The sequence below is a fragment of the Streptomyces sp. LZ34 genome (genome assembly GCF_053890475.1).
Map to the genome: position 1 here is coordinate 9,341,743 of NZ_CM132680.1, position 918,652 is coordinate 10,260,394.

Below are 918,652 nucleotides of genomic sequence, written 5' to 3' on the forward strand. Positions count from 1 at the left end.
CTGGGCCGTGAACTCAACCCCGGCTGGGACCAGTCCGCCGCCGAGCGCGTGATCGCCGAGACCGAGGTGCCACCGACCGCCCGCGTCGGCTCTCTCTCCGGCGGCCAGCGCACCTGTGTGGCCCTGGCCCTCGCCCTCGGCAAACGCGCCGACCTGCTGCTGCTCGACGAGCCGATGGCCGATCAGGACCCGCTGCGGCGGCACCGGATGATGGGCGCTCTGATGGCGGAGGCCGCCGAGCACGGCACCAGCGTGGTCATCTCCACCCATGTGCTCGCCGAACTCGACGGCGTCTGCGACTTCCTGCTGCTGATCGGCGGCGGCCGGATCCGCCTGGCGGGCGAGACCGACGCCGTCCAGGCCGCCCACCGACTGATCATCGGCCCGCGCAGCCCCGCCGACGGAACACCGGACGCGGTCGCCCGCCACACCGTGGTCGAAGCCCGGGCGACGGGTCGTCAGTTCACCGCGCTGATACGCCCGTCAGCCGTACCGGCCGAGGACGGCTGGATCGTCAGGGAACCGTCCCTGGAGGAGGTCCTGCTCGGCTATCTGCGCGCGCCCGACGCCCCGCCGCTGATCACGGCCGGCGCCCGCACCGCCGCGACGGAGGTGCGAGCAGTGACGAGGGAAGCCCGCGCGTTGGAGCGCGCCGAGACTGAGCGGGGAGAAAGCGCGTGAGCACGGCCGGTATCAGGCTCGCCGGGCCCGGCAGGCGGCCGCGCACGCGGGGACTGGTGTGGCTGGTGTGGCGGCAGCACCGGGCCGCCCTCTGGGCGGGTCTGGCCCTGGTCGTGGCGGTCGCCGCGTACATCGTGTGGCAGCGCGCCCAGATGGTCGGCTATATGCGGGCCCACGGCATCGAGGGCTGCGTGGACTGGGAGAGGTTCTGCCATGGCAGGCGGATCGCACTCCACCGCGGGACCGACCCGATGACCCGGGCGTTCTTCCACGTCAGGGAGGTGTACCGGACGCCGCTGCTCAACACCGGACGGCTGCTCATCGCGCTGCCGGCGCTGATCGGCGTCTTCGTCGGCGCGCCGCTGTTCGCCCGGGAACTGGAGACGGGAACCCATCGGCTGGTGTGGACCCAGTCCGTCAGCAGGACCCGCTGGCTCGTCGCCAAACTCACGCTTCCCCTCGCCGCCGTGCTGACCGGCACCACGGTCCTCGCGGCCCTCTACACCTGGTGGTGGCGGGCGGCCCGCGTCCAGTTCTCGGACATCGCCTGGGGCACCGCCGTGCCCTTCGACGCGACCGGCCCGGCGGCGGTCGCCCTCGCCCCGCTGTCCTTCTTCCTCGGCGCGGCGGCCGGCCTGCTGCTGCGGCGGACCCTGCCCGCCATGGCGGCCACGTTGGGGGTCACCGCCGGCGTCCAGTACGGGCTCGGCGCCCTGCGCCCCCACCTGATGACTCCGCGGACGATCGTCTCCGACGCCACCGGCGGCTTCGCGCGCACCCCCACGGAGGTCTTCTACACCTCGTGGCGCGACATGACCGAAGGCTTTCTGACCCGTACCGGGGAGAAAATCCCCTCGGACCGCTGCTCGGCCGCCGTCGGTGACGACGCCTGGAACCGCTGCCTCGCCCGGCTCGGCGCCACCAGGCGGCAATACGAGGAGCTGCAACCGGCAAGCCACTACTGGCCCATGCAGGGGATCCAGGCCGGGATCTGCCTGGCCGCGGCCGCCGCGCTCGCCGCCTTCTGCGTGTGGTGGATCCGGCGCCGGCCCGCCCGGAAGGAGACGGTGTGAGCATCGCCGGCACACGCCCGGCCAAGGCGCCGGGCACCCGGCCCGTCGGGACCGCCTGGCTGGTCCTGCGCCAGTACCGGCTCGTTCTGGCGACCGGCCTGGTGCTGCTGGTCGCGGCCGCCGCGTACATCCTGTGGTGGCGCGCCGACATGGCCGGATACCTCGAGGACCATCCCCTCACCGCGTGCGATCCGGCGCAGGCATGCGACGTCGCCGATCCCGCGCAGCACGGGCCGCTCCCGTTCCTGCGGCGGTACGGGACCGCCCTTGAGGACACCGCCGGGGTGCTGATCGCGGTACCGGCCCTCGTCGGCGTGTTCCTGGGCGCCCCCTTGGCCGCGCGCGACCTGGAGACCGGCACCTACAAGCTGTTGTGGACCCAGTCGGTGAGCCGGTCCCGCTGGCTGGCCGTCAAGTTCGGCCTGGTCGCCGCGGTCACAGCCGTCGGCACCGGGGTGCTCTCGGCCCTCTTCGCCTGGTGGTGGTCGCCCGCCCTCCCCGAGCTGGCCAAGGCGCGCACCTACGGCCTGGCCGAGAACTACGTGTGGTACGGGGCGGTGCCCTTCCACGCCACCGGGCTCGTGTTCGTCGCCCTCGCACTGCTCGCGTTGACGGTCGGCGTGACGGCCGGACTGCTGCTGCGGCGCACCCTGCCCGCCATGGCGGGCACCCTGGCCCTCGTCGCCGCCGGGCAATGGGGCCTGGGCCAGCTGCTGCCGCGGCTGGCCCGCCTGATGCCGCTTCGGACCGGGACCGCGCGGGTGGCCGACCCCGCGAGCCCCGCGGCGGACCCCATCCGGGTCAAGGCGCCGGCGCCCGGCGACGCGTGGATCGTGCGCGACGGGTTCCTCACCGACTCCGGGAACAAACTCTCCGACCAGGAATGGGGCCGCGTCCTCGACCAGTGCCCGGTCGACAGAGAGGGGCCCTGCGTGGTCCGGCACGGCGTCGTCGGCAGATTCACCGAGTACCACCCCTCCGGCCAGTTCTGGCCGTTGCAGTGGATCGAGGCCGGGATCTGCCTGGCCGCGGCCGCCGCGCTCGCCGCCTTCTGCCTGTGGCGGGTCCGGCGCCGCCCCGCATGATCCGCTTTCCCGGCTCCTCGCGTCCCCGCCGCCCCACCCCGCCCCGCCCCGCTCCGATCGGAGTCCCCTTCCCATGGCCGTCTCGCCCGCCCTCGACACCGCCGCCCGGGCCGTCCCCCGCGTCCGCCCCGCGCCCGCGCGCCTGGCGCCCCGCCGCCCCGGGCGGCGCGCCGCCGTCGCGCTCGCCCCGGCCGGGCTGACGCTGGCGCTCGGCCTGTGGGGGATCCGCCGCGAGAACAGCATGTGGCGGGACGAGTCGACGACGTATCAGGTCGCCCACCGCGGCGTCGCCGACATCTTGCATCTGCTCGGCGACGCCGATGTCGCCCACGGCCTGTACTACCTGCTCATGCACGGCGTCTTCGCGCTCTGGGACGGCGGACTGCCCGCGCTGCGGCTCCCCTCAGTGCTGGCCATGGCCGCGGCGGCCGCCGGAGTGGCGCTGCTCGGACACCGGCTCGCGGGGCCAAGGGCCGGGCTGTGCGCCGGAGTCGTCTTCGCGCTCGCCCCGGCGGTGCAGCGATACGCGCAGGAAGGGCGGTCGTACGCGCTGGTCTGCGCCGCGGTCGTCTGGTGCACCCACCTGCTGCTCTCCGCCGTCGCGAATCCCCGGAAACGCACCTGGGCCGGATACGCCGCCGCCGCGTCGATGACCTGTCTGCTGCACGAGTTCGCGGTCCTGGCGGTGCTCGCGCACGGCCTCGCGCTGGTCCTGGCCCGCGTCCCCGCGCCGGTCCGCCGGTCCTGGGCCCGGGCGGCCTCCGCGGTGGCCGTCGTCCTGGCGCCACTGGTGATCGTCAGCCAGCAGCAGGCGGCGCTGGTGGGCTGGATCGGCGCACCGGGACAGCCCGAGCTGCTGGGCTTCGCGGCCCTGACCGCCGTGGGCATCGGCTGCGCCACCGTCCCGCTGCCGGCCCCCGGCCCGATCCCCCTGCGCACACTCGCGCTGCCCCTGCTGATCCTCCCGGCGGCCACCCTGCTGGCGGTCTCCTGGATCCACCCCATCTACGTCGACCGGTACGTCCTCTACTCCTACGTCGGATTCGCCCTGCTGGCGGGCGCCGGGCTGGACGCCGCGCTGCGCGCCGCCCCGCATCCGAAGGTCGGGGCCGCGGCGCTGGCCGCCGTCGCGGTGGCCGCCCTGCTGCCGTACTCGATCGAGCTGCGGACGCCGCAGAGCCGCCTGGACGACCCGATGGCCGCGGCGCGCGCCGTACGGGAGCTGACCCGGCCCGGCGACGGGGTGCTGTTCGTGCCCGCCCGCCGCCGGGAGCCGATCTTGTCGAGCCCGGGGGAGTTCCGCGGTCTCAAGGAGCTGGCCCTGGCCCGGCACGCGGTGCCCTCCGGCACCCTGCACGGCATCGAGCTGCCCGCGCCCCGCATCCGCGCCCGCATGCTGGCCGCCGAGCGGATCGCCGTGGTGATGGACCCGCCCGGCCGGCCGCCGGCCGACACCCCGCAGGAGCGGGTGAAGCGCGAGGTGCTCGACCGGTACTTCCGTCAGTGCGCCGAGCGGGAGGTCCGGGGGATGGTGGTCGTCCTGTACGCCCGCCCCGGCGCCTGCTGACGCCCCCACCCCTACCCCACCCCTACCCCACCCCTACCCCATCCCTACTCTTCACTCCTCGTTTTCGACCAGGCGGGCGGGGAAGCCGCCGGTGGCGATCGGGCCCCAGCGCTTCGGGGTGATCCGGATCAGCGACTTGCCCTGCTTGACCATGGCGGCCCGGTACTCATCCCAGTCCGGGTGCTCGCCCGCGATGTTGCGGTAGTACTCGACCAGCGGCTCCACGGACTCGGGGGTGTCGATCACCTCGGCGGTGCCGTCGATCTGCACCCACGGCCCGTTCCACTCATCGGAGAGCACGATGACGCTGGCGGCCGGGTCGCGGCGCGCGTTGCGGACCTTGGCGCGCTCGGGGTAGGTCGACACGACGACGCGCCCCGCGTCGTCGACGCCGCACGTCAGCGGCGAGGCCTGCGGGGAGCCGTCGGCGCGGCGGGTCAGCAGGATGGCGCGGTGGCGCGGCCGGACGAATTCCAGCAGTTCGTCGCGGCCGACCCGGGTGTTGGTGGCGATGGAGGGGCTCATGCGGCCGAGCCTACGACGTCGGACGCGCCGCGCGGCATGGACGGGTCAGGTGTCGCACTCCAGCACCGTGCGGCACAGCCCGCAGCGGGCCCGCATCCTGCCGCTCACCGGGACCCGGATGCGCTGCCGGCAGGTCGGGCAGGGGAAGGAGACGCGCTGCGGGGAGCCGCTCTCGAAGGCGTATCCGGCCGCGCCGGGCGCGCCGGCCGGCGCTGGCGGCAGCGCCTCCGGGTCGACCTGCGCGAACCGGCGGTCCCGCGCGTACCGGCGGCGGCCCGCCCAGCCGCACGCGGTCAGCGGCGGCTGCCGCTCGTCGCGGCGCGCCTCGGCCAGGCCCTTGACGTACGCCTCGTACGCCTGCGGGCTGGTGAACCAGACGGCGGGGTCCTCGCCGAACGCCAGTGCCCGCTTGGCCAGCACGTACCCGAACTCCTCCGGGGTCAGATAGCCGAGCTTCTGGCTGGAGACGGAGTCCTGGCGGTACGCGTCGAGCAGCAGCCAGCCCGCGCCGAGGTAGGCGGCGGTGGTGTCGGTGAGGATCTCGTTGGCGCGCGTGCCGGGGAACGCCAGGTCGAGCCGGTGCAGATAGACGTGGGTGACCTCGTGGGCGAGGGCCGCGCCGATGTCCCGGCGGTGGGTCTTGAAGCGGGAGTTGAGCTCGATGAAGTACTCCGGCCCCGCGGCCAGCTCGATGTTCCCCGCGTGCCGCATCTCGCGGAAGCTCACGATCATGCGCGCGTCCGGGAGGCGCAGCTGCCGGACCATGACCCGGGCGACGCGCTGGACGCCTAGGTAGAGGTCGTCCTGGTCGCAGAAGGCCACATCGCCCGGGGCCACGCTGAGCTCGTAGGTCCGCACCCCTTCGTACGACAGGCGCTTGTAGAGCGCGGTGAGCGCGGCCCGGACGGTGTCCAGGTGCGGGAATCCGTGCTCGATGTCGCTGCCCGGTGCCGCCACGCCGTCACCCCGTACCCGTTGTCCGCCGTGCCCCCTGGTTCAACTCTACGGGCGCCGGACCCGGCCGCGCCGCAGGCCGGGCCGGTCGGTGTGGCCGGAAAGCGACCCTTGTCAGGCCGATCGGCGCATCCAGATAATCGCAACGCTGCTTGGCATGAGCCTGGCAAGCAGCTCAACCCCCCACGAAAGGAACTCCGTTGCGGAATCTCCGGAAGCCCGTCAAGAGATCGGCCGCCGTCGGAGCAGTCGCTCTCGCCGCCTTCAGCCTGATGCCCGGCACCTCCCTGGCCCAGGCCAAGAGCGCCGAGCCCAGCCCCTCCGTCGTCGGCGGCACCCGCGCCGCCCAGGGCGAATTCCCCTTCATGGTGCGGCTGTCCATGGGCTGTGGCGGCGCCCTCTACACCCAGGACATCGTGCTCACTGCCGCCCACTGCGTCTCCGGCAGCGGCGCCAACACCTCCATCACCGCCACCGCCGGCGTGGTGGACCTCCAGAGCTCCAGCGCCGTCAAGGTCAAGTCCACCCGGGTCCTCCAGGCCCCGGGCTACAACGGCACGGGCAAGGACTGGGCCCTGATCAAGCTCGCCCAGCCCATCAACCAGCCCACCCTGAAGATCGCCGAGACCACCGCCTACAACAAGGGCGACTTCACGGTCGCGGGCTGGGGCGCCGCCGTCGAGGGCGGCGGCCAGCAGCGCTACCTGCTCAAGGCCAGCGTGCCGTTCGTCAGCGACGCCACCTGCAAGTCGGCGTACAGCGACCTCGTCGCGGGCGAGGAGATCTGCGCCGGGATCATGGCCACCGGCGGCGTCGACACCTGCCAGGGCGACTCCGGCGGCCCGATGTTCCGCAAGGACGACGCCGGCCAGTGGATCCAGGTCGGCATCGTCAGCTGGGGCGAGGGCTGCGCCCGCCCCGGTAAGCCCGGTGTCTACACCGAGGTGAGCACCTTCGCCAAGGACATCAAGGCGGGCGCCACCCAGCTCGGCGGCTGACCCACCGGTTGCGCCCCTGGCGTATCCGCCAGGGGCGCAACCTCCTGAACGGCTCCCGCCCGGCCCCTACCGTCCGGGGCATGGAGATCACAGCTGTCACCCCGGACATCCGGATGCTGCGCTTCCCGGTCGGACAGGCGTACGCGGTACGGCTCCCCGACGGCTACGCGCTCGTCGACTGCGGCTGGGCGGGCCACGAGCGGCAGATCCTCGACGCGCTGCGCGGACTCGGCGAGCTGCGCGAGATCCTGGTGACCCACGGCCACCCGGACCACTACGGAGCCGCCGCCGGCCTGGCCGAGGCCACCGGCGCCCGCGTCCTCGCGGGCGCCGCCGACGCGCCCGCCATCAGCGGGGCGGAGGTGATGCCACCCCCCGTCCTCGCCGACTGGGAGCGTCCCCTCTACGAGGCCCACACCCCCCAGGTCCCACCGCCCCGCCCGGTCCCGGTCGACCGCGAACTGGCCGACGGCGACACCCTCGACTGGGGCCAGGAGGCGCGGATCGTGCACGTGCCCGGCCACACCGCCGGCAGTGTCGCCCTCCATCTGCCGTCCTCCCGCACCCTGTTCACGGGCGACTCGATCGCGAACGTCCAACGGCTCATGCCGGGCGTCTTCAACGTCGACCCCGAAGAAACCGTGAAGTCCTTCCACAAGCAGGCGCCCCTGGACGTGGAGACCGCCTGCTTCGGCCACGGCGACCCGATCCGCACCGGCGCGGGAGCGGCGCTGCGCGCTGCCGCGCGTCAGCTCTGCCCGTAACTCTGCCCGTAACAGAGACAGAAGGGATGCCCCGCGGGATCGCTGAAGACCCGGAACCCCGACCGCTCGCCCCCGCTGTCGTACAGGAACGTCGCGCCCAGGGCGATCACCTCCCGCTGCGCCTCCTCGATCATCTCGACGTCGAAGTCCAGATGGAACTGTTGCGGATGGTCCGGGTCCGGCCAGCGCGGCGGCTTGTGGTCGGGGGCCGCCTGGAAGGCGAACCGCCGGCCCTCCGCAGAGGTGAGCCACACCCACTCCGGATCGCCCGCGTCCACCCGCCAGCCCAGGATCCCGGCGTAGAAACCGGCCAGCGCGACGGGGTCGGGGCAGTCGATGACGGTGCACTGGAGCTTCGCAATCATGACCCCGACGATAGGCCGAGGCGCACCGAGAAAAACCGGACACAGGTGGAACCCCCGGATCCGTAACCCACTCCTTCACGGTGGAGGCGCTCGACCGGGGAGAGCACTCCAAGCGGACCGACCGCCTTCGGCCCCTCCTCAACCCCCCACAGGGGTCGAGGGCGGTCTCCGTGACCCCGCCCCGGCCCACCCACTGGTCACCGGAGCGCTCCGGGCCACATAGGGTCACTGGTCATGACGCACATCGAGACCGAGGGGACCGACGGGGCCGCCACCATGAGCACCAACGACGAGATCGACGAGTCCGTCCGCGCCGAGCTGGCCCGGCTGCGCGACTCCATCGACAACATCGACGCGGCCGTGGTCCATATGCTGGCCGAGCGCTTCAAGGCCACCCAGCAGGTCGGCTACCTCAAGGCCGCCCACAAGCTCCCCCCGGCCGACCCGGCCCGGGAGGCCCGCCAGATCAAGCGGCTCCGTGACCTCGCGGAGAGCGCCAAGCTCGACCCGGCCTTCGCGGAGAAGCTCCTCAACTTCATCATCGCTGAGGTCATCCGCCACCACGAGACCATCGCGCGCTCCTGATGAGCGCCGGCGAGGAGCGGCTGCCCGGCGGGTTCGTCACCGAGGTCGTCCGGGTCGGCGACACGGTCCGGCGCCGCCCGACCGCCCGGACGGCGTACGTACGCGCCCTCCTCGCCCACTTCGCCGATCACGGCTGGCCCGGCGCGCCCCGCCACCTCGGCACCGACGAGCGGGGCCGCGAGATACTGTCCTACCTCGACGGTCACGTCGCATGGCAACCGGACCAGCCGCCAGCTATCGGCGACGACGAGAGCCTGGCCGCGATGGCGCGGCTGGTGCGCGAGTTCCACGACCTGACGGCCGGGACGCCGCTGGCCGAGGGCGGCGAGGTGGTGTGCCACAACGACCTGTCCCCGAAGAACACCGTCTACCGTCCCCGCCCCGTCGCGTTCATCGACTGGGACCTCGCCGCCCCGGGTCGGCGCGTCCACGACGTTGCCCATGCCTGCTGGCAGTTTTGCGGCACGGGCCCCGACGGACCGGGCCCGGACGAGACGGCTCGCCGTATGGCCGTCGTCTGCGACGCCTACGGGACGGCCGCCCCGGACCGCGCCCGGCTCGTCGCGACCGTGCTGTGGTGGCAGGACCGCTGCCGGCGCGGCATCGAGGCACAGGCGGCGGCCGGCGACCCCGCCATGGCGCGTCTGCGCGACCTCGGCGCGTCAGCGACCGTACGAGCCGCCCACGCCTGGACCACGGCGCACCGCCACACGCTGGAGCATCGCCTGGCCGCGTCCTGACGCCCCCGGGACCCACCCACCGCACCGGCGCACCACCCCCAAACCCGCGCAGAACCCCACCGCGCCGGGCAACCTCTTCCCAGGCGTGTGACGCCCACAGGCAGTAGGGCAGCATGTCTCCATGTCCGTACTGACGCGCGACGAAGCGCAGACCCGAGCTCGCCTCATCGAGGTCCACCGCTACACCATCGACCTCGACCTGACCCGTGGCGACGAGATCTTCGGCTCCACCACCACCATCCGCTTCAGCGCGCGCCAATCGGACGTGGACACCTTCGCCGAGCTCAGTCCGGCCGCCCTGCACCGCGTCGTGCTCGACGGCCAGGAGCTCCCCCTCGACAGCGCCGACGACGTGATCGCCGACGGGCGGCTGCCGCTCACCGGGCTCGCCGAGGGCGAGCACGAGCTGCGTGTCGATACGGACATGCGCTACTCCCGCACCGGCGAGGGCATGCACCGCTTCACCGACCCCGCCGACGGGGAGACGTACCTCTACACCATGTGCTGTATGTCCGACGCCGACGACGTCTTCGTGGGCTTCGACCAGCCCGACCTCAAGGCCGTCTTCGAGGTGCATGTCACCGCCCCGCCCGAGTGGACCGTCCTCGGCAATGGCATCGCCACCCGCGTCGGCGAGCCGCACGAGGGCCGCTGGCGGCTCGCGCCGACCCCGCCCATCAGCACCTACCTGGTCGCGCTGGCCGCCGGTCCGTACCACTCGGTGCGCACCGAGCACGCCGGGCTGCCGTTCGGCCTGCATGTGCGCCGCTCCCTCGCGCCGTACCTCGACGCCGACGCCGACGAGCTCTTCGACATCACCCGCCGCTGCTTCGACCGCTACCACGAGATCTTCGACGAGCCGTACCCCTTCGACTCCTACGACCAGGCGTTCGTCCCGGAGTTCAACTCCGGCGCCATGGAGAACCCCGGCCTCGTCACCTTCCGGGACGAATTCGTCTACCGCTCCGCCGTCACCGACGCCGAACGGCAGACCCGCGCCATGGTCATCGCCCACGAGATGGCCCACATGTGGTTCGGCGACCTGGTCACCATGAAGTGGTGGGACGACATCTGGCTCAACGAGTCCTTCGCCGAATACATGGGCTACCAGACCCTCACCGAGACCACCCGCTACACCGACACCTGGGCCGACTTCGGCGTCCGCCGCAAGAACTGGGGCTACGACGCCGACCAGCGCCCGTCCACCCACCCCGTGGCCCCCGAGCCCGAACAGGTCCCCGACACCGCCGCCGCCCGCCTCAACTTCGACGGCATCTCGTACGCCAAGGGCGCCTCCGCGCTGCGTCAGCTCGTCGCCTGGCTCGGCGAGAAGAACTTCCTCGACGGCATCAACACCCACTTCGCCCGGCACCGCTTCGCCAACGCCACCCTCGCCGACTTCATCGACTCCCTCGCCGAGGCCTCCGGCCGGGACGTGCACGCCTGGGCCGACCGCTGGCTGCGCACCACCGGCGTGGACACCCTCACGCCGGTGATCACCGCGAGCGGCGGCCAGTGGACCGCGGAGATCCACCACAAGGGCAGCAGCGACCGAAGCCCCGACGGAAGCCACGAAAGCAGCGATGGCGACAGCGGCACCAGCCGCCCGCACCGCATCGCCATCGGCCTGTACGACCACGAGCCCGCCGCCCCCCACAAGCTCGTGCTGCGCGACCGGGTCGAGGCCGAGCTGACCGACGGCGGCTCCCCCCTGACCCTCCAGTTCACCGGACCCCGCCCCGACCTGCTGCTCCTCAACGACAGCGACCTCACCTACGCCAAGATCCGCCTGGACCCCGGCTCCTGGAAGGCCGCCCTGCGCTCCCTGTCCGGTCTCCCCGACGCCCTCGGCCGCGCCGTCGTATGGAACGCCGCGCGCGACATGGTGCGCGACGGCGAACTGGCGCCCGGCGCCTACCTCGACGCCGCCCGCGCCCACCTCCCGCACGAGACCGACATAGCCCTCGTCCAGGGCGTCCTCGCCTTCGCCCGCACCCAGATCGCCGACTGCTACCTCCCCGCCCACCGGCGCGCCGCCGCCCTCGCCACCATCACCGCCACCTGCCGCGACCTGCTGCGCCGCACCGAGGACGGCTCAGGAGCCGGGCTGCGGCTCGCCGCCGTGCGCACCTTCGTCGACAGCGCCACCTCGGCCGCCGAGCTGAGCGACTGGCTCGACGGCGACACCGTCCCCGGCGGCCCGGCCCTCGACCCCGAGCTGCGCTGGCAGATCCTCCGGCGCCTCGCCGTCCTGGGCGCCGTCACCCCGGGCGACATCGACGCCGAACTCGCCCGGGACTCCAGCGCCACCGGCCAGGAGGGCGCCGCCCGCTGCCGCGCCGCGCTCCCCGAGCCCGACTCCAAGCGCGCCGCCTGGGCCGCGCTCTTCGACGCCGACGGCGGCCCCGAGCTGTCCAACTACCTCGTCACTGCCACGGCCCTGGGGTTCTGGCAGCCCGAGCAGCACGGCCTCCTCGCCGAGTACGTCCCCGCCTACTTCCCGGCCGCCGTCGCCCTGGCCGCCCGCCGCGGCCCCGCCATCGCCGACGCGGTCGCCCGCTGGTGCTTCCCGACGACGGTGGACGAGACGACCCTGCGGCTGGGGGAGGAGTGCCTGAGCGCCGACGACCCGTCCGTGTCCCCGGCGCTGCGCCGCCGCCTCGCCGACCAGATCGACGACCTTCGCCGGGCGCTGCACGTCCAGCAGGTCCAGCAGGCTCAGGAGGAGGCGGCAGCCGCGGAGGACGAGGTGTAGAAGACCGGGCGCAGGCGCGCCCCGAACCGCCTCGCGGCCGCCCCACGCCCCCTTCCGAGGGGGCGTTCACCTGTTCGCGGCCCTGTTCGCGACAGCCGTTCGGGCCGCCCGGTGTACCCGGGGCGGCCCGGCGACCCGCCGGGTATCGCGTATCTCTGCATAGCGCCGAGCAATCACCAAGTCGGCATGGTGAGGTTGTGGGGCGCCATGGCCCGAACGGCGGCTGTCCGGATTGCCCCGCCGGTCCACCAGGCCCAGGGACTCCAGCCGGTCCACCGTCCGCATGGCGGTGGACGGATTCACCCCCAACCCGGACGCCGGCGCGGCCGGCTTCGCGGGACCGCAGCTGTCCAGCACACAGGCGATGAGCTCTTCGGCCAGACCGCTGTCGTCCCGTTGCTGGTCCATGGCGCCCCCGCCCGCTCGTCGTTCCCGTCCGCGGCCCGTCCCCGGCCCGCCCCCGGCATCCTACGGAGAACGCACTTCCAGACACACAGGATCGACCCGACGAGCGGGGGCGTGCGGCCGAGAGCCGCACGCCCCCGCTCTCCGTCCCACTCCGTGGCGTTACCACGTACGAGTGGACCTACCGCGACCCCCGGCCGAACCGCTTGCGCACGAAGTACTTTTAGGCCACTTCCACCTGCCCGACTCGAGACGAGGGGCACACCCATGCCTGTGCCCGCTTCCGGGACCGCCCGCCTCCTGGCAGGTGGTATCGAAGGCCCGCGCGCGCTCCGCCCGATGCTCGACACCGTCCTCCACGCCCTCGCCACCGGCGCCGCCGACCGCGGCGGCCCGCTCCCGCCCGGCGGCCCCCGCGCCGTCGCCCGCCGCCTACGGGCCGCCGCCGAGCCCGTCATCCCCGCCGTCGGCACCGGCGCCCACCAGGCCCTGCACACCCTCGTCCGGGCCCTCGCCGCGGGCGCCGCCGACCCCGCCGAGCCACACTGCACCGCCCATCTGCACTGCCCGCCCCTCGCCGTCGCGGCCGCCGCCGACCTCGCCGCCAGCGCCCTCAACCCCTCCCTCGACTCCTGGGACCAGGCCCCCGCCGCCGGCGAGCTCGAGACGCTCACCTGCCGCGCCCTGGCCCGGCTCGTCCACCCCGACCGCCCGGCCCCCGACGCCCTCGCCACCACCGGCGGCACCGAGGCCAACCAACTCGCCCTGCTGCTCGCCCGCGAGGCCGCCCGCACCGCGGGCGCCACCACCCCCCTCCAGATCGTCTGCGGCGCCAACGCCCACCACAGCGTCCACCGCGCCGCCTGGCTCCTCGGCCTCCCCGAGCCCCGCACCATCCCCACCCCCACCGGCGTCCTCGACCCGGCCCGCCTCCACGACACCCTCGCCGAACTGCCGGGCCCGCCACACCCCGTGCTCGTCGTCGCCACCGCGGGCACCACCGACACCGGCGCCATCGACCCCCTGCCGCGCATCGCCGACCTCTGCGACCGCCACGCGGCCACCCTCCACATCGACGCCGCCTACGGCGGGCCGCTCCTGTTCAGCGACACCCTCAGGACCCGGCTCGACGGGCTCGACCGGGCCCGGACCACCGCCCTCGACCTGCACAAACTCGGCTGGCAGCCCGCCGCGGCCGGCCTCCTCGCCGTGCCCGACGGCGCCACCCTCGCCCCGCTCGCCCACCGCGCCGACTACCTCAACGCCGCCGACGACACCGCCGCCGGCCTCCCTGACCTCCTCGGCCGCTCCCTGCGCACCACCCGCCGTCCCGACACCCTCAAGATCGCCGTCACCCTGCGCGCCCTCGGCCGCCGCGGCCTCGGCGACCTCGTCGACCGTGCCTGCGCGGCCGCCCAGCACCTCGCCGACCTCATCGACTCCCGCCCCGGCCTCGACCTCTACGCCCGCCCCGCCATCAGCACCGTCCTCTTCCGGCCCGCCGGAGCCGACCCGGCCGCCGTCGCCGCCGTACGCCGCCGCCTCCTGCGCGAGGGCCGGGCCGTCCTCGGCCGTGCCGCCACATGCGAAGGGCTGTGGCTCAAGGCCACCGTCCTCAACCCGCACACCCAGCCCAGCGACCTGCGGGCGCTGGTCGAACTCGTGGAAGGCAGCACCCCATGAGCACCGCCCAACCCCCCACCCCCACCCCCGCCGCCGGACCCGAACAGCCCCTGGACCTCGCCGGCATCGGCATCGGACCGTTCAACCTCTCCCTGGCCGCCCTCGCCCACCGCGTCCCCTGCCTGCGCACCGCCTTCTACGAACAGTGCCCCGCCTTCCACTGGCACCCCGGCCTCCTCATCGACGGCGCCAAGGTCCAGGTCCCGTTCCTCGCTGACCTCGTCACCCTCGCCGACCCGACCAGCCCCTGGTCCTTCCTGAACTACCTCAAGGCCCACGAACGGCTCTTCCCCTTCTACATCGCCGAGCGCTTCCACATCGAACGCGCCGAGTACGACGCCTACTGCCGCTGGGTCAGCCACCACCTCCCCGGCCTCCACTTCAGCCACCAGATCGACGCCGTCCGCTGGAACCACGACCACCTGCTCTTCGAAATCGACTTCACCGAACTCGACGCCGCGGGCGAAGCCCGGCACATGGGCCGCAGCTACGCCCGCGCCCTGGCGCTCGGCGTCGGCACCGAGCCCCATGTCCCCGCGCCCCTGTGCCCCCTCGTCGACGCCCCCGGCGTGCCCGTCATCCACTCCGCCGACTACCTCGAACACCGCGAAGCGCTGCGGGCCACCGGCCATGTCACCGTCGTCGGCTCCGGCCAGTCCGGCGCCGAGGTCTTCCTCGACCTGCTCCGCCACCGGCCCCCGGGCGCCGAAGGCCTCCACTGGCTCACCCGCACCCCCGCCTTCGCCCCCATGGAGTACAGCAAGCTCGGCCTCGAACACTTCACCCCCGACTACGCCCGCTACTTCCACGCCCTGCCCGAATGCGTACGCGACCAACTGCTGCCCCGCCAATGGCAGCTCTACAAGGGCATCGCCCACGACACCATGACGGAGATCCACGACGAGCTCTACCGCCGCACCCGGCACGGCAGCTGGCCCGACACCGTGCTCACCCCCGGCGTCACCGTCCGCACCGCCGGCCGCACCGCCGCCGCCCGCCTCGAACTCCACCTCGAACACGGCCAACAAGGCACCCGCAGCCGCCACACCACCGAAGCCGTCGTCCTCGCTACCGGCTACCGCGAACGGCGCATCGACACCCTCATCGCCGCCCTCGACCCCTACATCCGCCGCGACTCCCGCGAACGCCCCCGCATCGACGAAAACCACCGCATCGTCCTCGACCCCATCGTCAAGGGATCCATCTACGTCCAGAACGCCCAGCGCCACGCCCACGGCGTAGGCGCCCCCGACCTCGGCCTCGCCGCCTGGCGCTCCGCCGTCATCCTCAACTCGCTGACCACCGAGCCCGTCTACGCCCTCCCGCCACGCACCGCCTTCACCACCTTCGGCCTCCAGCCCACCCACCCCGCCGGCACCGCCGGCGGACACCTCCCCGAACAGCGCGACAGCTTTCGATCATCCGACACCCAGGCCATCCTTGGGTGATGGCCAACAGACAACTCCGAGTCGCCGCCTACGCCGTCTGCATCCAGGACGGCAGAATCCTCCTCGCCCGATGGGTCGGCCCCGACAGCAAACAGTGGACGATGCCCGGCGGCGGCATCCGGCACGGCGAGGACCCGTACGACGCCGCCATCCGCGAGGTCGAGGAGGAGACCGGCTACACCGTCGAGATAGACGACCTCCTCGGCATCGACTCCGTCCACCACCGCTACGCCCGCCGCCGCGGCCGCGACGCCGACTTCCACGGCCTCCGCGTCATCTACACCGCGCATGTCGTCGGCGGGCAGCTGCGCCACGAGACCAACGGCTCCACCGACCAGGCCGCCTGGATCGAACTCGACCGCGTCGCCGAGCTGCCCCGGGTCCCGCTCGTGGACATCGCCCTGTCGCTGCACCACACCCGCCCCGCCCAGGGCCGGGTCCAGACGCCCGCCTGACGAGGCCGCCCGCGACCGTCTCGCCGAGGCGTCTGCGACCGTCTCGCCGGGGCGTCCGCGACCGTCTCGCCGGGGCGTCCGCGGCCGTCTCGCCGAGGCGCCCGCGACCTCTCGCAAACGATCTGCCACCAGCTCACCGCACCTCCCCTCACCCGCGCAAGGAGCCCACCCCATGGACCACGCCTCCCCGCAGCCCACGACCGCCGTGCCCTACGGCACCCCCGAAACCCCGCGCGTCGCGGTCCGCGGCGAGGCCCGCCTCGAAGTCGACCCCGAGATCGCCAGCCTCGCCATCACCGTCAGCGCGCGCGGCAGCGACCGCCGCACCGCCCTCGAAGACCTCACCCGCCGCAACGCCCAGATCCTCGACCTCGTGAAGTCCTACGGCCAAGCGGTCGAGAAGCTGGAGACCGGTGCCTTCGCCATCACCCCGCAGCTCACCGCCAAGGGCCGCCACGAGCGCATACACGCCTACCACGGCCGAGTCCACCTCTCCGTCACCATCGCCGACTTCACCGCGCTGGGCGAGCTCACCACCCGCCTCGCCGACCTCGAGCTCACCACGGTCAACGGCCCCTCGTGGGGCCTGCGCCCCGACTCGCCCGCGCACGCCGAGGCGCGCCGCCAAGCCGTCCGGGAGGCGGTCCAGCGCGCCCGCGAGTACGCGGGCGCGCTCGACGCCCGGCTCACCGCCCTCGTCGAGCTCGCCGATCTCAACGCCGAGCACGCCGAGCAGCCCTACCCGGTCGCCTACGCCGCGCCGCGCGGCGCGAGCGGCTACGGCGGCGCGCCCCAGGCCGCCCCCGCCCTGGACCTCGAACCCCAGCGCCAGACCGTATACGCGCAGGTCAACGCCCGTTTTACGATGTCGCCCCCGCAGCTCTGAGCGACCCGCGCATGGACGTGCGCGGGTCCTATAAACCGCTCATCGGAGCACACCCGCGCACGTTTCATTAGTTGTCGACGACCGGCCACCCAAAGGCCATGGGGGAGTGGCTGGTTCCCGGTTCTTTACCCGCCGGTAAGTCATAGGCTCGCCGCATGCGCCGAGCAAAAATCGTCTGTACTTTGGGACCCGCAACCGACTCGTACGAGCAGATCAAGGCGCTCGTCGAAGCCGGAATGGACGTGGCCCGCTTCAACCTCAGCCACGGCACGTACGCCGAGCACGAGGAGCGTTACCGGCGAGTCCGAAAGGCCTCGCTGGAAACCGGTCGCAGCGTCGGCATCCTCGCCGACCTTCAAGGTCCGAAGATCCGTCTCGGCCGCTTCCACGAAGGCCCCGTACTCCTTGAACGCGGCGACGAGTTCACCATCACCGTCGAACCCATCGAGGGCGACCGCCTGCGCTGCGGCACCACCTACAAGGGCCTGGCCACCGACGTCAGCCGGGGTGAGCGCATCCTCGTCGACGACGGCCGGGTCACCCTTGAAGTTGTGGACGTCGAGGGCCCCCGCGTGCACACCATGGTCATCGAAGGCGGCATGGTCTCCGACCACAAGGGCCTCAACCTCCCCGGCGTCGCCGTCTCCGTCCCCGCGCTCTCCGACAAGGACATCGAAGACCTCCGCTGGGCGCTGCGCACCGGCGCCGACATCATCGCCCTGTCCTTCGTCCGCAACGCCAACGACGTCGTGGACGTCCACCGGGTCATGAGGGAGGAGGGCGTCCGGCTCCCGGTCATCGCCAAGGTCGAGAAGCCGCAGGCGGTCGAGAACCTGGAAGGGATCGTCGACGCCTTCGACGGCATCATGGTGGCGCGCGGTGACCTGGGCGTGGAGATGCCGCTGGAGCAGGTGCCGATCGTCCAGAAGCGCGCGATCAAGCTCGCCAAGCGGAACGCGAAGCCGGTCATCGTCGCGACCCAGATGCTCGACTCCATGATCGAGAACTCCCGCCCGACCCGCGCCGAGGCCTCGGACGTGGCCAACGCGGTCATCGACGGCACGGACGCGGTGATGCTCTCCGGCGAGACCAGCGTCGGCAAGTACCCCATCGAGACGGTCAAGACCATGGGCCGCATCGTCGCGGCCGCCGAAGAGGACATCCTCGCCAAGGGCCTCCCCCCGCTCACCGAGCGCAACAAGCCCCGCACCCAGGGTGGCGCGGTCGCCCGCGCGGCCGCCGAGATGGGCGACTTCCTCGGCGCGAAGTTCCTGGTCGCCTTCACCCAGAGCGGCGACACCGTCCGCCGCCTCTCCCGCTACCGCTCACCCATCCCCCTCCTCGCCTTCACCCCCGAACACGAGACCCGCTCCCAGCTGAACCTCACCTGGGGAGTGGAGACCTTCCTCGGCCCGATGGTCGACTCCACGGACGAGATGGTCGCCCAGGTCGACGAGGAGCTTCTGCGGATCGGCCGCTGCCAGAAAGGCGACCTCGTCATCATCACCGCCGGCTCCCCGCCCGGCGTCTCCGGTTCGACGAACTTGGTGCGGGTGCACCACATCGGCGAGGCGGACTTGCGGTAGGGGGCTGATCCGGGCCGGAGTGCGGAGGCGCTGGGCGCTCAGTACTTCGGCCCGACGTGGGCGTCCATGAGGGCGACGGAGGCGCGCTTGGCGACGGAGATGTGGAACGGATCGCTGCCGCGAGCGACCGTGGACCACTCCACGCCGACGCTCGTGAGCGTGTCGGCGCAGAGCTTGCGGATGTCGTCGGACTTGTTGGTGAACAGGTAGCGGGGGTATTCATAGCGCTTGCGCTCGCCGCCGACCATGCGCGTGGTCCAGTTGGTGACGCGGCAGCCGTCCGAGTGTATGAGCCCACGGATGAACTCCCACGGGAACTCGCCGACGATCTGCTGCTGCCAGGCTTCCAGGACGATGGCCCGCTCGTGTTTCTTGCCCGGCCCGTGCTGCGGGAACATGCAGGTCCAGTGGATCGTATAGGACTTCACCTCGGTGCAGCCCTTCTTGTGCCGGGGATGGACGCTGGCTGAGGGCATCACTTTCCGCATCGCCTCTGCGGCAGCAACGATCAGTCCGGGCCATGCGTCGGCGCAGAAGATCGACAGGTGGTGCTGCTTGGGCTTGGAGATGATGTGGCCGTCGCCGAGGTAGAGGCCGAGCAGGTATGCGTAGGCTTGGCGGTCGACAGTACGGCCGGTGCACCTGGGGCAATCGGTGGGCCGCTCGAAGACCTCGCCCCGTAGCTTCCGGTCCTGGTACCGCCACCAGCCGACGGTCCCGCGTGGGATTCCGAGTCGCTCGGCCACCTCGCGATTGGCGACGCCTTGCCGCATCAGCGTGACCGCCTCATGGCGGACCGACGGACCGTATTCGCTCATGTGCTGAGCGTGCGCGATCGAAAGGCTTTCTCGCCTCACAATCGCGGGTCTGCCACGCGAACGTGGTGGTCCGCTTCTCGTTGCAAAGTGCCGGGTGCGGGACTTGAACCCGCACGCCCTTTCGGGCAATCGCTTTTGAGGCGATCATGTCTGCCGCTTCCATCAACCCGGCTGGGAACCCCGACAGGATCATACCGTGTGCCCAGCATGGTGTGGGGATAGGTAGGCTCAATGGTGCCGCCCCTGTCAGGGAAACGAGGAGCACATTGAGCACCACTGACGCCCCCGACGCGCAGTCGCACGTCCCCCCGCACACCACCCGCGTGGTCATCGCCGAGGACGAGGCCCTCATCCGCCTCGACCTCAAGGAGATGCTCGAGGAGGAGGGGTACTCCGTCGTCGGCGAGGCGGGCGATGGTGAGACGGCTGTCGCGCTCGCTCAGGAGCACCGTCCCGACCTGGTGATTCTCGATGTGAAAATGCCGGTCCTCGACGGGATCTCCGCCGCCGAGCGGATCGCTGCCGACCGCATCGCCCCGGTCCTCATGCTCACCGCCTTCTCGCAGCGCGAGCTCGTCGAGCGGGCCCGGGATGCGGGCGCGATGGCGTACCTCGTGAAGCCGTTCAGCAAGAGCGATGTGGTCCCGGCCATCGAGATGGCCGTCTCCCGCTTCACGGAGCTGAAGACGCTGGAGAAGGAGGTCGCCGACCTCGCCCAGCGCCTGGAGACCCGTAAGCTCGTCGACCGCGCCAAGAGCATTCTGCAGACGCAGTACGGGCTGACCGAGCCCGCCGCCTTCCGCTGGATCCAGAAGACCTCGATGGACCGCCGGTTGTCCATGCAGCAGGTGGCCGAGGCGGTCATCGAGGACGCGGCGGAGAAGAAGCAGCATTAATAAGGGGGGGCGGTGCAGGGGGCGAGCAGCGCCCGTACGTCCTCGGCCTCAGCCGCTCCCAGCCGCTCGTGGATGGCGAGTGCGTCGCTCCAGCATGCCTGGGCGCGGCCGGCGTGGCCGAGTTCCATCAGTGCCTTGCCCAGCACGGTCAGCATGACGGCGTACCAGCGTTCGCCGCCGATGCCGCCCAGGGTGCGGGCCTGATCGGCGTGCGCGGCGGCCTGCGCCGGGCGGCGCATGGCCAGGTGGGCCTCTGCCAGTCGGAGGTGGGTGCTGCCCTCCCACAGACGCTGGCGGCTGTCGCGGAAGTGGCCGAGCGCGTGCGTGAGTTGCTCCACCGCCTCCAGACTGTGCCCCGCCGCCGTCAGCGCGACTCCGAGGGCGTACTTTCCGTTGGCGAGGTGCGAAGTGCGTCCCAGGCTCTCGTACATCGCGACCCCCGTCCGGGCCAGCTCGACGGCGCTGGCCGTACGGCCCAGCGTCAGGTGGACCCGCGACAGGCTGCACAGCGTCCCTGCTTCGCCCGGCCGGTCGCCGGTGGCCTGGAAGGCCTCGATGGCCTGGCTCACATGAGCCTCCGCCTCCCTGACCCGCCCCAAACTGAGCGCGGTGGTGCCCCGCTGGTTCAGGATGTGGCCGGCGATACCGAAGTCCTTTGTCGCCAGGCCGGCGACCATGGCGAGCCGCGCCTGCTCGTCAGCCTGCTCGTACTCTCCGCGCAGGCTCAGCGCCCGGGACAGGGCGGTCCGGGCGTGGCTCTCGGCGCGGAGGTCGTCGGCGGCCCCGGCGGCGGTGCTGAGCTTCTCGGCCACGGCTTCGTACCGGCGGATGTCGGCTCCGGACTCGGCGAGGTCGGAGGCGGCCAGGAGCAGGTCGGCCGCGCGCCGCAGCGTGGTGCCGGAGGCGGGGCCGGACGCGGCCTGGGCGATGCAGGCGAGCAGGGAGTCGGCTTCGCTGTAGAGCCAGTCGAGTGCGGCGGTCTGGTCCGGGAAGTCGAGGCCCGGGTGGTCGGTGGGTGTCAGGTGGTCGACGAGGCGGTCGCCAGGCCGTTCCTGGGCGTATCCCCGGGCCGCCGTGGCGAGGTAGAAGTCGAGGAGCCGGGACAGGGCCGCGTCCCGCTCGTCCCGTGGCTGCTCGTCGCGCTCGGCGCAGGCGCGTGCGAAGAGGCGTACGAGGTGGTGGTAGCGGTAGCGGCCGGGGGCCGCGGAGTCCAGCAGGGAGGTGTCGACGAGGGACTCCAGCACACCCTCCGTGTTGAGCACGTCCATGTCGAGCAGGGCGGCCGCTGCCGGGAGGGAGATGTCCGGACCGTCTGCGAGCCCGAGCAGCCGGAACGCGCGTGCCTGGTACGGCTGCAACTGTCCGTAGCCCAGCTCGAAGGTGGCCGTGACCGCCAGGTCGCCCGCCCGCAGCTCGTCCAGCCGCCGCCGCCCGTCGGCGAGCTTCGCCGCGAGGACGGACACGGTCCAGGTGCGGCGCGCGGCGAGCCGGGAGGCGGCGATACGGATGGCCAGCGGCAGAAAGCCGCAGGCGGCCACGACGTCCAGGGCTGCGTCGCGCTCGGCGTGCACCCGTTCCTCGCCCACGATGCGGACGAAGAGGGTGAGCGCTTCGTCGGGGCTCATCACATCGAGGTCGACGAGGTGGGTGCCGGGCAGGTCGATCATGCGGGTGCGGCTGGTGATGATGGCGGCGCAGCCTTCGGTCCCGGGCAGCAGCGGTCGTACCTGGGCAGCGTCGCGGGCGTTGTCGAGGAGGACCAGGACGCGGCGGCCACCGAGGAGGGAGCGGTAGAGGGTGGCGCGGTCCTCGACGCCGTCGGGGATGGCGGTGTCGGGGGTGCCCAGGGCGCGCAGGAAGGAGCCCAGCACCGTCTCGGGGGCGGCGGGGGTGGGGCTGCCGCCCTGGAGGTCGACGTACAGCTGTCCGTCGGGGAACTGTTGGCGCGCGGCGTGTGCCAGGTGGACAGCGAGTGTGGTCTTGCCGACGCCGCCGATTCCGGCGACGGCCGAGATGGCCATGACTCTGCCATCGGCCGTGGCGAGCTGTTCGCTGAGCTCGTGGACGAAGGCGGCGCGCCCGGTGAAGTCCGGGACGGTTGCGGGGAGTTGCGCGGGAACCGGCGGCCGGGGGGCCGGGATGTGTTCCGCGGGGGCCGCGAGGGCCGCATCGGCTTGGAGGATGCGCTGTTGCAGATCTCTGAGGTCCGCTGAGGGGTCCACGCCCAGTTCTTCGGCCAACAGCCGCCGGGTGTCCGCGTAGACGGCCAACGCCTCTGCCTGCCGTCCGCTGCGGTAGAGCGCCAGCATCAGCAGCTCACGCAGCCGCTCGCGCAGCGGCTGCGCGGCGGTCAGCGCGGTCAGTTCGGAGACCGCCTCCGCGTGGAGGCCGAGCTCCAGGTCGAGGTCGAGCCGCGTTTCGGTCAGCGACAGGCGCCATTCCTCGAGGCGGATGCGCTGTGTCTCCGCGTATGGACCGGGCACGCCGGTCAGCGTCTCGCCGTCCCACAGGGCCAGTGCCTTGTTGAGTAGCTCGCGGGCCCGCGCACCGTCTCCCGCTTGCCGTGTCTTCTCCGCCTTGGTGGCCAGTTGAGCGGCCACATCGGCGTCAACCGCCCTGGGCTCCACACGGATCGCGTATCCGCCCGATTCGCTGACCAGTACGTCGGGGCCGAGGGTTTTCCGTAGCCGTGAGGCGTAGGTCCGCAGCGCGGCAAGGGCGGCGGTGGGCGGCTCGTCGCCCCACAGGCAGTCGATCAGCTCGGAGGCGGTTGCCGTCCGCCCGTAGCGCAGCAGCAGTGTGGCGAGCAGTGCGCGTTGTTGTGGCGAACCCGTGTTGATCTGCTCCTCGCCCCGCCAGACCCGGACCGGTCCGAGCACGGTGAAGCGCAGCGGCCCTGAGGGCCCCGGCTCGCGGTGGACGGGGGCGGGCGGCTGGGGGTGCGGGAGCGTGGGCGCCGGGGCGGGGGGCTCGGCCACCGCCCGGGGTGGGGGAGTAGGCCGGCCCCTGGCGGTGGGGGCCAGCGCGCGGAGGATGCCCAGCGCCTCCGTCGTACGGCTCGTGTCGTGGAGGGCGCGGGCCAGCTGGGCGCGGAACGGCTCGTGGTGGGGGTGTTCGTCGGCGAGTGCGCGCAGCTCGGGGATGACCCGGCCGGGGCGGCCGAGCTGTAGGGCGGCCTCGATGCGCAGGGACAGCGCCTCCAGGCGCTCGGCTTCCAGCCGCCGGGCGTGTGCGGCGAGGCGGGGACCGGAGGTGACGCCGGCGAGGGCGGGGCCGCGCCACATTTTCACCGCGGTGGTGAGCAGGTCGTATGCGCGTTCGTAACAAGCCTCGCTCAGCTGGGCTCTTGCGTCGTCGAGCAGCGCGGTGAACCGGGGCAGGTCCACGTGCTGGGGGTCGACCAGGAGGGTGTAGCCGATGGGGTGGGTGGCCAGCAGGCGCCCGCCCGCGTCGGGCCCGCCCGCCTGTGCGATGCGTCGGCGCAACTGGCTGACATGGGTCTGCACTTGGGCTCGGGCGGTGGCGGGCGGGGAGTCGCCCCACAGCTCTTCGGTGAGCGTTTCCACGGGTACGGGGCGTCCGCTGCGGAGCAGGAGGGAGGCGAGGAAGGTGCGGGCGCGCACCGAGCCCGGGGTGATGTCGGTGTCGTTCACGACGAGTTCGACGGGGCCGAGGATCCGTGCTTCCGCTCTCATGGGGCGGCCCCGGCGCGTCCGCCGCCGTGGACGAGGCTGTTGCGTTGGTCCAGGAGCGCGGGGGGCAGCAGGCCGTATTCGCGCTCCCAGCGCTCCAGTTCGTCGGTGACCAGCCGCAGGGCGCGGGTGTGGGCTCCGGTGGCGTGCAGGGCGCGGGCCAGTAGGACGACGATGCTCTCGTCGCCGGGGTGGTGGGCGTGGAGGTCCTGCAGTTCGGCGGTGGCGCGGGCGGCGGCGCCGAGGGCGAGCAGCGCGGCGGCGTGGCGCTTGCCGAGGTCCAGGCGGATTTCCGTGAGGCTGAGGCGGACGCCGCGGACGTAGGCGGAGGGCTGGAGGTCGGCGATGGGTTCGCCGCGCCACAGGTTCAGCGCGGTGTCGTAGTGGGTGAGTGCGGCCCGAGTGTCGCCGCCGCCCTGGGCCGTCTCGCCGTTTTCGAGGAGGCGGCGGAAGGCGGTCACGTCGATGGTTTCCGGGGTGGTGTGCAGGACGTAGCTCACCTGGTCCGGTGCGTGTCCGGGGTGGGTCACCAGGCGGGGCGTGCCCCCGGCGGTCCCGTCGGTGAACTGTCGCAGCAGCTGCCGCAGATGGTGGATGTGCACATGGACGGCCTGGGTGGCGGAGGCGGGGGGAGGTTCCGCCCAGATGCGCTCGCGCAGGGTGGCGATGGTGACGGCCTGTCCGGGCGAGAGCAGCAGGGTGGCGAGCACGGCCCGCCGCTGTGGGGGGCCGATGGTGATGTCCGTGCCGTCGTGGGCGGCCTGAACGGGCCCGAGAAGCCCGAATCGGAGGGATATCGCCCTCACCCTTCCCCTGATTGGCGATCGATGAAAGCCAGCCTAGCAGTACGCTTAGTGGGCGTTAAGTGGTCGCAGAGCAGATGCAGAGCGGAAACAGAGCTGTGGGGGGCGAACTGCCAAGGACGCTGCCTCATCGGGACGTTCATCAATCGTCCATAGGAGGCGGGCAGTCTGGTTAGCCAGTGCGCTTGCGACATGCCTAGTCCAGCGTGCGCTCAGGCAGGGCCTCCGGGGGTGGTAGCCCGGGGTGCCCTGCCTTGCTGTGCTTTTCCGCTAACTCTGGCCTAACTGACGCCGTTTCGGCTACCGTCATGTCCAACTCGCCGCGTGCAGCACGTGACTCCGGGTTCTCCTACCAAGGGCCTGCGAGGAGTCCCCTGCCGTCCGCGTGTCGAGAGCTGGACTAGGCAGAGTCGAACGGGAGTGTGCTGCGGTGTATCCGGATTCCTTTGTGTGGTTGCTGGCCGGGGTCGTGGTGATCCTGGCCTTCTTCGTGCTCGTCGGCTATCTGGCCAGGGTATTGCGGGCGGCGCAGCGGCTGCCCGGGGTGATCAGTGCCCTCGGGGTGTTCGTCGGGGTGCTGCCGGCGATTCTCTACGCGCTGTATCGGGTGGTCGGCGTGGCCTGAGCCAAAGGCTGCCGACCGGTCAAGAAAGACGGACGAGGGCCTGTCCGTACCGCCGTGGTACGGACAGGCCCTCGGGGCCACGCGGGTTCGGGTGTCAGTCCTCGCCCAGGTAGGCCTTTCGCACCGACTCGTCGTGGAGCAGCTCCGAGCCCGTCCCCGACAGCACGATCTTGCCGATCTCCATCACATGGCCCTGGTCGGCGAGCGACAGGGCGGCCTGGGCGTTCTGCTCCACGAGCAGGATCGTGGTGCCCTGGGTCTTCAGTTCGGCGATCGTCTGCATGATCTTCTGCATCATGATCGGGGAGAGGCCCATGGAAGGCTCGTCGAGCATGAGCAGCTTGGGGCGGGACATCAGGGCGCGGCCCATGGCGAGCATCTGCTGCTCGCCGCCGGACAGGGTGCCCGCGGCCTGGGTGCGGCGCTCGCCGAGGATGGGGAAGAGGTCGTACGCCTTCTGGACGTCCGCGGCGATGCCGGCGGCGTCCTTGCGCAGGAACGCGCCGAGTTGGAGGTTCTCGGCGATCGTCAGGCGCGGGAAGATGTGCCGGCCCTCGGGGGAGTGCGCGAGACCGAGGGCGACGATCTTGTGGGCGGGGACCCCGGTCAGCGGCTTGCCCTCGAAGCGGACGGAGCCGCCGAGCGGTTGGAGGAGCCCCGACAGGGTGCGCAGGGTGGTGGTCTTGCCCGCGCCGTTGGTGCCGATGAGGGTGACGACCTGGCCGGCCTCGACGGTGAACGAGATGCCCTTGACGGCCTCGATCTTGCCGTAGGCGACGCGCAGGTCCTCGACCTCGAGCAGTGCGGTCACTGTCCGTCCTCCGTACGTGCTGTGGTGCTCTTCGGGTTCCCGCCGGTCCCGGTGCTCTGGTGCGTCTCGGCCGCCTCGACCTCGGCGGCCTCCTCCGCGCCCGGCGCGCCCTCGAAGGGGGTGCCGATGTAGGCGGCGATGACGCGCTCGTCGCTCTGGACGACGTCGGGGGTGCCCTCGATGAGCTTCTGGCCCTGGACGAGCACGGCGACGCGGTCGCAGAGGTTGAAGATGAAGCGCATGTCGTGCTCGATGACGAGGACGGCGGTGCCCTGGTCCCGGATGGCGAAGACGAGTTCCTCGGTGGCCCGGGTCTCCTGGGGGTTCATACCGGCGGTGGGCTCGTCGAGGAGGAGCAGGCCGGGGTCGCTGGCGAGGGCCCGGGCGATTTCCAGCTTGCGCTGTTCGCCGTAGGGGAGGTTGCGCGAGAGGTGGTCGGCCTTGCCGGCGAGCCCGATGAACTCGAGCAGCTCCATGGCGCGTTCCTTGGAGGCGGCTTCGGCGCGCTTGAAGCCGGGGCCGCGCAGGATGGCGGACCACAGGCCTTCCTTGGTGCGGGTGTGGCGGCCGACGAGCACGTTCTCCAGGACGGTCATGTTGGCGAAGAGCCGGATGTTCTGGAAGGTGCGGGCGACGCCGGCCTGGGTGACCAGGTGGGGCTTGGGCGGCAGGACGCCGCCCTGGTAGGTGACGCGGCCCTCGGTGGGGACGTACAGCCCGGTCAGGCAGTTGAAGAAGGTGGTCTTGCCGGCGCCGTTGGGGCCGATGAGGCCGACGATCTCACCGGAGTTGACGGTGAGGTCGACGGAGCGTACGGCGGTGAGCCCGCCGAAGCGCATGGTCACGCCGCTGGCGCTGAGCACGGGAGAGGTGGTGGTCGTCATGTCTGTCACGCCTCCGCCTTGGTGACGCCGACGGCGTTGCCGGAGAGCTGGGGCTGGTCGGGGACGTCGTGCTGGCCCGTCTCGTGGTACTCGAGCTGCTGACGCCGGTTGGGGATGATCCCTTCGGGGCGGAAGCGCATCAGGAGGATGAGCGCGACGCCGAAGGCGAGGAGCTGGTAGTCCTGGAGGAATTCCAGCTTCTCGGGGATCAGGAACAGGAGCGTGGCGCCGAGGAGGGGCCCGCCGATGGTGCCCATGCCGCCGAGGATGACGGCGGCGAGCAGGAAGGTGGAGTTGGGGGGCACGGGCCCGGCGAAGACGTACTGCTCGGGGACCACGGTGGTCTGGACGTGGGCCCAGACGGTGCCGGCCACACCGGCGAGGGTGGCGCCGAGCGCGAAGGCGATGAGCTTGACGCGGAAGCCGTTGATGCCCATGGCGGTGGCGGCGGTCTCGTCCTCGCGGATGGCGACCCAGGCGCGGCCGATGCGGGAGTTGCCGGCGCGGCTGAAGACGAGCACCACGACGACGGTCACCAGCAGCATCAGCAGGAAGTAGTTGGCGTTCGAGTCGAGGGTGTGGCCGAGGACGGTGTGCTCGTCGTCGAAGTTGAAGCCGAAGATCTCCAGCGGCGGGATGTTGGGGATGCCGTTGGGCCCGTTGGTGACGGAGGGGCCGGAGGTGCCGTCGAGGTTGCTGACGGCGATGCGGAAGATCTCTCCGAAGCCGAGGGTGACGATGGCGAGGTAGTCGCCGCGCAGCCGCAGGGTGGGTGCGCCGATGACGACGCCGAAGATCAGCGAGACCACCGCGCCGGCGATGATGGCCGCCCAGAACGGGAGGTGGACATCGATGGTGGAGGAGGCGGCCCCGGAGACCAGGGCGGCGGTGTAGGCGCCGACACCGAGGAAGGCGACGTAGCCGAGGTCCAGCAGGCCGGCCAGGCCGACGACGATGTTCAGACCGAGGGCGACGGTCGCGAAGATGAGGATGTTGACGCCGAGCTCGGTGTAGCTGGCCTTGTCCTGGGTGAACGGGAAGACCACCGCGGTCACCAGGGCCGCGAGGAGGGTGATCGAGCGGTACTTCGCGGTGAGCGCGCCCAGGCGGGCGATGATCCCGGCCTTGAAGAGGGCGGCGGCGGCGAAGCCCGCGGCGAGCAGATAGCCGATGAACGGCTCGGGGCTGTCCTCGTCGGTCTGGATGCCATAGTTGACGACGTAGAGCCCGATCGCGAAGACGATGGCGATGATGAGGATCTCGGCCCAGGAGGGCAGCTCTGCCGGGCGCTTGAGGGGCCGGGTGTCGTCCGGGAGCAGGAAGGCCGCGACGGTGGGAATCACGGTGGCGACGGCGGCGACCCAGGCGCCGGGCTCCCAGTTGGCCAGGCCGCCGAGGTCGACGGCGATGGAGATGACCGTGAACCAGGTGGTGGCGAAGGTGCCGAGGGCGATGAGCCGCAGGCCCTGGGTGGAGCCGGCGGGGGTGAGCCAGCGCAGGCCGCGCAGGTCCATGGCGGCGAGCGCGAAGACGGTGGTGGCCAGGCCCAGCACCAGGGTGAGGATCTGCAGGCCGCCGGGGTAGCCGTTGAAGGTGAGGTCGCCGGGGAACTCGTCGGTCCAGGTCCAGGCGAGGAAGGTGGAGACGACGGAGGCGAGGCCGCCGGCGGCGGTGATCGCGCGCAGCGTGGTGGGGCGGGTCCCGGTGTGGGTGTTCTCGCCCGTGGTCTTGCTGGTGTCGGTGGTCATGTGTTCCCTCCTCACGCCCGGTCCGCCACGCGTTCGCCGAGCAGGCCCTGTGGCCTGACCAGCAGAACGACGATGAGCAGGGTGAAGGCCCAGACGTCCTTCCAGGCGCCGCCGCCGAGCTGATCCATGCCCGGGATGTCCTGGATGTACTTGATGGCCAGGGCTTCGGTGATGCCGAGCACGACTCCGCCGAGCATGGCGCCGTAGATGTTGCCGATGCCGCCGAGCACGGCGGCGGTGAAGGCCTTGAGGCCGGCGATGAAGCCCATCTCGAAGTTGATCTGACCGTACTTCAGCCCGTGGGCCAGCGCGGCGACGGCGGCGAACGCACCGCCGATGGCGAAGGCCATCACGATGATGCGGTCGGTGTTGATGCCCATCAGCTTGGCGGTGTCGGGGTCCTGCGCGGTGGCCTGCATGGCGCGTCCGGCACGGCTCTTGGAGACGAACAGGCCCAGGGCCAGCATGCACAGCGGGGCGGCTATGAGGAGGAAGACATCGCCGCGCTGGATGTGCAGATTGCTGGTGATCTCCAGGGACTTGCCCTCGAACTGCGGGAAGGAACGCGACTTCTTGGCGTCCGGGTAGAAGGCCCAAACGGCCTGCTGGAGCGCGATGGACAGACCGATCGCGGTGATCAGCGGGGCGAGCCTGGGTCCTCCGCGCAGTGGCCGGTACGCGAAGCGCTCGGCGGCCGTGGCGATGGCCACCGAGGCGACGACGCCGCCGATCAGCATGAGGGGCAGGGCCAGGGAGAGCGCGGTGCCGCTGGGGAGCCAGAGGTAGATGGTGAGGGCTCCGAAGCCACCGATCATGAAGATCTCGCCATGGGCGAAGTTGATGAGCTGGACGATGCCGTAGACCATGGTGTACCCGATGGCGATCAAGCCGTAGAGGGCGCCGAGGGTCAGGCCGTATTCCAGCGTTTGCGGCAGTTCGTGCACCGCAGGGCCTCCGATGAGCGTGTCGGATATGACACCGCGCGGGGGCGCTGTTGCGCCTCCGCGCGGCTGGGGGGTTGTCGGTTGCGGGGCAGTCCGGGGTCAGTCCTTGAAGGTGCGGCTCGTCGCGTCCGTCCAGGCGCCCTTGACGACCTTGTAGACCGTCAGCTGCTTGTTGGTGGTGTCGCCGTACTGGTCGAAGGAGACCTTGCCGGTCACGCCCTCGAAGGAGACCTTGTTCAGGGCCTCGGTGATCTTGGCGCGGGCGTCGTCGGGCAGCTTGCCGTCGTTGGCCTGGACCACGGCCTTGACGGCCTGGATGATCGCCCAACCGGCGTCATAGGAGTAGCCGCCGTAGGCCGCGTAGGGGTCCTTGTAGCCCTGGGCCGCGTACTCCTTGACGAAGGCCTTGGCAGAGGCCAGCTTCTCGACGGGGTAGCCGACGGAGGTGGCGTAGTCGCCGTCGTTGCTGGTGCCCGAGGCCTTGATGAAGGCGGGGTCGTAGATGCCGTCGCCACCCATGATCGGGACGTCGGCCCCGGCCTGCTTGACCTGGTCGGACAGGAGGCCGCCCTCAGGGTACTGGCCGCCGAAGTAGACGGAGTCGGCGCCGGAGGTCTTGACCTTGCCGGCGATGCCGGAGAAGTCGTTCTCCTTGACGGTCAGGTGGTCGGTGCCGACGACCTTGCCGCCGAGGCGCTTGAACTCCTGGGCGAAGATCTTGGCGAGGCCGACGCCGTAGGTCTGCTTGTCGTCGACGACGAAGACCTTCCGCTTCTTGGCGTCCTTGTAGTAGTACTGCGCGGCGAAGCGGCCCTGGATGACGTCGGTGGTCGCGGTGCGGAAGTAGGTCTTGAACGGGCGGGTCTTCTTGCCCGAAGCCCAGTCGGGACCCTGGCTGAGGTCCGGGCTGGTGTTCGCGGGGGAGATCTGCGCCAGGTCGGCCTTGGCGAACACGCCCTGCATGGACTGGGAGACGCCGGAGTTCAGCGGGCCGACCGTGCCCAGGATCTCGTCGTCGTCGACCATCGAGGTGGCGTTCTGCTTGCCGGACGAGGGCACGGCCTGGTCGTCGAAGTCCTTGATCTTGAATGTGACGCCGGGCACCTCGTTGTTCTTGTTGGCCACCTTGGTCGCGAGGTCGACCGAGTTCTTGATGCCCTGGCCGAGGGCGGACAGCGAGCCGGTCAGCGGGGCGTCGACACCGATGACGACGGTGACCTTCTTGTTGCTGTCGTCGCTGCTATCACTCTTGTCGCGCGACCCACAGGCGCTGAGGGTGAGTGCTCCTGCAGTGACCGCGGTGGTGATGATGAGCAAGGAACGGTGTCGCACGAGGAATCCTTTCCATGGTCGGCCCCCTGTCGGGAGCCGTGTCCTCGCCGGAGGTCCTGGAACGGCCGTGCGGATGTTGGGTTAACACCCGACGACATGGTGACTGGCTGTGACTCTAAGCGCGGGGCGCAGTGGGGGGCAGAGGTCCAGGCCATGATGTGACTCTCTTGTTATGACACAAGTCATCAAGGCGTGTCCGTGTAGCGGAACGTAAGGGATGAATTGGGCGTATCGTTCTAATTTATGTGGTCCGGATACTGAGAATCTGCAGTTCCGCTAAGTAGTGCGGGGGGCTGAAGGTGGATGCGCGGACTGACGTGCGATCATGTACACGAAGAGATCGACACTACAGGTCTCGGTCTAAGTCAATACCTAGTTTTGCATTGCGCGAATGTTACGGAGTGTTACGCCCGACGGTCATGACGGCGGGCGCCAGTTCTCCGAGCTATGGGTCGCGCCGCGCTCGTCCGTGCAGCGCCGCAGGGTCTCCTGCCTGATCAGCTCCCTGGCGGCCGCGGTGCCGTGCCGCTTGCGCTCCGCGCGCGCGGCGCGCACGACCTCGTCATAGATCTCGTACTGCTGGTTGGACAGCCCCTTCTGCTCCCAGTCGAGCCCGGCCCATTTGCTGCCCAGCAGGTCCTGCTCGGCCCAGTACGAGATGAGGTTGAAGCACAGCTGGACCGGTGAAGTCGCCTGGGGGCGAGGGCTGTTGGTCGAGGTGCGCGGGGCCGGGGCGGGGCGGGATTCCGGGTCGGCGCACGCGGTCGCCGCCGCCGCGAGCGCCAGTGCGAGGGCGCAGGCGGCGGCGGGACGGGTCCGCGCGCGGGTCGGCCGGCGGGTTGATGCCCCCATGGGGAAACGGTAGAGCCGGCCCGGTGGGGCGGGCAACGGCCTTGCGCGCGGCGGTGGTTCGGGCGTCGGTCAGGCCTGGAACGGCTCGGGGGTCAGGCCTGGAACGTCTCGGGGGAGCCCGCCTCGCGCAGCAGGCAGGTCAGCCGGGCCGAGCACACGCGCCGGTCCTGTTCGTCGGTGATGACGATCTCGTACGTGGCGGTGGAGCGGCCGCGGTGGACGGGTGTGGCGACGCCGGTGACCAGGCCGGAGCGGACCCCGCGGTGGTGGGTGCAGTTGAGGTCGACTCCGACGGCGATCTTGGAGCTGCCGCCGTGGAGCATCGAGCCCACCGAGCCGAGGGTTTCGGCCAGCACCGCCGAGGCGCCGCCGTGCAGCAGCCCGTACGGCTGGGTGTTGCCCTCGACCGGCATCGTGCCCACCACGCGCTCGGCGGAGGCCTCCAGGATCTGTACGCCCATGCGGGTGCCGAGGTGCCCGGCGGAGAACAGCGCGGGGAGGTCCACGCCGAGCGCCGCGTACTCGTCGATGACCTCTTGCGGGAACGTCACACCGGTCTGCTCGCCCATGGGGTCCTGCTCCATTCGCTCGGGTGTCCTGCCTCGTTCTGTCGGTGGCCGAATCTTGTCAGTCGGCTGAGCAAACGCTTAGGCGGGGTCGGCTAAGCGGGGTCGCCTGGTTCCAGGCGGACCACCACGGACTTGCTGGCGGGGGTGTTGCTGGTGTCGGCCGTGGCGTCCAGCGGGACCAGGACGTTGGTCTCCGGGTAGTAGGAGGCCGCGCAGCCGCGCGCGGTCGGGTAGTGGACCACCCGGAAGCCGGGCGCGCGGCGCTCGCTGCCGTCCGTCCATTCGCTGACCAGGTCCGCGTACGAGCCGTCGGCGAGGCCGAGCTCGCGCGCGTCGTCGGGGTGGACCAGCACCACGCGGCGGCCGTTCTTGATGCCGCGGTAGCGGTCGTCCAGGCCGTAGATGGTGGTGTTGTACTGGTCGTGGGAGCGGAGGGTCTGCAGCAGCAGCCGGCCCTCGGGCGCCCGCGGGTACTCGACGGGGGCGGCGGTGAAGTTGGCCTTGCCGGTGGCAGTGGGGAAGCTGCGGGAGTCGCGCGGGGCGTGCGGCAGCGCGAAGCCGCCGGGCCTGCTCACCCGGGCGTTGAAGTCCTCGAAGCCGGGGATCACGGCCGCGATGCGGTCGCGGATCGTGCCGTAGTCCTTCTCGAACTCCTCCCAGGGGGTGCGGCTTTCGGCGCCCAGCACCCGCCGGGCCAGCCGGGAGACGATGGCGGGCTCCGAGAGCAGCCCGGCGCTCGCGGGCTCCAGGCGCCCGCGCGAGGCGTGCACCATGCCCATGGAGTCCTCGACGGTGACGAACTGCTCGCCGCCGCCCTGTAGATCGCGCTCGGTGCGGCCGAGCGTGGGCAGGATGAGCGCCCGCGCGCCGGTGATCACATGGGACCGGTTCAGCTTGGTGGACACATGGACGGTGAGGCGGGCGCGGCGCATCGCGGCCTCGGTCACCTCGGTGTCGGGGGAGGCGGCGACGAAGTTGCCGCCCATGGCGAAGAAGACCTTGGCCTGCCCGTCGCGCAGCGCCCGGATGGCCCGTACGACGTCCAGGCCGTGCTCGCGGGGCGGGGCGAAGCCGAACTCCCGCTCCAGGGCGTCCAGGAAGGCCGGGGCGGGGCGCTCGAAGATGCCCATCGTGCGGTCGCCCTGCACATTGCTGTGTCCGCGCACCGGGCACACACCGGCGCCGGGGCGGCCCACATTGCCCCGCAGCAGCAGGAAGTTGACGACCTCTCGGATGGTGGGCACGGAGTGCTTGTGCTGGGTCAGCCCCATGGCCCAGCACACGATGGTGCGCCGGGAGGCGAGGACCATCCGCAGCGCCCGGTCGATCTCGGCCCGCTCCAGGCCGGTGGCGCGCAGGGTTTCGTCCCAGTCGGCGGCGCGGGCAGCGGCGGCGAACTCCTCGAACCCATGGGTGTGCTCGCGTACGAACGCCTCGTCGACGACGCCCGCGCCGGGGGCGGTCTCGGCGGCCTCCAGGATCAGCCGGTTCAGGGCGCGGAAGAGGGCCTGGTCGCCGCCCAGCCGGATCTGGAGGAAGAGATCGGTGAGCGCGGTGCCGCCGCCCACCAGGCCGCGCGGGGTCTGCGGGTTCTTGAACCGCTCCAGGCCCGCCTCGGGCAGCGGGTTGATGCTTATGATCTTCGCGCCGCCGGCCTTCGCCCGCTCCAGGGCGGAGAGCATCCGCGGGTGGTTGGTGCCCGGGTTCTGGCCGGCCACGATGATCAGATCGGCCTGGTGGAGGTCGTCCAGCAGCACGCTGCCCTTGCCCACGCCGAGGGTCTCGGTCAGCGCCGAGCCGGAGGACTCATGGCACATGTTCGAGCAGTCGGGCAGGTTGTTGGTGCCGAATTCGCGGGCGAAGAGCTGGTAGAGGAAGGCGGCCTCGTTGCTGGTGCGCCCCGAGGTGTAGAAGACGGCCTCGTCGGGGGAGGCGAGGGCGGCCAGTTCCCCGGCGATGATGTCGAAGGCGCGCTCCCAGGTCACCGGCTCGTACGACGCGGCGCCCTCGGGCAGGTACATCGGCTGGGTGAGGCGGCCCTGCTGGCCGAGCCAGTAGCCGCTGCGGGTGGCGAGGTCGGCGACGGGGTGGGCGGCGAAGAAGTCGGGGGTGACGCGGCGCAGCGTCGCCTCCTCCGCGACGGCCTTGGCACCGTTCTCGCAGAACTCGGCCTTGTGGCGTTTGTCCCCCTCGGGCCAGGCGCAGCCCGGGCAGTCGAAGCCGTTCTTCTGGTTGACCCTGAGGAGGGTGAGCGCGGTGCGGCGCACGCCCATCTGCTGCTGGGCTATGCGCAGTGTGTGGCCGATGGCGGGCAGCCCGGCGGCGGCGTGCTGCGGGGCGGCCACCTCGGGTGCGTCCTGCACCGGGTCGCCTGCGGGCGGCTTGGCTGCCATATCGCTCTCTCCCTCTCTCCCTGCGCGCTCGGACCTCACTCCGACCCTTTCACGGAGCAACCGATCCTTTCATGGCGCACCTGGTTCTCGGGCGGGAGGCGGGGAGCGTTGTCGGTGGGGCGTGGCAGGATCGGGGGCGTGGCAGAGAAAGCATCGAAGAAGACCGCAGCGTCCGCGCCCGCCGACCGTGCGGGAGACCGCCCCCGGCTGCTCCTGCTGGATGGGCATTCCCTGGCATATCGGGCATTCTTCGCGCTGCCGGCGGAGAACTTCAACACCACCACCGGCCAGACCACCAACGCGATCTACGGCTTCACCTCGATGCTGGCGAACACGCTCCGTGACGAGCAGCCCACGCATCTGGCGGTGGCGTTCGACGTCTCGCGCAAGACCTGGCGCTCCGAGCAGTTCACCGAGTACAAGGCGAACCGCTCCAAGGCTCCCGACGAGTTCAAGGGCCAGGTCGAGCTGATCGGCGAAATGCTCGACGCGATGAACATCACCCGCTTCGCGGTGGACGGCTTCGAGGCCGACGACATCATCGCCACCCTCGCCACCCAGGCCGAGGCCGAGGGCTTCGAGGTGCTGATCGTCACCGGCGACCGCGACTCGTTCCAGCTGGTCAGCGACCATGTCACGGTCCTCTACCCGACGAAGGGCGTCTCCGAGCTGACGCGTTTCACCCCCGCCAAGGTCGAGGAGAAGTACGGCCTCACCCCGCGGCAGTACCCGGACTTCGCCGCGCTGCGCGGCGACCCGTCGGACAACCTCCCCGGCATCCCGGGCGTCGGGGAGAAGACCGCCGCGAAGTGGATCAACCAGTTCGGCTCCTTCGCGGAGCTGGTGGAGCGGGTCGCGGAGGTCAAGGGCAAGGTCGGCGACAAGCTCCGCGAGCATCTGGAGTCCGTCAAGCTCAACCGTCAGCTGACCGAGCTGGTGCGGGACGTCGAGCTGCCCGCCGGCCCCGACGGCCTCAAGCGCATTCCGTACGACCGGCAGGCGCTGTCGGTGATCATGGACGCGCTGGAGTTCCGCCACCAGAACTTCCGGGACCGCGTCCTGGCCGTCGACCCCGGCACCGCCGAGGAGGAGCCCGCGACCGCGGGCCCCGGCGTCGAGGTGGACGGTGTGGTGATCGGCTCGGGCGAGCTGGCCCCCTGGCTGGAGCGGCACGGCGCCGGGCCGCTGGGCCTGGCCACCGTCGACACCTGGGCGCTGGGTAGCGGCAGCGTCAGCCAGATCGCCCTGGCCGCCGCCTCGGGACCGGCCGTCTGCTTCGACCCGTCGGCGGTGGACGAGCCCGACGAGCGGGCCTTCGCCGCCTGGATCGCGGACCCGGACCGGCCGAAGGTGATGCACGACGCCAAGCGCGTCATGCAGGTCTTCGACGAGCACGGCTGGACCGTGGCCGGGGTCACCATGGACACCGCGCTCGCCGCCTATCTGGTCAAGCCCGGCCGCCGCTCCTTCGCGCTGGACGCCCTGTCGGTCGAGTACCTGGGCCGTGAGCTGTCCCCGGCCGCCGCCGCGGAGAGCGGGCAGCTGGCCTTCGGCACCGACGAGCAGGCCGAGCAGGACGCCCTGATGATCCAGGCCCGGACGATCCTGGACCTCGGTGAGGCGTTCGGCGGGCGGCTCGCCGAGGTCGGCGCGGTCGAGCTGCTGCGCGATGTCGAGCTGCCCGTCTCCGCGCTGCTGGCCCGCATGGAGAAGGCGGGCATCGCCGCGGAGCGGGACTGGCTGGACCGCATGGAGCAGCAGTTCGCCGGGGCCGTGCAGCAGGCCGTCAAGGAGGCACACGCCGCGGTGGGCCACGAGTTCAACCTCGGCTCGCCCAAGCAGCTCCAGGAGGTGTTCTTCGGCGAGCTCGGCCTGCCCAAGACCAAGAAGACCAAGACCGGGTACACGACGGACGCGGACGCGCTGGCCTGGCTGGCCACGCAGACCGACCACGAACTCCCGGTGATCATGCTGCGCCACCGCGAGCAGGCCCGGCTCCGCTCCACCGTCGAGGGCCTGATCAAGACCATCGCCCCCGCCGGCCGCATCCACACCACCTTCAACCAGACCGTGGCGGCCACCGGCCGGCTCTCCTCCACCGACCCCAATCTTCAGAACATCCCGGTGCGTACCGACGAGGGCCGGGCCATCCGGCGCGGCTTCGTCGTCGGCGAGGGCTTCGAGTCACTGCTGACCGCCGACTACAGCCAGATCGAGCTGCGCGTCATGGCCCATCTGTCCGAGGACGAGGGCCTGATCGAGGCGTTCACCTCCGGTGAGGACCTGCACACCACGGTCGCCTCCCAGGTGTTCGGCGTGGCCAAGTCCGCGGTGGACCCGGAGATGCGCCGCAAGATCAAGGCGATGTCGTACGGGCTGGCGTACGGGCTGTCGGCGTTCGGCCTGTCCCAGCAGCTGGGCATCACCCCGGACGAGGCGCGCAAGCTGATGGACACCTTCTTCGAGCGGTTCGGCGGGGTGCGCGACTATCTCCAGCGGGTCGTCGACGAGGCCCGGGCCACCGGCTACACGGAGACGATGCTCGGCCGCCGCCGCTATCTCCCGGATCTCAACAGCGACAACCGCCAGCGCCGCGAGATGGCCGAGCGCATGGCGCTCAACGCCCCGATCCAGGGCACCGCCGCCGACATCGTGAAAATCGCGATGCTTCGGGTGGACGAGGCGTTGACAAAGGAGAAATTGTCGTCGCGGATGCTGCTCCAGGTGCACGACGAAATCGTGCTGGAAGTCGCCCCGGGGGAGCGGGAGCGGGTGGAGGCCCTGGTGCGCCGGGAAATGGCCGGAGCCTTCCAGCTCCAGGCCCCGCTGGACGTGTCCGTCGGGGCCGGGCCCGACTGGGAATCGGCGGCGCATTAGGGCTGTTCCCGAGCCGGGCCGCAAAGATAGGGGGAGCCGGACGGACCGCCTTCGAGGGGCGATACGGGCGGTACGTACCGGTAGCTGCGAGTCGGCAAGTTGTCGTAGTGTCACGAGGGTTGAAGCTCTCCCAGCGATCGCTGGGGCAGGGGGCGCCTCCCGGCGGTAGTCGGGTGAGCCCCCGGGGAGCGCACAATGCTCGACAGGGAGGGGACATACGCATGGCACCGCGCATCGGCCGACGACTGCGCAAGGGAGCGGCCACGACGGCGGTGGCGGCGGTCGTGATGGCCGCTCTCACCGCCTCGCAGGCCCCCGGGTTCGCCGGTACGGCCCCGGACCGGCGCCACGACAGCGCCGACGAGGCGCCGCCACCACCGCCGTCCGACACCCCCATCGACGGCGGCTCGTCGTACCACACCGATCTGCCGCCCCTGCAGAAGCCCGGCAAGCCCGGCACCTCCGTCGACCTGCCGGGGCTGCCGGACGGCACCGCGGTCACCGAAGCGGGCATACCGGCGACCGTGCTCGACGCGTACAAGAAGGCCGAGGCGGCCCTCAAGGATTCCAAGCCCGGCTGCAACCTTCCCTGGCAACTGCTCGCCGCGATCGGCAAGGTCGAGTCCGGCCAGGCGCGCGGCGGCCGGGTCGACGCCGACGGCACGACGTACACGCCCATCCTGGGCCCGGTGCTCAACGGCAACGGCTTCGCCAGGATCACGGACACCGACGGCGGCGCGTACGACGGGGACACCACCCACGACCGCGCTGTCGGGCCCATGCAGTTCATCCCGTCCACGTGGGCCACCTGGGGCCGGGACGGCAACGGCGACGGCGCGAAGAACCCGAACAACGTCTATGACGCCGCGCTCGCGGCCGGCGCGTATCTGTGCGCCGGCGGCCGTGATCTGTCGGTCAAGGCAGACCTGGACCGGGCGATCCTCGGGTACAACCACTCGCAGGAGTATCTGGCCACCGTCCTTTCCTGGTTCGAGTACTACAAGAAGGGCACCCACGAGGTGCCCGACGGCACCGGCGTGCTGCCCGACCCGGACAAGGACAACGGCGGTTCCGGCAGCGGCGGGGGCAACGACAACAACGGCTCGGCGCGCCCCACCCCGCTTCCCGACCCGACCAAGCCCGGCGGCGACCACAGCCCCACCCCCGAGCCCCCCGCGACCGGCTCCGGCGAGATCGAGACGCCCGCCCCGGAGACCCCCTCCCCCGAGACCCCCGCCCCGCCCACCGTCGCCCGGCTCAAGACCGTCGGCGCCACGGAGCTGACGGCCACGGCGGGCGACCAGTTCGCCGACAAGCCCCGGGTCCGCGCCGAGACCGCGGCCGGCAAGCCGGTCGCGGGCGTGCGCGTGCAGTACGAGATCCGCGGCGAGACGGACGCCCGCTTCCCCGGGAACGCGACCCGCGTCAGCGTCATGACCGGCAGCGACGGCACCGCCACCGCCCCGGTGCTGCGCGCGGGCGAGACTACCGGCTCCTTCACCGTCCGGGTCACGGTCGTGGGCCGCACCGTGGCCGCCGCCGACTTCGCCGCCACCGTCAAGGCCCGCCCCGCGCCGCAGGCCGACGCGCTGGCCCGCACCGACGACAAGGCCCTCAAGGCCGAGACCGGCGGCTCCTTCGCCGACGCGGTCGCGGTCAAGGCCACCTACAAGGGCAAGGCCGCGGCCGGTGTGGCGGTGACCGCCACCATGATCGCCGACGACGCGGCGAAGGCGACGGACAAGCCCACCGAGAACGACAAGGGCCCCTACTTCAAGGACGACAAGGGACAGCCGATCCGCACCCTGTCCACCCTGAAGACGGACGCCGACGGGCAGTTGATCCTTCCCAAGATCTACACCGACGACCACGCGGGCACCTTCCTGCTCCGCCTCACCACCGCCGACGGCGCGGACCTGACCATCGAGCTGACCGTCGCCGAACCCGCGGCTCAGCCCACGGCCGAGCCCACATCCCAGCCCACGGCCCAGTAACCGGCCGAGGCCACCGAGCGCCACCCCACCGCCCCTGCGCCCCCACCGGGCCCAGGGGCGGTGCGACGTCCACTCCCACGCGTCCACTCCCACGCGTTCTCGCCTTCGTGTTCTCATCTTCAGCCCCCGTTGCTACGGTGCCCCAGCCCTGACGCACCGTCAGGATGCCCCGTACGCCGCAGCAACCGGAGGCTGAGACATGCGCGCCCTCGCCGCCGCCGCGATCGGACTGGTCGCCGCCCTCGCCCTCGTCTTCACGGTGACGGCCATCGGCGTCCCCAGCGGCAAGACCTCCCCCAAACCGCTGCTCACCACCGTCCCCGAGCACCCCTGAGCCCCGAGGGAGGGACATCCCGCCATGCGCCGCAAAGCCAGCCTGGTGCTGCTCGCCTTCGCCGTCTTCTTCGCCGCCCTGTCGCCGCTGCTGCGCTGGTACGCCTTCCCCCGGCTGGCCAAGATCCCGCCCAGCGAGTACCAGACCGCCGTCCTCGAGGCCAAGCCCGCCGTCCTCCTCGACTACGGCACCATGCAGCCCAAGAAGGTCGCCAAGGTCAGCATCGTGCAGACGCTCCGCGGAAACGTGCCCGCGGCGAAGAAGGCAGGGAAGGCGGCCGGGCGCGATGTCGTCGTCTGGGACGCCCTGTCGTACATCGCCGGGCCCGACGGCAAGATGGTCTCCAAGATCCCCGAGCGCTATGTCTTCGACGCCCACTCCCAGGCCCCGGTGCACCAGGGCGGCGAACATGTCGACGGGGACGCGGTCCGCCGGGAGGGCATCGAGTTCAAGTGGCCCTTCCTCACCGAGAAGCGCGACTACACCTACTTCGACGCCCAGACCAGGACCTCCGCGCCCATTCACTACAAGGGCACCCAGAACTTCCGCGGTCTGAAGGTCTACTACTTCGAGCAGACGATCCCCTGGACGAAGGTGGCGCTGCCGAAGACCATGCCGGTCGAGGGCATCACCCCCGAGACCGTCCGCAAGGCCGGCACCACCCGCTGGTACTCCACCAAACGCATGTTCTGGGTCGAGCCCACCACCGGCGCGCCCGTCAAGGGGGAGGAGATCCACCGGGAGGAGCTGCGCGGCGGCACACTGCTCGGCGGCCGGGACAAGGTGACCGTCTTCTCCGGCCATGTGAAGATGCGCGAGGACTACATCGAGCACACCGTGAAGATGGTCAAGTCCCAGCGGCAGCTGGTCCTCCTGCTCACCACCTATCTGCCCTGGGGCTTCCTTGTCCTCGGCACCGGGCTGCTGGCGCTGTCCCTGGTGCTGGAGGCCCGCGGCCGCCGCCCGGGCAGCGGCACCGAGGCCCGCGACGAGTCCCCGGCCCCACAGCCCGTACCCGCCCCGGTGTGACCGGGCCGGCGGGATTGGCGGGGCCGGCGAGATTGGCAGGATTGACGGAACTGTCAGTGGGTGCCCGTACCGTACGCCCATGCCTACCACCACCTGCCTGCCCAGCCCCGAACTCGCCGACCAGCTCGTCGAGCTGGCGCGCCTGGAATGGACGCCCGGCACCACCGCGGCCGCCGCCGAACGCTTCGGCTGGACGCCGGTGAACGACGGCGCCTGGGCGGCCGCCTTCGCCACCAACACCGGGCACTACGTCGTCCCCGAATGGTTCGCCGCGCCGCCGGGGGAGCAGGTGGAGGACGAGGAGTGCCACCTGCCGTTCTGCTACTACTACGAGGCCGACGACTTCGACGAGGAGCTGGCCACGGGCGGGCTCAGCGGCAACATCGACTGGCTGGAAAAGCACCACGCCGACGACCCCGAGTGGCGCTTCGAGCGGGACACCGACCGCGCCCACTTCGACGCGCAGTGGCGGGCCGCCGTCGCCCTGTTCACCCAGCGGCTGGGGGAGCCGGAGGCCACCGTGCGCCACGAGGAGGGCACGTCGCCGTGGAACTACGCGGCGTGGCGCTGCGGGGGAAACGCGCTGGTGGTCGGCCAGTGCACGGACAGCGGCTCGTATATGACCTTTGAGCAGGCGCTTGTCTGGGTCGCTCCCTACCCGGCCGGGCGGCCGTTCCCGGCGGCGGGCGGCTTCGATGCCCTCATCCAGTGCTGAGGGGCCCTCGGAGACGGACGCGCGGCGACGGGCGCGCGGGGGAGGGACGCGCGGGACAGGCGCGCGGGGCCCGGCAGTTCAGCGACGGGAGTTGGTACGCCGCGTCGGCTCGGCCGTCGCCGGGTCCTCCGGCCACGGGTGCTTGGGATAGCGGCCGCGCAGCTCGGCGCGCACGGACCGGTACCCTTCCCGCCAGAAGGACGCCAGATCGGCCGTGACCGCGGCGGGGCGCCCGGCCGGTGACAGCAGGTGTACGAGCAGCGGCACCCGCCCGCCCGCGATCCGGGGCGTCTCCTGCCACCCGAACAGCTCTTGCAGCTTGACGGCCAGCACGGGCTGCTCCTGGCCGTAGTCCACCCGCACCCGCGAGCCGCTGGGGACCCGCACCCGCTCGGGGGCCAGCTCGTCGAAGCGGGCCGCGTCCCCGGTCGCCCAGGGCAGCAGCCGGGCGAGCGCCCGGGCCGTGTCCACGCGCTCCAGGTCGGCCCGCCGCCGCGCCCGGTCGAGCTCCGGGCCCAGCCAGGCGTCCTGCTCCGCCAGCAGCGCCAGGTCGGACACATCCGGCCAGGGGGTGCCCATCTCCCGGTGGAGGAAGGCCAGCCGCTGCCGGAAGGCGACGGTTTCGGCGGGCCAGCGCAGCAGCCCGAGCCCCTCGTCGCGCAGCCCGTCCCGCAGCGCGGCGCGCACCAGCCGCGGATCGGGCACGGCCAGCGGCCGAGCCGCCAGCTCCACCGCCCCCAGCCGCTCCACCCGCCGCGCCACGACGTCCCCGCCGGACCAGCCCACCTCCTCCCGCCGCTCGTACAGGGCGGACGCCGCGATACGGGCCGTCTCCTCGTCCACGACGGCCGCGAGCCGCACCCGCGCCGACGCCGCCGAGACCGGCCGGTCCGCGACCGCCACCGCCAGCCACGGCGCATCCCGCAGCCGAGACCCCTCACCGAGCTCCGCGCCAGTGCCGGACGCCAGAAGATACGCCCGCTCCCCCCGCCGCCGCCCCACCCGCTCAGGAAACGCCAACGCGGCGACCAGCCCCGCGACGGCGTCATCGCCCACCGGCCCCGCGACGCGGGCACCCGGCGCGGCGCCGCTTGGTGTGTTGCCGTTGTGGGCGGTGTTGTCAGTGGTGCCGTATCGCGCCGTTGTGTCTGCCGGGGCGCCGTGGGGCTCGGTGGGTCGCGCGCTCGTGTCGTGGCTGTCCGCGCCCGGCGCGTCGGGGCCTGGCGTGGCGCGTTGCGGTGGGCCCGCGCCGGGTGCGCTCGCCGGGCGCCCGGCGGACCGCGGCGCGCTCACCGCGCTCACCGCGCTCACGGCGCTCACGGCGCTTTCAAGGCGTCGCGCCTCCTGGCGCCAGCGGGCGGCGTACGCGTCCGTGCCGCGCCGGGCGGTGCGCCACGCGGCTGCCAGGTCGTCGCCGTACTCCCTGGGCGGCTCCTCGCTGAGCAGGGCCACGGCCTCCGCCGCACGGCGCGCGCCGACCTCTGGCGCGCCGTCCAGCAGCGCCCGCGCGAGCCGGGGGTGGAGGCCCAGCCGGGCCATGCGCGTGCCCCGGTCCGTGGCCCGCCCGGCCCCGTCCACGGCGCCGATCGCGGTCAGCACTTCGCGCGCGGCGGTCAGTGCACCGCCCGGCGGCGGGTCGAGCAGCGCGAGGCCGGAGGCGTCGGGGTCCCCCCAGCACGCCGCCTGTAGCGCGAACGCCGTCAGGTCCGCGACGCTGATCTCCGGGGACGGGAAGCGCGGCAGCCGGGCGTCCTCGGCCTCCGGCCAGCAGCGGTAGACGGTGCCCGGCGCCTCGCGCCCGGCCCGGCCCGCCCGCTGCCGGGCCGCGGCCCGTGAGGCGCGTACGGTCGTCAGCGCGCTCAGGCCACGCGCGTGGTCCATCCGCGGCTCGCGCGCCAGCCCGCAGTCCACGACGACCCGCACGCCCGGGACGGTCAGGCTCGACTCGGCGACCGAGGTCGCCAGGACCACCCGCCGCCGTGACGGCGGTGCGGCGGGCGCTGCGCCCGCGAGCACCGCGTCCTGCACGGCGGCGGGGGCGCGCCCGTGCACCTGTAGCACCTCCGCGTCGGCGCCGCCGAGCAGCCCCGCGACCCGCGCGATCTCCCCGACGCCCGGCAGGAAGCACAGCACGTCCCCCTCCCGCTCGCGCAGCGCCCGCCGCACCACCGCCGCGACGTGGTCGAGGAGGGCGGGATCCACCCGCATCCCGTGCGGCGGGCGGACGGGGCGCGCGGGCGGCGCCCACACCACCTCCACCGGATGGGACACGCCCTCGGCGGCCACGACCGGCGCCGGCACGCCGTCCGCGCCCAGCAGCCGGGCCCAGCCCTCCGCGTCCGTAGTAGCGGACGCGGCGATCAGCCAGAGCTCGGGCCGCAGGGTGGCCCGCACGTCCAGCAGGAAGGCGGCCGCCGTATCGGCGTCCAGGTGCCGTTCGTGGCACTCGTCGAGCACCACCGCGTCGACCCCGGCGAGCTCGGGGTCGCGCTGCAGCCGCTGCAGCAGCACACCGGTGGTCACCACCTCCACGACGGTCTCCCGGCTCACCCGCCGCTCCCCGCGCACCGTGAATCCGACCCGGCCGCCCGCCGCCTCCTCGCCCAGCAGCCACGCCATCCGCCGCGCCGCGGCCCGAGCGGCGATCCGCCGCGGCTCGGCGACCAGCACCCGCCGGACGGGCCCGCCGCCCGCCGCCCCGGCGAGCGCCAGGGGCACCAGCGTCGTCTTGCCGGTTCCGGGTGGGGCGCACAGCACTGCCGCGCCCCGGGCGTCCAGCGCACGCCGCAGGGCGGGCACGGCGCCGCGTACGGGAAGCGCTTCGAGCGCGTCGGTGCGGGGCGTACGGGGCGCGCTGGGCGTACGGCGGACGGTCATCGGGTCATCCTGTCAGCCGACGGAGAGGGGAGCGGGGGAGCGGGGGAGAGGAGGAGAGGGGAGCGGAGCAGAGCGGACGCGGCCCGCGCGCGTGCCCGCCACGCCCCGCCCGGCGCCCGCTCGTCAGTCCCGCTCGCACACGAAGATCGCCGTCCCCGGGATCAGATTCCCGCGCAGCGGGGACCAGCCGCCCCACTCCTGGTCGTTCCAGGCGGGCCATTCCGGCTCGACGAGGTCGAGCAGCCGGAAGCCCCCGGCCACCACGTCCCGCACCCGGTCGCCCAGCGTCCGGTGGTGCTCCACATAGACGGCACGGCCCGTCTCGTCCTGCTCGACGTACGGCGTGCGGTCGAAGTAGGAGGCGGCGACGCTCAGCCCCTCGGGGCCGGGCTCGTCCGGGAACGCCCACCGTATGGGGTGCGTCACCGAGAACACCCACCGCGCGCCCGGCCGCAGCACCCGGTGGACCTCCCGCATCACGCGCACCGGGTCGGCGACGAAGGGGATCGCCCCGTACGCCGAGCACGCGAGGTCGAAGGAGGCGTCCCGGAAGGGGAGCGCCGTGGCGTCGGCCTGGACGAGCGCGATCGACCCCGTGCCCGCCGTACCCGCCGGGCTCGCCGTATCCGCTACGCCCGCTGCGGAGTCCAACCGGAGCGCATGCCGGAGCTGGCGGTGGGAGATGTCGAACGCCACCGGCCGCGCCCCCCGCGCCGCGAGCCAGCGCGAGCACTGTGCCGCGCCCGCCCCGACCTCCAGCACGGCCAATCCCTTGAGGCCGTCCGCCGGCCCGAGCAGCCCGGCCTCGGCCTCGTCGAGGCCCTCGGGGCCCCAGATGAAGCGGTCGTCGCCCAGGAAGCCGCCGTGCTCCTCCTGGTACTCGTCCGCGTTGCGGTCCCACCAGCCGCGGCTGGCCCGGCTGCTCTCCGCGTCGTCGGCGATCCGCCGGGTGGCTGTGGGCTCCTCCGGCTCGCTCGCCGTCGCCATGAGATCTCCAGGGGCGCCGGGCGTTCCGGGCTCGTCGGTTGCACGGGGCATGTGTTCTTGGACCATCGGGCGCGTCGTCGTACTCTCTGTATCGACCTGTGGCTGTGGGGAACGGCTGGACTCCGCGTCGCAGCACGGACCGTGCGACTTGCCGGGTTTGGGACGAAATGTCCCGCGTGTGCTCTTCGTGCATTGACCATGCCCGGCTGCCCCCGTATGCTACAAGTTGCGCTGCGGGCCTGCGCGCCTCAGACGGAGTAGGCCGCGCTCGCATCTGTTGTATGTCCCTCGGTCACCGAGGCGCTTTTCGATCCCTCGGGAAGAGATCAACGCCTCCGAGGCTGTCCGGCTTCTGCAGTGCGGTAACGGGTCCCGGCGTAGCAGTACCTACGACTTCATGTCCGTAACCGGAGCCCTTTCCCACATGACGAGCAGCACCGAGGCAACCCGCACCACCCCGCAGGTGGCGGTAAACGACATCGGTTCCGAGGAAGCCTTCCTCGCCGCGATCGACGAGACGATCAAGTACTTCAACGACGGCGACATCGTCGACGGCGTCATCGTGAAGGTCGACCGGGACGAGGTCCTGCTCGACATCGGTTACAAGACCGAAGGCGTCATCCCTTCCCGCGAGCTTTCGATCAAGCACGACGTCGACCCGAACGAGGTCGTGGCCGTCGGCGACGAGATCGAGGCCCTGGTTCTCCAGAAGGAGGACAAGGAAGGCCGCCTGATCCTCTCGAAGAAGCGCGCCCAGTACGAGCGCGCCTGGGGCACCATCGAGAAGATCAAGGAAGAAGACGGCATCGTCACCGGTACCGTCATCGAGGTCGTCAAGGGTGGTCTCATCCTCGACATCGGCCTCCGTGGCTTCCTCCCCGCCTCCCTGGTGGAGATGCGCCGCGTCCGCGACCTTCAGCCCTACGTGGGCAAGGAGCTCGAGGCCAAGATCATCGAGCTGGACAAGAACCGCAACAACGTGGTCCTGTCCCGCCGTGCCTGGCTGGAGCAGACTCAGAGCGAGGTCCGCCAGACCTTCCTCACCACCCTCCAGAAGGGCCAGGTGCGCTCCGGCGTCGTCTCCTCCATCGTCAACTTCGGTGCCTTCGTGGACCTGGGTGGCGTCGACGGTCTGGTCCACGTCTCCGAGCTGTCCTGGAAGCACATCGACCACCCGTCCGAGGTCGTCGAGGTCGGCCAGGAGGTCACGGTCGAGGTCCTGGACGTCGACATGGACCGCGAGCGCGTCTCCCTGTCGCTCAAGGCGACCCAGGAAGACCCGTGGCAGCAGTTCGCCCGGACCCACCAGATCGGCCAGGTCGTGCCCGGCAAGGTCACCAAGCTGGTGCCGTTCGGTGCGTTCGTCCGCGTGGACGAGGGCATCGAGGGTCTGGTCCACATCTCCGAGCTGGCCGAGCGCCACGTGGAGATCCCGGAGCAGGTCGTCCAGGTCAACGACGAGATCTTCGTCAAGGTCATCGACATCGACCTCGAGCGCCGTCGCATCAGCCTCTCGCTGAAGCAGGCCAACGAGGCCTTCGGTGCCGACCCGTCCGTGGTCGAGTTCGACCCGACCCTGTACGGCATGGCCGCGTCCTACGACGACCAGGGCAACTACATCTACCCCGAGGGCTTCGACCCCGAGACCAACGACTGGCTCGAGGGCTTCGAGACCCAGCGCGAGGCCTGGGAGACCCAGTACGCCGAGGCGCAGCAGCGCTTCGAGCAGCACCAGGCGCAGGTCATCAAGTCGCGCGAGGCGGACGAGCAGGCCGCTGCCGAGACGGGCGGCGCCGCCCCGGCGCAGGGTGGCCAGGCGTCCGGCGGCGGTTCGTACTCCTCGGAGTCGGCCGACAACTCCGGCGCCCTGGCGTCGGACGAGGCGCTGGCCGCGCTCCGCGAGAAGCTGGCCGGCGGCCAGAGCTGAGCATCGGCTGCCAACGGCTTCGGCCGCCACAGCTTCGGCTGACCGGCTGAACGGCTGACCGACGTAAGGCCCGCTCTCCTGGAGAGCGGGCCTTACGCATGCCCGGGCGCGGTCCGCGCGTCCATGCCCACAAGAGCTAGGCGTGCCCCTGCACGGTGACGGAGTCGACCGTGACGCTCTCCGCCCTGTCGATCATGATGCCCTGGCGGCCGCCGGTGACCGTGATGCCCCGGACCGTCCAGTACGAGGCGCCGTCCAGGTGCAGCCCGAACGCGTAGCCGTCGCTCGCCGTGAGCACCGCTTTCGGGGAGCCGGTGAGCGTGATCCGGGAGCCGGAGGTCCCGGAGGCGGTGATCACGAAGCCGCCGCGGTAGGTGCCGTCGGCGAGCTCGATGGTGTCGCCGGGCCTGGCCGCCGCGAGGGCGTCCTTGAGCTGGGCCGCGTCGGAGACGGGGATCGGCCGGGCGGAGTTCTCGCGGCCGTCCTTCGCGGCCGCTCCGGCGGCGACCAGTGCGCCCATGGCGAGGATCCCGGCGGCGGGCGCGGCGATGAGGACACGGGTGCGGGTGCGGGTGGGGGTGCGGGAGTGCATGGGGGGTCCGCCTTCCTGCCGTGGTCAGGGGTGGCACCTTCGTGAGCGCAAATGTTCTTGTGGCTGAACGTGAGACGACAGCGTGAACCTCTGACGGGTCGCGAAGCTAGGGGCGTCATCTGGGCGCGTCAACCCCCTCATGACGCTCCGTCACTATCTGAGGTGGAGCGGGGCGTCGTCCTCCGGCGGAGCGGCGCGCCGCCGAGTACTGTCCTGATCCAGACGGTCGCGCGGACGACGCGAAGTTGAGGATGGGGGCCGGGAATGCCGCGCCGCCGCCCGACGTTCCCGAAGTGGAACACAAGGAGGAGCGGTCACAGTGCTAGATCCGCAGGATTTGTACGCATGGGAGCCGAGCGGACTCGCGGAAGTCGACGCGATAACCTCCCGGGACTCGGCCGGGCTGGTGCTGCTTTACCACTTCGACGGCTACATCGACGCCGGGGAGACCGGCGACCAGATCGTGCAGCGGCTGCTCGACGGGCTGCCGCACCAGGTCGTCGCCCGCTTCGACCACGACCGGCTCGTCGACTACCGGGCGCGCCGCCCCCTGCTCACCTTCAAGCGTGACCGCTGGACCGCGTACGAGACACCCGCGATCGAGTTGCACCTGATGCGCGACGCGACCGCGGCCCCCTTCCTGCTGCTCTCCGGGCCCGAGCCGGATGTGGAGTGGGAGCGGTTCGCGGCGGCCGTGGGCCAGCTGATCGAGCGGCTCGGGGTGCGGCTGTCGGTGAACTTCCACGGCATCCCCATGGGCGTGCCGCACACCCGCCCCGTCGGCATCACCCCGCACGGCAATCGCTCCGACCTGATGCCCGGTCACCGGGGCTACTTCGACGAGGCGCAGGTGCCCGGCAGCGCCGAGTCCCTCGTCGAGTACCGGCTCGCCGAGGCCGGACACGACGTGCTCGGCGTCGCCGCCCATGTCCCGCACTACCTGGCCCGCTCCGCCTATCCCGACGCGGCGCTCACCGCGCTGGAGGCGATCACCGCGGCCACCGGTCTGGTGCTGCCCGGAGCGGCCCACTCGCTGCGCAACGAGGCGCTCAAGACCCAGGAGGAGATCGAGCGGCAGATCTCGGAGGGGGACGAGGACCTCGTCGCACTGGTCCGCGGCCTCGAGCACCAGTACGACGCGGTGGCCGGGGCGGAGAGCCGCGGCAGCCTGGTCGCCGAGCCGGTAGAGCTGCCCTCCGCGGATGAGCTGGGGGCCGAGTTCGAGCGATTCCTGGCCGAGCGGGAGGGCGATGGGAGCGCATAGACCGCATAGGCTGACCCCATGCTGAGGCTGGGACTCACGGGCGGAATCGGCGCGGGCAAGAGCGAAGTGTCGCGCATGCTGTCCTCGTACGGAGCGGTGCTGATCGACTCCGACCGGATCGCCCGCGAGGTGGTCGAGTTGGGGACCCCCGGACTCGATGCCGTGGTCGCCGAGTTCGGGCCCGGTGTCCTCGCTCCCGACGGCGGCCTGGACCGCCCGAAGCTCGGCGGCATCGTCTTCAGCGACCCGGAGCGGCTGCGCGCTCTGAACGCGATCGTGCACCCCCTGGTCCGCGCCCGCTCCGCCGAGCTGGAGGCGGCCGCCGGGCCGGACGCCATCGTCGTCCACGACGTCCCCCTCCTCGCCGAGAACGGCCTGGCGCCCCTGTACGACGTGGTGATGGTCGTCGACGCCGCGCCCCGGACCCAGCTCGACCGGCTGGTGAGGCTGCGCGGCATGACGGAGGACGAGGCGCGGGCCCGGATGGCGGCCCAGGCGACGCGCGAGGAGCGGCTGGCCGTGGCCGATGTCGTGATCGACAACGACGGCCCGCTGGAGGAACTGGAGCCGCAGGTCAGAAAGGTCTGGACGGACCTGGCCGAGCGCGCGGCGGGCGGCACGCGGACCGAGGGCTGACTGACACCACGGGGGCGCTCGCGCCGGGGCTCTGGCGGGAATGTGCCGTGTGGCGTCATTGTTGTCTAGCGCGTACGAACGATCACCCGTACCGAGCGACCACCCGTACCAACGATCACTCGTACCAAACGATCACCTGTTCCAAACGATCACCTCGCCCGACGACCACCTCGCGCCGACGGTGATCGTCAGCGCGCTCCGGGAAGGAAACGGTTGTGCCCGAGCCCACGCCCGAGACCCATGTCATCGACTACCGCGCGGCCGAGCAGCTGCTGGCCGCCCGCGACCCGCGCGGCGCGGTGAAGCTGCTCGACTCGGTCATCACCGCCCACCCCGAGAACACCGCGGCCCGGCTCCTGCGGGCGCGCGCCTTCTTCGGCGCGGCGCAGCTCCGAGCGGCGGAGCTGGAGTTCCAGCTCGTCCTGGAGCGCGAACCGGACAACGCGTTCGCCCACTTCGCCCTCGGCCGCACCCTGCAGCGCGCCAACCGCCCCGCCGAGGCCACCCGCCACTTCCGCCTGGCGGCGGCGCTCGACCCGCGCCCGGACTTCGTCAAGGCCGCGCGCTTCGGCGAAAACGGCTGAGCCTCGGCCTCCGCGGGCCCGCCGGATGCGGGCCGCGCACCGGCGCGTACGGCGGCACGTCCCGGCCGGGCTGGTAGTGCGGCCCCTGCCGGATGTGCCGGACGACCAGGACCAGATCGGTGAGGGTGACGGCGGCCAGCACTCCGCAGGCGGCCGCCCAGCCGGGCCGGTGGACCAGCCAGAAGGCCACCGTGCCCGCGACGGTCCAGGCCAGGCCCCACAGGGCCAGCACACACCGCATGCGCAGCGGGCTGCGCGCATGCAGCGGCTCGTCGCCCGTGCGGATCAGTCGGCTCGGCATGGCGCACCATCTCCCACTACGAATCTAACGCCGCGCTCCCGCCGCGATCCGGGATCCGCGATCTGAAATCATGGCCCGAGCATCTGAGCACCATCTGAGCACCTGAGCACATCAGCATGTACCTCCGGGCGACGCCCCGGGCGGGCGATGAGGAGCCGCGCGATGATCCGCGAGTCATGGGACGAAACGGCCGCCAGGCGGGCTCGCATCCGCGGCTGCCTCCTCGGGGGCGCGATCGGCGACGCCCTGGGCAACCCGATCGAGTTCCTGTCCCTGAGCAGGATCCGCGAGACCTACGGGCCGGAGGGGATCACCGCTCCGGTCCCGGACTCGGACGGTGTCATCGGCCGGATCACCGACGACACCCAGATGACCATGTTCACCGCCGAGGGACTGATACGGGCCTGCGCCAGGGCCACGGCCAAGGGCATCGGCGGCGCCGAGGCCGCCATCGTGCGCCACGCCTATCTGCGCTGGCTCGACACCCAGAACCACCCCGCGCCGCCGCCCGCGCGACAGGGCCAGGGCCAGGGCCAGGGCCAGGACCAGGACCTGGTCCGCTCCGGCTGGCTGCGCGAGCAGAAGTGGCTGTACGCCCGCCGCGCCCCCGGCGGCGCCTGCCTGTCCGGCCTCGCCCAGGAGCACGTCCCCTCGCACTCCGACGCGCTCGACGGCACCCCCGGTCCGGTGAACACCGGCTCCAAGGGCTGCGGCACCGTGATGCGCTCCGCCCCCTTCGGCCTCACCGGCGCGGGCGCCCGCGAGTCGTTCGAATTCGCCGCCCGCTGCGCCCAGATCACCCATGGCCACCCCACCGGCTACTACGCCGCCGGCGCCCTGGCCGCGATGATCGACCTCGTCCTCGACGGCGACTCCCTGGAGGGCTCCGTCCTCCGCACCCTGGAACTGCTCACCCGCTACCCGGGACACGAGGAGACGAGCGCCGCGCTGCGCAAGGCCGTCGACCTGGCCGCGCGGGGCGAGCCCACCCCGGAGAAGACCGAGTCGCTCGGCGGCGGCTGGGTCGCCGAGGAGGCCCTGGCCATCGCGGTGTACTGCGCCCTGGCCCATACGGCGCCGCGGCGCACCCTCTACAGCAAGGGCGGCGGGATCGGCTACGACCCGAAGTGGCGGCGTACCCCCGTCCAGAGGGCCCTGCTGCTGTCCGTCAACCACTCGGGCGACAGCGACTCGACGGGCTCCATCTGCGGCAATCTGCTGGGCGCCCACTACGGTGACCTCCGCCTGCCCCCGATGTGGCTGGCGCATATCGAGGGCCGGGGCACCATCGCCGAACTCGCCGACGACTTCGCCTCCGTGTTCCACCAGTCGATCGAGATGTATGAGTTCGACGGCACGATCTTCCCGCGCTCCCGTTACCCCCTTTACTGAGCCGCTGACTACTGAGCCGCTGAACAAGCCGTTCGATCGCTGTCCCACCCAGACCTCAACGACCTCGTCCGCAGGGTTGACGGCAGTCGTTGACTTTGCCTGTGCTTCCCGGGTTTGGCTATGTATCACGACTCTCCGCCAATCGCATCGGTATGCACTGTTTTCACATCTTCGAGCGATAAGAGAACTGGTATACGGCTACAGGATGTTGGTCCTGTCTACTGTCCTGGGCATGGAACTTCTTCGTCTGTCGGTGGCCGCGTGCCGGGTGGGTCTGCACCCGGACAGGCTGCGGGTGTGGGCGGATGCGGGCAGGGTTGCGGTGGTGTGGGTCGGGCGGAAGCGGCGTTTCTCGGCTCTGGTGCTTGCCGAGTTGGCCGAGGGCGAGCGCCATGAGGTGTGGGAGCGCCGCGAGGCGTTGTCTGTGCGGGTGTCGGGCCGGACGGGACAGGAGTCGTCGTCGGCCGCGCAGGAGGCCGGGTTGCGGGCCTGTGCGGCGGGTGAGGTGGTGGCCGTGTTCCGGGATCGGGCCTCGGGGCTGCGGGAGTCGCGTCCGGGCCTGGACCGGTGGCTGCGGCGGGCGCGGGCGGGTGAGTTCACTCATGTGCGGGTGACGCACGAGGACCGGCTGGCCCGGTTCGGTACTGCGTGGATCGCCGCGCTGCTCGACCGTGACCAGGTGCGGGTGGAGGTCCTGCATCCCAGGAGTGGCGCTCCGGGCGGCAGTGAGGAGCTTCTGGCCGGCTTCAGGGTGCTGGTCGCGTCCTTCTCGCGGCGGATTACGGCATCCGTTCGCGGCAGGCCCGTCAGCGCCTGCTGGAGGCGGCCACCACCTCCCGCGGGCGCGGCAGGGGCGATGGATACCGGCACGAGAATCGGGGCGGGGGTGTGAGGGGTGCGGCGGAAGATCCAGCTGGGTGAGGGGGAGACGGAGCGGGTGGCGTGCGCGTCGGCGTCCGCGTTCCGTGGCCTGGACACCGTCACCGGCGAGGTCTTGGGCGGCGATGCGCTGGCCGGGCGGGTGGGCTGGCTGACCGCCCTGGTCGAGACGATGTGCACGTCAGTGACCGGCGCCCGCTGGAACCGCTGCGACCTGGCTCAACTCGCTTCCGGGCAGGACCTGTCGGGGCGGCGGCTGCCGTCGAACGCGTGGATGGCGCTGCGCATGCTGGGCTGGGCGGCCACCGTGCCCGAAGGCCTGTATGTCCCTGACCGGGTGCGGCGGATCGCCGAGGAACAGGCCGGGAGGGCGCTGCGCTCGGCCTGGTGGCGCACGCAGATCACCGACGCGGTGCTGGCGACCTGGCCGGCCGGTTGCGACCCGATGCAGCGTACCGAGGCCGAGTGGGAGGCGCTGCGGGCCGCGTTGCCGGACGGGCAGGCCGTTGCCGGCTCGGTCCTGCGCGCCAGGACCCGGCAGAGCGTCGCCTTCCAGACGGCCCATGGCCGGCTGCCCGCCGACATCTGTGAACTGGAGGCTGTGCCGGGCGGCGGCAATCAGGTGGTGCTGGCCGCCGCGGACAAGCAGCTGGCCACGCTGGCCCGCTGCGATCAGGACCCGGCCCACTACGCGGTCCTGACCGTGCGCCTGCCGGTGCGGCCCGACCCGTGCACCCGCGCCGACTGGCACCCGGTCGCCATCCGCTTCCGGCTGCCGCCCGTCATCGACCACACGGCTGCCCTGCACGCCCCGACCCTGCGCCTGCGCGGCGGACGCCTGCGCCTGGATGTCGCGCACACCACCGCCGTACCCAGGGCGCACCGGGGCGGGCATCTGCGGGCCGTCGCCTTCGACTACGGGCTGAACACCCTGCTTACTGGCGGGACGCTGGCCCTGACCGGCGGCACCCAGCCGGCCGTGCACACCGACGCAAGCCCCGTGTTCTTCCGCGTGGACGGGGTGCTGGCCAAGGGCGACCGGCTGCGCGTGCAGGCCGAACAGCTCTGGGCCAAGGCCGCACACCTGCAGGCCCTGATAGAGGGCCACGTCGCATCCGGCCGGCGCCCCGATCCGCTCACGGCTGCGAAGCTGGCGGTGCTGCGCGCCGAGCATGCCCGGGTGAGCCGCAAACGCGGGCGGCTGAACGAGCAGCTCGCCAAGGCGGCCGCCGGTTTCATGGTCGGCCATGCCCGGGCCGCGCAGGCGTCGGTGATCTATCTGGAGGATCTGCGGGACATGGAGGCCCGGGGCAAGGGCCGCACCCTGAACACCCGCCTGTCGCAGTCGGTGCGCGGGCAGATCGTGGCCCACACTCGCCACCGGGCCGCCCGCTATGGGATCGCGGTGGTCATCGTCCCGGCCCGGGGCACTTCCATGTACTGCCCGAGGTGCCTGACCGCCTTCCGTCACCGTGCCGCCCCCGACCGCACCACGCCGGGCTGGAAGTGGGCGTACTGCCCCAACGAGGCCTGCGGCTACAGCGCGGACCGTGATGTCGCGGCCTGGCAGCGGATCGGCGCCCGCGGTCTGCAACACCAGCATCTGACCGTCCTGGACCGCAGCAGTGGCACGTATGTGATCCGCCGCACGGCCCCGGAGCTGGACCGGCCGGTCCGGCACACCACCCACCCCGGCCCCGCCACCCCAACCGGTCCGCAGCAGCCCGCTGCCGTGGACCGGACGAAGGCGGGCCCGACGAGAAACGGCCCTGTGCCCAGGAAGCGACGCAGGGTCCCCGCCCCATCCGGAGTGAAAGCCCCGGGTGGAAAGCGTCCGGCGGGGCGGATGCCCCAGTCACCAACCCGCCGCACCCAGCGGCGGGGCAGGGGGCAGGCACCGCACACGATGAGCACCCCCACCCGGCACCAGCCACGCGGGGCCAGACTCGGCGCAGGCTTCCACCTGCACACCCACGCCACCCCCGTCACACGACGGACACAGCCGGGGGTACAGCCGAGATCTCTCTTCCACCGGGACCGGGCCGAAAACCCAGCCCCACCCAGGAAAACCTAAGCCCATCTGTGACGCTACGTCCCCGGGCCCGCTCCGCATATGTGGACGCCGTGCCTGAACACCAGGGCGGTGGCCGAGGACTCCGGTGCCCGGGCCACCCTTGGCCCACCCCTATTCGAACTCCGTGCCGCCCTTGCGCGTCAGATACGCACCGCTGACCACCTTGGCGATGGCCCGCCCGCCGAGCACGGAGCTGTACCGGTCACTCATCGCCCGGACCACCACCCCCTCCCTGATGTGCAGCCCGCTTCCGGACACGGTCTCGCGCCCCTCGGCCAGCTCCAGCACCCGCTTGGCGTCGTACGGCCCGCTGTACAGCGCCGGAACCACCGGCAGACCGCCGCCCAGCACCTTCGCCATCTCCTCCGGATCCAGCCAGCGCGACCGCCCGTCGACGTCCACCGCGATGTCGAACACGGCATACCCGGGCGCCCCGCGCCGGCTGTCGGCCCCGTATCCGAGGTCCTGCACTCCGCCCCCGTACACCTCGCCGAAGATCCCGACCCGCGCCGCACTCAGCTCGGCGGCCACCCGCGCCGCCACCGCGGGCACGCCGTGCCCGCGCACGGCCCGCCAGTACAGGTTCTTCTCGTCCTCCACCAGCGCCAGCCGCTGAGCCCCCAGTCCCTTCGACGTCACCCGCACATCCCCGCTGTCCGCGACGTACGTCAGGCAGCACGCCGTCCCGTGCAGCTTCTCGGTGACCGCGACGGCCTCCCCGTCCTCGAACACGTCCGGGTAGCGCTTGAGGTTCTCGATGTCGATCCACGGCATCAGGTCCGGCGCGGGCGCCACCTGTCCGCTCATCGCGATCGGCACCGGCGGCACCCACTTGACGATCCCGAGCCGCTCCGCGAAGTCCGCCCCCTCCCGCGCCGCCCGCTCCAGGTCCACCCCCGCCAGCGCCCGCGGTCGGCACACCAGCCCCTGCGACAGCTCCCCGCGCAGCCGGATCGCCTTGACCCGGTTGTGCCCGGCCCCCGCCAGCCTCCCCGTAAGCCCCAGCTCGCCGATCAGCTCATCGGGCAGCACCGCCTGCTCCGGCACATACACAGCGAACTCCCCAGACCGGAAGGCCCCCTTGGCCACCACGGCCCGGTAAAGCCCCACCTGCGCCAGCTCCAGCGCGTCGGCGTTCGGGTGCTCATGAATGGTCAGCCGCTCAGCGGTGACGCGCAGCGTCGACATGTTCGGGACCCCCGTCCCTCGTTCAGTGATGTGCCACCACTGTGGGGCGCGGACGAGCGGGGTGGCCACCGATTTTCTTGCCGTCAGTCGCTGAGCAAGTGGTCGAATTCTCCGGCCTTTACGCCTTGGATGAAGGCGGCGAACTCGCTCGGGGTGTAGCGCAACTCCGGACGGTCCGGGCGCTTGGAGTCGCCTATGGCGACGCCGCCCGCTATATCCATGAGCTGGACACAGTCGCTTCCGGCGCCGTTACTGAAGGAGGACTTCTGCCACTCGCTGTCGAGGGGGGCAGTGTAAAGGTCGTCCTTAGGGGTATTCATGGGAGCTCTTTCTCGATCTCTTCCATACGGCGAATGGTTTCTTGTTGAGTCAGCGCGTGTGCTGCCAGATCATGGAACTTCCGGCGACTGCGGCGGATCTCGGCTGGGTCGTCGTAGAGTGTGTCGCCTCGCACCCTTTCCTGGGAAACCACGCTGCGATTATCGCCGTCAGGGAAGTCGAGAATGGTGAATGAGGCTCCATGGGCACTTGGAGCTCCCGCGGCGAACGGGATCAGCCGCAGGCTGATGTTTGGGCGCTCTGCGGAGGCCAACAGGTGTCGGAGCTGTACCCGCATGACCTTCGGCCCGCCTGCAATCGCGCGCAGAGCGGACTCCAGGCACAGCGCATCCAACACAACTGGAATGTGCCGGTTGAGAATGTCCTGACGTTTCATCCTGGCCTCAACGAAGGCTTCGCGGCGCTCGGCGCTCTCGTGTTTCTGGCCGAAGGCTGCGATGGCTTCTACGTACTCGCGGGTTTGAAGCAGTCCAGGTACGTATGTTCCCGAATGCGCCAACACGCGCTCGGCGGCGTCTTCGAGGGAGAAGAATCGGTGGGAGTCGCCGGAGAAGAGTGCCTGGAAACGCGGCTGATCCCACCAGGCGCGGCCGAAGGACTTGCCCTGCTCGATCTGGGCGGCGATGGCCGCTCGCTCCTCTGCGCTCGCCTTGTAGGCGTCGAGCAGCGTGCGCAGTTGTTCCTCGGTGGGGAATGCCTTGCCGCGCTCGATCTTGCTCACGGTGTGCCGTGACACATCAAGTCCCGCTGCGGCGTCGTCCTGCTTGAGGCCTGCGTCAACGCGCAGGCGTTGGAGTGCCTCGCCCACGCGGCGCATGGCGAAGATCGCGTTGGTGTTGTCGCTGACCGCCACGGCTCTCCCTTCGAGTGGTGAGGTCTCCCAGCGACGTCAGGGTAGCGCTCAGATGTCGACGCATGACTCTCCGGGGTGAGATCAAGGTAACCGGCTTGCGCGCGACTGGTCGCGCGACCCACACTCTTCCGTGTACGCCATGAGTCCGTACGACTCCGGTGCGTAGTTCGACGTCGTGCGCGGTCGGCGGCATCCGGCCGTGCCCAGAAGGGTGTGGGCCATGGGTGAACGCAGCTATGTCCTGGTAACCGAGCGGTATCCCTGCCGGGCGGACGCTGTCGGCAGAGCGCGCGACCTCGCCGTACAGGCGTACGCCGCGATCCCCTGGATCGACCACGAGAGCATCCGGCTGCTGGTGAGCGAGACTGCGACCAATGCGGTACTGCACTCCGGAGGCGGTGAGTTCGACCTGATCTGCCATTCCCCATGCGATGGCGCCATCCAGATCGAACTGCACGACCGCAGCGCCAAAAAACCCGAGCGGCGTACCCACGCCGTGCTGGACAGCCACGGTCGAGGACTGGAATTGCTCGACCTCCTCGCCCCCGGGTGGTCGGTGGAGACGACGCTGACCGGCAAGGGCTTGATCTTCACCCTGGAAGGAGATGGAACTGCTTGATCAGGGCACCCGTACCAGGCGCCGTGCTGTGTCGAGAGCTGGTCCGACTACGATCCGAGGAATCCAAGCGCCTTTGAGACGAATTCGTCGTGGTATTGGAAGATTCCTCCGTGCCCGGTGTCCGGGTAGAGGGGGACGAGTTCGCCCCGGGGCAGACGTGCGGCCAGGTCGAGTGTGTTCTCGCTCGGTACCATCCGGTCGCTCTCACCATTTGCCACAAGGGTCGGATGGGCAATGCTCGACAGGTCTGTCGGAGCCTGGAGACCCCATCGGTGGATGGCCTGCAGCTGGGCGCGGAACGACGACAGCGAGAAGATGGCTTTGTCGCGGTTGTCGGTGCGCTCCTTCAGCCGTTCCAGGAAGGCACGTCCTGCCCGCCGGCCGTTGGCGGTTGCGGTGAAGAACAGGAACGACTTCGGGTCCTGGCGGGTCAGGGCGCCCTTCAGCGTGTCTCGGATGGTGAGTGCTGTGACCTTGTCGATGCCGGGGCCTCCGGCGGGGCCCGTGCCTGCGAGGATGACCTTGCGCACGAGTTGCGGTTCCTCCTGAGCGATGATCGCGATGAAGCCGCCCATGGACAACCCGAGCAGGTCGACCTGGTCGAAGCCCAGAGCCCGGATGAACATCACGGCGTCGTGAGCCATTGCCTCGATCGTGTCGAAGCGCGCGGGTTCGCACAATCCGGGACGGCTTCGTGGGCGAACTCGGACGCCGATGGCCGCAGTGTGGCGCTTCGGCGTCGGGTTCGCCTCTATGGCCGCCCAACAGGCGCGTGCACCAGATGCTGCATCCGCTGATCGAGCCGGGTGCTTCGCTTACGGCTGCTGGCGGTGCTGTTCCGCGTCCGACCGCGCCGAGCGCTGTTCAGCTTGGGGAGCGGTCATGTCGAGCAGGAGCAGGGCGTCGTGGTCGGGGGTGCCGGGTTCGGCGGTGTAGACGCCGATGCGCTGGCCAGGGGTGCCTTCCAGCTGCATGGACTGGGAGGTGAGCGTGACAGTGCCGACGCGGGGGTGGTGGAAGGTCTTCTGCGCGGGCTTGCGGCCGGTGACCTCGTAGCGCTCCCACAGCCGGGCGAAGTCGGGGCTCTTGAGGAGGAGCTCACCGACCAGGTTGGTCAGGTCGGGAGCGTCGGGGGCGGTGCCGGCGACGGCGCGCAGCCGGGCGACGCAGCCGGTGATCTGGCGATCCCAGTCCGGGAACAGATCACGCGCGGCCGGGTGGAGGAAGAGGTATCGGGCGAGGTTGCGGTGCTTGGCCGGCCAGTCCTCCAGGCCCGCGTATAGGGCGAGGCCGCCGGGGTTCCAGGCCAGCATCTCCATGCTGCGGCTGATTACGTAGGCGGGGTTCGGGCGCAGCGACTCCAGCAGCAGCTTCAGGTGGGGGCGCACGGTGCGGCTTGGCGCCGGGGGCGGTTCGGGCGCGTAGCGGGCCGCACGGGCGGCGAGCTCGCGCAGGTGCTGGTGTTCCTGATCGTCCATGTGCAGGGCGCGGGCGAGGGAGTCGAGGACGGCAGGGCTGGGGCGGGTCTCCTTGCCGCGTTCCAGTCGCACGTAGTAGTCGATGCTGATCCCGGCGAGGGTGGCCAGCTCCTCGCGGCGCAGACCGGGGGTACGGCGAATGCCGGCGCCGACGGTGAGGCCGACGTGTTCGGGGCTGGTCTGGGTGCGGCGGGCGCGCAGGTAGCGGCCCAGCTCGGCGCCCTCGCTGTGCGCGCTCTCGGATGCCATGACTCCAGTCTCACCCGCTGGGCACCCGCCGCCCGGGCGGGAGGGGGGCCCTGTCATTACCCCTGAAGAGCCCGCCCTGCCACACCGGAGCAATCCGGGCGAAGGTGAATGAGGGCGACGCCGACCCCCTCGCCGTCGCCCAGGCTCTGCCCGGCACGACCTGCCGGACCGGGCGAGAGTGAAGAATCGAGCAACGCCACCAACCGGAGGAGGCGAGATGCGGTACATCAAGCTGCGTGACCTGGAGGTTTCCCGGATAGGTCTGGGCGCCATGGGCATGTCCCACGGCTACACCGGCTCTGGCACCGATGAGGCGGAGTCGATCAGGACCGTGCACCGGGCGCTGGAGCTGGGCGTCACGTTCATCGACACCGCCGAGATCTACGGCCCCTACACCAACGAGGAACTGCTGGGCCGGGCGCTGAAGGGGCGCCGGGAGAAGGTGGTGCTGGCCACCAAGTTCGGCCTGGTCTCTCACGGCGGCGACGGCGCGTGGAATCTGGACTCCAGCCCGGCCAACATCCGCACCGCCGTCGAAGGCTCCCTGAAGCGGCTGGGCACCGACCACATCGACCTGTACTACCAGCACCGCGTGGACCCGAACACGCCGATCGAGGAGACCGCCGGCGCCGTCAAGGAGCTGATCACCGAGGGCAAGGTGCGCGCCTTCGGTCTCTCGGAGGCAGGCCCCGATACGATCCGCCGTGCCCATGCCGTGCAGCCGGTCACCGCGGTGCAGTCGGAGTACTCCCTGTGGACGCGGGGCATCGAGGAGCGCGTCCTGCCCGTCCTGCGGGAGCTGAATGTCGGCCTGGTGCCGTTCTCCCCGCTTGGGCGCGGCTTCCTGACGGGCACCGTCCGCTCCACCGACCAGTTCGACGAGAACGACTTCCGGCGCGACAACCCGCGCTTCACCGGCGAAAACTTCCAGCGCAACCTCGCCCTCGCCGACGAGGTCAAGGCCCTGGCCACCCAGGTCGGCGCCACGCCCGCGCAGGTGGCGCTGGCCTGGCTGCTCGCCCAGGGCGACGACATCGCCCCGATCCCCGGGACCAAGCGCGTGGCCCGCGTCGAGGAGAACACCGCCGCCGACGCCATCACCCTGACCGCCGAGCAGCTCGCACAGCTCAGCAGCCTGCCGCCCGCCGCCGGCGACACCCACACCGAGGCCCAGGCGCAGATGCTCGAACGCTGACCTCCCGCACCCCCGGAATCCCCTGTTTGGAGTAGTACCTCTTATGCGTGCAGCCCTGATGTACGGGGCCGGAGACGTCCGCGTCGAAGACCGGCCCGACCCGGAGATCGTGAAACCGACCGACGGCGTCGTCCGCGTTGTCGCCGCCTGCGTGTGCGGCAGCGACCTGTGGCCCTAGCAGTCGATGCCCGCCACCGACACCGGCCGTCCCATGGGCCACGAGTTTCTCGGCGTCATCGAGGAGACCGGCGCCGACGTGACCAGGCTCAAAGCGGGTGACCTGGTCGTCGCGCCGTTCACGTACAGCGACAACACCTGCGACTACTGCGCCAAGGGCCTGCACATCTCGTGCCGCAACGGCGGCCGGTAACGGCTTCGACGGCGTCGACGGCGGGCAGGGCGAAGCCGTCCGCATCCCGCGCTGTCGGACGTGATGACCACCGGCCACCACGGCGCCGTCACCGCCGGCGTCGGCCGCGGCGACGCGGTGCTCGTCGTCGGCGACGGCGCGGTCGGCCTGTGCGCGGTGATCGCCGCCAAGCGGCTCGGCGCCGAGCGGATCGTGCTCGCCGGCCGCCACGAGGTGCGCACCAACCTGGGCCGCGAGTTCGGCGCCACCGACGTGGTCGCCGAGCGCGGCGAGGAAGGCATCGCCCACATCCGCGAGCTGACCGGCGGCGTGGACAAGGTGATCGAGGCCGTCGGCACCCGCCAGGCCCTCGACACCGCGCTCGGTGCCGTCCTGGATGGCGGCACCATCAGCCGCCTGGGCGTCCCGCAGTACGAGCAGGGGCCGATCGGCCCGGCCGAGTTCATGCGCAACATCACCCTGACCGGCGGCGCCAGTTTCGCCCGCGCCTACATCGAGCAGCTGCTGCCCGACGTCCTGGACGGCACCATCGCCCCCGGCCGCGTCTTCGACCAGACCTTCACCCTCGACCGGACACCGGATGCCTACCGGGCCATGGCCGACCGCCAGGTCCTCAAGGCCCTCATCCGCCCCTGACCTCCCCTCCCACCCGCACAGCGAAGGACATACCGCTCATGCAGACCGTCACCCTCAACAACGGCGTCGAGATGCCGCTCCTCGGCTTCGGCGTCTACCAGATCCCCGCCGAGGACACCGAACGCGCCGTCTCCGACGCGCTCGCCGCCGGCTACCGACTGCTGGACACCGCCGCCGCCTACGGCAACGAAGAAGCCGTCGGCCGCGCCATCGAGTCCAGCGGCATCGCCCGCGAGGACCTGTTCGTCACCACCAAGCTGTGGGTCCAGGACGCCCCCGCCGAGGACAACACCAAGCGAGCGTTCGAGACCTCCCTGAACAAGCTGGGACTGGACTACCTCGACCTCTACCTGATGCACCAGCCCTTCGGCGACGTCTACGGCCAGTGGCGCGCCATGGAGGCGCTGAACCGCGAGGGGACGGCCAAAGCGATCGGCGTCGCCAACTTCTACCCCGACCGCCTGATCGACCTGATCGTCAACAACGAGATCACCCCGCAGGTCAATCAGATCGAGACCCATCCCTTCTTCCAGCGCGCCGACTACCAGGACCTCATGCGCGAGCACGGCGTGCAGATCCAGTCCTGGGGCGGCTTCGCCGAGGGCAAGAACGACCTGTTCACCAACCCGCTGCTGGCCGAGATCGGCAAGGAGTACGGGAAGTCGGTCGCGCAGGTCGTGCTGCGCTGGCTGACCCAGCGCGGCGTCGTCGCCATCCCCAAGTCGGTGCGCGCCGAGCGCATGGCGGAGAACCTCGACGTCTTCGACTTCCAGCTCACCGACGAGCAGATGGCCCAGATCGCCACCCTCGACACCGGCAGCTCCCTGTTCTTCGACCACCACGACCCCGAGATCGTCACCTGGCTTGCCAAGCGTCGCCTGGACACCTGACCCGAACCCGCCACCCCAGGGGCGAGCAGCCGCATCGCCGGCCGCTCGCCCCTCCCGCTGCCAGATCCCTGCGCGAAGGGCCTATCTGTGAACCAGCAGGACCGCACTTCACCCCGGCGCCGCGCGATCCTGCGCGCCGCGCTGCTGACCGGAATCGCTGCCATGACCGTGCCCCACCTCACCAGCTGCTCACCCGCGAACGATCAGCAAGCCTCCGACCGGCGGCAGACGTCGCCGAACCCGACGTCAAGCGGCACAGCGCGGGGCAGGGTGCTGCTTGCGTACTTCTCGCGGCCCGGCGAGAACTACTACTACGGCGATCGCACCACGCTGAAGATCGGCAACACCGAGGTCACGGCCCGCAAGATCCGCGACCTCATCATCTGCGACGTGTACCGCATCGAGGCCACCGACGCCTACCCGGAAAGCTACGACGCGACCGTCAAGCGCAACGTCCGCGAACAGGACGCCGACGCCCGCCCCGCCATCAAGGGCGCGCTGCCCGACCTGGACCGGTACGACACCGGGTTGCTGGGCAGTCCCATCTGGAACGTTCGCGCCCCCATGATCATGACGACGTTCACCGAGCAGCTCGATTTCTCCGGCAAGACCGTCGTTCCTTTCACCACTCACGCCATGAGCGGCCTGGGCACTACCGCGCGCGACTACGCCGCCTCCTGCTCCGGTGCCACCTTCGCTGAGGGTCTGGCAGTCCGAGGCGAAGAAGTCGACCAAGCTGACGGCGCCATCAAAGCCTGGCTGCAACGCATTGGTCTCACCGTCTCCTGAGCGCTCTCTCGAGCGTCTCACCTCCGAGCGGGTCCAGCACGACGTCATAGTCGTGCCTTCGTCAGGCCGACGTTGGCCGTGCTCGTGGTCGTGGCCACGCTCGCCCCCAGGTGTTTCGCCAACTGGACGGCGATGGTGCCCACGCCGCCGGATCCCGCGTGGATGAGGGCCTTCTGGCCGGGTTGAACCCACCTTGACCACCACGCCGGACAGGTCGTTGCCCCGGCGTGGATCTGGATCAGGACGTCGTCCGCGCCTATCTGTGGTGCTTCGGGTGTCAGGCCACCGGTACGGCCGGGAGGATGATCCGACTCGCGTCGCCTCCCTGGACGGTGTCCCGGCTGCCGGCGATCGCCTCGTGGGGAACCCCGAGCGGCACCGCGCTGACGTCGGACAGACGGGCGAACTGGTCAGGGGTCAGCCGGACATCAAGAGCGCCCAGGTAGCTGTCGAGCTGGGCGAGGTCGCGCGGGCCGATGATCGGAACGAACGAGGTCGACGCCTGGGCGGCACGTTCACGGACCCAGGCCACCGACACCTGGGCCGGCGTTGCTCCGCTCTCCTGTGCGATCGCCAGGACGGTGTCGACGACGGCGGTCTTCTGGTCGGTGCTCTCGGTGTGGATCACGGCCTTCAGATCGGTCAGCCGCCCCTTGGTGTCGCGGCGGTACTTGCCGGTGAGTAGACCGCCGCCGAGCGGGGACCACAGAGCGGCGCCGAGCCCGAGGCCTTCTGCCATCGGCAGCAGCTCGCGGTCGGCGGTCCGCTCGACCAGGCTGTACTCGATCTGGATGCCCGCGACGGGTGCCCAGTTCTTCAGGTCCGCGAGGGTCGCGGCGCGGGAGACCCGCCAGGCGGGGAAGTTGGACAGGGCGGCGTGGAGGATCTTGCCGGAGCTCACCAGGTCGTCGATCCCGCGCAGGATCTCCTCCATGGGGGTGAGGCCGTCGGGGAAATGGACCCAGTACAGGTCGACGTAGTCGGTGCCGAGGCGCTTCAGGCTCGCCTCCAGCGAGGCGACCATGTTCTTGCGGCTGTTGCCCGTCCTGGAAATACCGGGCTGCGGAGTGGCTCCGTTGGTGAACTTGGTGGCCAGGACGAAGTGGTCCCGCTCGGCGGCGACGAACTTCCCCACCAGCTCCTCCGACTGGCCGAACTGGTAGTTGTCCGCCGTGTCGAGGAAGGTTCCGCCGGCTTCGGCGAACCTGTCGAACATGCGGCGCGCCTCGTCCGGCTCCGCACCGGCACCCCAGCCGGTGCCAAAGTTCGCGGTGCCGAGTGCGTACTCGGAAACGCGCAGTCCTGTCCGGTGTCCAAAGGTCGTGTAACGCATCAGGTCTCCTGGGTGCTGCGGGTGCATCGACGGCGAGGGTGCAACGACGGCGAGGTGGGCGGCCGCCAATTAGATTACGATGGCAATCTAAGTCGAGCATAGAATAGATGTCGACCGGCATCCAAACGGGAGGTGGCTGATGGGCCGCGTATCGCAGGCGCAAGCACAGGAGAACCGCAGGCGGGTCGTGGAAACCGCCTCCCGGCTGTTCCGGGAGCAGGGCACGCACGTCAGCGTCGTCGACCTCATGAAGGCATGCGGCCTGACTCACGGAGGCTTCTACAAGCAGTTCGCTTCCAAGGACGCGCTCATCGACGAAGCCACCACGCACGCGTTCGAGGAGCTCACCCAGCTCCGCGACGCCGGACTCGAGCAGCACGCCGGGCAGCGCGACGCCGCCCAGCAGACGTTGATCGACACCTACCTCTCCACAGAGCACCGCGACAACATGGCAGAGGGGTGCCCCACCGCCGCACTCGTCACCGACATGGCACGCGGGCTGGGCGATCGTGACGCCCACCGCGTCTACACCGAGGGAGTGAGTGACTTCGCCGAGTGGCTCAGCACCGAGGACCAGGACGGCATCACCCGGCTGTGCACCATGCTCGGCGCACTCGTCCTGGCCCGGGCCACCAACGGCTCCCCGCTCTCCGAGGAGATCCTCACCACCGCGCGCGCGGCATTGACGGCGACCAGCTGATCGGAGAGCCGTAGCGGTCCGCTCGGATCAGGCCGCGTCCGGCAGCTGGAAGGGGATGTTCCGCCAGGGGCCGGCGGGGTCCTGGGTGAGGATGCGGTGCGGGGCGAGCGCGGAGGTGTACATATGGCCGAAGGCCTCCTCGTCGAAGCGCAGCGCCCGCCCCAGGATGTAGCCCGCCGAGAAGTCCGCCCAGGAGGTGTACTGCTCCCGGCACAGCTCGCCCGCGAGGGTCACCATCTGCTCGACCTCGGGCTGCTCCGCGAACCGGGCGCCCAGGCCCCACCGGGCGACGTTGACCGCGCGGCCGTAGTCGTAGCCGAGGGCTGAGGTCACATAGCCGTCGGGGGGCAGGATTCCGTCCGCGCGGAAGCGGGCCTCGTAGCGGAGGATCTGCTGGAGTATCTCCAGGACGGACGCGATCTCGGCGTCGTCCGTGCCGCGCTCGCGGAGCGAGTCGACGGTCGCCTGCCGCCATATCTCGGGGTCGGTGTGCGCGCCGCAGCGGTCGCGGGCTGTCGCCTGGCGGAGGCGGAGCAGGAATTCCGGCTGGGGCGGGCTGTTCCGGCCCTGGAGGAGGTACGTCATCTGCTGGTGCCAGCCGTGCCGGTCGGTGATGCCCCAGGAGTCGGCCAGGACCTCGCGGTCGTCGCGGTAGTCCACGCAGACGTCGCCGATGTCGTTCCACAGCACCTGCCGGTGCACGGCCAGGTGGGTGCCGCAGGCGAGGCCGTGGGCGAGGGGGCCGTGCAGGTGGCCGGTGTACTTCGTCAGCAGCGCGTCGTCGTCGTGGCCGCGGCGCGGCACGCCCTTCTTCAGCGCCTTCCAGCGGCGGCGCTCGCGGCGGGCGTCGGGGAAGTACGCCTCGGAGGGGGTGCCGGGGTTGACCAGCAGGCCGCGCAGCTCCTCGCCCCACCACTCCTCGGGCGGCAGGGGGAGCGAGATCGAGCAGGCCACGGCGTCGGGGCGGCGCGGCAGCAGCTCGCCGCGGGTGTAGACGGCGAAGTACTCGCCGCCGTCCGGGCCCCGGTGCGGCAGCCACGGGGTCACCAGCTTCTTGCGGTCGACCTTCTCCTTCGGGGCGTACGCCAGGGTGTCGGCTCCCAGCAGCACCCGCAGATAACCGTCCCAGTCCCCGCGGGCCTTGGCCGCGACCAGAGCCTGCTCGACATCGGTCGGCGGTATCCACGCGGGTCCGGGACCTGCTGTTCCCATGATCGGCGTCCCCATGGTCAGGACCCTATCCGCAGGGCTGCTGGCAACTCTCGGGGGGCCGTTCGGTCAGGCCGTGCCGTGCCTCTTCGCGCGGCCCCCGCGGATCCAGCGCTGGATCTTGTGCAGGAAGGGGTAGCGCTCGCGCTGCTCGCGGGCGCTGCGGTCGAGCTCTTCCATCAGACGCATGGAGCGCTGCTCCATGTCCAGCTCGTCGAGGATCCGGTCGATCTCGGCGAGCAGGGCGCCGTGGAGCTGCCACTGCCGCGGGTGCTGCTGGACGCGATCGAGGAGGGCGTGGGCGACGATGTCGCGGCTCGTGTGGGCCTTGGCGAGCTCGCTGGCCAGCCGGGACTCGGCCTCCTCGGCGTTGGCGCTGACCTGGGTGGTGACCAGGACCGCGAAGCTTTCGACGGCCGAGGCGAGGTGGACGAAGAGGTCCTCCAGGGCGGTCGCCACGGCGGCGGGGAACAGGGGCTCGTCGGTCCGCTTCTTGGCGAGGTCGGTGAGGGTGCGGGCCATGACGCGCAGGACGACCATGCAGATCTCCAGGGTGTCCAGGCCCGTGCGCAGCACGACGCGGTAGAGCAGCCCCTCCTTGACGCGGGGGTTGAGCCGCAGACTGTCCTCCGCCTGCCGGAGGGCGGCGTCCACCTGGGCGATGTCCTGGTCGAGGCGGCGGGCCTCGTGGAGCCGGGCGGCGGCGCGTTCGACTGGGGTGTGGCCGCCGAGCTCCTCGCCGATGTGCAGCAGCAGCCGGCGCATGCGGCGGGCGAGGTCCTCGATGGACGCGCCGGCGGTCTCGACCCACACCGGCGGGGCGAACAGGAGGTTGAAGGCCAGGCCCACCCCGGCACCGATCAGCGTCTCGAGCACCCGGTCCCAGGCCGTGTTCGCGACCTGGGCCACGCCGAGGACCAGCATCGCGCTGATCGCCACCTCGGCGACGAACTCGCTCACCCGTACGACATGGCCGACGGTCAGTGCGACCAGGATGATCAGCCCCAGGCTCCACCAGGTCAGCCCCACCAGCGCGCTGAACCCGCTCGCGATGATCACGCCGACGACCACGGAGTTCACGCGGCGGATGCCGGTGGTGATGGTGGCGTAGAGGGTGACCTGCACCACCAGCAGGGCGGTGAGCGGGGCGGTGAGCGGGGCCGGTTCGCTGCTCAGCTTCAGGGCGACGACGTACGCGATGGTCGCGGCGGCCGTCGAACGCAGCGTCTGCACGACGACCGGGTCTTTCCGCCGTTTGACGAGGTCCGTCACTGGGTCAAGAACATCTGGCACGTTCTGCCCCTTCCCCTATAAGAAGTCACACAGGCATCACTACGACGGCTTGCCACCTGAGCGGACCCTCACACGCCCCGCAAAACCACGGACGGGCTAACGTGTGGGCCGTGATCACGCCATTCAACGAGCACGGCGACGCCGCCCCGCTGCCGGGCAGCACGGGCCCCACGGCCACGGTGGAGGCGCATCCGCGCCAGGTCGGCCGGGTGCGCACGCAGTACGCGCCGGACCCGGACGGAGACCCGGACCCCGGGGAGATCGTCTGGACCTGGGTGCCGTACGAGGAGATGGACGGCCGCGGGAAGGACCGGCCGGTGCTCGTCGTCGCCCGGGAACGCGGCGGGACCCTGCTGGCCGTACAGCTGTCGAGCAAGCGGCACGACGGCGACCGCGAGTGGGTGGCCATCGGGGCCGGGCCATGGGACCGGGCCGGGCGCGACTCGTGGGTGGACCTGGACCGGGTGCTGCGCGTGCACCCGGAGGGCATGCGCCGGGAGGCCTGCGCCCTGGACCGGCCGCGCTTCGACCGGGTCGTGGCCCGGCTGAGGCAGCGGTACGGCTGGAGCTGAGAGGGAGAGAGCCCCACGGGCGGGGCGAGGCGGGGCGGGGCGGGTCAGGCGTCGGCCAGCGCCAGCAGCTTGGTGACCGTGTTCCAGTTGCGGGCCGTCATCGTCACGCCGAGGGGCGCCCGCGTGACCTTCTCCGCCAGCTTGGAACGGCCGGCTCCGTCCGGGACGCGCAGATAGATCTCCCGGCCGGCCAGGCGGAACTCGTCCGGGGCGTACGAGGCCAGGTCCAGGGCGTCCAGCGGGGCCGTGTCGGCCGGGGCGGCGGACAGGAACACCACGTGCAGCGTCTTGGGCTCGGCCGTGGCCTTGGGGTAGGGGTTGGCCTCGACGGCGGCGGCGAGCTCGTCGCGGGTACGGACGACCACCGGCACCGTCAGCCCGAGGTCGGCGGTGATGCGGTCGGCGATCGTACGGGCCGTCCGCTCGGGCGGGGTGCCGGGGTCGGCGAAGACGATGTTTCCGGTCTGCAGATGGACGGTGACGTTCTCGAAGCCCAGGTCCCGCATCAGCTCGCGCTGCCGCGCCATCGGGAACTTGTTGTGGCCGCTGACATTGATGCCGCGCAACAGCGCGATCTGGGACGACATGGCGAGGGCTCCTCCGGATGGGATGAGCGGATCCTACGCTCGCGTCCAGTAGCGTGACGTTTCCGGGACGCGGAGCGATCAGGGGGCGACGAGGTGTCAAGGGCCGCTGGCGGCGGGGCGGATGACCGGGGACGCGATCAGGGGGACGGGCCGGTACCCGTGGCAAACGAGGTCTCCGGGACCGTCCACGGGCCCGTCGTGCAGGCCGGGCAGCTGCACGGCGGCGTGCACTACCACTACCAGGCGCCGCCCGCCCCGCCTCCGGTGCGGGTGCCGCGGCAGGTGCCCGCGGGCACGGCGTCGTTCGAGAACCGCACGGCCGAGCTCACCGAGCTGGACGGCTGGCTGACGCCGGACGGCCCGGGAGACCCCGGGTCCGCCGAGGGCGTCGGGTCTGCCGAGGACGTCGGGTCACCGCGGATCGCCCTGCTCAGCGGGTTGCCCGGAGTCGGCAAGCGGGCCACCGTACGGCGCTGGGTGGAGCGCACCCGCGACCGCTTCCCCGGCGGGCACCTGTACGTGGACTTCGCCAGGCTGCGCCGTGAGGGCGCGGCCGGCGGCGATGTCTCCGAGGGGCTGCGCCACTGTCTGCGCTCCATCGGCGTCGCCGAGGAGTATCTCTCCGGCGACCTGGTCGAATTGACCGCCCACTACCGCAGCCACAGCGCCGACCGGCGGATCGTGGTCGTCCTCGACGGGGTGAGCCAGCCCGCCCAGGTCCGGGCGCTGATCCCGAACGCGCCCGGCAGCGTCGTCCTGGCCACCAGCCGGGACCGGCTCGGCGAGCTGGTGTGGGACGGCGCCCGGCTGATGCCGGTGGAGCCGCTGAGCGCCGACAGCGGAAGGCGGCTGCTGGCGCGGCTGTGCGGCGAGGACCGCGTACGGGCCGAGCCGGAGGCCGCGGCGCGGGTGGTGGAGTGGTGCGGCGGGCTGCCCGTGGCGCTGTACGTGATCGCCGCCCGCCTGGCCGTGCACCGGCGGCTGACGCTGTCGGCGCTGGCGGCGGAACTCGCCGACGAGAACCGCAGGCTGGCCGGCCTGAGCGGGCTGCGCGTGGGTGACTCGCGCATGGGCGATTCGCGCATGGGCGATTCGCGCACGGGTGATTCGCGCATGGGCGATTCGCACATCGGGGAGGAGCACACCGTGTCCGCCGTCTTCACCGTCGCCTACCGCGACCTGCCGCGGGACGCTGCCCGCCTGTACCGGCTGCTGGGCGCCAGCCCCGGCCGCAGCTTCGACACCGGCGGCGCCGCGGCCGTCGGCGGCCTGTCCGCCTCCGCCGCGGCCCCGCTGCTGGGCGCCCTGGAACGGGCGTCCCTGCTCGACGTCGGCGAGGACGGCCGCTACCGCTTCCACGACCTCGTACGGCTGCACGCCCGCGACCTCGCCGACGCGGACGAGCGGGATGCCGCCCTGGCGCGCGCGATGGAGTATCACCTGACCGGGGCCGCCTTCGCCGACCGGGCGATCATGGGGCGGCGGCTGCGGATCGCCGACCACGAGGAGCGGATGCGGCGGGCGGCCCCCGATCCGTTCGGGCAGGCCGGGGGCGGCGGCAAACAAGCGGCGCTGGCCTGGCTGGAGGCCGAACGCGCCGACGCCCTCGCCGTGCTGCGCGCGGCGGCCGCGCACGGCGGCATGGACCGGCAGACCTGGCAGCTCGCCGAGGCGCTCACCGCGCTGTACCTCCACCACCGGCACCTCGCCGAGTGGATCGAGTCGGGCGAGCTGGGCGCCGAGGCCGCCGCTCGGGACGGCCAACCGGCGGCCGAGGCGCGCCTGCGCGCCCTCCTGTCGCGCCCGCTGATGGACCTGGGCGAGTTCGAACGGGCCAGGCAGGAGCTGGAGACCGCGGTCCTGCGCGCCGACGAGGCCGCGGCGGCCGCCCCCGAGGACCGGCGGCTGATCCTGCTGCGCGGCTCGGTACGGGAGTTCAGCGGACGCTACTGGGACCGCCTCGACCCGGCCCGCGCGGCCGAGGCGTACGACAGCGCCCGCGCGCTGAGCGCCGAGGCGGGCGACGAGCGCGGAGCCGCCATCGCGCTGTACTTCATGGGCTGCTCGCAGAGCGCGACAGGGCGCCACGAGGACGGGCTCGCCACCCTGCGCGACGGGCACGAGCGGCTGCGGGGGCTCGGCGACGTACGCATGGCGGCGCGCGCCCAGGCCGCCATCGGGGCCGCGTACGAAGCCCTGGGACACACCGCGGAGGCGGTGCAGGCGCTGGCGGAAGCGGCCCGCGCGCTGCGTGCCCAAGAGGCCACGCACTACGAGGCCCAAGCCCTTGAGACGCTGGCCGACATCGCGGAACGGGCGGGTGACACGGACGCGCTGCGGCGCCATCTGCGTCGCGCGGTCGAGATCCACGAGGCGGGCGGCAGCCCCCGCGCACCGGAACTCCGGGCCCGTCTGGAAGCGGCGGAGGGGAGCGAGGGCTGACCGGCCCGACCGAGCCCGACCGAGCCCGCTCGGGTAGCGGCCGGCGGGGCGCCTTGCCCCGTCCCCGGCCTCCGGGCTCGCCGAGGGCGCGCAGTCGCGCTCGGCGGCCCCGGCGCCCAGCTCGCCCGACTTGATCCACTCGGCGAGGTGCTGGTGCCGGTGGTGGAGGTACAGCGCGGTGACGGTGGCCGGCCTGGTGGGGCCATATGCGCGCCCCGGCCGCCGCCGAACCGGGGTGAACGGCGGCGAGAACGAGGCGCACGCGGTCAGCCGTGCGCCCCCATGGGGCGGACGCGCAGGGCGACGTCCTCCTCGCGCCCTCCCACCCGCAGAGTGACGATGCCGTCCAACGGCCGGCCCGCACGCAGGCGTCCGTACACCACGGCGGCCAACAGGCCCGGGTCACGGACCGGGCCGGTGGCCGACGCCTCCGCGACCCGGCCGTCCCGCAGGGCGACCAGGCAGTCGCCCCGCGCCGTCGCGGCGGCGGCCATCAGGCTGCCCGGGTAGCGGCGCAGCGACTCGCGGGCCCAGCGCACGGCGGCGGTCGGCGTGGCGGCGGGTTCGTGGCGGGTGAGGACCGACGCGCTCTCCACCAGCCCGCGGTCTCGCTCCCGGTCCTGACAGCTCAGGTGGCGGTACACACCGTCGGTGACGTCGGTGACGTCGCTTTCGGAGGGGTCGGCCGCCTCGTCCCGCGCCCCGGCGACGGACGCGGGGAAGCGGCGTACAGCCACGGTGTCACCGTCCACGGTGGTCATCACCGTCGCCGATGACACCTCTTGGCGCTCGGGGAGCGGATCGCCGAAGGCGCGTACCGGGGGTGGCGGAGCGGCCGGTTCCGGCAGCCGCAGCAGCGCGTACAGGCCGGTGCGCAGCCGCGCCAGCGCCTGGCCCGGGTCGGCGAAGGCCGCGGCGCCGATCTTGGCGAGCCGGTCCGGGTCGTGGTCGGCTATCGCGCGCTCGATCTGCTCGTACAGCCCGGGCTCGCCCTGTCCGCTCGGCCTGCCCGGCCCTGTCGGCCCGCCCGGGCTGCCCGTGCTCCCCGCGCGCGCGGTCAGCCGGGGCGCGATCCGTCCCAGCTCGGCCATGGGCGTCCCGGGCATCGACTCGTCCCCGAAGGCCGCCAGGATGACGGGCTTCCCGAGCGCGGCGCCGTAGAAGGTGACCGAGCCGTGGTCGCCGATCAGCACATCCGCGGCGATGAGCGTGGCCTGCCAGCCCGCGGTCGGCGGGATCAGCAGCAGGCCCGCCTCGCGGGCCGACGTCTGGTCGGTGCGCAGCCCCCAGGAGCCGTGCGCCGACACCACGTTGGGGTGGGTGATCAGCGCGACCCGGTACTCGTCCAGCGGCAGCTCGGCCAGCAGCCGGGCGGGCAGGTCGGGTTGGCGGCCGAGGAGCGACTGGGTGCGCCAGGTGGAGCTGAGCATGACCAGGCGCTGGCCTTCGGCGACGCCCAGGGCCTCGCGGTAGCGGGCGCGCAGATCGCGGGAGCACAGGAGTTCGTCGTAACAGGGGTCGCCGACGAGGAGGGTGCGGCCGACGGTCCCGGGGTGCAGCGCGGCCAGTTGGTCGGCCTGGTCCGGGTGCGAGATCGTCAGCCAAGCGCGGTCCAGCAGACCGTCCGGCACCAGTCCGGAGACGCGGTCGTGGGGGCCGCGCGCGTCAGGGACCAGCTTGTGGAACCCCACGCCGTGGGGGAGGACGAGCACGGGGGCGTCGGTGCCGGACAGGTCCGCGTTCTCGGTGGCCGTCACGATCAGGTCGCACGGTATACGGGCCAGCTGGTCCCAGGGCATGACGCGGGCGCCGTGGGCGCGGAGGAGGTCGGGTACCCCGTCGCTGAACGCGGAGGTCGGGTCGTAGCCGAAGACGACGTGGACTCGAGGGTCGTCGCGCAGGATCGGGGCGAGGACGTCGAGGACGCGGACGGTGGAGGTGACGGTGCGGGCCACCGCGACCAGGGTCCGCTCGCCGTCGAACGTCGTCCAGCGCGCGGCGTCCGGGCCGACGGGCGTGCGGAGGGGCGGCGGCTGGCAGCCGTGCGCGGGGGTGGCGGGAGGCGACGGTGCGGAGGGCGGCGCGGGCGGGGTGGCAGGCGGAGGCGCGGTCAGCCCCTCAGCGCGGCTCGCGGCTCGCGGCTCGCGGCTCGCGGCTCGCGGCTCGCGGCTCGCGGCTCGCGGCTCGCGGCTCGCGGCTCGCGGCTCGCGGCTCGCGGCTCGCGGCTCGCGGCTCGCGGCTCGCGGCTCGCGGCTCGCGGCTCGCGGCTCGCGGCCATGCTCTCCATACCGTTTCGCAAGCCGCCCGACAACCCCTTCCATGCCTCACTCACCCCATCCATCTGCCGCAGACCCCACCGTAAGGCAAGCGCCCCACCCCGTACCTGCATGATGGGGGCTGTGCGGCTCGAAGCGATCTCCTGGGAACGGCTGACCGGCGCGCTCGCCGACCGCGTCGCGGATCTGACGGCGGCGGACGGCGGCCCCTGGCTGAGGGTGGCGGTCGACGGGGCCCCGGCGGCACGCACCGGGGAGCTGGCGCACGGGCTGGCCGAGTCGCTGCGGGTGCGGGGGCGGCCGGCGCTGGTGGTCGCGGCGGGCGGCTTTCTGCGCGCGGCCTCGCTGCGCTACGAGTACGGGCGGCGGGACGCCGACGCGTACTACGACATGTGGCTGGACACGGGCGCCCTGTGGCGCGAGGTCTTCGACCCGCTGGAGCCCGAGCCGCGCGGCACGGGGCGGGTGCTGCCCGATCTGTGGGACCCGGTGACCGACCGGGCCACCCGCTCCCCGTATGTCGAACTGCCGCCGGGCGGGGTGCTGCTGCTCCATGGCGCGCTGCTGCTGGGGCGCTGGTTCCCGTTCGACCTGTCGGTGCATCTGCGGCTGTCCCCGGCCGCCCTCGCCCGCCGTACGGACGAGGACGAACAGTGGACGCTGCCCGCCTTCGCGCGTTACGAGGAGGAGGCGCGGCCCGCGGAGACCGCGGATGTGGTGGTCCGCGCGGACGACCCGCGCCATCCGGCCTGGAGCGGACCGGGCGCCTGAGACCCCGCGCACCGCAGGGGACACGGGGACGCGGGGACGCGGGGCCGCAGGGGACGACGCCGTGCGCCGCGCCCCTTGGCGGGACGAGGCGCACGGCGCCCGGTGTGCGGGGTCCGGCGGGGGGTGGCTACGCCGGCGGGCACTCCTTCCACGCGAAGTGGTAGGTGGTGCTCACGCTGCCGTCGGTCGAGTCCATGGTCATGAAACTCGTCGTGTTCGTCGTGTCCGAGGTGCCGGCGTTGACCCGCAGCTCGGTGTTTATGTTGAAGTTCCGCAGCGCACCGCAGGGGGCCCATTCCACGGTGGCGATGTCGGAGACGTCGGTCGCCTGCCAGTTGTCGTCGTACGGACCGGCGAACTCATGGGATTTCGTCGCCGTCTGTGAAGACCCCTGGAAGTAGTACGAGGCCTTCTCGGCGCTGGACGCGCCCCTCTCCAGGTGTGCGTAGCCGCGGTAGTCGACGCTGGCGATGGCGTACGTGAAGCCCTGCGGCACATGCACGACGAGGTTGAGCTGGCAGTTCTTCCTGAAGTCGGTCGGCTTGGCGCCCTTGCCCACCTGGGCGAGATAGTCGCTGTAGGTGACGGTGAACGCCGTGTTGTCGGGCGATACGGCCACGGCCGCGGTTCCCGCCGGACAGCCCGAACCGTTGACCGTCGCCACCGTGATCACGATTTTGTCGGGCGGCACGGTTTCGAACGGCGATTGTGCGGACGCGGGCTGGGAGGTGGCGAGTGCCGTGGCGAACAAAGCCGCGGCCACGCCGCCTGCGAACATTGCACCGGGCATGATTCTCCATTCGATCGTCTGTGGACGACGACGGAAAGCCGGGCAGGCTCCGACGCCGCCCTGGCTGGTGGAGTTTCGCGCCTTACCGGACGGAAGGACATTCCTTCCAGGCGATGTGGTAAATCGTGTTGGAACTGCCGTCGGTCGAGTCCATGGCCATGAAGCTGGTGCTGCCCGCCGTCGAGGTACCCGCGTTCACCCGCAGTTCGGTGTTGATGTTGAAGTTACGCTCCACGCCGCAGGGCGCCCAGACCAGGGCGCTGTAATCGGTGGAGTCGCCGGTCTGCCAGTTGTCGCTGTACGGACCGCTGAAGTCATGGGTCCGCGATGTCGTGTCCGCCGACCCCTGGAAGTAATAACTCGCCTTCTCGGTGCCTTTCGCGCCCTTCTCCAGGTGCGCGTAGCCGCGGTAGTCGACGCTGGCGATGGCGTACGTGAAGCCCTGCGGTACGTGGACGCCCAGGTTGAGCTGGCAGTTCTTACGGATGTCGGTCGGATCGGCGCCCGCGCCGACCTGGGCGAGATAGTCGCTGTAGGTCACCGTGAAGGCCGTGTTGTCGCTGGACACGGCGACGGCGGCGGTCCCTTTGGGGCAGCCCGATCCGTTCACGGTGTTGACGCTGACCTGGATCTTCTGGGTCGGCACATCGGAGACCGACGCGCCCTGAGGGGAAATACCCGACGCGAATAACGCCGCGACCGCGCCGCCGGCGAGCAGGCCAAAAGACATGGTTCTCCCATCGAACGTCGATGAAGCGTGGCTGGAACCGTGGGGGGTGTATAGCCCGCGGTGTGGAGCGTGCCGACGTGCGCGTCCCGGCGCGATTTCGTCGGATGTTTGGATGTCCGGATGTCCGGCAGTGGCCGCGGTCATATGCGGTCGTCCGCGGTTCTTCACGGTATTTCCGGGAAGGGCCTTGTCCGCTGTGGGGGGAAAGCGGCTCAGCCTTCGAGAAAGGAGCTCGTGCTGCCGTGCGCATGGTGCCGTGCGCATTGGGAGCGATCCAAAGATAGGAGCGAAACGTGTCCACGACAAGACAGTCGGAGTTTTCCGGAACAAGATATTTCCGGGGCGGCACCCGGGGGCAGAGCCGGCATCAAGAGCCGGGGTCAGAAGAGCGGCTGCGGAAGGATCCCTTCCAGGGACAGCAGCGTGCGCTTGGTCTCCAGGCCGCCGCCGAAGCCGCCTATGCCGCCGCCGCTCTCGACGACGCGATGGCAGGCCACCACGACCGGCAGCGGATTGCTGCCCATGGCCATGCCCACCGCCCGCGCGGCGCCCGGGTCGCCGACGCGATCGGCGAGCTCCCCGTAGCCGACGACCGTGCCGTACGGAACGTGGTCGGCGAGCTCGCGCAGGACGCGGCGGTTGAAACCGGTGGTGAGGGACCAGTCCAGGGGGACGGTGAACTCGCGCAGCGCGCCGGCGAAGTAGCTCTCCAACTGGCGCGCGGCCGAGCCGAGGTGAGCGAGGCGGTCCGGCGTGGCCCCGGCCCCGGCTCCGGAGGTCGCACCGGAGGCGGCCCCGGAGGCAGGGTCGGGCTCCGGGACCGTACCGAGCCGGCCGGTGAGCCGGGAGACTGCCTCGGCCGCCGTCGCGTCGTCGGCATGGAAGACGACCTGGGCCAGGCCCTGATCCGTCGCCGCGAGCAGCAACGGGCCGATGGGGGAGTCGAGCACGCTCCAGCACCACGCGCGAGCCTCGCGCCGCGCCGTCGACCCTTCCGGCCCTTCTGAGATCGTCACGGGTCCAGCCTAGGCGCGGGGACCGACAGCGCCTCCCCGCGCCCAGCTGTGACGCCGCTACGTCGCCGCTACGAGACCGGCGCCGGGGCGCCCGGCACCTCGTAGCCCGCGTCCTCCAGCGCGTCCCGCACGACATCCGGGTTGTTGGTGATGATCCCGTCGACGCCCATGCGCGCGACGTCGACCGCCGTCTGCGCGTCGTTCACCGTCCAGGCGTAGACCTCGAACGGGCGGCCGTGCGCGCCGTCCACCTCGTGGACCGCGGCGACGTACTCGGCGTCGATGGTCTTGTAGCTCGGATTGATCTGGTCGGCGAATTCCGCGTATGTCTCCAGGTCGCCGACCGCGGGCGTGCCGAGGAAGCCGGTCTTGATGTCCGACCGCAGGTCGTGCACCTGCTTCACGGCGTCCGCGCCGAAGCTCTGGACGATCAGCTTGTGCTGGACATGGAGGCGGTCCAGCCAGCCCTCCCTGCGCAGCTCGCGCAGCGTCTGGCGCTCGATGTCCGGATACAGCTCCGGGGCCTTGAGCTCCAGAAGGAGCTTCTGGTGGTTGTGTTCCACCCGATCGAGGTAGTCCTCGAGGGTCGGCACGCCCTCGCCCGCGAACTCGGGGCTGAACCAGCTGCCCGCGTCCAGTTGCCGGATCTCGTCGATGGTGAAGTCGGAGATCTTCCAGGGGGCGCGGTCCGGAAAGACCTCCTCGACATCCGTGGTCCGGTTCAGCGTGGTGTCGTGCATGACGATCAGCTCGCCGTCTTTGGTCCGCTGGACGTCGTTCTCCACCCAGGTGATGCCGAGGTCGTCGGCCGCGTCGACGGCGGCGAGCGTGTTCTCCGGGGCGTAGGCGGAGGCGCCCCGGTGGGCGACGGTGACGGTGTGGTGCGACTGGTCGTCGGCTTGATCGGTCTGGTCGGCCTGAGCGGCCGCCGGTGAGAGGAAGAGCGCGGACATACCGATGAGCGCGCCGGTGAGGGCGGCGGCGGGGCGGATGCGCATACGGACTCCTCGCGTCGTCTGACTCGCGTGACTCGCGGACGGGCAGAGGGTCCCAGCCGTGCCGTCCCGAAGGGTAGGTCGCGGATGGACAGAATGAAATCGCGGATGGGCAGAGTGAAAGTCGGGTGGACAGAGTCAAGCACGGGCCCGCCGGGCGGTCCGGCGGGGCGCGAGCGGGGTCACCCCTCCACGGCCCCGGGTTCGGCCGGTCGGCCGTTGTCAGTGGCGGGTCGTACGGTGGGTGTCATGCGGCCCGTATCTCAGATCGAACGCAAGGTGGCGCCCTTCGAGGTCGTCAGCCCGTACCAGCCCAGCGGTGACCAGCCGACGGCGATCGCCGACCTGGAGCGGCGCATCCGCGCTGGTGAGAGCGATGTTGTGCTGCTCGGCGCGACCGGCACCGGAAAGTCGGCGACCACCGCGTGGATGATCGAGAAGCTCCAGCGGCCGACCCTCGTCATGGCGCCCAACAAGACCCTCGCCGCCCAGCTCGCCAATGAGTTCCGCGAGCTCCTGCCGAACAATGCGGTCGAGTACTTTGTGTCGTACTACGACTACTACCAGCCAGAGGCGTATGTCCCGCAGTCGGACACATACATCGAGAAGGACTCCTCGATCAACGAGGAGGTCGAGCGGCTGCGCCACTCCTCGACGAACTCGCTGCTCACCCGGCGTGACGTGATCGTGGTGGCATCCGTCTCGTGCATCTACGGCCTGGGCACCCCACAGGAGTACGTGGACCGCATGGTGCCGCTGAAGGTCGGCCAGGAGATCGACCGCGATCAGCTGCTGCGCCGCTTCGTCGACATCCAGTACGCGCGCAACGACATGGCGTTCACTCGCGGCACCTTCCGGGTCCGCGGCGACACCATCGAGATCTTCCCGGTCTACGAGGAGCTCGCCGTCCGGATCGAGATGTTCGGCGACGAGATCGAGGCGTTGTCCACGCTCCACCCCCTCACCGGCGAGGTCATCACCGACGACCAGGAGCTGTATGTGTTCCCGGCCTCCCACTATGTGGCGGGGCCCGAGCGCATGGAGAAGGCCATCGCCGGCATCGAGGCCGAGCTGGAGCAGACCCTGGCCCGGATGGAGAAGCAGGGCAAGCTGCTGGAGGCCCAGCGGCTGCGGATGCGGACGACCTACGACATCGAGATGATGCGCCAGATCGGCACCTGCTCCGGCATCGAGAACTACTCCCTGCACATCGACGGCCGCGAGCCCGGATCCCCGCCGCACACCCTGCTGGACTACTTCCCGGATGACTTCCTCCTGGTCATCGACGAGTCCCATGTCACCGTCCCGCAGATCGGCGCGATGTACGAGGGCGACGCCTCCCGTAAGCGGACGCTGATCGAGCACGGCTTCCGGCTGCCGTCCGCGCTCGACAACCGCCCGCTGAAGTGGGAGGAGTTCCTGAAGCGCACCGGCCAGACCGTCTATCTCTCCGCGACCCCCGGCCCGTACGAGCTCTCGCGCGGCGACGGCTTCGTGGAGCAGATCATCCGCCCGACCGGCCTGGTCGACCCCGAGATCGTCGTCAAGCCCACCGAGGGGCAGATCGACGACCTGATCCACGAGATCCGCACGCGGACGGAGAAGGACGAGCGCGTCCTGGTCACCACCCTCACCAAGAAGATGGCCGAGGACCTCACCGACTACATGCTCGAGCTGGGCATCCAGGTCCGCTATCTGCACAGCGACGTGGACACCCTGCGCCGCGTGGAGCTGCTGCGCGAGCTGCGCGCGGGCGAGTTCGACGTCCTGGTCGGCATCAACCTGCTGCGCGAGGGCCTGGACCTGCCGGAGGTCTCGCTGGTCGCGATCCTCGACGCCGACAAGGAGGGCTTCCTGCGCTCCGGCACCTCGCTGATCCAGACCATCGGCCGTGCCGCCCGCAACGTCTCCGGCCAGGTGCATATGTACGCCGACAAGGTCACTGCGGCGATGGAGAAGGCCATCGACGAGACCAACCGGCGCCGGGAGAAGCAGGTCGCCTTCAACAAGGCCAACGGGATCGACCCGCAGCCGCTCCGCAAGAAGATCGGCGACATCGTGGCGACCATCGCCCGCGAGGAGATCGACACCAAGGAGCTGCTGGGCACCGGCTACCGCAAGACCGACGGCAAGGGCGCGGCCAAGGGACAGGCGAAGGCCCCGGTGCCCGCCCTCGCCGGGCAGAAGGCCGGCAAGGCTGCCAGGGGTGCCAAGGACGGGCAGCTGACGGACCGTCCGGCCGCCGAACTCGCCGAGCTGATCGAGGAGATGACCGACCGGATGCGGGCCGCGGCGGCGGAGCTTCAGTTCGAGGTCGCGGCGCGGCTGCGCGACGAGGTGGGGGAGTTGAAGAAAGAGCTGCGCCAGATGAGGGAGGCCGGGCTGTCCTGACCCCCTGAGGCGTGCCGCCCCCGGTCCGTGCTGCCCGGTGTGTTGCAAGACCGACACAAAAGCCGGTGGGGGCGGTTGGGGGGCTTGTCCCAGTGCATAGGGTTCAAGCAGGCCGTGCGGACCGGGCGGCCGCGGGGAATCGAGAAACGAGAGTAGGGACAGCGCGTGACGGTCAACATGTCCAAGGGACAGGCCATCAGTCTGCAGAAGGCCGACGGGGGCACCCTGACCGCGGTGCGGATGGGACTTGGCTGGCAGGCGGCGCCCCGCCGCGGGCTGTTCGGTTCCCGCACGCGGGAGATCGACCTCGACGCCTCGGCTGTCCTGTTCGCCGACAAGCAGCCGGTGGACGTCGTCTTCTTCCGCCACCTGGTCAGCGACGACGGCTCGGTGCGCCACACGGGCGACAACCTGGTGGGCGGCGCCGGCCAGGGCGGCGACGACGAGGCCATCCTGGTCGACCTGCAGCGGGTGCCGGTGCACATCGACCAGATCATCTTCACGGTGAACTCCTTCACCGGCCAGACCTTCACCGAGGTGCAGAACGCGTTCTGCCGGCTGGTGGACGAGACCAACGGTCAGGAGCTGGCCCGCTACACCCTCACCGGCGGCGGGCAGTACACCGCGCAGATCATGGCCAAGGTGAACCGCGACGGCTCCGGCTGGCAGATGAAGGCCGTCGGCGAGCCGGCCAACGGCCGCACCTTCCAGGACCTGATGCCGCACATCCTGCCGCACCTGTGAGCAGCTGAACCCGTCGGCCCGGTAGGCGCACTCGCCCACCGGGCCGATGTGCTCCCGGCACCACAGTCACCGATCGCACGTACAAGCACTCATCGCACATTTCCATACAGCACATTTCCATACAGCGAAACGCAACGAGGGGGACGCAGCCATGACGGCCGAGCTGGTCCGGGGGCAGAACCACGCACTGCCCCAGACCCGTTTGGAGATCCGGGTCTCGGCGGGCCATCCGATCGTGGCCGGGGCGACGCTCGGCGACGAGCAGGGCACGGTGCGGGGGACCGAGTGGGTCGCGCACCCCGCCGCGCCGCAGCTCCCGGGCATTGATGTGTCCAGGCAGGCCGCGGCGGACCACCGGCTCGCCGTGGACCTCGGCGCGGTACCCGAGGCGGTCCACCGGGTCAATGTGCTGCTGGCCCTGCCGACGGGCGTCGGCGGCCCAACCCGCTTCGACGCCATGCCCGCGCCGTTCGTCGCCGTCACCGGCCTCGACGGCACCGAGGTCGCCAGCTACACCATCACCGACCTGGAATCGGAGTCCGCGGTGGTCGCCCTGGAGCTGTACCGCAGGCAGGGTGCCTGGAAGGTGCGCGCCGTCGGCCAGGGGTACGCGGGCGGGCTGGCCGCGATGCTGCAGGACCAGGGGCTGCCGGAGGCCGTCGAGCTGGCCGCGCGGATCAATGACGCGGTCGCCCAGGGCATGGCCCGCTCGGTCGCCCAGCCGCCGCCCCGCCCGGAGGGCGAGGGGCGGGTGCGTACGGCCACGGCCGGCGGCAGCGGCCCGGCGGGCGAGCCCGCCGCCGCGCCGCAGCAGGCTCCCGCGGGCACCGCCGCCGGGGGCGCGCCGGGTCCGGGAGGGCCGGGCTCGGGCGGGCCGGTCGACTACCAGCACCCCGGCCGCCGTACGTCCGCGCCGCCCACGCCCCCTCCAGCCGCCCCGCCCGCGCAGCCGGGACAGCCCGCCCAGCCCGTCGCGGGCGACGCCTCCGGCTGGACCATGGACGAGCGGCTCTACAACCAGGTCTGGGGCATGTTCGAGGACCTGGCCCGGACGACCGCGGCCTACCGCAGCGCGGTCGACTTCGCCGACTCCCGCATGGAGAAGGAGCTGGACGGGGTCCTCTCCGACCCGCGCACCCGCTTCGGCCCGGTCGCAGACTCGGCCCGCGCGGAGGCCCGCGCCAAGCACATCGCCCTGGTCGAGCAGGCCCGCGCGGCCCTCGACCGGGACCTGGCCCAGCTCGCGGCCGAGGCCGAGGTGGTCGAGCCCGCGCTGCCCCCGGCGTTCGCGCGCTGGGACAGCCCGGTCTGGCAGGGCTATCAGGTGCCCATGGAGATCCCCATGGCGCTGCGCCTGGGCGAGCTGCACCTCCCGGAGCGCCGGGATCTGCGCATCCCGATGCTGGTGCGGCTGCCGCTGGAGCGCGGGCTGTGGATCGACAGCGGGCGGGACGCGCTGTCCGACGCGGCGATGGTGGACTCCGGGGAGCTGCGCCGGCTGGCCGCGGACACGGCGGTCGCGCATGCCGCGCGGCTGCTGGCGGTCTATCCGGCGGGCGAGTTCACGGTGCATGTGATCGATCCGGCGGGGTCGGCCGCCGGGTCCTTCGCCCCGCTGCTGCGCTCCGGCGTGCTGCGCGAGCCGCCCGCGTCCGGCGCCCAGGGGGTGAGTGCGATGCTCGCCGGGCTGACGCGCCGGGTCGACCTGGTGCAGATGGCGGTCCGCAGCGGCGCCACGGACGCGCTGCCGCCCGACCTGGACATCGCCGAACAGCTGCTGATCGTCAATGACTTCCCGCACGGCTTCGACGACCGGGCCGTCACCCAGCTGCGCTATCTCGCGGACGAGGGGCCCTCGGTGGGGGTGCACCTGATGATGGTGGCCGACCGGCAGGACGCCCAGGCCTACGGCCCGGTGCTGGACCCGCTGTGGCGCTCGCTGCTGCGGGTCACCCCGGTCCCGGACGACCACCTGGCCGACCCCTGGGTGGGCCACGCCTGGACGTACGAGCCGTCGCTGGTGCCGGACGGCAGCCAGGTGGTGGAGCAGGTGCTGGCCCAGGTGGTCAGGGCCCGGCAGACGTACGGACAGTGACCCGATGGGACAGTGACCCGATGGGACGGTGCCCCATTCGGACAGTGACCCCGACCGCACTGACGCCCCGTCAATACTTGGTAAAGGACGACTGACCAGCAGATTTACCCATCTCTTTACTCTTCCTTGGTGATTCCTGTACTCTTCTTATTGCGGAGGGGAGTACTCCTGTCGCGGCGTTCCCGTCAGTACGGATCGCGTCCGGTGCCTGGTAGGGCCGGATGCGAACCCGGGGCGTCGGCCCGTGGTGCGAGCCCGGGCGGAAGAGACCTCCGGCAGCGACGACGCTGAACTTGCCGTACGAATGCCGGAGGAACCGTTGGACGTCTCCTGGACCCTGTGGGCGCTGACCATCGTTGGTCTGTGTGCCCTTATCGCCGCCGACTTCTTCATCGGCGGCCGCAAACCCCATGAGGTCTCGCTCAAGGAAGCGGGGATCTGGACCGCCGTCTGGGTCGCCCTCGCCGGGCTGTTCGGGCTCGGGCTACTGGTCTTCGCGGGCGGTCAGCCCTCGGGCGAGTTCTTCGCCGGGTTCATCACCGAGAAGTCGCTGAGCGTCGACAACCTCTTCGTCTTTGTGTTGATCATGGCGAAGTTCGCGGTGCCGACGATCTACCAGCAGCGGGTGCTGATGGTGGGCGTGCTCATCGCGCTGGTGCTGCGGGCGATCTTCATCGGCGCCGGCGCCGCGATCATCTCGAACTTCGCCTGGGTCTTCTACCTCTTCGGCGCGTTCCTCATCTGGACCGCGTGGAAGCTGATCCAGGAGGCGCGGGCCGACGAGGAGGAAGAGGAGTTCGAGGAGAACCGCCTGCTGAAGGCGGTCGAGAAGCGCTTCCCGTCCACCGACAAGTACCACGGCACCAAGCTGTTCATCGTCGAGAACGGCAAGCGCCTGATGACCCCGATGCTCATCGTCATGCTGGCGATCGGCACCACGGACGTCCTGTTCGCGCTCGACTCGATACCCGCGATCTTCGGCCTCACCCAGGACCCGTACATCGTCTTCACGGCCAACGCCTTCGCGCTGATGGGCCTGCGCCAGCTGTACTTCCTGATCGGCGGGTTGCTGAAGAAGCTGGTCCACCTGTCGTACGGGCTGTCGGTGATCCTCGGCTTCATCGGCGTGAAGCTGGTGCTCCACGCGCTGCACGAGTCCGGGGTGCACGTCCCCGAGATCAGCATCCCGGTCTCGCTGGGGGTCATCTGCTCGGTGCTCGCCATCACCACGGTCACCAGCCTCTACGCCTCGAAGAAGCAGGCCGAGCGGGAGCGGGCGGCCGAGGAGGAGGCCGCGGCCGCGGAGCGGGACAGCGTCGACGTCCGGCCCTGACCACAGCGACAGCGACAGCGTTGACGTACCACCCCGACCAGGGAGCCGGCGGCCGCACCTGCCGGCTCCCGCCCAGGCTCGCCCCGGGCTGCCCTGACCCCGGGGCGGGACCCTAGGGCCCGCCTCCCAAGGGGGCGCCCTAGACCGCCGCCTCCCCGGCCTCCATCGGCCGTGGGAGGGGGCGGTCCTTCGCGTCCGCCGGCCGGGTCTCCGGGAGCAGCGCGAAGCAGCCCAGGCTGAGCACCGCGATGCCGGTCAGATACGCGGCGACGCCCCACGGCGGACCGTCGCCGCGCGACAGGGCGGTCGCCACGAGCGGGGTGAGCCCGCCGCCGAGCACGCCCCCGAGGTTGTAGCCGAGGGCCGCGCCCGTGCAGCGCACCCGCGGCTCGTACAGCTCGGGCAGATAGGCCGCCGTGACGGCCAGCATCGCGACGAAGGCCAGCAGCGCGCCCAGGAAGCCGAGGAACATCAGCGGGGCTCGTCCGGTGCGCAGCAGCGCCACCATCGGGAACATCCACAGCACCGTGCCGGCGCAGCCCGCCAGGCACATGCTCCGCCGTCCGAAGCGGTCGCCGAGATGCGCGGCCAGGGGCGTCACCGCGCCCTTGACCGCCACCGCCGCCATGACACAGCCGAGCATGACCGTGCGGTCCACGCCCAGCCGCTCCGTCCCGTACGCGAGGGACCAGGTCGTCACGGCGTAGAAGACCGCGTAGCCCACCGCGAGGCCGCCCGCGGTGAGCAGCACCAGCCGCCAGTGGCCGCGCACCACCTCGGCGAGCGGCGCGGCGGCGCGCTCGCCGCGCTCGGCCAGCTCCCGGAACCGCGGGGACTCGGGGAGCTGGGCGCGCAGCAGCAGCCCGGCCGCCAGCAGCCCGGCCGCCGCCCAGAACGGCACCCGCCAGCCCCAGGACCGGAAATCGGCCTCGCTCAGCGTCGCCGACAGGACCAGCATGACGCCGTTGGCGAGCAGGAATCCGACGGCCGGGCCGATCTGCGGAAAGCCCGCCCACAGTCCGCGCCGTCGCTCGGGCGCGTGCTCCGCGGTCAGCAGCACCGCGCCGCCCCACTCGCCGCCGAGCCCGAGGCCCTGGAGAAAGCGCAGCGCCAGCAGCAGCACGGGGGCCGCGACGCCGATCGAGTCGTACGTGGGCACAAAGCCGACCGCGACCGTCGCGACCCCGGTGAGCAGCAGCGACATCAGAAGGACCGGCCGTCTGCCGTACCGGTCGCCGAGCGGGCCGAAGAGTGCCGAGCCCAGGGGCCGGGAGAGAAAGCCGACGGCGAAGGTGCCGAAGGCGGCGAAGGTCCCGGCGAGCGGGGAGACGGTGGGGAAGAAGAGCGGGCCGAGGACGAGCGCGGCCGCGGTGCCGTAGACGAAGAAGTCGTAGAACTCGATGGCGGTGCCGGCCAGGGACGCGGCGGCGAGCCGGACCATGGACGGGGAGCGGTCGTCGTGCATGAAGCGCCAACCGCTGCCGTGCGCCCGCGGTTACGGGGCGTGCGGTGTGTGCGAGAGCGCGCGGCGTGCGGGCGAGGCGCGCGCCCTGTCACGCGCCGCGCGCGCTGCTCTCACGCGGCGCTGCGCGCTCCCCTCGCACATTGCTTCACGCGTCGCTCACCAGCCGCGCTGGCGCCACTCGCCCAGGTGCGGGCGCTCCGCGCCGAGGGTGGTGTCGTCGCCATGGCCGGGGTACACCCAGGTCTCCTCCGGCAGCCGGTCGAAGAGCTTGGTCTCGACGTCGTTGATGAGGCTCTCGAACGCCTTCGGGTCCTTACGGGTGTTGCCGACCCCGCCGGGGAAGAGGCAGTCGCCGGTGAACACATGCGGGTGGCCGTGCGGGTCGTCGTAGATCAGGGCGATGCTGCCCGGCGTGTGCCCCACCAGGCGGCGGGCGGTGAGCTCGACCCGGCCGACGCGCAGCGTGTCCCCGTCCTCGACCGGTACGTCGGTGGGGACCGGGATGCCCTCGGCGTCGTAGCGGCCCGCGTAGGTGCGGGCGCCGGTGGCCTCCACCACCTCGCGCAGCGCGCCCCAGTGGTCGTGGTGGCGGTGGGTGGTGACGACGGACGCGATGCCGCTGCTCCCGATGAACGAGAGCAGGGTGTGCGGCTCGGCCGCGGCGTCGATGAGCAGTTGCTCGTCGGTGGCGCGGCAGCGCAGCAGATAGGCGTTGTTGCTCATCGGACCGACCGCGACCTTCGAAATCATGAGATCGGTCAGTTCGTGCACATCCGCCGGCCCGCCGACCTTCACCGCTCCGCTGTACGTCATGGCCTCAGCCTAGCGGCGGGAGGGCCGGCAGGGACGCGTCCGGGCAGGACAGGTCCGCCCCGTCCGTGCGCCCGCTCAGCCACCCCAACAGAGCGGCGGGGGAGCCCTCGACGGTCAGCTGCGGCTCTCCCCCGGCCACCGCCGCGAGGTCCCTTGGGCCCCCGCCCGCCCGGCCGGTGTGCCGGACCCGGCCGCCGTCGCTCGACACCAGCCGCAGCGGGGGGACGTCGGAGCGGCCCGCGAACCTCACCTCGGTGAGATAGTCGAGCTCCTCCTCGACGAACGCGGCGGGCAGATCCGCCAGGGTGTAGCCGACCCCGAGGTCCACATGGTGCAGCTCGACCTCGACCAGCCTGCGGAAGGGCAGCCGGCCGGCCTGCTCGACCACGCCGCGCCGCATGGTGACCACGTAGGACCAGCGGTCCGCGGGGAGCGCCGCGGCCGCCGAATTGAAGCGGAAGGCACTGGTGCGCAGATCGTCGAGGTGGACGGGCAGCGGGCGGGCCGCCGCGTCCTCGATCTCGCTGTCGCGCGCGACCTCGCTCGCGTACATGGGGGTCGGCTCCCCGGTGCGCGCCCATGTGAGGAGATTCACCAGGGCGTCCGCGTTGCGCGCCAGGTGCGCCAGCACGTGGCCCCGGGTCCAGCCGGGGAGCAGCGAGGGCTCGCTCACGGCCGCCTCGTCCAGCCGGGACACCGAGGCCATCAGCCGGTCGGTCGCGCCCCGCACCGCGGCGGCGTCACGTGCGTAATCGGTCATGTTCCGACCGTAGTGCGCACCACACGTTCGGGTGAAGCTGTCGCCCTTGGTCAGCAAATCGAATGTGCGTGCTATAGGCTCGTGTGCTGCACCCTTAAAGACATCGCCGCAGCGCCCCCTACCCTGGGTCGGGGGGCTTCGCCTCGCTCCGGTTCTGCGTACCGGCAGAGCCCCCACGGAAGCGGGGCCCGCGGACCCCCACCTCTCTCAAGAAAGGTGCCGACCGGCGTGGCCGACCGTCTCATCGTCCGTGGCGCTCGCGAGCACAACCTCAAGAACGTCTCGCTCGACCTCCCTCGCGACTCCCTCATCGTCTTCACCGGGCTCTCCGGGTCGGGCAAGTCCTCCCTCGCGTTCGACACGATCTTCGCGGAGGGCCAGCGCCGTTACGTCGAGTCCCTCTCCTCGTACGCCCGCCAGTTCCTGGGGCAGATGGACAAGCCCGACGTGGACTTCATCGAGGGCCTGTCCCCGGCGGTGTCCATCGACCAGAAGTCCACCTCGCGCAACCCCCGCTCGACGGTCGGCACCATCACGGAGGTCTATGACTACCTCCGGCTGCTGTTCGCCAGGATCGGCAAGCCGCACTGCCCCGAGTGCGGCCGCCCGATCGCCCGCCAGTCGCCGCAGGCGATCGTCGACAAGGTGCTGGAGCTGCCCGAGGGCAGCCGCTTCCAGGTGCTGTCCCCGCTGGTGCGCGAGCGCAAGGGGGAGTTCGTCGATCTCTTCGCCGACCTGCAGACCAAGGGCTACAGCCGGGCGCGGGTGGACGGCGCGACCATCCAGCTGTCCGACCCGCCGACGCTGAAGAAGCAGGAGAAGCACACCATCGAGGTGGTCGTCGACCGCCTGACGGTCAAGGACAGCGCCAAGCGGCGGCTGACCGACTCCGTGGAGACCTCGCTCGGGCTCTCCGGCGGCATGGTGATCCTCGACTTCGTCGACCTCGACGAGGACGATCCGCAGCGCGAGCGGATGTTCTCCGAGCACCTCTACTGCCCGTACGACGACCTGTCCTTCGAGGAGCTGGAGCCGCGCTCCTTCTCCTTCAACTCGCCCTTCGGCGCCTGCCCGGAGTGCACCGGCATCGGCACCCGCATGGAGGTCGACCCCGAGCTGATCATCCCGGACGAGGAGAAGTCGCTCGACGAGGGCGCCATCCACCCCTGGTCCCACGGCCACACCAAGGACTACTTCGCCCGGCTGTACGGCGGCCTCGCCGACGCCCTCGGGTTCCGTACGGACATCCCTTGGGCGGGGCTCCCGCAGCGCGCCAAGAAGGCGCTGCTCAACGGGCACAAGACGCAGATCGAGGTCCGCTACCGCAACCGCTACGGGCGGGAGCGGGCCTACGTCACGTCCTTCGAGGGGGCGGTGCCCTTCGTCCGGCGGCGGTACTCGGAGGCGGAGAGCGACTCCAGCCGTGAGCGCTTCGAGGGCTATATGCGCGAGGTGCCCTGCCCCACCTGTGCGGGCACCCGGCTCAAGCCGCTCATCCTGGCGGTCACGGTGGAGGACCGCTCGATCGCGGAGGTCTCCGCGATGTCGATCAGCGAGTGCGCCGAGTTCCTGCGCGGGATGAAGCTGAGCGCCCGCGACAAGGCCATCGCCCAGCGGGTGCTCAAGGAGGTCAACGAGCGGCTGCGGTTCCTGGTCGACGTCGGCCTGGACTATCTCTCGCTCAATCGCGCGGCGGGCACGCTCTCCGGCGGCGAGGCACAGCGCATCCGGCTGGCCACCCAGATCGGCTCCGGCCTGGTGGGCGTGTTGTACGTGCTGGACGAGCCGTCGATCGGGCTGCACCAGCGTGACAACCACCGGCTGATCGAGACGCTGGTACGGCTGCGCGACCTCGGCAACACCCTGATCGTCGTCGAGCACGACGAGGACACCATCAAGACCTCGGACTGGGTGGTGGACATCGGCCCGGGTGCGGGCGAGCACGGCGGCAAGGTCGTCCACAGCGGGCCGCTCAAGGAGCTGCTGGCCAACGAGGACTCGATGACCGGGCAGTATCTGGCCGGGAAGAAGTCCATCGAGCTGCCGGGGATGCGCCGGCCCATGGACCCGGAGCGGCAGCTGACGGTGCACGGCGCCCGGGAGAACAACCTCCAGGACATCGATGTGTCCTTCCCGCTCGGCGTGCTCACCGCCGTCACCGGCGTCTCCGGATCGGGCAAGTCGACCCTGGTCAACGACATCCTGTACACCCACCTGGCGCGCGAGCTGAACGGGGCGCGGGCCGTCCCGGGCCGGCACACCCGGGTCGCCGGCGACGACCTCGTCGACAAGGTGGTGCACGTCGACCAGTCGCCCATCGGCCGCACCCCGCGCTCGAACCCGGCGACGTACACGGGCGTCTTCGACCATGTGCGCAAGCTGTTCGCGGAGACGATGGAGGCCAAGGTCCGCGGATACCTGCCCGGGCGCTTCTCCTTCAACGTCAAGGGCGGCCGCTGCGAGAACTGCTCCGGCGACGGCACCATCAAGATCGAGATGAACTTCCTGCCGGATGTGTATGTGCCGTGCGAGGTCTGCCATGGCGCGCGGTACAACCGGGAGACGCTGGAGGTGCACTACAAGGGCAAGTCCATCGCCGAGGTGCTGGACATGCCCATCGAGGAGGGGCTCGACTTCTTCGAGGCGGTGCCGACCATCGCCCGCCATCTGCGCACGCTGAACGAGGTCGGGCTCGGTTACGTCCGGCTCGGGCAGCCCGCGCCGACCCTCTCCGGCGGCGAGGCGCAGCGCGTCAAGCTCGCGAGCGAGCTCCAGAAGCGGTCGACGGGGCGCACGGTCTATGTCCTCGACGAGCCCACGACCGGGCTCCACTTCGAGGACATCAGCAAGCTGATCAAGGTGCTGTCCGGACTGGTCGACAAGGGCAACACGGTGATCGTCATCGAGCACAACCTCGATGTGATCAAGACGGCTGACTGGGTCGTGGACATGGGTCCGGAGGGCGGCGGCGGCGGCGGTCTGGTTGTTGCCGAGGGCACCCCCGAGCAGGTGGCCTCGGTCCCGGCCAGCCACACCGGCAAGTTCCTCAGGGAGATGCTGGGGGACCGGGTGAGCGACGCGGCGGTGCCGGTCGGGCGGAAGACCGCGAAGAAGGCCCCCGCGAAGGCTCCGGCCAAGAAGGCGGCCGCCAAGAAGACCGCGGTCAAGAAGGCCGCGGCGAAGGCGACGGTCCCCGCGCGGCGCGCGGCGGCGAAGTAGCGCGGGCCGGCGGTAGGCGCCGGAGCCACGCGGCGGAGCGTGCCGCGCCCCCGCCGGGCGCGGCACACTCCGCTGCCCCCGCCGCAGAAGCGGCGGGGGCACGGGGCACGCCTGACAGCGCCTCCACGGCGTCCCCTCAGCGCCTTGCGGCGCGTTGCGGGGACTCGTGAGGCCGGGGTCAGAGCTCGGCCGCGTAAGGCGGCTGCGCGCCCGCCCGGGAGCAGGTGACGGCGGCGGCCCGCGCCGCGAAGCCGAGCACATCCCGCCAGGCCGCCTCGTCCAGCTTCGCCACCGCGTCCGCCGACAGCGCCTCATGCGCCGCCAGACGGTGCAGCAGCGCGGCGTTCACCGTGTCGCCCGCCCCGATGGTGTCCACGACCTCGACCTGTACGCCGGGGACGGCGCAGCCGCCCCCGCCCCGGGTGAGGACGCTGATGCCGTCCCGGCCGTGCGTGAGGACCACGGCCGCCGGGCCCGCCGCCAGCCACTCCCGGGCGGCCGCCGCCGCGTCCTGGGCGCCGGCCAGCCAGGCGGCGTCCTCCATCGACAGCTTGAGCAGCGCGACATGCGGCAGCCAGCCGCGGAACCGGGCCCGGTAGGCGTCGGCGTCGGGGATCAGACCGGTGCGGATGTTCGGGTCGAGCGCGGTGAAGACGCCCCGCGCCGCCTCCCGCCGCAGCAGTGCCTCGTAGGCGCTCGCGCCCGGCTCCAGCACCAGCGAGCAGGTGCCGAAGGACAGCGCCGCGACCGAGTCGGGAAGGGCCGCGGGCAGCTCGAAGAGACGGTCCGCGGTGCCCTCGACATAGAAGCCGTAGCCTGCCGAGCCGTCGGGGGCTATCGACGCCACCGCCAGCGTGGTCGGTTCCGCGCCGCGCTGCACCAGCGCGGTGTCCACGCCGTCCTCGCGCAACCCCGCCATCAGCGCCTCGCCGAAGCCGTCGGCCGAGATCCGGGAGCAGAAGGCGGTCGGCGAGCCCAGCCGGCCCAGCGCCACCGCCGTGTTGTACGGGCCGCCGCCGCGCCGCGGCAGCAGCGCCGGCAAGGCCGGGTCCGCCGCGGGGCCGGCCGCTGCGGGGCGGTCGGGAACCAGGTCGATCAGGGCTTCTCCGGCGACGACGATCATGAGGCGGTTCCTCACGTTGTTGGTGGGTTGGGGTCCTGGGGCCATCCGGGTGTCCGGCCCCGTCAGGCACTTCACTCCTTACAGCCGCACGAGGTGCGGTGCACAAAGGCGCAGGGCAGCCGGACGGTCTGCGGCGGCCGCGAGGGGTCGGCCAGCCGGTCGAGCAGCAGCCTGACCGCGGTGGCGCCGATCTGGCGGCTGGGCTGCGAGATCGCGGTGAGCCGGGGCGAGAACACATCCGCCCAGGAGAAGTCGTCGAAGCAGACCAGCGCGATGTCGTCCGGCACGCCGAGGCCCGCCTCGCGCAGGGCGCGCAGCGCGCCGATGGTCATCGCGTTGTTCGCGGTGACGATCGCGGTGGGCGGCCGGGCGGCCGCCAGCAGCCGGTGGGTGGCGTCCCGCGCGCCGTCCGCCTCGGAGTCGCCGCCGGCCAGCAGCTCGGGGGCGTACGGCAGCCCGTGCCGGCGCAGCCCGGCCCGGTAGCCGGCGATCCGCTCGGCGGTGGTGCTCAGCCCCGGCGCGCCCGCGACCAGGCCGATGCGGGTGTGGCCGAGGTCGGCGAGGTGGTGGACGAGCTGTTCGACGTGGAGGGCGTTCTCCGCGCCCACCTGGTCGTGGGCGTCGGTGACCAGCCGGTCGAGGAAGACGGCGGGGACCTGGTGGCGGGTCAGATAGTCGATCATCGCGCCGGGCTCGGCGGAGGCGGCGACGATCACTCCGTCCACCCGCCGCTCATGGAGGAGCTGGACGGCCTTGCGCTCCTGCCCGGGGTCGTCGTGCGGGTCGGCGATGAGCAGGCCGTAGCCGTGCTCCAGGGCGCTGGACTCGACGCCTTGGAGGATCTCGGTGAAGTACGGATTGCTGATCGCCGAGACCGCCAGGCCGATCGAACGGGTGCGCGCGGTGACGAGGGAGCGGGCGAGTGTGTTGTGGGTGTAGCCCAGGGCGTCGATGGCGTCGAGCACGGCCCGTCGGGTGCCCGGGAGCACCGGGCGGGTCTCGTTGAGCACATGCGAAACGGTGGCCACGGACACGCCCGCGCGCCGGGCCACATCGGCCATGGTCGCCACGTGCGGCTCTCCCTTCACCGTCCACCGGCCCCCTGGGTGCCCCAGGGCGGTTCGAGGCAGGAACGTACCTCATCCGCGGCCGCACGTAAACGCTTGCGCAAACGCTTACGTGCCAGGGGTGACATCGGGTGCGGCGCACGCGGCCCGACCGCTCCGGACTGTCACTCCCCGCCAGTAGGGTGGTGACCATGGCCGACCCGAGCAGCTACCGCCCCAAGCCGGGACAGATCCCCGACTCGCCGGGGGTCTACAAGTTCCGAGACGAGCACGGCCGGGTGATCTACGTCGGAAAGGCGAAGAGCCTGCGCCCGCGGCTCTCCTCGTACTTCCAGGACCTGGCGAACCTCCACCCGCGCACCCGCACCATGGTCACCACGGCCGCCTCCGTGGAGTGGACCGTGGTGAACACGGAGGTCGAGGCGCTGCAGCTCGAGTATTCCTGGATCAAGGAGTTCGACCCCCGGTTCAACGTCAAGTACCGCGACGACAAGAGCTATCCGTCCCTCGCCGTCACGCTCAACGAGGAATTCCCCCGGGTCCAGGTCATGCGCGGCCCCAAGAAGAAGGGCGTGCGCTACTTTGGCCCGTACGGCCACGCCTGGGCCATCCGCGAGACGGTCGACCTGATGCTGCGGGTCTTTCCGGTGCGGACCTGCTCGGCCGGGGTGTTCAAGCGCTCGGCCCAGATCGGCCGCCCCTGTCTGCTCGGCTACATCGGCAAGTGCTCCGCCCCCTGCGTGGGCCGGGTGACCGCCGAGGAGCACCGGGAGCTGGCCGAGGAGTTCTGCGACTTCATGGCCGGGCGCACCGGCACCTATCTGCGCCGCCTCGAGGAGCAGATGCAGGAGGCCGCCGAGGAGATGGAGTACGAGAAGGCGGCCCGGCTCCGCGACGACATCGGGGCGCTCAAGCGCGCCATGGAGAAGAACGCGGTCGTGCTCGCCGACGCCACCGACGCCGACCTGATAGCAATCGCCGAGGACGAGCTGGAAGCGGCCGTCCAGATCTTCCATGTGCGCGGCGGCCGGGTCCGCGGCCAGCGCGGTTGGGTCACCGACAAGGTGGAGGCCGTCGACACCGCCGGGCTGGTCGAGCACGCGCTCCAGCAGCTGTACGGGGAGGAGAAGGGCGACGCGGTCCCCAAGGAGGTCCTGGTCCCCGCCCTGCCCGAGCCCGCCGAGCCGGTCGCCCAGTGGCTCGGCGACCGCCGCGGCTCCCGGGTCGATCTGCGCATCCCGCAGCGCGGCGACAAGAAGGACCTGATGGCGACCGTCGCGCGCAACGCCCAGCAGGCGCTGGCGCTGCACAAGACCAAGCGCGCCTCCGATCTGACCACGCGCTCGCGCGCCCTGGAGGAGATCGCCGAGGCCCTGGAGCTGGACTCCGCCCCGCTGCGGATCGAGTGCTTCGACATCTCGCATCTACAGGGCGAGGACGTGGTGGCGTCCATGGTGGTCTTCGAGGACGGCCTGGCGCGCAAGAGCGAGTACCGCCGCTTCCAGATCAAGAGCTTCGCGGGCCAGGACGACGTCCGCGCCATGCACGAGGTGGTCGGCCGCCGGTTCCGCCGCTATCTACAGGAGAAGACGGACACCGGCGAGTGGGGCCCGCCGCCCGACGGCGACGCGGCACACAACGAGCACGCCAACGGGCGTGCGGAGCTCGCCGAGCCCACAGAGCCCACAGAGCCCACAGAGCCCGCTGAGCCCGCCGCGCCCGCCGGGCCCATCGACGAGAGCGGCAGGCCGAAGCGGTTCGCCTACCCGCCGCAGCTCGTCGTCGTGGACGGCGGCCGGCCGCAGGTCGCCGCCGCCAAGCGGGCGCTGGACGAGCTCGGGATCGACGACGTGGCCGTCTGCGGCCTCGCCAAGCGGCTGGAGGAGGTCTGGCTGCCCGACGACGAGGACCCGGTCGTGCTGCCCCGCAGCAGCGAGGGGCTCTATCTGCTGCAGCGCGTGCGCGACGAGGCGCACCGCTTCGCCATCACCTACCAGCGCGGCAAGCGGGCCAAATCGATGAAGGCCGGCCCGCTGGACACCGTGCCCGGGCTCGGCGAAAGCCGTCGGCAGGCGCTCCTGAAGCACTTCGGCTCGCTCAAGCGGCTGCGCGTCGCGACGGTCGAGCAGATATGCGAGGTGCCGGGGGTGGGCCGCAAGACGGCCGAGACGGTCGCCGCCGCCCTCGCCACGGCGGCCCCGGCCGCCCCGGCGGTGAACACCGCCACAGGAGAGATCATTGAGGACGAGGCCGCGAGCGCGGCGTCGTCAGCGACGCGGGGGACGGACAGATGAACGAGCATGAGAAGCATGGAGACGGAGCGCAGGTGAATACGGGCACGCCGGGAGACGCCGCAGCCGAGGCGACGGCCATCCCCGAGCTGGTGATCATCTCCGGCATGTCGGGGGCGGGGCGCAGCACCGCCGCCAAGTGTCTGGAGGACCTCGGCTGGTTCGTGGTGGACAACCTGCCTCCCGCGCTGATCCCCACCATGGTGGACCTCGGCGCCCGCTCCCAGGGCAATGTGGCCCGTATCGCGGTGGTCGTCGACGTCCGCGGCCGTCGCTTCTTCGACAATCTGCGCGAGTCCCTGGCGGACCTGGCCGCGAAGAACGTCAAGCGCCGCGTCCTCTTCCTGGAGGCGTCCGACGAGGCCCTGGTGCGCCGCTTCGAGTCGGTGCGCCGCCCGCACCCGCTCCAGGGCGACGGCCGGATCGTGGACGGCATCGCGGCCGAGCGGGATCTGCTGCGCGAGCTGCGCGGCGACGCCGACCTGGTGATCGACACCTCCAGCCTCAATGTGCACGAGCTGCGCGCCAAGATGGACGCCCAGTTCGCCGGCGAGGAGGAGCCGGAGCTGCGCGCCACCGTCATGTCCTTCGGCTACAAGTACGGCCTGCCGGTGGACGCGGACCTGGTGGTGGACTGCCGCTTCCTGCCGAACCCGCACTGGGTCCCGGAGCTGCGCCCCTTCACCGGCCTCAACGAGGAGGTCGCCGGCTATGTCTTCAACCAGCCCGGCGCCAAGGAGTTCCTCGACCGCTACGCCGAGCTGCTCCAGCTGATCGCGGCCGGCTACCGCCGCGAGGGCAAGCGCTATGTGACCATCGCCGTCGGCTGCACCGGCGGCAAGCACCGCAGCGTCGCGATGTCCGAGCGGCTCGCCGCCCGGCTCGCCGCCGAGGGAGTGGAGACCGTCATCGTCCACCGTGACATGGGGCGCGAGTGACGATCCGGACCAGACGGCTGCGGCGGCTGGTCGGATCCCGTACCAGCAAGGGAGCGCAGCCCAAAGTGGTCGCGCTCGGCGGCGGGATGGGGCTGTCCGCCTCGCTCGCCGCCCTGCGCCGGATCACCGGCGATCTGACCGCCGTCGTCACCGTCGCCGACGACGGGGGCTCCAGCGGGCGGCTACGCGACGAGCTCGGGGTGCTGCCGCCCGGCGATCTGCGCAAGGCGCTGGCCGCGCTGTGCGGCGACGACGACTGGGGCCAGACCTGGGCCCGGGTCATCCAGCACCGCTTCGCCAGCGAGGGCGAGCTGCACGGCCACGCGGTCGGCAATCTCCTGATCGTCGCCCTCTGGGAGCAGCTGGGGGACCACGTCAAGGCCCTGGACCTGGTCGGCAAGCTGCTGGGCGCGCACGGCCGGGTGCTGCCCATGTCGGCGGTCCCGCTGGAGCTCCAGGCGTTCGTCCGCGGCCATGACCCGGGCCGCCCGGAGGAGGTCACCACCGTACGCGGGCAGGCCACCGTCGCGCTCACCCCCGGCGAGGTGCAGTCGGTCCACCTGGTGCCGGGCGGCCCGCCGGCCGTCCCCGAGGCCGTCGAGGCGGTCCTTGACGCCGACTGGGTGGTGCTGGGCCCCGGCTCCTGGTTCTCCTCCGTGATCCCGCATCTGCTGGTCCCCGAGCTGCTGGAGGCGCTCACCGACACCAAGGCCCGCCGGGTCCTGTCGCTGAACCTGGCCCCCCAGCCCGGCGAAACCGATGGCTTCTCCCCGCAGCGTCATTTGGAGGTTTTGGCCCGACACGCCCCTAAACTCGCCTTCGACGTGGTGCTGGCCGACCAGGCCGCCGTCCCCGACCAGGGCAGTCTGTGCGACGCCGCGAAGCGGCTGGGCGGCACGGTCGAGCTCGCGCCGGTGGCCAGGCCCGACGGCTCCCCGAAACACGACCCGGAGCTTTTGGCGGCCGCGTACGACCGTATTTTTCGGATGCATGGAAGGATCGGCCCATGGCGATGACGGCAGCGGTGAAGGACGAAATCTCCCGGCTCCCCGTCACCCGCACCTGCTGCCGGAAAGCGGAGGTCTCGGCGATCCTGCGGTTCGCGGGCGGGCTGCACCTGGTCAGCGGGCGCATCGTGATCGAGGCGGAGCTGGATACGGGCATCGCGGCCCGCAGAGTGCGCAAGGACATCCTGGAGATCTTCGGGCACTCCTCCGACCTGGTGGTGATGGCCCCCGGCGGGCTGCGCCGCGGCAGCCGCTATGTGGTGCGGGTGGTGGCGGGCGGGGACCAGCTGGCCCGGCAGACCGGCCTGGTCGACGGCCGCGGCCGGCCGATCCGCGGGCTGCCGCCGCAGGTCGTCTCGGGTGCCACCTGTGACGCCGAGGCCGCCTGGCGCGGGGCCTTCCTCGCCCACGGCTCGCTCACCGAGCCCGGCCGCTCCTCCTCGCTGGAGGTGACCTGCCCCGGCCCCGAGGCCGCGCTGGCGCTGGTCGGCGCGGCGCGTCGGCTGCAGATCGCCGCGAAGGCGCGGGAGGTGCGCGGTGTTGACCGCGTTGTCGTCCGTGACGGTGATGCTATCGGCGCGCTGTTGACGCGGCTCGGCGCCCATGAGTCGGTGCTCGCGTGGGAGGAGCGCCGGATGCGCCGCGAGGTGCGGGCCACGGCCAACCGGCTCGCCAACTTCGACGACGCCAACCTGCGCCGCTCGGCCCGGGCCGCCGTCGCCGCCGGGGCCCGGGTGCAGCGGGCGCTGGAGATCCTCGGCGACGAGGTGCCCGAGCACCTGGCCGCGGCCGGCCGGCTGCGCATGGAGCACAAGCAGGCGTCCCTGGAGGAGTTGGGCGCGCTCGCCGACCCGCCGCTGACCAAGGACGCCGTCGCGGGCCGCATCCGCCGCCTGCTGGCCATGGCGGACAAGCGCGCCCAGGACCTCGGGATCCCCGGCACCGAGTCCAGCCTGACCGAGGAGATGGCCGAGGGCATGGTCGGCTGACACGCCGGCTGACCGTACGACAGACCTCCCGCCCCCGGCTTCCGATGAGAGGCCGGGGGCGTCTCGCTGCCCTGGGTGTCGAACCTTTTCGCGCCGAATGACTGTCTTGCGGTGCCATTGACATGATCATGTGGCGTGACAAGTCTTGTGCGCCTGCGCACCGACGCGACAGATGAACAGGGGAGCCAGGGGGGCTCATGACAAGACGTAAGGCGAGATCGATCCTCGCGGTGGCTTCGCTGCTGCTGGGAGGGGTGGCCGCGACCTCCGCGGCGCAGGCCCGGCCGAGGCCTCAGGCCGGCGACGAGGGACTGTCCGTATGGACCGCCCAGGTCACCCGGGCCCAGGTGCCGCTGCTGCTGAAGGCCGGGGCCGACGGGCACGAACTGGGCGAGCGGCTGCCGGAGAAGGGGACCGGGCAGGTCGAGCTCTATCTCACCGGCAAGCAGGCGGCGGCGCTGCGCGGGCAGGGCGTCCGCCTCACCCGCAAGGAGATCTCCAAGAAGGCCGTGAACCGGGTCAAGGCCGCGGGCGACGGCGTCTTCCGTCCGTACAGCGGCGAGGGCGGCCTCAAGCAGGAGATCGTCGAGACCGGCCAGGCGCACCCCGGGCTCACCAAGGTCGTCAGCATCGGCAAGACCGTGCGCGGCAACGACATCCTCGCCCTCAAGCTCAGCAAGGGCGCCGACCGGACCCCCGACGGCAAGAAGCCCTCGGTGCTCTATATGTCGAACCAGCACGCCCGCGAGTGGATCACCCCGGAGATGACCCGGCGGCTGATGCACTACTACCTCGACAACTACGGCAAGGACGACCGCGTCACCAAGATCGTGGACCGTACGGAGCTGTGGTTCGTCCTCTCCGCCAACCCGGACGGCTACGACTTCACCCACCAGAGCCCCGACAACCGGCAGTGGCGCAAGAACCTGCGCGACAACGACGGCGACGGCAGGATCACCGCGGGCGACGGCGTCGACCTCAACCGCAACTTCTCCTACAAGTGGGGCTACGACAACGAGGGTTCGTCCCCCGACCCGGCCGAGGAGGTCTACCGAGGCCCGGGCCCGGCCTCCGAGCCGGAGACCAAGGCGCTGGACGCGTTCGAGAAGCGCATCGGCTTCGAGTACGGCATCAACTACCACTCGGCCGCCGAACTGCTGCTCTACGGCGTCGGCTGGCAGGTCGCCACCCCCACCCCCGACGACATCCTCTACAAGTCCCTCGCCGGCACGCCGGAGAAGTCGGCGATCCCCGGCTACCACCCGCAGGTCTCCTCCGAGCTGTACACCACCAACGGCGAGGCCGACGGCCACGCGGCCAACGTCAACGGGATGATGATGTTCACCCCGGAGATGTCGACCTGTCAGACGGCGTCCGCCATCGACCCCGGCGACCCCTGGCTGCCCGGCGACTGCGAGTCCGTCTTCACCTTCCCGGACGACGAGAAGCTCATCCAGGAGGAGTTCGCCAAGAACATCCCGTTCGCGCTCGCCGTCGCCGAGACCGCCGACCACCCCGACCGGCCCAGCTCCCCGGTCGGCATCGACGCCCCCGATTTCACCCCGGAGGCCTTCACCACCTCCTACGCCCGTGACGGCGGCCAGGAGGTCTCGGTGACCGCCCGCAAGAGCGTGCGCGGCAAGAAGCTCAACTACCGCGTCGACGGCGGCCGCACCCGCACCGCTCCCCTCAAGGCATGGCAGGGCGGCGAGACCTACGGCGGCGAGGACAACATCCGCTTCGACCAGTACCGCGCCACGGTCAAGGGCGCGGACGTCGGCGACAAGGTGAAGGTCTGGTTCACCGGCCGCGCCCGGAAGGGCGAGCCGACGGCGAGCAAGCCCTTCACCTACCGCGTCGCCGAGCGGCCGCGCGCCGACACCCTGGTGATCGCCGACGAGGGCGGCACCACCGCGGCCCGGCACACCGCCGCGTACACCAAGGCGCTCGCCGACAACGGCCGCAGGTCCGCCGTGTGGGACGTCGTCACCCAGGGCGCGCCGCACGCCCTGGGGGTGCTGAGCCACTTCAAGACCGTGTACTGGTACACCGGCGCCCAGCGGCCCGGCGGCACCACCCTGCTCGCGGTGCGCGACTTCCTCAACGAGGGCGGCAAGCTCATCACCAGTGGCGAGCGGGCGGGCGGCAGCTCCGAGGTCGGCCCGGCCGACACCGACGACTTCAGCCAGTACTACCTCGGCGCCGACCGCCGTCTGTCGCTGGCGTCCCCGCCGAGCTACCGCGGCGGCGGCGCCCTCGCGGGCACCGGCGCCACCCTCGCCGACGCCGCGGACAACCCCCTGGACGCGGCGGGCGGGTACACCGTCACCTCGGACGTGCTGCTGCCGGAGCGGTTCCCGCAGTTCCGCAGCGCGGCCGCGGGCGACTACCCGGGGGTGCGCACGCCCTTCCAGCCGTACGACGGCGACTGGATGGCGGCGGCGCTGCACCGCGACCGCTCCTGGATGCGGCTGTCCCGCACCGTCGACCTGACCGGGGACACCGCGGCCGACGAGCCGAACCTGCGGTTCCGGCTCAGCTATGACACCGAACCCGGATACGACTATGCGATCGTCGAGGCGCACACCGTGGGCCAGGACGACTGGACCACCCTGCCCGACGCCAACGGCGGCACCTCCACCACCGCCCCGGACGACTGCTATCTGACCCTGCACCCGTTCCTGGCGCACTACCTGACCCGCGGTACGGACGCCTGTGAGGCCGGCGGGACCACGGGCGACTGGAACGCCTTCAACGGCTCCTCGGAGGGCTGGCGGGCCGTCTCCGTGGACCTGAGCGACTACGCGGGCAAGAAGGTCGAGCTGTCCGTCTCGTATGTGACCGACTCCTCCACGGGCGGACTCGGCGTCCTGGCCGACGGCACCGCGCTCGTCGTCGGCGGCGCCGAGCGGGACCGGGAGGGCTTCGAGACGGCGCTCGGCCCCTGGGCGGCGCCGGGGGCGCCGGCCGGCAGCCCGGGGAACTCCGCCGACTGGACCCGGTCGCGGGAGCTGTTCCGCACCTCGGCCGCGGTCACCACCCGGGACACCGCGCTCTTCGGCTTCGGCCTGGAGCACATCCCCAGCGCCTCCGAACGGGCGCGACTCGTGGGGACCGCGCTGCGTGCGCTGCGCGGTTGACCACCTGTGACAGAAAGTGACTGATACGTAAACCGAAGCCGGCGGTCCGTACCACTTTTCAGTGGACGCGGGCCGCCGGTGCCAATGTCACGTACGTCCCGTGATAGCGGTAGGGTCGGATGCGGTCGGGGACATCCAATAAGGCTCGCCGGCGTCCATACCGGCACACCAACGAGGAGATCGGTTCGTGACGATCCGCGTAGGCATCAACGGCTTCGGCCGCATCGGCCGCAACTACTTCCGCGCGCTCCTGGAGCAGGGCGCGGACATCGAGATCGTCGGTGTCAACGACCTGACCGACAACGCCACTCTGGTCCACCTGCTGAAGTACGACACCATCATGGGTCGGCTGAAGCAGGCGGTCAGCCACACCGACGACACCATCACCGTCGGCAGCCAGACGTTCAAGACGCTCGCCGAGCGGGACCCGGCCAAGCTTCCGTGGGCCGAGCTCGGCGCCGACATCGTCATCGAGTCGACGGGCATCTTCACCAAGCGCGACGACGCGGCGAAGCACCTGGCCGCCGGCGCCAAGAAGGTCCTGATCTCCGCGCCCGCCAAGGACGAGGACATCACCATCGTCATGGGCGTCAACCAGGACAAGTACGACGCCGCCAACCACCACATCGTCTCCAACGCGTCCTGCACCACCAACTGTGTCGCCCCGATGGCGAAGGTCCTCGACGAGGCCTTCGGTATCACCAAGGGCCTGATGACCACGGTGCACGCGTACACCAACGACCAGCGCATCCTGGACTTCCCGCACAAGGACCTGCGCCGCGCGCGGGCCGCCGCGGAGAACATCATCCCGACCTCGACCGGCGCCGCGAAGGCCACCGCCCTGGTGCTCCCGCAACTCAAGGGCAAGCTGGACGGCATGGCCATGCGCGTCCCGGTGCCCACCGGTTCGGTCACCGACCTGGTCGTCGAGCTGGACCGCGAGGTCACCAGGGACGAGGTCAACACCGCCTTCCAGAAGGCCGCCGAGGGCCAGCTCAAGGGCATCCTCGAGTACACCGAGGACGAGATCGTCTCCTCGGACATCGTCAACTGGCCGGCCTCCTGCACCTTCGACTCCTCGCTGACCATGGCCCAGGGCAAGCAGGTCAAGATCATCGGTTGGTACGACAACGAGTGGGGCTACTCCAACCGCCTCGTCGACCTGACCGTCTTCGTCGGCAACCAGCTCTGACCGCTGCCGCGATGAGCCAGGACAGGGCCCGGTACGACGCTGTCGTACGGGCCCTGTCCCATGAACTAGGAGTCCTCAGTGAAGACGATTGACGATCTTCAGGTCGCCGGCAAGCGGGTCTTCGTCCGCGCCGATCTGAACGTCCCGCTCGACGGCGAGACGATCACCGACGACGGCCGTATCCGCGCCGCCGTGCCGACCATCGCCAAGCTCGCCGAGTCGGGCGCCAAGGTGATCGTCGCCTCCCACCTGGGCCGCCCCAAGGGCGAGCCCGACCCCCGCTTCTCGCTCGCCCCGGTCGCCCGGCGGCTCGGTGAACTCCTCGGCAAGCAGGTCGTCTTCGCGGCCGACACGGTCGGGCACGGCGCGCGCCAGGCCGTGGCCGGGCTCGGCGAGGGCGAGGTCGCGCTGCTGGAGAACCTGCGCTTCAACGCCGGTGAGACCAGCAAGGACGACGCCGAGCGCGGCGCCTTCGCCGACCAGCTCGCCGCCCTCGCGGACCTCTATGTGGGCGACGGCTTCGGCGCGGTGCACCGCAAGCACGCCTCCGTGTACGACCTCCCGGCGCGACTGCCGCACGCCGCGGGCCAGCTGATCGCCGCCGAGCGACACGTCCTCCAGCAGCTCACCGAGGATGTGAAGCGCCCGTACGCGGTGGTCCTCGGCGGCGCCAAGGTGTCCGACAAGCTCGGCGTCATCGACCACCTCCTGGAGCGGGCCGACCGCATCCTCATCGGCGGCGGCATGGCGTACACCTTCCTCAAGGCCCAGGGCCACGAGATCGGCACCTCGCTGCTACAGGAGGACCAGATCGCGACCGTCCAGGAGTACCTGGCGCGCGCCAAGGAGCGCGGCGTGGAGTTCGTGCTCCCCGTCGACGTCCTGGTGGCCCCCGAGTTCCCGGACCTGAAGACGAAGGCCCCGGCCCACCCCAGTGTGGTCTCCGTCGCGGAGATCCCGGCCGGCCAGATGGGCCTGGACATCGGCCCGGAGACCGGCGAGCTGTACGCCTCGAAGCTGGCCGACGCCGCCACCGTCTTCTGGAACGGCCCGATGGGCGTCTTCGAGCACCCCGACTTCGCCGAGGGCACCAAGGCCGTCGCCCAGGCGCTGGTCGAGAGCCCGGCCTTCACCGTGGTGGGCGGGGGCGACTCCGCCGCCGCCGTACGGATCCTGGGCTTCGACGAAAACGCTTTCGGCCACATCTCGACCGGCGGCGGCGCGAGCCTCGAATACCTCGAGGGCAAGACGCTCCCCGGCCTCGCCGCACTGGAGGACTGAACACCGTGAGTGACCGCACCCCGCTGATGGCGGGCAACTGGAAGATGAACCTCAACCACCTCGAGGCCATCGCCCACGTCCAGAAGATCACTTTCTCGCTCACCGACAAGGACTACGAGGACGTCGAGGTCGCGGTCCTGCCGCCGTTCACGGACCTCCGGACGCTCCAGACCCTGGTCGAGCACGACAAGCTGAAGATCAAGTACGGCGCCCAGGACATCTCGGCGCACGACTCCGGCGCGTACACCGGAGAGATCTCCGGCGCGATGCTCGCCAAGCTGCGCTGCTCCTATGTGGCGGTCGGCCACTCCGAGCGGCGCCAGTACCACGGCGAGACCGACGAGCTGTGCAACGCCAAGGTCAAGGCCGCCTTCAAGAACGACATCGTCCCCATCCTGTGCGTCGGTGAGGGCCTGGACGTGCGCAAGGCGGGCAACCAGGTCGCACACACGCTCGCGCAGGTCGACGGCGGTCTGAAGGACATCCCGGCCGAGCAGGTCGAGCGGATCGTGATCGCGTACGAGCCGGTCTGGGCCATCGGCACCGGTGAGGTGGCCACCCCCGAGGACGCCCAGGAGGTCTGCGGGGCCATCCGGGGCCGCCTGGCCGAGCTCTACAGCCAGGACGTGGCCGACAAGGTCAGGATCCAGTACGGCGGCTCGGTGAAGTCCGGGAACGTCGCCGCGATCATGGCGCAGCCGGACGTGGACGGCGCGCTGATCGGCGGCGCGTGCCTGGACGCGGAGGACTTCGTCAAGATCGTCCGGTTCCGCGACCAGTGAGCACACCGGTGAGTAGGCCGTAGCAGGTCACTCGTCGTACCCTGGCGGGGGTCGAGGTGGTGCGATCGTCACCACCCGGCCCCCCGTTCCTTACCGTGTTCCTTACCGTTCCGTCCAAGCCCGAGAGAGTTGGTCCAGCCGTGGTCATGGGGTTCTCGATCGCCCTCATCGTCTTCAGCCTCCTGCTGATGATGCTGGTGCTCATGCACAAGGGGAAGGGCGGAGGTCTGTCCGACATGTTCGGTGGTGGTATGCAGTCCTCCGTGGGCGGCTCCTCGGTCGCCGAGCGCAACCTGGACCGGATCACCATCGTCGTCGGTCTGCTGTGGTTCGTCTGCATCGTCGTGCTCGGCCTGTTGATGAAGCTCGATTGAGCCGATAGCTGACGTACCGTCGTGAGCGCGGCTTATCATGGGCTTGCGTCCTGGGGGGCACCTCCCGGCCGGAGGCTGGGGGAGGCGGTAACTCCTCTCATTGGACGCGCGTTGGGCCTTACGTAGACTGGGGCGCCCGGCAGCGGAGCTGCCTACCAATGCTTCGCGGCACCATCACGCAGGGAGTTACGACCGTGGCAAGTGGCAACGCGATCCGTGGAAGTCGGGTCGGAGCGGGGCCGATGGGAGAAGCGGAGCGAGGCGAATCGGCGCCTCGCCTGCGTATTTCCTTCTGGTGCTCGAACGGGCACGAGACTGTGCCGAGCTTCGCCAGCGACGCGCAGATCCCGGACACTTGGGACTGCCCCCGCTGTGGCTTCCCGGCCGGCAAGGACCGGGACAACCCGCCGGACCCGCCGCGCACCGAGCCGTACAAGACGCATCTGGCGTATGTGCGGGAGCGGCGGAGCGACGCCGACGGCGAGGCGATCCTCGCCGAGGCTCTCGCCAAGCTCCGCGGCGAGATCTGAGCGGCAGGCGGGACGACGCACAGTACGACGGCCCGGCCGGGCACCTCTGACGGGGGTGCGCGGCCGGGCCGTTGTCAGTGGTGGGGGCTACGGTCGTGACGTGAGGTGCCGTAGGGGTCGGGACCGCGCGGTCCGGGAGGGGCGTCATGACCACGGTGGAGGCAGGTGAGCAGGGCGCCGGGCGGGCTGTGCCGCTTGCGTGGCGGGGTGGTTTCGGGCGGCTGTGGGGGGCCGCGGTGGTGTCCCGGTTCGGGGATGCGCTGCGCGGGGCGGCGCTTCCGCTGCTGGCCGTCTCGCTGACCGACTCCCCGGTGCTGGTCTCGCTGGTGACCGCGTGCGGATTTCTGCCGTGGCTGCTGTTCGGGCTGCTCGGCGGGGCCATCGCCGACCGGGTGGACCAGCGGCGGGCGATGTGGGCGGTGGACGTGGCGCGCGGCGTGCTGATGGCCGCCTTCGCCGTTGCCGTATGGCTGGGACATGCCACGATCGGCCTGCTGCTCGCCCTCGCCTTCGCGCTGACCACCCTGCAGACCCTCTTCGACAACGCCGCCACGGCCCTGCTGCCGACCGTGGTGGCGCCGGAGGCCCTGAGCCGGGCCAACGCCCGCCTGATGACCGGGCAGGAGGTCATGGGCCGGTTCGTGGGCGCGCCGCTGGTGCCGGTGGCCCTGGGGCTGGGCGCCGCTGTGCCGTACGCGGCCGACGCGGCCACCTATCTCGCCGCCGCCGCGCTGGTCGCCTCGCTGGGTGGGACACCGCCTGAGGCGCGGGAGCCTCGGTCGCCGGGCCGCTCGATCCGGAGCGACATGGCCGAGGGCCTCAAGGTGTTGTGGCGGGACCGGCTGCTGCGGGCGCTGTGCGTGTCCACCACGCTGTGCAATGTGGGCATCGGCGCCCTCATCGCCACGCTGGTGCTGCACGTCACCGGATGGCTGGGCGCCGGGGACGCCGGTTACGCGGCCGTCATCACGGTGTACGGGATCGGCAGCGTGACCGGTGGGCTGGTGGCCGCGCGGGTGGCGGAGCGGCTGGGGCGAGGCCCCACGATCATGGTGTGCGGCCTCGCGCAGATCGCCGCCCTCCTTGTCCTGGGCACGATCCGCGAGCTGCCGGCCGCCGTCGCAGCCTTCGGCGTCTTCGGCCTCGCCGGGATCATCTGGAACGTCACGGAGGTGACGATGATGCAGCAGCGCAGCCCGGCCGAGATGCTGGGCCGGGTCAGCGCCGCCTTCCGCACCCTGTCGATCGCCGGTGCCCCGCTCGGTGCCCTGCTCGGCGGGGTCATCGCCGCGGCATGGGGGCTGAACACACCGGCGCTGGCGGCCGCCGCGCTCTTCGTCGGCGGGCTGGTGGCCCTCGTCCCTGGGATGCGGTCCCCGATCAATTAGGTTGGGGGCACGGGGGCCAGGCACCGACAAGAAGTGGGCTGATTCCGAGATGAACGCAGACGGCCGCAGCAGGCTCGACCAGCTGCCGGAGTGGAACGCACTGGCCGCACACCGCCAGGAGCTGGGTGACGCGCATCTGCGCGAGCTGTTCGCCCAGGACCCCGAGCGCGCGGAGCGGTTCACCGTTCAGGTCGGCGACCTCCATCTGGACTACTCCAAGCACCTGGTGACCGACGAGACCCTGCGGCTGCTGCGGGAGCTGGCCCGGGCGACCGGGGTGGCCGAGCTGCGGGACGCCATGTTCCGCGGCGAGAAGATCAACACCACTGAGGACCGGGCGGTGCTGCACACCGCCCTGCGCGCACCCCTCTCCGCCGTCGTCGAGACCGACGGCAAGAACGTCCTTCCCGAAGTGCACGCGGTGCTCACCAAGATGGGCACGTTTGTCGACCGGATCCACTCGGGGGAGTGGACCGGCCACACCGGCAAGCCCATCAAGAACATCGTCAATATCGGCATCGGCGGCTCCGACCTGGGCCCGGCGATGGCGTTCGAGGCGCTGCGCGCCTACACCCACCGCGAGTTGCGGTTCCGCTTCGTCTCCAACGTCGACGGGGCGGACCTGCATGAGGCGCTGTACGGACTGGACCCCGCCGAGACGCTGTTCATCGTCGCCTCGAAGACCTTCACCACCATCGAGACCATCACCAACGCCACCTCCGCCCGCCGTTGGCTGCTGAGGGGTCTCGAAGCCGGCCAAGAGGCCGTCGCCAAGCACTTCGTGGCGCTGTCGACCAACGCGGAGAAGGTCGCCGAGTTCGGCATCAACACCGACAACATGTTCGAGTTCTGGGACTGGGTCGGCGGGCGCTACTCCTTCGACTCGGCCATCGGCCTGTCCCTGATGATCGCCATCGGCCAGGAGCACTTCCGCGAGATGCTGGCCGGCTTCCACGTTGTCGACGAGCACTTCCGCTGCGCCCCGCCCGAGGAGAACGCACCGATGCTGCTCGGGCTGCTGGGCATCTGGTACGGACGGTTCTTCGACGCGCAGTCGCACGCCGTGCTGCCCTACTCGCACTACATGTCGAAGTTCCCCGCCTATCTACAGCAGTTGGACATGGAGTCCAACGGCAAGTCGGTGGACCGCGAGGGCCGTCCGGTGAGCTGGCAGACCGGCCCGGTGGTCTGGGGGACACCCGGCACCAACGGCCAGCACGCCTATTACCAGCTGCTCCACCAGGGCACCAAGACGATCCCGGCCGATCTGATCGGCTTCGCCGAGCCGGTGGCCGACCTGACCCCCAAGTTCGCCGCCCAGCACGACCTGCTGATGGCCAACCTCTTCGCCCAGGGCCAGGCGCTGGCGTTCGGCAAGACGGCGGAGGAGGTGGCCGCCGAAGGGGTGGCGCCGGAGCTGGTGCCGCACAAGACCTTCCCCGGCAACCGCCCCACGACCACGATCCTGGCCCCCGAGCTGAGCCCCTCGGTGCTCGGCCAGCTGGTCGCGCTCTACGAGCACAAGGTGTTCGTCCAGGGCGCCGTATGGAACATCGACTCGTTCGACCAGTGGGGGGTCGAGCTCGGCAAGGTCCTCGCCAAGCGCGTCGAGCCCGCGCTCACCGAGGGGGCCGAGGTGCCGGGGCTCGACCCCTCCACGGCGCGGCTGGTCGCCACGTACCGCAAGCTGCGCGGGCGCTGAGGCCGCCGAGAGCACGGAACGAAACGCCGGACGGGCCGGCTGCGCCCGACCCGCTCATGCGGGGCAGGCCCAGTCCGGCCCGTCCGGTCCTGTCATGCGTCCGGTCAGGGCGACGCCGGGGGGTACAGCTCGCGCGGCAGGCCCGCCGCGGCGGTCCGGTCCAGCAGCCACAGCGTGCGGCGGCGGCCGTACGCGCCCGCGGCCGGGGCCTGGATCTCCCCGGCGCCCGACAGCGCGATCGTCACCGCCTTGGCCTTGTCCTCGCCCGCCGCCAGCAGCCAGACCTCCTGGGCCGCGCGGATCGCGGGCAGGGTCAGGGTGACCCGGGTGGGCGGGGGCTTGGGCGCACCGCGCACCGCCACCACCGTCCGCTCGGCCTCCCGTACGGCGGGCAGCTCCGGGAAGAGCGAGGCCACATGGGTGTCCGGGCCGACGCCCAGCAGCAGCACGTCGAAGGACGGCGCCGCGCCGTGGTTCTCCGGGCGCGCGGCCCGGTCCAGCTCCTCGGCGTACGCCTCCGCGGCGGCCTCCACATCGCTGCCCCACGGGCCGTCGGAGGCCGGCATCGGGTGCACCCGGGCCGGGTCCAGACCCACCGCGTCCAGCAGCGCCTCCCGCGCCTGGGTGACATTGCGGTCCGGGTGGCCTTCCGGCAGGAACCGCTCGTCACCCCACCACAGGTCAAGGCGCGACCAGTCCACGGCGTCCCGGGCCGGCGCCTCGGCGAGGGAGGCCAGCAGGCCGTTGCCGTTGCGCCCGCCGGTCAGGACCACCGAGGCCGAGCCGCGGGCGGACTGGGCGTCCACGATCTTTGTGATCAGCCGGGCCGCCGCGGCCTGTGCCATCAGCTCCTTGTCGCGATGGACGACGACCTGCGGAGCGCTCACGACGCCGCCTTGCCGCCGGCCTTGTCCCCGGCCGCCTTCGCCGGGGCCCCGCCCGCCGCGCGCGTCGCCTCCGGACGGGCACCGGCACCGGCCTTACCGCCACCACCAGAGCCAGAGCCAGAGCCAGGCCCGGCTGCCGTCGCACCGGTCCGCGCCGTGGGCTGCTCGGCCGCGCCGCTCACGCTCTTGCCGAGCCGGCCCACCCCGAACTTCACCGCCGAGGCGTACATCTCGTCCGGGTCGAGGCGGCGCAGCTCCTCCGCTATCAGCTCCGACTTGTCCCGCCGCTGTAGCGCGACATGCCGGTCCGGCTGCCCCGGCATCGCCAGCTCGGCCAGCGACCCGTTCGCCCGGTCCAGGCAGATGGTGCCGTCGGTCGTCTCCAGCCGCACCGCGGTCAGCCCGGGGCCGTCCGTGATGTGCCGCTGCACCGGGACCCGCAGCCGCTCCGCGAGCCACAGGGCCAGCAGTTCGCCACTCGGGTTGTACGCCTCGCCCTCGACCACGGCGGAGGTGATCGCCGAGTGCTTCTGGTCCAGCGCCGCGGCCAGCACGCTGCGCCACGGGGTGATACGGGTCCAGGCCAGGTCGGTGTCGCCCGGGGTGTACGTGCGGGCGCGCAGCCCGAGCGTGGCCACCGGGTCCTCGGTGTCCTGGGCGTCGGTGATCCGGCGGGCGGCCAGCTGGCCCAGCAGGTCCTCGCTGGGGTGCTCCGGCGCGTCCTCCGGCCACCACACCACCACCGGGGCGTCCGGCAGCAGCAGCGGCAGCACCACCGACTGGGCGTGGCCCGCGAGCTCGCCGTACAGCCGAAGCAGCACCGTCTCGCCGGTGCCGCTCTCGCCGGCGATCCGCACCTCCGCGTCCAGCCGGGCCACCTTGCGGTCGCGCGGCGAGCGCCCCGGCCGCTTGATGACGACCAGGATGCGCGAGGGGTGTTCCTTGGATGCCTCGCTGGCCGCCTTCAGCGCGTCGTAGTGGTTGCCTTCGTCGGTGACGATGACAAGGGTGAGCACCATGCCCACGGCCGGTATCCCCGCCGCCCGCCTCGCCTGGACCAGAGCAGCGTTGATCTGGCTGGACGTGGTGTCGGTGAGATCGATGTTCATGGCCGGCGCCAGCTCCGTCCGTCTCGTGCGAGCATCTCGTCCGCCGCCTTCGGCCCCCAGGTGCCCGCCGTGTACTGCTCGGGCTTGCCGTGCTGGTCCCAGTAGTCCTCGACGGGATCGAGGATCCGCCAGGACTCCTCCACCTCCTGGTGACGGGGGAAGAGGTTGGCGTCGCCGAGCAGGACGTCGAGCAGCAGCCGCTCGTAGGCCTCGGGGCTGGACTCGGTGAAGGACTCGCCGTAGGCGAAGTCCATCGTCACGTCCCGGATCTCCATGGAGGTGCCGGGCACCTTGGAGCCGAACCGGATGGTGATGCCCTCGTCCGGCTGCACCCGGATGACCAGGGCGTTCTCCCCGAGCTCCTGGGTGTCGGTGGCGTCGAAGGGGGAGTGCGGGGCGCGCTGGAAGACCACCGCGATCTCGGTGACCCGGCGCCCGAGCCGCTTGCCCGCGCGCAGGTAGAAGGGGACGCCCGCCCAGCGGCGGTTGTCGATCTCCAGCTTGATCGCGGCATAGGTGTCGGTCTTGGAGTTGGGGTCGATGCCCTCCTCCTCCAGGTAGCCCGCCACCTCTTGACCGCCCTGCCAGCCGTGGGCGTACTGGCCGCGCACGGTGTGCTTGCCCAGCTCCCTCGGTAGCTTGACGGCCTTGAGCGCCTTGAGCTTCTCGGTGACCAGCGCGGTGGCGTCGAAGGAGGAGGGCTCCTCCATGGCGGTCAGCGCGAGGAGCTGCAGCAGGTGGTTCTGGATGACGTCGCGCGCCGCGCCGATGCCGTCGTAGTAGCCGGCCCGGCCGCCGATGCCGATGTCCTCGGCCATGGTGATCTGTACGTGGTCGACGTACGAGCGGTTCCACAGCGGCTCGAACATGGTGTTGGCGAAGCGCAGCGCCAGGATGTTCTGGACCGTCTCCTTGCCCAGGTAGTGGTCGATCCGGAAGACGTCGCTCGGCCGGAAGACCTCATGGACGACCTGGTTGAGCTCCTGGGCGCTGGCCAGGTCATGGCCGAAGGGCTTCTCGATGACGGCGCGCCGCCAGGAGTCGCCCGGCCCGGAGGACAGGCCGTGCTTCTTGAGCTGCTGGACGACGGAGGGGAAGAACTTCGGCGGGACCGACAGATAGAAGGCGAAGTTGCCGCCCGTGCCGCGCGCCTTGTCCAGCTCCTCGATCGTCCCCCGCAGCTTCTCGAACGCCTCGTCGTCGGAGAACTCGCCGGGCACGAAGCGGAAGCCCTCGGCGAGCTGTTGCCAGACCTCCTCGCGGAAGGGGGTCCTGGCGTGTTCCTTGACCGCGTCGTGTACGACCTGGGCGAAGTCCTCGTTCTCCCAGTCGCGGCGGGCGAAGCCGACGAGCGAGAAGCCCGGCGGCAGCAGACCGCGGTTGGCCAGGTCGTAGACGGCCGGCATCAGCTTCTTGCGGGACAAGTCGCCCGTGACGCCGAAGATGACCAGGCCGGACGGCCCCGCGATGCGCGGAAGCCGCCGGTCCCGGGGGTCACGCAGCGGATTGGCTCCGCTCGTGGAAAGTGACAAGATCTCTCACGCCTCCGAAGGAGTGAGGCGGCCCAGCTCCGCCTCAGTGGACTTCAGCAGGTCGTTCCAGGACGCCTCGAACTTCTCGACGCCTTCGTCCTCAAGGAGCTGTACAACGTCATCGTACGAGATTCCGACCCCGGCAAGCGCGTCGAGATCGGCCTTGGCCTGCTCGTATGTACCGCGCACCGTGTCGCCGGTGATCCGGCCGTGGTCGGCGACGGCCTCCAGCGTGGCCTCCGGCATGGTGTTGACCGTGCCCGGGGCGACCAGGTCGTCCACGTAGAGCGTGTCCTTGTAGGCCGGGTCCTTGACGCCGGTGGAGGCCCACAGCGGGCGCTGCTTGTTGGCGTTGGCCCGGTCCAGGGCGGCCCAGCGCTCCGACGCCGGCGTCGACTTGTCGTGGGAGCCGAACACCTCCTCGTACGCCTGGTAGGCGAGGCGGGCGTTGGCCAGGGCGGCCTTGCCGCGCAGCGCCTTGGCCTCGTCGGTGCCCAGCTTGTCGAGGCGCTTGTCGATCTCGGTGTCCACGCGGGACACGAAGAAGGACGCCACCGAGTGGATCTTCTGTAGGTCGAGCCCCGCGGCCTTGGCCTTCTCCAGGCCGGCCAGGAAGGCGTCCATGACCTCGCGGTAGCGCTCCAGCGAGAAGATCAGCGTGACGTTGACGCTGATGCCGAGCCCGATCACCTCGGTGATCGCGGGCAGCCCTGCCCTGGTGGCCGGGATCTTGATGAAGGTGTTGGGCCGGTCCACCAGCCAGGCCAGCTGCTTGGCCTCGGCGATGGTGGCGGCCGTGTTGTGCGCCAGGCGCGGGTCCACCTCGATGGAGACCCGGCCGTCCTGGCCGCCGGTCGCGTCGTGGACCGGGCGCAGGATGTCGGCGGCGTCCCGGACGTCCGCCGTGGTGATCATGCGGACGGCCTCGTCGACGGTGACCTTGCGGGTCGCGAGGTCGGCCACCTGCTGCTGGTAGCCGTCACCGCCGGCGATCGCCTTCTGGAAGATCGACGGGTTGGTGGTCACGCCCACCACATGGCTCTCGTCGATCAGCTCGGCCAGGTTGCCGGATGTGATGCGCTTGCGTGAAAGGTCGTCGAGCCAGACCGCGACGCCTTCGTCGGCCAGCCGCTTGAGTGCGTCTGTCATCGGGATTGCATCTCCTACTCGTCGCTACAAGGTCGTATACGGCGTCAGTGCCCGGCGGTCTCAAGCGACTCGCGGGCGGCGGCGACGACGGCTTCCGTGGTCAGGCCGAACTCCCGGTAGAGCACCTTGTAGTCGGCGGAGGCGCCGAAGTGCTCGAGGGAGACGATGCGGCCGGCCTCGCCCACGAAGCGGTGCCAGGTCAGCCCGATGCCCGCCTCGACGGCCACGCGGGCCTTCACGGACGGCGGCAGCACGCTGTCCCGGTACGCCTGGTCCTGCTCGTCGAACCACTCGACCGAGGGCATCGAGACCACGCGGGTGGGGACGCCGGCGGCCTGCAGCTGCTCGCGCGCCTCGACGGCGAGCTGCACCTCGGACCCGGTGCCGATGAGGATCACCTGCGGAGCAGCGCTCTGTCCTTCGGGCCTTTCGGCCTCGGCCAGGACATAGCCACCCTTGGCGGCGTCCTCGTTGACGTCGTACGTCGGCACGTTCTGCCGGGTCAGCGCGATGCCGTGCGGGGCGGGCCGGTCGCTGTGGCGGCGGGTGATCTCGCGCCAGGCGATGGCGGTCTCGTTGGCGTCGGCCGGGCGGACGATGTTCAGGCCCGGGATGGCGCGCAGCACGGACAGGTGCTCGACCGGCTGGTGGGTCGGGCCGTCCTCGCCCAGGCCGATGGAGTCGTGCGTCCACACATAGGTGACGGGGAGCTTCATCAGGGCGGCGAGACGGACGGCGGGGCGCATGTAGTCGGAGAAGACCAGGAAGGTGCCGCCGTAGACACGGGTGTTGCCGTGCAGCGCGATGCCGTTCATGGTCGAGCCCATGGCGTGCTCGCGGATGCCGAAGTGCACCGTACGGCCGTACGGGTCGGCCTCGGGAAGCGGGTTGTCCTTGGGGAGGAAGGACGAGGACGCGTCGATGGTGGTGTTGTTCGAGCCCGCGAGGTCGGCGGAGCCGCCCCACAGCTCGGGGAGCACCCCGCCGAGCGCCTTGAGGACCTGGCCGGAGGCCTTGCGGGTGGCCACGTCCTTGCCCGGCTCGAAGACCGGGATCGCCTTGTCCCAGCCCTCGGGCAGCTCACCGGCGGTGATCCGGTCGAACTCGGCGGCGCGCTCGGCGTTGTTGTTCCGCCAGTCCTGGAGCTGCTTGTCCCAGGCGGCGCGGGCCTCGCGGCCGCGGCCGGCCAGACCGCCGCGGGTGTGGGCGATGACCGACTCCTCGACCTCGAAGTCCTGCTCGGGGTCGAAGCCCATGACGCGCTTGGTGGCGGCGACCTCGTCGGCGCCGAGCGCCGAGCCGTGGGCGGCCTCGGTGTTCTGCGCGTTCGGCGCGGGCCAGGCGATGATCGTGCGGGCGGCGATGATCGAGGGGCGCTCGGTCTCGGCCTGCGCCGCCTTCAGCGCCGCGTACAGCGCGTGGACGTCGAAGTCGCCGTTGGGCGCCTGCTCGACGCGCTGGACATGCCAGCCGTACGCCTCGTAGCGCTTCAGCACATCCTCGGAGAAGGCGGTCGCGGTGTCGCCCTCGATCGAGATGTGATTGTCGTCGTACAGCGCGATCAGATTGCCGAGCTTCTGGTGGCCGGCCAGCGAGGAGGCCTCCGCGGAGATGCCCTCCTCCAGGTCGCCGTCGGAGACGATCGCCCAGATGGTGTGGTCGAAGGGAGAGGTGCCCTCGGGCGCCTCCGGGTCGAACAGTCCACGCTCGTAGCGGGTCGCCATCGCCATGCCCACCGCGTTGGCGATGCCCTGGCCCAGCGGGCCGGTCGTGGTCTCGACGCCGACCGTGTGGCCGTGCTCCGGGTGGCCCGGGGTCAGCGAGCCCCAGGTGCGGAACGACTTCAGATCCTCCAGCTCCAGGCCGAACCCGCCCAGGTACAGCTGGACGTAGAGGGTCAGCGAGGTGTGGCCGGGCGAGAGGACGAACCGGTCACGGCCCACCCAACCGGCGTCGGACGGGTCGTGCCGCATCAGCTTCTGGAAGAGCAGGTACGCGGCGGGGGCCAGGCTCATGGCGGTGCCGGGGTGGCCGTTGCCGACCTTCTGCACGGCATCCGCGGCCAGGACACGCGCCGTGTCCACGGCACGCTGGTCCACATCGGTCCACTCGAGGTCTGTGGTAGTCGGCTTGGTGCTCACCCTGAGTCAGGGCTCCTCTCCACACTGTCCGTATAACGTCCATATCCGGCGACGATGCGCACACCGGCTTTGTCGAGCCTACCCCTGGAAGAACGCTCATCTTTTCGAGCGAGTACCCGGCATCCGGGGAACGAATGCCGGAGATGTGCCATTCCCTCGAGCGCCGTGAGCTCCGCGAACACGAGCCGACCCCGGCGGCGGGCGGCGTATCCGCAACGTCTAGAGTGGCGTGGTACGCGCAAGTCTTTACCGGCTCTTCATGTCCGGTGCTTGCTGGTTCTTGCTTCTACCAGGGGTGTGCGTGACGGCCGTCGATTCCCGTCCTGCGGGGGTGCTCGATACGAGCCGGAGCCGCCGGCCGCTCGGTGCCCGAGTCAAGGCGTTCGTGGCACTGACCAAGCCGCGTGTCATCGAGCTGCTGCTGATGACGACGGTGCCGGTGATGTTCCTGGCCGCCAAGGGCGTCCCGGATCTATGGCTGGTGCTCGCCACCTGCGTCGGCGGCTATCTGTCGGCCGGCGGCGCGGCCGCGTTCAATATGTATTACGACCGCGACATCGACGCGCTCATGGACCGCACCTCGCAGCGCCCGCTGGTGACCGGCATGGTCTCGCCGGCCGAGTGCCTGGTCTTCGCGTTCGCGCTCGCCATCGGGTCCACCGCCTGGTTCTGGTTCCTGGTCAATCCGCTGTCCGCGATTTTGTCGCTCGGCGCGTTGGTTTTCTACGTCGTCGTCTACACGATGTGGCTCAAGCGGCGTACCGCGCAGAACATCGTCTGGGGTGGCATCGCCGGCTGTATGCCGGTGTTCATCGGCTGGTCGGCCGTCACCAATTCGGTCTCCTGGGCCTCGGCGATTCTCTTCCTCGTCATCTTCTTCTGGACGCCGCCGCACTACTGGCCGCTGTCGATGAAGGTGAAGGACGACTACGAGCGCGTGGGCGTGCCGATGATGCCCGTGGTCGCGGGCAACAAGGCGGTCGCCCGGCAGATCGTCCTCTACAGCTGGGTGATGGTGGTCGTCTCGCTGCTGCTGTGGCCGCTCGGCTACACGGGCTGGTTCTACCCCGTCGTGGCCGCCGCGCTGGGCGCGTTCTGGCTCAAGGAGGCGCACGGGCTGCATGCGCGCGCCAAGGCCGGGATCACGGGGGCGGGGCTCAAGGAGATGCGGCTGTTCCACTGGTCCATCACCTATGTGTCGCTGCTGTTCGTCGCCGTCGCGGTGGACCCCTTCCTACGCTGACAGCTCTTCCCGTGCTGATTACCGCTCGGTAGCATCGTCTTCATGGGAGACACCACGCAGACGGACCCGGAAGGCCAGGCGGGCAAGGCCACACCGGGCAAGGCCGTGTCGGCCAGGACCGAGAAGCGGGTCAAGCGGCTCGCCCACCAGATGACGGCCTTCGCACAGACCCACGGCGGCAGCGCCGAGGGCCAGCTCGCCCACATCGGCCGCGGCACCGTCCGCGTCGCCCTTGTCGGGGCCAACGGCGACTGGGGCACGCTGGTCGCCCCGTCCCACGAGACCGCCCGCCGCGCCGCGGAGTCCGCGGGGATCACCCTGCACGACGACTTCGACGGCGCACTCGCCGCGAAGGTCCGCACCGGCCCGTACGAGTGGACCCGCATGGCCGGCATCCAACTCGGCGGCCCGAGCAACGGGTAGCCGGTCGCGGCGGCTTTCCCTCCGCCCCTTTTCGCCCCTTCCCGCGGCATTGCTGTGCGGCTCCGCCGCGTGGGGCCCCGGGCTGAGGGCTTGGCCCCGGGTTCACGTGGGCTGCGCCCGGCGCCCCGGCGTGGCTCCGCCCCAGGGGTGGCGGAGACCCGGTCCCGAGGGCCGGTGGGCCTCGCTCCAGACCGCGCGTGGGTTGGTCCCCGCGCCCCGGGCGCGGGGCGCGGGGGCGGTGGGGACCTCGTCCCGAGGTCGGTGTGGGCTGCTTCGGCGTCCGGCGGGGGCTGGTGCCCTTCGGCCTGCGCCGGCCGGGGCACGCGCCGACCCGGCTGAAGCTCCGCCCCGCGTTTCTGCGTGAGCTGCTCCCCGCCCGACGGCGCTCGCGTCACTGGTTCCGGGCTGGGGCGGAGCCCCCACGCGAAGGAGCCGCATATCGCCGCTGTGCCCCTGCGCGGAGCCCCGGTGGGGGCAGGGGGCGGAGCCCCTGGTTCGGGGAGGGGCGGGGTGGGGAAAACCCTCCGCGGCACACGACCCGCACACGCCCTCCGATGCGCCCTCTTGCCGAGCCTGCCGGGGCGGGCCACGCTCGGGGGCGGGCCTGGCGACACCTCATAACCGTTTCGCCCGTTAAGCCCTTCGATGCCCGACGGCGAGGAGGCGGCGGTGATGGACGAGGCGACGGGCGCGTCGGCCGATCCGGCCCCCTCGGACACCCTGGAGGGCACCCCGGAGGACGCCCTTGAGGCCGCGCTGGAGACACCGGACGGGCCCTTCGCCGGACGGGGGGAGCACCTCGCGGGCCAGGCATGGGCGAGAGCGCTGCCGCCGCTCGTCGACCAACACAGTCACGGCGCTCTCCACGGCGAGCTCGGCCTCGGCTCGTTCGAAGCCCATCTCGCCGCCGCCGTGGGCTCCGGCGCCGCCGCCCCGGCGGGCACCACCTTCTTCGACAGCTGGACCGGCCTGGCCGTACGCCGCTGGTGCCCCCCGCTGCTCGGACTGGAGGCCCACTGCGCCCCTGTCCGCTATCTCGCCCGGCGGCGCGAGCTGGGCGCCTACCGCGCGGGGCGGCTGCTGCTGCGCGGCGCGGGCATCGGCACCTTCCTACTGGAGTCGGGGTCGCCGGGCGAGCTCACCTCGGCCGCTGAGCTGGCCGCGGCCGCGGACGGCCCGGTCCACGAGGTCATCCGCCTGGAGCCGCTGGCCGAGGAGGTCGCGGACACCTCTGGCTCGGTCGACTCGTTCATCGGCAACACCGCAGAGGCCCTGTACGCCGCGGCCCAGCACGCCACCGCCTTCGCCCTGGGCGTCACCTTCTGCGACGAGACCCCGCCGGACCCCCGGGAGGTGCGGCGGGCGGCGGACCGCTGGCTCAGCGGGCGCACCCCGCGGGCCCGCCCAGCCGATCCGGCGCTGCTCCAGCATCTGCTGTGGAGCGCCGTCGCGACCGGCCTGCCCGTGCAGCTGCACTGCGCCGACCCGCAGCCGCTCGCGGGCTTTCTGCGCGCCACCGCGGGCGCCGGGACCGGCCTGGTGCTGCTGCCCGGCCGGCCGCACCACCGCCGCGCCGCCCAGCTGGCCGCGAGCTTCGCGCACGTCTACGCGGACGCGGGGCCCCGACCGGGGGAGACCCTCGCCGAGGCGCCGTTCGGCAAGCTGCTGTTCTCGACCGGGGCGCGGGCGCTGCCCGAGCTGTATGTGACCGGCGCCCGGCTGTTCGTACGGTCCATGGCGCGGCTGGCGGCCGAGTGGGTCGCCGACGGCGTCTGCACCCGGCCCGAGGCGCGGCGCATCGCTGCTCTCGTGGCGGCCGGGACCGCGCGCCGGGTCTACCGGCTGGACGCGGCGGCCTCGGCGACGGGCTGAGCGGCCGGCGCGGGGGCGGCGACCGGCGCGGGGAGCTCCGCGCGCTCGCGCTGGGAGAGCAGGACCCGCAGCACCGCGATCAGCACGAGGCAGGAGCCGAGCATGTGGACGCCGACGACCACCTCGGGCAGATGCGTGAAGTACTGGACGTAGCCGACCACGCCCTGCAGGAGCAGGATGACGAGGAATTCGACGACGGGGCGGCGCAGAGTGGCCGGGGCCTTCACGGCGCGCAGGGTGAACCACAGGGCGGCGCTCAGGCCCAGCACGATGTAGACGAAGTCCACGTGCAGCTGGGTGATCTCCTGCCAGTCCAGCGGGATGCGGTGCACCTTCCGGGCGTCGCCCGCGTGCGGCCCGGCCCCGCTGACCGCGGTCCCGATCAGGATCAGCGCGCCGGTCGCGCCGACGAGCAGCCAGGTCAGCTGGCGGATGGGACGGGCGACCAGATCGCGGGGCTCGGCGTCGCCCTCGCGGGTGCGCTGCCAGGTCACCACGGTGACCACGAGCAGGGCGGTGGCCAGGAGGAAGTGCGAGCTGACGATGTACGGGTTCAGTCCGGTGAGCACCGTCATGCCGCCGACCACGGCGTTGCCCATCACGATCCAGAACTGGGCCCAGCCGAGCCGGGTGAGCGAGCGACGCATCGGGGTACGGGCGCGGGCGGCGATGATCAGCACGCCGACGACCGCGCACAGCACATACGTCAACATGCGGTTGCCGAACTCGATGGCTCCGTTGATGCCCATCTCGTGGGTGGGCGTCAGGCTGTCCTTCGTGCAGGTCGGCCAGGTCGGGCAGCCGAGCCCGGACTGGGTGAGCCGGACCGCGCCGCCCGTCACCACGATGACCACGGTCATCACCACGGCGACCAGCGCCGCGCGTTCCACAAAGCGCGCGGACGGCTGCCAGCGGCGGGCGATCTGCTCAAGGGGGTTCAGCGAAGAGGGCACGTCGCCCATCGTAGGCGGGCGCTTGTGCAGCAATTCACGAGGGGGGTGTGGGGGGAGTCGCTCCCCCGTGAAGATGCAGCACGAGGGGGGTGTGGGGGGAAAGTCGCTCCCCCATGAAGACGCAGCACGAGGGGGTGTGGGGGGAGAGAAGGGTGGGGGGGAATTCAGCATTCCCGCCGCGGAAGCCCCCGCTACTCCCAGCGGAACCAGCGCGCCGCCGCCCCCAGCCCCAGCACCGCCCACACCGCCAGGATCCCCAGGTCCCGCCACGGCACCCCCGCCCCGTCCCGCAGCACGTCCCGCAGTCCGTCCGACAGGGCCGAGATCGGCAGCAGCTGTAGCACGCCGCGCACCGCGTCCGGGAACTTGTCCAGCGACACGATCACCCCGCCGCCGACCAGCAGCAGCAGGAAGACGAGGTTGGCGGCGGCGAGGGTCGCTTCGGCCTTCAGGGTGCCCGCCATCAGCAGGCCGAGGCCGGAGAACGCTGCCGTGCCGAGGAGCAGCAGCAGGGCGACGGTGAGCGGGTCGCCGTGCGGGGACCAGCCGAGGGCGAGGGCGATCACGGTCAGCAGCGCCACCTGTAGCACCTCGGTGACCAGCACCGAGCAGGTCTTGGCGGTCATCAGGGCCCAGCGCGGCAGCGGCGAGGCGCCGAGCCGCTTGAGGACCCCGTACCGTCGCTCGAAGCCGGTCGCGATGGCCTGTCCGGTGAAGGCCGTGGACAGCACGGCGAGCGCCAGGACGCCAGGGGTGAGGAAGTCCACGGTCTTGCCGCCGGAGCCCGTGTCGACGATGTCGACGGTGCTGAACAGCACCAGCAGCAGGGACGGGATGATCACGGTCAGCAGCAGCTGCTCGCCGTTGCGCAGCAGCATCCGGGTCTCCAGCGCCGCCTGGGTGCGGATCATGCGGGGCAGCGGGGCCGCGCCCGGCTGCGGGGTGAAGGTTCCCGGGGCGGTCACGCGCGCAGCTCCTTGCCGGTCAGCTCGAGGAAGACGTCCTCCAGAGTGTGCCGCTCGACCGAGATCCGGTCCGGCATGACGCCGTTCTGGGCGCACCAGGAGGTGACAGTGGCCAGCAGCTGTGGGTCGATCTTGCCGGTGATGCGGTACGAGCCGGGGGTCAGCTCGTCGGCCGTGGAGTCGGCGGGCAGCGCCTTGAGCAGCGAGGCCAGGTCGAGCGCGGGGCGGCCGCCGAAGCGCAGCGTGTTCTCCGCCCCGCCGCGGCACAGCTCCTCGGGGCTGCCCTGGGCGATCACCTTGCCGCCGTCGACGATCGCCACGTCGTCGGCGAGCTCCTCGGCCTCGTCCATGTAGTGCGTGGTCAGCACGACGGTCACGCCGTCCCGACGCAGGTCGCGGACGAGCTCCCAGGTGGCGCGCCGGGCCTGTGGGTCGAGGCCGGCGGTGGGCTCGTCGAGGAAGACCAGTTCGGGGCGGCCGACGACGGCCATGGCGAGCGCCAGGCGCTGCTGCTGGCCGCCGGAGAGCCGTCGGTAGGTCGTGCGGCCGCAGGAGCCGAGGCCGAGCCGCTCTATGAGGTGGTCGACATCGACGGGGTGGGCGTGCAGGCCCGCGGTGTGGCGCAGCATCTCTTCTGCGCGCGCCCCGGAATAAACCCCTCCGGACTGCAGCATCACGCCGATACGGGGGCGCAGCGCGGCCGCCTGGGAGACGGGGTCCAGGCCGAGGACGCGGACCGTGCCGGCGTCCGGTCGGCGGTATCCCTCGCAGGTCTCGACGGTGGTGGTCTTGCCTGCCCCGTTGGGGCCGAGCACGGCGGTCACGGTGGAGCGCGCGATGGACAGGTCGAGCCCGTCCACGGCGGTCTTGGAGCCGTACCGCTTGACGAGGCCGACGATGTCGACCGCGGGCTCTTCTCGCATGTCCCGCAGTCTACGAATCACCCGGGCGGAGCTGGAGGGCAGGGCGGTCACGGAGCCTGTTTCCGCAGGCAGGCTCGGCATTCCGGTTAGGTGTGCCTTAGTGACGCACTCCACCGGGCCGCCGGAGGAACCTCGCTTGTGTCTCCGCCGGGAATTACGCAACAATGGCGTTGTGAAATACGCGAGCGAAGCTCCGGCGGGACGCGCGGTCGAGTCGGCCGCGCGATCTGTCGTACCCGTGCCCGCGTCCGATGAGCAGCACGGCACCCGCAACAAGGTCGCCCGCTCCATCCTCGACCACGGCCCGTCCACCGCGGCCGAGCTCGCCCTGCGGCTCGAGCTGACCCAGGCGGCCGTGCGCCGCCACCTCGACACCCTCGTCGCCGATGGCGTCGTCGAGCCCCGCGAGAAGAGGGTGTACGGGGCGCGGGGCCGCGGCCGCCCGGCCAAGATCTTCGCGCTCACCGACTGCGGGCGCGACGCCTTCGACCAGGCGTACGACGAGCTGGCCATGGACGCCCTGCGCTGGATCGAGCAGAGCGCCGGCGGCGGTGAGACGGGCCGGGAGGCGGTCGCCGCCTTCGCGCGTGCCAGGCTCGCCGCCCAGGCCGTGGCGTACCGCGAGGCCGTCGAGGCCGCGGAGCCCGAGGGCCGCGCCCAAGCCCTCGCCCGCGCACTGTCCGCGGACGGGTACGCTGCTACGGCGCGCAGCGCACCGGTCGGCGAACAGCTCTGCCAGCACCACTGCCCGGTCGCCCACGCGGCCGAGCGGTATCCGCAGCTGTGCGAGGCGGAGACCGAGGTCTTCTCCCAGCTGCTCGGGACTCATGTGCAGCGTCTGGCCACCATCGCCCACGGCGACGGAGTGTGCACGACCTACATCCCCGGGACAGGCAAGGCCGAGAAGGCCGCCCCCAGCAAGACCCTCAGCAAGACCCTCAGCAAGACCAAGACCACCACAGCATCTGCCAGCACGGCCGGGAGGAACCCCGAATGACTCTCCCCACGGAGACTGCTCACCCCGAGCTCGATGGGCTGGGCAACTACGAGTACGGCTGGGCCGACTCCGACGCGGCCGGTGCCTCGGCCAAGCGCGGCCTCTCCGAGGACGTCGTCCGCGACATCTCGGGGAAGAAGTCCGAGCCGGAGTGGATGCTGAAGCTCCGACTGAAGGGCCTCAAGCTCTTCGAGAAGAAGCCCATGCCCACCTGGGGCTCGGACCTGTCCGGCATCGACTTCGACAACATCAAGTACTTCGTGCGCTCGACGGAGCAGCAGGCCGCCTCCTGGGAAGAGCTGCCCGAGGACATCAAGAACACGTACGACAGGCTGGGCATCCCGGAGGCCGAGAAGCAGCGCCTGGTCGCGGGTGTCGCCGCGCAGTACGAGTCCGAGGTCGTCTACCACAAGATCCGTGAGGACCTCGAGGAGCAGGGTGTCATCTTCCTGGACACCGACACCGGCCTCAAGGAGCACCCGGAGCTCTTCCAGGAGTACTTCGGCTCGGTGATCCCGGTCGGCGACAACAAGTTCGCCTCGCTGAACTCGGCGGTGTGGTCCGGCGGCTCGTTCATCTACGTGCCGAAGGGCGTGCACGTGGAGATCCCGCTCCAGGCCTACTTCCGGATCAACACGGAGAACATGGGCCAGTTCGAGCGGACGCTGATCATCGTCGACGAGGACGCGTACGTCCACTACGTCGAGGGCTGCACCGCGCCGATCTACAAGTCGGACTCCCTGCACTCCGCGGTGGTCGAGATCATCGTGAAGAAGGGCGCCCGCTGCCGCTACACGACCATCCAGAACTGGTCGAACAATGTGTACAACCTGGTCACCAAGCGCGCCGTGGCCTACGAGGGCGCGACCATGGAGTGGGTCGACGGCAACATCGGCTCCAAGGTGACCATGAAGTACCCGGCCGTCTATCTGATGGGCGAGCACGCCAAGGGCGAGACCCTGTCCATCGCCTTCGCGGGCGAGGGCCAGCACCAGGACGCCGGCGCGAAGATGGTCCACATGGCGCCCCGCACCTCGTCCAACATCATCTCCAAGTCGGTGGCGCGCGGCGGCGGCCGCACCTCCTACCGCGGTCTGATCGAGATCGGCGAGGGCGCAGAGGGCTCCAAGTCCAATGTGCTGTGCGACGCGCTGCTGGTCGACACCATCTCCCGCTCGGACACCTACCCGTATGTGGACGTCCGCGAGGACGACGTGTCCATGGGCCACGAGGCGACCGTCTCCAAGGTCAGCGACGACCAGCTCTTCTACCTGATGAGCCGTGGCCTGTCCGAGGACGAGGCCATGGCGATGATCGTGCGCGGCTTCGTGGAGCCGATCGCGCGTGAGCTTCCCATGGAGTACGCGCTGGAGCTCAACCGGCTGATCGAGCTGCAGATGGAAGGCGCGGTCGGCTGACGCCGGCGCCTCCCCCGATACCCGCGGCGGCCGTCCTTGAGGAGGGCCGAGGTACGTCACCAGAAAGCGAGCTGTACAGCTGCCATGGCTGCTGAAACCATTCCGGCCGGATCCACCACGGACGGTGCCATCCAGGTGGGTCAGCCCACCGATGCGAGGGTCGGCGCCATCGCGTCGTACGACGTGGCCGACTTCCCGGTGCCCCACGGCCGTGAGGAGGACTGGCGGTTCACCCCGCTGGAGCGCCTGCGCGGCCTGCACGACGGCACCGCCGAGGCCACCGGCGGGCTGCGGGTCGAGGTGAGCGCCCCCGAGGGTGTCACTGTCGAGACCGTCGACCGTACGGACCCGCGCCTGGGCAGGGCCGGCAAGCCGGTCGACCGGGTAGCGGCCCAGGCGTACAGCTCCTTCGAGAAGGCCTCGGTGGTCTCCGTGGCCAAGGAGACCGTGCTCACCGAGCCCGTGCGGATCTCCGTGCACGGCGAGGGCGGCACCGCCTACGGCCACCAGGTCGTGGAGGTCGGCGCCTTCGCCGAGGCCGTCGTGGTCATCGACCACACCGGCGACGCCACCCTCGCGGCCAACGTGGAGTATCTGATCGGCGACGGCGCCAAGCTCACCGTCGTCTCGATCCAGGACTGGGACGACACCGCCGTCCACGCCGCGCAGCACACCGCGCTCGTCGGCCGCGACGCCACGTTCAAGTCCGTGGTCGTCACCTTCGGCGGCGATGTGGTGCGCCTGCACCCCCGCGTCGTCTACGGCGCCCCGGGCGGTGAGGCCGAGCTCTACGGCCTGTACTTCACCGACAACGGCCAGCACCAGGAGCACCGGCTCTTCATCGACCACGACACCCCGCACTGCCGCAGCAACGTCGCCTACAAGGGCGCGCTGCAGGGCAAGGACGCCCATGCGGTCTGGATCGGCGATGTGCTGATCCGCGCCGCCGCGGAGGGCACCGACACCTACGAGCTCAACCGCAACCTCGTCCTGACCGACGGCGCGCGCGTCGACTCGGTGCCGAACCTGGAGATCGAGACCGGCGAGATCGTCGGTGCCGGCCACGCGAGCGCGACCGGCCGCTTCGAGGACGAGCAGCTGTTCTACCTGATGGCGCGCGGCATCCCGGCCGACGAGGCCCGCCGTCTGGTCGTCCGCGGCTTCTTCGCCGAGCTCGTCCAGCAGATCGGCATCCCCGAGCTGGAGGAGCGCCTGATCGCCAAGATCGAGGCCGAGCTGGAGGCGTCCGTAGCATGACCCCGACCTTCGTACGCGTCTGCGCGCTGAGCGAGCTGGACGAGGACACCCCCAAGCGGGTGGAGCTCGAAGGCGTCCCCGTCTCGGTCGTGCGCACCGAGGGCGAGGTCTTCGCGATCAACGACATCTGTTCGCATGCGAACGTCTCGCTGTCCGAGGGCGAGGTGGAGGACTGCCAGATCGAGTGCTGGCTGCACGGCTCCAGCTTCGACCTGCGCACCGGCAAGCCGTCCGGCCTCCCCGCGACGCGCCCCGTCCCCGTATACCCCGTAAAGATCGAAGGGGACGACGTGCTCGTCTCCGTCACCCAGGAGTCCTGAGGCACCCATGGCAACGCTTGAGATCCACGACCTGCACGTCTCCGTCGAGGCCGAAGGCGGCCCCCGCGAGATCCTGCGCGGCGTCGACCTGACCGTGAAGCAGGGCGAGACCCACGCCATCATGGGCCCCAACGGCTCCGGCAAGTCCACGCTGGCGTACTCGCTCGCGGGTCACCCGAAGTACAAGGTCACCGGCGGCACGGTGACCCTGGACGGCGAGGACGTGCTGGCGATGTCCGTCGACGAGCGGGCCCGCGCCGGCGTCTTCCTCGCCATGCAGTACCCGGTGGAGGTCCCCGGGGTCTCCGTCTCCAACTTCCTGCGCACCTCGGCCACCGCCATCCGCGGCGAGGCGCCGAAGCTGCGCATCTGGGTGAAGGAGGTCAAGGAGGCCATGGAGCGCCTTTCGATCGACCCCTCCTTCGCCGAGCGGAACGTCAACGAGGGCTTCTCCGGCGGTGAGAAGAAGCGCCACGAGATCCTCCAGCTCGAGCTGCTGAGGCCCAACATCGCGATCCTCGACGAGACGGACTCCGGTCTGGACGTCGACGCGCTGCGTGTCGTCTCCGAGGGCGTCAACCGCGTCCGCGAGACCGGTGAGGTCGGCACCCTGCTGATCACCCACTACACGCGCATCCTGCGGTACATCAAGCCCGACTACGTCCACGTGTTCGCGGCGGGCCGGATCGCCGAGTCCGGCGGCCCGGAGCTCGCGAACAAGCTGGAGGAAGAGGGCTACGAGGCTTATGCGAAGGGCGGCGCGACGAGTGAGTGACGACGACGGCAGCCGCTTCGGCGGCGAGGGATACGGAGGCGCAGGGACATGACACAGCTGCCGGGCCTCCTCGACACCGAGGCCATCCGCAAGGACTTCCCGATCCTGGACCGGCTGGTCCACGACGGCAAAAAGCTCGTGTACCTGGACAACGCGGCGACTTCGCAGACGCCGCGTCAGGTGCTCGACGTGCTCAGCGAGTACTACGAGGTGCACAACGCGAATGTGCACCGCGGGGTGCATGTGCTCGCCGAGGAGGCCACGGCGCTGTACGAGGGCGCCCGGGACAAGGTGGCCGCCTTCATCAACGCGCCGAGCCGGGACGAGGTGATCTTCACCAAGAACGCCTCGGAGTCGCTCAACCTCGTCGCCAACATGCTCGGTTGGGCCGATGAGCCCTACCGCGTGGACAGCGACACCGAGATCGTCATCACGGAGATGGAGCACCACTCCAACATCGTTCCCTGGCAGCTGCTCTCGCAGCGCACGGGCGCGAAGCTGAAGTGGTTCGGCCTCACCGACGACGGCCGGCTGGACCTGTCGAACATAGAGGAGATCATCACCGAGAAGACCAAGGTCGTCTCGTTCGTGCTGGTCTCCAACATCCTGGGCACGGTCAACCCGGTCGAGGCGATCGTCCGCCGTGCGCAGCAGGTCGGCGCCCTCGTCGTCATCGACGCCTCGCAGGCCGCCCCGCATATGACGCTGGATGTGCAGGCGCTCCAGGCCGACTTCGTGGCCTTCACCGGCCACAAGATGTGCGGCCCGACGGGCATCGGCGTGCTGTGGGGCCGTCAGGAGCTGCTGGAGGACCTGCCGCCGTTCCTCGGCGGCGGCGAGATGATCGAGACCGTCTCGATGCACTCCTCCACCTACGCCCCCGCGCCGCACAAGTTCGAGGCCGGTACGCCCCCGATCGCCCAGGCCGTGGGCCTCGGCGCGGCCGTGGACTATCTGACCTCGATCGGCATGGACAACATCGCCCGCCATGAGCACGCGGTCACCGATTACGCGGTGCGCAGGCTCCTGGAGGTCCCCGAGCTGCGGATCATCGGCCCGACCACGGCCGAGGACCGCGGCGCCGCGATCTCCTTCACGCTCGGCGACATCCACCCCCACGACGTGGGCCAGGTGCTCGACGAGGAGGGCATCGCGGTCCGGGTCGGCCACCACTGCGCCCGGCCCGTCTGCCTCAGGTACGGAATTCCCGCGACCACGCGAGCGTCGTTCTATCTGTACTCCACACCGGCCGAGGTCGACGCCTTGGTCGAGGGCCTGGAGCACGTACGGAACTTCTTCGGGTAGGGGCGTGCTGCGTGAAGCTTGATTCGATGTACCAGGACGTCATCCTGGACCACTACAAGCACCCGCACGGGCGGGGGCTCAGGGACGGCGACGCCGAGGTACACCACACCAATCCGACGTGCGGGGACGAGATCACCCTCCGGGTGCGGCTCAACGGCGGGACCATCGAGGATGTGAGCTACGAGGGCCAGGGCTGTTCCATCAGCCAGGCCAGCGCGTCCGTGCTCAATGAGCTGCTGGTCGGCAAGGAGATCGCCGAGGCGCGCAAGATCCAGGAAACGTTTCTGGAGCTGATGCAGTCCAAGGGCAGGACAGAGCCGGACGACGCGATGGAGGAGGTGCTGGAGGACGCGGTCGCGTTCGCCGGCGTCTCCAAGTACCCGGCCCGGGTGAAGTGTGCTCTGCTGAGCTGGATGGCGTGGAAGGATGCGACCGCCCAGGCGCTGGGCGAGGGCGCCGAAGGGAAGACCGCATGAGTGACAACGTGGAAACGGCCGTCAAGCCGGCCAATGAGGAAGAGGTCCGCGAGGCCCTGTATGACGTCGTGGACCCGGAGCTGGGCATCGACGTGGTCAACCTGGGCCTCGTCTACGGCATCCACATCGACGACGCCAACATCGCCACCCTCGACATGACGCTGACGTCCGCGGCCTGCCCGCTGACCGACGTCATCGAGGACCAGGCGAAGTCGGCCACCGAGGGCATCGTCAACGAGCTGCGCATCAACTGGGTCTGGATGCCGCCGTGGGGCCCGGACAAGATCACCGATGAGGGCCGCGAGCAGCTCCGGGCCCTGGGCTTCAACGTCTGACAGCACAGCACCTGAGCCGCACGCCCGAACGGCCCCCGCGCACCCGCGCGGGGGCCGTTCGCGTGTCCGTGTCCGTTTCCGGGCGCGGGTTGCGTACGGCCGTACGTATCGTTGTGTACACTCGTACGCATGGGGTATCTGACACTTGCCGGGGCGATCGCCGCCGAGATCCTGGCCACCACCTCGATGAGGTACAGCGAAGGCTTCAGCAAGCTCTGGCCCTCGCTGGTCACGGTGGCCGGTTATGTGGTCGCCTTCGCGCTGCTCGCGCAGACGCTCAAGACGGTCTCGATGGGCACCGCGTACGCCATATGGGCCGGGGCCGGGACCGCCGTCATCGCGGCCATCGGAATGCTCTTCCTCGGCGAGGCCGCCACCGCCGCCAAGGTGATCGGGGTCCTGCTGGTGATCGCCGGGGTGATCCTGCTCAACCTCGGCGGGGCCCACTGATGGCCCGCCGCTACGACCCCGAGCGGCGGCAGCGCATCATCGACGCCGCGGCCGCGGTGGTCCGCGAGCGCGGCATCGCGGGGCTCGGCCACCGGGCCGTGGCCGCCGCGGCCGATGTGCCGCTGGGCTCGACGACGTACCACTTCGCGAGCCTCGACGACCTCTTGGTCGCGGCGCTCCGGCAGATCAACGCGGAGTGGCTGGCGGAGGTGGAGCGTTGGGCGGAGGGCGTCGATCCGGCCGCGCCGCCCGCCGACGAACTGGCCCGGTGGCTGGGGGAACTGCTCACGGGCGACCGGGCACGGCTGGAGCTGGAGTACGAGCTGTACTTCGCCGCGCTGCGCCATGAGGGACTGCGGCCGATCGCCGCCGAGTGCCTGGACGAGATGGCCCGGATGCTGACGCGACTGGTGCCCGACGTGGCCACGGCGCGCGCGGTGGTGGCCCTGATCGACGGGCTGGCCCTCCAGGTGCTGCTGGCGGACCGCCCGTACGACCGGGAGGGCACCCGTGCCGCACTGGCGCGCATCATGGGCGGACGCGGTGACGACCGGCCGCCGGAGACCGCTCGATGAGACCGGTTCGCCTCCCGGGCCCGCCTCCGGTTAGCGTTCTGACCATGACCGACGCAGCCATCACCACCAGCACCACCCACACCGGCGCGGCCGCCGCCGGCCTCGCCACCCTCGCTGAGGACGGCACCGTTCTCGACACCTGGTTCCCGGCCCCCGAGCTGGTCGCCGAGCCCGGCCCGGCCGGGACCGAGCGGCTGAGTGACGAGCGAGCCGCGGAGCTGCTGGGCGACGCTGTCCTCAAGGCCCTCGGGCCGGACCCGCGCCGCGGGGTCGAGGTCGTGGCCGTCCGTACGGTCATCGGCTCCCTCGACGACAAGCCGCTCGACGCGCACGACGTCTATCTGCGGCTGCACCTGCTCAGCCACCGCCTGGTCAAGCCGCACGGCCTGAGCCTGGACGGCACGTTCGGCCTGCTGGCCAACGTGGCCTGGACCTCGCTCGGCCCCGTCCCCGTCGACCAGGTCGAGCGGGCCCGCCTCGCGGCCCGCGCCGAGGGGCTGCAACTGTCGGTGACCAGCGTGGACAAGTTCCCGCGGATGACCGACTACGTGATCCCCGCCGGGGTGCGCATCGGCGACGCCGACCGCGTCCGGCTCGGCGCCCATCTGGCCTCCGGGACCACCGTCATGCACGAGGGCTTCGTCAACTTCAACGCCGGGACGCTGGGCACCTCCATGGTCGAGGGCCGGATCAGCGCGGGCGTCGTGGTCGGCGACGGGTCGGACATCGGCGGCGGCGCGTCGATCATGGGCACCCTGTCGGGCGGCGGCAAGCAGACGATCTCCCTCGGCCAGCGCTGCCTGCTGGGCGCCGAGGCGGGCATCGGCATCTCGCTCGGCGACGACTGCATCGTCGAGGCGGGCCTGTATGTGACCGCGGGCACCCGGATCACCCTGCCCGACGGCACGATCCACAAGGCGCTGGAGCTGTCCGGCCTCAACAACCTCCTCTTCCGCCGCAACTCCACCACCGGCACGGTCGAGGCGCTGCCGCGCAGCGGCTCGTGGGGCGGCCTCAACGAGGCCCTGCACAGCCACAACTGAGCCGGTCAGCGGGCGGCCTCCGGCAGGAGGCCGCCCGTTACCTCGCCGTACGCGGCCAGCAGCCCGTCGGTCAGCTCCTGGCCGGCGGGCAGCAGCGGGGCCCGGACCGGGCCCGCGGGCAGCCCGAGCGCGCCGAGGAGCGCCTTGGCGGTGACCGTGCCCGGGGTGCCGGAGGCCATCATCCGTTCGACGAGCGGGGTGAGGGCCAGATGGCGGCGGGCGGCCTCGCCCGTCTCTCCCGCGTCGTGCGCGTCCAGCACCGAACGCACCTGCCTTCCGGCCACGTTGGCCAGGACGCTGACGTACCCGGCGGCGCCGATGGCCAGCAGCGGCAGGTTCAGCTCGTCGCAGCCGGAGAAGTAGGCCAGGTCGGTGGCCGCCATCACCTTCGCCGCCTTCATCAGGTCGTACGCGCTGTCCTTGACGGCGGCGATGCGCGGGTGCTCGGCGAGCCGCAGCAGTGTGTCGGCGGCGAGCTCGGTGCCGGTGCGGGCGGGGATGTCATACAGCATCACGGGCAGCCCGACGGCGTCGGCGATTGTGCGGAAGTGCGCCGCCACGGCGTCCTGCGGCGGGCGGCTGTAGTACGGGGTGACGACCAGCAGGCCGTGCGCGCCCGCCCGTTCGGCCGCGCGGGCCAGCTCCACCGTGTGCCGGGTGTCGCTGGTGCCGACCCCGGCGGTGATCCGGGCCCGGTCGCCGACGGCTGCCACGACGGCCCGCAGCAGCGCCTCCTTCTCGGCGTCGGAGGTGGTCGGGGACTCGCCGGTGGTGCCGCTGACCACGATCCCGTCGCAGCCGCCCCGGTCCACCAGGTGGGTGGCCAGGCGCTGGGCGCCGTCGAGGTCGAGGGCGCCGCCCTCGGTGAACGGGGTGATCATGGCGACGGCGGTACGGCCGAAGGGGCCCATGGACATGGTGTGAACGCTCCGTGCGGCAGGGGTGGGCGGCTTCCTGCGCTGGATTCTGGGCCCCTTCGGCTGTACAGGTCTATTTAATTGTTCTAGGTGGACAGTTCAGCAGCGCTACGGCTTCAGTCGGACGATCTGCGGGTCGTGGTCGCTGGACTGGTCCGCGAACTCCGCGTTGATGTGCACGATGTCGTAGTCCGGGCGGCGCACGGCGCGGCTGGTGAGGATGTGGTCCAGCACCTGCGAGTTGCCGTTGTAGACATAGCCGTAACGCTCGTCCTTCGGCAACCCGGTGACCAGGTCGGTGAGCACCCCGCCGTCGGTGAGATCGGCCAGCGCGGGCGAGAACTGGTAGTCGTTGAGGTCGCCCGCGACGACGACCCGGGCCCGCGCGTCCACGGCCAGCAGCTTCTTGACGAAGGCGTTGACCGCCCCGGCCTGCCCGGTGCGCTGGGTCTCCGAACTCCGGGCCGGGGGCTGGAAGCGGCTGTCCAGGCCCTGGTCGCCGCCCTTGGAGTTGAAGTGGTTGGCGATCACGAAGACCGGGCGGCCGCGGAAGGAGAACTGCCCGACCAGCGGCTTGCGGCTGTCCTTCCAGACCGGGTTCTCGGGGTCGATCCGGCCGGGGGAGGCCGACAGGCCCGCCTGGCCGCCGTCGTCCGTCACCCGCACCGCGGTGGTGGCGTCCCCGCCCGCGACATCGGTGAAGGAGACCCGCTCGGGGTTGAAGAGGAAGGCGACGCGGATGTTGCCGCCCGGCTGCCCGCCGTCCTGGTCGTCGGCCGGGTCGATCTGCCGCCACTCGTACGCGGGGCCGCCGGCCGCCGCGATCGCGTCGGTGAGCTTCTTCAGCGTGGCTCCGGCGCCGGTGACCGCGTCGTTCGCCGGGCCGTTGTCGTCCTGGACCTCCTCCAGCGCGACGATGTCGGGCGAGGCGAGGTTGTGCACGAGGCCCGAGGCGAGCCGGTCGAACTTCGCCTGCGCGGTCTTGGGGGAGAGGTTCTCCACGTTGTACGTGGCGATGGACAGCTCGTCGGCCTTCTGCCCGCGCGTGGTCTCCGGCGCCAGGTCTCCGTCCGTGAGCCCGCCGAGCGCGGTGGCCTGGATCTCGTATCCGCCGAAGTCGTCGTAGTCCAGCGGACCCGCGGTGGTGCCGGTCAGCCGGTCACCCACATCGGCGACGGGGAAGGGGCGCTGGGCGAACGGGAGGAGGGAGGCGACCTTGACCCGGCCGGCGTTCGGGTCGCGGTAGGAGCTGTAGAGCGCGCCGCCGCGCGCGGTCCGGGCGTGGCCGGGCTCGGCGGTGACCCACAGCTCGTTGTACTGGCTGGTCGCGCCCACGACCGGGGCGTCCTTGACCGAGACGCGCATGCCCTCCAGCGACTCATAGCGGTCCAGGGCGTAGGAGTTCGGGCGCAGCCGCAGCGACTCGATATTGCCGCCGTTGCCGCCGTTGCCGCCCGAGGCGCCGGGGGCGTAGCGGTCGGGAACGCCGGCGGGGTTGAGTGCGAAGGCAGCGGGCAGGGCGTTGCCCGAGGACTCGACCGTCCAGGTCGCCTTGGTGAGCTCGGTGACCGACTGCAGCCCGGCGTCCGCGCCGCCCGGGTAGTACTCGCTGACCGTCCCGGAGACCCGCACCGCGTCCCCGACGGCGACCGTCGGGGTGGTCGAACCGGTGTAGACGAAGATCGCCTCGCTGGTGGCCCGGTCCCGGTCGGGGTGCGGGTCCTGGAACCAGAAGCCGCGCGACGAGCCGAAGGCGCGTATCGCCGTGACCGTGCCGGGGACCCCGGACACCTGTTTGCCCGCGAACGGGGATATTCGGGTGCTGCCCTGGATGTCATGGATCCGGATCTCGGCGGCGGCCGCCGGCTGCGGGGCGGCGAGCAGCCCGGCCGCGAGGGCGGATGCAACGGCGGTGACGGCGGTGACGGCGGCGGGTCCGCGCAGGGCGCGTGGGGACATGGTGATGCCTCCGATGAGGAGTGACCAGAGGAGAACAAGCGTCTACGCGCGTCAATGTCTTTCCTCGTCAGGGCAGTTGTCAAGGGACGGCTGGTGTACGGCCGAGGTCGGGGGCGTGAACCGGTGCGCGGCGCGGACGTCGGGTGCGCTCCGGTGCCCGCGGCGCCAACCGCTCATGTCGTAGGCCGGGCCGATGGCCGAAATCGCAGGCCGAGGTCCCCTTGACGGCACATCGGGACGAAACCGCCCCACCTTGCGTCTAGGCTGGGACCGGTCGCGCCCGTAGCGCCGCGGCCCCTCCCGAGCAAGGTCCTTCCCATGCGTTCCACCACTCGTTCAACCGTTCCATCCGTTTCATCCGCTCCCGAGGAGATGACTCCGCCGATGCCCGGAGACCGCCCCACCCTGCCGCCCGTGCGGCTTCACTCCGAGGCCGAACTCGCCCGGGACGCGCTCGCCGCTCCGCTGCTGGCCCGCGCGGTGCGGCTCGCCCGCTGGGCCGGGCCGCACAGGCCGGTCGCGGCGGGCGGCGTGCTCACCGAGCCCGACCTGCGGGCGGCGGCCGAGCACCTGGGTCTCGGCACCGACGAGGACGGGCCGGGATACGCGGCGGAGGCCTGGCAGCTGGCCGTCGACACCGGCCTGGTCGAGGTCCAGGAGCCCGCGCCGGCGCAGGTGGCAGAGGCAGTGGGGGCGGCGGCCGACGGGGACTTCGGCGAGGACGGAGCCACGGGGGTCGCCACCCCCGGCGAGGAGCTGCGGCTGATCACCGAGGGCAGCCCGCGGGACGTCCTGGACATCTGGCTCGGCGGCTTCGAGACCGTACTCGCCGACGCGGCGGCCCCCGACCTCGCCGAGATCGTCGACCAGATCGGCGACGACGGCGAGATCGACCTCGACGCGGTCGACTGGAACCCCGAGGAGGAGGCCGAGTTCCTGGACGGGGTGCTGGGCAATCTGTATCTGCTGACCGCCCTGGACGAGGAGGACGGCGGCCGCGCCGTGCCGCTGCCCGCGCTCGCCGCCGCCATGATCGTCCCTGACGACATGGAGGAGCCCACCGACGACATCCTCGAGGAGATCTCCGAGGCGATGGTGCGCCTCGACGACCAGTTCCGGATGCTGGAGCCGACCGGCCTGGTCGCGTACCAGCCCGTGGACGAGGCGCTGATCGAGGAGGTCGACGGCGAGGGCCGCTTCCCCGAGACCGCCGAATCGCGGCTCGGCCCCGACGAGGAGGACGTCTCCCGCTACGGCATGGTCAGGCTCACCCCGCTCGGCGTCTTCGGCGTGCGCAGCCGCATGCTGGATGCCGGCATCGACGCCCCGGTCGTCGGCGACCTGGCCGACAAGGGCGCCGAGGTCCTGCTGGACGCCCTGCCCGGACACCCGGAGACGGCCGCGCGCGCCGAGGCCGAGCAGTGGCTGGCCCGCCGTACGCCCGACGCGGCCGCCCGCGAGCTGCTGGCCGCCGCGCGCGGCGACGACGCGGGCGCGCCGTTGCGCCGCCTGGCCTGCCAGCAGACGCTCTCGCTGGTCGGGGCCGCGGCCGAGCCCGCGCTGCGCGAGGTACTGGACGACCGGCACCTGGGCGGCCTGGCCCGGGTCTGGCTGGCCGAGCGCGCGATGCCCGACGTCCCGGAGCCGTCCGAGGACATGGTGTTCTGGCTGACGGTGGACACCATCGCGGCCCAGCTCGCCGCGGACGGCGACTCCGCCGAGCTGCGGGAGCTGGTGCGCGGCCTCGTCGAGCAGTCGGGGAGCTTCTTCGACTCGGTCTGGCGGGTGGACCACCCGGCGACCGCCGAGGTACTGGAGGCGATGGGGCGGCTGCATCCGGACAAGAAGGCCGCCAAGGAGGCGCGGAAGGCGGCCTTCAAGGCCCGCTCACGCGCCTGACGGGGCTCCTGACGGGGCTCCTGACGAGGCCTGCGCGGGCCTGCGCGGGCCGGCCGCGTCGGGCCTGTGACCGGCGCGGACCGGGGGGAGAGGTTCAATCCCCCGGCGCCAATCGAACCGCCGATGTCGCGTCCAGTTCAACTGTTGTTCGGCCAGGAGCGGGAGCGTAGGCCCGCAGTCGGTGGACAGATCTGGCCATTCAGGAGATGAAGATGCCGCTCACCCGCAGAGACTTCGCGAAGAGTTCCGCGTATACCGGTGTCGCCCTCGTCGGCAGCGCCGGGGTGCTCGCCACCGCCCCCGGCGCACTCGCCGCGGAGCCGGCCGAGGAGCTGACCACCGACGCGGCCGAGCGGGGCGGCTCCCGGCTCGGCTACGGCCCGCTCGTCGCCGACCCGAAGGGCCTCCTCGCGCTCCCCGCCGGCTTCAGCTACCGGGTCATCACCCGCACCGGCCAGACCAAGCTGGAGTCCGGCGAGTCCACCCCCTCCAACCACGACGGCACCGCCACCTTCGCGGGCACCCGCGGCGCCACGCTGCTCGTCAACAACCACGAGCTGAAGGGCCCGCGGGCCGGCTGGCCGCACCCCGTGCCGCTGACCGAGGGCCTGGTCTACGACCCGGCGGCCTCCGGCGGCTGCACCGTCGTCGAGGTCTCCAAGCACGGCGACCACGTCACCGAGTGGGTCGGCATCGCGGGCACCTCCACCAACTGCGCGGGCGGCGCCACCCCGTGGGGCACCTGGCTGACCTGCGAGGAGACCGAGGACAAGGCCGGCCAGAACGGCATGACCAAGGACCACGGCTATGCCTTCGAGGTGGACCCGCGGGACCGCCGGGCCAACCGCGACCCCAAGCCGATCAAGGCGCTGGGGCGCTACGCCCACGAGGCGGTCGTCGTCGACCCCAAGCGCGGCCACCTCTACCTGACCGAGGACGCCTCCGGCCCGAACGGCCTCTTCTACCGCTGGATTCCGCCGCACGGCTTCGAGCACGGGCGCGGCAAGCTGCGCACGCTCGCCGACGACGCGGGCGTGCTGCAGGCCCCCAAGTGCTTCGACTCCGGCGGCAACTTCGTCGACGACCTGTCGCGCGCGACCAGGACCGGCACGGTCTACGGCGTCGACTGGGTGGACGTGCCCGACCGCGACGCGGAGTCGGTCCCGGTGCGCAAGCAGTTCGATGTCGGCCAGGTCACCCGGGCCCGCAAGCTGGAGGGCATGTGGTGGAGCGACGGGGGCGCGTACATCGTCTCCTCGTACGCCCGCGAGGAGAGCCCGGTCGCGCACGACGGGCAGGTCTGGTTCTACGACCCGAAGCGGCGCACCCTGACCCTGAAGGTGCTGCTCGGCGTCAACCCCGACCCGTCCAAGGACGGCGCCTTCGACGGCCCCGACAACATCACCGTTTCGCCGTACGGCGGCCTGGTCATCGCCGAGGACGGCGAGGGCATCCAGCACCTCTTCGGGGCCACGGACGACGGCCGTACGTACCCAATCGCGCGCAACGAACTGAACATTGGCACCGCGGAGAAGCCGGAGTACAGCGAGTTCACGGGCGTGTGCTTCTCGCCCGACGGCAACACCCTCTACGCCAACATCCAGACGCCGGGCATCATGCTCGCCATCACCGGCCCCTGGCGCCGCCAGCGCCCCCGCGGCTGATCCTTCCCCTGCCCTGGGCCGCCCCCCGCGCCTGGCGGGGGGCGGCCCAGGATTTTCTGCGACACCTCTGCTCCCTCCGCTCGTTGTACGGGCTACGGGACGGCCCGGGCTGGAGCGCCGACCTTCCTCCCTATTCGGCGGTCCGGCCTGGGCCCCCAGGTGCCCCTGGGCTCCCAGGTGCCGGGCCCGTCCTGGCTCAGAGCGCCCGGCCGGCGGGCTTGACCATGCCGCGGACCGTGCGGGAGTCCACGTACTCGCCCATCGCGGTCATCTCCCACTCACCCGAGAACTGCTTGATGAACTTGGCCATCATCACGCTTGGGGGGAGATTCCTGGCCTGACCTGCGAGTATTCGGGGCGCTCGCCCGAAACTGGGAGAGGAGTGGGAAACGGGGGCACCCATAGGCCCCCCGGCTGAGTCATGAACGACTCCCACCGCTCCTGCAGCGTCTCCATGATACGGAGCTCCATCTTCGGCGTGACGTTCGAGTACAAACCCTCGAGTCCAGCCACCTCATGGCCCATGCGGGACTCGGAGGCAATCCGGCTGTGCCCGTCCTCGTCCAGCCACTCCTTGTGCCCGTGCCGCAGCAGATAGATCCGCTCCTCCGTCATCGCCTCCACAGGCGGGACCGCGGGCCGGGCATGATCTACGCGGGCAGTTCGCTCGGGGGCGCCATCCCGGATGGGATACCAGTAGTCGCGCTCGAACGAGGTGCTCAACAGGTCACCCCCGCTCAGCGACCGGAACGCCCACGGAGAGTCGTGCGAGGCCGCCAGGGCCTGGTGCATCTCCGCCAGGAACGGCGGAAGCACCAGCGTCCGGTGGCTGTCGTACTTCGGATCGGTCAGCACCTTGGCGCCCTCGACCCACTGGTGCTGATACTGCACGCGCACCGCGGGCATCGGCTCCACGCCTGCGTACCGCTCCAGCGACTCCAGGCGCCTCTCGCGGTCCGGGTCCGACGCCGGCCATGCCGGGTAGGCGAAGCTCCGCTGGAGCCCGTACATTTCGGCGGGCCGCATGCCGGTGAACGCCTGGTGCCAGATGTAGACCCAGCCGGTGTACCCCCACACCATGTGTGCGTTGACAGCCAGCTGGTACAGGGTGCCCATCGCCAGGGGGCGCTTCTTCTTCCGCTGCTTCTTGCGGTACTTCCCTCGGCGAGGCTGTGAGGGTGGCACGGGCGACGTCTTGCGGTACTGGTAGCGCACCACGGCGTCGGTCATGAGCATCCCGAACACCATCACGATGGTTTCAACGTAGGTGTGGCTCAGCTCGCCCTTGGTGACCCTCGTGCTGAGGGTCTTCTTCCATGCCTCGTACTCAAGGGTCTTGATCTCGCCGACGCGCCTGTTGCCCCAATACGGGACGATGTGCGTGCGAATGATCGACTTGTAGCTCTTCATCGACGAGTGCTTCAGGTCCTGTGCGTCTTCCCAGGCTCTGCAGTACTCGCGCATGAGGATGGCGCCGTCGGTGCTCTTGATGTGGGTGCCGTGGCGGACGTCGTACTCGCGGTCGAGCCCGAAGTTGTAGGCGGTCGCCTCGTCAGTGAAGCCCGACTGGGACTCGTACTTCTTCTTGCCGTTGGCGTGATACTCGCCAGCCCACCACTTCACGCGACACTTGCCGCCGCGCCACTCCACATACGGCATGTCTGTTCCCTGACCGTGTTGCTGATCGCGGCCTGGCAGGTCGGCGTCTGCCGGGGCCACCTGTTCCTGAACTGCGCTACTCGCGCCTGCCTATCAAACAGTTCTGGCAGCGGCTGCAATCACCTCCGTGACGCTCGATGAGCTCGCGCACTGCTCGGCGTGCTTCAGCGTCAGTGTGTACCTGGGGTGGCGCTAGGCACACCTTCTTGCCGTCGATCTCGGCCTGTAGGCCGTGGAACGCCGAGCTTGCGTCGACTGTGACCAACTCGTACACAAGTCCCCCATTTGGGTTCGAGGGGAACCTCCCAAGTGACATCCGATCGTGGCACGTTGTGTGGGTTTTGTGACCGGTTCGACGCGAGGGACGGCAGATGGCTGAGTAACGACTTGGTAAAGAGTGAAGGTTGCTCAACAGAAACGATCAATTAGTGTCAGAGTCGCTCGAATCGCCCCGTCGCTGACGGTACTTCTCGACTGCGAGCCTCGCGATCTCCTTGATCTCGGCGGCCGTCAACTGGTCGGCGACCGCTATGACCGCGTCCTGTACGGCACCGGTCATGTCCTCGAAGCTGTCCGGGGGAAGCGAAGAGAAGATCACGCCCGGGATGGGCGCCTTCTCGACGAGTGTCGGGCTTGCGGCCCCGTCCAGGATGTCGCGACATGTACCGGGGGCCCACGCAAGGACTGGCTCGATCTTCGCGTAGGTAAGGACGCGCACCGGCTGGCCTGCCTCGATCTTGTTGTACGTGTTGATTGTGATGTCAGCGGTTTTGGCCACGTCGATCTTGTGCATGCCGAGGTCAACCCTGCGTTGGGTGACGAGGGCGGCGAGTCGCTTCAGTGCCGCGATGTCCGGGGGGGCGGTCATGGCCACATGATGGCAGGACCTGCCAGGAACATCTAGGAACACCTGGAACCTGTCCTGAATCTGAGTGCTTCTGCGATCACGCAACTGCAATCAGTGCAGTGATCTACAAGTTTCTGCATGTTACTTCTCGGTAATGCTAGTTTCTACTAGCAGAGAGAGGTAGATTCGGTGCATGGAAAGACCCCCAGCCACCCACCAGGTGAACGGGGCGGCACTCCGTAGGACTCGTATGCGCCAAGGCCTCCTGCCCCGGCAGGTCGCCGCGGCATCCGGCCTCAGTCGCAGCTACATACAGCGACTCGAAACCGGCGCGCGTACCCGCATGAGCCCCACGACCTACGCCGCACTCCGCACGGCACTGGGACTCGATCCCGAGGACGAACAGCTCCTCGCCCCATCAGAGGAGCCCACAGAAGAGAGGTGACATGTCCACCACCCAGGCCACCCCCACGGCCGAGCCCGACAGCTACATCGATTCCGCCGACGAGACGGAAACCATGATGGAGCGCGACGGCTACATGAGGCCCCCCAAGGCAGCGAAGGACCTGGGCTGCGGGGTGCGCTGGCTCACCGACGGAGCCAACCACCACGGCTTCCCGCACACCCGCATGGGCCAGTCGATGTGGTTCAGCCCCGAGGACCGGGCCACGATCCGCAAGCTCTGCCAGGTCCCCGCCCAGCCCGCCAAGATGGCCCAGTTTCGGCGAGGCCGCAGTAAGGGCGCCACGCGCAAGCCGGCCCTCGCCAAGTCCGCCGCCTAGCGGCTTTGCGGCCGACGCCGGGGGCCTAGACCCGACGCCGACCTCGGATCCACACCCAGAACCCTGAAGAACAGGAGTGGACCCTTGTCCACATTCTTCCAGAACCCTGAACCCGACACGATCTTCGAGGAAATCACGTCCGGTCTCCGCCGGGTATCTCCGCTCGCGGCGATGTACGACGCGGCCGAGGACAAGCTGCTGACGGACCGCCCGGAGGGCTTCACGCCGGAGGACATGGGCCGGCTGGCATGGGACTTGCTTCCGGAGTCCGAGCGTGACGAGGCGTTCGACCAGTTGCTCTACACGTACTGGTCGGCGCGCGAGAACGACCGCGTGGAGCTGCTCCGGTACGAGCTGGAGCAGGCGTCCCGCGCCGAGCTGGCGAACCGGCTGGACAAGTTCAAGGCGCTCGGGGTGCTGGGCGAGTCGGCGCCGCCGGAGCTGGTCGCGGACATCGTGTCGCTGGCCCGCACCCTGCTCGGGGGCGCGCGATGACGACGAACCCCACCCCCGCCCCGCTGTCGCCGGAGCGCGAGGCCGAGATCCGTAAGCGCATCGACCGACTCAACGACGACCGGGTCATGACGGGCAGCACTTGGCTGGCCAGCCCGGTTGGACCCAAGAGCGTCTTCCCGCCGGAGCAGTCCCACGTGGTCGAGGACGTGCTGGAGACGAAGCACTCCGTGATCCGTGGCTCGGTGGGCGTGTTCGGCGACAAGCAGCGTGCCGAGTTCACGGCCCACGCTCCGGGCGACATCGCGGCACTGCTCACCGAGCTGAACCGGGTCCGGGCGGAGCGGCAGTCGACGAACGCCGCGCTGGTCGAGCTGACCGTGGCACTGCGGGCCGCCGATAAGCGCATCGCCGAGCTGCACACGCAGGTCGAGAAGCTCCAAGGGCTCCACACCTGCCCGGCGCTTGCGACGAACGGTGACCGCTGCTGCCGGACTCCTGGACACGACGGGGACCACAGCTCTTTCGCTGGCCGCCACATCTGGTCACCCGCCCACGCCGCCGAGGCCGCGAGGCTCCATGGCTGCAAGGCCGAGTACGGCGGGCCGGGCTACACCCACTGCGAACTCCCGGCCGGTCACGACGGCCAGCACGAATCCGCGCTCGGCAACATGCGGCGCGCGACTTGGGAACGGCGAGGTGACCGGTGATGGCCACGACGACGCCCCGCACGATCGCCGCCCTGGACGTGCCCGCCGAGCAGGTGGCCGCTGAGGCCCGAGCGCTGGACGACTGCCGGGTGCTGCGTGACGCGATGGCCGCGACCCACAGCCCGTCCGACCGGATCGCCTACGCCTACGACCAGTGGCTGGTCACCCACCCCGAAGCGTGCCCCACGGCCGCCGACTACCCCGGATGGACTCCTGGGAGGACTGCATGACCGACTACCCCGAGATCGCCGAGCGGTTCGCCCGCGAGACCACCAAGCACCAGATGACCGTCCTCCACGACGACGGGCTTTACCGGCACATCCGGTTCGCCAACCCCGAGCACGGCAGCTTCGGCGCCTTCCACCTGATCACCTGGCCGTACAACCTCGTCGTCAAGACGGGCTGGACGTTCCACTTCGACATCGACGCCACCCCCGACATGTTCGATCTGTTCAAGCGGACCGCGTTCCCCGGCGAGATCAACCCTGGCTACTGGTCGGAGAAGGTCCGCGCCGGACGCGACGAGGTCGAGGGCTTCGACCCGGAGTTGTTCGAGCGGCGGGTCAAGCGGTACGTCGTCCACGCCATCCGCGATGGTGAGGCCCCGCGCGGCATCGGCGCCGAAGTCACCCAGCGCATCTTCGAGTGGGGCGACATCAGCCACGAGACCGGTGCCCGCCGCGAACTGGAGGACTTCCGATACGAGGGCTGGTCGTTCGACGACACCTCCGAGTGGGACTTCCGGGACTACACGCCGGGCTTCCTGCACTCCTGCCACGCGATCCGCTACGGCATCGCCCAGTTCGACGCCGCTCGCAAGCCCGAGGCGGTGGCGTCGTGAGCATCCCTAGCTTCCTGGCCGCTCTCTCCGGCGGCGACCTGCCCGCTGATGCGGTGCGCGAGAACCGCTGCCTGAAGCAGCCGATCGGCTGCGGCAACCCACTGATCGGCGAGGACGGAACCGCCCGCGTCTTCTGGTCCGAGGACGAGGCCCGTCAGTACGAGGCGGAGTGGCGAATCACCGGGCTGTGCCCGGACTGCCAGGACGCACTCGAAGGCGGTGAGGAGCTGTGACGACTCTGACCGCCCTGGACCAGGCCCGCGCCTACCGTGCCCTGACCGCCCTCGCCGAGACCACCCCCGGCCTGCCCGCCGCCGACATACACGTCCGGGGCCACATCACCCTCACCAGCATGCTCACCGTCGAGGTCGTCGCGCACCACGACCGGGAGGCGTTCGAGGCGTGGCGGGAAGCGCTCGGCATCGAGGAGGTGGCCGAGCGGCAGCTGTCGTTCGGCGGCTGGGTCACCAGCGGCCACGCCATCCGTGACGGGATCGCGATCGTGCTGACCCTGCACCACCGGCAGCCCGCCCCGGCCGCAGCCTTGGCAGGCGCCGCATGACCACCTATGAGATCGACGACGCCCGCATCGACCTGGACCGCGTGCACTGCGACGCGATCGGCGTCGAATGGGAATGGACCGGCACCCGCGACGCCAAGGGCGCGCCGCTGATGCAGGCCGTGTACGGGCCCAGCACGCCGGTGCCGCTGCCGGACGTCCACGACGACCACGGGCCGCTCATCCCGGTGGCGCACTGTCGGCCGGACGCCCTGTGGCTGCGAGTCCTCACCGTCCCCACGCCGGCCGACCTGCTGCGAGGTGCCGCATGACCCGCCCGCCGGTGCCGCTTCCGGATCTGCTGCAGGTGTGGGCCGAGAACGTGGCCACGGTCATCGTCGTCCCGGTCGGCGACAAGTCGCTGGTGCGGGCGTACACCGCCGACGACCTGATCTACACCAGCAGTGACGAGGCCCTGATGCTGGCCACGATCCTGCGGCAGGAGTACCCGGACGCCGACTGGACCGTGCCGCAGACATGGCGGGCTGTTGACGGCGTGAAGCCCACCTGGGAGCGGCTGGCGGTGACGCCGTGACCTTCGACGTCGTACAAGCCCTCCAGGACCCCGACATCACCATTGCCGACCTGGAGGAAATGCGGGATCGCGCCCTCGCCCGGCCCTACGTGAGCGAAGTCGGCCACGCCATCGCCGAGGCCGCACAAGCCGAGATCGACCGGCGACAGGCCGCCCAGTGACGGCCGCCCGGCTCCTCGCCAGCGGCTGGACCACAGCCGCAGTCCTCACCGCCGCCAGCGCACTCCTGATCGCAGCTGGCTACCGCATCAACCACCCCAAGGGGGGACAGTGACCACCCACATGGACCGCTTCCGCGAGGCGCTGGAAGGTGCCGTGGAAGACGCACTCGCCAAGGCGCCCGAGGAGGTCGTGACCGCCGTCTGGAACGCCTGCGACGACGAACGCGGCCGACTCCTCGAAGAGAACGAGAACCTGCGCGCCCAGCTCAAGCAGCTCAACGCCGCCGCGAACCGGGCCCTCGACTCGCTGAACGCCTTCATCACCGACACCAGCGACCCCGGCGTCGAGGCGCTGGGCGCCCGCTACGAACTGCGGAACACGCTCGTCGAGCGACTGCCGCACAGCCCGGAGCCCGAGGTGCACAGCGTCGAGCAGCAGGTACGCGAGCAGATCGCCGATGAGATTAAGGCCGCGATCGACCGGAGCCGTGCGCACGAGGCCAGCCTCGGCGTCGCGGAGCCCGCGATGGACGCGCGTCGTCTCGGCCTCATCTCGGCGCTCCGCATCGTGCAGGGCGACGACCGATTCGGTGTCCCCGCCGCTGGGGTCCGGAAGGCGGGCGAGTGATGGCCGCCCGCTACGCCATGACGAAGGCCGAGACGACCGCGTTCCGCGCAGGCCGTGTCATCGGACACGACAGCGGGAAGCGCGAGGCCGCCGCCCAGCTGGAGCAGGCCCGACGTTGGGCCGCCGCCCTGGAGGCCCAGCTCGCCTTCGCCACCGAACTCCGTATCCCCAAGCAGGACGGCGACGAGATCGTCATCCTCCGCCACGGAGCCAACGCCGACCAGTGGTCCATCAAGGACGGCGGCCGTGCCTTCCGCGCCTGGGTCAACGGCCAGTGGCGACAGCTCAGCGACATCAGCCTCGACGACACCGTCACCTACCCCCTCCACGAAGCCCTCGACATCGCACGGCAGCTCGCGAACGGAGACGCCCCCAATGCCTGACCTGCTCGTCCAGATCGACGACAAGACCCTGCCGCTCGCCGCCTGCTTCTGGGTCCGCTTCGACGCCAACGGGTGCGCAACCGGCTCCGTCCGCCCCACCAGCGCCCTGCGCACCCTGGCCACCGCCGAGCAGGCCCAGGAATGGGCCATCCCCCACAAGCGCGATCGCGACCGCGAGAACAAGCAGGGAGTCCGATACGAGCTGCTGACGCACAAGCAGTGGGACACGCAGGCCAAGCCCTGCCTCCTCGGCAAGTGCAAGCATGGGAAGCAGGCCGCCTCGTGACCGGCCGCCACCGGGCCATAGACCGAGTCCGGGCTCTGAAGGCCGAGAACACGGATCTCACCTGCAAGCTCGTCGCCCTCGCCGGACAGGTCGACCTGCTCCAGGGCCAACTCGACACCGCCGGGATCGAACTCTCCGGCCTGCGGATCGACTACGAGAAGGCGGTCGTCGAGATCCGCCGGCTCCAGCAGCAGGTCATCGACGATGCCGCCGAGAAGGAACGCCTCCGGCAGGCGCTCATCCAGGCCCGGCCCCGCATCAGCGTCGTCGCCAGCCCCGTCGCACGGCCCTTCGCGCCCGACAGCGTGCTGCCCCTCCCGCAGCACGCCGCCTAGACGCCCGCGCCCACGCCGAGGCACCAGCCGGCCGGGCGCGGGACCAAGCCAGGAACACCCCCGCCCGTCCACAGCAGGCGGGCCAACCGCCAAGGAGAACACCCGTGACAGACCTTCCCGACGAGATCGCCTGGACCCTCATCAACACCGAGGACTGGGGCGGCGGACTCGAACGCACCTACCGCGCCGAAAACGTCGAACACGCCAACTGCGGCGGCGACGTACTCCTCGTCCACCTGCACGACGAGATGGATGCGGTCACCGGGGCCCACTCCCGCTGCGCCAAGTGCAACGAAGACCTCACCGCCTGAACCGCCACACAGGAACGCCCCGCCGAGGCGAATTCGGCGGGGCGACCAACCCCAAGGAGAACACGATCGTGACCACCACGACCACACTCACCACCCACCAACTCGCCGAACTCCTCCGCAAGACGGCCCCCCACATCGGCCGCCACTCCGGATACTCCGCCATCAACGGCCTCCGGCTCGACTCCGACGGCAACCAGCTCCACGCCATCGCCACCGACCGCTACACCCTCGCCGTCGCCCGGGCACGCCTCAGCAATACCGCCCCCGCCTGGGCCCTCACCATCAGCACCCGTGACCTGCCCGCCCTCACCGCCTGGCTCGACGCCGACGAAGGCGAGGAGAACGTGCACCTCTCGCCCGGAACCGACGGCGTGACCATCACCAGCGACCGCCGCAAGCTGGTCCTGCCCGCCTACAGCGGCGAATTCCCCGACTGGCGCGGCATGATCCGCACCGCGCTGGAGACCGAGGCAACCGAATCCCCATTCAGCGGCTTCCAGTCCGACTACATGGGCCGCTGGACGTCCGCAGGGCGCGAGGTCTGCACCTGGCAGGCCGCCTTCGACAAGCCCGTCGTCGTCTACAGCCACCAGTTCGTCGGCCTGCTGATGCCGAGGCGTATCGGAGACGAAGAGTCCCCCGCCGCACGGTACGAGGAATGGTCCGACAGCCTCGGCAAGGGCGACAAGGTCGAGCAGGCCGACACCCTCCACCCCTACGAGCCGCAGGAACTCGCCGAGCGCGAGAACTACGTCGACGATGCCGCGGCCGACCTCCTCAAGCAGGTGCTGCGGTCCACCAGCGACATGTTCGAGCTGTCCACCAGCGACCCCGGCGCACTGGCCGCCTACGCCCTCGCAGGCTGCCGGGCCTGGATCGCCTACCGGCTGCTGAAGGCGATGAAGAAGGCCGACCCGAAGCTGCTGCGCGAGACGCTCGCAGACACCGACGAGCAGCTCGAGTCAGGCGAGATCGGCGAATGGGCCTGGGACGAGGCTGAGAAGGCCGGACACGACCCGCAGAAGTGGCACGACGACTACGAGGCCCACCTGAAGAAGCTGGCCGACAAGCGGCAGACCCAGGAGCAGGCCGAGCGGTGGGAGCGGGTCGCCATGGCGTTCAACGCCGCCACCCAGGCCGGAGTCAAGTTCCGGATCGAGCCCAACCCGCACGTCCAGTGGGACAGCGACAACAACCGCTGGGTCGCCACCGACGCCTCCGCAGCCTGAGCCGCACGGCCGCCCCGCTCAGCAGCGGGGCGGCCACACAGCAACACCAGCCACACAACGGGAGCAACACATGAGTACCGACATCGTCAAAGCTGGCGGAGCCCTCGCCATACGCCCCGACCAGACCGATTGGACCCCGCAGCAGGGGGCCGTGCTGCGCCAGTCCGGTATCGACAACCAGGTGGCCGCGGAGGAGCTGTCCGCGTTCCTCCACCTGTGCCAGCGCACCCGGCTGGACCCGTTTTCCCGGCAGATCTACCTGATCGGTCGCTGGGACAACCGGCAGCAGCGGAAGGTGTACACGCCGCAGACCAGCATCGACGGGTACCGAGTCATCGCGCACCGCGTCGTTGCTGAACAGGGCGGAAACCTTGGCTATGAGGACACCCTGTGGTGCGACGAGGACGGCCGGTGGCGGGATGTTTGGCTGTCCGACGCGCCGCCCGCCGCCGCGAAGGTCAGCGTGATTCGGAACGGCCAGCGGTTTCCTGCGGTGGCGCTGTTCCGCGAGTACGTGCAGACCGGCAAGGAGAACAAGCGCATCGGGCTGTGGGGCAAGATGCCCGCTGGCCAGCTCGCGAAGTGCGCCGAGGCGCTGGCGCTACGCAAGGCATTCCCGCACGACTTGGCCGGGGTGTACACGGCCGAGGAGATGGCGCAGGCCGACAATCCGACGGCCGAGGAGCGGCACCTTCGGACAGTACAGCCGGGCGAGCAGGACCCGTGGGCCACCCCCGTGTCGCAGCCGCAGACCGTGGCAGTCAAGGGCCGCTCTCAGCCCGCACAGGACTTCGCCGACACTGCGGCGCAGGCGGCCAATGCGGCGGCGGTGAAAGACGTCTACAAGCAGGCGCACGCGGCCGGTCTCCTCACGGAGACGGTGAAGGTCGACCGCGAGCTGCTGGAGCTCGGCGCGTACCTGATCGCGCGGGGCCAGGAGCTCGCCGAACCCAAGCCGTCCAACGAGCCGGGACAGGACGACAACGTGATGGACGGCGAGATCGTCCCGGATGCGCCCGCCGACGAGCACGCCGCCGCCGAGCAGGAGCTCCGCGCGTTCGCCGCCGAGGTCGGCATCGACGACATCGACCGCGACGCCGCAGGCGCCCTCGGCCTCCCCCTCACCGAAGCCAAGGCCGACGCCATCCGCGGACTGCTCAACCAGCTCCGCGGCCAAGCCGCATAACCCCACCCGCACGCATGGTCGCCCCCGCGGGTATCGGGGGCGACCACCCACCCAGCAAACCACGGAGAACCCATGGACCTGCAAGCCCTCGCCATCGAGGAAGCAGCCCTCAAGAGCCTCGCCGACGCCGTCAACGACCGCCTCAAGGAGGTGAAGCAGACCATGCAGGAAGCCCTCATCGACACCGGCGCCTCCCGCGTCGACGCCAAGCTCCCCGACGGCACCAAGGTCGCCACCATCTCCCGCTCCGACGCGAAGCCCGCCGCCGTCGTCACCGACCCCGACGCCTTCCTCGACTGGGTACGGAAGAACAGCCCCCACAACGTCACCACCCGACTCGTCACCGAAGTCCGGCCCGCGTACACCACCGCGTTGCTCGCCGAGATGACCGCAGCCGGCGCCGCGGTCGTCGCCGACAAGGAAACCGGCGTCGTCGATGACGTGCCCGGCGTCGAGATCCGCGCGACCCGCTCCCTCACCCACAGCGTGCGGCCCACCAAGGACGGCCGCGAGCGCATCGCCGCCGCCTGGCGCGACGGCGAACTCGGCCACCTCAACCTCCCGCAGATCGCCCCCGCCCCCGTGAAGGAGGCGTCGTGACCTGGCACGACAAGAAGCTCCTTGCATGGGACTTGGAGACCACGGGCATCGACGTCGAGACCGCGCGCATCGTCACCGCCGCAGCCGTCGGCTACACGCCGGGCGTCACCATCGACAGCCTGCCGGACCACTCACGACAGTGGCTCGCCAACCCCGGCATCGACATCCCAGCCGGCGCCACGGCCGTCCACGGCATCACCACGGAACAGGCACAGTCCCTCGGGCGCCCTGCGGTGGAAGTCGTAGACGAGATCGCAGACCTGCTCGCCGTAGCGCAGGCCGAAGGCACACCGCTCGTCATCATGAACGCCCGCTACGACCTGACAGTCCTCGACCGCGAATGCCGCCGCCACGGCTTGGCCACCGTCGAGGAGCGCCTCGGTCGGCCGGTCGGCCCGGTCATCGACCCGCTGATCCTGGACAAGGCCGCCGACAAGTTCCGGCCAGGCTCGCGGAAGCTCGAGGCGCTCGCCAAGCACTATGGCGTCACCCTGGCCGCAGCACACCGGGCAGACGCGGACGCTCTCGCCGCCGTCGAGGTAGCCGTCGCTGTCGGAACCCGGTTCGAGCAGTTGCATGTCGATGCCCAGCAGTTGCACGTCTGGCAGATCCGGTGGGCCGCCGAGCAGGCGGCCGGACTCCAGGCCCACAAGCAGAAGACGGATCCGTTCGCGGTCGTCGAAGGCGCATGGCCGCTGGTGCCCTACGACGCGCTGCGTGGGGCCTTCGCCACCCTCGCCGACAGGTACGAGCAGGTCGCTGGCTGCGCCACCACCGAGCTCGGCCGCAGCCGCGGTCTTCAGCTCCGGCGCGTCGCCGCCGACATCCGCGACGTGCTCCGCACCGGGCGCGTCCCGCACGCCCTCATGACCGACGCCGAGCTTGAGCAGCACGGCACCGCCCAGTAGGGCCCCGGGCTGCCGCCGACCGAACCGGCGGCAGCCCACCACCCAAGGACAACACACATGGGAGACATCCATGAGGACCCTCATCGCAATGCCCGACGCCGACGGGCCCGGCCGCTCCGGACTGCGCCGGTTCAACGTCGACGGCAACAACATCCGCTTCGGCATCGCCGAGGACGGCCGCCCCTACGCCGTCGCCTCCGACTTCGCCAAGGCCATGGGGTATGGCCAGGCGACCGATGCCACCCGGCTCCTCGACGTTGGCGAAGCTGGTCAGCAGATTGTGCTGACCAGGTCCGCGAACGGCGTTGACCAGCGCCGAGAGATGAACGTCATCTACGAGGACGGCCTGTGGGAGCTGATCTTCCGCAGCAGTCTTCCCGGCGCCAAGGCCATCAAGAAGCAGGTCAAGGCGATCCTCCGGCAGATCCGAGAGACCGGGCGATACGAGACCGAGTCGATCGCCAGGCACCTCGACGCGGCGACCGTCACGTGGGACCACGCTGCCGCGGTGGCCCGTGTTCAGTACGGGCTCAATGTAGACGCCCACCGCTTCAAGGAACTCCTGGTCTCCGGCGGCATCCTCACCACCCGCAACAACATTCCTCACCGCAAGTGGGAGCACCTCTTCTGGCCAGTGCCGTCCGGCTCGCGCTGGGAGATACGCGCCTGCGTCCTCCCACAGCTCATCGACTTCGCCGCCAAGATCCGCCGCGAACTTGCCCTCGCCGAACGCGCCCTGCAGATGTCCCTGCCGTTCCCGCGAGCCGCCCTGACCAATGACTCCTACGAGGAGGACGCCTCATGACCGCCACCGTGCAGCCCGCCCTCGACGGCAGCGTGCCGCAGCCCGCCGACGATTTCGAGGCATGGACGGAGCGTGTGCGCCCAGCGTTCGTCGCCGCCGCCCAGTCGGGTCGGGAGTTCGCATCCTGGCACATCAAGGTCGCCGAGAAACTCCCCGAGCCCCCGAACCCCAAAGCCATGTGGGGTCAGCTACTGCACCGACTCCACGACGAGGGCCTGATAGAGCCCGCCTCGTTCACCACCACCCGCGACGGCAGCGGCGTCCGCACCTGGCGCGGCACCCGCGCCGCCCAGCAAGGCAGGGCCGCATGACCGCCCCGCTGATCATCCTGCTGGCTGGCGGCCGGAACCTGCCCGAGCCGAGCGTCGTCGCCGGAACCCTCGCCGACATCGCCCTCAACATCGCCGACGGCCCCATCATCGTCCGCCACGGCGCCTGCCCAGGCCCCAACTCCGCCGACCAAGCCGCATCCGACTGGATCCGGGCCTGCGGCGAATGGCTCGGCGTCACCGAAGACCCCATGGCCGCCGACTGGGACCACTGCGCACCCGACTGCCCGACCAGCCCCGGGCACCGGCGACGCAAGAAGCCGGGCGACATCTTCCACCCCGGCATCTGCAACGACTACTGCCCAGGCGCAGGGCCCCGCCGCAACGCAGACATGGTCAGCAAGACGCCGCGTGCCGAATGGATGCTCGCCTTCCCCGACCCGACAGGCCCCTCCTACGGCACCCGCAACTGCGCCCGCCTCGCCAAAGCAGCAGGCATCAAAGTCCACGAGGTGACCGCATGAGCCCCGCCCTGGCCCTCGCCCTCCACGTGATCGCCGGCCTCGCCATCGGCTGGCTCGCCGCCCGGGCCATCCGCTGGTGGCACGCCCACCGCCGCGCCAAAGCCCGCGCCCGGCTCCCCGAGCAGATGCACCTCCTCGGCCCCCACGAGCCCCGCTGGGCCCGCCGCACCCTCGCAGACATCCACCAGCTGCCCACCACCAAGGGGGACCGATGACCACCCGCACCCGACAGCTGCCGCCCCACGGCGACGAAAGGCGCTACAAGGGCACCCGCAGCGGAAACCGCCCACCGTGCCGGTGCACCAAATGCACCCGCGCCAACCGGATCGCCGGCGCCCGCCGTGCCCTCTCCCGCCTCAACGGTGAAGAACTCCTTATCTCCCGCGACATCCTCATGCCCCACATCGAACTCCTCCGGGCAAGCGGCATGAGCCAGGGCCTCATCGCCCGCCAGGCAGGCATCTCCCAGTCCACCATCAGCTACCTCGTCCAAGGCAAAATCCACGCCTGTCAGCGCAACAAAGCCCTCGGCATCCTCGCCGTCCGCCCCGGACAGTTCGACAACATCGCCGAACGGCCCAGCCTTGGCGCTACCCGCCGGGCCCGCGCCCTCTACGCACTCGGCCACAGCCGCACCGCCATCCGCGCGGCATGCGGCCTCAGCGAATGCGCCATCGGCTACATCGCCAATGGCTACTACCGCCACATCGACGGCAAGGTCGACGAAGCCATCCGCCTGGCCTATCGAACCCTCGGCCGCACCCCCGGCACCTCGTGGAAAGCCCGCAAGCGCGCCGTCGACAACAACTGGGCCCCGCCGGCCGCCTGGGACGACGACACCATCGACAACCCCGCCGCCCACCCCGACTGGACCGGGCACTGCGGCACCGACCACGGCTGGTGGCTCCACCGCCTCAACAACATCCCCACCTGCCAGCGCTGCGAGACCGCCCACCAGCAGTGGCTCGCCAACCTCGGCCCGGCCACCTCCCGCGAACGCTTCACAGCCCTCCGCAAGGCCCGCGCAGCCGCATCCAGCCGAGGCGCCGACCTCGCCGACGACGCCCGCGAACTCATGACCCTCGGCTACGACCACGACGCCGCAGCCGCCCGCCTCGGTATCACCAAAGAACACCTGTACCAGACCCTCAAGCGCCACCCGCAGAGCTACGGAGAGGCCGCCTGATGCCCGGCCCCGCTTGGTGGGACCAGGCCCTGTGCGTGGCCGAGGACCCCGGCCTCGAACTCTTCACCAGCGACGACCACCGCGGCGAACCACTCCAGCAAGCCCGCGGGATCTGCGACCGCTGCCCCGTCAAGGCCGCCTGCCTCGCCGCCGCACTCGCCGAAGAAGGCACCACCGCCGCCAACATGCGCGGCTCCATCCGCGGCGGGATGACACCCGTCGAACGGTGGGCCATCAGCCGGCCGAAGAAGACCGCCGCCTAGCCCGGCCGGCCCGCACACGACAGCAGCCGCACACGACAAACGCCCCGCGGAAGCGGGGCGAGGGAGGGGAGAGGGATGAGGTCAGTCAGAGTCGGCGGCCGGCTTCTTGCGGCGCACCACGACCTTGCGTTTCGGGGTTGGTGGCTTGATGCCCTTCGCCTTGCAGTAGGCGGCGACACGCGAGTGCACATGGCGACGCAGGTCATCGGTGCGCGTGGTGCCTTCCTCGGCACACAACTCGCCGTAGAGATCCCACATCTGGTCCTCGATGCGGATCATCCGGCCCGGCGTCCCTCTCGTCGTCATGGCGAAAGAGTAGCTGACCGTGCACGAGCAACACACCCCACCATGGCAAAGTGTGTCGCCAATGTATTGCTTGTGCCTACACACCCCAGGGTAGGATCTGAACGTGCCGAGGCGGCACCCGATCAGCAAATGAAGCCGCCCAAAGGGCTTGGTTCCGTGCGCCCAAAAGCCCCCCGACAGCACTCTCCGAAAGAAGACCCCATGGCCGTCTCGAAGCGCCTCCGCTACGAAATCCTGCGCAGGGACTCACACACCTGCCGGTACTGCGGCGCGACCGCCCCTGACGTGCCGCTGCGCATCGACCACGTCACCCCCGTTGCACTCGGCGGCACCGACGCACCCGACAACCTCGTCACCAGCTGCGAGCCCTGCAACAGCGGGAAGAGCAGCGCCACCGTCGACTCCGCGGTCGTTGCGAACGTCAGCGACGACGCCCTCCGCTGGGCCGCGGCAATGACGCAGGCCGCAGACAACCTTCTCGAGCAGGAAGCCCCCAAGCTTGAATACCGCGACGCCTTCCTCGCCGAGTGGAACCGTTGGGGGTACGGCGAGGGGAAGGACCGGAAGGCGGCCGAGCTGCCCGGCGACTGGAAGACCAGCGTCGAGCGCTTCCGCATCGCCGGACTGCCCGTATGGATGTGGGCGGACATCGTCGACGCGTCGATGGGCAACGAGAAGGTCCTCGAGGCCAACAAGTTCAAGTACTGCTGCGGCATTGCCTGGAACAAGGTCACCGAGCTTCAGGCCGAAGCTCGAATGATCGTTGGCGCCCGTCAGGTGCCCGCCAGCCTTGATGTCCGTAAGGCGGTACTGGAGACCGCGTTCACGGTCTGGCACAGCGGCTTGGTCGACAACGAAGAGCCGCCCACCGCCCAACAGGCGGCCGAGTTCCACGGAAGCCTCGCAGACCTCTCGGACGAAGAACTGACAGCGCCCGAACGAATCATCCAAGCCGCCCAGTACGCCACCTACTTCGGCATCACCAACATCACCACCGCCTTGCGAGATATGGACCGCGACAGCGCTTGTCGTGCATGGGTCTCCGCATGGCCCACCACCTGGGTGCCAGGCGACGAACCATGGGGTGGCAAGTTCGTCGGCGACCCGAGCGACAAGCAGAGGGAGTGGGTCGGGGAGCAGATCGACAAGCTCCTTGACGCCGATGTCTACGTGACTCGCATCGTGAGAGCCGCCAGCCATGCCGGCTCTCACAAATCGGCTCGGATTTACCTCGGTATGACCGACAACGAACTGAAGGGGACAGGCGTCTGCGGTTGGCAGTCCCGCGCGTCCGAACTGTGGCGCGTTGCGTTCACGGCTTCGGGCGAGATCGAGCCGTCACAGGAAGAGACTTCGAAGCTCTTTGCCAGCCTCAATCGCATCGCCGAGGACGGCAACTTCTACGTGGCTGACGTCTACGAGGCGGCGTCTGCAGCGGGCAGCTACCAGGACCCGGATGTGACTACCTGCCTTACGAGGCACCTCTCCGTGTTCGAGGCCGCGGCACTCCCCGCGGAAGGTGGCAACTGATGGCCCGCATCCGCTCCATCAAGCCCGAGCTCCGCACCTCCATCACGGTGTCCATGTGGCCGCGCGAGGTCCGCTACTTCTTCGTCCTCATCTGGGGCTACCTCGACGACTACGGCCGTGGTGTCGACGACGAGATGCTCATCGCCTCCGACTGCTTCCCGAGGGACCGCGACATCACCCCGGAGCGGGTCGACGACTGGCTGGAGCTGATCGCCGACTCGGGCCCGCTGTGCCGCTACGAGGTCGACGGTCGCAACTACCTGCACGCCCCAAACTGGCGGGAGCACCAAAAGCCGTCGCACCCGACGCGGTCGAAGGTCCCCCCATGCCCCGAGGACGAGCCGGACGACTTCAAGAAGTGGCGGGAGATCAATCCTCAGCGCCTCCCGAAACGCTCGCGAAAGTCTCGCGAGGGATTCCAGAAGATCCCCGAGGCTCCTGCAGGACCCTCCGGGAGCCTCTCCGGAGGCCCTTCCGGAGCCACATTCAGCGACTCGGTGCATGACAAGGAACGCGCAACGGACGGAGGCGCGGTCAGCCCGGTCGCCCGCGAAGAAACCACAGGTCAGAGCAGTTTTTGTGACGCTCCCGAATCTCTCCCGAATTCCTCCGGAGACGCTCCGGAGCATTTCGTCCCTGAGCTAGGGAGCAAGGGAGCTAGGGAGCAAGGGAGCAAGGGAGAGGGGGGTGTGGGGGGAACCGGCCGTCAGCAGAACGCGAGCCACGCTGCGGCTGAGCCTCGACGGCCTGACGGCCTTCACCTCATCCCGGACGACTTCTACCTGAACGACACGATGCGCCGCTGGGTGGTCGCGACCTTCCCGGGGCTCGACCCCGACTTCGAGACCGAACAGTTCATCTCCCACTTCCGCGCCGAAGGCCGCCGCAAGCGCAACTGGCACGACGCCTGGCAGAAGTGGATCCGCGACTCGGCGCAGTACGCCTCCAAGCGCGCCCGCCAGAACCTCCCCGCTGCTGCTGGTGCGGAGAACGTCGTGGACTTCACCGCCCGCCGTCCGTCGACCGCCGACCAGCGGGCCACCGCCGCCCTCGCCGTGGCCGCCGAACTCGCCGCAGAGGAGAACCAGTGAATCCGTCCGAAGCCGCCCAGCTTCTCGCGCACTGCGCCGCCTTCGACAACCGGACCGTGGGCAAGGCCGACTCCCGGGCTTGGGCCGCGGCACTGCACGACGTGCCGCTCGACGCCGATGCCCTGGCTGCTGTTGCCCGCTTCTATGGCACGCCCACCGACAAGCCGGGCGAGCGACTGTGGATCCAGCCGCACAACGTCCGCGCCCACCGCTTCGCGATCCGCAAGGAGCGGCTGGGCGAGACGCTGCCCGCCTATGAGCCGCCGCCGGGGCTGGAGACGGGTGCGGAGTTCATTGCCCGCCGCCGAGCCCAGCTGGACGCGGTAGCTACCGGCCGCATTCCGACTACCCCGGTCGGTGAGCTGACTGGCGGCCCGGCGCCCGAGGTTGCGCGGAAGCTGGCTGGGATCGGGCGCCGGGTAGCGGCCGTCACGCCCGAGGAGTTGGCGGCGGAGATAGCTCTCGAGGAGGGCGAGGAGCCCGTCACGCCGGAGGTTGAGCAGGTTCGCCGGCCGGGCCCCCTCGGGGTGGTCTGCCCCGCGTGCCATGCGGCGATTGGCCGTCCGTGCAAGGTCGGGGTTCCTGGCGACCTGCGGCGGCCTCGAGTGTTGAAGAGGCCACACGCCGCCCGTGCCCGTGTCGCGACTGGTGGGCCTGCTGAGCTCGAGTCGCCCGAGGTGATTGAGCGGCGTCGTGCCGCGTCTCTGGCTCGCCTCGAGCAGATCGCTGCGAATGAGCAGGCCGCCCGCGAGGAGGCGGCCGGTGAGTGACGACTTCGCCCCTGAGGACATTGCCGCGATGCGCAAGCAGGGCGATCTGCGGGAGTTTCTCCGCCAGCAGATGCGGCCCCGCGCACAGCCGAAGCCCACCGAGGCCCCGCGCCCGCCCGGCCACAAACCCGGCGCTTGGCCGACTGGCACGAGCCCGCCGGGTTCTCGGCCGCAGATCGCTACCGACGTCCAGTGGGCTCAGGCCCTGGAGGACTTCCGGGCCGGCCGCGGTTCCGACCACGACCACTGCGAGTGCGGCGCCTGCCCACCACCCGACAAGACCCGCAAGGAGAACCGATGACCCGTTTCCCTGCCGCCCCGATGCCCGAGTCGATCCGGCACGGCTTGCGCGCTGTCCAGCACCCGGCCCGCACCGTTCCGTGCCCGCATTGTGGCGCGCACGAGCACCGGCCGTGCACGACGATCTCCGGGCGCCGCCGCATGGCCGAGCCGCACCCGGCCCGTATCTCGGCGTGGGCGCGCGCGTCGGCCGTCTGCCCGGTGTGCCAGGTGGAGCCGGGCGTGCCGTGCCACCTCGACGGGCGCGAGCTCCGTGACGGTGGCGTGCACCCGCGGCGTGAGGTCGAGGCGCGGGAGGTGGCCGCGTGAGCCGCCTGTGCCGCATCGACGAGTGCGCCACCCCGGCAGTGCCGCACAAGACCCTGTGCCACAAGCACCGCAAGCGGATCCGCATGTGGGGCGACCCCGAGTTCACGCAGTGGACCACCGCTGACGAGATGGACGTCGAGCTGATCGTGCGGGATCCGCGGCCAGTCGAGGGGCTGACCCGTCTCGAGCGACGTCTCGTGGCCCGCGGGATGACGGAGCGCGGCAGATCGGCTGCCGAGATCGCCCGCATCGTCGGGGTCGACGAGCGGACGGTCATGCGGTGGCGGGCCGACGACCGCGCCACCTCCCGCCACACGCCCGCCTACCTCCACGCCGCACCCGACACCCGAAAGGCCGCCGCATGAACGGCCCCCGCATCGCTTCCCTGTTCACCGGTACTGGTGCGCTCGACCTGGCCGTCATGGACGTCTACGGCGGCGAGGTCATCTGGCACTCGCAGTACGAGCCGCCCGACAAGAAGGGCCGCGAGGACACCAACCAGTACGCCGCGAAAATTCTCGCTCGGCACTGGCCCGACGTGCCGAACCTGGGCGACATCACGAAAGTCGACTGGCAGGCCGTCCTCGATGAGCACGGCCCGGTCGACATCCTCACAGGTGGTTTTCCATGCCAGGACGTCTCCTCGGCCGGGCGCCGCGCCGGCCTGACGCCTGACTCCCGCTCCGGGCTGTGGGCTCACATGGCCCGCGCCATATCCGTACTCCGACCCCGACTGGTGGTGATCGAGAATGTCGAAGGGCTCCTCTCAGCGAAGGCTTCCGGCAACGTGGAACCCTGCTCGTACTGTGTGGGAGACGGCTCTGATGGGCATCCACTGCGGGCACTCGGAGCCGTTCTCGGCGACTTGGCCAGCCTCGGGTTCGATGCGGAATGGGCTCGCGTCGCTGCGTCGGAGGTCGGCGCTGCCCACGGGCGGAAGCGAGTCTTCATCCTCGCCTGGCCGACTGATGCCGACCCCGCGGACCTCGGACACGAATGGGGCCGGGAAGCACGGGACGGGTGGCATGGACCTGCGGACAGCGGTGTCTCTGCTTCCAACGCCGATGGCAGGCGACGCGAACGGCACCAGGAATGCGACGGCCAACAGGTCGAACCCGGACTCCAAGCATCATGCGGGCTGGACGTTGTCGGATGTGGTGTTCAGCGGGCAACTCCTGCCCACGCCACGAGCGTCGGACGGGGAGAAGGGCGGCCCGAACCAGCGGGGCAGCAAGGGCGATCTGATGCTGCCGAGTGCAGCAGCTCAGCTCTTGCCGACACCGACGGCCGCCGACAGCGAGCGAACGTCCTCCAGCTACGGCCGGGGCAACCCGACCTTGACTGGGGCCCTTACGGACCCGCCATCCGACGCTGGGAAGCCATCCTCGGACGACGAGCCCCTTGGCCCACTGACTCTGTGGGACGACTGAGCCCCGTCTTCACCGAATGGCTCATGGGCCTGCCCGACGGCTGGGTCACCTGCACCCCGGGCCTGACACGCGCGGCCATGCTGCGGGCCCTCGGCAACGGTGTGGTGCGGCTCCAGGCCGTGGCTGGCATCCGGTACCTGCACCAGCGCGCTGGTCTGTTCCTGCCCGCACTCGCCGCCCACCCCGCCACCGAAAGCGAAGCCGCCTGATGAGCACGGTCGCCCCCGGGGCTAGCGGGGGCGACCGCCCACCGATCATCTCGCACGCAGATTCCCGCCCGAAGGAGAACCCGATGTACCCGACCCTGTTCACGACCGCCGGCCTCAAGCAGTTCGCCGAAGCCATCGACGCCGAACGTCAGGCCCAGCTCGCCAAGTGGGGCGACCAGCGCCACCCCGACGGCACTGGCGCCGAGTACTACGTCGCCATGGCTGACGAGGCTCGCGACATCTGCCAGCACGCCGCCAAGTACCGCGAGAAGGGCGCGTCGTGGGCGCTGATCTTGCTGGAGGAGGTCTACGAAGCACTCGCCGAGACGGACCCGGACAAGCTGCGCACCGAGCTGGTGCAGTGCGCGGCTGTGATCCAGGCGTGGGTGAGCGACATCGACCGCCGTGCCGTGACCGAGTTCGAGACGGACCTTGCCGAGCGCTGCCAGCGGGAGGCGTCATGACCGACATGCCCCCGGCCGCCCTGCTGCGGGCCGCTGCCGAGAAGGTGCGTCAGTGGGCCACCGACGCCACAGCCGATCCGTGGGCGCCCGGTGCAGCCGCCCGGTTCGGGCCCGAGCTTGCCGACTGGCTGAAGTCCACGGCGGTGTACGCGGACATCGTCGGCGACAAGCCCAGCGTTGTGCGTACCGCCCTTGCAGTGGCCCGGCAGATCCTCGGGGTCGAGTCGTGACGTGGCGTCCGGGTCCGTCGCTGGCGCAGATGCGGGTGCTGGTGGACCGGGCGGAGCGGGGCGGCCTGACTGCGGATGAGGCTCGCTGGTTCCGGCAGGGCCTGGAGTGGCGGCGGGTTTGGCGGCAGGACGGCGCCGACCCGACCGGGCTGGTGCAGCTGCGCCGTGCGCTCGCCGCCCTTCACCGGCCGATGCCGCGTGGCGGGGGCGACGTGTGCGCCGAGTGCTCGGGCTGGGACGGGCGTCGTTGCCGCGGCCTGGTGACGTCGTGGCCGTGCTCGACGGCGGAGGCGGCGGGGCTCGACGAGCAGCGGGAGGCGGCGTGATGGATGCCCGCTACGTCCGCGCTCTGGATCGTGCGCATGCTCTGGCCGACCAGTGGTCGGGGGATCGGTCGTTGTTCTCTCGGGCGGAGGCGTCCGAGTTGCTGTCGGAGGTGCTGCGGCTGGATGGCTGGACGGTTAGCGAGCCCCTCAGTGCCTCTCTGAGGCTCGTTCCCGCCGTGGAGGCTCCCGAGCCCCGCCCGACCGTCCACGGGCCGTCAGAGGCCCGTCCAGGGCCCGGGATGGCGCCGTCGTGACGGATGAGCAGCCCTCAGCCGCCGATACCTCGCCGCGAGGCTCCAGCGGCCCTCTGAGCGCCCCGCAGCGCCCGGACGGCGCCCAGGACCCGCAAGCCCCCCAACGGGTCACAGACGGGCGTGTGGCCCCTCCGCCTACCCCCGAGCAGCTCACCCTCCCGGCCGGCCTCATAGCCGCCGTGCTCCTGCCCGTCCCGATCCCGTCCGCCAGACGCCGCGGCCGGCCAGTCCACAGCACACCCGGCATCAGCAACTACCAGCCCGAGGAGAAGACATGACACAGCCCCGACGCTTCCACCTGCAACGCAACACCGACATCACCGGCGTCTCCGGCACCGGCCGCGTCGCCGACGGCATCCTCTGGCCCGACGGCACCGCATCCGTCCGCTGGACCGGCGAGCGCCCCTCCGTCGTCTTCTGGGACGGTGGCATCGCCGACGCCGAACACGTCCACGGACACGGCGGCCACACCCGCATCGTCTGGGATGACCCCGAGCCCGTGACGGAGCCGCAGGTGTCCGTCTGCCAGACCGGGCAGATCAGCGAAGCTGCGGCCGAGGCCCTCGGCGCCCTTGTGGAGGTAGCCAAGCAGGGGATGCGGGACGGCAGTCCGCTGTGCCCGCACTGCCCCGATGGCCACACCCTGCCCGACCACGGCCAGCCCTGGGGCGCCCATGTCGGACCCGAACGGGACGGCGACGGACATCCGACCACCATCCACGTCGCCCGCGTCGCCGGGGCGCACGTGGCCGAGTCCGATGCGCAGTGGGTGCGCGACCGGTTGAACGCCCCCGCTTCCTGACCCGCCTGGCCCGGCCGCCGTCCACGCGGCCGGGCCCCAACCACCGGAGACCACACCCATGACCGATGCCAGCCCGGCCGCCCAGATGCGCGGCGCCGCAGAGAAGCTGCGCGCCCTCGCCACCGCCGCAGCCGAGGACAGCGGCAGCCCCCACTGGACCGCCACCCGACACTTCCCCGACCAGCCAGACGCCACCTTCACCACCCTCTGGACCGACAGCCACACCGTCCTCATGCGCGGAGGCGGCAGGCATCAGGCGCCCTACGTCCATGCCCCGGTCGGCGACTACATCGCCGCCACGGACCCGACCGTCGGCCTCGCCATCGCCGCCTGGCTCGACAGCGCAGCCGAGGACGCCGAGCAGGTTGGCCCCGATCCGCACGCGCTCGCCGTCGCCCGCCAGATCCTCGGCCGCAGCCTCACCGACAAGGAGACCAAACGATGACCGCCGAACCCGAACCGATCCGCCGCAGCGACCTGCCTCCCATCCCGTCGCCCGAGTCCGAGGTCTTCACCTGGTTTCCTCACCCGGATGGTGGCGGCGACATGGTGCGTGGCCAGCGCCAGCGGGGTGTACAGGTCCGCCGCCGCATCAGCTACAGCGACTGGGAACCGGTACGCCCCGACCACTGGGCCGACGAGCCGGCGGGGCAGGGGGCATCTGCTGACGCCGCCGCCCAGCCCCCGTACCGCGCCCTGCTGGCCCGCCTGGAGCAGGAGCAGGCGAAGGCCGAGCGGAACGCCCCGCTGTGCCGTATCGAGGAGGTGCGGTGGGTCAACGAGGGCATGGCTGCCGCCCACCGCATCGACGCTGCCCACGTGCTCGCCGTGTTCGAGGGGCCGGAGGCGGCGGCAGCGTACATGCGGGGCGGGGGCGAGCCCGGCCCGAGTCTCGCTCCGGGCTTCGTCAATCCGCCCGGCTCGACGGCCGAGCAGCTGCCCGCCGACGTGCTCGAGCTGGTCGACCCCGCGCCGTACCTATCCACGGCGTGTGGCACGGCGCAGGCCCTCGAGGAGGCGGCAGCCGAACATCCCGAGCGGCGCGCGAGCTTGCTCGAATGGGCCGATCGACTCCACCAGCGGTGTCGGGAGAATCAGAAGTTCACTGGCCAGGACTGTGCCTGTGGTCACCACGCCGCGCGCCCAGTCGACGCGCACCCCGACGATGCGGGCGACTGACCCCGCCCACACCTGTGCCGCACACCGGGGGAGGGGTGTGCGGCACGGGGTGGGTCAGGCGTCGGGCTGGGCTTCGGTGTCGGGTTTGGAGATGGCGGCGCTTCGGGCGCGGGCCAGCTCGGCGCGACTCTGGTAGCGGGGGTCGACGGGGATGTCGTGGGCGTCGCGGATGCGGCGGAAGACCTCGGCGGATTCCCCGGTGAGCTGGCTGAGCTGGGCGGGTGTGGCGCCGTTGCGTAGCCCCTCTAGCCCGATGGCGCGGATGACGGGCTTGAGCTCTTTCTCCGTCTCCTTGGCCTTCTTGTAGCGGGCAAGGGAGCGGGCCTCGTCCTCGGTGGGGGTCCAGTCGCTGCTCATGGCCGCATTGTGGCACGCCATTGAGCACTACGGATAGTCCACTCGGGAGGACTCTTCAACATCGATCTTCAGTCCTCTGCAGAGGACTCTTGACAGTCCTCTGTGTTGGATTGCATGATGGATTCATCGCCAAGCAAGACGGCGCCAACAACTCCACAGGGAGCGATCAGCAGACCCGGGCGGACACGGAACGAATCGTGATCCAGGGATGGCGAAGCCCGGGAAGCGTGCGCAGTAGGAAAGCGACCCCCGCCAGCGATCCCCTGGCTGTAACGAGCGGCAGACGACCACCTTCGGGTGAGTGGACCGTGGGGTGAAAGAACCCGGACTTCGCGAGCCGGTAGCCGACAACCGTCCCCAGCACGAACAAGTTGCCGATCGCTCCCTGTGGTTCCGGAGAATCGATCAAGGGGTGACCGCAGTGGAACTGCTCGACCCGAAGAGGCCTTGCCGCCGCTGCAATGGCACTGGCCTCTATCCGACGGTGAGCGGCCCCGACTACTGCTTCTCCTGTGCGGGCACCGGCAAGGTTCCCTCGCCCCGTGATCAGCGCCGAATCAGGGCCGAAGACGCCCGCCGCCACCGCCTCCTCAAGGCCATGTACGCGCGAGCCGAAGAGCGCGACGGGCACCGATGCGGAGACATCGAATTCCAGACTGGCCAGGGCTTCGGGGTGCTGGAGCAGAAAGAACCTCACCGGCTCGACGCCCTGTTCGACTCGCTGGAAGCCGGACGCATCGACGACGTGATCGACGCTCTCGTCGCCTACCGCAACGCACACCGCGACAGCTGATCCACCCCGCCCGGTCTTCGGGTCGGGCCCTCACCCACCACCAACAACCGCACCCGTCGCACCACCAATCCACGAGGAGTCCGTCATGCAGGCATCACCGACCCAGCCCCGGCCCGTCACCCTCTACGACATCGAGCTGCAGCAGGTCTGGGACACCATGAGCCACCAGGACGCCGAGCGGGGCCTCGCCATCTGCCGCAAGCTCGGCGACACCCTCCAGGACTACGACACCACCGACCGCGCCGGACGCCCCCTCCGTGTCGTCCTACAGATCTGCGCGGACCGCCACGACATGGGCGGCGTATACGAGTTCACCCGCTGACCAGCCCCAAACCCGCCGTACCGCCAACCCGCATAGGGAGCCCGCCATGCTGAACCCGATGATCCGCTGGGAGCCCGGCACCAAGGTGCGCTACCACGGCTCCCTCACCGAGCTGCACGGGGAGTACGCCGTGCACCCCTGCCGGTGCCTGCGGTGTACGGACAACCGCGACCTGCCCGGCATGCGCTTCGCCCTGGTGAACACGGGCGGCGCCACCGTCGTTGATTGCGTCCGCCCCCGATCCATCACCGCAGTCACCCCCTGACCGATCCCGCCCTGCCCTTGCCTGATCGCCCGACGGCCCGAACCGAGGAGAACCAAATGATCGACGAGAACGCGCCGCTGACCAGTGAAGAGTTCATGCGGATCCACAACATCGGCGACAACGTCACACTCGCCCGGCTCATCGCCGAGCACGACGACGAGGCCGACCACGACGGCTGCTTCCAGCCCCACCGCAGCATCGACGGCTACGTCGACTGCGACGGACGACCCCTCTAACCCCCGAGGAACCCTGATGGCCTTCCGCCAACACACCTGCGTGATCGTCGCCTGCGACGTGTGCGGCAACGCGGCGACGCCCGACGGCGACGTCCCCCACTTCGACACCCAGGCCGAGGCGCTCGCACACCTGGCGGCCGACCCGGACTACTACGCCAACACCTGGCATCGGCGGCCGAACGGACTGCTCGTCTGCTGGGTGCGCGATGCCGTGCATGACCGGGCGCGGGAGCAGGACGGGATGGGCGCGCCCGGACCCGACGCCATGACCGTCAGCTTCAGCGACAAGGAGGCCCAGCCGTGGCCCTGATCGATGACGTCGAGTTCTATGGCCGCGCCGTGGACGCGGGGGAGATGGACCGCCCGCAGGCCGTCCGGCTGCTTGCCGAGGCCAGCAACGACGGTCTCACAGAGCTCGGCGCGGCCCGTTGGCTGGACGACTGGCAAGGCGCCCGCGCCCGTCTTGAGAGCCAGCTGTTCGACGTCCACGACGCGATCCGCGCGCTCGAGAACGGGCGCCCCATCCCGGAGCACGTCGTACAGCGCTCCCGGCAGGCCATGCGCGAACGGGCCAGGGCCTCCGCGCTTCGCATGCTCCGCCGCGAACTCGACCTCGACAACTGACAGCAACGCTTTCACGAACAAGAAGGAAGACGAATGAACAACGCCGACCTCGCCAAGAAGATCAAGGGCTGCACCACCCTGCACGGCACCCCGGCCCCGCAACTCCTGGCTGGCGACCGCGTGTACCACCAGGGCGAGTGGAAAACCGTGACCGACCTCGACAAGCAGAAGGGCGTCCGCGTGGGCGACATCTGGGTCCGCAGGGAGGACTTGCAGGCCGTGGACGACACCGGACGCTGGCGACACACCGGGGAGCAGCAGTGAGCGCCTCGTTGGAGCGTGCCGCGCAGGCCGTGACCGCGACCGTGCGGTCCGATGTGCAGACCATCCGGCTGACCGTCACCGACGCCCCTCGCCTCTACGTCCACTGCTGGCACAGCACCATCCAGCCCGAGCTGGTCGAACTCCACTACACCCGCGCCGACGGCCGCGTCACCGGCGTGCACGCCCGAGTCGAAGGCAACCTCGTCGGGGACCGCTGGCAGCCCGGAGACCGCCAAGACGCCGACTACACGCAGTGGGACAGCGACTGGCCCGACTGGCTGCGGACGCTCGCCGACAACCACCGGCCCGACAAGGAGAATCGATGACCGCCACCGCTTGGCCGTTCGATGCCGACCGCGACGACCCGCTGACCAAGCTGCGCATTCCCGTCGTCGACAGCTTCAACCCCGAGTGGCGGTACGTCGCCGCCTACCTCAAGCCCTCCACCGGACCCCTGGAAGGGCCGCCCTTCGGCAGCGTCGAGCGTCCGACCGACGCCGAAGCCCGCATGATTGCCTCGTTCATCGAGGAGTACCTTCAGTACTTCTTCCGCGAGAGCTATCAGCGGAAGCTCGCCCAGCGCCCGCTCGACGTGGACGGCGGCTGCAACACGACCGTCTTCATCAAGTACGGGCCCGACGACTGGGGCTACCGCCGCTGCTCGTGGACCTACGGGCCGACATTCGCGCCAGGCCCTCCCGGATCCCTCAGCCGGGACGCGGTGGGCGCGATGACGCTGGAGCAGGTCATGGACCGCACCCATACCGTCGTCGGCGAGCCCATGCAGCACTGGCAGGACTGGAAGGCTCAACACCCCGACGTGTTTGGCGGTCAGCAGTGAGCCACACGATCGAGCCCCGCCGCCGCATGTCTGCCCGCCGCGCCCGCGCCGTCATCGAAACTGCGGCCCTCGTCAAAGCCCCCACCTGGCGGGAAGACCGGCACTGGCACGTCGTGGCCAGCGACGGCGAGGTGCTTGTCGTGGTCGCCCCCTCCTACGGCGGCGTGTCCCGGTCCGGCCGGAACGGCTGGGCGTGGTGGCTTGCCGGCTCCGGACCCTCTTCGACAGCTCGACCGGAGAGAACCTGTGAGCAGGCTGCCGTCGCCGGGCTCGCCGCCTGGAACCGCTTGGTCACCACCCGGCCCTCCCCGTGAGACTCTGGACCGCATGCCCACCCCCGACGATCCCGCCCCGCTGCCCGGCCTCGAACAGCCGGCCGCGGGGCGTCCTCGTGTCACCTGCCGCATGTGCGGACGACCGTTGCGCGGCAGGCAGGCGCGCATGTGGGGGCTCGGTGAGGGCTGCCGGGACAAACTCGCCGTGCGGACCGCGCCACGGCCCGCCGCGTCCGAGGTAGAGCAAGAGGCCCTGCCCGGGGTATGACCCACCCCCCAAAGCGGTATCACGCGATACCGCCCTTCGATACCGTGGGGCCCAGTCACGGCAGAAGGGCAACCCGCCATGAGCGACAGCGCCACCACCCCCTGGACCATCGAACGCATCAGCGCCGCACTGGGGGACCCCGACCTAGCCCAGCGGTTTCTCGGCGAGATCAACAGGGCGCCGGCTCATAAGCTGCTGCCCGTGTTCGCGAAGTGGCGGCAGATCGCCGAGGACACAGTCGCGGCCATCGAACAAGCAGACGAGGTCATTGCGCATGAAATCCGTGGCGAAGAGCCTCCCGGCGAGTGGATCGACGGCGACCAGCGGCTTCGGGAAGTAGCTGACCGAATCGGCGCACGCGGAGCCGCCTGACCTGGCACGCTATACGGCGTGTACTCGCTCCGTTACCCGCCTGGCGTAGAGGCCGTCTGGGACTCGCTCCCCGACGACGCCAGGGTCGAATTCGACCGCGCCATCCTCGCCGTCTGCGAGGACCCCTACGCGCACACCACGCCCCACGCGGGCGACGGCGACATCAAGCGCCTCCTCATCCTGGACTACACCCGAGCCGTCCTGCTCGTCTTCAAGCACCCGGTGCAGCGGGTACGCATCCTCGACCTCAAGTACCTCGGGTAGGGCCGCACTGAAGCCCCCGACCGCGACGGTCGGGGGCCTTTTGCTGCGCCCAACTTCCCATGAAGTTCGCTTTGCCGGAATCGCTTCGTCCACCTACGGGGGGCGATAGAGTCCTGCCGCACGACTTCTTCGCGACAGATATCGAAGCTCGGGCGACTCCGGTCGCCCCACGGTCCCCTTCCCCGAGTGGGAGGGGACCGAGGCTGGCCACCGTGCAAGCGGTGGCTGGCCGAGGGACTCCACGTGAGTCCATAGCCGGTATCCGTCAAGAGGAAGGGGGTGGCAGCGCAGTGAAGCGGAGGCAGCGAATTGCCGAGGGCGTGCTCATCGGGCTGATGACTAACATCATCTGGCTTGTGGTGACGCTCCCCATCATCGCGTAGTCGATGTGCCCGGCTTCGGCCTAACCCACCGAAGCCAACCTTCAGGTCCAGGCCCACTTCACCGCCAGCCGCCCAACCCCCACATGATCAGCGCCCAGCCGCCCACCATCACCACAGCCACCGCCGCCAGCCACACATACACGCCGAACGGCGGCGACCACGGCTCAGGCTTCTTCGGCGGCTCCACCGGGCAGCACTTCGAACAGTGCGGATCATCAGGCATCCCCGCAGCATGGCGGGCCACGGCAAGGTAGGTGGTCTCGAGGGCGGCAGTCCACCCGGATAGGTGACGGGTCGAGGCAGGCTCAAGGCGGCCACATCGGCCGGATCCCGCCGCGTCACCCCATGCCCCCGCGGGGAGCCTTCCTCCGGCGAATACCGCAACCAGCAAGGGGGGAATGCGTGTTCGGAACCAGTGCTGTACTCCAAGCCATCGAGGACCTGAAGAAGAAGATCGGCGGATTACAGGAAGCCCTCACCAAGACGATCAAACAGGGACTCGACAGCGTTCAAGGGGTGACCGACGAGATCCGCGGAGTCACCCAGCGCACCAGCGAATCCACCCAGATTCTCAGCGGCAGAGTCGACAACCTCCACAGCGAGATCCAAGGACTCCGCACCAGCATTGACGGGCTACGCACCAGCGTCGAAACAACCCGCGCGGCAGCCGACAACCGCAGCGACGAGCGCCTCCTCCGGGAGATAGCCGACCTCCGGGCCGCCGTCGAAGGCTGGAGGGCAGACGCTGCCGAGCAGGCCCAACGTGCCGCAGCTGAGGCCGGGCAGGCTGAGGAGCAGCAGACCCCGGCTGTTCCCGGCGCCTCCGAGCCCGACGACTTCGATGAGCTCCTCGACCTCGCCGCCGGCATCGCCTACGCCGAAATCTCCTGCCACCGCGACACCTGGGACTTCCTCGTCGCCCAATCCAGCCGCGGCGAGCATTTCCGCCTCCCCGGGGCGGTCGACGAGAAAGACTGCCTCATCGACGCCGACCTGTCCGGGCGCACCCTCATCGCCGTCCTCGACGCCCTCTGGCACACCCAGCGTGACGCCGATGTCGAACCGGGCACCCGCCGCCTGGCCGCCAAGGTGTACGGGCGCATCGGCGACGCCCTCCGCAAGGTCGAGGCAGCTGGCGCCGCCGAGCAGGCCGAGGGCGAGCAGGCCCAACCCGGCGTGACCCGCATCGTCATCGACGACCGGCCCCCAGCCGAGGCAAGTAGCTGAACCAGCCAAAGGTAAACGCCCCCACCTACGGGTGGGGGCGTTCTTCTGCGGCCAGGACGACGAGAGGACCGGAGCGCGGGTCTATCAGCCCATCTGTCGCCGCATGGTGACGAGCGCGGTGAGGAACGCCCGCACATCCGCGATCAGAACGTCGGCCTCATCCCGGTCGCAGTCGATGTCGCTCTCGCCCGACACGTACAGGACGGTCTCCCCGCGGCGATCGCCTTCGTCGATACGGGACAGTTCGGCCCGCAGGATCACCGGGATCGTGTCAGGCAGCGGGCGCCGATTCGCGACCTGGTACTGGGGCGACCAGTGCGCCGTCGACGTCGGCCCAAAGTGGTGCCTGCTCTGGTGCTCCCGGTCCTTGCACCACGACGGGCAGGGGGTGGGGTGGGTGCGCGTGACCGTTGGCACAGGCGCGAGGGTGCGCTCGTCCACTACAGTCATAGGTGAACCTCTTCTCTGCTAGGAGCAGGTTTCTTGATCAGCGGGCCGCGAACCCGCTGGTTCTTCGACGGCCGGGTGTTGATAGCACCCGGCCGTCATGCTTTGCGGATCTACTGATCTGTCCTCCGGTTGCAGTCCTTGTGCTCAACCGCAACCGGCCGTTATGAGGCCGTTATCTATTCGGCGGGGCCAGACTTCTCGGGCTCAGAGTCCTCAGACAGAGCCTCATCCAGGTACTCCTGTACCGGCTCGTACAGGCCATACGGCACGTACTCGGAGATCTCCCCGTGGGCGACCCAGGCGACCGCGTCCAGCTCATCCTCGTCGGCGACATGCGCCTCACCCTCGATGACCGTGCATGCCGTGTAGAACATCTCGCGGCCCGACTTCGGGTGCGACGCCAGGTAGCCAATCTGCCGGATCGCCTTGACGGTCAGGCCGGTCTCCTCAAGCGTCTCCCGCACTGCCGCGTCCTGCGCGCCCTCGCCGGCTTCGATGGCCCCGGCCGGGAACTGCCACGACAGCTGACCCTCCTTGACGGCGCGGCGCACCATGAGCACCTTGCCGTCCATCACGATGATCGCGGCAGAGATGCCCGGCCGCTCGGTGGTCTCGGTCACTGTGCCTCCAAGGCTTCCAGGATCGGCGGATAGATACGGTCGGCGGGGATAAATCGGGGGAGTGCAGCGAGCGGCACCCATTGGACGTCGGCGTTCTCCAGCGGATCGCGGTTCGTCGCGTCGCCCATCAGGTACTCGCAGAGGTGATAGTCGGCCATCACGCCGGTGTCGGGATGCAGTCGACCGCCGAGGTGCTGGCGGACCGAGCAGTGAACCCCTGTTTCGGCGTGGGTCTCCTGTACGGCGACCGCCTCGGCCGCCGCGCCCGGCTTCACGACCCCGGCCGGGAACTGCCACGTGAGGGCATCGCTCCCGCGGCGGCAGACGAGCAGAACATCGTTCCCGCGCACCACAACGGCGATCGCTACCCGTAGGGCCTGCGCCTGCACCGTCTCCCCTGTGGGGCGTGCCAGGAGCGCGAACCGTCTGCGCACCGCCTCATCAGCCCTCTCGTATGCCGTGTCGAGGATCTGCTGCACCTCGATCCTGTGGGTCATCTCGGGGGATGCATGCCACCGAGAGATCGTGCGGACCGATATGCCGAGACGCTCTGCGAACGCCTCGTTCGTCATCCGCATGGCCTCTTGGAGCAGGCAGGCGGTGCGGCCGGTCCATGTGTCAACGACGTCCACTATGGGGCTCCCGTGCTGTGGGTGCTCGGGTCTGGCGCTGCGGTGTCGGGGTGCTGTCGCCCTGGTGTCGTAGTCCCCGGTTGGCGTCCTGGCCGTGACTATCGCACGACATTCTTCCGCGCGTGCAGGGGCCGTTGACTAGGGCCATGGCGAAGTTTCCCTACCTGTCGTCCTTGGGAACGGCGGGCTTCACTGGGTGCGGTGGCCTCGGCGGCAGTTCGTCTGTGTCGTGGACGAGCCAGCTGAGGAACGCGCAAATGTGCGAGTTCATGTCGGAGTCCAATGACGCCACGGCGGCTTGCGCCCGCGCGTATTGCTCCGGGTCGGGCCGGTATGTCCGGGCTGTCTTTCTGTGGACTCCATGGGGCATGGCGAAATCTTCGCATGGTGGATTGCCACCAGTCCATAGATGCGTCTATGTTGGTGGAGTGCCACCAAGGAGGTGTCTTCCACCACCTCCTGTGGTTCACGCAAAACGGCCCCGTCTCGGGCTTCCACACACCGAGACAGGGCCTCACCAACAGGTCCTGACTAGGGAGACCCTGATGGCCACGGCCAACTCTACTGCGGCGCCTGAGCGCGCCGATTACCCGGCCCGCATCGCGATGCGTTCGCAGACGCGCGCCGCGTTCATCGCCCACTTCCTGGGCGCCCGCGCCGACGGCCGCACCGATCTGGTGCGGGACATCCTGCTCGACGCCAAGAACCACGACGCCTCCCTCGCCGACGAGCTGCGCGGCATCCAGGCGGTGGCCTGATGACCGTCGCCGAGATGATGCGTGAGCTGCCCGCCGGGGATTCCCGGAACCTGCCGATGCTCGACCGGATCGCCGACGGCCTGCGGGCGCAGGGTGAGGACGTCGAGGTCGTGTACGTGCCGCGCGGGGACGTCTTCCGGATCGTGCCCCGAGAGCAGGTGGCCTGATGGGCAACCTCGTGTCGGCGAACCCGGTGAAGCGCGCACTGGGGAGCACGGAGCTCCTGGAAGCGGCGGGTGACCTGCTCGCGAAGGAGGCGCAGTTCAGCGCTTCCGAGGCCAGGTTCTGGTTCGGCCTGTCGGGCCTGCTGTTCACAGGCGAGGAGGTCGCCCAGGTTCTGGACGCGGCCCGTGACCGCCTGGAGTCGGAGGGGTGGCGCCGGGATCGGGCCCGTACCTCCTACGAGTGGGTTGGCGAGGAGGCCGAGGCTCCGGAGGAGCCAGCCGAGTCGGCGTCGACTGGTTCGCTGCTGCGGTATCTGGTTCGCCTGGTGTCGTGGGCGGTGAAGGACTCCGGCCGAGAGCTGGTGGAGAAGACGGAGCCGGGGCTGACGCTGGAGCAGGCGTTCGACGCCATGGACCACGACAGTCGTCGTAAGGCGTTCGACTGTATGGAGCTGGTGCTGCGCGCCCAGTCCGGGGCCAGTTTCGCGTCTGCTGGCACGTGGGGGGAGCGGCATGGCCGCACGTGGGGTGAGGTTCGCAGTCTGCTGGTGGTGACGGCGGAGTTCGCTCGCCGGTACGGGCCGGAGGCGGCGTCGTGAAGGTCACCCGTGATCCGAAGCCGCAGACGCCGGCCGAGGCGGAGGCCCGGAAGGAGCGGGTCGCGAAGCTTCACCAGCAGGCTGCCGCCGAGTACCGCACCGGGTTCGGCAAGCCGAAGACCCAGTCGAAGCAGGCGCTCGCCGCCTAACCCCCTGATCGTCGTGCCCGCGGGATGTTCCGACCCCCGCGGCCCCGCGGGCACGGCTCCCCCTTCTCGGCCCGGTTGTTCCCGGGACTCTCCAGCGCTGACTGGCGGGTGCCGAGCACGACCAGACCATCCCGCCGTCATCGACGGCCACTGACCAGAAAGGACACCACGATGCCCCTGCTGATCACGCTGGCGCTGCTCCTCGCGGGGATCACCGCCACCATCTACGCCCTCTCCGGCCCCACCCGCCGCAACGACTGACCAGGAAGGACCCACCGTGGAGCAGAAGTCCCGCGTCCGCTTCAACCCGCGCAGCACCACCACCGACCAGCCGTCCACCACATGGCCCGAGGACGTCATCGCCCGCTACCTCACCGTCGCCGGCGCCACCGTCGACCTGTCCTTCAGGGTGGAAGACGGGATTCCTTACGCACCCACCAGCAACGGAGCTGACGTTCGCAAGACGGTCAACGTGACAGCCGTGGCCTCCTGTGTGGGGTGTATCGAAGAGGAGACCGCCACGAGGCTCGGAACCTTCCGCAGCGCGTGGGAGAAGGACCACACCCCGAACCCGGTTGCCTCGCCGTTTTTGACCGAAGTTCGGAGGTGGGCACAGGCCCATGCCGAGAAGTGCCGGGCCATCCCCCGCCCCACCACCTGACCACCTACCGGGTGGGGCCCGCTGAGCCGACAGGCGGGCCCCACCACCCGGCCCGGCCGGCCTCGAAGCCCACCAGCCACCCCCAACTGGTGGGCGCCGAGACCGACCAGACCACCCACCGACCGAACCGTCCACACGAGGAGACCCCGTGTACCGCATCATCCGCACCGTCGAACTCCGCCACCTCCACCGCGACCGCGCCGAGCTGCAGGAGTTACGCGTCGAGCTCAACGCGGCCCGGACCGAAGCCGACACCGCAACGGACTCCGCCATCCGCGCAGAGGCCGTCGTCGAGGACCTGCTCCGCGACCTCGCCCAAGCACACGCCGACCGCATCCAGGCCGATCGCGAGCGCAACGAGGCACGCGCCGACGCCGAGATCACCGCCGAGATGCGCGCCGACCTCGACCGCATCCGCGCGGACGCCGCCGACACCGAGCGCGGCGCGACCGTCCGAGCCGCCATCGCACACGGCGCGCTCCGCCACATGTACACCGAGGCCCGCCGCCAGGGCCTCAAGCCCGGCAGCCCCTGGGACCTCCTCGCCCTGGTCCTCGACCTCGACACCGAAGACCAGGCCGATTCCGACCACACCCCCCGCGCTGCCCTGAGCTGAACGACCGAGACAGGAGACCGCCATGACCCCGCAGCACACAGGCGCCACCCCCGACAACCCCCGCACATGGGGCGCCGCCGACTTCGAGACCTGCCAAGACCTCGCCGCCATCCAGCACGTGGACGAACTCCCCGACGCGACCGCCCAGCGAGACCTCGCCCGCTGCGCCGGCCTGTGGGCCGCCGCAGCCACCATCCGCCTCGCCCAGCGCGACCAGGCCCGCCGCCAGCGCACCGCCCGCCGAGCCCTCCGCTCCCACCGACTCGCAGCCTGACCCGGAAGGAACCCGACGATGCCCGACATCACCATCGAATCCTTCGGCTACGGCCACGACGCCCCGCCTCAGGCTCACCTGACCCTCGACCTCCGGCACCACTTCCGCGACCCCCACATCAACCCCCAGCTCCGCGGCCTCACCGCCCACGACAAGCCCGTCCGGGACGCCGTCCTCAACACCCCCGGCATCCGGCCCCTCCTCACCGCCACCGTCCACCAGGCCCTCGCCTACCGCCAGGGCCCCAGCAGCGGGCCGATCACCATCGCCGTCGGATGCGTCGGCGGCCGGCACCGCTCCGCGACCGTCGCCCACTGCCTCGCCCGACGCCTCCGCCGCCGCGGACTGACCGTCGACCTCAAGCACCGCGACCTGGCCAAGCCCGTCATCAACCGCTGACCACTCCGCACAGGAAGGACACCGATCCCAGTGACCCCGTCCCGAGCCGCCCGTACCGCAGCCGTCGCCGTCATCTTCGACCACGCTCACACCTGGGCCGACTATTGGGGCCAGCGGGACACCGACGCGAAGGCGAAGGGCCTGCCCGGCGCTGAGGGTCGGGCCGCGTGCGCCCGGCATGTTGCCAGCCACACCGCCCACCTCGGCGTGGCCCTTGTGGCGGCCAACCGGCTCCTCGACCTCGACATCAAGCCCCGACGCCTCGCTACCGGGCTCGCCCTCGCCGCCGCAACCCACTACATCGCCGACCGGTCCGGCGGCCACTGGAAGGACGCGGAGCCCACCACGTTCCTCGTCCGCTTGGCCCACCGCTTCGGCAAGCAGGGCTGGATCCAGAACGACCCCGGCGCCGGGCCCCACCTCGACCAGGCCTGGCACCGCGCCTGGCACCTCATCGCCGCCGCCATCATCGCCCGCTGACCACTTGAAAGGACTGAGTACCGATGACCCCCACAACGACCGCCGAGGAGGAGTCATGATCCCCACCTGGCTCCAGGGGTTCGGCCGCCGTCTGGACGTGTTCGCTCTCATCGAGAAGCTGTTGACGGTCGCCTCGCTGGCGCTGGTCGGCGTCACGGTGGGCGGCCAACTGGGCGAGATGATCGGCCTGCACGGCAAGGTCGGCACAGTCGTCGCCTGGGCGATCGCCATCGTGTACGACGCCCTGTGGATCGGCGCGCTGCGCATGTCCGAGATCGCCATCCGGCAGCGGTCCACCGTCGGCATGGCCGTCATGCTCGGCCTGTCGGCCGTGGCGGTCGGCGTGTCGTCGACGATCCTGCTGATCCTCGGCCACGCGAAGGTCTTTGCCTTCGTGCCGGTCGCCGCCGCCCTGTTCATGGGCCTGCGCCTGTTCGCCGGGAACGTCCTGGCCGACCCCGCCACGGCGGCGCGGATCGCCGAGCAGTCCGCAGACGACCGCAACGCCCGCGCCCTGGCCGCCGCGGAGGCTCGGCATCTGCGGTCCGAGGCGACCACGGACGTCTTCACCGAGACGGCCGGGCACCTCGCCGAGATGACGCGGCAGATTGGGCGTTCCGAGGTTTTGACCAAGGCGCAGGCGAAGATCAACAAGGCGCGCTCGAAGGCCGAGGAGCGCCTGCAGGAGTCCGAGAAGAAGCACGGCAAGGCGGCCCTGGCGTTCACCACTCGCGACCTCGCGCTGACCGTGACCCCGCCGATGGTCACAGTCGGCGGAGACGCCTCGGCCGAGCTGGGTGGTCACAGTGTGGTCACACAGGACACCCCGGAAATTGAGCCCGTGACCATTCCGCCCGTGACTGTGGACGAAACGGACACCGGTGAGGGGCGTGACCAGGCCCCGATAGAGGACGGCATGACCCTCCAGGATCTCGCCGACATCGCCGGGGTCGAACTGCCGAAGCCGGACTCGAGGCTCTCCGACGAACAGCTTGCCGTGGTGATCCGCTGGCTGCGGTACGGCATGGAACCGCCCCGCTCCTACCGGCAGGCACAGAAGGAATTCCGCGCCGCCGGGTTCAACGGGCGCGAGGAGCGCGTCCGCCGCATCTGGAGCGAGATCGAGACCAACGAAGCCGAAGCCAGCCCCCAGGGCCGGTGACGATGTCCGGCGCTCCCAGCGAGGACCAGGCACCCACCGGCTGGCCCTCGCCGAGACTGCCGGAAGCAGTCGAACCCAGCAAAACCGCAGATCAGACCGGTGAGTGACCCGGTGAGCGGAACGTTCGCAGACCCGGCGAGCAGACCCGGACCAGACCTAGCAGCCAAGTAGCGAAAGGAGGACAGCCGTGCGCGGAGCCACGTACTGGCCCAAGGAGATCAAGCAGAAGGACCGCGTCTCCCCGAAGACGGGGGCGATCCGTCGGCTGGACCGTCTGCGCAGCATCCTGCGCGACCTCGATCCGGTGGTGGCGAACCGCGCGTGGCGGGAGGTCGGTGATGCCCTCCAGGCCATCACCGACCGCTACTCAACGTGATCATTCACTCGTTCATTCACCCGGGTGACAAGTGAACTCTCCGCGTGCTACGCGCGCACGTGCGCGCACGAGGCGGACGTTCACCCCACCCGATCGCAGACCGTAAGGGGAAGGGAAGGGAATGGAGATCCTGCTCATCGCGTGCATGCTCGCCTGGGCGGCAGGCTCGCAGAACGAGCAGTCGAAACTGGGGCTGTCGCCAGCGCAGCGCGCCATCATGTGCGAACAGGCGCGGCACGAGAAGGCCATCAGGCGGATCGCGGAGAAGCACGGCGGATCGCCGGCGGTGCCCGCGGCTCGTGTCTCCCCGGAGGGGGCTGTCCCGTCGTCCGCCGATTCGGCGCCGATGGCGACGATTCCGGAGGCGTTCCGGTCGGGTTACCGCAGCCACACGGTGGTTCATCGCGTGGCGACTCCGATGGGCCGCCGGGCGGGGACGTGGGCCGCGCAGGGCGTGTCCTGGGCCCAGGACACCGGCAAGGGCGCGCTGCGGGCCTACCGCAAGCGTCGCCGCGCCGCTGGGCACGACGACCCTGCTCCGGTGGTTCCGCCGATGCCGACGGAACCGCCAACAGTGGGTGCCGACGGTGGCGACGGCGACGGCGACGGCAAGGGCGTGTCGCTGAAGAGGCCGGAGGAGCTGAAACCTGTCGAGGCGAAGGCGGCTGATGAGGTGACGGAGGCTAAGCCCGCCGACACCGAGAAGCCCCTGGCCGAGGTGGAGAAGCCCCCCGTCGAAACCGACAAGCCGGCGGCAGAGGTCACCGAGCCGCCCGCGGTCGACGAGCAGCCGACCGCCACAGGGGCGCCGCTGGCCGAGCCCGAGGGGCCTCCCGTGGAGGCCGCTAAGCCGCCCGCGGATGAACAGGCACGGCCGATCACCCCGGAGTCACCCGAGGGCACCACGGGCGATACCCCCTCGGAGCCGGCCGCAACAGAACCCACCGCAGAACCGACCGCCGACACCTCAGGAGGAGTTGGGCGCATGGCAGCAGAAGTCACCTACGAGTCCGTCAGCGATGAGAGCGACGAGCTCTCAATCATGTGCGATGACGATGTGCGGGTCTACGACCGGATCCGCGACCGAGCCGAGCGAGAGATCGGCCGCGGCGACGCGCTCATGGCCGCGATGGAGGCCACAGGCTTCGGCCCGAAGGTCATCGGTTGGGTTGCCCGTTGCAAGGAGAACTACGGGGTGATCCACAGCGAGGTCGACAACCTCCAGCAGAACACGATCGCCCAGGGCGAAGCCGTCGTGAAGGCCAAGGCGCTCCTCGAGGCCGGGCAGGGCGTCTACGCCGACATCGCCAAGGACATGGAGTCCGTCGCCGAGCGCGACGCCTACATCTCCGACGCCGTCGACGCCGAGGACACATCCGCACACACCGAGGTCTACGAGACGAAGGCGGTCGCCTGACCATGAGCGAATCGAAGAGCGTCGTCACCGTCGCCGCAGTCCTCGCCAGGGCCGCCGCCTACGGGATCCGAGCCGCACGTACCAGGGCCGCCGTCGAGCGGATGAAGACCCGATACGAGGACCGGGCCGACTCGGCGAAGTACCTGTCCGAGGCCATGACCAAGCTCAAGGTCGACGAGCCCACCACCACCGCCTACATGGAGGTATCGACCCTCGGCACCGCCGCGGCCGGGAATGTCGGCTCGATCGTCTCCGCCTCTGACGCCTTGACGGTATCGGCCCAGGGCTTGGAGTCGGAGACCAGGGCCCAGCACGGGCGCATGCAGGACGCCAACCGCACCCACAACGTGCAGATGGCCGACCGCGAGTTCATCCAGCGCCAGTAGGCGCCTTGCACACCACGAAGAGCGGGGCCACGGGCCACGAGGCCCCGCCCTTCACCACCCCGAATCGGAGAACCGGATGGCGACAACGACAGTACCCACCCCGATCACGAAAGAAGACGACACCCAGCAGGAACAGACTGGGCTGCGCACACAGATCAACCAACTGCACAACGCGGGCCTGTACCTCGGCGCCAGCGTCGGCGCCGCCTCCGGCCTCCTGCCCGACGACCTCCTCCTGCTCACGACCACAGGAACCACCGGCATAGCGGCCGGCTGGGCTGCCCTCGGCATGAACCCGGGCCCCTGGCGCTGGCTGCCCGGCCACGACGAGCCGTGGGAGTGGATGTGCCGCGCCAGCCGACGCGGCTACCGGCGCAAGGTCCGCAGGATGCGCCGTCGCCTCAACCAGGACCACGGCCACAGCCCGGCCGTGGGCAGCGACGGGCTGCTCGTGCCGACCATCGGGATCGCCGACGGCTGGCGCAACCGCGATGACCGGGCCGCCCTCGTGCGCAAGGCGACGGCCGACGCCTACCGGGCGCGCTGCAAGTCGCTGCGTACCGCCTGGGCCAAGGCGCTGCCGGACTGGGAGCGCGGCTGGTGGCGCAAGTACACGCCTGCCGAGATGGCGCTGCGGGCCGGCCCGATGGTGGCCCTCCCCGCGGTCGGCTTCGTTGAGCAGCCCTGGTGGGCCAGGCTCGCCACCGTCTCCCTGGGAGCGGGATGGGGTGCGCGGATCTGGCACCGACCCGACCCGGCCGTGAAGACTGTGACCAGCCCGCAGGGGATCGACTGGTACCTGGCCCGCTGGGCGGAGTGGATCGCCTGCGAGCGTGGCCCGCTGCCCGCCTCCAGGCTCGCCAACGTCTCACTGGACGGCGACAAGCTCACCGCGGTCATCGTGTCCACCACCGCGAGGTCGGCACTCAACGTCGACCAGGACGCCGTGTCCATCGCCTTCAAGGTGCCGCCCCGGGCCGTCAACATCTACCGGCCCGACGACATGCCCGCCAACCGGGCCAAGCTCACCGCCAAGCTCCGGGCCAGCACCTCCGAGCTGGACATGGACGACCTATCGGCCGTGTGGGACGAGTACAACCCCTACTCCGGAAGCAAGCTGTACGACCCGGAGGAGACCCAGTTCGGCCGCCGTTTCCGGCTGCTCATGCCGCGGAAGGGCTCCTCGGTCGCCGACGTGCAGCCGCGCGCCATCGCCCAGGCGCTCGATCTTGGCGGCGAGGACGCTGTATCCCGTCTGCACCTGCGCGTGCTTGACGCCCGCCGCATCGAAGTCAACGAGATGAGAGTCAACCCTCTGCAGGGCGGGGTGCCGCTCGACCTGGACGCACTGCGCATGGACGAGCAGGGCTACATCACGATCGGCAAGGACATCTACAGCAGCCCGGCCAAGTGGCGGCTCCTCAAGTTCGACCCGAAGCGCCGGGGCCTGTCCGGGCAGCCGTCCGCGTCCGCCGTGCACTCGTTCGGCTCCGGCACCACCGGTGCCGGCAAAACTTCCCTCGAGGAAGACCTCCAGGTTGCCCAGCGCCTCAATGGGTTCATCTCCTGGCTCGCCGACGGCAAGGGCGGAGCCGGCTACGCGCCCTGGCTGCCGGAACTCGACTGGCTTCTCAAGTCGCCGTATGGCGCCATGCTCATGGGGCAGGCGGCCAACGCGGTCAGCGAGTACCGGTACGCCGAGCAGATGAAACTGCAGTGGCTCGACGACGAGGGCTACACCGAGAACGGCCGCAGCTTCTTCGTCGCGAACGACCCGTTCGCGCCCATGGTCACCACGTGGGACGAGTTCAACGAGATGATCCTCAAGGACCCTCAGGCGGACCACGTCAAGCCGCTCCTGCGGTCCGTGTCCAGCGTCGGCCGACTGTCCCGAGCAGCCGGGATCGCCGCCCGCATCTGGGTGCAGATCCCCAACCTGGACTCCATCGGCTCCGATGCCAGTGCCAACGCGATCCGCGACATGCTCCAGTCCGGCAACATCGCCCTGTTCCGCACAGCCCGCTCCGACGTCGACATCATGTCGCTCGGCTCCCGCACCCCCGAATTCCGGCTCGCACCACTCCCCGAGCGGTTCCCCGACGGGTCCGAGACCGGCGGCCTGTTCTACATCGCCGACGGCAAAGCCCAGTACACCCAGTCCCGGGCCGCGTTCCACAGCAATCCAGCCCGCGTCGCCCGCCAGTTCCCGCTGCAGAGCATCACCTGGCAGGAAGCCGACGCCGCCTGTAAGGCCGGGCCTGCCGGTCTCGCCTACCTGCGGCGCGAGGAGTACCGCCACCTCGATGCCGCCGATGAGGAAGCCTTCCTCCGCGGCCTCGTCAAGGAGGAGGAAGTCAAGAACGGCAAGAGCAGGACCGTCGTCGACATGAAGCCCGTGGCGACTGCCGCCGCGGACGTCGAGGACGACGACCTGGACGAGCTGGTGCCGCCCACCCGCTCCCAACTCGTCTGGAACGCGGTCGACGGCGGGGCCCGGCGCAACCGGCAGATCGCCGAGGTCACCGACCTGAAGCCGACCAACGTCGCCAACGCCACCAGCCGCCTGGAACGCCTCGGCAAGCTCACCAAGATCGAACGTGATTGGCACACCGCAGAACGCCTCGACGCCTGAACCACACTCACCGCATTGGAGAAAACCTCATGACCATCACCATCAGTGGCCTTTTCTTCCTGGCCTGCATCGGCCTCGGAATCTGGTTCAAGAAGGACAGCAGCTTCCGGCCTCGGGAGTTCCTCGCCGTCTCGCTGTTCTGGATCCTCCTCGTAGCCACCCCGGTCGGTGCCGACAGCGTCGACAAGGTCCAGGACATGCTCGGCAACGGCGCCCAGTCCGCTGGCGACACCGTCGACTCGGTGTCCTCCAAGTAGCCCACGGCAGGCGGCCCGTCCTCGTCGGGCCGCCGCCAAGGCCACCGCCTCCACCTACGCCCGGAAGGAGACCCAGCCCATGCCCGTACACCCTGAGCCCACCGACCGGGCCGAAGTCACCAAGCTCGCGGACGCTGTCGACGAGGCCCTCGTCGACGCCATGCAGACCCGCTTCCGCGACAACACCCCGGTCCCCGCATTCGGCACCACCCCGCCCGTACCCCAGCCCGGGACCCCGCCCATGTCCCCGCGAGTCACCGAGATCACCCGTGCCGTGATGTACGGCAGCCTTGCGACCGTCCCGCCCGGCCTTATCGCCATCGGCATCCTCGTCGCCTCCGAGCATGCCGACCCCACCGTCATCGGCATGATCTGCGCCGCCCCTGCCGCGCTCGCCGTGCCCATCCTGGCTATCGCCCGCCTGCTGAGGCGCGCCAAGGAAGTCCTGCCGGCCGAGCAGCACCACCACTACAACGGCCCCGTCTACCAGGACCAGCGCAACATCAACACCCAGACACGCGGTGTCTGGGCCAAGACCAACAACCAACTGCCTCACTGACCAGGCCACTCGGCCAGGAAGGACACCTCCATGGACAAGCAGCTCGCCGCCGCCCTCAAGCGTGATGACGAACGCGAGGCCGCCGGGATGCACGCCGACGACCGGCAGACCTGCCACGCGCACCAGTGCTGGGCCAGCGAATGCGAGGACCGGCACGTCCCCCGCCCGACCACCCGCAACCAGTAGAGGAGAACCGATGCCCGACTTGTGGAACGGGCAGCCGCTGCCCGAACGCAATCCGGTGAGGAAGCCGCTCGCCGACCAGATCCACTACCGGCTCTACGACCAGCGCACCCGCGCGTTGATCAGCTTCAACTCCACCAACTCGCTCGCCAGTCTCGTCGCCGACGTGGCCATCACCGCCCGCGAACACCCCACCGCCAAGATCTCCGTCGTCCAGTACGACGGCCCCGCCCACTGAAGGAGACAACCTTGAGTACACCCACCACCAGCTACGGCTACGAACTCTCGCCCGGCGCCGACACGGACATCGACGACGTACCGGTCTGCTGCGGCGACATGGAAGGCAAGGACACAGACGACGGAGGTCGGGACTACACCTGTCCCGGCTGCAAGACCGTCGTATCGATCTCCGCGAGCGGCCTGGTCGACGACATCTACGAGTGACCCAAGCACCACACGGCCCCGCTCGGATCCCGGGCGGGGCCTACTCGTGGGCGGGGGCGGGCTGCGGGGCGGGAACCTGTGCGCGGGCCATCCAACGATCCCGGCCCACCACCCGAGACGGACGCCCCAGAGGCTCAAGGCCCAGCGCCGCACACAGCCGCTGCAACTCGGCCCGCACCTGGGTCTCCGACTCGGCCAGCACCGTGAACGTCACGCCCATGAAGCCCAGTGTGACGGGAGCGGCGGGGGAGTGGCGGGCATTTCGCTACTTCGACGCGCGCCACGCCCGCGATCAACCCTCGTAGTCATCGGTGTACGAGGTATCCCCGAAGTACTCCTCACAGCCCTCGTTCCGGTCCGGACCCCCACCGTGGACGATGACGTAGCCATAGCCCTGCGCCAGGCTGCAGCCCTTGTCATCCCACTCGCTCGCGGCGCCCGTCCAGGCGACGAATACGACGATCCCGACAGCGATCCCCAGCAGCTTGCGATTGTCGGCGTGCACGATCCCCCCTCGATCTGATGCGCAAAAGGTACGGCGCGGACAGACGGGTGGGGAGGGATTCGGTCTATCTGCCGTGTCGGCGCCGGGTCCGTGCCCCCTTGCGGGCCATACGGGAACGCCCAGAGAAGAACCGGCCGGCGTTCGCGATCCTCGCCGCCTTCGACTTGCTGGCACCCTGCCGCCGCAGCGCGCGGTATGTGGACTGCCTGCCGCGATAGACGAAGCCGAACCTTCCGCCGCGGTCGCTGACCATCAGCGCCTGCCCTTCTTCCGGCCGCCGACAGTGATGGAGGGGTAGCGGCTGCGCACCGCGGCCTTGACCCGCTTCTTCTGTGCCGACGTTCCGTGCTGCGCCACGCGCGCCAGGGCGCTGCGGGCCCGGCCTGCTGTGTCGATGGGATAAGCCCGCTTCCTAGGGATCGCGAACGATGACTTCGGCAGGCTCCGTCGCCGCTTGGCGGTCATCTTCGGGGACTTGGCCATGGCCGGCTCCCTTCTGCTGCCCTCCATGGTGCGCCTGCCTCGGCGGTCCTGGTAGAGGTTAGCTTCCCAAAATGCACACATGTCCTATGATTCAAAGGTGAACGTGCTGTAATTCTTTGGAATCGTCGGACCGGTGAGGAGAAGGTGACCATGACGGCAGGACCCAGCCCGTCACGGCGCAAGAACATCGCCGACCGCGCAGAGCAAGCTGCCCTCGTCTTCGACCTCAAAGCGCAGGGCTTGAGCTACCGCGCCATCGAAGCGATCACCAGGGCGCCCGACGGCCCCACCGGCGGCAAGCGCATCAGCGCTTCCACCGCCGGCGAAATGGTCCGCGAAGAAGCCGCCCGTCGCGTCGACCCGAAAGTCGACGAATGGCGTGCCGTTGGCATCGAACGCCTCGAGGGGGTCCTCCGCGACCACCTTGCTCTCCGCGACGCCCACTGGCAGCGCGCCATCGGCACCGAAGAGAAGGGCCCGGAGATCGCCTCCGCGCTCGCTGTCGACCGGGCGCTCAGCGGTATCTCCCGAGTTGTCGAACAGGAATCCAAGCTCCTCGGCATCCACATCACCCGCATCGACGCACAGGTCATCGAAGTCACCCAACAGGACCTTGAACTACAGGAGATGGTGGCCGAGCTCAGGGCGAAGAACGCGACCGTTGAGAAGCAACTGCGAACCGCGCGGGAGCGTCCCGAGTGACCACGGCCGCCGTCGAACCCGCGCGCATAGCGGACCCGTATGACGAGCGGGCCACCGCCGACACGTTCGACTTCGCCGTCTGGATCGACAGCATCGACCCGCGGCTACTCGACGGCAGCCCGGAACGCCGCAGCGCCCGCATCGAAGCCACCCGCCTCGACCCGCTCCTGTTCGCCGTCCTCTACTGCCTCCACCACCTACGCGACCCCGAGGGCCACGTCACCTTCGCTGACGCACACCTCGAATGGGTGCGTCTCGCCCGCCAGTGGGCCATCCCGCCGCGCCAACCGATGGAGCAGCGCGACGCGTTCCTCGCGCCCCGGGACACCGGCAAGTCGACGTGGATGCTGTTCATCCTCCCCCTGTGGGCTGCCGCCCACGGGCACATCAGGTTCGCCGCCGTCTTCGCGGACTCTGGCCCCCAGGCGGAAATGCACCTCGGCACCTTCCGTAAAGAGGTCGACGAAGGGAACGCGGCTCTTCGCCGCGACTTCCCCGAGCTGTGCACCCCCGGCCGGCGCGCGTCCGGGGCGGCGGAGTCGGACGCCAAGCACATGGTGATCCGCGCGAACGGATTCGTGTTCGCGGCGAAAGGCATCGACGCCAGCTCGCTCGGCATGAAGGTGGGGGAGCGGCGCCCCGACCTCCTGCTACTAGACGATGTTGAGCCGGATGAGAGCAGTTACAGCGCTTACCAGGCCGGGAAGCGGCTCACGACACTGCGAGACGCCATCCTCCCGTTGAATATCTACGCCCGTTGTGTGCTCTCCGGCACCGTGACGATGCCCGGCAGCATCACGCACCAGCTCGTCAAGGCAGGAAAGGGCGAGTGGTCAGAGACCAATCAGTGGGTATGGGACGACAACTTCCGCGTCCACCACCACCTTCCCATCGTGCAATCTGTCGACGGCACCGAGCGCTCCATGTGGCCCAACAAGTGGCCCATAGGCTTTCTGACGGCTATACGGCACACCAGGAGCTTCCGCAAAAACTACCTGAACGATCCGATGGCCACGGATGGCGACTACTGGTCCGAGGACGACTTCACTTACGGCACCTTCCCCACAGCGCGCACCTACCTGTCCGTGGACGGCGCCGTCACTGTCAAGAAGAGCAGCGACTTCACCGGCCTTTCCGTCGTCAGCTACGCCCCCGCCAAGCCGGCACAGGGCAGCGAACCCGCCCGGCCAGCGCGGTGCCTGGTCAAGTTCGCGCAGGCCGTGAAGCTCAAGGGGAAGCCACTGCGGGCACGCATCCTCCAGCTCCTGGAGTCTTTCCCCGAGGTGGGTGCGATCCTCGTCGAGTCCAACCAGGGCGGCGACCTGTGGCTCGAGGTCTTCCACGATTTGCCGGTGAAGGTCGTCACCTTTACCAACAGCGACAAGAAGGAGACCCGGGCCGAGCGGGTCCTCAACCTGTACCAGCTGATCCCGACGCGTGTGATGCACGCCGCACCGCTGCCCGCGCTGGAAGAGCAGATGGTCGCCTTCCCGAAGGCGGCCCACGACGACTTGGTCGACAGTGTGGGAAACGCCATTCTCCGATTCCTAAAGCCCCCGTCCAAGCCGCGGGCTGCGGTCCGCTCTGTGAGCCCGAGGTGATGTGATGGCTGGCACTGACGATCTGAGGATGGCCTACGCCGAGCTGTGTGCTGCCCGGCCGGAGTACGCGAAAGCGGAGGCGTACTTTGACGGCGACGTGGACGAGATCTTCGCGTCCGACAAGGTTGCCCGCATGCTCGCCAAGTCCAACCTCGACGAACTCGACAAGGTCAACTTCGCCCGCATTCCCGTCACAGCTGTCACGAACCGGCTGCACGTCACAGCGATCACGAGCGGCGACGACGACATGGACGCCGAGATCACCGAGCTGATCAAACGGAACGAACTCGAAGAGGAACTACCCGGCCTGCACGTCCGGGCCTGCTCCCTCGGCGACGCCTACCTCATGGTGTGGCCCGAGCACGACGACCATGGCGACGTCGTCGGCGTGAACATGTTCGTGAACAGCCCCGGCACGGTCCGCGTCATCTACGACGAGGAGCACCCCCTCCGAAAGAAGCTTGCGGTCAAGTCGTGGTGTGTCGGCGCAGGCAAGGACCGACTCATTCGGGTCGACCTCTGGTATCCGGATCACGTCGAGCGCTGGGCATGGAACGGCAAGCACAACAGCCGACAGGACAAATGGGAGCACTACACGGCGGATGGGCAGGACTGGAAGCTCGACAACCCGTGGGGCGTCATCCCGTTCTTCCACTACCGTACCGACCGCCCCTACGGCCGCCCGGAGCACTACGCCGCCTACGGCCCGCAGGCCATCATTAACAAGCTCGTCGTCTCCCATGCGGCGACGGTCGACTGGCAGTCTCTTCCGCAGCGCTACGGACTCATCGACCCGACCGTCGACCAGTCCGGTATGCAGTCTGATTTCGACCCGGACAGCCCAGAAGACGCAGAGGGTGACCCCGAGTCGCCGCTGAACCCGAGCCAGCTACGCAACGACCCCGGCGAGATGTGGCTCCTCCAAGGCCTCAAGGGTGTTGGCCAGTTCGAGGCCGCAGACCCCGACGTGTACATGCGGCCCTTCGACCGCTACATCAAGGCGATGGCGCAGGTCACCGACACGCCCATGCACATCTTCGACTCGACCGGCGACCGAATCTCGGGCGAGTCGCGGCGTGAGGCGAACGCGCCGCTGATCGCCAAGGCCCAGGCCCGGCAGCGCAGCTTCGGCGCGACGCACGCCGCCGCTTTCGCGTTTGCTCTCCGCCTCCTCGGCTACGACGATGCGATCGTCAAGGTGGCCTGGATGCCCGCGGAACAGGTCAACGACGCCGAAGGCTGGGCCACCATCAGGGCGAAGATCGATGCCGGGGTGCCGCGTGAACGCGCCCTCATCGAAGCCGGATACGCGCCCGAAATCGTCGAAGCGTGGCTCACCAACCTCGACGACGACGCCGAACTCCAGCGCCGCGTGGAACTCCTCGCCACGCTCGGGGACGCCATCCAGAAGCTGGGCGCCGGCGCCGCCTTGGGGGCCGTGTCGGAGGAGCAGATCGCCGCCCTCCTCGACGGGGTCCTCGCCGCGACGGAACGTGTCAACGATGGCGTGATGGCCGATGGCTAGCAACGACGACCTCGCCCGGCTCGTCCAGGGCGAGCAGATCGATGCCGTGGTCCGTATGGAGGACGAGACGTCGCGGCAGGCGGTCGGCGGCCTGGAGGACGACTGTGAGGCCCTGGCGCGCAGCACGCTGAGGGCCTGGACGCGGGCGTTCGGCGGGCCGCGTTCCGAAGCAGGCAGTGACGCCGTACTCGACCAGATGATCCGCACGGTGCGGGACGCCATCCGCCGGGTGCTGTCCGGCGTGGGGGAGCGGGCTCGGCGCGCGTTGCGACGGGCTTTGGCCTCGGCGGTGAGCCTGGGTGCGGCGCAGGGGTCGCAGTTCCTGGCTCGGCTAACCGGGCAACGCCAGCGGCCCGCCTCGGCATCGCCATCGCGGGATCTCGCCGGGGCACCGGATGTACTGCCGGACGTTGTGGACGAGCAGCGCCGCGGAGCCCTCTCCCTGCTGCGGACCGCGCTGGTGCGGCGCAGCGGGGTGACGGGGCTTCTGGCCGCCGTAGGGAGGGCGCGCGCCACGGCGGGCCGGATCCGGGCGCATGTCGCGTTCACCCTCAACCAGGCCGTCAACGAGGGACTCACCGCAGGCATCAGGTCGATCGGAGCACAGAAGCTCTGGGTGGCGGAACGGGATGCGTGCGTGCGCTGCGCCGCCTATGCCGGACTCATCGCGGAGGTTGACGCCGACTTCCCGGGCGGCCTGTCGTGGGACCCGCAGCAGCGCGGACGCGGCGAACCGCTGCCCGCCCCGCCTCTTCATCCTCACTGCAGATGTCGATGCGTCGCCTGGAAGGACGAGTGGGCCACTCCAGGTGTGCCGTCCTTCCCAGCCGCACTACGCCGCGAGGCCCGCCGGTCCGTCGCTCGCGGCTGGTCGCTGCCGTCTGAGTCCAATGCGGCGCGCATCAGGGCCGCACGCGAGTTGCTGCGCCGCGGTGCAGGACTTCCGCGGTCGGTCGAGGAGTTTGCCGCGACCGCTGTCCGTGCAGGCCGTTTCGAGGACCGCACCTTTCCCGCTACCGGACCTGGGGCGGGCTGAACATGGAGGAACACATGGCACCCATCACCGAAATCAGCGTCCCGCCGTGGGCCATCCTCGGCTACCGGGCAGACGGCCGCCCGATCCGGCCCATAGCCGGCGGTGCGGAGGACGGCGAACCGGTCGCCGAGGACGATGCCGCACCCGAGGAGCAGCCGGAGACCCAGCAGGACGACGATGGATGGACGCCTCCCACCCGCGAGGAGTGGGAGGCGCACCAGGCGAAGCTGAAGGCCGCGTCGGGCGAGGCGGCGGCGCGCCGCAAGTATCTGAAGCAGCACGGCATCGACCCCAAGACCGGCGAGAAGATCCAGAAGGATCCGGAGCCGGAGGAGGAAGAGGCCCCTGCGGCCAAGGAGCAGCAGACGCAGGGCCTGAGCCAGGCCGAGCTGAAGCGGGCCGTCGACAAGGCGGTGACGGAGACCCAGCTCACCGGCCGCCGCCAGATGAGGACCTTCGCGGTCGGCTTCAACAAGGCGCTCTCCGAGGCGGGCTGGAACGGAACTCGTCTCGACAGCCTCATGAAGCTCCTCGACCTGGACGACGTTGACATTGACGAGGGCGAAATCACCGGCCTCACGGAGCAGCTCGAGACGCTCAAGAGCGAGTGGCCCGAGTTCTTCAAGCGCACCCGCAACCCCGCCGGTTCGTCCAATGGGGCTGGCAGTTCTGGCCAAAATGGTGTAACGGCCGCTAAGGTGGATGCAGCCGACAAGAAGCCGCCGGCGCCCGAGCCCAAGTCGTGGGCGGAGGCAGTAGCCCGGCAGGCTGTACGCGGCGGGTAGAACGCCCCAGCGGGGCACCGGCACGGCAGACCCACAGGGTCTGAGCAGGGACGAGCAGGTCGCTCACAGGTCCGCCCAGGTAGGGCATCCCCTCCATTCGGCGGGCCGTGAGCCCCCTGTCCCCTTTCTGAGGTGCCCTCGTGGCTGCTACCGACATCATCGACAGCTGGATTCCGATCGAGTGGGACTCCGAGGTCATCCAGCGTGTCCAGCGCGAGTCTGCGATCGAACAGCTCGGCTACCGCGTCCCCATGAACACCGCGACGAAGCGGATCCTGCGCTCCGCGGGCATGACCGTCACCGCGGGCACCACCTATACGGATGACTCGTCGACGAACGACTACATCACACTGACCGCGCGCCGGTTCATCAGCAAGTTCACCGTTGACGAAGATGATCTCGCGGACGCTTCGACCGTGGTGGACACGATCCGCATCAAGGGCATGGACTGGGCGATCTCCTACTCGGACGCCTTCGACAACGCCTGTATCGGCGTGTCCGCATCTGAGAACGGCGGCACGATCCCGTTCACCTCCGCCTACAAGGCGCTGCGGACCACCAACTCGGCCACCTCGTACACGGCCGACGACAACTACCTGTCGTGGGACGACGACCTCATCGCCATCCCCTCCACCCCCGTCGGCACGTCGCTGTACGAGAAGCTCTCGGCGGCGTTCAAGAGGGTGGAGACCGGAGCTTTCTGGAGCCAGGCCGATCAGTTCGTGATCGCCGCCCCTGGGTGGCGTGATGCGCTGCGCCTGTGCACCGACAACCAGGGCCGCCCCATCTTTCAGCCCGCGGCCGGATCCACCCCGGACAGCCTGTTCGGCGCCCCGATCACCTGGTCCCGCGGCGCGAAGGTGGCGCCGACGATGTCGGCCACGCCGAGCGGCAACGACCTGCTGCTCTTCGGTAACCGCTCCTACCTGAAGAAGGGCGAGCGGAGCCAGCCTGAGTCGCTGGTTGACCAGGCGCGCGCGCAGGACAACACCGACGACACGGCCGTGAAGTTCCGTGTGCGACGGGCGTTCCAGCTGGCGCACGAGAAGGCGTTCTCCATCGTCGAGCGGATCACCGACTAGTCGGACCCTCGGACCTCCGTCGGGGGTTGGTGGGTGCCACCCCGACGGAGCCGGTGACCTAAGAATCGAAGGCGAGTTCGCTAAATGACCTACGAATCTATTCCGATTCGGGATTTGCAGGCCGAGTGCAAGCGTCGCGGCCTGCCCTCCGGCCGCGCCAAGGCCGAACTCGTCCAGCGCCTCACCGACGACGACGCCAACCAGGCCAGCACGCCCGAACCGGACCTGCAAGTCGAGCAGGAGCCGGAAACCGTCGTAACCGAGGTCAACGAACAGCCTCTCGCCGACACCGGGCGCAAGCCCGAACCTCAGCCTACGCCCATGCCGGTCGTCGCCGAGCCTCGCGAAGGCGTCGTCGCCCCAACAGTCTTCCGGCAGGCATTCCCTGCCTCCCCCGAAGGCCCCAGCGAAGACCAGCACGACACCCACCGGCGCGACACCCGACAAGCAGCCGTCGACGCCGGCCACACCCCCCGCGGCGACGCCCGCCGTATCGCCACCGTCGACGGCCACGACGTGTACGAGATCAGCATCCGGGCGGCGACATGACCTGGGCCACCACGGGCGACGTCACCACCTACACCGGCATCACCGCCACCGCCGCACAGGTCGAGCAGGCGCAGGTTGTCGTCGAGATCTTCGCCGACACCACAGAAGACGCCTCGGACGCAGGCAACATTTCACCGAAGAATCTGCGTCTCCTGCGTCTTGCGGTCGCCTACCAGGCGGCGTGGATCACCCAGCACCCGGATGCGTTCACCAACATCGACCTCACGCAGGTGCAGCAGGACGGCGTCGTCGCCAGCATGCAGCACAACAACGCCCTCGTGCTTGCCCCGATGGCGAAGCGCTGCATCGACCGCCTCTCGTGGCGCCGTATCCGGTCACTCCGCATCGGCCGCATGGCCTCCGCAGGGACAGGCATCCCGCGCCACATGAACACCACCTCGGCGGTTGCCGACGACAACGACCCCCGCTGGATGCCGATGGGCATGGACGGGGGCGCCTGCCGATGATCGCCCTCGCTACAACCACCGTGTCCGTGCTCCGCGGCACAACAACCGACCCCTTCGGCGACGAGCAGGACACTGCCGCCGTTCACGCCTCCGGGATCCCCGCCTCGCTCATCGAATCCACGCGCCAGACCTTCGAGCCTGTCACCGGCACGCCCCGAATCGTCCGCACGCACGTGGCCCGCCTGCCCGCCACGACCGACGTCTCCGAGGACGACCGGATCCGGGACGAGCAGACCGGCGAGGTCTACATCGTCGTCTCCGTGACCCGCAACGCAAACCCAGTCCTGACGCAGCCGCTGCGCCTGGACCTGAAACGCACAGGACGAGCCGCCTAACCAGCGCTCCGACATACCCCGCCCCCGATGGCGCGACGGCCCGTAAACGGCCAGCCAGGGGGCACAGCAGGGCCCGCCGACGTAGAGGAGGTGCAGGGCGATGGGCGTGGACTACCACGTCGTGGTCAACCATGGCTGGCGAGGCTGGATGCGTAACGCCATCACCCGCTACCTCGAGAAGCTCGGCCGGGAGATCCAGAACGACGCCGAGCGTCTGGCCCCGGTCAAGACCGGCCAGCTCCGCGCGGGCCTGTACCACGAGGTCAACAGGGGCGAGCTACGCGTCGGAGTCCGCGATGTGCCGTACTGGATGGCTGTCGAATACGGCTCGGGCCCGCACATCATCACCCCGAAGAACGCGAAGGCCTTGTATTGGCCTGGGGCTGACCATCCGGTTGCCAAGGTCAACCATCCGGGCACGCCGGCTCAACCCTTCTTGAGGCCAGCGCTCTACCGGCGGCGGGGTGGTCGCTGATGGCCGTCACCCAGCGCGCGAACACCGAGCTCGTGGCCGTCGCCTGGCTGCAGGGCGCCCACGGCATGGAGCCCGGCCAGGTCGCCACCACTCTGCCCGCAGAGGTGTCCACGTGGGCGACGAACGGCTTCGTGCAGGTGTGCCCCGTGGTGGGCGGCTCACCACAACTGCACTACGCGCTGCGTGAGCCCGTCGTCGAAGTCGACTTCTACGCCGTGAACCCCAACTCGGGTAAGCCCCCGTGGGGCAAGGCCGCATCTCTGGCCGAGCAGTTGGTCGCAGCAACGTTCGACGAGGACCGCATGCAGCGCACCCTCACACTCCTGCCGGGCTACCCGCAGGCCCGCGTCATGACCGCACATTTCCTTACGGAGCCGCGCCGCATGCCTGGTGACGACTCCTCCTATGCCCGTTATGGGGCTGACCTTCAGCTCCACTGGATCAGCCTCTAGGAGCCGCCATGCCGACCGTCCGCACCACCATGCAGCCCCACCTCAACATCGAGGTGTCCGACGCCGAGTTGCTCGACCTCGAGCGCCAGGGGCTCCTCGTCGATTCCCCACCCGCACCTACTCCCGCCGCCGCACCGGCCAAGATCCAGCCTGCTGCGAAGGCTAAGGAGAGCTGACCATGCCGGTCACCTTCCGGTGCGGCCACCCGCGAACTCCGGAAAACAGCGCGCCCAACGGACGGAACTGCCCGCCCCTCTGCGGCACCTGCAACACCAAGAAGGCCACCAAGACCGTCGACTACCGGCCTGCCTTGGCCGCCGTCTGAAGGATGTGAGTCCAATCAGTGTGACGACCACGAATTTGATCATGGGACCGGCGACTCTCTACATCGCCGACTTCGGAGCCACGGAGCCGACCGACACCGCCGTCAATACAGCCCCCGCAGCGTCCGCGTGGACCGACCTCGGCGGCACTCAGGACGGCGTCAAGCTCACCGTCGACCAGACGTACACGGATCTGGAAGTCGACCAGATCGTTGACGTCGCCGGTGCGCGTCTCACGAAGAGGCTGTTCACGATCGAGACGAATCTCGCCGAGCCGACGTTGGAAAACCTCAAGTACATCCTCAACGACGGCACGGCAGCATCCGGCTCCGGCTTCAAGAGCTTCGAGCCGATCTACGCGTCGAGCGCCACCCAGCCCACCTACCGGGCGGCGCTCCTCGACGGCTACGGCCCGAACCAGCTGCGCAGGCGCTTCATCATCCGCAAGTGCCTGTCCAACGACAAGGTCGAGAGCACCTACAAGAAGGACTCCCAGACGCTGTTCACCGTGAAGTGGAGCGGCTTCTTCGTCACCAGCAGCATCGCCCCGTTCAAGCTCATCGACGCGACCTCGTAAGGACCTGCCATGGCTACCAGAGCGCCCCGAACCCGCACCGCTCCGGTCGCGGAAGAGCACAGCAACGGCATCCTTGAGATCACCACCTCGAAGGAGAAGCCCGTCGAGGAGGCACGCGAGCCGCTGTTCATCATCGACGGCGAAACCTTCACCGCCCCCAAGGTCATCGACGAGCGGCTCGTCTTCCTCGCCATGAACAGCATCCGCCAAGAGGGGACCGTCTTCGCGGCCATGCGCTTGATGGAGCTCCTCCTCGGCAAGCCCCAGTACACCCGGCTGCTGGAGCTGTACGAACGGCAGGCCATCACGCAGGAGCAGTTCGACCAGGTCGTGAAGCTGACGAACGGTCTCTTCTTCAAGCACATGGACGGCGACGACGAGCCGGCGGGAAAAGCTTCGCCCTCTTCGTAGCCAACATCCACGGCCATTCCTGGATCGTCGACCACGAGGAGGACCTTGACGCCGACTTCCTCGCCATCTACCGCATCGACCTGAGCATCCAGGTCGTCGGCGCCAAGCGCTTCCTCGCCCTCGCCAATCGCACACCCGCCTACGACGGAGCCATGGCCGCAGCCCTGGCCGCCGAGCAGCAGAAGGAGCAGCCTGCCCAGACCGCACCCGGTAACCCAGACGAGCCGCAGCAGGTGGACGTCGACGCCATGAACCTGATCGTCCCCGGCCTCATAGAGAGAGTGGAGGTGTAGCCCCCGATGTCGTTCCTGGTTGCCTCTGGCCATGTGCAGGTCGACGCGAAGACCGAGAGAGCCGAGGCAAAGATTTTCGGTGTCATCGGCGCACTCAATGCTCTCGGGCCGGCTGCGGCCGTGGCCGGCGCGGGGATTGCCGCGGCGGGCGGGGCCATGGCTGCGTTCGGTGCGGCTGTGGGGCCGCAGATCTCGAAGATGAGCGACGCGGTCAAGGCTCAGGAGAAGTACCAGGAGGCCGTGCAGACCTCGGGGAAGTCCTCACAGGAGGCGGCGAAAGCGGAGAACGCCTACCAGCAGACGCTGTCGAAGATGCCGCGGGCGACGAAGGAAGCCACAGCGGCGTTCGCTGCGCTGAAGGACTCGTACCAGCAGTGGTCGGACTCCCTGGCTGGCGACACGATGCCTGCCTTCACGCACAGTTTCCAGCTGTTCCAGGCGTTGCTGCCGAAGATGTCGCCGTTGGTGCGGACAGCATCGACGGAGCTGGATCGGCTTGTCACGCGGATCGCGGGCGGGGTCGCCTCGCCCGGGTTCGACGCGTTCATGGTGAAGGTCAACGAGTTCGCTGGCCGCACACTGCGCGCGATGTCGGACGGGATCGTGCACCTCGGCGAGAAGGTCGCTGGTTTCGCTGCGGGCGGTGGCTTCGACCGGTTCATGGAGCAGGCCCGCACCATGGGCCCGCTGATCGCGGAGACGCTTGGGAACATTGCCCGAGCTGCCTTGCACCTGGTGGAGTCTGGCGGGGACCTTGGTGTGACTCTGCTGACCGCGGCAAACGCCCTGGCGAAGTTGGTCAACGCCGTGCCGTCGGGCGTGATCTCGACGTTTCTTCAGTTGTACGCGGCTTTCAAGCTGGTGCGCATAGGGGCCGCAGCGCTCACGGCGGTCACGACAGCGTCGGCTGCGTCTGGGCTGGCAGCGTTCGTGCGGGCAGCGCGCTTCGGCGGCGTGGGTGGGGCGTTGTCGGGCGTGGCGCAGAACATGACCCGGATGCAGAAGGCCGCGGTAGGCCTTGGTGTTCTCGGCGTTGTGGCCGTCGGCATCTCAAAGCTCGCGGAGAAGGCGCGGGGCGCGCCGCCGGACGTGGACCGGTTGGCCACCTCATTGAAGAACCTGGCCAGCAGCGGTCACTTCACTGGTGAGCTTCAGAAGACCTTCGGCGACATGGACGGGCTGATCGAGAAGGTGAAGCTGCTCGACAAGAAGGCGTCTGCCGCCAAACAGAACGTCTTGGGCGTCAAGGTGCCGGTGCTGGATGACGTGGCTCATTGGGTGTCCGGCAAGGTGGACGACCTGACCATGGGCGATAAGAGCCTCAAGGCGCTCAAGGAGGACTTCGACTCGCTCGACAAGGCCATGGCGAGCTTGGTTTCCTCTGGCCATACCGAGCAGGCGGCGGGCGGCTTCGAGAAGATCAAGAGCGCTATGGCGGCTGCCGGGTACAGCACCAAGGAGATCAACGAGCTGTTCCCGGAGTACAGGGCGTCCGTTGCCGGACTGAAGGCCGATCAGCAGCTTGCGGCGGCCGGGATGGGGCTCTTCGGGCAGCAGGCTCTGGCGACGAAGACCAAGCTGGACGAGCAGAAGCGCAGCACCGATGGCCTGCGGCAGTCGATCGTGGCCCTGAACGAGGTCAACCGGGCCGGGCTCGGTGGCATGATCGGTTTCGAGCAGGCCATCGACGATGCGGCGAAGGCCGCACGGACCAACGCCGGCAGCCTGCGCATGGTCCACGGCGAGCTCGACCTGAACTCGCAGAAGGCCCGGGACGCATCCACTGCCCTGCAGGATCTGGCGACGAAGACCGACGACGCCGCGACGAAAGCTCGGGAGTCCGGATCGAGCTGGGAGCAGGTCAATGGGATCTACTCCCGGGGTCGGCAGGAATTGATCAACTCGGCTATGGCGATGGGCCTGACCTCGGCCCAGGCCGAGCAGCTCGCATCGAAGATCCTCAAGATCCCGGACAAGAAGTCCACGCGCATCGAGATGCAGCGCGAGGATGCGCTCTCCGGGCTGGACGCCGTGATCGCGAAGCTGAAGTCCACGCCGGGCAGTAAGAGCGTCACGGTCAAGGCGTTGACATCGTCGGCGATCCAGGCTCTGGAAAACCTCGGCTTCAAGGTCACCCACATGAAGGACGGCTCCTTCAGGGTCACCGCGAACACGGGCTCGGCGGCGTCGAACATCGCGGCGATCCAGAGGGCGCGCGACGCACTCCAGAGCAAGAACGTCACGATCAGCGTCACGACCCGCTACTACTCCGTGGGCAAGCCGGGCTCCGGAGTGCGCCAGTTGCCGTATGCGCGTGGCGGCCGGGTGCGCGGCTACGCGTCTGGCGGCGACGTGCAGATGTATCCCGACGGCGGGTACGTCACTGGGCCCGGCACAGGCGCCTCCGACAGCATCCTGAGCCTGTTCCCCAGCGGCGCGGTGGGGCGGATCAGCAACACCGAGTACGTGATGAAGGCTGCGGCGGTAGCCAAGTACGGCGTTCGGTTTATGGATGCGGTCAACTCTGGGCGCCTGCCTCGGTTCGCGAAGGGCGGTCTGACGGAGAAGCAGAAGGAGGCCGCGCGGAAGCAGGCTGAGGCCCGGTCGTCGCTGCGCGGGGACGTGACCCTCGGCAACATGTCGACCATCGCGGGCCGGGTGAACCCGGAGATCAGGGGCATGCTGGCCAAGCCCACAGACGAGAGCGCGCTGATCTCGTCGCTGTACAGCCTGCAGACGAAGATCAAGGGCTCGTTCACGGGCGCGACGGAGAAGCGGATGCTGTCCCAGCTCACCCGGTCCGCCTCGTCTCTGTTCAAGCTGCGGGACTCGGCCGAGGCCAACAGCAAGGCGCTCGACTCGGCGAAGGACAAGCTGTCCGGGCTCAAGGACCAGTTCGACAACCTCAAGTCGTCGGTCAAGTCGTCGCTGATCGGCTTCGCCAACATCACCAAGATCGGCAAGTACGGCACGTCGGCATCCACGCTCATCAACCAGCTGAAGTCCGACACCACCCGCACCACCGAGTTCTCCAAGCAGCTGGAGGAGCTGAAGAAGCGCGGCCTCAACGCCACCGCCATCTCCGACATCGCCGCGGCTGGCATCACCGGCGGCGGCATGGCCACCGCGCAGTCCCTCCTCAATGCCACACCCGAGCAGATCAAGCAGATCAACGATCTCCAGAAGCAGCTGACCGCCTCGGCGGACAAAGCCGGAACCACGGTCGCCGACAGCATGTACGGGTCCGGTATCCGAGCCGCTGAGGGCCTGGTGAAGGGGTTGGCGGAGAAGCAGAAGGCGATCGAAGACCAGATGATGAAGATCGCCAAGAGCATGGAGACGGCGATCAAGAAAGCGCTCGGCATCCGCAGCCCCAGCCGGGTGATGGCCCAGCTCGGCCAGCACACCGTCGACGGCTTCAACCAGGGACTCGCCTCCCGCAAGAGCCTGATCACCACCCCCGGCACCATGCGGATCACCACCCCGACCGCGCCGTCCGCGTCCTGGAGCACGGCCACCACCATCCAGAATCTCAACGTCCACGTGTCCGGCAGCTTCGACATGGCGTCCCCGGCGGAGCGCCGCCGCGTGGCCGAGGCCCTGGCCGCCGAGGTCTCCGAAGCCCTCCGCAAGCGCGACAAGGAACGGAGGCGCTGATGCCCCAAGGCGACTACGGAGACCTCCGAATCGGGCGCCTCCTTCTCCGGGAGACGTTCAAGGCCGGAGAGTCCAGCGGCGACACCCGCAGCCTCGAGCTCGAGGGCCAGGAGTCCAGCCCGCCGCTCACCCGGGCTGAGCTCGTGTGGCGGCACGACAACCTGTGCGCCCTCATTACGGGCGGCGTTGCTCCGCTCACCTTCACCGACAAGCCCGAACAGAACTGCTACGTCACCATCGCCTCCGTCAACGCGGACTACACCGAGTGGCGCGGCGACACCGTCACTTCCGACTGGAAGATCCAGGCAACCCGCCTCGGCTCCGACACCGAGGTAGACCTCCAGAGCAGGCTCACCGGCGTTGTCCGTGCGAACGACTTCAGCCTGACGGGGGAGCGCTGGCACGCCCCACCCATCGGCCACTACGGCTACTACACCGGATCCTCCAACGCGACCACCATGACCCGCACCGGCGCCGACGGGGCCATCACCGTCTACCGCAGCGTGCCCGCCGGCGTCTCCCCACGCTGGGGCTGCACCCCCGCCAACTACCTCAACGGCCGGGCCCGCCTCACCTCCTCGGGCACGGAGCTGTGTGGCACCGACCAGGGCCTCAGTCCGGCCGGCTGGGCGCTCACCAACGGCCTCGTCAACGTCACCCCCGCAGCCTCGGGCACGCTGGACGTGCAGGCATACACAGGCGGCGCATGGCACTCCAAGCAGTGGAACGTCTCCGTCGCCGGATCCGGCGCCAGCATTACCGGATGGGACGGAGCAACGCTCCTACGGAACGACTGCGAGCACGTCATCCTGCGCCTCACCAAGAGCCTGAACCCGGGCCGCGCGACCCTCGACCTGGCGCTCCGCCGGGGCTCACGGTTCGTCGAGGGCTATCTGCAGACCGGCACATCGGCAACCCTGGCCGCCTACCTGCGCACTACGGAGGCCAGCACCAGCGGCACCGGCTACGTTACGGCGTCCGGCAACGACGCCGACGGCAACCGCTACGCCTGCGGCTCGGCCCGCACCTTCACCAGCCACACCAACGGCGGCATCCAGAAGGCCAGCACCACCACCCTCGATTTCTGGATCGGCGTAGCGGCAGGCGGGGGCAGTGCCGCCTCGGGGGACGCCGCAACCGACCTGCGGAACCAGTACATCGCCGCCATGCCTGAAGCCGTCTACGCAGTGAGGCGGTGACCATGGCCGTAACTGAGATCCTCGAGGCCCTCGGCAGTTTCGAGATCGAACTGTCGTCGTCTACGCCCCGCGAGACGTTGGACGCCATCCAGTACTTCGGGCACATCGCCATCGTGCCCGGCCGGATCGACCCCGCTGGCTATGGCGACGGGCTCCTCTCCGCAGCGCGCTATGTGGGCGTCGTCCGCTCCCGGCGCGTCGATGACGACCGGCGCACCAAGAGAGTGGAGGACGCCACCAAGATCGGCGGCGTCGGCATGGCCTTCTGGCTCGGCGACGAAGACGACAAAGGCAGCGTGTATGAGAACGCGGTCGAGCCCGCTTCCGCGACGTTCGCGACTGCCGTGACCATGCTGCTGCCCGCGTCGGGGGCCGTCACCGTCGGCACCCTCTACTCCGTCGGCGGCACCTACTCGGGCCGCCACCTGTACGAGACGCCCCGCAAAGCGATCAGCTACGTGTGCGACACCATGTCCACCACCAGCGTGCCCGTCGGCTGGCGCGTCAACGGTGACGGCACCCTGGACGCGGGCCCCGAGAGCAACCTGTACGTCACGAATCCGACGTGCGTCATCGTCAAACGGGGCGCTGGCGAGGACATGTACCTGCGCGCCCTGCCTGGCACCACGGGCGTATCGCGGGACGTGGAGGACTACTCCACTCGGGTTGTGCTGCTGGCGGAAGGCCAGGGCGAGAGCATCGCCACGGGCACCGCGGACGTCTCCCCGGCCACGCCGTACAAGGACATCCACGGCAACGCCGTCCGGCTCACTCGACTGGTCAGCGAGTCCGATACCAGCACAGGGAACGCGGACACGCGGGCCGCGGTCGCCCTCAACCAGTACACCTCCACCCGCGACTCGCTGGAGCTCAGCACCTCGGACTACGACGTGCAGGGATCGTTCGATGTCGGCGACTACGTGTGGGTGTACGACCCCGACCAGGGACTCATCGACACCGCCAATGAGGTGACGTTCCGCGGGGAGCGCATCAACCCGATCCGGCTGCGGGTCGCCGAAACCCAGTGGCCCGTCACCACCGGATACACGGTGGCGTACAGGGCCGGGGACGGAACCTGGTGGGACCTGACCGATCACGTCGAGTGGGAGTCCGCGAGCGAGGTGCGGATCACCGTCGGCGAGTTCGGGCGGGCGCTCACCTCGGCCGGGACGGAGCCTGTGGGGTCGCGGCCGAATGCGGACACCAGCGTGCCGGGTGTGCCGACATTCATCGAACCGTTCGTCGGCTCCGCCTACCTGGACGGCCGCGGCTTCACCCGGGCCCGCGTCATCCTCTCGTGGAACGCCCCGAACAACGTGGACGGCAGTACGGTCCTCGACGGGGACCACTTCGAGATCCGGTGGGCGATCGACACCGACATGATCTATCCGACCACTTGGTCGCAGGTCTCCCAGGTCCGCTGGATGGATCTGCAGACGTGGGCCCAGCCGTTTGCCGCACCGGACGACGACTGGCAGACCATGTTCGTTGCTTGGGGCGAATCCACAGCACAGCTCCAGGATCTGTCGCCGGGCGTGGGCTACGACGTGCAGATCCGGGCCGTCGACAAGGCAGGCAACATCGGGGCATGGGGGCCAGTGACGACGTTCGTCGCCTCCGAGGACAACATCCCGCCGTCGACGCCGGCCGCCCCCAGCGTGGCGGCCAGCCGGATCGCCGTGCAGGTCACCCACGCGCTCGGCAAGTCGTCTGGCGGCACGTTCAACCTCGAGTCGGACCTGCACCACCTCGAGATCCACGTCGACTATGAGCCCGGCTTCACGCCGTCCGACGGCACCCTGAAGGCGAAGGCGTCCGCCACGGCGGGCATGATCCAGGCCGGGATTCCGGTCGTCGTCACCGTCCAGGTGGAGGAGACTTCGGCCCGGTACGTGCGAGTGGTTGCGGTCGACATCACCGGCAACAAGTCCGGCCCCAGTGATGCGGCCACAGCGACTGCGCTGCTGATCGACGACGCGCACATCTCCGACCTGACCGTCACCAAAGTCACCGCCGGAACCATCTCAGCAGACTGGATAGTCGGCGCCCGCATAAAAACCGCCGACACCGGAGCGCGCGCAGAAATGAGCTCCGCGGGCATCGCTGCATACGACGCGGGCGGCACCCGCACCTTCTTCGCAGACGCCGCCACGGGAGACGTCTCCATCATTGGGCAGCTCAAGTCCGGCACGACCGGCAAGCGCGTCGAGATCAACCCCACGAGCGCCTACCTGCCCGAGATTCGCTGGTACCCCAACTCGGGCAGCGACTATGGGTTCATCAACGCATCCACCAGTGGCACCGACGTCAACCTGGGCATGAACAGCAGCCCCTATGACGATGGCACCGGGGTGCAGTGCAACTCCCGTGCATACCTGACCACTTTTGGGGCTCAGCTGGAGGTCGTCCGCGCTGATGACCAACAGCGTCGAGGAGGGTACGCCTATGCGCTATCAAGCGCCCTCTTCGCCGGATACAACCGGGCGGGAGTAGACGGAGGCAAGCTATACGCCGACGCGGCTCAAACTATCGTCGGCTGGGATAATGGCGGTGCAAATGCCAACGTCATGACTTTCGAATCCGGGGTGACCCGCCACATCGGGAGATGGCGAGACTTCATTGCCGCCGACAGCAACGAAGGGCTGTTCACTGGCCACGTCACCACCAATGCCGGTACAGGAACAGTGCTCACCTACGGGCCGACCATGGACACCACACTGCGGGTCATGGCAACGGTTTTCGACAACGTCGACCACTATGTCCGCGTGAGCGCTCAGTCCACCACCGGCTTCAGCGTCGACATAAACCCGGCCGGATCCGGAAACTGGGACTTGAACTTCTGGTGTTTCAGGACGTGATGACTATGCCCATTCACTACACGATCGTCGACGTAGCCGAGGACAATGACCGTGGTCTATGGCAAGTCACATACCAAGGTTCGGCCGGGGAAGAACGCCATCACCTTTTTCCTAAGGCGACCCTGGAATGGCGGGCAGCTGAGTACGGCCTCGACGATGTGGAGGAGATTCTCGACATCATCCTCCACGAGCCCTACGCGCCGACGGAGCAGCCAGAAGGCCCCATGTCCCTGCTCGCCGCTCCAGCCAAGACCGCAGGCCGCCCCGCGCCACGCATCACCCTGTACATCGCCGAGTCCACCGCACAGGCCCGGGACGCGCACCGCCAACACATAGCCGACATCAAGGCCGACCACGTTCGGATCAACTCGCCCAAGGGGGCTGACCCGCTCGACCATATCCGCCGCCGCCACGGCATCACCGCTGACGGTCTGCGGGCCAAACGTGAGCAGGTAGATACACACCGCTGGAAGAAGCTGTACGGGGGCCTCCCCGTGCCCATAGAGGAGGCCGATCGTGCCTGATCCGTCCACCAGCCGCCTCGGCCTGTACAAGTCCAAGAGCGACGGCTCCGAGCTCGTCAGCTACACGCAAGACATCGGACAGAACCTTGACAAGCTTGACGCCGCCGTCGGATTCCAGGCGTGCACCTCCACCACACGGCCCAGCACGCCGTACAGCGGCAAGCCCATCCGTGAGACCGACACAGCCCGCACCTATGTCCACAACGGCTCCAGTCCCGCATCCGGCGGCTGGGTGCAGATACCCAACTCGGCCAGCACCTTCGACGCCGACCTCGACCTCACCAGCGGCAAGCAGCTCAACATCGGCGGCAGCGGCAGCGGCGCCCCCATCGCCACCATGCTGACCGCCAGCAACTCCAACATGATCAGCAGTCGCGTCACGGGCGACACCGTGAGCAGGTGGTTCGTGAACGCCGACGGCAACATCAACTGGGGGATAGGCGGATCAACAACCACTGACGTCGGCCTCTCCCGCTCAGGCATCGGCGTCCTCACCGTCACGGGGAGCCTCGGCGTCAGCAGCAACCTGACCGTCACGGGCAACACGACAGTCACGGGGAACCTGTCAGCTTCCGGCATCGGCCAGGAGCGCTACGCCGTCAAAGCCGCCAACACGACCCGGGCGTCCACGACGACGAAAACTGACGACCCCGACCTCACCATGACGGTCGTCGCCAACGCCGTCTACTACGTCGAATTCATCCTCGCCGCCCAAAGCTCCAGCACAACCCCAAACATCAACACCGCCTGGAACGTGCCCAGCGGCTCCACCGGATTGAAATTCGCGCACGGCCCCACCAACAACGCCGCCACCTTCGTCACCCGCACCGACACCAACGCCCGCGTCAGCGCCCACGGCTACACAACCGGCCTCGACTACATCATCAACGGCAGCGGCGTGAGCGTCGCCATCCTCGAAAAAAGCATCGTCACCACCGGCGGAAGCGGCGGCACCATCGCCATGCAGTGGGCCCAGAACACCAGCAATGGCACCGCCACCGTCGTAGAGGCCGGGTCGTACATGTACATCCGCCGCATCGCCTAGGAGGCACACATGGCCATGGACTACCCACACATCAAGGTCACCGGCTCCGGCCCCGACATGTCCGCCGTCGTCTACCTGCAAACCCAACTTGACGGCGTCTCGGTCGACGACCAGGCCTTGGCGGCAGCGATTGAGGGGGTGCTGGCGGACACACCCGGCATCGTCTCCACCACCGCCGTGAAGTCCGCCCAGACGGTCACCGACACACCCCTGTCCTAGGAGGTCGCCGTGTCCCTGTTCGAGACGATCCTCGCCATCGAGGTCGGCGTCATCGCCCTGTCCTACCTCATCGGCTTGCTCCGCCGCCCCTAGTCTGGCTGCCCGGACGGCCCGGGGGGCGCGTGTGCGTCCATCCCGGGCCCGGCCGGCGTCGAGCGAAGCTGCTCCAGCTCCGCCTCGGCCTCCGTGAGCCTTGCTTCCAGGAGCACGTTGGCCTCCAAGAGGTCGCCGCACTTCTTCCGGAACGCGGCCAGGGCCGCCTCCATGCTGATCTGGCCAGCCACGGCTACCCTCCCAACTTCTCGGCGAGCTCCCGGTACCGCTCCAGGAGGTTGGTGCTGTTCAGAAACGGATGCTGGGGAAAGAAGCTCCAGTGACTGACCAGGGCGTCCCCGCGTAGGATGTTCGGCCGGCCTGTGGCTAGCGGCTGGTGGACGGTGTGCCAGCTCTCCTCCTCGTCAGGAACAAGCACGCCGGGCTGGGGGAGGGCAGCATAGTCCTCGCCGCGGCTGGCGAAGCAGGACACGGAGAACTGGGTGCCAGGTGCGAGCGGGAAGTCCTGGTACAGGTACAGGTCGTCGACCGTGCCCGCCTCGATGTAGTCGAGGAGCATCTCGTGCAGTTTCACCGCGAAGGGGCCGTTGGCCCAGCCGGTGGGGTCCATGCAGTAGGCGTTGACGGTGCCCCACTCCATCGGGATCTTCCCGCACAGCTGCAGGAAGTGGGAGCAGATCGCGTTGTTGACGATGATCGGAAACACTGCGATCGGTGCGGGCATCTCGATCCGGGCCCGTACCAGGTTCTCGATCGCGTCCTCGTGTAGGTAGACCACATCGTCATCGAGTCTGACGTACACCGTGTCGCGGTCGATCATCTCCCGGTAGGCCAGCCCGGTGTACCTCTGCTTTGGGAGGTTGCCAAGGGTGATGCCTTCGGGCCGGTACTTGAGATGGAACCAGGCGTGCTGCGCGGCGAACTCGTGCGCGTAGGCGATGTCGTCCTCCTGGCCTGTCTCGTCGGTGTTCATGTACGCCCACACCTCGTCGAGCAATCCACGCTCGACGTCACGCCGCAAATATTCGATCAAGATGCTGTACGTCCGGCGCCGGCCGTAGGGAGTCCAGGCCACCACGCGCTTGCCATCGATCATGCTGCCGCCTTCTCTATCACGGGGGCGAGTGCCGCCTCCCACTGCCGATTGATCGCCTGGAGAATCGACCCGGACGCCTCCGCGCGAGCCGCCATGCCAATCCGCTGCCGCAACCCCGGATCGTCCACCAAACGCTTGAGGTAGCGGCCGAACAGGTGCTCCTGGCCAGCCGGCACCAGGAACCCGGTCTCGCCGTGCCGGATCGCCCGCCGATACGGCTCGATATCGGAGGCGATCAGCGGGATGCCGAGGATCGAAGCCTCCAAGAACTTGGTCGCGTATTTCGCCCGGTTGAAGCGGATGTCCCGGTACGGCGCTACCCATATATCGAAGCCGGCGACTGCTTGCAGGTAGTGCCCGTGGTTGGCGACCCATCCCAGCGCGCCGATTCGATTCCCCAGGCCAGGCCGCATGCCCTGCTGGATGGCCTGCTGCGGGGCCACTCCGACCAGCCGCACCACTACGTCGCCGCCGGGCCGCTTGTACTGGGCTATGCGGTTGAGAGCCCGCGCCGCCATGGGCAGCTCGGCCATGGTGGACGACGAGCCGGCCCAGCCGACAGTCAGCGTCTCCGGGTTGTAGTCGCGGACCGCCCCCAGGTACTGGGCGGGCAGTCCGTTGGGGACGACGCGCACATCGTGGTGGTAGTCGCGCAACACCTGCGCGAGGGGCTCGGAGCAGCAGGTGACCGTGTCGGCGAGAGCGATGCTGTCGATGAGACCCTGCCTGATAGCCGGGTCAGACCAGACCCCGTAGGCGACTTCGTTCGCCGGATCGAGGTGGAAGTAGTCGTCGTCCAGGTCGAGGACCAGGCGAGTGCCGCGCTCCTTCATGGCCCGCCACGTCTTGGATGGGCCGGGCTTGGCGACTCTGCAGCCGACGACCGCGTCCAGATCCTCCCAGTCCGGGGGCAGCTTCATACCGCCGCTGACGTTGTGGCCGAGCCACTGCAGCGACATGCCAGGCAAGACCCCCCGGTAGAAACCGGAACCCGCCTCGTCGGCCATCCAGAAGTGGACCCGCATCACGCCGCCAGATAGCCGGGAAGCCAGTGCTGCGCATACCAGGCGACGACCTCGGCGATGCCCTCTTCCAGGGATACGAGCTTGTCAGCGGTCATATCGACGAGGGGCAGCGTGCTGGTGTCCGCGGTGACCTGGGCGCCGGGGATCTCGCCGGGGCGCATCGGCAGGTGCGTGAGGGGGACTTCGTCGTAGCCGAGGTCGACGGCGGCCTTGATGACGAGCTGGGCGACCTGGTTCACGGTGCGGTGGTCGGCGGGGCCGACTTCGACAGCGCGGCCAAGGACGACGCCCTCGGCGGCCTTCTCTAGGGCGGATACGAGCGCCTTGGCGCCGTCGGTGACGTGGACCATGTCGGATACCTGTTGGCCGTCCCCGTACACCTCGATCGGCTCGCCAGTGAGGGCGCGGCAAACGAACGCGGGCGTGATCTTTCGAACCTTCGCGGCGCCGAACGGAGGCGCCACTGACTGGTAGGGGCCGTAGGCGTTGACGAGGCGGACGATGTTGCAGCGGGTGCCGCGCTCCTTGTTGAACATGGCGGCGAATCGCTCGACCGTGGTCTTGCTGATCGAGTAGGTGTTGTTCATCCAGTGGTTTCCCACTCCGATGTACACGCCGGGGATCTCGTATTGGGCGATCGCCTCGAGGAAGTTCAGGCCACCCTGCACGTTTGTCTCAGCGGCGGGGCGCGGATTTTTGATGGTCTCTTGGGTGCCGAGGCAGGCGGCGAGGTGGATGATGCCGTCGACGTGGGCGGCGAGTTCGCACATGGCGACGGGGTCGCGGACGTCGCCCATGAAGACGGGGCGATAGCACTCGGGAATGTTGCTGCGGGTGGTGCGGCCGAGGTGGTCGAAGATGACGGGCTCGTGACCGCGGCGGGCGAGTTCGTCGGCTACGTGGCCCCCGATGAATCCGGCCCCGCCGGTGATGCCGATCTTCATGCCTGCTGCTCCTTGCTGTTCGGGGTGTTGTCGTGCCAGCCGTAGCCTTCGGCGATGATGCGGAGGCGCCTTTCGACACGGGCGTCTCGGCCGCAGTCGCAGGGTCCGCCGCGCCGGGTGCTGTCACAGGTTTCGCCGCCGTCGCGTTCTTCGGTGGCAGCGGCGCACGTGTACCAGCAGTCGTTTTCGTCGACGAAGTGCCGTTCGGCGGTGATGTCGGCGATGAGTTCCCGGTCGGCGGCGCAGCGGCGGAGTACGGCATCGGGACCGTTGAGGGCGATGTGCTGGGCGTCCTCGGTGATGTAGACATTGGCAACCGGGTTGCATTCCTCGCCCTCTGCCGCACTGTCGCCGACCATGATGAAGCCGTCCCAGCCGGGGATGCCTTCCTGATCGACCCATCGAATCCACGGGCCCTCGGTTGCACCCTGTGCGACCCGCTCCCGCTCGGCTATCTGTCCCAGGACCCAGGCGTGCAGGTCAGTCATCGGCTTGCCCTGTCCAGGGTGAGGCGCTGTGTGCGGCGCGGGTGACGGCGTCCCAGAACTCGGCAGCAGCCTCATCGGGCCGATAGTTGGGGCCCTGGACGATGCTGCCGTCGGGCCGCACGCCGACTATGAGCGTCCCGTCGTCCTCGTGCAGCGCGATCACAAATTCGGGAGATTCCGTCTGGCTAGTGCTGGCGGGCGGCGCGTGCTCAGCACGTAGGTCGGGGCGTTGCCCGACGGGCTGGTTCTCCTCCTGGTCAACGATGGCGCACGCCTGCTTTGTGGCCTCGCAGGTGACCTCGTCGGTGGCGGTGAAGGTGTGGCCGCACGGCTCGAACAGGATGCCGGTGGTGAAGAAGTGCGGCGACCGACCTGTAGTGATCTCGTCGGGCATTTTTCGGCAGGCGGGGCAAGGCGGCAACGGGTAGCGCAGCGTGGTCTGTCCGCGATGACACTGGCGCTGGCGATACTCAAGAGCGACAGCCAGCGGAAGGAGCTGCTCGACGGCGAGGGGCGCGGGTTCGGTCACGACTGCTCCTCGGCGGGCTCAGGGAGCGCCTTGCTGCGGTGGAGGGGCGTGGTGGCCATGTCGCCTGCGGCCTGCTGCTCGGAGAGGAGCGTGTATGTCTTGCCGCCGTCGGCGGAGAACGCTTCCGGGTTCCGACGGGACTGCCACAGAGGAGCCGGTGTGGTGCCGTCGGCGTGCCGGTCTATCCACTCTCGAGGCTCGCCGGTCAGCTCGGACAGCGGCTGGTAGCGCAGCAGCTTATCGAGGTAGAGGGCGGCGTAGTGAGCGCTGGTGCCGCTGTGCCCCATGTCGGCGAAGGCTTGGACGACTCGACAGAGGCCGTCGATGACGTCTCGGTCTTCGCCGACGAGGCGGAGTTCGCGGCGGGCGTGGTCTACGAGATCGCTCATGCGGGTGCTCCTGGTGCGGGTTGTGCGGGTTTTGGTGTGGCGGGGCGTGGACCCGCACGGCCATGCCCCGCCACAGGGTCGGACCGTGACCCACCGCCAGAATACCCCCACGCCTTAGATTCGTAGGAAAAATGGGCTTAGCAATCTATGATTCGAAGGAGACCCGTGTTAGGGAGACCCGCATGAAGCTCGTCACCAGAGCCCAACTCGGCTGGCCCGCATCCGCCGCCCCCAACCAAGCGACCACCAAGGGCGTCAAGGTCCACTACGAAGGCACCCCGGTATCCACCAGGCTGCTCGTCGATCACAACGCGTGCATCGCCGAATGGCAGGCAATCCGTAAGAGCCACCTCGCCAACAAGGTCGAGAACTACAGCGATATCGCCTACAACTACGGCGCCTGCCCGCACGGGTTCCTGCTCGAGGGACGCGGTATCGGCAAACGCACCGGAGCCAACGGCAACCAGTCCCTCAACCAGGCGCACTACGCGATCGTCGGACTCGTCGGCTCCAGCGGCCTGACCGAGCCCCCCGACGCCATGCTGTCGGCGATCCGCGACGGCATCGACGTGCTCCGCAAGCACGGCGCCGGAACCGAGATCAAGGGGCACCGCGACGGGTACGCCACCGCGTGCCCTGGCGAACCCCTCTACAACTGGGTGAAGAAGGGCGCCCCACGGCCCGGCGGAACAAGCAGCGGCGGCGACAGCACTCCAGCCCCCTCACCCAGCAAGCCGAAGTACGAGCCATTCCCCGGCGCCGACTTCTTCCGGGCCGGCCGCCGGTCGCCGATCATCGCCGCGATGCACAAGCGGCTCATCGCCGTCGGATGCAACCGCTACCAGAGCAGCCAGAACGCCGACGTGTGGGGATCCGGAGACGAACGCTCCTACGCGGCGTGGCAAGGCAAGCTCGGCTACACCGGATCCGCAGCCGACGGCATCCCCGGCAAAACCAGCTGGGACAAACTCCACGTCCCCAACGTCTGATCCATCCTCTCCTCAAGGTAAGGAACCCGCCCATGTCCAACATCACCAGCCTCACCAAGACCGCCCAGACCTACGCCAAGGACCTGAGCGAACGCGTCATCTGGACGTTCCTCACCGCCTCTGGCGGCGTCGCCCTGGCCGCCGGCCCCGCTGACATGCTCAACGTGTCGTTCTGGCAGGGCGTCGGCACCGCCGGGATAGCCGCCGCCGGCAGCCTCCTCAAGGGCCTCGTCGCCCGCGTCGTCGGCGACAAGAACTCCGCGTCGACCGCCCCCGGCGTCTGATCCTGCCCACGTTGCGCGACCCGGAGGGCGACGCATGGACGCCGCCATGGTCACGGCGATAGCCGCGCTAGCAGCCTCGCCTGTGGCCGCGGTGGCCGCCATGTACGGCACCAAGGGCGCGAACCGGGCAGCCCGGGAGGGCGGAGTCATCGGCGGCTACAACAACCTCACGGACCAGCTCCAGGAGGAACGTAAGGAACTACGCACCGACCTGGCGACGGCCCGCGCCGAGCTGGCGGCCGAACGGGCCGAGGTGGCCCGCCTCAAGGCGCTGGTGACACAGCTCGGGGGGCAGACGTGACCCGAACCGAGCGCATGCTGTACCGCCGCCGGCACCTCCTGTGGATCGTGGCTGCCCTGCTGTTCCTCGGCGGCGCGATCGCGCTCGCGTTCCTGCAGATCGAGCACGAGTCGAACCGTGGCGATCAGCTCGCGACCGAGGCGGACCTGCGCGGGAATGCGGTCAGCACTCTTGCCACCGACGTGCGGCAACTACGGGCACAGCTCAAGGCCGAAGGCAAAACACCAGTCGCACCAGACCCGACGAAAGCGGTGGAGGATCTGCCATCGCGCACAGAGGTGCCGGTGCCTATCCCCGGACCGAAGGGCGACAAAGGCGATCCGGGTACACCCGGCCGCAATGCAAGCAACGGCGAAACGGGCAAGCCCGGTCAGGACGGTGCTGCGGGCACCCCCGGAAAAGACGGGGCGTCCGGAGCTGACGGCCAGGACGGCGCCCCCGGCGAGAAAGGCGACAAGGGCGACCCGGGAGAGAAGGGCGAGAAAGGGGATCCCGGCGAGCAGGGACCGCAGGGTGAACGCGGTCCGGCTGGCCCGGCCTGCCCGGACGGGTACTCGCTGCAGGCGCCGTCTTGGGATCCGGACGCTCTCGTCTGCCGCCGGGACGGCGCGCCCGATCCCTCACCGTCGTCGCCGTCTGGCCTGCTGTCTCTGGGCTTGGACCCGCGCCGCGAGTACCCGTAGCTTCGGGTCCCACTCTTGAGTGACCTTCCTGCCGTTCTCGACCGCCGATCACGTCGCCCCCGATACGACTGTGCCGACCCCTACGAAGGAGCGGCATGGGAAAGCTGAAGACCCTGGCGGTCGGTATCGCGGCGGCGGCGGCTCTGGCCGGCTCGGCGCCGTCCGCAACAGCGGATCCGGGCGACACGGTGACGACGACGCTGCGGCAGGCAGTCGCGGACCTGCCTATCGCGGACGAGGACCGCACCGGATACGAGCGCACCAAGTTCCGGCACTGGGTGGACGCGGATGGCGATCAGTGCAACACGAGGGCCGAGGTTCTGATCGCCGAGGCGACCGTGCCGCCAACGGTGGGCTCGGGGTGCAGCATCTCCGGCGGCCAGTGGCATAGCTATTACGACGACGCCGACCAGACGGTGGCCCGCTCCCTCGACATCGACCACATGGTTCCGCTCGCCGAAGCCTGGGACTCCGGGGCCTCGGGCTGGTCGGCCGCCGAGCGGCAGGACTACGCCAACGACTTGGGTGACGAGCGTTCGCTGGTGGCGGTCACGGCGCGGGAGAACAGGCAGAAGGCCGACCAGGACCCGGCCGAGTGGCTGCCGTCGGATGCTGGTGCCGTGTGCCGATATGTGGGGGAGTGGGTGGCGGTCAAAACCCGCTGGGGACTGACCGTCGACCCGGGCGAGGCGGCGGCCCTGGAGCAGCTGGCGGACGGATGTCCGGACGAGGAGCTGGCGGTGGTTCTCGCCCGCTGACCGGCTACCCTGACGACGACGCCCCCGCCTGCTTTCCTCAGGCGGGGGCACCGTGGCGCGGCCGGTCAGACGGTGTGAACCTCAACGAGGTGAGCGAACCGCTCGTCAGGCTCGGGGCCAATGCGGGTTCCCTGCGGATACTCCATCTCCGAGGTGGCGTGGCACGTCGTTGTGTGGTCGTCGCCGTCCAGTCGCACCTCAACGTACTGGCCAGCGAAGCCCACGATCACTCCGGGGCGTCCGTGGTGCTTGATGCCCAACCCCACCTTCAGGTCGAGGCCGTAGTAGTTCCGGATGTGTTCGCGACTGGACTGAATCCGGGTCTTGATACTGGCGGCGCCCTCGCGTAGTTCCTCGATCCGGTCCTCGGCGCGCATGCGCTCGTCCCAGGTAGTGCAGTGGTGCAGGACGGAGAGCATTTCACGGGCCTGGCGTTCCATGGCCTCGGCCTCGGAAAGAATGGCAGCACTCATGGTCGGTGTCCTCACTGCTCGGTGGTGTGGTCGGCGGGCGGGGGCCCGAGGCGGCGGAACAGGTTGTCGAGCCCGGTGTCGATGGTGCTGGCGGCGTGGGCGGCCACGATGGCTGTCGGGTCGATCGCCGGGCCGGGGTTCGCCCCCTGATAGCTGCCGCCGCAGGAGCAGTGCTGCCCCTCGTAGATGTAGCAGTGCTTGAAGTGCGGGCCGTCCGGGAGTCGATTCCCGTTGGCCACAGTCTGATGTGTCAGGAAGTTCACGGTCTCTCCTCTGCGTTGGTCGTGCGGCGAACCCCCACACGGCAGGCGGGGGAGGCATCAGTCCTCGTGGCTGTCGGGCTGGACTTCGGCATGGTCAGGGCCGGTACGCGCCGCAGTCGCACACGTAGCCCATGTGCCCGTTGCCGTCGTCGTCCGTCCACGTCCACAGGTGCGCGTGGCTCGGGTCGCCGCCGTATATGTCGCCGCGCAGGGCGTACTCAAAGTTGCGCTCGTCGTACTCGTGGTCCTTCGTCATGCGTTACTCCTCTGTGTTGGTGGTGCGGCGGACCCACACGCGGCAGGCGGGCGGGGGCTATTCGTTGCGGAACTTTGGCACGATCCCCGCGAACACGGCCTCGGCTGCGTCCACGTGTGCGGCGTTGCGCTCGGCCTTTTCCTCGGGTGACGCATCGGACGGAGCGATCACCTCGCCCCAGGGAGAGCCGTACATCTCCTCGACCCCGAGGATCACGGCTGGCGGCCGCTCTCGGTAGGCGACGAACGACGGCGCACTCTGCAAGCCCTCGGCGGTGTTGCAGCTGGTGCACAGCAGGCCGCGGATGAGTCCAGTTCGGTGGCAGTGGTCGACGAGTAGGCGTTCAGGCCGTGCGCTGCACATGGCGCACGCGCCGGCCTGCCACCGACGGAGGGCGCTCGCGGCGGACAGGTGGCGCGGCACCTCCCGGCTGGGGACCTGCCAGACGTGGCAGGACGGGATCCCCTGACGGTCAAGGAGCTCTGCCTCGGCAAAGGTGGGGCGCCCCTGCGCCGTCGCGCCCAGCCATTCACGCTCGACTGCGTCGCGGCGCTGCACCTCTTCGCGGGCCCTCTCCAGGCTGGCCGAGCCGGGACGCGAGGTCATGCGCGCTCCAAGTGGCGGTAGATGGTCGGTCGGCTGACGCCGAACTCGTCGGCGATCTGCTGGACGGTGTACCTGCGCTTCCCGTCGCCGCCGAGCTCGTCGTACATCTCCTGGGCGAGCTTGATCTGGCGGGCCTTGAGTTTTGGCTTCTGACCGCCGGTCCGGCCGCGGGCGCGAGCGGCTTCGAGGCCCTGCTTGGTGCGCTCGACCATGAGGGAGTGCTCGAACTGGGCGATGGCGCCGAGGATGTGGAAGAACATCTCGCCGACCGGCGTGCTGGTGTCGATGCCCTGATCCAGCACTTCGAGGGCGACGCCTCGCTCTCGGAACAGGTCGGAGAGGTCCATGAGGTTGCGTAGGGAACGGCCGAGCCGGTCCAGCTTGGTGATGACGAGGTGGTCACCTTCACGGAGGGCGACGAGCGCCTTGTCGAGTTCGGGGCGTGAGGCGAGTTTGCCGCTCAGCTTGTCGATGAAGATCTGGTCGCAGTCAGCGGCTTCAAGGGCGTCGCGCTGAGCTTCGGGATGTTGATCGGTGGTTGAGACACGTCCGTAGCCGATTCGCATACCCCAGTGTATCGGAAAGGAGGGGGAGCGTTACATAGATGCGGACACGGGTTATGTAACAACGTTCCCGCAGGATGGGCGCGTTGGCGGCCAGTGACTCACAGACGTTCGTTTGCGAACACGCACTTCCGTCGACGTTATGCGCTAGTCAGCCCGAAGGTTCGCCGCTCACCGCATCGCTGCGCCGGCCGTCGGGGGCCCGGCCCGGGAACGTCGTGCAGCGCTACACCTGGCGCGGTCCTCGCTGCCCGATGCACACTGCGGCGGCATGAGCGACGACGAGCCCGACAATGTGATCCACCTGTTCCAGACGCCGCGGAAGGGCGCGACGCCCCAGGGTCAGCCACACGACGAACGCGACGAACGCATCGTGGATGCGATCGCGACATGGCAGGCGCTGTACATGCATCACGGGGAGACGCTGACGAACCCTACGACAGCAGCCTCCCTACGCATCGCTATGGAAATGGTGGGGCGGGTGCTCGACTCAGCTCGGGACGCTGGGGCTATCTCGGAGGAGCAGCACGACAAGCTGCATGCGCTCGTGTGGATCGCCAACGCTGCGGCCGACAAGTTCCAGCCCTGATGAGTGCGGTCAAGGGGGCGCCTGTCAGGCCGCGCGTTCCGGAGGATCGGCGTCCGACCCCTTCCCTGTGCCGACCCCGGGGTGCACGCTATGGGTGGGTGGTCGAGTCTCCTGCTCCCCAGGCGGAGTTGCTGGCCCCTCCTTGTGCCCCACCCTGTGCTGCGACAGGGTGGGGCGTTCTGTCGCCCGGCACTTTCGAACGGCTCGTACCTTCGGTCCCGGATCGGTAACGGCGACCGGTGCCAGTCGTTCCGCCCGTAGTGTGATCGTCCTCGCCGGGACCAAGGGGGGTGCCCGGCACGATTCACGAGGACGACTCTTGCTTCGTACCCGCATGCTCGCTGCCGCCGTCGTTGCGGCAGCCGCTTCTACCGTCGCCCTGCTGCCCACCCAGGCTCAAGCGGCCGGCTCCATCTACCTGTACAAGGTGTATTACGACAGCCCTGGCAGCGACACCCGCTCCAACAGCAGCCTCAACGCCGAGTACGCGCAGATCAAGAACTCGACGGGCAGCGCCGTGCAGCTCAAGGGCTACACGGTCCGCGACGCCACCGGCTACACGTACACGTTCCCCTCGTACAAGATCAGCGCGGGGAAGACGGTGAAAATCCACACCGGGAAGGGCGCCCAGAGCGCGGGGCACGTGTACTGGGGGCGCGGGTCCTACGTGTGGAACAACGACAAGGACACCGTGACGTTGAGGACGGCGTCCGGCGCCTTCCGGGACTCCTGCTCGTACAACTCCACCCGAGCCGACTACAAGATGTGCTAGCTGAACGAGCTGATGGCGCGGCGCCCCACCTCTACGGTGGGGCGTCGTGCTATGCGGTGCCTACTCTTTGCCGTTGCCGCTCTCCGTCGGCGTGGGCCTTGCCCAGCAGCGAGCCTTCTTCCTGCTCGTAGTGGGAGAGGGCCACGCCGAGGCCGAAGAGCGTGGGCGCCCATTCGCCAACGAAGATGCCCCACCGGTCTGCGCGGTCGAGGCCCCTGCCGGGCTCGGCACGGAGAGACGCGGTCCAGGTCAGCACGGACAGGCCGATGGAGGCGACGGCGGCGGTGTAGGCGTGCTCGCTGCGCAGCCCCATGTCGTGCAGCTTCTTGATCACGATGGGCTCCTTCGGGAGATTCCCCCCTCGGGCTCATCCTCGTGTGCCCAGCCATCGACGAGTGACGCAGGATGGGCTCAGGACGCCGACCGCTTCCGCGCAGTCTTCTTCGCCGGAGCCTTCTTGGCGGTCTTCTTCCCGCCCGTCTTCTTGCCTGCGGTCTTCTTCGCGGGCATCTCCCGCACCTCGCCCTCGCCGACTTCTTCGCCGCGGGATTCGCGGGCGGCCCGCACGCTGTCACGGAGAGCGGCCATCAGGTCGACGACGCGCCCTTCCGGTTCGGCCGGCGCCTCCACCTTGGCCGGCTCGATGCCCTCAGCCTTGGCTTGGATGACCGCCTCCACGGCTTCCCGGTACCCGTCGCGGTACTGGCTGATGTCCGTGCTGCCGATGGCTTCCATCAGCTCCATCGCCTCGTCGACCTCGGCGTCAGACAGCTCCACGCCGCGGGGCGCAAGTCCTTCGGCCGAGCGGATCTCGTCGTCCCAGTGGAGGACCTGGAGGACGATGGCGTCACCCACGACCCTGAGTGCGCCGAGCCGTTCGCGGTTGTGCCACGCGAACTTGGCGACCGCCACCTTGTCGCTGCGCTGGAGTGCTTCCCGGAGCAGGATGTAGGGCTTGGCGGCGACGGCGCCGTCGGCCTGCAGATAGTAGGGGCGGCTGAAGCGGATGGGGTCGAGCCGCTCTGCCTCGACGAATGCTGCGACGTCGATGGCCTTCGCTGTGGGCAGGGGGAGGTCGTCGAGCTCCTGGTCGCTGATGGGGATGAGCTGGTCTTTCGACGCCTCGTAGGCGCGGATGATCTCTTCCGGGTCGAGTTCTCGGTCCTCGAGCTCGCAGACCTTCCGGTAGCGGATCCGGCCGCCGTCCGCGGTGTGGATCTGCCGGAATGAGATCGAGTGGTCTTCCGTAGCAGGCAGAACCTTGACCGGGATGGTTACGAGGCCGAAGCTCACGGCACCACCCCACAGTGGACGCGGCATGACGTACCTCCCAGGTGCCCCCCTGGGGTCGGCTCCAGCCTAGGGCAAGCATGGGCGGAACACCCTGGTCAGCCCTCATTCGATATTCGAACTAGAATCCGAATTGTGGATGCGGAGGAGTGGCGAGCGAAGGCCGGACCGTGGGCCCGCGCCGTGCTCCCGGATGGCCAGGAGCTCGACGTCATCCTCACCAAGTGGACCCGCACCAAGGACGGCCAGTGGTGGGCCGAGTGCGAGGCGATCCTCCCCGCCCGCTACGAGCACGCCGACGGCCGCACTCAGGTCACCGGGGCGCCCACCCCGATCAGCGTCCCCGCCGACGACATCACCCCCATCCCCGGCGAGGACTACTCCACTGTTCCGACGGACGGGGCGATCGCCGGGCGGCAGTGGGTTGTGGAGAAGCTCCGCGAGTACACCGAGGATGCGCCTTCCCGCCGCCTTCACCGCCGCGACTGCTGGCAGGCCCGCGACTCCCACGAGCGCATCACCACCGAAGATGCCATCGACCGGCTCGCCCGCCGGGCCATCGCGTGGTGCGACGTTTGTCGACCCGATCGGGCACTCCGCCGCTAGCCCGGAGGCGGCGCCTCGGGCAGTTCGGGCCGCTGGGGTAGTTCGGCGCCGGGGCGGTGGCAGTACCACTCCCAGAGCTGTCGGGTGATGTTGCTGCGGTCGCTGCCTTGGGCGTGGGTGGCGGCGTCGAAGTCTGAGACCAGCTCGTCGGGGATGCCGCGCACGACGCGCTGCTTGTGGCGGTGCCTGTGCTGTCGGCGGCGTTCCTCTTCGCTGGCCATGCGGAAATCATGACAGGTGGCTTGCCACCGGTCAAAGGAGTGCGGAATGATGGTGGCAAGCCACCACTAGACAGGAGAGCATCCATGCAGACCGACTGGTTCAAACAGTGCAGCGGCGACGGCCTCGTTCGCAGGCTCGACGAACTGATCGCCGAGGGCGAAAGCAGGGAGCAGATTCAACTGATGGCCCAGGCCGCCTATGAGACCGCAGCCCGCTACGCCCTCCAGCCGGAAGGTCTCGCCGACCTGCTCAGCGGAGACCAGCCGTGACTGCTTATCGCGTCGCCGCCTATCGAGGCAACCGCAACTGGCATCTGAAGATCGCCGACTACAGCCGGACCGTCAGCGATGAAGAGGGCAAGCCGCCCGCCCGTGAACAAGCCGAAGCGCTCCGCGAGAAGTTGGCCACGCGGTCGCTTCGCAGGGGGTTCGGGTGGACCCACATCGACATCCAACTGAAGGCCGACGAAGCGCAAGGCGAGGCGGCGGCGACCTGAGATGGCGCCCCCCCGTTTCCCCGCCCGTGCCACACTGGACCTGGCCCCCGCTGCATCCCCCGTCGGCGGGGGCCGCTTCACGCCTCGGCGTTGTCGGCACCCCCACATACCCTTGAGTCATCTATCCGATTACTGCGTGGGCTGCGCAGCTGCTCGGAGCGACCGCCCCGTCTATCCGGCGGGGCGGCGGCACGTCAGCCCTCGGACGGCTCCGGGTGCCGGGCGGCCTTCTTTACCTTCGCCTCGACTTCGTACCGATTGCCGTCGCCCGCTGCTTCGGTGAACGCTGCCTGCACGGTCTCGGCTGCCTTGCGCCACCGCTCCCACTGCTCGCGATGCTCCTCGCCGTCCAGCCCCCTTGAGCTTGGCGTGCTCGGCGTCGGAGGCTTTCTGCAGGTCAACTAATCTATCGATATCACTCACGGCCGGATTCTAAGCCGCCTCCGGCAGCCCGCCCCGCTGGGCCTCGACCCACGCGGCCAGCAGCCGCCCGTACTCCACCCGCTCCGCCGGCCACAGCGGGCGCCCGATGCGAGCCGCCATGAACCGGCGGATCGCCTCATTCGCCGCAGCGGCGGCATCCGAGGGCAAACGGGTCTCAGGCATGCGAACAAGGCTACGGGCAGGGTCGGACATTCAGCCCTCGTCGGCGGGCTTTTTGCGGGGCGAACGGCTGTGTCCGCGCGCGATGCCGCTGACCCGCTCGGGCTTGACGCCGAGGTGCGGCGCCATGTCGGTGTAGCTGACCCCGTCCCGTTCGTGGAGCGTCTTCACTACATGTTGCCGCTGTTCGCGGAGCCACTTCTGCAGGTCCGGGATGGCGGTCAGGGCCTGCGTGAGGGCGACGGCCTGGTCGATGCTCTCGTCGCCGGCGACGAGGTCGGCGAGCTGCTCGAACGGCGAGGGCGGCTTGTCCATGAGGGCAGGTTAGTGGGTACCCGTCAAAGAATCCAGTGGGTACCCACTTGACGCAATTGATGGGTACCCACTAAATTTGAGTCATCACCAAGAGCGGCGAACAGGGGAGACGAAGTGAACACGACCGAGCGCCGCATCCACCCGCGCGACCTCCAGGTCGGCGACGTCATCACCTCTGACCCCCGCCGTGACTTCATCGTCCGTGCCCTGGCCGCAGACGAGTTCGGTGACGTGACCATCAACCCTGGCGCCACCGACAAGGCGTTCATCAACGCCGACCAGACCATCACCGTCCGCCGAAGCGCCTGAGGAGTCACGATGACCGAGCCAACACTGTTCGACGCCGCGCCCACGACTGGCCCAATTCCCGCGCCGGACCAGCGCGTCGCATTCACTGGGGAAGGTCGCCACTGGCACGGAACCGTCACTCGCACGTTGACCGGGCACGACGGCAAGCCGCGCGTTCGGATCGACGTCGACCCGGGGAACCACGGCATCAGCTCCGTGGTCTACCGGCTCGGCTCCCACTTCCGCCTGACGCGCGAGGGCGAGACCTGCCCCGACTGCGGCAAGCCCGACCGCGGCCAGCCCCAGTACGGCTGCTTCGTCTGATCGCCACCCGCATACAGCGATGCCCCGGCTGAGGAAAGCAGCCGGGGCATCGCCACATCAGGCTACCGTTCGCCGCTCGCCGACGGTGAGACGAAACTCCCAAGCCCCGGCTCCGTGTAGGTGAGCCCCTCCGCCCGCAGCGCACGCAGAACCTTCTGCGCCGTAGCCCCGGCGATCCCGAACTCCTGCTGAATCTTCAGGACAGAGGGCACGCGGGTCCGCGGCGGGTACGTGCCGTCGGCGATGCGCTTCCGCAGCACGTCGGCGACCTGCCGCCACCGCGGCACATCAGGCTCAAAGTCGATCACCACGCCAAGCTAGGCATGGCACACCTGATCAGGCGAGATATGGCATGCCAAGCGTGCTACGGCATGCTACGTGGCAGAATCTGCACCCCCGCGGCCGTGCGACCGGCCCGGGGGCATGGACCACCTGGAGAAAGCAGGCAGACGTGCACGAGCCTACGGTCGGGGCAGCCCACAGCCGAAGCCCCAGGATCGAATCCATCGCGGCGCGACTGGGCGCACTCACCGGCAGCACACCACGGATCGGTGCCGACGGGCTGAGCACCCGCATCGAGGTCGATCTGCCCGACAAGCTGAGCAACGCCGCCCGGCACAGCCTCCTCGTCGCCCTCGCTGACGCCGACCGGTGTGGGCACGAGGTGGCGGACGGCTACGTGTGGGCCGAAATCCGCGAACTCCCGGACCCGGCCCGGCTCACCGCCGAGCAGCGCGCCGGCTACGAGTGCGCCCTGTGCGGCATGCGCCTCTACGCCTCGCGGTGCCTCGGCACCGTCAACGGTGTCCAGTTGTGGGCTTGTGCTCCTGCCTGCTAGGCAAAACCTCTGGCCAATGCGTGGACGCAGCGTGGCGGATTCATGGGCGATGCATATATCTGCGCGCAGACCCCTTCCCCGGAGCCGCTCCCACCCGCTTGACTAAACCGCCAAGCGCAGGAGCGACCCGCATGAACGCTCCTGTTGAGTGGCCCTGCGCAGGGCTACAGCCGCACCTGCCATCGATCCGCGGGGAGGACCAAATCCGCTACCTCGACCGGCAGGCCGCCCGCGCCCAGACGGGTCCGCTGCAGGAGCAATGCCACCGTATCCATGGGCAGCCGCAAAGCCTGAGCCTGGCGGGCATCCAACCGCACAGTGCCCACCTCGAAGGCCGCAGAGGTGTGCTTACGGCGCCGACCACGCCACCAGCTGGTGACAAGCAGCGCCGACCGGCCACCCGGATCCCAGCACTCCAGCATCTCCCAACGCGTGGTCGCGCCGACCGGGACGTCGAGGCGGCCCGCCAGATCGGGGCAGGCGCGGCAGGTGCCGGCGTCGATGACCTCTCCGCCGTGGGGCCAGTCGCCATCCGGGTTCGAGAGTGCGCGCACGGCCGGAGGGTAAGCCACGAAAAGGCGCTGCCGCTGTTCCCCCTCGAGGACGCCATCCTTGCGGAGAAGAGTGACGGCGAGGCGGACCGTCTGCTCATGGATGCCGTACTCCGCGGCGAGGGCGGCGCGGGACGGGATCTGCTCGCCGGGGAGCCAGTCCCCTTCGGAGATCCGGCGTTCAAGATCGGCGGCGATGCGACGATGTAGCGCTCGCTCCGCCATGCCCCGCAACCCCTTGGTGATCCTTTCGGGGTGGCAACGCTAAGGACGCATTCGAATCTTGATATATCAAGGGCGCTACACGGTCTGGTGATTGCCCGCATCACTTGCCGCTGTCCAGCCGTGAGGCGCCCCGTGGACGCCCGCCTGGGGCGCGGCTTGGCCGCTCCTATGCGGGCAACAAGCCGACCTCGGGCTGCCGAACCCACCTCCCAAGTGGGCGGCCCGAGGTCGGCCCTTTACTGGGGCGCGGGTGGGGAGAGAATGGGAAATCCGGGAGACAAACGCCTCCATCGATCTCCGAGAATTTGCGACTATCTACGAGATGTTGCAGGTTCGTCGCTCGCATGAAAGTTGGGCGCCAAAACCTCCCGCAGATGCCTTGCGGCACTGGCAGGCCTCGCTCTGGCGCCCCCGTACTTGACTGACCTGCAGATACTCAGAGCGCCCGGCCGGCGGGCTTGACCATGCCGCGGACCGTGCGGGAGTCCACGTACTCGCCCATCGCGGTCATCTCCCACTCACCCGAGAACTGCTTGATGAACTTGGCCATCATCACGCCCGTGCGCGGCTCGGAGTGGGTCAGGTCGAAGCGGACCAGCTCCTCGCCCGTCCCCGCGTCCAGCAGGCGGCAGTAGGCCTTCGCGACGTCGGTGAACTTCTGGCCGGAGAAGGAGTTGACCGTGAAGACCAGGCCGGTGACCTCCGGCGGCAGCCCGCCGAGGTGGACCGTGATCGTCTCGTCGTCGCCACCGCCCTCGCCGGTGAGGTTGTCGCCGGAGTGCTGGATCGTGCCGTTCAGAATCGAGAGCTTGCCGAAGAAGCAGGCGTCGATCTTCTTGCGGTCCACGCCGAAGGCGATCACGGACGCGTCGAGGTCGATGTCCTTGCTGCGGAAGGCGGGCTCCCAGCCCAGGCCCATCTTGACCGAACTCTGGAGCGGCCGACCGCCCTTGACCAGCGAGACCGTCTGGTTCTTCTGTAGATTGACGCGGCCCTTGTCGAGGTTGATCTTCCCGGTGGCGGGCGCCGGAGCGGCGGCGGCCGGGGCGGCGGGCGGCGGGGCGGTGGGCATGGGCGGGGGCTGGAAACCGGCGGGCGGGCCGGCGGGCGGCGGCGCCTGGACGGCCGCGGGGGCGGGGGCCGCGGGCGCGGCGGGCTCCTCCACCGTCACGCCGAAGTCGGTGGCGATACCCGCCAGCCCGTTCGCATAGCCCTGCCCGACCGCGCGCACCTTCCACGCGCCATTGCGCCGGTACACCTCGACGATCACAAGCGCGGTCTCGGAGCCCAGCCGGGGCGGGGTGAACGTCGCGAGCACGGCCCCGTCGTCCGCGCCGCGCACGGTGGCCGTCGGCTCGGTGCCCGCGAACGTCGCACCGGGCGCGTCCAGGCTCGCGGTCACCACGATCTTCTCGATGTCGCCCGGCACGGCGGAGGTGTCGACGGTGATCGTGTCACCCGCCCCGCCGGCCCCGGGGCGGTGGGTCACGCCGGGGCCGGCGGGCTGGTTGTAGAAGATGAAGTCGTCGTCGGAGCGCACCTTGCCGTTGGCGGTGAGCAGCAGGCCCGACACGTCCAGCCGCACCGGGGCGGTGACGTCCACCGCCACGCGCGCGACGGGCAGGGGGATGTTCGAGCCGGGAGTCATAGCGGTCATGCCTGGGGTAACGAATGTCCCCGCTTTACGGTTCCTTGACTTACGGTTCCTTGGCCTGCCTCTCACTCCTTGAGGGCAGGCCTCAATGCTGATCGATCAAACGTTCGGATGCCCGTGCCGTCGCGGCCTGGCCCCGGGGTGGCGCCGCGTGGTTCGGCGCGGCAGAATTCGATCTTCCCGTCACAGCGGCCCGTTCCGGGGGATCTCCCATGTCCGAGTACGACGACCCGTTCGAGATGGACGACGATGATGCGTTCGCCCTGGAGGAGGCCGAGGAACTCATCGCCCAGGTGATCGACGACGGCGACACGTCCCTGGACCTCGGCCATCTGTCGCTGCCCGTCGTCCCCGTGTCGCTGGCCGAGGCCACCACGCTGACCCGGCTCGACCTCACCGACGGCACGTTCACGCAGGTGCCCGATTTCCTGGGCGACCTCACGGGTCTCACCCACCTCTCCCTCGGCGACAACCGGCTCGAGGAACTCCCGGCATCGCTGGGCAACCTCAGCGCGCTCACCGAATTCGTCCTGAACGGAAACCGGCTCGAGCGGATACCCGCATGGGTGCGGCAGCTGACCGAACTCACCGACCTCGACCTTCGTGGCAACGAGCTCACCGAGCTCCCCGAGTTCCTCGGCGGCTTGAAAAAACTCACCAGCCTCGATGTCAGCGGCAATCACATCTCCACCGTGCCGAGCTCATGGGGCGATCTCACCGCTCTCGTCGAGCTCGATCTCTCCGGCAACCGGCTCGCCGAGATCCCCGGAACACTCGGGAACCTGACCGCCCTCACCGAACTCAACCTGGATTTCAACCGCCTCGCCGAGCTGCCCGCATCGCTCGGAGAGCTGGCCAACCTCACCCATCTCCTGCTGGGCGGCAACCGGCTCACCCGGCTGCCCATGGAACTGGGCAGGCTCACCGCCCTCCGATGGCTGAACCTGGACCGCAACGAACTGACCGAGTTGCCCCCATGGGTCGGGGGTTTCGCCGAGCTGACAGGAATCAATCTCGGCTTCAACCGGCTCACCACGCTGCCCGAAACCCTCGGCGACCTCACCGCGCTGACGAGTCTCAGCCTCCGCGGCAATCGGCTGTCCGAACTTCCGGCATCGATGGGCCACCTCACCGCGCTCACCACTCTTGACCTGGGCGACAACGAACTCACCGACCTGCCCGCGTGGGTGGGTGACCTACCGGCCCTCACCACGCTCCGGCTGGCCGGCAACCGGTTCAGCCATATGCCAAGGTGGCTGGAAGAGCACGAACGCCTCGTCGTTCACCTGGACGAGGGCCGTGTCCTGAGAAACTGAGGAACGATCAATGAGGTGGCGGCGCCCGCCATACCCCCGTACGTCCTCCCGCCGGCCCCGCCCACCATCATGGCCCGTATGACCACCGCACCTGACGCGCTGCACACCCTGGCCCACACCCACCTGCCCCCCGACCTCGCCGACCGCTGGACCGCGCTGCTGCGCCCGGCCGCCCACCTCCGGAAGGCCGAGCCGACCGATCCGGTCGTCGGCCGGCTCGGCGGACTGCCCCGGCTGCCCGAGGGAACGGACTGGCCGGTGTGGGAGGGGCACGGACCGCTGCCGTTCGTGGCGGCGGTCGACTGCGCCGCGCTGCCCAGGGAGGCGCTGGACGTACCGCTGCCCGCGGACGGTCGGCTCGCCTTCTTCTATTACGGCGACGAGGACGACGACGCCCTGGTCGACACCGCCGACCCGGACACCTGGCCCGGTGCCCGCGTCCTCCACCTCCCGCCCGAGTCCGCCACCGCGCCTGAGCGGCCCGCACCGGCGGGCCTCACCCCGTTTCCGGAGGTGCCGCTGACGGTCCACATCGGCCCCAGCGCGCCCGACTTCGACTCGCTCGCGCTGACCGCCGCGTTTGGTGAGGACGAGCTTCCGGACGCGTTCATGAGGGCGATCTGGAACCACCAGAGCGGTGCCGCCCATCAGATCGGCGGCCATGCGCAAAGCGTCCAGACCGCCGTGGAGATCGTGGTGGCCCATGGCGCGCTGGGCGGCGGTGACCTGTCGTGGGAGGACCCGCGGATCGAGAAGGAGGCGGAGGGCTGGGTGCTGCTCGCCCAACTCGACTCCGACGACGACGCGGACGTGATGTGGGGCGACGGCGGCGCGCTGTACTGGCTGATCCGCCCCGATGACCTGGCCGCGGGCCGCTTCGAGAGGGCCATGTTCACCTGGCAGTGCTGCTGAGGCTCAATGGGCTCACGAGGTGACCCGGGCTTCGGTGCACTTCTCGGCGGTTCCCCTGACCACGCACACGGTCACCGGGGTCCCCGTTGTAGGGGTCCTGGCGCCACTCCGCGTATCCCGCGGGTATGCCTCCGGACAGAGTGACCATGACGTTGCGCCCATAGTCCGGCCACGTGGCAGGTCACCGCGCCGATGACACCGGAACTCGTCGACGCGGTCACCCGCTGGGTCCGGCTCCTCGAAACCCCTGACGATATCCGCACCCTCGCCGCCCGTATCGAGAGCGAGATCCTTTACAGGCTGCTGCGCAGCCCGCTCGGCCCCGTCCTGCGCCAGTGGTCACTGCGGCTGCGCGCCTCGGTCCGGGCCTGGTAGCGCACTGGGAGACACTGGCTTTCTCGTTGATCGACCGCGTTGAGGGAGAATCATGGACCAGCCGCCGGTTCCCGCCAGTGTCACCAGCGTGATCACCTCCGGAAAGCTGCCGTCCGAATTCACCGCATTCTTCACCCCTGTCGGAGAGCTGACCGACGAGACGTACTGGTCCCATGTCGCGTCAGCCGTGGAGGCATATCTGGCGACCGCAGACGTGGACGAGAACGTACGAGGCGCCCTGGCGCTCGCCGGGGCGTACGGCTGGCTGGACTCCCTGGACGACGGCGCGGACCCCGACCAGATGGACGAGGACAGCGACCGGTCCATCGCACTGCTACGGGAAGCCGAAGCCCACGGCATCGACGAGGACGAGACCTATGAGCTGTGGCGGTATGCCGAACACATAGGGAGCCGCGCAGCCGAGCTCAACGACTACATCGCGGAAATGGACGCCTATGTGGCCAAGCACGGGGCGACGCCGCAGGGTCGGCTGGACGCGAAGTTGGGGCAGGCGCACGAGCTCTACTCCGCCGGCGAGCGGGCCGCTGCGATCGTGTTGTTCCGCGAGGTCGCCGAAATTGATCCCTGGGGCGGTGAGTTCAGCGGCTGTTTCGACCGCATCGACATCGGCTGGTGCCGTCTGCTGCACGATGCGGCCCAGGTCGAGGGCCCGGAGGCGGCGCGGAGGATATGGCAGGAAGCCAGGGCGCATCACCGGGCGGCGAGGTTTCCCGTCACGATGCACGCCTGGCAAATGGTCGAGATGCTGTTGGGGACGGGTGTGCCGGACATCATCGAGGTGATCATCCACGAGTGGCTGGACGCCGCGATAGAGGACGGGAGGGGGGAGGTGCCGGTGACCGAGGACGAGCAACGTGTCTTTGAGCTTGCCTTGGCCGAACTCGAAGGATCTCCCCGTCTCTAGGTGAAGCTTCGGCACACACCGAAATGTTGGGGCATGATGGGGGACGTGACCGATTCTCCTCCGCCCGCCGCACGCCTCGCCGCCCTCGTCGGCGCCATGGCCGACGAGACCCGGGCCGCGATCTGTATGGCCCTGCTCGAAGGACGCGCGTGGAGCGCCGGTGAACTGGCCCGGATCACCGGGGTCACGCCCTCCACCGCGAGCGGCCATCTGACCCGCCTGCTGGACGCCGGGATCTGCGTGACCGAACGGCAGGGCCGCCACACGTACGTACGGATCGCCGACGCGGAAACCGCGCGCCTCGTCGACTCCCTCGCCTCACACGCCATCCCCGGCCGGGACGCGCCGTACACGGTGCCGGTCGTCGCCGCGCCCGACCCGCTGGCCCGCGCGCGGACCTGCTACGACCACTTCGCGGGGCGGCTCGGCATGGCGGTCACCGACACCATGGCCGAGCGCGGACTGCTGCTCACGGACCGGGTGTTCGAGCTGACCGACGAGGGGCGGGAGTGGTGCGCCCGCGCGGGCGTCGACCTGGAGTCGGAGTACCGGGGCCGCCGGCCGATCACGAGTTCGTGCCTGGACTGGACCGAGCGCCGCCGCCATCTGGGCGGGGTGGCCGGTGCGCGGCTGTGCGCCCTGGCGCTGCGCCGGGAATGGGTGGTGCGGCCGGAAGAGGGCGGGCGGGCGCTTCGGGTGACCGACGCGGGGGAGCGGGCCTTCGGCGACCTCCTGGGGCTCGCGCCCGACGCCTGGCAGTGATCCGCCGCAACTTTTCACAGTCGAATATTTCGGTGGACACCAAAATGTGGAGACCTTAGGCTGCCCGCATGAGTTCCCGCCTCGCCTCTCCCGGCGTCCTCACGGCCGGCGCCGCCACCTTCTCCGTGCTCGCCTGGGCGTCCGCCTTCGTCTCCATCCGCAGCGCGGGCGCCGCCTATTCCCCGGGCGCGCTCGCGCTCGGCCGACTACTGGCCGCCTCGGTGGTGCTGATCGTCCTGGTGGCGATACGCCGCGAGGGGCTGCCGCCCCGGGGCGCCTGGCGCGGCATCCTCGTGTCCGGCGTGGTCTGGTTCGGCGGTTACATGGTCGCGTTGAACTGGGGTGAGCGCCTGGTCGACGCCGGTACGGCGGCTCTCCTGGTGAACGTCGGCCCGATCCTGATGGCCCTGCTCGCGGCGCGCCTGCTCGGCGAGGCGCTGCCGCCGCGGCTGCTCGCCGGGATGGCGGTGTCCTTCGGCGGGGCGGTGGTGGTCGGCCTGTCGACCTCGTCCGGACACGAGGGCGGCACCTCGGTGCTCGGCGTGGCGCTGTGCCTTCTCGCGGCGATGGCGTACGCGACCGGCGTGGTCGCCCAGAAGCCCGCACTCTCGTACGGGACTCCGCTCCAGGTCACGGCGTACGCCTGCCTGGTCGGCACGGTGGCGTGCCTCCCCTTCGCCGGGCAACTGGCCACCGAACTGCCGAAGGCCCCGCCGTCCGCGACGCTCAACATGCTCTACCTCGGCGTGGTGCCGACCGCCCTCGCCTTCACCACCTGGACCTACGCCCTCGCCCGCATGCCCGCCAGCAAGCTGGGCGCGACGACCTACGCCGTCCCGGCGATTGTGGTGCTGCTGAGCTGGGCGTTCCTCGACGAGGTGCCCGCCTGGCTGACCCTCCTCGGCGGCGCGCTGTGCCTGACCGGCGTGGCTGTGTCCCGCTCCCGGCCTCGCGCGCCCCGTGAGTCCGCCGCTGCCCCTGCCCCCGTCGCGCGGGCCGCCGAGTCCGGGCCCGAGCCCGCCCCCGCCGACGCGCAGTGACTTTGCGGTGGATATGAGACAGCGACACGCCATGACGTCGGCGTGTCGTCGTCTCATATCCACCGCAAACCCAGGTGTCAGCAGGAGTCCGACGGTTTGGCGCCGATCGAGATCTCGGCCCAGACCGTTTTCCCGGGCGCGCCGCCCCGGCGGGGCCCGACGGCCCAGCGCTCCGCCAGTTGTGAGACGAGGTAGAGGCCGCGGCCCGTTTCCGCGTCCGGTGCCGCCGTGGTGAGTGTGGGGCGCTTCTCGGCGCGGGTGTCGGACACCTCGATACGGATCACGGGGCCGGTGTTGGCGGGCGGCGCGATCAGGCGCACGTGGAAGTCCCGCCCGGGGACGCGGCCGTGGCGTACGGCGTTGGTGACCAGCTCGCTCGCGATGAGCGTGACGGTCTCGTTGGGGCCGGAATCGTACGGGTAGCCCCACGCGGCGAGCCGGTGCGATACGAGCCGCCGAGCGAGGCGCGCGCCGCGCGGGGTCGAGGTGAAGCGCATGGCGAACTCGCCTGGCGCTGGAGGGAACTGTTCCGGGCGTGTACCTCGTGAGGGGGCATTTTCGGTCGTCATGGGGCCAGCCTTGTGGGGCTGTGCCTAGCCTGGCCAGGAAGCGCGCGTGTACGGACGGTGCCTGTACGAACACGCGAAGTGTGCCGGGAGGGGTGCGACATGGCAGGTACAGAGCGGTCCGCGTTCCTGAGGGGCTTCGGCAGGCAGCTGAAGCTGTTCCGGGAGCGGGCCGGGCTCACCAGAGCGGAATTGGGCTCGCTTATCGGGTACAGCGTGGACCAGGTGGCGTCGGTCGAGTGCGGGCGGCGTATTCCTAAGCCGGACCTGGTCGACAAGGCCGACGAGGTGCTGGACGCGGGTGGCGTGCTGGCGGCGATGAAGGAGGAGCTTGCGCAGGCGCGGTATCCAGCGTTCTTCCGTGATGCGGCGCGGTTGGAGGCGGTGGCGGCCGAGGTGCAGATTTACGCGCACCTGGCTGTGCCGGGCCTGCTGCAGACAGAGGAGTACGCGCGTGCCGTCTTCGGGATGGACCGTCCTCAGCTGGATGAAGAGGTCATCGCACAGCGCGTGGCCGCGCGGCTGGCGCGCCAGGAGATCTTCAGCGCGCGGCCCGCGCCCATCGTGGGCTTTGTCATCGAGGAAGTCGTTCTGCAACGGCCATTTGGCGGGAAGGATGTCCTGCGCGGACAGTTGGAGCAACTGCTGCTCACCGGGCAGAGGCGCAACGTGGAGATTCAGGTCATGCCGACCGCCCGGGAAGACAACGCCGGAGTCGATGGCCCGTTCAGCTTGATGGTCCCGAGGGGAGGTGAGCAGGTCGCATATCTGGAAGGCCAGGGGCGCAGCGCCCTGGTCACTGACCGAGATGAGGTCCATGCCATCGCCGCGCGATATGGGATCATCCGGGCGCAGGCTCTCACGCCACGAGAGTCGTCCATCTTCATCGAGAAGTTGCTGGGGGAGCTATGAACAGGGACATACGCGAGCTGGTCTGGTTCAAGAGCAGCTACAGCGGTGCGCAGGGCGGCGAGTGTGTCGAGGTCGCCACCTGCCCCGACACCGTCCACGTCCGGGACAGCAAGAACACCACCGGCCCGATCCTGACCGTCACCCCCGACGCGTGGACCCAGTTCGTAGGGTTCGCCGCACACCGCTGAAACGCCGTCATAGACACAGCGCGGGCCACCGCTGACACGGGGCCCGCGTCGCGTTTGCTCGGTCTGCATGTGCGCAGCATCGAGGTGATGGACCAGCGCGGCCTGCTGGAGCGATTCCTCGCTCATGGTCGGCAGCACCCGGTCGGTGGTTTCTCGCCGCCATCACCAGGCCCTCGCCCGACGGAAGCTGCTCGGCGTCGGCTTCCCCGGCGAGCCCTCCAGGGTCGACACGCTGCTGGGCGAGATGGAGGTGGCAGTGCCACCTACCACGGTGGCCGCCGTGGTGGCCGAGGTCCGCAAGACCCATCTGAGGTTCGGCCTCAGGCCCTTCGGGGGCGGTGTGTACCGCGTCGTCGTGCCCGCCGAGGGGGTGGCCGAGGACCGCTCGGTCCCGCCGACGCTCGAGGAGTTCAAGCAACAGCTGCGGGTGTTCGCCGGCACCGACTTCGGCGTGCACTCACCGCGCTGGCTGTCCCGCTTCGGCGACGCCACCCGGCTGGCCGAGCGCTATCGGACCGGCCGGGTGCTGCTGGCCGGCGACGCGGCGCACATCCACCCGCCGATGGGCGGACAGGGCCTCAACCTCGGCATCCGGGACGCGTTCAATCTCGGCTGGAAGCCGGCCGTCGAGGTCAACGGCTGGGCACCGGAGGAGCTGCTGGACAGCTACCACACCGAACGGCACTCGGTGGCCGCCGACGTGCTGGACAACACCGGCGCGCAGACGGAGCTGATGTCCCCGAGCCGGGTCCGCAGGCAGTACGCCGACTGCTGTCGGAACTGATGGCTTTCGAGGACGTGAACCGCTACCTGATCGAGAAGATCGTCGCGATCGGGATCCGCTATGACTTCGGCGAGGGGCATGAACTGCTCGGTCGGCGGATGCGGGACGTGACACTGAAGCACGGTCGCCTCTATGAGCTGATGTCCGGCGGCCGAGGACTGCTGCTCGACCAGACCGGCCGGCTCTCGGTGGCGGGCTGGGCAGACCGAGTCGACCACGTCGTCGACGTCAGCGACGAACTGGACGTGCCCGCCGTGCTGCTGCGGCCGGACGGCCATGTGGCGTGGGCGGGCGAAGACCAGCAGGATCTGCTCAGCCGGTTGCCCACATGGTTCGGCGCTGCCCTCGGTTGAGCGATGAGACAGCCCAGCCTGTTCAGCTTCAGCCCGGCTGCGTCGGTGGCTCAAGGAGACGTACGACAACGAGGAGCTCACCGCTACGCAGATAGTCGATGGCGGGTGTCCACCGCCATCGGCCACCGCACCGAGGTGCGCGGCAAGCTCCTCGTCGGCGCCGTGGTGGCAGACCGCCGCGTGCGCCACGACGCTCCCTGACAGCTGTCGCCGTTGCGGCGAACGCCCGCTATTGGTGGTGAGGCGAGGCCGGCGTCTGCCCCATCGCCTTTCAGTTCTGCTCCGTGAATTTTCGGCCAGGATGCCAGGTTCAGGACGGGCGGCCTCTGACTGCTTGAGGCGAGCGCCACCTCGCGCTTTTGGGGCGCCCCGCTGGCAAGTGGCTCCGACCAGTATCGATCTGGGATCGAGCCGCCCGACTCGCGGAGGGGCGGCGCGGCCGCAGGGTGAGGCGGAGGCAGTTTCTGGACACGTTAACCGATCAGATGATTACGGTCGGTGATTGACGCTCGAACATGCTGTCTGTAGGCTGCGCGATCGATCACTGCTTCAAGGGATCTGTCGTGATAAAAACCTGGGGGGTAGTCATGTTCAACAAAAGGCGCTTTGCGACGGTTGCTGGGTTTGCTTCCGTAGCGCTTCTGGCTTTAGCGCCCAATGCGCACGCCAACTGGCACAGCACCCTGGACACCGTCGGTGTTGGGTTCGAATCTCGGCGTTGGGAGGACGAGTCGTTCAGTGAGGTCGAATTCCAGTTATGCAAGACGAACTGGAAGAGCGAGAGCACTCACGTCAAGCTGTGGTATGTGCGGGACTACCAGCCCGATGTGGGATTTGATGACAAGCGGTTCACCGACTGTTTCGGCTGGGATGACTACGACTACAGCAGTGTAGGGCAGTGGCACGACCTTCCGCACAGGAATTACTACTTCTCAATCGCCGCGATAGACGACAGCGGGGGCACAAGCCTCCGCATGAGCGCCGATACTGTCATCGTCGACACCACTGCCGCGGATTAGATGTTGGCCGACTGAGCGTCGCGTGGAGGGGCGCCTCGGCCGGGCGCCTCTCCACGTTCATCCGCACTCGTTCACCCCGCCAGACCAGGCCGGAGACAACCCGTGAAACTCCTCACCAGCCTGCGCACCACCAGCGCACTGTGGGCAGCGCCGTTTGCCATCGGCCTGACTCTTTTCTACTATGCCGTCGCCAGAGAGGCCCCGCTCGACGACTACTACAAGTGGGCCCCTTCTGTCGTGGCCGATGCTCTGGCTCCCGTATACGCATTCGCCTATGCGATTGCCTCGGCGCTCGCGGCTTGGGAAAGCAGTCGCCTCAAGAAGGCGGGAATCTGGAGTCTGGCACCGGCTCGCTCCCGCTATCGAGTCGCGCTCAACATTCTCGGCCCAGTGCTCACCCTGTCCTGGCTCATGTTGGTTCTGCCGACCGTTCTCGGTTTGGTCGACGAGGGGGTTCTGCCGGATCTCCGTAGTCTTCGCCCGTTTTTTCTCGGCCTACTGCTGTGCTTAGCTCACGCCGTGATCGGGTTCGCGGTCGGACTGTACGTGCCACACCTGATCGCCGCGCCTTTGCTGGCCGTGACAGTGTGGGGGAGCGTCTCGTTCTCTGTCACCTCGTCTTCTTTTTGGTACCGCCATGTGTCGGGTCAGTTTTTCGAGCCCCTCATGTTCGGTGAAGTCGCTCCGGTGAGAACCCTGGTCCCGCATGCGTTGTTCACCGGCTCTCTTGCGGTGGCTGCCATGCTGCTGTGGACGCCGATGAGATCGATCGGCCTGCGAGTCCTGCTCGCCGTAGCCGTGGCGGCCGCTGGTACCGCGACTGCCCGTAACATGGTCAATGGTTGGGGGCCGACCGAGCCGGTCGCCGGCGGAGCAGCGCCCATGCGGTGCTCGGGTGCGGCACCGGCGGTCTGTATGCCAACCGTCAACGCGGCTCACCTCCAGACTGTCAGGAGAGACGTCGAGTCCGTACTGAAGGATCTACGGGCCACCGGCGTGCCCCTATCGCCTGACGCGATCACCGACACGCTGGGCGACGGGCGTACCCCCAGGCGATCCACACCTCGCGAATGGCGAGTGAATTTCACGCGCGGGCTTGAGGACGGCAACGTCCGGTACCGTCTCGTGAACGCAGCCATGAGCTTTCCCTGTAGCACGCCCGACCCGACCAAGCGCCGAGAGGTGCTGTGGTGGGCAGCTACCGTCACAGGCGAAGAGAAGGCCTACCGGAAGCAATGGCGGGCGAGCCGTGAGGAATTCGATAATGATTCCTCCAACACTGATCGGGTTCGCGCCGAGGTGAAACGGGTCCGGTCTTTGCCGCCTCGCGAGCAGGCCGATTGGGCAGCTCGCGCGAGGGCGACCGCATGCGGTAGAACGCCATGAACTGGTGGCTGAAGGTCCGGCGTGCTCACATCCTTGCGCCGACGACGATCATCCTCTTCACCGTGCTTGTCGCTGTCGTCGGCGATCGCACGATGGTGCTACCGACGTTCACCGCAGGCAGTACTGCCGGCACACGCGTGATGTTGTTCGTCCCCGTGGCGATCACAGTGGGCGTGATGGCCTGCCTTGAAGCGCGTCTTCCTGCGCCGGAACTCGCCAGTACCCGGCATGTGCCACTCCTTGACGCGGGGTTGGCGCTGACTGTGGTATCCACCTGTGTTTGCACCGCATATGCTCTGGGGCAGCCGACCGCCGGGCGTAACGCGCTCTTTCTGACCGGCCTCATGCTCTGCGCCCGCGCGCTGGTCGGGCAAAAAGCTGTCATGACGCCCGTCGCCTGGCTGCTCGCCGTACTTTTCGTCGGCTACCGCACACCCCAAGACTCCTATCCCTGGGCGATTCTCCCTGAACCCGCTGGTGCCGCGCACGCCACTGCGATAGCCGTGGTGGCATTCACTATCGGTCTGGCCAGCCTCCTGCGCTCCCCGAGGAACACAACGTGACCCTCCGCCTGGACTCCTGTACCTACGCATACCGACGCTGGCACAAGCCCGTACTCAAAGATCTCAGTTATGAACTACCCGAGCGTGGACTGACCATCCTTCTGGGACCCAACGGCGCCGGAAAATCGACCCTTCTCAAACTCGCCGCCGCCGTTGCCCATCCACGCTCGGGCACTGTTACCCTCGGCCAGCTTCCGTCCCGGACCAAGGTGTACCGCCGGGCCGTGGCGTGGATGCCCCAGAGCATCATCCCCATGCCCACTCTGACCGCTCGGGAATATGTTGCGTACGTGGGCTGGCTCAAAGGCATGAGCCGCGCAAACGCCTGGTCCCAGGCCCATGAGGCTCTGGCTCGTGTGGAACTCACCGCAGAAGCCGGTACGAAAACATCCCGCTTGTCCGGCGGGCAGTTGCAGCGTGTAGGCGTGGCCGGCGCGCTCGTCCATGGCGCGCAGGTTCTTCTTCTGGACGAGCCCACCGCCGGAATGGACCCCAAGCAGCGCCGGGTGTTCCGAGATATTCTCAGTTCCCTCAGCGGTGAAGTGACGGTGCTCATGTCCACTCATGATGTTGCCGATCTGGCTGAGGAAGCCAACCACGTCACGGTCCTCAATAACGGTCGCATCATCCACCATGGGACCACTGACTCCTTCTTCGCTTACACGCCCAGCGGTACTGCTGCCGGCCGTGCCGCCGAAGGTGCCTACACCGCCCTCCTTGCGGCGAGCGGTCGGTGACGCGGGCCCGCGGCGACGGTGTTCTAGGATTTCCGTGGTCGGGTCCTGAGCAGGCAAGGAGTTCTTCGTGGGTGAGCCGCGATACGTGGTGATTGCCGGCGACCTCATGAAGAAGATCGCCGCCGGAAAGTGGCCCGTGGGGGAGTTGCTGCCCACCGAGCCCGAGTTGGCCGCCGAGTACCGCGTCTCGCGCGAAACGCTGCGGCGGGCGTTGAAGCGTCTGGAGCTGGGCGGGCTGATTTCGCGGCACCCGGGGACCGGCACACGCGTGGAGCGTTTGGAGCCGGTGGCCGCGTTCACCGCGCAGCTGGGGAGTGTCGAGGAACTGACCCAGTACGGCGAGGCCGCCGTGCGGAGTGTTCTGTCGGTCGAACCCGTGACGGTGGACGCGGCGCTCGCCGAGGTCACGGGCCTGGCCGAGGGGTCCAGGCAGGTGTGTGTGACCTCGGTCCGGCGGGACCCTGACCGTTCTGACGAGGTCGTTTCCTGGGCGCGGGTGTATCTGGGCCCGGAGGACGCCAAGGCGGTCGCCGGGGATCTGGAGGAGGGCCGCCAGCTGATCGCCGACTTGGTCGAGGCCCGGACGGGGCGCGCGGTGGAGCGGGTGGTGCAGCAGGTGCGGGCGGTGAGTGTGTCCGCGGAGGCGGCGGCGCATCTCGCACTGGAGCCGGGGAGTCCGGGGCTGGAGTTCGTACGCCGCTACTACGACGCGTCGGGCGCCCTGTTCGAGGTCACCGTGAGCACGCATGCCGGTGACCGCTTCGTCTACGAGACGGTTCTCCAGCGGAGGTAACGGCCACCAGCAGCCGGCCGCTCATTTTGTGAACAGCTCTTGACACAGACATTTCCGCGAGCATCCTTGTCTAGACACAGCTCATGTCTAGACAAGGATGTGCCCGCATGAGATCTCAGGAGCAGCTGCTGGACGCCACCTCACCCCCCGCCGCTCGTAAGCGCTGGTACCGGGGGCTCGGGGCGCAGGTCGTCATCGCGATGGCCCTGGGGGTCGCGGTGGGCTTCGCCTTCCCCGGCTTCGCGGTGAACCTGAAGATCATGGGGGACCTGTTCCTGGCGCTGATCAAGGCGGGCGTCGCCCCGTTGGTGTTCTTCACCGTCGTCATGGGCATCGCGTCCGCCGGTGACCTGAAGAAGGCCAGTCGTCTCGGATTCCTGGCGCTGATCTACTTCGAGGTCGTCTCCACCCTCGCCCTGCTCCTGGGCCTCGCGGCGGCGAACCTGTTCGGGGTGGGCAAGGACGCGGGGGGCCTCACCTCGGGTGGCGGCGCCGCGCAGGCGCCCTCGGCCGGGGAGGGCGAACACGGGGTCATCGCCTTCCTCCAGGGCATCGTTCCCGACAACTTCGTCGGAGCCTTCTCCTCCGGTCAGCTGCTGCAGGTCGTCGTCCTGGCCGTCCTGTTCGGCATCGGTCTGCTGGCCCTCAAGCCGCATATGCAGGAGAAGATCAACTCCGGTCTTGAGGTCGTCTCGGAGGCGTTCTTCGCCTTCGTCAACGTCGTCATGAAGCTCGCCCCGATCGGGGCCTTCGGCGCCATCGCCTACTCAGTGGGCACCAGCGGCAGCAAGATGCTCCTGGCCCTGACCGAACTCGTCCTCCAGTACTGGCTGGTCGTCGCCGTCTTCGTGTTCGGCATCCTGGGGCTGGTCTGCCTGATCGCCGGATTTAACATCTGGCGCATCCTGCGTTATGTGCGCGTCGAGATGACGCTCGTCCTGGGCACGGCCTCCTCCGAGGCAGCGCTTCCCGGGCTGCTGAAGAAGCTGACCAGGATCGGATGTTCGAAGCAGAGCGTCGGCCTGGTGATCCCCACCGGCTACGCCTTCAACCTCGACGGCACATCCCTGTACATGTCCATCTGCACCCTGTTCGTCGCCAACGCGTACGGGATCCCGATGGGCATCCCCGAACAGCTCGGCCTGCTCCTGATCATGCTGCTGACGTCCAAGGGCGCGGCCACCGTGTCCGGCGGGACGTTCGTCGTCTTCACCTCCACGGTCGCGGCGACCGGGACCCTCCCTGTCGAGGGCACGGCCGTTCTCTTCGGTGTGTACCGCTTCATGTCCATGGCCACGGCGTTCTGCAACACCTTCGGCAATGTGGTCGCCACCTTCGTCCTGGCCAAGTGGTGCAAGGAAATGGACGTCGACAAGGTCCAGCGCGCCCTGGCCGACCCCGCCGCGTTCCTCGCGCAGTCCGAGTCCGAGTCCGAGTCCGAGTCCGGCGACGTTTCTCACGCGCCCGAACCCGCCCGCGCCACCCCCTCCATCGCAAAGTGAGACAGCACATGAGCAGCAGTACCGTCTTCGACTCCTTCCTCTTCCGCGACATGTTCGGCACCCCGGCCATGCGCGAGATCTTCAGCGACACCGCCTACGTCGAGCGCATCATCGACACCGAAACCGCCCTCGCCCGCGCCCAGGCCAAGGTCGGCATCATCCCCGCCGAGGCCGCTGACGACATCACCGCCAAGGCCGGTCTCGACGGCCTCGACCTGGAGCGGCTGCGCGCCGAGACGGAGATCGTCGGCTACCCGGTCCTTCCCATCGTCAAGCAGGTGGCCGACCAGTGCGGCGACGCGGGCCGCTATCTCCACTGGGGTGCCACCACCCAGGACATCATGGACACCGCGGTGATGCTCCAGTGCAAGCAGGGCGTCGCCCTGCTCCAGGACCAGCTCGACCGCGTACGCCGCGCCCTGAGGCAACTCGCGGACGAGCACGCCGCCACCGTCACCGCCGGGCGCACCCACCTGCAGCACGCCCTCCCCGTCACCTTCGGCTTCCGCTGCGCCGTGTGGCTCTCCGCCCTGGACCGGCACGCCGAGCGCCTGGAGCAGGCCCGCCGACGCGCCCTGATGGTGCAGTTCGGCGGCGCCGCGGGGACTCTGGCCTCGCTCGGCCCGGGCCCGGAGGGCCTGGAGACGCGTGCCGTCCTGGCGGCCGAACTGGAGCTTCGCGATCCCGAGATCACCTGGCATGTCGCCCGTGACGGGCTCGTGGAGCTGGTGTCGCTGTTCGCCGCGATCGGCGGCTCGCTGGGCAAGATCGCCTGGGACGTGATGATGATGTGCTCCTCCGAGTTCGGCGAACTCGCGGAGCCCTTCGTCCCCGGACGCGGAGCCAGCTCGACCATGCCGCAGAAGCGCAACCCCATCTCCAGCGAGCTGATGTTCGCCGCCGCCAAACTGCTCCGCGACAAGGCCTCGACCGTTCTCGACGCGATGATGCAGGACTTCGAGCGCGCCACCGGTCCGTGGCACCTGGAGTGGGCCGCCGTGCCTGAAGCCTTCCTGCTCCTGTCCAGCTCCCTCCACCAGGCCGAGTTCATGCTCTCCGGTCTGGAGGTGAACGTGGACCGGATGCGCCAGAACACCCACATCACCGGGGGGCTCATCGTCGCCGAGGCGGTCATGATGGACATCGCGCCGGTTCTGGGCCGCCAGCGGGCCCACGACGTCGTCTACGAAGCGTGTCGCGCCGCCATCGAGACCGGCACCACCCTGGAGGCCGAACTCCTCACCCACGCCGAGCTGGTGGACCAACTCGGCGCCGAGCGCATCGGCGAGCTGTGCGACCCCGCCCGCTATCTGGGCAGCGCGACCGCGATGACCCGCAGCGTCGTCGGCACACCGGACCGCTCGCGCGCGTGACCGGAGGTCGTTCGGGGCTCGGCCTGGAGACGACGCGGGCCCTCGCCGGTGCGGGGCCGCGTCGTCTCTATGCGGTCGTCTCTATGCGGTCGTACGCCTACGGACCAGATCCTTGCTCTCCTCCGGCAGCGCGTCGGCGACCAGCAGCCGCGGCAGCAGTTCCGGTTCACGTGTCATCGCGCGGAAGACGAGCGCGACGGTCACGTCGTGGTCGGGGCGGTGTGCGAGCTCGACCGGATCGGAGGCGCGGATGTCCCCCGGCTCGATCACGCGCAGATACGCGCCCGGCAGCGCGGCCTGCGTGAACCGCTTGATCCAACCGTCACGCTCCAGCCAGCCCTGGAAGGTCGCGCACGGGATCCGCGCGCACGACACCTCCAGGACGACGTCTGCCCCGATGCGCCAGCGTTCGCCGATCAGGGCACCGTTGACGTCGAGGCCGGCGGTCGTGAGGTTCTCCCCGAAGACACCGTTCGCGAGCGGCCTGCCCAACTCGGCCTCCCATCGGTCGAGGTCCTCGCGGGCATAGGCGTAGACGGCCTGGTCGGAGCCGCCGTGGTGCTTCACGTCGTAGACCCGGTCGCCGACGAGGCCGACCGCGCCGGTGCCCTTGGGGCCCGGGGCGATGACGGCGACCGGGCCGTCAACGGGCCGCTTGTCGATGCCTGTTGCGCTGAGGCCCTTCCAGGGGTTGGGGCGGGGCCTGCCGACATTGACGGAGAGCAGCTTCATGCGGACGACGGTACGGTCCGCCGCGCCCGGAGGGCGACACATTTCCCTGCCACTGCCGCGCTCGTGACATGGGTCGCGGTCACGTTCCCATCCGAACCTTCCCCCTCATGCGAGTGCTCCGGAAAGCCAGTCGGCGGCCGTGGGCAGCCAGTCCGCTCGGGCGTTGCCCAGGAGGTGGTCGCCGTACGGGACGAGCAGGTACTCACCACGCGGTGCCAGGCGGGCCAGCGGCTCCCCGTTGGTCACTCCTGAGATGTCGTCCCGGCCGCCGTCGACCACCAGGAGCGGGCAGGCGATACGGGGCGCCAGCGCGGACAGGTCGACCCGGCCGGCGAAGTCGCGGGCCGCCCGGGTTCCTCCGGCGCGCTGGGTGAGGATGTTCCGGAGCGGGGGCGGTAGGGCTTCCCAGTCGAGGCTGAAAGGACCGCTCACGGTGGTGGCGGCGGCCACGCGGGGCTCGTGGGCGGCGCTCTCCGCGACGTAGTAACCGCCCAGGCTGAGACCGACGAGCCCGACCCGGTCGACGCCGAGCGCGTCCACGACCTGGCCGATCACCTGGTGGTAGTCGGGCCGGACCGTGGTGGTGGCCGCGAGTGTGCCCTGCCCGGGGCCGTCCATCGTGAACACGGCCAGGCCCCTGCGCAGCAGCGCCGAGGTGACCTCGTGGAATTCCTCCTTGCCGGAGTCCAGGCCGGGCACGACGACGACGGTGGCCGGCGCGTCGGCGGGGCCGCGGAGCCAGCCGGCGAAGGCGGGCCCCTCCAGTCGGCGGGCGCCGGGGTCCAGGAGCTCCAGCGCACGGCCCATGGCGGCGTCGGCCTCGGAGGCGGCCGCAGCCTGGTCCGGGTGCGGGGCCAGGGTGGCGATGTGGAACCAGCGCGCCGCCACTTGGTAGTGCTCGCCCGCCGATAGCGGGGAGGCGGCTCGTTCCGCGCGTGCGAGGTGCTGCCGTGCGGCCTTCATGAGCCCGGCTCCCCAGTCGTCGACCGAGGTCAACTCGGCGGTGACACGCTGGTATTCGTGCAGGTCAAGACCCGCGCCGGTGGCGCGCGTCAGATTCTCCGCTGCGAGGTCGGCGACGTTCACGACACCACCCCCGTGGTGAGGACGGCCTTGCCGCGGATCCGGCGCTCCCGCAGGTCGACCAAGGCCTCGGCGGCCTTCGCCCAGTCCGTGGTGCGGTCGATCTCCGGATGGAGCCGCCCGCTGTGCACCAGACGCACCAGGGTGGCCAGGTCGTGGCCGTAGGGCGGGCCCGCGTAGTGGAAGTGGCGGATGACGGCGCCTTCCGGGCCGCTGAGGAGATCGAAGAAGTCCAGCGTCGCCGGGGTACGGCTGGCCTGGCCGAACCAGATCAGCGTGCCGCCGGCGGCCAGTTCGGACAGCGCGACCGGCAGGCCGGCGCCGCCGGTGGATTCCAGCACCACGTCGAACGGCCCCCGCGCCTCGGCCACCTCGTGCACGGCCGCTGCCGCGCCCAGCGCGCGCAGCCGCTCGGCGCGCGCCGGGGTCGCGGTCACCACGGTGACGTCCGCACCCGCGGCGGCGGCCAGCTCGGTGACGTAGTGGCCGACGCCACCCGAGGCGCCGGTCACCAGCATCCGCCTGCCCGTCACGCTGCCGGCGGTGCGCAGCAGCCGAAGGGCGGTGATGCCGGCCAGCGGCAGCGCCGCGGCGACGACGGCGCTGACGGAGTCGGGCAGTTCGGCGAGCGAGTGGGTGGGCACGGCCGCGTACTCGGCCCAGCCGCCCCGGGGCGGGTGCCCCACCACGCGGGTGCCGACCTGCGGGCCGGATCCGTCGGCGGCCGCCTGGACCACCAGTCCGGCGACGTCCTTGCCGGGCAGCAGGCCCGGCTCCGGCCGCTCCAGAAGGAATGTCTCGCCTCGGTTCGGGGCGAACGCCTCGACGCGGATCAACGCCTCGTCCGGCGCCGGAACGGGCTGGGCGTCCTCGGCGAACTCCACCGGGCGCGCCGGATCTCCCGTGGGGATCAGTCTCTGCATGCGGATCATGTAATCGGCGGCGGCACCGGACGCTCCAACAACCCACGGAGCGAGCCGACAACCGATGGTTGTCTCCTATGGTGAGAGGCATGGATCTCGACCTGGCGCAGGTGCACGCCTTCGTACTCGCCGCCGAGGAGTCGCACTTCGGGCGGGCGGCCGCGGCGCTGTCGATCTCACAACAGGCGCTGTCCAAGCGGATCGCGCGCCTGGAATCCGGGCTGGGCACCGCGCTGTTCCAGCGCACCGGCCACGGGGTGGAGCTGACCCGCGCCGGGCGCCGCTTCCTCGAACCGGCCCGACAGACGCTGGCCGCCGCGGACCGGGCCGTGGCCGCGGCCCTGGACGAACACCGGCCGCTGCGGGTCGACGTGTGGGGCCACCTCTACGCGCCGATGCGGACACTGGCACAGGTGGCGGCGGGAAGCGGCGCGCCACCGCTGGAACTCGGGCACGGTCGCGATCTGCCGTCGGTGGCGGCGGCGCTGCTGCGCGGCGACATCGACGCCGCGTTCGGCCGCGTCCATCCACCCCTGCCCGTGGGACTGACCCACCGCCTGGTGCGGCTGGAGCCGGTGGACGCCGTCCTCAGCACGGGCCACCCCCTCGCGGACGAGCCCGCGCTACGGCCCGAACAGCTGCGGGCCAGCCTGCTGTGGACTCCCACGGCGCTGGACCGGCTGGACTTCCTGCACCGCTTCGCCGAGCGGTTCGGCATCCGCGACCACGCCGAGGGCACCAACCTGGGGCTGGACCGTTTCCTCGCCGACCTGGCCGCGGACCCGCGCCGCTTCTCTCTGATGCCGGCCGACGTGCCGCTTCCTCACATTCCGGGGATCCGGTCCGTTCCGCTGGTCGACCCCACGCCTCTGTACGCCTGGTCGCTGCTGTGGTGCGGTGGCGGACACCCTCTTCTGCGCACGCTGCTGAGCGCCCTCGCGGCGGAGGCGGGGCGCAACCGCTGGCTCGAGTACGACCCGGCCCATGACTGGCTGCCCGAACCCCACCCCCATGCCGAACAGGGCTGGGATTGAGCCGTCCGAGGCGCGCCGGTCAGCGCCGGTCAGCGCCGGTCAGGGCCGGTCAGGGCTGGTCAGCGCCGGTTACGCGGGTGGTCGCGGGCGGTGCGCTCGTTGCCCCGGCGGTAGTTGCCGGTCCAGCGCGCCATGACCTCCTGCGGGTCGCCCGCCTCGGCCTCGACGAGGAACCGCGCCGCCCGGGAGCCGCGCAGGGTGGCCGCCGCCCGGCCGTTGTGGGTGATGACCACGCTGCCGTCGCCGCGCTGTCGGTACGTGAAGCCGGACGGTGCGGGCATCGGGACGCGCTCCTTTCGGCGGACAGGAGGGCCTCGACCGTACCGCCCGGGAGCGGGCGGGCGCGCGGGTGTTTCCGGCGCCCGCCATGTCACGCGACTTCGTTGATCCTCTGCGGATCCGCTCAGTCGGCTGCGGGGGGACGCAAGGCCTGCCCCGGTACGGACGGCGCCGCTCGGGAGGGGAGGGAGGCTCGGGAGGCGGGCTTGCCGCGGACCGCCGCGGCCATGTTCGGGCCGGGTATCTCCGGGCGGTGGGCTGCCTCCGGTGCGCCCTGGTGGGCAGCGGCTGCTGCTCGCAGCTCCGCCAGTACGGCAAGCCTCCGCTCCAGGCCGCGCGGGCCGCCGACGCCCCGGAACAGGCCGTCCGGGCCGACACCATCCAGGAATTCCGCGAGCCTCATGCCCCGGACACCCGTGTCGGTGAGAAGGGCCCACAGCGCCTCGGGAACGCAGCGCAGCTCGGCCCGGTCCGCCAGGCCGATGACGAGCAGCGGCATGTCGGCTTCGGCCATGGTCCGCCGGTCCGCGACGACCACGACGGCGTACGGGGCGTCCGGGGCGATCGACGCCAGGATCTGCTCGCTCGTGAGATCCGCGAGCCGCCGGTCGTCCACGGATTCCGTGTCGGCCCGCGCCGACCCGCCACCCACCGGGGCCGCTACCGCCGCGCGGACCGCTTGCCAGGCTTCGTCGTCGCCGAAATGCGTACGCAGTAAGGGAGTTGACTCGGTCTCAAACATCACGGGCTACATGATGCTGGGCGCATCGCCTCGCCGCATACTGCCGAGGCTTCGGGACTTGCCGGACCACTGGCTCGGTGGGCCGGGTGCGTCTGGGATCATGCTCCCCATGAGCACACCACCAGACGGATTGCCTGTCTACCGAGTCCTGACCGGACCGGACGACGCCACGTTCTGCCGGCGTGTGAGCGAAGCGCTCGGTCTTGGCTACGAACTGCACGAAGGCCCCGCCGTCACCTTCAACGGCGAGAGCGTCATCATCGCCCAGGCGCTGGTCTGGCCGGCACGTTCGTAGGGCGCACCTTCGAGCCACCGTGCCGGGGCCCGGATGCGATGATCGGGCCATGGCACGGGACACGCGGGGCACTCACGACAAGAAGTACCTCCTGGACAACCGGCAGGCCGAGGCGGGGGAGCGGTTCACCGCACTGTCGACGCTCTTCGACCCGTCCACGTTCCGGCACTTCGAGACGGTCGGGGTCGGCGAGGGGTGGCGGTGCTGGGAGGTCGGCGCGGGTGGGCCCACCGTGCCGGCCTGGCTGGCCGAGCGCGTCGGCCCGACCGGGCACGTGGTGGCCACCGACATCGACACCTCCTGGATGCGGGAGGCGGGCTTCGAGGCGTTGCGCCACGACGTGGCGGCCGAGGCGCCCCCGGACGGGGGGCCGTTCGATCTGATCCACGCCCGGCTCGTGCTGGTCCACGTCGCCGACCGCGACAAGGCCCTGCGGTCGATGGTCGAGGCGCTGCGCCCCGGCGGGTGGCTGGTCCTTGAGGATGGCGACCCGGCGTTGCAGCCGCTGATCTGCCCCGAGGAGTACGGGCCCGAGCAGGAGCTGGCCAACAGGCTGCGCCGCGGCTTCCGCGAGCTGCTGCGTCAGCGTGGCGCGGACCTGGCGTACGGGCGCAAGCTGCCGCGGCTGCTGCGCGAGGCCGGGCTGGCCGACGTCGAGGCCGACGCCTATTTCCCGATCACCTCGCCCGCGTGCACCGTGCTGGAGGAGGCCACCGTCCGCCAGGTCCGCGACAAGCTCGTCGCCGCGGGGTTGGCCACGGACGAGGAGATCGACCGCCATCTGGCCAACGTCGCCGCGGGCGGCCTCGACCTGGCCACCTCGCCGATGATCTCCGCCTGGGGCCGCCGCCCGGAGGCCTAGGCGCTCACCCTCAACCCCGAAGCGCCACGCTCAGTGCGGCCAGATGGGCGGGTTGGTGCAGAAGTGGCCGCCGAGATACGCGTGCTCGGGGTTGTCCGGGTCGAGTTCGCCCTGTTCGGCGATGAGCTTCGCGGCGTACGGCTCCGAGTCGTCCTGCGGCTCGTAGCCCAGCGCGCGGGCGGAGGTGAGGTCCCACCACAGGCGGGTGTTGGCCGAGCTGCCGTACACCACCGTATAGCCGACGTCCTCGGCGGTGAGGGCGGCGTGAAGAAGCCGGGCGCCGTCGGCAGGGCTCATCCAGACCGACAGCATGCGCACCGATGTCGGCTCGGGGAAGCAGGAGCCGATGCGGATGGCGACGGTTTCGAGGCCGTGCTTGTCCCAGTAGAAGGTCGCCAGGTCCTCGCCGAAGGACTTGGACAGGCCGTAGAAGGTGTCCGGGCGGCGCGGCGTGTCGATGGGGATGAGCGACGCGTCCGGCACGGGGGTGGTGGCCGGGCGGGGGGTGAAGCCGATGGCGTGGTTGCTGGAGGCGAAGACGACGCGGCGGATCCCCGCCTCGCGCGCGGCCTCGTAGAGGTTGTAGGTGCCCTCGATGTTGGCCCGCAGGATCTTCTCGAACGGCGCTTCCAGGGAGATGCCCGCGAGGTGAATGATCGCGTCGACGCCCCGCACGGCCTCCCGCAGCGCCTCCTTGTCGGCGAGATCCGCGGTGATGGCGTCCGGCTCGCCCTCGATGGGCATGACATCGAGGAGGCGCAGCCGGTATCCGTATGCGGGCAGCAGCTCGCGCATCAGGGTGCCCATGCCGCCGGCGGCGCCGGTGAGGAGAACGGTGCGGGGAGCGGGCATGTGGGGATCTCCTCCGTTAAGGATGGAAATTCATACATAGATGCCGTTCATGAACATGGACACGCTAGGGAGGGCGGCGGGGGTGCGTCAAGGGCCACGGGGCGGTGTTGGATTCGCGTCCGATGCGCCTCCCTGTGGGTGCAGCATCCTTGACCGGCGCGGGCGGGCTGTCCTACGGTGGCTGCGTTCATGAATATAGATGACAATCAGAAACATGTACGCGCCGATGGGGTGATGGCACGTCGGCGCACAGGACAGGGAGAGCCCGTGACCTCAGCCTCACTCGCCGAGCGCCTCGACGGACTGCTGTTCTTCCCCGTGACCGCCTACGGGCCCGACGGCGCCCTGGATCTCGACGCGTACCGCGCGCATGTGCGCGACGGGATCGAGGCGGGGGCGGCCGCCGTCTTCGCGTGCTGCGGCACCGGTGAGTTCCACGCGCTCACCCCCGAGGAGTTCCGCGCCACCGTCGCCGCCGCCGTCGAGGTGGCCGACGGGCGGGTGCCGGTGATCGCCGGGGCGGGCTACGGCACCGCGCTCGCCATCCAGTACGCGAAGCTGGCCGAGGAGGCCGGGGCGGACGGGCTGCTGGCCATGCCGCCGTATCTCGTCGTCGCCGACCAGGAGGGGCTGCTGCGGCACTACACCGCGCTCGCGGGCGCCACCGGCCTGGACATCATCGTCTACCAGCGGGACAACGCCGTCTTCACCCCGCAGACCGTGGTCAAGCTGGCCAAGGTCCCCGGCGTCATCGGGCTCAAGGACGGCCTCGGTGACCTGGATCTGCTGCAGCGCATCGTCAGCGCGGTGCGCGCCGACGACCCCGAGAGGAACTTCCTCTACTTCAACGGGCTGCCCACCGCCGAGCTGACCGGGCTCGCCTACCGCGGCATCGGCGTGCTGCTCTACTCCTCCGCGGTCTTCTGCTTCGCCCCCGAGATCGCCCTCGCCTTCCACAAGGCCCTGCTCACGGGCGATGACGCGACGGCGAACGCGCTGCTGGACGGCTTCTACCGGCCGCTGGTCGAGCTGCGCAACCAGGGGCGCGGCTATGCCGTCTCGCTGGTCAAGGCGGGCGTGCGGATGCGCGGCCTGGACGTCGGCGAGGTGCGCGCGCCGCTGTCGGAGCCCAGCCCCGAGCACCTCAAGGAGCTGGCCGAGCTGATCGAGCGGGGCCTGGCCCTGGTCCCCGGAGCTGCCGCTACCGTTGCCGACGACCGCGCCTGACGACCCCGAGGGGGAAACCGCGTTGAAAGCCTCCGCCTTCGTCTACCCGTGGGACGTCGTCGGCGACCCCGACGCCGCCCGCCGCATCGCCGACCTCGGGGTCCAGCAGGTCACTCTCGCCTCGGCCTACCACTCCACCCGCGCGCTGACCCCGCGCCACCCGCGCCACCGCATCGTCACCGCCCGGCACGCCGCCGTCCTCTACCCGCCGGACCCGGACCGCTGGGCGGGCCGGCCGCTGCGCCCGTACGAGCAGTCCTGGGTGGACGGCGCCGACCCGTACGGCGCCGCGGCCCGGGCTCTCGCCGACGCCGGGCTCGAGGTGCACTCCTGGGTGGTCCTCGCGCACAACTCCCGTATGGGCGACGAGCTGCCGCACACCTCCGTGCGCAACGCCTACGGCGACCGCTACCCCTGGGCGCCCTGCATCGCCCGCCCCGAGGTGCGCGCGTACGTGGTCGACCTGGCCGCGGAGGCGGCGGTGCGCCCCGGCACCCGTGGCACCGAGCTGGAGTCCTGCGGCTGGTACGGGGTCACGCACCTGCACGCGCACGACAAGATCGGCGGGGTCCCGCTCGGCGGTGCGGCCCAGTACCTGATGTCGCTGTGCTTCTGCGACAAATGCCACGCGGGCTACGCCTCGCTCGGCGCCGACCCGGACGAACTGGGGCAGGCGGTGCGGCGCGCGCTGCGGCCGGTGTGGGCGGGGGAGGTAACCCAGGGCGGCGGCGACCGGGCCGCCGAGTGGGCCGAGGTGGAGAAGCTGCTCGGCGCCGACCACGTCGCCACCTTCGCGACCTGGCGCGACCGGGTCGCGGCCGAGCTCCAGCGGGACGCGGTCGCCGCCGTACGGGAGGCGGCCGACGGCGCGTTCCAGGTGCTGCTGCACGCCGACCCGGCGCCCCACCGCTTCGGCGCGAACGTCGGGGTGGACCCCGCGGGCATCCTCCGCCACGCCGACGGCGTCGTGCTGCCCTGCACCGGGAACGACGCGGCGCGGGCCGATGTGCTGACCCCCTTCGTCCCGCACAAGACCGAACGCACCACCCTGGCGGCGAACTTCACCGTCGTCGCCGGCATGGGCGGCAGCCCCGCCACGCTGGAAGCCGACGCCACGCACGCGGTCGGCCTCGGCGCTGACGAAATCCGCCTGTACCACGCCGGACTGGCCTCCGACGCGGACCTCGCCGCCGTGCGCACCGCCCTCGAACGGCTTCCCTGACGCTCCATCAACTCATTGGGGTCGCCCCGGGGTATTTTTGTCAGAACCGTTGACGAACCCCCGGGGCGGCCCTAATTTCATCGCGTCGTACTTCGTACGTCATATATGAGACGCGATATGTGAGATCTGAGAGCCCCATGGACATTGCGCCGAGCCCGATCCCCTCCCGTACGCAGTATGTACTGGAGGCGGTCAAGCACGGGATCCTCACCGGACGGCTGCGGCCCGGCCAGCCCCTTGTCGAGACCGAGCTGGCCGCCCAGTTCGGCGTCTCCAAGACCCCGGTCCGCGAGGCCCTCAAGACCCTCGCCGGCCGCGGGCTCGTCGTGATGAGCGAGTACAAGGGCGCGACCGTACGGACCGTCGACACCGCCATGGCGCACGCTGTATACGACGTACGCCTGCTGCTGGAGCCCGAGGCGCTGCGCCGCACCGTCACCACGCGCGCCGACCTGGCCGGCGCGAGCGCCGCCCTGGAGCGCTCCGCCGCCGCGGCCGACCCGGCCGGCCGGTCGCTGGCCAACCGCGACTTCCACCGCGCGCTGTATCTGCCCTGCGGCAACCCGCTGCTGGCCGGGATCCTCGACGAGCTGCGCGATCAGGCCGCCCTGGTCTCCGCCATCGCCTGGCAGGCGGTCCCGTCCTGGGAGCGCGAGGCGGACGAGCACCGCGAGATCCTCGCCCGCGCGCTCGACGGCGACGCGGACGGCGCGGCCGAGGCCCTGTACGACCACATCGCCTCCTTCGTCCGGCGCGCCTTCCCGGAAATCCCGGGAGTCCCGGAAGGCCCGGAAGCAGCGGGTGGCCTGGCCCCGGGCGCTGCCCAGGCCGCCGAGGCGGCCCCCTAGACCGCGTGGGCGCGTGCGATGAGGGGACGGTCCCGCACGCGCCCGCGCGCCCCACCCCCACCCGCCACCGTCCCCGGCCCCACCGGCCCAACCGGCCCCACCGGCCCCTATCGCTATGCGGCTCCGCCGCGTGGCGGCCCGACCAGCCGTACCGGCCCGACCAGAAGGGATAGGCACCGTATGGACTACTCACCACTGAGGGCGGCGCTCGCGGACGTCGTGGCGATCCCGGTGACTCCGTACGACGCCGAGGGCGCCGTGGAACAGGACACCTACCGCGCCCTGCTGCGCCGCCTCCTGGACGGCGGAGTCAAGGCCGTCACCCCCAACGGCAACACCGGCGAGTTCTACGCCCTCACCCTCGCCGAACGCCGCTTAGTCACCGAGCTGACGGTGGAGGAGAGCGGTGACCGGGCCGCCGTCCTCGTCGGCGTCGGCCACGATGTGGTCACCGCGGTGGAGGCCGCCCGGCACGCCCGCGAGGCGGGCGCCGGGATGGTGATGGTGCACCAGCCCGTGCACCCCTACGTCTCCCAGGACGGCTGGGTCGACTACCACCGCGCCGTCGCCGAGGCCGTCCCCGAGCTCGGGGTGGTGCCGTATCTGCGCAACCCGCTGATCGAGGGGTCCGCCATCGCCCGGCTCGGTGAGGCCTGCCCCAACGTCATCGGCGTCAAGTACGCGGTCCCGGACGCCGCGCGCTTCGCCGCCGTCGCCCGCGACGCGGGGCTCGACCGGTTCGTATGGGTGGCCGGGCTCGCCGAGCTGTACGCGCCCTCGTACTGGGCCGTCGGCGCCACCGGCTTCACCTCGGGACTGGTCAACGTCGCCCCGAAGGTCTCGCTCGACATGCTGGGCGCGCTGCGCGCCGGGGACTACGCGGGCGCCATGAAGGTGTGGGAGCAGATCCGGCCGTTCGAGGACCTGCGCGCCGCCCACCAGTCGGCCAACAACGTCAGCGTCGTCAAGGAAGCGCTTGCCGCGCTCGGCCTGTGCCGCCGCGACATCCGCCCGCCCAGCCGCGCGCTGTCCGAGCCGCAGCGCGCCGAGGTCGCCGCGCTCGTACAGGGGTGGGCGATATGACGCCCGCGACCCCCCAGGCCCCCGCGACCGCCCCCCGGAGAACTCCCGAGGAGCTGCGCAGCCACCAGTGGTACGGCACCGACGGCCTGCGCTCCTTCAGCCACCGGGCCCGCACCCGCCAGCTCGGCTACCTCCCCCAGGAGCACCTCGGCAAGCCGGTCATCGCGATCCTCAACACCTGGAGCGACATCAACCCGTGCCATGCGCATCTGCGGGACCGCGCGCAGGCGGTCAAGCGCGGAGTGTGGCAGGCCGGCGGCTTCCCGCTCGAATTCCCGGTGTCGACGCTCTCGGAGACCTTCCAGAAGCCGACGCCCATGCTCTACCGCAACCTGCTCGCCATGGAGACCGAGGAGCTGCTGCGCTCCTACCCGGTGGACGGCGCGGTGCTCATGGGCGGCTGCGACAAGAGCACCCCGGCGCTGCTGATGGGGGCCGCCACCGCCGACCTGCCGACCGTCTTCGTGCCGGCCGGGCCGATGCTGCCGGGCCACTGGCGCAACGAGGTCCTGGGCTCGGGCACCGACATGTGGAAGTACTGGGACGACAAGCGGGCGGGGCTCATCGGCGACTGCGAGATGTCCGAGCTGGAGAGCGGGCTGGCCCGCTCGCCCGGCCACTGCATGACCATGGGCACCGCCTCGACGCTGACGGCGGCCGCCGAGGCGATGGGCGTCACCGTCCCCGGCGCCTCCGCCATCCCGGCCGTCGACTCCGGACACGACCGGATGGCCGCGGCCTCGGGGCTGCGCATCGTCGAACTGGTCTGGCAGGACCTCAAGCTCTCCAAGATCCTCACCCGTGAGGCATACGAGGACGCGGTCGCCACCGTCCTCGCGCTCGGCGGCTCCACCAACGCCGTGATCCATCTGATCGCCATGGCCGGGCGGTCCGGAGTACGGCTCACCCTCGACGACTTCGACCGGATCGCCCGCACCGTCCCGGTGCTGGCCGACCTCCGCCCCGGCGGCCGCTACCTGATGGAGGACTTCTACTTCGCGGGCGGCCTGCCCGGCTTCCTCGTCCGGTTGGCCCAGGTGAAGGACACCCTGCACCTGGACCGCCCCACGGTCGCCCACGCCTCCTTGCGGGAACAGCTCGACGGCGCCCTGGTCCACAACCCCGAGGTCATCCGCCCGCTCGACAACCCGCGGGCGAGCGAGGGCGGAGTGGCGGTGTTGCGCGGCAATCTGTGCCCCGACGGCGCGGTCATCAAGCACATCGCCTGCGAGCAGCATCTGCTCAAGCACACCGGCCCCGCCGTCGTCTTCGACGACTACAAGACGATGCAGGCCACCATCAACGACCCCGCGCTCGGCATCACCGAGAACAGCGTGCTGGTGCTGCGCAACGCCGGCCCGCTCGGCGGCCCCGGCATGCCCGAGTACGGCATGCTGCCGATCCCCGACCACCTCCTCAAGAAGGGGGTGCGGGACATGGTCCGCATCTCCGACGCGCGGATGAGCGGGACCAGTTACGGCGCCTGTGTGCTGCACATCGCGCCCGAGGCGTACGTCGGCGGGCCGCTCGCCCTCGTCCACACCGGCGACCTGATCAGCCTCGACGTCCAGGCGCGCACGCTGCGCCTGGAGGTCGACGACGCCGAGTTGGAGCGGCGCCGGGCGGGATGGACGCCGCCCCCGCCCCGGTACGCCCGCGGCTACGGCGCGCTCTACCAGGAACAGATGACCCAGGCCGACACCGGCTGCGACTTCCGCTTCCTCGCCGCCTCCGGCGCGGACCCCGAGCCGTACGCGGGCTGACACCCCCTCTGAGCAGCAATGTCCCGCACGGCTTTTTGCACGAAATATCGAACAACATTCGGTAAGCGCTTCACCCGCCCGACCGTGCACCCCTGAGAACGGAGAAGCAGTCATGGCCGACGCCGTGGCGAAACCGCCCCGGGTCACCCGGCGCCGTACCGGAGGCTCCACCCGCCGCCTCCCGTATCTGCTGATCGCCCCCGCTGGGCTGCTGATGCTGGGCTTCATCGCCTATCCGATGCTCAGCGTCCTGTACTACAGCCTGCAGAACTACAACGTCACCAAGCCCTGGCGGAACGGCTACGCGGGCCTGGACAACTTCACCAAGATCTTCACGGACGACCCGCAGTTCTGGGACGCCCTCGCCTTCAGCGGCAAATGGGTCGTCACCGAGGTGCTGTTGCAGCTGCTCCTCGGACTCGCGCTCGCCCTGCTGGTCAACCAGACCTTCATCGGCCGCGGCATCGCCCGCGCCCTGGTCTTCTCGCCCTGGGCGGTGTCCGGGGTGCTGACCACCACCATCTGGATGCTGCTCTACAACCCGTCCACCGGCGTCAGCCGCTATCTGGCGGACGCGGGGATCGGCAGCTACGGCACCTCGGTGCTCTCCGACACGGGCACCGTCTTCTGGGCGGCCGTCCTCGCCGAACTGTGGCGCGGCGTCCCGTTCTTCGCCATCCTCATCCTGGCCGATCTCCAGTCCATCCCGAAGGACCTGTACGAGGCGGCCTCGGTCGACGGCGCGGGCCGGATGCGGCAGTTCTTCCACATCACCCTGCCGCATCTGAAGGACGCGATCATCCTGTCCACGCTGCTGCGCGGGGTGTGGGAGTTCAACAACGTCGACCTCCTCTACACCCTCACCGGCGGCGGCCCGGCCGGGCAGACCACCACCCTCCCGCTGTATGTCGCCAACACCGGCATCGACGGACACGACTTCGGCTACGCCTCCGCGCTGACCACCGTCGCCTTCGTGATCCTTCTCTTCTGCTCGATCCTCTATCTGCGCCTGAGCAAGTTCGGAGGCGACAACAAGTGACCACCGCACTCGCGGAGAAGGACACCGCCCCCGCCCCCGCGGCCCCTCCGGACGCGGGCAAGGGCAAGAAGAAGCGCGGGCGCGGGATCGACCAGAGCGTGCCACGCTGGCAGATCTATCTGCCGCTGGCCCTCTATCTGCTGTTCACCCTGATCCCGTTCTACTGGATGCTGCTGTTCGCCCTGCGCCCGGCCGGCTCCACCTCGCTGGTGCCCTGGCCGATGACCGGCGAGCACTTCGCCAAGGTCTGGAACGAGCGCAGCTTCGGGGTCTTCTTCCAGAACAGCATGATCGTCGGAGTCTCCTCGCTGGTGATGACCACGGCGGTCGCCCTGGCCGGCGGCTACGCCCTGGCGCGCTTCGACTTCAAGATCAAAAAGGGGTTCATGCTGGCGCTGCTGGCCTCGCAGTTCATCCCCGGCGCGCTGATGCTGGTCCCGCTCTTCGAGATCTTCAAAAACCTTCAGATGATCAACTCGCTGGGGAGCGTGGTCATCGCGGAGACGGTCTTCCAGCTGCCGCTGTCCATGATCCTCATCAGCGGCTTCATCAAGAACGTGCCCGTGTCCCTGGAGGAACAGGCATGGGTGGACGGCTGCGGCCGCTTCCGCGCCTTCTGCGCGGTGGTGCTGCCGCTGCTGCGGCCCGGGCTGATCGCGGTGGGCTCCTTCGCCTTCGTGCACAGCTGGAACCACTTCCTGTTCGCCCTGATGTTCCTCAGCTCCCAGGACAAGCAGACCATCCCGGTCGGCCTCAACACGCTCATCGGGGCGGACAGCGTCGACCTGGGCGCCCTGGCGGCGGGCGGCGTGATCGCCGCCGTACCGGTCGTCATCGTGTTCGCCTTCATCCAGAAGTGGCTGATCACCGGCTTCAGCGCCGGGGCGGTCAAGGGCTAGGCCGAAACGCCGCCGCTCAACCGGGCGGCGGCTGACCGGAGCACATCTCTCGCGGACGCACATCTCTCGCGGACAAGGAGGTCCGAAGATGCGCATGGCGCACCCCCAGGGACGGGGGGTTCCAGCGATATCGCGCGACGCGGCGCGCACGGGGTGGTCCCGGCTCGGCACGACGGCCCTGGCCGCCGCCGCGCTGGTGGGGTTGGCCCTGCCCGCCGGGGCGCAGGCCGAGGCACCTTTGCCCGGTGGCGATCCCGGCCGCGACCTCGGGCGCGAGGTGCTCGGGGCGGACGACGGGTGGGCGGCGGAGGGCGCCGGGACCACCGGCGGGGTCGCGGCCGACGACGCGCGGGTGTTCACCGTACGGACCCGGGCGCAGCTGGCCGCCGCGCTGGACGGCGGCAGCCCCGTACCGAAGATCATCTACGTCCGGGGGACCATCGACGCCAACACCGACGCCCAGGGCCGCCCGCTGAGCTGCGCGGACTACGCCACCGACGGCTACACCACCGAGAAGTACCTCGCCGCCTACGACCCGAGGCGCTGGGGCGGCCAGAAGCCCTCCGGCCCGCAGGAGGAGGCCCGCGCGGCCTCCGCCGCGCGCCAGGCCGAACGGGTCGAGCTGGCCGTCGGCTCCAACACCACCCTCGTCGGGGTCGGCCGGGACGCCGTCCTCAAGGGCGCGAGCCTCCAGGTCAAGGACGCCTCCAACGTCATCGTCCGCAACCTCGAACTGCGCGACGCCTACGACTGCTTCCCGGTCTGGCAGCCCAACACCGGCGGCCTCGGAGACTGGAAGACCGCCTACGACAACATCTGGCTGCGCGGCGCGACCCACGTCTGGGTCGACCATGTGACCATCAGCGACAAGGGACACCCCGACGCCGCCGAGCCCGCCTACTTCGGCCGCAACTACCTGCGCCACGACGGGCTGCTGGACATCACGAACGGCTCGGACCTGGTGACCGTCTCCTGGAGCCGGTTCGCCGACCACGACAAGGCCATGCTCATCGGCAACGGCGACACCGCCACCGGCGACCGCGGCAAGCTGCGGGTCACCCTCCACCACAACAGCTTCAAGGGCGTCGTCCAGCGCGCCCCACGGGTCCGCTTCGGCCAGGTCCACGTCTACAACAACGCCTACGAGGTCCCCGAGGGCGCCGACTACCGCTACTCGTGGGGCGTGTCCACCGAGTCACGGATCTACGCCGAGAACAACGCGTTCACCACCCCCGGGCACGTCGAGGCGGCCGACCTGGTCAAGAGCTGGAACGGCAGCGCCCTGCACCAGAGCGGCAGCGAGTTCAACGGCTACCCCGTCGACCTGCTGGCCATCCACAACTCCTACAACTCCGGCAGCGAGCGCGACCTGGAGCCCGACGTGGGCTGGACGCCCGCCCTGCACGGCCGGATCGACGGCGCCGCGAAGGCGGCCAAGGACGTGGCGCACGGCGCGGGCGCCGGGCGGATCGGCTGAGAGGTGACCATGGAACCCACCCCCCTCGTACTCGCCGGGGCCCGCGGCCACGGCCGCTGGCACCTGGAGAACATCCGGCGGCTGACCGCCCAGGGCCTGGTCCGGCTCGCCGGAGTCTGCGAACTCACCCCCCTGACCGGCGAAGAGCTCGGCGACGGCCTCGGCACCCCCGAACAGTCCGCCGACCTCGCCGACCTGGTGACCCGTACGGGCGCGCGGATCGCCATCATCTGCACCCCCATCCACACCCACGCCGACCTCGCCCTGGCCGCCGCGGGCCGCGGCGCCCACCTGCTGCTGGAGAAGCCCCCCACGCCCTCCTACGCCGAGTTCACCCGCATGTCCGAGGGCCTGTACCGACTCGGCACCGCCTGCCAGATCGGCTTCCAGTCGCTCGGCTCCCACGCCCTGACCGCGATCCAAAAACTCATCTCCGACGGCGTCATCGGAGAGGTCACCGGCATCGGCGCGGCCGGGGCCTGGGCCCGGGACGAGCACTACTACACCCGCGCCCCCTGGGCCGGACACCGCTCCCTCGACGGCCGCGACGTCATCGACGGCGTGCTCACCAACCCCCTGGCCCACGCCGTCGCCACCGCCCTGCGCATCGACGGCGCCGACCGCGCCGAAGACGTCACCTCCATCGAGCTGGAGCTGTTCCGGGCCAACGACATCGAGGCCGACGACACTTCCTGCGTACGGCTCCGCACCACCCGCGCAGCCCGCTCCGGCACTGTCACCGTCGCCGCCACGCTGTGCGCCGAGCAACCCGGCGAGCCCTACGTACTCGTCCACGGCGACCGCGGCCGGATCACCTTCTGGTACAAGCTGGACCGGGTGCTCCTGGAGCGCCCGGGACACGAGCCGCAGACCACCGACCACTCCAGGACCGACCTCCTGGAGAACCTGGCCGCGCATCTGCGCGACGGCACCGAACTGCTCGTCCCCCCACACCGCACCGGCGCGTTCATGCGCGTCGTCGAAGCCATCCGCACCGCCCCCGATCCGGTCCGGCTCCCCGCGGACGCCTGGCGCACCGAGCCGGGCGTCGGCGCGGCGCCCTCGGCGAAGCGCCGCGTCGTGCCGGGCATCGACCGCCTGGTCGCCGCCGGCGCGGAACGCCTTGCCCTCTACTCGGAACTGCGCGCCCCTTGGGCCGCACCGCCCGCGGAGGTCCCCCACACATGAACCGTTCCCTGACCAACCGGCCCCCCTGCACCGTCCTGCGCTGCGACGGACGCCCCGTCGGCACCTACACCCACCGCCCGCAGCTGCCCCGCGCCCTCTCCCCCCGCCCGTATCTGCACCCCGTACGGACCCTGTCGGGCATCACCGTCACCGAGTCGCGCCCCGCCGACCACCCGCACCACCTGGGCGTCGGCGTGGCCGTCCCGGACCTGGCCGGGCGCAACTTCTGGGGTGGCCGCACCTATGTGCGCGGCAAGGGCCCCACCGAACTGGACAACCACGGCTCGCAGCGCCACCTCGGCTGGCTGCTGCGCGACCCGGACGGCTTCGTGGAGGAGCTGTCGTGGGTCGCGGGCGGGCGGCAGATCCTGCTGGAGCGGCGCACGGTCGCTGTGCGCACCGTCTCTCACGGCGCCGACGGCTGCTGGGCGCTCGACTTCACCACCGCCCTCACCAATGTGACGGGGGAGACCGTCACCATCGGCAGCCCGGCCACCAACGGCCGCCCCGGCGCGGGCTACGGCGGCTTCTTCTGGCGCGCGCCGCGCCGCCCCGAGCCGCCGCGGGTCTTCAGCGCGGACGGCGAGGGCGAGGCCGCGGTGCACGGCAGACCCTCGGACTGGCTGGCACTCGCGGCCGAGGACTGGACGCTGGTGTTCGCCGGCGCGACCGGCGACACCCGCGCCGACCCCTGGTTCGTCCGCACCGGCGACTACTCGGGCGTCGGCTCGGCCCTCGCCTGGGACCGGCGGCTGGCCATCGCCCCCGCCGACACCGTCACCCGGCGCGTCGTCACCGCGGTCGCCGACGGCCGCCTGGACCGCGGGGCGGCGGCCCGTATCGGGGCGCAGCTGTCCGACAAGGGGGCGACCGTATGAGCTCACCCCTGAGCGGGCCTGTGTGGCGGGCCGACCAGGGCGACGGTACGTACCGCAACCCCGTGCTGAACGCCGACTGGTCCGACCCGGACGCCGTCCGGGTCGGAGACGACTACTACCTCACCGCCTCCAGCTTCGGCCGCGCCCCGGGACTGCCGCTCCTGCACTCCCGCGACCTGGTCAACTGGCGGCTGATCGGGCACGCCCTGGAACGCCTCGAACCCGAGGAGGCCTTCGCCGCCCCACGGCACGACTGCGGGGTGTGGGCGCCCAGCATCCGCCACCACGACGGCCGCTTCTGGATCTTCTGGGGCGACCCCGACACCGGCATCCACCAGATCAACGCCCCCGACCCGCGCGGCCCGTGGACCAGGCCGCACCTGCTCAAGGCGGGCAAGGGCCTGATCGACCCCTGCCCGCTGTGGGACGAGGACGGCGCGGCCTACCTGGTCCACGCCTGGGCCAAGTCCCGCGCCGGGGTCAAGAACCGGCTCACCGGCCACCGGATGAGCCCCGACGGCACGGCCCTGCTGGACGAGGGCACGCTGATCGTCGACGCGGACGCCATCCCCGGCTGGTTCACCCTGGAAGGGCCGAAGCTCTACCGGCGGGAGGGCTGGTACTGGATCCTCGCCCCGGCGGGGAGCGTGGAGACCGGCTGGCAGGGCGCGCTGCGCTCGCGGGACTTCTTCGGCCCGTACGAACACCGGACCGTGCTGGCCCAGGGCCGCACCGATGTCAACGGCCCGCACCAGGGCGCGTGGGTGGACACCCCGGCGGGCGAGGACTGGTTCCTCCACTTCCAGCAGCGCGGCGCGTACGGGCGGGTGGTGCACCTCCAGCCCATGGAGTGGGCCGAGGACGGCTGGCCCGTGATGGGCGACCGTGGCGAGCCCGTCGCCTCGTACCGCAAACCCAAGGCGGAGTCGCAGCCCCCCGAGGCCCCGGCGACCGACGACGGCTTCCCGGGCGGGCGGTTCGGCCGCCAGTGGTCGTGGACGGCCAACCCGGCGCCGGGCTGGACCACCGCCCACAGCGGCGACGGCCTGTGGCTGACCTGCCATCGCACCGCCGACGCGCACGACCTGCGGCGGCTGCCGAACGCGCTGGTACAGCGGCTGCCCGCGGAGGAGTTCACGGTGACGGTCGGGCTGTCCCTGCACAGCGAGGTGCCGGGCGCCAAGGCGGGACTGGCGGTCCTGGGCGACGCCTTCGGCTGGATCGGCCTGGAGCGGACGGCGGAGGGGACCCGCCTCGTCCACCGCTTCGCCGACGTCGCCACCGAACGGGAACGGGACGCCGAACCCCCACACGAGGCACCCGACGGACGGGCCCGGCTCCGGATCGAGATCTCCCGCGGCGCCCGCTGCCGCTTCCTCACCGACACGGGCAACAGCAACGGCTGGCGCCCCTCCGGCCCCGTCTTCGCCGCCACCCCCTGGCGCTGGGTCGGCGCCCTGCTGGGCCTCTTCGCCACAGCTCCGGAAGGCCAAGGCCCGCCGGGCCACGCCGAGTTCAAGGATTTCCGCACGGCTCACTAGGAGATGCGCACGATGAGAACACATGCGACACCAGTGATATCCCGCAAGGGCGGCAAAGCCGTACGTGGCGCCGCGGCCGTGGCCGTGACGCTCGCCCTCGCCCTGTCCGCCACCGCGTGTGGGGACGACGGGTCGAACTCCGGGGCGGAGGGGTCCGGCAAGGGCAAGATCGTCTTCTGGGACAACAACGGTGGCCCGCGCACCGCGGTCTGGAAGCAGATCATCGCCAAGTTCGAGAAGAAGTACCCGGACATCGAGGTCGAGTACGTGCCGATCCCGATCGCCGACGTCCAGTCGAAGTACGACACGGCCATCCAGGGCGGCGGCGACAGCCTGCCCGATGTGGGTGGCGTCGGCACGGCGTACCTGGCGAGCCTCGTCGCCCAGGGCGCTCTGGAGCCGGTCACCGACCGCATCCAGGACAGCTCGCTCAAGGGCAAGCTGGTCAAGAACATGGTGGACAGCGTCCGCGCGGCCGGTGGCGACGACAAGGAGATGTTCTCCGTCCCGACCTCGGCCAACCAGGGCACCCTGTGGTACCGGACCGACCTCTTCAAGGCGAAGGGCCTCCCCGGGCCGACCAGCTGGGACAACTTCTACAAGGCCGCTGAGGAGCTGACCGACCAGGACAAGAACAGGTTCGGCTTCACCCTGCGCGGCGGGGCCGGGTCCATCGCCCAGGCGATGGAGATGATGTACGCCCAGTCCGGCATCACCCAGTTCTGGGACGGCGACAAGACCACCCTCAACGACCCCAAGAACGTGGCGGCGCTGGAGAAGTACGTCGGCCTCTACAAGAAGGTCACCCCGTCCGCCGACCTCAACAATGACTTCGCCAAGATGGTCGCCCAGTTCGACCAGGGCGACATCGGCATGCTGCAGCACAACCTCGGCAGCTACACCGACCATGTGAAGGCGTTCGGCAAGGACAAGATCGCCGGTGTGCCGATGCCGCCGTCCGCCGACGGGCAGCCGCGCACCATCGTCTCCAACCCGGTCGACGGCCTCGGCCTGTTCAAGGCGAGCAAGAACAAGTCGGCCGCCTGGAAGTTCATCGAGTTCGCGGCCTCCGCGGAGATGAACAGCCTCTGGAACGAGGACGTCGGCGCCATCCCGGCCAACGTCGACGCCGCGAACGACGCCTGGATCAAGCAGGCCCCGCCGACCAAGGCGGCGCTGGAGTCGCTCAGCGACCCGCAGACCAAGGTGGTGCAGCTGCCGTACTACCTGCCGGACTGGAACACCGTCAGCAAGGCGGACAACGAGCCGAACTTCCAGAAGGTGCTGCTCGGCAAGATGACCGCCAAGGAGTTCTGCGACAAGGTCGCCAAGGAGCTCAACGAGGCCCAGGCGGACTGGAAGAAGCACCACTGAGGCATGTCCCGTCGCGGGCCGGCCGCCGCGTGCCGGTGGCCGGCCCGCGCCCCGTCGGCGCCCCGTCCGCGCACCTCCCCGACCCCCGTGACCTGGACGAAAGGCATCCGCACGCCATGTCTCTCTCCCGCAGACACGCGGCCGCGTCGCTCGCGGCCGTCCCGCTCGCCCTCGCCGCGACCGGCACCGCCCAGGCCCGCTCCGGCGGGCGCGGCAGGCCCCGCGCCGAGGTGACCGTCTACCTCGCGGGCGACTCCACCGCCGCCACGAAGGCCGCCTCGGCGGCCCCGGAGACCGGCTGGGGGATGGCCCTGCCCTTCTTCCTCGCCGACCGGCTGCGGGTCGCCAACCACGCCGTCAACGGCCGCAGCTCGAAGAGCTTCTACGACGAGGGGCGGCTGGACGCGATCCTGGCCGCCATCCGCCCCGGCGACTTCCTGTTCATCCAGTTCGGCCACAACGACGAGAAGACCGACGACCCGGCCCGGGGCACCGATCCGGCCACCACCTATCCGCAGTATCTGCGGCTGTACCTCAACGGGGCGCGCGACCGGGGCGCCCGCCCGGTCCTGCTGACCTCCGTCGAGCGCCGCTCGTTCGACGCGGCGGGCACCGCCCGGCCCACGCACGGCGCCTACCCCGACGCGGTGCGCACGCTCGCCCGGGCCGAAGGGGTGCCGCTGATCGACGTACAGGCGTCGAGCATCGCCCTGTGGCAGCGGCTCGGGCCCGAGGGCACCAAGGGCTGCTTCAACTGGCTCGACCCGGGGGAGTGGCCCAACTACCCGGACGGCAGGCAGGACAACACCCACTTCCAGCCGCACGGCGCGATCGAGGTGGCCCGCCTCGTCGCGCGCGAACTCAAGGCCAAGGGCGTGCTGGCCCCGTCCGAGGTGCGCCGCCTGGGCGAGGCGATCCCGGACAGCTGGATCACCTGGTAGCGGCCCGCCCCGCCTTTCTGTCCCCTCCCTGTACGTCCCCACACGCCCCGCAAGGAGCCGGAACATGCGCACTCTCAGATGTCATGCTCGCGTCGCCTCGCTCGCCTCGCTCGCCTCGGTGCTCTGCTGCGCCTCCCTCGTGCTCGCCGCCGCCCCCGCTACGGCAGCCCCCGCAGCGCCCGTACGGGGCACCCTCCCGGCGGGCGACGGCTGGGCCTCCGCCGAGGGCGGCACGACCGGCGGCGCCAGGGCCGACAAGGCCCACACCTTCACGGTCACCAACCGCGCCCAGCTCGCGGCGGCGCTGGCGGGCGGGGACACGGCGCCGAGGATCATCTACGTCAAGGGCACCATCGACGCCAACACCGACGCCGCCGGCAAGCCGCTGACCTGCGCCGACTACGCGACCGACGGCTACGGCCTGGACGCCTACCTCGCCGCGTACGACCCGGCCACCTGGGGCGACGCCCAGCCGTCCGGCCCACAGGAGGACGCCCGCGCCGCCTCCGCCGCGCGGCAGGCGGAGAGCGTCAAGCTGGCCGTCCCCTCCAACACCACCATCGTCGGCGTCGGCCGGGGCGCCCGGCTGCTGGGCGCCAGTCTCCAGGTCACCGGCGCGGACAACGTCATCATCCGCAACCTCACCTTCGAGGACGCCTTCGACTGCTTCCCCGCCTGGGACCCGACCGACGGCGCGGAGGGCGCCTGGAACTCCGAGTACGACAACCTCGTCGTCTACGGATCCACCCATGTCTGGGTCGACCACAACACCTTCACCGACGGCCGCCGCCCCGACAGCGCCCAGCCCCGCTACTACGGCCAGCTCTACCAGCAGCACGACGGCGAACTGGACGTGGTGCGCGGCGCCGACCTCGTCACCGCCTCCTGGAACCTCTTCGCCGACCACGACAAGACGCTGATGATCGGCAACAGCGACAGCGCGGGCGCCACCGACCGCGGCAAGCTCCGCGTCACCCTCCACCACAACGTCTTCAAGAACATCGTCGAGCGCGCCCCGCGGGTCCGCTTCGGCAAGGTCGACGTCTACAACAACCACTACATCGCCCCCGCCGACGGCTACTCCTACAGCTGGGGCGTCGGCGTCGAGTCCCAGCTGTACGCGGAGGCCAACGCCTTCACCCTGCCCGGCGCGGTCGACCCCGCCAAGGTCATCAAGAAGTGGAAGGGCACGGCGCTCACCGAGAAGAACAACTACGTGGGCGGCAAGCCCGTCGGCCTCCTCGCCGCCCACAACGCGGGCGTCCCCGACGAGGAGTTGGGCGATGACGCCGGCTGGACGCCGACGCTGCGCACCCGCGTCGACGCGCCGCGCGCGGTGCCCGGCATCGTCGACGGGCGCGCGGGCGCGGGCCGCCTCTGACAGCCGTCACCCCCCACAAGCGGGGAGGCCGGGCGTTACCTGGCCCCGCCCGGCCTTCCCTCCCCCTACCGGCATCCCTTACTGGCATCGCGGGCCCGAGAAGACCGCCCGGACAGGGCCTGAGCGTGCGTCGCGACGCGGAGGACGTGTGCCGTCGAGCGGCGTTCGCGCTCGCCCTGGGCATGGCCGGTGCGCTCGTCGGCGCGCTCGGCGGCGTAACGGGCCACGAGTTGGACCGCGTCCAGGTCCTCCACCGCGCGAAAGCCCGCCGCCCGCAGGTCCGTCGCCAGCTCCCCGGGCGCGAAGTAGCTGAGGAAGGGCTCGCCGAGCGCGGCCACACGCGCCGCGCGGGCGCGGTGGGCGGCGCGCCGGCGCGGGGTCATGGCGCTCGGCGGTTCGCTGTAGTCGAAGACCGCTTCCGCGCCGCCCGGCAGGCCCGCGAGGTACCCGAGCGTGCCGAACACCGCGTCGCGGGTCAGATACGGCACCACGCCCAGCCAGCTGAAGAACGCCGGTCGCGCCGGGTCGAACCCGGCCGCCGCCAGGCCGTCGCCCAGACTCTCCCGCTCGAAGTCGACCGGCGTGAAGGTCAGCGACGGCGGCAGCGGGATGCCGGCGCCGGACAGGCGCTCGCGCTTCCACTCCTGGGTGGCCGGGTGGTCCACCTCGAAGACCGCCAGCCCGGCCGCCTCGTGCGGACTGCGGTAGGCGAAGGTGTCGAGCCCGGCGCCCAGGACCACGAGTTGGCGCACGCCGCGTTCCACAGCCGCCGCCAGACGGTCCTCGGCGAAGCGCGAGCGGGCGGCGATGAACAGGCGGATGCCCCGGCGCTCGGACGCGGTGCGGGTGCCGTCGAGCTCGCCGAGCAAGTCGTCGGCGTCCGCGCCGAGCATGCTGACGGCCAGCGGATCGCGGAACAGGCGGCCCTCGTCCAGCGTCTGGTGGGCCGCGCGGAGCGCGGCGGCCCGCCGGGCGGTGTGGCTGGGGCTGCACGGCTGCATCTCGGGCCTCCCGGACCTTCACTGGGAAATGGTTGCCTTAGGCTACCGCATATGAAGTCTCGCACGTGGAAGGGGAGCCATGGACCGGCGAGATCCGTCCCGACCGCATTCTGATCGCCCTTGACCGTCGGCGTCGCTTCTCCGGCCACGAAATGATCAAGGTTTGCCCCGGCCTCTCGTGCGACCATCCCGATTTCGTAATCTAAGAATTCGCGAGTGCGCGGCAACCTAAGCTGGGGTTGGCGGCAACTACAGCTTGGAACAGGTCGGACCAGGATCCCCCGGCCCGTTCCCTCGACGCAGAACAGGAGTTGCCATGGGGCTGAGGCGCAAGCGCGGTCGCCACCGCCGCCGGAAGGACCGTACGCTGCCGCTGGGCAGCGCCGTCATCGTGGCGTCGGCCGTGGCGGGGGTCTATCTGACGGCAGCGCCCGAGGGCGCGAGCGCCGTGGCGTCGACCGTGTATGTGTCCTCCCAGGGCGACGACCGGGACTCCGGCTCGCTCGAATCCCCGTACCGCACGCTGGAGAAGGCCTTCTCGGTCGCGAAGGCGGGCACCGTCATCGAGGTGCGCGGTGGCACCTACTACCCCGCCCGGACCCTCCACAGCGCCATCGACGGCACCGCCCGGGACCGCGTCGAGCTGCGGCCCTACCGCGCCGAGCAGGTCCGGGTCGACGGCTCGCGGCTCTCGTCCGGCTCCTCGCTGCTCTCGCTCCGCGCCGACTACTGGACCGTCTCGGACATCGAGTTCCGTAACGCCCCCGGCGGCGGCCTGGTCTGCACCTCCTGTGCGCGCACCGTCTTCGACAACCTCTCCACTCACAGCAACGGCGACACCGGGCTCACGCTGCGCGGCAAGGGCAGCGACAACAACGTCATCCGCAACCTGGACTCGTACGACAACCACGACGACGCCACCGGCGGCAAGCAGGCGGACGGCATATCCGTCACCCACGGCTCCGGCAGCGGCAATGTGATCACCGGAGTCCGGGCGTTCAACAACAGCGACGACGGCGTGGACCTGTGGAGATGGGCCGGCCCGGTCACCATCGAGCACACCTGGGCCTTCGGAAACGGCGAGAACCGCTGGCGCATCCGCGACTTCCGGGGCGACGGCAGCGGCTTCCAGCTCGGCGGCGACGCCCCGGCCCCCTCGCCCGCCCATGTCGTACGGAACTCCGCCGCCTGGGACAACACCCAGTACGGCTTCTCGGCCAACGGCAACACCGGCGCGATCCGCCTCCGGCGCACCACGGCGTACGGCAACCAGGCCGCGGGCTACTCCTTCCCCGGCTCCCGCGCCCTGCTCGAGCGCAACCTCGCCGTCTCCAACGGCGACGCCAAGGCCGACGCCGACGCGGCAGCCGGCTCCCGGGGCAAGAACTGGAGCCCCGGCCGGGGCAGCGGCTGGAGCGCCGGCGGCGCGGCCACCCCGCCCTTCGTCACCACCGACCCCATCACGGCCCGCGGCGCCCGGCGGCAGGACGGCTCACTGCCCGTCACCAGCTTCCTGGTCGTGGCCGACGGCTCCGAGATCGGCTCGACGATGGAGTGACGCCCCGTCGCGGCGCCCACCGCACCGCGCCGCGCGGCAGTTGATCTCGTAACACGGCGAAAACCTGAGCGGTCCGCGTAGTGGGCACAATCCAGTCACCCCGCACGCGTCTGTTTCACGCTTAAGGAGCGCCACAACATGGCAAGACAGGTGACCGACAAGGCACCGGCCCCCACCGCGACCCGCCGCACCGGCCTCGACCGGTTCTTCCGGATATCCGAGCGGGGCTCCACCCTCGGCCGGGAGGTCCGGGGCGGGTTCGCCACCTTCTTCACGATGGCCTACATCCTCGTGCTCAACCCGATCATCCTGGGCGGGGCGAAGGACAAGTTCGGCGCACAGCTCGACGGCGCGCAGCTGGTCACCGCGACCGCCCTGGTCGCCTGCGTGATGACCGTCCTCATGGGCGTCGGCGGCAATCTGCCGCTCGCGCTCGCCGCCGGCCTCGGGCTCAACGCGGTCGTCGCCTACCAGATCGCCCCGCAGATGAGCTGGCCCGACGCCATGGGCCTGGTGGTCCTGGAGGGCCTGATCATCTGTGTGCTGGTGGGCACCGGGCTGCGCGAGGCGGTGATGCACGCGATCCCGAAGCCGCTGAAGCAGGCGATCAGCGTGGGCATCGGCCTGTTCATCGCCTTCATCGGCTTCGTCGACGCGGGCTTCGCCAGCCGCATCCCGGGCCTGACCGGTTCGGTGCCGGTCCAGCTCGGCGCGACCGGGCGGCTGACCGGCTGGCCGGTGCTCGTCTTCTGCCTCGGGGTGCTGCTGACCATCGCCCTGATGGTGCGCAAGGTCAAGGGCGCGATCCTGATCAGCATCGTCACCTCCACCGTGCTCGCGGTCATCATCAACGAGATCGCCGACATCAAGCCGCAGGCGTGGGGGCTGACCGTGCCCTCCCTCCCGGACAAGATCGTCGACACCCCGGACTTCGGCCTGGTCGGCTCCTTCAGCCTGTTCGGGGCGTTCGAGCAGGTCGGCGTCATCACCATCGTCCTGCTGGTCTTCACCCTGATCCTGTCCGACTTCTTCGACACCATGGGCACGGTCGTCGGCGTGAGCAACGAGGCCGGGCTGCTCGACGCGAACGGCAACATGCCCAACCTGGGCCGGGTGCTGCTGATCGACGGGGTGGCGGCGGCCGCGGGCGGCGCGGCGTCCGCCTCGTCCAACACCAGCTACATCGAGTCGGCGGCCGGGGTCGGCGAGGGGGCGCGCACCGGCTTCGCCAGCGTGGTCACCGGCGCGCTGTTCGGGCTCGCCCTCTTCCTGACCCCGCTGGCGACCATGGTGCCCGCCCAGGCCGCCACCCCGGCGCTGATCGCCGTGGGATTCCTGCTGATGAGCCAGGTGCGGCACATCGACTGGGAGCGCTACGACATCGCCATCCCGGCGTTCCTCACCATCGTCGTGATGCCGTTCACCTACTCCATCACCAACGGGATCGGCGCCGGGTTCATCGCGTACGTGCTCATCAAGGCGGTCCTGGGCAAGGCGCGCGAGGTGCACTGGCTGCTGTGGGGGACCGCGGCGCTGTTCCTCCTCTACTTCGGGATCGACCCGGTCGAGCAACTGCTCACCTGAGCCCGTTTCCGCCGCCCGCCCCCCGTCAGCTGTGACCCATGATGGGGCGCGGGCGGTAGGGCGCCTCCAGGCGGGCCACCTCGGCCTCGTCGAGCCGCACCTCGACCGCGGCGACCGCGTCCTCCAGATGGCCGACTCTGGTCGCCCCCACGATCGGCGCGGTCACCGCCGACTTGCTGAGCAGCCACGCGAGCGCGATCTGCGCCGGGCTCACCCCGCGCTCCTCGGCCACGGCGCGGGTGGCGTCCACGATGTCGAACTCGGCGTCCCCGTACCACGTCTCGACCAGCGGGTCGTCGCTCGCCCGGGCCGTCGCCCCGGTGCGGTCCCGGTCGCGGGTGCCCGCGAGCAGCCCGCGCGCCAGCGGGCTCCAGGGGATCACCCCCACCCCCTGGTCCAGGCAGAACGGGTTCATCTCCCGCTCCTCCTCCCGGTACAGCAGGTTGTAGTGGTTCTGCATCGAGGCGAACCGGGTCCAGCCCGCCGCCGCGGCCGTGTGCTGGGCCTTGGCGAACTGCCAGGCGAACATGGACGACGCGCCGATGTAGCGTGCCTTGCCCGCCCGCACCACGTCGTGCAGCGCCTCCATGGTCTCCTCGATCGGCGTCTCGGGGTCCCACCGGTGGATCTGGTAGAGGTCGACATGGTCGGTGCCCAGCCGCCGCAGCGAGGCGTCGATACCCGCCAGGATGTGCTTCCGGGACAGCCCGCGGTCGTTGGGGCCCGGCCCCATCGGGAAGTACACCTTGGTGGCCAGCACATAGTCGTCGCGGCTGGGGAAGAGCTCACGCAGCAGCTCGCCCGTGACCTCCTCGCTTCTGCCCTTGGAGTACATGTCGGCGGTGTCGAAGAACGTCACGCCGCTCTCGGCCGCCCGCCGCACGATCGGCCGCGCCGCGTCGATGTCCAGCTGCCACTTGCGGTGCTCGGGGTCGCCGTAGCTCATCATCCCCAGGCAGATCCGCGACACCTTGATCCCGGACTGTCCCAGGCGGGCGTACTCCATGCGGCTCCTCTTTCCCCGGTTTCCCCGGTTTTCCCGGTTTCCGTGGTTTCCCTGGTTTCCCTCGATCGATCACAGCAGACCACTACGGCGCCCGTGTGTCAGCCCGGTTTGACGAAACCGCACTCGTAGGCCGTAATGACCGCCTGGGTGCGGTCCCGCACGCCGAGCTTGGCGAGCACCGCGGCCACATGGGTCTTGACCGTGGCCGGGCCCACCCCGATCCGGTCGGCGATCTCGGCGTTGGACAGCCCGGCGGTCATCAGCCGCAGCACCTCGGCCTCCCGCTCGGAGAGCCGGTCGCGCAGCGCCCGCGCCGGGCCGTCGCGCCCGGTGGCATACGCGGCGGCCAGCGCCCGCACCGCGGCCGGGAACAGCAGCGAGTCGCTGCGCGCCACGAGCCGCACCGCCTGCACCAACTCGTCCGCGCGGGCCCGCTTGAGCAGAAAGCCGCTGGCCCCCGCGCGCAGCGCGTCGTACACATGGCTGTCGTTCTCGAAGGTCGTCACGACGATCACGCGCGGCGGCTCGGGCACGGTCGCCAGGATCCGCTCGGTGGCGCGGATGCCGTCGATCTCGGGCATCCGGACGTCCATCAGGACGATGTCCGGGCGCAGCTGGTGGACCAGCGGGACGGCCTCGGCGCCGGTGCCCGCCTCGCCGACGACCTCCAGGTCCGGCTCGCTGGAGAGAATCGCGCGCAGCGCGGTGCGCACCATCCGCTCGTCGTCGGCGAGCACGATACGCAGGAGAGGCAGCGCCGGGGTGGATGTCACCGGGACGGATGTCGGCGGCGCGCTCACCGGGCCGTCCCCAGGGGGATCCGGACCGTCAGCCGCCAGCCGTCCTCGGTCGGGCCCCAGGCACAGCTGCCGCGCAGCAGCGCCGTACGTTCGGCGATCCCGCGCAGGCCGCGGCCGCCGCCGGTGCGCCGCCACGGGGCGGCCCCGCCCGCCCGACGCACCGGGTCCGCCGGGTCCGCCGGGTCCGCCGGGTCCGCTGGGTCTGCCTGGTCCGCCGGGTTCACCGGGTTCTCCATGGTGATCTCCAACTCCTCGTCTTCTGTGGTGCGTTCGGCGATCCGCAGCCGCACCGGCACCCGGCCCGCGTGGCGCAGCGCGTTGCTGAGCCCTTCCTGCACGATGCGGTACGCCTCGCGGGACACGACGGGCGGCAGCCGGTCCAGCGCGCCGGGGGCGGTCAGTACGACGCTGACGCCCGCCGCCCGGGTCCGGGACAGCAGCCCGCCCAGGTCGGCGAGGGTGGGGGTGGGGGCGGCGCGGCCCCCGCCGGTCCCGGTCCCGTTCGCGTTCCCGGTCCCGCTCTCTTCGCCTTCCCGCAACAGGCCCAGCACACTGTCGAGTTCCCCGACCGCGCCACGCGTGGTCTCCTCGATCGCGGCCAGCGCCTGCCGGGCGAACTCCGGGTCCGCGTCGAGGACCTTGCGCGCCGCGCTCGCCTGCAAGGTCACCGCGCTCAGCGCATGCCCGACGGAGTCGTGCAGCTCGCGGGCGAGGCGGTTGCGGGAGGCGAGGTGAGCGGCCCGCTCCTCGGCGGCGGCGAGCCGGTCGGCGGGCGTGGGCCCGAGCAGCGCGGGCGCACAGCGGGCCAGCAGCGCCCCCGCGCCCGCGGCCACCGCGGCCACGGCCGCCAGCAGCAGGATCCCGGCGGCGGGGGCGAGCGCCCGGGCGGAGTCGAAGGCGGTCGGCCAGACCAGGCCCCTGGCGTACGACCTGTCGGTGAACGGCAGCACGGCCAGCAGCGCCGCTGCGGGCGGCAGGGCGAGGGTGACCGCGCTGACCAGGCCGCCGAGCGCCAGATGCAGCCCGTACCACAGGGCGGCGCGGCTGCGCGCGTCCCAGGACGTGGCGGGCCCGGACGCGAGTGCGGCGGGCCCGCGGAGCCCGCACAGCGAGCGCGCGGCCGTGGCCTCCAGGGGGCGCACGAGCGGGAAGAGCGCGGTCAGTACGGCCAGTGGCAGGGCCATGGCGTACGTGGCGAGCTGCCACCCCAGCGAGTCGAGCGGCCGGGCGCCAGGGGCGACCGCCACGAGGACGACGCCGGCCAGCAGGTAGTACGGCATCAACAGGGCCCCGCCGAGCACCAGATGCACCCAGCGCAGCCGGGCCCGCCGCCCCAGCGCCGCCCGGGCGCACCGCCGCCACCACACCACGGGCGTCACGCCACCTGCCGCGCCGCGGCGCGCTCGCTGAAGAAGTAGGCGCCGGCCACCAGGACGAGCAACCCGACGATCATCTGGACAGAGTGGGTCACGTGCATCAGCCCGGTGGGCGCCTTGTCGCCGCCTTCCCCGGCGGTCAGCCCGGCCAGGGTGAGCCAGCCGCCCCAGCAGGCCAGCGCCCCCGACCCGACCCAGGCGAGGGTCAGCGGCAGACCCAGCGGGACCCGGCGCCCGGCGCGGAAGGCGAGCATGAGCACGCCCGTGACGGTGGCGAGCGCGAACAGCACGTAGGTGGCCTCGACGATGTAGAAGTCGCTGCCCCGGTCCGCGGCCCTGGCCTCGCTCAGCCCGGCGGCCGAGCCGCCGGCCCACAGCAGATGCGCGGCGGCGGGCAGCAGGGCGAGCACGGCGGTGGTTACGGCGGTCAGGCGCTGCGCCGGGCGGGTGGGGCCGTCGGCGGGCAGATCGGCGAGCCGGCCGCGTCACAGCCCGCCCCAGCGGTCGCGGGCGTACAGCACGAACAGGGCGCCCAGGGCCAGCCCTTGGACGACGAAGCCGCCGTAGACGACGCCGAACACCCAGTCGGCCAGGAACGCGCCCTTCTCACCACCCTGGTCGCCGCCCCGGTCGGCGGTCTTCGCGAGCCCGAGCGCCCCGGCCGCCAGCTGCGCCGGGAAGCCGGTCATGATCGGCGCGAGCAGGCCGCAGGCGCACCAGACGGGCAGCGTCAGCAGCCAGGCCGGGACGCGCCTGCCCCAGGGGCGGGTGAGGAGCAGGGCGAGGACGACGACGGCGGCGTCCATGACGACCGACACGGCGTTGATGGCGATCATCGCGGTCCGCTCGCCCGGCTCGCGCAGCTCACTGCCCTCGGGGATGCCGAGGTGACTCCCCGCGATCCAGGCGGCCTTGAGGCCGATGTAGGGGAGGCAGGCGGCGATGGCGACGGCACGCAGGGCTTTTCTCATGCCCACCAGCCTTCCGGCGGGCCCCTTGCCGCGCTTCCTCCCACGCGACGATCCGTCTCCGCCGCACGGGTGAGCGGCCCTGCGCCTCCAGGTCAGAGGCGACGGGTCAGAGGCGACGGGTCAGAGGCGGCAGGTCAGAGGCGACGGGTCGCGAGGGTGAGGCGGTCGCGGGCGTCGAAGAGGGCGTCCTTGATCATCTGCTCATGCGCGGGGGTGAGCCGGGCCACCGGCACCGAGCAGCTGATCGCGTCCCGCGAGGGCGTGCGGTAGGGGATCGCGATGCCGAAGCAGCGCAGCCCCAGCGTGTTCTCCTCGCGGTCCACCGCGTACCCCTGTTCGCGGATGAGGTGCAGCTCCTCGATGAGCTTCTCGCGGTCGGTGATGGTGTGCTCGGTGAGCGCGCCGAGGGTCTCCGGCAGCATCTTGCGCACCTGCTCGTCGGAGTAGGTGGCCAGCAGCGCCTTGCCCAGCGAGGTGGAGTGGGCGGGCAGTCGGCGGCCGACGCGGGTGAAGGGGCGCAGGTAGTGCTGGGACTGGCGGGTGGCGAGGTAGACCACGTTGGTGCCGTCGAGGCGGGCGAGGTGGATGGTCTCGGTGGTGTCGTCCGAGAGCCGGTCCAGGGTCGGCCGGGCGGCGGCCACGACCTCGTCGCCGTCGATGTACGAGGTGCCGACGAGCAGCGCGCGCACGCCGATGCCGTAGCGGGTGCCGGTCGCGTCGGTCTCCACCCAGCCGAGCTCCACCAGGGTGCGCAGCAGCATGTAGAGAGAGGACTTCGGGTAACCCACGGCCTCCTGGACGGCGGCCAGACTGTGCATGCCGGGCCGGCCGGCGAAGAATTCCAGCAGCTCGACCGTGCGGACCGCCGATTTGACCTGGGCCCCACCCGTCTCGGCAGTTGACATCGCCTTGACCCCTTTGTTCGACCAGCCATAGAGTCCCGACAGAGTTCACCATCAGGGACAGCGTTCAGCATATCGAACAACAGCCGAGGTGCGGGACGCAAGCAGTGTCAACACAGCAGGAGGAATCCCCGGTGTCAGCACCAGTGTGGAGCGTCGACCCCCGAACCGGGAAGCAGCGCGAGCAGGTCGCCGTCGAAGCCACCGCCGAGGAGATCGACCGCGTGGTGCGGGCGGCCCACGAGGCACGCGGCTCCCTGGCCGACCGGACGGTGCGCGCCGCGTTCCTGCGCGCCGCCGCCGACCGGCTCGACGAAGCGAAGGACCAGCTGGTCGAGGCGGCCGACGCCGAGACCGCGCTGGGCCCCGTCCGGCTCACCGGCGAACTCGCCCGCACCACTTACCAGCTGCGGGCCTTCGCCGACATCGTGGACGAGGGCGGCTTCCTCGACGTGCGCGTCGACCACGCCGACGCCACTCAGACCCCGCCCTGGCCCGACCTGCGCCGCTACAAGGTGCCGCTCGGCGTCGTCGCCGTCTACGCCGCCAGCAACTTCCCGCTCGCCTTCTCCGTGCCCGGTGGCGACACCGCCAGCGCGCTCGCCGCGGGCTGCCCGGTCGTCGTCAAGGCGCACCCCGACCACCCCGCCACCTCCGAGGTGGCCGCCTCGGCGCTGCGCCGCGCCGCCGAGGAGTCCGGGCTGCCCGCGGACGTGGTCTCGGTGGTGCACGGCTTCCAGGCGGGCATCGAGCTGGTCAAGCACCCGCTGGTCGCCGCCGCGGGCTTCACCGGCTCGATCCGGGGCGGCCGTGCCCTGTTCGACGCCGCCGCCGCCCGGCCGGTGCCGATCCCCTTCCACGGCGAGCTGGGCAGCCTCAACCCGGTCGTGGTCACCGAGGCCGCGGCCGCCGAGCGCGGCGAGCAGATCGGTACGGGCCTCGGCGGGTCGATGACGCTGGGCATGGGCCAGTTCTGCACCAAGCCCGGCTTTGTGCTGGCCCCGGCGGGCGAGGCGGGCGACCGGCTGGTGAAGTCCCTCACCGAGGCGGTCAGCAACAGCGAGGCCGGCGTGCTGCTGGACCACCGCATGCGCGACAACTTCGTCGCCGGGGTCAAGGAGCGGGCCGAACTCCCCGAGGTGGACGCCCCGGTCACCCCCGGCTCCGGCGGTGAGCACACGGTCAGCGCCGGCTTCCTGACCGTCCCGGCGCGGCTGCTCGCCGAGGAGGGGGCGCACGATGTACTGCTCGAGGAGTGCTTCGGCCCGGTGACCGTGCTCGCCCGCTACGAGAGCGACGAGGACATCAAGGCCGTGCTCGGGCGGCTGCCGGGCAACCTCACCGCCACCGTCCACCTCTCCGAGGCCGAGGGCGAAGGCAGCGAGGGCCGGGCCTCCGAACTGCTCGCCGAGCTCACCCCGCTCGCCGGCCGCGTCCTGGTCAACGGCTGGCCGACCGGCGTCGCCGTCGCCCCGGCCCAGCACCACGGCGGTCCGTACCCGGCGACCACCTCCACCTCCACCTCGGTCGGCGGCACCGCCATCGAGCGCTGGCTGCGGCCGGTCAGCTACCAGGACACCCCGGCCGCGCTGCTGCCGCAGGAGCTGCGCGACGAGAACCCGCTGGGGCTGCCCCGCCGGGTGAACGGGCGCCGCGAGGTCTGACGGACAGGATGCGATGCCGCGGGCGGGACCGGCCGGTCCCGCCCGCGGTCGTCCGCGCCGAAGAGCGCGGTGGGCGCCGCGGTCGGCCGGCTCAGCCGTCGGCCGGCCCGCCCGCTGTCCCGTCCCTTGTCTCGTCGCCTGTCCCGTCAGCTGTCCCGTCTGCCGCCCTGTCTGCCGCCCCGTCTGCTGTCCAGGCGCGCAGTGCGCGGGCGATGTGTCGCAGCGGAACCCCCGGGCCCGCGATGTCGCGCATCAGCGCCAGCACCTCGGCGCCCTTGACGTCCCGGGTGACGGACAGGCCGTTTATCGTCAGCACCGCCCGGGTCGCGGCCCACGCCGCGTCGGCCTGGGAGTGCTCGAGCCAGGGATGGCGCAGCAGCGTGTCGAGGACCGCGGCCGCCTTGAGGTGGGCGCCCCAGTACACGTCCTGGTTCAGCATGTGCGCGCCGTGCCGGTGGATGGCCGCCAGCGGCACCCCGTAGTCGTCTATCGCGGGCGAGCCGGGGATGTCCGCGGTCGCCTGCAGCAGGGTGGGGAAGTCGATGGGAGATCCTGGGGACCGGGTCAACAGGCGTCCTTCAGGCGCGTGGCCGGGTCGAACCCCATCTCCTTGCTCGTGCTGCGGGGACGCGCCGCAAGCTCCTCGTTGAGCTCCTCGAACTCGCCTTTCCAGCGCTGCAGCGAATCCCGGAACGCGGCCAGGAAGGCCTCCCGGGTCTCGTCCCGGTCCAGCGCGAGCTGAGCCCGCCCGTACGCCTGGAGCGTCATGCCGACGGCCGCCGCACGGCGCCGGATCTCCTCGTGTTCTGCTTCGGTGAGCCGGAGGATGAGGTTGGCCATGCGGGGAGACAATCACCCCGAATCGGGTGATCGCAATCCCCGTGGGGAATGAACCGGGGCGCCTCGTGGTTGACACGCCGACACTGTGACACCCCCCGGCGCCCGCTGACCTCCGCGTACGGCGACCGGCGACTGATCGGAAAAAGCGAGCCCCATGCGTGTAGAGATCTGGTCCGACATCGTCTGCCCCTGGTGCTACATCGGAAAGGCCCGCTTCGAGCAGGGCCTGGCCGCCTTCGACCACCGCGACCAGGTCGAGGTGGTGCACCGCTCCTTCGAGCTCGACCCCGACCAGCCCAAGGGCGACACCGTGCCGGTGCTCGACATGCTCGCGACCAAGTACCGGGTCCCGCGCGAGCAGGCCCTGGCCATGGAGGCCCGGGTGGCCGAGGCCGCGGCCGACGCCGGGCTCGGCTACCGCTCCGACCGCGACCACGGCAACACCTTCGACGTCCACCGGCTGCTGCACCTCGCCAAGGCCCGCGGGCACCAGGCCGAGCTGCTGAACCTGCTCTACGCCGCGAACTTCGCCGAGGAGCGGTCCCTCTTCGACTCCGAAACGCTGCTCGCCGCCGCCGCCGAGGCCGGGCTCGACCCCGCCGAGGCCCGTGCGGTGCTGGACGACGAGGCCGCGTACGCCGAGGACGTACGGGCCGACGAGCGCGAGGCTGCCGCGCTGGGGGCGAGCGCCGTGCCCTTCTTCGTCCTCGACCGCCGCTTCGGCGTCTCGGGCGGCCAACCGGCTGAGATCTTCACCCAGGCGCTGCGCCAGGCCTGGGAAGCGTCGCAGGTCAGCGGGGATAAGTAAGGGCTGCTTGGGGATACGTGTCAGACATCGGCGATGGACGCGGGGGTGAACGCCGCTCATAGTGGGTGGACATGGAGCCCCTGGGAGGCGCGGAATTCGCGCCGCAGACGACGTACCTCAACACCTCCTCCACCGGTCTGATCCCCGCCCGGACCGTGGCAGCCATGAAGGACGCTCTCGACGCCGCGGCGAGCGGAGGTCCCGCCGCCGATCTGGCCTGGGAGTCGGTGGAGGAGGCGCGCGCCGCCTACGCCCGGCTGGCCGGGGTGCCGGTGCGGCGGGTCGCGGCGGGCGGCTCGGTCGCCGTGTACGCCGCGCTGGTGGCGGCCTCCCTGCCGTCCGGCGCCGAAGTCCTGGTGGCCGAGGGCGACTTCAGCTCGCTGGTGAACCCCTTCACCATGCGCCGCGACCTGAAGCCGCGCGCCGTCCCGCTGGAGGAGCTGGCGGACGCGGTGCGCCCCGGCACCGCCCTGGTCGCCGTCAGCGCGGTGCAGTCGGCGGACGGCCGGATCGCCGACCTGGACGCCATCCGCGCCGCGGCCCGCGCGCACGGCGCCCGGCTCCTGGTGGACGGCAGTCAGGGCCTCGGCTGGCTGCCGCTGAACGCCGACGACGCCGACTACACCGTGTGCGTCGGCTTCAAGTGGCTCCTGTGCCCGCGCGGCGTCGCCTTCCTGACCGTGCCCGAGGACTTCGGCGGGCTCACCCCGGTCTTCGCCGGCTGGGCGGCCGGCGAGAAGCCGTGGGACAGCTGCTACGGGCCGGTCGAGGAACTCGCGCACTCGGCCCGCCGCTTCGACCAGAGCCCCAGCCTGCTGTCCTATGTCGGCGCCGCGCGCTCCCTCTCGCTCGTCGAGGAGCTGGGCACCGAGGCGATCGGCGCCCACGACCGCGCGCTCGCCGACCGCTTCCGGGCCGGGCTCACCGCGCTGGGGCACCGGTGCGTGGCCGCCCCGGGCTCGGCGATCGTGTCCGTGCCGGGGCTCGGCCACGCCGCGCCCCGCCTCGCCGAGGCCGATGTCTCCGTCGCGGCGCGCGCCGGAAATCTGCGCACCTCGTTCCACCTCTACAACACCGGGGCCGATGTGGACCGGCTGCTGGAGGTGGTCTCCGGCATCCCGGCCGGGGGGTGAGGGCCCCGGCCGGGATCGGGTCACCGTAAGGGCGTGGGGGTCCGTAAGGGCATGAGGGTCACCGTACGGGGGTGAAGTCCCGCGCCCCGATGAACTCCGGCCGCCGGACCGGCGCCGCGAAGGGCTCGACCGCCGCGTTCTCCACGCTGTTGAAGACGATGAAGACATTGCTGCGCGGATAGGGCGTGATGTTGTCGCCCGACCCGTGCATGCAGTTGCAGTCGAACCAGGTCGCCGACCCGGCCTTGCCGGTGAACAGTCTGATGCCATGCGCGTCGGCGAGCTTGGTCAGCGCCTCGTCGGACGGAGTGCCCGCGTCCTGCATCTGGAGCGACTTCTTGTAGTTGTCCTTCGGAGTCGCCCCCGCGCAGCCGAGGAAGGTGCGGTGCGAGCCCGGCATGATCATCAGGCCGCCGTTGGTGTCGTGGTTCTCGGTCAGCGCGATGGACACGGACACCGTGCGCATGTTCGGCAGCCCGTCCTCGGCGTGCCAGGTCTCGAAGTCCGAGTGCCAGTAGAAGCCCGAGGCGCCGAAGCCCGGCTTGACGTTGATCCGGCTCTGGTGGACGTACACATCCGAACCGAGGATCTGGCGGGCCCGGCCCACGACGCGCGGGTCGTGGACCAGGTTCGCGAAGACCTCGCTTATCCGGTGCACCTCGAACACCGACCGTACGTCCTGCGACGTCGGCTCGATGATCGAGCGCTCGTCGGCCCGCACCCCGGGATCGGCGATCAGCCGGTCGAGCTCGGCGTGGTAGACCGCGACGTCGTCCGGAGTGATCAGCTGCTCGATCGCCAGGAAGCCGTCCCGCTCGAAGTCGCTCAGCTCGGACTGGCGCAGCGGCCCTGGGGCCCCGGGACCGGACCACACCACCGGGTCCACCCGTGGGGTGATGGTCTCGGAGCTGCCGCGGGTCGGGTACAGGTCAGCGACCGTGGTCATCTGGATCAGGCCTCCTCCGGCTCGGTGATCAGGGGGTATACGCCGTTCTCGTCGTGGTCCTCCCGTCCGGTGATCGGCGGGTTGAAGACGCAGACGCAGCGGAAGTCGGTTTTCGGACGCAGCGTGTGCTTCTCGTGCCCGTCCAGCAGATACATGGTGCCGGGGGCGATCCAGTGCTTCTCGCCGGTGTCGTCGTTGGTGAGCTCGGCCTCGCCCTCGACGCACAGCACGGCCTCGATGTGGTGGGCGTACCACATCGATGTCTCGGTGCCGGCGTAGAGCGTGGTCTCGTGCAGTGAGAAGCCCACCCGCTCCCTCGCCAGGACGATGCGCTTGCTCTCCCAGGTGCCCGATGCGGCCTTCACATGCCGTTCGGTGCCCTCGATGTCCTTGAAGGATCGGACGATCACGGTGGATTGTCGCCTTTCTGCTCGTGTTTCTGCTCGTGATGTTGTTGCGAGGTGATCAGGCGGTCTCGCGGACCGCGCGGGCGAGGGTCCGCAGCCCCTCGTCCAGCTCTTCGGGGGAGACGGTCAGCGGCGGCAGCAGCTTGACGACCTCGCTCTCCGGGCCCGAGGTCTCCACCAGCAGGCCGAGCTCGAAGGCGCGGGCGCACACCGCCGAGGCGCGCGAGCGGTCGGTGAACTCCAGGCCCCAGACCAGGCCCCGCCCGCGGTACTCGGCGCCCAGCCGGACATGCTCCTCGCAGATCGCGCGCAGCGCCTGGTCGACCTGCTCGCCGCGGGCGAGGGTCTGCTTCTCCATCTGGCCGTCGGCCCAGTACGTGTCCAGGGCCGCGGCGGCGGTGACGAAGGCCGGGTTGTTGCCGCGGAAGGTGCCGTTGTGCTCGCCCGGCTCCCAGATGTCCAGCTCGGGCCGGAAGAGCGCCAGCGACATGGGCATGCCGTAGCCGCCGATGGACTTGGAGAGCGTGACGATGTCCGGGGTGATGCCCGCTTCCTCGAAGGAGAAGAACGGGCCGGTGCGGCCGCAGCCCATCTGGATGTCGTCGACGATCAGCAGCATGTCGCGGCGCTTGCACAGGTCGGCCAGGGCGCGCAGCCACTCGGTGCGCGCCACGTTGATGCCGCCCTCGCCCTGCACCGTCTCGACGATGACCGCGGCGGGCTGGTTGAGGCCGGAGCCCTGGTCCTCCAGCAGCCGTTCGAACCACAGGAAGTCGGGCACCCGGCCGTCGAAGTAGTTGTCGAACGGCATCGGCGTGCCGTGGACCAGCGGGATGCCCGCGCCGGCCCGCTTGAAGGCGTTGCCGGTGACGGCGAGCGCGCCCAGCGACATCCCGTGGAAGGCGTTGGTGAAGGACACGATGGCCTCGCGCCCCTTGACCTTGCGGGCCAGCTTCAGGGCGGCCTCGACGGCGTTGGTGCCGGTCGGGCCCGGGAACATGACCTTGTACGGCAGGTCGCGCGGGCGCAGCACGGTGTTCTGGAAGGTCTCCAGGAAGGCGCGCTTGGCGGTGGTGCCCATGTCCAGGCCGTGGGTGACGCCGTCGCGTTCGATGTAGTCCAGCAGGGCGCGTTTGAGGACCGGGTTGTTGTGGCCGTAGTTGAGCGCTCCGGCCCCGGCGAAGAAGTCGAGGTAGGTGTGGCCGTCCTCGTCGTACATGTAGCTGCCCTGCGCGCGGTCGAAGACGGCGGGCCAGCCGCGGCAGTAGCTGCGTACCTCCGACTCGAGGGCCTCGAAGACGCTCAGCGCGGGCGGGGTGATGGTCACAGCATTCTCCTGGGAGATGAGTGTGAGGGGGTGAGGGTGCGGTGCGGGGGGCTCGGTGCGGTGGGGGCGTCAGGTACGGGAGGCGAGGGGGCCGATGCGGTACAGCACTTCGGGCTCATGGCCGCCGTCGGGGAACAGGTCGCCGTCGAACAGCACCTCGCGCTCTACGGGTGCGCCGTGCCGCTCGGCGAAGGAGGTGAACAGCCTGTTGGAGGCGGTGTTGTCCGGCGTGATCGTGGTCTCGATGCCATGGATGCCCGAGTGTTCGGCGACGCGCGCGGCCAGCCCGTCCAGCAGGGCGGCGGCCAGCCCCCGGCCGCGCCACCTCTGGTCCACGGCGACCTGCCAGACCACCAGGGTCCGGGGGCGCTGCGGGCGGATGTAACCAGTGACGAAGCCGACCGGCTCCCCGTGCGCGTCGAGGGCCACGACGGAGGTGGCGGCGAAGTCGCGACACCACAGCAGATAGCTGTAGGAGGAGTTCAGGTCCAAGGTCCCGGAGTCGCGGGCTATGCGCCAGATAGCGGCTCCGTCCTCGATGCGTGGGGCCTCGAGCGTCAGTCCTTCCGGCATTTCTCTTCGGGCACGTGCAAGGTCTGCTTGTGCGGCGGTCATGCGGATTGAATTTACCGAGCACAATCTTAAATTGCATTGCGGTGAGGGGTTACCCGAAGGGGGGTCTGCGTGTTATCGCGCGGGGACGCGCGTGCGCACGGGGCGGTGGGTGAAAAGTGACGCTTTGTCGGGGAGTTATCGGGGCAAAGCGGTCTCCGTGTGGAGTGCGTCACATCTGTGTAACGGCTGTGTGATGCCCTCGAATTACAGCGCTTCCGGGTTACGAAATTTTAGCGTTTAGGAGTCCGGAAAGCGGGCAGAAGAAGATGGGAACCTGTATTCAAAAAGGTGCTCTCTTTATACCCTCGCGAGCCACTCAGAATTCACCTGGATTCATCTGGAATCACGTGGATTCAGCTGGAATCACTTGGCTTCGCGGAATCGGCCTTTGACGGCGAACGCGCCCGAGGGGCCGTTGCCGGAGGCCGAGTAGCCGTCCCCGGTGACGTCCCGGTCGCCCTCCGCGTGGTTGTACTGCCCGGCGAAGACATGCCGCCCCGCGGGCACCGTGGCCCCGTCCTTCAGCGTCCAGCGGTACACCAGCGCGTTTGCCTCGCTGCGCACCGAGACGGTCAGGTCGTCGCTGGGCAGCGTGGACCAGGAGCCGGTGGTGAGCACCCCTCCGGTGTGCGCGACCCGCAGCTCGACGGTCAGCGAGGTCAGCGGCTTGCCGGTCTTCACGATCACATCGCTCTGCGCCCAGTACGGGTTGGACCCCGGGTCGATCTCGCCGTTCGAGCGCACCACCGGGTCGGCGAGGTGGTTTGGACCGACCGCGGTGGGGGAGGCGGTCGGGGTGTGCCGCTGCGACCCGTCGTCCGTTCCCCGTCCGTTCCCGGTGTCCCGCCCCGCCTGGGCCGGCGGTGCCGCGGGCTCGCTCGACGTCCGCACGGTCTGCGGCCGCTGGGTCGGCTCCGTGGCCAGCACCACGATCCCCGCGGCGGCGACCGCCGCCGCGAGCCCGGCGACCGGGCCCGCGACGCGGGTCCACGGCCGGCCGGCCCCGCGCTCGGGGCGGCGCCGCTCGTCCCCGGCCATGCCTGCGGTCACCCGGGCCAGCATCCGGGCCCGGTCCGGCCGGTGGGACTCGGCGGCCGTGTGCAGTTCGGCGGCGACATCGATCCGGTCGTGCCGCTCGCGGTGGTCGATCATCGACCGTTCCCTCCCGCATGGCCAGGGTGGAGTTTCCGTACGGGCTCCTGCGTGCCCGGCACCGGCTGCTGCCCGCCGCCGTGCGCCGAGCCGAGCAGCCGCTCCAGCTCCGCGATGCCGCGCGAGGTCTGGCTCTTGACCGTGCCCACCGAGATGCCGAGCGTACGCGCCGTCTCCCGCTCCGAGAGGTCGAAGGCGTGCCGCAGCACCACACAGGCGCGCTTGCGGAACGGCAGCCTCACCAGGGCGGCCTGGACGTCCACGACGGCGGAGATGTCCGGGTCGTCGACGTGGTCGGCGCGCTGGGACGAGAAGAGCGCCACCCGGCGGCGCTCGCGCACCAGGCTGCGGATCCGGGAGCGCGCCAGATTGGCGACCACGCCCCGGGCGTAGGCGGCCGGGTGGTCGGCGACCCGCACCCGCTCCCACTGGTGCCAGACGGCGACCAGCGCGTCGGCGGCGAGGTCGTCCGCGCCGTCGGAGTTGCCGAGCAGCAGGTGGGCGAGGCGGGCCAGTTCGGCGTGGTGCCGCTCGAAGAAGTCCCGGAACTCCGCCTGGACGTCCGGTGGCCCGGCGGGCGCGAGATCGGGCGCCGGATCGGCTGTCGGAACGGGTGCCGGTTCGGACGCCGCGATAAGTGTCGGTTCAGGCGCCGGAACGGCTGTCGGAGCGGGTGCCGGATCGGGTGTCGGTTCGGGTGCCAGGTCCGACAGGGCGGCCGCCGGTAAGTCCGGCAGGGGGCACCTTCCAGCGGTAGCCGGGGGCGCGTTCTCCGGTGACTCCGGCAATGCCGCCGGTGCGGGGCGTACGGCGGCCGGGTCATCGGTGGGAGCGCTCACGCGGGCCTCCTCACTTCCCCTTGTCCGGTGGGTTGCGTGAGCGTAGCAGCGCTCCCCGTGTTGTACGAGTGGCGCCGTCCCGGCCCCTGGGAATTGGCCGGTCAGCGCGTCGGCGAAGTCTCGTACAGTGCGAGGCATGAGGGATAGCGCGGTGCTGCACATCAGGGGCAGGGTGCTCGTCGGGCCGGACGCCGGGGGCTTTGTCGAGGACGTCAGGGACGAACTGTGGGTCGTGGACGGGAAGATCACCTACGACCGGCCGACCGCCGCCCGGGACGTACGGACCATCGAGGGATGGGTGCTGCCCGGGCTCGTGGACGCGCACTGCCACGTGGGGCTCGACACACACGGCGCCGTCGACGACTCGACCAGCGAGAAGCAGGCGCTGTCCGAGCGGGAGGTGGGGGCGCTGCTGCTGCGGGACGCCGGGTCGCCCGCCGACACACGCTGGATCGACGACCGCGACGACCTGCCCCGCATCATCCGCGCGGGCCGCCACATCGCCCGGACCAAGCGCTACATCCGCAACTACGCCCACGAGATCGAGCCCGAGGAACTGGTGGCGTATGTCGCGCAAGAGGCGCGGCGCGGGGACGGCTGGGTCAAGCTGGTCGGCGACTGGATCGACCGGGAGGCCGGAGACCTGGCGGCCTGCTGGCCGCGCGCGGCGGTCGAGGCGGCCATCGCCGAGGCACACCGGCTGGGCGCGCGGGTCACCGCACACTGCTTCGCGGAGGAGACCCTGGCTCCCCTGGTCGAGGCGGGGATCGACTGTGTCGAGCACGCCACGGGACTGACCGAGGAGACCATCCCGCTCTTCGCGGAGCGCGGTGTCGCGATCGTCCCGACCCTGGTCAACATCGCCACCTTCCCCAAGCTGGCGATGGCCGGGGAGGAGAAGTTCCCGCGCTGGGCGGACCACATGCGGCGGCTGCACGAGCGCCGCTATGACACCGTGCGCGCGGCCTACGACGCGGGCGTGCCCATCTACACCGGCACCGACGCGGGCGGTTCACTCCCGCACGGCCTGGTCGGCCAGGAGGTCGCCGAGCTGGTCAAGGCCGGCATCCCGGCGACGGCCGCGCTGTCGGCCGCCACCTGGGGCGCGCGGGCCTGGCTCGGCCGCCCCGGGCTCACCGAGGGCGCATCGGCGGACCTCGTGGTGTACGAGTCGGACCCGCGGGCCGATGTGCGGGTGCTGACGGCGCCGCGGCGGGTGGTGCTGCGCGGGCGGGTGGTCTGCTGAGGGGGCGTGGGGCTTCGGGGGACATGCGGATCCAGGGGCCGTGGGGGCCCAGGGACTCAGGGGATCGAACGCATCGGCGAGTGACACCCGTTGGGATGAACTGACCCCAGGTGGCTGCCGGTTGGCCTTGCGTGCCGCAAATATTGCGGGGTCGATGCCGTCGGCGCCCGTGGTGTCCCCCCGTGGCGAGCCGCCGGCGGCTCCATGTCTCCTGTGGGGGTCAACTCACGTGTCCTGTTCCACCAACAACTACTCCGGCATGCCTGCCCGCCGTATTGCGGCCGCCACGGCAGCTGCCGCCGTCTCCGTTCTGGGCCTGTTGCCCGCGGGTGCGGCGCACGCCACCGACGGCGACAGCAAGGCCGGCGGGTCCGCCAAGACGAGCACGCACACGACGGGCGGAGCCGGCGCGACCGTGCTCCGCGCCGATCTGAACGTCTCGATGCTCAACAAGACCGTCAAGGCGCCGCTGGCGCTCACCCTGAACGAGGTGCGCGCGCCTGCTTCCGCCAACAAGACCGCACTCAGCGCGACACTGGACGGCGTCGAGGGGGGCAAGCCGTTCAATGTCCTGCGCGCGGACGTGGCCACCGCACGTGGCACCGTCGAGAAGTCCCGCGCCGAGGGGTACGCCAACCTCGCACACGCCAAAGTGCACCTCCCGGGGCTGCCGGCGGTGCCGCTGATCGAGGTCGAGCAGGTCACCTCGAAGGCGGTGTGCAAGGCCGGAAAGCGGCCCACCGCAAAGTCCAACGTGCTGGGCAGCGTGGTCGTGCTCGGGAAGAAGGCCAACCTCGCCTCCAGCGGCACGACCACGGTCGAGGTGCCCGGGCTCGGCACGGTGCGGCTCGACTTGTCGCGCACCTCGACCACGTCCCGCACCGCCGCGGCCACGGCCCTCGGCCTGAAGGTCTCGGTGAACCCGCTCAAGCTGAACGTCTCCGAGGTCGAGGGGACGATCACCCTGGCCGAGGCGACCTGTGAGGCGCCGGGTGCCCCGGGCCCGGGCTCCGAGGTCGGCTCCCAGGCCGCCCCCGACCCGAAGCCGGAACACCTCGCCGAGACCGGCGGCAGCTCCACCACGCCGTATCTCATGGCCGGCGGCGCGGCCCTCCTGGGCCTGGGCGCCGGCGCCGTCGCCCTGGCCCGCCGCCGCCGCGCCACGGCGCCGCGCGACGGAGCCTGACCCGGCGAGCCGCGCCGGGGCCGTCGGGTGGCGGGCTTTCCCGCCGCCCGACGTCCCGGCGCGGCTTGGTGCGCGCGGTCACCGGGTGTCGCCCTGACTGGGCATGCCCCGGCCGGGCTGGTGCCCGGCCTAGATGATTGAGTCCGATGTTTGTGCTGGCCGCGACTATGGCGAAGGGCGCCCGTTGGCTTGGTTGTGACTCCTTGCCTGGACGCCCTTCTGGCGGCACTGTACGTGTTCATCGACGACCATGTGGCTCCCCGTCGCCGGATCGGGCGACCTCCAAAACTGACGGACGCCGAACTGCTGTGCCTGGCGGTTGCCCAGGTCCTGCTGGGCTTCTCTTCCGCACGGCACTGGATTCGCTTCGCCCACGCCCGGCTCGGGCACTTGTTCCGCTACCTGCCCCAGCAGTCCGCCTACAACAAGCGGCTCAACGCCGCCGGACCGCTGATCAGCACCGTGATCGAGGCGCTGGCCAGGCAGGTGCCGAGCTGGCACGACGACCTGCGGCTGATCGATTCCACCCCACTGCCGTGTGCGGCCTCCCGCGAGACGGTCAAACGCTCCGACCTGGCCGGGCACGCCGGATACGGCTACTGCCGCAGCCACTCCCGCTTCTTCTGGGGCTTCCGGCTCTACCTGCTGACCACCGCCGAGGGCATGCCGATCTCCTGGTGCCTGGCCAACCCCAAGCTCGGCGAGCGGGAGGTGATGTGCGCGTTGCTGGAACGCGACCACCACCTCGTCCGCGCCGGTCAGGTGATCCTTGCGGACAAGGGCTTCGCCGGGCGGGAGTTCGAGGCGTTCCTGACCGAGCGTCTGGGTGTCCATCTGGTACGGCCGGACCGGAAGGACGAGCCGGTCCGACACGGCCGCCTCGCCCGCGTCCGCCAGTGGATCGAAGCCGTCATCGACACGCTCAAGGGTCAGCTCGGCCTGGAACGACACGGTGGCAGAACCCTGCATGGGGTGTTCGCCCGCACCGGCCAACGACTCCTCGCCCTCGCAGCCGGCATCTGGCACAACTGGACCACCGGCGCCAAGATCAAGCGATCCCTGATCGCCTACGACCACTGAAAACATCGGACTCATTCATCTAGGCGCTGGGCGTGAGGGTGATGGCGAGCGTCGCGCCGTTGTTGACCGATCCGTTCGACCAGGCTGCGGTGCTCGTGTACTGCTGGGTGGAATCGATGAGCGACTGCCAGGTCCCGAAGTAGAGGTTCGATTCGAGGAACGGCTGTCCGACTTCCCAGAATACTGCCCTGAACTGCGCGTTGGGGCTCGAACCCTGCTGCTGAAACTGGTATCCGACGTACCAACTTCTGCCCTTGGTGGGGTCATGGGACGGGCCCGGCGCCGTCGTGGGGTAATCGATGATCAGCTGTTTCGTGTTGTCGTTCGGGTCCGGCAGGTAGTAGAAGTTGTTCGGGTTCGTCTTCGGGTCGGCGTCCGCGTTGTCGGCCGTCAGGTCGGCCGTGACGGTGTTCCCGCTGTAGTCCTCGATGGGGTTGACGTCGGGGTCGACGGTCAGCGTGTAGCTCCCGGTGGCCGAGAACACCTGGGCCGACAGCGTCATCGCGCAGTCGCCTGCCGAGATCGGCACGCTGATGGTCGCGAGGGTGTCGACGAGCCCCTTCAGCTCGTACGTCGTCAGGCCGGTCTGCGGCGGGGCGTCGCTGGAGCCGGCCGCGAGGTGGAAGGAGATGTTCTGCTGCCAGGTCTGGTCGGCGGCGCCGGCCCACTGGTACTCGTAGGTCGGGTCGGCGGTGGTCGGCTGGTTCGTCAGCTGCCAGTTGATGGTGCCGCCGCTGCCGTCGTCGTCGAAGGCGAGCGTCGGGGCGGCGGACATCCCGGTGCACATCCACTTCGGGAAGGTCAGTTTGAGGGTGGTCGTCGTTTCGCCGGTCTGGAACTGCTTCGACGGCACGTCGTCCCGCTGCGGACAGGTGATGCCGCCGGAGACCAGGGGGTGACCGGCGTCGGACCCGTCGTACTGCACGCCGGTCTGCAGGTTGGTCGGAGAGATGTAGTAGGTGGCGAGATCGAAGCCGCCGGCGGTGGTGATCTGGTGTCCCTTGCGGATGACGCCGATCGCCAGGTGCAGACCGACCTCGGCAACGATCCGGAACCCGGCGATGTACTTGAACGCGTCGCCGATGATTGAACTCGGCTCGGGGGGAGGCTCGGCCCCGGTCGGCGGGACATCCGGCACCCACCCGAACAGCTCGACCCGCACGCCGCCGAAGATCAGCGGGATCAGCAGCGGGCCGAGCGGCGGCCCCTCGTATCCCAGATAGGCCCCGACCAGGTGCGAGGTGCTCTCCGGCGGCAGGAACCAGAAACTCAGGTCGAGCGGCACCGGCGCCAGCGTCGCGCTGTAGCCGATGTCGACCCCGATGGTCTCCGCGTACCAGGCACGACCCACGACCCGGTTGGGCGTCCGGAAGGTACCGACCTTGTAGGGCCACAGCCACACCAGTTCCGCCCCCGCCTGGCCGCCGATGACGACGGCCGCCTCGGCGCTCGCGGTCACCAACCCCATCCCCTTGCAGCCCTGGCGCGCGGCCGATGCGCCGAGCGCCGCCACCGCCGGCAGCTGAGTCAGGCGCTCGGCCCGTTCCAGTGCTTCCGGGCCGAGCCGTCCGTCCGGGCCGACCCGAAGCGGTTCGAGATCCCGGAGGTCCGGGTGCTGACGCAGCTGCCGCTGAACCGCCACCGCCTCCTTGAGCAGCGGACCGTAGGCGTGCTCGAAGCGCCGGATCTCCTCGGCCACGTCCTCGACCTGGCGCACCCGTGCCCGGTCGCCCGTCGGCGCTGCCCCGGACCGGACTTCACGGAGAGCTTCTTCCAGTGAGCTGAGCATGCTGCCTGCCTTCCTGCGTATGTGCTCGGACGCGGTGCGGCCCGCCAGTCAGCAAAAACTGGGCACAACATAGACAATAGGGAGAAATCGACTAAAGAGTATGATGCGGGACCAGGCCGTAGAGCCCAAACGAGGAATCCGCGAGCCCCCCGAAGGCCAGCGCCGCATCGCCTACTCCGCGCCAAGCCCAGCCGGAGCTGCGGCCAGGATTCCCGCCGCCGGAACGTCGCCCGCTCGAACACGGCCGTACGAGTGAAGGTTGCACCGTTGAAGTCGGGTGCCTTGACGAACGTGTCGCGAGCCGCAAACGGCGAGGTTCGTGCCGGTGGGAGCGATCCTCGTTGAAGTTCAGGAGGCACACGAGCGCGTTCAAGGACGCGATGCACCGTGGCTCGGCGGACGGAGTACAGCTCGGCGAGCTACGTCACGCCACTGGCCGGTTAGGCCCGTGCCGCCGCTGGCGCATGATCAGGCTGGGGTTTTGGGTCCATCGAACGAACGCACAGGGCTATAGGCCAATCGGGTTAGGTTTCCTGGTAAAAAGGCAGGCCGGTGCCTGGCTCAGGGCGTTGGTTCAGGGCTCTGGTCAGGTCTCGGTTGGCTGCCCGTGCGGCATGGAGGTCGGACCGGGCTTCGTCCAGCCCGGAGGCCAATTCGACGTTCTGCTGCTCCAGGGTCGTGATTTTTCGCTGGAGCTCATCGATATCGGTCGGGGCTCCCAGCCCTGACTCCTGCCATGCCTGAGCACCCAGAGCCTGCGACAGTCGCTTCTCCAACTGCTGAACCCGGGTGACGAGGCGGGTGTTGCGGGCTTGGGCGTTGGCGAGGTCGGCCTGGAGTGAGGCCAGGCTCACCGGCGACGCACCCGCGAGGTCGTGCCGGGCCGGTTCCAGCTCGGCGGCGTGGACCATGGCGAGCAGATCATGGTGACGATAGAGGAAGGTGCGGTCCACTCCTGCCTGCCGGGCGATGGCGGACACGCTGATAGGGGTTTTGTTCTTGGCCGCGTTCTTGACGGCCGTGATTACTCGCTGTCGGCGCCGTTCGGTGTCGGCTTTGCGGCCGTCGGCCATGGGGGAACTCATGCCGACCGCCAGGGCCGCACGTCGGGCAGGGGCTGTCCGACGCGGGGCATGCCGAGCATCACGGTTCGGCCGCGGCGGACCATGGAGACGGCCTGCTCGATCTGGGCTCGGTCCTCGGCGTTCAGGTCGTCGAGGTCGGCCTTGACACGGTTGATGAGTCGGCGGACTCTTCGGATCTCTTCCTCGGAGGGCATCGCCTCGCTGCGGGCCCAGTCGTCGGCTTCGAAGGTCGACATCAGCTTCTCGCGGCTGCGCAGCAGGTCAGCGAGGTATGCCTCAAGGTCGGGGAGGTAGGAGACATCGGTGTGGAAGTGCTCGCAGCCCAGACAGCGGAACCGCAGAGGACAGCTTTGTCCGCCGGCCGCGACGTTGGAGGGCTCTTTGCAGAGGCCATAGGCGGTGGCGACCTCGCCGATCGCCCGCCTCACGTGCTCCGAGTCCATGAGACCCTGGGCCTTGCGCCACACACGGTTGCCGTGCCGGTCGAACTGCAATGCAACGACCCGGTTGACGGCCTCACGACGACGTTCCTCCCCAACCCGGTAGTAGCCCAGAGTGGTCTTCAACTGCCGGTGATCCATAAGGGCCTTGAGCACGTCAGGCGCGACACCCGCATCGGCATGCCGCTGGGCATAACTGTGCCGGTAGGCATAGGGGAAGATCTTGTCCTTGTCGAACGCCAGCATCCTCGTCCCAGGCTGGCCACCGACCTCGACAACCACCGGGACGACGATCTCGGGCAGAGCGAGGACCCACTGGCGGTGGGCCCACTGAATCGCACTCATCGACTTCTTGCCCTCGGGGTTGGCCCGGCCAGCGGGCAGCAGCTTCAGCTCGCTGACGGGCGTATGGGGAAACCTCGTACGGACCCGCTTTTGCTGTTCCGTGATCACAGCCGCAGTTTCCTTGCCGATGGGCAGTCGGCGCCCCAGCCTGTACTCCTTGCTGTTGTCGTAGAGCAGGACGAGGGAGCCATCCGGATCGGTCTGCAGGCAGTCCCAAGGCAGCTTGTGGATCTCGTCCGGTCGGCGGCCAGTGTCGATCAGGAGCTCTGTGGCGACGCGGACTTCTCTCGTGCCGATCTGCTCCAGCAGGTCCAGGTGGTTACAGAGCTGCCGCATGACCTCATCCGGCAGGTCTTTGCCCGCTTCGGTGTCCTCAAGCTCGTCCGGGACGTCCTCGGGAATCACGATGAAGTCCTGGGGCAAGCCCTCCAGGAACTCCCCGGGCCGGGTAAGACCGAGGCTGCGGATCCGAATCAACGCGCTGCGGACGTTGCGTACGGCCTTGAGGCGGGCATAGGCGCTCAGCTTGCCTTCGTCGACCAGGAAGGCGAGCCGGTTGAGGAAGCCGACGATGTCGGTGCGGCCGAGCAGTTGCGGGGTATGGCCGGCGTCCGGCCGCTGGAGGCGCAGGCTCTCCGAGAGCAGCGCCATGGCGGTGATCGTCATCTGGCAGGAGCCGCGGACGTCCTTGCCCCGGCGCCGAGGCAGATCGTCGTAGGCCCAGACCTTCATCGCCTCGCGCATCGGCCTTTGATGGAGGCCGGTGAAATCGAGCCTGCCGGAGTGGCCGAACACGGCCAGATCCCAGACGTCGTGATGCCGCTCGGTCTCAGGCGTCGTCCCAAGGCGTTTCAGGGCGGGCAGCGCAACGGCCAGGATAGAACGGGTCTGCGCGCTCACCTTCGCTCCGTGGGCCTCGGTGAAGGCCTCCAGGCTTGGCGAATGACCAGCCCGCAGCTGATCACACAGCGGCCGCAGGTAGTAGTCGCGCGTCCGCACCTCCTTCGCGGTGCGGACCTGGAGGGTGTAGAGGAGTTCGGCGACGACGCGCAGCGGCAGCCCGCGCAGACTGACCTCACGGTCCGTGACGATCGCGCGCGCCGTTCTGCGCCACGCCTCCTCGTCTCCGCCGAACGTCCCGCTGCGGACCAGCCTCGCGAGCAAGTGCGCATGCGGAGCGCAATACGGATGTTTCCGGCCCGAGCGGCGACGGTGGCAGGCCGCCACCTGACACATGCCGAAGCCGTCCAGCGGCCTCACCGCCGGATGCGCCAAGAACTCCTCCAGGGGGACCCGAAGAGCCCTCGTCTGCTGGTCGTAGTGGGTCGCGCAGAGCGCAACGCGCGTCCCTTTCGCTGGACGAGCGCACCCCGTCACCTCGCAGGAGAGTTCACCGATGCCCACGGCCCTCCCGGACCGCGTCGCCGTCGCCAGGAAGTCTTCGAGAGCCTGGCCTGACTGGGAGTGCCGACGCAAGCAGCCATCACACAGCGGTCCGTTGCGTGACGATCCCCTCTGGCACCCCTTGACCTGGCAGTCCGGCATCCCCAGCACCGGGTGGCTCTTGGGGTAGAAAACGATCCTCAGGTCCCAGTCCCACCGGAGCAACGCCAAGAACTCCGGGTCCAGAGCGGCGGTGATCTGCTGTGTGCAAGCGCCCGTCGGCTCATGCACCGCGGACAGAAGCGTCGCCATCACTGCTCACCCCGCCCGAGGAGACCGCGCGGGGAGGGCATCCGCTCCACGGCCTCGCGCAGCCGGGCCCTATCCGGGATCAGATACGGCCGGGCCGACTCAGGATGGCTCTGTCCCAGCAGGGCCTGCACCTCGTCGAGCGAGCCACCGGCGTCCGCGACGTTGCTGCCGAACGCGCGGCGGGCCATGTGCGGCCCCACCTTCCGTGCCAGCTGCGCGCGCTTGGCCAGCCGCTCGAAGAGTTCGTTGAGCGCGTCCGGCGGCATCGGTGCCCCCAGCGATTCGCGGAAGAGATTGACCAGCAGGAAGTCGCTGCCGCCCGCCCCGAGGATCTCGTGACGCTCGTCAAAGTACTGGTCGAAGGCCTGAACGACGAGGAAGTCGAGGGGCTGGACCCATGCCTTCTTCGACTTCGACCAGGCCCGGTTGGCGTTGTCCCGACGTCTCACGTGCACGTGGGGGCCCTTGTGGTCGCAGCCGAGGGCGCGTGAGTCGGGCAGGATGTCGCTGCGGCGCAGGCCGGCGACCTGGCCGCGGCGCAGGCCCACCCGCCCGTGTAGCAGCACGATCAGGCGGTCACGTGCGCTGCGGCACTGGAGGAACAGGGCGACCATCTCCTCGTCGGTGGCGCGGTCGACTTCCGTCTCCGGCTCCTGCAGCCGGTGCCGGGTCTTGAGCCGGTAGTGCAGGCCGCTGTCCTCGCCCTGGGCCTCCAGTGGCAGGTCACGTGTGTCGGCCAGCTCGTAGATCTGCCCGAGTACCGAGCCCGGTGCCGCGCCCACGGACACGGCGTGCGACAGCAGACCCCGCACCGCCGTGAGGATCACGTTGATGCGTCGCTCGCCCCGCACCGGCTTGGCCCCCGGGCCGAACACCACGGCGGTCGATCCGTTGACCGGCCGCGACGGCGTGTACTTCAGCCAGACCATGAACAGGCCCAGGTCCCGCGCCGCCTCGGTCCAGTTCCGCCCGGTCGCCAGACACCAGCGGAAGTAGAGCGCCGCCCCGTTCGCATGCGACTTCGTCGTCAGTTCGGCCCGGCTTCGTCCGAACCGGAGGAACCGCAGCCACTGATCGGCGACAGGAACGACACGTAGGTCATCGTCAATGACTGTCCAGTACCGCTGCCCGGCAGGTCCACGGGGAACGCCCGCATGTGCAACTCCGTTTGGTCTGGGGGCAATGCAACAACCCGCCACAGAGCCACACCCCCTGAGAACGAGTCTCAGAGCCTCAACGAAGCCTTTCCGTACGACGTCACACCACACCGTTCGAGCCCCCAGAGAACGGACCGTCCTCCTCGAACTGAAGCCGGGCAAGGTGCCTGGTCGTCCCCATGCGCTGCTCCTCGCCTCGGTGCTCGCTCTACATCATCCCGCCAGCCCTGGCTACGGCGCTGCCGGCCGCCAGGACCCACCAAAGCTCCAACAGCCAGGTCACACCCATCGTTGCGCATTGGCGACACCCCGCCTTTGGTCACCCCGGGTGATCTTGAGGTGACCTGTCGTCAGTGGCGGGTGCGAGCATGGTCCGTTGCGCGGGGGAGTGTCTGCAGACGAGGGGGAATCGGTGCCCTGGATAGGCCGTGTTCTCGTATAGCTGCCGCCACCCGTCATGTAGCGGAGCGTGACTGACTTCCGAGATCTGTAGTGGGGGCATGCAGGTTGACGCGGTTCTCGTACTCGCGGCGGGCCTTGCGTTGGGCCGGGACCGCCGCAGCGCCATCGAGGGTCTGGCAGAGGTCGAGGAGTCGGCGGTGGATCGCGGGCACTGCGGCGATGCGCAAGGTGTAGCCCTGGCCGCGCCGTACGGTCACGCCCTGGTCGAGCACGGCGCGCTCGGCGGGCGCCAGATCGGCGACGCGGAGGAAGTCGGCGACCTTGCCCGGCATGTCGACGACCACCGACAGCTCCGGGGTCGGGTGCCCGCGTCGACGACTGTGTACTCGGGCAGCAGGTCCGCGACGGCGGTGCGGATGGCGCCGCGGCTGACGTTGTGATCGCGAGCGAGGGCGGCGATGGACCGGCCTTCCAGGTACGCGGTGCGCACGGCCTTGGTCTGCCCGGCCGGAACGGCCGGGCGGCGCCCGCCCTTGTTGCCCTTGGCCTCGGCGGCCCGTAGTCCGTCGTACGTCAGCTCGCGCTGGAGTTCGCCGGCGGCGGCGAGGGTCTGCACCATGAACTTCACGGTGGACAGGAGCTCTCCGGTGCGCGGGTGGCGGGCGGTGAGGTCCATGGCGGAGAACGCGCCGTCGTGGATGCGCAGGGCGAGGCGGCTCTGGTGCAGGACGTCGAGCACGTCGAGGATGTGCTGGGTGCCGCGCACGAGGCGGAACATCTCGGAGATATGCACGGTGTCGCCCGGCCGCGCGTACGTCAGCAGGTCGCCGAACTTCGGGCGCTCCAGCGGATGGAGGCGGCTGGAGGTGCCGCCCTCTTCCTCGAAGACCACCGGCTCCTCAATGTCGGCCTCGTCCAGGACGAGGTTCTGACGGGCGGTCGACTGCTGGTCGGTCGACACCCGCTTGTAGACCAGGTTGACCACGCTCTTCCTCGTTCCTGTCGGCGTATCGGACCCGAGGTGTCATCAAACCCTGTCGTCAGCCCCCATCGGATCTGATTGGATCCGCGCCTTCGTGAGGCCCCGGAATGTACGGGTTCATTGGACACCTGCGGCACCTGTCGTCATTCGTACGTTTGCCGACAGGCGGTGACGGCTGCGGTAGGCCATGGGGTTCAGGACTTCATCGCGGGTGATTTGTAGACGGTGGGGACGCGGAAGCCTGCGAGCCGGGCGGTCAGTCGCTCCGTCTCTGTGGGCAACCGACGGAATTCGTTGACCAGTCGTAACGTGGCTTCCGCCGGGTTGGATTCCCATGCAGGAGTGCCTTCGTTCCCCGCTCCTGAGCGTCGGCGCTGACGCGAACGCACGCATCACCGATGGGGCCTGCCGAACCGACTGTGTTTCGTCACCTGGGGCGGCCCGTTTCGTCGGTAACCCCAGGTTGCGGGCCTCCCACAATCCTGTGTGTCACACCCCAGTGGCAGACTGCGGCACAACGAAGCTTTGGAAGGGCAGGGCGTTGCGGCAGGGGTCACCCGTCGAGCGCCGCTGCTCGGGGGTGGCTGGTGCCACGGGGGGAGATACGCGACTGTGATCTTCGACAGTCTTGATGTGTCGTACGGCGAGATGTGGGGTTCCTATCGGGGAATGACCCATCCGGACCCGATGTCGCGCGCGCTCGCGGCACGCAAGCATGCTGCCGGGATGGATTACGCGGTTCTGCTGTCCGCGCGGGAGCGACCGCTGGCACTGGTCGAATACTGGCCGCGCCGGATGTGGCGTGTGTATCTGTTCGACGACAGGTCCTGGTGCATGCAGATGATCGACCTCAAGCCGCACAGCACGGGGATGTTGTTGGCTCACCGGAACACCCGATGGCAGTTTTCCAACGAGCAGGAGCACTCGTCCTGGAAGTGGGATGTTCAGGAGACCACGACCGTCTCGGCCGACGGGCAGGTCGAGGTGAGGTCCGAGTTCGCCGGGCCGAGGGGAGCGTCGACGGAGCCACTGCACGCTCGAACATCCGGCCCGTCGAGCGTCCCCGTGCGGCGGTTCCCGGCGCCCGTCGAAAGCTTCCTCTGCCCCGTACCGGAATTCGGCGACTGGCAGGTGTTCGCGCCGTTCCTCGCCCAGCAGGGCCACGAGCCCGCCACGACCGTAGTCCTGAGCGACGTGTCGGTGGACGAAGGATCGGGACCGCTGCGCGCCACCGGAATCGAGCAACTGTTCAGTCCGGGCGCGTGCGACACTCCGGATGGGCCGGCCGTCGTCGAGCCCGTTGACGCCGGCCTGCTGCGGATCACGTCAGGGCAGCTGGCGGTCTCGGACCCCGGCTGGATCGGAGAGACCCCGCGGACCGTCGCTGTGCCGCCGGGCGAGTTCCCGGTCACGCTGTCGCTTTTGCGCACGACACGCGGGGCCGGTGTCGCTGCGGCCAGGGTGACGTTCCTGGACATCCCGCCCCGCGAGTGGGAAATGGCCCTCCGGCCCGACGAGGACCTCGGGCTGCTCGGCGAGGGCCAGTTCTACGGGGTTGGCGTGGATACCGGCACAGCGGCTTTCCTGGATGCGACTCGGACGGTGATCGAAGACCAGCTGGACGAGGACCTGTTCATACCCCTCGACAGCCATTTCAGCGTCGAACTGCCCAGCACGGAGTCTGAGCCGAACCTCATCGCCTTCCGTGCCGGCCAGGGCGATGGGTCCTACCCCGTCTGGATCGGCCGCACCGATGACGGACAGGTTGGTTGCGTCGTCGTCGACTTCCAGCTCCATTCCGCTGACGGGGGAGAGTAAGGAGCCGCCGACCACCGGCGCGAGGCCGCACTGCCCGAGACTGGGACCACGGCGAACCCCCAGAGTGCACACGGCGATTGATAAGCTCGACAACTCGATCACCGACTTCGGCCTGGTGGACGCCTTCCCGGAGGACGTCAGGGCTCGCCAGCAGTACTACGCATCGACGTAGCCGTGCCCAACAACGGCTGAACATCCCTGGTTGCCTTGCGGCCCGCATTCGGACCTGGCCCACACCTCATCCCGGCACGGCCCTGTTCTCCCGAAGCTACGGCGAAGTGACGAGTAGCTCTCTGTAATCAGAGTGACGCTCGGTCAGGGAGAGCGAGGCGGGGGCCGGGGACTTCGCCGACCTGGAGGGCGGTGAAGTCGGCGTGGGCCTGTTCGACGGCTTCGGGGTACGCCTCGCGCTTGGCGTGCTCGGCGAGCGCCCGGTAGATGCTCGCGACGGAGGGGTTCTGTCCCTTGCGCTTGCCGGTGGGGATGATCAGGTCGGGCTGGATCTGCTCGACGGACTCGCCGCCCGCGCGGCGCCGCAGCACGGTGTGGAGCATGTCGTCGGTGATGACCGGAGGCCGGCCGCCGTGCTTGCCCTTGCGGGCCGCGGTGTCGAGCCCCTCCAGGGTCGACTCCCGGATGTTCTCCCGCTCGGTCTCCGCCATCGCCGCGAAGAACGCGAACAGCAGCTTGCCCGGACCGGTGGGGTCGTAGATGCCGGGCAGGGGCCCGGCGAGCATCTCCAGGACCAGGCCGTGGGCGGTGAGGTGGTCGGCGAGCGCGGTGAGCTCGGCGGCGTCGCGGCCGAGCCGCTTCATCTCGTACACGGTGAAGATGACCCGGCAGTGCGGGGCGTGCGCCTTGACCTCCCGCGCCGTCCTCAGGGCCTCCTCGAATCGGGGGCGGACCCGCACCCGGGTGCTGATCTTCTCGCTGAAGATCTTGTCCCTCGGGATGCCGTGCTTGCTGAGCGCGTCGAGCTGGGAGTCGAGTTCCTGCCCGAGGGTCGAGCATCTCGCGTACCCGATGCGGATGTCCGCGCTCGGCAGGTCCGGGTCGATCGGCGCCGGGGGCGGGGTGCCGGGCCGCCACGGTCGGCCCGGGCCGCGGTCGGTCGGGGTCGGCACGCGCAGCGCTTTCTTCAGGCGGGGCACCTGGGTGAAGCGGCGGGTGTGGTAGGCGGAGGCGACCGCGCCACCGCGCGAGCGGCAGGGCGAACCGGGCTGCGCGTCACACTTCGGACATGCGTGCTGTTCGACGTCGTCGGCGTCCGACCGGTCGGCCGGGGAGGGCTGCTGAGGGTCCGTCATAGGCCCGGATTTTCGCACAATGTAACTCTCAGAAGGGGGTCCGTCCCGCTTTTGAGTGAGAGCAGGTTCTGAGAACGAATCTGGGATCGGCGGGGTCCGGCGGTCCGTGATTGATCTTGCTCGCGCAAAGGGTCGTTTATGAGAGGGGCTGTTCATCGCTAAGCAGGGCCTCGATGCTGCTTTCGCTTGAAGCACGACTTCGAGATCCTTCGCGAGCGGCCGACCAGCGAGCCGCAAGTTCCTCGTAGATCTCCGCGGGCGCGGGTGGTCCTACCAGTCTCCAGTCGCTTGGCGCTGACTCGGCGAAGAGTGACCGGAGACTGGCAGGGCTATCACCGCTGCGTTGCGATCAGCGAGGGCGGCTGTTGTCGTGAGAGCGCGGTCAGGCGGCGAAGGAGGCGAGCAGTTCGTTGTACTGCTTGGCGGCGGTGGACAGGTCCTCGTCGGAGAGGCCGAAGGCGGTGCCGTACAGCTTGACCATCGGCTGGATGTCGAACTGGCACAGCCGCAGGGTTGCGTGCCAGTTGCTGAGGAGCGTCTCAAGGGTGGTCTTGTTCGCGCCTTCGGGGGTGTAGTGCTCGGCGGGGACGCCAGCGGTGACGGCGACGATGGCCTTCTTGCCGGCCAGCTTGGAGGGAGAGCCGTCCATGGTGAAGGCCCAGCCGAGGGTGAAGACCTTGTCCTGCCACTGCTTGAGCAGAGGGGTGGTGTTGTACCAGAACACCGGGTGCTGGAAGGCGATCACGTCGTGTTCGGCCAGCAGTGCCTGCTCGGCGTCGACGTCGATCTGGAAGTCGGGGTAGGTGGCGTAGAGGTCGTGCACGGTGACATGGGCCAGCTCGCGGACGGCGTCCACCAGAGCCTTGTTGGCCTACGACAAGGAGAACCTTGGACATGATGGAGAAAGCCTCTTCAGTGATCAGTGAAATGGGTGAACGGATGGGGGTTGGTCGGGTGCGACGGGTCAGTACGTCGCCGGGGCGTCAGATCACCGGTCGATGGTGGCCATGTTCGCCTCGTCGTGGCGCTCACCCGCGGCCGGTGTGAGGTTGTTCAGGCGGTCGAGCTGAGCGGCGCTGAGTTCGATGCCGTCGGCGGCGGTGTTCTCTTCGACGCGTGCGACTCGCCGGGTTCCGGGGATGGGGGCGATGTCGTCGCCGCGGGTCAGCAGCCATGCCAGCGCGGTCTGTGCCGGGGTGGCTCCGATCTCGGCGCCGATGGCCTGTACTTCGTCGACGATGCGTAGGTTGCGCTGGAAGTTCTCGCCGATGAAGCGCGGGTTGGTCTTGCGCCAGTCGTCGTCGGCGAAGTCGTCGACGGTGCGGATCTGCCCGGTCAGCAGGCCGTGGCCGAGCGGCGAGTAGGGCACGAATCCGATGCCGAGCTCGCGCAGCAGCGGGAGGATCTCGGCCTCGACGTCGCGGGTCCACAGAGAGTATTCGGTCTGCAGCGCGGCCACCGGATGCACGGCGTGTGCCCGGCGGATCGTATCTGGTCCGGCCTCGGAGAGGCCGATGTGGCGCACCTTGCCTTCGGCGACCAGCTCGGCCAGCGCGCCGACGGTCTCCTCGATGGGCGTGTTCGGGTCGACACGGTGCTGGTAGTAGAGGTCGATGTGGTCGGTGCCGAGCCGCTTGAGCGATCCTTCGACCGCGGCCTTCACGTTGCCGGCGCTGCTGTCGATGACGCCGGGGCCGTCGCCGGCGTGGGAGACGAGACCGAACTTCGTCGCCACGACGACGTCGTCGCGCCGTCCCTTGATGGCCTTGCCGACGAGTTCTTCGCTGTGGAAGGGGCCGTAGATCTCGGCGGTGTCGATGTGGGTGACCCCGAGGTCCAGGGCCCGGTGGATGGTGCGGATCGACTCGGCGTCATCGAGTCCCCCGCCCGTGGTGTACATGCCGGCCATGGTCATGGCTCCCAGGCCGATGCGGGAGACATCGAGCCCGCCCAGTGATACGTGCTTCATCAGGTACTCCTTGTCGTGACGGCCGTCAGGCCGGTCGGTGGTCGTGATCAGTGGGGTGCGCCACCCGTTGGCGGACCGTGCTGGGGTGATCCGCGCGCTGTCGACGCGGGCGCCGTTGCCGGGTAGCGGGGTCAGAGCCGTGGGTGCACCCGGCTGCTTCCGGCCTCGGCCGGCCTGGTGCTCAGGCGTGGGTGTCGTCGTAGGTCAGGCTGCCGAGGACATCGATGCCGCGGTCGTCTGTGATGTGCTTCGTCCAGGCGGCCGGGCGGGCCGACCATGGGGGATTCGAGCTGGCCGCTGTCAGGTGGGGTGGTCCGACGCTGGTGTTGCCAGGGCCGGGCTGCGGTGGGTCCGCGGGCTGAACCGGCTGCGCCGGGTCAGTGCTCGTGGGCCTCTGGCTCCAGGACGAGGACGGGGATCTCACGGTCCGTGTTCTTCTGGTACTCGGCGTAGTCGGGGAACGCCTCGACGGCTCGGGCCCACCACAGGACCTTCTCGTCCCCGGTCACCTCGCGTGCCAGCATGTCCTGGCGCACCGGGCCGTCCTGAAGCTCGACCCGGGGGTCGGCCACCGCGTTGTGATACCAGACCGGGTGCTTGGGGGCTCCTGCCATGGAGGCGACGACGGCGTAGACGCCGTCGTGCTCCACCCGCATGACCGGGGTCTTGCGGATCTTGCCGCTCTTCGCGCCCAGGGTGGTCAGGATGACGACGGGCAGGTCCCGGAGCCTCTCGTCTTCCTCCCGTGCGACCAGGACACTCAGCGTCGTTCCCTGCGTACCGCCGGAGCTTTCGTACAGCTCCACCTGGTCCCGTACAAACTGCGCCGTGCTCGGCTCGTACTCGCCTTTGAGGGGCATGTTGGCTCTCTCCGTGCTGTCGAAACGTGCACCCGGCAGCGGTCCTCCGTCCTGGCCGGGGTGCGGGGTGTGGTGCTCAGGCGTGGGCGTCGTCGTAGGCCAGGGCGCCGCCCAGCTCGCGGGATGCCTCGGCCTGGGCGAGGAGCTCCTTCGCCTTGGCCTTGGCAGCCTCGATGGCGTCCGCACCGGCGACGAAACGCAGCAGCGGCTTCTCCTGGCCGGCGATGGTCAGCAAGGCGCGGGCGAGCTTGGCGGGGTCGCCGGGCTGCTTGCCGTTCATGCTCTTCATGCCCTCGATCCGGGGTGCGGTGCGCGGGGCGTAGTCGTCGATGGACAGCTCGGGCCAGGTGGTGGAGCCGTCCACGAGGAGTTCGGTGCGGAAGTAGCCGGGCTCCACGATCGTGGTGTGGATGTCGTACGGCTCGACGTCGTAACGCAGGGACTCCATCCAGCCCTCTTCCGCGAACTTGGAGGCGGCGTAGGCGGAGGTGAACTCCATGCCGACCAGCCCGGCGGTCGAGGTGATGGTGATGACGTGGCCGGCGCGCTGGCGGCGCATGATCGGCAGGACGGCGCGGGTGACGTTCATCGGGCCGAAGAGGTTGGTCTCGAACTGCTGGCGCATCTGCGCGGGCGAGATCTCCTCGAAGTAGCCGGTGAAGAGGTTCCCGGCGTTGTTGATCAGGACGTCGATGCGGCCGAAGCGGTCGACGGCGGCCTGCGCGGCGGCCTCGGCGTCCTCCAGGCTGGTGACATCGAGCCTGGTGACCAGCAGATTGTCCTGCGGCCCGCCCAGGGTCTTCTCGACCTCTGCGGGGCGGCGGCCGGTGGCGACGACCTGGTGGCCGGCGGCGAGGGCCTCGCGGGCGATGTCCGTGCCCAGACCGCGTCCGGCACCTGTGACGAGAATGACCTTGCTCATGGGGGGCTTCCTTTCAGGCGCCGTGCTCCGGCACCCGCTGTGTGCGGGGGTGATGCATACAGCGCCGCAGAGGTGCTGGGACCGGCGGCACGAGCGCCGTCTGTCTGGACGGTTCACACCGCTGTGGGCGCGGTGCACCACCAACAAAACCGGCTGTCACGCGAGGGTGGGAGTCCCTGATGAGGGGGTCCCTGACAGGGACCCCCAACCCGGCAGAAGCACTCGTAGAGTGAAGCGCATGGCAGGCAGAAACGACCCCAACGGCACAAACCGCGACATCCGCGATGATTTCCGTGCGGAGATCCGGGAATTCCTCGGCACGCGACGGGCCAGGGTCACCCCCGAGCAGGCCGGACTGCCCCTGTACGGCGGGGAGCGTCGACGGGTCACCGGGCTGCGCCGCGAGGAGGTCGCCCTCCTCGCGGGCATCTCCAGCGAGTACTACACCCGGCTGGAGCGCGGCAACGCCACCGGAGTCTCCGAGAGCGTCATCGAGGGCATCGCGCAAGCACTTCAGCTCGACGAGGCCGAACGCATCCACCTGCTCGACCTCCTGCGCGGCGCCGGCACGACCCGTCCGCCACGCCGCCGCCCGGCCCAGCAGCGTGTCCGGCCCACGGTGCAGCGCGTCCTCGACTCGATGAGCGGCACGCCCGCGTTCATCCTCAGCGGACGCGGGGACATCCTGGCCGCCAACCACCTCGGGCGCGCCCTGTTCTCCCCCGTCTACGCCGACCCGGTACGGCCGCCGAACAACGCCCGGTTCGTCTTTCTCAGCCCGCACGCGACCGAGTTCTTCCGCCACTGGGACGAAGTCGCCAACGACACGGTCGCCATGCTGCGCGCCGAGGCCGGCCGCGATCTCTACGACCGGCGGCTGACGGACCTGATCGGGGAGCTGTCCACCCGCAGCGAGGAATTCCGTCGCCGCTGGGCGGCCCACAACGTCCGGATGCACACCACGGGCGTGAAGCTCCTCCGCCACCCGGTCGTCGGCGACCTCGACCTGCCCTTCGAAACCTTCCCGCTCCCCGACGGCCCCAGCCAGTTCCTCCTCACCTACACCGCTGAGCCCCACTCACCCTCGCAGGACGCCCTGAACCTGCTGGCCAGCTGGGCCACGGCCAATGACGGCATCGAGCGGTCCGCGCCGGCCAACGACTTCGAGCCGGCCGACTCGACCGGGACACCCGACTGAACGATGGGCCACGCGAGGCGACATGCCCGCCCGGGAACACCACAACTGACCACCCGGACGGCACCACCTGAAACGCATCGGGGTGGGCGAGGGTGGCGATCGGTTCACATGGACGCGGCCGAGGCCCCTCGGGATCCGGCCAGGCCCAGGGCCCGAGGTGTCATGCCGGGGCTGCGGCTGTCTCTCCCTGCGGGATGCGCGGGCTGGGCACCGTCGTCCGGATGGACAGGTCCAGATCGAGGCGGCTGTTCATGTCCAGCTCGAACCGGTCGTAGGGGTTCACGTGGGTCCAGAACAGCGGGGACAGGGCCCGCCGGTCGGCGTCGGTGAGCCGCTTCTGCCACTTCTCCTCGCTCAGGATGTCCTGGAGGAGCAGAGTGTTGACGTGCACCAACGCCGACTGAAGCAGGTGCAGGGCGAGCATGGACACCTCCTGGGACTCCTTGTCGGAACCGGTCAGGTCGCCGTCCTTGCCGTAGAACAGGTCATGGTTGGCGGAGTTCCAGTTCTCCACCACCTGGAGCCCGTCGCTGATCTCCCGGCGCAGGTCCGCGTCGGCGAGGTAGTCGCAGATGAACGCCGTACGCACCGCCCGCCCGAGTTCCTCGATCGCCCGGTACGTCGGATGCTTGGGCCCGCCGCGGGTGAAGCGCCGCAGGACCTGCTCGGCCTCGGCGGTGCCCAGGCGCAGGGCAGTGGTGTACTTCACAATCTGGTCGTACTGCTGACGGATCAGGTCCCAGTCGATCGTCTTGGTCGACAGCACCGGCGCCAGGTTCGGCCACTTCTCGTCCTCACCAGCCGCCGGCCGGTACAGCCGCGCCGAGCCGACGTTCTTCAGCCTGGGGAGCAGGTTGAAGCCGAGCATGTGGGCGAAGGCGAACCCGACGATGGAGGCGCCGTGCGTGTCGGTGTACTGCCGGTCGATCTCCATATCCGTGCAGTGCCGCAGCACGCCCTCGATCATCGCGGCGACCTCGGAGGCCGAGCAGGACTTGAGCTGGCTGTAGACGCACAGCGACTTCTTCTCGACGTGCCAGTAGATCATCACGCCGGGCCCGCGGTAGCGCTGGTGCCACTCGGTCATGAAGTTGCTGGACCAGGAGCCGAACTTCTTGGAATCGCTCGCGCAGGCAGTGCCCTCGCCCCACCACGCCTGATCGCGGGCGGCGAAGGTGGCGTTCACCAGCCGCACCAGCGCCGCGCGCAGGTTGGTCCGGTTGACGAACAGGTGCCGCACCCGGCGCAGCACGGCCTCGCTCTCGCCGTGCTTGCCGGTGACCGCGACCCGCTTGATGCCCATGTTCGTGCCCAGCGCGAACAACACCAGGAGTAGCCGGCGCCGCAGCACCGCCTTCGGCACCGCCTCCCTGGTGGCGACGGAGGTGAACTCGGACGTGAAGCCGGTGGCGAACTCGGCCTCCTTGAGGATGTCGATCAGGGCGATCGTGCCCCAGCGGCGCTCGATCTCCGCCTTCAGCGCCACTAGGTTCTCCGGCTCCTCCTGCTTCCCCAGCGGCGAGACCTTGATCCACGGCTCACCGTGCTTCCTGACGATGTCCACCCCGCCCGTGGTGCCCAGCTCCAGTGCCGTGTCGAAGCGGGTCAGGGCCTCGCGCAGCCGCTTCTGAGGGGCCTCGATGAACTTCTCCGGGTCCTGCGGCTGGCGGATCGCGTCGTAGTGCACATCGCGGTTGTCCTCGAAGTCCGGCGGCAGATCGTCCTCCGGATTCCGCCACCGGTTCGCCCCTGGCACCCAGATCTCCCGCCGCCGCAGAGCGTCCCGCAGCGACACCAGCACGCACAGTTCATACGGGATGCGCTCGACCCGCCCGCGCTCATCCACCACCGCCTTGCGCCACTCCTCGCGCACCACCCCCGCGAGCGGGATCTTCTCCGCCTCGTCGAAGAACGCGCCCTCCTTGGCGATGGGCTGGTCCAGATACCGCTTGAGCAGGTCGATCGCGTCCATCACCGGCCGGTAGGCGGTGTTGTTGCACTTCAGCTCCAGCGCGTTCAGCAGCGGCGAGAGCATCCGCCGCCAGTGATTCGAGTACGACGAGCGCAGCACCGTACGCACCCGGGCCCGGTAGCGGGCCTCGTTCGCCGCGGCCTCCGCCGCCAGCGCCTTCAGCGTCGACTCCCCGGCCACCGGATAGATCACCTTGCGAACCGTGCCGCCCGGCTCAGCGACCGCCGCCTCCGCCAGCCGCAGCAGGATGCCCTCCTTGCCACGGACCCGTTTGAGCTCCTTGTTGAACTCGCCCTCGACCTTCTTCTCCGCCCGCGTGTTGATCTTCTGCACGAGCTGGATGAACAGCTCCACCAGCGAGTCGGTGATCTCCGTCTCCCGCACATGGCACAGCGTCGACAGCAGCGCGTACCGCACCGGCCCGGCCGCCGCCCGCAGGCCCGAGGGGTACTCCTTCGCCGCCCGCGCCCGCCAGGCCGCCACCAGCTTCTCCGACGCGTCCGCGAACAACTCCGGCGGCAGCTGAAGCCCGCGCACCCGCTGGAGCTTGTTCACCTCCGCCAGCAGGCTGTCCAGCCCCAGCGCGCCCGGGTCCGCCTTGAGCTCGGTGAAGAAGGTGCCCCTGCCGCCCGCGCTCTCCTCGTCCGCGCCGGCGTCCTCGGCGATCAGGTCGTCCAGCCGGGACCGGGTCGCCGCCGACAGCCGGCCCACGGTGGCCGCGCAGAACCGCTCCTCGAAGGTGCTGACCGCCCTGCCCACCAGCCGGGCGATCTGTCCTGGGGCCGGCGGCTCCAGCCGGTCCTTGCGGCAGCGGGCCACCACCGCCTCCGCGAGCCGGTCCCGGTTCAGCTCCACCCCGCACAGCTCGACCGCCAGCCACTCGGCAAGCTGGGCCTGGTCCTCCTCGGAGCACTCACGGAAGCCGACAGCTCCCCGGATCTCCATCCGATGCCGCTTGATCGCCCGACCCGACCAGTCGTACGCGACCCACTCCTCCGCCGCCACCTTCACCTGCTGGGCGACGTACGACACCGCCGGCACCGGGATCTCCCCGGCGTCCTCCGGGAACCGGGCCTCCACCTCGAAGAACTTCAGCAACAGCGCGAACCCCAACCGGTTCGCCCCCGACTTGTTCCGCAGCCGCTCCTGGTCCTCCTCCAACAGCGTCCAGACCTCGATCAGGTCCTCCGGCTCCCACTCCTGCCGCACCCGCGCGCTCCCTCCGGTCGTCGTGACCGGACCAACCTCGCCGAGCACGGCCCCCGATGAGCCCGGAAGATCAAAAACGCTGACAAGCACACCCCAGATCCGCTACAGAGAGCTACTTGTCACTTCGCCGTAGCTTCGGGAGAACAGGGCCGAGTGGCGCGTCCGCACGGTGGGTTGCGGGTCAGCGCTCGTTGAGGGCCTTGGCCAGGGCGGTGATGAAACGGTCGGTCGTGGCCGGGTCGCGGACCGCGAGGCGCAGCCAGTCCGGGCCCAGGCCTGGGAAGGTGTCGCCGCGCCGCACCGCGAAACCGAACTCGCGCAGGCGGGCGCGGACCGCGGTGGCCTTCGGCAGCCGGATCAGCAGGAAGGGCCCGGCCGCCGGGGCACACACCCGGATCTCCTCGAACTCGGCCAGCCGCGCGGCCAGATGAGCCCGGTCGGCGGTGATCGCCTCCGCCGCCCGGGCCGCCTCGGCGAGCGCCGGAGGCGCACAGCACGCCTCCGCCGCCGCCAGCGCCGGGGAGGACACCGGCCACAACGGCTGCGCCCGCTCCAGCGCCGTGACCGTGTCCGGCTCCGCCAGCACATAGCCGATCCGGAGCCCCGCCAGCCCCCAGGTCTTGGTGAGGCTGCGCAGCACGACCAGCCCCGGCACATCGGTGCGGCCGGCGAGCGACTCCCGCTCGCCGGGCACCGCGTCCATGAACGCCTCGTCCACCACCAGCGTCCGCCCAGGGCGGGCCAGGGCGGCCACCGCATCGGCCGGGTGCAGCACGGACGTCGGGTTGGTGGGGTTGCCCACCACCACCAGGTCCGCCTCCTCCGGCACCGCGCCCGGGTGCAGCCGGAAGCCGTCCCGCTCGTCCAGCACCACCCGCGCCACACGGTGCCCGGCGTCCCGCAGCGCGGCCTCCGGCTCCGTGAACTGCGGGTGGACCACGACCGGGCGCCGCACCGGGAGGGCGCGTGCGAGCAGTACGAACGCCTCCGCCGCACCCGCGGTCAGCAGCACCCGCGCCGACGGCACACCATGCCGCGCGGCGACCGCGCGCCGCGCCGCGCGGCCGTCCGGATAGGCGGCGAGGCCGTCGAGCGCGGCGGCCACCCGGGCCTTGAGCCAGCCGGGGGGCGTGTCGGCCCGCACATTGACCGCGAGGTCCGTCAGCTCGGCGCCGGAGCCCCGCACCTCGGCGTCCCCGTGGTGACGCAGATGGCGCGGGTCGAACCCGGCGGACGGATCGGCGGACACGTCAGCGAGCTGGTCAGCGGACATGCGTGGGGGAGCCGGGGTGCCGGTCCTCCTGCGCGGGCACGGCCACCGAGCCGCCCGTCTCATCCCCGGCAGCGTCCCCAGCCGCGTCCCCAGCCGCATCCTCGGCCGCATCCCCGGCCTCGCATCCGGCCTCGTCCCCGGCCGCCTCCCGGTAGCGCTCCATGACCAGCTCCACCAACTCCTCCGAGGGACCCGGCACATCGGCGGTCACCACCTCGACCTCCGGGTGTGCCAGCGCCCAGCCCTCCGCCTGCTGCTGCGCCCGATCCGCCGCCGTCCCCGCGAACAGGAAGTACGGCAGCACCACGATGCGCCGCGCCCCGAGCAGCGCACAGCGGTCGAGGCCCGAGGCCACATCAGGCGCGGCCAGCGAGACAAAGGCGGTCTCCACACCGCCGAAGCCGCGGCCCTCCCACAACAGCCTGGCGGCCCGGTGCACCTCGGCGTTGGCTTCGGGGGTCACCGACCCGGGGCCCACCAGCAGGACAGTGGTCTCCGCCCGGTCGGAAGGGGAGCGGCGCGGGCCGTCGCCCAGCGCCTCGTCCAGGCGGCGCTCCAGCACGGTCAGCAGCCGGGGATGCGGGCCCAGCGGGCGGGCACGGACGAAGGATGTGTCGGGGCGCCGCTCGCGCTCGCCGGCCAGCGCGGCGGTGAGGTCCTGCTCCGCGCGCTCGGAGGGGATCAGCGTCAGCGGTACGACGGCGAACCGGGTCACGCCTTCCTCGGCGAGTCCGGCCACCGCGTCACCGAGCGGCAGAGGGGTCTGGCCGGTGAAGCCGCCCGCGACGGGCAGGCCGGGATTGCGGGTGCCCAACTCCCGTACGAAGTGGCGGAAGGCGTCGGCGCGCCTCTCGTCTCGGGTGCCGATGCCTGCGATGAGCAGCGCGGGCGGGGTCGTCACGAGGTCTCCTTGGTGCTGGTGGTGCGGGTGGCACGGTGCGATGCGGGAGTTGGGATCCCGCCCCGAGACGTTACTGAGTTCTGCCGGGCGATGTGTAGGCAGGTCACCTTTACTTGTCCTGCCCTTGTTCGCCCCGGCGCGCCGGACGGCGCGCGACGGCGCAGGTGGCCCGCGCGGGACGGCCGCGCGGCTCCGACTTCCGCTTGGCCACGAGCAGATCGCCCCCCGGCCCGGCGGCGAGCAGGGCCGCCGCCTCGGCGACACTGGGCGTCCCCACGGCGGTCAGCGCGGCCCCGGACCGGCTCGGCACCGCGACGGAGGCCAGCGCCGCGGCCCCATAACCCCGCAGCGGCACGCCGAGCCGGACCGCCGCCGCGACCAGCCCCGGCTCGGCGGCCTTCGCCTCGACCGTGGCCAACTCCACGACCCCGCACACCGAAAGCCCCGCCCCGTCCAGCGTCCGCCGGATGAGCCCGGCCACCTCCTCGACGGACACTCCCCGCCCGGCACCGACCCCGACGACAAGCCCCGGGCAACGCACGGTCCCCACCGGCGACTCGGGAAGCGCCCCCGCCCGTGTCACGCTCTCCACTCACCGTCCCCCTCCTATTCTGTTCTGCTCCGTTCCGCCATCCACTCCGCCGTCTCATCCGCCCCGCCGCGCGCAACCGGCCACGAACCGGACCGCCGCGTCCGGCATCGCCGCCCAGTGCACATGCAGATACGACGCATGGACACCGCCCTGGACGAACCCCTCCGCGCGGCGCTCGGGACGGACCAGCCCCCAGGCGGGCTCCGGCCCCGCACCGGGCTCCACGGTGGTGCGGTGGAACTCATGCCCGCGCACCCGGGTCCCCGCGACGGCGAGTGAGCTGTCCCCGATCGCCACCGCCTCGCGGTACCCCAGCGTCAGCCGCTCCGACATGTGCGCTTCGGCGGGCAGCACTCCGCACATCGGCTCGCCGTCCAACGAGCGCGCCAGATACAGCAGCCCCGCGCACTCGGCGGCTATCGGCGCACCGGCCGCCGCGAGCCGGGCCACCTCCGCGCGCAGCGGCTCGTTCGCGGACAGCTCCGGCGCGTACACCTCCGGGAAGCCGCCGCCGACCACCAGGCCGGCGGTGCCCGGCGGCAGGCGCTCGTCCCGCAGCGGATCGAAGGGGACCACCTCCGCGCCCGCGGCGGTGAGCAGCTCGGCGTGCTCCGCGTACGAGAAGGTGAAGGCCGCCCCGCCCGCCAGCGCGACGACCGGCCGCCCCCCGCCCCCGGCCGCCTCCGCCCCGGCCCCGGCTGCCTCGGCCCCACCCCACGCGGGGGCGGTCTCCCGCTCCGGGGCCCAGGGCGGGTCCGCCAACGGCGGTGCGCTGCGGGCCAGGGCCAGCAGGCCGTCGAGGTCGCAGCCCTCGCGCACCCGCTCGGCCAGCGCGGCCACGGACTCGACCGCCTCCGCCCGCCGCTCGGCCACCGGCACCAGACCGAGATGGCGGCTCGGGGCGCGCACCGCGCGCACCCGCCGCAGCGCCCCGAGCACCGGCACCCCCGCCCCGTCCAGTGCCTCGCGCAGCAGCTCCTCGTGCCGGTCCGAGCCGACCTTGTTGAGAATCACCCCGGCCACCCGCACCTCGGGGTCCCAGGACGCGAAGCCGTGCACCAGCGCCGCCACCGAGCGGGACTGCGACGAGGCGTCGACGACCAGCACCACCGGCGCGCGCAGCAGCTTCGCCACATGCGCCGTCGATGCCAGCTCGCCCTGCCCGGCCGCCCCGTCGTACAGCCCCATCACGCCCTCGACGACCGCCAGATCACAGCCGGCCGCCCCGTGCAGAAACAGCGGAGCCATCCGCTCCGGCCCGCACAGATAGGCGTCCAGGTTGCGGCCCGGACGCGCCGCCCGCCCCGAGCGGGCCGCGGACGAGACGGCCAGCGCGTGATAGCCGGGGTCGATGTAGTCCGGGCCGACCTTGTGCGGCGACACATCGAGACCGCGCTCCGCGAAGGCGGCCATCAGGCCCGTGGCCACCGTGGTCTTGCCGCTGCCGGAGGCGGGCGCGGCGATGACCAGGCGCGGCACGCTCACCACTGAACACTCACCACCGAACACTCACCACTCGATACCCCGCTGCCCCTTCTGACCGGCGTCCATCGGGTGCTTGACCTTGGACATATCGGTGACCAGATCCGCGAAGTCCAGCAGCTTCTGAGGCGCGTTACGCCCCGTGATGACCACGTGCTGGGTCCCGGGCCGGTCGCGCAGCACCGACACCACCTCGTCGGTGTCCACCCAGCCCCAGTGCATGGGGTACGCGAACTCGTCCAGCACATACAGCCGATATGTCTCCGCCGCGAGGTCCCGCTTGACCTGCTCCCACCCCTCGCGCGCCGCCTCCTCGCTGGAGATGGCGTCCTGCTGGGAGCGCTGGAGCCACGACCAGCCCTCGCCCATCTTGTGCCATGCGACGGTCCCCCCTTCTCCCGACTCGCCGAGGACGCGCAGCGCCCGCTCCTCGCCGACCCGCCACTTCGCGGACTTTACAAATTGGAATACACCGACCGGCCAGCTTTGGTTCCACGCCCGCAGCGCCAGCCCGAACGCGGCAGTCGACTTGCCCTTGCCGACGCCCGTGTGCACGAGCACCAGCGGCCGGTTGCGGCGCTGCCGGGTGGTCAGCCCGTCTTCGGGTACGACGGTCGGTTGTCCTTGCGGCATCAGGCGGCCCTCCGTGTCTTTCGTACGGTCCGTGCGGGGTTTGCCGTGCGCGCGTCGCGCACCAGCGCGGTCACGCTGTCCGCGCGCAGTTCGTCGAGCGTCACCGGTGTCCCCCGAAGCTCGTGGGCCAGCGCGCCCGCCAGGCCCAGCCGTACGGGCCCCGCCTCGCAGTCCACCACGACCGAGGCGACCCCGTCGGCCGCCAGCAGCCGGGCCGCGCGCCCGGCGCGGGCCACCGGCTCCGGGCCGCCCGTGGCCCGTCCGTCCGTCACCACGACCAGCAGCGGACGGCGCGACGGGTCCCGCAGCCGCTCGATCCGCAGCACTTCGCGGGCCTTCAGCAGCCCGGTGGCCAGCGGGGTGCGCCCGCCGGTGGGCAGCTTCGCCAGCCGGGCGGCGCCCGCGTCCACCGACGAGGTGGGCGGCAGCGCCAGGGCCGCCTCGGCGCCCCGGAAGGTGATCAGGCCGACCTTGTCCCGCCGCTGGTAGGCGTCCAGCAGCAGTGACAGTACGGCGCCCTTGACGGCGCTCATGCGCTTCCGCGCGGCCATCGACCCCGACGCGTCCACCACGAACAGCACGAGGTTGCCCTCGCGGCCCTCGCGCACCGCCTCACGCAGGTCGTCACGGCGCACCACGAGCCCGGGGCCCTGCCGGCCGCGCGAGCGCTGGTGCGGTGCGGCGGCCCGTACGGTCGCCGACAGGTGCAGCTTGGACAGGGTTCCGCGGGGGCGGCGGGCGCCGGTGGTGCGGCCGTGGGCCGTGCGGGCGCGCGACCGCCGCCCCGCCGCCCCTTCGCCGAGCCCCGGTACGTCCAGCCGCCGGGTCCGGAACGGCTCGGCGGCGCCCACGGCCGCCCGTTCGCCGCCGGGCCCGCCCGCCGCGGCCCCGCCCGGGCCCCCGTCGGCGGCATCGGGGACCCGGCTCGGGGCGTCGGAACCGTCGGAACTGTCGGAACCGTCGGGGCTCGTGCGCTGCTCCGGTACGGACGATCCGGCCGACGGCGGCGCCTGCTCCGGCACGCCCCGCGGCGGCTGTCCGCCCCCCGGCCCGTCAGGACCCCCCGGCCCGTCAGGGCCTTCCGGTCCGTCCTGCCCGTCCTGCCCGTCCCGCCCGTCGGGCCCCGGGTCCGGCTCCGGGTCGTCGTCCCCGCCCCCGGACTCGCGCAGCACTTCGTCGAGCTTGTCCTCGTCCAGCCCCGGCGCGTCGAACGGAGCCCGCCGGCGCCGGTGCGGCAGCGACAGCAGCGCGGCCTGCCGCACGTCCTCGGTGGTCACCTCCGTACGCCCCGCCCACGCCGCCAGCGCCGTCGCCGTACGCGCCGTCACGATGTCCGCGCGCATCCCGTCCACCTCGAACGCCGCGCACACCGCCGCGATCTGCCGCAGCGCGCCATCGCCCAGCCGCACCCGCGGCAGCAGGGCACGCGCCGCCGCCACGCGCTCCCGCAGCGCGCCCTCCTCGTCCGCCCAGCGCGCGGCGAACCCGGCCGGGTCCTCGTCGTACGCCAGCCGCCGCCGCACCACCTCGACCCGCTCGTCGGTGTCCCGCGACGCCGCGACCTCCACCGTCAGGCCGAAGCGGTCCAGCAACTGCGGCCGCAGCTCGCCCTCTTCGGGGTTCATGGTGCCCACCAGCAGAAAGCGCGCCGCGTGCCGTACGGACACGCCCTCGCGCTCCACATAGGAGGCGCCCATGGCGGCCGCGTCGAGCAGCAGGTCGATCAGGTGGTCGTGCAGCAGGTTGACCTCGTCGACGTACAGCACGCCGCGGTGTGCGTCGGCCAGCAGACCCGGCTCGAACGCCTTCACCCCGTCCGACAGCGCCCGCTCGATGTCCAGCGCCCCGACCAGCCGGTCCTCGGAGGCGCCGACCGGCAGCTCGACCATCCGGGCGGGCCGTACGGTGCCGGTGTCCGGCTCGTGCGGGCCGTCCGGGCAGCCCGGGTCGGGCGCGGTGGGGTCGCAGGAGAACCGGCAGCCGGCCACCACGTCGATGCCGGGCAGCAGGGCGGCCAGCGCCCGTACGGCCGTCGACTTCGCGGTGCCCTTCTCGCCGCGTACCAGCACCCCGCCGACGGCCGGCGACACGGCGTTGAGCAGGAGGCCCAGCCGCAGGTCGGCCATCCCGACGAGCGCGGTGAACGGGTAGGGGGTGGCGGTCATGCGGGGGTACCTCCTGCGGTGTGGGCGCGGTGGTGGTCTTCTGGGCGGGGCGGAGGGAACGACTCCTCCTGAGACGACTCCTCCTGAGACGACTCCTCCGGAGACGCCGCAGGAGAGGGCAGCGAGGGCCCGGGAGGCCGGGGCGGCGCCCCCGGCGGGACGAACGGCAGCCCCTCCGGCACGCCGTTCTCGATCAGCCGCAGCAGCGCGTCCGTGTCCGCGTGTTCTTCGATCAGGTCGCCCAGCCGGTCCAGCTGCTCCTCGCGCAGCTCCCCGAAACTGGTGTCCGGCGCCGGGACGAACGCCCGGCCCGCCGCGTCCGCGACCCGCCGCAGGAAGGCGCGCCGGAAGCCGTCGCTCTCCAGCGAGCCGTGCCAGTGCGTGCCCCACACCGAGCCCACCCGGCAGCCGTCCAGGAAGGGTTCGTCCGCGCCGTCCAGCAGCTCGGCGACCCCGTGGTGGATCTCGTAGCCCTCCACCCGCTCGCCGAGCGCCTCGCCGACCGGCCGCGCGAGGGTCTTGTGCACCGCGAACCGCACCCGAACCGGCAGCAGCCCGAGCCCCTCCACCGTCCCGGCCCGCGACTCGACCTCGTCCTCGATGCGCTCGCCGAGCATCTGGAAGCCGCCGCAGATGCCCAGCACCGGCCGGCCCTCCGCCGCCCGCCGCGCGATCGCCGCGGCCAGACCGCGCCGCCGCAGCCACTCCAGCGCCCGTACGGTGCCGCGGGTGCCCGGCAGCACCACCAGATCGGCGTCGGCCAGCTCCTCCGGCCGGTCCACGAACCGAACGACCACGCCGGGTTCGGCGGCCAGTGCGTCCACGTCCGTGAAGTTCGACATGAGCGGCACGGCGGCGACCGCGACCCGCAGGATGTCCGCGCCGTGCGGCGGCGCGACGACGCTCTCGCGCACCGCCCCGCGCAGCGACACCCGCAGCCCGTCCTCCTCGTCGATGCCGAGCCCGTGCGCGTACGGCAGCACGCCCATGGTCGGGCGGCCCGTCAGGCCGTGCAGCATCTGAAGGCCTGGCTCCAGCAGGGTCACATCGCCGCGGAACTTGTTCACCAGATAGCCCGCGACAAGCCGCTGGTCGGCCTCGGAGAGCAGCGCGGTCGTGCCGAAGAACGACGCGAAGACGCCGCCGCGGTCGATGTCCCCGACCACGACGACCGGCAGCCGGGCGGCCCGGGCGAGACCCAGGTTGACGATGTCGGTTCGGCGCAGATTGATCTCGGCGGGGCTGCCCGCGCCCTCGCAGATCACCGCGTCATGGGTGCGCCGCAGCTCGGCCAGGCACTCGGTGACGGTCCCGAGCAGCGCCTCCCGCCGCCCGCCGGGCAGCTTTTCCCCGGGGGACGCCCCTCCAGACCCCCCGAAATACCCACGCGCACTCAGCTCGCCCACCGGCTTGCCCAGCAGCACCACTTGGCTGCTGCGGTCGCTGCCGGGCTTGAGCAGGACGGGGTTCATCAGCGCGCTCGGCTCGACGCGCGCGGCGGCGGCCTGCATGGCCTGGGCGCGGCCGATCTCCGCCCCGTCGCGGGTCACGAAGGAGTTGAGCGACATGTTCTGCGCCTTGAAGGGCGCGACGCTGACGCCCTTGCGGCTGAGCCAGCGGCAGATCCCGGCCGTGACGACGCTCTTGCCCGCGTCCGAGGTCGTACCCGCGACGAGCAGCCCGCCGCCCGGCCCGCCCTTCGCACCCGCGCCCCCGCCGTGTATTCCGCTCATCCGTAGTCCCTCCCAGCGGCCACGGGCCGCGCCGTCGCCGGGCCGCCCGACCAGCCCGCGCCGAGTGTCCGCATGGACCGTGCCCAACGGGCCCGCGCGCCATGTGAGGCACGCGCGGCGCGTACGGGCGCGGCGCCGGGCCGCGCGACCGGGGGCGCGACCGTACGAGCCGCCCGCAGCGCCCCCACAGCCAGCCGGGCCGTGACGGACGCGCCGAGCGCCAGGGCGCCGACGCGCCGCGACAGCCGTACCGCGCGCTCGATGTCGGCGGCCTCGACCGGCCGCCCGCCGGGGTTGAGCACCGGCCGGTGCTCGACGCGGCCGCCGTACGCGAGGGTGCCGCCCAGCCGTACGCCGAGCGCGCCCGCGAACGCGGCCTCCACAGGGCCCGCGTTGGGGCTCGGATGGCGGTGGCCGTCGCGCCGCCAGGCGCGCGACGCGCCGCGCGGATCGGGCCCGGCCAGGACGGCCAGCGCCGCGGTGAGCCGCGCGCCGGGCCAGCCGGCCAGGTCGTCCAGCCGGGCCGAGGCCCATCCGAACCGCCGGTAGCGCGGCGACTTGTGACCCACCATCGCGTCCAGGGTGTTGACGGCCCGGAAGCCGACCAGGCCCGGCACCCCGCCGACGGCCCCCCACACCAGTGCGCCCACGACGGCGTCCGAGGTGTTCTCGGCGACCGACTCGACGACCGCGCGCGCGATCTGAGGCCCGTCCAGCGCCTGCGGGTCGCGCCCGCACAGGTGCGGCAGCCGCCGCCTGGCGGCGTCGAGGTCCCCGGCGGCCAGCGCGCCGCCGACGGCGCGCGCCTCCCGGCCCAGCGTCGTCCCGCCGAGCACGGCCCAGGTGGCGGCGGCGGTCAGCAGGGTCTGCGCGGCGGGGGAAGGGCGCCCCAGGGCGGGGCTTTCCGAGGCAGTACTGCCCGAGGCGAGGCTTCCCAACGCGGGGCATCCCAACGCGGGGCCTCGCAGGGCCCGTACGGCGCGCACCGACAGAACAGCGCCCGCGGCCACGCCGCCCGCGCACAGCGCGGTGTAAAGAGCCCCGGATCCGCGGTGGTCGCGCCACAGCAGCCGCTCGACGGCCAGGGCGGCGCGCCCGAACGCGGCCACGGGGTGGCCGCGGCGCGGATCGCCGAGGGCGAGGTCGCCGAGAAAGCCGAGGGCGGCGCCGCACGCGTACGAGGCGTGATCGGCACGCATCGTCAGTCCGCCGTCTTGCCTCGGCGCGTCGGGATGTGGCGAAGGGGCCGCGGGTGGGGCGGCGGCGGCATGGCGGTGCCGGGCATGGCGGTATGTCCTCACTCAGGGTCCGCGCCCTGGTTCGACGTGACCGGCGGTGAGAGTCTCCTGGCTCCCGGATCCGCGCTTCTCCCGGTCTTCCAGCCTCCGTGTGGACGGCCGTGACTCGTACAGGTGATGGGAGAGCGCTCCCCGGTGACAGTGGCGGGACCGCGCCGGATTCTCACCGGCTTCCTCTCCTGCCGCCGTTTGGCTCCGGAAGTCCACCATGGGCCGCGAATGGCCGTCAACTCGCGAATGCCCCACCCTGCGTGAGTGTGCCGAGGAGCACATGCCACGGCCGCCGGGCGGTCCGCGCTGGTCGGCGCGTTCCGGCCCGGCGGCCGTGGGTGGGTCGAGCGGGTCAGGCCACGATCAGATTGATGCCGTACACCACGGCCGCCGCGCACAGTGCGAAGCAGGCGTACGCGCCGGCGCGCGCGGGGTTGAAGGCCGCGCCCGCCGGGGCCGAGGTGCCGGAGGGGGTGGCGGCGGCGGTCGGGCCTGCCTCCGCCTGCCGCGGCTTGCGGGAGGTGCCGAGGATGCCGAGGGTGAAGACGCCCACGAAGCCGACGGTCACCGCGAGGCTGATGCCGAAGACCTGGCCGAGAGCCGCCCAGTCGATGCTCATCGCGTTACTTCCTTAGCTGGTGCTGCCGGTGGCCGCGGATGCGCCTGCCGGGGTGGCGGAGGAGGCGGAGGAGGAGGCGGAAGCGGCAACGGCGGGGGCCACCGGCCCGGCGGGCGGCGGGGCCACGGACTGGAGGGCGGCCGTGACGACGCCCACCGGCTCGGCCGGCGCCGTCGCGGCCTCGTTGACATCGTTGACGTTGGTGTGGTCGACGGGCTTGCGGCGCGAGGCCGCCCAGATCCCGGCGCAGGCGGCGACCGCGAGCACGGCGACCGCCGTGACGCCCCAGTCGCCCTGGTCCGCCAGGAGTGCCGCGCCGCCCGCGACGAGGCCCGCGGCGGGCAGGGTGAGCACCCAGGCGAGGACCATGCGGCCCGCGGTGGACCAGCGCACCACGCCGCCCTTGCGGCCGATCCCCGCGCCCATCACGGAACCGGAGCAGACCTGGGTGGTGGAGAGCGCGAAGCCGATGTGGGACGAGGCGAGGATGACGGTCGCGGCGCCGGTCTGGGCGGCGAAGCCCTGCGGCGGCTGGATGTCGGTGATGCCCTTGCCCATGGTGCGGATGATGCGCCAGCCGCCCAGGTACGTACCGAGGGCGATGGCCAGCCCCGCGGAGACGATGACCCACAGCGGCGGGTCGGAGTCGGGCGCGACCGCGCCGCCGGTGATCAGTGCCAGGGTGATCACACCCATGGTCTTCTGGGCGTCGTTGGTGCCGTGGGCGAGGGAGACCAGCGCGGCCGAGGCGATCTGCCCGGCGCGGTAGCCCTTCGCGGTGTCCTGGGGGTCGCGGCCGCGGGCCAGCCGGTAGGTGAGCCGGGTCGCGACCAGGGCGGCGATTCCGGCCACGAGCGGCGCGGCCACGGCCGGGATCAGGACCTTCATGATGATCTTGTCGCTGTTGACCCCGTCCATGCCGACGGAGACCAGGGTCGCGCCGATGAGGCCGCCGAAGAGGGCGTGCGAGGAGCTGGAGGGCAGTCCGGCCAGCCAGGTCAGCAGGTTCCAGAGGATCGCGCCGACCAGACCCGCGAAGATCACTTCGGGGCGGACTCCGGAGCCCTCGTCGATGATCCCTCCGGAGATCGTCTTGGCGACCTCCACGGAGAGGAACGCGCCGACGAGATTGAGGACCGCCGACATCGCCACGGCCGTCCGGGGACCGAGAGCTCCCGTGGAGATGGTGGTGGCCATGGCATTGGCCGTGTCGTGGAAGCCGTTCGTGAAGTCGAACACCAAGGCCGTGATGATCACGATCCCAATGAGAAGCGTGATGTGTTCCATCGAACTCCTTCGTGGGGGAATGCGATCCCCGAACTTGGCGGCACGGAGCGCCACCAGGTCGCTACATTCTGTGGTGCAATGCAAGTGCCAGGCCCCCTCTTTTGAGAGGGGAGGAGTCGCACACCCGGGCCATCGGTTCGACAACCAACGCGTGCCTCACGACCGTAAGGACATGGGGTGAACGGAAGGTGAACTGGGGTGGGCTCGGGGGTGACGCGGCTGAGGGAGTGGAGCGCCGAAGCCCCGCGCACCTCCCGCCCTACCTCCCCGTGCCCCTCTCTGCCATGATCGGCGCCCGGAGGTGAGGGACCGTGACGGAGCCGGAACCGGAACCGGAGACCGCGCGACCGCTGAGGGTCGGGGAGCGGCCGGAGCTGCGGGAGGCCTGGGAACGGGTGGTGGAGACGGCCCGCAGGACGGTCGCCGACGGCCTGGTCGTCGGCACCTCGGGCAATGTCTCGGCCAGGGTCGGCGACATCGTGCTGGTGACCCCGAGCGGCGTCCCGTACGACCGGCTCGGCCCGGGTGACGCGGTCGGCGTCGACCTGGACGGGCGCCAGGTGATCGGCGAACTGGCCCCCACCAGCGAGCTGCCCATGCACCTCGCGATCTACCGCGGCACCGACGCCGCGGCCGTCGTCCACACCCACGCCGTGCACGCCACGGCGGTCTCCACCCTGGTCGACGAGGTCCCCGCGATCCACTACATGACCTGCGCCCTCGGCGGCCCGGTGCGCGTCGCGGGCTACGCCCTGTACGGCACCGACGAGTTGGCCCACAAGATGCTCGACGCGCTGCGCGACCGCACCGGCTGTCTGCTGCGCAACCACGGCACGGTCGTCCACGGCGCCACGCTCGACCAGGCGTACGACCGGACGGCCCAGCTGGAGTGGATGTGCCGGGTCTGGCTCACCGCGGCCGCCGTCCCCGGGTACACCCCGGCCCTGCTGTCGCCCGACGAGCTGCGGCGCGCCGCGGGCAAGCTCAGCGGCTACGGCCAGCCCCGCTGAGCCCCGGGCCCGGCCGGGCCCCGGGCCCGGCGCACCGCCCCCGGACCGGCGGGTCGATCACCCGGCCGGGCACGCCCGCTGGCTTGCGGCGGCCTCCCCGCTCACACTGAGAGGGATGCGCCTGCGGACGAAGGCGGTTGTGGCCGCCACCACGATGCTCAGTGTCGGCGCGGCCGCGGTGGCGGCCGGGCGGTACGCCAGCGACGCTGCCCTGAAGCCGGGCCCCGGCCGGCCGCTGCCGCACGACCCGCGGCTCACCGTGCACGCCACCGAGGCCGGCCGGATCACCCTCACCCGCAGCCTCGCCTCGCTGCGCCCCGGCACCTACGGCCTCGCCGGCGCCGCCTGCCACGCCGTCGTCGGCCCCGTCATCGAGGACGCCCCGCACCCCGCGGACTGCGTGGTCCGCCGCCTGGAACGGGTCACCTACGGCACCCTGGCCCCCGGCACCCGCGTCCGCTTCACCCCCCAGGTGCACACCGGCAGTCCGCGGGACGCGCTCGGGATCGACCACGCCGATGTCGATGTGCCCGGCGAACTGGGCGTGCTGCCCGCCTGGTTCATACCCGGCGACCGCTCCGCCTGGGTGATCACCGTGCACGGCCTCGGCACCACCCGCGAGCACCCCATGGTGCTCATGCCGTTCCTGCACGAGCGGCGGTTCCCGCTGCTCGGCATCGCCTACCGCGGCGACCCGGGCGCCCCCCGCCCCGAGGACGGCATCGGACACCTCGGCGAGACCGAGTGGCACGACCTGGACGCCGCCATCCGCTACGCGGTGCACTACGGCGCGGAGCGCGTCATCCTGTACGGCTGGTCCACCGGCGCCACCATGGCCCTGCGCGCCGCCGCGGCCTCCGCGCTGCGGGACCGGGTCAGCGGGCTCGTCCTGGACTCCCCGGTGCTCGACTGGCAGGCCACCCTGCGGGCGCTCGCCTCGGCCCGGCGCATCCCCTCCGCGCTGCTGCCGCTCGCGATACGGGCCGCCGAGGGGCGGGCCGGACTGCACGGGGGCCGACTCATGGCGGCTGAGACGGCCGACCTGGACGGGCTGAAGGTGCCGACGCTGATCATGCACGGCCCGGACGACACCGTGGCCCCGTGGGGCGCCTCGCGCGAACTCGCCGAGCGCCACTCGGAACTGGTCACCCTTCACCCGGTCCGCCACGCCCCGCACGCCGCGATGTGGAACGCCGGCCCCGAAGGGTACGAAGACATGCTGGGCCGCTTTCTGATGCCGCTGATGTAATGCTCGCGGCCGGTGCCGAGAGGGAACCGGAAGCGCCGTCGGCGACCTCTGTGACCGGCGCGGGCAACCGCCGTACGGGTGCCGATTGGGCTTTCGGGCCGTCACGGGCGAGACTGCTCCCGTGACGTCCCGTACTCCGCGCGACTCCCGGCTCCGACTCGTCCGCCAGCGGCCGATGGCCACAGCCCGCCGGGTTGTGCCGAACCGCGGCTCCCGACCGACGCCCCGCCCGCCCGAGGGCACTCCGCCCCCCTCGGAGCTCGCCCGGCAGGCCAGGTCGGGACTTGCCGGGGCCGTACAGATCGCCCGGTGGGCCGCGAGCGGGCACAGCGTCCCGGGCGTGCTCCCCACCGAGGCCGTCGCCGAGGCCGCCGCCGCTCTGGGCGTCCCCCCTGAACAGATCCGGGCCGACTGGGACCGGGCCCGCCTGGTCGGCCTGATCGAGCTGCACGGCGGCATCGCCCGCCCCGGCTGGCGGCTGCGCGCCTGGGACCGTGACGACAGCGCGGTGCTGCGCGGCTGGGTCGCGCTGCTCGACGCCTGGTCCCTGGCCCGCCCGGCCCCGGCCACGGCCGAGCCCACCGCCGTCGCCGAGGTCGTCGAGGCGCTGCCGCAGCTGCTGTCCCTGCTCCAGCTGTCGGCCGGTCCGGTGCAGGTCGCGGCGCTCCTGGACATGCTCCAGCAGCGCGTCGCCGAGCTGCGCACCGAGCGGTGCGAGGTGCCGTACGGCCCCGCGGCCGCCCCCGGTCCCGACGACACCGCCCCCGCCGGGGCGCCGGGCGCCGCGGACTCCCTGGAGGCGCTGCTCGACTGGGCCCTGGACGCGCTCGCCTCCGTGGGCGCGCTCGTGGTGCTGGACGGGTCCCGGGCGGACGGCTCCCCGGAGGCGGGGGAGGGGCCGAGGGAGGCCGCCCACCCCGGCGCGGAGCAAGCGGTGGAAGCGGTGGAAGCAGCGCAAGCGGTGCAAGCAGAACAAGCTGAGCAACGCGAGGCCGTGCTCAGCGCGCTCGGCAACTGGGCGGTGTGGGTCAAGCTGGAGCAGATCTGCGTCGCCGCCCAGAGCCCCGCCGGGAACATCGAGCAGCCCGCCGCGGACATGCTGCGCGGCTGCGCGGGCCTGACCCCCGGCCCGGCCCGCGCCGAGTACCGGGCCTGGCTCGCCGCCCGCCCCGTCGGCAGCGCCGTCACCGAGCTCATCGAGGCGGCCCGCGGCGACGACGCGCTGCTGCGCGGGCTCGCCTTCGAGGCGCTGCGCGTCGTCGGGGCGCCCGCCGAGCCCACCGTGCGGGCCGTGGTCGACGAGTCCGCGCTGCGCCCGTACGCGCTGCTGTGGCTGGCCGAGCACGAGGGGGCCGACCCGGAGGACGCGCTGGACGTGCTCACCCGCGAGGAGGCCACCTGGCTGTGGGTGGACACGGCCGCGGCCATCTCCGACCACGGCGAGAGCCCGATGCTCGTGCGCCACCTGGAATCCGCCGTGCAGGGCACGGTCCCGGCGCTGCTCGAGGAGGTACGGGCCGTGGGCCACCCCCGCACCGTGCACGTCCTCGTCGCGCTGGCCGCCGCCCACCCCGATCCGGCCCTCGCCAAGGCGGTGCGCCGCGCGGCCTTCCAGGTGCACACGGGCGGCGCCTGACCAGGGCCGGGCCCTGGCCGTGCACGGGAGGCCCGCCCGGGCCGGGAAAAAGCTCTTGCGGGCCCCGCTAAACTAATCGCATGGCAATTCTCCTCGCGCATTAGACGGCGTCGGCCTCTTTCCGCCCGTCCGTCCAGCCGTCCACCCTGCCCTGGAGTAATTCCCGTGATCACCGCCTCCGGCATCGAGTTGCGCGCCGGCGCCCGTGTCCTCATCGAGTCCGCCTCCTTCCGCGTCGCCAAGGGCGACCGCATCGGCCTCGTCGGCCGTAACGGCGCGGGCAAGACCACCCTCACCAAGTGTTTGGCCGGTGAGGGCATCCCGGCCGCCGGCACCATCGCCCGCTCCGGCCAGGTCGGCTATCTGCCCCAGGACCCGCGCACCGGCGACCTCGACGTGCTCGCGCGCGACCGCATCCTCTCCGCCCGCGAGCTGGACTCGGTGCTCCGCAAGATGCGCGAGAACGAGGACCGGATGGCGAACGGCAAGGGCGCCACCCGCGAGCGCGCGATGAAGAAGTACGAGCGGCTGGAGACCGAGTTCCTCACCAAGGGCGGTTACGCCGCCGAGGCGGAGGCCGCGACCATCGCCGCCAGCCTCGGGCTGCCCGACCGGGTGCTCGGCCAGCCCCTGCATACGCTCTCCGGCGGTCAGCGCCGCCGGGTCGAGCTGGCCCGCATCCTCTTCTCGGACTCCGACGTCCTGCTCCTGGACGAGCCGACCAACCACCTCGACGCCGACTCCATCATCTGGCTGCGGGACTACCTGAAGACCTACCGCGGCGGCTTCATCGTCATCTCCCACGATGTGGACCTGGTCGAGACGGTCGTCAACAAGGTCTTCTACCTGGACGCCAACCGCTCGGTCATCGACGTCTACAACATGGGCTGGAAGCTCTACCAGGCCCAGCGCGAGGCCGACGAGAAGCGCCGCAAGCGGGAGCGGGCCAACGCGGAGAAGAAGGCCGCGGCGCTCAACTCCCAGGCGGACAAGATGCGCGCCAAGGCCACCAAGACGGTGGCCGCGCAGAACATGGCCCGCCGTGCCGAGAAGCTGCTGTCCGGCCTCGACGCGGTGCGGCAGGCCGACAAGGTCGCCAAGCTCCGCTTCCCGGACCCCGCCCCGTGCGGCAAGACGCCCCTGGCGGCCGAGGGCCTGTCCAAGTCGTACGGCTCGCTGGAGATCTTCACCGACGTCGACCTGGCGGTCGACCGGGGCTCGCGGGTGGTCATCCTGGGGCTCAACGGCGCGGGCAAGACGACCCTGCTGCGGCTGCTGGCCGGGGTCGAGAAGCCGGACACCGGGCAGGTCACCCCCGGTCACGGTCTGAAGCTCGGTTACTACGCGCAGGAGCACGAGACGCTCGACCCGGACCGCACGGTCCTGGAGAACATGCGCTCGGCCGCCCCCGACCTCGACCTCGTGGACATCCGCAAGACGCTGGGGTCCTTCCTCTTCTCCGGTGACGACGTCGACAAGCCGGCGGCCGTGCTGTCCGGCGGCGAGAAGACCCGGCTCGCGCTGGCCACGCTCGTGGTCTCCTCGGCCAACGTCCTGCTGCTCGACGAGCCCACCAACAACCTCGACCCGGCCAGCCGCGAGGAGATCCTCGGCGCGCTGCGCACCTTCACGGGCGCGGTGGTGCTGGTGACGCACGACGAGGGCGCCGTCGACGCACTGCAGCCGGAGCGGATCATTCTGCTGCCGGACGGCGTCGAGGACCTGTGGGGCGAGGACTACGCGGACCTCGTCGCGCTCGCCTGATCCGGCTCCGGTTCGCCTCCCGTAGATCATTCGCCATAGATCATTCGGCCTAGGCGTGATCCTTCATCTGAGTGAGAACGGCTGGTACCGCGGCGCGTCGTCACCGACCGGCGCATGAAGCGTGCCGTGCGCCGGCGTGCGGTGGCGCGGTCACGCCCACCCATGGGCTGACCTGCCGGTTCGTCCATCATGTGGACCGTTTCTGGGCGCGCCTGCCTGCGGAATCTTCGATTCCGGGCGCGATCACCCCATCAATTCGGGGAAGCCTTCCTCCACAGACCTTGCCGAATGGGTGGCCAGGAAGCCGCCTAGGGGTGATCATGAGAGTCCAGAGCGCACTTCCCATGAGGAGGCACGGGTGGCCGAGACTCTGAAGAAGGGCAGCCGGGTGACCGGCGCCGCGCGCGAAAAGCTCGCGGCAGACCTGAAGAAAAAGTACGACTCCGGTGCGAGCATCCGGGCGCTGGCCGAAGAGACTGGCCGCTCCTACGGATTCGTCCACCGGATGCTCAGTGAGTCCGGCGTGGCCCTGCGTGGTCGCGGTGGAGCGACACGGGGCAAGAAGGCCGCAACGTCGGCCTGACACCCCAGATATGTCGTACCGGTGGGTGTGAGCGGTGCCACCCGGTTGATCGGACCGTTGGCCGGGTGGTTACTGTGCAGTCACTTAGTCGTGTGACCGCACCCACCGGAGGCTTCTGTGACCCTACTGGACAAGGACGGCGTTCGCCTCACCGCTGATGACGCGATCGCCACGGTGACCCTGACCAACCCCGACAAGCGGAACGCCCAGTCGCCCGCGACCTGGCGGGCCCTGGCCGAGGCCGGACGGGCGCTGCCGGGCAGCGTGCGGGTGGTGGTGCTGCGCGCCGAGGGCAAGTCCTTCTCCGCAGGGCTCGACCGGCAGGCGTTCACGCCCGAGGGGTTCGACGGCGAGCCGTCCTTCCCCGAGCTGGCCCGCCGCTCCGACATGGAGCTGGACGCCGTCATCGCCGGGTATCAGGAGGCGTTCACCTGGTGGCGGCGGCACGACATCATCTCCGTCGCCGCCGTCCAGGGCCATGCCATCGGCGCGGGCTTCCAGCTGGCCCTCGGCTGTGACCTGCGGGTCTGTGCGGACGACGCACAGTTCGCGATGCGCGAGACCAGCCTCGGGCTGGTCCCCGACCTCACCGGCACCCATCCGCTGGTCTCCCTCGTGGGCTACGCCCGAGCGCTGGAGATCTGTCTGACCGGGCGCTTCGTCCACGCCGAGGAGGCCGAGCGCACCGGCCTGGCCAACCTGGTCGTGCCCGCCGCGGAACTGGACGCGGCGGTCCGGGACCTGGCGGCGGCGCTGCTGGCCGCGCCCCGCGACGCCGTGATCGAGACCAAGGCGCTGCTGCGCGGGGCGGGGGAGCGGACGTACGAGGAGCAGCGCGCCGCCGAGCGCGCCGCGCAGGCCCGGCGGCTGCGCGACCTGGCGGGCCTGGGCGAGTAGCGCGAAGGTCGGCGCAAAGGGCCCTGGGCGCCGTACCGGCACGGCCCACGCGGGCACTGCCCGCACCGCAGGCACCGACTGCACCCGGCGCTGCCTATAGCAGCGCCACCTGAACCGTTCCCGGCGGCACCGGCACCGCTTCGAGCACGAGCACCGCGAGGTCGTCGTCGATCGGCTCGGGGCCGAAGTCATGGGTGGCGCGCCGGACTCGTTCCGCCACCGCCTTGGCGCCCAGGCCCATGCACCCCCGCAGGATGTCGGCGAGGCCGTCGTCGTCGTCCAGCTGCCGGTTGCCGCTGCGCCGCTCGGTCACCCCGTCGGTGACGCACAGCAGCGTCTCGCCGAGCGCCAGGTCGAAGGTGTCGGCGCGGAACTCGGCGCCCTCGTCGATGCCCAGCAGCATCTGGTGGCTGCCCGTGGGGGCCACCGTGCCGTCGGCGGCCAGCCGCAGCGGCAGCGGGTGCCCGGCGCTGGCCAGGGTGCAGTGGGCGGCGCCGGTGGCCGGGTCGGGCTCCAGCTCCCCGTACAGCAGGCTCAGGAAGCGCGGCCGGGCCTGCTCGCCGCCGACCGCCACGGCCTCCGCGCCCTCCTCCACCAGCGCCTGGTTCAGCCGGCCGAGCACCGACTCGACGCCGTGGCCCTCGCGGGCCAGCAGCCGGACCAGATGGCGGGCCAGGCCGGTCACCGACATCGCCTCCGGGTCGCTGCCGCATACGTCGCCGAGCAGGAAGCACCAGCGGCGGCTGCCCATCGGGAACAGGTCGTAGAAGTCGCCGCCGACGGTCTGGCCCTCGCCGTGCGGCTCGTAGACGATCGCCGTGTCGACGCCCGGGATGTGGGCGAGGGAGACGGGCAGCTGCCGGCGCTGGAGCGCCCGGCTGATGGTCGCCTGCCGGGTGTACCGCCGGGCGGTGGCCACGGCCTGGGCGACCCGCCGCGCCACATCGCCCGACAGCCGCGCCACGCCCTCGGTCAGCTGGGGGACGCCCGCCCGGCCCAGCAGCAGCACCCCGTGGTCGCCGCTCTGGGCCAGCAGCGGGAACGCCAGGGCGGCCCCGCCCGCGCCGCGGCCGTCCGCGGGCTCGGGCCAGGGCCAGGGGGTGCCCGAGGGGTCGAGCCCGGTCGGCGGCGGATGGCTCTCCAGCGCCAGCCGGAGCGCATCGTTCCGGCGCTCGTCGCTGTGCCAGACGCGGGAGAGCCGCAGCCGCTCGCCCTCGGTGCTCAGCCACACCGCGCACCAGTCGGCGAGCCGGGGTACGAGCAGCTGTCCGGCGAGGGCGGCGACCATGTGCTCGTCGAGCTGTCCGGCGAGGAGTTCGCTGGCCTCCGCGAGGAACGAGGGCCCGCCGCGGTCGACCCACCCGGTGGCGCGGTCGGGGTGACGCGTCGGCGCGGCCGGGGCGAGGGCCTTGGCGAAGCGCACCTCGCCGCCCACCGCGTCGGCCGGGACGGCGGCGGCCGCCGTCCCCTCCCGCTCGGCGTCCAGCCGGAACCACACCGCCTTGCTGGTGCGGTGGTAGGTCACGCCCCAGGACTCGGCGAGCGCGCCCATCAGCTGGAGACCGCGGCCGCGGCGCCCGGTGTCCTGGCCGCCGTACACCGCGCTGGCGGGGTGGAGGTCCGTCACCTCGACGACGACGCCCGGGTGCGCGGCCTGTAGCCGGCAGATGACCTCGATCTCGGTGCCCGCGTGCAGCACCGCGTTGGTGACCAGCTCGCTCACCAGGAGCACGGCGTCCTCGATCAGCCGGTCACCGAGGGGGCGCGGCCCCAGGGCCGCCGCCGGGCCTGGTCCGGTGAGCGTCGTGCGGACGAACGCGCGCGCCGCGGCGGGTGCCCCCACGGTTCCGGGCAGCGTGGTCCGCGAGACGGACTCCCGCGGAACCCGAGAAACCCGAGAAAGAGGAAGCAAGGCTCCCACCTGCTGCTCCTGGCGTTATGGAACGATTAGGTCATGTAGGTGCCATATTATGACAGGCACAGGCGTGCGGATCGATCTTTAAGAGACGATGTCATGGCAAATAACCCGACTCCCATAGACATCCGAGCCGAACTCCCGGGCTTCCCGCCGGGCGAGGAGCGGGTGAGCGCGGCAGGGCTGCGCTCCCTGCTGGGAGCGATGCAGGCGTTGTGCGACGGGGACTTCTCCGTACGCGCCAACGGCTCGGAAGAGGGCACACTCGGCGAGATGGCCGCGGCGTTCAACCAACTCGTGGCGCGGAACGCCCATCTGGCCTCGGAACTCCAGCGGGTGCGCCGCGAGGTGGTACGGCAGGGCCGGCTGGACGAGCGGATCACGGCCAGCCCCGGCCAAGGGGCCTGGACGACGAGCGTGGACGCGGCGAATCAGCTGGTGGACGCGCTCGTCGGCCCCGTCTCGAACGCCACCCAGGTGCTGGACGCGGTCGCCGCGGGCGATCTGACCAAACGGGTGGACCTGCACGACGGCAATCGTCAGCTGCGCGGCGATCTGCGTCGGCTGGGGCGCGGCGTCAACCGGACGGTAGACCAGCTGTCGCTGTTCACCGGCGAGCTCACCCGGGTCGCCCGCGAGGTCGGCACCGAGGGCCGGCTCGGCGGCCGGGCGAAGGTCCAGGGGCTGTCCGGCGACTGGCGCGTGGTCACCGAGGCCGTCAACACCATGGCCTCGCGGCTGACCGCACAGGTGCGGGACATCGCCGTGGTGACCACGGCGGTGGCGCGCGGCGACCTCACCCGGCAGGTGACCGTCGAGGCCACCGGCGAGCTGCTGGAGCTGAAGCTGACCGTGAACACGATGGTCGACCAGCTGCGGGCGTTCGCGGACGAGGTGACCCGGGTGGCCCGCGAGGTGGGCACCGAGGGCGAGCTGGGCGGCCGGGCGCAGGTCCGCGGGGTCTCGGGGGTCTGGAAGGACCTCACGGACAACGTCAACTTCATGGCGTCCAACCTGACCTCGCAGGTCCGCAACATCGCCCAGGTGACCACGGCGGTGGCCAACGGCGACCTGTCGCAGAAGATCACGGTGGACGCCCGGGGCGAGATCCTCCAGCTGAAGAGCACCGTCAACACGATGGTGGACCAGCTCTCCGCGTTCGCGGACGAGGTGACCCGGGTGGCCCGCGAGGTGGGCACCGAGGGCCGGCTGGGCGGCCGGGCGCAGGTCCGCGGGGTCTCGGGGGTCTGGAAGGACCTCACCGAGAACGTCAACTTCATGGCGGACAACCTGACCTCCCAGGTCCGCAACATCGCCCAGGTCGCCACCGCGGTGGCGGAGGGAGACCTGGGCAAGACGATCACGGTGGAGGCGAAGGGCGAGATCCTGGAGCTGAAGTCGACGATCAACACGATGGTGGACCAGCTCTCCGCGTTCGCCGACGAGGTGACCCGGGTGGCCCGCGAGGTGGGCACCGAGGGCAACCTGGGCGGCCAGGCCCAGGTCCGCGGGGTCTCGGGGGTCTGGAAAGAGCTCACCGACAACGTCAACTTCATGGCGCTGAACCTGACCTCGCAGGTCCGCAACATCGCCCAGGTGACCACGGCGGTGGCCAACGGCGATCTGTCGAAGAAGATCACGGTGGACGCCCGGGGCGAGATCCTGGAGCTGAAGGACACCGTGAACACCATGGTCCAGCAGCTGCGGGCGTTCGCCGACGAGGTCACCCGGGTCGCCCGCGAGGTCGGCACCGAGGGGCAGCTCGGCGGCCGGGCCCAGGTGTCGGGCGTCTCCGGCGTATGGAAGGACCTCACGGACAACGTCAACTTCATGGCGGCCAACCTGACCTCCCAGGTCCGCAACATCGCCCAGGTCGCCACGGCGGTCGCCCAGGGCGACCTGTCCAAGAAGATCGACGTGGACGCGCGCGGCGAGATCCTGGAGCTGAAGACCACCATCAACACGATGGTCGACACGCTCTCCTCGTTCTCCTCCGAGGTCACCCGGGTCGCCCGCGAGGTCGGCAGCGAGGGCCGGCTGGGCGGCCAGGCCCGCGTGGAGGCGGTCTACGGCACCTGGAAGCGGCTGACCACCAACGTCAACGAGCTCGCCCTGAACCTGACCACCCAGGTGCGGGCCATCGCCGAGGTCGCCTCCGCCGTCGCCCAGGGCGACATGACCGGGGCCGTCTCGGTCGAGGCACAGGGCGAGGTCGCCGAGCTCAAGCACAACGTCAACCTCATGGTGACCAACCTGCGCGAGACCACCCGAGCCAAGGACTGGCTGGAGTCCAACCTCGCCCGCATCGCCTCCCTGATGCAGGGCCACCGCGACCTGGTCGAGGTCGCCGACCTGATCCTGCGCGAGCTCACCCCGCTGGTCAACGCGCAGTTCGGGGCCTTCTTCCTGACCGAGGCCGGCGCCAAGCCGGGCGAGGGCCTCGAGTTCATCGCCGGATACGGCATCAACCCGGACAAGGGGCCGCTGCCGCAGAGCGGGTCGGCGGGCCGCGGACTGATCGCCCAGGCGGCCATCGAGAAGAAGCGCATCCTGATCACCGACGTCCCGCCGAACTTCATCTCCATCGACTCCGGGCTCGGGTCCGCGGTTCCGGCCAGCGTCGTCATCCTGCCGATCCAGTACGAGGACCAGGTGCTCGGAGTGATCGAGCTGGCCTCCTTCAGCCGGTTCAGCGAGGTCCACCTGGCCTTCGTCGACCAGTTCGTCAACACCATCGGCGTCTCGATCAACACCATCATCGCCAACGCCCGCACCGAGTCCCTGCTGTCGGAGTCCCAGCGGCTCACCACCGAGCTGCGCCAGCGCTCCAACGAGCTCCAGCGCTCCAACGCGGAGCTGGAGGAGAAGGCCGCGCTGCTGGCCACCGCCTCGCAGTACAAGTCCGAGTTCCTGGCCAACATGTCGCACGAGCTGCGTACCCCGCTCAACTCGCTGCTCATCCTGTCCCGGCTGCTCGCCGACAATCCCGACGGGCGGCTGTCCGTGCAGGAGGAGCAGTTCGCCACCACCATCCACCGCTCCGGTTCCGATCTGCTCCAGCTGATCAACGACATCCTCGACCTGTCGAAGATCGAGGCGGGCCGGATGGATGTCCGCGCCAGGAAGCTGCCGCTGGTCAAGCTGTTGGACTACGTCAACGCCACCTTCCGGCCGCTCGCTGTCGACCGGGGCCTGTCCTTCGAGATCACCGTCGGCGAGGACGTGCCGCGCGAGATGTTCTCCGACGAGCAGCGGCTCCAGCAGATCCTGCGCAACCTGCTCTCCAACGCCCTGAAGTTCACCTCCTCGGGAGGGGTGAAGCTGCACGTCGAGCGGGCGCCCGGAAGGGATTTCGACGAGGAGACGCTGCGGGCCGCGGACGCCGTCGTGGCCTTCTCCGTCACCGACACCGGCATCGGCATCGCGCCCGAGAAGCTGTCCGTGATCTTCGAGGCGTTCCAGCAGTCCGACGGCACCACCAGCCGCAAGTACGGCGGCACCGGGCTCGGCCTGTCCATCAGCCGGGAGATCGCCGGGATGCTGGGCGGCCGGATCGTCGCCGAGAGCGAGGTGAACGTCGGCTCCCGCTTCACCCTCTACATCCCCTCGCACTACGCCGGCGTCGTCCCGGCGCCCGACCCCTCGGACCCCCGGGCCACCGGCTCCACCGTCCCCGCCGCGCCCCCCGCGCCGGACGAGCAGCTGCCGGACGTCGCCGACCACGCGCCCAGCGGGGTGTTCGGCGACGAGACCAGCCTGACGGGCGTCTCGCGCCCGCCGGGCGGCGACGGCCGCGACGAGATCTGGCCGGAGACCACCCGGCTCAGCGAGTGGCAGTCCGGCCGCCCCCGCCGGGTGCTGAACGGGCAGCGCATCCTGATCGTCGACGACGACATCCGGAACGTCTTCGCGCTGACCCATGCGCTGGGCCGGGTCGGCATGACCGTGACATACGCGGAGAACGGCCGTGAGGGCCTGGAGGTCCTGCACCGCAACCCCGACGTCTCCCTGGTCCTGATGGACGTGATGATGCCGGAGATGGACGGCTACGAGACCATCCGGGCCATCCGCGGCACGCCCCGGCTCGCCGATCTGCCGATCATCGCCCTCACCGCCAAGGCCATGCCGGGCGACCGCGAGAAGGCGATCGACAGCGGCGCCAACGAGTACGTCCCCAAGCCCGTGGACATCGACCGGCTGCTGTCGGCCGTCTGCGATCTGCTCGATCCGCCGGGCGGCCCGTCCGACGGGACCACCGCGGCCCGCGCCGGCGCCCAGGGCGCGGACACCGGGCCGCCGCGGCAGGGGGGACGGGGAGAGACATGAGCAGTGGCGCGCCCGAGAAGGCGGCGATTCTGATCGTCGACGACATGGAGGAGAACCTGATCGCGCTGGAAGCCGTCCTCGGCCCGCTCGATCTGCGGCTGGTCCGCGCCCACTCCGGGGAGGAGGCGCTGAAGGCCATGCTGCGCCAGGACTTCGCCGCCGTGCTGCTCGACGTCCTGATGCCGGGCATGGACGGCTTCGAGACGGCCGCCAACATCAAGCGCCTCGACCAGACCAAAGACGTCCCGATCATCCTGCTGACCGGGGAGGACACGGACTCCGACTTCGCCTACCGGGGATACGCGCTCGGCGCGGCCGACTTCGTGACCAAGCCCTTCGACCCCTGGCTGCTGCGCACCAAGGTCAATGTGTTCCTGGAGCTGCACCGCAAGAGCCGCCGGCTCGCCGAGCGCGTCGCCGAGCTGGAGCGGACCGTGGAGACCCTGAGCGCGGCGCCCCCGGCCGGGGACACCCCCCAGCGGTAGCCGGGGGCGAGCCGCGGACCGAGCCCTGGACAAGGGGCGCCTCAGAAGCCGTGCAGGGCGCCGCCGTCCACCGGCAGCATGATGCCGGTCAGGTACGACGCCGCGGGCGAGAGCAGGAACGCCGCCGCCCGGCCGAACTCCTCCGGCGTGCCATAGCGCCGCAGCGGGATCTGCGCGCTGTTGCGGGCCCGCGCCTCGTCCGCGTCGCCGAACAGCGCGTCCAGCTCGCGGACCCGGTCGGTGTCGATGCGGGCCGGCAGCAGGCCCACGACCCGGACGCCCTGCGGGCCCACCTCCGAGGCGAGGGACTTCGCGAAGCCCGCCAGCCCCGGCCGCAGCCCGTTGGAGACCGTCAGGCCGGGGATCGGCTCGTGCACGGAGCCGGAGAGGACGAAGCCGATCACGCCCCCGGAGGAGAGCTCGGCCGCGGCGGTGCGGGCCATGCGGACCGCGCCCAGGAAGACGGAGTCGAAGGCCGCCTGCCACTGGGCGTCGGTGATGTCGGCGGTCAGGCCCGCCGGGGGCCCGCCGACGCTGATGAGGACACCGTCGAAGCCGCCGAAGCGGTCGCGGGCCGTGGCGATCAGGCGCCCGGCCGTGGCCGGGTCGGCGTTGTCGGCCGCGACGCCGACGGCGTTCGGGCCCAGCTCGGCGGCGACGTCCGCCGCTGTTTTCTCGTCGCGAGAGGTGATCACGACCTTCGCACCGTCGGCGACCAGCTCGCGGGCGGCCGCGAAGCCCAGCCCGCGGCTGGCTCCGGTGAGGACGTACACCCGGTCTTTGAGTCCAAGATCCATGGGGTCAGTCTGCCGTGGCGCCCTCAGCGAGCGTAAGGGCGGTCCGCACAAGACCGACGTGGCTGAACGCCTGAGGGAAGTTGCCGAGGAACCGGCCCGCCTCGGGGTCGTACTCCTCGGCCAGCAGACCCACGTCGTTGCGCAGGTCCAGCAGGCGCCCGAACAGCGTGTCGGCCTCCTGGCGGCGGCCGGCCGGCCGCAGGGCGTAGGCCAGCCAGAACGAGCGGGCGAGGAAGGCGCCCTCGGAGCCGGGAAGGCCGTTCACATCGGCCCGGGACGCCCCTCCGGCCCCGTCGGTGCTGTAGCGGCGGATGAGGCCGTCGTGGCTCAGCTCACGGCGGACCGTGTCCCGCATGGCGCGCCGGCGGCCGACGTCCCCCGGGAGCCGCGCTGGATGTGCAGGAATCGGCGCCCACCGGGTGAGCCGCCAGTGGCTGTTGCTGACGCCACCGACGGGCGGCGAAGTAGGCAGGCGAGTGCCGAGGGCGTTCGCGGGGAGCGGGCGATTGCTCCGTCAGCCCGCGTGGGCCGGCTCGGGCTCGGAGGGGGACGTGGCCGCAGATTCGGCCTCGGCGGCCCGCGCGGCCGCCCGGTCACGCAGCTCGCGGCGGACCAGGACCACCCAGCCGATCGGCACGCCCGCGGCGAACAGCCACCATTGGATCGCGTACGCCATGTGCGGGCCGATGCCGCTGTGGTCCGGCTCCGGGACCACCTCGGGCTGGCCGGTGCCCTTCGGGGAGGACTTGGTCAGCTCGATATAGCCGCCGAGGACCGGCTCGGACAGGGACTTCGCCTGCTGCTCGCTGTTGATCAGCATGACCTGGCGGGCGGGCAGCCCCTTCTTGTCCTTGATGCCGCTGCCCCCCGTCGTCTCGTCGGCCTTGAGCCGGCCGGTGACGGTGACCTCGCCGGAGGGGGCCGCGGGCACCTTGGGGAAGCGGGTGAGGTCGTTGCCCGCCGGGATCCAGCCGCGGTTGACGAGGACGGCCCGGCCGTCGTCCATGACGAGCGGGGTGAGCAGGTAGTAGCCGATGGTCTGGTCGTCGGCGGCGGTCCGCTGGCGTACGACCACCTCGTGCCCGCTGTCGTACCGGCCCTTGGCGGTCACGGTGCGCCACATGTCGTCGTGTGCGACACCGCGCCCGGGCGCGGTGAGCCGGTCCACGGGGACGGCCGGGGCGGCCAGGCTCTCCGCGATCAGCTCGTTCTGCGCGACCCGGTGCTCATGGCGGTGGAGCTGCCAGAAGCCCAGCCGGATCATGGCCGGGATCAGGGCGAGCCCCACGAGAGTGAGGATCACCCACTGCCGGGACAACAGGAAGCGGTACACGCCTTGACAGTACTCGCCGACGCCACTCGCCGTGGACCGCCCCCCGGCCCTTGGGGGCACCGAGGGGACAGTCCGGGGCGTTTTCGGTCAAATGCCGTTCAGGTGTGGCTCGGAGGCGTTCGGATGCGGTTCGGATGCGGTTCGGATGCCGTTCAGACGCGGTCGATGATCCCCACCCCTCCTTCGGCCCGGGAGCAGTGGGCGCCGCAGTAGAAGTGGCCGTCCACCTCCACGCCCTGGCCGATGATCTGGCACCGGCAGTGCTCGCAGATGGGCGCCATGCGGTGGATGGCGCAGGAGAAGCAGTCGAAGACGTGCACCGCGCCCTGCGCGTGCACCTCGAACGTCATGTGGTAGTCGTTTCCGCAGACCTCGCAACGTGCCATGGGGCACAGGGTGCGGGCTGTGGGTCGCGGTGGGGGAGCGGCGGCCGGGCGTGTTGGGCCGACTTCACCTGTTTGCTGATTTCACCTGAGTGCTGACTTCACCTGTTTGCCGACGTCACTTGTTCGGCGCGGGGGCCACGTCCCGCAGCAGCTGGGTGAAGGCCGCCTCGTCGATGACCGGGGTGCCGAAGGAGCTCGCTTTGGTGATCTTGGAGGTCGATGCCTCCGGGTCGTTGGTGACCAGCAGGCTGGTCAGCCGGGAGACGCTGGTGGCCACGTGCAGCCCGGCCTCGACGGCCTGGTCCTCCAGCAGCTCGCGGTCGATCGAGGTGTCGCCGGAGAACGCCACCCGCATGCCCTGGACCAGCCGGCCGCCCGGCTCGTAGCGCCCCGGGTTGGGGTAGGGGCAGGCCGGGCGCTTGCGGCTGGGGCGCCAGCTGGTCGCGTGGTAGGACCGCTGGTAGCCGATCGGCCGGGGGGTGTCGGACCATTCGGTCAGCGGCTGGCAGGCGAGCAGGGGCAGCCGCAGCCCGCCCGCGGCGGCCAGGTGCAGACTCGGCCGGAAGGTCTCGGCGAGCACCCGCGCGTCGTCCAGGGCGTGGTGGGCGCGCTCCTGGACCACCCCGTAGTGCGCGGCCAGGGACTCCAGCTTGTGGTTGGGCAGCGGCAGGCCCAGCTCCTTGGAGAGCGCGATGGTGCACAGCCGCTGCCGCACCGGCGCGGCGCTCTTGGCGCGCGCGTACTCCCGGGCGAGCATCGACCAGTCGAAGACCGCGTTGTGCGCGACCAGCACCCGGCCGTCCAGGCGCTCGGCCAGCTCGCCGGCGATCTCCGAAAAGAGCGGGGCGTCGGCCAGGGTGTCGCTGGTCAGGCCGTGGATCCACACCGGGCCCGGGTCGCGCTGCGGATTGACCAGGGTGTACCAGTGGTCCTGCACGGCGCCGCGCGCGTCCAGTTGGTAGACCGCGGCGGACACGATCCGGTCGTCGCGGGCGAGCCCGGTCGTCTCCACGTCGACGACCGCGTATCCGTCGGGATAGGCGGCCGGCCACGGGGAGGGCGGCGGTGCGAGCCGCGGTACGGCGGTCATGCGGTCTTCGAGCATGGTCCATGAGGATACGGGCCGCCGCCGACAGTCAGCCCCGGCAGGGCCCAACACGCGGCCGTCACGGCCCCCCTGACGCTCTGTCGGGTTCACGGGTGGGCCCGTCACTCCGCGACCGGCAGCCGCCGCAGCCTGACCACGCGCTCCGGGTCCGAGTGCCGGTCGTGGCTCAGCTCCCAGCCCAGCTCGCGCGCCGCCTGGACGACATAGCCCGCGCCGACGCCGCGGAAGTCGCGCAGCGGTATGTCGTACGGGCCGGGCGGCGGGGCCTTCTTGGCCGCCTGGGCCGCCTCTTCCTTGCGGGTCCACACGGCGAGCTTCTTGTCGACGCGCGCCCGGTAGAAGTCCGCGTCGCCCTCGTGCCGCAGCTCGGGGAGCGTCACACACCAGCGGGGCCAGATCTCCACGCCGTCGCCGAACGAGTCGATCAGCTTGGAGAAGCCCTTCTCGAACCCGGGGATCAGCGACAGCACCTCCCCGACCACGGCGACCGCGAGGAACACCAGGAAGACGGCCAGCAGCAGCACCCACCACACCGGCAGGACCACCACGGTGAGCAGGAACACGGGCACCAGCAGGGCCATGGGCCGGGCGGGAGGCGGCCCCCAGGAGTCGTCGCGGTACACGGGACCGTCCTCTCGCGGCATCGGAGCATACGTACGGGCCGCCGGGCGGAGCTCGCCCGACGGCCCGTGCATTGTGTCAGTGCCTCACTTGGTGACCGCGTCCAGGGCGTCCGCGGTCCCCGCCCCGTAGAAGCCGTTGTACGCGGCGCTGCCCTCGCACACCGCGTCGGCCTCGCCGTCCCCGTCGATGTCGTACGGGCTGGGGCAGGCGGTGTCGTCGGCCTGGGCCTTGAGCAGCGCCTTGACCTGCCAGGCGGAGGCGTGCGGGTGGGTGCTCTTGATGAGCGCCGCGACGCCGGCCACATGCGGGGAGGCCATGGAGGTGCCCGCCATGTAGCCGTACTTCCCGCCCGGGAGGGTGTTGTAGATCAGCCCGCTCTCCGCCGGGGGCTCCGGCTTCTGGTACACGGTGCTGTCGCCGCCGGGGGCCGCGATGTCGATGACGCCGAGGCCGTAGTTGGAGAAGGAGGACTTGAGCCCCTTGGCCCCGGTCGAGGCCACGGTGACCACGCCCGGCAGCTGGGTGGGGATGTCCAGGCAGGTGCGCGGGTCGATCTCCCGGTCGCCGGGGGTGGTGTCGTTGGGGCTGGAGGGGTCGGTGATGGAGTCGGCGGCCAGGTCGTAGCTCTCGTTGCCCGCCGCGGCCACATTGACCACGCCCTTGCTCTCCGCGTACCGCGAGGCCCGGGTGACGGCCTCGACCAGGGCCTTCTGGTCCGGGTCGGTGGTGCAGTTGAAGTACCAGGGGTCGGTGTAATAGCTGTTGTTGGTGACGTCCACGCCGTGCTCGGCGGCCCAGACGAAGCCGCACACCACGGCCTCGGTGTAGAAGAAGCCGTCGGTCGTGGACACCTTGATGCCGGAGACCTTGACCCCCGGCGCCACGCCGGTGACCCCGATGCCGTTCTTCGCGGCGGCGATCTCCCCGGCGACATGGGTGCCGTGCGGGCTCTCGGAGGCCGAGGGCCGCCAGGCGCCGTCGGTGGTGTCCGGCTTGCCGGTGACGCAGTTGACCGACGCCTTGCGGTCGAAGTTCGGGGCGAGGTCGGGGTGGGTGTCGTCCACGCCGGTGTCGATCACGCCCACGGTGACGCCCCGGCTGCCCAGGCTCTTCTCATGGGCCTTGTCCGCCTTGATCGCGGGCAGGTCCCACTGCAGCGGCTCCAGCGGGTCCTGTCCGGCGGCGGCCTGCGCGGCCACGGCCTTCTGCTGCTCCTCGGTCAGGATCTGCGGCGCGCCGGTGTCGGTGGTGGACTGGGCGGGCAGCGGGGCGGTGCGGGTGGCGCCCGCGGAGGCGACGCCGCGCACCTGACGGATCGTCTTGGCGAAATCGGGGTCGGCGGAGTGGACGACGATGACGCCGATCCGGTCGTACGCCGTGACGACGCTGCCCCCGGCCTCGGCGATGGCCTTCTTCACCCGGGCCGCGTTCCCGAGGCCGGGGCGGGTGTTGACGACATAGCTCAGCGACGGGCCGTCGGCCGCGGCGCCGGAGGCCCGGGCCGAGCCGCCGACGGAGCTGCCGGAGCCGGTGGCGGCGGCGGTCGTGGGCAGGAAGGCCAGGGCGGCGGTGAGCGCCAGGGCGGCGGGTATCGCGGCGGTGCGCGGCGCCAGGGAGGAGGAGCGCGACGTCATGGGTACTCCGGTTGTGGTGGATGGGCGGGCTTCGGTATGGGGCATCACGGGACGATCGCTCACTTGGCGACCGCTCACGGGACGGTCGCTCACTTGGCGACCGCGTCCAGCGCGTCGACGATGCCGTAGCCGTAGAAGCTGTTGATGTGCTTGGTGCCGGTGCAGGTGGCGTCCGTGTCGCCGTCACCGTCCGGGTCGTACGGCCCGGTGGGGCAGCCCGGGTTGTCCGCCTGGGCCTTCAGCAGCCACTGGATCTCCTGCGGGCTCGCCTTGGGGTGCGTGCTCTTCAGCAGCGCCGCGACCCCCGCCACATGGGGCGAGGCCATCGAGGTGCCCTGGAGATAGCCGTAGTCGCCGCCGGGCATGGTGGACAGGATGCGGCCGTCCTTGGCGGGCAGCTCGGGCACCTGGTACTTGTCACCGCCCGGGCCCGCCACATCGACCTGGCCCAGGCCGTAGCTGGAGTAGTACGACTTCAGGGACGTGACGCCGGTCGCGGCGACCGTGACGACGCCGGGGAGCTGGGTGGGCACGTCCGGGCAGACCGACGGGTCGACGGTGCGCTCCACGGGGGTGGTGTCGTTGGGGCTCGTGGTGTCGGTGAGCGAGCCGGCCGCGAGGTCGTCGCTGGAGTTGCCCGCCGAGGCGACGTTGACCACGCCCTTGCGCTGGGCGTACGCCGTGGCCCGGCCGACCGCGTCGGTGATCGCCTTCTGGTCCGGGTCGGCGGCGCAGTTGTACTTCCACGGGTCGACGAAGTAGCTGTTGTTCGTCACCTCGACGCCGTGGTCGGCCGCGAAGACGAAGGCGCACACCACGCTCTCCGCGTAGAACAGGCTCGTCGTCGGCTCACTGACCTTGATGGCGGAGACCTTCACCCCGGGCGCGACGCCGGCCACGCCCACGCCGTTGCGCGCGGCGGCGATCTCCCCGGCCACATGCGTGCCGTGGTAGTCCTCGGCCGGGTTCCACGGGCGCCAGGCGCCCGGGCTGGTGTCGGCGACGCCGCCGACGCAGCTGGCGGACTGGGCCCGGGAGAAGTTGGGGGCCAGGTCGGGGTGGGTGTCGTCCACGCCGGTGTCGATGACGGCGACGGTGACCTTACGGCTGCCCGGGTTGACCTTGGCGGCCTGGTCGGCCTTGATGGCAGGGATGTCCCACTGGAGGGACTCCAGCGGCTCCTGCCCGGCGGCCAGCGCCTTCGCCGCGGTGGTCGCCGAGGTGCGGGGCGCCGTCACCTTCTCGGGCCTGCCGACCTCGGTGGTGGCGGCCGGGGTCAGCGGCGCGGTGCGGGTCGCGCCCGCCGACTGGACGCCGCGCACCTGACGGATCGTCTTGGCGAAGTCAGGGTTCGCCGAATGGGCGATGATGACTCCTATTCGGTCATAGGCGGTCACCACCGTGCCGTGCGAGGCCGTGATCGCCTTCTTCACCGCGCCGACGGTGCCGTGGTCGGCGGCGGTGTTGACCACGTACGACAGCGACGGGCCGTCAGCCGTGGCCGAAGAGGGGAGGGCCGAAGAGGTGGGCGCGCCCCGGGGGATGGCCGAGGCAGCCTGGGGGAGCAGGACGAGGGACGCGGTGAGCGCCAGCCCGGCCGGCACCGCCGCCAGGGCGCGCCGTCGTCTGGTGCCTGGACGTGCCGGTCTGTGATGAGCCATGGGGTCTCCACATCATCCGTACAGACCGCCCGGCGCGAGTCGCGCGTAGGCGGGTACATGACGAGCGAAACTATCGTCGATCAAGGGCCCCCATCAAGGCATTCCGGAGGAAAACGCGCCACAGTACCCGGAGTCAATCACTCCGCCGACTTCTTCCCTCCTTTCAACTACCTGCCTCTGTCGGTCGGCCCGGCGTCGCCCTAACATGCGTGATCTGGATCACTAGAACCGTCGTACATGCGTCCCGCTAAGAACGCCATTCACCGGGAGAGACCGTGGACACCGCGCCGGCCAGCGATCGCCCTGGCGATCAGCGACAACAAGAACATCCCCCGTACGCCGAGGTGCAAGCGAGTGAGGAGTTCGGCGAACTGCGCCGCGCCCACCGCTCGTTCGCCTTCCCGCTCACCATCGCGTTCGTCAGCTGGTACCTGCTGTACGTCCTGCTGTCCAACTACGCGGACGGCTTCATGGACACCAAGGTGGCCGGCAACATCAACGTCGCCCTGGTGCTCGGCCTCGGCCAGTTCCTGACCACCTTCCTCATCGCCTGGTGGTACTCCCGGCACGCCGCCGCCAAGCTCGACCCGCGGTCCGCGGCGATCAAGTCCAGCATGGGAGGCGACGCATGAGTTTCCATCAGCTCGCGGTCGAGAGCGCGTCGGACCACCGGCCACTGATCATCACCCTCTTCTCGGTCTTCGTCGCCGCGACCCTCGGCATCACCGTATGGGCCGGCCGCCAGACCAAGGACGCCAACGACTTCTACGCCGGCGGCCGCTCCTTCAGCGGCTTCCAGAACGGCCTGGCCATCTCCGGCGACTACATGTCCGCCGCGTCCTTCCTCGGCATCGCCGGCGCCATCGCGCTCACCGGCTACGACGGCTTCCTGTACTCGATCGGCTTCCTCGTCGCCTGGCTGGTCGCCCTGCTGCTGGTCGCCGAGCCGCTGCGCAACACCGGCCGGTACACGATGGGCGATGTGCTCGCCTACCGGATGCGCCAGCGCCCGGTCCGCACCGCCGCGGGCGTCTCCACCATCGTCGTGTCGATCTTCTACCTGCTGGCCCAGATGGCGGGCGCGGGCGTACTGGTCTCCCTCCTGCTGGGCATCACCAGCGAGGCCGGGAAGATCCTCATCGTCGTCCTCGTCGGCGTGGTGATGGTCCTCTACGTGTCCATCGGCGGCATGAAGGGCACCACCTGGGTGCAGATGGTCAAGGCCGTGATGCTGATCGCGGGCGCCCTGCTGATGACCTTCCTGGTGCTGCTGAAGTTCGACTTCAACGTGTCCGAGCTACTGGGCGAGGCGGCGAAGAACAGCAAGATGGGCCACGCGTTCCTGGAGCCGGGCCTGAAGTACGGGGCGACCGGCACCACCAAGCTCGACTTCATCTCGCTCGGCCTCGCCCTGGTGCTCGGCACCGCGGGCCTGCCGCACATCCTCATCCGCTTCTACACCGTCCCCACGGCCAAGGCCGCCCGTAAGTCGGTGAACTGGGCGATCGGCATCATCGGCGTGTTCTATCTGATGACCATCGCACTGGGCTTCGGCGCCGCCGCGCTGCTGGACAAGAAGACCATCACCGATTCGAACCCGGCCGGGAACACCGCCGCACCCCTGCTCGCCGACGAACTCGGCGGCCCGGTGCTGCTGGCCGTGATCTCCGCCGTGGCGTTCGCGACGATCCTCGCCGTCGTCGCCGGGCTCACCCTCGCCTCCTCGTCCTCCTTCGCCCACGACCTGTACGCCAACGTCATCCGCAAGGGCCAGGCGACACAGGAGGAGGAGGTCAGGGCCGCGCGCTGGGCGACCGTCGGCATCGGCATCGTCGCGATCGTGCTCGGGGTCTTCGCCCGGGACCTCAACGTCGCCGGACTCGTCGCGCTGGCCTTCGCGGTCGCCGCGTCCGCCAACCTCCCGACGATCCTGTACAGCCTGTTCTGGAAGCGGTTCACCACCCAGGGCGCGCTGTGGTCCATCTACGGCGGGCTGGCCTCCTCCGTCTTCCTGGTGCTCTTCTCGCCGGTCGTCTCCGGCAATCCGAAGAGCTCGATGTTCAAGGGCGTCGACTTCCACTGGTTCCCGCTGGAGAACCCGGGGCTGATCTCCATCCCCCTCGGCTTCCTGCTCGGCTGGGTGGGGTCCCTGCTGTCCAAGGAGAAGCCGGACAAGGCCAAGTACGCCGAGCTGGAGGTGCGCTCGCTCACCGGCTACGGCGCGCACTGACGCCCCGCCCCCGGAGAGCTCCGGCGGCCCCGCCACAGACCGGCTCGACAACGCGGTGAGATTCACGAAACGCCGAATGTCACAGGCGTCGCGTACGCTGCGGTTGACCGAAGCGTAAAGAAGGCGCGACATCGGGCACGAGTTTGTGGAGGGGCCGCCATGCTGATCGACACCTACGGTCGTATAGCCACGGACCTGCGCGTCTCCCTCACCGACCGCTGTAATCTGCGCTGCACCTACTGCATGCCGGAAGAGGGCCTGCAGTGGCTCGCCAAGCCCGACCTCCTCACCGATGACGAGATCGTCCGGCTGATCCGGATAGCCGTCACCGACCTCGGGGTCACCGAGGTCCGCTTCACCGGTGGCGAGCCGCTGCTGCGCCCCGGGCTCGTCGGCATCGTCGAGCGCTGCGCCGCCCTCGACCCGCGCCCCCAAATATCGCTCACCACCAACGGCATCGGCCTGGAGCGCACCGCGGCCGCCCTGCGCGCCGCGGGCCTGGACCGGGTCAATGTCTCGCTGGACACGCTGCGCCCCGAGGTCTTCCAGGCCATGACCCGGCGCAAGCGCCACGCCGATGTGCTGCGCGGCCTGGAGGCGGCCGGCGCCGCCGGGCTCGCCCCAGTGAAGGTCAATGCGGTGCTGATGCCCGGGCTCAACGACGACGAGGCCCCTGACCTGCTCGCCTGGGCCATCGCGCACCAGTACGAGCTGCGCTTCATCGAGCAGATGCCGCTGGACGCCCAGCACGGCTGGAAGCGCGACGGCATGATCACGGCAGGTGACATCCTGGCCTCGCTGCGCACCCGCTTCGAGCTGACCCCCGAAGGCGACGAGGAGCGCGGCTCCGCGCCCGCCGAGCGCTGGCTGGTCGACGGCGGCCCGGCCCGCGTCGGGGTCATCGCCTCCGTCACCCGCCCCTTCTGCCGCGCCTGCGACCGCACCCGGCTCACCGCCGACGGACAGGTGCGCACCTGTCTGTTCGCCCGCGAGGAGTCCGATCTGCGCGGGGCGCTGCGCTCCGGCGCGCCGGATCCGGAGATCGCCCGGCTGTGGCGGCTGGCGATGTGGGGGAAGAAGGCCGGCTCCGGGCTGGACGACCCCTCGTTCCTCCAGCCCGACCGCCCGATGTCAGCGATCGGCGGCTGACGACCACTCCTCCAGGGTCACCACGTCCTTCAGAAAGCCGCGCACCCCGAGGAACTCGGACAGATACCCGCGGTGCTCCTCGCACGCCAGCCAGGTCTTGCGCCGCTCGGGCGTGTGAATCTTCGGGTTGTTCCAGGCCAGCACCCACACGGCGGGGGCACGGCAGCCCTTCGCGGAGCAGATCACGGCGTCGGTCTCGGGAGTGTTCACACCGCAGACTCTACGGAAGTCGCCTCGGACATGACGACGCCGGGCAGCCACGGGGGGAGCCGCCCGGCGTCGGTCCGTCGCTCCGACGGGGGATGCGGAGCGCGTACGAAGTATGTCACGAGGGATGGGGCCGAGTGCACCGGAACCGCGCTATTGATCTGAGGTTTTCTTGAGCTTACGGAATCGGCCCAGGTCAGCCGTGTTCCGCGCGTCCATCTTCGGAGGGCGCTCCGGCGTCTTCCGGGACGGATTCCGCCCGGGCGGACGCGGAACCACCTTTCTCCTGACCGGAGATGAGCATCGGACGGTGCGGCACGGGGACGAAGGTGGAGGGGAGCGAGGGGGCGTTCTCCCGGCCCGCGTTGGCTATCACCACGGCGATGTACGGCAGCACCACACCCAGCACCAGGGCCACTATGGCCACATGCCGCTCCACGTTCCACAGCACCGCGGCCAGGATGACGGACACGGTCCGGACCGACATCGAGATGACGTAGCGGCGCTGCCGGCGGCGCACATCGTCGGCCAGCCCCTGCCGGGCCCCGGTGATCCGGAAGACCTCGGTTTCGCTGTGCTTCCGCATCACGTTCCACCACCCGATAGCCCTGCCGGAACTCCCCGCTTCCGGACGTACCCCACGTTACGCCCGAAGCCCAGGGGGTACACGGGTGGGGCGCCCTCGCGGGGGGCGGCATCGCTACGCCGTACCGCGTACGGCGGACTACGGCGTGCGTCGCATCACTACCGGCCGAAGACTGGCAGGAACACACACGCCGGGTCAGGAGGTGACCATGAACTGGCTGTGGGCCATTGTCGTAGGTCTGGTGCTCGGTGTGCTCGCCCGGGCCATCCTGCCGGGCAGACAGCACATCCCGCTCTGGCTGACGACGATCTTCGGCATCCTCGGCGCCATCGTGGGCAACGCGGTGGCCGGCTGGGTCGGACTCCGGCACACCGAGGGCTTCGACTGGATGCGGCACCTGCTCCAGCTCGCCGGGGCGGTGCTGATCGTCGCCGCGGGCACGCCGCTGTACGCCTCGATCCGCGGGGACCGGCGACGGAGAGAACGGGCCTGAGCGGCGGGACGGACGGCGGGGGCCGGAACGCTCGGTGGACGCGCACCGCCCCCCCCGCTCACCCGGCTGACACGGCTGGCTCACCGGGGCGGGCACCCCGCCCCGGCCCCGCGGCGGGCGAGATGCCTATAGCCCCCGCACCCGGGCGATCTTCCGCCCCGCCTTGAGGTAGACGCTCCCCGAGTCGGCGGTGAGCCCGGCGCCCGCCAGGGTCTCCGCCGCCACCTCGGCCAGCGGCCGCACCGCCTGCGCCTCGGTGAGCACCGCGGACTCCTGCCCGCCCTCGGTCTCGATGACCAGGCGCAGACCGTTCTGCTTGGCGACCCGGCGGGCCGCCGAGGCGCTCGGCTGGAACTGGAGCACCTTGCTCAGCACGGTCGCGATCGACTCGGCGCCGTGCTCCGCCGCGTCGACCTCCGGCAGCGTCTCGACGTCCGTGAACGACTTCTTCGAGAACTGCGCCACGAACCCGGCGCGCGCCGCCATGGCCGCCGCCACGCCGTACAGCGCCGTCACCACCTCGCCCGCCAGTACCTTCTTCAGGTCCATCGGGTGCAGCGACCGGTCCTCCAGCCGCCCCTTCACGAGGTCGATCTCGCTGTCGGTCCACTCCGTCCAGGCCCGCAAGTACGGCGCCATCAAGCGGTCCGGAATCGACATGATCTTGCCGAAGACGTCCTCGGCGGTCGCGGACAGCGGGATGTAGTTGCCCTTGGACTTGGACATCTTGGCGCCGGTGCCGTCCGTGCCCTCGATCAGCGGCATGGTGACGACCAGCTGCGGCCGCTGCCCCCGCAGCTCCATCAGCTTGCGGCCCATCTGCAGATTGAGCAGCTGGTCAGCGCCGCCCAGCTCGATATCGCACTCCAGCGCGACCGAGTCGAGCCCCTGGGCGATCGGGTAGAGCAGCTCCGACATGGTCAGGCCGGAACCCTCGGCCAGCCGGTTGCGGAAGTCGTCGCGCTGCAACAGCTGGGAGGCCGGCACCTGGGCGAGCAGCCCCAGCAGCTCCGGGAAGGTGTACGGCGCCAGCCACTCGCTGTTCTGCCGGAAGCTGACCTTCTCGAAGTCGAAGAAGGGCCGGACCTGTTCCCGGTAGCCCGCCAGATTCCGGGCGATGTCCTCGTCGGTGAGCGGCGGCCGCTCGGCCGTGCGCCCGGTGGGGTCGCCGATCTTGGCGGTGAAGTCACCGATGAGCAGGGTGACGTCGTGCCCCATCCGCTGGAAGCGGCTGAGGACGGCCATCGGGACGGCGTGGCCGAGGTGCACATCGGCGGCCGTCGGGTCGATGCCCAGCTTGAGGTGCAGACCCCGGCCCGCCGTCCGGCGCTCCTCGATCCGCTCGGCCAGCTGGTCCACGCCCGGCAGGACCTCGACCGCACGCGCCGCGATCAGCTCGGCCTGCTCCTTCGCCGACAGGTCCGTCAGGTCCAGATAGCGCCGGGAGCCCGTCTCCTCGAGCAGCTCCTCCACGGTCTTTTCGGAGGAGAGGTCTGCGGTGAGCAGTGCGCTGGCGCGGGCGACGGATTCGCCGAGGCGTGTCATGGCGTTCCTGGTAGTAGTCGGGAATCGATGGATGGATGGGCGTGGACCAGTCTATTCGGCCGATTCGCACGGCCGGATCACGCGGCCGGTTCACACGGGCGGATCACACGCCCTTGCTGACGGAGCTCATGTTGAAGTCCGGGACCCGCAGCGCGGGCATCGCGGCCCGCGTGAACCAGTCCCCCCACTCCCGCGGCAGCGTCCGCTCGGTGCGGCCCGCCTCGGTCGCCCGGGACAGCAGGCTCACCGGCGATTCGTTGAACCTGAAGTTGTTCACCTCGCCGACGACCTCACCGCCCTCCACGAGATAGACCCCGTCCCGGGTCAGCCCGGTGAGCAGCAGCGTGGCCGGGTCGACCTCGCGGATGTACCACAGACAGGTCAGCAGCAGGCAGCGCTCTCCGTGGTCCGTAGCCGCCACCATCTCCTCCAGCGAGCGCGGCCCGCCCCCCTCCAGGATCAGATTGTCGATCCCGGGGGCCACCGGCAGATCCGTCAGGCCCGCCGTGTGGCGCGTGGTGATCAGCTGGTTGAGCACGCCGTCCCGGATCCAGTCGGTGGCGGGCAGCGGCAGCCCGTTGTCGAACACCGACGCGTCGTCCCCGGAGGAGTGCGCGATCACAAACGGCGCCGCCTCCAGACCGGGCGCCGCCGGGTCGCTGCGCAGCGTCAGCGGCAAGTCGGTCAGCTTCTCGCCGACCCGCGTACCGCCGCCCGGCTTGGAGAAGACCGTGCGGCCCTCCACCGCATCCCGCGCCGCCGAGGACCAGAACTGGTAGATCAGCAGGTCGGCGACCGCCGTCGGGGGCAGCAGCGTCTCGTACCGCCCGGCCGGAAGGTCGACCTTCCGCTGCGCCCACCCCAGCCGCCGGGCGAGCTCGGCGTCGATCGCGGCCGGGTCCACGTCCTTGAAGTCGCGCGTCGCCTGACCGGCCCACGCCGAGCGGGTGCGGTCCGGGGACTTGGCGTTGATCTCCAGCGTGCCGGTCGGCTGGTCGTGGCGCAGCCGCAGCCCCGTGGATGTGCCCAGGTAGCTGGTGACGACCTCGTGGTTGGCGAACCCGTACAACTCCCGGCCGCCCGCCCGCGCCTGTGCGAAGGACTCGCCGAGGGCGGGCGCGAAGGCCGCGAACACCTCGGAGGAGGTCTCGTCGGGCGCGTCGGTGAAGGCAGCCGGGACAGCCCCCGCACCGGCGGCCTCCACCAGCGGCTGGGCGTCCTCGGCCGGCCCGGCCTCCCGGGCGGCGGCCTCGGCGGCCCGCACCAGCGGCTCCAGATCCTCGGCGGTGACGGCCGACCGGGACACCACACCGGAGGCGGCGCCCTGGCCGCCGTCGACCGTGGCCACGACCGTGAGCGTGCGGCCTCGGGTCACGCCGTTGGTCGTCAGGGCGTTGCCCGCCCAGCGCAGATTGGCGGTGGAGCGCTCATTGGCGATCACCACGCAACCGTCCGCCCGGGACAGCTCCAGGGCCCGCTCGACGACCTCGTGAGGCTTGTTGACGCCGCTCATGCACCCGCCTCCTGCGTGGTGTTCAAAATATTGACGTTCCGGAAGAGGGCGGACGGGCAGCCGTGTGAGACGGCGGCGATCTGACCCGGCTGAGCCTTGCCGCAGTTGAAGGCGCCACCCAGGACATACGTCTGCGGGCCGCCGACCGCGGCCATCGAGCCCCAGAAGTCGGTGGTCGTGGCCTGGTAGGCGAAGTCCCGCACCTGCCCCGCCAGCCGCCCGTTCTCGATCCTGAACGCCCGCTGCGCGGTGAACTGGAAGTTGTAGCGCTGCATGTCGATGGACCACGAGCGGTCACCCACGAGATACAGCCCCCGCTCGACGCCGCCGATCAGCTCCTCGGTCGAGGGCCCGTCCGGCGCGGGCTGGAGCGACACGTTCGCCATCCGCTGGACCGGCACATGACCGGGGGAGTCGGCGAAGGCACACCCGTTGGACCGCTCGAAACCGGTCAGCCTGGCGATCCTGCGGTCCAGCTGATACCCGACCAGCGTGCCGTCGCGGACCAGATCCCAGGACTGCGCGGCCACCCCCTCGTCGTCGTAGCCGATGGAGGCCAGCCCGTGCTCGGCGGTCCGGTCGCCCGTGACGTTCATGATCTCGGAGCCGTACTTGAGCTTGCCCAACTGGTCGAACGTGGCGAACGAGGTGCCCGCGTACGCCGCCTCGTAGCCGAGCGCGCGGTCCAACTCGGTCGCGTGCCCGATCGACTCATGAATCGTCAGCCACAGATTCGACGGGTCGATCACCAGGTCGTACGCCCCCGCCTCGACCGACGGCGCCCGCATCTTCTCCGCCAGCAGCTCCGGGATCTCCGCCAGCTCCGCGTCCCAGTCCCGGCCGCCCGCCCCGGTCAGATACTCCCAGCCGCGCCCGACCGGCGGGGCGAGCGTGCGCATCGAATCGAACTCACCGCTGTCCGGATCCACCGCGACCGCCGTGAGCTGCGGGTGCACTCGGACGCGCTGCTGGGTCGTCGTGGTGCCCGCGGTGTCCGCATAGAACTTGTTCTCCTGCACGGTCAGCAGCGACGCGTCCGCATGCGCGACCCCCTCGGCCGCCAGCAGCCGCTCGCTCCAGTCCGTGAGCAGTCCGGTCTTGTCCGCGTCCGGCACATCGAAGGGGTTGATCTCGTAAGACGAGACCCAGGTCCGATCCTCGTGCACCGGCTCATCCGCCAGCTCCACCCGCTCCTCGGACCCCGAAGCCTGGATCACCTTCCCCGACAGCTTCGCCATCGCCACCGCCTGCGCGGCCACCCGCGCCGCCGCGTCCATGCTCAGGTCCACCCCCGACGCGAACCCCCAGGTCCCGCCATGCACCACCCGCACCGCGTACCCCAGGTCCGTGGTGTCCGAAGACCCCGCAGGCTTACCGTCCCGCAGCCGCCAGGCCGCGCTGCGCACCCGCTCAAAGCGGAAGTCGGCATGATCGGCCCCCAACGCGCGGGCGCGCGCGAGGGCCGCGTCGGCGAGTGCGCGCAGTGGTAGCGCGAGGAAGGACGGATCGATCTCATGCGGCACGGGCGACTCCCCTTCGTCGGTGTGTGACCGGTCGATATGTGTCCGTCCGCAGTGAACCACGCCGCTACGCCCCGGGTGCGGTTAATTCCCGTCGAGCCCGGGGGTGGGGGAGCGGGCGGCGACGCGCCCGGGCGTCATGGCCTGAAGCAGGTGCCATGGCTTGCCTGCCGCCATCGTTTGAGGCTCGGAGCCGTCTAGGGTCGGAAGACTGGGCCTGGCGATGACTCGGATCAGGAGATCGCTTGCCGCAGCCTGCCGATCCACCTCGAACAGGTCTCCGTATTAATCTCGTAAAACAGCTCCGGAGCGGAGATTTCAAAAAGGAGCTGACGTCGGTTCCCGCCAGTGTCACCACACTGATCACCTCCGGGAAGCTGCCGCCGGAATTCACCGCATTTTTCACCCCTGCCGCAGAGCTGACTGAAGGGACGGGCTGGTCTCATGTCGCGTCAGCTGTGGACGAATATCTGGCGGCCGGAGGCGTGGACGAGAACCTGCGCGGTGCCCTGGCACTCGCCGGGGCGTACGGCCGCCTGGACGACCTGGAAGACAGCACGGACCCGGACGACATGGACGCGAGCAACGGCCGGGTCGTCGAACTGCTAGAGGAAGCCGAAGCCAACGGCGTCGCCGAGGACGAGACCTCTGAACTGTGGTGGTATTCCGAACACATACGGAGTCTCGCAGCCAAGATGAGCGATCAGATCGCGGAAATCAGCCCCTGGGACAGCGAGTTCAGCGGCTGTTTTGACCGCATCGATGTCGGCTGGTGCCGTCTGCTGCACGACGCGGCCCGTGTCGACGGACCGGAGGCGGCGCTGTTGGGCACTGGTGTGACGGACATCATCGAGGTGATCATTGAGGAGTGGCTGAAGGCCGCTGAGGAGGCCGGCAGGTCGGACCTGCCGGTAACCGAGGATGAATACCGCATCTTTGAGCTGGCCCTGGCCGAAGCGCCCGCAGCCTGATGGAACATGACTCAAACCAGTTCGGGTTGCGGTTCCGGTTGCAGCGCTGGTGCGGCCTTCGGTTCCCACAGTTTGGTGGTCCGTACGTAGCCGTAGATGACCGAGGCCATCGCCAGAATGAGAAGTGGGCCGAACACCCACGGATGTCTGGCCATTTCCATCGGCAGATAGCGATATGACACCAGGAGCGCAGCGAAGACCGTGGTGCCGTAGGTGACCAGCTGGATTCCTGACCGGTCCCAGCCACGGTCGAGTGAGCGCAGCGCTGCCTCGATGGTGAGCGTGAACACCACGCCGGCGATGAGGTCCACGCCGTAGTGGTAGCCGAAGCCCAGGGTTGCGCCGAGCGTGGCAATCAGCCAGAACGTCCCTGCGAATCGCAGGATTCGTGGGCCCTTGCGGGAATGAATGAAGATCGCGGTAGCCCATGCCGTGTGGAGGCTGGGCATGCAGTTGCGCGGGGTGATCGCGTCGTATGGCACCGGGTGCGGGGTAGCGATCGGCGGCGGGGTGTCCGGCCACAGGTCGGCTATCGCCCAGTGCACGCCGCCGGTGCCGAAGGCGCCCGGGCCGTAGGCGAAGATCGGTCCGACCACCGGGAAGATCATGTAGATGGCCGGCCCGAGGAGACCGATGACCAGGAAGGTGCGCACCAGGTGATGGCGCGGGAAGCGGCGCTCGACCGCTACGTTGCGCAGCTGGTACAGCGCGACGACAACCGCGGCCACCGCGAGCTGGGCGTAGACCCAGTCGAGGAGATGGGTGCCGATCGGGCTGGTGGCGTTGAGAATCCGGCCTGCCAGCCACGACGGGTTGCCCAGCGCGTGATCGGCGGTTGCCACGTACTGGTCGAGCACCGTCGGGCGGGTCTTCGAGGTGATGAGCAGCCAGGTGTCGCCGGTCTTGCGGCCGGCCACCAGCACCAGGCCCAGCCCGACGCCCTTCAGCAGCAGGACACGTTCCCGGCCGGTGCGGCGCGTGACCGCGATGACCGCACAGCCCAACATCACCCACAACGCGCCGTTGCCGAAGGGGTGGCCTTCGGCCACCTTGGCGTCGGCCGCCCACCGCACCAGCACGAAGACGATGTCGATGCCGATCGCGGCACCAGCCGCGATGAACCGTTGCCGCCAGGTGAGCACCACCATCATCAACGCCATACCGGCGTACAACAGTGGGCCCGATTTGGGGGCGAATATCACCTCTTGCGCCTGGGTGGTCATCGGTCCCGGTAGGCCATAGCGACGTGCGGCGATCTCCAGCGCGATGAAGAATCCGAGGGTCGCCACACCCGCCGTGGCCCACAGTATCGCCCGTGGTCGACGCCACCCGGTGGACGTGATTCTGTGGTTTATTCGCGAAAACACCCGCGATGCTCTAGATGTCAATTGTTTGGCCGATTTGTTAGATGTCAGGTAGAGAGGTCACTCTTCGTGCCGGACAGCGTGGTTTTCCGGTGAAGGACGGGCATGGGGGCGCTCGTCGTGAGTGCGATCATGTTATCGGAGCGGTTTGGACGGGCGGGTTTCGCTGCTCACGGCGTCACTCCCGTACGGCGCACTTTCCGTGCCCCGTGCAGCGACCCTGAGTGCCCGCGAGCAGTCCGGCCAGGCTATGCATGCTTCGCCACGCTCGGTGACGTGAATGGCGAAAATCCCCCTGGCAATACGCCCGGCTGCGGCGCGCAACTCCCGGCCCCGCCCGGTATGCCCGCATCGAGGTGTCCGATGCCCGAGGCGAACGGCGCCCCGAGTTCGCGAACACAGGTGCGGTCGGTCATCCGAGTGACACGATGGGTGAAAGCGAGACGGTCGTCACGTCGCTTTCCGAGAGGGTCTGCCCGGACCCGCTGTTCGGTGCGCCTTCTGTAGGAAGTCGACAGTGACCGGCAGGTGCCCCTGTGCGTGCTCGATTCCCCGGCCCGGCCGTTTGCCCGATAGTTTGCGTACACAAGGGTCGCCACACACAGTGACGCCCGGCACGACATCCAACAGAGAGGGTGGTCCCTTGAGCCGCTCGGTTCTCGTCACCGGAGGAAACCGCGGCATCGGCCTCGCCGTGGCCCGTGCCTTCGCCGACGCAGGCGACAAGGTCGCCATCACCTACCGGTCCGGGGAGCCGCCGGCCGGCTTTCTCGCGGTCAAGTGCGACATCACCGAGCCCGAGCAGGTCGAGCAGGCGTACAAGGAGATCGAGGAGAAGCACGGCCCGGTCGAGGTGCTGGTGGCCAACGCCGGCATTACCCGCGACCAGCTGCTGATGCGGATGACGGAGGAGGACTTCTCCACCGTCCTCGACACGAACCTCACCGGTACGTTCCGGGTCGTCAAGCGCGCCAACCGCGGCATGCTGCGGGCCCGCAAGGGCCGTATCGTCCTGATCTCGTCCGTGGTCGGCCTGCTGGGCTCCGCGGGCCAGGCGAACTACGCCGCGTCCAAGGCCGGTCTGGTGGGCTTCGCCCGGTCCCTCGCCCGTGAGCTCGGTTCGCGCAGCATCACGGTCAACGTGGTCGCGCCCGGTTTCGTCGACACCGACATGACCCGCGTGCTCGACGAGAAGCAGCGGGAGCAATACGTCAAGCAGGTGCCGCTCGCACGCTATGCGCAGCCCGAGGAGATCGCCGCCTCGGTCCGCTTCCTGGCCTCCGATGAGGCCGCGTACATCACTGGAGCCGTCATCCCTGTCGACGGCGGATTGGGCATGGGTCACTGAACGTCATGAGTGGAATTCTCGCCGGTAAGCGCATCCTGGTCACGGGCGTCATCACCGAGGCGTCCATCGCCTTCCACGCCGCCAAGCTCGCCCAGGACGAGGGCGCCGAAGTCATCCTCACCGGCTTCGGCCGGGTCTCCCTCGTCGAGCGGATCGCCAAGCGGCTGCCCAAGCCCGCTCCGGTCATCGAGCTGGACGTGCAGAACCAGGAGCAGCTGGACGGCCTGGCCGACAAGGTCCGCGAGCACCTCGGCGAGGGTGTCGACCTGGACGGCGTCGTGCACTCCATCGCTTTCGGCCCGCAGGGCGCGTTCAACTTCCTGGAGGGGTCCTGGGAGGACGTGTCCACCGCCGTGCATGTCTCGGCGTACTCGCTCAAGGCGCTGACCATGGCCTGCCTGCCGGTCATGCCTCGGGGCGGCTCGATCGTCGGTCTGACCTTCGACGCCCAGTTCGCCTGGCCGAAGTACGACTGGATGGGTGTGGCCAAGGCGGCGCTGGAGTCCACCAACCGCTACCTCGCCCGGGACCTGGGCGAGAAGAACATCCGCTGCAACCTGGTCTCCGCGGGCCCCATCAAGTCCATGGCCGCGAAGTCCATCCCGGGCTTCGAGGACCTGGCGGACGTGTGGAACCACCGCGCGCCCATCGGCTGGGACCTGAGCGACCCGGAGCCGGCCGGCCGGGGCGTCGTCGCCCTGCTGTCGGACTGGTTCCCGCGCACCACGGGTGAGATCGTGCACGTCGACGGCGGGGTGCACATGATGGGCGCCTGAGCCCGTCCGCACACTCGCTCCGTCTTTCCTGGCCCGCCGCCCCGGCTCCCGCGCTCCGCGGGGCCGGGGCGGCGGCCGTTCGCCCGTTCGGGCCAGTGCGCCGAGCGCACCGGGCGTCGTCACGCGCACTGTGGAGTATCGGGTGCGGTGGCCCCGGGCGCTGCGGCGGTTCAGCGCGGTCGAGAGCACGGTCGAGGAGGTCCTGCCATGCGCACGTCCCGTTGCGTCGCGGCCGCAGTACTGGCCGGGGCCGTGGTCGGCTTTGTCGCCGTCGCCTCGAACTCGGCCGCCCAGGAGCGCCCCCGGCCGCGCGAGGCGGCGTGCAGCACCTGGGTGCGCGGCTCGCACGCCACGGCCAGCTGCTTCAACCCCAACCCGGACACGGACCGGGTGCAGCTGCACATCGAGTGCGCGCGCTGGTGGGACCCGGATATGGACGGCCGCTCCGTCGAGGTCGGGCCGGCCCAGCACGTGCGGCTCGCGGACCGCTGCTGGAAGGAGATACGGAAGGCCTGGGTGAGCCACCGCTGAGCGGTGGGCGAAGTGGTTCGGCCGGTGGTCAGGTGGTTTCCGTACGGCCCGACCGGTCGGCGTACCGGCAGCTGAAGGGGTGGGTGCTCGCCTCGGCCGCGGCCCGCTCCCCGTGCCCGGCCCGGATCGCCTCCACCAGCCGCGCGTGGTCCACATACGTCTCGGGCCGCAGCCCGCCCTCGACGTCCCCGTGCAGAAACTGCCGCACGACCCCGCCCAAGTCGGCGTACAGCTCCGCCAGCACGTCGTTGTGCGAGGCCGCGACCACGGCCATGTGCAGCGTCGCGTCCGCCTCGACGAAGGACTCGGTGTCCCCGGAGGCCCAGGCCCGCTCCCGCCGGTCCAGCAGCGCGTCGATCTGCTTGAGGTCCTGCGCGGTACGGCGCTCCGCGGCCAGCCAGGCCGCCTTCGTCTCCAGGGCGCTGCGCAACTCGGCGACGTGCAGCGGGTCGGCGTCCGCGAAGCGGCGGTGCATCACCCCGGCCAGCTCACTGGTCGCCAGCACATAGGTGCCCGAGCCCTGCCGGATGTCCAGCAGGCCGTTGTGCGCGAGCGCGCGCACCGCCTCGCGCACGGTGTTGCGGGCCACCCCCAGCTGTTCGACCAGCTCGGGCTCGGTGGGGATCCGGGACCCCACCGGCCACTCGCCTGAGGTGATCTGGGCGCGCAGTTGGGCGATCACCTGGTCGGCGAGTGCGGAGCGCCGGGGCGAGGTCAGCGGCATGACTCTCCTGTGCCTGGGCCGGGGAAGCGGGTGCTCCCATGATGCCGTCCGGCCGTCACCGGGCGGTTACAAACCACTGGACAGCCATTCATCCCATCATTCTATGATGGCTCGCATGGCTGACCAGGATCTCGCGATTTCCGACACCGCCGCCCCGATACGGCAGCGGAGCGCTCCGGAGCCCGGCGCCGCCCCCTGGCGACGCCGCCTCGTGGTCCTCGGCCTCGTCCTCGCCGCGGTCAACCTCCGCCCCGCCGTCACCAGCCTCGGCCCGCTCCTCGAGGAAGTGCGGGCCGACCTGGGCATGAGCGGCACCGTCGCCGGGCTGCTCACCTCGATGCCCGCGGCCTGTTTCGCCCTCTTCGGCGTCGCCGCGCCCCGGCTGGCCCGCCGCTGGGGGCCGGGCGCCGTCGTCTGCGCCGGGCTAGTCGCCATCACCGCGGGCCTGGCCGTACGCCCCCTGGTGGGCGGGACCGCCGCGTTCCTCGCCGCCAGCGCGCTCGCCCTCGCCGGGATCGCCGTGGGCAACGTCCTCATGCCGGTGATCGTCAAGCGCTGGTTCCCCGACCGGGTGGGGACGATGACCGGCGTGTACTCGATGGCCCTGTCGCTTGGCACGGCCGTCGCGGCCGCCGTCACGGTCCCCGTGACCGACGCCCTCGGCGGCGGCTGGCGGGCCGGGCTCGGGGCGTGGGCGGCGCTCACGGCCGTCGCCGTGCTGCCCTGGCTGGTGCTCGGCCGCAACCGTACGGGCGGGTCCGCGGCCACGGAGGCGACCGCTGCCCCTGCTACTGCCCCCGTCGCGGCTCCAGCCCCTGCCCGTACCCGGATCACCAAGAGCCCCACGGCCTGGGCGCTGGCCGTCTTCTTCGGCCTCCAGGCCACCGGCGCCTACATCACCATGGGCTGGATGCCGCAGGTCTTCCGGGACGCCGGGGTCTCCGCCCCCACCGCCGGGCTGCTGCTCGCGGTCACCATGGTGATGGGCGTGCCGCTGTCCTTCGTACTGCCGCCGGTGGCGGCCAGGCTGCGCAGCCAGGGCCCGCTGGTGGCGATCCTGGGGGCCTTCGGGCTCGGCGGGTACGCCGGGCTGTGGCTCGCCCCCGCCCAGGGCGCCTGGGTGTGGGCGGTGCTGCTCGGTGTCTCCAACTGCGCCTTCCCGCTCGCCCTCACGATGATCGGCATGCGGGCCAGGAGCGCGGCGGGCGTGGTGCGGCTGTCCGCCTTCGCCCAGAGCACCGGGTATCTGCTGTCCATCCCCGGGCCGCTGCTGGTCGGCGCGCTCTACCAGCACAGCGGCGGCTGGGACCTGCCGATCGCGCTGATGGCCGGACTGATGCTGCCGCAGATCGCCGCCGGTCTGCTGGCGGGGCGCGACCGGGCCGTCGAGGACGAGATCTGAGCGGCCCGGCCGGCCCGCGCGAAGCGCGGGGCGGTGGTGGGACGGCGGCGGGGCGGTGGGACACTGGGGCCATGCCAGTGCTCGACGAAAACCCGCCGGACGGCCAGAAGAAGCTGCTCATCATCCTGGGCGTGATGCTGGGGATCACTGTGATCATCGGCGTGGTCGCGACCATCGCCGCGCCCTGAGGGTGTAGCTGACCCCACCATCCCTTAGGGGGCCAGGGTCAGGGGTAACTGGGTGGTTCACCGGATGGGGCCGGCCGTCGGCGCTCCGTACATTCGAGGTGTCGGAATGCGAAGGCGGGGGCCGAAGGCGCGACGCCCGTCGTCGGCCGCTCGTCACCCACCCCTCGCGCCCCGGAGGCGATCCCCTATGCCCGCGCGCACCCACCCCCGGCCCGCCCGTCCCGCCGGCCGCAGCATGGACAGCCGTCTGCCGTGGTGGGCCCTCGCGCTCCCGGCCCTGGCCTTCGCCGCCCTTCTGCTGCTCGCGGGCTCTCCCGACGCGCACGCCGCCGACGACTCCGGGACGCTGTCGCAGCTCTTCGGGCTGGTGCGGGGCGCCCTCACGCATCAGCCGTGACACCTCGCCGCCGTGGTGGCCATCCGTCCCGTCCTTACTCACCTGAGGACGAGGTCCGCTCCAACACCCTGCGCCGGGCACCCGGTTTCATGCGAAGCTGGGACACATGAGCGTCGATGTGCCCCGCAGGATCGTCCTTCTCCGACACGCCAAGGCCGACTGGCCCCAGGTATCCGACCATGAACGGCCGCTCGCGGAGCGCGGCCGCAATGACGCCCCGCTCGCCGGACACTGGCTCGCCGAGGCCGGGATCACCCCCGAACTCACCCTCTGCTCGACCGCCGTCCGTACCCGGGAGACCTGGAAGCTCGTGGTGCACGAGCTGCCGCAGCGGCCGAAGACCGTCTACGAGGAGCGGCTGTACGAGGCCTCGCTGGGCGAGCTGCTCGCCCTGCTCAACGAGACGCCCGACGATGTGAGCGATCTGCTGCTGGTCGGCCACAACCCCGGGATGCACGCCCTGGCGGACGCGCTGGCGGGCGAGGCCGAGGAGGGCACGCGCGAGCGCATGGCCCGCAGCGGGTTCCCGACCTCCGCGATCGCGGTGGTGACCATCAGCGGTTCCTGGAAGTCGGTGGAGCACGGCGTCGGCCGCCTCAGCGCCTTCTGGGCGCCCCACGAGTGATCACGACCTGTCGGGCCCGGACGGCCGCGCCGCCCGGGCCCGGACCCGTACAGTGACGCCTTCGCTCAGCCGTCGACGGTGTCCGCCGCGGTGTCCGCCGCCTCCACCTCTTCGCGGGTGATCCCCAGCAGATACAGCACGGTGTCCAGGAACGGCACATTCACCGCGGTGTGCGCGGCCTCCCGCACCACCGGCTTGGCGTTGAAGGCGACACCGAGCCCGGCCGCGTTGAGCATGTCCAGGTCGTTGGCCCCGTCCCCGATCGCGACGGTCTGCATCAGCGGGACCCCGGCCTCGGCCGCGAAGCGCCGCAGCAGCCGCGCCTTGCCCGCGCGGTCCACGACCTCCCCGACCACGCGCCCGGTCAGCTTGCCGTCCACCACCTCCAGGGTGTTGGCGGAGGCGAAGTCGAGGCCCAGCCGCTCCTTGAGGTCGTCGGTCACCTGAGTGAAGCCGCCGGAGACCACGCCCACCTGGTAGCCGAGACGCTTGAGCGTGCGGATCAGCGTCCGGGCGCCGGGCGTGAGCCGCACCTCCGCGCGCACCTTCTCCACCACGGACGCGTCGATCCCCGCCAGCAGCGCGACCCGCGCGTGCAGCGACTGCTCGAAGTCCAGCTCACCGCGCATCGCCCGGGCCGTGACCTCGGCGACCTCCGCCTCGCACCCCGCGTGCGCCGCGAAGAGCTCGATCACCTCGTCCTGGATCAGGGTGGAGTCCACGTCCATGACCACCAGGCGCTGCGCCCGGCGCTGCAGACCCGACGCCACCACGGCCACGTCCACGCCGATCCCCGCGGCCTCGGTGACCAGCGCGGTGCGCAATGTGCTCGTCTCGGCGCCGGACACCTCGAACTCCACGGCCGTCACCGGATACTTCGCGAGCCGGAAGATCCGGTCGATGTTGCCGCCGCTGCCGGTGATGCTGGCCGCGATGCGCGCCGTCGACTCGGCGGTCAGCGGATGGCCCAGCACGGTGACATGGGACCGGCCCGTGCCACGGGGGCGGTTGTCGCCCCGCCCGGAGATGATCTCGGCCTGGAGCCGCATCGACTCGGCCCAGCTGTGCACGGTCGCCCGCAGATCGCCTTCCGAGGTCCAGCCGCCCGTGGGGGCGGTCACCAGCACGCACAGCACGATGCGGCCTCGGGTGACCACCTGCTCTATGTCGACTATGTTCACGCCGTAGGCGGCGAGGGTGTCGCAGAGGCCGGCGGTGATGCCGGGGCGGTCCTTGCCGAAGATCTTGACGAGGAGGGTGGGGACATCGTCGTCCGGAACGGCGGTGGCAGGGGGGATCTGCGATGTGCTCATGGTCTTCCCACCGTATCCGGCCACTCGGGGCGATCGCGCGGCAGTCCGCGCTACGGACGGCTGTGCGGTACAAAACGTTCATTTCGTCGTAGCCGGGCCGTCATGCGGTGTTGAGCGAGCATACGGCGTCGAGCCGAGCGCGAAGCGGGACGCCCGCCCGCCCGCGGCCCCCGTCGCCCACGCCGCCAGCGCCCCGGCGGCACCCGCCGCCGCGCCCCACCCGGCGCCCAGCGCCCACGCCGCCGCCCCGCCGCCGTGCAGCTCGATCCCGGCGCCGAAGGCGTCGAAGCCCAGCACGGACAGGCTCGCCCCGGCCGACACCCGGGTCAGCCGGCACAGCAGCGGCAGCGCGAGCGCCGTGACGATACCCAGCCACAGCGCGCACCGCCCCACGAAGCCCGCCCGCCGGGCCCGGCCGACGGGCGTACGGACGGCGTTCAGCACCCCGGCGGCCAGGACCAGCAGCACACAGCCGACCATCAGCAGCCACACCCGGCCGTCCAGCTCCGCGAGGCGCGCGACCGTGATCGGCTCGTCGCTCCGGTCGGCCAGCAGCTTGTCGAGCGGGTCGGGCAGCACCCGCACCAGCGCCCCGCTCGCCCCGCCGTACCAGGGCACGAACAGCCCCAGCGGCACCCCGAGCCACACCCCGTTCGGCGCGCCGAGCAGCGCCGCCCCGAGGACCAGGCCAGGGTGGTCGTCGCCGATCGCCGCGTACAGCGCCGCCGCGAGGCCCGCCCCGACCGCGAGCACCAGCACCCCGCACAGCGCGGACGCGGCCGGCCGGACGGTGCGGTGCGCCGCCTCCAGGCCGCGCGGCACCGGCGCGCGGCGCGCGACGAGCAGCGCGATGAGCAGAACCGCGACGACCCAGACCGCGCCGCCCAGTACGGAACGCCCCGCCTCGACGGTGAACCCGACCGCCGCCTTGGCGTCGAGGAGCCGCTCGATCCGGTCCGGCAGCAGCCCGCTGCCGATGTCCGCGATATCGCCCAGCTCGCCGGGGAGTTTCTCGAGCAGCCCGTCCCGCTGCTCCGGTTTGCCCGTCACGCCGAGCGTCGAGGCGTCGATTGTGACGGTATCGTTGCCCACCCAGGTGAGCCCGGCGAGCACCAGCAGGAAGAGCAGGACGACGGCGCCTGCCCGCGCGGCCAGTTCGGCCCGGCCGATCACCGCACCGGCCCCGCGCAGCGACCGTACGAACAGCCCGCCCAGCAGCAGCGCGCCGACCAGGCTGACGCCCAGTGGCGCGATATCGATGGCCGAATGGGCCTGGGCGCCCTGGAGTCCGAACGCCTCCATATCCCCGGACGGGACGACGGAGCCGCCGACCGCGAGCACCACCGCGGCCGCCGTCATGGGGCCGAGCGCGCCCGCGCCGTCCGCGCCGACCAGATGCAGCCCGAGCGCGGCGACGCCCGCCATGGCCAGGAAGGCCCAGCTCACCGCCGCTACCGTCGAGAGCAGCACCTCTGTCGGGCGCACCCGCCCGCTGCCGCTCGCGCTCATGGCGTCGGTCCCCCCGATCGGTGTGAGTTGCCCGGATGGTCCATGGTCTGTCCCATCTATGGGCGCTTACCACTTTCCGGGGGTCTTTCGGATGAGTCAACGACGCCCGCGCGCGGTCTTGTCAATGCCCGACTTCCGGTTCAGCGACTGAGCCTGAAATAGTTCCTCACGATGTTCGCCATCCCTAGACTCCCCGTACAGGGGGTCCATCGGGGGACAAGTAGTGGGGCGTGGAGTGCCGGAACTCGTACTGGAATTGAACGGACAGACCTGGACACTTGATCCTTCCAGGTCATACAGCCTCGGACGCGATCCGCAGGGCGACATGGTGCTGGACGACGCCAGAGTGTCGTGGCGCCACGCCACCGTGCGCTGGGGCGGGCGCAGTTGGGTCATCGAGGACCACGGCAGCACCAACGGCACTTATGTGCAGGGTCAGCGCATCCAGCAGATGGAGATCGGTCCGGGCTCGACCGTCCATCTGGGGAACGCGACCGACGGCCCCCGGCTGATCCTCTCCGGAGGCGGAGCGGGCACCGGCGCCGCCCCCGGGGTCGCCGCGGGCGCCTACAGCGCACCGTCGGCGATGGGCGCGCCGCAGGTCCCGCACCAGCAGCCCCCGTATCAGCAGCCCGCCGCCCCCGCCTGGCCCCAGGCCGGACAGCAGCAGCCCCAGCCACAGGTGTGGCCGCAGCCGCAGGGCGGGCCACAGCCGCAGGGCGGGCCGCAGCAGATGCCCCACCAGCAGCAGCCCTTCGTCCCGCAGCAGCAGGTACCGCAGCACCAGGCACCACAGCAGCAGGCCCCGCAGGCGCACGCCCCACACCAGAACCCGGTGCAGAACGCTCCCGGTGCCGGCGCCGGGGCCCCGCCGGCCCACGGCGACCGCAGCCCGACCACCTTCCACCAGCTGGCCGTCGGCCGGGTGATGCGCATCGGTCGTGCCCTGGAGAACGAGCTGGTCGTCTCCGATCTGCAGGTCTCCCGCCACCACGCGGAGTTCCGCGCCCTGCCCGACGGCCGTTTCGAGATCCGGGACCTCGGCAGCCACAACGGCACGTACGTCAACGGTCAGCCGGTCCGCCAGCAGATCATCGGCCCGAGCGACATCGTCGGCGTCGGTCACTCCACCTTCCGGCTCGTCGGCGACCGCCTCGAGGAGTTCGTCGACACCGGTGCGGTGTCCTTCTCGGCCCGCCATCTGACGGTGACGGTCGACGGCGGCAAGCAGATCCTCAAGGACGTCTCCTTCGGCGTCCCCGAGAAGTCCCTCGTCGCGGTCATCGGCCCCTCGGGCTCCGGCAAGTCCACCCTGCTCAAGGCGCTCACCGGCTACCGCCCGGCCAACCAGGGCGACGTCCTCTACGACAACCGGAACCTCTACAAGCAGTTCGCCGAACTGCGCCAGCGCATCGGCTTGGTCCCGCAGGACGACATCCTCCACAAGGAGCTGTCCGTCCGGAAGGCGCTGCGCTACGCCGCCAAGCTCCGGTTCCCCGGCGACACCGCCGAGGCCGAGCGCGAGGCCCGGATCGGCGAGGTGCTGCGCGAGCTCAAGCTGGACATACACGCCGACAAGAAGGTCACCTCCCTCTCCGGCGGCCAGCGCAAGCGCGTCTCCGTCGCGCTGGAGCTGCTCACCAAGCCGTCGCTGATCTTCCTGGACGAGCCGACCTCCGGCCTCGACCCGGGCATGGACCGCGATGTGATGCAGCTGCTGCGCGGTCTCGCCGACGACGGCCGCACGGTGCTGGTGGTCACCCACTCGGTGGCCGAGCTGGCGCTGTGCGACAAGCTGCTGGTGATGGCGCCGGGCGGTTCGGTCGCCTACTTCGGCCCGCCGGAGGAGGCGCTCAACTTCTTCGGGTACGACACCTGGGCGGATGTCTTCTCCGCCTTCGAGAACTACCGCGACTACGACTGGGCGGGCCGCTGGCGCGGTTCGCAGCACTACCAGATGTACGCCGCGGACCTCGACGCCGTCGCCCCGCAGTCCGTACACGTCCAGCCGCCCCCGGCGCGCATGCAGAAGCCGCAGAGCTGGGGCTCCCAGCTGTGGACCCTGATGCGCCGCTACGTCTCGGTGATCGCCTCGGACAAGGGCTTCCTGGGGCTGATGGTGATCCTGCCGGCTGTCCTCGGCGCGGTCAGCATCGTCATCCCCTCGGACTTCGGCCTCAACAAGGCACCGAAGGGCCAGTTCAACCAGGACGCGGGCACCATCACGCTGATCCTCGTGGTCGGCATGTGCTTCTCCGGCGCGGCCAACTCCGTACGAGAACTGATCAAGGAGCGGGTGATCTACGAACGGGAACGGGCGGTCGGCCTGTCCCGCTCGGCCTATCTGATGTCGAAGGTGATCGTGCTCGGCGTGATCACCGCCTTCCAGGCCATGATCATCTGCGCCATCGGCTTCTCCACGCGAGAGCTGCCGGAGGAGGGCCTGATCATGCCCCCGGCCGCCGAGCTGTGCGTGTCCATCATCGCGATCGGCTTCACCTCGATGATGGTCGGCCTGGTGATCTCCGCGCTGGTGAAGACCGCCGAGAAGACCATGCCGCTGCTGGTCATGTTCGCGATCGTCCAGGTCGTCTTCACCGGCATCCTGTTCAAGATCTACGGATCGCCGGGCATCGAGCAGTTCGCCTACCTGATGCCGTCCCGCTGGGCGGTCGGCGCGGCCGGCGCGACCCTGGACCTCGGCCCCGGCCCCGGCCACACGATGGCGCCCTGGGACCGCAAGAAGCCCAATGACACCGACCCCCTGTGGGAGCACGCCACGTCGCAGTGGGGCATCGACATCCTGGTGCTGCTCGCGCTCGGCATCGTCTGCGCCTTCGCGGTCGCACGGCTGCTGCGCCGCCACGAGCCGGAGGTCATGCGCAAGTAGCGGAACGCCTCGCGCCCGGAATGCCGAAGGGCGGCGGCACCCCTCGCACAAGGAGGGTGCCGCCGCCCTTCGGCGTCAGGCGTCAGGCGTCAGACGTTCTACGGCTCAGTACGGGCCGTTGACGTTGTCCATCGAGCCGTAGCGGTGGTACGCGTAGTTGCACGCGGCGGTGATGTTGGCGACCGGGTCGTAGATGTCCCAGGAGGTGCCGTCGACGTGGTAGGCCTTGAAGGTCGGGTCTATGACCTGGAGCAGGCCCTTGGAGGGAATGCCGTTCTGGGCGTTGATGTCCCAGAGGTTGATGGCGCGCGGGTTGCCGCTCGACTCCCGCATCAGGTTGCGGTAGATGCCGTTGTAGCTGCCCGGGATGCCCTTCTGCTTCATGATGGCGAGCGACTCCTTGATCCAGCCGTCAAGGTTGTTCGCGTAGACCGGCTTGCGTGCGGCGGCACGGCTCGCGGCCTCCTTGGCGGCCCGCTCCTTGTCCGCCTTCTCCTTGGCGGCCTTCTCCTCGGCGGCCTTCTTGGCAGCGGCTTCCTCGGCCGCCTTCTTCTTGGCCGCCTCCTCGGCGGCCTTCTTCTTGGCGGCTTCCTCAGCGGCCTTCTTCTTCGCCGCCTCCTCGGCCGCCTTCTTCTTCGCGGCCTCCTCCTTCGCCTGCTGCGAGGCGAGCTCGGACTGGTGGACGAGGCTCTCGTGCTGGGCCTTGTGGTCGACGACCTGCTTGGTCCATGCGACGGGTTTGGCGGGCAGTTCCTTGGTGGCGGTCGTGTGGCTCTCTGACGGGCCCGGGACGACGGCGAAGGCGAGGGCGGCGGCGCCCGCGGCGGCAATGCCTGCGGCGGAGAACTTGTGCGTCTTGGTCAAGCGACTGTAACCGGGAATGCGGGGGACGGGCATGGCGGACTTAACCTCTTCCAATCGCTCGTGTCGCAGGCCAAATCGGCGCTTGTGAGCGCCGTGTTCTGATCTACGGCGCCGTGCGACTGATGGAAATTCTTAGCGCCCGCAAAATGTTGTGGCAAAGGTGTGACATACGACCCTGCTTAGTGGACACCCGGGCCGCTCCCACCTGTGAGAGCGGCCGTCTTCCCCGCTCACGAGTGCTTTAAAACGTCCACTATTCGTGGTCGTACGTGATTCAGGTCCTGTGTCAGGGGTCACAGCACTGAGGCTTCCGTATCGCGTGATGTGCCTGAGCAAATACATACTGTGGTCGCCATTCCGGATCATCGCGACGCGCCGTTCCGAGGCGATTCGCTCCCTCCTCGGGACTAGGACTTAGGTCCTGAGAGGGCCCGCCGACCGGCCGATATGCCCGAGTCGCGTCCGCCGGTACGGTGTCCGTCATGACAAAGGGACGCGGCGGCGGAGCCGGGGCCGGCCTGGCCAATGTGAGCGGTGCGCTCCTCGCCATGAGCAGACATCTGGAAGTCCGCGATGTCCTAAAGACAATCGTTGTGTCCGCCCGTGAGGTGCTTGAGGCGGAGTATGCGGCACTGGGTGTTCCGGACGACCATGGGGGCTTCGCCCAGTTCGTAGTAGATGGGGTCAGTGAGGAGCAGTGGAAGGCCATCGGCCCACTGCCTCGCCAGCACGGAATCCTGGCCGCGATGCTGCGTGACGCCACCCCGCAGCGGCTGGCCGATGTCCGCTTGGATCCGCGTTTCGAGGGCTGGCCCGACGCACACCCCGAAATGTCCGACTTTATTGGACTTCCCATTGCCGACGGCGATGAAGTGCTCGGTGCGCTCTTCCTCGCCAACAAGCGCTGCCCCAAGCCGAGCGGAAGCTGTGGATTCACCGCCGAGGACCAGGAGCTGCTGGGCATCCTCGCCCAGCACGCCGCGATCGCGCTCACCAACGCCCGGCTCTACGAGCGCAGCCGCGAGCTCACCATCGCCGGAGAGCGGGCCCGGCTCGCCCACGAGCTGCACGACGCCGTCTCCCAGAAGCTGTTCTCGCTGCGGCTCACCGCCCAGGCCGCCACCGCGCTCGTGGACCGCGACCCCGCCCGGGCCAAGGGCGAGCTGCAGCAGATAGCCGCCCTCGCCGCCGAGGCGGCCGACGAGCTGCGCTCCGCCGTCGTCGAGCTACGCCCGGCCGCCCTCGACGAGGACGGCCTCGTCGCCACCCTGCGCACCCAGATACGGGTCCTCGACCGCGCCCACACCGCCCGCGTCACCTTCGCCGCCCACGGCGTCCGGGCGCTGCCCGCGGCCCAGGAGGAGGCGCTGCTGCGGGTGGCCCAGGAGGCCCTGCACAACGCGCTTCGCCACGCGGACGCCGACCGGGTCGAGGTCACCCTGGCCCGCCACGGCCAGGGCGCGCTGCTGCGCGTGGCCGACGACGGCGGAGGCTTCGACCCTTCGGCCGTCCGCCGGGCGGGGCGCCACCTCGGCCTGGTCTCGATGCGCGACCGGGCGAGCGGCGTGGGCGGCCGTCTGGCCGTGGAGTCGGAGCCCGGAAAGGGCACCGTGATCGAAATGGAGGTGCCCGGTGGCTGAGCCGACCCGCGGGATCCGGGTGTTGCTCGTGGACGACCACCAGGTGGTGCGGCGCGGGCTGCGGACGTTCCTGGAGGTGCAGGACGACATCGAGGTGGTGGGGGAGGCGGCCGACGGCGAGGAGGGCGTGGCCCACGCCGAGGAGCTGCGGCCCGACGTCATCCTGATGGATGTGAAGATGCCCGGCACCGACGGCGTCGAGGCGCTGCGCCGGCTGCGCGGCCTCGACAACCCCGCCCGGGTGCTGGTCGTCACCAGCTTCACCGAGCAGCGCACGGTCGTCCCCGCCCTGCGTGCGGGCGCGGCGGGATACGTCTACAAGGACGTGGACCCGGAGGCCCTCGCGGGCGCCATCAGGTCCGTACACGCCGGGCATGTGCTGCTGCAGTCAGAGGTGGCCCTGGCGCTGCTCTCACAGGAGGAGGCGGGCGGCGGTCAGGGGCGGGGCGGTTCGCTCACCGAGCGGGAGCGCGAGGTGCTGGCGCTGATCGCGGACGGCCGGTCCAACCGGGAGATCGCCCGCGCGCTGGTCCTGTCCGAAAAGACCGTGAAGACTCATGTGTCCAACATCCTCATGAAGCTCGACCTCGCCGACCGGACGCAGGCGGCGCTGTGGGCCGTACGCCACGGGATCGGGGCATAGGTGGGGTGAATTGCCCGGATTGTCGCACTAAGTGGCGATCTGTTGGTGATACGGGAGTGCCGTCTGCCGAGCCGAGATTCATACCGTCGGGTGTATGTCACCCGGACAGCGCAACCGGGCGCGCGCCACGCCGTTCTCCATGGCGGCTGCGGCGGCCTGCCGCAGTGTTGCGCTAGAAGGGTCTTACCAAGTGAAGAACATCAAGAAGTTCGCGGCCGTCACCATCGCGGCGGGCGGCCTCGCCGTCGCCGGTGCTGGTGCCGCCTCTGCCCACAGCCCCCAGGCTCAGGGCCAGGCCGTGAACTCCCCGGGCATCGCCGCCGGCAACCACGTCCAGGCGCCCGTGTTCATTCCGGTCAACGTCTGCGACAACACCGTCCGTGTCATCGGGGCGCTGGACCAGGCCTTCGGCGCCGGCTGCGGCAACCACTGAGCATCCCCCACCGCACCACCCCGGCGGCCCGGCCGCCGGGGTGGTGTCACGAGAGGCCCTATGACGGCGGGCCCTGTGACGGCAGGCCTCAGAACCCGCCCCGCTCCAGCTCCTCCACATACGCGTTGTACGCCGCCACCTGCGCCCGCCGCGCCGTACGCTCCACCGGCCGCAGCGCCTCCGCCCGCGCCGCGATCTCCGACGCGCTCACCGCCGCGCCATGCTCCCCGGCGGCCGCGCCCGGCCCGTGTGCGATCTCGATCAGCGCGCCCACCCGCTGGGCCAGCTCCAACACCCGCAGCGCCCGCGGCGGATAGCCCGGGGCGAGCACCTCGCGCCCCCGACCCGCCCGCGCCCGGTACGCCTCCAGGGCCGCCTGCGCGGCCGGCCCCGCCCCGGCGACATTCAGCCGCGACAGCACCTCGGTGGCATCCCGCAGCGCCTCCGCCAGCTCTCGCTCGGCCTCGCCCAGCGACGGCACATCGGCCGGCGGCGCTTCCCGCACCGGCAGACAGCGCCACACCACCTCGCTGTGCACATCGCCCTCGGGCCCCGCCTGAAACACCTCCGGCACCAGGCCCACGGCCACCCCCGTGACGATCGCCGCCTCGCCCGCGTCCAGCGCCCGCGCGTTGAACTCGGGCGGGCCGCTGAGCCCCAGCGGATGCCCCGCTATGGGCAGCGCCACCCGCAGCCCCTTGGCCCCGAGCGCCCGCAGCCGCCCGAGCGCGAGCGTCAGCCCGACCGGGGCGGTCTCGCCCGGCAAATCGGCCACGCGGTGCGAAACGTCGTCGGCCGCGATGCGATGCGCGGCCTCATCCGGCGAGACAAGTCCGGCGAGAAGGGCATTTCCCCAGGCGGCAAGGCGCCCTGAGCGCGGTTCATCGAGCATGGCCCCAGCCTAAGGACTGGCGCTGACAATACGTGGCGTAGGTTTTCCTCTGGGGGCGGCGCCTACAGGCGCACGCGATACTCGAGACTGCAATGGGAGACAGCGCGCTCATGAGCGATGTTCTGGAGCTGGTGGACGTATCCGTGGTCCGCGATGGTCGGGCTCTGGTGGACGAGGTCTCCTGGTCGATCAAAGAGGGAGAGCGCTGGGTGATCCTCGGGCCCAACGGCGCCGGCAAGACCACCCTCCTCAACGTGGCCTCCAGCTATCTCTTCCCGAGCACCGGGACCGTCCGGATCCTCGACGAGAAGCTCGGCGCGGTCGACGTCTTCGAACTGCGCCCCCGCATCGGCATGGCCGGCATCGCCATGGCCGACAAGCTGCCTCGCCGCCAGACCGTGCTCCAGACCGTGCTCACCGCCGCGTACGGCATGACCGCCCACTGGCACGAGGACTACGAGGCCGTCGACGAGCAGCGCGCCCGTGCCTTCCTGGACCGCCTCGGCATGACCGACCACATCGAGCGGAAGTTCGGCACCCTCTCCGAGGGCGAGCGCAAGCGCACCCTCATCGCCCGGGCCATGATGACCGACCCCGAGCTGCTGCTCCTCGACGAGCCCGCGGCCGGCCTGGACCTCGGCGGCCGCGAGGACCTTGTACGACGCCTGGGCCGACTCGCCCGCGACCCGCTCGCCCCCTCGATGATCATGGTGACCCACCATGTGGAGGAGATCGCCCCCGGCTTCACCCACGTTCTGATGATCCGCCAGGGCAAGGTGCTGGCGGCCGGTCCTGTCGAGACCGAGCTGACCTCCCGCAACCTCTCGCACTGCTTCGGGCTCCCGCTGGTCGTGGAGCGCAACGGCGACCGCTGGACCGCCCAGGGCCTCCCGCTGAGCTGACCCCACCCGCTCCCCCCCCTTTTGAGGCTCGGTTCGCCTCCGGGGCGCCTCAGCCCCTGTCGACGGTCGACCGTGCTCGGCCCTTCGTTCCTCAGGGCCTCCGCGCGCTCTCCCTTTCGACAGGGTCGCGCCCCTTCGGCTCACTCGCCAGTGCCGCCGGGGGGTGATCTGCGCTCTGTTCCCGGGCACACCCCGAGAACTACCATGACCTCGTGGATCCTTGGGTGTGGTGGCTGATCGCCGCCGTAGGGCTGGGCATTCCGCTCGTGCTGACCGCGATGCCGGAATTCGGCATGGTCGCGGTCGGCGCTGTCGCCGCCGCGATCACCAACGCGCTCGGCGGCGGCGCCGTGCTCCAGGTCGTGGTCTTCTCCGCGGTCTCCGTCGCGCTGGTCGCCGTCGTACGGCCGATCGCGGTCCGCAGCCGCACCCAGCGCCCCGAGCTGGTCAGCGGGGTGGAGGCGCTGAAAGGCCGCCAGGCCGTCGTCCTTGAGCGGGTGGACGAGAGCGGCGGCGGACGCATCAAACTCGCGGGCGAGGTGTGGTCGGCCCGCTCACTCGACCCCGACCAGGCGTACGAGCCGGGCCAGCAGGTCGACGTCGTGGACATCGACGGCGCCACGGCTGTGGTCATGTGAACCACCGAGGTCATGTGAACCACCGAGCCGTCATACACGGATACGAGCCGGATACCAGCACCAGGCCGCTCAGCTGCCAACTGGCCCTCAGATCTGACAGACTCGACTCGAGATCGACATCGCTGTCGAGATCGACGACCAGACCTGATCATCCCGATCAACCGGAAGCATGAAGGGCACGGGGAAGCCGCTGTGGAACCGATCATCATCGTCCTGATCATCCTGGTGGTGCTCGTCTTCATCGCACTCATCAAGACGATCCAGGTCATCCCGCAGGCGAGCGCCGCCATCGTCGAGCGCTTCGGCCGCTACACCCGCACCCTCAACGCGGGCCTCAACATCGTCGTGCCGTTCATCGACTCGATCCGCAACCGCGTCGACCTCCGCGAGCAGGTCGTGCCGTTCCCGCCGCAGCCGGTGATCACCCAGGACAACCTGGTGGTGAACATCGACACCGTCATCTACTACCAGGTGACCGACGCCCGCGCCGCCACCTACGAGGTCGCCAGCTACATCCAGGCGATCGAGCAGCTGACCGTCACCACCCTGCGGAACATCATCGGCGGCATGGACCTGGAGCGCACCCTGACCTCCCGCGAGGAGATCAACGCGGCGCTGCGCGGCGTGCTCGACGAGGCCACCGGCAAGTGGGGCATCCGCGTCAACCGCGTCGAGCTCAAGGCGATCGAGCCGCCGACCTCCATCCAGGACTCGATGGAGAAGCAGATGCGCGCCGACCGTGACAAGCGCGCCGCGATCCTCCAGGCCGAAGGTGTCCGGCAGTCCGAGATCCTGCGCGCCGAAGGCGAGAAGCAGTCCTCGATCCTGCGGGCCGAAGGTGAGGCCAAGGCGGCCGCGCTGCGCGCCGAGGGCGAGGCGCAGGCGATCCGTACGGTCTTCGAGTCCATCCACGCCGGAGACCCGGACCAGAAGCTGCTCTCGTACCAGTACCTACAGATGCTGCCGAAGATCGCCGAGGGCGACGCCAACAAGCTCTGGATCGTACCCAGCGAGATCGGCGACGCCCTCAAGGGACTCGGCGGCGCCCTCGGCAACTTCGGCCCGATGACGGGCGGCAACGGCGGCGGCGGCGCCTCGGCCGCCGGCAAGGAGACCGCCCCGCGCCGGGAGCAGCCCAGGATCGACTGACACCGGTCCCCTGACACGTCCGGACCCCCCGCGCTTGCGACATGCGCGGGGGGTCCGGACGTGTCAGGGGCCGGGCAGGTCAGGGCTCAGGCGGGCCCAGGGCTCAGCGCTCACGCAGGCAGCGCCAGCCACTCGGGCAGGCTCTCGCGCTCCGCCACCCCCAGCGCCAGCAGCAGCGCGTCCGAGGGCGTCGGCTCGAACGGCGTGCTCAGCAGCCGCATCCCGGCCTGCTCCGGAGTCCGGTCCGCCTTGCGGTGGTTGTCCTCGGCACAGGAGGCCACCGTATTGAGCCAGGTGTCCCCACCGCCGTGCGACCGCGGCACCACGTGGTCCACGGTCGTCGCCCTGCGGCCGCAGTAGGCGCACCGGTGCCGGTCCCGGACCAGCACCCCGCGCCGCGACCACGGAGCGCGTCTTCGGAACGGTACGCGTACGTACCGGCACAGCCGGATCACCAGCGGCACGGGCAGATCGACGTCCGCGGCCCGCACCCGCAGCCCGGGGTGGGCGTGTTCGATGACGGCCTTGTTCTGCAGGACCAGCACCACCGCACGGCGCAGCGACACCGCCGACAGCGGTTCGAAGCTCGCGTTCAGAACCAGTGTCTCGCGCATCCCGACCACCTCCGCATCCGGCCAATCCCGGCCCGCGCGGACAGGCGGGCCGGGATACATCTTTGGCCGGGAGCGAGGCCGAGGACAACGCAATTTAGGCCCAGTAGAAGGCTGGTACGTGCCTGTACGCGCCTGTACGCGCCCGTACGCCGGGTCGGCCGGTGGAACCGGGGGGTGTCAGCCGGCGGCCGGGTTCTCGTACTCGCCGATCAGCTGGGCGCGCGCCAGCGTGTGGAAGCGCAGATTGAAGCCGACGACCGCGGGCGAGGCGTCGGCGTCCGGGCCCAGCTTCTCCTCGTCCACCGCGTAGACGGTGAACACATAGCGGTGCGAACCGTCCCCGGGCGGCGGCGCGGCCCCGCCGAAGTCGCGCGAGCCGTAGTCGTTCCGGGCGTGCACCGCGCCTTCGGGAAGCCCCTGGCTCCCCGCCCCGGCCGGCAACTCGGTCACGTCCGCCGGGATGTCGAACAGCACCCAGTGCCAGAACCCGCTGCCCGTCGGCGCGTCCGGGTCGTAGCAGGTGACGGCGAAGCTCTTGGTCTCCGCGGGGAAGCCCTCCCAGCGCAGCTGCGGCGAGGTGTTCCCCTCGGCGTACACCTGGGCGGACTTGAGAGTGCCCCCGGGCTCGACGTCATCGCTCACCACGGTGAACGACGGCACCGGCGGATGGAAGTCGTGGGGGAGTGGGCGCCGGTTCTGCTCGGGCACGTCGAAACCTCCTGCTGCTCGCGCTGGTCGTATCGGCGGCCAGCCTAACGAGACCGCCGCCGCGCGGGCTGACACCATGCCCCCATGACCGGACCGACGCCCACGCCCCCGCCCGGCCCCGGCCGGCACATCGCCACGCTGCGCCTGGACGGGGTGCGGGACAAGGCGGGCTTCCTCGACCGCTGCGCCCGGGACCTCGGGTTTCCCGCGTGGTTCGGCGGTAACTGGGACGCGCTCGCCGACTGCCTGCGCGACCTGTCCTGGTGGGGCCGGTCGGAAGAGGGCTTCGTCCTGCGCGTCCACGGCTGGGAGGCCTTCCGTACGGCGGCCCCCGAGGCCGCCGCGACGGCGGCCGAGGTGTTCGCTGAGGCCACCGGACACTGGGCCGACCGCGGAACCCCGCTGACCGTGCGGTACGAGTGACAGCACGCGGGGCGCGCACCGAGGGAACACGGTGCACGCCCCGCGCGAGAGCCGAAGCAGGCCAGGACCAGCGGCGGCCGGACCAGCGACGGTCAGAACCAGTTGCGCTTGCCGCCGACCTCGGCGAGCCACTGGTTCAAGTACGCGGCCCAGTCGGTGTCCTGGAAGGACGCGAGGTTGACGGTGAAGGAGCGGTAGGAGTCGCCGCCCTCGGCGAACAGGCCCGGCTTCTTGTCCATCTCCAGGACGACGTCCATCTCGCGGTCGTCCGCGACAAAGCTCAGCTCGACCTGGTTGAGCCCGCGGTACTGCTGCGGCGCGTAGAACTCGATCTCCTGGTAGAAGGGCAGCCGCTGCCGCGTCCCGCGGATGTGCCCGCGCTCCAGGTCGGCGCTCTTGAACCGGAAGCCGAGCTGGCCGAAGGCGTCGAGAATGGCCTGCTGCGCGGGGATCGGGTGCACATTCACCGGGTCCAGGTCGCCCGAGTCCACGGCGCGCGCGATCTGCAGCTCCGTCGTCACGCCCACGTTCATCCCGGTGAGGTGCTGGCCCAGGAACGTCGTGATGGGCGTCTCCCAGGGGATCTCAAGACTGAACTGCACCGCGTGCACGGCCCCGGGCTGCACCTCGAAGGCGCCGCCCAGCTGCTGCTTGGTGAACTCGACGTCCTGCTTGTACTCCTGGTCGTTGCCCTCCACCTCGACCCGCGCCTGCAGACCGACCGACAGCCCTTCGATCGCCTGCGCCACCGAGCCGCCCTGGATCCGGACCTCGCCCTGGACGACGCCGCCCGGAACGACGTTCTCCTCCGTCAGCACCGTCTCCACCGAAGCGCCACCGGCACCCAGACTCGCGAGCAGCTTCTTGAAGCCCATGTTCTCCCTCTCAAGGACGCGCCTGCGTCTTGTTCTGATCGCACGACGACCACTGTTGAACCCTAGGAACGCGGAACGGCGGGCAGCGGTTCCGCGTTGCCCCACCCTGTCAGCGGACCGGCTCCGCTCCAACCACCCGTCCATATCGCTTGCACTACGCTCGGGCCGCGTGATCGCAACACCCGACCGTACGCCGCTGACCCGCCGGTTCTTCGACCGCCCCGTCCTGGAGGTGGCCCCGGACCTCCTGGGGCGCACCCTCGTCCGCCGGACACCGGACGGTCCGATCGAGCTGCGTCTGACCGAGGTAGAGGCGTACGCGGGCCCGGCCGACCCCGGATATCGTGCGTATGTCTACTTCACCTATGGCATGTCAAGTCGGTCAGCATGAACGTTGTGGATCTCGCTCACCCGGCTGAAGAAGTCGCCCCCAAGCTGCTCGGTGCCATCCTCACCCGCGAGACCCCCGAGGGAACCGTGAGCATCACCATCACGGAGACCGAGGCGTACTCCGGTACGGCCGACCCCGCCTCCCACGCCTACCGGGGCAGGACACCCCGAAACGCCGTCATGTTCGGACCCGCAGGACACCTGTACGTCTACCGGTCTCACGGTCTCCACTGGTGCGCCAACATCGTCACCGGGACAGACGGCATGGCTTCAGCTGTCCTCATCCGGGCAGGCAGGGTCATCGAAGGGGAAGACCTGGCACGCATGCGGCGAGGGGGCAAGGTCGAGAGTCCACGTCTCGCGCGGGGTCCGGGGAACTTCTGCCAAGCGCTCGGCATCACGGCAGAGCACAACGGCACAGACCTACTGACAGGCGCCTCGGTCACGCTGTCCGAGGGTGAGCCAGTCCCCGCCGCACTCACCCGGGTTGGTCCTCGGGTAGGCGTGAGCAGAGCCCACGACTGGCAGCATCGCTTCTATCTCGCCGGTGATCCAACGGTCTCGGCGTACCGACTGAGCCCGAGAGCCAAGCCGTCCGCCGGAGCTTGAGCCGCCGTGCGCCTCGGTCGCGGCTCGCCGGTGAGTCGGCGCGGAGTTGGGCCCGAAGATGCGTGATCACTCGCGAGCGTGGCGCGTGGCGCGTGACGCGTTCCTGGCCCGGTCGGGTGACTGTCGACGTGCGTCGACTCGGGCCGGAGAGGTGGGGGATGACGCACCTTGGTGCGTTCTTCCGCACCGCCAGGATCACGGTCACTGTGCACAACGACGACCAGCCAACGGTGTACATCAACGGACGGCCGCTTACGACTCTTGGTGAGGGACGGGTCACCGAGTCCAAGCGCAAAGCCTTGGGCGTCACCTGTGAAGAGACCGTGCCAGCCATGGCCGGTCCACCCCCGCGAAGAAAGGGAGGCACATGTCCCGCCGTCCGGCGGGGGTCACTGGCGCACCCGTGTGCGCCTCACAGGAAGCTGAACAAGATCCTTGCCGACAAGGACGGCAGGGTGCCCAGCAACATGCACCGGCCACCCGAACAGGTGTAGATGCGGTACCGCTCGCCTGCCGCGTCCTTCCGGCTCCATCCCTGCGTAACGACGGCCTGACACTTCGAGCAGCGGACCACGCCGGACAGCAGAGCCTTGCGCTTCCCTCCGCCGCCCGTGTTGCGCTCAGGGTCGCTCAGGTAGCGCGCCAGGGCCCGGAACATGCCCTCGGAGACGATCGGCTCCCAGTTGCCTGTGCCGGTCTCCTCGGTCACCCGTACGCGTCGCCCATCCGGCTTCTCGACCCACAGGGAGTACGTCTGGATGCCCGCGTTCCTCGGCTTCAAGAGGACGCCCCGGAGGTTCGAGCTACGCCACTTCTTGCCGTGCGGCGAGAGCAGCTCGCGAGTGTTCCAGTCCTTCGCGATGGACCACAGGGAGACACCAGCCAGGACATCCCGGTACGCCCGCCGCAGGGCTTCCGCCTCCTCGTCGCGATGCGTGCCGTCGCGCTCGAAGCCGAAGGGGCGAGTGCTCCAGAAGGGCCTGCCCGACTCCCTGCGGCGCTGATGACCGAGCACCTGACGCTCTACTCGCATCTCGGTCTCGTTCTCGGCTACCGCAGCGCCGATGCGCGCCCAGCGGGGTGCTGCTGCGGGCGGGGGAGATCCTGAGCGGCCACGGGTGGGCCCACAAGCACCGCCCCACCGCCCGCAACGATCACGAGCTGGCCAAGGGACCCGCACGCCTCGCCACGGCCCTCGGAATCGACCGCCGGCTGAACGGCACCGACCTCTGCGCCGACCCGCAGGCCCCGATGGCCCCGATGGCGATACTCACCGGAGCCCCCGCCCCGGCCGACCAAGTGCTCAGCGGCCCGCGCACGGGCGTCGGCGGCGAGGGCGCAACGCACCCATGGCGCTTCTGGATCGACGGCGACCCGACGGTGAGCCCGTACCGCGCGCACACCCCCCGCCGCCGGAAATCCGACGCGCCGTCAGACCGAACTTGACTCCGGACACCCCGGCGCCTAACGTAGCCCGAGCCGCTTGAGACGGGCAGCGCTGTCGACACGACCAAGGTCGGGCCGCAGCACCCCCGATCCACAGGCGGCAAACCACTACCGACGATTCCCGGACAGGGTCTATTTCTGCTGCGCGGAAATTCGATCCGAAGGCTCGATTAGGAGCCGGGCGGGAAATCAGCTAAAGTAGTGGACACAGCGAAGGGAAGCGCCCGGAGAAACCGGTGAAACGGTTTCGAAGGAAGCGTCCGTTCCTTGAGAACTCAACAGCGTGCCAAAAGTCAACGCCAGATATGTTGATACCCCGTACGATCGGCCGGTTCAATCCGGATCGGTTTGGTCGGACGAGGTTCCTTTGAAGAAACACACACAGCGAGGACGCTGTGAGCGGGCTGGGTTATTCCTCCGGCCTGCTCCGCTCTCGTGGTGTTGCCGGGATAGCCCGGAAGCATTCACGGAGAGTTTGATCCTGGCTCAGGACGAACGCTGGCGGCGTGCTTAACACATGCAAGTCGAACGATGAACCGGCTTCGGCTGGGGATTAGTGGCGAACGGGTGAGTAACACGTGGGCAATCTGCCCTGCACTCTGGGACAAGCCCTGGAAACGGGGTCTAATACCGGATATTACCTGGTGAGGCATCTTACTGGGTGGAAAGCTCCGGCGGTGCAGGATGAGCCCGCGGCCTATCAGCTTGTTGGTGGGGTGATGGCCTACCAAGGCGACGACGGGTAGCCGGCCTGAGAGGGCGACCGGCCACACTGGGACTGAGACACGGCCCAGACTCCTACGGGAGGCAGCAGTGGGGAATATTGCACAATGGGCGAAAGCCTGATGCAGCGACGCCGCGTGAGGGATGACGGCCTTCGGGTTGTAAACCTCTTTCAGCAGGGAAGAAGCGAAAGTGACGGTACCTGCAGAAGAAGCGCCGGCTAACTACGTGCCAGCAGCCGCGGTAATACGTAGGGCGCAAGCGTTGTCCGGAATTATTGGGCGTAAAGAGCTCGTAGGCGGCTTGTCACGTCGGATGTGAAAGCCCGGGGCTTAACCCCGGGTCTGCATTCGATACGGGCAGGCTAGAGTTCGGTAGGGGAGATCGGAATTCCTGGTGTAGCGGTGAAATGCGCAGATATCAGGAGGAACACCGGTGGCGAAGGCGGATCTCTGGGCCGATACTGACGCTGAGGAGCGAAAGCGTGGGGAGCGAACAGGATTAGATACCCTGGTAGTCCACGCCGTAAACGTTGGGAACTAGGTGTGGGCGACATTCCACGTTGTCCGCGCCGCAGCTAACGCATTAAGTTCCCCGCCTGGGGAGTACGGCCGCAAGGCTAAAACTCAAAGGAATTGACGGGGGCCCGCACAAGCGGCGGAGCATGTGGCTTAATTCGACGCAACGCGAAGAACCTTACCAAGGCTTGACATACGCCGGAAACATCCAGAGATGGGTGCCCCCTTGTGGTCGGTGTACAGGTGGTGCATGGCTGTCGTCAGCTCGTGTCGTGAGATGTTGGGTTAAGTCCCGCAACGAGCGCAACCCTTGTTCTGTGTTGCCAGCATGCCTTTCGGGGTGATGGGGACTCACAGGAGACTGCCGGGGTCAACTCGGAGGAAGGTGGGGACGACGTCAAGTCATCATGCCCCTTATGTCTTGGGCTGCACACGTGCTACAATGGCCGGTACAATGAGCTGCGATACCGTGAGGTGGAGCGAATCTCAAAAAGCCGGTCTCAGTTCGGATTGGGGTCTGCAACTCGACCCCATGAAGTCGGAGTCGCTAGTAATCGCAGATCAGCATTGCTGCGGTGAATACGTTCCCGGGCCTTGTACACACCGCCCGTCACGTCACGAAAGTCGGTAACACCCGAAGCCGGTGGCCCAACCCCTTGTGGGAGGGAGTCGTCGAAGGTGGGACTGGCGATTGGGACGAAGTCGTAACAAGGTAGCCGTACCGGAAGGTGCGGCTGGATCACCTCCTTTCTAAGGAGCACATAGCCGACTGCGAGCGCATGACTCGCACGGTTGCTCATGGGTGGAACGTTGACTACTCGGCAGGATCAAATGATCCGCTGTCTCTAGTACTGCTTCGGCGTGGAACGGGATACGGAGACGTTGAGTCTGCCGGGCACGCTGTTGGGTGTCTGAGGGCACGGGCGAGAGCCTGCTTCCTCATTGACGCCGGTCCCGGTGAACCATCCCGATTGTGGGTGGGTGACGGGTGGCTGGTCGTTGCTTGAGAACTGCACAGTGGACGCGAGCATCTGTGGCCAAGTTTTTAAGGGCGCACGGTGGATGCCTTGGCACCAGGAACCGATGAAGGACGTGGGAGGCCGCGATAGGCCCCGGGGAGCTGTCAACCGAGCTTTGATCCGGGGGTGTCCGAATGGGGAAACCCGGCAGTCGTCATGGGCTGTCACCCATACCTGAACACATAGGGTATGTGGAGGGAACGCGGGGAAGTGAAACATCTCAGTACCCGCAGGAAGAGAAAACAACCGTGATTCCGGGAGTAGTGGCGAGCGAAACCGGATGAGGCTAAACCGTATGTGTGTGATACCCGGCAGGGGTTGCGCATACGGGGTTGTGGGAGTGTGCTTGATCAGTCTGCCGGCTGGTCGGAGAGTCAGAAACCGTTGTGATAGGCGAAGGGCATGCGAAAGGCCCGGCGTAGAGGGTAAGACCCCCGTAGCTGAAATCATGACGGCTCTCTTGTGTATTTCCCAAGTAGCACGGGGCTCGAGAAATCCCGTGTGAATCTGGCGGGACCACCCGCTAAGCCTAAATATTCCCTGGTGACCGATAGCGGATAGTACCGTGAGGGAATGGTGAAAAGTACCGCGGGAGCGGAGTGAAATAGTACCTGAAACCGTGTGCCTACAAGCCGTGGGAGCGTCGCGCAAGGACTTTGTTCTTGCGTCGTGACTGCGTGCCTTTTGAAGAATGAGCCTGCGAGTTTGCGGTGTGTTGCGAGGTTAACCCGTGTGGGGTAGCCGTAGCGAAAGCGAGTCCGAATAGGGCGGTTGAGTAGCGCGCCCAAGACCCGAAGCGGAGTGATCTAGCCATGGGCAGGTTGAAGCGGAGGTAAGACTTCGTGGAGGACCGAACCCACCAGGGTTGAAAACCTGGGGGATGACCTGTGGTTAGGGGTGAAAGGCCAATCAAACTCCGTGATAGCTGGTTCTCCCCGAAATGCATTTAGGTGCAGCGTCGTGTGTTTCTTGCCGGAGGTAGAGCACTGGATAGGCGATGGGCCCTACCGGGTTACTGACCTTAGCCAAACTCCGAATGCCGGTAAGTGAGAGCGCGGCAGTGAGACTGTGGGGGATAAGCTCCATGGTCGAGAGGGAAACAGCCCAGAGCATCGACTAAGGCCCCTAAGCGTGCGCTAAGTGGGAAAGGATGTGGAGTCGCAGAGACAACCAGGAGGTTGGCTTAGAAGCAGCCATCCTTGAAAGAGTGCGTAATAGCTCACTGGTCAAGTGATTCCGCGCCGACAATGTAGCGGGGCTCAAGCGTACCGCCGAAGTCGTGTCATTGCAGCATGTACCCCTAACGGGGGCTGTGATGGGTAGGGGAGCGTCGTGTGCCGGGTGAAGCAGCCGCGGAAGCGAGTTGTGGACGGTTCACGAGTGAGAATGCAGGCATGAGTAGCGATTCACACGTGGGAAACGTGTGCGCCGATTGACTAAGGGTTCCTGGGTCAAGCTGATCTGCCCAGGGTAAGTCGGGACCTAAGGCGAGGCCGACAGGCGTAGTCGATGGACAACCGGTTGATATTCCGGTACCCGCTTTGAAGCGCCAGCGCTGAACCAGGCGATGCTAAGTCCGTGAAGCCGCCCTGGATCCTTCGGGTGAAGGGGAGTGGTGGAGCCGACGGACCAGACCTGTATTAGGTGAGTGATGGGGTGACGCAGGAAGGTAGTCCAGCCCGGGCGGTGGTTGTCCCGGGGTAAGGGTGTAGCCCGAGGGGTAGGTAAATCCGTCCCTCATAAGGGGTGAGACCTGATGCCGAGCCGATTGTGGTGAAGTGGATGATCCTATGCTGTCGAGAAAAGCCTCTAGCGAGTTTCATGGCGGCCCGTACCCTAAACCGACTCAGGTGGTCAGGTAGAGAATACCGAGGCGTTCGGGTGAACTATGGTTAAGGAACTCGGCAAAATGCCCCCGTAACTTCGGGAGAAGGGGGGCCATTGCTGGTGATGAGCTTTGCGCTCGGAGCTGGTGGTGGCCGCAGAGACCAGCGAGAAGCGACTGTTTACTAAAAACACAGGTCCGTGCGAAGCCGTAAGGCGATGTATACGGACTGACGCCTGCCCGGTGCTGGAACGTTAAGGGGACCGGTTAGTCACATTTCGGTGTGGCGAAGCTGAGAACTTAAGCGCCAGTAAACGGCGGTGGTAACTATAACCATCCTAAGGTAGCGAAATTCCTTGTCGGGTAAGTTCCGACCTGCACGAATGGCGTAACGACTTCTCGACTGTCTCAACCATAGGCCCGGTGAAATTGCATTACGAGTAAAGATGCTCGTTTCGCGCAGCAGGACGGAAAGACCCCGGGACCTTTACTATAGCTTGATATTGGTGTTCGGTTCGGCTTGTGTAGGATAGGTGGGAGACTGTGAAGCTGTGACGCCAGTCATGGTGGAGTCATTGTTGAAATACCACTCTGGTCGTGCTGGATGTCTAACCTGGGTCCGTGATCCGGATCAGGGACAGTGTCTGGTGGGTAGTTTAACTGGGGCGGTTGCCTCCTAAAGAGTAACGGAGGCGCCCAAAGGTTCCCTCAGCCTGGTTGGCAATCAGGTGTTGAGTGTAAGTGCACAAGGGAGCTTGACTGTGAGACCGACGGGTCGAGCAGGGACGAAAGTCGGGACTAGTGATCCGGCGGTGGCTTGTGGAAGCGCCGTCGCTCAACGGATAAAAGGTACCCCGGGGATAACAGGCTGATCTTCCCCAAGAGTCCATATCGACGGGATGGTTTGGCACCTCGATGTCGGCTCGTCGCATCCTGGGGCTGGAGTCGGTCCCAAGGGTTGGGCTGTTCGCCCATTAAAGCGGTACGCGAGCTGGGTTTAGAACGTCGTGAGACAGTTCGGTCCCTATCCGCTGTGCGCGTAGGAGTCTTGAGAAGGGCTGTCCCTAGTACGAGAGGACCGGGACGGACGAACCTCTGGTGTGCCAGTTGTCCTGCCAAGGGCATGGCTGGTTGGCTACGTTCGGGAGGGATAACCGCTGAAAGCATCTAAGCGGGAAGCCTGCTTCGAGATGAGGGCTCCCACCCACTTGATGGGGTAAGGCTCCCAGTAGACGACTGGGTTGATAGGCCAGATATGGAAGCCGGGTGACCGGTGGAGTTGACTGGTACTAATAGGCCGAGGGCTTGTCCTCAGTTGCTCGCGTCCACTGTGTGGTTCCCGGGTTGCGAACAGTCGCACCGGTTGAGCCGCACTTAACTGAACAGTGTGCTTGTTCGCTGCCCTGTCCAATTCCCGCCTTGCGGGGTGGGCAATAGGGTTTCGGTGGTCATTGCGTTAGGGAAACGCCCGGTTACATTCCGAACCCGGAAGCTAAGCCTTTCAGCGCCGATGGTACTGCAGGGGGGACCCTGTGGGAGAGTAGGACGCCGCCGAACAATCTTTGGAGGACCCCTGGTCCCAGCGTTCATGCTGGGACCAGGGGTCCTTTTGTTTTCCGCTGAAACGCGTTGGCAAGTCCGATGCGCGAGAATGGCTGCAGTACCTCAAGACAGGAGTCACGTCGATGTCCACCAACTCCCCCGACGATCGGCCGGACCGGGAGCCGCGGCGCCGGGACGGCGGTGACCGGCGCGACTCCCGTGAGTCCGGACCGCGACGCGACGGTGACCGTGGCGGGTTCCGGGGAGGGCGGGACGACCGCCCCTACCGTCCCCGTCGGGACGATGACCGGCGCGATGACCGGCCCTCGTACCGTCGCGATGACGACCGCAGCGGCGGTCGCCGCGATGACGGGCCCCGTGGGCCGCGACGCGACGACGACCGTGGGGGACGGCCCGGCGGGTATGCGCGTCGTGACGACCGCGGCGGGCGGCCCGGCGGTGGGTCCGACCGCCGGGATGACCGCACCCATGGGCCTCGGCGTGACGACCGTGGCGGAGGCTTCCGCCAGGGTGGGCCCCGGCGCGATGACGATCGTGGTGGGTTCCGTCGTGACGATCGTCGCGATGATCGGCCTTCGTTCCGGCGTGATGATGATCGTGGTGGGTTCCGCCGTGACGATCGCCGTGACGAGCGGCCGCGTGGGCCCCGGCGTGATGACGATCGTGGTGGGTTCCGCCGTGATGACCGTCGCGATGATCGGCCTTCGTACCGTCGCGATGACGATCGTGGTGGGTTCCGCCGTGACGATCGTCGCGATGATCGGCCTTCGTTCCGGCGTGATGACGATCGTGGTGGGTTCCGTCGTGATGACCGCCGTGACGAGCGGCCGCGTGGGCCCCGGCGTGATGACGATCGTGGTGGGTTCCGCCGTGACGATCGCCGTGACGAGCGGCCGCGCGGGCCCCGTCGCGACGACCGGGACGGTGGCGGCCGTGCCGGTGGGTACGAGCGTCGTGATGACCGGCCCTCGTACCGGCGTGAGGAGGATCGTGGTGGGTTCCGTCGCGACGACCGCCGTGACGAGCGGCCGCGCGCCCCGCGCCGGGACGACCGCGACGGCGGTTTCCGGGGCCGTGACGACCGCCGTGACGACCGTGGGCCGCGCCGCCCGTATGCCGGGCAGGGCCGTGGGCGTGACGAGCGCCCCGGTGGAGGCGGTTACAAGCGCCGGGACGACCGGTCCGGCGGCTACGGCCGCCGGGACGAGCGAGCCCGCGACCGTGACCGCGAGCCGGTCAAGCGGCTGCCGATCCCCGAGGACGTGACCGGGGAGGAGATCGACAAGAGCGTGCGGCAGGAGCTCATGAGCCTGCCGAAGACGCTCGCCGACGACGTGGCGAAGAACCTCGTCATGGTCGCCAAGCTGCTGGACGACGAGCCCGAGCGGGCGTACGAGTACTCGCGCGTTGCGCTGCGGCTCGCCTCCCGCGTCGCGGCCGTGCGCGAGGCGGCGGGCTTCGCCTCGTACGCCGTCGCGAAGTACGCGGAGGCGCTGGCGGAGTTCCGCGCGGCGCGGCGGATGACCGGCACCGCCGACCTGTGGCCTGTGATGGCCGACTGTGAGCGCGGCATGGGCAGGCCGGAACGGGCGCTGGCCATGGCTGGTGAGCCCGAGGTGCAGAAGCTGGACCGGGCCGGGCAGGTCGAGATGCGGCTGGTCGCGGCGGGTGCCCGGCGCGACATGGGGCAGGCCGACGCCGCTGTGGTGACGCTTCAGAGCCCGGAGCTGGCCTCCCACTCCATACAGCCGTGGACCGCGCGGCTGCGCTACGCGTACGCCGACGCGTTGCTGGCCGTCGGGCGTGAGGACGAGGCGCGGGAGTGGTTCGCGAAGGCCCTGGAGGCGGATCAGGGCGGGACCACGGATGCGTCCGACCGGCTCGCGGAGCTGGACGGCGTGGAGTTCGTGGACGCGCTCGCCCCCGAGGAGCCCGAGCACGAGTCGGAGGTCGAGGACGAGCCTGTGGGCGAGCCCGACGCCTCCGCCGAGGCCGACCGTCCTCAGGACGAAGACGAAGCTGACGAGGACGAGGACGAGGACGAGGACGACGAGGACGCCGAGGCCGACGGCCGCTGACGGCGGCCGAGAGCGGCACCGGAGCAGAGACAGCGAGAGACAGTGAGGGCGGAACCCCGGGCCCAGGGGTTCCGCCCTTTCTCGTCAGCCGTGCCAGCCGTGCCAGCCGTGTCAGCCGAGCGCGAGACTCCGCAGGACCAGGCCCGACGCCGGCTTCGGCCCGAAGGAGGTCGACTTGTGCGGCATGGGGATCCCCTGTCGGGCCAGGTCGTGGACGACCCCCTCCCGTACCGGGTGCATCAGCACCGCCGTACCGCCGTGCCGCTCCGCCTGCTCCACGGCCGCCGCCGCGTCATGGATGTAGCCGATGTGGCCGGGGGTGTCCGGGACCTTCCAGATGTGTTGGAGCAGCAGGGAGTGCAGGACCGTCGCGTCGAGGGTGCGCCATGCCTCCGGCCGGTCGGCGGGGATGGTGCGGGCCAGGAGCGCCGGATCGGGGCGGTCCAGGAGGAGGAAGCCGCCGTGCCCGGCGAGGAGGAAGGCGTTTCCGGCCCCCGGCTCGTCGGCGGCCTTCGCGAGCGTGGCCAGTGCCTGCTGGAGCGGGCCGTCGACCGGCCGTACGCGGAAGGCGGCGCCCTCGGAGCCGGGCGAGCCGGGCGTGCGATACGCGCCCGGGGCGCCCAGGGCGGCCAGCGCTTCGGTCGGCGACAGCTGGTGCAGCAGCCGGTGGATGGCCCTGACCCGCAGCGGGTAGCGGGCGGTGTCGACGAGCAGGACCAGGCCGAAGTCCCAGGGGCCGGGCTCCGTTCGCTCCTCGCGCAGCCGCAGATAGGTGGCCCAGCGGTGGTGCCCGTCGGCGATGAGGGCCTGCCGTTGGCGGAGGTCGGCGGCGATCTGGGCAAGGTCGGCGGGGTCGGTCACCCGCCACAGGTGGTGGCTGAAGCCGTCCTCGGTGGGCGTGGAGAGCAACGGGCGGCCCTGGACGGTGCGTTCGACGACGGCGGCCGCGCCGGTCACCGAGCCGTCGCTGCGGTAGGCGAGGAGCAGCGGCTCCAGGTTGGCGTCGGTGGCGCGCATCAGATCGGCGCGGTCCTCGACGATGTGCGGCATGACCTCCTCGTGCGGGAGGACCACGCCCTCCTCGTGCGGGCTCAGCCGCAGGGCGCCGATGATCCCCCGCTGGAGCACATGGCCGTCGCGCTGCTCGTAGACGTAGAGCGCGGGCTCGGGGTCGGGGACGAGTATCCCGTCGGCCTGCCAGCGGCGCAGCGTCTCGGCGGCCTGCCGGTGGCGGTCGGCGGGGGTGCCGGCCTGCGGGAGGATGAGGCGGACGATGTTGTACGGGTCCGCCGTCTCCAGCGCGCGCAGACCGTCGGGCCGCACCACGACGTCGTACGGCGGGGAGGTCACGGCGGCCAGGCTGCCGACCCGCTCCGCGACGTAGCGCAATCCCCGGAACGGGGCGAGCTGCAGACCCTGCCCGACAGGTCCTGGAGTGCTCATCAGTGAATGCTATGCCGTCCGGCGTGATGGGCGATGATCGGGGGACAGGTGCACACAAATACGAGGAGCGTGTCCCCGATGAATCCCCCCGTGACCCAGAACGTCCGGTCCCGGCCAGCGGTCAGCGAGCGGCCGCTGAGTGCGGCGTACGACACCGCCCTGCTGGATCTCGACGGGGTGGTGTACGCGGGGGGCGAGGCCATCGAGTACGCCGTGGGGTCGCTGGGCGCCGCGCGGGACGGCGGGATGCGGCTGGCCTATGTGACCAACAACGCGCTGCGCACGCCGGAGGCGGTGGCGGAGCATCTGACCCGGCTCGGGGTGCCCGCGAAGCCCGAGGACGTGATCACCTCGGCGCAGGCGGTGGCCCGGCTGATCGCCGAGCAGGTTCCGGCCGGGGCCCGGGTGCTGGTGATCGGTGGTGAGGGGTTGCGGGTGGCGCTGCGCGAGCGGGGCCTGGTGCCGGTGGATTCGACGGATGACGACCCGGCGGCGCTGGTCCAGGGGTACGGCGGGCCGGAGCTGCCCTGGGGGCGGCTGGCGGAGGCCGGGTACGCGGTGGCGCGGGGCGTGCCGTGGTACGCCTCCAACGCGGATCTGACGATTCCGAGTGGCCGGGGCATCGCGCCGGGCAATGGCGCGGCGGTGGAGGTCGTACGCATCGTCACGGGCCGCTCTCCGCAGGTCGCCGGGAAGCCGCTGCCCCCGATGCACCGGGAGACGATCCTGCGGACCGGCGCGGAGCGGCCGCTGGTGGTCGGGGACCGGCTGGACACCGACATCGAGGGCGCGTACGCGGGGGGCGTCGACTCGCTGCTGGTCCTGACCGGGGTGACCGCCCCCGCGCAGCTGCTGGCGGCCGAGCCCAAGCACCGGCCGACGTATGTGGACCGCGACCTGAGGGGCCTTCTGGCGCCTCAGCCGGCGGTGGAGCCCGCGGGGTCAGGGGACGACGACGGCTTTCGGTGCGGGGGCTGGCTGGCCCGGGTGCGCCAGGGCGCGCTGGTGCTGGAGGGGGACGGCGGCGATCCGATGGACGGGCTGCGGGCGCTGTGCGCGGCGGCGTGGACGGAGGCCGGGGACGGGGCGTGCGCGGCGGACGCGGGGAAGGCGCTGGCGCGGCTGGGGCTGTGACGACCTCCTCGGGGCCGCGGGGCGGCTGGCCCCCTCCCGGGGCGCGGCAAGATAGGTTAGGTTAACCTAACCTCAATGGTGATCGGCCTTGCTGCGAGGTGGAGTTCCGCGTGACCCTGCTCAGTCCGGCGAGAGCCGGGACCGAAACAGCGACCGCGCCACCCGGGCGGCGCGCCGCGCGCCGCGCGGCAGGGCTCGCCGCCTCCCTCGGGGTCCTGCTGGTGGTCGTGGCGGCCAGCGTCGCGATCGGCGCCAAGCCGATCCCGCTGGGGGAGGTGTGGCACGGGCTGTTCCACTACAGCGGCAGCGACACCGATGTGGTGGTCCGGGATGTGCGGGTGCCGCGCACGGTGCTCGGGCTGCTGGTGGGCGTCGCGCTGGGGCTCGCGGGCGCGGTGATCCAGGCGCTCACCCGCAATCCGCTGGCCGACCCGGGACTGCTCGGGCTGAACGCGGGCGCGTCCGCCGCCGTCGTCTCGGCCATCAGCTTTCTCGGTGTCACCTCCCTGACCGGCTACGTGTGGTTCGCCTTCCTCGGCACCGCCATCGCGTCCGTGCTCGTCTACGCGCTCGGCGGCAGCCGGGGGGCCACGCCGGTGCGGCTGGCGCTCGCCGGAACGGCCGTATACGCCGCGCTTTACGGCTACGTCAACGCCGTTGAGCTGCTGGACACGGCCGCCCTGGACAAGATGCGCTTCTGGACGGTGGGTTCGCTCGCCTCCGCGAACATGACGGTCGTCAAGCAGGTCGCGCCGTTCATCGTCGTCGGCACGGTCCTGGCCCTGGCGCTCGGCCGGGCGCTGAACGCCGTGGCGCTCGGCGACGACACGGCGCGCGCCCTCGGCGCCCACCTCACCCGCACCCGCGTGCTCGCCATGGCGGCCGTCACCCTGCTGTGCGGGGCCGCGACGGCCGCCTGCGGGCCGATCGCCTTCGTCGGCTTGATGGTCCCGCATCTCGTACGGGCGCTCACCGGGCCCGATCTGCGCTGGATCCTGCCGTACGCCGCGGTGCTCTCGCCGGTGCTGCTGCTGGGCGCCGACGTGATCGGCCGGGTCGTGTCCCGGCCCTCGGAGCTTCAGGCCGGCGTCGTCACCACGCTCATCGGCGGGCCTGTCTTCATCTACCTCGTCCGGCGCCGAAGGATGGCCCAACTGTGAACGCGAGCGCGAGCAAGGTCAGGAACCGCGGCGGAAGCGCGCCCAGGGCGCGCGGGGCCACGCTGCGGGCCCGGGGCGGGCTCTCGGTCCGGGTGGACGTTCGCGCGGCGCTGGTGGGGCTGCTGCTGGCCGCCGTGGCGCTGGCCATGGGCGTGGTGCTGATCGGCACCGGCGACTTCTCGATCGCGCCCGGCGATGTCGTCAGGACCCTGTTCGGCGGCGGCACCCCCGTCGAGCACTTCATCGTCAACGACCTGCGGCTGCCGCGGGTCCTGGTCGGGCTGCTCGTCGGCGCGGCCCTCGGCCTGGCGGGCGCGCTCTTCCAAAGCGTGTCCCGCAATCCACTGGGCAGCCCCGACGTGGTCGGCTTCGGGCAGGGGTCGGCGGCCGGGGCACTCACGGTCATCGTGCTGTTCGGGGGCGACCCGAACGAGGTCGCGGCCGGGGCCGTCACCGGCGGCCTGCTGACCGGGCTTGGCGTCTACGCGCTGGCCTGGCGGCAGGGCGTGCACGGCTACCGGCTGGTGCTGGTGGGTATCGGCGCGTCCTCGACGCTCACGGCGGTTAACGGCTATCTGCTCACCCAGGCCCATCAGGAGGACGCGGCACGCGCCATGGTGTGGCTGACCGGCTCGTTGAACGGGCGGGACTGGGCGCAGGTCTGGCCGCTGGCCTGCGCGTGCGCGGTGCTGGTGCCGGTGGTGCTCGGGCACGCCCGGGGCCTGCGGATGCTGGAGATGGGCGACGACAGCGCGTACGCCCTCGGGGTGCGGGTCGAGCGGACGCGGCTGGTGCTGGTCCTCTCGGCCGTCGTGCTGACCGCGGTCGCCACCTCCGCCGCCGGGCCCGTGGCGTTCGTCGCGCTCGTCGCGCCACAGCTGGCCCGCAGGCTCACCCGCGCGGCCGGGCCCAATCTGGTGCCCGCGGCCCTGATGGGCGCGGCCCTGCTGATCACCGCCGACTGGGCCGCGCAGCAGCTCTTCGGAGCGGACCAACTGCCGGTGGGGGTGGTCACCGGGGTGCTGGGCGGCTGCTATCTGCTGGGGCTGCTGATCACCGAGCGCCGGGCGGGGCGGATATGACGAGGGGCGGGACGGACATGACGAGGGGCGGTGCGGGCCGCGTGGACGGTACGGACGGCATTGACGGGAAGGGCGGCAAGGGTGGCAAGGGTGGCAAGGGTGGCAAGAGCGGTATGAGTGGCATGGTCGGTACAGACGGTACGGGCGGTATGGGCAAGGGCGCCCGTTCGCAGCGGCTCACCGCCGAAGGACTCACCCTCGCCTACGATCGGCGCACGGTGGCCGAGGGCCTGAGCGTGGCCATCCCCGACCACTCCTTCACCGTGATCGTCGGGCCCAACGCCTGCGGCAAGTCCACCCTGCTGCGGGCCCTGTCCCGGATGCTCAAGCCGACCGCCGGATCGGTGCTGCTGGACGGCCAGGCGATCGGCTCACTGCCCGCCAAGAAGGTCGCCCGCACCCTCGGGCTGCTGCCGCAGTCCTCGATCGCGCCGGACGGCATCACCGTCGCGGACCTGGTCGCGCGCGGCCGCTATCCGCACCAGGGGCTGCTGCGGCAGTGGTCGGAGACGGACGAGCGGATTGTCGGCGAGTCGATGGCGGCGACCGGTGTGGCCGAGCTCGCGGATCGCTATGTCGACGAATTGTCCGGTGGTCAGCGGCAGCGGGTGTGGATCGCCATGGCCATCGCCCAGCAGACCCCGCTGCTGCTCCTCGACGAGCCGACCACCTACCTGGACATCCAGCACCAGATCGATGTGCTCGACCTGTGCGCCCAGCTCCACGAGGAGCAGGGCCGCACCCTCGTCGCCGTGCTCCACGACCTCAACCACGCCGCCCGCTACGCCACCCACCTGATCGCGATGCGCGGCGGGGAGGTCGTCGCCGAGGGCGCGCCCGGGGAGGTGGTGACGGCCGAGCTGGTGGAGCGGGTCTTCGGGCTGCGCTGCCAGGTGATCGACGACCCCGAGACCGGCACCCCGCTGGTGGTGCCCGCCGCCCGGCGGCCCCGTACGCAGGCGGCCGCGGCGCCCGCGGCGGCGGCAGCGACGGAGATGGCCGCGGCTACAGCAGCTTCCGCAGCCGCAGCAGATCGCGGAAGCCGGCCTCCAGCTTGACCCGGCCGCTGCCCCAGGCGCGGGCGAAGTGCAGCTCGCCGGCGACCAGGGCCACCAGGTCGTCGCCGGACATCGTCAGCCGGATCTCGGCACGCTCGGCGGGCGGGCCCGGCACGGCCGTCACGTCCTCTATGCGGCCTTCGGTGAGACGTCCGAAGAAGGTGATGTCGAGGTCGGTGATACGGCAGCTCACCGAGCGATCGAGCGCGGCGGCGCTGCGGAGGTCCCCGTTCGCGCCCGCCAGGTTCTCCGCCAGCTTGTCGAGTGCGCTGCGGCACTCCTCCTTGGTCGCCATCGCGACAGACGGTACCCCAGGTCCCGTACGTCGGAGAATGTGCGGTTCGCGGTAGCGTCGAGACCATGAGTGAGCCGATCGAGGGTGCGCGGCCCGAGCCGGAGCCGGGTCCCGGGGTGGAAGCCGCCGGGGCGACGGCGCCGGAGCCCATGCCGGAGCCGGCGGCGGGGCCGTCTTCGAAGCCCTCTTCGGAGCTGTCCTCGGAGCCGTCTTCGGAGTTGGCGCGCCCGGCGGATCCCGCGCCGCTCGGCGTCACCCGTACGCCCACCGGCGTCGCCGAGATCGACGCGCAGCTGGACCGGCTGGCCGACGCCGACCACCTCGCCGCGAGCGGCCACCTGGAGGTGTACGAGGATGTGCACCGGGGCCTGCGCGACGCGCTGACCGCCCTGGACCGGCGGCCCGGCCCGCCGGCCCCCGCACCGCCCGCCCCCGCCCCGTAAGGCGCCCCCGCCCCGTAAGACGACAGGAGCTGAACCACCCGTGGCTGTGACCCGCCCACGACGCGTACGACTCGACGTGGAACTGGTGCGCCGTGAGCTGGCCCGCTCGCGCGAGCACGCCAGCCAGCTGATCGCCGCGGGCCGGGTGACCGTCGGCGGGCAGACCGCGACCAAGCCCGCCACACAGGTGGAGACCAGCGCGGCGCTCGTGGTCAGCGAGGACGACAGCGACCCGGGCTACGTCTCCCGCGGTGGGCACAAGCTCGCGGGCGCGCTGCTCGCCTTCAGCGAGGAGTACCGCGAGGAGTACCGCCAAAGGACAGGCGCGGCTGCTGCCGGGGGCGGCTCGGGAGGCGGCGGTCTGAAGGTCGCCGGACGGCGCGCCCTGGACGCGGGCGCGTCCACCGGAGGCTTCACCGACGTTCTGCTGCGCGCCGGCGCCGCCCATGTCCTCGCCGTCGACGTCGGATACGGACAACTCGCGTGGTCTTTGCAGAGCGATGAACGCGTCACCGTCATGGACCGTACGAATGTACGTGAATTGACGCTCGAGCAGATCGGCGGTAACCCCGTGGACCTGGTCGTCGGTGACCTGTCCTTCATCCCGCTGGGGCTGGTGCTGCCCGCCCTGGTGCGCTGCGCCGCGCCCGAGGCCGACCTGGTGCTGATGGTCAAGCCCCAGTTCGAGGTCGGCAAGGAGCGGCTGGGCAGCGGCGGGGTGGTCCGCAGCGCTCAGCTGCGCGCCGAGACCGTCCGTACGGTCGCGGAGCAGGCGGCGGGGCTGGGGCTGGGAGTCCTGGGGGTCACCGCGAGCCCGTTGCCCGGCCCGTCGGGCAACGTCGAGTACTTTCTGTGGATGCGCGCCGGGGCGCCGGCACTTGACCCGGCCGATGTCGACCGTGCAGTGGCGGAGGGGCCCAGTTGACCACTTCAGAAGCTTCAGCAGCAGCCTCGGCAGCAGCGGAGCGCACCGTATTCCTGCTGGCACACACCGGCCGCCCGGCGGCCATCCGCAGCGCCGAGCTCGTCGTCCAGGGCCTGGTGCGCTGCGGCATCGGGGTGCGGGTGCTGGCGGCGGAGGCCGCCGACCTGCCGCTGCCGACCGCGGTCGAGCTGGTCGAGGCGGGCCCGGACGTCCTGGACGGCTGTGAGCTGCTGATCGTCCTCGGCGGTGACGGCACGCTGCTGCGCGGAGCCGAGTTCTCGCGGATCTCCGGGGTGCCGATGCTCGGCGTCAACCTGGGCCGGGTCGGGTTCCTCGCCGAGGCCGAGCGGGACGACCTGGACAAGGTCGTGGACCGGGTCGTGACCCGCAGCTACGAGGTCGAGGAGCGGATGACCATCGATGTGCTGGTCCGCACCGACGGGCAGATCGTGCACACCGACTGGGCGCTGAACGAGGCGTCGGTCGAGAAGGCCGCGCGCGAACGCCTCCTGGAGGTCGTCACCGAGGTCGACGGCCGCCCCGTCTCCCGCTTCGGCGGCGACGGCGTCGTCTGCGCGACCCCGACCGGCTCGACGGCCTACGCCTTCTCGGCCGGCGGCCCGGTGGTGTGGCCCGAGGTCGAGGCGCTGCTGATGGTCCCCATCAGCGCGCACGCCCTCTTCGCCAAGCCCCTGGTCACCTCGCCGCGCTCGGTGCTCGCCGTGGAGGTGCAGCCGCAGACCCCGCACGGGGTGCTGTGGTGCGACGGGCGGCGCACCGTCGAACTGCCCGCGGGCGCGCGGGTGGAGGTGCGGCGGGGCGCGGTGCCGGTGCGGCTGGCGAGGCTGCACCACGCGTCGTTCACGGACCGGCTGGTGGCGAAGTTCGCCCTCCCGGTCGCGGGCTGGCGCGGCGCGCCGCACTAGACCCTGTCCGGGCGGGGCTCGGCCGACCGACCGCGGTGGGCACTTGTGCCCCGGCTGCCGCAGTGCGGCGGCCCGGTGCCGGGCTCGGGCCGGGCCGCCCCGGTGACCGCGGACCGGGCCCGGGCGGAGCACCGGGTGTGGGAAGGAGCGGGGGTAGGACGAACGCCGGAGGGGGAGCCCCGTCGCATCACGCCCGTGAAACCTCGTATGGTCGTGGTCGTGCTGGAGGAGATGCGGATACGTGCGCTGGGCGTCATCGACGACGCTGTCGTCGAACTGTCGCCCGGCTTCACCGCGGTGACCGGTGAGACCGGAGCGGGCAAGACCATGGTCGTCACCAGTCTCGGCCTGCTGCTGGGCGGGCGGGCCGACGCGGCCCTGGTGCGGATCGGCGCCAAGGCGGCGGTCGTCGAGGGCCGGATCACCGTCGATGCCCGGTCGGCGGTGGCAGTCCGGGCCGAGGAGGCGGGCGCCGAACTCGATGACGGAGCGCTGCTGATCAGCCGCACGATCTCCGCCGAAGGCCGTTCGCGCGCCCATGTGGGCGGCCGCTCGGTGCCCGTGGGGCTGCTGGGCGAGCTGGCGGACGACTTGGTGGCCGTGCACGGCCAGACCGACCAGCAGGGGCTGCTGCGCCCGGCCCGGCAGCGGCAGGCCCTGGACCGGTACGCGGGAGCCGCGGTCGCCGGGCCGCTGGAGAAGTACGGGGCCGCCTACCGGCGGCTGCGCGCGGTCGCCGCCGAGCTGGACGAGCTGACCACCCGGGCGCGGGAGCGGGCGCAGGAGGCCGATCTGCTGCGCTTCGGCCTCGAGGAGATCGCCGCGGCCGAGCCGCTGCCGGGGGAGGATACCGAGCTCGCCGCGGAGGCGGAGCGCCTCGGCCACGCCGAGGCCCTCGCCTCCGCCGCCACCGCCGCGCACACCGCCCTGGCCGGGCACCCGGAGGACCCCGAGGGCGTGGACGCGGGCGCCTTGGCCGCGGGCGCGCACCGGGCGCTGGAGGGCGTCCGCTCCCACGACCCGGCGCTCGCCGCGCTCGCCGACCGGATCGCCGAGGTCGGTATCCTGCTGACCGACGTGGCCGGGGAGCTCGCGGGCTACGCGGACGACCTGGACGCCGACCCGCTGCGGCTGGCGGCCGTCGAGGAGCGCCGGGCCGCGCTGGCCCATCTGACCCGCAAGTACGGCCAGGACATCACGGACGTGCTGGCCTGGGCGGAGGAGGGCGCCGCGCGGCTGGCCGAGCTGGACGGCGACGACGACCGCATCGGCGAGCTGACCGCCGAGCGCGACGCGCTCCGCGCCGAGCTGGGCGAGCTCGCGCAGGCGCTCACCGACGCCCGTACGGAGGCGGCGACGCGCTTCGCCGGCGCGGTCACCGCGGAGCTGGCCTCGCTCGCGATGCCGCACGCCCGGGTGACCTTCGCGATCAGCCAGAGCGAGGCCGCGGAGGAGACGGCTGGCATCGAGGTGGGCGGCCGTGCGGTGCTGTTCGGGCCGCACGGAGCCGACGAGGTCGAGCTGCTGCTCGCCCCCCACCCGGGCGCCCCGCCCCGCCCGATCGCCAAGGGCGCCTCGGGCGGTGAGCTGTCCCGGGTGATGCTCGCGGTGGAGGTGGTCTTCGCGGGCTCCGACCCCGTGCCGACCTATCTCTTCGACGAGGTGGACCAGGGCGTCGGCGGCAAGGCGGCGGTCGAGGTCGGCCGGCGCCTGGCCAAGCTCGCCCGGACCGCGCAGGTCGTGGTCGTCACCCACCTGCCCCAGGTCGCGGCCTTCGCCGACCGGCACTTGGTGGTGGAGAAGACCAACGACGGGGCGGTTACGCGCAGCGGTGTGAAGGCGATGGAGGGCGAGGACCGCGTGCGGGAGCTGTCGCGCATGCTGGCGGGCCAGGAGGACTCCGAACTCGCCCGCGCCCACGCGGAGGAGCTCCTGGAGACGGCCCGGGCGACGCGCTGACCGAGCGGGACGCCCGCCGGCCGCGCGGGTCCGCTCGCTGACCGTGCTGACCGTGCTGACCGTGCGGGCGACCTGTCAGCAGGGTCGGCAGGGCCGGCCGGGGTGCTCCCGGTCGCCGGGCCTTCGCGGCGGGGCCGCGAGGGCGGTCCGGCCGTCGGCGATGCCCTCCGTGCGGGTGAACCCACGGACGTACGGGCGAGCCAACGGCGGGCCCGGGGCGGGGCCGTGGCGCCGAGCGCGGCTCGAAGACTGGCATCCTGGGCGGAGTGCACCCGCATCGCCCCACCAGGGCCCCTGCGTCGGAAGCCCCGTCGTTCGCCCGCAGGGCGGGCGGGACTTCCGGCACAGGCCCCTGGGACCCCCGTCCGAACGCCGTCCTCCCAGGAGCCCCTCCCGCGTGAGCAGCACCGTCAGCAGCACCGTGAGCAGCACACCGGCCCCGCCGCACGGAAACCCGCGGGGGCAGCCGCCCCTGCACGCCCTCCAAGTGCTCGGCGGCGGCAGTTCCGGCAGCGGGGTGCATGTCCGGTCGCTGACGGCCGGGTTGGTGGCGCGCGGGCTGCGGGTGACCGTGTGCGGGCCGTGGCGGGCGGAGCGGGGGTACGGATTCACGCAGGCGGGCGCGTGGTTCGCCGGACTGGACGCCCGTACGAACGCGGGGGCCGTCGCGACGCTGCGCACGGCCGGCGCCGGGGCGGGGCTGGTGCACGCGCACGGACTGCGGTCCGGGCTGCTGGCGGTGCTGGCGCTGCACGGCCGGGGCGTGCCGCTGATCGTCACCTGGCACACCAAGCCGCACGCCGAGGGCGCGCGGGCCCAGGCCGTACGCTTCATGGAGCGCAGGGTGGCGCGTCACGCCGCGATCGTGCTGGGCGCGTCGTCGGACCTGGTGGACCGGGCTCGCGCGCGGGGGGCTCGCGACGCCCGGCTCGCGCCGGTCGCGGTGCCCGCGCCGAGCTCCACGCGGCCCAGGGAGGACGGGTGGCGGCAGAAGGTGCGGGCCGAACTGGGCGCCGTGGAGCGGCCGTTGCTGCTCGCCGTGGGCCGGCTGGTGATGGACCGGGGCTTCGGGCCGCTGCTGGACGCGGCCCGGGTGTGGCGCGCGCTGGACCCCCAGCCGCTGTTGGCGGTCGCGGGGGAGGGGCCGGACCGGGCCGTGCTCCAGCGCAGGATCGACGCGGAGGGGCTGCCGGTGCGGCTGCTCGGCCGCCGGGACGATGTGCCCTCGTTGCTGGCGGCCGCCGATGTCGCGGTGCTGTCCAGCCGGTGGGAGGCGCGGTCGCTGCTGGCGCAGGAGGCGCTGCACGCGGGCGTGCCGCTGGTGGCCACGGCGGTCGGCGGGGTGCCGGAGCTGGTGGGGGAGGCGGCCGAACTCGTGCCGTACGGGGTGCCGGAGGACCTGGCGGGCGCGGTGATCCGGCTGCTCGCGGATCCGGTGCGCCGGGTGGAGCTGGCCGCGGCGGGGCGGGCGCGGACCGCGGGCTGGCCGACGGAGGACGACACGGTCGCCCATGTCCTCAGCATCTACGACGAATTGGTACAAACCTAATTGGTACAGACCTAATTCGGGTCTGAGGCGCCGAAGTGCTTGACGCATGGGGCTGCTGATGGGCAGGGTGCAGGGCAAGGAGCGGGAGAGCGCTCTCACGGCGACGGTTCCCGTCACCCCCCACTGCCCCTCCATATCCCGGCAAACCCCCCACGAAGCCGAGGAGTACATGTCATGAGCAGGACAAAGAGCGGGACGATCAGCCGCAGGAAGCTGCTCGGCGGCCTCGCCGCCGCCGCTGCCGCCGCCGGTTCGGGCCTCACCCTCACGGGCGGCCGGGCCGACGGGGCGGAGCGCGCCGCCACGATGCCGCTCACGGTCGTCAACAAGACCGGTCAGTTCGGCAATTCGTCGATATGGATCTACATCGTCGGCAACGAGGGTGGCCGGCAGGTCCGGGTCGCCCCGGACGGCAGGGTCGCGCCCATCGCGCTCTCCGACAACGGACCCGACGGCTGGACGGACTACGCCATCCCGCTCGCCGCGAGCGGGGAGACCAAACTGACCCTGCCCAACATGTCCGGCCGGATCTATGTCGCGCTCGGCTCCAAGCTCAAGTTCAAGGCGGTCACCGACGGCGCGGGCAACGCGGCTCTGCAGTACCCGGCGGGCTGGGTGTCCAGTGATCCCAACTACGACGTCCTGCACGACTGCGCGGAGTTCACCTTCAACTCCGCCGGGATGTTCTGCAACACCACCATGGTCGACATGTTCAGCGTGCCGCTGTCGATCCGCCTCACCGGGGCCAAGGACCAGACCACCGGCACTCTCAAGAGCGGCGCCCGCGCCAAGGTCTTCTCCGACCTCGCCGCGGTCGACGCCTTCGCGCCCCTGGTCCTCGGCGACAAGCTGAGGGTCATCGCCCCCGGACACGGCCTCGACGCGGGGCTGTTCGCCAAGGACTACCTGGCCGCCTACATCGACGAGGTCTGGGCCGCCTACGCCGCGAAGGACCTGAAGGTCACCACCAACGCGGGCACCTTCACCGGCCGGGTGAGCGGCGGGCGGCTGTCCTTCACCGGCCCCGCCTCCGTGGCCTTCAACATCCCCTCCACCAGGGACGTGCTCTTCTGCGACGGCGCGCTGGCCGCGCCCAACGACGGGACGACGGGGCCGGTCGCGGCCATCCTCGGCGCGGGCCTCAACCGCACCACCCTGCACAACACGCCCGCCCAGCCGACCACCGACCCGTCCGCCTTCTACACCCCACAGGTCACCAACCACTACGCCAAGGCCATGCACACGGCGACCGCCGACGGCAAGGCGTACGGCTTCGCCTTCGACGACGTCGCCGACTTCGCGTCGTACATCCAGGACACCGCGCCGACGGGCGCCACGCTCACCCTGACCCCGTTCTGAGACCTCACAGGGCGTCACAGGGGCCCGGGCCACATGCACGCATGCGGCCCGGGCCCCTGTGACGCCATGCTCGGGGACGCGCCGGGCCTACCCTCCGTACGCCCCGGACGCGGTCAGCCGCAGCGCCGTGTCGATCAGCGGCACATGGCTGAAGGCCTGCGGGAAGTTGCCCACCTGCCGCTGGAGCCGCGGGTCCCACTCCTCCGCCAGCAGCCCCAGGTCGTTGCGGAGCGAGAGCAGCTTCTCGAAGAGCTTGCGCGCCTCGTCGACCCGGCCGATCATCGCCAGGTCGTCGGCGAGCCAGAAGGAGCAGGCCAGGAAGGCCCCTTCGTCGCCTTCGAGGCCGTCCACGCCCGCGTCCTCGCCGGCTGTCGGGTAGCGCAGCACAAAGCCGTCCGAGGTGGACAGCTCCCGCTGGATGGCCTCGATGGTCCCGATGACCCGCTTGTCGTCCGGCGGCAGAAAGCCCATCTGCGGGATCAGCAGCAGGGAGGCGTCCAGCTCCCGGGAGCCGTAGGACTGGGTGAAGGTGTTGCGCTCGGGGTCGTAGCCCTTCTCGCACACATCCCGGTGGATCTCGTCGCGCAGCTCGCGCCAGCGCTCCAACGGCCCGTCCACGTCGCCCGCTTCGATGAGCTTGACGGTGCGGTCCACCGCGACCCAGGCCATCACCTTGGAGTGCACGAAGTGCCGGCGCGGCCCGCGCACCTCCCAGATGCCCTCGTCCGGCTCGTACCAGTGCTCCTCGAGGTAGCGGATCAGCTTCAGCTGGAGCACGCTCGCGTAGTCGTTACGGGCCAGGCCGGTCATATGCGCCAGGTGCAGCGCCTCGGTGACCTCTCCGTAGACGTCCAGCTGGAGCTGGCCGGCCGCGCCGTTGCCGACCCGGACCGGCTGGGAGCCCTCGTAGCCGGGGAGCCAGGACAGCTCGGCCTCGCCCAGCTCGCGCTCACCCGCGATGCCGTACATGATCTGCAGGTTCTCCGGGTCGCCCGCGACCGCGCGCAGCAGCCACTCGCGCCAGGCGCGCGCCTCCTCGCGGTAGCCGGTGCGCAGCAGTGAGGACAGGGTGATCGCCGCGTCCCGCAGCCAGGTGTAGCGGTAGTCCCAATTCCGGACGCCGCCGATCTCCTCGGGCAGAGAGGTGGTGGGCGCGGCGACGATGCCGCCGGTGGGGGCGTAGGTGAGCGCCTTCAGCGTGATCAGCGAGCGGACCACCGCGTCCCGGTAGGGGCCGTGGTACGTGCACTGCTCGACCCACTCGCGCCAGAAGACCTCGGTCGCCTCCAGGGCGCCCTCCGGGTCCGGCAGCGCGGGCGGCTCCTTATGCGAGGGCTGCCAGCTGATGGTGAAGGCGATCCGGTCGCCGGGGGCGACGGTGAAGTCCGAATAGGTGGTCAGGTCCTTGCCGTAGGTGTCGGTCTCGGTGTCCAGCCACACCGAGTCGGGTCCGGCGACGGCGACCGTCCGCGCGTCGATCTTGTGCACCCACGGCACGACCCAGCCGTACGAGAAGCGCATCCGCAGGGCCGAGCGCATCGGCACCCGGCCGCTCACGCCCTCGACGATCCGTACCAGCTGCGGGGCCCCGTCGCGGGGCGGCATGAAGTCGATCACGCGGACCGTGCCGCGCGGGGTGTCCCATTCCGACTCCAGGACCAGCGAGTCCCCTCGGTAGCGGCGGCGGTCGGCGGCCGGAGGAGGAGTGCTGCCCGCGGCCTGCGCGGGCCCCAGGCGCCAGAAGCCGTGCTCCTCAGTGCCCAGCAGCCCGGCGAAGACGGCATGCGAATCGAAGCGCGGCAGACAAAGCCAGTCGACCGTGCCGTCTCTGCAGACCAGGGCGGCGGTCTGCATATCACCGATCAGTGCGTAGTCCTCGATACGCCCGGCCACGTACTATCCCCATTCGAACGGCCGTGGTGCCCCGGAAGGCCATTCTCCACGGTCTTGGAAGTTCTCGACGAGCGCTTGTTCCGAGGGCGTGGTGGTCCCTTGCCGGTCGGCTCGCAGCATTGCGTCCGAGCAGGATACGACGGAGAACAGTGATCCGCTTGAGGCGTCCCACATCGTGGCTCGGATCCCGGCGGCCGATCGGGTGGCCAGGTCACGCAAGGTGTTCGAGCGGTTGCGGAGACGTGCCCCCAGCGGCCGCGGATCGGCACTGATACCCTGGTAGCCCGTGGAGCGGTGGGCGCAAAACCCCCGAACCTCATGCACGGCGCCCCCGGAATACCGGGGCGGTCGCCGGACCTCGCACCCTCACCTCGCGACCACGGGAGCCCCCTCTTGGCCATTGCCGCTAAGCCCACGACGACCAAGCACATCTTCGTCACCGGGGGTGTCGCTTCCTCACTCGGCAAGGGCCTGACCGCCTCCAGCCTGGGTGCCCTGCTCAAGGCGCGCGGTCTGCGCGTGACGATGCAGAAGCTGGACCCGTACCTCAACGTCGACCCCGGCACCATGAACCCGTTCCAGCACGGCGAGGTGTTCGTCACCAACGACGGTGCCGAGACCGACCTGGACATCGGCCACTACGAGCGGTTCCTCGACGTCGACCTCGACGGCTCGGCCAACGTCACCACCGGCCAGGTCTACTCCACCGTGATCGCCAAGGAGCGGCGCGGCGAGTACCTCGGCGACACCGTGCAGGTCATCCCGCACATCACCAACGAGATCAAGCACCGCATCCGGCGGATGGCGACCGACGACGTGGACGTCGTGATCACCGAGGTCGGCGGCACCGTCGGCGACATCGAATCGCTGCCCTTCCTGGAGGCCGTGCGCCAGGTCCGCCACGAGGTCGGCCGGGACAACGTCTTCGTGGTGCACATCTCCCTGCTGCCGTACATCGGCCCCTCCGGCGAGCTCAAGACCAAGCCCACCCAGCACTCGGTCGCCGCCCTGCGCAACATCGGTATCCAGCCCGACGCGATCGTGCTGCGCGCCGACCGCGAGGTTCCGACCTCCATCAAGCGCAAGATCTCGCTGATGTGCGACGTCGACGAGGCGGCCGTGGTCGCCTGCGTCGACGCCAAGTCGATCTACGACATCCCCAAGGTGCTCCACTCCGAGGGCCTGGACGCCTATGTCGTGCGCCGCCTCGACCTGCCCTTCCGCGATGTCGAGTGGACCCAGTGGGACGACCTGCTCAAGCGGGTCCACCAGCCCGACCACGAGGTCACCGTCGCCCTGGTCGGCAAGTACATCGACCTGCCCGACGCCTATCTGTCGGTCACCGAGGCGCTGCGCGCGGGCGGCTTCGCCAACAACGCCCGCGTCAAGATCAAGTGGGTGACCTCCGACGACTGCCGCACCGCCGCCGGTGCCCGGCAGCAGCTCGGCGACGTCGACGCGATCTGCGTCCCGGGCGGCTTCGGCGACCGCGGCGTCAACGGCAAGGTCGGCGCGATCACCTACGCCCGCGAGAACAAGATCCCGCTGCTCGGCCTGTGCCTGGGCCTGCAGTGCATCGTCATCGAGGCCGCGCGGAACCTGGCGGCCATCGAGGGCGCCAACTCCACCGAGTTCGAGCCCGCCACCAGCGACCCGGTGATCTCCACCATGGCCGAGCAGCTGGACATCGTCGCGGGCGAGGGCGACATGGGCGGCACGATGCGGCTGGGCATGTACCCGGCGAAACTCGCCGAGGGCTCGATCGTCCGCGAGGTCTACGCCGACCAGCCGTACGTCGAGGAGCGCCACCGCCACCGCTACGAGGTCAACAACTCCTACCGCGGCGAGCTGGAGAAGAAGGCCGGCCTCGTCTTCTCCGGCACCTCGCCCGACAACAAGCTGGTCGAGTACGTCGAGTACCCGCGCGAGGTGCACCCGTACCTGGTCGGCACCCAGGCCCACCCGGAGCTGCGCTCCCGACCCACCCGCCCGCACCCCCTCTTCGCGGGCCTGGTGAAGGCCGCGGTGGCGCGACACTCCGGGCAATCCGCGCAGCCCGCCGCGCAGGCGGCTCCGGCGGCCGGACAGCGCGCCAAGGCCTGAGGGATACGGTTGACCTGGGCGGGGAGCGGCTCGCGCCGCCCCGCCCAGGCCCCCTTGTACGTTCCCGGGCCGTTCGTTGACGAGAGGACGCTGAGTCGAGCATGCGCATCAAGGACACCCCCGAGGAATGGCAGGTCACCGCCACCACCACGCCGTTCACCGGCAACAAGACCAGCGTGCGCACCGACGAGGTCGTCATGCCCGACGGCTCCAGGACGACCCGCGACTACCAGGTCCACCCCGGGTCGGTCGCCATCCTCGCCCTCGACGACCACGGCCGCGTCATCGTGGTGCGCCAGTACCGCCACCCGGTGCGGCAGCGGCTCTGGGAGATCCCGGCCGGCCTCCTCGACATCCCCGGCGAGAACCCGCTGCACGCGGCGCAGCGCGAGCTGTACGAGGAGGCGCACGTCAAGGCCGAGGACTGGCGCGTGCTCACCGACGTCTACACCTCGCCGGGAGGCTCCGACGAGGCCGTACGGATCTTCCTGGCCCGGGGGATCTCGGAGGCCGAGGGCGAGCGCTACGAGGCGGACCACGAGGAGGCGGACATGGAGCTCGCCCGCGTCCCCCTCGACGAACTGATCGTCGGCATCCTCGCGGGCGAGCTGCACAACACCTGCCTGACGGCCGGTGTCCTGGCGGCCCACGCCGCGCAGACCGGCGGCGGCTTCGAGTCCCTGCGCCCGGCGGACGCGCCCTGGCCGGCCCGCCCCTTCGAGGCGTAGCCACAACCAACCCCGGGAGCCCGCCCCGATCCGAACATCCGCGCATCCGATCAGGTGATTTTCCCCCCGCCGTATCGGCCGGGAGTGCCGAAGTGCTGACGCGCGGTGAACTACGCTCGGAGTGACTCCCGACCGCACCCGCGGCGGGCTCGTACGCGCAGGTGGACGGGGATGGGGCCCAGTGGCGGAGCAGGTGGTCGACACCGATGGGGGGCCGACTCCCCGGAAGCGGCTGCCGCCGCCTGTCGGCGAACCGCAGCCCCGTCCCGCACCCCAGCCCTGTCCCGCGTCGGCGCCCGCGCCCGCGCCCCGCCGCGCCGCCCCGCCGCTCCAGACCGACGGGCGCGCGGAACCTCCTGCCGCAGCCGGGCGTGGCGAGTCCCCCGCCGGGCGCGCCGAGTCCCCCGCCGGGCCGCAGGACGACGCCGGCGGGCTGTGGAGCGGCGCGACGCGGGCCGTGTTGTTCGCGGCGGCGGCGTCCGTGGGGAGCGGCTTCGCGGGGCGGCGGCGCGAATTGCTGTCGTTGCGGGCCGACATCGACCGGGCCGGCCTGGACACCCTCGCCGGCCGCAAGGCCCCCCGCAGCCGGGTGCTGCTGATCGCGGGCCGCCCCGGTTCGGGCCGTACCGCGCTGGCCGAGGAGCTGGTGCGGCGGCTGGCCGAGGAGTACCCCGACGGGGTCCTGCGCGCGCGGCTGGCCACGTCCGGAGGCGATCCCGTACCCCTCGAGCGGACCGCCCGCGAACTGCTGGCCGTGCTCGGGGTGTCCGTCCAGGCAGGGGCGGACGAGGACGAACTCTGCGAGGCGCTGCGCGACGCCCTGGCCGGGAAGCGCGTGCTGCTGCTGCTCGACGACGCGCCCGGCGCCGAGCAGGTGGACGCGCTGTTGCCGGACGCGCCGGACAGCCTGGTCGTCGCCGTCTCGCGCGGCCCGCTGACGGGGGTGCCGGACGTGCGGCCGTGCACGCTCGGCGGGCTCGATGTGAGCGCGGCCATCGGGCTGCTCGCGCAGTATGCCGGGACCACCCGAATCACCTGCGACCCGGTGGCCGCGCAGTCCCTGGTCGAGGAGTGCGGCGGCCAGCCCGCCGCGCTGGTGCTGGTCGGCGGCTGGCTGGCGGCGCGCCCCCAGGCGTCGGTCGCCGACGCGGTGAAGCGGCTGCTCGAGCTGCCGCCGACCGTCGGCGACCAGGACCGGGGCGCGCGCCCGCTGGCCCGCGCCTTCCGGCTGGCGTACGAGGCGCTGCCGCCGGCCGCCGCCCGGCTGCTGCGGCTGCTGGTGCTCGCGCCCGGCGGCTGGGCCGACGCGCAGATAGCGTCCGCGCTGGCCGGCTGCTCGTTCTCGGACGCGGAGGCCGCGTTGGAGGGCTTCGTCGCGCACGGGCTGTTGCGCCCGCTGGCGGAGGGCCGGTACCAGGTGCCCGGCTGCCTCGACCCGATGCTGCGCGCGGCGCTGCGGGCCCAGGAGCGCCCGGCCGAGGTGGAGCTGGCCGGGGCCCGGATGCTGGAGCGGACCGTACGGCAGCTGCACGCCTGCCGCCTGGCCGCCCAGCCGCCCGGCTCACCCGCCCGCAAGAAGCTGGCCGGAATGCCGAGGCCGCTGAGGTTCGCGTCGTCGTCGGCCGCGGCCGGCTGGCTGGAGTCGCGGCTGCCGGTGCTGCTGGAGATCGCCCGGCTGGCCGTCGAGGACGGCGGGCTCGACACGCTGGCGCGCCGGTTGGTGGCGGGCCTGGCGCATGCGCTCGGCGCCCACCGCGGCGCCGAGGAGGCCGCCCCGGAGCTGTACGGGCTGCACCGGCTGGTGCTCGATGTGGCCCGCCGCCGCGATCTGCCGGTGGAGGAGGCCGCGGCGCTGCTGAACCTGGGCGACCTGGACGCGCGCGCGGGCCGGGTGGAGGAGTCGCTGGTCCGCTACAAGCACGCGCTGGACGCGGCCCGGGAGGCGGGCGACCCGTACACCACGGGGCGCTCGCTGGAGTCCATCGGCGGTACCTACGAGGACCTGGGGGACTGGCACCGGGCGGCCGACTGGTACGGGCGGGCGCTCCAGCTGCGGCTGTCCCGCGGCGACCGCATCGGCGAGGCGCGGCTGTACGAGCGGCTGGGCACGGTCCAGTCCCGCACCGGGCAGTGGGGCGAGGCGCTGCGCGCCTGGCGGGCGGCCGGGGCCGCGTTCCGCCGGGCGGGCAATCCGCAGGGCGCGCTGCGGGCCGCGGACGCCCTGGACCGGCTCGGCGACCCGGCGGCGGCGGATGCGCACCGGCGCGCCGCGCGGCGGCTGGCGGCGCGACAACGGGGCGGCAGTGGGGCGGGGAGAGAACAGGGCGGCAGTGGGGCGGGGAGAGAACAGGGCGGCAGTGGGGCGGGGAGAGAACAGGGCGGCAGTGGGGCGGGGAGAGAACAGGGCGGCAGTGGGGCGGGGGCCGAAGGCAGCTGAGCAGGCGCAGTGACCTACGAAATCAGTAGCGGATCAGCTAAAGCTTGTTGCAATGCAAGGCTGGACAGCGCGGCATCCTTCATTAGACTGGCTGTACCGCGATTGTTGCGGCCATCTCCGGCATGCGGACGCATTCCGGTTTGTCTGCTTAAAACCCGGATATCCCCCTGATTCAAGGACCGTGATCGACGTGAAGGTCGGCATCCCCCGCGAGGTCAAGAACAACGAGTTCCGTGTGGCCATCACCCCCGCCGGTGTGCATGAGCTGGTCCGCGACGGCCATGAGGTCTTCGTGGAGCGGGGGGCCGGCCTCGGTTCCTCCATCCCGGACGAGGAGTACACCGCCGCCGGCGCGAGCATCCTCGGCTCGGCGGACGATGTCTGGGCCACGGCCGACCTGCTGCTCAAGGTCAAGGAGCCCGTCGCGGAGGAGTACCACCGGCTGCGCAAGGACCAGACCCTCTTCACCTACCTTCACCTGGCCGCCTCCCGGGAGTGCACGGACGCGCTGCTGGGGTCCGGCACCACCGCCATCGCCTACGAGACGGTCGAGACCGCGAACCGCGCGCTGCCGCTGCTCGCGCCGATGTCCGAGGTTGCGGGCCGGATCGCGCCGCAGGTCGGCGCGTACCACCTGATGCGGTCGGCCGGTGGGCGCGGGGTGCTGCCCGGCGGTGTGCCGGGCGTGGCCGCGGCCCGGGCCGTGGTCATCGGCGGCGGCGTCTCCGGCTGGAACGCCGCGCAGATCGCCCTCGGCATGGGTTTTCACGTCACCCTGCTCGACAGGGACATCAACAAGCTGCGCGAGGCCGACAAGATCTTCGGTAATCGGGTGCAGACCATCTCCTCCAACGCCTACGAGTTGGAGAAGGCCGTGCTCGCCGCCGACCTCGTCATCGGCGCGGTGCTCATCCCCGGGGCCAAGGCGCCCAAGCTGGTCACCAACGAGATGGTCTCCCGGATGAAGCCCGGAAGTGTACTTGTCGACATCGCGATCGACCAGGGCGGCTGCTTCGAGGACTCCCGGCCCACCACCCACGCCGAGCCGACCTTCGTGGTGCACAATTCGGTCTTTTACTGCGTGGCCAACATGCCGGGCGCGGTGCCCAGCACCTCCACCCACGCACTCACCAACGCCACGCTGCCGTACATCGTGGAGCTGGCCCACCGCGGCTGGCGGGACGCGCTGCGCCGGGACGCCGCGCTGGCCAAGGGGCTCAACGTCCATGAGGGGGAGGTCGTTTACGGCCCGGTCGCCGAGGCGCACGGCCTGTCGACCGTCGAACTGAGCTCGCTGGTCGGCTGAAGCCGGGTGAGCGGTCAACGTCGACCGTCAACAACAGGTCAATAACGGGCATCCGGCCGGGTCTTGCCGTAGGGCGGGGTCCGGCCGTTGATGTGTCCGATACGACCCGTAACGCGATTGACAGGCCGCTCGGCCAACTCGCCCTAAAAGTAACTATTCAGACGCTTTGCCCGTCGAGGAATCCTCGCTTCGCACCCCATACGCCCTTGACAGCGCGGTGTTCGATTGCCGACACATCGTGCCGTGTCCGGTGGATTGTGTTGCTGCGAACCGCCGACACGCCATAGAGTCGCCAACCGTCGGCATGGTGTCACGCTGACCTATCTAGAAATTTCCTGGTCACCAAGGAGGTAGGACGACTTGTGAATGAGTCGACATTTTCTCCCGGGGGTGGTCAACCAGGATCGGCTGCGCGGGCCCAGGGTCCCGCGGGGCTCGAGGCTGTCGGCTCTGTCGCTGTCCGCACCTTCGCCACGCACCAGAACATGACGACAGCCCACCAGAGTCAGAGCATGGACGGCCATCACGTGAACGCCATGGCCGGCGACCGGGGGGGCATGGATCCCGCCCGCTTCGCCGCCTACGACGACCTCCCCGACGGGCACTTCTACGACCCGGACGCCGAGTACGAGCCGGACCCGGAGTACGCGGCCACGCTCGCGCCCGACGCGGCCCGCCAGCGACGCGAACGCGTCGGCCCCACCGGGCGACCGCTGCCGTACTTCCCGATCCCCGGACCGCTGACCGACCACGGCCCCGCGAAGATCATCGCGATGTGCAACCAGAAGGGCGGCGTCGGCAAGACCACCTCCACCATCAACCTCGGCGCGGCCCTCGCCGAATACGGACGCCGGGTCCTGCTCGTCGACTTCGACCCGCAGGGCGCACTGTCGGTCGGCCTCGGCGTCAACCCGATGGAGCTCGACCTCACGGTCTACAACCTGCTCATGGAGCGGGGCATGGCGGCCGACGAGGTGCTGCTGAAGACGGCCGTGCCGAACATGGACCTGCTGCCCAGCAATATCGACTTGTCGGCCGCCGAGGTGCAGCTGGTCAGCGAGGTCGCCCGGGAGTCCACCCTGCAGCGCGCGCTCAAGCCGCTGATGGCGGACTACGACTACATCGTCATCGACTGCCAGCCCTCGCTCGGCCTGCTCACCGTGAACGCGCTCACCGCGGCGCACAAGGTGATCGTGCCGCTCGAGTGCGAGTTCTTCGCCCTGCGCGGTGTGGCGTTGCTCACGGAGACGATCGAGAAGGTCCAGGAGCGGCTCAACCCCGAGCTCGAACTGGACGGCATCCTCGCCACGATGTACGACTCGCGCACCGTGCACAGCCGTGAGGTCCTGGCCCGCGTGGTCGAGGCGTTCGACGACCACGTCTACCACACGGTCATCGGCCGCACGGTCCGCTTCCCCGAGACCACGGTCGCGGGTGAGCCGATCACCACGTACGCGTCCAACTCCGTCGGTGCCGCCGCCTACCGCCAGCTCGCCAGGGAGGTGCTCGCCCGGTGTCACGCCGAGTGAGTCTGCCGGGAGCCGACGAACTGTTCCGCACCACCGGAGGAATGGCGCTGCAGTCGTCCTCCCCCGCGTCCTCCCGCCGCCAGAACGGCGGGGAGGCGCGGGTGCCCGCCCCCGCCAGTGACCCCGACACGGCCGCTGACGGGGCCGAGGGCGGCCCGGGGGAGCGACGGGCGACGGAGGACGCGGAGCAGTCCGGCACGGCCGAGCACAGCGGCCGGGAGACCGCCGCCCGCCCCGACGCCGTCGGCGACCGCCGCCCGGCCGGCGGCGGGGAGCGGCGGGGCGGCCGCCAGCCGCAGGAAGGCCCGTCCGCGCCGGCCCAGGCGGGCCCGTCCCGCCGCCGCAGCCGCGCGGCCAACCGCCGCCCCAGCGGCCGCGAGCGCCACGACGAGAAGATCACGGTCTATGTCTCCGCCGAGGAGCTGATGGACCTCGAGCACGCCCGGCTCGTGCTGCGCGGCGAGCACGGGCTCGCCGTCGACCGCGGCCGGATCGTCCGCGAGGCGGTCGCGGTCGTCCTCGCCGACCTCGAGTCGCGCGGCGACGCGAGCATCCTGGTGCGCCGCCTGCGCGGTCGCTGACGGGGTCGGGCGGTAGCCTGCCCGCTCGTACGGGCCGCGCCGCCCGACCCCCCGCCACCTGGACCGCGATGCCCACGAACCACACCCCCGCCCAGCCCTCTCGCCCATCCCGCCGCACCCTCGGCCGGGGCCCCGGCACGGGTCCGCGCGCGACGGGCACCGCACACGGGGACCAGGCCCCGGGCCCCGACGCCCCACTCGCCGAGCCGGCGGAGCCTGCCGAGCCCGGCGCCGAGCCGACGGCCGACGCGGCCCCGCTCACCGAGGTGGCCGACACGGGGCAGGCGGGTCCCTCGGACGCCGACAACGGCGCGGAACCCACGTACAAGGCGGCGCCCACCGACGCGGCGCCCGCCGCCGAACGCCCGGCTCACCCGAAGCCGCCCACCTCCGGGCCTCCCACGCCGGAGCAGCCCCCTGCCGCGGGCGCCGCGGTAGGCCACGACGCGGGGGAGGTGACGGGGGGCGGGGTCGGCTCGGCGGACCTGGGGCAGGGCACGAGGGAGGGCCCCCACGAGGCGGAGGGCCCCCACGACGTGGAGGGCTCCGGCGACGGGGATGCGCGTGCGGGCGGGGACGGTCAGGGCAGGTTCACTGTGCGGCTGGCGAACTTCGAGGGGCCCTTCGACCTCCTGTTGCAGCTGATCTCCAAGCACAAGCTCGACGTCACCGAGGTCGCCCTCTCCAAGGTCACCGACGAGTTCATGACGTACATCCGGGCCATGGGGCCGGACTGGGACCTCGACCAGACCACCGAGTTCCTGGTCGTCGCCGCGACCCTGCTCGATCTCAAGGCCGCCCGGCTGCTGCCCGCGGCCGAGGTCGAGGACGAGGCCGACCTGGCCCTGCTGGAGGCCCGGGATCTGCTCTTCGCGCGCCTTCTGCAGTACCGCGCGTTCAAACAGATCGCGGACATCCTCAACGACCGGCTGATCGCCGAGTCCCGCCGTTACCCCCGTACCGTGGGCCTGGAGCCGCACCACGCGGACCTCCTCCCCGAGGTCGTCATCAGCATCGGCGCGGAGGGCTTCGCGAAGCTGGCCGTGAAGGCGATGCAGCCCAAGCCCAAGCCGCAGGTGTACGTCGACCACATCCACGCCCCGCTGGTCAGCGTCCGGGAGCAGGCCGAGGTCGTGGTGGCGCGGCTGCGGGAGCTGGGGGAGGCGAGCTTTCAGACGCTGACCGAGGACGCGCCCGATGTGCTGACCGTCGTCGCGCGGTTCCTGGCGCTGCTGGAGCTGTACCGGGAGCGCGCGGTGCACCTGGACCAGGAGGAGGCGCTCGGCTCGCTCATGGTGCGCTGGACGGGCGCGGAGGGGCGGCAGCCGCTGGTGACCGACGAGTTCGACCAGGAAGCGCAGCAGGGCCGGAAGCAGGAACCGCGGGCACAGGAACCGCGGCCGCAGCCCGAAAAGGAGGCAGAGACGTGAGCGAGCAGCAGCCATCCCGCACCGCCGAGGCCCCGGCCGGGGCCTCGGACCTTGCCGGGCTCGAGCTCAAGCCCGCCCTGGAGGCCGTGCTCATGGTCGTCGACGAGCCTGCCACCGAGGAGCACCTGGCCAAGATCCTGGACCGGCCGCGCCGGGCGATCCGGGGCGCGCTGCGCGAACTGGCCGACGAGTACGCCGCACAGGGCCGCGGCTTCGAGCTGCGACTGGTCGCGGGAGGCTGGCGCTTCTACACCAGCCCCGCCTACTCCGCGGCCGTCGAGCGCTTCGTCCTGGACGGCCAGCAGGCCCGGCTCACCCAGGCCGCTTTGGAAACCCTCGCCGTAGTCGCGTACCGTCAGCCGGTCAGCCGTTCCCGCGTCTCGGCCGTACGCGGAGTGAATTGCGATGGCGTGATGCGGACCCTCCTTCAGCGCGGTCTGGTGGAGGAGGCGGGAACGGAACCCGAAACAGGTGCGATCCTGTATAGGACGACGAACTACTTTCTGGAGCGGATGGGCCTGCGCGGCCTGGACGAGCTTCCCGAGCTCGCCCCGTTCCTCCCAGAGGCGGACGCGGTCGAGGGCGAGTCCCAGGAGGGGCTGCCGTCCTTCGACCCGGACGCACCGGACCCGCACGACGACGACAACCAGGGCCACGACGACAACCAGGGCCACGACAGCGGCCACTCTCAGACGGAATCTTGATGCGAAGCAGCGGCAGGAACAGCAGGGGCACCGGCGGCGGGCAGAACTACCGGGGCGCGGGCAACGGGCGCGACGACAAGCAGAAGCGCACGGGCCGGCCCCGTCCCGAGGAGCGCCGCTACGACGCGGGCGGTGGCCAGCCCGGCGGCCCGAAGAGCGGCGGCCCGAAGGGCGGCGGCCGGGGGAGCGGAGGCCCGAAGTCCGGTGCCGGAACGGGCGGCGCGGGGACCAGCGGTGCCAGGACCGGCGGCGGCCAGGGCGGTGGCCCCAAGGGCGCCGGCCGTGGCCGTAAGCCCGCCGCCCCGGCGCGCCCGCGCGAGTACGAGGCGCAGATAGAGGAGCGCAACCGGGCCCGGCACGACAAGCCGCGGGTCAAGTCGCCCAAGACGTTCCCCGGGGCCGAGCAGGAGGGCGAGCGGCTGCAGAAGGTCCTCGCCCGCGCCGGCATGGGCTCGCGCCGCGCCTGTGAGGAGCTCATCGACCAGGCCCGGGTCGAGGTCAACGGCAAGATCGTCACGGAGCAGGGGCTCCGCGTCGACCCGGAGAAGGACGAGATCAAGGTCGACGGGCTGACCGTCGCCACCCAGTCGTACCTCTTCTTCGCGCTGAACAAGCCCGCGGGCGTCGTCTCCACCATGGAGGACCCGGACGGCCGCCAGTGCCTGGGCGACTATGTCACCAACCGCGAGACCCGGCTCTTCCACGTCGGCCGCCTCGACACCGAGACCGAGGGCATCATCCTGCTCACCAACCACGGCGAGCTGGCCCACCGCCTCACCCACCCCCGCTACGGCGTCATCAAGACCTACCTCGCCGCGATCCAGGGCCCCCTCCCGCGCGACCTCGGCAGGCGGCTCAAGGACGGCATCCAGCTCGAGGACGGCTACGCCCGCGCCGACCACTTCAGGGTCGTGCAGAACACCGGCAAGAACTACCTGGTCGAGGTGAGCCTGCACGAGGGGCGCAAGCACATCGTGCGGCGCATGCTCGCCGAGGCCGGCTTCCCGGTCGACAAGCTGGTGCGTACGGCCTTCGGCCCGATCGCGCTGGGCGACCAGAAGTCCGGCTGGCTGCGGCGGCTGACCAACACCGAGGTCGGCATGCTGATGCGCGAGGTGGAGCTCTAACCCTCGCGTTCCATTCCCTCCCATCCCGTTTCCCCCGCCGCGTCCCATCCCGTCCCATCCCGCCGCCGGTGACGGTGGGTGTCCGCAGGGTGGTCGCGGCGGCCTCACCCCCGGTCCGCCTCGCTAGGCTGACCGGGGGCGTCGGGACGGACGCGGGGGCGGCACGGAAGGGAGCACAGACGTGGCGGTACGAGCGGTCCGCGGGGCCGTCCAGCTGGAGCGGGACGAGCCGCAGCACATGCACGAGCAGGTTTCCGCGCTGCTCACCGCCATCCTGGAGCGCAACGGCCTGACGCCGGACGACCTGATCAGCGTGTGGTTCACGGCCACCCCTGACCTGCACAGCGACTTCCCCGCCGTCGCCGTCCGCAAGCTCGGGATCACCGACGTGCCGCTGATCTGTGCGCAGGAGCTCGATATCGCCGGGGCCATGCCGCGCGTGGTCCGCATCCTCGCGCATATCGAGACCGGCCTGGCCAAGTCCGATCTCGCCCATGTCTACCTCGGCGCCGCCGCCGCCCTCCGTAAGGACATCGCCCAGTGAGAACCGCCCTCGTCATCGGCACCGGCCTGATCGGCACCTCCGTGGCGCTCGCCCTGGCGGGCCGCGGGGTCCGGGTGTATCTCAGCGACCACGACCAGGACCAGGCTCGTACCGCGGCGGCCCTCGGCGCCGGCACGGCGGAGGAGCCGGAGGGGCCGGTCGACCTGGCGGTCGTCGCCGTACCGCCCGCGCATGTGGCCCAGACGGTCGCCGAGGCGATGCGCCGGGGCGTGGCGCGCGGCTTCCTGGACGTCGCCAGCGTCAAGGGCGGGCCGCGCCGCGAGCTGGAGGAGCTCGGCTGCGACCTGACCCGGTACCTGGGCACGCACCCCATGGCGGGCGCCGAGCGCTCCGGGCCGTTGGCCGGGACGGCCGACCTCTTCGAAGGGCGGCCGTGGGTGCTCACGCCCACCAGCGCCGCCGGCGGGGCCACCGACACCGAGGTGCTCAACCTCGCGCTCGAGCTGGTCGCGCTGTGCCGGGCCGTGCCCGTGGTGATGGACGCGGACGCCCACGACCGGGCCGTCGCGCTGGTCTCGCACACCCCGCAGCTGCTCTCCAGCATGGTCGCGGCGCGGCTGGAGGACGCGGACGAGACGGCGGTGCGGCTGTGCGGGCAGGGCATCCGCGATGTGACCCGGATCGCCGCCTCCGAGCCCGCGCTGTGGGTCGACATCCTCTCCGCCAACCCGGGCCCGGTGGCCGACATCCTCGCCGCGGTCGCCGCCGACCTCGACGAGACGGTCCGCGCGCTGCGCGCACTGCAGTCGGCCGACGAGGCCAAGCGCGGCGACGGCGCGCAGGGCATCGAGGACGTGCTGCGGCGCGGCAACGCGGGGCGCGAGCGAGTACCGGGCAAGCACGGCGCGGCCCCGGCCGCGTACGAGACGGTGTCGGTGCTCATCGGCGACCAGCCCGGCGAGCTGGCCCGGATCTTCGCCGACGCGGGCCGCGCGGGGGTCAACATCGAAGACGTACGGATCGAGCACGCGACCGGCCAGCAGGCCGGCCTGATCCAGCTCTTCGTCGAACCCCATGCCGCGCCGGGCCTCACGGCCGCCCTGAGAGAGCGGGGCTGGTCGATCCGGCAGTGACCGCCGTTCGGCGGACGGAGTCCGACGCAGCCGTCTCGAAGCCCGGGAGGCGCTCCGGCGCCGAGCGGTGCGAGGGCGGCAATGTGGGGGAGATGCGGGGCTGGTCGATCCGGCAGTGACCGGCGGCCGCGGAAATACCGGCAGTGACCGGCGGCCGCGGAAATATGGGCTGGCACGGGGTTGGTCCATCCGGCAGTAACCTTGTGCGAGGCTCTTCAGGGGCCCGCGAAACCGCCCGTGCGCAAGAAACGCAAGAAAGGTGTCTGTCACCGTGGAAACCGCCGCCCGGACCGCCCCGGCAGCAGTGATTGTCGCGATCGACGGCCCCGCAGGCACGGGCAAGTCCAGCACCTCCAAGGCCGTCGCGGCCAAGCTCGGCTTCGGCTACCTCGACACCGGCGCCCAGTACCGGGCGATCACCTGGTGGATGGTGAACAACGGCATCGACGTCGAGGACGCCACCGCCGTGGCCGACGCCGCCGTCAAGCCCGTCATCGTCTCCGGCACCGAACCGGCGGCCCCCACCATCACCGTGGACGGCGTGGACGTCTCCGGCCCGATCCGTACCCAGGAGGTCACCTCCAAGGTCAGCGCGGTCAGCGCGGTCCCCGAGGTGCGGGCGCGGATCACCGAGCTGCAGCGGTCCATCGCCACCGAGGCGCCGCGCGGCATCGTCGTGGAGGGCCGGGACATCGGCACCACCGTGCTGCCGGACGCCGACGTCAAGATCTTCCTGACCGCCTCCGCCGAGGTGCGGGCCGCCCGCCGCAGCGGGGAGCTGAAGGGCAAGGACGCCACGGACCTGGCGGCCACGCAGGCCGCGCTGGCCAAGCGGGACGCCGCCGACTCGGGCCGCAAGACCTCGCCGCTCGCCAAGGCGGACGACGCGATCGAGGTGGACACCACCGACCTCACCCTTGAGCAGGTCATCGAGTGTGTGGTCACCCTCGTCGAGGAGAAGCGTTCCGCGTGACCCAAACCCCCAACAAGGCCAACAAGGCCAACAAGGCCGACAGAACCGCCAAGGCCTCCGCCGCGTTGCCCAGCGCGGGCGGCGCCGCGGTCGGCCGCCGGATCGGCATCGGACTGATGTACGGGCTGTGGAAGCCGCGGGTGCTGGGCGCCTGGCGGATTCCGGCCACCGGTCCGGTCATCCTCGCGGGAAACCACTCCCACAACCTGGACGGCCCGATGCTGATCGGCACCTCGCCGCGGCCGGTGCACTTCCTGGTCAAGAAGGAGGCGTTCGTCGGTCCGCTGGACCCCTTCCTGCGCGGGATCGGGCAGCTGAAGGTGGACCGGGCGAGCGCCGACCGGACGGCGATCACGGACGCTCTGGGTGTGCTGGAGCGCGGCGGAGTGCTGGGGATCTTCCCGGAGGGCACCCGCGGCGAGGGCGACTTCGCCTCGCTGCGCGCCGGGCTCGCCTACTTCGCCGTACGGTCGGGCGCCCCGATCGTGCCGGTGGCGGTGCTGGGCACCGCGCGGCCGGGCGGGCCGGGGAGCACGCCGCGGCGCAGCCGGGTGGCGCCGGGGCTGCCGCCGCTGCGCAGCCGGATCGATGTGGTCTTCGGCGACCCCTTCGAAGCGGGCGACGGCAGCGGCCGGCGGACCCGCTCGGCCCTGGACGAGGCGACCGCGCGCGTCCAGAAGCGGCTGGGAACGCATCTGGCGGACGCCAGGCGGCTCACCGGCCGTGTCGGCCATCCATAGACGTGACACACCCGCGGGCCGTACGGGCTCGTGGCAGCTGCGGACAGCAGCGAAAGACGACGAGGAATGACTTCATGAACGACCAGATCCAGACCGGCGCGGCGCACGGTGAGCTTGGCGACGCCGAGTACACGGAGTTCATGGAGCTCGCCGCGCAGGAAGGCTTCGACCTGGAGGAGGTCGAGGGCGACTTGGCCGCGGCGGGACATGGCCCGCTGCCCGTCCTCGCCGTCGTCGGCCGCCCGAATGTCGGCAAGTCGACTTTGGTGAACCGCATCATCGGCCGCCGGGAGGCGGTCGTGGAAGACCGTCCGGGCGTCACCCGCGACCGGGTGACCTACGAGGCCGAGTGGTCCGGCCGCCGCTTCAAGGTCGTCGACACCGGCGGCTGGGAGCAGGACGTGCTCGGCATCGACGCGTCCGTGGCCGCGCAGGCCGAGTTCGCCATCGAGGCCGCCGACGCGGTGGTCTTCGTGGTGGACGCCACGGTCGGCGCCACCGACACCGACGAGGCCGTGGTCAAGCTGTTGCGCCGGGCCGGGAAGCCCGTGGTGCTGTGCGCCAACAAGGTCGACGGCCCCAGTGCCGAGGCGGACGCGGCGATGCTGTGGTCGCTGGGCCTGGGCGAGCCGTACCCGGTCTCCGCGCTGCACGGCCGCGGCACCGGCGACATGCTGGACGCCGTGCTGGAGGCGCTGCCCGAGGCCCCGGCCCAGACCTTCGGCGCCACCGTCGGCGGTCCGCGCCGCATCGCGCTCATCGGCCGCCCGAATGTCGGCAAGTCGTCCCTGCTGAACAAGGTGGCGGGCGAGGAGCGGGTGGTCGTCAACGAGATGGCGGGCACCACCCGCGACCCGGTCGACGAGCTGATCGAACTCGGCGGCGTGACCTGGAAGTTCGTGGACACGGCCGGTATCCGCCGCCGGGTGCACCTCCAGGAGGGCGCGGACTACTACGCCTCGCTGCGCACCGCCGCCGCCGTGGAGAAGGCCGAGTTGGCGGTCATCCTGATCGACGCCAGCGAGTCGATCAGCGTCCAGGACCAGCGGATCGTCTCGATGGCGGTCGAGGCCGGGCGCGCGATCGTCGTGGCGTACAACAAGTGGGACACGCTCGACGAGGAGCGCCGCTACTACCTCGAGCGCGAGGTCGAGACCGAGCTGGGCCAGATCCAGTGGGCGCCGCGGGTCAATGTCTCGGCGCGCACCGGCCGTCACATGGAGAAGCTGGTCCCGGCGATCGAGACCGCGCTGGCCGGGTGGGAGACCCGGGTGCCGACCGGGCGGCTCAACGCCTTCCTCGGTGAGATCGTCGCCTCCCACCCGCACCCGGTCCGCGGCGGCAAGCAGCCCCGCATCCTCTTCGGGACGCAGGCCGGGACCAAGCCGCCGCGCTTCGTGCTGTTCGCCTCGGGCTTTCTGGAGGCGGGCTACCGCCGGTTCATCGAGCGGCGGCTGCGCGAGGAGTTCGGGTTCGAGGGGACTCCGCTTCAGATCTCGGTGCGGGTGCGCGAGAAGCGCGGCCGCAAGAAGTAGCCGCGCGGCAAGCGGCTTCCGCGGGCGGAAGCGGTCACGGGCGGGGGCGCGGGTTCAGTACCCGTGGCCCCGCCCGTCGCGCTGTCCGGGCGGCAGCGCGGGCAGATAGGTGCGGTGGTGGCGCCCGACGGGCTCCCAGGTCCCGGTGTGGCCCCCCACGTAACCACCCGTGTAGCCGCCCGTGTGACCCGCATGCCCGTGGCCTCCCGTATGACCGTGCCCGCCCAGCGGACCGTGGCCGCCCGTGTGGCCCGGGTAGCCGCCCGTGTGGCCGTGGCCGCCGCTGGTCAGCCCGCGGGGCTGGCCGGGCTGCCCGATGGCGCTGAACGCCGTGAACCCCAGGTCCTCCTCGTCCGAACGGTCGCCGGGCAGGGCCCGGAACATCCTCCGGTACTCCGCGTACAGCGCGTCGTAGATCGGCGTGGCGGAGGGCCGCCGGTGATCGCCCAGGGTGTCCTGCGCCGGGCGCATCGCCGGAATGTGGGCGTGATGCAGGGCCCGGGCGGGTGGGGGATACGTGGCCCGGGCGGGTGGGGGATACGGGGCCCGGGTGGGCGGGGGATAAGGAGACCGGGCCGGCGGGAGGGACGAGGCTCGGGGGAGCGGGTCATACGGGGCCCGGGAGGGTGGGGGAGAAGAGGATCGGGAGGGAGGGTCGTATGCGTGCACGTATGTGCCAACGACCCGGCCGCCCGTCGGATGCGGGATCGGCGGTGAATGGGCCGCGTGTACGAGGTCGGCGCGGCGGGGTGCGGGCGCGGTCATGCGGATCAGGAGCCCGCGAGCGGCATGGTGGCGCCGACCAGGGCGCCGCGCGCGGCGGCCCGGTCCAGGGCGGTGCGCAGCTGGTCCTCGCGCGGCTGGGTGCCGATCGTGCCGGCCGCGGCGGCGTAGAGCAGCACCTGCCGGGAGCGGCCGACGGCGGACCGCCAGCCGTCGCTCACCGGCATCGGGTGGTGGGCCTGCCACCACGCCACGGGCGCGCCCCCGCCCGGGGCCGGCATCAGCACGGCGTGCAGCTGCCCCGCGGCCAGCAGCACGGACCAGCCGGGGATGGGCGCCGGCGGCCGGCCGAGGTCGTACACGGGCAGAAAGCCCTGCTCGGTCAGGAGCGGCAGGAAGTCATCGCCCGGGCCGCCGATGCCGGGCCGGGCGATCGGCTCGGTCGGCTCGATGACGAGCGCGGGCCGGGCCTCGCCGCCGACCAGAACCACCCCGCTGGTGACGCCGAGCACCGCCTGCTGGGTGTCGGCGGCGGGGGGCGGTTCGGGGGCGGGCGGCGAGGCCTCCTCGGCGGTGATGGACCGCACGGCGCCGCGCAGCTGCTCCTCGGAGACCGGGACGACCTGGGAGGGGACGCAGGTGGCGTGCGCGAAGGCGAGCACCGCCGTTTCCTGGCCCACGAAGAGCACGGTGCTGGTGCGCTCCTGGTCGGTGTTCCCGGGTGTGCGGCAGGAGGTGCAGTCGTAGCTGCCCGGGGCGTTCTCGCCGGCCAGCAGCCGGTCGGCTTCTTCGTCGCCGATCTCGGCGCGTACGTCGTCGCTGACGTCGAGCATGCGCGGCACGGGTGGCTCCTCGGTATCGGTCCGTGTGCCGGGCGGTTTCCCGGCTCCATGTAGTCAACGGGCCATCCGCGGCGTGGTCACTGCACTTGAGGCTCTGATGAGCTAAGGCCGGTAAAAGTTCCGCACGTTAGCTACCAATTTGACATATGTTCAAGAACAAGACGGTGATGGAGCCCAACCCAGCAACCGTTTCCCAAGTCTGACTCAGTGATAGGCGGACGAGTAAGGCTGTCCGCGGGGAAACGGTGGGAAATGGTTGGATACCGGGACGGATGCATATCTCATTCCTGATTCACAACGCGTACGGGATCGGCGGGACGATCCGGACCACGTACAACCTCGCCCGCACGCTGGGCGAACAGCACGACGTGGAGATCGTGTCGGTGTTCCGCCACCGCGACGTGCCGGTCTTCGACCCCGGCCCGAACGTGCGGCTCAGCCATCTCGTGGACATCCGCAAGAAGAGCCCGGCCTACGAGGGGGCGGACCCTGACCACGCCCGCCCCGCGCGGGTCTTCCCGAGGAGCGAGGGCCGGTACAAGCAGTACAGCCGGCTCACCGACCGGCGGATAGCCGAGCATCTCGGGCGGCTGGACGCCGATGTCGTCGTCGGCACCCGCCCCGGTCTCAATGTGCACATAGCCCGTGAGGCCCGCCGCGGGCCCGTGCGCGTCGGCCAGGAGCACCTGACCCTGAGCACCCACTCCAAGGCGCTGAGGCGGACGCTGCGCGGCGCCTACCCCCGGCTGGACGCGGTCACCACCGTCACCCAGGCGGACGCCGAGACCTACCGGGGCCAGATGCGGCTGCCGGGCGTACGGCTGGAGGCGGTGCCCAACAGCGTGCCCGAACCGGGCCTGGAGCCCGCCGACGGCACCGGCAAGTGGGTGGTGGCGGCCGGCAGGCTCGCCCCGGTGAAACGCTACGACCTGCTGATACGGGCGTTCGAGAAGGTCAGCGCGGCACGCCCCGACTGGCGGCTGCGGATCTACGGCGGCGGCGACCAGCGGGCCAAGCTGCGGGCCCTGATAGACAGGCTGGGCCTGTACAACCACATCTATCTGATGGGCCCCGCCAACCCCCTCGACCCGGAGTGGGCCAAGGGCTCCATCGCCGCCGTGACCTCCAGCATGGAGTCCTTCGGGATGACCATCGTCGAGGCGATGCGCTGCGGTCTGCCGGTGGTCTCCACCGACTGCCCGCACGGGCCCGCCGAGATCATCGACGACGGCGTGGACGGCCGCCTGGTCCCCACCGGAGACGTCGACGCCATCGCCGCGGCCCTGCTGAACCTCATCAACGACGACGACTTGCGCCGGCGGATGGGCCAGGAGGCGCTGAAGCGCTCCGCCCGCTTCGACCCGTCCCAGGTGGCCGGGCGCTACGAGTCGCTCTTCAGCGACCTCGTGGCGCGCAGCACTCTGCGCGGCACCCTGCACCGCGCCCGCGGCACCCTTCTCAGCGGTGTGTTCGCGACGAAGGACGTGGGCCACTCGATGTTCGGAAGGGCGCGTGCCGCGTGATGAAGCCCTCTGAAACGGCTGCTGCCACGGCCGCTGACACGCCCGCCGCGTTCGCTCCGCCGCGCGCCGACTGCGTGGCGGACTCCGCCGGCGGGCTCACCTTCCATGTCACCGACTGGGTTCGTCCCGGGACGGAGGCGGGGTCGGACGCCGCGCTGGTGCTGGTGCGCCGGGGCGCGGACTCCGGCCGCGAGGACGAGGTGCGGCTGCCGCTCGTGCCCGCCGAGGACGGCAGGCTCCAGGCCGCGCTGCCGAGCACGGTGCCGCTGCCGGAGGGGCGCTGGGACGTCCATATGGCCCTCGGCGAGGCCGGTCAGCAGCGGCTCGCGCCGGGCCTGAACGATCTGCGCTCGCTCGTCGACCGCAGGCCGGGCCCCAGCACCTCGCCGCTGGCCGTCCGCATCCCGTACCCGACCAAGCACGGCAACCTCTCGCTGCGCAGCTGGCGCCGCGCCCCGCACGCCGAGGCGGCGGAGCTCCGCGTCGAGGGCGGCGGGCTGGCGGTGCGCGGCCGGCTGTACCGGGTGGAGCACCCGGCCGAGTGGCTGGCCGGCGCGGTCGCCGAGGCCCGCTTCCGGACTGAGCCTTCGCGGGTGTGGACGGGGCCGCTCGAGGTGGAGGGCGGCGCGGGCGGCACGGAGTTCTCCTTCACGCTGCCGCTCGCGGAGCTGGCGGACGGCTGGAAGGGCGGCGAGGAGGCGTGGGACCTGTGGCTGCGCCCGGCCGACCCGGACGCGGCCCCGGCGCGGCTGGCGCGGATCCTGGACGACATCCCGGACAAGAAGGAGATCTTCACCTACCCGACGCAGCCGGTCGCCGCTCCGCACGGCGCCGCGGAGGCCGGTCCGTACTACACCGTCAACAACGATCTGGCGGTGCGCGTCGAGAGCGCCTAGCGGGCGGGGGCCTTGAGGGCGGGCCGGTATTGACGGGCCGGTATTAACCTGGACACAAGCGGCATATATTGCGCATAAGGGGAACTCGCACCGCGGAGGTGTGAACGATGATGCCCGTCATTCTGGTCCTGCTTCTCGCCGTGGTCCTGTTCGGGGTCGGGTTCGCCGTCAAGGCACTGTGGTGGATCGCCCTCGCGGTCCTGGTGGTCTGGGTGCTCGGCTTCCTGTTCCACCGCACCGGGGCGGCCGGACACCGGACGCACTGGTACCGCTGGTGAGCGGCGACACCAGCGGTCGGCGCCGCGTCGGCGCCGCTTTCCCGGCCGCCGAGGACAGGAGCTGTCCTCGGCGGCTGGCACACTCGGCGCCATGCTCGAGACCTCCGCACGCCTGCTCCGCCTGCTCTCCCTTCTCCAGGCCCACCGCGAATGGTCCGGTGGCGAGCTCGCCGACCGCCTCGGGGTGACCACGCGCACCGTGCGCCGCGACGTCGACCGGCTGCGCGAACTCGGCTATCCCGTGCACTCCAGCCCCGGGACGGCCGGTGGCTATCAGCTCGGCCCGGGCGCCCAGCTGCCACCGCTGCTGCTCGACGACGAGGAGGCGGTGGCGGTCGCCGTCGGGCTGCGCCAGGCGGCGGCGGGCAGCGGGGTGGAGGGCATCGAGGAGACGTCGGTGCGCGCGCTCGCCAAGCTGGAGCAGGTGCTGCCCGACCGGCTGCGCCGCCGGGTGAGCGCGCTGAGCGCCTTCACCGTGCCCATGCTGGGCGGATTCCGTGGCCCCACCGTCGACCCGGCGGTGCTGACCGAGCTGGCGAACGCCTGCCGGGACTGCCGTCGGCTGCGCTTCGAGTACCGCGACCACGGCGGCGCCGTCAGCCGCCGTACCGCCGAGCCGCACCGGCTGGTGGCCGCGCAGCGCCGCTGGTACCTCGTCGCCTGGGATGTGGACCGGGCGGACTGGCGTACGTTCCGGGCCGACCGCATCACCCCGACGCCGCCGCACGGCCCGCGCTTCGCCCCGCGCCGCCCGCCCGCCGAGGACCTGGCCGCGTATGTCCGCGAGGGCGTGTCCCATTCCGTGTACGCCGCGAAGGCCACCGTGCTGCTGCGGGTGTCCGCCGAGCGGGCGGCGGAGCGGGTCCCGCCGGCGGCCGGGGTGCTGGAGCCGGTCGACGAGCACAGCTGTCTGCTGCACGCCGGCGCCGGGAACCTGGACGTCATGGTGATTCATATCGCCCTGCTGGGCGTGGACTTCGAGGTGCGTGAGCCGGCCGAGCTGAACGATCACGTCCGGGAGCTCAGGGACCGTCTGTCCCGGGCCCTGGACTGACCGGGCCCCGCGGCCCCAGCTCCCGCGCCGCCTCCTCGCCCCGGGCGAACCCCGGGTGGTGCAGGTCGAAGGCGGGGGACTCGGAGCGGATGCGCGGCAGGGCGAGGAAGTTGTGCCGGGGCGGCGGGCAGGAGGTGGCCCACTCCAGGGAGCGGCCGAACCCCCAGGGGTCGTCGACCGTCACCTCGGTGCCGTGCTTGGTGGTCTTCCAGACGTTGTAGAGGAACGGCAGGGTCGACATGCCCAGCAGGAAGGAGCCGATGGAGGAGACGGTGTTGAGGGCGGTGAAGCCGTCGGCCGCCAGATAGTCGGCGTAGCGGCGCGGCATGCCCTCCGCGCCCAGCCAGTGCTGCACCAGGAAGGTGATGTGGAAGCCGACGAACAGCGTCCAGAAGTGGATCCGGGCGAGCCGCTCGTCGAGCAGTTTGCCGGTGAACTTCGGCCACCAGAAGTAGAACCCCGCGAACATCGCGAAGACCACCGTCCCGAAGACGACGTAGTGGAAGTGGCCCACGACGAAGTAGGTGTCGGTGACGTGGAAGTCCATCGGCGGCGACGCCAGGATCACCCCGGTCAGCCCCCCGAACAGAAAGCTGACCAGAAAGCCGATCGCCCACAGCATCGGCGACTCGAAGGACACCGAGCCGCCCAGCATCGTGCCGATCCAGTTGAAGAACTTCACCCCGGTCGGCACCGCGATCAAGAAGGACAGCAGCGAGAAGAAGGGCAGCAGCACCGCGGCGGTCGCGAACATATGGTGCGCCCACACCATCATCGACAGCGCGGTGATGGCGATCGTCGCGCCGATCAGGGTCACATAGCCGAACACCGGCTTACGGGAGAAGACCGGGATGATCTCGGTGATGATGCCGAAGAACGGCAGCGCGATGATGTACACCTCGGGGTGGCCGAAAAACCAGAACAGATGCTGCCACAGCAGCGCACCGCCGTACCGGGCATCGAAGATCACCGCTCCGAACCTCCGGTCCGCCTCCAGGCACAGCAGCGCCGCGGCCAGCACCGGGAACGCCATCAGGATCATGATCGAGGTGAAGAGGGTGTTCCAGGTGAAGATCGGCATCCGGAACATCGTCATGCCGGGGGCGCGCATGGTGATGATGGTCGTCAGGAAGTTCACCGCGCCGAGGATGGTGCCGAACCCCGCCAGCGCAAGCCCCATGATCCACATGTCGGCGCCCACGCCGGGGGTGCGGACCCCGCTGTTGAGCGGGGCATACGCGGTCCAGCCGTAGTCCGGGCCGCCCCCGGGCACCACCAGGCCGCACAGCACGATCACCCCGCCGAACAGAAAGAACCAGTACGACAGCATGTTCAGGCGCGGGAAGGCCACATCCGGCGCGCCGATCTGGAGCGGCATGATCTCGTTGGCGAATCCCGCGAAAGCCGGCGTCGCGAACAGCAGCAGCATGACCGTGCCATGCATGGTGAAGGCCTGGTTGTACGCCTCGTTCGACATCAGTTGCAGCCCGGGCCTGGCCAGCTCGGCGCGCATCACCATCGCCAGCGCCCCCGCCACCAGGAAGAAGCCGAAGGCGGTCAGCAGATACAGATGCCCGATCTTCTTGTGGTCCGTGGTGGTCAGCCAGTCCACCAGCACCTGGCCCACGCCCGGCACCCGCGCCGGTCCGGCAGCCGCCTGTGCGGTCTCCGTCCCCATCGGCGCTCCTTTTGCATGACTTCGGCGGGATTTGGGCTGTGGCCATGATGCGTGTGACGGGCGCGCGGGCGCGAGGGTGCGCCCCTCGCATCACTCGGTCGGCGGCAACAGCGGCCCGAGTGGCCCAAGGGCCCGGCCGAGGCCGTCTGTCAGGTGCGCCCCGAAGCACCCGGGCGCTGCGCCCGGCCGGGGGAAACCCGCGGCTTCGGACTCGGTCAGTTTGTGGCGGAATTGTGTACTCCGTGAGCGTGGCCGGTCGATTTCCGCCGGGCCTCGGGAATTTACTCGGGAGTTGCTGTGAGTCGGCCTCCGCCAATACCGGAGCGGCGTCAATGCGAGAGATTTGCCAGGGATGCCGACGGAAACTCGCCGTCACCTTCGTGCCGTCAACACGGGCCACGTACGAGTGACGGAGAACGAGGGAAACCCGGGCGTGTTCTCTGTGACATAAATGTGACGAGTGGGGGACGCGGTACGGGTGAGCGTGTGTCAGCGGGTGCGGAGAGCCGGGTTCCACCACCGTGTCCCGGCGCATACGGTGGCGTTATGGCACCTGTACCGACGCCCTCCGCGGAACCCGACGACGACCTCGACAGCTATGTGGGCCTCGACGCCCGGACCGCCCAGGAGCGCGCCCGTGAGCGGGGCTGGAGCACCGTGCGCGCGCTTCCGACGGGCGCGATCATCACCATGGAGTACCTGCGGGGGAGGATCAACTTCGAAGTGGCCGACGACACCGTCAAGCGCTGCTGGAAGGGCTGACGGGCGGGGCACGCACAGCGAGGCGGCCGGTACGGCGGCGGCCCCGGACGCTCGGCGGGAGCGTCCGGGGCCGTCGGTGCGATCGGCGTGGTGCGATCGGCCCAGTGCGATCGGCTCCGTGTGATCGGTGGGCGGCAGGGCCGGGGGAGAGGCGTGCGTACCGTCCCCGCGGGCGTACCGGCGGGTCAGCCGCCGGTGCTGGCCGCCCGACCGCGGCCCGCGGGCGGGCCCAGCGGCGCCGTGGCGCGCGGCAGCCGGTCGGCGTGCGGCGGGCGGCGGCTGCCGCCCGGGGTGACGGCCCGCTCCGTGCGGATCGGATGCGTGCGCAGCGGGTGGTGCGGCCGGGCCTCGGGCACATGCGCCGCGACGCCGTTCGGCCGGCCGCCGACGCCCACCGCCTCGCGGGCCGGCAGCTCGTCGTCGCGCGCCGCGCGCGGGGTGGCCAGGGTCGAACCGGCCACCGGCCGCGAGACCGGCAGCGGCACCCGCGCCCGGCGCTCGCGCGCCTTCTCGCGCACCTTGTCGTACAGGGCCAGAACCAGCGCCTCGGCGCGCGCCATGGCGGGCTCCAGCCACGGCAGCGCCAGCAGTACCAGCACCCCGGCCGCCCAGCCGAGCACCACGTCGCTGACCCAGTGGGTGCCGAGGTAGACGGTGGTCATGCCGACGCCGAAGGCGAAGACCGCCGCGATGACCGAGGCGACCCTGCGGGCCCGGGGGGTGGTCGCCAGATAGGCCAGCACACCCCAGGTGACCACCGCGTTCGCGGTGTGACCCGAAGGAAATATATCGCCGTTGCCCCACATTTCGCTGGACCCGACGGTGGTCGCGTAGTGCGGACCGAGCCTGCCGAAGCCGAGCTTGACGGAGCCGACGGTGATGTTCAGCAGCAGCAGGGAGGTCCCCAGCACGATCAGCGGGCGCAGGGTGCGCTGCTTGTAGCAGCACCAGCCCATCCAGGCGGTCACCGCCACCGCGGTGGGGCCGCGCTGCCCCATGACCACGAAGTAGTCCAGGAAGGTGTGGATCTCCGGCCAGTGCTTGTACGGCCGGAACAGCATGACCTGCCAGTCGAACTGCACCAGCCACGAGGTGGTGAGCACGCCGATCACGGTCGCCGCGTACACAGCGAGGGTGGACCCGAGCAGCCAGCGGCGTGTTCGGGTCATGCGCGGTCGCGCCAGATCGGTCGGGCGCCCCTTCACCTGAGGGAGCTTGTCATCGGTACGCACTCAATCGACGTTACATTGCGTGACAGGCCGCTTCGGTCGATCAGGTCGCTTTGTGATGACGATGTGATGTGGGGTGGGTCTCGTCCGAGGTTTTTGGGCGCGCCATTCCGGCGGAAATCCGCGGGTGGTCGCGGCTTTTCCGGGAGTCGCCTTCCCTAAGCGGCTCCCGGACTTCTTTATGGAATTCTTACAGCGTCGTTTATCGGGGATTAGCCGAGGCGTTCCTCGGAGTTTCCCCAGCGGTCGCCCGGTGGCCCGGCCCTCTCACGGCGGCCCCGATCCGTTCAGCCAGAAGGCCCCGTACACCGTCGAGGCGAGCCCCACCGACCCCAGGATCAGCGTGGCCCTGGCCGTGCGGAGGCGCGCGAGGGCGGCCGCGGCCGGCAGCAGGATCGGGAAGGCGGGGAGCAGCAGCCGAGGCTTGGAGCCGAAGTAGCCCTTCGCGGTCAGCGCCAGGGCCAGCACCACCCCGGCGTACACCAGCAGCGGCAGCGGCTCGCGCCGCCGTACACACCGAAGGAAGACCCAGATCAGCAGGGCCACGCCGATCAGCAGCCCCAGCCCGGCCGGGAAGCTCGGACCCGCCAGCAGGCCCGCCGTGAAGCGCGCGAAGGCCACACCGCCGTCGAACCCGTTCCGCCAGCCGCTCTGGACGTCGAGGTAGCCGGTGAGGCTGCCGGTCCGCACCCCCACCCACGCCACATAGCTCAGCCAGCCGAGCGGTGCGAGGGCCACGCCCAGCAGCATCCGCCGGTGCTCCGGGCGCCGCCCCCTGAACCCCCACCGCCCGGCGGGCAGCAGGGCCACGGCCGCCGTGATCCACACCGCCGCGATGACCGCGGCCCCCACCGGCCGGGTCAGCCCGGCCAGTGCCGCGAGGGACCCGGCCCACACCCACCGCCCGGTGAGCAGCGCGTACACCGCCCAGGCGGCCAGCGCGGTGAAGAGCGACTCGGAGTACGCCATCGACTGCACGATGCCGATGGGCAGCACCGCCCACAGCACGACCAGCGCCGTGCCCACGCGCCGCCCGCGCAGCCGGTCGCCGATCGCGAAGATGCCCCACGCGGCGAACAGCGACGTGCCCCAGCTCACCGCCAGGCCCGCGGCGGCGGCGTCCAGCGGGGTCAGGGCCGAGATCAGCCGCTCCAGCCAGGGCAGCAGCGGGAAGAAGGCCAGATCGGAGTGGACCGAGCCGTCGGGCAGCCGGAGCGTGTAGCCGTAGCCCTCCTCGGCGATGCGCGAGTACCAGAGGGAGTCCCAGCGCGCGGAGAGCAGCGTGTGCCAGCTCTTGCCCGCCACCGCCGCCCAGATCGCGAGAACCATGATGCCCAGCAGCCGCGTCCCCGCATACGCCAGGAGCGCCGGAGCGGCCCGGCGCAGCATGGCGGGAACCGCGCGGCCCGCGCGTTCGTCGTGTTTTCCAGCCGGGGCGTCGGCTTGGACGAGTTCGGTCACGGACCCGATTATCCAGGCGCGATCCCGGCGGCCGACGGGCGCCGAAGGGACGTGGCGGACAGGCGGGGCGGGGTGGTGCGGAACGGGGGGTGGGGGCGAGGCGGAGGCGTGGGGGCAAGGTGGAGGGGCGAAACGGGAGGGACAAATGGGGGACACCGGAACGTACGCCTTCGTTCACCCCTGCGACGTGGGTCTCAACATGGGATGGGCCACACGACCCGCGTGACGACTCGCGTACGCTGACCATTCACTCGCCCTCGCCGCCGGGTCGCCGGACGTCCTCAGCCTGCGACGTCCCGCCCCCGAGGGGCCGCGAGCGCACGACAGGGAGGTGCGGTTTATGTCCGGGACGACCACGGCCGGCAAACGACGGACGACGGGCGTTCCCCGGCAATGGCGCGGCACCGACGCGACCGGCGGAGCCAACCGCTGGATCGTGCTCCTCGTGCTCTGCGTCAGCCTGCTGCTCGTCGCCGTCGACGCGACCGTCCTGCATGTCGCGGTGCCCGCCGTCACCGAGGACCTGCGGCCGGGCTCGATCGAGCTGCTGTGGATCGTCGACGCGTACCCGCTGGTCTGCGCCTCCCTGCTGATCCTGTTCGGGACGCTCGGCGACCGGGTCGGCCGCCGCCGGGTGCTGCTGCTCGGCTACGGCCTCTTCGGCGCGGCCTCGGCCCTCGCCGCCGAGGCCGGCACCCCGCAGATCCTCATCGCGGCCCGCGCCCTGCTGGGCGTCGGCGGCGCGATGATCATGCCCGCGACGCTGTCGATCCTGCGCCAGGTCTTCCCGGACCGCCGCGAGCGCGCCCTGGCCATCGGCGTCTGGAGCGCGGTGGCCGCCGTGGGCGCGGCCGTCGGGCCGCTGCTCGGGGGCTTCCTGCTGGAGCACTTCTGGTGGGGCTCGGTCTTCTTCATCAACATCCCGCTGATGGCGGTCGCCCTGCCCGTCGGCCGCTGGCTGCTGCCGGAGTCCACCGGCGACCGCGACGGCCCCTGGGACGTGCTGGGCGCGGTCATGGCCGCCTGCGGGCTGTTCTGTGTCGTCTTCGGCGTCAAGCGGGTGGGCAGCGGCGCGGGCCTGCTGGAGCCCGTCACCGCCGCGCCGGGCCTGTTCGGCGTGGTGCTGCTGGTGCTCTTCGTACGCCGACAGCGCCGCCGCAAGCATCCGCTGGTCGACCTGCGGCTGTTCGCCAGGCCCGCGTTCAGCATCTCCGTCGGCTGCATCGTGCTCGCCCTGCTGGCGCTCGTCGGCCTGGAGCTCATAGCCGCCCAGTACCTGCAGCTCGTCCTCGGCCTCACCCCGCTCGAGACGGGCATGCGGCTGCTGCCGCTCACCCTCGCCGCGATGGCCGCCGGGCTCGCCGGGTCCCGGATGCTACAGCGGTTCGGCCCCCGCACCATGGTCGCCTTCGGCTTCTCGCTCACGGCGGCGGCCGTCCTCTCGCTGGTCGTCATGGGCCAGTCCGACCGGCCCGCGGTCCTGGTCGGCGCCTTCCTCTTCCTCGGCTTCGGCCTGGAGACCACGCTCTTCGGCGCATACGAGTCGATGCTCAACGAGGCGTCGGTCGAGTCCGCGGGCGGCGCGGCCGCGATCGGCGAGACCTCCTACCAACTCGGCGCCGGCATCGGCATCGCCCTCCTGGGCAGTGTCATGAACGCCACCTACGCGCCCGGCGTCTCCCACGCCGCGGGCGTCCCGGAGTCCGCGAGCGCGACCGCGAGCCAGTCGCTCGGCGTGGCCTACAAGGTCTCCGACCGGCTTGGCGGCCGGGAGGGCGAGGCGCTGCGCGCGGCGGCGCGCCAGTCCTTCGTCCACGGCCTGCATGTCACGCTGGCGGTCAGCGCCGGCCTGCTGCTGGTGGGAGCGCTGGCGGCGCTGCGGCTGCCGAAGTCGATGGAGTGCGCGCCCGACGAGGACGGTACGGACGCCGGCCACGCGACGGACGCCGGGCACGCGACGGACGCCGGGAATGACGCGGAGCCGGCCCCTGCCCCGGACACCGCGCGCGACACGGCGCAGGACACGGGCGCCGCGCGCGTGCCCCGCCCCGACCGCGCAGACCGTGCCGCGGTCGGCGCGGAGACCTCCGGCTGACGGCGGCTGACGGCCGTTGACGGCTGCTGACGGCGGTTCCCCGCGCCTGCGCCGCCTGGCCCTGTCCGGGGGCGGTCTGGACGCCGGGGATTACCCGGCCATAGCGTCGGATCCGACCGGAATGATCACCCCGGCCGCACCGAAACCGCACCCCAACGCGCCCCACCGCATCCCAACGCAGCCGAACCGCACCGGAACCGGAGGCCGAACCATGTCCGAGGGCCCCACCCGCAGCCTGCCGCCGTTCGACCCCGCCGACCCGCTCGGGATCGACGACCTGCTCGCCCCGGAGGACCTCGCCGTCCGCGCCACCGTGCGCCAATGGGCCGCCACCCGCGTTCTGCCGCACATCGCCGACTGGTACGAGCGCGGCGAGCTGCCCGGCATCCGGGAGCTGGCCCAGGAGCTCGGCTCCCTCGGGGCGCTCGGCATGTCGCTGACGGGATACGGCTGTACGGGCGCGAGCGCCGTCCAGTACGGGCTGGCCTGCCTGGAGCTGGAGGCCGCCGACTCCGGGATCCGCTCCCTGGTGTCCGTGCAGGGCTCCCTGGCCATGTACGCCCTCCACCGCTTCGGTTCGCAGGAGCAGAAGGAGCGGTGGCTGCCCCGGATGGCCACGGGCGAGGTCATCGGCTGCTTCGGACTGACCGAGCCCGACCACGGCTCGGACCCGGCCGCGATGCGCACCTACGCCAAGCGGGACGGCTCCGACTGGGTGCTCACCGGCCGCAAGATGTGGATCACCAACGGCTCGGTGGCCGGGGTCGCCGTGGTCTGGGCCCGTACGGACGAGGGCATCCGGGGATTCGCCGTGCCGACCGACACCCCCGGCTTCTCGGCCCCCGAGATCCGGCACAAGTGGTCGCTGCGCGCCTCGGTGACCAGCGAGCTGGTGATGGACGAGGTGCGGCTGCCCGCCGACGCCGTGCTGCCGGAGGTCACCGGGTTGCGCGGCCCGCTCAGCTGTCTGAGCCACGCCCGCTACGGCATCGTCTGGGGCGCGATGGGCGCGGCCCGGGCGTGCTTCGAGGCGGCGCTGGAGTACGCGGGGTCCCGCGAGCAGTTCGGTCGGCCCATCGGCGGCTTCCAGCTCACCCAGGCCAAGCTCGCCGACATGGCGGTCGAGCTGCACAAGGGCGTGCTGCTCGCGCATCACCTGGGAATGCGGATGGACGCCGGAACGCTCCGTCCCGAGCAGGTCAGCTTCGGCAAGCTCAACAATGTGCGGGAGGCGATCGAGATCTGCCGCACGGCCCGGACGATCCTGGGCGCCAACGGGATCTCTTTGGAGTACCCGGTGATGCGGCACGCGACGAATCTGGAATCGGTGCTCACCTATGAGGGCACCGTCGAAATGCACCAACTGGTGCTCGGCAAGGCGCTCACCGGACTCGACGCGTTCCGGTGAGCGCCTTGCCCAGGCCCTGTCTCCCCGACCTCTGCGGGCCCGCGACGCCTGGCACGCACGCTCGCTGCGTTGTCGGGATCGCCCGAGTAGGCCCGCCCCCAGCCTTCGGCCGGGAGGTGCCCCCGGAGGACGACCCTCCGCCTTGCGATCGCACGCGCCCCCAGCTACCGCTGGGAGGTGCCCCCTGACGCCGCGGGCTGATCCGCAGAGGTCGGAGAGACAGGGCCTAGCTCTGGTTGAAGAAGCCCGTGGCGTGGTTTCGGTTGGCGCTGAGGACCTCGTAGTCCGGCGGCGTCAGGAGGAAGACGCGGTTGGCCACGCGGTCGATCTTGCCGCGCAGCCCGAAGATCAGCCCGGCCGCGAAGTCGACCACGCGCTTGGCGTCGGCGGGCTCCATGGTCGTCAGGTTGACGATGACCGGCACGCCCTCCCGGAACATCTCGCCGATGCCGCGCGCGTCCCGGAAGCTCTCGGGGGTGACCGTGGCGATACGGGTGCCCTCGTCCCGCGCGGCCTGGTCGGCCACCCGCACCCGCGGGTCGGTCACCCAGGCGTCGCCGGGCTCGGGTCCCTCGGCGTAGTCGTCGTCGTAGTAGCGCTCGTCATCGCTGTCGTCGACGAGGCCAAGCCAGGCACTCGCCTTGCGCACCGATCCCATGGACGCCTCCTTTCACTGCCGTTCTCTGTACTGCACCTGCCCCCTCTATCGTCCTCTATCGTCGTCCATGATGCGGAAGATGTGCCACGTGGATTGCGGCCGCACAGGGGATTCGTGACGGTACTGGTGCACAACGCTTGGCGGCGAATCAGAGTTCCTCCTGCTGACAGGCCCTGACGGGGCGGTGGGTAGACTCCGCCGGGCCGGACGGGTGACGCCGGGGACGTATGGGTGAACGGGGAGAAAGTTGTTTGGCATTATCCGCCCTTGCCGCCACCGGCTGTCGGAAAAACTGCGCTCCGAGTGGATGGCGCATCTGTGCGGGTTGTGCCTCGCGTTGCGCGGAGCCCGTGGCCAGTTCGCGCGGGTCGCCACCAACTACGACGGCCTGGTCGTCTCGGTGCTGGTGGAGGCCCAGTCGCGGCGTACGGAGGGCTGGCGGCGCACTGCCGGGCCCTGCCCGCTGCGCGGCATGCGGAGCGCTCCGGTCGCCCAGGGCGAGGGCGCGCGGCTGGCGGCCACCGTCTCCCTGGTGCTGGCCTCGGCGAAGATCCGCGACCATGTGGCCGACGGGGACGGGGCGTTGGCCCGCCGGCCGGTCGCCGCGGCCGCCCGCCGGGTCGCCGCCGGGTGGGACCGGGCGGGCGCCCGGAGCGGTGCGGAGCTCGGCTTCGACACGGCCGTGCTGCTGGACGCGGTCGGCCGCCAGGAAGGGATAGAGAAGGCGGCGGGCCTCGGCACCCCGCTGCTGGCCGTCACCGAGCCGACCGAGACCGCGACCGCGGTGGCCTTCGGACACACCGCCGTGCTGGCCGAGCGGCCCGGCAACCAGGCCCCGCTGGAGGAGGCGGGCCGGCTGTTCGGCCGGCTCGCGCATCTGCTGGACGCGGTGGAGGACCTGGCCGCGGACGCCGCGGCCGGAGCCTGGAACCCGATCACGGCCACCGGCACGGACCTGGCCGAGGTGCGCAGGCTGTGCGACGACGCGGTGCACGGGGTGCGTCTTGCGCTGCGCGAGGCGGAGTTCGAGAACGGCAAGCTCGCCCATGTGCTGCTGGCGCATGAGCTGGAGCGGGCGGTGGACCGGGCGTTCGGCACGACGTCCTGCTCGCACGGGCCGTCCGCCGCGCACCCCCCGCACGCCGCGCAGGGCGCACCGCCGCCGCAGTCGCCCTGGATCAACAACCCGTACGGGCCCGGCCCGGGCGGTCCCGGGGGCGCCCCGCCCGAGCCGCCGAACCGCAGGCGGCGCGGGCTGATAGCCGGATGCGCGGTGTGGACCGGGCTCTTCTGCACCTGCCAGGTGTGCTGCCGGGACCCGTACCACGACCCGTGGAGCGGTCAGGAGCGCGAGGGCTGGTGCCACAAGTGCGATGACTGTAGCGACTGCTGTGACTGTTGCGACTGCTGTAGCAACTGCTGTAACTGCGACTGCTGCGATGGCTGTGACTGCGGCTGCGATTGCGGCTGACAGCCGAGGGGAGTGCTGAGGGGAGCGCAAGGGGAGGGGAAAGCGCTGAAGCGTGTGTGAAGGCGCGTGATGCGTGAATTACGGGAGTGTGGCGGGTGAAGGCCTCGGAACGCCGGACCCGGCGGAGGCGGCGGTCAGCCCGAACAGGAACGCGAACAGGACGCCGACCACACCCGACCGAAGTCGATGTGTCCGCGCGTGACCAGTCGCTGGCGTGGCTGCATGGCCCAAGTGGAACAGTCTTCCGGTTTCCCGTCAACTGGCCGTGAGACGCGCTGCTCACAGTTCGGACAACCTTGACAGCGGGTCGTAGGAACGGCTTAGCCTCGGCAACAGGCCGTGCTGAGGGGCGCGGCCGCGTGTGAAGGCCGGCGTGTTCACCGACGAACCGACGGAGCCTTCCGCATGTCCGTGCGACCGGACCTCCCCTCCCGACCCCCCGCCCTTGTGATCGTCGGTGCGGGCCCCCGCGGCACCGGCCTCGTGGAGCGCATCGCCGCCAACGCCCCCGAGCTGTACGGCGAGGCCACCCCCCTCGATCTGCACCTGGTCGACCCGCACCCGTCCGGCGGCGGCCGGGTCTGGCGCCCGGACCAGTCCCCGCTGCTGTGGATGAACTCCATGGCCGAGGACGTCACCGTGTTCTCGGACGACACCGTCGAGCAGGAGGGCCCGATCCGCCCCGGCCCCTCCCTCGCCGAGTGGGCGGAGCGCGTCCGGGCCGGGGCGCTCCCCGACGGCTCCGCCCCCGGGCTCTCCCCCGAACTCGCCGCCGAAGCCGCCGCGCTGACCGGCCGCGGCTTCGCCAGCAGACGGCTGCAGAGCGCGTATCTGGCCTGGGTGCACGAGCACGCGGTGGCCGCCCTGCCGCCCGCCGTCACGGTCCACCGGCACCGCTGCCGCGCCGTACGGATCACCGGCCCGCGCGACGGTGTGCAGCAGGTGTGGCTGGAGGGGCGGGCCGCCCCGCTCGCCGCCGACGCCGTCGTGCTCGCCCTCGGACACCTCGACGCCGAACCCGACCCGCAGCAGCGGGCGCTCGCCGCCTTCGCCGCCGAACACGAACCCGACGAACTCGTCTATCTGCCGCCGGAGTTCACCGCCGACAGCGACCTGAGCCGACTGAGACCCGGCGAGCCGGTCATCGTACGCGGCTTCGGGCTCGCCTTCATCGACCTGATGGTCCTGCTCACCGAAGGGCGCGGCGGGCACTACGAGGAGACCGGCACCGGGGAGCTGACGTACCGGCCCTCCGGCCGCGAACCCGTGCTCCACGTCGGCTCGCGGCGCGGCGTCCCGTACCGCTCCAAGATCGGCTACGGGTGGCGGGGCGAACGCCCGCCCCTGCCCCGCTTCTTCGGACCGGCCCAGGTCGCGGAGTTGCTGCGGCGCCCCGGCCGGCCCGACTACCGCCGCGACATCTGGCCGCTGATCGCCAAGGAGCTCGGCTTCGCCCACTACCACCAGCTGTTCACCGCCCACCCGGACCGCACGGCCACGCCCTGGCCCGACTTCGAGGAGCGATACGCCGCCTGCCCGCCCGACGGCCCCGAACTGCGCGCCCTGGTCGCGGCCGCCGTCCCCGACCCGGCGGACCGGCTCGACCTCGACGCCCTCGACCGGCCTCTGGCCGGGCGGCGGTTCGACAGCCACGAGGCCCTCCAGCAGGGCCTGCGCGCGCACATCGAGGCCGACCTCGCCCGCCGCCACGACCCCGGCAACAGCCCCGACCTCGCGCTCTTCCTCGCCCTGCTGTCCGTATACGGCCAGCTGACGCGGCTCGGCGACGTCGGCGGCCAGTGGCACGGCTTCTTCAGCTACCTCGCCTCCGGCCCGCCCGGACCCCGGCTGCGCCAACTGCTCGCGCTCTCCCGCGCCGGCGTGGTGCGCTTCCTCGGCGCGGAGGTGCGGGTGGTCGCCGACCCGCTGCGCAAGGTCTTCCGGGCGAGCGGCGCCGGGGTGGCGGGTCCGGGGGTGGAGGCCCGCGCGCTGGTCGAGGCCCGGCTGCCCGAGCCGAGCGTGGAGCACACCCGCGACGCGCTGCTGCGCTCGCTGCACCGGGACGGCGCGGCCGCCACCCCCGCCGGGCTGCTCGCCGTCAGCCCCGACGACGCCCGGATCCTGGACCGGGCCGGCCGCCCCCACCCGCGCCGCTTCGCGCTCGGCCCGCACACCGACGCCCGCGCCTCCGGGGGCTTCGCCCGGCCCCGTACGAACGCGCCCACCTTCCGCCAGAACGACGCGACGGCGCGCGTTTTGCTGTCGCTGCTCCGCCCCTTGTCCCCGCGCGCTCCGCTGACGACCTGTGGGCCGATGCCCGCTGAATCGTTGACACATCACCAGGAAGGCCCCTGACCATGGCCGAATCCCAGCCACACCCCCGCGGGGCCCGCCCCGCCCCCCGGCCCGGCCTGCTCCACCTGGCCGCCGCCATCGACGGCGCCGGGCAGTACCGGGCGCCGTACTTCGTCGAGCTCGCGCGCCTCGCCGAGCGGGGCAAGCTCGACTTCGTCACCCTGGACGACTCCCTGGGCCCGCCGGGGAAGGGGCGGGGCAGGCTCGACGCGCTCGCGGTGCTCTCGCGCGTGGCGCCCGACACCGGGCGGATCGGCCTGGTGCCGACCGTCACCACCACCCACACCGAGCCGTTCCACGTCTCCTGTGCCGTGGCCACCCTGGACTGGGTCAGCCGCGGCCGGGCGGGCTGGCGGGCCGAGGTGTCGACGACCGAGGCGGAGGCCCGGCTGATCGGCCGCCGCGCCGCCGCCCCCGCCGAGGAGCTGTGGGAGGAGGCCGGGGAGGTCGCGGACGTCGCCGCCCGGCTGTGGGACAGCTGGGAGGACGACGCCGAGATCCGCGATGTGGCCACGGGCCGCTTCATCGACCGCGACAAGCTGCACTACGTCGACTTCGAGTCCGCCCGGTTCAGCGTGCGCGGCCCGTCCATCGTGCCCAGGCCGCCCCAGGGTCACCCGGTCGTCGTGGTCGACGCCACCGACCCGGTCGCCCGGCGGACCGCGGCCCGCCACGCCGACGTGGTGTACGTCCGGGCCGCCACTCCCGAGGCGGCCCGCGCGATCCGCGAGGAGCTGCGGCGGCGCGCGGTGGCGTACGGCCGTGACGAGGACGGGCTCACCGTGCTCGCCGCCCTCGCGGTCGACCTGTCCGACGGCGAACCGGCCTCCGAACTCCCGCCGCCGAGCGGCCCGCTGGCGGCGCGGAGGGACGGGCTTCCGCTGTACCACGGCGGCCCGGTCGACCTCGCGGAGCTGATCGCGCGCTGGCACCAGGCGGGGGCCGTGGACGGCTTCCACATCACCCCCGTCGTACCGCGCCACGACCTGGAGCGGTTCGTCAACGGCACGGTGGCGCTGCTCCAGCACCGCGGACTCTTCCGCACCTTCTACCCCGGCACCACCCTCCGCGACCACCTGGGCCTGGCCCGCCCGGCCAACCGGTACGCGCAGCCGAGGGAGGCGGTCCGATGAGCGACGGTCCGCCGAGCGACGGGACGACGAAGACGATGCACCTGGCCGCGCACTTCCCCGGCGTCAACAACACCACCGTCTGGGCCGACCCCCGATCCAGAAGCCAGATCGAGTTCTCCTCCTTCGAACACCTCGCGCGCACCGCCGAGCGCGGCCTGTTCGACTTCTTCTTCCTCGCCGAGGGGCTGCGGCTGCGCGAGCACAACGGCCGAGTCCACGACCTCGACGTGGTCGGCCGGCCGGAGTCGATCACGGTGCTGAACGCGCTGGCCGCCGTCACCGAGCGGCTGGGCCTGGCCGCCACCGTCAACGCGACCTTCAACGAGCCGTACGAACTCGCCCGCCGGCTGGCCTCGCTGGACCACCTCAGCGGCGGCCGCGCGGCCTGGAACGTGGTCACCTCCTCCGACGCCTTCACCGGCGAGAACTTCCGGCGCGGCGGCTATCTCGACCGGGCCGACCGCTACACCCGGGCCGCGGAGTTCGTCGCCACCGCGCGCGAGCTGTGGGACTCCTGGCCGGACGGCGGCGCCCCCGGCACCTTGGACCACACCGGGCCGCAGTTCCGGATCTCGGGGCGGTTCGGCGTGCCGCGGAGCCCGCAGGGCCACCCCGTGATCATCCAGGCCGGGGACTCCGACGAGGGCCGCGAGTTCGCCGCGTCCGCCGCCGACATCATCTTCACCCGGCACGGCACGCTGGAGGCGGGCCGCGCCTTCTACGCCGACGTCAAGCGGCGGCTGGCCGACCACGGCCGCGCCCCCCAGGACCTCAAGATCATGCCCGGGGTGACCTTCGTGCTCGGGGACACCGCGGCCGAGGCCCAGGAGAGGGCCGCCGAGATCCGTCGGCAGCAGGTCTCCCCGCAGACCGCGATCCTCACCCTGGAGCAGATCTGGGGCGTCGACCTGTCCGGATACGACCCGGACGGGCCGCTTCCGGACATCGACCCCGACCCCGGCTCCCAGCTGGTCCAGGGCCGGGTGCGGCACGGCGATCCGCGCGCCCTCGCCGCCAAGTGGCGGGCGCTGTCGGAAGAGAAGGGCCTGTCCATCCGGCAGACCGTCATCGAGGCGGCCGGACGGCAGTCCTTCATCGGCACACCGGAGGCGGTCGCCGAGGAGATGGCCGCATTTGTGCGGGCCGAGGCCGCCGACGGCTTCATTCTCGTACCGCATCTGACCCCCGGCGGGCTCGACGAGTTCGTCGACCGGGTCGTGCCGCTGCTCCAGGAGCGCGGTGCGTTCCGGACCCGGTACGAGGGCGGCACGCTGCGCGAACACCTCGGCCTTTCGCGCCTCGGGGCGAAGTCGTCGGCAGGGGGCGGAACCTGATCCCCCGCCGACTCGTCCAACCAGATACCCGAGGGGATGGGTGCACAGCCCCGGTGGCCGGAAGCCGCCGGGGCCATGCGACTTGTGCCGACGACTTTTTTAATCGTCCTCTTGCGCACCATGGTTGACTCCACGAATACTTCCGGGAGCGCTTGTCAGGAGCACGTCGGAAACGCCCCCCGTGGCGTCGGTCGTCGATGTCGGCGTCGGCGTGCTCGTTGACTGCGCCTCACGGGCCTGCCCACCCAGGCGGACCCCCGATTCCTTCGGAGGAAGAGTTGAGGATCAAGCGCAACGCCCCCCACAGCAAGCACGCGAGACGCCTTGTCCTGGTCGCCGCGGTCTCGGCCCTGGTGGGCGGGACGGCGCTCGCCGCACCCGCCTACGCCGGAAACGACGCGACCCCCAAGTTCACCGCGGCCGAGGCCAAGGCGGCCGGCAGCGCCGTGCTCGAGGCCGATGTCGCGGGCACCGCCTGGTATGTCGACAAGGCGACCAACACGCTTGTCGTCACCGCCGACAGCACCGTCTCGCAGGCCGAGATATCCAAGATCAAGAGCACCGCCGGCGCGAACGCCGACGCCATCGAGGTCAAGCGCACCCCGGGCAAGATCAACAAGCTGATCTCCGGCGGAGACGCGATCTACGCGAGTAGCTGGCGCTGCTCCCTCGGCTTCAACGTGCGCAACAGCAGTGGCGCGAACTACTTCGTCACCGCCGGTCACTGCACCGACGGTGCGGGCACGTGGTGGAGCAACTCCGGCCACACCACGACCATCGGCCCGACGGCCGGCTCCAGCTTCCCGACCAACGACTACGGTCTGGTCCGGTACAGCGGCTCGGTGACCCCCTCCGGCAACGTCGGCAGCCAGGACATCACCAGCGCCGCCAACCCCACCGTCGGCCAGACGGTCACCCGGCGCGGCAGCACCACCGGCATCCACAGTGGCCGGGTCACCGCGCTGAACGCCACGGTGAACTACGGCAGCGGTGACATCGTCTACGGCATGATCCAGACCACCGTGTGCGCCGAGCCCGGCGACAGCGGCGGCCCGCTGTACGCCGGCACCACCGCCCTCGGCCTCACCTCCGGCGGCAGCGGCAACTGCACCTCCGGCGGCACGACCTTCTTCCAGCCGGTCGTCGAGGCGCTGAACGCGTACGGCGTGAGCGTCTACTGATCCACGGCCGGTACGGATCCCCACGGCCGTACCGACCCACGGCCGGTCGTCCGGCCGAGCCCCGTGACCCCCGCCCGGTCTTCTTCCGGGCGGGGGTTCCTGCCGTTCCGGGGCGTTCCCTTGAATGGGGACTATCGTGGACAACAACGCCCCAGATGGGGCATCGCTCGCGATTCGGCAGGCAGGTGGCCGTGATGGTCGAGGAGCTTCTGACAGCAGGCGCGGTCGTGCTCTCGTGCGGGGCCGTCTACGCGATGGCGGCGGCGCGCGTGGTCAAGCAGTACGAGCGGGGCGTGGTCTTCCGGCTCGGCCGGCTGCGGTCGGCGATCCGTCCCCCCGGGTTCACGATGATCGCTCCGGGCTTCGACCGGCTCCGCAAGGTGAACATGCAGATCGTGACCATGCCCGTGCCCGCCCAGGAGGGCATCACCCGGGACAATGTGACCGTGCGGGTCGACGCGGTCGTCTACTTCAAGGTCGTGGACCCGGCGGACGCGATCATCCAGGTCGAGGACTACCGCTTCGCGGTCTCCCAGATGGCCCAGACCTCGCTGCGCTCGATCATCGGCAAGAGCGACCTGGACGATCTGCTGTCCAACCGGGAGAAGCTCAACCAGGGCCTGGAGCTCATGATCGACAGCCCGGCCGTGGGATGGGGCGTGCATATCGACCGAGTGGAGATCAAGGACGTCTCGCTGCCGGAGACCATGAAGCGCTCGATGGCCCGCCAGGCCGAGGCCGACCGGGAGCGGCGGGCCCGCGTCATCAACGCGGACGCGGAGCTGCAGGCCTCGAAGAAGCTGGCGCAGGCGGCCGAGCAGATGTCCGCCACGCCGTCCGCGCTCCAGCTGCGGCTGCTGCAGACCGTGATGGCGGTGGCCGCCGAGAAGAACTCCACGCTGGTGCTGCCCATCCCCGTGGAGCTGCTGCGCTTCCTCGAGAGGGGCCAGCAGGAGGCGCCCCGCCCCGACGGCACCCAGGCCGCCCCGGGGCCCCGGCCCGCGGATCGGCCCGCTGCCGAGGCGTCCGCCGGCATGCCGGAGCTGGTCGAGCCGGCCGAGCCCCGTCCCGAGCCCCGTCCCGAGCCCCGTCCGCGCCGTGAAGTGCGGGCAGATGCGAGCTCCGAGGCCGTGACCCGCCGGAGCTGATGCCCGCGCCGAGCGCCATTACGGCTAATTATTTTCCCTTTTGGGTGGTGTGTCGTACTTGAGGGCGCTTCGTGGAGGTTGATGGGGAATCATCGACGCAGTGTTGGCGTTCTTCACCGGGAGTGACGATGCTGCTCGAAAAACTACGGCAAGACGGCCCGACTCTGGACGCGGAATCGCTGGAGGGGCTGATGGCCCGCCCTGAGGCGCCAGTGAGCGGCGCTCCGCTGCACTGCCCATCCGTGGCATCCCTCGTCGTGATGGTCCTCATGAAGGAGCCGAAGGAGCCCTGGCGGCGGTGATCACCGAGCGGTCACGCGCTGCTGTCAGCGCATCGGCCGAGTTCTTGGCGCGCTGTGCCCTCGACGCCCTGCGGGGCGCCGGGGGCACGGCCGTCGTGGCGGCACATCTCCAGGCTGCGGATCTCCACGCTGCGGATCTTCAAGCGGCGGATCTTCAAACGGCGCATCGCGAGCCGTCCGCGGCCGGCGGCGGAGGCGGGGCGACGGCGACATCAGGCGCGGCGGTCGCGGTGGGCGCCGTGCGGATCCTGGGGGCCGACGCGCTGGCTCCGTACGTACTGACCAGCCGGGCCCTCCTGCCGGAGGAGTCGGCCGCCGTCCGCCTCAGCCTCTCGGCGCTGCCCCCGGCGCAGCGACCGCCCGCCGCGCCTCCGGGCGGGCGGGAGCAGCCGTGGATCAGGGCCTGGATCGACTGGGGGCTGGTCACCGTGGTGGCCCGGCTCGACCCCGCCCCCTGGCATGTCGTGGCACCGGTGCCGCAGGGGCCGCCGCGATGTGACGGCAGCGCGCCCCGCCACCGTTCGGCCGCCGGCCCGGCCGATGGCCCAGTCGGCCGCGATGAGGGCTGGGTGCCCTGGTCGCTGCGGATGGGACAGCTGGCGTCGCTGGCGCTGCCCGGCCTGGACGGGCCCGTGCACCGGGCCGCGCGCTCCGGTGTCCTGGCCCTGGCCCGCGGCGCCACCCGCGCGCTGCTGCGGCGGGACTTCGCCACCGCGGCGCGTATAACCCGCTGGCTGGCCTGGCTGGCCGCCGACGGTGTCGCGCTCCCTCTGGACGCGGCCCTGCTGACCGAGGACATCGCGCTGCGCGGCGGCGATGACCGCTGCCTGCTGGACGCGGCGATCGCCCGCTGTCTGCTCGGCCTGGAGGACGTGTGAGCACGGCTCCGGCCCACCTCGCCCATGACATCCGCTCCCGCGCCCTGGGCTGGCTGCACACCCACCGTCGGATGGGCGCGCTGGACGGCGAGTCCTTGGACGGGAACACAGACGGGAACACGGACGGGAACACGGACGGGAACACGGACGGCTACAAGGCACTGGCGGAGACGGGGCTGGCCGCCTGCCTGGTCCTGCGCGACGGTGCCGCCGGCAGCCGCGAGTGCGCCCTGGCCCGCGAGCTGCTGGAGTTCTGCTGGGCGCAGCTGAAGGAGGGCGCTCTGCTGTACGAGCGGCTGCTGCGCAGGCCTCTGGCCACCGATGTCCTGGAGTGTTACGCGCACTTCGCCCGGGCCGGCCACCGCCACCCCGGCCTGGAGCGGCTGATCTCCCACCTCGCCGCGATGGGCGCCGCGCGGGTCGTCGAGCATGTGCCCAACCGCCGGCTCGCCGTCGCCAACGCCCTGCGCATCACCGGCCACGACCGCGGCGCGGGGGCGCCCGACTGGGAGACGCTGGCCCGGGCCACCTGGCTCGGCGGCACCCCGGCGCCCTGGTACATCGACTGGATGACCGGGTACAGCGTCACCCACACCGTCTTCCACCTCACCGACTGGGGTCGGCGGCCGGGCGGGCTGCCCGGCGATGTGGCCGCCTACCTCACCCGCTGGCTCCCGGTGTGGACGGACATCTGGGCGGAGACCTGCCAGTGGGACCTGCTCGGCGAGTTGCTGCTCGTCGGCAGCTGCCTTCCCGAGCCGTACAGCGAGGTGGACGACTGGCGGCGGCTGGCGGAACTCCAGCACGCGGACGGCCTGATGCCCTGCGACGACCAGCCCGTCGGCGACGATGTCCACACCCGTTTCCAGGACCACCGGCACACCACCGTCGTGGCCGTCCTCGCCGCCACCGTCGCCCTGGCCCGCGCCCTGGACACCCCCCTCCAGCACACCTGACAGCCCCGCGTGACCACCCACACCTCCACCGGCCCGCACCGCGAAGGCCCGTACCGCGAAGGCCCGTACCGCGAAGGCCCGTACCGCGAAGGCCCGTACCGCGAAGGCCCGCGGCAGTAGTCCTGTGTCGAACCGCCGTGCGCCCGCACGGCCGTGCCCGGCGCCCGGGGCGCACTCTCATGATCTTCCGTGCGACGCGTACGCGACCTTGTACGCGCCCCGCGCACCCCGGAATACTCGTCGGCGCAATTTGGCATGGACGCGCCCCTGCCTGGGCAGGCGCGCCTGTGCCATGAGCCCTCCGGGCCCGGCGCACCTCACCGCCGGGCCCAACCCCCCACAGGAGGCCTGAGTTGAAGCACCGACGCATATCCCGGCGACGTGTGGTCGTCACCGGCGCCGCCGCCGTGGCCCTCGCCGCCGGGGCCGTCTCCCTGCAGACCGCCAACGCCGCCCCCACCCCGCCGCCGCCCCCCACCCTGTCGGCCGCCGAGGCCGGGCAGACGGCGGCCGCCCTGACCGCCGGCCTCAAGGGCGGTGCGGCCGGGGCGTACTACGACACCGAGGCCAAGAAGCTGGTGGTCAACGTCCTGGACCAGGCAGCCGCCGACCAGGTGCGCGAGGCCGGGGCCGAGGCCAGGGTGGTCAAGTACTCGCTGGCGCAGCTCGGCGCCGCGCGTACGGTACTGAAGGACAAGGCGACCATCCCGGGCACCTCATGGTCGGTCGACCCGAGGACGGACAAGGTCGTCGTCACGGCCGACAGCACGGTCAAGGGAACCCGGCTCGACCGGCTGAACAAGGTGGCCGACGGGCTCGGCGACAAGGTCGAGGTGCGGCGTTCGGCCGGGACGTTCCGGACCTTCATCGCGGGCGGCGACCCCATCTGGGGCCAGGGCGGGCGCTGCTCGCTGGGCTTCAACGTCGTCAAGGGCGGCGAGCCGTACTTCCTGACCGCCGGTCACTGCACCGAGGCGATCAGCAGCTGGTCCGACTCCCAGGGCGGCGCGGAGATCGGAAAGAACGCGGACAGCAGTTTCCCCGGCAATGACTACGGGCTGGTCAAGTACACCGGCGACACCGCGCACCCGAGCGAGGTGAACCTCTACGGCGGTGGCAAGCAGGCCATCGCCAAGGCCGGCGAGGCGACGGTCGGCCAGACGGTGCGGCGCAGCGGCAGCACGACCCAGGTGCACGACGGCAAGGTCACCGCCCTCGACGCGACCGTCAACTACCAGGAGGGCACGGTCGAGGGGCTGATCCAGACCACCGTGTGCGCCGAGCCCGGCGACAGCGGCGGCTCGCTCTTCGCGGACGACACCGCGCTGGGGCTGACCTCGGGCGGCAGCGGCGACTGCTCCTCGGGCGGCGAAACCTTCTTCCAGCCGGTGCCGGAGGCGCTCCAGGCGCTCGGCGCCGAGATCGGCTGACCGGCTGACGTGCTGCCGTGCTGACGCGCTGACCGGCAGGGCCTTCGGAGGCCCTGCCGGTCAGCGCGTTCAGGTGTTCAAAGCGCTCAAAGCGCTGAGGCGCTCAGAAGTCGAACACCTGGCTCCGGAGGTTGTTCTTGAAGCAGGGGTTCGGGAAGGTGTGCTCGTACCAGACCCGGCGGCCCTCCCAGACCCCCTCCGCGGTGACGGTGACCGGGCGCCACTCCTTCGTACAGGCCCGGCCCGGCTCCGTCCTGGCCGTCAGCGCCTGGAACGCCCCGTCGGCCGCGCGCAGTTCGGCGCAGGCCTGGCCGGGCGTCGGGTGGGTGCCGGTCGGGGTGGGGCGACAGCTCAGCGTCACCGCGCGCCGCACCGGGGCGGAGCCCACGTCCTCTCCCTCTCCGTAGCTGAGCACCAGCGCCGAGGCCGGGTGCAGACGGCTCGGCTGCGCGGGCGCGGCGTTCGCCACGCCGCCGGCTCCTCTTCCCGCCACGCTGCTCAAGGTCAAGGCGGCGCCCAGAGCGATCGCCCCTGCGGTTTTCCGCATCTCGAACACTCCCTTGCTCGTGGTTGCGGATACCGGGCGGAGTCTTGCGCGATGCAGGTCAGGAACGCACGTCCATCGATCGCTTCCGGTCGCAACACGTAATCATTAGATGACTCATTGTTGCGTGAGGGAAGCGCGTTCCCCGGGAGCACGCGGCGGCGACCTGGCCGGGGCCCGGGCCGGCCGTCGAGTGGGCCGCCCGGGACAGGGGCCTGGCCGCCCGGAGTGGGGGCTTAGTTGTCGAGCGGGCCGCTCAGTGCGCCGCTCTCCCGTCCCCACCCGTACGCCCGCTCGGCCCGCAGCCGCACCACCAGCCGCCCCTCGGTGACCATCGCGGCGCGGAACTCCTCCCAGTCCGAGTGCTCGCCCGCGATGGCGCGGTAGACCTCGACCAGCTCGTCGGCGGTGGCGTCGTGGGGGTCGGCCGCAACCGGGGTCAGCTCGGCGTTCCCCTCGGCGACCAGGTAGGAGTAGCGGTCGCCGCTGGTGACATAGAAGCTCGCGCGCGGATCGCGGCGCAGATTGCGGGTCTTGGCCCGGCCGTCGGTGGCCGAGATGCGGATGAGGCGCGCCGCGGGGTCGTAGGCGAAGGCGACGTTGGACAGCTGGGGGCGGCCGTCGCGCTTGAGGGTGACGAGCGCGCCGGTGCGCTGCTCCCGCAGCAGGCCGAGCAGGCCGGCGTCGTCGGATTCCGTGGAGTGGCCGGGGTGGTCGGTCATGGCGGTGACCTTACGTGGTCGGCCGTCGGGTCGGTATGCGTGCGCCGCCATGCGCTATGGGTGTTATGGGGTTTTTAGTCCTTTATGGTGAAAGGGGAAGGTGTTATTCCCGCAGGCCACGCGGGAGGCGAGTCGTTTCGCACGGGTGTTCGAGAATTGGTTTAAGGTGGGGCCGAGCGTGGCGAGCAGGGACGGTAGGGGGGTGCGACAAGCAGCGGGAGGTGCGGATGCCAGAGTTCACGCATCTGCACACCGCCTCCGGGTTCTCCATGCGGTACGGAGCCGTCCACCCGGAGCGGCTGGCCCAGTGCGCCGCCGAGCGCGGCATGGACGCGATCGCGCTGACCGACCGGGACAGCCTTGCCGGGGCGGTCCGGTTCGCCAAGGCGGGTGCGGCCGCGGGGGTGCGGCCGGTCTTCGGGGTGGACCTCGCCGTACGGGCGCGGGCCCCGGAGCCGGGGCGTACGGTCCGGCGGCGCACGCCGGTGCGCGGCGGGGCGTTCATCGACGAGTCCGCGCCCCGTGCGGTCTTCCTGGCACGGGGCGGCGCGGCCGGCTGGGCCGCGCTGTGCGGGCTGGTCTCGGCCGCCCACGCGGGAGCCCATGCGGGAGTCCAGGCGGGAGCCCGCGCAGGAGTTCACGCGGGGGGCACCCACCCCGCGTCCGCCCCACCGGGCGGCGCCGGGCGGCCCCTGCTGCACTGGGCAGACCTGGAAGACGGCGCAAGCGGCGGCGGCGCCACCGCCCTCGCCCCGCTGACCGTGCTCCTCGGTCCGGACTCCGACGTCGGCCGGGCCCTGGCCGCCGGGCGGCCCGACCGGGCCGAGCGGCTGATCGCCCCCTGGCGTGAGCTGTTCGGGGACGCAGTGCGCCTGGAGGCCGTGTGGCACGGCCGCACCGGCACCGGCCCCGGCTCGCTGCGGCTCGCCGCCCGTACCGTCGGCTTCGCCGCCGACCAGGGCGTACGGGCCGTGCTGAGCAACGCCGTACGGTACGCGGACCCGGGGCAGGGCCCGGTCGCCGATGTGCTGGACGCCGCCCGCAGGCTGGTGCCGATCGACCCGCGCGACCCCGCGGCGCTCGACAGCGGCGAGCGCTGGCTCAAGGGGCCGCGGGACATGGCGCGGATCGCCGAGAAGATCGCGGAGGCCGCGGGATGGCGGCGGGACGCCGCGCACCGGCTGCTGGAGGAGACCGCGCGCACCGCCGCCGCATGTCTCGTCGACCCCGAGGACCACATCGGCCTCGGCAGCATCCACTTCCCCGAGCCGCACCTGGTCGGGGCCGGGCACCGGAGCGCCGAGCGGGTGCTGCGCTCGCGCTGCGCCGCCGCCATGGTGCTGCGCGGCTACGACCGCGACCACGAGCGGTGGGGGCGGCTGGAGGACGAGCTGCGCACCATCGAGCGGCTGGGCTTCGCCTCGTACTTCCTCACCGTCGCCCAGGTCGTCGACGACACCCGCGCGCTCGGCATCCGGGTGGCCGCCCGCGGCTCCGGCGCGGGCTCGTTCGTCAATCACCTCCTCGGCATCGCGCACGCCGACCCCGTCGCGAACGACCTGCTGATGGAGCGCTTCCTGTCGGTGCGGCGGGCCGCGCTGCCCGACATCGACATCGACGTGGAGTCCGCGCGCCGCCTGGAGGTCTACCGCGCGATCTTCGACCGCTTCGGGGCGGAACGGGTCGCGACCGTCTCGATGCCCGAGACCTACCGGGTGCGCCACGCCGTACGGGATGTGGGCGCGGCCCTCGGCATGGACCCGGCCGAGGTGGACCGGCTCGCCAAGTCCTTCCCGCACATCCGCGCCCGCGACGCCCGCGCGGCGCTCGCCGAACTGCCCGAGCTGCGCGCGGTCGCCGCCGAGCAGAAACGTCACGGCAGGCTCTGGGAGCTGGTCGAGGCGCTGGACGGGCTGCCCCGCGGCATCGCCATGCACCCGTGCGGGGTGCTGCTCTCCGACGCCGGGCTGCGGGCCCGTACGCCCGTCGTGCCCACCAGCGGCGAGGGCTTCCCCATGTCGCAGTTCGACAAGGACGACGTCGAGGACCTCGGGCTGCTCAAGCTCGATGTCCTCGGGGTGCGGATGCAGTCCTCGATGGCGCACGCGGCCGCGGAGGTGGCGCGGGTCACGGGCCGGCCGCTGGACCTGGACGACCCCGAGGTGGTGCGGCCGAACGACCCGGCGACCTACGACCTGATCCGCTCCACCGAGACGCTCGGCTGCTTCCAGATCGAGTCGCCCGGCCAGCGCGATCTCCTCGGCCGGCTGCAGCCCACCTCCTTCCACGACCTCGTGGTCGACATCTCGCTCTTCCGGCCCGGCCCGGTCGCGGCCGACATGGTGCGCCCCTTCATCGAGGCGCGGCACGGCCGCAAGCCGCCGCGCTACCCGCATCCGGACCTGGAGGACGCGCTGCGCGAGACCTACGGCGTGGTCGTCTTCCACGAGCAGATCATCAAGATCCTGTCGATCATGACGGGCTGTGAGCGGGACCTCGCCGACGAGGCGCGGCGCGCGCTGTCCGACCCCGAGCGGCAGGGGCGGGTGCGGGCCTGGTTCCACGCGGAGGCGGCGAACCGCGGCTACCGGCCGGAGGTGCTGACGCGCACCTGGGAGATCGTCGAGGCGTTCGGGTCGTACGGCTTCTGCAAGGCGCACGCCGTGGCCTTCGCGGTGCCGACCTACCAGTCCGCCTGGCTCAAGGCGCACCACCCGGCGGCCTTCTACGCCGGGGTGCTCACCCACGACCCCGGGATGTACCCGAAGCGGCTGCTGCTGGCGGACGCGCGGCGGCGCGGGGTGCCGATCCTGCCGCTGGATGTGAACCGGTCCGGCGCCGCCTATCGAATCGAACTGGTGTCTGGTGGCGGGGGGTCGGCCGGGGCGGCAGGTGCGGGCTTCACGGGCGCGGGCCCCACGGCCACGGGCCCCACGGCCGCGGGCTTCGGGATCCGGCTCGCGCTGAGCGACGTCCACGGCATCAGCGAGGCCGAGACCGCGCGGATCGCGGCCGGGCAGCCGTACTCCTCGCTCCAGGACCTGTGGCGGCGCGCCCACCCCGGGCGGCCGGTCGCCGAACGGCTCGCCCAGGTCGGCGCGTTGGACGCCTTCGGCGCCGGCCGCCGCGACCTGCTGCTGGAGATCGCCGAACTGCACCGGCAGCAGCGGGGCGCCCGGCGCGACGGCACCGGTGAGGGCCAGCTCCCGCTGGCCGAGACCGCGCCGCCCGCCCCCGCCGGACTGCCCGACCTGGACCCGGCAGAACGCCTCGGCGCCGAGCTCAACATCCTCGGCATGGACGTCTCGCGCCACCTCATGGGCGACCACCGGGCCTTCCTGGAGGAGCTGGGCGCGGTCCCGGCGAAACGGCTGCGCGACGCGCGGCACGGCGAGACCGTGCTGGTCGCCGGGGCCAAGGTTGCCACCCAGACCCCGCCGATCCGCTCCGGGCGGCGCGTCATCTTCACCACCCTCGATGACGGCACGGGACTGGTCGACTGCGCCTTCTTCGACGACAGCCACGCCGCGTGCGCGCACACCGTCTTCCACTCCTGGCTGCTACTGGTACGCGGCGTGGTCCAGCGGCGCGGGCCGCGCAGCCTCAGCGTCGTCGGCTCGGCGGTCTGGAACCTCGCCGAGCTGGCCGAACTCCGGCGCGAGGGCGGCCTGGAGGCGGTCGCCGCCGAACTCGCGGGCGCGGGCCGGGCGGAGCCCGAGCCCGGGGCCCCCGCCGGTGTCCCGGCCGACGCGGACGCCGAGGCCGGGAGCGAGACCGGCGGCGACTCCGGGCGCCGCATCCACCTGTCCACCGGCTACGCCATGCACCCGTGGGCCGACCTCCGGCCTGCGGGCGACCAGGCCGCCACCGGCCGCAAGCTGTGGCATTCCAGCCCAGGGAGCGCGGGATGACTCCCCGACCGACCCATGAGCAGCCGCATGTGCTGTACGTACGCTTCCATCCCGCCGAGGGGGCGGCGGAGGCAGCCCCCGGCGCGCCCGGCCGAGGCCCCGGCCGTCCCGGACCCGCCCTCGGCGCGGACGTCTACGAGGGCCTGCTCGCCCTGCTCACCGAGGTGACCCCGGTCGTCGAGGCGGTGCCGCCCGACGCCGCGCTCGCCGATGTCGCCGGGGCGCTGCGCTACTTCGACCGGGACGCGGCCGGTCTTGCGGAGATCGTACGGGTCCGGGCGCTGGCCCGGTACGGCGTCGACTGCACCGTCGGCGTCGCCGCCAACCCGCTGCTCGCCCGCATGGCCGCCCAGGACGCCGGGCCCCGCCCCGACCGGTTCGGCCGGCCCGGTCGGCAGGCCCGGCCCGGCGGGTCTTCCGACGGTTCGGCCGGGGCGTCCGGTTCGGCCGGTTCAGTCAGGGCATCCGGTTCGGCCGGGGCGTCCGGCGCTTCCGGCTCGGCCGGTGGCGCGCCCGGCGGCGTGTCCGCCAGCGCCTCCGGCGCGGTCCGCACCGTCCCCGACGACCCGGACGCGGTCGCCGCCTTCCTCGCCGACAAGCCCCCCACCGCCCTGCCCGGCGTCGGCCAGGCGACCGCCCGCACCCTGTGTTCTTACGGCCTCGACAGCGCCGCCCGGATCGCCGCCGTGCCGCTGCCCACCCTGCGCCGGATCCTCGGCCCGGCCACCGCGCGCCGGGTGCACGACTGGGCGCGCGGGATCGACCCGGTCCCCGTCACCCCGAACGCCCCGGCCCGCTCCATGGCCGCCGAACACCGCTTCGGCCACGACGAGCTGGACCCGGAGCGCCGATGCCGCGCGCTGCTCACCCTCGCGGACCGGCTCGGCTCCCGGCTGCGGACCAGCGGACAGGTCGCCCGCGCCCTCACGCTCACCGTCCGCTACGCCGACCGCTCCACGACCACCCGCAGCCGGACCCTGGCCGAGCCGACCGCCCACACCCCGGCGCTCACCGCCACTGCGTACGCCCTGCACGCCGCGCTCGGCCTCCAGCGGGCCCGGGTGCGGTCCATCGCGCTGCGCGCCGAGGGGCTGACCGCCGCCGAACTGGCCTCCCACCAGCTGATGTTCGACCCCGCGGACGACAAGGCCCGCCGTATCGAGGCCGCCGTCGACCGGGCGCGGGCCCGCTTCGGCGAGCGGGCGGTGCGCCCGGCCGGGGGATTCGACAGCTGGCAGCTCTAGCCGTACAACCGCTCCGCGTACCGCGGGCCGTAGTGCTCCTCCAGTGACTCCAAGGGGACGTCCGGGGCTTCGAGCGCCTTGCATATCCGGGGCCTCGACGGCAGCTCGTCCGGGCGCCAGGTCTCCGGCTTCCAGAGCTCCGAGCGCAGAAACGCCTTGGAGCAGTGGTGGAAGACCTCCTCGATCTCGACGAGGAGGGCGAGCCGCGGGCGGTTGCCCTTGACCACCAGGTCGTCGAAGAACGGGGCGTCACGCAGCAGCCGCGCCCGGCCGTTGATCCGGAGCGTGTCACCGCGCCCGGGCAACAGGTAGATCAGCCCGACGTGTGGATTGGCGAGCACATTGCGAAAGCCGTCCATCCGCTTGTTGCCGGGGCGGTCCGGGATCGCGATGGTCGTGTCGTCGAGCACGAGCGTGAAGCCCGCGGGGTCTCCCTTGGGGGAGACGTCGCACCGCCCCTCGGCGTCCGAGGTGGCGATCAGGCAGAACGGCGACCGGGCCAGCCACTGCCGGTCCAGCTCATGCAGGGCGGGACGGGACTTGTTGGCCGCTTGCTGATTGGGCTCGCCGACCAGCTCGCGCAGCTCGGCCTCGGACGAGACCTCCACCAGGTCCGTTGTCTCCATCAGCGTTTCCCCCGTCTCGGCCCGCCCTACTGATCGTATGTTCGAGACTCTACGCCGCCCCACTGACACAGCCGCCACTGACACAGCCGCCACTGACACAGCCGTGTTCCTGGACGTGCCGTGAGGGGCGGGTGAGGGTTTCTTCACCGGCGGATGGCTGGATGCACTTGCTACTGGCGCGTAATTTAAGCCCGACGCAACACCCCTGTGATCCGGATCGCAGAGCGCACGGTCAGCGCAACCCTCCCCCACCAGCGAGGAGTCCATGTGATGTCGCACTGGAGGCGTATCCGCTCGCTCCGCAGGTCACTGCCCGCCCTGGCCCTGGCGGTCGCGGCGACCATGGCGCCGGCCGCCGCGAGCGCCGCGCCCGCCGCGAGCGCCGCGCCCACCGAAACCGCCGCCGACCAGAGCGCGCGGAGCAGCGGTTGGAACGACTACTCGTGCAAGCCGTCCGCCCAGCACCCCCGCCCTGTCGTCCTCGTGCACGGCACCCTCGGCAACTCGGTCGACAACTGGCTCGGCTTCGCGCCCTACCTGGTCGACCGCGGCTACTGCGTCTTCTCCCTCGACTACGGCCAACTGCCCGGCGTGCCCATCTTCTACGGCCTCGGCCCGATCGACGCGTCGGCGAAGCAGCTGTCCGCCTACGTCGACCGGGTGCGCGCCGCCACCGGCGCCTCCAAGGTCGATCTGGTCGGCCACTCCCAGGGCGGGATGATGCCCCGCTACTACTTGAAGTTCCTCGGCGGCGCGGGCAAGGTGAACGCGCTGGTCGGCCTGGCCCCCACCAACCACGGGACCACCCTGTCCGGGCTCACCAAGCTGCTCGACTACTTCCCGGGCGCGGCCGACGTCCTCGCCAAGCACACGCCCGGGCTGACGGACCAGGTGGTCGGGTCGGCGTTTCTCACCCGTCTCAACGAGGGCGGTGACACCGTCCCCGGCGTGCGCTACACCGTCATCTCCACCAAGTACGACGAGGTCGCCACGCCCTACCGCGCGCAGTTCCTCACCGGGTCCGACGTCAAGAACGTGGTGCTCCAGGACCTGTGCCCGAGCGACCTGTCGGAGCATGTCACCATCGCCATGACCAACCGGGTCGCCTTCCACGAGGCGGCCAACGCCCTCGATCCAGAACACGCCACTCCGACGACCTGCTGACGCCCCGCCCCGCCCGTCCGCTCACCGCCACGGCGCCCCGGCCCTCCGGTGCGCCGTGCGCGTCGTTCACCGCGGCGCCCGGCCCCGGATCCTGCCGAGCGCGCCGACGAAGTCCGTGAGCAGCCGGGCGAACTCGGCGCGGTCCGCCTCCGGCCACTCGGCCATCGCCTCCGCGAACACGGACCGCCGGAACCGCCGGACCTCATCCGTCAGGGTGCGCCCCGCCTCGGTCATGACCAGCAGGGCGCGCCGCCCGTCCGCCTGGTCCGCCTCCCGCCGCACCAGTCCGGCCTCGACCGCCCCCGCGACCAGCTTGCTCGCCCGTGGCTGGTCGACGGCCAGGGCGGCGGCGACTTCGGAGACGGTGGCCGGCTCGCCGCTCTGCTCCGCCGCCTCGATCGCGTCCAGGACGTCGAAGGCGGCGCCCTGCGCCACCGCGCCCTTGGGGGAGTCCCCGTCGCCCCCACCGCCCCCTTCGGCGAGTCGCGCCAGCGAACGCCTGCTCTGGCTGCGCCGGATGGCGACCATGGCCCGCTCGATGTCGTTGACGGGTTCCCGGTTGTCGGCCATCACGCCTCCATGCATAATCAAGAACATCTAGTTGCTATTTTACATGCATCTGCGGAGGGGGAAGCCATGGAGGCGGAGGCGATGAAGCCGATCGGATACTGGCTCAAGCATCTGGACGGGCTGATCGAGGCCGACTTCGAGCGCGCCCTGAGCGACAGCGGCCTCGTCCGGCGCCACTGGCAGGTCCTGAATACGCTGTCGGCGGGTCCGAAGGGCCCCGGTGAACTCGCCGAGGCGCTGCGCCCCTTCTGGGGGGAGGGCGCGATCGCGCTCGACGAGGTCCTGGACGGGCTGGGGCGCCGGGGCTGGGTCGCCCGGGAGGGCGCCGAGGGTGCGTACGCGCTCACGCCCCCCGGCGTCGAGGGTCATGCCGCGGTGGCCGAACGGATCGGTGCCGCCCGGCAGCGGGTGACCGGCGGGGTGACGGACGAGGAGTACCTCGCCACCGTGGGCGTGCTCCGCCGCATGGCAGAGAACCTTGAGGGCGGGGCAGGCGGGGCAGCTGGGGCAGGCGGGGCGGGGGCGGCGCCGGCCGCGTGAACGCCGTGGCCGCGGCCGGCCGCCGGGTGACTACTCGGCGATCAGCTCGACGGCGACGTTGCCCCGGGTCGCCTTCGAGTACGGGCACACCTGGTGCGCCTGCTCGACCAGGCTGCGGCCGGTCTCGCCCTCCAGCTCCTCGGGCAGCTCGACGCGGAGCGTGACCTTCAGTCCGAAGCCGCCGTCCGACTCGTCCTTGCCGATGCCGACCTCGGCGGTGACCGAGATGTCCTTGGTGTCGACCTTCGCCTGGCGGCCGACGAGCCCGAGCGCGCTGGCGAAGCAGGCCGCGTAGCCCGCGGCGAACAGCTGCTCGGGGTTGGTGCCCTTGCCGCTCCCGCCCAGCTCCGGCGGCATGGCCAGCGCCAGGTCGAGCTGCCCGTCGGAGCTCACCGCCCGGCCGTCGCGTCCGTTGGCCGTGGCCACCGCGGTGTAGAGCGCGTCCATGAAGACCATCCCTTTCGGGTCCTGCGGCGCGCCGTCGTGCGCTCCGCCATGCCAGAAGTAGAGCACACAATTAGATTGCGCACAACTAAGAGGTACCCTAGGTACATGTCACACCAGCCCGGCCCCGCCCCGGCCCCGTCCCCAACAGCGTCTCCGTCCCCAACAGCGACAGCGAGTGCAGCCGCTGACGACCTGCTCCGCCTGGACCTACAGGTCTGTTTCGCCCTGCACGCCGCCTCGCGCGCCTTCGGCAGCGTCTACCGGCGGGTCCTGCGCGACACCGAGCTGACCTATCCGCAGTACCTGGTGATGCTGGTGCTGTGGGAGCACGGCGAGATGCCGGTCAAGAAGCTCGGGGAGTTCCTGCGTCTGGACTCGGGTACCCTCTCGCCGCTCCTCAAGCGCCTCCAGGCGGCGGGCCTCGTACAGCGCGAGCGCAGCCTCCACGATGAGCGCTCGGTCTCGGTCCGGCTGACGGCGGAGGGCGAGGCGCTGCGGGAGACCGCCCGGGCCGTGCCGCTCCAGGTGATCCAGGCCAGCGGCCTGGATCCGGAGGAAGTGGTCGATCTGCGCACCCGACTCCAACGGCTGACGGCGGCGCTCGACGCCGCGCAGGCGGACGCGGAGAGCTGAGCCGCCGAGTTCAGCGGGGCCGCACCGCCACCAGGACGCGCACGTGGCGCCCGGCGGATGTGGTCAGGTGTGGTCCTCCTGGAGGTCGCGGCCCCGGGTGGGGCGTCGGCGGGCGAGGGTCTGGAAGCAGAGCGCGGCGACGGCCAGCACGAGCGGGATGAACAGCAGAGGCCCGGAGAGGGCGAGAACGGTGGAGACGACGGCCGCGCTGCCAACCGCCGCCCACCACAGGGGAGTTCGGCGCGGAAGCAGCACAAGCGCCGCCAGCAGCCCCGCCAGGGTGACCGCCGCGAGACAGGCGGAGGTGGCGCGCATCAGCCCGTCGAGGTCGGCCGCGCCCGTCGCGGCCACCGCTCCGACCGGGGCGCACGCGCCGGCCAGCACGGCCAGGCTGCGGCGCGGCACCTCGCCCGGCCCGCCGCCCCGGGCCAGCCACCGGGGCGCCGCGCCGTCGCGGGCGAGGGCGGCGCCGAGCCGGGCCGCGCCCGCCAGGTAGGCGTTGACGGCGCCGAAGGTGAGGAACAGGGCCGCGACCGCGGCCACCGGCCGGGCCGCGCCGCCCACGCTCCGCGCCAGCAGCTCGGTCAGCGGGGTGTCCGTGGTTGCGGCGGCGGGGCCGAGCGCGCCGACCGTCGCCGTCGAGAGCCCCAGGTACAGCACGGTGATCACGGCGAGGGTGAGCGCGGTGACCCGTGGCAGGTCCCGGCGCGGATCGGCGAACTCGGCGGACAGGTGGCTGGCCGCCTCCCACCCCACGAAGGCGAAGAAGAGCACCCCGGCCGCCGAGCCGACCGAACTCCAGCCGCCCGGCATGAAGGGCGTGAAGTGCGCGGCGCGCAGATGCGGCACCGCCGCCAGGACCGCGGCCAGCAGCAGCGCCGCCAGCAGGCCCACGAGCAGCAGCTGCACCCGGCTGGACAGGTGCAGTCCGCCGAGGTTGGCGGCGAAGGCGGCCGCCAGCACCAGCCCGGCCACGGCCGCAGTGCCCATGTCGCCGAGGCCCGCCGCGGCGGCGGTGTACTGGCCGCCGATCCAGGCGCCCGCGACCACCCCGACCGGCACCACCCCGAAGAACCACCACCCGACGGTCGCCGCCGCCCGTGGCCCGAATGCCCGGTGGACGTATGTCGCCACCCCGCCCCCGTCGGGGAACCGCGCGCCGAGCGCGGCGAAGCAGGCGGCGACCGGGACGCTGGTCGCCAGCAGCGCGGCCCAGGCCAGGACCGAGGCCGGGCCGGCGGCAGCGGCGGCGAGCGCGGGCAGCGCGAGCACGCCGGGGCCGAGGACGGCGCCCGCGTACAGGGCGGTGCCGCCGCCGATCCCGAGGCGGCGTGGAGGATGCGGGGAAACAGGGGTGCGAGTACGTTGTACGGTCACGGCCTGGGAAGCTAGTCGAAACACCGATGAGATGACCGGCTCACCGAACGAAATTCGGTGAGCCGGGCTGGGAAGGTGCCATGGACGAACTTGATACGGCGATCGTCCGGGAACTGCAGCGCGACGCACGGCAGACGAACCGCGACCTCGCGCGCACCCTCGGCATCGCCCCCTCCACCTGCCTGGAACGGGTGCGCGGCCTGCGGGAGCGCGGGGTGATCACCGGCTATCGCGCGACGGTCGACCTGCGCACCCTGAACCGCCCGGTGCAGGCGCTGCTCTCGGTCCGCATCCGGCCGCTGAGCCGGGAGGTCATCGAGGGCTTCAAGGCGTATCTGGTGACCCTCCCCGAGGTGCTGTCCGTGTATGTCGTCGCGGGCGGCGACGACTTCCTCGTCCATGTCGCGGTGCCGGATGTGGACCGGCTGCACGCCTTCTTGATGGACCGACTCTCAAAGCGCCGGGAGGTGGTCGACTTCCGCAGCTCGATCATCTACCAGCACGTCGCGGGCGACGTGATCACGCCCCTGGAGTGACGCCCGCGGGAACGCCGTCCGCCCGAGCAGCGTGATCGCGGCGGGCAGCAGCACCCCACGCACCAGCGTCGCGTCGATGAGGACGGCCACCGCCAGCCCGACGCCCATCATCTTGTACTCGATCGCCGACAGCACGACGAAGACGCTGAAGGCCGCGGTCATGATGACGGCCGCGCTGGTGACCACGCCCGCGCCCGACGCGATACCCCCCACCACCGCCTCGCGCGCCTCCGCCCCGGCGAGCCGGCGTTCACGGATCCGGCTGAGGACGAAGATGTGGTAGTCCATGCTCAGCCCGAAGAGGATGACGAACATGAACAGCGGCAGCCAGCCGACCACCCCGCCGTACGAGGTGAAGCCGAGCGCCGAACTCAGGTGGCCGTCCTGGAACACCCAGGTCAGCACCCCGTAAGCGGCCCCGATCGACAGCAGGTTGAGCACGATCGACACCAGCGCGACGGCCGGCGAGCGGAACGCGACGACCAGCAGCACGAAGGCCAGCAGCAGCACGAAGCCGAAGACGTACGGCGTGCGGTCGGTCACCCGGTGGGTGAAGTCGTACGCGAAGGCCGTCTTGCCGGCGACCGCGTAGTCGAGCCCGGGCACTTCTCCGAGGGCGGCGGGCAGTGTCCGCTTCCGCAGCGTCTCCAGCGCCCGGTTCGCCGCGTCGTCGGTGCCGGAGCTCGCCAGCGGCACCCGCACCACCAGTGCCCGGCCCACCTTGGTGGCCGAGATGGGCTCGTTCAGCACCCCGCCGCTCGCCGCGGCCCGCCCGTGCAGGCTCTCCACCGCCCGCCGTACCGCCGGGCTGTCCACGGCGTCGGGATCCCGCTTTCCCCAGATCACCACCGACGCCGGGGCCGGGGCGCCCGGGAACGCCTCCTGCATCCGGACCGCCGCGTCCACCGTCGGCACCCTCCGCGACAGGCTGTCGGTCACCGCCGCGTCCTGTAGCCGCATCCCCAGCGCGGGCAGCGCGAGCACCAGCAGCGCCAGCGCCGCCGCGCCGCCCCACACCAGCGGGCGCCGCACCACCGCGCGGGCCACCGCCGCCCAGGCCCGGGACTGGTCCGCCGCCGTCCGGTGGCGGCCCACCCACGGGATGCGGGCCTTGTCCACCCGGTGCCCCAACAGGGCCAGCAGGGCGGGCAGCACGGTCACGGAGCCGACCATCGCCACCCCGACCACCAGCACCGCGCCGGTCGTCAGCCCCTTGAAGTTGTCCAGCCCCGTGAACAGCAGCCCGACCAGACACAGCATCACCGTCAGACCCGAGACCACCACCACCCGCCCCGAGGTGCGCGCCGTGATCCGCAGCGCCTCCGCGACACCGTGCCCGGCCGCGCGCTCCTCGCGCGCCCGGCGCAGATAGAACAGCGAGTAGTCGACGCCCACCGCCACGCCGATCAGCAGCACCATGGAGGACGTGGCGCTGTTCACCGGCACCCAGTGGGCGAGCACCTGGAGAAAGCCGAAGGTGGCGACGACGGTGGTGGCCGCCAGCAGCAGCGGGATCGCGGCGGCGATCAGCGAGCCGAACACCACCAGCAGGATCACCACGGTGAGCGGCAGCGAGAAGAACTCGGCCCGCTTGAAGTCACCCTTGATGCCCTCGTCCACCACGCGCGACAGGCTCCTGTCGCCCGCCTGCGCCAGCCGCACCCGAGGGTGGCGGGCCTGGACCTTCTTCACGGCCTGGGTCGCGGCGGCGTAGTGCTCGCCCCTCCGCTCGACGGGCCCCGCCACGGTGAAGGTGACCAGACCGGAGCGGCCGTCCTTCGACACCAGCCGGCTTCCGTCGCGCTCCAGCGGGGAGTGGACCGCGGCCACCGCGCCCGGGGTGCGGCGCAGCGCTTCGACCAGGTCCTGGGTGGCTCGGCGCAGTTCCGGGCTCTTGGTGAAGCGCCCCGGCGGCGCATCATGCGCCGCGTCCGGTGTCCGGGCCTGGACCAGGACGTTCTCCTGGGGCGGCGGATACTCCCGCTGCGCGTCCAGCACCTGGCCCGCGCGGCCCGACTCACCGGGGTCGGTGCTGCTCACCGTCTCGCCCGGCATGACCGCGCTGGCCAGGACCGCCACGACCACCAGCGCGAACCAGCCCGCGATCGCCAGGGCGCGATGGCGGACGGACCAGCCGGCGACCCGCTCCACCAGCGCGGCCCGGCCGTGGCCGGGGGCCCCGGCCGGGCCCCCGGCCAGGCTCCTGCCCGGGCCGCTGTCCGGGCCCCCACCTGGGCCGTCCGCCCTCTGTCGTGACTTGCTTTTGCGCAGCATGAGCTGCTGTCCTTTCCACGAAGGGACGTATCTGTGAGAACTCGCCCATGGGCGAGGTGATGCTTCTTCCTTCACCTGGGCCGTCGAGTTGCCGCTCGACGGCCCAGGGCCTGTGTGTTACCCGACCGTCTATTCGACGGTCTGGAGGATGCGCTCCAGCGAATCCATCCGGCCCTGCATGTCGGCCAGGCGCTGGCTGATCTCCTTCAGCCGCTCCTCCGTGCTCTGTTGCTGCGCGGCGGCGTTCTCGGCGAGCTTGCGGTACTCCAGCTCCCGCACCACCTGGACCTTCGCGCGCCGAGTCGCCGCGAACTGCCAGATGACCGTCGTGAGCACCGTGGTCACCAGGGCGAAGAGGCCGAAGGCCCCCACGACCTCGGTCCAGTCGTGTCCGTCCATCACTTCGATCCTTTCCTCTCCTCGCCCCGGCCGTCGCCCGGCGGGGTCAGCGTCCGCTCCGCGGCCTCGACGGTCTCCGGTGTCAGCTCGATCGCGAACCGGTTGACCTCGTAGAACTTCATGGCCTTGCCGTCCTCCGACACCTCGACCCGGGCCGTCACCAGCCCGGCCGCCGCCAACTTGCCCAGATGGACCTGGAGCAGCGCCCGGCTGATGCCCAGTGCGCGGGCCAGCTCGCTCACGTACATGCGCTCCCGCGCGAGCGCCGCGACGACCCGCAGGCGGTGCGGATTGGCCAGCGTCGCCAGCACGCGCACCAGCTCGTCGCCGCTGAGGTCGCGAGGCTCTCCGCCCGGCATCGAGGTAGTCATAGCGAAACCCTGCACATGCCAAGAAAAGTTAGCACATGCCTAGGGTGATTGAGACAGCCCTTGTCGTTGGCACTGTCGCCCGTGGCAGGGTGTGAACATGACCGGAACGAACCCCCGCACATCAGCCCTCCAGCTGATCGAGACCGTCGTCGACCCGGGCAGCTGGCGCCGCTGGGACGAGCCGGTCGACATCACGACGGACGACCCCGACTACCGGGCCGACCTGGAGCGGGCGCGCGAGCGCACCGGCCTCGACGAGTCCGTCATCACGGGCGAGGGCCGCATCGAGGGGCGGCGGGTGGCCATCGTGGCCTGTGAGTTCCGCTTCCTCGCCGGGTCCATCGGCGTCGCGTCGGGGGAGCGGCTGGCGCGCGCCGTGGAGCGGGCGACGGCGGAGCGGCTGCCGCTCCTCGCGGCGCCCGCGTCCGGCGGCACGCGGATGCAGGAGGGCACGGTCGCGTTTCTCCAGATGGTGAAGGTGGCCGTGGCGATCACCGACCACAAGGCCGCCGGTCTCCCCTACCTCGTCCACCTGCGCCACCCGACGACGGGCGGAGTGCTCGCCTCCTGGGGCTCGCTGGGGCACGTCACCGCCGCCGAGCCGGGCGCGCTCATCGGCTTCATGGGGCCGCGGGTGCACGAGGCGCTGTACGGGGCGGAATTCCCGGCGGGCGTGCAGGTCGCGGAGAACCTGATGGCCCACGGCCTGGTGGACGCGGTCCTCCCGCCCGAGCGGCTGTCGGAGGTGGCGGCGCGTGTGCTGAGGGTGCTGTGCGGGGACGCTGCCGCTGTGGCGAACGGGAACGGGGCTGTCCCGGCGGCAGGGCCGTCCGGCCCCGCCGCCGGCCCCGCCGCAGGGCCAGCCCCGGAGGCGGGCGCGGTCTCGGGCGGAGACCGGGCGGCTGCGGGGTGCGCTCCAGGGAAGCCGCCCACGGGCCCCGCCACCGGCCGCGAGCCGGAGACCGACGCGGGCCGCCACGCGGAGGTGGGTACCCCGGGGGCGGACGGGGCGGTGGTCGGCCGGGGTGGCGCGGAGGCGGACGGCGCGGTGGTCGGCCGGGGTGGCGCGGAGGCGGACGGCGCGGTGGTCGGCCGGGGTGGCGCGGAGGCGGACGGCGCGGTGGTCGGCCGGGGTGGCGCGGAGGCGGACGGGGCGGTGGTCGGCCGGGGTGGCGCGGAGGCGGACGGGGCGGTGGTCGGCCGGGGTGGCGCGGAGGCGGACGGGGCGGTGGTCGGCCGGGGTGGCGCGGAGGCGGACGGGGCGGTGGCCGGCCCGGGTGGCGCGAGGGCTGGCACCACGGCGGTTGACCGGGGTGGCGCGGGGGTGGACGGGGCGGTGGCCCGCCCGGGTGGCGCGGAGGCGGACGGGGCGGAGGCCCGCCCGGGTGGCGCGGGGGTGGGCGTCGGGCGTGGTGGGCCCCGTGCCGAGGAGTCGATCCGGCGGTCCCGGCGGCCCGAGCGGCCCGGCGTGCGGGACTTGTTGCGCGCCGCCGCCGAGGACGTGAGCCCCCTCAGCGGTACGGGCGCGGGGGAGCACGACCCCGGGCTGCTGCTCGCGCTCGCGCGCGTCGGCGGGACGCCGTGCGTCGTCCTCGGGCACGACCGGGCCGCGCGCCACGGGGACGCGGCGGCCGACGGGCCCGGTGGAGGGCAGCCGCTCGGCCCCGCCGGGCTGCGCACCGCCCGGCGCGGCATGCGCATCGCCGCCGAGCTCGGGCTTCCGCTGCTCACGGTCGTCGACACCGCGGGCGCGGCCCTGAACCAGGAGGCCGAGGAGGGCGGGCTGGCCGGGGAGATCGCCCGCTGTCTGGCCGACATGGTGACCCTCCCCGCCCCCACCCTCTGCCTGCTGCTCGGCCAGGGCGCGGGCGGCGCCGCGCTCGCCCTGCTCCCCGCCGACCGGGTCCTCGCGGCGCGCCACGCCTGGCTGTCCCCGCTGCCGCCCGAGGGCGCCTCCGCGATCCTCTACCGGACCACCGAGCGGGCGTACGAGATAGCCGACCGGCAGGGCGTACGCTCCGCCGACCTGCTCGCTGACGGCATCGTCGACCGGATCGTGGAAGAGGGGGCGGAGGACGCGGTGGCGCAGGGTCCCGCGTACGACTCCTTCCTCGCCCGCCTCGGCGACACCCTCGGCGCCGAACTCGCCGCGCTGCGCGCCCAGGACCAGGGCGAGCGGCTGGCCGCCCGCCGGGCCCGGCACCGGCGCATCGGGCTGCCGGGCTGACCCGGGCCGCCTCGGGGCTGCCCCGGGTGACCGCGGGGTTGACGGCGAATCACGTTCAAAGGGGCAGACGGGTGAGACGAATTGGCGGTCTTAGGCATGCCTAACCTAATCTCGGTTCGTGAACGAGAATGATCTAGACCGGGCATTCGGCCTGCCCGCAGGAACCGCGACACGGCTTCATCTCCTCGCCCTCAACCCCACCGACTCAGTCACCGAGGGCTTCCTCCCCGCCGCGGCCCGGCTCGGCCTCGCCGTCACCCTCCTCACCGATCAGCCCGACGCGCACCGGCGCGCCTACGACCGCCACGCGTCGGCCGGGGGCGCGCTGCCCGAACTCGACATCGTGCGCTGCGACGTACGGGACTTCCGCGAGGTCATCGGCCGTATCTCCGCCGACGCCTCGACAGCCGACGCCCGGGCGGCCGACACCGACGCCCGGGCGGGCCGCACCGCCGCGATCTTCACCAACAGCGACCACCTCCAGGTCCAAGCCGCCCTCGCCGCCGACTACTTCGGCCTGCCCGGCAAGGACTGGCGCGCCGCGCTGCGCACCAAGAACAAGGCCGAGCTGCGCCGCAGCCTCGCCGCCGCCGGTGTCGACACCCTCTGGTGCGCCGAACTCGCCCCCGACCAGGGCCCCTCCGACCACCCCCGCCTCGCCGGCCCCGGCGTGCCGTACCCCTGCGTCCTCAAGCCGCGCGAGGGCGTGGCCAGCGAAGACGTCGTGCTCGTCACCGACGCGGACGAACTGGCCGAGCGCGTCCGCGAGATACGTGCCCGGCGGCCCGAGGCGTATCTGGTGGTCGAGGAGTTCCTCGACGGCCCGCTACAGACCCTGGAGACCCTCGGGGACGGCCGTACGCTGCACGCCCTCGCCGCCTTCCGCACCGACATCTCCCCGCCCCCGTACTTCATCGAGGAGCGCCTCGAACTGCTCCCCGCCCCGCCCGAGCCGCACACCGGGCAGGTGCTGGACCAGCTGCGGGCGCTGGGCGTGGGCTTCGGCGCCTGCCACACCGAGTACGTCGTCCAGGGCGACCGGGCCCGCATCATCGAGGTCAACTACCGGGCCATAGGGGACCAGTGCGACCTCGTACTCGCCGAACTCCTCGCCATCCCCCTCTTCGAGCACATCCTCCGCACCCACCTCGGCGCCCCCCTCCCCGCCGACCTCGGCGCCCGCACCGACGGCAGGGTCCGCATGGAGTACGTCATGGCCGACCGCGCCGGCCGCCTGACCGACGCCCCCGCCGCGAGCGTCGGCCACCGCGACGGCGTACGGCTCGATTACCGCCCGCTGCGCGAGACCGGCGAGGAACACCCGCTCTACGGCACCAACCGCGACTTCCTCGGCGTGCTCCGCGCCACGGGGACCGACCAGCGGCGGATCGACCGGGCGGTGGCCGGGTTCCTGGCGGCCAACCGGTGGGTGATCGCGCCATGAGCCGCACGGGTGGGGACGCGGGCGACACCGCGGACGCCTTCGAGGCGGAACTGCTGGCGCGCGTGCTCGACGCGCTGCTGAGGGAGGACGCGTACGGGCTGCGCAGCCGCGCCCGGACCGTACGGCGCGCCGACGGCGACTGGCTGCGGGTCGTCCTGACGGACGGCGGGGGTGTGCTGCTGCCGGTCGAGCCGGACGGCTTCCAGTGCGAGATCCGGATCCGGCGGCCGGCGCGGCTGCGGGTGGATGCCGGCCCCGGCGGCGCCGTGCCGGCGCGCGCCGATGGGCTCGCTCCGGAGCGGTCGCCGGCCACCCGCGGCGGTGAGGCGGGCCATGTCACGGCCGGTGACGTGCTGGAGGACGGCACGACGCGTGGGACGGAGGCGCGCGGCGGCCCGGCCCGTGGTGGCGTGACGGGTGGCGTTACGACGTGTGGCGCGGTGGGTTCGGAAGCGTCGGCCGGGGGTGCGGTGTCCGGCGGCGCGAATGGCGCCGGGGTGGCAGTCGGCTCCGGGGAGACCGCGGCTGCGGCTCCCAGGGGCGTGCCGGGCGGGGGTGCGGTGGCCGCCGAGGCGCCCGGCGGCGCGCCGAACGGCGTCGGTAGGTTTGCCGAGGCGACGGCCGGTAGCGCGAAACGCGCCGCGGACCGGGCACCGGGAGCTGCCGACGCGTCGTCACCTCACCTGCCCGGCACGGTACTCACCACCCTCGACGCGGTCCTCACGCGCCTCCGCCACGCCGCCGACCCCGACGACCGTGGCCTCTACGACGCCTTCGTCGTCGAGTGCCGCCGCACGCTGGACGCCATGCGGCTGCACGCGCACACCCGCCCCCGCGTCGTCGAGCGGCTCACCGCCGCATACGGCGACAAGCCCGCCGAGCGGTGGGCGGGGGTGCGCGGCTCGCTCGCGTACGACACGTTGGCCGCCTTCCGCGACCATCCCGTCTATCCCACCGGCCGCGCCCGCCTCGCCCTGAGCGACGCCGAACAGCGCGCTCACGCACCCGAGTTCCACCCCTCCTTCCGCCTGCGCTGGGTCGCCCTCCCGCGTGAGGTGGTCACCGGGGACCCGGCGCGGCTGCCCGACTGGTGGCCCACGCCCGGGGCGCTCGGCCTGCCGTACGGCCACGGCCTGGACGACAGCCACCTGGCCTTCCCGGTCCATCCCCTGAGCGCGCAGCGCCCGCTGGCCGTGGCCCTGCGCGCCACCCACCTCGCCGGCCGGGCCCATCTCGCCGACGACCCGTGGCTCGACGTACGGCCCACGCTCTCCATGCGTACCGTCGCCGTCACCGACGACCCGCTCACCCACCTCAAACTGCCGCTCGCCACCGCCACCCTGGGCGCGCGCAACCGCCGCACCATCAAGCCCGGAACGCTTGCCGACGGCGAGGCGGGGCAGCGGCTCACGGAGGCGGTGCTCGCGCGCGAGCCGCGGGTGGCGCGGGGCGTGCTGCTCGCCGACGAGGGCACGTATCTGCACGCCGGACACGAGTTTCTGGCCACCCTGGTACGGCGCTACCCGCCCGGCCTCGACGGCTGCCAGGTCGTGCCCCTGGCGGCGCTGGCGGCGCTGGCGGCCCCAGGGCCCGGCACCGGGCTCATCGTCGACGCCCTCGCCGCCCGCTACTACGGCGGCGATCTGTGCGCGCTCCTCGACGCCTACCTCACCCTGCTGTTCGACGTGCACACCACCCTCTTCGCGTACGGCGTCGCGCTGGAGTCCCATCAGCAGAACACCTCCCTCGTCCTCGACGAGGCCCACGGCCGGCCACGGCTGCGGCTGCTGCTCAAGGACCACGACGGTCCGCGCGTCCACCCCGCCCGGCTGGCCGATGCCCTCGGCGGCGCCGAGGCCGCCCGCCTCGTGAGCGGATTCGACGACCCGCGGATCCTGACCGACGGCGACGGCCCGGTCGCCGACGTCTTCGCCACCATCACCGTGCATCTGTGCGCCGGCGCCCTCGCCTTCGAGCTCGCCCAGCTCGGCCGGGCCCCGCTGGACGCGCTGCTGCGGCTGATACGCGACCGGTTCGCCGAAGCCGTCGACCGGCTCGGAGACGACCGGCCCGGCGCGCCGGGCGCCGTGCTGCGCGCGTACGTCCTGGACGCCGACCGGCTGCCGGTCAAGGCCATGGTCACCGCGGGCAGTCTGTTCACCAAGCAGCGCTCCGGCGCCGCCGACATCAACAAGCACTACGTCACCGGGCCCAACTACCTCCTCCCGGACCGCGGCCGATGAGCGCCGCGCGCCCTGCCGCGGTGGCCCTCGCTGTCGCGACACTGACAGCCCCCGTCAGCTCAGCAGCCCCCTCAGCAACCCCCTCCGCACCCGCTGGAGTCGCCTCATGACCACGTCCCTCTCCCCATCGGACACGGACACCGACATGGACACCGACACGGACACTGCCGCCCGCGCCGACCACGTCGTCGCCCACACCCTCCTCAACTGCCTGCTCCGCGAGGTGTCCGGGCCGGAACACCAGACCGTCGTGGCCGACGGCCACCTGCGGCTGCGGCTGCCCCGCTGCGGCGTGCTGCTGCGCGTCGCACTGCGCCGCACCTCCCTCATCGGCGCACACCGGTTCACCGGCCCGGTCACCGAGGAGCGGGACGGCGCGTGGGCCGAGGTGTCCTGGCAGACGCTCGCCGAGTACATCCACCGGGAGCTGTGGCTGCGCACCGGCGTGCGCAACGACGAATTCCTCGTTCAGGTGGCCTCCAGCCACGCGGGCGTCACGGTGGCGCTGGAGAGCCGCGAGCGTACGGCGGCCCCGCACACCACCGCCGGCGACCCGCATCTGGCCTACCTCGCCTCCGAGCAGTCGCTGCTCTTCGGCCACCGCTTCCACCCCACCCCCAAGGCGCGCTCCGGCAGCGCCGACTCCTGGGCCCGCTTCGCGCCCGAGACCGGCGCCCGCTTTCCCCTGCACCACCTCGCCGTACGGCGGCAGCACGTACGCGAGGAGTCAGTGTCCACCGCGGCCCTCGCGCCCCTCGACCGGCAGCGCCCCGTGCCCGACGGCTACCGCCTGCTGCCCGTGCACCCCTGGCAGTACGCCATGCTGCGCGACCACCCCGCGCTGCGGGCGGCGGCCGGGCGTGGCGACGTACTGGACCTCGGCCCCGGCGGGCAGGACTTCGCGCCCACCGCGTCCGTCCGCACGCTCTACGACGGACGGGACTTCCTGAAGTTCAGCCTCAACGTCCGGATCACCAACTGCCTGCGCAAGAACGCCGAGTACGAGCTGTCCGGAGCGGTCGCACTGACCCGGCTGCTGGAGCCGGTCGCCGCCGACCTGGCCGCCCGTTTCCCGGGCACCGCGCTGCTGCGCGAGCCCGCGTACCGGACGCTGGACCTCGGTGGCGAGCGGGAGCTGATCGAGGGCTTCGGGGTGATCGTGCGCGAGGGGCTCGCCACCCGGCTGCGCCCCGGGCTCACCGGGCTGCTCGCGGCCGCCGTCGCCGACGAGTACCCGGCCCCCGGCGGGGCGCGGGTCGCCCAGCTGCTCGGCGACACCGGGCCCGGACACGCGCTCGCCTGGTGGGAGGCGTACCTGTCGCTGCTCGTGCCGCCCGTCCTGGCCGCCTACTTCGACCACGGCGTCGTCCTCGAACCCCATCTTCAGAACGTCGTCGTCGGCGTCGACCCCTCCGGCCTGCCGCGCCAGGTCCTCTTCCGCGACCTCGAAGGCACCAAGCTGCTGCCCGAACACCACGCGGCGGCCCTCGCCGCGCTGCCCCCCGCCCTGGCCGGCCCCATGACGTACGACCGCGAGCGCGGCTGGGACCGCGTCGTGTACTGCCTGTTGGTCAACCACCTCGCCGAGATGCTGGCCGCCCTCGCCGACCGCCACCCTCGCCTGGAGCCCGAGCTGTGGTCGGCGGTCCGCCGTGTCCTGGAGGAGTGCGGCGCGGCCCATGACGACCCGCCCGCCCTCCGCGCCCTGACCGCGGGCGTCCCGCTGCCCGCCAAGGCCAACCTGCTCACCCGCTGGGCCCGCAAGGCCGACCGCCACGCGGGTTATGTCCGCATCGTCAGCCCACTCGCCTCGGACCTGCTGTCCGAGGCCGCCTGCGTCGTCGCCCCCGGGAGCCCCCGATGACCACCATGCCCGTCGCCACGCCCCTCACGGCCCCCGTGGCCGCCCTCGCCGACACCCTGACCGGCGACGACCTCCCCGCGTACGTCTACGACCTCGCCGCCCTCGCCGCACACGCGCGGACCGTACGGGCCGCCCTGCCGCCCGCCGTCGAGCTGTACTACGCGGCGAAGGCGAACCCGGCCCCCGAGATCCTGCGCACCCTCGCCCCCCACGTCACCGGCTACGAGGTGGCCTCCGGCGGCGAGCTGGCCCACGTACGCGAGGCCGTCCCCGGACACCCGTCGGCCTTCGGCGGTCCCGGCAAGACCGAGGCCGAGCTGCGCCGCGCGCTGAAGCTGGGCGTGGCGCGCTTCCACGTGGAGAGCGAGCACGAGCTGCGCCAACTGGCCGCCCTCGCCCACGAAGAGGGCCGCACGGCGGACATCCTGCTGCGCGTCAACCTCCCCCTCACCGACGACGCCCTGGGCTCCGCAGCGCTCGCCATGGGCGGCCGCCCGAGCCCCTTCGGCCTCGACCCCGACCACATCGTCGAACGCTGCCTCCCTCTGTTGACGCCGGGCGGCCCCCTCCGGCTGCGCGGCATCCACGCCCACCTCGCCAGCGGCCTCGGCGCCCCCGCCCTCCTCGCGGTCGCCACCCGCGTCACCGACTGGACCCGTGCCCTGTCCGCCCGCCATGGCCTGGCGCTCACCGAGGTGAACGTCGGCGGCGGGATGGGCGTCGACTACGCCCGCCCCGACAGCCGCTTCGACTGGGCCGCGTACGGCAGGGGATTGGCCGAAATCGCCGGGCGGAACCCGGATCTCACCCTGCGGATCGAGCCGGGCCGGGCGCTGACCGTCTACTGCGGCTGGTATGTCACCGAGGTCCTCGACCTCAAGCACAGCGGCGGCGAGGCCTTCGCGGTCCTGCGCGGCGGCACCCACCACCTGCGCACCCCCGCCGCCAAGGGCCACGACCACCCCTTCGCCGTGCTCCCCACCGACACCTGGACCCGCCCGTGGCCACGCCCCGGCGTACGGGACGAGCCGGTGACCCTGGCCGGGCAGCTGTGCACGCCGAAGGACGTCCTGGCGCGGCGGGTGCCGGTCGCGGAGCTGAGGGTGGCGGACCGGGTGGCGTTCGCGCTGGCGGGCGCGTACGCGTGGAACATCTCGCACCACGACTTCCTGATGCACCCGCGCCCCGGCTTCCACTACTTGGGCGGCGCCCCCACCGGGTTGTAGCCCTTCCGCTGCGGGCGCGTCATGGCACGGAGCGCCTGGATGTGTTGTTCGATGACGCACATGCGGGCCTCCCACTCCGATCCTTGGGCGTGGAACGGATGTTGCGTGATCTGCTCGGGGTGCTTGCGGTAGAGAAGGCCGACCTCGTCGTGGAACCATCCGTCGGCCAAGGTGTCGAGCCCGAGGAGCAGGCCTGTGTCGCCCGACGCCGGCAACGCCATCCACCCACCGAGGACCAGTATGAGTTCACGGCGGGCGCAGAGCGTCGCGGGGTGGACCTGAGCCCGTTTGTTGACCTGCCAGTACTGCCAAACACTTCCAGCCGCCAGAAAGCCCTTTTCAGGGTCTCCCTGGAAACCCACGGTCGACCCGTCCGGGAGGAGGTCCAGCGCGCGCGACGTGGTCCATCCCACCCTTGGATAACGGGTCAGGACGTCGATATCCCGGGCGAGCGCGCCCGGCGCGAGGCGGTCATCCGCATCAAAAACCTTGATGAACTCGCTTTCCCCGGAAACGCAGCTGCGGGCGAACGCCATCGTTCGTGCGACCTGAGGGCCACCGTGACGCGAAAAATCGATAGATATTCTGGGGTCATCGCCGGGAAGATGTGCGGCGGCGTTGACGCCTTCGCCGTCTTCTTGCACCAACCACTCCCATTCCCAGCCTTCGGGAAGCTCTTGCTGAGCGATCGACGCGTATGCTTCCGGCAAAAGGGACACGGCGGGTCCGTGCACAGGAGTGACGATGGAAACTAGGCGGCGGCTCACTGGTACTCCTCGGCTCAGGATCCGGGCATGGCGGCAGGTGAGACGCTCAGGTTAGGGGGCGGCCGGATCGTGGAGCGAGCCAGGTCGTGAACCGTTCCCCCAGCTCCGCCCGGGCCGCTTCGACGACGGTTCCCGGGTCATCCAGCGGGGCCAGTCCGAAGTGCCGGTCCAGCCAGGCGAGGTACTCCTCGCGGCCGGGGCTCGCCTCGCCGTGGCGGAAGGCGATACGGCCGCCGTCGTACCAGGGCTCGCCTTCCAGCGATGCGAGGAACTGGAGAAATTCCCGCACGTCGCGGGCGATGAGGTGGATTCCGTCTTCTTTGCCGAGCAGGGCGACGGGGAGGGTGGCCGGGTCGGTCCGGTCGTCGATGCGCCACAGGGCGTACAGCGAGCCACTGCTGTTGGCCAGTGCGAAGGGAACCAAGCGGTCGGCGAGCTCCGGATTCTCCGGCGCTTCGCCGTATCCGTACTCCCCGTACTCCACCGCCAGCCCGAAGCCGGCCGCGTAGTCCTCCTCGATCTCCTCCTCGAACTCCCGCAGGAGATTCAGCTCATGGCAGGGTGAGTACACGGCCTCCGGGATCAGGGGGAATATCCAGGTCGTAAATGCCTTTCCCAGCTCCAGGAGGGCCGCTTCGACGCTGTCGTACGCGTCTTCCAGCGGGCCCAGGCCGAAGTGCCTGTCCAGCCAGGCGAGGTACTCGGCCCGGCAGGGGGTCGGCTCGCTGCGGCGGAAGCCGACACCACCGTCGTCCCAGTCGCTCCAGGGCTCCTCTTCCAGCGACGCGAGGAACTGGAGGAACTCCCGCACATTGCGGGCGACGAGATGGATTCCGCCTTCGTCGCCGAGCAGGGCGACGGGGAGGGTGGCCAGGTCGGTCCGGTCGTCGATGCGCCACAGGGCGTAGAGCGAGCCGCTGGCGTTGGCCTCGGCGAAGAGGATCAGGCGGTCTTCGAGCTCCGGGTCCTTCAGGAATGTGTTGTCGCGTCCGAACGGGTCGTCCAGCGAGAACCCGGCGGCGTACAAGTCGTCGACGCCGTCTTCGAACTCCCGGAGCAGGTTCAGTTCGGGGATGGGTGAGTAAGTGTTCGTCATGAGCCCTCACGTGGACGATGGGAAATCGCGACTCTAGCCATGAGGCAGGCTGCCCGGGAGAGCGGCCGCCGCGGCGCGTTCAAGTCTTTTGGGGTGAACCCCGGGAGAGACCTTTGCCTGCTTCATCTCTTGACGTCCTTGGTTCAGACCTTTAGGTTCACCCATCGCCACCGGCCATCCGCCGGCTGCCCCCCTCGGCACAGGAGGACCCGTGCTCCGAGCCTTGTGTCACGTTCGCCCCTGGACAGCAGCCACCCTGGTCGCGTTGTCGGCCGCGTCCCTTCTGACCGCCGCCGCCCCTTCCCGGGCAGCCGACGCCCTGCCTGGCGGGTGGGCCACCGTCGTGAACAGCGGCAGTGGCAAGTGCCTGGACGCCCGGTCCGCCGGGACCGCGAACGGCACCGCCGTGCAGCAGTACGGCTGCAACAACTCCACGGCCCAGCAGTGGAGTTTCATCACCACGAGCGACGGCTACGTGCGGATCAACAATCGCAACGACGCCAATCAGGTCGTCGACGTGACCGATGTGTCCACCGCCGACAACGCCCCCCTCCAGCTGTGGGCCTACGGAGGCGGCGACAACCAGCAGTGGCAGGCCGTGGACGAAGGCGGCGGTGCCTACCACTTCGTCAACCGGCACAGCGGCAAATGCCTGGACGTTCCCTCCGCGTCGAGCGCGGACAGCGTGCAACTGGCGCAGTACACCTGCAACGGGACCGCGGCCCAGCGATGGCAGGTGGCGCCCGTGTCCGCCCCGCCCGGTGACGTGGACCTCGGCCCGAACGTGGTCGTCTTCGACCCGTCCATGCCGTCGTCCACGATCCAGAGCCGGCTGAACTCCATCTTCCAGCAGCAGGAGACCAACCAGTTCGGCTCCCAGCGCTACGCGGTGATGTTCAAGCCGGGCACCTACAGCAACGACGTCAACGTCGGCTTCTACACCCAGGTCCTGGGGCTCGGTCAGTCACCCGACGCGGTGACCGTCAACGGCGCGGTGCACGCCGAGGCCGACTGGTTCCAGGGCAACGCCACCCAGAACTTCTGGCGCGGTGCCGAGAACCTGTCGGTCACCCCCAATGGCGGGACCGACCGGTGGGCGGTCTCCCAGGCCGCCCCGTACCGGCGGATGCATCTGCGCGGCAACCTCGCCCTGGACGACGGCGGCTGGTCCAGCGGCGGCTACCTGGCCGACAGCAAGATCGACGGGCAGGTGCGCTCCGGCAGCCAGCAGCAATGGCTCACCCGCAACGCGCAGCTCGGCAGTTGGAGCGGATCCAACTGGAACATGGTCTTCGTCGGCAGCCAGGGCGTGCCGGGCAACAGCTTCCCCAACCCCCCGTACACCACGGTGGAGCGAACCCCGGTGTCCCGCGAGAAGCCGTTCCTGTACGTGGACGGCGCCGGAGCGTACAAGGTGTTCGCGCCGTCCACGCGCACCGACTCCTCGGCGACCAGCTGGGCCGGAGGCAGCGCCCCCGGCACCTCGCTCCCGCTGGACGACTTCTACGTCGTGAAGCCGGGGGCGACCGCGGCGCAGATCAACACGGCCCTGGCCGCGGGCAAGAACCTCCTGGTCACCCCCGGCGTCTACCACCTCAACGAGACGCTGAAGGTGACCCGCGCGGACACCGTGGTGCTGGGTCTTGGCCTCGCCACCTTCATCCCGGACAACGGCATCACCGCCATGACCGTCGCGGACGTCGACGGAGTCAAGATCGCGGGCCTGCTCTTCGACGCGGGGACGACCAACTCGCGCACTCTGATGGAAGTCGGGCCCACTGGTGCCTCCGCCTCCCACGCGGCCAACCCGACCTCCCTGCACGACGTGTACTTCCGGGTCGGCGGCAGCGGCGTCGGCAAGGCGACCACGAGTCTCGTGGTCAACAGTGACAACGTCATCGGGGACCACATGTGGATCTGGCGCGCCGACCACGGCAACGGCGTCGGCTGGACCAGCAACACGGCGGACACCGGGCTCGTCGTGAACGGCGACGACGTCACCATGTACGGCCTCTTCGTCGAGCACTATCAGAAGCACCAGACGATCTGGAACGGCAACGGCGGCCGCACGTACTTCTACCAGAACGAGATGCCCTACGACCCGCCCAACCAGGCGGCCTGGATGAACGGCTCCAGCCAGGGCTACGCCGCGTACAAGGTCGCCGACTCCGTCACCAGCCACCAGGGGTACGGCTTCGGCAGCTACTGCTACTTCAACGTCAACCCGGGCGTGACCGCCGAGCACGCCATCGAGGCGCCGAACAACCCCAACGTCCGCTTCAAGGACATGGTCACCGTCTCGCTGGGCGGCACCGGCACCATCCGCCACGTCGTCAACGACCGCGGCGGCCCCTCCAACGCGACCACCAACGTGGCCAACCTGGTCGCCTACCCGTGACACGGCAAGGAGCCCACATGCCCGACAAACGACGCACCACACCGTCCCGGGCGGTGTCCGCGGCCCTGCGGCTGCTGGCCCTGCTGGTCACACTGCTGGGCCTGACGGCAGCCCCCGCCCACGCGACAGCGCACTCCGCGACACCGCACTCCGCGAGAGCGCCGTTCAAGGTGCTGGCCCTCTACAACGGCACCTACGACGCGGCACACATCAGCTTCGTCCGCGAGGCGAACGACTGGTTCCCCAAGCAGGCGGCGCAGAACGGCTTCACGTACAAGGCCAGCAACAACTGGAACCTGCTCGCGGACGGCGGGGTCAACGGCTACCAGGTCGTGCTGTTCCTCGACGATCTGCCGCAGACCACGGCCCAGCGCACGGGCTTCGAGCGGTACATGCGGGCCGGCGGCGCCTGGATGGGGTTCCACGTATCGGCCTTCACCACGGAGGCGCAGAGCTGGTCCTGGTACCACAACCAGTTCCTGGGCAGCGGTGACTTCAAATCCAACACCTGGGGGCCGACCACGGCCAAGCTGAAGGTCGAGGACCGGACACACCCCGCCACCAAGAACCTGCCCGCGCTCTTCACCTCGTCCGTCAGCGAGTGGTACAGCTGGTCGAAGGACCTGCGGCAGAACCCGGACATCAAGATCCTGGCCTCCGTCGACCCGAGCAGCTTCCCGCTCGGCACCGATCCCGACCAGTCCTGGTACAGCGGCTACTACCCCATCCTGTGGACGAACACCACGTACAAGATGCTGTACGCGAACTTCGGCCACAACGCGATGGACTACGCGACCAACACGCCCCTGTCGTCCACCTTCGCGAGCGAGACGCAGAACCGGTTCCTGCTCGACGGGCTGAAGTGGCTGGGCGGCGCGGCCACCACCCAGCCGTCAGCCGCGCGCCCCTGACGCGCCCGTGCCACGGGCGCCGAGCTGTCGACGCCCGTGGCCTGTGTCGCGCATCACATCGACCCCATGTCACGGACGGGCGGGCGGCTTCCATCTGGTGGTCGTCAGCAGGAAGCCGGGGAAACCGGGCATGCCGGGGAAGGCGAAACGATGAGCGACGCACAGCACCAAGCAGACATGGCGACCACCCACCGCGTGGTGATCCTGGGAGCGGGTTACGCAGGCATGTCCGCGGCCGTTCAGCTCGCGGCTCGGGTGGGGCGGCACGAGGGGGTGCGGGTGACCCTGGTGAACGCGCAGGAGAGGTTCGCCGAGCGGCTGCGGCTGCACATGACGGCGAGCGGGCAGCGGCTCGCCGAGCTGAGCATCCCGGATCTGCTGGCAGGAACGGGCGCACGGTTCTTGCGCGGCTGGGTGACGGCGGTGGACGCGGACGCGAAGACCGTGCGGATCGACGACGACCGGGTCCTGCACTACGACACACTGGTGTACGGACTGGGCAGCGTGGCCGACACGGCGGCGGTGCCGGGCGTCGAGGGCCACGCGTACACCCTGAACAGCACCCAGGACGCCGAGGTGCTGGCCGACCGGCTGGCCCGGCTCGGCAGCGGCACGGTGGTGGTCGGTGGCAGCGGGCTGACCGGCGTCGAGTCGGCCGCCGAGATCGCCGAGCGGCACCCGGAGCTGAAGGTCGTGCTGCTGGGCCGGGGCGAGCCCGGGGCGGCCATGAACCCGAAGGCCAAGGCGTATCTGCGGTCCGCGCTTCAACGCCTGGGAGTCCAGGTGCGTTGCGGGGTCGAGGTGGTGAAGGTGCTGCCGGACGCGGTCGAGCTGGAGGGCGGGGAGAGCGTCGCCGCCGATGCGGTCTTGTGGACCAGCGGTACGCGGGTGTCGCCACTGGCGGCCGCCGCCGGGCTGACCGTCGACGAGCGCGGCCGCGTCGTCACCGACGCCGCGCTGCGGTCGGTGTCGCACCCGGAGGTGTACGCCGTGGGCGACGCGGCCGCGATCCGTCAGGGCTACGGCGTCATGCACGGCACCTGCCAGGGCGGCATGCCGACCGGTGTGCACGCCGCGGTGTCGATCGTCCGTGAGCTGAAGGGCAAGCAGCCCAAGCCGTTCCGCTTCGGCTACTACCACACCCCGGTGAGCCTGGGCCGGCACGACGCGGTGGTGCAGTTCACCCGCCCCGACGACAGCCCGCGGCGGATATATCTGACCGGCCGCGTGGCGGCGCGCTATAAGGAGACGGTGACCGCTTCGCCCTGGCCGACCTACGGCCGTATGAAGAAGATGCCCGCCTCGGGCGCGTTCTGGCCCCGCGGCGGCCGCTTCACCCGGGTCCGGGACGCACGATGAACGACCCGAATCCGAATCCGTACCCGTACGCGGACCTCGGCCAGCAGGTGTTCCACCGCCATCGCAACCTGCTGTTCTCGGTGGCCTACCGCGTCCTCGGCACCGCCGCCGATGCCGAGGACGCGGTGCAGGACGCCTGGATCAAGTGGTCGGCCGCCGACCGCTCGCACGTGGCCGACCCCAAGGCGTACCTGACGCGGATCGTGTCGAACCTGGCGCTGGAACGGCTGCGCTCCACCCGGCACAAGCGCGAGACCTATGTGGGGCCGTGGCTTCCGGAGCCGATCCTCACCAGCGGCGACACCGCCGACGTCGTGACCGACGCCGAGTCGGTGTCGATGGCGATGCTGGTGGTGCTGGAGACGCTGAGTCCGCTGGAGCGCGCGGTGTTCGTGCTGAAGGAGGTCTTCGACTTCAGCCATGCCGAGATCGCGGAGGCGGTGGAGCGTTCCGAAGCCGCGGTGCGCCAGGCCGCACACCGCGCTCGTGAGCATGTGCGGGCCCGGCGGCCGCGCTTCGCCGCGGACCGGTCGCGGCAGCGTGAGGTCACCGAGCGGTTCTTCGCCGCCGCGACCGGTGGTGACGTCAACGCGCTGATGGAGTTGCTGTCCCCGGACGTCACCCTGTGGACCGACGGCGGCGGCAAGGTCCGCCAGGCCCTGCGCCCGGTCACGGGGGCACAGACGGTGGCCGCCTGGTTCTCGGCCATCGGCACCGTCACCTACCAGGGCGTCGAGCCTGCCGACATGAAAGCCGAACTCGTCGAGATCAACGGCGGACCGGGCATGGTGTTCAGCGGATCGGGCCGTGTGATCGCCACCGTCACCTTCGATTTCGACGCCGATGGCCGCATCACCGCCATCCACAACGTGGCCAACCCGGACAAGCTCCAGGCCATCGCCGACGGCACCGCTCACGACGTCGGGACGCGGTGAGCGATCCGCCGGGACGGCGAAGTGCTCTGGTGCGGTCGGCTGTGGTGGTTATTCGGTGGGGCGGCGTGCCTGTTTCACTTCACGGTGGACTGCCCAGGCGTCCGCTACCGGGCCCACGTGCCCGAGCTTGTCGGGGTTGATCACCGAGCGGATCGTCTGGATCTGCCCGTCGAGCACATCGAGCGCCAGGGTGTTGAGCACCTTGCCGTCCCGGTCGCGGAAGATCGCGCCCGGCTGGCCGTTGACCTCGTGTGGCTCGAACGTCACATCGACCCGGGCCATCCAGGGGAAGACGGAGACAAGCAGCCGGGCCACGTTCTCGGCGCCGGCGACGGCCCTGGCCAGCTGCGGGGCCTTGCCGCCGCCGTCGCCGACCATCGACACGTCGGCGGCGAGCAGTTCCCGCAGGCCGGCGATGTCGCCTTCGCGGAGGGCGTCGAAGAACCGCGACGCCAGTTCCTCCCGCTCTTTGCGGACCGCTTCGAAGCGCGGCCGCCCGGCGTCCATATGCCGCCGTGCCCGCACCAGCAGCTGCCGGCACGCCGCCTCCGACCGCCCCACCGCCGCGGCGACCTCGTCGAACCCGAAGCCGAACACCTCCCGCAGCACAAACACCGCCCGCTCCAGCGGGCTGAGCCGCTCCAGCAGCAGCAGCGCCGCCATCGACACCGAGTCGGCCAGCTCCACCGACCGCGCCGGATCCTCATAAGGGTCGGCGAGCAGCGGCTCGGGAAACCACGGGCCCACGTACTCCTCCCGCCGCACCCGCGCGGAGCGCAGTACATCGATCGAGATCCGCGTCACCGTGGCCGACAGAAAGGCCTTGGTCGACGTGGGCCGGGTCGCCGAGCCGTCAAAGCGCAGCCATGTCTCCTGTACCGCGTCCTCGGCCTCGCCCACACTGCCCAGAATCCGATAGGCGATCGAAAACAGCAGCGGCCGCAGCTCCTCGAACTCCTCGACCTTGCTCACGCCGACTCTCCTCCTCAGGTGCCGATGCCGATCAGTGGAACTGCCCGGGCTCGTAGTCGCCGGCCGGCTGCTGGGTGATGATGTTCAGCCGGTTCACCATGTTCATGAAGGAGACCATGAGCACCAGGGCGGTGAGCTGCCCCTCGTCGTAGTGCTTGGCGGCGTGCGCCCACACCTCGTCGCTGACCCCACCGGCCGCATCCGCGACCCGGGTCCCCTCCTCCGCCAGCTCCAGCGCGGCACGCTCGGCCTCGGTGAAGACCGTGGCCTCCCGCCACGCCGCCACCAGGTTCAGCCGCACCGAGGTCTCGCCGGCGGCGGCGGCCTCCTTGGTGTGCATGTCGATGCAGACGGCGCAGCCGTTGATCTGGCTTACGCGAAGCGCCACCAGTTCCTGCGTCGCGGCCGGCAGCGGCGAGTCCTTGAGCGCCCTGCCCGCCGACATCACGTACTTGAGGGCCTTGCCGGCGGTCGGGTCGGCGAAGTAGTTCAGTCGCGCGTCCATGGTGTGCTCCTCTGTGGTCGTCAGTGGCTACACCCCTGAGACGAGGTAGCCCGACCCCCTGTGACATGGACGGATGTGACCTGCGTCTCCCGGCCGCCGGCGCACGTCAGCCGGCCAATTCGTGCTGCGGGAGGTCCTTGACGAACACGATCCCGTCGTATCCGGCCAGGTGGGCCGGGTCGAGTGCGGAGTAGCCGTACCAGGGGGACACGCGAGGGGCGGGCGGCGTGTCGCCGAGGGCGGTGGCCATCCGGGAGGCGTCGACGAGGTAGCGGTCCTCCGGGAGCGCGTACAGGAGTCCTTCGACGGTGTCCGGGGGCGGGGTGTCCACGCCCTGGTGCCGGATGGTGCCGAGGGCCGTGGCCACGAAGGCATACCCCTCGCCGAGTTGGGCGCTCACCAGCGCACCGGCGCTCCACCACTCCACCGGCCCCTCCCACATCTGCATCGTGCTCTTCTCCCGCTGGAGATGGGAGTTGTGGGCGTGGATGAGTGCCGGGCCCCGAGCGGCGACGGCGAGGAGGTTGTGGGCCATCATCAAATCCCGCAGCGCGCACAGCCGGGTCATGCGGCTCGGTGAGGTGTCGGCCATCCAGTAGTGGTAGCGCAGCAGGCCGGTGGCGGTGCGTCCGTACAGGCGCGCCCGGTCCCAGGCGTCCCGCGAGGTCGCCGTGATCAGGTGCGGGGTCTGTGCGTCCAGCAGTGCCACCAGGTCGTCGGCGAGCAGCCGCACCTCCCTGGCCTCGGCCGACTGCCCCACGGACTGGGATGGGTCCATCATCGCGGCGGAATTGGTCCACCGGTCGTCGGCGCCGAGCAGGCGGTCGAGCGTTTCCGCGGTGCAGGGGAGCAGGTCCGCGTCCACCCGGGCCGCGAGGTAGCCGTGGAGTGCGGTGAGGGCCTGTCGGGGGCTCGCGGCGCCGGTGATCTCCAGCGGGCCGTCGAAACCGGCGAAGTGGAGGTGCTCGGAGGCGGGCCGGCCGTCGTTGTAGGCGCGCATCCAGCGCACGAGCTCGCGGTTGGCCGCAGAGGTGCTCAACCCCAGGTCGGGGTGGCTGAATCCGCGCTCCATGACCTCGTCGAGAGTGCCCGTGCCCGAGGTGACGTAGTCGTCCACGACCAGGCCCATCAGGCAGTCGCTCTCGATCGCGATCGTCCGGTATCCCTCCTGCTCGACGAGTTGCCGGAAGAGCTCGTTGCGCAGGTCGAGCAGCGTGTCCTCGCCGTGGGTGGGCTCGCCCAGGGCGAGCAGCCGCGGCCGGGCCGGAAGCAGCCGCATGACGGCGGCGGCCTCGACGGTCTGGATGGTGTCCTTGATGTCGGTAGCCATGCCTTAAACGGTATCGTTGAACTTACGGTGGAGACTTTTACGCGATACCGTCGGGCCCGTGGGACGAAACCTTCAAAACGGCAGGCAGCTCAGGCCGATTGACCTGGCGCGCGGGCACGGTCTGTCCACGCAGGCCATCAGGAACTACGAGGAGGCCGGCATCCTTCCGGCAGCCGGTCGCACACCCCACGGCTACCGCACCTACACCCCGCTGCACGCGCGGGCCCTGGACGCGTTCCTCGCCCTGGTGCCCGGCCACAGCCACCAGACGGCGACGTCGATCATGCGGGCCGTGAACCAGGGCGCGGTCGATGAGGCGTTCCGCCTCATCGACGAGAGTCACGCCCAGCTCCTCGACGACCGGCGGACACTCCAGGCCGTGGAGAGCGCCCTCCGCGACCTGGAGCCCACCACGGCGTCCGAACCCGGCGCGGGATCCGAGCCGGCCGGGGTGTCCCGGCCCGGCGGCACGTTCATCGGGCCGCTGGCAGGGAAGCTCGGAATCCGGCCGGCGACGCTGCGCAAATGGGAGCGCGCCGGGCTGGTGCGCCCGGGCCGCGACCCGCTGACCGGGTACCGCGTCTACGACGAGGCCGCCGTACGGGACGCCCGGCTGGCCCACCAGCTCAGGCGGGGCGGCTACCTGCTGGAGCAGATCGCCCCGCTGATTGCCCAGGTGCGGGCGGCCGGCGGGCTGGAGCCACTGGAGGCCGCCCTGTGCGACTGGCGCGGTCGGCTGTCCGCCCGCGGGCGGGCGATGCTGACCGGGGCCGCCGAGCTGGAGGCGTACCTCCGCGAGCGCGGATGAGACGTCGGCAGCCGGCCGAAGAGAACACCGGCCGAAGAGAACAGAGGTCACCAACGGCTCAGCCTCGGCTGGTGTTTCAGGGCTGATCGGTGAGGGTCGGAGTCTGCCAGTTTCTCCATTCGGACAGGTTGCCCGGCTTCTTGCCCGAGATCCTGATCACGCCGGGAGCGCTGCCCGTCTTCAGCAGGAACTTCTGGATGTTCTGCTGCAAAGGGGCCTTCCACTCCGACCTGACGGCGCAGTGGTTGCCGTCCTGGATGTCGGACCAGTAGGTGATGTTGCCCCCTGCGCCGAGCGCCTTGTAGACCTCCGCCCCGCCCAGGGCCGCCACGCTCCCGGACCTGGCGCCCAGCCAGTCGATGTGCGGATTCTCCATGATGAAGAGCCCCCGCGGCGCCACCATGGACACGATTTCGTGCGTGTCCAGCGGCAGCGTGGCCGGGTTGCCCGTGAAGGAGCCGAACGCGTCGCCCAGCCACGGCTGCTCCGAGTAGGCGCTGCTCAGCGGCTGCGAGCCGCTCTCTCCTGGAATCCCGCGGAAGATGGGAGCGCCCGCGGTACCCGACTCGATCGGCATGGTCAGGGCGATCCGCTGGTCGAAGGCGCCGATGGCGAAGGCGCCCTTGCCGTACCGCGAGCATCCCGTGACGCCCATCGCGTCCGCCTTGAGGATGTTGCCGCCCGACTGCTCGATGACGTCGATGATCCGGCTCACCCCCCAGGCCCAGGCCATGAGCACTCCGGTGCTGCTCTGCGAGCCGTAGATGCTGTAGTACGCGCCCTGTTTGTTGTTCCGTGGTGTGCCCTCCCGGCCGACCGCGAGGGGGTCATAGCTGATGACGGCGGCGCCGGAGGCCTTGATGGTGGCGGTGTCCGCGCCGAATCCGCCCACGACCACGACGGCCGGGAAGGGGCCGGAACCACTGGGCAGTTCTACCTTCGCGGAGAAACTGGAGCTCTTGCCCTGGTCGGTCACGTTCACCGTGATGTTGGTGTTCGAGACCGTGCCCGTGACGCCGGCGGGTTTCGTGTGTTTCTCGCCGTAGACGTATTTCTCCGCCAGCTTCTTGATCTCGGCTCGTCTGCATCGCCAGTCGGACTTGGTGGAGATGCGCGTCCCGTTCAGCCTGGTGAAGGGGTCGGGGAGCTTGGAGTTGGCGGTCAAGGAGCCTGGGAGTTGTACGGCGCAGTCGGCACCGTCGTCTTCGACGCCGGCGGCGAGGCGTGCGGGCGCCCCGGGGTTGCCGGTGGCGCCTGCCTGGGGGGTGAGGGTGGTGGCCGTCAGGCTCACGACGGCCACGAGGACCGCGGGTGCCCACACTCGTGGCCGTAATCGCTGAAAGCGCATGTGGGGGACCTCCCTGAAAAGGCATTCTGGCTGTGGGAGCGCTCCCACTTTAGGGGTGGGTCGAGTGGGTAGCAACACCCGTGACCGGCCCCGGCCTTCATCGACCGTGGCCCGGACCGTGGCCCGGACCGGGGCCCGGGATCCGGTCCCGCTGAGTGGCGGGTCAGTCCCGCGTCAGCCCCGGCCCTCCAGGCTGCCGCGCACGCGATCGACGGCCCAGGGCGCCCCCTCCGTCGGCCACGACGCGGCGAGCTCCGTGAGCAGGGCCCGGTGGTCCTCCAGCCGGGATTCATCCGTGAGGGCCAAGGCGGCCTCGGCCTGCACCTTCAACTCGGCGCATCCGGTGGCGCGCACCAACTCCTCGGTCGCCGCGTCGCCCGTGGCATCGCTCAGCGCTCCCAGCGCGCCGGTGCGTTGCAGTACGGGAAGGCTGTTGTCGCGGGCGAGGGCTCCGAGGGTGCTGATCAACTCCAGGTCCGCCGCCTTCGTCGCGTAGAGGAACTCGCCGACCGTGTACAGGGCACAGCCGCGCACCTCGCGGTCGGCGGCCTGCCGCAGCACGCCGGCGAGCAGCGCCGCGTCGCCCGGCTCCCATGAGCGCGCCACACGCAGCGCGTTCAACGCGCTCAGGTGGTTGGCGCCGGCCGGTGACGGGGGCTGCCCCAGCGCCTCGCGGGCGCGGGCCGGCACCTGCGGGGTGTCGATGGTGCGTGCCTGTTCGCCGAAGTGGCGCTCAAGGCCCTTCTCGTCGTACCAGTGGTCCAGCGCGATGCCCACGGCCACCTCCTGACCGCTGTCGAGCAGTGTGCGGAGCGCGCGGTGGTATGTCTCCTCGCCGCTGGGCGCCCGCAGTTCGCGGTGTGCGCGGTACAGCTCGGGGTCGGCGAGCCGCCGGCCTTCCCAGTGGACGCTGTGCATGCCCCCGAACACCGCCTTGCGGACCAGGTCGGCGTCATGCCCCGAGGACGCGATGTGCACCGGCCAGCGCTCCACCGCTTCTTCGAGTACTTCACGATGCGCGTCGATGCGTTTGGCGCGGGACAACTGCCAGGCCGCTTGGACGTGGATGTCCCAGTCGTCGCTGGACAGAGCCCGCACCAGAAGCGGGTCGGCCTCCGGCCCCAGCGCCTCGCCCAGCACGCGGAGTGCGGTTTCGTGGTGGCCGGTCAGGGACGGGTCGAACACGAAGCGGCTGACGAGGTCGACAAGCCGATCACGATCGGGCCCTTCGGCGGTACGGTCCGGTGTCTCGTCCGCACGGTCCTGCTCCTCGTCCGTGTCCAGCACTCCGTACGCGACCCACAGCGCCTTGTGGCGCACCTCATCGTTGGTGGCCCGCCCCAGCACCTCGGCGACCCGCGTCGCGTCGGACGCCTCCGCCCAGCGGGCGCCGATCGCGTTCAACGCGCTGATGTGGTTGGCGGCTCCGCCGGTCCGCGGGCTCAGCTCGGGTGGCGACGGCGGATCCCGCAACACCTCCCAGGCCCGGGCGACCACCTCGGGCGCGTACGCCTCGATCTCGTCCGAGTCCAGGAAGTGGCCCAGCCCCTCCCAGCTCTGGAAGTAGTCCAGCGCGATGCCCACGGCCACCGGGTGTTCGCTGTGGAGCAGCGTGCGGAAGGCGCGGTGGTAGGTGTCCGTGTCGCCGGTGGGGAACATCAGCTCCGCGTGGGCGTGTTCGAGCTCCGGATCGCCATCCAGCCGGGCCCCGAGCCAGTGGAGGCTGTGGAACCCGGTCAGTGCCTCCCGCACCAGGTTCGCCGGGTATTTCGCGTCCTGCGGCCAGGTGGCCACCAGGCGCTCGACACGCTCCCGGTGGTCATGGAACCGGCCGTTCGTGGTGAGCCCGAGGGCGCCGTAGACCTGCATCCGGTGCTCGCCCGACTCGGTGGCGCGGACCAGGAGGGCCGTCGCCTCGGGGCCGTCCGCCTCGGACACCGCGTGCAGGGCCTCCGTGCGCTCCTCTACGTCCACATCGAGGCTTTCGTCGAACACCACGGCGCCGAGCGCGGCGACCAGCCGCGGGCTCGGCGCCCCGGCCGCGGCCAGCGCGGTGGCGGCGGCCGAACAGGCGGCGGAGCGCACATTCGCATGGGTGGCGAGCGCCAAGGCGTCGGCGATGAGGTCCACGTCGGAGGCTTCGGCGATGTTCATCATCGCGTTCAGCGCACTGGCGTGGTTGGCGCCCGTGGAGGTGTCCTCGTCCTCGGGGGTCGGCGGCCGGCGGAGCAGCTCGCGGGCCACGGCGAGTACGTCCGGCCCGTACCGCTCGACCGCGCTCTCGCCGCCGAACCGGGTCAGCGCCCCGGAGTACTGGAAGTGGTCGAGCGCGATGCCCGCGGCGACCGTGTGCCCGCTGTGGAGCAGGGTGCGGAACGCGCGGAGGTACGCCTGCTCCTCGGTCGGAGCCATCAGCTCGTCAAGCGCCTGGTCGAGTTCCCCCTCGGGCAGTTCGCAGTTCCGCCAGTGGAAACTGTGGAAGCCGGCCACCACGTCAGGACCGCCGTGTCGTCGAAAGTCGCGTGCGGATGATCGGTATCTCCTTACTACGGGGTCGCCACTACGGGGTCGCTATCCCGCCGGGCGGATCCTTGCGAAGCGCTGCGACATGACGGGGCCGAGAGACCTGGTGATCTCATGTCCCGGGCTGCCCGGGTACGGAAGGTAGTTCAGGAACGAGGTCACGATGATCTCGTCGACTTCGGGAACTCCCCTTTTCATCCTGTCTTCCAGGAAGTCAAGGACCTTCCGCCAGTCCAACGTCCCGCCGTGCGGGGCGAGAAACGAGTCCATCACCTCTTGCGTGACGTCCCAGAAGAACACGTGCGGCAGCACTTCGCCGTTCTCGTTGAACACGTGTGCTTCGTAGAGGTCTTCGAGCTCTGGGACATGGCCCACGAGATCGAGTACCAACTGCTCACCGCTGTTCATCAGCAGCCCTGAAGCCCTTCGTAACCGGCGGCACCCTTGTACTTGCCCTCGTGCGCGTCGTCGATGGCCTGGATCAGGCTCTTCGCCACCCGGACATCCCGCGCCGACCTGACCACGGTCTCCTTCTTTCCGCCCTTCGGCTTGTACGTGTCGTTGGTGAGGAAGTTATTGAGCGACGCCCGCAGCTGGGCCGTGCTCGACAGATGATTCTTCCCCTCGACCTTGGCGCCGCCCAGAGCCTCGTGGTTGGCGGCGGCCATCGCGGAACCGTCACCGATCGCGTTCGGACTGCCGAGGCCGTGATACAGCGCATTGACGATCTTCTGGAGCCGCGCGTTGTCGACCTGCGGTATGCCGCCGTTGTTGTGGACGAGGACCGGAGTCTCGCCCGCCAGCACATAGTACGTGCGGGGACCGGCGACCGAGAGGTCGCGCGTGGGCCGACGGACCTGCCGGTCCAGGACCGCGGTCACCGGCAGCGGCGAGCCCGCGGCGCTGCTGAGCTTGTCGCCGGGCCGGAGGTCGCCCGCGTTCTTCCACCGCTTGGCGTCCGCCAGCCAGAACGGGTGGTTGTCGGTCGCCGTGAGGGTGGCGGGCCCACGGTCGGTGCTGACGGTGATCCGGGTGAAGTCCCTGTCGCCCTCGGTGGCGAAGACCTGGGTCACCGGCCGCGCCTCGGCGCGCCGGAGTCCGGGGACGCCGGCCGCCACCCGGTCCCCGGGGCGGATGTCCTCGATGGCCCGGTGGGTTCCGTCGGCGAGGAGCACCCTCGTACCGGCCGGGAAGCTGTGGGACCGGCCGCAGTCCTTGTTGTTCCGTTCCTGCTTCACCCGCTCGACGAGCTTCTTCACCTCGACCGTCGCCAGCGCGCGGGCGGTGATCAGGGCGTTGGAGGTGTACGGGATGCGGTACTGGACCGGCCGGCCGCCGTTGGCCCGGGAGCGCGCCCGGGCCTCCGCCTTCTTCTGCGCCTCGATCGAGGCGAAGGTCGGGCCGGCGGCCTGGTTGGAGCAGGACAGGCTGCCCGAGACGCTGGTACCGGAGACGGCGAAGGTGCCCTGCTGGCTCGTGCACCCGCCGGCGGACTTTCCGTCGATGGTGAAGGAGGCCTTCATGACGGCGGTGACCTTGCCGTCCACCAGGCGGCTCTTCGCGCTGGTGGTGATCTGGCCGGTGAAGTTGTGGCTGGTGGTACAGCCCCCGGAGCCGCACTTCACCGACCCCGAGCCGCTGAGCGTGAGGGAGATGCCGCTGTCGGTGGCCTTGCCGAGCTCCTTGGTCTGCTTCTCCAAGGTGTCGAACATCGGGTCGACGGCGTCCTCGGTGACCGGGGCCAGATCCATGCCCTGGGAGTCACTGCCTTCGAGGGGACCGCCCGTCACCTCGGGGGCCTCGGCCGGGTCCTCGTCGGGGGAATCCTGCGCCGCGGCCTGCCTCACGGCGCTCGGGGAGGGCGCCCCCGAGCGCGACGGGCGGTAGGGCTCCAGGCGCAGCACCCGGTACGGCTTCTTCCGCGTGATGAGCAGACGGCCCGCCGAGGTGTCCACTCCCAGAGCGGTTGTGCCGTTCACGGTGCGGGGCTGCCGCTGCGCGGACTCGCCCGGAGCCGGTGTGCTCTCCAGCGTGTCCAGCGCCTTGGAAAGCTGAGTCGCCAGCTCGGGTGGGGTCGGCCGGTGTTCGACCACCTCCTTTCCCGATCCGGAAGAGCCCTCGTACCCGGCGGACCACGCGCTGGGGGCCTCCGTGCCGGGCTTGGCATCCTGGCCGGGGGAGGGGTCCACCTTCCAGCGGGTGAAGGTTTTGCCGCCCACGTGGAGGACGTCACGGTCGAGTGTCTTGTCGCCGTAGCCCGTGGCGCCGAAGCGGCTGCCGGAGGCGGTGACGGTGACGTCCCGCTTCATGGCACCGGTGATCGAGGAGTCCTGGTACCGCAGGCCGGGGGCGAGCGCCAACTCGGCCAGGGCCTGCCGGAACGGCTTCAGATTCCACTTGGCCTCCGGCTCTTGTGTTCCGGAGCCCGTGTTGTTCCAGACCAGCAGCCCGGCCACCAGAGCCAGGATCAGCGCACCGACCCCACCGAAAAGCAGGAAGCGTCCGCGCCGGCCCGACGGCAGCAGCCGCCACCAGCGAGACCTCGGGGCCGCCGGATGTGGCGGTAGCGGTGGCGGTGGCGGTGGCCCGTATGGGGAGCCGGGCGGTGGTCCGTACGAGAAGTTCGGCGGTGGGGGCCCGTACGAGCCGCCCTGGAATGGCTGGTCAGCTGGTGGCCACTGGCCGTCCGGGCGTGCTGGCTCCGTCATGAACTCCCCCGTGTGTCGTCGGTACGACCGCCGCGACCTGACCGACCCACCGTGCGACACCTCGCCTCAATTGCCGAGCCGAGACCGGAAGTTCGCAGCGGCAGGGCCTGGTGGCCGCGGAATCAGTTTGTACCTGACGCCCAATGACGCGCCAGGGATCCGGTGGGGAATGTAAGGGCGGAGGTGTCGAGGAAGAGGGCGCCGCCCAGGCTGGCGTGATGGGGCGTCATACGTCTGCCACGCGGCTCAGTTGTCAGCGGCTGCTGCTGGAATGGGGCCCACACCCAGCTGAGCGACCGTAGGGGAGCCGAATGACCAGCTCGCAGAACCCGGAGATCACCGCGCTGCTGCGGCGAGTGGCGCACAGCATGGCCAAAGGGGCGCCCCAAGGGTGGCAGCGGGCATCGATCAACGCTCGTGCCGACCGGCACGGCACGGGCAGCCACGGAGTGGTCAATGTTCTCGCGGACGGCAGGTCGCGCCCCGGATCCATGCGGACCCCCAAGCAGTTGCAGCGGGTTTTCGAGCTGGACGACACCGGGGCCGACGAACTGGCCATCGAACTGGTGGTGCACGCCGACGGCCGGTTCGAAGCGGTGACCAGCCGGGCGATCGCGCGGCAGCCCCAAGGGCCGGGCCATGTCTACGTCCTGCGGCCCGACCTCCGGCCACCCGACGCCGGTGACCTGCGGGCCGGGCCCGCGGATCCGACACAGGCCGGAGATCCGCAGGAGGCGGTGCGGCTGCTGTGGGCGTACCTGTGCAAGCGGGCCGAGATCTTCGGATGGGAGCCAGGACGCCTGGAACGCTTCGAGGACGAGCTGCCCGCCCCCTGGAGCGCCGAGGAGATCGAAGACTTCGAGCGGGCGCTGGTCGTACCGCTCCCGGACGACCTGCGCGCGCTGTACGCCGTGGCCGACGGCGACGGCGGGGACGGCGGCTCCCGGCTCTTCGACCGCCATCCCTGGTGCGACCTCGACCGGCTGGTCTCCTTCCACCACGCGGACCGCTGGTGGGCGGCGGGCGACACCTGGCAGTACCACACGCTCGGTTCGGTGCGCTCCGATGGTCTGCCGCACACCACTGTGCGGGCCTCGGCCGACCGCCCCGGCTGGATCATCTTCGCGGAGAGCACCGGGGGTGACTTCCTGGCCGTGGACATGGATCCGGCCGAAGGCGGCCGCCCGGGCCAGGTGATCCGGATGGGTATGCACCACGACGACGGCCCGGTGTACGTCGCCGACTCGGTGACCGAGCTGCTAAGGCTGCAACTGGCGGCGCTGGAGCGCGGCGACTACAGGTGCGACGCCGCGTCCGAGCAGCTGTGGATCGAGGCCGGGCTGCCGGAGCACCATGACGACACCGCCGAAGGCGCGGACGGCGGAACGGAAGGCGCGGGCGCGGCGTCGGAGACCCCCGTGCACCACGCGGACGTGACCTGCGACGCGGAGCTGTCGCCGCTGGCAGGACATCCCACGCTGGCAGCTGTGACGGTGCGGTCGGCCGAGCCCGTTTCCCTGGCCCCGCTGCGGGACTGCCCCCGGCTGTACGGGTTGGATCTGTCCCGGGCAGCGGTGCGGGACCTCGAAGTGGTCGCCCGGATACCGGGCCTGCGGTATCTGTCGATGCGCCCCGAGCAGTGGCGGGAACTCATCGAGCGCGCAGGGCAGCCGCCCGCCCTGGCCGCCGCCGTGCTGGCCGACGCCTCCTCGCCCGAGGCGCTGGCCGAGTGGGCGGCCCGCCTCGGCGGCGATCGCGACGACATCCGGTACTACACGGGACTACTGCCGGAACACCCTTGTGCATAGGCGGTCAGTGACCAGTCAGTGGTGCCGGGGATGCGGGGTAAGGGCGTGGAGGTTGATGGTTCCGCGCTGCAGTTTCGCGTCGTGGGGTGCGTTGAATCCGGCATTGGCGATGAACAGCTGATTGCCGCGTACGGCGGTGGTGGTGGGTGAGGCGAGGCTGTCGTCGACGGTCAGGGCGGTCTCGTGGGTCCCGTTCGGGTGCACGACGCTGACCCGGTCAGTCGGGTCGTTCTGCGCGGCGAAGACCGTGTCGGAGTGGTTGTTGAGGAAGGAGAAGTCGTCGAAGTCGGGGAGGTTGTCGGCGACGGTGTGGACGCGGCCGGGGGTCCCGTGGGCGGTGACCGGGATCCTCAGCAGCTTGCCCTGGCTGTAGTTGCTCACCCATACGGCGCCCTTGTGGAAGCGGACGCCGTTCACGCCCAGCGGCAGGGAGCCGTCGGGGTCGGCTGCGAGCGCCGGGCCGTTCAGCCAGATCTTCGCCGGTCCGCCGGAGGCGGGCACGGCCCATACCGTGCCGTTGTAGCTGTCAGCGGCGTAGAGGGTACGGCCCGCCGGATCGATGGCCAGGCCGTTGGGCAGGCCATCGGGAAGGGCTGCCAGACGCTGGGGGTGGCCGTGCGGGGGCAGTTTCCAGGTGCCGTTCCGGGAGGTGTCGTCGGAGTCCACGTTGTAGTAGACGGTGCCGTCGTTGCCGCGGGTGTTGCCGGTGATCTGATCGCCCAGGTGCCCGTCGACGAGGGTGGTGCGCTGGCCGGACGAGGTGATGCGTATCAGCTTCGGCGGCTTGTTCGCGGGGACGCCCAGCAGGGACACGGTCAGGGAGCCGTCCGGGTTGACGGTGATGTTCTCGGGTGAGTCGCCGGAGGCGAAGTCGAACGCGGCTGCGGTCTTCACTTGGGTGATGACCGGCTGCGTACGGTCTCCTCCGGTGGCGGCGGACGCGTACGGGGTCGAGACGAGAACGGCCGCGAGAACGGGGATTGCTGCGGCGTGAGTGAAGCGAAGGCGCATGGTGTTACTTCCTGTGAAAGCGGCTGGAGGACGACGGAGCGGTGCCGTACGTCTCCGGGCCGAGCGGTGCCCCGGCCGACCACCTGGTGGCCGGGAAGGGACTGCGGGTGGGTGACTACGGGAGTGGCGCGGCATCAGGTGTCGAACCGCACTCCGCCGAGCCATGTGACCTTTTCGGGGTCGTGGTGGTCGAAGATGTGGCTGCAGCCCGTGTCCAGGCCGGCGATGCGTGCCATCTCGTCGGCGGTGAGCTGGAAGTCGAAGACGTCGAGGTTTTCTGCCATGCGTTCGGGCCGCACCGACTTCGGGATCACGACGATCTCGCGCTGGATGAGCCAGCGAAGGGCGATCTGGGCGACGGACTTGTCGTGGGCGCGGGCGATGTCGACGAGCACGGGGTTGTCGAAGAAGCCCTGGCCGCCTTCGGCGAGCGGTCCCCAGGACTCGTGCTGGACGCCGTACTCACGCATCAGGTTCTGGTCGCCCGCGCGCTGGAAGAACACGTGTGTCTCGATCTGGTTGACCGCGGGGACGATCTCGTTGTGGGTGATGAGGTCGGCGAGCCGGTCGGGGTAGAAGTTGCTGACTCCGATCGCCCGGGTGCGGCCGTCCTTGTTGAGGTCCTCCATGGCCCGCCAGGCGCCGTAGTAGTCGCCGAAGGGCTGGTGGATCAGGTAGAGGTCGAGGTGGTCGAGACCGAGGCGGTCGAGGGAGCGGTCGAAGGCGTGCTTGGCGCTGTCCTGGCCGTAGTCCTGGACCCACAGCTTCGTAGTGACGAAGAGGTCTTCGCGCGGGATGCCGCTGGCGGCGATGGCCCGGCCCACGGCTCGCTCGTTCTCGTACGCCGCGGCGGTGTCGAGCAGGCGGTAGCCGGCTTCGAGCGCGGCCTCGACCGCCTGCTGGGTCTGGTCTTCGGGGATCTGGAAGACGCCGAAGCCGAGAATCGGCATCTGAACGCCGTTGTTGAGGGAAATCTGGGGGATCTTGCTGGTCATGGCTGAGACCTTCGCTTTCTGGCTGTGGGGGGCGTCGGCCGGGCAGCAGCCGTCTGCTCAGCGGTGCTTGACGCCGGCCTGGGCGGAAGTGGCGAGGGTGGGTTCGGTGACGGGGACGTCGCCGAGGGCCTGGTCGACGGTCGCCAGCAGGTCGTCCGACAGCTTCACCCCGGAGGCGGCGGCGTTGGCGTGGACCTGTTCGGGGCGGGAGGCGCCGGTGATGGCGGAGGCGACCTCGCTGCGGCGCAGGACCCAGGCCAGCGCCAGGGTGGGCATGCTCATCCCGGCCTGCTCGGCGATGGGCGCGAGGCGCTGGACCGCCTCCAGGATGGCGTCGCTGTAGACGAGGTCCTGGGAGACCGCCATCGTCTCGCTGGCGAACCGGCTCCCTTCGGGGACGGGCTGGCCGGGCTTGTACTTGCCGGTCAGCACGCCCTGGGCGAGGGGGGACCAGACGATCTGGGAGATGCCGTTCGCGGCGCACAGGCCGAAAACCTCGGCCTCGGGGGCCTGCCAGAGCATGGAGTACTGCGGCTGGGAGGAGACGAACAGGTCGGGGCCGGCGATGTCGATCGCTGCCTGGATCTGCTCGGGGGTCCACTCGCTGAAGCCGAGGTAGCGGACCTTGCCCTGCTCGACGACCTTCTGGAACGCCTCGATGGTGTCCTCGATCGGCACGGACGGGTCGAAGCGGTGCGCCTGGTACAGGTCGACGTAGTCGGTCTTCAGGCGGGTGAGGGAGGCGTCGATCTGCTGGGCGATCTGGGCGGGAGACAGGCCCTTGTCGGCCGGGTCGTCGGACATCGGGCCCCAGACCTTGGTGGCCAGGATGTAGGAGTCGCGGGGGTGGGCCGAGAGGATCTCGCCCCAGGCCGTCTCGGCGGCTCCCTGTCCGTAGACGTTGGCGGTGTCGAAGAAGTTGATGCCGGCGTCGAAGGCCGCTTCGGTGCAGGCGCGGGTCGCGTCGGCCTCGATGCCGCCGGCGTAGGTCAGCCACGAGCCGAGGGAGATCTCCGAGACCTGAAGGTCCGAGCTGCCGAGTGTGCGGTACCGCATGGATGCTCCTTGCTGGTTCGGTGTTCGGTGCAAGTCCCCTGGTCAGCGTCGGCGGGCCGCGGTTCCAGGGCGGGGTTGGCGAAGCTGCTGTCGGCCGGGTTGATGACCGTGCCGGGGCGACGGGGGCGGCGATGCAATCCAGGACCACGGAGTCCAGGACCACGTCGGCCGCGGGATGGTCGCCGGACGGGGAGGGCCCGGGCCTCCCCAAGCGGTGTCAGCTCCGCGCTGATTCCGTCTTCCGGTGGGAGGCGGCCAGCAGGCCAAGCGGCAGCAGGGCCGCGAGGGCGAAGGCGAAGCCGACCAGCGACGGGCCCTTGAGGCCCAGGCTGGAGGTCAGGGCGATGCCGCCGATCCAGGACCCCGTGGCGATGCCGACCTGGAACGCGGACGTGGCCAGGGCCATGGGCAGGGACCGGCCGGCTCCGGCGATGTGGACGACCTCGCCGACCACGATGGGGTTGCAGGCGAAGCCGGCTGCGCCGAGCAGCACGACCAGGACCACGGCCACGACGCTGTTGGTCGCCCACAGGGTGATGGCACCCAGGAGCACGGCCGTGAGGGCAGTGGCCGGAATCAGCGTGGTGTAGGGGCGGCGGTCGCCGAGGCGCCCACCAACCGTGGTGCCGGCCAGCGCGCCGATGCCGAAGCCGAGCATCGCCAGCGGCACCACGGCACTCGCGAGGTGGGCCCGCTCGGTCAGCAGCGGGGCGACGTAGCTGTAGGCACCCATGATGCCGGCCTGGATGAGCGCGGTGGCCAGGTAGACCAGCCACAGGCGCGGATGCTTGAGCGCGGCCGTCTCGGCGCGCAGGGAGCTGTCGGCACGTGTGGTGTCGGCGGGCACCCGGCGGGTCACCACCACGGCGGCGGCCACGGCGAAAGCGGCGAGCATCCAGAAGGGGGCCTGCCAGCCGCCCAGCTGGCCGGCTGCTGTACCGAGCGGGACGCCGACGATGTTGGCGAGGGTGATGCCGCCGACCATGACGCCCGTGGCGCGGGTGCTGGCGGCCGGTCCCGCGGCCGTGGTCGCCACCACCGCGCCCACGGCCCAGAACGTACCGTTGCCCAGCGCGGCAGCGACCCGGCCGACGATCGCGAGCCCCAGGCTGGAGCTGAGCGCGCTGACGACGTGACCCGCGGCGAAGACCAGCAGCGCTGCGACCAGGGCCGAGCGACGCGGCAGGCGCTGGGTCGCTATGGACATCACGGGCGCGCCGATCATCATGCCGACGGCGAAGGCGGTGATCAGCATCCCGGCGCTGGAGATGCTGACACCGAGGGTGCCGGAAATCTGCGGCAGCAGGCCGGAGACGACGAACTCGCTGGTGCCCATGATGAAGGCGATGGCACCCAGCAGCCACACCACCGGCGGCAGCTTGACCTTCCCGGCAGGCGCTGCCGTGCCGCCGTCACCCCTGAGGGGTGCGGCTGCCGATGTGTCCGGCTTCGTGGACGAGGGGGAACTCACTGACGATCCTTTCAAGAGAGCTGGCGCGGGCCCCGGTAATCCGAGGGCGTTCCGGCAATGCGGCATGCGCGCCGAAGGTTGTGCGGGCGGAGCACTTCAGGCCCGCCGCAATCCACGAAACCAGCAGCCGAGCCCGGCAGACAGTCACGCTTGTGAGGGGTAACAGCAGGGACCCCCTCATGCCGAGAGCGTGAGCGTGTACATGGCGAATCGGGGTACACGGCCGCGGCACAGGATGGGGGGCGGTGTCGATGGCCTGAGCTGACGTGACGCCGGGTGCGGCGGGCGTGAGATGCAGAGGGCCGAGCCGCATGAGGGCGGTGCTGGGGCGGGGAGTCCCGGAGGGCCGGGATCCCTGGAAGGGAGCCCGGCCACTCGCTCGTGGGGGGGTCAGCGCTCGGTGTCGGCCTGAGAGGCGGCCGCGTCCCGGTTCTGGCTCGCTGCCCAGCTGGCGAGGAGCTTCAGGGCGTCCGCGGCCGGGGTGTTGGGATCGGCGCTGTACACGGTGATGGACAGCCCCTGTTCACCGGGCAGGTCCAGACTTTCGTGGACAAGCTCCATCTCGCCCACCGCCGGGTGGTGGAACCGCTTGGTTCCCTCGGCGAAGACGTGCACGTCGTGCGCGCCCCACATGGTGCGGAAGGCGTCGCTGCGGGTGGACAGCTCACCGATCAGGTTCGACAGCTCCCGGTCGTAGGGGTTCTTGGCGACCTCGACACGCAGCACCCCGACTCCGTCGCGGGCCACGCGTTCCCAGTCGGGGTAGAGCCGGGTGGCGCGGGGGTCGAGGAAGACGAACCGGCAGGTGTTGACCGGCTCCATCTCGAACACCTCACTGAGCAAAGCGCGGGCGAGCGGATTGGCCGCCAGGAGGTCCATGCGGTTGTTGCGCAGGTAGGCCGGCTGGTCGTGCAGGCCCTCGATGATGCGCAGCACGCTGGGCCGTACGGCGGCCTTCTTCGGGCGGCGCCGGACCCGGGCCGGACCGGTGTTGGCCGCCCGGGCCAGGGCGTAGAGGTGATCCCGCTCGGTGTCGTCTAGTCGCAGGGCCTGGGCGAGGGCGTCCAGGACGCTGTCGGAGACCCCACTGAGGTTGCCGCGCTCCATACGCGTGTAGTACTCGACGCTCATCCCGGCGAGCATCGCAATCTCACCGCGGCGCAGCCCGGGCACCCGCCGCTGCCCGTACACCGGCATGCCCGCCTGCTCGGGTGTGATCTTGGCGCGGCGGGACTTGAGGAATGCGCTGACTTCGGCCCGGTTGTCCATGGATCCCAGCGTAGGAAGACGAGGCGACCAGTGGGGGTCCCTGTCAGTACCCCTCACAGCACAGACCCCATTCTGCTCCCTCCCAGGGCGTGCGTGATGGCGGTTGTGCGGCCCTCGAACCTGGTGGCGCCCGCATGGGTGAGCCGGACCGGCTGGCCGGCGCAGACGGACCGGCGAGAGTGAGGGCGAACGGTCCGGTCGGGGAAGCGAGCAGTCGGCCACCGACCGGTTAGGGTCCGCGGGTGTTGAGCAGACCCAGGTGGACGGTGCACTTCGTGAGCCGTGACTTACCCGCGCCCACGACTACCTTCCTTCCTGGACGTAGTGCCCGGCGACCTGGTGGCGTGGCTGGATGAGGCGGGTCTGCCCGACGGCCTGCCGTTCCTGCTCTCGCCGCGGTTCGAGTACGACGTCGAGCTCAACTCGTACTTCCTTCAGGCGAATCTGACGGCACCATGGAACAGCAACGCCAACCGGGCCAGGGCCATGTCCCGGTTCTTCACCTTCCTGCACACCTCGCGCGGCGGGAAGTCGTGGCGCGCTGCCACGGAGGCGGATCATCTGGCGTTCCACCAGTGGCGTCGCCGGGATGAGACCGGACCTCATGTCGAGGGCAGCACTTGGAACCACGAAGTGTCGCTGGTCAACCAGTTCTACGAGTGGGCCCTCGGGCAGGGCCACGTCGCGGCGGTCCCGATCCCGCACCGCGCCCGCCGCCCCGCGCCCATTGGTTCGGTTGTCCGGGCCTTCGACTCGTCGACGGTTCCGGCGACCTATGCGCATGACGAGAACGGGGAGCGCATCGAGTGGATGCCGCCGGCGACCTACCGGCTCTGGCGGGATGTGGGGCTTCGGGGCTACGGCTGGGACGGGCTGCCCTCTGGCCGGTTCCGCGGCCGGTGGGCGGCCCGCAACGCGACGTTCAGCGACCTCATGGTCCGCACGGGGCTGCGGCTGACTGAGCAGGCCAGCGTCACCGTCTTCGAAATCCCCACCAGCATTGCCCTGGGCGGATACCAGCGGTTCTGGCTGCCCGGGGTGATCGCGAAAAACTTTTCCGCCCGGTGGGTCTACGTCCCGCACAGCACCGTCCAGGAGGTGAGCGCCTATGTGGAGTGGGACCGGGCTGAGGTGGTCGAACAAGCCCGGGCAGCGGGCCGCTATCAGCGCATCCGCAGGCCCCTGGTAATCGCAGACCCGTCCCGCCCGTATGTGGTGCACCGGCTCAGCGCGGGCGGTGTCCACCGAGTGCGGCTGCAAGATCTTTCGCCGGTCGAGCGGCGGCGGCTTCTGCGGGAAACCGAGGACGGCCTGGAACCTGCGATGCTCTGGCTGAACGAGGATGGGCTGCCGATGTCGGTCTCCGGCTGGCAGGCGGTGTTCTCCACGGCCAACGACCGCTGTCATAAGGCCGGCGTGCTGGTCGAAGCACACGCCCACCTCCTGCGTCACACGTTCGCGGTGGTCACCCTTGCCGGCCTACGTGTGGTGGGGCGCCGCACCGGTTATGGCGCGCAGCCCTGAAGGGCGAACGCGATCGTGTCGTCCAGGCCCTGCTCGACCTGCTCGGCGGGGAGCGTGCCGTTCGCCGACAGGGTGGCGAAGCCGTGCAGCGCGGCCATGACCGGCAGGGAGATGCGCTCCGCCGGCCCCGGGCGCACCTCGCCCCGGCGCTGCCCACCCTCGATCAGCTCCGTGGCGATCGATGCCAGCCGCTGCGAGCACGCGATCAGCTCCTGGGGCGCGCCCGGTTCGTGCTTGGCCGAGTACATCAGGTCCAGCAGGGCCGCGTTGCCGGTGGCGAAGCCCACATAGGCGCGCGCGATCGCGCCCAGCTGGTCGGCGAAGGCCTCGCCCGACTTGTCCCGCGCCGCGGTCAGCGCCCCCAGGAAGCGGTCGAATCCCTCCAGGGCCAGCGCGTCCAGCAGGGCCCGCTTGTCCTTGAAGTGGCGGCTGGGCGCGGCGTGGCTGACCCCGATGTCGCGGGCCAGCTCCCGCAGCGACAGCGCACCCGGTCCCTTGTCGCGCAGCGTCTGCTCGGCGCGCGTCAGCAGCGCGGTGCGGAGGTCTCCGTGGTGGTACGGGCGGGTCTTCATGCCCACCAGCCTATCCGGGGTGTGACCAGCGACTACATTGTTGGCATTGACATCATTGTTTACGATGCCTACATTGGCGGCATGTCGAAGACCATGAACACACCCCGCTGGAACGCGACCCGACTCCCCGACCTGACCGGTCGCACCGCCGTGGTCACCGGAGCCAACAGCGGCCTGGGCATCGCCACCGTCGACGCCCTCGCCCGGGCCGGCGCCCACGTCGTCCTCGCCGTACGGGACACCCGCCGTGGCGAGGCCGCCGCCGCGACCGTCACCGGGGCGCCCGGCACCCTGGAGGTACGCCCTCTCGACCTGGCCGACCTCGCCTCGGTCCGCCGGTTCGCCTCCGCCTGGCAGGGCGACCTCGATCTGCTGATCAACAACGCCGGTGTCATGAACGTCGCGGAGGCCACCACCAAGGACGGCTTCGAGCTGCAGTTCGGCACCAACCACCTCGGCCACTTCGCGCTGACCAACCTGCTGCTGCCGCACATCACCGACCGTGTGGTGACCGTCTCCTCCGGCGCGCACCGGGTCCCGAGCGGCAACCGCATCCACTTCGAGAACCTGAACCTGACGGGCGAGTACTCCCCGATGCGCGCCTACAGCCAGTCCAAGCTGGCCAACCTGCTGTTCACCCTGGAACTCCAGCGCCGCCTGACCGCGGCCGGCTCGCGCGTGCGCGCCCTGGCCGCGCACCCCGGCTGGGCCGCCACCAACCTGCAGGGCGGCGACGCCAACTTCCTGCGCCGCGCGGCCATGCGGGCGGGCAACCGGATCATCGCGCAGGACAGCAAGGCGGGCGCGCTGCCGACGCTGTACGCCGCGGTCCAGGACCTGCCCGGCGCGGCCTACGTCGGACCGGACGGCCTCGCCGAAATGCGCGGCGCCCCGACGCTGGTCGGCCGGTCGGCGGCGGCCAGCGACCCGGAGTCCGCCCGGCGCCTGTGGACCACCTCGGAGGAGCTGACCGGCGTCACATTCCCCGAGCGGCTGCGCGCGGACGCGGCGAACGTCGGCCGTACCTGATACGACCTCCTGGGCATCCGGGCGCAGCCGGCGACTGAACCCTCAATGACGCGGCATCGACATGCGGATGTAGACCATGGCGCCGTCGTCGCAGGTGGAACTGTTGTAGGAGCTGGAACTGCCACTGCACGCATACACGTCCACGTTCGCAAGCTGCGGACTGGAGCTGTGCCAAGCCCAACTCGCGGCAGGGTTGTCGGCACCGCACGCTTTGCGGCTCTCTATCCGGTTGTAACCTCCGTCGCTGTAGCGGAAGATCACACGGACCCAGGCGCAGTAACCATCCCCCGGCGGCGTGTCCTTGACCGTGCCGCTGACGTACACCGTGCCGCCGGATACGTATGCACTACCGACTACGCGCGCTCCTGGGCGCTCGAAGGTGAAGTCGGTGGCTGCTGACGCCGGGCTGGACGCAAGCATGGTGAGGCCAAGGCCTGCCGTGGCCGCGCAGGTGAGGGCCTTCCAGCGATTCATGTGCTACCTCCTGCTGTAGCGCTTCTGCCGGGAACCGGGTGGCCGACAGGGAGCGGTGGTCCGGCCCCGAGGGACCGCTTACGACCACCGTCCGCTGCCGACCTTGCACACACCTTGGGCAGAGCGTGAATCCGCTGGCAGAGCCGTTGCCGCCTGACGGGTGGAGCATTCGCGGCAACCAGCTTGCCGCTGTTGGTCGTCGTGTGTTCTGGCATGTCGGTGTCGGGCAATGGAGCGCGGTGAGCTGATCGCGGGGCGGTACGAGCTGGTCAGCCGGCTCGGACGGGGCGGGATGGGCGAGGTGTGGGCCGCCCGGGACTGTCAACTGCGCCGCGGCGTGGCGCTCAAGCTACTCGTCCTCGATGACGGCGTCGCCGCGGACCTGCCGATGCGGTTCGAGCGCGAGGGGGTGGCGGCCAGGCGGTCCGGAAGGAAGGGCGGCTCCGCGACCACGATCAGGCCCAGATCGCCAGCGCTCTCGTAGCGGTCGCCACCGCCTTGGGCGGCGCGGAACCGGAATGCATCAGTGGCCTTGTCCGCCGCGTCCGGCAGGCAGCACTCGCCATTCGGTCGGACGAGGTCCGCAAGCGGCTGTGGGGGGACTCCATGAGGAACCTCGCCAGGCGAGCCCGGACGCCGCCGACCAACTCGTGGGGCTCTACCACGAGATCGATCGCGACCACATGCTCAAGGCCATCGCCCCGGCGTTCGTCCCCGCGGACCTCGACCGCGCTGAACAGCTCGCCGAAGCCATCACCGACGAAGAAATCCGGACCGAAACGTTCCAGGGCATTGCGGTCCTCATCGCCGAACAGCAGAGCGGTGGGGGTGGGGCGCGTTGAGGCGGGACATCAGCTCACGGCTGGCCGCTAGTGCCGCGTCGATGATGCGCATATGCCTCGGGTCCCGGCATTGTCTGCGGACAATGCCGGTTGTCCGCCTTCTGACTCCCTTCTGACCTGGTGTTATCCCTTCCGTGGACAGTGGACATCCGGCCGTGGGGCGGAGCGTGGTCTCGCACTGCTTTCCCGGAATCGGAAAGGGAGACCTCTGGTGAAACTCTCCATCAGCCGCCACGACAGGAAGGCTGGTCGCGGCGGCATGAGACGAGCTCTGGCAATCCAGGGCGCGGCGTTCGTCCGCGCCCTTGGTCTGCTCCTGGTGGCCGCGCTCGCGATCGGCGGACTGTCCTGGGCCGCGCACTCGGAGCCGGGCCCCGGTCAGGAGACGAGCACGCAAGCGGCGGACGCTGCCCCGCCGAGCCCTCCTGCCTCGGACCCGGCCGCGCCGTCGGCCCCTCCGGCCGCGGACCCGGCCCCGTCCGGCCCTCCGGAGGCGGGCACCGCTTCGGAGTCCGAGGGCGCCGCGCCCACGCGGCGGCGCGGCGGTCCGGATCCCAAAGTGGACGACATCGCCACCTCGGGCACGTCGGTGTACGCGCTGACCAAGAGCCACTCCGCGGTGTACGAGTGGACGGCCGAGCGCCGAGGCTGGGCGAAGATCGGCGGTCCGGCCCAGAGCATCTATGCGGGTGGTGCGGGGGTGTTCGCCACCAACCCCGAGAGTGGGAAGATCTTCCGCTACACGGGGACGCCCGACCGGTGGGATGAGATCGGCGATGCCGGCGCCGCTTTCGCCGTTGGCAAGGATCATCTGTACGGGCTCACCCCTGACCGCAAGGCCGTCGTCCAGTGGACCGGGTCCGGCCGTGAGTGGAACGTCATCGGCGGCCCGGCCGAGAACATCTATGCGGGTGGTGCGGGGGTGTTCGCCACCAACCCCGAGAGTGGGAAGATCTTCCGCTACGCCGGGACGCCCGACCGGTGGGATGAGATCGGCGATGCCGGCGCCGCTTTCGCCGTTGGCAAGGAGCACCTGTACCGGCTCACCCCCGACCGCAAGGCCGTCGCCGAGTGGTCCGGGTCCGGCCGTGAGTGGAACGTCATCGGCGGCGCGGCCCAGAACATCTACGCGGCCACGGACGGCAAGGAGCACCTGCTCGCGACCAACCCGGACAGCGGCAAGCTGTTCGAGTACAGCGGGGAACCGCAGCAGTGGAAGGAGATCGGCGACCCCGGTGCGGACTTCGCGGTGAGCGCGAGTGACGAGGTGTTCGGGGTCGCCCCGGACGGGAGAGGGGTCTACCGGAGGACCTACCAGCAGGCATCGGATCCGGGCGAGTTCGAGCTCGAGCAGCAATGGCGGTACACCGGCCCGCTGACCCGCGCCGGGGTGACGACACAGGAGAAGCTGCGGCGCCTGGAGGAGCTGACGTCACTGGGCGACCTGTCGCGGATGGAGTTCTTCGCCGTCCGTGGCGTACACCTGCGAGGCGAGGAGGACCTGTACGAGTTCAACTGGGACAACGACGGCTGCAGTGACTTCCCCGAGCAGTACCTCGGCTTCGACTTCACCGCGGCCTGCGTCCGCCACGACTTCGGATACCGCAACTACAAGAAGCTCATGGGCGACGAGAACTTCCAGCGCGGCACACCCGGCGACCCCGCCCCGGTGATCAAGCACCGCATCGACGAGGTCTTCCGCAAGGACCTGGAAAGGGAGTGCAACAGCCCGGTCATGGTCACCCCCGGGCACCCGGTGGCCAGGCCTCCGGGCCAGTCGGCGATGTGCATGGCGACGGCCGAGAAGATGTGGGGGGCCGTGGCCGCCCTGGGATGACACAAGCCACCCGGGGGGGTGACGCGGCGTACGGCCTGACACCCACGGCCCTGAAGGTGCGGCGGACGGTTGTCGTCCGCCGCACCTGTGTGCCGTGCCCGCGCGCAGGACGCACGGCTTAGGTCGAAAGGCGGTGGGCAAGGCGCTCGTGGCTCGGGAAGATACGTCTGTGGCAATTCCTCAGTTCGATGTGGACACCTTCCTGCGCAAGCCGCTCACCGCGCGCATCGCGACGAATGGGCCGACAGTGCGGCCCGTGTGGTTTCTGTGGGAAGAGGAGGCCTTCTGGATCCTGACCGGACCATGGTCCCGGCTGTTCGACCGGGTGAAGGCCGACCCGGGCGTCGCGCTCGTGGTGGACGAGTGCGAGGTGGCCACGGGGCTCGTCCGACAGGTGATCGCCCGGGGCCGTGCGGAGCTTGTGCCTTTCGATGTCGAGCGGGGGCGGCGCAAGCTCACCCGCTACCTGGGCGCGGACGAGGCGCGGTGGGATGCGCGCTTCGTCCACTACCTGCATGACGACCCGGCCCAGCGCGGGACGGTGTGGTTGCGCCTGGAGCCCGCCTCGCTCACGGCCAGGGATCTGAGTTACAACGTCTGAGTTACCGCGTCGTGCCGTGGTGGCCGACCGCATAGCGGTCGGCGAGCTCGGCTCCGATCCGCGCCAGCTCCGCCTGGACGGAGGGTGGTTCGAGTACGTCGATCAGCGCGCCCCAGCCGGCGAGGTGCCTGGCGATGTCCAACGGGGTCGGCGCGGCGATACGGACCCGGGCGCGTCCGTCGTCGGGTTCGGTGTCGATGTGGCAGTGCCGCCCGAAGTGGTCGCGCAGGACGGCCACGTACCGGGTGTCGACGAGCATGGTGGCCCAGGTGTGTGACCGCCGCCGCTCCACCTCGCCGACGACCTGTTGCCACGCGGTGGCGAGCGTGAAGTCGTCGGGGCGTTCGGCGGGCTGGTCGGTGGGCTCGGCCGTGACGATCCGGTCGACCCGGAAGGTCCGCTGCCCTCGTTCGGTTCCGGCGATCAGGTACCAGATGTCGTCCTTGTCGACCAGGCCCCACGGATCGACCAGCCTTTCTGTCCGTTCCCGGGCGTGGTTGTCGTAGGTCAGGCGGACCTTACGACGCCGGACCACGGCGGCCTGCAGCCGCTCGACCGGCTCCGGTCGGCTGCGATCCCGCTCGCCCCAGCGGGCCGGGTCGGACATGGTGGCGTCGGCGGCGGCCTCGGCGTCGGCGCGGAAGGTCTGCGGCAGCGCCCGCACGAGCTTGCGCAGCGCCGCCTTGGCCGGGCCGACGAGCAGGAACAACGCCTGCGCCTCGGTGGCCGACAGCCCGCTGAGGTCGGTGCGGGCGCCTCCGACGAGCGACCAGCCGCCGCCGCGTCCGGGTTGCGGATACACCGGGACACCCGCCGCGGACAGCGCCTCCAGGTCGCGGCGAGCGGTGGCCACGGACACCTCGAGCTCGTCGGCGAGCCCGACGATGTCGCCTCGGCCCGGAGCTGGTACACCGAGCTGCTCGGCATCGAGCCGTACTTCGTGCGCCCGATCGAGGGAGCACCCGTGTACGTCGAGTTCCGCATCGGCGACTACCAGCACGAACTCGGCATCGTCGACCGCCGGTTCGCCGTACGCGACCAGCCGTACGAGGGCGAGGGCGGGGGTGCGGTGGTCTACTGGCACGTGGACGATGTGCGGGCCGCCTTCGAGCGGCTGCTGTCCATGGGGGCCACGGTGTACGAGAAGCCGACCGAGCGCGGGCCCGGGTTCGTCACCGCGTCCGTGGTCGACCCGTTCGGGAACGTCCTCGGCGTGATGTACAACCAGCACTACCTGGATGTACGGAGCGGACCGCGAGGATGTGACGGGTGAGCGAGAAGGAAATTCTGGCCCAGCGATTCGAGGAGCACCGCTCCCATCTGCGCGCGGTGGCCTACCGCATGCTGGGCTCGCTCAACGAGGCCGACGACGCGGTCCAGGAGACCTGGCTGAAGCTGAGCCGCTCCGACGTCTCCGAGGTGCGGAACCTGGGTGGCTGGCTGACCACCGTGGCGGGCCGGGTGTGTCTGGACATGTTGCGCTCCCGCGGTTCGCGGCGTGAGGAGCCGCTGCACGACCAGGAGGGCGGTCTGATCCGGCTGCCCGATCCGGTGGTCAGCGGCCCGGGTGGGGCGGACCCCGAGCAGGAGATGCTGGTCGCCGACTCGGTGGGCATCGCCCTCATGATCGTGCTCCAGACCCTCTCGCCCGCCGAGCGGCTCGCGTTCGTGCTGCACGACCTGTTCGCCGTGCCCTTCGACGAGATCGCCCCCATCCTGGGCCGGACCTCCGCCTCCATCCGGCAGCTGGCCAGCCGTGCCCGCCGCCGGGTGGACGGGGCCGCGCCCGCGGCGGACACCGACCTCGCGCGCAGGCGCGAGGTCGTGGACGCCTTCCTCACCGCCTCGCGCGGCGGCGACTTCGACGCGCTCCTCGCCGTCCTCGACCCCGACGTCGTGGCGCGCTCCGACGGCGGCACGCTGCGGCCGAGCCTGCTGCGGCGCGGCGCGGCGGATGTGGCCTCGCAGGCGATCACCTTCGCCCGGTTCGCGGAGGCCGGGCACCCGGCGCTGGTCAACGGCTCGCCCGGAGTGGTCGCGGTGGCGGAGGGGCGCGTGGTGTCGGTCATGGCGTTCACGATCCGGGGCGGCCGGATCACGGCCCTCGACATCCTCACCGATCCCGAGCGGCTCGCGCGGATCGACGTCAGCGTGCTGGGCGGCTGATCCGCACGCGCTACCGGGCTGACCGGACTTACTCGTCTTACTCGTCGAGGAGTGTGACGTCGAGCCGGGACAGGCGCTCCGGGTCGGTCACGATGTCGATCACGGCGATCCTGTCCCGTACGAAGGTGAAGGCCAGGACCCGCTCCACCCGCCCCTCGGCGAACACCGCGAGCCCCGCGGCGCCGTCGACCAGGGCGGGCCGGGCCAGCCGGGCCAGGTGCGCGAAGCCGCTCGCGCCCACCGCGACGGCCGCCGCACCCGCGCCCACCCCGGCCTCGCTCCGCGCCACCACGTCCGGGTCCAGGACCGCGACCAACGCGTCGAAGTCGCCGTTCCGCGCGGCGGACAGAAAGGCGTCGACGACCTCGCGCTGCCGGCCGAGGTCGGGGTCCGGGGTCTCGGCGCCCCGGACCCGGCGCCGGGCGCGGCTGGCGAGCTGGCGTGCCGCCGTCGGCGTACGGTCCACGATCGCCGCGACCTCCTCGTACGGCACCGCGAAGAGGTCGTGCAGGACGAAGGCGAGCCGTTCGGCGGGGGTCAGGGTCTCCAGGACGACCAGCAGGGCGAGGCCGACCGAGTCGGCGAGGAGCGCGTCCTGCTCCGGATCGCCGCCCGCCGCCGGGGCCGGGGCCGCGGACCGCGCCTCCAGCGGCTCCTCGGCGCGTGACCTGCGGGAGCGGAGCATGTCGAGGCAGACCCGGCCGACCACGGTGGTCAGCCAGCCGCCGAGGTTGCCGACCCCGGCCGTGTCGGCGCGGCTGAGCTTGAACCAGGCCTCCTGTACGGCGTCGTCGGCCTCGGCGAGCGAACCCAGCATGCGGTAGGCCACGGCCCGCAGATGGCCGCGGTGCGCCTCGAATCGCTCGGCGAGAAACTCGCTCTCCGCGGTTTCCCGAGCTTGCGGGGATTCGTTCTCGTGCATCGTCACAACTCCTTGTCGCGGTCCGTCAGTGGCCTGACGGAGCGCGCGCGGTCGATGTGACAAGCCCGACCGACCGGTTCCCCTCAGGGCTTGCCTTGGTGTGCGCTCCAACTCCTAATGTCCACAGGCATGGAGACCATGGCGCACAACAGGACACTGGGCCGCAGCGGCATCGAGGTGAGCGCCCTCGGCTTCGGCTGCTGGGCCATCGGCGGTGAGTGGTGGTCCGCCGACGGGCAGCCCCTGGGCTGGGGCAGGGTCGACGACGACGAGTCCGTACGGGCGATTCAGCGCGCACTCGACCTCGGCGTCACCTTCTTCGACACCGCCGACGTGTACGGCACCGGCCACAGCGAACGCCTGCTCGGCCGCGCCCTCGGCAAGCACCGCACCGACGTCGTCGTCGCCACGAAGTGGGGCAACATCTTCGATGAGCGAACCCGGACCCGCGAAGGACAGGACGACTCCCCGGAGCACGTACGCCGTGCCCTGACCGCCTCCCTGCGGCGCCTGGACACGGACCACGTCGACCTGTACCAACTCCACATCTCCGATGCCGACCCCGAACGCGCCGCCCGGCTCCGCGACACCTGTGAGGAGCTCGTGCGCGAGGGGCTCATCCGCGCGTACGGGTGGAGCACCGACGACCCCGCTCGGGCCGCCGCCTTCGCCGAGGGCCCGCACTGCACGGCCGTCCAGCACCGCCTGAACATCCTCCAGGACGCGCCCGAGCTCTTGGCGCTCTGCGCGGAGTCGGACCTCGCCGCCATCAGCCGCAGCCCCCTCGCCATGGGACTGCTCACCGGCAAGCACACCGCCGGGCGCGCCCTGGAGCGCGGGGACATCCGCAACACGCCACCCGCCTGGCTGCCGGGGTTCACCGCGAACGCCGGCGCGGACCCGGCCTGGCTCCAGCGGGTCGACGCCCTGCGGTCCATCCTCACCAGCGACGGCCGTACCCTCGCGCAGGGCGCCCTCGCCTGGATCTGGGCCCGCAGCCCGCGGACGATTCCCATCCCCGGCTTCCGTACGGTCGCCCAAGCCGAGGAGAACGCGGGCGCGATCGCGAAGGGGCCGCTCGCCGCCGGGCAGCTGGCCGACGTCGAACGGCTCCTGGGGCGGTAGCGGCGTCTCACACCCTGGCTGCCGCGGGCGCGACCTCCTGGAGCCGGGTGATGTGGCCGGTGCGCAGTTCCAGGTGGGTGCCGGTGAAGCGGGTTCGGATGCGGCGGTCATGGGTGACGATGACGACCGCGCCCGAGTAGCTCGTCAGGGCTCCTTCCAGCTCTTCGACCAGAGCGGGGGAGAGGTGGTTGGTGGGCTCGTCGAGCAGCAGCAGGTCGGCGGGGTCGGTCACCAGGCGGGCCAGCTCGATGCGGCGCCGTTGCCCGTAGGACAGCTCGCCCACCTTCAGCCGCAGCTCCGCCGGGCTGAACAGGCCGAGTGAGAGGAGGGTGCCGGTGTGGTCGTCCATGTTGCCCATGTTGCCCATGTTGTCCATGTCGTCCAGCTCGGCCGCCCGGCCGTGGGCGAAGGCCTGCGGCACGGTCAGGTCGGGCGGCCAGGGGGTGGCCTCCTGCCGCAGGTGCGCGACGCGGCCGTGCGTGTGCACCGTCCCGGCATCGGGGCGCAGTTCACCGGACAGCACCCGCATGAGCGTCGTCTTGCCCGCTCCGTTGGGCCCGCTGATCAGCAGCCGCTCCGCACCTCCGATCCGCAGCGACGGCACATGCAGCCGGTCCCCGACGCGGATGCCGGTGAGTTCGGCCGCCACCTGCGGCGTCCGGTCGTCGGCGGTGGTGATGCGGGCGGCGAACACCAGCGGGTCGGGCGGCGGGGCGACCGGGTTGCCGGTGAGGCGCTCGACGCGTTCCTTGGCGTTGCGGATGCGGACCATCGCGCCGTGGCCCCGGCCACGGGTGCGGAAGCCGCCGTGGCCGAACACGGCGAGCGGCATCCTGCGGGGGATCGCGTCAAGGCGGGCCACATTCGAGGCGGCCAGTTTCTCGTTGCGGGCCAGCTCGGCGCACCAGTCCTCGTACTCCCGCAGTCGGCGTCGGCGCTCGGCGGCCTTCGCGGCGAGATAGCCGTCGTAGCCGTCGCCGTAGCGCGACACCTTGCCCTCGCCGACTTCCAGGATCGTGGTGGTGACCCGCTCCAGGAACACCCGGTCATGGGTGACCGCGAGCACGGTGCCGCGATGCGCCCGCAGGTGCGTCTCCAGCCAGGCCACGGCCGAGTCGTCCAGATCGTTGGTCGGCTCGTCGAGCAACAGCAGCTCCGGCCGTGACGCCAAGGTGGCGGCCAGCGCCAGCCGCGACCGCTCGCCACCGGACAGCGTGCTGAGCGCCCTGCCGCGGTCCAGGCCCGGCAGGCCGAGCCCGTGCAGGGCGATGTCCACCCGGGCGTCCGCCTCGTATCCGCCGCGTGCCTCGTACCGGGCGACCAGCCCGGCATAGGTGTCCAGGGCCGCCGTGAGCTCCGCGCCCGCCGGCCCGCGCAGCCCGGCCTCGGCGTGGCGCAGCCGCGATTCGAGGTCGCGCAGATCGGCGAGGGCCACGTCGACGGCGTCCTGGACACTGGCTTCGGGCGGCAGCTCCAGAGACTGGGCGAGATGGCCGACGCCGCCCGGCGCGACCACGGTCAGCTCGCCGTTGTCGGGCAGGTCCTGCCCGGCGAGGAGCCGCAGCAGGGTGGACTTCCCGGCCCCGTTGTCGCCGATGATTCCGGCCTTCTCGCCCGGCTTGACGGTGAAGGACACGTCGTCCAGCACCACGTGGTCGTCGTAGCGGCGGGTGACGTTCTGAAGAGATAGTTGTGCGGCAACCATGGAAGGGTCCCCTGTTCTCGGCCGTTGCTCTCGGTCGTGCCGATGAGAACGCGCGAGCGGTCGCGCGGGGACTGTCACAGAGAACCCATGTGCGGCACCGTACCGGGGGAGGCGGCGCCTTCGCACGTCATTTCCGGCCATCGATTCGTCGGGCGGGACGGCCGCATGATGGCTCCGAACAGCGGGGGTTTAGCATAGGCCCCTGGCATGGACACCATCACTCTCTGGGGATTCGTCGCGCTCGCCGGGGCAGCGACGCTGGTCGGCTTCTCGAAATCCGCCGTCAGCGGCGCCAATACCGTCAGCCTCGCGATCTTCGCGGCCGTGCTGCCGGCCCGCGAGTCGACCGGGGTGCTGCTCCCCCTGCTCATCGTCGGCGACGTGTTCGCCGTTTACGCCTATCGCCGCCACGCCGACTGGGCCACGCTGGTGCGGCTGTTTCCCGCGGTGGCCGCCGGGGTGGTGGCGGGCACGGTGTTCATGCTGTGGGCCGACGACGCCGCGGTGCGCATCTCGATCGGGACGACTCTGCTGCTGATGGCCGGGGTCACGGTGTGGCGTCGGCATGCGGCCAAGAAAGCGGCAAAAGCCGAGGAGGCTGGGGAAGCGGGGGGAAAAGCGCCGGAGGCGGGGGAGAGGCAGGGCGGCGGGCGGCTCAAGGCGGGGTCGTACGGGGTGCTCGGCGGGTTCACCACGATGGTCGCCAACGCGGGCGGGCCCGTCATGTCGCTCTATCTGCTCTCCGCGGGCTTCCGGAAGCTTGGCTTCCTCGGCACCTCGGCGTGGTTCTTCCTGATCGTCAACGTCGCCAAGGTGCCCTTCAGCGTCGGACTCGGCCTGATCGACGGACGCTCGCTGCTGCTGGACGCGGGGCTGGCCCTGTTCGTGATACCCGGGGCGTTCATCGGAAAGGCGGTCGTGAACCGGATCAATCAGCGGCTCTTCGAGCGGCTGGTGATCGCGGCCACCATAGTGGGCGGCGCCCAGCTGCTGCTGCGCTGAGACGACGCGCCGCCCGCTCCTCCCGTGCCGCCCGGGCGGTGGCGCGCAGGGAGGCCTCGTACTGCCGCCGGGGGAAGGTGAACGGGCCGAGGCCCGTGAGGTCCCAGTCGCGGCGGACGTTGCGGAAGTCCGACCACCGCACGACCGTGTCAGCCACCTCGACCCGGGCCACCAGCGCCCAGCACTCGTCAATGCCGCACGGGCAGGTCAGCAGCAGCGTCTCGTCGTCCCGCCAGAGGTCGGTGGCCCCGTCGCCGGGCTCGCCCAGCAGATGGCGGCTGGGCCAGCCGCGGCCGTCGGCCCGCAGCAGCGCATAGGCTCCGGCGAGCAGCGGAACGGGGTCGGGGGCGAAGTCCGCCGCGCTTTCGCGCTGTTCCTCGACCGCGTACGGAAGCTCCGCCTCGCGTACGAGGTCGAGCAGGCCGGTGCCGTCCACGATGAGGTCGACGACATGGAAGCGGTGGGGGCGCAGCAGACGGAACTCGATGGTGTGCATCGCGGCCATGCTACGGCGGGCGGACACGCCTCAACCGCCGCCGCCTCGTGACTCGACGAGCGCGGCGAGGCCGTCCAGGACCCGCGCCAGGCCGAAGCGGAAGGCGTATTCGGGGTTGTACGGGCTCTGGTGGGCCTCGCCCGCGGCGCTGCCCACCCGGGCCGCGAGGGGATACCGCTCGGCGTCGAAGACCTTGGCCAGCAGGGGTGCGTGGGCCTCCCACCACTGCGCGTCGGACATCGCGCTGTCCCGGCCGGCCGCCTGGGCGTCCAGCTCGGCGCGGGCCGCCGAGCGGACGAAGTCGAGCAGGAAGGTGAGCGCGGCGTCCATCTCGATGTCGTCCAGGCCCAGGCCCTCGAAGGCGGCCAGCTCGTGCTCGTACTTCGCGATGATCCCGGGGCCGAGCGGCGGGCGGGTGGCGGGCAGGGTCGCCACCCAGGGGTGGCGGCGGCACAGCTCCAGGTTCCCGCGGGCGACGGCCTCGACCCTGGCGCGCCAGGGGGTGGCGGCCGGTCGACCCAAACGATCGGCGCGCTCCATCTCCAGATAGGCGGAGTCCAGCATGAGGTCCAGCAGTTCGGCCTTGCCGGGGACATACGTATAGAGGGTCATCGGCGTGACGCCGAGGCGCTGGGCCACACCGCGCATGGTCAGCGCCTCCAGGCCGCCGGAGTCGGCGAGCGCGATGGCGGCCCGGACGACGGCGTCGACGCTGAGGCCCTGCTTGGGGCCGCGACGGGCCGGCGCGTCCGGGGCTGCGGGCTCGCGCCACAGCAGTTCCAGGGTCCGGGCCGGGTCGCCCGCGCTGCTGTGTTCCTTGGCCATGTTCACCGTTCCTCGCCACGCCGCGCCCCCTCGCGGCTACTCTGTACGTCGTACAGAGTACAGCGTACGAAGATCGTGTTCCAGGAGGAGAAGCCGTGAACAGCACGTCCGGACCCCGCCCTGCCGACAGCCACCATATGATCCAGGTCCGCGGAGCCCGAGCGAACAACCTCAAGGACGTCTCGCTGGACATCCCCAAGCGCAGGCTCACCGTCTTCACCGGAGTGTCCGGGTCCGGGAAGTCCTCGCTGGTCTTCGGCACCATCGCCGCCGAGTCGCAGCGCCTGATCAACGAGACCTACACGGCCTTCATCCAGTCGTTCATGCCGAGCCTGAGCCGCCCCGACGTGGACGGGCTGCACAACCTGAGCGCCGCGATCGTCGTCGACCAGGAGCGGATCGGCGCCAACTCGCGCTCCACCGTGGGCACCGCCACCGACGCCTACACCATGCTGCGGATCGTCTTCAGCCGGCTCGGCACCCCGCACATCGGGACCTCCTCCGCCTTCAGCTTCAACAGCCCCGAGGGTATGTGCCCGGCCTGCGAGGGGCTCGGCCAGGTGTCGAAGATCGACGTCGACCAGCTGGTGGACCGGGAACTCTCGCTGAACGAAGGGGCCATCACCGTCCCGAGCTTCGGCGTGGACACCTGGTACTGGCAGGTCATGGCCCAGTCCGGCTTCCACGACCCGGACAAGAAGCTCAAGGAGTTCACCGAGCAGGAGTGGGCGGACTTCCTCCACAAGGAGTCCACCAAGGTCAAGGTCGGCTCCATCAACGTCACCCATGAGGGCCTCGTCACCAAGATCCAGCGGCTCTACCTCTCCAAGGACCGCGAATCCATGCAGGCCCACATCCGCGCCTTCGTGGACCGGGCCGTCGTCTTCGCCGACTGCTCGGACTGCGGCGGCACCCGGCTGAGCGCCGCCGCGCTGTCCTCGACGATCGGCGAGGTCAACATCGCCCAGTGCTCGGCCATGCAGATCAGCGACCTCGCCGAGTTCATACGGGGCATCGACGACGCCTCGGTCGCCCCGCTGCTGGGCAATCTGCGGCAGCTGCTGGAGTCGCTGGTGGAGATCGGGCTCGGCTATCTGAGCCTCGACCGACCCTCCGCCACCCTCTCCGGCGGCGAGGCGCAGCGGGTCAAGATGGTGCGCCACCTCGGCTCCAGCCTGACCGATGTGACCTACGTCTTCGACGAGCCGACCGTCGGGCTGCACCCCCACGACATCCAGCGGATGAACGACCTGCTGCTACGGCTGCGCGACAAGGGCAACACGGTGCTGGTGGTCGAGCACAAGCCCGAGGTGATCGCGATCGCCGACCATGTCGTGGACCTCGGACCCGGGGCGGGCACGGGCGGCGGCGAGATCTGCTTCAGCGGGGACGTCGCCGGGCTGCGCGCCTCAGCCACCCTCACCGGGCGCCACCTGGAACACCGGACGCGGCTGCGCGGGACGGTGCGCACACCGCGCGGGCAGCTGACCATCGAGGGCGCGGACCTGCACAACCTGAAGAGCGTCGACGTGGACATCCCCACCGGGGTGCTGACCGTGGTCACCGGCGTGGCCGGCTCGGGCAAGAGCTCGCTGGTCCACGGCTACCTGGCCATGCGGGACGGGGTGGTGGTGGCCGACCAGTCGCCCATCCGTGGGTCGCGCCGCTCCAACCCGGCCACGTACACCGGGCTGCTGGGCCCGATCCGTACCGCCTTCGCCAAGGCCAACGGGGTCAAGGCGGCGCTGTTCAGCGCCAATTCGGAGGGCGCCTGCGCCAACTGCAACGGCATCGGGCTCATCTACACCGACCTGGCGATGATGGCCGGGGTGGCCTCGGTGTGCGAGAAGTGCGAGGGCAAGCGGTTCACGCCCGAGGTGCTCACGTACACGCTGCGCGGCAAGAACATCAGCGAGGTACTGGGCATGTCGGTGGCGGAGGCGCACGAGTTCTTCCCCTCGGGGCAGGCGCACGCCGTCCTGGGGCGGCTGGTGGACGTCGGGCTGAGCTATCTGCGGCTCGGCCAGCCGCTGAACACCCTCTCCGGCGGCGAGCGCCAGCGCCTCAAGCTGGCCATCCACATGGCCGAGAAGTCCTCGACCTACATCCTCGACGAGCCGACCACCGGACTGCACATGGCGGACGTCGACAAGCTGCTGGCCCTGCTGGACCGCCTGGTCGACGACGGCAACACGGTCATCGTCATCGAACACCACCAGGCCGTGATGGCCCACGCCGACTGGCTCGTCGACCTGGGCCCGGGCGGCGGCCACGACGGCGGGCAGGTGGTGTTCACCGGCACCCCCGCCGACCTGGTGGCCGGCGCGGACACGCTGACCGCCCGCCATCTGCGGGAGTACGTGGGGGCCTGAGGTCTTCTGGGTGGTCGATGTTCTCGCTGATCATCGAGGGGCGGTGAGCCGGAGCCGGTAACGGACCGCGGGCCGCCCCTCGATCTCGATGTCCTCCACGGCCGTGAACCCGCTGCGCCGCAGCACGGCCGTGGAGGCGTGGTTGTCGAGCGTGGCCGCCGCCGTGAGGGCCGACAGCCCGTACGACGCCACGGCGAGCCGGCACACCTCCGCCACCGCGGCCGTCGCGACACCCCGGCCCGCCGCCCGCTCGCCGACGCGGTAGCCGAGCTCGGCGGCGCCCTCCTGGACGTCCACCAGATTCACCCGGCCGACCAGCTCTCCCGCCTCGTCCAGGACCACATGGAAGTGGCACACACCCGCCTCCTGCTCGTCGAGCAGGAGGCGGTGGCGGGACGCGAACCCCGCGAAATACGCGTCGCCCCGGTCCGAGATGGACCGCGCGAAGTACTCCCGGTTCTCCCGCTCGAAGGCCAACAGGGCCGGCGCGTGGTCCGCCCGGAGCCGCTCCAACCTGACCATGATCATGTCTCGGAGCATACGGGCCCGGGGGCTCGTACGGCGGTCAGCGCGGGTATTCCGCCGTCGTCGGATTCATCGGGTTCGTCACGTTCTTCGCGCGCTGGGGCGTGGCCATGTCCGTCATGTCCAGGAGCGTCATCGCGTCGTAGTCGGGGGTGCCAGGCTCGGCGATGTACACGCCCAGGCGCTGGCCGGAGGTCCCCTCCAGGTGCATGGCCTGGAAACCGAGGGTGATCTCGCCGACGTGGGGGTGGTGGAAGGTCTTGCGCGACACGGCCCTGCGGCCCTTGACCTCGTAGCGCTCCCACAGGCTCGCGAAGTCGGGGCTCTTGAGGAGGAGCTCGCCGACGAGGCCCGCGAGGTCGGGGGCGTCCGGGTCGGTCCCGGCCAGCGCGCGCAGCCGGGCGACGCAGCCGCGGATCTGGTTGTCCCAGTCGGCGAAGACCTCCCGGGCGGCCGGGTGCAGGAAGAGATAGCGGGCGAGATTGCGCTGGGTGACGGGCCAGTCGCCGATGCCCGCGTACAGCGCCAGGCCGCCGGGGTTGCAGGCGAGCAGGTCGAGGGTGCGGCTGGCGATGTAGGCCGGGTTCGGCCGCATGCTCTCCAGCAGCAGCTTGAGCTGCGGCCGTACGGTGCGGCTGGGGGCGGCCGGAAGCTCGGGCGCGTACCGGGCGGCGCGGGCGGCCAGCTCGCGCAGGTGGTCGCGCTCGTCGTCGTCCATACGGAGAGCACGGGCGAGGGCGTCGACCACGGACGGGCTGGGCCTGGTCTCCTTGCCGCGCTCCAGGCGGGTGTAGTAGTCGATGCTGACGCCGGCGAGGGCGGCGATCTCCTCGCGGCGCAGCCCGGGAGTGCGGCGCAGACCGGGGCCGGCGGTCAGGCCGACCTGGTCGGGGGTGACCTGGGTGCGCCGGGCGCGCAGAAAACGCCCCAGCTCCGTGCCGCCACCGCTGTGCTGCTGCTCACCTGCCATGCCGTCCAGTCTCACAGCGCGCGGGCCCGGACGGGAGCCGCGTGGGGGGCCGTGTCACACCCTGGAACGACGCTCCCCGGCTCCGACCCCGGCGGGGGCGGGGCCGGTGCTGCGGCGGACGACCAGCTCCGTGGGGATGTCCACGCGGACCCCGGGCTCGGGCGCCCGGTGGAGCTGGTCCAGCATCAGGGTCAGACAGCGGCGGCCGACCTCGGTGAAGTCCGTACGCACGGTGGTCAGCGGCGGCAGCAGATGCGCGGCCTCGGGGATGTCGTCGTAGCCGACCACGCTGACGTCCTCGGGCACCCGGCGCCCGGCCTCGTGCAGCGCGCGCAGCACGCCCACCGCCATCTGGTCGTTGGACACGAAGACCGCGGTGACCTCCGGGCGCTCGGCCACCCGGCGGCCCAGCTCATAGCCGGAGTCCGCGCTCCAGTCGCCGGTCAGCGGCTCGGGCGCGACGGCCCCCGCGTCCTTCAGCGCCGCCCGCCAGCCGTCGACGCGCGCCTCCGCCGCGATCCAGCCGACGGGGCCCGCGATGTGCCAGACGGTGCGGTGGCCGAGGCGCAGCAGATGCTCGGTGGCCTGGCGGGCGCCGGACGCCGAGTCCCCGGCGACGACCGGGACCCGCTCCCCGAAGCTCTTGTCGAGGGTGACCAGCGGAATGTCGTGGCCCGACTCGACCAGGGCCTGGCTCACCGAGCGCTGTGGCGCGATGGCGATCACGCCGTCCGCGCCCTCGCCGAGCAGCCGGTCCAGCGCGCCCGCCACGGACGCCTGGTCGGTGGCGGTCAGCGCGATCGTACTGACCAGGTAACCGGCCGACTGGGCCGCCTCGTTGATGCCCGCCAAGGTGGCGGCCGGGCCGAAGCGGGTCGCGTCGAAGGAGATCACGCCGAGCATCCGGCTGCGGCCGCTGGCCAGCGTGCGGGCGCTGGCGGTCGGGCGGTAGCCCAGCTCCCGCATCGCGGCCCGTACCCGCTCGCGGGTCTCCTCCCGGACCTTCGGGTGGTCATTGAGCACACGCGAGACGGTCTGGCCCGACACCCCCGCGAGCCGGGCGACGTCCGCCATCAGAACCCGGGAGCCGGCCGTGCCCCGGCGGCGCCTGGTCCGGGCGGGCTCCGCCATACCGGGCCTTCCTTCCTGTCTGTTCTCCTGCCTGCTGCGTTTGCCTCTACAGACTAGGCCCCCGTGTTCCTGTGCGGCCGGTGGCGGCCGGGCGCGAGTCGGCGGTGGCCGGGCGCGTGGCGGTGGCCGAACGGGTGGCGGTGGCGCGGATCAGCCAGCCCGTCGTGGCCAGGCAGATCGCCGAGACCGCGGCCAGGATGAGCGGCACGGCCCGGATGCCGGACAGTTCGATGGCCTTGCCGAGCGCCGGGCCCGCGGCCACGCCGCCGACCATGGACGCCGCGATGACCAGCGCCCCGGCCCGGCGGGCGCGCGGGGCCGCGTCGTTCAGCCAGGGCAGACCGGTCGGGAAGATCGGCGCGATGAACAGGCCGACGCCCGCGTACGCGTACGGGGCCAGCGCGGGCACCGCGGCGAGCAGCAGACACACGGTCATGCCCGCGCAGCTGACCACGATGATCGACCGGGCGGGCCAGCGCAGCGCGAGGGGCGCGACCAGGAAGCGGCCGACCGTCATCATCAGCCAGTAGACGGAGGTCGCGGAGGCGGCGGCGGTCGCGCTGTAGCCGACCGTCTCCAGGTGGGTGGGCTCCCAGCCGCCGACGCCCGCCTCGATGCCGACGTGCAGGACGTAGAGGAGGACGAAGGCGCCCAGCACGGTGGCCAGGCTGCGGGACCGCGCCCGCGCCCGGCGCGCGTCCGGGTCGTCCTGTCCCGTCCCGTGCTGTCCCCTCTCCTCCTCCGGATCGCCCTCGCTGCCCGCCGCGCGCGGGGGAGCCCCGTCCCGCACCCCGGCCAGGCACAGCAACAGCGGCAGGGTCAGCACGGCGAAGCCGAGGAAGATCGCGGTGTAGTGATCCGCCCCCACCAGGCCGATCAGCGCCGGGCCGAGGATCGCGCCGATGCCGAAGTGGGCGTTGAGGACGTTGAGCATGGCGGTGCTGCGGCGCCCGAACCCGACGGCGAACAGCTGGTTCAGGCCGTAGTCGATGCCGCCGAAGCCGAGACCGGCCACCAGCGCCATGGCGAGGGCGGCGGGCCACGCGGGGGCTAGGGCGAAGCCCGCCGCGCCGACGGCCATCAGCAGATACGAGCCGCCCAGGAGCTTGCGGTTGCCGATCCGGGCGGCGGGGTCGGCGCGGCCGAAGAGCCGGTCGAAGACGAGGACGCCCACGACGCCCCCCACGAAGTGCGCGCTCAGGCCGAGACCGGCGGTGGAGGGCGTCAGGCCGTACTCGTCGCGGAAGGCGGGGATCGACGGCCCGTAGAGCGCCTGTAGCGCGCCGATCAGGATGAAGCCCACGCAGGACGCGACCACGGCGGCGCGGCTGAACAGCGGGGTCTCTTCGTCGGGCCGGGGGAGCGGGTGCGTGCTGGGAGGCTTGTCCACGACGGGAGTGTTACCGCTAACATTCCATGCGTCAAGGCATCCGTCACAGCACAGGGCAGCCGCCCGGGCGGGCGCTCGCACACGCTTGCGCCGCCGACCGCCTCGGGTAAAGTGTTGGCGGCTTCAGTAGCGAACGACCGAGGAGGTGGGACCCATTACCGCTGTATCAGGTCGGGTGCTCTCATTTCACGGCCGTGCGGTCCCTCAGGGATAGGTGACCGCGGGAGCGCCCAGAGGCGTTCCGAAAGGCTCCCATGTCGGTCTCACCGTCACTTCTTCCCCTCTCCGCCATCGTCACCAGACTCCGGGCCGTCGGCTGTGTCTTCGCCGAGGACGAGGCACAACTGCTCGTCACCACGGCACGCACCCCCGACGAACTCGCCGCCATGGTCGACCGGCGCGTGGCGGGGCTGCCCCTGGAACACGTCCTCGGCTGGGCGGAGTTCCACGGTCTGCGGATAGCCGTGGACCCCGGCGTCTTCGTACCCCGCCGGCGCACCGAGTTCCTCGTCGACCAGGCCGTCGGCCTCGCCCGGCCCGGGTCCGTCGTCGTCGACCTGTGCTGCGGCTCGGGCGCGGTGGGCGCCGCGCTGCTCGCGGCGCTGGGCCCGGTCTCCCCGATCGAGCTGTACGCGGTCGACATCGAGCCCGCCGCGGTGCGGTGCGCGCGGCGCAACATCCCCGCCGGAGAGGGCCGGGTGTACGAGGGCGACCTCTACGAACCGCTGCCCGCGGCGTTGCGCGGCCGCATCGACGTCCTGGTCGCCAACGCCCCCTACGTACCCACCGACGCCATCCGCCTGCTGCCCCCGGAGGCCCGCGACCACGAGCCGCGGGTGGCGCTGGACGGCGGCGCGGACGGGCTCGACGTCCAGCGGCGGGTACTCGCCGGGGCGGCCCAGTGGCTGGCGCCCGGCGGCCGTCTGCTGGTCGAGACCAGTGAGCGTCAGGCGCCGCGTGCCGCCGAGGCCTTCGCCCGGCACGGGCTGATCGCGCGGGTCACCGGGTGCGAGGAGCTGAGCGCGACCGTCGTCATCGGCACCAGGCCCGCCACGGTCTGACCGGCTTCCGCCGGCTTCCCCCGGACCTCTGGAGGAGGTGCACGCCGACGCGTCCCCCACCGCGCCGACGTGCTGAGGCCGCCGACCCGCCATCCCCCGTCAAGCGGGTCGGCGGCCATCCCGAGGCGCCGCTCCGATCCCAATCGGAGCCGCTGAGAACACTGTGCCGTACCGGACTTGGACGAAATCTTGAATAAACCTTGGACGGTCCGGCACGCGGTCTCCCGGATTCGCGAGAAGATCAGGGTCGGTAGGGGGAGAACCAGGGTGGGGTGGGAGTCTCGTATGGAATTCCGGGTCCTCGGCCCGGTCGAGGCGTGGACCGGTGACCGGCACGTCGACCTCGGGCACGCCAAGCAGCGCTGTGTGATCGCGGTCCTGCTGGTGGAAGCGAACCGGGTGGTGCCGGCCGGTCAGCTGATCGACCGGGTATGGGGAGAGGAGCCACCGGCGTCCGTCCGCAGCGTGCTGTACGGATACGTGGCGCGGCTGCGGGCGGCGCTGCGCGCGCTCGGAGAACACCAGGGCGAGGCCGCGGCCCGGCTGGCGCGGCGCTCCGGTGGCTATGTGCTGGAGGTGGCGCCCGAGCTGGTGGACCTCCACCGGTTCCGCGGCCTGGTCGCCGAGGCCGCGGCCACGGAGCAGGACCCCACGCGCCCCGCAGGGCTGCTGCGCGGGGCTCTCGGGCTGTGGCGCGGGGAGGCTCTGTCCGGCCTGTCCGGCGACTGGGCCTGGAACATGCGGGAGCGGCTGGGCAGCGAGCACATCGCGGCCCGGCTGGCACTGGGCGACGCGGAGCTGCGGCTGGGCCGGCACGGCGAACTGCTGCCCGAGCTGCGCGGCCTGGCCGCCGCCCACCCGCTGGACGAGCGGGTCGTACGGCAGCTGATCGTGACCCTGTACCGGTGCGAGCGGCAGGCCGAGGCGCTGGAGGTGTACACCCGTACGCGCGAGCGGCTGGCCGATGAGCTGGGGGTCGACCCCGGGCCCGAACTCCAGGCGCTGTACCAGCGGATCCTGGTGGGCGACCTCGATGTGCGCGCGCCCGCGCCGTCCTCCGCCCCTGCGCGGCCCTCGCCCCAGGCCGCTTCCGACGCCCCCGCGGCGCCCGGCCCGCAGAAGCACAGCGGGCCGCGGCTGATCCCCGCCGAACTCCCGCGCGCCGTGCCGGGCTTCACCGGCCGCGCCGAGGCGGTCGCCCGGCTGCACGCCCTCGTCCCGCCCGACGGTCCGGCGCCCGAGACGGGCACGGTGGTGATCTCCGCGATCGGCGGCACCGCGGGTGTCGGCAAGACCGCCCTGGCCGTGCACTGGGGTCATCAGGCGCGGGACCGGTTCCCGGACGGCCAGCTGTATGTGGACCTGCGCGGCTTCGACGGCAACCGCGAGCCGCTGCGCCCGCGTGACGCCCTCGGGCAGCTGCTGCGCGGGCTGGGGCTGACGCCGCAGGAGATACCGGCCGACGAGGACGAGATGATCCGCCGTTACCGGTCCCTGCTGGTGGACCGGCGGATGCTGATCCTGCTGGACGACGCGGTCTCCGCCGAGCAGGTGCGCCCGCTGCTGCCCGGCGGCCCTTCCTGCCTCGTCGTGGTGACCAGCCGCAACCGGCTGGGCGGCCTGGTCGCGAGGGAGGGCGCGCACCCCCTCATGCTCGACGTACTGGCCCCCGAGGAGGCTCACGCCCTGCTGGTCGCCGTCCTCGGGGAACCGCGGGTGGCGGCCGAGCCGGACGCCGTGGCCGAACTCGCCCGGCTGTGCGGCTACCTCCCGCTCGCGCTGCGCGTGGCCGCCGCGCAGCTCGCCTGCGAGCCAGGCCGGCGCGTCGCCGGCCTGGCGGCCGAGCTCGCGGAAGGCAGCCGACTGGCGGTGCTGGAGCTGGAGGACGATGAACGGTCCGCGGTCCGCGCCGCGTTCGACCTGTCGTACCGGGCCCAGGGCTCCCGCGCCCGGCTGTTGTTCCGTCGGCTTGGCCTGGTCCCCGGCCTGGAGTTCGACGCCGGGGCCGCGGCGGCGCTGCTGGACGACACCGAGGCGCAGGCCGCGCAGCTGCTGGCCACCCTCGCGGGCGCGCATCTGATCGAGTCGCGCGGGGAGGGCCGCTACGGCTTCCACGACCTGCTCCGCGAGTACGCCTGGGAGCGGGGCGAGGCCGACGACCCGGCCGAGCGGCTGACCGCGGCGCGGGACCGGCTGTACGCGTGGTACCTGCTCGCCGCGGACGCCGCGGGGCGCGTCCTGTATCCGCAGATTCCCCGGCTGCCGCGCGAGATGGCCGAGGGGGCTCCGGGGGACCCTGAGGGCGCGCCGTTCGCCCCGTTCGCCGCGGGCTTCGAGACCTTACGCATCCCTCCGGTGCGCGAACCGGTGCGGCTCGCCGACGAGATCGAGGCCATCGTGTGGCTGGAGGCCGAGCGGGCCAACCTGCTGGCCGCGATCGAGCGGACCGCACGCGAGGGGCCGCGCGCGGTGTCATGGCATCTGACGGACGCGCTGCTCGGCTACTTCTGGCTCTGTCTGCCCCGCGGCACCTGGCAGGTCACCGCGCAGAGCGCGCTGGACGCCGCCGTCGCCGAGGGCGACCGGCGCGGTGAGGCCGCCGTCTACTACAACATCGGCTTCGCCCTGTGGGACCTCGGCGTCCTCGGCCAGTCCGCCCTCCACCACCAGCGCGCCATCGAACTGCACCGCGCCATCGGCTGGCGCCCCGGCGAGGCGGCGGCGCTCGGCGGACTGGCGTACGTGGAGTGGGAACAGGCCCGGCTGGACGACGCTCTCGGGCACTTCGACGCGGCACTCGCCATCCTGCGCGAGCTCGGGCAGAGCGACGCCGAGGCGCTGGCGCTCATCGGCGTCGGTCTCGTCCACCGGGACATGGGTCGGCTGCCGGAGGCCGTGAGCGACCTGGAGACGGCGCTGCACATCCGGCGCAAGGCCGGAGTCCGCTACGAGGCCAACCACCTGGACAACCTCGGCATCGCCTACTGGGAAGCCGGCCGGCTGCGCGAGGGCCTGGAAGTACTCGGCGAGGCCGTGGCCATCAACGAGGCCGTCGGCTACCGCAACGGCCACGCGGTGGCGCTCCAGGTCACCGGCCGGATCCAGCTGGAGTGCGGGCGCCACGAGGAGGGGCTGGAACACGGCGAGCGCGCGCTGCGGCTCGCCGTCGACACCGGAAACCGCCGGATCCAGTCCGACGCGCTCAACACCATCGGCGAGGCGCACCGGCGCGCCGGGCGCGGCGAACGGGCGGCGGAGAGCCACGAACGCGCACTGCTCGCGGCGCGCGCCGCGCACAACCGGCGCGCCGAGGCGGACAGCCTCCTGGGCCTCGCCGCCGCCCACCGCGCCCTCGGCCACGCCGATGCCGCCCTGGCCCGGGCGGACGAGGCCCGGCAGCTGGCGCGGCGCTGCGGCTTCAGGCTGGTCGAGGGGCAGGCCCTGACCGAGCTCGGCGAGATCCACGCCGCCGCGGGGCGTCACGCGGAGGCGCTGTCCCGGGCGGTCGAGGCGGTTGCCGTGCAGCGGGAGGCGGGCCACCCGCTGGGCGAGGCCCGGGCGCTCGACGTCATCGGCCGGGTGCCGGACGCCGTGCCGGGAGCCGTACCGGACGACCTGACCGGAGACGGAGACGGGGGCGGTGCCGGGGACGGGTCCGGGGGCGGCCGAGCTCGCGCGGCCCGGCGCCGCGCGGGGGAGATCTACGCCGCCGCGGACGCGCGGTCCGTGAGCTGATCCGCTGTTCCTGGCTTCGGGACACGCCCGGGTGCTCCCGGCCCCGGAGCTCCCGGGGCGGGCCCGTCAACAGCCGCGGTCAGTCGAGTTCCCGGCAGATCTCGCGGGCCTCGCCGAGGCTCTTCTTCACCTTGCTGTCGGCGAAGTCAAAGGTCGCGGCATGCCGGGTCTGCGTCACGAGCAGGGCCTTCGCGAGCGGCTTGTACTGGGCATCGCCCGCGGCCGCCGACGTGGAGAGCATGAGGGCCGCGCCGAAGCGATTCATCGCGATCTCGCCCTCCGCGCCCTTGGCGACGTACTTGGACTCGTCGAATCCGCTCAGCGCGCGGCAGGCGTCCCGCGCGTCGCCCGCCGCGTCGTTGGAGGACGAGGAGTCGCCGCTGACCGCCCAGGCCACGCCGACGCCGGCGCCGCCGATCAGGATCCCCACGATCAGCGCGGCGGCCAGGGCCCGGGGGGACTTGCGCGGCGCCGGGGAGGCCGGAGCGGCGTCCGGCGGTATGGGCGCGGGGGAAGGCTGTTGTGACGACATGCGGACAACATAGCTGCTCAGCGGGGCTCCGACGGGGGCGGGTGCGCCCCGGCCGCCGTCAGGCGATCCAGCGGTAGCGGCGCTCCGGGCGGCCCGTGCCGCCGTAGCGCAGGGTGACCTCCGCCCGCCCCGTCTCGGCGAAGTACTCGAGGTAACGGCGGGCGCTCACCCGGGAGAAGGCGCCCGCCTCCGCGCACTCCGCCGCCGAAAGGCCCTCGGCGTGCTCGCGCAGCGTGCGCTCGACGAGGCTCGCGGTGTGCGCCGCCAGGCCCTTGGGGAGCTGCTCGCGGGAGCGGGAGCCGCGCGGGCGGGTGCCGAAGATCTGGTCGACGTCCTCCTGGCTGGCCTCGCCGAGCGAGTCGAGGCGGGCCCGCAGGGCGGCGGCATGGCGCAGTTGCTCCTGGAGGGCGGTCCGGTCGAAGGGTTTGATGAGGTAGTGCAGCGCCCCCGCGCGCAGCGCCTCGCGCACGGCGTGCGGGTCCTTGGCCGCGGTGACGAACAGCGCGTCCACATGACGGTGTTCCTCCCGCTCCCGCATCCGGCGCAGCACACTGATGCCGTCCATGTCCGGCAGATAGACGTCCAGCAGGACCAGGTCGGGACGGAGCGCGTCGGCGGCGCGCAGCGCCTCGGCGCCCGTGTGGGCCACCCCCGCGACCGTGAAGCCCTCCAGGGCCGCCACATAGCGGCTGTGCAGCTTGGCCACCATGAAGTCGTCGTCGACCACCAGCACTCTCGTCATCGAACGCGCCTTCCTCGTTGCCTGCCCCGTGTACGCAACGACCACAAGGTCTCTTAATACCGAAAGAGAGACAGCGCGTTAACCCGCAGGCAACATGTGGCGCGCCTCACACAGACACCCAAGCAAGAACAGAAAGGCGGTGTCACCGTGCGTCTGAGTCCGCGTCTGCGTACCCCGCTCGCCATCTTCTCTGCGGCTCTGATCGTGCTCCTCGGGCCTCCGCTGCTCAGCTCCGGCAGCGGCTCCGCCACCGGTACCCACATCCCCGGCCTGCGCCTGATGGTGCCCAACACCCCCGGCGGAGGCTATGACATCACGGCCCGTACGGCGGCCAAGAGCGCCGAGGACGCCGACCTGAGCCGCAACATCGAAGTGTTCAACCTGCCCGGCGCGGGCGGCACGGTCGGGCTGAGCCACCTGGTGGCCGAGCGCGGCAACGGCAAGCTCGCGATGTCCATGGGCCTGGGAGTGGTGGGCGCGGTGCACACCAACCACGCACCGTCCACGCTCGCCGATACGACGCCGATCGCGCGGCTCACCCAGGAGCCCGACATCGTGGTCGTGGGCAAGGGGTCCAAGTACAAGGACTTCGGGCAGCTGGTGGCCGACTGGCGGAAGAAGCCCGGCTCGCTGCCGGTGGGCGGCGGCTCCTCGCCCGGCGGGCCGGACCACCTGGCCCCCATGCTGATGGCCAAGGCCGCCGGGATCGCCCCGAAGAAGGTCAACTACATCCCGTACGACGGCGGTGGCGAGCTGCTCGCCTCCGTGCTCGGCGGCAAGGTCGCCTTCGGCGTCTCCGGCGTCGGCGAGTACCTCGACCAGATCGAGGCGGGCGAGTTGCGGGTGCTCGCGGTGACCAGCGACAAGCGCCTGCCGGGCCTGGACGCGCCGACGCTGAAGGAGTCCGGCCTCGACGTCTCGTTCACCAACTGGCGCGGCATCGTCGCCCCGCCCGGTCTGACCGACGCCGAGCGCGACAAGCTGATCGACCTGGTCACGAAGATGCACGCCTCGAAGCAGTGGAAGGAGGCGGTCCGGCGCAACCGCTGGACCGACGCCTTCATGACGGGGAACGACTTCGGACGCTTCCTGACCGGCCAGGACAAGCGCGTGGACACGGTGCTGAAGGAGCTGGGACTTTGAACCCTCCCTCTCGCGGACGAGAGGGATTCCTGGCTCACGCTGCTCGATTGCTCAGCGAACGATCGACTCTTACGCGATCAGCACCAGCCGGGTTGGAACCAGCCCGGTTTCCCCAAAGATTGGAGGTTGTCGTGCCCGCTTGGCTCTCGCTCGGCACATCTCGGCTGTATCACTCACTCAGAGCGTTCCTGCGCGGCCGCTCCGAACTCGGCGTCTGCGCCCTGCTGCTGGCCATCGGCGTCCTCGTGCTCACCGACGCCCTCACCATGGACACCGACTTCGCCCAGCGCGGCCCCGTCGGCCCCAGGACCGTGCCCATTGTCGTCGGCGTCGCGCTCCTGGTCGTCGCCGTACTGCTGGCCGTGGACGTGCTGCGCGGCGGCAAGGGCGAGGCCGAGGGCGGCGAGGACATCGACCTGACCGCGCCCGGCGACTGGCGCACCGTCCTGCTGCTGGCCGGAGTGTTCCTCGCCAACGCCCTCCTCATCGACCCGCTCGGCTTCCCCATCTCCGGCGCCCTGCTCTTCTGGGGCTCGGCGTACGCCCTCGGCAGCCGCGCCTTCCACCGCGACCCGCTGATCGCGGCCGTGCTCTCCACCGTCACCTTCTTCGTCTTCGACCGGCTGCTCGCGGTGCCGCTGCCCGGCGGCCCGCTGATGGAGGTGCTGTAACGCGATGGACTCCCTCTCCTCCCTCCTCGACGGCTTCGGCACCGCCCTGAGCCCGGTCAACCTGCTGTGGGCGGCGGTCGGCGTGCTGCTGGGCACCGCCATCGGGGTGCTCCCCGGCATCGGCCCGGCCATGGCGGTCGCGCTGCTGCTGCCCGTGACCTACGGGCTCGACCCCACCGCCGCGTTCATCATGTTCGCGGGCATCTACTACGGCGGCATGTTCGGCGGCTCCACCACCTCCATCCTCCTCAACACCCCCGGTGAGACCGCCGCCGTCGTCGCCGCCATGGAAGGCCATCCCATGGCCCGCTCCGGGCGCGGCGCCCAGGCCCTGGCGGCGGCCGCCATCGGGCACTTCGCGGGCGGCATGATCGGCACCTGTCTGCTGGTCTTCCTCGCCCCGACCGTCGCCGACCTCGCCGTCGACATCGGCGCGCCCGACTACTTCGCCATCATGGTGCTGGCCTTCATCGCCGTGACGTCCGTGCTCGGCAGCTCCCGCATCCGCGGCTTCGCCTCGCTGCTGATCGGGCTCACCATCGGCCTGGTGGGCCTGGACCAGATGACCGGGCAGCAGCGGCTCACCTTCGGCTCGCTGCAACTCGCCGACGGCATCGACGTCGTCATCGTCGCGGTCGGCCTCTTCGCCATCGGCGAGGCGCTGTGGGTGGCCCTGCACCTGCGCCGCCGCCCCGACGAGCCCATCCCCGTCGGCCGCCCCTGGCTCGGCAAGGCCGAGCTGCGCCGCACCTGGAAGCCCTGGCTGCGCGGCCCGGCGATCGGCTTCCCCTTCGGCGCGATCCCGGCGGGCGGCGCGGAGATCCCCACCTTCCTGTCGTACGTGACCGAGAAGCGGCTCTCCAAGCACCGCGACGAGTTCGGCAAGGGGGCCATCGAGGGCGTGGCCGGCCCGGAGTCGGCCGCCTCCGCGTCCGCCGCGGGCACGCTCGTGTCGATGCTCACCCTCGGCCTGCCCACCACCGCGGTCGCCGCGGTGATGCTGGCCGCCTTCCAGCAGTACGGCATCCAGCCCGGCCCGCTGCTCTTCGAACGCGAACCGGACCTGGTGTGGGGGCTGATCGCCTCGCTGTTCATCGCCATGGTGATGCTGCTGGTGCTCAACCTGCCGCTGGCGCCCGTGTGGGCCAAGCTGCTGCGGATCCCGAGGCCGTATCTGTACGCGGGCATCCTCTTCTTCGCGGCGGTCGGCGCGTACGCGGTGGGCGGCGAGCCGCTGGACCTGGTGATCCTGCTGATCATCGGTCTGCTGGGGCTGCTGATGCGGCGCTACGGCCTGCCGGTGCTGCCCGCGGTGATCGGCGTCATCCTCGGACCCGGGGCCGAGCAGCAGCTGCGGCGGGCCCTGCAGATCAGCGACGGGAGCGTGTCGGGGCTGGTCAACACGCCCTTCGCGGTGACCGTGTATGTGGTGATCGCGCTGATCCTGTGCTGGCCGTTGGCGAAGCGGCTGGTGCTGCGCGGACGCGCGAAACCGTCCTGACCGGTGGCTGACCGGCGGCCCGCGCGACCCGGAACCCCGGGTCGCGCGGGCCGCCCCAGCCAGGCGCCGACGGTGGCGCAGGGTACGGCCCGCCGACCCGCGCCGCCTCCCCGTTTCCGTGTCTGCGCCCCGCCCGCCCGACCGTGGCACACAATAGGTGCGACAAACCCGCCCGCACGCCCTGGAGACCGGCCCGTGGCCCTGCAGATCACCGTCGACCCGGATTCGGCGACGGCCCCCTTCGAACAGATCCGCGCCCAGATCGCCGAGCAGGTCCGCTCGGGGGTCCTCCCGGTGGGCTACAAGCTGCCCACCGTACGCGGCTTCGCCGGGGAGCTGGGGCTCGCGGCGAACACCGTCGCCAAGGCCTACCGGGCGCTGGAGTCCGACGGGGTGATCGAGACCCGGGGCCGCCACGGCACCTTCGTCGCCGCCGCGGGCGACGCGGCCGCGCGGGAAGCGGCGAGCGCGGCGGCGGCCTACGCCCAGCGGGTCCGGCGGCTCGGCCTGGACCGGGCGGCCGCGAAGACCGCCGTCGACGAGGCGCTGCGGGCGGTCTACGCCGCGGACGCGTAACCGCCCGCGCGTAAAAGCCCCCGCGCCCGGCGTCAAAGCCTCGAACGGCCCGGTGGGTGTCGCACCATGAAGGTTGCAGCCGACCAGGATGGAGTCCCCATGCCCAGCGCCAAAGCCATCGTCCGGCGGCCCAGCCCCCGCCTCGCCGAAGGGCTCGTCACCCACATCGACCGCAAGCCGGTCGACGCCGCGCTGGCGCTGCGGCAGTGGGAGGTCTACGTCGTGGCGCTGCGCGCGCACGGCTGGGAGCCGGTGGAGGTGCCCCCGGTGGACGACTGCCCGGACGGCGTCTTCGTCGAGGACACCATGGTCGTCTACAAGAACGTCGCGCTGATCGCCCGCCCCGGCGCTGCCTCCCGCCGCGCCGAAATCGCCGACGCGGAGGAGGCGGTGACCGCGCTCGGGTGTTCGGTGAACCGGATCCGGGAGCCGGGCACCCTGGACGGCGGGGACGTTCTCAAGATCGGCGACACCCTCTACGTGGGCCGCGGCGGCCGCACCGACGCCGAGGGCGTACGGCAGCTGCGCGCCGTCTTCGAGCCGCTGGGCGCCCGGGTGGTGGCCGTCCCGGTCAGCAAGGTGCTCCACCTCAAGTCGGCGGTCACCGCCCTCCCCGACGGCACGGTCATCGGCTGTCCGCCGCTGGTCGACGACGTACGGGCGTTCCCGCGCTTCCTCCCCGTCCCCGAGGAGTCCGGCGCCCACGTCGTACTGCTCGGCGGCGGCAAGCTGCTGATGGCGGCGAGCGCGCCCAGGAGCGCCGAGCTGTTCGCGGACCTCGGGTATGAGCCGGTGCCCGTGGACATCAGCGAGTTCGAGAAAATGGAGGGCTGTGTGACCTGCCTGTCGGTGCGCCTGCGGGATCTTTACGCCTGAGAGACTTGAGAGACCTGAGCGACCTGAGGGACCTGAGAGAGCAGCCTGACCGGGGCCGGACAGGCGCTACCCGCTACAGATAGAGCCCCGCGTCCGCCTCGGCCGACTGCGACGGCACCGACGCGGGCCGGGTGCCGCGGCGCAGCGCGTACAGCTCGGCCAGCGTCGCCCCGTCCCGCGCGACTCCTTCCTCGCTGCCCAGCCAGCTGACGGCCTCCTTACGGGTGAGCCGCCCCACCTCGATCCTGGCCAGACAGCGGCCGGGGCGGACCACTGCCGGGTGCAGCCGCTCCAGGTCCTCGTTGGTGGTCACCCCCACCAGCACGTTCCGCCCCTGGCCGAGCAGCCCGTCCGTCAGATTCAGCAGCCGGGACAGGGCCTGGCCCGCCGTGTGCTTCGCCTCGCCGCGGATCAGCTCGTCGCAGTCCTCCAGCAGCAGGAGCCGCCAGCGGCCCTTGGCCGAGCCGTCGTCCTCGCCGATCGCGATGTCCATCAGATAGCCGACGTCCGAGAACAGCCGCTCCGGGTCGAGCACGCAGTCCACCTGGCACCAGTCCCGCCACGAGCGGGCCAGGGTGCGCAGCGCGGAGGTCTTGCCGGTGCCGGGCGGGCCGTGCAGCAGCAGGAGCCGGCCCGCGATGTCGTCCGGGGTGACCTTCATCAGCCCGTCCATGGCCTCGGCGACCGGGGCGGTGTAGTTGCCCCGGATCTCCTCCCAGGTCCCGGCGGAGATCTGGCGTGTGGTGCGGTGCGGGCCGCGCCGCGGGGAGACGTACCAGAAGCCCATCGTCACGTTCTCCGGCTGGGGTTCCGGCTCGTCCTCCGCGCCGTCGACCGCCTGCCGCAGCACCTTCTCGGCGAGCTCGTCCGCGACGGCCGTCACGGTCACATCCGCGCCCCGGTTCCACCGGGACACCAGCAGCGTCCAGCCGTCGCCCTCGGCGAGGGTCGCGCTGCGGTCGTCGTCCCGGGCGGCGCGCAGCACCTTCGCGGCGGGCGGCAGCAGCGTCACGCCGGACTTGACCCGGTCGACGGAGTGGCTGCGGGCGTACGGCTGCTCGCCGGTCGCGAACCGGCCGAGGAAGAGCGCGTCCACGACGTCGGACGGGGAGTCGCTGTCGTCGACGTTCAGCCGGATCGGGAGCGACTGCTCCGCGGGGGTGGTGGGCAGGGCCTGCCTCCTGGATGAGCGGGACGGTGCGTCGGTCAGCGCACACCCGAGCCATGATTCAGCACAGAGGGCCGTCGTGCACCCGGGTTTACGGGCGTTTACCGAGCTGTTCTCGAAGAAGCCCGCCGAATGGGGGCGTTCATGGATACTCTTACCCGATATGGGGCGTCGTAAGACGGGACGTCATACAGGGGGACGGATGGTGTTATCGCGCGGCGGGCGGTGGCGGATCACCGCGCTGCTCGGCATCGGCGTGGCGGCCCTGGCGCTGCTGCTGACCACCTGCGCCGGCCGGCCGGGCGAGGACTCCGGGCGGCGGGGCGCGGCCCAGGCGCGCGAGCGGACCGCCACGGCGGCCCCCGGCTGGGGCCTCACCCACACCCAGTACAGCGCCGACCACGGCACCGAGCGGGGCAGGCGCGCGGCGGAGAAGACGCTCTCCGCCCAGCCGCTGACGCAGAACCAGCACATCATGGGCTGGGGAGCGAGCAACCCCGAGCCGTCGCCCGGCCGTTACGACTTCGCCGACCTCGACCGCCGCGTCGACCTCATGCGCAGGACCGGCGCCACGCCCGTGCTCACCCTGTGCTGCGCCCCGGACTGGATGAAGGGCGGCAAGCCGGGGGACACGGACTGGTCGCAGCAGGCCCTGGAGACCGCGCCCACCCCCGAGCACTACGCGGACTTCGCCAAGCTCGCGGGCAAGGTCGCCCGGCGCTACCCGGACGTGCGCCACTTCATCGTGTGGAACGAGCTCAAGGGCTTCTACGACGACGACAAGAAGCGCTGGAACTACGAGGGCTACACCAAGCTCTACAACCTGGTCTACGCGGAGCTGAAGAAGCAGAACGTGCACAACCTGGTCGGCGGGCCGTATGTGGTCGCGGACAGCGAGCCGCCGGGCGAGGCGGGCGGCTCCGGCGGCTCCCCGGTGGTCAGCGGGGACTGGGGCTGGCTCGACCAGCGGTCCGCCGATGTGATCACCTACTGGAACGAGCACAAGGCGGGCGCGGACTTCGTCGTCGTCGACGGCTCCAGCTACACCCGCGACGGCGACCAGCTGCTGCCGGACGAGTTCGGCGCCACCGCCAAGTTCACGGACGTGACGCGCTGGCTGCGCGAGACCACGCATCTGCCGGTGTGGTGGGCCGAGTGGTACGTCGAGCCGCCCGACGCCGACGACGACCGTGACGGCTGGAGCGAGCCGCACCGCGTCGCCGTGCAGGCCGCGGCGATGACCCGGCTGGCCCAGGGCGGCACGGCCGCCGCGCTCTACTGGAACCCGCAGGAGACCGGCGCCACCTGCCCCGGCTGCCTGTGGCGCAGCACCGAGCTGGCGGACGGCGGCGGCGCGCTGCCGATGATGAATCTGCTCGTCCGCTTCGCCCGGGAGTTCCCGCCCGGCACCCGCTTCCGGTCCGTGGACATCGCCGCCGACGACCGGCCGAATGTGGTGGTTCTCGCGGACGACGACGCGCTGCTGGTCGTGAACACCTTGAAGCGTCAGATCCACGCGAAGATCGACGGCCGGTCGTTCGACATGGACGGGTACGAGGTGCGCTGGTTCAAGCGCTGAGCCCGCCGCCGTCGCAACGGACGGTGACGCCGTGCGACGGCGAGCCGGCTAGCGGGTGGGGATGCTGATTCCGATCATGCGTGCGCCGGTCTCGGTGCGCGGGCGGTGCGTGCTGCCGGGCGCGAACACCACATAACTGCCCGGCCCGAGGCGCTGCCCCCGGTCGATGAACTCCCCCGACACGACGTAATAGCGTTCCTCGCCCTCGTGCACATCCACCTCGGGCCACTCCGTCCCCGGAGCGAAGTCGTACATCCACCCGCGCGCCCACTCCGTGGCCGGCAGGCGCCGCCGGATGATCCCGGGAACGACCTCCACCGGTTCGACCTCGTCGACGTGCAGGACCTGAACATCACTGGACTCTTGCGTCATGACCCCATCGTCGCGGGCGGCCCCGCCCCGGCCCAGTGTCAGGAATGACAACGGCAGGTACTTTTCTGCCATGAGTGTTCACCGGGTGGTCGCCCTGGTCCTGCCGCCGCAGTCCACGTTCGAGCTGGCGTGCGCCGCCGAGGTCTTCGGCATGAGCCGGCCCGGTCTACCCGCCCGCTACGCGTTCGACGTGTGCACGGAGCGCCCGGGCGCCGTACCGACCCTGGCCGGCTACGACATGGCGGTGAGCCGCGGACTGGCGGCTCTCGAGACCGCGGACACGGTGGTGGTCCCCGGCTGGCAGCACCGCGAACGCCCCGCCCCGCCCGCCGTGATCGACGCGGTACGCCGGGCCCACCGGCGCGGCGCCCGCATCGCCGCGATCTGCTCCGGCGCCTTCCTCCTCGCCCGGGCCGGGCTGCTGGACCGCCGCAGGGCGACAACCCACTGGCGGATGGCCGCCGAACTCGCCGCCCGCTTTCCCGATATCCAGGTCGAGCCCGACACCCTCTACATCGACCTGGGCGACATCGCCACCAGCGCGGGCACTGCCGCGGGTATCGACCTGTGCCTGCACCTGGCCCGGACCGACCACGGCGCGGCCCACGCGGCGCAGATCGCCCGGCACATGGTCATGCCGCCGCACCGCGAGGGCGGGCAGCTGCAGTACGCCGCGCCACCCCGCGCCGACCGCCCGGCGGAGTCCCTGGCCCCCGTCCTCGACTGGGCCACCGAGCGGCTGCACGAGCCCTTCACCGTCGGCGACCTCGCCGCACAGGCCAACATCTCACCGCGAACCCTCGCCCGGCGATTCGCCGACCAGCTCGGCACCAGCCCCGGCCAATGGCTGCTCCAGCAGCGTGTCATGACGGCTCGCGCCCTCCTGGAGGAGACGGACCTCCCCGTGGAGACGATCGCCACCAGGGTCGGCCTGTCCTCGGCCGTCAACCTCCGCAGACGCTTCCACGCCCTGGTGCGCACCACGCCGGCCGCCTACCGCCGCTCCTTCGGCCGCCACACCGGCGGCACGCAGCCGAGCGGCTGAGGCGTGTTCCGTCTCGTTCACCCGCTGCCGGTGCCCGCTGCCGGGGTCAGGGAGATATTCCAGAAATCGGCGTAGCGGCCACCGTGGCGCAGCAACTCGTCGTGGCCGCCTTCCTCCACGATCCGGCCACCGTCCAGAAAGACGACGCGATCGGCGCGTCGGACGGTCCGCATCCGATGCGCCACCATCACCACCGTCCGGCCCGCCATCAGGCGCTCGATACCGTCGTGGACGGCCGCCTCGTTCACCGGGTCCAGCGCGGAGGTCACCTCGTCCAGCAGCACGATGGGCGCATTCTTCAGCAGCGCTCGCGCGATCGCGACCCGCTGGCGCTCACCGCCCGACAGCAGTGCGCCGCCCTCGCCGACATCCGTCGCCCATCCGCCGGGCAGTCGCTCGATCACCTCGTCCAACCGCGCCGCGGTCGCTGCCGCCCGCACCTCGGCAACGCCTGCGTCGGGACGGCCGAGGCGCACGTTCTCCTCGATCGTGCCGTCGAAGAGATAGACGTCCTGGAAGACGATGGCGATCTGCGCCATCAACACCTCGGCGCTGATCTCGCGCACGTCCACACCACCCACGCGCACCACGCCCGCGTCCACGTCGTAGAACCGCGCGAGCAACTGGAGCGATGTGCTCTTACCCGCACCCGACGGTCCGACAACGGCAAGCCGCTGTCCCTCTGGCACGGACAACGACACACGGTCGACCACCGTGCGGTCGCCGTGCCGGAATACGACGGACTCGAACTCGAGGTCATGGCGTACCGGTCGGATCGGTTCGGGAGCTTCCGGCAGCGGCTCGGTGCGCAAGATCGTGTCGAGTCTCGCCAGCACGGAACGTGCGCCGCGGAGTCTGCCACCGATATCCGACAGCGACAGCAGCGGATCCGCGCAGCGGGCGGCCAGCACCAGGATCGTCAGAATCTCCGCCGCGCCGATGTCCCCGCCGAGCGCGAGACAGGCGCCCAGGACCAACAGCGCGGTGAACATCGCCTGCACCGTGAGTGCCAGACCCAAGGCGCCGGGCAGCGCCGACAGTGTGGAACGGCGGGACGCGCGCTGGACTTCCCGCAGCGAGTCGTCGAGCAACCGGAAGCGTTCGACGGTCCGGCCGCCGGCTCGCAGCACCGGCTGGGCCTGGAGGTATTCGATGACTCGCCCGGTGGCCTCATGGTCGCGTTCGGCGCGCTCGGCATCGCCCGCGGCCATCGAGCGGCCCGTCCAGATCTGGATCGCCGCCACGATCGGGGCGGCAGCCAACGCGGCCAGCCCCATCTGCCAATGGAAGGCAAGCATCACGACGACGATCGTCAGGGGAGTCACACAGGCGGAGATGAACGGTGCCAGCAGATGCGCCATCACCCCCATCGCCTCCAGGACGCCTCGGCTGGCCAGAACGGACACCTCCCCGACCCGGCCGGCGCTGTACCAGCCGATGGGCAAGCGGGCCAGATGATCGCCGAGACGGTGGTACATGCCGCGCAACAGCGCGGCCCCGACGCGGAAACCGGACAGATCGCTGATGTAGCGCAGCGTCGCGTAGACCGCGACCGCGGCCCCGAACGCGATCAGCCAGGGCCAGGCATCTCCGGGCGTGTCCCCGAACAGGGCCCGCAGCACGGGAACCAGCAGTGCGTAGGACAGACCCTCGGCCACCGCGGTCGTCGTCATCAGGGCCACGGTGCGACGCATCGGCTGGGCGTACTCGCGGCCCAGCACGCGCAGCAGCATTCGGATCATCGGGGCTCGTCTCCTTGCGGTACGCCACCGTGGGTTTCGCTCTCGTCGGCGACCGCCGATCGGTGGGATTGCCAGAACGCGGCGAACCTTCCGTTCCGCGCCAGCAGCTCGGCGGGGCTACCGCGCTCGACGATCGACCCGTTCTCCAGCATCACGACGGTGTCGGCGTCGGCGACCGTCTCCAGGCGATGGGCGATGACCAGAATGGTCCGGTCGCCCTCCAGCGTCGCCAGGGCCCGGCGCACCGCCTGTTCGGTCTGCGGGTCGGCGAAGGCGGTCGCCTCGTCGAGCACCAGCACGGGCGAGGCGGCGAGCAGTGCGCGGGCGATCGAGATCCGCTGTGCCTCGCCACCCGACAGTCCGGCATCGTCACCGATCACCGACTCGTATCCGCGCGGCAGCTCAAGAATTCGCTCATGAATATTCGCCAGCCGGGCGGCGCGAACCACGTCATCGAGGTCGGCGTGCGGCACCGCCAGCGCGATGTTGTCCGCGACCGACGCGCGCAGCAGGCGCACGTCCTGGAAGACGAAGGAGACCATCCGGTAGAGCTCCTGGCTGCCGAGCTCGCGCAGATCGACACCGCCCAGGGCGACCGAACCGTGGGTCGGGTCGAAGAACCGCGGCAACAGCTGGACCAGCGTGGACTTTCCGCTTCCCGACGGCCCGACGATCGCGGTGACCGTCCCCGGCTCGAGCACCAGGTCGATCCCGCGCAGCACCTCGTGATCGGCTTCGTAAGCGAATCGAACGTCACGCAGTTCCACCCGGTGACCCTGCGGTGCGACCGGGTGCGCGGGCTCCGGTAGCGGCCGCACCTCGAGCACGTCCCGGATCCGGCCGACCGCGCGCCGGGCGGCCTGCAAATCGTCGAAGCCGTGGCCGAGGGCCGCCACCGGAGCGGTCAGGCCGAGGCCGAGCAGCAGGAAGGGCAGCAGGTCGGCCGGGGCCATCCCGTCGGCCGTGATCAGAGTCGCACCGCCGATCAGCACGACCAGCAGCACGAACGGCGGCGACAGCACCAGCTGCATCCCCGCGGCGATCCCGGAGACACCGCGCACCCACCGGTAAAAGGTGTCGACGAAACCCTCCGCGGCCGTGCGGAATTTACGGTGGGCGCGTCCGGATCCGCCGAACGCCTTGACCACCGAGATGCCCTGCACGAACTCGACGGCCGAACTCGAAATCCGCCCCATGGCCGTATCGAATTCCGTCTGCTCGCGCAGCCGGGTCGGGGTCATCATCAACGGGACCAGGGCCACTGCCAGCACCACCGGTATCAGCGTGATCAGCGTGAGCCGCCAGTCGACGGTGAACAAGTAGATCAGCGACACCAGCGGCACCACGAACGCGGAGACGAGCTCGCCGGGGGCGTGGGCGATGAACGGGTGCACGGCACTGACGTCCTCTCCCACCACCCTTGCCAGCTCGCCGGTCCGGCGCCGGGAGAACCAGCCGATCGGCACACGCCCCAGCCGCGCGGCCAGAGCTCGTCGAAACGACAGCTGCACCTGACCGTCGAGAACATGCCCGATTCCGGACGACGCGGCCGTGCACAGCAGCCGGACGAACAGGCCGACCGCACCCGCGATCACGACGATCCGGACATGACCGTGATCGATCGGGCCGGGCGACAACAGAGCACGACCCAACTCGACGACCGCCAGCAGCGGCGCCAGACCCGCGAGCGCCCCGATGACCTGGAGGATGACAACGGCGGCGAAACTCCGGAGATAAGGGCGCAGCAGCCGTGCCGTGACCTGTCCCGCCGCGGAATCGGCATCCGGCGGTGGTGTGGACTGCTCCCTTGCCCGGGCAAGGTCGGTGGCGGTCATTGCCCTCCCGTCTTCGTCGCTCTCGTCGGGGCCGACGGGGATCGCCTCATTCGGCGAGGGCACGGCGCAGGGCCGCGATGAGTGTGGCGATCTGCCGCTGGGACACCTCGGCGGACGGGATCGCCAGGGACCCGTGGAAGGTGCCGGGCCACTGGTGCAGCTCGACCGACACGCCGGCCTGTAGCAGGCGCAGCGCGTACTCGATGTCTTCGTCGCGGAGCGGGTCGAACTCCGCGGTGGCGATGTAGGCGGGGGGCAGACCGGACAGGTCGGCGGCCCGGGCCGGGGCGGCGTACGGCGTGGCGGGCTGGGAGCCCAGGTAGTGCCGCCACACCGCGGTGAGCTTGTCGCGATCCTGCCAGGGCGTATCGGTGAAGTTCCGCTGCGACCAGGTCTCCTGCCGGTCGTCGAGCCCGGGCTCGTTGAGCAGCTGGAAGCGGATCGGCGGCCCCTGCTGGTCACGCGCCCGCAACGCCACCGCGGCGGCGAGCCCCGCGCCGGCACTGTGCCCGCCGACCGCGATCCGCTCCGGGTCGACGCCGAGCTCGGCCGCGTGCTCGGCCGTCCAGGTCAGCACGGCGTAGGCGTCGTCCAGGGCGGCCGGGAACCGATGCTCGGGGGTCCGGCGGTAGTCCACCGAGATCACCACCGCGCCGGAACCGCCGGCGATATGGGCGGCCCAATGGTGCTCGGTGTCCAGGTCACCCATGACAAGTCCGCCGCCGTGCAGCCAGACCATGGCGCCCTGGGCCTGGTGCGGGCGGTAGATCCGCACTGCCACATCCGGATCGGCGGGCACCGTGCGGTCCTCGACCTCCATGTTCGCGGTGTCCGGCGCCGGCCTCGCGGCGGCACCCTCGGCGTACTTCTTGCGTGCGGTGACCGGGTCGTTCATGTCGATGTGCGGCAGAAGCGGGATGAATGCTTCGAGTTCGGGATCCATGCCGGCCATCCTCACAGCCGGCACGTCCGAGATCAGCCGCCATCCGTCGCGCATCCCGCCCCGATCACGCACCGATCGGCGCTGCCGTCCTGACATGTCCTCAGGACATCGTCCAGAAGCGCTGCGCCAGCGACGCCAGCAGCACGGTCAGCAGCGGCAGCGAGAACCAGAACGAGCCCTGCAGCCACCGCAGCCGCCGCACACTCGGCCGGACCGCCACCCGCACCACCTCACGCGCCGTCAGCAGCGCGATCAGCGCAACCGCCGAGAGCGCGCCGAGCACCGACCACGGCGTCCAGGTGATCCGCGGCCCGGCCGGCCCCGGGGCGGGCCGCGGCACCGGGCCGCGCGGCCGCCGCGTCAGCTCGTACAGCGCCGCGTCGTCGTTCGACAGCACCCGGCGCAGCTCGGGCCGGCCGTCCAGGGAGCGCAGCAGTCGGCGCTCCCAGGTGGCCGAGTAGCCCGAGTCCAGCCGCAGATAGACGGACTGGCCACGGCCCACCATGAGGTACGAGTCCGGCCCCGCCTCGCGCAACGCCTTGACCAGGCCGTCGACGAGGACCGGGTCGCGCGGGGCGAGCGTCGGCAGATAGCTCACCCGCTCCATGTCCCGGGCCCCCCACGGCATCGCCGGGGTCACGTTGTTGACGGTGTCATTGCTCAGCCACAGCACGCGCGCGGTCGGCTTGTCATGGGCGTAGAGGTACTCCATCGCCGCGACCTCGCCGGGCTGCACCCGCTCGAACGTCTCATTGCCCCAGCGGGCGACCAGGAAGCCGAACATGAGCACCAGCCCCGCCAGCAGGGCGGCCACCGGGCCCAGGCCCCGGCGGGCCGACACGACACGCGGGAACAGCGACAGCGCCCCGAGCGCACACGCGCCCGGCAGCGCGAACATGAACACGCGCAGCGCCATTTCGCCGCCGTACGACTGCATGCCGAAGCCGAGGAACGGCACGAACGTCAGCACCACCAGCGACCGCTCCGCGAACCCCGCCGCGCGCCGCCGCAGCACCCCCCAGCAGGCGAAGGCCAGCACCCCGCCCGCCAGCGCCACGCGGGTGTAGAGCACCAGCTTGTGCACGCTGCTGCCGCCCTCGATCCGGCCCGAGATGGACGAGGACACATTGCCGCCCACCCCGCCGACCCCGCCGAACAGCTCGTCGAAATGGCCCGACCAGTACGGCTCGGCCAGGAACCCGACCCACACCGCCACCATCACCCCGCACAGCAGCGGCAGCCCGTACAGCTCCGACCGCCGCACCAGCACCAGGGCCGTCACCACCCCCAGCATCATGAACGGCGTCAGCTGGTGTGCCGCGACCGACGCCGTGAACAGCACCAGCAGCAGACCCAGCAGTACGGTGCGCCCGCCGGGCGTGGCGTCGGCCACCTCGGCCTCACCCGGCCACCATCTCCCGCGCAGCACGCGCGGCTCCCGGAACCACACCAGCAGCACGGCGACAAAGAGGAGGTAGAAGAGGTAGGTGAAGCCCTGCGGCGAGAAGTAGTCCTGGCCCACCCAGCCACACAGCGCGAACAGCCAGGCCGCCGTCCACTTGGCGCGCCAGCTCGCCCGCAGGGACCGCAGCAGCACCATCATGGGCGCGAGGTAGAGGAGCTGAACGGCCGTCGGCCACCAGCGCAACACCTCGGTGAAGTCCTCGACACCCCCGGCCCGCGCCAGGAACTCCGCCCCCGCGAAGAAGCCGGGCCAACTCCACCGCGCGTCCAGGTCGGGCACCGCCTCGCCGGTCCGGCCGATGTAGTCCAGAAACCCGACATGCTGCCACGCGGTCGGAAACCGCGGCTCGCCCTCCAGCACCGCGGGCACGGCGTGCAGCGACACCACCGTCGCCACCAGCGCCACGGCCAGCACCCCGTGCCGCGGCCGCGCCGGCCACAGCGCGCCGACGAAGGCGACCACCAGCAGCGCCGCCCCGAGCAACGTCGCGTGCGGCAGCACGGAGACGAGCCCGAGGCCGCCCATGCCGTCCAGATCGGCCTCGCCCATCCGGCTGATCGGCACCCAGTAAAACGCGAGCGCGACGCCCAGCACCAACCACAGCCCCCACGTCACCGCGCGCCCGCGCCCCGGCGCGTCGGCCTGGTCCGCTCTCGGCCGACATGTCGGCGCGCCTGCCCGGGCGTCGGGGTCTCCCGGATCGGGCCGCGTGTGCGCGCCCACCCGGTCGCCGGGTCCGGTGGCGGAACCGGTGTGGCTCGGTGGTCCGTAGCGCTTGTTCCAGCGGGGTTCCGGGTGGTCGCCATGCGGCGGAGCCGCATGTCCCAAGCCCATGCGGATGCCGAGCGCCAGCGTGTCGTGGTCGAGCGCGGCGCGCAGCGCCCAGTGGGTGCCGTAGCGCGGGTCGGGCCCGCCTCGCCGGCGGCGGCGGCGGGGGCCTGGGCCGCGGTCGCCGTGGACGGCGAGATCCGCGAGGTCGCCGTCCGGCGCGGTGTCGAGCTCGGGCGGCAACGGCGGGGCGGCGTACGCGCCGGACGCGCCCCCGGCAGGCTGGGCAGGCCCGGTGTACGCGGGGGACACCGCAGGCCGTGCCCTGAGCACCCCGCGCAGCTTGACCGCGGCGATGGCCGCGATCACCGACAGGCTGGAGATCTCGGCGACCCCCGCCCCCGTCAGCCCCATACGCGGCAGCAGCACCAGGGTCAGCCCCAGCACCAGCACACACAGCAGGCCCTGTAGATAGGCCAGCCCCGCGGTGCGGCTCTGTGCGCGCAGCACCGCGAAGTACACCTCGATGACGACCCGCAGCGCCGCCCCCACCGCGAACCACCGCAGCAGCGGCGCGGCCGCCTGCGCGTACCCGTCCCCGAACACCCCGAGGATCTGCGGGGCGAAGACGAAGAGGACGAGGCAGACCGGGATCATGATGCGCGCCATCCGGCGCAGCGCCGCGCGGCAGTTCTCCGCGAGCCGGGCCGGGTCGTGCGAGCCCTCGACGGTCAGCGACGCGCCCATGTTGATGGCCAGCAGGTTCGTCGTGCCGCCGATGGTGGTGGTGATGTAGAAGTACGCGTTGTCGGCCGCGCTGACCTGCGAGGCGACGATCACCGGCACCGCGTAGACCACGGCCAGTGAGAAGAGCGACCCCGTGCAGTCCCCGGCGAGGAAGCGGCCCATCTCCCGGTAGGTCGCGGGCCGCGCCGTCTCCCGTGTCGCCTCGACGTGCCGGGGCAGCAGCCGCCGGAACACCAGCCAGCCCAGCGGCACCACCGACACCGCGATCGAGGCGACCCAGGACACGAACACCCCGGCCGTCGGGATCGCCGCGGCCAGCGCGACGAGCAGCAGCAGCTTCGCCGCCGAGAACACGGTGTTGCCCACCGGCACCCAGAGCGCGCTGCGCAGCCCGGTGAGCACCCCGTCCTGAAGGGTCAGCAGCGACCACCCGACGACCGCCGCGATGAAGCCGAGGCCGTGGAGGGCCCCGTGCAGAAAGCGGTACGAGGGCCCCCACGTGTCGAGCGTGAGCAGGAAGACCCCGGCCGCCAGCGCGACGACCACCGAGCTGCCCGCGTACGTACGCAGGACCAGCCGCCCGGTCGTGTGTCCGGCGACCGGAATGAAGCGGGCCAGCGCCCCGGTGAGGGTCACCGCCGTGACCCCCGCCAGGAGCTTCATCGCGGCGATGGCCGCCGAGCCCTGGCCGACCGCGTCCTCCGTGTAGTAGTGGGCCGCGGCCAGCCAGAAGCCGAGGCCGAGGACCGCCGAGATGCCCGTGTTCAGCATCAGCGCATAGGCGTTGCGGAACAGCTGGTTGCGATCGCCGCCGCCGCGGTCGCCGCGGCGGCCAGTGGGCTCCGCCGGCGCCGCCTGCCGCGTGGCGGACTTCTCGGCGGTCTTCTCGGCCCGGGTGGTCGTATCGGACACGGGCTCAGCGCACCTTCCCCCATACCTGACGTGATACCTGACGCGATACCTGATGTGATCTGCGCACCAGGGCGTACCCCTTGGTGAGCGCCCGGTCCCGGGCGAAATGCCGGCCGATCGACCGGCCGGTGACCAGCTGCTCGAACTCCTCGACGCGGGTGGTGCGGCCGACCGTCACCCGCCGCAGGGCGTACGGGCCCTGACGGCGCGCCGCGAGGTCGTTGCCCACCGCGAGCCCCACGCCGAACCCGGCCGCGCGCACCGTGCGGCGCACCCGGCGGCTGGAGTAGCCGTAGGGGTAGGCGAAGGACCCCGGCGGGTGGCCGAGCTCGTCGGTGAGGATCTCCCGGCAGCGCAGCACCTCGAACCACAGCCGCTCGTCGTCGAGCTGGTCGAGCTGCGGGTGGGTGTGGCTGTGCCCGCCGATCTCGACGCCGGCGGTGGCGAGGGCACGCAACTGGTCCCAGTCGAGCATGAGGTCGAGCGCGCCACCCGTGTCGTACGGGCCGCGCAGCCAGCCGGTCGAGGCGAACAGCGTGGCCGCGAAGCCGTGTGCGGCCAGCGTGGGGAGGGCGTACCGGTGCACGCCCTCATAACCGTCGTCGAACGTGATCAGCACGGGCTTGTCCGGCAGCGCCGCCCCGCCCCGCCAGGCGGCGGCCAGCCGCCCGCAGGTGACCGGCGTGAACCCGCGCGCGCCGAGCAGATCCATCTGCTCGGCGAACGCGCCCGGCGAGACGGACAGCCCTCGCGTCGCGCGCGCGGGGGCGTGTGCCACGGCGTGGTACATCAGTATCGGCACCTGCCCGTTCATGCGCGGCCTCCCGGGCCGCCGCGGGCCGCCCGCCGCCCACCCGCCACGCGCGGGCATCCGCCGACACGGCCCGCGCGCGGGCGCGTGACGCCACGGGTCGGCCCCAGCGTCCCGCGCCGGCCCACCCGGTCCGCCGGGCTTGGCCAGTCCGCCGGGCCCAGTTGGGCCGCCGGGTTTGGTGGGTCCGCAGGGCTCAGCCGGGCCGCCGGGCTCAGCCGGGCCGCCGGGCTCAGCCGGCCCGGCGGGCCCGCCCGGCCCGCTGGGCCCGGTCGGGGCCCGGACCGGGCTAGTCGGTGCGGGGCGGGGTGGTGCGCCGCTTCGCGTGGCGCGGGGGTTTGGGGTCTGCCGGTCATGCCGCCCCCTTGTGGGGGGCCTCGTACGGCTCCCCGCCAGTGTCCGGCCGAGATGCCGGGCCGGCCGCCCCCGCCCCGGCCCCCGCCTCGGGGCGCGGTGGCACCGCGAAGACGGCGCCGCCTGCCCCGCGGGCGCGGGAGGCGCCCACCACATAGCCGCTTGCCGCGGCCGCGACCCCGGCCACGATCGCGCCCGCGCGGCCCGCGCCGCCCGGCCTGCCCAGGAGGGCGTCCCGCAGGCCGCGGGCGACGCCCGCGGGGAGTACGCGGGTGGTGTAGCGGCGCTCGGTGGACAGGCCCGCCTGGGCTCCCACGCTGCGGGCGACCAGGGCCTTGGAGAGGCCCTCGGCGTAGGCGCGGGTGCGGAAGTAGGCGAACCGCTCGCGGGCGGGCGGGACCTTGTGGTGGATCACGGCGCGGTCGTCGATGAGCAGCACCGCGCCCGGCCGGGCGCGGGCGAGCCGGATGCACAGCTCGGTCTCCTCGCAGCCCAGCGGCCGCTTGTCGGCGTCCCGCCCGATGCCGGTCGCGAAGCCGCCGGTGAGCTCGAAGGCCTCGCGGCGAAAGGACGCGTTGCCGCCGAGGACGTTGCGCACCCGGACCCGGCCGGGCGGCAGCCCCCGGTACGTGCAGCCGACGACCCAGTCGAACTCCTCGGGGAACCAGGGCGGGCGGCGGCGGGAGGCCCACACCGGGACGGTGCGCCCGCCGACCGCCAGCACCGCCGGGTCGGCGTAGGCTGCGGCGAAGTGGTGCAGCCAGTCGAGTTCGGCGACCGCGTCGTCGTCGAGGAAGGCGATCACTTCGCCGGTGGAGGCCGCGATGCCGGTGTTGCGGCCCGCGGAAAGGCCGCGGGGGCCCGCGTTGGCGAGCACCCGCACCGGCACCCGCACCGGCCCCCGTGCCTCCCCCCGGCCCGCCGCCCCCGGACCTCCGTCGCCGTAATGGGTGGCCAGACGGCGCAGCAGCGCGGGGTTGTGGTCGACCACGAGGAGCGTCTCGTGGGCGGGCAGCGACTGGCCGCGCACCGAGTCCACCGCCGCGAGGATGTCGTCCCAGCGCTCTTCGGTGTAGACGCAGATCACCACGGACATCCGGAGCCGTGACGGGAGAGAGGGGAGCATCGTCACGACAGCTCCCCTCGGACCGCCGCGGGCGCCAGCGCGGGGTGGCGCCGCCGCCTGGCGCCCCGCTCGCGCAGGATCACCCTCAGCACGCGCAGCCCGTCGCGCACGGCCCGCAGATTGCTGACGCCGTGGATGCGCTCGTACTCGTGGCTGGGGATCTCCTGGACCCGCAGGCCCGCCTTGACCACGCGGATGTTCATCAGGGTCTCGACCTCGAACCCGGCGCAGTCCAGCGCGATCTCGTCCAGGCAGTGGCGCCAGAAGGCGTTGTAGCCGTAGCACAGGTCGGTGTAGCGGGCGCCGAACTTGTGGTTGACGAGCGAGGTCAGCGCGCGGTTGCCGAGCTTGCGGATCGGCGTCATGTCGTCCGTGCCGCCGCCGTTGGCGAATCGCGACCCCTTCGCGAAGTCCGCGCCGGAGACCAGCGCGGACACATAGCTGACGATCTCGCCGCCGTCGGCCGAGCCGTCCGCGTCGACCATCACCACGATGTCGCCGGTGCAGGCGGCGAATCCGGTGATGAGCGCGTCGCCCTTGCCCTTGCCGCGCTGCGGTACGACCTTCACCCCCGGCCACAGCTCGCGGGCCACCCGGACCGTGTCGTCCGTGGAATTCCCGTCCACGAGCACGACTTCATGGATCCAGGCGGGCAGCGTCTTGAAGACGTACGGAAGGTTCTCGGCTTCGTTCATGGCCGGAATCACGACGCTCACCGGCGGCGCGATCGCGAGATGAGAGGACACCGGGCGATACCGGTGCGGTCCGGAGAGCGATTCGCTTTCCGGAACGGATTCGCTTTCCGATACTGATTCGCCTTTCGACGCTGATGCGATGTCCGGTGCGTCCGGGTGCACAGAGGAGCTCATGGAATTGTTTCCCTCTCGTCCGGTGGACCGTCCGCCCCCGGGCGGTCCGTTGGGTTATCCGGTTCGAAAGGGGGGTTCTCACCCGCCCATGACGGCATGACGGCATCACCGCATGACGGCATGCCTGCATAACGACATGACGACATCGACAGCCGAACAAGGCCGAGTGAGCTGGCTGGCGTTACGTGCCTCGCGGCCCGCGTCGCGGCATACCTGAGCAGCACAAGCACACAGGACAGCCGGGCGCGGCACCCCCCTACCGCGATCCCGCTCCGGAATCCATCGCGACGTTCGAGCCCTCCCCTGGAGCCGCCATGGTGATGGTTCCGACGCGGGTGTTACTACGACGGTATTTACCCCGATTACTCTATGGCAAAGGTAATCACCCAAACACCCCCTTTGGTAAATGCGTTCGTCAATTCTTGGTCCGGATACTGCCCCATCGCTTGAGCAGCCGGTCGGCCGGTCCGAAGAGCTCCGGCCGGGAAAGCACCGTGTTGCGCAGCGCCCGAATCGGGGCGCGCCGCGCCCGGTGCCCCAGCGCCACCGGATGGCGGCGCGTCACCCACCCCTCCGACACGCTGAGATCACGTGTTTTCAGGGAGTTCTTGTATTCCTTCTCGCCTCGCCCGAGATCGAGATAGGCCATTCCCTGCGCGGCCGCCCCCTCGGCCATCCGCAGATGCAGCACCAGCCCGGGCGAGTATTTCGCGAACGCCGTGTCGTACGCCGGGAACCAGCAGGCCAGCACGCGCTCCGAGCGCAGCCCGAAGTGCGCGGCCACCGGCCGCCCGCCGCAGTAGAGCACCGAGAGCAGCCCGGCGCACGAGGCGCCGCGCGTATGGAAGAGCTGCTCCACCAGGCGGGTGATCCAGGCGTGGGCGAAGCGGTCGCTGCGCCCTGTCCTGCGGTACTGCGCGGACTTCCAGCCGATCAGTGTGCGCAGCACGGCCGGATCACGCTCGTCGTGGACGTACCGCACCTCGCCGACCTCCCGGCCCAGCTTGCGCTCCTTGGCGAGCGTGGTGCGGGTGAACTTCGGTGAGCGGGCGCGCAGCTGGGCCAGATATGCCTCGAAGCCCTGCTCCACATCGATCACCGGGGAGGGAAAGGAGCCCCGGGCCCCCACCTCGAAGGGCTTCTGTCCCTCCATCAGGTGATCGAACTCCCAGACCGCGAGCCCGCAGGCCTGGAGCAGCTCGCGCGCGTCCCACTGGAACCCGGGCCGGTGCATCAGGCCCTGCGAGTCCGAAAGGCCCAGGCCGATCGCCCGCCCCACGCCGAGCAGGGTCCGCTGGAACGGGAAGAAGGCCACGGGCTCGCCTTCTTCGCGCACCACCGCGATCCGTACCCCGCGTCTGCAGTGGCCGATGGCCAGCGTGAACTCCGGGGCGAGAAAGGGGTTCGCCAGCTCGGGCGCGCCCAGGAGGTGCGCCTGCGCCTGCATGGCCGTCCAGGCCGCCCGGTCGGCGGCCGTCAGCTCGCCGGGGCGGTACACGCCGATGTCACCCATGTCCACGTGCCATCCCTGAACTTCTCATCCCTGACTGCTCGTCGTGTGGCGACTGCTCGTCGTGCGGCGGCGATGTGCGTGGGCCGCCCGCGCCGACAGGAAGAGCGCCAGGCTCACCGCGCCGACCGCCAGTACGCCCCCGCGCACCGACCACACATGCAGAGCGAGCATCGCCTGTGCGACCAAGAGATCCAGCGCGAGCGCGCCCAGGCCCGCGAGCACCGCCCGAGCCGCCCCGTCCAGCCCGCGCAGCGCGCCCCCCAGGGCCGACGCGGGCGCTATGACCAGGAAGAAGAGGGTGAAGGGCGCGCGCAGCGGCGAATCGACGCCCGCGATCGTGAGCGCGGCACCGACCCCTCCGATGCCGACGGCGACCCCCACGAGCACCAGTGGGAAACGCGCGCCTGCTGGGCTCTTGTCACTGATGGTCTGCATTGGCGACTTTGCCCCCTGAAGCGCCGGATGCCGGGCTTCAATGTCGCGCAGGCGGAGGAAGCCCGTCAAGATGCGGCAGTTGTGCGAACGGGCCTGTCAGGGACGGGAGTTGACTGTTCCGGTTGGCTTGAGCAACGGCGTGCGCGGTGGCGCGCGACCGGCGCGTGACGTCGGCACGCGGGAAGTTCATCGCCTCGACCGGAATATTTTCCTAACTACACGCATAGACCCTTGCTTTCGGCGGGATGACATAGCCATGTCACGCCGAGGCAACAACGCGGCGGCGGGACAGACGGTTTCGAACACGATTGCCCCCTTCGGGGTGGTCGTGCCGCAACGCTATCGGCAGCAATCCTGACTAAGGGAGACTGAATGAAACTGTCCAGACTCACGGCCACCGCCAGTGCCTTCGTCGTCGGTGTCGTGCTCGCCCTCACCGGGGCCGGCGCGGCTCAGGCCGCGGAGAGCGCCGCGGGGCCCGCCTATGTGGCGCTCGGTGACTCCTACTCATCCGGTGTCGGCTCCGGCAGCTACGACTCCGCGAGCGGCAGCTGCAAGCGCAGCACCAAGGCCTACCCCAAGCTCTGGGCCACCGCCCACGCCGCCTCGAGCTTCAACTTCACCGCCTGCTCCGGCGCCAAGACCGGCGACGTCCTGAACAACCAGCTCGGCCCGCTCAACTCCGCCACCGGCCTGGTCAGCATCAGCATCGGCGGCAACGACGCGGGCTTCGCCGACGTCATGACCACCTGTGTGCTGCCCGGCGAGGACAACTGCCTCTCCGCGGTCGCCAACGCCCGCAGCTACGCCCAGAACACCCTGCCCGGCAAGCTGGACCAGGTCTACGACGCCATCCGGGCCAAGGCGCCCTCCGCCCGAGTCGTCGTCCTCGGTTACCCGCGCTTCTACAAGCTCAACGGTGACTGCATCGCGGGGCTCACCGAGAGCGAGCGCACCGCGATCAACAACGCCTCGGACTTCCTGAACTCCGTCACCAAGGGCCGCGCCTCCGCCCACGGCTTCACCTTCGGTGACGTGGCCACCCCGTTCACCGGGCACGAGATCTGCTCCGGGAGCGAGTGGCTGCACAGCGTCACCTGGCCCATCGACGAGTCCTATCACCCGACCGCCGCGGGCCAGTCCGGCGGCTACCTGCCCGTCCTGAATGCGGCTGACGGTATCTGATCAGCTGTTTGAGCTTTTGCTTCGCCACCATGTGAGAGCGGGAGGCCCCGGACGTCCGTCCGGGGCCTCCTCGCATACCGCTTCCCCAGGCCGTGCTCCTGCCGATACGGCGTCAGCCCAGCGTGGTCGCCGCCCCCCTGAGCACCAGCCCGCAGCCCAGCGCCAGCACCACGGCCGCGGTGCCGAAGGGCGAGGCGCGGTGCATGAGGCGCAGCACCCGCTGGCCGCGGCCCCCGCCACCGGCGCGGGCGGCCAGCCGCTCCGTGGCCCGCCGCCCCAGGCGCACCACCGCGATCCCGGCCAGCGTGAGCGTGAGCGCGAGCCCCGCCCCGTACGCCAGCACCAGCAGAAACCCGAACCACGCCTGCCCGAGCGCGGCCGCCCCCACGAGGACGACCACGGCGGACGGGCTGGGCACCAGCCCGCCGGCGAAGCCGAGGAGGAGGGTGCCGCGCAGGGTGAGGCGGCCGGAGGGGAGGGGGTGGGAGTGGGTGAAGCCGCCGTGGGAGTGGACGTGTTCGTGCTCGTGCTCGTGCGTGTGGCTGTGCTCGGGTCCGTGGCTGTGCTCGCTCCCGTGGTCGTGGCTGTGCTCGGGCCCGTGGTCGTGACCGTGCTCGTCGTGATGGTGGTGGTGATGGTGCGCCGGACCGCGTCGCCGCAACGCCTTGCGCAGCAGCCCCGCCCCGGCCAGCGCCACGAGCACCCCGCTCGCGATGCCCAGCCACGCGATCACCGACGGCGCGGCCGCCGAGCCCGCCGTGACCAACAGGCCCAGCGCGAACACCCCGAGGGTGTGGGTGATCGTCACCGACGCGCCCAGCGCCAGCACATCGCGCATCGCGCTGCGCCCGCCCGCCGCCGCGGCCGCCGCCATCAGCGTCTTGCCGTGCCCGGGCGCGAGCGCGTGCATCGCGCCGAGCAGCATGGCGGTGGCGAACGCGGTCACGGCGAAGAAGGGCGTGATGTCGTGCCGCGCGACCAGGTCGGTGAGCGCCTGCGTCCAGCGGTCCACGCCACGCGGCAGCACGGAGCTGCCGGGCGGCTCGGACTGTTCGGCCGGTGACTCGGCGAGCGCGGGCCCGCCCGGCGCGGTGCGCAGCGCGGCGGTCCGCTCGTCGGGCGGCGAGGACAACTGGTCCTGCGGATAGCGGGTCAGCCGCCGGGAGGCGGAGGACTCGGGCACGTCGGAGGCCGCGAGCGTCATGCGGTCTCCCTGCGCGGTGATCTCCCGCCAGCCGGGCCCCGTGCCGATGTCCGCCGGACGGTACGCGAGCGAGGCGCGCCCGTCACGCGGCAGCGCGGCGGTCAGCCGGCACTCGACGCGCAGCGTCGGCAGACCGGCCTGCCCCGCCCGGGAGCGCGCCTTCGCCCCCTCGCTCCGTACGGACACCGACTGCCCCCGCACCGTCAACCGCGCGTCCCGCGCCGCGCTCGCGCAGCGCCGGTCGGCCCACGCGTCCAGCTCGGGGCTTGAGAGTTTGTCGTCGCCGTCCTGGTCGATCCGCGGCTTCGCCTGCGCGGCCGGGATCTCGGCGAGGTCCTCCACATGGTCCACCCGCAGCTCGCCCTGCGCGACGACCAGCCCGTCGTAGCGGTTGACGGTGAAGTTCCCGAGCGGATGCGCTTCGGCGGCACCGGCGGGCAGCATCACGATGGCGGCCGCCCCGAGGAGCACGGACGCGGCGGCGCCGATGCGGCGGGCGCGCCGGATCAGCCGGTTCATGGACGGGTACCTCCTGCGGTGCGGACGGGTCGGTACGAGTGCGGGTACGGGTACGGCCGTGACCCGGGCGGGCCCCTCGGCCCCTCCCCGGCCCGGGGCGGTCTGCGGTTCCGCCGCGTGGCGGGGCAGGCTCCGACCCCCGGGCGCGCGGTGGTCGGTCATCGTGCGTCGCCCAGCCCCTTCAGCGCCGCCTTCGCCGCGCGGGCGCCCGTGGGGGAGAAGGCCGGGTTGAGGTCGAGGGCGTCGGTGAGGTGGCGGCGGGCGGACGCGGTGTCGCCGAGGGACTTCTCGATGACCCCCCGGTGGTAGAGGAACGACGCGTTGCGATACCCGGGCGACGCGGCGGACTTGGCGTAGGTCAGGGCCTCGCGGTCGCGGCCGGCCCGGTGCAGCGCCCAGGCCAGCGCGTCGGCGGTGTGCACGCTGTGCCGGCGGCCCCACTCGGCGCGGGCCGCCCGCAGCGCCTCCGCGCGGTCGCCGTGGTCGGCGGCGATCAGCGCGCTGTCGAGGTCGGTCGCCACCCCGTTGGCCCGCGCCAGGTCGATCCAGGTGGCGGCCACGGCGTACTGCTCCCGGGCTCGCGTCCGGTCACCGCGCGCCTCGTACACCTCGCCGAGGGCGGCGAGCTCGGCGGGCAGCGGGTAGCGCCGTACGACCTCTTCCAGGTCGCGGGCCGCGGCGTCGAGGTCGCCGACCGCGGCGCGGGTGCGGCCGCGGCCCTCCAGAGCGGGGAGGTAGCCGGGCTCGGCGCGCAGCGCGTCGGCGTAGTGGTCGCGCGCCCGGGGGAACTGGCCCTGGCTCCAGGCCAGCTGCCCGAGCGCCGTGGCCACGTACGCCACGTCCCCGGGCGCGGTCGCCGACTTCCGCGCGCGCAGCAGCACGCGGCGGGCCTCGGCCGGGTCGCCGCGCAGCTCCAGGACATAGGCGAGACGGGTGAAGACGGGGATGCCGGGGCGCAGCGAGTCGGCGCGCTTGGCGGCGGCGTACGCGTCGTCGTACCGGCCGAGTTCGACAAGCGCGTCCACCCGGACGGCGAGCGCCCGCTCGCTGTACGAGTTGACCTTCAGCGCCCGGTCGGCGTCCCGCAGCGCGCCGGGGAAGTCGTGGCGCGCGGCGGCGAGCGCGGCGCGCCCGGCGAGGGCGGCGTCGTTGTCGCGCGGCTGGGCGGACAGGGAGCGGGTGAGGGCCTTCTGCGCCTGGGGGTAGCGGGTGGGGTCCCCGGTGGTGCGGGCCTGCTCGACGTAGGCCGCGCCGAGCGTGGCCCAGCCGGCCGCGTCCTTGGGCTTGGCGCGCAGACGGGCCTGGAGCGCGCTGATGCCCTTCCCCAGGTCCTCGGAGCCGACCCGGTCGAGCGCCGCCCGGCCGGCGGGCAGCACGGCGGTGGCCCGGGTGCCGGACGGGCGGTCGTCGGACCCGCCGACGGCGAACGCGGCGGCCGTGAGCCCCGTCGCGAGCGTGACGACGACGGCGGCGGTGCGGACGAGGTGCCGGACGGGCATTGCGGCTGCCTTTCGGATGCGCGGTGGGACGCGGCCTCGCGGGGCCTCGCGGGGGCGGGTTCGGGATTCGGGTGCCGGTGCTACCGGGATGTACGTACGGAAGCGGGCCCGTGCTCGCCGGTCCGGGCCGGTGGGCGCGTTTTTCTCGAACGCGCCCACCGGCCGGTGCGCGGGACCGGCCCCGCCGCACGCCCGGTCAGTGCCTGCGCGTGTGCACCCGCACCAGCCGGCGGCGGCGCCGGCGCCAGGTCAGGCCGACGGCCAGCAGCAGCACCGCCGCGCCGCCCGCGGCGGCGGAGGTGGCGAGCAGGGTGTTGTTGTCCTCGGTGGAGGTGGAGACGATCCCGGAGCCGCCGTTCAGCAGGGTGCGGCCGTCGGTCGTGGTCGTGGCGCTCTTGGTGGAGGTCTTGACGTCCGAGCCCGAGTTGGGCAGCCCGATGTACGGGAAGTAGCCGCCGAACTTCTGGTCGGCGTTCGAGTCGACCGCGTCACCCAGGTCGTTCTTCTCGCCGAGCAGCTCGCCCTCGACGACCTGAAGCGCGATGTCCAGGACGTCGTCGGTCAGTCGGCGGCCGTTGGGGAAGCCGGCCTGGTCGCCGTCCAGGACGCCGAGGCGCTTGGGCTTGTCGGTCGGCTTGATCGAGGTGTTCAGGCGCAGCATCTCGGAGGCCTTGACCCCCTTGACCTGGTTGAGGTCGGCCACCCCGGTGAGGAAGACCTGTTCGAGGTCCTTGCGCGGGGCGTCCTGCGCCTTGATCTTGAAGATCTGCTCGATCAGCTTGGGCAGTTCCGGGTCGTCCACGTTGTCCAGGAACTGCGCGTCGTCCTTGGGCTCCGAGGCGTTGAACTTGTCCTTGTCCTTACGGGGATTGACAACCTCGTTGACCAGCGGCATGCCGAGCCGCGAGACCTGGGTGTAGTCACCGTAGGCGTCCGCGCGCTGGGTGGTGGACCACACGCCGATCACTGGCTGTTCGTGGGACTCGCGTATTTGGTCGGTGGGCACCTGGAGGGCCAGGGACTGGACGTTGTAGCCCTTGAGCGTGTCGTTGCCGACCTCGGACAGGTCACCGCCGTAGAGCAGGTCGAAGACCCGCAGATCGGCGAAGAACGGGTCGTCGGCCTGGCCGGCGAAGGCCGTGGCGTCGCCGTACACCTTGCGCACCGCCTCGTCGCGCAGGGCCGAGTAGTCCGGCATGGACGCCTTGCCCACGTTCGAGGGGGCCACGACCAGATCGTCGGCGACCTTCGTGCGCTCGCCGGCCTTTCCGTGGCGCATCTTGATGAGCTCGATGTCGTACGTCTGGAAGAAGTTCAGGTCGTGGTCGTCGAGCGAGGTGACCGGGCCGGTGTTGTAGAGGAACGTGTCCTCGTTGCGGACGTGGTCCTTGAAGGTCCAGCGGTAGACCAGGTCTTCCCGGGCGTCGCCGTCGTTGTCGATGCGCAGGTCGTACTGGGCGTCCTCGGCGAACTTGTAGAAGTTCGGGCCGCCCGACGGGTCCTGGAACGGCAGGAAGTTGGCGACCAGCGTCGTCGTGTCCGCCTTGTCGGGGCTCACGAACGCGTAGACGTCGGTGGTGTCGTACTCCGGCTGGCCCGAGATCAGCGGTGCCTCCCGGTGGCTGGAGGCTTCCGCCTCCCCGGGCCCGAGCGTGGCCACACCGGCCACCGCGAGCCCTCCAGCGGCCAGCGCTCCGCCCAGGAGCGCGGCCACACTCCTCTTGGTGATTGAGGTCATCTGGGTCGGTCCTTCGTACGTGTGGTGGACAGGCTGATGCCGGCTATTCGGAGCGGTCGGCCGACCGGATTGGTGGGTCGGTGGATTTTTTTTGGCGGGCGTCGCGAAGCAACCGAAGACGGGGCAGCTGAGACGGATGGCAGGAAGCGGGGTTTGCCGCGTGAGTGTGGAGCAGACGGGAGAGCGGGGCCCGGTACGCGGGTGGGTGGGCGGGCAGGAGCGCGCGGGTGAGCGCCGCGGCCCGGACGACCTGCTGCCGGTGGTCGCCGGCGGCGACCACCGTGCGTTCGAGGAGCTGTACGGCATGGTCTCGGGGCCCGTGTACGGGCTGGTGCGGCGCGTGCTGCGGGACCCGGCGCAGTCCGAGGAGGTCGCGCAGGAGGCGCTGTTGGAGGTCTGGCGCACCGCCGGGCGCTTCGACCCGCGCCGCGGCTCCGCGCTCGCCTGGATCATGACCCTCGCCCACCGCCGCGCCGTGGACCGGGTGCGGTCGGCCCGCTCGGCGGCCGACCGCGAGGCGCGGGTCGGCGGGCAGGCGGAGGGCCCGGCCTTCGACCAGGTGGCGGAGGCGGTCGAGGGGCGTCTTGAGCGCGAGTGGGTACGCGGCTGTCTGGCCCGACTCACCGAGTTGCAGCGGCAGTCGGTCACCCTCGCGTACTACGAGGGGTACTCCTACCGTGAGGTGGCGCATCGGCTGGCCGTACCGTTGGGGACGGTCAAGACGCGGATGCGGGACGGGCTGACGCGGCTGCGTGAGTGCTTGGGAGCGGCGGTATGACCACCAACCGGCCAACCGACCGGCCCCCGGCGTACCGGGGCGGTAGGGGGCGCAAGGCGCACGCTCTGGCGGGAGCGTACGCCCTCGACGCGCTGGAGCCGAAGGAGCGCAGACGGTACGAGCGGCATCTGACCCGCTGCCCGGGGTGCGCCCAGGAAGTGCGCGATCTGGCGCAGGGCGCGGTGCGGCTGGCGCGCGCGGTGGCGGCCCCGGCGCCGCCCCAGATGCGGCAGCGGGTGCTGGCGGCCGCCCACGCCACCCCGCAGGAGGCGTCCTCGGCGGCGGACGGCGGATACGCGGTGCCACCCGCGCGCGCCGCCCACGCGGGCCGCTCAGGGCCCGGTGGGCGGCGGGCGCGCGGCGGGGGCCGCCCGTTCCCCGCCCTCCGGCGCCCCGCGTTCGGGCTGCGGATCGCCGCGGTCGCGGGCGCGCTGTCCCTGACCGCGGCGGTCCTGCTCGGCGTCGAACTGGTCCGCACCCGCGACCAGCTCGACCGGGAGCGGGGCGCGACGCGCGCCGTCGAGCAGGTGCTGTCGGCGCCGGACGCCCAGGGCGTCAGCGGGCGCGACGCGCAGGGCCGCGGCATCAACGCCGTCACCTCGCGGCGGCTCGGCGCGGCCGTGGTCACCGTCTCCGGGCTGCCGGCGCCGCCCGACGGGCGGGCCTACCAGCTCTGGATGATCGACTCCCCGCCGGGGGAGTCCGGCACGCCCCGCTCGGCCGGGCTCCTGAAGGGCAGCGGGCAAGGCACGTCGCTGGTCACGGGCGGCTTCGGCGCCCATACCGAGCGCCTGGCGGTGACCTTGGAACCGGACGGCGGATCAGCCCGGCCCACCACGAATCCAGTCGTGCAACTCGCCCTTGTTGATCCATGATTCGCGATGGACGCGTCAACGCCCTTGACGCGGAGGTGAATCAGCGACCTGGGGTGCGTGGGTGACGGCTCGCCGAGGTAGGGTTACTCTGCCCGGGGCGGGTGCCCTCGACGGGTGGGGAGTGACATGGAGCAGATAACAGTACGCAGCAGGCCGCGAGTGCCTGCCATCAACTGCGGGAGCGGGTCTACCAGCGCCCGCCTCGACCGCCATCTCGCGGTGCTGGGCGGCCCTGCCGTGCCGCAGCGGGAGGCCGAGGGCGCGACCGTGCTGATGCAGGAGCTGACCGCGCGGGACCACGCGCGCACCGAGCGGAACAGGGGCTCCAGGGTCTCGCTGTTCGCGCCGCTGCGCCGACTGCGCCGTTCGCTGTTCGGCAGCCGCCGCTGAGCCTTTCGGCGCGCCCGGCCTGCCCGGCTCGTTCCGGTCAGCCCGGCTGTCCCGGTTGGCCCGTCCCCAGGGCCCGCCGTGGTCGCCTGCCGTCCGCGATACCTGTGTCGTCGTCCGCATCGCGGGCACGAAGGATCCGGCCCCGCTCCAGCCGGTGAGCTCGTGCCCGCAGACGGATGGCCGTCACCCCGGGACGCGGACCGCGACGCGCGCGGAGGTACGCCACGTACGCACCCGTCCTCGCCCCGGAGGCGCGTGCTTCGGCCGTGAGCGCCCGCCCCACTCGAGCGCCCGCCCCTCTTGAGCATTCGCCCGTACGGTACGTGTCCGGCTTCAGACGAGCGCGAACTGCCCGCCCGGGCCCTCCTCGTGATGATCCAGCACGGACGCCGGCCGACGGGCCGCGTCGGGCACCGGCAGCACGCCCGCCTCACCCAGCTCCACCGGGCCCATGCGCTCCCCGGCGGCCAGCCGCTCGGCCAGCGCCCGCCGCGCCGGGCGCAGCTCGGCGAGCAGCGCCAGCACGGTGATCAGCTCCAGCAGCTCGGATGTCCACTCGCGCGGCCAGGCCGCCGGGACGACGGCCTCCAGCGTGCCGGGCTCGCCGCGGGCCGTACGGCGCTCGAACCAGGTCTCGAGGACCCGCGCCCCGCCCGCGTGGAACTCCCACGCGCCGCGCGGCACCGGTGAGATCCGCCCCTCGCCGAGGTGCAGGGCCGCCTCGTCCGGGTCGTACGCCAGGGTTTCGGGCAGCCCGCGCGCGGGGAGCGCGGTGCGTACGTAGGGGCGCTGGCCGCCCGGCAGGCGCGGGCGTTCGCTGCTGTGCGCCCCGCGCGTATGCAGCCACAGCGCCCGGCGGCCCAGTTCCACCCCCGCCTCCCAGGTCTCGGGGTCGGCGGCCAGCGGCACCGCGCAGCCCTCCGGGCGGTGACCGGCCACCGCGGCGACCCAGGCCAGGAAGTCCTCGGCCGCCACCGGCCGGGCCAGCCTGGCCGCGAGGTGGTCGAGCAGCCCCGGCGCCAGGTTGGGCTCGCGGCCGCCGGGACGGCGGTAGAGGGGCCGGATCCGCCCGGGGCGGCCCGCGGGGGAGTGGCCGTCCGGCAGCAGCGCCGAGAACGTCAGCGTCGGGCCCGGGTCGGGACCGGCCCCCTCGACGGCGTGGATCTGCCGCTCGTCGGCCACCCGCCACAGCTCGGGCCGGGCCGCGTCGATCAGCCGGTGGTCGGGGATCAGCCACTGCTGGTCGTACGGCCCGTGGGCGACCCGCACCGGCTCGGGGCAGGGCCCGCTCTCGCCCGCCAGAGGGGCGGTGGAGGTCCGCTGCCCGGGCAGCTGGGGCACGGCGCTGTGCGGCGTACGGGAGCGGGTCGGCCGGAACAGCGCCGCCCGCGCCGCCTCGTCACCGGCGGCGAGCAGCCGCTCCCAGCGCGCCCTGAGCGCCGCCGGGTCCGGGCCCAGCACCCACGCCCGGCCGAGCCGCAGCGGCCCCACGGACCAGGGCATGAGGTCCGCCAGCAGCGGTGCGTCGGCCCATACGGCCCGGTCGGCCTCGGTGGCCTGTGTCGCCGTCACGCCGCAGCCCTTCCCCCGGCACGTGTCCCCACTCCCACCCCGCATCGTATCCACGCGTCCCGCGGCGTGCGCCGCGCGGCGAGCAGCGGCCGACAGCTCAGCCGACGGCGGTCACTCCGCCTCGACCGTGACCGTGAACGAGAAGCGGTCCCCCCGGTAATGGATGCGGGCCACGTCGACCGCCCGGCCCGTCTCGTCGTAGGTCACCCCCGTGTAGTGCAGGATCGGGCTGAGCAGGGGGACCCGCAGCAGGCGGGCCGTCTCCGGGTCGGCGAGCCGGGCCTCGACGGTGTCCGTGATGCGGCTGATCCGGACGCCCACCGCGTCCCGCAGCACCTTTGTCATCGGCCAGCGCGCGAGGTCGGCCACGTCGATGCGCGACGCGACCTCGGGGCGCACGAAGTTCTCGGCCCAGTTGGTCGGCTCGCCGCCCGCCGCGTCGCTCCGCAGCCGCCGGTAGGCCGTGGCCTCGCGCAGGCCCGGGAAGTGCTCCGCCAGCTCCGCCGGGACGGGGACGGGCCCGTGGCCGAGCACGGTCGTCCGCTCGCCGGACTGCTGCGCCACGATCGCGTCCACCGAGCCCAGCAGCCGCACCGGCGCGCCGCGCCGCGCGCTCGGCTCGATGAAGGTGCCGCGCCGCCGGTGGCGGCTGATGAGCCCTTCGGACTCCAGCTCCTTGAGCGCCTGCCGCATCGTCAGGACGCTGACGCCGTAGTGGGCGGCCAGGCGGTCCTCGGTGGGCAGGCGCAGCGGCTCATGCGGGCCGCGGCCGAGTATGGAGGCCCGCAGCGACTGCGAGACCTGGTACCACAGCGGCAGCTTGCGGTTCAGGGTGAGGGAGTCGGGGGCGAAGGTGGTCACCGGAAGTGCCGCTCCAGGCCCTGCCAGACGTCGTCGTACCCCTGCTGGAGGTGGCCCGCCTCGCGCGCCTGCCGGGTGGCCGTCACCGGCCAGCGGGTCTCGAACATGAAGGCCAGCCCGTCGTCGACCTTGCGGGGCGTCAGCTCCGCGGTGCTCGCCCGCTCGAAGGTCTCCCGGTCGGGGCCGTGCGCGGACATCATGTTGTGCAGCGAGCCGCCCCCGGGTACGAAGCCCCCTTTGCCGGCGGTCTTGGCGTCGTACGCGCCCTCGATCAGGCCCATGTACTCGCTCATCACATTGCGGTGGAAGTACGGCGGCCGGAAGGTGTCCTCGCCGACCAGCCAGCGCGGCGCGAAGACGACGAAGTCGACGTTCGCCACGCCGGGGGTGTCCGAGGGCGAGGTGAGGACCGTGAAGATCGACGGGTCCGGGTGGTCGTAGCTGATGGTGCCGAGCACATTGAAGCGGCGCAGGTCGTACACGTACGGGACGTGGTTGCCGTGCCAGGCGACGACGTCAAGCGGGGAGTGGTCGTACGTCGCGGACCAGAGGTTGCCGCAGAACTTGTTGACCACCTCCACCGGGCCCGGGGCGTCCTCGTACGCCGCGACCGGGGCCAGGAAGTCCCGCGCGTTGGCGAGCCCGTTCGCGCCGATCGGGCCGAGCTCGGGGAGGTCGAAGGGGCGGCCGTGGTTCTCGCAGACGTAGCCGCGCACGGCGGCGTCGAGCGGCTCGACCCGGAAGCGCACACCGCGCGGCACCAGCGCCACATGCCCCGGCTCGGCGCGCAGCCGCCCGAACTCCGAGTGCAGCAGCAGCCCGCCCGCCTCGGGCACGATCAGCAGCTCGCCGTCGGAGTCGCTGAACACCCGGTCGGTCATGGGCGCGTTCGCGGCGTAGAGGTGGATCGCCATGCCGCAGCGGCGGGCGGCGTCGCCGTTGCCGCCGAGCGTCCACAGGCCGGCCAGGAAGTCGGTGCCGGGGGCGGGCTCGGGCAGTGGGTCCCAGCGCAGCCGGTTGGGATCCGGCGCGCACTCGGTGAAAGGCGCGCCGCGCAGTGCGCCATTGTCGACCCGGACGAAGGGCGGGTGCGCGGCGGACGGGCGGATGCGGTACAGCCAGGAGCGGCGGTTGTGGGCGCGCGGCTCGGTGAAGGCGGTGCCGCTGAGCTGCTCCGCGTACAGCCCGAGCGGGGCGCGCTGGGGGGAGTTGCGGCCGACGGGCAGCGCTCCGGCGATGGCCTCGCTGCTGTGCTCATTGCCGAACCCGCGGGACCCGGGGGAATGGGCCAGCCCCGCGGCCGTCTCGCGCGCCCGCTCGATGTCCGTACCGCCGCTCATCGTCCGGCTCCCGCCACTTGGTCACTCGGCGTTGCGATTCCTGTGTACGACCATAGGAATCGAACGCGGGGTGCGTCAATGATCGGGCAGGATGGTGGCGTGCCCATACCGCCCCTCCGCCGCGCCCCCGTCCAGCGCCGCAGCGCCGAGCGCCTCGGCCGGATCCTCGACGCCTGCGCCGAACTCCTCGACGAGACCGGCTATGAGGACCTGAGTACCCGCGCTGTCGCCGAGCGCGCCGGCGTGCCCATCGGCTCCGTCTACCGCTTCTTCTCCAACAAGCGCGCGATGGCCGAGGCCCTGGCCCACCGCAATCTCGACGAGTACGCCGCGCGCGTCACCGAGCGCCTGGCGGAGTCCGGCACGGCCGCCACGGACGGTACGGGCGGCGGGGGCTGGCGGGAGGCCATGGATGTGGTGGTCGACGAGTATCTGGCGATGAAGCGCGGGGCGCCGGGCTTCGCACTGGTCGAGTTCGGCATGCCGGTGCCCGTGACCGCCCCGCCCGACCAGCCCAACCACCTGGTCGCGGACCGGCTGCGCGAGCTCCTCGGCGAGCGGCTGGGGCTGGAGGAGTCCGGCGAGGCGGGGGAGCGGGTGCGGGTGGCGTTCCTGCTCGCCGTCGAGACGGCGGACGCGCTGCTGCGGCTGGCCTTCCGAGTCGACCCGGATGGCGACCCGGTGATCGTGGCCGAGACCAAGGAACTGCTGCGCTCGTATCTGGCGGGCGTGCTCGACTGAACGCGCGCGAGGCCGCCGAACGCTCGCGAGGGCCGCTGAACGTACGCGAGGCCGTGAGGGGCAGCGTCCGATATGCGGCTTCGCCGCGTGGCCCGACCCTCCCCCACATGCGTACCAGTCGGTAGGGTGAGGCTCCGTCGCGTCACCGTTGCCGCCACCGTCCCCAGGAGGGACCGATGAGCCGTACCGCTCTGCGCATCTGCCCGCTGTGCGAGGCCACCTGCGGGCTGACCCTGACCATCGAGGAGGGGCGGGTCACCAGAGCGCGAGGGGACGGCGACGACGTCTTCAGCCAGGGCTTCATCTGCCCCAAGGGCGCGTCGTTCGGCCAGCTCGACGCGGACCCCGACCGGCTGCGGGAGCCTTTGGTGCGGCGGGGGGCCCGGCTGGAGCCGACCGGCTGGGACGAGGCGTTCGCCGCGGTGGAGGCCGGGCTGCGGCCGCTGCTGGAGCGGTACGGGCCGCAGGCGGCGGCCGTGTTCCTCGGCAACCCGAACGTCCACACCATGGCCGGCGGGCTGTATCCGCCGCTGCTGCTCGGCGCGCTCGGCACCCGGAACATCTTCACCGCCAGCACCCTCGACCAGATGCCCAAGCACGTCTCCAGCGGTCTGCTCTTCGGCGACGCCAACGCCATCCCGGTGCCGGACCTGGACCACACCGACCACCTGCTGATCATCGGCGCCAACCCGCTGGACTCGAACGGCAGCCTGTGCACCGCCCCCGACTTCCCCGGGCGGCTCAAGGCCCTGCGGCGGCGCGGCGGGCGGCTCACCGTGGTCGACCCGCGCCGCACCCGTACGGCCGAGGCCGCCGACCGGCATCTGGCCATCCGGCCCGGCACGGACGCGCTGCTGCTGTTCGCGGTGGTGCAGGTGCTGTTCGCCGAGGACCTGGTGGAGCTGGGCCGTGCCCGTGAAGTCCCGTCGGATCAGCCCGCGGCGTCTGGTGCCGTGCATCGCAAGGCGGAGGGTCGTCCTCGTAGTGGGCCTACTCGGACGAGCCCGACAACGCAGCGAGGTGCGGTGCCAGGCGTCGCGGGCCCGGCGGGACTTCGCGGGCACGGCCCAGGACGGGTCGGCGAGCTGGTGACGGGCGTGGCGGAGGTGCGGCGGCTGGCGGCGGACTTCCCGCCCGAGGCGGTGGCCGCGGCCTGCGAGGTGCCCGCCGAGGAGATCCGGACGCTCGCCCGCGAGCTCGCCGCCGCGCCGCGCGCCGTCGTCTACGGGCGGATCGGCTCCACCACCGTCGAGTTCGGCACGCTCACCAGCTGGCTGGTCGATGTGGTGAACGCCCTCACCGGCAACCTCGACCGGCCCGGCGGGGCCATGTTCCCGCTCTCCGCCACCGCCAGGGCGCCGCGCCCGCCGCGCCCCGGAAAGGGGTTCGCGCTCGGCCGCTGGCGCAGCAGGGTGAGCGGGCACCCCGAGGCGAGGGGCGAGCTGCCCGCGGCCGCGCTGGCCGAGGAGCTCGAGACCCCGGGGGAGGGGCAGGTCAGGGCGCTGATCGTGATAGCGGGCAACCCCGTGCTGTCCGCGCCGGACGGCGACCGGCTGGACCGGGCGCTGGCCGGGCTCGACTTCATGGTGAGCGTGGACCCGTATCTGAACGAGACCTCGCGCCACGCGCAGGTCGTCCTGCCGCCGCCCCCGCCCAGCCAGAGCCCCCACTTCGACTTCGCCTTCAACACCCTCGCCGTCCGCAACCAGGTCCGCTACACCCGCCCCGCGATCCCGCTGGACGCGGACCGGCTGAGCGAGGCCGAGATCCTGGCGCGGCTGGTGCTGTGCGCGGGCGGGCACGCCGGCGCCGACCCGGCGGCCGTGGACGCCATGGCGATCGACGCGGCCCTCGGCAAGGCCGTGGCCGACCCCGAGTCGCCGGTGCACGGACGCGACCGGGGAGAACTGGCCGCCCATCTCACCGGGGTCGGTGGCGCCGAGCGGCGGCTGGACATGATGCTGCGGCTCGGCCCGTACGGCGACGGCTTCGGCGCCGACCCCGACGGGCTGACCCTGGCCAAGGTGCTGGCCCACCCCCACGGCATCGACCTGGGGCCGCTGCGGCCCGGCCTGCCCGGCCTGCTCAGGACCCGCAGCGGCACCGTCGAGCTGTGCCCGGAGCCGATGGCCGCCGAGGTGGAGCGGCTGCGCCGGTCGCTGGGCGGCCGCGCCGACGGGCTGCTGCTGGTCGGCCGGCGCCATCTGCGCTCCAACAACAGCTGGATGCACAACGTCCCCGCGCTGGTCGGCGGCAGCAATCGCTGCACACTGCAGGTGCATCCCGAGGACGCGGCCCGGCTGGGCGTGGCCGACGGCGGCCTGGTGCGGGTCAAGGGGGACGGCGGGGAGCTGGAGGTGCCGGTGGAGGTGACGGACGCGGTACGGACCGGAGTGGTCAGCCTTCCGCACGGCTGGGGGCACGACCGGCCCGGCACCCGGATGTCGGTCGCGGCGGCGCACGCCGGGGTGAACGTCAACCAGCTCATCGACGGATCCCGCCTCGATCCGCTGTCCGGCACCGCGGTGCTCAACGGCTGCCCGGTGCAGCTCACGGTGGCCAATCCGGTCACCCCGGGCTGACCTGGGGTTTTGCGCTTATTGCTCACGCGTCAAGACCTTGTTAACGGAAAGTTGCGCCACCTAACGTCACCTCGACCGCCAGTTTCTGGGGGAGTTCAAGGGCGAACGTGAGGTAGCCAAATATGCTGACAATCCTCGGATTCGTCATGATTGCCACCTTCTTGGTGTTGATCATGATGAAGAAGATGACCCCGATGGGCGCGCTGGTGCTCATCCCGGCGCTTTTCTGCGTCATCGTCGGGAAGGGGGCGCATCTGGGGGACTACGTCCTCAAGGGTGTCGGTGACCTCGCGCCCACCGCGGCCATGCTGATGTTCGCCATCATCTACTTCGGGGTGATGATCGACGTCGGCCTCTTCGACCCGATCGTCCGGGTCATCCTGCGGTTCTGCAAGGCCGACCCGATGCGGGTGGTCGTCGGCACCGCGCTGCTCGCCGCGATCGTCTCGCTCGACGGCGACGGCTCCACCACCTTCATGATCACCGTGTCGGCCATGGTGCCGCTGTACCGGCGGCTGAAGATGAGCCTGGTGGTCATGACCGGTGTCGCCGCCATGGCCAACGGCGTGATGAACACGCTCCCCTGGGGCGGCCCCACCGCCCGCGCCGCCGCCGCGCTCAAGCTCGACGCCAGCGACATCTTCGTTCCGATGATCCCGGCCCTCGCGGCCGGCCTGGTCTTCGTCTTCGCCCTGGCCTACGGCCTCGGCCTGCGCGAGCGCAAGCGCCTGGGGACGCTGACGCTCGAGGAGGTCACCGCCGACCCCGAGACGGTGCTGGTCGGCGCCGGTTCCGGCCGTGGCGCGAAGGGCGGGAAGGGCAAGAAGGCCATCGGCGGCGCGGGCGGCGGCACCGACGCCGAGGCGCCCGAGGTGAGCCAGGTGAGCGATGACGGCTCCGAGGAGCACCAGGGGCTCGACCCCAACCGGGCCACCCTGCGCCCCAAGCTGTACTGGTTCAACGCGGCCCTCACCATCGCCCTGCTGACCATGATGATCCGCGAGGACCTGCCCATCCCGGTCCTGTTCCTGCTCGGCGCCGCCATCGCGCTCACCGTCAACTTCCCGCGCGTCGCCGACCAGAAGGCCCGCATCGCCGCCCACTCCGAGAACGTCGTCAACGTCTCCGGCATGGTCTTCGCCGCCGCCGTCTTCACCGGCGTGCTCACCGGCACCGGCATGGTCGAGCACATGGCCCGCTGGCTGGTCGACGGGATCCCGAACGGGATGGGCCCGCACATGGGCCTGGTCACCGGCATCCTGTCCATCCCGCTCACCTACTTCATGTCCAACGACGGCTTCTACTTCGGCATCGTGCCGATCCTCGCCGAGGCCGGCGCCGCGCACGGGGTCGCCCCGGTCGAGATCGCCCGCGCCTCCCTGGTCGGACAGGCCCTGCACATGTCCAGCCCACTGGTCCCGGCCGTCTACGTCCTGGTCGGCATGGCGAAGGTCGAATTCGGCGATCACACCCGCTTCGTGGTGAAGTGGGCGGCACTCACGTCGCTGGTGGTGCTCGGCGCGGGTCTGCTCTTCGGCATCATCTGACCTGTGGGAATACGGGAGCCCGGTAGGGGCTGGCTGCTGCGCCTGGTCATCGCCTTCGCCTTCGCGCAGGGGGCGGTGAGCATGGCGCGGCCTGCCGTCTCCTACCGGGCTCTCGCGCTGGGCGCCGACGCCCGGGCGGTCGGCGTGATCGCGGGCGTCTACGCCCTGCTGCCGCTGTTCGCCGCCGTACCGCTGGGGCGGCGCACCGACCACGGGCGCTGCGCCCCGCTGCTGCCCATCGGCGTCGCGCTGATCGCGACCGGCTGCGCGCTCAGCGGCCGGGCCGGGTCGCTGCTGGAGATGGCCGCCTGGAGCGGGGTGATGGGCCTGGGCCATCTGTCCTTCGTGATCGGCGCCCAGTCCCTGGTGGCCCGCCAGAGCGCCCCCGAGGACCAGGACCGCAACTTCGGCCACTTCACCATCGGCGCCTCCCTCGGCCAGCTGATCGGCCCCATCGCCGCGGGTCAGGTGGTCTCCGAGCGCGCCGACGCCCTGGCCGGGACCAGCGCGGCCGCGCTCTTCGTGTCCGCTGTCGTCGCGGCCTTCGCGGTCACGTCCCTGTGGCGCATCGAGCACCGCACCCCGGCTGTGGGGCCGCGCCAGTCCCCTGCCGACGGGGCACGCCCCGGCCGGGTCCCCGTCGGCGGCATCCTGCGCACCCGGGGCGTGGCCTCCGGCATCTTCATCAGCCTCGCCGTGCTCTCCGCCACCGACATCCTCACCGCCTACCTGCCCGTCGTCGGCGAACAGCGGTCCATCGCACCCGCGGTCGTCGGCCTGCTGCTGAGCGTGCGCGCCGCCGCCACCGTCGCCTGCCGGCTCGTCATGACCCCGATGATCCGGCTGATGGGCCGCACGGTCCTGATGGCCGTCAGCTGCCTGGGGGCCGGGCTGCTGTGCGCGGCGCTCGCCCTGCCGGTGCCCGCCTGGGCGCTCGGGATCCTGCTGGCCGCGCTCGGCTTCTGCCTCGGCGTCGGCCAGCCGCTGTCCATGACCACCGTCGTCCAGGCCGCCCCGGACGGGGCCCGCTCCACCGCGCTGGCGCTGCGGCTGACGGGCAACCGCCTCGGCCAGGTCGCCGCCCCCGCCTCCGCGGGCCTGCTCGCGGGGATCGCGGGGACCGCCGCCCCCTTCGTGATGCTCGGCGTGCTGCTGCTCGCCTCCGCGGGCGTAGCGATACGCCCCGCCAAGCGCGCCGCCCCACCCGCCCCGCCCACGCCGGCCGAGGTCTCCGCGTCCCGTACGGAGCCCTCGGCCGAGCCGCGCGGCGCGAGCCCGCCCGCCTGAGCCGCCTGAGCTGTCCGGGCCGCCCGAGTGAAGCTAAGCGCTTGCTCACCGCCATGTAGGGTGTCCGCCATGGACGCGGAGGCGAAGAACACCGAGGGCACCCCCGAGGCGTGGCGCGACATCACCCCGGACGCGGCCCGGCGGCTGATGACCGCCGCGGTGCACGCCTTCGCCGAGCGCGGCTACCACGCCACCACCACCCGCGACATCGCGGGCCGCGCCGGCATGAGCCCCGCCGCGCTCTACATCCACTACAAGACCAAGGAAGAGCTGCTCTACCAGATCAGCAAGGTCGGCCACCGGTTCGCGCTCGAGATCCTCGAGGAGGCCAGGGACGCCGGCGGCACCCCCGCCGAGCGGCTCGCCGACGCCGTGCGCTCCTTCGTCCGCTGGCACGCCGAGCACCACACCACCGCCCGTGTGGTCCAGTACGAGATCGGCGCGCTCGCCGAGGACCACTACGCCGAGATCACCGCGATGCGGAAGGCCTCGGACGGCGCGGTGCGCGCGATCGTCGAGGACGGGGTGAAGGCGGGCGACTTCGACGTCGCCGACGCCCGCGGCACCGCCGTCGCCGTCCTGTCGCTGTGCATCGACGTCGCACGCTGGTTCAACCCCCGCGGCCGCAGCACCCCCGACGAGGTCGGCGAACTCTACGCCGGGCTGGCCCTGCGCATGGTGGGCGCGGCCGGCTAGGCCCTGGCATCAGGGCTTCCCTGGCATCAGCCGTCCGCCGCGCGCGGCAGGTCGGCGATCGCCTGAAGGCCGGCCTCCGGGGGTTTCTCGTGGAGCCAGCCGTGCCCGGCATCGGCGAGCACTCAGTGCTCGCCGCGTCGCGTGATTGCCGGCGTTCCGCTGTACGTGTCTCCCGCTGTTGCTCCGGGCGCGGTGTGGGGTGTTCCGCGTGACCGGGGTGTTCGTCGTGCTGCGGTGTGAGGTGTACGTAGATATCAGGGCTGATGCCTTCCGCACCGTGCGGCAGTCACGAAGGTGACGCTCACGCCGTAGCCGGGGCGTCTTTAGTCGCCGAGGACCCGCTCCCACAGCAGCCCGTCCCGCCAGCTCCCGTCGAGAAAGATCGAGGAGTGCGCGACTCCGTACGGGCTGAACCCGTTGCGTCGCAGCACCCGCTGCGACGGTAGATTCTCCAGATTGGTGGACGCCTCGGCGCGGTGCAACCCGAGTTCGTCCGTCATCACCCGGAGTGCAAGCCCGACGGCGTGCCCGGCGTGCCCTTGATTCTGGGCGACGCTGGCGATCCAGTATCCGACGGAGCCGCGGCGCAGGTGCGGCTGCGGCAGGATGCCTCCGACGGTGACCTGCCCGATCACCTGGTCGTCGGCGAGCACCACGCCCGGCCAGACCGAGCCGGCCCGGTATCCGGCCAGCAGGCTGTCGATCCGCTCCGCCTGGCCCTCCGGGGTGAAGAAGTCGGCCGGCTGGGCCGGTTCCCACGGCCGGAAAGCCTCGAAGTCCCGCACCCGATGCGCGGCGATCGGAGCGGCGTCGGTGGGCTCGATCAGGCGGATCCTGGTGCTGCTGCGCATGGGCTGATCCTGGTCGCGGTGCGTCGGATGAGACGGCCAGCCTATGCGAGCCGCAAGAGCCGCCACTGCGTCATCAGGTGCCCCCGTCCTCCACTGCCCGGTCGAGATCGCATCTTCGCAGCGCACAACCGTCTGGCCAAGCGCTTCATTCTGAAACGATCAGTAGTTGCCCGGGCGTCGCCGTCTGCTACGAAGAAGCCGGGAGGAACGCGAAGCCGATCTTGTGGGAAGCACGTCAATGGCGGCGAGCAGTCAGTAGCCAAGCCACGTCGACGAAGGCGATCGCACCCCAAACCCAGCAGACGACCGTGGTGCTGGTCGGCGCCAATGCTGTGGCGAGGGCGCCCAGACTGATCGTGCCCAGCACCACCCCCGCACTGCGCCTGGTGGCCAGTGCGGTACGGAGGGGACCCGGCTCGGCCAGGCGGTCCGCCAGATACGCGTCGAATGCTTCGGCGACCTGGTCGTCGATGTCGTCGCGCATCCGGGCATTCAGCGAGTCAGGCATGGGTGGCCCCCTCCGACCCGATGGACGTCCAAGCGGTAGTCGCCACCTGCGGTATGTCTGCGGTCGCGAGAACACTCTTGATCATTCTTTTCCGCATCTCGCCCCCGAGCGTTCGGCCCATCCGTGGGTCGTCATGCCTTCCACCGTACCTTCTGCAGAGACTCTCTGCAAAAATTGTCTGCAATCACTGCAGAGACTCTCTGCAGTAGGGTGGCGGCATGGCTGAGCGTCCCGAGACACGAGTTCTTACCGGCCCGGACCTCAAGGCCTTCTCCAAGGCGCTGTCCAACCCGGTGCGCCGCGACATCCTGAGCTACCTCGGCGAGCACGGTGAAGCGAACTCCACCAGCGTCGCCAAGGCGCTTGGTGAGAGCACCGGCACGACCAGTTACCACCTGCGTAAGCTCGCCGATCTCAAGCTGATCGCCGAGATCGAGGAGCGGTCCCAAGGTCGGGAACGCTGGTGGAAATCACTCATGACGGACATCTTCACGCCCCCGGGGCTGGCGATGACAGCCGACGAGCGCGAGGCCGCGCTGAAGATCGGCGCGCTCAAGATGACGCAGGACCTGAACCTGGTCGTCAAGGCCTACGTCGGCTATGACGCTTCGGCAGGGTGGAATCAGATCTACCGCTCCGGCCTGTGGATGACAAAGGAACAGATAGGGGCGTTCGCTGAGGAGTACCAGACCTTGCTGCACAAGTACGTGACGGAGCCAGGCAACCGGCCCCCCGACTCTCGCCGCATGGCCGTACGCATGGTCATGCTGCCTGATGAGGGTTCTGGTTTCGCCCTGCCTGCGGAGGCGGACGGGCGTTAAGGGGGTGCCCGATCTGGGCTGGTCACCCTTCATGCTCGAAAGGCCGTCCAGTAACCGCCGGCTGCGCCATGTACCTCCGGTTCGGTTGACGGACGGCATGGTCAGGAATCCATGTGCCTCCAGCTCGCGAGCTGTGACAGTTTGTGGGCATGCCAGAGCTGCGTATTCACGAGGGCCGTTACTACGCGATCCGGTTCCACTACGCCTTGCCCGACGATGCCTGGGCCGTGGGTGGCCGATCAGGTTGAACGCTGCCGCATCGCGTTCGAGCACGGAGAGTCTGAAGCAGGAATGTTCACACAGTGAGCTCTTTCAGCGTGGCCACTGATCGGGGGACGGGATCGGTGCCCGCAACGCACGAGGCTCCCGTGCCGTTGGGGGAGGTGTTCGAAGTCTCAACCCACAGGCACAGGAGCCGCGTTGGTTCGTGCCCTGGTCGGCCTGGTGTACCTGCGCCGGCGCGACACCCTCGCCCAGATCGCGGCCGGGTTCGGCATCTCCGTCGGCACCGCCCACGCCTACACGACAGCCGTCGTCGACCTGCTTGCCGACCGCTCTCCTGGCCTGCTGCGTGCCCTGCGCGAGGCGGACCCGGACTACGTCTTGCTCGACGGCACCCTGGCGGAGTGCGACCGGGTCGGCGACGGCCGGGCCGACTTCTCCCACAAGCACCGCCGACACGGAGTAAACGTGCAGATGGTGACCGACCCGGTCGGGCGGCTGCTGTGGATCTCGCCGACGATGCCCGGCCGCGCGCACGATCTCACTGCGGCCCGCGCCCACCGGATCATCCGGATCTGTGAACGCCAGGGCGTTCCCTTCCCGCCGACCGCGCCTACATGGGAGCCGGCCCGTGGGTGACGACACCCCTCAGACGCCCGCCGGGCCGTGACCTCACCCCGACCCAGCAAACCGTCAACCGAGCGCTGTCCACAGCACGGGCACCGGTCGAGCGCGGCGTCGCGCGGCTGAAGTCGTGGCGGATCTTCCGCAGGTCCCGGTGCAGTCCGAATCGAATGTCGTCAATCTCCGCGGCCGTGCTCACTCTGGAGCGGCAATGCTGAAAGAGCTCATTGACTCAGCCGCCGCTCTTGCGCCGGAACGACCGCTGGCTCGCAGCCGGGCCGTTCGCCCTACGGACCTTCGACGCCTCGACGTTCGCAGCGAGGTCAGCGGCGTCCGCCTGCATACCGCGCTTGCGCGCCAGGGCCTCCCGGAACTTGCGCTTCAGGTCGTAGTGGCCGTCGCTGTCGGGCACCAGAGCGGACGTCTCGGGGTCGGCCGGCTCCGAACCTTCTTTGGGTGCAGACTCTGCGGTCATGGCGACCTCCTGGGGTCGGGCAGTGGGAAGCACAGCTTGTCATGCCGGGCACACCACAAGGGCAGCGGCTCTCAGCCGCCGCGACGCACCAGGGCCGCCTTGCGGGCTTCGGCGAGCTTGCGGGCCTCGCCAGCTTTTCGGGAGTTGCCGCCGGCGCCGCGGGAGGTGTCCTTGCTGGTGCCCAGGCCGCGGAAGGGAGCGTTGGTGTTCTTGGGCCGGGGCGCGGCGGGCCTGCCGTCGAGCGGGGTGCCGGAGGGGGCCTTGGCCCCGGTGATCCGGCTCAGCTCCGCCTCGCCTGAGCGTACCTTGGTGATGGTGGGCTCGATGCCGGCCTCTGCCATCAGTCGGCTCATCTCGCGGCGCTGGCCCGCCAGCACCAACGTGACGACGCTGCCGGACTCACCGGCCCGGGCGGTGCGGCCCGCGCGGTGCACATAGTCCTTGGGGTCGGGCGACCGGCCCCCGGCTCTCGCCGCATGGCCGTACGCCTGGTCATGCTGCCTGACGAGGGTTCTGGTTTCGCCCTGCCTGCGGAGGCGGACGGGCGTTAAGAGGGCGGCCAGATGCAATGCCAGTGACTTTGCGGTGAGTTTGGGACACAGACACGCCGACGCCACGGCGTGTCCGTGTCCCAAACTCACCGCAAACCCAGGCGTCGCACGCGTAAGTTACTGGCGTTGGTGCTAGATGGCCATAAGGCGGGGAATCATCACTGCCCGCTGGTCCGCTTGCGCGTCGCAAGCGCCGGAATCGCCGCGACGGCGTTCGGAGTGAGATGTTTCCATATGATGCTGTGCTGACGGGGACGCGGCGGGCATTCAATGGTTTCATCTGAGGTGATAATGAGGTCTACGTGAAAGTCGTGGTCGGCTTCTGGCAGTATCTCGTCCAATACTTGAAGGGGGTGGACGGTAGTCGCAATGATCGTGTCCGGGCCTATGAGACCGGATTCTTGAAGCAGGGCTACTTCGATATCGGAGTAGCCAGCGCCCTTGCCAAGTCGCACACCCTCGAGGTTAACGGCCACGCTCCCGCATACAATCAAGTCGACTGGCGGCATCTCATCCAAATCTACGGGCTGTGCAACTTTTGCTGCAGTGCGGTGTGCGGCGGCCTCGTGCGGCGGTACTGTGAGTTTTTCGGGTGCCAGCAGGTAGAACGGCTTTTCGCTGGCGAGTTTTGGGGAGGCCATGTAAAGCTGCTTGCCGTCTTGGAGGGCCCGGGCACGTACGGGCAACTGGGCCAAATCCGGCACAGCCTTAATGACGTGCGCGACCTGCCAGACGGGATGTTCAGCGAGACGTTGGGCGGCAGCGTCTGCGCCCATGAAGTCTGGGATATGGCCTGCCACGCCCTCGGGCGCCGCATCCTCACGTTCCAGCAGTGCCCATACATGTTCACGGACGGCTTGTTTAGCCTCTCGGATTCGTGCGCTGTTCACCGTTACCTCTTTTGCTTTATGCGGCTGCGATGAGGCTCATAAGCCGATCATGGAGGTCATGTACCGCTGGGACGTCCCGCCACGGTTTTAGTTCACGACCTGCCTGAAACACGAGGTTGAGCCCGCCGCCGCCCCGGTGACACTCCACAATGTCAATTGCCGAATAGAGTGCACCGATGGCTTCATCGATCTTGTGCTGATGAATGTAAGCGAGCGCCAGATTCCCCAGTGTGATGGCGTGAGCTTTCGAGCCATCGCGCAAAATCTTAGCGGTCTCCTCCAGAACCGATTGGGCGCGGGTGGCATCATTGAGGAACGGGAAGCATGAGCCAGCCAATCGACCAAATTGGCTGGAGGAAAACAGTGGCGCAGCGGCGTCACCATCGACTACTTGGCCAAAATGTTACTCAGCCTTGGTTAACGCTTTTTCGCAATCTCGCCGTTGTTGCAGCATGGCATGGGCTTCAGCTGCATGCAATACGGCCAGGCCGCTAAGTACATGGCTGGCACCTCTTGTTGTGGCAGCGGTTTGCTGTGCCAGCTCCAGGCCGTCGCGAGGGTTCTTCTCCCCGTAGAGAGCAACGAAAGAGGTGCGCAGTAAGGCTAGCCCCTCGGCGACCGGATCGCGTAACTGGCGTGCTGCTTCAATGGCTTGGGAGAAGTAGATACGGGCAGTGGCATGGTCGGTCCTTCCGGAGGCATCCCACACCAATTGGCCCATCAAAGTTGAGGCTTCGGCCTGGGCCGCCCATAGATCCCGGCAAACAGTGTACGTAGTCGTATGGTTAGTCAAGACTTCCGGGATTTTCCCGCACATACTGATTCCGTGCTTTATCTTCGGGCTCGCCCATGGTCCCGACGCTATTACGGATCTTGCTGGTTCTGTCAATTGTTTCCAGAGAACCCTCCCGCGGTCGGCTCGGAAGATCGAGCATTGCGCCAGGGATGCCGAAACCATCGGCGATACGTTCGATGACCGCCTCCCCTCGGATTCGCCTCACGCCTCGGATCACGTCACTGACGCGGGCGCTCGTCATCTTGCCGATAGCGGCTGCGATGTCCGCGTGGCTCGAACCGGTGCGCCGGTTGACGAGACGGAAGATCTCCTGAAAGTCCCGGACGGCGCAGGCGCGCTGCATTGCCTCGCTCAGGAGCAGCGCATCGGGAATCGTCAGCGGATAGCCGTTGCGTCGGGTCTCGCGTTCGTCCATGGGCCACCTAGTGCTGTGACCGCATAGGTTCGCCGGGTCGGCGGTCGTGGCGGTTGCATGTGCGGTGACATCCGATCCGACCGCTGGAGGCGCGGTGGCCGAGCCCGTCCGTGTACGCAGACTGACCGACCACGAGGGGCAGAAGCCGCAGCAGATCGTGCGCCGGGGCAGCACGAGTTCGGTGCGCTACCGGCGGGCGATGATGCTGCTGGCCTCCGCTGGAGGGGGCACCGGCAGCGGATGATCAGGCGGATCCCGGCCGGCCCGCGGAGCGGGTATGTGCGGCGCTGATGTGTCCTCAGACGCCCGCTTCCACCAGGTCGTCGGTATGGAAGGTGCGGCGGTAGGAGGCGGGTGAGACACCGAAGGCGGTGCGCATGTGGGCGCGCAGGGAGTTGGCGGAGCCGAAGCCACAGCGGTGGGCGACCAGGTCGATGGACAGGTCGGTGGTCTCCAGCAACTGCTTGGCCAGTTCCAGGCGTTGCGCGGTGAGCCACTGCACGGGGGTCATGCCGACCTCGTCGCGGAAGCGGCGGGTGAAGGAGCGCAGGCTCATCCGGGCGTGTTCGGCCAGGCGGTTCAGGGAGAGGGGTTCGCCGAGGTGTTCCAGGGCCCAGGCGCGGGTGGCGGTGGTGGTGGCGACGGTGGGTTCGGGCACCGGGCGGTCGATGTACTGGGCCTGGCCGCCGTCCCGCCAGGGCGGGACGACGCACATGCGGGCGGCGCGGTTGGCGGCGGCGGCGCCGTGGTCGCGGCGGATCATGTGCAGGCACAGGTCGACGCCGGCGGCGACGCCCGCGGAGGTCAGGACGTCGCCGTCGTCGACGAAGAGGACCTCCTCGTCGACCTTGACGCGGGGGTAGGCGCGGCGGAACTCGGGGGCGAGGTGCCAGTGGGTGGTGGCGGGCCGGCCGTCGAGGAGGCCCGCGGCGGCCAGGACGTAGGAGCCGGTGCAGATGGACACCAGGCGGGTGCCGGGCCGGATGCCGGCGATGGCCGCGGTGACCTCGGGCGGCAGCGGGCCGCCGCGGCCCAGCTCGGGCATGGCGTGCGTGGGCGGGACGATCACGGTGTCCGCGGCGGCCAGGGCCTCGGGACCGGCCGCGGGCTGCACGGTGAACCCGGCGTCGCTGAGGACCGGGGCGCCGTCGGCGGTGCAGACGGTGACCTCGTACAGCGGGCGTGAGCCGGCGTCCAGGACGCTGCCGAAGACGCGGGAGGGGATGCCGAGTTCGAAGGGCGGGACGCCGGGCAGGGCGAGGACGGCGATGCGGTGCCGCCCGGCCGCGTCGGCGCTCGGGTCGGGGCGGGGGTCGGTGCACGGCCACTGCATCTCACTCATGGCCAGATCCTGTCACATAGTGGCCAGACGGCCAACACCATGGTGGGGGCGGGTGCCGGATCGTGGACTGCGTCGCGCCGGGAAGGGCCCGGGCGGCCGGTATCCGATCAAGACGGAAAAGAGTGAGGCGGACAGCATGCGTGCGGTGGTCGTGGAGCAGTGGGGCGGACCGGAGGTGCTCGTGGAGCGTGAGGTCGCCCGGCCCGAGCCGGGACTGAACGAGGTCCTGGTGCGGGTCCACGCGGCCGGTGTGAACCCGGTGGACTTCAAGACCCGGGCCAGCGGGGCCCTGATCGAGTGGGGCGAGGTCCCGGCGGTCGGCTGGGACGTCTCCGGCACCGTGGAGGCCGTCGGACCGGGCGTGGGGATGTTCCGCCCCGGGGACGAGGTGTACGGCATGCCGCTGTTCCCGCGGCAGGCCGGCGCCTACGCCGAGTACGTCGTCGCCCCGGCCCGCCACCTCGCGCCCAAGCCGGCGAACCTCACCCACGTGCAGGCGGCGGCGCTGCCGCTGGCCGCGCTGACCGCCTGGCAGGCCCTGGTGGACACCGCCGGGGTGCGCGCCGGTGAGCGGGTGCTGGTGCACGCGGCGGCCGGCGGGGTCGGCCACCTGGCCGTGCAGATCGCCAAGGCCCGCGGCGCGTACGTCATCGGCACGGCCAGCGCCGGCAAGCACGACCTGCTGCGGCAGCTGGGCGCGGACGAGGTGATCGACTACCGCACGGTCCGCTTCGAGGACGCCGTCGGGGACGTGGACGTGGTGCTGGACGGGCTCGGCGGCCAGAACGCCGAGCGGTCCCTGACGGTGCTGCGCCCGGGCGGCCGGCTGATCACCCTGCCCGGCCCCGACGACGTCCCCGCCGACGTCCCCGGCCACGTGCGGGCGGTGTGGATGCTGGTCGAGCCCGACCACCTGGGTCTGCGCGAGATCGCCGCACTGGCCGAGCGGGGCGCGCTCACGCCCGTGGTCGAGACCGTCGTCCCGCTGGCCGAGGCCGCGAAGGCGCACGAGATCGGCGAGCAGGGCCGCACCACCGGGAAGATCGTCCTGAGCGTCGCCTGACGCCGGCCGCCCCGGCCGGGTCGGCTGCGGGCAGGTGGAGCGGGACTGGAGCCCCGGGACCGACCGGTCCCGGGGCTCCGGGCGCGGCCGAACGGGACGGGGCGGACCTGTGGGCACGGCCGGACAGGACGGAACTGCGGCTCGGGGCTTCGGAGGGGGCGGGGCTGCGGCTCGCGGGGGTGCTTCGGTGACGGCCGGGGCGGCGGCTCGCACGGGGGCGGAGGCAGGGCTGCGGCTCGCGCCGGAGGGGTGTCTTCGGTGGTGGCCGGGGCCCGCTGCTGCCGGCGGGTGCACGCGGCCGGTATGTGGCACCGGGGAAGGCGCGTTGCGGGCCCAGGACGCCCTCGGTTGACAATAATCCTGAGCAGACTCATAATTGAGTGCACTCGGGTTGAGTGAGTGAGGCGAGGCCCCATGTCACGCCGAATTGGCTGATCTGGCCTCACGCCTGGATAAATAGGATGAAGACAAGGAGTGGCGCCCCATGCGAGCGTTCGTCGTCACCAAGTACAAGGAGCCGCTGCAGGAGGCGGACGTCCCCGAACCCACCGTGGGGGAGCACGACGTGCTCGTCCGGGTGGAGGCCGCCGGACTGAACCCGCTGGATGAGAAGATCCGCGCCGGTGAGTTCAAGCAGATCCTGCCCTACAAGCTCCCGCTGATCCTGGGCAACGACGTCGCGGGCACCGTCATCAGCGTCGGGACGGCAGTTCGCGGCTTCAAGCCCGGAGACGAGGTCTACGCCCGGCCCCACCAGGACCGCATCGGCACCTTCGCCGAGCGCATCGCCGTAGCGGAGGGCGACCTGGCGCTCAAGCCCGCTTCCATCAGCATGGAAGAGGCCGGCTCGCTGCCGCTGGCGGCGCTCACGGCGTGGCAGGCGCTGGTGGAGCGCGGGAAGGTGCGGCCCGGGCAGAAGGTTCTCATCCACGCCGGCGCCGGCGGGGTCGGTTCGATCGCGATCCAGCTCGCCGCGCACCTCGGTGCGAGCGTCGCCACGACCGCCAGCGGTTCCAACGCGGACTTCGTGCGCGCGCTCGGCGCGGACACGGTGATCGACTACCGCACCCAGGACTTCGAACAGCTCCTGACCGGCTACGACCTGGTGCTGGACAGCATCGGTGGGAAGACTCTCGAGAAGTCCCTGCGGGTGCTCAAGCCCGGCGGCAAAGCCATCGGGATCACCGGTCCCCCGGACCCCGCGTTCGCCCGCGAGGCCGGCCTGAACCCGCTGATGCGCCTGGCGGTCGCAGGCCTGAGCGGCAAGATCCGCAGGCAGGCCAAGAAGCTCGGCGTGACGTACGAGTTCCTGTTCATGCGCGCCAGCGGCGACCAGCTCCGCCAGATCACCACTCTCATCGACCAGGGCGCGGTGCGCCCGGTCGTGGGAAAGGTGGTCGGCTTCGACCAGACCCCGCAGGCGCTGCAGTCCCTGTCCCAGGGCGGCATCCGCGGCAAGGCCGTCATCGGCAGCAGCTGACCCGCCGCAACCGCGACGGGCGACACAGAACGCACGAGGACACCACCCATGTCTGTCGCCTCCCAGTCGGTCGGACGGCGCGAGCGGAACAAGCAGGAGAAACTCGACCGCATTGTCGCTGCCGCCAGTGAGCTGTTCGCCGAACACGGCGTCGATGAGGTCACGACCCAGCAGATCGCCGACAAGGCCGACATCGGCACCGGGACCCTGTTCCTTTATGCCAAGACCAAGGGCGAACTCCTCCTCCTTGTCCAGAACGCCAAGTACGTCGAAGCACTTGAGCAGGGCCGGGCGGACGCCGAGGCCATCCCCGGCGTGCTGGACGCGGTGCTGGCGATCGTCCGGCCGATCGTCGAGTGCAACCGCATCCAGATCGACAACGGACGCACCTACCTGCGAGAGATGGTCTTCGGCGACCCCGAGGAGCCCCGGCACGGCGCGGCACTGGCCATCGTCGCGCAGACCGAGGAGGCCGTCGCCGCCGTGCTGCGCCGAGACGATCGGGTCGCAGAGGGCGACGCCGCGACGCTGGCACACATCGTGTCCGCCGTGATGTTCCTCAGCATGGCGGCGGGCGTGAACATCGCCTTGAGCGTCGAGGAGATCGTGCAGGACATCCGGGGGCAGGTTGACGTCCTGCTGCCTCGCTGAAGCGCGGCCCCAGCCTCAGGCCCAGGCGACCATCCGGGTAGTCCTCGGCTGCGGCATGGCCCGAATCCCCAAATGGCAGGTCATCCGGCCGTTGCTACCCATACCGGCATGACTGGACGGGTGGGGCGGCCGGCCGGAGGGCTACCGCCACCGCGTGCTGCTGGGATTCCGGAAATTGCCCACCTACGTGGCGTCGAGTCCCCGTCGCACAGTCCCTGTCCGCAGGATTCCGGGTCGAGGCCCGTGTGGTGCGGTCAGGGCTTTGTGGGTCGATTCAGCAGTTCAAGGGCGCCTTCGACGCGATGATGCCGTCCTACCGCGTCGTGCGTGGCGCAGGCGGCCAGGTCGGGGCGCTCGTAGGGTGGCGGCAGACATGGCAGTCGTAGGTGACCGCCCCACCACTCGAACGCCGCCCGGTCGTCCATGGGCGCATCACGCCAGTCCCGCCTGCCTCGCGCGAACCACAGGAAGTCGAAGTACGTGCGCAGGTCCCGGACATGGGCGGCCTGGGTGTTCCACGGCGAAGACGCCAGCCACACCGAGAAATACCGGTTCAGCGCCACGTCGTACACGCCCGCCGGACTGATCAGGAACGGCTGCCCCTCGGGCACCCCCAGATCATCCAACCCCTCACCGAGATCGGCCAACAGGGAGCTGAACTCCCGTGCTCGCCAACCGGTGATCGACATGACGCTGGACGATAGTCCGTGGACAGCTCAACAGCGCATAACAGAAGTGGGACGGTTACCGCGCCCTGGCCGGCCGGTGGGCCGACGGCCGTGTCGCCCTACGGAGCCGCAACGGCAGCGATCTAGTGCTGTGACCGCGTAGGTTCGCCGGGTTGGATCAGGCTGCGGTTGTGAGGGGGCGTCCGCCCCATCGGGTGCCTTTCTCGCTGCGGATGCGGGCGCGTTCCTTGCGTTCGGCGGCCAGGACGTCGCAGTGGCGGGCATTGGCGTTGCGCCAGCGGAGGTAGGAGTGCAGGGCCCTGGTCTGGACGGTGTGGTTGGGGTGGTGGGAGTTGGCGATGGTGAACTGCCGCAGTGGTCCGAAGTGCGCCTCGATCGGGTTCGCTCAGGAGGCGTAGGTCGGGGTGAAGCACAGCTCGACCTTGTGCTTCTTTGCCCAGCGGCGGATGTCGGCGCCCTTGTGGGCGGACAGGTTGTCCAGGATCACGTAGATCGGTGCGCCGTCGGGCCGGGCGGCGCGGATCGATTTCAGCGCGGCCAGCGTGTTCCCGGCACCCTTCTTGCGGCGGTTCACGCCCCACAGACGGTCGTCGCCCACCGAGTAGCAGCCATGGAAGTACCGGACGCCGTGGGTGCGATGGTAGGTGGCCGGCAGCCGGTCGGGCCGGGTCTGTTCGGCCCAGCAGCTGCCGCCGATGGGCCGGATCCCGAGTGGGCCGAACTCATCGAAGGCGAATACCCGGTCCGGGAAGCGGTCCAGGACGTGCTCGATACGGTCCAGCTTCGTCTCCCGTTCGGGGTCCGGGGACTCCTTCCAGGTCTTGGTGCGCTGGAAGGTGACGCCGCGGCGGGCGAGCAGGCACCGTAACGCCTCACGGCCGATGCGAATCACCCGGCCGTGGACTTTGCGCAGGTAGGCGACGAGCTTGCGCAGTGACCAGCGAGTATAAGGCTGGCCGAGCTTGACCGGGCGGGTGGTGGCCGTCTGGACGACGAAGTCCTCTTCGTCAGACTTGAGTTGGCGGGGACGGCCTCCCGCCCACCGAGGGCCCAGGCAGGCCAGGCCCTTCTCGTTGAACGCGTGGATCACATCCCGGACGGTGTCCTCGTCGGCCTGCACCAGCTGTGCGATCACCGGCACCCGTTTTCCTCCAGCGGAGGCCAGCAGCATCATCGCCCGCCGGTAGCGCACCGAACTCGTGCTGCCCCGGCGCACGATCTGCTGCAGCTTCTGCCCCTCGTGGTCGGTCAGTCTGCGCACACGGACGGGCTCGGCCACCGCGCCTCCAGCGGTCGGATCGGATGTCACCGCACATGCAACCGCCACGACCGCCGACCCGGCGAACCTATGCGGTCACAGCACTAGCAGGGACGGAGGTGATCTCCCCAGGGTAGCCGTGGGCCCTGAGCGGGGTTCCCCATTTGGACCGCAACGGGGTTCCCCAAATGGGGTTGCGGGGTTCCCCGTTCACTGTTCCCGCAGGCTCGCGCCGCCTCGAAGCTCGTGGGGCGGCGCACCCCCGCGCCAAGGAAAGGCCCCGGCGGCCGTCCCTATTGGCCCCGGGGCGCGGACCACCTGATCACGTGAGAGAGGCAGGCAGCCGTGAGCAAGAGTAACCACGGTCACCCGAACGTGGGCCCGCTGGTGAGAGATACGGCCAACCTTGAACGCGAAGTCTCCGACTGCCCCCGCGCCGCTGACCTTGAGCAGCTTCAATCGGCTTACCTCATGCACCGGGACGAGTGCCAGAGATGCACGCCCCACCGGCCGTGTGAAATGGCGCGACGGCTGGAAGAGGCACGGCGTACGGCAGGGGTGCCATGACCACGAACTGTGCGGAATGCGCCCGCCTGGCGCGCGAGAAGAAAGCGGCGCGCAAGTCCGGAGACCTGAGCAAGGTCACCGACTGTTCCGTGTTGCTGAGGCGACACCCGGATCACGGCAAGAAGGGCGCTTATGCCGGGAAGGGGAGGGCATGACGCGCGCTACCTATCGGTTCCGTGAGTTCACGATCCGGCTCGATCTCCGGCCTGAGGCGGAGCCGATCACGTCCACCATGCGGTGCGCGAAGTGCGAGGGCATCACGCGCCCGTATCGGTTCGGGGTGGGAGCGTGGCAGTGATGGGAAGGCCGATGGAGCGGCAGGGCGCGAAGGGCGACGGGCCGCGTCACGCCCTCGTCGGCAACGTGCCGCCGAACTGGATTCCGGGCACGGCCGGGGACGACGTGATGACCGTGCACAAGGTGCGCGACGGCCGCCCGGTCTGCGGTGCCACCGGAGAGGTGGACGAGTGGCAACGGGCGATCACCTGCCCCGCCTGCCTCACCACCGAGTAACCCAACCCCGTCCCGCCCCGGAACCACTGCGAAGTATCCCGGCCGGGGCGAGTGTCCCCCGACCCGGTTCAGCACCCGGGTAACACCGGCCCTCTGAAACGGCCCCCGTCGTCCCTGATTGGTTCCCCCGAGTCGGACGACGGGGGCTTCCCCAGGGCCCTACCCCGCGCGGCGCGCGGTGGCGAGCCACAGCGCGGCACCCAGTCGGACGCCGCCCGGGGACGCGTACGGCTCCAGCGCCTCGGCGAGTACCTGACGGGCGCGCTCGCGGGCCGAGCGGTCGGCGGACGCCAGCGCCGTGCGCAGCGCGCCCGTGCCGGCCATGAACTCCACCGCGTCCAAGGGCGTGTCCCCGACCCGCAGCGACACCTCCACCGCGTCCACCGCGACCCGCGTGAACCCCGCGCCGGCCAGCAGCGCACGCACGCGGGCGGGGTCGCTCAGCGAGAACGCCTGCCCCTCGCCCGAGGGCTCCGTGCCGCGCAGTGCCAGGGCCGGGACCCGCGCGAACTCGCTGTGCCGGGGGTGCTGCCAGCTGAGGAAGGCCAGCCGGGCGCCGGGGCGCAGGGCGGCGGCCAGGTTGCCGAACGCCGCGGGCGGATCGGCGAAGACATGCACACCGAGCCGGCTGACCAGGGCGTCATGGGAGGCGGTCGGGAAGGCGTAGCTCTGCGCGTCGGCCCGCAGGAACCTCGCGTTCCGTACGCCCTCCTCGGCGGCGAGCAGCGTGGCGCGCTCCAGCATCGGACCGGACAGGTCCACCCCCAGTGCCTCGCCCCCGGCGGCCCGCGCGGCCGCCGCGCGGGTGGTGGCCCCGCAGCCGCAGCCGATGTCGAGCACCCGGTCCCCGGGCGCGAGGGGGGCGGCGTCGAGCAGCGGGGCCGTCAGCGGCTCCAGCATCGCGTCGTACCGGGGCTGCGCCAGCGCCCAGTGGCGCCCCTCGGCACCGTTCCAGGTCTCGTACTGCTCGTGATTGGCGATGTCCGTCGTCATACGATCAGCGTTGGGCTTGAACCCGGGATCAAGTCAACCGGAAGGGGCGGGCGATGGCGGAGTGGACGATCGGGCAGCTGGCGGCGGCGACCGGCGTGCCCGCCTCGAAGATCCGCTACTGGGAGCGGAAGGGGCTGCTGCCCGCGCCCGAGCGGCGCGGCGGACAGCGGCGCTACGCCCCGCAGGCAGCCACGCGGATCGCCCGGCTCAGGCTGTGTCAGGACGTCGGCTTCACGCTCGAGGAGATCGCGAGCATGGACGAGCACCGCGCCTCAGCCCCCGACCTGTGGCGGGACCTGGTCCGGGCCAAGCTGGCCGACATCGAGCGGCAGCGCGCCGAACTCGACCGCAGAAGTGCCCGACTGGCCGGCGTGCTGCGCTGCGCCCACGCCGACCTGCCCGAGTGCCCGCACTTCCAGGCCCATGTGGAGGACTATCTGGCCGCCCGGGGCTGACCCCGCGCGGCGCGGCTCACAGGTAGTAGCGGGCCACGGACTCCGCCACGCACACCGGCTTCTGTCCGCCCTCGCGCTCCACGGTCACCACCAGCGTCACCTGGAAGCCGCCGTCGGCCACCTCTGCCACCTCCGCCAGCCGACCCGTGGCGCGCAGCCGCGAGCCGACCGGGACGGGGGAGGGGAAGCGCACTTTGTTCACGCCGTAGTTGATTCCCATGCGCACGCCCTCGACCGTCAGCAGCTGCGGGGTGAACGACGGGAGCAGGGAGAGCGTCAGATAGCCGTGGGCGATCGTCGTGCCGAACGGCCCCGCGGCCGCCTTCTCCGGGTCCACGTGGATCCACTGATGGTCGCCGGTCGCCTCGGCGAACAGGTCGATCCGCTTCTGGTCGATCTCCAGCCAGTCGCTGGGGCCGAGGTCTTCCCCGACCGCCGACCTCAGCTCGTCGGGCGAGGTGAAGATCCTTGGCTCTGCCATTTCACGGCCTCCCTGGCATCCGATCCCTAAGCGACTGCTCAGCATGGACGGGCGGGCGCCGCCTGTCAACGAGCCACCGCCATGGCGCCCGACGCGGCGGCGCGCCCGTCGGTTTCCGACGGGCGCGCCCCGGGGCTCGGTCATGGCTCCCTCAGACGGTGGCGTACCGCCTGTGGGGCCGGGCGGACGCGGTGGACGGGGGTGCGGCGGAATGGGTGGGTCGTGTGGCGCGGCCGGACCTGGTGTGCCGGGCGGCGGCCAGCGCCTCGGTCGTGAGCACCGGTGCCGGTACGAGGATGCCGCAGGTGCCGCACAACGGGCCCTCCCACGGGTGGCGGTCCAGGTTGTCGTGCCAGGTCAGGCGGTCCTGTGTGCAGACCGGGCAGGTCGAGGCGGGCCCCGACTCCATCGCGAGGATCAGCCGGCGCAGCACCTCCGCCAGCCGGTCGTCGGGGTGGGCCGACGGGTTCTCGCAGGGCATGATGTGGTTTCCGCCCCAGGTGTGCAGATGCCAGTCGTCCACGGTGCTCGGCTGGCGGATGCCGTGGTGCTTCTCGCGCCGGCGCCGGGCCGCGAAGTCCGCCTCGTACCCGAGCCACAGGGTGCGCGCCTCCTCCAGCTCCTCCAGTGCCGTGATCAGTCGTGCCGGTTCGGGGTGACGGTCCTCCGGGACGATCCCCGCCCGGGAGCACAGATGGTGCCACGTCGCTCGATGCCCGTACGGCGCGAACCGTTCGAGGCATTTGCGCAGCGAGGTGCGGCGCGCGGTGATGTGCCTGCGTGGGTTGCGGACGTCTCGTGCGAGTGCTCTGAAACCGGCCATCTCTTTCCACCTCCGCGGGTGCGGACCCGACTCGTTGTCGAATGGACGTAACGGAGCGCGATCCGGATCCATCCGATTCCGGAAATCCACAAGGAAGTTGAATTTCCGGGAAAGGTGACGGCTGCTCATCTTCCGAGCGGGTCATACCGCCGGTAACCTCCCGTCCCAACGGCACCCGGGAGGAGCGTACATGCGACGACGAACCGGCAAGCTCACCTGTACCGCGATCGCCACCACGGCCGTGCTGGCCCTCGGCGCCGCGCTCGCGGGGCCGCTTCCGCCGCCCGCGCAGGCGGCGCCGGCCGCCGCGGCCGTCACCGACTACTGCCAGGGCCAGTGCTCGGACATCCTGCCGCCGGGCCAGAACGGCAACGCCACGCTCGCCGACATCCTCGCCAACAAGGCGTTCGGCACCCACCCCGAGCACAGCACCGATCAGCTCGGCCCCTACAACAACCTGGTCGCCGGGTATCCGACGCTCACCGACGACAAGCTGACCGACTTCTTCAACGACTCGTCGTTCGGGGTGCCCGCCGACCAGGTGGCCTCGGTGACCAAGCCCCGCGACGACGTGACGATCACCCGTGACAAGAAGACCGGGGTACCCCACATCCAGGGCACCACCCGGGAGGGCACCGAGTTCGGCGCCGGATATGCCGCCGGTCAGGACCGGCTGTGGCTGATGGACCTCTTCCGGCACGTCGGCCGCGGCGAGCTGACCTCCTTCGCCGGCGGCGCCGAGGCCAACCAGGGCCTGGAGCAGAGCTTCTTCGGCCAGGCGCCGTACAAGGAGGAGGACTACCAGGCCCAGATCGACTACATCCTCGCCAGCCAGGGCGAGCGTGGCAGACAGGCGCTGGCCGACGCCCAGGCGTATGTCGACGGCATCAACGCCTACCGCAAACAGGCCAAGGACGGCCGCTACTTCCCCGGTGAGTACGTCCTCACCGGCAAGATCGACGCGATCACCAACGCGGGCGAGATCGAGCCCTTCAAGCTCACCGACCTGATCGCCCTCGCCTCCGTCGTCGGCGCCCTGTTCGGCAACGGCGGCGGGGGCGAGGTGGAGTCGGCGCTGTCGCTGCTCGCCGCCCAGCAGAAGTACGGCCTGGCCGAGGGCGCCAAGGTGTGGGAGTCCTTCCGGGAGCGCGACGACCCCGAGGCCGCGCTGACCGTGCACGACGGCACCAGCTTCCCGTACGCGGCCAAACCGGCGAACGCCAAGGGCACCGCCCTGCCCGACCCCGGCTCGGTCACCCCGGAACAACTGGTCTTCGACAAGACCGGCAGCGCCAAGACCGGCGCGAGGCAGCAGGTCAAGGCCCCGAAGAAGCTGGACGCCCTGCGCGGCATCTACGACGACGGCGTGCTGCCCCGCGATCTGTTCAGCCGCAAGCACGGCATGTCCAACGCGCTCCTGGTCTCCGGCAAACACACCGCCGGCGGGCATCCCGTCGCCGTCTTCGGCCCGCAGACCGGCTACTTCGCGCCGCAGCTGCTGATGCTCCAGGAGCTCCAGGGCCCGGGCATCAGCGCCCGCGGCGCCTCCTTCGCGGGCGTGGGGATGTACGTACAGCTGGGCCGCGGCCAGGACTACGCCTGGAGCGCGACCACCTCCGCCCAGGACGTCACCGACACCTTCGCCGTCGAGCTGTGCGCGCCGGACGGCTCCACCCCGACTCCGGACTCGACGTACTACCGCTACCACGGCTCCTGCCTGCCGATGGAGAAGATCGAGCGCCGCAACGCCTGGAAGCCGACGGTGGCCGACTCCACCGCCGAGGGCTCGTACCGCATGCAGGTCTACCGCACCAAGTACGGTCTGGTGACCCACCGCGCGACGGTCGGCGGCAAGCCCGTCGCCTACACCCTGCTGCGTGCCAGCTACCGCCACGAGGCCGACTCGATCGTCGGCTTCCAGATGCTCAACGACCCCGGCTATGTGAAGGACGCCAAGTCCTTCCAGAGCGCGGCGCAGCACATCAACTACACCTTCAACTGGTTCTACGCCGACTCCCGGCAGACCGCCTACTACAACAGCGGGCTGAACCTGGTCCGGGCGGCGGACGTGGACCCCTCGCTTCCGGTCAAGGGCGAGGCGGCGTACGAGTGGCGGGACTTCGACCCGACGGTCAACACCGCCGCCTACGCCCCGCCCGCCCAGCACCCCCAGTCCATCGACCAGGACTACTACGTCAGCTGGAACAACCGGCAGGCCAAGGGCTACACCGCGGCCGGCTTCGGCAACGGCTCGGTGCACCGCGGCAACCTCCTCGACGACCGGGTGCGCGCCCTGGTGAAGAAGGGCGGGGTGACCCGTGCCGCGCTCACCCGCGCCATGGCCGAGGCGGCCGTCACCGACCTGCGCGGCGAGGACGTGCTGCCGGAGCTGCTGAAGGTCCTGCGCAGCGCACCGGTCACCGATCCGCAAGCGACCAAGGCCGTGCAGCAGCTGGAGTCCTGGCAGGCGGCGGGCGCCCAGCGCCGCGAGACATCCGCCGGCTCGCACACCTATGGGCACGCCGACGCCGTACGGATCATGGACGCGTGGTGGCCGCTTCTGGTGGAGGCCGAGTTCAAACCCCAGCTGGGCACCGATCTGTACGACGCGCTGCGCGCCAATCTGACCGTCGACGAGGCGCCCTCGGCCGGCCACGGGCCCACCGGCTCGCACGCCGGGTCCTCCTTCCAGTACGGCTGGTGGTCCTACGTCGACAAGGACCTGCGCGCGGTCCTCGGCGCGGACGTCCAGGGTCCGCTCGCCAAGAAGTACTGTGGCGCCGGCGACCTGTCCGCGTGCCGTGACGCCCTCCTGACCAGCCTGAAGCAGGCCGCGGCCAAGCCCGCCACGGAGGTCTACCCCGGCGACGCGAACTGCTCGGCGGGCGACCAGTGGTGTGCCGACACGCTCATCCAGCGGCCGCTGGGCGGCATCACCCACGACAAGGCGCACTGGCAGAACCGGCCGACGTTCCAGCAGGTCGTGGAGTTCCCCGCACACCGCTGACGGCCTCGCGCCTCGCACCACCCCGCGCCGCGGTGGGCCGGCACACGGCCCGCCGCGGCGCCTTGCCGCGCGGCCCGGGAAAGGCGCGAAGAAATGCGGGCGGCCGAATTCCCGAATACAAATCTCAAGACAATCGCCGCTGTTCTCCGGATCAGTTTGCCGGAGCCCATTGGACTATGCTGCGAAGCCGGAATTCGTAAGCTCCACGCGGAAGGCCGGCATGCCCTTAAACCCCCGCTGGCAGTACCCCACGGCGCTGCTGGACACCACGATGGACCAGCTCCGCACGCTGCTCGCGGTCCACGAGGCGGGTACCGCACTGGGCGCGGCCCGGCTGCTGGGGCGGGAGCAGTCCAGCGTCCAGAAACAACTCGACACGATGAACCGGAACTTCGGCGCGCTGTGCGGTGAGCCGCTCGTACTCAAACAGGGCCGGAGCCAGAACGTGCTCTTCACCCCCACCGGGGAGGCCTTGGCCGAACTCGCGGGCGGCACGCTGAAGGACTGGCTGGAGTCGGTGCACGGCTGCCGCCGCCGGCTCGGCAGCCGGCTGAACGTGGGCTCCACCCGCTACACCCTCGGCTTTCTGCTGGGCGCCGTGGAACTGGTCACCGAGGACTTCGAGCGCCGTGGCGTGGAGCTCAAGGTCGAGCATGTGCGCACCCGCGATCTGCTGGACCGGCTCGGCTCCAAGGAGCTCGACCTGGTCTGCGGCTCCGTGCTGACCACCGGGGACGGGGACAGCCGGCTGGACGGCTTCGAGGTGATGGAGTGGCGGCGCAGCGGTCTCTCCCTGGTGACCAACCTCTCCGAGGACGAGCTGCCGGACCCCGGGCTCTCGGTCCGCGACCTCCCCGGGCTGCCGCTCGCGGTCTCCGGCGACGGCCTGATACCCGGCTTTCTGCGCAACTGGTTCGGCGCCCGCTACCGCCAGGAGCTGCACATCGCGGCCGAGATCGACACCGTGCAGTACGGCCTGGAACTGCTCTCCTCGGGCGTGCTGCGCGGCTGTGTGCTGGTGACCCAGGGGATCGGCGAGGCGGTCGCCGACGGGCGGCTGCAGAGCGGCGCGGGGCTGCGGACCCTCCAGCTGGCCGATGACCTGGGGCCGGACCTGGCGGTGCTGGTCGGAGTGTTCGTACGCGGCGGGGAGCGCGCCGCGTGGGACGCCGCCCACCCGCTCAACGTCCTGTGGGACGCCCTGGCGGGCGAGAACGCCCGCTGGCGGAGCGTCATGAGGAAGCCGGGCGACCCCGGCGAGGGCCGGTAGCACCTCCCTCCCGTACCCCGTCGCGCCCCTTCCGTTGACACATACCGACTGGTTAGTCTGCCAGGCAGCTGAGCGACGCGGCTGAGCGATGCAGTCGACCCCCGGCCGAAGGAGCATGCGTGGATACCGTGCGTGGAAATGCCGTGCGTGGAGACGCCGTGCGTGGAGCGCGAACCGTGGTCACCGGGGCGGGAGGCGGCATCGGCGCCGCGCTGGCCCGCCGCTTCGCGGCCGAGGGCGCCCGTGTCGTGGTCAACGACCTCGACGCCGACAAGGCGAAGGCCGTCGCCGACGAGATCGGCGCGGTGGCCGTGCCGGGCGACGCCTCCCGCGTGGTCCCCGAGGCGCGGGCGGCGCTCGGCGGGGGCATCGACATCTACTGCGCCAACGCCGGCATCGCCCCCGTCGGCGGCCCCGAGGCCGACGAGCGACTGTGGGCGGACGCCTGGGACGTCAACGTCATGGCGCACGTCCGGGCGGCCCGCGAGCTGCTGCCCGACTGGCTGGAGCGCGGCAGTGGCCGCTTCGTCGCCACCGTCTCCGCGGCCGGCCTGCTGACCATGGTCGGCTCGGCCCCGTACAGCGTGTCCAAGCACGCCGCGTTCGCCTTCGCCGAATGGCTGTCCGCGACCTACCGCCACCGCGGCGTCAGCGTCCACGCGATCTGCCCGCAGGGGGTCCGCACCGACATGCTGCGCGCCGCCGGAGCCACCGGCGACCTCGTCCTCGCGCCCACCGCGATCGAGCCGGAGCAGGTCGCCGACGCGCTCTTCGACGGGATCGCGCGGGAGCGCTTCCTGATCCTCCCGCACCCCGAGGTCGCCGAGTACTACGCGGCCCGCGCCACCGACACCGACCGCTGGCTGACGAGCATGAACCACATCCAGCGCAAGACCGAAGAGGCCACGGGCTGATCCGTGCCCCCGCACCCCCCATCACCCGAGCAGACAGGGGCGCCCCCATGACCTCGTATCAGGACCAGCCATGGCTCGCTCACCTCACCGAGGTGCAGCGTGCCTCGATCCAGCCGCGGCCGAGCGTGCTGCACGCCTTCCGGGACGCCGTGCGGGCCAGGCCCGACCGGCCCGCGCTCGCCTACTTCGACGGGCGGCTGACCTACCGGGAGGTGGACCAGCTCTCCGACGGCGTCGCGGGCCATCTCGCCGCGCGGGGCTTCCGGCCCGGCGACCGGCTCGCGATCATGCTGCAGAACACCCCGCACTTCGTGCTCGCCCTGCTCGGCGCGTGGAAGGCGGGCGGCACGGTGGTGCCGGTCAACCCCATGTACAAGGCGGGCGAGCTCGGGCACATCCTGGCCGACGCCGAGGTGAGCGCCCTGGTGTGCTCGGGCCAGGCCTGGGAGGAGTACGTGCGCGCCACCACCGCCGCCTCCCCGCTACGCATCGCGCTCACCGCCGACGCGTACGACTTCCAGACCCGCGACGACGCCCGCGTGCTCCCCCCGGGGCGCGCCCCCGCCCCCGAGGACACCGACGACCTGCTCGCGGCGGCCCGCGGCGGCGCCGCGCCGCCGGACGTGCCGGAGCCCGGCCTCGACGACATCGCGCTGATCAGCTACACCTCGGGGACCAGCGGCACCCCCAAGGGCGCCATGAACACCCACGGCAACCTCTCCCACAACGCCGAGCGGCAGCATGTCGTCCACGAGATGCCCGACGGCTCCACCATCTTCGTGCTCGCGCCCCTGTTCCACATCACCGGCATGGTATGCGAGCTGTCCGCCTCCATCGCGGACGCCGGGACCCTGGCCATGGCCTACCGCTTCGAGCCGGGCGTCGTTCTCGACGCCTTCGCGGAGCACCGCCCCGCCTACACCGTCGGCCCCTCCACCGCCTTCATGGCGCTGATGGCCCACCCGCGGGTGACCCGCGACCACTTCGCGTCCTTCCGGATCATCTCCTCGGGCGGGGCCCCGCTGCCGCCCGTGCTGGTCGAGCGGTTCGAGGCGGGCTTCGGCGTCTACCTCAAGAACGGCTACGGCCTGACCGAGTGCACCGCCCCCTGCGCCAGCGTCCCGCCCGGCACGCGGGCCCCCGTGGACCCCGTCTCGGGCACCCTGGCGGTCGGCCTGCCCAGCCCGGACGCCATGGTGCGGATCGTCGACGACGAGGGCCGGGACGTGCCGTTCGGCGAGCAGGGCGAGATAGCGGTGCGCGGCCCCATGGTGGTGCCCGGCTACTGGCGGGCACCGGAGGCGGGCGCGGCCGCCCTGCCCGACGGGGAGCTGCGCACCGGGGACATCGGTTTCATGGACCCGGACGGCTGGCTGTATGTCGTCGACCGCAAGAAGGACATGATCAACGCCTCGGGCTTCAAGGTGTGGCCGCGCGAGGTCGAGGACGTCCTGTACACCCACCCCGCCGTGCGCGAGGCGGCCGTCGTCGGCGTGCCCGATCCGTACCGCGGCGAGACGGTCATGGCGTACGTCAGCCTGCGGCCGGGCGCCGAGGCGGCGCCGGAGGAGCTGACCTCGTACTGCGCGGAGCGGCTCGCGGCGTACAAGTATCCGCGCCGGATAGAGATCCTGCCCGAGCTGCCGAAGACGGCCAGTGGCAAGATCCTCCGACGGGAGCTGCGGGAGGCGCGGAGTCCCCGGGAGTAGCGAACCCGGCACGAACGAGAGGTAGGTGGCGACCAGATGGCCAGGACGAAGGACGGCGACGGTAAACCGGTGCCGCAGCGCTTGCTGGCCGCGGCCACCCGCCTCTTCGCCGAGCGCGGCTACGACCGGACCTCCGTCCAGGAGATCGTCGAGGCGGCGGGCGTCACCAAGGGCGCCCTCTACCACTACTTCGGCTCCAAGGACGATCTGCTGCACGAGATCTACGGGCGGGTGCTGCGGCTGCAGCAGGAGCGCCTGGACGCCTTCGCGGACGCGGACGCGCCCGTCGAGCAGCGGCTGCGCGACGCGGCGGCCGACGTCGTCGTCACCACCATCGAGAACCTCGACGACGCGACGATCTTCTTCCGGTCCATGCACCATCTGAGCCCGGAGAAGCACAAGCAGGTACGGGCGGAGCGGCGGCGCTACCACGAGCGGTTCCGCGCCCTGGTGGAGGAGGGCCAGCGGGCGGGGGTGTTCAGCTCGGACACCCCGGCCGACCTGGTGGTGGACTACCACTTCGGATCGGTCCACCACCTGGGCACCTGGTACCGCCCCGACGGACCGCTTAACCCCCAGCAGGTCGCCGACCACCTCGCCGACCTGCTGCTGCGCGCCCTGCGGCCCTGACACAGGGATTTCAGAGGTACTTCTTCAGCTCCCGCCGCGCCAGTGACCGCTGGTGCACCTCGTCCGGCCCGTCCGCGAGCCGCAGCGTCCGCGCCGCGGCCCACAGCTCGGCCAGCGGGAAGTCCTGGCTGACCCCGCCCGCGCCGTGCAGCTGCACCGCGCGGTCCAGGATGTCGACGACCGTGCGCGGGGTGGCGATCTTGATGGCCTGGATCTCGGTGTGCGCCGCCCGGTTGCCGACGGTGTCCATCAGCCAGGCCGTCTTGAGGACCAGCAGCCGCAGCTGCTCGACGGCCACCCGCGCGTCCGCGATCCAGGCGTGGACCTGGCCCTGCCGGGCGAGCGGCTTGCCGAAGGCCGTACGGGACACCGCCCGGCGGCACATCAGCTCGATCGCGCGCTCGGCCATGCCGATCAGCCGCATGCAGTGGTGGATACGGCCGGGGCCCAGGCGGGCCTGGGCGATGGCGAAGCCGCCGCCCTCCTCCCCGATCAGGTTGGCGGCCGGGACGCGCACGCCGTGGAAGACCACCTCGGCGTGGCCGCCGTGGTAGTGGTCCTCATAGCCGTAGACCCGCATGGCCCGGCGCACCTCGACGCCCTCGGTCTCCCGCTCCACCAGCACCATGGACTGCTGACGGCGGAGGTCGGTGCCCTCGGGGTCGGTCTTGCCCATGACGATGAAGATCTTGCAGTCCGGGTTCATCGCCCCGGAGATGTACCACTTGCGGCCGGTGATGACGTAGTCGTCGCCGTCCCGCTCGATCCGGGTCTCGATGTTGGTCGCGTCGGACGAGGCGACCTCGGGCTCGGTCATCGCGAACGCCGACCGGATCTCGCCCGCGAGCAGCGGCTCCAGCCACTGCTTGCGCTGTCGCTCGGTGCCGAACTGGGCGAGCACCTCCATGTTCCCGGTGTCGGGGGCGGCGCAGTTCAGGGCCGTGGGGGCCAGCTGGGGGCTGTGGCCGGTGATCTCGGCCAGCGGGGCGTACTGGAGATTGGTCAGCCCCGCGCCCAGCTCGGCGTCGGGCAGAAAGAGGTTCCACAGGCCCTGCTCGCGAGCCTCCGCCTTGAGCTCCTCGACGACGGGCGGGGTCAGCCAGGGGGAGTCCAGCCGGGCGCGCTGCTCCTCGGCCACCGCCTCGGCCGGGTGGACATGCTCCGCCATGAAGGCGAGCAGCTTGGCCCGCAGCTCCTCGGTGCGGGCGTCGAATGCGAAGTCCATGGCTGTCTCAGCCCTTCCGTAGCGTGGTGAGGCCGCTCTCGACGAACACCGGGACGACTTCGCCGATGCGGTCGAAGCCGGCGCCGACGGTCTGGCCGAGGGTGTACCGGTAGTGGATGCCTTCGAGAATCACGGCGAGCTTGAAGTAGGCGAACGCCGTGTACCAGGCGACGCCGCCGACATCGCGGCCCGAGCCGGCCGCGTACCGCTCGATCAGCTCGCGCGGCGCGGGGTGGCCGGGCGCGCCGCCCGTCGTGGTGATCGGCGAGTCCGCCGTCTCCTCCTGCTCGCTGTACATCACCAGCAGGCCCAGGTCGGTCAGCGGATCGCCGAGGGTGGACATCTCCCAGTCGAGAATCGCCTTGATCCGGTCATCGGCGCCCACGAGCACGTTGTCCAGCCGGTAGTCGCCATGCACGACGGCGGGGGAAGAGGTGGAGGCGGGCAGGGCCTTGCCGAGCGCCTCGCGCAGCTCGTCGATCCCGGGCAGTTCACGGTTGCGCGACGCGGCCAGCTGTTTGCCCCAGCGGCGCAGCTGCCGCTCCAGGAACCCGTCAGGGCGCCCGAAGTCGGCGAGACCGACGGCGGCCGGGTCGACGGCGTGCAGCTCGACCAGGGTGTCCACCAGACCGAGGACGACACGGCGGGTGCGCTCCGGGCCGAGGGCGGTGAGCTGCTCGGCCGTGCGGTACGGCGTGCCCTCGACGAACTCCATGACGTAGAAAGGCGATCCGAGGACCGACTCGTCCTCGCACAGCAGCACCGGCTCCGGCACGGGCACGCTGGTCGGGTGCAGCGCGCCGATCACCCGGTGCTCGCGCCGCATGTCGTGGGCGGTGGCGAGCACATGGCCCAGCGGCGGGCGGCGCACGACCCAGCGGGCGGCGCCGTCGTCAACGGTATAGGTGAGGTTCGACCGCCCGCCCTCGATCAGCTCGGCGCGCAGCGGCCCGCGCACCAGCCCCGGCCGCTCACGGTCCAGGTGGGCGCGGAGCCGTTCGAGGTCGAGTCCTGGCGGATTGCCTGAGTTCATCGGGTCTCTGCCTCCGTTGAGGGGTGCAGCGGGCGGGCGCGGGGCGCGCGAACGGACGGTCCCGCATCATGATGCCGACCAGTCGGTATGGAGTCCAGTGCTGGGCCGGTCGCGGTACGCGGCCGTGTCGCTGTCCACCGTTCCGTTCCGTCATTCGCCGGCCCGTCCGGTTTGCGCCGGATCGGCGGGCGCGGGAGCGTCGAAGGCGGGAGCGCGGCCCCCGGCCGCGCTCGCCGCCCGGCCCGCACACCGCGCAGGAACGCAAGGAGCGCCCCATGAAGGCCATCACCTACAGCCGCTACGGCGGCCCCGAGGTCCTGGAGTACGGGGAGGCCCGCGAGCCCAAGGTCGGCCCCGACTCCGTCCTGGTCAAGGTCAGGGCCGCGGCCGTCAACCCGGTCGACTGGAAGGCGCGGGCGGGCTATCTGGACCCCGTCCTGGACGCCGTCTTCCCGGTCATCCCGGGCTGGGACGTCGCGGGCGTCGTCGAGCGGCCGGGGCCGGCGGTGACCGAGTTCGCGGCGGGCGACGAGGTGATCGGCTACGTCCGCGAGGACTTCCTGTCCCGGGGCACCTTCGCCGAGTACGTCGCCGCGCCCGTACGCACGCTCGCCCGCAAGCCGCGGAACCTCACGTTCACGCAGGCCGCGGGCATTCCGCTGGCGGGCCTCACGGCGTACCAGACGCTGGTCAAGGCGCTGAAGGTGGCCGAGGGCGAGACCGTTTTGGTGCACGCCGCCGCGGGCGGCGTCGGTTCCATGGCCGTCCAGCTGGCCCGGCACCTCGGCGCCCGGGTCATCGGCACCGCCAGCGAGCGCAACCACGAATACCTGCGCTCCCTGGGCGCCGAGCCGGTCATCTACGGGGACGGGCTCCGCGATCGGGTGCGGGTGGTGGCCCCGGGCGGGGTGCACGCCGTCTTCGACACGGTCGGCGGCGACGCGCTCACCGAATCCGTCCCGCTGCTGGCCCCGGGCGGGCGGCTGGCCTCCATCACCGACCAGGCGGTCCTCGCCCTCAACGGCAGCTATGTCTTCGTCCGGCCCGACCCGAACGATCTACAGGACCTCACCGACATCGCCGAGCGCGGCGCCCTCGGCGTCGAGGTCTCGTCCGTCTTCCCCCTGGAGAAGACCGCCGACGCCCAGCGGCTCAACGAGGAGGGCCACACCCGCGGCAAGATCGTCGTCACGGTCGGCTAGAGGCGCGCGTCAGTGCCTCAGCGCATCACCGGGTCAGCGCGGCGCCGAAGGCCGCGAGCGCCAGGGTGCACCCTGCCGCCGCCGCGGCCGCCCGCGGGGACAGTGCGGGCGGACGCGGCGCGGACACCGCCCGGATGCGGCGCCCCGCCACACCCAGGAAACCCAGCCAGGCCAGCGCGGCCAGCGCCGCGCAGAGCAGGGAGATCGGTCCGGTCCCGTTGTGCAGGGCCTGCCGGGCGGCCAGCGACGCGGCGACGGCGCAGGCCAGCGTCGTACGCCGCCAGGCCAGCCGGGTCCGCTCCGGCTGTAGCCCCGGATCCCGCGGCCAGGGCCCCCCGGGACCGGGATCGGGTGCCCCCGGATCGGGTGGCCCGGAGCCTGATGGCCCGGAGTCGGGTGACCGGGAGTCGGGTGACCCGGGATCGCGTCGCTCAGGCCCCTGCGGCCCTGTGGGTGAGTCAGGCCCGGCCATCAGGCTCAGCCGCCCCAGCGGATCGCGACGAGGGCCACCATCAGCAGGCCGATCACCCCGACGGCCAGCCCCAGCACGACCGGGAAGCGGGAGACCGGCAGGTCCTCGCCGCGCCGCATCGCCCGCTCACAGCGGATCCAGTGGTTGAGCGCCCGCACCGCGCACACCGCGCCCCCCGCCAGCAGCGTGAGCGCCGCCGCCAGCCGTAGCGTCCGGTCCGTGTCCGGCAGGAACTGATCGACCGCGAAGCCCCCGCCCACCAGCGCCATCGCCGTGCGCAGCCAGGCCAGGAAGGTGCGTTCGTTGGCGAGGGAAAAGCGGTAGTCGGGGGTCTGCCCCTCGGCGCGCAACCGCTCGGGCGCGAACCACAGCCGCACGTCCGCGACGGCGGAGGCGAGCCTGCCGCGGGGCGGCGTGCGGGTGGCGTCGTCGATCATGGGACAAGCCTACTAAGAGCCATCCCGTAGGTCTTGGGGGGGATGGTCCGGTATGTGGTCGCAGCGCTCCGGCGTGGTCCTTGGGCCGCTCGTTCGCGGGTCGGGTCTCATCCGGGGTTGTCGCGGTGCATGTCCGGAATCTGTCGAGCAGAGGCGCGCCACCAGGCTGGATGCGTGGTCGGCGAGCTGCCACGTGACTCGCGGCCCGAAGGTGCGGAGTCTCGCCGTGGTTGACTCGACGGGGCTTCTTGCAGCCCACCATGAGAACGACGACAATCCGATGAAGTCACGGCCTTCTTCAGGCTGTCCGGAAATCACTTACGGGATAAGTCTTCAGGGCTCGTCCGGACCCTCCGGAGACTGACCCTGGCGGCGCCACTCCAGCAGCCGCCGGTAGGCCTCCGCGCCGTCCGGCACCCACTCCCACTCCGCCAGCCGCCGCCCCAGCTCCTCCTCGCTCAGGAAGGCGTGCCAGGCGATCTCCTCGACCTGCGGGGCGACCGGCAGCTCGCAGCGGACCTCGTAGATCCGCGCCCACCAGCTGTGTTCGGGCGTGTCGTAGAGGAAGGAGAACAGCGGCGTCGGCGCGGGCAGCCCGGACACCCCCAACTCCTCCTCGGCCTCGCGCAGCGCCGCCGTGTCGTACGACTCGCCGGCGCCGACGACACCGCCGACGAACATGTCGTACAGGGAAGGGAAGACGAGTTTGTCCGCGGTGCGGCGGTGTACGAAGATCCGGTCCGCGCCGTCCCGGGTCAGCACGAAGACGGCCCGGTGGCGCAGCCGGTGGGCCATGGCGTCGGCGCGCCGGGCCTGCCCCAGTACCCGGTCCCGCTCGTCCACGATGTCCAGCAGCTCATCGGCGGAACGCGGCTCCTGCGGCGGTTCCTTGTCAGACATGCCGCCATCCAAGCAGAAGGGCAGCTCACACAGAACGGCAGCTCACGCAGAACGGGGGCGCGGTCAGCGCCGGTGCCCCCCGCCCGGGTAGCCCGACCCGCCGTGGTGGCGCCCCCCGTGCCCGGGGCCCGACCCGTCGTAGCCGGAGCCGTACCCGCCGGAGCCGTACCGGTCCGACCACTCCTCGGCCCAGCGGGCCGCGTCCTCCGAGTCCCACTGCCAGTCGCCGGAGGGCCGCTCCCAGTCCGACGGCCAGGTGGGGCGCGACGGCTGCTTGGTGCGGGCCGGGGGCTGGGTGGGCGCCGTGGACGGGGCTTTGGGCTGTGCGGCCGGGACGCGGGGCGCCGCCGCGGGCTCGGCGGTGCGCGACGCGCCCGGCAGCGGCTTGGCGCCGACCGCCGCGTCGGCCACCGGGACGGTGTCGTCCGCGCTCGCGTCGGGCGCCGAGGTCGGCGCGTCGTGCGCGGGCGCGGCGGCGGCCTGGCGGCCGTCCTTGCCCAGCATCAGGAAGAGCGCGGTGGCGGCGCCGGTGGCGGAGAGCAGGATCGCCCCGGCCGCGGCCTTGCGCCGGTCGCTGACCGGGCGGCGGCGGGCGTGCCGGGGGCCGACCACCTCGCCCCGCAGCACCTGCGGCTCCTCCTCGGCGCGGGACCCGGCGAGCTCGACGGGCTGCGGGCCGGGAGTGACCAGCGTGGGACTCACCACGCGCTTGTCCGCGCTGCGCGGCCGCGAGGGAGAAAGATGGTGGTCAGCCATGGCGCCTGATGATGCCCGCCCGCCGAACCCCCTGTCCATCTCGGCGATCGATTCTGCCCGTTATGTCGTACAAGGCGATGTGGCGCGGGACCTGGGGGGCTGGGGAGGGCCGCTGCCCGCCCGGCGGGTTGACGCCATACTGACCGGTAGGCAGGATCGACCGACACCATCGGTGCCCGGGCACCACGGCCCGGCCGCCGGCTTTCCTGCGCGCTCCTGACAGAACGGGACACCAGAAACCATGGCGTACGACGCGGATGTGATCGTGGTCGGGGCGGGGCTCGCGGGGCTGGCGGCCACCGCCGAACTCGCCGACGCGGGCCGCAAGGTGATCCTGCTGGACCAGGAGCCCGAACAGTCCTTCGGCGGCCAGGCCCACTGGTCCTTCGGCGGCCTCTTCCTCGTCGACTCGCCCGAGCAGCGCCGGCTGCGCATCCGCGACAGCCGCGAACTGGCCTGGCAGGACTGGCTGGGCACGGCCGGGTTCGACCGCGAGGAGGACCACTGGCCGCGCCGCTGGGCCGAGGCGTACGTGGACTTCGCGGCCGGAGAGAAGCGGGCCTGGCTGCACGCCCAGGGGCTGCGGCTGTTCCCGCTCGTCGGCTGGGCCGAGCGCGGCGGCTACGACGCGACCGGACACGGCAACTCCGTCCCCCGCTTCCACGTCACCTGGGGCACCGGCCCCGGCGTCGTCGCGCCCTTCGAGCGGCGGGTGCGGGCCGCGGCGGCCCGCGGCCTGGTCCAGCTGCGGTTCCGGCACCGGGTCACCGGACTGTCCCGCAGCGCGGGCGCCGTCGACACCGTCACCGGCGAGATCCTGGAGCCCAGCGACGCCGAGCGCGGCACCCCCAGCAGCCGCGAGGTCAACGGAGCCTTCGAGCTGCGCGCCCAAGCGGTGATCATCACCTCCGGCGGGATCGGCGGCAACCACGAACTCGTCCGCCAGAACTGGCCCGAGCGTCTTGGCACCCCGCCCGAGCGGATGCTCTCCGGCGTCCCCGCGCATGTGGACGGCAAGATGCTGGGCGTCGCGGAGGCGGCGGGCGCGCGGCTGATCAACCGCGACCGGATGTGGCACTACACCGAGGGCATCGAGAACTGGAACCCCATCTGGCCCCGGCACGCCATCCGCATCCTGCCCGGCCCCTCCTCGCTGTGGTTCGACGCCCGCGGCAAGCGGCTCCCCGTGCCGCTCTTCCCCGGCTTCGACACCCTCGGCACGCTCGAACACATCATGCGGACCGGCTATGACTACACCTGGTTCGTCCTCACCCAGAAGATCATCGAGAAGGAGTTCGCGCTCTCCGGCTCCGAGCAGAATCCGGACCTCACCGGCAAGAGCGTCCGCGAGGTGCTGAACCGCGGGCGGGGCGGGGCTCCGGGCCCGGTCCAGGCGTTCATGGACCACGGCGCGGACTTCATCGTCGAGCGGTCGCTCACGGGCCTCGTACGGCGGATGAACGAGCTCACCAAGGAACCGCTGATCGACGAGGCCGAGCTGCGCCGCCAAATCGTCGCCCGCGACCGGGAGATCGCCAACCCCTACACCAAGGATCTCCAGATCACGGCCCTGCGCGGCACCCGCAAATACCTCGCCGACCGCCTCATCCGCACCGCCGCCCCGCACCGCATCCTCGACCCCAAGGCGGGCCCGCTGATCGCCGTGCGCCTCAACATCCTGACCCGCAAGACGCTGGGCGGCCTGGAGACCGACCTGTCCGCGCGGGTGCTGACCGAGGGCGGGGAGCCGCTGCCCGGCGTGTACGCGGCGGGCGAGGCGGCCGGGTTCGGCGGCGGCGGCGTCCACGGCTACCGCTCCCTGGAGGGCACCTTCCTCGGCGGCTGTCTCTTCTCCGGCCGTACGGCGGGCCGCGCGGCGGCGAAGGCGGTGGGGTAGGGCGGCGGGGTAGGGCGGCGGGGCGCCGACTTAGACGGAAGTCTGACGAACGGCCGAAGTCCCTGGCGCCGGCCACCCCCGGAGTGCTCTCATCAAAGGCATGGACCGCAACCCCGGCGCCGCGGAGCACACGGCCGCCGACCCGGACACCGCCGACTCGGGTGCCACAGAACCAGGCGCCGCAGACCCGGACACCGCCGACCGCGGCACCCCCGTCGGCCGCCGCGTCATCCTCGGCATGCTCGCCCTGGGCGCGGGCGGCATGGCCGCCGCCCCCTGGCTACAGCGCCGCCTGGAGACCTTCCTGGCCGCGGCGGCGGAGAACGACCCCACCGGGGTGACCGGGCTGCTCCCCAACGGGGGCGGGTTCCGCTACTACTCGGTGACCTCCTCCGTCCCCCACAAGAACGCCGAGAACTACCGCCTGACGGTCGGCGGGCTCGTCGACAAGCCCGCCGGCTACCGGCTCGCCGACCTGCGCGCGCTGCCCCAGCACCGCATCGTCCACGACGTCCAGTGCGTCACCGGCTGGCGCGTGCCGCACACCTCCTTCGAAGGCGTGCGCCTGGCGACCCTGCTCGACGCCGCCGGGGTCCGCCCGGGGGCCGGGGCCGTCCGCTTCACCTGCTTCGACGGGGCGTACAGCGAGAGCCTCACCCTCGAACAGGCCCGCCGGGACGACGTCCTGGTCGCCCTGCGGATGCGGGACGAGCCGCTGGGCCACTCCCACGGCGGCCCGGTGCGGCTGTACGTCGCCCCCATGTACTTCTACAAGTCGGCGAAATGGCTCTCCGGCATCACCGTCACCAGTGACGTACAGCCCGGCTACTGGGAGCACCGCGGCTACGACGTGGACGCCTGGGTCGGCAAGTCGAACGGACGCGACGATGCCCCCACAACCTGACGCGCGACAACCTGACGCGCGCCCCGCCGGCGCCACCCCCGTACGCGCCGCCGCACGCTCCCGCACCGAGCCCCGCCACCGCGTGGCCCGCTTCACCCCGGCCGAGCGGTGGATCCACCGCACCACCGTCCTTCTCCTGGGCGTCTGTGTGGCGAGCGCGGCCTGCCTGTATCTGCCGCAGCTCGCCGAACTCGTCGGCCGCCGCGTCCTCGTGGTCACGGTGCACGAGTGGACCGGCATCCTGACCCCGGTCCCGACGCTGCTGGGCCTCGCCTCCCGCGCCTTCCGCGCCGACCTCTCCCGCCTCAACCGCTTCGGCCCGCACGACCGCCGCTGGCTGCGCTCGGCGCTGCGGCGCGACAGGAGCGACGGGGCGCGCCCGGCGGGCAAGTTCAACGCCGGGCAGAAGCTGTACGCCGCCTATATCAGCGGCGCCGTGCTGGTGATGGCGGGCACGGGGCTGCTGATGTGGTTCACCGATTTGGCCCCGCTGGTCTGGCGCACCAGCGCCACCTTCGTCCACGACTGGCTGGCGCTGGCCGTCGGCGTCGTACTGCTCGGGCACATCGGCATGGCGCTCGGCGACCCGGAGGCCCGGCGCGGCATGCGCACCGGCGCGGTCGACCCGGAGTGGGCCGCCCACGAGCACCCGCTGTGGCGCACCGGCGAGGACCGCGACGAGTAAGCCTCACACCCCTTCCCGAAATCGGCCCGATGGCGGCCGGGCAACACAAGCGCGAATTCAAAGCCACCGCCCGTTCCCGATGCCATGATGCGACACGTGCCGTCAATTCCGAGGCCGGAAAACTCCGGGGGAAAGGTATGCTCGAATGGCCGAGAAAGGGCTCGGGAGAGCCATCGCGCGATGCTGGTCGCCGATTTCGGGATGCGCCGCCGCGCTCCTCGCGCTGAGCGGATGTCTCGGTACGCCCGGTGACTCGCACCGGCAGGGCGGGCTGTGGGTGAACCCGGACAACCCGGCCGCCCGGCAGGCCCGTGAGCAGCGGCGCGCGGGCCGGTACGCGGAGGCGGAGCTCATGCGGCGGATCGCCGACGAGCCGATCGCCGAATGGCTCGGCCCCCATCCGCGTGAGCGGGTCCGGTTCCTCGCCGAATCCGCGGCGCGGCAGAACCGTACGCCGGTGCTGGTCGCTTATCACATTCCGTACCGGGATTGCGGAAGATACTCCCGGGGCGGAGCGAAGAACGACACCGAATACCTGGACTGGATCCGTGAGATTGTCTCCGGAATCGGCGAGAGAAAAGCGATTGTCGTATTGGAACCCGACGCGGTGGCTCAGGTGGTCGACGGCTGCGTTCCGAAGCGGCTTCGGGCGCCGCGGCTGGCCCTGCTGCGCGACGCGGTCGCCATGCTCTCCGCGATGCCCGCCACCCGGATCTACCTGGACGCCGGGAACCCGGGGTGGATCAAGAACTCCGAGCGGCTGGTGGAGCCGCTCATGAAGAGCGGCATCGACCAGGCGGACGGCTTCGCCCTGAACGTCTCGAACTTCCAGCCGACGCGGGTGACCCGCGCCTACGGCCGACGCCTGTCCACCCAGCTCGGCGGGGTCCACTTCATCATCGACACCAGCCGTAACGGCAACGGCCCGCTCGGCTCCGGCAGGGGCGAGGGCGACGACGGCAAGGGCGGTGGCACGGGCGCCGCGCGCTCCGGCAGCGGCGACCCGGAGAACTGGTGCAACCCCCCGGGACGGGCGCTGGGGGAGCCACCGAGCACCCGTACCGGCGACCGTTCCATCGACGCGTATCTGTGGATCAAGCGCCCGGGTGAGTCCGACGGGACCTGCAACGGCGGCCCCCCTGCCGGCCGTTGGTGGACCGAGTACGCGCTCGGCCTGGCCCGCAACGCCAGGGTGCGCGGCGAGTGAGGGCAGGCGCGGGCGCGGGCCGTCAGCGGGCCCCGGCGCGGGCCCCGGCGCGGGCCGTCGGCACCGCCGGGGCGGTGCGCCGCCCGCGCCGCGCGAGCAGCAGCCCGCCCGACCAGATGGCCATCGGCGCCAGGCACAGCGCCAGCGCCAGCAGCGCCCAGGTACGCATCGCCGCGTGGGTGTGCCCCAGGAACAGCGAGGCGACCAGCGAGCCGCCGAAGACCGCGGCCCACACCAGATGGATACGGAAGGTGGACAGCTGGTCGGCGCTGGAGGAGTCGCCTTTGGGCGTGACCACGAACCGGCTTCTGCGCCGCAGCAGCGCGTCGCACAGCGACTTGGCGTAGATCGGGGCGGACAGCGCGGAGAGCAGCATCCCCGCCACCCCGCCGGAGCCCTCCGGCTCGTGCGGGGAGACGTTGTGCCGCCGGTTCCAGATGTACAGGCCGATCTGGAGCGCCGCGGCGTCGCTGTAGAGCATCATCCACATCTCGGCGGGGATCTGGATCCCGGAGGCGCCCAGCACCAGGAACAGCGCGCAGGACAGCGCCGACAGCATCCAGTTGAGCGCGGTCATCGGGTAGTACGCGATCATCAGCGAGTAGTTGAGCAGCTTCCCCGGCGAGAGCGTGAACGGCCCCTTCCAGAACTGCTTGAGCACCGTCTCGTAGGTGCCGCGGCTCCAGCGCAGCTGCTGGGTGAAGAAGTCCGTCCAGGTGCTCGGGCCCTCCCCGACGGCCAGCACGTCCGGCGTGTAGACCGAGCGCCACTTCTTCCTGGTGACGGGGTTGCGGCGGCGGTGCAGCTCGAAGCCGGTGGCCATGTCCTCGGTGATCGAGTCGTACAGCCCGCCGATGCTCCGCAGCGCGGCGATGCGCACCGCGTTGTTGGTCCCGACGAACATCGGGCCGCCATAGGCGTTTCCCGCCCGCTGGATCAGCGCGTGGAAGAGGAACTGCTGGCTCTCGGCCGCCTTGGTGACCGCCGTGTCGTAATTCCCGTACACCTGCGGACCGACCACAAAGGCGACATCGGGATCGCGGAAGTAACCCATCATGCGCTCGAGGAAGTTGGGCAGCGGAACATGATCGGTGTCCACACACGCCATGAATTCGTAGTCGTCGCCATGGGCGTCCAGCCAGGCATTGTAATTCCCGTGCTTGGTCCTGGCGCGGAAGGAGCCTTTGGGCTGATTCCACTTCTCGACGCCCTTGCGGGAGAAATGCCGTACGCCCAGCCGGGCGCACAGCTCCTTGGCCTCCTCGTCGTTTCCCTCGTCGAGCAGCCATACGTCGAGCCCGCCGACGTGCCTGACCCGCTTCGCCCCCTCCAGCGTCGCCCGGACCATCTCGATCGGCTCCTTGCCGGGGACGAAGCTGGTCAGAAACGCCACCCGGGTCCCGGGCTCGGCGGTCACCGGCACCGGGTCGCGGGCCACCAGCGTGGCGTGTGCGTTGGAGACCACGGTGAACAGGCGGAACGCCTCGATCAGCGCGATCGAGAACAGCATCGTCCGGTCCGCGGCCGTCTCCCAGGACGTCACATTGTCGCGGTGCACCCAGTGCTGGGGCTGTAGCAGCCACAGCAGCAGCAGCGCCGAGCACACCGGCGCCGCGCACAGCAGCAGCGCCGCGCGGACGCGGTGCGGCTCCTGCGCCAGCAGGCTCCGGCAGCGCACCCGGTACGGGCGGCCGGACGGGGGCTGGGTCAGCGGGCCTGCGAGCTGGCTGTACCGCTTGTACTCGTAACTCCCGGTCGAGCCCCGGCGGCAAGAGGCCATCTCATGGTGCGCGGGCCGCGCGGGAGGGGGAGCGGCGCAGGGCGCGGCACCCTTCTCGGCCGTGTCTCTGACGGGGGTAGGTGCGGACATCTGGGCACTCCCGCGGGTCGTCGGGACGCAATATCGCGCGGCGATGACCCGGACGGCCTACATTCGTCATGTCATCGCGCGAGATGAGAAGGTAACAATCCCCTGGGGAATGGCTGTGCAAATCGGATTTTCGGCGCGCCCTGCCGCGCTCTGCCGATGTGCCGAGCGGGCCGCCACTCCGACGGCCTATCGCCGCGCGTCTTACGTGATTTACATCCCGCGATCTGTCATGGTCGGATGCGATTCAGCGTGCATGTTTCGGCCACGCGTGAGGGCAGTGGGTTTCGGGATACGCGAGGGAGCCCGCGCCATGGGGCGTGCGACATACGGAAGATGGGGCCCGGTCGCCCGATGAGAGTGCTGCACATCATCTCGCGCCTCGGCGCGGGTGGCGCCGAACAGCAATTGCGGCTGTTGCTGCGCCACCTGCCCGCCCGCTGTGACGTCCTCACTCTGGCCGCCCCCGGAGCCGCCGGCCACGGCATCCGGGCGGACGGGGTGCCCGTCACCCATCTGCCCATAGGCAGCCGAGACCCGATGGCGACGGCCCGGCTGGCGCGGTTCATCCGCGGCGGTGGCTACGACCTGGTGCACACCCATCTCTACCGGGCCTGCGTCCATGGCCGGATCGCCGCCCGGCTGGCGGGCGTCGGCGCCGTGATCGCCACCGAACACAGCCTGGGCGAGCGCCACATCGACGGCCGCCCGCTCACCGTCGGCACCCGCGCCCGCTACGTCGCCACCGAGCGCCTGGGCTCGGCGACCGTCGCCGTCTCGGCCGCCGTCGCCGACCGGCTGCGCGGCTGGGGCGTCGCCAACCACCGCATCCACCTGATGCCCAACGGCCTGGACGCCCGCCACTTCCGCTTCACCCCGGCCGCCCGGTCCGCCGCGCGCGCCCGCCTCGGCATCCCCGCACACGCCTTCGTCGTCGGCGGGGTTGGCCGACTGGTGGCGGCCAAGCGCTTCGACATGGCGCTGCGGGCCGTCGCCGAGGTGCCCCAGGCCCGGCTGCTGCTGGTCGGGGACGGCCCCGAGCGCACCGCCCTGCGGGACCTGGCCGCCTGGCTCGGGGTGGCCGACCGGGTCCGGCTGCTCGGTGAGCGCGACGGGGCGGTGGCCGGGACCGGGGACCGGCCCGCGGACATCCCCGGTCTGCTGGCCGCCATGGACGTGTTCGTCTCGCCGTCCGCGGAGGAGGCGTTCGGACTCGCCGCGCTGGAGGCCCTCGCGGCCGGACTCCCGGTGCTCCACGCCGTCTGCCCGGCCCTCGACGAACTGCCGCCCGGCGTCGCCCCCGGCGCCCGCCGCGTCGCCCCCGGCGCCGCCGCCCTGGCCGTCGCCCTGCGCGAGCGGGCCGCCGCCGGCCCCGTACGGTTCCCGGTGCCCGCCGCCGTCGAGCGCTACGACATCGTCCGCACCGCCCGCCGCCTGACACTGCTGTACGAACGCTCCGTCAGCTGCGGCCCCGACGGCTGCGCCCGCGGCCCCGCCGTCACCCTGCGCTGGCCGCGGAGCGATGCTCCCGCGGGCTGACGCCGCGCACCCGCTTGAAGGCGGCGCTCAGCGCGAAGGAGCTGCCGTAGCCGACCCGCCGGGCCACCGCGCCGAGAGTCGCGTCCGGCTCCCGGAGCAGATCGGCGGCCAGATCCAGCCGCCAGCCGGTCAGATACGCCATCGGCGGCTCGCCGACCAGCTCGGTGAAGCGGCGGGCCAGCGCCGCGCGGGAGACTCCGGTTTCCGCGGCCAGCAGGGCCACCGTCCACGGATGGCCCGGGTGGTTCTGCAGCAGCCGCAGGGCGCGGCCGACCACCGGGTCGCCCAGCGCCCGGTACCAGGCCGGGGCCCGCGCCTCCGGACGGGAGAACCACGCCCGCAGCACGGAGATCAGCACCAGGTCGAGCAGCCGGTCCAGGACGGCCGTCTGGCCCGCCTCGTCCTTGACGATCTCCTCGCCGAGCCACGGCAGCAACGGCGAGTCGCACACCTCACCCGGCAGCACCAGCAGCGGCGGCAGCGCGTCCAGCAGCCGTCGGCTGATCTCCCCGTCCATCCGGTACGTGCCGACCAGCATCGTCGCCGAGCCCCGCTCCCTGTTGCCCCAGGTGCGCACGCCCAGCGCCATCCGCTCCGCCAGGTCCTCGCCCGCCGCCGTCCGGCACACCTCGCCCGGCAGGATCCAGGCCTGGGGCTCGGTGGCCGGATCGCCGGCCACCGTGTACGGGTCGGGGCCGCGCGCGACCGCGACATCCCCCGGGCCCAGCCGCACCGCTTTTTGAGGCTCGCCCCGGCCCGGGACCACCCACGCCTCGCCGCGCGCCATGGTCATCACACACAGCGGGGCCCGGTCCTCGATCCGTACGGACCAGGGCGGCTCCATGACCATCCGGAGCAGAAACGCCCCCCGGGCCCTCGGCCCGTCCAGGAGGCCGGCGAGTGGGTCCATCGCGTCCGCTACCGCCGGTCGAGGGCGGCCGTCGAGCCCCGTACCACCAGATGGGTGGGCAGCACCCGCTGCGGGGGCTGCTCGCCCTCGGCGGCCGGGGTGGCCAGCATGCGGCACAGCAGATCGACGGCTGCCCGCGCGCCATGCGCCTTGGGCACCGAGACCGTGGTCAGCGGCGGCGCGGCCATCCCCGACAGGGCGATGTCGTCACAGCCCACCACGCTCATCTCCGCCGGCACCCGCACCCCGCGCACGGTGAACCGGCTGATCAGCCCGAACGCGACGATGTCGTCGAACGCCAGCACCGCGCTCGCCCCGCTGGCCAGCACCACATCGGCGGCCCCGGTGACCCCGCCGTCGAAATGCGGCGCCACGCTCCCCACCTGCACGATCTCCACCAACCCAGACGCGGCCACCGCCTCGACACCGGCCGCCCGCTCCCGCGCCGCCCACGAGCTGCGCGGCCCGCCGACATACGCGATCCTGCGGTGGCCCAGTGCGTGCAGATGGGTCAGCGCGTCGGTCATCCCCTCCACCAGATCGGCCGTGACGCATCCGAACCCGGGCTCCTTGCGGTGCAGCAGCACGATCGGCTTGTCGGTGAACTCGCCGAGCGTTCCCAACTCCTCGCCGCTCAGCTGCGGGGAACACAGCACGATCCCGTCCACCTGCGGGGCCAGTGTGCGGATGGCGTCCAGCTCCAGGCCCTCGTCCCGCTCGGCGTCGCTCACGAACACCGTGTGGCCAAGGCCCCGGGCCCGCGCCTGCACCCCCTTGCAGATGTCCGCGAAGAAGGGGTTCAGCAGATCCGGGACGATCACGCCCAGATGGCCCGTACGCCCGGTGATCAGCCCGCGCGCCGCCTGGTTGGGCTGGTAGCCGAGCCGGTCGGCGGCGGCCCGGACCCGCTCGCGCGTCATGGGGCTCACCGCGCCGCCGGGCGCCAGGGCCCGCGACACGGTGGACGGGGACACCCCCGAGGCCTTCGCGACGTCCCGAATCGTCACCTGCACGCCCCGAGGTTGGCACCCCGTTCCACCGGCGTCAATCGCCGGTCACCCCCGGCCCGCACCGGGCACTGCACGTGGACCCGGCCGGCCGGCCCGGGCCCGCCTCATGGTGTTAGGAACTCTTAAGAGGCCCTTGTGAGACTTGCGCGGACCGGTTTTCGTGCCTGTCCACGCTTGAATCGAGGCACCGTGTCTCCTTCGGAAGCTACGTCCACTTCGTCCACCACCGCCGCCGCGCCTCCCGACTTCCTCGATCCGTCCTTCTGGGCACGGCCGTTAGATGAACGTGCGGCGGTGTTCGAGAGGCTGCGTGGGCTGCCGCACCCCGAATTCGTACGGCCGCGGCTGCCCTGGGGGCCGATGGCATCCGGCTATTACGCGCTGGTGAAACACGCGGACATCGTCGAGGTGAGCCGTCGTCCTCAGGACTTTTCCTCCGAGGGCGCCACCACGATGCTGACGCCGGAGATGGAAGAGTTCTACGGCTCCATGATCACTATGGACAATCCGGAGCACGCCAGGTTACGGCGCATCGTCGCGCGGTCGTTCGGCCGCAACATGGCGCCCAAGTTCGATGCCATAGCACGGCAGGTGGCCCGGCGGATCGTGGACGAGCTCATCGAGCGCGGGCCCGGCGACTTCGTCCGCCCGGCGGCGGAGATGCCGATCGCCGTGCTCAGCACCATGATGGGCATTCCGATTGAGGACTACGAATTCCTCTTCGAGCGGACGAACACCATCATGGGAGGGCTCGACCCCGAGGTCGCGGCCAGCCCCGAGGACGCGGCGGCCGCCGTGCTGGGCGCCTTGCGGGACCTCGGAGACTATATTGGACGGCTCCGCGAGGACCGGCTGGCCCGCCCCAGCAACGATGTCATCACCAAGCTGGTCCAGGTACAGGACGACGGAGAGCAACTCACCCGCCAGGAACTGGTCTCGTTCTTCGTTCTCCTCGTCAACGCCGGCATGGAGACGACCCGCAACTCCATCGCCCAGGCCCTGGTGTTGCTGACCGCCCATCCGGACCAGCGGCAACTCCTGCTGTCGGACTTCGAGCGCCATGCGAAGGGCGCCGTCGAGGAGATCCTCCGGGTGGGCACACCCATCAACTGGATGCGCCGGACCGCCACCGGCGACGTCGAGATGAACGGCCATCGGTTCGGCAAGGGCGACCAGGTTTTCCTCCTCTACTGGTCCGCGAACCACGACGAGAAAATCTTCGAGGATCCGTACCGATTCGACATCACCCGGGACCCCAATCCGCATCTGTCATTCGGCGCGGTGGGGCCGCACTTCTGTCTCGGCGCTCATCTCGCCCGGATCGAGATCATCGCCATGTACCGAGAACTCCTGGCCTCACTCCCGGACATTCGCTCGGAGGGCGAGCCCATCCGGCTGGATTCAAGCTTCGTCGAGGGCTTCAAAGGGCTGAACTGCACGTTCTGACGCTAAAAGAGAGGAGGCGCCAGCGATGGCGAAGGACGAGGCGAAGCTTCTCGACCACCTCAAGTGGGTGACGGCAGAACTGCGTGACACTCGGCAGCGTCTGCGCGAAGTGGAGTCCGCGGAACCCGAGCCGATCGCGATCGTCGGTATGGCCTGCCGCTTTCCCGGCGGGGTGGGGAACCCGGACGACTTGTGGAATCTGGTGGCGGCCGGAGGAGAAGGGCTGGTCGATTTTCCGGAGGACCGTGGCTGGGATCTGGAGAACCTGTTCGATCCCGACCCGGACCGTCCGGGGACGAGTTATGCGCGCCAGGGCACCTTTCTGCGCGGAGCCGGAGGTTTTGACGCCGAATTCTTTGGGATTTCGCCGCGTGAGGCGGTGGTGATGGATCCCCAGCAGCGCGTGTTGTTGGAGGTCGCCTGGGAGACCTTCGAACACGCCGGCATCGACCCGCACAGCCTCGTGGGCAGCAGTACGGGCGTTTACGCCGGAGTGACATCGCAGGACTACATGGTGCTCACCGCCATGGCCGCCAGTGACGTGGAGGGATACGCCGCTACGGGGAATCTTGCCTGTGTGTTGTCGGGGCGGGTGTCGTATGTGTTGGGGTTGGAGGGTCCGGCGGTGACGGTGGATACGGGGTGTTCGTCGTCGTTGGTGGCGTTGCATTCGGCGGTGCAGGGGTTGCGTGGTGGTGAGTGTTCGCTGGCGTTGGCGGGTGGGGTGACGGTGATGGCTACGCCGGGTGCGTTTGTGGAGTTTTCGCGGCAGCGGGGGTTGGCTGCTGATGGGCGGTGTAAGTCGTTTGCGGCGGCGGCTGATGGGACGGGGTGGGGTGAGGGTGTGGGGTTGTTGTTGTTGGAGCGGTTGTCGGATGCGCGGCGGAATGGGCACAAGGTGTGGGGGGTGGTGCGGGGTTCGGCGATTAATCAGGATGGTGCGAGTAATGGGTTGACGGCGCCGAATGGTCCGTCGCAGCAGCGGGTGATTCGTCAGGCGTTGGCGAATGCGGGGTTGTCGCCGGCGGATGTGGATGTGGTTGAGGCGCATGGGACGGGTACCACGTTGGGTGATCCGATAGAGGCGCAGGCGTTGTTGGCTACTTATGGTCAGGGGCGGTCGGGTGATCGGCCGTTGTGGCTGGGGTCGGTGAAGTCGAATATTGGTCATACTCAGGCTGCTGCCGGGGTGGCGGGCATCATCAAGATGGTGATGGCGATGCGGCATGGGGTGCTGCCCAAGACGCTGCATGTGGATGAGGCGACGCCGCATGTGGACTGGAGCGGTGGGGCGGTCGAACTGCTGAGGGAGGCGACGGCCTGGCCGGAGGTGGAGCGTCCCCGGCGGGCGGCTGTCTCGTCGTTCGGTATTTCCGGCACCAACGCACACGTGATTCTGGAAGAGGCGACAGCACCGTCGGCGGACGTGGAGACCACCGAGCCGAGGGTCCCGGGTGGTGTGGTTCCGTGGGTGGTTTCCGGGCGGTCGGCGGCGGGGTTGCGGGCGCAGGCGGGGCGGTTGGCGGAGTTTGCTGAGGAGAGTTTTGCGGGTGTGGCGGAGGTGGGCTGGTCGTTGGTGGCCGGCCGGGCGATGCTCGAGCACCGGGCGGTGGTCGTCAGTGACGATCGGGAGGAGTCGCTGGCCGGGCTACAGGCGTTGGCCATGGGGGTGCCGTTCGGTGGTGTGGTGACCGCCGAGCCGGTGGCTGGTGGGGCTGGTCCGGTGCTGGTGTTTCCGGGGCAGGGTGGTCAGTGGCGGGGGATGGGGGTGGAGTTGCTGGACTCTTCTCCGGTGTTCGCGGGGCGGATCGCGGAGTGTGAGGCGGCGTTGTCGCGGTTTGTGGACTGGTCGTTGACGGCGGTGTTGCGGGGTGAGGACGGGGTGGATGTGTCGCGGGTGGATGTGGTGCAGCCTGCGTTGTGGGCGGTGATGGTCTCCCTGGCGGAGGTGTGGCGTTCCCACGGTGTCGAGCCCGCGGCGGTGGTGGGGCATTCGCAGGGTGAGATTGCCGCGGCGGTGGTGGCCGGGGCGCTCTCGCTGGAGGACGGCGCGCGGGTTGTGGCTGTGCGTTCTCAAGCTTTGCGGGTGTTGTCGGGGCGGGGTGCGATGGCTTCGCTTGCGGTGGGGTCGGAGGAGGCCGAGGGGGCGATCGACGGCCGTGCGGGGGTGGTTGTGGCGGCGGTGAACGGGCCGGCGTCGACGGTGATCTCCGGTCCGTCGGAGGCGGTGGCCGAGGTGGTCACGGCGGTGGAGTCGGCTGGTGGGCGGGCGCGGTTGATCGATGTGGATTACGCCTCGCACGGCCCGCAGGTCGATGAGATCACCGAGGATCTCGTGGCGCTGCTGGGGGAGATCACTCCGGTTGAAACGGCCACGGCGTTCTATTCGACGGTGACCGGCGGTCGGGTGGAGACCACGACGCTGGACGCGGCGTACTGGGTGGAGAACCTGCGCCGTCAGGTCCGGTTCGCCACGGCGGTGGAGGCGGTCCTGGGCGAGGGGTACCGGGTGCTGGTGGAGGCCAGTCCGCATCCGGTGCTGAGCGTGGGCATCCAGGAGACCGCCCAGACGCTGGACATTCCCGTGGCGACGGTGCCGACTCTCCAGCGGGATCAGGGCGGCCCGACGCAGCTGGCCCGGGCCCTGGCCCAGGCCTTCGCCGCCGGTCTGACCGTGGACTGGAAGGCCTGGTTCGGCATAGACACCGCCACCACCGACGCCACCCTGGCGCCACCCGTCCTCGACCTGCCCACCTACCCCTTCCAACACCAGCACTACTGGCTGAAGCCGGGTAAGTGGGCGGGGGCCCAGGAGAAGGGCTCCGAGGAGGACGAGCGCTTCTGGCGCGCCGTCGAGAGCGGCGATCTCGCCGGGCTCGAGGCATCGCTGCGCGTAGGGGAGGACACCGCGCGACAGGCACTGGCTCCGGCGCTGCCGGTGCTGGCGGAGTGGCGTCGGCGTACGCGGGATCAGGCCCGGATCGACGCATGGCGCTACCGGACCGCCTGGTCCGCCGTCACCGGCCTGGACGCGGCTCCCCGGCTGAGCGGTACGTGGTTGCTGGTGGTGCCCGAGAAGCTGGTCGGGGACTCGGCGGTCGAGACGGTCTCCCGGGCGCTTGCGGACCACGGGGCACAGTGCACGGTCCTCCCCCTGGCACCGGGGGATCACGCGCGCGGCCCGCTCGCCGAGCGTCTGAGGCAGCTGGAGGGCTGGTCCGAGGTCGCTGGTGTGATTGGCGCGTTGAGCCTCGATGAGGCCGTACACCCGGAGCACCCGCATCTGTCGATGGGATTGGCCGGGACGCTCGCCCTGGTGCAGGCGCTGGACGAGGTGGACTTCGGCGGGCGCCTGTGGTGTGTGACGCGCGGCGGTGTGTCCGCCGGCGGGGAGGGCCCGGCCAGCCCGGTGCAGGCACAGGTGTGGGGTCTGGGCCGCGTGGTGGCGCTGGAGTATCCGAAGCGGTGGGGTGGCCTGGTCGATCTGCCGGTGGTGGCGGAGGAGGGGACGGCGGGCCGATTGGCCGCGGTGGTGGCCGAGGGCACGGAGGACCAGGTGGCGTTGCGCGCGGAGGGCGTGCTGGGGCGCCGCTTGCGTGTGGCGTCGGCGGGTGCGCCGGGTGAGGAGTGGCGGATCGAGGGCTCGGTCGTGGTGACCGGCGGGACGGGCGGGGTGGGCGGCAGGGTCGCGCGGTGGGTGGTGGAGCGGGGGGCGCGCCACGTGATCCTGGCCGGCCGTCGGGGTTCCGCCGCACCGGGGGCCGAGGCGTTGACGGCGGAGCTGGAGGGGCTGGGCGCCTCGGTGGATGTGGTGGCCTGTGACGTCGCGGACCCGGACGAGGTGGCCGGGCTGCTGGCCCGGGTGCCGGAAGAGCATCCGCTCCGTGGGATCTTCCATGCGGCCGGCGTCGGAGATTACACGCCGGTGAGCGACCTGGATTTGGACCGGGTGGCGCAGGTGGCGGCGGCGAAGGTGGGGGGTGCGCGGTGGCTCGATGAGCTGACGCGCGACATGGAGTTGTCGGCGTTTGTGCTGTTCTCCTCCGGAGCGGCCAGTTGGGGCAGTGGACAGCAGGGCGCGTATGCGGCGGCCAACGCCTATCTCGACGCGTTGGCCGAACGCCGCCGCGCCGAAGGCCTGCCGGGTCTGTCGATGGCATGGGGGCCGTGGGGCGAGGTGGGCATGACCGCCGGCGACGCGGTGGCGGCCTTCTTCCGCGAGCGGGGTCTGACCGCCATGGCTCCGGAGTTGGCGCTGCGGGTGCTGGGCGATGCCCTGGGCCGCGCCGAGACGGCGTTGACGGTGGCCGACTTCGACTGGCGGCGATTCGCCGCGGCGTTCGCCGGGCAGCGCGTCAGCCGGCTGCTCGCCGAGATCCCCCAGGCCGTCGAACTGCTCGAGAAGGAGACGCCGTCCGAGGACAGCCCGTTGCGCAAGCAGCTGGCCGCAGCTGTCCCGGAGCAGCGACACCAGATACTCTCGCAGCACATCCGCGCCCTGGCGGCCGGGGTGCTGGGCCACTCAGGCCCGGACGCGGTTTCCGCGACGAAGCCCTTCTTCGAGATGGGCTTTGATTCGCTGACCGCTGTCGAGCTGCGCAACAGGCTCAGTTCCAGCGCCGGGATGCCGCTGCCCACCACGCTGATCTTCGACTACCCCACCGCGGACGACCTTGCCCGCTATGTCCTCGGGGAAATCTCCGGCATTCAGACGGCCGTCACCGGCACCCTCACGCCGGTCGGGGAATCGGACGAGCCGATCGCGATCGTCGGGATGGCCTGCCGGTTCCCGGGCGGGGTGAACAGCCCCGAGGAGCTCTGGGACCTCGTGGCCGCGGGCCGGGACGCGATGTCGGCCTTTCCGGCCGACCGCGGCTGGCGCCTCGACACGCTGTACGACCTGGACCCGGACCGCCCCGGCACCAGCTATGTGCGCGAGGGGGGATTCATCCACGACGCGGGGGGGTTCGACGCGGAATTCTTCGGGATTTCGCCGCGTGAGGCGGTGGGGATGGATCCTCAGCAGCGGCTGTTGCTGGAGACCGCCTGGGAGACGTTCGAGCGTGCCGGGATCGACCACGGCTCCCTGCGCGGCAGCGACACCGGCGTCTATGTCGGCGCGACCCTCTTCGACTATCTGTCGATCATCGGGATCTCCAGCATGGACATGGAGGGGTACACCGGCACGGGCAACCTCGGATGTGTGTTGTCGGGGCGGGTGTCGTATGTGTTGGGGTTGGAGGGTCCGGCGGTGACGGTGGATACGGGGTGTTCGTCGTCGTTGGTGGCGTTGCATTCGGCGGTGCAGGGGTTGCGTGGTGGTGAGTGTTCGCTGGCGTTGGCGGGTGGGGTGACGGTGATGGCTACGCCGGGTGCGTTTGTGGAGTTTTCGCGGCAGCGGGGGTTGGCTGCTGATGGGCGGTGTAAGTCGTTTGCGGCGGCGGCTGATGGGACGGGGTGGGGTGAGGGTGTGGGGTTGTTGTTGTTGGAGCGGTTGTCGGATGCGCGGCGGAATGGGCACAAGGTGTGGGGGGTGGTGCGGGGTTCGGCGATTAATCAGGATGGTGCGAGTAATGGGTTGACGGCGCCGAATGGTCCGTCGCAGCAGCGGGTGATTCGTCAGGCGTTGGCGAATGCGGGGTTGTCGCCGGCGGATGTGGATGTGGTTGAGGCGCATGGGACGGGTACCACGTTGGGTGATCCGATCGAGGCGCAGGCGTTGTTGGCTACTTATGGTCAGGGGCGGTCGGGTGATCGGCCGTTGTGGCTGGGGTCGGTGAAGTCGAATATTGGTCATACTCAGGCTGCTGCCGGGGTGGCGGGCATCATCAAGATGGTGATGGCGATGCGGCATGGGGTGCTGCCCAAGACGCTGCATGTGGATGAGGCGACGCCGCATGTGGACTGGAGCGGTGGGGCGGTCGAACTGCTGAGGGAGGCGACGGCCTGGCCGACGGTGGAGCGTCCCCGGCAGGCGGGCGTGTCGGCGTTCGGTATCTCCGGGACGAACGCACACGTGATCGTGGAGGAGGCTCCCCAGGAGTCGGATGTTCCGGCCGAGTCCGAAGCGGTACCGGTGGGTGGTGTGGTGCCGTGGGTGGTCTCCGGACGGTCGGCGGCGGGGCTGCGGGCTCAGGCCGGGCGGTTGGTGGAGTTCGCCGAGGGGAGCTTCGCCGGGGTGGCGGAGGTGGGCTGGTCGTTGGTGGCTGGTCGGGCGATGCTCGAGCAGCGGGCGGTGGTGGTCGGCCGGGACCGGGAGGAGTTGCTGGCCGGGCTGATGGCGTTGGCCGAGGGTGTGCCTTCTGGTGGTGTGGTGAGTGCGGAGCCGGTGGCTGGTGGGGCTGGTCCGGTGTTGGTGTTCCCGGGGCAGGGTGGTCAGTGGCGGGGGATGGGGGTGGAGTTGCTGGACTCTTCTCCGGTGTTCGCGGGGCGGATCGCGGAGTGTGAGGCGGCGTTGTCGCGGTTTGTGGACTGGTCGTTGACGGCGGTGTTGCGGGGTGAGGACGGGGTGGATGTGTCGCGGGTGGATGTGGTGCAGCCTGCGTTGTGGGCGGTGATGGTCTCCCTGGCGGAGGTGTGGCGTTCCCACGGTGTCGAGCCCGCGGCGGTGGTGGGGCATTCGCAGGGCGAGATCGCCGCCGCTGTGGTGGCCGGGGCGCTCTCGCTGGAGGACGGCGCGCGGGTTGTGGCTGTGCGTTCTCAAGCTTTGCGGGTGTTGTCGGGGCGGGGTGCGATGGCTTCGCTTGCGGTGGGGTCGGAGGAGGCCGAGGGGGCGATCGACGGTCGTGCGGGGGTGGTTGTGGCGGCGGTGAACGGGCCGGCGTCGACGGTGATCTCCGGTCCGTCCCAGGCGGTGGCCGAGGTGGTCGCGGCGGTGGAGTCGGCTGGTGGGCGGGCGCGGTTGATCGATGTGGATTACGCCTCGCACGGCCCGCAGGTCGATGAGATCGCCGAGGACCTGGTGGCGTCGCTGGGAGACGTCAAGCCCGTCAGCACGGGTGTGGCGTTCTATTCGACGGTGACCGGCGGTCGGGTGGAGACCACGACGCTGGACGCGGCGTACTGGGTGGAGAACCTGCGCCGTCAGGTCCGCTTTGCCACGGCGGTGGAGGCGGTGCTGGCCCACGGGTACCGGGTGCTGGTGGAGGCCGGCCCGCATCCGGTGCTGAGCGTGGGCATCCAGGAGACCGCGCAGGCACGCGATGTGGCGGTGGCCACGGTGCCGACTCTCCAGCGGGACCAGGGCGGCCCGACGCAGCTGGCCCGGGCCCTGGCCCAGGCCTTCGCCGCCGGTCTGACCGTGGACTGGAGGGCCTGGTATGGCATAGACACCGCCACCACCGACGCCACCCTGGCGCCACCCGTCCTCGACCTGCCCACCTACCCCTTCCAACACCAGCACTACTGGATCGATCCCGCCTCCATCGGCGACTCGGCCGATGCCCGTGGTCTCGGCCTCACCTCCGCCGACCACCCGCTGCTCGGCGCCGCCGTGCGGGTCGCCGAGAGCGAGGAGATCGTGTTGACGGGCCGGATCTCCACCGCCGGCCACCCCTGGGTGGCTGACCATGCCGTGGCCGGATCGGTGTTCCTGCCCGGCACCGCGTTCGTCGACCTCGCCGTGCGCGCGGGGGACGAGGCCGGCTGCGACCGCGTCGAGGAACTTGTCCTGGAAGCCCCCCTGATCCTCCCCGAAGAGGGAGCGCTCCAGCTCCAGCTCGTCGTCTCCGCGCCGGGCCAGGACGGCAGCCGTACCTTCACCGTCCACGCGCGCCCCGAGGGCGACGACGACGCCGACCGGCCATGGATCCGGCACGCGAGCGGCACCCTCACCACAGGCGCCCGGCCGGACGACTTCGACTTCGCCCAGTGGCCGCCGGCCGGTGCCGAGCCGGTGTCTCTGGAAGGTCTCTACGCAGGTCTGGCCGAGGTGGGCTACGGCTACGGGCCGGCGTTCCGAGGTCTGAAGGCCGCCTGGCGTCGCGGTGACGAGGTGTTCGCCGAGGCCGCGCTCGCCGAGGAACTACGCGGCGACGCGGGGAGGTTCGGTCTGCACCCCGCCCTGCTGGACGCCGCGCTGCAGGCCGGCGGCATCGGTAAGGGCGGTGCGCTCGGCGGGCAGGTGCTGCTGCCGTTCACCTGGAACGGAGTGTCGTTGTACGCCACCGGCGCCTCAGCGCTGCGGGTCCGGTTGGTTCCCAACGGCGACGGGGTGTCCCTGAGCGTCGCGGACCCCTCGGGCCGCCAGGTCGCGTCCGCCGAGGCGGTGGTCTCACGCCCCGTCTCCATGGAGCAGCTGCGCCGCGACGGTGCCGAGCTCGACTCGCTGTACCGCGTCGAGTGGATCTCCGCCGAGTACGAGCCCGAGCCCGGGGTGTTCGCCGGCCGTACGTGGGACGTGGTGGGCGCCGACGGCCTCGGCGTCAAGGACGCGCTGGAACGCGCTGGACACGTCGTCCGCACCGCCCGGGACCTCGCAGAGCTGGCGCGGTCCATCGACGACGGCACACCCCTGGCCGACCTGGTGGTGCTGGACTGCGCCCCGCTCGCCGGTGGAGGAACCGAGGCCGACCCCGGACTCGCCGACGCGGTCCACGAAGAGACCGAAAGGCTTCTCGGAGTCGTCCAACGCTGGCTCGCGGACGAGCGGTTCGGCGACTCCCGGCTGGCGCTGGTGACCCGCGGCGCCCAGTCGACCAGCGGCGACGAGCGCGTCGCCGACCTGGTGCACGCACCGCTGTGGGGCCTGGTGCGCTCCGCGCAGATCGAAAACTACGACCGGCTCGTGCTGATCGACCTGGAGGACGCCGACCAGGACTCGGGCACCCTGCTGCCCCGTGCCCTCGCCGTCGCGCTCGGGGCGGGCGAGCCGCAGATGGCGGTGCGCCACGGCGGCCTGGTCGTCCCGCGCCTGGCCCGTATCGGCAAGGACGCCGCCCTCACCCCGCCGGACGTGCCCGGCTGGCGCCTTGACACCGCCGGCCCCGGCACTGTGGACGACCTCGCCCTGGTGCCTCATCCCGAGGCTGCCGGGCCGCTGGGGGAGGGTCAGGTCCGCATCGCCGTGCGGGCCGCGGGCCTGAACCCCCACGACGTCCTCGCCGGCTCGGGCATGCTTCCCGGCCAGGAGCCCATGGGCGGCGAGGGGGCCGGGGTCGTCGTCGAGACGGGGCCCGGTGTCATCGGGCTCGCCCCCGGCGACCGTGTGATGGGCGTCTTCCCCCGCGCGTTCGGCCCGCTGGCCGTCGCCGACCAGGGGAGCCTCGTACCCATCCCCGCCGGCTGGTCCTACGCTCGCGCCGCCGCCGTGCCGCTGGCGTTCCTCACCGCCTACTGCTGCCTCGCCGAGCCTGCCGAGGTCCGTGAGGGTGACGTGGTGCTCGTCCACGAGGGCGCCGGTGGCGTCGGTATGGCCGCCGTGCAGCTGGCCCGGCACCTCGGCGCCGAGGTCTATGCCACCGCCGACGAGAGTGAGTGGGACGCCCTGCGCGCCCTCGGCCTGGACGACGACCACCTGGCCTCCTCCCGGACCCTCGACTTCGAGGACCGGGTGCGCGCCGGCACTGGCGACCGCGGCGTCGACGTGGTCCTCAACAGCCTCGTCGGCGACTACACCGACGCCTCGCTGCGCCTGCTGCGCGACGGCGGCCGGTTCGTGGAGCTGGGCAGCACCGACGTCCGCGATGCCGCGCAGGTGGCCGCCGCCCACCCGGGCACCGGCTACCGGGCGTTCACGGGGGCCGACCCGCGACGGGTCCGCGCGATCCTCACCGAGGTCGTGGACCTTATGGAGCGGGGCGTGCTGCGTCACGTCCCCCTGCGAACCTGGGATCTGCGCTTCGCCCCCGACGCGTTCCGGTATATGAGCCAGGCCCGGTACGTCGGCAAGATCGTGCTGACCCTCCCGGCGCCCCTCGACCCCGAGGGCACCGTGCTGATCGTCGGCGGCACCGGCACGATCGGCGCCATGCTCGCCCGCCACCTGGTCACGACCCATGGCGCCCGCCACTTGCTGGTGACCAGCCGGCGGGGTGCCGGGGCGCCCGGCGCGGCCGCGCTGCGCGAGGAACTGACCGCTCTGGGGGCGGAGGTGACCATCGCCGCCTGCGATGTCGCCGACCGCGACGCGCTGGCGGCGCTGCTGGCGGACATCCCCGTCGAGCACGCGCTGACGGGCGTGATCCACGCCGCCGGCGTGGTGGACGACGGCACCGTCCCCTCCCTCACGGCCGAGCAGCTGCACACGGTGCTGCGGCCCAAGGTGGACGCGGCGGTCAACCTGCACCAGCTGATCCGTGAAGAAGATCTCGCGGCATTCGTGATGTTCTCCTCGACGGGCGGCCCGGCCGGCGCCGCGGGCCAGGGCAACTACGCGGCGTCGAACGCCTTCCTGGACGCCCTCGCCCAGGACCGCCGGGCCGCCGGGCTGCCCGGTCAGTCGCTCGCCTGGGGCCACTGGGAGCAGAGCAGCGGCATCACCAGCACCCTGGGCGAGCGCGACATCGTCCGCATGGAGCGTTCCGGTGTGCGTGCGCTGTCGTCCGACCAGGGTCTCGCTCTGTTCGACGCGGCCGGGCGCCGGCCCGAGAGCCTGCTGATGCCCGCCCGCCTCGATCCGGAGGTACTGCGGGACCTCGCCGGCGCCCAGGTCCTGCCCCGCATCCTCAGCGGCCTGGTGAGGGCGACACCCGCCCGGCGTGCCACCGCGGCGGCGCAGTACGCGGCCGGGGACGCCCAGTCGATGGCGGAGCGCCTGACGGGCCTGTCGGCGGCCGAACAGAGCCGCACCCTGCTGGAACTGGTGCGCCGCAACGTGGCGGCAGTGCTCGGGCTCGGTGACGTCCTCGCGGTCGACCCGGCGCGGCCCTTCAAGGAGATCGGTTTCGATTCGCTGACCGCGGTCGAGCTGCGCAACCGGCTCAGCCAGGCCACCGGCACCAAGCTGCCCTCCACTCTCGTCTTCGACATCCCCACCCCGGCGCTGCTCGCCGAGCACCTGCGTGAACAGCTCGTCTCCGACGGACTGAGCGGGGCGGAGGCCCTGGTTCAGGAACTGGACCGGCTGGAGGAGCACGTCGACCTGCTCGCGGAGGACGCGGAACGGGACGCCGTGACAGCCCGGCTCGAAGCGCTGCTGGCACGGTGCCGGCAGAAACCCGTGGCGGAAAGCAACGGCGTCGCGGAGCGACTCCAGGACGCCTCGGCCGATGAAGTCCTGCAATTCATCGACTCCCATCTGGGAAGGGACTGAAAGAGGACCGCCATGGCGAACCAGGAACAGCTCGTCGACTACCTCAAACGGGTGGCGACCGATCTGCATGACGCTCAGCAGCGCCTCCGCGAGGTGGAGGCCCGGGACCGCCAGCCGATCGCGATCGTCGGCATGGCCTGCCGGTTCCCTGGTGGTGCGGACACTCCGGAGGCCCTGTGGGAGCTGGTGTCCACGGACCGTGACGCGATCTCCCCGATGCCGGATGACCGGGGATGGGACCCCGGCATGTTCAACGACTCGCGCGAGACGGGCACCAGCTATGTGCGCGAGGGCGGATTCGTCCGCGACATCGCCGACTTCGACGCCGACTTCTTCGACATCTCGCCGCGCGAGGCACTCGCGATGGACCCGCAGCAGCGCCTGCTGCTGGAGACCGCCTGGGAAGCCATCGAGCGCGCCCGCATCGACGTGACTTCCCTGCGCTCCACCAAGACCGGCGTCTTCGTCGGCGGAAGCACCATCTACTACGCCGGCACCGGCGCCGGTGCGCCGCAGGACGTCGCCGGGTACATGGCCACCGGGCTGGCCGCGAGCTCGATGTCGGGCCGCATCTCCTACACCCTCGGCTTCGAGGGCCCCTCCTTCACGGTGGACACCGCCTGTTCGTCGTCCGGGGTGGCCCTGCATCTGGCGGTGCAGTCGCTGCGCAAGGGCGAGAGCTCGCTGGCCCTGGCCGGCGGAGTGTGCGTGATGGCGACACCCGGCACATTCCTGGAGTTCAGCAAGTTGAACGGCCTTGCCGCCGACGGCCGGTGCAAGTCGTTCTCGGCGTCGGCCGACGGCTTCGGCCCCGGCGAGGGCGTGGGCGTCCTGCTGGTGGAACGGCTGGCGGACGCCGAACGTCTCGGACACCCGGTGCTCGCCGTGATCCGCGGCTCCGCGATCAACCAGGACGGCGCCTCCAACGGCCTGACCGCGCCCCACGGCCCCGCCCAGGAACGCGTCATCCGCGCCGCGCTGGCCGACGCCCAGCTGTCCGCCCGGGACATCGACGTGGTGGAGGCGCACGGCACCGGCACCTCGCTGGGCGACCCCATCGAGGCGCAGGCGCTGATCGCCGCGTACGGCAGGAGGCGCGCCGAGGGCGGCCCGCTGTGGCTTGGGTCGGTCAAGTCCAACATCGGGCACACCCAGGCCGCCGCCGGCATGGCCGGGGTGATCAAGATGGTGCAGGCCCTGCGGCACGGAGTCCTGCCGAGCACCCTGCACGTCGACGAACCCACGCATCAGGTGGACTGGTCCGGGGGCACCGTGAAGGTGCTGACCGAGGCGCGGCCGTGGCCCGAGACCGGCGGCCCGCGCCGGGTCGGGGTCTCCTCCTTCGGCATGAGCGGCACCAACTCGCATGTCATCCTCGAAGAGGCCCCACCGGCAGCGGAGCCCGCCCCCGCCGCCGAGTTGCCGGTGGTCCCGTGGCTGGTGTCCGGGCGCGGCGAGGCGGCGCTGCGGGCCCAGGCCGCCCGGCTGCGGGACTTCCTCACCGAGCGGCCGGAAGTCGGCCCGACCCGCGTCGGGCTCGCCCTGGCCGGCTCGCGCGCCGCCCAGTCGCACCGGGCCGCCGTGGTCGCGGCCGACCGCGACGCCCTGCTGGCCGGGCTGGCCTCGCTGGCCGAGGGGATCCCCGCCGGCCATGTGGTCACGGGTGTGCCGAGCCCCGGCGGGACGGTGTTCGTCTTCCCCGGCCAGGGCTCGCAGTGGGCCGGCATGGCCCTTGCCCTGGCCGATGCCTCCCCGGTGTTCGCCGAACACTTCCGCCGCTGCGCAGAGGCGGTGGAGCGGTACACCGAGTACACCGTGGAGTCGGTGCTGAGAGGCGAGCCGGGCGCCCCCTCCCTGGAGCGGGTGGACGTGGTCCAACCCGTCCTGTGGGTTGTGATGGTGGCGCTGGCCGGGCTGTGGCGGTCCTACGGCGTGGAGCCCGCGGCTGTGGTGGGCCACTCCCAGGGCGAGATCGCGGCGGCCTGCGTCGCGGGCGTGCTGTCGGTCGAGGACGCGGCCCGCGTCGTGGTGCTGCGCTCCCAGGCGCTGCCCGAGCTGTCCGGCCGGGGCGGCATGGCCTCCGTGGCGCTCCCCGTCCAACAGGTCGAGAAACACCTGGAGCGCTGGGACGGCCGGCTGAGTGTGGCCGCCGTCAACGGTCCCTCCCAGGCCGTGGTATCGGGAGACGCCGACGCCCTGGAGGAGCTGCTGGACGGCTGTGAGGCCGACGGTGTCCGCGCCCGGCGTGTCCCGGTGGACTACGCCTCGCACTGCGCCCACGTCGACGTGCTGCGTGACCGGCTGGCCGAAGCCCTCGCGGACATCGAGCCGAAGGCGGGCTCCGTCCCGCTGTACTCGACCGTCACCGGGCAGCGCATCGACGGCACCGCCATGGACGCCACGTACTGGTTCACCAACCTCCGTCAGCAGGTGAGGTTCGAACAGGCCACCCGGGCGCTCCTCGACGACGGACACAGCGTGTTCATCGAGTGCAGCCCACACCCGGTCCTCGTCATGGGCATGCAGGAATCCATCGACGAGACGGGCGTCAACGCCGCGGCCCTTGGCACCCTGCGCCGGGACGAGGGCGGCTGGGATCGCTTCCTCCTCGCGCTGGCCCAGTCCCATGTCCATGGCGTCGAGGCGGATTGGGGCCGGGTGTTCCCGGACGGCACCGGCCCCGCCGACCTGCCCACGTACGCGTTTCAGCGGCGGCGTTACTGGCTGGACGCCACCTCCGGCGGAGCCGGTGACCCCGAGGGCCTCGGCCTCGCGCCGGCCGACCATCCGCTGCTGGGGGCCGTCACCGTCCTCGCCGAAGGCGATGAGGTGGTCCTGACCGGCCGGCTCGGCCTGGACACCCATCCGTGGCTGGCCGACCACGCGGTGGCCGGCGCGGTGCTGGTGCCCGGCGCCCTGTTCGTGGAGCTGGCCGTCAGGGCCGGTGACGAGGTGGGCTGCGACCGGCTCGAGGAACTGGTGCTGGCGAGCCCGCTGGTGCTGTCCGACCAGGGCGGCACTCACCTTCAGCTGGTGGTGGGCCGCCCCGACGACGAAGGCCGCCGCACCCTGAACGTGTACGCCCGTCCGGCCGACGAGACCGGCCGACCGTGGCTGCGCCACGCCACCGGCACCCTGGCGCCCGGCCCGGACGCCGAGCCGTACGACCTCGCTCAGTGGCCGCCGGAAGGCGCTCAGCCCGTGCCCGTGGACGGCTGTTACGACCAACTGGCCGAGGCCGGCTACCGCTACGGCCCCGCCTTCCGCGGCCTGCGCGCCGTGTACCGCCGCGAGACGGAGGTCTTCGCCGAGGTCGTCCTCCCGGAGGAGCAGCGCGGGCAGGCCGCCGCGTTCGGCATCCACCCCGCCCTTCTGGACGGTGCGCTGCAGGCCAGTGGGTTGAGTGAAGTACGCGGCGACCAGGGCCGGATGGCGCTGCCGTTCGTCTGGAACGGCGTGTCCCTGGCCGCCACCGGCGCCGAGTTGCTGCGTGTCAGGCTCGCGCCGGTCGGCGACGACGGCATGTCCGTCCACGCCACTGACGCCTCGGGCCGCCCGGTGATCTCGATCGACGCTCTGGTGACACGGCCGTTCACGCCCGAGCAACTTCAGGGCGGCGGCGAGGACATCGACGACGCGCTCTTCCGCATGACGTACACCCCTCTGACCGGTCCCGCGTCGGGCGGCTCCACCGACGGCTGGGCCGCCGTCGCCACCGGCACCACACCCACCTGCTACGGAGCGCCCCGCTACGACGACCTGGACGCGCTCGCCGCCGCGGTGGACGGCGGGCTGCACGCCCCGCCGGTGACACTGCTGCCCTGCGAGCCGCCGCCGGACGACGGAGACCTCCCCGGCGCGGTGCGCCATCGGCTGGGCGAGGTGCTGCACACCGTGCAGCGGTGGCTGGCCGACGAGCGGTTCGCCGCCTCCCGGCTGGCGGTGGTCACCCGGGGCGCGGTCGCCGCCTCCGACGGCGAGGACGTCACCGACCTCGTGCACGCTCCGGTGTGGGGGCTGATCCGCTCCGCGCAGTCCGAACACCCGGACCGGCTGGTCCTGGTGGACCTGGACGGACCCGCGTTGCCCGAGGCCCTCGCCGCCGCGGTGGCCGCGGGCGAGCAGCGGATCGTCGTCCGGGACGGGACGGTGCGGGTCTCCGCCCTGGTCCCCGCGGCGTCCGGCGCCTCCCTGACGCTGCCGGAAGAACCCCACTGGCGGCTGGACATCACCGGCCCCGCCACCCTGGAGAACCTGGACCTGGTGGCGGCGGAGAACCCCCCGCCACTGGCCCCCGGCCAGATCCGGGTCCGGGTCCGCGCCGCGGGCGTCAACTTCCGGGACGTGCTGATCGCGCTCGGGATGTACCCCGGTGATGCGGTGATCCGGGGCAGCGAGGGCGCGGGCGTGGTGCTCGAGGTGGCCCCGGACGTGACGTCGGTGGCCGTCGGCGACCGTGTGATGGGCATGTTCCAGGGAGCTTTCGGCTCGACCGCTGTGGCGGACGTCCGCTCCGCCGTGCCCATCCCGGCGGGCTGGACCGACGAGCGGGCCGCGGCCGTGCCCATCGCCTTCCTCACCGCCTGGCACGGGCTGGTGGACCTGGCCGACCTGAAGGCGGGCGAGTCGGTCCTCATCCACGCGGCGGCCGGCGGCGTGGGCATGGCCGCCGTACAGATCGCCCGCCACCTGGGCGCGGAGGTGTACGCCACCGCCAGCCCCGGCAAACACGCCGCGCTGGAGGCGATGGGCATCGACGAGGCCCACCGCGCCTCCTCCCGCGACCTGGACTTCGAGAACACCTTCCGCACCGCCACCGGCGGCCGCGGCGTCGACGTGGTCCTCAACAGCCTCACCGGCGACTACACCGACGCCTCGCTGCGCCTGCTGGCCGAGGGCGGCCGGTTCGTGGAGCTGGGCCTGACCGACGTCCGCGACCCTGAGCAGCTCGCCGAAACGCACCGCGGCGCCCGCTACCGCGTCCTCGACCTGGGAGAACCGGGAGAGGACGGCCTCGGCCGGATCCTGACCGAGGTCCTCGCCCGGTTCGCACGCGACGAGCTGACCCACCCTCCGGTCCGCGTCTTCGACATCCGCCGGGCGCGCGACGCGTTCCGCCTGATGAGCCGGGCCGCACATGTCGGGAAGATCGTACTGACCCTGCCGCACCCCCTCGACCCGGACGGCACGGTCCTGGTCACCGGTGGCACCGGCACTCTGGGCGGCCTGATCGCTCGTCATCTGGTCACCCGCCACGGGATACGCCATCTGCTGCTGACCAGCCGCCAGGGGCCGCAGGCGCCCGGCGCCGCCGGCCTGCGCGAGGAGCTCGCCGCGCTGGGCGCCACCGTGACCCTCACGGCCTGCGACGTCGGCGACCGCGAGCAGCTCGCCGAGGCGCTGGCCGGCGTTCCCGACGCACACCCGCTGACCGGTGTGGTGCACTGCGCCGGCATCCTCGACGACGGCATGGTCGACTCGATGACCTCCGAGCGGCTGGCCCGGGTACTGCGGCCGAAGGCCGACGGTGCGTTGCACCTGCACGAGCTCACCAAGGACGCCGATCTGGCGCTGTTCGTCATGTTCTCCTCCATCGTCGGGGTGAACGGCAACCCCTCGCAGGCCAACTACGCCGCTGCGAGCACCTTCCTGGACGCCCTGGCCCACCACCGCCGGGCCCACGGCCTGCCCGGTCAGTCCCTGGCCTGGGGAATGTGGGAGGAGACCAGCCGGCTCACCGGTCGGCTGGACGACGGAGACCTGGAGCGCATACGCCAGGCCGGCATGGATCCGCTGCCCACCGAGCAGGCCCTGGCGCTGTTCGACCGGTCGCACGCCGCGGGTGACGCGTTGCTGGTCCCGATCCGGCAGGCCACGGCGGCCTCCGGCGGTGGCCCGGCCGCCGGCCGTACCAGGGCGCGGCGGGTGGCCGACAGCGGGGCGGCGGGCAGCGGCGGCCCGTCCCTGGCGGAAAGGGTCACCGCACTGCCGGAGGCGGAACGCGACGACTACGTACTGGAGGCGGTGTGCGCGCACATGGCAGCCGTCCTCGGCCACGGCTCGGCCGACGAGATCGCCCCCGATCGCACGTTCAAGGAGCTGGGCTTCGACTCGCTGACCGCCGTCGAACTGCGCAACCGGCTCTCGGCCGCGACCGGCCTGCGCCTGCCCGCCACGCTCATCTTCGACTTCGCCCACCCACTGGCCCTCGCCCAGCACCTGCGCGAGCGGCTCGCCGCGCCCACCGACCCGCCCGGGAGCGCACCCACCGACTCGGCCGAGAGCACGCCCCCCGACCCGCGCGAGAGCCGGGTGCGCCAGGTGCTGGCCGCCGTGCCGCTGCGACGGCTGGAGCAGTCCGGCTTGCTTGAGGCACTGCTGCGGCTGGGCGAGGAAGCGGACACTCCAGACGCCGAAAGCTCCGAAAGCGCCGATTTCGCCTCGATGGACCTCGATGAACTGGTGGACATGGCCCTGCGCAACGGCGATTCCTGATGTGCCGTCCCCTCGGAGGAATGTCATGACGGTGGCCGACGACAAGATCGTCGAGGCCTTGCGCACCTCGCTGCGGGAGGCCGAGCGGCTGCGCAAGGAGAACGACCGACTGCGCGCGGCAGCCCGGGACCCCGTCGCGATCATCGGAATGGCCTGCCGCTACCCCGGTGGTGTCGAGTCCCCGGACGACCTGTGGACCCTGCTGACGGAGGAGCAGGACGCCATCGGCGCCTTTCCCCGCGACCGGGGCTGGGACCTGGACGGCCTGTGCGGTCCTGATGCCCACCCGGCGGTGCGCAGCGCGGTCGCGGAGGGGGGATTCCTCGGCGGCGCCGCCGAATTCGACCCGGAGCCCTTCGGGATCTCTCCCGGCGAGGCGTCGGTGATGGACCCCCAGCAGCGGCTGCTGCTGGAGCTCTCGTGGGAGGTGTTCGAACGGGCCGGGATCGACCCGCGGTCGGCCGCCGGTCGGCGTTACGGCGTATTCGTGGGCACCACCGGCCAGGATTACACCCCACACCTGAAGAACGTCCCCGACGAGCTGCTCGGCCACCTCGCCTCCGGCGGTTCGAGCGCCGTGCTCTCCGGCTGCATCGCCTCCGCCTTCGGCCTCGAAGGGCCCACGGCCACCCTCGACACCGCCTGCTCCGGTTCTCTGGTGGCGCTGCACTTGGCCTGCCAGGCGCTACGCGGCGACGAGTGTTCCATGGCTCTGGCCGGCGGTGTCACCGTGATGTCCAGCCCTGGCGCGTTCATCGGGAGCGGCCGGGGGATAGGGCTGCCCGTCGCCGCCCGCTGTCGCTCGTTCGCCGACGGGGCCGACGGGATCGCCTTCGCCGAGGGGGCGGGCGTGGTGCTCCTGGAGCGCCTCTCCGCCGCCCGCGCGCACGGACACCCGGTGCTCGCCGTCGTCCGTGGCAGTGCGATCGGCCAGGAGGGCGCCACCAACGGCGCGAGCGCCTCCAACGGGCCCGCCCAGCGACGGCTGATCAGGCAGGCGCTGGCCGGCTCGGAGCTGGGGCCGCACGAGGTCGACGCGGTCGAGGGCCAGGGCACCGGCGGCCTGCTCAGCGACGCGGTCGAGGCGCAGGCGCTGGCGTCCGTCTACGGCGAGGGCCGCCCCGCCGACCGGCCGCTGCTGCTGGGGGCGGTGAAGTCCAACCTCGGCCACACGCAGGGGGCCAGCGGTGTGGCCGGGTTGATCAAAATGGTCCAGGCCATGCGTCACGGCGTCCTGCCGCGCACCCTGCACACCGAGGTGCCGTCACCGCACATCTCCTGGGAAGAGGGCCGGATCCGGCTGCTCACCGAGGCCACCCCCTGGCCGGCGACGGATCGGCCGCGGCGGGCCGGGGTGTCCGCGTTCGGATTCGGGGGCACGGACGCACACGTGATCCTGGAACAGGCGCCACCCTCAGACGATCCCCCGCCCCTGCCCCGGCCGGCGGAGGCGGAGGGGGGACGAGGGCCGGCGGTCGCCGGCGTGGTGCTCTGGCCGGTCTCCGGCTGCGACCCCGACACGCTGCGCGGGCAGGCGGCTCGGCTGCTGGCCCACCTCGACCAGCGGCCCGAGCTTCGGCCGGCCGACGTCGGCCTGTCGCTGGCGACGTCCCGGGCCGCGCTGAAACACCGCGGCGTGGTCGTCGGTGAGAGCCGCCAGGAGCTGTTGGACGGCCTGCGGGCACTGACCGAGGGAAGGCGCTCGCCCCGCGTCGCACAGGGCGCGGTCGGACGCCGACACCAGCTCGTCGTCCTGCTCACCGGTCACGCACTCGCCCCCGGCACCGGCAAGCAGCTGTACGACGTCTTTCCGGCGTTCGCCGACGCGTTCGACACGGTCTGTGCGGAGCTCGACGCCCACATGGAATCTCCGGCCCGTGACGCGATGCTCACCGGCGCCGACCCCGCCGTGGCGGGCGTCACCGACCCGGCCAGGGACTTCGCGATCCAGGTGGCGCTGTTCCGGCTGGTCGAGTCGTGGGGGGTGCGGCCCGGCGCCGTGCGCGGCCACGGTGTCGGCGGGCCGGCCGCCGACCACGTCGGCGGGCGACTGACGCTGCCCGAGGCGTGTGCGGCGCTGACCGGCTCGCGTCACCCGGCGGACACACCGCGGGACTTCGCCGCCGCTGCCCGCACCCTGGCCCGGGACGGCACGGTCTACCTCGAACTGGGCGGCCATGAGGTGGCCGAACTCCTCGACGGCGAGGGGCTGCACGCGGTGGCCGCGCTGCCGCCCGGAGTCGGGGAGGTGGCCGCCGTGGCCACTGCCCTCGCCCATGTGCACGCCCGCGGCACCGCCGTGGACTGGCAGGCGGTGTTCGCCGGCACCGACGCCCGCCGGGTCGAGCTGCCCACGTACGCCTTCCGGCGCGCACGGTACTGGCGCGCGGCGTTCGACATGAGCCGGTTGGACCGGGTGCGGTGAGGTCGTGCGGTGAGGGGCCGCACCTACCGGTACGGCCCCTCACGGACATCGTGTGCACGATGCGGCAGAAGGCGATCAGACAGCTGTCACCGCTTCGGTCCCCAGCTTCACCGGCAGCAGGTCGAGCTGGCGAGTGCCCGGAACGGGGCGCCACGTCAGCTCCTTCTCGGGCACGGCCAGCCTCAGCTCCGGGAAGCGGCCGAAGAGCGTCTCCAGCGCCAGTTCTGCCTCCTGGTTGGCCAGCATGGCCCCCAGACAGAAGTGCGGTCCGCGTGAGTAGGCGACGTGCTGCCCGTCCCCACCATCGGGACGGCGGGTGATGTCCAGCCGCTCGGGGTCGGGGAAGTGCCGCGGATCGTGGTTTGCGGCGCCCTGCACCGGCAGGACGACATCGCCCTTGCTGATCGGGGTGCCCGCGACCACGACGTCCCGCATGGCGTACCGCGGCTTGCCGAAGACGATCGAACTGCACCAGCGCAGCAGTTCCTGGACGGTCCCGGGCATCAGGTCCGGCCGGCTCCGCAGCAGCGCGAGTTGGTCGGGGTGGGTCAGCAGCGCGAGGACACTGTTGCCGATGAGACCGGCGGTCGTCTCGTGCCCGGCGACCACCAGGTGGAACAGCATGGTGACCAGTTCCGTCTCCGACAGCCGCCCGCTGTCCTCGCTCTGCGCCTGAATGAGCGCGGTGAGCAAGTCGTCGGCCGGATCGGCCCTGCGCCGCTCGACCAGCGCGCGGAGGTAGGCGGTCGACTCCGAGAGCACGCGGCTCAGCGAGAGGGCGTTGGTGTAACCGTGGCTCCACTCGCTCCACATCGCCCTGTCCTCGGCCGGCACGCCGATCAGCTCGCAGATGACCGCGATGGGCAGGCGGTGGGCGAAGTGCTCGATCAGGTCGACGGTGCCGTTCACGGCGTGGCCCGGCAGCCCGTCGACGAGCTCGTCCGCCAGCGCTCGCACCCGCGGCCTCATGGCGGCGACCCGCTGCGCCGAGAACGCCCGCACGACGAGATTGCGCAGCCGCGTGTGACGTGGCGGATCGAGCTGCGTGATGGCCTCGGCGAGATGGGGAACCAGCTCCTTGGACAACCCCAGCCAGAGCAGCGACTCGGCGTGGTGGTCCGTGGTGGAGCCCGGGACCGACCGGGAGTTGTTGGCGAAGCGCTCATCGGTGAGCACGGAGACCACGTCGTCGTAGCGGGTGATCACCCAGGCGTTTCGGCCGGTCGCCACGCGCCCCAGCGCAACGGGCGTCTCCTCCCTGATACGCCCGAAGCCGCCGTACGGATCGGCGGTCAGCTCCGCCGCGTTGATGGTGAACGGGCACCGGTCCGGCTTCCCGGGCGTCTCGGCGCCGGCCATCACGCCGCACCGGGCTTCCGCGCCACCGCGTTGCCGCCTTTTCCGATGATGACCTGTTCAGGAGCTGTTGGTGTCATCTTCCGGCCTTCCTGTGTGGCCTTCCCTGTCGTCACAGGCCGATATCTGCGGGTGACGATCGCCGATTCCTCTAAAGCAGTCCTGTCACTCGAGGCGGGACGCGAGCCGCCGGGGTAGGTCCGCTTAAGAGCATTCGGCAAACATGAGCCCTTGCCATTCCCGTTCCGATATCACTGCTCCGTTGGTCTCGGCGATGCGGAGAAGCAGGGAGAACACGGTGATCAACGAGCGCACCCGCAAGAAGATCGCACACGAACACAGCCGGCGCCTGAGTGCGGGCGATGTCGACGCGCTCCTGGAGCTGTACGCGAAGGACGCCACGTTCGAGGACCCCGTAGGCGCCGGCAGCCAGACCGGTCACGAGGCGCTGCGCGCACACTTCGAGACCGCGGTGGCCGGGAATGCCGACGAGACCGTCGAGGATACGGTGGTCGGGCAGGACGGCGCGCATGTGCTGTCCCGGATCACCGCGGTCATGGACTACCGGCCCCGCGGCCCGGTGTACGTCGATCGTGGCTGGCTGCCCGCGCCGGAGGCCGCGGTCCCGTCCGGCCTGCGCTGTCACTACGCGCTGCTGCTCCGCGTCGGCGAGTTCGGCCTCATCGAGGACATGCGGGCGTTCTGGGGCCGGCCCGACATCGAGACGTCGGCCGACGGTGCGGCGGGGTCCTTCCGCGGTCCCGAGTCCATTTCTCCCGACGAGGCGGCTCTGCGGCAGCTGCCGTACACCTACGCCCGGCGGCTGGAGTCGGGCGATGTGGCCGGGACCGTCGCCCTGTTCTCGGACGATGTCGTCTTCGAGGACCCGGTGGGGCGCATGAAGCTGCGTGGCAAGGACGCCTTGGCCAAACACGTGGCCCACGGCTCGGCGGGCAAGGTGAACGAGATCCTGGGACGGCCCGTCTCCTCGATGGACGGACGGTTCGTGGTGATCCGTGGGGACGCGCGGATCTTTGTGCCGGAAAAGATGCGCATGCGCATGATCACCGTCTGTGAACTGAACGAGGACGGCCTGGGCGTTCACATCCAGGGCTTCTGGGGGATCACGGACACGACCTTTGGGGACACCGCGCCCGACACAGACCGCTGACCGTCGCCCGGCACCGAGGAGCGGTCGGAAACGGCAAGGCGCACTTAAGCCCCTTGGGACACCCTCGTGACGGTGTCCAAGGTGAAAGACGAATGCCATATCAGGCGAGCCCGTTTCGGAAGGACTTCCGTGCCATGACCACACCGACACGTGCCGTCGTTCTGGGCGGCGGATGGGCCGGCATGCTGACCGCCCATGTGCTGGCCCGTCATCTGGAATCCGTGACCGTGGTGGAGCGTGACACCCTTCCCGATGGGCCCCACCACCGTAGGGGTCAACCACAGGCCCGCCACGTCCACATACTCTGGTCCAGCGGCGCGAGCATCGTCGAGAACCTGCTGCCGGGCACCATCAAACGGCTGCTGGCAGCCGGTGCCCGCCAGATCGGCTGGCACCGTGACCTGGTGACCCTGACGGCCTCGGGCTGGCAGTACCGCTTCCCGGCCACCACATACGCCATGATGTGCACGCGTCCCCTGCTCGACTGGGTGGTTCGTGACGCGATCCTGTCCAGCGGCCGTATCGAGGTGAAGCAGGGCACCGAGGTCGTCGGCCTGGCCGGGGACCACTCCAGGGTCTCCGGAGTGCTGGTGCGTGACGCGGACGGCGGCGAGCCCAGGCCGCTGGAGGCAGACCTGGTGGTGGACGCCACAGGGCGGGCCTCGCGCCTGGGCCGCTGGCTGGCGGGGCTCGGCCTGTCGGCCGTCGAGCAGGACGTGGTCGACGCCGGTGTCGGCTACGCGACGCGCATGTTCAAGGCGCCCGAAGGCGTGAGCAGCACCTTCCCCGCGGTCATGGTCGCCGCCGACCACCGCACCCGGCACCCTGGCCGCTTCGGTGTGGTCTACCCCCAGGAGGGCGGCCGCTGGCTGGTCACCCTCACCAGTACGCGTGGCGCCCCGCTGCCCACCCAGGAGGACGAGTTCACGGGCTTCGCCAAGATGCTGCGGCACCCGATCGTCAGCGACCTCATCGGCGTGGCCGAGCCCATCAGCCCGATCTTCCCCTCGCACTCGGGAGCCAACCAGCGCCTTTACCCCGAGCGCATGGCGCAGTGGCCGGAAGGCCTGCTCGTTATCGGCGACTCGCTGGCGGCGTTCAATCCCGTCTACGGCCACGGCATGAGCACGGCCGCGCGCGCCGCCGAGGCCCTGGACGTGAAGCTGGCGGGTGGCGCGTTCGGCGAGGGCGGCACCCGGCAGGTCCAACAGGCGTTGAGCGAGGTGGTCGACGACCCGTGGATCATGGCCGGGCTCAAGGACATCCAGTACGTCAACTGCCGCATCCGCACCAATGACCCGCGACTGACCGACCCGGACACCCCGGAACGGCTGAGGTTCTCCGACTTCGTCGCCGACAGGTCGATCCGCTCGCCGAAGGTCAGCGAGGTCGCCACCAGCGTGCTCAGCCTGAATACGCCGCAGAAGGCCTTGGGCGACTCCCACTTCCTGTCGCTGCTGCAGACCGACACCAAGTACCCGGAGCTCGTCGAACCGCCATTCCGCCCGGACGAGCTGGAGATGGTGGGGCTCAAGCCGTCCGGCAACGCCGCGAAGGGCGTGATCGATTAACCCGCCCCGCACCTCGGCAGGTACTCCCGTTGGCCCGACACGACACCGAGAAAGGTACAGCTGTGGAACCCATCGAAGAGTCAACCAGCGACCCCGCGCTGGCCGAGCAGCTCGCAACCGCGACGCCGGAGGAGCGCCAGCAGCTCCTGCGAGGGCTGGTGCTCCGCCATGCCGCCGAGATCCTCGAAGCTCCGGAACTGGACGAGGAGAGCAACTTCGTGGAGAACGGTCTGACCTCGCTGCGGGCCCTGCAACTGTCCAAGAGCCTGATGAACGACACCGGGGTCGAAGCCCCCCTCGTCGCGATCGTCGAGCACCCCACCCCCACCCTGCTGGGCAAGTTCCTGGCGGAGGCCTACGAAGCGGACGCGGCCTAGGGCTCGTCAGGGCGCTTGGACACCCGGTGCGACCGGACACCCGTCTTGTCCTATCTCCAGGAGGCATGGGATTTCCGTCATGAAGCTGTCCGTTGCCGTGGACCACGGAGTGACGTTGAGGGTGCGGCACCGGCCGGGCGGCGACGGCCGGCCGTTCCTGCTGCTCCACGGGCTGAGGTCCAACGCCCGGATGTGGGACGACGTCGCCGACCGGCTGGCGGCCGCCGGCCATCCCGTCTACGCGCTCGACATGCGTGGGCATGGTGACTCCGACCTGCCGGAGCACGGGTACGACAACGCGACCGCCACGGCGGATCTGGTCACCGTCTGTCGCGAGCTGCGGCTGACCGGGGCGCTGCTCGCCGGACACTCCTGGGGCGGGAACCTCGCGGTGCGGCTCGCGGCCGAACACCCCGAGTTGGCCGACGGCCTCGCGCTGGTGGACGGCGGCTGGATCAGCATGGTCGACACCTCCCAGGGCGGCCCCGCCCGGGAGAAGGTCGTGGAGATGGTCGGGCGGTCACACTCCCAGGTTTCCGGGATGACCGCTGCGACCCTGCGAGAAACCCTGCGCGGCCTTCACCCGACCTGGTCGGCGGCCGCTGTCGAGGCAACCCTCGCCGACCTGGCCGAAGGGCCGGACGGGCTGCTCGTCCCGCGGCTGCCGCTGGAGAAGCTGCTGTCGATCCTGGAGAGCATGTGGGCGGACCCGCCCGCCCGCTGGTACCCCGGCATCACGGTGCCCGTGATGCTGTGCAGCACCCTGCCCGTGCACGTCCCCATGCTGAGCGACCTGGCGCGGAAGTGGGTGGCGGAGGTCGAGGCGGCCCTCCCGCAGGCGGATCCCCGCTGGTACGTCGGCGCCGACCACAACGTCCACGCGGATCACCCCGCGCGGGTGGCCGGCGACCTGCTCGACCTGGCGGGCACCGTGGACAAGCCGGCATCGGAGAGGCCCTGACATGGCGAATGACGAGACGAAGCTCCTCGACTACCTCAAGCGCGTGACGGCCGACCTGCGCGAGGCCCAGCGCCGGCTCAAGGACGTCGAGTACGCCCAACACGAGCCCGTCGCGATCATCGGCGTCGGCTGCCGGTTCCCCGGCGGTGTCAGCTCCCCCGACGACCTGTGGGACCTGGTCGCCGCGGGCCGTGAGGGCATCGGGAGCCTGCCCACCGACCGAGGCTGGGATCTCGGAGCGCTCTACGATCCCGATCCCGACCACCCGGGCACCAGCTACGTGCGCGGGGGTGGATTTCTCTACGACGCCGATCAGTTCGACGCCGGATTCTTCGGGATCGGTCCGCGCGAGGCGGTCACGATGGCCCCGCAGCAGCGGCTGGCGCTGGAGGTGACCTGGGAGGCGATCGAGCACGCCCGCATCGACCCGCACACGTTGCAGGGCAGCGCCACCGGTACCTACCTCGGCTGCGACGGCCTCGACTACTTCCTCAACTCCCTCCAGGTGCCCGAGGGCGCCGCGGCCCATCTGACGACCGGCAACTCGCCGAGCGTGGTGGCCGGGCGGGTCGCGTACACCCTCGGCCTGGAAGGCGCCGCGGTCACGCTGGACACCGCATGCTCCTCGTCCCTGGTCGCGATCCACCTGGCGTGCCAGGCGCTTCGGCAGGGAGAGGTGACGCTGGCGCTGGCCGGCGGGGTTTGCGTCATGTCCTCACCGGCACCGCTGGTCGGCTTCAGCGAGATGCGCGCCGTGGCCCCGGACGGGCGTTCGAAGCCCTTCTCGGCGGACGCCGACGGCATGACCCTCGCGGAGGGCGCCGGAGTCGTCCTGCTGGAGCGTCTGTCGGACGCCCGCCGCAACGGGCACCGGGTGCTGGCGGTCGTCCGCGGCACCGCCGTCAACGAGGACGGTGCCAGTAACGGTTTGACGGCGCCGAACGGTCCGTCGCAGCAGCGCGTCATCCAGCAGGCGCTGGCCAACGCCCGCCTTGCGCCTGCGGATGTGGACGCGGTCGAGGCGCACGGGACGGGCACCAGCCTCGGCGACCCCATCGAGGCCCAGGCGCTGCTGGCCACCTACGGCCAGAACCGGCCGGAGGGGCGGCCGGTGTGGCTGGGGTCGATCAAGTCCAACATCGGCCATACCCAGATGGCCGCCGGTGCCGCGGGCGTGATCAAGATGGTCATGGCACTGCGTCACGAGATGCTGCCGAGCTCCCTGCACATCGGTTCGCCCAACCCCCACGTGGACTGGGACAACGGCGCTCTGAGCCTGCTCCGGGAGGCCGTCGCGTGGCCGCGCGCCGCGCAGCCCCGGAGGGCGGGCGTGTCCTCCTTCGGATTCTCGGGGACCAACGCGCACCTGATCCTGGAGGAGGCACCCGAACCTCCCCCCGGCGCGGCCGCCGAACGGCCGGCAGACCGGGTCACGCCGTGGGTGGTGTCGGCACGCGGCGCGAAGGCGCTGCGCGGCCAGGCCCGGCGGCTACTCGACGCGACGGCCGTCGGCGGCGAGCAGGAGGCGGTTGGCTGGTCGCTGGCGACCACGCGCGCGACGTTCGCCGACCGGGCGGTGATCACGGGCCGGGATGCCGGCACCCTGCGGGCGGGCCTGGCCGCGCTGGCGGCCGGGGAGGACCATCCGGCACTGGTACGGTCCACGGCCGCGGCGCCGCCCCCCGGGTGGCAGGTGTTCCTCTTCTCCGGGCAGGGGAGCCAGCGGCCGGGCATGGGGGCCGAACTGTACGAGCGTTTCCCGGTCTTCGCCGAGGCCTTCGACGAGGCGTGCGCGCTGCTCGATCCGCAGCTGGACCACCCGCTGCGCGACATCGTCCTCGCCACCGACGAGGAAACCGCCGACCTCGTCCACCACACCACCTACACGCAGACCGGGTTGTTCGCGGTGCAGGTGGCGCTGGCACGGCTGCTGCACGCCTGCGGCGTGCGGCCCGACGCCGTGATCGGACACTCCATCGGCGAAGTCGCCGCCGCACACGTGGCCGGAGTGTTCTCCCTGGAAGACGCCTGCCGCCTCGTCGCCGCCCGCGCCACCGCACTCGGCGCCCTGCCGCCCGGCGGCGCCATGACCGCCCTCGAAGCCACCGCCGACGAGGTCGCCGAAGCTCTCGCCCCCTATGACGGCCAGGTCAGCATCGCCGCCCTCAACGCCCCCACCAGCACCGTCATCTCGGGACCGGCGCAGCTGGTGGACAAGGTCGGCGCGGCCTGGAAGGAACGCGGCCGCAAAGCCAAGGCACTCACCGTCAGCCACGCCTTCCACTCCTCACTCGTGGAACCAGCCCTCGACGGCTTCCGTGACGCCATCGCCGACCTGACCTTCCACCGACCGTTCATCCCCCTGATCAGCAATCTGACCGGACAGCCGGCCGGCGAGGACATCGCCACCCCCGATTACTGGGTGCGCCACGTCCGCCAACCCGTCCACTTCCACCCGGCCATCACCCACGCCGCCCCCCACACCGCCGTCTACCTCGAAATCGGCCCCGACCCCGTCCTCATACCCCCGGCCCAGGACACCCTCGACACCCTGCGGGACGCCCCCCGGGCCACCGCACCCCTGCTGATCCCGACTCTGACCCGCACCCAGCCCGACACCCAGGCCCTGGCCCACTCCCTCGCCCGTCTCCACACCCACACCCCCGTCGACTGGAGCCCCTGGTTCACCCACCCGGCCACACCGCCCACCGTCGACCTGCCCACTTACTCCTTCCAACGCGACCGCTACTGGCTGGCCCCGGCCCGCCCGGCCGGTGGCGACGGTTCGCAGGATCCGGTCGAGGCCGAGCTGTGGGAAGCCATCGAGGACCACGACGTAGAGACTCTCGCGCGGGTGCTGGAGCCTGACGGCGACGCCAAGGGCGCCCCCTCCGCCGAGGACATCGAGGCACTGCGGCCGGCCCTGCCCGTGCTGTCCACCTGGCGCCGCCGCCACCGCGAACGCGCCACCCTGGAGTCGTGGCTCCACCGGATCCAGTGGACGCGGCTGCCCGAGCCCGACCGGCCGACGATGAGCGGCACCTGGCTGCTGCTCGTCCCCGCCGGCCACGAGAACCACCCGGCGGTGCGGACGGCGATCCAGGCCCTGACCGAGCACGGCGCCGACGCCACAACCTGCCCCGTCGACTCCGTCACCGGCCGTCAGGCGCTCGCCGAACGCCTGACCGCCCTGCGCTTCGAAACCTCGTCGTCGACCGCTCCCATCGGCGTGCTCAGCCTGCTGGCCCTCGACGAAGGTCCCCATCCCGATCATCCGGCCGTGCCCGCCGGGCTCGCCGCCACCATGACCGCCATCCAGGCGCTCGGCGACTCGGACATCACCGTGCCGCTGTGGTGCCTCACCCAAGGGGCGGTGTCCACCGGGCAGGACGACCCGCTGCCCCATCCTCTCCAGGCGCAGAGCTGGGGGCTGGGCCGGGTCGCCGCGCTCGAACATTCCCAGCGGTGGGGCGGCCTGGTGGACCTGCCGACCGACCCCGACCAGCGGACCCCGGCTCGACTGGCGGCCGTGCTGGCCGGCGCACCGGCGGGAGCCCAGCCCGAGGACCAGACGGCGATCCGGGCCACCGGGGTGCTGGCACGCCGCCTCGTCCGCACCCCCACCGGGCACGCCAGGCCCAGCCGGGACTGGCGGCCCCAGGGCACCGTGCTGATCACCGGTGGCACCGGTGGCATCGGCGGACGGCTGGCCCGGTGGGCGGCCGAACATGGCGCCGCCCACCTGGTTCTCACCAGCCGCCGCGGCCCCGACGCGCCCGGTGCGGAGGAACTGGCCGCGGAACTGCGCGGCTTGGGCGCCACGGTGACCATGGCCGCCTGCGACGCGGCCGACCGCGAAGCCATGCGCGGCATCCTGGACGCGATCCCCGCCGAGCACCCGCTGTCCACCGTCATCCACGCCGCAGGCGTCAGCGAGCACGACGCCATCGCCGACGCGGACACCGCGCACCTGAATCGGCTGCTCGAACCGAAGGCGCTCGCGGCCCGGCACCTCCACGAGCTGACGCAAGCCCTGGACCTTTCCGCGTTCATCCTGTTCTCCTCGGTCTCCGCGGCCTGGGGCAGCGGGGGGCAGTCCGCCTACGCCGCCGCCAACGCCTACCTGGACGCGCTCGCCGATCACCGCCGCGGACTCGGCCTGCCCGCCACGTCGGTGGCCTGGGGGCTGTGGGGTGAGGTGGGCATGGCTACCGCGGCCGACGACGTCGACTTCTTCCGCCGCCGCGGCCTCTATCCCCTCGACCCCCGGCTGGCCGTCGCCTCCCTGCAGCAGGTGGCCGAACGCCGGGAGAACGCCGTGGTCGCCGCTGTTGACTGGCGGCGTTTCCTGGAGAGTTTCACCGCGCTGCGCCCCAGCCCCCTGCTGGGTGAACTCCCCGAGGCCGCCGAGGCGCGCAAGGAGGAACCGCGGCCGGCGCCCGAGGAGACGGACCAGCTCAGGCGGAAGCTCGCCGGCAGCGCACCGGCCGAGCAGCACCACATCCTCGTACGGCACGTACAGGCACATGCGGCCGGCGTCCTCGGCCACGCCGCCGCGGACGACGTCCCGCCCACCAAGCCCTTCCAGGAGTTGGGCTTCGACTCGCTCAACGCCGTCCAGCTGCGCGACCGGCTCAACGCCAGCACCGCGCTGCACCTGCCCACGACCGTTCTGTTCGACTACCCATCGGCCGAGGAACTCGCCCGCCATCTGCACGGGCTGCTCGTCACCGACGCGGCCTCAGGCGAACAGCGGGTCATGTCGGAACTCGACGGTTGGGATGTCGCCCACGCACCGGACGCCGTGGACGAGGCCGCCCGCTCCCGGATCGCCGCACGGTTGCGGCTGCTGGCCGACAAGTGGGCCGATCCGGCCCCCGCCGCCGGGTCCCACCACGACCTGGAGACGGCGACGGCGGAGGAGATCTTCGACCTGATCACCAATGAGTTCGGGAAGTCCTGACCAGAACGCCGCATCCCGGCGCGCCGAGTGGGTCGGTGCGCCGGGATGCGGGCTGTCACGTCGGTACCGGCTCCGGGCCGATGCCTCTCAACGAGGGGCGTACTCGGCCGCCAGCTTCTCCAGTTCGGGGACCACGTCATTGGGGGATGGCTGAGCCAGCATCTCCTGACGGAGCCGCTCGGCTCCGGACCGGAACGATGGATCCTCCAGCAGCCGGACCAGGTCCTCCCGGACCCTCGGCCCGGTCATGTCCTCGGGCGGAATCCACAGCCCGGCCCGGGCTTCCTCAAGACGTTGGCCTCGCACCCGGGCGTCCTGAGCGGTGAGGCTGACCATGAGCTGCGGGACTCCGTGCGCCAGTGCGCCGCAGAAAGCCGGGACCCCACCGTGGTGCATCACGGCGGAACATGAGGAGATGATGGCGTGCAGGGGCACGAAATCAACGATTTTCGTGTTCTCGGGTACCCGCTTGAGTTTTTGCTGAATACTCTCGGAGAGTGTCAGCACCAGCTCGATGTCCAGGTCGGCCACCGAGTCCAGCATTTCTTGGATCTGGCCGACGGGAACAGGCTGGCTCCCGGCCACGCTCCACATGCTCACCCCGAATGTGGCAAGGATGCGCGGCGCTTCTGGCTCGTGGTGAATCCAGTGCGGCACCACGGAAGGGCCGTTGTGCGGGACGTAGCGAACGGAAACGTTCCGCAGGTCGCTTGCCGACCTTATCGAATCCGGCATCTGATCGATCGTGAACTGGCCCGTCAACAGTTCTTCCGAGGCATCAAAGCCGTACTTCGATGCCCACTTGCTCATCCATTCTTCTACCGGGTCGTCGCGGTCCTCCGGCGCCTGCTGCGCCCGCAGCGTCAGAAAGCGTTGGCGCAGCTGGGTTCCCACATCGATGGCGAGGTGCATCCGCGCGTGCGGCACTCCCACCGCGGCGGCAGCGACCGAGCCGGCGTAGCTCATCGATTCCCAGACCACCAGATCGGGCTTCCACCAGCGGCAGTAATCCACCAGGTCCTCGATCATCGAATCATTCGAGGCCTCGATGATCATGGCGAAGACGGTGTGGAACGCCTTCAGGTTCTCCCAGGAGAGCTGTTCCTCACGGCCGTATTCGATTTTGGGTAACACCATGCCGCTCTGGGCAGCCCGCTGGATAATCCTGTCTCCCTTTTCCTGGAGGGGCGGGCCCGATCCGACAGCTACCGCAGTCAGTCCTGTTCCGGTGATGACGTCGGTGAACTCGGGACTGCTCGCGACATGGACATCGTGGCCCGCGGTGCGCAGCGCCCAGGCCATGGGCACAGTGAGATAGAGGTGGGTTTTCCAGGGGAATGTGACGAACAGGACGCGCATGGCTACCGTCTCCTCACCGGTTGCCGTGGGCAACCGATCTCGCTCGCCTCGTCCCAATATGCTATCGATGCCTCTTAAGTGGATCTTACGCCTCGGCCGCCGTTTTCCGGCTCCCCTGTGGCGCGATAATCGGTTCGATGTTAGCCGAGCTTTAGGCGGGTGAGTGACGATGTGATGGAACCACAATGCCGTGGTGATATTTCGGCGTCGTCAGGATTCCATGATGAAGGGTATCATTCTCGCGGGAGGAAATGGGACACGGCTGCACCCTCTTACCTTGGTGGGGTCGAAGCAGCTGGTTCCCGTTTACGACAAGCCCATGATCTATTATCCGCTGTCCGTTCTCATGTTCGCGGACATCCGGGAGATCCTCGTCATCACCCGCCCCACCGAAATGCCGATGTTCCAAGAACTCCTCGGAGACGGTAAGCATCTGGGACTGAGCATCAGTTATGCCTCTCAGGAGAAACCGCGGGGGATCGCCGACGCCTTCCGGGTCGGCGCGGACCACATTCGCGGTGAGGACTGCGCGCTGATCCTGGGCGACAACCTCTTCCACGGCGCGAAACTGCCAACACTGCTCCGCCGCAGCGCGGAGAGGCTGCGCGGGTGCGTGCTGTTCGGTCACGAGGTCGCCGATCCCGGACACTTCGGCGTCGCCGAGGTCGACGACCGAGGCCGGCTGGTGTCCATCGAGGAGAAGCCGGAGCGGCCCCGGTCGAATCTGGCCATCCCCGGCCTGTACTTCTTCGACGGCGGCGTCGTCGACGTCGCCAAGCGCCTGGTGCCCTCGGCCCGGGGCGAGCTGGAGATCACGGACGTCCTGCGCGCCTACCTGGAGGACGGCCTGGCCGAGCTGGTATGGCTCGGCAGGGGCGTCACATGGCTGGACACCGGCTCGCACGAGAGCCTCCTGGACGCGGGGCGCTTCGTACGCGACCTTCAGCACCGTCAGGGCACGCGGCTCGGCTGCGTCGAGGAGATCGCCATGTACATGGGATTCATCGGAGCCGACGAGTGCCACGCGCTCGGCGCCAGGATGAGCACATCGCCCTACGGCCAGTACGTCATGGACCGTGCGCTCGCGTACCGGCAGGGCCTGCCGCCCGCGCGCTTTCTGGAGGAGATATGAACCTCCTCGTCACGGGTGCCGCGGGATTCATCGGGTCCACGTATGTGCGGAGTCTCCTCGCGCGGGGCGGCCAGGAGTGGGGCCCCGACGTGTCGCGTGTCACGGTGCTGGACAAGCTCACCTACGCCGGGACGCTGAGTAACCTCGAACCCGCCGATCCCCGGCTGACCTTCGTCCACGGTGACATCTGCGACGCCGGTCTGGTCGACACGCTGATGGCGCGGGCCGGCCAGGTGGTCCACTTCGCCGCCGAATCCCACGTCGACCGCTCCATCGACGGCGCCGACCCTTTCGTGCGCACCAACGTCGAGGGCACCCACACACTCCTTCAGGCCGCCCTGCGCCACCAGGTGGAGCGCTTCGTCCATGTGTCCACCGACGAGGTCTACGGCTCCGTCGCGACCGGAACCAGCCCCGAGACCGCGCCCCTGGACCCCAATTCGCCCTACGCCGCTTCCAAGGCCGCGTCGGACCTGATCGCCCTCGCGTACCACCGCACCCACGGGCTGGATGTGCGCATCACCCGGTGTAGCAACAACTACGGTCCCCGCCAGTTCCCCGAGAAGGTCATCCCGCTGTTCATCACCAATCTGCTCGACGGCGAGGACGTGCCGCTGTACGGCGACGGGCTCAACGTGCGCGACTGGCTGCACGTGGAGGACCACTGCCGCGGCGTGGAGCTGGTGCGCACCAAGGGACGCCCCGGCGAGATCTACAACATCGGCGGCGGCACGGCGCTGACCAACCGGGAGCTGACCGGCCGTCTGCTCGACGCCTGCGACGCCGACTGGAGCCGCGTACGCCACGTCGCGGACCGCAAGGGGCACGACAGGCGCTACGCGGTCGCCGACGACAAGGCCAGGGACGAGCTCGGCTACCGTCCACGGCACGATTTCGTGGCCGGGCTGGCCGAGACGGTCGCCTGGTACCGGCACAACCGCTCCTGGTGGGAGCCGCTCAAGCGCTCCGCTCAGCCGACACACCGATGACCGCGCGGCCCCCGCGCGGTCATCGGTGTGCCGACGACGCTCAGCGGTGGTTTCCGATGAACTCGGTGATGGAGGAGACGACGTAGTCGATCATCTCCTCGGTCAGCCCCGGATAGACGCCGACCCAGAACGTGTGGTCGGTGATGATGTCGCTGTTGGTCAGCTCGCCGCACACCCGGTGCGGCGCCTCGGCGTGCGCGGGGTGGCGCGTCAGGTTCCCGGCGAACAGTCGACGTGTCCCGATCTTGCGGGACTCCAGGAAGTCGACGAGCTCGGCGCGGCTGAACGGGGCCCGCGGGTCGACGGTCAGGACGAACCCGAACCAACTCGGATCGCTGCGCGGCGTCGCCTCCGGCAGGATCAGCCACGGCAGCCCGGCCAGCCCTTCGCGCAGCTGCCGCCAGTTGCTCCGCCGGGCCGAGCAGAACGCGTCGAGCTTGTCGAGCTGGGTCAGCCCGAGTGCCGCCTGGAGGTCCGTCGACTTCAGGTTGTATCCGATATGGGAGAATATGTACTTGTGGTCGTAGCCGGCCGGCAGCGTGCCCATCTGGTAGCCGAACCGCTTGCGGCAGGTGTCGCTCTCGCCCGGCTCGCACCAGCAGTCCCGGCCCCAGTCCCGGAGCGACTCCACGATCCGCGCCAGCACGAGATTCGAGGTCAGCACGCAGCCGCCCTCTCCCATGGTCAGATGGTGCGCGGGATAGAAGCTGACGGTCGTCAGATCGCCGAACGTGCCCGCCAGTTGCCCGTCGTAGGTGGACCCCACGGCGTCGCAGGTGTCCTCGATCAGCACCAGGTCGTGGTCCTGCGCGAGCCGCGCCATCTCCGTGGCCTCGAAGGGGTTGCCCAGCGTGTGCGCCATCATGATCGCCCGGGTGCGCGGCCCGATCGCCTCCGCCACCCGCTCGGCCGTGGCGTTGTACGTCCCCAGCTCGACATCTACGAAGACCGGGACCAGCCCGTTCTGCAGAATCGGGTTGACGGTGGTCGGGAAGCTCGCCGCCACCGTGATGACCTCGTCACCCGGGCGCAGCCGGCGGTCGCCCAGCAGATGGGAGGTCAGCGCCGAGACCGCCAGGAGATTCGCGGACGACCCGGAGTTCGTCAGATGCGCCTTGCGCCGCTTCATCCGGCGCGCGAAGGACGACTCGAATTTCCGTGAGGCCTTCCCCGCGGCGATCCGCATCTCCAGCGCGGCCTGCACCAGCGCGACCCGGTCGTCCTCGTCCAGCACCGCGCCCGAGGGCCAGATCTCGGTGACCCCGGGGATGAAGCCCCGCCCCTCCTGGCTGTCCTGGTGATACTTGCGCACCTCGTCGAGAATGCGCGCGACACGTTCGCTCATCTACCGTCCTTCCCATGGCTGTTCCGGGGTCCGCAGGCCGTCGCCGCCCGCATCGTCGCGGGCGGCGGCACGCCGGCGGCCGCGAGCAGATCGCGCACCGACTCCCGCAGGGTTCGCCGCGGCGACCAGCCCAGCAGGCGCCGCGCCCGTCCGATGTCCAGTCGTTGCCAGGCCGCGTCCGAACGCGTCTGGTGCAGGTCCGGGTCCTCGACCACGCGCACCGGCAGCCCGCTGAGGGAGATCATCAGGTCGACCAGCGCGCGCACCGGCACTGCCCGACCGCCACCGATGTTGACTGCGCCGCCGGTGACCGCGCGGGACGGTGCCAGGGCCGCCGCGACCACCGCGTCGGCCACGTCCCGGACGTCCACCAGGTCGCGGTGGTCCTGCAGGGGCGCGAGCCGCAGCTCGTCGTGGCCGGCCGCCAGGTGCGCGGCCACAGCCCCGGCAAGGCTGTTGCCCGGGGCTCCCGGGCCGCAGGCCACGGAGACCCGCAGCACGGTCCCGTCCACGCCGAGCTCGGCGGCGGCCCGGAGCACGGCCTGAGACCCGAGCAGCTTGGTGCGGCCGTACACGGTGGTCGGAGCGGTCGGCCAGTCCTCGCCGATCGACGTCCCCGGGTCGGCCGGGCCGTACTCGTAGGCGCTGCCCAGGTGGATCAGGCGCGGTCGGCCCTGGAGCCCGGCGACGGCCCCAACCAGCCGGTTCACGAACTCGGAGTTGACCTCGGCCATCTGCCGTTCGCCGCCGCCCCAGACCGCCCCCGAGGCGTTCACCAGGACCCGCGCCCGCGTATCGGCGCAGAGCCGGGCCAGCTCGGCGGGGGTGGCCGCGGTCAGGTCCAGGCGTACCGAGCGGCAGCCGTCGCCGTCCACGGCGGCGCGGGCGCCGCGGGAGACCCGCACCACCCGCGCGCCCGCGGCGCCGAACGCCGAGCAGATGTGCCGCCCCAGATACCCGGAGCCTCCCAGGATCAGGACCGGCGTGCCGACCGGCGCGTTGTCGCGGCGGTGCGGGAGCACCGGAGAGGCGGCCATGGTTCCCTCCCGGGAAGACGGGGTGCTACGGAAGGTCGCTGCCGGTCTTCTCGCTGCCTGTTTTCCTGCTGCCTGTTTTCCTGAAGATTGCCTGCCGGAAGTAGCTCCAGGGAATGCCCCGCGCGTCGGCGGCGCACGTCCATCCGTCGCCGGGCCGGTAGGCCTCGATGAAGGCGGGCACGGCCGCCTCTACTGCCTCGCTGTCGTGGATGTCGAGCACCTGCCGCAGCGGCCCGGTCTCCATGGCCAGCCGCACGGCCTCCTCGCCCTTCTGGTGGCCGTCCATGCTCTTGTCCCGGAACTTTCCGACCGGGTTCTTCACGAAGAACGCCCCGCATTTCTCGTCGATCAGGCGCAGATAGGCCTCGACGGTGTCGGGGGTCATCTCCGTGAAGGAATGCACGTTGACGCACAGGTCGAAGCGGTCCGAGCTCAGGGCGGTGCCGATGTCCTCGACCTGGACGAACTTCATCTTCGAGAACTGCTTCTCGTCCAGGACCTCGCGAAGATACGTCCTGCTCAGAGCGAGGGTGTTCTTCAGGTCGATGATGGTGTAGGAGGCGATGTCGTAGTTGGACAGCATCGCGTGGCATGTGCGGCCGTACCCTGCGCCGATCTCCAGGACTCGGGCGCCGCCCAGGTCCAGCTCCTTCTCGATGAATCCGAGCTCGAGCGCCGCCTGGAGATAGTCCAGACAGACGGTTTTGCCCTCGTAGCGAACCGTGACCGGGTCTCCCACGTCACGATTGTGGACATTCTCGATTTTCGACCATTCGTCGTCGCTCAGCCGCGTGGCCAGCTCGTAGACGAGGGCCCTCAGATACCTGACCCCGTTGGCCGTGGGATCCCAAAGAGCGATATTGAAATTCCGTCGGTCCGACTTGAATCCGGTCAAGTCGGCGGCCGCGTCCTCAGTGACCCAGAGCTCATTGATGCGCTCCCACTGTCGGCTGGCCTGAAAACCCTTCGCCATCCCGCCCTCCTACTCCATCGGCGATGGTCACATTCATCACGCGGTACGAAGTCTCTCTCCCGTGTCTTATGGCGGGCTAACACTTCGAGGTGCCGTGCTCAGGACTCCCCGAATTCCCGGTCGATAAGGGCGAACATCTCGTCCGCGGAAGCCGTTTCCATGTCGTCACCGCCCGTCTCCTCGCGAGGTTCGGACGCGCCCTCACCGTCGGTGTATCGCCACAGCAGCACCCGCAGCCGGTGCGTCAACCCAGAACGCCGCGGGTCGTCCGCGTCCAGGGCGGCGAGCGCCGCCTCGATCTCGTCGAGGTGCGCCGCGGCCGGTTCCTCCGCCGGCTCGGCCGGCAGCACCCGCGACACCAGATGGACGGCCAGCGCGGTCGGCGTCGGGTAGTCGAAGACCAGCGTGGGGGACAGGCTGAGGCCGGTGGCGCCCCGGAGCCGGTTCCGGAACTCGACGGCCGTGAGGGAGTCGAACCCCAATTCGTTGAAGGGCTGGTCCGGTTCGACCAGCTCCGCCGCCGAGTAGCGCAGCGCGCTCGCCGCGTGGGTGCGGACGAGCGCCAGCAGCGTGCCGGTGCGCGCCTCGGGCTTCTGGGCCGTGAGCCGGTCCCGCAGGGCCGTCAGGCTCCCGGAATCGTCGGACTCGGGGGAGCCCGGCCCCGCCCGGCCCGCCCGCCGGGCCGCTGGGATCTCGTCGAAGAGGCGGCTGGCTCGCGCCAGGGTGAACAGCGGGGCGAAGCGCTCCCAGTCCACGTCCGCGAACACCGCGTGGGCCTCGTCGTGGCCGTCCTGATCGAGCGTCCGCCGCAGCGCGGTCAGCGCCAGCGCGGGGTCGAGGGCCGGGAGGCCATGGAGTTCGGAGCGTTCGACCGCCGCCCGCTCCGCCATGTCGTCCCATACGCCCCACGCCACCCGGACGACGCGCCCACCGGCCACCTCGCGCCGCCGCGCCACCGCGTCCAGGTATGCGTCGGCCGCGGCCCGGGCGCCGTGCTCGCCTGCCCCCCAGACCGCGACGACGGACGAGAAGACCACCACAGGATCGTCTGCCTCCAGGCCGCACAGCTCCGCGAGCCGATCGGCGCCGCCCACGGCGGCCGACAAGGCCTTGGCCAGCTGGTCCGGGGTGAGTTCGGCCAGCGGTGCCCGGTCACCCGGTGCCCCGGTGTGGATGATCGTGCGGACCCGCAGCCCCGAGGCCGCGAGCCGGTCCGCCAGCTCGTGTCGGGCCGACGGCTCGGACGGCACACCGTCCACCACCGTCGCCTCCGCGCCCAGCTCCGCCAGCTCGGCCACCAGCTCCGCACCACCGGGCGCGGCCTCGCCGCCCGGCGCCAGCAGCACGATGCGCTTCGTGCCGCTCGTGGCCAGCCACCGTGCCACATGGGCCGCGGCCCCGGCGACGCCGCCGGTGACGAGGACGCCCTCCCGTGGCGTCCACTCGCGCGTCGGCGCCTCCGCGTCCAGCGGCGCGGACAGCAGTCGGCGCGCGAAGGCCCCGGCCGGCCGCAGTGCCACCTGGTCCTCGCCGTCCCGTCCCGCCAGCGTGGCGCACAGCAGGTCGGGAGCGAGGTCCTCGATCGAGGCAGGCAGGTCCACCAGCCCGCCCCATGCCATCGGATGCTCCAGCGCGGCCACCCGGCCGAGCCCCCATACCTGAGCCTGCGCCGGGGCCTGAGGGCGTTCGTCGTCGGCGACGGCCACCGCGCCCCGCGTGGCGCACCACAGGGGTGCGTCGAGCTCCGCCTCCAGCAGGGCTCGCAGCAGGACGAGGGTGCCCGTCACGCCGCCGATCACGGCGGGGAACGTCTCGTGCGGGCGTTCGTCGAGCGGCAGGAGGGACAGAACCCCCGCCGGGGACGGGCCCGCGGCGCACAGCGCCCGTAGCGACGCGGCCAGCTCGGCCGTACCGGTCCGCCCGTCCGCCACCAGCCGCCGCACCTCGCCGCCGCCCGCCGTAAGGGCCCGCTCACAGGCGTCGGCCCATGGCTCGGCGTCTTCCGGCGGCACGACCAGCAGCCACCAACCCGCCACGGCCGCAGGGACGAGGTCGGGCAGGAGCCGCCAGCCGATCCGGTAGCGCCATGAGTTCACGGTCGCTCGCTCGTGGCGTTCCCGGTGCCAGCGCGACAGCGTCGGCAGCACCGCACCGAGCGACGAGCGCCGTCCGTCCTCCTCACCGAGGCCCAGCGTCTCGGACAGCGCCGGGAGATCCTGCGTGTCGACCGCGCTCCAGAACCGGACCTCCTCCTCGTCCGCCTCCGGCGGCGGCGCGTCCGCCAGTTCGTCCGGCAGCCAGTAGCGCTGCCGTTGGAAGGGGTAGGTGGGTAGGTCGGTGGTGGTGGGTGGGGTGGTGGTGTACCAGGGCCGCCAGTCGACGGTGAGGCCGGTGGTGTGGGCGTGCGCGAGGGCGTCGGCGAGGTCGTGGGGGGTGGCGTGGTTGCGGCGGAGGGTGGGGATGGTGGTGGCGGGGACGTCGGCGTCGTCGATGGCGTCTTGGATGCCGGGGGTGAGGACGGGGTGGGGGCTGGCTTCGATGAAGTGGCGGTGGCGGTGGGTGAGGAGGGTGGTGAGGGTGTCGGTGAAGCGGACGGGCTGGCGGAGGTTGGTGAACCAGTAGTGGGCGTCGAGTGGGGTGGTGGTCAGTGGTTCGGTGGTGACGGTGGAGTAGAAGGGGATGGTGGGTGTGGTGGGGGTGAGGTCGGCGAGTTGGGTGAGGATGGTGTCGCGGATGCGGTCGACGTGGGGGCTGTGGGAGGCGTAGTCCACGTCGATGGTTCGGGTTCGCGCGCCTTGGGCTTCGGCGGCTGCCAGGGTGGTGGTGATTTGGTCGGGGGGGCCGGAGATGACGGTGGAGCGGGGGCCGTTGTGGGCGGCGATGGCGATGTCTTCGGCTGTCTGGCCGAGGTCGGTCAGGACGCGGGCGGTGTCCTCGGCGCTGAGGGTGAGGGAGGCCATGGCCCCGTGGCCGGCGAGGGCGCGCAGGGCCTGGCTGCGCAGGGCCACGACTTTGGCGGCGTCGTCGAGGGTGAGGGCTCCGGCGATGTGGGCGGCGGCGATCTCGCCTTGGGAGTGGCCGATGACGGCGGCCGGGGTGATGCCGAAGTCCTGCCACAGTCCGGCCAGGGACACCATGACGGCCCACAGGGTGGGTTGGATGACATCGACGCGGTGGGGGTCGGTGGTGGTGTCGGTGGAGCGCAGGACGGCGGTGAGTGACCAGTCGACGTAGGGGGCCAGGGCCTGTTCGCAGGCGGTGATCCGGGTGGCGAAGGCGGGGGAGGAGTCGAGGAGGTCGATGGCCATGCCGGGCCATTGGGAGCCCTGGCCGGGGAAGACGAGGACCGGGCCCTGTTGCGGGTCGAGGGCGGTGCCGCGGGTGAGGTGGGGGTGTTCGCCGCCGGTGGCCAGGGCCTCCAGCGCGGCGGTGAGGTCGGTGAGGTCGGTGCCGGTGACCACGGCGCGGTGGTCGAACGTGGCGCGGGTGGTGGCCAGTGACCAGGCCACCTCGGCGGGCGAGCTGCCGGGGGTGTCGGTGATGGTCCGGGCCAGTCGGCGTGCCTGGTCGGCCAGGGCTTCCGGGGTGCGGGCCGAGAGCACCCAGGGCGCCACGCCGCCCAGGACGGCCGGCTCGGCCGCGTCCGTGTCGGGTTCCGGTGACGGGGTGGCCTCTTCCAGGATGACGTGGGCGTTGGTGCCGGAGATGCCGAACGCCGAGACGCCGGCGCCGCGGGGGCGCTCGGTGGCCGGCCAGTCGACCGGTTCGGTGAGCAGACGTACCGCGCCGCGGCTCCAGTCCACATGCGAGGTGGGCTCGTCGACGTGGAGGGTGGCGGGCAGCGAGCCGTGGCGCAGGGCCATCACCATCTTGATGACGCCCGCGATCCCGGCGGCGGCCTGGGTGTGGCCGATGTTCGACTTGATCGAGCCCAGCCACAGCGGCCGGTCCTCCGGGCGCTCCTGGCCGTAGGTGGCCAGCAGCGCCTCGGCCTCGATCGGGTCGCCGAGGGTGGTGCCCGTGCCATGGGCCTCCACCGCGTCCACCTGGTCGGCGGGGAGCCGGGCATCGGCCAGCGCCTGCCGGATGACGCGTTCCTGCGCGGCATCGTTGGGCGCCGCCAGCCCGTTGCTGGCGCCGTCCTGGTTGACGGCCGTGCCCCGGATGACGGCGAGCACCTGGTGCCCGTTGCGCTCGGCGTCGGAGAGCCGCTCCAGCAGCACCAGGCCCGCGCCCTCGGAGAAGCCCGTGCCGTCGGCCGCCGCGGCGAACGCCTTGCAACGGGCGTCCGGCGCGAACCCCCGCTGCTTGGAGAACTCCACATACGCCGTGGCCGCGGTGAACACGGTCACGCCGCCGGCCAGCGCCAGGGTGCACTCGCCCTGCCGCAGCGCCCGGACCGCCAGATGCGTGGCCACCAGCGACGACGAGCACGCCGTGTCCAGCGTGACCGCCGGGCCCTCCAGACCCAGCGCGTACGCCACACGGCCGGACACCACGCTCGTGAGCCCTCCCGTGGCGGTGTAGCCCTCGAAGCCCTCGGGAATCCGCGGTATCCGCGACAGGTAGTCCTGGCTCGACACCCCCGCGTAGACGCCGGTGGAGGTGCCCTTGAGGGTGGTGGGGTCGATGTGGGCGCGTTCGAGGAGTTCCCAGGCGACCTCCAGGAGGAGCCGCTGTTGGGGATCCATGGCGAGGGCTTCGCGCGGGCTGATGTTGAAGAAGGAGGCGTCGAATTCGTCGGCGTCGTGGAGGAAGCCGCCTTCCCGGACATAGCTGGTGCCGGGGTGGTCCGGGTCGGGGTGGTAGAGATGGTCGAGGTCCCAGCCGCGGTTGGTGGGGAAGGGGCCGATGGCGTCGCCGCCCGTGGCGACGAGGTCCCAGAGGTTCTCCGGGGAGGTGACCCCGCCGGGGTAGCGGCAGGCCATGGAGATGATGGCAATGGGTTCCTGGTGGCGTTCTTCCGCTTCGCGCAGGCGTTGTCTGGCCTCGCCCAGGTCGACGGTGACCCGCTTGAGGTACTGGCGCAGCTTCTCTTCGGTGGTGGACATGGTTCCTCCGTCACTCCCCGTCAGGACGAGCCCAATTGCTGGTCGATGAGCGCGAACATCTCGTCGTCCGACGCCGACTCCAACGCCTCACCGTCGACGCTGTGATCGACCGCGTCGGCACCGTCACCGAGGCGCCACAACAGGGTCTGCAACCGCTTGACGAGCTGGGCACCGGTCTCGCCCTCCGGCTTCACCTCGCCCACCGCCGCCTCGAGCCGCTCCAGCTCCCGCAGCACGGGCTGCGCCGCGTCGTCCCCCGCTGGGCACAGTTCGCCCCGCAGGTACTCGGCCATGGCGGACGGCGTCGGGTAGCGGAACACCGACGCCGCGGACAACCGCAGCCCCGTCACCATGGTGAGTCGGTTGCGCAGCTCGACCCCGGTCAGCGAGTCGAACCCGAGATCCTTGAACGGCGTGTCCATCGAGACCGAGTCGGAATCCGCATGCCCCAGCACGGTGGCCGCGTGGGTCCGGACCAGATCGAGCAGGAGCGCCAGCTGTTCGTTGGCGCCCATCGACGCCAGCCGGCCGGACAGGTCGGCCACCGGTGCCGCCGCACTCCGCCGGGCGACCCGGGCGCGGGTGCTCGCAAGCGAGCGGACCAACGGCGGCAGCGCCTCGGCGGGCTGGGCGGACAGCGCGGCCGGGTCGAGCCGGGCGGCGAGCACCTGCGCCGCACCGCGCGCGAGCGCCGCGTCGAACAGCGCCAGGGCATGTTCCGAGGACAGTGGTGACATCCCCGACCTGCTCATCCTGGCGTGATCGACTTCGGTGAGCCCGCCGGTCATGCCGCTGGTGGCGGCCCACAGTCCCCAGGCGATGGAGGTGGCGGGCAGTCCCGCGTGCTGTCGCCGGGCGGCGAGTGCGTCGCAGTAGGCGTTGGCGGCGGCGTAGTTGGCCTGCCCCGGGGAGCCGAGGGTGCCGGCTGCGGAGGAGAAGATCACGAACATGGCCAGGGGGAGGTGCCGGGTGGCCCGGTGGAGGTTGGCGGCGCCGGTCGCCTTGGCGGTCCAGACACGGCGGAGGGTGTCGGGGGTCTGGGAGGTGAGGACGGCGTCCTCGACGATGCCCGCAGTATGGATGACGCCGGTGAGCGGGTGGGCCGGGTCGATGGTGTCGAGGGCTTCTCGGAGGGCGTGGGGGTCGGTGGTGTCGGTGGCGGTGATGTGGACGGAGGCGCCCAGCGCGTGGAGTTTGTCGATGAGCTGCTGGGCTCCGGGTGCGTCGGGTCCGCGGCGGCTGAGGAGGTGGAGGTGGGTGATGTGGTGGGTGGTGACGAGGTGTTCGGCGATCAGGGCGCCGAGGGTGCCGGTGCCGCCGGTGATCAGGACGGTGCCCTTGGGGTCGAGGGTGGGGGGGATGTCCAGGACGAGTTTGCCGGTGTGTTTGGCCTGGCTCATGTGGCGCAGCGCCTGGCGGGCCCTGGCCAGTGGCCATGCCTGCACCGGGGGCGGCTGGAGGACGCCCTGGGCGAAGAGGTCGGCGAGCGTGCCCAGCATCTCCGCGACCCGGTCGAAACCGGCGTCGGAGACGAGGTCGTAAGCGCGGTAGCGAACGCCGGCGTGCGTCTCGGCGATCTGTTCGGGGGCGCGGATGTCGGTCTTGCCCATCTCCAGGAAACGGCCCCCTTCGCCCAGCAGCCGCAGGGACGCGTCGGTGAACTCGCCGGCCAGGCTGTTGAGGACCACGTCGACGCCCGGGAAGGCGTCCTCGAAGTCCAGGTCGCGGGAGGAGGCGCGGTGGGCCTCGTCGATGCCCATCGCCTCCAGGACTTGGTGCTTGGCGGGGCCGGCGGTGGCGTAGACCTCGGCGCCCAGGTGGCGGGCGATCTGCACGGCCGCCGTGCCCACGCCACCCGTGGCGGCGTGAATGAGGACGGATTCGCCCGCCGTGAGTTCTGCGAGGTCCACCAGGCCGTACCAGGCGGTGAGGAACGCGATGGGTACGGCGGCGGCCTGCTGATCGCTCCAGCCGGGCGGGACAGGGACGACGGCGCGGGCGTCGGCGACGGCGATGGGGCCGAAGGCGCCCTCGAACAGGCCCATGACACGGTCGCCGACTGCCATCGACGTCACATCGGGAGCCACCTCCAGCACCTCGCCCGCGCCCTCGCCGCCCATGCCCCGCCGGTCGGGCACGACGCCGAGGGTCACCATCACGTCCCGGAAGTTGACGCCCGCGGCGCGGACGGCGATCCGCACCTGACCTGGTGCCAACGGCTCCAGCACGTGCGGACTCTCCTCGGGCACCAGGCTGTCCACCGTGCCCGCGTTGTCCTCCGCCACGACGAGCTGCCAGGCGGGCGCGCCGACGGGCAGCGCGATGCCGGCCGTCGTGTCCGCGGCCATCAGTCTCGGTACGAACGGCTTCCCGTCGCGCACCGCCACCTGCCACTCGTCCGCGTCGACGGCCGCGCGCACCACTGACGCGACGTCGGGTGCCGTACTGACGTCGGCGTCGCGTCCGCCGAGGTCGAGCAGCGTGAACCGGCCGGGGTTCTCCGACTGCGCGCTGCGGACCAGACCCCAGACGGCCGCCGCGACGGGGTCGACGTCCGTCTCCTCGTTCACGGCAGCGGCGTCGCGGGTGACGATCACCAGCCGGGCCTCGGCGAGCCGCGGCTCGGCCAGCCATTCCTGTGCCGTCGCCAGGATCCGCGCCACCGCGTCGGCGTCGGCGACGGCGCCGCCGTCGGCCTCGGACAGGCTGGTCAGGACGACCGGCGGCACGGGCACGCCGTCGTCCATGGCCGCGGCGAGTGCGGCGACATCCGGATAGCGGGCGAGCGAGGGGATGGCCTTGGCGGGTTCACCGTCTCCGAGCACCGCCCAGTCGCCCGCCGGGGATGTCACCGGCCCCGCCGGGGTCGGCAAGGCGGTCCATCGCACGTGGTACAGGCAGTCGTTCGGCTCGCCGGTCCGCAGGCTCGCGGTGTCGAGTGGCCGGGTGGTGATGGTGTCGGCGGTGAGGACGAGAGCGCCCGTGGTGTCGGTGAGGGTGAGGCGGTACTCGTTGCCGCCTTGGGGAGTGATGCGGGCCCGCGCGTGGGTGGCGCCGGTCGCGTGGAGGGTGACGCCGTTCCAGGTGAAGGGGAGCCAGATCTCACCGGCCGGGTTGTCGGCGGTGGCGATGAGGGGGTGGAGGGCGGCGTCGAGGAGGGCGGGGTGGAGGGTGAGGGCGTCGGTGAGGTGATCGGCGGTGTCGGAGGTGGGGAGAGTGATGTCGGCGAGGAGGTCGTCGCCGTGGCGCCAGGCGGCTCGCAGCCCTTGGTAGGTGGGCCCGTAGTGATAGCCGCCCGCGGCGGCCCGTTCGTAGAAGCCGTCGATGTCGACGGGTTCGGCCCCCGGGGGCGGCCAGGCCGCCTCCGCTTCGGTGGTCGGCAGCTCGGCCCTGGGCTCGCCGGTGAGGGTGGCGGTGACGTGGCGGGTCCACTCCGCCGTGGGGTTGGACTCCGGGCGGGTGTAGACGTGGAGGGTGTGGCGGCCGGTGTCGTCAGGGGGACTGACCATGACCTGGAGCGAGAGGGGGTGGGTGGGGTCGAGCCTGAGGGGACGCTGGAGGAGGAGTTCGTCGATGTGGGGCGTGGCGGTGTGGTCCGCGGCGTGGAGGGTGAGTTCGAGGAGCGCGGTGGCGGGCAGCAGGACGGTCTCGGCGATGGTGTGCTCGGTGAGCCAGCTGGCATGGTCGGCGGGAGGGACATGGCCGGTGACCACCATGCCGCCGTCGGCCAGCGGCGCGGCGGTCCGCAGCAGCGGGTGGTCCAGGCCCGTGGAACCGGCCGTGGCCGGGCCGGAGACTCGGCCGGTGAGCCAGTAGGGCCGGTGTTGGAAGGGGTAGGTGGGCAGGTCGACGGTGTCCGGGGTGGGCTGGTCCGCGAACCAGGGCCGCCAGTCGACGGGGGTGTGGGTGTGCAGCCGGGCGAGGGCGTGTGCCAGGCCTTGGACGTCGGGCTGGTTGCGGGTCAGGGCCGGGACGAGCAGGGGAGCGTGCGAGGGCTCGTCATCGAGGGTGTCGAGGGTGTCCTGCGTGGCGGGGACGAGGACGGCGTCGGGGCCGACCTCGACGAAGACCGCGGTGCTCGGTGCGATGTGCACGATGGCGGGGTGGAAGTGGACGGGTTGGCGGATGTGGCGTACCCAGTAGTCGGGGGTGGTGATGTCCTCGTCGGCCGGCTCGCCGGTGAGGTTGCTGATGAGGGGGATGGTGGGCTGGTGGTAGGTCAGCTCGGCGATGGCGTCACGGAAGTCGTCCAGGGCCGGTTCGACGAGGGGGGAGTGGAAGGCGTGGCTGACGGTCAGCGCCTTGATCCGGCGGCCGCGTTCCTTCCAGGCTGTGCCGATTTTGGTGACCAGGTCGTGTGGGCCGGAGATGACGGTGCTGGTGGGGGCGTTGAGGGCGGCGATGGAGACCTGGCCGTCGTACGGGGCGAGGGCTTCGGTGGCTTCTTCGGCGGTGGCTTCGAGGGCGGTCATGGCGCCGCCGGGGGGCAGGTTGCCGAGCAGGGTGGCGCGGGCGGCGACGAGGCGGCAGGCGTCTTCGAGGGTGAAGACTCCGGCGATGTGTGCGGCGGCGATCTCGCCGATGGAGTGGCCGATCACGGCGTCCGGCCGCGCACCGCATGCCTTCAGCAGTTGGGCGAGTGCGACCTGCACCGCGAACAGCCCGGCCTGGGTGTAGGTGGTGTGGTGGATGAGGTCGGTGGTCTCGTCGTCGGTGGCGAAGACGATGTCCCGCAGGGGGTGGTCGAGATGTGGATCGAGCAGCGCGCAGACCTCGTCGAAGGCGTCGGCGAAGGCCGGGAAACGCTGGTGCAGTTCGGCGCCCATGCCCGGGCGCTGGCTGCCCTGCCCGGAGAACAGCCATACGGTCTTGCCCGATGTGGGCGCGGCGCCGGGCACGGCGGTGACGAGGGAAGCCCGTGCGTTGGAGCGCGCCGAGACTGAGCGGGGAGGGGTGATCAGCCCGGGGTGGGGACGCCCGTCGGCCAGGGCGTCCAGGGCGGCCGTCATCTCCTGGCGGTCGCTGCCGACGATGACCGCCCGTCGTTCGAACACCGAGCGTGTCGCGGCCAAGGCCCGCCCGACGCCCGGAACCGACGGGGGCTCAGCGGGCCGGCCATCGGCTCGTAGCCGCTCGGCGAGCGCCGCGGCCTGGGCGTGCAGCGCCTGGTCGCTCCGGGCGGACAGCGGCCAGGGCACGATGCCGGGCGCGGGGCCGTCCGCCGCCGGCCGGGGTTCGGGTGTGTGCGGGGCCTGTTCGAGGATGAGGTGGGCGTTGGTGCCGGAGGCGCCGAAGGAGGAGACGGCGGCGCGGCGGGGGCGGTCGGCCTCGGGCCAGTCGGTGGCCTCGGTCAGGAGTTGGACGTGTCCGCCGGCCCAGTCCACATGCGGGCTGGGTTCGTCGATGTGGAGGCTGGCGGGCAGCCGGCCATGGCGCATGGCCATGATCATCTTGATGACGCCGGCGACGCCCGCGGCGGCCTGGGTGTGGCCGATGTTGGACTTGATGGACCCGAGCCACAGCGGCCGGTCGTCGGGGCGGTCCTGGCCATAGGTGGCCAGGAGGGCCTGGGCCTCGATGGGGTCGCCCAGCGTCGTGCCCGTGCCATGGGCCTCCACGGCGTCCACATCCGCCGGGTCGAGCCCCGCACCGGCCAGGGCGTGGCGGATGACGCGCTGCTGGGAGGGGCCGTTGGGGGCGGTCAGGCCGTTGCTCGCGCCGTCCTGGTTGACCGCCGAACCCCGGATGACGGCCATGATGTGATGCCCGTTGCGCCGGGCGTCCGACAGCCGCTCCAGCAGCACCAGGCCGACGCCCTCGCCGAAGCCGGTGCCGTCGGCGGCGGCGGCGAACGGCTTGCACCGCCCGTCCGGGGCCAGACCGCGCTGCCGGGAGAAGCCCGTGAACACATCGGGCGTGGCCAGCACGGTCACACCGCCCGCCAGCGCCAGATCGCACTCGCCCTGCCGCAGAGCCTGGGCGGCCAGGTGCATGGTGACCAGCGACGAAGAACAGGCGGTGTCCACGGTGACCGCCGGGCCCTGGAGGCCGAGGGTGTACGCCACCCGGCCGGAGATGATGCTGCTGGTGCCGGCGAGATTGCCGTAGCCGTCCAGCCGGGGATCGCCGGCGGGCAGGCCACTGCCGTAGTCGTGATACATGACGCCGGTGTAGACGCCGGTCAGGCTGTCCTTGAGGGTGTGGGGGTCCAGCCCTGCGCGTTCCAGGAGTTCCCAGGCGGTTTCCAGGAGGACGCGCTGCTGCGGGTCCATGGCCTGGGCTTCGCGGGGGTTGATGCCGAAGAAGGCGGCGTCGAAGCCGTCGGCGTCGTAGACGAACGCGCCCTGGGAGGCGTAGCTGGTGCCGGGGTGGTCGGGGTCGGGGTGGAACAGGTTGGCCAGGTCCCAGCCGCGGTTGGTGGGGAAGGAACCGAGCACGTGCTGTCCCGCCGCGACCAGGTCCCACAACCCCTCGGGCGTGGTCACACCGCCGGGGAAACGGCACGCCATCGCCACCACCGCGACCGGCTCATCGGCGGCCCGGTCCCTGGACGGGCCGGTACGGCGGGGCGCGGGCGAAGCGGTGGCGGTCAGCCGCTCCAGGAGGTGGTCGGCGAGGGCCTGGGGGGTGGGGTAGTCGAAGACGAGGGTGGCGGGCAGCCGCAGCCCGGTGGCGCCGGCCAGGCGATTGCGCAGCTCGACGGCGGTCAGGGAGTCGAAGCCCAGCTCCTTGAACGCGGCCTCGGCCCGGATCGCCGCGTCGGAGGAGTGGCCCAGCACCACCATGACCATCTGGCGCACCGTCTGAAGCAGCAGATCGCGCCGGGCGGTGGCGTCGAGACCGGCCAGCCGGCCCGCCAGCTTGGGGCCGGTGGCATGGTGTTCCATGGCGCGGCGGCGGGCCGGCCTGGCCAGGGCGCGCAGCATGGCGGGGGTATCGGGGCCGAGCCGGGTGGCGTCGAGGTCGGCGGCCACCACCAGGGGGTGAGTGACATGGAGCGCCGCGTCGAGGAGCCCGAGGCCACGGGACGTGGTGAGGGGGCGCATGCCGAGGGTGCCGAGGCGGGTCAGGTCGGCCTCAGTGAGGTGCTCGGTCATGGCGGAGGTCTGCTGCCACAGGGTCCAGGCGACCGAGGTGCCGGGCAGTCCGGCCGCGCGGCGGTCGGCGATCAGGGCGTCCGTGTACGCGTTGGCGGCGGCGTATCCGGCCTGGCCGGAGTTGCCGACGACACCGGCGGCGGAGGAGAACACCACGAACAGCCGCAGCGGCAGGTCGCGGGTGAGGGTGTGCAGGTTCCACGCGCCGAGGGCCTTGGGCGTCCATACGCGGGCGAGCCGCTCGGCGTCCCAGGACTCCACCAGTGCGTCGTCGATCACGCCGGCGGCGTGCACCACGCCCACCAGCGGGTGGCCGGCGGGGATCGCCGCCAACGCCTCGGCCAGCGCGGCGTGGTCGGCCACGTCGACCGCCGAAACGTCCACCTCGGCCCCCAAGTCGGTGAGCCGCCGCACCAGTTCGGCCGCGTCGGGGGCCTGGGCGCCACGCCGGGAGAGGAGCAGCACACGCTCCACGCCATGCGTACGCACCAGGTGCTCGGCGACCTCACCGCCCAGTACGCCCGTCCCGCCCGACACCACCACCGTGCCACCGGACAGCTCCGGGGCCTCGCCCTCGGCCGCCGCGGAGGTGCGCACCAGGCGCGGCACCAGCGTTCCGGCCGTGCGCACGACCATCTGCGGCTCGTCCGCGTCGATGGAGCGGCGCACGGCCTCGGCCAAGAGGCCGTCCCCGCCCGCGTCGGCAGCCACCTCGGCGGCCGTGTCGGCAGCCGTGTCGATCAGCGTGAACCGGCCCGGGTGCTCGGCCTGGACCGAACGGACCAGACCCCACACGGCCGCGCCGCCCAGGTCCACCGCCCCCTCGTCGTCGCCGGCCGACACGGCGCCCGAGGTGACCAGGACCAGCCGGGAGTCCGCCAACCGCGGCTCCGCCAGCCACGCCTGGATCAGCGCCAGCACGCCCCCGACGGCGGTGAGGCCGCCGTCGGGGGTGGCAGGCGCTGTCACCGGGTGGAGGACGACCGTCGGCACCGGGATTCCGTCGTCCACCGCGGCGAGCAGCGCGCCGAGGTCGGCGTGGCCTGCCACCCCGGCGAGCGGTACGCCACCGTCGCCCACCGTCGCCCAACCGCGGTCCGGCGGAGCCGACGCGTCGCCCGTCCCGCCACGCGCGGGCACCCAGTCCACGACGAACAGGCCCTCGGCCGCGCGCTCGCCGACGGCGCGCAGCTCGGCGACGCCGGTGGGGCGTACGGAGACCGACTCGGCGTCGAGGACCGGTGCGCCGGTCTCGTCGGTCAGGGAGATCCGCCGCCCGTTGTCCAGCGGCGATACGCGGACACGCACCCGGCGCGCACCCGTGGCCCACAGCGACACACCGCTCCACGCGAACGGCAGCCACACCTGACCGTCCTGCGACGCGTCCCCCGTGAGGAGCGTCGGGTGAAGGGCCGCGTCCAGCAGCGCCGGGTGGATGCCGAACCTGTCGGGGCCTTCGCCGGCCGCCTCGGGCAGCGCGATCTCGGCGAGCAGATCGGCGCCGTCCCGCCACGCCGCGGTGAGGCCGCGGAACGCGGGGCCGTAGCCGTAGCCGCCGTCCGCGGCCCGTTCGTAGAAGTCCGCGACGTCCAGCGGCTCCGCCGCCTGCGGTGGCCAGGGGGCCGCCGGGATGTCCGGCGGGGCGGCTGGGTGTTCGCGGTCTTCGGGCGCGAGTGTGCCCATGGCGTGGCACACCCACCCGTCGGGCGCCTCCGTGTCCAGCTCGTCGGGGCGCGAGTGCACATCCACCGTCCGCCTGCCCTCGTCGTCGGCGGGCCCCACCGCGACACGTATGCGCAGGGCCCCCGAGGCGGGCAGCACGAGCGGGATCCGCAGGGCCAGCTCCTCCACCGCGGCGCAGCCCGCCTCGTGAGCGGCCTGTAGCGCCCACTCGACCAGGGCCGCCCCGGGGAGCAGCGCGGTGCCGCCGACGACATGGTCGGCGAGCCAGCCGTCGCCCGTGGCCGGGAGGCGCCCGGTCAGCACCATGCCGCCATCGGGCAGGCTCACCGCGGCGGCCAGCAGCGGATGCTCCACCGCGCGCAGACCGGCGGCGGACACGTCGCCGGTGCCCTTTCCGCTGAACGGTATCCAGTAACGCCGGCGCTGGAAGGGGTACGTGGGCAGCTCGACCGTGCGGGGCGCGCGGTCGGCCGCGAACCAGGGGCGCCAGTCGACCTCGAGACCCGCGGTGTGCGCGTGGGCGAGCGCGAGGGCCAGCTGGTGCGCGCCGCCGTGGTCGCGGCGGAGGGTGGCGAGGGAGGTGGCGCGGGTGCCGGACTCCTCGAAGGTGTCCTGGAGGCTCGTGGACAGGATGGGGTGCGGGTTGCACTGGATGAAGACCCGGTACCCATCGGCCAGCAGACGGCCCACGGCCTCGGCGAACCGGACCGGCCGGCGGAGGTTGTCGAACCAGTACCCGGTGTCGAGCCCCGCGGTGTTCAGGCGTTCCGCGGTGACGGTGGAGTAGAACGCGACCTCGGACTCGACCGGCGAGACCTCACCCAGGGCGGAGACGACGTCGTCATGGATGCGGTCCACGTGAGGACCGTGGGAGGCGTACTCGACGTCGATGGTGCGGGTGCGCGCGCCGCGCTCCTCCGCGGCCGCCAGGACGGCGGCCAACTGCTGCGGGGAGCCGGAGACGACCGTGGCGTGCGGGCCGTTGACGGCGGCGATGGCGACGTCCTCGGCCGCGGGGCCGAGGTCGCCGAGGAGCCGGGCGGTGTCCTCGGCGCTCAGGGTGAGGGAGGCCATGGCGCCGTGGCCGATCAGCGGGCGCAGGGCCTGGACCCGCAGGGCGATGATCCTGGCGGCGTCGTCGAGGGTGAGGGCCCCGGCGACGCACGCCGCGGCGACCTCGCCCTGGGAGTGCCCCACGACGGCCGCCGGGGTGATGCCGAAGCTCTGCCAGAGCGTGGCCAGCGAGACGTGCACGGCCCACAGCACGGGCTGGATGACGTCGTCCCGCTTGGGGTCCGTCGTCTGGTCCGTGCCGCGCAGCACGGCGGTCAGCGACCAGTCCACGTACGGCGCCAGAGCCCGTTCGCACTCGGCGATCCGGGCGGCGAACACCGGGGAGGAGTCGAGGAGTTCGCGCGCCATGCCCGGCCACTGGGACCCCTGGCCGGGAAAGACGAACACCGGGCCGGCGCCGATCGGGCCCGCCGCTCCGGTGACGACCGCGGGATCGGGCTCGTCGGCGGCCAGCTTGGCCAGACCGCCGAGCAGCGTGGACCGGTCCGTGCCGACGACCACGGCCCGGTGCTCGAGCCGGGCCCGCGCCGTCGCCAGCGACCAGCCCACGTCCGCCACTTCGGCGGCCGGATCGCGCTCCGCCGCCTCGGCCAGCCGCCGCGCCTGCTCAGCCAGCGCCGCCTCGCTCCGCGCGGACAGCACCCACGGCACGGCCTGTTCTGCGGCTCGGTTCGCCTCCGGGGCATCCCCGGTCGCCGGGGTGGTGCCCTCCGGGTCCGCCGGGGCGGGCGGCTGCTCGATGATCACGTGCGCGTTGGTTCCGGAGACGCCGAACGAGGACACCCCGGCCCGGCGCGGGTGGTCCGTCTCCGGCCAGTCGACCGGCTCGGTCACCAGACGGATGGCTCCCGAGCTCCAGTCCACATGCGGCGTCGGCTCGTCGATGTGCAACGTCGCGGGGATCATCCCGTGCCGGATCGCCATCACCGTCTTGATGACGCCCGCCGCGCCGGCGGCGGCCTGGGTGTGGCCGATGTTCGACTTGAGCGAGCCCAGCAGCAGCGGCCGGTCGGCCGGCCGCTGGCGCCCGTACGTCGCGTGCAGCGCGTCCGCCTCGATCGGGTCGCCGAGCCGGGTGCCCGTGCCATGCGCCTCCACCACGTCCACCTCGGCGGACGACAGGCGGGCGTTGACCAGCGCCTGGCGGATGACGCGCTGCTGGGAGGGCCCGTTGGGCGCGGTGATGCCATTGCTCGCGCCGTCCTGGTTGACGGCCGAGCCCCGGATGACGGCGAGCACTTGGTGGCCGTTGCGGCGGGCGTCGGACAGCCGCTCGAGCAGGATCAGTCCCGCGCCCTCGCCCCAGCCGGTGCCGTCGGCGGCGGCGGCGAACGGCTTGCAGCGGCCGTTCGGCGCCAGGCCGCGCATGCGGGCGAAGCCGGTGAACACCGCGGGCGAGGCCATGATGGTCACCCCGCCGGCCACCGCCAGTTCGCACTCGCCCTGCCGCAGCGCCTGAATCCCCAGATGCATCGCCACCAGCGACGCGGAGCAGGCCGTCTCCACCGTCAGGGCGGGACCCTCGAGGCCGAAGGTGTACGACAGGCGGCCCGACAGCATGCTGGGGGCGACGCCCGCGTACCCCTCGGTCTCCTTGCGGACGGGGACGCCCGAGGTGGCCGAGCCGATGGTCGCGGCCCCGACGAAGACACCGGTCCGGCTGCCCCGCAGACCCGTGGCGTCGAGGCCGGCGCGCTCGAACAGCTCCCAGGCCACCTCCAGCAGCACGCGCTGCTGCGGGTCGGTGGCCAGCGCCTCGCGGGGGCTGATCTCGAAGAAGCCCGCGTCGAACTTGTCGGCGTCGCGCAGGAACCCGCCCTCGCGGGTATACGTCGTGCCCGGGTGGTCGGGGTCGGGGTGGTACAGGCCGTCCAGGTCCCAGCCGCGGTCGGCGGGGAACGGCCCGACGGCGTCGACACCGGAGGCCACCAGATCCCACAACGCCTCGGGCGAATCCACCCCGCCGGGGAACCGGCAGGTCATCGCGGTGATGGCGATGGGCTCCTGGGCCCGTTCCTCCACCTCGCGCAGGCGCCGCCGAGTGTCGTGCAGATCGGTCGCCACACGCTTGAGGTAGTCGACAAGCCTCTCTTCATCCGGCATGTGCAGTCACGACCTTCATACGCGTCGAAGCGAGCAACTGAGCCTTCACGAGGTGCCGAGTTCGTTGTCGATGAACGCGAGCACCTCGTCGGCGGTGGCGAGCGTGAGCCGGTCGGTTGTGTCGTCCTCGGCCGGCGGCGCGGACGCCGCCTTCCATTGGGCCAGCAGACCCTCAAGCCGATCTGTCACCGCCCGCGCGTCCGCCTCGGGCAGGTCGAGGGCCGACAGCGTGGACTCCAGCCTCGCCAGCTCGCCGAGCACCGGGTCCACCCCGCCCTGGGCGCCCGACCCCCCGTCCGCCACCAGCTGGTCGCGCAGGTGGTCGGCCAGCGCCCGGGCCGAGGGGAAGTCGAAGACCAGCGCGGCGGGCAGCCGCAGCCCGGTCGCGGCCGAGAGCCGGTTGCGCAGCTCGACGCCGGTCAGCGAGTCGAAGCCGAGATCCGTGAACGGCGCCTCCTCCCGTACGCTCTCGGCGTCGGCGTGGCCGAGCACGGTCGCGGCGTTGGTGCGCACCAGCGTGAGCAACTGCTGCCGCTGCTCGGCCTCCGGGAGTCCGGCGAGCCGGCGCGTCCAGTCGTCGGGGCGCTGCGCGGCCGCGGCGGCGCGCCGCGTGGCCCCGCTCGGGCGGGTGGCCAGGGCGCGCAACGCGGCCGGGAGGGTGGCGGCCGGCTGTGAGGCCAGCGCGTGGACGTCGAGGTCGAGCGCCACGAGCTGCGGGTCCCCGTGCCGGCATGCCGCGTCGAAGAGGGCCAGGGCGTGGTCGGTGGCCAGCGCCGTGACGCCGGTGCGGCCCATCCGCGCCACATCGGCCTCGGTGAGCTGTCCGGTGATGTCGCTGGTGGCGTCCCACAGTCCCCAGGCGATGGAGGTGGCGGGCAGCCCCGCGTGGTGCCGCTGGGAGGCGAGGGCGTCACAGTAGGCGTTGGCGGCGGCGTAGTTGGCCTGTCCGGGGTTGCCCAGGGTGCCGGAGACGGAGGAGTAGAGGGCGAACATGGCCAGCGGGAGGTGCTGGGTGGCCTGGTGGAGGTTGGCCGCGCCCGCTGCCTTGGACGCCCAGACGCGGCCGAGGGTGTCGGGGGTCTGGGAGGTGACCATCGCGTCGTCGACGAGGCCGGCGGTGTGGATGACGGCGGTGAGCGGGTGGTCGGGGTCGATGGCGCCGACGACCTGACGCAGGGCCTGGAGATCCGCGGTGTCGGCGGCGGTGATGTGGACGGTGGCGCCGAGCTCGGTGAGGCGGGCCGTCAGGTCGCCGGCTCCGGGGGCGTCCGGTCCGCGACGGCTGAGGAGGTGGAGGTGGCTGATGTGGTGGGTGGTGACGAGGTGTTCGGCGACCAGGGCGCCGAGGGTGCCCGTGCCGCCGGTGATCAGGACCGTGCCGTCGGGGTCGAGGGCAGGGGGGATGGTCAGGACGATCTTTCCGGTGTGCTTGGCCTGGCTCATGTGGCGCAGCGCCTGGCGCGCCTTGGCCAGCGGCCACGCCTGCACCGGGGGCGGCGTCAGAGCGCCCTCGTCGAACAGCGCCACCAGGGTCGCCAGCATCAGCGCGACGCGCTCCGGCCCGGCGTCCGAGACCAGGTCGTACACGCGATAGTCCACCCCGGCGAAGGCCTTGGCCACCTGTTCGGGGTCGCGGAGGTCGGTCTTGCCCATCTCCAGGAACCGGCCGCCCTCCGCCAGCAGCCGCAGTGAGGCGTCGATGAAGTCGCCGGCGAGGCTGTTGAGGACCACGTCGACGCCGCGGCCGCCGGTGGCGGTGCGGAAGGTGTTCTCGAAGTCCAGGTCGCGGGAGGAGGCGCGGTGGGCCTCGTCGATGCCCATCGTCTCCAGCGCGGCGTGTTTGCCGGGGCTGGCGGTGGCGTACACCTCCGCGCCCAGGTGGCGGGCGATCTGTACGGCGGCCATGCCCACGCCGCCGGCCGCCGCGTGGATGAGGACCGACTCGCCCGCCTTGAGGCGGCCGAGCTCCACCAGGCCGTACCAGGCGGTCAGGAACGCCACGGGGACGGCCGCCGCCCGCGGGAAGTCCCAGGCCTCCGGCATCCGGGTCACCATCCGCGCGTCGGCCACGGTGACCTGGCCGAACGCGCCGTCGAAGACACCCAGGACGCGGTCGCCGGGCGCCACCGAGGCGACGTCGGGGGCCACTTCGAGGACGACCCCCGCGCCTTCGCCGCCGATGCGGGTCTGGTCGGGCACCATGCCGAGGCTGATCAGGACATCGCGGAAGTTGATGCCGGCGGCGCGCACCTCGATGCGTACGCGTCCGGCCGCCAGCTCCTCCTCCGCCTCGGGGAACGGCACCGGCGCCACGGAGTCGATCGTCGCGGAGCCCGCCGTGCCCGCGGCGTCCAGCCGCCACGCCCCCTGGCCGACCGGGGGTACGAGCGTGGCCGAGGCGGTCGCGCGGGCGAGCCGGGGCACCAGGATCCGGCCGCCGCGGAGCGCCACCTGCGGTTCGTCGAGGTCGAGTGCGTGGCGGACCGCGTCGGCGACCCGGTCCTCGGACCCGGGATCGGCGCCCGGCTCCGTGTCCGGGTCCGGCCCCTTGTCTGGGTCCAGGTCCGTGTCCAGCAGGACGAAGCGGCCGGGGTTCTCCGACTGGGCGCTGCGGACCAGGCCCCAGACGGCCGCCGCGACGGGGTCGACGTCCGTCTCCTCGTCCACGGCCACGGCGTTACGGGTCAGCATGACCAGCCGGGCCTCGTCGGGCCGCGGCTCGGCCAGCCAGTCCTGCACCAGCGTCAACGCCCGCTCGATGGCCTTCAGCTCGCCGCCGTCACCCTCCGCGACCGGCGCCTCGGCGAAGACCAGCTCGGGCGGCGTGGACTCCTCCGACCGGTCGCCGAGGGGTGCCGCGGGCGTCCACTCCAGCGTGAACAGGCCCTCCGAGGTGGTCTGTCGGGGTGCGTCGAGGCGCATGGGCCGGGTGGTGACGGCGTCGGCGGTGAGGATGAGCCGGCCGGTGGTGTCGGTGAGGGTGAGGCTGTGCTCGCTCTCGTCGCGGGAGGTGATCCGGACCCGGGCGTGGGTGGCGCCGGAGGCGTGGAGGGTGACGCCGCTCCAGGAGAACGGCAGCCACACCTCGCCGCCCGAGGTGTCCGTGACGGCGACCAGCGGGTGGAGCGCGCTGTCGAGGAACGCGGGATGGATGGCGAGGGCGTCGGCGGTGTCGTCGGTGGCCTCGGCCGTGGACAGGGTCACGTCGGCGAAGAGGTCGCCGCCGCGCCGCCACAGCGCCTGGAGCCCCTGGAAAGCGGGCCCGTACGCATAGCCGTTCGCCGCGGCGCGGTCGTAGAAGCCCGTGATGTCGACGGGTTCGGCCTCGACGGGCGGCCAGGCCGCCTCCCGCGCCGCCGTCGGCTGGTCGGCCGCGGGCTCGTCGGCGAGGGTGGCGGTGGCGTGACGGGTCCACTCGGCCGTGGGGCCGGCCGGGGGGCGGGTGTAGATGTGGAGGACTCGGCGGTCGGTGTCATCGGCGGTGCTGACGACGATTTGCAGATCGAGACGGTCGCTGGGGTGGAGGGTGAGGGGGTGGTGGAGGAGTAGTTCCTCGACGTGGGGGCTGTCGGTGTGCTCGGCGGCGCACAGGGCGAGTTCGAGGAGGGCGGTGCCGGGCAGCAGGACGGTCTCGGCGATGGTGTGTTCGGTGAGCCAGCTGTCGTGGTCGGCGGGGGGGACATGCCCGGAGAGCACCAGGCCGCCGTCCGCCAGGGGCGCCGCGGTGTCCAGCAGCGGATGGTCCAGGCCGGTGCCGCCGGGGGTGGCGTTGCCGGAGGTGTTCGGGGCGATCCAGTAGGGCCGGCGCTGGAAGCGGTAGGTGGGCAGGGCGACGGTCTCGGGGGCCGGGTCGGCCGGATACCAGGGCGTCCAGTCCAGCGGGGCGTGGGCGATGTGCAGCGTCGCCAGGCTGTGGGCCAGGGCCCGCACATCGGACTGCTTGCCGGTGAGGGTGGCGAGCGCGGTGGCGGTGGTCCCCTCGGGCAGGGTGTGGTGGACGGCGTGGGTCAGCACGGGAGCCGGGCCCAGCTCGAGGAAGACGGCCGTGTCCTCGGCGAGGTGGGTGATGCTCTGGTGGAAGTGGACGGGCCGGCGGATGTGCTGGGCCCAGTAGTCGGGGGTGGTGATCTCCTCGCCCGCGGGCCGGCCGGTGAGGTTGCTGATCAGGGGGATCCGGGGCGGGTGGAAGGCCAGCCGGCCGATGGCCTCGGCGAAGGGGGCGAGGATGGGCTCCATCAGGGGGGAGTGGAAGGCGTGGGAGACCGGGAGGGAGCGGGTCCTGCGGCCTTGTTCCCGCCACCCGGCGGTGGCGGCGGAGACCTGGTCGGCGGGGCCGGAGATCACGGTGTGGGCCGGGGTGTTCATCGCGGCGATGGCCAGATCGGGATAGTCGCCCAGGGCGGCGGTGATCTCCTCCTCGCTCGCGTTGACGGTGGCCATGGCGCCGCCGGGCGGGAGGTCGCCCATGAGGGTGGCGCGGACGGCGACCAGATGGGCGGCGTCTTCCAGAGAGAGGACGCCCGCGAGGTGGGCGGCGGAGACCTCGCCGATGGAGTGCCCCGCGACGGCGTCGGGGGCCAGGCCCATGCTCGTCAGGAGGCGGGCGAGGGCGACCTGCACCGCGAACAGCCCGGCCTGGGTGTAGGTGGTGTGGTGGATCAGGTCGCCGGGTGCGGGGTCGGTGGCGAAGACCACGTCGCGCAGCGGGTGATCGAGGTGGGGGTCCAGGAGCGCGCAGACCTCGTCGAAGGCGTCGGCGAAGACGGGGAAGCGCCGGTAGAGGTCGGCGCCCATGCCGGGGCGCTGGCTCCCCTGCCCGGAGAACAGCCACACCGTGTTCCCCGGCGCCTGGGAAGTGGCGCCGCTGGGGGTGGACAGGCCGGGGTGAGGATCCCCGCCGGCCAGCGCCTCCAGTGCGGCGGCCATCTCCTCGCGGCCGTCGCCGACGACCACGGCCCGCCGTTCGAACACCGCCCGCGTCGTGGCCAGGGACCATCCCACGCCCGCCGCCGACGCGCTGTCGTGGGCCCGTAGCCGCTCGGCGAGCGCCGAGGCCTGCTCGCGCAGGGCCTGGTCGTCGCGCGCCGACAGCAGCCAGGGCACGACGCCGGGCGGGGGAGTGCCGGCCGCCGGCCGGGGTTCGGGTGTGTGCGGGGCCTGTTCGAGGATGAGGTGGGCGTTGGTGCCGGAGGCGCCGAAGGAGGAGACGGCGGCGCGCCGGGGGCGGTCGGTGTCGGGCCAGTCGATGGCCTCGGTGAGGAGCTGGACATCTCCACTGGCCCAGTCGATATGCGGGCTGGGTTCGTCGATGTGGAGGCTGGCGGGCAGCCGGCCGTGGCGCATAGCCGTGATCATCTTGATGACGCCGACGATGCCGCTGGCGGCCTGGGTGTGGCCGATGTTGGACTTGACCGAGCCGAGCCACAGCGGCCGGTCGTCGGTGCGGTGTTGGCCGTAGGTGGCCAGGAGTGCCTGGGCCTCGATGGGGTCGCCGAGGGTGGTGCCGGTGCCGTGGGCCTCGACGGCGTCGATGTCGGCGGGTCCCAGGCCGGCGCTGGCGAGGGCCTGGGCGATGACCCGTTGCTGGGAGGGGCCGTTGGGGGCGGTCAGCCCGTTGCTCGCGCCGTCCTGGTTGATCGCCGAGCCGCGTACCACCGCGAGCACCTCGTGGCCGTTGCGGCGGGCGTCGGAGAGGCGTTCGAGCAGGACGAGCCCGGCTCCTTCGCTCAGGCTGGTGCCGTCGGCGGCGGCGGCGAACGGCTTGCACCGCCCGTCGGGGGCCAGGCCGCGCTGCCGGGAGAACCCGGTGAACGGGTCCGGGGTGGCCATGACCGTCACGCCGCCCGCGAGCGCCAGATCGCATTCGCCCTGGCGGAGGGCCTGGGCGGCGAGGTGCATGGCGACCAGGGAGGAGGAACAGGCGGTGTCCACGGTGACGGCCGGGCCCTGGAGGCCGAGCGTGTAGGCCACCCGGCCGGAGATGATGCTGCCGATGCTGGACAGCATGGTGTAGCCGTCCAGGCGGGGGTCGCCCGCGGGCAGACCGGCGGCGTAGTCGTGGTAGATGACACCGGTGTAGACGCCGGTCAGGCTCTCCTTGAGGGTGTGCGGGTTGATCCCAGCGCGTTCGAGGGCTTCCCAGGCGGTTTCGAGGATCAGGCGCTGCTGGGGGTCGATGGCCAGGGCCTCGCGGGGGTTGATGCCGAAGAAGGCGGCGTCGAAGCCGTCGGCGTCGTAGACGAACGCGCCCTGGGACGCATAGGTCGTGCCGGGGTGGTCGGGGTCGGGGTGGAACAGGTTGGCCAGGTCCCAGCCGCGGTTGGTGGGGAAGGGCCCGAGGATGTGCTCTCCCGCCGCGACCAGGTCCCACAGCGCCTCGGGGGTCGTCACGTCGCCGGGGAAGCGGCACGCCATCGCCACCACGGCGATGGGCTCGTCGTCCGCGCCGGTGGCCCGGGCCGGCCCCACGAGGACCGACGTGGCGGACGCCGTGCCGGCCAGGCGCTGGAGGAGGTGGTCGGCGAGGGTCTGAGGGGTGGGGTAGTCGAAGACGAGGGTGGAGGGCAGGCGCAGCCCGGTGGCGTCGACCAGGCGGTTGCGCAGCCCGACGGCCGTGAGGGAGTCGAAGCCCAGCTCCTTGAAGGCGGCTTCGGCCCGGATCGCCGCGTCGGAGGAGTGGCCCAGGACCACGGCGGCCATCTGGCGCACCACGTCCAGCAGCACTTCGCGCTGCCCGGAGGCGTCGAGACCGGCGAGGCGCGAGGCCAGGGCGGGTGCCGCCGACTGCCGTTCCGCGGCGCGGCGCCGGGCGGGCCGGGCCAGGGCGCGCAGCAGCGCGGGGGCCGCGGGGCCCAGCCGGGCGGCGTCCGGATCGGCTGCCACGACCAGGGGGTGTGCGGCGTGGACTGCCGCGTCGAACAGGCGCGAGGTGTCGGGGGCGGCCTCTTCCCCCAGGGCCCAGGCCAGGCCCGTGCCCGGGAGTCCGGCGGCGCGCCGGTGGGCGATCAGGGCGTCGGTGTGGGCGTTGGCGGCGGCGTATCCGGTCCGGCCGGGGTCGCCCGTGACGTCGGTGGCGGAGGAGAACACCACGAACATCCGCAAGCGCAGGTCACGGGTGAGGGTGTGCAGGTTCCAGGGGCCGGTGGCCCTCGGCGCCCACGCCCGCGACAGTCGCTCGTCGTCCCAGGACTCCACCGGGGCGGCGTCGGCCACCCCGGCGAGATGTACCACGCCCACCAGGGGGTGGCTGTCGGGCACGGACGCCAGAACCTCCGCCAGAGCGGAGCGGTCGGCGACATCGACCGCCGCCACCTCCACCTCCGCGCCCAGCGCCGTCAGCCGCTCGACCAGTTCGGCCGCTTCGGGAGCCCGGCCGTCCGGGGGGGAGAGGAGCAGCAGCCGCTCGGCGCCGTACGCGCGCACCAGCCGCTCGGCGACCACGCCGCCGGACAGGTGGTCCGTCCCGCCCGACACCACCACCGTGCCGCCGGACAGCTCGACCGCCGCGCCCTCGTCGGGCCGCCCGGCGGCACGCAGCAGGCGGGGGATCGACACCACGCCCGAACGGACCGCGATCTGCGGCTCGTCCGCGTCGATGGCCCGGCGCACCGCCTCGACGAGCGTCTCGTCCCCGCCCGCGCCGGCACCCGTCTCGGCGCCCGTCTCGACGCCTGTGTCGACCAGCGTGAAGCGGTCCGGGTGCTCGGCCTGGACCGCCCGGACCAGGCCCCAGGCGGCCGCGCCGCCCGGGTCCACCGGCCCGTCGCCGTCGCCGACGGCGGCCGCCCCGGAGGTGATCAGCACCAGCCGGGAGTCCCGCAACCTCGGCTCCGCCAGCCAGTCCTGGATAAGCCCCAGCGTGCGCCGGGCCGTGGCCAGGCCCGTGTCCGTCTCGGTGGAGGTCCCGGCATCGGTGGTCGGTGTCACGGCGGCGAGGACCACGGGCGGCGCGGGCTCTGTGCCGTCCGCCGCCGACAGCAGCGCGGCCAGGTCGGCGTAGTGGCGCCCGGGGCCGGGGGCGCCGAGCGTCGCCCAGCCGTCCTCCGCCTCGCCCGGCTCGGGCCGGCTCTCCGGGGGCGGCAGCGGTGTCCACTCCACCGTGAACAGGCCGCCCGCGGAGCGCCGTTCCGCGGCCTTCAGCCAGTCGCCGTCGGCGGGCCGCAGCGCGACCGAATCCACGGTGAGCACCGGGGCGCCGGTCGGGTCCGCGACGACGACGGTCAGCTCGCGGCCTCCGGTGTCCTCCCCTCCCCGCTGCCGCAGCCGGACCCGTACGCTGGTCGCGCCGCCCGCGTGCAGGGACACGCCGCTCCAGGCGAACGGCAGCCACAGCGGGCCGTCGGCGTCCCGGTCGTCCAGCGCCACCGGGTGCAGGGCGCATTCGAGCAGCGCGGGATGGATGCCGAACTCGTCGGCCCCCTCCTCGACCCCCTGGTCCAGAGCCACCTCGGCGAGGAGGTCGGCGCCGTGCCGCCACACCGCCTGGACGCCCTGGAACGTCGGCCCGTACCGGTAGCCGGCGGCCTCGGCGCGCGCGTACAGGTCGGTGATGTCGCTGATGTCCACGGGTGTGGCACCGGCCGGGGGCCAGGCGCCCGTCAGCTCCGCCCCGGCCGTCGTGCCAGGCGTGAGCGTGCCCGTCGCGTGGCAGGTCCAGGCGTCGTGCCCGTCGGCTCCGTCCGGTGTGTCGACCGCGGGCTGGGAGCAGACGCGTACGGCGCGCCGGCCGTCCTCGTCGGGGGCGTCCACCACGGCCTGGACCCGCAGCTCGGAGGCGGGGGACAGGGGCAGGGGGACCTGAAGGGCCAGCTCCTCGACGCCGCCGCAGCCCGCCTCGTCGGCCGCCCGCAGCGTCCACTCCACCAGAGCCGTGCTGGGCACCAGGACCACATCGGCGAACTCGTGCTCGCCCAGCCAGCCTGCGTCACCGGCCGCCGGCAGGCGCCCGGTGAGCAGGAGCCCGCCGTCGGGCAGGCCCGTCGCGGCCGACAGCTGCGGGTGGTCCACCGGCCGCAGGCCGGCCGCGCTGACATCGCCGGCCTGGCGGCCCGCCGCCGACCAGTAGCGCTGCCGCTGGAAGGCGTAGGTGGGCAGGTCGGTGGTGGCGGGCGGGGTGGTGGCGTACCAGGGCCGCCAGTCGACGGTGAGGCCGGTGGTGTGGGCGTGCGCGAGGGCACCCGCGAGGTCGTGGGGGGTGCCGTGGTTGCGGCGCAGAGTGGGGATGGTGGTGGCGGGGACGTCGGCGTCGTCGATGGCGTCCTGGATACCGGGGGTGAGGACGGGGTGGGGGCTCGCCTCGATGAAGTGGCGGTGGTGGTGGTCCAGGAGGGTGGTGAGGGTGTCGGTGAAGCGGACCGGCCGGCGGAGGTTGGTGAACCAGTAGTCGGCGTCGAGCGGGGTGGTGGTCAGCGGCTCGGCGGTGACGGTGGAGTAGAAGGGGATGGCGGGCGCGGTGGGGGCCAGATCGGCCAGTTGCGCGAGGATGGTGTCGCGGATGCGGTCGACGTGCGGGCTGTGGGAGGCGTAGTCCACGTCGATGGTTCGGGTCCGCGCGCCTTCGGCCTCGGCGGCCGCCAGGACGGTGGCGATCTGGTCGGGGGGGCCGGAGACGACGGTGGAGCGGGGGCCGTTGTGGGCGGCGACCGCGACGTCCTCCGCCTGCCGGCCGAGGCCGGTCAGGACGCGGGCGGTGTCCTCGGCGCCGAGGGTGAGGGAGGCCATGGCCCCGTGGCCGGCGAGGGCGCGCAGGGCCTGGCTGCGCAGGGCCACGACTTTGGCGGCGTCGTCGAGAGTGAGGGCTCCGGCGATGTGGGCGGCGGCGATCTCGCCCTGGGAGTGTCCGATGACCGCGGCCGGGGTGATGCCGAAGTCCTGCCACAGACCCGCCAGGGACACCATGACGGCCCAGAGGGTCGGCTGGATGACATCCACGCGGTGGGGGTCGGTGGTGGTGTCGGTGGAGCGCAGGACGGCGGTGAGCGACCAGTCGACGTAGGGGGCCAGGGCCTGTTCGCAGGCGGCGATCCGGGTGGCGAAGGCGGGGGAGGAGTCCAGCAGGCCGACGGCCATGCCGGGCCACTGGGAGCCCTGGCCGGGGAAGACGAGGACCGGGCCCTCCTGCGGGTCGAGGGCGGTGCCGCGGGTGAGGTGGGGGTGTTCGCCGCCGGTGGCCAGGGCCTCCAGCGCGGCGGTGAGGTTGGTGAGGTCGGTGCCGGTGACCACGGCGCGGTGGTCGAACGTGGCGCGGGTGGTGGCCAGTGACCAGGCCACCTCGGCCGGCGAGGCGTACGGGGCGCCGGTGTCGGCGTCGGTGTCTGTGACGGCGACGGTCCGGGCCAGTCGGCGTGCCTGGTCGGCCAGGGCTTCCGGGGTGCGGGCCGACAGCACCCAGGGCGCCACGCCGCCCAGAACGGCCGGCTCGGCGGTGTCCCCCTCCGGCGTGGTGTCCTCCGCCTCCGGCGCCGTGGGCTGGACCGCCTCCTCCAGGATGACGTGGGCGTTGGTGCCGGAGATGCCGAACGCCGAGACGCCGGCCCGGCGCGGGCGGTCGGGGGCCGTCGGCCAGTCGACCGGCTCGGTCAGCAGGCGCACCGTGCCGCGGCTCCAGTCCACATGCGAGGTGGGCTCGTCGACGTGGAGGGTGGCGGGCAGCGAGCCGTGACGCAGGGCCATCACCATCTTGATGACGCCCGCGATCCCGGCGGCGCCCTGCGTATGCCCGATGTTCGACTTGATCGAGCCCAGCCACAGCGGCCGGTCCTCGGGCCGCTCCTGGCCGTAGGTGGCCAGCAGCGCCTCGGCCTCGATCGGGTCACCGAGCGTGGTGCCCGTGCCATGGGCCTCCACCGCGTCCACCTCGACCGAGGCCAGCCCGGCGTTGGCCAGCGCCTGACGGATCACCCGCTGCTGCGAGGGCCCGTTGGGGGCGCTCAGCCCGTTGCTGGCGCCGTCCTGGTTGACGGCCGTGCCCCGGATGACGGCGAGCACCTGGTGCCCGTTGCGCTCGGCGTCGGAGAGCCGCTCCAGCAGCACCAGGCCCGCGCCCTCGGAGAAGCCCGTGCCGTCGGCCGCCGTGGCGAACGGCTTGCACCGCCCGTCCGGGGCCAGGCCGCGCTGTCGGGAGAACTCCGTGATCACGTTCGGGGTCGACATGACCGTCACACCGCCGGCCAGGGCCAGGTCGCATTCGCCCTGCCGCAGCGCCTGGACCGCCAGGTGCATCGCCACCAGCGAGGACGAGCACGCCGTGTCCAGCGTGACCGCGGGGCCCTCCAGGCCGAGGGTGAAGGCGATACGGCCGGACACGACGCTCAGCGCGTTGCCCGTCAGCAGGAAGCCCTCGGCGTTCCGCTCGATGTGCGGCGTGCCGAAGCCGGGCACACCACAGCCCGTGTAGACACCGGTGGGGGTGCCTTTGAGGGCGGTGGGTTCGATGTGCGCGCGTTCGAGGAGCTCCCAGGCGGTTTCGAGGAGGAGCCGCTGCTGCGGGTCCATGGCGAGGGCTTCGCGCGGGCTGATGTTGAAGAAGGAGGCGTCGAATTCGTCGGCGTCGTGGACGAAGCCGCCTTCCCGGACATAGCTGGTGCCGGGGTGGTCGGGGTCGGGGTGGTAGAGGGCGGTGAGGTTCCAGCCGCGGTTGGCCGGGAAGGGGCCGATGGCGTCGGTGCGGGTGTCGACCAGGTCCCACAGGGTTTCCGGGGAGGTGACCCCGCCGGGGTAGCGGCAGGCCATGGAGGTGATGGCGATGGGCTCGTGCCGGCGTTGCTCCGCTTTGCGCAGGCGCTGTCGGGCCTCGCCCAGGTCGACGGTGACCCGCTTGAGGTACTGGCGCAGCTTGTCTTCCGTGGACGCCATTGGTCCTCCCCCACTTCTCGTCAGGACGAGCCCAGTTGCTGGTCGATGAGCGCGAACATCTCGTCGTCCGAGGCGGACTCCAGCGCCTCGCCGTCGATGTCCGCGGCACTGGCCGTGCTCCCGTCCAGCCTGGACAGCAGGGCGTGGAGCCGGCCCGCGATCGTCTCGCGGGCCTTTCCGTCCACGTCGTGGCTGCCCAGGGTGGACTCCAGCCGGGCCAAGTCGTTCAGGACGGGCGCGAGTTGGTCGACGGCCGCTTCCGTCCGGTCCGCGGGGGCGAGCTTCTGGTCCAGGAAGCGGGCCATGGTTTCCGCGTCGGGATAGTCGAAGACGAGCGCGGCGGGCAGCCGCAGGCCGGTCGCGGCCGAGAGCCGGTTGCGCAGCTCCACGGCGGTCAGCGAGTCGAACCCCAACTCCTTGAACGAGCTGTCCGCACGGAGCGCCGCGGGATCGCTGTGGCCGAGCACCGTCGCCGCGTGCGTACGCACCAGGTTGATCAATTCGCGGAGCCGCTCGGCGTCCGGGAGCGCGGCCAGGCGGCCCGCCCAGTCGGTGGACCGGGCGACGGCGGCGGTGCGCCGGACGGGCGCTCCCGTGGCGGCGATGGTACGCAGCACAGCGGGCACGGCGTCGGACGGCTGGGCGCCGAGCGTACGCGGATCGAGGTCGAGCGCCAGCGGGGCCGCGCCGCCGTGTCGCCGGGCGGCGTCGAACAACGCCAGCGCCATCGGGGTGGACAGCGGGGTGAAGCCGGTGCGGCTCATCCGGGCCAGGTCGGCGTCCGCCAGATGTCCGGTCATCTCACTGGTGGCGGCCCACAGTCCCCAGGCGATGGAGGTGGCGGGCAGTCCCGCGTGCTGTCGCCGGGCGGCGAGGGCGTCGCAGTAGGCGTTGGCGGCGGCGTAGTTGGCCTGCCCCGGGGTGCCGAGGGTGCCGGCGGCGGAGGAGAAGATCAGGAACATGGCCAGGGGGAGGTCCTCGGTGGCCCGGTGGAGGTTGGCCGCGGCCGTCGCCTTCGCCGCCCAGACCGACGCCAGCCGCTCCGGGGTCTGCGCCGTCAGCACCGCGTCGTCCAGAGCGCCCGCGGCGTGGATGACGCCGGTGAGCGGGTGGCCGGGGTCGATGGTGTCGAGGGCCTGTCGGAGGGCCTGGGGGTCGGTGGTGTCGGTGGCGGTGATGCGCACGGTCGCGCCGAGCTCGGTGAGGCGAGTGGCCAGGTCGGCGGCGCCGGGAGCATCCGGCCCGCGGCGGCTGAGCAGGTGGAGGTGGGTGATGTGGTGGGCGGTGACGAGGTGTTCGGCGACGATGGCGCCGAGGGTGCCGGTGCCGCCGGAGATCAGGACGGTGCCGTCGGGGTCGAGCGTGGCGGGAATGTCCAGGACGTATTTGCCGGTGTGCTTGGCCTGGCTCATCCGGCGCAGCGCCTGGCGGGCCTTGGCCAGCGGCCACGCCCGCACCGGCGGCGGCGCCAGGACGCCCTGGGCGAAGAGGTCGGCGAGCGTGCCCAGCATCTCCGCGACCCGGTCCAGACCGGCGTCCGGAACCAGGTCGTAGAAGCGGTAGCTGACACCGGCGTAGGTTTCGGCGATCTGCTCGGCGTCTCGCTTGTCGGTCTTGCCCATCTCGATGAAGCGCCCACCGCCGGTCAGCAGACGCAAGGACGCGTCGGTGTACTCGCCGGCGAGGCTGTTGAGGACCACGTCGAAGCCGCGGCCACCGGTGGCGGTGCCGAAGGTGGCCTCGAAGTCCAGGTCGCGGGAGGAGGCGCGGTGGGCCTCGTCGATGCCCATCGCCTCCAGCACGGCATGCTTGCCCGGGCTGGCGGTCGCGTACACCTCGGCACCCAGGTGGCGGGCGATCTGCACCGCCGCCGTGCCCACGCCACCCGTGGCGGCATGGATGAGCACCGACTCGCCCGGCCTGAGGCCCGCGAGGTCCACCAGGCCGTACCAGGCGGTCAGGAACGTCGTCGGGACGGCCGCGGCCTGCTGGTCCGTCCAGCCCGGCGGGATCGGCACGACGGCGCGGGCGTCGGCGACGGCCACCGGCCCGAAGGCGCCCTCGAACAGCCCGAAGACACGATCGCCGACGGCCACCGACGTCACATCGGGAGCCACGTCGAGCACCACGCCCGCGCCCTCGCTGCCCCGGAACACCCCCTCGTCCGGATACATCCCGAGCACGATCAGCACATCGCGGAAGTTGATGCCCGCGGCCCGCACCGCGATCCGCACCTGGCCGGGCGCCAGCGGCTCCAGCACCTCCGGGCAGGCCACGACCGACACGCTGTCGATGGTGCCGGTGTCATCGGCCGCCAACCGCCAGGCCGGTTCGCCCGGCGGCGGCGTCAACTCCGGTGCGCCCGCCCGCTCCAGCCGAGGCGTCAGCACGCGGCCACCGCGCACCGCCACCTGCGGCTCCTCGAGGGCCACCGCCCGCGTGACGGCGCCGAGCACATCGTCGGGCCCGGCGCCGCCGTCGATGTCGCACAGCAGGAAACGGCCCGGGTTCTCCGCCTGTGCGCTGCGCAGCAGGCCCCACACACCGGCCGCCGCCGGGTCGGGGCCCAGGCCCTGTCCGGGCGATCTTCTCGGGCCCGCGACGCCAGCTACGGCGCCCCCAGCTACCGCTGGGGGGACCCCCGGCTGCGTTGTCGGAGTCGCCCGCCACGCCGCGTCAGCGGCATATCGACCGCAGCGCCCAGTACGAGGGCGATCCTCCGCCTTGCGATGCACCGCATCTGACGCCGCGGGCTGATCCTCAAAGATCGCCCGGACAGGGCCTGATGCGTCCGGGCCGTCGTCGGCCTCCCCGGCCGCCACCGCGCCCCGGGTGACCAGCACCAGCCGGGCGTCGGCGAGCTCCGGTGTCCCGAGCCACCGCCGCGCCAGTGCCAGCACGCCGGTGGCCACGGCCAACGCGCCGTCGGCCGAATCCTGGTCGCCCTCGGCCGCGGGCACGCCGACGAGCACCGTGTGAGGCATGGCGGGGGCGGCGAGCAGGGCGTCGATGTCGGCGTAGCGGGGCGGCGGTGCGGCCCCTGACGGGTCGGACGGGAGCGGGCCGCCGTCCAGCACCGCCCACCCCTCGGCGGCCCCCGCTCCCGCCTCCGGCCGCGCCCCTTCCTCCGACGGCGGCGGCAGGGGCACCCACGCCACCGTGTACAGCCCGTCCACCCGCCGCGCGCCCGCGTCGCGCAGCTGCCGTGCGCTCGTCGGGCGTACGACCACGGAGTCGGCGCTGAGCACCGGATGGCCCGCCGTATCGGCCACCACCAGCCTGAAGCCGTGCTCCAGCGGGGACACACGGACCCGCGCCGCGCGAGCGCCGGTGGCCCACAGGGACACACCGCTCCAGGCGAACGGCAGCCGCATCTGCCCGTCGTCCCCCTGGCCGTCCAGGGCCAAGGGGTGCAGGGCCGCGTCGAGCAGCGCGGGGTGCAGGGAGAACCCGTCGGCACCCTCGTGGGCCGCCTCCGGCAGCACCACCTCGGCGAGCAGGTCGGCGCCCTGCCGCCAGGCGGCGGTCAGGCCCCGGAAGGCCGGGCCGTAGCCGTAGCCGATCGCCTCGGCGCGGCCGTAGAAGTCGGCCACGTCCACCGGTTCGGCGTCCCGCGGCGGCCACACCCCCGCCGGTGCCGGGTCCGGAGCGTCCGGGGCGGTCGGGGCGAGGTGTCCGGTGGCGTGGCACGTCCAGGGCGACGAGCCGTCCTCCGCGTCGGGGCGGGAGTGCACCCGCACCTCGCGGCGGCCGTCCTCGTCGGGGGCGTACGCCACGACCTGGACGCGGAGCCCGCCGGACGCGGGCAGGGTCATCGGGACATGGAGCGCGAGCTCTTCGATCCCGCCGCACCCCGCCTCGTCGGCCGCCCGCAGCACCCACTCCACCAGGGCCGCGCCCGGCACCAGGGGGGTCTCGGCGACGACGTGGTCGGCGAGCCAGCCGCCGCTCCCGGCGGCGGGGAGCCGGCCGGTCATCACCAGTCCGCCGTCGGCCAGTTCGACCGCGGCGCCGAGCTGGGCGTGGGCCACCGAGGTGAGCCCGGCGCTCCGCAGATCGCCCGGTCCGTCGTCCATGCCGAGCCAGTAGCGCCGGCGCTGGAAGGGGTAGGTGGGCAGGTCGGTGGTGCGCGGGCCGGCCGGATACCAGGGGGTCCAGTCGATGGCCAGACCGGTGGTGTGCGCGCGGGCGACGGCCTGGGCGAGCTGCTGGGGTCCGCCCTGGTCGCGGCGGAGAGTGGGGACGGCGGTGGCGGGGGCGCCGGTCGCCTCGAAGGCGTCCTGCATGCCGGGGATCAGCACGGGGTGGGGGCTGACCTCGATGAAGTGGCGGTGTCCGTGGCCGAGGAGGGTGGTGAGGGTGTCGGCGAAGCGGACCGGCCGGCGGAGGTTGGTGAACCAGTAGTCGGCGTCGAGCCCCGTGGTGTCGAGGCGTTCGGCGGTCACCGTGGAGTAGAAGGCGATGTCCGACGCGGCGGGCGCGAGGTCGCCCAGGACGGAGACGAGGTCCTCGCGGATGCGGTCGACATGCGGGCCGTGGGAGGCGTAGTCCACATCGATGGTGCGGGTCCGCGCGCCGCGCGCCTCGGCGGCCGCCAGAACAGTGGCGATCTGCTCCACCGCGCCGGAGATGACGGTGGAGGTGGGGCCGTTGGCGGCGGCCAGGGTGACGTCGTCGGCCTGTTCGCCCAGCTCGAACAGGAGCTGCGTGGTGTCGTCGGCGCCCAGGGTGAGGGAGGCCATGGTGCCGTGGCCGGCGAGGGCGCGCAGCGCCTGGCTGCGCAGGGCCACCACCTTGGCGGCGTCGTCGAGGGTGAGGGCTCCGGCCACACAGGCGGCGGCGATCTCGCCCTGGGAGTGTCCGATGACGGCGGCCGGGGTGATGCCCAGGTGTTGCCAGAGGGCGGCCAGGGACACCATGACCGCCCAGAGGGTGGGCTGGACGACATCCACGCGCTGGGGGTCGGTGGCTGTGTCGGCGTCGGCGTCGGTGGAGCGCAGTACGGCGGTGAGCGACCAGTCCACGTACGGCGCCAGGGCCCGCTCGCACTCCGCGATCCGGGCCGCGAACACCGGCGAGCGGTCCAGCAGTTCCACGCCCATGCCGCGCCACTGCGACCCCTGGCCCGGGAAGACGAACACCGGGCCCGCGGCCGCGGTGGTCGCCGTTCCCGCCACCACCGCCGGATCCGGCTCGTCGGCGGCCAGCTTCTCGAGCCCGGCCAGCAGCGAGTCCCGGTCCTCACCCACGATCACCGCCCGGTGCTCGAAGGCCGACCGCGTGGTCGCCAGCGACCAGCCCACCTCCGCCACGTCGGCCGAGGGGAGCCGACCCGCCAGGTTCGCGGCCTGGGCGCGCAGCGCCTCGGCGGTGCGGGCGGAGAGCACGAAGGGCACGATGCCGCCCTCGGCGGTGGGCTCGGGTTGTTCCGGTCGCGGTTCGGGCTGTGCCGGTTGCTGTGCGGCCTGTTCGAGGATGAGGTGGGCGTTGGTGCCGGAGATGCCGAAGGAGGAGACGGCGGCCCGGCGGGGCCGGTCGGCCTCGGGCCAGTCGACGGCCTCGGTGAGGAGCCGGACACTTCCGCTCGCCCAGTCCACGTGCGGGCTGGGCTCGTCGACGTGCAGGGTGGCGGGCAGCCGGCCGTGGCACAGGGCCATGACCATCTTGATGACACCGGCGGCCCCGGCGGCGGCCTGGGTGTGGCCGATGTTGGACTTGACGGACCCCAGCCACAGGGGCCGGTCGGCCGGGCGCTGCCTGCCGTACGTGGCCAGGAGGGCCTGGGCCTCGATGGGGTCGCCCAGCGTCGTGCCCGTGCCATGCGCCTCCACGACATCGACCCCGGCGGGATCCACCCCGGCCGCGGCCAGGGCCTGGCCGATCACGCGTTGCTGAGAAGGGCCGTTGGGGGCGGTCAGGCCGTTGCTCGCGCCGTCCTGGTTGACCGCCGAACCGCGCAGGACGGCGAGCACTCGGTGCCCGTTGCGGCGTGCGTCCGACAGCCGCTCCAGCACCAGCAGCCCGGCGCCCTCGCTCCACCCGGTGCCGTCCGCGGCGGCCGCGAACGGCTTGCACCGCCCGTCCGGCGCCAGGCCGCGCTGCCGGGAGAACTCGACGAACGTGTTCGGCGTGGCCATCACCGTCACACCGCCCGCCAGCGCCAGGTCGCACTCGCCCTGCCGCAGCGCCTGCGCGGCCAGGTGCATCGCCACCAGCGACGACGAACACGCCGTGTCCACGGTGAGCGTCGGCCCCTCCAGGCCGAAGGTGTAGGCCACCCGGCCGGACGCCACGCTCGGCGTGGAGCCGGTCATGATCTGGCCCTCGTACCCTTCCGGGATCCGGCCCAGGAACCGCGCGCCGTAGTCGTCGTACATGATGCCGGTGACCACCGCCGTCCGGCTGCCGCGCAGCGCCGCCGGATCGATGCGGGCGTGCTCGAACGCCTGCCACGCCGTCTCCAGCAGCAGCCGCTGCTGCGGGTCGGTGGCCATCGCCTCCCGGGGGCTGATCCCGAAGAAGTCCGCGTCGAACAGGGCCGCTTCGTGCAGGAAGCCGCCCTCCCGGGCGTAGCTCTTGCCCGTACGCTCGGGGTCGGGGTCGTACAGCCCGGCCACGTCCCAGCCACGGTCCTCGGGGAACGGCCCGATCGCGTCCACCCCGTCGGCCACCAGCCGCCACAGCTCGTCCGGGGAGTGCACATCGCCCGGGTAGTGGCAGGCCATCCCGACGATCACGACGGGGTCGTCGGCGTTTCCGGCCCGGGCCGGTGTTCCGGCCCCCGGCGCGAGCGGGGCGAGGGCCGCGGTGGCGCCGAGCAGCTCCGTGCGCAGGTGGCTCACCAGGGTCTCGGGGGTCGGGTAGTCGAAGACGGCGGTGGCCGCAAGGCGGACACCCGTCGCCTCGTGGATCGCGTTGCGCAGCTCCAGCGCGGTCAGCGAGTCGAGGCCGAGCTGTGAGAAGGTCCGGCCCAGTTCGAGGGTTTCCGGCTCGGGGTGTGCCAGGACCGCGGCGATCCGCTCGCGGATCAGCTCGCCGATCACCCGGTCCTGCTCGGTCTCCGGCAGCCCGGCAAGCCGCCCGGCCCAGGAGGGGGACGCCCCGGCCGCCGCGGCCGTGCGTACGGGCAGGCGCACCAGGCGGCGCAGCAGTGGAGCCAGCGTGCCGGCGGCGGCCTGCTCGCGCAGCGCGGCGAGTTCGAACCTGGCCGGGATCAGCACGGGCAGCGCGGTGGCGAGCGCCGCGTCGAACCGGGCCAGGCCCGCCTCCCCGGACATCGCGGCGGTGCCCGAGCGCGCCATCCGGGCCAGATCCGCGGTGGCGAGGTGTTCCGTCATCCCCTCGTCCACCCCCCACAGGCCCCAGGCCAGCGAGGTCGCCGGGGAGCCCGCGGCGCGGATGTGCTCGGCGAGGGCGTTGAGGAACGCGTTCGCCGCGCCGTAGTTGCCCTGCCCACCGCTGCCGAGAACGGAGGCGGCGGACGAGAACAGGACGAACGAGGCGAGGCCCGCGCCCCGGGTCAGCCGGTGCAGATGCCAGGCCGCGTCCACCTTCGGCGCCAGGACGGCATCGAGTTGTTCGGGCGTCAGCGAGGTGACCACGCCGTCGTCGAGCACGCCCGCGGTGTGCACGACCGCGGTCAGCGGGTGCTCGTCGGGGACCGTGGCGAGCAGGGCGGCGAGCGCCGCGGGGTCGGAGGTGTCGCAGCTCTCGATCCGTACGTCGGCCGCGAGCCCGGCCGCGAACGCGTCGATGCCCTCGGCGGCCGGCCCGCGCCGGCTCACCAGCAGCAGATGACGGGCGCCGTGGGCCTCGACGAGGTGGCGGGCGAGCAGCCGGCCGAGCGAGCCGGTGCCGCCGGTCACCAGCACGGTGCCGTCGGGGTCGAGCGCCGTTGGCGCCGGGTCGGGGTCGGGGTGCGCCAGGACCAGCCGGGGCACCAGCGCGCGCCCGTCGCGGAGCGCCAGCTGCGGCTCGCCCGCGGCCACGGCGGCCGTGACCGCCGGCGCCAGCGCGTCCCGGGACGCCGGGGCGTCGTCGGTGTCCACCAGCACGATCCGCCCCGGGTGTTCGGCCTGGGCGGCGCGCAGCAGGCCCAGGACCGCGGCGCCCGCCAGGCCGGCCGGCGCGTCGGCCGGGGCGGCGGCGACGGCTCCGGCGGTGAGGACCACGAGACGGCCGGAGGCGAGGGCGTCGTCCGCCAGCCACTCCCGCAGCCACGTGAGGGCGCGGTGGGTGGCGGCGCGTACCTGGGAGGGCGGCTCGTCGCCGTCGGACGCGATGTCGGGGGCGCCGAGGCAGGCCATGACGACCAGGTCGGGGGCGGGGGCCCCGGTGGCGACCGAGGCGCTCAGCGCGGCGAGGTCCGGGTGGCGCGCGACGCGCTCCCCGGGCAGCGCAGCCGTGGCGTCTGCCCTGGCTGCCCCGTCCGTGCTGTCCGTAGCGTTCGCGCTGTTCGCGCTGTTCGTGGCGTTCGTGGCGTTCGCGGCGACCACGGCCCAGCGGTCCGGTGCCGATGTCGCGCCGGTGGGCAGCGCGAAAGCCTCCCAGTCCAGCCGGTACAGCGGCCTGTCGGCCGGGACCGCCCCGGACCGCCACCGCTGCGCGGAAACGGTGCGCAGCGAGAGGGAGTCGACGGCCGCGACCTCGGCGCCGGCGTCGTCCGACAGCCGCATGGTCACGGTGTCCGGCCCGGTCGGCGTGATTCGGACCCGCAGCCGGGACGCGCCGCGCGCGAGCAGCCGTACGCCACCGAAGGAGAACGGCAGCCGGACCGTGCCCGGTGCGCCGCCCGCCTGGTCCTCGCCGGTGAACAGGGCGCCGATCGGGTGCAGGGCGGCGTCGAGGAGCGCGGGGTGGATGGCGTACGCCCCGCCGTCGCCCCGCTGGCCGGGGGCGAGACCCACCTCGGCGAACATCTCCTCGCCGACCCGCCACGCGGCGCGCAACCCCGTGAACGCCGGTCCGTACCGGTAGCCCTCGGCGGCCAGCCGCTCGTACAGCTCCGCCACGTCGATGGCTTCCGCCCCGGCGGGCGGCCACTGAGCAGGCGGCGCCGCGGGCTCGGGGACGCCGGTCCCCGCGCCGGTCGGCGTGGCGCTCAGCGTGGCCGTGGCATGTCGGCGCCATGGGCCGTACGGGCCGTCGCCCGACTCAGCCGGAACACCCGGGTCGTCCGAACCTTCGCCGGACGGACCTTCGCCGGACGGTCGCGAGTAGACGGTGACGGCCCGTCGGCCGGCCGGGTCGGTGGCCCCGACGGCGACCTGGAGGTCCACCGCCCCCACCGAGGGCAGCAGCAGCGGCGCCTCCAGGGTGAGATCCTCGATCCGGTCGCAGCCGGCCCGCTCGCCGGCCTGGAGGGCGAGCTCCAGGAAGAGCGTGCCGGGCAGCGGCACCGCGTCCACGATGGCGTGGTCGGCCAGCCAGGGCTGGCCGCGCAGCGACAGCCGGCCGGTCAGCAGCAGCCCGCCGTCGGCCGGTTCGAGCGCGGCGCGCAGCAGCGGGTGGTCGCTCGCCTCGAGCCCGGCGGCCCGTACGTCCGCCTCCGCCTGCGGGGCGTCCCGCCAGTACCGGCGGCGGTCGAAGCGGTAGGTGGGCAGGTCGGTGGCCGGGGTGCCGGGCGGGAAGGCGGCGGAGAAGTCGACGCTCTCGCCGTCCACATGGAGCTGGGCGAGCGCGGTCAGCAGCGTACGGGGCTCGTCGCGGCCCTTGCGCAGCGCCGTGGCGAACACCGGCGCGCCCGGGCCGGACCCCTGCTCGGGTCCCCCCGTGGCTCCCTCCGCGGTCAGGCAGTCGCGCGCCATGGTGGTGAGCACGGCGTCCGGGCCCAGCTCCAGGAAGCGGGTGACGCCCTCGGCGCGCAGCGCGGCGATGCCGTCGCGGAACCGCACCGGCTGCCGCGCGTGCCGCACCCAGTAGTCGGGGTCGCACAGCTGCTCGGCTCCGGCCAGCGCGCCGGTGACGTTCGAGACGACGGCGATCCGGGGCTGCGCGTACGTCAGCGAGGCGGCGACCTGCCGGAACTCCTCCAGCATCGGGTCGATCCGCGGCGAGTGGAAGGCGTGGCCGACCCGCAGCCGCCTGGTCCGGTGTCCGCGCTCCCGGATCGTCCGGGCGATCTCCTCGACCGCCTCCTCGTCACCCGAGACCACCACCGACGTCGGCGCGTTGACGGCCGCCAGCGCCACATGGTCCGCACACCCGGCGAGCAGCGGCGCCACCTCCTCCTCGGAGGCCTCCAGGGCGACCATCGCGCCGCCTCCGGGCAGCGCCTGCATCAGCCGCCCCCGGGCGGCGACCAGCCGCGCCGCGTCCGGCAGCGACAGCACCCCGGCGATGTGCGCGGCGACCAGTTCGCCGACCGAGTGTCCCGCCAGATAGCCGGGGACCACACCGAACGACTCCACCAGCCGGTACAGGGCGACCTCGACCGCGAACAGCGCGGCCTGGGTCACCCCCGTCGCGTCCAGCGCGCCCGCCTCGGCCCCGGCTCCATCTCCGTCGGCGGGTGCGAACACCAGCTCCCGCAGCGACCGCCCCAGCTGGGGGTCCAGCGCCGCGCACGCCTCGTCGAACGCGGCGGCGAACGCCGGGTAGGTCCGGTACAGCTGGGCGCCCATGCCGGGGCGCTGGCTGCCCTGCCCGGTGAAGAGGAACGCGCTGCCGCCGAGCCGCGCCGGGGCGGACGCCCGCGTCACATCCGGATGTGTCCGCCCCTCGGCGAGCTCGGCGAGCCGGGCGGACAACTCCCCGCGGTCCGCGCCCAGCACGACCGCGCGGTGGTCGAGCGGCGACCGCGTGGTGGCCAGCGACCAGCCGAGGTCGTCGACCGGGACGTCCGGGCGCGCGGCCACATGTTCGGCGAGCGCCGCGGCCTGCGTCCGCAGCGACGCCGCGCCGCGCGCGGAGACCACCCACGGCACGGCGGTGCCCTCCGGCCGCCGCGGCGCGCCCGCAGGCGTTAAGGCATCCGATGTGTCCGGCGTGTTCGCGGTGTCTGCCGGCGTCGGCCGCGGCGGGGCCTCCTCGATGATCAGATGCGCGTTGGTGCCGCTGATGCCGAAGGACGAGACACCGGCCCGGCGCCGCCGGTCCCCGGCCGGCCACGCGACCGGCTCGGCCAGCAGTCGCACCGCGCCGCCGTCCCAGTCGACCACGGGCGTGGGCCGGTCGGCGTGCAGCAGGGCGGGCAGCGAGGCGTTCCGCAGCGCCATGACCATCTTGATCACCCCGGCGACGCCCGCCGCGCCCTGCGTGTGCCCGAGGTTCGGCTTGATCGCGCCCAGCCACAGCGGCCGGTCCGCGGGCCGCTCCTGGCCGTAGGCCGCCAGGAGGGCCTGGGCCTCGATGGGGTCGCCCAGCGTCGTGCCCGTGCCGTGCGCCTCGACCGCGTCCACATCCGCCGGGGAGAGCCGGGCGCTGGCCAGCGCCTGCCGGATGACGCGCTGCTGCGACAGGCCGTTGGGCGCGGTCAGCCCGTTGCTCGCGCCGTCCTGGTTGATCGCCGAGCCGCGCACCACGGCCAGCACCGGGTGCCCGTTGCGCTGGGCGTCCGACAGCCGCTCCAGCACCAGCAGCCCCGCACCCTCGGCGAACGCCGTGCCGTCGGCCGCCTCGGAGAAGGCCTTGCACCGGCTGTCGGCCGCCAGGCCACGCTGCCGCGCGAACTCCGTGAACACGTAAGGCGTCGTCATGACCGTCACGCCGCCCGCGAGGGCGAGGTCGCACTCGCCCTGCCGCAGCGCCTGCGCGGCCAGGTGCATCGCCACCAGCGACGACGAACACGCCGTGTCCACCGTGACCGCGGGCCCCTCCAGGCCGAGGGTGTACGCCACCCGGCCGGACAGCACGCTCGGCGCGTTGCCGGTGACCAGATAGCCCTCCGCGGCCCGGTCGATGTGCGGGGTGCCGAAGCCGGGCAGGGCGGTGCCCGCGTACACGCCGACGGGCGCGCCCTTCAGCGACCCGGGGGCGATGCCCGCCCGCTCCAGCGCCTCCCACGCCACCTCGAGCAGCAGCCGCTGCTGCGGATCGACCGCCGCCGCCTCACGGGGGCTGATGCCGAAGAACTCCGGGTCGAACAGGTCGGCGTCGTGCAGGAATCCGCCCTCGCGGGCGTAGCTGGTGCCCGGGTGGTCGGGGTCCGGATGGAACAGCCGATCCAGGTCCCAGCCGCGGTTGGCCGGAAACGCGGTCATCGCGTGCCGGCGCGCGGCGACAAGGTCCCACAGAGCCTCGGGGGAGGCGACGTCGCCGGGGTAGCGGCAGGCCATCGCCACGATGGCCACCGGCTCCCGCTGTCCGTCCTCCACCTCGCGCAGCCGCGCCCGGGTGTCGTGCAGATCGGCGGCGACCCGCTTGAGGTAGTCGACCAGCCGCTCTTCGTTCGTCTCAGTGGTCACGTCGCGTCACCGCGCCTTCCGCGTGCGCATGCCTCGGCGTTCCTGGCAGACCGGGCTCATTGCACTCCGAGTTCCTTGTCGATGAAGTCGAGGACCTGGTCGGTCGTGGCGGCTTCGAGCCGCTCGGCCGCGGTGCCGCCGTTCGGGCTCGGAGCGTGCGCCGCCTTCCACGCGGCCAGCAGCGACTCCAGACGTGCCGTCACCGCGCCGGGGTCGGCCCCTCCGCCGTTCACACCGCCGTTCACACCGGACGCGGTGAGCGCCGTCAGGCTCTCCTCGAGGCCCGTCAGCCGGCTGAGCACGGGCGCGTAGACGTCCGGCGCCGTCGTTGCCCCCTCTTCGGGGGCCAGCTGGGTGCGCAGATGCTCGGCCAGCGCCCCGGGCTCCGGGTAGTCGAAGATGACCGTGGCGGGCAGCCGCAGCCCGGTGGCGGCGGTGACGCGGTTGCGCAGCTCGACGGCGGTCAGCGAGTCGAACCCGAGCTCCTTGAACGCCGCGTCGGCCGGTACGGCTTCGGGGTCGGCGTGCCCGAGCACGGTGGCGGCGTGCCTGCGTACCAGATCGGTGAGCAGGCGCCGCTGTTCGGCCGGGGCGAGAGCGCCCAACCGGGCCGCCCAGTCCGCGGGCTCTTCGGCGGCCGCCGCGGTCGGCCGCGCCGTTCCGCCGCCGGAGCGGGCGCCCGCCGCCTGGGCGTCCGCCGCCAGGGCGCGCAGCGGCGCGGGCAGGGCCGCGACGGGCTGCGCGGCCAGTGCCCGGGTGTCCAGGTTCAGCGCGAGCAGCGCCGGCCGCCCGTGCCCGAGCGCCGCGTCGAACAGGTCCTGTCCCTGCTCGGTGCCGGTCGGGACGATGCCCTGCCGGGCGATCCGCGCCACGTCGGCCTCGGTCAGCCCTCCGGTGAGCCCACTCGCGGTTGACCACAGGCCCCAGCTCACCGACACGCCCGGCAGGCCCTCGGCGTGCCGCCGCTCGACCAGGGCGTCGCAGTACGCGTTGGCGGCCGCGTAATTGGCCTGCCCCGGGGTGCCGAGGGTGGACGCGAACGACGAGAACAGCACGAACATGCCCAGCGGCAGCCCAGCGGTCGCGTGGTGCAGATGGGCCGCCGCCGCGGCCTTGGCGGACCAGACCTCCGCCATGTGCTCCTCGCCTTGCGAGGGCAGCATCGCGTCGGCCACCACGCCCGCCGCGTGCACGACGCCGGTGAGCGGATGCGCCGGGTCGACGCCCGCGATCGCCTCGCCCAGGGCGGCGGGGTCCCCGACGTCCACCGCGGCCACCCGCACCCGCGCGCCCAACTCGGTCAGCCGGGCCGTCAGCTCCTCGGCGCCCGGGGCTTCCGGGCCGCGCCGGCTGAGCAGCAGCAGATGCCGTACCCCGCCCGAGCGCACCAGGTGTTCGGCGATCAGGCCGCCGAGGGTGCCGGTGCCGCCCGTGATCAGCACCGTGCCGTCCGGGTCCGGCGCGGGATCCACGTCCAGCACCAGCTTCCCGGTGTGCCGGGCCTGGCTGAGCTGCCGCAGCGCCTGCCTGGCCTGGCCGAGCCGCCACCCGGTGACGGGCAGGGGCGTGAACCCGCCGTCGGCGAACCGCTCGCCCAGGGCGGCCAGCAGCTGCCCGAGGCGCTCCGGGCCGGCGTCCGCGATCAGGTCGAACGCCTGGTACGCCACGGAGTGCTCGCGCGCGACCTGATCCGGATCGCGTACGTCCGTCTTGCCCATCTCGATCAGCCGCCCGCCGGGCGCGAGAAGCCGCAGCGAGGCGTCCGTGAACTCCCCGGCCAGGCTGTTGAGGACGACATCGACGCCCCGGCCGCCGGTCGCCGACGAGAACGCCGCCTCGAACCCCAGATCCCGCGAGGACGCCCGGTGGGCCGCGTCCACGCCCATGCCCTCCAGCACCGGGTGCTTCGCCGGGCTCGCCGTCGCGAACACCTCCGCGCCCAGGTGCCGGGCGACCTGGACGGCGGCCATGCCCACGCCACCGGCCGCACCGTGGATCAGAACGGTCTCGCCGGAGCGCAGCCCGCCCAGCTCCACCAGGCCGTACCACGCGGTCAGGAAGGCCACCGGGGCCGCCGCGGCATCCCGGAAACTCCAGCCGTGCGGCACCGGGGCGACCGTCCGGGCGTCGGCCACCGCCACCGGGCCGAACGCGTCGTCGAACAGGCCCATCACGCGGTCGCCGACGGCGACCTGGGTCACCCCCTCGGACACCTCCAGCACGACCCCGGCGCCCTCGCTGCCGATCGACGCCGCGGCGTCCGGGTACATGTCCAGGGCGATCAGCGCATCGCGGAAGTTGAGGCCGGCGGCGCGTACGGCGATCCGCACCTGGCCGGGCGCGAGGGGAGCGGAGGCCCGGGGGCTGGGCACCGCTGTGAGATCGTCGGGGCCGGTCCCGCCGGCCACCACGCGCCAGGCCCGCTCACCCGGTGGGGCCGTCAGCTCCCGCTCGGTGTCCACCCGGGCCATCCGGGGCACCAACGCGCGCCCGCCACGCAGCGCGAGCTGCGGCTCGTCCGTCCGTATCGCCTCCCGCAACACCGCCGGAAGCTCAGCGTCGGTGTCGGCGTCGGCATCGGTGTCGATCAGGAGGAAACGCCCCGGCTGTTCCGTCTGGGCGCTGCGCACCAACCCCCACACCGCGGCGGCCGCGGGGTCCACCCGCTCCTGGTCGCCGTCCCCGGCCCGTACCGCCGACCGGGTGACCAGGGCGAGCCGCGCGCCCTCGGCCCCGCTCCCGGCCAGCCACTGCTGAGCCAGCGTCAGCGTCCGGCGCGCGGCCGCCAAGCCGGTGTCCGCCTCCGCTGGGTCCTGGCCCGTCCGCACCGGGGCGACGACGACCTCCGGTGCGGGGGCGCCGCCGTCCACGGCGCGCAACAGCGCGTCGAGATCGGCGTAACGATCGGCACCGGCCAGGTCCGGGGCGTCGTCGCCCAACACCGCGAGCCTCGCGGGCGCCGTCGCGGACGCCGTCCCGCCCGCCGGGGCGGACAGCGGCGGCACCCACTCGACGGCGAACAGCCCGTGCGGCCCGCGCACCCGGCTCGACGCGCGCAGCTGCTGGGCGCCCGTCTCGCGGAGCGCGACCGCGTCCGCGGTCAGTACGGGGGCACCCGTGGCGTCGGCCAGCACCACCCGCAGCCCCTCCGGCCGCGGCGACAGCCGGACCCTGAGCCGGGTGGCGCCCCCCGCCCACAGCCGCACCCCGCTCCAGGTGAACGGGAGCAGCACCGTCCCGAGCGCCGCGTCCGCGTCCGGCGCGGTGGCGAGCTGACCGGCCAGCAGTACGGGCTGCATCGCCGCGTCGAGCAGGGCGGGATGGATACCGAAGCCACTCGCCTGCTCCGCCGCCTCGTCGGGCAGCACCACCTCCGCCAGCGTGTCCTCGCCGTCGTGCCACACGTTCGCGAGGCCCCGGAAGAACGCGCCGTAGCCGTAACCCGCCGCCTCGGCCCGCTCGTAGAACCCCTCCATCGCCGCGGGCCGCGCCCCCGGCGGCGGCCACGCCCCGCCCAGGCCGGGCGGCGGGACCGGCCCGGCCGCGTCGGGGAGGAGTGTGCCCGCGACATGGCAGACCCAGGTGTCCGGCGCGCCGGAGTCCTCTTCGGGCCGGGAGCAGACCCGCACCGGACGGCGTCCGTCGCCCTCGGCGGCGTCCACGACCACCTGGATCACCAGCCCGCCCGACGCGGGAAGCACCAGCGGGACCTGGAGCGCCAGTTCCTCGACCCCGCCGCAGCCGGCCTCGTCGGCCGCCCGCAGCACCCACTCGACCAGCACCGCGCCGGGCAGCAACGGCAGGTCGGCGACCAGGTGTTCGGCCAGCCAGCCGCCCCGCGCCGCCTCCGGCAGCCGCCCGGTGAGCACCAGACCGCCGTCGGCCAGGCGCACGGCCACCGGGAGCAGCGCGTGTCCGACCGCGGTGAGTCCGGCGCCCGCGACATCGCCAGGACCGGACCCGCCGCCGGCCGGCAGCCAGTACCGCTCCCGCTGGAAGGCGTACCCCGGCAGCGGCACCGCCGTGGGCGCCGGCTCATCGGCGTACCAGCTCGCCCAGTCGACCGCCACGCCCGCGACATGCGCCTCGGCCAGCGCCCGGCACAGCCTCTCGGGGCCGCCCTCGTCCCGGCGGAGCGTGCCGATCGCCACGGCCGGGGCGTCCGCCGCCTCGAAGCACTCCTGTAGGCCGAGCAACAGCACGGGATGCGCGCTGACCTCGATGAACACCCGGTACTCGTCGGCGAGCAGCGCCTGGACCGCCTCGGCGAACCGCACCGGCTGCCGCAGGTTGGTGAACCAGTAGCCGGAGTCGAGACCGGAGACGTCCATACGGGCGCCGGTCACGGTCGAGTAGAAGGCGGTGTCCGAGGCGGCGCCGGACACCCCGGCGAGCACCTCGGCCAGCTCGTCGGCGATGCCGTCCACCTGCGGGCCGTGCGAGGCGTAGTCCACGTCGATCGCGCGGGCCCGCAGCCCGTCGGCGCGGGCGGCGGCCACGAGCTTCTCGACCTGCTCGGGCGGCCCGGACACCACCGTGGACGACGGGCCGTTCACCGCCGCGACCGCCACGTCCGGCGCGTGTGCGGCGGTCAGCACCTCGGTCTCCTCGACGCCGCAGCCCAGCGAGGCCATGGCGCCGTGCCCGGCCAGCGCCCGCAGCGCCCGCGCCCGCAGCGCCACCACGCGGGCGCCGTCCTCCAGCGTCATCGCGCCCGCGACACACGCCGCCGCGATCTCGCCCTGCGAGTGGCCCACCACGGCGGCCGGTCGCACGCCGTGCGCCTCCCACACCGCGGCCAGCGACACCATCATCGCCCACAGCACCGGCTGCACCACATCGACCCGGCCGATGTCGGCCGCGCCCTCCGCGCCGCGCAGCACATCGGTCAGCGACCAGTCGACATGCGCGGCCAGGGCCTGTTCGCACGCGGCGACGCGCGCCGCGAAGGCGGGGGAGGAGTCCAGCAGTTCCACGCCCATGCCGAGCCACTGCGACCCCTGCCCGGGGAACACCATGACCGGGCCCGCGCCCACGTCCGCCGCCACCCCGCGGACCACCGCGGGGCCCGGCTCGTCGGCCGCCAGCCCTTCGAGCGAGGCGAGGAGGTCCGACCGGTCCCGGCCCACCACGACGGCCCGGTGCTCGAACGCCGAGCGGCGCGTCGCGAGCGACCAGCCCACGTCGGCCGCGCCACCGGCCACGCCACCGGCCGCCCCGGCCGCCCCGGCCGCCACGTCCGCCACGTCCGCCGCCAGGAAGGCGCCGAGCCGCGCGGCCTGGTCCCGCAGCGCCGCCTCGGTGCGCCCCGAGACGGGCCAGGGCACCACGCCGTGGAACACCCGGCCTTCGGCCGTGTCGCCGGGACCCCGCTGAGCACCCTTCTGATCACGGGTGTCCGGGGCCTGTTCGAGGATCACATGCGCATTGGTGCCGGAGACGCCGAACGACGACACCGCCGCCCGGCGCGGCCTCTCGGTCTCCGGCCAGTCGTGCGGGTCCGTCAGCAGCCGCACCGTGCCGGCGCTCCAGTCCACGTGACGGGTCGGCTCGTCGATGTGCAGGGTCCTGGCCAACTTGCCGTCCCGCAGCGCCATCACGGTGTTGATCGCGCCCGCGACCCCGGCCGCCGCGTGCGTATGGCCGATGTTCGACTTGATCGAGCCGAGGAACAGCGGCCGGTCCGCCGGGCGGTCCGCCCCGTACGTGGCGATCAGCGCCTCCGCCTCGATGGGGTCGCCCAGCCGGGTGCCCGTCCCGTGCGCCTCGACCATGTCCACGTCCGTGCCGGACAGGCCCGCCCTCGCCAACGCGTCCCGGATCACGTTCTCCTGGGCGACGTCGTTGGGCGCGGTCAGCCCGTTGCTCGCGCCGTCCTGGTTGATGGCCGAGCCCCGCAGGACGGCCAGGACCTCGTGCCCGTTGCGCCGCGCGTCGGACAGCCGCTCCAGCAGCAGGAGGCCGGCCCCCTCGGAGAAGCCGGTGCCGTCCGCGGCGGCGGCGAACGGCTTGCACCGGGCGTCCGGTGTCAGCGCCCGCTGCCGGCAGAACTCGGTGAACATCAGCGGCGTGGACAGCACCGTGACGCCGCCCGCCAGCGCGAGGGAGCACTCGCCCTGCCGCAGGGCCTGCCCCGCCAGATGGATGGCCACCATCGACGACGAGCACGCGGTGTCCACGGTGACCGCGGGCCCCTCGAAGCCGAAGGTGTATGCGACGCGGCCGGAGATGACGCTGGTGAGGCTGCCCGTGGTGGCGTAGCCCTCGAAGCCCTCCGGGATGTGCGGCAGGCCGGAGATGTAGTCCTCGCTGGACACCCCCACGTACACGCCGGTCCGGCTGGCACGCAGCGCGCCGGGCACCACCCCGGCGGACTCCAGCGCCTCCCACGACAGCTCGAGGAGCAGCCGCTGCTGCGGGTCCATCGCCAGCGCCTCGCGCGGGCTGATCCCGAAGAACCCCGCGTCGAACCGGTCGACGTCGTAGAGGAAGCCGCCCTGGCTCACATAGCTGGTGCCGAAGTGCGCCGGGTCCGGGTGGAAGAGGCTGCCCAGGTCCCAGCCGCGGTCGGTGGGGAACTCGCCGATCGCGTCGCCACCCGACAGGACGAGGTGGCGCAGGTCTTCGGGGGACCGTACCCCGCCGGGGAAACGGCAGGCCATGCCGACCACCGCGACCGGCTCCTGCTCACCCTCCTCCAGCTCCCGCAGCCGGGTCCTGGCGTCATGCAACTCGGTGGTCACCCGGCGCAGGTACTCGACCAGTTTCTCCTCGCTGACCATGTCGTCACCTGCCTTCAGTTGGAGGGGCGCGGACGCGCCTCGGAGAGCACGCCCAGCTCGTTGTCGATGAAGTCGAGGATTTCGTCGGCCGTGGCCGACGCGAGCTTGTCCGCCGCGTCGACCGCCGTGCCGTTGCCGTTGCTGTTGTTCGTGGTGTTCTTCGCGGTGTTGCCTGCGTTACTTGTGTTGTCTGTGTTGTCTGTGTTGCCGGGAGCGAGCTGCTGCTCGATGCGGTGGGCCAGCGCCTCCGGCGTCGGGTGCCGGAAGATGACGGCGGCGGGCAGCCGTACTCCGCCGGCCGCCACCAGCCGGTCGCGCAGCTCGACGGCGGTCACCGAGTCGAAGCCCAGCTCCTTGAACGAGGCGTCGGCCCGTACGGCCTTGGGGTCGGGCTGCCCGAGCACGGCGGCGGCGTGATCGCGCACCAGCTCCAGGACGGCGCGGCGCCGTTCGGCGGGCCCGAGGCCGGCCAGCCGGCTCGCCCAGTCGGTGGTCCGGCCCGGCGCGGCGGCGGCGACCGGCCGGGCCGGCGCCCGGCCGCCCGCGCCCGCGGCCAGCGCGCGCAGCGCGGCCGGCAGCTCGTGGGCCGGGTGGGCGGTCAAAGCTCGGGTACGGATGTCGGCCGCCACCAGCTGCGGGCGGTCGGCGCGGCAGGCGGCGCGCAGCAGCGCGAGCCCCCGGTCCGCGCCGAGGACCCCGGTCCAGCCCCCGCCGGAATCGGCACCGGAGACGCCACCGGCGGCAGCCCAGGGCCCGAACGCCACCCCCAGGCCGGGCAGTCCGGCCCGGCGCCGTACGTCCATGACGGCGTCACAGAACGCACCGGCCGCGGCCCTTTCGGGGGTCACCGGGCCGTCCCAGGCCGCGGCGGCGTCGGCCAGGGTCACGAACCGGACGGACGGCAGTCCGGCGGTGGCGTGGTGCAACGCCCACACCGCACCGGCCGCCGCGGCCCACCCCCGTGCCGCGCCCCCCGGCTGAGAGCCGTCGGAGGGCTCGATGTGCACGGACTCGATGCCCACGGGCTCGATGTCGGCGGACAGCCCCGCGACGTGGACGACGCCGGTCAGCGGATGGGCCGGATCGACCTGCGCCACCACCCGTTCCAGCGCGGCGGTGTCGCGAGGATCGACCGTGACCACGCGCACCCGCGCACCCCACTGTTCCTCACCGCTCCCGCCGCTCTCGTTGTCTCGTGTGTCGTGCGTGTCTTGCGTGTCGTATGCGCCGTCAGTGCCGCCGAAGCGGACCAGCAGCAGGTGCCGGACGCCCTCGGCGCGCACCAGGTGCTCGGCGACCGCACCGGCGAGCGGGCTTCCGGCGTCCGTGACGAGGACCGTGCCCTCCGGGCCGAACGCCCCGCCGCCCGGCGCGGCCGCGGAACGCGCCAGGCGTGGCGCGAGCAGCGTGTCGCCGCGCAGCGCGACCCTCGGCTCGCCGACCCACGTCGCTCGCGCCACGGCCGCCAGACCCGCCTCCGTGCCGAGGTCGGTGTCCGTGTCCACATCGAGGAGGACGAAGCGGCCGGGGTGTTCCGCCTGGACACCACTGGCATAGCCCCAGGCCGCCGCCGCGGCCGTGTCCATCGGCTCGCCCTCGGCACCGCCCGCCGCGACCGCACCCCGGGTGAGCAGCGCGAGACGGCTGCCCGCCAGCCGCGGCTCGGCACTCCAGGCGCGCAGCGCCGCCGCGACGCCTCGTACGGCGGACAGGGCGGCGTCCTCCGGCGCGGCGCCGGCGCCGGCGTCGGCGCCGGCGGTCGATGGTCGCCACACCACCACGGAGGGCGCGGGCGCACCCGTGTCCAGGGCGGCCAGCAGCGCCGGGAGGTCCGCGTAGGTGTCCCGGCACCGGTCCGCGCCCGACCCCGCGGGCGCCTCGCCCAGCACGGCCACGCGCTCGGCGTCGTCCTCGGCGCCGGACGGCTCCCGGGGCGCCACCGGCGTCCAGTCGAGGGCGAAGAGGCCACCCGCCGCGGCCCCGCTCGCCTCGCGCACCTGCCGTACGGTGCGCGGGCGCAGCACCACCGACGCGACGCTCAGCACGGGAGCCCCGGTCGGGTCGGACACCTCGATCCGCAGCTCCCGTTCGTCCGCGGCCTCCCCGCCGTCCCCGCCCTCTCCGGCCTCTCCGGCGTATGCGTCCGGCGGCGACAGCCGGACCCGCGCGGCGCGCGCCCCGGTCGCCCACAGACGGACCCCGCTCCAGGCGAACGGCAGCCACAAGCGGGCTTCCGTTCCCTCCCCCTCATCGTCCGGCCCGGCCAGCAGCGCGGGCTGCAACGCGGCATCCAGCAGGACCGGGTGAAGGCCGAACCCGGCCGCACCGTCGCCGTCTTCACCGTCGTCACCGGCCTCCTCGGGCAGCACCACGTCGGCGACCAGGTCGGCGCCGTCCCGCCACAGCGCCGCCACTCCCCGCAGCGCGGGCCCGTAGCCGTAGCCGCGCCGCTCGGCCCGCTCGTACAGCCCGGCCGGCTCCAGCGCCTCGGCGCCCGCCGGCGGCCAGGGGACGACCGGCGTCCCGGTGTCCGCCGGAGCGGGCGGGCCGCCCGGGACCAGCGTCCCCACCGCGTGACACGTCCACCCGTCGCCCGCACCGGCGGCGGCGGGTCGGGAGGAGATCCGTATCTCCCGGCGGCCCGACTCATCGGGCGCCGCGACCGCGACCTGTGCCAGCACACCCCCGACCGCGCCGGACGGCCCGGACAGCTCCAGTGGTGCGCGCAGCAGCAGTTCCTCCAGCGACGCCCCGCCCGCCTCGTCGGCGGCCAGCAGCGCCCAGTCCACCAGGACCGCGCCGGGCACGAGTTGGACGCCCGCCACCGTGTGCGCGCCCAGCCAGGCCGTGTCGCCGGGCAGTCGGCCGTTCAGCACCAGGCCGCCGTCGGCCAGTTCGACCGCCGAGGACAGCAGGGCGTGCCCGGCCGGCCGGGTTCCGGCTCCGGACGCGCGCCCCTCGCGGCGGCCCTGGTCCGGCGTCAGCCAGTACCGCCGCCGCTGGAACGGATACGTGGGCAGCTCGACCGTACGCGGCCGGTGGCCCTCGCCGTCGGCGAACCAGCGGCTCCAGTCGACCGCGAGCCCCGCCGCGAAGCCGTCCCCCAGCGCACGCGCCACCTGATCCGGGCCGCCCTGGTCCCGGCGCAGCGTCGGCACGGTGGCCGCCGCCACATCGGTCTCCTCGAAGCACTCCCGGAGCGCCGGGATCAGCACCGGGTGGGGGCTGACCTCGATGAACACGCGGTATCCGTCGGCCAGCAGGGTGTCGATCGCCGACGCGAACCGGACCGGCTGCCGCAGATTGGTGAACCAGTAGTCGGCGTCCAGCTCCTCCGTCGCCTGCCGGGCGCCGGTGACGGCGGAGTAGAACACCGTGCCCGAGGCACCGGGGGCGAGGTCCGCCAGATCGGCGCGGATCGTGTCGGCGATCCGGTCCACCTGCGGGCCGTGCGAGGCGTAGTCCACGTCGATGGCGCGGGCCCGGTGGCCGGCCGCCTCACACGCCGCCACCACCGCGGCGACCTGGTCGGTCGGCCCCGACACCACCGTGGAGAACGGCCCGTTGAACACCGCCACCGTCACCCGCTCGGCCGCCGCGCCCAGGTCCGCGAGGAAGCGCTCGGCCTCCTCGCCGCTCAGCGCGAGCGAGGCCATGGTGCCGTGCCCGGCGAGGGCACGCAGGGCCCGGGAGCGCAGCGCCACGACCCTGGCGCCGTCCCGGAGCGACAGGCCCCCGGCGACGCACGCGGCGGCGATCTCGCCCTGTGAGTGTCCGACGACCGCGGTGGGCGCCACGCCGTAGCTCTCCCAGACGGCGGCGAGCGACACCATCACCGCCCACAGGCACGGCTGGAGGACATCGACCCGGGAGGGCTCAGGCGCACCCGACGCACCACGCAGCACGGCGGTGAGCGACCAGTCGACGAACTCGCCGAGCGCCGCCTCGCACGCGGCGATACGCGCCGCGAAGACGGGGGAGGAGTCCAGCAGTTCCACGCCCATGCCGCGCCACTGCGACCCCTGCCCGGGGAACACCATGACCGGGCCGGGAGCGGCCCCCGCCGAGACCGCCGCGGGCGTCGGGCCGTCCCCCACCGCGCGCAGCCCGGACAGCAGTTCGTCCCAGCCCGTACCGCTGACCACGGCTCGGTGCCGGTCCGCCGACCGGGTGGTGGCCAGCGACCACCCCACGTCCGCCGGGGAGGGCGGGGCGCCGGTGGCGACCCACTCGGCCAGGCGCCCGGCCTGGGCGCGCAGCGCCTCGCCGGTACGGGCCGACAGCACCCAGGGCACCACGCCGCCCGCGGAAGCGGACTCTGGTTCGGGTTGGTCGGGTGCCTGTTCGAGGATGAGGTGGGCGTTGGTGCCGGAGATGCCGAAGGAGGAGACGCCGGCGCGGCGGGGCCGGTCGGCCTCGGGCCAGTCGGCGGCCTCGGTGAGGAGCCTGACCGTGCCGTCGGACCAGTCGATGTGCGGGCTGGGGGCATCGATGTGGAGGCTGGCCGGGAGGCGGCCGTGGCGCAGGGCCATCACCATCTTGATGACCCCCGCGACGCCGGCGGCGGCCTGGGTGTGGCCGATGTTCGACTTGATCGAGCCCAGCCACAGGGGTTGCTCGGCGAGGCGGTGCCCGCCGTAGGTGGCCAGGAGGGCCTGGGCCTCGATGGGGTCGCCCAGCGTCGTGCCCGTGCCGTGGGCCTCGACCGCGTCCACGTCCGCGGGGTCGAGGCGGGCGTTGGCCAGGGCCTGGCGGATGACGCGCTGCTGGGAGGGGCCGTTGGGGGCGGACAGGCCGTTGCTCGCGCCGTCCTGGTTGACCGCCGAGCCGCGGATCACGGCGAGCACCTGGTGGCCGTTGCGGCGGGCGTCGGAGAGGCGTTCGAGCAGGACGAGCCCAGCGCCCTCGCTCCATCCGGTGCCGTCGGCGGCGGCCGCGAACGGCTTGCACCGGCCGTCCGCCGCCAGGCCGCGCTGCCGGGAGAAGGAGGTGAACATGCCCGGCGTGGCCATCACCGTCACGCCGCCCGCGAGCGCCAGGTCGCACTCGCCCTGCCGCAGGGCCTGCGCGGCCAGGTGCATCGACACCAGCGACGACGAACACGCCGTGTCCACCGTGAGCGCCGGCCCCTCCAGGCCGAGGGTGTAGGCCACCCGGCCGGACGCCACGCTCGGTGTGCCACCGGTCAGCAGGTGTCCGTCGAGCTCGGCGGTGGCCTCGTGCAGCCTCGGCCCGTAGTCCACCGCCGTCGCGCCCACGAAGACGCCGGTCGCGCTGCCGGCCAGTGAGGCCGGGGGGATGCCGGCCCGTTCCAGGAGCTCCCAGGAGAGTTCGAGCAGAATGCGCTGCTGCGGATCCATGGCCAGCGCCTCGCGCGGGCTGATCCCGAAGAACTCCGCGTCGAAGTCCGCCGCGTCGTACAGAAAGCCGCCCCGGCCCGTCGCGCTGCCGCCGCTCCCGTCCGGTGCCCGGCCGAACAGCTCCGCCAGATCCCAGCCCCGGTCGCCGGGGAACTCGCCCACGGCGTCGACGCCTTCGTCCACCAGGCGCCACAGCGCCTCGCCCGAGTCGACCCCGCCGGGGTAGCGACAGCTGACGGCCACCACGGCGATGGGGTCATCGGCCGTGGCCGCCCCGACCGCCGCCGCCGGGGCGGCGGTCGGCTGCCCCTCGTGCGCCGCGCGCAGCCACGCCGCCACAGCGTTCGGCGTCGGGTGGTCGAAGGTGAGGGTGGCGGGCAGTTCGGTGTCCGTGGCCGCGCCGAGGCGTTCGCTCAGCTCCGTCGCGGCCAGCGAGTCGAAGCCGAGCTGTTTGAAGGTCAGGGCGGGGTCGATGCCGTCGGGGCTGTCGTGTCCCAGGACGAGGGCGGCCTGGGTACGGACGAGCGCCAGCAGCTCGCCCGGGGAGGCCGCGCGATCGACCGGCGGAGCGGCACCGGCTGGTGACGCGGTACGAGTTGGCGGCTCGACCGGGGACGTCAGGGGCCGGGCCGGCCGCCGGTCGTCCAGGCCGTCGGGCCAGTGGCGTTCGCGCTGGAAGGCGTACGTCGGCAGGGGCACCCGCCGGGTCTCGTGGCCCGCGAAGGCGGCCGCCCAGTCGACGGCGACGCCCCGTACATGCGCCTGGGCCATCGCCGACACGAAGCTGTGCGCCTCCGGCCGGTCGCGGCGCTGCACCGCGACCGCCACCGGACGAGACGCGTCGGCCGCCCACGCCGCGACACTCTCCCGCGCCATGCCCGTCAACGAGGCGTCGGGGCCTAGCTCGAGGAAGGTGTCGACCCCCGCTTCGCACAGCTGCCGCACACCGGCGTCGAACCGTACGGCCTGCCGCGCGTGGTCGGCCCAGTAGTCGGGCGAGCGCAGCTGGGCCTCGGTGGCCGGGCCGCCGGTCACATTGGATACGACGGGGATGGCGGGCGCGGCGAACGTCAGCCCGGCCGCGACCGCGCGCAGCTCCCCGAGGATGCCGTCCAGGTGCGGGGAGTGGAACGCGTGGCTGACCTTCAGCACGGTGGCCTTGCGGCCCCGGGCCCGCCAGGCGGCGGTCGCCTCCGCCACGGCCTCTCGGTCACCGGAGATCACCACGGAGGCGGGGGCGTTGACGGCCGCGAGGCCCACCCGTCCGCCGTGCGCCTCCAGCGCCTGACCGGCCTCCTCGGCGGTGGCCTGCCAGGCGGCCATCGCCCCGGGAGCGGTGATGGACTGCATGAGGCGGCCCCGGGCCGCCACCAGCGTGCAGGCGTCGGACAGCGACAGCACCCCGGCCACATGCGCGGCCGAGATCTCGCCGACCGAGTGGCCGATCAGGTGGTCGGGGGTGAGGCCCCACGACGTCACCAGGCGGTAGAGGGCCACTTCGAGGGCGAACAGCGCGGGCTGGGTGTATGCCGTCCGGTTCAGCGCCGGCTCGCCTTCCGGCGGGGCCTCGGCGAACATGACGTCCAGCAGCGGGGTGTCGAGCAAGGGGTCGAGGTGCCCGCACACCTCGCGCAGCGCGTCGGCGAAGACCGGGTACGCCGCGTACAGCTCGCGGCCCATGCCGGGGCGCTGGCTGCCCTGGCCGCTGAACAGGAACGCGACCCGGCCCGCGCCCGCGCGGCCACGGATCACCCCCGTCGTCTCCGTTCCGGCGGCCAGGGCGTCGAGGCGGACGGGCAGTTCGCCGCCGTCCGTGCCCACGTCTGTGCCCACGTCCGTGCCCACGTCTGTGCCCAGGACGACGGCTCGGTGGGGGAACGCCGTCCGGGTCGTGGCGAGGGCGCGGCCGACGTCCACCGGGTGGAGCCCGGGGTGTGCGCGCAGATGTTCGCGCAGCGCGGCGGCCTGAGCCGCCAGCGCCTTGGGGCTCGCCGCCGAGACGACCCAGGGCGTGACCGGCGGGGCGGTGCGCGCGGACATGTCCCCGGGCGGCGCCGGCCGGTCCGCAGGCGTGGCCGGGGCGGGCGGTTCGGCCAGCACGACATGGCAGTTGGTGCCGCCCATGCCGAAGGAGCTGACCCCGGCCGTGAGCCGCCGCCGCTCGTCCGGCCAGGGCTCGAACGCGGTCTGTACGCGCAGGCCGAGCTCGGCCAGCGGGATGCCGGGGTTCGGGGTGGCGAAGTTGAGGCTCGGCGGGAGCCGCCGGTGGTGGATGCTCAGGGCCGTCTTCAGCAGGCCCGCGATGCCGGCGGCGGCCTCCAGGTGGCCCACGTTGGTCTTGACCGAGCCGACCCGCAGGGGGGTGAACCGCTGCTGGACCGGGTGGTGCCCGTCGAGCGCGGCGCCGAGGGCGGCGGCCTCGACCGGGTCGCCGACCGGCGTTCCGGTGCCGTGGAGTTCGACGTACTGGAGGTCGGCGGGCGCCACCGCGGCCCGCTGCCACGCCTGCCGCACCACATCCGTCTGGGCCTCGGCGCTCGGCCGTGTCAGGCCGTCGGTGGCGCCGTCGTTGTTGACCGCGCTGCCCTCGATCACGCAGTACACCGGGTCGCCGTCGCCGACGGCCGCGGCCAGCGGTTTGAGCAGCACTATCCCGCCGCCTTCGCCGCGTACGAAGCCGTTGGCGCGCGCGTCGAAGGTGTAGCACCGGCCGTCCGGCGAGAGCCCCTGGAACTGGGCCTCGGCCATCCGCATGCTCTCCTCGGCCAGGATCAGGTTCACGCCGCCCGCGAGCGCCAGGTCGGCCTCCCCCCGGCGCAGGCTCTCGCACGCCAGGTGCACGGCGACGAGCCCGGAGGACTGCGCCGCGTCCACCGTGAGGCTCGGGCCGCGCAGGCCCAGGCGGTGGGATATCCGGTTGGCGATGAGGCCGCGGTGCAGCCCCGCCATCGTGTGCCGGGTGATGGCGATGTCGTTGGGTCGGTGCCGGTGGAGGAGCGTGGCGTAGTCGTCCCAGATCGCGCCGGTGAACACCGCGGTCCGGCTCTCCGCCAGGGTCTCGGCGCCGAGCCCCGCGTCCTCCATGGCCTCCCAGGCCAGTTCGAGCATCAGCCGCTGCTGCGGGTCCATCGCCGTGGCCTCGCGTGGCGAGATGCCGAAGAATCCCGCGTCGAAGGTGTCGACGTGCTCCAGAAGTCCGGCGAAGTACGGCGGGGAGCCGGGCTGGGCGGGCAGACGGTCGTCCGGGACGGGGACGACGGCATTCTCGCCCGCGCTCAGCAGGCGCCAGAACGCCTCGGGATCGGGCGCACCGGGCAGCCGGCAGGCCAGCCCCACGATCGCGACGGGAGACGTCGCCTGCTGCGCACGGCTCGGGCTGCTCCCGGCCATGACACCCCCATACCTGAATCGCAAAACCGCTGGTTATGGCTTACGAGATGCCCCGAACAGCGCTCATTCTCCGAATGTTTTCTAAAGTTGATCTAACCGAAAATGTCTAGGGGACGCCTTGTATACGTCGGGCGAAACTTGCACCGATGATCCTTTGGGTCGGACCGGTGACTTGCGGGGGGCCGTCACCGAAACAGCAGGGTACGGTGACGGTCACCGGTCGATGAATCATCCTATGTGCCCATTTGGTTGTGGGTCTTTTGACCCTCACACTGGCACGCTCTGCACGGTTAGGATGCGTCGATGTTGCCTTCTCTGCGATCACTGCTGCTGGTTGTTCGCCCATCGGAGGGAACCGCAGTCCGTGGTGCCGGGCGCCGTTCGGCACCATGAGTCAGCGCAGCCGCCGATCGCAGAGCGCGTCGTCGATCTCCATAGCCAGAAGACCACCTCCCACCTGACCGAAAATCTCACTGGGGGCAATGTTGCAGCCATGTGAAATGCGCGGAGGCGGCTGCGTTCTGGCTAAGCTGTGGATGGCGTGGGTAGGCATCGACGCTGAGGTCTGAAGCGCGACCATAAGAGGCTTCAAAAATCGGGGTGAATTTTTCGAATGCTGGCTGAATTCGATCGCAATGGAGAGCCCTCCTGGTCCGACAAGACGCTGACGACGGGGGGAGTTCGCGTATCATGAGGTACGAGATACTGGGCCCGTTGCGCGTGGTTGACGGATCTTCGGTTACCTCAATCAGCGCCAGGAAGATCGAGGTGCTGCTGGCGGCATTACTGGTGCGGGCCGACGAAGTGGTGAGCAGCGAAGATCTCGTGAAGGAGATCTGGGGCACCCGGGCACCGCGGCAGGCCGTGGCGGCGCTCCACGTCTATGTGTCCCAACTCCGCAAGTTCCTCAGGCGCCCCAACCGCACCGAGAGCCCCATCGTGACCGCTCGCAGCGGGTATGTGCTGCGTCTCGGCGCGGACGAGCTGGACTTCCAGGTCTCCCAGGACCTGGTGCGCCAGGGACGGACCGCACAGCGGGCCGGGCGCACCCATGAGGCCTGCGAGGCGTACGAAGAGGGTCTCGACCTCTGGCGCGGCCCGGTTCTCGAGGACCTGCGCGACGGGGCGATCGTCAACGGCTTCGTGTGCTGGGCCGAGCAGGCCCGGCTGGAATGCGTCGAATCGTTTGTGGACGCCGGCCTGGAACTCGGCCGCCACCGTGAATTCGTCAGCTACCTCTATGCTCGGATAGAGGAACTTCCGCTGAACGAGGCGTTCTACCGACAGCTCATGCTGGCGCTCTACCGCTCGGGCTGCAGGGCCGACGCCCTGAGTGTCTACCAGTCGGCGCGGACCGTACTGAGCGAAGAACTCGGGCTCGAACCGTCCGCCGCTCTCAAACGGCTGCATCACGCCGTGCTCGTCGACGCCCCGGAACTCGAAGCCGCATAGCCGACTCCCGCACGCACCGCCAACTCATCACGTAACCAGGATTCCCGGAAGAGGGGGGTAATTTGTGCGGTACGAGATTTTGGGACCGCTCCGTGTAGTCGATGAAAAGGGCGGTTCACCGCTCAGAGCGCAGAAACTCGCTACCGTTCTCGCCGTCCTGCTGATCCGCTCGGACCAGGTCGTCATGGCGGAACAGCTCACACGAGAGATCTGGGGTGAGCTGCCGCCGCGGCGCGACACCGCGAGTATCTATGTGTGCATTTCGCGGCTTCGCAAGTTCCTGAGCCGGCCGGGCCAGCAGAATCCCATCATCACCCGTCCCGGCGGATATATGCTGCGCAGAGCATCGAGCGAATGCGATTTCGATGCTTTCCAGCAGCTGGTCGCGGACGGCCGGAAGTACGTCAGATGCGGGGAGCCCGCGCAGGCGGCCCCTTGTTTCGAGCAGGCCCTGGCGCTGTGGCGTGGGCCGGCGTGCGGCAACGCCCAGACCGGGCCGATCGTGGCCGGCTTCCTGAAGCGGCTGGACGAGATGCGCATCGAATGTGCGGAGATGTCGGCCGAGGCGCATCTCGAACTCGGCCGCCATGGGGAACTTGTCGGCCGGCTACGGTCCCTCGTCGCCGAGTTCCCGCTCCGGGAGACGTTCTACCGACAGTTGATGCTGGCCCTCTACCGCTCCGACCGGAAGTCCGAGGCGCTCGGCATATACGAGTCCGCCCGGCGTGTTCTCGACAGGGAACTGGGGCTCGAACCCGGCCGGAAGCTCAGGGAGCTCCGGCACACGGTTCTCGCCTCGACCTGACGGACTACACCTGACGGACTCGACCTGGCGGACGGAGCCGACCTGAGAGACGGAGCCGACGGTCGCCGCGGGCCCCGCGGCCGGCCGGCCCGAGCTCGCCGGGGGTTTCCCTCGCACGCCGCGAGTGAACCCACCGGCGATGTTCCGGCCCCTGATCACTTGGCTGATTACTCGGCGATGTACGTCCGGCGGATCCATTCGAGGACCCGCAGATGCCGCCCGTGGTGCTCCACGAACTGGCCTGTGGGATGGAAGTGTTCGTACGCGTTGCCGACGAGAAGCTTCAGGGTCGACTCGGGGTCATCGACATACCGCGTGTGCGGATCGGCCAGCTCCGTGGGGCCGCCGCGCAGGATGACGTTGGGCGCAGATGCGGACATAAAAGGCTGCATTCCCTTCGCTGTACACCCAAGAGAAAGGTTGGCATGAGGCGGAAAGCGCGCCGATCGGCGGCATATTTCTTGCTCACAAAGGGCTTGTGGGGGCCCGACATGGGTGGGCTGCCAGATCGTCCCGATCTGCTCCCCCTAAGCCACTGCGCTCGGTCCAGCCTAGACGCGCCGGGTCATTCGGTGTGAGGGTCGTTCGACCGACAAAAAAGCTTCGATTCCCTCACGGATCGTGAGGTTACCGCTATCGCCCTGTCACACCGATGGCCGCCGAGGATGGATGACCCATGCCGATTCGCTCACTGTCGCCCGGTATCGACCCGCCGGTCTCGGCGCGTCTTCCCGGCTCGGCAGGGCCCTGGGCGCGGGAATACGTCGCGTTCAACCGACGGTTGGCGCTCTACGGCCGCGCCGGGGTGATGAGCGCCTGTGCCGTGCTGGGCGTGGCCGCCATGCCGGTGGAAGAGATGGCGCCCGCGGCGGTGGTCGCGGTGGCCGTGCTCGCCTGGAGCTGGATCCATCTGCGGCTCGCCACCACCTCGGCGATGCGGCCGAGGCCGCTACTCGCCCTGGATCTGGCGGCCATGACGGCGCTGTGTCTGAGCCAGCGGTTCACGCTCCCCGACGGGCAGACCACGCACGCGGGCACATGGATCCTGGTGTCCGTCAACGTCACGGCCGTGGCCTATCAGCTCATGCAGCCACCGCTCACCGGGATTCTGGCGACGTTGTGGCTGTGCTGCGCGGATCTGTCGGGCGCCGCGTTGTACCCGCACTTCGAGTGGCCCGGTGTCCTGCGCAGTGTTATCTGGGTGCTGGTGAACACCGTCCTGGCCCAGGCCGTGGTCCGGCTGGTGTTCAGCGAGAGCCGAGCAGCCGACGAGGCCGCCGACCGGGCCGCGCGGGCGAGGCAGCACGGGGAGGCGGCGGAGGCCCGCTGCGCCGCGGAGCGGGAACACCTGGCCGCGCTCCACGACACCGCCTGCGCGACCCTGCTGATCGCGTCGGCGCCGTGGGCGTCGATGCGGGCGGAGACCCTGCGGGCCCAGGCCGCCAGAGATCTCGTCCGGTTGCGCGCCGAGCAGTCGGCCGCGGGGGAGGTGGACCTGGCCGCCGAACTGCTCGACGAGATCGCCGCGCATCCCCTCCGCGTCATCAGCAGGTTCGACGAGGGTCTCGGCACTGCCTGGCGCCCCATCGCGGCGGCCCTGCGCGGCGGTCTCGGCGAGGCGCTGCGCAACGTGGCCCGCTACGCGGGCGTCGATGTCGTACGGGTGACGGCGGAGCGCGCGCGGGACGTCATCGTCGTGACCATCGCCGACGGCGGGGTGGGGTTCGACCCCGAGTACATTCCCATCCAGCGGATCGGGATCAAGCGTTCCATCCGCGGACGGATGTGGAACGTGGGAGGCCGCGCGACCGTGGAGTCACGGCCCGGGCACGGCACGACGGTACGGCTGGAGTGGCCGCGTGGGTGAGGACTTCCGTCAGCTGATCACCCGCCACCAGCTCCGCGGCATCCGTGCCGGGGCACTGCTCATCCTGGTCACCCTCCACATCGGGTTCGCGCTGCCCGGCCTGCTGGGCAGCCTGGACGACTACCGGCACCCCTGGGTTCCGCTGGCCGCCTACGGCCTGCTCACGCTGATCCTCGGCGGCAGCGTCGTCCTCGGCCTCGACGGGCGCCCATGGCCGCGCGGCTGGGTGCCGTGGGCGCTGGCCGGCACCTTCGCCGCCTCGGTGGCCACCACCACCCAAGTCCCGGCGGACCATTACTTCGTCGGCACCTCCCACTGGTCCTACGCCCTTGCGGGCTGGTTCGCCGTCGTCATGCTCGGCCACCGAGGGCCGGTGGTGTCCGGTGCCTTCCTCGGCTGCCATCTGGCCGTCACCGTCGCCCTGTTGCTGACGGTCGAGGTGCCCTCGCGGTCCGTCGGCGCGAGCATGGGCCTGAGCGTCCTGTCCGCCTGCTGCTTCCAGATGGTCATGGCGGCCGGGGGGAAGCTGCTTCTCGACAGCAGCAGGGCCATCGGCGAGGCCCTGCGGGCCCAGGAGCGGGTACGCACCCGCATCGCCGTCGCCCGACAGATCCAGGCGGATCAGCGTCGGCGGTACGCCGAGCTGAGCACCACCGTTCTCCCCCTGCTCACCGGGCTCGCCAGCGGCTCCCTCGACCCGGAGGACGACGAGGTGCGGCGCGCCTGCGCGTTGGAAGCCGCCCGGCTGAGGCGGCTGTTCGCGGAGAGCGACTGCACATTCGACCCGCTGGTCCACGAGATGCGCGCCTGCATCGACGTCGCCGAGCGCAACGGGACCACCGTGCAACTCGCCGTCCGCGGCGACCCCCTTGAGCTGCCGCTGCCACTGCGCCGCGCGCTGTTGGACCCGGTCATCGCCGCGCTGGCCGCCGCCAGGCAGACGGCGCGCGTCACCGTGGTCCGCGGCGGGGATCAGGTGCGGGTGGGCGTCGTGGTGGACGCGCTGCGGGAGCGGCTGCCCGAGCCGACGGCGAAGGGGATCCGGGTGCGCACGGTCCACGCCGAGGACCGCCTCCTCGTGGAGGCCGCGTGCCGGATCACAGCTCGTCCAGAGCTATCAGACCGTCCTGAACCGCCCTGGCCACCAGCTTGGCCTTCGTGGTCGCCGGGCGGCCGGCGTTCGCGTACTTGATGCGCACCCGGTCCAGGTAGGTGTTCACCGTGCGCTCCGAGATCCCCAGGCTCTGGGCGACCATCGCCTTCGACTCGCACTGGAACCACTCCACCAGCACCTCCACCTCCCGTACGGACAGCACGGGGCGGCTCTGCCGGGTGTCACTGCCGAACGCGCCGGCCAGCGACGGCGGTGTGTAGGGGATGTCCTCGGCGGCGGCCCGGATCGCCTTGACCAGGTGCCGCTGCCCCTCCGCCTTGGTGATGTAGGTGGCCGAGCCCAGGTCCATGCAGGTCAACGCCGCGTCCTGGCTGTCCCGCATGGTGTAGACGACGACCTTGCGCTCCTGGGCCACGAGCTCCTGCAACTCGTCGTACGCGGGCCGCCCGTTCTGCAACAGCAGATCCATGACCACGACATCCGCCCCCCGGCCCGGACCATGGAGGGCCACCGACACGCTCGCCCCCTCAGCCACCACGTTGATCGGCACGTCGGCGGCGGCGCACCACGCCGAGATGCCCGCGCGTACCACAGGATGATCATCGACCAGCACGACGCTGAGGGAAATCCCTAACTCCACACGCACCCACCCATTCGTGAGAGAACCTGTACAACAAGTAGACAAACTGACGTGCCTCGAGTTTTGCGGAATGGACCTGCTTGCTGTGATGCTTCACGTCATGCTTGGGGTTCCCGTGCAATCGGAGCCGAGCCTGCTCAAAGGCTCCCCGGGTTTCACACGTCGGATGCGGAAGTGCGGTGAAAGATTCCGTTAATGAACTCATGTTCGACAAAGTGAACGTATGCCCGAGTCGTGTCGCCGCGGTGTCGGCGTCGTATCGGCGTTAACACGACAACGGCGCCGTCACCACAAGGGGGACGACGCCGTGATAGCAGAGATTTGCCGGGGTTGCATACGATGTTGCCGCAGGCGACAGGTGAGCCAGTGCGTCCGGGACCGTTACGCGCAGCGTCAGTGACTGATTCAGCCACACATCGTGAAGGGTTCTGGGGCCACAGCCACGCGTCAGGCCGTACCGTCCGCCGGAGGCGCCGCGACGATCCGGCTCCTGCCGCCGCTCACCGCGAGGTACAGCGAGCCGGAGACGATGACGCCGATGAACCAGCTGTACGGCCCGAGCGTGGCGCTGTAGTCAGCCGGGCCGTAGACCGGGAGGAGGCTGGAGAAGACCGCGCCGACGGCGGCCGTGGCGAAGGCGCGGACATTCCAGCCGCCCTGGAAGCGGAACTCGCCGTTCTCCTGGTAGAGCGCCGCGACGTCGATCCGCGACTTCCAGATCAGGTAGTAGTCCACGACGATCACGCCGAAGATCGGGCCCATGGTCGAGCCGATGGCGTTGACGAAGCTCGGCGCGTTGTCCCACGGGTGCAGCGGGTAGAGCAGAAGCGCGATGACGGCGGCGAGCAGGCCGCCGCGCCGGAAGTCGATGTACTTCGGGGCGAGGTTGGCGAAGTCGAAGGCCGGGCTGACGAAGTTGGCGACGACGTTGATGCCCAGCGTGGCGACCGCGAAGGTCAGGGCGGCGAGCAGGACGAGAAAGACGCTGTCGAACTTGGCCGAGATCTCGGCCGGTTCCAGGATCACCTGGCCGTAGACCTTGCTGGCCGCGGCCGTGGTCAGGGCGGCGACGAACGAGAAGAGGATGAGGTTGACCGGCAGCCCCCACACATTCCCCTTGCGCAGCGTCTTCTCGTCGGGCACGAATCGCGCGAAGTCGCCGAAGTTGAGGAACAGCGCGGCGAAGTAGGTGACCCAGGTCGCCGCGATCGCCGCGATCGCGGCGAGCGAGCCCGGGGTCACGTTCAGGCCTGTCGAGCTCTTGGCGAGCGTGGCGAGTTCCTGGGCCGGCATGTCGACCGAGAAGGACAGCGCGCCGGCCTTGACCGACAGCGCGACGGCCAGGGCCAGCATCATCAGCCAGACGACCGGCCCGGCGAAGTCCTGGAAGCGCCGCACCGTCTCCATTCCCTTGCTGATGATCAGCAACTGGGCGGCCCACACCCCCAGGAAGCACACCACCTCCAGGCCACTGTGCCCCAGCAGGTGGGTTGTCTCATGGAAGTGCCGGGGACCGCTGTAGCGGGTGAGGAACGCGACGATCGCGCCGGCCGCCGCGCTGGTCTGTGCTCCGTACCAGAAGGTGGCGACCACGGCCCGCACCAGCGCCGGGACGTTCGCGCCGAAGGTGCCGAACGACGCCCGGGCGAGGACCGGATACGGCACGCCGGTCCGCACCCCCGCCTTGCCGATCAGCGTCATCAGCCAGTAGATCACCAGCGAGCCGACGCCGATCCCGATGATGAACTTGAAGGTGCCGCCCGCGACGAGGAACAGGCTGGCGGCCAGGAAGTAGCCGTACAGACTGTGCACGTCCGACGTCCAGACGTTGAAGACGCTGAACGCTCCCCACTTCCGCTCGGAAGCCGGAGCCAGGTCGTCGTTGTAGAGCCGGGGTGAGTGCTCCGACACCGGGGTCGAGGTGGAGGCGGTGCCCTTCGTCGTCGTCACGCTTACTCCTTGCCGAGCCGACCTGCGGAATCAGCACCTCTACGCGGCCGCGCCGCAGACAAGGTGCACAGATGACGTAAAGGAAAGGGGTGATGGTTTTCGCCCCGATTCCGGAGATGTGACAGACATGTCAACAGGCCGGAAGTTACATTTCGAAAGACGGAATAACCCGTCGCGGCCCCGGAGGCCCGCGCCGCGACGGTGCGCCCTTCGCCCGTCACCGATTGTCACACCCCCCTGTCAATCTGTGACCAAGAGCAATCTTGGGGAGGGGCGCCATGGGCGACAGGACAGCCGAGTACCTCACGCTCGAAGCAGCCCGACGCGAACTGGGCCTGCAGTCGGCCGAGTTCGCAGTGGGGATCGAGCACGGAGTGATCCGGGCGAGTTGGAGCCTGGGCGAGCGGCGCGTCCGCGCCAACGAAGTCGCCCGGTGGCGGACGAGCCCCAGTGAACTCGAGGAGCAGACCCGGCTCGTGGGCGCTGCCGAGGCCGCCGGGCTCGCCGGGGTCAGTGCGCACCGCTTCGGGCAACTGGCCCGCCTCGGGATCATCCGCCCGGTCCGTTCGTACACCAACCGCTACCAACGCGAGGTCTGGTTGTACTCGGCCGCGGAGACCCGGCAGATCCCGCAGCGCCATCCCGAACTGGTCGGCCCCCGGCTGCCCGGCGCCCTCCTCGCCGAACTGGCCTCTGGTACTGACCGGCGGGCCGAGGCCTTTCGCGCGCGACGGCGTACGCAGGCGTTGTCGGCGCTTCCCGACGCCTGGACGAGGGCAGCCGCCTGGTCGCACTGGTCGGGGCCCGAGCAACCGTTGCAGGGCCGTAAGCCGATCACTGCGGCCGAGCTCGTCCACCTCGCCCGGCGCGCCGCGGAAGCAGACTTGGCACGCGCCCTCGACCCACATGCACGGCCCGGTACCGACACCGTCTCACCGGAAGAACGGACGGCGGTAGCACGGGGATTCGCGGACGCCCTGCGAAAGGCCCGCCGCGGTCGGCCGGCGCCCGCTCTCGTGCCTCCGGCCGAGGCGGCTGCCCGGCTCGGCTGCGCGCCGGAGAAACTCCCGCAGGAATACCGCGCCCACGGGGTTCCCCAGGATCTGCTGGAACAGAGCGTCGCCGAGGGCCATGCCACCGTGCCCCCGCCATCCCGGCTCGGCACACAGCGCACCCGTCAAGCGGCCCAGCGTCGCAGACAGGAAAGGCAGGCCGCCCGGGAAGCCGCGGAGGCCACCCGACAGGAGCGCGAGAGGCGAGAGCGGGAGGCGGCCGCGCGTGCCCGAGCCCGTGTCCCTTCACGCTCGGTCGTGCCGAACGTCACCCTCCACCTCGGCCCCACTAACTCCGGTAAGACGCACGACGCCCTCGCTTTCCTGGCCGACCGGGCCGAAGCCGGGAAGACCGGCGTGTACGTCGCACCGCTGCGCATGCTCGCCTACGAGGTGTACGAGCGATTGCGTCTCCGTCTGGGTACGGACAGGGTAGGCCTGCGAACCGGCGAGGAGCAGCGGGGCCCGGTGACTTCGGTGCTCTGCTGCACCGCGGAGGCGGCTCCCATCGCGGGTGACGTGCTGGTCGTCGACGAGGCGCACTGGCTGGTCGACGACGCACGGGGGCACTCCTGGACCCGCCTTCTACTCAGCGGGTCGCACGAGGATGTCCACATCGCCGCCGCGCCGGAGACGGAGGCCTTGCTGCGGAAGATGTTCGCTCCGCACGCGGCCGTCTCCGTGGTCCGCCACGCACGCGTCGGCGCCCTCGCACGGGCCGACGCGTTCCGCGCCGCCACGCTCCCGCGGGGCAGCGCTGTCGTCGCCTTCTCTCGCAAGGCCGTGCTCGCCCTCCACCGTGAGCTGGTCGAATCGAGCCGCTCGGCGACGGTCCTGTACGGGGCCATGCCTCCGGCGGCCCGCCGCGAGCAGATCCGGCGGCTGGCCGAAGGAGAAGTGGACGTGATCGTCACGACGGATGTCATCGGCCACGGCGTCAACCTCCCGCTGCACGCGGTGGCGTTCGCGGAGACGCGCAAGTACGACGGCAGATCCCGCAGGGAGCTGCTGTTGTGGGAAGCCGCCCAGATCGCGGGGCGGGCAGGCCGACGGGGCCACGACGCGGGTGACGGGCTCGTCGCCGTGTACCGCAGCCATCTCCCGGGCCTCACCGCCTCCCCCGGGCTTGTGGACCGCGCGGTCGCGGCGGCCAACGGGTCGGCCTCGACCGGACTGCGCGCACAGGCAGCCCCACTGCGTCCCACCTGGACGGACCTCGGGCGGCCACAGCCGGGGGAGATCCCGCACGCCCTCACCGGCTGGACGGCTGCGGCCCGCACGACCGCCGAAGAGCGGCCCTGGCTGCGGCCGATGCCCGTAGACGAACTCCGCGCCAAGCTGTACGCGGCGAGGCAGGCCGCGGGGGTGCCGGCCGCGGTCGACGCCCCTTGGCCACAGGACGGTCACACGGTCTGGCGGCTGATCACTCTTCCTGTGGACACGGACCGCCCGACACATCCGGCGATCTGCCGGGCAGCCCTGCGGGGCGCCTCGCTGCGAGGCCTGCTCCGCCCGCACACCACCATCGCGACCATGGACCTCGCCAAGGCCGAGGAGTACGCGGCCACCATGCGCGACCTGCGCACGGCCGCCCTGGCTTTCGACGGCGCATGCGGGAGCGTCACCACCGAAGAGGCCGCGGAGGGAGAGGAGGCGGCAAGCGCCCGGATCATCCGACTCGTCGCCTCCTCCCGCCCCTTGTCCGCTCATGGCATCTGCGCCGCATGCGCCCGACCCTGCGCTCCCTGGTGCACGTACTGCGACGCCTGCTATGGGTCCACCGTCGACGATTACTGGTGACGGAGGTCCGCGCCGACGGCAGTGTCGCGGCGCGGACCTCCGTCAGGGACATGCCTCGAACGTCTCGAACTCACAGGGCGCGGCACGGCCGATGATGGTCACCTTGTGCGATTGCGGTGGCGCGCTCCGCAGTGGGCGAGGATGATAGCCCTGGGCATCAAGTGCCTTATTTTCATGGGGTTCGCGTTCAGCGTGAATGGTTTCGGTGGTTCGTACCGTGTGACGGTACGAACCACCCGGGGGAGGTAACGCCATGTCTTCTTCTGTCCCGCCGCTTCCCAAGATCAACTCGTTTGTCGATGCGCTCGAACAACTCATCAAACAGCCGCCCAAGCAACGCGGGCCGGCCCCCCAGGTTCTGCTCACGCAGCTGAGCAGCGGCACGGAGGCGGAGCGCGTCGCGGACGGGCTGTGCGGGCGCTTCAGCGCTGCGGGCCGGGCCAGGATCCCGTACGCGCAGGTGGCGGGGGCGCCCTCCGGTCCGCGGCGCGAGGGTGTGGGCGACACCTTCCAGAAGATCGAGGAGGAGCTCCTCCGCAACCGGCCCGGCGGCTTCGGCAGGCTGCGGCTGCCGCAGTACCGCCTCATGTGCAGCATCGTCGAGGCACAACTCACCGAGAGCCAACCCGCCGTGCAGGCCCAGGAGTTACGGGACAGGTGTTACGAGGCGCGCTGCAAGGACTCCAGGATCCTCCGAGCCCTGGAGGCGGTCAGCGGCGGCGATCTGCCCCCGCCGGGCATCCCCGCCACCGCCTGGTACTGGCTGCGCCGCCCACTCCTGGGCCTGCTTCCACGCTGGTGGTACGGATGGCGGAACGGGCGTCGGATGACGCGCAAGGGCAGCTGGTACCGCACGTGGGCGGAACTCCCTGAGAAGGGTGCGGACTTCTTCGCCGACGCCCGGCGCCTCGCGGCCGCGCCGGGCGGCTCCGCACGACTCGACCAGACCGTGGCCGTGCTGCTGCGGGCGCTGCTCGCCGATGTGCAGGCGGCCTTCCGCCACCCGCTGCTCTCCCCGTGGAGGCGTCGGCGCAAGCACCGCTTCGTCCTCGTCTTCCCGCAGCTCGACCCCACCGAGCCTCAAGTGGGCCATCTGCTGACGCAGTTCCCCGATGCGGTCGAGCAGACCGGATGCACCGGAGTGCTCCTGGTGGCTGCGGTGCCCCCCAGCGGGGAGCCTACGGAGAACTACGCCGAGGCCGCCATCACGCTCAACTCCTGGAGAGCGACCACAGGGCTGGGCAGGGCCCGTGTCGTACGGGTGGGAGTGGAGCCGCATGCCGACGACGCGGACGCCGCGCGCTGGCTCAGCCGCTTCCCGGAGATCTACCTCGAGAAGACCCACTCCGATCTCGCCCCGCGGTTCGAGGCCGTCCTCGCGTCAGTGACTGGGGCCACCATGCTGGCACTCCTCGCCACATACGGCCTGACCTGGCTGCTGCCGGAGGGGGAGAAAACCGACTGCCTGACCCGCAGTGCCGCGACTGGGTCAGCCGCGCCGTCCGGCACCGGCCGTATCCCCTCCGACAAGTCCCCGAAGGAGCTCTACAGAGCGGTCCGCGCCATGATCGAGCGGCAGAACGAGGAAGCCGACGCGGCCGCCGCGCGGCCCGGCGCCATGGTGAGGACCGTCGTCTATCTGGGCGTGCCCGTCACCGTCAACTCATGGAAGGAGGAGATGTACAGCGGAGCGATTCCGGAACTGCGCGGGATCGCCCTGGCCCAGGAAGAACTCAACCGCGAGGCGTCCCGGGACGAGGGCAACAAGGTGTGGTTGCGAGTCCGGGTCGAGGATGCGGGCGCGCGGTTCACCAAGGCGCCCGCCGTCGCCGCCGGGATCGTGAGAGAAGTGAAGAAGGAACAGGGCGACGAGCAGATCATGGGAGTGGTCGGCCTCGGCCAGAGCCGCGAGGACACCCTGCGGGCCCGGGACATCCTGGGCGAGGGCGGGCTGCCGATCATCGGCACCGTCGCGACCGCCGAGGAAATGCAGCGGCACCCGATGTACCGGCAGGTCGCACCGGACAACCGCCGAGAGGCGCGTATCGCCGCCGACTTCGCCCGTCGAGGCAACATCGTGCAGACTGCCCCGGGCAAGTGCGCACCCGCCGAGCAGGCCGTAGTGATCGCGGACCCGACCGACAAGTACAGCGCCAATCTCAGCGAGCGGTTCACCGAAGAATTCAGGGGCACCCATCGCATCTGGTACACCGCGGGCGACGACAGCCACCACCCCGCGCAGGAAGACGACGTCGAATGGGTCCAGAAATTCTCCGAAATGGCCGAGAAGGTCTGCCGGCGACTCAAGGACGAACCGCGCACGGTGGTGTACTGGACCGCGCGGGCGGATGAATTCGGTGCGTTTCTGGATGAATTCAACAGTGGCACGGCGTGCAATGGCCGGCTGACCGCGCTCGGCGGAAACGACCTCACCAATGCCGTTGTCGACGCACAGCGCCCCAGCGAGCGCTACCCCCTGCTGCGGCTCTACTACGCGGCGCATGCCCTGCCCAAGTCGGACCCGCCCAACGTCATGGGCGAGAACTTCCGTCAGCAGTACGCCGCCGCGTACGGCGAACACGACCTCTGGAGCAACGACGGCCGCACGACACTGGCCTCGGACGCTCTGCGGGTGCTGGCCACGGCACTCAACGAGGCGCGTCAGGACGCGGGGACGGCGGCATTCGGCCGCGGCACGGTGCAGGCCGCGCTGGTGAACGGAGCCGGCGGCGAGGCCGGGGTGCGGGGCGCGTCGGGGACGCTGACGTTCGGACGGGACGGCAAAGTCCCCGCGGCCAAGCGGCTACTCATCCTGCACGACACAAAGCGCGGGCCGGAGGTGGCATTGGAGTGTGGAGTACGCGACAGCGGCGACGAACGGAAGACGTGGGGGCCAGGCAACGAGTTCACCTGCCCAGCCGACTAGGGTCTGACCGCGATGAGCTTCAGACGCAGCAACGCGTCGATACTCGATCCGCAGACACCTCCATGGCGGAAGCCGCGCGCCGCACGCCGGGGCCTCATACGAAAAAGCCCGGTCAGCGCACTGACCAGGCTTTTGGAGTGAGTGTCCGAGGGGGGATTCGGACCGATGCCCCACGGATCACGCCCCTCACGACGGTGCTGGCGCTGGCGTAGCCGCGGGTTCGACATTTTCGTGAGGTGGGCCCGGACTGTTCGAGGGCACCGCCGGCCCGCCTCGTGACCGCAACGTACTCTCGGTGCATGCAGAAGGGGAGGAGCACGATGAAGATAGTGTTACCCGGGGGAACCGGTCAGGTGGGCGGCATACTGAACCGCGCGCTGACCGCCGCAGGCCACGAGGTCGTGGTTCTGACCAGACAGCCGACGCGCGACAGTCACCTTAAGTGGGACGGCAGAACCCTCGGCCCCTGGGCAAAGACGATCGACGGCAGCGATGTCGTGATCAATCTGGCTGGCCGCAGCGTCAGCTGCCGCTACACCGAAGAGAACCTGCGAGCCATGATGGACTCACGCGTGGACTCCGCACGTGTCGTGGGCGAGGCGCTCGCAGCTGCCCGACGGCCTCCCCGAGTCTGGCTCCAGATGAGCACCGCCACCATCTATGCCCACCGCTACGACGCACCCCACGACGAAGCAACCGGGGTGATCGGCGGCAGCGAACCCGACGTCCCCCACTACTGGGACTTCAGCGTCCAAATCGCGAAGAACTGGGAGCGGGAGCAGCAGCAGGCCCGGACACCGCGCACCCGCAAGGTGGCCCTGCGCTCGGCGATGGTCATGAGCCCCGATCGCGCTGGCGTATTCGACTACCTGTTGTGGCTCGCGCGACTCGGCCTCGGCGGACCGGTCGCGGGCGGCAGCCAGTACGTGTCCTGGATACACGACCATGACTTTGTCCGCGCGGTGCAGTTCCTGATCGAGCAGGACGACATTACAGGACCGGTCAATCTCGCATCCCCCGCTCCCCTGCCCCAGCGGGCATTCATGAATGCGCTGCGAAAGGCGTGGGGCGCCCCGGTGGGCCTGCCAGCCACGAAGTGGATGGCAGAGATCGGCGCGTTCGTACTCCGCTCCGACACCGAACTCCTACTCAAGAGCCGCCGAGTCGTGCCCGGTCGGCTCCTTAAAGCCGAATTCGCGTTCAACCACGCCGAGTGGCCACAGGCCGCAGGCGAACTTGTGCGGCGGGTACGTCAGAAGCGAAGCCATACCTGAGCGGGTCCAGTATTCACTCGACACTCGGGGCCAAGAGCCGGCCTGCTCGACACCCTCCCGCCGCTGATAGCGTTCAAGTCCATGGCAACGAGTTCGCCTCGGACAACATCCACCAGACCCGCTGCCCGCCCCTGAATCGCAGCCGGCCAACGACCGTACAGCGAACTCCCAGCATGACCGGCTCGATGCCTCATCCACGAGTACACGCAGGTTGCACAGGATGACACCGTTTCCGGCCCCACACGCCGGCATACGTGTGGTGCCCTGTGCGCCTCTATCGCCCGATTCCGAGGAATACTTGCCGACCCAGGCGTCGGCGAACTCGGCGAACCGCTCCACGGCAGCCTCTTCGGTCGGCGCGGTGTAGCCCGGCTTGAGTAATCTGGCGGTCTTGTCCCAGTCCTGGCGGGCGGCATAGCAGAATGCATTCCGCAGCAAGTGCACCCCGCAGGTCTGCACGATCGGCCGTGACGGCCAGGGAACCACCCGCCGGCGGACTCTGTTGCAAATACGCCCGGCCAGGTTTGGCACGACCATGCTGCGAGGAAGCATTGCGCTGTCCTGCGAGCCCCCTCGCAGCAGGCATAGAGTCGACTCTTCGCTTATCGGACCAGCGCGACAGCGCGCAGCACCGCAGTGTTCTTCCGCTTCGCTGCTTCGAGCGCGTCGTGGTTATCCGCGATCAGCTTTGTCTGGATCTCCTTCTCGACCCCGAACCAGATCGTCACCAGACCTGTGGACTCCTTGCAGGCCACATCGTCTGAGGCCCTGGCGATCTCCTCGCTCGTGACGTCGTCCGACTCGACGTGCGCCGCGACGTCCGGGTCGGTGACTGCGTGGCCTTTGCCACTCATGCACTCCGACCACGCTTGTACCGCGGCTTTGACTCTCGGGTCTTCCTGCGACTCGTCAAAGCTGTTGCCGTCCAGCTCGCTGGCGAGGTCCTCGTTCAAGTCCCCGCCCAAGGTTCGGAGGGAATCCGACGAGCACCCTCCTTCAGGGACAGGCTTCCCTTCGTACGTCAAGGATCGGACGGATTGTCCTTCCGGAGGTGGGCCACCGTAGTACACCAATTCCTGAGCATCACTCCACTGCCCTTCCGACGCTGCCGAATCATCCGTGGCGGCCCGCGCTTCGGCGACGTCCTGGGCGAGGTGGTAGCCGTACTTCTGAGCCTCGGCGAGGTCGGTTACGCCGTAGCGCCGAGGCATATTCGCCGAGGTATTGGCGAGCGGCGGAGAATCACCTGGCTTCGGGTCGTCGAGGGACAGCTTGAAACCTGCCATGCAGGCGGAATCGAGTTGATACTTCGCCTTCGCGAAAGAAACTTCGTCCGGGTAGGCGACGAGATACTGCTCCAGAGGGAGGGACAGTCCCTCGGTAAGTCCGGCTCGCGGTGTCCGCGTGGGGCGGAACTCGTTTAGTTGCTCCTGCTCAGCCTTGCTTGCGCGAGCGGCAGGGCGGGTGTCATCACCCTGATGTGCCTGCGCGTAGTAGCCGCCTGAGGCGAGCACGGCAGCGCCGACTATGGTCATTCCGGCTAATCGTCGCATTCTTCGCTTCTGTGTCATTACGCTCTAGTTCGCCTTCCGTGAGGACTGGTTCTTGTTCTTGAGGCTCGAATTCAGATTGGTGGGCGGCGAGTCCCAGGCACTGATCGGCTTGATCCTCTGCGAGGTTCCGGTGTACGAGTACCCTTTGTAGATTCGCTGGTTACTCGAAGTCCTGTTCCGGGCCGATGCCGCGTTCTTCCGCAACTGGTCTCCGTCACCGTTCGATCCGCAGTACTGGCCCTGATTCTTCTTAAAGATGTAACGGACGGCGACAGTACCCCCGTTCTCCGTTCGCCCCCAGTGATCTGCAGTGTTCGTCCCGCCCACAAAGCAGGCCGAGTTGGGGTGACCCGGCCCCGCGGTTCCGTAGAACATGTACAGACACCGCGACCGCCCGAGCACCTCTTTGATTCGTATGCTGTCCCCGCACTGGCCGTACCTGCAGCTCCCGCCAGCAGGCCGGCCACTGATGCCGCGACTACGACAGTTCTCGGTAAGTGCACTGCCTTTCCCTTCCCGTGTTCGCTCGTAACGACCTGGAAACGATCACTTCACTTGCCAGTGACTTCACACCCTCGCATGTAGGAGCTGTGCAGCGTCACACGGATTCGCCCACTGGAGCAGCGCATGGCAGGACTGCGCTGATAAGCGCTTGATGCAGGCACAGACTAATCACGGCGCGATCGGCACCGCAACAATGCGTTCCCTCGTGGCGGGGTTGTTGAATTTCAAAGAAGTTCTCACGTGGGGAGAACCGGCCACTCCGGAATGCTGCGTCCCGGATCGGCACCTCAGATTTCACGGCAGGCTCACATACATCGGCGCAGGTGGACCACCCGGCGCCGGCACAAGCAGGGCTGGACAGGTCGATCGAGAACAGGTCACAGGAGCCGAGTGGCCCTCTGCCCTTCCCCAGCTCGATTGCCCCCGTCCCCGCTGACACAGTCGCGACCAGTCGAAGCTAGATGACCTTTTACTGGAGTGCGGCCTCGGCGTCGAATCAGGTCTTCTCCACTCGGTTTTTACGACGCGGTCGCCGGCGCCAAAGCTGAATCGATACCCAAGGGGGTCGCATCGGTCCTCCACGGCGGTAAGACCGGTGAGAAGGTCCATGGGCACGTGGTGCCCCAAGGCGGCTGTGAGGGCAGGGGATACCTGACATTGTCATCGAAGATCCTGCCCGAATCCGGTACGGGTGAGTTCGTTAGCCGGGTCACACCTTACCTGGATGCCAATGACGATCCACGCGTGGAGAAAGCCTTCAAGGACTGGAGCGCCTGTATGCGCAAGGCCGGGTACAAGTCGTCTTCTCCCGTATGGATCACTTCGAACAGCGAATGGGCGGCCCCCAAGGCGTCATCGAAGGAGATAAAGACGGCCGTGGCGGACGTGAGGTGCAAACAACGGCTCAACACCGTCGGGGTATGGGTACAGGTCGTCAAGGAGTACGAAGAGAAGTATATCAAGGAGAATCCCGACTTCTATGCGGAACAGAAAAGTCAGAGGGGATAGGGGAATCCGGTGAAACCTGCGAGACGGTTAACAGGGGTGGTGGGGGCAGTCCTTTCGGCTCTCTTGCTCGGTCTGCTCCCACAGATCTCATGGGCCGATTCAGGAACCTCCAAGCCGACGCCGCTTCCGTGGGAATCGGCGGACGCAGAGAAGAAGCGAAGACCTTCCGCCAATGGCCAGGAGCTCCCGTCCGTCGCCAAGGACAAACGGGACTCCATCCTGGGCCAGGACTGGCGCAACTCCGGTGACCTGGCTTGGACCACGTCCAGCGATGCCGACGGATTCCACATTCTTGTATCCCGGAAGCGGGAGGGGTACACCTGGCGGACCGCAGCGACACTCTCCGAACCGGGCTTCGACGCCGACATGTGGATAGGCAACGCATGTGTGACCGGGTCAGGCCGACGGGCCGCTGTGGTGTACGCCCCTCGGACATTCACCAACAAGACGAAACTCATGGCCCGGGGTGGATTCACCGCAGTGCTCGACTTGAACACCGGAAAGATCACCAAGCTGAACCTGAACGCCTCGCTTTCGTACTATAGCCCCGGCTGCGGCACAGGCGAGATTGCGGTATTCACACAGTCCGCCGGCGAGGATAAGAGATCGACCAGACTGATCGAAGTCGACACGGTGACCGGTAAGTCAAGAGCGCCGGTCGAGACGCCCGGGCAGGTCACCTCGGCGGTCGCGGCCTCCGACGGGAGCCTCGTCGGCGCTCTCGGTAGCCGGGTCGTCAGCCTGGACAAGCACGGCAAGAGCACGACCATCGCCGAAACGGATGGCGTTCCGTACCGGCTGACACCGGATAAAGACGGCGGATTGGTTTTCTTGGACAAGAGGGGCGACGATACCCAGGTCAAACGTCTCCCGGCCGTGTCGGCGAAGTCCACGTCCCGCCCCCAGGTCCTGGCCGCCGGGCCGGTGACCGAGACGGGGCTCACCCACAGCACCGGAAGCGTCTACGTCACGGGGGAGGCACGGCGGACCGCGGCGAAACTCCCGGGGCCAGTAAAGGTGCTGGCGAACACATCGAAGGACGCGACGGTCTCCACGACGGGCGACGCGGTCCTCTCTCCTGCTTTCTGGGCAGACGGCAAGGGCGCGGTCAAGCAACCCCAAGACGCTGCCACTGCCCGTCCGGTGAAGGTCGGAATGACAGTGATGAGGACCGGCGAGAAGACGACGTTCACCATCGACCCTGCTCGGGCGCAGGGAGCCCATGCCGCCGAGGGACGCGACGCATCACCGAAACTCCAACTGCGCCCGCCTGCCAGCGGCTCCAAGAAGGGAGCCAAGGCCCGCACCAAGGCGGGCGGTTCGCAGACCGACCCCGTCGAAGACGAGCGCACCTGTTCCGTCCCCCGGAACGATCCGCGGAACCAGGCAATGCAGCCCAAGCCCCGGCAGATCGAGTGGGCCGTCGACCAGGCCATCAACGGCCGTCTGGACAAACACATCTCCCGGCCCGCGAACTGGAAGAACCTCGGAATGCCGGCTTACAAGCCGCAGACCCTGTTCCCTCCAGTCTCACTGGAGGGTGGCGGCCGGGTGCCCGCCCAGGTGCTCCTCGGGGTCACGACCCAGGAGTCGAACATGTGGCAGGCCGCTCGTGTGGCAGTTCCCGGAGTCACCAGCAACCCACTGATCGGCAACTACTACGGCATCGACCTGTATGACGGCTCCCCCGCAAATGACTGGGACGTCAACTTCGCCGAGGCCGACTGCGGTTATGGGGTGACCCAGGTCACCGACCACATGCGGATGGCAGGTCGCGAAAACGGGCATGGCGGCGCCGCGTGGGACTACCAGAAACAGCGTGCGGTCGCGCTGGACTACACCGCCAACATCGCTGCCGGGCTGCAGATCCTCGCCGGGAAGTGGAACGAGACCCGAGCCGCCGGCATGCAGATCAACGACGGCACTCCCACCAAGATGGAGAACTGGTTTTACGCCCTGTGGGCCTACAACTCCGGCTTCCACGCGAAGAGCGGATCTGCTCCGTGGGGCTTGGGCTGGGCCAACAACCCCGCCAACCCCGAGTGGGACGCCGGCCGCCTGCCCTTCCTGGAAAACTCCGCGGGCGGCGAAGACCCGTCCGCGGCAGCACGGCCGCAGAACTGGCCCTACCCGGAAAAGGTCATCGGGTTCGCAGCCCATCCTCCTTCCTTCCTCGAGTCGCCCGGCACCATGGTGATCGCGTTCCGCTTCGCTGGGTGGAACGGCGCCGAGGGCGGCGTCAACGTCAAGGGAAGCGCCCTGTACAACCGCGCCCATGCCAAGCCGCCGGAGAGCCTGTTCTGCGACACCTCTAACGAATGCAAGCCCGGGCTCATCTCGGATGGCGCGTCCAACGACAGTGCGACATCAGGGCCCTGCCAGCGCAGTGACTTCAAGTGCTGGTTTAACAAGTCGGCGACATGGAAGACCGACTGCTCCCTCACCTGCGGCAATGAGGTCGTGCGGTTCAACGAGACCTATCCCGAGGAAGCCGACGGCACCGCTTACCCTCCTGCCTGCACTCGCACGGGGCTGCCATCGGACGCCCTCATCATCGATGAGGCACCCCAGGACACACCCGTGATCCGTCCAGGGTGCACCAATTCGTGGACCAACTCCGGAACGTTTAGCTTCAACTTCTCGAACAACGGGGTGGAGACGGTCTATCCGGCCAAGGTAGATACCCACCAACTGGGCGCCGGGTTCGGCGGTCACTTCTATTTCGCCCACACCCGGGCCGACGACGCCAAGGGCAACCGCCTGAAGGTGACGGCGACGTGGAAATTGTCTAAGGAAGTGAACGGAGCCGCCAGGATCTGGGTGCATCTACCCGACCACGGCGCCCACACCAAATACGCGCGCTACCGGGTCAAGACGATCAAGGGCGAGCGTATCCGGACGGTCAATCAGAAAGGCAACGGCAACCGCTGGGTTGACATCGGTGCCTTCGGGTTCGATGGAAAACCGGAAGTGAGTCTGGATACTGTGACCCCAGATGGCACAGGGGATCAGGACATCGCGTTCGACGCTGTCGCGGTACAGCCGGTTCCGGGTTTCTATATGGACGACTCGGTCGAAGCTGTCGCGTTCTTCGACGAGCGACAGGACATCGATACGGATCCGCTCAGCACTGGCCCGCTCGACACACCGTTCAAGACCATGGAATCCATCTACGACTGGGGGATGGACACCTCCAACGGTGTTCTGAATGAGCCGACATGTCTCGACATGCCCGCTTCGAACTGCGTCATGCACGACGTTACGGAGTCCACCAAGGCATGGCAGGACCAGGTGGTGAAGGCGGGCAAGTCCCCAACAGACCACCCCACGGGACAAGGTATGACGAACTGGCTCAACTACGCCAACACTTACGAGAACCGGCCGACATCGGACCGTATGCCGGCGGAGTTCCTCACCAATGATGCGGCCTACAAGATACGGAACCGCATCAACGTCTCGTACCTCGTGGATAACCGAGGGATAATCATCGACGGGACCGAGTGGACCGAATACGAGGATCGCACCGCTGACACGCACCTCCCCAAGTTCGTCATGGACACATTCGCCGCCGTTCAGGACGCGTACGACATCAACAGGCCGGATCTGAACTACACGACGGCCGACCTCAACGAACACGACGGACGCAACACCACGACGGACACCAATTCCACGGGGGTTCTGCCGGGTCGCGCCTATCAGTCGATCGGCAAGCGGCCTCTGATCACCGATCCTTATGGCAAGGCGGACACGGAGAACGGAAACTGCCTCACCACGCTGCATACAGCCGGCGGTTCAATCGGGTATCGGCCCATGCTGGCCGATGACGGTATCCAGAAGGAGTTCGACCGCTGGTTCGCGGAGGCGGACAGCGCGAAGGGCCTCCTGAACGAGTCCGTGTACAAGCTGATGCGGGAGATTTATCATGCCTGGTTCAAGGGCGGAATCACGGGATCGCTGCAGAACGAAGCCCCGCCGATCTGGCAGGAACTGAGCGTCATGTTCTGCAGCGACGGCAGTGTCTTCGGCCTGCCGGACCGGCCCATGCTGAGATCGAGTTTCATGCCCAGTCAGTACCTTTACCACGCGGGCGCCGCCATGGATGGGGACGGGCAGCCGACGGAATCGGCCGAGCCCTTCTCAAAGGGCGACTTCAAGAACTTCAGCCGTGTGCCCGGCTTCGGGGAGACGCCGTACGGAGACTGCTCCACGGACAGCGGACACAGCGGAAATCCATGGGGGATCTTCGTCACCGACAGCCCAGGAGTGAACCCGAAGGCGCATTTCTGCATCTCAAACGCGCTGGAACCCGACCCGGAATACAGCGACTGAGCCGCACCATGTGAATGTGCGCCGCGAAGGGCGCCTGACGAGCATCAGACCAGGTCAGGCGCCCTTCCCCAATGCAGTTAGAGATCGCTTCTTGGGGTCGTGCTGGTCGTTGAACGGTGCATGACGGATTTCGATGAGCGGTTGATGCTGGATGAGTCATGGGTGTTGTTCCAGCGGGTGGTACCGCCGCCGGAGGTTAAGTTAAGCGTCCGCAGGGTGGGGGCAGGCATTGGGTGAGGTTTCCTCGCAACATCCACCTCCGTGAGAGCTGGATCACCGGGTCACGACAACTGGCTGGCGACGGTGTTCCTGCCGCACCGGCTCGACAACACGATCGACCTCATGGCGACGACCGCAGCGGCACCCGAACCAGAGACCGCTGCCGGCGCAGCCGTCCGTGAGGTCATCGCCGACTGCGATACCGAGCTGGCCACCCACCAGGCCGCCCTCGAAGCAGGCGGCGACCCCACCCTCGTCACCCAGTGGATCGCTGAGACCCAAGCCCGCCAGGCCGGTACCGAAGCCGAGCTCCGCACGGCGTCGAAGGGCCGTGCAGCAGGATGTCCCGTGATGAGATCGCCCGGCTCGTCCGGTCCATCAGCGACCTGGCCGCCGTCATCCAGCAGGCCGAGGCCGAAGACAAGGCCGGAGATCTACCGCCTCCTGAGCCTCCGGCTCACCTACGCTCCAGCGCAAGCGACCGTGCGCTCCGAGGTCACGCTCGACCCATACAACAACAAATCCCCACGGTCAAACAGCAACCGTGGGGAAATGGTACGTGTCCGAGGGGGGACTTGAACCCCCACGCCCGATAAAGGGCACTAGCACCTCAAGCTAGCGCGTCTGCCATTCCGCCACCCGGACCAGGTGTCTGCCGTCCGGCCCGTGGCCGTTCCGACGGGAAAACCATAGCAAACATCCGGACGTGCTCGATCACGCGTGCCCGTGCCCCGGGGCGGGCCCTGCGGCGGCCCCGCGGCGGTCCGGGGCCCTGGAAGTGTGGACGGGATGTGACGGCGGTATTTCCGCCTTGGGCTGGGCGGGCGGGCGGGGGAGGATGGCGGTGGACCCCTACCGCGCAGCGCCCGCGCGCGGGCGCTGCGCGGCAGCAGAACCTTGAGGAGGCAGCGTGAGCGAGTCGATTTCGGCCGCGAGGACGACCGGCACCGCCAGCGGTCAGGACGAGGTCGTCGACCTGTGCCGCGACCTGATCCGGATCGACACCAGTAACTATGGCGACCACTCCGGCCCGGGTGAGCGCGCGGCCGCCGAGTACGTCGCGGAGAAGCTCGCCGAGGTGGGGCTCGAGCCGCAGATCTTCGAGTCGCACAAGGGCCGGGCGTCGACGGTCGCGCGGATCGCGGGCGAGGACCCCTCGCGTCCCGCGCTGCTCATTCACGGCCACACCGACGTCGTCCCGGCCAACGCCCACGACTGGACCCACCACCCCTTCTCCGGCGAGATCGCCGACGGGTGCGTCTGGGGCCGCGGTGCGGTGGACATGAAGGACATGGACGCGATGACGCTCGCGGTCGTACGCGACCGGCTGCGCAGCGGCCGCAAGCCCCCGCGCGACATCGTGCTGGCCTTCCTCGCCGACGAGGAGGCGGGCGGGGTGTACGGCGCGCGGCACCTCGTCGACAGCCACCCGGACCTCTTCGAGGGGGTGACCGAGGCGATCGGCGAGGTCGGCGGCTTCTCCTTCACGGTCAACGAGAATCTGCGGCTCTACCTGGTCGAGACCGCCCAGAAGGGCATGCACTGGATGCGGCTGACCGTGGACGGCACCGCCGGCCACGGCTCGATGACCAACAACGACAACGCGATCACCGAGCTGTGCGAGGCGGTCGGCAGGCTCGGGCGGCACAAGTTCCCGGTCCGGGTCACCAAGACCGTACGGTCCTTCCTCGACGAGCTGTCCGACGCGCTCGGCACCCCGCTCGACCCGGAGAACATGGACGAGACGCTCGCCAAGCTCGGCGGCATCGCCAAGCTCATCGGGGCGACCCTGCAGAACACCGCCGCACCGACCATGCTCGGCGCCGGCTACAAGGTCAATGTCATCCCGGGCCAGGCCACGGCGCATGTGGACGGCCGCTTCCTGCCGGGGTACGAGGAGGAGTTCCTCGCCGACCTCGACCGGATCCTCGGGCCGCGGGTCAAGCGCGAGGACGTGCACGCGGACAAGGCACTGGAGACCACCTTCGACGGCGCGCTCGTCGACGCCATGCAGTCGGCGCTCAAGGCCGAGGACCCGATCGCCCGCGCCGTGCCGTACTGCCTCTCGGGCGGCACCGACGCCAAGTCCTTCGACAACCTCGGCATCCGCTGCTTCGGCTTCGCGCCGCTGCAACTGCCCCCGGAGCTGGACTTCGCCGGGATGTTCCACGGCGTCGACGAGCGGGTGCCGGTGGAGGGGCTGAAGTTCGGGGTCAGGGTACTCGACCGGTTCATCGACGCGTGCTGACCGCGCTCATGGACGCGCGCTGAGGTCCCCCGTCTGGCGCTAATCGGTCACACATACTGACTGAATCAATAAGGGTGAATGGTGTCGTAGATTCATAGCTCGATTGCTCCTTCCTCGTTACATGGTGTGCGGCCCCCAACGGGGGCCGTCGCATCGATCACGTGACGTGGAGTCACAGTCCAGAGGGGTGTGATCCCGGGCGGCCCCGGAGGCCGGTGAGGTGTTCCGGGGAGGCCGGGGATGGGGGGCGGGCGCTTCTGCTCGCGCGCATTCCGCGGACGGAAGGCAGGGGAGCGAAACAGTTATGCGACAGGTTGCGAAAAAGGGCCTGATCACCATGGCGGCGGCGGGCGGCGTACTGGCCGTGACCGGCGGCTACGCCTACGCGGGCACGGGGGCGGGCGCCAGTGCCGCGCACTCGCCGGGCGCCGTGTCCGGCAATGTGGTCCAGGTGCCCGCCGAAATTCCGGTGAACGTCTGCGGAAACACCGTGACCGTCCTCGGGTTGTTCAACGGCGGCGGGGGAAGCGGCTGCGGCAATGCGATTCACGAGGGTGGGTCCGGGGGCTCCGGGCACAGCGGTTCCAGCGCGGAGAGCCGCACCGAGAACTCGCCGGGCATCGGCTCCGGCAACAGCGCTCAGGTACCGGTCCATGTGCCGGTGAACGTCTGTGGGAACGGCGTCGGGGTCGGCACGGCGGGGAACACCGACATGGGCGGCGAGTGCGGCGGCCTCGTGAATGCCGTTCCGAACGACCCGAACGACCCGGGTGACCCGGGTGACCCCGGTGACCCCGGCGACCCGGGCGACCCCGGTGACCCGGGCGACCCCGGTGACCCGGGAGATCCGGGTGACCCCGGTGACCCGGGCGACCCCGGAAAGCCGGATGAGCCGGGCAAGCCGCACAACCCCGGGGACAGCAAGCCGGGAGGCCACACGCCTGCCCCCTCCTCACCGGGCAACAGCGGCGGCCACGCGGCGGGCCAAGGCGGGCAGCAGGGCGCCCAGCAGGTCGGCGCGCACGGCGCCGATGCCTCCTCGAACCTCGGGGGCTCCCGGCTGACGGGCACCGAGCAGCTGGCGCACACCGGGGCCGGGCCGGTCGAGCTGGCCATCCCGGCCGCCGCGGGCATGCTGCTCGCGGGCACCGTGCTCTACCGCAGGGCGCGGGCCGGGCAGCACTGAGGCGGCACTGAGTAGCACTGAATCCGACACGGCACATCGCGCTACGGTGCGCGTCGAGCGGGCCCCGCAACACCGGCGGGGCCCGCTCGGCGTTTCAACGGCGGCTCACCACGTTGCGCGGAGCTGGCGGATGATCCGGCGGCGCAGCCGCACCCTGCGGCTGCCGTCGGGATTGAGTCGCAGGCGGTCGAGCTCCCAGTGTCCGTACTCGGCATGGTCGGTCAGCAGGCGTGTGGTGGCCTTGCGGGAGACCCCGCGAGGCACATACACATCACAGAATTCGTATTCCGGCATCGCATCTATTGTGCGGGACCAGGCCTGCTACGGATAGCGTCTGCACTATGTCTGATGCTGCGCAGCCATCCGCTGCCGAGGTACGCGCCGCCGCCGAAGCGGTGAAAGCCGCACTGGATCGTCACCTCGACGCTGTCGAACGCCGGTCCGGGGAGGACGACCAGGCCGTCTACGCCGCGTTCAACAAACTGGCCGCGGCAGCCGAGGTGTACGACGAGCTGCTCTATGACGCCTACGACGAGGTGACGCCCTTCGAGATCCCTGGTGACGACTCCCTGCCCGCCTATACCGGGCCCGAGGAACCGAGCGCCCTGAGCGTGCTGATCCGCAGGGATTACGCCGTCATCGAACCGCAGCGCCTGCTCTCGCAGGCCAGACGCGTCGCCGAGCTGGACCAGGGAGCCGACTCCGACAACGGCGGGCCCGGCGGCGCGGCGGCCGTCGGCGACAGCGTCCAGGCCGCCGTCGGTGTGCTCTTCGGCGAGTACGAACCGGACGAGATCGCCTCCCGGCACAAGGAGTTCGGGCTGGAGGAGGGCGACTCGACCCTGTGGGTGGCGGTCGGGGACGAGCCCGCCGAGCCGGGGGAGTGGCTGGCCGCCCCCTTCGACCAGCCGGATCCGCACCAGGTCGTCTGTCGCTTCGATGTCAGCACGGTCTTCGACGAGGAGCTGGACGACGAAGACGAAGAGGCCGATGAGGCCGACGAGGCCGAGGACGTAGAAGAGGCAGACGAGGATGACCTGGAGGTACTGGGCCCTGGGACCTGAGCCCGTCCGGGCTCCACCAACCGTCCCTGAGCGCCGGACGGGCCGCCGGGCCCGCCCGGCGCTCAGGATCTGCCAGGGGCCGCCGGCCGCCGGGGCTCCTGCCGGGCGGTGGCCCGGCCCGGGCGCACCGCCCGGCAGAGCCAGGAACCCTCAGGCCCTGTCCGGGCGATCTTCGCGGGCCCGCGAAGCCTGGCACCGTGGACGCTGATGTCACAGCCACGAAGATCGCCCGGACAGGGCCTGGTGGCGCGGGGCAACCGCGCCACTGCCGCCCCGCGCCGGTGGTCCGGCGCGGGGCGCCGGTCTACCCGGCGGACGGGAGCTGCGCCTGAAGCAGGGACCGCAGCCGGGTGGTCCGCTCCTTCGCCGGGATCTCCGCCACCGCCCGCGCCAGCGCCGCGTCCGCGCCGTGCACCACGGACAGATGGCGCTCGCCACGGCCGAAGGCGGTGTACACCCAGGCCCGGGTCAGCCCCGCGGCCGCGTCCCCGGGGAGCACCACGACCGCCGCCGGCCAGCGCGCACCGACGGCCTGGTGGGCCGTGAGCGCCCAGCCGTGGCGGACCGTGTCGGTGACCTGTTCGCGCGGCACCACGACGGCCACGCCCGCGCAGTCCAGGCGCAGGCCCTCGGCGTCCGCCGAGACCACCGTGCCCGGCAGCGCACGGCCCGGCGCCGGGACGTACGCCACCCGGTCGCCCGGGTCGAAGCCGCCGAACCGGCCGGGCCCGGGGTTCAGCCGCTCCTTCAGGGCGGCGTTGAGCGCGCGCGTCCCCGCGGCACCGCCGTGGCCCGGGGTGATCACCTGTGTGTGCTCCGGCGGCACGCCGAGCGCGCGCGGCACCGAGTCCGCGACCAGCTGGACCGTGCGGTGCACGGCCTCGCCCGCGTCACGCACCGGGACGATCACCACCTCCTTGCCGGGGGCCTCCACCTGGTTCAGCTCCCCGATTCCGATGCCCGAGATCAGCTCGCCGATCGGACCGGGGTCCGGGGTCCGGGAGGTGACCTGGGGGCAGCGGCGGGCGGCCAGCAGATCCGCGAAGACCTTGCCGGGGCCCGCCGACCACAGCACACCGGGGTCGCCGCTGAGCACCAGCCGCGCACCGTCCGGCAGCGACTCCACGAGCATCGCCGCGGTCTCCACGTCCAGCTGCGGGGCGTCCAGCACGGCGATCACGTCGAGCGCGAGCGCACCGTCCTCGTCGCGGCCCGGGCCCTCATGGCCGGAGAGCAGCCCGGCGACGGTGACCGCCGCGTCGGAGCCGCCGCGGCCGGTGTCGGCGTCGGCATGGCGGCCGTCGCCCTCAGCGCCGTCCGCGCCGTCGGCACCTTCCCCGGGAGAGACGGCGTCGATCAGCTCGGCCAGCCGTCGCCTGCCGTCCTCGGTGTGCGCCGCCGCGTACGCCCGCAGCCCCAGGGATCTGGCCGCGGCGACGAGCGCCGCCGGTTCGGCCCGGGCCGCCTCGCCGCCGCTGTGCGCGACCAGGCCGTGGCCCGCGGCCGTACGGATGAGCTCCGCGGCGGACGGGGTCGGCGCGGCGGCGGCCGCGGCCTCCCAGGCGGCCGCGCCCGGACCTGCCGCGCCCGCCTCGCCATGGCCGGGCACGTCCCCGGAGCCGCCGTCGGAGCCGTCGCCCGCACCGCCGTCGCCGCTGCCACCGCTGTCGCCTTCGTCACCGGCCTCGCCGTCGGTGCCGTCCTCCTCGCCGTCGGCGCCAGTGGCCGGCGGACCGCCCGAACGGTCGGCGAAGGTGCCGGCGAGCCGGGCCAGGCCGTCGGCCAGGCTCTCCTCCGCCAGCGCGAAGCGGTCCAGCCCCAGGAGGACCCGCACCGGCTGCTCGTCGTCGGCGCTGTCTCCGTCTCGGTCTCCGGCCGCCGGGCGGGCGGCGGTCCCCGGGGTGTCGGCGGCGTCCTGGAAGACCAGCACCCGGCCGTCCGCGATCGCGGACCGCAGCGCCGCGTCCGGATCCGGCACGGACAGCTTGGCGAGCCCGGCGCGCAGCGCGGAGGACTCCAGCGCGGTGTGTCCTTCGAGCGCGGCGCGCTCGAGCAGCCAGACCGTGAGCGCCTGCGACCGGCGCTCGTCGCCCGGTCCGCAGTCCGGCCCGAGCAGGGCACGGGCGAAGCCGTCCGCCTGGTCATGGCGCACGCCGGGCACGGCCAGCAGCTGCCAGGGGTCCTCGCTCAGCGCCTCGGCTGCCGCCTCGCCCAACGCGACCACGACCGCACCGGCCAGGCTCTCGGGGGCACCGCCCTCGACGAGCACCCGGCGGACCTCGGCGGCCCCGGGGAGGTCCCCCGCGGGGCCGGGCGCGGGGTTGGCCACGGCCCGGACGGGCTGCCCGGCGCCCGGCGCGGCGGGGCCCCCGCTCGCCGGGGCGGGTCCGGCGGGCCCGGCCGCCCGGGGCTGCTCGCGCCCCGGACCGCCCGTCCGCTCCCGAGCGCCACCCGGGCGAGCCCCGCCGCCACCTGCGCCCCGCGCCGCGTCACGGCCCTGTCGGGCCGCGGGCGTGTCGGTGAAGAACGAGGCCGCCGACCGCTCACCGCTCTCCACGGCCCGCACCGCCGCGGCCAGCGCCTCCGCGGCCGCGGACCGTTTGCCGCCTTCGGCCGGGCCTCCCGTGGCCCCCTCGCCGCCCGCCGACGGCCGGGCGCCCGGGGCCCCGGCGCCTCCAGAGGAGGAGGCCGGCGCCGCCGGCCCGCTCCCCGAGCTCCCCGAGCCGGAAGAGGGCGGGCCGCCGGCCGCCGCGTCGTCACCCGCCGCTGACGGATCGCCGGGGGCGAGGCCCGCGGCGCTCACGGGCACCCCGCCGGCGGCGCCGGCCGGGTCCGCGCCGGGGCCGCCCTCGGCGGCCGGCGGGGTGGCGGCATCCGTGTCCGCGTCCGTGGCCGTCCGCGCCGCGGGGGTGCCGGTGGTGGGCTCCTCCTCGGGTGTGGAGGCGGCCTCGCCGGCGAGGCGGTCGGTACTCACAGCGTGCTCCAGTCCTGATCGGGATAGCGGTGCACGGGCGCCGAGACATCGTCGAGCGCCTGGCAGATTTCCTCCGGAAGACTAAGCGCCTCCACCGACAGGGCGGCCCTGAGCTGCTGCGCGTTCCGCGCGCCGACGATCGGGGCGGTAACGCCCGGGCGGTCGCGGACCCAGGCGAGCGCCACGTGCAGCGGGGTGGTCGCCAGGCCGTCGGCCGCGGTGTAGACGGCCTCGACGATCCGGCTCGCCTCCTCGTCGAGGTACGGGGCGACGAAGGCCGCCAGCTGCTCGGAGGCGCCGCGCGAGTCGGCCGGGGTCGTGTGGCGGTACTTGCCGGTCAGCACCCCGCGGCCCAGCGGGGAGGAGGGCAGGATGCCCAGGCCCAGGTCCAGGGCGGCGGGCAGCACCTCCCGCTCGATACCGCGCTGTAGCAGCGAATACTCCATCTGCGTGCCGGCGAGCCGGGTGTGCGCGCCGGGGGAGGCGAGCTGCCAGGTGGCCGCCTTGGCGAGCTGCCAGCCGGAGAAGTTGGACACCCCCACATACCGCGCCCGCCCGCTGCTGACCGCGATGTCCAGCGCCTGGAGCGTCTCCTCGATCGGGGTGACCGGGTCGAAGGCGTGCACCTGCCACAGGTCGACGTAGTCGGTGCCGAGCCGCGCGAGCGAGCCGTCGAGCGCGGCCAGCAGATGGCCCCGTGAGCCGTCGAAGCGGCGGTCGAGGTCGGGGACGCTGCCCGCCTTGGTGGCGATCTGTAGATCGCGGCGCGACACGAGGCCCTCCATCAGCCGGCCCAGGAGGTATTCGGCGCCGCCGTCCGCGTACACATCGGCGGTGTCCACGAGCGTCCCGCCCGCTTCCCAGAACGCCTTGAGCTGATCCGCGGCGTCGTGTTCTTCGGTGTCCCGCCCCCAGGTGAGCGTGCCGAGCCCGAGCCGGGATACGCGCAGGCCCGTGCGGCCGAGGTGCCTTAGCTCCATGAACGTTGAGATTACTGGCCGGAGATCGAACCGTGTCGGCCTGTGGATAACCCGGTCCTGACGTACCGGGACGCGGCGCGCTAGAGTCCCGGCAACAAGGACGTTACTGATGGGTAAGGGGTGCGGCATGAGGCTCGGAATCAACCTCGGCTACTGGGGCGCCGGGATGGACGCGGACAACCTCGCGGTCGCCCGGGAGGCCGACCGGCTCGGCTACGCGGTCTGCTGGGCCGCCGAGGCGTACGGCTCCGACGCCGCCACCGTGCTCACCTGGGTGGCCGCACAGACCGAGCGCATCGACGTCGGGTCCGCCATCTTCCAGATCCCGGCCCGTACGCCCGCGATGACGGCGATGACCGCCGCGACCCTCGACTCGCTCTCCGGAGGCCGCTTCCGGCTCGGGCTCGGCGTCTCGGGGCCGCAGGTCTCCGAGGGCTGGTACGGCGTGCGGTTCGACAAGCCGCTGGCCCGCACCCGTGAGTACGTGGAGATCATCCGCAAGGCCATGTCGCGCGAGCGCCTGACGCACGAGGGCGAGAACTGGACCCTGCCGCTGCCCGGCGGCCCCGGCAAGCCCATCAAGCTCACCGTGCACCCGGTGCGCGAGCACATCCCGCTGTACATCGCCGCCATCGGCCCCAAGAACCTCGAACAGACCGGTGAGATCGCCGACGGCGCGCTGGTCGTCTTCTTCTCGCCCGAGCACGCCGAGGCGACCACCCTGGGCGCGCTCCGCGCGGGCCGCGAGAAGGCGGGCAAGGGCATGGACGGCTTCGACCTGGTGCCCACCGTCCCGATGGCGGTCGGCGAGGACATCGGCGCCCTCGCCGATGTCTTCCGCCCCTACACCGCGCTGTACGTGGGCGGCATGGGCAGCGCGAAGCAGAACTTCTACAACAAGCTGGCGCAGCGCATGGGGTACGAGAAGGAGGCCGCCGAGATCCAGGAGAAGTACCTGGCCGGCGACAAGAAGGCCGCGGCCGCGGCCATCCCGCGCGAGCTGATCGACTCCACCGCGCTGCTCGGCCCCGTCGAGCGCATCGCCGACCGCATGCAGGCGTACGCCGAGGCCGGTGTCACCACGCTGTCGCTGTCCCCGTCGGGCTTCACCCTCGAAGAGCGGATCGCGGGGCTCCGTACGGGCGTCGACGCGCTGGAGCGAGCGGGGCTGGCCTAGGCAGGAGCCCGGGGAGGCCGGAGAGGCGGGGGAAGCCAGGGAAGTCCGGGAGTTCTGCGGCCGTGGTGGGGGCTCGGGGTGTCTTCCCCGCCACGGCCGTCCCCCAGCACAACGCCGCGGGGCCCGCTCGGTTACGCGACCGCGCGACGCCCGCGCGGTCCCTCGTCCGGCGGAGCCGGGCGCCCCCACCTGTTGCCGCCTCCGGCGCACGGCATTTGACTTTTGCTGCGCGGAGGTCGTGCGACGCCGTGCACGGAGGTGGCGGAGATGCTGTCGGCGAAAAGGCTGTTCCAGGAGATCAACGACAACGATGAATCGTTCCGGCTCTTCTGCTCCATCGCCGCCAGCGGCGAGGCCCAGGGCGGCTGGGAGAACGGAAGGATCGCGGCCCTCGTGCCGGAGAGCCAGCGCGCCCTCGCCCCGAAGATCACCCGGCATGGCGCGGACGAGGACAAGCACAACAGGATCTTCAACGCCCTGCTGCGCCGACGCGGTCTCGAACCGGTCGAGGTCCCGCGCGAGACCGACTACACCATGCTGCTCGAAGCGCGCGGCATCGGCCTCGCCCACGACAAGCTGCGCCGCGACGAGCCGCTGACCGAGCACGACATCGTCACCTACCTCGCCCACAGCCGGGTCACCGAGCAGCGGGCCTCCGGCCAGATGGTGATGCTGTGCCGGTACTTCGGGGACGACGCGCTCCTCGGCCGCGCGGTCAGGATGATCTCGAACGACGAGGACAACCACCTCGCCTACTGCCACGAGGAGCTGCTGCGCCTGGCCGCCGCCGGGCACGGCCGGACCATCCAGCGGGCCCTCAAGGAGTGCGCACTCGTCGAAGCGCGGGTGTACCGCGACGTCAGCCTCGCCGTCATGGCCCACATGGGCCGCGTCCTGGGCTGGTCGAGAGCCAGGGCCGCGCCGCTGGCGGCCGGCATCCACGCGCTGTACCTGTTCGAGCGGCTCGGCGGCTGGCGGCGCATGGTGACGCTGCGGATGCCGGAGCGGCGGGACGCGCTCGGCGGGCCCGCGACGCCGGCCCCCGAGTTCGCCTGACCCGAGTTCGCCCGACCGGCGCGCCGCCGGGCCGGGGGTCGGCCGCGCCGCCGAGGCGCCCGGTCAGAGCCAGCCGCGCCGCCTGAAGAAGCGGTACAGCCCGAAGACCGCCCCGGCCATGAGCAGCAGCACCGCCGGATAGCCCGCCGTCCACGACAGCTCGGGCATGTGGTCGAAGTTCATGCCGTAGATCCCGGCGATGAGCGTGGGCACCGCGGCCATCGCCGCCCACGCCGAGATCTTCCGCATGTCGTCGTTCTGCCGCACGCCCATCTGCGCCAGATGCGCGGACAATATGTCCGACAGCAGCCGATCCAGCCCCTCGACGTGCTCGTTCACCCGGGTCAGGTGGTCGCTGACATCGCGGAAGAACGGCCGCGACCCTTCGTGGACGAACGGCACCCCCGACCCCGCGAGCCGCGCCATGGGCTCCGCCAACGGGCCGGTGGCCCGCCGGAATTCGAGCACCTGGCGCTTGAAGCCATAGATCCGGCCCGCGGTGTTCGCCGCCGACCCCACCGGGCTGAACACCTCCGCCTCCAGCTCGTCCAGGTCGAGGCGGAGCGCGTCCGCGACGTCCAGGTAGTGGTCCACGACCGCGTCGGACACCGCGTACATCACGGCCGTCGGCCCGTGCTGAAGCACCTCGGGCGTCTTCTCCAGCCGCTCGCGCACCGCGCTCAGCGGATTGGCCTCGCCGTGCCGTACGGTCACCACGAAGGAGTCGCCGACGAACACCATCAGCTCGCCCGCGGTGACGGTGTCGGTCGCGTCGTCGTACTCGACCGGCTTCAGCACCAGGAACAGCGAATCGTCGTAGACCTCCAGCTTGGGCCGCTGGTGGGCGAGCAGCGCGTCCTCGACGGCCAGCGGGTGCAGCCCGAACTCGCTGGTGACCAGCTCGAACTCCTTCTCGGTCGGCTCGTGCAGGCCGATCCACAGAAAGGAGTCACCCTCCGCTCGCGCCTGGTCGAGGGCGTCGGAGAAGTCAGCGGGCCCCTCGGTACGCCGCCCATCCCGGTAGATGCCACAGTCCACGATCACGCCGGGCATTCTGCCCCGCTTGAGACGAAAGCGCACGGGGCCGCCTCCTGGGCGAGCCCGGGAGCGCCGCGCGGGGGCCGTAGGGTGGCAGGCATGCCCACGCTGATCCTCGTACGGCACGGCCGGTCCACCGCCAACACCGCGGGAGTCCTCGCAGGCTGGACGCCCGGCGTCGCACTCGACGAGCGCGGCACCGCCCAGGCCGCGGCTCTGCCCGGGCGGCTCGCCGCGCTGCCGCTCGCCGCCGCCGTCACCAGCCCGCTGCAACGCTGCCAGGAGACCCTGGCCCCGCTGCTCGCCGCCCGGCCGGAGCTGCCCCTGCACACCGACGAGCGGATCGGGGAGTGCCACTACGGCGACTGGTCCGGGCGCAAGCTCGCCGAGCTCGCCGACGAACCCCTGATGAGAGTCGTCCAGCAGCACCCGTCCGCCGCCGCCTTCCCGGGCGGCGAATCCATGCGGGCCATGCAGGCGCGCGCGGTCGACGCGGTGCGCGACTGGACCGCCCGGATCGAGGAGGAGCACGGCGCCGACGCGGTGTATCTGATGTGCTCGCACGGCGACATCATCAAGGCGCTCGTCGCCGACGCCCTGGGCCTGCATCTGGACCTCTTCCAGCGCATCTCGGTCGAGCCCTGCTCGGTCACCGCCATCCGCTACACCCAGCTGCGCCCCTTCGTCGTGCGGCTGGGTGACACCGGCGACTTCGGCTCTCTCGCGCCCCGGGAGGAGGGCCCGGGCGGGGGCGCGGGCGAGGGCCGGGCCGGGGACGCGGAGGTGGGCGGCGGCGCGGGAGCACCGTGATCGCCGAGCGCAGTAGGGTGGTGCCGCGGCGCCGCTCAACCGCGCACAGCCGTGGCCGGGCAGTCGCGCGTCCCAGCAGTCGACAGCCGAGACCCTGAAAACCACGTCGCGAACCACGTCGTACCACGCCGAGTACCACGCCGAACCAAAATGGAGCAGGACGTTGTCCCGTCAGGTGTTCCTCTATGACCCGCCGGACCGATTCGTCGCCGGCACGGTCGGGCTGCCCGGGCGCCGCACCTTTTTCCTGCAGGCGTCCGGGAGCGGCCGGACCACCAGCGTCGCGCTGGAGAAGACCCAGGTCGCCGCGCTCGCCGAGCGGATAGACGAACTGCTGGACGAGGTGGTGCGGCGCACCGGCGGAAACGCCCCGGTGCCGGCCATCGCGCCTCCGGAGCTCTCCGACACCGCGCCCCTGGAAGTCCCCGTGGAGGAGGAGTTCCGGGTCGGCACCATGGCGCTCGCCTGGGACGGCGAGGAACAGCGCATGATCGTGGAGGCGCAGGCCCTCGTCGAGCTGGAGGCGGAGTCCGAGGAGGACCTCGCGGAGGCCGAGGAGCGGCTGCTCCAGGACGAGGTCAATGGGCCGCCGATGCTTCGGGTGCGGCTCACCGGGCCCCAGGCGCGTGCCTTCGCCAAGCGCGCCCTGGAGGTCGTCAACGCCGGCCGCCCGCCGTGCCCGCTGTGCAGTCTGCCGCTCGACCCGGAGGGACACGTATGTCCGCGCCAGAACGGATATCGCCGCGGGGCGTGACGCCTCCGGAGTCTCCCGGGCTTCCGGAGGCTCCCGAGCCGTCCGAGCTGTTGGCGCTGTTGGCGCTGGGCGAGCTGACGGTGCGGGGCCGGGTCCGGGAGGCGTCCAACGCGGTGCTGTACTGCACGGTCGAGTACCAGGGCCACAGCGCCGCCTGCGTCTACAAGCCGGTGGCCGGGGAGCGTCCGCTGTGGGACTTCCCGGACGGCACGCTGGCCCAGCGCGAGGTCGCGGCGTACGAGCTCTCCGAGGCCACCGGATGGAGCCTGGTGCCGCCGACCGTGCTGCGGGACGGGCCGTACGGGCAGGGCATGTGCCAGCTGTGGATCGAGGCGCCGACCGACGAGGACGGCGACGGCGCGCCGGAGCTGCTCGCGCTCGTCGACGGCGAGGAGCCGGGCCCGGGCTGGAAGGCCGTCGCCTTCGCCGAGGTGGACGAGGGCCGCACCGCGCTGCTGGTGCACGCAGACGACGAGCGGCTGCGCCGGCTGGCCGTCCTCGACGCCGTGATCAACAACGGTGACCGCAAGGGCGGGCATCTGCTGCCCACCGCCGACGGGCGGATCTATGCGATTGATCACGGTGTGACTTTCAACGCGGACGACAAGCTGCGCACCCTGCTGTGGGGCTGGGCGGGCGAGCCGCTGTCCGACGAGGCGCTCACGGTGCTGCGGCGGCTCGCGGACCGGTTGGCCGACGGCGACCCGCTCACCGCCCGGCTGGCCGCGCTGATCACGGAAGCCGAGATCGCGGCCCTGCGCGCCCGGATCGCGGCCCTGCTGCGGTCCGGGCGCCACCCCAAGCCCAGCGGGCAGTGGCCCGCCATCCCCTGGCCCCCGGTCTGAGCTCGCCCACAGGACACCGGCGGGACAGACGCAGCAGGTCACGGGCGATTCCGCAAGACCGCCTATCAAGCCAACTAGGCCCCATCCGGTTCGTATCCGGAAGCGGCGTCCGGTTACGCTCGACGCATGTATGCCTGGCCCGCTTCCGAGGTGCCCGCCCTGCCTGGCAGAGGCCGCGACCTGAGGATCCACGACACCGCGTCCGGGGGATCGATCACCCTCGACCCCGGCCCCGTCGCCCGCATCTACGTCTGCGGAATCACCCCGTACGACGCCACCCACATGGGACATGCGGCGACCTACAACGCGTTTGACCTCGTACAACGCGTGTGGCTCGACACCAAGCGGCAGGTTCACTACGTCCAGAACGTCACCGACATCGACGACCCCCTCCTCGAGCGCGCCGTGGCGAACGGCGACGACTGGACGGCCCTCGCCGAGCGCGAGACCGCCCTGTTCCGCGAGGACATGACGGCGCTGCGGATGCTGCCGCCGCGCCACTACATCGGCGCCGTGGAGGCGATCCCGGGGATCGTGCCCCTCGTGGAGCGGCTGCGCGACGCGGGTGCCGCCTACGAGCTCGAGGGCGACATCTACTTCTCCGTCGAGTCGGACCCCTCCTTCGGCGGCGTCTCCGGGCTCGACGCCGAGGCCATGCGGCTGCTGTCGGCCGAGCGCGGCGGCGACCCGGACCGCCCCGGCAAGAAGAACCCCCTGGACCCCATGCTCTGGATGGCCGCCCGCCCGGGCGAGCCGAGTTGGGACGGCGGCTCCCTGGGGCGCGGCCGCCCCGGCTGGCACATAGAGTGCGTGGCCATCGCGCTCGACCATCTCGGCATGGGCTTCGACGTGCAGGGCGGCGGCTCCGATCTCGTCTTCCCGCACCACGAGATGGGCGCCTCGCACGCCCAGGTGCTCACCGGGGAGCGGCCGTTCGCGAAGGCGTACGTCCACGCGGGGATGGTCGCCCTCGACGGCGAGAAGATGTCCAAGTCCAAGGGCAATCTCGTCTTCGTCTCCGCGCTGCGCCGCGACGGCGTGGACCCGGCGGCCATCCGCCTGGCGCTCCTCGCCCACCACTACCGCGCGGACTGGGAGTGGACCGACGGCGTCCTCCAGGAGGCCGAAGAGCGCCTCGCCCGATGGCGCGCCGCCGTCTCCCGCCCCGACGGCCCTCCGGCCGACGCCCTCCTCGACGAGATCCGCACCGCCCTCGCCGACGACCTCGACGCCCCGTCCGCGCTCGCCGCGGTCGACCGCTGGGCCTCGGCCCAGGCGTCCGGGGGCGGCACGGACGAGGGGGCGCCGGGCCTGGTGTCCCGCGCGGTGGACGCGCTGCTGGGTGTCGCGCTGTAGGAGAGTCGCGCTGTAGGGCGTCGCCCCCTGGCCCCGGCCCGTCGGCCCAGGCCCGCGCTCCCCACGGACCGCGGGCCTGGGCTCTCGTTCTCCGGTACCCGGCGAACCTTGACGCCCACGGCGCCACGCGAGTGGGCTCTGCCCCGGCGTCAGCCGCTGATGTCTCAGCCTCGGGGAAGCGGAACCGGCCCGGGGCGGCCCGGGCCGGGGCGCGTTCAGTCCTGGTCGTCCGTGCGCTCGCGGCCGCCCTCGTCGCCCTCGTCGTTCTCGTCCCGCTCCTCCGCCGCGTCGTCCTGCGCCGAAGGTCTCCGCGGCCGCGCGGAGCCGGTGCCGGTGCCGGTGCCAGGGCCGGAGCCGGTGCCGGAACCCGGGCTTGAGGAGTCGCGCAGGTACGAGCCCGTGCCGCCGTCGCGCCCGTCCGCGACCCCGCCGCCCGCGTCCGTCGCGTGGCCGCCCGGGCCCGGCTGGCCGTCCCGGCGCCGCAGATAGCGCTCGAATTCGCGGGCGATCGCCTCGCCCGACGCCTCCGGCAGCTCCGCCGTGTCGCGCGCCTCCTCCAGCGACTGGACGTACTCCGCGACCTCGCTGTCCTCCGCGGCGAGTTGATCCACCCCCAGCTGCCAGGCGCGCGCGTCCTCCGTCAGCTCGCCGAGCGGGATGCGCACGCCGATCAGGTCCTCGAGGCGGTTGAGCAGGGCCAGGGTGGCCTTGGGGTTCGGCGGCTGCGAGACGTAGTGCGGCACGGCCGCCCACAGGCTCACCGCCGGGACGCCGGCGTGGGTGCACGCCTCCTGGAGGATGCCGACGATGCCCGTCGGCCCCTCGTAGCGCGACTCCTCCAGGTCGAGACTGCGGGCCAGATCCGGGTCGGAGGTGACGCCGCTGACCGGCACCGGCCGGGTGTGCGGGGTGTCGCCGAGCAGCGCGCCGAGGACCACGACCATCTCGACGCCCAGCTCGTGGGCGTAGCCGAGGATCTCGTTGCAGAACGACCGCCAGCGCATGCTCGGTTCGATGCCGCGCACCAGCACCAGGTCGCGCGGCTTGTCGCCGCCGCCCGCGCGGACCACCGAGAGCCGGGTGGTCGGCCAGGTGACCTTGCGGATCCCGCCTTCGAGCGCCACGGTCGGCCGGTTGACCTGGAAGTCGTAGTAGTCCTCGGCGTCGAGCGCGGCGAAGACCTCGCCCTTCCATTCCCGATCCAGGTGCCCCACCGCGGTGGAGGCGGCGTCTCCGGCGTCGTTCCAGCCCTCGAAGGCACAGATCATGACCGGGTCGATCAGCTCGGGAACCCCCTCAAGCTCGATCACCCAGCGCCTCCTTCCGACCGGGGACAGGTCCGTACCGCCTCCGGCTGCAGTTCCATTCGCGTGCGTCCCAAGCCTACGGCTTCCAGGGCCTCCCGCCGCAGCCCCCGTGTGGGGGTGGGGAAGAGGAAGAGACAGAGGGATGGGCAGAGGAAGAGGCAGCGGGCGAGGCAGGAGGAGTAACAGCGCGGCGAACAGAGATTCATCCGACCTGTTCCCCGGCGACCCTGAGGAAATTTCGCGCACACCTCTGGACGGGCAGGCCTGAACGGCGCTATACATCGGATCACCGCGAAAGGTCCGATGTTCTATCGCGCCGTACAGGGAGTCCCCATTGAGATTGCGCCCGACCGTCACCGAGATCGAGGTCCATGACGTCCGGTTTCCCACCTCGGAACAGCTTGACGGCTCGGACGCCATGAACCCCGACCCCGACTACTCGGCGGCGTACGTCGTGCTGCGCACGGACGCGACGGAGACCGCGGCGAAGGGCGCGGAGGGGGACGCGTCCGGGGAGACCGGCGGCGCCCCGGCCGAGGGGCACGGCTTCGTCTTCACGATCGGCCGTGGCAACGATGTCACCGCGGCCGCGATCCGCTCGCTGCGCCCCCATGTCGTGGGGCGCCCCGCGCCGCTGACCGCGGCCGATCTCGGCGCCCTCTACCGGGATCTGACACACGATTCGCAGCTGCGCTGGCTCGGCCCCGAGAAGGGCGTGATGCACATGGCGGCCGGCGCGGTGGTGAACGCCGCCTGGGACCTCGCCGCCCGGCAGGCGGGCAAGCCGCTGTGGCAGTTCCTCGCCGACATGCCGCCGGAAGACCTCGTCTCGCTCGTCGACTTCCGCTACCTCACCGACGCCCTCACCCCCGAGGAGGCGCTGGAGATCCTGCGCGCCGCCGAGCCGGGCCGCGCCGAGCGGGCCGCGCGGCTGCGCGAGCGGGGCTATCCGGCCTACACCACCTCCCCGGGCTGGCTCGGCTACTCCGACGAGAAGATGACCAAGCTCGCCCAGGAGGCCGTCGCCGACGGCTTCGGCCAGATCAAGCTCAAGGTCGGCGGCGACCTCGACGAGGATCTGCGGCGGATGCGCCTCGCCCGCGAGGCCGTCGGCCCCGAGGTGCGGATCGCGGTCGACGCCAACCAGCGCTGGGACGTGGCCGAGGCGCTGCGCTGGATGCGCGCCCTCGCGCCGTACGAGCCGCACTGGATCGAGGAGCCCACCAGCCCCGACGACGTCCTTGGGCACGCCGCCATCCGCAGCGGACAGCCCGTCAAGGTCGCCACCGGCGAGCATGTCGCCAACCGCGTCGTCTTCAAGCAGCTGCTGCAGGCCGGCGCCGTCGACTTCGTGCAGATCGACGCGGCACGGGTGGCCGGCGTCAACGAGAACCTGGCGATCCTGCTGCTCGCCGCCAAGTTCGGGGTGCCGGTCTGCCCGCACGCCGGCGGCGTGGGCCTGTGCGAACTCGTCCAGCACCTGGCCATGTTCGACTACGTCGCGGTCTCGGGGAGCTGGGAGGACCGGGTCATCGAGTACGTCGACCACCTCCACGAGCACTTCGCCGACCCGGCCGTCGTCGAGGGCGGCCGCTACCTCGCCCCGGCCGCGCCCGGCTTCTCCGCCCGGATGCACCCCGAGTCCATCGCCGCCTACCGCTACCCCGACGGGCCCGAGTGGCAGGCCCGGAACGCCGCACCACAGGAGGGAACCTCGTGAACCAGGCCCACCAGACCGGCGACTTCGAGGGACTGGCCGCGCTGGTCACCGGCGGCGCCTCCGGCATCGGCGCCGCGATCGCCGCCCTGCTGCGCGACCGAGGCGCGCGGGTCGCGGTGCTCGACCGCGACCCGGCCGGCGCCCCCGCGGGCACCCTGGCGGTGAAGGCAGACGTCACCTCGGACGAGGCGATACGCAACGGGGTCGCCGAGGCCGTCGCCGAGTTCGGGGCGCTGCACACCGTCGTGGGCAACGCCGGGATCGGCGCCATCGGCACCGTCGAGGACAACGCCGACGAGGAGTGGCAGCGGGTGCTGGACGTCAACGTCCTGGGCCTGGTCCGCACCGCCCGCGCCGCGCTGCCCCATCTGCGCGCCGCCGCGGCCGAGCGGCCCGGCAGCGTCTCCATCACCCACACCTGCTCGATCGCGGCCACCGCGGGGCTGCCACAGCGCGCCGCCTACAGCGCCAGCAAGGGCGCGGTGCTCGCGCTGACCCTGGCCATGGCCGCCGATCACGTACGCGAGGGCATCCGCGTCAACTGCGTCAACCCCGGCACCGTCGACACCCCCTGGGTCGGCCGGCTGCTCGGCCGGGCCGACGACCCGGCGGCCGAGCGCGCCGCCCTGGAAGCCCGTCAGCCGACCGGACGGCTGGTGGCCGCCGACGAGGTGGCGGCGGCCGTCGCGTATCTGGCGAGCCCCGCCGCCGCGGCCGTCACCGGCACCGCGCTGGCCGTCGACGGAGGGATGCAGGGCCTGCGCCTGCGCCCCGCCACGTAAGACCCCCAGACCCCCGGACCCCCAGACCCCCAGAGCCCTCGAGCACAGAGCCGCACCACTCGATCAAGGACGGGACTCGATGACGAGACTCCGCACGACCGGCACCGTCGCCTGTGCCGTGCTGCTCGCCGCCGCCGCTCTCGCAGGCTGCAACCGCGAGAGCAACGGCGCCGGTGGCGGCAAGGTCGGCATCGACATGCCGCGCACCGACACGGACTTCTGGAACTCCTATCAGCAGTACCTCGAGAAGGGCATCGACGACGGCACGGTCAACGCGCTGCCGCTGTCCAACTCGCAGAACGACATCGCCAAGCTCGTCGCCAACGTCCAGGCGTTCACCGATCAGGGCGCCAAGGCGATCATCATGGCCCCCCAGGACACCGGCGCGATCACCTCCACCCTCGAACAGCTCAAAGAGAAGAAGATCCCCGTCGTCAGCGTGGACACCCGCCCCGACGCGGGCGAGGTCTACATGGTCGTACGGGCCGACAACCGCGCCTACGGCACCAAGGCCTGCGAGTACCTGGGCGAGCAGCTGGGCGGCAAGGGCCGGGTCGCCGAGCTTCAGGGCGACCTCAGCTCCATCAACGGCCGTGACCGGTCGGAGGCCTTCGCCTCCTGCATGAAGGAGAAGTTCCCGGACATCAAGGTGCACGAGCTGCCCACCGACTGGAAGGGCGACGTCGCCTCCGCCAAGCTCCAGAGCCTCCTGGCCCAGCACAAGGACCTCGACGGCATCTACATGCAGGCGGGCGGCGCCTTCCTGCAGCCCACGCTCGCGCTGCTGGAGCAGAAGAAGCTGCTCAAGCCCGCCGGGTCGGACGGGCACATCACGATCATCTCCAACGACGGCATCCCGGAGGAGCTGGACGCGATCCGCTCCGGGAAGATCGACGCCACCCTCTCCCAGCCCGCCGACCTCTACGCCAAGTACGCGCTGGAGTACGCCAAGGCGGCCCTGGACGGCAAGAAGTTCAAGCCCGGCAAGACCGACCACGACTCCGAGATCGTCAAGATCAAGAACGGCCTCGAGGACCAGCTCCCGGCGCCGCTGGTCACCAAGGAGAACGTCGACGACAAGAAGCTGTGGGCCAACCAGCTCGAGAAGAAGTAGCCATGGCCGCCGCTGACCAGCCCGTCGCCGCCGCGGAGCCCACCGTCGTACGGGCGGAGCGCGTCGTCAAACGGTACGGGCCGACCCTGGCCCTGGACCGTGCGCAGCTGGCCGTACGGCCCGGGGAGGCCCATGCGCTGGTCGGGCGCAACGGGGCGGGCAAGTCCACGCTGGTGTCCGTGCTGACCGGCATGGAGCGCCCCGACGAGGGCACCGTCACCTTCTCGGACGAGCCCGCCCCCGGCTACGGCGACACCGCCGCCTGGCAGCGCAAGGTGGCCTGCGTCTATCAGAAGTCCATGGTGGTGCCCGACCTGACGGTCGCCGAAAACCTCTACCTCGGCCGCTTCCAGGGCACCGGGCGGATCCGCTGGCGCGCGCTGCGCCAGGACGCCCGCGCCCTGCTGGCCGAGTACGGGGTGGACGTCGACCCGCAGACCCGCGCCAAGGACCTCACCGTCGAGCAGGGGCAGTTCGTCGAGATCGCCAGGGCGCTGTCCTTCGGCGCCCGCCTGATCATCCTCGACGAGCCCACGGCGCAGCTCGACGCGGGCGGCATCGAACGGCTCTTCACCAAGCTGCGCGAGCTGCGCCGGCAGGGCGTCGCCTTCCTGTTCATCTCGCACCATCTGCAAGAGGTCTACGAGCTCTGCGACACCGTCACCGTCTTCCGCGACGCCCGGCATGTGGTGACCGCCCCGGTCGCCGAGCTGACCAAGGACGAGCTGGTCGCGGCGATGACCGGGGACGCCGAGGCCGGGCCGCCGAAGGGGGTGCGGGGCGCGGTGCCCGCGCCCGTACCGGGCCGGGAGACAGGACCGGAGGCGGAGCCGGTGCTGCGCACCGACGGGCTCTCCCGCGCGGGCGAGTTCGACCCCCTGGACCTGGTGGTGCGGCCGGGCGAGGTGGTGGGCCTGGCCGGGGCGACGGCCAGCGGCAACACCGCGGTCGGCGAGACCCTGGTGGGGCTGCGCAAGCCGGACGGCGGGCGGGTGGCGGTGCGCGGCCGCGCCGTACGCCCCGGAAGCGTGCCGCACGCCATCGACGCGGGCATCGGGTACGTGCCCGAGGACCGGCACCGCCAGGGCCTGGTCCTGGGCCGCAGCGTCGCCGAGAACGCCACGCTGACCGTGACCGACCAGCTCGGGCCCTTCGGGACGGTGCTGCCCTCCCGGACCCGTGCGTTCGCGGGCCGCATGATCGCCTCGCTCGACATCAAGACCTCGGGCCCCGGGCAGCCCGTCTCCGGCCTCTCGGGCGGCAACCAGCAGAAGGTCGTCATCGCGCGGGCGCTCGCGCGCGAGCCGAGCGTCCTGGTGGCCATCCGCCCGACCGCCGGAGTGGACGTGAAGTCCAAGGACGCGCTGCTGGGCGTCGTACGGGAGGTGGCGGCGGCCGGCAGCGGCGCGTTGATCGTCTCCGACGAGCTGGACGACCTGCGGGTGTGCGACCGCGTTCTGGCGTTCTTCCACGGGCGGGTCGTCGCCGAGTTCGGCAACGACTGGAGCGACCGCGGGCTGGTCGCCGCGATGGAAGGAATGACCGGCCCGGAGCACAGCCCGGAGCACGGCCCGGAAAAAGCAGTCGCAAAAGAAAGCGGAATTAAGGGGAAAGAGGGAAGCCAGTCATGACCGATACCGCACGGCAGCGCCCCGCCGAGGTGGTGGCGGCCGGCGAACCGGCGACGGCGGGACGGGCACGGCCGAAGATCGACATCGCCCGCTGGCGGGATCTGTCACTGGTCCCGGTGATCTTCGTCCTGGGCGTGATCGGCTTCATCGTCTCGCCCGCCTTCCTCACCCAGGACAATCTGATCGGCGTGGTCCAGCAGTCCACCGAGCTGGGGCTGCTGGTGCTGGGCGAGGCGCTGATCCTCATCTGCGGGCGGATGGACCTCTCCCTGGAGTCGACCATCGCCGTCGCGCCCGTGATCGCCCTGTGGCTGGTGCTGCCCGCCCACGGCGCCCGGTTCGAGGGCCTGGGCCTGCTGCCCACCTGGACCGCGATCCCGCTGTGCCTGGCCGTCGGCGCCGCGATCGGGGCGGCCAATGGCTTCCTCATCCTCAAACTGCGCGTCAACGGCTTCATCGCCACCCTCGGCATGCTCACCATGCTGCGCGGCCTCCAGGTCGGCGTCGCCGAGGGCCAGTCGATCATCAACGTCCCCGAGTCCTTCCGCTACCTGGGCAAGGCCGAGTGGATGGGCGCCCCGGCGGCCGTGTGGATCTGCCTGGGGCTGTACGCCATCGGCGGCCTGGCGCTGGGCTACCTGCGGCACGGGCGCGCGCTGTACGCCATCGGCGGCAACCCGGAGGCCGCGCGCGCCGCGGGCGTCCGGGTCGACCGGATCACCTGGATCGTGCTGGCCGTCGGCGGGGTGCTCGCCGCCTTCGCCGGCGTCCTCTACACCGGCCACTACGGCTCGGTGGCCGCCACCCAGGGCAACGGCTGGATCTTCCAGGTGTTCGCCGCCGCGGTCATCGGCGGCATCAGCCTCAAGGGCGGCCGCGGCACGCTCTTCGGCGCGCTCACGGGTGTGCTTACGCTGCAGTTGGTGGTCAATGTGATGACGCTCGGCGGCGTACCGCCCCTGTGGAACCAGTTCATCAACGGCTCGATCATCATCGTCGCACTCATCATCTCCCGCTACGCCAGTGGCGAGAAGCAGGACTGACCAGAAGGGCGGGTGACCCATGGCGCAGCCACCTGGGGCCGAAGGGCCGCGCGAGCTGGGGCGCACGGGCGTGTACGTGCCGGCGCTCGGGCTCGGCTGCGCGCCCCTGGGTAATCTGTACACGGCCATGCCCGAGGAGCGCGCCCTGGCCACCGTCCAGGCCGCCTTCGAGGCCGGATGCACCTATATGGACACGGCGCCGCACTATGGGGTCGGCCTGTCGGAGGAGCGCCTCGGGCGCGCACTGGCGGGCCGCGACCGCGCCTCGTACACCGTCTCCACCAAGGCGGGGCGTGCCCTGCGGCCCCGGAGCCCCGGGGAGCCGGTCGACGCCCAGGGGTTCGTGGAGACCCCGGACCGGGTCCGCGAGTGGAAACTGACCCGGGACGGGATCCGCGCCACCCTGGAGTCCTCGCTGGACCGCCTCGGCCTGGAGAGCGTCGACATCGTCTATCTCCACGATGTGGAAAACCACATTCCCGAGGTCTATGAGACCGCCTTCCCGGCCCTGGCCGAGCTGCGCGACCAGAAGCTCGTACGCGCCATCGGCTTCGGCATGAACCAGAGCGATGTGCTCGCCCGGTTCGTGGCCGACCTCGACGTCGACGTGGTGCTGTGCGCCGGGCGCTGGACCCTCCTGGAGCGCACCGCCTACGACGATCTGCTGCCGGTGTGCGAGCGGCGCGGCACCTCCGTGGTGGTCGGCGGCGTCTACAACTCCGGCCTGCTCGCCGACCCCCGCCCCGACGCGTACTACAACTACGAGCGGGTGCCCGCCGACATGCTGGAGCGCGCCCAGCGGCTCGCCGCGGTCTGCGGCGAGTTCGGGGTGCCGCTGCGGGCGGCGGCCCTGCGCTTCCCCTTCGGCCACCCGGCCGTGGCCGCGGCGGTCGTCGGCTGCGCCTCGCCCGATGAGGTGCGCGACAACGCCGAGATGTTCGGCCACGACATCCCGGACGAGCTGTGGCGGGCCCTGGTGGACCGGGGCCTGCTCGATCAGGATGTCCCCCTGCCGACCGCCCGCTGACGCCCTGCTGCCTACCCGGAGGAGCGCCCTTCCGTGCCGCGCATCGACGCCCACCACCACCTGTGGGACCTGGCCCGCCGTGAACAGCCGTGGATGGACGGCCCCTGGGCCGACCCGATCCGCCGTACGTTCACCCTGAAAGACCTGGAGCCGCAGCTCGACGCGCACGGCGTCGACGCCACGGTCGTGGTCCAGTCCAGCTCCTCGCACGAGGAGACGCTCGAACTCCTCGCCGTCGCCGGCGCGTCGGACCGCGTCGCGGGCGTCGTGGGCTGGGCCGATCTCATCGACCCCGCCCTGCCCGACGTGCTCGCGGCCCTGCGCGCGGCGCCCGGCGGCGACCGCCTGGTCGGCCTGCGCCACCAGGTCCAGGACGAGCCCGACCAGCGCTGGCTGGACCGCCCTGACGTCCGCCGCGGGCTGACCCACCTGGCCGACGCGGGCCTCGCCTACGACCTGCTGGTCACCCCGCGCGAGCTGCCCGCGGCCATCGACGCCGTCCGCGAGCTGCCCGAGGTGCGCTTCGTGCTCGACCACGCGGCCAAGCCGCCCGTCGCGAGCGGCGCCCGCGAGCCGTGGGACCGGCAGCTGGCCGCGCTGGCGGCCCTGCCGAACGTCGTCTGCAAGCTCTCCGGCCTGGTGACCGAGGCCGCCTGGGACTCCTGGCTCCCGGAGCAGGTGCTGCCCTACGCCTGGCAGGTGCTGGACGCCTTCGGCCCCGACCGGGTGCTCTTCGGCTCCGACTGGCCCGTGTGCACCCTCGCCGCGACGTACGACCAGGTGGTCGCCCTCGCCGACCGCGCCACGCTCCGCCTCACGGAGGCGGAGCGGGCGGCGGTCTTCGGGGGCTCGGCGGTCCGGGCGTACGGCCTGAACGCGTAGCACCGCGTACGGCCCCGCCTGTAGTCACCGCGTACGTCGTCACCGCGTACGGCCTGAACGCCTCGTCACAGCGTGGAGCGCAGCCACTGCTCCACGCTCGCGACGTGCACCGTCGCCCAGGACCGCGCCGCCTCCGCGTCGCGGTCCCGCAGCGCCCCCAGGATCGCCCGGTGCTCGTGCAGCGTGCGGCTGACCGCGTCCTCCTGGGTCAGCCCGCGCCACACGCGGGCGCGGGTGGTGGGCCCGGACAGGCCGTCCAGCAGCGAGCACAGCACCGAGTTGCCCGAGGCCTGGACAATGCCCCGGTGGAACTCCAGGTCGCAGGCGACCAGCTCCTCCACCGACGGCTCCGGCCCGAGCGCGTCCAGCTGCGCGCCCAGCGCGTCCAGCGTGGCGTCGCTGATCCGGGCGCAGGCCTGCGCCGTGGCCGCGGGCTCCAGGATGCGCCGGACCGCGAGGAACTCCAGCACCGTGTCGTCCCGGTGGAAGTCGACGACGAAGCTCAGCGCCTCCAGCAGCAGCTGCGGATCCAGGCTGGTGACGTATGTGCCGTCGCCCTGGCGCACGTCCAGGATCCGGATCAGCGACAGGGCGCGCACCGCCTCGCGCAGCGAGTTGCGGGACAGGCCCAGCTCGGAGGCGAGTTCACTCTCCTTCGGGAGCCGGTCACCCGGGCGCAGCGCACCCGAGACGATCATGCCCTTGATCTTTTCGATCGCCTCGTCGGTGACCGCCATGATGGACCTCCCCGGTTCAGACATCCGATGTCTGTCCCCATTATGGCGCCTCCATGGCGCCTGTTGTCGTTTGCCCGCCACTCACCCGAAGCGTTCGATACGGATGCGGTTCACCGGCCGGCCTCCGTCGACCAGGAGCCGGGAGGCGTGCTCGGCGAAGCCGCTGCCGCCGCACACGTATGCCTCCCAGTCCGCCTCCCGGTCGCCGCCCGGCAGATAGCGGTCCAGATGGGCGGCGGACAGGCGCCCGGCGGTGCGGGTCAGCACGACCGTGGTCTCCGCGCCGTATTCGCCGGCGTAGAGCAGATCCTCGCGGGTGCGGGCGCTGACGATCAGCCGCAGCGGCACGGTGAGTCCGCGGCGCCGGTGGTGGCGCACCATCGCCATCAGCGGCACCACACCCGTGCCCGCGCCCAGCAGCAGCGCGGGCCGGTCGCCGGGCCAGGCGAAGAAGCCGCCGAGCGGGCCGCGCACCTCCACCGTGTCGCCGGGGCGCGCGGTGGTGTGCAGATGGCCGGACACCTCGCCGCCCGCAACATGGCCGACGGTGAGCTCGATGAAGCCCTCGTCGTCCGGCGGGGAGGCGACCGAGTAGTGGCGCTGTGCCGTGTAGCCGTCCGGCGCGGTCAGCCGCACCATGTAGTGCTGGCCCGGCACATGGGGCGTCCAGTGGGGCAGCGCGAGCCGGAAGGTGGCGGCGCGCGGAGTCTCGCGGCGGATCGCGGCGATGCGCGCGGGCTGCCAGCGGGCGGCGGCGCGGTTGCTGGGCACGATCCGTTCCGGCACCGCGAACGCGGTGTCGGGCACGAAGGCCGGCACGGCCGGGGCGTCAGTCACCGGCGTAGCGCTCTTCCCGCCAGGGGTCGCCGCGCCGGTGGTAGCCGTTGCGCTCCCAGAAGCCGGGCTCGTCGTGGTCGAGCAGATGCAGCCCGGCGATCCACTTGGTGCTCTTCCAGAAGTAGAGGTGGGGCACCAGCAGCCGGGCCGGGCCGCCGTGTTCGGGCGCCAGCGGCCGTCCGTCGTACTCGAAGGCGATCCAGGCCCGGCCGCCGGTCAGGTCCGTCAGCGCCAGGTCGGTGGTGTAGCCGGTGTGCGAGTAGGCGATCGCGTGGGTCGCGTCGGGCGCGGGACCCGCCTGCGCGAGGAGGTCGTCCAGGCTCACCCCGGCGAACCGCACCCCGAACTTCGACCAGCCGGTCACACAGTGGATGTCGCCGTGGTACTCGGCGCGCGGCAGCTCCCGCAGCTCCTCGTGGTCCCAGATGCGGGGCCGGGCCACCAGGCCGTCGACGCGGAAGGTCAGGTCGGCGGCGGTCAGCCGCGGGGTGACCTCGGCGGCGAGTACGGGGAAGGCGTCGCCCGCGTCGTACTGCCCTGGCGGCAGCCGGGGGTCGGGGCCGGCGGCGCGGGCCCGGCCCGTGAAGCCGCGAGTGGTGCTCATGAGGGCTGGAGGTTAGCACCGTCCCCGGCCCGCCGCGCCTGCGTCTCGCAGTGTGGTTCCCGCAGCTCATGTACGGTGGCGCCACCCCCTCCGTACCTCCAGGAGTGTGTCCCGTGAGCCAGCAACTGCGTGCCGTCGAGTGGGCCGAAGACGGCCTGTGGCTGATCGACCAGACCGCTTTGCCGGGCCGCCTGGAGCGGCTTCGTGTGGGCGACGTGGACACCTTGGTCGAGGCCATCCAGCGGCTGGTCGTCCGAGGCGCCCCGGCCATCGGCGCCGCCGGGGCGTACGGCGTCGTCCTGGCGGCACTTCAGGCCGAGCGCGAGGGCTGGGACCGTACCGCGCTCCTGGAGGCCGTCTCGCGCGTCCGCGAGGCCCGGCCGACGGCGGTGAACCTGGCGGTCTGCGTGGACCGGGTGCTGCCGCTGCTCGACCAGGGGAGGGAGGCGGCGCTGGCCGAGGCGCACGCCGTGCTGCGCGAGGACGAGCGGGCCAACCGCGCCATGGGCGCGTACGGCGCCGACTGGCTGGTGAAGCGGGTGGCCGCGGACCGGCCGCTGCGCCTGCTGACGCACTGCAACACCGGCGCCCTGGCCACCGCGGGCTGGGGCACCGCGCTCGGCGTGGTGCGGGAGCTGCACGCGCGCGGCCTGGTGGAGGTGGTGTACGCCGACGAGACCCGCCCGCTGCTGCAGGGGTCCCGGCTCACCGCCTGGGAGCTGGCCCACGAGGGCATCCCGCACTACGTCCAGGCCGACGGCGCGGCCGCGGGCACGATCCTGCGCGGGGAGGTGGACGCGGCGATCGTCGGCGCGGACCGTATCGCCGCCAACGGGGACACCGCCAACAAGGTCGGCACCGTTGGCATCGCCCTGGCCTGCGCCGACGCGGGTATCCCGTTCCTGGTCGCGGCCCCGATGACCACCGTCGACCTGGCCACCGGCAGCGGCGCGGACATCCACATCGAGCTGCGCGGCGAGCGTGAGGTCCTGGAGTGGGGCGGGGTGCGCACCGCCCCGGCGGCCTCGCGCGGACACAACCCGGCCTTCGACGTCACGCCCGGACGGCTGGTCACCGCGCTGGTCACCGAGCGCGGGGTGCTCGAGGTGGCGGCAGGGGAGCTGCCGGGCGAACATCTGGCCTGACGCCGAGCGGACCGGCGTCCCCTGCCGGGGTGGACGCCGGTCCGCTGACGATCACATGGTGCCTGGACGAGCTGTACGCGATCAGAAGACGAACGGACCCGGCGACTGGGCCGAGGTGGCGGTGCAGTTCACGGTGATGAGGCCGAAGATCACCAGCTTCAGCGACTTGGCCTCGAGCTTGTCACCGGCGGCGACCGTGCCCTTGAGCGGGCCGGTGGTCACGTCGGCCCCGGTCTTGATGGCCGGGTTGGAGTTGCCGGTGAACGTGGTGGTTCCGGAGCCGTTCTTCGACAGCGTCAGCGTCGAGTTGACCGAGCCCGCCGGAACGTCGATGGGCGCCTTGATGGCGCCCGAGGACAGGGTGATGGTCGCGGAGGTCCCGCTCTGCGTGGCCGTGAGCGTGGCCAGGCCGGAGCCGTAGGTTCCGCAGTCGGCCGTCAGGGTCGCGGTGGTCGGGGTGACCGCGGTGGCCGTCGGCGCCAGCGCGAGCGCGCCCATGGCCATTCCCGCTGCTCCCAGTGCCGTGCCGATCCCGAGTTTCATGCGTCTCATGGGACTGCCTTCCGGTGTGGGGGAAGTGCCTGCCTAGCCGCTGGTTGCGTCATTGCCTGGAGCGGCGCACACGAGGCGCGGCGGGATCCCGGCGCGCCCGAGGGCGCGTCGCTGCGTACGTGTGCGCGGTGCGGGGGGTGAGATCACGCGGGGCTGCGGCTCGGGCCTCGCGCGGACCGTTACCAACCCTGACTGACCGTCAGGAGGGGCGCTGTTATTGATGCGCGCGCCATCGAAGAACGCAAGAGCGATTCGTTGATTTTTTACTGGCGGGTCAGTTGGCGGTCCGCGAGGCGGCCCCGGCCCCCGGGCGGGCCAGGGCCTCGGGCATGCGGCCTACCGGCCGCCCGCCAGCTCCAGCTCCAGCAGCCACTCCACGACCTCCGTGTGGTGGCGCGCCTGCCGCGGATCCGCCCCCCAGACGTACAGCCCGTGCCCCGCGACCACCACCGCCGGCATCCGGGGGTCGCGGGCCTGCTCCAGGCGGTCGCCGAGCACCCCCATGTCCTGGCTGTTGGCGATCACCGGCAGGGTGACCTCCACGTCCTCCGCCGGTTGGCCCACGCCCTTGAGCATCTCCAGGTCCTTGAAGACCAGCCCGCCGGGGTGGCGGCGGCCGAGGGCCACCGAGGCGACGGTGTGCACATGGACCACCGCGCCCGCGCCCGTCAGCCGGGCGACGCGGGCGTGCAGCGCGGCCTCGGCCGAAGGCCTGCCCGGCGCGCGGCCGTCCGGGAGCGGCACAGCCGCCCCCGCCGCGTCCACCAGCACCACGTCGGAGGGGGTGAGCTCGCCCTTGTCCCGGCCGCTCGCGGTGACCGCCAGGCGCAGCGGATCACGCGAGAGCACCACCGACAGATTGCCGGACGTGCCGCGCATCCAGCCGAACGACGCGAAGCGCGCCGCCTCGGCGGCCAGTACGCCTCCGGCCCGCTCCAAGGCCGCCAGGTTCTGCGGGTCCGCGGTCTCGGTCACGGGGTGCTCCTTGTGAGGGTGATCTCGTCGAGGCCCGCGGCCTCGGGATGGTCGCCGACGCCCTGCTGGAAGTACGGCTCGCCCGGGCGCCGTACGCCGACGGTGCGCCAGCCCGCCGCGCGGGCCGCGTCCAGCTCGCCGGGGCGGTCGGAGAGGAACAGGGTGCGGGCCGGGTCGGTGCCGATGGCCGCGGTGATCGCGGCATAGGACTCCGGGGACTGCTTGGGGCCCGCGTTCTCCGTGTCGTAGAACCCGTCGAGGAGGGGGAGCAGATCCCCCTCGGGCGTGTGGCCGAACCACGCGCGCTGTGCGGCCACCGACCCGGAGGAGTAGACGTGCAGCCGCAGCCCCGCCGCGTGCCAGCGGCGCAGCGCCGGGATGGTGTCGGGGTAGAAGTGCGAGACCAGCTCGCCGCGCGCGAACCCCTCCGACCAGATGATGCCCTGAAGGGTCTTCAACGGGGTCGCCTTGCGGTCCTCGTCCAGCCAGGCCCCCAGAATCCGCTCGATCCGGGCGGCGTCGGCCGCCGGCTCGCCGGCCGCCTCGCGGACCTGGTCCGCCGCCCGGCGCACCGCCGGCTCCGCGCCGCGCTCGGCCAGCAGCGCCCCGAACCGCTCGCGCGAGTACGGGTAGAGCACATCGACGACGAACCCGGTGGCGCTCGTGGTGCCCTCGATGTCGAGCACCACCGAGTCGAGGTCGGCGAAGGAGGCGGCAGCGCTCACGCGGCGGTCCGCCCGGCCCGCAGCGCGTCGAAGTCGGGGAAGCGCAGGGCGATCTCGCTGCCGGTGAAGTTGCCGATCCAGCCGTCCTCCTCGTGGAAGAAGCGGATGGCGGTGAAGGACGGGGCGGCGCCCATGTCGAACCAGTGCGTGGTGCCCCGCGGCACGCCGAGGAGGTCGCCCGCCTCGCACAGGACGGCGTGCACCTCGCCGCCCATGTGCAGATAGAAGACGCCCGCGCCGGCGACGAAGAAGCGGACCTCGTCGTCATCGTCGTGGGTGTGTTCGCTGAGGAACTTCTCGCGCGCCGCCTTGGCCTTCTCGGGCCACTCGGGATCGTCGCTCGGATGCAGGGCGACCACGTCGACGGTGGCGAAGGACTCCTCCTCGACCAGCCTGTCGATCTCGGCGCGGTAGGCGGCGAAGACGGCGTCGCTGCCGGCGTCCTTCGGTACGTCCTCGCGGACGGGCCACCGCTCGTACCGCACGCCGAGCGGGGCGAGCGCCGCGGCGATCTCGGCGGGGTCGTCGGTGCGGCGTACGACGCTGGCGGGGCCGGACTCCGGCCAGGTGGTGAGAAGGGTCATCGAGGACTCCAAGAGGGAGACGAGATGCGGAGGCGACATCCGGAAGGGGGCAGGAGCCGGATAGTAACCCGGAGCTGACGTATCGGGAGGTGTGAGGAAGAACGCGTCTCAGGGGGTGAGAAGCGACGCTCTGACCTTTGACGAGTGGCTGAAACCGTTCTCATGATGTGGTCATGAAGACGCTGCTGCTCGTTCGGCGGCTGTACGTGGATCTCCTTCGGACGACTACGGCCAGCTGTAGCTGACCCTTGCCGCCGTAGTCCTTCCCGTCCCCTTCGTGTCACCCCCGGCGCGCCCCCGCGCTGCCGCATCACCCGGAGATCCCCATGTCCCGCTCCAGACTGCCCCTCGCCGCGGCCTCCCTCGTCTCGCTCACCGCCCTGGTCGCCACCGGCTGCTCCCAGTCCTCCTCCGCCTCGGACGCCAAGTCCTCCGGGGACACCCCGGCTTCGGCGAAGGCGGCGACCGGCAAGAAGCCGGCGCCCTTCGACCAGGGGGAGGTCAAGGTCGCCCTGGTCCGACAGAGCGGCGCGGGCGACTACTTCGAGCAGTGGGGCAACGGCGCCAAGGCGCAGGCCAAGGCGCTCGGCATCGACCTCACCGTGTACGACGCCCAGGCGGACAACGCCAAGCAGGCCACCGACCTGTCGGCCGCGATCAATTCCGGGGCCAAGGCGATCATCGTCGACCACGGCTTCCCCGCGACCATCCAGCCGGAGATCGACAAGGCGGTCAAGAAGGGCATCAAGGTCGTCGTCTACGACGTCGAGACCAAGAACCCCGCGGTCGTGTCCACCAAGCAGGACGATGCCAGCATGGCGAACGCCGTCCTTGACGTGATGGCCAAGGAGCTCGGCAAGAAGGCCGAGGTCGGCTACGTCAACGTCGCCGGATACGCCGCGCTCGACAAGCGCGACACCGTCTGGAAGAAGCGGGTCACCGAGAACGGCTGGAAGCAGGCCTTCAAGGTCGGCAAGGTCACCGACTCCACCGCCACCGACAACGTCCCGCTGGTCAGCGCCGCCCTCACCCAGCACTCCGGCGTCGCGGGCATCTTCGCCCCGTACGACGAGCTGGCCAAGGGCACCGTCCTGGCCGTCCAGAACAAGAAGCTGGCGGGCAAGGTCAAGGTCTTCGGCGCCGATGTGTCCAACGCCGACATCCAGGTCATCACCGAGAAGAACAGCCCCTGGGTCGCCACCGCGGGCACCGACCCCTCCGCCGTCGGCGCCGCCGTCGTCCGGACCACCGCCCTTGAGCTCGCGGGCCAGTTGAAGACGGAGTCGGTCGAATTCCCGGCCGTCGCGATCACCCGTGACTTCCTGGTGAGCAAGAAGATCCAGAATCTGAACCAGCTGCGCTCCGCGCTCCCCGCCCTCAACCTCAGCAAGGTCAGCACGGCGGACTGGATCCCCAATGTCGCCCACTGAGCCGACGGCTGAATCCGGGGCCGGCGCCGCGGACGTGCCCGCGGTCTCGCTGCGCGAGGTCGGCATGGCCTTCGGTGGCAAGCCGGTGCTCACCTCGGTGTCCCTGGGCATCGCCCCTGGCAGCGTGGTCGCGCTGCTGGGGGCCAACGGGGCGGGCAAGTCCACCCTGATCAAGATCCTCTCCGGGGTGCACGCCGGACACAGCGGCCAGGTCCTGGTCGGCGGGGAACCCGCCGCGCTGCCCTCGCCCGCCGCCGCCCACGCGCTCGGCATCCGGACCGTGCACCAGCGGATCGGCGAGGGCGTGGTGCCCGGCCTGTCCGTCGCCGAGAACCTGGTCTTCGAGGAACTGGCCCAGCGCGGCGGCAACCCGTTCCTCAAGCCCCGTCAGCTCCTCGCCCGCGCCCGCGAGATCCAGGACACCCTCGACCTCGGCTGGTCCACCGACCTGCTGCGCCGAGACGTCGCCGAGCTCGGCATCTCCGACCAGCAACTGCTGATCCTCGCCCGCGCCCTGTCCACCCGCCCCCGGCTGCTCATCCTCGACGAGCCGACCTCGGCCCTGTCCGCGGCCGAGGCGACGCGGCTGTTCGCGATCGTGGAGCGGATGCGGGCCGACGGGATCGCGGTGCTCTACGTCTCCCACCGGCTCGGCGAGATCGACTCGCTCGCCGACCGACTGGTCGTCCTGCGAGACGGCCGTCTCACCGAAGACCTCGCGCGGCCCTTCGACTGGGACCGCGCGCTGCGCGCCATGCTCGCCCAGCCGCAGGCCGCGGCCACCGCCCGGCCGGCCGACGGCGGGCGCGGCGGGGCCGTAGCCCTCTCGCTGCGCGGCGTGCCGCTGCTGCCCGGCCGGCTGCCCCAGGACCTGGACCTGCGCGAGGGCGAGGTCACCGGCATGGTGGGGCTGCTCGGCGCGGGCAAGACCGAGCTGGCCCGCGGGGTGTTCGGCGCCGAGCCGTTCCGCGCGGGGGAGCTGGAACTGGACGGCGAGCCGTACCGGCCGCGCCGTCCCGCCGACGCCATCCGCAGCGGCGTGCACCTGGTGCCTGAGGACCGGCACGCGGACGCGCTGATCCCCGGCTGGTCGGTGGCGCGCAACATCTCGCTGCCGTTCCTGTCCAACCTCTCCCTCGCCGGTCTGGTACGGCGTGGCCAGGAGGCCGAGCTGGGCCGCCGCACCATCGGCGAACTCGGCGTCGTCACCCGCGACGAGACCAGCCCGGTCGAGGAGCTCTCCGGCGGCAACCAGCAGAAGGTCGTGGTCGGCCGCTGGCTCGCCGAGCGCCCCCGCGTCCTCCTGCTGGACGAGCCGTTCCGAGGCGTGGACATCGGCGCCCGCCGTGACATCGGCCGCCGTGCCCGCGCGCTGGCCGCCGACGGCTCGGCCGTCGTCGTGCTCAGCGCCGACGTCGACGAGGTCCTTGAAGTCGCCGACCGCGTCGTCGTCCTCGCCGACGGCGAGATCCGCCTCGACGCGTACGGCGCCGACGCCGAGCGCGACCAAGTCATCCGGGCCATCTCGGCAGCCGTGTGACACCGCGCAAAACCACACCGGAAGCAGCATGAGAAGACGAAGGAAGAAGCAGGCCCTGCGATGACCCTCACCCCTTCCACCGCCCCGCCGGTGACGGCCGGGAAGACGGCCGCGGCGGGCGCCGGTCAGCGCGTCCAGGGCGCCGTCGTCACCTACGGCTTCATCTTCGTCACCGTCGCCCTCTTCGCGTTCTTCTCGCTCACCGAGCCCACCTTCCGTGACTCGGCGACGCTCCTGGACACCCTCCGCTATGTCTCTGTCGCCGCGATCCTCGGCCTCGGCGTCACCCTCACCATGGCGGTCGGCGGAATGGACATGTCGGTGGGGGCCGTGGCCGGGCTCGGCGTGACCGTCGCCGCCAAGACGATGGTGGTCTACAACCAGGTCGGCACGGTCGCCGTGCTCGCGGTGATCGCGGCGGGCGCGCTGGTCGGACTCGTCAACGCCCTGCTCATCGTGGTCCTCAAGGTCCCCGACATGCTGGCCACCCTCGGCACCCTGTTCGTCGTCCAGGGCCTGAAACTGATCCTCGTCGACGGCCAGTCCATCTCGCCCGGCATGACGCTGGACGACGGCACCACCGCACCCGGCAAGTTCACGCAAGGGTTCCTGTCCATCGACCGGGGCACCGTCGCCGGGGTGCCGATCTCGGTGGTCATCTTCGCCGGACTCACCCTCGCCGCCTGGATCTTCCTCTCCCGCACCCGCTGGGGCCGAGTGCTGTACGCGATCGGGTCGAACCCCGAGGCCACCCGGCTCGCCGGCGTCCGCGTCGGCGCCTACCGCGCGCTCGCCTACGTCCTGTCCGGCGTCCTCGCCTCCGTCGGCGGCCTGATCCTGGCCTCCCGGATCGGCCAGGGCGATGTCTCCGCCGGCACCTCCCAACTGCTGGAGGCGGTCGCCGTGGCGCTCGTCGGCACCTCCGTGCTCGGCCGCGGCAAGCCCAATGTCTGGGGGACCGCGCTCGGCGCCGTCCTCATCGGCGTCATCACCACCGGCCTGACCATCAAGGGCCTGCCGTACTACACCCAGGACGTGGTCGAGGGCGCCGTCCTGATCCTCGCCCTGGTCTTCAGCTTCACCCTGTCCCGAGGAAACCGCCGATGACACACCCGCCGCACACCGACGCCCCGCCCGCCTACCGCGTCCTGGAGCCCGAGGACATCCCCGACTACCTGCGGGGCCAGGGCCACTGGAACGGCGACGCCATCGAGGTCCACGAGGTCTCCGACGGCAACATGAACCGGGTCTTCATCGCCCGCGCCCCCGGCGGCGGCCGCAGCCTCGCCGTCAAACAGGCCCTGCCATGGGTCCGCGTCGCCGGCCCCTCCTGGCCCATGAGCCCCGCCCGCGCCGACGCCGAGGCCCGCGCCTACCGCCAGGTCGCCGCCGTCGCCCCGGACACCATCCCGGCCATCCACGGCTACGACACCGACAACTACGCCCTCACCATGGAGGACATGTCCGACCTGCGGGTGCTGCGGACCCACCTCAACGAGGGCGGGAGCTACGGCGCGGTCTCCCGCCACATCGGCGCCTTCGTCGCCGCGCTGTCCTTCGCCACCAGCGACTTCGGCATGGCCTCCGCCGCCCGCAAGGAGCTCATCGCCACCTCGGTCAGCCCCGAGCTGTGCAAGATCACCGAGGATGTGGTGCTCAGCGAGCCCTACCTCGAGCACGAACACAACCACTGGCACGACAGCCTGGACGACCTCGCCGCCGCCTTCCGCGCCGACACCGCGCTGCGCACCGAGGTCGCGGCCCTGCGGCACATCTTCATGACCAGCGCCCAGGCCCTGCTGCACGGCGATCTGCACACCGGCAGCGTCATGGTGGGCACCCGCCGGGGCGCCGACGTGGTCCGGGTCTTCGACCCCGAGTTCTCCTTCGTCGGACCGGTCGGCTTCGACCTCGGCCTGTACTGGGGCAATACCCTCGTCTCCGAGCTGCGGGCCGACGCGCTCGGCACCCCGGGCGACCACGCCCACCAGCTCGCCCTGAGCTGGGACGCCTTCGAGGCGGAGCTGCGCAGGCTGTGGCCGACCCGGGTCGACACCTTCTTCGACGACGCCTACCTGGACCGCTTCCTCGCCCAGGTGTGGTCCGAGAGCCTGGGCTTCGCCGGCACGGAGATCATCCGCCGCGTCATCGGCTTCGCCCACCTCACCGACCTGACCACGCTGCCCGACCCCGGCCCCGCCTCCCGCCGCGCCCTGCTGCTCGGCCGCGAGCTCATCCTGGGCCGCGACCGCGTCCCGGACGCCGTCGGCGTCCGGGCGCTGGTCGAGGAGGTCAGCTCCACAGCGTAGAGGGCGCCTCGCGGCGGACCACCGGGGCGATCTCCTCGGCGAACCGCTGGAGCGTCTCCCGCTGTTCGACCGGGCCGAGGCCCAGGCCGTCCACCGTGACCGACTGCAGGTCGTGCCGGTACACCTCGTGATACCCGAGGATCTTGTCGATGATCGACTGCGGGCTGCCGATCAGCTGCGGCCCGTTCTCGATCGCGTCCTCGATGGTGCGGAACGGGGTGTTGTAGCCGGGCTTGTCGGCCAGATGGGGCTTGAAGGACTGCCGCACTCGCTCCTCGTACAGGTCCTTGTAGCGCGCGATCGTCTGCTCGACGGTGTCCGCGATCAGCAGCCCGCCGGAGCCCGCGGCGACATGCGCCTGCCGCGGGTCGTGCCCGTACGCCTCGAACCGCTCCCGGTAGTGGCGGATCAGCTTCGCGTACGCCTCGCGCGGCTGGATGGCGTTGGCGGTGAACAGCGGGTCGCCGTGCTTGGCGGCGAGCTCCGGAGAGTTGAGGCTGGTCGCCGAGCCGTGCCAGACCCGCGGCGGCCCGTCGTACGGGCGGGGCACGGTCGTCACGTCCTTCAGGGGCGGCCGGAACTCGCCCTCCCAGGTGACCTTCTCCTCCCGCCACAGCCGCCGCAGCAGCTCGTACTTCTCGGCCTGCAGATCCCACTGCCGCGCCTCGTCGAGCCCGAACAGGTCGAAGTGCCCGGCTTCCGCCCCCTTGCCCACCACCAGCTCGAGCCGGCCGCGTGAGAGCTGGTCCAGCGTCGCGTAGTCCTCGGCGACCCGCACCGGGTCCAGGACGGCGACCACGGTCACGCCGGTGAGCAGCCTGATCCGGGACGTACGAGCCGCCAGCGCGCCCAGCACCACCGTCGGGCTCGACGACAGGAACGGCCCCGCGTGCCGCTCGCCGACCGCGTACGCGTCGAAGCCCAGCCGCTCGGCGGCCACGCCGGTCTCGACGACCTCCTCGAACCGCTCGGCGGGAGAGGGGAGTTCACCGGTGAGGGGATGCGGGGCGTGGCCGATCAGGGACAGTACGGAGAACCTCATGATGTCCTTCCCGCTGCGGCGACCGCGTGCCGGGAGCCCGGGATCGCGGCGAGCAGTTCCTCGGTGTACGGGTGGGAGGGCGAGCCGAAGACGTCCTCCGTCGGGCCGGTCTCCAGGACCCGGCCGCCGCGCATCACCGCGACCCGGTCGGCGACCTGCCGTACCACGGCCAGGTCGTGGGAGATGAACAGATAGCTCAGCCCCAGGTCGCGCTGGAACTCCGCGAGCAGATCCAGGATCTGCGCCTGCACCGACACATCCAGCGCGGAGACCGGCTCGTCGCACACCACCAGGTCGGGACCCAGTGCCAGCGCCCGCGCGATGGCCACCCGCTGCCGCTGGCCGCCCGACAGCTCGGCAGGCTTGCGGCGCAGCGCGGAGCCGGGCAGCGCCACCCGCTCCAGCAGCTCGGCCGCGCGGGCGGGCCGCTCCCTGCGGCCGCCGACCCCGAAGGCGCGCAGCGGTTCGGTGATGATCTCGGCGACGGAGAAGCGCGGATCGAGCGAGGCGTACGGGCTCTGGTACACGATCTGCATCCGCTGCCGCAGCCGCCGCAGCGCGCCACCGGACAGGGAGGTGATGTCCTGCCCGTCGAAGGACACCCGCCCGGCCGTCGGGTCGGCCAGCCGCACCACCATGCGCGCGGTGGTGGACTTGCCCGACCCGGACTCCCCGACCAGCGCGAACGTCTCGCCGCGGCCGATCCGGAAGCTGACGTCGTCGACGGCGAGCAGCGTCCTCGCGCCGCCGCTGCCGCGCGGCAGCGGGAACTCCTTGACCAGGTTCTCGACCACGACGAGGTCGCCCCCCGCCGCCGCGCCGACCTTCGCTCCCTGCCCTTCACCACCCGGCCCCGGGCCCGGCCACCCCCGCGCCCAGCGGCGGCCGCCGCCGGACAGCAGAGCCGCCCGGCGGCCACGGAACAGCCCGGCCGGACCGTGGCGGCCCGCGGGACCGGAGTCGCCCGCGGGGCCGGGTGTGCGGGCGGTGTTCGGCGCGCTGTCCGGGTCGTGCCTGTCCGTGTGGTCGCTCGGCGGGCCCTGCCGGCCCACGCTCCCGCCCGAAAAGGCGCCCGCCGGGCCCGGGGCGCCCGCGCGGCGGCCACCGAACAGCCGGCCCGGAGCCGCGTGGCGGGCGCTCGTCAGGCTCGGCGCGCTTGCCAGCAGGCCGCGCGTGTACGGGTGGCGCGGGGAATCCAGGACCTCCCGCACCGGGCCGGTCTCGACGACCTCGCCGCGCGACATCACCACGATCCGCCGCGCGCGGTCCGCCGCCACGCCCAGGTCGTGGGTGATCAGCAGCATCGCCGTGCCCGACTCGCGGGTGAGCGTCTCGATGTGGTCCAGGATCCGCCGCTGCACGGTGACGTCCAGCGCGCTGGTCGGCTCGTCGGCGATCACGAGCCGGGGGCGGGCGGCCACCGCGATCGCGATCAGCACCCGCTGCCGCATCCCGCCGGACAGCTCGTGCGGGTACTGCCGGGCCCGTACGGCGGCGTCCGGCAGCCCGGCCTGCTCCAGGATCCGCACCGCCTCGGCGCGCGCCGCGGCCCGGTCCGCCAGGCCATGGATCTCCAGCACCTCGGCGACCTGCCGGCCGATCCGCTGCACCGGGTTGAGCGAGACCATCGGGTCCTGCGGGATCAGCCCGATGTCGCGGCCGCGCCGGGCGCGCAGCACGGCGTCGCCGGCCGTGGCCAGGTCGGTGCCGTCGAAGCGGATCTCGCCGCCTTCCAGCCGGCCGCCCGCGGGCAGCAGACCGATGAGCGCGTGCGCGGTGGTGGACTTGCCGGAGCCGGACTCGCCGACGACCGCGACGACCTCGCCGGGCGCCACGTCCAGGTCCACGCCGCGCACCGCGGCCAGCGTCCCCGTACGGGTGCGGTAGGAGACCCGCAGGCCGCGGACCGACAGCAGGGGTGCGGGCGGAGTGTCTGCCGTCATCGTGTCTCCTCGCTCTCCCCGTCGAGCGCGCGGGAGATTCTGCCCGCGGCCAGCACGGTGGCCGCGATGGTGAAGCCAGGCAGGGTGGTGAGCCACCAGGCCGTGGCGAGGTAGTTGCGGCCGCCGGAGACCAGGGAGCCCCACTCGGGGGTGGGCGGCTCGGCGCCGTAGCCGAGGAAGCTGAGCGCGGAGACGGCGAGCACGACGGTGCCGAACTCGACGGCCGCGAAGACCAGCACGGGCCCCGAGGCGTTCGGCAGCACGTGCCGGAAGAGCACCGAACCCCGGCGCGCCCCCGCCGACCGCGCCGCCTCGACGTACGTGGCCTCGCGCACCCGCAGCACTTCCGACCGCATGATGCGGGCGAAGCTCGCCACGCTGGTGATCCCCACCGCGATCGCCACCTTCACCGTGCCGAAGCCGAGCGCGGTGACCAGGGCCAGGGAGAGCAGCAGGTTGGGGATGGCGAGGAGGACATCGGCGACCCGCATCAGCGCGTCGTCGACCAGCCCGCCCGCATACCCGGCCAGCAGCCCCAGGCCCGAGCCGACGACCAGCCCGACCGCCACGGCGAGCGCGGTCGCCTTGAGCGAGAGCGCCGAGCCGTGCACCACGCGCGCGAACAGGTCCCGCCCCAGCTGGTCGGTGCCGAACGGATGGTCCCAGCTGGGTGGCTGGAGCTTGTCGGCGGGGACGCCGGACAGCGGGTCCTGCCCGGTGAACAGGCCGGGGAAGAAGGCCGCCAGGAGTACGGACGCGAGCACCGCCACCGACAGCACCAGACCGGGGCGGCGCAGCCAGAACCGGGCCCGGGCCCGGCCGGGGGAGCTGGTACGGACTGCCGGATCGGCGCCGTTCAGCAGGCCCGCCGTGCCGCTCATCGGGCCACCGCCGATGCCGTCCGGGCGGTGGTGATGCGCGGGTCGAGCAGCGGATAGACGAGGTCCACCACCAGGTTGGCGAGGACGAAGGCCACCGCGCCGAAGACCACCAGACCCTGCACCACCGGAATGTCCTGCGTGGTGACGGCCGAGGCGGTGATCCGCCCGATGCCGGTGCGCGAGAAGACGGTCTCCACGATCACCGACCCCGCCAGCATGTTGCCGACCAGCACCCCCGCCACGGTCAGCGGCGGCAGCGCGGCGTTGCGTGCGGCGTGTCCGAAGTGGACCCGCGCTCTGCTCGCGCCCTTGGCCAGCGCCGTCTCCACATACGGCTCGGCGAGGGTGCGCCGCAGGCTCTTGGCGAAGACCTGCGCGAGGACCGCCCCGGTGGGCAGGGCCAGGGTGATCGCGGGCAGTACGAGGCTGTCGAACCCCTCGTTGCCGATGGCCGGCAGCAGCCCCCACCGGAACGACACCACCTGCACCAGCACCAGACCGACCCAGAACGGCGGAGCGGACACGGCGAGCGCGGGCAGCGACAGCAGGGCCTGGCGGAGCCAGTGGCGGCGGGTGTACGTGGCGGCCAGCGCCACCCCCGCCCCCAGCACGGTGGCCAGCAGCAGCCCCGCCCCGGTGAGCTGAAGGGTGGCCGGCAGCTGTCCTGCGATCAGATGGCCGACCGGGTCGCCGCTCTGCACGGAGATCCCGAAGTCGCCGTGCAGCGCGTCCCACAGCCGGGTGCCGTACTGCTCGATCAGCGGCTTGTCGAAGCCGTACGCCCGCTTGACCTCGGCGAGCTGTTCCGGGCTGATGTCATTGGTGTCGGCGCCGCCCGCGGCCATGATCGAGACCGGGTCGCCGGGCAGCAGGTACAGCACCACGAAGGAGGTGGTGAAGGCAGCCCACAGCACGAACACCGCTTGCAGCAGCCGATACGCGAGATAGCGCGTCATCGTGATCCCCTTGTTCGCTCTGCTCAGGAGAGCCAGGTGTCGTGGAACTGCAGCCGGGAGGAGGCCTCGAAGTCCAGGCCGTGGACCTTGGGGGACAGGCCGAGCACGGTCGTCAGCTCGAACACCGGGACCTGGTAGGCCTTGTCCAGCACGATCTCCTGCGCGCGGGCGACGTGCTCGGCGCGCTTCGCGGGATCGGCGGCCGCCGACTCCTTGTCCAGCTCCGCGTCGAGGGCGGGGTCGTCGAGGTGGGAGAGGTTGAGCAGCTTGCTCGAGAAGGCGGTGCGCAGGATGTCCGGGTCCACGCGGGTGGTGTTGCCCCAGGAGTAGTCGTAGTCGCCCTTCTGCCGCACGGCGACGTAGTCCCCGATGGACACGGACTTCAGGGTGAGCTGTACGCCGATCTTCTTCAGCTGCTGCTGGAGCAGCTCGAGCGCGGTCTGGTTGGGCCCGAAGTTGGTGGCCCAGACCACCTTGAGGGAGAGCTTCCGGCCGTCCTTGACCCGGATGCCGTCGGGCCCGGGCCGCCAGCCGGCCCCGTCCAGCAGCTTCCCGGCCTTGGCGGGGTCGTACCGCAGCCGCCCGCCCAGGTCCTGGTACGCGGTGGTGGTGCCGGCCAGGGCGCTGGTCGCGGGCTTGTAGCGGCTGCTGAGGACGGTGTCGGTGACCTCCTTGCGGTTGACGCCGAGCTGGATCGCCCGGCGGACCGCGAGCTCCTTGGTGACGGGGCGGCCCGCGTTGACGGTGAGGGCGAACGGCAGGCCGGGGTTGGCGCGGCTGAGCAGGGTGAAGCCGGTGCTCTTCAGCCCGTCCTCGTCCTGCGGGGCGACCCCGCCGATGGCGTCGACCTGGTCCGACTGGAGGCTGCCGGTGCGCACCCCGGACTCGGGGACCACCTTGAAGGAGAGTCGCTGGAGATAGGCCGGGCCCTTCTTGTGCCACAGCGAGGAGCCCCAGCGGTAGCCCGCGCGTCTGCGCTCCTCGACGGACTTGTTGGGGGTGTAGTCGACGAGTTCGAACGGCCCGGAGCCGATCAGGTTGTCCGTGCAGCGCTCGGTCGCGGGCAGCTTCACCGTCGACTTGGCGAGCAGGCCGAGGGTGAAGGTGGAAGTGGCCTGAAGGAACTGGGCGTTGGGGGCCTTGAACTCGACCTTGGCGGTGTGCTTGTCGACGACGGTGGTGCCCTTGTAGCCCGCCAGATAGCTGGTGCCGAGGACCGCCTTGGCGCCGAGCCGCACGATGCCGTCGAAGTTGTCCTTGACCGACTGGGCGTCGACCGGGGTGCCGTCGCTGAAGGTGGCGCCGTCGCGCAGATGGAAGGTGAAGGTGGTGGCGTCCTTGCTGATCTCCCACGACTTCGCCAGCCAGGGCACGATCTTCCCGGTCTTCGGGTCCTGGTCGGTGAGCGAGTCGACCAACTGCCGGGCCGGGTAGATGGCGTCGTTGTTCCCCACTTGCTGCGGGTCGACGCAGGTCGGGTCCGAGGAGAGGGCGAAGGTCAGATGGCCGCCGGAGCGCGGAGCCGAACCCCCGGAGCCGTCGGCGCCGGCCGAGGAGGAGCAGGCGGTGGCGGCGAGCGAGAGCGCCGTGATGGCAGCGAACAGGGCAAAGCGACGGCGTGAGCCGGACATGGGGATACGTCTCCAGGAAGCGAAGCGAAAAGAACCGCGAAGGGAATCGCGAAGCAAAACGCGAAGGGAATCGCGAAACGAAGGGAAAGGCCGTGCGGCGGTGAGGAGCCGTCAGGCCTGACAGATCGCGCTGGAGACGCGGTGCAGATCGATGTGCCGGCGGGCGGAGAAGCGGGCGCGGACCGCGCCGCGCAGGGAGATGTCCCTGGCGGTCATCGGGCGGTACGGCGCGTCGGAAGGCACCCACGGAACGTACCAGGGGCGACACCGCTCTGAGAAGATCCGGTTCGCCACCTGAGACGGACCGCCGTACGCCGAGGGGGAGGCTCCGCAGCGGAGCCTCCCCCTCGTTCGGGAATGTCAGGCCGCGCGGCTGTCCAGCACCTCCTGGACCTGGGCGCGCACCTCCTCAGTGTCCAGTCCACGGATCGTCAACGTGGTGCGGCGGCGCAGCACATCGTCCGCCGTCTGCGCCCACTCGTGGTCGCGGGCGTAGACGACCTGGGCCCAGATCTCCGGGGCGTCCGGGTGGATCCGCTCGCTGAGCGCCGGGTCCTCGTTGGCCAGCCGCGCGATGTCGAAGGCGAGCGAACCGTAGTGCGTGGCCAGGTGGCGCGCGGTGTCCGCGGCCATCCGCGGACCGGGGGTGCCGCCGTCCACCAGCAGCCGGTGCGCGACGGCGTGCGGGTTGGCCAGGCCCGGCAGCGGGACGTGCTTGGGCAGCTGGGATATGGGTTCCATGTCGTCCGCGAGCGGGTGGCCCGGCAGCTGCGCGAGCTTGTTCATGACGGTGCGGCCGATGTGGCGGAAGGTGGTCCACTTGCCGCCCGCGATGGAGAGCATGCCACCGCGGCCCTCGGTGACGACCGTCTCCCGCTTGGCCTTGGCGGTGTCCCCGGGGCCGCCGGGCAGCACCCGCAGCCCGGCGAAGGAGTAGGTGATCAGGTCGCGGGAGAGCTGCTGGTCCCGGATGGAGAAGGCGGCCTCGTCGAGGATCTGGGCGATGTCCTTCTCGTTCACCCGGACGTCGGCCGGGTCGCCCTCGTACTCCTCGTCGGTGGTGCCGAGCAGCAGCATGTCCTCCCAGGGGAGGGCGAAGGTGATGCGGTACTTGTCGATCGGGGTCGCCAGCGCCGCCCGCCACGGTGCGGTGCGCTTGAGGACCAGGTGCGCGCCCTTGGAGAGCCGGATGGACGGGGTCGCGTTCGGGTCCTCCATCCTGCGCAGGTGGTCCACCCACGGGCCGGTGGCGTTCAGCACCAGGCGGGCGCTCACCCCGAACTCGGTCCCGTCCAGGCGGTCCTTGAGCTCCGCGCCGGTGACCCGGCCGTCGGTCTTCCGCAGCCCCACCACCTCGGCGTGGTTGAGCACGGTCGCGCCCGCCTCGACCGCCGCCCGCACCGTCATCAGAGCCATGCGACTGTCGTTCATCTGGCCGTCGCCGTAGACCGCGACCGCCTTGAGGCCCTCGGTGCGCAGCTCGGGGACGTCCCGCGCGGCCTTGTCGGGGCTGATGACATGGCCGACGCCGTCCCGGAAGGCGGAGAGGGCCGAGTACGCGAACACGCCCGCGCCGAGCTTGGCCGCGCCGTGCGGCCCGCCCTTGTAGACCGGCAGGTAGAAGGTGAGCGGATTCGCCAGGTGGGGGGCGACGCTGCGGGAGACCGCGCGTCGCTCGAAGTGGTTCTCGGCGACCAGCTTGACCGCGCCGGTCTGCAGATAGCGCAGACCGCCGTGGAGCAGTTTGGAGGAGGCCGAGGAGGTGGCGCCGGCGAAGTCGCCGGCGTCCACCATGGCCACCCGCAGTCCCGACTGCGCCGCGTGCCAGGCAGTGGTGATGCCCAGAATGCCGCCGCCGATCACCAGGAGGTCGTGCGTTGCCTTGGACAGCTGTTCCCGGGTTTCGGCGCGGCTCGGCAGCGAACCGGCAGCCGGGTGCGTCCCGAGGGCCGGGACGCTCTGCAGGGTGGTCATTTCTTACTCCTCGTCTTCGATCCAGCCCATGGTCCGCTGCACGGCCTTGAGCCAGTTCTTGTACTCGCGGTCGCGGACATCCGCGTCCATACGGGGGGTCCACTCGGCGGCGCGGCGCCAGTTGGCGCGCAGCGCTTCGGTGTCCGGCCAGAAGCCGACGGCGAGCCCGGCGGCGTAGGCGGCGCCGAGGCAGGTGGTCTCGGCGACCATCGGCCGCACCACGGGCGCGTCCAGGGCGTCGGAGAGGGTCTGCATCAGCAGGTTGTTGGAGGTCATGCCGCCGTCGACCTTGAGCGCGGTGAGCTCGACGCCGGAGTCCTTGGTCATCGCGTCGACGATCTCGCGGGTCTGCCAGGCGGTGGCCTCGAGCACGGCGCGCGCGATGTGCGCCTTGGTGACATAGCGGGTCAGACCCGCGATGACGCCACGCGCGTCGTCCCGCCAGTAGGGGGCGAACAGACCGGAGAAGGCGGGCACGAAGTAGGCGCCGCCGTTGTCCTCGACCGAGCTGGCCAGGGTCTCGATCTCGGCCGCGCTGTTGATCAGCCCCATCTGGTCGCGCATCCACTGCACCAGCGACCCGGTGACGGCGATCGAGCCCTCCAGGGCGTAGACCGGCTTCTGGTCGCCGATGCGGTAGCCGACGGTGGTCAGCAGGCCGTTGTACGAGTTGACGGGCTTGTCACCGGTGTTCATCAGCAGGAACGTTCCGGTGCCGTACGTCGACTTGGCCTCGCCCTCGGAGAAACAGGTCTGGCCGAAGAGGGCGGCCTGCTGGTCGCCGAGCGCGGAGGCCACCGGCACGCCCGCGAGCACACCCGCGGCGGTGGTCCCGTACACCTCGGCGGAGGAGCGGATCTCGGGCAGCACGGCCGCCGGGATCTCCATCGAGGACAGGATGCGCTCGTCCCAGTCGAGGGAGTGGAGGTTCATCAGCAGGGTGCGGGAGGCGTTGGTGACGTCGGTGACGTGCACGCCTCCGTCGGTGCCGCCGGTGAGGTTCCAGATCACCCAGGAGTCCATGGTGCCGAAGAGGATCTCGCCGGCCTCCGCGCGCTCGCGCAGCCCCTCGACGTTGTCGAGCAGCCAGCGGATCTTCGGGCCCGCGAAGTACGAGGCGAGCGGCAGGCCGGTCTCCCGGCGGAACCGGTCCTGGCCGACGTTGCGGCCGAGCTCCCGGCACAGGGCGTCGGTGCGGGTGTCCTGCCAGACGAGGGCGTTGTGCACCGGCTCGCCGGTGTTCTTGTCCCACAGCAGGGTGGTCTCACGCTGGTTGGTGATGCCGATCGCCTTCACATCGGCGGAGGTGATACCGGCCTTGCTGATCGCTCCGGCGACAACTTCCTGCACGTTCTCCCAGATCTCGGTCGCGTTGTGTTCGACCCAGCCCGGCTTGGGGAAGATCTGCTCGTGCTCCTTCTGGTCGACCGAGACGATGCGGCCGTCGCGGTCGAAGACGATGCAACGGCTCGAGGTGGTGCCCTGATCGATCGCTGCGATGAACGGGCCGGTGGAGTGGGTGTCGGTCATGGCGTGCGGCTCTCCTGCGCGTTAAGAGGGGGTGGGTGGGAGTGGGGCTAGGCGAAGGCGATCTCGTAGATGCCGCCGGCGATGGCGCCGCCGATGAGGGGGCCGACGACGGGAATCCAGGCGTAGCCCCAGTCCGAGCCGCCCTTGTTGGGCATCGGCAGGAGGGCGTGGGCGATGCGGGGCCCGAGGTCACGGGCCGGGTTGATGGCGTAGCCGGTCGGCCCGCCGAGCGAGAGGCCGATGCCAACCACGACCAGCGAGGTGATCAGCACGCCGATCACGCCCAGGCCCTCGCCGTCCGCGTTCAGGCCCTGGGTGAGGATGGCCAGCACCAGCACGGTCGTGGCGATGATCTCGGTGGCCAGGTTCTGCACGGTGTTGCGGATCTCGGGGCCGGTGGAGAAGATGCCGAGCACCGGGCCGGCGTCGGTCTTCGCCTGGGCGGCGGCCTTGGCCGTGTCCTGGGCGCCGGGGCCGCCGACGATCTCGCGGTCGGTGAGATGGGCCTGGAAGTGGCCCAGGTAGGCGACCCACACCAAGGTGGCCCCGATGATGGCGCCGAGCATCTGGCTGACCAGGTAGAGCGGTACGTCGCTCCACTTCGTGCCGCCCTCGATCGCGAGGCCCAGCGTCACGGCGGGATTGAGATGCGCCCCGGACAGGGGCGCCGAGATATACGCGCCGGTCAGCACGGCGAAACCCCACCCGAAGGTGATGGCGAGCCACCCCGCGCCGAACGCCTTGGAGCGCTTCAAGACAACGCCGGCGACGACGCCTCCGCCGAGCAGGATGAGTACGGCGGTACCGATGGTCTCGCCGATGAAGATGTCGGAGCTGGACACCCGCGACTCCTTTGTCCTTCGTCCAGATGGACACCGGGAAGCGCCGTACCACGGGGATCAACCGATGGCCCGTGCCCCCTCGGTGAGGGCTGGTCGGCCTGCGGCGAGTCACACCCTAGCGAATATTGTCGTCAGATGTTCGACAATGCCGACCGACGAACGGCAGTTTTCTGCACGGTGAAGGTTGAGGTCAAGGGTCGTGTGACTGAAAACTCGTACCGGGATGAGCAGGTGCGAACCGACAGATACCAGCCGGTAACTCTCAGAAGCGGCTGGCGCCCAGATCGCGGGAGACGGCCCGCGCGCAGTCCCGCACCGCGGCGACCAGATCGGAGCGCAGCTCGCCCTCCTTGCACACCCGCTCCACCGCGCCGGTGACGGCCACCGCGCCCACCGGCATCCGCCGCCGGTTGTGGATCGGGGCGGCGACCGAGGCCACGCCCTCCCACGTCTCCTCCACGTCCGAGCCCCAGCCGCGCGCCCGGGTCAGGTCCAGGACGGACTCCCAGCCCGCCATGGAGGTCACCGTGTGGGGGGTGAACGCCTCGCGCTCGGCCTCGGCCGCCTCGCTGTGCGCCACCGGGTCGTACGCGGACAGCACCTTGCCCAGGGCCGAGGAGTGCAGCGGCTGCATCGCGCCGACCTCCAGCACCTGGCGGCTGTCGTCCGGCCGGAAGACATGGTGGACGATGAGCACGCCCTGCTGGTGCAGCACGCCCAGATACACGCTCTCCCCGCTGGAGCGCGCCAGGTCGTCGGTCCACACCAGGGCGCGGGCGCGCAGCTCGTGCACGTCCAGATAGCTGTTGCCCAGGCGCAGCAGCTCGGCGCCCAGCTGATAGCGGCCCGACGCCTCGTCCTGTTCGACGAAGCCCTCCTGCTGGAGCGTGCGCAGAATGCCGTGCGCGGTGCCCTTGGCCAGCCCCAGCGAGGAGGCGATGTCGGACAGCCCCAGACGGCGCTCGCCCCCGGCGAGCAGACGCAGCATCGCGGCAGCTCGCTCGAGCGACTGGATGGTCCGTGCCATCGCACACCCCTCCTGACACTACGGTTCGACAATGCTGAACACTATCGGTCCATGCCGACCCCGCGGTACAGCGGGAAAAGGGTAAACGATCAAAGGCCCCTCCGCGGACGGCGCCCATCCCGCCCCACACGAGGTGTCCCGCCACGTGGAACACCCCTCGCCGAGAGCTCCCCGGCGGCTACCCTGGCCTGGTGCGCCCTCCGCCGAAGGAGGGCGCAAAGCCGACAGCCGTCGCACCCCAGGGAGCTCACCCATGGCCTCGCATTCGCCTACATCCGCAGCAGCCGACTCCGTCGACCGGGTCCATGCACTCCGGGAGGCCCTCGCCACCCGGGTGGTGGTCGCGGACGGTGCGATGGGCACGATGCTCCAGGCCCAGGACCCCACCCTCGAGGACTTCCAGCAGCTCGAGGGGTGCAACGAGATCCTCAACATCACCCGCCCCGACATCGTCCACTCGGTCCACACCGAGTACTTCGCGGCCGGCGTGGACTGCGTGGAGACCAACACCTTCGGCGCCAACCACTCGGCGCTGGGGGAGTACGAGATCTCCGACCGGGTGTACGAGCTGTCCGAGGCGGGCGCCCGGGTCGCCCGCGAGGTCGCCGACGGGTTCGCGGCCGACGGCCGCCCCCGCTGGGTGCTCGGCTCCATGGGCCCCGGCACCAAGCTGCCGACGCTGGGCCACGCCCCGTACACCGTGCTGCGCGACGCCTACCAGGCGAACGCCGAGGGCCTGATCGCCGGCGGCGCCGACGCGCTGCTGGTGGAGACCACCCAGGACCTGCTGCAGACCAAGGCCGCGGTCCTCGGCGCCCGCCGCGCCCTGGACGCCTCGGGCGCCGACCTTCCGGTGATCTGCTCGGTGACGGTGGAGACCACCGGCACGATGCTGCTCGGCTCGGAGATCGGCGCGGCGCTCACCGCGCTGGAGCCGCTGGGCATCGACATGATCGGCCTGAACTGCGCGACCGGCCCCGCCGAGATGAGCGAGCACCTGCGCTATCTGGCCCGCCACTCCCGTATCCCGCTGTCCTGTATGCCGAACGCCGGTCTGCCGGTGCTGGGCAAGGACGGGGCGCACTACCCGCTCACCCCGGGCGAGCTGGCCGACGCCCAGGAGACGTTCGTGCGCGAGTACGGGATGTCGCTGGTCGGCGGCTGCTGTGGCACCACGCCCGAGCATCTGCGCCAGGTCGTGGAGCGGGTCCGCGAGCTGACCCCCACCGAGCGCGCCCCGCGCCCCGAGCCCGGCGCCGCCTCCCTCTACCAGACCGTGCCGTTCCGCCAGGACACCTCGTATCTGGCGATCGGCGAGCGGACCAACGCCAACGGCTCGAAGAAGTTCCGCGAGGCCATGCTGGAAGGCCGCTGGGACGACTGTGTGGAGATGGCCCGCGAGCAGATCCGCGAGGGCGCCCACCTGCTGGACCTGTGCGTGGACTACGTCGGCCGGGACGGCGTCGCCGACATGGAGGAGCTGGCCGGCCGCTTCGCCACCGCCTCCACCCTCCCCATCGTGCTGGACTCCACCGAGGTCGACGTCCTCCGCGCCGGCCTGGAGAAGCTGGGCGGCCGCGCGGTCATCAACTCCGTCAACTACGAGGACGGCGACGGCCCCGACTCGCGCTTCGCCAAGGTCACCCGCTTGGCCCAGGAGCACGGGGCCGCGCTGATCGCGCTCACCATCGACGAGGAGGGCCAGGCCCGTACCCCGGAGAAGAAGGTCGAGATCGCCGAACGGCTGATCGCCGACCTGACCGGCAACTGGGGCATCCATGAGGAGGACATCCTCATCGACACCCTGACCTTCACCATCTGCACCGGTCAGGAGGAGTCCCGCAAGGACGGCATCGCCACCATCGAGGCGATCCGCGAGCTCAAGCGCCGCCACCCGGACGTGCAGACCACGCTGGGCCTGTCGAACATCTCCTTCGGCCTCAACCCGGCCGCCCGCATCCTGCTCAACTCCGTCTTCCTCGACGAGTGTGTCAAGGCGGGCCTCGACTCGGCGATCGTGCACGCCTCCAAGATCCTGCCGATCGCCCGCTTCACCGAGGAGGAGGTGCGCACCGCCCTCGACCTCATCTACGACCGCCGCTCCGCCCAGCAGGGGGACGAACCGGCCTACGACCCGCTACAGAAGCTGATGGCGCTGTTCGAGGGCGCCACCGCCAAGTCCCTGAAGGCCGGGAAGGCCGAGGAGCTGGCCGCCCTGCCGCTGGAGGAGCGCCTCAAGCGCCGCATCATCGACGGCGAGCGCAACGGCCTGGAGGCCGACCTGGACGAGGCGCTGCGGGAGCGGCCCGCCCTGGACATCGTCAACGAGACCCTGCTGGACGGCATGAAGGTCGTCGGCGAGCTCTTCGGCTCCGGGCAGATGCAGCTGCCGTTCGTCCTCCAGTCCGCCGAGGTGATGAAGACGGCGGTGGCCCATCTGGAGCCGCACATGGAGAAGACCGAGGACGGCGAGGAGGCGGGCAAGGGCACCATCGTGCTCGCCACGGTCCGCGGCGACGTCCACGACATCGGCAAGAACCTCGTCGACATCATCCTGTCCAACAACGGCTACAACGTGGTCAACCTGGGCATCAAGCAGCCGGTCTCGGCCATTCTGGACGCCGCGCAGGAGCACCGCGCCGATGTGATCGGGATGTCCGGGCTGCTGGTGAAGTCCACGGTGATCATGAAGGAGAACCTGGAGGAGCTCAACCAGCGCAAGCTCGCGGCCGAGTACCCCGTCATCCTCGGCGGGGCGGCGCTGACCCGGGCGTATGTCGAGCAGGACCTGCACGAGATCTACGAGGGCGAGGTCCGCTACGCCCGCGACGCGTTCGAGGGCCTGCGGCTGATGGACGCGCTGGTCGCCGTCAAGCGGGGCGTGCCCGGCGCGTCCCTGCCCGAGCTCAAGCAGCGCCGGGTGGCCAAGCGCGCGGCGGTGGCGGTGGCGACGCCCGAGTCTCCGGCGGTGCCGGTCCGCTCCGATGTGGCCACCGACAACCCGGTGCCCACCCCGCCCTTCTGGGGCAGCCGCGTGGTCAAGGGCATCCAGCAGGCGGACTACGCGTCCTGGCTCGACGAGGGCGCGCTGTTCAAGGGCCAGTGGGGCCTGAAGCAGGCCCGTACCGGCGAGGGGCCGAGCTACGAGGAGCTGGTGGAGACCGACGGCCGGCCGCGGCTGCGCGGCTGGCTCGACAAGCTGCACACCGAGAACCTCCTGGAGGCGGCCGTCGTCTACGGCTACTACCGGTGTGTCTCCAAGGGCGACGACCTGGTGCTGCTGGGCGACGACGGCAGCGAGCTGACCCGCTTCACGTTCCCGCGCCAGCGGCGCGGCCGGCACCTGTGCCTGGCTGACTTCTTCCGCCCGGAGGAGTCCGGCAAGACCGATGTGGTCGGGCTCCAGGTCGTCACCGTCGGCTCGAAGATCGGCGAGGCCACCGCCGAGCTGTTCGCCGCCGACTCCTACCGCGACTACCTCGAGCTCCACGGGCTGTCCGTCCAGCTGGCGGAGGCGCTCGCCGAGTACTGGCACGCCCGCGTACGCGCCGAGCTGGGCTTCGCGTCCGAGGACCCCGAGGACGTCACCGACATGTTCGACCTCAAGTACCGCGGCGCGCGCTTCTCCCTGGGCTACGGGGCCTGCCCCGACCTGGAGGACCGTGCGAAGATCGCCGACCTGCTGCGCCCGGAGCGGATCGGGGTCAAGCTCTCGGAGGAGTTCCAGCTGCACCCCGAGCAGTCCACCGACGCGATCGTCATCCACCACCCGGAGGCCAAGTACTTCAACGCACGGTAACGTCCGCGTCGCGCTCCGCCGCGACTCGCGGGGAACCGCCGGGCGCCGCGCGGCGGGCCGTCGTACACTGGTCGATCCGGTAGAGGCCGGTCGTCTTCCGCATCGCGAAAATCGCGAAAATCGCGAGAGCTGCGAAAACCGCGGAAGACGGCCGGCCTTCGTGCCCCTCGCCCGGAGGTGATTGGATGACCAGCAGCATCCCCGCCGTCGACACCCGTACGGCCGAAGGCTCCGCCCTGCAAGCCGTCCTGCTCGACATGGACGGCACCCTGGTCGACACCGAGGGCATCTGGTGGGACGCGGAGGTCTCCATCTTCGCCGAGCTCGGCCACGCGCTCGCCGAGGAGTACCGCCAGGTGGTCGTCGGCGGCCCGATGACCCGCAGCGCCTCCTTCCTGATCGAGGCCACCGGCGCGGACATCGCGCTCGCCGAGCTGACCGGGCTGCTGAACAGCCGCTTCACCGAGCTGCTCGACGGCACCGTGCCGCTGCTCCCGGGCGCCCGCAGGCTGCTCACCGAGCTGGCCGCGCACGCCGTGCCCACCGCGCTGGTCTCGGCCTCCCACCGGCGCGTGATGGAGGCGGTGCTGCGGTCGATCGGTCCGGAGCACTTCGCGCTCACGGTCGCGGGCGACGACATCGGCCGGACCAAGCCGCACCCGGACCCGTATCTCTTCGCCGCGGCGGGGCTGGGCGCGGACCCGGCGCGCTGTGTGGTGGTGGAGGACACGGTGACCGGGGTGACGGCGGCCGAGGCGGCCGGGTGCCAGGTGGTGGCCGTGCCGTCGCTGGTGATGATCGAACCCGCGGTGGGGCGCACGGTCGTCGGCTCGCTGGAAGAGATCGACGTCCCGTTTTTGCGCACTCTGATCACGGGAATGCACTGATCGCGCACTGAGCGTATTTCGGTAAGGGCAGGCCAGGAAATGGACTGCCCTAATTCCGCTTACCTCGCGGCATGGCCGCGGGAGTGATGTTTCTCACCGCGCCCGCCGTCGACAGGGCGGGGGCGCTCTGCTTCGAGTCCTGTCTAGCCCGATTTGCGCCGACCTATGTGTCCGAATTGCTGGCATCTCGTGTGAAACATGACGGTGTCCGGATATCGGTGAACCGTTACACGTTATCGGGGCGTGATAACGCCTCAACTCCGTTGTGTCCCAGTAGGGCTGGCGTCGCGGACTAATCTCTTCGCGAGTAGTTGATCGATCGCAGGGAGACTCCCGAGAATGAACCGCAAGTCGCTGGTGCTGCCGGTCCTGGCGGGCCTTATGACCTCCACGCTCGCCGCGTGCGGCGGTACCGACGGCGCAGGCTCGGAGGGCGGCGCGATCGTCGTCGGGAGCACCGACCGCATCGAGGCGTCGAAGGTGGCGACCGCGCCGCTGGACCCGGCCCAGGCGTATGACTTCGCCTCCTGGAGCGTGCTGCACAGCACCTTCCAGACGCTGATGAGACTGCCCCGCTCCGGCACCGACCCCATCCCCGACGCCGCCGAGCAGTGCGGCTTCCAGGACCGGCAGAGCGAGCAGTACCGGTGCAAGCTGCGCAAGGGGCTGAGGTTCTCCAACGGCCATGAGCTGACCTCCGCCGATGTGAAGTTCTCGCTGGAGCGGGTGCTGCGGATCAAGGACCAGAGCGGAGTGTGGTCCCTGCTGTCCAACGTGGACAAGGTGGAGACCCCCAACGCCCGCGAGGTCGTCATCCACCTCTCCAGCTCGGACGCGACGTTCCCCTCCAAGCTCACCACGCCCGCCGCGGCGATCCTCGACAGCGAGGTCTACAAGAAGGACGCGGTGCGGAAGGGCTTCGACATCGTGGGCTCCGGCCCCTACACGGCGAAGACCGAGGTGCAGAACAACCGGCTGACGAAGGTGGTCTTCACCAAGAACTCCGAGTACCAGGGCGATATCCAGCCGCGCAGCGACAAGCTCGAGATGCGCTTCTTCGATGACGCCAAGACCATGGAGAAGGCCCTGACCAAGGGCGATGTCGACGTGGTCAACCGCGGCTTCTCGCCCGAGCAGATCGAGCGGATGGACACCACCGGCATCAAGGGCATCCAGCTCCAGGAGACCTCCGGCCAGGGCATCCGCTACCTCGTCTTCGACACCTCCGCCCCGGTGGTGAAGAACAAGGCCGTCCGCCAGGCCATCGCGCACATCGTGGACCGCCAGGCCCTGGTGCGCGATGTGTACAAGCGGACCGCCGAACCGCTCTATTCGATGGTCCCCAACAACATCTCCTCGCACACCAACTCGTTCCACAACGAGTACGGCGACCCGAACGTCGCCGCCGCACGCGATCTGCTCCAGCAGGCCGGCATCGAAACCCCGGTGCAGCTGACGCTGACGTACACGACCGACCACTACGGCCCGGAGACGGCCCAGGAGTTCAAGAAACTCCAGGCCCAGCTGAACGCCAGCGGGCTGTTCTCGGTCAGGATCAAGGGCGTCAAGTGGACCGAGTTCCGCCCGGCCGTCGTCAAGCGGGAGTACGCCGTCTACGGCATGGGCTGGCTGCCCGACTTCCCGGACGCGGACACCTACGTCGCGCCGTTCCTCACCAAGGACAACTGGCTCAACTCGCCGTACCACAACAAGACCATCGAGGACGAGCTGATCCCCAGGACCCGGCAGGAGGCCCAGCGGGCCCTCGCGGTCAAGGATCTCCAGAAGATCCAGAACCTCGTCGCGGGCGATGTGCCGTATCTGCCGCTGTGGCAGGGCAAGCAGTACGTGGCCGCCCGCGAGGGCGTCGTGGGGACCGAGTACCTGCTCGACGCCTCGAGCATGCTCCAGCTGTGGGAGCTCGGCCGCACCAGCGACGGCTGAGTCCGGCTCGGGACCTGGGCAGGACGAGACAGCGCCGAGGGCCGTATCCCGCACCGCCAGGAGGCGGCGGGGGATACGGCCCTCGGCCTTACGTTCGTCGGTGTGTGCAGCCGCGCCTTGAAGCGAAGCGGAGGGCTTGCGCGCTACTGCGCGCCGGGGCGCACCAGCCCGCTCTCATACGCGTAGACGGCGGCCTGCACCCGGTCCCGCAGCCCCAGCTTCGTCAGCACATGCCCCACGTGGGTCTTCACCGTCGTCTCGCTGACGAACAGGTCCGCTGCGATCTCCGCGTTGGACAGCCCCTTGGCGACCAGCTTGAGGACCTCCACCTCGCGCTCGGTGAGGGTGTGCAGGGTGTCCGGCACCGGCTCCTCGCCGGACGGCAGATGCCCGGCGTACTTGTCGAGCAGCCGCCGCGTGATGCTCGGCGCCAGCATCGCCTCGCCCGCCGCCACCACCCGGATCGCCTGCACCAGCTCATGGGCGGGCGCGTCCTTGAGCAGAAAGCCGCTGGCCCCCGCGCGCAGCGCCTCCACCACGTACTCGTCCAGATCGAAGGTGGTCAGCACCAGCACCTTGGCCGGACCGTCCCGGCCCGGGCCGGTGATCTGCCGGGTCGCCTCCACGCCGTCCATCCGCGGCATGCGGATGTCCATCAGCACCACGTCCGGCTGCAGCGCCCGCACCTGGTCCAGGGCCTGCAGGCCGTCCCCCGCCTCGCCGACGACCGCGAGATCCTGCTCGGCCTCGAGAATCATCCGGAAGCCGGTGCGCAGCAGCGGCTGGTCGTCGACCAGTAGGACGCGGATAGCCACAGGTTCTCCTTCGCTGGACCGCTAGACCTGCCCCATTCTGCCGGACTGCGCGGGCACGGTGGCCGGCGGATAAGGCGGGGGAGTCCCACCGAATTCCGGGCAATGCGCCTGATGGTCGCACCAGCCGCACAGCTTGGTCCGGCGCGGCAGGAAGACGCCGGTCTCCATCGCCTGCGAGATCGCCTCCCACAGGGCCCGCACCTTGCGCTCCACGCCCAGCAGATCCGACTCGCCCGGGTCGTACGTCAGCACATCGCCGCTGCCCAGATAGACCAGCTGCAGCCGGCGCGGCACCGCCCCCCGCAGCCGCCACAGCACCAGGGCGTAGAACTTCATCTGGAACAGCGCGTCCGCCGCGTACCGCGGCGCGGGCGCCTTGCCGGTCTTGTAGTCGACGATCCGCACCTCGCCGCTCGGCGCGACGTCCACCCGGTCGATATAGCCGCGCAGCGTCAGCCCGGACTCCAGCCGCGTCTCCACATACAGCTCCCGCTCGGCGGGCTCCAGACGCGTCGGGTCCTCCAGCGAGAACCACTGCTCGACCAGCCGCTCGGCATCCGCCAGCCACCGCTCCAGCCGCTCCGGGTCCTCGGTGCCGTCCTCCGTACGGAACAGCTCCGCCAGCTCCGGCCGCGCCTTCAGCAGCCGCTCCCACTCGCCCGGCACCATCGAGCGGGCCCGCGGGGCGGTGCGCTCGGCGGCCGGGGTGTCGAACAGTCGCTCGAGCACCGCGTGCACCACCGTGCCCCGGGTGGCGGCGGCGCTCGGCTTCTCCGGCAGTTTGTCGATCACTCGGAAGCGGTACAGCAACGGACACTGCATGAAGTCCGCCGCGCGCGACGGCGACAAGGACGGCGTGGACCGTGACAAGCTGCGCGCGGACGGCGGCACAACGGAGGGCGGGCCGGACTGCGGCGTCCGATCGGCCCGTTCGGCCTTCCCGGTGGAGGTTCCCATGGCGCAGACCCTACGGCCCGCCACCGACAGCCGGACGCATACCATCGACGTCCGAGGTCCTCGCACTGCATGATCGTGGGGACCATACCGAAGAAGGGGTGCGAACGACGCATCCGACGAGGGGACACCGTGGACAACAGCGGGCAGCGGCAGTCCGACAACGGGGGATCGGACCGCACGACCGAGCCCGAGGGCGAGAAGCCACAGCGCCCCCGTGAGGTGGGCGGCGGTTTCCTGATGGGCCGGCCGTTCGGTGTGCCGGTATACGTCTCGCCCAGCTGGTTCCTGGTCGCCGCGCTCATCACCTGGGTCTTCGGCGGCCAGCTGGAGCGGGTGCTGCCGGAGCTGGGCGCCGCGCGCTACATCGTCTCGCTCTTCTTCGCGGTGGCCTTCTACGCCTCCGTGCTGGTCCACGAGCTCGCCCACACCGTCGCGGCGCTGCGCTTCAAGCTCCCGGTGCGCCGGATCCAGCTGCAGTTCTTCGGGGGCGTCTCGGAGATCGAGAAGGAGTCCGAGACGCCCGGCCGGGAGTTCGTCCTGGCCTTCGTCGGCCCGCTGCTCTCCCTGATCCTCTCCGGCCTGTTCTACCTCGGCATGCTGGTGGTGGAGCCGGGCACGGTGCCCGGGGTGCTGCTGGCCGGGCTGATGATCTCCAACCTCATCGTGGCCGCCTTCAACCTGCTGCCCGGCCTCCCCCTGGACGGCGGCCGGATGCTGCGGGCCGTCGTCTGGAAGATCAGCGGCAAGCCCATGACGGGCACGATCGCCGCGGCCTGGACCGGCCGGGCGCTCGCGGTCGCGGTGCTGGTGGGCCTGCCGCTGGCCACCCAGACCGGCGGGTTCGGGGCCGACGCGGAGGGCTTCGGCAGCGTCGACTCGCTGACCGACGCGCTGCTCGCCGCCATACTCGCCGCGATCATCTGGACCGGCGCCGGGAACAGCCTGCGCATGGCCCGGCTGCGTGAGCGCCTCCCGGACCTGCGGGCCCGTACGCTCACCCGGCGTGCCGTCCCGGTCGCGGCGGACACCCCCCTCTCGGAGGCGCTGCGCCGCGCGAACGAGGCCGGGGCGCGCGCCCTCGTCGTGGTCGACGGCCAGGGTGCGCCCACCGCCGTGGTGCGCGAGGCGGCCATCGTCGGGATCCCCGAGCACCGCCGCCCCTGGGTTGCCGTCAGCGGCCTCGCCCAGGACCTCAAGGAGGGCATGCGGGTCTCCGCCGAGCTCACCGGCGAGGAACTGCTGGACACCCTGCGTGCCACCCCGGCCACCGAGTACCTGGTGGTCGAGGAGACCGGGGAGATCTACGGCGTCCTGTCGACGGCCGACGTCGAGCGCGCCTTCGTGGCGGCCATGGCCAGAACGACGACGTCATCCTGAGGCTCGCTTGCCTCCGGGCGCTCGCCTGGGGGCCGGCGTAAGGCCCGGCGGTCAGCGCGTCCTCGCAGGCCCGGTAGGCTGGCCGCATGTCCGAACCGACCGGTGCCGCCCGCCGTCGCGGGCCCTTCCAAGTCGGGGACCAGGTCCAGCTCACCGACCCCAAGGGACGCCACTACACCTTCACGCTCGAGGCCGGGAAGAACTTCCACACCCACAAGGGTTCCTTCCCCCACGACGAGCTGATCGGTGCCCCCGAGGGAACCGTCGTGCGCACCACGGGAAACGTCGCGTACCTCGCGCTGCGCCCCCTGCTCCCCGACTATGTCCTGTCCATGCCACGCGGTGCCGCCGTGGTCTACCCCAAGGACGCGGGGCAGATCCTGGCGATGGCCGACATCTTCCCCGGCGCACGCGTCGTCGAGGCGGGCGTCGGCTCGGGGTCGCTCAGCACGTTCCTGCTGCGCGCCATCGGTGACCAGGGCATGCTGCACTCCTACGAGCGCCGGGCCGACTTCGCCGAGATCGCCCAGCAGAACGTCGAGCGCTACTTCGGAGCCCCGCACCCCGCCTGGCAGCTCACCGTCGGCGACCTTCAGGACAACCTCTCCGACACCGACGTCGACCGCGTCATCCTGGACATGCTGGCCCCCTGGGAGTGCCTTGGGCCCGTCTCCAAGGCACTCGTCCCCGGCGGCATCCTGTGCGCGTACGTCGCCACCACCACGCAGCTGGCCCGCACCGTCGAGGCCATCCGCGAGCACGGCACCTTCAACGAGCCCGCGGCCTGGGAGACCATGGTCCGCACCTGGCACGTCGAGGGCCTGGCGGTGCGGCCCGACCACCGCATGATCGGGCACACCGGCTTCCTGCTCACCGCCCGCCGCCTCGCGGACGGCGTGGAGCCCCCGCTGCGCCGCCGCAGGCCCGCCAAGGGCGCCTACGGCGAGGACTACGCGGGCTGGGGCAGCGGCGGCGGGGCGGCCGGGGACTCGGGAACGGGCGGCCGGGGCGCCGAGGGCCCCCGGAACGGCTCGGCCGACGGCGGCTGACCCGAGCCCGTACCGAGGCCCCGTACCCGGTGCCTCGTGGCGACTCCCACGTCAACACCTGGACGCGGCCACCGACTTCCCCGGTTTTCTGCCGGAGTTCCGGTCGGAATTCCGGAGGGGAGGCGGTGGCCGCGCCGTGTGAGATGTGGCACGATGCGGGGCACCCCCTGACGCCACCGCTCTCACAGGAGTCACGCCGCGTGCTGCCTCTGGGCCAGGACCTCCCGCACACCCACCCCCGGCCGGTGCACTGGCTCGCGACAGCGGCCGCCCTCGCCGCCGTCGTCGCCGGGGCGGCGGTGCTCCAGCCCTCCGACGCCAAGGCCACGACCGACACCACCACGGCCTCCGCGCCGGAGTCGCGCGCCCCGGGCGCCCCGGTTGTCAGAGCCCCGGACCCCACCGCCGCGGACTACCCGGTGGACTGCGGCCCGGAGAAGCCGGACGTCACGGACCGCGCCTCGGGCGATCTGGACGGTGACGGGCGGCCGGAGACGGTGGCCGTGGTGCGCTGCCACTCCGAGACCGGCACCCCGCCCAGCGGTATCTATGTGCTGACTCAGCCGGACAGCGAGCCCGGCGGCAAGGGAGCCGGCGAGGGAAGCGGCGGGGGCCCGGGGCGGCCGCGGATCGTCGCCACCTTCCTGGACCCCAAGGAAGGCATGAGCATCAAGGATTTCGCGCTGCGCGGAACCAAGGTTTCGGCCACTCTGCTCGGATACTCCTCGGAGCAGGTACCGCGCTGCTGCCCGGACCTCCAGCGCAAGGTCAACTGGCAGTGGAAGGACGGCAAGTTCGTACTCAAGGCGCTGCCGGTCGCGGGCAGTGTCTGACCCGTCACGCCGGGACGCGGCGCGGCGGACCGCTGGGCCGACGCGGGCCGCGGTGCGGCGTGCGGTCAGTCGGCGTCGGGGCCGTACACCTCCACCTGGTCGGATACCCGCCGTACATGGATGCAATCGCCGGGACACTCCTTGGCGGAGTCCGCGACCTCGGTGAGCAGGGGCAGCGGGACGCGCGTCGTCGCGCCCTTGTCCTGCAGCAATTCGTCGTCGGCGCTCTTGACGTAAGCTAGACCGTCGATGTCGAGTTCGAAGATCTCGGGTGCGTACTGGGCGCAGATGCCGTCGCCCGTGCACAGATCCTGGTCGATCCAGACCTCAAGATCACCGAGCTCTTCGTTCCGTACCGTCACGATCTGCCGTCCCCTGATACATGATTCAACATTGACTAAATAGCGCCAGCCTTGGCGGGTGTTGACCATCTCGACGATACAACCGGTCGCTTTCCGATGTTGTTGGGTGGGTATTCACCTGGCGTGAGGGAGTGCGCAAGGGTGAAGATCGGACACACGCCGACCGGGTTTGTGATCTAGGGGTTTCAACCCGCACCTGCCCAGGTAGGGTCAGGAAGCGTCCAGCTCCCCTTGGAGGAGGTGAGGACCGTGGCAGCCCACGACGACGACATCAACCGCGGCATCCGGCCGGGGCGGGGGTCTGACGACCCAGCCGGCCAGGTTGCCTATCTCGAGCAGGAAATCGCCGTCCTGCGACGCAAGCTCGCCGACTCTCCGCGGCACACGAGGATTCTCGAAGAGCGGATCGTCGAGCTGCAGACAAACCTGGCGGGCGTGTCCGCGCAGAACGAGCGGCTCGCCAACACGCTCCGTGAGGCCCGCGACCAGATCGTGGCCCTCAAGGAGGAGGTCGACCGGCTCGCGCAGCCGCCGGCCGGCTTCGGGGTGTTTCTGCAGGCGAACGAGGACGGCACGGCCGACATCTTCACCGGAGGCCGGAAACTCCGGGTGAACGTCAGCCCGAGCGTCGAGCTCGAGGACCTCCGGCGCGGCCAGGAGGTCATGCTCAACGAGGCGCTCAATGTGGTCGAGGCCATGGCGTACGAGCGCGCCGGGGACATCGTCACCCTCAAGGAAATCCTTGAGGACGGCGAGCGCGCCCTGGTGATCGGGCACACCGACGAGGAGCGTGTGGTGCGGCTCGCCGAGCCGCTGCTGGACATCACCATCCGCCCCGGTGACGCCCTGCTGCTCGAGCCCCGCTCCGGCTACGTCTACGAGGTCGTGCCCAAGAGCGAGGTCGAAGAGCTCGTCCTCGAAGAGGTCCCGGACATCGACTACACCAAGATCGGCGGCCTGGGCAACCAGATCGAGCTGATCAGGGACGCGGTCGAGCTCCCGTACCTCTACCCCGACCTGTTTAAGGAGCACGAACTGCGGCCGCCCAAGGGCGTGCTGCTGTACGGCCCGCCCGGCTGCGGCAAGACGCTGATCGCCAAGGCCGTGGCCAACTCCCTTGCCAAGAAGGTCGCCGAGGTGACCGGGAAGCCCGCGGGGAAGAGCTTCTTCCTCAACATCAAGGGCCCCGAGCTGCTGAACAAGTACGTCGGCGAGACGGAGCGGCACATCCGGCTGGTCTTCCAGCGGGCGCGGGAGAAGGCCAGCGACGGCACGCCCGTCATCGTCTTCTTCGACGAGATGGACTCCCTCTTCCGGACCCGCGGCTCCGGCGTCAGCTCGGACGTGGAGAACACCATCGTCCCCCAGCTGCTCTCCGAGATCGACGGTGTCGAGGGCCTGGAAAATGTGATCGTCATCGGCGCCTCCAACCGCGAGGACATGATCGACCCGGCGATCCTGCGCCCCGGCCGCCTCGATGTGAAGATCAAGATCGAGCGTCCGGACGCCGAGGCCGCGAAGGACATCTTCTCGAAGTACCTGACGGAGACCCTGCCGATCCACGCGGACGACCTCGCCGAGCACAGCGGGTCCCCCAAGGCCGCGATCGGCGGCATGATCCAGTCGGTCGTCGAGCAGATGTACACCGAGTCCGAGGAGAACCGCTTCCTGGAGGTCACCTACGCCAACGGTGACAAGGAAGTCCTCTACTTCAAGGACTTCAACTCCGGCGCCATGATCCAGAACATCGTGGACCGGGCCAAGAAGATGGCCATCAAGGACTTCCTGGACCACAGCCAGAAGGGCCTTCGCGTCTCCCACCTGCTCGCCGCCTGCGTGGATGAGTTCAAGGAGAACGAGGACCTGCCGAACACCACGAACCCCGACGACTGGGCCCGTATCTCCGGCAAGAAGGGCGAGCGGATCGTCTACATCCGCACCCTGGTCACCGGAAAGCAGGGCGCGGACACGGGACGCTCCATCGACACGGTGGCGAACACCGGTCAGTACCTGTAACACCGCTGTCCGGCTGCGGATGTCCTGGACGGGGCATCCGCAGCCGGATGCGCTTTTCGGACCGTGATTTCGGATGTGTATTTCGGACCTGCCAGCACAGCGAGCGGGCACCTACGAGCCGGACCGGAGCAATGACTGAAATGATCGCCTCGGAGCCGCGCAGCGGCTCTAGGCTCTGCGGTACCGCGGCGTCGCGGTGCGGGGGATCGGGGGCCGCGCACGGACCGGAAGCACAGCGGTACTTGAGCGCCGACCCCGCCCGGGGACGGCGCCGGGCAAGGAGGGCCGCATGACCGTACGGCGAGTAATGGGGATCGAGACGGAGTACGGGATCTCCGTCCCGGGCCACCCGAACGCCAATGCCATGCTCACCTCATCCCAGGTCGTCAACGCGTACGCGGCGGCGATGCACCGGGCGCGCCGCGCCCGCTGGGACTTCGAGGAGGAGAACCCGCTGCGGGACGCCCGCGGCTTCGACCTCGCCCGCGAGTCCGCGGACGCCAGCCAGCTCACGGACGAGGACATCGGCCTGGCCAATGTGATCCTCACCAACGGTGCGCGGCTCTACGTCGACCACGCACACCCCGAGTACTCCGCCCCCGAGGTGACCAACCCCAGGGACGCGGTGCTCTGGGACAAGGCGGGCGAGCGCATCATGGCCGAGGCGGCCCTGCGCGCCGGCCAGCTGCCCGGAGCCCAGCCGATCCACCTCTACAAGAACAACACCGACAACAAGGGCGCCTCCTACGGCACGCATGAGAACTACCTGATGAAGCGGGAGACCGCCTTCTCGGACATCGTGCGCCACCTGACCCCCTTCTTCGTCTCCCGGCAGGTCGTCACCGGGGCCGGCCGCGTGGGCCTGGGCCAGGACGGCCACGAGCACGGCTTCCAGATCAGCCAGCGGGCCGACTACTTCGAGGTCGAGGTGGGCCTGGAGACCACCCTCAAGCGCCCCATCATCAACACCCGCGACGAGCCTCACGCCGACGCCGAGAAGTACCGGCGGCTGCACGTGATCATCGGTGACGCCAACCTCTCCGAGATCTCGACCTACCTCAAGCTCGGCACCACCTCCCTGGTGCTGTCCATGATCGAGGACGGCTTCATCGCCGTGGACCTCGCCGTGGACCAGCCGGTGCGCACCCTGCACCAGGTCTCGCACGACCCGACGCTGCGCCGCCTGGTCACGCTGCGCAGCGGCCGCACACTCACCGCGGTGCAGCTCCAGATGGAGTACTTCGAGCTGGCCCGCAAGTACGTCGAGGACCGCTTCGGCGCCGACGCCGACGAGCAGACCCGGGATGTGCTCACCCGCTGGGAAGATGTCCTGAACCGCCTGGAGCGGGACCCGATGAGTCTGTCCGGCGAGCTGGACTGGGTCGCCAAGCGCGAGCTCCTCGAGGGCTACCGGCGCCGTGACGGCCTGGAGTGGGACGCCGCCCGGCTGCACCTGGTGGACCTGCAGTACGCCGACGTGCGCCCCGAGAAGGGGCTCTACAACCGTCTGGTGGCCCGCGGCAAGATGAAGCGGCTGCTGGACGAGGGCGATGTGTCCCGGGCCCGGAGCAAGCCGCCGGAGGACACCAGGGCCTACTTCCGCGGCCGCTGTCTGGAGCAGTACGCCGACGACGTGGCCGCGGCCTCCTGGGACTCGGTGATCTTCGATCTGCCGGGCAGGGACTCCCTGCAGAGGGTCCCCACGCTGGAACCGCTGCGCGGCACCAGGAACCACGTCAAGGAGCTCCTGGACCGGTGCCGCACGGCCGAAGACCTGGTCCGGGTGCTCTCGGGGGGCTGAAATGGGCCGCGGCCGGGAATCATCGAGGTGGCCTCTGTGCGTTGTAACAAGAGCGAGGCCGATGTCGGACCCGGCTTGTAGGGTCTGATCTTGACCGATCGAATCAAGCTGGGGCGAACCGAGCGGGGTGAGGGATATGGCGACCAAGGACACCGGCGGCGGACAGCAGAAGGCGTCGCGCGCGACCGAGGAGGTCGAGGAGCAGGCGCAGGACGCACAGGCAGCAGAGGACCTCAAGGAGCGGCAGGAGAAGCTCTCGGACGACGTCGACTCCGTGCTGGACGAGATCGACGACGTACTCGAAGAGAATGCCGAGGACTTCGTGCGCTCCTTCGTTCAAAAGGGTGGAGAGTGATTTCACCTTCGATTCGAAGGCTGCGATGGCGGGGGGTTGGGGTTGTCCGACAGTGAAGGCGTGAAGCGCTGCTCGAGGTGTAAGCAGTACAAGCCGCGAGCAGCCTTCGCGAGCAACAAGGTGGTGAGGGACGGTCTCCAGGCGTACTGCCGGGAGTGCTCCGCGGCGTACTACCGGAAGCGCCAGGACGCCCGCGGCAGGAAGCCCCGCCCGAGGGTTGCCGCACCAGAAGGGCACAAGTACTGCCAGCGCTGCGGGGAGATCAAGCCGCACTCCGAGTGGGATCGCAACAGAACAGCTTCCGATTGCCTGTCGACGGCCTGCAAGGCCTGCCGGGCAATCGAAGGCCGGGCGCGTCACCTGATGCGCCAGTACGGCATCACCGAAGCTGAGCGTGACGAGATGGTCGCCTCTCAGATGGGGCTCTGCGTGATCTGTCTGAAGGCTCCGGCCATACATGTGGATCACTGCCACAAGACGGGTAAGGTCCGTGGCGTACTGTGCTTCAACTGTAATTCGGCCATCGGCAAGTTGGGAGATGATCCCGACATCGGTCGTCGGGCTGTCGCCTACCTGGAAGGAAACGCGTGGAAGCCAACACTCGTAACACTGGGCGTCTACCAGCTGCCTTCCTGACGCCCGGGTCCTCGTCCTTCATGGACTTCCTCGGCGCGCACTCGCCCGAGCTGCTCCCTGGGAACCGCCCGCTCCCTCCGGTGCAGGGCGCGATCGAGGCCCCCCACGGCACGACGATCGTCACGGCGACCTTTCCCGGCGGCGTGGTGCTCGCCGGTGACCGCCGCGCGACCATGGGCAACCTCATCTCCCAGCGCGACGTCGAGAAGGTCTTCCCCGCCGACGAGTACTCGGCCGTCGGCATCGCGGGCACGCTCGGCTTCGCCGTGGAGATGGTCAAGCTCTTCCAGCTGGAGCTGGAGCACTTCGAGAAGGTCGAAGGCACCATCCTCTCCCTGGAGGGCAAGGCCAACCGGCTGTCGACCATGATCCGCGGCAATCTGGGCATGGCCATGCAGGGCCTGGCCGTCGTCCCGATCTTCGCGGGCTGGGACGTAGACCGCGAGAAGGGCCGCATCTTCTCCTACGATGTGACCGGTGGGCGCTCCGAGGAGCACGGCTTCGCCTCCACCGGCTCCGGCTCGCTGTTCGCCCGCGGCGCGCTCAAGAAGCTGTACCGCGATGACCTGACCGAATCCGAGACCGCCACCGCCGTCATCCAGGCGCTGTACGACGCCGCCGACGAGGACTCCGCGACCGGCGGCCCCGACCTCGGCCGGCGCATCTACCCCATCGTCACGGTCATCACCGAGGACGGCTTCAAGAGGCTCACCGAGGCGGAGGTGTCCGAGATCGCCCGCACCGTCCACGAGCGGCGGCTCGAGCAGCCGGACGGCCCGCGGGCCTCGCTGCTCTGAGGGGACGGTTGACCCGGAATGCATTCGCCATTGACAGAAAGGGACGGATAGCCGGTGACGACGCCGTTCTATGTATCGCCCCAGCAGGCCATGGCCGACCGCGCCGAATACGCCCGCAAGGGCATCGCCCGCGGCCGCAGCGTGGTCGTGCTGCAGTATGCCGACGGCATCCTCTTCGTCGCGGAGAACCCGTCCCGCGCGCTGCACAAGGTCAGCGAGATCTACGACCGGATCGCCTTCGCGGCGGTCGGCAAATACAACGAGTTCGAGAACCTGCGCATCGGCGGGGTCCGCTACGCCGACCTGCGTGGCTACACCTACGACCGCGACGATGTGACCGCCCGTGGCCTCGCCAATGTCTACGCCCAGACGCTCGGCACCATCTTCTCCAGCGCCGCGGAGAAGCCCTATGAAGTCGAGCTGATCGTCGCCGAGGTCGGAGACGGTCCCGAGGACGACCAGATCTACCGGCTGCCGCACGACGGCTCCATCGTCGACGAGCACGGCTCGGTCGCGGTGGGCGGCAACGCCGACCAGATCAGCAGCTATCTCGACCAGCGGCACCGGGACGGCATGACCCTCGCCGAGGCGCTGAAACTGGCCGTCGAGTCCCTCGCCCGGGACAGCAACGGCGGCGAGCGCAGCCTCACCGCCGAGCAGCTCGAGGTCGCGTTGCTGGACCGGACGCGACCGCAGCAGCGGAAGTTCAAGCGGGTGCTGGGCCACCAGCTGACCCGCCTCCTGGAGCAGGAGAGCGCCTCGGACGACTCCGAGACCGAGGCCGAGACCGAGACCGAGACCGAGACCACAGCCGAGGAGTCCTCCGAGACGGAGGAATAACCCTCCCCGCCACCCCCCCACCCGGCGCGCCCCGGCCCCAGCCGAGGCGCGCCATGGCGTCTGCCCTCTCGACGCACCAGAGCCGCCCCGCGCCTTCCCGGAACGGGCCGGAACGGGGGGCAGGCCTCCGGGCCTCGGCCCTGGGTCGTCGGCCGCGTCCCGCGCGCCCGGGCCGGCCCGGGCGGCGGACGCTTCCGCTCCGAGCGGCCCGGATGGGGCGGCCCGCCGCGTGGCGGTGCTGTCGTGGGCAGGCGCGCGGGCTGGTGCGCCTGGGCCCTGTCTCCCCGATATCTGCGGGCCCGCGACGCCCGGCACCGCCCAGCGGTAGCCGGGCGGAGCAGGCCCTAGCGTGGTGGCGGGCCGCTGGAGCCGCGGGGGACGAGTTCCACCGGAAGCGACGTGTCGCGCGCCGGCTCGCCGTCCAGGACCGCCATCAGTGCTCGCATGCCGGCCGCGCCGACCGCCTCCGCCGGCAGCCGTACGGTCGTCAGCTCCGGGTCGACCGCCGTGGCCAGCGCGAGGTCGTCGAAGCCCGTGACCGAGACGTCGTCCGGCACTCGCAGCCCCAGCCGCCGGGCGGCCTTGCAGGCGCCGGCCGCCAGGATGTCGTCGTCGCACACGAGCGCCGTGGGGCGGGGGCCGGGGTGGGTGAGCGCCCGTTCGGCCGCCCGGCGGCCCTCGTCGACTGTCAGGGGGGCCGCCTCGGTGTGCAGGGAGGCGCCCGGGACCGCGCCCACCGCCGCCGCCAGGGCCCGCGCGCGGACCCGGAAGGTCCAGGTGTCCACGGCCGCCGCCACATGGGCGACACGGCGGTGTCCAAGGCCGAGGAGGTGGCCGGCGGCCTGCCGCATGCCGTCGGCGATGTCGAGGTTGACCGTGGCCGCCGCGGCGGCCTCATCGGGAGAGCTGTCGAGCATCACCAGCGGGAGCCCCCCGCCACGCACCGCGGCCAGCGCGCCCGCCGCCATCGAGGAGGCGATCACGCCGTCGAGCGACGCGCGCGCCGAGTCGAAGGGGTCGCGCGCCGGGCCCACCCCCTCCGGGGACGGGTAGAGCACCACGCCGAAGCCGCCCTCGGCGGCCACGCGCGCGGCGCCGGTGTACACCCGGGCGAAGAACTCCGTGGTGAGTGCCGGGACGACGAGCAGTGCGGTCCTGGTCCGGCCGAGGCGCAGGCTGCGCGCCGCGAGGTTCGGGCGGTATCCGAGCTCGTGCGCGGCGGCGCGGACCGCCGCCGCGGTGCGTTCCGACACGCGTCCGGCCCACTTGTCGCCCAGGACCAGCGAGACGGTCGCCTGCGACACTCCGGCGACACGTGCCACGTCCCGGCTGGTCGCCCGAGCTCCCGCCCCCGGTCGGCCCCCGCGCCCCGCACCCGGCCCCCGGCCGGCACCCGTCTCGCGCGCCGTCCGGCTGCCCGTGTAGTCCGTGTCGTCCGCGCCGTCCCGAGCCGGTTCCCGGCCGCCCGCGTCGGCCTCGGTCTCCGCCGTGCCGTGGCTCTTCCCGATGGCCGGGTCCGTGAACGCGCCCATGCCCTCGCCTCGCGCGCCGGGAGCGCGCGCCCCCGGCGTGCGGTCGCCATTCGCGCTCGCCACCATCGCCTCCGCTCGTCACGGTCGCCCACCCGAGGTGGACTGCGGTCGGCAGCCATGGTACGTATAACGGGCGACGTTATACGTAAAACCCCGGGCAGACGCGCCCGGGGAGAACGCGAAGCGAACCGCGAACAGAAACCGAACAGAAACCCGGACAGAAACGACAGAAACCCGGACAGAAAGGGCAGGCGATGGCGGCTGGCTACGGGGACCTGCTGCGCAGCAAACACGCGGCCCGTCTCCTCATCGGGACGCTCATCGGCCGGCTGCCGAACGCCACCTCCGCCCTCGCCGTCGTGCTCTTCACGCGCGCCGAGGGCGGCAGCTACGCCCTGGCCGGCGCGCTGTCCGCCGCCTACGGCGTGGGCAACGCGGTCGGCCAGCCGCTGCTGGGCCGGGCCGTGGACCACTACGGGCAGCCGCGGGTGATGCTGCCCGCGGCCGTGCTGTCCGCGCTCGCCATGGCCGTGTTCGCCGCGGTCGGGCTCGACCCGCTGCCCGTCGCGTACGCCGCGATGCTGGCCGCCGGCCTGTTCACCCCGCCCCTGGAGGGCGGGCTGCGGGCGCTGTGGCCGGGGGTGCTCGGGCGCGAGGAGTGGGTGCACGCGGCCTACGCGCTGGACGCCGTCGCGCAGGAGGTGATCTTCTCCGTCGGGCCGCTGCTGGTGACCGCCCTGGTCGCCGTCTGGTCGGAGGCGGCGGCGCTGCTGGTCATCAACGCGATCGGGGTCGCGGGCGCGCTGTCGGTCGTGGTCTCGCCGCCCTCCCGGCGGTGGCGCTCGGCCCCGCGTGAGGCGCACTGGCTCGGCGCGCTGCGCTCGCGGGGCCTGCTGGTGCTCCTCGGCACGTTCTTCTTCGTCGGCGTCGCCCTCGGCTCGATCGGCGTTGCGGCCGTCGGATACGCGGACGAGCACGGCGGCGGCATGGTGTCCAGCTATCTGCTCTCCGCGCTCGGCGTCGGCGCGCTGGTGGGCGGCCTCGCGTACGGCGCGCGGCCCTGGGCCGGCCCGCCGGAGCGGCGGCTGCGGGCCCTGGTGGCCGCGCTGGCGCTCGGCTATCTGCCGCTGGTCCTCGTGCCCGGAGTGGCCGCGATGACCGCCCTCGCCGGGCTCTCCGGCCTCTTCCTGGCCCCCGCGCTCGCCTGCGTCTTCGTGGTCATCGACCGGCACGCCCCGCGTGGCACGGTCACCGAGGCGTTCTCCTGGCTGGTGACCGCCTTCGTGGTCGGCAACGCCGCGGGAACGGCCGCCGCGGGGCCCGTGATGGAGCTCGGCGGGGTCGCGGCGGGCTTCGCCGTCCCGGGGGCGGCCGGGATGGTGGCCCTGGCCGTGCTTCTGGCCACCGCGCGCTTCCTCACCGGCACACCAGGGGGGACACCGGGTGACCCGGATGAACTTCCGCCGGAAAATGATCGCAACCGTGCCGTCGAACCCGGTTTCAGAGCAGGCCATCAGGCGTAATGTTCAGGCATGGACCGCCGCATTTTCGGGCTGGAGAACGAGTACGGCGTCACGTGCACATTCAGGGGACAGCGCCGGTTGTCTCCTGACGAAGTGGCGCGCTACCTCTTCCGCCGTGTCGTCTCCTGGGGCCGCAGCAGCAATGTCTTCCTGCGCAACGGCGCCCGCCTCTACCTCGACGTGGGCTCACACCCGGAATACGCAACCCCCGAGTGTGACAACGTGACCGAGCTGGTCACCCACGACAAGGCAGGCGAGCGCATTCTCGAAGGTCTGCTCGTGGACGCCGAACGCCGCCTGCACGAGGAGGGAATCGCGGGCGACGTCTATCTCTTCAAGAACAACACCGACTCCGCGGGGAACTCCTACGGCTGTCACGAGAACTATCTGGTGGCCCGGCACGGCGAGTTCTCCCGCCTCGCCGATATTCTCATCCCCTTCCTGGTGACCCGGCAGCTGCTGTGCGGCGCCGGCAAGGTGCTACAGACGCCGCGCGGCGCGGTGTACTGCGTCAGCCAGCGCGCCGAGCACATCTGGGAGGGCGTCAGCTCCGCGACCACCCGCTCCCGGCCGATCATCAACACCCGCGATGAGCCGCACGCCGACGCCGAGCGCTACCGTCGGCTGCATGTCATCGTGGGCGACTCCAACATGTCCGAGACGACCATGCTGCTCAAGGTCGGCGCCACCGACCTGGTGCTGCGCATGATCGAGGCGGGCACGGTGATGCGCGACCTGACCCTGGAGAACCCCATCCGGGCCATCCGCGAGGTCAGCCACGACATCACCGGCCAGCGCAAGGTGCGCCTGGCCAGCGGGCGGGAGGCGTCCGCCCTCGAGGTTCAGCAGGAGTACTACGAAAAGGCGGTCGACTTCTGCGAGCGCCGCGGAATCCGCACCGGAACCGTCGAGCGCGTCCTCGAACTGTGGGGCCGCACCCTGGACGCGATCCGCACCGAAGAGCTGGACCGGATCGACACCGAGATCGACTGGGTGATGAAATACCGGCTGATCGAGCGGTACCGCGCCAAGAACAACATCACCATGTCCCACCCGCGGATCGCTCAGATAGACCTCGCCTACCACGACATCCACCGCCGCCGGGGGCTGTACTACCTCCTGGAGAAGCGGGGTCAGGCGGCCCGGGTGTGCAACGACTTGAAGATTTTCGAGGGCAAGTCGGTGCCGCCGCAGACCACCCGTGCCCGGCTGCGCGGCGATTTCATCCGCCGCGCCCAGGAGCAGCGCCGCGACTTCACCGTCGACTGGGTGCACCTCAAACTCAATGATCAGGCGCAGCGCACGGTGCTGTGCAAGGATCCGTTCCGTTCGGTGGACGACCGCGTGGAGAAACTGATCGCCGGAATGTGACCACGGCGCCCGGACGGCCCATGTCCGGCGCGGGGCCTCGTACGTTTCGCGTACGGGGCCCCTGGCACGTCGTAGAGTGGCGCGCGTTGCCCCCGCAGGATCTACCGACGAGGACTCTCGTGCGCCGACGTTCCGTACTTCTTGCCGTGCCCGCCGGCTTGCTCACCGCCGCGGGCTGCGGCAGTGAGAAAGCAGGATCCGACAAGTCTTCCAAGGCCTCGCCGTCGCCGGAGACCAGCAGCCCGAAGGCAGCGGAGCCCACCGGCAAGATCGTGAGCGGGCCGGTGCCGGCCATCACCGGCGGTATGAAGTACGGCGAGAAGCCCAAGGTCGCCAAGGGCACGGGAGCGCCGTCCCCGGATCTGGCCGTCAAGACGGTCATCAAGGGCGACGGGGCCGAGGTGGCCGCGGGCGACTACCTCCAGGTGGACTACCTCGGCCAGATCTGGAACACCGCGAAGGTCTTCGACAACTCCTACGACCGGGGGAAGCCCGCCGTCTTCCAGATCGGCATCGGCCAGGTCATCCCGGGCTGGGACAAGGGGCTGGTGGGCAAGCAGGTCGGCAGCCGGGTGGAGCTGGCCATCCCGCCGTCCCTCGGTTACGGCAAGCAGGGTCAGCCGCAGGCCGGGATCAAGGGCACCGACACCATGGTGTTCGTCGTCGACATCGTGAACGCCTTCAACGGCAAGAGCTCGGCCAAGGGCGACACGGTGGCGCAGAGCAACCTTGACCTGCCCAAGGTCGGCACGGAGACCGACGGCAAGGCGCCGTCCATCGAGGTCCCCAAGAAGACCGCGCCGAAGAAGCTCGTCTCCGCCTACGTCATCGAGGGCGACGGGCCGAAGGTCAAGGGCACCGACACGCTGCTCGTCCAGTACAAGGGTGTGCTGTGGGACGGCGGCAAGCAGTTCGACGCCACCTACAAGAAGGGCCAGCTCGCGCAGTTCTCGCTACAGCAGGTCGTCAAGGGCTGGGCGCAGGGGCTGACCGGTAAGAAGGTCGGCAGCCGTGTGCTGATCGTCATCCCGCCGGACCTCGGCTACGGAAGGAAGGCGCAGCCGGGCATCCCGGCCAACTCCACGCTGGTCTTCTCCGTCGACATCCTGGCGGTTCTGTAAGACTGGGCAGGTTGCCCACCACGTAAGAGGAGCAGTTTCGTGAGCATCGACAAGCCCGAGGTCGACTTCCCGGGCGGCGAGCCGCCGAAGGACCTGGAGATCAAGGACATCTGGGAAGGCGACGGCCCCGTCGCCAAGGCCGGAGCCACCGTCAAGGTCCACTACGTCGGCGTCGCCTTCAGCACCGGCGAGGAGTTCGACGCGAGCTGGAACCGCGGCACCCCGCTGGAGTTCCAGCTCGGTGCCGGCCAGGTCATCTCCGGCTGGGACCAGGGAGTGCAGGGCATGAAGGTCGGCGGCCGCCGGCAGCTGATCATCCCGCCGCACCGGGCCTACGGCGACCGGGGCGCCGGCGGCGGCCGGATCAAGCCGGGCGAGACGCTGATCTTCGTGTGCGACCTGGTCGCCGCCTGAGGCCCGGCGCGCCGAAGGCCCGCGGGTGAGTTGAGCCCGTGGCCGAAGCGCCCGTCGAGGGTCCCTGCCGCCCGGCAGGGGCCCTCGGCTTTTGTCCCGCGTCCCGGTAGCGGTACGGTCACGGTCGGAAGGTCAAGAAGAAGGGGCGTCGATGGCGATTGCCAAGGCCGAGCGGCTGATGAATCTGGCGCTGTGCCTGCTGGGAACCCGGCGCCCGTTGACCAAGCGCGAGTTGCGGGAATCCATAGAGGCGTACATCGAGGCTGCTGCAGCTGCCGGCTCGGGCGGCGACGAGGCATTCAACCGTATGTTCGAGCGGGACAAGGACGACCTGCGTGAACTCGGCCTGATCATCGAGACCGTGGAGAGCGTCGACGGCGAAATCGGCTACCTCGCCCGCCGCGACAGCAACCGCCTCCCCCCGATCACCCTGGACGCCGAGGAGGCCGCGGCCCTCGGCCTGGCCGCGAAGGTCTGGCAGCAGGCCCGGCTCGCCGGGGCCGCCAGCGGCGCGCTGCAGAAGCTGCGCGCCGCCGGGATGCCGCTCGCCGAGGACCCGTACGACACCCAGCCGGCCGGCGCCCTGGAACCGCGCATCCCGGTCCATGAGGCAGCCTTCGAGCCCCTGATGCTCGCCTGCCGCGACCGCCGCCCCGTCATGTTCGACTACCGCAAGTCGAACGCCGCCCGGCCCCGGCAGCGCCATGTCGAGCCCTGGGCGCTGGAGTGCTGGCGCGGCCACTGGTACCTGGCCGGATGGGACCGCGAGCGCACGGCCGAACGGGTCTTCCGGCTCTCCCGGATCACCGGCAAGGTGCGTGTGCGGGCCGGGTCCTACAGCGCCGAGGTGCCCGATCACGTCACCGTGCGCGAGACCGTGGAGCGGTGGTCGGGGGAGACCGCCACCCGCACCGCGCGGATCAAACTGCGCTCCGGCCACGGCTACCCGCTGCGGGCCAGGGCGCTGCACACCGGCCCGCTGGGCGACGGCTGGGACGAGCTGGAGATCCCGTACGGACACGGGCTCGACGCCTGGCTGGTGGAGTTCGGCCCGGACGTGGTCGTACTGGCGCCCGACGAGCTGCGGGCCGATGTCGTCGACCGGCTGCGCGCCGTGGCCAAGGGCTGAGGGGAGAGGCCACTTCTCATGGCCGGAAACGCCATTGACCAGACCCGGCGGATGCTGTCCCTGGTCACGTATCTGCGCGAGCGCCCCGGCGCCCGCGTCGCCGACGTCGCCCGCGCCTTCGGCATCAGCGAGGACGAGCTGATCTCGGACCTGGATGTGCTGCCGCTGTGCGGCACCAGCTTCCGCGGCGGCGACCTGCTGGACATCGACACCGACGGCGAGCGCATCTGGTGGCACAACCCGGATGCCTCCGGCACAAGCACAGGGGAGCCGCTGCGGCTCGCCGCCGACGAGGCCACCGCGCTGCTGGTCGCCGCCCGCGCCGTCGCCACCCTCCCCGGGCTGCGCGAGGGTGACCGGGACGCGCTGCTGCGCGCGACCGCCAAGCTGGAGGCCGCCGCGGGCGAGGCGGCCGGCGCCAGCTCCCGGCTGTCGGTCACCTTCGAGTCCGAGGGCGGGGTCTTCGCCGATGTCGACCGCGCCATCGCCGAGCGCCGCCGCCTGTGGCTGCGCTACTACTCGCCCGCGCGGGACGAGCTCACCGAGCGCGAGGTCGACCCGATCCGGCTGTTCGCCGTCGGCCGCACGTACATGGAGGCGTGGTGCCGGCTCTCCGAGGCGCGGCGCACCTTCCGGCTGGACCGGGTCGCGGAGATCAAGCTGCTCGACGCGCCCGCCGATCCGCCGCCGATCGAGCTGCGCGATCTGTCGGATCTGTCCGCCGGGCTGGTGCAGACCGGCGCCGAGGACCCCGAGGTGGTCGTCGAGGTCGGCCCCGGCGGGCGCTGGGTCGCCGAGTACTACCCGCACGACAGTGCGGAGGAGCTGTCCGACGGCGGCCTCAGGATCACGCTGCGCACCCCCGACCCCGGCTCGCTGCGCCGCCTGGCGCTGCGGCTGGGCAGGGACGGCAGGATCGTCTCCCCGCGGGGGCTGGCGGACAGCGCGCGGGACGCGGCGCAGCGGGCGCTCGCGGCCTATGGCGAGTGAAGGGACACGCACAGTGACCGCTGGGGGGAATCCCACCTCGGTGATCTTCAAGGCAGCCTGCCCGGACTGCCGTGGCCGGTTCGAGCTGGCGGCCACTGCCCTGCGGCTGGCGATCGGAGGGAGTGACCGCACCACGTTCTACTCCTTCACCTGCCCCGACTGCGGTTCGGCGGTGCGCAAACCGGCGGGGGAGCGGATCGTGGAGCTGCTCACCGGCGGCGGGGTGAGCACGCTGCGGCTGCACTCCAAGGTGTGAGGCAGAGCCTTGAAGATCCGAGGTCCCGGCCCCCGATAGGCTCTGGCCCATGCTCTGGCCGATGCTCGCCCTCGCCCTCGCCTTCACCGGAATCGCGGTGCTCGCCGTGCTCGCCGTGCGGGTCTTCGTCGAAGTGCGGAGGCTGGCCCGGCAGGTGGGGGAGAGCTCGCGGCGGATCACCCGGGCCGCCGAGGACCTGGAACGGGCCACCGCCCCGCTGGGTGGCCACATGGACGCGCTGCGTCACGGGCGGCACGACGCACTTTCGTCAGAACCGGCTACTGACCGAGGTCAGGGACTGACGCACGGGTCCGCGGGGTAGGCTGCTTGGCGCAGTTGTGACGGCGATGCCGTGGTCGCAACGGGGAGTATGCACGGGCATTGCCCCAGGTTTACCCTCGCGGGTTACGATCGCTGCCAGCACTAGCACGCCAGTCCGATCCCAAACGGCAGGCATGAAAGTTACGCCGCCCCGGCGAGAAGGTAGTCGCACATGCTCGGCAATCTGAGGCCCACCGAGATCGTTCTGATCCTCGTTGTCATCCTGCTGCTCTTCGGCGCCAAGAAGCTTCCGGACATGGCTCGGTCCCTCGGCAAGTCGGCCCGCATCCTCAAGAGCGAGGCCAAGGCCATGAAGAAGGACGACGAAGCGGCGAAGCCCGCCGAAGCTCCGACAACGGCGTCGGCGCCTGCCGACCCCGCCGCCCAGGCCGCGCCGCGGACCATCCAGGCGGCCCCGGGCGATGTGACCAGCTCCCGCCCGGTCACCGAGCCGAACCGCACCGCCCAGAGCTGACGGAGCCGACGCAAGCCGAGAGTGCCGCCGCGGCTCGCTGAGCCGACGACGGCCTTCGCACGAGACGAGGACGTGGGTTGCTCAAGTCTGCCCGCAAACAGCAGCAGAAGGACCCTGAGGGGCGGATGCCGCTCGCGGAGCATCTGCGTGAGCTGCGCAACCGACTGCTGAAGGCGGTCGTCGCGATCATCGTGGTCACGGTCGTCGCGCTGATCTACTACAAGCAGATCGCGGAGTTCCTGACCGGCCCGGTGAGCGACACTGTCGGCTGCAAGAAGGGCGAAGGCCTCGGGGGCGAGCACACCAAGCCCTGCGCGGATTTCACCGCCAACGGTCTTCTCGCGCCCTTCACGATCATGCTGAAGGTGGGCCTGATGACGGGTTTCGTCGTCTCCAGTCCGGTCTGGCTCTACCAGCTGTGGGCCTTCCTCGCGCCCGGTCTGCACAACCACGAGAAGAAGTACGCGCTCGGCTTCGTGGCCGCGGGCGTGCCGCTGTTCCTGGCCGGGGCCTGGCTCGCCTACGCCGTGCTGCCCACCACGGCCGGGGCCCTGGTCGGCCTCACCCCCGAGGACTGGACCAACCTGTTCCCCGCGGACGAGTTCTTCGACATCGTCACGCGCATGGTGATCGTCTTCGGCCTCGCCTTCGAACTCCCGCTGCTGCTGGTGCTGCTGAACTTCGGCGGGGTGATCACCGGCCGCCGGATGCTCGGCTGGTGGCGGGGCATGGTCGTCGGCATCACCGTCTTCGCCGCCATCGCCACGCCCACCGGCGACCCGCTGACCATGTCGCTGCTCGCTGCGCCCATCGTGGTGCTGTACTTCGGTGCCACGGGCATCGCCCTCTTCAACGACCGCCGGCGCCGCCGCGGCAACCCGGACGCCGGGCTCAGCGACGACGAGGCCTCCGACCTCGACCTGACCCCCGCGCCCATCGGCGACATGGAGCAGGTGTCCCCGACGCCCCGCCCCGACGACCCGGATGATTCGGGCCCGACCCGTCGGAACGGCTACGACGACATCACCTGAGCCGGCCGGGCCGTAGGGCCCGTCTTCAAAGGGGGCGCCCTGCTCACGACGTCGCAGTGACATCAGCCGCTGCCGCGGCGGGCGCCGCCTCGCTGCGTTGTCGGAGTCGCCCGCCACGCCGCGCCAGCGGCATATTGACCGCAGCGCCCAGTACGAGGGCGATCCTCCGCCTTGCGATGCTCCCCAGCTACCGCTGGGCGGTGCCCCCTGCACCAGACGCCGCTCGCGGCCGGACGCCCCCTTTGAAGACGGACCCTAGGGACCGCGCGTGACTTGTGACATCACCCTCCTCGTCAACCCGACGGCGGGCCGCGGGCGCGGCGCCCACGCCGCCCGGCCCGCCGTCCAGGCCCTGCGGGGCGCCGGATTCACCGTGCGGGCCGTGGTGGGCGCCGACGCCGCGGAGGCCCTGCGGCGGGCCCGTGAGGCGGTGGCGGGCGGCACCGGGGCACTGGTGGCCGTCGGGGGCGACGGCATGGTCTCGCTCGCCCTCCAGGCGGTCGCCGGGACGGGCACCCCGCTGGGGGTGATCGCCGTCGGCGGCGGCAACGACTTCGCCCGGGCCACCGGGCTGCCGATACAGGACCCGGGCGCCGCGGCCCGGGTCATCGCCGCGTCCCTCAAGGTCGACGGCGGCCGCGAGGTCGACCTGGGGCGGGTGGGCGACGTCTGGTTCGGCACCGTCCTCGCCTCCGGCTTCGACTCCCGGGTCAACGAGCGCGGCAACCGGATGCGCCGGCCGCGCGGCCGACTCCGCTACGACCTCGCCATGCTCGCCGAGCTGGCGGCCCTGCGGCCGGTCCGCTACCGGATGAGGCTCGACGGCGGGCCGGAGCGGGAGGTCGAGGCCACCTTGATCGCCGTCGGCAACGCCACCTCGTACGGCGGCGGCATGCGGATCTGCCCGGGCGCGGTGCTCGACGACGGGCTCTTCGACATCACGGTCGTCGGCCCGTGCCGCCGCACCACCCTGCTGACGGTCTTCCCCCGCGTCTACCGCGGCACCCACCTCGGCCACCGGGTGGTCACCACCCACCGGGCCGCCTCGGTGTCCCTGGCCGCCGAGGGCCTCACCGCGTACGCGGACGGCGAGCGCCTGGGGCCGCTGCCGCTCTCCGCCACGACGGTCTCCGGCGCCGTGCGGCTGCTGGGAGCGCCAGGACGAGGCGCGGGAGCCTGATCCCGGCCGCCGTGTCGCTCGCTGCCCGTCCCGATCGGTGAGAAAGATCGCGTGCGTTGTCAGAGGCGGCCGGTAGTCTCGTACGTACGATGACCGACGAGCTATCTCCCGCCGAGCGCTACGCCGAGGCCCGTCTGCGGGCGGCCGACGAAGCCACTGCGCTGGCCCCGTTCCGCGAGATGTACGACTTCGAGCTGGACCCGTTCCAGATCGAGGCGTGCAAAGCCCTGGAGGCCGGTAAGGGCGTGCTGGTCGCGGCCCCCACCGGCTCGGGCAAGACCATCGTGGGCGAGTTCGCCGTCCACCTGGCACTCACCCAGGGCCGCAAGTGTTTCTACACCACGCCCATCAAGGCGCTGTCGAACCAGAAGTACACCGACCTCGTCAAGCGCTACGGCGCCGACCGGGTCGGCCTGCTCACCGGTGACAACAGCATCAACTCCGAGGCCCCGGTGGTCGTGATGACCACCGAGGTGCTGCGCAACATGCTGTATGCGGGCTCCCAGTCGCTGCTGGGGCTCGGCCATGTGGTGATGGACGAAGTCCATTACCTCTCCGACCGGTTCCGCGGCGCCGTCTGGGAAGAGGTCATCATCCACCTCCCCGAGTCGGTGACGCTGGTATCGCTGTCCGCCACCGTTTCCAACGCGGAGGAGTTCGGCGACTGGCTCGACACGGTCCGCGGCGACACCGAAGTGATCGTCGCCGAGCACCGCCCCGTCCCGCTGTGGCAGCATGTCCTGGCCGGACGCCGGATGTACGACCTCTTCGAGGAGAAGAGCGCGCAGGGGGACGGTCAGCCCGGCCGCCGGGAGGTCAACCCCGACCTGGTCCGGCTGGCCCGGATGGAGAACACCCGCCCCAGCTTCGGCCGCGACAAGCGCCGCGGCCGGAACAACATGCGCGAGGCCGACCGCGAGCGCGAGCGCCGCCAGCGCAGCCGGATCTGGACCCCCGGCAGGCCCGAGGTCATCGAGCGGCTCGACGCCGAGGGGCTGCTGCCCGCGATCACCTTCATCTTCAGCCGGGCCGGCTGCGAGGCGGCCGTACAGCAGTGCCTGTACGCCGGATTGCGGCTCAACGACGAGGCGGCGCGCGCCCGGGTGCGCTCCATCGTCGAGGAGCGCACGGCCGGCATACCGGACGAAGACCTGCATGTGCTGGGCTACTTCGAATGGCTGGAGGGCCTGGAGCGGGGCATCGCCGCCCATCACGCAGGGATGCTGCCGACGTTCAAAGAGGTCGTGGAGGAGCTGTTCGTCCGCGGGCTGGTCAAGGCGGTGTTCGCCACCGAGACCCTGGCGCTCGGCATCAACATGCCCGCGCGTTCCGTGGTGTTGGAGAAGCTCGTCAAGTGGAACGGCGAGCAGCACGCCGACATCACCCCCGGCGAGTACACCCAGCTGACCGGCCGGGCCGGCCGGCGCGGCATCGACGTCGAGGGCCACGCCGTGGTGCTGTGGCAGCGCGCGATGGACCCGGCCGCCCTCGCGGGCCTGGCCGGCACCCGCACATACCCGCTGCGCTCCTCCTTCAAGCCCTCGTACAACATGGCGGTCAACCTGGTCTCGCAGTTCGGGCGGCACCGCTCCCGCGAGCTGTTGGAGACCTCCTTCGCGCAGTTCCAGGCCGACAAGGCGGTCGTCGGGATCTCCCGGCAGGTGCAGCGCAACGAGGAGGGCCTGCGCGGCTATCGGGCCTCCATGACCTGTCACCTCGGCGACTTCGACGAGTACGCGCGGCTGCGCCGCGACCTGAAGGACCGTGAGACCGAGCTGGCCCGGCAGGGCGTGGCGCAGCGGCGCGCGGCCGCCGCGGACGCGCTGGAGAAGCTCCGCCCCGGCGATGTCATCCACGTCCCGGCCGGCAAGTACGCCGGGCTCGCGCTGGTGCTGGACCCCGGGCTGCCGGCCGGGCGTACGGGCGGCCATCGCGGGCTGGAGTACCACGACGGTCCGCGTCCGCTCGTGCTCACCGCCGAGCGCCAGGTCAAGCGGCTGGCCGCGATCGACTTCCCGGTGCCGGTCGAACCGCTGGAGCGGATGCGGATCCCCAGGTCCTTCAACCCGCGCAGCCCGCAGTCCCGCCGGGACCTGGCGTCCGCGCTGCGCACCAAGGCGGGCCATCTCGATGTGCGCCGCCATCGCAAGCAGCGCTCGGCCGCGGCCGACGACACCGAGATCGCCCGGCTGCGCGCCGCGCTCCGGGCCCACCCCTGCCACGGCTGCGACGAGCGCGAGGACCACGCCCGCTGGGCCGAGCGCTACCATCGGCTGCTGCGCGACACGCGCCAGTTGGAGCGGCGCATCGAGGGGCGTACGAACACCATCGCGCGCACCTTCGACCGGATCTGCGCCCTGCTGTCCGAGCTCGGCTATCTGCGGGGCGAGGAGGTCACCGACGACGGCAAGCGGCTCGCCCGGCTCTACGGCGAGCTGGACCTGCTCGCCAGCGAGTGCCTGCGCGACGGCGTATGGGAGGGGCTGGCCCCGGCCGAGCTCGCGGCCTGCGCCTCCGCGCTGGTCTACGAGGCGCGGGCGGCGGACGACGCGCTGCCGCCCAAGCTGCCCGCGGGCCGGCCCAAGGAGGCGCTGGGCGAGATGGTCCGCATCTGGGGCCGGCTGGACGCCCTGGAGGACGACCACAAGATCAAGCAGGCGGAGGGGGTCGGGCAGCGCGAGCCCGACCTGGGCTTCGCCTGGGCCGCGTACCGCTGGGCCTCCGGACACGGCCTGGACGAGGTCTTGCGCGAAGTCGAGATGCCCGCGGGCGACTTCGTGCGCTGGTGCAAGCAGGTGATCGACGTGCTGGGCCAGATCGCCGCGGCCGCCCCGGAAGGCAGCACGGTGGCGCGCAGCGCCCGCCGGGCGGTCGACGCACTGCTGCGTGGCGTGGTGGCGTACTCCTCCGTCGGCTGACACCATCGCGCAGCGTTCTTCGCGGGCCGTGCCCGGCCGGGGCGACTCCCCGGCCGGGCACGGCCCGTCTCATGCCGCTTCCCGCTGTCAGTCCATGGCCGTAGAGCCGGAGCAGTCGCGATACATCGCGGTTGACGCCTTCGCTGAGTCGCGATATGTTCGGCGACGGATATACGGGGGCGAGGTGATGGCGGTGGCGGCGAAGCGGCGCAAGCTGGGCAACCCCCTGGCGCTCGCGGTGCTGGCGCTCCTGAGCGAGCGGCCGATGCACCCGTACGAGATCGCGCAGGTGCTCCGGCGACGGGGCAAGGAACACAGCATCAAGATCAATTACGGCTCGCTCTACACCGTCGTCCAGAACCTGGAGAAGCACGGCTTCGTCGAGGTCGCCGGCACTCAGCGGCACGGGCTCCGCCCCGAGCGCACGGTGTACGGACTGACCGAGGACGGCCGGCGGGAGCTGCACGACTGGCTGGCGGAGCTGGTGTCCGTGCCCGCCCGGGAGTACCCCCTCTTCTCGGCCGCGCTCTCGCTGATCCTGGTGCTGCCCGTCGACGAGGCCGACGAGCTGCTGCGGCAGCGGGCCGAGACGCTGGAGGCCCAGGCCGAGGCCCTCGACGGCACGCTCGACGCCCTGGTCAAGAACCTGCCGAGGGTGTTCCTGCTGGAGACGGAGTATCAACTGCACATGATCCGGGCCGAGATGGAGTGGGTCCGGTCCATGCGCGCGGAGCTCGCGGCGGGCGACCTCTCCGGCGCGGCCGCATGGCGGGCGCTGAGCCAGACCGGCGAGATGCCGGCGGAATGGGTCGAGATAGAGGAGAGAACCAAGCCGAAGGAGTGAAGAAGGCCCCGGCGCGCGCTGCGCCAACAGCGCGCGCCGAGGCCCTGACCCCGGACCGGACCTGCGGTGATGGCAGGCCAGGCGATCGAGGTGCGGCACACCCAGGATAGCCCGGCTCTCCACCCGTCGATCGGTGCGGCGGAATTCGCACGCGACAGCACCCGACAGGTCGATGTCGTACGACAGATCAGAGTGGAGATACGCCATCATGGCGCCAACAACCGGGGGACGCACCCCGCACCACACGCGCACCCGCGCGCTCGCAGTGGAAACGAACCAACTGGTCAAGACCTACCCCGGCGGGGTGAAGGCCCTGGACGGCCTGGAGCTGGCCGTCGGGTCCGGCATCGTCTTCGGCCTGCTCGGCCCCAACGGGGCCGGGAAGTCCACCACCGTCAAGATCCTCACCACCCTCGCCCGGCCCGACGCGGGCACGGCGGCGGTCGCCGGACACGATGTGCTCCGCCACCCCGGGCGGGTGCGCGCCGCCATCGGCGTCGTGGCGCAGAAGTCCGGCGCCGACCCGGTGGCCACGGGGCGGGAGAACCTGCTGCTACAGGGCCGGCTGTACGGGCTGCGGGGCGCCGCCTGCGCCCGGCGCGCCGATGAGCTGCTGGAGCGCTTCGACCTGGCCGGCGCCGGAAACCGCCCGGTCAAGGGCTACTCCGGCGGCATGTGCCGCAGGCTCGACGTCGCGCTCGGGCTCGTACACCGCCCCGAGGTGCTCTTCCTCGACGAACCCACGACCGGACTCGACCCCGAGGCCCGCGCGGCCATGTGGGAGGAGATCGCCCGGCTCGCGGGCGAGGAGGGTCTGACGATCCTGCTCACCACGCACTACCTCGAAGAGGCCGACCGCCTCGCCGAGCGCATCGCCATCGTCGACCGCGGCCGGGTCGTGGTCGAGGGCACCCCGGACGAGCTCAAGGGCGAGCTGCGCGGTGACGCCGTGCACCTGGAGCTGCGCGAGGCCGTCGCGGACGGCGCGGAGCCGCCGTTGCACGACGCGCTCACCGCGCTGCCGGGCGTGCACGAGGTGGCCGTGGACGGACGGCGGGTCAGCGCCCGTGCCGACGACGGCGCCGCCGCCGTGCCCACGCTGCTCACCGCCCTGGAACGGGCGGGCGCCGCCGTGGCGACCGCGACCGTCGCCCGCCCCTCCCTCGACGACGTCTATCTGCGCTACGCGGGCCGCAGCTTCACCGAGGCGGAGGCCGCGGCCGAGGCGCCCGTGCCGGCCGGTGCCACCGGAGGTGCCCGATGAGCGCGGCCCTCACCCAGACCTGGTACATGACGCAGCGCCAGCTGATGGCCTACTGGCGCCAGCCCGTCTTCCTGCTCATCAACCTGATCCAGCCGGTCATCTGGCTGTTCCTCTTCGGCTCCCTCTTCCGCAAGGTCACCGACCTCGGCGGCTTCGGCACCGGCTCGTATCTGGACTACCTGGTCCCGGGCATCGTGGTGATGAGCGCCCTGTCCTCCAACATGTGGGCGGGCATGGGGACCTTGGAGGAGATCGAACGGGGCACCCTCAACCGCTTTCTGACCACACCCGTCTCCCGCGGCGCCCTGATGAACGGCAACGTGGTCTCCCAGGGCATCAGCACGGCCGTGCAGTCCGTCATCATCATGGCGCTCGGCAAGCTCGGCGGCGCCGACTACCCGGGCGGCATCACCGGGCTGGCGCTGCTGACCGTGGCGTCCGTGCTGCTCGGCACCGTCGTCGGCGCGCTCTCCAACGCCCTGGGCATGCTGGTCCGGGAGCGTGAGTCGATCATCGGCATCAACACCTTCCTGCTGCTGCCGCTGACCTTCCTCTCCGAGGCCTTCATGGCACCTTCCCTGATGCCGGGGTGGATGCGGCACATAGCCGACTTCAACCCGGTCAACTGGGCGCTGGTGACCGCCCGTTCGGCCATGGCGGAGGACCCGGACTGGGGCGATGTGGCCGGCCGGGGCGGAGCGCTCCTCGCGCTCGCGCTGGTCGCGGTCTGGCTGTCGACCCGCACTTTCCGCTCGTACCAGCGGTCGGTCTGACCGCACGCGCGGAGCACGACGCGACGGGGCGGCCCCCGGCGGTGTCTCTCGACCGCCGGGCGCCGCCGCGCGTGTCTGCGTCCCGCATCGGGCAGTGCAGCCGCGCGGATACAGGCGGGGTCCCGTGTGTCGGGCGGGCCCCGCATGGGGCCGGGCCCCGCGTATCGGGCCGGGCGGCCTCGCGCATCGGCCGGAGCCACGGATCAGGCCAGGCTGCCCGGCGTATCGGGCCGGCCCGCGCATCAGGCCCCGGGGCCAGCGCACGTCAGGCCGCCGCGGCGCCCGCGGCCCCCGCGCCGCTTTCAGCCTCGTGCCGAGACGGCCCCGAGCGCGTCTCTGTCCCGCATCGGCCGGGCCCGCGTATCGGGCCGGGCGGCCTCGTGCATCAGGCCGGGGCCGAGCATCAGGCCAGGGCGCCGCCATAGGGCCGCGCCCGGTGTATCAGGCCGGACGCCCCGCGGATCAGGCCGGGGTCGCGTATCGGGCCAGGGCGCCGCCATAGGGCCGCGCCCGGTGTATCAGGCCGGACGCCCCGCGGATCAGGCCGGGGCCGCGTATCGGGCCAGGGCGCCGCCATAGGGTCGCGCCCGGTGTATCAGGCCGGCCGGCCCCGCAGGTCAGGCCGGGCCCGCGGATCAGGCCCGGGGCCGGCGCGTCAGGCCGCCGCGGCCCCCGCGCCGCCCGCAGCCCCCGCGCCGTCCTCCTGCTCTGCCTCCACCTGCTGGTTCCACTCCCGCTTGGACGCCTGCCAGCCGTCCTCGTCATGGCCGCGCCGCCAGTAGCCGGAGATCGACAGCCACTCGCGCGGAACCTCCCGCTCGATCCGCAGATGGCGGCGGATCTCCTTCACAAAGCCCGCCTCGCCGTGGACGAACGCGTGCACCTGGCTGGACGGGAAGTCCAGCGCGCGCACGGCTGCCACCAGCGACTCGCCGATCCGCCCGCCGCCCCGGTGCAGCCAGTTGATTTCCGCCCCGTCCGGCACGCTCAGCTTGAGCTCCTCCTCCGGGCCGGCCACCTCGATCAGGGCGCGCACCGGCGCGCCCGTCGGCCGCTCCGCGAGCCGCTCCAGCGCGGCGGCGATCGCGGGCAGCGCGCTCTCGTCGCCCACGAGCAGATGCCAGCCGGCCTCCGGGCTCGGGGCGTACGCCCCGCCGGGGCCGAGGAAGAGGATCTCGTCGCCCGGCTCGGCGCGCGCGGCCCACGGCCCGGCCAGGCCCTCGTCCCCGTGGATCACGAAGTCCAAGGTCAGCTCCTGGGCCGTGGGGTCCCATGCGCGCACGGTGTAGGTGCGGGTGCGCGGCCACTGGTCGCGCGGGAACTCGGCGCGGACCCGAGCCATGTCGAACGGCTCGGGGTAGGCGACGCCCTCGGGCGGGAAGAGCAACTTGACGTAGTGGTCGGTCCACTCGCCGGCGGAGAAGCCGGCCAGGCTCCCGCCGGTGAGCACCACCCGCGTCAGGTGGGGCGTCAGGCGCTCGGTGCGCGCCACCCGCGCCCGGTTGACCTGCGGCGTCTTGCGAGCCGGACGGTCTGCCACGGCCACCTCCCTGATCACAAACGAGTTAGGGTTACCTAACCTAACACCTCACCCCTCAAGAGTGGAGAGCAGCCTGCGCAGCGATCCGCCGAGGCCCCACCGCTCCGCCAGCTCCTCCAGCGCCCGCGCGTCCCGCGGCCGGCGCGGCAGCGCCGGGTCGAAGGCGGGCAGCGGGACGTCCGAGGCCACCCGCACCACCTTCGGCGCGACCGCCACGTACTCCCGCGCCTCCTCCAGCCGCCTGCGCTGTGCCGGGGTCAGCTTGGAGGCGGGATCGGCCGCCGCGGCCATGATCCCGGCCAGGTCGCCGTACGAGGCGAGGAGCTTGGCCGCGGTCTTCTCGCCGATTCCGGGGACGCCCGGCAGCCCGTCGCTGGTGTCGCCGCGCAGCAGCGCCAGATCCGCGTACCCCGCGCCGCCCACGCCGTACTTCTCGCGCAGCGCGCCCTCGTCGATCACCTGTAGCGTGCCCACCCCCTTGACCGGGTAGAGCACCCGCGCCGCGCGCCGGTCGTCGACGAGCTGGAACAGATCGCGGTCGCCGGTGACGATGTCGAGCGGGCCGGACGCCCGGCCCGCGAGCGTGCCGATGACGTCGTCCGCCTCGTAGCCCTCGGCGCCCACCCGGGCGATCCCCACCGCGTCCAGCACCTCGTCGATCACCGGGACCTGCGGGGAGAGGGTGTCGGGCACCTCCTCCTGGTCGACACCGCCCTGCGCGGGGGTCTCCTCGGCCACCCGGTGCGCCTTGTACGAGGGGATCAGATCGACCCGCCACTTCGGACGCCAGTCGAAGTCCATGCAGGCCACCAGGTCGTCGGGGTGGTGGTCCTGAACCAGCCGGGCGATGAAGTCGAGCAGCCCGCGCACGGCGTTCACCGGTGTGCCGTCGGGGGCCCGGACTGATTCCGGCACCCCGAAATAGGCGCGGAAGTAGAGGGACGAGGTGTCGAGGAGCATCAGGCGTCGGGTCACGCCTCGATGATGCCGCACGCCACTGACACACACGCCTCCGGAATGTGACCTGGGTCACGGATTGGTTTACGCCAAACGGTTCAGGGCAGGCGCGCACCCGGAGCGGATCCGTTAGGCAACACAACTACTGCATCGGGCACGCGGTCGGACACCGCCCGCTCCACGACCTGCCGGCGGGGGTGGCGGGTCGTTTTTTGGTACAACCTGAGAGGTATATGTGTCCAGGCTGCAAGCCGAACACCTGTACAAGGTGTTCGGCAGACGACCCGATGAGGCGGTGGCGAAGCTCGAGGGCGGCACGGACCGTGACGAGCTGCGCACGGACGGCACGACGGCGGCGGTCATCGACGCGTCCTTCGCCGTCGAGGCGGGCCAGATATTCGTCGTCATGGGTCTGTCCGGATCCGGCAAGTCCACGCTGCTGCGCATGCTCAACGGACTGCTGGAGCCGACTGCCGGGCGCGTCCTCTTCGACGGCCAGGACCTGACGGCCCTGGCCCCGCGCGAGCTGCGCGAGGTGCGCTCCCACAAGATCAGCATGGTCTTCCAGCACTTCGCTCTCTTCCCGCACCGCAGCGTCCTGGAGAACGCCGCGTACGGCCTGGAGGTGCAGGGCGTGCCGCGCGCCGAGCGCCAGCGGCGCGCCACCGAGGCGCTCGGCCTCGTCGGCCTCGCGGGCTGGGAGAAGTCCTGGCCCGACGAGCTCTCCGGCGGTATGCAGCAGCGCGTCGGCCTGGCCCGCGCGCTGGCCACCGACGCCGACCTGCTGCTGATGGACGAGTCCTTCAGCGCGCTCGACCCGCTGATCCGCCGCGATATGCAGGACCAGCTGCTGGAGCTGCAGAAGCGGCTGAAGAAGACCATCGTCTTCATCACCCACGACCTCAACGAGGCCATGCGCCTCGGTGACCGCATCGCCGTCATGCGTGACGGCGAGATCGTCCAGATCGGCACCGCCGAGGACATCCTGGTCACCCCGGCCAACGACTATGTCGCCTCCTTCACCCAGGACGTCGACCGCAGCCGGGTGCTCACCGCGGGCGCGATCATGGCCGATCCCGAGGAGGCGCTGGGCACCACGACCCCGGACGGCACGGTGCTGCGCACCGAGAGCGACATCCGGGCGGCCGCCCCCGCGACCGTCACCGCCGATACCCCGATCATCGAGCTGTTCACGCCCTGCTCGCGCAGCGGCGTCGCGGTCGCGGTGACCGACAAGGAGGGCACGCTCATCGGCGTCGTCCCCCGCGCCCGGCTGCTCGCCGTGCTCGGCGAGCCGGAGCCGGGGGCGGACTCGGCCTCCGCGGCCCCCAAGGGCCCCGAGGCCATCAAGGCCGCCAAGACCTCAGAGGCTCCCGACGCTCCCGAGGGGAAGGTGATCGCCGGTGCCTAGGCTCGAACTCGGAAGTTGGATCCAGTCCGGCATCGACTTCCTCCGCGACAACTTCCAGTGGCTCTTCGACTTCATCTCCAAGGTCGTCCAGGGGATGTACGACGGCGTGCACGATGTGCTCGCCGCCCCCAACCCGCTGCTCCTCGCGGGCATCCTCGCGGTGCTCGCCTGGTGGCTGCGCGGCCTGGTGCCCGCCGTCCTCGCCTTCGCCGGCTTCGCGCTCATCGACTCGATCCAGCAGTGGGACGAGGCGATGGAGACGCTGTCGCTGGTGCTGGTCGCCGGTGCGATCACGATCGTGCTGGCGGTACCGCTGGGCATCTGGGCCTCGCGCAACCGCGCGGTGAGCGCCGTGCTCCGCCCGGTGCTGGACTTCATGCAGACGATGCCCGCCTTCGTCTACCTCATCCCCGGCATCTTCTTCTTCGGTGTCGGCGTGGTCCCGGGCGTCATCGCGACCATCGTCTTCGCCATGCCGCCGGGCGTACGGATGACCGAGCTGGGCATCCGCCAGGTCGACTCGGAGCTGGTCGAGGCGGCCGACGCCTTCGGCACCACTCCGGGCCGCACTCTGCTGCGGGTCCAGCTGCCGCTCGCCCTGCCCACGATCATGGCGGGCATCAACCAGGCCATCATGCTCGCGCTGTCCATGGTCGTCATCGCGGGCATGGTCGGCGGCGGCGGCCTCGGCTCCTCCGTTTTCGAGGCGATCAGCTCGGTCGACGTGGCCCTCGGCTTCGAGGGCGGCATCGCGGTGGTCATCCTCGCCATGTACCTGGACCGGATGACCGGCGCCCTCAACCAGCGCGTCTCGCCGCTCGGCCGGCGGGCCCTGGCCAAGCAGGCCGCGAACGCCGTGGGCGGCCTGAAGGTGCTGCAGTGGCGCCCCGCGACCTCGGTCGCGATGGTCGGCGTCGTCGTTCTCGCGCTCGTCGCGGGCGGCCTCAACATCTTCGGCGACGACGACGACGGCCAGAAGGTCGCCGCCGACGTCGGCAAGGGCCGCACGGTCAACATCGGCTACATCAACTGGGACGAGGGCGTCGCCTCCACCTACCTGTGGAAGGAGATCCTGGAGCAGCGCGGTTTCAAGCCGAAGCTACAGACGTACGACGTCGGCGCGCTGTTCACCGGAATGGCCGCGGGCAAGGTGGACATGCAGACCGACGCCTGGCTGCCCGCCACCCACGCCTCGTACTGGAAGCAGTACGAGGGCCAGCTGGAGGACCTCGGCACCTGGTACGACAAGACCTCGCTGGAGGTCGCGGTGCCCTCGTACGTCAAGGGCGTGAAGACCCTGGACGACCTCAAGGGCAAGGCCGGCACCTTCAAGGGCAAGATCATCGGCATTGAGCCGGGCGCCGGCGAGATGAAGATCATGAAGGACAAGGTCCTCCCGGACTACGACCTGAACGGCGAGTACACGCTGGTCAAGGGCTCCACCGCGGGCATGCTCTCCCAGCTGGAGCGCTCCTACGGCAAGAAGGAGCCGGTCGCCGTCACCCTGTGGTCCCCGCACTGGGCGTACAGCAAGTACAAGCTCACCAAGCTCGCCGACCCCAAGGGCGCCTTCGGCAAGGGCGACGGCATCCACACCATCGGGCGCAAGGGCTTCTCCCAGAAGGAGCCGCAGATCGCCGAGTGGATGAAGGACTTCAAGCTCTCCGAGAAGCAGCTCACCAGCCTCGAAGCGGCCATCCAGGACGCGGGCAAGGGCAAGCAGCAGGAGGGCGTGCGCGCCTGGCTGAAGAAGAACCCCGGACTCGTCGACAAGCTCGCCCCGGCGGGCGGCGCAGGCGCCGCCACGAAGGGCAAGCAGGCCGGGGCCGCGCCGCGGATCGGCTACTTCCCCTGGGACGAGGACATCGCCACCACCTACCTGTGGAAGAACGTCCTGGAGAAGCGCGGCTACAAGCCGTCGATCAAGCAGTACGACGTGGGCTCCATGTTCACCGGGATGAGCGCCGGGCAGATCGACGTCGAATTCGACGGCTGGCTGCCGGTCGCCCAGAAGCAGTACTGGGACCGGTACAAGAAGAACCTCGTCGACATCGGGGCGTGGTACGACAAGACCTCGCTCGAGATCGCGGTGCCCTCGTACGTCAAGGACGTGAAGTCCCTGGCGGATCTCAAGGGCAAGGCCGACAAGTTCAAGGGCAAGATCATCGGTATTGAGCCGGGCACCGGCGAGATGCAGCTGCTCAAGAACACGGTCCTCAAGGAGTACGACCTGGACAAGGAGTACCAGGTCACCAACAACGCCTCCCCGGCCATGCTCGCCCAGCTGCAGCGCTCGTACGCCAAGAAGGAGCCCGTCGCCGTCGTGCTGTGGACCCCGCACTGGGCGTACAACAAGTACAAGCTCACCAAGCTCGCCGACCCGAAGAAGGCGTTCGGGGCCAACAACGAGATCCGCTCGCTGGGCCACAAGTCCTTCCCGAAGAAGTACTCCGAGTTCTACGGGTGGCTGAAGAACTGGCACATGACCGAGCAGGAGCTGGCGAGCCTGGAGCAGGCCGTCCAGGAAGCCGGCAAGGGCAATGTCGAGAAGGGCGTCCAGAAGTGGATCGACGCCCACCCCGGCATCGTCGACAAGATGGCCCCGGTGAGCCCCTGACGGCTCACCGGAACCAGCCGGAAGCAGGAACAACCGCCGCCGCGGGCCGGAGCATGCGCTCCGGCCCGCGGCGGCGGCCGTAGGGGCCGCGGTGCCGCCCGCGAACCGTACGGCTGATGCCATCCGTACGTGCCATCCGTACGGTTGAGGCCATGAGCCCTGGAACCCCCGTACGGCGCGTGGCCTCCCTCGTGCCCTCGCTCACCGAGGCCGTGGCCGCCACCGCCCCCGGCCTGCTGGTCGCGGTGACCGACTGGTGCAGCCACCCGGCGGGGCTGGGCGCGGAGCGGATCGGCGGCACCAAGAACCCCGACACCGCGCGCATCACCGCCCTCGCCCCGGACCTCGTGATCGCCAACGAGGAGGAGAACCGCGCGCCGGACCTCGCCGCGCTGCGGGCGGCCGGCCTGACGGTCCTGGTGACCGAGGTGCGCGGACTCCAGCAGGCGTTCAGCGAGCTGGAACGGGTGCTCGTGGACGGCTGCGGCCTTGCCCGCCCCGGCTGGCTGGACGAGGCCGAGGCGGCCTGGGCCCGGCTGTCGACCGTGGCCGGGCCGACCGCCGCCGGGCCCCGGCGGCGGGCCGTGGTGCCCGTCTGGCGCCGCCCGTGGATGGTGCTGGGCCGCGACACCTTCGCGGGCGACCTGCTCGCGCGGCTCGGCGTGGACCTGGTCCACGCCGAGCACGCCGAGCGCTATCCCCGCGTCCCGCTGGACGAGCTGAACGCGGCCGGTGCCGACCTGGTGGTGCTGCCCGACGAGCCGTACCGCTTCACGGCCGAGGACGGCCCCGAGGCGTTCCCGGACCTGCCTGCGGCGCTGGTCAGCGGGCGCCATCTGACCTGGTACGGCCCCTCGCTGGCGGAGGCGCCGGCCGTTCTCGGCGCGGCGCTGGGGAGCCGAGTGGGCGGGTGAGGGGCCCCGCGCCCCCGCGCCCCGCGCCCCCGGCACTCCGCGCCCCGCACCTCGCGTCCCCCGGCGCCTCCTCGCCCTCACCCCTCCGCGTCGCAGCAGGTGTCGCGCCGCAACAGCCGCCCCACCTCCAGCCAGTGCTCCGCCGACTTCCCGTGCCGCGCCCGGCCGCCCTCCGGGAAGGCCCGGACGAGGCCGTCCCGCTCGTACGGCACGCCGCCGCGCAGCACCGACACCGTGCGCACCAGCGAGTCGAAGTCCGTGAAGGGGTCGCCGTCCACGACCGTCAGGTCCGCCAGCTTCCCCACCTCCAGCGTGCCGAGGTCCCGGTCCGCGCCGAACGCCCGCGCGGGCAGCAGGGTCGCGGTGCGCAGCGCTTCCGCCGCCGAGAGCCCGTATCGGTGCAGCGCCCGGAGCCCCAGGTGCAGATGGAGCCCCACCGGCACCAGCGGCGCGTCCGTGCCCAGGGCGACCACCCCGCCGCCCGCGAGGATCCGCCGGTAGACCCCGATCTCGGTGCTCAGCGTGGCGAGCTGGGCGGCGGTGGGCGGGGCCCCGGCGAGCTGCCGCACCAAGGCGGTGTCCCACGGCGGCATGAGCCGGGTGACCCGCTCGTCCTCGGCCAGCGAGGGGTCGGCCCCCACCAGCGGCGAGGCCGTGAAGGGCGTGGCTATCAGACGGAAGTCCGTGGCGGTGTAGATCTCCGTCACGTCATGGGAGGACTGCCCGGTAGCCGTCGTGGCATGCCCGTACTCCAGGCGCTGCGTGGCCTGTAGATGGGTGGTCAGGTCCTGCCCGAGCTGCACGCCGGGCGAGCACAGATGGCTGCCGGTGCGCACCCCGAGCCGGTCGTGCGCGAAGCGGGCGGCCTCCTCCATGATCCAGCCGGGCGCGCGCACATACGTCTTGACGAAGTCCCAGTCGAGCGCCGCGCCGCGCTCCAGCGAGCGGCGCAGCCCCTCCCGGGTGCGGTGCGCCCGCCCCATGCTGTACGCGACCCGCGGCCCGTCCAGCAGTTCCCCGGTCGCCAGCAGCCGGGGCCCGGCCAGCGCGCCCGCCGCGATGGCCTCGCGCAGCCGCGCCTGCTCGTACGCGAAGCCGCCGAGGGAGACGGCGGTGGTGATGCCGTAGGCGAGCTGGAGCACGGTCTGCCGGCCGCCGTACGTGTACTGCCAGGGATGGGTATGAGCATCCCAGAGGCCGGGGACGACGGTGCGGCCGGAGGCGTCCACACGGCGCTTCGCCGGCCGCCCGGCGCGGTGCGGCTCGACGGCGGTGATGCGCCCGCCGCGCACCACGATGTCGACGTCCTCGCGGACCGTGCCGTCGCCCCCGGTGCCGTCCCAGAACCTCCCGGCGTGCACGACGGCGCCGGCGGGGCTGGGGCGCCGGTGGTCGAGCGGGACGCGCACGGTACGGGCCGTGCCGGTGTCGACGTCCAGCAGCCGCAGCTTGCCCGCCGACAGATACAGGATGGAGCGCGAATCCGCCGACCAGGAGGGGTGATCGGCGCTCTCCTCGGTCAGCCGGCGCGGCTCGCCGTCCGGGGTGCCGTCGGGCCGTACGGGCAGCAGCCACAGGGCTGACTCGGCGATCACGGCGAGATGGCGGCCGTCGGGGGACCAGACGGGGCCGGAGTCGTAGCGGTCGGAGAGCGAGGTGTGCGGAGCCAGGGCGTACAGCCTGGCCGCGCCGCTGCTCGCGGCCACGACCCGGATGAGGTTGTAGCCCTCGCGGAACCGTTGGTTCAGCCGGTTGCGGTCGCAATAGGCGATAAAGCGTCCGTCCGGCGACCAGCTCGGCCTGCCGGGCAGCCCACCGCCGCCGAGCGGCGCGGCCACCGCGCGCTCGGTGCCCGCGCCCAGGTCGCGCACGACCAGGTTTCCCGACATGTCGATACAGGCGAGGCGATCGCCGGCGGGGGACAGCGCGGGGTGCACCCGACCCCCGGAGGCGAGCGTGGTCTCCTCTCCGGAGGCGAGGTCCCGGCGGTGCACGGCGAGCAGCCCGTCGCGGTCGTCCGCGTAGACCAGTGCCCGCCCGTCGGGCGTCCACGTCGGCGCCAGCAGATAGCGGGTGGGCGCGGCCCGTACGATCCGGCGCGGGGCACGGCCGCCGGTGGTGTCCGCGACCCACAGGGAGTTCAGCGCGGCGAAGGCCACCCGGCGCCCGTCGGGGGACAGCGCGGGCAGGTGCACCCCGCGCACCGGCCGCGCCCCGCCGCCGCTGTCGAAGTCGTACCGCTTGACGCGGTAACGCGGCCGGTCGACCGGCAAGGCGGCCTTGAACGGTATCTCCTCTCCGTCGCCCGGCGCCTGCGGCCGCACCAGCCGGAACCGCCCGCCCACGGTGAGCAGCAGCTCCCCGCCGGCCGTCCAGCGCGGCGGCACCGGCTGTACGTCGCCCGCCACCTGCACGGCCGCACCGTCCACGACCAGCGTGCAGGAGGCCTCGGGGGCGGGGGTGGTCCGCAAATAGGCGAGCGTGCCGCCGGGCGACACCGAGGGCGCGAGCACCTGGACCCCGGCGGCCGTCTCGGTGTGCTCCACCGTCACCGGCCCGCTGCCGTCGGCCCGTACTGAGGCGACCGTACGGGCGTCCAGCGCGGTCCCGGCGAGCCGGCCGCGTACGAACAGCACCCGCCGGCCGTCGGGAGACCAGGCGGGGTCGAAGTCCTCCCAGGCGCCGTCCTGAAGCGGCCCGTCCTGCCCCGGCACCCCGGTCAGCCGGGTGAGCTCCCCGGTGGCCACCTCCAGCACCCACACCCGGTACGGGCTGCCCGCCACCGGGTCGCCGCCGCGCTCGGAGGCGAAGGCGATCCGGGCACCGTCCGGCGACCAGGCCGGACCCCGGTCGTCCCACGGCCCGTCCGTCCGCTGACGCACCTCCGAGCCGTCCGGGCGCAGCGTCCACAGATGAAAGCCGCCGCCCCGGTACGCACAGACCGCCAGCAGTTTTCCGTCGGGGGAGAAGACCGGCCGCGTGGGCTCCAGGTCGGCCGGGGTGAGCGCGGTGGCGGCGCCGCCCTTCCGGGGGAGGGACCACAGGACGTTCTGGACCTCGGCGACCAGCCGGTCACCGGAGGGGGACAGCGTCGCGGCGCCGTTGGTGGCCCCGGTGAACGACAAGGTGAGCGAGGCCTGCCGAGCCTGAGCGGCGGCGCTCTGCGCGGGCAGCCCGGCCGCCGCCCCGGCCACGGCGGCGGTACCGGCGGCAGCCTGCAGGAACCGGCGGCGGGAGAGTGAAGGCGGCGCGGCGTCGTCGGCGACAGGCTCGGCGCCGGGGAGGGGCTCGGCTGTGGCGGCAGTGTCTGCGGTCTCCAACGGTCCTCCTGGAACACGTAGTTGTGCGGAGCAGGAGTGGGCAGTGGTGCGTGCAGCGTTTGATCGTTTCACAGGCCACGGGCCCGGGGTCAACACTGCGACCCGATCACGTGGGCGAAGACGCCGAGGCGCGGCGCGGGGGAAAGCGTGACCCCGCCCCCGGCGGGAAGGAGTGATCCCGTCCCCCTCCCCTCCCGCACAGGAGACCCTCCCGCACAGGAGATGAGACGACATGCCGATGGACGGCACCACCCACCACACCCACCACACCGACCACCTCCCCACCCCGGACGGCGTACGCCTGGCCACCTACACCTGGCTCCCGGAGGCCCGCGCCCCTCGCGCGATCGTCCAGATCGCCCACGGCGCCGCGGAACACGCCCAGCGCTACGACCGCTTCGCCCGCTTCCTCTGCGCCCACGGCTACGCCGTGGTCGCCTCGGACCACCGCGGCCACGGCGCGACCGCCGCCTCCACGGGCGGCTTCGGCGTCGTGGGCGAGGAGGGCGACAGCTGGCGAGCCATCGTCACGGACCTGCGAACTATCGGCGACCGCACCCGGCAGGCGCTCCCCGGGACGCCACTGTTCCTGCTGGGCCACAGCATGGGCTCGATGCTCGCCCGCGACTGCGCCCAGGAGTACGGGGGCGAACTGTCAGGCCTGATCCTCTCCGGCACGTTCCGCTCACTGCCCGCGACGGATCCCGACGAGGCCATCGCCCGCCTCGAGACCGAGATCGCCCAGCGCGGCCGCACCGCCCTGTCCGGCTTCACCACCGAGCTTTTCGCCTCCTTCAACGACCCCTACGAACCCGGCACCGGCTACGAATGGCTCTCACGCGACCCCACAGAGGTGGCCGCCTACACGGCGGACGAGCGGTGCGGCTTCCCTTTCAGCGCCGGCCTGTCACTCGACTGGGTCCGCGCCGTCCGCAAGATCAACAACCCACACAACCAAGCCCGCATCCCGACCCGGCTGCCGGTCCACATCGCCGTGGGCGCCGAGGACCCGTGCAACCAGCGACTGACGCTTGCCCACGAACTCCTCGAGGACTTCCGCTACCTCGGCACCCACGACCTGAGCTGGAAGAGCTACCCCGACGCCCGCCACGAGATCCTCAACGAGACCAACCGCGAACAGGTCCAGCAGGACCTACTGACCTGGCTGAACACCCACACCTGAGCCCTCCAGCCGCTCCCTCCCTCCCGCCCAGACGAGAGAGACAGCCAGACCTGGCACCACACCCCGCCATCACCCGTGAACCCAACGTAACCAAGGGACCCATCCCCAGCCCGCCAGGTCCCCCGCCGAAAGGCGGCAGCGACCACCCCCTGAAGTGCGGTATTGTTCTCTTGCGCGATCGGCCAGGGCGAAAGCCCGAGCCGGACAAGCACCGGGACGTGGCGCAGTTTGGTAGCGCACTTGACTGGGGGTCAAGGGGTCGCAGGTTCAAATCCTGTCGTCCCGACCAGCATCATCGCAGGTCGGAGGCCGTTTCCGTGGGTAGCGGAGGCGGCCTTAACCATGTCCGGGCTGGGAGCGAGTGGGAGCCCTCTGGGAGCCCTCGTGCTCCCAACTCGCAGACGTGTCAACGGTGCCCGATTCGTCCGTCACCCGATCCGGTAGACCTACCGCGCCGTACCGCGCCCCTGTGTGCCGTCGTCAACCGCAGGCCCCCGGGGTCACCCGATCGATGCGGATGCTCTCTGCATCGAGAGGCATAAGGACCCCTTGTCGGCTCTCGACCCCCTTTCGGGGTGGGAGCGCGGTGTCGTGCTCCCCATGCGACAGGGGGGAAGGTGTGGGCTGAGGGCCTTGGCCGGCCCGTTTCTGCAGGCAGCCGGGGCTCGGGTGTCCGGGTCGCGAGTTGCCTGCCGGGTCAAGGCGGGGCAAAGCCCCTTGGCGTCCGCGTGCAGATGGGGCACTCCCAGGGCGTGAGCGCCGTATCCGGCTCTACGGCGCAATGGCGAGACGGTCGACTGGGCGTCTCGGCGCGGAAATAGTGTGCCAAGCATGGGCTGACGGCTGTCGGTCCCGACAGGCGCGGGTATGTCGGGCGAGCAAACTCAGCGGCTGTGCCCTTGCCGGAAACGTCATCCATGCAGGTCACGCCACATGCCGGTACTCGTGGAGGATGCCGCCGAGGCGATCGTGTCGACGTATCTTGAGGTGGGCTAACGTGTCCGGATCGTCGATCGGCGGGGGCAATGGGTGCAGCGGCCTGGCGTTCGCAATGCCCTGGTGTGGTCGGTGTGCGTTGTAGAACTGCTCGAACTCGCGCAGGGTGTGGAGGAGGTGTCGTTGGTTCCAGATCAAGGTCCGGTCCAGGAGCTCGCGACGACAGGTCTGTATCCACCTTTCCGTGATCGAGTTCATCCTCGGTATCTGGATGCCGCTGAGCACGACCTCGATCCCCGCGTCCTTGAGGACGGCATCGAACAGTTCGGGGAACTTCCCGTCCCGGTCCCGGATCATGAATCGTGCCCGGCAGCCGAGGTCTTCGAGGTCCATGACGAGGTTCTTCGCCGCTTGGACTACCCAGGAGGCGGTCGGATGCGTGGTGGCGCCCAGGATGCGGATCCGGCGACTGCTGTGTTCGATCACTACGAGCGCATACATCCGCATGCCCGAGAGGGTGACTGTTTCCATGAAGTCGCAGGCCAGCAGGGCGTCAGCCTGGGTGCGAAGGAAGGTGGCCCAGGTGCTGGAGTTCCGCTTGGGTGCTGGGTCGATGCCGGCCTCCTTCAGGATTTCCCAGACGGTGGATGCGCCCACCTTCACCCCCAGTACGAGGAGCTCGCCGTGCAGGCGTCGGTACCCCCAGCTCGGGTTCTCCTTCGCCAGGCGCAGGACCAGGACGCGGATGGAGCGCACTGTAGGGGGTCGTCCCGGGCGTTTGGGCCGGCAGGAGGCGGCGTGGCGGCGTGCGACGAGGGTGCGGTGCCAACGCAGTACCGTGTCGGGGCGTACGAGTAGCCGTAACTGTCGCAGGACGTGCCGTGGCAGCCGGTGTAGGAGCGCTGCCAGGAATGCCCGGTCGCTCGGGGTGAACTGGATCTTGTTCTTGCCGAGTTGGCGTTCCAGTACGGTGATCTGGTGGCGCAGGGCGAGGATTTCGGCGTCCTTGTCTCGGTCGGTCATCGGCAGCAGGCGAAGCATCGCGAACGTGTTCGTCACGCCCAGGTAAGCCAGTCGCAGCAGCACGATCGATCATCATGACGTGCTGACGGCGGCTGTGCGAGAGTGTCGGCTCAGACGACCGCGGCCAGATTTCGGGAAACCCGATTCACCGGCCCTACCAGGAGGGATGAGGTTTCTGGCAAGGGCAAGGCTGGCAACGCGACCTGCCGTCGGATCGGAAGGGGAACGGGCATGTCCAGATCGACCATGTCCAGTACATCGACCATGTCTTCCCGTATGTCGCCTGCTCCGCAGCCCCCTCGTCGTCGGCCTGCGGGGGAGGTGGTCTTGGGAGTGGACACGCATCGCGACGCCCATGTGTCTGCGGTGCACTCCGTGACGGTGACAGTGCTGGCCACCGGCGAGTTCCCGGCCAGCGCGGCGGGATGCCGAACCCTGCTGACGTGGGCCAGGAAATGGGGAGCCGTGAGGCGGGCCGGGGTGGAGGGGACCGGCTCCTACGGGGCGTCCTTGTCGCGCTTTCTGCTGGCCCAGGGCATCGACGTGTTTGACGTGAATCGGATGGACCGGGCCGATCGTCGTCGGCGCGGCAAATCAGATCCGCTCGATGCCCAGAACGCGGCGCGAGCCGTGCTGGGCGGGCGGGCGCGCTCGGGCGAAAGCGGGCGACGGCCCGGTGCAGCGCGAGAATGTACAAACTCACGAAGGCGTCGGCCGTCAAAGCCCGCGCCCAGGCCATCAACCAGCTCAAGGCCGTCCTCATCACCGCGGCCCTGCGGGACGAGCCCAAACTGGGTAATGCCGAACTCTTGCGGACCTGTGCGCGGTTCGCCGACGTGAGCGGTCCCGAGGAGGCCCGTCGCGAAATCGTCCGTCGCCTCAAGCGCTATGCGGCTAGGGAGGTCTTCCACCTGGTCGGACAGCTACAGGCAGGACCCCGCTCATAGGTGCTGTCGTCGAGAGCATGGCGGCAGACGCTGAGTACTGGATTCGCACCTACACCTGGCTTTCCAGTAGGCGTAGCCGCCTGTCCATATTGTCGGCCTCGGTAATCTCGCCCTGGCTGCGGGCGTCCTCAATGCCTTTTCTGATTATTCCACGAGCCTGCTCGGTGAGCAGCTCCGGGTTCTGTTTGAGAACTCGCATGGCAGCTTGGTCGGTCGTCGCCCTCATGAAGCTGTTGATCCCATCAAACAGCGGCTGCATGAAATTACCCACCACTTCAGCCATTTGACGGGCGAACTCTTCATCGCTTGGGTCGGGTTGCGTTGACATCGCGTCCCACCTCGCAGTAACCAGGAATGCAATCTAATTACTAGTGACCGCCTGAAGAGGCGAACTCATCCCCTCATCCAGACCAACACACTAGTGGACGCCCTGCAACTTTCCGAGTCTTTACCCGGATCGTCGGCAGGGTGCGGCCTCATTAGCGATCCTGTCGGGTGATGACGGAGCGGCTGATCGCGGTGTCCGAGCCTTCTGGATCACCAAACCCCGTTCACCGCGCGGGGAGCGTGCTGTTTCACCAAGATGCGGCGGAGAGCACGTGGGCAGATCCTGGGAGTACTGATGGATTGGGGGTGAAGCTGCTGAATCTTTGGTTACAGAGGTTTCGCACACAATCGCGGTGGCGTAGATCAGCTGGGTGGTGTGAGGGATAATTCCGACACACCGGTGACGACCGCAGGCCATCGGATGGCGTCGCCGAGCTGCGGCGACGCGGTGGAGTGAATTATGACAAATACAGGCTCCCCAGATGGGGCTGGCGCTGAGTACGGCGAGGGTCGCGCTCGGCTAGAGAGGCTGCTGAGGGATAGGTCAGGACCACCTCAGGCTCAAGCCCGTGCGTTGCTTGAGTTTGCCACGGAGCTTGTGACTGCTGGCAATCTCGATGTCGGATGGCTGGCCTCGACTGCTGCCCTGCAACGTCTGGAGGAAGAGGAGGACACAAACTTCATACTCCGTAGCTACGCCCACATGCAGGTGGGTGGCCTAGCCATGATGCAAGGAGACCAAGAGCAGGCCCAGTTGCACATGGAACGGATGGGGCACTTTGCTGATATTGCTGGGGAGTCCGAGGCGCAGACACGAGCTGAGACGTTGCTCGCCGGCCTGGCCCAGGCCCGGGGCGACCTAGCACAGGCACAGCAGCACTGGGGTCAAGTGCTCCGCTTGAGCGCGATGGCCGAGGACGTGGATCAGCAAGCTACCGCGAACTGGTTCATCGGCATGCTCGCAGTCGACCAGGGAAAGCTAGCGGAGGCAAGACGCCACGTCGAGCAGGTGCTGGAGTTGACGGAAAATCCGCTGCTACTAGGCGGGGCCGAGCTACTCCTCGGCGGACTCGCGCGGCGCCATGGCAATCTTGCGAAGGCCAAGCAGCATGCGCGGCGATCGATCGAGTTGGCGGAGGCTGCGGATAGCGTGCTCGGGCGAGGGGACTCTTACCTTTTCGCGGCTCAGCTGTCGCGGGACGAGGGTGAGTTGGACGAGGCGCAACGGTTTGCTGATCAGGCATTGAACCTGGCCGAGGCGGCTAACGACGAGCTGGATCCTGAGGAGTCACTTAGATTCCTGAGCCAAGCCCATTGTGTTGTAGGGACGTTGGCCAGGGAACGGGGAGATCTTGCAGAGGGACAACGGCTTGCTGAAAAGGCGTTGGAGCTGGCCGAGACCGCCGGAAGTCGTGGGATGCAGGCCGATGCTCACGACCTGCTGGCATTGATTTCGGGGCATGAATGGGGGGATCTGTCTCGGGCACGGCAGAATGCGGAGCGGGCGTCGGAGCTGGCCGAGGCTACGGGTGATGTATTGCAGCAGAGTCGAGCCCAACACAAGCTGGGTGAGCTGGCCGGGCATGAGTCTGGTGACCTGACCCAGGCGCGAGAGCGAGTGCAGCGGGCGTTGCAGCTGGCCGAGGCCGCCGAGGACGTGTTCGAACAAGCCCACGACCATGCGATGCTCGGCGAGATAGCCCGGGTCCAGGGTGCCCCCAGCGTGTTTGAAGACCATGTGCAGCAGGCACTGGAGCTGGCCGAGGCTGTCCACCACAGGGTGGGTCAGGGCAACGCCCACCACCTTCTTGCGGAGCTGTACTACCAGCGGGGCGACGTCCCGCAGGCGCGAGAACACCTGGAACAGGCTCTGTCGCTTGCTAGGAGTGCTGGGGATACGCCGGAGCAGAGCAAGGCACACTTGATGCTCGGCGACCTCGCTCGCCTACGCCAGGAATATCCTTCCGCCCGCGATCATGCTCAGAAGGCCCTCGAGCTGGCAGTGGAGGCGGGGGATGATCTCGGTGCAGCCAAGGCCCACGTGGTCCTGTCGAATGCGCTAGTAGCGGACTCGCCCTGGGAGCTAGCGACGGCGCTCAAGCACATGATGGCAGCGATCCGCACACGGGAAAGAGTGCGACTGCGAGTAGGCAGTTCGGCCGACCGGGCGCGCATCCTCGCCGAATCCGCGGACTGGGACCAGGTAGCTCTGTCGCAGGCCGCAAGCCTTGGTGATGGATGGGCTGGCCTAGAACTTGCAGAGATCGGCCGGGGAGAGGCGTTGGCGCAACTTTTGCACTCCCGCGGCACTTACGGTGACGCGCCAGAACCGGTACGAGCCCTGCTACACGATCTGGACGAGCTGCACTCCCGCAAGGGGGCACTGCTGGACCCGCGGCCCATCGCTGACGAGCCTGTCATCAACCCGGGACTGCTGCGCGCCCGTAAGGAGGCCCACGAGGAACTCGACGAGCGGATCGCACAACTCCACAGGGAACTGGCTACGGCCGTGGGCAGCGCGTTCCAGCGCGCCTTCACGGCTGAGCCGATTGCCGCCGACAGCTTGCGGGGGCGTCTGCATGGAAACGTCCATGCGCTACTGCTCAGACTCTTTCCATACAGCCAGGAGTCTGGCGGTCGGCTCCTGTACTCCGTGTGGGTACCTCCGGAATCCACCGAATCGCCAGTCATCGAAGAGAAGAAGCTAACCCCGGAGCAGGTCAACTGGCTGACCGACCTGACGAGTCCGAGAGACGCACACCTAGCCGGTTGGCGTCTACTAGAAGACACCGGACATCGCTGGCGCCGTGAGCTGGGCGAGTGTCTGCTGCCCGTAGGGCTGCGCACGCTCTTGAGCGACGTGAGCCGGAACACGGAAGGAGAACCGCCAACCCTGCTGATCGTGCCTAGCGGGGAACTTTGGGGGCTACCATTCGCCACCCTTGACGTTAGCGGGCGCTGCCTGCTGGATCTCGCTGCCCTAACCTTGCTGCCTGCTTTGCGGATGCTGCCCGAAACCCCGCCGTTGAGGAAACCACAAAAAGACGGCCGAGGGCCGGCACAAGCCCTGGCATACATAACCAGACCAGACGCGCAAGCCGAACGCGACCAGCTCGCCCACGACTACGGCAGCCAACTAGATGTAGAAACCGACCCCCAACAGCTGGTGACTAAGCTACGCAACGGCGACCGTTACCAACTTGGAGTTCTGTCCGTACACGGGGACGCGGAACTCGGACTGGCGCACAGCATCGAACTCCAGCGCGATCCACCCCACAAACTGTCCGCAGCCCGCCTCCTCGGCCTCAGCCTTCCGTCGCGTCTAGTGATCGGAGCCTGCTGGTCAACGCGCGTGTCGTCCGGCCCAGGCGAGGAGCCGATTGGACTGCCTACTGTGGCCCTCACTCGCGGCGCTACCTCGCTCACGACTGCGCTCTACCCGGTCCCAGACAAGGCCACGGGAACTATTCTTGCCGCCTATTACCAGCAACTGGCTGCCGGCGTGCTACCCGTTCACGCCTTGCGCAACGCGCAGAGAGGCTACATCGCCGCTGCGCAGCACGACGAGTCTTCCGACTGGGAGCTTGGAAGGACTCCTGGGTACTGGGCAGGGTTGACGCTGCTCACCATCGAACCCGGACCGCAAGGCTCTGGCGATCGGGATGGATGACCTCAGCCACCTGCAGTCTCGCCAGCGTCTGGGTGCCAGAGCCAGCACTTCGAGCCATGGTTGAAGCTCAGAGTTCCGGACCCGAAGCGTGACAGATCCAGACTGTGGAGTTGCTCATAAGCTTCTTCGGGAAGACCCGGCTCCAGGAGTACCTGCAGCTCCGTTTCCCTGTCCTGGAACGCCGCTTTGCGACCTCCGGCACCGGACGCTTGGAAAAGATCCTCAATTGCTTGCCGAAGTGCTCGGTAGGCATCTTCGCCCATGCTGCTGAGAAACGCCTGCAGCGGGAGAATTACAAGAATTAACAACAGCTCGATACTGCGCACATTTGGGCGAGGGTTAGGGGTATGGACGCCCAACGCCGACAACGTATCGAGGAGATGCTGACTCATGTCTCTTGGTATGTCTTCACCGAAGAAGCTGACATCTGCCTCTATCACATCTGGCCTGCTCACGAACCCTCCTTCGCGCCCGCCGTCTGGGTAGTTGGCGAGCAGACATCGGATTGCGCCAAGTGACCTCCCCCCCCACCAGGTCAGCACACACTCGTGTGCCTCGCACCCTTTGAACGGCACATCGGGGCAATCCCCGAATGCCGCATAGTCTGGATTGCTCCTTGAGGCAGCTTGCCAAGCTCCACTGGCGCATCGAGCACGACTACCGCGAGATGAAGCAGGCCCTGGGGTTGACCCAGGGCCCTGGTAGTTGTCGGCGGCGGCTGAACCGTGGTTCTGTCGCATGTTTTGTGGTGCGGTGACTGAGCGTTAGCTCAGGAGGATGCGTTTGCGGAGTAGGGGCAGCTTGGCACGGCCGAACATCTGTCGCTTGAGCATCTTGATCCGGTTTACTGCGCCTTCGACGGGGCCGGAGCTATAGGGCAGGGTGAGACCGTTGGTGACAGCCTGGGCGTCCTGCCGCAGGCCCGCGACGAAGGAGTGCAGGTCCGGTAGGTCGTCCGCTTGGACCTTGGACATCCATTCCTCCAGCTGGTCACCATGGCGCCTGGTCATCAGCTCGGCGAAGGTCCGGACGTGGTGGGCGGTCTTCTCCAGCTCCGGGCAGCGGCCGAGGATGGCCTTGAGACGCTCGGCCTGGTGATCGGCGATGTTGTCCGGGTGGCGGGTGATCCAGCTGGTCACGTCCCGCACTGACGGATGCCGACGGGGTGGCCGGTCAGTGCGGGGGAAGGCATCGCGCAGTTGCCGGACGTACTCCTTGATCACGCTCTCACCTCCGGTGTAGCCGCGGTCGCGGAGTTCCTCGAACAGTCGGCGGGCGGTGGTGCAGCCTTCCGCCCACCGCTGGTGGAGGTAGGGCTTGTGTGGGTCGAGGATGCTGGTGCGGCCGGTCCACTTGCCGACCAGCAGGTCGTCTGCGGTCGCCGTGCGCAGGAAGCGGCGGATGGTGTTGCGGGCCAGGCCGAGCTGTGCCGCGATGCCGCGCAGGCTGTGGCCTTGGCGGTGCAGCTCGTGGATGGCCTGGTGGCGCTCGCGGGTGCGGTCACTGATCCGCCCGGACGTGCGAGGTGCGGCTGTCGTTCGGGCCGTGGACGCGGCGGCCCGGACGTCCTCAGCCGTCAACGCTGGCTGGCCGTCGGGCAGTTCGGGCTCGGGGAGCAGGGCGCGATGGCGGACGACGGTCTTCTCCACGGCCTCCACCAGGTTGTGGAAGAGGTGCCAGCGGTCCGCACAGTGCTCGGCGTCCGGTGCTCCGGCGCGGGCGCCGTCGGCGTAGGCGGTGGAGCGGTCGCGGCAGATCACCTCCACGCCAGGGCGGTCGGCCAGCCAGCGGGCCAAGGTGGCGGCCTCGCGGTCGGGGAGAACGTCGATGGGCCGGTGGGTGCCGATGTCGATCAGGATCGTGCCGTAGGTGTGCCCCTTGCGGAAGGCGAAGTCGTCCACGCCCAGCACCCGTGGGGTGGGTTTGTTGGGGTCGGGCAGAGCGCGGATGAGCCGCAGCAGGGTGTCCCGACCAGCGGTCATGCCCAGCCGGTGGGCCAGACGGGCGCCGGCCCGGCCGGCCAGTGCCAGGGCGATTCGTGCCAAGGTGGAGCGTTGCCGCTCGGTACGGTGGGCATAGGGCCTGGTCAGCCCCGATACCTGTTCTGCGAAGGTCTGCCGAGGGCATTCCCGGTCGCCGCACAGAAAGCGCCGGACCGTCAACACCAGCACCACCGCCTTCCCCGCGGTCGGCAGGTGGGCGGGGTGACGCTGGTAGGAGCCATGGACCCGCTCGGACCAGCCGCGACATCCCGGACACCGCGCACCACGGGCAGTGCTGCGAGCCGCAACGCGTATGACCCCCGGCTCTGCCTCCACCGACGCGATCGCCACGTCGGCAACGCCAGGGAACAGCAGCTCCTTCAGGTCAACCGTGCTCTCTCCCACGACCGGTGACCATCACCCGGACGAGCATCGTGCGGGGCTGATTTCGGGCAACTTCCACACGGCCGTCCAGCCCGCCGACGGCTACAGACCGTGACCATCCACAACACATGCGACAGAACCAGACTTCGACCGACGCCGAGAGCATGTTGGTATTCGTGGAGGATGCCGCCGAGGCGATCGTGTCGGCGTATGTCGAGGCGGGCTAACGTGTCTGGGTCGTCGATCGGTGGGGGCAAGGGGTGTAGCGGTCTGGCGTTCGCGATGCCCTGGTGTGGTCGGTGTCCGTTGTAGAACTGCTCGAACTCGCGCAGGGTATGGAGGAGATGTCGCTGGTTCCAGATCAACGTGCGGTCGAGGAGCTCGCGGCGACAGGTCTGTATCCACCTTTCCGTGATCGAGTTCATCCTCGGAATCTGGATGCCGCTGAGCACGACTTCGATCCCCGCGTCCTTGAGGACGGCATCGAACAGTTCGGGGAACTTCCCGTCCCGGTCCCGGATCATGAACCGTGCCCGGCAGCCGAGGTCTTCGAGGTCCATGACCAGGTTCCTCGCCGCTTGCGCTACCCAGGAGATGGTGGGATGTGTGGCGGCGCCCAGGATGCGGATCCGGCGACTGCCGTGTTCGATCACCACGAGCACGTACATCCGTACCCCCGACAGGGTGACTGTTTCCATGAAGTCACAGGCCAGCAGGGCATCAGCTTGGCTGCGAAGGAAGGTGGCCCAAGTACTGGAGTTCCGCTCGGGTGCTGGGCCGGTGCCGGCCTCCTTCAGGATTTCCCAGACGGTGGACGCGCCCACCTTCACCCCCAGTACGAGCAGCTCGCCGTGCAGGCGTCTGTACCCCCAGCTCGGGTTCTCCTTCGCCAGCCGCAGCACCAGGACGCGGATCGAGCGCACGGTGCGCGGCCGTCCCGGGCGTTTGGGCCGGCAGGACGCGGCATGGCGACGTGCGACGAGGTTGCGGTGCCAACGCAGTACCGTGTCGGGGCGTGCGAGCAGCCGTAATCTCCGCAGGATGTGCAGTGGCAGCCGGTGCAGCAGCGCCGCCAGGAATGCCCGATCGCTGGGCGTGAACCGGACCTTGTCCTTGCCAAGTTGGCGTTCCAACACGGTGATCTGGTGGCGCAGGGCGAGGATCTCCGCGTCCTTGTCCCGGTCGGTCATCGGCAGCAGGCGAAGCATCGCGAACGCGTTCGACACACCGAGATAAGCCAGTCGCAGCAGCACGGTCGATCATCTTGCCGCGGTGAGCGCCAGCCTCGCGAGGGCGCCTGTTCTGGCGACTTCGCCGGTCGACTTCCGGTACACCGCGCGCACCGCCTCCCACCAGGGCGGATGAAATTCTCGGCAAGCGCAGGCTCCACCTCGGGGCCTGCGGCCCGGCGAACCACGTGCTGTCAGGTGCGTAGCTCAAAGAGATGTAGTCCACGGGCACCAACGGCCACGAAGGTCCGGTCGTCGCTCGCCCACATGCATCCCGTCAAGGCGTCATCGGTGCGTACAAGCGTTGCATTGGCTCTGCTGAGAACGTTCCAAACACGGATGTCTCCGCTCTTGCTCACGCTGGCGAGCCAGGCGCCGTCGGGTGAGATCGCCACCGCGATCACCCGGCCGGCTTCCCCGATGAAGGTCTTGGTGCACCGTCCGCTGGCCCGGTCCCACAACCGTACCGCCCCGTCCCAGCTGCGAGTGGCGAGCCAGGTGCCGTCAGGCGAGATCGCTACCAAACTCACCTGGTCGGTGTGTCCGGTGAGGGTGGTGGTGCACCGTCCGCTGGCCCGGTCCCACAACCGCACCTTCCCATCCCCGCGGCCAGTGGCAAGCCAGGTGCCGTCAGGCGAGATCGCCACAGCGATCACCCGGCCGGCTTCCCCGGTGAGGGTGGTGGTGCACTGTCCGCTGGCCCGGTCCCAGAGCCGGACCGTCTTGTCCCCGCTGGTGGTGGCGAGCCAGGTGCCGTCAGGCGAGATCGCCACAGCGATCACCGGGGCGGCTTCCCCGGTGAGGGTGGTGGTGCACTGTCCGCTGGCCCGGTCCCAGAGCCGGACCGTCTTGTCCCCGCTGGTGGTGGCGAGCCAGGTTCCATCGGGTGAGATCGCCACCGCGATCACCGGGGCGGTGTGTCCGGTGAGGGTGGTGGTGCACCGTCCGCTGGCCCGGTCCCACAACCGCACGGTCTTGTCCCCGCTGCGGCGGGTGGCGAGCCAGGTTCCATCAGGCGAGATCGCCACCAAACTCGACGGGCCGAACTGGTCGGCAATAGTGGCAGTGCACTCTCCATTCGCAGATCGCACCAGCAATGCTTCATCCGCGTCGCCGCTGCCGAGGGCACCGTTCGGCGGTATCGCTGCGTAGGAGGTCGAGATTGCCTGCGAATCTGTGCTGGGTGCCATGTTCGCGGGGTCCCAGAGCCGCACCGTCTTGTCTCCGCTTGTGGTGGCGAGCCACGTGCCGTCGGGTGCGATCGCTACCAAACTCACCTGGTCGGTGTGTCCGCCAAGGGTTTTGGTGCACCGTTCGCTTGCCCGGTCCCAGAGCCGCATTGTCTTGTCCACGCTGGTGGTGGCGAGCCAGGTGCCGTCAGGTGAGATCGCCACCGCGATCACCTGGTCGGTGTGTCCGGTGAGGGTGGTGGTGCACCGTCCGCTGGCCCGGTCCCACAACCGCACAGTCCTGTCTCTGCTGGTGGTGGCGAGCCAGGTTCCATCGGGTGAGATCGCCACCGCGATCACCTGGTCGGTGTGTCCGGTGAGGGTGGTGGTGCACCGTCCGCTGGCCCGGTCCCACAACCGCACAGTCCTGTCTCCGCTGGTGGTGGCGAGCCAGGTTCCATCGGGTGAGATCGCCACCGCCGTCACCCCGCGGGTGTGTCCGGTGAGGGTGGTGGTGCACCGTCCGCTGGCCCGGTCCCACAACCGCACAGTCTCGTCCCAGCTGCTGGTGGCGAGCCAGGTGCCGTCAGGCGAGATCGCCACCCCGGTCACAAACTCGGCGTGTCCGGTGAGGGTGGTGGTGCACCGTCCGCTGGCTCGGTCCCACAACCGCACAGGGTCTCCGCTGGCGATGGCGAGCGTGGCGAGCCAGTTGCCGTCAGGCGAGATCATCACCGCGTTCACCCCGCGGGTGTGTCCGGTGAGGGTGGTGGTGCACCGTCCGCTGGCCCGGTCCCACAACCGCACAGTCTCGTCCCAGCTACTGCCGGTGGCGAGCCAGGTGCCGTCAGGCGAGATCACCACCGCGTTCACCCTGCGGGTGTGTCCGGTGAGGGTGGTGGTGCACCGTCCGCTGGCCCGGTCCCACAGCCGCACCTCCCCATTTGCGCTGCCGGTGGCGAGCCAGGTGCCGTCGGGTGAGATCGCTACCGAGCGCACCCGGTCGCTGCCGGTGAGCGTGGCCAGCAGGGCGCGGTCAGGGAGGTCGGGAGGAGGCCGAAGCCCGACCAGGAGCGGCCGTGCGGGGGAGGCATCTAGCCGGGCGGTGATCTGTGTGCGCCAGGACGGCAGGAAGGCGAGCCGGCTATAGAGGGTGTTGACCACAAGAGGGGCCGGGTCGGCAGGAGCTAGCAGATGGGTGACCTGTGCCAGGGAGCGAGTTCGGGATGCCGCGTCCGCCGTGGGAACGTGGCTCAGGTCGCGTTGAGGTGCGTTGGAGCCGTGCCGTACGAGGCGCTCCTCAACCCATCTGAGGTCGCTGGCGACGGCCTCGGCCAGCTCAATGCGACCTGCTGCGACGAGGTGTTCGATCAGGTGGTCCTGGAGGTAGCCATCTGCTAGTTCCCACCATGCCGGATAGGAGGTCAGCGTGTGCGGTTCAGTGTCGGGAAGGTCGTCGGCTGAGGCGTCCACAAGCTGCCCATGCAGCGCAGCGAGCCGTGTCGGGTCGTGGGTGCCCAGAAGATAGTCGCGGATGACATCGTGCAGGCTGATGCGCCCCCCGTTATCCGCGGTGAGAGTGAGCAGCGACAGACGTGCCAACTGGGCGCACAGGTCCCGGGAGGCCCGCTCGCTCAGCGCGCCGGTGGCCCGCCAAAGTCTCGCGATCAGCGGCACCGGCACGGCCTCGTCCTCGGCGAAGATCGCGAGTTCGGCGAACCGGTCCATGCCGCCCTCAGGCAGCAGATCAGTCGCCGCTTCCACGGTGGCGCGGATTGCCCGACGGCGGTCTTCCGGTCGGTCCACGCCGATGGTGGCGCCCGAGGGATCAACCCCTTGCGGGCCCTGGACGCGGAGCTGGTGCAGCATCTCCTCGGCGGCGCGAGCCAAATCCTGTCCGGTCTCGACCTGGGCCTTGATCTGCCGGTTGACCAAACGCAGCAGCAGAGGCCATCGACCGGTGGCATCCAGCAGCGCGCCGGCGGTCAGCGCAGGCAGGCCGTCGAGTTCCCACGTCAGCACGGCGCGGGCCTGGTCGAGGGTCATCTGGTCGACCCGAATCGTCCGGGTGCCCGCCGGCAGTAGCGAGGGGACTCGGGTGGTGATTAGGCGTACGCAGTTCGTGCCGCCTTGGAGGAACGGTTCGAGCTGCTCTTCCGTCCAGACATCGTCGAGGAAGAGCAGGGTTCGCTTGCGTTGGTCCAGCAACCGGCCCAGATGCCGGCCGGCCTCATTCGGATCGGAGAACTGCTCGGTATCGCCGGTGATGAACCTGGCAATCTCGGCAACCCGCGCGGCGATCTCCGCCCGCCCTCTCGCCTCCCGGCCGATGGCAAAGCTGTACACCCCACCCTTGTAGCGCTTACGCACCCGAGGGCTGGCACAGATCAATTCGGCGAGCGTGGTCTTACCAAAGCCTCCCGCGCCCGACAGCGACGTGGTGATACCCACCGTCCCCCTCGTGCCGCACACGGCATCCTCGGCTTGCCTTCGCTCCTCTCGATCGACAATCCATTCCCTAATTGGGGCAGGCTCAGGCGGCTCAAGAGACGGGGGTGACTGTGTCCGAACCCCTCCGACCGCTACGCCAGCTCCCGCCACGGCCAACACCCCGAAGATGACCCAGCCTCCTGGCGACGATGGCTCGGACACCAGGCCCTGCAAGGCGGCGACGACCACGCCTGCACCTGCGAGTACCGCTCCCACAGTCTGCCGCCGCACTCAGCCCCCATGACCGTCACCGCCAGCACCCGTGTGAAGACACCAACGGCGGTGCTGTAACACAGTTGACCGCTAACGTCCTACACCCTACTCAGCGGAGATCACGTTCGTCCTCGTGACGAAAGCACTTCTGGCCGCGATCGTTCTCGCGGTGTTCTGGGTGCCAACGATGTTTGTTAAGCGTCTCCGCAAGGTGAGCACGGACCACTGGCGGCATGAGTCCTGTCTGCAGAAGCGACCTGGCGCGTTGCACGGGCCCTGATGCGCTTCGACGCGCCTCGGCGGCAAGGCCGGAAAGATCGGCGAGCTTGAGCCGAGGACGGCTCCGCCAGGGCGGTACCAGGTTGTTCTCACGCACGACGATCGGCAGGCGTCTCGATGCCTGGTGACACGATCCCGTGATGGCCGAGCAGGAAGTACCTTGCCCGAGTCCGAGAGCACGGCCGAGCGCCTAGACGGCGGTTGGCGCGGGCATCGCTCGCAGTCGCGCCCGTGTAGGGCAAGCACAGTGCGGGTGCCGATAAATCATCCACGCAGGTCGGGAGCCTGATCACGGATCTTCGGCTCTCCATGTCATTCGCCCCATGCGCTTCACCCGCACGGGGCCCCGGCGGCATCATGATCTGTCGTGCTGCTGCGTCTGGCCTACCTCGCCGCGACCAACGCCCTGGCGTTCCTACGCCTCCTGCCGATGAGCGACCGAGACAGGGACATCGAGATCCTCGTCCTCCGGCACCAGCTGCTGGTCCTGCAGCGTCAGGTCGGCAAGCCGAGCTTCACCGACAGCGACCATGCCATCCTTGCCGGCCTTCTGCACCACCTTGCGGGTGCCGATAAATCATCCGTGCAGTTCACGTCGCGTGCTGGTATTCGTGGAGGGTTCCGCCGAGTCGGTCTCGTCTGTGGACTTCCAGGTGGGCGAGTTGGTGTCAACGGCCTCTTGATCGTCCCCGCTGGCGGCCTCGAGACATCCCCGCTGGTGGAAGGCATGATCGCCCCGCTCGCGGCCAGATATTCTCCCCACCCTGGGTCGGTGTGGATCAGCTGAAGGGCTTCACTCCCTTTCCGGTGGTGGCCTCGGTGAATCTGAATGAATCACCCTGAGTGACCGTGACGTGGGCATGATGGAGGAGCCGGTCGACGGTCGCGGTGGCCAGGGTCTTGGGCATGATCTCGTCGAATCCAGACGGGTGGAGGTTGCTCGAAACCGCGATCGAGCGCCGTTCATATGCGGCATCCACCAGGCGGTAGAAGCCCTCGGCGGCGTCCTCGGAGACGGGCAGCAGCCCGATGTCGTCGACGATGATCAGGTCCGAGCGGACGATCTTCGCCAGCGCCCGGGCGATCGAGTCGTCCGCGCGGTGGCGGCGGACCAGGGCGCCCAGGTCCTCGATGGTGAACCAGGCGACAGTCAGGCCGGCCTCGACCGCGGTTTGCCCGAGCGCCTCGGTGAAGTGCGACTTTCCCGTTCCCGACGGTCCGCAAATACAGAAGTTCTCCCGGCGGCCGACCCATTCCAGACTCTTCAGGGCGTCCTGGGTGGCCCTGGGTATGGACGACTTGGACTCATGCCAGTCCCCGAAGGTCTTCCCGGTGGGGAACCCGGCCCGCTTGCGGCGGGTGTGCAGGTTGGCCCGGTCGCGTCCGGCCGCCTCCTCGGCCAGCAGGACGCGGACGACCTCGGCGGGATCCCAGCGTTGGGCCTTGGCGGTGGGAATGATGTCGGTCAACGACCGGCGGATGTGCGGGAGTTTGAGCCGCTTGGTCAGCTCGATGGCCTCGGCGAGCGGGTCTCCGTTGGTGCCGGGAACGGTGCGCAGAGGGGTGGCCATCAGGAGTGGTCGCTTTCGTCGTACTCGGAAAGATCAGCAGTGCTCGGGGCGGCGGCGCCGAGGGCGGACCAGGCGGAGGTGCCAGGCTGCAGCGAGTGGGCCTCGCTGCGGCGGACCGGCTCGGCCAGGCCGTGGACGGCCTGATAGTCGAGGATCGACATGAGATCCTTGTCCGCGAAGCGGGCGGTGACCGCGGCGGTGCCGAGTGCGCGGTCAACTTCCGCTATGGAGTAGAGCTTTGAGAGGGCGACGGCCTCGGCCATCTTCGCCTTGATCCTGCGAACCCCGGCCGCCCCGGCCTCGATCAGCCAGCTCGCGGCACCGGGTCCGAGCTGGAGAAACGCGGCCTCCTCGGCGGAGGTCGCCCTCGGAGTGCGGTCGGCTTCCTTGTCCTCGCGCGGCGGATAGTGGGCATCCTCCAGGACCGGGCTGCCGGGCTCGCCGCGCGGGTGGCGGGCGACCTCGACCGCGGAGCCGGTCTCGTCGACGGCGGTGACGATCAGCTCGTCGCCGTGGAAACGGGCCCAGACCCGGGTGTCGATCAGCTGGTGCGGGACCGAGTAGCGGACCGCGTCGACCGAGATCGTCGATTCCCAGGAGACCCGCCGGGTGGTGCCGAAGGCCGCGGTGAACGGCCGCCGCGGCAGCGGGTGCAGCCGCTGCCGTTCTTCCGCGAGCCGCTCGACGGGCTTGCGCCGAGTCGCCTTGTGGGGGCGGGAGTTGACCTCTTCGCAGAACTGCCGGCAGGCGGCCTCCAGCTCACCGAAGGTCTTGTACTGCTCGCGCAGATTGACGTCCCTGGGCACCAGATCGGCCTTCGCGAGCTTCACCGTGGACTCGCTGCCGCCCTTCGTCTCCGGGTCCGCCGGCAGACATGTACGGATCGTCGTGCCGTAGTGCCGGGCGACCTCGACGACCTCCGGATTGCGGACCGCGATCCCGGCGACGTGGTCGGTGGTGACCGTCTTCTCGTTGTCGGTGAGGACGTAGGCCGGGATGCCGCCGATCCGGCGGAACGTGGTGTCCAGACATGCGGTGATCGTTGGCAGCGTCTTGTCCCAGATCGGAATGACGACGCGGAAACGCGACCAGGCCAGCCATGCGCAGAACAGCGTGGTCTTGCGGCCTTTGATCACCGGGCCGTCGCCGAAGTCGTACTGAAGCCAGAGCCCGGGCTCGGTCACCCACGGCCGATAGACACGACGCCGACCTGCCCTGAACTGGGCTTTTGCCTCGGCAACGGTGCGGCGGGTGGTGCGTTCCCCGCCGGTGAAGCCCATCGCAGCGATCCTCTTGTGGACCACGTCCGCGCGGATCTTGCCCTGCGAGCGGACCACCAGTTCCTCGATCTTCGGCAGATAGTCGTCGATCTGCCGGGCCCGGTGCCGGCGCTTGTCGGGCTGCTGGCCGGCCGCCCGCATCTTCACGTACCGGGCCACCGTGTGGTGGTCGCACCCGGCCAGCTCGGCCGCGGCACGGTAACTGCCTGTGAGGTCGTATGCCTCAAGGATCTCCATGATCTCCCTGCTGTTCTTCACCCGCTCCAGCGTCGCCGAGCGGGACTACTCGGGGCGAGCGGGGAGAAAACTGGCCGTACTCGGGGAAACCCGTGGCCACAAAATGCGCCGTATATGGCCGCCACCGGGGAGCTTACGGAGGCCGCCGTCACACACTGGAGCCGCCTTCGGTGGGATCGGCGTCAGCCCAATCGCCCGGCCGACGACGGACTGCGTTTCGTCACCCACACAGCCCCATTTCGTCGGTACGCCAGAAGTGGTGATGGGTTCAGACGGTTGTGCAGTCCATACCGGGCATCGTGCGTTCATTGGCTATCACGGTAGGAGGGCAGGCGACCGGTGTGTGGGACGGCTGGCGTATCAGCGACCTTGGTCGTCTTTGGCTCGGCCGCGGAGGGTGGTGAGGACGAGTCGGCCGTAAGGGGTGGTGAGGAGCGCGGCCGTGGCGGCGAGGGCTCCAGTGGTGGCGGTCAGGAGGTGCCAGGGGTTTTGGTCGCCGAGGTGAAGGGTGTCAATATCCCGATCAGGCTGCTGAGCTGGGCGTTTCCTGTGGATGGTGAGGCGGTCGGGGTGGCGTGGTGTGGTACTCGTTGAGCAGTCCACCGAGTACCTGCGTGCGCCTGACCGTGGCGGCGGGCAGGGGGATGATGTTCGGGTCGTCGTCTGGGGCTCGTAGGTTGAGGCTGCGGTGGGCTCGTCCGGTGTTGTAGTGCTCGGTGTACCTGGTGAGGACGGCACGGAGGTGTCGTTCGCCGGTGATGAGGAGGCGGTCGGTGCACTCTGCGCGGGCTGTGCGTATCCATCGTTCGGCGAACGCGTTTGACCGGGGGCTTTGCGGCGGAGTCGGGATGACGGCTGTACCGTTGCCGGCGAAGACGGCATCGAACGCGGCGGTGAACTTGCTGTCCCGGTCACGGATGAGGAACCGGAAGCACCCAGCCCTGTCGTTGAGGTCGATGAGCAGGTTGCGGGCGAGTTGGGTGACCCATGCGCCGGTGGGGTGGGCGGTGACGCCCAGGACGTGGACGCGCCGGGTGGCGATCTCCATGACGAAGAAGGCATAGAGACGTTTGAGGAAGACGGTCTCTACATGCATGAAGTCGCAGGCGAGCAGCGTGTGGGCCTGGGGGCGGAGGAAAGTACGCCAGATCTGTTGGGAGGCGCGCTGCGGTGCGGGCGGTAGACCGGAGCGGCGCAGGACGCGGCGGATGGTGGCGGCGGCGACCCGATGACCGAGCCGTCGCAGTTCACCTTGGATTCTGACGTATCCCCAGGTCGGGTTCTCTCTCGCCAGGCGCTGGATGAGCGCGACTGTCTCTTCTGGCAGCGGTGGTCGGCCAGGCCCGCCCGGTGTTTGACGCCATTTCCAGCGCACCAGGCGGCGGTGCCAGGTCAGCAGGGTGCCCGGGGTGACCAGCCGGTGGCGACGTAAGGCGGGTGGCAGGTGCCGTGCGAGAGCGGAGAGCATGGCACGATCAGCCCATGAGAGCCGCGGCCGCTCGATCTGCCGGCGAAGCACAGCGACCTCATGACGAAGGGCAAGGATCTCGGCGTTGTTCGCGGCGGTCGATCGGCGCAGCAACAGGAGCCAGCCCAGTAGTTGGCAGAAGATCAGGTAGAACAGTCGCAGACCCACGATCAGTGATCATGCCCATACTTGAGCGATCGGAAAGCCCCAGGTCAACCACAGTAGGGCAATAAAGACACCCTTCACGGGTAGCGGTGGTGGTCCAGCAGCGTGGTGAACAGCCGCAGGCTCGTGTTCGTCGTCGTGCCGTCGGCGGCACGGACCGTCACCGTGGCCTCGATGACGCGGATGGCCACTCCGGTGATCTGCGGTGGTGCGGTGCGCCGGTGACGCGTCCACCGGCGCAGACGATCCCGTTCGTTGGTCCCAGTGGACATCGACAGGTAGGTTCCGTCGGGAAGTGCGTGCAGCACCGGCGGCTGCAGGTCGGCGCTCATCCGCCAGAGCAATTGTGCGCCGGTGGCCGCGGCAGACCGGGCCAGCGCGAAGCCTTTGCTGCCGCGGTCGGCCAGCAGGAGCATCCCTGGCCTCAGTGCCCGGCAGAGCACCGTGCACTGGGACTCCTCAGCCTGGGTCCACGGCCCGAGCACCGCGTCGACCAGCGCCCGGGTTCCGCACTCGACCAGTGCGGAAAGCCGGATCATGGGGAATCCACAGATCCCGTTGCGGCCGGAGGCCCGGCCGCAGTACGACCGGTTGGCCTCGCTGTCCGTGACCAGGACGCCCGTGCTGTCCCAGGCCACCGTCCGCATCGCCTTCCACCACGATTCCGCCGCGTCCTCGGCCGCCACCGCCCCCTTCACCTGGTCGAACAGCACGGACAGCGGCGCCGAGCCGAGCCGCCGCCGAGCCTGGCGCAAGGCCGCGGCGGATGGGTCGACGTCGGGCATGCCCGGGGCCGCGACCAGGGCTGCCCACACGCCCCGATATCCGCACTCGCCGAACAGCGCCATGGCCAGGACGAAGTACACGACCACTCGCGAAGGCAACTTGCGCACCCGAGACTGCACCCTCCCGGTCTTCGCCAGCACCGCGTCCACCAGCGACGGCGCAATGATCTGCGTCAGCTCGCCCAAGTGCCCGGCGGCGAATGCCACTTCACCGCACGTGCGTAGACGTGCGGGCATGCCAGACTGAACCAACGGGGCTCCTCGCAGTAACGGTGTCTTGGTCGACTTCCGTCCTACGCGGAGCCCCGCACCTCTACATCAACTTCCCCGAACCACTTGACAGCAGCCCCAGACCGCAAACTTCCCGGTATTGGGGCAAGACCGACGCCCGCGACGCCTATGTCATCGCCGACCAGGCCAGGATGCGCCGCGACCTGCGGCCCATCCGCCCCGGCGATGAAGCGGTCATCGAGCTCAAGCTGCTGACCGGACGCCGCGCCGACCTGGTCGAGGACCGCACCCGCGTGGTCAACCGCCTGCGCGGCACCCTGCTGAGCATGTTCCCCGCTCTGGAGCGGGCCCTGGAGGTCACCAACACCGGGCCTCTCAGGCTGCTGACGGGCTACCAGACCCCGGCCGCGATCCGCCGGGCCGGCGTCATACGGCTGACGAAGTGGCTGGCCAACCGCAAGGTCCGCAACGCCCGAGCCCTGGCCGAAGCGGCCGTCGAGGCGGCCGAGCGGCAGCACACCGCGATCCCCGGGGAGAAGACCATCGCGAAGCTGGTCCACATCCTGGCCGAGGAGGTGATGGCCCTCAACGAGCAGATCTCCGAGGTGGACAAGCTCATCGAGGGCGGGTTTCACGAGCACGAGCTCGCCGAGATCGTCCTGAGCGTCCCGGGCATCGGCACCGTGCTCGGCGCGGAGTTCCTGGCCGCTGTCGGCGGCGGCCTGGACGAGTTCGGCTCCCCGGACGCGCTGGCGGCCTTCGCCGGCGTCGCCCCGGCGCCCCGCGACTCGGGCAAGGTCAGCGGCAACCTCCACCGGCCGGTCACCTACCACCGCAGACTCCAGCGGGTCTTCTACACCTCCGCGCTGGTCAGCGTCCGCTACGACCCGGACTCGCGGATGTTCTACGACCGCAGACGCACCGAAGGCAAGAAGCACGTCCAGGCCGTGCTCGCGCTCGCCCGCCGACGCGTCAACGTCATCTGGGCCCTGATCCGTGACCAACGGTGCTATGAGGTCACACCTCCGGTCACCGAGGCTGCCTGACTGCTGGGCACGCATAATCACAGTCGGCCCATTTCCCGCGCGGCTATCCTCCACGGGATGCCACTTCGCCAGCACGCCTACTTCGCACTGTTCAGCCGGCACACCACGGCAGACGACATGGCCTCCGAGCTGGGCATCACCCCTGACGAGGTGACTGTTCGCGGCAGCCGGTTCACCGAGCCGGCGGTGGTTCCGGTCGACCACTCGTGGATGGTTGTCTGCCGGGAGTCGGGTCTGCGCGTCGACGAGCAGATCACCTGCATTCTCGACAGACTTCAGCCCCACACGGACCGCATCTGCGACCTCACCAGACATCTGGCCCGCACCGGCGGCGGAGCAGTGCTTCAAACCGTGCGCTACTTCAACGACACCGACCAAGCCCAGCCAGGCGCAGCGGACGCCCCCAACCTCTTCGGCTGGCACCTGGACCGCAAGGTCCTGGACTTCCTCAACGCCACCGGAGCCGAGTTCGACATCGACGAGTACGACATGGCCGGAGCCGAGGACACCACGTGAGCACATGACCCCGTACTCACCTCGCACATGCGTCGAACTCCGACGGCTTGACAACAGCATTAGGAAGCGTGCTGGTACTGGTGGAGCGTTCCGCCGATCCGATCTCAGTCGCTGGAGTTGCTGAGGTCCTGGATACGGGCTTGTATCAGGGGGAGGATCTCGGCAGTGGCTCGTTCGACGGAGGCGGCGAGCACTTCAGCGTGGAGCTTGCGGTGCGGTAGGTGAGCGAGTTTGTCTCGCAGTGCGATGGGGCCGCTGTATGCCTGTGTGACAAGGCCGTGAGATGCCTGTTTCAGCATTTCGCCGAAGGTGAGCATGCAATAGGCCAGGGCTAGGAGGCCTTGGTCACCTGGCTTCGGCGTTCCATTGCGGATGATTGAGCGGGCCTGGTCGAGCGCTGCTGTTGCGTCGGTCAGGCGTAGCAGTTCCTGGCGCTCTCGGTCGGTGCGTGTGGTCACGCTGCCCCGCGCAGATCGTTCAGAGGTTCGGTTTCGTCGATGTCCACGCCGGGGCCTCGAGGGACGACTTCCACGAGGGCGCCGAGGATGGTGGACAGATCTGTTTCGAAGCTGGTGATGTCGAAGTAGGAGCGGTCGGCGTCCAGGGTTGCCACGAGTTCCCCGGGTTCGGTGCTGAGCGCGAAGGAGTGCAAGCCGTGCTGACGCCCGAGCTGGTGGATGGTCGCGGCATTGGCGCGGAGCTTCGTGGCAGTGGCTGGCCTCATAGCTCATCCTCCTTCGTGATCTCGGGTACCAGGGTCGGCAGTGGCCAGAATATAGGAGTGTGGCAGCGGGATGAGCGTGCTCGGGAGCCCCCCGCTGGGAGCGGCGTTCTCTTCCTCTGTACGGCGCTGTACGGCTCCGAGACCTGCCGCTACCGTGCGCTACAGATCGTCGCGAAGGGTAGTCACTGGGCTGGGGGTCAAGGGGTCGCAGGTTCAAATCCTGTCGTCCCGACCAGCATTTTCGCAGGTCGGAGGCCGTTTCCGCGGGTAGCGGGGGCGGCCTTAACCATGTCCGGGCTGGGAGCAAGTGGGAGCCCTCGTGCTCCCAACTCACAGACGTGTCAACGGTGCCCGATTCGTCCGTCACCCGATCCGGTAGACCTACCGCGCCGTACCGCGCCCCCACGCGCCGTCGTCAACCAGGGGCCCCGGACGTCACCCCATCGATCCGGATGCTCTCTGCATCGAGAGGCATAAGAACCCCTTGTCGGCTCTCGACCCCCTTTCGGGGTGGGAGCACGATCTCGTGCTCCCCATGCGACAGGGGGAAGCTGTGGGCTGAGGGCCTCGGTAGGCGTGTTTCCGCAGGCAGTCGGTGCTCGGGTGTCCCGGCCGCAAGGTGCCTGCCGCGTCAAGACGAGGTAATGCCCCTTGGCGTCTGCCGGCAGACGGGTCACTCCCAGGGCGTGAGCGCCCTATCGGGCTCTGTAGCGCCGTAGCGAGACAGTCGGCAGGTGCCCTCGCCGTCGGAAAAAGTGTGCCAAGCGACTGCTGGGCTGGCCGCAGAGGGTCTCCAGAAAGGGGCAAGGCTCCGGCCGCGGGCGGCTTCCCGAGCACGGTGCGGTGCAATACGGCCCACGCCAAGGCCTACGCCGCCCTGGCCCACCGCTACGCCCGCCGCCTCAGCAGCCCACGCCAGCCGGCGTGGAAAACCGGCGCGGCCCTCGGCATCACCCGCCCCGTCCGAATCGAGAAGCGCGACCTCACGCAGCGGACGCTGTCCCACGCCGTCGCATGAACGGTGACCCGCTTCTGCTACTCCGCAGGCGGCGGAACAGGCCGCCACATAGCGCAGCCACCGGCGCCACCGCATCGGCAGCGGCCGCAGCTCTGTCTCCTCCTAACCGTCCGCGGCGGAAGGCTGGAGTTCGTAGAAGGCCCCGTAACGCAGCATCGCGGAGAGGACGTCAGCCCGGCGTCTGGCAAGGCAGAGCAGGACTTGGGCGTGGTGCTTGCCCTGGCGATCTTTCTGTCGTAGTAGGCCCGCGATGCCGGGTTGCCCGGGGTGGCAAACGAGGAGAGGAAGAAGGACCGCTTGAGCCGCTTGTTTCCCCGTCGGCAGGGTTGTTCGCCGCGGATCGAACTCCGGGTCGCCGGGGCGAGACTCGAGAGGGAACGCTAGGCGGTCACCGTCCACGGGAAGTTCGGCAGGTTCGCTGCGAACCACCCGTCAGCCAGTTCCAGCACCCGGTCAATATGCGCGGCATCGAAATACTCGGAGCCCATCACCGGGCGGATGCCCTGGCTGGCCAAGCAGTCCAGGACATGCCGCTCGACATCGTGAGCTGCGCCGACGGGCAGGTCGGTTATGAGCCTGCGGACTTGACCCAGACCATGCTGGACGCGGTGGGTATCAAGCCGCCCTCGTCCGTCACCCGAGGAGATTCCGGGCTTCACCATGACCCCGTCGGTCACCACGTAGTACACGGTTGGTTCGGGGCGAACGCCCGCTCCCCTGCAGCGGGCGCACAGCAACTCGCGCTTCAACCCGGTGTTGATGCCCACCGAGGTCAGGTGCCCGGCAACGCAGCACAGGCGCACAGTCTGGGCGATGCGGTCCGACATGGCGTCAAGGATCATCACGTCCTGCTCGCGGGCGCGGCGCCTGAATTCAACGAGCTTGGGCGTCTGGGAGATGCCGCGACACGTAACGCAGGGGTCGTCGGCGCCGTCGAAACCCGTCGTGAATCCGTAGGTACTCCCCGGCACGCGCCCGGGAGTACGCGGATTCATCGCGGTGATCGTGAACTCATGCCCATGCAGGCAGCGAACCTCCGCAGCCGGGTACCCGTTAGGGGATGCGGCGTCGGCCAGGATTCGGAGATCGGTCTCGATGGCGTAGGCAGCGAACGATGCACGGGCGGCTTCCTCCCATCGCTTCCGAGTGCAGTGCTCGCACTCCTCCAGTGCCTTGGGGAAAGCCCCCAGGGTCGTCATTCCCGTCGCCATGAGGAACGCGCTCCCCGCGGGTGCCTGGATGATCGTGCTGCCGAGCTTGGGGTGCAGCGCGGTCACGGGGGTTACCTGAGTCGAATGTCCCGCGTCGCAGGACAGTGTCACGTGGTCCAGGATGCCGCTCAGCTTGCTCCGTACCGTCCAGCCCAGTTCGTAGGCCCGCGTGGCGAAGAGCGCCATGACGGCCGCCTCGGCACGGGCGAGCAGCCGGGCAGAGCGTAACGCGTCCTCCGGCGAAGGCGCGGCGGTCTGTGTATCGTCACTCATGTCGTCCCCCATCTCCACAGGCGCGTCGGCTGCGCGAGCGCTTGGACGAGGTCGAGGGTCGCATGGCGCACTGACAGCGGGCGCAGGTGCTCGCCCGGTTGGTGGACGGGGCCGACACACGGACGGCGTGGAGGGGCTCACCCTGGGTCGGCAACGGGCTGTGGTCGACCTCCTTGCCGAGATGACGATCCCGCGGGGGGCCTTTATGTGTTTGGTCAAAATAGGTTCGAGTCGTTGAGGTTGGGGGCCGAGCCGGAGTGGACCTGAGTCAGCAGGCTGTGCAGCCGATTCGCGACCCGGGTCGCTTCCCCTGCCAGGTCGTCGTCGAAGCCCACGATCATCTCCAGTTCAGCGATCATCTCGTCCTCGCCGTCGATCGCCCGCAGCGTGTCAGGCATCGCGCGGGCCGCGTCGGCGATGATGAATGCGTCCCTCGCGTCCGTCTTCGCCTCGCCCGGATAGAGGTCGGCGATCCGCCGCATCGTCAGCCCCGGCAAGTAGGCGATCGGACAGCGCATGTCCCTCGCCAAGGCCAGCGGCAGGGACTTGATCGAGGCTGGCTGGTCGACCACGACCAGCACCGTTCCGTGCTTGGCCTGGGGTTTCGTGGTGTTCGCCTTTGCCAACGTCCAGGCCGAGGAAGACGTCGATGTCGCCGGTGTCGATCACGTGCACTCCTGCATCGCGCTGTCGTCCGGCCTTGCCAGGGCACCGAGCTGCCACATCCACGTTATGGAGAGCTCTTCCAGCTCGGGTGAAGCCGGTTCTCAAGCCCCTCACCAGCGGTCCGTGGATGCCTCCGGGACCGGTGACACCACCCCCCCCGGATCACCAACAACAGGAGGAAGAAGTCATGCCGGACCCGAAGGTCGGAGGCCCGGCTGCGAGCCACGAAAAAGGTAGCGGGGGCGAGCCGTGCGCTTGTCGAGAATGTCATCCGTCCTGGTCGGAAGCCTGCACCCGGGCTGGCGGTGGTCGGCCTCGTCGCTCGAGTCGGCGGTCTCGCGCAGATGGCAGTCGACGCGTCATGATGATCGACCGTGCTGCTGCGACTGGCGTAGCTGGGAGTGACCAACGCGTTTGCGCTGCTGCGTCTGCTGCCGATGAGCGACCGGGACAAGGATGCGGAGATCCTGGTCCTCCGCCATCAGGTCACAGTGCTCGAGCGCCAACTCGGTGGTGATCGAGTACGGTTCACGCCGAGCGATCGGGCGTTCCTGGCGGCGCTGCTGCACCGGCTGCCGTTGCCGGTTCTGCGGCGTGTGCGGCTGCTCGTGCGTCCTGACACGGTGGTGCGCTGGCGTCGCGACCTCGCCAGGCGCCGTCATGCCGCCTTATCGCGTCCCAAGCGACCCGGTCGGCCTCGTACAGCGCGGTCCATCCGGATTCTGGTGCTGCGTCTGGCGAGGGAGAATCCGCAGTGGGGGTACAGACGGCTGCACGGCGAGTTGCTCGTGCTGGGGGTGAAGGTGGCCGCCTCGACCGTATGGAAGATCCTGAAGGATGCCGGCGTCGATCCGGCGCCCGACCGGAGCTCCAGCACGTGGGCCGACTTCCTGCGCTTCCAAGCTGACGCCCTCCTGGCCTGTGACTTCTTTGAGGCGGTCACCTTGTCCGGCGCGCGGATGTACGTACTCGTGGTGATCGAACACAGCAGTCGCCGCATCCGGATCCTTGGCGCCACCGCACACCCGACCGCATCCTGGGTCATACAGGCGGCGAAGAACCTGGTCATGGACCTCGAGGACGTCGGCTGCCGGGCACGATTCATGATCAGAGACAGGGACGGGAAGTTCCCTGTCCTGTTCGACGCTGTCCTCAAGGGCACGGGGATCGAGGTCGTCCTCACCGGCATTCAGATGCCGAGAATGAACTCGATCATGGAAAGGTGGGTGCAGACCTGCAGACACGAGCTCCTGGACCGGACCTTGATCTGGAACCAGCGCCACCTCCTCCACACCCTACGGGAGTTCGAGGAGTTCTACAACTCCCATCGACCGCATCAGGGCATCGCGAACGCCCGACCGCTACACCCACTGCCCACACCAATCGACGATCCGGACAAGCTAAGCCACCTCGACATACGACGCCACGACCGCCTTGGCGGCATCCTCCACGAATACAGACATGCCGCGTGACCTGCACGGACGAGGTATTCGGCAAGCGCACCGTCACCGCCTTGAGGAACAGCACCGTGCCACCGCCGCGTTCCTCACCCGCCACGCCCCGGAGATCGCCGAGTGAAACGCGCCCTGCCCGGCACCGGCACCGTCAAAGCCGCCATCGATACCGTCCTTGCCGAGGCCGCAGCCCGCGGACGGCGCCCCACCGTGACCGCGATCGAGCGGCTCCTGGACATCCCGCACGCCACCTTCCACCGGCACTACGCCGACCTGATCGACGTGCACTTCCGGTCCCGCATCCCGGCGCCAGCCCAGCCTGCGACGCCGACGGAACCCTCCGGATCCGACACGCGTACGGAAGCCAACCTGAGCCGGCTGCGGAAGGAGAACACCGACCTGCGCCGCACCCTCGCCCTGTACGAGGAGGCCATCCGCCAGCTGGCCCTCGAAAACGACGCCCTGCGCAGCGGCGGCACCGTTCTTCCACTGCCTACCCGCAGCACGCCCGTGCCACCCGCGCCGTCCTGAATCCGACACCGCCCTCGGAGGCGTCTGGTGTGCGAAAGGACGCTGGGCGTGGCGCGCAGCCAACTACCGATGATCAACTGTTCATCAAGCCGTGCGTGCCGGCGGCATCCCGGCTCCCGCCCTTGTCGCGTCGGTGCCCCAGCTGGCCAGCAGTTGTAGTGCCTCCGCCGACGGGGAACCGGGTTCGGCGTAGTACGTCGCCTCCGTGTAAGCGGGTACGTCGGGGCCGGTGGCGTATCGCCTTGCTGGGGCACCGGTTACTGCCGCTCGGCGCACGAGGTGTTGTTCGACGTGATCGATGCCAACCGTAAGCTGGACGCCTGGCTGCGGTGGGTCCGGTTCGTCGCGGCCACGGAGGGGTGCCCCGGAGCGTCAGGCGCACTCGGTGTTCACGTAGGGCTCCACGCGGCCGACGCTCTCCTTGAGGACGAGGTCGAGCAGTCCGGGGAAGCGCTGGTCCAGATCTTCCTTGCGCAGAGTGTTGAAACGGCGGGTGCCGACGTCGTGCTGCCGGATGAGACCGGCCTCGCGCAGGACGCGGAAGTGGCGGGTGAGTACGGACGCGGTGACGTCCTGCGTGAAGCCGCTGCAGGCCAGGCCAGGGGAGACGGAGAGGGTGACGACGATGGTGAGCCGGGTCTCGTCGGTCAGCGCGCTCATGATCTTGAAGAGGTCGAGGTCGTCCGTGTCGGGGTGGACGAGGGGGGATGAGGTGCGACTGGCCATGAGAAAAGAATAACCCCTGCCCCATGTTCGCGTTAGCGCGTACATGGGCTACAGTGAAGGCACGGATTGACCCTTCATCCGTCATCCACCGGGTTGCCCATCACCGGTACTACGGCATGCCACGAACGCCTTTGACGGCGCGGCCTGCATCAAGAACGGAGCACACCCCATGACCACAACACAGGCGACCGAGCCGAGGACGCACCGGACCGAAACTGCCGCGGAGGTGGTCGGCCGCCTTCGTGCGACGTTCAACACCGGCGTCACCCGCGGACTGGACTGGCGCGTCAACCAACTGCAGCGGCTGCGGGCACTGCTGGTCGAGAACGAGCAGGAACTAATCGAAGCCCTCTGGGCTGACCTGAGGAAGAACGCCGCCGAGGCCAAGACTCAGGAGATCGACTTCACCGTCGCCGACATCGACGAGGCACTGGCGAATCTCGAAAACTGGCTTCAGCCTCGCCCGGTGGAGGTTCCTGCCCACTTCGGTCCCACGACAACGGCCTACACCACGTACGACCCGCTCGGGGTCGTCCTGGTGATCGCTCCGTGGAATTTCCCGCTGCACCTTCTCATCGACCCCATCATCGGCGCGCTGGCCGCCGGGAACACCGTGGTGGCCAAGCCGAGCGAGATGTCGGTGCACACCTCGGCGGTCGCTTCACGACTCCTGCGTGAGTACTTCGACGCCGATGTGCTCACCGTGGTCGAGGGAGGCGCCGAGGAGACCACGGCCCTCCTGTCGCAGCGTTTCGACCAGATCTTCTACACGGGCAATGGCACGGTCGGCCGGATCGTCATGGCCGCAGCAGCCAAGAACCTCACCCCGGTCACGCTCGAACTCGGGGGCAAGTCGCCGGTCTTCGTGGCGCCCGACGCCGACGTGGACGAGACCGCGAAGCGGCTGGTCGGCGCCAAGTTCGGCAACGCGGGGCAGCAGTGCATAGCCCCTGACTACGTTCTGACCGATCCTGCCACCGCCGCCGCACTGGTTCCCGCCCTGCGCGCGGCGGTCGAAGCTCAGTTCGGCTCCACCCCGCAGACCGCAGCCGACTTCGGCCGGATCATCAACGAGCGGCATTTCGACCGACTCACCCGTCTGCTGGATTCCGGCCGGGCGGCGGTGGGAGGCCAGCACGACCGTGACGACCTGTTCATCGCACCGACGGTGCTCACCGATGTCGACCCCGCATCGCCGGTCATGCAGGAGGAGATCTTCGGTCCGATCCTCGCCGTCGTCGAAGTCGATGACCTCGATGCCGCTATCGCCTTCATCAACGAACGCGAAAAGCCCCTCGCGCTCTACGCCTTCACCACTTCCGAGGCCACCAAGTCGCGCCTCGTGAATGAGACGTCCTCCGGCGGCGTCGCCTGGGGCCAGCCGGTGATGCAGCTGCTCATGCCGGGACTGCCTTTCGGTGGCGTCGGCGAAAGCGGCATGGGCCGGTACCACGGCCGGTATTCCCTCGAGACGTTCAGCCACCTCAAGGCCGTCGCGGACGTGCCGCTCAACTAGGCCCGCGCTTTCGTGGAGCAGGCTGTCCGATGGGCGATCGGCTGGCGGAAGTGCCTCAGGCCGGTGAGAATGAGGAGCGCTGAGATCGCTGTTCCCGCCACCGCCGGAAGCGCGTTCCAGGTGAAGCCGTGTATCGGTCCTCTTCGCGGGGGCGCGTCGAGGGAGTCGGTCGCGGCGCGGTCGGCAGACACCGATCTGTACCGACCCCGGCGGCGGCACCCATGACTTCGTCACCTGGCTGACTGCTGATCGTGCGCAAGGAGCGAACGCCCGTACTCCGGCGGGCAGTTGCGCTTGACCGGCGTCGACGCCGACGGCATGCGGCTCTCACCGCGTTCGCCGCCAACACCACCCACACCCCGATCGCGGTCATGGAACCGCGTCACCGTCAGCGGGCCCGCGCCTGCCCGAGGACCGCATCCGCGCCTCCGCCGGGACAGCGTGGACCCCCTGCGTCGCAGACCTTCATCCCGTTTCCCTCCGTATTGCAGAAAGAAGCCCATGACTGTCAATATTTCAGAAGTTTCGTCTGCCCCTTCGCTTTTCTCCCCTGTAACCCTCGGGAAGATCGAGCTCGCCAACCGCATCGTCATGGCACCGATGACCCGGGTCCGGGCCGGCTCCTCCGGCATCCCCGGGGACCTGATGGTCGAGTACTACCGGCAGCGGGCGAGCGTCGGGCTGATCATCACCGAGGGCACCTACCCCGACCACGCGTCGCAGGGGTATGTCGGCGAGCCGGGCATCGCCACCGACGAGCAGGCGGCCGGCTGGCAGCGGGTGTTCGAGGCGGTGCACGCCGAGGGCGGCCGCATCGTCCTGCAGATCATGCACGCCGGCCGCGGCACCCACCCCGACATCAACGGCGGCCGCCGCATCCTCGCCCCCAGCGCGATCGCCATCGACGGCAAGACGTTCACCGAGAAGGGCGAGCAGCCCTACCCCGTACCGGAAGCGATGACCACCGCAGAGATCCGGGCAGCCCTGGAGGACTTCGTCACCGCGGCCCGCCGGGCCATCGAGGCGGGAGCGGACGGCGTGGAAATCCACGGTGCCAACGGCTACCTGCTCCAGGAGTTCCTCTCCCCGGCGGCCAACCAGCGCACCGATGGATATGGCGGCTCGCCGCAGAACCGCGCCCGCTTCGTCGTCGAGGTCGTCACGGCGGTCGCCCAGGCCGTCGGTGCCGAGCGGGTCGGGCTGCGGATCTCGCCGGAGGTCGACCTCGGGGACGTCTTCGAGACCGACCGGGACGACGTCCTGGCCACCTACGGCACCCTGATGGACCAACTGCGCCCGCTGGGCCTGGCCTACCTCTCCGTACTGCACACCGAGCCGGGCGGCGACCTTGTACAGGAGCTGCGGCGGCGCTTCGACGGCAAGCTGATCGTCAACAACGGCCCCTTCGGGGGGCAGACCACCCGCGAGCAGGCGCTCCAGCAGATCGAGGCCGACCACGCCGACGCCGTGGTCGTGGGCCGGGCCCTCATCTCCAACCCTGACCTGGTCGAGCGCTGGCAGGGTGGCCACCCGGAGAACGAGCCGCGGCCGGAACTGTTCTACGGGCCGGGCGCGGAAGGCTACACCGACTACCCCTTCCTTGAAGCGGCTTGAGGCCCACGGTCACGCCTGTCCATGCGGCAGCCCCACTCACACATGGACAGGCGCCCGACCGGCGACACTGTGCCCGCCCCTTTGAGCCCGCGGTCACTGCCCGATCCTGTTGCCCATTGTGGTTATGCGGTGAGGGTGTGCTCGAGTCGGGTGAGGTGGCTGGTGCGGGTGCGGTCCAGGGGCCGGTCGTTCCACCAGGCGTTGAGGCGGATCAGGTTGAGTGCGACGGCGGAGTAGATGTGTTCGAGATGGGTCTTCGCCAGGCCTCGGTAGCGAGCGCGGCGTGTGCCGGTGACAGCGGTGGCCTGCCGGATGGTGCCCTCGATGCCGGAACGTAAGGCGTAGTCGGTGTTCCAGTCCTTGGTCTTCTGCTGGGTGCGGGTGTGCCGGAGTGCCTCGGTCATCTGTCTGGGGTGGAGGGAGAGTTGGCGGCGGTTCTTCTTCGCGGTGGTGCACTGGGGTTTGAAGGGGCAGGGGATGCAGTCGAGGGCGGCGAAGGTGACCACGGTTTTGGGGATACCTTCGCTCACGACGGGGTTCCAGGTGGTGCTGGTATGTCCGGCGGGGCAGGTGGCCTTCTCGGCTTCCCGGTCGATGGTGAAGTCGGTGGCGGCGAAGCCTGCCTGGGCTTTGGCCTGGCGGGAGGTGTCCAGCAGGACCGGCGTGATCAGTGCGATTCCGTAGGTCTTCACCGAGCCGTGGATGAGTTCGGCGGTGGCGTAGCCGGAGTCGGGATAGTGCTCATCGGGAAGCAGGCCGCGTTGCTGGAGCGCGTGGTGAATGGCATTGAGTGTCTTGCTGTCCGGCACTGTGGAGTGGGTGGTGGCGATGTTCGTGATCAGGTTCGGGTGTGTGCGTGCCTTCTCGGGAGCGGAGGTGCAGGTTTCGCTGATGTGAAGCTTGTAGCCGTTCCAGAACATGTCGCGTTTGGCGGACCAGCGAGCATCGGTGTCATAAGGCGAGGACAGACGTAGGTGGCCGGGCGGGCGGCCGTCACCGCCCTCATCGGTCTTCTCCCGCCGCTTGACGACCTCGCGGCCGCCTCGGGTGATGGTGCGGGTGTAGTTCTGCAGCAGTACACACCGCAGGACCTGCACCGCGGGCAGCTCGCGCAGCCAGTCCGGGGAGCTGGAGTGGTAGACCGCGTCCAGCAGGGCGAAGCCGTCCCGGGCGAAGTCCGCGGCCAGTTTCTGCTGCTTGGCCTGGGAAGTGGGCAGGCGCCAGCTGTCCACCCGCGGTCCGTACCGCCTGCTCCACGAGGTCACGTCCACCGCTTGGGCGACCCAGTCCGGATCCGCGGAGGTCAGCGCTTCCAGTGCGGCGCGAACCGCTTCCCCGGCCAGTTCCAGCCGGTTCAGGTCCCGTACCGCCGCGATCACGTGGGTGGAGTCCGTGCGCTGCTTGCCTCCTGCGGCCAGCAGGCCTTGTTCGGTCAGCCTGGCCACCAACAAGTCCAGTCCCTTCTCTTCCAGGCCATGGGCGGCAACCCGGGTACGGAACTGGGAGAGGACACTGAAGTCGAAGCCGGGATCCTCCAGGCCCAGTCCGAGCGCGTAGGACCACGAGAGTTTGTCCCGCACCGCCTCGGCAGCCTGCCGGTCGGTCAGGTTCTCGGCCATCTGCAGCACTGTGACCAGTGCCAGGCGGCCCGGTGACCAGCCACGCGGCCCCGTTACCGCGAACGCTTCCGCGAACTCGGCATCCGCGAACAACTCACCGAGCCGATCACGTACCGCGACCGGCAGCGGCACCTGACGGCCGGAGTACTTCGCCCGCACCGCCCGAGCCACCTCCGGCGCCGGCTCCGGCCACGACCGTGGCTCCATCGACACCGGGCCCCTCCCACTCCGTGACCGGGAACGAGAAGGTACCGGCCACCAGACCAGCCTGCCGCAACAATCAACACCCCCACCAGCACAAACAGCAAATGGGCAACAGGATCACTGCCCTTGCCGGAAATCTCATCCGTGCAGGTCACGCTGCACGTCGGTATTCGTGGAGGATGCCGCCGAGGCGATCGTGTCGGCGTATGTTGAGGCGGGCTAACGTGTCGGGATCGTCGATGGGTGGGGGCAATGGGTGTAGTGGTCTGGCGTTCGCGATGCCTTGGTGTGGTCGGTGTCCGTTGTAGAACTGCTCGAACTCGCGTAGGGCGTGGAGGAGGTTTCGCTGGTTCCAGATCAACGTCCGGTCCAGGAGCTCGCGGCGACAGGTCTGTATACACCTTTCCGTGATCGAGTTCATTCTTGGGATCTGGATGCCGCTGAGGACGACGTCGATTCCTGCGTCCTTGAGGACGGCATCGAAGAGGGCGGGGAACTTCCCGTCCCGGTCCCGGATCATGAACCGTGCCCGGCAGCCGAGGTCTTCGAGGTCCATGACCAAGTTCCTCGCCGCTTGCGCTACCCAGGAGGCGATCGGATGTGCGGTGGCGCCCAGGATCCGGATCCGGCGACTGCCGTGTTCGATCACCACGAGCACGTACATCCGAGCCCCCGACAGCGTGACCGTTTCCATGAAGTCGCAGGCCAGCAGGGCATCAGCCTGGGAGCGCAGAAAACTGGCCCAGGTACTGGAGTTCCGCTCGGGCGCAGGATCGATGCCGGCCTCCTTCAGGATTTCCCAGACGGTGGACGCGCCCACCTTCACCCCCAGTACAAGCAGCTCGCCGTGCAGGCGCCGGTGCCCCCAGCTCGGGTTCTCCTTCGCCAGGCGCAGCACCAGGACGCGGATCGAGCGCACCGTGCGCGGCCGTCCCGGGCGCTTGGGCCGGCAGGAGGCGGCGTGGCGGCGTGCGACGAGGTTGCGGTGCCAACGCAGTACCGTGTCGGGGCGTACGAGCAGCCGTGACCTTCGCAGGACGTGCCGTGGCAGCCGGTGCAGCAGCGCCGCCAGGAACGCCCGGTCGCTCGAGGTGAACCGGATCTTCTCCTTGCCGAGTTGGCGTTCCAGGACGGTGATCTGGTGGCGCAGGGCGAGGATCCGCGTCCTTGTCCCGGTCGGTCATCGGCAGCAGGCGAAGCATCGCGAACGCGTTCGACACACCCAAGTAAGCCAGTCGCAGCAGCACGATCGATCATCATGACGTGTTGACGGCAGCTGCGCGAGAGCGCCGGCTCAGACGACCGCGGCCAGATTTCGGGAAACCCGATTCACCGGCCCCTACCAGGGCGGATGAGGTTTCTGGCAAGGGCAGGCCGGGCGGCACCGCATCGCCGTCCTCGCCCTGCCCGGCGTCCCGCCCTTCGAACTCGGCATCCCCTCCCGCGTCTTCGGCAGCGTCCTGGACGCCGGCTCACGCCCGCTGTACGAGGTCACCGTCTGCACCGCCGACGGCGCCCCGGTCCTCAGCGACGCCGGGTTCACCGTGCAGCCCGCGGCCGGTCCCGAGGCCCTGGCCGCCGCGGACACCGTGATCGTCCCGCCCACGCACGCCATGCCCGAGCTGGGCCGCGGCGGCCCGCTGCCGCCCGAGGTCACCGCGGCCATCGCCGGCATCCGGCCCGGCACCCGCCTGGTGTCCATCTGCACCGGCTCCTACGTCCTGGCCGCCGCGGGCCTCCTCGACGGCCGGCCCGCCACCACCCACTGGCACCTCGCCCCCGAGTTCCGCCGCGCCTACCCCCGCGTCAAGGTCGACGAGGAGGTCCTCTTCGTCGACGACGGCGACGTCCTGACCTCCGCGGGCGTCGCCGCCGGCGTCGACCTGTGCCTGCACATGATCCGCCGCGACCACGGCGCCGCCGCCGCCAACCGCGCCGCCCGCATGTGCGTCGTCCCGCCCTGGCGGGACGGCGGCCAGGCCCAGTACATCGACCGCCCGGTGCCCGAACCCACCGTCGCCACCACCACCGCCACCCGCGCCTGGGCCCTGGAACACCTCGGCGAACCCCTCTCCCTGAACCGCCTGGCCGAACACGCCCGGATGAGCCTGCGCTCCTTCACCCGCCGCTTCCGCGACGAGGTCGGCATGACCCCCGTGCAGTGGCTCACCGCGCAACGCCTGTAACTGGCCAAGCAGTTGCTGGAGACCACCGACCTGTCCATCGACCTGGTCGCCCACCGCTGTGGCTTCGGCTCCGCCAACTCCCTGCGCGCCCACATGCGCACCGCCTTCGGTGTCTCACCCGCCTCCTACCGCCGCACCTTCCATACCGACGACCTGGTGGAAGCGGGCGTCTGAGGACACATCAGCGCCGCACATACCCGCTCCGCGGGCCGGCCGGGATCCGCCTGATCATCCGCTGCCGGTGCCCCCTCCAGCGGAGGCCAGCAGCATCATCGCCCGCCGGTAGCGCACCGAACTCGTGCTGCCCCGGCGCACGATCTGCTGCAGCTTCTGCCCCGGTCAGTCTGCGTACACGGACGGGCTCGGCCACCGCGCCTCCAGCGGTCGGATCGGATGTCACCGCACATGCAACCGCCACGACCGCCGACCCGGCGAACCTATGTGGTCACAGCACTAGCTGCAACGCTCAAGGGCCAACGAGAGCACAAAGTCTCAACAACACAGCGTTACGGAAGCAAGATCCGCCAAGTACTGCGCTCGTCCGCCAAGTAAAAATCTCGGTCGCATGTCGACCAGGAGCCGTCGGTCGTGGACAGTCAGCCGGGCATGTGGATGAGACACGAAGACTTCTGTTCTGGTGAGGGATCTGACGGGCTGTCTGGATTCGGAGCGCTGCTGTTGGTTTTCGCTCCCTGGGTTTGCAGTTGCGGCGCAGAGGTGGGGAGCACAGCTATTGCCCGGGGCCGCCGAGCTGGTGGTCGGCGGCCCCGGGCAGTAGGTGAGACCCCTTCGAGGTCATGGCGCCGTAAAGCTCTCTCACGCTCGCCTGAATGGCAGCGCCCCTCATCGCCACGGACTGGGTGCCGTGACGATGAGAGGGCTTGTGCTGACTGCCGCCGTCAGCTGTCCTGGTCGCCGACGGGGATGAAGTTGGCGTACTCCTCAATGCGCTTGATTTGTCCGGTATCGTCGAAGCCGAAGTAGACGGCGGCGTGGACCTCGCCGCGCATGCCGCTTGTGGTGGCGACGTGGACCACGTGCTGTTGGAGGACTTCGCCCGGCTGGGAAAGTTGACGCAGGATGTCGTAGCGCATCGATTCGATGGATTCGATCTGCCCTTCCATCCCGGCGATGTTCTCCTCGATGGACTGCTCGCCCTTGCCGTCGTTGTGCCAGACGGTGGTCGTTTCGGCGCACAGGGCCCGGGCGGCCTTCCATTCGCGGTTCTCCAGTGCGCGGAGGTAGGTGACGGCCTTGTCCTTCAGGTCCTGGCTCATGTGGGTCTTCCTTCGTTACACGTTGATGGGTTCCGGTAGGGGTGGGGCGTATCAGCTCTGGGCAGTGGCGTGGATCAGGGCGCGCTCGCCGACCTCGATGCGCATCGGCAGGTGGTTGCCGGGTGGCGAGAGCGGACAGACGAACACATCCGGGTTCAGGTGGTGGTGCGAGAGCGTGGCCTTGTTGAAGTTGACCGTCACGGTGCTGCCGGGCTCCAGCAGCGGCAACACCAGCCAGCGGCCAATCGTCGGCGTCGATTCGCCGTTGGTCTCGTCGGTGAAGATCACCAGGCGCTGGCCGGGGAAGTCCTGGAGGACGGCCAGGACGTATTCGGTGCCGTCGATGGTCACGGCCAGATCGACGGGGGCCAGAATGGCTTCGGTGCTGCGCGGGCTGGTCAGCCGCGGCACCTCGATGCGGCGCCCTTCGGGAGCTGCTCGGTACTGGCCTTCGAAGACGCAGGCGGGGTTGTAGGGGAAGGTGTCGATGCCAGTGAGTCCGGTGCGCTCGACGCGGCCTTGGTCCATGACGACCAGGCCGTAGGAGCCGTCCGCGCCGCCGGCGAAGCCGACCCGGTTGTCAGGGAATTCCAGGGAGCTGCCGGAGGGGACGGGGCCCGTTCCGTCGACCAGGCTGCCGGCTACCTGCACGCCGTCGGTGGCCTTGGCCGTCACGGTCAGGTCTCCTGCTTCGGTGGTGCGCCATTCGCCGGGGATGCCAGGAAGCGTGTGAGGGCCCGGGTCGGTGATCTTGGCGTTGGCGACGACCTTGGCCTTGCCGTTCGCTCCGGCGACCTCTTCCCACCGGCCCTGGCGCCAAGCTTCGTAGTCGGCGGGGATCTGCGGTGTAGTCATGAATGCTCCCTTTCCTCTCCGCCGCGCTGTGGGGTCGCGGCGATAGCGCTGCGCGGGCGTGCGCAGGCATGGTTGCTCCGCCCAACGAAGCGCATGGCGCTGCGCAGGTGGTGGTTGCGTATGAGGCAAGTAATTGGGTGCTGGGGCTGTCCGGCAGGCAACCGTGGGTTGCGCCGGGTGTCAGGCGCGGCGGGCGGCCCAGACAGTGCGCTCGGTGCGTACGGCGAGATCTTTGCGGCGCAGAATGCTGTTCGGGCTGTTGGTGTCCAGGAGCTCGTCGAGTGCGGCGAGGTCCTCGGGGCTGAGGGCGGGTGCGGCGACACCGCGGATGCGCTGCAGGCTGCCAAAGGCGTAGCGGCCGATCGCTTCGCTGCGCTCACCTTCGATGTTGACGGTGACGGTGCGCTCGTCCTCGACGGTGAAGCCGGCGGCTGTCAGCATCGGGCCCCAGTCGGCGCCGCGGTGCGGAACGTGCTCGGCGTGGAAGCTGTCGGTCGCGGCATGGGCGCGCTCTTCGAGCCCGGGCCGGCTCTCGGGGGCGTGGGCGGGCAGGAAGCGGGGGAAGCCCGCGAGCTCGACGACGGCGAACAGGCCGTCGGGGGCGAGCAGGTCGTGGACGCTCGTGAGGGCGCGGTCGGGGTTGGCCATGTGGTGCATCGAGGCCGAGGCCCACACCAGATCCGGCGTGCCGAGGTCGGGCCAGTGGTTGGTGTCGAGGTCGGCCTGCACGGTCCGTACGCGCTCCTCGACTCCGCGGGCGCATGCCTTCTCGCGCAGGAGCTGGAGGTGCCCGGCCGAGGTGTCGACGGCGGTGACATGGGCGTCGGGGAAGCGTTCGAGGAGCGCGAAGGCGCCCGCGCCGGTGCCGCAGCCCAGGTCCACGATCTGGTGCGGCTCGCTCTTCAGCGGCAGCCAGGCGGTGATGGACGCTATGTGCTCGGCGAGTACCTCGGCGTCCAGGTCGAGGATCTCCGCCTGCCCGCCATCGCTGTGCTCTTGGTGGCCGCTGTGGCGGTGGTCGGGGTGGTGGCCGCCTTCGCCACGGTGGGGGGTGCGCTGGTGCGTTTGGGGCATGGCAACACCGTAAGCCCGTCATGCGCCTGTCGCACGACCGCTTGCGGAATGCGCAAGAAGATGACTTGGTGTGCTGCCCAGCACGCAAGATCGCCCACCGCGCCGGGGGCCCGGCCGACTGTAGCCCGTTATGCGCAGGGGCCCTGGACGCCTTCGCAGCCGGCTTCGGAGGCGTCGGCGCCGGCGTCTTTTTGGTGTCCGCGGCGGGCGTCGCGGTCGAAGATGCCCATGATCTCGCACGGTCCACCTTCGGCGCCGATGGCGTGCGGCATCATGGTGGGGAACTCTGCGGCCTGGTTGGTCTCGATGCGAAAGCGCCGGTGGCCGAGCATGAGGATGGCGGTGCCGGACAGCACGACGAGCCATTCGCGGCCGGGGTGGGCGCGCATGCGGGCCGGGTTGTCGGGCGGAGGGTCGGTCATCCGCTGACGCATCACGCTCATACCGGGGTCGCCCTTTATGGGCCAGCGCATCAGGCCGTGGGTGCCGTCGATCATCGGGCTGATGACGACGTCGTCGGCGGCGTTCTCCACGAGCTGGTCCAAGGTGGTGTCCAGTGCGCGGGCGAGGGTGACGAGCTGGTCCAGGGCGAGGCGGCGCTGACCGTTCTCGATGCGGCTCAGTGAGGACTGGCTGAGGTTGGCGCGGGTGGCCAGCTCCTCCAGTGACCAGCCCTGCGCGACGCGCAGCGCGCGGATCCGTTTGCGTACGAGGCTGTCCAGCTGCCCATCTTCTTGCGTCATGAGCAACATGATATGCCCTTGATGCAAAGCGGGTTTAACGTCGAATTTCAGATGGTCCAGCACGGGGGCCCCACGTACGAAGAAAGGGCGCGACATGTCTGCGCAGACTTCCCGCTACGAGAGCGACACACTGCCTACCGAGACCGTGGATGTAGTGGTGATCGGCGGCGGCGCCGCTGGGCTGAACGGCGCGCTGATGCTGGCCCGCTCCCGCCGCTCGGTCGTCGTGATCGACAGCGGTACCCCTCGCAACGCCCCCGCCGCCGCCATGCACGGTTTCATCGTCCTGGACGGTACCCCGCCCCCCGAGATCCTCAACCGCGGACGCCAGCAGGTACGCGAGTACGGCGGCCGGATCGTCTTCGGGGAAGTGGCAACGGCCGAACCTGCCGCCCCCTCAGCGGACGGCGACCTGCGGTTCACCGTCACCCTCGCCGACGGCCGCACGCTGACGGCGCGTCGGGTGCTGGTGGCCACCGGCCTGCGCGACGTGCTGCCCGAGGTACCCGGCCTGGCCGAGCACTGGGGACGCAGCGTGGTGCACTGCCCCTACTGCCACGGCTGGGAGGTACGCGACGAGTCCATCGGCATCCTCGCCACCGGCCCGGCCTCCGTCCACCACGCCTGGCTGTTCCGCCAGCTGACGGAAGACCTCATCTACTTCACCCGCGGCACCGAGCTGGACGCGGACACCCGCGCCCGCTTCGCCGCCCGCAGCATCCGCATCATCGAGACCAATGTCAAGGAAGTCGTCAACGACGACGGCGGCGCCGTCGCAGGCGTCCGCCTGACCGACGGCACCTTCGTAGAGCGGCGGATTCTGGTTGTGGCCACGCAGATGCAGGCCCGCACCGAGGGCTTGGAGGGTCTCAAGCTGCCGACGGAGGACCTGCCCGACAACATGGGCCGCCGCTTCGCCTCCGCCATGGCCGGCACCACCGAGATCCCGGGCGTGTGGGTGGCCGGCAACGCCACCGACCTCACCGCCCAGGTCGGCGCCTCCGCTGCGGCCGGCGCCCTGGCCGGCTCCCACATCAACGCCCTGCTGGCCGCCGCGGACACCGACGCCGCGCTCGCCGCCGTACAAAAGACCACCGGCTGACACCTAAGCCCCGCTGCTGAAGAACCGCGCGGACCGCCATCCAGCGGTCCGCGCGGTGAGCAAGTACCCATCTCACCAACCTGGCCGACCGGTCCTGTCCCGGCGCTGATTCTGCATGCCCTTTTCGGAAGGAAACCATGAGTACCAATCAGCCTCCTCAGGCGGCGGCCGCGCCGGCCAGCGGCGGGGGTACGCCGGACTCGCGTCAGCTGCGCGCGATCCTGATCACCGTCTCGATCGCGCTGATGGCTGTCATCGCCTCGGTGTCCGGGCTGAACGTCGCCCAGACCCACATGGCCGTCGAGTTCGGCGCCTCGCAGACCACTGTCCTGTGGATCATCAATATCTACACCTTGGCCCTGGCCGCGCTGCTGCTGCCGGTCGGCGCGATCGGTGACCGTCTGGGCCGCAAGCCCATGCTGATCACCGGACTGATCGTCTTCGGTGCCGCCAGCGTCGTCGCCGGCCTGGCCCCGTCGGCCGGGGTCATGATCGCCGCCCGCGTGGCCGCCGGGATCAGCGCCGCGATGATCATGCCGATCACGCTGGCCGTCATCACCTCCACCTTCCCCGAGGAGGAACGAGGCAAGGCGATCGGTGTGTGGACCGGCGTCGCCGGAGGCGGCGGCATCCTGGGCATGTTCCTCTCCGCCCTGCTGGTCGATGTCGCCAACTGGCGCTGGCTGTTCGTACTGCCCGTGGTCCTGGTCGTTATCGCGCTGGCGATGACGCTGAAGTCCGTGCCCAACTCCCGCGAACGCTCCACCCATTCCTTCGACACCATCGGCGCACTGGTCTCCACCATCGCCGTGATCGGTCTCATCTTCGTCCTGATGGAAGGCCCCGAACGCGGCTGGACCGCCCCCATCACCCTGATCAGCCTGGCCGTCGGCGTCATCGCCGCCATCACCTTCGTGGCCTGGGAACTGCACCGCCGCGACGCCTCGCTGCTGGACGTACGCCTCTTCCGCGAGCGCGGCCTGGCCAGCGGCTCCATCACCCTGCTCGTCGTCTTCGGCGTCCAGGCCGGTATCGCCGTCGTGCTCTTCCCATTCTTCCAGGTCGTACTCGGCTGGTCCGGGCTGCTGTCCACCGTGGCGATGATGCCCATGGCCGTCATGACGATGACCTCCGGCCTGGCCCCCAAGATGGCCGCCAAGATCGGCGCCCGCTCCACCATGACCGTGGGCGTCGCCCTGGCCACCCTCGGCTTGGCCCTGATGGCCCTGTTCGTGTCCGTCGACGGCGGCTACCTGTCCATCCTTGCCGGCATGCTCGTCATGGGCATCGGCATGGGTCTGTCGATGACGCCCTCCACCGAAGCCATCACCAGCTCCCTGCCCCGCGCCAAGCAAGGCGTTGCCTCCGCGCTCAACGACGTCACCCGCGAGTTCGGCACCGCCCTGGGCGTCGCCATGCTCGGCACGCTCCTGACCAACGGCTACCGCAGCGCCATCGACAGCAAGCTCGACGGCATCCCCACGGGCGTCGCGGACACCGCCCGCGAAGGCATCGCCAACGCCATCGAGGTCGCACCCAAGACCGACAGCCACGCCCAGGACCTGATCCACGCCGCACAGCAGTCCTTCGTCGACGGCTGGCAGCAGGCCATGTGGATCGGCGCCGCCGTCATGGCCGCACTGCTCGTCTACGTCGCCCTGCGCGGCCCGAAGAACACCGCACCCCTCCAGCCCGACGACGAGGCCGCCCCGGATACCGGGGCCGCGGACAACGTCGCCGCCCGCTGACCTCGCAGGACCTGCCCTGCAGACGGTGTACGGACGCCGTCACGTGGCATCTGGCCGTCGGGCACACCGCGACCTCGAAGTGCGCCCGACGGCCTCGCAGCTCCCGAGCACTACCCATTACCCCATCACATGCAGGAGTAGCACTCATGAGCACCATCGAGCTGACCGCAGACAACTTCAACGAGGTCATCTCCGGAAACGACTTTGTGATCATCGATTTCTGGGCCGAATGGTGCGGCCATTCGAGACCACGTCGATCCCCACCCTCATGATCGTGCGCGAGCAGATCGCCATCTTCCGTCAGGCTGGCGCCCTGCCGGAGGCTGGACTCGACGACCTCATTTTCAGCACCGCAGCAGACAAGAACCGGTAGGCGCACCTCCCCGGGCCACCAGAACCTGCTCTGTGTCAACAACGCTTGTGGTCAATACAACTAGGCAACGTCATCGCACCGTACAACGCAACGCACCGTGCGGCGGGGGCCATGACGGCCGGAGTCCTTCCGCTCAACGGCGCGGGACATGCCAGCCTCGTCCGCACTGCTCGGCCGCACGCCCTCACCTTGCGCCGTGAGAGGAACACGACGACCGCTGGCCGTGGTATCGGGAAAGAGGAACTCGGACCCGAACAGGCGCCCGGTGTGAAAAGCCGGTGGCCGGCCCTCACAGGGCGCCCAGTGCCCGTACGCGATTGTTGACCGCGCGGCGGCTGACGGCTGCTGCGGGATCGAAGGTGTCGAAGGCATGGGGTACGGCGGGGTACTGGATGAGTTCGACCGGTACCCCGGCGCGGCTGAGCCGTTGCGCGTAGGCGATGTTCTCGTCGCGGAAGAGGTCGAGCTGGCCTGTTTCGATGTAAGCGGGTGGAAGCGCGCCCAGGTTGTCGGCGCGGGCAGGGGCGGCATAGGCGGGGGTATGGGGGCCGCCTGCCGCATCACCCAGCAGGCAGCGCCAGCCGGTGAGGTTGTCCTCCGCGCTCCAGGTTGCTGTGTCGGCGAGGTCGGGCTGGGCGACGGTGGTCCGGTCGTCGAGCATGGGGTAGATCAGGATCTGGGCCGCCAGGGCAGGGCCCCGGCGGTCCCGGGAGACAAGAGCCACTGCGGCCGCGAGGCCACCACCGGCGCTGTCTCCCATGATCGCGATGCGAGCGGGGTCGATGCCGAGGTCGGCGGCGTTCGCCGCGGCCCAGCCCAGAGCGGCGTAGCAGTCCTCCACGGGGACCGGGTGCGGATGCTCGGGGGCGAGGCGATACCCGACCGAAAGCAACGCGACGCCGGAGAGATGTGTGTAGATGCGGCATTGGGTGTCGTGGGTGTCGAGGCTGCCGAGGAACATCCCGCCGCCGTGGAGGTAGACGGCCAGTGACGCCCCCTGGGTATCCTGCCGCTGGTACAGGCGCATGGGGATCGTGGCCCCGTCGCCGGCCGTGGCCGAGCAGGGTGTCACCGTGACGCCGGGAGGGGCTGTGAGATCTGCGGCCTGAGCGGCTATTGCCGTGCCGAACACCTCCCGCCGGGTCTGCCAGTCACCGGGTGCCAGCGGGGGAGCAGCCTTCATCGCCGCCACAATCGGGGACAGCGCGGCCGCGATTTCGGTGTCCATGGGTGTCGTCATCGGTTCCTCTTTCTTCCTGTCACTGCGTGAGGGCCGCGCCGGAGAAGCACCGAGCCGCTCGTCGGCTCGTATGCCACGCGGGTGCGGCATCCGGGGTGGAAGAGCAGCACGTTCCTGGCCTGTCGGCGCCGGTGAGCCACCTCGGTCACGCCCTGGCGCCGCGAGCCGGATCGTCCGGCGAACTCTGCGGTGTCCCCGGCCCGGTCGGCCGGCTCATAGGTGATACCGGCTTGGCGACGCCGGTGTCCGAAAGCCGCGAGATGGCCCAGGGGGTCCTTGATGTGTCGTCGGATGCAGTTGCCGAGTGCCGGCAGCGCCACGTTCACCTCAAGGCACGGTGTGCGGTGCTGCACAGTCGACAGGGCTCCGCGTCGCGTTGGCAGTCATTGGCGTGCCCCGTACCGCTTCAGAATTGCTGCACGCTCTCTGACCTGGGGCGATGCCTGCAGGGCCGATCCGGCACCATCGGAGGTTGTGCTTGTACGAATGGTCTACCTGATCGCCACGCGGATCTTCACGTGGCTGGTTCTGCTGTCCCGAACCTCCGTGGCCAAGGAGGCCGAGATACTGATCTTGCGGCACGAGGTCGCGGTCCTGCGTCGGCAGGTCGCCGCTCCCAAGCCCACATGGCCCGACCGGGCGCTGCTCGCCGCCCTGGCCCGGCTCCTGCCGCGGGCGTTGCGCCGGCATCGCATCGTCTCCCCGCGCACCCTCCTGGCCTGGCACCAGCGTCTGATCAAGGACAAGTGGAGGCAACCCGCCTCGCCGGGACGCCCGCCTATGCCCGAGGAGCTGCGCGACCTGATCATCCGGCTCGGCGCCGAGAACCCACGATGGGGCTTCCGGCGAGTCCACGGCGAACTCCGTCGCCTGGGACACAGCGTCAGTCAGGCCAGCGTCCGCCGGACCCTGCGTGCCGCTGGCCTCGGCCCAGCCCCGCGGCGGCATCCGGTGCGCGGCGAATGGGCCGCCTTCCTCAAGACCCAGGCCCATGGCCTGCTTGCTACCGATCTCTTCCACGTGGACACCATCAGCCTGCGGCGGCTGTACGTTCTGTTCGTTATGGAGGTACGCACCCGCACGGTGCATATCCTGGGTGTCACCGCCCACCCCACCGCCGTCTGGGCCACACAGCAGGCCCGACAGCTCGTATGGCAACTCGGCCAGCGTGCTGGCGACTTCACCCACCTGATCCGTGACCGGGACGCGAAATTCACCGCAGCTTTCGACGCCGTCTTCGCCAGCGAGGACATCACCGTGACCAAGATCCCTCCGCGGAGCCCCAACTGCAACCCGCACGCCGAGCGGTTCGTGCGCTCGGTCCGCGAAGAATGCACCGACCGGCTCCTGATCTTTGATCGGGGCCATGCCGAGAAGATCCTCCACGACTACGCGAGGCACTTCAATGCTCATCGGCCGCACCAGGGCCGGAACCAGCTCGCGCCCCTCGACGACCCCAATGTCATCTCGCTGCCCGCAGCTCGGATCCAGCGCCGACAAGCCGTCGCGGGCCTCATCAATCAGTACCACCGAGCAGGCTGATCACCCGGCAAAGCGACAGCTCACGGGCTGTGCAGAGAATCTGAATCGATACGGGTTCCTCTTCCTGAAGGGTGTCTTTATTGCCGCGCGGTGGTTGACCTGGAGCTTTCGTTCGCCCAAGTATGGGCACGATCACTGATTGTGGGTCTACGACTGCTCTACCTGATCTTCTGCCGACTACTGGGCTGCCTCCTCTTGCTGGGCCGATCGACCGCCGCGAGCAACGCCGAGATCCTCGCGCTTCGCCATGAGGTCGCCGTCCTGCGCCGGCAGATCGAGCGTCCGCGGCTCTCATGGGCTGATCGTGCCGTGCTCTCCGCTCTCGCGCGGCGCCTGCCACCCGTCTTACGCCGCCACCGGCTGGTCACCCCGGGCACGCTGCTGACCTGGCACCGCCGTCTCGTGCGCTGGAAATGGCGCCAAACCCCAACCGGACCCGGCCGACCACCGCTGGCGGAAGAGACGGTCGCGCTCATCCAGCGCCTGGCGCGAGAGAACCCGACCTGGGGATACGTCAGAATCCAAGGCGAACTCCGACGGCTCGGCCATCGGGTTGCCGCCGCCACGATCCGCCGCGTCCTGCACCGCTCCGGTCTACCGCCCGCACCTCAGCGAGCAACTCAGCAGACCTGGCGTACTTTCCTCCGTTCCCAGGCCCACACGCTGCTCGCCTGCGACTTCATGCACGTGGAGACCGTCTTCCTCAAACGCCTCTACGTCTTCTTCATCATGGAGATCAAGACCCGACGCGTCCATGTCCTGGGCGTCACCGCCCACCCGACCAGCGCATGGGTCACCCAACTCGCCCGCAACCTGCTCATGGACCTCGAAGAGAGGGCGGGGTACTTCCGGTTCCTCATCCGTGACCGGGACAGCAAGTTCACCACTGCATTCGACGCCGTCTTCGCTGGCAATGGCACAGCCGTCATCCCGACTCCGCCGCAGAGCCCACGGTCCAACGGGTTCGCCGAACGCTGGATACGCACAGCCCGGGCCGAATGCACCGACCGCCTTCTCATCACCGGCGAACGACACCTGCGTACGGTCCTTACCAGGTACACCGAGCACTACAACTGCGGACGAGTTCACCGCAGCCTCGACCTACGTGCTCCAGACGGCGACCCGAACATCATTCCCCTACCCGCGGCCACGGTCAGGCGCAAGCAGGTACTCGGCGGGCTGCTCAACGAGTACCACGCCACGCCACCCCGACCGCCTCATCATCCACAGGAGACGCCCAGCTCAGCGGCCTGATCGGAATATTGACACCCTTCAGGACTCTGTTGGTCGATGTGATGGTTCGCCTGAAATGACCTTCGGGTGCGTTGGACACTGCTCGTTGTCGGGTCTGTTTCCTGGGGGCGAGGGGGAGATCATGTCGATGCGTCCGTTGCCTGCGTCTGCGGTGCCTGAGTCCACGGTCAGGGTCGCCCGTGCTGCGTTCCCGCGCGGGTGTCTGGCCATGCGGATCAGGGACGAGTTCGGGGCGGTGTTTGAAAGTGAGCGGTTCGTGGCGGCGTTCGCGCATCGGGGTGGTCCGTCCGTGTCTCCGGGGATGCTGGCGCTGGTGAGTGTGCTGCAGTATGCAGAGCGGCTGACCGACCGGCAGGCCGCTGATGCGGTGCGCGGCCGGATCGACTGGAAGTACGCCCTCGGCCTCCAACTCGCTGACCCTGGATTCGATTTCTCGGTGCTCAGCGAGTTCCGCGACCGGCTGATCGCCCACGGCCTGGAGCAGCAGATCCTGGACGCCATCCTCGCGCAGTGCAACGAGCGGGGCCTGCTGCGGGCCGGCGGGCGAGCCCGCACCGACTCCACCCATGTCATCGCCTGCATCCGTGATCTGAACCGGCTGGAGTTCGTCACCGAGACCATGCGCTGCGCCCTGGAGGCCCTGGCGGTGGCCGCTCCCGCCTGGCTGGCCGGCACCGACGCGGTCAACGCGGACTGGCTCGCGCGCTACCGGCAGCGCGCTGACTCCTACCGGCTGCCCAAGGGCGAGGCCGAGCGCACCGCGTTCGCCGAGAACGTCGGGGGCGACGGCTATGAACTCCTCGATTCTCTCGACGATCCCACGGCCCCCGCCCACCTCGCCGACCTCGAGGCGGTCGTGCTCCTGCGCACTGTGTGGGCCCAGGAGTACCAGCGCGACGCCCGCGGGGTGCGCTGGCGCGGACACAAACAACGCCCTCCGGGCGCGGCACGCATCGTCTCACCGCACGATGTGGATGCGCGCTGCGGGGTCAAGCGGGGATCCGCCTGGGACGGCTACAAAACCCATCTCACCGAGAGCTGCGACGACGACCTCCCCCACTTGATCACGTGCACGGCCACCACACCGGCCACGACGGACGATCACCAGCTCACCGCCGCTGTCCACGAGGCCTTGCTCGAGCGGGGCCTGAAGCCGGCCGAACACTTCGTGGACGGCGGTTACACCAGCGCGAAGATCATCCTTGAGGCTCGTGCACTGGGCGTCGAGGTCATCGGGCCGGTCAAGCAAGCCGGCGGCCGACCGGCCCTGCAGGGCAGCGGCTACGCCGCCACCGACTTCCACATCGACTGGCACACCCGGCAGGTAACCTGCCCGCAGGGCCAGGTCAGCACCCGCTGGAGTGACACCACCATCGGCGGCGAACCCCGCATCCACATCGACTTCTCCGGCGCCGGATGCACCAGCTGCCCGGCCAAGGACATCTGCACCACAGCCGCCTACCGCGTCCTGACACTACTGCCACGCCAAGAGCACGAACTCCTCCAACAACGACGGGCAGAACAGCAGACCGAGGAATGGAAGAAGCGATACCACACCAGGGCCGGAGTGGAGGGCAGCATCTCGCAGGCGGTACGACGCACCGGCACCCGGCGTACTCGCTACCGCGGCCTCGCCAAAACCTCTCTGGCCCAGGTCCTGACCGCGGCTGCCCTCAACCTCTACCGTCTCGACGCCTGGTGGACCGGAACCCCCCTGGGCACGACACGAGTCTCCCACTACGAACAGCTTGCCCTCAGTCTCGCGGCCTGATCGACAAAAACTCAGATCACATCGACCAACAGAGTCCTTCAGGACTCTGTTGGTCGATGTGATGGTTCGCCTGAAATGACCTTCGGGTGCGTTGGACACTGCTCGTTGTCGGGTCTGTTTCCTGGGGGCGAGGGGGAGATCATGTCGATGCGTCCGTTGCCTGCGTCTGCGGTGCCTGAGTCCACGGTCAGGGTCGCCCGTGCTGCGTTCCCGCGCGGGTGTCTGGCCATGCGGATCAGGGACGAGTTCGGGGCGGTGTTTGAAAGTGAGCGGTTCGTGGCGGCGTTCGCGCATCGGGGTGGTCCGTCCGTGTCTCCGGGGATGCTGGCGCTGGTGAGTGTGCTGCAGTATGCAGAGCGGCTGACCGACCGGCAGGCCGCTGATGCGGTGCGCGGCCGGATCGACTGGAAGTACGCCCTCGGCCTCCAACTCGCTGACCCTGGATTCGATTTCTCGGTGCTCAGCGAGTTCCGCGACCGGCTGATCGCCCACGGCCTGGAGCAGCAGATCCTGGACGCCATCCTCGCGCAGTGCAACGAGCGGGGCCTGCTGCGGGCCGGCGGGCGAGCCCGCACCGACTCCACCCATGTCATCGCCTGCATCCGTGATCTGAACCGGCTGGAGTTCGTCACCGAGACCATGCGCTGCGCCCTGGAGGCCCTGGCGGTGGCCGCTCCCGCCTGGCTGGCCGGCACCGACGCGGTCAACGCGGACTGGCTCGCGCGCTACCGGCAGCGCGCTGACTCCTACCGGCTGCCCAAGGGCGAGGCCGAGCGCACCGCGTTCGCCGAGAACGTCGGGGGCGACGGCTATGAACTCCTCGATTCTCTCGACGATCCCACGGCCCCCGCCCACCTCGCCGGCCTCGAGGCGGTCGTGCTCCTGCGCACTGTGTGGGCCCAGGAGTACCAGCGCGACGCCCGCGGGGTGCGCTGGCGCGGACACAAACAACGCCCTCCGGGCGCGGCACGCATCGTCTCACCGCACGATGTGGATGCGCGCTGCGGGGTCAAGCGGGGATCCGCCTGGGACGGCTACAAAACCCATCTCACCGAGAGCTGCGACGACGACCTCCCCCACTTGATCACGTGCACGGCCACCACACCGGCCACGACGGACGATCACCAGCTCACCGCCGCTGTCCACGAGGCCTTGCTCGAGCGGGGCCTGAAGCCGGCCGAACACTTCGTGGACGGCGGTTACACCAGCGCGAAGATCATCCTTGAGGCTCGTGCACTGGGCGTCGAGGTCATCGGGCCGGTCAAGCAAGCCGGCGGCCGACCGGCCCTGCAGGGCAGCGGCTACGCCGCCACCGACTTCCACATCGACTGGCACACCCGGCAGGTAACCTGCCCGCAGGGCCAGGTCAGCACCCGCTGGAGTGACACCACCATCGGCGGCGAACCCCGCATCCACATCGACTTCTCCGGCGCCGGATGCACCAGCTGCCCGGCCAAGGACATCTGCACCACAGCCGCCTACCGCGTCCTGACACTACTGCCACGCCAAGAGCACGAACTCCTCCAACAACGACGGGCAGAACAGCAGACCGAGGAATGGAAGAAGCGATACCACACCAGGGCCGGAGTGGAGGGCAGCATCTCGCAGGCGGTACGACGCACCGGCACCCGGCGTACTCGCTACCGCGGCCTCGCCAAAACCTCTCTGGCCCAGGTCCTGACCGCGGCTGCCCTCAACCTCTACCGTCTCGACGCCTGGTGGGCCGGAACCCCCCTGGGCACGACACGAGTCTCCCACTACGAACAGCTTGCCCTCAGTCTCGCGGCCTGATCGACAAAAACTCAGATCACATCGACCAACAGAGTCCTGTCGGGCTCGAAAAGTCATCGCTGCTGGTCAAGCGACATAGCGGTATTCGTTAATGACGCCGCCGAGGACATGTGTACGTAGGAGTTTGTGCGCGTCGGGGTTGTGCACGGTGGTGGGCTGCTGGTGAGCGTCAGGAGGTAGCTGGCCTCGGCTTCGATGAGGGCGGTGTGTGTTGTAGTGCCGTTGGTAGGCGGCCAGGACTCGTCGGGCGTGTGCCTCGTTCGTGATCAGGATGTGGTCGAGGGTTTCGCGCCGGATGCTGCCGATCACCCGTTCACAGTGGGCGTTCATTCTCGGTGTTCGTGGCGCGCTCTTGATCACCTCCATGCCATCGGCTTCGAAGACGGCGTCGAAGGACTGTCCGTACTTGCCGTCGCGGTCACGTAGCAGGAACCGCAGGGACTCCGTCCGCATGCCGAGGTCGGCGGCTGTGTTCCGGGCCTGCTGTACGGCCCACTCCTGGGTGGGATGGGCCGTGACGCCTGAGATGTGGAGGCGCCGGGTGCCGTGTTCGAGGAACACCAGCGCGTGAAGTCTGCGTCCGGCCACGGTGTCAAGATGAAAGAAATCTGCCGCGATGATGCCCTCAGCCTGGTTCGTGAGGAACTCGCGCCAGGTCGTGCCGGCGCGACGTGGGGCCGGATCAATGCCCGCAGCGTTCAGGATCTCCCACACCGTGGATGCGGCGATCGGATACCCGAGGCGAGCCAGCTCGCCCTGGATCCGCCTGTGGCCCTGTGGGTGCCGGAAACGGGGCTCTTGCAAGATTTTCGTGATGGGGTGACAGTGCGTCATCTTGGTGTCATCGTGCGGAGTGTGTGACGAGCTGCTGGGCATCGTGTTCCCGTACCTGGAGAAGGTGCTGGTGGAGCGGGTGAGCCTTGAGGGTGAGAAGGTCGAGGTTTGGGCGCGTACCCGGGAGGGTGTCGCGTTGCCGTGTCCGGACTGCGGGGTGTTGTCGACGCGGGTGCACAGTCGCTATCGGCGTCGTCTGGCCGATGTGGCGGTCGGTGGCCGTCCCGTCGTGATCCATCTCGGTGTGCGACGCATGTTCTGTGATGAGCCTGGCTGTCCGCGGCAGACGTTCGCCGAGCAGGTGGACGGGCTGTCCGTGCGGTATGGGCGCTATACGCCGCTGCTGCTGGGGCTGCTCCAGGCGGTGGGGCTGGCACTGGCCGGGTCCGCCGGGGCGAGGCTGCTGGCGGTCCTGCACATGGCGGTGAGCCGGGTGACCCTGTTAGCGCTGGTGATGGCGTTGCCGGACCCGGACTGGAAGGTTCCCCGGGTACTGGGTGTCGACGACTTCGCTCTGCGTAGGGGCGGAGTGTGGGGCACGGTGCTGGTGGACGGGACAACGCGGCGGGTGCTGGAGTTGCTGCCCGGCGGGGACGCCGAGCCGCTGGCCACGTGGCTCCGGGATCACCCTGGGGTGCGGGTCATCTGCCGTGACCGGGCAGGTGCCTATGCCGAGGCTGCCACCCGCGCCGCGCCGGCTGCCGTGCAGGTCGCGGACCGCTGGCACCTGTGGCGCAACCTCGGACAACACGTGGAGAAGGACATCGCCCGCCACCGCGGATGCCTGCACCGAGCGGCCACGGACCGAACACCTGCAGACCGGACCGGACTCGAAGATCTGCCTGCGCAGGCCCTGTCCGCTCAAGGAGCGCTGGAGGCGCGCACCCGCCGCCGTTACCGCGAGGTCCATGCCCTGCTGGAGCAGGGTTGGGCGCTGAAAGAGATCGCCCGTGAGCTGCGGCTGAACCACAAAACCGTGCAGACCTTCGCCCGGGCTGAACACGTGGAAGAACTCCTCGCTCACGCCGCCGGTCGTCGCCCCAGCAAACTGGACCCACACCGCGACTACCTGCACCAGCGATGGGCCGAAGGGTGCCACTCGCCCACAGCACTCCACCAGGAACTCACCCAGCGGGGCCTGCAGTGCAGCATCCGGCTGGTCACCCGCTACCTGCGCACCCTCCGAGCGAACGGAGCCCTGCCCACCCCGGAACCTGCCCCGCCTCCAACCCGACGGCTCGTCGGCTGGATCATGCGCCACCCCGCCACCCTGAACCCCGATGACCAGCAGCGTCTTAAGACCGCACTGGCAGCCTGCCCCGAGCTGAACGCCCTGCACCAGCACGTCCAGGCCTTCGCCCAGATCATGACCAGACGCAACGGCCGACACCTCAACACCTGGGTGCACCAGGTCCGCAACCAAGACCTCCCCTCACTCAAAGCCTTCGCGACCGGACTGGACAAGGACTGGAACGCCGTCACCGCCGGCCTCACCCTCGACTGGAACTCCGGCATGGTCGAAGGCACCGTAAACAAGATCAAAATGCTCAAACGCCAGACCTACGGCCGCGCCAGCCTGGCACTCCTCCGCAAACGAGCCCTACTCACCTGACAACGCTCACCGACCGTCACCGCATCACGAAAATCTTGCAAGAGCCTAATTTCCGGCACCCATAGGCCTGCTCGTGTTTCGCACTTTTCTTGATCGTTTGTGGTGCGAACTGGAGTGTCGTGTATGGCTCGTTTGGGTGAGGAGAGCCGCTACGGAGCCGAGAGCGGGGTGAACGCAGAAGCATCGGCGGTGTCTGTATCACCCTGGTTGAGAGTGAGTCGCCGATGCTTCCTGACGGGACGATACCCGCTTCACTGTCCGGCCTACTGCTGGTTTGCCGTTCCTGCTTCACTGCCCCGACCTATCGGACCTTCTGTGCCCTGCTGACCGGGCTGATCGCGCAGCCCCGTCGGCGCACGGTGTGCGGGATGCTGCTCGGAGCCCAACTGGAGCGCACCTGGCACCACGCCCGGGCTCATCGCTTGTTCTCCTGCGCGCGCTGGTCAGCCGATGAGGTCGGCCTGGCCCTGGCCGCTTGGATCGTCGAGCGCATCCTGCCGGACGATGCACCGCTCCTGGTCGCGGTGGACGACACCCTGTTCAAACGGAGCGGACGGAAGGTCTTCGGTGCAGCCTGGCAGCATGACGGCTCGGCCAGGGGCCCGCGCCCGGCCGGCTTCGGCCACTGCTGGGTGGTCGCCGGGATCGTGGTGACTGTGCCGTTCCTGGCCAGGCCGGTGTGCCTGCCGGTGCTGGCCCCGCTGTGGCGTCCCCGGCACACCGGGAAGATGGCCTTGGCCCGCGAAATGGCCGAACGGATCGCGGCCCCCTTCCCTGACCGCACCGTGCACACGGTCGGGGATGCCGCTTACGTCGGCGTACACCTCCGCGGCCTGCCGACGTCCGTCTCCTGGACCAGCCGGCTGAAGGTCACCTCGGTGCTGCGCGAACTGCCACCACCGCGGACCGGCAAGAAGGGACGCCCGCGCACCAAAGGGGCCCGGCTGGGCACTCCGGCGGAACTCGCCCGGCTGGTGGAGTGGCGGCGTATCAAGGTCCGCCGCTACGGACGCATGTCCCCGGTCTTCCTCGCCGAACGTATCTGCCTGTGGTACGGCTCCTTCCACACCCGGCCGATCCGGGTCGTCCTGGTCTGGGACGAGCGCTGCGGGCCCGGCACCGGGCTGGACCGCGGCTACGGCGCCGCCCTGGTCACCACCGACCTGACCAGCCTGGCCGAGGAGATCGTGGAACGCTATGCGTCCCGGTGGGAGAATCGAGACGGCCTTCTTCGACGCCCGCCAGACTCTCGGTGTCGGCGAGGCCCGCAACCGCACCCGGCCCGCGGTCGAACGTACCGTGCCCTTCGGCCTGTTCGCCCTGACCGTGGTGATCCTCTGGTACACACTCGCCGGCCACCAGCCCACCGATGCCGCCGAACACCGTGCCCGGGCCCGCTGGTACACCACAAAGACCCAGCCCTCCTTCGAGGACATGACCGCCAAACTCCGCCGCGTCATCATCGCCCACCGTTTTCGCGGCCCACGCCCTCACCAGGCAACACCCCAAGAAATCCACGCCGTCCTCACCGCCTGGGCCGCCGCCGGAACATGACCACCCAGAACCGCGAAACACGAGGGCCTGGGAGGTGAAGCCGCGCATCAGCGCTTGCATCGCCATGGTGCTCAACACGTACGAACCGAGGTGCACGTCGCTGCCCGCCTTCGTGAGCCGCAGCGCCTAAATGAAGTGGCGCTGCGCCACCTGGTGTTGACCCGCGTCGATGCCGCCCACCCCGTTGTCGTTGCAGAGACCGTGTCCCATGCAGGTCGTGTCGTTTTACGGGAGGACTAGGTCCTGCTCCCGTGTCGCGATGAGGCGAGACATCGTGTTCCTTTCCCTCCGTCAGCGAGTGACTGAGATCACTCAACGTGATGGGGTCAGGCAAGGCGTTGGACTGACTATATGTTCGCCGGCCGCAAGTCGGACTGGCACTGGTCAACTATGGACGCAAGTGCGAGAGCCGTGAGCCGTCCGCCCTGCCCCCGTTCGGCTCCCGTCACTGGCCGTCATGGTCTGGCGTCGTCGTCAGCGCATGACCACGTCGTAGTGATCGCTGGCGACGAACTTCCCATCCTTGACAATCCATACCTCCACGTGATGCCTGCCCGGGTATCTGGTGCGCTCATGGATCCGCGCTCCGCGCCCTGGCGTGATCTGACCACGCAGCCAGTGCGCGTTCTCGGCCACCGTCGGATGAGATGATGGGCGGTGCTCCGACGGGAGGTGCCGTCGGGCTGGGGAGGGCGTGTGGCCGGGGATGGGAACCGTGCACGGGTGGACTTCATCTGGTCCGTGGCAGATTTGCTGCGGGGCGACTTGAGGTCAAGTCAATATGGCAGGGTGATCCTGCCTTTCACCGTGCTGCGTCGCATGGACTGCCTGCGCCGGAACGAAGCCAGCCCGCAGCCGTCTGCGACGGCGGGTGAGAGTACGGGCGACTCGTTGATCGATGAGGCGGCCACTGTAGGAATCGGCTACGCACAGGGACCTTTGGCCGAGGGGGAGAGTTGCCCCGCGGCCACAGGTTTGGACGGGACGCCGACCGGACCGGGTGAGCACGCCAGCGTCCCAGATGCCTCAGGCGGCCTTGCCGGACTGCTGCTGGCGGTCGACGATGAGACGTCACCTCATGCCGAGCTGGTCCTGGCTGAGGCAGTGGATCGGTTTGTGCGGGGGTTTCCCACCGAGATCGTGGATGTGCTGGACTCGCTCGAATTTCCGTACACCGTCCGACATCTGGCGAATGCGCGGGTGCTGCGGCAGGTGGTGACACGGTTCGCTGAGCTGGATCTGAGCCTGGCCACCGTTTCCGAGCGGGAAATGGGGCGGGAGTACGAGGAACTCGTGCGGCGCTTCACCGAAGCGTCGCCGGAGAGCACGGCCGAGCACACGAGCCCGCGGGATGTGAGCGCGTTGACCGCCAGGTTGCTGGTCGGCCCGGATGCGGCAGCGCTGACCTCGCCAGGGCCCTCGATCACCGTCTACGACCCGTGCTGCGGTACTGGCGGCATGTTCTCTGCCGTCGAAGGCTTCCTGCGTGAGGTGGGAAGTTCCGCCGTGACGTTGGTCTCCGGTCAGGAAATTAATCCGGAAACCTACGCGACAGCTCGCTCCCTACGGATGATGAGGGGCGCGGATCCCACAGGTATCTCGCACGGAGACGTCCTGACAGACGACCGGCACCGAGGGGAGACGTTCGACTATCTCCTGGCGGCCCCTCCGAACGGCCTGGAATGGAAGCGGCAGCACGATGAAGTGACCCGCGAGGCAAGAGAGCTGGGATTCGAAGGACGTTTCGGCGCAGGGCTGCCTCGTGTCAGCGACAGCTCCTTGCTCTTCGTCCAACATCTCGTCGCCCATATGCGGCCCACGGACATGGGGGGTGCCCGAGCCGCCATCGTGTTCACCGCCTCGTCCCTGCAGAGTGGAGGCGCGGGCTCCGGCGAGTCGGAAATCCGACGGTGGCTTCTGGAGAACGACCTGTTGGAGGGTGTGGTTGCCCTGCCCTCACACCTGTTGTCGAACATCAGCATCCCGATGTACGTATGGCTGCTGTCCAACCGCAAATCTCCCCAGCTGCGAGGGAAGGTCGTCGCACTGGACGCGCGCGGGCACTCCGCGACGTTGCGCAGGCCGGTGGACAGGAAGCGCCATTATCTGACGGACCAGCACATCACGCAGATCACGGAGCGGTACGAGGCGGCATGCGGCGTTACGTCAGAAGGGGACCGAAGGGTCGAGAGCGGGGGCGAAGCGTTGCTGCTCGATGCCGACGACCTCGTCTACCAAGAGGTCACGATCGATTGGCCTCTGCGGCAGCACTTCGCCGTGAGCGCCGACGTCATCGCTGACGTCCAGTCATCGAGAATGATGACGCGTTTCGACCAGGCGCCAGCACTGCTGTGCGCCCTGCGCGAGCTGACCGGTGAGACTTGGCCCACGTGGGCCGCGTTCGAGTGTGCGTTCTCGACGGCACTGAAGAACGCGGGTCTGTCGACCGAGCTCCCGCGCTCGCTGTGGGGCCGCGTACGTAAGGCTGTGGCCGTATCGGACGCGGGAGGCGAGGTCCAGACGGACGAGCGGGGGCGCACGCTTCCGGATCCTGATCTGGCCCACACGGTGCGGGTACCCCTCGGGCAGGACGTAGAGGAATTCGTACAGCGCGAGATAGTTTCCGAGTCTCCCGACGCGCGACCTGACCTGAGCAGCATCAGGATCGGTTGTGCGCTGCCGCAGGCTCCTTTCATAGTCGGCGGGCCCGGTACCGGTTTTGGGTCGCTAGCGACGGTGGCACGGCGCGTAAGCCGCTGGCTTGGCCAGAGGGCGACGGAGGGCATGCCCCTGCTGAGCGGAAGCGACCTTCAGACTGCCGCCACGGCGGCGGATCTACCGGAGGCTCCCGAGACGGCGCAGGCTCTGGCCGTCTGCACCGGCGGAGATGTGGTGGGTCAGGCGGGCAACTGGCGGCTGCTGCCATCCGACTTCGGTGACGCCGTGACACGGTTGACTGTGCTGCGTCCCCTCGGCAACAGCGGGCGCGCTCTGTGCGAGTGGCTGCGTACTCGGGCAGGCGAAGAGGGAGGACTGCATGCCCGTGTCTCCATGAACTCGCAGGCGCCGGTCGAGCTGATCAAGGACGCCGAGTTCAACTCACTCTTGGTCGACCTCGACGGTGGCAAGGAAGCCCTTGCCCGCACGACCTCCAGGATCCTGCCGAACGTGTTCCGTGACCCGCTGGCCGGCCTCGACGAGATGCGCCGCACAGCCAAGGCTTCGGCGTACGAGGCTCGCATCATCGGCGAGCTCGTCCAGCCGCTCGGAGACCCGGTATGGCGGGCCGAGTGGAGCTACCCGTACCACGTGGCAGCGCTGGCCCGGCAGTACCGCATCGCCACAACATTCGCCCAACGCAAGGACGCCTTGCTCAAACTCGCGGAGAGCGTGGCGCGCTGTGTCGGTGTACTCGCTCTCGCGGTCCGGATCCACCGTCGACAGGGCTTCGAGGACGCTCTGCGCGGTCCCTTCAAGAAGGGTGGTGGAGCAACTTTCTGGACGTGGCAGAGCCAGATTTCAGACCTGGTCAAGAACGGACCCATCCCCGAACTTCCCGAGCTGGAAGGGGCCATGGATTCCGATGGGGTGTTCGATCTGCTGAACCAACTGCGCGGGATGAGAAACGACTCCAGCCACGCGAGCAGAGTCCAGCCGGAACACGAGCTGGAGCGGGAAGTTCAAGCTCTGGAGCCGGTAGTCGTGGCGACCCTGGAATCAGTGGGGTGGCTGTCCGGCCTCCACTGGGACCTAGTCGACACATGTGCGTACACCGGCAATGGCGGGTTCACGCTGATCGGGCGGCGCCTACGGGGCAGCCACCCTGACTGGGAGACCTTCGAGCGCCCGTATCCCGGCACCCTCGACCCGAACCGCATCTATGTGCAGGGCCAGTCATCCGCTGAGCCACTGGCGTTGTGGCCCATCGCGCGGGCTGAGGTATGCACGGAGTGCGATGCGCGGGAGCTTTTCCTGCTGCACAAGATCACCAAAGAGAACGGGGCGATCACTTCGCGCTGCGGCAGGGACCACGAGTTCCCACGGCACGGCGCCTGAGGCGTCGTAGTCATCTGAAGATTTGCGTGCGCGCGGGAGTTGGCCCGTTTCCAGGGATGGTCCTGAAGTCCGCCGCTACCTCCGGCCGCAGAGGGACTTGTTGGTAGTGACCTACTCGTACGCCCACGCACGGCCGGTCTGCCGGCGCTCCTCGACCGGGATCGGGTCAACGCCGGTCCTCATACGGGCGGTATACACCAGTCCGTTGAGGTGGTCGATCTCGTGATGGATGAGGCGGGCGAGGCCGCGTTCGTACACGGTGGTCACCGGACGGTCTACCGTGTGCTGTAGCACGGCGAGTTGGTGGCGCAGCGCCAGAATCTCCAGGTCCTTCTCGCGATCGCTCATCGGCACGAGCCGCATGAACGTGAACATCGTCGACGGGGCGAGGTAGAGGAGTCGCAGCAGCACAATCAAGCATCTCGCCGGTCGGTACGGACGGGCTACACCGGTCTTGGTCAAGGGGAGGAACTAGCAATCGCGTTGGCCTTTCTCCAAGCTCACCGACAGTGCGCGACCCGCACGGACGTGATGTCCGGCACCTACAACGTCGCTGTCGCTCGTCTGGGTGGTCTCCTGCCCCGCTTTGTCGTTGGGCAGAGGTGGAATCACATTGGAGCGTTCCGTCGCGTCTCTTCTGCAGCAATCCTTTCGTCCTCGATTGCGGCTTCGCGCGCCTCTCGAAGTCTCTGAATGGCAGGGCCTGGAGGCGGCAAGGGGCTGTCCGGCTTCTGAAGGAATGCCTCGATACTGTCGATCGCGTATTGGGTGGCACCAGTCACGACTTCGTGCGGCCAGGCGTGTGGTTGAAGCCCGTTCCAGTCGTTGAGCAGGGAACACACGTCGCGGATCCTGGCTCGGAGCTCGGGGGGATCCAGACGGAGAGCCGCCAGCTGGATGCGGAGGACGTGTTCGCGAAGTGTCTTCTCCCAGGCTAGGTATTCCTGGGCTGGAGTGTGTTGATGCGGAAGCGACTCCTCATGGCGGACGATGACGAAGAGCTCTTCCGCGACGCGCTCTATGCCGGCCTCTCGCAGAGCAGTCCGACGGTTCCTTTCGGCGCCCTTCTCGTTTCGCTTCTGCTGCCAAATGACGCCGCCCAGGGAGACGACGGCGCCCACGAGGGTCGCAACGAAGGCGATGAGAGCTGTAGCCAGGTCTGATTCCACGCCGACATTGTGATGCCCTCCTGCGGAGGGCGAGAGCGGTTGAGGGAGAGGTAGCGGTCATGTATCGGGCAGCGGATCGGTGAGACGGGCTTCGAGGTCGGCGATGCGTCGGTCCTGGAAGCGGAGGTCCGAGCGGGCTGCCTTGAGACGCTCGTCAAGGGTGCGGTTTTCGGTGGTGAGCTGGCGGACTCGCTGTTTGAGGGTGGTGTTCTCGGTGGTGATCCGCTGGATGGTTTCCTCGGTCCACTCGGTCTCCAAGTCCAGGTTCTGGCGAATGAGTTCGGCATGCGGGACCGCTGGGCCAGGATTTCGACGCGGGCGGCCGCGAGGGCGCCCTCGGCGTTCAGTGCGCGTTCGCGCCAGGTTGCCTCGCGCTCGTCGTCGTCGGCGAGGATCCGGGCCCGCCGTTCGCCGGCTGCGGCCATCGCAGCGGCGATGGCGGCTCTGGCCTCGGTGGACCCCACACCGGGGACCACGGCCTGTTGCCGCCATGCGGTTACCAAGGCGGCGCGGGCGGCTGCCGCGAGATCTTCCGCGTCACGGTCGGCCACAGCCCACGTTTGGACATCGACCACCGCACGGGCGAGGAATCGCATGTCCACCGCCGCGTCGCCAACAGGGCGGGCGAGGACGAAGGGCAGCGGCATCGGGTCAGGGATAAGCGTTCCGACTGTCGCCACGGCGAGGGTGGGACGGAGCACGCCGACGAGGAGGTCAGCGGCGGACGGCAGCATCCGGGCGGGCACCGGCTCACCCCTCTCGTGCAGCGCGGGTGATCACGTACAGCCCTTGCATGGGGCCAACCCGCCGCCCGTTGCGGTTGGTGTAGCCATTGCGGCCGTACTCGATGGACAGCGCGGCGGCATCGACGAGGGACACCACAGCATCGGTGCGTCCGCGCGTCACCTCGATGCGCGAGTCCCCTTCCGCCCGGTGTGCGCCGAGGTTCGCGCGTGCCTTGGCCGCAATGCGGTTGGCGCGCGCCCGTACGGCCGCCTTCACGCCAGGCATACGGGCCACGCGTCGGCCAACTCCACGTGCAGCGCCGGTCATTGACTCCCTCCTCTCCTTGGCCTCCAGCTAGCATCGACACCATGAGAATCTTTGGCATGGGACGACGGCAGAAGAGATCACCACAGACTGAAAACTCGATCTCCGGAGGAAACATCCACGGCCCTGCCATCCAAGGCAACCATATAAATTCAGTCTCCGGAGGAAATGTCTATGGCTCCGTCACCCAAGCCAACCACATCGATAACGTCAACATTATCGCTCAAGATCCCCTTTGGGAGAAGCGCCACGAGGCTTACGAAGCTTTCAATTCCACATGGGCACAGTTCAACTCCTACATGAGGGAATGCGAAAGAATCCTGGCCGAGCGCCCCACCTCCACCAAGCTTCGAGCGGCAGTAGATCGACACGCCAAGCTAATTGACGAGTGGCAGATTCAAATGGGTCGAATCACCCTCATAGACTCGGACATCACCGCGGCAAAAGAAGTATTGGAAGCAGCGGTAGAGGCGACGCGAGAGATGACCAATATGCTGAATTTCAGGGTTTCAATCTTGGAAGGTGAGCACTTTACAGGCCGCTTACTACAAGAGCGGCGAGAAAAACTAGAAAGCGCCAAAAGTGCGGCAAGCAAACAATTTTGGCAATTCCTCACCCACTCTTCGAGCATGCTAGGAGTTCCCCGTGAGCCCGGTGCCGATCGGTAACACCAGACGAATCATCGACACCGGATAAGGGCGTCGATATGCCGGGTGGCCGGTGATCCGTTGTAGCGGCAGGGTTCGCCGACCACGTCCCAGGTGCGGCCGTCCCACTCAACGCGCGCCCACGGTCCGAGTGGCGCATCCCGCGCGATGATGCGATAGGTCGTCACGGTGGCCTGTCCGGCTACGGCGGGCTCGTCGGCGTCGACCGGCTGCACTCGGCACCGGACCCGGACGGGCTTGGTCGAGGGGCGCCAGACCTGGTTGCCCCAGTCGTCTGTGGTGCGTTCCTGCGGGCACACGGTGATGGTGTCGGGGCCAGTGTCGAGCAGGCACACGGAGGCCACCATTCGTGATCGAGCGGCAAGTAGGGGCCGGTGCCGCGCGGGTAGCGCACCAGGTGCCTCGGGTCGTGGGGGATCGGGTCGAGGTAGGGGACGGCGGTGGAGGCGCCGCGGGCGGCGCCCAGCAGTGACCACTCCTCGTCCAGGATGGTCAGGAACCCGGCAGCGGCGCGGGTATCGATGGTGTAGGCGTAGTTCTCGTCGGTCTCCGAGCGGTATCCGCCGGGGTTGCGCAGCACGCGCACGACGGCGCCGGCCTCGACGGAGACCACCAGGGCGCGGTAGTGCTCGCTGGCCGCGACCCGTTCGTCCAGGTCTGGGATGCGGGCGCGGATGCTTCTTCGGCGTCGTCCAGCAGGACGGCAGCCAGGCGCTGCTCGGCCTCGTCCAGGTCCCGCCCCAGGCGGGCGGCGACATCATCGACCGTTGCGTACGCCACCGCGGCCCTCCTTCGGGAGCTGTTCGATCGCGGCCACCCAGGCGGCAAGCTCGGGCCGCGGGTCGAGTTCGGCGACGCGCTCTCGTGCGGCGAGCGATGCCGCGTGCCACCGGTCGCGGAGCGACAGGTGGCGGATGGTCGACACCCAGCCGTCGAGGTCGTCGCCGGCGGCGAATGTGCTGGCCCAGGAGAGGGATTCGACCAGGCCCGGCGTGGGCGCGGCGATGACCGGGATGCCCGAGCACATCGCCTCAACGGCGGCCATGCCGTACGACTCGTACACGCTCGGCATGAGCAGGAGCCGGGTGCGTGACTAGACGTGTCGGCGCATGTCGGCGGTGTGCGGGATGATCTCCACGTTCGGCACGTTCCAGCGGATGACCTGCTCGCCGTGCCCATCGATCACCCCTGCGAACCGCACGTCCGGCATGCGCTCGGCGAGCTCGTAGAGGATGGTCCCGCCCTTGTGTGCGTTGAGGTTGACCAGCGTCACCAGGTCCCCGGGGGTGGTGGCGTGCTGGTCGGGCCAAATCGGCGGGTGTACCACGAGGCCGGGCACGCGGTAGCGCGCGAGGGCAGCAGCCATCCAACGGGTGTTGAAGACCGCCAGCGCTGGGCGCTTGTGCTGCCAGACGTGCGTGTGGTGCATCTCGTTATGGATGACCTGTACCACGGGCACGCCGCGGCTGCGTCCGTAGTGGGTGGCGTGTGGGGTCTCCTGGTGGTGGGTGACCAGCGCGTCCGGACTGAGCTTGTCGAGCAGCTCGGGCACGGTTCCCAGCGGTCCGGCGCGGTGCACGGGGATGCCCTCGTACGCGTATTCCGGGTCGCCTTCCTCCTGGCTGGTGGTGACCACGTGGGGGGCGTGTCCGGCGTCGGCGAGTGCGCGCAGGAGGGTGCGGAGCATCGTTTCCGACCCGGCGTTGTGGTACGGGACGTACCAGTGGACAAGGGCGACAACCCGCACCCGCCATCACCTCTTTCTCACGGGGAGCTTCCAGGCATTTCAGGCCATGCGCGTTGACGCAAATACAAAGCCCCTCTCAGAAGGGGCTTCGGCCGCGGTTGCTCAGTGCATCGCTCGACACCCGTAGGGCTACAACGGGTTGCTGAGGAGATAGGAGCGCAAGTGGGGGACTGTGATGCGGGCCCAGAACTCGTCGTTGTACTGGTCGATGTGCACCAGAGCGCGTCTGCCCAGCGCAAGCAGCGCCTGTTTCGTGTAGTCGTAGTCGGAACGGTAGCGATCTCCGAAGAGGGTCGCCGCTGAGTCGGTCAGTGCCTCTCGCGCGGCGCTCATGATCAGATGCCCTGGGACGTCGCCAGGCGCACCGCCCCTGTGCGTCCAGAAGCTGCGCTCCAGCAGGGGGAAGTCGATATCCGCGCTGCCGTTCGTATCCATGCGGCGGTGCTGGAGATTCGCGATAACGCGGAGGACCTGTCGCTCCGCATCCGTACATTCCCGCAGAATCCGGGGGAAGTACCACTCGTCCAGATCCCGCCGGACCCGTTCGCAAGCGGCCTTAACGGCGGGCAGATCAATTCGCGGTCCCTCGGCCCCACGCCAAGTGCGATCCCCGATCAGCTGGATCAGCCATGGATTTCCTTGGGAGAACTGGACCGCTTCCTCCAGTGCCTCCGGCGAGAAGTCTGCGTTCGCTTCGCGGGCCGGCAGGGCGAGGGTGTTGCGCGCCTCGACGCGAGACAAGGGCAGCAGGCGCATGTATTTGTCGGCCCCCAGGCGCGCTGCGGCGCTGCTGTAAAAGCTTGGTTCATCCTCTTCCGGACCCGTTCCCTGCCACGAGGGGAACAGGCCGCACGCCAGGAAGCCCACAGGCAGGCGGCGCTGTGCGACGGCATGGAGTGCGGCGTCGAGGGGGCGGAACTGTTCCTGGGGCACCATCTGTGCTTCGTCGAGCGCGAGCAGCACGCCGATCGAGCTGTCCTGTGCGGCCTCGCCGATTTCAATGATGAGACGACGCAGGTCGAGGTCGAAGATTCCGGTGTCTGCGGTGCCCGCGACGGCGTCCACGTCCAGGTTGAGCGACACTCCAGCGACGGAAACAGAAGTGAACGCCTTCAACACGCCCAGTGCCCGCTTGATGCCAGCGGTCATGCGATGGCGTCGGCTCATCGAGTGGAGCGCCTCGCTCGCGAGGATGGCGATGAGCGCCGACAGATGTGTTCCAGGTATCGCCTCCTCCGCTCCGACGCACCACCCCCGACCTCGCGCCGCGTCGAGGAGGCGATTAAACAGCGCGGTCTTCCCCGAGCCGCGCGCTCCTGTGATGAACGGTAAGGTTGCTGGCTTCCCGTCCTGCATTCGGTCGAGGGCAACGTTGAACTCTTCAATGACGTCACCGCGTCCGGCCAGATATGTCGGCTGGACGCCGGCGCCGGGGGTGTAGGGCGACAACCGCGGATCCATGGGGCAACTTTATGGCCTGGCGTACACGCGTGTGGAGATCGCCGCTCGCAACTCTCTCAGGGCCGGCCGATGGGGTCCTGGTAGGTGGTGAACGCCTCCACATCCCCGAGCGCCCACCCGAAGATGATCTCCGCGCGGAGGGTAACGAGGTTGTTCTCGAAGAGGGACACGAGCTTGCCGCCAAGGGTGACTGCCGCCTGGTTGGTGACGTCCAGCTTCAGGTCGCGCACGATGCCCACTCGCAGCTGCGACCAGTCGCCGCCTATGGCGCGGACGAGGGTGTCGGGGCTGGCGCCGATCTGCCCGGAGACGCCCCGGCCGTAGCGCACGGGCAGGCCCATCAGCGTGGACGTGGAATCGGACAGGTCCGGCCCGGCCGACTGGAACAGCGGGCGGCCGAAGCTGTCGTAGGCGTTGACCGCCTTGGCGCGGAAGCGGGAAGCGGCGAGGAAGGCGGTGAAGTCGTAGCCGTCGTTGATGACCAGCTCGTAGCCAGCGCCGATGTCGGCCGCCATGCCACCCTCGTCCGGGGTGTGCGTGCCGAGGGTGACGCGGTTGGTGGTGGCGTTCAGGTACTGCCCGTCGATGCCGGACAGCTCGGCGCCGGTCGTGGTGGCGCGGCCGTGGATAACGGCCAGGTCCACCGCGCGGGCGATGGCGAACGCCAGGTCGCCCTGGATCTGCGAGTACAGACCGGCGATGTCCGCCTCCATGAACTCCTCGGAGACGGTGACGATGGTGGCGAACTTCCGCGGGGTGACCGCCCGCATCTCGTAGCGGTACTCGCTCTGCGGCTTGGTCTCGGCCTCGCCCACGGGGCCGGCCTCGGGCCGCTGCACGACGACCGGGATGTTGGTCTGCCCGTACGAGAGGGGCATGGTGTTGACCGCGGACAGGATGAGGGACTGCTCCTGGGCCTTGAGCTCGGCATTGCGCTTCGCCTGGCGCTCCCATTTGCGGGCGTGCCGCTTCCACTGCTCGGTGCCGTCCGCCTCGTTGGGCTCGGCCGGTTCGGTTGCCGGCGTCGAATCGGGCACGCTGGCCTCGGGGCTCGTCTCGGGAGCCGGTGCGGGCGGTCCCACATCTGGTTCGGTGCCAGTGGCACCTTCGGCGATAGCGCTGGCGGGGGTGGCGGGGTTGGGGGCGGTATCGGACATGTTGGTTCACTCCCGTTCCAGGCGTACTGGCGGCCCCGTTCCGGGGCGCGGCGTGTTACAGATTCCGGGGATCAAGCGCAGTCGCCCCGGTGAAGTGCAAAAGTGTTGAGATGGACGCTGGAGTTGCTGCCTTACTCGGAGCAGCAGTAGGAGGGCTCCTCGGAGCGGGCGGGACCATCGGAGCGGCCGCACTGACGGGGCGCACTCAGGGGCGCAGCCAACATTCGCAGTGGCGACGCCAGGGGCGGCGTGAGGTGTACAGCAGGTTCCTCGAAGCCATCACCGCACACCAGGAAGCTCTGGGGCGCTTGTCGTCAATGGCCTACGCAGCAGTCCGGGGAGATCACTCGCCGGAGGAACTCGATGCCGCCTGGGAAGACGCGTCCGCCCTTCTGCCCGCTGTCCGCACCGCTGGTCCCATCGTCATGGTCGAGGGACCACGCAGCGTCGCGGAATTGGCCGAGGACATCGTCCGCCTCAGTCCTCGGTTCCGAGAGCTTCGCGGGCTGCGGCTTGGAAGGCTCGGTCTGGTATCCGCTTGTCCTTGGCCGCTTTGTTGAAGCGGGTGTCGAAGTGGTCGAGGCGGCCGTGGCCCTCGCGTCGCGCTGCCTCGTACCATTGCAAGCCGACCATTTCCCATTCGTACATGGCTGTCCGGAGAGCGTCGGCGGCGTCCGCAACCTGTCGTGGCCCGGCGACCGTCACGCTGGCGACAGCGGTGCTGAACCGCGTCCAGGCGTCATGGGCCTCAACGAACCTGGCCTGCCACTGCTCCGGCGTGCTGCCCTCTTCCCACAACCGATCAGACATCTTCCACCAGGCTGCGGACAGCTCCTTTGCGCTGGCGAGGCAGGCGTTGTAGGCATTGCGTCGCACTTCATCGCGCCAGCGTCTGTGCTCAGCCTGTTGTTGTCGTCGCTGCTGACGGCTCTGCCCGTGGACGGTGAGCCATCCACCGCCCACCGCTCCGGGGGCTCCGATTGCGGCTCCGGCGACCGCGGCCACGCCTGCGTCCACAACGACGCATTAGACCGGGGCAAGATGCCGTGCACCAGACCATCGGCGGCCATTCACGGCCGACGCTCTGGGAGACATTGATGGCTGTCAGCGCAGGACGATCACGCGCCGGTCTCGGGGCGCATGGAGCTTGCCGCTCATGACCACCTCTTGCCGGGCCATGTCCGCCAGCAGCGCGGCGGCCCAGTCGTCCACCTTGCGTTTGCTGCCGCGGCGGTCCTTGCCGAAGGAGATGCCGTACTGGTTGGGGCGGCGCCGGGCGTTGAGCGCGTGGCGTCGCAAGGTCACGTCCCCCGTGTGCCGGATGGCACCGTCCTTCACAGCCTGTACCAGGCGTTCGTTGGCGAGCGTGGACTGCGACAGCCGCCCGCGCATGTCCCAGGCGATCGGATGCCGGGTGGACGCTCGTACGAGGACCTGCTCCCGGAAGGCTCCGCCCCAGGCGTCGATGTAGGACTCCCAGTACTCCACGTCGGCGAACATGCCGACCACCCGGACGGCCTGATCTACAGCGAGGCGGTCCACCTCCCAGCCCTTGCCATCCAGGCCCGCCGGGCGCTCCCAGATGCCCAGCGGCACGAACAGCCGGTCGGCCAGACGGCAGGCCAGCAGCGCGGTGGCATCGTCACGCAGCGCGCCGTCGAAGCCGAGGACGATGGCGTCGCGGTCGGCGAGGGCGGCGTCTGTACGGCAGGCGTCCCACTCATGCGGCGCGACGAGGGCGTCCTCGGCAGTGGCTACCTCGTTGAGGTAGAAGCGGCGGGCGTCGGCCGGGTCGGTGGAGGTGCCATAGACCTCCTCGACCACGCGGTCGATGTTCACCCAGGGGGGCAACCCGATACAGCCGCTCCAGCGCGGCCCGTACTTCGGCCTCGTCGGCGAGGGCGGTCACGGTGGCCTGCGGGTGGTAGCGCATGAGCCCGCTGAGCTCACCGCGGACCAGGGCGCGCTCGGCGTCCTCGGCGGTCCGCTCGGCGACCGACTCCTCGCCCGGAAGCCAGGTGTTCGTCGTTTCGATCGAACGGCCGTTCATCTTGCCAAGGTTCCAGCGGATCGTGGCGGCCAGCTTCTTGCCACCGTTGTTCGCCAGCCACAGGTGCGGCTCATCGAGAATGGCCGCGGTGAGCCGCTGTCCCTCGCAGGAGGTAGCCGAGGCCGTGACCGACTCCAGCCCCCCGCCCGTGTGCGGACGCGGGTCAGGCCAATGTCGAGCCCGGGGACGACGTCGGAGGCCTCGCCTTCGCGCAACAGCACCAGGGCGTGCGTGTTGTCGGTCTGGTCCTGGGAGACCGCGGCGAGCTGGACATGCGGGGAGGGGTGCGGGCGGCCGACCGCCTCCCCGGTGGCGTCGAACCCGTCGAACACCACCTCGGCGGCCAACTCACAGCAGGCCAGCGCAGCGGCCAGCGGAGACTTGCCTGCCCCCTTGGGCAGAACGATCTGCCCGCGGCGGAACAGCCACACCCTGGCGGTATCGACGGCGTACCACCAGGCGACAATCGGGGTCGGTAATCGGTTCGGGTAGTGGGTGGAGCGGTGTGGCGCTTGCGAGAGTGCGGTGAGGCCTGTGCTCGTTGTAGAACGCCTCGTACTCGCGTAGCGCGTGGAAGAGATGGGTCTGGTTCCAGATGAGGGTGCGGTCGAGGAGTTCGGTTCGGCATGAGCGCACCCAGCGTTCCGTGATCGCGTTCATGCGCGGCATCCGGACGCCGGTCTGGATGACCTGGATGTCCTCGGCTTGCACGACGGTGTCGAAGGACGATGGGTAGCGAACGTCCCGGTCCCGGATCAAGAACTTCGTCCCGATGCCTGCGTCTTGGAGGTCCATGGCCATATTGCGGGCGTGAAGGTGCGCCGTTCAGAAACCCATCGCGGCTGGTCAGGGTACATGGCTGTGTTCATTGATGAGGTTGTCGAGGATGTGCGTGCGGGGTAGGCGTGGTGGGGTGCGTTGCCGGCCAAGACTGCGTCGAACGACTCGGCCCACTTGCTGTCCTTGTCGCGGGGGTCAGGTTGCGTGCTTGCTGCGCTGTCCATTGCGCGGTGGGGTGAGCGGTGACGTCGGCCTGGCCAGCGGGTAGCCGATCTCCGTGATGTCCCCCGCGAGGTCGGCCAGCGTGACCTCTGGGTTCAACGCGCTGACCACACCTTCGGTCAGCGGACGTGGGGAAAAGACGTGACGAACGGCCTCCAAGTTGACCGGGGCCTCGTAGTAGTCCTGAGCCCACCGCTGAAACGCTTCCGCCGAGCGATCCACCAGCAGATGGAACAAATACTCGGCGCCGTCCGGATCTCCCGTGGTCTCCTCGGGGAAGTCGATGGTCCCCGTCTTCCAACTGCTGTCTCCCGGCTCCCGCCACATACACGCGGTGATGACAGGCATCCCGTCTTCGTCCGAGAACGCGGGTTCCTCAACACACGACCGGAAGACTTCGGGAACATCATCGAGCACCCCGGGCCATGGCCCGTCCTGTGCGTAGGGGCTCATGAGCGACTCGTGAGCGAACCCACGGACGTAGGCGCCCGCGGCCGAGAAAACGATCGAGTACTCGTCGCCCGACCCGGTACGCATCGAGGCCATCGACTCCGTGTCGGACCAGTGGGCATCGAAGGAGTGGTATCGGTTTTCCCACTTGGGACTCAGCACCGCCTCCAGCATTGCCATGGAACGGCAGTGATCTTGGAGGACGGCTATCTCGGGCAGCAGCCGAGCAATGTCATGAACGGTCACGCGCACATCCAAGCGCATGGCTCTGACACTCGGGACTCTCGCCTGGCGACTGACTCATGAGACATCGAAACAGTGGGGAACCTTTCCTGTTTTGCAGGCAACCGGTAGCAGCGCCCTCTGCCGAGACGCCAGCCGTAAGACGTCGAATACGAGTCCATCGGCCAATGCTCCGGGGAGTTCCGTCAAGGTTCACCAAGGTCGTCCAGGCTCGGAGCCGCAGCCGGATGTGCGGGTGTGTGGGGGAGACCACTGAGCGAAGGCAGTTGCGACGGATGCGCTTGGGGGAGCGCCGCGTTGACACTTGACGGCTGCCGTGTTTGGCGTCGTAAGGAGCTTGACAGCGCGCCAGGTCTGCGCAAGTATTAAAGTGGAGCATAAGAGGAGAATTGCCGCGCGGCTGGGGGTCAAGGGGTCGCAGGTTCAAATCCTGTCGTCCCGACCAGCATCATCGCAGGTCGGAGGCCGTTTCCGCGGGTAGCGGAGGCGGCCTTAACCATTTCCGGGCTGGGAGCAAGTGGGAGCCCTCTGGGAGCCCTCGTGCTCCCAACTCGCAGACGTGTCAACGGTGCCCGATTCGTCCGTCACCCGATCCGGTAGACCTACCGCGCCGTACCGCGCCCCTGTACGCCGTCGTCAACCAGGGGCCCCCGACGTCACCCCATCGATTCGGATGCTCTCTGCATCGAGAGGTATAAGAACCCCTTGTCGGCTCTCGACCCCCTTTCGAGGTGGGAGCACGATCTCGTGCTCCCCATGCGACAGGGGTAGGGGAGACTGCTGATGATCCCTGTGGGCAGGTTTCCGCAGGCAGTCCGTTCGTGGGGCTTTCGGTCGCGGTGGACGGCCTGCGTCAAGGGGCGGTAAAGCCCCTTGTCGTCCGCCGGCAGATGGGGCACTCCCAGGGTGTGAGTGCTGTATCCGGTTCTGGAGCGCCGTAACGAGACAGCCTTACGGGGCCTTGTCGGAATAAATAGTGTGCCAAGCGGGTGGAAGTGATGGCGCCGATGAGTGCAAGTGCTGGGTCAGTGGTCGGGGGAGACCGCATACCGGCACTGTCGCGTTATTGGGGCGTGGGTGTCTGACGGCGTGTCGGGGCCTGGTGGGCCCGGATGCCGGCCTGTGCTCAGGCCGCGGTGGGCCGACCGGCGAGGCCAGTGACCTGCTCCCGGATGGCGAGGCGGATGCTCATCTCGGCCCGGTGGCCGGGGCGGTTATGAGACGGTGGCGGGGCCGGAAGTGGGGTGAGATGCCGCGAAGGCGGACAGGAACCGCTGGGCCCCGCCGACGGAGCGGAAGCCTTTCATCGCGCGTTCGCGCTGCCTCGTCGGCTGACGGCTGCTCTCCGCCCGGTTGTTCAGGTGCTTCGACTGCCGGTGCTCCATGGAGGGTATGGCCTCGTGGTGAGCGGCGCCGTGGGAGCGCAGCTTGTCCGTGACGACCACCCGCTCCACCGCACCGGTCCTCTTGAGGAGCCTGCGGAAGAAACGCCTGGCCGCGGCCTTGTTCCGCCGGTCCTGTACCCGGCGTACAGGCCGACTCGTCCGCCATTACGGCTCTGACCTGGGAAAACACCCCGGTCGGGGCCGTTGCGTGCCCCGACAGACTTCCTTCGCCTACCTGCGGTTTCCCGTGTGTTCCCGCGTGAATGTGCACCGGCTGTGCACGCGGTTGTGCGTTCCCCTGCCAGGGTCGGCAGGGGAACGCATCGGCTGACGACACTGCGGACTACCCCCGCGTTGGCGGGGAGCGCCCCAACACACCCACCGACATGCCCGGAGAGACCGGACCACCCCCGCGTTGGCGGGGAGCACGACCATCGGGCACCCACGCCGGGCGGCCAGTTCGGACCACCCCCGCGTTGGCGGGGAGCACGGGCTTGGAGGGCGTTCCAGAGCCTCCAGATCCGGACCACCCCCGCGTTGGCGGGGAGCACGGATGAATGTAGTCATTCCACAGCGAGGATGCCGGACCACCCCCGCGTTGGCGGGGAGCACCCTGGCGAGACCGGAGGAACCCGCGAAAGTGTTGGACCACTCCCACGTTGGCGGGGAGCACGGACCGTATGACGGCGGAAATGCCAAGCTCCCTGAAGGCGGTCTGATCGCCTCCCCGCTGGCGGACACGGGATTTCCCCACTGACGGACGCGTGGTCCCTCTGGTGTCTCGCGATCACCCGGCCTGTTCTTCTTGGCCGGGTGAAGACCAAAGAGGAGATCATGGAGATTTTGGAAGCTTACGACCTCACGGGCAGTTACCGTGCGGCGGCCGAGCTGGCCGGGGCCGACCACCACACCGTGAAGCGGTATGTCGAGCTTCGCGGCAAGGGCAGCGACCCGACAAAGCGGCAGCAGCGGCCAAAGATGATCGACGAGTTCATGCCGAAGATCGAGGAACTCATCGAACGCTCCGGCGGCCGGATCGGTGCCGACAAGGTGCACGAGAAGATCACCGCGATGGGCTTCACCGGAACCGACCGCACCACCCGCCGGGCGGTCGCCGCGGCAAAGGCGTCGTACCGGGCGGGCCACCGCCGCGTGTTCCGCCCCTGGATACCCGAGCCGGGCCTGTGGATCCAGCGGGACTGGGGCGACGGCCCGAAAATCGCCGGTCGAAGAACCTGGCTGTGGTGCGCTTGGCTCGCCTGGTCCAGATTCCGCGTCGTCATCCCGGTGCTCGACAAGACACTGCCGACGATCGCGTCCTGTCTGGACGCAACACTGCGGCGGATCGGCGGGGCCCCGACCTATGCGCTCACCGACAACGAGCGGACGGTCACCACGGACCATATCGCGCGCATACCGGTACGCAATCCGCAGATCATCGAGATCGGACACCACTACGGGCTCACCATCCGGACGTGTGTCCCGGCTGATCCGCAGTCCAAAGGCGGCTCCGAAGCGACGATGCGGATCGCCAAGCGGGACCTGGTGCCCACCGAGGTCAACCTTCGCCCCGCTTACCGGGGTTTCGTCGAACTCGAGGACGCATGCAACGAGTTCACCGGCGAAGTGAACAACAAGGTCCACCGCGCGATCCGGCGTCGGCCCATCGAGGCCCTGGCGGAGGAGGCACTGCGGCTGCACCCGCTGCCGGTCAGCCCGTTCACTGCCGCGCTGGGCACCACCCGGAAAGTCGCGAACGACGCCACGATCTCGGTCGATTCGGTCCGTTACTCAGTCCCGCACCAGCTGGCTGGACACACCGTCTGGGCCCGCTTCCACGGCGACGAACTCTTCTCTGAACTAACCAGGGTGTCCCGTGACCAGGTGACGGGACGATCAGTCCTGGGGAGGAGGGCCGGAACGGGGCCGGAGAACGGCTGTGAACAGCGCGGGTGTTAGTTTCCCGCCCGTGTAAAACACCAGGATGAGACCAGGGCGGCCTACGACGGGGTCGTCGAGCTCTATGCGTCGATGTTCACTGGCCGACGGTCCAGAAGAAGTTGATCAGCGTGACCGCCGCTCCGCACAGGATCGCGGCACCGCACGGTCTTGCCACGGGACGCACTGTTGGGGTCAATATCGATCACGGCTTGGTCCTCCTGTCGGCGTGCGGACGTGGCTCGTCCGACAGACAGGTGCACCGACCGAGCCCGTCCGCGACCGCAGACGGCGACCCCATCGGGACGGGGCGATGCGCCGGAGGTCGGGAATGGCCGCGACGTACAATCGCAGTGAAGGCGAAGCGCCAGGCCGAGATTCCGGCACCGGTGTGAGGGAGGGGTCAGGATGTTCGGTTCGAAGAAGAAGCGCAACGATTTGAACGATCTGATGGCGCAGCTCAGGCCCGACCTGAGTCGGGAATCGCTCGGCGTCGGGCCCGACTTCCCGGGCGTCGCCCCGAACCCGCTCCTGAGCAGTGATGCACGGAAGCGCAATGCGGAACTGCGTACGGGGGCGCTTGCGCTCGGCGTTCTCGTCAACTGGCGGGAGGTCAGCAGCAGTCCACGCGTGGTCCTGATGTTCGACGTGGAGACCGCCGGCGGCATCTCGTTCCGCGGTATCGCAGACGAAGACCTCACGATCACCGAGCTCACCCGACTCGCCCCAGGACAGACGTTGCCCGTGCGCTACCGGCCGGCCGTCATGGACCACTACGTCGCCCTTGCCCGGGACGCGGACCCCGCCCACGTGCAGCAGCTCTCTGACGAGATCGCGAGCCGCAAGCGGACCTGACCCGAAGCCATTGGCCGGATCCCTAGGGCGTGTCTGGCAAAGGTTGAGCGTCCTGGCTGGAACTCTGGTCCCGAGTCGCGTTTTCAGTTGCTCTCGGATGCCCAGTGGTCTGGCCGGTGCCGGCCTCGTCACAGTGGCTCGGTTGCTCCACGACCCAGCGTCCGAGCGGGGCTTCCTCGACACCCACTTGCTGGCCCGCCGCCCGTAGAGCGTGGCCTGGGTCAGGGTGGTGTAGATCATCCGCGTGGATGAAGCTCGTCTAACTTGAAGGTCCTCTTGCCGTACTGATTCGTGTCGCGATCTGGCTGAAGTGGGGCATGCCTAGATCGATCACTTGGCGTTGACGGACTTGCTCTGTATCGAGCTGGATGAGCTTCTCCTCTGCGCTGGCGAGGCTGACTTGGAGTCCTTCGATCTCACCGAGCCATCCCTCCTGTTCTGCTTCGGTGATTCGGGCGATCAGGTTGTCGCGGATCTCGACGAGGCGGTGTCTCTGATCCGGGTCCGGTCGGAGCATGGAGCATCGAATACACGCGTGTTCGTGGATGCAGGGCGTTCCGAATGCGCGAGCGCAGATTCCGATGGACAGTTTGCGTCGCTCGAAGTGCCCGAGGAAGGCATCCCATTCTTCGTTGGTGGGGGTTCGGTACTCCTCGCTGGGCCGGAGTGTTCGGCGCCGGGCGATGGATGCGCGATGGGCTTCGATGGCCTCGCCGGGGTAGATGGCGTTGTATCCCATGGTCGTGTTGATGCTGGTGTGCCCGGCGATGACCTGCGCGATGTGCGGGGGAAGGCCGCTGCGGATGGCGTCGGTGATGAAGATTCGCCGAAAGTCATGGGGCGAGAAGTCCAAAGGCTGTCCGGCTGAATCGGTCAGATTCGTGGAGGCCAGCACCTCTTGGAGTGCTTCGCGCAGGAGCTTCGGGGAGAGGCGGGAGCTCTCGCCGCTGCGGCACCACTGGAAAAGCAGTGGCATCTCCGGATTCCAGGTCTTCTCTGCCATGTCATAGCTGGAGACGTAGGGGACCGCACCGGTGCGAGGGTCGCGGATGCGGGCGATGATCGCGCTGAGCACGTCGGCGAGCTCCGGGCTGACCAGGATGACTCGTTCCTCATCGGTTTTGGAGGGCGCGATCTGCAGGAGGGGGACAATCTCGCCGGTCGTGGGCAGTCTGTACTGGATCAGGCTGTGATGGCTGGCCTCCAGCATCTCCTCAATGCGGACACCAGTGTGCTGAAGGAACTCGACCATCGCCCAGGCCCAGAACGCGCGGCTCTCCGCGAGGGCCAGGTCGACGCGCCGGCCGGTGGCAATGTTCACCGCCCAGGTGGTTCCGTCCTTCGCTGCCCGCATGAAGGTGTCACCCGCGAAAGCGAACTGACCGCCTGGCGGGGTGTCCATCAGTGCCTGTAGTCGGGCTTTGGCTGCGTGGAGGCATGATGAAGCCGCTCGGGCGACAGCAGGCAGAGCCGGAAGTCGTTCCCGCGTCCGGTGGTCCATCCGAGCTTTGCGCCGCTTGTTGTCTTTCACGACAGCGACATCCGCGTCCTTGATCGGACTCGGCACCGCCCAAGGCCCCCAGCGTGCTGGCTCGTCGATGGCCCACTGGGCGATGTCGAGATAGAACGCCCGGACGGAGATCATGATGCTGGCGACGTTGGCGCGTTCGGTCACTACTTCACGCACTTTGCCGTCTGGTTGGCGGCGCCGTCCGATGCGAGTCCGGCATCTCTGTTTCCAGGCCACGCTCACCTCGGGCGCCAGGTGGAGAGAGTCGATCCCCGGATGATGTTGTTCCAGGTCACCCCAGAAGTTGCTGGCCAGGTGCCGGGACAAGTTGTTCAGGGACGTGTAGTCGAGACCCGGCTGCCGCTCTTTGAGATAGTCCACCAAGAGATCTCGGACAGGGCGGCAGCGGACGCCGAACCGGTCGACGAGCTGCTCCATTGACACCTGGCCACTGGTGTTGGCCAGGTAGCGCAAGGAACTGGGCGCTTCTGCGGGCAGGGTGCCCAACTCTCGCAGCCAGGCGTAGAAGAGGGTGTTGCCGCGGGCTTTGACGTTCGCGGCTTTGTTCGCCGCTTTGAGTTCGGCGAGATACTCCACGGCGTCGCCGACGGTGATGTCCGCCAAGGTGCCGCCCTTGGCGGACACGATCTTGACCAGGGAGTGCAGGGCGTGACGCCCGACTTTGGAGGACCACGTGGCAGATTCGATCATCGCTTCAAGCTGGGCGAATCCTTCCGGGTCACGGGCGGGGATCAGCCCGATACGTAGGCTCGTCATGTTGGCCGAGGTCCGTGACAGCAGCCAGGGAAGGGCGGGCCTGACAACGTCGGCGCAGATCAGACTCAGCAGTCCCCCTGAAGTTTCCCCGTGATCCCGGACACTCTTCTTCTATGCTGCGAGTACTTGGTCGTTGCGGAACCGCTGTAGCGTCTCGTGGGGTGTGAGATACCCGAAGAGAGGGTGCTTGCGCAGTCGGCGCCGGTTATAGAAGGTCTCGATGAAGGCGAAGGCCTCGGCGCGGGCGGTGGCCCGGTCGGGCCAGATCCGGGTACCGATCTCTTCCTTGAGTACAGCCCAGAAGCTCTCGGCGGCAGCGTTGTCAAAGCAGGAACCTGTCCGGCCGGTGCTCTGGCGAAGACCCAACGCGCTTATCTCGGCACGGAATTCAGCCGAGGTGTATTCGCTTCCGCGGTCGCTGTGGGTGATGCAGCCGGGTTCCAGGTTGCCCCGGCCATGGGCCATCCGCAGAGCGTCGACCACCAGCTCGGCGCGATGGTGATCGGCCATCGCGTAGCCGACGACCTCGCGGGCGGCCAGGTCCAGCCAGCAGGCGAGGTACAGCCAGCCCTCACGCGTGGGCAGGTATGTGATGTCCCCGACCAGCCGTGTTCCTGGCCGGGCGGCGGTGAAATCACGGCCGATCAGGTCTGGGGCCGACCGGGCCTGCCGGCCGGGGCGGGTCAACGAGCGGCGTCTTCGGCGCGTGACACCGGTGATCTGGCGTTCGCGCATGATCCGCTCCACCCGCTTGCGGTTGACCGGCCAGCCCAGTCGCCGCAGCGCGGCGTGCACGCGCGGGACACCGTAGGCACCCTTCGAGGCCAGGTGGATCACCATGATCTCGTGGGCCAGGGCCTCATCCGCGCGCACGCGTTCCTCTCGGGCCTCCTCAGCCTCCAGCCAGGCATAAAAAGAGGAACGGACTACGCCCAGGACACGGCACAGCAGGGCCACCGGATACGTGGCCTTCTCCGCAGCGATGAACCGGTAGACCTCGTTCACCGGTCGCTGTCCTGAGCGAAGAAGGCCGCGGCTTTTTTCAGGATCTCGATCGTCTTCTGCTGCTCGACGTTCTGCCTGCGCAGTCGCCTGAGCTCTTCGCGCTCCGCGCTGGTCAGGTCACCCGCCCCACCCTCTCCAGCGTCGATCCGGTCACGCCTGACCCAGCCGCGCAGGCTCTCCGGGCTCACCCCCAGGTCCCGCGCGACCTCTGTGATCGTCTTGCTGGAGGAGCGGGCCAACGCGATCGCGTCCCGCTTGAACTCCTCCGAATACCGCTTCGAGTACTGACTACCCACCTGGCACTACTTCCTCTGGAACCTCACGTCCCAGTCTCCAGGTGTCCACGATCAAGGGGAAGCTTCACCCCCCCCGACAGTGCCTGCCGTTGCGAGGGACCAGCAGCCGTTCTGATCCAACCGGGTGCCAACCGGGCCCAGTCGTTGCCAGGACACGTGCTCGCGGGACTGGTATTCCAGCGCTGCTGCCAGGTGGCCCCCGGGAAGGTCTCCAGCCACTGCAAGGTCTGGCGAGCTCCTCGGATCCTGGCTCGGTGCTGCCTCACGTCCGTCGGCCGCAGAGGAGGTTTCTCCAGACGAGCAAGGATGTCGGCCTGCGTGCCTGCCGTGGCCGCCCAGTGATCCTCAGCAGGTCTGGGTGGGAAGCGCAAAGCGACGGCTTTCAATGCCTCCCCGGCCAGGCGCAGGGACGTGGGAGGTGCGACATGTGTCGCGATGGACAGGGTCTCCGTAGGTGTCACCAGGCAGTCCCGAAAAGGTTGTTGAGGGATTCAGGGTTGTAGCCGGCTGCCGGAGGCGCGGGAGTCCGCTCGGCGGACTTGGCCCGTCGGGCATGGTGTGCCCGAACGTGTTCGATCACCTCGTCCCGGTCGGCCGGAAGATAGAGCTGTGTCGTCGAGAGGTGTGCATGACCGAGCACCCACTGCACGTCGGTCAGGGGCATCTTCGGATCCCTCGCCAGCCGATAGGCGGCGGTGTGTCTTGTGTCGGCAGAGGCCGTGTGCGGTTGGGTTCGTGTGGTCATTGAGCTGGTGTGCTCTCGACGCCCCGTTCGCGACGATGACAGCAGCGCGTGTTGCATTCCAGCCTCGCTGGTGTGATGCAGTTCACTCTGTTGATCGCGGGCGAGTGGGCGGGACGCCGTTGCGGGAGCCCCGCGCCCTCGGTCAGCTCCAGATCATGCAGATCCGGCGTGCGAAGTTGACGTATCCGATGCGCTGGAAAGCGTTCGCCATGGGGGTGTTGCCGAGATCCGTGGCTGCCCGGATGCGGGGGACATCCTGCGCGCTGAGGATCCGGGTGCCTTCGGCAAGGATCTCGTCGATGTAGCCGTTGCCCCGGTGTTCGGGGAGTACGGCGAGGTAGCCGATGACGGGGTTGTAGTCGTTGCGGGCCGGGGTGACGAACCCCACCGGCTCGCCGTCCGGCAGTGTCGCGATCCGCCACCAGTCCTGCGGGCTCCGGAAGTGCGCGAGCTCCTCCTCATGGTGTCTGGCCGCCGCTTCGCGGGGGGACATCCGGGCCAGGTTGTCCCTGCTGTGCGCGTCCAGCGTTCCGTCCAGGACCCGAGTCATCAAGCCGAGGATTTCCTCGGTGCCGCGGACCGGCCGGAACGCCAGGCGCCCCCTCGGTTCGGGGAGTGGCGTCCCGGGACGCCACTCCAGAAGCAGCCGTTCGACGAACTGCCGGGCGCCGGTCCGTTCCAGGGCGAGCATGCGGTCCTCGACGATGCGCCCGGTCACTCCGCCCTCGCGCCAATCGGGTGGGACGGCTCGGTTGTACTCGGGTGGACGGGCGTTGGCTGGGACCACTGCGGCCGTGGCGGCCCGCAGCAGTCGCACGCCGATGTCCACACGATCGCGATCCGCGCTGCTGTCGTCGATGTCGAAAATATCCAAAAGGAATGGTGTGTCGTCTCCCGTCCGACCCCACCATGCGACCCTGGCCAGTAGACGCTCGCCGCGAAGGGCGACCCACATCCATTCCGGACGTCGGCGGCCGGCGGCAAGGTCGTCCGCCAGTTCCTCGTTGAGGGTGTAAGGCAGTTGGGAGAAAAGGACGAGTTCTTCGCGTCCGGTGATCGGGCGCATGGTCAGGTCGTTCTGATTCACGGTCAAGGCACGCTCCGGTGAAGGCGCCCGTCCGCTCCGAGGTCAGATGTGGTCCGCACCCCGGGAGGACACAAGCGCGGTGATCATGGGGATCATGGGCTTATCCCTCCTCTCGCTGTCGTGGCCCCTCACCCTCGTGGTGGGGGTTCCGCCGTAACGTCTAGCCAAGCGCCGCCCCGTCCGCAAGCCCTTTTCGATCGCCCTGCGTCCGACAGTGCCCAGTGCATCCCGGTGTGTCAGCTGCATGTTCCGATCACTGTGGTTCGCGGCGCGGGAAGGCGGCTCACGCGGCTTGTGCCGAGGGCGGATTCACGGAGTCGGACGATCTCTTCGTGCTGGGCGGCGAGCCGTGCCAGGGCCTGGGCGCGGAAGTCCATAAGCTCGTTGATCGTCTGCTCGGATCGGGTCAGCCGTTCCCTGAGCTTGGTGCTCTCCGCCTTGAGTCGGACGATCTGGGCTTCACGGGGGTCGGGGATGTCTCCGGTCTGCTGCAGAGCCTGGCGGCGACGCTCGAACTCGGCACGGAGGTGGGAGTAGGGACGGGTGCCATAGAAGGCGGTGCGGTCGACACCCGCTTCACGGGCGAGGGTCTTGATGTCGCACTTTCCGCCGGGCGGGAGCTCGCCGCGCAGGAGGCGGTCCATGGCGGCCCGGATACGGTTCTCGTTCTCAGCCCGCTGGGCTCGGGAGATTCTCACGCGGACTCCTCGTTCTCGGTCACGGTGGCGGCGTCGATCTCAGCGACGACCCGGAGGGCCCGGTCGTAGTCCGCTTGGAGCCTGGTGCGTTCGGTCTTGCGTGTGGTGCCGAGCTGGCCGAGAAACATCTCGGTGCGTTCGGCGTGCTCGGCCCAGACGGGCCGGTGGCAGGGATGGTGAGTAGCCTGCAGGCAGCGGGCCGAGTCACACATCCCGACCAGGGGACGATCCGCCGTCGGGGTGCCGGCCAGCTTGAGGCAGAGTGCCCGGGACGGGTCGGCGAACCAGCAGTAGTTCGCCGGGCCGAGGTGAAGTACCTTGGCCCGCTTGGTCAGCAGATTGAGCACGTCGCGGTCGCTGCGCTGTGTCTTGGGCGCCGTTGCTGCTGCCGCATCGAGCTTCTCGTCGATGCTGGCGAAGAACTCGGTGAGGCTCCGGGCTCCGGGACCCGCCGGGAGGACGCCCTGCTGGTAGTTTCGGAACTCGCCCAGGACCAGGTCGAGGTTGCGGTCGCCTTCCAGCTTGTTGACCTCGGCCAGCAGTTCGGCTTGGGCTCCGCCGGGGCGAGAACTGTAGCCCTCGGTTGTCGCGACAACGATGTGCTTCAGGTGGATCTTGGTTGCGAGGACGCCGCCGGGCCGGTAGGCCATCTCCAGTGCAAGGGTCCTGCGTAGTCGCCGCAGGTTGACGAGGCCGTCCGGGATGGGGGCGAGGCCGAGCCGTGTCCCGGCTTCGGAGTTGACCCAGTTCCGGAACCACCGGTAGCGGACGTCGAAGGCGAACCGCCCCAGTAGTGACGCTCCTTCGGCAGGGGCGGTGTGCAGTCGTTCGATGAGTTCCGCGGCGCGATAAGCGGGTTCGATGACCACCCATTCGTCGACGACGCCGCCGAGTCCCTGGCCTTTGATTACCTTGCTGACCAGCCGGTAGCGGATCAGGCCGGGGGCGGGTTCCTCCGACCGGCGGCAGCCGACTTCCAGTTCCATCAGCTCGGACGAGCGCATCCCGGAGGCCGCTGCCAGGACGATGACTGCGGCGGTGCGGACGATGCCGACCAGCGCGACGGCCTGTTGCCGATGCAGCGGCGACGTCCACGGCACGGTGGTGTCCCCGGCCGCCATCGTGACCGCGACCGCGTTCCTGCCGAATTCCCGCTCCGCACCGACCGACGCAAGAGTTTCCTCCAACGGCCCTCGCAGCGCGGGCAGCCACCGAGGGCTGAAAAAGCTGAATCCGGCCCGCCGTGCGAGGAGGTCCAGAGAGATGCCCACCAGCGGATCATGCTTCGACCAGCCCTTGGCGATCCTCTCCGTAACATGGTGGTCAGGCAGCAGCGTCAGCGGATTGTTCGTCTGTCTGTGCTCGGCGAGCAACGCGGTGATCTCCGGTTCCGGATCCTGAGCCCGGGCCTTCTTCCGTCCCTGGGCCCGTCTGACGTCGCGGGAGTTGCGGGCCCCGCGGCGGTCGGCTTCCCGTATCTGCTCGGCGAGCGTGATGGCGTGTGGGCCGAATACTGTCAGCAGGTAGAGAGCGGCCGCGAGCATCGGCTGCAGCACGCCGCCCTCGACGGGCTGGGTCTTGTTCTCGTCCCTTCCGTTGGGCATCTCGGCGACGGCCGAAGGGGTGGCACCGCCCCACGGAATCAGGTTGGCGGCAGGCTGGTCTGCGGTGAAAAGCTCGCGGTAGTTGACCAAGTCGACCGGGACCATGGCGGCAGCCCGCCGGGTTGCCGGGCTCTGGCTGCCGACCACGGTGCCGTTCTCGTCGAGCACGTAGCGCCGGTGCCACAGATATGCCTCACAGCACTCCGTGTCCACCTGGCCCAGCGAGGTGACGCCCCGTGCGTCGAGCCAGCGGAAGAAACGGCTGAGCTCGGCGAGGCGCCCCGCGCATGTCCACAGATGCAGCGCGGTGCGGTAGGCGCGAGGCAGCGGCGCGACCACCGGATGCCGCGGTGCCACCAAGGCCATCACGAGTTCTTTGGCGACCAGGCGCCAGTCCGGGGACACAATGGTGGTGAAGTCCAAGCGCCGGGCGCTCAGCGGCATCTGGACCGGCAGTCCGATCACTTCGGTGAAGTCCCACAGATCGTCGTCGAAGACCACGCGGTCAGCCTCTGCGGGCAACTGGAGGCCCGCCTCCTCGCAGACGTCCGCGCCGACGAAAGGAGACGCGGCATGCGCGCTGTGGGCGTAAGGCGAAGTCATGCCAATCACGCGGTCAACTCCTCTGGCCTCAGGGGAATTTCTTCGTCCTGGTCGGTGACCTGGGTTGCGGCCTGGGCCAACACACGCGGGTCGAAGCGGTCCAGGACCTGCTGAATTCGGGTGGCGTAGGAGGGCAACCGGAATACGCCGGAAACGTGCCGTAGGCCGTCTGCGGTGGTGATCTGAAGCTCGCTGGCCCACTCATGGGTCACCTGTTCGTGGGTTCTTCTGATGATTCGCGGCGGGGTGCCTGGATGGCTTCTTCCCTGGTCATGTGCTTGTGGTGTCTGTGATCGGCTCGGCTGCGTGCGCTCCGTCCGGGTGAGCGGCCGGGATCATGCGGCGCATGGCTTCGGTGGAACGTACCGCGTACCCGCGGTTCAAGCGCACGATCTCCTCTCGCGAGTTGCATGAGGCGTTCACCCCCGGCACGGCCGAGGTGGCGTGGGCGCGGGGCAAGGCGCGCTCGCCGGAGCATCTGCTGGTGCTGGTGGTGATGCTGAAGAGCTACCAGAAGTTGGGCTACTTCCCGGAGCTGGGCCAGGTGCCGGACCTGGTGGTCGGGCATGTGCGCGGCCTGCTGGAGCAGGACGAGAGCGTGTCGCCGCGGCACGACTCGGTGCGTACGGCCGCGCGGCAGCGGGACTTCATCCGTGAACGGCTCGGCGTGGTCTACGACATGGAAAAGGCCCGGGAGGTCGCCGCGGCGGCGATTCGGGAGGCCGTGCAGACCAAGGACAATCCGGCCGACCTGATCAACGTGGCGCTGGAGAAGCTGGTCAAGGCGAGGATGGAGCTGCCCGGCTACAGCACGCTGGACGAGATGGCCTCGGCGATCAGGACCGAGGTGAACGAGGACTTCTTCGCGGCGATCGTGTCGCGGATGGATGAGGTCGAGCAGGCCCGGTTGCTGGGACTGCTGCGGGTGCCCGTGGGCGGTCGCAGCAGGTTCGACGAGCTGAAGCGCCCGGCGAAGGCACCAACGGTCTCCCACCTGCGTGAGCACCTTGCCCACCTGGACAGGCTGGAAGGGTTGGGGGCAACGGTGACGTGGCTTCAGGGGGTGCCGCCGGGGAAAGTGGAGCACTTCGCCGGGCAGGCGAAGGTGCTGGACGCCGCCGAGATGTCCAAGGTCGGCGTGGTGAAGCGGTGTGCGCTGCTGGCGAGTCTGCTGCACATGGCGAAGATGCGGGCCCGGGACGAGTTGGTGACGATGCTGTGCAAGCGCATGGGGTCGATCGCGAAGAAGGCGAAGGAGGATCTGGAGAAGATCCGTGAGCGGCACCGGGCGGAGTCCGAGCGGCTGATCGCGGTGCTGGGTGAGGTGATGGAGGCGGCCAAGGACGCGGTCGGCTTCGACGGTGAGTCGGTCACCATCCCCACCAATGCCCGCAAACAGAACGCGGTGCACGCCGAGTGCGGCAAGGCGGTGCTGGAGCGTCTGGAGAAGGCCGGCGGGCTGGCCAAGCTCTCGGAAGACCACGAGCTGGTATCCGCCCACCACGGCGACAACTACGCCCCGCTGATGCGGCGGCACTTCCGCAGCCACCGCAAGGTCCTGCTCGACCTGACCGAGACCCTTCAGATGGTCGCCACCTCCACCGACGACACGGTGCTCCAGGCGGTGGAGTTCTGCCAGGCCATGCGCCACCGCGGCAGCCAGTGGGTGCCGGTCACGTACACCCTCACCGAGGATGACGGCACCAAGAAGACGAAGACGGTCTCGGCCGACTTCGCCTCGCAGATGTGGCAGCGCATCCTGTTCGACAAGCACAAGTCGGGGAAGATCAATCGGTGGCACTTCGAGGTGTGCACGCTCTTCTACCTCGCCCAGGAGCTGCGGACCGGAGACGTGGCGGTCATCGGCTCGGAGTCGTACGCCAACCTGCACGACCAGCTGCTGTCCTGGGAGGCGTGCGAGCCGCTGGTCGCCCACTACTGCGAGCAGGCGGGACTGCCCGCCACCGCCCCGGCGTTCATCGCGGCGCTGAAGCAGAAGCTCACCGCCACGGCCGCGAAGGTGGACGCCGGGTACCCGGACAACGCGGACCTGACCATCGACACCGCCTCGGGGAAGATCGTGCTCACGCCGCGCAAGGGTAAGGACCGCCGCAAGTCCGCGCAGGACCTGGAGGCGGAGATCCTGCGCCGGCTGCCGGAGTGGAGCCTGCTCGATGTGCTCGCCCGCACCGCGTACTGGATCCAGTGGTGGCGCCACTTCGGGCCGGCCTCCGGAAGCGATCCGAAGATCCGTGACAAGCTCGCCCGCTACGTTTTGACGGTCTTCTGCTACGGGACGAACGCGGGCCCCGCGCAGGTCGCGCGGCACATGCGGCAGAAGGTCTCGGTGCACGAGCTGTCACTGGCGGGCAACCAGCACATCACCGCGGAGAAACTGAACGCCGCCTCGGCGGACGTGATCGACATGTTCATTCAGCTCGACCTGGCGCATGTGTGGGGCGATGTCGGCAAGGCCGGGATCGACGGCTCCCAGTACGACACCTGGGAGAACAACATGCTGGCCGAGTCCCACATTCGGTATGGGGGATTTGGCGGCATCTCGATGCGACACGTCTCCGACACCTATATCGCGCTCTTCAGCCACTTCATCCCGTGTGGCGTGTGGGAGGCGGTGTATCTGTTCGAGGGCCTGCTGAAGAACCAGTCCGAGGTGACCGTGGACATCGTCCACGGGGACACGCAAGGCCAGTCGCTGCCTGTCTTCGGGCTCGCGCACATGCTCGGCGTGGAGCTGCTGCCGCGCATCCGTAACTGGAAGGACCTGACCTTCTACCGTCCCAGCGCGACGGTGAAGTACCAGCACACCGACCCGCTGTTCGGCGACCCAGAGAAGGACGTCATCAACTGGCGGCTGATCGAGAACCACTGGCAGGACCTCATGCGCGTGGTGCTTTCGATCCGGGAGGGGCGGCTGTCCTCGGCCGCGCTGCTGCGCAGGCTGGGTAACGAGTCCAAGCGCAACCGCATCTACCAGGCGTACCGCGAATTGGGGCGGGTGATGAGGACGATCGTGCTCCTGAGGTTCTTGTCGGAACCCGAGCTGCGCGAATCGATCCAGTCGATGACGAACAAGGTCGAGGCGTTCCACAAGTTCAGCAACTGGCTGATGTTCGCCTCCGACGTGCTTCAGGACAACGACCCGGACCACCAGGAGAAAACCATCAAGTTCAACGAGCTGCTGGCGAACTGCCTCATTTTTCATACCGCCGTGGACATCACGAGGGTGGCTAACGACCTCATCGACGAGGGGTGGGAGGTGGACCCGGTGGACCTGGCCACTGTCACCCCGTACATCACGAGCAAGACCCGCCGCTTCGGGACATGGCACTTGGACATGGAGCCGCCCGAGAACGAGGCGGTAGGGCGGTTGCGGAGGGCCGCGTGACGGCGGGCGCACGAAATACCTGGGTTCCGTCCGACCGGGTCGGACGGAACCCAGGTTCGGGGGACGGTACGACGGAGCCTCGGTCAGGTGCGGTACGCGGTCAGGGACCGACGTGGGGGGCGCGCGCGGCGGACGAGCCGTCACGGACGAGCTCGCCCGTGAGGTTGCTGTTGGCTCCCGAGCCGAGGAACAGCGCCAGCTTGGCAACGTCGACCGCGTCGGAGAGACGGCGGGTGGGCGTGCCGGCGGCAAGCCGGTCGACGATCGCCTGGGGGATGGGCGGACGGCTGTCAGTCAGCGTGAAGCCGGGGGCCACCACGTTGACGAGGATTCCGTCGCGGCCGGCCTCCCAGGCGAGGCTGCGGGCGAGGCCGTAGAGGCCCGACTTGGCCGTTCCGTACGGTCCGGGGCCGGGCACGCCTTCCTCGGCGACGCTGGAGGAAATCAGCACGATCCGGCCCCAGCCGCGCGAGCGCATGCTCGGCAGGACCGCCCGGACCTGGGCAGCGGCGCCGATCAGGTTGGCGCCGATCATGGCCTGCCACTCGTCGAGCGACACGTCCTCGAAGCGGATGCTGGGGTCCGGGGGGCCGTCGCCGCCCCAGCGCACGGCGTTGGCAACGAGCACGTCGACGCCGCCCCAGCGTTCGATGACCGTGGCCACGGCCTCTTCGACGGTCGGCAGGTCCTCCAGGTCGAGCCGGACCGCGAGGGCCTGCCCGCCGGCTGCCTCGATCTCGGAGACGACCTTCTCGGCCTTCTCCGGATTGTTGCGGTAGGTGAGGGCGACTCGGGCGCCTTCCTGCCCGTAGGCGCGGGCGGTCGCGGCGCCGATACCGGTCGACGCGCCGGTGACCAGGACCACACGGTCCTTGAGCGCGGTGTCCATCGTGCGGGATGTCCTCTCTTGCGAATGGGAAGGGCTCTGTGATGGCAAGGCCGGGCCTCGCCCTACGGAACGGTTCAGCTCGCCCGGGCCTCGGCCGGTACGCCGGCGGCCAGCGCCTCGACCGCTTCCAGAGCGGTGGTCCGGGACGCCTCGTGGGCATCGCGGAACTGCTTCAGGAACGGCATGACCGGGGCATGGGTGAGCTCCGTGTGCACGAACTCCACGTCCTCCAGGCCGAGTGCCGAGAAGTAGGCGCGCAGGTAGGGCTCCTGGAAGTCGAACGGCTGCCGGGGAGTGCCGGGCCCGTAGGCGCCGCCGCGGGCGCTGAGGATCACGGCGGACTTCCCCGCGAGCGGCAGCCACGGCAGGGTCACCCGGTCGATCCACGCCTTGAGGGCCGCGGGGATGGAGAAGTTGTACATGGGCGTCCCGATGAGCAGAACGTCGGCCGCAAGGAGCTGCGCGATGAAGGGGCGGGTCGCCGCCCATGCCTCGGCCAGTTCGGGTGCGGTGGCCGCCACCGCGTCCATGGCCGCGAGGTCCTTCACACCGTTCAGGGAGGACTGGGTGGCCAGCCTCACCCGGGCCTCGTCGATGGGCGCCACCGGCTCCGTCAGCAGATCCCGGTAGGTGTAGGTGCCTTCCGGATGGGCGGCCTCCCAGTGTTTGACGAACGCCGCGCCGAGCTCCCGCGAGAACGAGTCGGTGCGGGCGCTGGCATCCAGATGCAGCAGATGCGCCACAGCATTCCCTTCCAGACAAGATGATCTGAAGTCGAGACCAGACTAATCCAAGATAGTTTTAAATCAAGACGATTTCGAACTATTGCTATTCTGCTGGTATGTCCCTCACCCCCACCGGCGACCGGGCGTCGGCCAGCCGGCTCCACAGCGATTTGCACTGGCTGTTCGCCAGGCTCAAGCAGGGCCTCGCCACGGCGGAAGCCTCGGTCGTGCGCGAGCACGGCATGAGCCTGTGGGGCTACACGGTCCTGATGGCCGTCGTCGAAGCCCCCGTAAGGAGCCAGCTCTCCCTGGCCCAGGCCGTCTCGGTCGACAAGAGCAAACTCGTCCTGGTCCTCGACGAGCTGGAGACGGCCGGACTGGTCCGCCGCCGTCCGGACCCGGCCGACCGCAGGGCCCGCATCATCGAGGCGACGGAGGAGGGCCGACGCACCCTGGACGCCGCACGTGCGGACGTCGAGGCGATCGAGACCAGCCTGCTCGCCGACCTGGATGCCGGCGCCGAGGAGGGGCTGCGCACCGTGCTGCGTCGGCTCGTCGGCGCGCCCGTGGCACGGATCGAGGACGGACGGCAGGCCGACAACGCCTGTGGCATGCCCCAGCCCTGACGGCTCGCCAGGGTGGTGCCGCAGTAAATGCCGGATTTACTGCGGCGGAGCCTCTATCGTGATCGTTGCGTCCTGCGGCGGGCTCTCTGGCCGCCGCAGGTGAGGTGTACGCATTTACTGCGACAGAGGGTCCGGGAGGGGCGGGCGGGTGTCGGTCGAACTGGTGAACGTGTCAGAGGGTGAGGGCGTGCTTCCGTCACCGCGCGCCCGGGTGGTGCCCCTGTCCGCCCTTCCGGCGACGTACACCGCGGCGGTCGAGCGGTACCTCACCGGCGCGGGGATCGCGAAGTCCTCCGCGCGGATCTACCGGATCTCGCTGACGACGTGGGGGTGGATGGTCGCCGGGCAGCTGGCGCCGACCGGCCGGGCCCGCCGTGGAGCGAAGCCGCCCGCCGTCCCCGTCTCCGTGATCGACGACCCCGGCCTGCCGGAGGTGCTGGCCGAACTCGCCGCCGCACGGGCGGACGAGATGGACGCCGACACCGTCAACCGGGAGCTGTCCATCGCGCGCAAAGCGATCGGCTGGTGGCAGCGCCAGGGCTGGATCATCTGTGATCCCACGATCGGCATCGAGCGGCGCCCGGCACCGCCGGACCGGACCAAGGCCCTGGCCGAGAGCCAGATCGCCGCCCTATGGCGGATGGACGCCGGACTGAGAGACAAGACGTTCTGGAAGATGCTCTACGAATCGGCGGCCAGAGCCGACGAGGTGCTGTGCTTGAACGTGGAAGACCTGTACCCGCAGGACAAGCGCGGCAAGGTCACATCGAAGGGCGGGGCAACCGAGTGGATTCACTGGCAGTCCGGCACGGCCCAGCTGCTGCCCCGGCTGATCGCCGGACGCACTCGCGGCCCGCTGTTCCTCACCGGCCGCAAGGCGCCAGCGGGCACCGCGACGCTGGACGTATGCGAGGAGACCAGCCGGGCCCGCCTGTCCTACCGCCGGGCGGAGGAGATCTTCGAGGAGTCCACACGACTGCTGGCCAACCCACTCGCCCGCGAGGAGGACATCGAGGCGCTGGAAGGCTTCACGCTGCACCGGCTCCGGCACTCCGCGCTGACGCACGATGCCGAGCGGGGCACCTCCACCCCGATGCTGCTGGCCCGCTCCCGCCACGCCTCCGTCCGCTCCCTGGAACGCTACGCTCGCCCTGGAGTCGACGCCGTCGCCCAGCACGTTGCTGAGCACGACCCCGCCGCCCGCCGCCGGGGTTGATCACAGCGGCCTACGGCACGTTTCCGGCGTATTCCGGTTGGCCTCCGCGTAGGGACCGAAGACCGCCATGAACTGGGCGGCTGGCATCTGCTGCCACTGCCGGGAGAAGAACGCCTTGAGCCGCAACAGGTTCGCCGCGTGCCGAGGTGCGAACACCGCGAGCGGGCAGAGCAGGCAGACCCAGGGGCGGGCCGGGCAGGGCTTGCCCTTCGGCCCGTGCAATCCGGACAACTGGTCGCCGCAAGCCGCGGTGAACACATCGCGCTGCCCGCCGACCAGTTCGGCGAGGGCTGTTTCACCCATATCCATCGCGGCCACGAGCTGCGGATAACCCTCAGCCAGAATGGCGGCGTCTTCGTCGGTGAGGACTGTGGGCGATTGGGCGCGTGCGAGCAGGTCGTGCTGGGCGTCCTCGACGATGACCTCGACAGCTCTGCGCTGGGCCGGCGTGGTGGCGGTGAGATAGTGATCGCCCTCAACGGCCGGGCTGTGGTTCGGATCGATCGTCGCCCGCCCGCTGCCGGTCCAGGTCTGCTTGTCGCGCATCGCGTGGTGGGTGGTACGTATCCTGGCCCGGTGGATCTTCAGAGGTCTGCCGTCAGCACCGATGATGCCGTGACGCTGGGCCCACCTCTTCCGGGAGGCACTCGAAATCTTCTCGGCCGCGAGAGCGGGGTTGCCCGGACGAGCCAGGCAGAGCCAGAGCCGATCCCGGTCTCCGGGCGGCATGAAGCTCCGCAGCAGCGCGGAATGCGCGAGCCACTGTTCCAGCAGGCGCACGGCCCGGCGGGGCAGGTTCAGGCTCTCGGCCGCGGTGCGGCCCTTGACGTAGGACAGCAGGATCGAGGCGTCCCCGGCCCAGTCCACGTCTCCGATCCCCAGCCCGTCGATGCCGTCCGGCACGATGCCGCAGTAGACGCCGAACAGCAGCCGGTAGGCGATCGCCGCGTCCAGGTGCGGGAAGAGACCTTGGAGAGCTTCGTGGAAGTCACCGGCCCCGTGCCGGTGGACGGCCTCGAACGTCACGCCGAGGGTCCGTGCCAGGTCGGGGGTCCCGATAGGTCCGACCTGGGACAATAGCCATCGGAAGTTCTCCGGTGTCCAGCCGCCTTCGGCAGGATGTCGGCCGCGTGCGGCGGTGGCGAGGGCCTGCCGGTGGGCGGCGTACGTTTTCTCGACCACCGTGCGGCAGACGGTGGTGAGGCGGTCCCACTCCTCCTCCGGGTAGGGCGGCAAGGGCTTGCGGTAGGGCTGCGGGTTGAAGTTCCTTCCGTTCGCGAGTTCTTCCGCCCCGGGTGCAAGACGCCTACCACCTGCTGTGAAGCCCAGGATCATGCGGCGCGTATGGGCCTCGCGGGCCATCGAGGTGCCCATCCAGTACTCGGCGAGCATGCCACGGCTCAACTGGCCGGCACCGCCGGTGAATCCTCGGCTTGCGAGGGTTCGCACCATGTGGCAGGCGGAACTGACGTAGTGCATGACACTGCCCGCGGCATCAACCGTCCCGTGCGGATGGACGAGTTCGGCCAAGCCGCAGGCCAGATCCCGGGCCAGCCGTGGGTTCGGCAGGCCATCCAGGGCGAACTCCGCGCGGCGGCCGTTGCTGAACACGCAGGCAATGCCGAGCGGATCCTCGATGAGCATCGCCGGCATCAGGCTTCCCCGTCCTCGAAATCGTCGGAGAACTCCGCCGCGGCTTCCTGTTCGGCCGCCGCGTCGCAGGTCAGCCCAGCCGCAGCCCCGGCACCCTCGTATGCATCCCGGTAGATGCGAGTCGTATCCAGGCGCCGGAGGTATTTTTCCGTCGTCAGAACAGTCGAGTGACCCAACAAATCACGCAGCACCAGCAGCGGGTCCGCCTTGGAGAGGTAGAAGACCAGCGCGGCGTCCGCGTCCGTGTCCCGCACGAGCTTCGCTGCCTGCCGGTAGTGCCCGGTGACCAGGTACTCAAGGGTCCTCATCGAAAACGTGTGACGGCATCGGTGCGGCCAGACATGCGGGAAGCGGGGCTCGAAGCGGGCCCGTATCCGGTCCGAGGTCCGCTCGAAGACCGTCGCCCAGGCAGTGAAAGGGCCACCCCCGTTTTTCACCGCGAGCAGACACGATCCCCCCTCAGGGGCGACCAGACGGCGGCGCTCGGCCGGGGTGAGCGAGTCCCACGAGCGGCGGACTCCGTTGACCCGACCGCCCCGCGGGTCGGGATCGGTGACCATGAGCGGTTCGCCCCACCGGCGCGGCGGCATCCAGCCGGAGCCCTCCGCGGTGGCCGCGCGGTCCAGTTCCAGGTAGTCGTGCAGTCCGGCAAGGGCCTCATAGGAGGTCCACGTGGTGCGAAACTTCTTGCCTTTCGTGATCCCGGCCGGCACCGGGAACGGGATGGGAATTGCGGTCGGCTCCGGCGGCAGGGCGGGGATCTCCCAGGGCAACAGATAGGTGAACTCCTGCAGCCGCATCCCAGTGGCCAGCGCATGATCCCCGACCGCCGCATTGCGGGTCAGCTCCCGCCCATGGAAACCGGTGTCCTGCGAGCCGTCCGGGGCCAGCCCCCGCAGCCCCTTGCGGAACAGCTCAGTGAAGTCCGGCTCCAGGTACTTGATCGTCACGTGCGGCTTCGGCGTGCGGCGGACCGCCAGATTCACCTTCACCTCCCGCCCGGTCCCGGTGAACAGAGCCCGCGCGGCCCGGTACGTGAACGGCTCGGCCGTCGCGTATCCCTCGTTGATCGCCCACCGGTAGAACAGCGACAGGATGCTCATGTGCTGGCCCCACGTCGTCGCTGCGAACCGGGCCTTCAACGGACCCGCCGCCCGATGTTCGGCGTACCGGCTCAGCCCGGCCTTCAACCGCTCCCGCGAATCGAACAGGCCCACCCCGTGCTCGGCCAGGAACTCCATCCACTCCTTGACCGCTCGCGCGTAGTTCTCCCACGAGCTCGGTGCTGGCGCCCCGCTGGCCGGGAGCTCACGCAGCCACCGGTTCACCACCGCCGTCGGACGCGGCGCAGCCGGGCCGTCCTCGAAGTACAGGTCGTCGTCGACGAGCACGGGCATCCCCTCGGGGATCAACGGCCGATGCTCAACGTCCCAGGACTCCCAGCCCCGCGACGAGAAGATGTTCAGGATCATGAGCGCCGACAGTAGAAACACCACACAGCCAAACGCAAAGCCCAAACACCCTGGTCAACCGCTCAGCCGTAGTGAATCGCTACACGGAAACTAAGCGGAGACAATGTGCCTGGCGTCGTGCAGGGTCCAGTTCGTGCCGAGCTTGTCGTTGGCCCGCTGAAGGATGCGCCGCATCGCCCAGTAGGTCAAAGGCCGAGACTCACCACGGCGCGTGCGCCATATTGGCTGGTCTCGCGTCGGCAGCCCGTCGGTGGCAAGGTAGCTGCCGAGATAGCGGAAGGCGTTCGGGGAGGCCGGCACGGCTTGGCGGATACGTGTGCCTTTGCTGAGAGGGCTTCTCGAAACCGAGTGTGGGGGCTGGGTTCGTGCTGGTCAGGCATAGTGCCGTAGTGGGTGAGGTAGGCCCGGTGCGTCCATGGAAGTGGCGTGCTGGAGGTGCGTGATGGCATCGGTGCTGGGGCGGCTGGAGGAGCGGGAGCGGGCGGCCCGGAAGCGAGTGGAGGAGTTGCAGGCCGAGCTGGAGGCGGCGCAGTCGGAATGGGACGAGTGGCTGATCGCCCGCAGACGGGTCAGCGAGGTGTGGGACGGGAGCGAACCCGCAAGCCAGGACGGTGAGGCGGGGAAGACGCCGGAGGTGAGTGAGGTCCCGGCGCCGCCTGCGGTGAGGCCCGGGTCGGTGGTTCCTCCCTGGAGGGAGGGGCTGTCGGCCGAGGTGCTGGCGCCGGAGTATCAGCAGGTCATGGGCCTGCTGGTCGAATGTCGTGCCACTGGCGGCCAGCCGCTGAACTGTCGTGAGATCACTGCCTTGTTGGGGCTGGAGGTTGTTCCGGCGAAGACGGAGGGCGTGCGGTGCAAGCTCAAGCGGCTCGTTGCTCGGGGATGGGCGCACGAGCCGGTGCCGGGCCGGTTCACCTGCGGCGGCGGCCGAGACGGCGGGTCATGACCATGGTCATCGACCACAGGATCATCGCCTCCGACGACTCGGGCAGCCGCTCGTAGTCGCGGGCCAGACGCCGGGACCGGGTGAGCCAGGCGAAGGTCCGCTCTACGATCCACCGTTTGGGCAGCACGACGAAGCCCTTGTGGCCGTCGCTGCGGCGGATGACGGTCAGTATCAGGTTCAGGGCCCTCGCGCACCAGCCCACCAGCATGCCGGTGTATCCGCTGTCCGCCCACACGCGCTTGAGCCGGTGATGCCGCCTGGTGGCCCGGGAGAGGAGGTCCTGGGCGGCGTCGCGGTCTGCCGTCGAGGCGGGGGAGACCATGACCGCCAGGATCAGGCCGAGGGTGTCCACCACGAGATGCCGCTTACGGCCCTTGATCTTCTTCCCGCTGTCATAGCCGCTGGTCGCGGCCTCGACCGTGGACGTGCCTTTCGCGGACTGTGAGTCGATCACCCCTGCCGTCGGCTCCGCATCCCGGCCCTGAGCTTCACGCATCGCGGCGCGGAGCCGGTCGTGGAACTCGCTGATCAGCCCCTGCTTCCGCCAGCGGGTGAAGAACCGGTGCACCGCCTTCCACGGAGGGTAATCCGCAGGCAGCGCAGGCCACTTCACGCCGTTGTCCGCCACATACCTGATCGCGTCGAGTATGTCCCGGTGGCAGTACTCCTCCGGCCGGCCGCCCCGACCCTCGGCCCACGCCGGTACCGGGATCATTTCGCCGATCGCGTCCCACTCCGCGTCCTTCATGTCGGTCGGATAGCAGTGCCCACCGGACGGATTGTCCGCGGCGTTGCCGTACGTGTGGGCGAAGCAGTCGCACTTCCGCGTGTCCGGAATGGACTCTTTCACAGCAGACCGATACAACTGCGACAACAGGGCCTCCCTGTGAGCAGTGGCGTAGACACCCTCTGTGCTACCGAGAGGCCCTGCCTTCATGCCCCCACGCGGCCACAATCACCTGAACAGCACACCCGTACGGAACCACCAGCCCCGCACTCGGTTTCGAGAAGCCCTCTTATTGCAGTACGGCGGCTGACCTGGGGCTTTGAGATGACCCGAATATGGGCATGATCGCTGATCGTGGGTCTGCGATTGCTCTACCTGATCTTCTGCCGACTGCTGGGCTGCCTCCTCTTGCTGGGCCGATCGACGGCCGCGAACAACGCTGAGATCCACACGCTTCGCCATGAGGTCGCTGTGCTTCGTCGGCAGATCGAGCGCCCGCGGCTCTCATGGGCTGACCGTGCCGTGCTCTCCGCTCTCGCCCGACACCTGCCATCCTGCCCCCGCAACGGTGTGGCCGCGGTGGCGGCGAGCTGCCGCCATACCCGCCACGGCGCGATGCGCTGCGTTTCTCGCCCGCACCGTGCCCTGATTCCGCCCTAGCCCCTCGGCCGTGCCCTCGTGTTTCGCAGTCTTGAGTGATCAGGTTCCGGCGGTGGCCCAGGCTGTGAGGACGGCCTGGATTTCTTCGGGTTGTGCCTGGTGGGGGTGTGGGCCGCGAAAACGGTGGGCGATGATCGTGTGGCGGAGCTTGGCTGTCATGTCCTCGAAGGAGGGCTGGGTTTTGGTGGTGTACCAGCGGGCTCTGGCGCGGTGCTCGTCGGTGTCGGCGGGTTGGTGGCCGGCCAGCGCGTACCAGGTGGTGACCACGGTGCAGGCGAGCAGGCCGAAGGGGACGGTGCGTTCGACTGCGCGGCGGGTGCGGTTGCGGGCCTCGCCGACGCCGAGGGTCTGGCGGGCGTCGAAGAAGGCGGTCTCGATCGCCCAGCGGGATGCGTAGCGTTCCACGATCTGTTCGGCCGGTGTGGTGAGGTCGGTGGTGACCAGGGCGGCGCCGTAGCCGCGGTCCCGGCTGGTGCCGGGGCCGCAGTTGCTGTCCCAGACCAGTACGACCCGGACAGGTTGGGTGTGGAAGGAGCCGTACCACAGGCAGGTGCGCTCGGCGAGGAAGACGGTGTCCACGCGTCCGTAGCGGCGGACCTTGGTTCGGTGGCAGTCCAGCAGCTGGGAGAGATCGGTGGGTGTCCCCAGGCGTGGGCCCCGGGTGCGCGGGCGTCCCTTCTTGCCCGTGCGCGGGGGCGGGAGTTCGTGCAGCACGGAGGTGACCTTCAGGCGGCTGGTCCAGGTGATCTGCGGGTGGAGGCCGCGCAGGTGCTCGCCGACGTAGGCGGCATCCCCGACTGTGTGCAGGGGGCGGTCGGGGAAGTGGGCGGCGAGCAGTTCGACCATCTCCCGGGCCAGGGCGATCTTTGCGGTGTGTCTGGGGCGCCATAGGCGGGCCAGGACCGGCAGGCACACCGGCCTGGTCAAAAACGGCGCGGTCACCACGATGCCGACGATGACCCAGCAGTTCCCTAAACCGGCCGGGCGCGGCCCTTTCGCGGCGCCGTCGTGCTGCCGGGCAGCGCCGAACACCTTCTTCCCCGACCGTTTGAACAGGGTGTCATCGACCGCGACCTGCAGCGGTGCACCGTCCGGGAGAAGACGTGCCACGACCAGAGCCGCCAGGGCGAGGCCAACCTCGTCGGCCGACCAGCGGGCGGTGGAGAACAGTCGGTGACACCGGGCGTGGTGCCACACCCGCACCAACCCCGTGCCCAGCAACATCCCGCACACCGTGCGGCGGCGCGTCTGCGCGATCAGCCCGGTCAGCAGAACACAGAACGTGCGGAACGTCGGAGCGGTGAAGCAGGAACGGCAGACAGCCAGCAAAGCGGATAAGGACGGCGGTATCGTGCCCACTGGAAGCATCGGCGGATCACTCTCAACTGGGTGAAACAGACACCGCCGATGCTTCTGTCTACCTGTCACATTCCATGACCAGTACGGTCTCGCGCCACCCAATCGAGCGCATCAACGAACACCCGTCCACCGACCAGGTGATCCCAAAAGTGCGAAACACGAGGGCTACTTCGGCGCCCGACTCGCCCGCGCGGCGCGCGACGTGACGTTCCTGGTCCGCCCCCGTCGCGCCGCCGAACTGCGCGCCGACGGGCCGCGCATCACCACACTGGAGGGATCCGTACGCCTGGAGCCGAAGCTGGTCACCGCCACGGAACTCGACGGTCCCTACGACCTGGTCCTGCTGACCGTGAAAGCCGGTTCCCTCGAAGCTGGCCTCCAGGACCTCAAGCCGGCGGTCGGCCCGCGCACTGCGATCGTCCCCTTCCTCAACGGCATCGACCACCTCGACGTGATCGACACCCAGTTCCCCTCAGCCGTCCTCGGAGCCGTCGTGAAGGTCGCGGCGCAGCTCACCCCGGACGGCGCGATCACCGTGTCGGCACCGGGCGCGAGCCTCGAGATCGGCGAACTCGATGGAGGGCACACGGCCCGTCTACGCGACACGGCCGCCGCGCTGGACGTCGTCGGCTTCGACGTCCAGGTCTCCGACCGCATCCTCACGTCGATGTGGCACAAGTGGGTCTTCATCGCCACGACCACCACCATCACCTGCATCGCGCAGGGCACCATCGGTGACGTGGCGGCGGTGAGCGGCGGCAAGGGGTTCGCCGACGCGGTCCTCGCCGAGGCCGCCGCCGTGTCCGGCGCCCGACGCCGCCTACGTCGCGCTGCAGGCCACCGTGACGCAGGAGGGTTCGCCCTTCGCCCCGTCGATGTACCGGGACGTCCTGGACGTGCGGCCCACGGAGGTCGAGCACGTCCTGGCCTCCCTTGCCCGTGCGGCGAAGCGACTCGACCTGTCCGCTCCGCTGCTGAACGCCGCCGTGGTCCGCCTCCGGGTGCACAACCAGCGCGTCGCGAACGCCTCCCGGCCGGGCTGAGACCGGGCGGACGGCAACCGAACGTCCGACGCATCGCGCTCGCCGCGGCCTCGAGCGGGCCGCGGCGACCGGTTCCCGGGCGGTTCCTCACGCCTGGGGAACACCTCCGGTCGCGGGGGTGCGGGTCGCGCGCAGGCGCTGGGCGAGCAGGGCGAGGGCGCAGAGGGCGGCGACCGTCGCCGCGTAGGTGACGAACGTGTCCTGCAGACCGGCGTGCGTGGCGGCGATGCCGGCGATCACGGCCGGGATGCTGAAGGCCAGGTAGGAGATGACGAAGGCGACGGAGAGCAGCTCGCTGCGTTCGGCGGGGTGGGCTATCCGGGCCAGGGTGCCGAAGCTGGCGAGGGCGGAGCCGCCGAAGCCGACGCCCGCGATCGCGGTTCCGAGCGCAGCCGCGGTCAGGGAGTGCTCCTCCACACCGGTCAGGGCGACGGCCGTGCCGACGAGGAGCAGGGTCGCGCTGACGGCGAGGGTCCGTCCGACGGGCCAGCCGCGCAGGGCGAGAGCGGTGACGAAGGCCGGGCCGGTGAGCAGGGTGACCACGAGTCCGCCGACGACGTGGCTGGAGAGGCCGAACAGGCCGACGGCGACGGACGGGCCCAGGGAGAGGTAGAGGCCGCCGAGCGCCCAGCTCGCGATGAGGATCGGGACCAGGCTCAGCAGGTCGGCCCGCAGGTGGGGGGCGATCCGCAGGCGGGGCTGGAGCGAGCGGGCGGCGCCGGGGCGGCGCAGCGAGGTCTCGGGCAGGGCCGACAGGAGGGCGCCGGCCACCACGAGGGCGAGGAGCAGCAGCACGTAGACGAGGCGGGTGGGGTGCGGCCCGTACTCGATGAGGAGCCCGCATCCGAGCGAGCCCAGTCCGAGTCCGAAGGTGGGTGCGGTGCCCGTGACGAGGCCCGCCCGGTGCGGGGCGTGCGCGGGGTTGAGGTCGGACAGGGCGGCGCCGAGCGTGGTCATGGCGGCCCCGGTGGCGATGCCCTGGATGAAGCGTGCCGTCAGCAGCAGGCCGACGTTGCCCGCGGTGAGGAACAGGACCATCGAGACCGCTTCGAGGGCGATCGCGGAGAGCAGGACCGGACGGCGGCCGAGGTGGTCGGAGAGGGCGCCGAGGACGAGCAGCGCCCCGATCATGCCGAGCACGTAGACGGCGAAGACCGTGGTAAGGGTGGTGGCGGAGAAGTGCCATTCCTGCTGGTAGACGACATAGAGCGGGGAGGGCGCGCTGGAGGCGGCCATGAACAGCACGAAGACGACCGCGAGGGAGGCGAAGGCGACGGGACGGCTCAGCCGTCGTCGCCTCTCCTCCGGTGGCGCCACCCGGGCGGTGGGCGGCGGGGAGGGCTGGAGGTGGGACGGGGCGGGACCGGACACGACGCGACTCCAAAAGCAGTGATCGATGCGTTTAGGACGCTACCACTAACGCAATGATAAGTGCGATAATTTCCCCATGGCTGACTCGTCGACCCAGGTACGTCCCGGCGGCCGCTCCGCGAAGGTGCGGGCGGCCGTCCACCGTGCCGTCGCAGAACTCCTCGCCGAGGAGGATGCGGAGACCCTGACCCTGCCCGCCGTGGCCGCGCGCGCCGGCGTGCACCCCACCACCTTGTACCGGCGCTGGGGGTCCGCCGCCCAGCTACTCAACGACGTCGCCACCAGCCGCTTCACCGGCGACCTGGTCGTCCCCGACTCCGGCTCCCTCGCCGGCGACCTCCAGCGCTGGCTCGCCGATGTGGCCACCGACGTCGCCGACCCGGACACGCTCGCCCTCATGCGGGCGACCATCGGCTCCGGCCCGGCGGGCGGCTGCGCCTGCGTCGAGGACCGCCACCGCCAGCTCGGCGCGATCATCCGGCGCGAACAGGACCGCGGGGGGACGGCACTCGACGTGGAGGCCGCGGCGGACTTCCTCCTCGGCCCGCTCTACTACCGCGCCATTTTCACCCCCGAGCCTGCCTCCGCCGACTGGGCCCGCACACTGGTGTCCACCTATCTGGCGACGCTCCGGACGCCCTGAGCCGCACACGGATCGCGGGGGCGCGGCGTGGCGCACGCACAGGCATCTCGCCTGGGCGGCCCCTTCGGTATCAGGCGCAGTACCTGTGGGACTCTGTCGCCCGATTCGCGGTGAGGCCCGATTCGATCAGCGTGACCTGAGCATTCAGCGTCAGCGGCCTACCGGTTGGGCCAGGTCGACCGAATCGGGCGACGGAGTCCCACAGGATCTGGGCGAGCAGGCCGCGCAACCGGTTCGTGGTGCGGTTGACCTCACCAGCGAGGTCGTTGTCGTAGCCGGTGAGCATAGTCAGCTCGGCCAGTGCCTCGTCGTCACTGTCCACCGCGCGCAAGGTGTACGGCATGGTGCGGGCGGCGTCCGCGATGACGAACGCGTCACGGGCGTCGGTCTTGGCCTCGCCGGGGTAGAGGTCGGCGGCCCGGCGCATCGACAGTCGTGACGCCGCGACTCCGGCTGTGTGAGAGGGCCGACTCGACGGATCGCAGTCGGCAATCGTGAGACCGGGTGCGCTGGGGCCCACCGGGACGGCTGGGATTTCCGGCAAGGTGGGGCCTCTGCGACGGCGATGTTTTTGCACCCCCTGGCGCAGTCGGTGTGCTGGCACGCCTTTCCTTGAATGGTTAGGGTTGACCTTAACGAAAATCGTTAGGGTAGATCCTAACTAACCCGGAGGGTCATTTGATGGGAGAGATCGGCAAGCCGGGGCGGCTGTTGGACCGTGATCATGAGTGGCGGCTACTGAACGGCTTTCTCGCAGATCCCGCCTCTGAGCTGCGGCTCGCCGTTGTCTCGGGGCGGCGGCGGAACGGGAAGTCGTTCCTGCTGGAGGCGCTCACGGAGGCAGTGGGCGGGCTGTATCTGACCGCAGTGCAAGAGGAAGGTCGAGTGCCCGCGCTGCGCCGGTTCACCGAGGCGATCGCCGCGCACGCGGGGGTGCGGCCTGGCGCGATGCGGTTGGACGACTGGAGCGATGTACTCACCGCCGCGCTGGAGGTGGTGAACCGAGCGGCCGGGGCGTCACTGATCGTGATCGATGAGCTGCCGTATCTGCTACAGCACTCCCCGGAGATCCCTGGCTTTCTGCAACTGCTCTACGACCAGTCGCAGTCCGGCAGGGCGCCTGGCGGCCGGATCGTACTGTGCGGCTCCGCGATGAGCGTGATGTCCGAGCTGCTGTCCGGCACCAAGCCGCTGCGCGGCCGGGCCGTGCTGGACCTGCGCCTGCCCGCCTTCGACTACCGCACCGCCCGCACTCACTGGGGGGTGGGAGACCCGGGCATGGCGCTGGAGATCGACGCTGTGCTGGGTGGCGCCCCCGGCTACCGGCCGCTGGCCGCGGGGCCGGCGCCGCAGAGCGAGGCGGAGTTCGGCCCCTGGGTGGAACGCACTCTGCTGGATCCGGGGCGGGCGTTGTACTCGCGGGTGGAGGCCGAGTTCCTCCTGCGCGAGGATCCGCGGATCACTCATCGCACGCTGTACTACGACGTGCTGTCCGCGGTGGCCCGGGGAGCTTCGACGCCTGCGAAGGTCGGTTCAATGCTGGAGCGGTCCCGATCCGCCATGGTCGCCCCGCTGGAGGTGCTCGAATCCACCGGATACATCCGTAAGGAGCAGGATCTCCTCAAGGCGCGCCACCCGGTCATCAGCGTGGCGGACCCGGTGATCCGGTTCAATCAGCTGATCACGTTGCCCATGGTGGACCTGGTGGAGCGGCGGCGCGGAGGCCAGGTGTGGCAGTCATCCCGGCCGACATACCATTCAAAGATCCTTGGCCCGCACTTTGAGGAGACCGCGCGCGACTGGGCCCGCTCCTTCGCGATCGACGAGACGGGTCTGTCTCTTGGTGCGGTCGGTACGGCGGAGATCGCTGACCCGGCCGCCCGGACCAAGCACGAGATCGACGTGCTGGCCATGGCCCCCGGCGAGCGCCCGCAGAGCCCCCGAGCGGCAATCGCCCTGATCGGCGAGGCCAAGGCAACCATCCAGCCCCGCGGACTGAAGGACCTTGAGCGCCTGGAACATATCCGGGCCCTTCTGGCTGCGCAGGGGCATCGGCCGGATGACGCGGCCTTGGCTCTCTTCTCCCTGCATGGTTTCCGTCAGGACGTCATTGACGCCGCTGCACGCCGCCGCGACGTCCTTCTCGTTGATGTCGGCGCCTTGTACGGGGACGGGCCGGTCCGCGGCCTGCGATGACATGCTTGTGGCGACGTGTAAGGTCTGCCTTGACCAGCTGCGACGAGTTTCCGAACCGCACGGGGAGCCTACGGAACTGAGGTGACCAGGCAGAGCCTCGTCCGGCTCCGTATGGGGGTATACGGCCCTGAGCGGGGTGCTACGGAGCGGTACGGATGATTGAGGAGAGTTGGCGCTGGGCTGGGGGTCAAGGGGTCGCAGGTTCAAATCCTGTCGTCCCGACCAGCGTCTTCGCAGGTCGGAGGCCGTTTCCGCGGGTAGCGGGGGCGGCCTTAACCGTTTCCGGGCTGGGAGCAAGTGGGAGCCCTCTGGGAGCCCCTCGTGCTCCCAACTCGCGGACGTGTCAACGGTGTCCGATTCGTCCGTCACTCGATCCGGTAGACCTGCAGCGCCGTACCGCGCCCACACGCGCCGTCGTCAATCAGGGGCCCCCGGGGTCACCCGATCGATTCGGATGCTCTCTGCATCGAGAGGCATAAGGACCCCTTGTCGGCTCTCGACCCCCTTTCGGGGTGGGGGCGCGGTGTCGTGCTCCCCATGCGACAGGGGGGAAGGTGTGGGCTGACGGCCTCGGTCGGCCTGTTTCCGCAGGCAGCCGGGGCTCGGGTGTCCGGGGCGCGAGTTGCCCGCCGCGTCAAGGCGGGGCAAAGCCCCTTGGCGTCCGCGTGCAGATGGGGCACTCCCAGGGCGTGAGCGCCCTATCGGGCTCTGTAGCGCCGTAGTGAGACAGCCGGCAGGTGCCCTCGCGCGCTAAATAGTGTGCCAAGCGATTGCTGGACTGGCCGCAGAGGGTCTTCGCAGGGGGGCAGGGCTTCGGCTCGGTCGTCCTTGGGATGGAAGGTCAGAGGGATGGCCGTGCCTGGACGGTGGTGCGCGAAGTGACCAGCTGCTGACCAGGGTATTGCGACAAATCTGGTGTTGCCGTTACACGGTGACGGTCGGTTGAGCCTCTCAACTTGTGCCGGGTCGGGTGGCGGTTGCGTCCTGTGAAGCGGTGTACGGGTTCCTGCCTGATCCGGGGGTTTCTCCCGGAGTCGGAATGGGTGCCCGGGTAGAGAGACGGCCATCGGCTGATCCTTCGAGAACGACCAAGATCTTGAAGGAGATCAGCACGATGACCGCACCCGACAGTGTGCCCCTTCACGCCCTGACCGAAGATGATCTCGCCGCGGCGAGTCCCGACCTTGTAGGTGCCAAGAACCTCGTCCGTGCTGGTCACGCGACATGTTGGTACTAGTGCAGGATGCCGCTGAGGCGGTCGCGTCGATGGATGTGGAGATGGGCGAGCTGGTCGGGGTCGGTATTCGGTTCGGGTAGTGGGTGGAGCGGTGTGGCGCTTGCGGGAGTGCGGTGAGGCCTGTGCTCGTTGTAGAAGGCCTCGTAGTCGCGTGGCGCGTGGAGGAGATGGGTCTGGTTCCAGATGAGGGTGCGGCCTGGGAGTTCGGTTCGGCGTGACCGCACCCAGCGTTCCGTGATCGCGTTCATGCGCGGTATCTGGACGCCGGTCTGGATGATCTGGATGTCCTCGGCTTGCGGGACGGTGTCGAAGGACGATGGGTAGCGAACGTCCCGGTCTCGGATCACTTCGTCCTGATGCCTGCGGCTTGGAGGTCCATGGCCGTATTGCGGGCGGCCTGGGTGGCCCAGGTCGCGGTGGGGTGTGCGGTCGCGCCGGGGATTCGCTCGCGGCGGGTGGTGTGCTCGATCACCGCGAGGACGTAGAGCGTCGCTCCGGTGAGGGTTTTGGTCTCGAAGAAGTCGGCGGCGAGGATGGCCTGGGCCTGGGAGCGCAGGAAGGTCGCCCAGGTGGTGTGTTGGCGTTCGGGTGCGGGGTCGATGCCGTGGTCCTTGAGGATGTTTCACACGGTGCCGGCGGTGACCTTGATACCGAGGACGGTGAGTTCGTCGTGGATGCGCCGGTACCTCCAGCTGGAGTTCTCTCGTGCCAGCCGTAACACCAGGGCGCGCACGGATCGTACAGTGCGGGGTCGTCCCGGCCGTAGCCGTCATCCCGACTCCGCCGCAAAGCCCGCGGTCCAACGCGTTCGCCGAACGATGGATACGCACAGCCCGCGCAGAGTGCACCGACCGCCTCCTCATCACCGGCGAACGACACCTCCGTGCCGTCCTCACCACGTACGCCGAGCACTACGACACCGGACGGGCCCACCGCAGCCTCGACCTACGAGCCCCAGACGACCACCCGAGCGTCATCCCCCTGCCTGCTGCTGTAGTCCGACGGCGACAGCTACTCGGCGGCCTGCTCAACGAGTACCACACCACGCCACCTCAACGACTTCTCCATCCACAAGAAACACCCAGCTCAGCAGCCTGCTCGGAATAATGACACCCTTCACGCTGGAGCCGGGTCCGGCGGCTTCCGCGTCTCCGGTGTGCGCGACCTTCGACGGGCCGGGACGGCTACCGCCGGCGTTCCGGATTCCGGTGATCGCGCTGCTGCCGTCGCGGGCCGTCGCGTTGCCAGTGTCGATGGCCGTGTCGCCGACGGAGGCGGTGAGGGACTCAAGGAGCGCGCGCAACTCTGCTGCCGCACCGGACTGTTCGGTCCCTTCGAGGCGGTCCAGCAGGGCCTTGGGGTCCGAGTAGGAACGGACCAGGAAACCGGTGTTGCTGTCAGAAGTTTTGACAGGCCGTGATCCGGACCGTCAGGTCGGCTTCGGCCTTGGGGGCCAGCGGAACAGTCAGTAACGCTAAGTGGTCGGCTCCGGAAGTCCTTCGGGGGTTGACCCCTGGGCCTGGACGGCGTGTTCGCGGTCCGGGCGTCGAAGACGGTGCGGATGGAGCTCGACCACGGCGAGACAGACCAGATCCGAGCCGCTGAGCAGTGGCGGTCTGCCGGAGCATCGTGTTCGCCCGACCTTGTTGTCGATCTTCACGTACAGTGCGGCCAAAGGGTGTTCGGATCCGTGTTCACAAACGGGTCCTGGATGCCCTCCCGCGCCAGGGGGGGGCGAACCGCAGGGCTACGCGTCGCGTGTGCGCGCCCTTTGGACGGGCCCAGGTGTTTCAGAGAGGTTGGTGCCCTGGTGGAGGTAGCCGGCGAGAGCTTCGACGCGTCGCGTGGTGCGCGTTTGGCGGCCTACAGTGCCGTCTCCACATCGCTGGCGCTGTGCAGTGATCGCGAACTGCGCGACCTTGTGGATACGGCTACGCCGATGGGTTCTGGCATCGGCGGGACCTCAGCGTTGCTGGAGGTCGACGGAACCCCAGTCTTCGTTAAGCGGCTACCGCTGACCGATCTGGAAAGGCAGCCGGAGAACGTCCAATCCACGGCGAACCTCTTCGGGCTACCTACCTTCTGCCATCCCGGCCTCGGGGTTCCCGGAAGCCCGGGATGGGGGGCCTGGCGGGAGTTGGCCGTGCACACCATGACGACGAACTGGGTGCTCGCACAGGACCATGAGGGCTTTCCATTGATGTACCACTGGCGGGTGCTGCCGCACCCCGGGCAGGTGCTGCCCGAGCAACTGGCCGACGTGGAGAAAGCTGTCTCCTACTGGGGAGGGGGACCGCAGGTGCGCCACCGGATCGAGGCGCTGCGGGACTCCTCGGCGAGCGTCGCACTATTCCTTGAGTACATCCCGCAGAACCTGCACGACTGGCTGGACGTTCAGGTCAAAGCCGACGATGAGACGGCCGAGCAGGCATGCACCATGGTGGAAAAGGAACTTGAGGCCGGAACCTCTTTCATGAACGCCCGCGGGCTCCTGCATTTCGATGGCCACTTCCAGAACATCCTCACCGACGGCAAGCGCCTGTTCTTCACGGACTACGGCCTCGCGATCTCCTCCCGGTTCGACCTGTCGAAGGAGGAGGCCGACTTCTTCGCCGAACACCAGACCTATGACCACTGCTACACCGTCACCCACCTGGTGCAGTGGCTCACCACCGCCCTGTACGGGTATGAGCGGGACGAGCGCAGCGCGTTCGTGCACGCCTGCGCCCGAGGGGAACCTCCGACGGGAATTCCGTCGCAGGTCGCGGCGATCCTCATCCGCCACGCCCCGATCGCCGCAGTGATGACGGACTACTACCGCGAGTTCCGTTTTGAGAGCAGGCAGACCCCGTATCCCCTGGAGGCGATCCGCCGGATCGGCGGGCCGGACAGCTTGTTCATCATCTGATGGACCTAGGCGGCCAACAGTCGGGCTGGATGCGGGAGGCTCCGGGTGCCCTGATCGGCTTCTGCTGAACGGCCTGCTGCCTTGCCCGTAGCCACCGCGCGCCCGATCGTCCTGACCGCCGCCGAACGGCGCCGGCTGAAGAAAGCGGCCTACGGCCACAGCACCCCGCACCGTGACCTCCTGCGGGCGCAGATCGTGCTGCAAGCTGCCCGGGGACTGGACAACGCAGCGATCGCCCGCGAAACGGGAGCGCACCTGGACACCGTGCGCACCTGGCGGGTCCGCTTCGCCGACGGCGGCCTGGCTGCCCTGGCCGACCGCAGGCGCTGCGGCCGTCCACGACGCTTCACCCCGGTGCAGGTCGCCGAGGTCAAGGCCCTGGCCTGCCAACTGCCCGCCGAGACCGGCACCCCGCTGTCGCGCTGGTCGTGCCCGGAACTGGCACGTGAGGTCGTCGTCCGCCGCATCGCCGACTCGATCTCCGCCTCCACCGTCCGCCGCTGGCTACGCGAGGACACACTCAAGCCCTGGCAGTACCGGTCCTGGATCTTCATCCGCGATCCGAAGTTCCGGCCCAAGGCCGCCCGCATCATGGACCTGTATGCTGGCACCTTCGACGGCGTCCCGCTGGGCGCGGACGAGTACGTGGTCTCAGCGACGAGAAGACCTCGATCCAGGCCCGCTGCCGCTGCCACTCCACCCTCGCCCCCGGACAGGCCCGGGCCATGCGGGTCAACCACGAGTACCGACGCGGCGGCGCCCTGGCCTACCTCGCCGCCTACGACGTCCACCACGCCCGCGTCCTTGGGCGCTGCGAGCCCACCACCGGCATCGTGCCCTTCATGAACCTGGTCACCCAGGTCATGACCAGCGAGCCCTACGCCAGCGCGAAACGCGTCTTCTGGATCGTCGACAACGGTTCCTCCCACCGCGGCAGGGCCGCCATCGACCGCCTGGCCAAGGCGTTTCCCAACGCCGTCATGGTCCACACCCCGGTCCACGCCTCCTGGACCAACCAGATAGAGATCTTCTTCTCCATCCTCCAACGCAAAGTCGTGGCACCCAACGACTTCACGAACCTCGACCAAATCCGAAACCAGCTCCGAGCCTTCGAAGACCGCTACAACGCCACAGCACAGCCGTTCCAGTGGAAGTTCACCACCTCCGACCTGGACGATCTGCTGGCCCGGCTCGACCGACACACACTCGACCGACAGGAAGAATCCTCCGCCGCACCAGCAACATGATCAACCCCCGAAGGACTTCGGGCTCCGACCACTAAGCTGGTGATCTTGGGCGCCTAGCACTCCCAGCAGTCATCGACGCGCGCGACATCAGGGCGCGCCGCTGCCTCGGATGGTCCCGACGACGTCAAGCGCGTGGCGGGCGGAGGGCCCGGAGATGATCCCGACGACAAGCACAACACTGCCGCCGAGGATGGGTCCCTCAATAGACGACGGGAGGTTGAGCAGGGTGATACCCACGGTTGCGGCAGTGCCCAACACCACAGCGGCAATCCAGCGCAACAGGCCCCGGTCCCGCTCCAGCTTGATGTCCTTGATGGCCTCAGCGTCGAGGAGCTCGCCGATCCGGCCGTGTGCGTAGCGTTCGGCTATGCGTATCAGTAGTTCAGCGAGCTCGTGTAGTCCTTCTTCGGGGGCGGTATCCAGGCGCCGTTCGGTCATCCGCAGCACCGCGACAACCTGCCGTTCATGGGCCTTCAAAGTCTGGCGGCGATTGGAACCCCTGACCGTGCCCCGAGTGCGGTGGGAGCGCTCAACACCACGTGAGACTTCCTCCAGCCGCTTAGACACCAGCCGCAACTGCTTCGCGGAGCGCTCCCCGCCCGCACGGCGCGCGGCGGCACAGGCCGAGATCGCGGCGGCTATCTGCATGACCAGGGTGTAGCGCAGCCCCAATCGGATAGTGCGCCACCCCACCAGGCTCCACAGCACAAGGACGCCGAAGCACAGTCCCATCACCGCCAGGCCCCCCACGAAAACAATGGGGTGGTTAGGCGCATTGGGCGTTCCCCGGGGGTCCTCCTCCGCCGAATGCAGCACCGCGACACTTAAGGCGCCCATGAGGAGGAACATGAAGATGCTTGTCCGGACCGCAAACACCGCAGCCCGCCGAATCCTGCGGAGCTCACGGCGTCGGCGGAGCGCCACACGCAGACGCCCAGAGAGCGCGCTCGAAACCCGCAGAGAAGCGAGGTCTAACGGCAGCTGCTCAACCACTCTGTCCTGACGGCTCACAAGTGGCAGCTCTCCACCCATGACCCAGCCGAGGAATCTGTAAACTAACGCCTTCACGTCCCTCATCATGGGATCGGTAGTCTTCCCCCCACAATGGGCAGACCCCGAGCGGTCCACTCTTTCTATCGTGCGGCTGCGGAGTCGCGGCCGAGCCGCGTGGTGCATACGGAGTGATCGGCTACTGCGACCGTGGCGCCGTCATCTTGTCCGTCTCGGGACTCACGTGAACTGGCCACCGTTGTGATCACTAGTGCCGTGAGTGTCGTCAAACGATCGTATGACGACAGGCGAGCGACGCGTCCAATGAACCCGTGCAATCCGGGGGTTCGCGGCGGCGCGAATCCAATCAGATCCGATGGCGATTGCTGACAGGGTTTGATGACAGATAGGGTCCGATCCTCCGTACGGAAGGGGCCCTCGGTGGCGAACCTGGTCTACAAGCGGGTCTCGACCGACCAGCAGTCGACCTCCCGGCAGAACCTCGTCCTGGACGAGGCCGGGATCGAGGACCCGGTCGTCTTCGAGGAGGACCCGGGAACCTCCAGCCGCCTCCACCCCCTTCAGCGCCCGAAGTTCCGCGAACTGCTCACCTACGCGCGGCCGGGCGACACCGTGCACATCTCCGAGATGTTCCGCCTCGTACGCGGCACCGGGCACATCCTCGACGTGCTCGACGTCCTCCACCGCGACCGCCTCGCCCTGCGCATCCACGACGGCGCGTTCTCCGCGATGGACCTCACCGCCCGCC

General features: G+C 70.8%; 776 protein-coding genes, 3 tRNA genes, 3 rRNA genes, 35 pseudogenes, 1 CRISPR repeat array and 1 riboswitch (2 of these 819 running past the window's edge). Of the genes and pseudogenes, 478 read left to right on the forward strand and 339 right to left on the reverse strand.

Translation table 11 applies throughout. The features are described 5' to 3' along the window. From ACWY4P_RS39830 to ACWY4P_RS39845, 4 genes are all read left to right on the forward strand, one after another. Positions 1–681: the 3' portion of an ABC transporter ATP-binding protein gene (locus ACWY4P_RS39830; RefSeq protein ID WP_456205502.1), read on the forward strand. 309 nt of this gene lie to the left of the window's left edge; the window shows 681 of its 990 coding nt (coding positions 310–990); the start codon falls outside the window, past its left edge; the stop codon is at positions 679–681. Further along, positions 678–1,754, forward strand: coding sequence for a translation initiation factor IF-2 (locus tag ACWY4P_RS39835; RefSeq protein WP_456205504.1), 1,077 nt, complete (start codon positions 678–680; stop codon positions 1,752–1,754). The genes ACWY4P_RS39830 and ACWY4P_RS39835 overlap by 4 nt, the downstream gene beginning before the upstream one ends. Next, positions 1,751–2,839 carry a translation initiation factor IF-2 gene (locus ACWY4P_RS39840; protein ID WP_456205506.1) on the forward strand — a complete coding sequence of 363 codons (1,089 nt, stop codon included), beginning with the start codon at positions 1,751–1,753 and terminating at the stop codon, positions 2,837–2,839. Before ACWY4P_RS39835 ends, ACWY4P_RS39840 begins: the two co-directional genes overlap by 4 nt. Positions 2,840–2,912: 73 nt before the next feature. Continuing rightward, positions 2,913–4,406: a glycosyltransferase family 39 protein gene (locus ACWY4P_RS39845; RefSeq protein ID WP_456205507.1), complete on the forward strand. Its 1,494-nt coding sequence runs from the start codon at positions 2,913–2,915 to the stop codon at positions 4,404–4,406. Between the two features lie 51 nt (positions 4,407–4,457). On the opposite strand, the gene ACWY4P_RS39850 is transcribed toward ACWY4P_RS39845, so the two are convergent. Both ACWY4P_RS39850 and ACWY4P_RS39855 read right to left on the reverse strand, forming a co-directional pair. Next, positions 4,458–4,931, reverse strand: coding sequence for a PPOX class F420-dependent oxidoreductase (locus tag ACWY4P_RS39850; protein WP_456205508.1), 474 nt, complete (start codon positions 4,929–4,931; stop codon positions 4,458–4,460). A 45-nt stretch (positions 4,932–4,976) separates the two neighbouring features. After that, on the reverse strand, positions 4,977–5,888 hold the full coding sequence (locus ACWY4P_RS39855; RefSeq protein ID WP_456205509.1) for a hypothetical protein: 912 nt from the start codon (positions 5,886–5,888) through the stop codon (positions 4,977–4,979). A 197-nt stretch (positions 5,889–6,085) separates the two neighbouring features. Between ACWY4P_RS39855 and ACWY4P_RS39860 the strand changes: the two genes are divergently transcribed. Continuing rightward, entirely contained in the window at positions 6,086–6,883 is a 798-nt protein-coding gene (locus tag ACWY4P_RS39860) for a S1 family peptidase (protein WP_456205510.1), read from the forward strand. A gap of 80 nt (positions 6,884–6,963) precedes the next feature. Beyond that, on the forward strand, positions 6,964–7,647 hold the full coding sequence (locus ACWY4P_RS39865) for an MBL fold metallo-hydrolase (RefSeq protein WP_456205512.1): 684 nt from the start codon (positions 6,964–6,966) through the stop codon (positions 7,645–7,647). Here ACWY4P_RS39865 and ACWY4P_RS39870 read toward each other — a convergent pair. Continuing rightward, entirely contained in the window at positions 7,632–8,012 is a 381-nt protein-coding gene (locus tag ACWY4P_RS39870; protein WP_456205513.1) for a VOC family protein, read from the reverse strand. The genes ACWY4P_RS39865 and ACWY4P_RS39870 overlap by 16 nt on opposite strands. Positions 8,013–8,288: 276 nt before the next feature. On the opposite strand from ACWY4P_RS39870, the gene ACWY4P_RS39875 reads away from it, so the two are divergent. The 3 genes from ACWY4P_RS39875 to pepN all read left to right on the forward strand — a co-directional run bounded on the left by ACWY4P_RS39875 (position 8,289) and on the right by pepN (position 12,092). Then, positions 8,289–8,597 (forward strand): chorismate mutase, encoded by a 309-nt coding sequence (locus tag ACWY4P_RS39875; RefSeq protein WP_456213218.1) that lies wholly within the window; start codon positions 8,289–8,291, stop codon positions 8,595–8,597. Then, positions 8,597–9,337: a phosphotransferase gene (locus ACWY4P_RS39880; protein ID WP_456205514.1), complete on the forward strand. Its 741-nt coding sequence runs from the start codon at positions 8,597–8,599 to the stop codon at positions 9,335–9,337. The genes ACWY4P_RS39875 and ACWY4P_RS39880 overlap by 1 nt, the downstream gene beginning before the upstream one ends. Positions 9,338–9,458: 121 nt before the next feature. Then, positions 9,459–12,092 carry an aminopeptidase N gene (gene pepN / locus ACWY4P_RS39885; RefSeq protein ID WP_456205515.1) on the forward strand — a complete coding sequence of 878 codons (2,634 nt, stop codon included), beginning with the start codon at positions 9,459–9,461 and terminating at the stop codon, positions 12,090–12,092. A 66-nt stretch (positions 12,093–12,158) separates the two neighbouring features. Here pepN and ACWY4P_RS39890 read toward each other — a convergent pair whose 3' ends face one another. Further along, positions 12,159–12,500, reverse strand: coding sequence for a MarR family transcriptional regulator (locus ACWY4P_RS39890; RefSeq protein ID WP_456205516.1), 342 nt, complete (start codon positions 12,498–12,500; stop codon positions 12,159–12,161). Positions 12,501–12,764: 264 nt separating this feature from the next. On the opposite strand from ACWY4P_RS39890, the gene ACWY4P_RS39895 reads away from it, so the two are divergent. From ACWY4P_RS39895 to pyk, 5 genes are all read left to right on the forward strand, one after another. Continuing rightward, positions 12,765–14,180 (forward strand): pyridoxal phosphate-dependent decarboxylase family protein, encoded by a 1,416-nt coding sequence (locus ACWY4P_RS39895; RefSeq protein ID WP_456205517.1) that lies wholly within the window; start codon positions 12,765–12,767, stop codon positions 14,178–14,180. Next, entirely contained in the window at positions 14,177–15,628 is a 1,452-nt protein-coding gene (locus tag ACWY4P_RS39900) for a lysine N(6)-hydroxylase/L-ornithine N(5)-oxygenase family protein (RefSeq protein ID WP_456205518.1), read from the forward strand. Before ACWY4P_RS39895 ends, ACWY4P_RS39900 begins: the two co-directional genes overlap by 4 nt. Next, positions 15,628–16,083 carry an NUDIX hydrolase gene (locus ACWY4P_RS39905; protein ID WP_456205519.1) on the forward strand — a complete coding sequence of 152 codons (456 nt, stop codon included), beginning with the start codon at positions 15,628–15,630 and terminating at the stop codon, positions 16,081–16,083. The genes ACWY4P_RS39900 and ACWY4P_RS39905 overlap by 1 nt, the downstream gene beginning before the upstream one ends. Positions 16,084–16,255: 172 nt before the next feature. Then, positions 16,256–16,969: an SIMPL domain-containing protein gene (locus tag ACWY4P_RS39910; protein ID WP_456205520.1), complete on the forward strand. Its 714-nt coding sequence runs from the start codon at positions 16,256–16,258 to the stop codon at positions 16,967–16,969. 155 nt (positions 16,970–17,124) lie between these two features. Continuing rightward, positions 17,125–18,555 (forward strand): pyruvate kinase, encoded by a 1,431-nt coding sequence (gene pyk, locus ACWY4P_RS39915; protein WP_456205521.1) that lies wholly within the window; start codon positions 17,125–17,127, stop codon positions 18,553–18,555. 38 nt (positions 18,556–18,593) lie between these two features. On the opposite strand, the gene ACWY4P_RS39920 is transcribed toward pyk, so the two are convergent. Beyond that, positions 18,594–19,373 carry a helix-turn-helix domain-containing protein gene (locus tag ACWY4P_RS39920; protein ID WP_456205522.1) on the reverse strand — a complete coding sequence of 260 codons (780 nt, stop codon included), beginning with the start codon at positions 19,371–19,373 and terminating at the stop codon, positions 18,594–18,596. A gap of 88 nt (positions 19,374–19,461) precedes the next feature. After that, a tRNA-Leu gene (locus tag ACWY4P_RS39925) sits at positions 19,462–19,545 on the reverse strand. 94 nt (positions 19,546–19,639) lie between these two features. Here ACWY4P_RS39925 and ACWY4P_RS39930 point away from each other — a divergent pair. Next, positions 19,640–20,269 (forward strand): ANTAR domain-containing response regulator, encoded by a 630-nt coding sequence (locus ACWY4P_RS39930; RefSeq protein WP_456205524.1) that lies wholly within the window; start codon positions 19,640–19,642, stop codon positions 20,267–20,269. Here the strand turns inward: ACWY4P_RS39930 and ACWY4P_RS39935 are convergent. The 3 genes and pseudogenes from ACWY4P_RS39935 to ACWY4P_RS39945 all read right to left on the reverse strand — a co-directional run bounded on the left by ACWY4P_RS39935 (position 20,266) and on the right by ACWY4P_RS39945 (position 24,767). Beyond that, on the reverse strand, positions 20,266–23,160 hold the full coding sequence (locus tag ACWY4P_RS39935; RefSeq protein ID WP_456213219.1) for a BTAD domain-containing putative transcriptional regulator: 2,895 nt from the start codon (positions 23,158–23,160) through the stop codon (positions 20,266–20,268). The genes ACWY4P_RS39930 and ACWY4P_RS39935 overlap by 4 nt on opposite strands. A 192-nt stretch (positions 23,161–23,352) precedes the next feature. Continuing rightward, positions 23,353–23,964 (reverse strand): annotated as a pseudogene (locus tag ACWY4P_RS39940) (AfsR/SARP family transcriptional regulator); the annotation flags it as partial. Further along, on the reverse strand, positions 23,961–24,767 hold the full coding sequence (locus ACWY4P_RS39945; protein WP_456205525.1) for an AfsR/SARP family transcriptional regulator: 807 nt from the start codon (positions 24,765–24,767) through the stop codon (positions 23,961–23,963). The pseudogene ACWY4P_RS39940 and the gene ACWY4P_RS39945, both read right to left, overlap by 4 nt. 427 nt (positions 24,768–25,194) lie before the next feature. On the opposite strand from ACWY4P_RS39945, the gene ACWY4P_RS39950 reads away from it, so the two are divergent. Further along, positions 25,195–25,389: a hypothetical protein gene (locus ACWY4P_RS39950; RefSeq protein ID WP_456205526.1), complete on the forward strand. Its 195-nt coding sequence runs from the start codon at positions 25,195–25,197 to the stop codon at positions 25,387–25,389. 94 nt (positions 25,390–25,483) lie between these two features. Here the strand turns inward: ACWY4P_RS39950 and ACWY4P_RS39955 are convergent, their stop codons facing one another. The 8 genes from ACWY4P_RS39955 to ACWY4P_RS39990 form a co-directional block, all read right to left on the reverse strand. Beyond that, positions 25,484–26,200, reverse strand: coding sequence for an ABC transporter ATP-binding protein (locus ACWY4P_RS39955; RefSeq protein ID WP_456205527.1), 717 nt, complete (start codon positions 26,198–26,200; stop codon positions 25,484–25,486). After that, positions 26,197–27,084, reverse strand: coding sequence for an ABC transporter ATP-binding protein (locus ACWY4P_RS39960; RefSeq protein WP_456213220.1), 888 nt, complete (start codon positions 27,082–27,084; stop codon positions 26,197–26,199). The genes ACWY4P_RS39955 and ACWY4P_RS39960 overlap by 4 nt, the downstream gene beginning before the upstream one ends. Positions 27,085–27,089: 5 nt before the next feature. Then, positions 27,090–28,832, reverse strand: a complete 1,743-nt coding sequence (locus ACWY4P_RS39965; RefSeq protein WP_456205529.1) for a branched-chain amino acid ABC transporter permease — start codon at positions 28,830–28,832, stop codon at positions 27,090–27,092. Between the two features lie 11 nt (positions 28,833–28,843). After that, on the reverse strand, positions 28,844–29,776 hold the full coding sequence (locus tag ACWY4P_RS39970; protein WP_456205530.1) for a branched-chain amino acid ABC transporter permease: 933 nt from the start codon (positions 29,774–29,776) through the stop codon (positions 28,844–28,846). A 99-nt stretch (positions 29,777–29,875) separates the two neighbouring features. Further along, positions 29,876–31,108, reverse strand: coding sequence for a branched-chain amino acid ABC transporter substrate-binding protein (locus tag ACWY4P_RS39975; RefSeq protein ID WP_456205531.1), 1,233 nt, complete (start codon positions 31,106–31,108; stop codon positions 29,876–29,878). Positions 31,109–31,525: 417 nt separating this feature from the next. Next, a complete protein-coding gene (locus ACWY4P_RS39980) occupies positions 31,526–31,960 on the reverse strand; it encodes a hypothetical protein (protein ID WP_456205532.1) in 435 nt (144 codons plus the stop codon). Between the two features lie 92 nt (positions 31,961–32,052). Beyond that, on the reverse strand, positions 32,053–32,529 hold the full coding sequence (locus ACWY4P_RS39985) for a hotdog fold thioesterase (protein ID WP_456205533.1): 477 nt from the start codon (positions 32,527–32,529) through the stop codon (positions 32,053–32,055). A gap of 92 nt (positions 32,530–32,621) precedes the next feature. Then, entirely contained in the window at positions 32,622–34,922 is a 2,301-nt protein-coding gene (locus ACWY4P_RS39990) for an FdhF/YdeP family oxidoreductase (RefSeq protein ID WP_456205534.1), read from the reverse strand. Between the two features lie 138 nt (positions 34,923–35,060). On the opposite strand from ACWY4P_RS39990, the gene polA reads away from it, so the two are divergent. The 5 genes from polA to ACWY4P_RS40015 all read left to right on the forward strand — a co-directional run bounded on the left by polA (position 35,061) and on the right by ACWY4P_RS40015 (position 41,871). After that, complete coding sequence (polA, locus tag ACWY4P_RS39995) at positions 35,061–37,799, forward strand: DNA polymerase I (RefSeq protein ID WP_456205535.1); 2,739 nt, start codon at positions 35,061–35,063, stop codon at positions 37,797–37,799. Between the two features lie 221 nt (positions 37,800–38,020). Beyond that, on the forward strand, positions 38,021–39,793 hold the full coding sequence (locus tag ACWY4P_RS40000; protein WP_456205536.1) for a lytic transglycosylase domain-containing protein: 1,773 nt from the start codon (positions 38,021–38,023) through the stop codon (positions 39,791–39,793). Between the two features lie 199 nt (positions 39,794–39,992). Then, positions 39,993–40,127 (forward strand): SPW_0924 family protein, encoded by a 135-nt coding sequence (locus tag ACWY4P_RS40005; RefSeq protein WP_385615112.1) that lies wholly within the window; start codon positions 39,993–39,995, stop codon positions 40,125–40,127. Between the two features lie 24 nt (positions 40,128–40,151). Further along, positions 40,152–41,156 (forward strand): DUF3068 domain-containing protein, encoded by a 1,005-nt coding sequence (locus ACWY4P_RS40010; RefSeq protein WP_456205537.1) that lies wholly within the window; start codon positions 40,152–40,154, stop codon positions 41,154–41,156. A gap of 79 nt (positions 41,157–41,235) precedes the next feature. After that, positions 41,236–41,871, forward strand: a complete 636-nt coding sequence (locus tag ACWY4P_RS40015) for a hypothetical protein (RefSeq protein WP_456205538.1) — start codon at positions 41,236–41,238, stop codon at positions 41,869–41,871. Between the two features lie 78 nt (positions 41,872–41,949). Here the strand turns inward: ACWY4P_RS40015 and ACWY4P_RS40020 are convergent, their stop codons facing one another. Further along, positions 41,950–44,748, reverse strand: coding sequence for an ATP-dependent RNA helicase (locus ACWY4P_RS40020; protein WP_456205540.1), 2,799 nt, complete (start codon positions 44,746–44,748; stop codon positions 41,950–41,952). A 123-nt stretch (positions 44,749–44,871) separates the two neighbouring features. Continuing rightward, positions 44,872–45,735: a class I SAM-dependent methyltransferase gene (locus ACWY4P_RS40025; protein ID WP_456205542.1), complete on the reverse strand. Its 864-nt coding sequence runs from the start codon at positions 45,733–45,735 to the stop codon at positions 44,872–44,874. Positions 45,736–46,159: 424 nt separating this feature from the next. Between ACWY4P_RS40025 and rpsA the strand changes: the two genes are divergently transcribed. Then, positions 46,160–47,662: a 30S ribosomal protein S1 gene (gene rpsA, locus ACWY4P_RS40030; RefSeq protein ID WP_456205544.1), complete on the forward strand. Its 1,503-nt coding sequence runs from the start codon at positions 46,160–46,162 to the stop codon at positions 47,660–47,662. A gap of 151 nt (positions 47,663–47,813) precedes the next feature. Here rpsA and ACWY4P_RS40035 read toward each other — a convergent pair. Further along, a pseudogene (locus ACWY4P_RS40035) lies at positions 47,814–48,254 on the reverse strand (hypothetical protein); the annotation flags it as partial. A gap of 319 nt (positions 48,255–48,573) precedes the next feature. Between ACWY4P_RS40035 and ACWY4P_RS40040 the strand changes: the two are divergent. The 3 genes from ACWY4P_RS40040 to ACWY4P_RS40050 all read left to right on the forward strand — a co-directional run bounded on the left by ACWY4P_RS40040 (position 48,574) and on the right by ACWY4P_RS40050 (position 50,738). Further along, complete coding sequence (locus ACWY4P_RS40040; protein WP_456205545.1) at positions 48,574–49,518, forward strand: PAC2 family protein; 945 nt, start codon at positions 48,574–48,576, stop codon at positions 49,516–49,518. Between the two features lie 18 nt (positions 49,519–49,536). Further along, positions 49,537–50,154, forward strand: coding sequence for a dephospho-CoA kinase (gene coaE / locus ACWY4P_RS40045; RefSeq protein WP_456205546.1), 618 nt, complete (start codon positions 49,537–49,539; stop codon positions 50,152–50,154). 215 nt (positions 50,155–50,369) lie between these two features. Continuing rightward, complete coding sequence (locus ACWY4P_RS40050) at positions 50,370–50,738, forward strand: tetratricopeptide repeat protein (RefSeq protein WP_014180562.1); 369 nt, start codon at positions 50,370–50,372, stop codon at positions 50,736–50,738. Here the strand turns inward: ACWY4P_RS40050 and ACWY4P_RS40055 are convergent. Beyond that, positions 50,707–51,039: a DUF6343 family protein gene (locus tag ACWY4P_RS40055; protein ID WP_456205547.1), complete on the reverse strand. Its 333-nt coding sequence runs from the start codon at positions 51,037–51,039 to the stop codon at positions 50,707–50,709. The genes ACWY4P_RS40050 and ACWY4P_RS40055 overlap by 32 nt on opposite strands. Positions 51,040–51,201: 162 nt before the next feature. Between ACWY4P_RS40055 and ACWY4P_RS40060 the strand changes: the two genes are divergently transcribed. The 3 genes from ACWY4P_RS40060 to ACWY4P_RS40070 all read left to right on the forward strand — a co-directional run bounded on the left by ACWY4P_RS40060 (position 51,202) and on the right by ACWY4P_RS40070 (position 55,384). Further along, positions 51,202–52,431, forward strand: a complete 1,230-nt coding sequence (locus tag ACWY4P_RS40060; protein ID WP_456205548.1) for an ADP-ribosylglycohydrolase family protein — start codon at positions 51,202–51,204, stop codon at positions 52,429–52,431. A 232-nt stretch (positions 52,432–52,663) separates the two neighbouring features. Continuing rightward, positions 52,664–53,323, forward strand: coding sequence for an IS607 family transposase (locus ACWY4P_RS40065; RefSeq protein WP_456205549.1), 660 nt, complete (start codon positions 52,664–52,666; stop codon positions 53,321–53,323). Between the two features lie 3 nt (positions 53,324–53,326). Continuing rightward, positions 53,327–55,384: a zinc ribbon domain-containing protein gene (locus ACWY4P_RS40070; RefSeq protein WP_456205551.1), complete on the forward strand. Its 2,058-nt coding sequence runs from the start codon at positions 53,327–53,329 to the stop codon at positions 55,382–55,384. Positions 55,385–55,495: 111 nt separating this feature from the next. Here ACWY4P_RS40070 and ACWY4P_RS40075 read toward each other — a convergent pair whose 3' ends face one another. The 3 genes from ACWY4P_RS40075 to ACWY4P_RS40085 form a co-directional block, all read right to left on the reverse strand. Further along, on the reverse strand, positions 55,496–56,572 hold the full coding sequence (locus ACWY4P_RS40075; RefSeq protein ID WP_456205552.1) for an RNA ligase (ATP): 1,077 nt from the start codon (positions 56,570–56,572) through the stop codon (positions 55,496–55,498). Positions 56,573–56,655: 83 nt separating this feature from the next. After that, the gene (locus ACWY4P_RS40080) at positions 56,656–56,892 is read right to left on the reverse strand and encodes a DUF397 domain-containing protein (RefSeq protein WP_456205554.1); all 237 of its coding nucleotides are present in this window, start codon (positions 56,890–56,892) and stop codon (positions 56,656–56,658) included. Continuing rightward, positions 56,889–57,764 carry a helix-turn-helix domain-containing protein gene (locus tag ACWY4P_RS40085; protein ID WP_456205555.1) on the reverse strand — a complete coding sequence of 292 codons (876 nt, stop codon included), beginning with the start codon at positions 57,762–57,764 and terminating at the stop codon, positions 56,889–56,891. Before ACWY4P_RS40085 ends, ACWY4P_RS40080 begins: the two co-directional genes overlap by 4 nt. Before the next feature lie 220 nt (positions 57,765–57,984). Between ACWY4P_RS40085 and ACWY4P_RS40090 the strand changes: the two genes are divergently transcribed. After that, the gene (locus tag ACWY4P_RS40090; protein ID WP_456205557.1) at positions 57,985–58,383 is read left to right on the forward strand and encodes an ATP-binding protein; all 399 of its coding nucleotides are present in this window, start codon (positions 57,985–57,987) and stop codon (positions 58,381–58,383) included. Between the two features lie 47 nt (positions 58,384–58,430). Here the strand turns inward: ACWY4P_RS40090 and ACWY4P_RS40095 are convergent, their stop codons facing one another. Further along, positions 58,431–59,027, reverse strand: a complete 597-nt coding sequence (locus tag ACWY4P_RS40095; RefSeq protein ID WP_456205559.1) for an alpha/beta fold hydrolase — start codon at positions 59,025–59,027, stop codon at positions 58,431–58,433. A gap of 171 nt (positions 59,028–59,198) precedes the next feature. After that, positions 59,199–60,110, reverse strand: coding sequence for a helix-turn-helix transcriptional regulator (locus ACWY4P_RS40100; RefSeq protein ID WP_456205560.1), 912 nt, complete (start codon positions 60,108–60,110; stop codon positions 59,199–59,201). A 217-nt stretch (positions 60,111–60,327) separates the two neighbouring features. On the opposite strand from ACWY4P_RS40100, the gene ACWY4P_RS40105 reads away from it, so the two are divergent. The 4 genes and pseudogenes from ACWY4P_RS40105 (at position 60,328) to ACWY4P_RS40120 (ending at position 63,990) form a co-directional block, all read left to right on the forward strand. Continuing rightward, on the forward strand, positions 60,328–61,305 hold the full coding sequence (locus ACWY4P_RS40105) for an aldo/keto reductase (protein ID WP_456205561.1): 978 nt from the start codon (positions 60,328–60,330) through the stop codon (positions 61,303–61,305). Positions 61,306–61,348: 43 nt separating this feature from the next. Then, positions 61,349–62,311: pseudogene (locus ACWY4P_RS40110) on the forward strand (zinc-binding dehydrogenase). Positions 62,312–62,349: 38 nt separating this feature from the next. After that, positions 62,350–63,201: an aldo/keto reductase gene (locus ACWY4P_RS40115; protein WP_456205562.1), complete on the forward strand. Its 852-nt coding sequence runs from the start codon at positions 62,350–62,352 to the stop codon at positions 63,199–63,201. 87 nt (positions 63,202–63,288) lie between these two features. Further along, complete coding sequence (locus tag ACWY4P_RS40120) at positions 63,289–63,990, forward strand: flavodoxin (protein ID WP_456205563.1); 702 nt, start codon at positions 63,289–63,291, stop codon at positions 63,988–63,990. Here the strand turns inward: ACWY4P_RS40120 and ACWY4P_RS40125 are convergent. Further along, a pseudogene (locus ACWY4P_RS40125) lies at positions 63,986–64,178 on the reverse strand (NADP-dependent oxidoreductase); the annotation flags it as partial. The gene ACWY4P_RS40120 and the pseudogene ACWY4P_RS40125 overlap by 5 nt on opposite strands. A gap of 89 nt (positions 64,179–64,267) precedes the next feature. Beyond that, positions 64,268–65,323, reverse strand: coding sequence for an aldo/keto reductase (locus ACWY4P_RS40130; RefSeq protein WP_456205565.1), 1,056 nt, complete (start codon positions 65,321–65,323; stop codon positions 64,268–64,270). Between the two features lie 139 nt (positions 65,324–65,462). Between ACWY4P_RS40130 and ACWY4P_RS40135 the strand changes: the two genes are divergently transcribed. Next, the gene (locus tag ACWY4P_RS40135; RefSeq protein ID WP_456205566.1) at positions 65,463–66,023 is read left to right on the forward strand and encodes a TetR/AcrR family transcriptional regulator; all 561 of its coding nucleotides are present in this window, start codon (positions 65,463–65,465) and stop codon (positions 66,021–66,023) included. Positions 66,024–66,050: 27 nt separating this feature from the next. Here the strand turns inward: ACWY4P_RS40135 and ACWY4P_RS40140 are convergent, their stop codons facing one another. Both ACWY4P_RS40140 and ACWY4P_RS40145 read right to left on the reverse strand, forming a co-directional pair. Beyond that, positions 66,051–67,250 carry a DUF1266 domain-containing protein gene (locus ACWY4P_RS40140; protein ID WP_456205567.1) on the reverse strand — a complete coding sequence of 400 codons (1,200 nt, stop codon included), beginning with the start codon at positions 67,248–67,250 and terminating at the stop codon, positions 66,051–66,053. A gap of 51 nt (positions 67,251–67,301) precedes the next feature. Beyond that, positions 67,302–68,525, reverse strand: a complete 1,224-nt coding sequence (locus tag ACWY4P_RS40145; RefSeq protein ID WP_456205568.1) for an FUSC family protein — start codon at positions 68,523–68,525, stop codon at positions 67,302–67,304. Between the two features lie 101 nt (positions 68,526–68,626). Between ACWY4P_RS40145 and ACWY4P_RS40150 the strand changes: the two genes are divergently transcribed. Then, positions 68,627–69,097, forward strand: a complete 471-nt coding sequence (locus tag ACWY4P_RS40150; RefSeq protein ID WP_456205569.1) for a type II toxin-antitoxin system PemK/MazF family toxin — start codon at positions 68,627–68,629, stop codon at positions 69,095–69,097. A gap of 44 nt (positions 69,098–69,141) precedes the next feature. On the opposite strand, the gene ACWY4P_RS40155 is transcribed toward ACWY4P_RS40150, so the two are convergent. Then, positions 69,142–69,684, reverse strand: coding sequence for a DUF1697 domain-containing protein (locus ACWY4P_RS40155; RefSeq protein WP_456205570.1), 543 nt, complete (start codon positions 69,682–69,684; stop codon positions 69,142–69,144). A 159-nt stretch (positions 69,685–69,843) separates the two neighbouring features. Between ACWY4P_RS40155 and ACWY4P_RS40160 the strand changes: the two genes are divergently transcribed. Next, entirely contained in the window at positions 69,844–72,126 is a 2,283-nt protein-coding gene (locus ACWY4P_RS40160) for an NB-ARC domain-containing protein (protein ID WP_456205571.1), read from the forward strand. A 266-nt stretch (positions 72,127–72,392) separates the two neighbouring features. Here ACWY4P_RS40160 and ACWY4P_RS40165 read toward each other — a convergent pair whose 3' ends face one another. Next, positions 72,393–74,081 carry a CDP-glycerol glycerophosphotransferase family protein gene (locus ACWY4P_RS40165; RefSeq protein ID WP_456205572.1) on the reverse strand — a complete coding sequence of 563 codons (1,689 nt, stop codon included), beginning with the start codon at positions 74,079–74,081 and terminating at the stop codon, positions 72,393–72,395. A gap of 444 nt (positions 74,082–74,525) precedes the next feature. Here ACWY4P_RS40165 and ACWY4P_RS40170 point away from each other — a divergent pair, with 444 nt between their 5' ends. Continuing rightward, complete coding sequence (locus ACWY4P_RS40170) at positions 74,526–75,173, forward strand: uridine kinase (RefSeq protein ID WP_456205573.1); 648 nt, start codon at positions 74,526–74,528, stop codon at positions 75,171–75,173. Between the two features lie 127 nt (positions 75,174–75,300). Here the strand turns inward: ACWY4P_RS40170 and ACWY4P_RS40175 are convergent, their stop codons facing one another. The 4 genes from ACWY4P_RS40175 to ACWY4P_RS40190 form a co-directional block, all read right to left on the reverse strand. After that, positions 75,301–75,963: a DUF4360 domain-containing protein gene (locus ACWY4P_RS40175; protein WP_456205575.1), complete on the reverse strand. Its 663-nt coding sequence runs from the start codon at positions 75,961–75,963 to the stop codon at positions 75,301–75,303. Between the two features lie 82 nt (positions 75,964–76,045). Beyond that, positions 76,046–76,693 (reverse strand): DUF4360 domain-containing protein, encoded by a 648-nt coding sequence (locus ACWY4P_RS40180; protein WP_456205577.1) that lies wholly within the window; start codon positions 76,691–76,693, stop codon positions 76,046–76,048. Between the two features lie 380 nt (positions 76,694–77,073). Next, on the reverse strand, positions 77,074–77,709 hold the full coding sequence (locus ACWY4P_RS40185) for a methylated-DNA--[protein]-cysteine S-methyltransferase (RefSeq protein ID WP_456205578.1): 636 nt from the start codon (positions 77,707–77,709) through the stop codon (positions 77,074–77,076). A gap of 68 nt (positions 77,710–77,777) precedes the next feature. Then, a complete protein-coding gene (locus ACWY4P_RS40190; protein ID WP_456205579.1) occupies positions 77,778–78,707 on the reverse strand; it encodes a glycerophosphodiester phosphodiesterase in 930 nt (309 codons plus the stop codon). A gap of 246 nt (positions 78,708–78,953) precedes the next feature. Here ACWY4P_RS40190 and uvrB point away from each other — a divergent pair, with 246 nt between their 5' ends. From uvrB to ACWY4P_RS40210, 4 genes are all read left to right on the forward strand, one after another. Next, positions 78,954–81,095, forward strand: a complete 2,142-nt coding sequence (gene uvrB / locus ACWY4P_RS40195; protein ID WP_456205580.1) for an excinuclease ABC subunit UvrB — start codon at positions 78,954–78,956, stop codon at positions 81,093–81,095. Between the two features lie 165 nt (positions 81,096–81,260). Then, positions 81,261–81,839 (forward strand): TerD family protein, encoded by a 579-nt coding sequence (locus ACWY4P_RS40200; RefSeq protein WP_456205581.1) that lies wholly within the window; start codon positions 81,261–81,263, stop codon positions 81,837–81,839. A gap of 151 nt (positions 81,840–81,990) precedes the next feature. Continuing rightward, entirely contained in the window at positions 81,991–83,934 is a 1,944-nt protein-coding gene (locus tag ACWY4P_RS40205; RefSeq protein WP_456205582.1) for a TerD family protein, read from the forward strand. A 319-nt stretch (positions 83,935–84,253) separates the two neighbouring features. Then, positions 84,254–85,267 (forward strand): TerC family protein, encoded by a 1,014-nt coding sequence (locus ACWY4P_RS40210; protein WP_456213221.1) that lies wholly within the window; start codon positions 84,254–84,256, stop codon positions 85,265–85,267. Between the two features lie 139 nt (positions 85,268–85,406). Here the strand turns inward: ACWY4P_RS40210 and ACWY4P_RS40215 are convergent, their stop codons facing one another. The 3 genes from ACWY4P_RS40215 to ACWY4P_RS40225 all read right to left on the reverse strand — a co-directional run bounded on the left by ACWY4P_RS40215 (position 85,407) and on the right by ACWY4P_RS40225 (position 88,305). Next, positions 85,407–86,708, reverse strand: coding sequence for an MFS transporter (locus ACWY4P_RS40215; protein WP_456213222.1), 1,302 nt, complete (start codon positions 86,706–86,708; stop codon positions 85,407–85,409). 180 nt (positions 86,709–86,888) lie between these two features. Continuing rightward, positions 86,889–87,545, reverse strand: a complete 657-nt coding sequence (locus ACWY4P_RS40220; protein ID WP_456205583.1) for an MBL fold metallo-hydrolase — start codon at positions 87,543–87,545, stop codon at positions 86,889–86,891. Positions 87,546–87,549: 4 nt separating this feature from the next. Beyond that, complete coding sequence (locus ACWY4P_RS40225; RefSeq protein ID WP_456205585.1) at positions 87,550–88,305, reverse strand: maleylpyruvate isomerase family mycothiol-dependent enzyme; 756 nt, start codon at positions 88,303–88,305, stop codon at positions 87,550–87,552. Between the two features lie 228 nt (positions 88,306–88,533). On the opposite strand from ACWY4P_RS40225, the gene uvrA reads away from it, so the two are divergent. Further along, on the forward strand, positions 88,534–91,524 hold the full coding sequence (gene uvrA / locus ACWY4P_RS40230; RefSeq protein ID WP_456205586.1) for an excinuclease ABC subunit UvrA: 2,991 nt from the start codon (positions 88,534–88,536) through the stop codon (positions 91,522–91,524). 178 nt (positions 91,525–91,702) lie between these two features. On the opposite strand, the gene ACWY4P_RS40235 is transcribed toward uvrA, so the two are convergent. Both ACWY4P_RS40235 and ACWY4P_RS40240 read right to left on the reverse strand, forming a co-directional pair. Next, a complete protein-coding gene (locus ACWY4P_RS40235; RefSeq protein WP_456205587.1) occupies positions 91,703–92,647 on the reverse strand; it encodes a carbohydrate kinase family protein in 945 nt (314 codons plus the stop codon). A 71-nt stretch (positions 92,648–92,718) separates the two neighbouring features. Beyond that, on the reverse strand, positions 92,719–93,717 hold the full coding sequence (locus ACWY4P_RS40240; RefSeq protein WP_456205588.1) for a LacI family DNA-binding transcriptional regulator: 999 nt from the start codon (positions 93,715–93,717) through the stop codon (positions 92,719–92,721). Between the two features lie 188 nt (positions 93,718–93,905). Between ACWY4P_RS40240 and uvrC the strand changes: the two genes are divergently transcribed. From uvrC to pgi, 12 genes are all read left to right on the forward strand, one after another. Beyond that, a complete protein-coding gene (gene uvrC / locus ACWY4P_RS40245) occupies positions 93,906–96,008 on the forward strand; it encodes an excinuclease ABC subunit UvrC (RefSeq protein ID WP_456205589.1) in 2,103 nt (700 codons plus the stop codon). After that, entirely contained in the window at positions 96,005–96,943 is a 939-nt protein-coding gene (gene rapZ / locus ACWY4P_RS40250) for an RNase adapter RapZ (protein ID WP_456205590.1), read from the forward strand. The genes uvrC and rapZ overlap by 4 nt, the downstream gene beginning before the upstream one ends. Continuing rightward, the gene (locus ACWY4P_RS40255; RefSeq protein WP_456205592.1) at positions 96,940–97,959 is read left to right on the forward strand and encodes a gluconeogenesis factor YvcK family protein; all 1,020 of its coding nucleotides are present in this window, start codon (positions 96,940–96,942) and stop codon (positions 97,957–97,959) included. The genes rapZ and ACWY4P_RS40255 overlap by 4 nt, the downstream gene beginning before the upstream one ends. Beyond that, on the forward strand, positions 97,950–98,939 hold the full coding sequence (gene whiA / locus ACWY4P_RS40260; protein WP_046085668.1) for a DNA-binding protein WhiA: 990 nt from the start codon (positions 97,950–97,952) through the stop codon (positions 98,937–98,939). Before ACWY4P_RS40255 ends, whiA begins: the two co-directional genes overlap by 10 nt. 197 nt (positions 98,940–99,136) lie before the next feature. Then, a complete protein-coding gene (locus ACWY4P_RS40265) occupies positions 99,137–102,079 on the forward strand; it encodes a M14 family zinc carboxypeptidase (RefSeq protein WP_456205593.1) in 2,943 nt (980 codons plus the stop codon). Positions 102,080–102,266: 187 nt separating this feature from the next. Then, positions 102,267–103,271, forward strand: a complete 1,005-nt coding sequence (gene gap, locus ACWY4P_RS40270; protein WP_456205594.1) for a type I glyceraldehyde-3-phosphate dehydrogenase — start codon at positions 102,267–102,269, stop codon at positions 103,269–103,271. A gap of 78 nt (positions 103,272–103,349) precedes the next feature. Next, positions 103,350–104,552, forward strand: coding sequence for a phosphoglycerate kinase (locus ACWY4P_RS40275; protein ID WP_456205595.1), 1,203 nt, complete (start codon positions 103,350–103,352; stop codon positions 104,550–104,552). A gap of 5 nt (positions 104,553–104,557) precedes the next feature. Continuing rightward, the gene (tpiA, locus tag ACWY4P_RS40280) at positions 104,558–105,334 is read left to right on the forward strand and encodes a triose-phosphate isomerase (RefSeq protein ID WP_456205596.1); all 777 of its coding nucleotides are present in this window, start codon (positions 104,558–104,560) and stop codon (positions 105,332–105,334) included. 146 nt (positions 105,335–105,480) lie between these two features. Next, entirely contained in the window at positions 105,481–105,708 is a 228-nt protein-coding gene (gene secG / locus ACWY4P_RS40285) for a preprotein translocase subunit SecG (protein WP_456205597.1), read from the forward strand. A gap of 242 nt (positions 105,709–105,950) precedes the next feature. Next, positions 105,951–106,238 carry an RNA polymerase-binding protein RbpA gene (locus ACWY4P_RS40290; protein ID WP_020872210.1) on the forward strand — a complete coding sequence of 96 codons (288 nt, stop codon included), beginning with the start codon at positions 105,951–105,953 and terminating at the stop codon, positions 106,236–106,238. A 146-nt stretch (positions 106,239–106,384) separates the two neighbouring features. Further along, on the forward strand, positions 106,385–107,626 hold the full coding sequence (locus ACWY4P_RS40295) for an MFS transporter (RefSeq protein ID WP_456205599.1): 1,242 nt from the start codon (positions 106,385–106,387) through the stop codon (positions 107,624–107,626). Between the two features lie 49 nt (positions 107,627–107,675). Continuing rightward, a complete protein-coding gene (gene pgi / locus ACWY4P_RS40300) occupies positions 107,676–109,328 on the forward strand; it encodes a glucose-6-phosphate isomerase (protein WP_456205600.1) in 1,653 nt (550 codons plus the stop codon). Between the two features lie 104 nt (positions 109,329–109,432). On the opposite strand, the gene pgl is transcribed toward pgi, so the two are convergent. From pgl to tkt, 5 genes are read right to left on the reverse strand one after another with little or no spacing between them, the layout of a single operon-like run. Continuing rightward, on the reverse strand, positions 109,433–110,215 hold the full coding sequence (pgl, locus tag ACWY4P_RS40305; RefSeq protein ID WP_456205602.1) for a 6-phosphogluconolactonase: 783 nt from the start codon (positions 110,213–110,215) through the stop codon (positions 109,433–109,435). Further along, entirely contained in the window at positions 110,212–111,324 is a 1,113-nt protein-coding gene (opcA, locus tag ACWY4P_RS40310) for a glucose-6-phosphate dehydrogenase assembly protein OpcA (protein ID WP_456205603.1), read from the reverse strand. Before opcA ends, pgl begins: the two co-directional genes overlap by 4 nt. Continuing rightward, positions 111,321–112,856, reverse strand: a complete 1,536-nt coding sequence (gene zwf / locus ACWY4P_RS40315) for a glucose-6-phosphate dehydrogenase (RefSeq protein WP_456205605.1) — start codon at positions 112,854–112,856, stop codon at positions 111,321–111,323. The genes opcA and zwf overlap by 4 nt, the downstream gene beginning before the upstream one ends. Positions 112,857–112,862: 6 nt before the next feature. Continuing rightward, positions 112,863–114,005, reverse strand: a complete 1,143-nt coding sequence (gene tal / locus ACWY4P_RS40320) for a transaldolase (RefSeq protein ID WP_456205607.1) — start codon at positions 114,003–114,005, stop codon at positions 112,863–112,865. Positions 114,006–114,049: 44 nt separating this feature from the next. Further along, entirely contained in the window at positions 114,050–116,146 is a 2,097-nt protein-coding gene (tkt, locus tag ACWY4P_RS40325; protein ID WP_456205608.1) for a transketolase, read from the reverse strand. Between the two features lie 301 nt (positions 116,147–116,447). Here tkt and ACWY4P_RS40330 point away from each other — a divergent pair, with 301 nt between their 5' ends. The 3 genes from ACWY4P_RS40330 to ACWY4P_RS40340 all read left to right on the forward strand — a co-directional run bounded on the left by ACWY4P_RS40330 (position 116,448) and on the right by ACWY4P_RS40340 (position 119,684). Next, positions 116,448–117,389 carry a heme o synthase gene (locus ACWY4P_RS40330; protein ID WP_456205610.1) on the forward strand — a complete coding sequence of 314 codons (942 nt, stop codon included), beginning with the start codon at positions 116,448–116,450 and terminating at the stop codon, positions 117,387–117,389. 42 nt (positions 117,390–117,431) lie between these two features. Then, the gene (locus ACWY4P_RS40335) at positions 117,432–117,812 is read left to right on the forward strand and encodes a hypothetical protein (protein WP_456205611.1); all 381 of its coding nucleotides are present in this window, start codon (positions 117,432–117,434) and stop codon (positions 117,810–117,812) included. Between the two features lie 645 nt (positions 117,813–118,457). Beyond that, positions 118,458–119,684 carry an amidohydrolase gene (locus ACWY4P_RS40340; protein ID WP_456205613.1) on the forward strand — a complete coding sequence of 409 codons (1,227 nt, stop codon included), beginning with the start codon at positions 118,458–118,460 and terminating at the stop codon, positions 119,682–119,684. Here the strand turns inward: ACWY4P_RS40340 and ACWY4P_RS40345 are convergent. The 3 genes from ACWY4P_RS40345 to ACWY4P_RS40355 form a co-directional block, all read right to left on the reverse strand. After that, positions 119,648–120,637, reverse strand: coding sequence for a COX15/CtaA family protein (locus ACWY4P_RS40345; protein ID WP_456205614.1), 990 nt, complete (start codon positions 120,635–120,637; stop codon positions 119,648–119,650). The two genes, ACWY4P_RS40340 and ACWY4P_RS40345, sit on opposite strands and share 37 nt — an antisense overlap. A gap of 191 nt (positions 120,638–120,828) precedes the next feature. Further along, entirely contained in the window at positions 120,829–121,602 is a 774-nt protein-coding gene (locus tag ACWY4P_RS40350) for an ABC transporter permease (RefSeq protein ID WP_456205615.1), read from the reverse strand. Beyond that, positions 121,599–122,525 carry an ABC transporter ATP-binding protein gene (locus tag ACWY4P_RS40355; protein WP_456205617.1) on the reverse strand — a complete coding sequence of 309 codons (927 nt, stop codon included), beginning with the start codon at positions 122,523–122,525 and terminating at the stop codon, positions 121,599–121,601. Before ACWY4P_RS40355 ends, ACWY4P_RS40350 begins: the two co-directional genes overlap by 4 nt. Positions 122,526–122,697: 172 nt before the next feature. Here ACWY4P_RS40355 and ACWY4P_RS40360 point away from each other — a divergent pair, with 172 nt between their 5' ends. The 11 genes from ACWY4P_RS40360 (at position 122,698) to dapD (ending at position 131,476) form a co-directional block, all read left to right on the forward strand. Next, positions 122,698–123,522: a helix-turn-helix transcriptional regulator gene (locus ACWY4P_RS40360; RefSeq protein WP_456205618.1), complete on the forward strand. Its 825-nt coding sequence runs from the start codon at positions 122,698–122,700 to the stop codon at positions 123,520–123,522. Next, positions 123,519–124,940, forward strand: a complete 1,422-nt coding sequence (gene sufB / locus ACWY4P_RS40365; protein ID WP_456205619.1) for a Fe-S cluster assembly protein SufB — start codon at positions 123,519–123,521, stop codon at positions 124,938–124,940. The genes ACWY4P_RS40360 and sufB overlap by 4 nt, the downstream gene beginning before the upstream one ends. A gap of 84 nt (positions 124,941–125,024) precedes the next feature. After that, complete coding sequence (sufD, locus tag ACWY4P_RS40370; RefSeq protein ID WP_456205620.1) at positions 125,025–126,197, forward strand: Fe-S cluster assembly protein SufD; 1,173 nt, start codon at positions 125,025–125,027, stop codon at positions 126,195–126,197. Next, positions 126,194–126,517 (forward strand): bifunctional 3-phenylpropionate/cinnamic acid dioxygenase ferredoxin subunit, encoded by a 324-nt coding sequence (locus ACWY4P_RS40375; protein ID WP_456205621.1) that lies wholly within the window; start codon positions 126,194–126,196, stop codon positions 126,515–126,517. Before sufD ends, ACWY4P_RS40375 begins: the two co-directional genes overlap by 4 nt. 7 nt (positions 126,518–126,524) lie before the next feature. After that, positions 126,525–127,292: a Fe-S cluster assembly ATPase SufC gene (gene sufC, locus ACWY4P_RS40380; protein WP_456205623.1), complete on the forward strand. Its 768-nt coding sequence runs from the start codon at positions 126,525–126,527 to the stop codon at positions 127,290–127,292. A gap of 48 nt (positions 127,293–127,340) precedes the next feature. Further along, positions 127,341–128,597, forward strand: a complete 1,257-nt coding sequence (locus ACWY4P_RS40385) for a cysteine desulfurase (protein WP_456205624.1) — start codon at positions 127,341–127,343, stop codon at positions 128,595–128,597. An 11-nt stretch (positions 128,598–128,608) separates the two neighbouring features. Next, positions 128,609–129,073: a Fe-S cluster assembly sulfur transfer protein SufU gene (gene sufU, locus ACWY4P_RS40390; RefSeq protein ID WP_456205625.1), complete on the forward strand. Its 465-nt coding sequence runs from the start codon at positions 128,609–128,611 to the stop codon at positions 129,071–129,073. Beyond that, complete coding sequence (locus tag ACWY4P_RS40395; RefSeq protein WP_456205626.1) at positions 129,070–129,408, forward strand: metal-sulfur cluster assembly factor; 339 nt, start codon at positions 129,070–129,072, stop codon at positions 129,406–129,408. Before sufU ends, ACWY4P_RS40395 begins: the two co-directional genes overlap by 4 nt. A 129-nt stretch (positions 129,409–129,537) precedes the next feature. Next, positions 129,538–129,858, forward strand: coding sequence for a DMT family transporter (locus ACWY4P_RS40400; protein ID WP_456205628.1), 321 nt, complete (start codon positions 129,538–129,540; stop codon positions 129,856–129,858). Further along, positions 129,858–130,433, forward strand: coding sequence for a TetR/AcrR family transcriptional regulator (locus ACWY4P_RS40405; RefSeq protein ID WP_456205629.1), 576 nt, complete (start codon positions 129,858–129,860; stop codon positions 130,431–130,433). The genes ACWY4P_RS40400 and ACWY4P_RS40405 overlap by 1 nt, the downstream gene beginning before the upstream one ends. 44 nt (positions 130,434–130,477) lie before the next feature. Continuing rightward, the gene (gene dapD / locus ACWY4P_RS40410) at positions 130,478–131,476 is read left to right on the forward strand and encodes a 2,3,4,5-tetrahydropyridine-2,6-dicarboxylate N-succinyltransferase (RefSeq protein ID WP_456205631.1); all 999 of its coding nucleotides are present in this window, start codon (positions 130,478–130,480) and stop codon (positions 131,474–131,476) included. A 5-nt stretch (positions 131,477–131,481) separates the two neighbouring features. Here the strand turns inward: dapD and dapA are convergent, their stop codons facing one another. Then, positions 131,482–132,393: a 4-hydroxy-tetrahydrodipicolinate synthase gene (gene dapA / locus ACWY4P_RS40415; RefSeq protein WP_456205632.1), complete on the reverse strand. Its 912-nt coding sequence runs from the start codon at positions 132,391–132,393 to the stop codon at positions 131,482–131,484. Between the two features lie 108 nt (positions 132,394–132,501). Then, positions 132,502–134,352, reverse strand: a complete 1,851-nt coding sequence (locus ACWY4P_RS40420) for an endonuclease/exonuclease/phosphatase family protein (protein WP_456205633.1) — start codon at positions 134,350–134,352, stop codon at positions 132,502–132,504. A 384-nt stretch (positions 134,353–134,736) separates the two neighbouring features. Here ACWY4P_RS40420 and ACWY4P_RS40425 point away from each other — a divergent pair, with 384 nt between their 5' ends. Then, positions 134,737–136,251 carry a hypothetical protein gene (locus tag ACWY4P_RS40425; RefSeq protein ID WP_456205635.1) on the forward strand — a complete coding sequence of 505 codons (1,515 nt, stop codon included), beginning with the start codon at positions 134,737–134,739 and terminating at the stop codon, positions 136,249–136,251. A gap of 212 nt (positions 136,252–136,463) precedes the next feature. Beyond that, positions 136,464–137,915: an alkaline phosphatase PhoX gene (locus ACWY4P_RS40430; RefSeq protein WP_456205636.1), complete on the forward strand. Its 1,452-nt coding sequence runs from the start codon at positions 136,464–136,466 to the stop codon at positions 137,913–137,915. A 312-nt stretch (positions 137,916–138,227) separates the two neighbouring features. On the opposite strand, the gene ACWY4P_RS40435 is transcribed toward ACWY4P_RS40430, so the two are convergent. Next, complete coding sequence (locus ACWY4P_RS40435) at positions 138,228–139,574, reverse strand: tyrosine-type recombinase/integrase (protein WP_456205637.1); 1,347 nt, start codon at positions 139,572–139,574, stop codon at positions 138,228–138,230. A gap of 421 nt (positions 139,575–139,995) precedes the next feature. Beyond that, positions 139,996–140,442: a hypothetical protein gene (locus ACWY4P_RS40440; protein WP_456205638.1), complete on the reverse strand. Its 447-nt coding sequence runs from the start codon at positions 140,440–140,442 to the stop codon at positions 139,996–139,998. A gap of 229 nt (positions 140,443–140,671) precedes the next feature. On the opposite strand from ACWY4P_RS40440, the gene ACWY4P_RS40445 reads away from it, so the two are divergent. The 26 genes from ACWY4P_RS40445 to ACWY4P_RS40570 all read left to right on the forward strand — a co-directional run bounded on the left by ACWY4P_RS40445 (position 140,672) and on the right by ACWY4P_RS40570 (position 153,375). Then, positions 140,672–140,866 (forward strand): helix-turn-helix domain-containing protein, encoded by a 195-nt coding sequence (locus ACWY4P_RS40445; RefSeq protein WP_456205639.1) that lies wholly within the window; start codon positions 140,672–140,674, stop codon positions 140,864–140,866. Between the two features lies 1 nt (position 140,867). After that, positions 140,868–141,203 (forward strand): hypothetical protein, encoded by a 336-nt coding sequence (locus tag ACWY4P_RS40450; protein WP_456205640.1) that lies wholly within the window; start codon positions 140,868–140,870, stop codon positions 141,201–141,203. Between the two features lie 84 nt (positions 141,204–141,287). Further along, positions 141,288–141,698 carry a hypothetical protein gene (locus ACWY4P_RS40455; protein WP_456205641.1) on the forward strand — a complete coding sequence of 137 codons (411 nt, stop codon included), beginning with the start codon at positions 141,288–141,290 and terminating at the stop codon, positions 141,696–141,698. Beyond that, a complete protein-coding gene (locus ACWY4P_RS40460; protein ID WP_456205643.1) occupies positions 141,695–142,366 on the forward strand; it encodes a hypothetical protein in 672 nt (223 codons plus the stop codon). Before ACWY4P_RS40455 ends, ACWY4P_RS40460 begins: the two co-directional genes overlap by 4 nt. After that, positions 142,366–142,596, forward strand: a complete 231-nt coding sequence (locus ACWY4P_RS40465) for a hypothetical protein (RefSeq protein ID WP_456205644.1) — start codon at positions 142,366–142,368, stop codon at positions 142,594–142,596. Before ACWY4P_RS40460 ends, ACWY4P_RS40465 begins: the two co-directional genes overlap by 1 nt. Continuing rightward, complete coding sequence (locus ACWY4P_RS40470) at positions 142,593–143,207, forward strand: hypothetical protein (RefSeq protein WP_456205645.1); 615 nt, start codon at positions 142,593–142,595, stop codon at positions 143,205–143,207. The genes ACWY4P_RS40465 and ACWY4P_RS40470 overlap by 4 nt, the downstream gene beginning before the upstream one ends. After that, on the forward strand, positions 143,204–143,440 hold the full coding sequence (locus ACWY4P_RS40475; protein ID WP_456205647.1) for a hypothetical protein: 237 nt from the start codon (positions 143,204–143,206) through the stop codon (positions 143,438–143,440). The genes ACWY4P_RS40470 and ACWY4P_RS40475 overlap by 4 nt, the downstream gene beginning before the upstream one ends. Next, complete coding sequence (locus ACWY4P_RS40480) at positions 143,437–143,769, forward strand: hypothetical protein (RefSeq protein ID WP_456205648.1); 333 nt, start codon at positions 143,437–143,439, stop codon at positions 143,767–143,769. The genes ACWY4P_RS40475 and ACWY4P_RS40480 overlap by 4 nt, the downstream gene beginning before the upstream one ends. Beyond that, positions 143,766–144,038, forward strand: coding sequence for a phiSA1p31-related protein (locus ACWY4P_RS40485; RefSeq protein WP_456205650.1), 273 nt, complete (start codon positions 143,766–143,768; stop codon positions 144,036–144,038). The genes ACWY4P_RS40480 and ACWY4P_RS40485 overlap by 4 nt, the downstream gene beginning before the upstream one ends. Beyond that, the gene (locus tag ACWY4P_RS40490; protein WP_456205652.1) at positions 144,035–144,301 is read left to right on the forward strand and encodes a hypothetical protein; all 267 of its coding nucleotides are present in this window, start codon (positions 144,035–144,037) and stop codon (positions 144,299–144,301) included. Before ACWY4P_RS40485 ends, ACWY4P_RS40490 begins: the two co-directional genes overlap by 4 nt. After that, positions 144,298–144,462 (forward strand): hypothetical protein, encoded by a 165-nt coding sequence (locus ACWY4P_RS40495; protein WP_456205654.1) that lies wholly within the window; start codon positions 144,298–144,300, stop codon positions 144,460–144,462. The genes ACWY4P_RS40490 and ACWY4P_RS40495 overlap by 4 nt, the downstream gene beginning before the upstream one ends. A 109-nt stretch (positions 144,463–144,571) precedes the next feature. Continuing rightward, positions 144,572–145,090, forward strand: coding sequence for a hypothetical protein (locus tag ACWY4P_RS40500; RefSeq protein ID WP_456205656.1), 519 nt, complete (start codon positions 144,572–144,574; stop codon positions 145,088–145,090). Next, complete coding sequence (locus tag ACWY4P_RS40505; protein WP_456205658.1) at positions 145,090–145,473, forward strand: hypothetical protein; 384 nt, start codon at positions 145,090–145,092, stop codon at positions 145,471–145,473. The genes ACWY4P_RS40500 and ACWY4P_RS40505 overlap by 1 nt, the downstream gene beginning before the upstream one ends. Next, entirely contained in the window at positions 145,466–145,759 is a 294-nt protein-coding gene (locus ACWY4P_RS40510) for a hypothetical protein (RefSeq protein WP_456205660.1), read from the forward strand. The genes ACWY4P_RS40505 and ACWY4P_RS40510 overlap by 8 nt, the downstream gene beginning before the upstream one ends. Further along, positions 145,756–146,094, forward strand: coding sequence for a hypothetical protein (locus tag ACWY4P_RS40515; protein WP_456205661.1), 339 nt, complete (start codon positions 145,756–145,758; stop codon positions 146,092–146,094). The genes ACWY4P_RS40510 and ACWY4P_RS40515 overlap by 4 nt, the downstream gene beginning before the upstream one ends. A 104-nt stretch (positions 146,095–146,198) precedes the next feature. Next, positions 146,199–146,405, forward strand: coding sequence for a hypothetical protein (locus ACWY4P_RS40520; protein WP_456205663.1), 207 nt, complete (start codon positions 146,199–146,201; stop codon positions 146,403–146,405). Between the two features lie 68 nt (positions 146,406–146,473). Further along, entirely contained in the window at positions 146,474–147,634 is a 1,161-nt protein-coding gene (locus ACWY4P_RS40525) for a DNA polymerase III subunit beta family protein (protein WP_456205664.1), read from the forward strand. A 151-nt stretch (positions 147,635–147,785) separates the two neighbouring features. Next, positions 147,786–148,820 carry a phage recombination protein Bet gene (gene bet, locus ACWY4P_RS40530; RefSeq protein WP_456205665.1) on the forward strand — a complete coding sequence of 345 codons (1,035 nt, stop codon included), beginning with the start codon at positions 147,786–147,788 and terminating at the stop codon, positions 148,818–148,820. A 72-nt stretch (positions 148,821–148,892) separates the two neighbouring features. Beyond that, on the forward strand, positions 148,893–149,420 hold the full coding sequence (locus ACWY4P_RS40535) for a hypothetical protein (protein ID WP_456205666.1): 528 nt from the start codon (positions 148,893–148,895) through the stop codon (positions 149,418–149,420). Further along, entirely contained in the window at positions 149,417–150,328 is a 912-nt protein-coding gene (locus ACWY4P_RS40540) for an exonuclease domain-containing protein (RefSeq protein ID WP_456205668.1), read from the forward strand. Before ACWY4P_RS40535 ends, ACWY4P_RS40540 begins: the two co-directional genes overlap by 4 nt. A 70-nt stretch (positions 150,329–150,398) precedes the next feature. Beyond that, entirely contained in the window at positions 150,399–151,133 is a 735-nt protein-coding gene (locus ACWY4P_RS40545; RefSeq protein WP_456205669.1) for a BRO-N domain-containing protein, read from the forward strand. Beyond that, positions 151,130–151,444, forward strand: coding sequence for a hypothetical protein (locus ACWY4P_RS40550; RefSeq protein WP_456205670.1), 315 nt, complete (start codon positions 151,130–151,132; stop codon positions 151,442–151,444). The genes ACWY4P_RS40545 and ACWY4P_RS40550 overlap by 4 nt, the downstream gene beginning before the upstream one ends. Continuing rightward, entirely contained in the window at positions 151,441–151,926 is a 486-nt protein-coding gene (locus ACWY4P_RS40555) for a hypothetical protein (RefSeq protein ID WP_456205671.1), read from the forward strand. The genes ACWY4P_RS40550 and ACWY4P_RS40555 overlap by 4 nt, the downstream gene beginning before the upstream one ends. Further along, positions 151,923–152,141 (forward strand): hypothetical protein, encoded by a 219-nt coding sequence (locus ACWY4P_RS40560; RefSeq protein ID WP_456205673.1) that lies wholly within the window; start codon positions 151,923–151,925, stop codon positions 152,139–152,141. Before ACWY4P_RS40555 ends, ACWY4P_RS40560 begins: the two co-directional genes overlap by 4 nt. Continuing rightward, positions 152,138–153,112 (forward strand): hypothetical protein, encoded by a 975-nt coding sequence (locus ACWY4P_RS40565; RefSeq protein ID WP_456205675.1) that lies wholly within the window; start codon positions 152,138–152,140, stop codon positions 153,110–153,112. Before ACWY4P_RS40560 ends, ACWY4P_RS40565 begins: the two co-directional genes overlap by 4 nt. Next, positions 153,112–153,375 (forward strand): WhiB family transcriptional regulator, encoded by a 264-nt coding sequence (locus tag ACWY4P_RS40570; protein ID WP_456205676.1) that lies wholly within the window; start codon positions 153,112–153,114, stop codon positions 153,373–153,375. Before ACWY4P_RS40565 ends, ACWY4P_RS40570 begins: the two co-directional genes overlap by 1 nt. An 81-nt stretch (positions 153,376–153,456) precedes the next feature. On the opposite strand, the gene ACWY4P_RS40575 is transcribed toward ACWY4P_RS40570, so the two are convergent. After that, complete coding sequence (locus tag ACWY4P_RS40575; protein ID WP_456205678.1) at positions 153,457–153,654, reverse strand: hypothetical protein; 198 nt, start codon at positions 153,652–153,654, stop codon at positions 153,457–153,459. 228 nt (positions 153,655–153,882) lie between these two features. On the opposite strand from ACWY4P_RS40575, the gene ACWY4P_RS40580 reads away from it, so the two are divergent. The 14 genes from ACWY4P_RS40580 (at position 153,883) to ACWY4P_RS40645 (ending at position 162,575) form a co-directional block, all read left to right on the forward strand. Further along, entirely contained in the window at positions 153,883–155,211 is a 1,329-nt protein-coding gene (locus tag ACWY4P_RS40580; protein ID WP_456205679.1) for an HNH endonuclease, read from the forward strand. Further along, positions 155,211–156,302: a hypothetical protein gene (locus ACWY4P_RS40585; RefSeq protein WP_456205681.1), complete on the forward strand. Its 1,092-nt coding sequence runs from the start codon at positions 155,211–155,213 to the stop codon at positions 156,300–156,302. Before ACWY4P_RS40580 ends, ACWY4P_RS40585 begins: the two co-directional genes overlap by 1 nt. Beyond that, a complete protein-coding gene (locus tag ACWY4P_RS40590; protein WP_456205682.1) occupies positions 156,299–157,072 on the forward strand; it encodes a zinc finger domain-containing protein in 774 nt (257 codons plus the stop codon). The genes ACWY4P_RS40585 and ACWY4P_RS40590 overlap by 4 nt, the downstream gene beginning before the upstream one ends. Further along, the gene (locus ACWY4P_RS40595) at positions 157,065–157,373 is read left to right on the forward strand and encodes a hypothetical protein (protein ID WP_456205683.1); all 309 of its coding nucleotides are present in this window, start codon (positions 157,065–157,067) and stop codon (positions 157,371–157,373) included. Before ACWY4P_RS40590 ends, ACWY4P_RS40595 begins: the two co-directional genes overlap by 8 nt. Then, positions 157,370–157,681: a zinc finger domain-containing protein gene (locus ACWY4P_RS40600; protein ID WP_456205684.1), complete on the forward strand. Its 312-nt coding sequence runs from the start codon at positions 157,370–157,372 to the stop codon at positions 157,679–157,681. The genes ACWY4P_RS40595 and ACWY4P_RS40600 overlap by 4 nt, the downstream gene beginning before the upstream one ends. After that, positions 157,678–158,046, forward strand: a complete 369-nt coding sequence (locus ACWY4P_RS40605; protein WP_456205685.1) for a hypothetical protein — start codon at positions 157,678–157,680, stop codon at positions 158,044–158,046. The genes ACWY4P_RS40600 and ACWY4P_RS40605 overlap by 4 nt, the downstream gene beginning before the upstream one ends. Continuing rightward, positions 158,043–159,320 (forward strand): DNA cytosine methyltransferase, encoded by a 1,278-nt coding sequence (locus ACWY4P_RS40610; protein WP_456205686.1) that lies wholly within the window; start codon positions 158,043–158,045, stop codon positions 159,318–159,320. The genes ACWY4P_RS40605 and ACWY4P_RS40610 overlap by 4 nt, the downstream gene beginning before the upstream one ends. 83 nt (positions 159,321–159,403) lie before the next feature. Continuing rightward, the gene (locus ACWY4P_RS40615; protein WP_456205688.1) at positions 159,404–159,784 is read left to right on the forward strand and encodes a hypothetical protein; all 381 of its coding nucleotides are present in this window, start codon (positions 159,404–159,406) and stop codon (positions 159,782–159,784) included. Continuing rightward, positions 159,781–160,014, forward strand: a complete 234-nt coding sequence (locus tag ACWY4P_RS40620; protein ID WP_456205690.1) for a hypothetical protein — start codon at positions 159,781–159,783, stop codon at positions 160,012–160,014. The genes ACWY4P_RS40615 and ACWY4P_RS40620 overlap by 4 nt, the downstream gene beginning before the upstream one ends. Continuing rightward, positions 160,011–160,340 carry a hypothetical protein gene (locus ACWY4P_RS40625; RefSeq protein WP_456205692.1) on the forward strand — a complete coding sequence of 110 codons (330 nt, stop codon included), beginning with the start codon at positions 160,011–160,013 and terminating at the stop codon, positions 160,338–160,340. Before ACWY4P_RS40620 ends, ACWY4P_RS40625 begins: the two co-directional genes overlap by 4 nt. 376 nt (positions 160,341–160,716) lie before the next feature. Next, positions 160,717–160,872 carry a hypothetical protein gene (locus tag ACWY4P_RS40630; RefSeq protein WP_456205693.1) on the forward strand — a complete coding sequence of 52 codons (156 nt, stop codon included), beginning with the start codon at positions 160,717–160,719 and terminating at the stop codon, positions 160,870–160,872. Next, positions 160,869–161,396, forward strand: a complete 528-nt coding sequence (locus ACWY4P_RS40635; protein WP_456205694.1) for a hypothetical protein — start codon at positions 160,869–160,871, stop codon at positions 161,394–161,396. The genes ACWY4P_RS40630 and ACWY4P_RS40635 overlap by 4 nt, the downstream gene beginning before the upstream one ends. Before the next feature lie 58 nt (positions 161,397–161,454). Then, the gene (locus tag ACWY4P_RS40640; protein ID WP_456205696.1) at positions 161,455–161,841 is read left to right on the forward strand and encodes a hypothetical protein; all 387 of its coding nucleotides are present in this window, start codon (positions 161,455–161,457) and stop codon (positions 161,839–161,841) included. Continuing rightward, positions 161,838–162,575 (forward strand): hypothetical protein, encoded by a 738-nt coding sequence (locus tag ACWY4P_RS40645; RefSeq protein WP_456205697.1) that lies wholly within the window; start codon positions 161,838–161,840, stop codon positions 162,573–162,575. The genes ACWY4P_RS40640 and ACWY4P_RS40645 overlap by 4 nt, the downstream gene beginning before the upstream one ends. Before the next feature lie 54 nt (positions 162,576–162,629). Here the strand turns inward: ACWY4P_RS40645 and ACWY4P_RS40650 are convergent, their stop codons facing one another. Next, a complete protein-coding gene (locus ACWY4P_RS40650) occupies positions 162,630–162,932 on the reverse strand; it encodes a hypothetical protein (protein WP_456205698.1) in 303 nt (100 codons plus the stop codon). Positions 162,933–163,353: 421 nt separating this feature from the next. Between ACWY4P_RS40650 and ACWY4P_RS40655 the strand changes: the two genes are divergently transcribed. From ACWY4P_RS40655 to ACWY4P_RS40715, 13 genes are all read left to right on the forward strand, one after another. Then, complete coding sequence (locus ACWY4P_RS40655; protein WP_456205699.1) at positions 163,354–163,725, forward strand: hypothetical protein; 372 nt, start codon at positions 163,354–163,356, stop codon at positions 163,723–163,725. 85 nt (positions 163,726–163,810) lie between these two features. Then, positions 163,811–164,047 carry a hypothetical protein gene (locus tag ACWY4P_RS40660; protein WP_456205700.1) on the forward strand — a complete coding sequence of 79 codons (237 nt, stop codon included), beginning with the start codon at positions 163,811–163,813 and terminating at the stop codon, positions 164,045–164,047. Positions 164,048–164,093: 46 nt separating this feature from the next. After that, the gene (locus ACWY4P_RS40665; protein ID WP_456205701.1) at positions 164,094–164,312 is read left to right on the forward strand and encodes a hypothetical protein; all 219 of its coding nucleotides are present in this window, start codon (positions 164,094–164,096) and stop codon (positions 164,310–164,312) included. Positions 164,313–164,368: 56 nt separating this feature from the next. After that, positions 164,369–164,548, forward strand: a complete 180-nt coding sequence (locus ACWY4P_RS40670) for a hypothetical protein (RefSeq protein ID WP_456205702.1) — start codon at positions 164,369–164,371, stop codon at positions 164,546–164,548. Positions 164,549–164,564: 16 nt separating this feature from the next. Then, positions 164,565–164,858, forward strand: a complete 294-nt coding sequence (locus tag ACWY4P_RS40675; protein ID WP_456205703.1) for a hypothetical protein — start codon at positions 164,565–164,567, stop codon at positions 164,856–164,858. Then, positions 164,849–165,172 (forward strand): hypothetical protein, encoded by a 324-nt coding sequence (locus ACWY4P_RS40680; RefSeq protein ID WP_456205704.1) that lies wholly within the window; start codon positions 164,849–164,851, stop codon positions 165,170–165,172. The genes ACWY4P_RS40675 and ACWY4P_RS40680 overlap by 10 nt, the downstream gene beginning before the upstream one ends. A 33-nt stretch (positions 165,173–165,205) precedes the next feature. After that, the gene (locus ACWY4P_RS40685; RefSeq protein WP_456205706.1) at positions 165,206–165,436 is read left to right on the forward strand and encodes a hypothetical protein; all 231 of its coding nucleotides are present in this window, start codon (positions 165,206–165,208) and stop codon (positions 165,434–165,436) included. After that, the gene (locus ACWY4P_RS40690; RefSeq protein WP_456205707.1) at positions 165,433–165,762 is read left to right on the forward strand and encodes a hypothetical protein; all 330 of its coding nucleotides are present in this window, start codon (positions 165,433–165,435) and stop codon (positions 165,760–165,762) included. Before ACWY4P_RS40685 ends, ACWY4P_RS40690 begins: the two co-directional genes overlap by 4 nt. Continuing rightward, complete coding sequence (locus tag ACWY4P_RS40695; RefSeq protein ID WP_456205708.1) at positions 165,759–166,277, forward strand: hypothetical protein; 519 nt, start codon at positions 165,759–165,761, stop codon at positions 166,275–166,277. The genes ACWY4P_RS40690 and ACWY4P_RS40695 overlap by 4 nt, the downstream gene beginning before the upstream one ends. A gap of 26 nt (positions 166,278–166,303) precedes the next feature. Further along, positions 166,304–166,591 (forward strand): hypothetical protein, encoded by a 288-nt coding sequence (locus tag ACWY4P_RS40700; protein WP_456205709.1) that lies wholly within the window; start codon positions 166,304–166,306, stop codon positions 166,589–166,591. Between the two features lie 13 nt (positions 166,592–166,604). Continuing rightward, positions 166,605–166,820, forward strand: coding sequence for a DUF6011 domain-containing protein (locus ACWY4P_RS40705; RefSeq protein ID WP_456205711.1), 216 nt, complete (start codon positions 166,605–166,607; stop codon positions 166,818–166,820). A gap of 78 nt (positions 166,821–166,898) precedes the next feature. Next, positions 166,899–167,192, forward strand: a complete 294-nt coding sequence (locus ACWY4P_RS40710) for a hypothetical protein (RefSeq protein ID WP_456205712.1) — start codon at positions 166,899–166,901, stop codon at positions 167,190–167,192. A gap of 18 nt (positions 167,193–167,210) precedes the next feature. After that, positions 167,211–167,456 (forward strand): hypothetical protein, encoded by a 246-nt coding sequence (locus ACWY4P_RS40715; protein WP_456205713.1) that lies wholly within the window; start codon positions 167,211–167,213, stop codon positions 167,454–167,456. Between the two features lie 441 nt (positions 167,457–167,897). On the opposite strand, the gene ACWY4P_RS40720 is transcribed toward ACWY4P_RS40715, so the two are convergent. After that, entirely contained in the window at positions 167,898–168,062 is a 165-nt protein-coding gene (locus tag ACWY4P_RS40720) for a hypothetical protein (protein WP_456205715.1), read from the reverse strand. 179 nt (positions 168,063–168,241) lie between these two features. On the opposite strand from ACWY4P_RS40720, the gene ACWY4P_RS40725 reads away from it, so the two are divergent. Then, positions 168,242–169,066: a hypothetical protein gene (locus ACWY4P_RS40725; RefSeq protein ID WP_456205716.1), complete on the forward strand. Its 825-nt coding sequence runs from the start codon at positions 168,242–168,244 to the stop codon at positions 169,064–169,066. 84 nt (positions 169,067–169,150) lie between these two features. On the opposite strand, the gene ACWY4P_RS40730 is transcribed toward ACWY4P_RS40725, so the two are convergent. The 3 genes from ACWY4P_RS40730 to ACWY4P_RS40740 all read right to left on the reverse strand — a co-directional run bounded on the left by ACWY4P_RS40730 (position 169,151) and on the right by ACWY4P_RS40740 (position 170,768). After that, positions 169,151–169,483 carry a DUF6907 domain-containing protein gene (locus ACWY4P_RS40730; RefSeq protein ID WP_456205717.1) on the reverse strand — a complete coding sequence of 111 codons (333 nt, stop codon included), beginning with the start codon at positions 169,481–169,483 and terminating at the stop codon, positions 169,151–169,153. 209 nt (positions 169,484–169,692) lie between these two features. Beyond that, entirely contained in the window at positions 169,693–170,088 is a 396-nt protein-coding gene (locus ACWY4P_RS40735) for an NUDIX hydrolase (RefSeq protein WP_456213223.1), read from the reverse strand. Positions 170,089–170,132: 44 nt separating this feature from the next. Beyond that, entirely contained in the window at positions 170,133–170,768 is a 636-nt protein-coding gene (locus ACWY4P_RS40740) for an NUDIX domain-containing protein (protein ID WP_456205718.1), read from the reverse strand. Between the two features lie 545 nt (positions 170,769–171,313). On the opposite strand from ACWY4P_RS40740, the gene ACWY4P_RS40745 reads away from it, so the two are divergent. From ACWY4P_RS40745 to ACWY4P_RS40835, 19 genes are all read left to right on the forward strand, one after another. After that, positions 171,314–171,526 carry a hypothetical protein gene (locus ACWY4P_RS40745; protein ID WP_456205719.1) on the forward strand — a complete coding sequence of 71 codons (213 nt, stop codon included), beginning with the start codon at positions 171,314–171,316 and terminating at the stop codon, positions 171,524–171,526. Continuing rightward, on the forward strand, positions 171,526–171,693 hold the full coding sequence (locus tag ACWY4P_RS40750; protein WP_456205720.1) for a hypothetical protein: 168 nt from the start codon (positions 171,526–171,528) through the stop codon (positions 171,691–171,693). The genes ACWY4P_RS40745 and ACWY4P_RS40750 overlap by 1 nt, the downstream gene beginning before the upstream one ends. Then, on the forward strand, positions 171,693–172,289 hold the full coding sequence (locus ACWY4P_RS40755; RefSeq protein WP_456205721.1) for a DUF6197 family protein: 597 nt from the start codon (positions 171,693–171,695) through the stop codon (positions 172,287–172,289). Before ACWY4P_RS40750 ends, ACWY4P_RS40755 begins: the two co-directional genes overlap by 1 nt. Further along, the gene (locus tag ACWY4P_RS40760) at positions 172,286–172,438 is read left to right on the forward strand and encodes a hypothetical protein (protein ID WP_456205722.1); all 153 of its coding nucleotides are present in this window, start codon (positions 172,286–172,288) and stop codon (positions 172,436–172,438) included. The genes ACWY4P_RS40755 and ACWY4P_RS40760 overlap by 4 nt, the downstream gene beginning before the upstream one ends. 277 nt (positions 172,439–172,715) lie before the next feature. Beyond that, positions 172,716–173,099: a hypothetical protein gene (locus ACWY4P_RS40765; RefSeq protein WP_456205723.1), complete on the forward strand. Its 384-nt coding sequence runs from the start codon at positions 172,716–172,718 to the stop codon at positions 173,097–173,099. Between the two features lie 148 nt (positions 173,100–173,247). Then, complete coding sequence (locus ACWY4P_RS40770; RefSeq protein WP_456205724.1) at positions 173,248–173,715, forward strand: hypothetical protein; 468 nt, start codon at positions 173,248–173,250, stop codon at positions 173,713–173,715. A gap of 22 nt (positions 173,716–173,737) precedes the next feature. Next, on the forward strand, positions 173,738–173,989 hold the full coding sequence (locus tag ACWY4P_RS40775) for a hypothetical protein (protein ID WP_456205725.1): 252 nt from the start codon (positions 173,738–173,740) through the stop codon (positions 173,987–173,989). Between the two features lie 18 nt (positions 173,990–174,007). Further along, complete coding sequence (locus ACWY4P_RS40780) at positions 174,008–174,388, forward strand: RapZ C-terminal domain-containing protein (protein ID WP_456205726.1); 381 nt, start codon at positions 174,008–174,010, stop codon at positions 174,386–174,388. Positions 174,389–174,418: 30 nt separating this feature from the next. Then, the gene (locus ACWY4P_RS40785) at positions 174,419–174,868 is read left to right on the forward strand and encodes a hypothetical protein (protein ID WP_456205727.1); all 450 of its coding nucleotides are present in this window, start codon (positions 174,419–174,421) and stop codon (positions 174,866–174,868) included. A 55-nt stretch (positions 174,869–174,923) separates the two neighbouring features. Next, a complete protein-coding gene (locus ACWY4P_RS40790; protein ID WP_456205728.1) occupies positions 174,924–176,030 on the forward strand; it encodes a hypothetical protein in 1,107 nt (368 codons plus the stop codon). A gap of 187 nt (positions 176,031–176,217) precedes the next feature. Continuing rightward, complete coding sequence (locus tag ACWY4P_RS40795; RefSeq protein ID WP_456205729.1) at positions 176,218–176,406, forward strand: hypothetical protein; 189 nt, start codon at positions 176,218–176,220, stop codon at positions 176,404–176,406. 553 nt (positions 176,407–176,959) lie between these two features. After that, a complete protein-coding gene (locus ACWY4P_RS40800; protein WP_456205730.1) occupies positions 176,960–177,823 on the forward strand; it encodes a hypothetical protein in 864 nt (287 codons plus the stop codon). Positions 177,824–177,825: 2 nt separating this feature from the next. Next, on the forward strand, positions 177,826–178,209 hold the full coding sequence (locus ACWY4P_RS40805; protein WP_456205731.1) for a hypothetical protein: 384 nt from the start codon (positions 177,826–177,828) through the stop codon (positions 178,207–178,209). Between the two features lie 76 nt (positions 178,210–178,285). After that, complete coding sequence (locus tag ACWY4P_RS40810) at positions 178,286–180,841, forward strand: hypothetical protein (protein ID WP_456205732.1); 2,556 nt, start codon at positions 178,286–178,288, stop codon at positions 180,839–180,841. Positions 180,842–180,870: 29 nt separating this feature from the next. Continuing rightward, positions 180,871–181,098, forward strand: coding sequence for a hypothetical protein (locus tag ACWY4P_RS40815; RefSeq protein WP_456205734.1), 228 nt, complete (start codon positions 180,871–180,873; stop codon positions 181,096–181,098). Between the two features lie 79 nt (positions 181,099–181,177). Further along, entirely contained in the window at positions 181,178–181,657 is a 480-nt protein-coding gene (locus ACWY4P_RS40820; protein ID WP_456205735.1) for a hypothetical protein, read from the forward strand. A 30-nt stretch (positions 181,658–181,687) separates the two neighbouring features. Then, complete coding sequence (locus tag ACWY4P_RS40825) at positions 181,688–181,843, forward strand: hypothetical protein (protein WP_456205737.1); 156 nt, start codon at positions 181,688–181,690, stop codon at positions 181,841–181,843. 10 nt (positions 181,844–181,853) lie between these two features. Then, positions 181,854–182,078, forward strand: a complete 225-nt coding sequence (locus tag ACWY4P_RS40830) for a hypothetical protein (RefSeq protein WP_456205739.1) — start codon at positions 181,854–181,856, stop codon at positions 182,076–182,078. Positions 182,079–182,089: 11 nt separating this feature from the next. Further along, entirely contained in the window at positions 182,090–182,284 is a 195-nt protein-coding gene (locus ACWY4P_RS40835) for a hypothetical protein (protein ID WP_456205740.1), read from the forward strand. 40 nt (positions 182,285–182,324) lie between these two features. On the opposite strand, the gene ACWY4P_RS40840 is transcribed toward ACWY4P_RS40835, so the two are convergent. The 4 genes from ACWY4P_RS40840 to ACWY4P_RS40855 all read right to left on the reverse strand — a co-directional run bounded on the left by ACWY4P_RS40840 (position 182,325) and on the right by ACWY4P_RS40855 (position 183,272). After that, complete coding sequence (locus ACWY4P_RS40840) at positions 182,325–182,504, reverse strand: hypothetical protein (protein WP_456205741.1); 180 nt, start codon at positions 182,502–182,504, stop codon at positions 182,325–182,327. Between the two features lie 72 nt (positions 182,505–182,576). Next, positions 182,577–182,789 (reverse strand): hypothetical protein, encoded by a 213-nt coding sequence (locus ACWY4P_RS40845; protein WP_456205742.1) that lies wholly within the window; start codon positions 182,787–182,789, stop codon positions 182,577–182,579. Between the two features lie 64 nt (positions 182,790–182,853). Beyond that, entirely contained in the window at positions 182,854–183,042 is a 189-nt protein-coding gene (locus ACWY4P_RS40850) for a DUF7218 family protein (RefSeq protein WP_456205743.1), read from the reverse strand. After that, positions 183,042–183,272, reverse strand: coding sequence for a hypothetical protein (locus ACWY4P_RS40855; protein ID WP_456205744.1), 231 nt, complete (start codon positions 183,270–183,272; stop codon positions 183,042–183,044). Before ACWY4P_RS40855 ends, ACWY4P_RS40850 begins: the two co-directional genes overlap by 1 nt. A 150-nt stretch (positions 183,273–183,422) precedes the next feature. Here ACWY4P_RS40855 and ACWY4P_RS40860 point away from each other — a divergent pair, with 150 nt between their 5' ends. The 22 genes from ACWY4P_RS40860 (at position 183,423) to ACWY4P_RS40965 (ending at position 203,387) form a co-directional block, all read left to right on the forward strand. Continuing rightward, on the forward strand, positions 183,423–183,974 hold the full coding sequence (locus ACWY4P_RS40860; protein WP_456205745.1) for a hypothetical protein: 552 nt from the start codon (positions 183,423–183,425) through the stop codon (positions 183,972–183,974). Further along, the gene (locus ACWY4P_RS40865) at positions 183,971–185,575 is read left to right on the forward strand and encodes a hypothetical protein (RefSeq protein ID WP_456205746.1); all 1,605 of its coding nucleotides are present in this window, start codon (positions 183,971–183,973) and stop codon (positions 185,573–185,575) included. The genes ACWY4P_RS40860 and ACWY4P_RS40865 overlap by 4 nt, the downstream gene beginning before the upstream one ends. Before the next feature lie 28 nt (positions 185,576–185,603). After that, positions 185,604–187,100, forward strand: coding sequence for a phage portal protein (locus tag ACWY4P_RS40870; RefSeq protein ID WP_456205747.1), 1,497 nt, complete (start codon positions 185,604–185,606; stop codon positions 187,098–187,100). After that, complete coding sequence (locus ACWY4P_RS40875) at positions 187,093–188,136, forward strand: hypothetical protein (protein WP_456205748.1); 1,044 nt, start codon at positions 187,093–187,095, stop codon at positions 188,134–188,136. Before ACWY4P_RS40870 ends, ACWY4P_RS40875 begins: the two co-directional genes overlap by 8 nt. 14 nt (positions 188,137–188,150) lie before the next feature. Continuing rightward, a complete protein-coding gene (locus tag ACWY4P_RS40880) occupies positions 188,151–188,921 on the forward strand; it encodes a phage scaffolding protein (RefSeq protein WP_456205750.1) in 771 nt (256 codons plus the stop codon). Positions 188,922–189,061: 140 nt separating this feature from the next. Further along, positions 189,062–190,003 carry a phage major capsid protein gene (locus ACWY4P_RS40885; protein WP_456205751.1) on the forward strand — a complete coding sequence of 314 codons (942 nt, stop codon included), beginning with the start codon at positions 189,062–189,064 and terminating at the stop codon, positions 190,001–190,003. Between the two features lie 84 nt (positions 190,004–190,087). Continuing rightward, on the forward strand, positions 190,088–190,552 hold the full coding sequence (locus ACWY4P_RS40890) for an SAP domain-containing protein (RefSeq protein ID WP_456205752.1): 465 nt from the start codon (positions 190,088–190,090) through the stop codon (positions 190,550–190,552). Further along, entirely contained in the window at positions 190,549–191,019 is a 471-nt protein-coding gene (locus ACWY4P_RS40895; RefSeq protein WP_456205753.1) for a hypothetical protein, read from the forward strand. Before ACWY4P_RS40890 ends, ACWY4P_RS40895 begins: the two co-directional genes overlap by 4 nt. Next, complete coding sequence (locus tag ACWY4P_RS40900) at positions 191,016–191,354, forward strand: hypothetical protein (protein WP_456205754.1); 339 nt, start codon at positions 191,016–191,018, stop codon at positions 191,352–191,354. Before ACWY4P_RS40895 ends, ACWY4P_RS40900 begins: the two co-directional genes overlap by 4 nt. A gap of 100 nt (positions 191,355–191,454) precedes the next feature. Continuing rightward, the gene (locus ACWY4P_RS40905) at positions 191,455–191,829 is read left to right on the forward strand and encodes an HK97 gp10 family phage protein (protein ID WP_456205755.1); all 375 of its coding nucleotides are present in this window, start codon (positions 191,455–191,457) and stop codon (positions 191,827–191,829) included. Next, positions 191,829–192,281 (forward strand): hypothetical protein, encoded by a 453-nt coding sequence (locus ACWY4P_RS40910; RefSeq protein WP_456205757.1) that lies wholly within the window; start codon positions 191,829–191,831, stop codon positions 192,279–192,281. The genes ACWY4P_RS40905 and ACWY4P_RS40910 overlap by 1 nt, the downstream gene beginning before the upstream one ends. An 8-nt stretch (positions 192,282–192,289) precedes the next feature. Continuing rightward, positions 192,290–192,457 (forward strand): hypothetical protein, encoded by a 168-nt coding sequence (locus ACWY4P_RS40915; protein WP_456205758.1) that lies wholly within the window; start codon positions 192,290–192,292, stop codon positions 192,455–192,457. A gap of 2 nt (positions 192,458–192,459) precedes the next feature. Continuing rightward, a complete protein-coding gene (locus ACWY4P_RS40920) occupies positions 192,460–192,606 on the forward strand; it encodes a hypothetical protein (RefSeq protein ID WP_456205760.1) in 147 nt (48 codons plus the stop codon). A 41-nt stretch (positions 192,607–192,647) separates the two neighbouring features. Beyond that, on the forward strand, positions 192,648–193,181 hold the full coding sequence (locus tag ACWY4P_RS40925) for a phage tail tube protein (RefSeq protein ID WP_456205761.1): 534 nt from the start codon (positions 192,648–192,650) through the stop codon (positions 193,179–193,181). 9 nt (positions 193,182–193,190) lie between these two features. Next, the gene (locus tag ACWY4P_RS40930) at positions 193,191–193,592 is read left to right on the forward strand and encodes a hypothetical protein (protein ID WP_456205762.1); all 402 of its coding nucleotides are present in this window, start codon (positions 193,191–193,193) and stop codon (positions 193,590–193,592) included. A gap of 152 nt (positions 193,593–193,744) precedes the next feature. Further along, entirely contained in the window at positions 193,745–193,885 is a 141-nt protein-coding gene (locus tag ACWY4P_RS40935) for a hypothetical protein (RefSeq protein WP_456205763.1), read from the forward strand. A gap of 6 nt (positions 193,886–193,891) precedes the next feature. Further along, positions 193,892–197,542, forward strand: a complete 3,651-nt coding sequence (locus tag ACWY4P_RS40940) for a phage tail protein (protein ID WP_456205764.1) — start codon at positions 193,892–193,894, stop codon at positions 197,540–197,542. Further along, complete coding sequence (locus ACWY4P_RS40945) at positions 197,542–198,741, forward strand: hypothetical protein (RefSeq protein WP_456205766.1); 1,200 nt, start codon at positions 197,542–197,544, stop codon at positions 198,739–198,741. The genes ACWY4P_RS40940 and ACWY4P_RS40945 overlap by 1 nt, the downstream gene beginning before the upstream one ends. Before the next feature lie 224 nt (positions 198,742–198,965). Beyond that, on the forward strand, positions 198,966–201,599 hold the full coding sequence (locus ACWY4P_RS40950; RefSeq protein ID WP_456205767.1) for a hypothetical protein: 2,634 nt from the start codon (positions 198,966–198,968) through the stop codon (positions 201,597–201,599). A 5-nt stretch (positions 201,600–201,604) separates the two neighbouring features. Continuing rightward, positions 201,605–202,123 carry a hypothetical protein gene (locus ACWY4P_RS40955; RefSeq protein ID WP_456205768.1) on the forward strand — a complete coding sequence of 173 codons (519 nt, stop codon included), beginning with the start codon at positions 201,605–201,607 and terminating at the stop codon, positions 202,121–202,123. Then, positions 202,116–203,168, forward strand: a complete 1,053-nt coding sequence (locus ACWY4P_RS40960; RefSeq protein ID WP_456205769.1) for a hypothetical protein — start codon at positions 202,116–202,118, stop codon at positions 203,166–203,168. The genes ACWY4P_RS40955 and ACWY4P_RS40960 overlap by 8 nt, the downstream gene beginning before the upstream one ends. Positions 203,169–203,177: 9 nt before the next feature. Continuing rightward, positions 203,178–203,387, forward strand: coding sequence for a hypothetical protein (locus ACWY4P_RS40965; RefSeq protein ID WP_456205770.1), 210 nt, complete (start codon positions 203,178–203,180; stop codon positions 203,385–203,387). A gap of 89 nt (positions 203,388–203,476) precedes the next feature. On the opposite strand, the gene ACWY4P_RS40970 is transcribed toward ACWY4P_RS40965, so the two are convergent. From ACWY4P_RS40970 to ACWY4P_RS41000, 7 genes are all read right to left on the reverse strand, one after another. Beyond that, a complete protein-coding gene (locus ACWY4P_RS40970; RefSeq protein WP_456205772.1) occupies positions 203,477–203,671 on the reverse strand; it encodes a hypothetical protein in 195 nt (64 codons plus the stop codon). A 2-nt stretch (positions 203,672–203,673) separates the two neighbouring features. After that, positions 203,674–204,537: a hypothetical protein gene (locus tag ACWY4P_RS40975; RefSeq protein ID WP_456205773.1), complete on the reverse strand. Its 864-nt coding sequence runs from the start codon at positions 204,535–204,537 to the stop codon at positions 203,674–203,676. After that, entirely contained in the window at positions 204,534–205,496 is a 963-nt protein-coding gene (locus tag ACWY4P_RS40980; RefSeq protein ID WP_456205775.1) for a glycosyltransferase family 4 protein, read from the reverse strand. Before ACWY4P_RS40980 ends, ACWY4P_RS40975 begins: the two co-directional genes overlap by 4 nt. A 65-nt stretch (positions 205,497–205,561) precedes the next feature. Further along, complete coding sequence (locus ACWY4P_RS40985; protein ID WP_456205776.1) at positions 205,562–206,506, reverse strand: NAD-dependent epimerase/dehydratase family protein; 945 nt, start codon at positions 206,504–206,506, stop codon at positions 205,562–205,564. Further along, on the reverse strand, positions 206,503–206,994 hold the full coding sequence (locus ACWY4P_RS40990; RefSeq protein WP_456205778.1) for a DUF6221 family protein: 492 nt from the start codon (positions 206,992–206,994) through the stop codon (positions 206,503–206,505). The genes ACWY4P_RS40985 and ACWY4P_RS40990 overlap by 4 nt, the downstream gene beginning before the upstream one ends. Further along, positions 206,987–207,523 carry a hypothetical protein gene (locus ACWY4P_RS40995; RefSeq protein WP_456205780.1) on the reverse strand — a complete coding sequence of 179 codons (537 nt, stop codon included), beginning with the start codon at positions 207,521–207,523 and terminating at the stop codon, positions 206,987–206,989. The genes ACWY4P_RS40990 and ACWY4P_RS40995 overlap by 8 nt, the downstream gene beginning before the upstream one ends. Next, entirely contained in the window at positions 207,520–207,912 is a 393-nt protein-coding gene (locus ACWY4P_RS41000) for a hypothetical protein (RefSeq protein ID WP_456205782.1), read from the reverse strand. The genes ACWY4P_RS40995 and ACWY4P_RS41000 overlap by 4 nt, the downstream gene beginning before the upstream one ends. A 182-nt stretch (positions 207,913–208,094) precedes the next feature. On the opposite strand from ACWY4P_RS41000, the gene ACWY4P_RS41005 reads away from it, so the two are divergent. The 5 genes from ACWY4P_RS41005 (at position 208,095) to ACWY4P_RS41025 (ending at position 210,927) form a co-directional block, all read left to right on the forward strand. Continuing rightward, complete coding sequence (locus ACWY4P_RS41005; protein WP_456205784.1) at positions 208,095–208,901, forward strand: peptidoglycan-binding protein; 807 nt, start codon at positions 208,095–208,097, stop codon at positions 208,899–208,901. A gap of 32 nt (positions 208,902–208,933) precedes the next feature. Then, the gene (locus ACWY4P_RS41010) at positions 208,934–209,185 is read left to right on the forward strand and encodes a hypothetical protein (RefSeq protein ID WP_456205786.1); all 252 of its coding nucleotides are present in this window, start codon (positions 208,934–208,936) and stop codon (positions 209,183–209,185) included. Positions 209,186–209,219: 34 nt separating this feature from the next. Beyond that, positions 209,220–209,486, forward strand: coding sequence for a hypothetical protein (locus tag ACWY4P_RS41015; protein ID WP_456205788.1), 267 nt, complete (start codon positions 209,220–209,222; stop codon positions 209,484–209,486). Next, positions 209,483–210,169 carry a collagen-like protein gene (locus tag ACWY4P_RS41020; protein ID WP_456205790.1) on the forward strand — a complete coding sequence of 229 codons (687 nt, stop codon included), beginning with the start codon at positions 209,483–209,485 and terminating at the stop codon, positions 210,167–210,169. Before ACWY4P_RS41015 ends, ACWY4P_RS41020 begins: the two co-directional genes overlap by 4 nt. Positions 210,170–210,264: 95 nt before the next feature. Continuing rightward, entirely contained in the window at positions 210,265–210,927 is a 663-nt protein-coding gene (locus ACWY4P_RS41025) for an HNH endonuclease family protein (RefSeq protein WP_456205792.1), read from the forward strand. A gap of 65 nt (positions 210,928–210,992) precedes the next feature. Here the strand turns inward: ACWY4P_RS41025 and ACWY4P_RS41030 are convergent, their stop codons facing one another. The 5 genes from ACWY4P_RS41030 to ACWY4P_RS41050 form a co-directional block, all read right to left on the reverse strand. Then, positions 210,993–211,400 carry a hypothetical protein gene (locus ACWY4P_RS41030; RefSeq protein WP_456205794.1) on the reverse strand — a complete coding sequence of 136 codons (408 nt, stop codon included), beginning with the start codon at positions 211,398–211,400 and terminating at the stop codon, positions 210,993–210,995. 11 nt (positions 211,401–211,411) lie between these two features. Continuing rightward, positions 211,412–211,663: a hypothetical protein gene (locus ACWY4P_RS41035; protein WP_456205795.1), complete on the reverse strand. Its 252-nt coding sequence runs from the start codon at positions 211,661–211,663 to the stop codon at positions 211,412–211,414. Positions 211,664–211,757: 94 nt separating this feature from the next. Beyond that, positions 211,758–211,919: a hypothetical protein gene (locus ACWY4P_RS41040; protein WP_456205797.1), complete on the reverse strand. Its 162-nt coding sequence runs from the start codon at positions 211,917–211,919 to the stop codon at positions 211,758–211,760. Positions 211,920–211,976: 57 nt separating this feature from the next. After that, positions 211,977–212,525: an endonuclease domain-containing protein gene (locus ACWY4P_RS41045; protein WP_456205799.1), complete on the reverse strand. Its 549-nt coding sequence runs from the start codon at positions 212,523–212,525 to the stop codon at positions 211,977–211,979. Then, the gene (locus tag ACWY4P_RS41050; protein ID WP_456205801.1) at positions 212,522–213,091 is read right to left on the reverse strand and encodes a recombinase family protein; all 570 of its coding nucleotides are present in this window, start codon (positions 213,089–213,091) and stop codon (positions 212,522–212,524) included. Before ACWY4P_RS41050 ends, ACWY4P_RS41045 begins: the two co-directional genes overlap by 4 nt. Before the next feature lie 268 nt (positions 213,092–213,359). On the opposite strand from ACWY4P_RS41050, the gene ACWY4P_RS41055 reads away from it, so the two are divergent. Both ACWY4P_RS41055 and ACWY4P_RS41060 read left to right on the forward strand, forming a co-directional pair. Continuing rightward, positions 213,360–213,677: a hypothetical protein gene (locus ACWY4P_RS41055; protein WP_456205803.1), complete on the forward strand. Its 318-nt coding sequence runs from the start codon at positions 213,360–213,362 to the stop codon at positions 213,675–213,677. A 334-nt stretch (positions 213,678–214,011) separates the two neighbouring features. Further along, the gene (locus tag ACWY4P_RS41060; RefSeq protein ID WP_456205804.1) at positions 214,012–214,449 is read left to right on the forward strand and encodes a lamin tail domain-containing protein; all 438 of its coding nucleotides are present in this window, start codon (positions 214,012–214,014) and stop codon (positions 214,447–214,449) included. A gap of 49 nt (positions 214,450–214,498) precedes the next feature. Here ACWY4P_RS41060 and ACWY4P_RS41065 read toward each other — a convergent pair whose 3' ends face one another. Then, positions 214,499–214,783: a hypothetical protein gene (locus tag ACWY4P_RS41065; RefSeq protein ID WP_456205806.1), complete on the reverse strand. Its 285-nt coding sequence runs from the start codon at positions 214,781–214,783 to the stop codon at positions 214,499–214,501. Between the two features lie 77 nt (positions 214,784–214,860). Next, a complete protein-coding gene (gene ku / locus ACWY4P_RS41070) occupies positions 214,861–215,769 on the reverse strand; it encodes a non-homologous end joining protein Ku (RefSeq protein WP_456205808.1) in 909 nt (302 codons plus the stop codon). A gap of 105 nt (positions 215,770–215,874) precedes the next feature. Here ku and ACWY4P_RS41075 point away from each other — a divergent pair, with 105 nt between their 5' ends. Then, complete coding sequence (locus tag ACWY4P_RS41075; RefSeq protein WP_456205809.1) at positions 215,875–216,345, forward strand: DUF6233 domain-containing protein; 471 nt, start codon at positions 215,875–215,877, stop codon at positions 216,343–216,345. On the opposite strand, the gene ACWY4P_RS41080 is transcribed toward ACWY4P_RS41075, so the two are convergent. Next, positions 216,342–216,566 (reverse strand): hypothetical protein, encoded by a 225-nt coding sequence (locus ACWY4P_RS41080; RefSeq protein ID WP_456205810.1) that lies wholly within the window; start codon positions 216,564–216,566, stop codon positions 216,342–216,344. The genes ACWY4P_RS41075 and ACWY4P_RS41080 overlap by 4 nt on opposite strands. Positions 216,567–216,650: 84 nt before the next feature. Here ACWY4P_RS41080 and ACWY4P_RS41085 point away from each other — a divergent pair, with 84 nt between their 5' ends. Continuing rightward, positions 216,651–216,836: a hypothetical protein gene (locus tag ACWY4P_RS41085; protein ID WP_456205811.1), complete on the forward strand. Its 186-nt coding sequence runs from the start codon at positions 216,651–216,653 to the stop codon at positions 216,834–216,836. Beyond that, positions 216,833–217,063: a hypothetical protein gene (locus ACWY4P_RS41090; protein ID WP_456205812.1), complete on the forward strand. Its 231-nt coding sequence runs from the start codon at positions 216,833–216,835 to the stop codon at positions 217,061–217,063. The genes ACWY4P_RS41085 and ACWY4P_RS41090 overlap by 4 nt, the downstream gene beginning before the upstream one ends. A gap of 432 nt (positions 217,064–217,495) precedes the next feature. On the opposite strand, the gene ACWY4P_RS41095 is transcribed toward ACWY4P_RS41090, so the two are convergent. Continuing rightward, positions 217,496–217,669 (reverse strand): hypothetical protein, encoded by a 174-nt coding sequence (locus ACWY4P_RS41095; protein WP_456205813.1) that lies wholly within the window; start codon positions 217,667–217,669, stop codon positions 217,496–217,498. A gap of 30 nt (positions 217,670–217,699) precedes the next feature. Further along, on the reverse strand, positions 217,700–217,981 hold the full coding sequence (locus ACWY4P_RS41100; RefSeq protein ID WP_456205815.1) for a sigma-70 family RNA polymerase sigma factor: 282 nt from the start codon (positions 217,979–217,981) through the stop codon (positions 217,700–217,702). A gap of 114 nt (positions 217,982–218,095) precedes the next feature. Here ACWY4P_RS41100 and ACWY4P_RS41105 point away from each other — a divergent pair, with 114 nt between their 5' ends. Both ACWY4P_RS41105 and ACWY4P_RS41110 read left to right on the forward strand, forming a co-directional pair. Further along, positions 218,096–218,290, forward strand: coding sequence for a hypothetical protein (locus ACWY4P_RS41105; RefSeq protein ID WP_456205816.1), 195 nt, complete (start codon positions 218,096–218,098; stop codon positions 218,288–218,290). 126 nt (positions 218,291–218,416) lie between these two features. Then, positions 218,417–218,593, forward strand: coding sequence for a hypothetical protein (locus ACWY4P_RS41110; protein WP_456205818.1), 177 nt, complete (start codon positions 218,417–218,419; stop codon positions 218,591–218,593). Positions 218,594–218,655: 62 nt separating this feature from the next. Here the strand turns inward: ACWY4P_RS41110 and ACWY4P_RS41115 are convergent, their stop codons facing one another. Next, positions 218,656–218,901, reverse strand: coding sequence for a GntR family transcriptional regulator (locus tag ACWY4P_RS41115; protein ID WP_456205819.1), 246 nt, complete (start codon positions 218,899–218,901; stop codon positions 218,656–218,658). A 143-nt stretch (positions 218,902–219,044) separates the two neighbouring features. Here ACWY4P_RS41115 and ACWY4P_RS41120 point away from each other — a divergent pair, with 143 nt between their 5' ends. Beyond that, entirely contained in the window at positions 219,045–219,431 is a 387-nt protein-coding gene (locus ACWY4P_RS41120) for a hypothetical protein (RefSeq protein WP_456205821.1), read from the forward strand. A gap of 164 nt (positions 219,432–219,595) precedes the next feature. Here ACWY4P_RS41120 and ACWY4P_RS41125 read toward each other — a convergent pair whose 3' ends face one another. Both ACWY4P_RS41125 and ACWY4P_RS41130 read right to left on the reverse strand, forming a co-directional pair. Next, entirely contained in the window at positions 219,596–220,207 is a 612-nt protein-coding gene (locus tag ACWY4P_RS41125; RefSeq protein WP_456205822.1) for a GntR family transcriptional regulator, read from the reverse strand. Positions 220,208–220,643: 436 nt separating this feature from the next. Then, entirely contained in the window at positions 220,644–221,855 is a 1,212-nt protein-coding gene (locus ACWY4P_RS41130; RefSeq protein WP_456213224.1) for a TerD family protein, read from the reverse strand. Positions 221,856–222,073: 218 nt separating this feature from the next. On the opposite strand from ACWY4P_RS41130, the gene ACWY4P_RS41135 reads away from it, so the two are divergent. From ACWY4P_RS41135 to ACWY4P_RS41160, 6 genes are all read left to right on the forward strand, one after another. Next, entirely contained in the window at positions 222,074–223,177 is a 1,104-nt protein-coding gene (locus ACWY4P_RS41135; protein WP_456205823.1) for a leucine-rich repeat domain-containing protein, read from the forward strand. A gap of 78 nt (positions 223,178–223,255) precedes the next feature. Beyond that, positions 223,256–224,089: a YwqG family protein gene (locus ACWY4P_RS41140; protein WP_456205825.1), complete on the forward strand. Its 834-nt coding sequence runs from the start codon at positions 223,256–223,258 to the stop codon at positions 224,087–224,089. A gap of 192 nt (positions 224,090–224,281) precedes the next feature. Next, entirely contained in the window at positions 224,282–224,464 is a 183-nt protein-coding gene (locus ACWY4P_RS41145) for an AraC family transcriptional regulator (protein ID WP_456205827.1), read from the forward strand. 52 nt (positions 224,465–224,516) lie between these two features. Further along, entirely contained in the window at positions 224,517–225,389 is an 873-nt protein-coding gene (locus ACWY4P_RS41150) for a hypothetical protein (protein WP_456205828.1), read from the forward strand. A 36-nt stretch (positions 225,390–225,425) separates the two neighbouring features. Then, the gene (locus ACWY4P_RS41155; RefSeq protein ID WP_456213225.1) at positions 225,426–226,151 is read left to right on the forward strand and encodes an ArsR/SmtB family transcription factor; all 726 of its coding nucleotides are present in this window, start codon (positions 225,426–225,428) and stop codon (positions 226,149–226,151) included. A gap of 68 nt (positions 226,152–226,219) precedes the next feature. After that, on the forward strand, positions 226,220–227,191 hold the full coding sequence (locus ACWY4P_RS41160; RefSeq protein ID WP_456205829.1) for a DMT family transporter: 972 nt from the start codon (positions 226,220–226,222) through the stop codon (positions 227,189–227,191). 77 nt (positions 227,192–227,268) lie between these two features. On the opposite strand, the gene ACWY4P_RS41165 is transcribed toward ACWY4P_RS41160, so the two are convergent. Further along, the gene (locus ACWY4P_RS41165; RefSeq protein ID WP_456205830.1) at positions 227,269–227,688 is read right to left on the reverse strand and encodes an ATP-binding protein; all 420 of its coding nucleotides are present in this window, start codon (positions 227,686–227,688) and stop codon (positions 227,269–227,271) included. A 171-nt stretch (positions 227,689–227,859) separates the two neighbouring features. Here ACWY4P_RS41165 and ACWY4P_RS41170 point away from each other — a divergent pair, with 171 nt between their 5' ends. The 10 genes and pseudogenes from ACWY4P_RS41170 (at position 227,860) to ACWY4P_RS41215 (ending at position 237,367) form a co-directional block, all read left to right on the forward strand. Next, the gene (locus ACWY4P_RS41170) at positions 227,860–228,669 is read left to right on the forward strand and encodes a helix-turn-helix domain-containing protein (RefSeq protein ID WP_456205832.1); all 810 of its coding nucleotides are present in this window, start codon (positions 227,860–227,862) and stop codon (positions 228,667–228,669) included. Next, complete coding sequence (locus ACWY4P_RS41175; RefSeq protein ID WP_456205834.1) at positions 228,666–228,857, forward strand: DUF397 domain-containing protein; 192 nt, start codon at positions 228,666–228,668, stop codon at positions 228,855–228,857. The genes ACWY4P_RS41170 and ACWY4P_RS41175 overlap by 4 nt, the downstream gene beginning before the upstream one ends. 48 nt (positions 228,858–228,905) lie before the next feature. Continuing rightward, positions 228,906–229,994, forward strand: a pseudogene (locus ACWY4P_RS41180) (FAD-dependent monooxygenase); the annotation flags it as partial. Positions 229,995–230,581: 587 nt separating this feature from the next. Further along, on the forward strand, positions 230,582–231,013 hold the full coding sequence (locus ACWY4P_RS41185; protein ID WP_353595058.1) for a hypothetical protein: 432 nt from the start codon (positions 230,582–230,584) through the stop codon (positions 231,011–231,013). A gap of 102 nt (positions 231,014–231,115) precedes the next feature. Beyond that, positions 231,116–232,399 (forward strand): DUF7224 domain-containing protein, encoded by a 1,284-nt coding sequence (locus tag ACWY4P_RS41190; RefSeq protein WP_456205835.1) that lies wholly within the window; start codon positions 231,116–231,118, stop codon positions 232,397–232,399. Next, a complete protein-coding gene (locus tag ACWY4P_RS41195) occupies positions 232,396–232,962 on the forward strand; it encodes a hypothetical protein (RefSeq protein ID WP_456205837.1) in 567 nt (188 codons plus the stop codon). Before ACWY4P_RS41190 ends, ACWY4P_RS41195 begins: the two co-directional genes overlap by 4 nt. Further along, positions 232,959–233,699 carry an ABC transporter ATP-binding protein gene (locus ACWY4P_RS41200; protein WP_456205839.1) on the forward strand — a complete coding sequence of 247 codons (741 nt, stop codon included), beginning with the start codon at positions 232,959–232,961 and terminating at the stop codon, positions 233,697–233,699. The genes ACWY4P_RS41195 and ACWY4P_RS41200 overlap by 4 nt, the downstream gene beginning before the upstream one ends. Positions 233,700–233,766: 67 nt before the next feature. Next, positions 233,767–234,492, forward strand: coding sequence for a GntR family transcriptional regulator (locus tag ACWY4P_RS41205; protein WP_456205840.1), 726 nt, complete (start codon positions 233,767–233,769; stop codon positions 234,490–234,492). A gap of 107 nt (positions 234,493–234,599) precedes the next feature. Next, on the forward strand, positions 234,600–235,994 hold the full coding sequence (locus ACWY4P_RS41210; protein WP_456205841.1) for a cation:dicarboxylate symporter family transporter: 1,395 nt from the start codon (positions 234,600–234,602) through the stop codon (positions 235,992–235,994). A gap of 8 nt (positions 235,995–236,002) precedes the next feature. Further along, entirely contained in the window at positions 236,003–237,367 is a 1,365-nt protein-coding gene (locus ACWY4P_RS41215; RefSeq protein ID WP_456205842.1) for a class-II fumarase/aspartase family protein, read from the forward strand. 81 nt (positions 237,368–237,448) lie between these two features. On the opposite strand, the gene ACWY4P_RS41220 is transcribed toward ACWY4P_RS41215, so the two are convergent. The 3 genes from ACWY4P_RS41220 to ACWY4P_RS41230 form a co-directional block, all read right to left on the reverse strand. Beyond that, complete coding sequence (locus ACWY4P_RS41220; RefSeq protein ID WP_456205843.1) at positions 237,449–238,099, reverse strand: MOSC domain-containing protein; 651 nt, start codon at positions 238,097–238,099, stop codon at positions 237,449–237,451. A gap of 105 nt (positions 238,100–238,204) precedes the next feature. Next, positions 238,205–239,185 (reverse strand): alpha/beta hydrolase family protein, encoded by a 981-nt coding sequence (locus ACWY4P_RS41225; RefSeq protein WP_456205845.1) that lies wholly within the window; start codon positions 239,183–239,185, stop codon positions 238,205–238,207. Then, positions 239,182–240,105 carry a zinc-binding dehydrogenase gene (locus tag ACWY4P_RS41230; protein ID WP_456205847.1) on the reverse strand — a complete coding sequence of 308 codons (924 nt, stop codon included), beginning with the start codon at positions 240,103–240,105 and terminating at the stop codon, positions 239,182–239,184. Before ACWY4P_RS41230 ends, ACWY4P_RS41225 begins: the two co-directional genes overlap by 4 nt. Positions 240,106–240,194: 89 nt before the next feature. On the opposite strand from ACWY4P_RS41230, the gene ACWY4P_RS41235 reads away from it, so the two are divergent. Continuing rightward, positions 240,195–241,139 carry a LysR family transcriptional regulator gene (locus tag ACWY4P_RS41235; RefSeq protein ID WP_456205849.1) on the forward strand — a complete coding sequence of 315 codons (945 nt, stop codon included), beginning with the start codon at positions 240,195–240,197 and terminating at the stop codon, positions 241,137–241,139. Between the two features lie 59 nt (positions 241,140–241,198). Here ACWY4P_RS41235 and ACWY4P_RS41240 read toward each other — a convergent pair whose 3' ends face one another. Further along, positions 241,199–241,420 (reverse strand): hypothetical protein, encoded by a 222-nt coding sequence (locus ACWY4P_RS41240; RefSeq protein WP_456205851.1) that lies wholly within the window; start codon positions 241,418–241,420, stop codon positions 241,199–241,201. A 122-nt stretch (positions 241,421–241,542) separates the two neighbouring features. Further along, complete coding sequence (locus tag ACWY4P_RS41245; protein ID WP_456213226.1) at positions 241,543–242,160, reverse strand: DUF6924 domain-containing protein; 618 nt, start codon at positions 242,158–242,160, stop codon at positions 241,543–241,545. Between the two features lie 109 nt (positions 242,161–242,269). On the opposite strand from ACWY4P_RS41245, the gene ACWY4P_RS41250 reads away from it, so the two are divergent. Both ACWY4P_RS41250 and ACWY4P_RS41255 read left to right on the forward strand, forming a co-directional pair. Then, positions 242,270–242,455, forward strand: a complete 186-nt coding sequence (locus ACWY4P_RS41250) for a DUF1737 domain-containing protein (RefSeq protein ID WP_456205853.1) — start codon at positions 242,270–242,272, stop codon at positions 242,453–242,455. 49 nt (positions 242,456–242,504) lie between these two features. Continuing rightward, the gene (locus ACWY4P_RS41255; protein WP_456205855.1) at positions 242,505–243,317 is read left to right on the forward strand and encodes a methyltransferase domain-containing protein; all 813 of its coding nucleotides are present in this window, start codon (positions 242,505–242,507) and stop codon (positions 243,315–243,317) included. Between the two features lie 30 nt (positions 243,318–243,347). Here ACWY4P_RS41255 and ACWY4P_RS41260 read toward each other — a convergent pair whose 3' ends face one another. Then, entirely contained in the window at positions 243,348–244,169 is an 822-nt protein-coding gene (locus ACWY4P_RS41260) for an NAD-dependent epimerase/dehydratase family protein (protein ID WP_456205857.1), read from the reverse strand. A 267-nt stretch (positions 244,170–244,436) separates the two neighbouring features. Between ACWY4P_RS41260 and ACWY4P_RS41265 the strand changes: the two genes are divergently transcribed. The 14 genes from ACWY4P_RS41265 (at position 244,437) to ACWY4P_RS41330 (ending at position 261,030) form a co-directional block, all read left to right on the forward strand. Then, a complete protein-coding gene (locus tag ACWY4P_RS41265; protein WP_456205858.1) occupies positions 244,437–245,396 on the forward strand; it encodes a 5-dehydro-4-deoxyglucarate dehydratase in 960 nt (319 codons plus the stop codon). A 22-nt stretch (positions 245,397–245,418) separates the two neighbouring features. After that, positions 245,419–246,618 (forward strand): hypothetical protein, encoded by a 1,200-nt coding sequence (locus ACWY4P_RS41270; RefSeq protein WP_456205860.1) that lies wholly within the window; start codon positions 245,419–245,421, stop codon positions 246,616–246,618. 137 nt (positions 246,619–246,755) lie between these two features. After that, positions 246,756–247,466 (forward strand): GntR family transcriptional regulator, encoded by a 711-nt coding sequence (locus ACWY4P_RS41275; protein WP_456205862.1) that lies wholly within the window; start codon positions 246,756–246,758, stop codon positions 247,464–247,466. A 180-nt stretch (positions 247,467–247,646) separates the two neighbouring features. After that, on the forward strand, positions 247,647–248,549 hold the full coding sequence (locus tag ACWY4P_RS41280; protein ID WP_456205864.1) for a dihydrodipicolinate synthase family protein: 903 nt from the start codon (positions 247,647–247,649) through the stop codon (positions 248,547–248,549). Continuing rightward, the gene (gene araD, locus ACWY4P_RS41285; RefSeq protein WP_456205865.1) at positions 248,546–250,312 is read left to right on the forward strand and encodes an L-arabinonate dehydratase; all 1,767 of its coding nucleotides are present in this window, start codon (positions 248,546–248,548) and stop codon (positions 250,310–250,312) included. Before ACWY4P_RS41280 ends, araD begins: the two co-directional genes overlap by 4 nt. 112 nt (positions 250,313–250,424) lie before the next feature. Next, positions 250,425–251,351, forward strand: a complete 927-nt coding sequence (locus tag ACWY4P_RS41290; RefSeq protein WP_456205866.1) for a carbohydrate ABC transporter permease — start codon at positions 250,425–250,427, stop codon at positions 251,349–251,351. Beyond that, complete coding sequence (locus ACWY4P_RS41295; RefSeq protein ID WP_456205867.1) at positions 251,348–252,250, forward strand: carbohydrate ABC transporter permease; 903 nt, start codon at positions 251,348–251,350, stop codon at positions 252,248–252,250. The genes ACWY4P_RS41290 and ACWY4P_RS41295 overlap by 4 nt, the downstream gene beginning before the upstream one ends. A gap of 88 nt (positions 252,251–252,338) precedes the next feature. Beyond that, positions 252,339–253,727 carry a pectate lyase family protein gene (locus ACWY4P_RS41300; RefSeq protein ID WP_456205869.1) on the forward strand — a complete coding sequence of 463 codons (1,389 nt, stop codon included), beginning with the start codon at positions 252,339–252,341 and terminating at the stop codon, positions 253,725–253,727. A 9-nt stretch (positions 253,728–253,736) separates the two neighbouring features. Next, positions 253,737–254,915, forward strand: a complete 1,179-nt coding sequence (locus ACWY4P_RS41305; RefSeq protein ID WP_456205871.1) for a Gfo/Idh/MocA family protein — start codon at positions 253,737–253,739, stop codon at positions 254,913–254,915. Further along, entirely contained in the window at positions 254,912–255,793 is an 882-nt protein-coding gene (locus ACWY4P_RS41310; RefSeq protein ID WP_456205873.1) for a DUF6807 domain-containing protein, read from the forward strand. Before ACWY4P_RS41305 ends, ACWY4P_RS41310 begins: the two co-directional genes overlap by 4 nt. Next, a complete protein-coding gene (locus ACWY4P_RS41315; RefSeq protein ID WP_456205875.1) occupies positions 255,790–257,334 on the forward strand; it encodes a glycoside hydrolase family 43 protein in 1,545 nt (514 codons plus the stop codon). Before ACWY4P_RS41310 ends, ACWY4P_RS41315 begins: the two co-directional genes overlap by 4 nt. Positions 257,335–257,346: 12 nt before the next feature. Further along, the gene (locus ACWY4P_RS41320; protein WP_456205876.1) at positions 257,347–258,708 is read left to right on the forward strand and encodes an ABC transporter substrate-binding protein; all 1,362 of its coding nucleotides are present in this window, start codon (positions 257,347–257,349) and stop codon (positions 258,706–258,708) included. A gap of 116 nt (positions 258,709–258,824) precedes the next feature. Next, positions 258,825–259,649 carry a rhamnogalacturonan acetylesterase gene (locus ACWY4P_RS41325; protein WP_456205878.1) on the forward strand — a complete coding sequence of 275 codons (825 nt, stop codon included), beginning with the start codon at positions 258,825–258,827 and terminating at the stop codon, positions 259,647–259,649. 64 nt (positions 259,650–259,713) lie between these two features. Then, complete coding sequence (locus ACWY4P_RS41330; protein ID WP_456205879.1) at positions 259,714–261,030, forward strand: pectate lyase family protein; 1,317 nt, start codon at positions 259,714–259,716, stop codon at positions 261,028–261,030. 65 nt (positions 261,031–261,095) lie between these two features. Here the strand turns inward: ACWY4P_RS41330 and ACWY4P_RS41335 are convergent, their stop codons facing one another. Further along, entirely contained in the window at positions 261,096–262,031 is a 936-nt protein-coding gene (locus ACWY4P_RS41335) for a class I SAM-dependent methyltransferase (protein WP_456205880.1), read from the reverse strand. A gap of 316 nt (positions 262,032–262,347) precedes the next feature. On the opposite strand from ACWY4P_RS41335, the gene ACWY4P_RS41340 reads away from it, so the two are divergent. Together ACWY4P_RS41340 and ACWY4P_RS41345 are read left to right on the forward strand one after the other, a co-directional pair. Continuing rightward, positions 262,348–263,589, forward strand: a complete 1,242-nt coding sequence (locus ACWY4P_RS41340; RefSeq protein ID WP_456205882.1) for a right-handed parallel beta-helix repeat-containing protein — start codon at positions 262,348–262,350, stop codon at positions 263,587–263,589. 138 nt (positions 263,590–263,727) lie between these two features. Further along, positions 263,728–265,173, forward strand: coding sequence for an NCS2 family permease (locus tag ACWY4P_RS41345; RefSeq protein ID WP_456205883.1), 1,446 nt, complete (start codon positions 263,728–263,730; stop codon positions 265,171–265,173). Between the two features lie 25 nt (positions 265,174–265,198). Here ACWY4P_RS41345 and ACWY4P_RS41350 read toward each other — a convergent pair whose 3' ends face one another. From ACWY4P_RS41350 to ACWY4P_RS41370, 5 genes and pseudogenes are all read right to left on the reverse strand, one after another. Beyond that, on the reverse strand, positions 265,199–266,179 hold the full coding sequence (locus tag ACWY4P_RS41350) for an aldo/keto reductase (protein WP_456205885.1): 981 nt from the start codon (positions 266,177–266,179) through the stop codon (positions 265,199–265,201). A gap of 98 nt (positions 266,180–266,277) precedes the next feature. Further along, positions 266,278–266,895 carry a response regulator gene (locus tag ACWY4P_RS41355; RefSeq protein ID WP_456213227.1) on the reverse strand — a complete coding sequence of 206 codons (618 nt, stop codon included), beginning with the start codon at positions 266,893–266,895 and terminating at the stop codon, positions 266,278–266,280. Between the two features lie 80 nt (positions 266,896–266,975). Continuing rightward, positions 266,976–268,358: a sensor histidine kinase gene (locus ACWY4P_RS41360; protein WP_456205886.1), complete on the reverse strand. Its 1,383-nt coding sequence runs from the start codon at positions 268,356–268,358 to the stop codon at positions 266,976–266,978. After that, a pseudogene (locus ACWY4P_RS41365) lies at positions 268,355–269,326 on the reverse strand (hypothetical protein). Before ACWY4P_RS41365 ends, ACWY4P_RS41360 begins: the two are co-directional and overlap by 4 nt. 134 nt (positions 269,327–269,460) lie before the next feature. Then, complete coding sequence (locus tag ACWY4P_RS41370) at positions 269,461–270,231, reverse strand: IclR family transcriptional regulator (RefSeq protein WP_014180692.1); 771 nt, start codon at positions 270,229–270,231, stop codon at positions 269,461–269,463. 131 nt (positions 270,232–270,362) lie between these two features. Here ACWY4P_RS41370 and ACWY4P_RS41375 point away from each other — a divergent pair, with 131 nt between their 5' ends. Next, complete coding sequence (locus tag ACWY4P_RS41375) at positions 270,363–271,892, forward strand: aldehyde dehydrogenase (NADP(+)) (RefSeq protein WP_456205888.1); 1,530 nt, start codon at positions 270,363–270,365, stop codon at positions 271,890–271,892. 91 nt (positions 271,893–271,983) lie between these two features. On the opposite strand, the gene ACWY4P_RS41380 is transcribed toward ACWY4P_RS41375, so the two are convergent. Together ACWY4P_RS41380 and ACWY4P_RS41385 are read right to left on the reverse strand one after the other, a co-directional pair. Next, the gene (locus ACWY4P_RS41380; RefSeq protein ID WP_456205890.1) at positions 271,984–272,460 is read right to left on the reverse strand and encodes a fic family toxin-antitoxin system, toxin component; all 477 of its coding nucleotides are present in this window, start codon (positions 272,458–272,460) and stop codon (positions 271,984–271,986) included. Continuing rightward, positions 272,457–272,732 carry a plasmid mobilization protein gene (locus tag ACWY4P_RS41385; protein ID WP_456205892.1) on the reverse strand — a complete coding sequence of 92 codons (276 nt, stop codon included), beginning with the start codon at positions 272,730–272,732 and terminating at the stop codon, positions 272,457–272,459. Before ACWY4P_RS41385 ends, ACWY4P_RS41380 begins: the two co-directional genes overlap by 4 nt. 154 nt (positions 272,733–272,886) lie before the next feature. Here ACWY4P_RS41385 and ACWY4P_RS41390 point away from each other — a divergent pair, with 154 nt between their 5' ends. Next, positions 272,887–273,540, forward strand: coding sequence for a DsbA family oxidoreductase (locus tag ACWY4P_RS41390; protein WP_456205894.1), 654 nt, complete (start codon positions 272,887–272,889; stop codon positions 273,538–273,540). Positions 273,541–273,611: 71 nt separating this feature from the next. Further along, positions 273,612–274,673 carry an aminotransferase class V-fold PLP-dependent enzyme gene (locus ACWY4P_RS41395; protein ID WP_456205896.1) on the forward strand — a complete coding sequence of 354 codons (1,062 nt, stop codon included), beginning with the start codon at positions 273,612–273,614 and terminating at the stop codon, positions 274,671–274,673. Between the two features lie 58 nt (positions 274,674–274,731). On the opposite strand, the gene thpD is transcribed toward ACWY4P_RS41395, so the two are convergent. From thpD to ACWY4P_RS41425, 6 genes are all read right to left on the reverse strand, one after another. Next, a complete protein-coding gene (gene thpD / locus ACWY4P_RS41400; protein WP_456205898.1) occupies positions 274,732–275,619 on the reverse strand; it encodes an ectoine hydroxylase in 888 nt (295 codons plus the stop codon). A 5-nt stretch (positions 275,620–275,624) separates the two neighbouring features. After that, entirely contained in the window at positions 275,625–276,029 is a 405-nt protein-coding gene (locus tag ACWY4P_RS41405; protein WP_456205900.1) for an ectoine synthase, read from the reverse strand. A gap of 55 nt (positions 276,030–276,084) precedes the next feature. Continuing rightward, positions 276,085–277,353 (reverse strand): diaminobutyrate--2-oxoglutarate transaminase, encoded by a 1,269-nt coding sequence (gene ectB, locus ACWY4P_RS41410; protein ID WP_456205901.1) that lies wholly within the window; start codon positions 277,351–277,353, stop codon positions 276,085–276,087. 69 nt (positions 277,354–277,422) lie between these two features. Beyond that, on the reverse strand, positions 277,423–277,968 hold the full coding sequence (gene ectA / locus ACWY4P_RS41415) for a diaminobutyrate acetyltransferase (protein ID WP_456205903.1): 546 nt from the start codon (positions 277,966–277,968) through the stop codon (positions 277,423–277,425). Positions 277,969–278,331: 363 nt separating this feature from the next. Further along, on the reverse strand, positions 278,332–279,120 hold the full coding sequence (locus ACWY4P_RS41420; RefSeq protein WP_456205905.1) for a hypothetical protein: 789 nt from the start codon (positions 279,118–279,120) through the stop codon (positions 278,332–278,334). Further along, a complete protein-coding gene (locus ACWY4P_RS41425) occupies positions 279,117–279,755 on the reverse strand; it encodes a SigE family RNA polymerase sigma factor (protein WP_456213228.1) in 639 nt (212 codons plus the stop codon). Before ACWY4P_RS41425 ends, ACWY4P_RS41420 begins: the two co-directional genes overlap by 4 nt. Before the next feature lie 340 nt (positions 279,756–280,095). On the opposite strand from ACWY4P_RS41425, the gene ACWY4P_RS41430 reads away from it, so the two are divergent. From ACWY4P_RS41430 to ACWY4P_RS41440, 3 genes are all read left to right on the forward strand, one after another. Then, positions 280,096–281,205 carry an amidohydrolase family protein gene (locus ACWY4P_RS41430; protein WP_456205907.1) on the forward strand — a complete coding sequence of 370 codons (1,110 nt, stop codon included), beginning with the start codon at positions 280,096–280,098 and terminating at the stop codon, positions 281,203–281,205. Positions 281,206–281,464: 259 nt separating this feature from the next. Continuing rightward, positions 281,465–282,391 carry an SCO1860 family LAETG-anchored protein gene (locus ACWY4P_RS41435; RefSeq protein ID WP_456213229.1) on the forward strand — a complete coding sequence of 309 codons (927 nt, stop codon included), beginning with the start codon at positions 281,465–281,467 and terminating at the stop codon, positions 282,389–282,391. 195 nt (positions 282,392–282,586) lie between these two features. Beyond that, positions 282,587–283,471, forward strand: coding sequence for an IS982 family transposase (locus ACWY4P_RS41440; RefSeq protein WP_456212806.1), 885 nt, complete (start codon positions 282,587–282,589; stop codon positions 283,469–283,471). A gap of 19 nt (positions 283,472–283,490) precedes the next feature. Here ACWY4P_RS41440 and ACWY4P_RS41445 read toward each other — a convergent pair whose 3' ends face one another. The 5 genes from ACWY4P_RS41445 to ACWY4P_RS41465 all read right to left on the reverse strand — a co-directional run bounded on the left by ACWY4P_RS41445 (position 283,491) and on the right by ACWY4P_RS41465 (position 291,369). Further along, positions 283,491–285,260: a hypothetical protein gene (locus ACWY4P_RS41445; protein ID WP_456205909.1), complete on the reverse strand. Its 1,770-nt coding sequence runs from the start codon at positions 285,258–285,260 to the stop codon at positions 283,491–283,493. Between the two features lie 524 nt (positions 285,261–285,784). Beyond that, a complete protein-coding gene (locus ACWY4P_RS41450; RefSeq protein ID WP_456205910.1) occupies positions 285,785–286,333 on the reverse strand; it encodes a DUF6262 family protein in 549 nt (182 codons plus the stop codon). Between the two features lie 8 nt (positions 286,334–286,341). Next, on the reverse strand, positions 286,342–288,825 hold the full coding sequence (locus ACWY4P_RS41455) for a tyrosine-type recombinase/integrase (RefSeq protein ID WP_456205912.1): 2,484 nt from the start codon (positions 288,823–288,825) through the stop codon (positions 286,342–286,344). Then, positions 288,825–289,754: a tyrosine-type recombinase/integrase gene (locus ACWY4P_RS41460; protein WP_456205914.1), complete on the reverse strand. Its 930-nt coding sequence runs from the start codon at positions 289,752–289,754 to the stop codon at positions 288,825–288,827. The genes ACWY4P_RS41455 and ACWY4P_RS41460 overlap by 1 nt, the downstream gene beginning before the upstream one ends. Before the next feature lie 883 nt (positions 289,755–290,637). Beyond that, positions 290,638–291,369: a recombinase family protein gene (locus ACWY4P_RS41465; protein WP_456205915.1), complete on the reverse strand. Its 732-nt coding sequence runs from the start codon at positions 291,367–291,369 to the stop codon at positions 290,638–290,640. 609 nt (positions 291,370–291,978) lie between these two features. Between ACWY4P_RS41465 and ACWY4P_RS41470 the strand changes: the two genes are divergently transcribed. After that, positions 291,979–293,184 carry a DUF4241 domain-containing protein gene (locus ACWY4P_RS41470; RefSeq protein ID WP_456205917.1) on the forward strand — a complete coding sequence of 402 codons (1,206 nt, stop codon included), beginning with the start codon at positions 291,979–291,981 and terminating at the stop codon, positions 293,182–293,184. Between the two features lie 299 nt (positions 293,185–293,483). Here the strand turns inward: ACWY4P_RS41470 and ACWY4P_RS41475 are convergent, their stop codons facing one another. From ACWY4P_RS41475 to ACWY4P_RS41495, 5 genes are all read right to left on the reverse strand, one after another. Beyond that, complete coding sequence (locus ACWY4P_RS41475) at positions 293,484–294,491, reverse strand: recombinase family protein (RefSeq protein WP_456205919.1); 1,008 nt, start codon at positions 294,489–294,491, stop codon at positions 293,484–293,486. A gap of 382 nt (positions 294,492–294,873) precedes the next feature. Next, positions 294,874–295,347 carry an NAD(P)H-dependent oxidoreductase gene (locus ACWY4P_RS41480; protein WP_456205921.1) on the reverse strand — a complete coding sequence of 158 codons (474 nt, stop codon included), beginning with the start codon at positions 295,345–295,347 and terminating at the stop codon, positions 294,874–294,876. A gap of 132 nt (positions 295,348–295,479) precedes the next feature. Next, the gene (locus ACWY4P_RS41485) at positions 295,480–296,460 is read right to left on the reverse strand and encodes an aldo/keto reductase (protein WP_456205923.1); all 981 of its coding nucleotides are present in this window, start codon (positions 296,458–296,460) and stop codon (positions 295,480–295,482) included. Positions 296,461–296,837: 377 nt separating this feature from the next. Then, positions 296,838–297,320, reverse strand: a complete 483-nt coding sequence (locus ACWY4P_RS41490; RefSeq protein ID WP_456205925.1) for a nitroreductase family deazaflavin-dependent oxidoreductase — start codon at positions 297,318–297,320, stop codon at positions 296,838–296,840. 76 nt (positions 297,321–297,396) lie between these two features. Continuing rightward, positions 297,397–298,242, reverse strand: a complete 846-nt coding sequence (locus ACWY4P_RS41495; protein WP_456205927.1) for an SDR family oxidoreductase — start codon at positions 298,240–298,242, stop codon at positions 297,397–297,399. Positions 298,243–298,480: 238 nt separating this feature from the next. Between ACWY4P_RS41495 and ACWY4P_RS41500 the strand changes: the two genes are divergently transcribed. Next, positions 298,481–299,440 (forward strand): helix-turn-helix domain-containing protein, encoded by a 960-nt coding sequence (locus ACWY4P_RS41500; RefSeq protein WP_456205929.1) that lies wholly within the window; start codon positions 298,481–298,483, stop codon positions 299,438–299,440. Between the two features lie 160 nt (positions 299,441–299,600). Here ACWY4P_RS41500 and ACWY4P_RS41505 read toward each other — a convergent pair whose 3' ends face one another. The 11 genes from ACWY4P_RS41505 to ACWY4P_RS41555 form a co-directional block, all read right to left on the reverse strand. Beyond that, positions 299,601–302,621 (reverse strand): Tn3 family transposase, encoded by a 3,021-nt coding sequence (locus ACWY4P_RS41505; protein ID WP_456205931.1) that lies wholly within the window; start codon positions 302,619–302,621, stop codon positions 299,601–299,603. A 181-nt stretch (positions 302,622–302,802) separates the two neighbouring features. Beyond that, positions 302,803–303,894 carry an Rv2231c family pyridoxal phosphate-dependent protein CobC gene (cobC, locus tag ACWY4P_RS41510; protein WP_456205933.1) on the reverse strand — a complete coding sequence of 364 codons (1,092 nt, stop codon included), beginning with the start codon at positions 303,892–303,894 and terminating at the stop codon, positions 302,803–302,805. Then, positions 303,884–304,795, reverse strand: a complete 912-nt coding sequence (locus ACWY4P_RS41515) for a sirohydrochlorin chelatase (RefSeq protein ID WP_456205935.1) — start codon at positions 304,793–304,795, stop codon at positions 303,884–303,886. The genes cobC and ACWY4P_RS41515 overlap by 11 nt, the downstream gene beginning before the upstream one ends. A 109-nt stretch (positions 304,796–304,904) precedes the next feature. Continuing rightward, entirely contained in the window at positions 304,905–305,387 is a 483-nt protein-coding gene (locus ACWY4P_RS41520) for a cobalamin biosynthesis protein (protein ID WP_456205937.1), read from the reverse strand. Between the two features lie 54 nt (positions 305,388–305,441). Then, a complete protein-coding gene (locus tag ACWY4P_RS41525; protein WP_456205939.1) occupies positions 305,442–306,875 on the reverse strand; it encodes a cobyrinate a,c-diamide synthase in 1,434 nt (477 codons plus the stop codon). 21 nt (positions 306,876–306,896) lie between these two features. Further along, complete coding sequence (gene cobO, locus ACWY4P_RS41530) at positions 306,897–307,502, reverse strand: cob(I)yrinic acid a,c-diamide adenosyltransferase (protein WP_358703506.1); 606 nt, start codon at positions 307,500–307,502, stop codon at positions 306,897–306,899. Beyond that, positions 307,502–309,667: a putative cobaltochelatase gene (locus tag ACWY4P_RS41535; RefSeq protein ID WP_456205941.1), complete on the reverse strand. Its 2,166-nt coding sequence runs from the start codon at positions 309,665–309,667 to the stop codon at positions 307,502–307,504. Before ACWY4P_RS41535 ends, cobO begins: the two co-directional genes overlap by 1 nt. Continuing rightward, positions 309,664–311,400 carry a cobyric acid synthase gene (locus tag ACWY4P_RS41540; RefSeq protein ID WP_456205943.1) on the reverse strand — a complete coding sequence of 579 codons (1,737 nt, stop codon included), beginning with the start codon at positions 311,398–311,400 and terminating at the stop codon, positions 309,664–309,666. Before ACWY4P_RS41540 ends, ACWY4P_RS41535 begins: the two co-directional genes overlap by 4 nt. Beyond that, entirely contained in the window at positions 311,397–312,599 is a 1,203-nt protein-coding gene (locus tag ACWY4P_RS41545) for a cobalamin biosynthesis protein (protein WP_456205944.1), read from the reverse strand. The genes ACWY4P_RS41540 and ACWY4P_RS41545 overlap by 4 nt, the downstream gene beginning before the upstream one ends. 121 nt (positions 312,600–312,720) lie before the next feature. Further along, a riboswitch (cobalamin riboswitch) is annotated at positions 312,721–312,921 on the reverse strand. A gap of 120 nt (positions 312,922–313,041) precedes the next feature. Then, complete coding sequence (locus tag ACWY4P_RS41550; protein WP_456205946.1) at positions 313,042–313,308, reverse strand: hypothetical protein; 267 nt, start codon at positions 313,306–313,308, stop codon at positions 313,042–313,044. A gap of 12 nt (positions 313,309–313,320) precedes the next feature. Further along, positions 313,321–314,595 carry an anion permease gene (locus tag ACWY4P_RS41555; RefSeq protein ID WP_456205947.1) on the reverse strand — a complete coding sequence of 425 codons (1,275 nt, stop codon included), beginning with the start codon at positions 314,593–314,595 and terminating at the stop codon, positions 313,321–313,323. Between the two features lie 350 nt (positions 314,596–314,945). Between ACWY4P_RS41555 and ACWY4P_RS41560 the strand changes: the two genes are divergently transcribed. The 6 genes from ACWY4P_RS41560 (at position 314,946) to ACWY4P_RS41585 (ending at position 321,734) form a co-directional block, all read left to right on the forward strand. Further along, entirely contained in the window at positions 314,946–315,605 is a 660-nt protein-coding gene (locus ACWY4P_RS41560; RefSeq protein ID WP_456213230.1) for a class II aldolase/adducin family protein, read from the forward strand. A 115-nt stretch (positions 315,606–315,720) separates the two neighbouring features. After that, positions 315,721–316,854, forward strand: coding sequence for an alpha/beta hydrolase (locus tag ACWY4P_RS41565; RefSeq protein ID WP_456205949.1), 1,134 nt, complete (start codon positions 315,721–315,723; stop codon positions 316,852–316,854). A 175-nt stretch (positions 316,855–317,029) separates the two neighbouring features. Next, a complete protein-coding gene (locus ACWY4P_RS41570; RefSeq protein WP_456213231.1) occupies positions 317,030–318,490 on the forward strand; it encodes a hypothetical protein in 1,461 nt (486 codons plus the stop codon). 165 nt (positions 318,491–318,655) lie between these two features. Then, positions 318,656–320,254, forward strand: a complete 1,599-nt coding sequence (locus tag ACWY4P_RS41575) for an ABC-F family ATP-binding cassette domain-containing protein (RefSeq protein ID WP_456205950.1) — start codon at positions 318,656–318,658, stop codon at positions 320,252–320,254. Between the two features lie 358 nt (positions 320,255–320,612). Beyond that, the gene (locus ACWY4P_RS41580) at positions 320,613–320,837 is read left to right on the forward strand and encodes a helix-turn-helix domain-containing protein (RefSeq protein ID WP_319697462.1); all 225 of its coding nucleotides are present in this window, start codon (positions 320,613–320,615) and stop codon (positions 320,835–320,837) included. Positions 320,838–320,954: 117 nt separating this feature from the next. Further along, on the forward strand, positions 320,955–321,734 hold the full coding sequence (locus ACWY4P_RS41585; protein ID WP_456205953.1) for an enoyl-CoA hydratase/isomerase family protein: 780 nt from the start codon (positions 320,955–320,957) through the stop codon (positions 321,732–321,734). A 94-nt stretch (positions 321,735–321,828) separates the two neighbouring features. Here ACWY4P_RS41585 and ACWY4P_RS41590 read toward each other — a convergent pair whose 3' ends face one another. Then, on the reverse strand, positions 321,829–323,655 hold the full coding sequence (locus tag ACWY4P_RS41590; RefSeq protein WP_456205955.1) for a SpoIIE family protein phosphatase: 1,827 nt from the start codon (positions 323,653–323,655) through the stop codon (positions 321,829–321,831). A gap of 93 nt (positions 323,656–323,748) precedes the next feature. On the opposite strand from ACWY4P_RS41590, the gene ACWY4P_RS41595 reads away from it, so the two are divergent. Both ACWY4P_RS41595 and ACWY4P_RS41600 read left to right on the forward strand, forming a co-directional pair. After that, the gene (locus tag ACWY4P_RS41595; RefSeq protein WP_456205956.1) at positions 323,749–327,975 is read left to right on the forward strand and encodes a HAMP domain-containing protein; all 4,227 of its coding nucleotides are present in this window, start codon (positions 323,749–323,751) and stop codon (positions 327,973–327,975) included. Next, positions 327,972–328,460 carry a response regulator gene (locus ACWY4P_RS41600; protein WP_456205957.1) on the forward strand — a complete coding sequence of 163 codons (489 nt, stop codon included), beginning with the start codon at positions 327,972–327,974 and terminating at the stop codon, positions 328,458–328,460. The genes ACWY4P_RS41595 and ACWY4P_RS41600 overlap by 4 nt, the downstream gene beginning before the upstream one ends. Positions 328,461–328,501: 41 nt before the next feature. Here the strand turns inward: ACWY4P_RS41600 and ACWY4P_RS41605 are convergent, their stop codons facing one another. The 8 genes and pseudogenes from ACWY4P_RS41605 to ACWY4P_RS41640 all read right to left on the reverse strand — a co-directional run bounded on the left by ACWY4P_RS41605 (position 328,502) and on the right by ACWY4P_RS41640 (position 336,003). Further along, positions 328,502–329,257 carry an SDR family oxidoreductase gene (locus ACWY4P_RS41605; protein ID WP_456205959.1) on the reverse strand — a complete coding sequence of 252 codons (756 nt, stop codon included), beginning with the start codon at positions 329,255–329,257 and terminating at the stop codon, positions 328,502–328,504. A gap of 4 nt (positions 329,258–329,261) precedes the next feature. After that, positions 329,262–329,642, reverse strand: a pseudogene (locus ACWY4P_RS41610) (glycoside hydrolase family 15 protein); the annotation flags it as partial. 129 nt (positions 329,643–329,771) lie between these two features. Continuing rightward, positions 329,772–330,590, reverse strand: a complete 819-nt coding sequence (locus ACWY4P_RS41615) for an SURF1 family cytochrome oxidase biogenesis protein (protein ID WP_456205960.1) — start codon at positions 330,588–330,590, stop codon at positions 329,772–329,774. A 152-nt stretch (positions 330,591–330,742) separates the two neighbouring features. Then, positions 330,743–330,976 carry a hypothetical protein gene (locus ACWY4P_RS41620; protein ID WP_456205962.1) on the reverse strand — a complete coding sequence of 78 codons (234 nt, stop codon included), beginning with the start codon at positions 330,974–330,976 and terminating at the stop codon, positions 330,743–330,745. 115 nt (positions 330,977–331,091) lie between these two features. Beyond that, positions 331,092–332,081: a DEDDh family exonuclease gene (locus tag ACWY4P_RS41625; protein ID WP_456205964.1), complete on the reverse strand. Its 990-nt coding sequence runs from the start codon at positions 332,079–332,081 to the stop codon at positions 331,092–331,094. Positions 332,082–332,185: 104 nt separating this feature from the next. Beyond that, positions 332,186–332,728, reverse strand: coding sequence for a hypothetical protein (locus ACWY4P_RS41630; RefSeq protein WP_456205966.1), 543 nt, complete (start codon positions 332,726–332,728; stop codon positions 332,186–332,188). 63 nt (positions 332,729–332,791) lie between these two features. Then, entirely contained in the window at positions 332,792–334,342 is a 1,551-nt protein-coding gene (locus tag ACWY4P_RS41635; RefSeq protein ID WP_456205968.1) for a S8 family peptidase, read from the reverse strand. An 89-nt stretch (positions 334,343–334,431) separates the two neighbouring features. Continuing rightward, positions 334,432–336,003, reverse strand: a complete 1,572-nt coding sequence (locus ACWY4P_RS41640) for a S8 family serine peptidase (protein WP_456205970.1) — start codon at positions 336,001–336,003, stop codon at positions 334,432–334,434. A 275-nt stretch (positions 336,004–336,278) separates the two neighbouring features. Here ACWY4P_RS41640 and ACWY4P_RS41645 point away from each other — a divergent pair, with 275 nt between their 5' ends. The 3 genes from ACWY4P_RS41645 (at position 336,279) to moaA (ending at position 339,382) form a co-directional block, all read left to right on the forward strand. Beyond that, the gene (locus ACWY4P_RS41645; protein ID WP_456205972.1) at positions 336,279–336,635 is read left to right on the forward strand and encodes a DUF485 domain-containing protein; all 357 of its coding nucleotides are present in this window, start codon (positions 336,279–336,281) and stop codon (positions 336,633–336,635) included. Beyond that, positions 336,632–338,233 (forward strand): solute symporter family protein, encoded by a 1,602-nt coding sequence (locus tag ACWY4P_RS41650; RefSeq protein ID WP_456205974.1) that lies wholly within the window; start codon positions 336,632–336,634, stop codon positions 338,231–338,233. The genes ACWY4P_RS41645 and ACWY4P_RS41650 overlap by 4 nt, the downstream gene beginning before the upstream one ends. A gap of 159 nt (positions 338,234–338,392) precedes the next feature. Further along, the gene (gene moaA / locus ACWY4P_RS41655) at positions 338,393–339,382 is read left to right on the forward strand and encodes a GTP 3',8-cyclase MoaA (RefSeq protein WP_456205976.1); all 990 of its coding nucleotides are present in this window, start codon (positions 338,393–338,395) and stop codon (positions 339,380–339,382) included. Here the strand turns inward: moaA and ACWY4P_RS41660 are convergent. Together ACWY4P_RS41660 and ACWY4P_RS41665 are read right to left on the reverse strand one after the other, a co-directional pair. After that, the gene (locus tag ACWY4P_RS41660) at positions 339,365–339,592 is read right to left on the reverse strand and encodes a hypothetical protein (RefSeq protein ID WP_456205978.1); all 228 of its coding nucleotides are present in this window, start codon (positions 339,590–339,592) and stop codon (positions 339,365–339,367) included. The genes moaA and ACWY4P_RS41660 overlap by 18 nt on opposite strands. 193 nt (positions 339,593–339,785) lie before the next feature. Continuing rightward, complete coding sequence (locus tag ACWY4P_RS41665) at positions 339,786–340,175, reverse strand: DUF3099 domain-containing protein (RefSeq protein ID WP_456205980.1); 390 nt, start codon at positions 340,173–340,175, stop codon at positions 339,786–339,788. Between the two features lie 208 nt (positions 340,176–340,383). Between ACWY4P_RS41665 and ACWY4P_RS41670 the strand changes: the two genes are divergently transcribed. Continuing rightward, on the forward strand, positions 340,384–340,668 hold the full coding sequence (locus ACWY4P_RS41670) for a GlsB/YeaQ/YmgE family stress response membrane protein (protein ID WP_456205982.1): 285 nt from the start codon (positions 340,384–340,386) through the stop codon (positions 340,666–340,668). Positions 340,669–340,794: 126 nt separating this feature from the next. Here the strand turns inward: ACWY4P_RS41670 and tyrS are convergent, their stop codons facing one another. The 3 genes from tyrS to ACWY4P_RS41685 form a co-directional block, all read right to left on the reverse strand. Beyond that, the gene (tyrS, locus tag ACWY4P_RS41675; RefSeq protein ID WP_456205984.1) at positions 340,795–342,213 is read right to left on the reverse strand and encodes a tyrosine--tRNA ligase; all 1,419 of its coding nucleotides are present in this window, start codon (positions 342,211–342,213) and stop codon (positions 340,795–340,797) included. 103 nt (positions 342,214–342,316) lie between these two features. Then, complete coding sequence (locus tag ACWY4P_RS41680) at positions 342,317–343,726, reverse strand: metallopeptidase TldD-related protein (RefSeq protein ID WP_456205985.1); 1,410 nt, start codon at positions 343,724–343,726, stop codon at positions 342,317–342,319. Beyond that, complete coding sequence (locus ACWY4P_RS41685) at positions 343,723–345,249, reverse strand: TldD/PmbA family protein (RefSeq protein WP_456205987.1); 1,527 nt, start codon at positions 345,247–345,249, stop codon at positions 343,723–343,725. Before ACWY4P_RS41685 ends, ACWY4P_RS41680 begins: the two co-directional genes overlap by 4 nt. 242 nt (positions 345,250–345,491) lie before the next feature. Between ACWY4P_RS41685 and ACWY4P_RS41690 the strand changes: the two genes are divergently transcribed. After that, entirely contained in the window at positions 345,492–346,217 is a 726-nt protein-coding gene (locus tag ACWY4P_RS41690) for a hypothetical protein (RefSeq protein WP_456205989.1), read from the forward strand. Between the two features lie 11 nt (positions 346,218–346,228). Here ACWY4P_RS41690 and ACWY4P_RS41695 read toward each other — a convergent pair whose 3' ends face one another. Continuing rightward, positions 346,229–347,527, reverse strand: a complete 1,299-nt coding sequence (locus ACWY4P_RS41695; RefSeq protein WP_456213232.1) for a phosphatase PAP2 family protein — start codon at positions 347,525–347,527, stop codon at positions 346,229–346,231. 697 nt (positions 347,528–348,224) lie between these two features. Between ACWY4P_RS41695 and fabG the strand changes: the two genes are divergently transcribed. From fabG to ACWY4P_RS41710, 3 genes are all read left to right on the forward strand, one after another. After that, entirely contained in the window at positions 348,225–348,929 is a 705-nt protein-coding gene (fabG, locus tag ACWY4P_RS41700; RefSeq protein WP_456205991.1) for a 3-oxoacyl-[acyl-carrier-protein] reductase, read from the forward strand. A 5-nt stretch (positions 348,930–348,934) separates the two neighbouring features. Continuing rightward, positions 348,935–349,705, forward strand: coding sequence for an enoyl-ACP reductase FabI (gene fabI / locus ACWY4P_RS41705; protein WP_319697407.1), 771 nt, complete (start codon positions 348,935–348,937; stop codon positions 349,703–349,705). Between the two features lie 207 nt (positions 349,706–349,912). Then, complete coding sequence (locus tag ACWY4P_RS41710; protein WP_456205994.1) at positions 349,913–350,236, forward strand: hypothetical protein; 324 nt, start codon at positions 349,913–349,915, stop codon at positions 350,234–350,236. Positions 350,237–350,264: 28 nt separating this feature from the next. Here ACWY4P_RS41710 and ACWY4P_RS41715 read toward each other — a convergent pair whose 3' ends face one another. After that, positions 350,265–350,960 (reverse strand): FadR/GntR family transcriptional regulator, encoded by a 696-nt coding sequence (locus ACWY4P_RS41715; RefSeq protein WP_456205995.1) that lies wholly within the window; start codon positions 350,958–350,960, stop codon positions 350,265–350,267. Positions 350,961–351,075: 115 nt separating this feature from the next. Between ACWY4P_RS41715 and ACWY4P_RS41720 the strand changes: the two genes are divergently transcribed. The 4 genes from ACWY4P_RS41720 (at position 351,076) to ACWY4P_RS41735 (ending at position 353,572) form a co-directional block, all read left to right on the forward strand. After that, positions 351,076–352,362 carry a CynX/NimT family MFS transporter gene (locus tag ACWY4P_RS41720; RefSeq protein ID WP_456205997.1) on the forward strand — a complete coding sequence of 429 codons (1,287 nt, stop codon included), beginning with the start codon at positions 351,076–351,078 and terminating at the stop codon, positions 352,360–352,362. 71 nt (positions 352,363–352,433) lie between these two features. Beyond that, positions 352,434–352,550 (forward strand): SGM_5486 family transporter-associated protein, encoded by a 117-nt coding sequence (locus ACWY4P_RS41725; RefSeq protein ID WP_456205999.1) that lies wholly within the window; start codon positions 352,434–352,436, stop codon positions 352,548–352,550. A gap of 187 nt (positions 352,551–352,737) precedes the next feature. Further along, the gene (locus ACWY4P_RS41730; RefSeq protein WP_456206001.1) at positions 352,738–352,947 is read left to right on the forward strand and encodes a hypothetical protein; all 210 of its coding nucleotides are present in this window, start codon (positions 352,738–352,740) and stop codon (positions 352,945–352,947) included. A gap of 106 nt (positions 352,948–353,053) precedes the next feature. Then, positions 353,054–353,572, forward strand: coding sequence for a SixA phosphatase family protein (locus ACWY4P_RS41735; RefSeq protein WP_456206003.1), 519 nt, complete (start codon positions 353,054–353,056; stop codon positions 353,570–353,572). Between the two features lie 65 nt (positions 353,573–353,637). On the opposite strand, the gene serB is transcribed toward ACWY4P_RS41735, so the two are convergent. Then, positions 353,638–354,885, reverse strand: a complete 1,248-nt coding sequence (serB, locus tag ACWY4P_RS41740; protein WP_456206005.1) for a phosphoserine phosphatase SerB — start codon at positions 354,883–354,885, stop codon at positions 353,638–353,640. A 78-nt stretch (positions 354,886–354,963) separates the two neighbouring features. Further along, a complete protein-coding gene (locus ACWY4P_RS41745) occupies positions 354,964–356,394 on the reverse strand; it encodes a streptophobe family protein (RefSeq protein ID WP_456206007.1) in 1,431 nt (476 codons plus the stop codon). A 223-nt stretch (positions 356,395–356,617) separates the two neighbouring features. Between ACWY4P_RS41745 and ACWY4P_RS41750 the strand changes: the two genes are divergently transcribed. Continuing rightward, positions 356,618–359,284, forward strand: coding sequence for an FHA domain-containing protein (locus tag ACWY4P_RS41750; RefSeq protein WP_456206009.1), 2,667 nt, complete (start codon positions 356,618–356,620; stop codon positions 359,282–359,284). 105 nt (positions 359,285–359,389) lie between these two features. On the opposite strand, the gene ACWY4P_RS41755 is transcribed toward ACWY4P_RS41750, so the two are convergent. Beyond that, positions 359,390–360,181, reverse strand: a complete 792-nt coding sequence (locus tag ACWY4P_RS41755) for a transglycosylase SLT domain-containing protein (protein WP_456206011.1) — start codon at positions 360,179–360,181, stop codon at positions 359,390–359,392. 449 nt (positions 360,182–360,630) lie between these two features. Between ACWY4P_RS41755 and ACWY4P_RS41760 the strand changes: the two genes are divergently transcribed. The 3 genes from ACWY4P_RS41760 to ACWY4P_RS41770 all read left to right on the forward strand — a co-directional run bounded on the left by ACWY4P_RS41760 (position 360,631) and on the right by ACWY4P_RS41770 (position 362,864). After that, positions 360,631–361,788, forward strand: coding sequence for a GAF domain-containing sensor histidine kinase (locus tag ACWY4P_RS41760; RefSeq protein WP_456206013.1), 1,158 nt, complete (start codon positions 360,631–360,633; stop codon positions 361,786–361,788). Further along, positions 361,781–362,431: a response regulator gene (locus ACWY4P_RS41765; protein ID WP_456206015.1), complete on the forward strand. Its 651-nt coding sequence runs from the start codon at positions 361,781–361,783 to the stop codon at positions 362,429–362,431. Before ACWY4P_RS41760 ends, ACWY4P_RS41765 begins: the two co-directional genes overlap by 8 nt. Before the next feature lie 190 nt (positions 362,432–362,621). Then, positions 362,622–362,864, forward strand: a complete 243-nt coding sequence (locus ACWY4P_RS41770) for a chaplin (RefSeq protein ID WP_456206017.1) — start codon at positions 362,622–362,624, stop codon at positions 362,862–362,864. 88 nt (positions 362,865–362,952) lie between these two features. On the opposite strand, the gene ACWY4P_RS41775 is transcribed toward ACWY4P_RS41770, so the two are convergent. Then, entirely contained in the window at positions 362,953–363,756 is an 804-nt protein-coding gene (locus ACWY4P_RS41775) for a hypothetical protein (protein WP_456206019.1), read from the reverse strand. 110 nt (positions 363,757–363,866) lie between these two features. On the opposite strand from ACWY4P_RS41775, the gene ACWY4P_RS41780 reads away from it, so the two are divergent. From ACWY4P_RS41780 to ACWY4P_RS41790, 3 genes are all read left to right on the forward strand, one after another. Beyond that, complete coding sequence (locus ACWY4P_RS41780; protein WP_456206021.1) at positions 363,867–364,658, forward strand: ABC transporter ATP-binding protein; 792 nt, start codon at positions 363,867–363,869, stop codon at positions 364,656–364,658. A gap of 212 nt (positions 364,659–364,870) precedes the next feature. After that, the gene (locus ACWY4P_RS41785) at positions 364,871–365,296 is read left to right on the forward strand and encodes an NfeD family protein (protein WP_456206023.1); all 426 of its coding nucleotides are present in this window, start codon (positions 364,871–364,873) and stop codon (positions 365,294–365,296) included. Positions 365,297–365,488: 192 nt separating this feature from the next. Beyond that, entirely contained in the window at positions 365,489–366,445 is a 957-nt protein-coding gene (locus ACWY4P_RS41790) for an SPFH domain-containing protein (protein WP_456206025.1), read from the forward strand. 110 nt (positions 366,446–366,555) lie between these two features. Here ACWY4P_RS41790 and ACWY4P_RS41795 read toward each other — a convergent pair whose 3' ends face one another. Together ACWY4P_RS41795 and ACWY4P_RS41800 are read right to left on the reverse strand one after the other, a co-directional pair. Next, the gene (locus ACWY4P_RS41795; RefSeq protein WP_456206027.1) at positions 366,556–367,059 is read right to left on the reverse strand and encodes an HNH endonuclease; all 504 of its coding nucleotides are present in this window, start codon (positions 367,057–367,059) and stop codon (positions 366,556–366,558) included. Positions 367,060–367,236: 177 nt separating this feature from the next. Then, positions 367,237–367,767 carry a YbhB/YbcL family Raf kinase inhibitor-like protein gene (locus ACWY4P_RS41800; RefSeq protein ID WP_456206029.1) on the reverse strand — a complete coding sequence of 177 codons (531 nt, stop codon included), beginning with the start codon at positions 367,765–367,767 and terminating at the stop codon, positions 367,237–367,239. 84 nt (positions 367,768–367,851) lie between these two features. Here ACWY4P_RS41800 and ACWY4P_RS41805 point away from each other — a divergent pair, with 84 nt between their 5' ends. Beyond that, positions 367,852–368,190, forward strand: a complete 339-nt coding sequence (locus tag ACWY4P_RS41805; protein WP_456206031.1) for a barstar family protein — start codon at positions 367,852–367,854, stop codon at positions 368,188–368,190. Positions 368,191–368,282: 92 nt separating this feature from the next. On the opposite strand, the gene ACWY4P_RS41810 is transcribed toward ACWY4P_RS41805, so the two are convergent. Beyond that, positions 368,283–369,065 (reverse strand): sporulation protein, encoded by a 783-nt coding sequence (locus ACWY4P_RS41810; protein ID WP_456206033.1) that lies wholly within the window; start codon positions 369,063–369,065, stop codon positions 368,283–368,285. Positions 369,066–369,234: 169 nt separating this feature from the next. Between ACWY4P_RS41810 and ACWY4P_RS41815 the strand changes: the two are divergent. After that, positions 369,235–369,405, forward strand: a pseudogene (locus tag ACWY4P_RS41815) (DNA-3-methyladenine glycosylase); the annotation flags it as partial. A 47-nt stretch (positions 369,406–369,452) separates the two neighbouring features. Then, positions 369,453–370,064 carry a DNA-3-methyladenine glycosylase gene (locus ACWY4P_RS41820; protein WP_456206035.1) on the forward strand — a complete coding sequence of 204 codons (612 nt, stop codon included), beginning with the start codon at positions 369,453–369,455 and terminating at the stop codon, positions 370,062–370,064. A gap of 412 nt (positions 370,065–370,476) precedes the next feature. Here ACWY4P_RS41820 and ACWY4P_RS41825 read toward each other — a convergent pair whose 3' ends face one another. Then, the gene (locus tag ACWY4P_RS41825; protein WP_456206037.1) at positions 370,477–371,097 is read right to left on the reverse strand and encodes a recombinase family protein; all 621 of its coding nucleotides are present in this window, start codon (positions 371,095–371,097) and stop codon (positions 370,477–370,479) included. Between the two features lie 47 nt (positions 371,098–371,144). Here ACWY4P_RS41825 and ACWY4P_RS41830 point away from each other — a divergent pair, with 47 nt between their 5' ends. From ACWY4P_RS41830 to ACWY4P_RS41855, 6 genes are all read left to right on the forward strand, one after another. Beyond that, positions 371,145–371,510, forward strand: coding sequence for a DNA-3-methyladenine glycosylase (locus tag ACWY4P_RS41830; protein WP_456206039.1), 366 nt, complete (start codon positions 371,145–371,147; stop codon positions 371,508–371,510). Between the two features lie 463 nt (positions 371,511–371,973). Continuing rightward, positions 371,974–373,501 (forward strand): 16S ribosomal RNA (locus ACWY4P_RS41835). 285 nt (positions 373,502–373,786) lie between these two features. After that, positions 373,787–376,908: ribosomal RNA gene (locus ACWY4P_RS41840) — 23S ribosomal RNA — on the forward strand. A 127-nt stretch (positions 376,909–377,035) separates the two neighbouring features. Continuing rightward, positions 377,036–377,152, forward strand: a 5S ribosomal RNA gene (gene rrf, locus ACWY4P_RS41845). Together the 16S, 23S and 5S rRNA genes form the textbook arrangement of a ribosomal RNA operon. Before the next feature lie 288 nt (positions 377,153–377,440). Further along, entirely contained in the window at positions 377,441–378,424 is a 984-nt protein-coding gene (locus ACWY4P_RS41850; RefSeq protein WP_456213374.1) for a hypothetical protein, read from the forward strand. Then, positions 378,403–379,236 carry a tetratricopeptide repeat protein gene (locus tag ACWY4P_RS41855; RefSeq protein WP_456213233.1) on the forward strand — a complete coding sequence of 278 codons (834 nt, stop codon included), beginning with the start codon at positions 378,403–378,405 and terminating at the stop codon, positions 379,234–379,236. Before ACWY4P_RS41850 ends, ACWY4P_RS41855 begins: the two co-directional genes overlap by 22 nt. A gap of 111 nt (positions 379,237–379,347) precedes the next feature. On the opposite strand, the gene ACWY4P_RS41860 is transcribed toward ACWY4P_RS41855, so the two are convergent. Continuing rightward, positions 379,348–380,679: a DUF1015 family protein gene (locus ACWY4P_RS41860; protein ID WP_456206041.1), complete on the reverse strand. Its 1,332-nt coding sequence runs from the start codon at positions 380,677–380,679 to the stop codon at positions 379,348–379,350. A 78-nt stretch (positions 380,680–380,757) separates the two neighbouring features. On the opposite strand from ACWY4P_RS41860, the gene ACWY4P_RS41865 reads away from it, so the two are divergent. The 4 genes from ACWY4P_RS41865 to ACWY4P_RS41880 all read left to right on the forward strand — a co-directional run bounded on the left by ACWY4P_RS41865 (position 380,758) and on the right by ACWY4P_RS41880 (position 385,113). Further along, on the forward strand, positions 380,758–381,813 hold the full coding sequence (locus ACWY4P_RS41865; protein ID WP_456206043.1) for an HAD-IIA family hydrolase: 1,056 nt from the start codon (positions 380,758–380,760) through the stop codon (positions 381,811–381,813). Between the two features lie 110 nt (positions 381,814–381,923). Then, the gene (locus tag ACWY4P_RS41870; protein WP_456206045.1) at positions 381,924–382,973 is read left to right on the forward strand and encodes a FecCD family ABC transporter permease; all 1,050 of its coding nucleotides are present in this window, start codon (positions 381,924–381,926) and stop codon (positions 382,971–382,973) included. Next, a complete protein-coding gene (locus tag ACWY4P_RS41875) occupies positions 382,970–384,055 on the forward strand; it encodes a FecCD family ABC transporter permease (RefSeq protein WP_456206047.1) in 1,086 nt (361 codons plus the stop codon). The genes ACWY4P_RS41870 and ACWY4P_RS41875 overlap by 4 nt, the downstream gene beginning before the upstream one ends. 113 nt (positions 384,056–384,168) lie before the next feature. Beyond that, a complete protein-coding gene (locus ACWY4P_RS41880) occupies positions 384,169–385,113 on the forward strand; it encodes an ABC transporter ATP-binding protein (RefSeq protein ID WP_456213234.1) in 945 nt (314 codons plus the stop codon). Here ACWY4P_RS41880 and ACWY4P_RS41885 read toward each other — a convergent pair. After that, positions 385,061–385,408, reverse strand: a complete 348-nt coding sequence (locus ACWY4P_RS41885) for a sterol-binding protein (protein WP_456206049.1) — start codon at positions 385,406–385,408, stop codon at positions 385,061–385,063. The two genes, ACWY4P_RS41880 and ACWY4P_RS41885, sit on opposite strands and share 53 nt — an antisense overlap. 65 nt (positions 385,409–385,473) lie before the next feature. Between ACWY4P_RS41885 and ACWY4P_RS41890 the strand changes: the two genes are divergently transcribed. The 6 genes from ACWY4P_RS41890 (at position 385,474) to ACWY4P_RS41915 (ending at position 392,569) form a co-directional block, all read left to right on the forward strand. Then, positions 385,474–385,851 carry a hypothetical protein gene (locus tag ACWY4P_RS41890; RefSeq protein ID WP_456206051.1) on the forward strand — a complete coding sequence of 126 codons (378 nt, stop codon included), beginning with the start codon at positions 385,474–385,476 and terminating at the stop codon, positions 385,849–385,851. Positions 385,852–385,897: 46 nt separating this feature from the next. Next, complete coding sequence (locus tag ACWY4P_RS41895; RefSeq protein ID WP_456213235.1) at positions 385,898–386,776, forward strand: TlyA family RNA methyltransferase; 879 nt, start codon at positions 385,898–385,900, stop codon at positions 386,774–386,776. Then, entirely contained in the window at positions 386,773–387,702 is a 930-nt protein-coding gene (locus ACWY4P_RS41900; protein ID WP_456206053.1) for an NAD kinase, read from the forward strand. The genes ACWY4P_RS41895 and ACWY4P_RS41900 overlap by 4 nt, the downstream gene beginning before the upstream one ends. A gap of 207 nt (positions 387,703–387,909) precedes the next feature. Beyond that, positions 387,910–389,661, forward strand: coding sequence for a DNA repair protein RecN (gene recN, locus ACWY4P_RS41905; protein ID WP_456213236.1), 1,752 nt, complete (start codon positions 387,910–387,912; stop codon positions 389,659–389,661). A gap of 397 nt (positions 389,662–390,058) precedes the next feature. Further along, entirely contained in the window at positions 390,059–391,210 is a 1,152-nt protein-coding gene (locus tag ACWY4P_RS41910; RefSeq protein ID WP_456206055.1) for a glycosyltransferase family 4 protein, read from the forward strand. Between the two features lie 174 nt (positions 391,211–391,384). Continuing rightward, positions 391,385–392,569 (forward strand): glycoside hydrolase family 64 protein, encoded by a 1,185-nt coding sequence (locus ACWY4P_RS41915; protein WP_456206057.1) that lies wholly within the window; start codon positions 391,385–391,387, stop codon positions 392,567–392,569. Between the two features lie 87 nt (positions 392,570–392,656). Here the strand turns inward: ACWY4P_RS41915 and ACWY4P_RS41920 are convergent, their stop codons facing one another. After that, on the reverse strand, positions 392,657–394,423 hold the full coding sequence (locus tag ACWY4P_RS41920; protein ID WP_456213237.1) for a glycoside hydrolase family 15 protein: 1,767 nt from the start codon (positions 394,421–394,423) through the stop codon (positions 392,657–392,659). A gap of 432 nt (positions 394,424–394,855) precedes the next feature. On the opposite strand from ACWY4P_RS41920, the gene ACWY4P_RS41925 reads away from it, so the two are divergent. The 14 genes from ACWY4P_RS41925 to der all read left to right on the forward strand — a co-directional run bounded on the left by ACWY4P_RS41925 (position 394,856) and on the right by der (position 411,293). Further along, the gene (locus ACWY4P_RS41925) at positions 394,856–396,565 is read left to right on the forward strand and encodes a CTP synthase (RefSeq protein ID WP_456206059.1); all 1,710 of its coding nucleotides are present in this window, start codon (positions 394,856–394,858) and stop codon (positions 396,563–396,565) included. A gap of 101 nt (positions 396,566–396,666) precedes the next feature. Continuing rightward, a complete protein-coding gene (locus ACWY4P_RS41930; RefSeq protein WP_456206061.1) occupies positions 396,667–397,293 on the forward strand; it encodes an NUDIX domain-containing protein in 627 nt (208 codons plus the stop codon). 181 nt (positions 397,294–397,474) lie between these two features. After that, positions 397,475–399,730 carry a tetratricopeptide repeat protein gene (locus ACWY4P_RS41935; RefSeq protein WP_456206063.1) on the forward strand — a complete coding sequence of 752 codons (2,256 nt, stop codon included), beginning with the start codon at positions 397,475–397,477 and terminating at the stop codon, positions 399,728–399,730. A gap of 190 nt (positions 399,731–399,920) precedes the next feature. After that, entirely contained in the window at positions 399,921–401,036 is a 1,116-nt protein-coding gene (gene ald, locus ACWY4P_RS41940; protein WP_456213238.1) for an alanine dehydrogenase, read from the forward strand. Positions 401,037–401,398: 362 nt separating this feature from the next. Further along, the gene (locus ACWY4P_RS41945) at positions 401,399–402,565 is read left to right on the forward strand and encodes a ParA family protein (RefSeq protein ID WP_456206065.1); all 1,167 of its coding nucleotides are present in this window, start codon (positions 401,399–401,401) and stop codon (positions 402,563–402,565) included. Continuing rightward, the gene (locus tag ACWY4P_RS41950; RefSeq protein ID WP_456206067.1) at positions 402,550–403,146 is read left to right on the forward strand and encodes a hypothetical protein; all 597 of its coding nucleotides are present in this window, start codon (positions 402,550–402,552) and stop codon (positions 403,144–403,146) included. Before ACWY4P_RS41945 ends, ACWY4P_RS41950 begins: the two co-directional genes overlap by 16 nt. 68 nt (positions 403,147–403,214) lie before the next feature. Further along, positions 403,215–404,576 (forward strand): segregation/condensation protein A, encoded by a 1,362-nt coding sequence (locus ACWY4P_RS41955; RefSeq protein WP_456206069.1) that lies wholly within the window; start codon positions 403,215–403,217, stop codon positions 404,574–404,576. Beyond that, positions 404,573–405,280 carry an SMC-Scp complex subunit ScpB gene (scpB, locus tag ACWY4P_RS41960; RefSeq protein WP_456206071.1) on the forward strand — a complete coding sequence of 236 codons (708 nt, stop codon included), beginning with the start codon at positions 404,573–404,575 and terminating at the stop codon, positions 405,278–405,280. The genes ACWY4P_RS41955 and scpB overlap by 4 nt, the downstream gene beginning before the upstream one ends. Continuing rightward, a complete protein-coding gene (locus ACWY4P_RS41965; protein ID WP_456206073.1) occupies positions 405,280–406,407 on the forward strand; it encodes a pseudouridine synthase in 1,128 nt (375 codons plus the stop codon). Before scpB ends, ACWY4P_RS41965 begins: the two co-directional genes overlap by 1 nt. A gap of 181 nt (positions 406,408–406,588) precedes the next feature. Then, entirely contained in the window at positions 406,589–406,951 is a 363-nt protein-coding gene (gene aroH, locus ACWY4P_RS41970; protein ID WP_456206075.1) for a chorismate mutase, read from the forward strand. After that, complete coding sequence (locus ACWY4P_RS41975; protein WP_456206077.1) at positions 406,948–408,045, forward strand: prephenate dehydrogenase; 1,098 nt, start codon at positions 406,948–406,950, stop codon at positions 408,043–408,045. The genes aroH and ACWY4P_RS41975 overlap by 4 nt, the downstream gene beginning before the upstream one ends. A 259-nt stretch (positions 408,046–408,304) precedes the next feature. Further along, entirely contained in the window at positions 408,305–409,018 is a 714-nt protein-coding gene (cmk, locus tag ACWY4P_RS41980) for a (d)CMP kinase (RefSeq protein ID WP_456206079.1), read from the forward strand. Between the two features lie 116 nt (positions 409,019–409,134). Then, positions 409,135–409,758, forward strand: a complete 624-nt coding sequence (locus tag ACWY4P_RS41985; protein ID WP_456213239.1) for a lysophospholipid acyltransferase family protein — start codon at positions 409,135–409,137, stop codon at positions 409,756–409,758. 74 nt (positions 409,759–409,832) lie between these two features. Next, positions 409,833–411,293 carry a ribosome biogenesis GTPase Der gene (der, locus tag ACWY4P_RS41990; protein ID WP_456206081.1) on the forward strand — a complete coding sequence of 487 codons (1,461 nt, stop codon included), beginning with the start codon at positions 409,833–409,835 and terminating at the stop codon, positions 411,291–411,293. A gap of 54 nt (positions 411,294–411,347) precedes the next feature. Here the strand turns inward: der and ACWY4P_RS41995 are convergent, their stop codons facing one another. Further along, positions 411,348–411,764, reverse strand: coding sequence for a hypothetical protein (locus ACWY4P_RS41995; RefSeq protein WP_456206083.1), 417 nt, complete (start codon positions 411,762–411,764; stop codon positions 411,348–411,350). A 299-nt stretch (positions 411,765–412,063) separates the two neighbouring features. Continuing rightward, positions 412,064–412,858, reverse strand: a complete 795-nt coding sequence (locus ACWY4P_RS42000; RefSeq protein ID WP_456206085.1) for a hypothetical protein — start codon at positions 412,856–412,858, stop codon at positions 412,064–412,066. A gap of 272 nt (positions 412,859–413,130) precedes the next feature. Here ACWY4P_RS42000 and ACWY4P_RS42005 point away from each other — a divergent pair, with 272 nt between their 5' ends. From ACWY4P_RS42005 to ACWY4P_RS42020, 4 genes are all read left to right on the forward strand, one after another. Next, positions 413,131–414,381, forward strand: coding sequence for a glycosyltransferase family 4 protein (locus ACWY4P_RS42005; RefSeq protein ID WP_456206087.1), 1,251 nt, complete (start codon positions 413,131–413,133; stop codon positions 414,379–414,381). Beyond that, positions 414,381–415,277, forward strand: a complete 897-nt coding sequence (locus ACWY4P_RS42010; protein WP_456206088.1) for a hypothetical protein — start codon at positions 414,381–414,383, stop codon at positions 415,275–415,277. Before ACWY4P_RS42005 ends, ACWY4P_RS42010 begins: the two co-directional genes overlap by 1 nt. A 107-nt stretch (positions 415,278–415,384) precedes the next feature. Continuing rightward, positions 415,385–415,555, forward strand: a complete 171-nt coding sequence (locus tag ACWY4P_RS42015) for a hydrophobic protein (protein WP_456206089.1) — start codon at positions 415,385–415,387, stop codon at positions 415,553–415,555. Between the two features lie 91 nt (positions 415,556–415,646). Continuing rightward, positions 415,647–416,609, forward strand: a complete 963-nt coding sequence (locus ACWY4P_RS42020) for a helix-turn-helix transcriptional regulator (RefSeq protein ID WP_456206090.1) — start codon at positions 415,647–415,649, stop codon at positions 416,607–416,609. On the opposite strand, the gene ctaD is transcribed toward ACWY4P_RS42020, so the two are convergent. Continuing rightward, a complete protein-coding gene (gene ctaD, locus ACWY4P_RS42025) occupies positions 416,578–418,287 on the reverse strand; it encodes an aa3-type cytochrome oxidase subunit I (RefSeq protein ID WP_456206091.1) in 1,710 nt (569 codons plus the stop codon). The two genes, ACWY4P_RS42020 and ctaD, sit on opposite strands and share 32 nt — an antisense overlap. A gap of 546 nt (positions 418,288–418,833) precedes the next feature. Between ctaD and ACWY4P_RS42030 the strand changes: the two genes are divergently transcribed. Beyond that, positions 418,834–419,049: a proteinase inhibitor I78 gene (locus ACWY4P_RS42030; RefSeq protein ID WP_319697295.1), complete on the forward strand. Its 216-nt coding sequence runs from the start codon at positions 418,834–418,836 to the stop codon at positions 419,047–419,049. A gap of 185 nt (positions 419,050–419,234) precedes the next feature. Here the strand turns inward: ACWY4P_RS42030 and ACWY4P_RS42035 are convergent, their stop codons facing one another. After that, positions 419,235–420,281, reverse strand: a complete 1,047-nt coding sequence (locus ACWY4P_RS42035; protein ID WP_456206092.1) for a phosphatase PAP2 family protein — start codon at positions 420,279–420,281, stop codon at positions 419,235–419,237. 264 nt (positions 420,282–420,545) lie between these two features. Then, positions 420,546–421,739 carry a hypothetical protein gene (locus tag ACWY4P_RS42040; protein WP_456206093.1) on the reverse strand — a complete coding sequence of 398 codons (1,194 nt, stop codon included), beginning with the start codon at positions 421,737–421,739 and terminating at the stop codon, positions 420,546–420,548. 340 nt (positions 421,740–422,079) lie between these two features. Between ACWY4P_RS42040 and ACWY4P_RS42045 the strand changes: the two genes are divergently transcribed. After that, a complete protein-coding gene (locus ACWY4P_RS42045; RefSeq protein ID WP_456206094.1) occupies positions 422,080–423,834 on the forward strand; it encodes an MFS transporter in 1,755 nt (584 codons plus the stop codon). Positions 423,835–424,045: 211 nt separating this feature from the next. Continuing rightward, a complete protein-coding gene (locus ACWY4P_RS42050; RefSeq protein ID WP_456206095.1) occupies positions 424,046–425,242 on the forward strand; it encodes an acyl-CoA dehydrogenase family protein in 1,197 nt (398 codons plus the stop codon). Positions 425,243–425,468: 226 nt separating this feature from the next. Here ACWY4P_RS42050 and ACWY4P_RS42055 read toward each other — a convergent pair whose 3' ends face one another. After that, positions 425,469–425,900: a cell division protein SepF gene (locus tag ACWY4P_RS42055; RefSeq protein ID WP_456206096.1), complete on the reverse strand. Its 432-nt coding sequence runs from the start codon at positions 425,898–425,900 to the stop codon at positions 425,469–425,471. 247 nt (positions 425,901–426,147) lie between these two features. On the opposite strand from ACWY4P_RS42055, the gene ACWY4P_RS42060 reads away from it, so the two are divergent. The 9 genes from ACWY4P_RS42060 (at position 426,148) to ACWY4P_RS42100 (ending at position 438,088) form a co-directional block, all read left to right on the forward strand. Then, complete coding sequence (locus tag ACWY4P_RS42060) at positions 426,148–427,371, forward strand: DUF5685 family protein (RefSeq protein WP_456206097.1); 1,224 nt, start codon at positions 426,148–426,150, stop codon at positions 427,369–427,371. Positions 427,372–427,776: 405 nt separating this feature from the next. Further along, positions 427,777–429,726, forward strand: a complete 1,950-nt coding sequence (locus tag ACWY4P_RS42065) for an FAD/NAD(P)-binding protein (RefSeq protein ID WP_456206098.1) — start codon at positions 427,777–427,779, stop codon at positions 429,724–429,726. 2 nt (positions 429,727–429,728) lie between these two features. Beyond that, positions 429,729–430,859, forward strand: coding sequence for an LLM class flavin-dependent oxidoreductase (locus ACWY4P_RS42070; RefSeq protein ID WP_456206099.1), 1,131 nt, complete (start codon positions 429,729–429,731; stop codon positions 430,857–430,859). Then, complete coding sequence (locus ACWY4P_RS42075) at positions 430,856–432,193, forward strand: NtaA/DmoA family FMN-dependent monooxygenase (protein WP_456206100.1); 1,338 nt, start codon at positions 430,856–430,858, stop codon at positions 432,191–432,193. Before ACWY4P_RS42070 ends, ACWY4P_RS42075 begins: the two co-directional genes overlap by 4 nt. A 278-nt stretch (positions 432,194–432,471) precedes the next feature. Beyond that, entirely contained in the window at positions 432,472–433,374 is a 903-nt protein-coding gene (locus ACWY4P_RS42080) for a S1 family peptidase (protein WP_456206101.1), read from the forward strand. A gap of 194 nt (positions 433,375–433,568) precedes the next feature. Beyond that, positions 433,569–434,522: a slipin family protein gene (locus ACWY4P_RS42085; protein ID WP_456206102.1), complete on the forward strand. Its 954-nt coding sequence runs from the start codon at positions 433,569–433,571 to the stop codon at positions 434,520–434,522. A gap of 298 nt (positions 434,523–434,820) precedes the next feature. After that, complete coding sequence (locus tag ACWY4P_RS42090) at positions 434,821–435,702, forward strand: hypothetical protein (RefSeq protein WP_456206103.1); 882 nt, start codon at positions 434,821–434,823, stop codon at positions 435,700–435,702. Beyond that, a complete protein-coding gene (locus ACWY4P_RS42095) occupies positions 435,699–436,658 on the forward strand; it encodes a DUF6895 family protein (RefSeq protein ID WP_456206104.1) in 960 nt (319 codons plus the stop codon). Before ACWY4P_RS42090 ends, ACWY4P_RS42095 begins: the two co-directional genes overlap by 4 nt. 353 nt (positions 436,659–437,011) lie before the next feature. Continuing rightward, positions 437,012–438,088, forward strand: coding sequence for a S1 family peptidase (locus ACWY4P_RS42100; RefSeq protein ID WP_456206105.1), 1,077 nt, complete (start codon positions 437,012–437,014; stop codon positions 438,086–438,088). A 103-nt stretch (positions 438,089–438,191) separates the two neighbouring features. Here the strand turns inward: ACWY4P_RS42100 and ACWY4P_RS42105 are convergent, their stop codons facing one another. After that, the gene (locus ACWY4P_RS42105) at positions 438,192–438,557 is read right to left on the reverse strand and encodes a subtilase-type protease inhibitor (protein WP_456206106.1); all 366 of its coding nucleotides are present in this window, start codon (positions 438,555–438,557) and stop codon (positions 438,192–438,194) included. A 311-nt stretch (positions 438,558–438,868) separates the two neighbouring features. Further along, positions 438,869–439,354 carry a PPOX class F420-dependent oxidoreductase gene (locus ACWY4P_RS42110; RefSeq protein ID WP_456206107.1) on the reverse strand — a complete coding sequence of 162 codons (486 nt, stop codon included), beginning with the start codon at positions 439,352–439,354 and terminating at the stop codon, positions 438,869–438,871. 227 nt (positions 439,355–439,581) lie between these two features. Between ACWY4P_RS42110 and ACWY4P_RS42115 the strand changes: the two genes are divergently transcribed. Both ACWY4P_RS42115 and ACWY4P_RS42120 read left to right on the forward strand, forming a co-directional pair. Further along, a complete protein-coding gene (locus tag ACWY4P_RS42115; RefSeq protein ID WP_456206108.1) occupies positions 439,582–443,265 on the forward strand; it encodes a DNA polymerase III subunit alpha in 3,684 nt (1,227 codons plus the stop codon). Next, positions 443,262–444,509, forward strand: coding sequence for a DNA polymerase Y family protein (locus ACWY4P_RS42120; protein WP_456206109.1), 1,248 nt, complete (start codon positions 443,262–443,264; stop codon positions 444,507–444,509). Before ACWY4P_RS42115 ends, ACWY4P_RS42120 begins: the two co-directional genes overlap by 4 nt. On the opposite strand, the gene ACWY4P_RS42125 is transcribed toward ACWY4P_RS42120, so the two are convergent. Next, positions 444,506–445,135, reverse strand: coding sequence for a pyridoxamine 5'-phosphate oxidase family protein (locus ACWY4P_RS42125; protein WP_456206110.1), 630 nt, complete (start codon positions 445,133–445,135; stop codon positions 444,506–444,508). The two genes, ACWY4P_RS42120 and ACWY4P_RS42125, sit on opposite strands and share 4 nt — an antisense overlap. Positions 445,136–445,405: 270 nt before the next feature. Here ACWY4P_RS42125 and ACWY4P_RS42130 point away from each other — a divergent pair, with 270 nt between their 5' ends. Then, positions 445,406–446,299 carry an esterase/lipase family protein gene (locus ACWY4P_RS42130; protein WP_456206111.1) on the forward strand — a complete coding sequence of 298 codons (894 nt, stop codon included), beginning with the start codon at positions 445,406–445,408 and terminating at the stop codon, positions 446,297–446,299. A gap of 66 nt (positions 446,300–446,365) precedes the next feature. Here the strand turns inward: ACWY4P_RS42130 and ACWY4P_RS42135 are convergent, their stop codons facing one another. Further along, on the reverse strand, positions 446,366–446,869 hold the full coding sequence (locus ACWY4P_RS42135) for a MarR family winged helix-turn-helix transcriptional regulator (RefSeq protein WP_456206112.1): 504 nt from the start codon (positions 446,867–446,869) through the stop codon (positions 446,366–446,368). A gap of 81 nt (positions 446,870–446,950) precedes the next feature. Here ACWY4P_RS42135 and ACWY4P_RS42140 point away from each other — a divergent pair, with 81 nt between their 5' ends. Continuing rightward, the gene (locus ACWY4P_RS42140) at positions 446,951–447,409 is read left to right on the forward strand and encodes a MarR family winged helix-turn-helix transcriptional regulator (protein ID WP_456206113.1); all 459 of its coding nucleotides are present in this window, start codon (positions 446,951–446,953) and stop codon (positions 447,407–447,409) included. Positions 447,410–447,439: 30 nt separating this feature from the next. Here the strand turns inward: ACWY4P_RS42140 and ACWY4P_RS42145 are convergent, their stop codons facing one another. Next, the gene (locus ACWY4P_RS42145) at positions 447,440–447,856 is read right to left on the reverse strand and encodes an organic hydroperoxide resistance protein (RefSeq protein WP_456213240.1); all 417 of its coding nucleotides are present in this window, start codon (positions 447,854–447,856) and stop codon (positions 447,440–447,442) included. 105 nt (positions 447,857–447,961) lie between these two features. Between ACWY4P_RS42145 and ACWY4P_RS42150 the strand changes: the two genes are divergently transcribed. Further along, positions 447,962–448,489, forward strand: a complete 528-nt coding sequence (locus ACWY4P_RS42150; protein ID WP_456206114.1) for a MarR family winged helix-turn-helix transcriptional regulator — start codon at positions 447,962–447,964, stop codon at positions 448,487–448,489. A gap of 63 nt (positions 448,490–448,552) precedes the next feature. On the opposite strand, the gene ACWY4P_RS42155 is transcribed toward ACWY4P_RS42150, so the two are convergent. Further along, positions 448,553–449,866 (reverse strand): APC family permease, encoded by a 1,314-nt coding sequence (locus tag ACWY4P_RS42155; RefSeq protein ID WP_456206115.1) that lies wholly within the window; start codon positions 449,864–449,866, stop codon positions 448,553–448,555. An 80-nt stretch (positions 449,867–449,946) separates the two neighbouring features. Between ACWY4P_RS42155 and ACWY4P_RS42160 the strand changes: the two genes are divergently transcribed. Further along, positions 449,947–450,402, forward strand: a complete 456-nt coding sequence (locus tag ACWY4P_RS42160; protein ID WP_456206116.1) for an Lrp/AsnC family transcriptional regulator — start codon at positions 449,947–449,949, stop codon at positions 450,400–450,402. On the opposite strand, the gene ACWY4P_RS42165 is transcribed toward ACWY4P_RS42160, so the two are convergent. The 3 genes from ACWY4P_RS42165 to ACWY4P_RS42175 form a co-directional block, all read right to left on the reverse strand. After that, entirely contained in the window at positions 450,319–452,676 is a 2,358-nt protein-coding gene (locus ACWY4P_RS42165; RefSeq protein WP_456206117.1) for an MMPL family transporter, read from the reverse strand. The genes ACWY4P_RS42160 and ACWY4P_RS42165 overlap by 84 nt on opposite strands. A 129-nt stretch (positions 452,677–452,805) precedes the next feature. After that, positions 452,806–453,075, reverse strand: a complete 270-nt coding sequence (locus ACWY4P_RS42170) for a hypothetical protein (RefSeq protein WP_456206118.1) — start codon at positions 453,073–453,075, stop codon at positions 452,806–452,808. After that, complete coding sequence (locus ACWY4P_RS42175) at positions 453,075–453,446, reverse strand: ArsR/SmtB family transcription factor (protein ID WP_456206119.1); 372 nt, start codon at positions 453,444–453,446, stop codon at positions 453,075–453,077. The genes ACWY4P_RS42170 and ACWY4P_RS42175 overlap by 1 nt, the downstream gene beginning before the upstream one ends. Positions 453,447–453,543: 97 nt before the next feature. Between ACWY4P_RS42175 and ACWY4P_RS42180 the strand changes: the two genes are divergently transcribed. From ACWY4P_RS42180 to ACWY4P_RS42200, 5 genes are all read left to right on the forward strand, one after another. Beyond that, a complete protein-coding gene (locus ACWY4P_RS42180) occupies positions 453,544–455,673 on the forward strand; it encodes a carboxyl transferase domain-containing protein (protein WP_456206120.1) in 2,130 nt (709 codons plus the stop codon). A 118-nt stretch (positions 455,674–455,791) separates the two neighbouring features. Beyond that, positions 455,792–457,117 carry an ATP-grasp domain-containing protein gene (locus ACWY4P_RS42185; RefSeq protein WP_456206121.1) on the forward strand — a complete coding sequence of 442 codons (1,326 nt, stop codon included), beginning with the start codon at positions 455,792–455,794 and terminating at the stop codon, positions 457,115–457,117. Next, a complete protein-coding gene (locus tag ACWY4P_RS42190; RefSeq protein WP_456206122.1) occupies positions 457,114–459,360 on the forward strand; it encodes an IucA/IucC family protein in 2,247 nt (748 codons plus the stop codon). The genes ACWY4P_RS42185 and ACWY4P_RS42190 overlap by 4 nt, the downstream gene beginning before the upstream one ends. A 106-nt stretch (positions 459,361–459,466) precedes the next feature. Continuing rightward, positions 459,467–461,224, forward strand: a complete 1,758-nt coding sequence (locus ACWY4P_RS42195) for an IucA/IucC family protein (protein ID WP_456206123.1) — start codon at positions 459,467–459,469, stop codon at positions 461,222–461,224. Continuing rightward, on the forward strand, positions 461,221–462,450 hold the full coding sequence (locus ACWY4P_RS42200) for a type III PLP-dependent enzyme (protein ID WP_456206124.1): 1,230 nt from the start codon (positions 461,221–461,223) through the stop codon (positions 462,448–462,450). The genes ACWY4P_RS42195 and ACWY4P_RS42200 overlap by 4 nt, the downstream gene beginning before the upstream one ends. Here the strand turns inward: ACWY4P_RS42200 and ACWY4P_RS42205 are convergent. Further along, the gene (locus tag ACWY4P_RS42205) at positions 462,420–463,217 is read right to left on the reverse strand and encodes a glycosyltransferase family 2 protein (RefSeq protein WP_456206125.1); all 798 of its coding nucleotides are present in this window, start codon (positions 463,215–463,217) and stop codon (positions 462,420–462,422) included. The genes ACWY4P_RS42200 and ACWY4P_RS42205 overlap by 31 nt on opposite strands. Positions 463,218–463,263: 46 nt before the next feature. After that, positions 463,264–464,313 carry a hypothetical protein gene (locus ACWY4P_RS42210; protein WP_456206126.1) on the reverse strand — a complete coding sequence of 350 codons (1,050 nt, stop codon included), beginning with the start codon at positions 464,311–464,313 and terminating at the stop codon, positions 463,264–463,266. A 223-nt stretch (positions 464,314–464,536) separates the two neighbouring features. On the opposite strand from ACWY4P_RS42210, the gene ACWY4P_RS42215 reads away from it, so the two are divergent. From ACWY4P_RS42215 to ACWY4P_RS42230, 4 genes and pseudogenes are all read left to right on the forward strand, one after another. Further along, positions 464,537–466,711, forward strand: a complete 2,175-nt coding sequence (locus ACWY4P_RS42215; RefSeq protein ID WP_456213241.1) for an RICIN domain-containing protein — start codon at positions 464,537–464,539, stop codon at positions 466,709–466,711. Positions 466,712–466,728: 17 nt separating this feature from the next. Then, a pseudogene (locus tag ACWY4P_RS42220) lies at positions 466,729–467,610 on the forward strand (ThuA domain-containing protein); the annotation flags it as partial. 162 nt (positions 467,611–467,772) lie between these two features. Continuing rightward, positions 467,773–468,981, forward strand: a complete 1,209-nt coding sequence (locus ACWY4P_RS42225) for an NAD(P)/FAD-dependent oxidoreductase (RefSeq protein ID WP_456206127.1) — start codon at positions 467,773–467,775, stop codon at positions 468,979–468,981. Further along, on the forward strand, positions 468,978–469,916 hold the full coding sequence (locus ACWY4P_RS42230; protein ID WP_456206128.1) for an RNA polymerase sigma-70 factor: 939 nt from the start codon (positions 468,978–468,980) through the stop codon (positions 469,914–469,916). Before ACWY4P_RS42225 ends, ACWY4P_RS42230 begins: the two co-directional genes overlap by 4 nt. A gap of 48 nt (positions 469,917–469,964) precedes the next feature. Here ACWY4P_RS42230 and ACWY4P_RS42235 read toward each other — a convergent pair whose 3' ends face one another. From ACWY4P_RS42235 to ACWY4P_RS42245, 3 genes are all read right to left on the reverse strand, one after another. Continuing rightward, positions 469,965–470,888 carry an RNA polymerase sigma-70 factor gene (locus tag ACWY4P_RS42235; protein ID WP_456206129.1) on the reverse strand — a complete coding sequence of 308 codons (924 nt, stop codon included), beginning with the start codon at positions 470,886–470,888 and terminating at the stop codon, positions 469,965–469,967. 31 nt (positions 470,889–470,919) lie between these two features. After that, positions 470,920–471,393 (reverse strand): carboxymuconolactone decarboxylase family protein, encoded by a 474-nt coding sequence (locus ACWY4P_RS42240; RefSeq protein WP_456206130.1) that lies wholly within the window; start codon positions 471,391–471,393, stop codon positions 470,920–470,922. A gap of 106 nt (positions 471,394–471,499) precedes the next feature. After that, positions 471,500–472,723 carry an erythromycin esterase family protein gene (locus ACWY4P_RS42245; RefSeq protein ID WP_456206131.1) on the reverse strand — a complete coding sequence of 408 codons (1,224 nt, stop codon included), beginning with the start codon at positions 472,721–472,723 and terminating at the stop codon, positions 471,500–471,502. A gap of 58 nt (positions 472,724–472,781) precedes the next feature. Here ACWY4P_RS42245 and ACWY4P_RS42250 point away from each other — a divergent pair, with 58 nt between their 5' ends. After that, entirely contained in the window at positions 472,782–473,531 is a 750-nt protein-coding gene (locus tag ACWY4P_RS42250; RefSeq protein ID WP_456206132.1) for a TioE family transcriptional regulator, read from the forward strand. A gap of 76 nt (positions 473,532–473,607) precedes the next feature. On the opposite strand, the gene ACWY4P_RS42255 is transcribed toward ACWY4P_RS42250, so the two are convergent. The 4 genes from ACWY4P_RS42255 to ACWY4P_RS42270 form a co-directional block, all read right to left on the reverse strand. Beyond that, a complete protein-coding gene (locus ACWY4P_RS42255) occupies positions 473,608–474,822 on the reverse strand; it encodes a glucuronyl esterase domain-containing protein (protein WP_456206133.1) in 1,215 nt (404 codons plus the stop codon). 231 nt (positions 474,823–475,053) lie between these two features. After that, positions 475,054–477,369 (reverse strand): hypothetical protein, encoded by a 2,316-nt coding sequence (locus tag ACWY4P_RS42260; protein WP_456206134.1) that lies wholly within the window; start codon positions 477,367–477,369, stop codon positions 475,054–475,056. An 81-nt stretch (positions 477,370–477,450) separates the two neighbouring features. Further along, the gene (locus ACWY4P_RS42265; protein WP_456206135.1) at positions 477,451–477,810 is read right to left on the reverse strand and encodes a DUF7674 family protein; all 360 of its coding nucleotides are present in this window, start codon (positions 477,808–477,810) and stop codon (positions 477,451–477,453) included. Then, positions 477,810–479,858, reverse strand: a complete 2,049-nt coding sequence (locus tag ACWY4P_RS42270; RefSeq protein ID WP_456206136.1) for a Hint domain-containing protein — start codon at positions 479,856–479,858, stop codon at positions 477,810–477,812. The genes ACWY4P_RS42265 and ACWY4P_RS42270 overlap by 1 nt, the downstream gene beginning before the upstream one ends. 563 nt (positions 479,859–480,421) lie before the next feature. Between ACWY4P_RS42270 and ACWY4P_RS42275 the strand changes: the two genes are divergently transcribed. Continuing rightward, entirely contained in the window at positions 480,422–481,918 is a 1,497-nt protein-coding gene (locus ACWY4P_RS42275) for an SMI1/KNR4 family protein (protein WP_456206137.1), read from the forward strand. A gap of 15 nt (positions 481,919–481,933) precedes the next feature. Here the strand turns inward: ACWY4P_RS42275 and ACWY4P_RS42280 are convergent, their stop codons facing one another. From ACWY4P_RS42280 to ACWY4P_RS42300, 5 genes are all read right to left on the reverse strand, one after another. Next, positions 481,934–482,929: an SMP-30/gluconolactonase/LRE family protein gene (locus ACWY4P_RS42280; RefSeq protein ID WP_456206138.1), complete on the reverse strand. Its 996-nt coding sequence runs from the start codon at positions 482,927–482,929 to the stop codon at positions 481,934–481,936. A gap of 134 nt (positions 482,930–483,063) precedes the next feature. Then, a complete protein-coding gene (locus ACWY4P_RS42285; RefSeq protein WP_456206139.1) occupies positions 483,064–483,924 on the reverse strand; it encodes an aldo/keto reductase in 861 nt (286 codons plus the stop codon). A 57-nt stretch (positions 483,925–483,981) separates the two neighbouring features. Next, positions 483,982–484,980, reverse strand: coding sequence for an aldo/keto reductase family protein (locus ACWY4P_RS42290; RefSeq protein ID WP_456206140.1), 999 nt, complete (start codon positions 484,978–484,980; stop codon positions 483,982–483,984). A gap of 217 nt (positions 484,981–485,197) precedes the next feature. After that, positions 485,198–486,451: an MFS transporter gene (locus tag ACWY4P_RS42295; RefSeq protein WP_456206141.1), complete on the reverse strand. Its 1,254-nt coding sequence runs from the start codon at positions 486,449–486,451 to the stop codon at positions 485,198–485,200. 390 nt (positions 486,452–486,841) lie between these two features. Next, positions 486,842–487,720, reverse strand: coding sequence for a helix-turn-helix transcriptional regulator (locus ACWY4P_RS42300; RefSeq protein ID WP_456206142.1), 879 nt, complete (start codon positions 487,718–487,720; stop codon positions 486,842–486,844). Between the two features lie 282 nt (positions 487,721–488,002). Between ACWY4P_RS42300 and ACWY4P_RS42305 the strand changes: the two genes are divergently transcribed. Beyond that, complete coding sequence (locus ACWY4P_RS42305; protein ID WP_456206143.1) at positions 488,003–489,244, forward strand: tyrosine-type recombinase/integrase; 1,242 nt, start codon at positions 488,003–488,005, stop codon at positions 489,242–489,244. Here ACWY4P_RS42305 and ACWY4P_RS42310 read toward each other — a convergent pair. Next, positions 489,226–489,816 carry a TetR/AcrR family transcriptional regulator gene (locus ACWY4P_RS42310; protein WP_456206144.1) on the reverse strand — a complete coding sequence of 197 codons (591 nt, stop codon included), beginning with the start codon at positions 489,814–489,816 and terminating at the stop codon, positions 489,226–489,228. The two genes, ACWY4P_RS42305 and ACWY4P_RS42310, sit on opposite strands and share 19 nt — an antisense overlap. A gap of 81 nt (positions 489,817–489,897) precedes the next feature. Between ACWY4P_RS42310 and ACWY4P_RS42315 the strand changes: the two genes are divergently transcribed. Then, entirely contained in the window at positions 489,898–490,845 is a 948-nt protein-coding gene (locus tag ACWY4P_RS42315) for an oxidoreductase (protein ID WP_456206145.1), read from the forward strand. Between the two features lie 42 nt (positions 490,846–490,887). Here ACWY4P_RS42315 and ACWY4P_RS42320 read toward each other — a convergent pair whose 3' ends face one another. Continuing rightward, complete coding sequence (locus tag ACWY4P_RS42320) at positions 490,888–491,319, reverse strand: hypothetical protein (RefSeq protein ID WP_456206146.1); 432 nt, start codon at positions 491,317–491,319, stop codon at positions 490,888–490,890. Positions 491,320–491,548: 229 nt separating this feature from the next. Here ACWY4P_RS42320 and ACWY4P_RS42325 point away from each other — a divergent pair, with 229 nt between their 5' ends. The 4 genes from ACWY4P_RS42325 (at position 491,549) to ACWY4P_RS42340 (ending at position 494,599) form a co-directional block, all read left to right on the forward strand. Then, positions 491,549–491,803, forward strand: coding sequence for a hypothetical protein (locus tag ACWY4P_RS42325; RefSeq protein WP_456206147.1), 255 nt, complete (start codon positions 491,549–491,551; stop codon positions 491,801–491,803). A gap of 166 nt (positions 491,804–491,969) precedes the next feature. After that, positions 491,970–492,161 (forward strand): hypothetical protein, encoded by a 192-nt coding sequence (locus ACWY4P_RS42330; RefSeq protein ID WP_456206148.1) that lies wholly within the window; start codon positions 491,970–491,972, stop codon positions 492,159–492,161. Between the two features lie 259 nt (positions 492,162–492,420). After that, positions 492,421–493,998 carry a phospholipase A2 gene (locus tag ACWY4P_RS42335; protein ID WP_456206149.1) on the forward strand — a complete coding sequence of 526 codons (1,578 nt, stop codon included), beginning with the start codon at positions 492,421–492,423 and terminating at the stop codon, positions 493,996–493,998. Between the two features lie 169 nt (positions 493,999–494,167). Beyond that, the gene (locus tag ACWY4P_RS42340) at positions 494,168–494,599 is read left to right on the forward strand and encodes a pyridoxamine 5'-phosphate oxidase family protein (protein WP_456206150.1); all 432 of its coding nucleotides are present in this window, start codon (positions 494,168–494,170) and stop codon (positions 494,597–494,599) included. A 1-nt stretch (position 494,600) separates the two neighbouring features. Here ACWY4P_RS42340 and ACWY4P_RS42345 read toward each other — a convergent pair whose 3' ends face one another. Continuing rightward, positions 494,601–495,458 (reverse strand): helix-turn-helix transcriptional regulator, encoded by an 858-nt coding sequence (locus ACWY4P_RS42345; protein WP_456206151.1) that lies wholly within the window; start codon positions 495,456–495,458, stop codon positions 494,601–494,603. Between ACWY4P_RS42345 and ACWY4P_RS42350 the strand changes: the two genes are divergently transcribed. Then, a complete protein-coding gene (locus ACWY4P_RS42350) occupies positions 495,390–495,872 on the forward strand; it encodes a VOC family protein (RefSeq protein WP_456206152.1) in 483 nt (160 codons plus the stop codon). The two genes, ACWY4P_RS42345 and ACWY4P_RS42350, sit on opposite strands and share 69 nt — an antisense overlap. Beyond that, positions 495,869–496,765 carry a sigma-70 family RNA polymerase sigma factor gene (locus tag ACWY4P_RS42355; RefSeq protein WP_456206153.1) on the forward strand — a complete coding sequence of 299 codons (897 nt, stop codon included), beginning with the start codon at positions 495,869–495,871 and terminating at the stop codon, positions 496,763–496,765. The genes ACWY4P_RS42350 and ACWY4P_RS42355 overlap by 4 nt, the downstream gene beginning before the upstream one ends. 37 nt (positions 496,766–496,802) lie before the next feature. On the opposite strand, the gene ACWY4P_RS42360 is transcribed toward ACWY4P_RS42355, so the two are convergent. After that, the gene (locus ACWY4P_RS42360; RefSeq protein WP_456206154.1) at positions 496,803–497,687 is read right to left on the reverse strand and encodes a sigma-70 family RNA polymerase sigma factor; all 885 of its coding nucleotides are present in this window, start codon (positions 497,685–497,687) and stop codon (positions 496,803–496,805) included. 129 nt (positions 497,688–497,816) lie between these two features. Between ACWY4P_RS42360 and ACWY4P_RS42365 the strand changes: the two genes are divergently transcribed. Continuing rightward, on the forward strand, positions 497,817–498,812 hold the full coding sequence (locus tag ACWY4P_RS42365; RefSeq protein ID WP_456206155.1) for an aldo/keto reductase: 996 nt from the start codon (positions 497,817–497,819) through the stop codon (positions 498,810–498,812). A gap of 7 nt (positions 498,813–498,819) precedes the next feature. Here ACWY4P_RS42365 and ACWY4P_RS42370 read toward each other — a convergent pair whose 3' ends face one another. Beyond that, positions 498,820–500,517 carry a TlrC/CarA/OleB/SrmB family ABC-F type ribosomal protection protein gene (locus ACWY4P_RS42370; RefSeq protein ID WP_456206156.1) on the reverse strand — a complete coding sequence of 566 codons (1,698 nt, stop codon included), beginning with the start codon at positions 500,515–500,517 and terminating at the stop codon, positions 498,820–498,822. Positions 500,518–500,724: 207 nt separating this feature from the next. Here ACWY4P_RS42370 and ACWY4P_RS42375 point away from each other — a divergent pair, with 207 nt between their 5' ends. Continuing rightward, positions 500,725–501,519, forward strand: a complete 795-nt coding sequence (locus ACWY4P_RS42375; RefSeq protein WP_456206157.1) for a sulfite exporter TauE/SafE family protein — start codon at positions 500,725–500,727, stop codon at positions 501,517–501,519. Here the strand turns inward: ACWY4P_RS42375 and ACWY4P_RS42380 are convergent. Both ACWY4P_RS42380 and ACWY4P_RS42385 read right to left on the reverse strand, forming a co-directional pair. Next, the gene (locus ACWY4P_RS42380; RefSeq protein WP_456206158.1) at positions 501,446–502,015 is read right to left on the reverse strand and encodes a hypothetical protein; all 570 of its coding nucleotides are present in this window, start codon (positions 502,013–502,015) and stop codon (positions 501,446–501,448) included. The genes ACWY4P_RS42375 and ACWY4P_RS42380 overlap by 74 nt on opposite strands. A 30-nt stretch (positions 502,016–502,045) precedes the next feature. After that, positions 502,046–502,840 (reverse strand): TetR/AcrR family transcriptional regulator, encoded by a 795-nt coding sequence (locus tag ACWY4P_RS42385; RefSeq protein WP_456206159.1) that lies wholly within the window; start codon positions 502,838–502,840, stop codon positions 502,046–502,048. Positions 502,841–502,977: 137 nt separating this feature from the next. Between ACWY4P_RS42385 and ACWY4P_RS42390 the strand changes: the two genes are divergently transcribed. Next, positions 502,978–505,212 (forward strand): ATP-binding cassette domain-containing protein, encoded by a 2,235-nt coding sequence (locus tag ACWY4P_RS42390; protein ID WP_456213242.1) that lies wholly within the window; start codon positions 502,978–502,980, stop codon positions 505,210–505,212. 30 nt (positions 505,213–505,242) lie between these two features. Here ACWY4P_RS42390 and ACWY4P_RS42395 read toward each other — a convergent pair whose 3' ends face one another. The 4 genes from ACWY4P_RS42395 to ACWY4P_RS42410 are packed head-to-tail and all read right to left on the reverse strand — an operon-like array spanning position 505,243 to position 509,228. Further along, entirely contained in the window at positions 505,243–505,734 is a 492-nt protein-coding gene (locus tag ACWY4P_RS42395) for a GNAT family N-acetyltransferase (protein WP_456213243.1), read from the reverse strand. 43 nt (positions 505,735–505,777) lie between these two features. Next, positions 505,778–506,707 (reverse strand): helix-turn-helix transcriptional regulator, encoded by a 930-nt coding sequence (locus tag ACWY4P_RS42400; protein ID WP_456206160.1) that lies wholly within the window; start codon positions 506,705–506,707, stop codon positions 505,778–505,780. A 54-nt stretch (positions 506,708–506,761) separates the two neighbouring features. After that, positions 506,762–507,838, reverse strand: a complete 1,077-nt coding sequence (locus tag ACWY4P_RS42405) for a LacI family DNA-binding transcriptional regulator (RefSeq protein WP_456206161.1) — start codon at positions 507,836–507,838, stop codon at positions 506,762–506,764. Between the two features lie 46 nt (positions 507,839–507,884). Continuing rightward, on the reverse strand, positions 507,885–509,228 hold the full coding sequence (locus ACWY4P_RS42410) for an MFS transporter (RefSeq protein WP_456206162.1): 1,344 nt from the start codon (positions 509,226–509,228) through the stop codon (positions 507,885–507,887). Positions 509,229–509,482: 254 nt separating this feature from the next. On the opposite strand from ACWY4P_RS42410, the gene ACWY4P_RS42415 reads away from it, so the two are divergent. Both ACWY4P_RS42415 and ACWY4P_RS42420 read left to right on the forward strand, forming a co-directional pair. After that, positions 509,483–510,289, forward strand: a complete 807-nt coding sequence (locus tag ACWY4P_RS42415) for a putative protein N(5)-glutamine methyltransferase (RefSeq protein WP_456206163.1) — start codon at positions 509,483–509,485, stop codon at positions 510,287–510,289. A gap of 285 nt (positions 510,290–510,574) precedes the next feature. Then, on the forward strand, positions 510,575–514,024 hold the full coding sequence (locus ACWY4P_RS42420; RefSeq protein WP_456206164.1) for an AfsR/SARP family transcriptional regulator: 3,450 nt from the start codon (positions 510,575–510,577) through the stop codon (positions 514,022–514,024). A 79-nt stretch (positions 514,025–514,103) separates the two neighbouring features. Here the strand turns inward: ACWY4P_RS42420 and ACWY4P_RS42425 are convergent, their stop codons facing one another. After that, positions 514,104–514,556 carry a hypothetical protein gene (locus ACWY4P_RS42425; protein ID WP_456206165.1) on the reverse strand — a complete coding sequence of 151 codons (453 nt, stop codon included), beginning with the start codon at positions 514,554–514,556 and terminating at the stop codon, positions 514,104–514,106. Between the two features lie 58 nt (positions 514,557–514,614). Then, positions 514,615–515,298 carry a response regulator gene (locus ACWY4P_RS42430; protein WP_456206166.1) on the reverse strand — a complete coding sequence of 228 codons (684 nt, stop codon included), beginning with the start codon at positions 515,296–515,298 and terminating at the stop codon, positions 514,615–514,617. Positions 515,299–515,445: 147 nt separating this feature from the next. On the opposite strand from ACWY4P_RS42430, the gene ACWY4P_RS42435 reads away from it, so the two are divergent. The 5 genes from ACWY4P_RS42435 (at position 515,446) to ddaH (ending at position 520,065) form a co-directional block, all read left to right on the forward strand. After that, on the forward strand, positions 515,446–516,441 hold the full coding sequence (locus ACWY4P_RS42435; protein ID WP_456206167.1) for a Bug family tripartite tricarboxylate transporter substrate binding protein: 996 nt from the start codon (positions 515,446–515,448) through the stop codon (positions 516,439–516,441). A gap of 131 nt (positions 516,442–516,572) precedes the next feature. After that, a complete protein-coding gene (locus ACWY4P_RS42440) occupies positions 516,573–517,112 on the forward strand; it encodes a tripartite tricarboxylate transporter TctB family protein (protein ID WP_456206168.1) in 540 nt (179 codons plus the stop codon). A 4-nt stretch (positions 517,113–517,116) separates the two neighbouring features. Further along, positions 517,117–518,613: a tripartite tricarboxylate transporter permease gene (locus ACWY4P_RS42445; protein ID WP_456206169.1), complete on the forward strand. Its 1,497-nt coding sequence runs from the start codon at positions 517,117–517,119 to the stop codon at positions 518,611–518,613. A gap of 195 nt (positions 518,614–518,808) precedes the next feature. Then, positions 518,809–519,189 (forward strand): GntR family transcriptional regulator, encoded by a 381-nt coding sequence (locus ACWY4P_RS42450; RefSeq protein ID WP_456206170.1) that lies wholly within the window; start codon positions 518,809–518,811, stop codon positions 519,187–519,189. A 99-nt stretch (positions 519,190–519,288) separates the two neighbouring features. Next, on the forward strand, positions 519,289–520,065 hold the full coding sequence (ddaH, locus tag ACWY4P_RS42455) for a dimethylargininase (protein WP_456206171.1): 777 nt from the start codon (positions 519,289–519,291) through the stop codon (positions 520,063–520,065). A 73-nt stretch (positions 520,066–520,138) separates the two neighbouring features. Here ddaH and ACWY4P_RS42460 read toward each other — a convergent pair whose 3' ends face one another. Next, positions 520,139–521,236 carry a DUF5925 domain-containing protein gene (locus ACWY4P_RS42460; RefSeq protein WP_456213244.1) on the reverse strand — a complete coding sequence of 366 codons (1,098 nt, stop codon included), beginning with the start codon at positions 521,234–521,236 and terminating at the stop codon, positions 520,139–520,141. Between the two features lie 199 nt (positions 521,237–521,435). Between ACWY4P_RS42460 and ACWY4P_RS42465 the strand changes: the two genes are divergently transcribed. Next, positions 521,436–522,812, forward strand: coding sequence for a xylan 1,4-beta-xylosidase (locus ACWY4P_RS42465; protein ID WP_456206172.1), 1,377 nt, complete (start codon positions 521,436–521,438; stop codon positions 522,810–522,812). Positions 522,813–522,860: 48 nt separating this feature from the next. On the opposite strand, the gene ACWY4P_RS42470 is transcribed toward ACWY4P_RS42465, so the two are convergent. Continuing rightward, positions 522,861–523,184, reverse strand: a complete 324-nt coding sequence (locus tag ACWY4P_RS42470; protein WP_456206173.1) for a cupin domain-containing protein — start codon at positions 523,182–523,184, stop codon at positions 522,861–522,863. A gap of 70 nt (positions 523,185–523,254) precedes the next feature. Between ACWY4P_RS42470 and ACWY4P_RS42475 the strand changes: the two genes are divergently transcribed. Further along, entirely contained in the window at positions 523,255–524,229 is a 975-nt protein-coding gene (locus ACWY4P_RS42475) for a helix-turn-helix domain-containing protein (RefSeq protein WP_456206174.1), read from the forward strand. Between the two features lie 17 nt (positions 524,230–524,246). Here the strand turns inward: ACWY4P_RS42475 and ACWY4P_RS42480 are convergent, their stop codons facing one another. The 9 genes from ACWY4P_RS42480 to ACWY4P_RS42520 all read right to left on the reverse strand — a co-directional run bounded on the left by ACWY4P_RS42480 (position 524,247) and on the right by ACWY4P_RS42520 (position 537,749). After that, the gene (locus ACWY4P_RS42480) at positions 524,247–525,971 is read right to left on the reverse strand and encodes an ABC transporter ATP-binding protein (protein WP_456206175.1); all 1,725 of its coding nucleotides are present in this window, start codon (positions 525,969–525,971) and stop codon (positions 524,247–524,249) included. Continuing rightward, positions 525,968–527,806, reverse strand: coding sequence for an ABC transporter ATP-binding protein (locus ACWY4P_RS42485; protein ID WP_456206176.1), 1,839 nt, complete (start codon positions 527,804–527,806; stop codon positions 525,968–525,970). Before ACWY4P_RS42485 ends, ACWY4P_RS42480 begins: the two co-directional genes overlap by 4 nt. Positions 527,807–527,852: 46 nt before the next feature. After that, positions 527,853–528,749, reverse strand: a complete 897-nt coding sequence (locus ACWY4P_RS42490) for an alpha/beta hydrolase (RefSeq protein ID WP_456206177.1) — start codon at positions 528,747–528,749, stop codon at positions 527,853–527,855. Positions 528,750–528,849: 100 nt separating this feature from the next. After that, complete coding sequence (locus ACWY4P_RS42495; protein ID WP_456206178.1) at positions 528,850–532,641, reverse strand: lipopolysaccharide biosynthesis protein; 3,792 nt, start codon at positions 532,639–532,641, stop codon at positions 528,850–528,852. A 4-nt stretch (positions 532,642–532,645) separates the two neighbouring features. Further along, the gene (locus ACWY4P_RS42500; protein ID WP_456206179.1) at positions 532,646–533,455 is read right to left on the reverse strand and encodes a polysaccharide deacetylase family protein; all 810 of its coding nucleotides are present in this window, start codon (positions 533,453–533,455) and stop codon (positions 532,646–532,648) included. A 349-nt stretch (positions 533,456–533,804) separates the two neighbouring features. Then, positions 533,805–534,932, reverse strand: a complete 1,128-nt coding sequence (locus ACWY4P_RS42505) for a glycosyltransferase family 2 protein (RefSeq protein ID WP_456213245.1) — start codon at positions 534,930–534,932, stop codon at positions 533,805–533,807. 2 nt (positions 534,933–534,934) lie between these two features. After that, positions 534,935–535,678 carry a glycosyltransferase family 2 protein gene (locus tag ACWY4P_RS42510; protein WP_456206180.1) on the reverse strand — a complete coding sequence of 248 codons (744 nt, stop codon included), beginning with the start codon at positions 535,676–535,678 and terminating at the stop codon, positions 534,935–534,937. 538 nt (positions 535,679–536,216) lie between these two features. Continuing rightward, complete coding sequence (locus ACWY4P_RS42515; protein WP_456213246.1) at positions 536,217–537,314, reverse strand: GNAT family N-acetyltransferase; 1,098 nt, start codon at positions 537,312–537,314, stop codon at positions 536,217–536,219. Between the two features lie 24 nt (positions 537,315–537,338). After that, positions 537,339–537,749: a hypothetical protein gene (locus ACWY4P_RS42520; RefSeq protein ID WP_456206181.1), complete on the reverse strand. Its 411-nt coding sequence runs from the start codon at positions 537,747–537,749 to the stop codon at positions 537,339–537,341. 372 nt (positions 537,750–538,121) lie between these two features. On the opposite strand from ACWY4P_RS42520, the gene ACWY4P_RS42525 reads away from it, so the two are divergent. Then, positions 538,122–538,934 (forward strand): SGNH/GDSL hydrolase family protein, encoded by an 813-nt coding sequence (locus ACWY4P_RS42525; protein ID WP_456206182.1) that lies wholly within the window; start codon positions 538,122–538,124, stop codon positions 538,932–538,934. A gap of 112 nt (positions 538,935–539,046) precedes the next feature. Here the strand turns inward: ACWY4P_RS42525 and ACWY4P_RS42530 are convergent, their stop codons facing one another. The 3 genes from ACWY4P_RS42530 to ACWY4P_RS42540 all read right to left on the reverse strand — a co-directional run bounded on the left by ACWY4P_RS42530 (position 539,047) and on the right by ACWY4P_RS42540 (position 543,894). Next, positions 539,047–540,657: a HoxN/HupN/NixA family nickel/cobalt transporter gene (locus tag ACWY4P_RS42530; protein WP_456206183.1), complete on the reverse strand. Its 1,611-nt coding sequence runs from the start codon at positions 540,655–540,657 to the stop codon at positions 539,047–539,049. 158 nt (positions 540,658–540,815) lie between these two features. Next, a complete protein-coding gene (locus tag ACWY4P_RS42535; RefSeq protein WP_456206184.1) occupies positions 540,816–542,156 on the reverse strand; it encodes a tetratricopeptide repeat protein in 1,341 nt (446 codons plus the stop codon). Between the two features lie 196 nt (positions 542,157–542,352). Further along, positions 542,353–543,894: a DUF4331 domain-containing protein gene (locus ACWY4P_RS42540; RefSeq protein ID WP_456206185.1), complete on the reverse strand. Its 1,542-nt coding sequence runs from the start codon at positions 543,892–543,894 to the stop codon at positions 542,353–542,355. Between the two features lie 205 nt (positions 543,895–544,099). Between ACWY4P_RS42540 and ACWY4P_RS42545 the strand changes: the two genes are divergently transcribed. The 3 genes from ACWY4P_RS42545 to ACWY4P_RS42555 all read left to right on the forward strand — a co-directional run bounded on the left by ACWY4P_RS42545 (position 544,100) and on the right by ACWY4P_RS42555 (position 545,937). Beyond that, entirely contained in the window at positions 544,100–544,672 is a 573-nt protein-coding gene (locus tag ACWY4P_RS42545) for a sigma-70 family RNA polymerase sigma factor (protein WP_456213247.1), read from the forward strand. Then, on the forward strand, positions 544,669–545,547 hold the full coding sequence (locus ACWY4P_RS42550) for an anti-sigma factor (protein ID WP_456206186.1): 879 nt from the start codon (positions 544,669–544,671) through the stop codon (positions 545,545–545,547). Before ACWY4P_RS42545 ends, ACWY4P_RS42550 begins: the two co-directional genes overlap by 4 nt. A gap of 126 nt (positions 545,548–545,673) precedes the next feature. Continuing rightward, positions 545,674–545,937 carry a hypothetical protein gene (locus tag ACWY4P_RS42555; RefSeq protein WP_450494240.1) on the forward strand — a complete coding sequence of 88 codons (264 nt, stop codon included), beginning with the start codon at positions 545,674–545,676 and terminating at the stop codon, positions 545,935–545,937. A 333-nt stretch (positions 545,938–546,270) separates the two neighbouring features. Here the strand turns inward: ACWY4P_RS42555 and ACWY4P_RS42560 are convergent, their stop codons facing one another. From ACWY4P_RS42560 to hmgA, 3 genes are all read right to left on the reverse strand, one after another. Further along, positions 546,271–547,509, reverse strand: coding sequence for a type ISP restriction/modification enzyme (locus tag ACWY4P_RS42560; RefSeq protein ID WP_456206187.1), 1,239 nt, complete (start codon positions 547,507–547,509; stop codon positions 546,271–546,273). 111 nt (positions 547,510–547,620) lie between these two features. Then, positions 547,621–548,370 (reverse strand): GntR family transcriptional regulator, encoded by a 750-nt coding sequence (locus ACWY4P_RS42565; protein ID WP_456206188.1) that lies wholly within the window; start codon positions 548,368–548,370, stop codon positions 547,621–547,623. Continuing rightward, on the reverse strand, positions 548,367–549,710 hold the full coding sequence (hmgA, locus tag ACWY4P_RS42570) for a homogentisate 1,2-dioxygenase (RefSeq protein WP_456206189.1): 1,344 nt from the start codon (positions 549,708–549,710) through the stop codon (positions 548,367–548,369). Before hmgA ends, ACWY4P_RS42565 begins: the two co-directional genes overlap by 4 nt. 78 nt (positions 549,711–549,788) lie before the next feature. Between hmgA and ACWY4P_RS42575 the strand changes: the two genes are divergently transcribed. After that, positions 549,789–550,451 carry a TetR family transcriptional regulator gene (locus tag ACWY4P_RS42575; protein ID WP_456206190.1) on the forward strand — a complete coding sequence of 221 codons (663 nt, stop codon included), beginning with the start codon at positions 549,789–549,791 and terminating at the stop codon, positions 550,449–550,451. Positions 550,452–550,627: 176 nt separating this feature from the next. Then, on the forward strand, positions 550,628–553,033 hold the full coding sequence (locus ACWY4P_RS42580; protein WP_456206191.1) for a molybdopterin oxidoreductase family protein: 2,406 nt from the start codon (positions 550,628–550,630) through the stop codon (positions 553,031–553,033). Between the two features lie 40 nt (positions 553,034–553,073). On the opposite strand, the gene ACWY4P_RS42585 is transcribed toward ACWY4P_RS42580, so the two are convergent. Further along, positions 553,074–553,208, reverse strand: a complete 135-nt coding sequence (locus ACWY4P_RS42585) for a hypothetical protein (protein ID WP_456213375.1) — start codon at positions 553,206–553,208, stop codon at positions 553,074–553,076. Here ACWY4P_RS42585 and ACWY4P_RS42590 point away from each other — a divergent pair. The 3 genes from ACWY4P_RS42590 (at position 553,156) to ACWY4P_RS42600 (ending at position 556,563) form a co-directional block, all read left to right on the forward strand. After that, complete coding sequence (locus ACWY4P_RS42590; protein WP_456206192.1) at positions 553,156–554,580, forward strand: CitMHS family transporter; 1,425 nt, start codon at positions 553,156–553,158, stop codon at positions 554,578–554,580. The genes ACWY4P_RS42585 and ACWY4P_RS42590 overlap by 53 nt on opposite strands. A gap of 3 nt (positions 554,581–554,583) precedes the next feature. After that, positions 554,584–555,867: an MFS transporter gene (locus ACWY4P_RS42595; protein ID WP_456206193.1), complete on the forward strand. Its 1,284-nt coding sequence runs from the start codon at positions 554,584–554,586 to the stop codon at positions 555,865–555,867. Positions 555,868–555,936: 69 nt separating this feature from the next. Continuing rightward, positions 555,937–556,563 carry a TetR family transcriptional regulator gene (locus ACWY4P_RS42600; RefSeq protein WP_456206194.1) on the forward strand — a complete coding sequence of 209 codons (627 nt, stop codon included), beginning with the start codon at positions 555,937–555,939 and terminating at the stop codon, positions 556,561–556,563. A gap of 323 nt (positions 556,564–556,886) precedes the next feature. On the opposite strand, the gene ACWY4P_RS42605 is transcribed toward ACWY4P_RS42600, so the two are convergent. Then, on the reverse strand, positions 556,887–557,414 hold the full coding sequence (locus tag ACWY4P_RS42605) for a GNAT family N-acetyltransferase (RefSeq protein ID WP_456206195.1): 528 nt from the start codon (positions 557,412–557,414) through the stop codon (positions 556,887–556,889). A 235-nt stretch (positions 557,415–557,649) separates the two neighbouring features. Continuing rightward, positions 557,650–557,922, reverse strand: a complete 273-nt coding sequence (locus ACWY4P_RS42610) for a hypothetical protein (protein WP_456206196.1) — start codon at positions 557,920–557,922, stop codon at positions 557,650–557,652. A gap of 218 nt (positions 557,923–558,140) precedes the next feature. Here ACWY4P_RS42610 and ACWY4P_RS42615 point away from each other — a divergent pair, with 218 nt between their 5' ends. Both ACWY4P_RS42615 and ACWY4P_RS42620 read left to right on the forward strand, forming a co-directional pair. Beyond that, positions 558,141–558,743, forward strand: a complete 603-nt coding sequence (locus tag ACWY4P_RS42615; RefSeq protein ID WP_456206197.1) for an ArsR/SmtB family transcription factor — start codon at positions 558,141–558,143, stop codon at positions 558,741–558,743. A 426-nt stretch (positions 558,744–559,169) separates the two neighbouring features. Then, positions 559,170–559,807: pseudogene (locus tag ACWY4P_RS42620) on the forward strand (transposase family protein); the annotation flags it as partial. A 14-nt stretch (positions 559,808–559,821) separates the two neighbouring features. Here the strand turns inward: ACWY4P_RS42620 and ACWY4P_RS42625 are convergent. The 5 genes and pseudogenes from ACWY4P_RS42625 to ACWY4P_RS42645 all read right to left on the reverse strand — a co-directional run bounded on the left by ACWY4P_RS42625 (position 559,822) and on the right by ACWY4P_RS42645 (position 562,716). Then, a complete protein-coding gene (locus ACWY4P_RS42625; RefSeq protein ID WP_456206198.1) occupies positions 559,822–560,064 on the reverse strand; it encodes a DUF5302 domain-containing protein in 243 nt (80 codons plus the stop codon). A 71-nt stretch (positions 560,065–560,135) separates the two neighbouring features. Further along, positions 560,136–560,513: pseudogene (locus tag ACWY4P_RS42630) on the reverse strand (DEAD/DEAH box helicase); the annotation flags it as partial. 260 nt (positions 560,514–560,773) lie between these two features. After that, on the reverse strand, positions 560,774–561,505 hold the full coding sequence (locus tag ACWY4P_RS42635; protein WP_456206199.1) for a 5-formyltetrahydrofolate cyclo-ligase: 732 nt from the start codon (positions 561,503–561,505) through the stop codon (positions 560,774–560,776). A gap of 403 nt (positions 561,506–561,908) precedes the next feature. Then, entirely contained in the window at positions 561,909–562,226 is a 318-nt protein-coding gene (locus ACWY4P_RS42640; protein WP_456206200.1) for a hypothetical protein, read from the reverse strand. A 64-nt stretch (positions 562,227–562,290) separates the two neighbouring features. Then, positions 562,291–562,716 carry a hypothetical protein gene (locus ACWY4P_RS42645; protein WP_456206201.1) on the reverse strand — a complete coding sequence of 142 codons (426 nt, stop codon included), beginning with the start codon at positions 562,714–562,716 and terminating at the stop codon, positions 562,291–562,293. Positions 562,717–562,810: 94 nt separating this feature from the next. Here ACWY4P_RS42645 and ACWY4P_RS42650 point away from each other — a divergent pair. Beyond that, a pseudogene (locus ACWY4P_RS42650) lies at positions 562,811–562,942 on the forward strand (IS630 family transposase); the annotation flags it as partial. A gap of 72 nt (positions 562,943–563,014) precedes the next feature. Here the strand turns inward: ACWY4P_RS42650 and ACWY4P_RS42655 are convergent. Further along, positions 563,015–564,058, reverse strand: coding sequence for a GlxA family transcriptional regulator (locus ACWY4P_RS42655; protein WP_010982637.1), 1,044 nt, complete (start codon positions 564,056–564,058; stop codon positions 563,015–563,017). Positions 564,059–564,194: 136 nt separating this feature from the next. Between ACWY4P_RS42655 and ACWY4P_RS42660 the strand changes: the two genes are divergently transcribed. The 3 genes from ACWY4P_RS42660 (at position 564,195) to ACWY4P_RS42670 (ending at position 567,252) form a co-directional block, all read left to right on the forward strand. Further along, positions 564,195–565,121 (forward strand): NADP-dependent oxidoreductase, encoded by a 927-nt coding sequence (locus tag ACWY4P_RS42660; RefSeq protein WP_010982638.1) that lies wholly within the window; start codon positions 564,195–564,197, stop codon positions 565,119–565,121. A gap of 484 nt (positions 565,122–565,605) precedes the next feature. Continuing rightward, positions 565,606–566,601 (forward strand): NADP-dependent oxidoreductase, encoded by a 996-nt coding sequence (locus ACWY4P_RS42665; protein WP_456206202.1) that lies wholly within the window; start codon positions 565,606–565,608, stop codon positions 566,599–566,601. A 48-nt stretch (positions 566,602–566,649) separates the two neighbouring features. Next, positions 566,650–567,252, forward strand: coding sequence for a TetR family transcriptional regulator (locus tag ACWY4P_RS42670; protein ID WP_441129324.1), 603 nt, complete (start codon positions 566,650–566,652; stop codon positions 567,250–567,252). A gap of 254 nt (positions 567,253–567,506) precedes the next feature. Here ACWY4P_RS42670 and ACWY4P_RS42675 read toward each other — a convergent pair whose 3' ends face one another. Together ACWY4P_RS42675 and ACWY4P_RS42680 are read right to left on the reverse strand one after the other, a co-directional pair. Continuing rightward, positions 567,507–567,941, reverse strand: coding sequence for a hypothetical protein (locus ACWY4P_RS42675; protein ID WP_441129325.1), 435 nt, complete (start codon positions 567,939–567,941; stop codon positions 567,507–567,509). A gap of 157 nt (positions 567,942–568,098) precedes the next feature. Beyond that, a pseudogene (locus ACWY4P_RS42680) lies at positions 568,099–569,220 on the reverse strand (IS630 family transposase). Positions 569,221–569,917: 697 nt separating this feature from the next. On the opposite strand from ACWY4P_RS42680, the gene ACWY4P_RS42685 reads away from it, so the two are divergent. Both ACWY4P_RS42685 and ACWY4P_RS42690 read left to right on the forward strand, forming a co-directional pair. Continuing rightward, the gene (locus ACWY4P_RS42685) at positions 569,918–570,064 is read left to right on the forward strand and encodes a DUF7848 domain-containing protein (RefSeq protein ID WP_456206203.1); all 147 of its coding nucleotides are present in this window, start codon (positions 569,918–569,920) and stop codon (positions 570,062–570,064) included. Beyond that, positions 570,064–570,279, forward strand: coding sequence for a hypothetical protein (locus ACWY4P_RS42690; protein WP_456206204.1), 216 nt, complete (start codon positions 570,064–570,066; stop codon positions 570,277–570,279). Before ACWY4P_RS42685 ends, ACWY4P_RS42690 begins: the two co-directional genes overlap by 1 nt. Positions 570,280–570,438: 159 nt before the next feature. Here ACWY4P_RS42690 and ACWY4P_RS42695 read toward each other — a convergent pair whose 3' ends face one another. Beyond that, positions 570,439–571,272: a class I SAM-dependent methyltransferase gene (locus tag ACWY4P_RS42695; protein ID WP_456206205.1), complete on the reverse strand. Its 834-nt coding sequence runs from the start codon at positions 571,270–571,272 to the stop codon at positions 570,439–570,441. A gap of 53 nt (positions 571,273–571,325) precedes the next feature. Between ACWY4P_RS42695 and ACWY4P_RS42700 the strand changes: the two genes are divergently transcribed. Beyond that, the gene (locus ACWY4P_RS42700; RefSeq protein WP_456206206.1) at positions 571,326–571,727 is read left to right on the forward strand and encodes a MerR family transcriptional regulator; all 402 of its coding nucleotides are present in this window, start codon (positions 571,326–571,328) and stop codon (positions 571,725–571,727) included. Positions 571,728–571,743: 16 nt separating this feature from the next. Here ACWY4P_RS42700 and ACWY4P_RS42705 read toward each other — a convergent pair whose 3' ends face one another. Then, entirely contained in the window at positions 571,744–572,208 is a 465-nt protein-coding gene (locus ACWY4P_RS42705; protein WP_456206207.1) for a MaoC family dehydratase, read from the reverse strand. Between the two features lie 151 nt (positions 572,209–572,359). Further along, a complete protein-coding gene (locus tag ACWY4P_RS42710) occupies positions 572,360–573,031 on the reverse strand; it encodes a hypothetical protein (RefSeq protein WP_456206208.1) in 672 nt (223 codons plus the stop codon). 190 nt (positions 573,032–573,221) lie between these two features. Between ACWY4P_RS42710 and ACWY4P_RS42715 the strand changes: the two genes are divergently transcribed. From ACWY4P_RS42715 to ACWY4P_RS42735, 5 genes are all read left to right on the forward strand, one after another. Then, positions 573,222–576,038 carry a penicillin acylase family protein gene (locus tag ACWY4P_RS42715; RefSeq protein ID WP_456206209.1) on the forward strand — a complete coding sequence of 939 codons (2,817 nt, stop codon included), beginning with the start codon at positions 573,222–573,224 and terminating at the stop codon, positions 576,036–576,038. A gap of 220 nt (positions 576,039–576,258) precedes the next feature. Continuing rightward, the gene (locus ACWY4P_RS42720; protein ID WP_456206210.1) at positions 576,259–577,308 is read left to right on the forward strand and encodes a LysR family transcriptional regulator; all 1,050 of its coding nucleotides are present in this window, start codon (positions 576,259–576,261) and stop codon (positions 577,306–577,308) included. 158 nt (positions 577,309–577,466) lie between these two features. After that, positions 577,467–578,222, forward strand: coding sequence for an SDR family oxidoreductase (locus ACWY4P_RS42725; protein ID WP_456206211.1), 756 nt, complete (start codon positions 577,467–577,469; stop codon positions 578,220–578,222). Between the two features lie 47 nt (positions 578,223–578,269). After that, the gene (locus ACWY4P_RS42730; protein ID WP_456206212.1) at positions 578,270–579,931 is read left to right on the forward strand and encodes a class I adenylate-forming enzyme family protein; all 1,662 of its coding nucleotides are present in this window, start codon (positions 578,270–578,272) and stop codon (positions 579,929–579,931) included. A 36-nt stretch (positions 579,932–579,967) separates the two neighbouring features. Beyond that, the gene (locus tag ACWY4P_RS42735) at positions 579,968–580,561 is read left to right on the forward strand and encodes a TetR/AcrR family transcriptional regulator (RefSeq protein ID WP_456206213.1); all 594 of its coding nucleotides are present in this window, start codon (positions 579,968–579,970) and stop codon (positions 580,559–580,561) included. Between the two features lie 10 nt (positions 580,562–580,571). Here the strand turns inward: ACWY4P_RS42735 and ACWY4P_RS42740 are convergent, their stop codons facing one another. Both ACWY4P_RS42740 and ACWY4P_RS42745 read right to left on the reverse strand, forming a co-directional pair. Next, entirely contained in the window at positions 580,572–581,786 is a 1,215-nt protein-coding gene (locus tag ACWY4P_RS42740; protein WP_456206214.1) for an acyl-CoA dehydrogenase family protein, read from the reverse strand. 7 nt (positions 581,787–581,793) lie between these two features. Then, on the reverse strand, positions 581,794–582,819 hold the full coding sequence (locus tag ACWY4P_RS42745) for a phosphotransferase family protein (RefSeq protein ID WP_456206215.1): 1,026 nt from the start codon (positions 582,817–582,819) through the stop codon (positions 581,794–581,796). Between the two features lie 275 nt (positions 582,820–583,094). Between ACWY4P_RS42745 and ACWY4P_RS42750 the strand changes: the two genes are divergently transcribed. Next, positions 583,095–584,021 (forward strand): NADP-dependent oxidoreductase, encoded by a 927-nt coding sequence (locus ACWY4P_RS42750; RefSeq protein ID WP_456206216.1) that lies wholly within the window; start codon positions 583,095–583,097, stop codon positions 584,019–584,021. A 25-nt stretch (positions 584,022–584,046) separates the two neighbouring features. Here the strand turns inward: ACWY4P_RS42750 and ACWY4P_RS42755 are convergent, their stop codons facing one another. The 4 genes from ACWY4P_RS42755 to ACWY4P_RS42770 form a co-directional block, all read right to left on the reverse strand. Next, positions 584,047–584,310, reverse strand: a complete 264-nt coding sequence (locus ACWY4P_RS42755; RefSeq protein ID WP_456213248.1) for a DUF202 domain-containing protein — start codon at positions 584,308–584,310, stop codon at positions 584,047–584,049. 188 nt (positions 584,311–584,498) lie between these two features. After that, positions 584,499–584,930: a YidH family protein gene (locus tag ACWY4P_RS42760; protein WP_456206217.1), complete on the reverse strand. Its 432-nt coding sequence runs from the start codon at positions 584,928–584,930 to the stop codon at positions 584,499–584,501. Between the two features lie 333 nt (positions 584,931–585,263). Next, positions 585,264–585,830 (reverse strand): NUDIX hydrolase, encoded by a 567-nt coding sequence (locus tag ACWY4P_RS42765; protein WP_456206218.1) that lies wholly within the window; start codon positions 585,828–585,830, stop codon positions 585,264–585,266. A 63-nt stretch (positions 585,831–585,893) separates the two neighbouring features. After that, positions 585,894–586,586, reverse strand: coding sequence for a hypothetical protein (locus ACWY4P_RS42770; protein ID WP_456206219.1), 693 nt, complete (start codon positions 586,584–586,586; stop codon positions 585,894–585,896). Between the two features lie 241 nt (positions 586,587–586,827). Here ACWY4P_RS42770 and ACWY4P_RS42775 point away from each other — a divergent pair, with 241 nt between their 5' ends. From ACWY4P_RS42775 to ACWY4P_RS42790, 4 genes are all read left to right on the forward strand, one after another. Further along, positions 586,828–588,483 carry an FAD-binding dehydrogenase gene (locus ACWY4P_RS42775; protein WP_456206220.1) on the forward strand — a complete coding sequence of 552 codons (1,656 nt, stop codon included), beginning with the start codon at positions 586,828–586,830 and terminating at the stop codon, positions 588,481–588,483. 100 nt (positions 588,484–588,583) lie between these two features. After that, a complete protein-coding gene (locus ACWY4P_RS42780; protein WP_456206221.1) occupies positions 588,584–589,387 on the forward strand; it encodes a molybdopterin-dependent oxidoreductase in 804 nt (267 codons plus the stop codon). Then, positions 589,371–590,072: a cytochrome b/b6 domain-containing protein gene (locus tag ACWY4P_RS42785; protein ID WP_456206222.1), complete on the forward strand. Its 702-nt coding sequence runs from the start codon at positions 589,371–589,373 to the stop codon at positions 590,070–590,072. Before ACWY4P_RS42780 ends, ACWY4P_RS42785 begins: the two co-directional genes overlap by 17 nt. A gap of 145 nt (positions 590,073–590,217) precedes the next feature. Beyond that, on the forward strand, positions 590,218–591,279 hold the full coding sequence (locus ACWY4P_RS42790; RefSeq protein ID WP_456206223.1) for a glycoside hydrolase family 6 protein: 1,062 nt from the start codon (positions 590,218–590,220) through the stop codon (positions 591,277–591,279). Between the two features lie 22 nt (positions 591,280–591,301). Here ACWY4P_RS42790 and ACWY4P_RS42795 read toward each other — a convergent pair whose 3' ends face one another. Continuing rightward, positions 591,302–593,149 carry a glycosyltransferase family 2 protein gene (locus ACWY4P_RS42795; RefSeq protein WP_456206224.1) on the reverse strand — a complete coding sequence of 616 codons (1,848 nt, stop codon included), beginning with the start codon at positions 593,147–593,149 and terminating at the stop codon, positions 591,302–591,304. Positions 593,150–593,500: 351 nt separating this feature from the next. Here ACWY4P_RS42795 and ACWY4P_RS42800 point away from each other — a divergent pair, with 351 nt between their 5' ends. Further along, positions 593,501–594,685 (forward strand): glycosyltransferase, encoded by a 1,185-nt coding sequence (locus ACWY4P_RS42800; RefSeq protein ID WP_456206225.1) that lies wholly within the window; start codon positions 593,501–593,503, stop codon positions 594,683–594,685. On the opposite strand, the gene ACWY4P_RS42805 is transcribed toward ACWY4P_RS42800, so the two are convergent. Both ACWY4P_RS42805 and ACWY4P_RS42810 read right to left on the reverse strand, forming a co-directional pair. After that, the gene (locus tag ACWY4P_RS42805; RefSeq protein WP_456206226.1) at positions 594,645–595,595 is read right to left on the reverse strand and encodes an AraC family transcriptional regulator; all 951 of its coding nucleotides are present in this window, start codon (positions 595,593–595,595) and stop codon (positions 594,645–594,647) included. The genes ACWY4P_RS42800 and ACWY4P_RS42805 overlap by 41 nt on opposite strands. 8 nt (positions 595,596–595,603) lie before the next feature. Then, positions 595,604–596,608: a LacI family DNA-binding transcriptional regulator gene (locus tag ACWY4P_RS42810; protein WP_456206227.1), complete on the reverse strand. Its 1,005-nt coding sequence runs from the start codon at positions 596,606–596,608 to the stop codon at positions 595,604–595,606. Between the two features lie 291 nt (positions 596,609–596,899). Between ACWY4P_RS42810 and ACWY4P_RS42815 the strand changes: the two genes are divergently transcribed. The 4 genes from ACWY4P_RS42815 (at position 596,900) to ACWY4P_RS42830 (ending at position 618,222) form a co-directional block, all read left to right on the forward strand. Further along, the gene (locus ACWY4P_RS42815) at positions 596,900–598,051 is read left to right on the forward strand and encodes a cytochrome P450 (protein ID WP_456206228.1); all 1,152 of its coding nucleotides are present in this window, start codon (positions 596,900–596,902) and stop codon (positions 598,049–598,051) included. A gap of 67 nt (positions 598,052–598,118) precedes the next feature. Beyond that, positions 598,119–609,302, forward strand: a complete 11,184-nt coding sequence (locus ACWY4P_RS42820; RefSeq protein WP_456213249.1) for a type I polyketide synthase — start codon at positions 598,119–598,121, stop codon at positions 609,300–609,302. A 51-nt stretch (positions 609,303–609,353) separates the two neighbouring features. Beyond that, positions 609,354–615,797: a type I polyketide synthase gene (locus ACWY4P_RS42825; RefSeq protein ID WP_456213250.1), complete on the forward strand. Its 6,444-nt coding sequence runs from the start codon at positions 609,354–609,356 to the stop codon at positions 615,795–615,797. Positions 615,798–615,822: 25 nt separating this feature from the next. Then, on the forward strand, positions 615,823–618,222 hold the full coding sequence (locus ACWY4P_RS42830) for a type I polyketide synthase (RefSeq protein ID WP_456206229.1): 2,400 nt from the start codon (positions 615,823–615,825) through the stop codon (positions 618,220–618,222). Positions 618,223–618,297: 75 nt separating this feature from the next. On the opposite strand, the gene ACWY4P_RS42835 is transcribed toward ACWY4P_RS42830, so the two are convergent. After that, positions 618,298–619,581: a cytochrome P450 family protein gene (locus tag ACWY4P_RS42835; protein WP_456206230.1), complete on the reverse strand. Its 1,284-nt coding sequence runs from the start codon at positions 619,579–619,581 to the stop codon at positions 618,298–618,300. 295 nt (positions 619,582–619,876) lie between these two features. Between ACWY4P_RS42835 and ACWY4P_RS42840 the strand changes: the two genes are divergently transcribed. The 5 genes from ACWY4P_RS42840 (at position 619,877) to ACWY4P_RS42860 (ending at position 628,621) form a co-directional block, all read left to right on the forward strand. Continuing rightward, positions 619,877–620,749, forward strand: a complete 873-nt coding sequence (locus tag ACWY4P_RS42840; RefSeq protein ID WP_456206231.1) for a nuclear transport factor 2 family protein — start codon at positions 619,877–619,879, stop codon at positions 620,747–620,749. A gap of 134 nt (positions 620,750–620,883) precedes the next feature. Next, positions 620,884–622,320, forward strand: coding sequence for an NAD(P)/FAD-dependent oxidoreductase (locus ACWY4P_RS42845; protein WP_456206232.1), 1,437 nt, complete (start codon positions 620,884–620,886; stop codon positions 622,318–622,320). Between the two features lie 62 nt (positions 622,321–622,382). Then, entirely contained in the window at positions 622,383–622,697 is a 315-nt protein-coding gene (locus ACWY4P_RS42850) for an acyl carrier protein (RefSeq protein WP_456206233.1), read from the forward strand. Positions 622,698–622,776: 79 nt separating this feature from the next. Then, positions 622,777–623,658 (forward strand): alpha/beta fold hydrolase, encoded by an 882-nt coding sequence (locus tag ACWY4P_RS42855; RefSeq protein WP_456206234.1) that lies wholly within the window; start codon positions 622,777–622,779, stop codon positions 623,656–623,658. Position 623,659: 1 nt separating this feature from the next. Continuing rightward, entirely contained in the window at positions 623,660–628,621 is a 4,962-nt protein-coding gene (locus tag ACWY4P_RS42860) for a type I polyketide synthase (RefSeq protein ID WP_456206235.1), read from the forward strand. Between the two features lie 87 nt (positions 628,622–628,708). Here ACWY4P_RS42860 and ACWY4P_RS42865 read toward each other — a convergent pair whose 3' ends face one another. Further along, a complete protein-coding gene (locus ACWY4P_RS42865; RefSeq protein ID WP_456206236.1) occupies positions 628,709–629,980 on the reverse strand; it encodes an activator-dependent family glycosyltransferase in 1,272 nt (423 codons plus the stop codon). A gap of 223 nt (positions 629,981–630,203) precedes the next feature. Here ACWY4P_RS42865 and rfbA point away from each other — a divergent pair, with 223 nt between their 5' ends. Together rfbA and rfbB are read left to right on the forward strand one after the other, a co-directional pair. After that, entirely contained in the window at positions 630,204–631,112 is a 909-nt protein-coding gene (gene rfbA / locus ACWY4P_RS42870; protein WP_456213251.1) for a glucose-1-phosphate thymidylyltransferase RfbA, read from the forward strand. Next, the gene (gene rfbB / locus ACWY4P_RS42875; RefSeq protein ID WP_456206237.1) at positions 631,109–632,101 is read left to right on the forward strand and encodes a dTDP-glucose 4,6-dehydratase; all 993 of its coding nucleotides are present in this window, start codon (positions 631,109–631,111) and stop codon (positions 632,099–632,101) included. The genes rfbA and rfbB overlap by 4 nt, the downstream gene beginning before the upstream one ends. A 40-nt stretch (positions 632,102–632,141) precedes the next feature. Here rfbB and rfbH read toward each other — a convergent pair whose 3' ends face one another. The 9 genes from rfbH to ACWY4P_RS42920 form a co-directional block, all read right to left on the reverse strand. Next, positions 632,142–633,446, reverse strand: coding sequence for a lipopolysaccharide biosynthesis protein RfbH (gene rfbH, locus ACWY4P_RS42880; RefSeq protein ID WP_456206238.1), 1,305 nt, complete (start codon positions 633,444–633,446; stop codon positions 632,142–632,144). Further along, the gene (locus ACWY4P_RS42885; RefSeq protein ID WP_456206239.1) at positions 633,443–634,483 is read right to left on the reverse strand and encodes an NAD-dependent epimerase/dehydratase family protein; all 1,041 of its coding nucleotides are present in this window, start codon (positions 634,481–634,483) and stop codon (positions 633,443–633,445) included. The genes rfbH and ACWY4P_RS42885 overlap by 4 nt, the downstream gene beginning before the upstream one ends. A 25-nt stretch (positions 634,484–634,508) precedes the next feature. Next, positions 634,509–635,456, reverse strand: coding sequence for a putative sugar O-methyltransferase (locus ACWY4P_RS42890; RefSeq protein ID WP_456206240.1), 948 nt, complete (start codon positions 635,454–635,456; stop codon positions 634,509–634,511). A gap of 98 nt (positions 635,457–635,554) precedes the next feature. Continuing rightward, positions 635,555–640,543, reverse strand: coding sequence for a type I polyketide synthase (locus ACWY4P_RS42895; RefSeq protein WP_456213252.1), 4,989 nt, complete (start codon positions 640,541–640,543; stop codon positions 635,555–635,557). After that, positions 640,528–652,464, reverse strand: coding sequence for an SDR family NAD(P)-dependent oxidoreductase (locus ACWY4P_RS42900; RefSeq protein WP_456206241.1), 11,937 nt, complete (start codon positions 652,462–652,464; stop codon positions 640,528–640,530). Before ACWY4P_RS42900 ends, ACWY4P_RS42895 begins: the two co-directional genes overlap by 16 nt. A 45-nt stretch (positions 652,465–652,509) precedes the next feature. Next, a complete protein-coding gene (locus tag ACWY4P_RS42905) occupies positions 652,510–664,317 on the reverse strand; it encodes a beta-ketoacyl synthase N-terminal-like domain-containing protein (protein WP_456206242.1) in 11,808 nt (3,935 codons plus the stop codon). Between the two features lie 20 nt (positions 664,318–664,337). After that, on the reverse strand, positions 664,338–676,721 hold the full coding sequence (locus tag ACWY4P_RS42910) for an SDR family NAD(P)-dependent oxidoreductase (RefSeq protein ID WP_456206243.1): 12,384 nt from the start codon (positions 676,719–676,721) through the stop codon (positions 664,338–664,340). 56 nt (positions 676,722–676,777) lie between these two features. Next, positions 676,778–683,521 carry an SDR family NAD(P)-dependent oxidoreductase gene (locus ACWY4P_RS42915; RefSeq protein ID WP_456213253.1) on the reverse strand — a complete coding sequence of 2,248 codons (6,744 nt, stop codon included), beginning with the start codon at positions 683,519–683,521 and terminating at the stop codon, positions 676,778–676,780. After that, entirely contained in the window at positions 683,518–692,253 is an 8,736-nt protein-coding gene (locus ACWY4P_RS42920) for a type I polyketide synthase (RefSeq protein ID WP_456206244.1), read from the reverse strand. The genes ACWY4P_RS42915 and ACWY4P_RS42920 overlap by 4 nt, the downstream gene beginning before the upstream one ends. Before the next feature lie 690 nt (positions 692,254–692,943). On the opposite strand from ACWY4P_RS42920, the gene ACWY4P_RS42925 reads away from it, so the two are divergent. Together ACWY4P_RS42925 and ACWY4P_RS42930 are read left to right on the forward strand one after the other, a co-directional pair. Further along, positions 692,944–693,705, forward strand: coding sequence for an AfsR/SARP family transcriptional regulator (locus ACWY4P_RS42925; RefSeq protein WP_456206245.1), 762 nt, complete (start codon positions 692,944–692,946; stop codon positions 693,703–693,705). A gap of 64 nt (positions 693,706–693,769) precedes the next feature. Further along, entirely contained in the window at positions 693,770–694,510 is a 741-nt protein-coding gene (locus ACWY4P_RS42930) for an AfsR/SARP family transcriptional regulator (RefSeq protein ID WP_456206246.1), read from the forward strand. Positions 694,511–694,677: 167 nt separating this feature from the next. On the opposite strand, the gene ACWY4P_RS42935 is transcribed toward ACWY4P_RS42930, so the two are convergent. Beyond that, on the reverse strand, positions 694,678–694,890 hold the full coding sequence (locus ACWY4P_RS42935; RefSeq protein ID WP_456206247.1) for a DUF5988 family protein: 213 nt from the start codon (positions 694,888–694,890) through the stop codon (positions 694,678–694,680). Positions 694,891–695,186: 296 nt separating this feature from the next. Here ACWY4P_RS42935 and ACWY4P_RS42940 point away from each other — a divergent pair, with 296 nt between their 5' ends. After that, positions 695,187–696,377 (forward strand): sensor histidine kinase, encoded by a 1,191-nt coding sequence (locus ACWY4P_RS42940; protein ID WP_456206248.1) that lies wholly within the window; start codon positions 695,187–695,189, stop codon positions 696,375–696,377. After that, complete coding sequence (locus ACWY4P_RS42945) at positions 696,370–697,569, forward strand: hypothetical protein (protein WP_456206249.1); 1,200 nt, start codon at positions 696,370–696,372, stop codon at positions 697,567–697,569. Before ACWY4P_RS42940 ends, ACWY4P_RS42945 begins: the two co-directional genes overlap by 8 nt. On the opposite strand, the gene ACWY4P_RS42950 is transcribed toward ACWY4P_RS42945, so the two are convergent. Together ACWY4P_RS42950 and ACWY4P_RS42955 are read right to left on the reverse strand one after the other, a co-directional pair. Beyond that, complete coding sequence (locus ACWY4P_RS42950; RefSeq protein WP_456206250.1) at positions 697,475–698,104, reverse strand: response regulator; 630 nt, start codon at positions 698,102–698,104, stop codon at positions 697,475–697,477. The genes ACWY4P_RS42945 and ACWY4P_RS42950 overlap by 95 nt on opposite strands. 474 nt (positions 698,105–698,578) lie before the next feature. Beyond that, the gene (locus ACWY4P_RS42955; RefSeq protein WP_456206251.1) at positions 698,579–700,081 is read right to left on the reverse strand and encodes an NCS1 family nucleobase:cation symporter-1; all 1,503 of its coding nucleotides are present in this window, start codon (positions 700,079–700,081) and stop codon (positions 698,579–698,581) included. A gap of 278 nt (positions 700,082–700,359) precedes the next feature. On the opposite strand from ACWY4P_RS42955, the gene ACWY4P_RS42960 reads away from it, so the two are divergent. From ACWY4P_RS42960 to ACWY4P_RS42970, 3 genes are all read left to right on the forward strand, one after another. Beyond that, positions 700,360–702,933: a DUF6397 family protein gene (locus ACWY4P_RS42960; protein WP_456206252.1), complete on the forward strand. Its 2,574-nt coding sequence runs from the start codon at positions 700,360–700,362 to the stop codon at positions 702,931–702,933. A gap of 253 nt (positions 702,934–703,186) precedes the next feature. Continuing rightward, complete coding sequence (locus ACWY4P_RS42965; RefSeq protein WP_456206253.1) at positions 703,187–705,859, forward strand: hypothetical protein; 2,673 nt, start codon at positions 703,187–703,189, stop codon at positions 705,857–705,859. 320 nt (positions 705,860–706,179) lie between these two features. Next, complete coding sequence (locus ACWY4P_RS42970; protein ID WP_456213254.1) at positions 706,180–707,133, forward strand: TIGR01777 family oxidoreductase; 954 nt, start codon at positions 706,180–706,182, stop codon at positions 707,131–707,133. Between the two features lie 294 nt (positions 707,134–707,427). Here ACWY4P_RS42970 and ACWY4P_RS42975 read toward each other — a convergent pair. Together ACWY4P_RS42975 and ACWY4P_RS42980 are read right to left on the reverse strand one after the other, a co-directional pair. Continuing rightward, a pseudogene (locus ACWY4P_RS42975) lies at positions 707,428–707,601 on the reverse strand (transposase); the annotation flags it as partial. Between the two features lie 134 nt (positions 707,602–707,735). Further along, a complete protein-coding gene (locus ACWY4P_RS42980; RefSeq protein ID WP_456206254.1) occupies positions 707,736–708,668 on the reverse strand; it encodes a hypothetical protein in 933 nt (310 codons plus the stop codon). Positions 708,669–709,934: 1,266 nt separating this feature from the next. Between ACWY4P_RS42980 and ACWY4P_RS42985 the strand changes: the two genes are divergently transcribed. Both ACWY4P_RS42985 and ACWY4P_RS42990 read left to right on the forward strand, forming a co-directional pair. Continuing rightward, positions 709,935–710,198 carry a hypothetical protein gene (locus ACWY4P_RS42985; RefSeq protein WP_456206255.1) on the forward strand — a complete coding sequence of 88 codons (264 nt, stop codon included), beginning with the start codon at positions 709,935–709,937 and terminating at the stop codon, positions 710,196–710,198. 63 nt (positions 710,199–710,261) lie between these two features. After that, the gene (locus ACWY4P_RS42990; RefSeq protein ID WP_456206256.1) at positions 710,262–714,527 is read left to right on the forward strand and encodes a golvesin C-terminal-like domain-containing protein; all 4,266 of its coding nucleotides are present in this window, start codon (positions 710,262–710,264) and stop codon (positions 714,525–714,527) included. Between the two features lie 779 nt (positions 714,528–715,306). Here ACWY4P_RS42990 and ACWY4P_RS42995 read toward each other — a convergent pair. Then, positions 715,307–715,391, reverse strand: a tRNA-Leu gene (locus ACWY4P_RS42995). A gap of 265 nt (positions 715,392–715,656) precedes the next feature. Here ACWY4P_RS42995 and ACWY4P_RS43000 point away from each other — a divergent pair. Continuing rightward, positions 715,657–716,994 (forward strand): M20/M25/M40 family metallo-hydrolase, encoded by a 1,338-nt coding sequence (locus tag ACWY4P_RS43000; protein ID WP_456206257.1) that lies wholly within the window; start codon positions 715,657–715,659, stop codon positions 716,992–716,994. Positions 716,995–717,298: 304 nt separating this feature from the next. Beyond that, entirely contained in the window at positions 717,299–718,180 is an 882-nt protein-coding gene (locus ACWY4P_RS43005) for a chaplin (RefSeq protein ID WP_456206258.1), read from the forward strand. Positions 718,181–718,285: 105 nt separating this feature from the next. On the opposite strand, the gene ACWY4P_RS43010 is transcribed toward ACWY4P_RS43005, so the two are convergent. Beyond that, on the reverse strand, positions 718,286–718,474 hold the full coding sequence (locus ACWY4P_RS43010; RefSeq protein WP_014059547.1) for a DUF5703 family protein: 189 nt from the start codon (positions 718,472–718,474) through the stop codon (positions 718,286–718,288). A 47-nt stretch (positions 718,475–718,521) separates the two neighbouring features. On the opposite strand from ACWY4P_RS43010, the gene ACWY4P_RS43015 reads away from it, so the two are divergent. Then, complete coding sequence (locus ACWY4P_RS43015; RefSeq protein ID WP_456206259.1) at positions 718,522–719,244, forward strand: hypothetical protein; 723 nt, start codon at positions 718,522–718,524, stop codon at positions 719,242–719,244. A 304-nt stretch (positions 719,245–719,548) separates the two neighbouring features. On the opposite strand, the gene ACWY4P_RS43020 is transcribed toward ACWY4P_RS43015, so the two are convergent. Both ACWY4P_RS43020 and ACWY4P_RS43025 read right to left on the reverse strand, forming a co-directional pair. After that, complete coding sequence (locus ACWY4P_RS43020) at positions 719,549–722,218, reverse strand: helix-hairpin-helix domain-containing protein (protein WP_456206260.1); 2,670 nt, start codon at positions 722,216–722,218, stop codon at positions 719,549–719,551. Further along, complete coding sequence (locus tag ACWY4P_RS43025) at positions 722,215–723,198, reverse strand: aldo/keto reductase (RefSeq protein WP_456206261.1); 984 nt, start codon at positions 723,196–723,198, stop codon at positions 722,215–722,217. Before ACWY4P_RS43025 ends, ACWY4P_RS43020 begins: the two co-directional genes overlap by 4 nt. A 127-nt stretch (positions 723,199–723,325) precedes the next feature. Here ACWY4P_RS43025 and ACWY4P_RS43030 point away from each other — a divergent pair, with 127 nt between their 5' ends. Next, a complete protein-coding gene (locus tag ACWY4P_RS43030; protein ID WP_456206262.1) occupies positions 723,326–724,375 on the forward strand; it encodes an LLM class F420-dependent oxidoreductase in 1,050 nt (349 codons plus the stop codon). Positions 724,376–724,642: 267 nt separating this feature from the next. Then, positions 724,643–725,431 carry a ferritin-like domain-containing protein gene (locus tag ACWY4P_RS43035; RefSeq protein ID WP_456206263.1) on the forward strand — a complete coding sequence of 263 codons (789 nt, stop codon included), beginning with the start codon at positions 724,643–724,645 and terminating at the stop codon, positions 725,429–725,431. 63 nt (positions 725,432–725,494) lie between these two features. Here the strand turns inward: ACWY4P_RS43035 and corA are convergent, their stop codons facing one another. Further along, positions 725,495–726,484 (reverse strand): magnesium/cobalt transporter CorA, encoded by a 990-nt coding sequence (gene corA, locus ACWY4P_RS43040; protein ID WP_456213255.1) that lies wholly within the window; start codon positions 726,482–726,484, stop codon positions 725,495–725,497. A gap of 84 nt (positions 726,485–726,568) precedes the next feature. Between corA and ACWY4P_RS43045 the strand changes: the two genes are divergently transcribed. The 4 genes from ACWY4P_RS43045 to mshC all read left to right on the forward strand — a co-directional run bounded on the left by ACWY4P_RS43045 (position 726,569) and on the right by mshC (position 730,234). After that, the gene (locus ACWY4P_RS43045; protein WP_456206264.1) at positions 726,569–727,279 is read left to right on the forward strand and encodes a histidine phosphatase family protein; all 711 of its coding nucleotides are present in this window, start codon (positions 726,569–726,571) and stop codon (positions 727,277–727,279) included. A 163-nt stretch (positions 727,280–727,442) separates the two neighbouring features. Beyond that, positions 727,443–728,033 carry a DUF3090 domain-containing protein gene (locus ACWY4P_RS43050; RefSeq protein WP_456206265.1) on the forward strand — a complete coding sequence of 197 codons (591 nt, stop codon included), beginning with the start codon at positions 727,443–727,445 and terminating at the stop codon, positions 728,031–728,033. After that, the gene (locus ACWY4P_RS43055) at positions 727,997–728,878 is read left to right on the forward strand and encodes an SCO1664 family protein (RefSeq protein ID WP_456206266.1); all 882 of its coding nucleotides are present in this window, start codon (positions 727,997–727,999) and stop codon (positions 728,876–728,878) included. Before ACWY4P_RS43050 ends, ACWY4P_RS43055 begins: the two co-directional genes overlap by 37 nt. 126 nt (positions 728,879–729,004) lie before the next feature. Then, positions 729,005–730,234: a cysteine--1-D-myo-inosityl 2-amino-2-deoxy-alpha-D-glucopyranoside ligase gene (gene mshC, locus ACWY4P_RS43060; RefSeq protein ID WP_456206267.1), complete on the forward strand. Its 1,230-nt coding sequence runs from the start codon at positions 729,005–729,007 to the stop codon at positions 730,232–730,234. Positions 730,235–730,449: 215 nt separating this feature from the next. Here the strand turns inward: mshC and ACWY4P_RS43065 are convergent, their stop codons facing one another. Next, positions 730,450–731,544, reverse strand: coding sequence for a PAC2 family protein (locus tag ACWY4P_RS43065; protein ID WP_456206268.1), 1,095 nt, complete (start codon positions 731,542–731,544; stop codon positions 730,450–730,452). Between the two features lie 337 nt (positions 731,545–731,881). On the opposite strand from ACWY4P_RS43065, the gene ACWY4P_RS43070 reads away from it, so the two are divergent. From ACWY4P_RS43070 to ACWY4P_RS43100, 7 genes are all read left to right on the forward strand, one after another. Further along, complete coding sequence (locus ACWY4P_RS43070; protein ID WP_456213256.1) at positions 731,882–733,261, forward strand: L-fuconate dehydratase; 1,380 nt, start codon at positions 731,882–731,884, stop codon at positions 733,259–733,261. Next, positions 733,258–734,043 carry an SDR family NAD(P)-dependent oxidoreductase gene (locus tag ACWY4P_RS43075; RefSeq protein WP_456206269.1) on the forward strand — a complete coding sequence of 262 codons (786 nt, stop codon included), beginning with the start codon at positions 733,258–733,260 and terminating at the stop codon, positions 734,041–734,043. Before ACWY4P_RS43070 ends, ACWY4P_RS43075 begins: the two co-directional genes overlap by 4 nt. Before the next feature lie 79 nt (positions 734,044–734,122). Continuing rightward, a complete protein-coding gene (locus ACWY4P_RS43080; protein ID WP_456206270.1) occupies positions 734,123–735,157 on the forward strand; it encodes a sugar ABC transporter substrate-binding protein in 1,035 nt (344 codons plus the stop codon). Positions 735,158–735,159: 2 nt separating this feature from the next. Beyond that, positions 735,160–736,788, forward strand: coding sequence for a sugar ABC transporter ATP-binding protein (locus ACWY4P_RS43085; RefSeq protein WP_456206271.1), 1,629 nt, complete (start codon positions 735,160–735,162; stop codon positions 736,786–736,788). Further along, the gene (locus ACWY4P_RS43090) at positions 736,785–737,831 is read left to right on the forward strand and encodes an ABC transporter permease (protein ID WP_456206272.1); all 1,047 of its coding nucleotides are present in this window, start codon (positions 736,785–736,787) and stop codon (positions 737,829–737,831) included. The genes ACWY4P_RS43085 and ACWY4P_RS43090 overlap by 4 nt, the downstream gene beginning before the upstream one ends. A 19-nt stretch (positions 737,832–737,850) precedes the next feature. Continuing rightward, entirely contained in the window at positions 737,851–738,858 is a 1,008-nt protein-coding gene (locus tag ACWY4P_RS43095) for an aldo/keto reductase (RefSeq protein WP_456206273.1), read from the forward strand. Positions 738,859–738,951: 93 nt separating this feature from the next. After that, positions 738,952–739,740, forward strand: coding sequence for an amidohydrolase family protein (locus ACWY4P_RS43100; protein ID WP_456213257.1), 789 nt, complete (start codon positions 738,952–738,954; stop codon positions 739,738–739,740). Positions 739,741–739,805: 65 nt separating this feature from the next. Here ACWY4P_RS43100 and ACWY4P_RS43105 read toward each other — a convergent pair whose 3' ends face one another. The 3 genes from ACWY4P_RS43105 to ACWY4P_RS43115 form a co-directional block, all read right to left on the reverse strand. Further along, complete coding sequence (locus tag ACWY4P_RS43105; protein WP_353592749.1) at positions 739,806–740,477, reverse strand: FadR/GntR family transcriptional regulator; 672 nt, start codon at positions 740,475–740,477, stop codon at positions 739,806–739,808. Between the two features lie 81 nt (positions 740,478–740,558). Further along, positions 740,559–741,314: a ferredoxin reductase gene (locus ACWY4P_RS43110; protein WP_456206274.1), complete on the reverse strand. Its 756-nt coding sequence runs from the start codon at positions 741,312–741,314 to the stop codon at positions 740,559–740,561. Beyond that, positions 741,307–741,918 (reverse strand): sulfite oxidase-like oxidoreductase, encoded by a 612-nt coding sequence (locus ACWY4P_RS43115; protein ID WP_456206275.1) that lies wholly within the window; start codon positions 741,916–741,918, stop codon positions 741,307–741,309. The genes ACWY4P_RS43110 and ACWY4P_RS43115 overlap by 8 nt, the downstream gene beginning before the upstream one ends. Before the next feature lie 113 nt (positions 741,919–742,031). On the opposite strand from ACWY4P_RS43115, the gene mtnA reads away from it, so the two are divergent. After that, positions 742,032–743,063 (forward strand): S-methyl-5-thioribose-1-phosphate isomerase, encoded by a 1,032-nt coding sequence (gene mtnA, locus ACWY4P_RS43120; protein WP_456206276.1) that lies wholly within the window; start codon positions 742,032–742,034, stop codon positions 743,061–743,063. Between the two features lie 81 nt (positions 743,064–743,144). Here the strand turns inward: mtnA and ACWY4P_RS43125 are convergent, their stop codons facing one another. From ACWY4P_RS43125 to ACWY4P_RS43140, 4 genes are all read right to left on the reverse strand, one after another. Next, positions 743,145–743,615 carry a hypothetical protein gene (locus ACWY4P_RS43125; RefSeq protein ID WP_456206277.1) on the reverse strand — a complete coding sequence of 157 codons (471 nt, stop codon included), beginning with the start codon at positions 743,613–743,615 and terminating at the stop codon, positions 743,145–743,147. 336 nt (positions 743,616–743,951) lie between these two features. Then, positions 743,952–744,590 (reverse strand): methylthioribulose 1-phosphate dehydratase, encoded by a 639-nt coding sequence (gene mtnB / locus ACWY4P_RS43130; protein WP_456206278.1) that lies wholly within the window; start codon positions 744,588–744,590, stop codon positions 743,952–743,954. Next, positions 744,587–745,315 carry an acireductone synthase gene (gene mtnC / locus ACWY4P_RS43135; RefSeq protein WP_456206279.1) on the reverse strand — a complete coding sequence of 243 codons (729 nt, stop codon included), beginning with the start codon at positions 745,313–745,315 and terminating at the stop codon, positions 744,587–744,589. The genes mtnB and mtnC overlap by 4 nt, the downstream gene beginning before the upstream one ends. Continuing rightward, a complete protein-coding gene (locus ACWY4P_RS43140) occupies positions 745,312–745,899 on the reverse strand; it encodes a 1,2-dihydroxy-3-keto-5-methylthiopentene dioxygenase (RefSeq protein ID WP_456206280.1) in 588 nt (195 codons plus the stop codon). Before ACWY4P_RS43140 ends, mtnC begins: the two co-directional genes overlap by 4 nt. A 326-nt stretch (positions 745,900–746,225) precedes the next feature. On the opposite strand from ACWY4P_RS43140, the gene ACWY4P_RS43145 reads away from it, so the two are divergent. Genes ACWY4P_RS43145 through mtnK form a run of 4 tightly spaced genes read left to right on the forward strand, consistent with a single transcriptional unit; the run spans position 746,226 to position 751,178 of the window. Beyond that, positions 746,226–747,329: a substrate-binding domain-containing protein gene (locus ACWY4P_RS43145; protein WP_456206281.1), complete on the forward strand. Its 1,104-nt coding sequence runs from the start codon at positions 746,226–746,228 to the stop codon at positions 747,327–747,329. Further along, the gene (locus tag ACWY4P_RS43150; protein WP_456206282.1) at positions 747,316–748,869 is read left to right on the forward strand and encodes a sugar ABC transporter ATP-binding protein; all 1,554 of its coding nucleotides are present in this window, start codon (positions 747,316–747,318) and stop codon (positions 748,867–748,869) included. The genes ACWY4P_RS43145 and ACWY4P_RS43150 overlap by 14 nt, the downstream gene beginning before the upstream one ends. 60 nt (positions 748,870–748,929) lie before the next feature. Next, positions 748,930–749,976: an ABC transporter permease gene (locus ACWY4P_RS43155; RefSeq protein WP_456206283.1), complete on the forward strand. Its 1,047-nt coding sequence runs from the start codon at positions 748,930–748,932 to the stop codon at positions 749,974–749,976. Further along, positions 749,973–751,178 carry an S-methyl-5-thioribose kinase gene (gene mtnK, locus ACWY4P_RS43160; protein ID WP_456206284.1) on the forward strand — a complete coding sequence of 402 codons (1,206 nt, stop codon included), beginning with the start codon at positions 749,973–749,975 and terminating at the stop codon, positions 751,176–751,178. Before ACWY4P_RS43155 ends, mtnK begins: the two co-directional genes overlap by 4 nt. On the opposite strand, the gene ACWY4P_RS43165 is transcribed toward mtnK, so the two are convergent. The 10 genes from ACWY4P_RS43165 to ACWY4P_RS43210 form a co-directional block, all read right to left on the reverse strand. After that, positions 751,162–752,220, reverse strand: coding sequence for an LLM class flavin-dependent oxidoreductase (locus tag ACWY4P_RS43165; protein WP_456206285.1), 1,059 nt, complete (start codon positions 752,218–752,220; stop codon positions 751,162–751,164). The two genes, mtnK and ACWY4P_RS43165, sit on opposite strands and share 17 nt — an antisense overlap. Next, positions 752,217–754,163 carry a dipeptide ABC transporter ATP-binding protein gene (locus tag ACWY4P_RS43170; RefSeq protein ID WP_456206286.1) on the reverse strand — a complete coding sequence of 649 codons (1,947 nt, stop codon included), beginning with the start codon at positions 754,161–754,163 and terminating at the stop codon, positions 752,217–752,219. The genes ACWY4P_RS43165 and ACWY4P_RS43170 overlap by 4 nt, the downstream gene beginning before the upstream one ends. After that, complete coding sequence (locus ACWY4P_RS43175) at positions 754,160–755,044, reverse strand: ABC transporter permease (protein WP_456206287.1); 885 nt, start codon at positions 755,042–755,044, stop codon at positions 754,160–754,162. Before ACWY4P_RS43175 ends, ACWY4P_RS43170 begins: the two co-directional genes overlap by 4 nt. Beyond that, on the reverse strand, positions 755,041–756,000 hold the full coding sequence (locus ACWY4P_RS43180; protein ID WP_456206288.1) for an ABC transporter permease: 960 nt from the start codon (positions 755,998–756,000) through the stop codon (positions 755,041–755,043). The genes ACWY4P_RS43175 and ACWY4P_RS43180 overlap by 4 nt, the downstream gene beginning before the upstream one ends. A gap of 23 nt (positions 756,001–756,023) precedes the next feature. Continuing rightward, positions 756,024–757,631 (reverse strand): ABC transporter substrate-binding protein, encoded by a 1,608-nt coding sequence (locus ACWY4P_RS43185; protein WP_456206289.1) that lies wholly within the window; start codon positions 757,629–757,631, stop codon positions 756,024–756,026. A gap of 111 nt (positions 757,632–757,742) precedes the next feature. Further along, positions 757,743–757,874, reverse strand: coding sequence for a putative leader peptide (locus tag ACWY4P_RS43190; RefSeq protein WP_456206290.1), 132 nt, complete (start codon positions 757,872–757,874; stop codon positions 757,743–757,745). A 117-nt stretch (positions 757,875–757,991) separates the two neighbouring features. Beyond that, positions 757,992–759,605 carry an FAD-dependent oxidoreductase gene (locus tag ACWY4P_RS43195; protein ID WP_456206291.1) on the reverse strand — a complete coding sequence of 538 codons (1,614 nt, stop codon included), beginning with the start codon at positions 759,603–759,605 and terminating at the stop codon, positions 757,992–757,994. A 3-nt stretch (positions 759,606–759,608) separates the two neighbouring features. After that, positions 759,609–761,135, reverse strand: coding sequence for a glycerol kinase GlpK (glpK, locus tag ACWY4P_RS43200; RefSeq protein WP_456206292.1), 1,527 nt, complete (start codon positions 761,133–761,135; stop codon positions 759,609–759,611). A 47-nt stretch (positions 761,136–761,182) separates the two neighbouring features. Further along, on the reverse strand, positions 761,183–761,977 hold the full coding sequence (locus tag ACWY4P_RS43205; protein ID WP_456206293.1) for an MIP/aquaporin family protein: 795 nt from the start codon (positions 761,975–761,977) through the stop codon (positions 761,183–761,185). A gap of 262 nt (positions 761,978–762,239) precedes the next feature. After that, complete coding sequence (locus ACWY4P_RS43210; protein WP_456206294.1) at positions 762,240–763,004, reverse strand: IclR family transcriptional regulator; 765 nt, start codon at positions 763,002–763,004, stop codon at positions 762,240–762,242. Between the two features lie 253 nt (positions 763,005–763,257). On the opposite strand from ACWY4P_RS43210, the gene metH reads away from it, so the two are divergent. From metH to ACWY4P_RS43225, 3 genes are all read left to right on the forward strand, one after another. Beyond that, on the forward strand, positions 763,258–766,803 hold the full coding sequence (gene metH, locus ACWY4P_RS43215; RefSeq protein WP_456206295.1) for a methionine synthase: 3,546 nt from the start codon (positions 763,258–763,260) through the stop codon (positions 766,801–766,803). Positions 766,804–766,988: 185 nt separating this feature from the next. Continuing rightward, positions 766,989–767,690 (forward strand): HAD family hydrolase, encoded by a 702-nt coding sequence (locus ACWY4P_RS43220; protein WP_456206296.1) that lies wholly within the window; start codon positions 766,989–766,991, stop codon positions 767,688–767,690. A gap of 339 nt (positions 767,691–768,029) precedes the next feature. Further along, positions 768,030–769,634: an ABC transporter substrate-binding protein gene (locus ACWY4P_RS43225; protein WP_456206297.1), complete on the forward strand. Its 1,605-nt coding sequence runs from the start codon at positions 768,030–768,032 to the stop codon at positions 769,632–769,634. A gap of 143 nt (positions 769,635–769,777) precedes the next feature. Here the strand turns inward: ACWY4P_RS43225 and ACWY4P_RS43230 are convergent, their stop codons facing one another. Then, positions 769,778–770,449 carry a response regulator gene (locus ACWY4P_RS43230; RefSeq protein ID WP_014181038.1) on the reverse strand — a complete coding sequence of 224 codons (672 nt, stop codon included), beginning with the start codon at positions 770,447–770,449 and terminating at the stop codon, positions 769,778–769,780. Between the two features lie 21 nt (positions 770,450–770,470). Continuing rightward, positions 770,471–771,451 carry a RecB family exonuclease gene (locus ACWY4P_RS43235; RefSeq protein WP_456206298.1) on the reverse strand — a complete coding sequence of 327 codons (981 nt, stop codon included), beginning with the start codon at positions 771,449–771,451 and terminating at the stop codon, positions 770,471–770,473. 24 nt (positions 771,452–771,475) lie between these two features. Here ACWY4P_RS43235 and ACWY4P_RS43240 point away from each other — a divergent pair, with 24 nt between their 5' ends. The 3 genes from ACWY4P_RS43240 (at position 771,476) to ACWY4P_RS43250 (ending at position 774,665) form a co-directional block, all read left to right on the forward strand. Next, complete coding sequence (locus ACWY4P_RS43240; protein WP_456206299.1) at positions 771,476–772,783, forward strand: site-2 protease family protein; 1,308 nt, start codon at positions 771,476–771,478, stop codon at positions 772,781–772,783. Positions 772,784–772,869: 86 nt separating this feature from the next. After that, positions 772,870–773,832, forward strand: a complete 963-nt coding sequence (locus ACWY4P_RS43245; protein WP_456206300.1) for a tRNA (adenine-N1)-methyltransferase — start codon at positions 772,870–772,872, stop codon at positions 773,830–773,832. A gap of 200 nt (positions 773,833–774,032) precedes the next feature. Continuing rightward, entirely contained in the window at positions 774,033–774,665 is a 633-nt protein-coding gene (locus ACWY4P_RS43250) for a hypothetical protein (RefSeq protein WP_456206301.1), read from the forward strand. 65 nt (positions 774,666–774,730) lie between these two features. On the opposite strand, the gene ACWY4P_RS43255 is transcribed toward ACWY4P_RS43250, so the two are convergent. Continuing rightward, positions 774,731–775,027, reverse strand: coding sequence for a ferredoxin (locus ACWY4P_RS43255; protein WP_456206302.1), 297 nt, complete (start codon positions 775,025–775,027; stop codon positions 774,731–774,733). A 249-nt stretch (positions 775,028–775,276) separates the two neighbouring features. On the opposite strand from ACWY4P_RS43255, the gene arc reads away from it, so the two are divergent. From arc to prcA, 6 genes are all read left to right on the forward strand, one after another. After that, positions 775,277–777,043, forward strand: a complete 1,767-nt coding sequence (arc, locus tag ACWY4P_RS43260; RefSeq protein ID WP_456206303.1) for a proteasome ATPase — start codon at positions 775,277–775,279, stop codon at positions 777,041–777,043. A gap of 289 nt (positions 777,044–777,332) precedes the next feature. Continuing rightward, positions 777,333–778,844 carry a depupylase/deamidase Dop gene (dop, locus tag ACWY4P_RS43265; RefSeq protein WP_456206304.1) on the forward strand — a complete coding sequence of 504 codons (1,512 nt, stop codon included), beginning with the start codon at positions 777,333–777,335 and terminating at the stop codon, positions 778,842–778,844. Between the two features lie 136 nt (positions 778,845–778,980). Further along, on the forward strand, positions 778,981–779,199 hold the full coding sequence (locus ACWY4P_RS43270) for a ubiquitin-like protein Pup (protein WP_319694127.1): 219 nt from the start codon (positions 778,981–778,983) through the stop codon (positions 779,197–779,199). A 42-nt stretch (positions 779,200–779,241) separates the two neighbouring features. Beyond that, positions 779,242–779,835 carry an endonuclease VII domain-containing protein gene (locus ACWY4P_RS43275; protein ID WP_456206305.1) on the forward strand — a complete coding sequence of 198 codons (594 nt, stop codon included), beginning with the start codon at positions 779,242–779,244 and terminating at the stop codon, positions 779,833–779,835. Beyond that, positions 779,787–780,632, forward strand: a complete 846-nt coding sequence (prcB, locus tag ACWY4P_RS43280; protein ID WP_456206306.1) for a proteasome subunit beta — start codon at positions 779,787–779,789, stop codon at positions 780,630–780,632. Before ACWY4P_RS43275 ends, prcB begins: the two co-directional genes overlap by 49 nt. A gap of 54 nt (positions 780,633–780,686) precedes the next feature. After that, entirely contained in the window at positions 780,687–781,472 is a 786-nt protein-coding gene (gene prcA / locus ACWY4P_RS43285; RefSeq protein ID WP_456206307.1) for a proteasome subunit alpha, read from the forward strand. Between the two features lie 344 nt (positions 781,473–781,816). Here the strand turns inward: prcA and ACWY4P_RS43290 are convergent, their stop codons facing one another. After that, positions 781,817–782,794, reverse strand: a complete 978-nt coding sequence (locus ACWY4P_RS43290) for a LacI family DNA-binding transcriptional regulator (protein WP_456213258.1) — start codon at positions 782,792–782,794, stop codon at positions 781,817–781,819. 464 nt (positions 782,795–783,258) lie between these two features. Here ACWY4P_RS43290 and ACWY4P_RS43295 point away from each other — a divergent pair, with 464 nt between their 5' ends. The 15 genes from ACWY4P_RS43295 to ACWY4P_RS43365 all read left to right on the forward strand — a co-directional run bounded on the left by ACWY4P_RS43295 (position 783,259) and on the right by ACWY4P_RS43365 (position 798,614). Further along, positions 783,259–784,527 carry an MFS transporter gene (locus tag ACWY4P_RS43295; protein ID WP_456206308.1) on the forward strand — a complete coding sequence of 423 codons (1,269 nt, stop codon included), beginning with the start codon at positions 783,259–783,261 and terminating at the stop codon, positions 784,525–784,527. A gap of 9 nt (positions 784,528–784,536) precedes the next feature. Further along, positions 784,537–785,898, forward strand: coding sequence for a Pup--protein ligase (gene pafA, locus ACWY4P_RS43300; protein WP_014181053.1), 1,362 nt, complete (start codon positions 784,537–784,539; stop codon positions 785,896–785,898). 119 nt (positions 785,899–786,017) lie between these two features. Further along, a complete protein-coding gene (locus tag ACWY4P_RS43305) occupies positions 786,018–787,019 on the forward strand; it encodes an FKBP-type peptidyl-prolyl cis-trans isomerase (RefSeq protein ID WP_456206309.1) in 1,002 nt (333 codons plus the stop codon). A gap of 39 nt (positions 787,020–787,058) precedes the next feature. Then, on the forward strand, positions 787,059–787,433 hold the full coding sequence (locus ACWY4P_RS43310) for an FKBP-type peptidyl-prolyl cis-trans isomerase (protein WP_456206310.1): 375 nt from the start codon (positions 787,059–787,061) through the stop codon (positions 787,431–787,433). Between the two features lie 151 nt (positions 787,434–787,584). Then, positions 787,585–788,562 carry a helix-turn-helix transcriptional regulator gene (locus ACWY4P_RS43315; protein WP_456206311.1) on the forward strand — a complete coding sequence of 326 codons (978 nt, stop codon included), beginning with the start codon at positions 787,585–787,587 and terminating at the stop codon, positions 788,560–788,562. 18 nt (positions 788,563–788,580) lie between these two features. Next, complete coding sequence (locus ACWY4P_RS43320) at positions 788,581–789,552, forward strand: helix-turn-helix transcriptional regulator (RefSeq protein ID WP_456206312.1); 972 nt, start codon at positions 788,581–788,583, stop codon at positions 789,550–789,552. Next, positions 789,542–789,808, forward strand: a complete 267-nt coding sequence (locus ACWY4P_RS43325; RefSeq protein WP_456206313.1) for a hypothetical protein — start codon at positions 789,542–789,544, stop codon at positions 789,806–789,808. The genes ACWY4P_RS43320 and ACWY4P_RS43325 overlap by 11 nt, the downstream gene beginning before the upstream one ends. Before the next feature lie 49 nt (positions 789,809–789,857). Then, positions 789,858–790,130 carry a hypothetical protein gene (locus ACWY4P_RS43330; RefSeq protein ID WP_456206314.1) on the forward strand — a complete coding sequence of 91 codons (273 nt, stop codon included), beginning with the start codon at positions 789,858–789,860 and terminating at the stop codon, positions 790,128–790,130. Positions 790,131–790,301: 171 nt separating this feature from the next. Next, on the forward strand, positions 790,302–790,604 hold the full coding sequence (gene tatA / locus ACWY4P_RS43335; protein WP_456206315.1) for a Sec-independent protein translocase subunit TatA: 303 nt from the start codon (positions 790,302–790,304) through the stop codon (positions 790,602–790,604). 77 nt (positions 790,605–790,681) lie between these two features. Then, a complete protein-coding gene (gene tatC / locus ACWY4P_RS43340; protein ID WP_456206316.1) occupies positions 790,682–791,635 on the forward strand; it encodes a twin-arginine translocase subunit TatC in 954 nt (317 codons plus the stop codon). A 268-nt stretch (positions 791,636–791,903) separates the two neighbouring features. Continuing rightward, the gene (locus ACWY4P_RS43345; protein ID WP_456206317.1) at positions 791,904–792,815 is read left to right on the forward strand and encodes a diacylglycerol kinase; all 912 of its coding nucleotides are present in this window, start codon (positions 791,904–791,906) and stop codon (positions 792,813–792,815) included. Positions 792,816–792,904: 89 nt separating this feature from the next. Beyond that, positions 792,905–795,733, forward strand: a complete 2,829-nt coding sequence (locus ACWY4P_RS43350) for a DEAD/DEAH box helicase (RefSeq protein WP_456206318.1) — start codon at positions 792,905–792,907, stop codon at positions 795,731–795,733. Positions 795,734–795,920: 187 nt separating this feature from the next. Further along, entirely contained in the window at positions 795,921–796,577 is a 657-nt protein-coding gene (locus ACWY4P_RS43355; protein ID WP_456206319.1) for a PadR family transcriptional regulator, read from the forward strand. A gap of 208 nt (positions 796,578–796,785) precedes the next feature. Then, positions 796,786–797,841 (forward strand): ATP-binding cassette domain-containing protein, encoded by a 1,056-nt coding sequence (locus ACWY4P_RS43360; RefSeq protein WP_456206320.1) that lies wholly within the window; start codon positions 796,786–796,788, stop codon positions 797,839–797,841. Continuing rightward, positions 797,838–798,614, forward strand: a complete 777-nt coding sequence (locus tag ACWY4P_RS43365; RefSeq protein ID WP_456206321.1) for an ABC transporter permease — start codon at positions 797,838–797,840, stop codon at positions 798,612–798,614. The genes ACWY4P_RS43360 and ACWY4P_RS43365 overlap by 4 nt, the downstream gene beginning before the upstream one ends. 655 nt (positions 798,615–799,269) lie before the next feature. Here ACWY4P_RS43365 and ACWY4P_RS43370 read toward each other — a convergent pair. Next, complete coding sequence (locus tag ACWY4P_RS43370; protein WP_456206322.1) at positions 799,270–800,154, reverse strand: siderophore-interacting protein; 885 nt, start codon at positions 800,152–800,154, stop codon at positions 799,270–799,272. Positions 800,155–800,202: 48 nt separating this feature from the next. Beyond that, a complete protein-coding gene (locus tag ACWY4P_RS43375; RefSeq protein WP_456213259.1) occupies positions 800,203–801,114 on the reverse strand; it encodes a 5'-3' exonuclease in 912 nt (303 codons plus the stop codon). A gap of 232 nt (positions 801,115–801,346) precedes the next feature. Between ACWY4P_RS43375 and ACWY4P_RS43380 the strand changes: the two genes are divergently transcribed. From ACWY4P_RS43380 to ACWY4P_RS43390, 3 genes are all read left to right on the forward strand, one after another. After that, a complete protein-coding gene (locus ACWY4P_RS43380; RefSeq protein ID WP_456206323.1) occupies positions 801,347–802,522 on the forward strand; it encodes a quaternary amine ABC transporter ATP-binding protein in 1,176 nt (391 codons plus the stop codon). After that, positions 802,515–805,139, forward strand: a complete 2,625-nt coding sequence (locus tag ACWY4P_RS43385) for an ABC transporter permease/substrate binding protein (protein WP_456206324.1) — start codon at positions 802,515–802,517, stop codon at positions 805,137–805,139. The genes ACWY4P_RS43380 and ACWY4P_RS43385 overlap by 8 nt, the downstream gene beginning before the upstream one ends. Before the next feature lie 152 nt (positions 805,140–805,291). Further along, positions 805,292–806,053, forward strand: a complete 762-nt coding sequence (locus ACWY4P_RS43390; RefSeq protein WP_456206325.1) for a helical backbone metal receptor — start codon at positions 805,292–805,294, stop codon at positions 806,051–806,053. Positions 806,054–806,130: 77 nt separating this feature from the next. On the opposite strand, the gene ACWY4P_RS43395 is transcribed toward ACWY4P_RS43390, so the two are convergent. After that, complete coding sequence (locus tag ACWY4P_RS43395) at positions 806,131–809,373, reverse strand: amidohydrolase family protein (protein ID WP_456206326.1); 3,243 nt, start codon at positions 809,371–809,373, stop codon at positions 806,131–806,133. Between the two features lie 232 nt (positions 809,374–809,605). On the opposite strand from ACWY4P_RS43395, the gene ACWY4P_RS43400 reads away from it, so the two are divergent. Both ACWY4P_RS43400 and ACWY4P_RS43405 read left to right on the forward strand, forming a co-directional pair. Then, on the forward strand, positions 809,606–810,556 hold the full coding sequence (locus ACWY4P_RS43400) for an alpha/beta fold hydrolase (RefSeq protein ID WP_456206327.1): 951 nt from the start codon (positions 809,606–809,608) through the stop codon (positions 810,554–810,556). Positions 810,557–810,768: 212 nt separating this feature from the next. Then, positions 810,769–810,845: transfer RNA gene (locus tag ACWY4P_RS43405), tRNA-Pro, on the forward strand. 635 nt (positions 810,846–811,480) lie between these two features. On the opposite strand, the gene ACWY4P_RS43410 is transcribed toward ACWY4P_RS43405, so the two are convergent. Continuing rightward, positions 811,481–812,578 (reverse strand): integrase core domain-containing protein, encoded by a 1,098-nt coding sequence (locus ACWY4P_RS43410; protein WP_456206328.1) that lies wholly within the window; start codon positions 812,576–812,578, stop codon positions 811,481–811,483. Between the two features lie 213 nt (positions 812,579–812,791). On the opposite strand from ACWY4P_RS43410, the pseudogene ACWY4P_RS43415 reads away from it, so the two are divergent. Beyond that, positions 812,792–813,109: pseudogene (locus ACWY4P_RS43415) on the forward strand (IS110 family transposase); the annotation flags it as partial. A 95-nt stretch (positions 813,110–813,204) separates the two neighbouring features. Then, the gene (locus ACWY4P_RS43420) at positions 813,205–813,462 is read left to right on the forward strand and encodes a hypothetical protein (protein ID WP_456213376.1); all 258 of its coding nucleotides are present in this window, start codon (positions 813,205–813,207) and stop codon (positions 813,460–813,462) included. Between the two features lie 49 nt (positions 813,463–813,511). Here the strand turns inward: ACWY4P_RS43420 and ACWY4P_RS43425 are convergent, their stop codons facing one another. Further along, positions 813,512–813,790, reverse strand: a complete 279-nt coding sequence (locus ACWY4P_RS43425; protein ID WP_456206329.1) for a hypothetical protein — start codon at positions 813,788–813,790, stop codon at positions 813,512–813,514. 597 nt (positions 813,791–814,387) lie between these two features. On the opposite strand from ACWY4P_RS43425, the gene ACWY4P_RS43430 reads away from it, so the two are divergent. Then, positions 814,388–817,459, forward strand: a complete 3,072-nt coding sequence (locus ACWY4P_RS43430; RefSeq protein ID WP_456206330.1) for a tetratricopeptide repeat protein — start codon at positions 814,388–814,390, stop codon at positions 817,457–817,459. Positions 817,460–817,461: 2 nt separating this feature from the next. Here ACWY4P_RS43430 and ACWY4P_RS43435 read toward each other — a convergent pair whose 3' ends face one another. From ACWY4P_RS43435 to ACWY4P_RS43450, 4 genes are all read right to left on the reverse strand, one after another. Continuing rightward, a complete protein-coding gene (locus tag ACWY4P_RS43435) occupies positions 817,462–817,914 on the reverse strand; it encodes a hypothetical protein (protein WP_456206331.1) in 453 nt (150 codons plus the stop codon). 309 nt (positions 817,915–818,223) lie between these two features. After that, positions 818,224–819,846, reverse strand: a complete 1,623-nt coding sequence (locus ACWY4P_RS43440; protein ID WP_456206332.1) for an ISL3 family transposase — start codon at positions 819,844–819,846, stop codon at positions 818,224–818,226. Beyond that, positions 819,822–821,078 carry an integrase core domain-containing protein gene (locus ACWY4P_RS43445; protein ID WP_456206333.1) on the reverse strand — a complete coding sequence of 419 codons (1,257 nt, stop codon included), beginning with the start codon at positions 821,076–821,078 and terminating at the stop codon, positions 819,822–819,824. Before ACWY4P_RS43445 ends, ACWY4P_RS43440 begins: the two co-directional genes overlap by 25 nt. A gap of 170 nt (positions 821,079–821,248) precedes the next feature. Next, complete coding sequence (locus ACWY4P_RS43450; RefSeq protein ID WP_456206334.1) at positions 821,249–824,902, reverse strand: NB-ARC domain-containing protein; 3,654 nt, start codon at positions 824,900–824,902, stop codon at positions 821,249–821,251. 670 nt (positions 824,903–825,572) lie between these two features. Between ACWY4P_RS43450 and ACWY4P_RS43455 the strand changes: the two are divergent. Continuing rightward, positions 825,573–825,767: pseudogene (locus ACWY4P_RS43455) on the forward strand (integrase); the annotation flags it as partial. A gap of 217 nt (positions 825,768–825,984) precedes the next feature. Here ACWY4P_RS43455 and istB read toward each other — a convergent pair. The 4 genes from istB to ACWY4P_RS43475 all read right to left on the reverse strand — a co-directional run bounded on the left by istB (position 825,985) and on the right by ACWY4P_RS43475 (position 830,918). After that, positions 825,985–826,776, reverse strand: coding sequence for an IS21-like element helper ATPase IstB (gene istB / locus ACWY4P_RS43460; RefSeq protein ID WP_456206335.1), 792 nt, complete (start codon positions 826,774–826,776; stop codon positions 825,985–825,987). Further along, positions 826,776–828,314, reverse strand: coding sequence for an IS21 family transposase (gene istA / locus ACWY4P_RS43465; RefSeq protein WP_456206336.1), 1,539 nt, complete (start codon positions 828,312–828,314; stop codon positions 826,776–826,778). Before istA ends, istB begins: the two co-directional genes overlap by 1 nt. A 502-nt stretch (positions 828,315–828,816) precedes the next feature. After that, positions 828,817–829,929: an integrase core domain-containing protein gene (locus ACWY4P_RS43470; RefSeq protein WP_456206337.1), complete on the reverse strand. Its 1,113-nt coding sequence runs from the start codon at positions 829,927–829,929 to the stop codon at positions 828,817–828,819. Positions 829,930–830,003: 74 nt separating this feature from the next. Then, positions 830,004–830,918: an IS4 family transposase gene (locus ACWY4P_RS43475; RefSeq protein WP_456206338.1), complete on the reverse strand. Its 915-nt coding sequence runs from the start codon at positions 830,916–830,918 to the stop codon at positions 830,004–830,006. Between the two features lie 167 nt (positions 830,919–831,085). Between ACWY4P_RS43475 and ACWY4P_RS43480 the strand changes: the two are divergent. Further along, a pseudogene (locus ACWY4P_RS43480) lies at positions 831,086–831,988 on the forward strand (IS110 family RNA-guided transposase); the annotation flags it as partial. 57 nt (positions 831,989–832,045) lie between these two features. Then, a complete protein-coding gene (locus ACWY4P_RS43485) occupies positions 832,046–832,504 on the forward strand; it encodes a DUF4279 domain-containing protein (protein ID WP_456206339.1) in 459 nt (152 codons plus the stop codon). A 104-nt stretch (positions 832,505–832,608) separates the two neighbouring features. Here ACWY4P_RS43485 and ACWY4P_RS43490 read toward each other — a convergent pair whose 3' ends face one another. Then, positions 832,609–832,962 carry a hypothetical protein gene (locus ACWY4P_RS43490; RefSeq protein ID WP_398533987.1) on the reverse strand — a complete coding sequence of 118 codons (354 nt, stop codon included), beginning with the start codon at positions 832,960–832,962 and terminating at the stop codon, positions 832,609–832,611. Next, on the reverse strand, positions 832,959–833,228 hold the full coding sequence (locus ACWY4P_RS43495; RefSeq protein ID WP_398533986.1) for a hypothetical protein: 270 nt from the start codon (positions 833,226–833,228) through the stop codon (positions 832,959–832,961). Before ACWY4P_RS43495 ends, ACWY4P_RS43490 begins: the two co-directional genes overlap by 4 nt. Positions 833,229–834,066: 838 nt before the next feature. Here ACWY4P_RS43495 and ACWY4P_RS43500 point away from each other — a divergent pair. Next, entirely contained in the window at positions 834,067–834,246 is a 180-nt protein-coding gene (locus ACWY4P_RS43500) for a hypothetical protein (RefSeq protein WP_358709148.1), read from the forward strand. A 102-nt stretch (positions 834,247–834,348) separates the two neighbouring features. Here ACWY4P_RS43500 and ACWY4P_RS43505 read toward each other — a convergent pair. The 3 genes and pseudogenes from ACWY4P_RS43505 to ACWY4P_RS43515 form a co-directional block, all read right to left on the reverse strand. After that, positions 834,349–834,617: pseudogene (locus ACWY4P_RS43505) on the reverse strand (IS110 family transposase); the annotation flags it as partial. Between the two features lie 9 nt (positions 834,618–834,626). After that, positions 834,627–835,730, reverse strand: a complete 1,104-nt coding sequence (locus tag ACWY4P_RS43510; RefSeq protein WP_404749187.1) for a hypothetical protein — start codon at positions 835,728–835,730, stop codon at positions 834,627–834,629. 257 nt (positions 835,731–835,987) lie between these two features. Continuing rightward, positions 835,988–836,399, reverse strand: a pseudogene (locus ACWY4P_RS43515) (IS110 family transposase); the annotation flags it as partial. A 434-nt stretch (positions 836,400–836,833) separates the two neighbouring features. Between ACWY4P_RS43515 and ACWY4P_RS43520 the strand changes: the two are divergent. Then, positions 836,834–837,868: a helix-turn-helix domain-containing protein gene (locus ACWY4P_RS43520; protein ID WP_456213260.1), complete on the forward strand. Its 1,035-nt coding sequence runs from the start codon at positions 836,834–836,836 to the stop codon at positions 837,866–837,868. 102 nt (positions 837,869–837,970) lie between these two features. Next, positions 837,971–838,381, forward strand: a complete 411-nt coding sequence (locus ACWY4P_RS43525; protein ID WP_456206340.1) for a hypothetical protein — start codon at positions 837,971–837,973, stop codon at positions 838,379–838,381. Between the two features lie 84 nt (positions 838,382–838,465). On the opposite strand, the pseudogene ACWY4P_RS43530 reads toward ACWY4P_RS43525, so the two are convergent. Together ACWY4P_RS43530 and ACWY4P_RS43535 are read right to left on the reverse strand one after the other, a co-directional pair. After that, positions 838,466–838,579 (reverse strand): annotated as a pseudogene (locus ACWY4P_RS43530) (transcriptional regulator); the annotation flags it as partial. A 174-nt stretch (positions 838,580–838,753) separates the two neighbouring features. Further along, entirely contained in the window at positions 838,754–839,107 is a 354-nt protein-coding gene (locus ACWY4P_RS43535; RefSeq protein ID WP_097228359.1) for an ArsR/SmtB family transcription factor, read from the reverse strand. Between the two features lie 169 nt (positions 839,108–839,276). Between ACWY4P_RS43535 and ACWY4P_RS43540 the strand changes: the two genes are divergently transcribed. After that, positions 839,277–840,623, forward strand: a complete 1,347-nt coding sequence (locus tag ACWY4P_RS43540; RefSeq protein ID WP_358709154.1) for an aldehyde dehydrogenase family protein — start codon at positions 839,277–839,279, stop codon at positions 840,621–840,623. A gap of 501 nt (positions 840,624–841,124) precedes the next feature. Then, a complete protein-coding gene (locus tag ACWY4P_RS43545; RefSeq protein WP_358709156.1) occupies positions 841,125–842,237 on the forward strand; it encodes an alkene reductase in 1,113 nt (370 codons plus the stop codon). A 122-nt stretch (positions 842,238–842,359) separates the two neighbouring features. Here ACWY4P_RS43545 and ACWY4P_RS43550 read toward each other — a convergent pair whose 3' ends face one another. Then, entirely contained in the window at positions 842,360–844,063 is a 1,704-nt protein-coding gene (locus tag ACWY4P_RS43550) for an IS1182 family transposase (RefSeq protein WP_456206341.1), read from the reverse strand. 148 nt (positions 844,064–844,211) lie between these two features. Continuing rightward, positions 844,212–845,307, reverse strand: a pseudogene (locus ACWY4P_RS43555) (integrase core domain-containing protein). A gap of 141 nt (positions 845,308–845,448) precedes the next feature. Here ACWY4P_RS43555 and ACWY4P_RS43560 point away from each other — a divergent pair. Beyond that, a pseudogene (locus tag ACWY4P_RS43560) lies at positions 845,449–846,420 on the forward strand (GlxA family transcriptional regulator). A 72-nt stretch (positions 846,421–846,492) separates the two neighbouring features. On the opposite strand, the pseudogene ACWY4P_RS43565 reads toward ACWY4P_RS43560, so the two are convergent. The 5 genes and pseudogenes from ACWY4P_RS43565 to ACWY4P_RS43585 form a co-directional block, all read right to left on the reverse strand. Beyond that, positions 846,493–846,616 (reverse strand): annotated as a pseudogene (locus tag ACWY4P_RS43565) (IS630 family transposase); the annotation flags it as partial. Positions 846,617–847,145: 529 nt separating this feature from the next. Further along, complete coding sequence (locus tag ACWY4P_RS43570; protein ID WP_358709099.1) at positions 847,146–847,523, reverse strand: nuclear transport factor 2 family protein; 378 nt, start codon at positions 847,521–847,523, stop codon at positions 847,146–847,148. A 51-nt stretch (positions 847,524–847,574) separates the two neighbouring features. Continuing rightward, the gene (locus ACWY4P_RS43575) at positions 847,575–848,378 is read right to left on the reverse strand and encodes a DUF1684 domain-containing protein (protein WP_404749021.1); all 804 of its coding nucleotides are present in this window, start codon (positions 848,376–848,378) and stop codon (positions 847,575–847,577) included. Between the two features lie 180 nt (positions 848,379–848,558). Then, on the reverse strand, positions 848,559–849,452 hold the full coding sequence (locus ACWY4P_RS43580) for a class I SAM-dependent methyltransferase (RefSeq protein WP_358709102.1): 894 nt from the start codon (positions 849,450–849,452) through the stop codon (positions 848,559–848,561). 128 nt (positions 849,453–849,580) lie between these two features. Continuing rightward, the gene (locus tag ACWY4P_RS43585; protein ID WP_358709104.1) at positions 849,581–850,195 is read right to left on the reverse strand and encodes an XRE family transcriptional regulator; all 615 of its coding nucleotides are present in this window, start codon (positions 850,193–850,195) and stop codon (positions 849,581–849,583) included. A 94-nt stretch (positions 850,196–850,289) separates the two neighbouring features. Here ACWY4P_RS43585 and ACWY4P_RS43590 point away from each other — a divergent pair, with 94 nt between their 5' ends. The 3 genes and pseudogenes from ACWY4P_RS43590 (at position 850,290) to ACWY4P_RS43600 (ending at position 853,418) form a co-directional block, all read left to right on the forward strand. After that, the gene (locus tag ACWY4P_RS43590) at positions 850,290–851,297 is read left to right on the forward strand and encodes an NAD(P)/FAD-dependent oxidoreductase (protein WP_456206342.1); all 1,008 of its coding nucleotides are present in this window, start codon (positions 850,290–850,292) and stop codon (positions 851,295–851,297) included. Positions 851,298–851,434: 137 nt separating this feature from the next. Next, on the forward strand, positions 851,435–853,045 hold the full coding sequence (locus ACWY4P_RS43595; RefSeq protein WP_358709108.1) for an MFS transporter: 1,611 nt from the start codon (positions 851,435–851,437) through the stop codon (positions 853,043–853,045). A gap of 146 nt (positions 853,046–853,191) precedes the next feature. Next, a pseudogene (locus ACWY4P_RS43600) lies at positions 853,192–853,418 on the forward strand (thioredoxin family protein). 289 nt (positions 853,419–853,707) lie between these two features. Here the strand turns inward: ACWY4P_RS43600 and ACWY4P_RS43605 are convergent. Then, positions 853,708–854,658, reverse strand: a complete 951-nt coding sequence (locus tag ACWY4P_RS43605) for an alpha/beta hydrolase (protein ID WP_404749024.1) — start codon at positions 854,656–854,658, stop codon at positions 853,708–853,710. A gap of 474 nt (positions 854,659–855,132) precedes the next feature. On the opposite strand from ACWY4P_RS43605, the gene ACWY4P_RS43610 reads away from it, so the two are divergent. The 4 genes from ACWY4P_RS43610 to ACWY4P_RS43625 all read left to right on the forward strand — a co-directional run bounded on the left by ACWY4P_RS43610 (position 855,133) and on the right by ACWY4P_RS43625 (position 861,016). Beyond that, on the forward strand, positions 855,133–856,200 hold the full coding sequence (locus tag ACWY4P_RS43610; RefSeq protein ID WP_456206343.1) for an integrase core domain-containing protein: 1,068 nt from the start codon (positions 855,133–855,135) through the stop codon (positions 856,198–856,200). A 141-nt stretch (positions 856,201–856,341) separates the two neighbouring features. Continuing rightward, positions 856,342–857,454, forward strand: a complete 1,113-nt coding sequence (locus ACWY4P_RS43615) for an integrase core domain-containing protein (RefSeq protein ID WP_456206344.1) — start codon at positions 856,342–856,344, stop codon at positions 857,452–857,454. Between the two features lie 127 nt (positions 857,455–857,581). After that, positions 857,582–859,225: an IS1182 family transposase gene (locus tag ACWY4P_RS43620; RefSeq protein WP_456206345.1), complete on the forward strand. Its 1,644-nt coding sequence runs from the start codon at positions 857,582–857,584 to the stop codon at positions 859,223–859,225. Positions 859,226–859,372: 147 nt separating this feature from the next. After that, positions 859,373–861,016, forward strand: coding sequence for an IS1182 family transposase (locus tag ACWY4P_RS43625; protein ID WP_456206346.1), 1,644 nt, complete (start codon positions 859,373–859,375; stop codon positions 861,014–861,016). A 66-nt stretch (positions 861,017–861,082) separates the two neighbouring features. Here the strand turns inward: ACWY4P_RS43625 and ACWY4P_RS43630 are convergent. After that, a pseudogene (locus ACWY4P_RS43630) lies at positions 861,083–861,790 on the reverse strand (integrase core domain-containing protein); the annotation flags it as partial. 79 nt (positions 861,791–861,869) lie between these two features. On the opposite strand from ACWY4P_RS43630, the gene ACWY4P_RS43635 reads away from it, so the two are divergent. The 3 genes and pseudogenes from ACWY4P_RS43635 to ACWY4P_RS43645 all read left to right on the forward strand — a co-directional run bounded on the left by ACWY4P_RS43635 (position 861,870) and on the right by ACWY4P_RS43645 (position 865,016). Further along, positions 861,870–863,462 (forward strand): ISL3 family transposase, encoded by a 1,593-nt coding sequence (locus tag ACWY4P_RS43635; protein ID WP_456206347.1) that lies wholly within the window; start codon positions 861,870–861,872, stop codon positions 863,460–863,462. Between the two features lie 224 nt (positions 863,463–863,686). Continuing rightward, positions 863,687–864,616: pseudogene (locus ACWY4P_RS43640) on the forward strand (IS701 family transposase); the annotation flags it as partial. 43 nt (positions 864,617–864,659) lie between these two features. After that, positions 864,660–865,016 (forward strand): hypothetical protein, encoded by a 357-nt coding sequence (locus ACWY4P_RS43645; RefSeq protein ID WP_456213377.1) that lies wholly within the window; start codon positions 864,660–864,662, stop codon positions 865,014–865,016. A gap of 474 nt (positions 865,017–865,490) precedes the next feature. Here ACWY4P_RS43645 and ACWY4P_RS43650 read toward each other — a convergent pair whose 3' ends face one another. Next, positions 865,491–865,652 carry a nucleotide-binding domain-containing protein gene (locus tag ACWY4P_RS43650; RefSeq protein ID WP_456206348.1) on the reverse strand — a complete coding sequence of 54 codons (162 nt, stop codon included), beginning with the start codon at positions 865,650–865,652 and terminating at the stop codon, positions 865,491–865,493. A gap of 60 nt (positions 865,653–865,712) precedes the next feature. Between ACWY4P_RS43650 and ACWY4P_RS43655 the strand changes: the two are divergent. Next, positions 865,713–865,847, forward strand: a pseudogene (locus ACWY4P_RS43655) (type I restriction-modification system subunit M N-terminal domain-containing protein); the annotation flags it as partial. Continuing rightward, on the forward strand, positions 865,836–869,072 hold the full coding sequence (locus ACWY4P_RS43660) for an N-6 DNA methylase (RefSeq protein ID WP_456213261.1): 3,237 nt from the start codon (positions 865,836–865,838) through the stop codon (positions 869,070–869,072). The pseudogene ACWY4P_RS43655 and the gene ACWY4P_RS43660, both read left to right, overlap by 12 nt. Positions 869,073–869,183: 111 nt before the next feature. Here the strand turns inward: ACWY4P_RS43660 and ACWY4P_RS43665 are convergent, their stop codons facing one another. The 4 genes from ACWY4P_RS43665 to ACWY4P_RS43680 all read right to left on the reverse strand — a co-directional run bounded on the left by ACWY4P_RS43665 (position 869,184) and on the right by ACWY4P_RS43680 (position 871,252). Then, positions 869,184–869,483: a hypothetical protein gene (locus ACWY4P_RS43665; RefSeq protein WP_456206349.1), complete on the reverse strand. Its 300-nt coding sequence runs from the start codon at positions 869,481–869,483 to the stop codon at positions 869,184–869,186. A 197-nt stretch (positions 869,484–869,680) separates the two neighbouring features. After that, positions 869,681–870,241: a hypothetical protein gene (locus tag ACWY4P_RS43670; protein ID WP_456206350.1), complete on the reverse strand. Its 561-nt coding sequence runs from the start codon at positions 870,239–870,241 to the stop codon at positions 869,681–869,683. Between the two features lie 57 nt (positions 870,242–870,298). Next, positions 870,299–870,499: a hypothetical protein gene (locus tag ACWY4P_RS43675; RefSeq protein WP_456206351.1), complete on the reverse strand. Its 201-nt coding sequence runs from the start codon at positions 870,497–870,499 to the stop codon at positions 870,299–870,301. Positions 870,500–870,991: 492 nt separating this feature from the next. Beyond that, a complete protein-coding gene (locus ACWY4P_RS43680) occupies positions 870,992–871,252 on the reverse strand; it encodes a DUF5403 family protein (RefSeq protein WP_456213262.1) in 261 nt (86 codons plus the stop codon). 83 nt (positions 871,253–871,335) lie between these two features. Here ACWY4P_RS43680 and ACWY4P_RS43685 point away from each other — a divergent pair, with 83 nt between their 5' ends. Continuing rightward, positions 871,336–871,959, forward strand: a complete 624-nt coding sequence (locus tag ACWY4P_RS43685; protein WP_456206352.1) for a hypothetical protein — start codon at positions 871,336–871,338, stop codon at positions 871,957–871,959. Between the two features lie 181 nt (positions 871,960–872,140). Here the strand turns inward: ACWY4P_RS43685 and ACWY4P_RS43690 are convergent, their stop codons facing one another. The 10 genes and pseudogenes from ACWY4P_RS43690 to ACWY4P_RS43735 all read right to left on the reverse strand — a co-directional run. Beyond that, positions 872,141–872,635 carry a Gp19/Gp15/Gp42 family protein gene (locus ACWY4P_RS43690; protein ID WP_456213263.1) on the reverse strand — a complete coding sequence of 165 codons (495 nt, stop codon included), beginning with the start codon at positions 872,633–872,635 and terminating at the stop codon, positions 872,141–872,143. 81 nt (positions 872,636–872,716) lie between these two features. Then, positions 872,717–873,031, reverse strand: coding sequence for a glycosyltransferase (locus ACWY4P_RS43695; RefSeq protein WP_456206353.1), 315 nt, complete (start codon positions 873,029–873,031; stop codon positions 872,717–872,719). Between the two features lie 21 nt (positions 873,032–873,052). After that, entirely contained in the window at positions 873,053–873,706 is a 654-nt protein-coding gene (locus ACWY4P_RS43700) for a glycosyltransferase (protein ID WP_456206354.1), read from the reverse strand. 129 nt (positions 873,707–873,835) lie between these two features. After that, the gene (locus ACWY4P_RS43705; RefSeq protein WP_456206355.1) at positions 873,836–875,167 is read right to left on the reverse strand and encodes an ATP-binding protein; all 1,332 of its coding nucleotides are present in this window, start codon (positions 875,165–875,167) and stop codon (positions 873,836–873,838) included. 56 nt (positions 875,168–875,223) lie between these two features. Next, the gene (locus ACWY4P_RS43710; RefSeq protein ID WP_456206356.1) at positions 875,224–876,324 is read right to left on the reverse strand and encodes a phage major capsid protein; all 1,101 of its coding nucleotides are present in this window, start codon (positions 876,322–876,324) and stop codon (positions 875,224–875,226) included. A 477-nt stretch (positions 876,325–876,801) separates the two neighbouring features. Further along, positions 876,802–877,329 carry a hypothetical protein gene (locus ACWY4P_RS43715; protein WP_456206357.1) on the reverse strand — a complete coding sequence of 176 codons (528 nt, stop codon included), beginning with the start codon at positions 877,327–877,329 and terminating at the stop codon, positions 876,802–876,804. A gap of 99 nt (positions 877,330–877,428) precedes the next feature. Next, the gene (locus ACWY4P_RS43720; protein ID WP_456206358.1) at positions 877,429–878,163 is read right to left on the reverse strand and encodes a hypothetical protein; all 735 of its coding nucleotides are present in this window, start codon (positions 878,161–878,163) and stop codon (positions 877,429–877,431) included. Positions 878,164–878,722: 559 nt separating this feature from the next. Beyond that, a complete protein-coding gene (locus tag ACWY4P_RS43725) occupies positions 878,723–879,169 on the reverse strand; it encodes an integrase core domain-containing protein (RefSeq protein ID WP_456206359.1) in 447 nt (148 codons plus the stop codon). A 180-nt stretch (positions 879,170–879,349) separates the two neighbouring features. Then, a complete protein-coding gene (locus tag ACWY4P_RS43730) occupies positions 879,350–880,090 on the reverse strand; it encodes a hypothetical protein (RefSeq protein WP_456206360.1) in 741 nt (246 codons plus the stop codon). Between the two features lie 1,105 nt (positions 880,091–881,195). Further along, positions 881,196–881,592: pseudogene (locus ACWY4P_RS43735) on the reverse strand (DDE-type integrase/transposase/recombinase); the annotation flags it as partial. 201 nt (positions 881,593–881,793) lie between these two features. Then, positions 881,794–882,128: direct repeats of the CRISPR family, unit length 30 nt; unit sequence CGGACCACCCCCGCGTTGGCGGGGAGCACG. 139 nt (positions 882,129–882,267) lie between these two features. Here ACWY4P_RS43735 and ACWY4P_RS43740 point away from each other — a divergent pair. The 4 genes and pseudogenes from ACWY4P_RS43740 to ACWY4P_RS43755 all read left to right on the forward strand — a co-directional run. Further along, a pseudogene (locus tag ACWY4P_RS43740) lies at positions 882,268–883,335 on the forward strand (IS21/IS408/IS1162 family transposase); the annotation flags it as partial. Between the two features lie 90 nt (positions 883,336–883,425). After that, positions 883,426–883,500, forward strand: a pseudogene (locus ACWY4P_RS43745) (SAM-dependent methyltransferase); the annotation flags it as partial. A 300-nt stretch (positions 883,501–883,800) separates the two neighbouring features. Then, positions 883,801–884,247, forward strand: a complete 447-nt coding sequence (locus ACWY4P_RS43750) for a hypothetical protein (protein WP_456206361.1) — start codon at positions 883,801–883,803, stop codon at positions 884,245–884,247. 106 nt (positions 884,248–884,353) lie between these two features. Further along, positions 884,354–884,455: pseudogene (locus ACWY4P_RS43755) on the forward strand (SAM-dependent methyltransferase); the annotation flags it as partial. Between the two features lie 51 nt (positions 884,456–884,506). On the opposite strand, the gene ACWY4P_RS43760 reads toward ACWY4P_RS43755, so the two are convergent. The 8 genes from ACWY4P_RS43760 to ACWY4P_RS43795 all read right to left on the reverse strand — a co-directional run bounded on the left by ACWY4P_RS43760 (position 884,507) and on the right by ACWY4P_RS43795 (position 892,784). Then, positions 884,507–886,534: a tyrosine-type recombinase/integrase gene (locus ACWY4P_RS43760; RefSeq protein ID WP_456206362.1), complete on the reverse strand. Its 2,028-nt coding sequence runs from the start codon at positions 886,532–886,534 to the stop codon at positions 884,507–884,509. 111 nt (positions 886,535–886,645) lie between these two features. Then, positions 886,646–887,539, reverse strand: a complete 894-nt coding sequence (locus ACWY4P_RS43765; RefSeq protein WP_456206363.1) for an IS3 family transposase — start codon at positions 887,537–887,539, stop codon at positions 886,646–886,648. After that, a complete protein-coding gene (locus tag ACWY4P_RS43770) occupies positions 887,536–887,835 on the reverse strand; it encodes a transposase (protein WP_358647944.1) in 300 nt (99 codons plus the stop codon). The genes ACWY4P_RS43765 and ACWY4P_RS43770 overlap by 4 nt, the downstream gene beginning before the upstream one ends. A 457-nt stretch (positions 887,836–888,292) precedes the next feature. Then, complete coding sequence (locus tag ACWY4P_RS43775) at positions 888,293–888,637, reverse strand: tyrosine-type recombinase/integrase (protein WP_456206364.1); 345 nt, start codon at positions 888,635–888,637, stop codon at positions 888,293–888,295. A gap of 85 nt (positions 888,638–888,722) precedes the next feature. Next, positions 888,723–889,646: a GNAT family N-acetyltransferase gene (locus ACWY4P_RS43780; protein WP_456213264.1), complete on the reverse strand. Its 924-nt coding sequence runs from the start codon at positions 889,644–889,646 to the stop codon at positions 888,723–888,725. A gap of 257 nt (positions 889,647–889,903) precedes the next feature. After that, positions 889,904–890,365: a hypothetical protein gene (locus ACWY4P_RS43785; protein WP_456206365.1), complete on the reverse strand. Its 462-nt coding sequence runs from the start codon at positions 890,363–890,365 to the stop codon at positions 889,904–889,906. Continuing rightward, entirely contained in the window at positions 890,362–892,572 is a 2,211-nt protein-coding gene (locus tag ACWY4P_RS43790; protein WP_456206366.1) for a site-specific integrase, read from the reverse strand. The genes ACWY4P_RS43785 and ACWY4P_RS43790 overlap by 4 nt, the downstream gene beginning before the upstream one ends. 5 nt (positions 892,573–892,577) lie before the next feature. Next, positions 892,578–892,784, reverse strand: coding sequence for a hypothetical protein (locus tag ACWY4P_RS43795; protein WP_456206367.1), 207 nt, complete (start codon positions 892,782–892,784; stop codon positions 892,578–892,580). Between the two features lie 134 nt (positions 892,785–892,918). Here ACWY4P_RS43795 and ACWY4P_RS43800 point away from each other — a divergent pair, with 134 nt between their 5' ends. After that, positions 892,919–895,978, forward strand: a complete 3,060-nt coding sequence (locus ACWY4P_RS43800; RefSeq protein WP_456206368.1) for a Tn3 family transposase — start codon at positions 892,919–892,921, stop codon at positions 895,976–895,978. A 100-nt stretch (positions 895,979–896,078) separates the two neighbouring features. Here ACWY4P_RS43800 and ACWY4P_RS43805 read toward each other — a convergent pair whose 3' ends face one another. Then, on the reverse strand, positions 896,079–896,867 hold the full coding sequence (locus ACWY4P_RS43805; RefSeq protein WP_456206369.1) for an SDR family NAD(P)-dependent oxidoreductase: 789 nt from the start codon (positions 896,865–896,867) through the stop codon (positions 896,079–896,081). A gap of 74 nt (positions 896,868–896,941) precedes the next feature. Next, positions 896,942–897,610, reverse strand: a complete 669-nt coding sequence (locus ACWY4P_RS43810; protein WP_456206370.1) for an FMN-dependent NADH-azoreductase — start codon at positions 897,608–897,610, stop codon at positions 896,942–896,944. A 98-nt stretch (positions 897,611–897,708) separates the two neighbouring features. Here ACWY4P_RS43810 and ACWY4P_RS43815 point away from each other — a divergent pair, with 98 nt between their 5' ends. Further along, the gene (locus ACWY4P_RS43815; protein ID WP_456206371.1) at positions 897,709–898,218 is read left to right on the forward strand and encodes a MarR family winged helix-turn-helix transcriptional regulator; all 510 of its coding nucleotides are present in this window, start codon (positions 897,709–897,711) and stop codon (positions 898,216–898,218) included. Positions 898,219–898,405: 187 nt separating this feature from the next. After that, a complete protein-coding gene (locus tag ACWY4P_RS43820; RefSeq protein WP_456206372.1) occupies positions 898,406–899,434 on the forward strand; it encodes a tyrosine-type recombinase/integrase in 1,029 nt (342 codons plus the stop codon). Here the strand turns inward: ACWY4P_RS43820 and ACWY4P_RS43825 are convergent, their stop codons facing one another. Together ACWY4P_RS43825 and ACWY4P_RS43830 are read right to left on the reverse strand one after the other, a co-directional pair. Beyond that, positions 899,435–901,087, reverse strand: coding sequence for a hypothetical protein (locus tag ACWY4P_RS43825; RefSeq protein WP_456206373.1), 1,653 nt, complete (start codon positions 901,085–901,087; stop codon positions 899,435–899,437). Continuing rightward, the gene (locus ACWY4P_RS43830) at positions 901,087–902,559 is read right to left on the reverse strand and encodes a site-specific integrase (protein WP_456206374.1); all 1,473 of its coding nucleotides are present in this window, start codon (positions 902,557–902,559) and stop codon (positions 901,087–901,089) included. The genes ACWY4P_RS43825 and ACWY4P_RS43830 overlap by 1 nt, the downstream gene beginning before the upstream one ends. Before the next feature lie 442 nt (positions 902,560–903,001). Between ACWY4P_RS43830 and ACWY4P_RS43835 the strand changes: the two genes are divergently transcribed. Beyond that, on the forward strand, positions 903,002–903,502 hold the full coding sequence (locus ACWY4P_RS43835; protein ID WP_456206375.1) for a hypothetical protein: 501 nt from the start codon (positions 903,002–903,004) through the stop codon (positions 903,500–903,502). Here ACWY4P_RS43835 and ACWY4P_RS43840 read toward each other — a convergent pair. Together ACWY4P_RS43840 and ACWY4P_RS43845 are read right to left on the reverse strand one after the other, a co-directional pair. Further along, positions 903,468–904,352 carry an IS5 family transposase gene (locus ACWY4P_RS43840; protein WP_456206376.1) on the reverse strand — a complete coding sequence of 295 codons (885 nt, stop codon included), beginning with the start codon at positions 904,350–904,352 and terminating at the stop codon, positions 903,468–903,470. The genes ACWY4P_RS43835 and ACWY4P_RS43840 overlap by 35 nt on opposite strands. Positions 904,353–904,928: 576 nt before the next feature. Continuing rightward, positions 904,929–906,257, reverse strand: coding sequence for an IS701 family transposase (locus ACWY4P_RS43845; RefSeq protein ID WP_456206377.1), 1,329 nt, complete (start codon positions 906,255–906,257; stop codon positions 904,929–904,931). 193 nt (positions 906,258–906,450) lie between these two features. Between ACWY4P_RS43845 and ACWY4P_RS43850 the strand changes: the two are divergent. After that, a pseudogene (locus tag ACWY4P_RS43850) lies at positions 906,451–906,765 on the forward strand (2-dehydropantoate 2-reductase N-terminal domain-containing protein); the annotation flags it as partial. Positions 906,766–907,090: 325 nt separating this feature from the next. Then, positions 907,091–907,291, forward strand: a complete 201-nt coding sequence (locus tag ACWY4P_RS43855; protein WP_361189477.1) for a ketopantoate reductase C-terminal domain-containing protein — start codon at positions 907,091–907,093, stop codon at positions 907,289–907,291. 87 nt (positions 907,292–907,378) lie between these two features. Here ACWY4P_RS43855 and ACWY4P_RS43860 read toward each other — a convergent pair whose 3' ends face one another. Continuing rightward, positions 907,379–908,662 (reverse strand): MFS transporter, encoded by a 1,284-nt coding sequence (locus tag ACWY4P_RS43860; protein ID WP_456206378.1) that lies wholly within the window; start codon positions 908,660–908,662, stop codon positions 907,379–907,381. 76 nt (positions 908,663–908,738) lie between these two features. Here ACWY4P_RS43860 and ACWY4P_RS43865 point away from each other — a divergent pair, with 76 nt between their 5' ends. Continuing rightward, on the forward strand, positions 908,739–909,305 hold the full coding sequence (locus tag ACWY4P_RS43865) for a TetR/AcrR family transcriptional regulator (protein ID WP_456206379.1): 567 nt from the start codon (positions 908,739–908,741) through the stop codon (positions 909,303–909,305). A gap of 205 nt (positions 909,306–909,510) precedes the next feature. Here the strand turns inward: ACWY4P_RS43865 and ACWY4P_RS43870 are convergent. Beyond that, positions 909,511–909,738: pseudogene (locus tag ACWY4P_RS43870) on the reverse strand (IS110 family transposase); the annotation flags it as partial. A gap of 248 nt (positions 909,739–909,986) precedes the next feature. Here ACWY4P_RS43870 and ACWY4P_RS43875 point away from each other — a divergent pair. Continuing rightward, on the forward strand, positions 909,987–911,501 hold the full coding sequence (locus tag ACWY4P_RS43875; protein ID WP_456206380.1) for an AAA family ATPase: 1,515 nt from the start codon (positions 909,987–909,989) through the stop codon (positions 911,499–911,501). Between the two features lie 1,233 nt (positions 911,502–912,734). On the opposite strand, the pseudogene ACWY4P_RS43880 reads toward ACWY4P_RS43875, so the two are convergent. Beyond that, positions 912,735–913,501 (reverse strand): annotated as a pseudogene (locus ACWY4P_RS43880) (integrase); the annotation flags it as partial. On the opposite strand from ACWY4P_RS43880, the gene ACWY4P_RS43885 reads away from it, so the two are divergent. The 4 genes and pseudogenes from ACWY4P_RS43885 to ACWY4P_RS43900 all read left to right on the forward strand — a co-directional run bounded on the left by ACWY4P_RS43885 (position 913,444) and on the right by ACWY4P_RS43900 (position 916,893). Continuing rightward, positions 913,444–913,845, forward strand: coding sequence for an integrase core domain-containing protein (locus ACWY4P_RS43885; RefSeq protein WP_456206381.1), 402 nt, complete (start codon positions 913,444–913,446; stop codon positions 913,843–913,845). The pseudogene ACWY4P_RS43880 and the gene ACWY4P_RS43885 sit on opposite strands and share 58 nt — an antisense overlap. A 703-nt stretch (positions 913,846–914,548) precedes the next feature. Beyond that, a complete protein-coding gene (locus ACWY4P_RS43890) occupies positions 914,549–915,646 on the forward strand; it encodes a protein kinase family protein (RefSeq protein WP_456206382.1) in 1,098 nt (365 codons plus the stop codon). A 195-nt stretch (positions 915,647–915,841) separates the two neighbouring features. Further along, positions 915,842–916,093: pseudogene (locus ACWY4P_RS43895) on the forward strand (helix-turn-helix domain-containing protein); the annotation flags it as partial. Between the two features lie 278 nt (positions 916,094–916,371). Next, complete coding sequence (locus ACWY4P_RS43900) at positions 916,372–916,893, forward strand: transposase (RefSeq protein ID WP_456206383.1); 522 nt, start codon at positions 916,372–916,374, stop codon at positions 916,891–916,893. An 87-nt stretch (positions 916,894–916,980) separates the two neighbouring features. Here ACWY4P_RS43900 and ACWY4P_RS43905 read toward each other — a convergent pair whose 3' ends face one another. Continuing rightward, the gene (locus tag ACWY4P_RS43905) at positions 916,981–917,742 is read right to left on the reverse strand and encodes a hypothetical protein (RefSeq protein WP_456206384.1); all 762 of its coding nucleotides are present in this window, start codon (positions 917,740–917,742) and stop codon (positions 916,981–916,983) included. Between the two features lie 582 nt (positions 917,743–918,324). Between ACWY4P_RS43905 and ACWY4P_RS43910 the strand changes: the two genes are divergently transcribed. Next, on the forward strand, positions 918,325–918,652 hold the beginning of the coding sequence (locus ACWY4P_RS43910) for a recombinase family protein (protein ID WP_456206385.1). The gene runs 596 nt beyond the window's last position; only the first 328 of its 924 coding nucleotides appear in the window; it begins with the start codon at positions 918,325–918,327; the stop codon falls past the right edge of the window.

Excerpts from the sequence above, each read along its gene's own strand:
- ACWY4P_RS39845 (WP_456205507.1), top strand. The coding sequence starts at position 2,913 with ATGGCCGTCTCGCCCGCCCTCGACACCGCCGCCCGGGCCGTCCCCCGC.
- ACWY4P_RS39850 (WP_456205508.1), bottom strand. The coding sequence starts at position 4,931 with ATGAGCCCCTCCATCGCCACCAACACCCGGGTCGGCCGCGACGAACTG.
- ACWY4P_RS39865 (WP_456205512.1), top strand. The coding sequence starts at position 6,964 with ATGGAGATCACAGCTGTCACCCCGGACATCCGGATGCTGCGCTTCCCG.
- ACWY4P_RS39870 (WP_456205513.1), bottom strand. The coding sequence starts at position 8,012 with ATGATTGCGAAGCTCCAGTGCACCGTCATCGACTGCCCCGACCCCGTC.
- ACWY4P_RS39875 (WP_456213218.1), top strand. The coding sequence starts at position 8,289 with ATGAGCACCAACGACGAGATCGACGAGTCCGTCCGCGCCGAGCTGGCC.
- ACWY4P_RS39880 (WP_456205514.1), top strand. The coding sequence starts at position 8,597 with ATGAGCGCCGGCGAGGAGCGGCTGCCCGGCGGGTTCGTCACCGAGGTC.
- pepN (WP_456205515.1), top strand. The coding sequence starts at position 9,459 with ATGTCCGTACTGACGCGCGACGAAGCGCAGACCCGAGCTCGCCTCATC.
- ACWY4P_RS39890 (WP_456205516.1), bottom strand. The coding sequence starts at position 12,500 with ATGGACCAGCAACGGGACGACAGCGGTCTGGCCGAAGAGCTCATCGCC.
- ACWY4P_RS39895 (WP_456205517.1), top strand. The coding sequence starts at position 12,765 with ATGCCTGTGCCCGCTTCCGGGACCGCCCGCCTCCTGGCAGGTGGTATC.
- ACWY4P_RS39900 (WP_456205518.1), top strand. The coding sequence starts at position 14,177 with ATGAGCACCGCCCAACCCCCCACCCCCACCCCCGCCGCCGGACCCGAA.
- ACWY4P_RS39905 (WP_456205519.1), top strand. The coding sequence starts at position 15,628 with ATGGCCAACAGACAACTCCGAGTCGCCGCCTACGCCGTCTGCATCCAG.
- ACWY4P_RS39910 (WP_456205520.1), top strand. The coding sequence starts at position 16,256 with ATGGACCACGCCTCCCCGCAGCCCACGACCGCCGTGCCCTACGGCACC.
- pyk (WP_456205521.1), top strand. The coding sequence starts at position 17,125 with ATGCGCCGAGCAAAAATCGTCTGTACTTTGGGACCCGCAACCGACTCG.
- ACWY4P_RS39920 (WP_456205522.1), bottom strand. The coding sequence starts at position 19,373 with ATGAGCGAATACGGTCCGTCGGTCCGCCATGAGGCGGTCACGCTGATG.
- ACWY4P_RS39960 (WP_456213220.1), bottom strand. The coding sequence starts at position 27,084 with ATGACGACCACCACCTCTCCCGTGCTCAGCGCCAGCGGCGTGACCATG.
- ACWY4P_RS39965 (WP_456205529.1), bottom strand. The coding sequence starts at position 28,832 with ATGACCACCGACACCAGCAAGACCACGGGCGAGAACACCCACACCGGG.
- ACWY4P_RS39980 (WP_456205532.1), bottom strand. The coding sequence starts at position 31,960 with ATGGGGGCATCAACCCGCCGGCCGACCCGCGCGCGGACCCGTCCCGCC.
- ACWY4P_RS39985 (WP_456205533.1), bottom strand. The coding sequence starts at position 32,529 with ATGGGCGAGCAGACCGGTGTGACGTTCCCGCAAGAGGTCATCGACGAG.
- ACWY4P_RS39990 (WP_456205534.1), bottom strand. The coding sequence starts at position 34,922 with ATGGCAGCCAAGCCGCCCGCAGGCGACCCGGTGCAGGACGCACCCGAG.
- ACWY4P_RS40000 (WP_456205536.1), top strand. The coding sequence starts at position 38,021 with ATGGCACCGCGCATCGGCCGACGACTGCGCAAGGGAGCGGCCACGACG.
- ACWY4P_RS40005 (WP_385615112.1), top strand. The coding sequence starts at position 39,993 with ATGCGCGCCCTCGCCGCCGCCGCGATCGGACTGGTCGCCGCCCTCGCC.
- ACWY4P_RS40010 (WP_456205537.1), top strand. The coding sequence starts at position 40,152 with ATGCGCCGCAAAGCCAGCCTGGTGCTGCTCGCCTTCGCCGTCTTCTTC.
- ACWY4P_RS40015 (WP_456205538.1), top strand. The coding sequence starts at position 41,236 with ATGCCTACCACCACCTGCCTGCCCAGCCCCGAACTCGCCGACCAGCTC.
- ACWY4P_RS40020 (WP_456205540.1), bottom strand. The coding sequence starts at position 44,748 with ATGACCGTCCGCCGTACGCCCAGCGCGCCCCGTACGCCCCGCACCGAC.
- ACWY4P_RS40025 (WP_456205542.1), bottom strand. The coding sequence starts at position 45,735 with ATGGCGACGGCGAGCGAGCCGGAGGAGCCCACAGCCACCCGGCGGATC.
- rpsA (WP_456205544.1), top strand. The coding sequence starts at position 46,160 with ATGACGAGCAGCACCGAGGCAACCCGCACCACCCCGCAGGTGGCGGTA.
- coaE (WP_456205546.1), top strand. The coding sequence starts at position 49,537 with ATGCTGAGGCTGGGACTCACGGGCGGAATCGGCGCGGGCAAGAGCGAA.
- ACWY4P_RS40055 (WP_456205547.1), bottom strand. The coding sequence starts at position 51,039 with ATGCCGAGCCGACTGATCCGCACGGGCGACGAGCCGCTGCATGCGCGC.
- ACWY4P_RS40060 (WP_456205548.1), top strand. The coding sequence starts at position 51,202 with ATGATCCGCGAGTCATGGGACGAAACGGCCGCCAGGCGGGCTCGCATC.
- ACWY4P_RS40065 (WP_456205549.1), top strand. The coding sequence starts at position 52,664 with ATGGAACTTCTTCGTCTGTCGGTGGCCGCGTGCCGGGTGGGTCTGCAC.
- ACWY4P_RS40075 (WP_456205552.1), bottom strand. The coding sequence starts at position 56,572 with ATGTCGACGCTGCGCGTCACCGCTGAGCGGCTGACCATTCATGAGCAC.
- ACWY4P_RS40080 (WP_456205554.1), bottom strand. The coding sequence starts at position 56,892 with ATGAATACCCCTAAGGACGACCTTTACACTGCCCCCCTCGACAGCGAG.
- ACWY4P_RS40090 (WP_456205557.1), top strand. The coding sequence starts at position 57,985 with ATGGGTGAACGCAGCTATGTCCTGGTAACCGAGCGGTATCCCTGCCGG.
- ACWY4P_RS40095 (WP_456205559.1), bottom strand. The coding sequence starts at position 59,027 with ATGGCTCACGACGCCGTGATGTTCATCCGGGCTCTGGGCTTCGACCAG.
- ACWY4P_RS40100 (WP_456205560.1), bottom strand. The coding sequence starts at position 60,110 with ATGGCATCCGAGAGCGCGCACAGCGAGGGCGCCGAGCTGGGCCGCTAC.
- ACWY4P_RS40105 (WP_456205561.1), top strand. The coding sequence starts at position 60,328 with ATGCGGTACATCAAGCTGCGTGACCTGGAGGTTTCCCGGATAGGTCTG.
- ACWY4P_RS40115 (WP_456205562.1), top strand. The coding sequence starts at position 62,350 with ATGCAGACCGTCACCCTCAACAACGGCGTCGAGATGCCGCTCCTCGGC.
- ACWY4P_RS40130 (WP_456205565.1), bottom strand. The coding sequence starts at position 65,323 with ATGCGTTACACGACCTTTGGACACCGGACAGGACTGCGCGTTTCCGAG.
- ACWY4P_RS40135 (WP_456205566.1), top strand. The coding sequence starts at position 65,463 with ATGGGCCGCGTATCGCAGGCGCAAGCACAGGAGAACCGCAGGCGGGTC.
- ACWY4P_RS40140 (WP_456205567.1), bottom strand. The coding sequence starts at position 67,250 with ATGGGGACGCCGATCATGGGAACAGCAGGTCCCGGACCCGCGTGGATA.
- ACWY4P_RS40155 (WP_456205570.1), bottom strand. The coding sequence starts at position 69,684 with ATGTCGTCCCAGATCGCGCTGTTGCGCGGCATCAATGTCAGCGGCCAC.
- ACWY4P_RS40175 (WP_456205575.1), bottom strand. The coding sequence starts at position 75,963 with ATGCCCGGTGCAATGTTCGCAGGCGGCGTGGCCGCGGCTTTGTTCGCC.
- ACWY4P_RS40180 (WP_456205577.1), bottom strand. The coding sequence starts at position 76,693 with ATGTCTTTTGGCCTGCTCGCCGGCGGCGCGGTCGCGGCGTTATTCGCG.
- ACWY4P_RS40190 (WP_456205579.1), bottom strand. The coding sequence starts at position 78,707 with ATGCGCATCCGCCCCGCCGCCGCCCTCACCGGCGCGCTCATCGGTATG.
- uvrB (WP_456205580.1), top strand. The coding sequence starts at position 78,954 with ATGCGGCCCGTATCTCAGATCGAACGCAAGGTGGCGCCCTTCGAGGTC.
- ACWY4P_RS40205 (WP_456205582.1), top strand. The coding sequence starts at position 81,991 with ATGACGGCCGAGCTGGTCCGGGGGCAGAACCACGCACTGCCCCAGACC.
- ACWY4P_RS40215 (WP_456213222.1), bottom strand. The coding sequence starts at position 86,708 with ATGGTCCGGCTCGCCGCCGCGTCCCTGGCCGGCACCGCCATCGAGTTC.
- ACWY4P_RS40220 (WP_456205583.1), bottom strand. The coding sequence starts at position 87,545 with ATGACGTACAGCGGAGCGGTGAAGGTCGGCGGGCCGGCGGATGTGCAC.
- ACWY4P_RS40225 (WP_456205585.1), bottom strand. The coding sequence starts at position 88,305 with ATGACCGATTACGCACGTGACGCCGCCGCGGTGCGGGGCGCGACCGAC.
- ACWY4P_RS40235 (WP_456205587.1), bottom strand. The coding sequence starts at position 92,647 with ATGATCGTCGTCGCCGGAGAAGCCCTGATCGACCTGGTTCCCGACCGC.
- uvrC (WP_456205589.1), top strand. The coding sequence starts at position 93,906 with ATGGCCGACCCGAGCAGCTACCGCCCCAAGCCGGGACAGATCCCCGAC.
- rapZ (WP_456205590.1), top strand. The coding sequence starts at position 96,005 with ATGAACGAGCATGAGAAGCATGGAGACGGAGCGCAGGTGAATACGGGC.
- whiA (WP_046085668.1), top strand. The coding sequence starts at position 97,950 with ATGGCGATGACGGCAGCGGTGAAGGACGAAATCTCCCGGCTCCCCGTC.
- ACWY4P_RS40265 (WP_456205593.1), top strand. The coding sequence starts at position 99,137 with ATGACAAGACGTAAGGCGAGATCGATCCTCGCGGTGGCTTCGCTGCTG.
- secG (WP_456205597.1), top strand. The coding sequence starts at position 105,481 with ATGGGGTTCTCGATCGCCCTCATCGTCTTCAGCCTCCTGCTGATGATG.
- ACWY4P_RS40290 (WP_020872210.1), top strand. The coding sequence starts at position 105,951 with ATGGGAGAAGCGGAGCGAGGCGAATCGGCGCCTCGCCTGCGTATTTCC.
- ACWY4P_RS40295 (WP_456205599.1), top strand. The coding sequence starts at position 106,385 with ATGACCACGGTGGAGGCAGGTGAGCAGGGCGCCGGGCGGGCTGTGCCG.
- pgi (WP_456205600.1), top strand. The coding sequence starts at position 107,676 with ATGAACGCAGACGGCCGCAGCAGGCTCGACCAGCTGCCGGAGTGGAAC.
- opcA (WP_456205603.1), bottom strand. The coding sequence starts at position 111,324 with ATGAACATCGATCTCACCGACACCACGTCCAGCCAGATCAACGCTGCT.
- tal (WP_456205607.1), bottom strand. The coding sequence starts at position 114,005 with ATGACAGACGCACTCAAGCGGCTGGCCGACGAAGGCGTCGCGGTCTGG.
- ACWY4P_RS40335 (WP_456205611.1), top strand. The coding sequence starts at position 117,432 with ATGGGAGACACCACGCAGACGGACCCGGAAGGCCAGGCGGGCAAGGCC.
- ACWY4P_RS40340 (WP_456205613.1), top strand. The coding sequence starts at position 118,458 with ATGCCCGACGGCGAGGAGGCGGCGGTGATGGACGAGGCGACGGGCGCG.
- ACWY4P_RS40355 (WP_456205617.1), bottom strand. The coding sequence starts at position 122,525 with ATGCGAGAAGAGCCCGCGGTCGACATCGTCGGCCTCGTCAAGCGGTAC.
- sufB (WP_456205619.1), top strand. The coding sequence starts at position 123,519 with ATGACTCTCCCCACGGAGACTGCTCACCCCGAGCTCGATGGGCTGGGC.
- sufD (WP_456205620.1), top strand. The coding sequence starts at position 125,025 with ATGGCTGCTGAAACCATTCCGGCCGGATCCACCACGGACGGTGCCATC.
- ACWY4P_RS40375 (WP_456205621.1), top strand. The coding sequence starts at position 126,194 with ATGACCCCGACCTTCGTACGCGTCTGCGCGCTGAGCGAGCTGGACGAG.
- sufC (WP_456205623.1), top strand. The coding sequence starts at position 126,525 with ATGGCAACGCTTGAGATCCACGACCTGCACGTCTCCGTCGAGGCCGAA.
- ACWY4P_RS40385 (WP_456205624.1), top strand. The coding sequence starts at position 127,341 with ATGACACAGCTGCCGGGCCTCCTCGACACCGAGGCCATCCGCAAGGAC.
- ACWY4P_RS40395 (WP_456205626.1), top strand. The coding sequence starts at position 129,070 with ATGAGTGACAACGTGGAAACGGCCGTCAAGCCGGCCAATGAGGAAGAG.
- ACWY4P_RS40400 (WP_456205628.1), top strand. The coding sequence starts at position 129,538 with ATGGGGTATCTGACACTTGCCGGGGCGATCGCCGCCGAGATCCTGGCC.
- ACWY4P_RS40405 (WP_456205629.1), top strand. The coding sequence starts at position 129,858 with ATGGCCCGCCGCTACGACCCCGAGCGGCGGCAGCGCATCATCGACGCC.
- dapD (WP_456205631.1), top strand. The coding sequence starts at position 130,478 with ATGACCGACGCAGCCATCACCACCAGCACCACCCACACCGGCGCGGCC.
- dapA (WP_456205632.1), bottom strand. The coding sequence starts at position 132,393 with ATGTCCATGGGCCCCTTCGGCCGTACCGCCGTCGCCATGATCACCCCG.
- ACWY4P_RS40420 (WP_456205633.1), bottom strand. The coding sequence starts at position 134,352 with ATGTCCCCACGCGCCCTGCGCGGACCCGCCGCCGTCACCGCCGTCACC.
- ACWY4P_RS40425 (WP_456205635.1), top strand. The coding sequence starts at position 134,737 with ATGCCCGGAGACCGCCCCACCCTGCCGCCCGTGCGGCTTCACTCCGAG.
- ACWY4P_RS40430 (WP_456205636.1), top strand. The coding sequence starts at position 136,464 with ATGCCGCTCACCCGCAGAGACTTCGCGAAGAGTTCCGCGTATACCGGT.
- ACWY4P_RS40435 (WP_456205637.1), bottom strand. The coding sequence starts at position 139,574 with ATGCCGTATGTGGAGTGGCGCGGCGGCAAGTGTCGCGTGAAGTGGTGG.
- ACWY4P_RS40440 (WP_456205638.1), bottom strand. The coding sequence starts at position 140,442 with ATGACCGCCCCCCCGGACATCGCGGCACTGAAGCGACTCGCCGCCCTC.
- ACWY4P_RS40445 (WP_456205639.1), top strand. The coding sequence starts at position 140,672 with ATGCGCCAAGGCCTCCTGCCCCGGCAGGTCGCCGCGGCATCCGGCCTC.
- ACWY4P_RS40450 (WP_456205640.1), top strand. The coding sequence starts at position 140,868 with ATGTCCACCACCCAGGCCACCCCCACGGCCGAGCCCGACAGCTACATC.
- ACWY4P_RS40460 (WP_456205643.1), top strand. The coding sequence starts at position 141,695 with ATGACGACGAACCCCACCCCCGCCCCGCTGTCGCCGGAGCGCGAGGCC.
- ACWY4P_RS40465 (WP_456205644.1), top strand. The coding sequence starts at position 142,366 with ATGGCCACGACGACGCCCCGCACGATCGCCGCCCTGGACGTGCCCGCC.
- ACWY4P_RS40470 (WP_456205645.1), top strand. The coding sequence starts at position 142,593 with ATGACCGACTACCCCGAGATCGCCGAGCGGTTCGCCCGCGAGACCACC.
- ACWY4P_RS40485 (WP_456205650.1), top strand. The coding sequence starts at position 143,766 with ATGACCACCTATGAGATCGACGACGCCCGCATCGACCTGGACCGCGTG.
- ACWY4P_RS40490 (WP_456205652.1), top strand. The coding sequence starts at position 144,035 with ATGACCCGCCCGCCGGTGCCGCTTCCGGATCTGCTGCAGGTGTGGGCC.
- ACWY4P_RS40505 (WP_456205658.1), top strand. The coding sequence starts at position 145,090 with ATGGCCGCCCGCTACGCCATGACGAAGGCCGAGACGACCGCGTTCCGC.
- ACWY4P_RS40510 (WP_456205660.1), top strand. The coding sequence starts at position 145,466 with ATGCCTGACCTGCTCGTCCAGATCGACGACAAGACCCTGCCGCTCGCC.
- ACWY4P_RS40535 (WP_456205666.1), top strand. The coding sequence starts at position 148,893 with ATGGACCTGCAAGCCCTCGCCATCGAGGAAGCAGCCCTCAAGAGCCTC.
- ACWY4P_RS40545 (WP_456205669.1), top strand. The coding sequence starts at position 150,399 with ATGAGGACCCTCATCGCAATGCCCGACGCCGACGGGCCCGGCCGCTCC.
- ACWY4P_RS40550 (WP_456205670.1), top strand. The coding sequence starts at position 151,130 with ATGACCGCCACCGTGCAGCCCGCCCTCGACGGCAGCGTGCCGCAGCCC.
- ACWY4P_RS40555 (WP_456205671.1), top strand. The coding sequence starts at position 151,441 with ATGACCGCCCCGCTGATCATCCTGCTGGCTGGCGGCCGGAACCTGCCC.
- ACWY4P_RS40560 (WP_456205673.1), top strand. The coding sequence starts at position 151,923 with ATGAGCCCCGCCCTGGCCCTCGCCCTCCACGTGATCGCCGGCCTCGCC.
- ACWY4P_RS40565 (WP_456205675.1), top strand. The coding sequence starts at position 152,138 with ATGACCACCCGCACCCGACAGCTGCCGCCCCACGGCGACGAAAGGCGC.
- ACWY4P_RS40570 (WP_456205676.1), top strand. The coding sequence starts at position 153,112 with ATGCCCGGCCCCGCTTGGTGGGACCAGGCCCTGTGCGTGGCCGAGGAC.
- ACWY4P_RS40575 (WP_456205678.1), bottom strand. The coding sequence starts at position 153,654 with ATGATCCGCATCGAGGACCAGATGTGGGATCTCTACGGCGAGTTGTGT.
- ACWY4P_RS40580 (WP_456205679.1), top strand. The coding sequence starts at position 153,883 with ATGGCCGTCTCGAAGCGCCTCCGCTACGAAATCCTGCGCAGGGACTCA.
- ACWY4P_RS40585 (WP_456205681.1), top strand. The coding sequence starts at position 155,211 with ATGGCCCGCATCCGCTCCATCAAGCCCGAGCTCCGCACCTCCATCACG.
- ACWY4P_RS40600 (WP_456205684.1), top strand. The coding sequence starts at position 157,370 with ATGACCCGTTTCCCTGCCGCCCCGATGCCCGAGTCGATCCGGCACGGC.
- ACWY4P_RS40610 (WP_456205686.1), top strand. The coding sequence starts at position 158,043 with ATGAACGGCCCCCGCATCGCTTCCCTGTTCACCGGTACTGGTGCGCTC.
- ACWY4P_RS40615 (WP_456205688.1), top strand. The coding sequence starts at position 159,404 with ATGTACCCGACCCTGTTCACGACCGCCGGCCTCAAGCAGTTCGCCGAA.
- ACWY4P_RS40620 (WP_456205690.1), top strand. The coding sequence starts at position 159,781 with ATGACCGACATGCCCCCGGCCGCCCTGCTGCGGGCCGCTGCCGAGAAG.
- ACWY4P_RS40635 (WP_456205694.1), top strand. The coding sequence starts at position 160,869 with ATGACACAGCCCCGACGCTTCCACCTGCAACGCAACACCGACATCACC.
- ACWY4P_RS40640 (WP_456205696.1), top strand. The coding sequence starts at position 161,455 with ATGACCGATGCCAGCCCGGCCGCCCAGATGCGCGGCGCCGCAGAGAAG.
- ACWY4P_RS40645 (WP_456205697.1), top strand. The coding sequence starts at position 161,838 with ATGACCGCCGAACCCGAACCGATCCGCCGCAGCGACCTGCCTCCCATC.
- ACWY4P_RS40650 (WP_456205698.1), bottom strand. The coding sequence starts at position 162,932 with ATGAGCAGCGACTGGACCCCCACCGAGGACGAGGCCCGCTCCCTTGCC.
- ACWY4P_RS40660 (WP_456205700.1), top strand. The coding sequence starts at position 163,811 with ATGCAGGCATCACCGACCCAGCCCCGGCCCGTCACCCTCTACGACATC.
- ACWY4P_RS40665 (WP_456205701.1), top strand. The coding sequence starts at position 164,094 with ATGCTGAACCCGATGATCCGCTGGGAGCCCGGCACCAAGGTGCGCTAC.
- ACWY4P_RS40670 (WP_456205702.1), top strand. The coding sequence starts at position 164,369 with ATGATCGACGAGAACGCGCCGCTGACCAGTGAAGAGTTCATGCGGATC.
- ACWY4P_RS40675 (WP_456205703.1), top strand. The coding sequence starts at position 164,565 with ATGGCCTTCCGCCAACACACCTGCGTGATCGTCGCCTGCGACGTGTGC.
- ACWY4P_RS40685 (WP_456205706.1), top strand. The coding sequence starts at position 165,206 with ATGAACAACGCCGACCTCGCCAAGAAGATCAAGGGCTGCACCACCCTG.
- ACWY4P_RS40695 (WP_456205708.1), top strand. The coding sequence starts at position 165,759 with ATGACCGCCACCGCTTGGCCGTTCGATGCCGACCGCGACGACCCGCTG.
- ACWY4P_RS40700 (WP_456205709.1), top strand. The coding sequence starts at position 166,304 with ATGTCTGCCCGCCGCGCCCGCGCCGTCATCGAAACTGCGGCCCTCGTC.
- ACWY4P_RS40705 (WP_456205711.1), top strand. The coding sequence starts at position 166,605 with ATGCCCACCCCCGACGATCCCGCCCCGCTGCCCGGCCTCGAACAGCCG.
- ACWY4P_RS40710 (WP_456205712.1), top strand. The coding sequence starts at position 166,899 with ATGAGCGACAGCGCCACCACCCCCTGGACCATCGAACGCATCAGCGCC.
- ACWY4P_RS40720 (WP_456205715.1), bottom strand. The coding sequence starts at position 168,062 with ATGCCTGATGATCCGCACTGTTCGAAGTGCTGCCCGGTGGAGCCGCCG.
- ACWY4P_RS40735 (WP_456213223.1), bottom strand. The coding sequence starts at position 170,088 with ATGGACGGCAAGGTGCTCATGGTGCGCCGCGCCGTCAAGGAGGGTCAG.
- ACWY4P_RS40745 (WP_456205719.1), top strand. The coding sequence starts at position 171,314 with ATGGCCACGGCCAACTCTACTGCGGCGCCTGAGCGCGCCGATTACCCG.
- ACWY4P_RS40750 (WP_456205720.1), top strand. The coding sequence starts at position 171,526 with ATGACCGTCGCCGAGATGATGCGTGAGCTGCCCGCCGGGGATTCCCGG.
- ACWY4P_RS40755 (WP_456205721.1), top strand. The coding sequence starts at position 171,693 with ATGGGCAACCTCGTGTCGGCGAACCCGGTGAAGCGCGCACTGGGGAGC.
- ACWY4P_RS40775 (WP_456205725.1), top strand. The coding sequence starts at position 173,738 with ATGACCCCGCAGCACACAGGCGCCACCCCCGACAACCCCCGCACATGG.
- ACWY4P_RS40780 (WP_456205726.1), top strand. The coding sequence starts at position 174,008 with ATGCCCGACATCACCATCGAATCCTTCGGCTACGGCCACGACGCCCCG.
- ACWY4P_RS40790 (WP_456205728.1), top strand. The coding sequence starts at position 174,924 with ATGATCCCCACCTGGCTCCAGGGGTTCGGCCGCCGTCTGGACGTGTTC.
- ACWY4P_RS40800 (WP_456205730.1), top strand. The coding sequence starts at position 176,960 with ATGCCGACGGAACCGCCAACAGTGGGTGCCGACGGTGGCGACGGCGAC.
- ACWY4P_RS40805 (WP_456205731.1), top strand. The coding sequence starts at position 177,826 with ATGAGCGAATCGAAGAGCGTCGTCACCGTCGCCGCAGTCCTCGCCAGG.
- ACWY4P_RS40810 (WP_456205732.1), top strand. The coding sequence starts at position 178,286 with ATGGCGACAACGACAGTACCCACCCCGATCACGAAAGAAGACGACACC.
- ACWY4P_RS40815 (WP_456205734.1), top strand. The coding sequence starts at position 180,871 with ATGACCATCACCATCAGTGGCCTTTTCTTCCTGGCCTGCATCGGCCTC.
- ACWY4P_RS40820 (WP_456205735.1), top strand. The coding sequence starts at position 181,178 with ATGCCCGTACACCCTGAGCCCACCGACCGGGCCGAAGTCACCAAGCTC.
- ACWY4P_RS40825 (WP_456205737.1), top strand. The coding sequence starts at position 181,688 with ATGGACAAGCAGCTCGCCGCCGCCCTCAAGCGTGATGACGAACGCGAG.
- ACWY4P_RS40830 (WP_456205739.1), top strand. The coding sequence starts at position 181,854 with ATGCCCGACTTGTGGAACGGGCAGCCGCTGCCCGAACGCAATCCGGTG.
- ACWY4P_RS40840 (WP_456205741.1), bottom strand. The coding sequence starts at position 182,504 with ATGGGCGTGACGTTCACGGTGCTGGCCGAGTCGGAGACCCAGGTGCGG.
- ACWY4P_RS40850 (WP_456205743.1), bottom strand. The coding sequence starts at position 183,042 with ATGGTCAGCGACCGCGGCGGAAGGTTCGGCTTCGTCTATCGCGGCAGG.
- ACWY4P_RS40855 (WP_456205744.1), bottom strand. The coding sequence starts at position 183,272 with ATGGCCAAGTCCCCGAAGATGACCGCCAAGCGGCGACGGAGCCTGCCG.
- ACWY4P_RS40860 (WP_456205745.1), top strand. The coding sequence starts at position 183,423 with ATGACGGCAGGACCCAGCCCGTCACGGCGCAAGAACATCGCCGACCGC.
- ACWY4P_RS40870 (WP_456205747.1), top strand. The coding sequence starts at position 185,604 with ATGGCCTACGCCGAGCTGTGTGCTGCCCGGCCGGAGTACGCGAAAGCG.
- ACWY4P_RS40875 (WP_456205748.1), top strand. The coding sequence starts at position 187,093 with ATGGCTAGCAACGACGACCTCGCCCGGCTCGTCCAGGGCGAGCAGATC.
- ACWY4P_RS40880 (WP_456205750.1), top strand. The coding sequence starts at position 188,151 with ATGGCACCCATCACCGAAATCAGCGTCCCGCCGTGGGCCATCCTCGGC.
- ACWY4P_RS40890 (WP_456205752.1), top strand. The coding sequence starts at position 190,088 with ATGACCTACGAATCTATTCCGATTCGGGATTTGCAGGCCGAGTGCAAG.
- ACWY4P_RS40895 (WP_456205753.1), top strand. The coding sequence starts at position 190,549 with ATGACCTGGGCCACCACGGGCGACGTCACCACCTACACCGGCATCACC.
- ACWY4P_RS40900 (WP_456205754.1), top strand. The coding sequence starts at position 191,016 with ATGATCGCCCTCGCTACAACCACCGTGTCCGTGCTCCGCGGCACAACA.
- ACWY4P_RS40905 (WP_456205755.1), top strand. The coding sequence starts at position 191,455 with ATGGGCGTGGACTACCACGTCGTGGTCAACCATGGCTGGCGAGGCTGG.
- ACWY4P_RS40910 (WP_456205757.1), top strand. The coding sequence starts at position 191,829 with ATGGCCGTCACCCAGCGCGCGAACACCGAGCTCGTGGCCGTCGCCTGG.
- ACWY4P_RS40915 (WP_456205758.1), top strand. The coding sequence starts at position 192,290 with ATGCCGACCGTCCGCACCACCATGCAGCCCCACCTCAACATCGAGGTG.
- ACWY4P_RS40920 (WP_456205760.1), top strand. The coding sequence starts at position 192,460 with ATGCCGGTCACCTTCCGGTGCGGCCACCCGCGAACTCCGGAAAACAGC.
- ACWY4P_RS40925 (WP_456205761.1), top strand. The coding sequence starts at position 192,648 with ATGGGACCGGCGACTCTCTACATCGCCGACTTCGGAGCCACGGAGCCG.
- ACWY4P_RS40930 (WP_456205762.1), top strand. The coding sequence starts at position 193,191 with ATGGCTACCAGAGCGCCCCGAACCCGCACCGCTCCGGTCGCGGAAGAG.
- ACWY4P_RS40935 (WP_456205763.1), top strand. The coding sequence starts at position 193,745 with ATGGCCGCAGCCCTGGCCGCCGAGCAGCAGAAGGAGCAGCCTGCCCAG.
- ACWY4P_RS40940 (WP_456205764.1), top strand. The coding sequence starts at position 193,892 with ATGTCGTTCCTGGTTGCCTCTGGCCATGTGCAGGTCGACGCGAAGACC.
- ACWY4P_RS40945 (WP_456205766.1), top strand. The coding sequence starts at position 197,542 with ATGCCCCAAGGCGACTACGGAGACCTCCGAATCGGGCGCCTCCTTCTC.
- ACWY4P_RS40955 (WP_456205768.1), top strand. The coding sequence starts at position 201,605 with ATGCCCATTCACTACACGATCGTCGACGTAGCCGAGGACAATGACCGT.
- ACWY4P_RS40965 (WP_456205770.1), top strand. The coding sequence starts at position 203,178 with ATGGCCATGGACTACCCACACATCAAGGTCACCGGCTCCGGCCCCGAC.
- ACWY4P_RS40975 (WP_456205773.1), bottom strand. The coding sequence starts at position 204,537 with ATGATCGATGGCAAGCGCGTGGTGGCCTGGACTCCCTACGGCCGGCGC.
- ACWY4P_RS40980 (WP_456205775.1), bottom strand. The coding sequence starts at position 205,496 with ATGTCGCTGCAGTGGCTCGGCCACAACGTCAGCGGCGGTATGAAGCTG.
- ACWY4P_RS40985 (WP_456205776.1), bottom strand. The coding sequence starts at position 206,506 with ATGAAGATCGGCATCACCGGCGGGGCCGGATTCATCGGGGGCCACGTA.
- ACWY4P_RS40990 (WP_456205778.1), bottom strand. The coding sequence starts at position 206,994 with ATGACTGACCTGCACGCCTGGGTCCTGGGACAGATAGCCGAGCGGGAG.
- ACWY4P_RS41000 (WP_456205782.1), bottom strand. The coding sequence starts at position 207,912 with ATGAGCGATCTCGTAGACCACGCCCGCCGCGAACTCCGCCTCGTCGGC.
- ACWY4P_RS41005 (WP_456205784.1), top strand. The coding sequence starts at position 208,095 with ATGAAGCTCGTCACCAGAGCCCAACTCGGCTGGCCCGCATCCGCCGCC.
- ACWY4P_RS41010 (WP_456205786.1), top strand. The coding sequence starts at position 208,934 with ATGTCCAACATCACCAGCCTCACCAAGACCGCCCAGACCTACGCCAAG.
- ACWY4P_RS41015 (WP_456205788.1), top strand. The coding sequence starts at position 209,220 with ATGGACGCCGCCATGGTCACGGCGATAGCCGCGCTAGCAGCCTCGCCT.
- ACWY4P_RS41025 (WP_456205792.1), top strand. The coding sequence starts at position 210,265 with ATGGGAAAGCTGAAGACCCTGGCGGTCGGTATCGCGGCGGCGGCGGCT.
- ACWY4P_RS41030 (WP_456205794.1), bottom strand. The coding sequence starts at position 211,400 with ATGAGTGCTGCCATTCTTTCCGAGGCCGAGGCCATGGAACGCCAGGCC.
- ACWY4P_RS41040 (WP_456205797.1), bottom strand. The coding sequence starts at position 211,919 with ATGACGAAGGACCACGAGTACGACGAGCGCAACTTTGAGTACGCCCTG.
- ACWY4P_RS41045 (WP_456205799.1), bottom strand. The coding sequence starts at position 212,525 with ATGACCTCGCGTCCCGGCTCGGCCAGCCTGGAGAGGGCCCGCGAAGAG.
- ACWY4P_RS41050 (WP_456205801.1), bottom strand. The coding sequence starts at position 213,091 with ATGCGAATCGGCTACGGACGTGTCTCAACCACCGATCAACATCCCGAA.
- ACWY4P_RS41055 (WP_456205803.1), top strand. The coding sequence starts at position 213,360 with ATGAGCGACGACGAGCCCGACAATGTGATCCACCTGTTCCAGACGCCG.
- ACWY4P_RS41060 (WP_456205804.1), top strand. The coding sequence starts at position 214,012 with ATGCTCGCTGCCGCCGTCGTTGCGGCAGCCGCTTCTACCGTCGCCCTG.
- ku (WP_456205808.1), bottom strand. The coding sequence starts at position 215,769 with ATGCCGCGTCCACTGTGGGGTGGTGCCGTGAGCTTCGGCCTCGTAACC.
- ACWY4P_RS41080 (WP_456205810.1), bottom strand. The coding sequence starts at position 216,566 with ATGGCCAGCGAAGAGGAACGCCGCCGACAGCACAGGCACCGCCACAAG.
- ACWY4P_RS41085 (WP_456205811.1), top strand. The coding sequence starts at position 216,651 with ATGCAGACCGACTGGTTCAAACAGTGCAGCGGCGACGGCCTCGTTCGC.
- ACWY4P_RS41095 (WP_456205813.1), bottom strand. The coding sequence starts at position 217,669 with ATGCCTGAGACCCGTTTGCCCTCGGATGCCGCCGCTGCGGCGAATGAG.
- ACWY4P_RS41100 (WP_456205815.1), bottom strand. The coding sequence starts at position 217,981 with ATGGACAAGCCGCCCTCGCCGTTCGAGCAGCTCGCCGACCTCGTCGCC.
- ACWY4P_RS41125 (WP_456205822.1), bottom strand. The coding sequence starts at position 220,207 with ATGGCGGAGCGAGCGCTACATCGTCGCATCGCCGCCGATCTTGAACGC.
- ACWY4P_RS41130 (WP_456213224.1), bottom strand. The coding sequence starts at position 221,855 with ATGACTCCCGGCTCGAACATCCCCCTGCCCGTCGCGCGCGTGGCGGTG.
- ACWY4P_RS41135 (WP_456205823.1), top strand. The coding sequence starts at position 222,074 with ATGTCCGAGTACGACGACCCGTTCGAGATGGACGACGATGATGCGTTC.
- ACWY4P_RS41140 (WP_456205825.1), top strand. The coding sequence starts at position 223,256 with ATGACCACCGCACCTGACGCGCTGCACACCCTGGCCCACACCCACCTG.
- ACWY4P_RS41145 (WP_456205827.1), top strand. The coding sequence starts at position 224,282 with ATGACACCGGAACTCGTCGACGCGGTCACCCGCTGGGTCCGGCTCCTC.
- ACWY4P_RS41150 (WP_456205828.1), top strand. The coding sequence starts at position 224,517 with ATGGACCAGCCGCCGGTTCCCGCCAGTGTCACCAGCGTGATCACCTCC.
- ACWY4P_RS41155 (WP_456213225.1), top strand. The coding sequence starts at position 225,426 with ATGGGGGACGTGACCGATTCTCCTCCGCCCGCCGCACGCCTCGCCGCC.
- ACWY4P_RS41160 (WP_456205829.1), top strand. The coding sequence starts at position 226,220 with ATGAGTTCCCGCCTCGCCTCTCCCGGCGTCCTCACGGCCGGCGCCGCC.
- ACWY4P_RS41165 (WP_456205830.1), bottom strand. The coding sequence starts at position 227,688 with ATGCGCTTCACCTCGACCCCGCGCGGCGCGCGCCTCGCTCGGCGGCTC.
- ACWY4P_RS41170 (WP_456205832.1), top strand. The coding sequence starts at position 227,860 with ATGGCAGGTACAGAGCGGTCCGCGTTCCTGAGGGGCTTCGGCAGGCAG.
- ACWY4P_RS41175 (WP_456205834.1), top strand. The coding sequence starts at position 228,666 with ATGAACAGGGACATACGCGAGCTGGTCTGGTTCAAGAGCAGCTACAGC.
- ACWY4P_RS41185 (WP_353595058.1), top strand. The coding sequence starts at position 230,582 with ATGTTCAACAAAAGGCGCTTTGCGACGGTTGCTGGGTTTGCTTCCGTA.
- ACWY4P_RS41195 (WP_456205837.1), top strand. The coding sequence starts at position 232,396 with ATGAACTGGTGGCTGAAGGTCCGGCGTGCTCACATCCTTGCGCCGACG.
- ACWY4P_RS41210 (WP_456205841.1), top strand. The coding sequence starts at position 234,600 with ATGAGATCTCAGGAGCAGCTGCTGGACGCCACCTCACCCCCCGCCGCT.
- ACWY4P_RS41215 (WP_456205842.1), top strand. The coding sequence starts at position 236,003 with ATGAGCAGCAGTACCGTCTTCGACTCCTTCCTCTTCCGCGACATGTTC.
- ACWY4P_RS41220 (WP_456205843.1), bottom strand. The coding sequence starts at position 238,099 with ATGAAGCTGCTCTCCGTCAATGTCGGCAGGCCCCGCCCCAACCCCTGG.
- ACWY4P_RS41230 (WP_456205847.1), bottom strand. The coding sequence starts at position 240,105 with ATGCAGAGACTGATCCCCACGGGAGATCCGGCGCGCCCGGTGGAGTTC.
- ACWY4P_RS41235 (WP_456205849.1), top strand. The coding sequence starts at position 240,195 with ATGGATCTCGACCTGGCGCAGGTGCACGCCTTCGTACTCGCCGCCGAG.
- ACWY4P_RS41240 (WP_456205851.1), bottom strand. The coding sequence starts at position 241,420 with ATGCCCGCACCGTCCGGCTTCACGTACCGACAGCGCGGCGACGGCAGC.
- ACWY4P_RS41245 (WP_456213226.1), bottom strand. The coding sequence starts at position 242,160 with ATGTTTGAGACCGAGTCAACTCCCTTACTGCGTACGCATTTCGGCGAC.
- ACWY4P_RS41250 (WP_456205853.1), top strand. The coding sequence starts at position 242,270 with ATGAGCACACCACCAGACGGATTGCCTGTCTACCGAGTCCTGACCGGA.
- ACWY4P_RS41255 (WP_456205855.1), top strand. The coding sequence starts at position 242,505 with ATGGCACGGGACACGCGGGGCACTCACGACAAGAAGTACCTCCTGGAC.
- ACWY4P_RS41260 (WP_456205857.1), bottom strand. The coding sequence starts at position 244,169 with ATGCCCGCTCCCCGCACCGTTCTCCTCACCGGCGCCGCCGGCGGCATG.
- ACWY4P_RS41275 (WP_456205862.1), top strand. The coding sequence starts at position 246,756 with ATGGACATTGCGCCGAGCCCGATCCCCTCCCGTACGCAGTATGTACTG.
- ACWY4P_RS41280 (WP_456205864.1), top strand. The coding sequence starts at position 247,647 with ATGGACTACTCACCACTGAGGGCGGCGCTCGCGGACGTCGTGGCGATC.
- araD (WP_456205865.1), top strand. The coding sequence starts at position 248,546 with ATGACGCCCGCGACCCCCCAGGCCCCCGCGACCGCCCCCCGGAGAACT.
- ACWY4P_RS41290 (WP_456205866.1), top strand. The coding sequence starts at position 250,425 with ATGGCCGACGCCGTGGCGAAACCGCCCCGGGTCACCCGGCGCCGTACC.
- ACWY4P_RS41300 (WP_456205869.1), top strand. The coding sequence starts at position 252,339 with ATGCGCATGGCGCACCCCCAGGGACGGGGGGTTCCAGCGATATCGCGC.
- ACWY4P_RS41305 (WP_456205871.1), top strand. The coding sequence starts at position 253,737 with ATGGAACCCACCCCCCTCGTACTCGCCGGGGCCCGCGGCCACGGCCGC.
- ACWY4P_RS41310 (WP_456205873.1), top strand. The coding sequence starts at position 254,912 with ATGAACCGTTCCCTGACCAACCGGCCCCCCTGCACCGTCCTGCGCTGC.
- ACWY4P_RS41315 (WP_456205875.1), top strand. The coding sequence starts at position 255,790 with ATGAGCTCACCCCTGAGCGGGCCTGTGTGGCGGGCCGACCAGGGCGAC.
- ACWY4P_RS41320 (WP_456205876.1), top strand. The coding sequence starts at position 257,347 with ATGAGAACACATGCGACACCAGTGATATCCCGCAAGGGCGGCAAAGCC.
- ACWY4P_RS41325 (WP_456205878.1), top strand. The coding sequence starts at position 258,825 with ATGTCTCTCTCCCGCAGACACGCGGCCGCGTCGCTCGCGGCCGTCCCG.
- ACWY4P_RS41330 (WP_456205879.1), top strand. The coding sequence starts at position 259,714 with ATGCGCACTCTCAGATGTCATGCTCGCGTCGCCTCGCTCGCCTCGCTC.
- ACWY4P_RS41335 (WP_456205880.1), bottom strand. The coding sequence starts at position 262,031 with ATGCAGCCGTGCAGCCCCAGCCACACCGCCCGGCGGGCCGCCGCGCTC.
- ACWY4P_RS41340 (WP_456205882.1), top strand. The coding sequence starts at position 262,348 with ATGGGGCTGAGGCGCAAGCGCGGTCGCCACCGCCGCCGGAAGGACCGT.
- ACWY4P_RS41345 (WP_456205883.1), top strand. The coding sequence starts at position 263,728 with ATGGCAAGACAGGTGACCGACAAGGCACCGGCCCCCACCGCGACCCGC.
- ACWY4P_RS41350 (WP_456205885.1), bottom strand. The coding sequence starts at position 266,179 with ATGGAGTACGCCCGCCTGGGACAGTCCGGGATCAAGGTGTCGCGGATC.
- ACWY4P_RS41355 (WP_456213227.1), bottom strand. The coding sequence starts at position 266,895 with ATGGTGCGCACCGCGCTGCGCGCGATTCTCTCCAGCGAGCCGGACCTG.
- ACWY4P_RS41370 (WP_014180692.1), bottom strand. The coding sequence starts at position 270,231 with ATGTCAACTGCCGAGACGGGTGGGGCCCAGGTCAAATCGGCGGTCCGC.
- ACWY4P_RS41385 (WP_456205892.1), bottom strand. The coding sequence starts at position 272,732 with ATGGCCAACCTCATCCTCCGGCTCACCGAAGCAGAACACGAGGAGATC.
- ACWY4P_RS41390 (WP_456205894.1), top strand. The coding sequence starts at position 272,887 with ATGCGTGTAGAGATCTGGTCCGACATCGTCTGCCCCTGGTGCTACATC.
- ACWY4P_RS41395 (WP_456205896.1), top strand. The coding sequence starts at position 273,612 with ATGGAGCCCCTGGGAGGCGCGGAATTCGCGCCGCAGACGACGTACCTC.
- thpD (WP_456205898.1), bottom strand. The coding sequence starts at position 275,619 with ATGACCACGGTCGCTGACCTGTACCCGACCCGCGGCAGCTCCGAGACC.
- ectA (WP_456205903.1), bottom strand. The coding sequence starts at position 277,968 with ATGACCGCCGCACAAGCAGACCTTGCACGTGCCCGAAGAGAAATGCCG.
- ACWY4P_RS41420 (WP_456205905.1), bottom strand. The coding sequence starts at position 279,120 with ATGATCGACCACCGCGAGCGGCACGACCGGATCGATGTCGCCGCCGAA.
- ACWY4P_RS41430 (WP_456205907.1), top strand. The coding sequence starts at position 280,096 with ATGAGGGATAGCGCGGTGCTGCACATCAGGGGCAGGGTGCTCGTCGGG.
- ACWY4P_RS41435 (WP_456213229.1), top strand. The coding sequence starts at position 281,465 with ATGCCTGCCCGCCGTATTGCGGCCGCCACGGCAGCTGCCGCCGTCTCC.
- ACWY4P_RS41445 (WP_456205909.1), bottom strand. The coding sequence starts at position 285,260 with ATGCTCAGCTCACTGGAAGAAGCTCTCCGTGAAGTCCGGTCCGGGGCA.
- ACWY4P_RS41450 (WP_456205910.1), bottom strand. The coding sequence starts at position 286,333 with ATGGCCGACGGCCGCAAAGCCGACACCGAACGGCGCCGACAGCGAGTA.
- ACWY4P_RS41455 (WP_456205912.1), bottom strand. The coding sequence starts at position 288,825 with ATGGCGACGCTTCTGTCCGCGGTGCATGAGCCGACGGGCGCTTGCACA.
- ACWY4P_RS41460 (WP_456205914.1), bottom strand. The coding sequence starts at position 289,754 with ATGGTCTGGCTGAAGTACACGCCGTCGCGGCCGGTCAACGGATCGACC.
- ACWY4P_RS41475 (WP_456205919.1), bottom strand. The coding sequence starts at position 294,491 with ATGACGGACCCTCAGCAGCCCTCCCCGGCCGACCGGTCGGACGCCGAC.
- ACWY4P_RS41485 (WP_456205923.1), bottom strand. The coding sequence starts at position 296,460 with ATGAAGCACGTATCACTGGGCGGGCTCGATGTCTCCCGCATCGGCCTG.
- ACWY4P_RS41490 (WP_456205925.1), bottom strand. The coding sequence starts at position 297,320 with ATGCCCCTCAAAGGCGAGTACGAGCCGAGCACGGCGCAGTTTGTACGG.
- ACWY4P_RS41495 (WP_456205927.1), bottom strand. The coding sequence starts at position 298,242 with ATGAGCAAGGTCATTCTCGTCACAGGTGCCGGACGCGGTCTGGGCACG.
- ACWY4P_RS41500 (WP_456205929.1), top strand. The coding sequence starts at position 298,481 with ATGGCAGGCAGAAACGACCCCAACGGCACAAACCGCGACATCCGCGAT.
- cobC (WP_456205933.1), bottom strand. The coding sequence starts at position 303,894 with ATGTCCGCTGACCAGCTCGCTGACGTGTCCGCCGATCCGTCCGCCGGG.
- cobO (WP_358703506.1), bottom strand. The coding sequence starts at position 307,502 with ATGCCGCAAGGACAACCGACCGTCGTACCCGAAGACGGGCTGACCACC.
- ACWY4P_RS41535 (WP_456205941.1), bottom strand. The coding sequence starts at position 309,667 with ATGACCGCCACCCCCTACCCGTTCACCGCGCTCGTCGGGATGGCCGAC.
- ACWY4P_RS41540 (WP_456205943.1), bottom strand. The coding sequence starts at position 311,400 with ATGAGCGGAATACACGGCGGGGGCGCGGGTGCGAAGGGCGGGCCGGGC.
- ACWY4P_RS41545 (WP_456205944.1), bottom strand. The coding sequence starts at position 312,599 with ATGCGTGCCGATCACGCCTCGTACGCGTGCGGCGCCGCCCTCGGCTTT.
- ACWY4P_RS41550 (WP_456205946.1), bottom strand. The coding sequence starts at position 313,308 with ATGAGCATCGACTGGGCGGCTCTCGGCCAGGTCTTCGGCATCAGCCTC.
- ACWY4P_RS41555 (WP_456205947.1), bottom strand. The coding sequence starts at position 314,595 with ATGGAACACATCACGCTTCTCATTGGGATCGTGATCATCACGGCCTTG.
- ACWY4P_RS41565 (WP_456205949.1), top strand. The coding sequence starts at position 315,721 with ATGCGCCTGCGGACGAAGGCGGTTGTGGCCGCCACCACGATGCTCAGT.
- ACWY4P_RS41570 (WP_456213231.1), top strand. The coding sequence starts at position 317,030 with ATGGCCACAGCCCGCCGGGTTGTGCCGAACCGCGGCTCCCGACCGACG.
- ACWY4P_RS41595 (WP_456205956.1), top strand. The coding sequence starts at position 323,749 with ATGGCAAATAACCCGACTCCCATAGACATCCGAGCCGAACTCCCGGGC.
- ACWY4P_RS41600 (WP_456205957.1), top strand. The coding sequence starts at position 327,972 with ATGAGCAGTGGCGCGCCCGAGAAGGCGGCGATTCTGATCGTCGACGAC.
- ACWY4P_RS41605 (WP_456205959.1), bottom strand. The coding sequence starts at position 329,257 with ATGGATCTTGGACTCAAAGACCGGGTGTACGTCCTCACCGGAGCCAGC.
- ACWY4P_RS41620 (WP_456205962.1), bottom strand. The coding sequence starts at position 330,976 with ATGGCACGTTGCGAGGTCTGCGGAAACGACTACCACATGACGTTCGAG.
- ACWY4P_RS41625 (WP_456205964.1), bottom strand. The coding sequence starts at position 332,081 with ATGCTCGAAGACCGCATGACCGCCGTACCGCGGCTCGCACCGCCGCCC.
- ACWY4P_RS41630 (WP_456205966.1), bottom strand. The coding sequence starts at position 332,728 with ATGCCGCGAGAGGACGGTCCCGTGTACCGCGACGACTCCTGGGGGCCG.
- ACWY4P_RS41635 (WP_456205968.1), bottom strand. The coding sequence starts at position 334,342 with ATGACGTCGCGCTCCTCCTCCCTGGCGCCGCGCACCGCCGCGATACCC.
- ACWY4P_RS41640 (WP_456205970.1), bottom strand. The coding sequence starts at position 336,003 with ATGGCTCATCACAGACCGGCACGTCCAGGCACCAGACGACGGCGCGCC.
- ACWY4P_RS41650 (WP_456205974.1), top strand. The coding sequence starts at position 336,632 with ATGAGTTTCCATCAGCTCGCGGTCGAGAGCGCGTCGGACCACCGGCCA.
- moaA (WP_456205976.1), top strand. The coding sequence starts at position 338,393 with ATGCTGATCGACACCTACGGTCGTATAGCCACGGACCTGCGCGTCTCC.
- ACWY4P_RS41665 (WP_456205980.1), bottom strand. The coding sequence starts at position 340,175 with ATGCGGAAGCACAGCGAAACCGAGGTCTTCCGGATCACCGGGGCCCGG.
- ACWY4P_RS41670 (WP_456205982.1), top strand. The coding sequence starts at position 340,384 with ATGAACTGGCTGTGGGCCATTGTCGTAGGTCTGGTGCTCGGTGTGCTC.
- tyrS (WP_456205984.1), bottom strand. The coding sequence starts at position 342,213 with ATGACACGCCTCGGCGAATCCGTCGCCCGCGCCAGCGCACTGCTCACC.
- ACWY4P_RS41680 (WP_456205985.1), bottom strand. The coding sequence starts at position 343,726 with ATGAGCGGCGTCAACAAGCCTCACGAGGTCGTCGAGCGGGCCCTGGAG.
- fabI (WP_319697407.1), top strand. The coding sequence starts at position 348,935 with ATGAGTGGAATTCTCGCCGGTAAGCGCATCCTGGTCACGGGCGTCATC.
- ACWY4P_RS41710 (WP_456205994.1), top strand. The coding sequence starts at position 349,913 with ATGCGCACGTCCCGTTGCGTCGCGGCCGCAGTACTGGCCGGGGCCGTG.
- ACWY4P_RS41715 (WP_456205995.1), bottom strand. The coding sequence starts at position 350,960 with ATGCCGCTGACCTCGCCCCGGCGCTCCGCACTCGCCGACCAGGTGATC.
- ACWY4P_RS41720 (WP_456205997.1), top strand. The coding sequence starts at position 351,076 with ATGGCTGACCAGGATCTCGCGATTTCCGACACCGCCGCCCCGATACGG.
- ACWY4P_RS41725 (WP_456205999.1), top strand. The coding sequence starts at position 352,434 with ATGCCAGTGCTCGACGAAAACCCGCCGGACGGCCAGAAGAAGCTGCTC.
- ACWY4P_RS41730 (WP_456206001.1), top strand. The coding sequence starts at position 352,738 with ATGCCCGCGCGCACCCACCCCCGGCCCGCCCGTCCCGCCGGCCGCAGC.
- ACWY4P_RS41735 (WP_456206003.1), top strand. The coding sequence starts at position 353,054 with ATGAGCGTCGATGTGCCCCGCAGGATCGTCCTTCTCCGACACGCCAAG.
- serB (WP_456206005.1), bottom strand. The coding sequence starts at position 354,885 with ATGAGCACATCGCAGATCCCCCCTGCCACCGCCGTTCCGGACGACGAT.
- ACWY4P_RS41745 (WP_456206007.1), bottom strand. The coding sequence starts at position 356,394 with ATGAGCGCGAGCGGCAGCGGGCGGGTGCGCCCGACAGAGGTGCTGCTC.
- ACWY4P_RS41755 (WP_456206011.1), bottom strand. The coding sequence starts at position 360,181 with ATGCCCGTCCCCCGCATTCCCGGTTACAGTCGCTTGACCAAGACGCAC.
- ACWY4P_RS41760 (WP_456206013.1), top strand. The coding sequence starts at position 360,631 with ATGACAAAGGGACGCGGCGGCGGAGCCGGGGCCGGCCTGGCCAATGTG.
- ACWY4P_RS41775 (WP_456206019.1), bottom strand. The coding sequence starts at position 363,756 with ATGCTCGATGAACCGCGCTCAGGGCGCCTTGCCGCCTGGGGAAATGCC.
- ACWY4P_RS41780 (WP_456206021.1), top strand. The coding sequence starts at position 363,867 with ATGAGCGATGTTCTGGAGCTGGTGGACGTATCCGTGGTCCGCGATGGT.
- ACWY4P_RS41795 (WP_456206027.1), bottom strand. The coding sequence starts at position 367,059 with ATGCGCGAGACACTGGTTCTGAACGCGAGCTTCGAACCGCTGTCGGCG.
- ACWY4P_RS41805 (WP_456206031.1), top strand. The coding sequence starts at position 367,852 with ATGACCGGACCGACGCCCACGCCCCCGCCCGGCCCCGGCCGGCACATC.
- ACWY4P_RS41810 (WP_456206033.1), bottom strand. The coding sequence starts at position 369,065 with ATGGGCTTCAAGAAGCTGCTCGCGAGTCTGGGTGCCGGTGGCGCTTCG.
- ACWY4P_RS41820 (WP_456206035.1), top strand. The coding sequence starts at position 369,453 with ATGAACGTTGTGGATCTCGCTCACCCGGCTGAAGAAGTCGCCCCCAAG.
- ACWY4P_RS41825 (WP_456206037.1), bottom strand. The coding sequence starts at position 371,097 with ATGCGAGTAGAGCGTCAGGTGCTCGGTCATCAGCGCCGCAGGGAGTCG.
- ACWY4P_RS41850 (WP_456213374.1), top strand. The coding sequence starts at position 377,441 with ATGACCGGCGCGATGACCGGCCCTCGTACCGTCGCGATGACGACCGCA.
- ACWY4P_RS41860 (WP_456206041.1), bottom strand. The coding sequence starts at position 380,679 with ATGAGCACTCCAGGACCTGTCGGGCAGGGTCTGCAGCTCGCCCCGTTC.
- ACWY4P_RS41865 (WP_456206043.1), top strand. The coding sequence starts at position 380,758 with ATGAATCCCCCCGTGACCCAGAACGTCCGGTCCCGGCCAGCGGTCAGC.
- ACWY4P_RS41880 (WP_456213234.1), top strand. The coding sequence starts at position 384,169 with ATGAGTGGCATGGTCGGTACAGACGGTACGGGCGGTATGGGCAAGGGC.
- ACWY4P_RS41885 (WP_456206049.1), bottom strand. The coding sequence starts at position 385,408 with ATGGCGACCAAGGAGGAGTGCCGCAGCGCACTCGACAAGCTGGCGGAG.
- ACWY4P_RS41890 (WP_456206051.1), top strand. The coding sequence starts at position 385,474 with ATGAGTGAGCCGATCGAGGGTGCGCGGCCCGAGCCGGAGCCGGGTCCC.
- recN (WP_456213236.1), top strand. The coding sequence starts at position 387,910 with ATGGTCGTGGTCGTGCTGGAGGAGATGCGGATACGTGCGCTGGGCGTC.
- ACWY4P_RS41915 (WP_456206057.1), top strand. The coding sequence starts at position 391,385 with ATGAGCAGGACAAAGAGCGGGACGATCAGCCGCAGGAAGCTGCTCGGC.
- ACWY4P_RS41920 (WP_456213237.1), bottom strand. The coding sequence starts at position 394,423 with ATGCAGACCGCCGCCCTGGTCTGCAGAGACGGCACGGTCGACTGGCTT.
- ACWY4P_RS41930 (WP_456206061.1), top strand. The coding sequence starts at position 396,667 with ATGCGCATCAAGGACACCCCCGAGGAATGGCAGGTCACCGCCACCACC.
- ACWY4P_RS41955 (WP_456206069.1), top strand. The coding sequence starts at position 403,215 with ATGCCCACGAACCACACCCCCGCCCAGCCCTCTCGCCCATCCCGCCGC.
- ACWY4P_RS41965 (WP_456206073.1), top strand. The coding sequence starts at position 405,280 with ATGCGAAGCAGCGGCAGGAACAGCAGGGGCACCGGCGGCGGGCAGAAC.
- ACWY4P_RS41985 (WP_456213239.1), top strand. The coding sequence starts at position 409,135 with ATGTACGGGCTGTGGAAGCCGCGGGTGCTGGGCGCCTGGCGGATTCCG.
- der (WP_456206081.1), top strand. The coding sequence starts at position 409,833 with ATGAACGACCAGATCCAGACCGGCGCGGCGCACGGTGAGCTTGGCGAC.
- ACWY4P_RS41995 (WP_456206083.1), bottom strand. The coding sequence starts at position 411,764 with ATGCGCCCGGCGCAGGACACCCTGGGCGATCACCGGCGGCCCTCCGCC.
- ACWY4P_RS42005 (WP_456206087.1), top strand. The coding sequence starts at position 413,131 with ATGCATATCTCATTCCTGATTCACAACGCGTACGGGATCGGCGGGACG.
- ACWY4P_RS42010 (WP_456206088.1), top strand. The coding sequence starts at position 414,381 with ATGAAGCCCTCTGAAACGGCTGCTGCCACGGCCGCTGACACGCCCGCC.
- ACWY4P_RS42015 (WP_456206089.1), top strand. The coding sequence starts at position 415,385 with ATGATGCCCGTCATTCTGGTCCTGCTTCTCGCCGTGGTCCTGTTCGGG.
- ACWY4P_RS42020 (WP_456206090.1), top strand. The coding sequence starts at position 415,647 with ATGCTCGAGACCTCCGCACGCCTGCTCCGCCTGCTCTCCCTTCTCCAG.
- ctaD (WP_456206091.1), bottom strand. The coding sequence starts at position 418,287 with ATGGGGACGGAGACCGCACAGGCGGCTGCCGGACCGGCGCGGGTGCCG.
- ACWY4P_RS42030 (WP_319697295.1), top strand. The coding sequence starts at position 418,834 with ATGGCACCTGTACCGACGCCCTCCGCGGAACCCGACGACGACCTCGAC.
- ACWY4P_RS42045 (WP_456206094.1), top strand. The coding sequence starts at position 422,080 with ATGTCCGGGACGACCACGGCCGGCAAACGACGGACGACGGGCGTTCCC.
- ACWY4P_RS42050 (WP_456206095.1), top strand. The coding sequence starts at position 424,046 with ATGTCCGAGGGCCCCACCCGCAGCCTGCCGCCGTTCGACCCCGCCGAC.
- ACWY4P_RS42055 (WP_456206096.1), bottom strand. The coding sequence starts at position 425,900 with ATGGGATCGGTGCGCAAGGCGAGTGCCTGGCTTGGCCTCGTCGACGAC.
- ACWY4P_RS42065 (WP_456206098.1), top strand. The coding sequence starts at position 427,777 with ATGTCCGTGCGACCGGACCTCCCCTCCCGACCCCCCGCCCTTGTGATC.
- ACWY4P_RS42070 (WP_456206099.1), top strand. The coding sequence starts at position 429,729 with ATGGCCGAATCCCAGCCACACCCCCGCGGGGCCCGCCCCGCCCCCCGG.
- ACWY4P_RS42075 (WP_456206100.1), top strand. The coding sequence starts at position 430,856 with ATGAGCGACGGTCCGCCGAGCGACGGGACGACGAAGACGATGCACCTG.
- ACWY4P_RS42085 (WP_456206102.1), top strand. The coding sequence starts at position 433,569 with ATGGTCGAGGAGCTTCTGACAGCAGGCGCGGTCGTGCTCTCGTGCGGG.
- ACWY4P_RS42110 (WP_456206107.1), bottom strand. The coding sequence starts at position 439,354 with ATGACCGACCACCCCGGCCACTCCACGGAATCCGACGACGCCGGCCTG.
- ACWY4P_RS42115 (WP_456206108.1), top strand. The coding sequence starts at position 439,582 with ATGCCAGAGTTCACGCATCTGCACACCGCCTCCGGGTTCTCCATGCGG.
- ACWY4P_RS42120 (WP_456206109.1), top strand. The coding sequence starts at position 443,262 with ATGACTCCCCGACCGACCCATGAGCAGCCGCATGTGCTGTACGTACGC.
- ACWY4P_RS42125 (WP_456206110.1), bottom strand. The coding sequence starts at position 445,135 with ATGGAGACAACGGACCTGGTGGAGGTCTCGTCCGAGGCCGAGCTGCGC.
- ACWY4P_RS42130 (WP_456206111.1), top strand. The coding sequence starts at position 445,406 with ATGTCGCACTGGAGGCGTATCCGCTCGCTCCGCAGGTCACTGCCCGCC.
- ACWY4P_RS42135 (WP_456206112.1), bottom strand. The coding sequence starts at position 446,869 with ATGGCCGACAACCGGGAACCCGTCAACGACATCGAGCGGGCCATGGTC.
- ACWY4P_RS42140 (WP_456206113.1), top strand. The coding sequence starts at position 446,951 with ATGAAGCCGATCGGATACTGGCTCAAGCATCTGGACGGGCTGATCGAG.
- ACWY4P_RS42145 (WP_456213240.1), bottom strand. The coding sequence starts at position 447,856 with ATGGACGCGCTCTACACCGCGGTGGCCACGGCCAACGGACGCGACGGC.
- ACWY4P_RS42150 (WP_456206114.1), top strand. The coding sequence starts at position 447,962 with ATGTCACACCAGCCCGGCCCCGCCCCGGCCCCGTCCCCAACAGCGTCT.
- ACWY4P_RS42160 (WP_456206116.1), top strand. The coding sequence starts at position 449,947 with ATGGACGAACTTGATACGGCGATCGTCCGGGAACTGCAGCGCGACGCA.
- ACWY4P_RS42165 (WP_456206117.1), bottom strand. The coding sequence starts at position 452,676 with ATGCTGCGCAAAAGCAAGTCACGACAGAGGGCGGACGGCCCAGGTGGG.
- ACWY4P_RS42170 (WP_456206118.1), bottom strand. The coding sequence starts at position 453,075 with ATGGACGGACACGACTGGACCGAGGTCGTGGGGGCCTTCGGCCTCTTC.
- ACWY4P_RS42175 (WP_456206119.1), bottom strand. The coding sequence starts at position 453,446 with ATGACTACCTCGATGCCGGGCGGAGAGCCTCGCGACCTCAGCGGCGAC.
- ACWY4P_RS42180 (WP_456206120.1), top strand. The coding sequence starts at position 453,544 with ATGACCGGAACGAACCCCCGCACATCAGCCCTCCAGCTGATCGAGACC.
- ACWY4P_RS42190 (WP_456206122.1), top strand. The coding sequence starts at position 457,114 with ATGAGCCGCACGGGTGGGGACGCGGGCGACACCGCGGACGCCTTCGAG.
- ACWY4P_RS42195 (WP_456206123.1), top strand. The coding sequence starts at position 459,467 with ATGACCACGTCCCTCTCCCCATCGGACACGGACACCGACATGGACACC.
- ACWY4P_RS42200 (WP_456206124.1), top strand. The coding sequence starts at position 461,221 with ATGACCACCATGCCCGTCGCCACGCCCCTCACGGCCCCCGTGGCCGCC.
- ACWY4P_RS42210 (WP_456206126.1), bottom strand. The coding sequence starts at position 464,313 with ATGACGAACACTTACTCACCCATCCCCGAACTGAACCTGCTCCGGGAG.
- ACWY4P_RS42225 (WP_456206127.1), top strand. The coding sequence starts at position 467,773 with ATGAGCGACGCACAGCACCAAGCAGACATGGCGACCACCCACCGCGTG.
- ACWY4P_RS42230 (WP_456206128.1), top strand. The coding sequence starts at position 468,978 with ATGAACGACCCGAATCCGAATCCGTACCCGTACGCGGACCTCGGCCAG.
- ACWY4P_RS42240 (WP_456206130.1), bottom strand. The coding sequence starts at position 471,393 with ATGGACGCGCGACTGAACTACTTCGCCGACCCGACCGCCGGCAAGGCC.
- ACWY4P_RS42245 (WP_456206131.1), bottom strand. The coding sequence starts at position 472,723 with ATGGCTACCGACATCAAGGACACCATCCAGACCGTCGAGGCCGCCGCC.
- ACWY4P_RS42265 (WP_456206135.1), bottom strand. The coding sequence starts at position 477,810 with ATGAACAGCGGTGAGCAGTTGGTACTCGATCTCGTGGGCCATGTCCCA.
- ACWY4P_RS42275 (WP_456206137.1), top strand. The coding sequence starts at position 480,422 with ATGACCAGCTCGCAGAACCCGGAGATCACCGCGCTGCTGCGGCGAGTG.
- ACWY4P_RS42280 (WP_456206138.1), bottom strand. The coding sequence starts at position 482,929 with ATGCGCCTTCGCTTCACTCACGCCGCAGCAATCCCCGTTCTCGCGGCC.
- ACWY4P_RS42285 (WP_456206139.1), bottom strand. The coding sequence starts at position 483,924 with ATGACCAGCAAGATCCCCCAGATTTCCCTCAACAACGGCGTTCAGATG.
- ACWY4P_RS42290 (WP_456206140.1), bottom strand. The coding sequence starts at position 484,980 with ATGCGGTACCGCACACTCGGCAGCTCGGACCTTCAGGTCTCGGAGATC.
- ACWY4P_RS42300 (WP_456206142.1), bottom strand. The coding sequence starts at position 487,720 with ATGGACAACCGGGCCGAAGTCAGCGCATTCCTCAAGTCCCGCCGCGCC.
- ACWY4P_RS42310 (WP_456206144.1), bottom strand. The coding sequence starts at position 489,816 with ATGAAGACCCGCCCGTACCACCACGGAGACCTCCGCACCGCGCTGCTG.
- ACWY4P_RS42315 (WP_456206145.1), top strand. The coding sequence starts at position 489,898 with ATGTCGAAGACCATGAACACACCCCGCTGGAACGCGACCCGACTCCCC.
- ACWY4P_RS42320 (WP_456206146.1), bottom strand. The coding sequence starts at position 491,319 with ATGAATCGCTGGAAGGCCCTCACCTGCGCGGCCACGGCAGGCCTTGGC.
- ACWY4P_RS42325 (WP_456206147.1), top strand. The coding sequence starts at position 491,549 with ATGGAGCGCGGTGAGCTGATCGCGGGGCGGTACGAGCTGGTCAGCCGG.
- ACWY4P_RS42335 (WP_456206149.1), top strand. The coding sequence starts at position 492,421 with ATGAGACGAGCTCTGGCAATCCAGGGCGCGGCGTTCGTCCGCGCCCTT.
- ACWY4P_RS42360 (WP_456206154.1), bottom strand. The coding sequence starts at position 497,687 with ATGCACGAGAACGAATCCCCGCAAGCTCGGGAAACCGCGGAGAGCGAG.
- ACWY4P_RS42365 (WP_456206155.1), top strand. The coding sequence starts at position 497,817 with ATGGAGACCATGGCGCACAACAGGACACTGGGCCGCAGCGGCATCGAG.
- ACWY4P_RS42370 (WP_456206156.1), bottom strand. The coding sequence starts at position 500,517 with ATGGTTGCCGCACAACTATCTCTTCAGAACGTCACCCGCCGCTACGAC.
- ACWY4P_RS42375 (WP_456206157.1), top strand. The coding sequence starts at position 500,725 with ATGGACACCATCACTCTCTGGGGATTCGTCGCGCTCGCCGGGGCAGCG.
- ACWY4P_RS42380 (WP_456206158.1), bottom strand. The coding sequence starts at position 502,015 with ATGCACACCATCGAGTTCCGTCTGCTGCGCCCCCACCGCTTCCATGTC.
- ACWY4P_RS42385 (WP_456206159.1), bottom strand. The coding sequence starts at position 502,840 with ATGGCCAAGGAACACAGCAGCGCGGGCGACCCGGCCCGGACCCTGGAA.
- ACWY4P_RS42390 (WP_456213242.1), top strand. The coding sequence starts at position 502,978 with ATGATCCAGGTCCGCGGAGCCCGAGCGAACAACCTCAAGGACGTCTCG.
- ACWY4P_RS42395 (WP_456213243.1), bottom strand. The coding sequence starts at position 505,734 with ATGGTCAGGTTGGAGCGGCTCCGGGCGGACCACGCGCCGGCCCTGTTG.
- ACWY4P_RS42400 (WP_456206160.1), bottom strand. The coding sequence starts at position 506,707 with ATGGCAGGTGAGCAGCAGCACAGCGGTGGCGGCACGGAGCTGGGGCGT.
- ACWY4P_RS42405 (WP_456206161.1), bottom strand. The coding sequence starts at position 507,838 with ATGGCGGAGCCCGCCCGGACCAGGCGCCGCCGGGGCACGGCCGGCTCC.
- ACWY4P_RS42415 (WP_456206163.1), top strand. The coding sequence starts at position 509,483 with ATGTCGGTCTCACCGTCACTTCTTCCCCTCTCCGCCATCGTCACCAGA.
- ACWY4P_RS42420 (WP_456206164.1), top strand. The coding sequence starts at position 510,575 with ATGGAATTCCGGGTCCTCGGCCCGGTCGAGGCGTGGACCGGTGACCGG.
- ACWY4P_RS42425 (WP_456206165.1), bottom strand. The coding sequence starts at position 514,556 with ATGTCGTCACAACAGCCTTCCCCCGCGCCCATACCGCCGGACGCCGCT.
- ACWY4P_RS42430 (WP_456206166.1), bottom strand. The coding sequence starts at position 515,298 with ATGACGAGAGTGCTGGTGGTCGACGACGACTTCATGGTGGCCAAGCTG.
- ACWY4P_RS42445 (WP_456206169.1), top strand. The coding sequence starts at position 517,117 with ATGGACTCCCTCTCCTCCCTCCTCGACGGCTTCGGCACCGCCCTGAGC.
- ddaH (WP_456206171.1), top strand. The coding sequence starts at position 519,289 with ATGCCCAGCGCCAAAGCCATCGTCCGGCGGCCCAGCCCCCGCCTCGCC.
- ACWY4P_RS42465 (WP_456206172.1), top strand. The coding sequence starts at position 521,436 with ATGGTGTTATCGCGCGGCGGGCGGTGGCGGATCACCGCGCTGCTCGGC.
- ACWY4P_RS42470 (WP_456206173.1), bottom strand. The coding sequence starts at position 523,184 with ATGACGCAAGAGTCCAGTGATGTTCAGGTCCTGCACGTCGACGAGGTC.
- ACWY4P_RS42475 (WP_456206174.1), top strand. The coding sequence starts at position 523,255 with ATGAGTGTTCACCGGGTGGTCGCCCTGGTCCTGCCGCCGCAGTCCACG.
- ACWY4P_RS42480 (WP_456206175.1), bottom strand. The coding sequence starts at position 525,971 with ATGATCCGAATGCTGCTGCGCGTGCTGGGCCGCGAGTACGCCCAGCCG.
- ACWY4P_RS42485 (WP_456206176.1), bottom strand. The coding sequence starts at position 527,806 with ATGACCGCCACCGACCTTGCCCGGGCAAGGGAGCAGTCCACACCACCG.
- ACWY4P_RS42490 (WP_456206177.1), bottom strand. The coding sequence starts at position 528,749 with ATGGATCCCGAACTCGAAGCATTCATCCCGCTTCTGCCGCACATCGAC.
- ACWY4P_RS42500 (WP_456206179.1), bottom strand. The coding sequence starts at position 533,455 with ATGAACGGGCAGGTGCCGATACTGATGTACCACGCCGTGGCACACGCC.
- ACWY4P_RS42505 (WP_456213245.1), bottom strand. The coding sequence starts at position 534,932 with ATGCTCCCCTCTCTCCCGTCACGGCTCCGGATGTCCGTGGTGATCTGC.
- ACWY4P_RS42515 (WP_456213246.1), bottom strand. The coding sequence starts at position 537,314 with ATGGGTGACATCGGCGTGTACCGCCCCGGCGAGCTGACGGCCGCCGAC.
- ACWY4P_RS42520 (WP_456206181.1), bottom strand. The coding sequence starts at position 537,749 with ATGCAGACCATCAGTGACAAGAGCCCAGCAGGCGCGCGTTTCCCACTG.
- ACWY4P_RS42525 (WP_456206182.1), top strand. The coding sequence starts at position 538,122 with ATGAAACTGTCCAGACTCACGGCCACCGCCAGTGCCTTCGTCGTCGGT.
- ACWY4P_RS42530 (WP_456206183.1), bottom strand. The coding sequence starts at position 540,657 with ATGAACCGGCTGATCCGGCGCGCCCGCCGCATCGGCGCCGCCGCGTCC.
- ACWY4P_RS42535 (WP_456206184.1), bottom strand. The coding sequence starts at position 542,156 with ATGCCCGTCCGGCACCTCGTCCGCACCGCCGCCGTCGTCGTCACGCTC.
- ACWY4P_RS42540 (WP_456206185.1), bottom strand. The coding sequence starts at position 543,894 with ATGACCTCAATCACCAAGAGGAGTGTGGCCGCGCTCCTGGGCGGAGCG.
- ACWY4P_RS42550 (WP_456206186.1), top strand. The coding sequence starts at position 544,669 with ATGACCACCAACCGGCCAACCGACCGGCCCCCGGCGTACCGGGGCGGT.
- ACWY4P_RS42555 (WP_450494240.1), top strand. The coding sequence starts at position 545,674 with ATGGAGCAGATAACAGTACGCAGCAGGCCGCGAGTGCCTGCCATCAAC.
- hmgA (WP_456206189.1), bottom strand. The coding sequence starts at position 549,710 with ATGAGCGGCGGTACGGACATCGAGCGGGCGCGCGAGACGGCCGCGGGG.
- ACWY4P_RS42575 (WP_456206190.1), top strand. The coding sequence starts at position 549,789 with ATGATCGGGCAGGATGGTGGCGTGCCCATACCGCCCCTCCGCCGCGCC.
- ACWY4P_RS42580 (WP_456206191.1), top strand. The coding sequence starts at position 550,628 with ATGAGCCGTACCGCTCTGCGCATCTGCCCGCTGTGCGAGGCCACCTGC.
- ACWY4P_RS42590 (WP_456206192.1), top strand. The coding sequence starts at position 553,156 with ATGCTGACAATCCTCGGATTCGTCATGATTGCCACCTTCTTGGTGTTG.
- ACWY4P_RS42585 (WP_456213375.1), bottom strand. The coding sequence starts at position 553,208 with ATGATCAACACCAAGAAGGTGGCAATCATGACGAATCCGAGGATTGTC.
- ACWY4P_RS42600 (WP_456206194.1), top strand. The coding sequence starts at position 555,937 with ATGGACGCGGAGGCGAAGAACACCGAGGGCACCCCCGAGGCGTGGCGC.
- ACWY4P_RS42605 (WP_456206195.1), bottom strand. The coding sequence starts at position 557,414 with ATGCGCAGCAGCACCAGGATCCGCCTGATCGAGCCCACCGACGCCGCT.
- ACWY4P_RS42610 (WP_456206196.1), bottom strand. The coding sequence starts at position 557,922 with ATGCCTGACTCGCTGAATGCCCGGATGCGCGACGACATCGACGACCAG.
- ACWY4P_RS42615 (WP_456206197.1), top strand. The coding sequence starts at position 558,141 with ATGGCTGAGCGTCCCGAGACACGAGTTCTTACCGGCCCGGACCTCAAG.
- ACWY4P_RS42625 (WP_456206198.1), bottom strand. The coding sequence starts at position 560,064 with ATGACCGCAGAGTCTGCACCCAAAGAAGGTTCGGAGCCGGCCGACCCC.
- ACWY4P_RS42640 (WP_456206200.1), bottom strand. The coding sequence starts at position 562,226 with ATGGGCCAATTGGTGTGGGATGCCTCCGGAAGGACCGACCATGCCACT.
- ACWY4P_RS42645 (WP_456206201.1), bottom strand. The coding sequence starts at position 562,716 with ATGGACGAACGCGAGACCCGACGCAACGGCTATCCGCTGACGATTCCC.
- ACWY4P_RS42655 (WP_010982637.1), bottom strand. The coding sequence starts at position 564,058 with ATGAGTGAGATGCAGTGGCCGTGCACCGACCCCCGCCCCGACCCGAGC.
- ACWY4P_RS42660 (WP_010982638.1), top strand. The coding sequence starts at position 564,195 with ATGCGTGCGGTGGTCGTGGAGCAGTGGGGCGGACCGGAGGTGCTCGTG.
- ACWY4P_RS42665 (WP_456206202.1), top strand. The coding sequence starts at position 565,606 with ATGCGAGCGTTCGTCGTCACCAAGTACAAGGAGCCGCTGCAGGAGGCG.
- ACWY4P_RS42670 (WP_441129324.1), top strand. The coding sequence starts at position 566,650 with ATGTCTGTCGCCTCCCAGTCGGTCGGACGGCGCGAGCGGAACAAGCAG.
- ACWY4P_RS42675 (WP_441129325.1), bottom strand. The coding sequence starts at position 567,941 with ATGTCGATCACCGGTTGGCGAGCACGGGAGTTCAGCTCCCTGTTGGCC.
- ACWY4P_RS42685 (WP_456206203.1), top strand. The coding sequence starts at position 569,918 with ATGACGCGCGCTACCTATCGGTTCCGTGAGTTCACGATCCGGCTCGAT.
- ACWY4P_RS42690 (WP_456206204.1), top strand. The coding sequence starts at position 570,064 with ATGGGAAGGCCGATGGAGCGGCAGGGCGCGAAGGGCGACGGGCCGCGT.
- ACWY4P_RS42695 (WP_456206205.1), bottom strand. The coding sequence starts at position 571,272 with ATGACGACGGACATCGCCAATCACGAGCAGTACGAGACCTGGAACGGT.
- ACWY4P_RS42700 (WP_456206206.1), top strand. The coding sequence starts at position 571,326 with ATGGCGGAGTGGACGATCGGGCAGCTGGCGGCGGCGACCGGCGTGCCC.
- ACWY4P_RS42705 (WP_456206207.1), bottom strand. The coding sequence starts at position 572,208 with ATGGCAGAGCCAAGGATCTTCACCTCGCCCGACGAGCTGAGGTCGGCG.
- ACWY4P_RS42710 (WP_456206208.1), bottom strand. The coding sequence starts at position 573,031 with ATGGCCGGTTTCAGAGCACTCGCACGAGACGTCCGCAACCCACGCAGG.
- ACWY4P_RS42715 (WP_456206209.1), top strand. The coding sequence starts at position 573,222 with ATGCGACGACGAACCGGCAAGCTCACCTGTACCGCGATCGCCACCACG.
- ACWY4P_RS42720 (WP_456206210.1), top strand. The coding sequence starts at position 576,259 with ATGCCCTTAAACCCCCGCTGGCAGTACCCCACGGCGCTGCTGGACACC.
- ACWY4P_RS42730 (WP_456206212.1), top strand. The coding sequence starts at position 578,270 with ATGACCTCGTATCAGGACCAGCCATGGCTCGCTCACCTCACCGAGGTG.
- ACWY4P_RS42735 (WP_456206213.1), top strand. The coding sequence starts at position 579,968 with ATGGCCAGGACGAAGGACGGCGACGGTAAACCGGTGCCGCAGCGCTTG.
- ACWY4P_RS42740 (WP_456206214.1), bottom strand. The coding sequence starts at position 581,786 with ATGGACTTCGCATTCGACGCCCGCACCGAGGAGCTGCGGGCCAAGCTG.
- ACWY4P_RS42745 (WP_456206215.1), bottom strand. The coding sequence starts at position 582,819 with ATGAACTCAGGCAATCCGCCAGGACTCGACCTCGAACGGCTCCGCGCC.
- ACWY4P_RS42750 (WP_456206216.1), top strand. The coding sequence starts at position 583,095 with ATGAAGGCCATCACCTACAGCCGCTACGGCGGCCCCGAGGTCCTGGAG.
- ACWY4P_RS42760 (WP_456206217.1), bottom strand. The coding sequence starts at position 584,930 with ATGATCGACGACGCCACCCGCACGCCGCCCCGCGGCAGGCTCGCCTCC.
- ACWY4P_RS42765 (WP_456206218.1), bottom strand. The coding sequence starts at position 585,830 with ATGTCTGACAAGGAACCGCCGCAGGAGCCGCGTTCCGCCGATGAGCTG.
- ACWY4P_RS42770 (WP_456206219.1), bottom strand. The coding sequence starts at position 586,586 with ATGGCTGACCACCATCTTTCTCCCTCGCGGCCGCGCAGCGCGGACAAG.
- ACWY4P_RS42775 (WP_456206220.1), top strand. The coding sequence starts at position 586,828 with ATGGCGTACGACGCGGATGTGATCGTGGTCGGGGCGGGGCTCGCGGGG.
- ACWY4P_RS42780 (WP_456206221.1), top strand. The coding sequence starts at position 588,584 with ATGGACCGCAACCCCGGCGCCGCGGAGCACACGGCCGCCGACCCGGAC.
- ACWY4P_RS42785 (WP_456206222.1), top strand. The coding sequence starts at position 589,371 with ATGCCCCCACAACCTGACGCGCGACAACCTGACGCGCGCCCCGCCGGC.
- ACWY4P_RS42790 (WP_456206223.1), top strand. The coding sequence starts at position 590,218 with ATGGCCGAGAAAGGGCTCGGGAGAGCCATCGCGCGATGCTGGTCGCCG.
- ACWY4P_RS42795 (WP_456206224.1), bottom strand. The coding sequence starts at position 593,149 with ATGTCCGCACCTACCCCCGTCAGAGACACGGCCGAGAAGGGTGCCGCG.
- ACWY4P_RS42800 (WP_456206225.1), top strand. The coding sequence starts at position 593,501 with ATGAGAGTGCTGCACATCATCTCGCGCCTCGGCGCGGGTGGCGCCGAA.
- ACWY4P_RS42805 (WP_456206226.1), bottom strand. The coding sequence starts at position 595,595 with ATGGACCCACTCGCCGGCCTCCTGGACGGGCCGAGGGCCCGGGGGGCG.
- ACWY4P_RS42830 (WP_456206229.1), top strand. The coding sequence starts at position 615,823 with ATGACGGTGGCCGACGACAAGATCGTCGAGGCCTTGCGCACCTCGCTG.
- ACWY4P_RS42835 (WP_456206230.1), bottom strand. The coding sequence starts at position 619,581 with ATGGCCGGCGCCGAGACGCCCGGGAAGCCGGACCGGTGCCCGTTCACC.
- ACWY4P_RS42845 (WP_456206232.1), top strand. The coding sequence starts at position 620,884 with ATGACCACACCGACACGTGCCGTCGTTCTGGGCGGCGGATGGGCCGGC.
- ACWY4P_RS42855 (WP_456206234.1), top strand. The coding sequence starts at position 622,777 with ATGAAGCTGTCCGTTGCCGTGGACCACGGAGTGACGTTGAGGGTGCGG.
- ACWY4P_RS42860 (WP_456206235.1), top strand. The coding sequence starts at position 623,660 with ATGGCGAATGACGAGACGAAGCTCCTCGACTACCTCAAGCGCGTGACG.
- ACWY4P_RS42865 (WP_456206236.1), bottom strand. The coding sequence starts at position 629,980 with ATGCGCGTCCTGTTCGTCACATTCCCCTGGAAAACCCACCTCTATCTC.
- rfbA (WP_456213251.1), top strand. The coding sequence starts at position 630,204 with ATGAAGGGTATCATTCTCGCGGGAGGAAATGGGACACGGCTGCACCCT.
- rfbB (WP_456206237.1), top strand. The coding sequence starts at position 631,109 with ATGAACCTCCTCGTCACGGGTGCCGCGGGATTCATCGGGTCCACGTAT.
- rfbH (WP_456206238.1), bottom strand. The coding sequence starts at position 633,446 with ATGAGCGAACGTGTCGCGCGCATTCTCGACGAGGTGCGCAAGTATCAC.
- ACWY4P_RS42885 (WP_456206239.1), bottom strand. The coding sequence starts at position 634,483 with ATGGCCGCCTCTCCGGTGCTCCCGCACCGCCGCGACAACGCGCCGGTC.
- ACWY4P_RS42890 (WP_456206240.1), bottom strand. The coding sequence starts at position 635,456 with ATGGCGAAGGGTTTTCAGGCCAGCCGACAGTGGGAGCGCATCAATGAG.
- ACWY4P_RS42900 (WP_456206241.1), bottom strand. The coding sequence starts at position 652,464 with ATGCCGGATGAAGAGAGGCTTGTCGACTACCTCAAGCGTGTGGCGACC.
- ACWY4P_RS42905 (WP_456206242.1), bottom strand. The coding sequence starts at position 664,317 with ATGGCGTCCACGGAAGACAAGCTGCGCCAGTACCTCAAGCGGGTCACC.
- ACWY4P_RS42920 (WP_456206244.1), bottom strand. The coding sequence starts at position 692,253 with ATGGCCGGGAGCAGCCCGAGCCGTGCGCAGCAGGCGACGTCTCCCGTC.
- ACWY4P_RS42925 (WP_456206245.1), top strand. The coding sequence starts at position 692,944 with ATGAGGTACGAGATACTGGGCCCGTTGCGCGTGGTTGACGGATCTTCG.
- ACWY4P_RS42935 (WP_456206247.1), bottom strand. The coding sequence starts at position 694,890 with ATGTCCGCATCTGCGCCCAACGTCATCCTGCGCGGCGGCCCCACGGAG.
- ACWY4P_RS42940 (WP_456206248.1), top strand. The coding sequence starts at position 695,187 with ATGCCGATTCGCTCACTGTCGCCCGGTATCGACCCGCCGGTCTCGGCG.
- ACWY4P_RS42960 (WP_456206252.1), top strand. The coding sequence starts at position 700,360 with ATGGGCGACAGGACAGCCGAGTACCTCACGCTCGAAGCAGCCCGACGC.
- ACWY4P_RS42965 (WP_456206253.1), top strand. The coding sequence starts at position 703,187 with ATGTCTTCTTCTGTCCCGCCGCTTCCCAAGATCAACTCGTTTGTCGAT.
- ACWY4P_RS42970 (WP_456213254.1), top strand. The coding sequence starts at position 706,180 with ATGAAGATAGTGTTACCCGGGGGAACCGGTCAGGTGGGCGGCATACTG.
- ACWY4P_RS42980 (WP_456206254.1), bottom strand. The coding sequence starts at position 708,668 with ATGACCATAGTCGGCGCTGCCGTGCTCGCCTCAGGCGGCTACTACGCG.
- ACWY4P_RS43005 (WP_456206258.1), top strand. The coding sequence starts at position 717,299 with ATGCGACAGGTTGCGAAAAAGGGCCTGATCACCATGGCGGCGGCGGGC.
- ACWY4P_RS43010 (WP_014059547.1), bottom strand. The coding sequence starts at position 718,474 with ATGCCGGAATACGAATTCTGTGATGTGTATGTGCCTCGCGGGGTCTCC.
- ACWY4P_RS43015 (WP_456206259.1), top strand. The coding sequence starts at position 718,522 with ATGTCTGATGCTGCGCAGCCATCCGCTGCCGAGGTACGCGCCGCCGCC.
- ACWY4P_RS43025 (WP_456206261.1), bottom strand. The coding sequence starts at position 723,198 with ATGGAGCTAAGGCACCTCGGCCGCACGGGCCTGCGCGTATCCCGGCTC.
- ACWY4P_RS43030 (WP_456206262.1), top strand. The coding sequence starts at position 723,326 with ATGAGGCTCGGAATCAACCTCGGCTACTGGGGCGCCGGGATGGACGCG.
- ACWY4P_RS43035 (WP_456206263.1), top strand. The coding sequence starts at position 724,643 with ATGCTGTCGGCGAAAAGGCTGTTCCAGGAGATCAACGACAACGATGAA.
- corA (WP_456213255.1), bottom strand. The coding sequence starts at position 726,484 with ATGCCCGGCGTGATCGTGGACTGTGGCATCTACCGGGATGGGCGGCGT.
- ACWY4P_RS43045 (WP_456206264.1), top strand. The coding sequence starts at position 726,569 with ATGCCCACGCTGATCCTCGTACGGCACGGCCGGTCCACCGCCAACACC.
- ACWY4P_RS43055 (WP_456206266.1), top strand. The coding sequence starts at position 727,997 with ATGTCCGCGCCAGAACGGATATCGCCGCGGGGCGTGACGCCTCCGGAG.
- mshC (WP_456206267.1), top strand. The coding sequence starts at position 729,005 with ATGTATGCCTGGCCCGCTTCCGAGGTGCCCGCCCTGCCTGGCAGAGGC.
- ACWY4P_RS43080 (WP_456206270.1), top strand. The coding sequence starts at position 734,123 with ATGACGAGACTCCGCACGACCGGCACCGTCGCCTGTGCCGTGCTGCTC.
- ACWY4P_RS43085 (WP_456206271.1), top strand. The coding sequence starts at position 735,160 with ATGGCCGCCGCTGACCAGCCCGTCGCCGCCGCGGAGCCCACCGTCGTA.
- ACWY4P_RS43090 (WP_456206272.1), top strand. The coding sequence starts at position 736,785 with ATGACCGATACCGCACGGCAGCGCCCCGCCGAGGTGGTGGCGGCCGGC.
- ACWY4P_RS43095 (WP_456206273.1), top strand. The coding sequence starts at position 737,851 with ATGGCGCAGCCACCTGGGGCCGAAGGGCCGCGCGAGCTGGGGCGCACG.
- ACWY4P_RS43100 (WP_456213257.1), top strand. The coding sequence starts at position 738,952 with ATGGACGGCCCCTGGGCCGACCCGATCCGCCGTACGTTCACCCTGAAA.
- ACWY4P_RS43105 (WP_353592749.1), bottom strand. The coding sequence starts at position 740,477 with ATGGCGGTCACCGACGAGGCGATCGAAAAGATCAAGGGCATGATCGTC.
- ACWY4P_RS43115 (WP_456206275.1), bottom strand. The coding sequence starts at position 741,918 with ATGAGCACCACTCGCGGCTTCACGGGCCGGGCCCGCGCCGCCGGCCCC.
- ACWY4P_RS43125 (WP_456206277.1), bottom strand. The coding sequence starts at position 743,615 with ATGAGACGCATGAAACTCGGGATCGGCACGGCACTGGGAGCAGCGGGA.
- ACWY4P_RS43140 (WP_456206280.1), bottom strand. The coding sequence starts at position 745,899 with ATGACCCTTCTCACCACCTGGCCGGAGTCCGGCCCCGCCAGCGTCGTA.
- ACWY4P_RS43145 (WP_456206281.1), top strand. The coding sequence starts at position 746,226 with ATGTCCCGCTCCAGACTGCCCCTCGCCGCGGCCTCCCTCGTCTCGCTC.
- ACWY4P_RS43150 (WP_456206282.1), top strand. The coding sequence starts at position 747,316 with ATGTCGCCCACTGAGCCGACGGCTGAATCCGGGGCCGGCGCCGCGGAC.
- ACWY4P_RS43155 (WP_456206283.1), top strand. The coding sequence starts at position 748,930 with ATGACCCTCACCCCTTCCACCGCCCCGCCGGTGACGGCCGGGAAGACG.
- mtnK (WP_456206284.1), top strand. The coding sequence starts at position 749,973 with ATGACACACCCGCCGCACACCGACGCCCCGCCCGCCTACCGCGTCCTG.
- ACWY4P_RS43165 (WP_456206285.1), bottom strand. The coding sequence starts at position 752,220 with ATGAGGTTCTCCGTACTGTCCCTGATCGGCCACGCCCCGCATCCCCTC.
- ACWY4P_RS43170 (WP_456206286.1), bottom strand. The coding sequence starts at position 754,163 with ATGACGGCAGACACTCCGCCCGCACCCCTGCTGTCGGTCCGCGGCCTG.
- ACWY4P_RS43175 (WP_456206287.1), bottom strand. The coding sequence starts at position 755,044 with ATGAGCGGCACGGCGGGCCTGCTGAACGGCGCCGATCCGGCAGTCCGT.
- ACWY4P_RS43180 (WP_456206288.1), bottom strand. The coding sequence starts at position 756,000 with ATGACGCGCTATCTCGCGTATCGGCTGCTGCAAGCGGTGTTCGTGCTG.
- ACWY4P_RS43185 (WP_456206289.1), bottom strand. The coding sequence starts at position 757,631 with ATGTCCGGCTCACGCCGTCGCTTTGCCCTGTTCGCTGCCATCACGGCG.
- ACWY4P_RS43195 (WP_456206291.1), bottom strand. The coding sequence starts at position 759,605 with ATGACCACCCTGCAGAGCGTCCCGGCCCTCGGGACGCACCCGGCTGCC.
- glpK (WP_456206292.1), bottom strand. The coding sequence starts at position 761,135 with ATGACCGACACCCACTCCACCGGCCCGTTCATCGCAGCGATCGATCAG.
- ACWY4P_RS43210 (WP_456206294.1), bottom strand. The coding sequence starts at position 763,004 with ATGGCACGGACCATCCAGTCGCTCGAGCGAGCTGCCGCGATGCTGCGT.
- metH (WP_456206295.1), top strand. The coding sequence starts at position 763,258 with ATGGCCTCGCATTCGCCTACATCCGCAGCAGCCGACTCCGTCGACCGG.
- ACWY4P_RS43220 (WP_456206296.1), top strand. The coding sequence starts at position 766,989 with ATGACCAGCAGCATCCCCGCCGTCGACACCCGTACGGCCGAAGGCTCC.
- ACWY4P_RS43225 (WP_456206297.1), top strand. The coding sequence starts at position 768,030 with ATGAACCGCAAGTCGCTGGTGCTGCCGGTCCTGGCGGGCCTTATGACC.
- ACWY4P_RS43235 (WP_456206298.1), bottom strand. The coding sequence starts at position 771,451 with ATGGTATGCGTCCGGCTGTCGGTGGCGGGCCGTAGGGTCTGCGCCATG.
- ACWY4P_RS43240 (WP_456206299.1), top strand. The coding sequence starts at position 771,476 with ATGATCGTGGGGACCATACCGAAGAAGGGGTGCGAACGACGCATCCGA.
- ACWY4P_RS43245 (WP_456206300.1), top strand. The coding sequence starts at position 772,870 with ATGTCCGAACCGACCGGTGCCGCCCGCCGTCGCGGGCCCTTCCAAGTC.
- dop (WP_456206304.1), top strand. The coding sequence starts at position 777,333 with ATGACCGTACGGCGAGTAATGGGGATCGAGACGGAGTACGGGATCTCC.
- ACWY4P_RS43270 (WP_319694127.1), top strand. The coding sequence starts at position 778,981 with ATGGCGACCAAGGACACCGGCGGCGGACAGCAGAAGGCGTCGCGCGCG.
- ACWY4P_RS43295 (WP_456206308.1), top strand. The coding sequence starts at position 783,259 with ATGGCGGCTGGCTACGGGGACCTGCTGCGCAGCAAACACGCGGCCCGT.
- pafA (WP_014181053.1), top strand. The coding sequence starts at position 784,537 with ATGGACCGCCGCATTTTCGGGCTGGAGAACGAGTACGGCGTCACGTGC.
- ACWY4P_RS43315 (WP_456206311.1), top strand. The coding sequence starts at position 787,585 with ATGGCGATTGCCAAGGCCGAGCGGCTGATGAATCTGGCGCTGTGCCTG.
- ACWY4P_RS43320 (WP_456206312.1), top strand. The coding sequence starts at position 788,581 with ATGGCCGGAAACGCCATTGACCAGACCCGGCGGATGCTGTCCCTGGTC.
- ACWY4P_RS43325 (WP_456206313.1), top strand. The coding sequence starts at position 789,542 with ATGGCGAGTGAAGGGACACGCACAGTGACCGCTGGGGGGAATCCCACC.
- ACWY4P_RS43330 (WP_456206314.1), top strand. The coding sequence starts at position 789,858 with ATGCTCTGGCCGATGCTCGCCCTCGCCCTCGCCTTCACCGGAATCGCG.
- tatA (WP_456206315.1), top strand. The coding sequence starts at position 790,302 with ATGCTCGGCAATCTGAGGCCCACCGAGATCGTTCTGATCCTCGTTGTC.
- ACWY4P_RS43350 (WP_456206318.1), top strand. The coding sequence starts at position 792,905 with ATGACCGACGAGCTATCTCCCGCCGAGCGCTACGCCGAGGCCCGTCTG.
- ACWY4P_RS43355 (WP_456206319.1), top strand. The coding sequence starts at position 795,921 with ATGGCGGTGGCGGCGAAGCGGCGCAAGCTGGGCAACCCCCTGGCGCTC.
- ACWY4P_RS43360 (WP_456206320.1), top strand. The coding sequence starts at position 796,786 with ATGGCGCCAACAACCGGGGGACGCACCCCGCACCACACGCGCACCCGC.
- ACWY4P_RS43365 (WP_456206321.1), top strand. The coding sequence starts at position 797,838 with ATGAGCGCGGCCCTCACCCAGACCTGGTACATGACGCAGCGCCAGCTG.
- ACWY4P_RS43375 (WP_456213259.1), bottom strand. The coding sequence starts at position 801,114 with ATGCTCCTCGACACCTCGTCCCTCTACTTCCGCGCCTATTTCGGGGTG.
- ACWY4P_RS43390 (WP_456206325.1), top strand. The coding sequence starts at position 805,292 with ATGAGCCCTGGAACCCCCGTACGGCGCGTGGCCTCCCTCGTGCCCTCG.
- ACWY4P_RS43400 (WP_456206327.1), top strand. The coding sequence starts at position 809,606 with ATGCCGATGGACGGCACCACCCACCACACCCACCACACCGACCACCTC.
- ACWY4P_RS43420 (WP_456213376.1), top strand. The coding sequence starts at position 813,205 with ATGTACAAACTCACGAAGGCGTCGGCCGTCAAAGCCCGCGCCCAGGCC.
- ACWY4P_RS43425 (WP_456206329.1), bottom strand. The coding sequence starts at position 813,790 with ATGTCAACGCAACCCGACCCAAGCGATGAAGAGTTCGCCCGTCAAATG.
- istB (WP_456206335.1), bottom strand. The coding sequence starts at position 826,776 with ATGGCCACCCCTCTGCGCACCGTTCCCGGCACCAACGGAGACCCGCTC.
- ACWY4P_RS43485 (WP_456206339.1), top strand. The coding sequence starts at position 832,046 with ATGCCACTTCGCCAGCACGCCTACTTCGCACTGTTCAGCCGGCACACC.
- ACWY4P_RS43495 (WP_398533986.1), bottom strand. The coding sequence starts at position 833,228 with ATGAGGCCAGCCACTGCCACGAAGCTCCGCGCCAATGCCGCGACCATC.
- ACWY4P_RS43510 (WP_404749187.1), bottom strand. The coding sequence starts at position 835,730 with ATGAGTGACGATACACAGACCGCCGCGCCTTCGCCGGAGGACGCGTTA.
- ACWY4P_RS43520 (WP_456213260.1), top strand. The coding sequence starts at position 836,834 with ATGAGCGACCGGGACAAGGATGCGGAGATCCTGGTCCTCCGCCATCAG.
- ACWY4P_RS43535 (WP_097228359.1), bottom strand. The coding sequence starts at position 839,107 with ATGGCCAGTCGCACCTCATCCCCCCTCGTCCACCCCGACACGGACGAC.
- ACWY4P_RS43540 (WP_358709154.1), top strand. The coding sequence starts at position 839,277 with ATGACCACAACACAGGCGACCGAGCCGAGGACGCACCGGACCGAAACT.
- ACWY4P_RS43545 (WP_358709156.1), top strand. The coding sequence starts at position 841,125 with ATGACTGTCAATATTTCAGAAGTTTCGTCTGCCCCTTCGCTTTTCTCC.
- ACWY4P_RS43550 (WP_456206341.1), bottom strand. The coding sequence starts at position 844,063 with ATGGAGCCACGGTCGTGGCCGGAGCCGGCGCCGGAGGTGGCTCGGGCG.
- ACWY4P_RS43570 (WP_358709099.1), bottom strand. The coding sequence starts at position 847,523 with ATGAGCCAGGACCTGAAGGACAAGGCCGTCACCTACCTCCGCGCACTG.
- ACWY4P_RS43575 (WP_404749021.1), bottom strand. The coding sequence starts at position 848,378 with ATGACTACACCGCAGATCCCCGCCGACTACGAAGCTTGGCGCCAGGGC.
- ACWY4P_RS43580 (WP_358709102.1), bottom strand. The coding sequence starts at position 849,452 with ATGCCCCAAACGCACCAGCGCACCCCCCACCGTGGCGAAGGCGGCCAC.
- ACWY4P_RS43585 (WP_358709104.1), bottom strand. The coding sequence starts at position 850,195 with ATGACGCAAGAAGATGGGCAGCTGGACAGCCTCGTACGCAAACGGATC.
- ACWY4P_RS43590 (WP_456206342.1), top strand. The coding sequence starts at position 850,290 with ATGTCTGCGCAGACTTCCCGCTACGAGAGCGACACACTGCCTACCGAG.
- ACWY4P_RS43595 (WP_358709108.1), top strand. The coding sequence starts at position 851,435 with ATGAGTACCAATCAGCCTCCTCAGGCGGCGGCCGCGCCGGCCAGCGGC.
- ACWY4P_RS43605 (WP_404749024.1), bottom strand. The coding sequence starts at position 854,658 with ATGACGACACCCATGGACACCGAAATCGCGGCCGCGCTGTCCCCGATT.
- ACWY4P_RS43620 (WP_456206345.1), top strand. The coding sequence starts at position 857,582 with ATGCGTCCGTTGCCTGCGTCTGCGGTGCCTGAGTCCACGGTCAGGGTC.
- ACWY4P_RS43625 (WP_456206346.1), top strand. The coding sequence starts at position 859,373 with ATGCGTCCGTTGCCTGCGTCTGCGGTGCCTGAGTCCACGGTCAGGGTC.
- ACWY4P_RS43645 (WP_456213377.1), top strand. The coding sequence starts at position 864,660 with ATGCGTCCCGGTGGGAGAATCGAGACGGCCTTCTTCGACGCCCGCCAG.
- ACWY4P_RS43660 (WP_456213261.1), top strand. The coding sequence starts at position 865,836 with ATGGACTGCCTGCGCCGGAACGAAGCCAGCCCGCAGCCGTCTGCGACG.
- ACWY4P_RS43680 (WP_456213262.1), bottom strand. The coding sequence starts at position 871,252 with ATGCCTGGCGTGAAGGCGGCCGTACGGGCGCGCGCCAACCGCATTGCG.
- ACWY4P_RS43685 (WP_456206352.1), top strand. The coding sequence starts at position 871,336 with ATGAGAATCTTTGGCATGGGACGACGGCAGAAGAGATCACCACAGACT.
- ACWY4P_RS43695 (WP_456206353.1), bottom strand. The coding sequence starts at position 873,031 with ATGCCGAGCGTGTACGAGTCGTACGGCATGGCCGCCGTTGAGGCGATG.
- ACWY4P_RS43705 (WP_456206355.1), bottom strand. The coding sequence starts at position 875,167 with ATGGATCCGCGGTTGTCGCCCTACACCCCCGGCGCCGGCGTCCAGCCG.
- ACWY4P_RS43710 (WP_456206356.1), bottom strand. The coding sequence starts at position 876,324 with ATGTCCGATACCGCCCCCAACCCCGCCACCCCCGCCAGCGCTATCGCC.
- ACWY4P_RS43725 (WP_456206359.1), bottom strand. The coding sequence starts at position 879,169 with ATGGACCTCCAAGACGCAGGCATCGGGACGAAGTTCTTGATCCGGGAC.
- ACWY4P_RS43730 (WP_456206360.1), bottom strand. The coding sequence starts at position 880,090 with ATGCGCTTGGATGTGCGCGTGACCGTTCATGACATTGCTCGGCTGCTG.
- ACWY4P_RS43750 (WP_456206361.1), top strand. The coding sequence starts at position 883,801 with ATGTTCGGTTCGAAGAAGAAGCGCAACGATTTGAACGATCTGATGGCG.
- ACWY4P_RS43760 (WP_456206362.1), bottom strand. The coding sequence starts at position 886,534 with ATGACGAGCCTACGTATCGGGCTGATCCCCGCCCGTGACCCGGAAGGA.
- ACWY4P_RS43775 (WP_456206364.1), bottom strand. The coding sequence starts at position 888,637 with ATGCAACACGCGCTGCTGTCATCGTCGCGAACGGGGCGTCGAGAGCAC.
- ACWY4P_RS43780 (WP_456213264.1), bottom strand. The coding sequence starts at position 889,646 with ATGCGCCCGATCACCGGACGCGAAGAACTCGTCCTTTTCTCCCAACTG.
- ACWY4P_RS43790 (WP_456206366.1), bottom strand. The coding sequence starts at position 892,572 with ATGACTTCGCCTTACGCCCACAGCGCGCATGCCGCGTCTCCTTTCGTC.
- ACWY4P_RS43800 (WP_456206368.1), top strand. The coding sequence starts at position 892,919 with ATGGCTTCGGTGGAACGTACCGCGTACCCGCGGTTCAAGCGCACGATC.
- ACWY4P_RS43805 (WP_456206369.1), bottom strand. The coding sequence starts at position 896,867 with ATGGACACCGCGCTCAAGGACCGTGTGGTCCTGGTCACCGGCGCGTCG.
- ACWY4P_RS43815 (WP_456206371.1), top strand. The coding sequence starts at position 897,709 with ATGTCCCTCACCCCCACCGGCGACCGGGCGTCGGCCAGCCGGCTCCAC.
- ACWY4P_RS43825 (WP_456206373.1), bottom strand. The coding sequence starts at position 901,087 with ATGCCGGCGATGCTCATCGAGGATCCGCTCGGCATTGCCTGCGTGTTC.
- ACWY4P_RS43830 (WP_456206374.1), bottom strand. The coding sequence starts at position 902,559 with ATGATCCTGAACATCTTCTCGTCGCGGGGCTGGGAGTCCTGGGACGTT.
- ACWY4P_RS43835 (WP_456206375.1), top strand. The coding sequence starts at position 903,002 with ATGGCATCGGTGCTGGGGCGGCTGGAGGAGCGGGAGCGGGCGGCCCGG.
- ACWY4P_RS43845 (WP_456206377.1), bottom strand. The coding sequence starts at position 906,257 with ATGCTTCCAGTGGGCACGATACCGCCGTCCTTATCCGCTTTGCTGGCT.
- ACWY4P_RS43865 (WP_456206379.1), top strand. The coding sequence starts at position 908,739 with ATGGCTGACTCGTCGACCCAGGTACGTCCCGGCGGCCGCTCCGCGAAG.
- ACWY4P_RS43875 (WP_456206380.1), top strand. The coding sequence starts at position 909,987 with ATGGGAGAGATCGGCAAGCCGGGGCGGCTGTTGGACCGTGATCATGAG.
- ACWY4P_RS43900 (WP_456206383.1), top strand. The coding sequence starts at position 916,372 with ATGCGGGTCAACCACGAGTACCGACGCGGCGGCGCCCTGGCCTACCTC.
- ACWY4P_RS43905 (WP_456206384.1), bottom strand. The coding sequence starts at position 917,742 with ATGTTCCTCCTCATGGGCGCCTTAAGTGTCGCGGTGCTGCATTCGGCG.